Annotated in this window: 642 protein-coding genes, 1 tRNA gene and 4 pseudogenes (2 of these 647 running past the window's edge); 347 read left to right on the forward strand and 300 right to left on the reverse strand. The window is 70.7% G+C overall.

What is annotated here, in order from left to right; genetic code table 11:
* On the forward strand, positions 1–423 hold the 3' portion of the coding sequence (locus tag Pla133_RS02980; protein ID WP_145062285.1) for a S41 family peptidase. Its footprint begins 1,173 nt before the window's first position; the window shows 423 of its 1,596 coding nt (coding positions 1,174–1,596); its start codon lies off the left edge, out of view; it ends in the stop codon at positions 421–423.
* Positions 424–436: 13 nt separating this feature from the next.
* Here the strand turns inward: Pla133_RS02980 and Pla133_RS02985 are convergent, their stop codons facing one another.
* Both Pla133_RS02985 and Pla133_RS02990 read right to left on the reverse strand, forming a co-directional pair.
* Positions 437–1,777, reverse strand: coding sequence for a right-handed parallel beta-helix repeat-containing protein (locus tag Pla133_RS02985; protein ID WP_145062287.1), 1,341 nt, complete (start codon positions 1,775–1,777; stop codon positions 437–439).
* 89 nt (positions 1,778–1,866) lie between these two features.
* Positions 1,867–3,195 (reverse strand): right-handed parallel beta-helix repeat-containing protein, encoded by a 1,329-nt coding sequence (locus Pla133_RS02990; protein ID WP_145062289.1) that lies wholly within the window; start codon positions 3,193–3,195, stop codon positions 1,867–1,869.
* A gap of 639 nt (positions 3,196–3,834) precedes the next feature.
* Between Pla133_RS02990 and Pla133_RS02995 the strand changes: the two genes are divergently transcribed.
* Both Pla133_RS02995 and Pla133_RS03000 read left to right on the forward strand, forming a co-directional pair.
* Positions 3,835–4,752: a sugar phosphate isomerase/epimerase family protein gene (locus Pla133_RS02995; RefSeq protein WP_145062291.1), complete on the forward strand. Its 918-nt coding sequence runs from the start codon at positions 3,835–3,837 to the stop codon at positions 4,750–4,752.
* The gene (locus Pla133_RS03000) at positions 4,749–6,716 is read left to right on the forward strand and encodes a hypothetical protein (RefSeq protein WP_419195419.1); all 1,968 of its coding nucleotides are present in this window, start codon (positions 4,749–4,751) and stop codon (positions 6,714–6,716) included. The genes Pla133_RS02995 and Pla133_RS03000 overlap by 4 nt, the downstream gene beginning before the upstream one ends.
* 185 nt (positions 6,717–6,901) lie before the next feature.
* Here Pla133_RS03000 and Pla133_RS03005 read toward each other — a convergent pair whose 3' ends face one another.
* The 5 genes from Pla133_RS03005 to Pla133_RS03025 all read right to left on the reverse strand — a co-directional run bounded on the left by Pla133_RS03005 (position 6,902) and on the right by Pla133_RS03025 (position 12,617).
* Positions 6,902–7,750, reverse strand: coding sequence for a carboxypeptidase-like regulatory domain-containing protein (locus tag Pla133_RS03005; RefSeq protein ID WP_145062295.1), 849 nt, complete (start codon positions 7,748–7,750; stop codon positions 6,902–6,904).
* A 758-nt stretch (positions 7,751–8,508) separates the two neighbouring features.
* Positions 8,509–8,826 carry a hypothetical protein gene (locus tag Pla133_RS03010; protein WP_145062296.1) on the reverse strand — a complete coding sequence of 106 codons (318 nt, stop codon included), beginning with the start codon at positions 8,824–8,826 and terminating at the stop codon, positions 8,509–8,511.
* Between the two features lie 151 nt (positions 8,827–8,977).
* Positions 8,978–10,456 carry a hypothetical protein gene (locus Pla133_RS03015; RefSeq protein ID WP_145062298.1) on the reverse strand — a complete coding sequence of 493 codons (1,479 nt, stop codon included), beginning with the start codon at positions 10,454–10,456 and terminating at the stop codon, positions 8,978–8,980.
* Positions 10,457–11,004: 548 nt separating this feature from the next.
* Positions 11,005–11,298 (reverse strand): hypothetical protein, encoded by a 294-nt coding sequence (locus Pla133_RS03020; protein WP_419195420.1) that lies wholly within the window; start codon positions 11,296–11,298, stop codon positions 11,005–11,007.
* Between the two features lie 902 nt (positions 11,299–12,200).
* Positions 12,201–12,617: a hypothetical protein gene (locus tag Pla133_RS03025; protein WP_145062302.1), complete on the reverse strand. Its 417-nt coding sequence runs from the start codon at positions 12,615–12,617 to the stop codon at positions 12,201–12,203.
* Positions 12,618–13,151: 534 nt separating this feature from the next.
* Between Pla133_RS03025 and Pla133_RS03030 the strand changes: the two genes are divergently transcribed.
* Positions 13,152–13,763 (forward strand): SRPBCC family protein, encoded by a 612-nt coding sequence (locus Pla133_RS03030; RefSeq protein ID WP_145062304.1) that lies wholly within the window; start codon positions 13,152–13,154, stop codon positions 13,761–13,763.
* Positions 13,764–13,790: 27 nt separating this feature from the next.
* On the opposite strand, the gene Pla133_RS03035 is transcribed toward Pla133_RS03030, so the two are convergent.
* Together Pla133_RS03035 and Pla133_RS03040 are read right to left on the reverse strand one after the other, a co-directional pair.
* Entirely contained in the window at positions 13,791–15,311 is a 1,521-nt protein-coding gene (locus Pla133_RS03035; RefSeq protein ID WP_145062306.1) for a M28 family peptidase, read from the reverse strand.
* A 234-nt stretch (positions 15,312–15,545) separates the two neighbouring features.
* Positions 15,546–16,499 (reverse strand): c-type cytochrome domain-containing protein, encoded by a 954-nt coding sequence (locus Pla133_RS03040; RefSeq protein ID WP_419192068.1) that lies wholly within the window; start codon positions 16,497–16,499, stop codon positions 15,546–15,548.
* A 287-nt stretch (positions 16,500–16,786) separates the two neighbouring features.
* Between Pla133_RS03040 and Pla133_RS03045 the strand changes: the two genes are divergently transcribed.
* The 3 genes from Pla133_RS03045 to Pla133_RS03055 all read left to right on the forward strand — a co-directional run bounded on the left by Pla133_RS03045 (position 16,787) and on the right by Pla133_RS03055 (position 20,928).
* Positions 16,787–18,367, forward strand: coding sequence for an MBL fold metallo-hydrolase (locus tag Pla133_RS03045; protein ID WP_145062310.1), 1,581 nt, complete (start codon positions 16,787–16,789; stop codon positions 18,365–18,367).
* Positions 18,368–18,703: 336 nt separating this feature from the next.
* Positions 18,704–19,825: a MauE/DoxX family redox-associated membrane protein gene (locus tag Pla133_RS03050; protein WP_145062312.1), complete on the forward strand. Its 1,122-nt coding sequence runs from the start codon at positions 18,704–18,706 to the stop codon at positions 19,823–19,825.
* Complete coding sequence (locus tag Pla133_RS03055) at positions 19,822–20,928, forward strand: M14 family metallopeptidase (protein WP_145062314.1); 1,107 nt, start codon at positions 19,822–19,824, stop codon at positions 20,926–20,928. Before Pla133_RS03050 ends, Pla133_RS03055 begins: the two co-directional genes overlap by 4 nt.
* Positions 20,929–20,953: 25 nt before the next feature.
* On the opposite strand, the gene Pla133_RS03060 is transcribed toward Pla133_RS03055, so the two are convergent.
* The 8 genes from Pla133_RS03060 to Pla133_RS03095 all read right to left on the reverse strand — a co-directional run bounded on the left by Pla133_RS03060 (position 20,954) and on the right by Pla133_RS03095 (position 30,748).
* Positions 20,954–21,172 carry a type II toxin-antitoxin system antitoxin gene (locus tag Pla133_RS03060; protein ID WP_145062316.1) on the reverse strand — a complete coding sequence of 73 codons (219 nt, stop codon included), beginning with the start codon at positions 21,170–21,172 and terminating at the stop codon, positions 20,954–20,956.
* Positions 21,173–21,183: 11 nt separating this feature from the next.
* Positions 21,184–22,080, reverse strand: coding sequence for an SPFH domain-containing protein (locus Pla133_RS03065; RefSeq protein WP_145062318.1), 897 nt, complete (start codon positions 22,078–22,080; stop codon positions 21,184–21,186).
* 213 nt (positions 22,081–22,293) lie between these two features.
* Positions 22,294–25,614, reverse strand: a complete 3,321-nt coding sequence (locus Pla133_RS03070; protein WP_145062319.1) for a hypothetical protein — start codon at positions 25,612–25,614, stop codon at positions 22,294–22,296.
* Complete coding sequence (locus Pla133_RS03075) at positions 25,611–26,939, reverse strand: metallophosphoesterase family protein (RefSeq protein ID WP_145062321.1); 1,329 nt, start codon at positions 26,937–26,939, stop codon at positions 25,611–25,613. The genes Pla133_RS03070 and Pla133_RS03075 overlap by 4 nt, the downstream gene beginning before the upstream one ends.
* Before the next feature lie 154 nt (positions 26,940–27,093).
* Positions 27,094–28,077: an L-threonylcarbamoyladenylate synthase gene (locus Pla133_RS03080; RefSeq protein WP_145062323.1), complete on the reverse strand. Its 984-nt coding sequence runs from the start codon at positions 28,075–28,077 to the stop codon at positions 27,094–27,096.
* Positions 28,078–28,106: 29 nt separating this feature from the next.
* Complete coding sequence (locus Pla133_RS03085) at positions 28,107–28,910, reverse strand: toxin-antitoxin system YwqK family antitoxin (protein ID WP_145062325.1); 804 nt, start codon at positions 28,908–28,910, stop codon at positions 28,107–28,109.
* On the reverse strand, positions 28,907–30,190 hold the full coding sequence (locus Pla133_RS03090) for a sulfatase family protein (RefSeq protein ID WP_145062327.1): 1,284 nt from the start codon (positions 30,188–30,190) through the stop codon (positions 28,907–28,909). The genes Pla133_RS03085 and Pla133_RS03090 overlap by 4 nt, the downstream gene beginning before the upstream one ends.
* Before the next feature lie 54 nt (positions 30,191–30,244).
* A complete protein-coding gene (locus Pla133_RS03095; RefSeq protein ID WP_145062330.1) occupies positions 30,245–30,748 on the reverse strand; it encodes a type II secretion system protein GspG in 504 nt (167 codons plus the stop codon).
* 278 nt (positions 30,749–31,026) lie between these two features.
* On the opposite strand from Pla133_RS03095, the gene mbhE reads away from it, so the two are divergent.
* The 14 genes from mbhE to Pla133_RS03160 all read left to right on the forward strand — a co-directional run bounded on the left by mbhE (position 31,027) and on the right by Pla133_RS03160 (position 45,142).
* The gene (gene mbhE, locus Pla133_RS03100) at positions 31,027–33,447 is read left to right on the forward strand and encodes a hydrogen gas-evolving membrane-bound hydrogenase subunit E (protein ID WP_145062332.1); all 2,421 of its coding nucleotides are present in this window, start codon (positions 31,027–31,029) and stop codon (positions 33,445–33,447) included.
* Positions 33,431–33,862 (forward strand): Na+/H+ antiporter subunit B, encoded by a 432-nt coding sequence (locus Pla133_RS03105; RefSeq protein ID WP_419192069.1) that lies wholly within the window; start codon positions 33,431–33,433, stop codon positions 33,860–33,862. The genes mbhE and Pla133_RS03105 overlap by 17 nt, the downstream gene beginning before the upstream one ends.
* 5 nt (positions 33,863–33,867) lie before the next feature.
* Positions 33,868–34,326, forward strand: coding sequence for an NADH-quinone oxidoreductase subunit K (locus Pla133_RS03110; protein WP_145062334.1), 459 nt, complete (start codon positions 33,868–33,870; stop codon positions 34,324–34,326).
* A gap of 6 nt (positions 34,327–34,332) precedes the next feature.
* Positions 34,333–35,838 (forward strand): Na+/H+ antiporter subunit D, encoded by a 1,506-nt coding sequence (locus tag Pla133_RS03115; RefSeq protein ID WP_419192070.1) that lies wholly within the window; start codon positions 34,333–34,335, stop codon positions 35,836–35,838.
* A gap of 1 nt (position 35,839) precedes the next feature.
* On the forward strand, positions 35,840–36,310 hold the full coding sequence (locus tag Pla133_RS03120; protein ID WP_145062337.1) for a Na+/H+ antiporter subunit E: 471 nt from the start codon (positions 35,840–35,842) through the stop codon (positions 36,308–36,310).
* On the forward strand, positions 36,307–36,591 hold the full coding sequence (locus Pla133_RS03125) for a monovalent cation/H+ antiporter complex subunit F (RefSeq protein ID WP_145062339.1): 285 nt from the start codon (positions 36,307–36,309) through the stop codon (positions 36,589–36,591). Before Pla133_RS03120 ends, Pla133_RS03125 begins: the two co-directional genes overlap by 4 nt.
* Positions 36,570–36,989, forward strand: coding sequence for a monovalent cation/H(+) antiporter subunit G (mnhG, locus tag Pla133_RS03130; RefSeq protein WP_145062341.1), 420 nt, complete (start codon positions 36,570–36,572; stop codon positions 36,987–36,989). The genes Pla133_RS03125 and mnhG overlap by 22 nt, the downstream gene beginning before the upstream one ends.
* Before the next feature lie 31 nt (positions 36,990–37,020).
* Complete coding sequence (locus Pla133_RS03135) at positions 37,021–37,641, forward strand: MBL fold metallo-hydrolase (protein ID WP_145062343.1); 621 nt, start codon at positions 37,021–37,023, stop codon at positions 37,639–37,641.
* Positions 37,642–37,686: 45 nt separating this feature from the next.
* Positions 37,687–39,162, forward strand: a complete 1,476-nt coding sequence (locus Pla133_RS03140; protein WP_145062345.1) for a leucyl aminopeptidase family protein — start codon at positions 37,687–37,689, stop codon at positions 39,160–39,162.
* Between the two features lie 423 nt (positions 39,163–39,585).
* The gene (locus tag Pla133_RS03145) at positions 39,586–40,425 is read left to right on the forward strand and encodes a GNAT family N-acetyltransferase (RefSeq protein ID WP_145062348.1); all 840 of its coding nucleotides are present in this window, start codon (positions 39,586–39,588) and stop codon (positions 40,423–40,425) included.
* Positions 40,426–40,504: 79 nt separating this feature from the next.
* Positions 40,505–41,197: a lysophospholipid acyltransferase family protein gene (locus Pla133_RS03150; RefSeq protein ID WP_419192071.1), complete on the forward strand. Its 693-nt coding sequence runs from the start codon at positions 40,505–40,507 to the stop codon at positions 41,195–41,197.
* A complete protein-coding gene (locus tag Pla133_RS25870; RefSeq protein WP_419192072.1) occupies positions 41,194–41,784 on the forward strand; it encodes a DinB family protein in 591 nt (196 codons plus the stop codon). Before Pla133_RS03150 ends, Pla133_RS25870 begins: the two co-directional genes overlap by 4 nt.
* Complete coding sequence (locus Pla133_RS03155) at positions 41,754–42,485, forward strand: NRDE family protein (RefSeq protein WP_419192073.1); 732 nt, start codon at positions 41,754–41,756, stop codon at positions 42,483–42,485. Before Pla133_RS25870 ends, Pla133_RS03155 begins: the two co-directional genes overlap by 31 nt.
* Positions 42,482–45,142 (forward strand): alpha/beta fold hydrolase, encoded by a 2,661-nt coding sequence (locus Pla133_RS03160; RefSeq protein ID WP_145062354.1) that lies wholly within the window; start codon positions 42,482–42,484, stop codon positions 45,140–45,142. Before Pla133_RS03155 ends, Pla133_RS03160 begins: the two co-directional genes overlap by 4 nt.
* Before the next feature lie 534 nt (positions 45,143–45,676).
* On the opposite strand, the gene Pla133_RS03165 is transcribed toward Pla133_RS03160, so the two are convergent.
* The 14 genes from Pla133_RS03165 to Pla133_RS03230 all read right to left on the reverse strand — a co-directional run bounded on the left by Pla133_RS03165 (position 45,677) and on the right by Pla133_RS03230 (position 67,169).
* Positions 45,677–46,846, reverse strand: a complete 1,170-nt coding sequence (locus Pla133_RS03165) for an ATP-binding protein (RefSeq protein ID WP_145062356.1) — start codon at positions 46,844–46,846, stop codon at positions 45,677–45,679.
* Positions 46,847–46,929: 83 nt separating this feature from the next.
* Positions 46,930–48,660: a Mur ligase family protein gene (locus Pla133_RS03170; RefSeq protein WP_145062358.1), complete on the reverse strand. Its 1,731-nt coding sequence runs from the start codon at positions 48,658–48,660 to the stop codon at positions 46,930–46,932.
* Positions 48,661–48,682: 22 nt separating this feature from the next.
* Positions 48,683–51,484, reverse strand: a complete 2,802-nt coding sequence (gene cphA / locus Pla133_RS03175) for a cyanophycin synthetase (RefSeq protein ID WP_145062360.1) — start codon at positions 51,482–51,484, stop codon at positions 48,683–48,685.
* Between the two features lie 90 nt (positions 51,485–51,574).
* The gene (locus Pla133_RS03180; protein ID WP_419192074.1) at positions 51,575–52,414 is read right to left on the reverse strand and encodes a cyanophycinase; all 840 of its coding nucleotides are present in this window, start codon (positions 52,412–52,414) and stop codon (positions 51,575–51,577) included.
* A complete protein-coding gene (gene iadA / locus Pla133_RS03185) occupies positions 52,411–53,613 on the reverse strand; it encodes a beta-aspartyl-peptidase (RefSeq protein WP_145062362.1) in 1,203 nt (400 codons plus the stop codon). The genes Pla133_RS03180 and iadA overlap by 4 nt, the downstream gene beginning before the upstream one ends.
* A 64-nt stretch (positions 53,614–53,677) precedes the next feature.
* A complete protein-coding gene (locus Pla133_RS03190) occupies positions 53,678–53,995 on the reverse strand; it encodes a tetratricopeptide repeat protein (protein WP_145062364.1) in 318 nt (105 codons plus the stop codon).
* Positions 53,996–54,152: 157 nt separating this feature from the next.
* Positions 54,153–54,395: a TM2 domain-containing protein gene (locus Pla133_RS03195; protein ID WP_145062366.1), complete on the reverse strand. Its 243-nt coding sequence runs from the start codon at positions 54,393–54,395 to the stop codon at positions 54,153–54,155.
* A gap of 229 nt (positions 54,396–54,624) precedes the next feature.
* Positions 54,625–55,197, reverse strand: coding sequence for a hypothetical protein (locus tag Pla133_RS03200; RefSeq protein WP_145062368.1), 573 nt, complete (start codon positions 55,195–55,197; stop codon positions 54,625–54,627).
* A gap of 117 nt (positions 55,198–55,314) precedes the next feature.
* A complete protein-coding gene (locus Pla133_RS03205) occupies positions 55,315–57,534 on the reverse strand; it encodes a bifunctional serine/threonine-protein kinase/formylglycine-generating enzyme family protein (RefSeq protein WP_145062370.1) in 2,220 nt (739 codons plus the stop codon).
* Positions 57,531–58,832, reverse strand: coding sequence for a hypothetical protein (locus Pla133_RS03210; RefSeq protein WP_145062372.1), 1,302 nt, complete (start codon positions 58,830–58,832; stop codon positions 57,531–57,533). Before Pla133_RS03210 ends, Pla133_RS03205 begins: the two co-directional genes overlap by 4 nt.
* Before the next feature lie 149 nt (positions 58,833–58,981).
* A complete protein-coding gene (locus tag Pla133_RS03215) occupies positions 58,982–60,643 on the reverse strand; it encodes a hypothetical protein (protein ID WP_145062374.1) in 1,662 nt (553 codons plus the stop codon).
* A 265-nt stretch (positions 60,644–60,908) separates the two neighbouring features.
* Positions 60,909–63,542: an FG-GAP repeat domain-containing protein gene (locus tag Pla133_RS03220; protein WP_145062376.1), complete on the reverse strand. Its 2,634-nt coding sequence runs from the start codon at positions 63,540–63,542 to the stop codon at positions 60,909–60,911.
* Between the two features lie 150 nt (positions 63,543–63,692).
* Positions 63,693–65,375, reverse strand: a complete 1,683-nt coding sequence (locus tag Pla133_RS03225) for a DUF7453 family protein (protein ID WP_145062378.1) — start codon at positions 65,373–65,375, stop codon at positions 63,693–63,695.
* 144 nt (positions 65,376–65,519) lie between these two features.
* The gene (locus tag Pla133_RS03230) at positions 65,520–67,169 is read right to left on the reverse strand and encodes a hypothetical protein (RefSeq protein ID WP_145062380.1); all 1,650 of its coding nucleotides are present in this window, start codon (positions 67,167–67,169) and stop codon (positions 65,520–65,522) included.
* A gap of 383 nt (positions 67,170–67,552) precedes the next feature.
* On the opposite strand from Pla133_RS03230, the gene Pla133_RS03235 reads away from it, so the two are divergent.
* Positions 67,553–70,561 carry a hypothetical protein gene (locus Pla133_RS03235; protein ID WP_145062382.1) on the forward strand — a complete coding sequence of 1,003 codons (3,009 nt, stop codon included), beginning with the start codon at positions 67,553–67,555 and terminating at the stop codon, positions 70,559–70,561.
* Positions 70,562–70,705: 144 nt separating this feature from the next.
* Here Pla133_RS03235 and Pla133_RS03240 read toward each other — a convergent pair whose 3' ends face one another.
* From Pla133_RS03240 to Pla133_RS03255, 4 genes are read right to left on the reverse strand one after another with little or no spacing between them, the layout of a single operon-like run.
* Entirely contained in the window at positions 70,706–72,013 is a 1,308-nt protein-coding gene (locus tag Pla133_RS03240; protein ID WP_145062384.1) for an MFS transporter, read from the reverse strand.
* A 10-nt stretch (positions 72,014–72,023) separates the two neighbouring features.
* Positions 72,024–72,413, reverse strand: a complete 390-nt coding sequence (locus Pla133_RS03245; RefSeq protein WP_419195421.1) for an acyl-CoA thioesterase — start codon at positions 72,411–72,413, stop codon at positions 72,024–72,026.
* Positions 72,414–72,465: 52 nt separating this feature from the next.
* On the reverse strand, positions 72,466–73,332 hold the full coding sequence (locus Pla133_RS03250) for a dienelactone hydrolase family protein (RefSeq protein WP_145062387.1): 867 nt from the start codon (positions 73,330–73,332) through the stop codon (positions 72,466–72,468).
* A gap of 51 nt (positions 73,333–73,383) precedes the next feature.
* On the reverse strand, positions 73,384–74,055 hold the full coding sequence (locus Pla133_RS03255; RefSeq protein ID WP_145062389.1) for a hypothetical protein: 672 nt from the start codon (positions 74,053–74,055) through the stop codon (positions 73,384–73,386).
* A 117-nt stretch (positions 74,056–74,172) separates the two neighbouring features.
* On the opposite strand from Pla133_RS03255, the gene Pla133_RS03260 reads away from it, so the two are divergent.
* Positions 74,173–74,805: a phenylalanine--tRNA ligase beta subunit-related protein gene (locus Pla133_RS03260; protein ID WP_145062392.1), complete on the forward strand. Its 633-nt coding sequence runs from the start codon at positions 74,173–74,175 to the stop codon at positions 74,803–74,805.
* A gap of 26 nt (positions 74,806–74,831) precedes the next feature.
* On the opposite strand, the gene Pla133_RS03265 is transcribed toward Pla133_RS03260, so the two are convergent.
* Positions 74,832–75,431 (reverse strand): glutathione peroxidase, encoded by a 600-nt coding sequence (locus Pla133_RS03265; RefSeq protein ID WP_145062394.1) that lies wholly within the window; start codon positions 75,429–75,431, stop codon positions 74,832–74,834.
* A gap of 437 nt (positions 75,432–75,868) precedes the next feature.
* Here Pla133_RS03265 and Pla133_RS03270 point away from each other — a divergent pair, with 437 nt between their 5' ends.
* Entirely contained in the window at positions 75,869–77,995 is a 2,127-nt protein-coding gene (locus tag Pla133_RS03270; RefSeq protein ID WP_145062396.1) for a carboxypeptidase-like regulatory domain-containing protein, read from the forward strand.
* 202 nt (positions 77,996–78,197) lie between these two features.
* Complete coding sequence (locus Pla133_RS03275; protein ID WP_145062398.1) at positions 78,198–79,883, forward strand: carboxypeptidase-like regulatory domain-containing protein; 1,686 nt, start codon at positions 78,198–78,200, stop codon at positions 79,881–79,883.
* 9 nt (positions 79,884–79,892) lie between these two features.
* On the opposite strand, the gene Pla133_RS03280 is transcribed toward Pla133_RS03275, so the two are convergent.
* The 5 genes from Pla133_RS03280 to Pla133_RS03300 all read right to left on the reverse strand — a co-directional run bounded on the left by Pla133_RS03280 (position 79,893) and on the right by Pla133_RS03300 (position 83,629).
* Entirely contained in the window at positions 79,893–80,102 is a 210-nt protein-coding gene (locus tag Pla133_RS03280) for a hypothetical protein (protein ID WP_419195422.1), read from the reverse strand.
* 32 nt (positions 80,103–80,134) lie between these two features.
* Positions 80,135–80,662: an RNA polymerase sigma factor gene (locus tag Pla133_RS03285; RefSeq protein ID WP_419192076.1), complete on the reverse strand. Its 528-nt coding sequence runs from the start codon at positions 80,660–80,662 to the stop codon at positions 80,135–80,137.
* Between the two features lie 86 nt (positions 80,663–80,748).
* The gene (locus tag Pla133_RS03290) at positions 80,749–81,969 is read right to left on the reverse strand and encodes an anti-sigma factor domain-containing protein (RefSeq protein WP_145062404.1); all 1,221 of its coding nucleotides are present in this window, start codon (positions 81,967–81,969) and stop codon (positions 80,749–80,751) included.
* On the reverse strand, positions 81,966–82,568 hold the full coding sequence (locus Pla133_RS03295) for a hypothetical protein (protein ID WP_419192077.1): 603 nt from the start codon (positions 82,566–82,568) through the stop codon (positions 81,966–81,968). Before Pla133_RS03295 ends, Pla133_RS03290 begins: the two co-directional genes overlap by 4 nt.
* An 83-nt stretch (positions 82,569–82,651) precedes the next feature.
* On the reverse strand, positions 82,652–83,629 hold the full coding sequence (locus Pla133_RS03300) for a fasciclin domain-containing protein (protein WP_145062408.1): 978 nt from the start codon (positions 83,627–83,629) through the stop codon (positions 82,652–82,654).
* A gap of 181 nt (positions 83,630–83,810) precedes the next feature.
* On the opposite strand from Pla133_RS03300, the gene Pla133_RS03305 reads away from it, so the two are divergent.
* Genes Pla133_RS03305 through Pla133_RS03315 form a run of 3 tightly spaced genes read left to right on the forward strand, consistent with a single transcriptional unit; the run spans position 83,811 to position 86,469 of the window.
* On the forward strand, positions 83,811–84,752 hold the full coding sequence (locus tag Pla133_RS03305; RefSeq protein ID WP_145062410.1) for a MerR family transcriptional regulator: 942 nt from the start codon (positions 83,811–83,813) through the stop codon (positions 84,750–84,752).
* 20 nt (positions 84,753–84,772) lie between these two features.
* A complete protein-coding gene (locus Pla133_RS03310; RefSeq protein ID WP_145062411.1) occupies positions 84,773–86,029 on the forward strand; it encodes an NAD(P)/FAD-dependent oxidoreductase in 1,257 nt (418 codons plus the stop codon).
* Positions 86,026–86,469, forward strand: coding sequence for a hypothetical protein (locus tag Pla133_RS03315; protein WP_145062413.1), 444 nt, complete (start codon positions 86,026–86,028; stop codon positions 86,467–86,469). Before Pla133_RS03310 ends, Pla133_RS03315 begins: the two co-directional genes overlap by 4 nt.
* A 1-nt stretch (position 86,470) precedes the next feature.
* Here the strand turns inward: Pla133_RS03315 and Pla133_RS03320 are convergent, their stop codons facing one another.
* Genes Pla133_RS03320 through Pla133_RS03330 form a run of 3 tightly spaced genes read right to left on the reverse strand, consistent with a single transcriptional unit; the run spans position 86,471 to position 88,826 of the window.
* The gene (locus Pla133_RS03320) at positions 86,471–87,505 is read right to left on the reverse strand and encodes a hypothetical protein (RefSeq protein WP_145062415.1); all 1,035 of its coding nucleotides are present in this window, start codon (positions 87,503–87,505) and stop codon (positions 86,471–86,473) included.
* Positions 87,502–88,257, reverse strand: coding sequence for a hypothetical protein (locus Pla133_RS03325; protein WP_145062417.1), 756 nt, complete (start codon positions 88,255–88,257; stop codon positions 87,502–87,504). Before Pla133_RS03325 ends, Pla133_RS03320 begins: the two co-directional genes overlap by 4 nt.
* Positions 88,254–88,826: an RNA polymerase sigma factor gene (locus Pla133_RS03330; protein WP_419192078.1), complete on the reverse strand. Its 573-nt coding sequence runs from the start codon at positions 88,824–88,826 to the stop codon at positions 88,254–88,256. Before Pla133_RS03330 ends, Pla133_RS03325 begins: the two co-directional genes overlap by 4 nt.
* 155 nt (positions 88,827–88,981) lie before the next feature.
* Between Pla133_RS03330 and Pla133_RS03335 the strand changes: the two genes are divergently transcribed.
* From Pla133_RS03335 to Pla133_RS03350, 4 genes are read left to right on the forward strand one after another with little or no spacing between them, the layout of a single operon-like run.
* A complete protein-coding gene (locus tag Pla133_RS03335) occupies positions 88,982–89,812 on the forward strand; it encodes a methyltransferase domain-containing protein (RefSeq protein WP_145062422.1) in 831 nt (276 codons plus the stop codon).
* Between the two features lie 52 nt (positions 89,813–89,864).
* Positions 89,865–91,007 (forward strand): NAD(P)/FAD-dependent oxidoreductase, encoded by a 1,143-nt coding sequence (locus Pla133_RS03340; RefSeq protein WP_145062425.1) that lies wholly within the window; start codon positions 89,865–89,867, stop codon positions 91,005–91,007.
* A complete protein-coding gene (locus tag Pla133_RS03345) occupies positions 91,004–92,089 on the forward strand; it encodes a type III polyketide synthase (RefSeq protein WP_145062427.1) in 1,086 nt (361 codons plus the stop codon). Before Pla133_RS03340 ends, Pla133_RS03345 begins: the two co-directional genes overlap by 4 nt.
* Positions 92,086–92,751 carry a hypothetical protein gene (locus Pla133_RS03350; RefSeq protein ID WP_145062429.1) on the forward strand — a complete coding sequence of 222 codons (666 nt, stop codon included), beginning with the start codon at positions 92,086–92,088 and terminating at the stop codon, positions 92,749–92,751. The genes Pla133_RS03345 and Pla133_RS03350 overlap by 4 nt, the downstream gene beginning before the upstream one ends.
* A gap of 87 nt (positions 92,752–92,838) precedes the next feature.
* On the opposite strand, the gene Pla133_RS03355 is transcribed toward Pla133_RS03350, so the two are convergent.
* Together Pla133_RS03355 and Pla133_RS03360 are read right to left on the reverse strand one after the other, a co-directional pair.
* A complete protein-coding gene (locus Pla133_RS03355) occupies positions 92,839–93,174 on the reverse strand; it encodes a PadR family transcriptional regulator (protein WP_145062431.1) in 336 nt (111 codons plus the stop codon).
* Positions 93,175–93,357: 183 nt separating this feature from the next.
* Positions 93,358–95,181, reverse strand: a complete 1,824-nt coding sequence (locus tag Pla133_RS03360) for a chloride channel protein (RefSeq protein WP_145062433.1) — start codon at positions 95,179–95,181, stop codon at positions 93,358–93,360.
* 146 nt (positions 95,182–95,327) lie between these two features.
* On the opposite strand from Pla133_RS03360, the gene Pla133_RS03365 reads away from it, so the two are divergent.
* On the forward strand, positions 95,328–96,536 hold the full coding sequence (locus Pla133_RS03365; RefSeq protein WP_145062435.1) for a right-handed parallel beta-helix repeat-containing protein: 1,209 nt from the start codon (positions 95,328–95,330) through the stop codon (positions 96,534–96,536).
* Between the two features lie 184 nt (positions 96,537–96,720).
* On the opposite strand, the gene Pla133_RS03370 is transcribed toward Pla133_RS03365, so the two are convergent.
* The 5 genes from Pla133_RS03370 to Pla133_RS03390 form a co-directional block, all read right to left on the reverse strand.
* Positions 96,721–97,179 (reverse strand): hypothetical protein, encoded by a 459-nt coding sequence (locus Pla133_RS03370; RefSeq protein ID WP_145062438.1) that lies wholly within the window; start codon positions 97,177–97,179, stop codon positions 96,721–96,723.
* A 263-nt stretch (positions 97,180–97,442) separates the two neighbouring features.
* Positions 97,443–97,778 (reverse strand): hypothetical protein, encoded by a 336-nt coding sequence (locus Pla133_RS03375; RefSeq protein WP_145062440.1) that lies wholly within the window; start codon positions 97,776–97,778, stop codon positions 97,443–97,445.
* Between the two features lie 55 nt (positions 97,779–97,833).
* On the reverse strand, positions 97,834–98,259 hold the full coding sequence (locus Pla133_RS03380; RefSeq protein ID WP_145062441.1) for a hypothetical protein: 426 nt from the start codon (positions 98,257–98,259) through the stop codon (positions 97,834–97,836).
* Between the two features lie 38 nt (positions 98,260–98,297).
* Positions 98,298–99,665, reverse strand: coding sequence for an ATP-binding protein (locus Pla133_RS03385; RefSeq protein WP_145062443.1), 1,368 nt, complete (start codon positions 99,663–99,665; stop codon positions 98,298–98,300).
* A gap of 83 nt (positions 99,666–99,748) precedes the next feature.
* Positions 99,749–101,506 carry a hypothetical protein gene (locus Pla133_RS03390; protein WP_419195423.1) on the reverse strand — a complete coding sequence of 586 codons (1,758 nt, stop codon included), beginning with the start codon at positions 101,504–101,506 and terminating at the stop codon, positions 99,749–99,751.
* Positions 101,507–101,618: 112 nt separating this feature from the next.
* Between Pla133_RS03390 and Pla133_RS03395 the strand changes: the two genes are divergently transcribed.
* The gene (locus Pla133_RS03395; protein WP_419192079.1) at positions 101,619–103,244 is read left to right on the forward strand and encodes a DUF1570 domain-containing protein; all 1,626 of its coding nucleotides are present in this window, start codon (positions 101,619–101,621) and stop codon (positions 103,242–103,244) included.
* Here the strand turns inward: Pla133_RS03395 and Pla133_RS03400 are convergent.
* The 7 genes from Pla133_RS03400 to Pla133_RS03430 all read right to left on the reverse strand — a co-directional run bounded on the left by Pla133_RS03400 (position 103,216) and on the right by Pla133_RS03430 (position 112,553).
* A complete protein-coding gene (locus Pla133_RS03400; protein ID WP_419192080.1) occupies positions 103,216–103,785 on the reverse strand; it encodes a GNAT family N-acetyltransferase in 570 nt (189 codons plus the stop codon). The genes Pla133_RS03395 and Pla133_RS03400 overlap by 29 nt on opposite strands.
* Positions 103,782–105,518 (reverse strand): histone deacetylase family protein, encoded by a 1,737-nt coding sequence (locus Pla133_RS03405; protein WP_145062449.1) that lies wholly within the window; start codon positions 105,516–105,518, stop codon positions 103,782–103,784. The genes Pla133_RS03400 and Pla133_RS03405 overlap by 4 nt, the downstream gene beginning before the upstream one ends.
* Complete coding sequence (locus tag Pla133_RS03410; RefSeq protein ID WP_145062451.1) at positions 105,493–106,527, reverse strand: D-alanine--D-alanine ligase family protein; 1,035 nt, start codon at positions 106,525–106,527, stop codon at positions 105,493–105,495. The genes Pla133_RS03405 and Pla133_RS03410 overlap by 26 nt, the downstream gene beginning before the upstream one ends.
* Positions 106,515–107,531, reverse strand: coding sequence for a D-alanine--D-alanine ligase family protein (locus Pla133_RS03415; protein WP_419192081.1), 1,017 nt, complete (start codon positions 107,529–107,531; stop codon positions 106,515–106,517). The genes Pla133_RS03410 and Pla133_RS03415 overlap by 13 nt, the downstream gene beginning before the upstream one ends.
* On the reverse strand, positions 107,518–108,027 hold the full coding sequence (locus Pla133_RS03420) for a YkgJ family cysteine cluster protein (RefSeq protein ID WP_419192082.1): 510 nt from the start codon (positions 108,025–108,027) through the stop codon (positions 107,518–107,520). The genes Pla133_RS03415 and Pla133_RS03420 overlap by 14 nt, the downstream gene beginning before the upstream one ends.
* On the reverse strand, positions 108,024–109,349 hold the full coding sequence (locus Pla133_RS03425) for a KamA family radical SAM protein (RefSeq protein WP_145062453.1): 1,326 nt from the start codon (positions 109,347–109,349) through the stop codon (positions 108,024–108,026). Before Pla133_RS03425 ends, Pla133_RS03420 begins: the two co-directional genes overlap by 4 nt.
* Before the next feature lie 960 nt (positions 109,350–110,309).
* Complete coding sequence (locus Pla133_RS03430; RefSeq protein ID WP_145062455.1) at positions 110,310–112,553, reverse strand: sulfatase; 2,244 nt, start codon at positions 112,551–112,553, stop codon at positions 110,310–110,312.
* Between the two features lie 246 nt (positions 112,554–112,799).
* On the opposite strand from Pla133_RS03430, the gene Pla133_RS03435 reads away from it, so the two are divergent.
* The 10 genes from Pla133_RS03435 to Pla133_RS03475 are packed head-to-tail and all read left to right on the forward strand — an operon-like array spanning position 112,800 to position 122,582.
* Positions 112,800–113,975 carry a 3-dehydroquinate synthase family protein gene (locus Pla133_RS03435; protein WP_145062457.1) on the forward strand — a complete coding sequence of 392 codons (1,176 nt, stop codon included), beginning with the start codon at positions 112,800–112,802 and terminating at the stop codon, positions 113,973–113,975.
* Positions 113,972–114,364 (forward strand): cupin domain-containing protein, encoded by a 393-nt coding sequence (locus Pla133_RS03440; protein WP_419192083.1) that lies wholly within the window; start codon positions 113,972–113,974, stop codon positions 114,362–114,364. Before Pla133_RS03435 ends, Pla133_RS03440 begins: the two co-directional genes overlap by 4 nt.
* On the forward strand, positions 114,361–115,362 hold the full coding sequence (locus tag Pla133_RS03445; RefSeq protein WP_145062459.1) for an ROK family protein: 1,002 nt from the start codon (positions 114,361–114,363) through the stop codon (positions 115,360–115,362). The genes Pla133_RS03440 and Pla133_RS03445 overlap by 4 nt, the downstream gene beginning before the upstream one ends.
* A complete protein-coding gene (locus Pla133_RS03450) occupies positions 115,359–116,603 on the forward strand; it encodes a DegT/DnrJ/EryC1/StrS family aminotransferase (protein WP_419192084.1) in 1,245 nt (414 codons plus the stop codon). The genes Pla133_RS03445 and Pla133_RS03450 overlap by 4 nt, the downstream gene beginning before the upstream one ends.
* Complete coding sequence (locus tag Pla133_RS03455; RefSeq protein ID WP_145062461.1) at positions 116,575–117,903, forward strand: family 4 glycosyl hydrolase; 1,329 nt, start codon at positions 116,575–116,577, stop codon at positions 117,901–117,903. The genes Pla133_RS03450 and Pla133_RS03455 overlap by 29 nt, the downstream gene beginning before the upstream one ends.
* A complete protein-coding gene (locus Pla133_RS03460; protein WP_145062463.1) occupies positions 117,900–118,862 on the forward strand; it encodes a radical SAM/SPASM domain-containing protein in 963 nt (320 codons plus the stop codon). Before Pla133_RS03455 ends, Pla133_RS03460 begins: the two co-directional genes overlap by 4 nt.
* Before the next feature lie 9 nt (positions 118,863–118,871).
* On the forward strand, positions 118,872–119,834 hold the full coding sequence (locus Pla133_RS03465) for a sugar phosphate isomerase/epimerase family protein (RefSeq protein WP_145062465.1): 963 nt from the start codon (positions 118,872–118,874) through the stop codon (positions 119,832–119,834).
* Positions 119,831–120,475: a hypothetical protein gene (locus Pla133_RS25875; protein WP_419192085.1), complete on the forward strand. Its 645-nt coding sequence runs from the start codon at positions 119,831–119,833 to the stop codon at positions 120,473–120,475. Before Pla133_RS03465 ends, Pla133_RS25875 begins: the two co-directional genes overlap by 4 nt.
* Complete coding sequence (locus Pla133_RS03470) at positions 120,472–121,722, forward strand: nucleoside/nucleotide kinase family protein (protein ID WP_419192086.1); 1,251 nt, start codon at positions 120,472–120,474, stop codon at positions 121,720–121,722. The genes Pla133_RS25875 and Pla133_RS03470 overlap by 4 nt, the downstream gene beginning before the upstream one ends.
* Complete coding sequence (locus Pla133_RS03475; protein ID WP_145062468.1) at positions 121,719–122,582, forward strand: NUDIX domain-containing protein; 864 nt, start codon at positions 121,719–121,721, stop codon at positions 122,580–122,582. Before Pla133_RS03470 ends, Pla133_RS03475 begins: the two co-directional genes overlap by 4 nt.
* Positions 122,583–122,658: 76 nt before the next feature.
* On the opposite strand, the gene Pla133_RS03480 is transcribed toward Pla133_RS03475, so the two are convergent.
* Positions 122,659–123,915, reverse strand: a complete 1,257-nt coding sequence (locus Pla133_RS03480) for a glycosyltransferase (RefSeq protein WP_145062470.1) — start codon at positions 123,913–123,915, stop codon at positions 122,659–122,661.
* A 54-nt stretch (positions 123,916–123,969) separates the two neighbouring features.
* Positions 123,970–124,254: pseudogene (locus Pla133_RS25880) on the reverse strand (ArsC family (seleno)protein); the annotation flags it as partial.
* 196 nt (positions 124,255–124,450) lie between these two features.
* Between Pla133_RS25880 and Pla133_RS03485 the strand changes: the two are divergent.
* Both Pla133_RS03485 and Pla133_RS03490 read left to right on the forward strand, forming a co-directional pair.
* Positions 124,451–126,430 carry a carboxypeptidase-like regulatory domain-containing protein gene (locus Pla133_RS03485; protein WP_145062472.1) on the forward strand — a complete coding sequence of 660 codons (1,980 nt, stop codon included), beginning with the start codon at positions 124,451–124,453 and terminating at the stop codon, positions 126,428–126,430.
* Between the two features lie 408 nt (positions 126,431–126,838).
* Complete coding sequence (locus tag Pla133_RS03490; RefSeq protein WP_145062474.1) at positions 126,839–128,446, forward strand: Ig-like domain-containing protein; 1,608 nt, start codon at positions 126,839–126,841, stop codon at positions 128,444–128,446.
* A 3-nt stretch (positions 128,447–128,449) separates the two neighbouring features.
* On the opposite strand, the gene Pla133_RS03495 is transcribed toward Pla133_RS03490, so the two are convergent.
* From Pla133_RS03495 to Pla133_RS03505, 3 genes are all read right to left on the reverse strand, one after another.
* Positions 128,450–129,601, reverse strand: a complete 1,152-nt coding sequence (locus Pla133_RS03495; RefSeq protein WP_145062477.1) for a hypothetical protein — start codon at positions 129,599–129,601, stop codon at positions 128,450–128,452.
* A 109-nt stretch (positions 129,602–129,710) separates the two neighbouring features.
* On the reverse strand, positions 129,711–130,868 hold the full coding sequence (locus Pla133_RS03500; RefSeq protein WP_145062480.1) for an alginate O-acetyltransferase AlgX-related protein: 1,158 nt from the start codon (positions 130,866–130,868) through the stop codon (positions 129,711–129,713).
* A gap of 124 nt (positions 130,869–130,992) precedes the next feature.
* Positions 130,993–133,599, reverse strand: a complete 2,607-nt coding sequence (locus Pla133_RS03505; RefSeq protein WP_145062482.1) for an ATP-dependent Clp protease ATP-binding subunit — start codon at positions 133,597–133,599, stop codon at positions 130,993–130,995.
* A gap of 446 nt (positions 133,600–134,045) precedes the next feature.
* Between Pla133_RS03505 and Pla133_RS03510 the strand changes: the two genes are divergently transcribed.
* The 9 genes from Pla133_RS03510 (at position 134,046) to Pla133_RS03550 (ending at position 144,778) form a co-directional block, all read left to right on the forward strand.
* Positions 134,046–135,251 (forward strand): CHRD domain-containing protein, encoded by a 1,206-nt coding sequence (locus Pla133_RS03510; RefSeq protein ID WP_145062484.1) that lies wholly within the window; start codon positions 134,046–134,048, stop codon positions 135,249–135,251.
* Positions 135,252–135,447: 196 nt separating this feature from the next.
* Positions 135,448–135,861: a hypothetical protein gene (locus tag Pla133_RS03515; RefSeq protein ID WP_145062486.1), complete on the forward strand. Its 414-nt coding sequence runs from the start codon at positions 135,448–135,450 to the stop codon at positions 135,859–135,861.
* Between the two features lie 117 nt (positions 135,862–135,978).
* Entirely contained in the window at positions 135,979–136,566 is a 588-nt protein-coding gene (locus tag Pla133_RS03520; protein WP_145062488.1) for a hypothetical protein, read from the forward strand.
* 166 nt (positions 136,567–136,732) lie between these two features.
* The gene (locus Pla133_RS03525) at positions 136,733–137,089 is read left to right on the forward strand and encodes a hypothetical protein (protein ID WP_145062490.1); all 357 of its coding nucleotides are present in this window, start codon (positions 136,733–136,735) and stop codon (positions 137,087–137,089) included.
* 19 nt (positions 137,090–137,108) lie between these two features.
* Complete coding sequence (locus Pla133_RS03530; RefSeq protein WP_145062492.1) at positions 137,109–138,851, forward strand: carboxypeptidase-like regulatory domain-containing protein; 1,743 nt, start codon at positions 137,109–137,111, stop codon at positions 138,849–138,851.
* Positions 138,852–139,099: 248 nt separating this feature from the next.
* The gene (locus tag Pla133_RS03535) at positions 139,100–139,750 is read left to right on the forward strand and encodes an RNA polymerase sigma factor (RefSeq protein WP_419192087.1); all 651 of its coding nucleotides are present in this window, start codon (positions 139,100–139,102) and stop codon (positions 139,748–139,750) included.
* 2 nt (positions 139,751–139,752) lie between these two features.
* Complete coding sequence (locus tag Pla133_RS03540) at positions 139,753–142,272, forward strand: serine/threonine-protein kinase (RefSeq protein ID WP_145062497.1); 2,520 nt, start codon at positions 139,753–139,755, stop codon at positions 142,270–142,272.
* A 46-nt stretch (positions 142,273–142,318) separates the two neighbouring features.
* The gene (locus tag Pla133_RS03545; RefSeq protein ID WP_145062499.1) at positions 142,319–143,992 is read left to right on the forward strand and encodes a hypothetical protein; all 1,674 of its coding nucleotides are present in this window, start codon (positions 142,319–142,321) and stop codon (positions 143,990–143,992) included.
* 183 nt (positions 143,993–144,175) lie between these two features.
* Entirely contained in the window at positions 144,176–144,778 is a 603-nt protein-coding gene (locus tag Pla133_RS03550; protein ID WP_145062501.1) for a sigma-70 family RNA polymerase sigma factor, read from the forward strand.
* Between the two features lie 96 nt (positions 144,779–144,874).
* Here the strand turns inward: Pla133_RS03550 and Pla133_RS03555 are convergent, their stop codons facing one another.
* The gene (locus Pla133_RS03555; protein WP_145062503.1) at positions 144,875–147,346 is read right to left on the reverse strand and encodes an integrin alpha; all 2,472 of its coding nucleotides are present in this window, start codon (positions 147,344–147,346) and stop codon (positions 144,875–144,877) included.
* A 202-nt stretch (positions 147,347–147,548) separates the two neighbouring features.
* Here Pla133_RS03555 and Pla133_RS03560 point away from each other — a divergent pair, with 202 nt between their 5' ends.
* Positions 147,549–148,562 carry a hypothetical protein gene (locus Pla133_RS03560; RefSeq protein ID WP_145062505.1) on the forward strand — a complete coding sequence of 338 codons (1,014 nt, stop codon included), beginning with the start codon at positions 147,549–147,551 and terminating at the stop codon, positions 148,560–148,562.
* A gap of 83 nt (positions 148,563–148,645) precedes the next feature.
* Here Pla133_RS03560 and Pla133_RS03565 read toward each other — a convergent pair whose 3' ends face one another.
* Positions 148,646–148,987: a hypothetical protein gene (locus Pla133_RS03565; RefSeq protein WP_145062507.1), complete on the reverse strand. Its 342-nt coding sequence runs from the start codon at positions 148,985–148,987 to the stop codon at positions 148,646–148,648.
* Between the two features lie 224 nt (positions 148,988–149,211).
* Here Pla133_RS03565 and Pla133_RS03570 point away from each other — a divergent pair, with 224 nt between their 5' ends.
* The gene (locus tag Pla133_RS03570) at positions 149,212–150,657 is read left to right on the forward strand and encodes an IS701 family transposase (protein ID WP_419192088.1); all 1,446 of its coding nucleotides are present in this window, start codon (positions 149,212–149,214) and stop codon (positions 150,655–150,657) included.
* Here Pla133_RS03570 and Pla133_RS03575 read toward each other — a convergent pair.
* Complete coding sequence (locus Pla133_RS03575) at positions 150,639–151,178, reverse strand: hypothetical protein (RefSeq protein WP_145062511.1); 540 nt, start codon at positions 151,176–151,178, stop codon at positions 150,639–150,641. The genes Pla133_RS03570 and Pla133_RS03575 overlap by 19 nt on opposite strands.
* Before the next feature lie 996 nt (positions 151,179–152,174).
* Here Pla133_RS03575 and Pla133_RS03580 point away from each other — a divergent pair.
* From Pla133_RS03580 to Pla133_RS03590, 3 genes are all read left to right on the forward strand, one after another.
* Positions 152,175–152,684: an ECF-type sigma factor gene (locus tag Pla133_RS03580; RefSeq protein WP_145062513.1), complete on the forward strand. Its 510-nt coding sequence runs from the start codon at positions 152,175–152,177 to the stop codon at positions 152,682–152,684.
* A complete protein-coding gene (locus tag Pla133_RS03585) occupies positions 152,684–154,894 on the forward strand; it encodes a bifunctional serine/threonine-protein kinase/formylglycine-generating enzyme family protein (RefSeq protein WP_145062515.1) in 2,211 nt (736 codons plus the stop codon). The genes Pla133_RS03580 and Pla133_RS03585 overlap by 1 nt, the downstream gene beginning before the upstream one ends.
* Positions 154,895–154,963: 69 nt before the next feature.
* On the forward strand, positions 154,964–155,476 hold the full coding sequence (locus tag Pla133_RS03590; protein WP_145062517.1) for a hypothetical protein: 513 nt from the start codon (positions 154,964–154,966) through the stop codon (positions 155,474–155,476).
* A gap of 18 nt (positions 155,477–155,494) precedes the next feature.
* Here the strand turns inward: Pla133_RS03590 and Pla133_RS03595 are convergent, their stop codons facing one another.
* Positions 155,495–156,232 carry a pyridoxine 5'-phosphate synthase gene (locus tag Pla133_RS03595; protein ID WP_145062519.1) on the reverse strand — a complete coding sequence of 246 codons (738 nt, stop codon included), beginning with the start codon at positions 156,230–156,232 and terminating at the stop codon, positions 155,495–155,497.
* A 42-nt stretch (positions 156,233–156,274) separates the two neighbouring features.
* On the opposite strand from Pla133_RS03595, the gene rsmD reads away from it, so the two are divergent.
* From rsmD to Pla133_RS03620, 6 genes are all read left to right on the forward strand, one after another.
* Positions 156,275–156,835, forward strand: coding sequence for a 16S rRNA (guanine(966)-N(2))-methyltransferase RsmD (rsmD, locus tag Pla133_RS03600; protein ID WP_419192089.1), 561 nt, complete (start codon positions 156,275–156,277; stop codon positions 156,833–156,835).
* A 58-nt stretch (positions 156,836–156,893) separates the two neighbouring features.
* On the forward strand, positions 156,894–157,535 hold the full coding sequence (locus tag Pla133_RS25885; RefSeq protein ID WP_419192090.1) for a hypothetical protein: 642 nt from the start codon (positions 156,894–156,896) through the stop codon (positions 157,533–157,535).
* Between the two features lie 53 nt (positions 157,536–157,588).
* The gene (locus Pla133_RS25890; RefSeq protein ID WP_419192091.1) at positions 157,589–157,996 is read left to right on the forward strand and encodes a DUF2784 domain-containing protein; all 408 of its coding nucleotides are present in this window, start codon (positions 157,589–157,591) and stop codon (positions 157,994–157,996) included.
* 292 nt (positions 157,997–158,288) lie between these two features.
* Positions 158,289–160,202, forward strand: coding sequence for a DNA repair protein RecN (gene recN, locus Pla133_RS03610; protein ID WP_145062526.1), 1,914 nt, complete (start codon positions 158,289–158,291; stop codon positions 160,200–160,202).
* A gap of 291 nt (positions 160,203–160,493) precedes the next feature.
* Entirely contained in the window at positions 160,494–161,510 is a 1,017-nt protein-coding gene (locus Pla133_RS03615; RefSeq protein WP_419192092.1) for a type I phosphomannose isomerase catalytic subunit, read from the forward strand.
* An 81-nt stretch (positions 161,511–161,591) separates the two neighbouring features.
* A complete protein-coding gene (locus tag Pla133_RS03620; protein WP_145062530.1) occupies positions 161,592–163,265 on the forward strand; it encodes a pseudouridine synthase in 1,674 nt (557 codons plus the stop codon).
* Positions 163,266–163,603: 338 nt separating this feature from the next.
* On the opposite strand, the gene Pla133_RS03625 is transcribed toward Pla133_RS03620, so the two are convergent.
* The 3 genes from Pla133_RS03625 to Pla133_RS03635 all read right to left on the reverse strand — a co-directional run bounded on the left by Pla133_RS03625 (position 163,604) and on the right by Pla133_RS03635 (position 168,045).
* Entirely contained in the window at positions 163,604–164,797 is a 1,194-nt protein-coding gene (locus tag Pla133_RS03625; RefSeq protein WP_145062532.1) for a hypothetical protein, read from the reverse strand.
* 445 nt (positions 164,798–165,242) lie between these two features.
* Positions 165,243–166,553 (reverse strand): right-handed parallel beta-helix repeat-containing protein, encoded by a 1,311-nt coding sequence (locus Pla133_RS03630; RefSeq protein WP_145062534.1) that lies wholly within the window; start codon positions 166,551–166,553, stop codon positions 165,243–165,245.
* A 163-nt stretch (positions 166,554–166,716) separates the two neighbouring features.
* Positions 166,717–168,045 (reverse strand): right-handed parallel beta-helix repeat-containing protein, encoded by a 1,329-nt coding sequence (locus Pla133_RS03635; protein WP_145062536.1) that lies wholly within the window; start codon positions 168,043–168,045, stop codon positions 166,717–166,719.
* A gap of 186 nt (positions 168,046–168,231) precedes the next feature.
* Here Pla133_RS03635 and Pla133_RS03640 point away from each other — a divergent pair, with 186 nt between their 5' ends.
* Complete coding sequence (locus Pla133_RS03640) at positions 168,232–169,548, forward strand: M16 family metallopeptidase (protein ID WP_145168267.1); 1,317 nt, start codon at positions 168,232–168,234, stop codon at positions 169,546–169,548.
* Positions 169,545–170,867, forward strand: a complete 1,323-nt coding sequence (locus Pla133_RS03645) for a M16 family metallopeptidase (RefSeq protein WP_145168269.1) — start codon at positions 169,545–169,547, stop codon at positions 170,865–170,867. Before Pla133_RS03640 ends, Pla133_RS03645 begins: the two co-directional genes overlap by 4 nt.
* A gap of 141 nt (positions 170,868–171,008) precedes the next feature.
* On the opposite strand, the gene Pla133_RS03650 is transcribed toward Pla133_RS03645, so the two are convergent.
* The 5 genes from Pla133_RS03650 to Pla133_RS03670 form a co-directional block, all read right to left on the reverse strand.
* Complete coding sequence (locus Pla133_RS03650; protein WP_145168271.1) at positions 171,009–171,656, reverse strand: hypothetical protein; 648 nt, start codon at positions 171,654–171,656, stop codon at positions 171,009–171,011.
* Entirely contained in the window at positions 171,656–171,964 is a 309-nt protein-coding gene (locus Pla133_RS03655; protein ID WP_145062545.1) for a DUF6958 family protein, read from the reverse strand. Before Pla133_RS03655 ends, Pla133_RS03650 begins: the two co-directional genes overlap by 1 nt.
* Positions 171,965–171,968: 4 nt before the next feature.
* Positions 171,969–172,478 (reverse strand): SRPBCC family protein, encoded by a 510-nt coding sequence (locus tag Pla133_RS03660; RefSeq protein ID WP_419192093.1) that lies wholly within the window; start codon positions 172,476–172,478, stop codon positions 171,969–171,971.
* Entirely contained in the window at positions 172,475–172,786 is a 312-nt protein-coding gene (locus Pla133_RS03665) for an ArsR/SmtB family transcription factor (protein WP_145062548.1), read from the reverse strand. The genes Pla133_RS03660 and Pla133_RS03665 overlap by 4 nt, the downstream gene beginning before the upstream one ends.
* A gap of 86 nt (positions 172,787–172,872) precedes the next feature.
* Complete coding sequence (locus Pla133_RS03670; RefSeq protein ID WP_419192094.1) at positions 172,873–175,941, reverse strand: sigma-70 family RNA polymerase sigma factor; 3,069 nt, start codon at positions 175,939–175,941, stop codon at positions 172,873–172,875.
* 351 nt (positions 175,942–176,292) lie between these two features.
* Between Pla133_RS03670 and Pla133_RS03675 the strand changes: the two genes are divergently transcribed.
* Positions 176,293–177,027 (forward strand): phosphatase PAP2 family protein, encoded by a 735-nt coding sequence (locus Pla133_RS03675; protein ID WP_419195424.1) that lies wholly within the window; start codon positions 176,293–176,295, stop codon positions 177,025–177,027.
* Positions 177,024–177,764, forward strand: a complete 741-nt coding sequence (locus Pla133_RS03680; protein WP_145062554.1) for an alpha/beta hydrolase family protein — start codon at positions 177,024–177,026, stop codon at positions 177,762–177,764. Before Pla133_RS03675 ends, Pla133_RS03680 begins: the two co-directional genes overlap by 4 nt.
* Before the next feature lie 57 nt (positions 177,765–177,821).
* Here Pla133_RS03680 and Pla133_RS03685 read toward each other — a convergent pair whose 3' ends face one another.
* The 7 genes from Pla133_RS03685 to Pla133_RS03715 form a co-directional block, all read right to left on the reverse strand.
* On the reverse strand, positions 177,822–178,796 hold the full coding sequence (locus Pla133_RS03685; protein ID WP_145070725.1) for a glutathione S-transferase family protein: 975 nt from the start codon (positions 178,794–178,796) through the stop codon (positions 177,822–177,824).
* 49 nt (positions 178,797–178,845) lie between these two features.
* A complete protein-coding gene (locus Pla133_RS03690) occupies positions 178,846–181,053 on the reverse strand; it encodes a patatin-like phospholipase family protein (protein ID WP_145062556.1) in 2,208 nt (735 codons plus the stop codon).
* A 28-nt stretch (positions 181,054–181,081) separates the two neighbouring features.
* Positions 181,082–182,629, reverse strand: a complete 1,548-nt coding sequence (locus Pla133_RS03695; protein ID WP_145062558.1) for a carboxypeptidase M32 — start codon at positions 182,627–182,629, stop codon at positions 181,082–181,084.
* A gap of 60 nt (positions 182,630–182,689) precedes the next feature.
* Positions 182,690–183,940 carry a right-handed parallel beta-helix repeat-containing protein gene (locus Pla133_RS03700; RefSeq protein WP_145062560.1) on the reverse strand — a complete coding sequence of 417 codons (1,251 nt, stop codon included), beginning with the start codon at positions 183,938–183,940 and terminating at the stop codon, positions 182,690–182,692.
* A gap of 231 nt (positions 183,941–184,171) precedes the next feature.
* A complete protein-coding gene (gene groL / locus Pla133_RS03705) occupies positions 184,172–185,782 on the reverse strand; it encodes a chaperonin GroEL (RefSeq protein ID WP_145062562.1) in 1,611 nt (536 codons plus the stop codon).
* A gap of 45 nt (positions 185,783–185,827) precedes the next feature.
* A complete protein-coding gene (gene groES, locus Pla133_RS03710; RefSeq protein ID WP_145062564.1) occupies positions 185,828–186,133 on the reverse strand; it encodes a co-chaperone GroES in 306 nt (101 codons plus the stop codon).
* A 124-nt stretch (positions 186,134–186,257) separates the two neighbouring features.
* Positions 186,258–186,647: a response regulator gene (locus Pla133_RS03715; protein WP_419192095.1), complete on the reverse strand. Its 390-nt coding sequence runs from the start codon at positions 186,645–186,647 to the stop codon at positions 186,258–186,260.
* Positions 186,648–186,978: 331 nt separating this feature from the next.
* Here Pla133_RS03715 and Pla133_RS03720 point away from each other — a divergent pair, with 331 nt between their 5' ends.
* The 3 genes from Pla133_RS03720 to Pla133_RS03730 all read left to right on the forward strand — a co-directional run bounded on the left by Pla133_RS03720 (position 186,979) and on the right by Pla133_RS03730 (position 189,189).
* On the forward strand, positions 186,979–188,109 hold the full coding sequence (locus tag Pla133_RS03720; RefSeq protein ID WP_145062568.1) for a dipeptidase: 1,131 nt from the start codon (positions 186,979–186,981) through the stop codon (positions 188,107–188,109).
* Positions 188,110–188,238: 129 nt separating this feature from the next.
* Complete coding sequence (locus tag Pla133_RS03725; RefSeq protein WP_145062570.1) at positions 188,239–188,643, forward strand: DUF669 domain-containing protein; 405 nt, start codon at positions 188,239–188,241, stop codon at positions 188,641–188,643.
* 60 nt (positions 188,644–188,703) lie between these two features.
* Entirely contained in the window at positions 188,704–189,189 is a 486-nt protein-coding gene (locus tag Pla133_RS03730; RefSeq protein ID WP_145062572.1) for a cytidine deaminase, read from the forward strand.
* Positions 189,190–189,296: 107 nt separating this feature from the next.
* On the opposite strand, the gene Pla133_RS03735 is transcribed toward Pla133_RS03730, so the two are convergent.
* Positions 189,297–191,930, reverse strand: a complete 2,634-nt coding sequence (locus tag Pla133_RS03735; protein WP_145062574.1) for a sulfatase — start codon at positions 191,928–191,930, stop codon at positions 189,297–189,299.
* Positions 191,931–192,041: 111 nt separating this feature from the next.
* Here Pla133_RS03735 and ligA point away from each other — a divergent pair, with 111 nt between their 5' ends.
* The 6 genes from ligA to Pla133_RS03770 all read left to right on the forward strand — a co-directional run bounded on the left by ligA (position 192,042) and on the right by Pla133_RS03770 (position 198,525).
* The gene (gene ligA / locus Pla133_RS25895) at positions 192,042–194,285 is read left to right on the forward strand and encodes an NAD-dependent DNA ligase LigA (RefSeq protein WP_419192096.1); all 2,244 of its coding nucleotides are present in this window, start codon (positions 192,042–192,044) and stop codon (positions 194,283–194,285) included.
* Between the two features lie 73 nt (positions 194,286–194,358).
* Positions 194,359–195,099 carry an RNA polymerase sigma factor gene (locus Pla133_RS03750; protein WP_145062576.1) on the forward strand — a complete coding sequence of 247 codons (741 nt, stop codon included), beginning with the start codon at positions 194,359–194,361 and terminating at the stop codon, positions 195,097–195,099.
* Positions 195,100–195,342: 243 nt separating this feature from the next.
* Positions 195,343–195,418: transfer RNA gene (locus Pla133_RS03755), tRNA-Val, on the forward strand.
* Positions 195,419–195,787: 369 nt separating this feature from the next.
* Entirely contained in the window at positions 195,788–196,597 is an 810-nt protein-coding gene (locus Pla133_RS03760; protein ID WP_145062578.1) for a class I SAM-dependent methyltransferase, read from the forward strand.
* A gap of 155 nt (positions 196,598–196,752) precedes the next feature.
* Positions 196,753–197,946, forward strand: a complete 1,194-nt coding sequence (locus Pla133_RS03765; protein ID WP_145062580.1) for a hypothetical protein — start codon at positions 196,753–196,755, stop codon at positions 197,944–197,946.
* A gap of 102 nt (positions 197,947–198,048) precedes the next feature.
* On the forward strand, positions 198,049–198,525 hold the full coding sequence (locus tag Pla133_RS03770) for a PaaI family thioesterase (protein WP_419192470.1): 477 nt from the start codon (positions 198,049–198,051) through the stop codon (positions 198,523–198,525).
* 34 nt (positions 198,526–198,559) lie between these two features.
* Here Pla133_RS03770 and Pla133_RS03775 read toward each other — a convergent pair whose 3' ends face one another.
* The 4 genes from Pla133_RS03775 to lptB all read right to left on the reverse strand — a co-directional run bounded on the left by Pla133_RS03775 (position 198,560) and on the right by lptB (position 203,762).
* The gene (locus Pla133_RS03775) at positions 198,560–200,890 is read right to left on the reverse strand and encodes a PAS domain-containing hybrid sensor histidine kinase/response regulator (RefSeq protein WP_145062584.1); all 2,331 of its coding nucleotides are present in this window, start codon (positions 200,888–200,890) and stop codon (positions 198,560–198,562) included.
* A 174-nt stretch (positions 200,891–201,064) separates the two neighbouring features.
* Positions 201,065–202,018, reverse strand: a complete 954-nt coding sequence (locus Pla133_RS03780) for an electron transfer flavoprotein subunit alpha/FixB family protein (RefSeq protein ID WP_145062586.1) — start codon at positions 202,016–202,018, stop codon at positions 201,065–201,067.
* A 21-nt stretch (positions 202,019–202,039) separates the two neighbouring features.
* Positions 202,040–202,795, reverse strand: a complete 756-nt coding sequence (locus Pla133_RS03785; RefSeq protein ID WP_145062588.1) for an electron transfer flavoprotein subunit beta/FixA family protein — start codon at positions 202,793–202,795, stop codon at positions 202,040–202,042.
* A 169-nt stretch (positions 202,796–202,964) separates the two neighbouring features.
* Complete coding sequence (gene lptB / locus Pla133_RS03790) at positions 202,965–203,762, reverse strand: LPS export ABC transporter ATP-binding protein (RefSeq protein ID WP_145062590.1); 798 nt, start codon at positions 203,760–203,762, stop codon at positions 202,965–202,967.
* Between the two features lie 1,096 nt (positions 203,763–204,858).
* Here lptB and Pla133_RS03795 point away from each other — a divergent pair.
* Positions 204,859–207,249, forward strand: a complete 2,391-nt coding sequence (locus tag Pla133_RS03795) for an RNA polymerase sigma factor (RefSeq protein WP_419192097.1) — start codon at positions 204,859–204,861, stop codon at positions 207,247–207,249.
* Positions 207,250–207,290: 41 nt separating this feature from the next.
* Positions 207,291–209,126, forward strand: a complete 1,836-nt coding sequence (locus Pla133_RS03800; protein ID WP_145062595.1) for a hypothetical protein — start codon at positions 207,291–207,293, stop codon at positions 209,124–209,126.
* Here the strand turns inward: Pla133_RS03800 and Pla133_RS03805 are convergent.
* Positions 209,086–209,865, reverse strand: coding sequence for an SDR family NAD(P)-dependent oxidoreductase (locus tag Pla133_RS03805; RefSeq protein ID WP_145062597.1), 780 nt, complete (start codon positions 209,863–209,865; stop codon positions 209,086–209,088). The two genes, Pla133_RS03800 and Pla133_RS03805, sit on opposite strands and share 41 nt — an antisense overlap.
* 481 nt (positions 209,866–210,346) lie before the next feature.
* Here Pla133_RS03805 and Pla133_RS03810 point away from each other — a divergent pair, with 481 nt between their 5' ends.
* Positions 210,347–210,997 (forward strand): RNA polymerase sigma factor, encoded by a 651-nt coding sequence (locus tag Pla133_RS03810; protein ID WP_419192098.1) that lies wholly within the window; start codon positions 210,347–210,349, stop codon positions 210,995–210,997.
* Positions 210,994–213,621, forward strand: coding sequence for a bifunctional serine/threonine-protein kinase/formylglycine-generating enzyme family protein (locus Pla133_RS03815; protein ID WP_145062601.1), 2,628 nt, complete (start codon positions 210,994–210,996; stop codon positions 213,619–213,621). Before Pla133_RS03810 ends, Pla133_RS03815 begins: the two co-directional genes overlap by 4 nt.
* Before the next feature lie 115 nt (positions 213,622–213,736).
* On the opposite strand, the gene Pla133_RS03820 is transcribed toward Pla133_RS03815, so the two are convergent.
* Positions 213,737–215,356: a Kelch repeat-containing protein gene (locus Pla133_RS03820; RefSeq protein ID WP_419192099.1), complete on the reverse strand. Its 1,620-nt coding sequence runs from the start codon at positions 215,354–215,356 to the stop codon at positions 213,737–213,739.
* 277 nt (positions 215,357–215,633) lie between these two features.
* On the opposite strand from Pla133_RS03820, the gene Pla133_RS03825 reads away from it, so the two are divergent.
* Positions 215,634–217,607 carry a hypothetical protein gene (locus Pla133_RS03825; RefSeq protein WP_145062606.1) on the forward strand — a complete coding sequence of 658 codons (1,974 nt, stop codon included), beginning with the start codon at positions 215,634–215,636 and terminating at the stop codon, positions 217,605–217,607.
* Positions 217,608–217,686: 79 nt separating this feature from the next.
* On the opposite strand, the gene lepB is transcribed toward Pla133_RS03825, so the two are convergent.
* The 4 genes from lepB to rph form a co-directional block, all read right to left on the reverse strand.
* Positions 217,687–219,228 carry a signal peptidase I gene (gene lepB, locus Pla133_RS03830; protein WP_145062608.1) on the reverse strand — a complete coding sequence of 514 codons (1,542 nt, stop codon included), beginning with the start codon at positions 219,226–219,228 and terminating at the stop codon, positions 217,687–217,689.
* A 155-nt stretch (positions 219,229–219,383) separates the two neighbouring features.
* Entirely contained in the window at positions 219,384–221,180 is a 1,797-nt protein-coding gene (gene lepA / locus Pla133_RS03840; RefSeq protein WP_145062610.1) for a translation elongation factor 4, read from the reverse strand.
* Positions 221,181–221,202: 22 nt separating this feature from the next.
* Positions 221,203–221,898, reverse strand: coding sequence for a non-canonical purine NTP pyrophosphatase (locus tag Pla133_RS03845; RefSeq protein ID WP_145062612.1), 696 nt, complete (start codon positions 221,896–221,898; stop codon positions 221,203–221,205).
* A 232-nt stretch (positions 221,899–222,130) separates the two neighbouring features.
* Positions 222,131–222,847: a ribonuclease PH gene (gene rph / locus Pla133_RS03850; RefSeq protein WP_145062614.1), complete on the reverse strand. Its 717-nt coding sequence runs from the start codon at positions 222,845–222,847 to the stop codon at positions 222,131–222,133.
* Between the two features lie 204 nt (positions 222,848–223,051).
* Here rph and Pla133_RS03855 point away from each other — a divergent pair, with 204 nt between their 5' ends.
* Positions 223,052–223,978: a DUF547 domain-containing protein gene (locus Pla133_RS03855; protein WP_145062616.1), complete on the forward strand. Its 927-nt coding sequence runs from the start codon at positions 223,052–223,054 to the stop codon at positions 223,976–223,978.
* 28 nt (positions 223,979–224,006) lie between these two features.
* On the opposite strand, the gene Pla133_RS03860 is transcribed toward Pla133_RS03855, so the two are convergent.
* Positions 224,007–225,335: a radical SAM protein gene (locus Pla133_RS03860; protein WP_145062618.1), complete on the reverse strand. Its 1,329-nt coding sequence runs from the start codon at positions 225,333–225,335 to the stop codon at positions 224,007–224,009.
* Positions 225,336–225,379: 44 nt separating this feature from the next.
* The gene (locus Pla133_RS03865; RefSeq protein ID WP_419192100.1) at positions 225,380–226,129 is read right to left on the reverse strand and encodes a biotin--[acetyl-CoA-carboxylase] ligase; all 750 of its coding nucleotides are present in this window, start codon (positions 226,127–226,129) and stop codon (positions 225,380–225,382) included.
* 89 nt (positions 226,130–226,218) lie between these two features.
* Between Pla133_RS03865 and Pla133_RS03870 the strand changes: the two genes are divergently transcribed.
* Entirely contained in the window at positions 226,219–227,271 is a 1,053-nt protein-coding gene (locus tag Pla133_RS03870; RefSeq protein WP_145062622.1) for an SGNH/GDSL hydrolase family protein, read from the forward strand.
* A 27-nt stretch (positions 227,272–227,298) separates the two neighbouring features.
* On the opposite strand, the gene Pla133_RS03875 is transcribed toward Pla133_RS03870, so the two are convergent.
* The gene (locus tag Pla133_RS03875; protein ID WP_145062624.1) at positions 227,299–228,663 is read right to left on the reverse strand and encodes a TRAFs-binding domain-containing protein; all 1,365 of its coding nucleotides are present in this window, start codon (positions 228,661–228,663) and stop codon (positions 227,299–227,301) included.
* A gap of 234 nt (positions 228,664–228,897) precedes the next feature.
* On the opposite strand from Pla133_RS03875, the gene Pla133_RS03880 reads away from it, so the two are divergent.
* Entirely contained in the window at positions 228,898–231,027 is a 2,130-nt protein-coding gene (locus tag Pla133_RS03880) for an NHL repeat-containing protein (protein ID WP_145062627.1), read from the forward strand.
* A gap of 53 nt (positions 231,028–231,080) precedes the next feature.
* Here Pla133_RS03880 and Pla133_RS03885 read toward each other — a convergent pair whose 3' ends face one another.
* The 7 genes from Pla133_RS03885 to Pla133_RS03915 form a co-directional block, all read right to left on the reverse strand.
* Positions 231,081–232,262 carry a FliA/WhiG family RNA polymerase sigma factor gene (locus tag Pla133_RS03885; RefSeq protein ID WP_145062629.1) on the reverse strand — a complete coding sequence of 394 codons (1,182 nt, stop codon included), beginning with the start codon at positions 232,260–232,262 and terminating at the stop codon, positions 231,081–231,083.
* 95 nt (positions 232,263–232,357) lie between these two features.
* Positions 232,358–232,867: an adenine phosphoribosyltransferase gene (locus Pla133_RS03890; protein ID WP_145062631.1), complete on the reverse strand. Its 510-nt coding sequence runs from the start codon at positions 232,865–232,867 to the stop codon at positions 232,358–232,360.
* Between the two features lie 126 nt (positions 232,868–232,993).
* Complete coding sequence (locus Pla133_RS03895; RefSeq protein WP_145062633.1) at positions 232,994–234,166, reverse strand: hypothetical protein; 1,173 nt, start codon at positions 234,164–234,166, stop codon at positions 232,994–232,996.
* A gap of 139 nt (positions 234,167–234,305) precedes the next feature.
* The gene (argS, locus tag Pla133_RS03900) at positions 234,306–236,078 is read right to left on the reverse strand and encodes an arginine--tRNA ligase (RefSeq protein WP_145062635.1); all 1,773 of its coding nucleotides are present in this window, start codon (positions 236,076–236,078) and stop codon (positions 234,306–234,308) included.
* Positions 236,079–236,148: 70 nt separating this feature from the next.
* Entirely contained in the window at positions 236,149–239,412 is a 3,264-nt protein-coding gene (locus tag Pla133_RS03905) for a bifunctional serine/threonine-protein kinase/formylglycine-generating enzyme family protein (RefSeq protein WP_145062637.1), read from the reverse strand.
* Positions 239,413–239,458: 46 nt separating this feature from the next.
* Positions 239,459–240,325, reverse strand: coding sequence for an acyl-CoA desaturase (locus tag Pla133_RS03910; protein WP_145062639.1), 867 nt, complete (start codon positions 240,323–240,325; stop codon positions 239,459–239,461).
* 52 nt (positions 240,326–240,377) lie between these two features.
* Complete coding sequence (locus Pla133_RS03915) at positions 240,378–241,325, reverse strand: hypothetical protein (RefSeq protein WP_145062641.1); 948 nt, start codon at positions 241,323–241,325, stop codon at positions 240,378–240,380.
* A gap of 197 nt (positions 241,326–241,522) precedes the next feature.
* Between Pla133_RS03915 and Pla133_RS03920 the strand changes: the two genes are divergently transcribed.
* Both Pla133_RS03920 and Pla133_RS26855 read left to right on the forward strand, forming a co-directional pair.
* A complete protein-coding gene (locus Pla133_RS03920; RefSeq protein ID WP_145062643.1) occupies positions 241,523–243,310 on the forward strand; it encodes a B12-binding domain-containing radical SAM protein in 1,788 nt (595 codons plus the stop codon).
* Positions 243,294–244,067 carry a Tle-like phospholipase domain-containing protein gene (locus tag Pla133_RS26855; RefSeq protein ID WP_473091801.1) on the forward strand — a complete coding sequence of 258 codons (774 nt, stop codon included), beginning with the start codon at positions 243,294–243,296 and terminating at the stop codon, positions 244,065–244,067. The genes Pla133_RS03920 and Pla133_RS26855 overlap by 17 nt, the downstream gene beginning before the upstream one ends.
* Here the strand turns inward: Pla133_RS26855 and Pla133_RS03925 are convergent.
* On the reverse strand, positions 243,968–245,986 hold the full coding sequence (locus Pla133_RS03925) for an ABC-F family ATP-binding cassette domain-containing protein (RefSeq protein ID WP_145062645.1): 2,019 nt from the start codon (positions 245,984–245,986) through the stop codon (positions 243,968–243,970). The genes Pla133_RS26855 and Pla133_RS03925 overlap by 100 nt on opposite strands.
* A gap of 219 nt (positions 245,987–246,205) precedes the next feature.
* Between Pla133_RS03925 and Pla133_RS03930 the strand changes: the two genes are divergently transcribed.
* The 5 genes from Pla133_RS03930 (at position 246,206) to Pla133_RS03950 (ending at position 251,451) form a co-directional block, all read left to right on the forward strand.
* Positions 246,206–247,072, forward strand: coding sequence for a dihydroorotate dehydrogenase electron transfer subunit (locus tag Pla133_RS03930; RefSeq protein ID WP_145062647.1), 867 nt, complete (start codon positions 246,206–246,208; stop codon positions 247,070–247,072).
* A 303-nt stretch (positions 247,073–247,375) separates the two neighbouring features.
* On the forward strand, positions 247,376–247,945 hold the full coding sequence (locus Pla133_RS03935) for a hypothetical protein (protein ID WP_145062649.1): 570 nt from the start codon (positions 247,376–247,378) through the stop codon (positions 247,943–247,945).
* A 148-nt stretch (positions 247,946–248,093) separates the two neighbouring features.
* The gene (locus tag Pla133_RS03940) at positions 248,094–249,794 is read left to right on the forward strand and encodes a flotillin family protein (protein ID WP_145062651.1); all 1,701 of its coding nucleotides are present in this window, start codon (positions 248,094–248,096) and stop codon (positions 249,792–249,794) included.
* Positions 249,794–250,681 (forward strand): tetratricopeptide repeat protein, encoded by an 888-nt coding sequence (locus Pla133_RS03945; RefSeq protein ID WP_145062653.1) that lies wholly within the window; start codon positions 249,794–249,796, stop codon positions 250,679–250,681. The genes Pla133_RS03940 and Pla133_RS03945 overlap by 1 nt, the downstream gene beginning before the upstream one ends.
* Positions 250,682–250,758: 77 nt before the next feature.
* Positions 250,759–251,451 (forward strand): DUF4328 domain-containing protein, encoded by a 693-nt coding sequence (locus Pla133_RS03950; protein WP_145062655.1) that lies wholly within the window; start codon positions 250,759–250,761, stop codon positions 251,449–251,451.
* A 42-nt stretch (positions 251,452–251,493) separates the two neighbouring features.
* On the opposite strand, the gene Pla133_RS03955 is transcribed toward Pla133_RS03950, so the two are convergent.
* Positions 251,494–252,417 carry a 50S ribosomal protein L11 methyltransferase gene (locus Pla133_RS03955; protein WP_419192101.1) on the reverse strand — a complete coding sequence of 308 codons (924 nt, stop codon included), beginning with the start codon at positions 252,415–252,417 and terminating at the stop codon, positions 251,494–251,496.
* 101 nt (positions 252,418–252,518) lie between these two features.
* Between Pla133_RS03955 and Pla133_RS03960 the strand changes: the two genes are divergently transcribed.
* A complete protein-coding gene (locus Pla133_RS03960; RefSeq protein ID WP_419192102.1) occupies positions 252,519–253,766 on the forward strand; it encodes a prenyltransferase/squalene oxidase repeat-containing protein in 1,248 nt (415 codons plus the stop codon).
* Between the two features lie 29 nt (positions 253,767–253,795).
* On the opposite strand, the gene Pla133_RS03965 is transcribed toward Pla133_RS03960, so the two are convergent.
* Together Pla133_RS03965 and Pla133_RS03970 are read right to left on the reverse strand one after the other, a co-directional pair.
* Positions 253,796–254,173, reverse strand: coding sequence for a Rid family hydrolase (locus Pla133_RS03965; protein ID WP_145062661.1), 378 nt, complete (start codon positions 254,171–254,173; stop codon positions 253,796–253,798).
* An 11-nt stretch (positions 254,174–254,184) separates the two neighbouring features.
* On the reverse strand, positions 254,185–257,640 hold the full coding sequence (locus tag Pla133_RS03970; RefSeq protein WP_419192103.1) for an ATP-dependent DNA helicase: 3,456 nt from the start codon (positions 257,638–257,640) through the stop codon (positions 254,185–254,187).
* A gap of 407 nt (positions 257,641–258,047) precedes the next feature.
* Between Pla133_RS03970 and topA the strand changes: the two genes are divergently transcribed.
* A complete protein-coding gene (topA, locus tag Pla133_RS03980; RefSeq protein WP_145062663.1) occupies positions 258,048–260,744 on the forward strand; it encodes a type I DNA topoisomerase in 2,697 nt (898 codons plus the stop codon).
* 266 nt (positions 260,745–261,010) lie between these two features.
* A complete protein-coding gene (locus Pla133_RS03985) occupies positions 261,011–262,072 on the forward strand; it encodes a Glu/Leu/Phe/Val family dehydrogenase (protein ID WP_145062665.1) in 1,062 nt (353 codons plus the stop codon).
* Positions 262,073–262,202: 130 nt separating this feature from the next.
* On the opposite strand, the gene Pla133_RS03990 is transcribed toward Pla133_RS03985, so the two are convergent.
* Complete coding sequence (locus Pla133_RS03990; protein WP_145062667.1) at positions 262,203–264,713, reverse strand: M14 family metallopeptidase; 2,511 nt, start codon at positions 264,711–264,713, stop codon at positions 262,203–262,205.
* Between the two features lie 184 nt (positions 264,714–264,897).
* Between Pla133_RS03990 and Pla133_RS03995 the strand changes: the two genes are divergently transcribed.
* Positions 264,898–265,275 carry a hypothetical protein gene (locus Pla133_RS03995; RefSeq protein WP_145062670.1) on the forward strand — a complete coding sequence of 126 codons (378 nt, stop codon included), beginning with the start codon at positions 264,898–264,900 and terminating at the stop codon, positions 265,273–265,275.
* Positions 265,276–265,315: 40 nt separating this feature from the next.
* On the opposite strand, the gene Pla133_RS04000 is transcribed toward Pla133_RS03995, so the two are convergent.
* The 4 genes from Pla133_RS04000 to Pla133_RS04015 form a co-directional block, all read right to left on the reverse strand.
* Positions 265,316–265,789 (reverse strand): DUF4442 domain-containing protein, encoded by a 474-nt coding sequence (locus Pla133_RS04000; protein ID WP_145062672.1) that lies wholly within the window; start codon positions 265,787–265,789, stop codon positions 265,316–265,318.
* A gap of 140 nt (positions 265,790–265,929) precedes the next feature.
* The gene (locus Pla133_RS04005; protein ID WP_145062674.1) at positions 265,930–266,856 is read right to left on the reverse strand and encodes a serine/threonine protein kinase; all 927 of its coding nucleotides are present in this window, start codon (positions 266,854–266,856) and stop codon (positions 265,930–265,932) included.
* A gap of 275 nt (positions 266,857–267,131) precedes the next feature.
* Positions 267,132–267,530, reverse strand: coding sequence for a hypothetical protein (locus Pla133_RS04010; protein WP_145062676.1), 399 nt, complete (start codon positions 267,528–267,530; stop codon positions 267,132–267,134).
* Positions 267,527–269,776: a YfhO family protein gene (locus Pla133_RS04015; RefSeq protein WP_145062678.1), complete on the reverse strand. Its 2,250-nt coding sequence runs from the start codon at positions 269,774–269,776 to the stop codon at positions 267,527–267,529. Before Pla133_RS04015 ends, Pla133_RS04010 begins: the two co-directional genes overlap by 4 nt.
* Before the next feature lie 126 nt (positions 269,777–269,902).
* On the opposite strand from Pla133_RS04015, the gene map reads away from it, so the two are divergent.
* Positions 269,903–270,799, forward strand: coding sequence for a type II methionyl aminopeptidase (map, locus tag Pla133_RS04020; RefSeq protein ID WP_419192104.1), 897 nt, complete (start codon positions 269,903–269,905; stop codon positions 270,797–270,799).
* An 89-nt stretch (positions 270,800–270,888) separates the two neighbouring features.
* Positions 270,889–272,532: a glycosyltransferase family 4 protein gene (locus Pla133_RS04025; protein ID WP_145062683.1), complete on the forward strand. Its 1,644-nt coding sequence runs from the start codon at positions 270,889–270,891 to the stop codon at positions 272,530–272,532.
* 35 nt (positions 272,533–272,567) lie between these two features.
* Here Pla133_RS04025 and Pla133_RS04030 read toward each other — a convergent pair whose 3' ends face one another.
* Together Pla133_RS04030 and Pla133_RS25900 are read right to left on the reverse strand one after the other, a co-directional pair.
* Positions 272,568–273,830, reverse strand: coding sequence for an RNA polymerase sigma factor (locus tag Pla133_RS04030; RefSeq protein ID WP_145062685.1), 1,263 nt, complete (start codon positions 273,828–273,830; stop codon positions 272,568–272,570).
* 63 nt (positions 273,831–273,893) lie between these two features.
* Positions 273,894–274,289 carry a YciI family protein gene (locus tag Pla133_RS25900; protein WP_419192105.1) on the reverse strand — a complete coding sequence of 132 codons (396 nt, stop codon included), beginning with the start codon at positions 274,287–274,289 and terminating at the stop codon, positions 273,894–273,896.
* A gap of 268 nt (positions 274,290–274,557) precedes the next feature.
* On the opposite strand from Pla133_RS25900, the gene Pla133_RS04040 reads away from it, so the two are divergent.
* Complete coding sequence (locus Pla133_RS04040; protein ID WP_145062691.1) at positions 274,558–275,220, forward strand: outer membrane beta-barrel protein; 663 nt, start codon at positions 274,558–274,560, stop codon at positions 275,218–275,220.
* Positions 275,221–275,290: 70 nt separating this feature from the next.
* Positions 275,291–275,875: an outer membrane beta-barrel protein gene (locus tag Pla133_RS04045; RefSeq protein ID WP_145168275.1), complete on the forward strand. Its 585-nt coding sequence runs from the start codon at positions 275,291–275,293 to the stop codon at positions 275,873–275,875.
* 4 nt (positions 275,876–275,879) lie between these two features.
* On the opposite strand, the gene Pla133_RS25905 is transcribed toward Pla133_RS04045, so the two are convergent.
* From Pla133_RS25905 to mutS, 3 genes are all read right to left on the reverse strand, one after another.
* On the reverse strand, positions 275,880–276,671 hold the full coding sequence (locus Pla133_RS25905; protein ID WP_419192106.1) for a DUF480 domain-containing protein: 792 nt from the start codon (positions 276,669–276,671) through the stop codon (positions 275,880–275,882).
* 68 nt (positions 276,672–276,739) lie between these two features.
* Positions 276,740–277,288, reverse strand: a complete 549-nt coding sequence (locus tag Pla133_RS25910) for a hypothetical protein (RefSeq protein ID WP_419192107.1) — start codon at positions 277,286–277,288, stop codon at positions 276,740–276,742.
* Between the two features lie 344 nt (positions 277,289–277,632).
* Positions 277,633–280,242 (reverse strand): DNA mismatch repair protein MutS, encoded by a 2,610-nt coding sequence (gene mutS / locus Pla133_RS04055; RefSeq protein WP_145062697.1) that lies wholly within the window; start codon positions 280,240–280,242, stop codon positions 277,633–277,635.
* 285 nt (positions 280,243–280,527) lie between these two features.
* Between mutS and Pla133_RS04060 the strand changes: the two genes are divergently transcribed.
* The 6 genes from Pla133_RS04060 (at position 280,528) to Pla133_RS04085 (ending at position 286,162) form a co-directional block, all read left to right on the forward strand.
* On the forward strand, positions 280,528–281,937 hold the full coding sequence (locus Pla133_RS04060; protein ID WP_145062700.1) for a COG3014 family protein: 1,410 nt from the start codon (positions 280,528–280,530) through the stop codon (positions 281,935–281,937).
* A gap of 35 nt (positions 281,938–281,972) precedes the next feature.
* Complete coding sequence (locus Pla133_RS04065; RefSeq protein ID WP_145062702.1) at positions 281,973–282,401, forward strand: DUF1425 domain-containing protein; 429 nt, start codon at positions 281,973–281,975, stop codon at positions 282,399–282,401.
* 50 nt (positions 282,402–282,451) lie between these two features.
* On the forward strand, positions 282,452–283,087 hold the full coding sequence (gene lpoB / locus Pla133_RS04070) for a penicillin-binding protein activator LpoB (protein ID WP_145062705.1): 636 nt from the start codon (positions 282,452–282,454) through the stop codon (positions 283,085–283,087).
* A 374-nt stretch (positions 283,088–283,461) separates the two neighbouring features.
* Positions 283,462–284,430 carry an NAD-dependent epimerase/dehydratase family protein gene (locus tag Pla133_RS04075; protein WP_145062707.1) on the forward strand — a complete coding sequence of 323 codons (969 nt, stop codon included), beginning with the start codon at positions 283,462–283,464 and terminating at the stop codon, positions 284,428–284,430.
* Positions 284,431–284,441: 11 nt separating this feature from the next.
* Complete coding sequence (locus tag Pla133_RS04080) at positions 284,442–284,759, forward strand: hypothetical protein (RefSeq protein ID WP_145062709.1); 318 nt, start codon at positions 284,442–284,444, stop codon at positions 284,757–284,759.
* Between the two features lie 212 nt (positions 284,760–284,971).
* Positions 284,972–286,162, forward strand: coding sequence for an FkbM family methyltransferase (locus tag Pla133_RS04085; protein ID WP_145062712.1), 1,191 nt, complete (start codon positions 284,972–284,974; stop codon positions 286,160–286,162).
* 333 nt (positions 286,163–286,495) lie between these two features.
* Here Pla133_RS04085 and Pla133_RS04090 read toward each other — a convergent pair whose 3' ends face one another.
* Positions 286,496–286,732, reverse strand: coding sequence for a hypothetical protein (locus tag Pla133_RS04090; RefSeq protein WP_145062714.1), 237 nt, complete (start codon positions 286,730–286,732; stop codon positions 286,496–286,498).
* Between the two features lie 604 nt (positions 286,733–287,336).
* Between Pla133_RS04090 and Pla133_RS04095 the strand changes: the two genes are divergently transcribed.
* The 5 genes from Pla133_RS04095 to Pla133_RS04115 all read left to right on the forward strand — a co-directional run bounded on the left by Pla133_RS04095 (position 287,337) and on the right by Pla133_RS04115 (position 294,483).
* On the forward strand, positions 287,337–289,028 hold the full coding sequence (locus Pla133_RS04095; protein WP_145062717.1) for a phosphoenolpyruvate carboxykinase (ATP): 1,692 nt from the start codon (positions 287,337–287,339) through the stop codon (positions 289,026–289,028).
* Between the two features lie 175 nt (positions 289,029–289,203).
* On the forward strand, positions 289,204–290,427 hold the full coding sequence (locus Pla133_RS04100; RefSeq protein WP_145062719.1) for an SGNH/GDSL hydrolase family protein: 1,224 nt from the start codon (positions 289,204–289,206) through the stop codon (positions 290,425–290,427).
* 103 nt (positions 290,428–290,530) lie between these two features.
* Positions 290,531–290,929: a tetratricopeptide repeat protein gene (locus Pla133_RS04105; protein WP_145062723.1), complete on the forward strand. Its 399-nt coding sequence runs from the start codon at positions 290,531–290,533 to the stop codon at positions 290,927–290,929.
* A 30-nt stretch (positions 290,930–290,959) separates the two neighbouring features.
* Positions 290,960–292,798, forward strand: a complete 1,839-nt coding sequence (locus Pla133_RS04110; RefSeq protein ID WP_145062726.1) for a di-heme oxidoredictase family protein — start codon at positions 290,960–290,962, stop codon at positions 292,796–292,798.
* 50 nt (positions 292,799–292,848) lie between these two features.
* The gene (locus Pla133_RS04115) at positions 292,849–294,483 is read left to right on the forward strand and encodes an FG-GAP repeat protein (protein WP_145062728.1); all 1,635 of its coding nucleotides are present in this window, start codon (positions 292,849–292,851) and stop codon (positions 294,481–294,483) included.
* Positions 294,484–294,836: 353 nt separating this feature from the next.
* On the opposite strand, the gene Pla133_RS04120 is transcribed toward Pla133_RS04115, so the two are convergent.
* From Pla133_RS04120 to Pla133_RS04135, 4 genes are all read right to left on the reverse strand, one after another.
* A complete protein-coding gene (locus Pla133_RS04120; RefSeq protein ID WP_145062730.1) occupies positions 294,837–295,160 on the reverse strand; it encodes a metal-sulfur cluster assembly factor in 324 nt (107 codons plus the stop codon).
* 380 nt (positions 295,161–295,540) lie between these two features.
* Positions 295,541–296,632, reverse strand: coding sequence for a hypothetical protein (locus Pla133_RS04125; protein WP_145062732.1), 1,092 nt, complete (start codon positions 296,630–296,632; stop codon positions 295,541–295,543).
* 43 nt (positions 296,633–296,675) lie between these two features.
* Positions 296,676–297,014 (reverse strand): hypothetical protein, encoded by a 339-nt coding sequence (locus Pla133_RS25915; protein WP_419195425.1) that lies wholly within the window; start codon positions 297,012–297,014, stop codon positions 296,676–296,678.
* 166 nt (positions 297,015–297,180) lie between these two features.
* Complete coding sequence (locus Pla133_RS04135) at positions 297,181–298,263, reverse strand: YheT family hydrolase (protein WP_145062737.1); 1,083 nt, start codon at positions 298,261–298,263, stop codon at positions 297,181–297,183.
* Positions 298,264–298,337: 74 nt separating this feature from the next.
* On the opposite strand from Pla133_RS04135, the gene Pla133_RS04140 reads away from it, so the two are divergent.
* From Pla133_RS04140 to Pla133_RS04150, 3 genes are all read left to right on the forward strand, one after another.
* Positions 298,338–299,219, forward strand: coding sequence for a radical SAM protein (locus tag Pla133_RS04140; RefSeq protein WP_419192108.1), 882 nt, complete (start codon positions 298,338–298,340; stop codon positions 299,217–299,219).
* Between the two features lie 38 nt (positions 299,220–299,257).
* A complete protein-coding gene (locus Pla133_RS04145; RefSeq protein ID WP_145062741.1) occupies positions 299,258–300,121 on the forward strand; it encodes a hypothetical protein in 864 nt (287 codons plus the stop codon).
* Between the two features lie 71 nt (positions 300,122–300,192).
* On the forward strand, positions 300,193–301,650 hold the full coding sequence (locus tag Pla133_RS04150; protein WP_145062743.1) for a sulfatase: 1,458 nt from the start codon (positions 300,193–300,195) through the stop codon (positions 301,648–301,650).
* A gap of 14 nt (positions 301,651–301,664) precedes the next feature.
* On the opposite strand, the gene dapF is transcribed toward Pla133_RS04150, so the two are convergent.
* The gene (gene dapF / locus Pla133_RS04155) at positions 301,665–302,567 is read right to left on the reverse strand and encodes a diaminopimelate epimerase (protein ID WP_419192109.1); all 903 of its coding nucleotides are present in this window, start codon (positions 302,565–302,567) and stop codon (positions 301,665–301,667) included.
* A gap of 341 nt (positions 302,568–302,908) precedes the next feature.
* Here dapF and Pla133_RS04160 point away from each other — a divergent pair, with 341 nt between their 5' ends.
* The 3 genes from Pla133_RS04160 (at position 302,909) to Pla133_RS04170 (ending at position 306,297) form a co-directional block, all read left to right on the forward strand.
* A complete protein-coding gene (locus Pla133_RS04160) occupies positions 302,909–303,862 on the forward strand; it encodes an ABC transporter substrate-binding protein (protein WP_419192110.1) in 954 nt (317 codons plus the stop codon).
* A 138-nt stretch (positions 303,863–304,000) separates the two neighbouring features.
* Positions 304,001–304,366, forward strand: coding sequence for a RapZ C-terminal domain-containing protein (locus tag Pla133_RS04165; protein ID WP_145062750.1), 366 nt, complete (start codon positions 304,001–304,003; stop codon positions 304,364–304,366).
* Positions 304,363–306,297 carry a methyltransferase domain-containing protein gene (locus Pla133_RS04170; RefSeq protein ID WP_145062753.1) on the forward strand — a complete coding sequence of 645 codons (1,935 nt, stop codon included), beginning with the start codon at positions 304,363–304,365 and terminating at the stop codon, positions 306,295–306,297. Before Pla133_RS04165 ends, Pla133_RS04170 begins: the two co-directional genes overlap by 4 nt.
* A gap of 13 nt (positions 306,298–306,310) precedes the next feature.
* On the opposite strand, the gene Pla133_RS04175 is transcribed toward Pla133_RS04170, so the two are convergent.
* The gene (locus tag Pla133_RS04175) at positions 306,311–309,451 is read right to left on the reverse strand and encodes a serine/threonine-protein kinase (protein WP_145062756.1); all 3,141 of its coding nucleotides are present in this window, start codon (positions 309,449–309,451) and stop codon (positions 306,311–306,313) included.
* An 88-nt stretch (positions 309,452–309,539) separates the two neighbouring features.
* On the opposite strand from Pla133_RS04175, the gene Pla133_RS04180 reads away from it, so the two are divergent.
* The gene (locus Pla133_RS04180) at positions 309,540–310,100 is read left to right on the forward strand and encodes an RNA polymerase sigma factor (RefSeq protein ID WP_145062758.1); all 561 of its coding nucleotides are present in this window, start codon (positions 309,540–309,542) and stop codon (positions 310,098–310,100) included.
* Positions 310,101–310,165: 65 nt separating this feature from the next.
* Positions 310,166–311,251 carry an SIR2 family protein gene (locus tag Pla133_RS04185; RefSeq protein ID WP_145062760.1) on the forward strand — a complete coding sequence of 362 codons (1,086 nt, stop codon included), beginning with the start codon at positions 310,166–310,168 and terminating at the stop codon, positions 311,249–311,251.
* Here the strand turns inward: Pla133_RS04185 and Pla133_RS04190 are convergent.
* The 3 genes from Pla133_RS04190 to Pla133_RS25920 are packed head-to-tail and all read right to left on the reverse strand — an operon-like array spanning position 311,248 to position 315,581.
* Positions 311,248–312,474, reverse strand: a complete 1,227-nt coding sequence (locus Pla133_RS04190) for a DUF1501 domain-containing protein (protein WP_145062763.1) — start codon at positions 312,472–312,474, stop codon at positions 311,248–311,250. The two genes, Pla133_RS04185 and Pla133_RS04190, sit on opposite strands and share 4 nt — an antisense overlap.
* A 3-nt stretch (positions 312,475–312,477) precedes the next feature.
* The gene (locus Pla133_RS04195; protein ID WP_419192111.1) at positions 312,478–313,770 is read right to left on the reverse strand and encodes a DUF1800 domain-containing protein; all 1,293 of its coding nucleotides are present in this window, start codon (positions 313,768–313,770) and stop codon (positions 312,478–312,480) included.
* On the reverse strand, positions 313,767–315,581 hold the full coding sequence (locus Pla133_RS25920; protein ID WP_419192112.1) for a hypothetical protein: 1,815 nt from the start codon (positions 315,579–315,581) through the stop codon (positions 313,767–313,769). The genes Pla133_RS04195 and Pla133_RS25920 overlap by 4 nt, the downstream gene beginning before the upstream one ends.
* A gap of 474 nt (positions 315,582–316,055) precedes the next feature.
* Here Pla133_RS25920 and Pla133_RS04200 point away from each other — a divergent pair, with 474 nt between their 5' ends.
* Complete coding sequence (locus tag Pla133_RS04200; RefSeq protein ID WP_145062767.1) at positions 316,056–318,053, forward strand: CRTAC1 family protein; 1,998 nt, start codon at positions 316,056–316,058, stop codon at positions 318,051–318,053.
* A gap of 116 nt (positions 318,054–318,169) precedes the next feature.
* On the opposite strand, the gene Pla133_RS04205 is transcribed toward Pla133_RS04200, so the two are convergent.
* The 5 genes from Pla133_RS04205 to Pla133_RS04225 form a co-directional block, all read right to left on the reverse strand.
* On the reverse strand, positions 318,170–319,342 hold the full coding sequence (locus Pla133_RS04205; RefSeq protein WP_145062770.1) for an ATP-binding protein: 1,173 nt from the start codon (positions 319,340–319,342) through the stop codon (positions 318,170–318,172).
* Between the two features lie 203 nt (positions 319,343–319,545).
* Positions 319,546–319,992 (reverse strand): toxin-antitoxin system YwqK family antitoxin, encoded by a 447-nt coding sequence (locus tag Pla133_RS04210; RefSeq protein WP_145062772.1) that lies wholly within the window; start codon positions 319,990–319,992, stop codon positions 319,546–319,548.
* Between the two features lie 196 nt (positions 319,993–320,188).
* Positions 320,189–320,734, reverse strand: a complete 546-nt coding sequence (locus tag Pla133_RS04215) for a hypothetical protein (RefSeq protein WP_145062775.1) — start codon at positions 320,732–320,734, stop codon at positions 320,189–320,191.
* 216 nt (positions 320,735–320,950) lie between these two features.
* Complete coding sequence (locus Pla133_RS04220) at positions 320,951–323,416, reverse strand: sigma-70 family RNA polymerase sigma factor (protein WP_145062778.1); 2,466 nt, start codon at positions 323,414–323,416, stop codon at positions 320,951–320,953.
* 186 nt (positions 323,417–323,602) lie between these two features.
* Positions 323,603–324,502 (reverse strand): coiled-coil domain-containing protein, encoded by a 900-nt coding sequence (locus Pla133_RS04225; protein WP_145062782.1) that lies wholly within the window; start codon positions 324,500–324,502, stop codon positions 323,603–323,605.
* A 340-nt stretch (positions 324,503–324,842) separates the two neighbouring features.
* Between Pla133_RS04225 and Pla133_RS04230 the strand changes: the two genes are divergently transcribed.
* The 3 genes from Pla133_RS04230 to Pla133_RS04240 all read left to right on the forward strand — a co-directional run bounded on the left by Pla133_RS04230 (position 324,843) and on the right by Pla133_RS04240 (position 331,675).
* The gene (locus Pla133_RS04230; RefSeq protein ID WP_419192113.1) at positions 324,843–325,592 is read left to right on the forward strand and encodes an RNA polymerase sigma factor; all 750 of its coding nucleotides are present in this window, start codon (positions 324,843–324,845) and stop codon (positions 325,590–325,592) included.
* 85 nt (positions 325,593–325,677) lie between these two features.
* Complete coding sequence (locus Pla133_RS04235; RefSeq protein ID WP_145062789.1) at positions 325,678–328,266, forward strand: protein kinase domain-containing protein; 2,589 nt, start codon at positions 325,678–325,680, stop codon at positions 328,264–328,266.
* Positions 328,267–328,336: 70 nt separating this feature from the next.
* A complete protein-coding gene (locus Pla133_RS04240; RefSeq protein WP_145062792.1) occupies positions 328,337–331,675 on the forward strand; it encodes a DEAD/DEAH box helicase in 3,339 nt (1,112 codons plus the stop codon).
* A gap of 874 nt (positions 331,676–332,549) precedes the next feature.
* Here the strand turns inward: Pla133_RS04240 and Pla133_RS04245 are convergent.
* From Pla133_RS04245 to Pla133_RS04260, 4 genes are all read right to left on the reverse strand, one after another.
* Entirely contained in the window at positions 332,550–334,481 is a 1,932-nt protein-coding gene (locus Pla133_RS04245) for a UvrD-helicase domain-containing protein (protein WP_419192114.1), read from the reverse strand.
* Positions 334,474–336,756: an ATP-dependent nuclease gene (locus Pla133_RS04250; RefSeq protein ID WP_145062795.1), complete on the reverse strand. Its 2,283-nt coding sequence runs from the start codon at positions 336,754–336,756 to the stop codon at positions 334,474–334,476. The genes Pla133_RS04245 and Pla133_RS04250 overlap by 8 nt, the downstream gene beginning before the upstream one ends.
* Before the next feature lie 778 nt (positions 336,757–337,534).
* Positions 337,535–338,947, reverse strand: a complete 1,413-nt coding sequence (locus Pla133_RS04255; RefSeq protein ID WP_145062797.1) for an MlaD family protein — start codon at positions 338,945–338,947, stop codon at positions 337,535–337,537.
* Positions 338,944–339,597, reverse strand: coding sequence for a paraquat-inducible protein A (locus tag Pla133_RS04260; protein ID WP_145062798.1), 654 nt, complete (start codon positions 339,595–339,597; stop codon positions 338,944–338,946). The genes Pla133_RS04255 and Pla133_RS04260 overlap by 4 nt, the downstream gene beginning before the upstream one ends.
* A gap of 181 nt (positions 339,598–339,778) precedes the next feature.
* Between Pla133_RS04260 and Pla133_RS04265 the strand changes: the two genes are divergently transcribed.
* The 3 genes from Pla133_RS04265 (at position 339,779) to Pla133_RS04275 (ending at position 344,622) form a co-directional block, all read left to right on the forward strand.
* Complete coding sequence (locus Pla133_RS04265; RefSeq protein WP_145062801.1) at positions 339,779–341,299, forward strand: amidohydrolase family protein; 1,521 nt, start codon at positions 339,779–339,781, stop codon at positions 341,297–341,299.
* 38 nt (positions 341,300–341,337) lie between these two features.
* Positions 341,338–344,118 carry an amidohydrolase family protein gene (locus Pla133_RS04270; protein WP_145062804.1) on the forward strand — a complete coding sequence of 927 codons (2,781 nt, stop codon included), beginning with the start codon at positions 341,338–341,340 and terminating at the stop codon, positions 344,116–344,118.
* 165 nt (positions 344,119–344,283) lie between these two features.
* Positions 344,284–344,622: a hypothetical protein gene (locus Pla133_RS04275; RefSeq protein ID WP_145062806.1), complete on the forward strand. Its 339-nt coding sequence runs from the start codon at positions 344,284–344,286 to the stop codon at positions 344,620–344,622.
* A gap of 133 nt (positions 344,623–344,755) precedes the next feature.
* On the opposite strand, the gene Pla133_RS04280 is transcribed toward Pla133_RS04275, so the two are convergent.
* Together Pla133_RS04280 and Pla133_RS25925 are read right to left on the reverse strand one after the other, a co-directional pair.
* A complete protein-coding gene (locus Pla133_RS04280; protein WP_145062809.1) occupies positions 344,756–345,454 on the reverse strand; it encodes a TapB family protein in 699 nt (232 codons plus the stop codon).
* Positions 345,455–345,547: 93 nt separating this feature from the next.
* Positions 345,548–345,685 carry a hypothetical protein gene (locus tag Pla133_RS25925; RefSeq protein ID WP_419192115.1) on the reverse strand — a complete coding sequence of 46 codons (138 nt, stop codon included), beginning with the start codon at positions 345,683–345,685 and terminating at the stop codon, positions 345,548–345,550.
* 146 nt (positions 345,686–345,831) lie between these two features.
* On the opposite strand from Pla133_RS25925, the gene Pla133_RS04285 reads away from it, so the two are divergent.
* From Pla133_RS04285 to Pla133_RS04305, 5 genes are all read left to right on the forward strand, one after another.
* Complete coding sequence (locus tag Pla133_RS04285) at positions 345,832–346,653, forward strand: hypothetical protein (RefSeq protein WP_145062812.1); 822 nt, start codon at positions 345,832–345,834, stop codon at positions 346,651–346,653.
* 88 nt (positions 346,654–346,741) lie between these two features.
* Positions 346,742–347,590, forward strand: a complete 849-nt coding sequence (locus tag Pla133_RS04290; RefSeq protein ID WP_145062816.1) for an LOG family protein — start codon at positions 346,742–346,744, stop codon at positions 347,588–347,590.
* Positions 347,591–347,777: 187 nt separating this feature from the next.
* Positions 347,778–349,268 (forward strand): NADP-dependent isocitrate dehydrogenase, encoded by a 1,491-nt coding sequence (locus Pla133_RS04295; RefSeq protein ID WP_145062819.1) that lies wholly within the window; start codon positions 347,778–347,780, stop codon positions 349,266–349,268.
* Between the two features lie 95 nt (positions 349,269–349,363).
* Positions 349,364–350,659 (forward strand): hypothetical protein, encoded by a 1,296-nt coding sequence (locus Pla133_RS04300; RefSeq protein ID WP_145062822.1) that lies wholly within the window; start codon positions 349,364–349,366, stop codon positions 350,657–350,659.
* 148 nt (positions 350,660–350,807) lie between these two features.
* Complete coding sequence (locus tag Pla133_RS04305) at positions 350,808–353,324, forward strand: PQQ-binding-like beta-propeller repeat protein (protein ID WP_145062824.1); 2,517 nt, start codon at positions 350,808–350,810, stop codon at positions 353,322–353,324.
* Positions 353,325–353,421: 97 nt separating this feature from the next.
* Here the strand turns inward: Pla133_RS04305 and Pla133_RS04310 are convergent, their stop codons facing one another.
* The 3 genes from Pla133_RS04310 to Pla133_RS04320 form a co-directional block, all read right to left on the reverse strand.
* Positions 353,422–353,997 (reverse strand): hypothetical protein, encoded by a 576-nt coding sequence (locus Pla133_RS04310; RefSeq protein ID WP_145062827.1) that lies wholly within the window; start codon positions 353,995–353,997, stop codon positions 353,422–353,424.
* Positions 353,998–354,167: 170 nt separating this feature from the next.
* Positions 354,168–354,662, reverse strand: coding sequence for a hypothetical protein (locus Pla133_RS04315; protein WP_145062830.1), 495 nt, complete (start codon positions 354,660–354,662; stop codon positions 354,168–354,170).
* Between the two features lie 399 nt (positions 354,663–355,061).
* A complete protein-coding gene (locus Pla133_RS04320) occupies positions 355,062–355,607 on the reverse strand; it encodes a hypothetical protein (protein ID WP_145062833.1) in 546 nt (181 codons plus the stop codon).
* Positions 355,608–355,920: 313 nt separating this feature from the next.
* On the opposite strand from Pla133_RS04320, the gene Pla133_RS04325 reads away from it, so the two are divergent.
* The 4 genes from Pla133_RS04325 to cysC all read left to right on the forward strand — a co-directional run bounded on the left by Pla133_RS04325 (position 355,921) and on the right by cysC (position 359,216).
* Positions 355,921–356,136 (forward strand): ribbon-helix-helix domain-containing protein, encoded by a 216-nt coding sequence (locus Pla133_RS04325; RefSeq protein WP_145062835.1) that lies wholly within the window; start codon positions 355,921–355,923, stop codon positions 356,134–356,136.
* Between the two features lie 202 nt (positions 356,137–356,338).
* The gene (locus Pla133_RS04330; RefSeq protein WP_145062837.1) at positions 356,339–357,595 is read left to right on the forward strand and encodes a nucleotidyl transferase family protein; all 1,257 of its coding nucleotides are present in this window, start codon (positions 356,339–356,341) and stop codon (positions 357,593–357,595) included.
* Positions 357,596–357,605: 10 nt separating this feature from the next.
* On the forward strand, positions 357,606–358,568 hold the full coding sequence (locus tag Pla133_RS04335; protein WP_419192116.1) for a sulfatase-like hydrolase/transferase: 963 nt from the start codon (positions 357,606–357,608) through the stop codon (positions 358,566–358,568).
* 108 nt (positions 358,569–358,676) lie between these two features.
* A complete protein-coding gene (cysC, locus tag Pla133_RS04340) occupies positions 358,677–359,216 on the forward strand; it encodes an adenylyl-sulfate kinase (protein ID WP_145062839.1) in 540 nt (179 codons plus the stop codon).
* A gap of 171 nt (positions 359,217–359,387) precedes the next feature.
* Here the strand turns inward: cysC and Pla133_RS04345 are convergent, their stop codons facing one another.
* On the reverse strand, positions 359,388–361,475 hold the full coding sequence (locus Pla133_RS04345; protein ID WP_419192117.1) for a sulfatase-like hydrolase/transferase: 2,088 nt from the start codon (positions 361,473–361,475) through the stop codon (positions 359,388–359,390).
* Positions 361,476–361,980: 505 nt separating this feature from the next.
* Between Pla133_RS04345 and Pla133_RS04350 the strand changes: the two genes are divergently transcribed.
* The 6 genes from Pla133_RS04350 to Pla133_RS04370 all read left to right on the forward strand — a co-directional run bounded on the left by Pla133_RS04350 (position 361,981) and on the right by Pla133_RS04370 (position 370,614).
* Positions 361,981–364,152, forward strand: coding sequence for an alkaline phosphatase family protein (locus Pla133_RS04350; RefSeq protein ID WP_145062843.1), 2,172 nt, complete (start codon positions 361,981–361,983; stop codon positions 364,150–364,152).
* On the forward strand, positions 364,152–366,443 hold the full coding sequence (locus Pla133_RS04355) for an alkaline phosphatase family protein (RefSeq protein WP_145062845.1): 2,292 nt from the start codon (positions 364,152–364,154) through the stop codon (positions 366,441–366,443). The genes Pla133_RS04350 and Pla133_RS04355 overlap by 1 nt, the downstream gene beginning before the upstream one ends.
* Positions 366,444–366,537: 94 nt before the next feature.
* Positions 366,538–366,735 (forward strand): hypothetical protein, encoded by a 198-nt coding sequence (locus tag Pla133_RS04360; protein ID WP_145062847.1) that lies wholly within the window; start codon positions 366,538–366,540, stop codon positions 366,733–366,735.
* Between the two features lie 117 nt (positions 366,736–366,852).
* Positions 366,853–367,719 (forward strand): hypothetical protein, encoded by an 867-nt coding sequence (locus Pla133_RS25930; protein ID WP_419192118.1) that lies wholly within the window; start codon positions 366,853–366,855, stop codon positions 367,717–367,719.
* A 482-nt stretch (positions 367,720–368,201) separates the two neighbouring features.
* Positions 368,202–368,771 carry an HD domain-containing protein gene (locus Pla133_RS25935; protein ID WP_419192119.1) on the forward strand — a complete coding sequence of 190 codons (570 nt, stop codon included), beginning with the start codon at positions 368,202–368,204 and terminating at the stop codon, positions 368,769–368,771.
* 61 nt (positions 368,772–368,832) lie between these two features.
* On the forward strand, positions 368,833–370,614 hold the full coding sequence (locus Pla133_RS04370) for a hypothetical protein (RefSeq protein ID WP_145062852.1): 1,782 nt from the start codon (positions 368,833–368,835) through the stop codon (positions 370,612–370,614).
* Between the two features lie 90 nt (positions 370,615–370,704).
* Here the strand turns inward: Pla133_RS04370 and Pla133_RS04375 are convergent, their stop codons facing one another.
* The 4 genes from Pla133_RS04375 to Pla133_RS04390 all read right to left on the reverse strand — a co-directional run bounded on the left by Pla133_RS04375 (position 370,705) and on the right by Pla133_RS04390 (position 374,829).
* Positions 370,705–371,991 carry a radical SAM/SPASM domain-containing protein gene (locus Pla133_RS04375; RefSeq protein WP_419192120.1) on the reverse strand — a complete coding sequence of 429 codons (1,287 nt, stop codon included), beginning with the start codon at positions 371,989–371,991 and terminating at the stop codon, positions 370,705–370,707.
* Positions 371,992–372,212: 221 nt separating this feature from the next.
* The gene (locus tag Pla133_RS04380; protein ID WP_145062856.1) at positions 372,213–373,040 is read right to left on the reverse strand and encodes a 3'(2'),5'-bisphosphate nucleotidase CysQ; all 828 of its coding nucleotides are present in this window, start codon (positions 373,038–373,040) and stop codon (positions 372,213–372,215) included.
* Positions 373,041–373,087: 47 nt separating this feature from the next.
* Entirely contained in the window at positions 373,088–373,624 is a 537-nt protein-coding gene (locus tag Pla133_RS25940) for a rhodanese-like domain-containing protein (protein ID WP_419192121.1), read from the reverse strand.
* 8 nt (positions 373,625–373,632) lie between these two features.
* Positions 373,633–374,829 carry an FIST signal transduction protein gene (locus Pla133_RS04390; protein WP_145062858.1) on the reverse strand — a complete coding sequence of 399 codons (1,197 nt, stop codon included), beginning with the start codon at positions 374,827–374,829 and terminating at the stop codon, positions 373,633–373,635.
* A 315-nt stretch (positions 374,830–375,144) separates the two neighbouring features.
* Between Pla133_RS04390 and Pla133_RS04395 the strand changes: the two genes are divergently transcribed.
* Both Pla133_RS04395 and Pla133_RS04400 read left to right on the forward strand, forming a co-directional pair.
* Positions 375,145–377,004 carry a 2-oxoacid:acceptor oxidoreductase subunit alpha gene (locus Pla133_RS04395; RefSeq protein WP_145062860.1) on the forward strand — a complete coding sequence of 620 codons (1,860 nt, stop codon included), beginning with the start codon at positions 375,145–375,147 and terminating at the stop codon, positions 377,002–377,004.
* Between the two features lie 4 nt (positions 377,005–377,008).
* Positions 377,009–378,025: a 2-oxoacid:ferredoxin oxidoreductase subunit beta gene (locus Pla133_RS04400; protein WP_145062862.1), complete on the forward strand. Its 1,017-nt coding sequence runs from the start codon at positions 377,009–377,011 to the stop codon at positions 378,023–378,025.
* A 99-nt stretch (positions 378,026–378,124) separates the two neighbouring features.
* Here the strand turns inward: Pla133_RS04400 and Pla133_RS04405 are convergent, their stop codons facing one another.
* Both Pla133_RS04405 and Pla133_RS04410 read right to left on the reverse strand, forming a co-directional pair.
* On the reverse strand, positions 378,125–379,042 hold the full coding sequence (locus Pla133_RS04405; protein ID WP_145062864.1) for a hypothetical protein: 918 nt from the start codon (positions 379,040–379,042) through the stop codon (positions 378,125–378,127).
* A 37-nt stretch (positions 379,043–379,079) separates the two neighbouring features.
* Positions 379,080–380,252: a sensor domain-containing diguanylate cyclase gene (locus Pla133_RS04410; protein ID WP_419192122.1), complete on the reverse strand. Its 1,173-nt coding sequence runs from the start codon at positions 380,250–380,252 to the stop codon at positions 379,080–379,082.
* 808 nt (positions 380,253–381,060) lie between these two features.
* Between Pla133_RS04410 and Pla133_RS04415 the strand changes: the two genes are divergently transcribed.
* Positions 381,061–383,379: a ligand-binding sensor domain-containing protein gene (locus Pla133_RS04415; protein WP_145062868.1), complete on the forward strand. Its 2,319-nt coding sequence runs from the start codon at positions 381,061–381,063 to the stop codon at positions 383,377–383,379.
* A gap of 62 nt (positions 383,380–383,441) precedes the next feature.
* Here the strand turns inward: Pla133_RS04415 and Pla133_RS04420 are convergent, their stop codons facing one another.
* From Pla133_RS04420 to Pla133_RS04435, 4 genes are read right to left on the reverse strand one after another with little or no spacing between them, the layout of a single operon-like run.
* Positions 383,442–384,332, reverse strand: coding sequence for a hypothetical protein (locus Pla133_RS04420; protein ID WP_145062870.1), 891 nt, complete (start codon positions 384,330–384,332; stop codon positions 383,442–383,444).
* Entirely contained in the window at positions 384,329–385,273 is a 945-nt protein-coding gene (locus tag Pla133_RS04425; RefSeq protein ID WP_145062872.1) for a hypothetical protein, read from the reverse strand. The genes Pla133_RS04420 and Pla133_RS04425 overlap by 4 nt, the downstream gene beginning before the upstream one ends.
* A complete protein-coding gene (locus Pla133_RS04430) occupies positions 385,270–386,526 on the reverse strand; it encodes a hypothetical protein (RefSeq protein ID WP_145062874.1) in 1,257 nt (418 codons plus the stop codon). The genes Pla133_RS04425 and Pla133_RS04430 overlap by 4 nt, the downstream gene beginning before the upstream one ends.
* The gene (locus Pla133_RS04435; RefSeq protein ID WP_145062876.1) at positions 386,523–388,763 is read right to left on the reverse strand and encodes a GTPase domain-containing protein; all 2,241 of its coding nucleotides are present in this window, start codon (positions 388,761–388,763) and stop codon (positions 386,523–386,525) included. The genes Pla133_RS04430 and Pla133_RS04435 overlap by 4 nt, the downstream gene beginning before the upstream one ends.
* A 201-nt stretch (positions 388,764–388,964) precedes the next feature.
* Between Pla133_RS04435 and Pla133_RS04440 the strand changes: the two genes are divergently transcribed.
* Positions 388,965–390,230, forward strand: a complete 1,266-nt coding sequence (locus Pla133_RS04440; RefSeq protein WP_145062878.1) for a 30S ribosomal protein S1 — start codon at positions 388,965–388,967, stop codon at positions 390,228–390,230.
* 243 nt (positions 390,231–390,473) lie between these two features.
* Here the strand turns inward: Pla133_RS04440 and Pla133_RS04450 are convergent.
* The 6 genes and pseudogenes from Pla133_RS04450 to Pla133_RS04475 form a co-directional block, all read right to left on the reverse strand.
* Positions 390,474–392,264 (reverse strand): annotated as a pseudogene (locus Pla133_RS04450) (S8 family peptidase).
* Between the two features lie 55 nt (positions 392,265–392,319).
* Positions 392,320–393,942: a pectinesterase gene (locus Pla133_RS25945; protein WP_419192123.1), complete on the reverse strand. Its 1,623-nt coding sequence runs from the start codon at positions 393,940–393,942 to the stop codon at positions 392,320–392,322.
* A gap of 553 nt (positions 393,943–394,495) precedes the next feature.
* Positions 394,496–395,137 (reverse strand): hypothetical protein, encoded by a 642-nt coding sequence (locus Pla133_RS04460; RefSeq protein ID WP_145062883.1) that lies wholly within the window; start codon positions 395,135–395,137, stop codon positions 394,496–394,498.
* Positions 395,138–395,241: 104 nt separating this feature from the next.
* Positions 395,242–396,978 carry a metallophosphoesterase family protein gene (locus tag Pla133_RS04465; protein ID WP_145062885.1) on the reverse strand — a complete coding sequence of 579 codons (1,737 nt, stop codon included), beginning with the start codon at positions 396,976–396,978 and terminating at the stop codon, positions 395,242–395,244.
* A gap of 11 nt (positions 396,979–396,989) precedes the next feature.
* Positions 396,990–399,296 carry a collagen-like protein gene (locus tag Pla133_RS04470; RefSeq protein ID WP_145062887.1) on the reverse strand — a complete coding sequence of 769 codons (2,307 nt, stop codon included), beginning with the start codon at positions 399,294–399,296 and terminating at the stop codon, positions 396,990–396,992.
* Between the two features lie 33 nt (positions 399,297–399,329).
* The gene (locus Pla133_RS04475) at positions 399,330–400,196 is read right to left on the reverse strand and encodes an IPT/TIG domain-containing protein (protein ID WP_145062889.1); all 867 of its coding nucleotides are present in this window, start codon (positions 400,194–400,196) and stop codon (positions 399,330–399,332) included.
* A 197-nt stretch (positions 400,197–400,393) separates the two neighbouring features.
* On the opposite strand from Pla133_RS04475, the gene Pla133_RS04480 reads away from it, so the two are divergent.
* From Pla133_RS04480 to Pla133_RS04490, 3 genes are all read left to right on the forward strand, one after another.
* Positions 400,394–400,936, forward strand: a complete 543-nt coding sequence (locus Pla133_RS04480; protein ID WP_419192126.1) for a sigma-70 family RNA polymerase sigma factor — start codon at positions 400,394–400,396, stop codon at positions 400,934–400,936.
* A 6-nt stretch (positions 400,937–400,942) separates the two neighbouring features.
* Positions 400,943–404,401, forward strand: a complete 3,459-nt coding sequence (locus Pla133_RS04485) for a WD40 repeat domain-containing serine/threonine protein kinase (RefSeq protein WP_145062893.1) — start codon at positions 400,943–400,945, stop codon at positions 404,399–404,401.
* Between the two features lie 480 nt (positions 404,402–404,881).
* Complete coding sequence (locus tag Pla133_RS04490) at positions 404,882–405,346, forward strand: GyrI-like domain-containing protein (RefSeq protein WP_145062895.1); 465 nt, start codon at positions 404,882–404,884, stop codon at positions 405,344–405,346.
* A gap of 95 nt (positions 405,347–405,441) precedes the next feature.
* Here the strand turns inward: Pla133_RS04490 and Pla133_RS04495 are convergent, their stop codons facing one another.
* Positions 405,442–408,069 (reverse strand): FG-GAP repeat domain-containing protein, encoded by a 2,628-nt coding sequence (locus Pla133_RS04495; protein ID WP_145062897.1) that lies wholly within the window; start codon positions 408,067–408,069, stop codon positions 405,442–405,444.
* Positions 408,070–408,300: 231 nt separating this feature from the next.
* Positions 408,301–410,193 carry a right-handed parallel beta-helix repeat-containing protein gene (locus Pla133_RS04500; protein WP_145062899.1) on the reverse strand — a complete coding sequence of 631 codons (1,893 nt, stop codon included), beginning with the start codon at positions 410,191–410,193 and terminating at the stop codon, positions 408,301–408,303.
* 125 nt (positions 410,194–410,318) lie between these two features.
* Here Pla133_RS04500 and Pla133_RS04505 point away from each other — a divergent pair, with 125 nt between their 5' ends.
* A complete protein-coding gene (locus Pla133_RS04505) occupies positions 410,319–410,945 on the forward strand; it encodes a sigma-70 family RNA polymerase sigma factor (RefSeq protein ID WP_145062901.1) in 627 nt (208 codons plus the stop codon).
* Positions 410,946–411,057: 112 nt separating this feature from the next.
* Positions 411,058–413,964: a serine/threonine-protein kinase gene (locus tag Pla133_RS04510; RefSeq protein ID WP_145062903.1), complete on the forward strand. Its 2,907-nt coding sequence runs from the start codon at positions 411,058–411,060 to the stop codon at positions 413,962–413,964.
* Between the two features lie 113 nt (positions 413,965–414,077).
* On the opposite strand, the gene Pla133_RS04515 is transcribed toward Pla133_RS04510, so the two are convergent.
* Complete coding sequence (locus Pla133_RS04515) at positions 414,078–415,190, reverse strand: hypothetical protein (RefSeq protein WP_419192127.1); 1,113 nt, start codon at positions 415,188–415,190, stop codon at positions 414,078–414,080.
* Between the two features lie 141 nt (positions 415,191–415,331).
* Here Pla133_RS04515 and Pla133_RS04520 point away from each other — a divergent pair, with 141 nt between their 5' ends.
* Genes Pla133_RS04520 through Pla133_RS04530 form a run of 3 tightly spaced genes read left to right on the forward strand, consistent with a single transcriptional unit; the run spans position 415,332 to position 416,617 of the window.
* Positions 415,332–415,709, forward strand: a complete 378-nt coding sequence (locus Pla133_RS04520) for a cupin domain-containing protein (RefSeq protein WP_145062905.1) — start codon at positions 415,332–415,334, stop codon at positions 415,707–415,709.
* A 2-nt stretch (positions 415,710–415,711) separates the two neighbouring features.
* Positions 415,712–416,125 (forward strand): hypothetical protein, encoded by a 414-nt coding sequence (locus Pla133_RS04525; protein ID WP_145062908.1) that lies wholly within the window; start codon positions 415,712–415,714, stop codon positions 416,123–416,125.
* A gap of 54 nt (positions 416,126–416,179) precedes the next feature.
* Complete coding sequence (locus tag Pla133_RS04530) at positions 416,180–416,617, forward strand: hypothetical protein (protein WP_145062910.1); 438 nt, start codon at positions 416,180–416,182, stop codon at positions 416,615–416,617.
* Between the two features lie 55 nt (positions 416,618–416,672).
* On the opposite strand, the gene Pla133_RS04535 is transcribed toward Pla133_RS04530, so the two are convergent.
* A complete protein-coding gene (locus tag Pla133_RS04535; protein WP_419192128.1) occupies positions 416,673–417,260 on the reverse strand; it encodes an HAD family hydrolase in 588 nt (195 codons plus the stop codon).
* Positions 417,261–417,553: 293 nt separating this feature from the next.
* On the opposite strand from Pla133_RS04535, the gene Pla133_RS04540 reads away from it, so the two are divergent.
* On the forward strand, positions 417,554–419,743 hold the full coding sequence (locus Pla133_RS04540) for a CSLREA domain-containing protein (protein ID WP_145062912.1): 2,190 nt from the start codon (positions 417,554–417,556) through the stop codon (positions 419,741–419,743).
* 244 nt (positions 419,744–419,987) lie between these two features.
* Here Pla133_RS04540 and Pla133_RS04545 read toward each other — a convergent pair whose 3' ends face one another.
* The gene (locus Pla133_RS04545) at positions 419,988–421,568 is read right to left on the reverse strand and encodes an FG-GAP repeat protein (RefSeq protein ID WP_419192129.1); all 1,581 of its coding nucleotides are present in this window, start codon (positions 421,566–421,568) and stop codon (positions 419,988–419,990) included.
* A 336-nt stretch (positions 421,569–421,904) separates the two neighbouring features.
* Here Pla133_RS04545 and Pla133_RS04550 point away from each other — a divergent pair, with 336 nt between their 5' ends.
* From Pla133_RS04550 to Pla133_RS04580, 7 genes are all read left to right on the forward strand, one after another.
* Positions 421,905–423,467 (forward strand): hypothetical protein, encoded by a 1,563-nt coding sequence (locus tag Pla133_RS04550; RefSeq protein ID WP_145062916.1) that lies wholly within the window; start codon positions 421,905–421,907, stop codon positions 423,465–423,467.
* Between the two features lie 165 nt (positions 423,468–423,632).
* Positions 423,633–424,694 (forward strand): ImuA family protein, encoded by a 1,062-nt coding sequence (locus tag Pla133_RS04555; protein WP_145062918.1) that lies wholly within the window; start codon positions 423,633–423,635, stop codon positions 424,692–424,694.
* 152 nt (positions 424,695–424,846) lie between these two features.
* The gene (locus Pla133_RS04560) at positions 424,847–425,953 is read left to right on the forward strand and encodes a Fic family protein (RefSeq protein ID WP_145070739.1); all 1,107 of its coding nucleotides are present in this window, start codon (positions 424,847–424,849) and stop codon (positions 425,951–425,953) included.
* 288 nt (positions 425,954–426,241) lie between these two features.
* Entirely contained in the window at positions 426,242–427,873 is a 1,632-nt protein-coding gene (locus Pla133_RS04565) for a Y-family DNA polymerase (protein ID WP_145062920.1), read from the forward strand.
* 171 nt (positions 427,874–428,044) lie between these two features.
* Positions 428,045–430,018, forward strand: coding sequence for a hypothetical protein (locus Pla133_RS04570; protein ID WP_145168277.1), 1,974 nt, complete (start codon positions 428,045–428,047; stop codon positions 430,016–430,018).
* Positions 430,019–430,278: 260 nt separating this feature from the next.
* Positions 430,279–430,665 carry a hypothetical protein gene (locus Pla133_RS04575; protein ID WP_145062924.1) on the forward strand — a complete coding sequence of 129 codons (387 nt, stop codon included), beginning with the start codon at positions 430,279–430,281 and terminating at the stop codon, positions 430,663–430,665.
* Between the two features lie 12 nt (positions 430,666–430,677).
* Positions 430,678–432,627, forward strand: coding sequence for a hypothetical protein (locus Pla133_RS04580; protein WP_145062926.1), 1,950 nt, complete (start codon positions 430,678–430,680; stop codon positions 432,625–432,627).
* A 42-nt stretch (positions 432,628–432,669) separates the two neighbouring features.
* Here Pla133_RS04580 and Pla133_RS04585 read toward each other — a convergent pair.
* Both Pla133_RS04585 and Pla133_RS04590 read right to left on the reverse strand, forming a co-directional pair.
* Positions 432,670–433,011, reverse strand: a pseudogene (locus tag Pla133_RS04585) (phosphoketolase family protein); the annotation flags it as partial.
* 33 nt (positions 433,012–433,044) lie between these two features.
* Positions 433,045–436,209 carry a hypothetical protein gene (locus Pla133_RS04590; protein ID WP_145062930.1) on the reverse strand — a complete coding sequence of 1,055 codons (3,165 nt, stop codon included), beginning with the start codon at positions 436,207–436,209 and terminating at the stop codon, positions 433,045–433,047.
* Positions 436,210–436,490: 281 nt separating this feature from the next.
* Between Pla133_RS04590 and Pla133_RS04595 the strand changes: the two genes are divergently transcribed.
* A complete protein-coding gene (locus Pla133_RS04595) occupies positions 436,491–436,748 on the forward strand; it encodes a hypothetical protein (protein ID WP_145062932.1) in 258 nt (85 codons plus the stop codon).
* 119 nt (positions 436,749–436,867) lie between these two features.
* Here the strand turns inward: Pla133_RS04595 and Pla133_RS04600 are convergent, their stop codons facing one another.
* Both Pla133_RS04600 and Pla133_RS04605 read right to left on the reverse strand, forming a co-directional pair.
* The gene (locus Pla133_RS04600; protein ID WP_145062934.1) at positions 436,868–437,662 is read right to left on the reverse strand and encodes a hypothetical protein; all 795 of its coding nucleotides are present in this window, start codon (positions 437,660–437,662) and stop codon (positions 436,868–436,870) included.
* Positions 437,663–438,006: 344 nt separating this feature from the next.
* Positions 438,007–438,606, reverse strand: coding sequence for a hypothetical protein (locus Pla133_RS04605; RefSeq protein WP_145062937.1), 600 nt, complete (start codon positions 438,604–438,606; stop codon positions 438,007–438,009).
* Between the two features lie 414 nt (positions 438,607–439,020).
* On the opposite strand from Pla133_RS04605, the gene Pla133_RS04610 reads away from it, so the two are divergent.
* Complete coding sequence (locus Pla133_RS04610) at positions 439,021–439,215, forward strand: hypothetical protein (RefSeq protein WP_419195426.1); 195 nt, start codon at positions 439,021–439,023, stop codon at positions 439,213–439,215.
* A 24-nt stretch (positions 439,216–439,239) separates the two neighbouring features.
* Positions 439,240–440,289 (forward strand): hypothetical protein, encoded by a 1,050-nt coding sequence (locus Pla133_RS04615; protein WP_145062941.1) that lies wholly within the window; start codon positions 439,240–439,242, stop codon positions 440,287–440,289.
* 179 nt (positions 440,290–440,468) lie between these two features.
* Here Pla133_RS04615 and Pla133_RS25950 read toward each other — a convergent pair whose 3' ends face one another.
* The gene (locus Pla133_RS25950; RefSeq protein WP_419192130.1) at positions 440,469–441,476 is read right to left on the reverse strand and encodes a DUF5666 domain-containing protein; all 1,008 of its coding nucleotides are present in this window, start codon (positions 441,474–441,476) and stop codon (positions 440,469–440,471) included.
* Between the two features lie 338 nt (positions 441,477–441,814).
* Here Pla133_RS25950 and Pla133_RS04625 point away from each other — a divergent pair, with 338 nt between their 5' ends.
* Both Pla133_RS04625 and Pla133_RS04630 read left to right on the forward strand, forming a co-directional pair.
* On the forward strand, positions 441,815–443,227 hold the full coding sequence (locus Pla133_RS04625; protein ID WP_145062945.1) for a hypothetical protein: 1,413 nt from the start codon (positions 441,815–441,817) through the stop codon (positions 443,225–443,227).
* A gap of 70 nt (positions 443,228–443,297) precedes the next feature.
* Positions 443,298–443,711 carry a DUF3592 domain-containing protein gene (locus Pla133_RS04630; protein WP_145062947.1) on the forward strand — a complete coding sequence of 138 codons (414 nt, stop codon included), beginning with the start codon at positions 443,298–443,300 and terminating at the stop codon, positions 443,709–443,711.
* Between the two features lie 12 nt (positions 443,712–443,723).
* On the opposite strand, the gene Pla133_RS04635 is transcribed toward Pla133_RS04630, so the two are convergent.
* The 4 genes from Pla133_RS04635 to Pla133_RS04650 all read right to left on the reverse strand — a co-directional run bounded on the left by Pla133_RS04635 (position 443,724) and on the right by Pla133_RS04650 (position 447,364).
* The gene (locus tag Pla133_RS04635; RefSeq protein ID WP_145062949.1) at positions 443,724–446,405 is read right to left on the reverse strand and encodes a PAS domain S-box protein; all 2,682 of its coding nucleotides are present in this window, start codon (positions 446,403–446,405) and stop codon (positions 443,724–443,726) included.
* Positions 446,406–446,550: 145 nt separating this feature from the next.
* Positions 446,551–446,736 (reverse strand): hypothetical protein, encoded by a 186-nt coding sequence (locus Pla133_RS04640; RefSeq protein ID WP_419195427.1) that lies wholly within the window; start codon positions 446,734–446,736, stop codon positions 446,551–446,553.
* Positions 446,712–447,062 (reverse strand): FG-GAP repeat domain-containing protein, encoded by a 351-nt coding sequence (locus tag Pla133_RS04645; protein ID WP_145062953.1) that lies wholly within the window; start codon positions 447,060–447,062, stop codon positions 446,712–446,714. Before Pla133_RS04645 ends, Pla133_RS04640 begins: the two co-directional genes overlap by 25 nt.
* A complete protein-coding gene (locus Pla133_RS04650; protein WP_419192131.1) occupies positions 446,978–447,364 on the reverse strand; it encodes an FG-GAP repeat domain-containing protein in 387 nt (128 codons plus the stop codon). The genes Pla133_RS04645 and Pla133_RS04650 overlap by 85 nt, the downstream gene beginning before the upstream one ends.
* 79 nt (positions 447,365–447,443) lie before the next feature.
* On the opposite strand from Pla133_RS04650, the gene Pla133_RS04655 reads away from it, so the two are divergent.
* Together Pla133_RS04655 and Pla133_RS04660 are read left to right on the forward strand one after the other, a co-directional pair.
* A complete protein-coding gene (locus Pla133_RS04655) occupies positions 447,444–450,860 on the forward strand; it encodes an error-prone DNA polymerase (protein ID WP_145062957.1) in 3,417 nt (1,138 codons plus the stop codon).
* A 105-nt stretch (positions 450,861–450,965) separates the two neighbouring features.
* Positions 450,966–453,866: a bifunctional serine/threonine-protein kinase/formylglycine-generating enzyme family protein gene (locus tag Pla133_RS04660; protein WP_419192132.1), complete on the forward strand. Its 2,901-nt coding sequence runs from the start codon at positions 450,966–450,968 to the stop codon at positions 453,864–453,866.
* 104 nt (positions 453,867–453,970) lie between these two features.
* On the opposite strand, the gene Pla133_RS04665 is transcribed toward Pla133_RS04660, so the two are convergent.
* From Pla133_RS04665 to Pla133_RS04690, 7 genes are all read right to left on the reverse strand, one after another.
* Positions 453,971–454,981 (reverse strand): RNA-directed DNA polymerase, encoded by a 1,011-nt coding sequence (locus Pla133_RS04665; RefSeq protein WP_419192133.1) that lies wholly within the window; start codon positions 454,979–454,981, stop codon positions 453,971–453,973.
* Positions 454,978–455,760 (reverse strand): SUMF1/EgtB/PvdO family nonheme iron enzyme, encoded by a 783-nt coding sequence (locus tag Pla133_RS04670; RefSeq protein WP_419192134.1) that lies wholly within the window; start codon positions 455,758–455,760, stop codon positions 454,978–454,980. The genes Pla133_RS04665 and Pla133_RS04670 overlap by 4 nt, the downstream gene beginning before the upstream one ends.
* Positions 455,657–456,241, reverse strand: coding sequence for a helix-turn-helix domain-containing protein (locus tag Pla133_RS04675; protein WP_145062963.1), 585 nt, complete (start codon positions 456,239–456,241; stop codon positions 455,657–455,659). Before Pla133_RS04675 ends, Pla133_RS04670 begins: the two co-directional genes overlap by 104 nt.
* A 146-nt stretch (positions 456,242–456,387) precedes the next feature.
* Positions 456,388–459,648 (reverse strand): SUMF1/EgtB/PvdO family nonheme iron enzyme, encoded by a 3,261-nt coding sequence (locus tag Pla133_RS04680; protein WP_145062965.1) that lies wholly within the window; start codon positions 459,646–459,648, stop codon positions 456,388–456,390.
* 192 nt (positions 459,649–459,840) lie between these two features.
* Positions 459,841–460,149: a hypothetical protein gene (locus Pla133_RS25955; RefSeq protein WP_145062967.1), complete on the reverse strand. Its 309-nt coding sequence runs from the start codon at positions 460,147–460,149 to the stop codon at positions 459,841–459,843.
* Between the two features lie 146 nt (positions 460,150–460,295).
* Positions 460,296–463,568 (reverse strand): SUMF1/EgtB/PvdO family nonheme iron enzyme, encoded by a 3,273-nt coding sequence (locus Pla133_RS04685; protein WP_145062969.1) that lies wholly within the window; start codon positions 463,566–463,568, stop codon positions 460,296–460,298.
* A gap of 64 nt (positions 463,569–463,632) precedes the next feature.
* A complete protein-coding gene (locus Pla133_RS04690; RefSeq protein ID WP_145062971.1) occupies positions 463,633–466,032 on the reverse strand; it encodes an FG-GAP repeat protein in 2,400 nt (799 codons plus the stop codon).
* A gap of 555 nt (positions 466,033–466,587) precedes the next feature.
* Between Pla133_RS04690 and Pla133_RS04695 the strand changes: the two genes are divergently transcribed.
* Together Pla133_RS04695 and Pla133_RS04700 are read left to right on the forward strand one after the other, a co-directional pair.
* Positions 466,588–469,698, forward strand: a complete 3,111-nt coding sequence (locus Pla133_RS04695) for an ELWxxDGT repeat protein (protein ID WP_145062973.1) — start codon at positions 466,588–466,590, stop codon at positions 469,696–469,698.
* Positions 469,699–469,985: 287 nt separating this feature from the next.
* Positions 469,986–473,078: an ELWxxDGT repeat protein gene (locus tag Pla133_RS04700; RefSeq protein WP_145062975.1), complete on the forward strand. Its 3,093-nt coding sequence runs from the start codon at positions 469,986–469,988 to the stop codon at positions 473,076–473,078.
* A gap of 103 nt (positions 473,079–473,181) precedes the next feature.
* Here Pla133_RS04700 and Pla133_RS04705 read toward each other — a convergent pair whose 3' ends face one another.
* Both Pla133_RS04705 and Pla133_RS04710 read right to left on the reverse strand, forming a co-directional pair.
* Positions 473,182–473,790, reverse strand: a complete 609-nt coding sequence (locus tag Pla133_RS04705) for a hypothetical protein (RefSeq protein ID WP_145062977.1) — start codon at positions 473,788–473,790, stop codon at positions 473,182–473,184.
* Positions 473,791–473,919: 129 nt separating this feature from the next.
* On the reverse strand, positions 473,920–474,411 hold the full coding sequence (locus tag Pla133_RS04710) for a hypothetical protein (protein WP_145062979.1): 492 nt from the start codon (positions 474,409–474,411) through the stop codon (positions 473,920–473,922).
* Positions 474,412–474,706: 295 nt separating this feature from the next.
* Between Pla133_RS04710 and Pla133_RS04715 the strand changes: the two genes are divergently transcribed.
* From Pla133_RS04715 to Pla133_RS04730, 4 genes are all read left to right on the forward strand, one after another.
* Positions 474,707–477,751: a hypothetical protein gene (locus tag Pla133_RS04715; protein WP_419192135.1), complete on the forward strand. Its 3,045-nt coding sequence runs from the start codon at positions 474,707–474,709 to the stop codon at positions 477,749–477,751.
* 224 nt (positions 477,752–477,975) lie between these two features.
* A complete protein-coding gene (locus Pla133_RS04720; protein WP_145062983.1) occupies positions 477,976–480,111 on the forward strand; it encodes a M48 family metallopeptidase in 2,136 nt (711 codons plus the stop codon).
* 106 nt (positions 480,112–480,217) lie between these two features.
* Entirely contained in the window at positions 480,218–480,619 is a 402-nt protein-coding gene (locus Pla133_RS25960) for a hypothetical protein (RefSeq protein WP_419192136.1), read from the forward strand.
* A gap of 497 nt (positions 480,620–481,116) precedes the next feature.
* Positions 481,117–483,111, forward strand: coding sequence for a S8 family peptidase (locus Pla133_RS04730; protein WP_419192137.1), 1,995 nt, complete (start codon positions 481,117–481,119; stop codon positions 483,109–483,111).
* Between the two features lie 97 nt (positions 483,112–483,208).
* On the opposite strand, the gene Pla133_RS04735 is transcribed toward Pla133_RS04730, so the two are convergent.
* The 4 genes from Pla133_RS04735 to Pla133_RS04750 form a co-directional block, all read right to left on the reverse strand.
* Complete coding sequence (locus Pla133_RS04735) at positions 483,209–484,027, reverse strand: alpha/beta hydrolase (RefSeq protein ID WP_145062987.1); 819 nt, start codon at positions 484,025–484,027, stop codon at positions 483,209–483,211.
* Between the two features lie 740 nt (positions 484,028–484,767).
* Positions 484,768–485,427: an AlbA family DNA-binding domain-containing protein gene (locus Pla133_RS04740; RefSeq protein ID WP_145062989.1), complete on the reverse strand. Its 660-nt coding sequence runs from the start codon at positions 485,425–485,427 to the stop codon at positions 484,768–484,770.
* Between the two features lie 226 nt (positions 485,428–485,653).
* Entirely contained in the window at positions 485,654–486,193 is a 540-nt protein-coding gene (ahpD, locus tag Pla133_RS04745; RefSeq protein WP_145062991.1) for an alkylhydroperoxidase, AhpD family, read from the reverse strand.
* 11 nt (positions 486,194–486,204) lie between these two features.
* Positions 486,205–486,747: a peroxiredoxin gene (locus tag Pla133_RS04750; protein ID WP_145062993.1), complete on the reverse strand. Its 543-nt coding sequence runs from the start codon at positions 486,745–486,747 to the stop codon at positions 486,205–486,207.
* Positions 486,748–486,879: 132 nt separating this feature from the next.
* Here Pla133_RS04750 and Pla133_RS04755 point away from each other — a divergent pair, with 132 nt between their 5' ends.
* From Pla133_RS04755 to Pla133_RS04770, 4 genes are all read left to right on the forward strand, one after another.
* Positions 486,880–487,818 (forward strand): LysR substrate-binding domain-containing protein, encoded by a 939-nt coding sequence (locus Pla133_RS04755; RefSeq protein WP_145062995.1) that lies wholly within the window; start codon positions 486,880–486,882, stop codon positions 487,816–487,818.
* Between the two features lie 64 nt (positions 487,819–487,882).
* Positions 487,883–489,433: a tetratricopeptide repeat-containing sulfotransferase family protein gene (locus Pla133_RS04760; protein WP_145062997.1), complete on the forward strand. Its 1,551-nt coding sequence runs from the start codon at positions 487,883–487,885 to the stop codon at positions 489,431–489,433.
* Positions 489,434–489,677: 244 nt separating this feature from the next.
* Positions 489,678–491,462, forward strand: a complete 1,785-nt coding sequence (locus Pla133_RS04765) for an alkaline phosphatase PhoX (RefSeq protein WP_419192138.1) — start codon at positions 489,678–489,680, stop codon at positions 491,460–491,462.
* Between the two features lie 263 nt (positions 491,463–491,725).
* On the forward strand, positions 491,726–493,510 hold the full coding sequence (locus Pla133_RS04770; protein WP_145063001.1) for an alkaline phosphatase PhoX: 1,785 nt from the start codon (positions 491,726–491,728) through the stop codon (positions 493,508–493,510).
* A 26-nt stretch (positions 493,511–493,536) separates the two neighbouring features.
* Here Pla133_RS04770 and Pla133_RS04775 read toward each other — a convergent pair whose 3' ends face one another.
* From Pla133_RS04775 to Pla133_RS04790, 4 genes are read right to left on the reverse strand one after another with little or no spacing between them, the layout of a single operon-like run.
* A complete protein-coding gene (locus Pla133_RS04775) occupies positions 493,537–495,786 on the reverse strand; it encodes a hypothetical protein (protein WP_145063003.1) in 2,250 nt (749 codons plus the stop codon).
* Positions 495,786–498,020 carry a carboxypeptidase-like regulatory domain-containing protein gene (locus Pla133_RS04780; RefSeq protein ID WP_145063006.1) on the reverse strand — a complete coding sequence of 745 codons (2,235 nt, stop codon included), beginning with the start codon at positions 498,018–498,020 and terminating at the stop codon, positions 495,786–495,788. Before Pla133_RS04780 ends, Pla133_RS04775 begins: the two co-directional genes overlap by 1 nt.
* Before the next feature lie 56 nt (positions 498,021–498,076).
* Positions 498,077–499,390, reverse strand: coding sequence for a TldD/PmbA family protein (locus Pla133_RS04785; RefSeq protein ID WP_145063008.1), 1,314 nt, complete (start codon positions 499,388–499,390; stop codon positions 498,077–498,079).
* A complete protein-coding gene (locus Pla133_RS04790; RefSeq protein ID WP_419192139.1) occupies positions 499,380–500,831 on the reverse strand; it encodes a TldD/PmbA family protein in 1,452 nt (483 codons plus the stop codon). The genes Pla133_RS04785 and Pla133_RS04790 overlap by 11 nt, the downstream gene beginning before the upstream one ends.
* A gap of 158 nt (positions 500,832–500,989) precedes the next feature.
* Here Pla133_RS04790 and thpR point away from each other — a divergent pair, with 158 nt between their 5' ends.
* Both thpR and Pla133_RS04800 read left to right on the forward strand, forming a co-directional pair.
* Positions 500,990–501,520: an RNA 2',3'-cyclic phosphodiesterase gene (gene thpR, locus Pla133_RS04795; protein ID WP_419192140.1), complete on the forward strand. Its 531-nt coding sequence runs from the start codon at positions 500,990–500,992 to the stop codon at positions 501,518–501,520.
* Between the two features lie 179 nt (positions 501,521–501,699).
* The gene (locus Pla133_RS04800) at positions 501,700–504,813 is read left to right on the forward strand and encodes an ELWxxDGT repeat protein (protein WP_145063015.1); all 3,114 of its coding nucleotides are present in this window, start codon (positions 501,700–501,702) and stop codon (positions 504,811–504,813) included.
* Here Pla133_RS04800 and Pla133_RS04805 read toward each other — a convergent pair.
* Entirely contained in the window at positions 504,729–505,205 is a 477-nt protein-coding gene (locus Pla133_RS04805) for a hypothetical protein (protein ID WP_145063017.1), read from the reverse strand. The genes Pla133_RS04800 and Pla133_RS04805 overlap by 85 nt on opposite strands.
* Before the next feature lie 242 nt (positions 505,206–505,447).
* Between Pla133_RS04805 and Pla133_RS04810 the strand changes: the two genes are divergently transcribed.
* Positions 505,448–508,519, forward strand: a complete 3,072-nt coding sequence (locus Pla133_RS04810) for an ELWxxDGT repeat protein (protein WP_145063019.1) — start codon at positions 505,448–505,450, stop codon at positions 508,517–508,519.
* Between the two features lie 13 nt (positions 508,520–508,532).
* On the opposite strand, the gene Pla133_RS04815 is transcribed toward Pla133_RS04810, so the two are convergent.
* Entirely contained in the window at positions 508,533–509,816 is a 1,284-nt protein-coding gene (locus Pla133_RS04815; RefSeq protein WP_145063021.1) for a hypothetical protein, read from the reverse strand.
* A gap of 242 nt (positions 509,817–510,058) precedes the next feature.
* Between Pla133_RS04815 and Pla133_RS04820 the strand changes: the two genes are divergently transcribed.
* The 3 genes from Pla133_RS04820 to rpmG all read left to right on the forward strand — a co-directional run bounded on the left by Pla133_RS04820 (position 510,059) and on the right by rpmG (position 513,027).
* Entirely contained in the window at positions 510,059–512,335 is a 2,277-nt protein-coding gene (locus tag Pla133_RS04820; RefSeq protein ID WP_145063023.1) for a WD40/YVTN/BNR-like repeat-containing protein, read from the forward strand.
* Positions 512,336–512,545: 210 nt separating this feature from the next.
* The gene (gene rpmB / locus Pla133_RS04825) at positions 512,546–512,848 is read left to right on the forward strand and encodes a 50S ribosomal protein L28 (RefSeq protein WP_145063025.1); all 303 of its coding nucleotides are present in this window, start codon (positions 512,546–512,548) and stop codon (positions 512,846–512,848) included.
* A 26-nt stretch (positions 512,849–512,874) separates the two neighbouring features.
* A complete protein-coding gene (gene rpmG, locus Pla133_RS04830) occupies positions 512,875–513,027 on the forward strand; it encodes a 50S ribosomal protein L33 (protein WP_145070742.1) in 153 nt (50 codons plus the stop codon).
* Positions 513,028–513,215: 188 nt separating this feature from the next.
* Here the strand turns inward: rpmG and Pla133_RS04835 are convergent, their stop codons facing one another.
* Positions 513,216–513,899, reverse strand: a complete 684-nt coding sequence (locus Pla133_RS04835; protein WP_145063027.1) for an alpha/beta hydrolase — start codon at positions 513,897–513,899, stop codon at positions 513,216–513,218.
* A 133-nt stretch (positions 513,900–514,032) separates the two neighbouring features.
* On the opposite strand from Pla133_RS04835, the gene Pla133_RS04840 reads away from it, so the two are divergent.
* The 3 genes from Pla133_RS04840 (at position 514,033) to Pla133_RS04850 (ending at position 518,003) form a co-directional block, all read left to right on the forward strand.
* Positions 514,033–516,117, forward strand: a complete 2,085-nt coding sequence (locus tag Pla133_RS04840; RefSeq protein ID WP_419192141.1) for an ATP-dependent helicase — start codon at positions 514,033–514,035, stop codon at positions 516,115–516,117.
* A gap of 118 nt (positions 516,118–516,235) precedes the next feature.
* Complete coding sequence (gene thiD, locus Pla133_RS04845; protein ID WP_145063031.1) at positions 516,236–517,039, forward strand: bifunctional hydroxymethylpyrimidine kinase/phosphomethylpyrimidine kinase; 804 nt, start codon at positions 516,236–516,238, stop codon at positions 517,037–517,039.
* 184 nt (positions 517,040–517,223) lie between these two features.
* The gene (locus Pla133_RS04850) at positions 517,224–518,003 is read left to right on the forward strand and encodes a sugar phosphate isomerase family (RefSeq protein WP_145063033.1); all 780 of its coding nucleotides are present in this window, start codon (positions 517,224–517,226) and stop codon (positions 518,001–518,003) included.
* 56 nt (positions 518,004–518,059) lie between these two features.
* Here Pla133_RS04850 and Pla133_RS04855 read toward each other — a convergent pair whose 3' ends face one another.
* Both Pla133_RS04855 and Pla133_RS04860 read right to left on the reverse strand, forming a co-directional pair.
* Positions 518,060–518,884, reverse strand: a complete 825-nt coding sequence (locus Pla133_RS04855) for a radical SAM protein (RefSeq protein ID WP_145063035.1) — start codon at positions 518,882–518,884, stop codon at positions 518,060–518,062.
* 11 nt (positions 518,885–518,895) lie between these two features.
* Positions 518,896–519,444 carry a DUF2500 domain-containing protein gene (locus Pla133_RS04860; RefSeq protein WP_145063037.1) on the reverse strand — a complete coding sequence of 183 codons (549 nt, stop codon included), beginning with the start codon at positions 519,442–519,444 and terminating at the stop codon, positions 518,896–518,898.
* 381 nt (positions 519,445–519,825) lie between these two features.
* On the opposite strand from Pla133_RS04860, the gene Pla133_RS04865 reads away from it, so the two are divergent.
* Positions 519,826–520,614, forward strand: a complete 789-nt coding sequence (locus Pla133_RS04865) for a hypothetical protein (RefSeq protein WP_145063039.1) — start codon at positions 519,826–519,828, stop codon at positions 520,612–520,614.
* 96 nt (positions 520,615–520,710) lie between these two features.
* On the opposite strand, the gene Pla133_RS04870 is transcribed toward Pla133_RS04865, so the two are convergent.
* The gene (locus Pla133_RS04870; RefSeq protein ID WP_419192142.1) at positions 520,711–521,355 is read right to left on the reverse strand and encodes a nuclear transport factor 2 family protein; all 645 of its coding nucleotides are present in this window, start codon (positions 521,353–521,355) and stop codon (positions 520,711–520,713) included.
* A 236-nt stretch (positions 521,356–521,591) separates the two neighbouring features.
* Between Pla133_RS04870 and Pla133_RS04875 the strand changes: the two genes are divergently transcribed.
* From Pla133_RS04875 to Pla133_RS04920, 10 genes are all read left to right on the forward strand, one after another.
* The gene (locus Pla133_RS04875; RefSeq protein WP_145063043.1) at positions 521,592–522,302 is read left to right on the forward strand and encodes an ABC transporter ATP-binding protein; all 711 of its coding nucleotides are present in this window, start codon (positions 521,592–521,594) and stop codon (positions 522,300–522,302) included.
* Positions 522,299–523,570 (forward strand): ABC transporter permease, encoded by a 1,272-nt coding sequence (locus tag Pla133_RS04880; RefSeq protein ID WP_419192143.1) that lies wholly within the window; start codon positions 522,299–522,301, stop codon positions 523,568–523,570. Before Pla133_RS04875 ends, Pla133_RS04880 begins: the two co-directional genes overlap by 4 nt.
* A 39-nt stretch (positions 523,571–523,609) precedes the next feature.
* The gene (locus tag Pla133_RS04885) at positions 523,610–524,092 is read left to right on the forward strand and encodes a hypothetical protein (protein WP_145063045.1); all 483 of its coding nucleotides are present in this window, start codon (positions 523,610–523,612) and stop codon (positions 524,090–524,092) included.
* Positions 524,093–524,265: 173 nt separating this feature from the next.
* Complete coding sequence (locus tag Pla133_RS04890) at positions 524,266–525,105, forward strand: DUF3299 domain-containing protein (RefSeq protein ID WP_145063047.1); 840 nt, start codon at positions 524,266–524,268, stop codon at positions 525,103–525,105.
* Positions 525,105–525,596 carry a hypothetical protein gene (locus tag Pla133_RS04895; protein WP_145063049.1) on the forward strand — a complete coding sequence of 164 codons (492 nt, stop codon included), beginning with the start codon at positions 525,105–525,107 and terminating at the stop codon, positions 525,594–525,596. Before Pla133_RS04890 ends, Pla133_RS04895 begins: the two co-directional genes overlap by 1 nt.
* Before the next feature lie 82 nt (positions 525,597–525,678).
* On the forward strand, positions 525,679–526,965 hold the full coding sequence (locus Pla133_RS04900) for a HEAT repeat domain-containing protein (RefSeq protein ID WP_145063051.1): 1,287 nt from the start codon (positions 525,679–525,681) through the stop codon (positions 526,963–526,965).
* A gap of 416 nt (positions 526,966–527,381) precedes the next feature.
* Positions 527,382–529,493, forward strand: a complete 2,112-nt coding sequence (locus Pla133_RS04905; protein ID WP_145063053.1) for an FG-GAP repeat domain-containing protein — start codon at positions 527,382–527,384, stop codon at positions 529,491–529,493.
* Positions 529,494–529,557: 64 nt separating this feature from the next.
* Positions 529,558–531,672 (forward strand): FG-GAP repeat domain-containing protein, encoded by a 2,115-nt coding sequence (locus Pla133_RS04910; protein WP_145063055.1) that lies wholly within the window; start codon positions 529,558–529,560, stop codon positions 531,670–531,672.
* Between the two features lie 113 nt (positions 531,673–531,785).
* The gene (locus Pla133_RS04915) at positions 531,786–534,497 is read left to right on the forward strand and encodes a carboxypeptidase-like regulatory domain-containing protein (protein WP_145063057.1); all 2,712 of its coding nucleotides are present in this window, start codon (positions 531,786–531,788) and stop codon (positions 534,495–534,497) included.
* A gap of 10 nt (positions 534,498–534,507) precedes the next feature.
* On the forward strand, positions 534,508–535,992 hold the full coding sequence (locus tag Pla133_RS04920) for a sulfatase (protein WP_419192144.1): 1,485 nt from the start codon (positions 534,508–534,510) through the stop codon (positions 535,990–535,992).
* Here Pla133_RS04920 and Pla133_RS04925 read toward each other — a convergent pair.
* Positions 535,986–537,011, reverse strand: a complete 1,026-nt coding sequence (locus Pla133_RS04925; protein WP_419192145.1) for a sulfite exporter TauE/SafE family protein — start codon at positions 537,009–537,011, stop codon at positions 535,986–535,988. The genes Pla133_RS04920 and Pla133_RS04925 overlap by 7 nt on opposite strands.
* Positions 537,012–537,095: 84 nt before the next feature.
* On the opposite strand from Pla133_RS04925, the gene Pla133_RS04930 reads away from it, so the two are divergent.
* Positions 537,096–538,187, forward strand: a complete 1,092-nt coding sequence (locus Pla133_RS04930; RefSeq protein WP_145063061.1) for an acyltransferase family protein — start codon at positions 537,096–537,098, stop codon at positions 538,185–538,187.
* 138 nt (positions 538,188–538,325) lie between these two features.
* Here the strand turns inward: Pla133_RS04930 and Pla133_RS04935 are convergent, their stop codons facing one another.
* Both Pla133_RS04935 and Pla133_RS04940 read right to left on the reverse strand, forming a co-directional pair.
* Positions 538,326–540,041, reverse strand: a complete 1,716-nt coding sequence (locus Pla133_RS04935) for an NAD(P)/FAD-dependent oxidoreductase (RefSeq protein ID WP_145063063.1) — start codon at positions 540,039–540,041, stop codon at positions 538,326–538,328.
* A gap of 65 nt (positions 540,042–540,106) precedes the next feature.
* The gene (locus tag Pla133_RS04940; RefSeq protein WP_145063065.1) at positions 540,107–542,617 is read right to left on the reverse strand and encodes a DUF5060 domain-containing protein; all 2,511 of its coding nucleotides are present in this window, start codon (positions 542,615–542,617) and stop codon (positions 540,107–540,109) included.
* Between the two features lie 292 nt (positions 542,618–542,909).
* Between Pla133_RS04940 and Pla133_RS04945 the strand changes: the two genes are divergently transcribed.
* From Pla133_RS04945 to Pla133_RS04980, 8 genes are all read left to right on the forward strand, one after another.
* Complete coding sequence (locus Pla133_RS04945) at positions 542,910–543,617, forward strand: nitroreductase family protein (RefSeq protein WP_145063067.1); 708 nt, start codon at positions 542,910–542,912, stop codon at positions 543,615–543,617.
* Positions 543,618–543,646: 29 nt separating this feature from the next.
* A complete protein-coding gene (locus Pla133_RS04950; RefSeq protein ID WP_145063069.1) occupies positions 543,647–544,735 on the forward strand; it encodes a DNA adenine methylase in 1,089 nt (362 codons plus the stop codon).
* A 407-nt stretch (positions 544,736–545,142) separates the two neighbouring features.
* Positions 545,143–545,742 carry an RNA polymerase sigma factor gene (locus Pla133_RS25965; RefSeq protein ID WP_419192146.1) on the forward strand — a complete coding sequence of 200 codons (600 nt, stop codon included), beginning with the start codon at positions 545,143–545,145 and terminating at the stop codon, positions 545,740–545,742.
* The gene (locus tag Pla133_RS04960; RefSeq protein WP_419192147.1) at positions 545,742–547,067 is read left to right on the forward strand and encodes an anti-sigma factor family protein; all 1,326 of its coding nucleotides are present in this window, start codon (positions 545,742–545,744) and stop codon (positions 547,065–547,067) included. The genes Pla133_RS25965 and Pla133_RS04960 overlap by 1 nt, the downstream gene beginning before the upstream one ends.
* 134 nt (positions 547,068–547,201) lie before the next feature.
* Positions 547,202–548,371, forward strand: a complete 1,170-nt coding sequence (locus Pla133_RS04965; RefSeq protein ID WP_145063075.1) for a PDZ domain-containing protein — start codon at positions 547,202–547,204, stop codon at positions 548,369–548,371.
* Positions 548,372–548,691: 320 nt separating this feature from the next.
* Positions 548,692–551,043, forward strand: coding sequence for a hypothetical protein (locus tag Pla133_RS04970; protein ID WP_145063077.1), 2,352 nt, complete (start codon positions 548,692–548,694; stop codon positions 551,041–551,043).
* 57 nt (positions 551,044–551,100) lie between these two features.
* Positions 551,101–552,246: a Gfo/Idh/MocA family protein gene (locus Pla133_RS04975; protein WP_145063079.1), complete on the forward strand. Its 1,146-nt coding sequence runs from the start codon at positions 551,101–551,103 to the stop codon at positions 552,244–552,246.
* A 312-nt stretch (positions 552,247–552,558) separates the two neighbouring features.
* Complete coding sequence (locus Pla133_RS04980; protein WP_145063081.1) at positions 552,559–553,749, forward strand: Vgb family protein; 1,191 nt, start codon at positions 552,559–552,561, stop codon at positions 553,747–553,749.
* Between the two features lie 24 nt (positions 553,750–553,773).
* On the opposite strand, the gene Pla133_RS04985 is transcribed toward Pla133_RS04980, so the two are convergent.
* Entirely contained in the window at positions 553,774–554,397 is a 624-nt protein-coding gene (locus Pla133_RS04985; RefSeq protein WP_145063083.1) for a nucleotidyl cyclase domain-containing protein, read from the reverse strand.
* A 238-nt stretch (positions 554,398–554,635) separates the two neighbouring features.
* Here Pla133_RS04985 and Pla133_RS04990 point away from each other — a divergent pair, with 238 nt between their 5' ends.
* The 3 genes from Pla133_RS04990 to Pla133_RS05000 all read left to right on the forward strand — a co-directional run bounded on the left by Pla133_RS04990 (position 554,636) and on the right by Pla133_RS05000 (position 557,741).
* A complete protein-coding gene (locus Pla133_RS04990) occupies positions 554,636–555,679 on the forward strand; it encodes a sugar phosphate isomerase/epimerase family protein (RefSeq protein WP_145063085.1) in 1,044 nt (347 codons plus the stop codon).
* 86 nt (positions 555,680–555,765) lie between these two features.
* Positions 555,766–557,094 (forward strand): MFS transporter, encoded by a 1,329-nt coding sequence (locus tag Pla133_RS04995; protein ID WP_145063087.1) that lies wholly within the window; start codon positions 555,766–555,768, stop codon positions 557,092–557,094.
* On the forward strand, positions 557,091–557,741 hold the full coding sequence (locus Pla133_RS05000) for an ankyrin repeat domain-containing protein (protein WP_145063089.1): 651 nt from the start codon (positions 557,091–557,093) through the stop codon (positions 557,739–557,741). The genes Pla133_RS04995 and Pla133_RS05000 overlap by 4 nt, the downstream gene beginning before the upstream one ends.
* Positions 557,742–558,007: 266 nt before the next feature.
* Here the strand turns inward: Pla133_RS05000 and Pla133_RS05005 are convergent, their stop codons facing one another.
* A complete protein-coding gene (locus Pla133_RS05005) occupies positions 558,008–559,165 on the reverse strand; it encodes a thioredoxin family protein (RefSeq protein WP_145063091.1) in 1,158 nt (385 codons plus the stop codon).
* 248 nt (positions 559,166–559,413) lie between these two features.
* Here Pla133_RS05005 and Pla133_RS05010 point away from each other — a divergent pair, with 248 nt between their 5' ends.
* Entirely contained in the window at positions 559,414–561,936 is a 2,523-nt protein-coding gene (locus tag Pla133_RS05010; RefSeq protein ID WP_145063093.1) for an RNA polymerase sigma factor, read from the forward strand.
* A 56-nt stretch (positions 561,937–561,992) separates the two neighbouring features.
* The gene (locus tag Pla133_RS05015; RefSeq protein ID WP_145063095.1) at positions 561,993–562,640 is read left to right on the forward strand and encodes an NUDIX domain-containing protein; all 648 of its coding nucleotides are present in this window, start codon (positions 561,993–561,995) and stop codon (positions 562,638–562,640) included.
* Positions 562,641–562,698: 58 nt separating this feature from the next.
* Here the strand turns inward: Pla133_RS05015 and metH are convergent, their stop codons facing one another.
* Both metH and Pla133_RS05025 read right to left on the reverse strand, forming a co-directional pair.
* Positions 562,699–566,463, reverse strand: a complete 3,765-nt coding sequence (gene metH, locus Pla133_RS05020) for a methionine synthase (RefSeq protein WP_145063097.1) — start codon at positions 566,461–566,463, stop codon at positions 562,699–562,701.
* A 4-nt stretch (positions 566,464–566,467) separates the two neighbouring features.
* Positions 566,468–567,406, reverse strand: coding sequence for an ArsR/SmtB family transcription factor (locus Pla133_RS05025; protein WP_145063099.1), 939 nt, complete (start codon positions 567,404–567,406; stop codon positions 566,468–566,470).
* Between the two features lie 144 nt (positions 567,407–567,550).
* Here Pla133_RS05025 and Pla133_RS05030 point away from each other — a divergent pair, with 144 nt between their 5' ends.
* On the forward strand, positions 567,551–568,294 hold the full coding sequence (locus Pla133_RS05030) for a class I SAM-dependent methyltransferase (protein WP_145063101.1): 744 nt from the start codon (positions 567,551–567,553) through the stop codon (positions 568,292–568,294).
* Between the two features lie 13 nt (positions 568,295–568,307).
* Here the strand turns inward: Pla133_RS05030 and Pla133_RS25970 are convergent, their stop codons facing one another.
* The gene (locus tag Pla133_RS25970) at positions 568,308–568,574 is read right to left on the reverse strand and encodes an HP0495 family protein (protein ID WP_419192148.1); all 267 of its coding nucleotides are present in this window, start codon (positions 568,572–568,574) and stop codon (positions 568,308–568,310) included.
* Between the two features lie 251 nt (positions 568,575–568,825).
* Here Pla133_RS25970 and Pla133_RS05040 point away from each other — a divergent pair, with 251 nt between their 5' ends.
* On the forward strand, positions 568,826–569,785 hold the full coding sequence (locus Pla133_RS05040) for a fasciclin domain-containing protein (RefSeq protein ID WP_145063105.1): 960 nt from the start codon (positions 568,826–568,828) through the stop codon (positions 569,783–569,785).
* An 88-nt stretch (positions 569,786–569,873) separates the two neighbouring features.
* Here the strand turns inward: Pla133_RS05040 and Pla133_RS05045 are convergent, their stop codons facing one another.
* The 5 genes from Pla133_RS05045 to Pla133_RS05065 form a co-directional block, all read right to left on the reverse strand.
* Entirely contained in the window at positions 569,874–570,479 is a 606-nt protein-coding gene (locus Pla133_RS05045) for a glutathione S-transferase family protein (RefSeq protein WP_145063107.1), read from the reverse strand.
* A 31-nt stretch (positions 570,480–570,510) separates the two neighbouring features.
* Positions 570,511–571,482: a CE1 family esterase gene (locus Pla133_RS05050; RefSeq protein WP_145063109.1), complete on the reverse strand. Its 972-nt coding sequence runs from the start codon at positions 571,480–571,482 to the stop codon at positions 570,511–570,513.
* A gap of 77 nt (positions 571,483–571,559) precedes the next feature.
* Positions 571,560–572,444: a DUF3667 domain-containing protein gene (locus tag Pla133_RS05055; protein WP_145063111.1), complete on the reverse strand. Its 885-nt coding sequence runs from the start codon at positions 572,442–572,444 to the stop codon at positions 571,560–571,562.
* Complete coding sequence (locus Pla133_RS05060) at positions 572,444–573,886, reverse strand: ArsB/NhaD family transporter (protein ID WP_145063113.1); 1,443 nt, start codon at positions 573,884–573,886, stop codon at positions 572,444–572,446. Before Pla133_RS05060 ends, Pla133_RS05055 begins: the two co-directional genes overlap by 1 nt.
* Positions 573,886–574,743 carry a hypothetical protein gene (locus Pla133_RS05065; RefSeq protein ID WP_145063115.1) on the reverse strand — a complete coding sequence of 286 codons (858 nt, stop codon included), beginning with the start codon at positions 574,741–574,743 and terminating at the stop codon, positions 573,886–573,888. Before Pla133_RS05065 ends, Pla133_RS05060 begins: the two co-directional genes overlap by 1 nt.
* A 133-nt stretch (positions 574,744–574,876) precedes the next feature.
* On the opposite strand from Pla133_RS05065, the gene Pla133_RS05070 reads away from it, so the two are divergent.
* Positions 574,877–577,495, forward strand: coding sequence for a sigma-70 family RNA polymerase sigma factor (locus Pla133_RS05070; protein ID WP_419192149.1), 2,619 nt, complete (start codon positions 574,877–574,879; stop codon positions 577,493–577,495).
* A 46-nt stretch (positions 577,496–577,541) separates the two neighbouring features.
* On the opposite strand, the gene Pla133_RS05075 is transcribed toward Pla133_RS05070, so the two are convergent.
* Both Pla133_RS05075 and Pla133_RS05080 read right to left on the reverse strand, forming a co-directional pair.
* On the reverse strand, positions 577,542–578,807 hold the full coding sequence (locus tag Pla133_RS05075; RefSeq protein ID WP_145063121.1) for a hypothetical protein: 1,266 nt from the start codon (positions 578,805–578,807) through the stop codon (positions 577,542–577,544).
* Positions 578,807–579,253 carry a hypothetical protein gene (locus Pla133_RS05080; RefSeq protein ID WP_145063123.1) on the reverse strand — a complete coding sequence of 149 codons (447 nt, stop codon included), beginning with the start codon at positions 579,251–579,253 and terminating at the stop codon, positions 578,807–578,809. The genes Pla133_RS05075 and Pla133_RS05080 overlap by 1 nt, the downstream gene beginning before the upstream one ends.
* A gap of 384 nt (positions 579,254–579,637) precedes the next feature.
* On the opposite strand from Pla133_RS05080, the gene Pla133_RS05085 reads away from it, so the two are divergent.
* The 6 genes from Pla133_RS05085 to Pla133_RS05110 all read left to right on the forward strand — a co-directional run bounded on the left by Pla133_RS05085 (position 579,638) and on the right by Pla133_RS05110 (position 592,407).
* A complete protein-coding gene (locus Pla133_RS05085; protein ID WP_419192150.1) occupies positions 579,638–582,655 on the forward strand; it encodes a tetratricopeptide repeat protein in 3,018 nt (1,005 codons plus the stop codon).
* Positions 582,656–582,678: 23 nt separating this feature from the next.
* Entirely contained in the window at positions 582,679–583,476 is a 798-nt protein-coding gene (locus Pla133_RS05090) for a MotA/TolQ/ExbB proton channel family protein (RefSeq protein ID WP_145063127.1), read from the forward strand.
* Positions 583,477–583,479: 3 nt separating this feature from the next.
* Complete coding sequence (locus tag Pla133_RS05095) at positions 583,480–583,896, forward strand: ExbD/TolR family protein (RefSeq protein ID WP_145063129.1); 417 nt, start codon at positions 583,480–583,482, stop codon at positions 583,894–583,896.
* An 18-nt stretch (positions 583,897–583,914) separates the two neighbouring features.
* The gene (locus Pla133_RS05100) at positions 583,915–587,598 is read left to right on the forward strand and encodes a PD40 domain-containing protein (protein WP_145063131.1); all 3,684 of its coding nucleotides are present in this window, start codon (positions 583,915–583,917) and stop codon (positions 587,596–587,598) included.
* A 136-nt stretch (positions 587,599–587,734) separates the two neighbouring features.
* Positions 587,735–589,060, forward strand: a complete 1,326-nt coding sequence (locus tag Pla133_RS05105; protein WP_145063133.1) for a hypothetical protein — start codon at positions 587,735–587,737, stop codon at positions 589,058–589,060.
* Positions 589,061–589,233: 173 nt separating this feature from the next.
* Positions 589,234–592,407 carry a VCBS repeat-containing protein gene (locus tag Pla133_RS05110; protein ID WP_145063135.1) on the forward strand — a complete coding sequence of 1,058 codons (3,174 nt, stop codon included), beginning with the start codon at positions 589,234–589,236 and terminating at the stop codon, positions 592,405–592,407.
* Positions 592,408–592,589: 182 nt separating this feature from the next.
* Here the strand turns inward: Pla133_RS05110 and Pla133_RS05115 are convergent, their stop codons facing one another.
* The 8 genes and pseudogenes from Pla133_RS05115 to Pla133_RS05150 form a co-directional block, all read right to left on the reverse strand.
* A complete protein-coding gene (locus tag Pla133_RS05115) occupies positions 592,590–594,863 on the reverse strand; it encodes a S9 family peptidase (RefSeq protein WP_145063137.1) in 2,274 nt (757 codons plus the stop codon).
* Between the two features lie 69 nt (positions 594,864–594,932).
* Positions 594,933–596,786: a hypothetical protein gene (locus Pla133_RS05120; RefSeq protein ID WP_145063139.1), complete on the reverse strand. Its 1,854-nt coding sequence runs from the start codon at positions 596,784–596,786 to the stop codon at positions 594,933–594,935.
* Positions 596,783–597,328: an RNA polymerase sigma factor gene (locus Pla133_RS05125; protein ID WP_419192151.1), complete on the reverse strand. Its 546-nt coding sequence runs from the start codon at positions 597,326–597,328 to the stop codon at positions 596,783–596,785. The genes Pla133_RS05120 and Pla133_RS05125 overlap by 4 nt, the downstream gene beginning before the upstream one ends.
* A gap of 115 nt (positions 597,329–597,443) precedes the next feature.
* Positions 597,444–598,913, reverse strand: a complete 1,470-nt coding sequence (locus Pla133_RS05130; RefSeq protein ID WP_145063141.1) for a hypothetical protein — start codon at positions 598,911–598,913, stop codon at positions 597,444–597,446.
* Positions 598,914–598,959: 46 nt separating this feature from the next.
* Positions 598,960–600,519, reverse strand: coding sequence for a hypothetical protein (locus tag Pla133_RS05135; protein ID WP_145063143.1), 1,560 nt, complete (start codon positions 600,517–600,519; stop codon positions 598,960–598,962).
* Between the two features lie 27 nt (positions 600,520–600,546).
* A complete protein-coding gene (locus Pla133_RS05140) occupies positions 600,547–602,235 on the reverse strand; it encodes a hypothetical protein (RefSeq protein WP_145063145.1) in 1,689 nt (562 codons plus the stop codon).
* Positions 602,236–602,334: 99 nt separating this feature from the next.
* Positions 602,335–603,774 carry a hypothetical protein gene (locus tag Pla133_RS05145; RefSeq protein WP_145063147.1) on the reverse strand — a complete coding sequence of 480 codons (1,440 nt, stop codon included), beginning with the start codon at positions 603,772–603,774 and terminating at the stop codon, positions 602,335–602,337.
* 100 nt (positions 603,775–603,874) lie between these two features.
* Positions 603,875–604,069, reverse strand: a pseudogene (locus Pla133_RS05150) (lipocalin family protein); the annotation flags it as partial.
* Between the two features lie 537 nt (positions 604,070–604,606).
* Between Pla133_RS05150 and Pla133_RS05155 the strand changes: the two are divergent.
* Positions 604,607–604,990, forward strand: coding sequence for a hypothetical protein (locus Pla133_RS05155; RefSeq protein ID WP_145063151.1), 384 nt, complete (start codon positions 604,607–604,609; stop codon positions 604,988–604,990).
* Between the two features lie 346 nt (positions 604,991–605,336).
* Positions 605,337–607,094 carry a hypothetical protein gene (locus Pla133_RS05160; protein ID WP_419195428.1) on the forward strand — a complete coding sequence of 586 codons (1,758 nt, stop codon included), beginning with the start codon at positions 605,337–605,339 and terminating at the stop codon, positions 607,092–607,094.
* A 203-nt stretch (positions 607,095–607,297) separates the two neighbouring features.
* Here the strand turns inward: Pla133_RS05160 and Pla133_RS05165 are convergent, their stop codons facing one another.
* Positions 607,298–607,900, reverse strand: coding sequence for a lipocalin family protein (locus Pla133_RS05165; protein ID WP_145063155.1), 603 nt, complete (start codon positions 607,898–607,900; stop codon positions 607,298–607,300).
* 95 nt (positions 607,901–607,995) lie between these two features.
* Here Pla133_RS05165 and Pla133_RS05170 point away from each other — a divergent pair, with 95 nt between their 5' ends.
* Positions 607,996–608,760, forward strand: coding sequence for a substrate-binding periplasmic protein (locus Pla133_RS05170; protein ID WP_419192152.1), 765 nt, complete (start codon positions 607,996–607,998; stop codon positions 608,758–608,760).
* Between the two features lie 100 nt (positions 608,761–608,860).
* On the opposite strand, the gene Pla133_RS05175 is transcribed toward Pla133_RS05170, so the two are convergent.
* The 3 genes from Pla133_RS05175 to Pla133_RS05185 form a co-directional block, all read right to left on the reverse strand.
* Positions 608,861–609,550: a hypothetical protein gene (locus tag Pla133_RS05175; RefSeq protein WP_145063159.1), complete on the reverse strand. Its 690-nt coding sequence runs from the start codon at positions 609,548–609,550 to the stop codon at positions 608,861–608,863.
* A gap of 113 nt (positions 609,551–609,663) precedes the next feature.
* Positions 609,664–610,746: a glycosylasparaginase gene (locus tag Pla133_RS05180; RefSeq protein ID WP_145063161.1), complete on the reverse strand. Its 1,083-nt coding sequence runs from the start codon at positions 610,744–610,746 to the stop codon at positions 609,664–609,666.
* A gap of 85 nt (positions 610,747–610,831) precedes the next feature.
* The gene (locus tag Pla133_RS05185; RefSeq protein ID WP_419192153.1) at positions 610,832–613,768 is read right to left on the reverse strand and encodes a serine/threonine-protein kinase; all 2,937 of its coding nucleotides are present in this window, start codon (positions 613,766–613,768) and stop codon (positions 610,832–610,834) included.
* A 259-nt stretch (positions 613,769–614,027) separates the two neighbouring features.
* On the opposite strand from Pla133_RS05185, the gene Pla133_RS05190 reads away from it, so the two are divergent.
* Positions 614,028–616,202 carry a S9 family peptidase gene (locus tag Pla133_RS05190; RefSeq protein WP_145063165.1) on the forward strand — a complete coding sequence of 725 codons (2,175 nt, stop codon included), beginning with the start codon at positions 614,028–614,030 and terminating at the stop codon, positions 616,200–616,202.
* Between the two features lie 33 nt (positions 616,203–616,235).
* Here Pla133_RS05190 and Pla133_RS05195 read toward each other — a convergent pair whose 3' ends face one another.
* A complete protein-coding gene (locus Pla133_RS05195) occupies positions 616,236–617,213 on the reverse strand; it encodes a cation diffusion facilitator family transporter (protein ID WP_419195429.1) in 978 nt (325 codons plus the stop codon).
* Positions 617,214–617,429: 216 nt separating this feature from the next.
* On the reverse strand, positions 617,430–617,909 hold the full coding sequence (locus tag Pla133_RS05200) for a nucleoside deaminase (RefSeq protein ID WP_145063170.1): 480 nt from the start codon (positions 617,907–617,909) through the stop codon (positions 617,430–617,432).
* A gap of 117 nt (positions 617,910–618,026) precedes the next feature.
* Between Pla133_RS05200 and Pla133_RS05205 the strand changes: the two genes are divergently transcribed.
* Complete coding sequence (locus Pla133_RS05205; protein ID WP_145063172.1) at positions 618,027–619,010, forward strand: glutaminyl-peptide cyclotransferase; 984 nt, start codon at positions 618,027–618,029, stop codon at positions 619,008–619,010.
* Between the two features lie 95 nt (positions 619,011–619,105).
* Positions 619,106–620,095 (forward strand): SGNH/GDSL hydrolase family protein, encoded by a 990-nt coding sequence (locus Pla133_RS05210; protein WP_145063174.1) that lies wholly within the window; start codon positions 619,106–619,108, stop codon positions 620,093–620,095.
* Positions 620,096–620,105: 10 nt separating this feature from the next.
* On the opposite strand, the gene Pla133_RS05215 is transcribed toward Pla133_RS05210, so the two are convergent.
* The gene (locus Pla133_RS05215) at positions 620,106–621,101 is read right to left on the reverse strand and encodes an SPFH domain-containing protein (protein ID WP_145063176.1); all 996 of its coding nucleotides are present in this window, start codon (positions 621,099–621,101) and stop codon (positions 620,106–620,108) included.
* Positions 621,098–621,886: an SPFH domain-containing protein gene (locus Pla133_RS05220; protein WP_145063178.1), complete on the reverse strand. Its 789-nt coding sequence runs from the start codon at positions 621,884–621,886 to the stop codon at positions 621,098–621,100. Before Pla133_RS05220 ends, Pla133_RS05215 begins: the two co-directional genes overlap by 4 nt.
* 443 nt (positions 621,887–622,329) lie before the next feature.
* Between Pla133_RS05220 and fusA the strand changes: the two genes are divergently transcribed.
* The 3 genes from fusA (at position 622,330) to Pla133_RS05235 (ending at position 629,071) form a co-directional block, all read left to right on the forward strand.
* Positions 622,330–624,399, forward strand: coding sequence for an elongation factor G (gene fusA, locus Pla133_RS05225; protein ID WP_145063180.1), 2,070 nt, complete (start codon positions 622,330–622,332; stop codon positions 624,397–624,399).
* A gap of 172 nt (positions 624,400–624,571) precedes the next feature.
* Complete coding sequence (locus Pla133_RS05230) at positions 624,572–625,609, forward strand: hypothetical protein (protein ID WP_145063182.1); 1,038 nt, start codon at positions 624,572–624,574, stop codon at positions 625,607–625,609.
* A gap of 294 nt (positions 625,610–625,903) precedes the next feature.
* Positions 625,904–629,071 (forward strand): S1 RNA-binding domain-containing protein, encoded by a 3,168-nt coding sequence (locus Pla133_RS05235; RefSeq protein WP_419192154.1) that lies wholly within the window; start codon positions 625,904–625,906, stop codon positions 629,069–629,071.
* Between the two features lie 83 nt (positions 629,072–629,154).
* On the opposite strand, the gene Pla133_RS05240 is transcribed toward Pla133_RS05235, so the two are convergent.
* Complete coding sequence (locus tag Pla133_RS05240) at positions 629,155–630,237, reverse strand: hypothetical protein (protein ID WP_145063186.1); 1,083 nt, start codon at positions 630,235–630,237, stop codon at positions 629,155–629,157.
* 211 nt (positions 630,238–630,448) lie between these two features.
* On the opposite strand from Pla133_RS05240, the gene ptsP reads away from it, so the two are divergent.
* The 4 genes from ptsP (at position 630,449) to Pla133_RS05260 (ending at position 637,660) form a co-directional block, all read left to right on the forward strand.
* Complete coding sequence (gene ptsP, locus Pla133_RS05245) at positions 630,449–632,203, forward strand: phosphoenolpyruvate--protein phosphotransferase (RefSeq protein WP_145063188.1); 1,755 nt, start codon at positions 630,449–630,451, stop codon at positions 632,201–632,203.
* A 211-nt stretch (positions 632,204–632,414) separates the two neighbouring features.
* Positions 632,415–633,137 carry a hypothetical protein gene (locus Pla133_RS05250; RefSeq protein ID WP_145063190.1) on the forward strand — a complete coding sequence of 241 codons (723 nt, stop codon included), beginning with the start codon at positions 632,415–632,417 and terminating at the stop codon, positions 633,135–633,137.
* Positions 633,138–633,258: 121 nt separating this feature from the next.
* A complete protein-coding gene (folE, locus tag Pla133_RS05255; protein ID WP_419192155.1) occupies positions 633,259–633,888 on the forward strand; it encodes a GTP cyclohydrolase I FolE in 630 nt (209 codons plus the stop codon).
* 289 nt (positions 633,889–634,177) lie between these two features.
* The gene (locus Pla133_RS05260) at positions 634,178–637,660 is read left to right on the forward strand and encodes an ATP-binding protein (RefSeq protein WP_145063194.1); all 3,483 of its coding nucleotides are present in this window, start codon (positions 634,178–634,180) and stop codon (positions 637,658–637,660) included.
* Between the two features lie 9 nt (positions 637,661–637,669).
* On the opposite strand, the gene Pla133_RS05265 is transcribed toward Pla133_RS05260, so the two are convergent.
* Positions 637,670–640,360 (reverse strand): sigma-70 family RNA polymerase sigma factor, encoded by a 2,691-nt coding sequence (locus tag Pla133_RS05265; RefSeq protein WP_145063196.1) that lies wholly within the window; start codon positions 640,358–640,360, stop codon positions 637,670–637,672.
* A gap of 155 nt (positions 640,361–640,515) precedes the next feature.
* Here Pla133_RS05265 and Pla133_RS05270 point away from each other — a divergent pair, with 155 nt between their 5' ends.
* Both Pla133_RS05270 and Pla133_RS05275 read left to right on the forward strand, forming a co-directional pair.
* The gene (locus tag Pla133_RS05270) at positions 640,516–640,941 is read left to right on the forward strand and encodes a M67 family metallopeptidase (RefSeq protein ID WP_419192471.1); all 426 of its coding nucleotides are present in this window, start codon (positions 640,516–640,518) and stop codon (positions 640,939–640,941) included.
* A 69-nt stretch (positions 640,942–641,010) separates the two neighbouring features.
* Complete coding sequence (locus Pla133_RS05275) at positions 641,011–642,387, forward strand: sialate O-acetylesterase (RefSeq protein WP_145063200.1); 1,377 nt, start codon at positions 641,011–641,013, stop codon at positions 642,385–642,387.
* On the opposite strand, the gene Pla133_RS05280 is transcribed toward Pla133_RS05275, so the two are convergent.
* Positions 642,368–643,360 (reverse strand): phosphotransferase, encoded by a 993-nt coding sequence (locus tag Pla133_RS05280; RefSeq protein WP_145063202.1) that lies wholly within the window; start codon positions 643,358–643,360, stop codon positions 642,368–642,370. The two genes, Pla133_RS05275 and Pla133_RS05280, sit on opposite strands and share 20 nt — an antisense overlap.
* 90 nt (positions 643,361–643,450) lie before the next feature.
* Between Pla133_RS05280 and Pla133_RS05285 the strand changes: the two genes are divergently transcribed.
* Positions 643,451–644,161, forward strand: a complete 711-nt coding sequence (locus tag Pla133_RS05285) for an SOS response-associated peptidase (protein WP_145063205.1) — start codon at positions 643,451–643,453, stop codon at positions 644,159–644,161.
* A gap of 170 nt (positions 644,162–644,331) precedes the next feature.
* Here the strand turns inward: Pla133_RS05285 and Pla133_RS05290 are convergent, their stop codons facing one another.
* Positions 644,332–644,586: an RNA recognition motif domain-containing protein gene (locus Pla133_RS05290; RefSeq protein ID WP_145063207.1), complete on the reverse strand. Its 255-nt coding sequence runs from the start codon at positions 644,584–644,586 to the stop codon at positions 644,332–644,334.
* A gap of 279 nt (positions 644,587–644,865) precedes the next feature.
* Between Pla133_RS05290 and Pla133_RS05295 the strand changes: the two genes are divergently transcribed.
* Positions 644,866–646,257 carry a bifunctional diguanylate cyclase/phosphodiesterase gene (locus Pla133_RS05295; RefSeq protein WP_419192156.1) on the forward strand — a complete coding sequence of 464 codons (1,392 nt, stop codon included), beginning with the start codon at positions 644,866–644,868 and terminating at the stop codon, positions 646,255–646,257.
* A 302-nt stretch (positions 646,258–646,559) separates the two neighbouring features.
* Positions 646,560–647,063, forward strand: coding sequence for a hypothetical protein (locus Pla133_RS25975; protein WP_145063211.1), 504 nt, complete (start codon positions 646,560–646,562; stop codon positions 647,061–647,063).
* A gap of 32 nt (positions 647,064–647,095) precedes the next feature.
* Here Pla133_RS25975 and Pla133_RS05305 read toward each other — a convergent pair whose 3' ends face one another.
* From Pla133_RS05305 to Pla133_RS25980, 4 genes are all read right to left on the reverse strand, one after another.
* The gene (locus Pla133_RS05305; RefSeq protein ID WP_419192472.1) at positions 647,096–649,783 is read right to left on the reverse strand and encodes a PAS domain S-box protein; all 2,688 of its coding nucleotides are present in this window, start codon (positions 649,781–649,783) and stop codon (positions 647,096–647,098) included.
* 45 nt (positions 649,784–649,828) lie between these two features.
* Positions 649,829–651,160 (reverse strand): hypothetical protein, encoded by a 1,332-nt coding sequence (locus tag Pla133_RS05310; RefSeq protein ID WP_145063215.1) that lies wholly within the window; start codon positions 651,158–651,160, stop codon positions 649,829–649,831.
* A 4-nt stretch (positions 651,161–651,164) separates the two neighbouring features.
* Positions 651,165–652,562: an MBOAT family O-acyltransferase gene (locus Pla133_RS05315; RefSeq protein ID WP_145063218.1), complete on the reverse strand. Its 1,398-nt coding sequence runs from the start codon at positions 652,560–652,562 to the stop codon at positions 651,165–651,167.
* Between the two features lie 170 nt (positions 652,563–652,732).
* Complete coding sequence (locus tag Pla133_RS25980; RefSeq protein WP_419192157.1) at positions 652,733–655,084, reverse strand: alpha/beta hydrolase-fold protein; 2,352 nt, start codon at positions 655,082–655,084, stop codon at positions 652,733–652,735.
* Positions 655,085–656,526: 1,442 nt separating this feature from the next.
* Between Pla133_RS25980 and Pla133_RS05325 the strand changes: the two genes are divergently transcribed.
* On the forward strand, positions 656,527–659,061 hold the full coding sequence (locus Pla133_RS05325) for a DUF6259 domain-containing protein (RefSeq protein ID WP_145063220.1): 2,535 nt from the start codon (positions 656,527–656,529) through the stop codon (positions 659,059–659,061).
* Between the two features lie 95 nt (positions 659,062–659,156).
* Here the strand turns inward: Pla133_RS05325 and Pla133_RS05330 are convergent, their stop codons facing one another.
* On the reverse strand, positions 659,157–659,600 hold the full coding sequence (locus tag Pla133_RS05330; RefSeq protein ID WP_145063223.1) for a thermonuclease family protein: 444 nt from the start codon (positions 659,598–659,600) through the stop codon (positions 659,157–659,159).
* 235 nt (positions 659,601–659,835) lie between these two features.
* Here Pla133_RS05330 and Pla133_RS05335 point away from each other — a divergent pair, with 235 nt between their 5' ends.
* The 3 genes from Pla133_RS05335 (at position 659,836) to Pla133_RS05345 (ending at position 665,062) form a co-directional block, all read left to right on the forward strand.
* Positions 659,836–661,836 (forward strand): sulfatase, encoded by a 2,001-nt coding sequence (locus Pla133_RS05335; RefSeq protein WP_145063225.1) that lies wholly within the window; start codon positions 659,836–659,838, stop codon positions 661,834–661,836.
* A gap of 176 nt (positions 661,837–662,012) precedes the next feature.
* Positions 662,013–664,253, forward strand: a complete 2,241-nt coding sequence (locus Pla133_RS05340; protein WP_145063227.1) for a hypothetical protein — start codon at positions 662,013–662,015, stop codon at positions 664,251–664,253.
* Positions 664,254–664,339: 86 nt separating this feature from the next.
* A complete protein-coding gene (locus Pla133_RS05345) occupies positions 664,340–665,062 on the forward strand; it encodes a class I SAM-dependent methyltransferase (RefSeq protein ID WP_145063229.1) in 723 nt (240 codons plus the stop codon).
* Here Pla133_RS05345 and Pla133_RS05350 read toward each other — a convergent pair.
* Positions 665,046–667,682: an endonuclease gene (locus tag Pla133_RS05350; RefSeq protein WP_145063231.1), complete on the reverse strand. Its 2,637-nt coding sequence runs from the start codon at positions 667,680–667,682 to the stop codon at positions 665,046–665,048. The two genes, Pla133_RS05345 and Pla133_RS05350, sit on opposite strands and share 17 nt — an antisense overlap.
* A 159-nt stretch (positions 667,683–667,841) precedes the next feature.
* Here Pla133_RS05350 and Pla133_RS05355 point away from each other — a divergent pair, with 159 nt between their 5' ends.
* Positions 667,842–668,750 carry a universal stress protein gene (locus Pla133_RS05355; protein ID WP_419192158.1) on the forward strand — a complete coding sequence of 303 codons (909 nt, stop codon included), beginning with the start codon at positions 667,842–667,844 and terminating at the stop codon, positions 668,748–668,750.
* Between the two features lie 36 nt (positions 668,751–668,786).
* On the opposite strand, the gene Pla133_RS05360 is transcribed toward Pla133_RS05355, so the two are convergent.
* Positions 668,787–671,135: a hypothetical protein gene (locus tag Pla133_RS05360; protein ID WP_145063235.1), complete on the reverse strand. Its 2,349-nt coding sequence runs from the start codon at positions 671,133–671,135 to the stop codon at positions 668,787–668,789.
* Positions 671,136–671,446: 311 nt separating this feature from the next.
* On the opposite strand from Pla133_RS05360, the gene Pla133_RS05365 reads away from it, so the two are divergent.
* The gene (locus Pla133_RS05365) at positions 671,447–672,901 is read left to right on the forward strand and encodes a BatD family protein (protein WP_145063237.1); all 1,455 of its coding nucleotides are present in this window, start codon (positions 671,447–671,449) and stop codon (positions 672,899–672,901) included.
* An 11-nt stretch (positions 672,902–672,912) separates the two neighbouring features.
* Here Pla133_RS05365 and Pla133_RS05370 read toward each other — a convergent pair whose 3' ends face one another.
* The 3 genes from Pla133_RS05370 to Pla133_RS05380 all read right to left on the reverse strand — a co-directional run bounded on the left by Pla133_RS05370 (position 672,913) and on the right by Pla133_RS05380 (position 678,342).
* Complete coding sequence (locus Pla133_RS05370) at positions 672,913–674,001, reverse strand: DUF2891 family protein (protein WP_145063239.1); 1,089 nt, start codon at positions 673,999–674,001, stop codon at positions 672,913–672,915.
* Positions 674,002–674,051: 50 nt separating this feature from the next.
* On the reverse strand, positions 674,052–675,275 hold the full coding sequence (locus tag Pla133_RS05375) for a class I SAM-dependent methyltransferase (protein ID WP_145063241.1): 1,224 nt from the start codon (positions 675,273–675,275) through the stop codon (positions 674,052–674,054).
* Between the two features lie 166 nt (positions 675,276–675,441).
* The gene (locus tag Pla133_RS05380; RefSeq protein WP_419195430.1) at positions 675,442–678,342 is read right to left on the reverse strand and encodes a DUF6259 domain-containing protein; all 2,901 of its coding nucleotides are present in this window, start codon (positions 678,340–678,342) and stop codon (positions 675,442–675,444) included.
* Between the two features lie 185 nt (positions 678,343–678,527).
* Between Pla133_RS05380 and Pla133_RS05390 the strand changes: the two genes are divergently transcribed.
* Both Pla133_RS05390 and Pla133_RS05395 read left to right on the forward strand, forming a co-directional pair.
* Positions 678,528–679,076 (forward strand): MOSC domain-containing protein, encoded by a 549-nt coding sequence (locus tag Pla133_RS05390; RefSeq protein WP_145063245.1) that lies wholly within the window; start codon positions 678,528–678,530, stop codon positions 679,074–679,076.
* A gap of 164 nt (positions 679,077–679,240) precedes the next feature.
* A complete protein-coding gene (locus Pla133_RS05395; RefSeq protein WP_145063248.1) occupies positions 679,241–680,233 on the forward strand; it encodes a hypothetical protein in 993 nt (330 codons plus the stop codon).
* A gap of 105 nt (positions 680,234–680,338) precedes the next feature.
* Here the strand turns inward: Pla133_RS05395 and Pla133_RS05400 are convergent, their stop codons facing one another.
* A complete protein-coding gene (locus Pla133_RS05400; RefSeq protein ID WP_145063250.1) occupies positions 680,339–681,784 on the reverse strand; it encodes a sulfatase family protein in 1,446 nt (481 codons plus the stop codon).
* A 42-nt stretch (positions 681,785–681,826) separates the two neighbouring features.
* Between Pla133_RS05400 and Pla133_RS05405 the strand changes: the two genes are divergently transcribed.
* Entirely contained in the window at positions 681,827–683,401 is a 1,575-nt protein-coding gene (locus Pla133_RS05405; protein ID WP_145063252.1) for a sulfatase family protein, read from the forward strand.
* A 13-nt stretch (positions 683,402–683,414) separates the two neighbouring features.
* Here Pla133_RS05405 and Pla133_RS05410 read toward each other — a convergent pair whose 3' ends face one another.
* The 5 genes from Pla133_RS05410 to Pla133_RS05430 all read right to left on the reverse strand — a co-directional run bounded on the left by Pla133_RS05410 (position 683,415) and on the right by Pla133_RS05430 (position 689,225).
* Positions 683,415–685,604: a glycosyltransferase family 39 protein gene (locus tag Pla133_RS05410; RefSeq protein WP_145063254.1), complete on the reverse strand. Its 2,190-nt coding sequence runs from the start codon at positions 685,602–685,604 to the stop codon at positions 683,415–683,417.
* Positions 685,605–685,755: 151 nt separating this feature from the next.
* Positions 685,756–686,469, reverse strand: coding sequence for a hypothetical protein (locus Pla133_RS05415; protein WP_145063257.1), 714 nt, complete (start codon positions 686,467–686,469; stop codon positions 685,756–685,758).
* A 262-nt stretch (positions 686,470–686,731) separates the two neighbouring features.
* Complete coding sequence (locus Pla133_RS05420) at positions 686,732–687,619, reverse strand: sulfatase-like hydrolase/transferase (RefSeq protein WP_145063259.1); 888 nt, start codon at positions 687,617–687,619, stop codon at positions 686,732–686,734.
* The gene (locus tag Pla133_RS25985) at positions 687,589–687,747 is read right to left on the reverse strand and encodes a sulfatase-like hydrolase/transferase (protein WP_419192161.1); all 159 of its coding nucleotides are present in this window, start codon (positions 687,745–687,747) and stop codon (positions 687,589–687,591) included. The genes Pla133_RS05420 and Pla133_RS25985 overlap by 31 nt, the downstream gene beginning before the upstream one ends.
* Positions 687,748–687,821: 74 nt before the next feature.
* Positions 687,822–689,225, reverse strand: a complete 1,404-nt coding sequence (locus Pla133_RS05430; protein ID WP_145063261.1) for a sulfatase family protein — start codon at positions 689,223–689,225, stop codon at positions 687,822–687,824.
* 104 nt (positions 689,226–689,329) lie between these two features.
* Between Pla133_RS05430 and Pla133_RS05435 the strand changes: the two genes are divergently transcribed.
* The gene (locus Pla133_RS05435; RefSeq protein ID WP_145063263.1) at positions 689,330–690,667 is read left to right on the forward strand and encodes a hypothetical protein; all 1,338 of its coding nucleotides are present in this window, start codon (positions 689,330–689,332) and stop codon (positions 690,665–690,667) included.
* Here the strand turns inward: Pla133_RS05435 and Pla133_RS05440 are convergent.
* The 3 genes from Pla133_RS05440 to Pla133_RS05450 form a co-directional block, all read right to left on the reverse strand.
* Positions 690,661–692,034: a sulfatase gene (locus Pla133_RS05440; RefSeq protein ID WP_145063265.1), complete on the reverse strand. Its 1,374-nt coding sequence runs from the start codon at positions 692,032–692,034 to the stop codon at positions 690,661–690,663. The genes Pla133_RS05435 and Pla133_RS05440 overlap by 7 nt on opposite strands.
* The gene (locus Pla133_RS05445; protein ID WP_145063267.1) at positions 692,031–694,679 is read right to left on the reverse strand and encodes a CehA/McbA family metallohydrolase domain-containing protein; all 2,649 of its coding nucleotides are present in this window, start codon (positions 694,677–694,679) and stop codon (positions 692,031–692,033) included. Before Pla133_RS05445 ends, Pla133_RS05440 begins: the two co-directional genes overlap by 4 nt.
* Before the next feature lie 196 nt (positions 694,680–694,875).
* Positions 694,876–696,198: a hypothetical protein gene (locus Pla133_RS05450; RefSeq protein ID WP_145063269.1), complete on the reverse strand. Its 1,323-nt coding sequence runs from the start codon at positions 696,196–696,198 to the stop codon at positions 694,876–694,878.
* A gap of 282 nt (positions 696,199–696,480) precedes the next feature.
* On the opposite strand from Pla133_RS05450, the gene Pla133_RS05455 reads away from it, so the two are divergent.
* Positions 696,481–697,527 carry a cobalamin B12-binding domain-containing protein gene (locus Pla133_RS05455; RefSeq protein WP_145063271.1) on the forward strand — a complete coding sequence of 349 codons (1,047 nt, stop codon included), beginning with the start codon at positions 696,481–696,483 and terminating at the stop codon, positions 697,525–697,527.
* A 114-nt stretch (positions 697,528–697,641) separates the two neighbouring features.
* On the forward strand, positions 697,642–698,694 hold the full coding sequence (locus Pla133_RS05460; RefSeq protein WP_145063273.1) for an HDOD domain-containing protein: 1,053 nt from the start codon (positions 697,642–697,644) through the stop codon (positions 698,692–698,694).
* A gap of 26 nt (positions 698,695–698,720) precedes the next feature.
* On the opposite strand, the gene Pla133_RS05465 is transcribed toward Pla133_RS05460, so the two are convergent.
* The 5 genes from Pla133_RS05465 to Pla133_RS05485 all read right to left on the reverse strand — a co-directional run bounded on the left by Pla133_RS05465 (position 698,721) and on the right by Pla133_RS05485 (position 708,106).
* The gene (locus tag Pla133_RS05465) at positions 698,721–700,412 is read right to left on the reverse strand and encodes a carboxypeptidase-like regulatory domain-containing protein (protein ID WP_145063275.1); all 1,692 of its coding nucleotides are present in this window, start codon (positions 700,410–700,412) and stop codon (positions 698,721–698,723) included.
* Complete coding sequence (locus Pla133_RS05470) at positions 700,409–702,010, reverse strand: carboxypeptidase-like regulatory domain-containing protein (RefSeq protein WP_145063277.1); 1,602 nt, start codon at positions 702,008–702,010, stop codon at positions 700,409–700,411. Before Pla133_RS05470 ends, Pla133_RS05465 begins: the two co-directional genes overlap by 4 nt.
* Positions 702,011–702,119: 109 nt before the next feature.
* Positions 702,120–705,695 (reverse strand): carboxypeptidase regulatory-like domain-containing protein, encoded by a 3,576-nt coding sequence (locus Pla133_RS05475; protein WP_145063278.1) that lies wholly within the window; start codon positions 705,693–705,695, stop codon positions 702,120–702,122.
* A 294-nt stretch (positions 705,696–705,989) separates the two neighbouring features.
* Positions 705,990–706,268, reverse strand: coding sequence for a peptidylprolyl isomerase (locus tag Pla133_RS05480; protein ID WP_145063280.1), 279 nt, complete (start codon positions 706,266–706,268; stop codon positions 705,990–705,992).
* Between the two features lie 50 nt (positions 706,269–706,318).
* The gene (locus Pla133_RS05485) at positions 706,319–708,106 is read right to left on the reverse strand and encodes an ATP-binding cassette domain-containing protein (RefSeq protein WP_145063282.1); all 1,788 of its coding nucleotides are present in this window, start codon (positions 708,104–708,106) and stop codon (positions 706,319–706,321) included.
* Between the two features lie 63 nt (positions 708,107–708,169).
* On the opposite strand from Pla133_RS05485, the gene Pla133_RS05490 reads away from it, so the two are divergent.
* Positions 708,170–708,694 (forward strand): P-loop NTPase family protein, encoded by a 525-nt coding sequence (locus Pla133_RS05490; protein ID WP_145063284.1) that lies wholly within the window; start codon positions 708,170–708,172, stop codon positions 708,692–708,694.
* A gap of 71 nt (positions 708,695–708,765) precedes the next feature.
* On the forward strand, positions 708,766–710,322 hold the full coding sequence (locus Pla133_RS05495; RefSeq protein WP_145063286.1) for an FG-GAP repeat protein: 1,557 nt from the start codon (positions 708,766–708,768) through the stop codon (positions 710,320–710,322).
* A 24-nt stretch (positions 710,323–710,346) separates the two neighbouring features.
* On the opposite strand, the gene Pla133_RS25990 is transcribed toward Pla133_RS05495, so the two are convergent.
* Complete coding sequence (locus Pla133_RS25990) at positions 710,347–710,811, reverse strand: hypothetical protein (RefSeq protein ID WP_419192162.1); 465 nt, start codon at positions 710,809–710,811, stop codon at positions 710,347–710,349.
* A gap of 295 nt (positions 710,812–711,106) precedes the next feature.
* Here Pla133_RS25990 and Pla133_RS05505 point away from each other — a divergent pair, with 295 nt between their 5' ends.
* From Pla133_RS05505 to Pla133_RS05545, 9 genes are all read left to right on the forward strand, one after another.
* Positions 711,107–711,784, forward strand: a complete 678-nt coding sequence (locus Pla133_RS05505; protein WP_145063288.1) for a hypothetical protein — start codon at positions 711,107–711,109, stop codon at positions 711,782–711,784.
* Between the two features lie 153 nt (positions 711,785–711,937).
* Entirely contained in the window at positions 711,938–713,062 is a 1,125-nt protein-coding gene (locus Pla133_RS05510; RefSeq protein ID WP_145063290.1) for an NAD-dependent epimerase/dehydratase family protein, read from the forward strand.
* Between the two features lie 64 nt (positions 713,063–713,126).
* A complete protein-coding gene (locus tag Pla133_RS05515) occupies positions 713,127–713,828 on the forward strand; it encodes a Bax inhibitor-1/YccA family protein (RefSeq protein ID WP_145063292.1) in 702 nt (233 codons plus the stop codon).
* Between the two features lie 17 nt (positions 713,829–713,845).
* A complete protein-coding gene (locus Pla133_RS05520; protein WP_145063294.1) occupies positions 713,846–714,733 on the forward strand; it encodes a hypothetical protein in 888 nt (295 codons plus the stop codon).
* The gene (locus tag Pla133_RS05525; RefSeq protein ID WP_145063296.1) at positions 714,706–716,412 is read left to right on the forward strand and encodes a hypothetical protein; all 1,707 of its coding nucleotides are present in this window, start codon (positions 714,706–714,708) and stop codon (positions 716,410–716,412) included. Before Pla133_RS05520 ends, Pla133_RS05525 begins: the two co-directional genes overlap by 28 nt.
* 87 nt (positions 716,413–716,499) lie before the next feature.
* On the forward strand, positions 716,500–717,207 hold the full coding sequence (locus tag Pla133_RS05530; RefSeq protein WP_145063299.1) for a hypothetical protein: 708 nt from the start codon (positions 716,500–716,502) through the stop codon (positions 717,205–717,207).
* A gap of 215 nt (positions 717,208–717,422) precedes the next feature.
* On the forward strand, positions 717,423–720,032 hold the full coding sequence (locus tag Pla133_RS05535) for an Ig-like domain-containing protein (protein ID WP_145063302.1): 2,610 nt from the start codon (positions 717,423–717,425) through the stop codon (positions 720,030–720,032).
* A gap of 65 nt (positions 720,033–720,097) precedes the next feature.
* The gene (locus Pla133_RS05540) at positions 720,098–721,570 is read left to right on the forward strand and encodes a hypothetical protein (RefSeq protein ID WP_145063304.1); all 1,473 of its coding nucleotides are present in this window, start codon (positions 720,098–720,100) and stop codon (positions 721,568–721,570) included.
* A gap of 22 nt (positions 721,571–721,592) precedes the next feature.
* On the forward strand, positions 721,593–722,699 hold the full coding sequence (locus Pla133_RS05545; RefSeq protein WP_145063306.1) for a threonine aldolase family protein: 1,107 nt from the start codon (positions 721,593–721,595) through the stop codon (positions 722,697–722,699).
* Positions 722,700–722,757: 58 nt separating this feature from the next.
* Here Pla133_RS05545 and Pla133_RS05550 read toward each other — a convergent pair whose 3' ends face one another.
* The 3 genes from Pla133_RS05550 to Pla133_RS05560 all read right to left on the reverse strand — a co-directional run bounded on the left by Pla133_RS05550 (position 722,758) and on the right by Pla133_RS05560 (position 726,543).
* The gene (locus Pla133_RS05550) at positions 722,758–723,660 is read right to left on the reverse strand and encodes a hypothetical protein (protein WP_145063308.1); all 903 of its coding nucleotides are present in this window, start codon (positions 723,658–723,660) and stop codon (positions 722,758–722,760) included.
* 122 nt (positions 723,661–723,782) lie between these two features.
* Positions 723,783–725,981, reverse strand: coding sequence for a sigma-70 family RNA polymerase sigma factor (locus tag Pla133_RS05555; protein ID WP_145063310.1), 2,199 nt, complete (start codon positions 725,979–725,981; stop codon positions 723,783–723,785).
* A gap of 94 nt (positions 725,982–726,075) precedes the next feature.
* Positions 726,076–726,543, reverse strand: a complete 468-nt coding sequence (locus Pla133_RS05560) for a DUF1579 family protein (protein ID WP_145063312.1) — start codon at positions 726,541–726,543, stop codon at positions 726,076–726,078.
* A gap of 449 nt (positions 726,544–726,992) precedes the next feature.
* On the opposite strand from Pla133_RS05560, the gene Pla133_RS05565 reads away from it, so the two are divergent.
* The 12 genes from Pla133_RS05565 (at position 726,993) to Pla133_RS05620 (ending at position 743,295) form a co-directional block, all read left to right on the forward strand.
* Positions 726,993–727,778, forward strand: a complete 786-nt coding sequence (locus Pla133_RS05565; protein WP_145063314.1) for a hypothetical protein — start codon at positions 726,993–726,995, stop codon at positions 727,776–727,778.
* Between the two features lie 137 nt (positions 727,779–727,915).
* Positions 727,916–729,157, forward strand: a complete 1,242-nt coding sequence (locus Pla133_RS05570) for a hypothetical protein (RefSeq protein WP_145063316.1) — start codon at positions 727,916–727,918, stop codon at positions 729,155–729,157.
* Positions 729,154–730,191 carry an enolase-like domain-containing protein gene (locus Pla133_RS05575; protein ID WP_145063318.1) on the forward strand — a complete coding sequence of 346 codons (1,038 nt, stop codon included), beginning with the start codon at positions 729,154–729,156 and terminating at the stop codon, positions 730,189–730,191. Before Pla133_RS05570 ends, Pla133_RS05575 begins: the two co-directional genes overlap by 4 nt.
* A gap of 266 nt (positions 730,192–730,457) precedes the next feature.
* Positions 730,458–732,395 carry a hypothetical protein gene (locus Pla133_RS05580; RefSeq protein WP_145063320.1) on the forward strand — a complete coding sequence of 646 codons (1,938 nt, stop codon included), beginning with the start codon at positions 730,458–730,460 and terminating at the stop codon, positions 732,393–732,395.
* A 167-nt stretch (positions 732,396–732,562) separates the two neighbouring features.
* Complete coding sequence (locus Pla133_RS05585; protein WP_145063322.1) at positions 732,563–733,849, forward strand: coiled-coil domain-containing protein; 1,287 nt, start codon at positions 732,563–732,565, stop codon at positions 733,847–733,849.
* Positions 733,850–734,253: 404 nt separating this feature from the next.
* The gene (locus Pla133_RS05590) at positions 734,254–737,334 is read left to right on the forward strand and encodes a TonB-dependent receptor (RefSeq protein WP_145063324.1); all 3,081 of its coding nucleotides are present in this window, start codon (positions 734,254–734,256) and stop codon (positions 737,332–737,334) included.
* Between the two features lie 50 nt (positions 737,335–737,384).
* Positions 737,385–738,194, forward strand: coding sequence for a DUF3450 family protein (locus tag Pla133_RS05595; RefSeq protein ID WP_145063326.1), 810 nt, complete (start codon positions 737,385–737,387; stop codon positions 738,192–738,194).
* A gap of 20 nt (positions 738,195–738,214) precedes the next feature.
* Entirely contained in the window at positions 738,215–739,846 is a 1,632-nt protein-coding gene (locus Pla133_RS05600; RefSeq protein WP_145063328.1) for a MotA/TolQ/ExbB proton channel family protein, read from the forward strand.
* 5 nt (positions 739,847–739,851) lie between these two features.
* The gene (locus Pla133_RS05605; protein WP_145063330.1) at positions 739,852–740,607 is read left to right on the forward strand and encodes a MotA/TolQ/ExbB proton channel family protein; all 756 of its coding nucleotides are present in this window, start codon (positions 739,852–739,854) and stop codon (positions 740,605–740,607) included.
* Between the two features lie 42 nt (positions 740,608–740,649).
* A complete protein-coding gene (locus Pla133_RS05610) occupies positions 740,650–741,063 on the forward strand; it encodes an ExbD/TolR family protein (RefSeq protein ID WP_145063332.1) in 414 nt (137 codons plus the stop codon).
* 7 nt (positions 741,064–741,070) lie between these two features.
* On the forward strand, positions 741,071–741,739 hold the full coding sequence (locus Pla133_RS05615; RefSeq protein ID WP_145063333.1) for an energy transducer TonB: 669 nt from the start codon (positions 741,071–741,073) through the stop codon (positions 741,737–741,739).
* An 11-nt stretch (positions 741,740–741,750) separates the two neighbouring features.
* A complete protein-coding gene (locus Pla133_RS05620) occupies positions 741,751–743,295 on the forward strand; it encodes a tetratricopeptide repeat protein (protein WP_145063335.1) in 1,545 nt (514 codons plus the stop codon).
* Positions 743,296–743,325: 30 nt separating this feature from the next.
* On the opposite strand, the gene Pla133_RS05625 is transcribed toward Pla133_RS05620, so the two are convergent.
* A complete protein-coding gene (locus Pla133_RS05625; RefSeq protein ID WP_145063337.1) occupies positions 743,326–744,570 on the reverse strand; it encodes a tetratricopeptide repeat protein in 1,245 nt (414 codons plus the stop codon).
* 230 nt (positions 744,571–744,800) lie between these two features.
* Between Pla133_RS05625 and Pla133_RS05630 the strand changes: the two genes are divergently transcribed.
* The 3 genes from Pla133_RS05630 (at position 744,801) to Pla133_RS05640 (ending at position 751,260) form a co-directional block, all read left to right on the forward strand.
* The gene (locus Pla133_RS05630; protein ID WP_145063339.1) at positions 744,801–746,255 is read left to right on the forward strand and encodes an SGNH/GDSL hydrolase family protein; all 1,455 of its coding nucleotides are present in this window, start codon (positions 744,801–744,803) and stop codon (positions 746,253–746,255) included.
* A gap of 174 nt (positions 746,256–746,429) precedes the next feature.
* Entirely contained in the window at positions 746,430–748,739 is a 2,310-nt protein-coding gene (locus tag Pla133_RS05635) for an esterase-like activity of phytase family protein (RefSeq protein WP_419192163.1), read from the forward strand.
* A 178-nt stretch (positions 748,740–748,917) separates the two neighbouring features.
* Positions 748,918–751,260, forward strand: a complete 2,343-nt coding sequence (locus tag Pla133_RS05640) for an esterase-like activity of phytase family protein (RefSeq protein WP_145063343.1) — start codon at positions 748,918–748,920, stop codon at positions 751,258–751,260.
* A gap of 370 nt (positions 751,261–751,630) precedes the next feature.
* Here Pla133_RS05640 and Pla133_RS05645 read toward each other — a convergent pair whose 3' ends face one another.
* The 3 genes from Pla133_RS05645 to Pla133_RS05655 form a co-directional block, all read right to left on the reverse strand.
* Positions 751,631–753,397 carry a peroxidase family protein gene (locus tag Pla133_RS05645; RefSeq protein ID WP_145063345.1) on the reverse strand — a complete coding sequence of 589 codons (1,767 nt, stop codon included), beginning with the start codon at positions 753,395–753,397 and terminating at the stop codon, positions 751,631–751,633.
* 675 nt (positions 753,398–754,072) lie between these two features.
* Positions 754,073–755,245, reverse strand: a complete 1,173-nt coding sequence (locus tag Pla133_RS05650; RefSeq protein ID WP_145063347.1) for a hypothetical protein — start codon at positions 755,243–755,245, stop codon at positions 754,073–754,075.
* A gap of 346 nt (positions 755,246–755,591) precedes the next feature.
* Positions 755,592–757,370 carry a Kelch repeat-containing protein gene (locus Pla133_RS05655; protein WP_145063349.1) on the reverse strand — a complete coding sequence of 593 codons (1,779 nt, stop codon included), beginning with the start codon at positions 757,368–757,370 and terminating at the stop codon, positions 755,592–755,594.
* 252 nt (positions 757,371–757,622) lie between these two features.
* Here Pla133_RS05655 and Pla133_RS05660 point away from each other — a divergent pair, with 252 nt between their 5' ends.
* From Pla133_RS05660 to Pla133_RS05715, 12 genes are all read left to right on the forward strand, one after another.
* Positions 757,623–758,201 (forward strand): sigma-70 family RNA polymerase sigma factor, encoded by a 579-nt coding sequence (locus tag Pla133_RS05660; protein WP_145063351.1) that lies wholly within the window; start codon positions 757,623–757,625, stop codon positions 758,199–758,201.
* Entirely contained in the window at positions 758,201–759,112 is a 912-nt protein-coding gene (locus Pla133_RS05665) for a hypothetical protein (RefSeq protein WP_145063353.1), read from the forward strand. The genes Pla133_RS05660 and Pla133_RS05665 overlap by 1 nt, the downstream gene beginning before the upstream one ends.
* 146 nt (positions 759,113–759,258) lie before the next feature.
* Positions 759,259–760,683, forward strand: coding sequence for a sulfatase-like hydrolase/transferase (locus Pla133_RS05670; protein WP_145063355.1), 1,425 nt, complete (start codon positions 759,259–759,261; stop codon positions 760,681–760,683).
* 122 nt (positions 760,684–760,805) lie between these two features.
* Positions 760,806–762,155, forward strand: coding sequence for a sigma-54 interaction domain-containing protein (locus Pla133_RS05675; protein ID WP_145063357.1), 1,350 nt, complete (start codon positions 760,806–760,808; stop codon positions 762,153–762,155).
* A 198-nt stretch (positions 762,156–762,353) separates the two neighbouring features.
* Positions 762,354–763,037 carry a peroxiredoxin gene (locus Pla133_RS05680; RefSeq protein WP_145063359.1) on the forward strand — a complete coding sequence of 228 codons (684 nt, stop codon included), beginning with the start codon at positions 762,354–762,356 and terminating at the stop codon, positions 763,035–763,037.
* Between the two features lie 12 nt (positions 763,038–763,049).
* Positions 763,050–764,441 (forward strand): MBL fold metallo-hydrolase, encoded by a 1,392-nt coding sequence (locus tag Pla133_RS05685; RefSeq protein WP_145063361.1) that lies wholly within the window; start codon positions 763,050–763,052, stop codon positions 764,439–764,441.
* A gap of 23 nt (positions 764,442–764,464) precedes the next feature.
* The gene (locus Pla133_RS05690; RefSeq protein WP_145063363.1) at positions 764,465–765,670 is read left to right on the forward strand and encodes an NAD(P)/FAD-dependent oxidoreductase; all 1,206 of its coding nucleotides are present in this window, start codon (positions 764,465–764,467) and stop codon (positions 765,668–765,670) included.
* A 25-nt stretch (positions 765,671–765,695) separates the two neighbouring features.
* The gene (locus Pla133_RS05695) at positions 765,696–766,529 is read left to right on the forward strand and encodes a sulfite exporter TauE/SafE family protein (RefSeq protein WP_145063365.1); all 834 of its coding nucleotides are present in this window, start codon (positions 765,696–765,698) and stop codon (positions 766,527–766,529) included.
* 49 nt (positions 766,530–766,578) lie between these two features.
* Positions 766,579–767,097 (forward strand): rhodanese-like domain-containing protein, encoded by a 519-nt coding sequence (locus Pla133_RS05700; RefSeq protein ID WP_145063367.1) that lies wholly within the window; start codon positions 766,579–766,581, stop codon positions 767,095–767,097.
* 10 nt (positions 767,098–767,107) lie between these two features.
* Positions 767,108–768,472: a cytochrome ubiquinol oxidase subunit I gene (locus tag Pla133_RS05705; protein ID WP_145063369.1), complete on the forward strand. Its 1,365-nt coding sequence runs from the start codon at positions 767,108–767,110 to the stop codon at positions 768,470–768,472.
* Complete coding sequence (locus Pla133_RS05710) at positions 768,462–769,454, forward strand: cytochrome d ubiquinol oxidase subunit II (protein WP_419192165.1); 993 nt, start codon at positions 768,462–768,464, stop codon at positions 769,452–769,454. The genes Pla133_RS05705 and Pla133_RS05710 overlap by 11 nt, the downstream gene beginning before the upstream one ends.
* On the forward strand, positions 769,435–770,676 hold the full coding sequence (locus tag Pla133_RS05715; RefSeq protein ID WP_145063373.1) for an FG-GAP repeat domain-containing protein: 1,242 nt from the start codon (positions 769,435–769,437) through the stop codon (positions 770,674–770,676). Before Pla133_RS05710 ends, Pla133_RS05715 begins: the two co-directional genes overlap by 20 nt.
* Here Pla133_RS05715 and Pla133_RS05720 read toward each other — a convergent pair.
* A complete protein-coding gene (locus tag Pla133_RS05720; RefSeq protein ID WP_145063376.1) occupies positions 770,648–773,041 on the reverse strand; it encodes a sialidase/neuraminidase family protein in 2,394 nt (797 codons plus the stop codon). The two genes, Pla133_RS05715 and Pla133_RS05720, sit on opposite strands and share 29 nt — an antisense overlap.
* Before the next feature lie 660 nt (positions 773,042–773,701).
* On the opposite strand from Pla133_RS05720, the gene Pla133_RS05725 reads away from it, so the two are divergent.
* The 4 genes from Pla133_RS05725 to Pla133_RS05740 all read left to right on the forward strand — a co-directional run bounded on the left by Pla133_RS05725 (position 773,702) and on the right by Pla133_RS05740 (position 783,986).
* A complete protein-coding gene (locus Pla133_RS05725; protein ID WP_145063378.1) occupies positions 773,702–777,043 on the forward strand; it encodes a hypothetical protein in 3,342 nt (1,113 codons plus the stop codon).
* Positions 777,044–777,116: 73 nt separating this feature from the next.
* On the forward strand, positions 777,117–778,562 hold the full coding sequence (locus Pla133_RS05730; RefSeq protein WP_145063380.1) for a hypothetical protein: 1,446 nt from the start codon (positions 777,117–777,119) through the stop codon (positions 778,560–778,562).
* 191 nt (positions 778,563–778,753) lie between these two features.
* Positions 778,754–781,354, forward strand: coding sequence for a protein kinase domain-containing protein (locus Pla133_RS05735; RefSeq protein ID WP_145063382.1), 2,601 nt, complete (start codon positions 778,754–778,756; stop codon positions 781,352–781,354).
* 142 nt (positions 781,355–781,496) lie between these two features.
* The gene (locus Pla133_RS05740; protein ID WP_145063384.1) at positions 781,497–783,986 is read left to right on the forward strand and encodes a C25 family cysteine peptidase; all 2,490 of its coding nucleotides are present in this window, start codon (positions 781,497–781,499) and stop codon (positions 783,984–783,986) included.
* Between the two features lie 50 nt (positions 783,987–784,036).
* On the opposite strand, the gene Pla133_RS05745 is transcribed toward Pla133_RS05740, so the two are convergent.
* Complete coding sequence (locus tag Pla133_RS05745; protein WP_145063386.1) at positions 784,037–784,861, reverse strand: formate/nitrite transporter family protein; 825 nt, start codon at positions 784,859–784,861, stop codon at positions 784,037–784,039.
* Positions 784,862–785,085: 224 nt separating this feature from the next.
* On the opposite strand from Pla133_RS05745, the gene Pla133_RS25995 reads away from it, so the two are divergent.
* The 4 genes from Pla133_RS25995 to Pla133_RS05760 all read left to right on the forward strand — a co-directional run bounded on the left by Pla133_RS25995 (position 785,086) and on the right by Pla133_RS05760 (position 790,869).
* Complete coding sequence (locus Pla133_RS25995) at positions 785,086–787,716, forward strand: hypothetical protein (RefSeq protein ID WP_419192166.1); 2,631 nt, start codon at positions 785,086–785,088, stop codon at positions 787,714–787,716.
* Between the two features lie 61 nt (positions 787,717–787,777).
* Positions 787,778–789,202, forward strand: coding sequence for an amidohydrolase family protein (locus Pla133_RS05750; protein WP_419192167.1), 1,425 nt, complete (start codon positions 787,778–787,780; stop codon positions 789,200–789,202).
* 20 nt (positions 789,203–789,222) lie between these two features.
* Positions 789,223–790,014: a polysaccharide deacetylase family protein gene (locus tag Pla133_RS05755; protein ID WP_419195431.1), complete on the forward strand. Its 792-nt coding sequence runs from the start codon at positions 789,223–789,225 to the stop codon at positions 790,012–790,014.
* A 72-nt stretch (positions 790,015–790,086) separates the two neighbouring features.
* On the forward strand, positions 790,087–790,869 hold the full coding sequence (locus tag Pla133_RS05760; RefSeq protein WP_145063391.1) for a hypothetical protein: 783 nt from the start codon (positions 790,087–790,089) through the stop codon (positions 790,867–790,869).
* Positions 790,870–790,881: 12 nt separating this feature from the next.
* Here the strand turns inward: Pla133_RS05760 and Pla133_RS05765 are convergent, their stop codons facing one another.
* Positions 790,882–791,145 carry a hypothetical protein gene (locus Pla133_RS05765; protein WP_145063393.1) on the reverse strand — a complete coding sequence of 88 codons (264 nt, stop codon included), beginning with the start codon at positions 791,143–791,145 and terminating at the stop codon, positions 790,882–790,884.
* A gap of 383 nt (positions 791,146–791,528) precedes the next feature.
* Here Pla133_RS05765 and Pla133_RS05770 point away from each other — a divergent pair, with 383 nt between their 5' ends.
* A complete protein-coding gene (locus Pla133_RS05770; RefSeq protein WP_145063395.1) occupies positions 791,529–794,423 on the forward strand; it encodes a beta-propeller fold lactonase family protein in 2,895 nt (964 codons plus the stop codon).
* Positions 794,424–794,442: 19 nt separating this feature from the next.
* Here Pla133_RS05770 and Pla133_RS05775 read toward each other — a convergent pair whose 3' ends face one another.
* Positions 794,443–795,771, reverse strand: a complete 1,329-nt coding sequence (locus Pla133_RS05775) for a hypothetical protein (protein ID WP_145063397.1) — start codon at positions 795,769–795,771, stop codon at positions 794,443–794,445.
* 279 nt (positions 795,772–796,050) lie between these two features.
* On the opposite strand from Pla133_RS05775, the gene Pla133_RS05785 reads away from it, so the two are divergent.
* The 8 genes from Pla133_RS05785 to Pla133_RS05820 all read left to right on the forward strand — a co-directional run bounded on the left by Pla133_RS05785 (position 796,051) and on the right by Pla133_RS05820 (position 814,062).
* Positions 796,051–797,130: a hypothetical protein gene (locus tag Pla133_RS05785; protein WP_419192169.1), complete on the forward strand. Its 1,080-nt coding sequence runs from the start codon at positions 796,051–796,053 to the stop codon at positions 797,128–797,130.
* A 522-nt stretch (positions 797,131–797,652) separates the two neighbouring features.
* On the forward strand, positions 797,653–799,875 hold the full coding sequence (locus Pla133_RS05790; protein ID WP_145063404.1) for a tetratricopeptide repeat protein: 2,223 nt from the start codon (positions 797,653–797,655) through the stop codon (positions 799,873–799,875).
* Positions 799,872–801,365, forward strand: coding sequence for a hypothetical protein (locus Pla133_RS05795; RefSeq protein ID WP_145063406.1), 1,494 nt, complete (start codon positions 799,872–799,874; stop codon positions 801,363–801,365). Before Pla133_RS05790 ends, Pla133_RS05795 begins: the two co-directional genes overlap by 4 nt.
* Positions 801,362–802,387 (forward strand): AAA family ATPase, encoded by a 1,026-nt coding sequence (locus Pla133_RS05800; protein ID WP_145063408.1) that lies wholly within the window; start codon positions 801,362–801,364, stop codon positions 802,385–802,387. The genes Pla133_RS05795 and Pla133_RS05800 overlap by 4 nt, the downstream gene beginning before the upstream one ends.
* On the forward strand, positions 802,384–803,289 hold the full coding sequence (locus tag Pla133_RS05805; RefSeq protein ID WP_145063410.1) for a DUF58 domain-containing protein: 906 nt from the start codon (positions 802,384–802,386) through the stop codon (positions 803,287–803,289). Before Pla133_RS05800 ends, Pla133_RS05805 begins: the two co-directional genes overlap by 4 nt.
* Positions 803,286–804,998, forward strand: a complete 1,713-nt coding sequence (locus Pla133_RS05810) for a VWA domain-containing protein (protein ID WP_145063412.1) — start codon at positions 803,286–803,288, stop codon at positions 804,996–804,998. The genes Pla133_RS05805 and Pla133_RS05810 overlap by 4 nt, the downstream gene beginning before the upstream one ends.
* A 2-nt stretch (positions 804,999–805,000) precedes the next feature.
* Complete coding sequence (locus Pla133_RS05815; RefSeq protein WP_145063414.1) at positions 805,001–807,517, forward strand: VWA domain-containing protein; 2,517 nt, start codon at positions 805,001–805,003, stop codon at positions 807,515–807,517.
* The gene (locus Pla133_RS05820; protein ID WP_145063416.1) at positions 807,514–814,062 is read left to right on the forward strand and encodes a tetratricopeptide repeat protein; all 6,549 of its coding nucleotides are present in this window, start codon (positions 807,514–807,516) and stop codon (positions 814,060–814,062) included. The genes Pla133_RS05815 and Pla133_RS05820 overlap by 4 nt, the downstream gene beginning before the upstream one ends.
* Positions 814,063–814,085: 23 nt before the next feature.
* On the opposite strand, the gene Pla133_RS05825 is transcribed toward Pla133_RS05820, so the two are convergent.
* Complete coding sequence (locus Pla133_RS05825; protein WP_145063418.1) at positions 814,086–814,520, reverse strand: hypothetical protein; 435 nt, start codon at positions 814,518–814,520, stop codon at positions 814,086–814,088.
* A 285-nt stretch (positions 814,521–814,805) separates the two neighbouring features.
* Positions 814,806–816,716, reverse strand: a complete 1,911-nt coding sequence (gene glsA, locus Pla133_RS05830; protein ID WP_419192170.1) for a glutaminase A — start codon at positions 816,714–816,716, stop codon at positions 814,806–814,808.
* 92 nt (positions 816,717–816,808) lie between these two features.
* On the opposite strand from glsA, the gene Pla133_RS05835 reads away from it, so the two are divergent.
* Positions 816,809–820,111 (forward strand): transglutaminase family protein, encoded by a 3,303-nt coding sequence (locus Pla133_RS05835; RefSeq protein ID WP_145063422.1) that lies wholly within the window; start codon positions 816,809–816,811, stop codon positions 820,109–820,111.
* A gap of 149 nt (positions 820,112–820,260) precedes the next feature.
* Here the strand turns inward: Pla133_RS05835 and Pla133_RS05840 are convergent, their stop codons facing one another.
* From Pla133_RS05840 to Pla133_RS05850, 3 genes are read right to left on the reverse strand one after another with little or no spacing between them, the layout of a single operon-like run.
* Complete coding sequence (locus Pla133_RS05840; protein ID WP_145063424.1) at positions 820,261–822,177, reverse strand: class II glutamine amidotransferase; 1,917 nt, start codon at positions 822,175–822,177, stop codon at positions 820,261–820,263.
* On the reverse strand, positions 822,174–823,172 hold the full coding sequence (locus Pla133_RS05845) for an alpha-E domain-containing protein (RefSeq protein ID WP_145063426.1): 999 nt from the start codon (positions 823,170–823,172) through the stop codon (positions 822,174–822,176). The genes Pla133_RS05840 and Pla133_RS05845 overlap by 4 nt, the downstream gene beginning before the upstream one ends.
* Entirely contained in the window at positions 823,169–824,650 is a 1,482-nt protein-coding gene (locus tag Pla133_RS05850) for a circularly permuted type 2 ATP-grasp protein (protein ID WP_145063428.1), read from the reverse strand. Before Pla133_RS05850 ends, Pla133_RS05845 begins: the two co-directional genes overlap by 4 nt.
* A gap of 192 nt (positions 824,651–824,842) precedes the next feature.
* Between Pla133_RS05850 and Pla133_RS05855 the strand changes: the two genes are divergently transcribed.
* Positions 824,843–826,387 carry a potassium channel family protein gene (locus tag Pla133_RS05855; protein WP_419192171.1) on the forward strand — a complete coding sequence of 515 codons (1,545 nt, stop codon included), beginning with the start codon at positions 824,843–824,845 and terminating at the stop codon, positions 826,385–826,387.
* 48 nt (positions 826,388–826,435) lie between these two features.
* On the opposite strand, the gene Pla133_RS05860 is transcribed toward Pla133_RS05855, so the two are convergent.
* Positions 826,436–826,903, reverse strand: coding sequence for a GNAT family N-acetyltransferase (locus Pla133_RS05860; protein WP_145063432.1), 468 nt, complete (start codon positions 826,901–826,903; stop codon positions 826,436–826,438).
* Positions 826,904–827,250: 347 nt separating this feature from the next.
* On the opposite strand from Pla133_RS05860, the gene Pla133_RS05865 reads away from it, so the two are divergent.
* On the forward strand, positions 827,251–827,736 hold the full coding sequence (locus Pla133_RS05865; RefSeq protein WP_145063434.1) for a hypothetical protein: 486 nt from the start codon (positions 827,251–827,253) through the stop codon (positions 827,734–827,736).
* Positions 827,737–828,003: 267 nt separating this feature from the next.
* Here Pla133_RS05865 and Pla133_RS05870 read toward each other — a convergent pair whose 3' ends face one another.
* Positions 828,004–828,651: a hypothetical protein gene (locus Pla133_RS05870; protein ID WP_145063436.1), complete on the reverse strand. Its 648-nt coding sequence runs from the start codon at positions 828,649–828,651 to the stop codon at positions 828,004–828,006.
* Positions 828,652–828,765: 114 nt separating this feature from the next.
* Between Pla133_RS05870 and Pla133_RS05875 the strand changes: the two genes are divergently transcribed.
* On the forward strand, positions 828,766–829,797 hold the full coding sequence (locus Pla133_RS05875) for a M29 family metallopeptidase (RefSeq protein ID WP_145063438.1): 1,032 nt from the start codon (positions 828,766–828,768) through the stop codon (positions 829,795–829,797).
* Between the two features lie 52 nt (positions 829,798–829,849).
* On the opposite strand, the gene Pla133_RS05880 is transcribed toward Pla133_RS05875, so the two are convergent.
* Positions 829,850–831,106, reverse strand: a complete 1,257-nt coding sequence (locus Pla133_RS05880) for a hypothetical protein (protein WP_145063440.1) — start codon at positions 831,104–831,106, stop codon at positions 829,850–829,852.
* A gap of 37 nt (positions 831,107–831,143) precedes the next feature.
* A complete protein-coding gene (locus Pla133_RS05885; protein ID WP_145063442.1) occupies positions 831,144–832,127 on the reverse strand; it encodes a hypothetical protein in 984 nt (327 codons plus the stop codon).
* Positions 832,128–832,459: 332 nt separating this feature from the next.
* On the opposite strand from Pla133_RS05885, the gene Pla133_RS05890 reads away from it, so the two are divergent.
* Positions 832,460–833,881 (forward strand): dihydrolipoyl dehydrogenase family protein, encoded by a 1,422-nt coding sequence (locus Pla133_RS05890; protein WP_145063444.1) that lies wholly within the window; start codon positions 832,460–832,462, stop codon positions 833,879–833,881.
* Between the two features lie 182 nt (positions 833,882–834,063).
* Here Pla133_RS05890 and Pla133_RS05895 read toward each other — a convergent pair whose 3' ends face one another.
* Together Pla133_RS05895 and Pla133_RS26000 are read right to left on the reverse strand one after the other, a co-directional pair.
* Positions 834,064–837,123 carry a hypothetical protein gene (locus tag Pla133_RS05895; protein WP_419192172.1) on the reverse strand — a complete coding sequence of 1,020 codons (3,060 nt, stop codon included), beginning with the start codon at positions 837,121–837,123 and terminating at the stop codon, positions 834,064–834,066.
* The gene (locus Pla133_RS26000; RefSeq protein ID WP_419192173.1) at positions 837,102–837,803 is read right to left on the reverse strand and encodes a hypothetical protein; all 702 of its coding nucleotides are present in this window, start codon (positions 837,801–837,803) and stop codon (positions 837,102–837,104) included. The genes Pla133_RS05895 and Pla133_RS26000 overlap by 22 nt, the downstream gene beginning before the upstream one ends.
* A 182-nt stretch (positions 837,804–837,985) precedes the next feature.
* Between Pla133_RS26000 and Pla133_RS05900 the strand changes: the two genes are divergently transcribed.
* Both Pla133_RS05900 and Pla133_RS05905 read left to right on the forward strand, forming a co-directional pair.
* Entirely contained in the window at positions 837,986–838,630 is a 645-nt protein-coding gene (locus Pla133_RS05900) for a class I SAM-dependent methyltransferase (protein WP_145063448.1), read from the forward strand.
* Positions 838,631–839,464, forward strand: a complete 834-nt coding sequence (locus Pla133_RS05905; RefSeq protein ID WP_145063450.1) for a lipopolysaccharide kinase InaA family protein — start codon at positions 838,631–838,633, stop codon at positions 839,462–839,464.
* Positions 839,465–839,486: 22 nt separating this feature from the next.
* Here Pla133_RS05905 and Pla133_RS05910 read toward each other — a convergent pair whose 3' ends face one another.
* From Pla133_RS05910 to Pla133_RS05920, 3 genes are all read right to left on the reverse strand, one after another.
* Positions 839,487–840,860, reverse strand: a complete 1,374-nt coding sequence (locus Pla133_RS05910; RefSeq protein WP_145063452.1) for a cupin-like domain-containing protein — start codon at positions 840,858–840,860, stop codon at positions 839,487–839,489.
* A 124-nt stretch (positions 840,861–840,984) separates the two neighbouring features.
* On the reverse strand, positions 840,985–841,689 hold the full coding sequence (gene trhA, locus Pla133_RS05915; protein ID WP_145063454.1) for a PAQR family membrane homeostasis protein TrhA: 705 nt from the start codon (positions 841,687–841,689) through the stop codon (positions 840,985–840,987).
* Between the two features lie 58 nt (positions 841,690–841,747).
* A complete protein-coding gene (locus tag Pla133_RS05920; protein WP_145063456.1) occupies positions 841,748–842,995 on the reverse strand; it encodes a right-handed parallel beta-helix repeat-containing protein in 1,248 nt (415 codons plus the stop codon).
* 141 nt (positions 842,996–843,136) lie between these two features.
* On the opposite strand from Pla133_RS05920, the gene Pla133_RS05925 reads away from it, so the two are divergent.
* The gene (locus tag Pla133_RS05925; protein ID WP_145063458.1) at positions 843,137–845,083 is read left to right on the forward strand and encodes a hypothetical protein; all 1,947 of its coding nucleotides are present in this window, start codon (positions 843,137–843,139) and stop codon (positions 845,081–845,083) included.
* Between the two features lie 38 nt (positions 845,084–845,121).
* On the forward strand, positions 845,122–846,447 hold the full coding sequence (locus Pla133_RS05930) for an NPCBM/NEW2 domain-containing protein (protein WP_145063460.1): 1,326 nt from the start codon (positions 845,122–845,124) through the stop codon (positions 846,445–846,447).
* A 66-nt stretch (positions 846,448–846,513) separates the two neighbouring features.
* On the opposite strand, the gene Pla133_RS05935 is transcribed toward Pla133_RS05930, so the two are convergent.
* Positions 846,514–847,503, reverse strand: a complete 990-nt coding sequence (locus Pla133_RS05935) for a hypothetical protein (RefSeq protein ID WP_145063462.1) — start codon at positions 847,501–847,503, stop codon at positions 846,514–846,516.
* Positions 847,504–847,687: 184 nt separating this feature from the next.
* Between Pla133_RS05935 and Pla133_RS05940 the strand changes: the two genes are divergently transcribed.
* From Pla133_RS05940 to Pla133_RS05955, 4 genes are all read left to right on the forward strand, one after another.
* The gene (locus Pla133_RS05940) at positions 847,688–849,172 is read left to right on the forward strand and encodes an SGNH/GDSL hydrolase family protein (RefSeq protein ID WP_145063464.1); all 1,485 of its coding nucleotides are present in this window, start codon (positions 847,688–847,690) and stop codon (positions 849,170–849,172) included.
* 83 nt (positions 849,173–849,255) lie between these two features.
* Positions 849,256–849,591, forward strand: coding sequence for an ArsR/SmtB family transcription factor (locus Pla133_RS05945; RefSeq protein ID WP_145063466.1), 336 nt, complete (start codon positions 849,256–849,258; stop codon positions 849,589–849,591).
* Positions 849,588–850,085 (forward strand): SRPBCC family protein, encoded by a 498-nt coding sequence (locus Pla133_RS05950; RefSeq protein WP_145063468.1) that lies wholly within the window; start codon positions 849,588–849,590, stop codon positions 850,083–850,085. The genes Pla133_RS05945 and Pla133_RS05950 overlap by 4 nt, the downstream gene beginning before the upstream one ends.
* Before the next feature lie 176 nt (positions 850,086–850,261).
* Positions 850,262–851,887, forward strand: coding sequence for an IPT/TIG domain-containing protein (locus Pla133_RS05955; RefSeq protein ID WP_145063470.1), 1,626 nt, complete (start codon positions 850,262–850,264; stop codon positions 851,885–851,887).
* 133 nt (positions 851,888–852,020) lie between these two features.
* On the opposite strand, the gene katG is transcribed toward Pla133_RS05955, so the two are convergent.
* From katG to Pla133_RS05975, 4 genes are all read right to left on the reverse strand, one after another.
* On the reverse strand, positions 852,021–854,318 hold the full coding sequence (katG, locus tag Pla133_RS05960; protein ID WP_145063472.1) for a catalase/peroxidase HPI: 2,298 nt from the start codon (positions 854,316–854,318) through the stop codon (positions 852,021–852,023).
* A 546-nt stretch (positions 854,319–854,864) separates the two neighbouring features.
* Complete coding sequence (locus tag Pla133_RS05965; RefSeq protein ID WP_145063474.1) at positions 854,865–855,593, reverse strand: GDSL-type esterase/lipase family protein; 729 nt, start codon at positions 855,591–855,593, stop codon at positions 854,865–854,867.
* 320 nt (positions 855,594–855,913) lie between these two features.
* Complete coding sequence (locus Pla133_RS05970) at positions 855,914–856,378, reverse strand: hypothetical protein (protein ID WP_145063477.1); 465 nt, start codon at positions 856,376–856,378, stop codon at positions 855,914–855,916.
* 2 nt (positions 856,379–856,380) lie between these two features.
* Positions 856,381–856,590, reverse strand: coding sequence for a hypothetical protein (locus Pla133_RS05975; protein ID WP_145063479.1), 210 nt, complete (start codon positions 856,588–856,590; stop codon positions 856,381–856,383).
* A gap of 495 nt (positions 856,591–857,085) precedes the next feature.
* Here Pla133_RS05975 and Pla133_RS05980 point away from each other — a divergent pair, with 495 nt between their 5' ends.
* From Pla133_RS05980 to Pla133_RS05990, 4 genes are all read left to right on the forward strand, one after another.
* The gene (locus Pla133_RS05980; RefSeq protein ID WP_145063481.1) at positions 857,086–857,283 is read left to right on the forward strand and encodes a hypothetical protein; all 198 of its coding nucleotides are present in this window, start codon (positions 857,086–857,088) and stop codon (positions 857,281–857,283) included.
* A gap of 30 nt (positions 857,284–857,313) precedes the next feature.
* A complete protein-coding gene (locus Pla133_RS26005; protein ID WP_419192174.1) occupies positions 857,314–857,463 on the forward strand; it encodes a hypothetical protein in 150 nt (49 codons plus the stop codon).
* A gap of 173 nt (positions 857,464–857,636) precedes the next feature.
* Positions 857,637–858,128, forward strand: a complete 492-nt coding sequence (locus Pla133_RS05985) for a M48 metallopeptidase family protein (RefSeq protein WP_145063484.1) — start codon at positions 857,637–857,639, stop codon at positions 858,126–858,128.
* 219 nt (positions 858,129–858,347) lie between these two features.
* Positions 858,348–858,758, forward strand: a complete 411-nt coding sequence (locus tag Pla133_RS05990; RefSeq protein WP_145063486.1) for a hypothetical protein — start codon at positions 858,348–858,350, stop codon at positions 858,756–858,758.
* Positions 858,759–859,168: 410 nt separating this feature from the next.
* Here the strand turns inward: Pla133_RS05990 and Pla133_RS05995 are convergent, their stop codons facing one another.
* Complete coding sequence (locus tag Pla133_RS05995; RefSeq protein ID WP_145063488.1) at positions 859,169–860,779, reverse strand: hypothetical protein; 1,611 nt, start codon at positions 860,777–860,779, stop codon at positions 859,169–859,171.
* A gap of 445 nt (positions 860,780–861,224) precedes the next feature.
* Between Pla133_RS05995 and Pla133_RS06000 the strand changes: the two genes are divergently transcribed.
* The 3 genes from Pla133_RS06000 to Pla133_RS06010 all read left to right on the forward strand — a co-directional run bounded on the left by Pla133_RS06000 (position 861,225) and on the right by Pla133_RS06010 (position 866,255).
* On the forward strand, positions 861,225–862,730 hold the full coding sequence (locus Pla133_RS06000; RefSeq protein WP_145063490.1) for a Kelch repeat-containing protein: 1,506 nt from the start codon (positions 861,225–861,227) through the stop codon (positions 862,728–862,730).
* 236 nt (positions 862,731–862,966) lie between these two features.
* On the forward strand, positions 862,967–863,596 hold the full coding sequence (locus Pla133_RS06005; RefSeq protein WP_145063492.1) for an ECF-type sigma factor: 630 nt from the start codon (positions 862,967–862,969) through the stop codon (positions 863,594–863,596).
* A complete protein-coding gene (locus Pla133_RS06010) occupies positions 863,589–866,255 on the forward strand; it encodes a bifunctional serine/threonine-protein kinase/formylglycine-generating enzyme family protein (protein ID WP_419192175.1) in 2,667 nt (888 codons plus the stop codon). The genes Pla133_RS06005 and Pla133_RS06010 overlap by 8 nt, the downstream gene beginning before the upstream one ends.
* Positions 866,256–866,338: 83 nt before the next feature.
* Here Pla133_RS06010 and Pla133_RS06015 read toward each other — a convergent pair whose 3' ends face one another.
* Positions 866,339–866,947, reverse strand: a complete 609-nt coding sequence (locus Pla133_RS06015; protein ID WP_145063496.1) for a hypothetical protein — start codon at positions 866,945–866,947, stop codon at positions 866,339–866,341.
* 301 nt (positions 866,948–867,248) lie between these two features.
* A complete protein-coding gene (locus tag Pla133_RS06020) occupies positions 867,249–867,812 on the reverse strand; it encodes a cysteine dioxygenase family protein (protein ID WP_145063498.1) in 564 nt (187 codons plus the stop codon).
* A gap of 633 nt (positions 867,813–868,445) precedes the next feature.
* Here Pla133_RS06020 and Pla133_RS06025 point away from each other — a divergent pair.
* The gene (locus tag Pla133_RS06025; protein ID WP_145063500.1) at positions 868,446–870,227 is read left to right on the forward strand and encodes a hypothetical protein; all 1,782 of its coding nucleotides are present in this window, start codon (positions 868,446–868,448) and stop codon (positions 870,225–870,227) included.
* A 265-nt stretch (positions 870,228–870,492) separates the two neighbouring features.
* On the opposite strand, the gene Pla133_RS06030 is transcribed toward Pla133_RS06025, so the two are convergent.
* Positions 870,493–872,154, reverse strand: a complete 1,662-nt coding sequence (locus Pla133_RS06030; protein WP_145063502.1) for a hypothetical protein — start codon at positions 872,152–872,154, stop codon at positions 870,493–870,495.
* 778 nt (positions 872,155–872,932) lie between these two features.
* Between Pla133_RS06030 and Pla133_RS06035 the strand changes: the two genes are divergently transcribed.
* A complete protein-coding gene (locus tag Pla133_RS06035) occupies positions 872,933–873,652 on the forward strand; it encodes a hypothetical protein (RefSeq protein WP_145063504.1) in 720 nt (239 codons plus the stop codon).
* A gap of 281 nt (positions 873,653–873,933) precedes the next feature.
* Here the strand turns inward: Pla133_RS06035 and Pla133_RS06040 are convergent, their stop codons facing one another.
* The 7 genes from Pla133_RS06040 to Pla133_RS06070 all read right to left on the reverse strand — a co-directional run bounded on the left by Pla133_RS06040 (position 873,934) and on the right by Pla133_RS06070 (position 889,281).
* Positions 873,934–876,966: a bifunctional serine/threonine-protein kinase/formylglycine-generating enzyme family protein gene (locus Pla133_RS06040; RefSeq protein WP_145063506.1), complete on the reverse strand. Its 3,033-nt coding sequence runs from the start codon at positions 876,964–876,966 to the stop codon at positions 873,934–873,936.
* 123 nt (positions 876,967–877,089) lie between these two features.
* Positions 877,090–877,881, reverse strand: coding sequence for a c-type cytochrome (locus Pla133_RS06045; protein ID WP_145063508.1), 792 nt, complete (start codon positions 877,879–877,881; stop codon positions 877,090–877,092).
* A gap of 15 nt (positions 877,882–877,896) precedes the next feature.
* Positions 877,897–880,368 (reverse strand): FG-GAP repeat domain-containing protein, encoded by a 2,472-nt coding sequence (locus tag Pla133_RS06050; RefSeq protein WP_145063510.1) that lies wholly within the window; start codon positions 880,366–880,368, stop codon positions 877,897–877,899.
* 170 nt (positions 880,369–880,538) lie between these two features.
* A complete protein-coding gene (locus Pla133_RS06055; protein ID WP_419192176.1) occupies positions 880,539–883,841 on the reverse strand; it encodes a protein kinase domain-containing protein in 3,303 nt (1,100 codons plus the stop codon).
* 84 nt (positions 883,842–883,925) lie between these two features.
* Positions 883,926–884,609, reverse strand: coding sequence for an RNA polymerase sigma factor (locus tag Pla133_RS06060; RefSeq protein WP_145063514.1), 684 nt, complete (start codon positions 884,607–884,609; stop codon positions 883,926–883,928).
* Between the two features lie 242 nt (positions 884,610–884,851).
* Positions 884,852–887,941, reverse strand: coding sequence for a c-type cytochrome (locus Pla133_RS06065; protein WP_419192177.1), 3,090 nt, complete (start codon positions 887,939–887,941; stop codon positions 884,852–884,854).
* Between the two features lie 542 nt (positions 887,942–888,483).
* Entirely contained in the window at positions 888,484–889,281 is a 798-nt protein-coding gene (locus tag Pla133_RS06070; protein WP_145063518.1) for a hypothetical protein, read from the reverse strand.
* 613 nt (positions 889,282–889,894) lie between these two features.
* Between Pla133_RS06070 and Pla133_RS06075 the strand changes: the two genes are divergently transcribed.
* From Pla133_RS06075 to Pla133_RS06090, 4 genes are all read left to right on the forward strand, one after another.
* Positions 889,895–890,362: a hypothetical protein gene (locus Pla133_RS06075; protein WP_145063520.1), complete on the forward strand. Its 468-nt coding sequence runs from the start codon at positions 889,895–889,897 to the stop codon at positions 890,360–890,362.
* A 721-nt stretch (positions 890,363–891,083) separates the two neighbouring features.
* On the forward strand, positions 891,084–895,751 hold the full coding sequence (locus Pla133_RS06080; RefSeq protein ID WP_145168296.1) for a LamG-like jellyroll fold domain-containing protein: 4,668 nt from the start codon (positions 891,084–891,086) through the stop codon (positions 895,749–895,751).
* 235 nt (positions 895,752–895,986) lie between these two features.
* Positions 895,987–897,054 (forward strand): proline iminopeptidase-family hydrolase, encoded by a 1,068-nt coding sequence (locus Pla133_RS06085; RefSeq protein ID WP_419192178.1) that lies wholly within the window; start codon positions 895,987–895,989, stop codon positions 897,052–897,054.
* Positions 897,055–897,764: 710 nt separating this feature from the next.
* Complete coding sequence (locus Pla133_RS06090; RefSeq protein ID WP_145063524.1) at positions 897,765–898,433, forward strand: RNA polymerase sigma factor; 669 nt, start codon at positions 897,765–897,767, stop codon at positions 898,431–898,433.
* A 3-nt stretch (positions 898,434–898,436) separates the two neighbouring features.
* Here the strand turns inward: Pla133_RS06090 and Pla133_RS06095 are convergent, their stop codons facing one another.
* Positions 898,437–901,940: a serine/threonine-protein kinase gene (locus tag Pla133_RS06095; protein ID WP_145063526.1), complete on the reverse strand. Its 3,504-nt coding sequence runs from the start codon at positions 901,938–901,940 to the stop codon at positions 898,437–898,439.
* A gap of 259 nt (positions 901,941–902,199) precedes the next feature.
* Here Pla133_RS06095 and Pla133_RS06100 point away from each other — a divergent pair, with 259 nt between their 5' ends.
* From Pla133_RS06100 to Pla133_RS06110, 3 genes are all read left to right on the forward strand, one after another.
* Positions 902,200–903,123: a hypothetical protein gene (locus Pla133_RS06100; RefSeq protein ID WP_145063528.1), complete on the forward strand. Its 924-nt coding sequence runs from the start codon at positions 902,200–902,202 to the stop codon at positions 903,121–903,123.
* 246 nt (positions 903,124–903,369) lie between these two features.
* Positions 903,370–904,245: a hypothetical protein gene (locus Pla133_RS06105; RefSeq protein WP_145063530.1), complete on the forward strand. Its 876-nt coding sequence runs from the start codon at positions 903,370–903,372 to the stop codon at positions 904,243–904,245.
* Positions 904,246–904,266: 21 nt separating this feature from the next.
* Positions 904,267–904,488, forward strand: coding sequence for a hypothetical protein (locus tag Pla133_RS06110; protein ID WP_145063532.1), 222 nt, complete (start codon positions 904,267–904,269; stop codon positions 904,486–904,488).
* A 165-nt stretch (positions 904,489–904,653) separates the two neighbouring features.
* Here Pla133_RS06110 and Pla133_RS06115 read toward each other — a convergent pair whose 3' ends face one another.
* A complete protein-coding gene (locus tag Pla133_RS06115; RefSeq protein ID WP_145063534.1) occupies positions 904,654–905,604 on the reverse strand; it encodes a hypothetical protein in 951 nt (316 codons plus the stop codon).
* A gap of 97 nt (positions 905,605–905,701) precedes the next feature.
* On the reverse strand, positions 905,702–907,228 hold the full coding sequence (locus Pla133_RS06120) for a right-handed parallel beta-helix repeat-containing protein (protein WP_145063536.1): 1,527 nt from the start codon (positions 907,226–907,228) through the stop codon (positions 905,702–905,704).
* A gap of 189 nt (positions 907,229–907,417) precedes the next feature.
* On the opposite strand from Pla133_RS06120, the gene Pla133_RS06125 reads away from it, so the two are divergent.
* The 8 genes from Pla133_RS06125 to Pla133_RS06160 all read left to right on the forward strand — a co-directional run bounded on the left by Pla133_RS06125 (position 907,418) and on the right by Pla133_RS06160 (position 920,263).
* Positions 907,418–907,849, forward strand: coding sequence for a hypothetical protein (locus Pla133_RS06125; RefSeq protein WP_145063538.1), 432 nt, complete (start codon positions 907,418–907,420; stop codon positions 907,847–907,849).
* A 387-nt stretch (positions 907,850–908,236) separates the two neighbouring features.
* The gene (locus Pla133_RS06130) at positions 908,237–911,095 is read left to right on the forward strand and encodes a DUF2339 domain-containing protein (RefSeq protein ID WP_145063540.1); all 2,859 of its coding nucleotides are present in this window, start codon (positions 908,237–908,239) and stop codon (positions 911,093–911,095) included.
* Complete coding sequence (locus Pla133_RS06135; RefSeq protein WP_145063542.1) at positions 911,092–912,516, forward strand: DUF3999 domain-containing protein; 1,425 nt, start codon at positions 911,092–911,094, stop codon at positions 912,514–912,516. The genes Pla133_RS06130 and Pla133_RS06135 overlap by 4 nt, the downstream gene beginning before the upstream one ends.
* 221 nt (positions 912,517–912,737) lie before the next feature.
* Entirely contained in the window at positions 912,738–914,420 is a 1,683-nt protein-coding gene (locus Pla133_RS06140) for a cation:proton antiporter (RefSeq protein WP_145063544.1), read from the forward strand.
* 196 nt (positions 914,421–914,616) lie between these two features.
* Entirely contained in the window at positions 914,617–915,954 is a 1,338-nt protein-coding gene (locus Pla133_RS06145) for a serine/threonine-protein kinase (RefSeq protein WP_419192179.1), read from the forward strand.
* Positions 915,951–916,466 carry a hypothetical protein gene (locus Pla133_RS06150; RefSeq protein WP_145063546.1) on the forward strand — a complete coding sequence of 172 codons (516 nt, stop codon included), beginning with the start codon at positions 915,951–915,953 and terminating at the stop codon, positions 916,464–916,466. The genes Pla133_RS06145 and Pla133_RS06150 overlap by 4 nt, the downstream gene beginning before the upstream one ends.
* A 705-nt stretch (positions 916,467–917,171) precedes the next feature.
* On the forward strand, positions 917,172–918,674 hold the full coding sequence (locus Pla133_RS06155) for an FG-GAP repeat domain-containing protein (protein ID WP_145063548.1): 1,503 nt from the start codon (positions 917,172–917,174) through the stop codon (positions 918,672–918,674).
* An 815-nt stretch (positions 918,675–919,489) separates the two neighbouring features.
* Entirely contained in the window at positions 919,490–920,263 is a 774-nt protein-coding gene (locus Pla133_RS06160; protein ID WP_145063551.1) for a CBS domain-containing protein, read from the forward strand.
* A gap of 374 nt (positions 920,264–920,637) precedes the next feature.
* Here the strand turns inward: Pla133_RS06160 and Pla133_RS06165 are convergent, their stop codons facing one another.
* Entirely contained in the window at positions 920,638–920,841 is a 204-nt protein-coding gene (locus Pla133_RS06165) for a hypothetical protein (protein ID WP_145063553.1), read from the reverse strand.
* A gap of 81 nt (positions 920,842–920,922) precedes the next feature.
* Here Pla133_RS06165 and Pla133_RS06170 point away from each other — a divergent pair, with 81 nt between their 5' ends.
* Both Pla133_RS06170 and Pla133_RS06175 read left to right on the forward strand, forming a co-directional pair.
* Positions 920,923–921,105 (forward strand): hypothetical protein, encoded by a 183-nt coding sequence (locus Pla133_RS06170; protein ID WP_145063555.1) that lies wholly within the window; start codon positions 920,923–920,925, stop codon positions 921,103–921,105.
* Between the two features lie 331 nt (positions 921,106–921,436).
* Positions 921,437–922,746, forward strand: the 5' portion of a protein-coding gene (locus Pla133_RS06175) for a hypothetical protein (protein WP_145063557.1). The gene runs 88 nt beyond the window's last position; the window shows 1,310 of its 1,398 coding nt (coding positions 1–1,310); its start codon is at positions 921,437–921,439; its stop codon lies off the right edge, out of view.

Below are 922,746 nucleotides of genomic sequence, written 5' to 3' on the forward strand. Positions count from 1 at the left end.
CGCTACCGCGACGGGGAGGCCCACGACGACCTCGGCCCCTGGAGCGAGCGGGTGCTCGAGCCCCGCGAGTGGTGCTACCAGTCGCCGGTGGTCGTGTTGATCGGGCCGGCGGTGATGAGCTCCGCCGAGGGCTTCACGCTGATGCTGGGCGAGTGCCCTGGGGCGACCCTGGTGGGCGAGCCCACGGTGGGCTCGTCGGGCAACCCGCGCACCCTCGAGCTGGTTGGTGGGATCACCGCGACCGTACCCCGCTGGCTGGCGGCCGATGCACGCAAGCAACCCTTCGAAGGGCGGGGCATCGCCCCCGACGTGCTCGTGGCGCCGGAGCCGTCCGCGTTCACCGCCGCCGATCCGGTCTTCGAGCGCGCCCTGGAGCTCTTGCGCGCCGAGCCGGCGGACGCACGCCGGCCCGGCCGCCGCTGAGCCGGCTGCGAGTTCAGAAGCTCTGATTCAGGATCGTCAGTGCCGAGGGCGGCGCCAGGGTCAGCGCACCGCTCTCGACCTCGACCACCACGGCTTGCAGGGGCAGGGTCCCGCCCCCGAAGGTCGGATCCTGCAGGGGCACGGGGACCACTTGGATCGTCGAGCCCGTGGCGCCCAAGCTCCAGGGGCCGAGCACGGCGAGGGTGCTTGCGAGCACCAGGGGCGCCGGCTGCAGACCGAGGTCGAACCAGGCGGTGGCGGACCCCACCAGGGCCAAGCACACATCGCCGGGTTCGCCGCTGAAGGTCAGCCGCGCATTGGTCCCACCGCGCACGGGCGAGGTCACCACGAAGCTGCGCGCGCCGTGGTCCAGCTCCAAGACCTGATGGGCGGGCAGGCTGCCCACGGCCACGTGGACGCCGACGGCGCCGGGGACTCCACAGAAGCTGCCCCCGCCGCCGCCGGGCGCGGAGAAGTGGTCGCGCACCGTCAGGATGCTGGGCGCCATCTGGGCGAAGCTCACGTCCCAATCCACCAGGCGGATGCCGTTGCCTCCATTGCCCCCGTCGCCGCAGTTCTTGCCGGTGAACAGGTCGTAGTCCACGCCGCCGTAGCCGCCGAACCCGCCGTAGGTCTCGATCCCCGAAACGATCGCGGTGGAGTCGAACAGCCACAGCCCGTTGCCGCCCCAGCCGCCGCTCCACCAGTCGTCCTCGGGACCGCTGGCCCCGTGGCCACCGCGCAGCACGCTGTCGAGCACGGTTACGTTGCTGGAGATGGCGTGGATCCCGTCGCCCCCGCTGTAGGGCTCGGCGAAGGGCCCGACGTTGGTGCCGTTGCCACCGATCGCCGAGCAGCGCGCAATGACCACGTCGGCACAGTGCGTCAACCGCACGCCGTGGTGGCTCGGCAGGCCGAAGTCGAGGGGGCCGGGGGCCGCGGTCAAGGTGCAGTCCTCGATCCACAGGCTCCCGGCGCAGTCGATGGCTGCCAAGGCCGATGTCTCGGCCTGGTCGGTCGACAGGCCACGGATCACGACGAGCTGCCCCGCCGGGAGGTTCGCGACGCGCCACACGCCATCGGCCCTGACCGTTTCGTCCGACTCGCCGACGACGGTCATTCCCTTGCCGTCGATCGCGAACGAGCCGTAGAAGCCGCCCTTGACCAGCACCACGTCCCCGCTCGCCGAGGCGTCGACGGCCGGCTGGATGTCGGTGAAGTCCACCCCCGGACCACCGTCGTCGTCGACGATCCAGACCTGACCGGCGGCGGCACCCTGGGCCAGGGCGACGCAGGCGAGGAGCGGTGCGAGGCGCGGTGCGCAGAGGCAGGGCGAGGCGGGGCGAGCGCGCATGGTGGTGTCTCCCGGGTTGTCGGATCGGCGCCCGAAGGCGGGCGCCGCGGTCGTCGTCGCGGGGCGCGGCACACCGCACCCGGTACGTGTCACAGGCCCTGCTCGAGCACGGTCAGGGCCGAGGGGCTGGCGAGGGTCAGGGCGCCGGACGCGGCCTCGAGCACGACCGCCTGCATGGGCAGGGTCGCGCCGCCGAAGCCGATCGCCTGGGTCGGGACCGGGACCGCCTGGATCGTCGTGCCGGACCCATCGAGCTGCCAGGGCCCGAGCACGATCGGCACGTCCGCCAGCACCAGGGGCGCCGGCTGACCGCCGAGGTCGAGCCAGGTGGCGCCGCCAGAGGCCACGGCCAGCACCAGGTCGCCCGGCGCGCCCGCGAAGTTGAGCCGTGCATCGGTCCCGCCGCGCACCGGCGAGTTGACGAAGAAGGTCCGCGCGTCGCCGGCCAGCTCGGTCACCGAGTGGGGTTTCTGGGGCGTGAGCGTGATCGGCTGGCCCGGGCTGCCCGCCGGCGCACACCAGGCCCCGCCGCCGCCGCCGGGCGTCGAGACCTGGTCGCGCACGGTCAGCACACTGCTGTAGGTGGCGGTGAATTCGGGGTTGTAGCTCTCGACGTAGATGCCGCTGCCGCCGTTGCCCCCGTAGCCGCAATTCTTGGTGCCGAACAGCGTGTCGTAGTCGACGTCGGCCCAACCGCCGTAGCCACCGTGGGTCTCGACCCCGGCCACCAATGCGTGGGTGGCCGACATCCGCAGCCCGTGACCGCCGATTGCCCCGTCCCAGGACTCGCCCAGGGGCGAGCTGGCGCCGTGGCCACCGGTCAGGACGCTGTCGACGACCGCGACGTTCGTGGCGAAACTGTCCACGCCGCTGCCACCTCCGAAGGGGTAGCCGAAGCTCCCCAAGTTCTTGCCGTTGCCGCCGCTCGCCTCGCAGCGTGCGATGACGACTTCCTTGCAGCGGTCGAGGCGAATTCCATGGTGCAGCGGCAGCACGCCGGTGAGGGGACCGTCGGACGCGGTCAGGGTGCAGTCCTCGATCCATAGGCTCCCCTCGCACGAAGAGGCGGACAGGCCCTGGGTGCCCGGGGTCCCGGTCTGCAGGCCGCGCAGCACCACGAGCTGGCCGGCGGGCAGGTTCGCGACCCGCCAGGTGCCGTCGACGTGGACCACCTGATCGGCGTCGGCGAGGACGGACAGGCCCTTGCCGTCGATCGCGAACGTCGCGTAGTCGCCGCCCCTGATCAGCACCACGTCACCCGGCGCAGCCACATCGACGGCCGGCTGAATGTCGAGGAAGTCGAAGCCGGGCGCCGCGGAGCCGTCGACGACCCAAACCTGGCCGGCGGCCGCGGTCGTGGCGAGGGCGATGGTGGCGAGGGCCGTGGTGAGGCTGGTGAGCACTACGGGAGCTTGCATTGGAATCGGCTAGAGCTGGCAGGGGGGAATGGGGTCGGCGCGGGCGGGAAGCCAGCCCGGTTGGTCGCCGCGGCGGGCGCGTTACGGGCGACCTTCGCTGGGAGTTGCGGTGGGGTCGGGAACGATCGGGTCGGCGACGTGCCCTGGGGGGGGCGGCAGGTCGCTCGAGAGCTCGGCGGTGACCGGTCGAAGGGGCGTGGCGGTTCCCTCGAGCGCGGGACTTGGGGGGATCGGGGCGGCCGTGGTCGACGGACCCGCGGAATCGGAGGTTTCGAGGATCACGGCCGCGACGATCGGCGCCGGGGGCCGAGGCGCGCGGCGCCCTGGCCGTCGATCTCCCAGCCGCGCAGGCTCACGCGCCCATCGGCGGGCAGGCTCTCGCTCCGGAGCCACGCGTCGACGGTCGCTCGGGCGCCCGCGACCGCCAGGGTAGCTGGCCCTGGCCGTCCCGGAGTTGCGCCGTCGGGGCTCCCGCCGCCGACGAGCACCGCGTCGCCCAGGGAAGCCGCGCTGTCTGCGGCGGCGACGGGTCGATGAGCCCCCATTCCCACCCGAGGCCGTCGATCGTGGGGGCGGCGCGCTGCGAGCGGCCCACGGCCCTCGGTCGACACCCGCCGCCCCGCCGGCCATGATCGCCCCATGCCCAGCCGACGCGACCTCCTGCGCGGCGCCCTCCTGTGCGCCGGTGCCCTGCCCCTCGCCGCCTGCGGTAGCACGCCCCAGCCGCCGGCGGGCGCGCCCCGCTACCGCATCTCCCTGGCCCAGTGGTCCCTGCACCGGGCGCTCCAGGGCGGCCGGCTCGACAACTTGGACTTTCCGCGCGTGGCGCGCGAGGACTACGGCATCGCGGGGGTGGAGTACGTCAACTCGTTCTTCCGTGACCGGGCCGAGGACCTGACCTATCTGGGTGAGCTGCGTACACGCGCGGAGGGGTCGGGCGTGCGCAGCCTGTTGATCATGGTCGATGGGGAGGGAGCCTTGGGGGCGCAGGACGACGCGGAGCGCGCGGCCGCGATCGCGAACCACCACCGCTGGATCCGCGCGAGCGCGTTCCTGGGTGGGCACTCGATCCGCGTCAACGCGGCCGGCAAGGGCGACCGCGACGAGCACTCCCGGCGCGCGGCGGACTCCCTGCACCAGTTGTGCGTGACCGGCGAGGAGTACGGCATCAGCGTGATCGTCGAGAACCACGGGGGCCCCAGCTCCGACGGCGCTTGGTTGGCCGAGACGATCCGGCGCGCGGATCACCCCGGCTGCGGCACCCTGCCCGACTTCGGCAACTTCGGCCTGGAGGACGGGACGCAGTACGACCGCTACCGCGGCGTGGCCGAGTTGATGCCCTACGCCAAGGCCGTCAGCGCCAAGAGCCACGACTTCGACGCCGCCGGCAACGAGGTCCACACCGACTACCGGCGCATGCTGGATCTCGTGGTGGCCTCGGGCTACGACGGCTGGATCGGCGTCGAGTACGAGGGCAAGTCGCTGAGCGAGCCCGACGGCATCCGCGCGACCAAGGCCCTGCTCGAGCGCGAGTTCGCGCGGATCGAGGGGGCGTGAGGGCTGCGGGAGCGATGGTGCGCGCGGCGCGCTGTGTGGCGCTCTGTGTGGTAGTGGCGTCGGTTCTGATGACCGGCCAGGCGCATGCGGCGCAACGGGAGATCGAACCCCTCGATCGCGGCTGGACCCATGTCGTGCTCGGAGGAGACGAGGCCACCGACGACTCCAGCCGCTGGACCCGGATCGACTTGCCGTTCGCCACCCTCGACCCGCGCGAACGAATCGTGCTGCGCCGTGAGTTGCGCGCGCCCGCGTCCCAGCGTGAGCGCCGAGCCCGCGTGCGGCTGTCGGCGGCCTCCGAGGTCGCGGAGGCCTTCCTCGACGGCGTGGCGCTCCGGGTGGAGGAACGCGGGTTCGACGTGATCCTGGAGTTGGGCAGCGACCTGTCCGACGGCGAGCGACACGAGCTCTTGGTCTTGTTCGGGTCGGGCGAGGGCGACCTTGCGACTGTCACGGGCGTGCCCACTGGCATCGCCGGCGGCGCCCGGATCGAGTACCTGGGGGAGCGCTTTCTCGAGCTGCGCAACGATCGCGAGACGCCGCCACTCGTTTGGAGCTGGCTCGATTCCGAAGCGCCCGTCCTGGAGCTGACTGTCGAAGTGGTCGAGCGCTTACCCGGCGCCGAGCCGCCGAGCCTGCGAGCGGTGTTGCTCGGCGAGGATCGAGCGGAACTCGCCAGTGCCGAGACCGTGGTGTCGCCGGACACGACCGCGCCCACGCCCGTGAGCCTGGCCCTCGCCGCGCCGAACATCGTGCCCTGGACGCCGGCGGACCCCCGGGTCTACGGCGTCGTCGTCGAGCTGAGCCGGGCTGGAGAGGTGGTCGACCGATGGAGCACGACCACCGCGCCCCGCAGGCCTCGGGACGGGGGCTACGTCGGCGGCAGCTACCAGGTCGGCTACGACCCGGCGTGCCTCGAGCCGGCCCTGAGCGACTCGCCACTCGCGCGTCTATCGGCCCGAGCCCTGCGCAGGGATGCGGTGCGCCTGGGTCAGCTGGGGGCCGCCGTCTGGATGAACGCGGCCTCCGTCGCCGATGAAGCCCTGCTCGTGGAGTGCGACCTACGAGGCATTGAAGTCGCTGTGGTCGCCTCCGAGGCGTTCCCGGTCGGGCGTCGCCGCGCGTTGGAAGCCTTGGCCCAGGCCCATCCGAGTGCCGTCATCGTGAACGAGCCACCCCTCGATCGCGATGGGCTGAGGACGCTGTTCGACCGCTTCGGCCCGACTCGGGCCGACCGCTCGGCCGCCGGCTCCGATCGTAGGGAGCACGCGCGCTTGTTCGTCGAGGCGGCCCGAACGGCGACGAGCTCGAGCCTCGTTCCCGATGCCCTCGAGATGGACGGCGGCGGCACCTTCACCTCCGATCGCCTGCCCACCTGGGCCTACCACCGCCTCCGCGCCGCGAGCGGCCAGCCCACGGCCTACGCCGCGGTCGACTGGGCCGAGCTGGAGCTCGGCGGCGAGCTGACCGTCTACTCCAGCGGAGACGCGGTCGAGGTCTTCGTGGACGGCGAGTCACTCGGGCGGCGTCGGCCCTGGCGCGGGGTCGCGACGTTCGAGCGCGCGCCGTCCGCCGCCGAACAGGTCCTTGTGCGCTCCTGGCGCGGCGGAACGGTGCACGCGGAACGGGTGCTCTTGCGGCCGGGAGCCCCGGCGCAGATCCTGCTCCTGGCCGACGAGCTCGGCATCCCCCTCTCGGCCATCGAGCACGACCAGATCTGGGTCCACGCCCTCGTGCTCGACGGGCAGGGCACGGTCTGCACCGACTTCGACGGCGAGGTCGTCGTCTCCCTGCTCGGCGGCGGCGAGATCGTCGGGAGCGGCCGCCCGCGGGCCGAGGGTGGCGTCGCCAGCGTCGTCCTGCGCGCCACCGGACCCGACCCGATCCAACTCGCCGCATCGGCGACCGCGGTCGACGAACGCCTCGACTCGAACCGGCTGACGGTCGTCCCCGACGGCTTCTAGCCGTCGCGCGGCACGAGCGACGCTCGGCTCGGCGGCTTCGCGCCACGCGAGAGGTCGTACAGCCTCGAGCTCGAGCCGAGCGCCCGGGGCCGCTCGCCGATTGGATGCTCGCGGGGGAACCCGTCGCCGACGCGGGGGCACGTGGCTCGATTTCCCGTGCCAGGGCTGCCCGCAGCGCGAGCGCCTCAGAGGTGGATGGTGAGATCGAGGACCTCGTTGGGGATGGGCACGAAGGGCGTCGTGACGTGCCCAGCCCCGTGCACCCGCACCACCGCCGTGGCACTCGGCGGAACGACCGGACCCACTCGCCAGACGAAGGTTCGAGGGTCCGATTCGCTGGCTTCGAGAGGTTCGATTCGCTGCATCGGGAAGGGGTTGGGTCCGTGCCTGTCGATGATCTCGTCGAAGATGACTTCCACCCGCCCCACCCGGTCGAGGTCGCCGACGAGGGTCAGGTTCACGGTGCACGTCTCGGCCGGAGTCATCTCCAATCGGACCCCGGTTGCGTCGCCTTCGGTGAGGTCCACCTCGACCGAGTGGGAGGGAGCGCTGGTGAGGGAGTCCACCCCGCTTCGATTCGAGTTCGGCGCGGCAACCGCCCCGAGCTGCATCGGTGGCAGGGACTCCAGGACGAAGGTCCCGTCCGCTGCGCTGGTGGTCTGTCTGAAGCTCGGACCAATGACGCGGTAGGGAGTCCCGTCGTGGTCACGCCGAGTGCCCCAGTAGTGTGCTTCGACGGGCGCGGAGGCGACCGGACGTCCCTCCGGGTCGGCGACCACCCCACGGATCGTCCGTGTCCCACGGAGCGCGTCGATGGAATGGGGCGTCGTGCCATGTACTTCGATCTCCTTCGGCGGCGGCCAGAGGTCCTCACCACCCCGCGCCTGGATCGTCACCAGGCCGTCGAACGGCAGCGAGATCGAGTAGAAGCCGTCTTCGTCCGACTCGTCTGCACGAAGGCGCTGACCTTGGTCCGCGGAGACCAAGATGTTCGGGACGGGGCCATCGAGACCGTTGACATAACCCTGGACCACTGCGACCTGATCCGCTTGCTCCCCGCCGGAGGCCTGGCGTGTTGCCGAGGGAGGGTCGGCTCTGCTCGCTCGTGCGTGAGCGTCAGCGTCCGAATCGACCTTGGCCTTGGTTTCCGCAGGGGCTTCTGATCCCAGCGCGGAGCGACCGACCTCGACGGCCGAAGTCAGTCCGACGAGAGCGGGGGTCCTCTCTCGACCGTCCGGGAGAGTTCTCGCTGACGCCGCACTCTTCTCGATGCCGAGGTTCGTGATGAACACGAGCGCTGCGATGATTGCCGCAGATGCGATCGCTCCGGCGGCAAGAGTGCTTCGGCGCATGGGTAGAGGTCCGTTCAAGAGGAGGGCGATCGAGTCTGGGAGCTTGCGGCGTTGCCGCATCCCGGTTCCGTAGGAGTGCGAGAACCGAACGAATAGACGCCAGTATTGAGTCGACCGAACTCGAAGAAACTTCTAGGCCAAGGCTTGGATCTGAGACGCCCCGCGACGTCCGGATCAGCCCATCGACGACTCGGAGCCCATCGGGACGACGCCACGGGAGCCATCGCAGGGGTTGGGCCCTCTGGCCATCGACACCGTGCCTGACACCGACGAGTCGTCGGCCTCCGGTTCGAGCTGGTGGGACCCGGTGCCAGGGCACCGATCGCGATCGGACCCGCTACGGCTCAGCGGAGGGGTCACCTGGAAAGTCGACTCGGCGGTGGATCGAACCGAGCTCGATCGGGGCAGCGCTTGCTGCTGCCGCGATCGAGCCCGATTGCTCAGCGCCTGATGGTGACCGTCAAGTCACGGCGCAGGTGGAAGCACACGCCGTTGTCGCGGCGGGCGTCGGTCAACAGGTAGCCGGATAGAGTCGCGCTCCCGCTGAAGCCGTCCGGTGCGCGCAGCTCGAGGTCCACCGCCCGGGTCTCGTCGGAGATGGCGACCGGCGGACCGGGCAGGTCGATCAGCACCTGCTCGAGGGCCCAGCCCTCGGGCAACGAGTCGGCGTCGAGCCAGACCCGCGCGGGGCCGGCCCCGTTGTTCCATTGGCCGCCGCCGGTTGCGGCGGGTGCGATCCACAGGTGCAGGCGCGCCACGCTGCGCTCGGGGTCGGCGTGCCCGGAACGCTCCTTTGGGCCAAGTGGATGAACACGGTCCAGCGCGAGCTCGAGAACCTTGCCCGCATCAGTCGTCTTGTTAGGGCCTCGGCCGCTACGGAGTCCCGCGCTCGGGGGGGGGCGTCATCGGCTATTGCCCACAGGCCTTCTCTACCGACTTGTACTCATGAAGGTCGCAGCAGGGCGCGCTACTCAGCAAGACGCCCTGGCAGCATACGTCGGACTGAGCGAGCTTGTAGGTGACGCTCGGATATAGCGGCACTGATATAAGCGAGATGCCGGCGATGCTGTGGTCCTGGTTGACCATGACGAACTTCACTGGGCCCTTCGAGCAGGGCAGGACGTCTTTTGCGATGGTCTTGCCCGATTCCAGCGTCGTTGTTACCGCCATCGTCGCCGTGCTCGTCGTGGCGCCACTCAACGTGCCTGTGAACTCTGAGCCGAGAGAGCCTTCGATGTCGACCAGGAATTTGGTGAGTCCACTACCCTTGAGGCCGAACTGGGCAGAGATGGTGTTGCTGATTCCAGCGGAAACCTTGACGTCGAAAGTTGACCCCTTGGAGATGGTGTATGTCGGACCGGAGTAGGTGTCGTCGCATGCCTTGTCACCTTCGCCGAGCGTCGTGCATGACTTGGTCATGTCAATCTCCGGGACCGAAGGGGTGGGCGGCCCCATTCCGCCATTCCCGGGCACGACGGGGCCAGAGTCAATCGGCGTGCCTACCAGAAAGCCGAGTTCGTCGAGATCGCCAACTACAGTCCACGAGCTCAGGCCGGGCACGCTCATCAGGAACGAGTTGTCGAGCACGTCGTAGTTGAAGCTGACTCCGGTGTGCTGGTACCACTGTGAAGCTTGCGAATCGAGCCTCCACCCCTTCAGCCAGCTATTATGGCCCTCGGGTTGGGCCTCGATTGCCTTGAACGTATCCCGCACGTCTGCCACGCCGTATGCGTCTACCGGAAGTGATTGCCGATACTCGATGATGAACGGCGTTGCTGATGTGTCGATCGGCATGCCGTTCAGATCGAACAGCGCGACATCGATTTGCATCTGCATGGAACTCCACCGAACGGACGCCAGGTCTCCTGACTTGTCCATCCCGCCGGCGCCGCGTGGGTGCTCGGTGAAGACAGCGGTGAACGCATCCGGGAGAAGTTGCGGCTGATAGTGGAGCGTGGTGTCACCCAGCAGAAGTGCGTTGTAGCCCTGCAAGAAGCTCGTGACTGCCTGCGCGGACGACCGCTCCTCAGAGTAGTCGCGGTATGCCTCCGCCACGAGCCATTGGGATTCACTGGGGTCTATCCATACCTCCTGGAAGTGGATGCCCTCTCCATCAACGCCAATCAGGGTCGGGACTAGAGCTCTCCCAGCCCACGGGACCACGATTGCGCCAGACCATTGGGTGTTCACCAGCGAGTACGGACTGTTGTGGCTCGTGGCGGGGAGCTCGGTCAGCCCACCATTCGGCTCCTCGACGTAGACCTTCGCGTTGGGCACGGCGGCCCCACGCTGGTCTTGAACCAGCACCTCGATGTAGGCTGCTCCGGTCGCTGCAACGACCGAATCACTGGACACCTGTGTTATTGCAAGCAGAAGCGTAAGTGCCATGTCATCTCCTCTAGTGGGCAGGTTCGAGTGCTCGCGCAGTCAAACGACGGTGCCGCCGCCGTCAGGGAAGAATTCTCTTCTAACTCATCTCTTTCTCCGTCTCGGGAGCCTTGCCCGAGTGCGCCGGCTCCATAGCTAGTGGAATCGCATTCTTGGGGCACGGGTGGCCTCGGTGTCGGTGTCAAGGGTTGAGTGTTCAAGCGGCCCATTCCGTCCAGCGCCGAGGGGGCGAGAGGTCGAAGAGGGGCGGAGCGCTCGTGCGTGCAGCCGAGGTTCGTTGAGGTACCGCTGCCAGGGGCAGAGCGTCGAGGAGATGTGGTTCATCTTGCTCTTATGGCTCCGCCCAGGGATCAGGTGCCCGTCGGCCTGGGCGCGCGCCTTGAACCTGATCAGGACCTCGCGCGCGGATTCCGGGCACCACTTCTCCTCGGTGACCCAGTTCTTCTTGGCATTGACCAAGCGCACCACGCACCGGCGCTCATCGTGGTTGTCGGCGACGAGGCGCGAGAGCTCTCCGTTGCGCAGCCCCGTCGGTGCCATGAACTCGATCAGGTCCAGTGCGAACTCACGCGAGGGCAGTGCGCCGCCCCCCCCAGTCCCCTGAGCCCCTCGGCCTTCGCGCGACGAATGAGCTCGAGCAACTCGTCGGGCTCGAAGAAGGGCATCTTCGGCGCGCTCTCGCGGATGGTCCTGGTTTCTTCTGGCCAGGCGATCTGGGCCGTCTTCGCGGCGGCTCTCAGGAGCTCGAGGTCGTGCCCTGCAACGGAGGACGGGGCTCGGCCGCCGGCGATGGCAGCGCCGATGAACCAGTTGATCTGCTCGACGGTGAGCCCCTCCGCCATCGGTGCGTTCGGCTCCCACGCGCGCATCAGAAACCTTGCAACGCGCTCGTATCCCGCGAGCGCGTACTCCCCCGGCAGACCCTCGCTGCCGCCTGCGCTCGATCGTGAGCGAGAGCGCGTCCTCGAGGGTCTCGACCTCGCCCACAGGGCGATCCCGCCTCAACCGAAGCCGAAGGTCGTCCCCATGCGGCGCCTCTTGAGTCTCTCGAGGGGGTCCAACGCGCCGTTTCCCGTCGACCGAGCACACCGCACGCCAGCGCCATCGGCCGGCAGACCAGACCGGTCGGATGCCCGTGAGTTCACGACGCCACCGATGCTTCGTCGCTCTGTCGTGCCTGCCGTTGTTCCCCATGGTGTGCTCCGAAGCGTAGCTGCGGGAGCCCAACGGCTTCTGATGGCCTGGGGAACAAGTGCTCCCTTCAACGCGTTGCGAAACATCGCTCGCATCGGTTGCAAGTCATTGCGCGCGAGCCGCTTCGCACAGCCTCTGCATTCGCCGGATGCTGTGCCACACGGGCACGCTGCGGCGGCAACCCGCTCACCCGGAGGCGATGTCCACCAGCAGGATCTTCCGGCCGCGGAAGTCGCGCAGGTCGACCACGGCGGAGCCGTCGATGGTCGGCAGGCGAAGGGCGGGGAAGGGCTCGGCCGTTGCGGCTTCGGGGACCGGCGCGTCGAGCGCGAGAGCTCCGGCGAGGGCGAAAGGGCGCGCAGGGTCGGGCCGATCTGGGCATCTCCGCGCGGGGGGGCGCTCTCGAGGCTACGGCGTCGCGCGGCGATTACGACCACGAGTGCCGGGCAAACGCGAGTTCCCTCCACAGGCCGAGTCTCGCCGTGAGCTGCGGGCCGGCGCCTCGAGCAGCTTGCCGCGCCCCCGGACCCAGGCTCGGCGTGGACGCGATCTAGAAGTCCAACACCTCCATTCCTCGCAGGGGCCAGCGGCGGAGCGAGGCGATCACTTCGTCATCGAGCCGCTCGCCCTCGTCCGCTCGCGCCAACGAGTCGCGCGTCAATCGGCCGATCTGCCTCATCTGCCGGAGGTCATCGAGCAGAAGCAGCAGCGACAGCTCTTGCGAGTCGTTCACCTGGACTTCCTCCAGTCTTCGCTCGACGCCTGGGGCGTTGATCCAGCGCGTGAGAGTCCCGTCGATCCAAAGGGATGTCTCGCTGGGGAGGTTCTCGAACGACTGATCGAAGCGCTGGAGTTCCACGCGGCCGTTCGCTCCTTCTCGGCTGAAGATGGAGTTCGTCAGGTCCGCGAACAGGAGCTGGGCGCTGCTCGCGAGGTGCACGTGGGCTCGGATGTACTGCCCAGCCATGAGCAGTTCCCCTCTCGTGAGCTCGGAGAAGGGTGATTCCGGCGCCTCGACCACTGGCTGGTCGGGTAGCGGCGTCAGTGTCTCTTCGACGACGGCCGTGTCCCTGCGAGGGACGACTCGAGTCGGCAGTTTCAGGTCCTCGGACACCACGGTCCTGGGGCGGCCGCCAAGAGGGTGGTCAGGAACTGCTGCTGGTCGGTCAACGGGTGGGACGGGCCTGCCGATGGCCCTGCCGGAGACGACGCCGCAGGCGAAGATCGCGACGCCAGCGAGGAGCTGGCGAAGGTTCACTGACCCGGCGTTCGATGCGTTGCCATTCGATCCCATGCTCGACTCCGACCTCGGGGACTCCGCCGCACAAGCCGCGCCGGCCGATCCGGGGGGGCATCACAGGCTGCGCAGCGCGATGCGGCTAGGTACCCCTGGGCTTCCGTCGTGGCTACGGGGCCAATCCGGATTCGCGGAGCCGGCTCTCGCCGGGAGGTGGGACATTCCGAGCGGGCCCGGGCGCGGGAGCGGCTAACCTGGCGCGCGATGAAGTGGGCCTGGGCGTTGGTGTTGTCGCTGTTGATCGTCGTCGCTGGCGTCGAGATCGCGGGGTACTTCTTGCCCTCGCGGCTGGACGTGGAGCGCGAGGCGGTGATCGCTGCGCCGGTCGATTCGCTCTACGCCAAGGTTGCGGACCTGCAGGGCTGGGAGGAGTGGTCGCCGATCCTGGCCATCGGCGACGACCTGGAGACCGGCGTCGCGTTCCTGGGCCCGCCGTCCGGGCTCGGCGCGCAGATGGAGGTGCGCTTCGGCGACGTGCTGAAGGTGCTCTTCACGGTGGTCGAGGCCGAGGAGCCCATCCGCTTCGCCCTCAACTCGCGCTCGGGCGATCCGAGCGATGACCTCCTGGCGGGCAGCGGCTTCGAGGGCTGGGACGAGTTCGACCTGGAGGCTCTGGACGCGAGCCGCACCCGCGTGCGCTGGCGTCGGACCAGCAGCGAGGTCGACTCCTATTGGCTGCGGGTGATCGACACGGTCGCGGCCAAGCCCCAGGTGGCGTCTCAGCTCGAGGCCGGCCTGGTCGCCCTGGCCAAGGCCTGCGGCGCACCCGATCCCGAAGTCACCGAGCCCGAGCCCGAGCGCGCGAGCGGGGACTGAAGGCCTCGGCCCGGGAGATCTGTGGGCTCAGCGCGGCCTGCCGTCCACGGACTCGACCGGCTCTAGAGTCAGACCGTCGGTGCGCTCGAGGATCCGCAGGGTCAGGCGCACGATGCGCTCGAGCTTGTCGAAGTCGATGCGCTCGGGGAGGTCCGTCGGCTTGTGGTAGTCGTCGTGCTCCCCGGAGGAGAGGTACAGCACGGGAATCCGCAGCTCGCTGGCGAAGCTGTAGTGGTCCGACGCGCGCCAGTAGGAGTCCTGGGACACGATGTCCTCGAAGCCCTCGGTGCCCGCCAGCTCCGGCGCCAGGGCGGCGAAGGGGTTGAAGGCGGCGTGCTCGGAGGTGGGGGTGACCCACAGGGTCGCGGGAGCGTCGCGGCCGATCATGTCCATGTTGTAGGCCGCGCGCGGAGCGAGGCCCGCGGGCAGGCGCGGGTCGCGGCACCACATGGCCGAGCCCCACAGCCCGCTCTCCTCGCCGGAGACCCACAGGAACAGCACCGATCGTCCGTAGGCTCCCCGCGCCACGATCGCTTCGGCCAGGGCCAGGAGGCCGACGGTTCCCGAGGCGTTGTCGTCGGCACCGGGGTAGACCACGCCCTCGGCGTCGGTGCCCAGGTGATCGAGGTGGGCACAGAGAACGAGGACCTGGCTGGCGAGTTCGGGGTCGGTCCCACGCAGCAGGCCGGCGACATTGGGCGCGCTGGCGTCCTTGCGCGTCACGGCGCGGCGCTCGGCCACCCGCAGGTCCAGTCGCGTGCCCGGCGCAGGCGCCGCGTCGAAGCCGAGGGAGCTCAGCATCCACGTGCCCACCTCGCGATCGACGAGCAGAACGGGTGCTCCGGTCCTGGCCTCCGGCGGCGCGCTGGTCGGGCTCGAGTAGCGCAACTTGCCCAAGCGCTCGAGGGAATCGGCGTAGCGCTCGGCGTAGGGCTCGCGCTCGTACTCGTTGCCCGGAGTGACCAGCACACCTGCCGCGCCCGCGTCGACCAGCCGTCGAATCGCGCCCGTGGTGCCGCGCCCGCTCTCGAACATCAGGGCCCAGGAACCGGTCAAGTCGCCGACCTCGTCGATGACCGAACGGGACCCGTCGCCAACGGCGACGACACCTGCGTCCACGTCGACGTCGATCAGGTCCGAGCCACTGCGAAGGTAGGCGCCGTCGCCGAGCTGCAAGGTGCGCTGACCCTCCGGTGCGGTGATCGAGATCGAACAACGCTCGACGTCGAGCTGCAGGCCGCTCAGGTCGAAGCGGTTTTGGTAACCGTCGGTCGTGCCGGGTTCGATCCCGAGTCGACGCAGGCGCGCTTCCACGTAGCGCGCGGCGAGCTCGAGCTCGGGGCTGGGGGTGCCGCGGCCACCGAGGGCCGGTCCGGCCAGAAAGTCCATGTCGGCGCGAATGGCGCGGTCGTTCACGGACTCGAGAGCCCGCTCCAGTGGGGTCGCAGAGGTGTGCGCGACGCTCTGCGGAGCGGCAGCGAGGTCCTGGGCTGCGGTCGGAGCGAAGAACAGGGCTGCGAGCAGGGGGAGCGAGGGGGCGGTGAGCATGGTCGAGGTTGATTGGGGCGGGGCTGGGCTGGGCTGGGCTGGGCTGGGCTGGGCTGGGCTGGGGGGCGGCGCTGCTGTCGGGCCGGCAGAGGCGCGGTGGCTCGGTCACGGGGCGGCGCAAACGTCGGACGGGGTTTCCTCCCGTGGACTCGCCCTTGGACCATCCCTAGCCCCCACCCACCCTGGGGACGGACGGGGCCGCCCGTGGTTACACCACAGACCGCCGAAAATCGATCACTCCTGGGCCGGCTGACCGTCCGCGGGCCAGCGCACGCCTGCATCGATCCAGGCGCGCAGCACGTCGACCTGCACCGAGTTCAACGGCGGCCCCTCGGAGGGCATGTGGTCTTCGTGGTCGATCGGTAGCACCACCCGTTCGATGATCGGACTGCCGGAGCCGTCGCCCGGGAAGGCCGCATAGCCGACATCGACGATCGCCGCTCGAGTGTCGAGGCGCAGGTCGCCCTTCTCCTTGCGTGGCCCGTGGCATTCGACGCAGCGGCTGCCGAGCACTGCGCGGGCCGCCACCGCCAGGGCCTCCGGATCGTCCGGGACGGAGAGCAGCGCGGCCGGTGGCGACGAGTGGGCCGGGTCGACCAGGGCGGGTTGCGGTGCGATCGGAGCTGCGCTCGCCCTGGAGTCGCTCGCGGGTTCGGACCCTTCGGACGAGTCAGCTTGCGCCTGCGCGCCGTAGAGCGCCCGGCGCAGGGGCCCGGTGATGTGGTCGGAGCCGTGCACGATCGCGCCGCCTTGGTGCCCCGCGAGCGACACCGCCATGGCGGCGAGCAGCAGCAGGGTGCGGTAGAGGCGGCGAGCGCCGAGGCTCGGCCTCACCGCCGTCATCGCGCCCGGCAAGAGCGCGAGCAGCGCCAGGCCGGCAACCGTGACGCCGGTCCATCGGTGCCAGAGCAGCGCTTCGGCCATCGAAGAGCCGAAGTTCTCCCGGTCCGCCAGGGTCCACCCGCTGGCAGCGGAGGCGGCTGCCCCGAGGGCGCCGAGGATCAAGCACGCCAGGGCCGTGCTGGACGGACGAGCCTCCTCGTCGCGAACCAGGCCGCGGATCGTCGCCCCCGTCTCGAACAGCGCGGCCGCCAGGATCAGGGCCACGGGAAAGTGCACGACCGCGACGTGCAGGGCCGCGAGCAGGTCGAGCCATGCGTCGAGGGGAGTTCCGGTCGGCGAATCCATGGTCGGCAGTCTAGTGTCCTGAATCCGAACTTCGGCGGGACCAGCCGGAGGCCGGGTCATCGCCGGCAAACGTGGGCCGACGACCCCTGCTTGCGGCAATGGTTGCAAGCGTGAGCGACATCGCCGGGAGTGGCCCGAGGTTGCTCGTGCTGCGGGGAGCTTCGGAGCCAGGACAGCCGTGACCCAGCCCAAGGGAAGGACGAGCGGCGCGCGTCGAGGTTGCAGGTGATCCGGCAGTAAGCTGCGGAACGGCCGGCACCCCGACGGCCTGCCAGGACCCGCTCACCTTGAAGCGACGACGACCCACCCCCTTCCGCCCGACGGCCCAGGCGCCGCTCGAGGCCCTGCGTCCGTCGGCGGCGGTGCTGCTCACCCGTGGCCTGGGGCCCGAGCTCGAGGTCTACCTGGTCCATCGCTCACCCAAGTTGCGCGCCTTTCCGGACACCTGGGCCCTGCCCGGCGGCGTGGTGGACGAGGTCGACGGCGATCCCGCCCTTGGCGACCTGGACGTCTTCCGGCGCTGCGCGCTGCGCGAGCTGTTCGAGGAGACGGGAGTCGCCGGTCCTGGGCTGGCCCGGTCGATCGGCGATCCGGGGCGTCGCGATGCCCTGCGCCGCTCACTGGTCCAGGGGCAGGATGAGCGGGACGGGATTCCGCACCCCACCGCTCCGGCGCAGTGGGCGCGGTTGGTGTCCTCGGTCGACGACGCGCTCCAGGGGCTCGAGCCGTTCTGCTGGACGGTCACACCGAATTTTCTGCCGCGCCGCTACCGCGCGCTCTACGTCCACTTGGAACTGCCCGTCGGCGAGCAGCCGACGATCCACCCGGGCGAGCTCGAGGGCGGGGACTTCATGCGCCCTGCGGACGTCTGGCAACGCTGGCTCGCGGGCGAGATCAAGCTCGTCCCGCCGATCGTGTTCCTGCTCGAGTCCCTGCGCCGATCGGGCGGCGACCTGGAGCGCGCGAAGCGGGCCTGCGAGGCGCGCAGCGCCGCCGTGGATCGCGGCGCCCTGCACGTGGTGAGGCCCGTGCCCGGGATCGCCGTGGCGCCCCTCGCCACGCCGACGATTCCGCCCGCGACGACGACCAACTGCGTGCTGGTGGGGGAGCAGCGCGTGTGGATCGTCGATCCGGCGACCTACGACCACGACGAACGCGATCGGCTCCTGGCCCACCTGTCGGAGCTGCGCGGCAGCGGCGTGCAGCTCGCCGGCGTGCTGGTCACCCACCACCATCGCGACCACGTCGGCTCGGTCGGCGCCGTGGCGGACGTCTTCGGTCTGACCGTTCGCGCCCACGCGCGCACCCTCGAGCGCCTGCCCGCCGGCGATTGGCCGCGCGAGGCGATCGTGGATGGCGAGCGCATCGACCTCGGCACCGCGCCCGATGGGAGCCCCGATTGGCACCTGCGCGCGCTGCATACGCCGGGGCACGATCTCGGCCACCTGGTCTTCCGCGAGAGCCGCTACGGCACGGTGGTGGCCGGCGATCTGGTGTCGACCCTCTCGACGATCGTGATCGATCCGCCCGAGGGGCACCTGGCGACCTACATCGAGAGCATCCAACGGGTGCTCGGCGAGGATCCCGGCGCGATCATCCCCGCCCACGGTGGTGTCGCCCACGACGGAGCGCGCCTGCTCGAAGGCTTCCTGCGCCATCGCCGTCAGCGGGAGGCCAAGCTGCTGCGGGCCCTGGACGAGGGCGGCGCGAGCTCGGAGGAGGAGCTGGTCGGGAGCGTCTACGACGACGCACCCGAGGGCCTGCGCGCGCTGGCTGCACGATCGCTGGCGGCGGGGCTGGAGAAGTTGCAGGAGGAGGGGCGGGCGCAGGGCGACGGGGCCGGGCGCTGGACGCTCGTCCGAGGATAGGGCCCCCGCAGATGGGCTCGGCCGCGAGGGGCAGGCGACGGGAGGTGGGCCGAATGCGGCTCCGGCGGCGGGTTCCATGGCGTCGCTGACGACCCGGCCGGTCCGTCGACGACCAGCGCGAGCGCTCGAATCGACTTCCAACGGGGCCCGTTAACCACCGCGGGCCCCCGCCCGCCCATTCAGGGGGACGGATGGGAGCCGCTTGGGTTACGCCTCATCTGGTGATTTTTCGCCCTCCAGAGCTCGCCACAGTCGGCGCTCACCGACCGACCCCACCCGTCGTATACGCTCCCCGACTCGCCCCGCCGGATCTTCGACCCACCGCGTTGTTCCCCCATGAGTGACTCACCCGCCGCCGACGGCCCCCGGCTCCGGCCCCTTGCTCTTCTGGCCCTCGCCTTGGCGTCGGTTTGGATCCTGACTGGAGCGCTCTTCAAGCTGCTCCAGGGCTCGCCCGCCCTGCTGCCGAAGTTCATGCACGAGTTGCCGATCTCGGTGACCACGCTCTACCCCCTGGTGATCGGCATCGAGCTGGCGATCGTGGGCTTCGCCTGGCTGCGGCCGCGCCAGGGTTGGGCGCTGATCGCGCTGCAGTACCTGGCCTTCTTCGGCGTGCTGGGGATCCAGATCGCCCGCGGCGAGGAGTCCTGCGGCTGCATGGGCAAGAACGTGAGCCTGGCGCCGACGACCATGTTGGCGATCGACGGCACCTTGTTCGCGTTGCTGCTGATCTCGCGGCCCTGGTCGGGGCTCGGGCGCTTCGTGATGCCCCTGCCGGTGGCCGCGATCGCGGCCATCGCGCTCTTCGCCCTGCCACACTTCGTGGGGCGCGGGCAGGCGATGGACCCCAGCCAGGTCCGGGCCATGCGCGAGGGCGCCTCGGGTGCCGGCATCGACAAGAGTCCCACGGCGGATCCCGATGGCGCCGCAAGCCGCTCCCAGGACGAGGCGCAACAGATGGCGAGCGCCGAACCCGCGCCTGGATCGGCGAGCTCAGAAGCCGCGACCACGCACGGCGCGACCCAACCGCAAGCCCCGGCCCCGTCGCCCGTCGAGGATGTCGACGAGGTCGTCGCGCCCGCGCAGGGCTGGACGATCATCGCGCCCGAGGACTGGGTCGGTAAGGACGTCTTCGACATCGACCTGGCCCAGTGGGTGGACGTCGCGAGCCTGCCCCTCGACGGCACCTGGATCCTGTACCGCACGACCTGCGAGCACTGCCGCGACCACCTGATCGACGTGACCAACGCCGACGACGGCTCTGAGCTGATCGGCTTGATCCGGGTGCCCGATCCCGGCGACTCGCCGGAGAACCGAATCGTCCACATCATGCCCCAGGGCGGTCACGTGATGCACGTGGAGCTGCCCCGCGGCGTCGAGTACGTGGTCACCACGCCGGCCGACGCCGAGATCATGGGCGGCGTGGTGCAGGCGGCGCGCGAAGGCATCGAGTATTGAAGGCCAAGGACGTGGCCATCGACGACGACGGCGTGTTCAGCGCCAACTACGCCCAGGCGAGGCAGCGTTTTCTCGAGCTGGCAGCAGCCGCCACCATGCCGGTGGCGAGCTTCGAGCACCCCCTGCGCGGGCGGGAGGGCGAGGTCCTCGCGACCGACATCGTTCGATCGGGCCCGCCGGATGCGACGCGGGCCCTGGTCGTGACCAGCGCCACCCACGGGGTCGAGGGCCTGTGCGGGTCGGGCATCCAGTGCGCGCTGCTCGCCGACCAGTTCGCGGCTCGACTCCCCGACGGGGTCGCGCTCGTACTGGTGCACGCCCTGAACCCGTTCGGCTTCTCGTGGCTGCGCCGCACCAACGAGGACAACGTCGACCTGAACCGCAACGGCCGTGACTTCGGCCGGGCGCTCGAGCCCAACCCGGCCTACGAAGAGGTGCACGCGCTGCTCGTCCCCGGCGATTGGGGCGGCCCCGAGTTCGCCGCGGCCGAGCTGAAGATCGAGGCCTACAAGCGCGAGCGGGGCGAGCGGGCCTGGCAGGCGGCGGTGAGTGGTGGTCAGTACACCCACCCCGATGGCCTCTTCTACGGCGGGCGCGAGGCGAGCTGGTCGAACCGCACGATTCGCGCCCTGTGCCGCGAGCACCTGGCCGGCTTCGAGCAGGTCGGCGTGCTCGACCTCCACACCGGTCTGGGGCCCCGCGGGCACGGCGAGTTGATCTACGCGCGCGAGCCCGGGGACTCCGAGCATCGGCGTCTGATCGAGTGGCTCGGTGACGATGTCACCAGCGTCGCCGACGGCTCCTCGACCTCGGCGCCCGTGGTGGGGACGATCGACGCCCTGTTCCGCGCGGAGCTGGGCCAGGACCGCGTCACCTTCGCCGTGATCGAGTACGGCACCCTACCGATCGACGAGGTGCTCGCGGCCCTGCGGATGGACAACTGGGTACACCTGCACGGCCAGGTCGATTCGGAGCTCGGCCGGGAGGCCAAGCGCCGGATGGTCGCGGCATTCGTGGGCGAGGACCCCGCGTGGCGACGCAGCGTCGAGCAGCGCGCCCGATCGCTCGCCGAGCGCATGGCCGCCGGCTTGGCCGCGCTCTGAGGCCGGATCCGTCCCGCGGCCGGCCTCAGACTTCGGGGTCTTCCTCGGACTCCGCTTCGTCCGCGGGCGCTCCGTCGCCGCGACCGCGCCGACGCTCCACCGCGTCGCGCAGCAGGAACTCGATCTGGCCGTTGAGCGAGCGCAACTCCGTGTTGGCCCACCGCCGCAGCTCCGCGTGGAGCTTCGGCGGCAGGCGCAGCAGGAAGGCCTTGCGGTCCTGCTTGGAGTCCGGTCGATCGGCCAAGCTCGCGCCGGTCAGTTGTAGAGACTGCCGGTGTTCAGGACCGGCTGGGCGCTCTCCTGGCTGCAGAGCACGACCAACAGGTTGCCCACCAGGGTGGCGCGGCGCTCGTCGTCGAGCTCGACCACGTCGCCCGCTTTTAGCAGCTCGAGGGCATCCTGGACCATGCCCACGGCACCCTCCACGATCTGTCGCCGCGCCGCGATGATGGCCTGGGCCTGCTGGCGCTGGAGCATGGCCGAGGCGATCTCCGGCGCGTAGGCCAGGTGCGAGATGCGCGCCTCGACGACTTCCACGCCGGCGCGCTCGAGCCGCTCGCCCAGGGCCACTTGCAGCTCGCCCGTGACCTGTTCGGTGTCGCCGCGTAGGGAGACCACGTCCGCGGACGTGTCGTGCTCGTCGTAGGGGTGGCTGCTGGCGAGCTTGCGCACGGCCGCCTCGACCTGGATGTCGACGTACTCCTCGTAGTCCTCGACGTCGAACATGGCTTGGGCCGTGTCTGCGATGCGCCAGACCACCACGGCGCCGATCTCGATCGGGTTGCCGACCTGGTCGTTCACCTTGATTTTCTGGCTGGCCATGTTGTGGGCCTTGAGCGAGACCTTGTGCTTCGAGGTGAAGGGGTTGATCCACCAGAAGCCGTCGGTCCGCACCGTGCCCCGATAGCGACCGAAGAGCACCATCACCCGACTCATGTTCGGGTTGACGACGAAGAACCCGACCAGGGTGAGCAGGAAGCCCACCCCGCCCACGGCGGTGCCGAGCACGATCCAGCCCGTATTGCGGTTCGGGTCGAGCTGGGCGAGGGCCGTGATCAAGAGGGCCTCGGCGGCCACCAGACCGATCAGTACCGGCCAGCCGGACAGGGGGGAAAGGGAGCTCTCGGAGGAGCGGGGGCGGTTGTTTTCCATGGCGGTCTCGGTGGGGCGAGGTGAAGCCCCGGACTATCGGTGTGATATCACCGCGATTACGCCAGGGTGGTGGGTGCCCTTCTCACAATTCGCCTCCGGGGGGCTGGTCCGCCTCCTAAGCCCTTGTAGTTCTGGGGCTTGAGCCCGTGGCGCGGTGTCGGCGTTCGTACGGTGCCAGGCACCGAACCGCCGCCTACACCGCGCGGGCGGGGTTCAGTCGCTCGTGGCGGACTCGACCGCTTCGGCTCGCTCGAGGTCGACCTCGGCCTGCGGCGGCGCGGCGGCGCGGGGCAGGGAGCGCTCCAGATAGTCGCGCAGGTGGCTCGCCAGGTCCGTCGCCGAGGCCGGGTCGAGGTCGTCGCCGGCCGCTTCGCGTGCCCGCGAGTCCTGCTCGTCGAGGGGCAGGGGGTGGCGGCGGTCGATGTGGCCGCGTTCGCTGAGCCAGGCGTCGAGCTGCTCCCGCTTGGCCTTCTTGAAGCGCTTGGCGCGCTCGTCGCGTTCGGCGCCTTCGACCTCGAGGGCTTCGATCAGTGCCGCGGGGTCGCCGTCCAGGTCGACCAACAGCGACTCGAGGTTGTCGATGAAGACCTCGGAGACCTCGCCCGACGCCTCGAGTTCGGCGCGACCGATCTTGCGGCCGCGGCCGATGTGCCAGGCCTCGATCGCGGCCCGCGCCACGGCGACGCGGGCGCCGAGGCGCGTCGCACGTTGCTCGTCGCCCAACGCCCGCGCGGCGCCGCCGCTGCGCGCGAGCTGCTCCCACTGGCCCAGGCTCACGATGCCCTGGCGCAGGAGCACCGCCAGCCCCTCGAGGTCGTCGCTGAGCAGGTGGAACAGGTGCAGGCGTCCCGCGTCCTCGAAGGCCGCCGGCAGGTGCGCGCCGATCTCCGCGGCGTACTCGCGCGGCGACTTGCCGTCGGGCTTCGGCACCGATCGCGCCGGCGTCATGGCCAGCTCGACGGCCTCGGCCACCGGCCGCGCCACCTCCTGGGCGCGGTCGATGTGGACCACGCAGGGTTGCGGCTTGCCGGCCTCGCGGGCGATCTCGCGCCAGGCCACTTCGAGGGTCGGGTCGGCGCCCAGGTAGATCACCTGGCGATCGTCGGCGGCGATCTCGGCGATGGTCTCGACCATCGAGCGGATGCGCCCGGGATCGCTCATGGAGAAGACCTCGTCGAGCACGATCGGCAGGCGCTCGGCGCCCTCGCCAGTCTCGGCGAAGGCGATCCGCAGGGACAGCAAGAGCTGCATGCGCGTGCCGTCGGAGAGCTGCTCCAGGCCACGACGCACGCCGTCGACCACGTCCAAGGCCGCGAACTCGGGCTCGGTACCGCCCGCGTTGTCGACCAACAGGTCGTAGCGTCGATGGGTGAAGCGCGCGAACAGGTCCGCCGCGCGGTCGAGCACGGCCGGCCGACTCTCGCGTTCGAACTCCTGTTCGACGTCGTCGAGCAGGAAGTCGGAGGCCAGGGCGTCGAAGCGCGCGTCGCGCGCCAGGGCCAGGTCCGAGCGGGCCTCGTCGCGCTGGGCCAGGGCCAACTCGAAGACGTCGTTGCGGCGCGCCTCCTCCAGCCGCGTGACGATGTCCTGGATCGAGTCGCGCAGGGTGTCGCGCCGCTCGGCGGAACGCATCAGCGCGTCCAGCCGCGGCTCGAAGCGCGCCTCGAGGGCGGCGTCCTCCAGCTCGGCCGGATCGATTCCGAGGGCGCGGGCGGCGGCCTGCGCGACCTCTTCCAGTCGCTCCAGGTCCTCGCGCCGGCGCCCCAGCTCGAGCTCCAGGTCGCGGCGCTTCTCGCTCCAGCGCTCGCGGTCCGCGGCGCGCAGGCCCAGCTCCTCGAGCCGCGCGACCAGCGTGGCGTAGCTCGGGGCGATCAGATCTCCAGCCGCCAACATTGCCACGGCGCCGTTGGTGGCGGCCTCGCGCGAAGTCGTCGCCGCGGCCAGGGAGCCGCGTTCCTCGGCGTGGCTCAGGCGCGCGTCGCGCCAGGCGACGCAGCGCCGCGTCCACTCGAGCAGCTCGAGCCCCGCCGCCTCCGGCCGCACGCCGACGCGCTCGGCCCACTCCGCCAGCTCGCGGTCGAGCTCCTCGCGCCGCGCGCTCAGGCGCGCGCGGTCGGTCGACAGGCGCGCACGCTCGTTGGCCGTGGCCTCGGCGCGGCGCAGGCGCTCGCGCTGCTCGCGCAGGGTGCTGACGCGGTCGCGCACGGGGTGCTGCTCCCACACCGCCGGCCGCTGCAGGCCGCGCGCGCGGAAGCTCTCGATGGCGCTCTCGCGCTGCACCCTTGCCGGCGTCGCCGACAGGCGGCGTTGCCACTCGGCGACCATCACCGCCAGGGCCATGCCCGCCAGCAGGGCGAACCAAGTGGAGAACAGGGCGGCCGCGGCCACGCTCGCCAGGGCCACGACACCGGCGGCTACGAGCACGCCCTGGGGCAGGGGCCGGTCGTCCACCGGCGCGGCCGCGAGCCAGTTCTCGAGGTCCTCGATCGAGCCGGCCAGGGTCTCGACGCTCACGTCGCCGGCGATCGCTTCGGGCTCGCCGATGGCGGCCAGTTGGGCTTCGACTGCCTCGACCTCGCGGCGCACCCGCTCGCGCTCGGTCCAGACCTCGTCCAGGTCACCGAAGGCCTCGATCGACGGCGGCGTGCCGGGCTCGTGCCCGAGCTCCTCGACGATCGACTCGAGCCGCGCCCGCGTGCGCTCGACCGCTTCGCGTGCGCGCCGCTCCTCGTCCTCGCGCTGGCGCAGGGACTCGAGGGTCACGCGCGCGGCGCTGAGGTTCGCGCTCGGCGGCAGGGGGCCCAGGGCGTCGATCGCGGTCAGGCGAGTGCGCACGTCCTCGAGTTGAGCCTCGCGCTCGGCGACTTCGCGGCGCACCGGCAGCAGCCGCTCGCGCGCGTCGCGCGCGCCCTCGATCGCGGCCCGGGTGGAGGCCAGCTCGCTCGCCGCGCGCTCCGCGGCCTCGACCTCGTCGCGCAGCTCCGACAGACGGTCTTCGTCGTCGGCCAGGTCGCGCAGGCCCTCCTCGACCCGTCGCAGTTGTTCCTTGGCCTCGCGCAGCTCCTGGGCCTCGTGCGCGCCGAAGCGCTGCCGGCGCGCGGCCTCGCCCAGGGCCTCGCGCACCGCCAAGAGGTCGAATCCACCGGCCATGGCGCGGCGCACCTCGGCCGCGAAGCGCGCCTCGGTGTCGCCGGCGGCGAGCAGGGCGCGCGCACCGATCGCGTAGCACTCCGCGCGCTCGCGCGTGGGCAGGTCGGGCCGCTTGACGAAGCTGCCGTTCAGGGTCCAGCGCACGCGCCCGCCGCGCTGTTGGGCGCGCAGCAGGCCGTCGACGGTCTCGAAGCGCCCGTCGAGCTCGGCGTGGCCGAGGTCGTCGTCGTGCTCGAACAGCACCTGTTCGAGGCAGCGGCGGAAGGTGCTCTTGCCCGACCCGTTGGGGCCCAGGAGCAGCACCACCGGCGCCGCGATGTCCTCGATCGTCAGGCCGTCGGGCAGGCCGGGGACGTCGCGGATCGAGAGCTGGCGGACCTTCACGCGTCACCCCCGTCCGCGGTGCCGCGGTTCTGGGCGAGCAGCGATTGCAGCGCCCGCCGCCCGCTGGCGACCAGGCGTCCGCGCAGGATCTCGTCGTCGTCGGGGCGAGCGAGTTCGTCCGGGAGCTGGCGCCAGGAAGCGTGGCGCGCCAGGTCGTCGGTCAATCGCTCGCGGGCCCGCGCGATCAGGCGCTGGCCCTCCTCGTCGCCTGATTCGAGCGCCATCAAGCGCCGCGCGAGCAGGCCCGGATAGCTCGAGTCGCCGGCCAGGCGGCGCAGGTCCACGGGGGCCGTGCTGCGGTCCTCGAAGGAGGTGATGAAGGTCGGGGTGACCTCGGCCGACAGTTCCTGGCCGATCAGCTCGCGGGTGGCCGCGCGCAGCTCGGTCCCGCGCTCCGTGTCGCCTTCGAGCACGACGCGCAGGGCCAGGGCGTCGACGCGCTCCAGCTCGTCGGCGGCGGCGGCCCGGAAGGCCGGCACGACCTCGCGCTCGAGCTGGCTGGCCAGGGCGTCGGCCAGGTCCGCGCCGGCGACGTCGGGCAGGCTGGAGACGTCGAGGGTCACCGTCTGGTAGCGCAGGGGCGCGAGTGGGACGTGCTTGAAGCGCAGGCTGTGCGGCCCCGCGACCTCGAGCAGCCAAGGTCCGTGGGGCCCGGGCTCGCCGGGATCGAGCCCGGCCACCGAACCGAGGTAGCCGATCGGCGCACCGCCGGCCAGGTCGTGGGGGCGATGCACGTGGCCGAGCACCCAGGCGTCGAGGCCGGCGTCCACCAGTTCGCCGCGGTTGACCGGCGCGTAGTTGCTGTCGCGCACGTCGAGGTCCGCGTGCAAGAGTCCGATCACGGCCTCGTCGCCCGGCCGCGCGCGTCGCCTGGGGAAGTCCGCCAGGGGCGAGTTGCGCTCCTCGCGACGTCGAAAGGACCAACCCCAGACGCGCACCGACGTTCCGCCCGCCGAGATCAGCGCCGACTGCCAGCGCTCCTCGCCCATCCCCAGGAGTTCGACCGCACCGATCCGCGCGGCCAGTCGGGGCAGGGCCTCGACGTCGTGGTTGCCGACCACCGCGATGACGCGGATCCCCGCGCCCACGAGGCGCGCGACGCCGCGCTCGAGGGCGGCGAAGGCGCGGAAGCGGTCCTCGATGCGTTCGACCACGTCGCCGGCCAGCAGCACGGCGGCCACCTTCTGCTCGAGAGCCAGGTCGACGGTGCGTTGCCAGGCGACCTCGGGGCCGAGGTCGGCGGGGTCGAGGCTGCTCTGGCGGGGGACGCGCGTCGGCCGGCGGCCGAGGTGCATGTCGCCGACGAGGACGAGGTTGACAGTCATGGATCGGGGCCGGGACGGGCGGCAGGACGGGCGGCAGAGGGTAGCAGCCGGCCGGCGCGAGGTGCGGGTAGCCACCGCGGGCCCCCGCCCGCCACGGGGAGGACGGATGGAATGGCACGGGGTTACGCCCTCGGATGGGAAGAATCGCCTGTGGTCAGCCGGGCGCCGCGGCGCGTTGCAGTCGGTCGAGGACCGCGGACCAGGCCGGGGAGCGGGGCGGGAGCTCGACGATCAGGGAGCGACAACCGGCGGCGTCGGCGGCCCACAGGGCGGCGAAGAGGCCGGAGGCGTAGTGGCGCGGGTCGCGACCGAGGACCTGGGACCAGGCGACGGGGAGGTCCGGGCGGGCGTCGAGCAGCAGCAGGCCCGTGGGCCCGGGGGCGCGCCGGGCGGCGTCGGCCAGATCGACCGACTCGACCAGGCTCAGGCGCGCCGCCGGAGCGTAGTGGCGGCGATCTTGGCCGGGCGACGAGCGCTGGGCGTCGCCGGCCCCGTCGTAGGGCACGAGCTCCGGCAGGACCGCGCGCAGCTGCTCGAGGTCGACGGTGCCCGGGCGCAAGAGGCGCGCCGGCTCTCGGCTCACGTCGACCACCGCCGACTCGAGCCCCACGGCGCAGGGGCCCGCGTCGATCACGAGGTCGACCCGCGCGCCGAGGCTCGAGACCACGTGTTCGGCCCGCGTGGGGGAGACGCCCTGGGAGCGGTTGGCGCTGGGCGCGGCGACCGGGCGCCCCAGGCGGCGCAGGATCGCCAGGGTGATCGCGCTGGCCGGGGCGCGCAGGGCCACGGTGGGTCCGCCGGCGGCGACGGCCGCGACGACGCTCGCGCCCCGCGGCACCACCAGGGTCACCGGCCCGGGCCAGAAGGCTCGGGCCATGCGGTCGGCGGCCGCCGGCCATGTGCCGGCCACCGCGCGCGCCGCGCCCACGTCGGGCACGTGGACGATCAGCGGGTTGTGGGACGGGCGACCCTTGGCGGCGAAGATCCGCGCCACGGCGCGCTCGTCGTCGGCGCAGGCGGCCAGGCCGTAGACGGTCTCCGTCGGCAGGGCCACCAGCCCGCCGCCGGCGAGCACTTCCACCGCGCGCGCGATCGCCTCCGCGCCGTTGCCCTCGCCGACCTCGATCACCTCTGCCATGGGCGGCGGACGTTAGCAAACGGCGCCGGTCACGGGCCGGGCAGCGGCGACACGCGTGTGCCGCTGACGTAGATCCCGGAGACGTCCTCGAGCAGGCCGCCGTCGGCGTCCCAGTAGCGCCATTCCCCGACCGGCAGGCCGCGCTCGAAGTCGCCGGCGAACTGCAGCTGGCCGTCGGGGAAATAGGCCTTGGCCGGGCCCTCGGGCAGGCCGTTCACGAAGGACGTCGTGGCGCGGACGGTGCCGTCGCCGAAGTAGCTGGTCCAGACGCCGACGGCCTTGTCGTCCTCGTACTGGCCCTCGTCCACGCCCATGCTCGGGCCGAAGGCCTTGAAGGGGCCGTTGCGGACGCCGTCCTCGAACCAGGTCTCGCCGGTCTGGAGCCCGTCGCGGTCGAAGCTGCGCCACAGGCCGTGGCGCCGCCCGGCGGCGTACTCCCCGCGGCTGCGCGCTTGGCCGTTCTCGTAGAAGTCGATCCAGGAACCCTCGCGGACGCCGCCTTCGAACGTGCCCATGGACTCCGGGCGACCATTCGGGTGGCAGCGCAGCCAGGTGCCGGACAGCTCGCCGTCGTCGTAGTTGCGCTCGGCCAAGACCGTGCCGTCGGGGGCCAGCTCGCGCCACTGGCCGTCCTCGAGGCCGGCGCGGTAGTTGCCTTCGGTGGCCAGGCTCCCGTCGGGGTGGAAGGTGCGCCAGGGTCCGTCCGCGTGACCGTCGACGATGCGGCCTTCGCTCCAGACGGTGCCGTCCGGGTAGTGGGTGCGGCGCAGGCCGTCGTCGCAGGCGCACAGGGTCAGGGCCAGCGCCAGGGCGATCGCAGCGCGGCGCTTCATTCGGCGTACCCGAGGCGCGAGAGGGCCTCGGCCTCGGCCGCCGAGAGGTCCGACGAGCCGCTGGGGGCCAGGCCGCGGCCGCGCGCGTGGGCCTCTGCCAGGCGCTGCTCCAACTCTGCGCGCAGCGCTGCCACCAACTCGGGTTCCTCGGCCGCGATGTCCCGCTGTTCCAGGGGATCGGTGGCGAGGTCGAACAGGAGCACCTGCTGCTGTTTGCGATCGACGATCAGCTTGTGGGAACCGCGCCGGATCGCGTCGAAGGCGACGCCCAGCCGCAGCTCCGAGACCAGGGCGCGATCGGGACCAGCGCCGCCCGCGAGGATCGGAACCAGGCTGCGGCCGGGCAGGTCCTTGGGGATCGCCACGCCGCACAGCTCCAGCAGCGTGGGGAACAGGTCCAGGGTGCTGATCGGCTCGGTCACGCGGCGGGGCGCGTAGCCCGGAACGCGCAGGGTCAAGGGGACGCGCACGACCTCCTCGTAGAGGGTCTGGCCGTGGCCGTGGCTGCCGTGGTCGCGCCACTCCTCGCCGTGGTCGGCCACGAAGACCACCACGGTCTCGTTCGCCAGGCCCAGCTCGTCGAGGCAACTCAGCAGCGCGCCGATGTGGTGGTCGGTGAAGGCGATCTCACCGTCGTAGAGGTCGCGATCGGTCTCGGTGCCGAAGGGCTCGCTGAAGCCCTCGTGGGCCAGGTAGCTGTCGTGGGGGTCGAAGTAGTGGGCCCACAGGAACCACGGCCCGTCGTCGAACCTGTCGGCCGCGACCTTGGCCTCGATGAACGCGCGGGCCTTGGCGGTGACCTGGTCCGAGGTGATCGCGTTGTGGGAGTCGGCGATGAAGTTGACCAGGTCGTCGTCGAAGTGGGTGAAGCCCTGGTGCAGGCCGTACTTGACCCCGAGGAAGGTGTGGCTGGCGACGGCGGCGGTGTCGAAGCCGGCCGCGCGCAGGCGCTCGGCGAGGGTGTCGAAACCCAGGGGCAGGGAGCTCGCGAAGGTGTGGGTGTGGGTCGTCGACGGCAGCTCGCCGGTCATCACCGTGGCGAGGGTCGGCAGGGTCCAGGAGGAGGTCGCGTGGGCCTGCTCGAAGACCACGGAGGTCTCGGCCAGCCGCGCCAGGTTGGGGCTCGTGGGACGCCCGTACCCGTAGGGCTCCAGGGCGTCGGCGCGCAGGGTGTCGACCGAGATCAACAGCAGGTTGGGCACCGGGGGCTCATCGGCCTCACAGCCGGTGAGGCACAGACCCGCGGCGAGGGCGGTGGTCAGGAGGCAGGCGCGCAGCATCGCCGAGCATGTTAGCCGGCCCGCCGCGCCGCAGTTCGCCGGGGGAGGACTGGCCTACCAGAGCGGCTCGTGTCCGAGCGTCGACAGGGCCGTCTCGTCCTCGCGCTTGGTGAGGATCAGGTCGGCGTCCTCGCCGCTGCCCCCGGCCTTGCCGTCGGCTCCGAGGCTCTCCACCCGCACGGTCTCGCCCGACACGTCCGAGCGGTACTGCCAGGGGCGCCCCCAGGGGTCGAGCAGGCGACCGGAGCGGACGTTGCGCGCGGCGGTCAGCATCTCCAACAGAGGTGCTCGCAGAACCCCGCCCCAGATGTTCTCGACTCCGATCCCGCTGCGATCCTCGTGGGCCAACGGCAGGGCGTTGAGGTCCTTCGGGAAGCGGCCGCCGTGGTCGGCGGCGAAGCGGTCCAGATCTCCGGACAGGGCCATCAGAAACTGGTGCCCGTGGTCCGTCGCCCGCTCTCCACTGTTGTGAAGCAGGTAGAAGCCCCTCAGCGAGGGGATCAGGATCGTGGCGCCGGTCAGTGCCGTGAGCACGATCTTCAGGAGGAGTCTCTTCAAGCTGGCGACCGTCGACGGAGGCTCCCCTCTCTTCGACCGGTCGGCCGAGGGAGTTGTGCCCTCTTGCGGGACTCGAACAGGTACACGGCCTGGCAAGGTGTCGGCCGACTCGGGTGCAAGCCATCGATCGGGGTCCCCGCGGGTCCTAGACTCGGGATGGATCCGGAGTTAGTGCACCTCGACCTCTTCCGACGACGGGCGATGATCGATGTCGAAGGGGTTCCGCGCTCCCTGCGGCCTGCCTCCGCCCCCAACCCCAGCTCCCCGTCCCTCACCTGATGTTCGCGATCCTCGCGACCCTGGCCCTCGCCGCGTTCCTGGCCCCATCGCTCACTCGATGGGCTGGGCGGCGCTGTGGCTGGATCCTGGCTCTGGCGCCCGGCGCGGCCCTCGCCTACCTGGTCTCACGCCTGCCCGCGGTGATCGACGGGGAGACCTTCGACGCCACCGTCTCCTGGGTCCCCGCCCTGGACGTGTCGCTCGACCTGCGGCTCGACGGCCTGTCCATGGTCTTCGGCCTGCTGATCACGGCCATGGGCGTGGCCACGATGATCTACGCCGCCGCCTACATCGGCGACGACCAGCGGCTCGGGCGCCTGAACGCGACCCTCCTGGCCTTCATGCTGGCCATGCTCGGCGTGGTCCTGGCGGACGACGTGATCACGCTCTTCGTGGCCTGGGAGCTGACCGGCATCACCTCGTACCTGCTGATCGGCTACGACAACCACAAGTTCCAGGCGCGCCGCGCGGCCCTGCAGGCGCTCTTGGTCACCGGGCTCGGTGGGCTGGTGTTGCTGGTGGGGCTGACGATGCTGTCCTGGATCGCTGGCACGACGCAGATGTCGGCCATGTCGGCGGCGGCGGGCTCGGTCCAGGGCTCGCCCCTGTACGGCGTCGTGCTGGCCATGGTGCTGGTCGGCGCCTTCACCAAGTCGGCCCAGTTCCCCTTCCACTTCTGGCTTCCGGGCGCGATGGCGGCGCCGACGCCTGTCAGCGCCTTCCTACACTCGGCCACGATGGTCAAGGCCGGGGTCTACCTGCTGGCGCGGATGCAGCCGGTGCTCGGTGGGACCGAGGCCTGGCACACGACCCTGGGCGTGGTCGGCGCGACCACGATGTTGCTCGGCGCCGTGATGGCCTTCCCCCAGCGCGATCTCAAGAAGATCCTGGCCTACACCACGGTCAGTGCCCTCGGCATGCTGACGATGCTGATCGGCATCGGCACCTCAGCGGCTCTGGTCGCTGCCATGGCCTACGTCGTGGTGCACGCGCTCTACAAGGGCCCCCTGTTCCACGTGGCCGGGATCATCGACCACGAGACCGGCACGCGCGAGCTGAGCTCACTCGGTGGCCTGCGCCGCACCATGCCGATCACGGCCGCGATCGCGGCCATGGCCGCCCTGTCGATGGCCGCGGTGCCGCCCCTCTTGGGGGCCTACGCCAAGCAGTTGGTCCACGCGGCCGAGGGCGAGGCGACGGCGGCGGCCGGCTACATCTACTGGACGGCCCTGGCCACGGGCATCGTGACCACCTCGGTGGCGGTCATGCTGGCCGTGCTGCCCTTCTGGCGAGCGGGGCGCGAGACGCCCAAGCAGCCCCACGAGGCGCCGATCTCGCTGTGGCTGGGGGCCGGTCTACTCGCGACCTTGGCCCTGCTGCTCGGACCGGTCGCGGGGACGACCTTCCGACCGCTCGTGGACGCCGCCGCGCGGGTCGCGGGGGCCAGCCCGAGCGAGCTGCACGAGGAGACCTCGCTCGGGCTGGCCAGCACGTCCCACGCGGCCGAGCCCGCTTCTGCCGGTGCCCTCGAGGGCGCTGCCGATCAAGCCCACGCCGACGCCGACCACGGGGCCGAGCACGGCGAGCACGGCAGCGGGACGCTCTTGAAGCTCGTGACCATTGCCACCGGAGTGCTGCTGGTTTGGCGCCGGGACGCCCTGCTCGCCGCGGTCGCGCCGGTCGGAGGGCTGGCGCGCTTCGGGCCGGAGGCGGTCTACCGCCTGTCGGTGATCGGGCTCAAGTCCTTCTCCGGCGTCCTCACGCGCTTCATCCAGAACGGTTACCTGCGTAGCTACATCTTCGTGGTGCTGCTCGCCACGATCGTGCTGGCCGGCTACCCGCTGTTCTCCGACCGCGCGCCCCTGCCGCCCTTGGCCGTGCTCGACATCAGGCTCTACGAGGGTCTGATCGTGATGGCCATGTTGATGGCGACCCTGTTCGCGACGGGGACAGACTCGCGCCTGGCGGCGGTGGTCGCCTTGGGCCTGATCGGGATCGGCGTCGCGATCAACTTCATGATCATGGGCGGGCCCGACCTGGCCATGACGCAGTTGGCCATCGAGACCCTCTCGGTCTTGCTGTTCGTCTTCATCCTGCACCGCCTCCCGCGCTTCGAGCACTTCACCTCACTGGCGGAACGTCGCCGCGACCTCGTCTTGAGCTTGATGGTCGGCGCCTTCTTCACCTCGCTGGTCTGGGGCATCGCCACCGAGGGCGGAGAGAGCGCCCTGTCGCCCTACTTCGCCGAGCACAGCCTGAGCGAGGGCAAGGGGCACAACGTGGTCAACGTGATCCTGGTCGACTTCCGCGGGCTGGACACGATGGGCGAAATCACGGTGCTGGCCGTGGCCGCGCTCGGTGTCTTCGGTCTGATGCGGCTGAACCTCGACAAGGAGAAGAAGAATGGCAAGGTGGCCTGAGATGGAGTCCGTGATCCTCTCGAGGGCGACCCGGCTGATGATGCCGGTGTTGATCGTCTTCTCCGTCTTCCTGCTCTTGCGCGGCCACAACGCGCCCGGCGGAGGCTTCGTGGGCGGATTGATCGCCTCGACCGCCTTCGCGCTCCTGGCCATCTCCGACAGCGTCGACGTGGCGCGTCAGACCCTGCGCATCGAGCCGCGCCGCGTGATGGGCTTCGGCCTGCTGGTGGCCCTGTCGGCCGGCCTGATCGGCCTGCTCTCCGGCGGGTCGTTCTTCGAGGGCGTCTGGCCGGGGATCAAGCTGCCGGTGATCGGCAAGCTGGGCACGCCGATGCTGTTCGACATCGGCGTCTTCTTCGTCGTCGTGGGCTTCACGCTGACGGTCGTCTTCACCCTGCTCACCGAGGAGGACTGAGCCTCTTGGTCACTTGGTTGGCAATGTTGATCGGCGGGCTCTACGCCGCCGGTTTCTATCTGATGCTGCGCCGCAGCCTGATCAAGATCATCCTCGGCCTGGCGATCTTCGCCCACGGCGCGAACCTGATGATCTTGGCGGCTGGCAACCCGCGGCGGGTCGACGTGGACGTCAAGATCCCGATCGTGCCCGAGGGCGCCGAGCAGTTGCTCCAGCCCTACGCGGACCCCCTGCCCCAGGCCCTGGTGTTGACGGCGATCGTGATCGGCTTCGGCCTGCAGGCCTTCACCCTGGCCCTGGCCAAGTCGGTCTACGACCGCATGGGCGTCGACGACGTCGACGCCATGCGTGACCCCGACCTGACCGAGCCGCCGACCAGGCGCGACGCCCAGGAACTGGTCTCCCACGAGGAATTGGATTCCGTGGCGCCTGCGGCGCTGCCCGGCACGGCCGTGGGGAGCTGAATCGCGATGGAAAACCTGCTCGTACTGCCGATCGTGATCCCGCTGGTGACTGCCGGCTTCTGCCTGCTCGCCTCGCGTCGGATTCGGTTGCAACGCAGTCTTTCGCTGTTCGGCATGGTGGCGTTGACGATCGCCACCTTGGCCCTGTTCGACGCGGTCCGCAGCGAGGGCATCCTGGTGATCCAGGCCGGCGCCTGGCCGGCGCCCTACGGGATCACACTCGTGGCCGACCGGCTCAGCGCGATGATGTTGCTCCTGAGCGCGATCGCGGGCCTGGCGGTGACCGCCTACGCCGGTTGGTCGGTGGGGGAGCGCCGTGAGCGCTTCCACTTCTACCCGCTTTTGCACGTGCTGCTGCTCGGTATCAGTGGCTCGTTCCTGACCGGCGACCTGTTCAACCTGTACGTCTGCTTCGAGGTCATGTTGATGGCCTCCTTCGTGCTCTTGTGCCTGGGTGGCGAGCGCGCGCAGCTCGAGGGCGGCGTCAAGTACGTGATCCTGAACCTGATCTCGTCGGCCATCTTCCTGACCGCGACCGGCCTGCTCTACGGCGCCGTCGGGACGCTGAACATGGCCGACCTGTCGGTGCGGATCGCCCAGTACGAGAACCGCGAGGTGATCAACTCCCTGGCGATGCTGTTCCTGGTGGCCTTCGGCTTGAAGGCGGCCCTGTTCCCCTTCGCCTTCTGGTTGCCGGCCTCGTACCACACCCCGCCCTTTGCGGTCTCGGCGATCTTCGCCGGCCTGTTGACCAAGGTCGGGGTCTACGCGCTGCTGCGAGTGTTCACGATGCTGTTCGTGGGCGACCCGGACTTCACCCACACCGTCATTGGCATCCTGGCCGCCGCATCGATGGTCTTCGGCGCCCTGGCCGCCCTGTCGCAGAAGGACATCCGGCGCGTCTTCGCCTTCCAGATCATGTCGACGGTCGGCTTCATGGCCCTGGGCATCGCCCTCGGCACGCCCCTGGCGATCGCCGCCGTGGTCTTCTACCTGGCGCAGGACGTGATCTTGAAGTGCAACCTGTTCATGCTCGGAGGCGTCGCCGACAAGCTGCGCGGCTCCGGCAACCTCGACAAGCTGGGGGGCTTCTGGAAGACCAAGCCCTTCTTCTCGATCCTGTTCCTGATCAGCCTGTTGACCCTGGCCGGGGTGCCGCCCCTGCCGGGTTTCTGGCCCAAGCTCGCGCTCCTGCGCTCGACGATCGAGACCGGTGAGGGTGTGCTCGTGGCAGCAGTCGTGCTCGCCGCCTTCTTGACTCTCTTCTCGTCCATCCGGATCTGGTCCGGTGGGATCTGGCGCGACGCGCCGCCGCCCGATCTCGAGCCGACCGACCTGGCGGAACGGGAGAAGGACGCGCGCTGGATGATGGTGCCCGCCGCCGGCCTGAGCGGCCTGCTGTTGGCCTACGCCCTCGCGGCCGGTCCCGTGTTCGACTACGCCGAGGCCGCCGCGGACCAACTACTCAATCCGCAGGTCTACGTCCAAGCGGTGCTGGGGGAGGGCAACTGAGATGCTGCTCGACACCCTCTTCATCGCCTTCGCGTGGGTGCTGTTCACGGGCGAGCCGACGCTGGTCAACTTCGGCTTCGGCGCCATGATCGGCTTCCTGTCGATGCGGTTGGTTAGCACCGACCGCACCCTGTCCTGGCGCTTCGTCAAGAAGACTCCGCAGTTCATCGGGCTGGCCCTCTACTTCTTCTGGGAGCTGGTGGTGGCCAACCTGAAGATCGCGCGGGCGGTCCTGGGGGATCCGTCGAAGCTGCAGCCGGCGATCATCGCCGTGCACCTCGACGTCGACGACGCGGACGAGATCGTGACCCTCGCCAACCTGATCACCCTCACGCCCGGAACGCTGAGTCTCGACGTTTCCACCGACCGCAAGACGCTCTACGTCCACTGCGCCGACTGCCCCGATCCCGAAGCCATGCGGCAGGAGATCAAGGCTGGCTTCGAGAAACGGGTTTTGGGGGTGTTCGCATGACGCTCGAGACGCTGATTCGATTGGGCGTGCTGCCCATGCTCTGCCTGGCCATCGTGCTGGCGTTCGTGCGCCTGTTGCGTGGACCCCAGTTGCCCGATCGGGTGGTGGCCCTCGACTTGCTGACATCGCTGCTTCTGGGACTGATCGTGTCCCTGGCGATCTACGACGAGAAGCCGATCATGATGGACGTGGCCCTGGTCCTGGCCCTGGTCTCGTTCATCGGCACCATCGGTTTCGCCCGCTACTTGGAGATCCGCGCATGGCCTGGTCCGAAGTCCTGACGGTGGTGCTGCTGGTGCCCGGGGCCGCGCTGATGCTGATCGGCGCGATCGGGGCGATCCGGCTGCAGGACACCTACCTGCGGATGTCCGCGACGTCCAAGGCCGCGACCCTGGGCGTGGTGCTGATGCTGGCGGCGGGGGCCGTGCACTTCGGCGACATGGGCACCTCCACCCGCGCGGTGGCGACGATGCTGTTCATGCTGCTGACCGCGCCAGTCGCGGCCCACATGATCGGACGCGCCGCCTACCTGGCCGGCGAGCCCCTGTGGGTCGGCACCCGCACGGACGATCTGAAGGGCATGTACGAGGAGGACAGCCTGGAGCTGGCCTCGCCGGAACAGAGGGTGCCGGACCCGACGGTGCCCGACGCGAGCGCGAGGGTGGCCGAGAAGGGCTGACAGGCGGTCGCGCGCGGGTAACCTCTCGCGCATGAAGAGCACCGTCCTCCCCGACCTCTACTACTCCGGCGTGTACCAGCCGGATCGCCGCATCGACTTCAACGGGTTCCTCTGGGCCCGCAGCGGCGGCGGGGTGCTGATCGATCCGATGTCCCTGGACGAGTCCCAGCTGGCGTTCGCGCAGGGCACGGGGTCGATCGACTGGATCCTGCTCACGGGCTTCGACCACCTGCGCGCGGCGCCGGAGCTGGCGCAGCGGTTCGGGGCGCAGATCGCGGCTCCGGCGGGTGAGCGGGGTCGCTTCGGCGAGGCCGCGGACAAGGTCAGCCACTGGTTCGAGGGTCGCGACGGACTCCCCGGCGACCTGGGCCAGGTGATCGACGTGCACCTGCTCCACGGCGGCAAGTCGGAGGTCGAGGCGGCCTTCGTGCTCGAGCCCCTGCGCGCCGTGGTCTTCGGAGACCTGGTGCGATCCCACGAGTCCGGGCGCCTGCGCCTCTTGCCGGAGCCGAAGCTGAGCGACGGGGCCCGGGCCCTGCGCGAGGTAGCGCAGTTGCCGGGCCCCTTCGATGCGGTGCTGCTCGGGGACGGGGACAGCCTGTTCCGCGGGGCCCAAGCAGCTCTCGAAGAGTTGACGGCCGCCGCCCGCTGAGGCTGGCGCCCGCGCACCCCGCTCCGTATCACTGATCGCCCCGCCATGACTGACCGCATCTCCCACACCGTCCGCGTCAGCGCTGCCCCCGCTGGTCGCATCCTCGTCCTGCCTCTGGCCCGTTCCCAGTGGACCGGGCTGCTGGAGAATGGCCACGGCCTCTTGAACGGCGGCGACCACGCGATCCTGCGCGGGCTCTCCGAGCTCACGCGCTTCAAGGCCCAGCGCGGCACCCAGTTGTCCGCGCCGATCTCCGACGGGCGGCTCGTGATCGTTGTCGGGCTCGGGGACGAGACCCGCTCGGTGGCCCTGCGCGAGGCCGCGGCGAGCGCCCACGGGTTCCTGCCCGAGGGCGGCGGGGTCGAGTGGTCGTTGGTGGTGCCCGCGGCTGATCGCGAGGGCAGCAGCGCGGCCGATCTGATCCTGGCCGCGGCCGAGGGGCTCTTGCTGGGGCCCTACCGTTTCACCGCCAGCACGAAGAACGGGGTCGAGCATCCGGGCCCTTGCAACCTGGTGACGGATCGACCCGAGGCGGGCGCCGCCCTGGCCCAGGCCGTGGCCCACGCCGAGGGCATGGTGCTGACGCGGGACCTGGTCAACACGCCCGCGGCCGACCTGGGTCCGGGCGAGATCTCCGCCGCCGCCTGCGAGGTCGCCCACTGCTACGGCATGCGGACCACGGTCTACACCGGCGGCGAGCTACTCGAGCAGGGCTTCAACCTGACCCACCACGTGGGCAAGGCGGCCGACCGGCCCTCCACGGTGACGATCGTCGAGAACGGACCCGTCGGCGCGACGCCGCTCTTGGGCATCATCGGCAAGGGAGTGGCCTTCGACACCGGGGGACTCGACCTCAAGACCGGCGGCTCGATGCAGCTCATGCGGAAGGACATGGGCGGCGCAGGCACGGTCATCGGTGCCCTGGAGACGATCGGGCGGCTGGGCTGCGAGCTCCCGTTCGTAGCCATCCTGCCCTCGGCCGAGAACGCCATCGGCCCCGGCGCCATGCGCCCGGGCGACGTGCTGCGGGCGGCAGACGGCACCAGTGTGGAGATTGGCAACACCGACGCCGAGGGCCGACTGCTGCTGGCGGACGGACTGATCGCCGCGCGCAAGCTGGGCGCGCCGCGCCTGCTCGACGTCGCCACCCTGACCGGCGCGGCGCGGGTCGCCCTGGGCCCCGACGTGCCGGCCCTGTTCGGCACGGACGAGGCCCTGGTGGCCGACCTCCTGGAGCGCTCCCGCCGCCACGACGAGGATCTGTGGCGCATGCCCCTCGTGGACGCCTACGAGGCCTGGATCGACACGCCCTTCGCCGACGTCAACAACTCCGGCAGCGACCGCCGCGGCGGCGCCATCACCGCCGCCCTGTTCCTCAAGCGCTTCGCCAAGGACACGCCCTGGGCGCACATCGACCTCTACGCCTGGGAAGACCGCGGCAAGCCCGGCACCCCGCGCGGGGGCAACGGGATGGCGGTCCGCACGGTGGCCCAGATGGTGCTGGGCCTGGACCGGCTCTGAGTCCGGTCCTTCGCCAGGAGTCGTTCCCCGACCTTTTCGGGAGCTGGTCCTTGGCCGTAGGCCCCGCCGGCGTTCGGCCGTGGGCGGGGAGTCCGACCCGGATCGGTGGTCGGGTGCTGCCCCGACGACGGGAATAGCCCTACACGACCGACGTAGGGCCCGGCCGGCCGCGGCTCGCCGCCCGAGGCCCCTGGCCGTTGTTTCCGTGGGGCGCGAGCGCCCAGGTGGGTGCCCTCCGCCCGCGGACTGGACCGGGGCTTCGGTCCCATCCTTACCGAAAACGCGCAAATCCCTAGCCGGGCCTGATCTAGGCACGGCGTCCCGCGTCACTATCCTGTCGCCTCGATTCTCGACACGACCGTAGCCTCGCTCGGCGATCGACCGCTTGCACGATCGCCCGCTCGGACGCCCCGAGCCCCCGCCATGATGGCCACCCCTATCCGATCCGACGACGCGACTGCGACGCCCAACGCCGTGCCTGGACCCGAACATGGCCTGCGCCGTCCGCCGGCGGTCGAGTTCGAGCTGGTGGAGCGCTACTACTCCGTGCGCGTGGCGCGCACCGTGGAGGAAGTGCTCGAGGCACAGCGGGTGCGCTACGAGGTCTTCAACGTCGAGCTGGGTGAGGGCCTGTCGACGTCCAGTTCGTCGATGCTCGACGCGGACGTGTACGACGAGCACTGCGACCACCTGCTACTCGTCGAGAAGACCAGCGGCGCGATCGTCGGTACCTATCGCCTCCAGACCGCCGCGATGGCCCGCGCCGGGTCGGGGTTCTACTGCGCCGGCGAGTTCGACCTCTCCGGGATCGGTGAAGAGCGCCTCGAGGACAGCGTCGAGCTGGGCCGCGCCTGCATCCTGCGCGAGCACCGCATGGGGCACGCCCTGTTCACCCTCTGGCGCGGCGTCGCGCGCTACGCCCAGGCCACCGGCAAGCACCACTTCTTCGGCTGCTGCTCCCTGACCGGCACCGATCCGCGTCTGGGCTTGATCGCCGCCCGTTGGCTCGAGGGGCGCGGGAAGCTGCACCCTGACGTCCGGGTCGAGCCGGTCGAGGGTCACGGCTGCTTCGGCGAGCCGGCCACCGAGGCCGAGGTCGCCGCCTTCGAACCCCCGAACCTCTTTGGCGCGTACCTGCGCTACGGGGTCCTGGCCTGTGGCCCGCCGGCCGTGGACCACGAGTTCGGGACGATCGACTTCCTGGTCCTGTTGGACACGAGGACCGTCGAGCCCCGCTTCCGGCGCCTGATCTTCGAGGGCTGAGATCGACTCCGGGCCCGCCGCCACCGGCCGGCTGATCCTGCGTGGATCGGCCCTGGTCCTGATCACGCTGAGCCAGTTCGTGGTCTGGACGTTGGTCGCGCCCTGCGCCTGGGCCCTGGGGCTGCGCCGGGCCTGGCGGGACCGCTGCGTGCACTGGTGGGGGAGCGCCCTGGTCGTGGCCCTCGGCATACGTGTCCGCCGGGTGGGAGAGATCCCGACCGGGGGCTGCCTGATCGTCTCCAACCACCTCTCCTACGTGGACATCCTGGTCCTGGCCTCCCAGCGGCCCCTGATCTTCCTCTCCAAGGCGGAAGTGGCCAGTTGGCCCGGGATCGGTTGGATGGCGCGGGCCGTCGGGGTCCTGTTCGTTCAGCGGGGGGACAAGCGCAGCCTGCCGGCCGTGGCGGCCCTCCTGGGCGCCGAGCTGGAGGCCGGTCGGGCCGTCGTGCTCTTCCCCGAAGGCACCAGCAGCCGGGGCGCCGAGGTGTTACCCTTTCGCGCTTCACTACTTGCGCCCGCGGCCGAGGGACAGGCTCCTGTTGCTTATGCAGCCTTGAGCTACCGCACCCCGGAAGGGCATCCTGCTGCCAGCCAGTCCGTCTGCTGGTGGGGGGACATGACCTTCGCCGACCATCTGATCCGCCTCTTGAAGCTCCCGTACGTCGACGCGGAGATCCGCTTCGGCAGCGAGCGCTTCATCGATCGAGACAGGAAAGTCCTGGCCCAGCGCCTATGGCAAGCCGTGCAAGCACAGTTCGTTCCGGTGGCATGAGTGCCTCCCCCGAACGACGCGAGACCCTCCTCGCCGCCCAGAACGTGGTGGTGTTGGAGCAAGGGCTCGAGGTCTTCGAGCGCCTGGGTGGAACCTCCGCCGACGGCCGCTCCCTGGCGGCGCTGTATACGGCGGTGCCCGACGGTCTGACCCAGAGCGGCGTCGGCGGACACTTCCGTCACATCCACGACTACTACCGCTGCTTCCTCGGCGGCCTGGAGTCCGGCCGCGTCGACTACGACCTGCGCGCGCGCGATCCCCGCTTCGAGACCGAGTTGGCCTACGCCGGCACGGAGCTGCGCGGCACGATCGAACGCCTGTGCGAGATCGTCGGCCGCGACGATGAACTGGTCGTGAAGATGGACGAGGACCACAGCCCCGGTGCGCCGGATCCGTGGTCGCGGTCGACGGTGATGCGCGAGCTGCGCTTCCTGCTCAGCCACACGATCCACCACTACGCCCTGATCGCCATGATCCTGAAGGTGCAGGGCTTCGACTGTGGCTCGGGCTTCGGCGTCGCGCCCTCGACCCTCGAGTACTGGGAGACTCGCACCTCGTGTGCACCGTCACCTGGGTCGGATCAGTAGGCGGCTTCGAGCTCTTCACCAACCGGGACGAGCTACGCACCAGGCCGCCCGCTCATCCGCCGCGGCTGCAGCACACCCCGAGCGGGCTGCGCTTCCTGGCGCCGGTCGATGAACAGGGGGGCGGCACGTGGATCGCCGCCAACGAGTGCGGCGTGGCCCTGTGCCTGCTGAACCACTACCAGGCGGCGCCCCTGCCGGCGGGGATCCAGCCGCGCTCGCGCGGGTTGGTCGTTCAAGATCTGATCGATGCGAGCAGCTTGGACGAGGCCTTCGACGCCCTGCAGGCCATGGATCTGAGCGCGGTGCGTGGTTTTCGGCTGATCGGCCTCGAGCCCGGCGGCGATCCGCGCCTCGGTGCCTGGGACACCCGCTCCCTGGAGCTGCTCGCTGGCGACGCGGTGCGCGCGCCGCTGATCTCGTCGGGCTTCGACTACCCCGGCGTCGAGCGCGCGCGGCAACGGACCTTCGAAGAGCTGCAGTCCGAGCTGGGCGGCGTCAGCCCGCGGATGCTCGAACAGTTCCACGCCAGCGAGCGTCCCGAGCCCGGGCCCTACGCCGTCTCGATGACGCGCGACGACGCCTGGACCGTCAGCCACACGCGCGTGGTCGTCTCCGCAGACGCCGTCCAGATGCACTACCACAGCGGACGGCCGTCCGCCGGCGGACCGATCGTCTCCGAGCAGTTGCCGCTGCGGCCATGAGCCAGCGCTCTCGCGGTCGCGTACGTCGGGGACTGGTCGTCCTGGCCGGGATCTACGCGATCCTGCTCCTGGCCTCGCACGTCGTGCGCGCGGTGCGCGCGGAGTCGGTGCCGAAGCTCGGGCCGGCCCAACACGCGACCGAGCTGCACGAGGTCGAAGGTCAGCGGCGACTGGCTGCCACGACGCGCGTCGTCTACGAGGACCACGGCCCGCGCGAAGGTGCGCCGGCGCTGGTCTGTCTGCACGGCAGCCCGGGCAGCCTGGGTGACTTCCGCGAGATGCTGCCGATCCTGTCGGAGCACCTGCGCGTGATCACCGTCGACCTGCCGGGCTTCGGCAAGTCCGGCCTCGACCTGCCCGACTACTCGCTCGTCGCCCACGCGGACTACGTGGTGCAGCTCCTCGACCAGTTGGGCTTGGAGTCCGTGCACCTGCTGGGCTACTCCATGGGCGGCGGCGTCGCGCTGGAGTCGGCGGCCGAGCTCGGTCCCCGCGCGAAGTCGGTCACCCTGCTGGCGGGGATCGGCGTGCAGGAGCTGGAGCTGCTCGGGCAGTACTCGGTCAACCACGCGATCCACGGCCTGCTCCTGGGCGCGCTGACCCTCGTGCGCGAGGGCGTGCCGCACTTCGGCGCCTACGACGGGGCCTTCTTCGGCGTCCCCTACGCGCGCAACTTCTACGACTCGGACCAGCGGCCCCTGCGCGGGGTCCTGGAGCGGCTCGAGGTGCCGCTCCTGGTGATCCACGCCGAGAGCGATCCGCTGGTCCCGATCGCCGCGGCCCGGGAGCACGCGCGCATCGTGCCCCAGGCCGAGCTGCGGATCGTCCAGCCGGGGGCCGACGACCCGGCGGCCGCCGGCCCGCCCCCGGCGATCCGCGGGCACCTGTTGCCCTTCATGGACGCGCCCCTGGTCGCGCCGATCGTGGCCGACTTCGTGGAGCGGGTCGAGGCCGGTCGGGCCACGGACCGCGCCCACGCCGACCCCGCGCGCGTGGCAGCGGCCGAGCGCCCGTTCGACCCTGCCGAGGCGCCGATCCAGGGCATGGGGCTGATCCTGGCCTGCGTGCTGATCGCCCTGGCGACCCTGGTCTCCGAGGACCTGACCTGCATCGCCGCCGGGGCGATGGTGGCCCAGGGTCGCATCGAACTGCTGCCCGCCGCCGCCGCCTGCTGGGCCGGGATCCTGTTCGGCGACATGCTGCTGTTCGGAGCCGGCCGCCTGTTCGGCTCGCGCGCCCTGCACCGCGCGCCGCTCAAGTGGGTCCTGACCGAGCGCGTTGTGACCCGCGCCGGCACCTGGTTCGAGCACCGCGGCCTGCCGGCGATCTTCCTGACCCGCTTCATGCCGGGCATGCGCCTGCCGACGTACTTCGCGGCCGGCGCCCTGCGCGCGAACTTCTTCCTGTTCGCCCTCTACTTCGCGATCGCCGCGGGCGTGTGGACGCCGATCCTGGTCTGGCTCTCGAGCCTGATCGGCGGCAGCCTCGAGGAGAACCTGGCGGTCTTCGAGCACGCCCTGCCGATGGCTCTGGTGGGGACGCTTCTGGTCGGGCTCTTGTTGGTCAAGGTCCTGATCCCCGCCACCACCTGGCGCGGACGCAGGCTCTTGGTGGGGTCGGTGCGCCGCAAGCTGCGCTGGGAGTTCTGGCCGCCCTGGTTCTTCTACCCGCCGGTGGTGCTGTACGTGATCTGGCGCGGCCTGCGCGCGGGCTCGCTGACGGCCTTCACCTCCGCGAACCCGGGCATCCCCGGCGGCGGCTTCGTGGGCGAGTCCAAGGCGCAGATCCTGGCCAAGCTCGAGGCGGCCGGGGATCCGATCCCGGCCTGGACCCTCTTGCCCGGCGCCGAGTCGGCGGGGGAGCGACTCGCGCGCGTGCGCGGCCTGATGGCGGAGCGCGGTCTCGGGTACCCCCTGGTGATCAAGCCCGACGTGGGCCAGCGCGGCTCCGGCGTACTCGTGACCGCGGACGAGGCCGAGGTGCTCGCCTACCTCGAGGCCACCAACCTGGACCTGATCGCGCAGCAGTGCCTGGACGGCCCCGAGTTCGGCGTGTTCTACGCCCGCCGCCCCGGCGAGCCCACCGGCCGCGTGCTCTCGATCACCGAGAAGCAGCTCGCCACCGTCACCGGCGACGGCGAGCACACCCTCGAGCACCTGATCCTGGCCGACGAGCGCGCCGTCTGCATGGCCCGCTACTACCTCGACAAGAACGCCGAGCGCGTCGACGACGTGATCGCTGCCGGCGAAGTGGTGGCCCTCGGCGACCTCGGCACCCACGCCCGCGGCGCGATCTTCCTCGACGGCGCGCGCCTGCTCACACCGGCCCTCGAGGCCGAGGTCGACCGCATCGCGAAGGCCTTCGACGGCTTCTACTTCGGCCGCTTCGACCTGCGCGTACCAAGCGCCCAGGCCCTCTCCGAAGGCCGCGAACTCCGCATCATCGAACTCAACGGCGTGACCAGCGAGATGACCCACATCTACGACCCCAAGCACTCGGTCCTCGAGGGCTACCGCGTCCTCTTCGCCCAGTGGAGACTCTGCTTCGAGATCGCCGCCGCCAACCACGAGGCCGGCGAGCGCCGCCCGAGCGCCTTCAGCCTCCTGCGCGACTTCCAACACTACCGCCACCGCCAGGACGAGCATCGGGGGGGGTGAGCGCGCTAGAAACGCAACCGTCATGACGCGCGGCGCCGTCAAGAACCTGGAGCACAACTTGTTGGCACGCCTGCCCAACGTCGCGGCGCCCCGCAGCCGAGCAAGGCCTACTGGGGCCTCGAGTTCCTGCATGAGGAGCCGCGCTGTCCCGGTGTCGTGGACCTCGACATCGACGGTCTGACCGGTGAGTGCTCGCAGCCGGACTCGCCAGATCTACAGCAGGTCCTCGTCGACCTGCGCGACCAACTCCAGCGGCAGGCCGGGCCCTCGGCACCGAGGCCCCGATCCAGTCGTGCCGCATGCGGATCAGCGTCCGAGCGGCACCGAGCAGGGGCTGTGGATCAAGAAGGTCGCCGTCTCGGCGTCAAGCTCCTGCGATGTCGTCCTGGGGCGGGACTGAGATGCGCGGGGCCTTGCCGAGCCCTCAATCCAGATCGAGCGACTTGGCGGGGGGCGACAGCCGTTCCGTCCATGCTCGAGCGGGCGCTCGTTCCTATGGCGGCGAGTGGTTCAAGCGGCCGCCACGGAGGGTGCTCAACCTGTGGAGACGAGAGTCATCGCCGCAGCCAGCGCCAACGCCTCGGTGCCCGACCCCAAGGGAAAGCGCTCTTCACCGGGATAAACGACGAAGCGGGCGTCGGCTTGCACGTCGTCGCAGGCCTGGTAGAAGCCCCGCGAGGGGCGCGGGTTCGCGCCGCGCTTGATCTCGAAGGCCCAGCGGCGGTGGTCGGGGAGGGTGATGAGCAGGTCGATCTCCGCGCCGGCGGAGGTGCGGAAGAAGTGGAACTGGCTGAAGAGCGGCGCTGCGGCGATGAGGTTCTCGATCACGAAGCCCTCCCAGCTGGCGCCGACGACAGGATGACCCAGCAATGTCTCGGTGTCGGCGATGCCTAACAGGGCATGCAGGAGCCCGCTGTCGCGAACGTAGAGCTTGGGCGAGCGCGTCAGACGCTTGCCGATGTTCGCGGTCCACGGCGCCAGACTTCGGACGAGCAAGAGGTCGACCAGGAGTGACAGGTAGCGATTGACCGTCCTCCCATCCAGGCCCACGTTGGCGGCGAGCTTCGCCGTATTGAGCGGTGAGCCCTGCAGGTGGGCGAGCATGGTCCACAGTCGGCGCAGGACCTCGGTCGGCAGGCGCGAGCCGAGTTGGGGAAGGTCGCGCTCGAGGTAGGTTCGCAGGAAGCCCTGTCGCCAGAGCAAGCTGTTGGCGTCGTCGGCGGCCAGGAAGCTGAGGGGGAAGCCGCCGCGCGTCCACAGGGAGGTGGTGCCAGTAGGCTCGCCCCCGACCTCGAGGGCGTCGAGGGGTGCGAGGTCGAGATAGATGATCCGGCCGGCGAGGCTCTCCGACGATTGCCGCAGGAGTGCCGGCGAGGCCGAGCCGAGGATCAGGAACTGGGCGTCGTTCTTGCCTTGTCGCCGACGATCGTCGATGACGCCGCGCAAGGTGCTGAAGAGCTCAGGTGCGTTCTGGACCTCGTCCAGCACGACCAACCGCCCCGCGGTCGAGGCCAGGTAGGCGTCGGCATCGCCGAGCTTGGCGCGGTCGCCCTCTCGCTCGAGGTCCAGGTAGGTGGCCCCCCGTTCGTCCGCGAGTTCGAGCGCCAGGGTCGTCTTGCCAACCTGGCGCGGGCCGAGAAGGGCCACGGCGCTGTGGTTGGCGAGGAGGCCAGTCAGCAGAGGGCGTATCCGGCGGTCAAACATGCTTGCAAAAGCTACATCATCATGCGTCTTTTGCAAGGCTGAGAGGCCCCAGCCCTGGAACCGGCGGCGGCGACCTCTCCCCCTCAGGGCGCCGCCGGCAGCGGCTGGCCCGGGCTCCAGCCGCCGAGTCGCAGCGCGGCCAGGTACTCCAGCGTCCGCTCGCGCTCGGCGTGTGAGAAGAGCAGCAGCAGGTCGCCGGGTCGCGACCAGGCGAGGGCCTCGAGCACGCAGTCGAACTCCTCGCCGCCCTGGGCGATCGCCTCCGGCGGGGCGCCGGCGGCGAGTAGCTCGCGCTCGATCAAGGCCGTCATGGCGCCGGGCTCGCGGCCGCGCAGGTAGACCTCCATCGACTTGATCAGGATGCGGTCGGGGCGCGCGGCCCAGGTGGTGCGGCAGAGCTCGGTCACCGAGGCGTCGTCGCGGTCGCCGGCTTGGCCCAGCAGGACCAAGAGTCGGTCGGAATCCATGCCCGCGGCCATCTCGAGCATCGCCCGCTGGCCGTGGGGGTTGTGGGCGAAGTCGACCAGGGCGGTGACGCCGCCGAAGCCGAAGACGTTGAGTCGGCCGGGGTTGTCGCCCGGGTCCAGGCCGAACGCGTGCAGGCCCTCGGCCATGGCGGCGTGGGGCAGGTCCAGGCCGTCGGCGATGGCGACGGCCGCCAGGGCGTTGGCCACGTTGTGAGTCGCCGCGCCGCCGAGGGTCGAGGGGATCTGGTCGACGCGGGCGATCTCCGTGCGCTCGTCACCGGAGTAGAGCACCAGCACGCCGTCCTCGAGCACGCAGGCCGAGCGCTCGCCGTCGGGGACGGCACCGAGGCCGCCGCAACTGAACCAGGTGCGCGGGAGGTCCAACTCGAGCCCGCCCTCGCGTACCAGGTCGTCGTCGGCGTTGAGCACTACGCGGCCGCCCGGACCCACGGCCTTGGCCACGGTCAGCTTGATCTCGGCCAGGTCGCGCACGGTCCAGCAACCCCACTCGCCCAGGTGGTCCTCGGCCACGTTGAGCACGCAGGCCACATCGGCCGACTCGACGCCCAGCCCGCGACGGAACATGCCGCCGCGCGCGGTCTCGAGCAGCCCGATCTGAACTCGCGCGTCGCGCAGCACCGTGCGCGCGCCCCCGGGACCGGAGTAGTCGCCCTCGTCGAGGATCTCGTCGCCCACCCGGATCCAGTCGGTGGAGGACACCCCCGCGGTCAGGCCCGCGGCCTCGGCGATCGCGGCCAGCATGCGGACGGTGGTGCTCTTGCCGTTGGTCCCGGTCACGACGGCGGTCGGCACGTTCGTGACCTTCGACCACGGGACCTGGGCCACGTCCGGCGGCGCGGCGGCGGGCCACAGCCGGCAGCCGGCGCCGTGGCCCACGGAGACGGTGTCGTCGTCCACCAGGAAGGCGGCGCCGTGCTCCAGCGCCGCGGCGTGCAAGGCCAGCAGCGCCGGGCGAGCCTCGGCGGCGATCTCGCCCTGGACCCGGAGCAGCTCGCCCTCGAGGTCCGCCTGCTCCACCTCGCCCCCGTCGGCCAGGGCCCTGGCCGTGAGGCTCCAGGCCAGCTCGTTGACCTCGCAGGCGGCGTAGAGCGCGTCGATCGGCGCCTCCATGATGAGGCTCACGCCGTCGGGGTGGCGGCGGGCGTGCAGGGGCGTGCCGAGCCAGCCCACCGCGGCGGCGACCTCGGCCGCCACCGCGCGCCAGGCCGCGATCGCGCGCTCCTGGAGTTCGGGCGCGATCTCGAGCTCGAGGATCGCCCCCGGCCGGTCGGTGTAGGGGTGCAGGCCGGTGATGCGCCGGGAGTCCCTGACGGTGGGGGAGGTCATCGTGATCGAGGTCGCGCCGCTGTCAGTCGGCCAACTCGTCATCCTCTTCCACCGGCGCCAGCAGCACACCGCGCTCGTCGTGGATGAAGTCGTCGATGCCGGGCAGCTCCATCTCGAAGGCCGTCGCCGCGGGCGCGGCTGGCTGGGGCGCGCTGACTGTGGGCTTCAGCTCCACTTCGCCTACGCTCTCGAACTCGGTCACCTGGCGCCAGGTGCGCTCGATCGCGTCGGCGAAGACCAGCAGCAGGTCGTCCGGGCGCGCCATGTCGAGGGCCGCGTCCACCGCTGCGACCTCGCGCTCGATCACGGTGATCTTCTGCTCCGGGACGCCGTTCTCCAGCAGCGAATCGCGCAACAGGTGCGGCACCTCCAGGGGCCCGCGGCCGCGCGGGTTGTCGTCGCGGCGCACGATGTAGTGGTCGTAGTGCCCGGCCACGGAGCTGGCCATCTGCTCGATGTCCTGGTCGCGGCGATCTCCGGGAGCCGCCAGCAGGATCAACCGGCGTCCCTTGACGTGCAGTTGGTCCGTCAGGTGCACCATGGCCGCGATCGCGGCCGGGTTGTGGCCGTAGTCGACGATCACCTTGAAGGGGTGGTCGTCGTAGACGTTCATGCGCCCGGGGGCCTCGGCGAAGGTCGTGTCGAAGGTGCGTAGGCCGATGCGGATGTCGTCCAGAGTCGCGCCCATCGAGAAGGTGATGGCCGAGGCGAACAGCGCGTTCTGCACGTTGTGGCGCGCCTTGCCGTCGATCGTGGCCGGGATCTCGTGGGTCCACAGGAGCGGGATGTGCGCCCCGTTGTCGTAGATCGTGATCATCTGGCCGCCCATGCCCTCCTCGAGCACGACCGCCCTGCCGCCGGCACGGATGTGCTCCTTCACCAGCGGATGGGTGGGGCTCATGGTCACGTAGCAGATCTGCTCGGCGGAGGTGAACGAGGCCATGCGCAGGCAGTGCTCGTCGTCGGCGTTGAGCACGGCCGTGTCCTTGGCCACCTCGATCACCACCCGCTTGACGCGCGCGAGCTGCTCGAGAGTCTCGATCCCGCGCAGGCCCAGGTGGTCGGCGTCGATGTTCAGCACCGCGCCGACGTTGCAGCGCCGGTAGCCCATGCCGCGCTTGAGCAGGCCGCCGCGGGCGGTCTCGAGCACGGCGGTGTCCACGGACGGGTCGCGCAGCACCATGCGCGCCGCCGTCGGCCCGGTCATATCGCCCTCGACCGAGAGCTTGCCGTCGATGTACACGCCGTCGGTGGTCGTGAAGCCCACCCGGCGCCCGGCCATCTTCAGCACGTGGGCGGTCATGCGGGTCGTGGTCGTCTTGCCGTTGGTCCCGGTGATCGCGGCGATCGGGATGCGCCGCGGGCTGCCGGGCGGGAACAGCATGTCGATCACCGGCCCCGCCACGTCGCGCGGATGGCCCTCGCTGGGCGCCACGTGCATGCGGAAGCCCGGAGCGGCGTTGACCTCGCAGATGGCACCCTTGGTCTCCTTGTAGGAGCGGGTGATGTCCGTGGTCAGGAAATCGACGCCGCACACGTCCAGGCCCACCGCCTTGGCGGCCCGCTCGGCCATGGCGCGGTTGTCGGGGTGGACCACGTCGGTCATGTCGACCGCGGTGCCGCCGGTGGAGAGGTTGGCGGTGGCACGCAGGAACTGGATCTGGCCCTGCTCGAGCACCGACTCGGGCTCCAGCCCGGCCTCGTTCAGCAGGCGTCGCGCCTGGTGGTCGATGTCGAGCTTGGTCAGGACCTTCTCGTGCCCGATGCCGCGGCGCGGGTCCTCGTTGGTGATCTCGACCAGCTCGGCGATCGAGTGCTTGCCGTCGCCGACGACGTGGCCGGGCACGCGCTTGCTGACCGCGATCAACTTTCCGTCGACGACCAACATGCGGTGGTCGAGCCCGCGGATGAAGGCCTCGACCAGGATCGTGCGGCTGTGCTCGCGGGCCTTCTCGAAGGCCGTCAGCACCTGCTCGTCGGTCTCCAGGCCGATCGACACGCCGCGCCCGTGGTTGGCGTTGAGCGGCTTGACCACGACCGGGTAGCCGATGCGCCGCGCGGCGCGCACGGCGCGGTCGGCGTCGCGCACGATGCGCTGTTGGGGCACGGGCAGGCCCAGGTCGCCGAGGATCTGGTTGGTCTCCTCCTTGTCGGAGGCGATCTCGACGGCGATGTGGCGCGTCTCCGAGGTGATCGTGGCCTGGATGCGCTTCTGGTAGCGGCCGTGCCCGAACTGCACCAGGCTGTAGTTGTTGAGCCGCAGCCAGGGGATGTCGCGCTCCTCGGCGGCCTTGATCAGGGACGCGGTGCTGGGGCCGAAGGCCAGGCGCTGGGCGCGGCGAATGAAGGCGTCGCGCTCCTCGTCCCAGTCGAACGCGTCCTCGGCGTCCTTCGGCCGCAACTCCGCGGGCAGCAGCGAGAGGATCAACTTCAGGGCCAGCTCACCGGCCTCGAGTCCGACCTCGGGCTCGTCGTAGTCGTAGACCACGTGGTACTGCCCGGGTGTGCCCGTGGAGCGCGTCTGCCCGAAGGACAGGTCGGCGCCGGCCAGGTTCTGGATCTCGATCGCGCAGTGCTCGAGCACGTGCCCCAGCCAGGTGCCTTCGTCCTCGCGCATGCGGCGCAGGAAGCCCCCGGGCTCGCCGTAGGAACAGCCGTGCTCTTCGAGGGTCGGAATCGCTTGGAGCAGCGCGTCGATCCACTTCGAACCTAGCTTGACCGTGGGCCACTCCTCGAGCGCGCCGAGGTCGACGGTGAGGCCGATCAGCCGCCAGTTGGCGTAGATGTTCGGGCCGAGATAGACGGACTGGGAGACGATCCTCATGTCGAGTCGGGCAGGAGCGAACGCGGAGCCGCGGGCGAGTGCCTCGCCACGGGTCCTGGGAGAATGCGGATCCGCAGATCCGCGTCGGTTTCAGCGGGCGGCCGTCGGACGAGCCGCGCGAGCTTCGCGGGTCTGGGTGTTGTAGGTCCCGCCCTCGATCAGGATGTGCAGCCGGATCCCGATCAGGGAGACCGGCTCGGAACGTTTGGCCGAGTCCATGGTCGAGGACTCCAATTCGGAGGGGTCGACGACCGTGATCGCGCCCGAGCCCACGACCTCGATGGTCTCGTCGGGCGCGATGAAGGCGGCCGTGTCCTCGTCCAGGCCCACGCCGGTGGCGAAGGGATTGAACGACAGGGCCGTCAACAGGCGCCCGAGGCGGTCGCGCTGGCGGAAGTGCTGGTCGACCAGGACCGTGCCGGTCAGGCCCAGGCCCGGCGCGAGCTGCACCATGTTGGCGTGGGGCGTGGGGCCCTCGTCGCCGAAGGCGATCATGTGCTCGGAGATGTAGGCCGCGCCGGCGGAGGTGCCGGCCACGTGCAGACCCTCCGAGTTGCGATCGCGCAGCATGCGGGCCACGGGCGTGCCGCCCAGGGTGGTCGACAGGCGCAGTTGGTTGCCGCCGGTCATGAAGACGCCGTCGACCTCGCTCAGGACCTGCAGCCAGTCCTTGCGCGTGCAGTCCTGCCGGTTCTCGAAGGGCAGGCTGATGGCGCGGCTGACCCCCAGCTCTTCGAACAGCTCCACGTAGCGTGGACCGGTGTCCTCGAGGCGTGAAGCGGTGGGGATCACCGCAATGGTCGACTTCTCGCCGCCGCAGCGGTCGACGAAGGCGCGCAGGATCTGCGGGTCGCGGTACTTTTCCTCCGCGCCCCCGATGGGGACGATCCAACCGCGCTTGGGATTGTGAATGAAGTCTCTGGCGCTCACGGGGTCTCGGTTTCGAAGCTTCCTCGGCGCACGGGCAGGCTATCGAGCACGTGCCAGTGGCCGCCGGCCATCACGTCGCGCACCGCGCCGTCGGCGTCCAGTGCGACCAGGTCGGCGTCACAGCCGACCGCGATCCGGCCCTTTCCATGCAAACGCAGGTGTCGGGCCGGGTTGAGGGTGAAGGGCAACAGCGCACGTTCCAGCGCCATGCCGCCGGCGTGCAGCTCCCGCAGGGTCGCGGGCAGGGTGCGCGAGTCGCCCAGGTCGAAGCCGGTCGGCGCGCCCTGGCGGTCGAAGCGCGGCAGGCAGCCGCCGCCGTCGGAGCTGACCGTCAGGCGCTCGTCGGGCAGGCCGCTGGCGAAATAGCGCTGGATCGCGCCCACCGCCGGCAGCTCGTCCTCACCGTCCACGGTGGGGAAGGCGGTGACGTCTATCGTCGCGCCGCGCTCGGCCAGGGTCAGGGCCTCCTCGAACAGGGCCTCGCGCCGGTTCACGTGGGTCGGGTGGTAGACCCGCGCGGGGATCTCGGCCTGGTCGAGGGCCGACCACAGGAGCTGGAGGCCGCGCTCCCCGTCGCCCAGGTGCAGGTGCAGAATGCCGGCCTTGCCGGTCATCAACCCACCCACGTGGCAGTCGCCCGCGATCCGCAGCAGCTCGTCGAGGGTCGGCTGGCTCGAGCGGTGGTCGCTGATCGCGATCTCGCCCGCGCCGAGGCACAGGTCCACGTGGGCGATGTCCTCGCGCACCGAGCCGAGCAGGGTGCGCGGCGGCACGTGGTAGCCGCCGGTCCAGATCCAGGTCGAGAGCCCCTGCTCGCGCAGGGACCGCGCCGTGGCCAAGAGCTCGGCGATCGAGCGCGTGGTGTCGTCGGTCCCGAGCAGCCCCACGGCGGTGGTCACGCCGGCCGTGGTGTAGCGCGTCAGGGCGGGGGCGGGCACCCGCGAGGCGAAGCCGACCTCGCCGCCGCCGCCGGTCAGGTGGGCGTGGCAGTCGACCAGGCCGGGCACCAGCCGCGCGCCGCCCAGGTCCCGTTCGGTAGCGCCCAGCTCGGCCACGGACCGCGGACGGTCCGCGCCCATCCACAACACGCGGCCACCACCCACCAGGAGGTGGAGGCGGCCGAGGGGCTCGGGGGCGTAGACCTCCGCGTCGAGCAGCAGCTCGAGGGGGGGCGGGGAGGCTTGGAGGGGGGCGGCCAAGACTGCCCAGTCTAGCCGCTCCGGTCAGCGCGCGAGTGTGGGCACCGACGCGGGTTGGCCCGCTTCAGCCGTCAAGCCCACCGAGGAAGACCTTGGCCTCCTTGACCACCTGGAGGTCGCCCTTCTCCTGCGCCACCTCGATCGCCCGGGTGTAGGCCGTGCGCGCGCCGTCCGTGTCGCCGCCAGCCTCCAGGGCGCGGCCCAGCTCGCGCCAGGCGGCCGAGTAGCCGGGGTCGACCTCGACGCAGTGGCGCAGGTGAACGGCGGCGCGTTCGTGGTGCCCACCATCGAGCATCTTCCGCCCCAGGCCGTAGAGCAGCATGGTGTCGTCGGGTTCGCTCGCGAGTAGGGCCTCGAAGGGTGCGTAGGGGTCGTCGCTCATCGGACTTGCAATCGGGTTCGGTCGTGGTGGGGAGTGCGATGGCGTCGGCGGCGGATGGCGTCGGACTCCAACCGGGGCCGCATCGCGAACGGAGCCGGGCGGGGTGGGGCCCCGCCCGGTACCACTGCGTTACGGGCGCGAACGCCCGACCGACCTCTCAGCCGACCGAGCCGGGCTCCGTCCACATGAAGACCTTGCGACCCTCGACGTCACGGAAGGAGCCCATGACGATCACGATCAGGTCGATCAGGGTCCAGATCCCGAGGCCGCCGAGGGTCACGATCATCAGGATCGCGGTGCCGGTCTTCCCGACGTAGAAGCGATGCGCGCCGAAGCCACCGAGGAAGAAGCAGAGCAGGGTCGCAACGAGGCGGGACTTGTCGGAGATCGTGGTGCTCATGGGGCAGTCGGTATCAGTCGAAGGCGATGGTGAAGGATAGGGCTTCGGGCGGGTTCCGGTGCCCGGGTGGGCACTATCCGGAGAGGGTGCCGTTCGGAGGCCCGGTCGACGAGAACCGGCCGCTGGTCTCGTCATTTGCCACAGCGCCGCGGCGCCGAGAGCGCGATCCAGGGTCACTCGGCCGAACGAGTGACACCAGGATCACGGGGCCGGATGAGTGACCCTCAGGTCACTGGGCGAGAAAAGTGAGCGTCAGGTGGTACTTCAGATCCACCACGACCTCACTCCCGTCCATCAAGTAGTCGAGTTCCTCGGGCAGGGCGAAGCCCGGCTGTCCCTTGGCGGCCGAGAGGGGCAGCCAGTTGAACTGGGCTCCGGAAACGTTGCCGGTCGCCACCGTCAAGCCGTAGTTGATCACCAACACCCACTCGTCGAGTTCGGGGTCGTAGATCCAGCGGTAGCAGGTCGGATTGGAGCCTGCCGGAATCGGATCGAACGTGATGCCGAAGTCCGCCTGGCGACTGTTGTAGGCGTTCAGGATTCGGTTGGCCGAAGTGGCCAGGTCCGCGGTCTCGGCCATGTTGGTTCCGTCGTTGACCGGAACGATCTGGCGCAGCTCCGACTGGTGCATGTCACCGAAGAGCTCCTCGAGGCCGGGGTCGTCACCGCCGTGAATCGCGGCGCTGAAGAAGCTGCCGGTCAGCTCGCGTTGGTCGGCCGAGAGCTTCGAGAAGGCCTGGCAGTAGGAGGGCGGGACATCGATCAGGATCGAACCCTGGGCGAGTGTGTACTGCTGGGGCATGTCGCCTTATTAGGGGGGTGGGTTGGCCCGAAGGATGGGCAAACGGGGGTCACGAATCCCCTTGGAGTTCGGCTACGCGGGTGCAGCCCGCGAATTCTGCCGGAGCTCCTCGGGTCCTCAGGCGTGGACGCTGCGCGCGCAGCGAAATCCGACGTCCGAGGAAGCCCCATCTTCGTGTTTGCGCCCCACCAAACGGAAGAGGTCTCCAAGGGAGTCCCCAGATGCGGCTCGGTGCCATGCGCCCGAGCGAACATAGCGCTCCCCGGCGAAGCCCGCCTTTCCGCCGTTCTTGCCCGAATAGATGAAGGGCGTGGCCGACCACTCGGCCACGTTCCCCACCAGGTGGAAGACCTCGCCGCCGGGGGAATGATCGCGCCCCGGGGCGCGGGAGGGCTCCGCGAACGCGATGTAGGCGTGGGCCGTCGAGGGCTTGCCGTCCACGTCGACGGAGACCGGGCGCCCCAGGACATAGGCCTGTTCCACGTCGATCGCGGCCGACGTCTCGAGCCACTCGTGGTCCCAGAGGGCCGCTCGGACGAACTCCAGGCGCGTTGGGAGCCGTTTTCCGGCCCAATTGGCGTAGGCCTCGGCGTCGGACCAGGCGACGTAGACCACGGGCAGGTCGTCCCAGTCCTCGCGCGGTGGATTCTTCCACAGTTCGATCCACGCCTGGGGCCAGTAGGGCAGGACGTCGCGGCCCGTGGCCTCGAGGTAGGCGCGGAACTCCCTGTTGGTCACCGCGGCGGTGTCGAACTCGAAGGGCCCGACCTCGAACTGCTCCTCTTGGGCGAGGTTCAGCTCTGGGAAGACGAAGGCCGTCACCACACCGCCGGGGATCGAGACCATCGAGCTGCCGCGCCGCTCGAAGGAGACGTCGAGCTCGACGGTGGACTCCGGTCGCAGCTCGCGCACGACGTCGACGCGCGCGCCGGTCCCGTCCTCCAGGTCGATCCGGAAGCGTCCTTCGCCGTCGTAGCTGCGAGGCTCGCCCGGAACCACTCGCCCGAGTTCGGAGGTGCCGCCGGTCGGCAGCAGCTCACCGTCGACCGGGGTCAGCCAGACCTTCGCGGGGGTCGAACCACCCAGCACCAATCGCGGAGCGCGGGCGGCCGCGGCCACTCGCCTCATGGCGCTGGCGCCACCGGCGGCCGCGGCCGCGCCCAGGAGCGCCGCGGCGGGCAGGGCCCGCAGCAGTGAGCGTCGATCCACCGAGCGAGCCCGCAGGCGCTCCACGACCGTGGGCGGGCGGGCGTCGACCTTGCGCCCCTCGACGAAGTTCTCGAGGTCGCGCGCGAATTCGCCGGCGGTCTGGTAGCGCTTGTCGGGCTCGCGACGCAGAGCCTTCATGCAGACCAAAGCCAGTTGGGCCGGAATCGCGGGTCCAACGCGGCCCACGTCCTCGACCGGCTTCTCGGCGATCGACAGCAGGATCTCGGTCAGGGTGTCGCCCACCGCCGGCGGCCTGCCGCACAGCACTTCGTAGAGCACCGCGCCCAGGGAGTAGACGTCCGAGCGCGCGTCGATCGGCCCCAGAGCCTGGACCGCCTGCTCGGGAGCCATGTAGTTGGGCGTACCGGCCAGGTCGCCGGTTCGCGTCAGGCCGCCCAGCTCCAGGTTCTTGGCCAGGCCGAAGTCGGTCAGCCGCGGCCGACCCTCACCGTCGATCAGCACGTTCTGCGGCTTGATGTCGCGGTGGATGATCTTGAGGCTGTGGCTGTAGTCGAGCCCGCGCGCGATGGCCGCGATCGTGCTCGCCGCCTGACGGGGGTCGCGCAGGTCCGGCTGGCGCGCCGAGGGCTGCTCGCGGGGCAACGACGCGAGCTGGTCGAGGTGCTCGCGCAGGCTGGGGCCGTCGACCAGCTCCATCGCGTAGTAGTCGCGACCGAGGGCGGTGCCGTAGTAGATGATCGGAACGATCGCCGGGTGTCGCAGGCGCGAGGCGGCGATGGCCTCGCGGCGAAAGCGCTCGGCGCTGCGGCGCAGGTCGTCGCCGGGCATCGGCGCCAGGATTTTGACCGCGACCTGGCGCGACATCGAGTGCTGCAGCGCGCGGTAGACGATCCCGGAACCTCCGCGACCGATCTCCTCGAGCAGCTCGAAGTCGTCCAGCCGCTCGCCGACGAGGCCCGCGGGCCGGATCTCGGCGTCGCTCTCGGCCAGGGACTGCGCGACCTCCGCGAAAGCCTCCTGGGCGCCCTCCAGCAGCTCCATGACATCGCCCGCGAGCTCGACGTCGCCTGCGGTGGCCTCGGCCAGGAAGGCGACCCGCTCCTCGGCCGGGCGCTCGAGGGCGGCGGCGAAGAGGTCGTGGATCTGGTCGGAGCGGCGTTCATTCATGATCGGAGGTCGAAACGGCGCCCGGGTCCCGAGCGAAGCGTCCGACCGCTCATTTTTTGCCCGCGGACTCGATTGTGGGGCCGAGAGTCCCGCCGAAGGGCCACAGACAGCCCGTAGGTGGTTCTGGGGGAGGCACAGAAGACCGAATGGAGCGCCGTCGAGCCCAGGCCCTGGTTGGGCAGCACGATCGCGTCGCCCGGCTCGAGGACGGCCGCGTGGCCGCTGTCGGCCAGGAAAGCCGTGAAGGCGGGCCAGCCGTCGACCACCGGGCCGAAGCGCCCACAGCCGGGCAAGGCCAGCTCGGCCCGGGCGGCTCCCTGATCCGCGGCCAGGGTCGCCAGATCCGCCAGCTCGGGCTCCTCTTCATCGGCGAGGAACTCCTCCAGGCGCCGAACGAGGTCGGCGGACGAAATCGCCAGCCACGCGGTGCGCCCGACCAGTTGCGTGTAGAGCACGCCGCGCTGGCCTTGGGAGTCGTCCCCCGAGAAGGCGTCGTGGTGGAACAGGGCGCCGCCCTCCGGCGCGTTCCAATAGGCGATCGCGCCGGTGGCCTGGAGCGACTCGTCGGCCGCCTCGCTGGCCCGCTCGATCAGGGCGCTACCGGGCCCGACCAGCCGCAGCTCGGGAATCGCCGCACGCCCCAGGGCCGCCGTGGCGCGGTGGCGCGGCTCGTCGTCGGAGGCGTCGTCCTCGCGCTCGGCCCCGAAGGCGAAGCGCAGGCGCAGGGAGGTGTCCTCCGGGTAGGTCGAGAGCCGCCCGGTCTTGACCCACAGGTCGTCGAAGCCGCCCTGGGTGTCGCGCACCAGAACCCGCGCCAAGTCGCGCTCGGGGTCGTAGAGCTCGTCGGCCGCGCCGATCACCTCGAAGCGCGCGGCCCGCCCTCCGAGCGAGCGTCGCAGCTCGGCTTCCAGGTCCTGCGGCGAGGAGACCTTCTGCCCCCGTCGCAGACCGGCGTGCAGCTCGTTGCGGGCCAGGGGCAGCTCCTCGGCCAGGGCGCCGCGCAACACGAACGGACGCGCCTCGCGCCAGCGCTTGCGCAGCTGCGAAGGACGCGGCAGGCGCCCCGCCGGTTCGAGCTCGGACGGCAGGGTGACCCACGTGCCGTGGTCGACCCCGCGGCGGCGCAGCTCGATCCGGGCCAGGGCCAGGGCCTCGATCGCCGCGACGCTGGCGGGGTCGTCCTCCTCCGACAGGGCCACCACCGGCGCCGCGCCCGGCAGCGGCGTGCGGCCCGCGTCCCCGAGGATCTCGTCGAGAAGGGCCGGGATCGAATCCGCGTCACTCTGGTCGCTGGTCATGGACTCAGGATCCTGACGCGATCGGCCGTCGGCGCACAGACGCAAGCGGGGATCGCTCCCCGTCGAACGTGCCGGGGGCCGGCCGCCCGCGGGAAGTCTCCCGTCGGCGACCGGCCCCCGTGACCGGTTCGCGGATCAGCTCCCGGACTTCACTCGCCCAGGCACAGTCGCAGGCCATTGGTCAGCCGCAGGAGATCCAGGCCGCCGCCGAGGTTGACCGAGGCGCCCTGGGCGTAGAGGTCCGCGCCCGCCAGGGCCGGCAGGGCCGGAACGGTGAGCGCCAGCGAGCCGGGCGAACCGACCATCGGCACTTGCAGGGGCGCGGGGCTCAGCGCCACCAGCAACTCGCCCGCGACGCCCAGGGGCACCCCGCAGGGACTACCCGGGATGACCGGCAGGGCCGACAGGAACAGGCTCGAGGCCTCGATCGCGAAGTCGCTGCCCGCGGCGTCGAAGACGATCGACTGACCCAGGGCGGGCGGCGCGCTGACCGTCAAGGTCATGGGGTTGCCGCTGCAGCCTGCGAGGACCTCGACGCCGGCTTCGAGGGTCGCGCTGAAGACGCCATTGCGGCCGTCGTCGAGCACGCCCCGGAACAGGATCCGCGTGCCGTCGGGCGCCATCGCGAAGCCGTCCTGGAAGGCGTACACGTCGATGAACGTCGCCCCCTCGAAGGTCGTCAGCCCTTCGACCACGAGCGGCTCGTGGTCGATGAACAGGCCGTTGCGAAGGCCGCCGTCGAGCCAAGTGCCGATCCACAGCACCTGCCCGCCCTCGTCGATCTGCAGCGGCGCGGTCTGGCTGAAGTTGAGGATCGTCGCGCCGGGAACGCCGGGCACAGGATCACCCGACTGCACCAGCTTCTGACCGTTGACGGCGATCAGGTGCTCGGTGGCACTGTCGCCCGAGAGTTTGCCCTGGATCACCCAGTCGGCCTTCGAGTTGATATCCAGCGGCGCGTAGGAGAGGTCTTTCCAAGTGCGCCCGAGCAGCGGCGAGGGGCCGCCCTCCTGGACCACGGGCGTGCCGTTGATCAGGGCGCTGATCTCGAACGCCGCCGGGCCGCTGGCGTCGACCAACCACATGCAGATGCCGTTCTCGCTGATCGCCTTCGAGTGCGGGCCGCCGTGGATCGACTCGACCGACTGGGTGGCGCCGGAGGCCGTGGTCACGTTGTCGCCCGTCTTCGACATCAGCACGTCGACCAAGACTGAGCCCGCGTCGTCGAGGGTCATCAGGTGCAGCCCCTGATCGTAGACCGCGGCTGTGTTCGGATCGTCGACCGAGGCGTGCAGCAGGATCTGGTTGCTGCTGTTGTTCAGCACCTGGCTGAACGACGCCCAGAGCGCGCCCTGCCCGTAGGAAGTGGCCGGCGCGTTGTCGCCCGAGCGGAACAACTCGTGCCCGCCCCAGTGCACGATCTCGGCGTTGAAGCCGCCGGACAGGGGCCAGGTGTAAAGGTCACTGGCGAGCTTGCCCGTGTCGTCCAGGCTGAGCTGTCCGAAGCCGTTGAGGCCCGTGTCGAGCACGCCCGGGACAGGGTCGCCCTCGCGGTAGTAGACCGCTCCGTCGATCAGCACCACCGAGTTCGCGAAGGTGTCGGGGAAGCTGGTGTTGACCGCGATGGCCCAGTTGCCGTTGTCGTTGAGCGCCAGGTCGGTGATGCCGTCCACCAGTCCGATCCCGGCCACGGTGTCGTCCTTCAGCACCACGGGCTCGAAGACCCAGTCGCCGGCGGCGGCCACCGCGGCAAAGGGGCCGGCAGCGAATGCGGTGGCGACGGTCAAGCGACGTGCGGTTCTGCGGGACATGGGCTGCTCCGGGGAGTGGGGGTGGCGATCGCTCGCACAGCAGGGGCGAGCACAGCTGGGACGGGGCGCCTCGCCGCGATCGCGACCGCGGCGAGGTAGGAGATTCTATCTGCCTGCGCGAAGGCCGTGTTCGACCGGGCATCGTGCCGCCGGCTCCGCGCACACGACGTCACCACGGATCGCAGTCCGCCAGACAGGGGGCCGTGGACCGGATCGGTCCACGGCCCCGCCGAGGCCTTCGCTGCGCGAAGTCAGCGGCGCCAGCTCACAGGGTCGTGAGCGGCACGACCTCGAGTCCACTCAACCACGGCTCGGCGCCGCCGGACGGCACGACGCCGGCCTGCAGCCAGATCTCGAGCCCCGACAGCGCGGGATTCGCCGGCAAGAGGTAGCTGTTGGTGACACAGCCCGGCCCGGCCACCACGTAGGAGTCAACCTGGAACGCACCCAGCGGATCGATCCACAGGGTCCCGAAGCCGACGTCGATCGCCGCTCGCCCCGGCGAGGTCCACAGCAGGGCCAGCGACGTCGCCTCCACGCAGGTCTCGATCTCGAGCGGCTTGCCGAGTGACGGCACTCGCTTCCAGGTCAGGTTCCGCGTGCGGTTGGTCCACAGGTGGTCGGGACCGCGTCCGCCGGTCGAGATGAATCCCGGGGTGTAGGTGCCGTCCGCGGCCACGAAGAGGTCCTCGTCGCCGTCGCCGTCCACGTCGGCCAGGTCGAAGCCCCGGGCGCCGTTGGCGCCCCCCGGGAAGGCCGATTGGATCGGTGCTGCGAGGTTTCCACCGGTGTTGACCCACAGGTACCCGACGCCACTGCCGACGCCGACGAGGTCTTGGTCCCCGTCGAGGTCCACGTCCGCGAAGCGCAGGGCGTCCGTGACGATCTCGACCGGAGGCAGGAACTCGGTCGCCGTGAAGGTCGCTGTGCCGTCGTTCAGGAAGAGCCGATCGACGCCTGTGGAGTCGACGAACGCGTCGAGATCACCGTCCGCATCCACGTCGCCGAAAGCCACCCGGTTGGAGAACACCGCCGGGGTCGAGAGGGCACCCGCGTGGAGGGTGAAGCCGGCGCTGCCGTCGTTCAGCCAGACGCGGTCCGAGCCATCGGTGAAGCCGATCGGCGCCGATCCGGCACGGTTGGCGAAGAACGCGTCGACCGAACCATCCCCGTCGAGGTCGCCCAGGGCCAGGTCGTTCACGTTCATCAAGGGATTCGCGAACTGGGCGCCATCGACGGTGGTCGCACCACCGGGCTGCTGCAGCACGAGCGCCGTCGCCAGGTAGGGCGGCTGGGTGACCGTCGTGCCCGCAATCGCGTCGAGGTCGCCGTCGCCGTCCAGGTCGGCCAACTCCACCGAGGTCATCTTGTTGGTGAACGGGACGCTGGACACCGTGCTGAAGTTGCCAGAACCGTCGTTCAGGTAGCGAACGAGTCCGCCGCCCGAGCCGTCGTCGTCGCTGGTGCCGGCGGTCCACAGGTCGACGTCCCCGTCCCCGTCTGCGTCGCCATGGGCCGTGGCGAGGACCAGACCGATGTAGGGCGGGATCCCCCCACTGGCGTCCTCGAACAAGCCGCCGCCGGTGTTGCGGTACAGGTTGATCATGGGCTCGAAGGACCCGCCCTGAGCGTTGGTGAAGGTGCCGACGGCCGCGTCCAGATCGCCGTCCCCGTCCATATCGAACAGCTCGGCGTCGACCCCGAGATCCTCTACGGTCGGGATCGGCGGGGCGGGCTGGGTGCTGTTCATGAACTGCCCACTGCCGTCGCTCAGGAACAGGGCGTCGCCGAAGCGCTCGCCGACGTAGTAGACGTTGCCGCGACCGAGCACGACATCGAGGTCGCCGTCGCCGTCCACGTCGCCCACGGTGGCCTCGAACACCGCCGGTGCCAGGCTGTCGAGCCCGCCGCCCACGTCGATGAATCCGCCCGTGCCGTCGTTCAACCACAGGCCGGAGCCCGCCACGTTTCCGTTGTCGGGCGAGATGGCGTCGAGGTCGCCGTCGCCGTCGGCGTCCAGGAGCTCGAGCTTGTGTCGGGCGTTCGGGGCGGTGCCTGCGCCGATCGCGAAGCTCGCCGGGCCCGTTCGCTCGGCCACGGCACCGTCGAGCAGGAGGTCGTCCAAGCCGTTCCCGTCGACGTCACCGACCGCCGCGGCCCTTGTCGGCGCGAAGGCCGCCAGGATCGACGAGGCGTCGACGAAGACCCCGGCGCCGAGGTTGCGGTAGACCTCGTGGGGGCCATCGGCGTTGATGAACACCAGGTCCTGGTCGAGGTCGAGGTCCAGGTCGATCGCCAACACGGCGCGGGTGTCCAAACTCGTCGCGTCCGTGACCGCGAGGGGGCTGAAGAGTCCGGTTCCGTCGTTGAGCAGGATGCGGTTCGGGCCGCTCCGACGGGCGATCGCCACGTCCAGGTCGAGGTCCCCGTCGAGATCGACCAACTCGATGGCGTAGGAGAGGACGTCGGTCTCCGAAAAGGCGCCGACCAGCTCCTGGTAGGCCCCGCTGCCGTCGTTCAGGTAGACGCGATCGCGGTTCGTGGTCTCGAACACGCCCGGCTCCGCGTCGCCGCCGGCCGTGACCAGGTCCAGGTCACCGTCGCCGTCGACGTCCCCGACCGCCACGTCGGACGCGATCGCGCCCGGGGATGCGGGCATCAGGTCGGTGCGGTCGGTGAAGATGCCGCCGCCCGAGTTGAGGGCGATGCGAACCGGTGGGCTCCCGATCGCGTTGGAGCGCACCAGGTCGAGGTCGCCGTCGGCGTCCAGGTCGACCAGGACACCGCCCAGGGTGGATGCGGAGTCGATCGGCAGGGCCCGGTGTCGATCCTCGAAGAGAGGCTCTGGGAGTTGCGGCGCTGCGGAGAGCGGGGTGAGCAGCAGGAGGAAGAACGTCATGGGATGTATACGGGCCAAAAGGAGTTGGAATCCCGACCCGGCCTGCCGCTCGCACGCGAATTCCGCGCGCGAGCGGGGCCGGGTCGGGGCGCAGGGAGCATCAGCCCCCGAAGGTCTCGGGAGCAGCAGCCCCCGAAGTTCTCGGAAGCGTCAGCTCCCGAAGGTCACGGCCAGGCCGTTGGTCAGTCGCAGGGGCTCGGGATCGGTCAGGGCCGCGTCCACGAACAGGCCCTGGAAGAACAGCGTCACGCCCACCAGCACCGGGTTGGCCGGCACCGGGAAGCTGCCCACCGAGGGCGCGCCGGCGTAGAGCGGCATGGCCAGGTTGGTCAGCGCGGGGCTGATGATGTCGATCGAGACCTCGCCGACACCGGGGAACAGCAGACCGCAGGGACCGCCGCCGGGCCAGATGCCGGGCGACAGGTACAGGGAGCACAGGGCCACCGGGTAGGGGCTCTGGTCCATGGCGAAGTCGATGTTCTGGCCGATCTTCGGGCCGCCGCTGACGACGCTCAGAAGACCGTCGTTGGCCACGCACGAGGACAGCACGGTCACTTCACCGCTGCGCGTGATCTCGACCAGCACGTCGATGTTCCCGACCAGGATCAGCTCGGCCAGGATCGACTGGCCGTCGTCGCTCATGGCGTAGCCGTCCTGCACGCCGCGCACGGTGTCGACGATGATCCCGCCGATCGTGGTGACGCCTTCCTGGACCAAGAGCTCGTCGTCCAGGAACAGCCCCGAGTCGATGTTGGTGTCCGCATCGTCCCAGTCGCCGTACCAGAGGACCTCGCCCATGTCGTTGAGCAGCAGCGGGCCGCTACCGAAGGTCGTGAAGCTGAAGGCCTCGAGCCCGACCACGGGCACCGCATCGCCCTCCTGGCGGAACTTCGCGCCGTCGACCACGATCAAGAGGTCCGTGGCCGTGTCGCCGTCGAGGGTGCCGCTGTAGATGTAGGAGCCGGAGTTGTTCAGGTCGACTTCCGGGCTGGCCAGGCTCGACCACGAGCGCCCGGCGATCGGTGTGCCACCGCCCTCGACGGCGATCGGGACGCCGTCGATCGCGATGAAGTCGTCGAAGTTCGCGTCGCCGGTGGTGTTGCCGGCGAACAGCACTTGACCCGCGTCGTTGAAGGCCAACTCGTGGGCGCCGCTCTCGAGGGTCTCGATCGGATCGATGCCGCCGATGTAGGGCACACCCTCGGAGTAGACGACGGTGGTGGAGGTCACCGCGCCCGCCGCATCCAGGTCATAGCGCACCATCGCGTCGTCGATCGTGCCGGTCCCGATGGTCGGGTCGTCGAGGGTGCCGATCACGAGCACCTGGCGCGCGTTGTTGATGCGAGTTTCGAAGAAGCCCTGCCAGGTGGCGCCGCCGGCGAAGCCGGGCACCAGGTCGCCCTCCTGGGTGACCAGCACGAGGCCGGCCCCGAAGTCGACGTAGATGCCGCTGTCGGTTCCCGTGCCGACACCGGTGCCGCCCAGGAACAGGTTGAAGGAGAGGTCGCCGGCGTCGTTGGCCTGGATCGAGTCGAAGCTGTCGATCACTGCGTTGGCCGGCGAGGGCACCGCATCACCCTCGCGCAGGTACAGCACGCCGTCGCGCAGCACGACCTGGTCGGCGTCGGTGTCGGCGTTGTCGGTGTCCCACTCGCTCCAGGCGACCTTGGCGTTGTTGGTCTCCAGGTTGTCGAGCCGCGTCAGCAGGCCGACGCCGGGGATGTCGTCCCCCTTGATCGAGAGCTGGGTGACGTCGAAGGACTGGGCCAGGGCCGGGCTGGCGAAGAGGAGCGAGGAAATCGGGAGGGCGGCGAATCGGAGTTGTCGTTGCATGTTCAGTGGTATGGGCCGAGGACGGATCGGAGGCCGCATCCTCGCCCCATGCCAGCGAACTCGCAATGCGCGCCAGCGCGCTTCCGGTCGGAACCCCCGTCCCGCGCGCACGCCCGGCCCCGGGGGCTCCGGCGCGCTCGCGCCTCAACCCCCGAACGTGATCTGCAGCGCGTTGGTCAGCGCGCCGTAGTTCGGTCCGGTCAGGGTCGCGTCGATGAACAGCCCCTGGACGAAGAGCGGCACGCCGACGAGACCCGGCTCGGCGGTCACGGGGAAGCTGCCCAGGGACGGCGCACCCAGGTGCAGTGGCATGGGCAGGAACAGCGTCGCCGGCGAGAGGAAGTCGATCGCCACCTCGCCCGTACCTGGCAGGAACAGCCCGCATGGACCGGGCGAGGGCCAGAGCCCCGGCGCGACGGCGATCGAGGCGATGCCGAAGGGGAAGGGACACTGGTCGAGCTTGAAGTCGATCGAATGGCCGATCAGCGGCTCGCCGCTGGTGACCTCGAGGCTGCCGCCGTTGGGGGCGCAGGTGATCAACACCACGACCTCGCCCCCGCGGTCGACGCGCACCACCGCGCTCAGGCCGCTCGTCAGCTCGACTGCGGCGAGGATCGTCAATCCGTCGTCGCTCAGCGCCAGGGTGTGCGTGCCCTGGCGGATCGATGCGATCACCGAACCAGCCACGGTCGTCTGGCCCTCGCGGATCAGAACCTGATCGTCCAGGAACAGGGCACCACCGGGCGCCGGGCCGCCCCAGGCCCCGAACCACAGAACGTGCCCTTGGTCGTCGATCCGAACCGGCGCGCTGCCGAAGCCTGTCAGGTCCTGCGCCCCCAATCCGGCGATCGGAACCGGATCACCGCTCTGCACGAACTTCTGTCCGTCGACCGCGATCAGGCGGTTGGTCGAGCTGTCGCCGTCGAGCAGGCCGCTGAGCACCCACGAGCCCGAGTTGTTCAGGTCGACCGTGCCAGCGGCGAAGCCGCTCCAGTTGCGACCCGGCACCGGCGAGGGGTTGCCGCTGACTGCGATCGGGTTGCCGTTCAAGAACACGGTTGCCGGCGGACCCGCGGCTACCGGCAAGGACTTGAAGAGCACCTGCCCCAGGTCGTTGAAGGCGCTGGCGTCGGGCTCGAGGTCGAGGCCCGCGATGCCGGGCGCCTGCGTCGTCGCAGCGACGCTCGCGCCTACGATCGCGCCGCCGGCATCCAGGTCGTAGAGCGCGATGACCTGCTCGGCCGCAAGGGCCGGTGGCGCGACCCAACCGGTGACCATGACCTGACGCGCGTCGTTGATGGTGAGATCGACGATTCGGTTCCAGGTGCTACCGGGCGCGAAGCCCACCGCGGGTTCGCCCTCCAGGAACAACGGCACGAGCCCCGCGCCGAGGTCGACGAAGGCGCCGGTATCGAGGGGCGGCGCCAGACCGCCGACCTCCAGAGCGATGGCCAGGTCGCCCTGGTCGTTGATCGAGACCTGACCGAACTCGAGGGTGAACAGACCCGGCGCGCCAGGCAAGGGCTGCCCCTCGCGCAGGTAGGAGGCGCCACCGCGCAGCAGGTACTGGTCCTCGAGCGCCGCGCCCGTGGTCTCCCACTCCACCAGCCACTCGCCGCCGTCGTTGGCCTCCAGGTTGTCCCACAGGATGAAGAGCGGCCCGACGCCCGCGAGGACATCGCCCTCGACGGTCAGGGGCGCGACGCCGATCGTGCCCTGGGCAGTGGCAACCGACGCGAGCAGGGCAGTGGCGATCAAGGCCGCAGGACGCGGGCGGGGGCGCGGTGAGAGCATGGGGGGCCGTTGGCGGGGGGCCCCGATGGTAGGCCGGTCCGAGGCTCATCGGTGAACGGCGTCGTTTCCGGGGGGTGGAGGGGCGAGGCGACCCGATCCTGCCGTCGACGTCCACGCAGCGCAGGGCGATCGCCAGGTCCAGTCGAGTCGACGGGCGTTGGACTGGGGACGCGAGCCCCCCGTTCAGAGCAGCGCAGGGCGGCTGCGCCCGAGGCACCGGGGAGCGGTCTCAAGGATCTCGGATCTGGCGAGCGGCCCTTCGCTGAACGTTGCGTTTACATTTGGAGGCATCGGCGTGATCGATCCTTGCCCGCGTTGCCCACGGCCCGGGCGCTCGATCCGCATCCGAGACCCGTTCACCAGTTGATCCTTCGAGACTCTTGATGACCTTTACGGCCTTGACCCTTCTGTTCCTCGTCCCCGTCCAAACCACCTCGCCACCGATCGAAACGAGCAACATCCACACCCAGGTCTACTCGGGCTTGGTCGACGCCGACGCGCAGATCGTGGGCGTCGCAGGCGGGATGCTCTGGTTGAACGGCACGAGCTCGTTCCAGGGAAGCCGAGTTTGGTGCCTTCCGGCCCTCGGCGCCGCGCCCCAGAACATCGTTGCTCCGATCCATTCGGCGGCTCCCATCGTGACGAGTGAGCTGCAGGCGGTGCTCGCCCTGCCTGACGGCACCGTGCTGCTGGATGTCAAGTATGACGGAGAGCTCGTCCGGCCGCCGCGCCGACTCTTCGCCACGACCGGACCCACCTCGAACCTCGTCGACCTGGGCGTGGGTTCGCAGAGTGACCTCTTCCTGGTCGGCAACCGCGCCTACTTCGAAGGCGTCGACCCCGACGGCTTCGTCGACCTGTGGAGCACCGACGGCACACCCGCAGGGACGCAGGTCGAGGTCGATCTTCCCGCTCATTTCGTCGACGGCAACGTCCTCGACGTGCACGTCATCGGCCAGCGCTTCGTGTTCCGCTGGCTCGACGGAAGTACGCGGCTCGTCGCCGTCCCGATCACTGGCGGCCAGATCACTCCCCTCATGGCCCTCGACCCGACGGCTCCCTTCGTCGATACCTTGGCCGGTGGGAAAGTCGTCTTCGCGACAGGTACCCCCGCCACCGGAGTCGAGGTCTTCGCGACCGACGGAACACCTCAGGGAACCGGGATCCTCAAGGACCTGGTCGGCGGGCCGGGATCCTCGTTCCACAACGGGCTGATCGGCAATGGGAACGTCGCCTACTTCCTCGCCAACGTTTCCGGGCTGGGCCTGGAGTTGTGGCGCACCGACGGCACGACCGCGGGGACGGTGGCGACCCCCGAACTCGTCCCCGGACCCTCGTCGAGCTTCCCCACGTTCACCACCCTGACCGGCACCTTCATCGGCGACGCACTGGTTCATGTGTTGCCCGGCTTCATCGATTCGAAGGTGCGGATCACCGACGGCACCCCAGCGGGAACCCTGACGCTCGCGACGGGCACCAACCCGAGCCTCAAGCATGACAAGGTCCACTTCAAATCGGTGGCCGGAGGTGTGGCCTTCAACATCGGGTTCATTGGCGTATCTCCGGCGGCCTGGTACACCGATGGCACGGTCGCCGGGACACAGCTCCTGGTCCCGCCAGTTCCCACCGGCGTCAACGATGCGGCGGGCTTCACCGAGTACGGGTCGAAGATCGTCTATCGAGCCCTGTCGATGGGGAGCTCGGTGGCGAGCGGCTACCAGGTCTGGGGATCGGTGCTTGGAGCGGGCACCACGGAACTCGTAGCCAACCTCGGCCAGGGCCCGCTCAGCGCCAGCTCGAGCCCAGCTGACCTGTTCTCGGCCGCTGGGCGCGGCTACTTCTCCGGCCAGCTCGGCTTTCCGCTGATCTACGGTGGGAAGTCCACGTTCTTCGCCACCGACAGCACTCCCGCTGGATTCGTTGCCCTGGGGGAGTTCAGCCTGCCGTCCGATGTCCTGGGGATCATCGATGGTCGCTGTGTGTTCAAGGCCGAGTCTCCTTCGACTGGAACCGGGCTCTATGTGACCGACGGAACGTTGGCGGGCACCAAGCTGTTGAAGGACGTCAAACCAGCTGGGGACGTCGAATTGCTCGAGGGCGACGCCGGTGCCCAGCTCGGTCGGTACCTGTACTTCTTGGCGAATGACGTTATCCATGGTGTCGAGCTGTGGCGGACCGACGGGACAGCGCTCGGGACGGAGATGGTGATCGACCTGTATCCGGGGTCGCTGGACGGAGCGAGCAACTCAGGCGGACAACCGCTGGTACTTGGTGACTACGTGTATTTCAACGGCCGTTCACCGACGACCAATAAGTTCCAGCTCTGGCGCACTGATGGCACGGCCGCCGGAACGAGCAACTTCTTCTCCGCAGCCTTGGTCGACAAGAGCGTCTACACGTTCGCCGCCGACGGGGAACGCCTTTGGTTCAGGACCGTGGGCTCGGGCGTGCACGACCTCTGGTCGACGACAGGGACCGAGGCCTCGACGACCCTGGCTGCCACCGGACTCTCCGCCTTCTCAATCGTCGTTCCTCTCGGCGGGCTAGCGGTGGCCTCTCGCGACGACGGTGCGATCGCCGTCAGCCCCGACGGCTCGATCGAGCAGCTACTGCCGTGGAGCCTCGATAGTGCTCCCGACTGCATCGGCTCGACCGACCACCACGTCTACTTGCGACGCCTGTTCGACCTGGGTCTGGAGCCCGGCATCTGGGCGACCGATGGAACGGCCGCTGGCACGGTTCGCATCGCGGATCATGGTGACCATCTCGAGCCCCTCGGGTCCGGCGGACTCGCAATCTTCCGCGGCTTCGACGTCGACCACGGCAGCGAGCCTTGGATCACCGACGGCACGCCCCAGGGCACTCACCGACTGTTCGACCTCGTTCCCGGCCCGGGCAGCTCGGCCCCGATTCCCCTCGGGCGCGTTGGCTCGCGCTTCCTGCTGCAAGCCCTGTCCGTCGAGTTCGGTACCGAGTTGCATTCGTTCGCGATCGCGGACATTCCGACCTACGCGGTCGAGTCCCTCGGAGTGGGTTGCGGTGCATCGCCGACGCCCCAGCTCGGCTGGAGCGGCGGCGCCCTGCTGGGTGCCTCACCGATGGCGGAGGTTCGTGGCGTCACGCCTCTGGGTCTCTGCCAGCTCTACCTTTCGTCGCTGCCGAGCGCGACGGCTTTGGGCTCCTGCGTCGTCTACCTCGCCGACCCGCTGCCGCTCGCCCTGGGAGTGGCCGACGGCACGGGCGCCATCGACTTCGTCTTGGCCGTGCCGCAGCTCCCGGCCCTCGCCGGTCTCCCGCTGTATCTGCAAGCCTTGGCCGTCGCGCCGGGAAGTCCCTTGTTGCCGAGCCTCGAGCTGACCAACGCCCTCGAGGTGGTCCTGGCCGCTCCGTGATGCCCCGGCCGGAATGCGAATGGGGGCTGCCCTTCCTGCTGGGAGGGCAGCCCCCTTCAGTAGGGTGAGTCTGCGAGGGCCTTTGGGAGTGTCGCCCGTGTCCCCGCCGTCGGCTTCGGCCGAGGGGATCGCCGATGGGCCCGGTCAGTTGCGGTCGGAGGCCCCGGCGGCGCCGGCCACGGGCGCCGTGGCCAGCTCGCGCGCAATCGGCCGCGTGGCGAGGAACCAGGTCGTCGCGCACAGGGCCAAAGCCCCCAGGCCGCAAGCCATGGTCAGCTCGATCGACTGGCTCGCGTCGTAGACCAGCCCGCCCAAGAGGGCGAAGACGCTGAACGAGACGGTCATGCCTAGGAAGTCCAGGGCGTGCACCCGGCCCCGGAAGCGGTCGTCGACGCTCTGCTGCCAGAAGCTCGTCGACGCGACCCAGATCGCCCCGCCGCCCACGTGGGCGAGGACCACGCACAGGGCCGCGAGCCAGAGGCCCTGGGCGAAGGCGAACAGGGCATAACCGATCGCCGCGATGACGAAGCCGATCGCGATCTGCTGCAACATCGCCGTGCGTCCGCGCCCCACGGCGTAGCGCCCGAGGATCGGACCGATGGCGGTTCCCACGCCGCGCGCCGCGAACAACAGGCCGAAGGCCGGGCCGATGCGCGCGGGATCGGGCAGGCCGTTGTCACCGAGGCCGAAACGCACGGAGGCGGCCACCGAGACCATCACGAGGAAGGCGCCCGCCGGGCCCCACAAGGCCTTGGTGGCGAGGGCCGCGAGGATGCGGCGTTCGCGGACGTGAACCAGGCCCAAGCGCGCCTCGCGCAGGGTCAACAGGTCGATCCAGCGGAAGGGCGTCGGGTGCGGTGGGGCCGTCGGCAGGCGCAGCCCGGCCAGCAGGGACGCGCTCACTGCGTAGGTGCACGCGTCGACCACGAAGACACCGGCGATGCCGAGCGGGCCGATCGCCGCTCCGCCCACCAGGGCACCGATCGAGAGCATCATCGACCAGGTCACCGACGACAGAGCCAGGGCGTCGTGCAGGTCGTCCCTACCGACCGTGTTCGGAAGGGCTCCCTGGCGCGCGGCGTCGAAGCAGATGCCCAAGCCCATCTGGAGGGCGAGCAACAGATACAGGCGACCGACTTCGCTCGGCTCGTCCACCGTCAGGTAGCAGAGCACGATCGGGATGCGCGCCAGGTCGCAGCCGATCATCAGCCCCTTGCGCGAGAAGCGGTCGGCCAGCGTCCCCGCGAAGGGGCTCATGAAGGCCGTCGGCAACATCCGCACGGCCATCTCGAGCCCGAAGGACAGGCCCACCCCGACCGCGGCGCTGGGCCCGGCCAGCTTCGCCAAGAGCGCGATCACCGCCACGCGGTTGAACCAGTCGCCGGTCTGGCTGACGACCTGGGCCGACCACAGCCGCGCGAAACGCGGGTTGCGGCGCGCGACGCCGATCACGACCGGGGCCTCACCGGCTCTCCGCCAGACCCTCGAAGCGCGCCACGGCCGAGCGGAAGGCGGAGGTCATGGGGCGTTTGGCGCGGGCCTTGTTGTCCCAGGCCACCAGCAACGCCTCGGCCTCGGCCCAGGGCTCCTCGCCCTGCGGTCCCATTCGGTAGGACTGGCTGAACGAACTCGACCCCAGGTGCGTGGTGCGCACCGCCACGACCACCTCGGCCCCGCCGCACCCGGGTCGCAGGAAGCGCAGGTTGCACTGCGCCAGCACGAACGGAAAGCGCGCACCGTCCATCAACTCGAGCCCCCGGAAGTAGCGCAGCCGCGCCTCTTCCAGGAGCGTCAAGTAGATCGCGTTGTTGAGGACCTGCTGGTTGTCCTCGTCGACCCAGCGGGTCTGCAACGTCGCGCGGAAGCGGAACTCGCTCGCTTCGGGAACATGGGGGGACTCCAACTCAGCGCGCCCCGAGCACCTCGGCCAGGAACGCCCGCGTGCGCTCCCACGCCTCGCCCGCGGCCTTGTGGTCGTAGCGGGCGCTCGAGGGATTCGCGAAGGCGTGGTCGGCGTCGTAGCGCAGGAACTCGTGGGCCGCGCCGGCCGCGGTCAGGGTCGCGTCGAGGCCGTCGACGTACTCCGGGGTGATGCCCTGGTCCTGGTTGCCGAAGACGCCCAGGATGCGCGCATGGATGCGTTCCGCCTGGGGTTCGGTGACCTCGGTGCGGCCGTAGTAGACGACCGCGCCGTCGAGCTCGGGGTCCATCAGGGCGAGCTGCATGGACCAGCCGCCGCCGAAGCACCAGCCGATCGACGCCGTGGGGGTGGCGAGGGTGCCGTACTCACGCTGCAACCAGTCGCGCGCGGCCAAGAGCGTCGCGCTGGCCTTGGCGCCGTCGACGCTCTGCATGGCTTCCATCGCGCCTTCGCGGGTGGTCGCGACGGTGCCGCCGTACAGGTCCACCGCGAGCGCCGCGTAGCCCTCTTGCGCCAGGCGATCGGTCCACAGCTTGATGTGGTCGTTCAGACCCCACCACTCATGGATCACGATCACGCCGGGCAGCGGGCCCTCGACGCCGCTCGGCAGGGACAGGTAGCCGACCATCTCGCCGTAGCCGGGCACCTCGACCCGCTGCACCGCGCCGTGCAGCTCCGGCACCTCGGCCTCGGACAGCTCGTGCATGGCCATGAAGGTGTCCTGGTCGAGGCTGCCGAGCATGTCGACCGGCGAGGACGAGCCACCGCCGCTGGAGGCGCAGGCGGCCAGCAGAGCGACGGAGGCGAGGGCGAGCGGGCGGAGACGGCGGGGGTGGAGTCGGGGAGTCATGGGGCGGTCTTGTAGCATCGACGCGCGCCCGATCCGACCGGCCGCGACGGGTCAATCCGTCGGGGAGAGCGATGCTGCTTCCTGGCGGCCCAGGACGACGGACAGGGGCCGCGCCATCAGGGGCCGCAGCAGACGCGAGTAGGCGAGGGCCAGTAGCGCGCCCACGGCCGCGCCGACCAGGGCGGCCGACAGCGGCATCAGGAAGGGTGTCCCCGGTTGGTAGGAGAAGGTCCACGCGGCGGGATCGTCCGCGTTCACCGCGACCAGGCGCGGCGCAATCAACGTCGCCATCAGGATGCCTGCCAGGATCGCGCCCTGACGGTTCGACAGTCGCCGTAGGCGACGGATCCTCAGGGCGGACGGTTGGCCGGCGAGGCCGACGAAGCCCGTCGTCGCGAGGCCCCCGGTCAGGACGGCGACCATCCGGAAGCTGCCCATCAACACGACCCCGATCACGGCGCAGGCCACCACGAACTCGACGAGGGAGAGCAGGAGGCCGGTCAGGCTGCCGGTGGTTCCGCGCAGTGCCAGCCCCCCGGAGCCGTTCGCCAGGGCGATCACCTCCAGGACAACCAGGGCTGGGAGGCAGACGAGCCCGCCGTGCAGCGCCGCGGAGCCCGGGCGGACCGTTTCGATCTGCGGCCGCTCGGGGGAGGCCCAAAACTTGGCCCCGCGGCCGGCCGGCGTGGGCCGGTCCTGTGCGGGCAGGTCGAGGCGAACCATGGCTGCACTCTACTTCCGCACCTGCTACGCGCGACATTCGGCCGCCTCCGTGTCGCCCTCGCCGTCGCACGGTTCGCTTGGAGCCCGGGACGGGGACACTAGACTCGCGCGTCAGCCATGATCCACGTCGACGCACACCCCCTGCTCGAGGCCGCGGCCTTCCGCGCGCAGTTCCCCTCCCCGCTCGGCGACGTGGCGCCCCCGGATGCTCTCGCCGCCCTGCTGAGCCTGGAGGCCTCCGCTCCCCTCGAGCGCTCCGAGGAGGTACGCGCGGCCGTGCGGCGCCTCTTGCGCCATGGCGGCTACCGTCCCACCGGCCGCGGCAAGCCCGCCTCGGAGTACCTGGTGCGCGCCGTGGGCGAGGGCGCCCTGGGTTCGATCAACCTCGCCGTCGACGCATGCAACGTGGCCTCGCTGCACTCGGGACTGCCGATCTCGGTCGTCGACGTCGCGCGCACCGTCGCACCCCTGCGGATCGGCGTCGCGGACGCCGACGCCGAGTACGTCTTCAACACCGGCGGCCAGGCCATCGCTCTGGGCGGACTCCTGTGTCTGTTCGACGCCGAGGGCCCCTGCGCGAACGCCGTCAAGGACAGCCAGCGCACCAAGACCTCGGCGGACACCACCGATGTCATCGCCGTCGTCTGGGGCACGAACGAGTTCCCGGGCCGCGCACAAGCCACCGCCGCCTGGTACCGCGCCCTGCTCGAGTCCGGCGGCGCGCGTACCGAGTCAGTGGAGCTGAGCTGAGCTGAGCTGAGCGGTGGACGCTCGCCTCAACCCGCGAGCGCCGCTTCGATCGCCTCGGTCAGCTCGTCGGCGGTGGGCTTGGTGCGGCTGTCGTAGAAGGCGATCACCTGGCCGTCGCGGCCGACGAGGTACTTGCAGAAGTTCCAGCCGGGCAGGGTGCCGGTCGCGCCGCCGAGGTGGGCGTAGACGGGCGACTGGTCGTCGCCCTTGGTGGCGACCTTGGCGAACAGCGGGAAGGTGACGGCGTAGTTCTGCGCGCAGAAGGTCTGGATCTCGTCGGCGGTGCCGGGCTCCTGCCCGCCGAAGTCGTTGCTGGGGAAGGCCAGCACCGAGAAGCCGCGCTCGCCGTAGGTCTCTTGCAGCTCCTGCAGGCCTTCGTACTGGGGCGTGAAGCCGCACTTGCTGGCCACGTTGACGACCAGGGTCACCTGCCCGTCCCAGGCGGAGAGGGGGGCCGGCTGGCCCGCGAGGGATTCGGCCGAGAGGCTGTAGAGGCTCTCCTCGGCGGCGGACTGGTCGACCTCGGTCTTGTCTCGGAAGAAGCCGCTGCAGCTGGCGACGAGGAGGCCGGCGATGAGGGGGCCGGCGAGGCGGGCGAGGGGACGGGGCTTCGGCTGGGTCGGCATGGGCGGGAGGGGTTCGGGATCGGTTCGGGATCGGTTCGGGTGGCGGCACCGGCGGGCTGGGGCGAATCGAGCCGCTGGGCCGCAGCCCCGGTGACCATGCGGAGGTCTTCGCCGCTGGGCCCGATTGGACGCGGGCAAGTGATCCGATCCGTCAGCGACCCGGATCCGGGCCCAGGGGTATCGTCCATGTCTGCGGACTGTAAAGGGTCTGGATTGAATCGCCCGCAAGGGCCGGAGTCGCGTTCGAAGTGCGTAGGGACTGCGCTGAGACGTTGCGGGTGTCGATGATCGAGGCAACCTAGAGCGGTTGGTCACCGTCCAACGGACTGTCGATGGGCGACCCAGCTGCGCCAGCCAGCCCTTCCGAGATTGTCCACACGTCACTGGCCGGCAGATCTACCGACCCGCTCCGCCCACTCGCTACCAGCACCGCGCCCGTGAAGCCCTTCCACCTCAGCAAGGAACGCCTGCGCCACGACGCCGCTTGGAGCGGCGACGACGGTTTAGGCGAGCACGAAGCTTGGGTCGGGCGTTTGGCTCGGGCGCTCCTGCGGCGCGCGCGGCACGAGGTGGGGGAGGACGAAGCGGAGGGCCTGTGGCAGAGCGGGCTCGACCCGCGCGCGGTGCGGATCGACGGGCGTTCGCCGGTCGACGCGGCGCGCAGTAACCGGCTGGTGGTGCAGGCGGTCATGGAACTGCCGTCCTCGGCCCGCGAGGCGGTCCTGGCGCGCTATCGCGACAATCGCCGTCCCGAGTCCATCGCGCGTGAGCGGCGGCAGAAGATCTCGCGCGTCGACCGCGAGCTGTCGGACGCCCTCGACACCATCGGTTCGCGCGTGCGCCAGCGCACGGGCGGCGGCCGCGCGGTGTATCTGGCCGGACTGGCCCTCCTGGAGCGCGAGCTGCAGCGGCCGCGGCGTCGCCTGCAACCCCTGGCTCCCCTGCTGGCGGCCGCGATCGTGCTGGCCTTCGTCGGCGCCATGCTGTTCGAGCGCGACCTGGGCGACCGACCGGGCCCCGAAGTGGGAGCCGAGGGTGAAGTCGCCCGGAGCGGAGATCGACGCGCCGAGCTGAACGCGATCGCGCTCGAGCTCGACACTGTCGCCGGCGACCAGGCCGCTGGGTCGGAGGGGCTCGACGAGCTCGCCGCCACCGCGACCTACGGCGTGCAGATCGTCGGTCAGGTGCGCGACGAGTCTGGCCTGGTGTTCGATGCGAGTCGCAGGTCGCTCGGCTACCTGCGCGCCAAGAACGGCGTCGACGAGCGCATCACCACGATCAACGAGGCCGGGCGCTTCTCGCTCAACGGCCTCAGCGGGGGCGAGTGGACCCTCACGGCGCAGATCGACGGCTATGTGACCGCGACGCGCAAGCAGGTCTTCGATGAGTCGCCCGAGAGCGTCTTCGTCGAACTGCTCACCCGCCGCGCGCCGCGCGTCGACGTGCGAGTCTTCGTTCCGATCGATGGTGAAGCCGGCGCCCGCGCCGTGCACAGCCTGCCCGGTTCGGCGGACGACTGGGCCATCACCCACGGCCTCGCGGCCGCGATGACCGCCGGCCCGGCCCCGCGCCGACTGCCGATGGCCGGCACCGAGAACAACTGGAACCGACTGGCCGAGTTCGAGCGCATGGCGCCGGCCGACATGGCGCGCCCGGCACTGATCGGCTCCCTGGTGGCCGAACGCCCCGCGAGCGCCCGTTGGGTGCACCTGATGTTCGGCGAGTACGTGCTCGATAGTCAGCCCTGGCAGCCAGGGCTCGAGTCGGTGCGCTTCGACCTGGACCTGGCGCGACTCGACGGAATGCGGGCCGACGTGGCCCTGATGCTGAAGAGCCTGCTCAACCTCGACGTGACCGGCGCGGAGGTCTACCTCTACGGCCCGAACGGCGAAGTGCTCGTGCGACGCCTGGGCCCGGACGGCGGCCTCGACATCTCCGGCCTGCCGCCGGGCAGTTGGACCCTCGAGATCTGGCTGCGCGGCCACGGCCGTCTGCTGCGCGCCCTCAACCTCGAGCCCGGATCCGGGGGCGACGTCGAAGAGATCGAGATGGGCGGGTCGATCCCCCTGTCCGGCAGTGTCTTCGACCTGGCCGGCAACCCCGTCGGCGCGCTCCTGCGAGCCTTGCCCTTCGGCAACGTCGCGCACCCCTTCGTCTTCGACTACGCGCCGACCACCAACGCCTATCCCCTGGGCAAGGGCAAGTTCGACTTCGGCGAAGAGCTCTCGGGCGGCTCCCAGTGGGTCGTCGTCCTCGACGAGCCCGGCTATGCGCTCAAGGCCGAGGTCGTGGGCGAGTTCGGTGCGAAGGTCGACTTCCAGGCGGAAGTGGGCCACGACGTGACCATGACCTGGTCCGCGGCGGATGTCACCGGCGGCACCTACGCACTGCTGCGCGACAGCAAGGGTCTACCCCTGAAGGCCTTCGCTATCACCGAGGACCTCGGCTTCGCCGTCCAACTCATGCCCGACACCTACAACCTCGTGCTGTGGCAGAACAACGCCTGGGGCAAGCAGATCCCCTTCGTCGTGAACGGTGACGGCACCAAGGTGCCGGTCTTCTAGTGTCCTGGATCAGAAATTCGGCGTCACTTCCCGGGCTCCGATCGCCGCTGGCGTCGCCAGCGCCTCCTCCGAGTATCGCAGCGGATACGCGTCGTCGGCGCGCCTAGCCAGCATCGATCGGACCTCCGGGCAGTGACGCCGAATTTCTGATCCAGGACACTAGGTCGTCCTCGCGATTCCCCGTTCACTGCCCATCTCCCCAATGGCATTGACGTCCTCACGCCAAGCACTGGCCCTGTTGGCCGCGGTCGGAGTAACCGCGCCCGTGGTCTGGTGGGCACTCGATTCGTCGAGGCACGAGGTCGACGCCGCCGTACGACTGAGCTCCACCGAGCGGGCGGCCGTCGTCGACGGTGAGACACGCAACGGGCACAGCGGCGAGACGTCGCTCCGGCTCGAGTCCGGCGACCGGGCCGCGAGCAATCTGGTCGCAGCGCCCCGCGGCAGGAGCGGGCCGGGCGAGGGCCGAGTTCCGATGTCCACTCGGGTCGACCCCAGCGGAATGGACTCCCTCGACCTGGGAGTCCTGCTGCGTGGCGAGGTCCACACCGACGTCCCCGGTCTCAGCGGGGCGGTCTTCATCCGCGCCGAGGGCCCTGATGGACGCGCCGTCGACGCCAGCGGGACGATCGGCGAGCCCTACTCGCTGCTGGGCCTCTCGCCGGGCCATTGGGAGCTGATCCTGCGTGGCAGCGCGATTCTCGAGCAGAGCGTCTCGCTGGAGATCAGCGTTGACCGTGGGGCGGTGGAGCGCGACCTCTTGGTGCGGCCCGCTCCGGTGATCGACGTCGTCTACTACACGACCTGGGGTGAGCGACTCGAGGCGGTGCTGGCCGAGCCTGGACGCGACCCGGCGGGCTTCCCGCGACTCGAGCTGGTCCCAACTCCCGGAGTGGAACCGGCTTGGCCGGGCGAGAAGGGCGGCTTCCGCCGGGCCATCGTCCCGGACGATCCGAGCGATCCCCTGCCCCTGGTCTCCGGTTGGCTGGACCTCCGCACGGCGCCGCCGGTCGAGGTCCGATTGCTGCAGGCCGGTCGCGAGCTGGACCGCCGCGAGATCGACGAGCAGACCCGGGTGCTCGAGTTCCAGGTCAACCCGCTCGAGGAGAGCGGGCGTCCCGCGCTGACGGCGACGTTCGTGGATGCCGTGACCGGCATCGCCATCGAACAGGCCGTGGTCGAGCTCTACCGCGTCGGCGAACCGGCACCGGTGCGAACACGGTCACTGGCCGGCGGCGGCGTGCTGCGGCTGGCCGGTATCGCCACCGGTGACTGGATCCTCAGCGTGCTCAGCTCCGGTCGGGCGCACTTGCTGCGACCCTTCACGATCGAGGCGGAGGGGGACTACGCCCTGGGCACGATCGAACTCGAGCCGGCCGTGGCCTTCAGCGGTCGATTGGTCGGTCCCGACGGCCGGCCGCTCGGCAACCGCGCGGTGCGGTGGAGCCGAGCGGGCGGGACGAGCTGGCTCGCCGCCACCTATGGTCATGCCCTGGCACGTACCGACGCCGGCGGCTACTTCGCTCTTCCGGCGGTGCCGCCCGGTGAGATCGTGCTCCAAGCCGGTGGCGACGAGTTCGCGGCGGAGCTGTTCAAGGTGCGTGCGGGGACGTCCGACCTTCCGGTGGAGCTGCGCCTGAGCGGAGGCATGCAGGTGGAGTTCGTCCTGCTCGGCTCCGACGATGTCGACCGATTCGAACTCGAAGTGCGCGACGACCTCGGGCGCCTGGTGGCCTCGCGACTGAGCGCCGTGGGTCGCGTCACGCGCGCGGTGCTCGCCCCGGGCAGCTATACGGTGCATGCCCTCAGTTCCGGGGCGCAACTGACGCTGCAACGCTTCGTCGTCGCCGACGGGCCCACGGACGTCGAGCTGCACCTCAGCGACTGATCCAGGACACTAGCAGCCCTCGAGCCGCCGCCGCAGGTCGTCGGGTAGCAGCTGGCCGCGCGATCCCATGAGCGCCAGGGCCAAGGCCGTCGCCGCGCGTTCCATCGATCCGTCGTCCAGGGTCGGGTTCCGCGCCAGGAGTCGTTCGAGCTCCCCCTGCGCCTCGAGATCCAGGTCGCCGAGCGCGCGATCGGCCAACAGGTTCCGGGTACGGCGCAACGCGCGCTCCGGATTCCCGTCCAGCCGTCGCATCAGTCCGCCTTCCGTCCGGCCTCGATGCGTTCGCGGATCTTGAGCAGCCCACGCCGCACGTGGGTCTTGACCGTGCCCAGGGGCAGGGAGAGGTGGTCGGCGATCTGCGAGTGGCTCAGCCCGTCCCAGATCGCCAGGCGCAGGACCTGCTTCTGCTCGGGCCGCAACTGCTCGAGCTCCGCGCGCGCGAGTTCCGCCTCGTCGCCGAGGTCGATGGCCTCTTGCGCGGTGGGAGCCTCGTCCGGCAGGGCCTCGGGCAGGTCGGTCATCTGGGGCCGGCGGCCCAGGCGGCGAGCGCGGTCGATCAGCCGTCGGCGCGCGATCGTGGCCACGAAGGCCGTCTCCGACCCCACCGCCGCGTCGTAGCGCGCCGCGGACTTCCACACGTCGACGAAGATCTCCTGGACGCTGTCCTCGGCCTCGTCGCGATTGGGCGTCATGCGACGCGCCAGGGACCAGACCAGCGGCCCAAAGCGGTCGAGGCACTCCGAGACGGCCGATTCTTCGCCGGCGGCGACACGCTCCAAGCAACCCTCTGCGAGGGGTGCTTGCGGTCGTGTCGAGGATGCTCTGCCGGTCTCCATCGTCTTCGGTGTCGGTCGACTTCCAGCGCTCAGAGCGCCGCGGCCAGCAGGAGTCGGTCGCGCTCGGAGACGACCACGCCCCCGGGCTTCTCGAGGGTCACGGCGAACAGGCTCGGGTCGTGGACGCCGAGCTTGGCGTCGATCGGGATCACCAGCCGTCCGACGGACGACGCGTCGAAGACGCCCCCGTCCACCGGCGTTTCTTCCTTCTGGTCGGCGGAGAAGATCCAGAGCTGGTACTGGAACTGGTCGGCCGCGTTGACGGGCATGTCGTCCAGAACCATGTAGCCGACCTGCATCGAGTCGCTCCAGATCACCTCGCCGCCGACGCTGCGCTCGGAGACCAGGGGGTCGCCGGTGGTCGACCAGGGCACCCGCACCAGATCGGCGGGTGGATTGGCCAGCAAGTCGGCCAGGGCGACGTCGGGTGGGGCTTCGTAGACCAGGCTCTCGAGATCGCTCACGCGCTCCTCGAGCTGGGTTTCGCGGTCGACCGAAGCGTCGAGCTGGGCCAGCAGCTGCTGTCGCCGGTCGTCAGCGGTGTCGCGCTCGGCCAAGAGGGTCGAGCTGCGCTTGCGCTCCTGCTCCAGAGCGTCGGCGATGGACTGGGCCTCGCCGCGGGCCAGCACGGCTTCCTTCGCGGCCTGCTCGGCCTCGATTCGCAGGGCATCGAGCTCACCAGTGAGGCTGGCGATGGTCTCCATGCGCTCGCCGCCATCGCGCCAGACCACGACCAGCGCCAGGCTGGCTGCAGCCGCCGCGAACCAACCGATCGACGTCGCCAGACGCGGTCCGCCAGCAGCCTCGGTTCGGCGGCGCGCGGACTCGCGGCTCGGGTCCCGGTGCTCTGTCGACCGGCTCGACTGGGATCGACGCGGTTCGGCACCACGCGGACTGGCACCGCGCGGACTGGCACCGCGCCCACCGACTCGACCGGTCGACGACTCTTGCGCGGGCAGCTCCCGCTGCGGAACGTCCACGCCCGGGCCACCCTGTTCAGGCGCGCCGACGAAGCGCGCTGCATCGGCGGCGATTCGCGCGGCCAAGCCCTGCGGCAAGGGTTCGAGCTCGCCAGCCTGGGAGGTGAAGGCCAGGTCGACCGCGGCGGCCGCGCGCTCGAACGCCAGGTGGTCACCCGGATCGAGTTCGGCCAGCAAGGCTTCGAGCTCCCGCGCCGCGGGCGAGTCGAGGCCTTCCGTGGCCTGGTCGACCATCAGGGCCTCGAGACGATCGTTGTGCCCTGAACTCACGCCAAGACCCCCTCTCGCCGGCTGCAGCGCACTTCGATCGCGCAACGCGCGCCGGCAGCGGCGATCAGCCCGCGGGTCGACTGCAGGGTGTCACGCACCACGCCGCGCCCCCGGGTCGGAGCGGAGGCTGCGCCCACGGAAGCCAACCGGGCCGAGGGCCCACCCAGGAGGGTCGCGCTGAGAAGTTGCTCTTGCACGGAGGTGGATCGTTGTCGCAGTTGCCGCGGTCGGTCCGCGGTTGCCGCAGCCCGTGCGGGTCCCGCCGACCTGTGCGAGACCATAGCGCCGATCGCCACGGCCGTGGAGCGCCGATGCCCGCTCTCGGCCAGGAGTCGGCGGACGATACGCGCGGCGAAGACCATCTCCGATTCGCGCTCGGGCTCGTAGTCGCCTCCGGACCGCCAAAGCTGCCAAAAGGCCCGCTCCACCAGGGCGGAGGCGGTCTGCCGGTCGTCGACCCAGGCACGCACGAGATTCCAGACGATCGGACCGAGTTTCTGGACACAGCGCTGGATGGCCGCCTGGTCGCCCGCGTGGGCCAACTCCAGGTCGGTGGCTCCGGTCCCGGGCCGTCGGTGCAGAACGTGTTTGGCTGTCACGAAGCGTCTCCAGAGGGCCATGGGACCCGGCGGGCGGGCGTCGGCTCGGGGACTTCTCCGACCCGAGGCCCGGTCCTCCAGGGTCAGGGAATCAGAACGGTGTCGACCACGTGGATCACACCGTTGGCGGCCTCGATGTCGGTCACGACGACACGCCCGTTGCCGGCCAGGACCTGGCCGTCGGCGATGCGCACCCGCAGGTCCTTGCCGCCGAGGGTCGTGGCCACGCCGGCTCCGACCGCGTCGCGGGCCGAGATTCGGCCGGGGACGACGTGGTACTGGAGGATGGCGACCAGTTGGTCACGGTTGGCCGGCTCCAGGAGCGCGCTCAGGGTCGCCGGGTCCAACTTCGCGAAGGCGGCGTCGGTCGGCGCGAAGACGGTGAAGGGGCCCTCGGCGCGAAGGGCTTCGACCAGGCCGCCGGCGGTCAGCGCCTTGGCCAGGGTGCCGAAGCGCCCGTCAGCCAGGGCCGTGTCGATCACGTCCGCGGTGTTGGGCACCAGGACCCGATCGATGACGTGGATCACGCCGTTGCTCGCGGCGACGTCCGCAGTGATCACCGTCGCTCCGCCGATGTGCACGGCGCCGTCGGCGACGTTGATCGAAAGGCGCTGACCGCCGAGCGGCCGTGTTTCGGTGAGTTCCGCCACGGCGCTGGACGGGACCTTGCCTGCGATCACGTGGTTCTTCAGCACGGCGGCGAGGGTCGCGCGGTTCTCGGGCTGGAGCAGGGATTCGAGCAGGCCCTCGTCGAGCTGCGCGAAGGCCTCGTCCGTGGGGGCGAGGACGGTGAACGGACCCGGACCCGACAGCACGTCGACCAGGCCCGCCGCGCCGACGGCGGTGACCAGGGTCGAGAAGTGACCGGCGGAGCTGGCGACCTCGACGATGTTGCCTGTCCTCTGGACAGGATCGGCGACGGTGACGACGCGGTCGGCACCCTTGGTGCACTGGGTCTGGGACGCGGGGCAGTCTTGCGGCCCTACGACCGGGCTGGGGGCGAGGGAGAGCAGGCCGAGGGTTCCGGCGAGGGCGGGAGCTGCGATGAGGGTCAGTTGCATGGCGAAGGTGGGGTCAGGAGTCGTTCAGGGATGGTCGTCGAGATTCGGCGACACCTTCCGACGCCCTGTCCTTCGCGCCGTGGCCGCCGTGGATGCAGGCCGCAGGTCGAATCCAGGAAGGGCGGCAACCGCCGCCCTGGCCACGAATCCGAGGTCGCTCTAGGATCTCGCACCTGCGCGAATGACGAACCAGGACCCCGCAGAGACGAGCTCGACGCCGAACGATCTGCATTCGATCGGCGGCGCGGCGACGGCCAGTGGCATCTCGCCCGACACGCTCCGCATGTGGGAGCGGCGTTACGGACGGCCGGTGCCGGTGCGTCTGCCGTCGGGGCATCGGCGCTACACCGCGGAGCAGGTCGCCTGGCTGCGGCGGGTGGCAGAGGCCTTGGCCCTGGGACACCGACCCGGTTCCGCCGTGGCCGCCACGGAGTCTGAACTCGACGCGCTGCTGACCGGCGGGAGACCCGAGTCGGGCGATGGTGAGCAGGTCGCGACCTTGATCGATCACGTGCGGCGCTTCGAGGGCGACGCGCTGACTCGCGAGCTGCTCGCGGCCTGGCGCGAGCTGGGCCCGGAGCGCTTCCTGAGCGATCGCGTCTCGCCCCTGTTGAATGCGGTCGGCCGCGAATGGGCGGACGGTCACCTCGACGTCCGCCACGAACACTACGCCTCGGAGCTGATCGCGGACCTGCTGCGAACCCTGCGGGCCGGTCTGCCGCGCGCCGCGGAGGGACCGATCGTCGTGCTCGCGACCCTGCGACACGAGTTGCACGGGCTCGGCTTGCAGATGTGTGCGCTCGTTTGCTCGCTCGAGGGCATGCGCCCGCGCATCCTCGGCGTCGGCACGCCCAACGAAGAGATCGCCGCGGCTGCCCACGAAGTCGGTGCCGATGCCGTCGCGATCAGCGTCTCCCTGTCCAGTGGCGGTGTCGCGAACGATCGAATGCTCGGCGACCTGCGCGCCGTCCTGTCGCCGTCGATCCGTCTGGTGGTCGGCGGTCACGGAGCGCGCGGCGTGCGCCGTGGACGGCGTGGAATCGAATACCTCGCGAGCCTGGCGCAGTGGCGCGAGTGGCTGCACGCCCTGCGCTCGCGCTGGGCCGGCTCGGCGATCGACTGAACCCGGGAAGACCTTCGAGCTTGTCACACGTCGTCGTCATCGGAGCGGGATTGGCCGGTCTGCGCTGCGCCGTCGAGCTGCAAGGCGCCGGGGTCGAGGTCTGCCTGCTCGAGGCCGGCGACGGCGTCGGTGGCCGCGTGCGCACGGACGAGCTGGAGGGCTTCAAGCTCGACCGCGGCTTCCAGGTCCTGCTCACGGCCTATTCGGAGCTGCCCGGCGCCTTCGACTTGGAGGCGCTCGATCTGCGTGCATTCAAGCCGGGGGCCCTGGTGCGCCGCGAGGGGAGGTTCCGGCGAATTACAGATCCCTTCCGCGAGCCCTCGGCCGTGGTCAGCGCGCTCCTGCGCGGTCTGGGTAGCACGGCCGACAAGTTGCGCGTGGCGGCCTTGCGGCACTCGTGCCTGCGCGGGACCGTGGACGAGCTCTTCGCGCGGCCCGAGGCCACGGCTCTCGAAGCGTTGCGCGCGCGGGGCTTCGGGGCCGAGCTCATCGACGGCTTCTTCCGCCCGTTCCTGGGCGGCATCCTGCTCGATCGGGACCTGGGCAGCTCGAGTCGCATGTTCGAGTTCGTCTTCCGCATGCTCTCGGTGGGGGACGCCGCCGTCCCCGCCGCCGGCATGGGGGCCCTGTCAGGCCAACTCGCCGCGCGGCTGACGGAGGGGAGCCTGCGCTTGAACGCGCGGGTGCGCGCGGTGGAGCGAGGCGTCGTCATCCTCGACGATGGCGAGCGCATCGAGGCCGACGCGGTGGTCGTGGCCACAGACGGTCCCTCAGCGGCTCAGCTCCTGGGCGAGGTCGCCGATCCCGGCTCGCGCGCCGTGACCTGCGTCTACTTCGACGCTCCGCAATCGCCGGTGGGCGAGCCGCTGCTGGTGCTCGGCGGCGACGCGGGCGCGCTGGTCAACAACTTCGCCGTGCTGAGCGACGTGGCGCCGTCCTACGCGCCACCCGGTCGCCACTTGCTGGCCGCGACCGTCCTCGGCGCCCACGATCAGGCGGCGATCGTCGCGCCCGTGGTCGACGAGCTGCGCCAGTGGTACGGCGAGTCGGTCGACGGCTGGAGACACCTGCGGACCTACTGCATCCGCCACGCCCAGCCGGCCCAGCCCCCCGGTCGGCTGCAGCCCCTCGATCGACCCGCGCGCACCGCCGGCGGCGCGTTCGTGGCCGGCGACCATCGCACCCACGCTTCGATCGAGGGCGCCCTGCGCTCCGGACGGCGGGTGGCGGAGGCCGTCCTGGCCGAGCTGGGCGCTCCCGTCGGTCCCCGTCCGTGAGCCTGCTCGTCGTCCACGCCGCGGCGACCTGGGCCCTGTTCGGGCTGATCTGGATGGTTCAGCTCGTGCACTACCCGCTCTACGCCCTGGTCGGCGCGCGGGAGTTCCCCGCCTTCGAAGCCAGCCACGCGCGCCGCATCACGCCCCTGGTCGCCCCCTTGATGGGGCTCGAGCTGGTCACCGGGGGGCTGCTGGCCCTGGATCCGCCCAGCGCGGCCGACGCCCTGCCGCTGCGTGTGGGCTTCGGCCTGATCGTCGCGATCTGGCTCTCGACGGCCCTTTTGCAGATTCCCTGCCACGCGCGCCTCGAGCGCTCCTTCGACCCCGCGACCCACCGACTCCTGGTGGCTACCAATTGGCTGCGGACGGCCGCGTGGACCGTCCGAGCGGGGCTCGTGGCCGTCGTCCTCGAGGGGGCGACCGCCGCTGGCCGGTCCTGACTCAACCCTCTTGGGTGTGAACCACGAAGAAGGTGCGGTCCCCTCCGGCCGCGGCCAGGACCACGTACTCGTCCACGGAGACCGAGACCGAGGTCGAGACCCGCGTCTCGCGGTTCGGACCGTCGGCGTTGCGGCGGGAGTTGACGTACAGGGAGCAGTCGCCGAGGAAGATCTCGCCGGAGCCCTGGTCGTAGCCCGACGGCTTGGCGGAGAAGGAGAGGTCTTCACCATCCCGCAGGGTGCTCTCGAGCTTGACCTGGTTGTTGCCCACGGCGGTTCGGACCGAGGCGCTGCCGAGTAGGTCGAAGTTCGTGCCGGGCACAAGTTGGGCCAGGCCGTTGACGAGTTCCCCGGGCAGGCCCGCGGAGGTCGGACCCTCGTGGGGCGCGATGGCGTAGATCGTGAGCAGCACCTGCTTGCGCGGCAGGTCGATGCTCCGCAAGAGTTCGACGGCTCGCGCGACTTGGGCTTCAGTGCCGCGCAGCAGCAGCGAGCCGACCTCGTAGAGCGGGATGGCTTCCAGCCCGATACCGGAACCCGGGGGCTGGCCTGCGACAGAGTTGAAGGCCGTCGGCAGTTCGATGTGTCGCGGCGTGTAGGTGACGGTCGTGGACTCCGGCGCGGCTTCCCGCGACATGCGGTGCTTGCGTTCCAGACCGACCTTCAGGTCGAGCTCGCGCAGGATGCCGAGAACCTGCGCGCGACCGGCGGGCACGTCGATTACCGCGATGCTGTCACCCAGGGGAATCAGGCGATCGCGATTCTCGACGACGCTCACGTTGGGACCGGTGCCGCGCACGGCGATCCGGTTGTTGGTGAGCTGCCCCGCGATCGTGATCAGTTCGTGGCTCGAGGTGTACTCCGGAACGAAGACGTCGATCCCGAGCTCGCTGGCGTCGACCGACCCTTCCCACAGCTCGTAGTTGGAGTGTCCGGGGAGGTACGGGTTCTCCACCGGTTCCTCCTTCGGGCTGTTGATCGTCTGCGGGGCGCAGAGCAAGAGGGCCAGCAGGGGCGAGAGCAGTGCGGTCATCATCGAAGTTCTCCGTTGGTTCGGTTGGTGTCGTCGAGGTCGGGTTGAATCAAGATCATCCGCACGCGGCCCGAGCGGAGCTCGAAGCCGTCGCGGTGGATCTGCACGCTGGGCCGCGGCGTGCCGGAGCCTGGGCCCGCGCCGGTGTCCGAGGTCGAGGCGCCCGCGTCGGGCAGGCCGGTTCGAGCGGTCGAGGACGCAGGACCGTCGTCGACCGACGCGACCTCGACGGATCCGCCGGCCAAACCATCAGCTGAACCGCTTCCCGGGCCACCGCTGCCGTTCGTGCCGAGCAGGTCGGGACGCACCAGCAGCAACCCGATCGCCGCCGCGCTGGCCAGCAGTGGCACCAACAGGAGCAGTCGTCCCCGCGCGCGTCGCGGCGGCCTCAGCTCGGCGGGGACCAGGGCCGCGGACCAGGCCTGACGGGCCCAGGCGACGATCGGATCTCGGTCCCGTTCCGCGCTGGGTGCAGGCGGCGCCACGTTGCTCCACGCGGCTCGGGTCCAGGTCAGGACCGGATCGTCATTCGCCCCTTGGAGGAACTCGTCGGAGGCGAGCTGGTGCGAGGGACGTCCATCCGACGGCTGCCGGTCCGCTGCGTCGATCCGCGAGGGCCGTTCGAGCTGGCTCCAGGCGGCGCGCATCCAGGCCAGCGCGGCAGCCTCGCGTTCGTCGACGCGCTCGCTCTCGGCGGGCGGTTGAACCTCGCGCCAGGAACGCGCCAGGTCGTCCAGGGGATCGCGCTCGTTCACAGGGCACCTCCCCCGAAGGCGAAGCCGGCCGGCAATCGATCCGCCAGGGCGTCGCGCAAGCGGCGACGCGCCATGCAGAGCATCGCGCGCACGGTGGCCGGCTTGACCTCGAGTTGGGTGGCCACCAGTTCGGAGTCCATGCCCTCCAGGTCGTGCAGCACGAAGGCCTCGCGTTCACGGGGCGGCAAGAGCGCCAGGGCGGCGGCCAGGGCCGTGCGCAGCTCCTCGGCCTGGGCCACGTCCGAGGGGTCGGGCAGGATCGCCGCGGTGTCGCCCGCGGCGATCTGCTCGTGGTGCTCGCGGCGCGTGCGCCGCCGGATCCGATCGCGACACAAGTTCAGAACCAGGGTGTTGCGCCAGGGCTCATAGGGTCGCTGCGGATCCCAGCTCTCGATCCGATCGCGCAGACGCAGCAGCGCGTCCTGCGTCACGTCGTCAGCCTCGGCCGAGTCGGCCAGGAACCCCAAACACAGCCTGTACACGACCGGCCGTTCGAGCTCGAACCAGGTCGCAATGGCGTCGGGAGCCCCGTCGCGGAGCTCCCGTGCCCGCAGGCCGGCGTCGTTCATCGGGGCCTGGTCCATGTTCGAGTTACGCCAGTCGCCTCGGGGGCGCTGGTCCACTTCCCCGCTATTCCTCGAGTTCGGGCACACTGGGTCCCGTGGGAGTGACCCTGGCAGAGGTGTGGGATGGGATTGCTGATCGCCGCCTGGAGGCGGAGGTCATGGACGACCCCAGTCTGCCTGAAGCCGAGCATCGGGCGGCGCTGAGGGGCCTGGCCCGCCTGAACGCCTGGAGTGCCAGCGACCGGGCCCTGTTCGCGCCCATTCGCCAGCTCTCCCTCGAGCTCGGGCGACCGGTGCGGCTCCTGGACGTGGCCTGTGGCGGGGGCGACCAACTCGTGCGCCTGGCCCGCCGCGCGCGCCGCGCAGGCATCGACCTGCGGCCCGCCGGCTGCGACCTGAGCACGGTGGCCCTCGACGTCTCCGCCGACCGCGCCCGCCGAGCCGGGTTCGAGGTGCGCTTCTTCCAGCGCGACGTCATCACCGAAGGCATCCCCCGCGGCTACGACGTGATCGTCTGCTCGCTCTTCGTCCATCACCTCTCGGACGACGATGCGGCAGAACTCTTCGCGGCGATCGAGGAAGCCTCGCCGCGCCTGGCCCTGATCCAGGACCTGCGCCGCCTCAAGCGCGGAGCCCTGCTGGCGGCGGCGGCTTCGCGCCTCCTGACCCGCTCGGAAGTCGTGCGCACCGACTCGCTGCTCTCCGTCGGCGCGGCCTTCGAGCTCGACGAGATCGAGCACATGTCGCAACAGGCGGGCATGTACACCTCGAGGTTGCGTCGCGTCTGGCCCCTGCGCTGGCAGCTCGAATGGCGGCCCCGGATCCGCAGCGGTGACACGGAGGAGTTGCTGCTCTCGCCGCACCCCCGCGACCTGCCGTCGCCCGCGATCGTGCGGCCCCGGCCCGTGGACGCGAACCGTGGGCGCGGGGACGCGCCGGACGACGACCCGGCGACGGTCGCCGGTCGCGCCGACCTGGCCCAGCCCTGAGCGTTCGATTCGGCCGGCGCGCTCCGATCGGCGATCGCGTAGCCTCGCGCCGATGACGGGTACCAAAGCCACCACCGACTTCGACGTCGTGGTGGTCGGCGCCGGTCCGGCCGGGGCGGCCACGGCGATCCGCAGCGCCGGCCTGGGCCATTCGACCCTCTTGGTCGACCGTGCGCAGTTCCCACGGGACAAGGTCTGTGGTTCGTGTCTGCACCCGCGCGCGGTGGCCGATTTGCGCGAACTCTCCGTGCAGGCCTCCGCCGAAGCCCTGGGGGCCGTGCCCCTGGAGCGCGCGCGGATCGGCGCCTCGGGACGCTGGGCCGAACTGCCGGTCGCGGGGGCCGCGGCCCTCTCCCGTTGGCGACTGGACGCCGCCTTGATCGACGTGGCACAGCTCGCCGGAGCCCAGGTGCGAACCGGCGTCGCCGCCCGAGTGGAGCCCAACGAGCCCGGCAGCGGTCGCCGCCGGGTGCGGCTCGGCGGCGGCGACGAGGTCGTCGAGGCGAGCCTGTTGATCGCGGCCGATGGACTCGGCGGCGCGCTCCTGGCCCGCGTCGGCGAGGTCACGGCCCCGTCGGACGATGGCGCGCGGGTCGGCTTGGGGGCGACCTTCGACGACGGTGGCGAGCTCGACCTGCCCGCGGGTCGCGTCGACCTGGGGGTTGGGCGCTCGGGCTATGTGGGCCTGGTGCGGCTCGAGGACGGGCGCGTCGACCTGGCGGCCGCCGCCGACCCCAGCGCCCTGCGGGCGGTCGGCGCGGCGGCAGCGGTGGCCGCCGTTGCCCGCGAATGCGGCCTGGTCCTGCCAGCCGCCTGCGTCGACGCGAGCTGGGCCGGCACGCCCTCCCTGACGCGCCACGCCGAGAGGCCCTTCGCCGAGCGCGCCCTGGCCGTGGGCGACGCGGCGGGCTACGTCGAGCCCTTCACCGGCGAGGGCATCGCCTGGGCCCTGGCCAGCGCGCGGGTGACTGCTGAACACCTCACCAGGCTCCTGGAAGGCTGGAGCCCGGAGGCGGCGCAGGATTGGGCACGGGCCCAGGGCGCGGAACTCGATACGGCGCGGCGGCGCTGCGCGCTGGTCGCTGGCTTCGTGCGCCACCCGGCTTGGGTCGCTGCCCTCGTGCCGGTCGTCGCGCGCTCGCGGGTAATCGCGTCACTGGTTGCGCGGTTCGGTTACGGTCGGGCGCACGAATGACCACCCACATGATCGGCGTCGGAACCGCCCTGCCCCCGGTCGCCGTGCCCCAGGCACGCGCGGCCGAGATGCTCGGCGAGCTTCTGCCCGAAGGTGACCGTCGGGCGCGCAGCGCCGCCGCCCTCTTCCGACGCACCGGAGTGCGCTCCCGACACAGCGTGCTGGCGGAAGTCGATGGTGCGGGGAAGGTCCACCAGACCTTCTTCCCCCTGCGCGATCCCCTCGGCCCCGGCACCGCCGCGCGCATGTCGGCCTACTGCGAGCTGGCGCCGGGTCTGGCGGCCGAGGCCGCGCGCGCCGCTCTGGCCGACGCGGGTCCCGAGGCCGGCCAAGCGGCATCGATCACCCACCTCGTGACCGTCTCCTGCACCGGCTTCGGCGCTCCGGGCGTCGACCGTCGCTTGATCGACGACCTGGGCCTCTCGCCCTCGGTGGAGCGCACCAACGTGGGCTTCATGGGTTGCCACGGCGCGCTCAACGGCCTGCGCGTGGCGCGCGCCTTCGTGGAGGCGGACCCGCGCGCCCGGGTGCTGTTGGTCGCGGTCGAGCTGTCGTCGCTCCACGTCCAGCCCGGTGGGGGCGAGGGCCAGGTCGTCGCCAACGCGCTCTTCGCCGACGGCGCCGCGGCCCTGGTCCTTGGTTCCGAGCCGGCCGGACGCGCCTGGCCCGTGCGGGCCTGCGGCTCGCGCCTGTTCCCGGCCAGCGAGGCGCTGATGAGTTGGCAGGTGGGCGACCACGGCTTCGACATCTCGCTCTCGGCCCAGGTGCCCGACGCGATCGAAGGCGCGCTGATGCCGTGGTTCGGGGAGTGGCTGGGCGAGAGTGGCCTGCGCGTCGAGGACGTGGCCTCCTGGGCCGTGCACCCCGGCGGTCCGCGCATCGTCGACTCCGTCCAATCGGTCCTGGGCCTGGCGGCCGACGATGTGGAGGTCTCGCGCGAGATCCTGGCCGAGCTCGGGAACATGTCGTCCCCCACGGTGCTGTTCATCCTGAAGCGACTGATGGAGCGCGGCGCGCGGCGACCCTGCGTCGCCATGGCCTTCGGTCCCGGTCTGTTCGCCGAAGTCGCGCTCTTCGTGTGATCTACCACGACCGAGAACTGCCGGTGGTGCTGCCGCGGCGCGGCGCCGTATTCACCCTCGAGGGCTTGACGATGCTGGCCGGCGCCCTCGGCGGTGCCTTTCTCGAGTCGAGTGTCGATCGCCTCGTGGCCGGCGCCCTGGCCCTCGTGCTGGCCCTGCCGTCGCTTTGGATCGCTCGGCGTTTCGCCGCCATGGGCTCCGCGCGACGCTGGCGCCAGGGGTTGGTCCTGGGCGTTGCCGTGTGCCTGGGAGTGGGCGTGGCGATGGGCGGCCCGGCGCTGGCGATGCTGGGAGTCTTCGCCTCTCTTCTGCTCGGCGAGGCCGGCGCCGTCGCAGCCACGGCCGCCCCTTGGCCGCGGGAGTTGGCGGGTTGGCGCCCGGTGTTCGTGGTCTCGGTGCGCCTGTTCGGCGTGGTCTCCGCCGCGGTATCAGTGGGCTCGTCGCCCTTCACCGGCATGGCTGCCGGCGCCCTGGCGGCCGTGGTGGTGATGCTGATGGCCCTGCCGTGGATGTTCCCGGCTCCCGATGAGGTCGTCGTCGAGGGCGCACGCGTCCCGGCTCGCCGCGGGCCTTGTCCGCGCTGCGGCGTCCCCGTCGACTGGCCCAGGACTCGCGCGGGCTCCTGCAGCGCCTGCGGACTGGTGCAGCGCCACCCGGGGTGACCGGTGCCGGCGGCTGGCGACGACGGGGGGCGAGCGCTCGACCGGTCAGGCGGGCGAATCGCGCTTTCGCTCGACCCGCGATCGGTCTCAGACCCGCGTCCCACGCCACAGCCTGGCGAGGGTCGAGTGCACGTCCATCCAGGCTTCGCGCTCGGCCGTTGCGGCGCGCTTGCCGCTAGCCCTCAGCCGGTAGTACTTACGCTTGCGCCCGGTCTCCGCCGAGCGCTTCCAGCGCGCTTGGATCAGCTCTTCGTCCTCCAGCCGGTGCAACACCGGGTAGAGCATGCCCTCGCTCCATTCGAGCTTGCCCTCCGAGAGATCGCGCACCCGGCGGATCAGGGAGTACCCATAGTCCTCGCCGTCGGCGAGCAGTGAGAGCAACAGCGGTCGTGCCGACGCTGCGACGAGTTCCTTCGAGGCCATGGACGCTCATAGCACCGTCTGGCCGGGCTACAACGACCACGGCCCAGCCAACAGGACACATACGTTCCTGGGTGTGCCAAGCCTCGGACAACGATCGCGCGGCGGCGAGCCGGGGGAAGGCCTGCCCGCCCTCTGGACGCGGACCCTGGTGGCTCGGCGCGGATCCTGGCGACCGCCGGTCCGTCAGCTCGCCGCGCGACGCAGCTCGCGCAGGCGCCTGTGGTAGGCCGCACCCACGTTGTTGCGCGTCAGCATCGCGATGACCCGGGTGGGGTCGTCGGCCGAGACCACGGGGATCTCGTGCACCGAGCGCTCGTTCAACTTCCGCAGGGCGTCGTTCAGGCTCTCGTTGGGAGTGGTGGTGACGACCTTGTCGACCATGAAGTCGCGCACCAGGACCAGGTTGTGAACGTCGGTCTCGAGGAAGATGCGGCGAATGTCGGAGAGCGAGAAGATGCCGACCATGGCGCCGTCGCCGTCGATCACGGGGAAGTAGGAGCCCGAGGCCGACGAGACCAGGTCGAGGGCGGCGCGCAGGGTCGCGTTCTGGTGGATCAGGACCGGCTCGCGGCTCTTGTCGATGACCTCCTCGACGCGCATCTCCTCCAACACGTCGACCACGAAGTCGCCGGCGTGGGCGGGGGAGTCCACCAGGCCGTCCACCTGGGTTTCGTAGATCGACCAGTTGCGCGCCAGCAGCAGGTGCAGCACGGAGACCAGCATCAAGGGCGCGAGCAGGCTGTAGTGGCCGGTCATCTCGCTGACCATCAGGATGGCAGCGATCGGGGTCTTGGCCACGCCGGCGAAGAAGCCTCCCATGCCGACCAGGGCCACGGCCGCGGGCTCGATGCCGAGGCTCGGGAACAGGGCGTTGCCGACCTGCCCGACCGCGGTGCCGCACAGGGCGCCGATCGCCAAGGAGGGTGCGAAGACCCCGCCGCTGCCACCGGAGGCGATGGTGAAGCTGGTGGCGAGGATCTTGCCGAAGATCAAGAGCACGGCCGCGACCAGGGTGATCTCGCCGGTGATCGAGCCGCGCATCAGGTCGTAGCCGCCGAAGAGCACGCCGAACTTGTCGCTGAAGGGCGCGATGGCCAGGGCCACGACACCGAGCATCAACCCACCCAGACCTGCGCGCAGGGCCAGGGGCGTGCGCTTCATGCGGCGGAAGAGCGCGCCGATCTGGTCGAAGGAGCGCACCCACAACCAGCCGACAGCGGTGCAGACCAGAGCCAGGACCAGGTACAGGGGCAGCTCCGCCGGTCCGCCGAAGGAGAGGTTCTCGAGCAGGGCGGGGTCGAGCTCGATCGCGCGGCTGCGACCGGAGAGGCTCGTGAACGTCGTGTAGCCGACGATCGACGAGATGATGCAGGGGATGATCGCGTCGCCCTCGAACTCGGGCCGACGGTAGACGACCTCGGGGGCGAAGAGGGCGCCGCCCAGGGGCGCGGTGAACAGGGCGCCGATGCCCGCGCTGGCGCCGGCGAGCAGCATCACCCGCCGGTCGCGGTCGGGCAGGCCGAAGGCGTCGGCCACCATGCTGCCGATGCCGCTGCCGACCTGGGCCACGGGGCCCTCCTGGCCGGCGGAACCGCCGGTGCCGATGGTCAGGGCGCTGCACAGGGCCTTGACGGCGATCACGCGTCGGCGGACCCGGCCGGCCAGGCGGTGGAAGCTCTTGATCAGCGCCTCCGTGCCGTGGCCCTCGGCCTCGGGAGCGAAGCGCGCGGTCATCCAGCCCACGGCCGCCCCGCCCAGGGCCGGCACGATCACGATCAACCAGGGGCGCGGGCCGCTGAGGTCGATGAACTCGCCCTCGAGCTGCATCGGCCCCTCGGCCAGGTGCAGCTTGAAGAAGTCGGTCAGGGCGTCGAAGGCGTAGGCCACGACCCCGGCCAGCATCCCGATCACCGCCGCCAGGCCCACCGACCGGCTGGCGCCGCCGAAGCGCACCTGCCGGATCCGGTCCAGCACGGTGTGGATGGGCTTGGGGAGTCCGGCGGCCATGCCTCGGGAGTATAGGGGCAGCCCCTGGCGCAAGCCCGCGCGAGGACCAGGGTCGCGTCCCCGTTCCGTCCGCGGAGCTCTAGTCTGGTCTGCGTGCGGCCGACCCTTGTCGCCGCAGCTCGGACCCATTCATCGGAGTACGCGAGATGCCCAGCTTGACCTGCGCTCTGACCCTCGCCGCCCAACTGCTCGTCGTCGACGCCGGCGGCGGTGGCGACCACACGACGATCCAAGCGGCGATCGACGCGGCCTCGCCCGGCGACACGATCCTGGTCCAGCCGGGGTCCTATGCGGCCTTCAATGCACCGATCGCGCTCTCGATCCTCGGTCCTGGAGTCGGCCCGGGACCGGTGGTGACTGGCGACTGCACGGTCACCGGCGCGGCCGGATTCACCCTGGCAGGGCTGCAGATCGACGGGACGCTCGCCTGTACGTCAGTTCCCGGCCGTCTGGACCTCGACGAGTTGGCGATCACCGGCAAGCCGTTCCCCCTGCGACTGACTGACTGCGATCAGGTCCTCTTGGCGCGCAGCAGCGTCGTCGGAGCAGCGACGGAATACACCCTTTGGCAGCAGCTGGACGGGATCGCGGCCCTGCGCGTGGAGGGGAGTGATTTGGTGGTGGTGGACAGCACGATCACCGGGAACAGCGGCGTTGCACCGGCCGAGGAGTACGCGCCCGGTGGCACCGGCCTGTACCTCGTCGGCAGCTCCGCCACGGTGGTGGGCTCCAACGTGAGCGGCGGAGAGGGCGGAACCTATCAGAGCCTGTTCACCTTCTGCGAGATCGGCGGCTCCGCCCTGTACGTCGACCACTCGAGCCTGACCCTGCGCGGGTTCGAGAACGTGGCCGCGGGCGGACCGGGCGGCCTCGGCTGCGCGAGCGGTGCCACGGCTCGCCTGGACGCAGCCGTCTTCGTGCATAGCGGCGTGGACCTCGCCAGCGGCGTCGTCGAGCAGCCCGGCTCGGCCCCCAGCCTGATCGTCAACCCGCCCAACCAGCCCTTCCTGACCCTCGTCGGGGCCGATGGTCCCGGCCAGACGCGGCGCCTGTTGGTGTGGGGCAAGGTCGGTCAGGTGGCGCTCGTCGTCGGCGCCCTGCCCGCCGCGCCCCTGGCCCTGCCCGGGGTCGAGGGCCTGGTCCAGACGGACTTCGCCGCGCCGTTCTTCGTGCAGGCCACGACCGCGACCGGCTTCGCGAACCCGGTCTCCTTCCCCTTCGGCCTGCCGAGCAGCCTGACCGGTCTGTCCGGGGCGGTGCTGTCCTTCCAGGCCGCCTTCCCCACCGTGCCCGGAGCTTTGGCGCCCGGGAGCTTCTTGGTGACGAATCCCGTCGACGCGGTGATCCGCTTCTGAGCGGTCTCCTCGCGCGCTTCGCGCAGGACTCGCTCGCGGGGGTAACCGACGCCGGCCAGCTCGATCGCGTCCAGATCGAGCTGGCCATCGGCTCGGACCGAGAGCCGCCGCCGTCGTCGAATGAGGCCTCCGCGGCCGCTGGCGTGCAGCGGCGAGGGAGGCAGATGTCCCGGCCCCGACGCGGTCAATGCACGGTCGTCGTCATGTCGGCGATCTTGTAGGAGTCCGAACCGTCGGAGGGGATCACCAGGACCTCGAGGTGCACCAGCCCCGGATCGACTCGGAGACCGCGCACCTCCTCATGGGTACCGCCCGGCGAGGGCAGGACGCGTCGCTGCTGGACGACGCCCTCGTCCAAGGTGATCAGGATCTCGACCGCGGTGACGGTGGCCTCGCCGTCGACATCGAGGACGACTCGCTCGATGAGGGCATGGTCCTCCTCGAGCAGGACGACCCACTCGAGGTCGATGTGGTCCCCGTCGTAGCTCCCGGCGATGCGGTCGAGGGCGGGGCCGGGGAGGACGCACGAGTGCAGGAGGCACAGAGCCGGGACGAGCAGAAGATGGCGGATGGGTTCGGTGGGAATCGGATCACGGATGGCGATTCTGGCCAGATCCTGTGGAGCCTGGACCAGGAGCGGCACCGCACAGAACCACGGTAGCCGCGGCCAGACGGCAGACGACGCCCGGCGGGATCACCAAGGCGCATGACGCCTGCACGGCCACCGCCACGCCGTTGCCGTCGCCCGCGGACCCGGCGGGCTTCGCACGCCAGCCCTCTCGATCCCGGCTGGCTCGTTCGTCGTGCTGCACGGCGTCTTGCGCTCACCCGTGAAGTGCCCCGCGTCAGCCGACCGGCCATGGACCCACGCCCTGCGGATCGAGGTTCGGTGCGACGCCGCCGGGCTCAGTCGTCTCCGGGCCAGAGTTTGTCGCGCTCGTCGAGCATCTGCCGCAGGACCCGCGCGAGGATGTCGCGCCCACCGGCCAGCTCGACCGCGTCCAGGTTGAGCTGGCACACGGCGCACACCGGGCGCTCGCCGCGGTAGCTCATCACGTCGAGCCGGTCGAGCACCACGTCCTCCAGCCCGTACTCGTCGGCGTCGATGGGCGTGCCGTCCTCGTGGAAGCCGAAGAAGGCCTTCACGTCCGCGGGCGTGCGGCGGCACAGGAAGCAGCGGTCCTGGCCGCCGGCGCGCTCGACGGCGGCGAAGTAGTCGTGGAAGTGGCGGTCGATGCTCACGGGTCGGCCCTCCGGGGGGGCTAGCCTGCGAAGCGGGGTCGGCCTACGTCCAGACCTACTTGAAGACGTCGGCCGGGGGGGTGGCGACGACCGTCAGGCCCGCGTCCACCACCAGGTCGGCGTCGGAGCCGTCGGTTGGAACCACGAGGACTTGGAGCCGGATCTCGCTGGCGCCCGGAACCCGCAGGTTGCGGACGCGCCGGCGGTTCTCGCCCTCGACCGGCCGCAGCAGCCAGCGCTCGACCTCGACCTCGTCCGCCAGCACGAGGATCTCGACCTCCTGCACCGCCGCCCCCGGCTCGAGCAGCGCGTCGATCCGCCTGACCCTGGCGTCCCCGCCACCCCGGCGCAGGTCCCAACTCACCCGCAAGTCGTCGTCCTCGTAGCTGCCCGAGGACCGGTTGTCGTGGAAGCTGAAGCTCAGGCAGCCGGCCAGAGCGGCCAGGCTCCAGAGGAGCAGGAGGCGTTTAGCGATCTGCATGGTGGGCGTTCGGGTCGAGGGTCTCGGGGGACGTCGAGTCAGCTCAGGAGCTCAGGCCCCTCGACTACGAGTGGCGTCCGCACATCGTTCCCAAGCCGATAGCGCAGCACCGGCGGGGGTTCGCCGAAGGCCTCCGAGAGCGCCGTCAGCTCGGCGGCCTCCGCGCCAGCGGCCGCCGGTCGTCCGCTCTCTACGACCGCCGCCACGTGGCTCCCGTCGTCCAGGCGCGCGAGGGCTCGCACCCGCTCGCCCCCGTGGCGGCCGACCTCGAGCACCTCGCGGCCGAGCAGCTCCGCGGCCTCGCGACGCAGATGGTCGAGCACGAAGTCGACCAGGGCGTCCTCGAACAGGTTGGGGATGTCGGGCTCGATCACCTCCTCCAGCACGCGCTCGCCGCGCCCGGCCTCGATCAGCGAGAGGTTCGGCTGCACGTGGCGGAAGTGGAAGGCCAGGAAGCGGTCGGCGATGCGGTAGGTGCCGCGGCGCGAGCGCAGGGGGTCGGGGTCGGTCATCGGCACCAGGCGCTCGACCAGCCCCAGCTCGCGTAGCACGCTCAGGTACTTGTTGGCCGTCGTCGACTCGACGCCGACCGTCAACGCGATGTCGCCGACCTTCTCGGAGCCCTTCGCCACCGCGCGCAGGATCGAGTTGTAGGTCGCGGGCGTCGTCATCTCCGAGTGCAAGAGGAACTGCACCTCGTCGAACAGGTAACCCTCCGGCCGCAGGATCTCGCGCAACAGGTTCTCGCGCAGGTCACGCGCCGGGTCGAAGCGCTGCAGGTACGCCGGCATGCCGCCCAGGATCGCGTAGGCGGTGATGCGGTCCTCGAGCTCCCAGCCGTCGAAGAAGCGCAGGGAGTCCGCGGGCCGCAGGGGCTCGAGGCGGCGCTGGCCGGTGCGGCGGCCGAAGAGGGGCGAACGTTCGGCGAGCACCTCGCGCTCCATGAACGACACCTGGCTGCCGCACAGCACGACCATCAGTTGCGAGCGCTTGCCGCGGCTGTCCCAGAAGCGTTGCAGCAGCGACGGCAGGCCCTTGTTGCCCTCGCACAGGTAGGGGAACTCGTCGAGCACGATTACCAGGCGCTCGTCGCCCGCGCGCTCGGCGGCGAAGTTGAGGGCGGAGGACCAGTCGGGGAAGTCGATCGAGTCGAGCAGCGGATCGTCGAGGCCCTCGCGCAGGCACTCGCGGAAGGCGTTCAGGTTGTCCTTGTCGCGCACCTGGGCGGCCAGGAAGTAGACGGCGCGGCGGCGTTCGCAGAAGCGCTGGAGCAGCTCGGTCTTGCCCACGCGGCGGCGGCCGTAGAGCACGAACAGCTCGGGGCGGCCGGAGGCGTGGAGGTCCTCGAGGACCTCGAGCTCGTGGGTGCGGCCGACGAAGGGGCGAGTGTCAGGGGGCAGGGGCATGATGCTGGCAAGTTGTATACGTGCAGGTATGCTATTGCAACGTATACGGCTTCCAGGGGCCCAGAACGGGGCCGTGGCCTGCCTCAGGGGGCCAGGGGGGCCCTGGAGTGTGCATCGGGGAACTGGAACGAGCCCCCGACCGGGGGCAGGTCGAAGGCCTCCAGATGCCCGTCGACCCAGGCTGCGAGGACCAGGGGCCGTGCCAGGTCGGAGTGGTCGACCGAGAGCTCGATGAAGGTCCGGGGGTCGTCTCTCGAGGGCCGCTGCTCCGGCGCGCCGCGCCCGCCGGGGACGACCGACAACGGGCCGACGCGGTGCTCGGTAGATGCCTCGAAGTCGGGCGCATGGCCGAAGGTCGAGAAGACCCGCTCCAGCGGATTGCCGAGGAACGCGCCGTCGTTGCGGGTGATCCGATAGGTGTCCACCGACCGCCGCTCCACGGTCGCCCCGCCGCGGCCGAACTGCAGTGGCCAGGGGCGCAGGTCCCCGTGTCCCCCGGCCAGGCGGACCGCCGGGCCGAGGGAGAGGCCCGCGAGGGCGTTGGGGAGGTTCAGCAGCACCACGTCGCCGCCTTCGGGTGCGACGTGCACGATCTCGTCGATCAACTCGCGCGCCTCGGCGGCAGCGTCGGCGAGGGCCAACTGTCGACCGACGAGCGAGAGGCCGCTGACGGGAACCATCAGTGTGGCGACGATCGCGACGGTCGCGCGACCGCGGCGCTGTTCGATCGAGACCTCGACCCAGCGCGCGGCCAACAGCGCGAAGGCGATCGCGGGCACGAACAGCAGCCGATCGGAGGTGGGGGCGCAGACCTGGCTCAGGATCGACAGGCCCAGCCAGCCGACGAGCAGGCCTCCGCTCGGCGTCGCTCGCAGGCGCGACGTGGCGACGTGCAAGGCGAGGATGCTCAGGCCGATCAGGGCCAGCAGCAGGAGCGCGCCGAGGGGCGTTTGCGGGTCGAGGAGGGAGCTGTGGAACACCATCAAGTCCAGGCTCGCCGGTCCGACGAGGCCACCGAGGCCGAACAGCCCCAAGAGGATCCCGCGCATCCGCACCTCGCCCAAATGCTCCCAAGGCATCGGGTAGAACAGGCTCGTCGAGCCGTAGCCCCCGAGCAGCCACAGCGCGAGGAACGCTCCGATGGCCGCCACGGGCAGCGCCGCGCGGCGGCGAGGTGCACCTGCGACGAACGCGCAGCGCACGGCGACCAGGACCAGGAAGATCGCGCCGGACTCCTTGGACGCCGTGGCCAGCATGGCGAGTCCCGTCGCCAGCAACACGTCGCGCGCGGACGGCCGCGCCCGCGCCACCGCTGTCAGGGCGAGCACGCCGAACAGCGCCTCGAGCAGGCTGTTGTGGTTCGCGGCCCAACTCACGGGCAGGTGGGTGCTCTCGCTGCAGGCGAAGATCAAGAGTGCCGCGCCAGCGGCCCAGGGCTTGAAGCCCCAGCGCAGGGCCAGCCGCCGGATCGCCGCGAGCAAGGCACCCCACAGGGCCAAGCCCCCGAGCGCGTGCCCCAGCGGGCTGCCGCCGCCGACCACGTGCTCGAACCACAGCACCACACTCGCCACCGGCCTGAAGAAGCGCACCTTCCAATCGTCCGCCACCCACCAGGGCACGCCGCCCAGGTCCTGGGTCGAGCTGCGGAAGTCCTCGGCGCTGCCGAAGTCGTAGAGGGACCAGGGCTCGAGGGTCGAGCCGAACCGATGGCCCTCCAGCACCCAGAGGTGGGTGAAGTCGTCCGAGAAGTAGCCCGTCCACAGGCCCGGCAGGTGCAGCGCCAGGCCCAGGGCCAGGAGCCACAGCCAGCGGCGGTCCGTTCCGTGCGTCCGGGTCGACATCGCGATCGAGATCATGGCGCCTGCCGTTCTCTGGTCACAGCACCGGCACTCTCGACCGCCTGGACCGTCGAGCGCCTTGCCGGCCACGGGGCTCCGGGCTAGAACCGGTCCGATGCTCGCTCCGTTCCGCACCCTTGCCGCGGTCCTCGTGGCGTCGTTGTTCCTCGGGCCGCTTGCCGCCGCCCAGGGGGGTTATCGCACCACGTCCTTCGACGATCTCGGCTTCGAGTTGCCGGTTCCGCGCAACTACAAGGCCGTGCCGGTAGAGCCGACCGAGAAGTGGGTCGCGCTGAAATGGATCGACGAGAAGACCAACGCGCGCGAGCGCGAGGACTACGTCGGCGCCCACGCCAATTTCCTGCCGGAGCTGATGGTGCTGTGGATCGACCACGTGGCGGTGGCCGCGACCACGCCCAGTGGTGAGGAAGGTGGCGACGGTGGTAGCGACGAGGACCAGGCCGACCAGGCCGATCCGATCCGCGACTTCGAGACCTACCTCGAGCAGGTCTGGAAGCGCAGCGGCAAGCCGATGTACTCCATCTCCGAGCCCGAGCGGCTGGACGACGTCGACGGCAACGACGCCCTGCGCTACGAGCTCCGGCCACTCCAGGGCATGCCGCCGGGCTGGGCCACGGTCTTTCGTAGCGCGCGGCGCTCGCTGGTCTTCATGGGCCGCGGCTCCGAGTTCGACTTTCGCGATCAGGAGAAGATCTGGGAGCACATGATCGACGGCATCGAGCTCTTCCAGCCGGAAGCGCTCGACATGTCGAAGTGGGAGAAGTTCTACGAGAAGCGACCCGAGTTCATCGATGCGGCCTACCGCCTGCAGGTGCGCTCCACGCTCGTGCGCGGCTGGGAGGCCGACGACACCGAGAACTACATCTTCGTCTACAGCACCAAGGACCAGCCCCTGCTGCGCCTGCTCAAGCGCGAGCTGGAGGCGATCCGCCTGGAGTACGAGGAGCTCTTCCCGCCCGCCGCGCCGGTGACCGCGGTCTCGACCGTGAGGGTTTGCCGCGACGGTGACGAGTATCGTCAGTACGGCGGCCCTTCGGGTTCGGGCGGCTATTGGAACTCGGCCGCCAAGGAGCTGGTCTTCTACGACTACTCGGCGGACGAGGAGAAGCGCGGCGAGGGCAAGGAGGACTCGCGCATCGTGCTCTACCACGAGGCCTTCCACCAGTTCATCTACTACTCGGTGGGCGAGGTCGCTCCGCACTCCTGGTACAACGAAGGCACGGGCGACTTCTTCTCGGGCGCGAAGATCTCGGGCAAGAAGGTCAACAAGATCGACGTCAATCCCTGGCGCAACAACTACATCCGCTCGATCGTCGCCGCCGGCCGCAACATCCCCTTCGAGGATATCCTCGGCTTCACCCAGGCCGAATTCTACCGGCCCGATCGGCGCGGCATCTGCTACGCCCAGGCCTGGTCGATGATCTACTTCCTACGCACCTCGAAGGAAGTGGCGAACCACGAGCAGTGGTCGCAGATCCTGCCGATCTACTTCGAGACCCTGAAGGCCGCCTACGCGGAGCAGGCGGCCGAGCTGCTTGCAGCCAGGTCCGAGGGGCTCGAACCCGACGAGGCTCCGCCCGAGCTGTCGCGGGGCGAGAAGGAAGTCATCAGCCAGATGGCCCGCGACAAGGCGCTCGAAGTGGCCTTCGACGGCATCGACGTGCTGGCCCTCGAGCGCCAGTGGCTGCTGTTCATCGAGGAGTTGAAGGAGCTCCGGTAGGTCCCAGCGAGGCCGCCTCGCGGTTCGACGCAGGTCCGTCGCCGAGCGCCCGACAGTAGATGACCTTCCCGTCTCCCGGTCCGTAGAAGTCGTCCAGCTGGGCTGCCTTGCGGTAGTCGCAGCGCTCGTAGAAGCGTCGGGTCGGCTCGTACTGGGCGCGCGACGAGGTGTCCACATACACGCGGTCGCCACCCAAGGCGCGGATCCTCGCTTCCGTGGACGACAGCAGGCGGCGCCCCAGCCCCCGACCTCTCCAGCCCTCGTGGGTCGCGATCCAGTAGAGGTCGAAGCTGCTCTGCGTGCCGGGGATCCGGCCGAAGCAGGTGTAGGCCACGCAGGCCTCTCCGACGGAGAGGAACTGGAAGCGGTAGCCACTCGCATCTCCGCGCGCGAGCGTCTCCTGGACCAGCTCTACGGCGATGTCCTCTTCCTCCGGCGAGAAGAACGCCGTCGACCGGACGATGTCCCGCACCCGCTCGTCGTCCCCGGGTTCCAGGGTCTCGCGCACCTCTACAGGCAGCGCAGCGTGCGGGGAGTTCAATAGACACCCCCGTGGGCGTCGACGAGGCCCTCGAAGAACGAACGAGCGAGGGATCCCAGGGAACGGGTTCGATAGCCGCCCTCCTGGACCACCAGGGTGGGGAGGCGCAGGGCACCAATCGTCTGGCCCATGTGTTCGAAGTCCTTCGGGCCGAGGGTCCAGGTGCCGGTCGGGTCCTGGCGGGCCGTGTCGTAGCCCAGACACACGATCAGGAAGCGCGGCTCGTGCTGGCTGATCCGCTCCAGCGCGCGTCCGACCGCGCGCAGGTGCTTCGCGCCGTCGACCGTCTCCGGCAGGGGCAGGTTCAGGTTGTAGCCCTCGCCCGGGCCCTCGCCGATCTCTTCGTCGAAGCCCGAGAAGAAGGGGTAGGCGAAGCTCGGATGCCCGTGGATCGAGACCGTCAGGACGTCGTCCCGGCTGTAGAAGATGTCCTGCTGGCCGTTGCCGTGGTGGTAGTCGACGTCGAGGATCGCGACCTTGCCCCATTCGCTGAGGTAGTGCGCGGCGATCGCGGCGTTGTTGAAGTAGCAGAAGCCACCGAACAGGGACCGCTCGGCGTGGTGCCCCGGCGGACGCACCAGGGCATAGGACAGGCTGTGTGACTCGAGCAGGAAGCCAGCGGCGGTCAAGGCGCAGTCCACCGCGCGGCGAGCTGCCGGGAAGGCGTTGCGATTCAGCGGAGTGAACGAATCCAGGCAGTAGTAGCCGGCCGCGTAGGTGAGGTCCTTCGGCAGTCGGGCGCGATTGCGCAGGGGGAAGACGTAGGGATAGGTCGACTTGCCTTCGGGCGTGGCGGCACAGGCCGCCTTCAGGAAGCGGGTCAGGGCCGGATCGTGCACCGCGTCGATGTGACTCACCGGGAACGCCTTGGGTTCCTGTTCCCAGAAGAGCCCGGTGGGCAGCAGCCCGTCGAGGATCGCCCGCACCCGGGCCGGGGCCTCCACGTAGCCGCGTTCGCGGATGTGGTGGATGTCGTGCTTGCGATTGACGACGAGCGCGACCAGGTTCTCGCCCGTGCGAATGTGCGGCAGGGGATTGGCTCGCTTGACGTAGCGCGCCGGTCGAACCTGGATCGGGTCTTGGATCGAGTCGACCACCAGGGCCACGTACTCGGGGCTGCAAAGCTCGCCGTACTTGCGCTCGAGGATCGCGCGGACCACCTCACGCAGCTCCGCGGCGCTCGGGATCTCGCCGCGTCCCAGGTCGTCGTAGACCAGGTGCGGCATGTCGAGATCCCCCTCGTTGAGAGGCGTCTCATAGGCCGTGCCGACGATCGGGCGCGCGCCGAAGCGCTCGTAGAAGCGCAGGCGCGAAGCATTCTCCGCGGCGTAGGCCGGGTCGCTGCAGGCCTCCGGCTCGTCCGGTAGGCACTCGAAGTAGAGGCCTGTCGCACCCAGCCCAAGCGCTGTCTCGCGGACTCGCTCGTAGAGCGCTCCGCCGCCTCCGCCGCCACCGGAGTCCTTACCGGAGGCGATGAAGTCGAGCAACGCGAAGCCGACGTCGGGGGCGTGGGACAGCAGGGCGAAGGACTTCAAATGCCCGCGCAGGTCGTCGGCGACCAACAGCATCGCGCGCAGCCTATGGCGCAACGGGTCGCGCAGGCGATCGGGGAGTGCGTCGATCTCCTCCGCGGAGAGGCCGCTGAAGCGCTCGCGCAGGATCTGCTGCACCCGCGCGACGTCGCGCTGATCCGACGGCAGCGAGGTGTCAGCGATTTGTCGTATGCGAAACATGCTGGCTCTCCACGGGGGCGCTGGCTCGAGCGAGGCCCGCGGCGACGATGCGGCGCACGGCTTCGTGGTAGGGCATGCCGGCCCGCTCCAGGGTCGCGGCGAAGCCGGCGTCCGGGCTGAGGCAAGGGTTGGCGTTCACGTCGATGATCCACGGTTCACCGTCGTCGACCCGGAAGTCGACTCGGGCCCAGCCGTCGAGTCCGAAGGCGTTCCAGGTGGCGAGGGCCAGGTCTCGCAGTCGTTCGAGCAGGGCGGCGTCGCGCGGATCCTCGGCGAAGTGCCGAGGCGTCGCGTTCCACTCGGCCGAGTCCGCGTCCCACTTGGCCCGGTAGCCCACCACCCGTGGATCGTTCGGACCGACCCCCTCGAAGAGGATCTCCGGCAGCGGCAAGCACTCCGGGCCGTCGGACCCGCCGAGCAACGCCACGTTGAACTCTCGCCCGTGCACGTACCGCTCGCAGTAGGCCTCGCCCCCCAGGGCGACGAGCCGGGAGCCGATCGCCCGGGCCAGCTCGCGTGCGTCGCCGGTCTCGATCACCGACGAGGGTTCGAGGCCCAGGGAGCCGTGCTCCCAGACGGACTTCACGATCCAGCGCGCGCGCGCGCCCAGGTCGGGGTTGGCGCGCAACGCGTCGAGGGTGAACCAACCCGGGGTCGGGAGGCCCGCCGCCTGGAGCACCGCCTTCGCCAGCAGCTTGCTCGACGATCGACGCATGGCTCCCGACCCCGCCCCCGTGAACGGCAGTCCCAGGGCCTCCAGGAGCAGCGGCGCCTCATGGATGCGGCAGCCCTCTCCGCCGACGCTCTCGACCAGGTTGAAGACGACGTCGGGTCGAGCCTCCGCGAGCATCGAGCGCGCCGCCGCGGGATCCCTCGGGAGCTCGGCGGCGATCGCGATCAGGCCACAGGCTTCGAGGGCGCCGCGCACCGACGCGACCTGGACCAGGGTGTCCAACTCGTCGGGTCGCGCGTCGCCGTCGATCCCGTCGTGCAGGATCAGGACGCGCACGCGTCGAGCCTCGACTCGGAGCTGCGCTCGCAGGCGGAGGCCATGATCGTCCGCACCAGCTCCAGGTAGGACCGTCCGCCCTGTTGCCAGAGGATCGGCAGGTCCGAGTGGGTCGGGTGCATGCCCGGGAGCGGGTTGACCTCGATGATCTGGGGTCTGCCCTGGGCGTCGCAGCGCAGGTCGACGCGTCCACCATCGCGGCAATCGAGCGCGCGCCAGGCCGCGAGGGCGAGGCCCTCGGCGGCGCGAGCAGTGGCATCGGCGGCCAGGCTGTAGCGCACCAGCGTCTCGCACTCTTCCTTGTTGCGGTAGGTGTAGACGTCCCGATCCGCTTCGCCCAAGAGGTCGACCTCCAGCGCGCCGGCCGAGCGAGCCTGTCGGCCGGTTCCGACCAGGCCCACGGTGAACTCGCGCCCGGGTAGGAACTCCTCGACCAGCACGTCTTGCTGGTAGCGCAGCAGGAGTCGTTCGCAGACCTCGCGCAGTTCCTCCGGCGTCCGCAGGACGGACTGGGCGTCGATGCCCTTGCTGGTCCCCTCGGCGACCGGCTTGGCGAAGCGCGGCCAGCCGAGCTCGAGACCCTCGAGGTCCTCGAGGGAGCTCACCAGGGCGAAGCCCGGCGTCGGCAGTCCGTGGTCTCGCAGCAGGCGCTTGGTCGTCGCCTTGTGGAGTGTCGCCGCGCTCGCCAGGGGGTCGGAGAAGGTGTAGGGGATCTCGTAGGCGTCGAGCAAGGCGGGAACCTGGGCCTCGCGGCCCGATCCGAAGCGACCCTCGGCGATGTTGAAGACGAGGTCCCACCGATCTCCGGCCACCAATCGCCGCGCCAGAGCCTTCACGTTGCCGACCCGATCGACGCGATGACCGAGCTCGGCCAGAGCCCGCTCGAGTGCCGCGATCGTTTCGGGGCCGTCGAACTCGGCGAGCTGCTCTTCGTCGAGACCGAGATCCGCGTAGTCGGCGCGCAGGTCGTAGGTCAAGCCGACCAGCAACTCACGCGGTTCCATGGCGGAGCTCCTCGTAGAGCTGGACGTGCCAGCGGCGGGCGTCGGCGGTTTCGATACCGAGGACCACGTTCATCGGCTCGAGGCCCCCGAACAGCTCGGTAGGGCAGTACTCGCCGGCGCTTTCGAGCAGACCCTCGGCCGTGTAGTCCCAGGGATACAGGCGGCACACGAGCGGCCGAGTCTCGGTCGGCAGCACGCAGCCCGCGGCGCCGAGGAAGCCGCAGTCACCGTTCTCCGCGCGCCGCAGCATCCGTCGCTGGCCGTCGGCGCGCACCGTGAGTCCGACCCAATCGGGGTCGTCCTCGTCGAACTCGACGTAGTCCGCCGCCTCCGGGGCGCGGTGCTCGAAGAACGTGTCGCTCCCGGTGTGCGCCGCGATGCGCGCGACGTCACCCTCGGTGAGCAGAATCTCGGCGCGCTGGCAGCAGGTCCGCTGGACCTTCGCGCAGCGGACACAGGGAGCCACGGCCAAGGCTTCGGAGGTCGTGGCCGTCACTGGACCGCTCCTTCGCCCGCTTGCGGGTCGTAGTAGCGGTACTCGTTGCGCTCGTAGTTCCTCAGGACGACATCGTCACCGTCGCGTCCGACCAGGTAGTTCGGCGAGAGGGGGATCTTGCCGCCGCCACCGGGCGCATCGACGACGAAGGTCGGCACCGCGTAGCCGGTGGTGTGGCCGCGCATGCCCTCGATCAGCTCGACTCCCTTGGCAACGGGGGTCCGCAGGTGCGCGGAGCCGCTGATCGGGTCGCACTGATAGAGGTAGTAGGGGCGCACGCGGTTCATCAACAACCCGTGCGAGAGCCGTGTCAGGGTCTCGACGTCGTCGTTCACCCCGGCCAGGAGCACCGTCTGGCTGCCGAGCGGGATACCCGCGTCCGCCAGCCGCCCCAGGCCGCGAGCCACTTCGGGGGTCAGCTCGTTCGGGTGCATGAAGTGCACGCTCAGCCACAGCGGATGGTGGCGCTTGAGCATCTCGCACAACTCGGGGGTGATGCGCTGGGGCAGCACCGCGGGCACCTTCGTCCCGATGCGGACGAACTCCACGTGGGGGATCGCCCGCAACCGGCCCAGGAGCCAATCGATGCGGTCGTCCGCCATCGTCAGCGGGTCCCCGCCCGAGATGAGCACATCTCGGATCTGCGGACGCTGTGCGATGTAGTCGAGCGCGCGCTCGTACTGGGCGCGGTTGAAGTGGTATTCGCCGGTCTTGCCGACCAGCCGCGCCCTGGTGCAATAGCGGCAGTAGGTCGCGCAGAAGGTCGAAACCAGGAACAGGACTCGATCGGGATAGCGGTGCACGAGCCCGGGCACGCCCATGTCGTGGTCCTCGCCGAGGGGGTCGTCTTCCTCACCCGCTCCGCGGATCAGCTCCCCTCCGACCGGCACCATCGTGCGCCGCAGCGGGTCGTGTGGATCGCGGGGATCCATCAACGACGCGTAATAGGGCGTGATCCCCACCGGCAGCCGGTCCCCGAGCTGCTCGACGGTCGTCCGCTCGTCGGACGAGAGGCGGAAGACCCGCTCGAGCCCGTCCAGATCGCGGACGCGGTGTTGGAGTTGCCACTTCCAATCGCCCCACTCCTCGTCGGTGGCATCGGGGTGATGCCGCTCGCGGTAGGTCGGAGCCGGTCGCGCTTGCTGCGGCGCAGCCGCCGCCCTCGAACGGCCCCGATTCCTCGGGACCTTGGTCCTTGGTGTGCCGCTCGATGGCGGCAACGGGTCTGGCGGGGTCGTTTCGACCTCTTCGCGCCTCGGCTCGCCCGTGGCGACGTCGGCATCGAGCAAGCCGCCTCGAAGGGACTGTGAGTCGTCAGCCATCAGATGTCGGCGTCCTTCCGCCGAGCGGCCGGGGTCGACGGCCCCGGCTCGTCCGAAGTGGACAGAGCCCCAGGGTCGTGCTCCCGAGCGGCGAGGGTTCTAGCGCTTCTTGGGTGAGAATCAAGCGGGTTCGCCGCCGATCGGGTGTTCGGCTACTCGGACGTTCAAGTTGTGCCCCAACGAGGACTCGATGGCCCAGCGGGCGGCGGTGGATGGGGCGGCTTGGCGCGCCGGTCAGGCCCAGGGCGGCGGCAGTCGGAGGCTGGCCCCAGGTCCGCCCCGCGGTCACGAACATCCAACCGCCGAGCGCCTCGGTGACGGACTGGCTCACGTTCGAGAGGCACCTCGACGTCGCGAAGACGGTCCCCGATGGCCGCGCTGGACGGGTCGGGGCCGCGAGGTCGAGCTACACGTGGGCAGCAATGGGGAAGCAGCAACCAACCACGCCGCAGACAACGGCGGACGACGTTCCGCCGACCATGGTGGAGTAGGCCAGGGTTCTCGCGATTGCGAGCGGAGATCGTCAAGCGCCTCAACTGCCGCGTCGCAAGGCGGTGGCACGGAGCGCCCCCGAGGGTCACACCTTGAACGGACTGCGGACAGCGCCGTCAGCCCGCGAGCTGGGCCGTCGCGACCATGAGCGCGTCGACGACGGCATCGGAGGAGGCCACGCCGGAAGTCGCGGCCAGCAGAATCGGTCAGCAGTCCGATCCGTGGCTTCACTGCCCAGAAGACGGGCGCCACGTCGGTGAAGGCGGCGATCTGGCCCGCGGTCCAGCCGGCGTACCTCAGCATCGAGGGCAGGGGCTGGGCGAGCAGCCCGCCCGTCGAAGAGCCCGAGACCCGGGCGAAGTGCGCCAACGGGAAGAACCGGTGGAGCGCCCTGACGCTGTGGTGACCCAATCCGACCGCTGGAGCCCAGCGGCCACTCCCGCGGGAGGGCCTACCCCGCGTCCGGGCCTACTTCACGTAACCCAGCTCGCGCAGCTCGTCGAGGGTCGAGGCGTCGAAGCCGCCGATGTCGGTGGAGGTTGCCTCGCCGCTCATCTCGTAACGCAGCACGACTGCGCCCGGAGCCAGGTCCCGCGGGAGCCTGGCGTCCAGGGTCGCGCGCACGACTCCGTCGGCGGGCGTGTCCCATTGGAAGCCGATCGCGAGGGGATCGCAGGGCACCGCGTCGATGGCCAGGTCCTCGCGTGCAACGCGCTCGCCGTCCACGGACACCCGCCAGCGCAGGGCGCCGAGGTCGGGATCCCCGCGCAGCTCGATCGTGCCCTGGGTGGCGGCGTCCGAACGCAGCGCCGACGCGGGCCGCGAACGCGGCGGGGCCTTGGCCGGCGCGAACCCGCGGGCCTGCTCGTCGGCGTCCATCTCGATCGCCAGGCCGTAGCGGTCGACCTCGTGGGCGGCCTCCACTTCGATCGCCGTCGGTTCGTCGAAGGCATAGTGCAGTCGCACGGTCGACGGCTCGGGCCCGTGGGTCACGCGCACCGCGCGACCCGCCGCCGCCGGGCTCGCTTGACCCTCGGGCGCGAGTTCGAACACGGCGCAGCGGCCCAGCGGCGTGGCCCCCAGGGCCAGGCGCTCGAGCAGGGGACCGCCGCCACTCACGGCCACGCGCACCTGGGCGCCGGGCAGGGAACGCGTCAGCCGCAGGCCCAGCTCGACGCGCTCGTCCGCGACGGGCCCCGTCCAGGTGGCCTGTGTTCCATCGGACGAGCGCTGCCAGCCGTCTCCGTCGACGTCTTGGATCTCACCCGCGGTGAGGCGCACCTGCAGGGTCGCCTCGAAGGGCTCCGCGTCGGGCTCCAGGGTCCAACGTAGCCAGGCCTCGGGCCGAAAGGCCTCCAGGCTGCCGAGCAGGTCCGCCAGCTCCGCTGCCTCCAGCCGGCCCGCCACGTCGCGGGTCTCGCGCCGATCCTCGCGCCAGCGGTAGACCTCGGCGGCCGTCTCCGGCGTGGGCTGGATCAACTTCAGCTCGCGCGTCTTGACCGCCTTCTCGAGCTGGTCGGAGGACTCGCTGAAGACGCGCTCGTGTACCTCCTCGCGCTCGCCGCGCAGGAGCGGCACCAGGCTCACTCCGTCCACCGGCGGGTCGGACTCGAGCCCGAGCAGCTCGAGGATCGTCGGCAGCACGTCGATGTTCTGGGACAGGCCGGCGATCCGCCGGGCCTCGCGCTGGCGCGGCAGCTTGACGACGAGCGGCGTGCCGACCACCCCCTCGTACAGCCGTTCGTGGCTGAAGCGGATGCTGCGCCGGCCCAAGTCGTCGCCTTCCATGTTCTCGCCGTGGTCGGCCAGGAAGATCACCAGCGCGTCGTCGAACAGGTCGCGCCGTTGCAGCTCAGCCAGCAGCCGTCCGACCTCGCGGCTCATGTCGCGGATCTCCTCGTCGTAGCGCGCGCGGCCCAGGGCCAGGGAACCGAGCTTCTGTTCGCGCTGGTTGTCGAACAGCCGCTCACCGCGCTTGGGCAGCACACCCCGCAGCTGGCCCTCGAGCCGCTCCATGCCGACAGCCCTGAGGTGATCGCCCAGGAAGCGATCCAGGTCCTGGGGCGGCGGGTCGTAGGGCGTGTGCGGATCGAAGTAGTGGGCCAGGAGCAGCAGCGGCGAGTCCGGCGCCCGCTCCTGCCAGGTGTCGAGCAGCCCGATCGCCTTGTCGGTGACGAAGCGCGCATCGCCCAGCTCGATCTTCTCCAGGTAGGAGCGGTCCTGGGGCAGGGTCAGGTAGCTCTCGAACCCGCGGTCGAAGGCGCTGCCGCCGGGCCGCACGCTCCACAGGGGGTGGCTCCAGACCGAGTGGGCGCTGTAGTCCAGCTCCTCCAACCGCTGGGCCACGTTGGCCAGGTAGCTGCGGTCGTCGAAGGTCCCCTCGAGGGGCACCGCGAAGTAGTTGCGGTGGGTCTGGGGGTAGACCCCGGTCAGGATCGAGAGGATCGACGGCGAGGTCGAGTTCGACTGGGTCGTGTGGTTCTCGAACAGCGTCGCCGTGGCCGCCAGGTCGTCGATCTCGGGGCTGGTGGGCAGGTCGTAGCCGTAGCAGCCCAGGTGGTCGGCGCGCAGGGTGTCGACCAGCACGATGACGATGTCGGGCGTGCCGGTCGCGGGCGGCTCGGAGCTGCCGCAGCCGGTGGTCAACACGGCCGTCAGGCAGCCGAGCAGCAGGGCCACGGTGCCGCGCAGGGTCGGTTCGGAGCAGGGCATGGAGCCTCGTAGCGTAGGGGGCGGCCCTTCTGTCCGACAGCCTGGGGCGGCCTGGCGGGCCCCCGGGCGGCACTGGTCCGCGGCTCCGGCGCGGGCGACCCACGCGTTGTTACCTTCTCGTATTCGCCGCCCTCGACGCACCCGTGATCGCCCGGTTCCACCTAGGCTCGACCTTCGGGGACTTACTTCAAATCAACTTGCCAACGCCCCGACGACGCTCCGCTAGGGCCGAACCAGCGGAAAACGATGAGCACACTTGGAAGCGGATCGACCCCAATTTCTCCGACCCATCGGGCTGCCCTGGGCTTCACGGTCCAAGTGCCTCGCGAGGACAGCTACTCGGTGCTGCTCGAGGCCGGACTCGTGCATCGCACGGGCTCCGAACTAGCGCGGCGCTGTGATGCCCGCCGGCACGTGGTCCTGACCGACGAGCGCGTCGCGGACTTGCACCTTGAAGCCCTCCTGGCCGGCTACCGCCGGGCGGGTCTGTCCGAACCCGACCTCCTGACCGTAACTCCGGGGGAGGGCTCCAAGACCATCGCCGTCTTCGGCGACCTCCTGGAGCGCCTGGCGCGCATGGGCTTCGACCGGCGCGGCCTGTTGGTCTGCTTCGGCGGCGGGGTGATCAGCGATCTCGGCGGTTTCGTGGCCTCGGCCTACATGCGCGGCGTGCGCTACGCCAACGTCCCCACGACCTTGATCGGGCAGCTCGACGCTTCCGTCGGCGGCAAGGTCGCGGTGGACTCGCCCCAGGCCAAGAACCTCTACGGCGCCTTCCACCATCCGGTCGCCGTGCTGATCGATCCGCGCTTGCTCGCGACCCTGGGCCCGCGCGACTTCCGCTCGGGAATCGCGGAGGCGATCAAGGTCGCCGTGATCGCGAGTCCGCAGCTCTTCGCGCGTCTGCAAGCTGGCGCCGACCGACTTCGAGCCGGCGACGTGGACGAATTGGCCGCCGTGGTCCACGAGGCGGCGCGCCTGAAGATGGAGCTGATCGCCCGCGACCCCTACGAGGCGGATCTGCGCCGTCCGCTCAACTTCGGCCACACCCTCGGACACCCGCTCGAGACCGATCGCGCCTACGTGGGCGTGCGCCACGGCGAGGCGGTCGCGGTGGGCATGGCGGTGGCGACGCAGTTGGCGCGCTCGCGCGGCACCATCGACGAGGATGACGCGAGCGCGATCCTCGACCTGCTGGCGGTCTACGGCCTGGACGACCCGGTGGGGCCGGTGGACGGACCCGGTGCGGTGGCGCGCCTGGCGGAGATCCGCATGATCCGCGGCGGGGCGCTCAACTTCGTGCTGCCGCGCAGGATCGGCGATGTCGAGATCGTAGCGGATCTGGACGAGGCCGAGCTGTTGGCCGCCTTCGAGCGGCGCGCGGCGGAGATCGTTCAGCCGGCGGTGGAGGCGCGCGCGTGAGCGGCGCCGTTGATGGGGATCGGGTCCGTCGCCGCGAGCTGGGCGAGCTCGAGCTCGAGCCGACCGTGGCCCACGGCGGGCAGGGCCGGATCCTGTTCAATCGCCTCTTCGGACCGGACGCCTTCGAGGGACCGATCCACTTCGTCGACTACGCCGTGCTGCCGCCGGGGAGCTCGATCGGTCTGCATCGCCACGGCCGCGACGAGGAGCTCTACCTGGTGCTCGAGGGGCGCGGCCGCATGACGCGCGACGGCGAGAGCTTCGCGGTCCGTGCGGGCAGCGTGGTCGTCAACCGCGCCGGCGGCGAGCACGGGCTGGTCAACGACTCCGACGCCGACCTGCGTCTGTTCGTGGTCGAGGTGGGCCTACCGGGCGAGGCCCCGGCGTGATCGACGGCGCAGAGCGAGCAGCGGGCTGCGCGATCGGCGTGGACCTCGGCGGCACCAAGATCGCCGCGGCGGTCTTCGACGCGGCGGGTCGCAGGCGGGCCGAGCGGCGCGTCGCGACGCCCGCGGGCCACGCTGTGGAGCCGGTGCTGCGCGCGACCGCCGATCTGGTCCTGGAGCTGTCGGCGCAGCACGGACCGGCGCGGGCGCTCGGCGTCGGCATCGCCGGTCTGGTCGACCACGAACGTGGCACGGTCGAGTCCTCGGTGATCCTGCCCCCCTGGCGAGGGGTGCACGCCGCGGCGGAGCTGGAGCGGCGCACGGGCCTGGCGACCTTCGTCGACAACGACGCCACGGCCGCCGGTTGGGGCGAGTACCTGGCCCTGGGTTCCCCGGATGACCTCGACCTGGCGCTGGTCACCGTGGGCACCGGCATCGGGGCGGCCCTGGTCCTGGGAGGGCGGATCCACCGCGGCGCTACCAACACCTCGGCCGAGCTGGGCAATACGACGATCGACTACGCCCAGGGTCGCGAGCACCCGAGCGGCAATCGCGGCGCGCTGAACACCCTCGCATCGGGCACGGCCATCGCCGCGGCTGCCCGCGAGGCCTGGGACCGCCACGGCTGGCCCGGGACTGTCCGGGCAGCATCTGCGTCGACGGAAGCTCGCGCCGTCGACCTGCACCAGGTCGCGGCCGCCGCGCGCGCCGGCGACCCCCACGCGCTCGCGGCCATCGAGCGGGGCGCGGTCGCCCTGGGCGCGGGGATCGCGAACCTGCTGCTCTTGATCAACCCGGGGCGCGTGTCGCTGATGGGCGGCGTGCTGGCCCTCGGCGAGGGTTGGCTCGAGCGCGTGCGCGCCGAGGCCCGTGCGCGCAGCTTCGGGCCCAACGCCCGTGCCGTGATCGAGCCGGCGGCAGCGGGCGACTGGGCCGGTGCGCGCGGAGCGGCGGCCCTGGCCCTCGAGCGCCTGGGCGCGCCGAGCGAGGTGCCGAGTTGACCGGCGCGGCGGGGGCGAACCCCGGCGGCTCCGCACCGGCGGGAGGGGTCGACTCGGGCGCGAACGCCGGGCGCGAAGCGAGCGTGGCGCCGGCGCGGGACGCCGCTCCCGTCGCGGACGCGCTGCCCACCGCGGACCCCGTGCCCTCCAAGGACTACGCGCGTCAGTACCGCGCCCTGGTCGCGGAGCTGCTGCCGGAACTCGAGCGCGTCCTGCTCGAAGAGGACCCTGTCCTGGGTCCCTCGGTCGCCGCCTTCGAGTCGGAGTTCGCGGTCTACGTCCGCGCCCGCCACGCCGTCGGCGTGAACTCCGGCACCGATGCCCTGGTCCTGGCCCTGCGCGGCCTCGGCGTGGGAGCGGGCGACGAGGTGATCACCGCAGCCAACACCTTCGTCGCGACCGTGCACGCGATCCGCCAGGTGGGGGCGCGGCCCGTGTTGGTCGACCCCGACCCGCGGACGATGCTGCTCGACGCGGACGCTGCCGCGGCGGCCATCGGACCGCACACCCGCGCTCTGCTGCCGGTGCACCTCTACGGACGCGCCTGCGACGGCCCCGCCTTCCGCGCCCTGGCCGCCGCCCGGGACCTGCACCTGATCGAGGACGTGGCCCAGGCGCACGGGGCCCGCTGCGCCGACGGCACCCCGGCCGGTTCCGGCGCCAGCGCGGGCTGCTTCAGCTTCCACCCTTCCAAGAACCTGGGTGCCTTCGGGGACGGCGGTTGCGTGACCACCGACTCGGCCGAGCTGACGGCGTCGTTGGAGCGCCTTCGCAACCTCGGCAAGCGCGGCAAGTACGAGGTGCACGACGTCGCGCCCAACTCGAAGCTCGACACCCTACAGGCGGCGATCCTGCGGGTGAAGCTGCGCCACCTGGAGGGCTGGATCGAGCGTCGCGGCGACCATGCGGCGCGCTACGCCGAGGCCCTGGCGGACATCGACGAGCTGACCCTGCCAGAGCCTGGTCCCGGTCGCCACGCCTGGCACCTCTACGTGGTCCGCACGCCGCGCCGGGACGAGTTGCGCTCCTGGCTGGCGTCGCGAGGCGTGAAGGCCGGCCTGCACTACCCGATCCCGCCGCACCTGCAGCCGGCCCACGCGGACCTCGGCTACGCTCGCGGCGCCTTGCCCGTGGCCGAGGCCCTCGCGGACCAGGTCCTTTCTCTCCCCGTTTCCCACGAACTCGAGGGACGCGAGATCCAGCGCGTCTGCGATGCCCTACGCCAATTCCACGCACTCTGAACGACGGCGCATCGCGGTGCTCGGCGGCTCGAGTGCCTTCACGCCGCAGCTCGCCGAGGCCCTCGGCCAGCGCGCCGCACACCTGCCGCGGCTCGAGCTGGTGCTGCTCGGCCGTCGCGCGCGGGCGACCGCGGCCACGGCGCGCTTCTGCGACCTCGTGGCCCGCGCGGCCGGGGCCGACCACGTCTATGCGGCCACCACCGACCCGGACCAGGCCCTGGATCGCGCCGACCTGGTCCTGATGGGCGTGCGCGTCGGCGGCTTCGCCGGGCGCGAGGAGGACGAGCGCATCGGCCACGACCTGGACCTGCCGGGTGACGAGACCATCGGCCCCGGCGGACTGGCCGCCGCCGTGCGCAGCCTGCCGGTGGTGCTGGACCTGGCGCGGCGCGCGGCGCGCCTGTCGCCCGGTGCGCCGACGATCTGCCTGTCGAATCCGCTCGGAATCCTCGTCGCAGCCCTCGAGCAGGAGCCGGGCGTGCGCGCCCTGGGCCTGTGCGAGCTGCCGGAGGCGACCCTGCGCTCGGCCTGCGAGGTCGCGGGGCTGGACGCGCTCGAGGTGGACGCGGACTACATCGGCCTCAACCACCAGGGCGCGTTCACCGCCGTGCGCGACGGGACGGGGCGCGATCGGCTGCCCGAGCTGTTGGCCGCGATCGCGGCCCTTCCCGATGCCCGTGAGTTCGGGGTCGAGCCGGCGGCCATGGCGCGGCGCGAAGACCTGCCGCTCTCGTACCTGCGGCTCTACGAGCACCGGGCGCGCGAGCTCGAACGTCAACGAACCCGCGGCCGGTCGCGCGGGGCCGAGCTGGCCGCCATCGCCGGCGAGCTGCACGCCCACTTCGCCACGGCCCAGGACGCGCGCCTGCCCGAGCCCCTGCTGAGTCGCCAGATGCCCTGGAACGAGCTGGCGGTGGTGCCGGCCCTGGAGTCGCTGTTCGACGGCCGACCGCGGCGCCTGGCGATCACCTGCGCCAACCGCGGGTTCCTGCCCGGCATCGACGACGGAGCGCCGGTGGAGAAGTGGGGCCTGCAAGTGCCCTTCGGCGCGCCGCCGCCGAGTCCGGTCATCGAGGGTCCGGCCGCCGCCAGGGCCCTGGCGTTCGCGGAGTTGTTGGCGGGTTTCGAGCGCGCCGCCCTGGCCGCCGCCCGCGCGCCCAGCGCCGGGGCGATCGAGGCCGCCCTGGCCGCGCACCCCTGGGGCATCCCCCAGGATTCGCGGCGTACCCTCGCCGCGCGCATCGCCGATTCGGTGCGCCCGAGTGATTCAGCCGTCACGATCGCGGAGGCGAGCCGGTGAGGGCCATCGACCGCCTGACCGAGGGCGACCGAGAGCGCGACCTGTTGCAGCGCCTGCGCACCGGCCGCGTCGCCGCGGTCGACGTCGAGCGCGAGTGCCTGCCCTTCTTCACCAAGCTCCAGGTCCAGACCGCGACCCACTGCAACGCGGCCTGCAGTACCTGCCCCCATCCGCAGGTCACCCGCGCGCTCTCCTCGGGGCAGATGACCGAGGACCTCTACGAGCGCATCCTCCGCCAGCTCCCCGGTCGCGGCGTCGAGCGCATCAGCCCCTTCCTGATGAACGAGCCGCTGGTCGACAAGCGCCTGCCGCGGCTCGTCCGGCGCACGCGCGAGGTGGTACCCGAGGCCGAGGTCACGATCATCACCAACGGTCAACTGCTCGACGCGCGGCGCGCCGTGGAGTTGGCCGAGGCCGGCATGGGCGAGATCACGGTGTCGGTCAACGGCTTCGAGCGCGGGGCCTACGGCGCGGTCATGGTCGGGCTCGACTTCGACGCGGTGGTGGCCAACCTCGAGGCCCTCGGCCGGCTGCGCGCCGCCGGGGACCTCGGCTCCATGCGCGTGCAGGTCTCGGCCCTCGAGTTGGGCGACGCGGCGGAGCGCGCCGACGCCTTCGAGCAACGGGTCGGCCTGCCGGTGTTCCTGCGTCCCGTGTCGAACCGCGCCGGCGCCGTGGACGCCCAGGCCCTGCGCGCCGGTGGCTGCGCGCTGAGCGACCGTCCCGCCGTCTGCCAGCGGCCCTTCGTGAAGGCCTACGTGCTCTTCGACGGCCGCATGGTGCTCTGCAACTCCGACTGGTGGCGCGAGGAGATCATCGGCGACGTGGCGCAGCGCAGCCTCGAGGACCTGTGGCACGACGCGCGCCTGATGCAGATCCGGCGCAACCACATCGAAGGCCGGCTCCCGGCGGGATCGCCCTGCGCCCGTTGCGACTACCCTCGGTTGGCGATCGACTGACCGCCGCCCATGCGCCTCGCCTGCACTCCCCAGCCCTTCTACGACCGCTCGCTACCCGAGGGGCTGGCCGCGATCGCGGCCCTCGGCTTCGAGGGACTCGAACTGCCGGTGCACCGCGGCAACCCCTGGGTCGATCTCGACGCCCTGGCGACCGGCGGCGCGGCGGTCGACGAGCTGCGCGCGGCGCTGGAGCGCGCGGGGCTCGAGCTGACCTGCCTGTCGATCCACCAGGACGGCCAGCTCCTGCTCGGGCCGCACCACGGGGACACCGATCGCATCTGCGCCGGGAGTCCCGACGACAAGGTCGCCTTCGCGCGCGGTCGACTGGAAGCGGCCGGGCGCGCGGCAGCGGCCCTGGGCCTCGACCTGGTGATCGGCTTCGTCGGCTGCGAGGACTACACGCGCGCCTTCCCCTGGCCCGACCCCGGCGGTTGGGAGCGCATGCAGCCGGTGTTCCGCGAGCGCTTCGCGCCGGTGCTGGACCTCTACGGCGAGTTGGGCCTGCGCTTCGGCCAGGAGCCGCACCCCAAGCAGATCGTCTACAACCTCGAGACGGCGCACGAGGCGTTGGCGCTGTTCGAGGGCCACCAGGCCCTGGCCTTCAACTTGGACCCGGCCAACCTGCTGCTGGCGGGGATCGATCCTGTGGTCTTCGCCGCGGAGCTCCACGGGCGCGTGGCCCACGTGCACGCCAAGGACGGCGAGCTGGTCGAGCACAACGCGCGGCGCTCGGGCCTGATGGCCCACGGCGACTGGGCGCGGCCTGATAGGGGCTTTCGCTTCCGCGTGCCTGGCTGGGGCGACGTGCCGTGGAAGCGGCTGATCAGCGAGCTCACCCTGCGCGACTACCGCGGCTGGCTCACGGTCGAGAACGAGGACCCGATCTTCGCGCCCGAGGACGGCCTGACCAAGGCGCGCGAGTTCCTGGAGCCCCTCTTGCCGAAGGGCGAGCGCCGGGGGCGTTGGTGGTGAAGTCGGCGGTCGTGCTGCCGCCGGACATCCACGCGAGCCTGCCCTGGTACGCGGGGGATCGCGAGTTGGGGCTGTGGCGCGGGGCCCTCGCGCAGGAGGCCAACGTCTTCGACGCCGGGGCGCTCGGAGCGACGGCCACCGAGCTCGCCGACGAGGTCAAGGCGCGCGGGTTCCGCGTGGCGCGGTTGCCGGCGCTCGCGGGGCATGGGCGGTCGCGGGCGATCCTGTTGGCAGCGTTGGAAGCGGTGGATCTGACCGTCGAACCCCTGGCCAGCGCGCTGTTGCCTCCCGAGGCACGGATCCCGGCGGACGCCGACGGCGTGCGGATCCTGCCCCTGCGGCCCGAGGGTGGTTTTCTGGCTGAACTGCTGGCGGCCCCCGCCGGTTCCGTGCGCGCCCTGGGCGTCGAGTTGGCCGAGGAGCTGCCCACGCGCTCGCCCTTCCCGGCGAGCTTCGCTCCGGACGACGCGCACTGGATCGAGGGCCTCGAGCTCGCGCTGCAACGCCATTGCCCCCAGGGTTGGAGCGCCTGGCGCGCCGCGCGCCTCGAGCACCGCGCCCGAGCCAACGGGCTCCTGCGGGCCTTCGCAGGCGAGCTGTTGTTCGACATCAACCCGGGGCTGGTCGAGTTGATCCGTTGAGCGCGCCGCTCTTCGTCGTTCCGCCCACCGGGCCCCTGGGCTGGCTGTGGCCCCAGCTCGTCGAGCTCGAGGGGCCGGCGCCGGCGGGAGCCTTGGACCTGCGGCGGGAGCCGCTCGACGTCCGACAGCTCGTGCAGCGCGCGCGAGAGGTGGGCGCCGGGGGCATCGAACTCGCGGACTCGCCCCGAGCCGCTTGCTTGCGTGGGCTGTGTCTGCGCGCGCAGCTCGAGACCGACGGGCCGCGTTTGACCGTCGAGTTGGTCGAATCGCCGCACCGGCCCTACGAACAGGTGGTGCTCGAGCATGGCCGGCCGATCGACGCGGGCCCAGCGGGCTTCGTCGAGCTCGACGGTGCCCTCGTCGCGGCTGTGCGCGCGGACGCCGGCGCGCCGCCCGAGCGCCGTTGGTACACCGCGCGCCGCGCCTCCAAGGTGCCGAGTTCCTGGTGGGGCCTGCTGCCCGCCGGCGAGCTCGACGCGAAGGCGCGCGAGGCTTGGCACCGCCTGCTGGCGGCGCGCGCGCCCTCAGCGCGCCTCGCGGCCCTGGCCCAGGAGAACCTGGCCCTGGCCGGGATCGACGTCTACGCCGAGAGCCTCGAACGCGAGGTCGGCGCGATCGACCCCGCGCCGGACGCGCACACAGGCGCCCTGGTGATCGCGGTCTGCGGCGTCGACGGGGCCGGCAAGTCGAGCCACCTGGACGCGATCGAAGCGCGCCTGTCCGCGCGCGGGCTGCGCGTGGCGCGGCTCAAGATCTACCGCCACGGGGTCTTCCACCGCACCGTGACCGACCTCAACCGCGCCTGTGTCGGCGAGCGCGACCTGCACCGCTGGCCCCTGCAGCGAGTAGCCAAGTTGCACGACAGCCTCGAGTACCTCGAGCAAGCGGTGCGCCCGGCCATGGCGGACGCGGACGTGCTCCTGTTCGACCGCTACCTGCCGACCCACGAGGCCCTGGCCAGCGCGCGCTACGGCTGGGACCCCTGGTGCACCGAGGCGCTGTCCGGCTACCCACCGGCGGACCTGACGTTGTTCCTGGATCTGCCGACGCGGGTCGCCCTCGAGCGGCTCGGCGCGCGCGCGGCGCGCACGGTGGACGAGAATCCGCTCTTGATGGGATTGTTCGCGCAGGCCCTGCGAGAGCGCGCGGCAGTCGAGGGCTGGGTTACCGCGGACTCGCGGCAACCGTTCGAGCTCAACCGCGACCTGTTGGGGGCCGCCGTGGACAAGGCGGTGGACGGTCGATGACCTGGCGCCTGGTGATCGACCCGCGACCGCGGTCGGAGTTCCGCGACCTGATCGATCCCGCGGGGCCAGCTGTGGCAGGCTGGCGCCGTGTCGGCGCGCGGCTGCCCACCCACGTGCTGCTCGAGATGGTCGCCTTCGAGTTGGTGGAGCGCCGCCGCCAGGTGGCGGAGCGAGGCTTCGTCGAGCGGACTTGGCGCGTGCCCCTGTGGCCCAGTGCCGCGATCGAGGCTGCCTGGTACGACGTCGATCGCTGCGCCGACCTGCTCGAGCTGTTGCCGCGGGGGACGCGGGTCGAGGTCGTACCGTCGTCGGCGGAGACGGTGGACGCTGCGGGACGTGCCTGGTTCGGTCGTCGCCTGTTCGACGCGCAGCGGTACCTCCAGGCGCTCGGTCGACTCCCCGGCGAGGTCGGGGCCTGGCCACCCCCGACCCACGCCACCGTCGGCGGCTTCCTGCGCGACGGCGACCGCGTCCTCTTGGAACGCCGCCCCGACCACGCGAAGGTCTACCCGGGCCAATGGGACTGGCCCGGCGGCCATCCGGAGTCGAGCGAGGAGCCTGAAGCGACGCTGATTCGCGAGCTGGGCGAGGAGTTGGGCGTCGCTCCCACCGCGTTCCGTCTCACGGCGCGCATCGAGCACACCGACGCCGCCAGCGGCCGCGCCTACGAGCACTGGTGCTTCGAGGTCACGGCCTGGAGCGGCGAGGTTCGAGCGCGCGAGGGCCAGCGCGTCGAGTGGTTCACGATCGACGAGGCCTTGCGCCTGCCCGACCTCGGCCCCTGTGTCCCCGAGGCCCTCGCCCGGCTTGGCGTTCGTACGGTGCCAGGCACAAAGCCGCCGCCTAGTGGGAGCCGGTGATGCCGCCGGAGGCGGCATCACCGGCTCCCACTAGGCGGCGGCTTTGTGCCTGGCACCGTACGAACGCCAAGCCCCCTCAGTGGGGCGCCTGGCGGGCTCGGTCGTAGATCGCGTCCAGGCGTCCCCTGTACTCGCGCAACTCGAGCAGCTCCCCCGGCTCGCCCGCGCGCAGGGTCAGGAGGCGCTCGGGGTGCTCCACGAACTCGGTCAGGTGCCGGCGCAGGTCCTCCACGTCGCCCACGCGGAAGGTCCGGCCGCGCCGTCCGATGCGCTCGCGCGGCGCGCCGCGGTCGGGCACCAGCACCGGCAGACCCAGGCGCAGGGCTTCGTCCGTCGTGTAGCCGTGGGTCTCGAGGAACAGCGAGGGGTGCACCGCCAGGTCGCAGTGGGCCAGCCGCCTCGCCAGGTCGTCGGGGGCGTAGGGGCCGTGGAAGGTCAGCGGCACCTGGCCGGCGGCGGCCTCGACCTCGGCGCGGTAGGCGGCATCGATGATCCCGCCGTGGTGGTGCAGCTCGATCGAGTCGGGCGGCAGTGTCGTCGCCGCCTCCACCAAGAGGTGCAGCCCCTTGCCGCGCACCAAGCCGCCCCAGGTGGCCACGTGCAGCGGCAGGTCGGGCAGGCGCAGCTCGAGGGGACCGCGGGTCGGCGCGGGGGCCGCCGGGAACCCGATCGGCTCGAGGGTCAGGCCGGCCAGGAGCGGCACCCGGCGCAGGTATTGGCTCTGGCTGTGGGACAGGGGCAGGATCGCTGCCGCGGCGGTCAGCTCGTCGCGAAAGGCCGCGCTCCGCGTTGCGAAGGGGCCGGCGACCGCGTCGGGGCGAAGGCCCCCGCTGTGCGCGAGGCACTCCACGCAGGTCTGGGGGGTCACGTCCTCGGCGCACAGCACACGTTCGTCCCGCAGCCGAAAGAACAGCGGGCAGATCGTGAACAGGTCGTGCAGGCTCACGACCACCGGAATCCCGCGCGCCGCGGCCAGCCGCACCGGCCCCGGACCGGTGATCGCGAAGTGGTGCACGTGGAGCAGATCCGGCCGCTCCGCGTCGAGGATGCGCTCGAAACGCGCGAGGTTCGCCGACGCGCCGCCCGCAGCGAAGCGCTCGATCTCCGTCTCGGTCGGCAGGCGTAGCACGGTCACGCCGCCGGCCTGCTCACGCTCCGGCCGCAGATCCCTGTTGCCGTCCCAACGCCCGCTCAGTCGCTCGGCGTTGCTGCCGGCCACGACGCTCACCTCGTGCGCCGCTGCTTGGGCCGCAGCGAGGTGCTCCAAGTGAGCCTCGATCCCGCCCCGGGTCTCGGGCGGGAAGGAGTGGATGAGGTGCAGGAGGCGCGCCACGCCGCGATGCTAGCGTGACGTGCTGCTCGAGGCCCGATGCGGGCACCGCTTCGCTCAGAAGTGGGCGTCGTAGCCCTCGGGGCTGAAGCCCACGAGGAAGGTCTTGCCCTTCTTGACCGTCGGCGCTCGCAGGTTGCCGGTCGGACCCAGGACGTGGTCCGCGAGGCGATCCGCGTCCTTCGCCGGGTCGAGCACCTCGAGCTTCTTGCCCTTCATGGCGACGACCTTCGACGCGCCCTTGAACAGCTCGGGGAGGTCCGCGGCGCCGTAGCGCTGCTTGCTGGCATTGACCGTCTCACGGACGGTGGCGCCGACCGACTCGATGTACGAGTCGGAGCGCGTGCAGCTCGTTCAGCCCTTGCGGTGGTAGTACCAGTCGATGCGCTTGGCCATGGGACGGGTCGGGGTCAGGGGTCGCGGGAAAAGTTCGGCGGCGAGCGCCGCGCGAGGGGTGCAACCTAGGGCGCGGGGGGCGGCTGTTCCACCGCTGGATCCCGACAGGCGCGGGGTCGGCGGTCGAGGCTAGGCTCGGGTCATGGGGGAGCGGCGCAGCAACGGACGGGAGCGTGGGCGGCGGACCGTCCTGGCCCGGGCCCTGGGCCTGGCAGCAGTGGCGCTGGTGGTGTTCTGGAGCGGCCATTGGGCGGCACCCGGCGGCGGTCAAGACGCGGGCGCGACCACGGCCGGCCTGCCGTCGGTGGAGCGGGGCGGGTCGACGCGACTCGACCGCGCCTCCGCGGTCCCCGTCGTCGCCGAGCCGGCGGCCCCGTTCTCGACGGGCGCAGCCCCTCGGCGGGTCGCGGTACAGGCTGCCCTGTTGGTGCGGGTCGTCGATTCCGACGGGCTGCCCGTCGAGGCCGCTGTCGTGGAGCTGGGCGCCTCGGGGCCCTTGGCCTCGACCGACCGCTCGGGCGAGGCGGGCTTCGACGCCAAAGACCTGGTCCGCGCGCCGCGCGACGCGCGCGATGGTCTGCCTCTGGTCACGGCCCGGATGGAGGGCTACGGCGAGGCGGTCACTCACCTCGCGACCGGGATGCGAACCCTCGAGCTGGTGCTCGAGGCACCATGGCAGGCCCAGTTGGATGTGCGAACCGAGGCCGGCGATCCGGTGGAAGCGGCGTCGATCCGCTGGCGTGGCGTGCACTTCGATTCCGGGAAGTCGCCCTGGAGCCGACCGACCGTCACTGCGACCGCAGCCGGGACGTTCCTGATCGAACCCCTGAACGGACAGCTCGGCCAGGTGCTGGTGGAGTCGACCGACTTCGGGTCCGCCCTCGCCATGGTCGCCGCCGCGCGCCGGTCGGATTCCGACGCGCCGCGCCCGTGCAGAGTCGTGCTCGCAGGCCCGCTCACGATCGACGTCCGGGTCGTCGACGACCTGGGTCGACCCGTGGAGGGAGCGCGGGTGTGGCAGTGGATCGCCGGCATCTCGGACGCGGAGGACTCCGCCGGCCTCGAGCGGATCACCGATGCCGCCGGCCGCGCACGCATCCCCCAGGCCCGCGGCCCGGTCCCGACCGGGATCAGCCGGCTCCACGCCGACTGTGCCGGCCACCGACCGACACAGGTCTACCTGTCCGAGGACGCGACCGAGCAGGGCCCCGTCACGATCACCCTCGAGCGCGCCGCGCGCCTGTCGGTCCACATGGTCGACGAGCGCGGCCGCGGCGTGCCGGGCATCGCGTTCTTGCAACGGCTCGAGACCCAAGGCCTGCGGATGCGCTTGTCCGGCGGCGCGGTGGGGGACGTGATCGAGCTCGACGCCGAGGGGCGCGGCGTGTTCGAGCGCGCGCCGACCTACCAGCCCATCGGTCTGCGCGTCGGCACCGCGTTCGCGTCGCAGCAGTACGGTCACATCCCCTGGGCGCAGGAGCTGCGCGCGCTCGAACCCGGAGAGGAGCGCGAGCAGACGGTCGTCCTCGCGGGCCACACCCGCCTCGAGCTGAGCCTCTCCGACGGTCGCGGCGAGTTCCTCGCGGGTCAGCTCCTGCTGACGCTCTTGTCCGCCGAGGGCGAGCCCGCCGGGCGCTACGACTCCTGGCGCGTGGACGTCAGCGACCTCGAGCCGACCCCGGTCTGGCTCCTCCCCGGTCGCTACGAGGTCTCGATCTGGCCCCGCGGCTGGGGGCAGTCGTTTCGCCGGGAGCTGGAGGTCGAAGGCGCGGACCAGCAGCAGGCCTTCGTCGTCGAGTCCGCCGGCGAGCTGACCGGGCGCCTGGTCGACCCTGAGGGTCGCCCCCACCAGGGCCAACGCATCTCGGCGAGTATCGGCGCGCAGATCGTGGCGACGGTCGCCAGTGACGAGTCAGGACGCTTCCGCGTTCGGGGCCTGGAGGGCGGCATCCAGTACCTGACCACCCTGGGATGCAGGTGGACCCTCGTCCGTAGCGGCGCCGAGGTCGTGCAAGCGAGGGGACCCGGATTCGACAACGGCCCCGGTTTCCACCCGGACCCCGATGCGATCCCCGGCGGAGTCACCGGGGACATTGGTGAAGTCGTGGGAAGTCGAGACTGAGTATCGCGTCACGCTGCGATCGACCGAGACACGGGCCCACCTCGCTGGTCCGAAAGGTGTCGCCGCAGATTCACGGCGCTGATCGCCCGCGCCGTCCGATGACCAGGCTAGGTTCGTTCCGTGGGCACCAGTGGCGAGAGCAAGGCTCCGATGCGATGGATGTTGGCCGGGTGTTCCCTCGCTGGCGTGTTGCTCCTCGCACTCGGCGGAGGGTGGATCGGGGGCGTGTCGGACCTCACACCGCCCGCGACCGAAGACCGGACCGCGGTCGTCCTTCCCGAGTCCACCAGCTCCGATCCAACGCCTCCGGGTGTGCCGATCTCGTCGCCCCGCGGCCCCGGCGGCGGCGCCCGGACTTCCGCGGAAACAGGTCGGCGCCCAACAGAACTCCCGGGCCTCGAGGTTCTCGTGCGGCGCCCGGACGGAAGCAGCGCTGCCGGGGCCGAGGTGCGTCTCGCCGGCGTGTCCGCGTGGAGCGCAATCGCCGACGGCGGTGGCCGGGTGCAGTTCGCGGCCGCGACCGTGGACGCGGCCCGGCGCCATTCGGATCCGCCGCTGGTGGTCGCCACCCTGCGCGGCTTCGGAGAACGAGGCCGCTACTTGGCCGAAGGCGTCGCTCGAATCGAGCTGACCCTCGACGACCCCTGGTCCGCGTGCATCGCCGTGGTGTCGGCATCCGGAGCGCCGGTGGACGAAGTCGACCTTCGTTGGCACAGCGCGACTTCCCAAGGTCCATGGGTGGGCGTGGAGCGGTCGCGCCTGGGCCCCGGTCAGTTCCTGCTCGAGAACTTGGAAGCCGAGCGCGGCATCTTGATGGTCGAGGCTCCCGGGCGGCAGGCGGCCGTCGTCGAGCTGGTGGCGGCGAGGGTCGCGGATTCCCGCGCGCTGCCCGTCGATCGGATCGTCCTCGGCTCGGGTGGGCCGGTGACCGTCGAGGTGGTCGACGATCTGGGCCAGCCGCTCGCAGGAGCTCAGCTCACCCAGACGATCCACACGCCGTCGGAGGCCGCCGGTGCACTCAGCGCCCACCTGGAGTACATCACCGACGAGGCCGGCCGGGCGCAGGTCGAAGCCGTGCCCGCGTCGAACGGATCGGGGGGCTCGCTGATCGCCGTACGCTGCGAGGGACACCGCGAAGCAATCGTGATCGTCGACCGGTCGCAGTTCGACGCTGGTCGGATCGTCGTCGAGCTGGAGCGTGCCGCACGCCTGCGCGTGCGAGTCGTGGACGCCGAAGGTCGCGGGGTGAGCGGCTTTGCGGTCCTGTCGGAGTTCAACGACCATGACTCGCGCGCGCGCCGCGCGGGGGTCATCTTCGGTGACCTGGTCGGGGTGGACGACGGCGGATACGGCGTCTTCGAGAGGGCGCCCGCCCGGCAGCGGCTGGAGCTGCGGGTCTTGTCCTCGGGCCATGTCGGGCTCGATGAACCCGACTTGTGGTCGCGTGAGATCCGGCGGCTGGAGCCGGGCCGAGAGCGCGAGGAGATCGTCGTGCTCGAGGATCGCTTGCGCGTCGACGTCGACCTGCGGGGCGGGGACGGTCGCCCGATCGCGGGGGTGGTCACCCTCACGCCCGCCTGGGCGGTCGACCGCCGGCAGGCCTCGCGGGAGCGGCAGTCAGTCAGGGTCGAAGCGGGCCGCAGCGCGTGCCTTTGCGTGCGTACGGGGAGCTATGTGGTTCGCATCGCCCCGCACAACTGGATCGATGGCGTCGAGCAGGCAGTCGAGATCGAGAGCGACACCCGCAGCCTCGAGCTGGTGGTCGAATCCCTTGAAGAGGTCGCCGGGCGTTTGGTGGACGCCCTCGGCCAGCCCCTCGCGGGTGAACGCATCGGGCTGTCGGTGAAGCACAGGCTGCCTGTCTTCGCAGCCACCGACGAGATCGGCCGCTTTCGCTTCCGGGGAGTCCTCACCGCGCCCTCGGCGCTCGTGTTCGAGGGGCCCGGGGGGGCGCAGCTCTCGACCGCGCTCGACGGAGCGATCGGCGAGCTCGGTGACGTCGTGTGGCCGCGCTGAGGCTCAGTCTTCGAAGGCCTGCGCGTAGGGATCGGCCGCGCCGTCTCGGCTGTCCCGGTGTCCGCCTATGGCGAGCTGCAGCATCCCGGCGATCAGCACCTCCCCGTCGGGATTGGGGTGGTTCTGGCGCAGGTGACCGGCGGGCCAGAAGAACGCGCTCGGGGGCGCTCCCGCCGCGCGGGCGGCGTCGAACAGGCGGCGCGAGTCGAGGTAGGCGATGCCGCGCAGCTCGAGGCGCTCGAGCAAGTCGCGCTCGATCGCTGAGGGCGGCTGGGCGAGGGTCTTCGGCCCATTGAAGAGGACCAGCGCGAACTCGCCGCCGGCAGCCTCGGCGTCGTCGCGGGCGGCTGCGATCAGCTCGAGGTTGAGGTCGAGCAGTTCGCGCTCGCGGTCGGTCGGGTCGAGGTCGCGGGCCTGGATCGGTGCGCCGAAGGGCGATGCGGGACCGGCCAGCCAAGCCAGGAGGTAGCTGGCGATACCCACCGGTTCGCGCTCGGCCACCTCGGCCAGGGTGCCGGGCTCGAAGGGCCGTTGCACCAGGTCGCCGTCTCCGTTCAAGGCAAAGCTCGGCTTCGCCCCCTCGCGCACGGCCAGGGCCGCGCGGGGTAGGTCCGCGTCGATCACGACCGCCAGCAGCACCAGCGGGCGGCGCCCCTCGAAGCGCGGCAGGGTGCTGCGCGCGAGCAGCATCGACTGGCCCAGGCCGAAGCCGGAGACGCCGTAGGTCAGCAGGCCGTGGGTCGCGCCCAGCTCCGAGTCGTTGACGTACCCGGTGTAGTTGGGCGTCACGAAGGACGCGCCGAAGAAGAGCACCGGGCGGCGCTCGCCGAGCCTGTCCTCGAAGGCGTGGTGCAGCGCCTCGTTCAAGAGCTCGGCCGCCCGCCAACCGACCATGGGGTCCGGCTCCATGTGCTCGTCGATGCGCTCGACGAGCTGCGGCTCGAAGCGCCCGCGCAGCTTCCAGTAGGCCTCGTCCCGATCGGGGTGGGCGTAGAGCCCCGCGCGGCGCAGGCCCTGGCCGAGGGCCCGCGCGGCCGGATCCGCGCCGAAGAGCATCCAGCGCAGGCCCAGCTCCGCTACGAGAGGAATGGCGAGCAGGGAGGCGACCAACACCCACTGCCGTCCGCGGCGGCGCTTCGCGGTCGGGGCGACCATGAACCAAGGCTAGCCGGGGTCCGGGCCCGTGAGGCGGCCTGCGGGGGTCCGCGATGTTCGAGTAGCGCAAGGGACTCGGGGAGCCTACGGCCGATTCGCCGCCGGCGCTTCAGCGCGACGTCTCGGCCGGGTCCGTGGGTCCGACGGGGCTCCCGGCCCCCTCGCGCTTTGCGATCGCGCGGACCAGGAGCTGCGCGATCACCTCTCGACCGGCCTCGTTGGGGTGGTTGGCCTCGGGGTGATCCGGCGGGTGGAAGTAGTCGCCCAGGTCGTCGCCGGCCGCAACCAGCGCCTCGAATGCCGGCCGCGAGTCGATCACGTCGATGCCCGCGGTCTCGAGGTACTCGAGCACCGCGCGCTCGGTCGAGTCCGGCGGATAGCGCAGGGCGTCGGGCCCGTGGAACAGCACCACTGCGAAGTCCGCTCCGGCGTCACGCGCGGTGTCGCGCGCGCGGCCGAGCAGGGCCAGGTTGACCGCCAGGACCTGCTCGTGACGCTCGGCCCGCCGCCGCTCGGCGGACTGGCGCAGGGAGGGCAGGGGCGATTCGAGCCCGCTCAGCCAGGCCCACAAGTAGCTCGTGATCTCCACGGGCTCCCGCCCGACCGTCTCGCGCATGGTGCCGGGCGTGCAGGGCTCGATCGCCACGGTACCGTCGGTCTGGAGCGCGAAGCGCGGCTTCGGGCCCTCGCGCACGCCCATGTTCGCGCGCGGCAGGTCCGCATCGGTGACCACGCCGAACAGGACCATTGGATCGCCCCCCGCGAAGCGCGGCAGCGTCTCACGCTCGAGCAGCCAGGACTGGCCCAGGCCAAAGCCGCCCATGCCGTAGGTGAGCAGGCCGTGGCTCGCGCCCAGGGGCGAGTCGAGCAGGCGCAGGGTGTACTCCGCGTTGACGAAGGAGGCGCCGTAGAACAGCACCGCGCGCCGCGCGCCGAGCAGGGACTCCGCCTGGTGCTCGAAGGTGTCGCCGATCAGCACCGCGTTGCGCCAACCCAGCAGCGGATCCGGTCGCGTGTAGGTGTCGAACTGCTCGACCATCAGCGGCTCGAAGCGAGCGTGGAGCAGCCACCAGGCCTCGTCGTGGGAGAAGTCGGCGTAGAGGTCCGCGTGGCGAATCCCCGGTCCCAAACGGTTGGCGATCGGGTCGCTGCCGAACAGCATCCAGCGCAGGCCGGCTTCCGCGACGAAGGGGATCGACAGCAGCGCGAGGATCGACACCGCTAGGCGGCGCCGCTTGCTGATTCCTGTGACCCGGGGACTCGGCACGGGTCGAGTCTACTCCTCGCCCGCGATTCGGATCAGACCCCCGGTCGAGCACGAGCCGACCCATGGCGTCGGCTAGGCGGACGTCAGGTGCCAGGCACAAGACCGCCGCCTAACCGACCGCTCGCTACGACCTCGTGCTCGAGGTCGCGTGTGGCTCGCTCCCCGCGGACGCTGACGCGCCCTCGCCCGGCTCCTCCGCGGGCGCGCGGTGCACCCGCAGGGTGAAGACGCCGTCCACCAGGTCGACCTCGGCCCGGTCGCCCCGCCCCAGGTCGCCCTTGAGGATCGCGTCGGCCAGGAGGTTCTGGACGCGCTTCTGGATCACCCGCTTGAGCGGGCGCGCGCCGAACTCCTCGTCGAAGCCCTCGGTCGCGAGCTGGTCCTTGGCGGACAGGCTCACGTCGAGCTCGATCTCCTGCTCGGCCAGGTGACCACGCAGGCGCTGGAGTTGCACGTCGACGATGCCGTGCAGCTGCTCCATCTTCAGCGGCTGATAGGTCAGCACCTCGTCCAGGCGGTTCAGGAACTCGGGCCGGAAGAACTCACGCAGTTGGTCCTCGCGGCGCAGGTTGCTGGTCATCAACACCAACGTCTGGGTGAAGTCGACCACGTTGCCCTTGCCGTCGGTCAAGCGCCCGTCGTCGAGCAACTGCAGCAACACGTTGAACACGTCCGGGTGGGCCTTCTCGACCTCGTCGAGCAGGATCACCGCGTGGGGCTTGCGCCGCACGGCTTCGGTCAGGACCCCACCCTCGTCGTAGCCGACGTAGCCGGGGGGCGCGCCGATCAGGCGGCTGACGGCGTGCTTCTCCATGAACTCGCTCATGTCGACCCGAACCATGGCGTGCTCGTCGTCGAACAGGAAGTCGGCCAGGGCGCGGGCGGTCTCGGTCTTGCCAACGCCGGTTGGACCCAAGAGCAGGAACGAGCCCAGGGGGCGGTCGGTGTCCTGCAGGCCGGCGCGCGAGCGGCGCACGGCCTCGGCGATCGCCCGCAGGGGCTCCGGCTGACCGATCACCCGCTCCGCCAGGCGATCCTCCATGTGGACCAGGCGGTCGCGCTCGGTCTCCAGCAGGCGCTGGGCCGGGATGCCGGTCCAGCGCGCGATCACGCCGGCGATCATCTCGGCGTCGACTTCCTCAGGCAGCAGCGCGCCGTCGGCCTGGGCCTGGGTCAGCGCCTGCTCGTTGGCGGCGATGTTGCGTTCGGCCTCGGGCAGCTCGCTGTAGCGGATCTGACCGACGCGCTCGAACTGACCCTCGCGTTCGCCGCGCTCGGCCTCGGCGCGCAGGCTCTCGACCAGGGCCCGCCCGGCGCGGATCTTGGTGATCAGTTCCTTCTCGCGTTCCCAGCGGCCGCGCAGGGCCGAGACGCTCTCGCCGATCTCCGCCAGCTCGCCGGCGATGTCCTCGATGCGGCGGGCGTTGGAGCGGCTGGACTCGGACGACAGGGCCGTGCGCTCGATCTCCAGGGTGCGGCGCTTGCGCTCCAGCTCGTCCAGGGCCGGCGGCAGGGAGTCGATCGTCATCCGCAGCTGGGCCGCGGCCTCGTCGACGCAGTCGATGGCCTTGTCGGGCAGGAAGCGGGCGGTGATGTGCCGATCGGCCAGGCGCGCGGCGGAGACCAGGGCCTCGTCCAGGATGCGCACGCCGTAGTGCACCTCGTAGCGCTCCTTCAGCCCGCGCAGGATCGCGATCGAGTCCTCGACGGAGGGCTCGTCGACCAGCACGGGCAGGAAGCGGCGCTCGAGGGCCTTGTCCTTCTCGATGTGCTTTCGGTACTCGTCGAGGGTCGTTGCGCCGATGCAGTGCAGCTCGCCCCGAGCCAGCGCCGGCTTGAGCATGTTGGCCGCGTCGATCGCACCCTCCGCGCCGCCCGCTCCGATCAGCGTGTGCAGCTCGTCGATGAACAGCACGATGTCGCCGCCGGCCTCGCCGATCTCGTCCAGCACGGCCTTGAGGCGTTCCTCGAACTCGCCGCGGTACTTCGCACCGGCGAGCAGCGTGCCCATCTCGAGCGACATGATGGTCTTGTTCTTGAGCGTCTCGGGCACGTCGCCGGACACGATGCGGTTGGCGAGGCCCTCGACGATCGCCGTCTTGCCGACACCCGGATCGCCGATCAGCACGGGGTTGTTCTTGCGCCGGCGCGAGAGCACCTGGCACACGCGGCGGATCTCGACGTCGCGGCCAATGACGGGATCGAGCTTGCCTGCGCGGGCGTCCGCCGTGAGGTCGCGGGCGTACTTCTTGAGCGCCTCGAAGGTGGACTCCGGGTCGGGCGAGTCGACCTTGCGGTCACCGCGCACCTCCGCGAGCGCGGCCTCGAGCCGCGCCGGGGTCAGGTTGCGCGCCGCGAAGAGACCGGCGACCTCGGGCCCACCCTTGTGGGTCAGGGCCAGGAGCAGGTGCTCGGTGGAGACGTACTCGTCGCCCATCTTGCGGGCGTCGATCTGGGCCTGGTTGATCGTCTCGCCGAGGGCTTGGGACGGTGTGGTCTGTCCGCCGGACTGGGTCGGGAGCTTGGCGAGCCGGCCGCTCAGCTCGCGTCGCAGGGCCGAGAGCTCGACCCCGAGCTTCGACAGCAGCGCGGACATGACCCCCTCGGGCTGGTCCATCAACGCCGCCGCCAGGTGGGCGGGGACGACCTGGGGGTGTCCGGCCGCCTGGGCGGCCTGGGTGGCGGATTGAAGCGCTTCGACGGAACGGTTGGTGTAGGGCAGTTGTTGCATGGCGATCTCCGGGTCTCCTTTTGCAAGGGGCGTGCCGGACCATCGATGGGCGTCCACGGGCTCCAAGGAGGGATTCGGCAATCGGGCGGGCCACAATGGCGCGTCGAAATGGCAGTTGAGCGGGTCGGGACCGGTGGGCGCGGGGACGACTCCGCCAATGCGGCAGTCAGGCGTTTGCACGGTGCCAGGCGCCTGTCCGTCGCCTGACTGCCGCGGACCGACGGCCCGTTCGTGCCAGACCTCTCCCGCACCCCGGCGCGCGCCGGTCCCCCGAGGGCCCGTGTCGCTGCTCGGGGCCCAGTCCGCAAGTCGGATCGCGGCCTTCCGCCTCGATTCGGCGCCGCGCTGCGAGGTCTGGCGATCGGCGACGCTAGCCCCCCGGGGATCCGCCATGCTCGGAGCCCTTCCCCCCGCGTGTTCCCGCGGGCGATCGGGATCGGCCCCCGATGCTCGCAACCCACCAGCGCTCCGCCCTGGAGCGCCGTGCCCACGAGGTCTCGCTACCCATGTTCCATCGCACCCTCGCAGCGGTCGGCCTGCTCGCCGCCCTGCCCCTCGCCGCCTCGGCCCAGATCGTGACCGGCTTCTCCGCCACCGTCAGCGGCATCGAGGAGACGCCCCCCAACGCCAGCGCCAACCTCGGCACCGCCGAGCTGACCTACGACGTGGGGACCGGCGTGCTGAGTTGCACGGTCCTGACCACCATGTCGACCGTGACCATTGCCCACGTGCACGACGGCGACGTCGGCTTCGGCGGTCCGATCGTCTTCGGCCTCAACCCGGTTCCCGGCGGGTGGGGCGGATCGGGCCTCCTCTCCGCGGCCCAGGTCGACGACCTCCTGCGCGGCGGCCTGTACGTGAACCTGCACTCGGCGGCCTTCTCCGGTGGTGAGATCCGCGGTCAGATCCGCCCGCCGCGTCACTTCGTGGCCTTCGCGACCGGCGCCAAGGAGACGCCGCCCAACCCCAGCATCGGCACCGCCAACGGCCGCTTCGAGTTCGACCTCGCGACGCAACAGCTCTCCTACGACGTCGTGGTCAAGAACGTCAACGCGACGATCTCGCACCTGCACTCGGCCTTTCCGGGCTCGGCCGGCCCGATCGTGGTCGCGCTCGATCCCAACGGGCCGAATGGTTTCAAGGGCACCTCGCCGCCGCTCTCGAGTGGCGAGGTCCTGCAACTGCTCGCCGGCGGCATCTACCTGAACGTGCACAGCCCCTCCTTCCCCGGCGGCGAGGTCCGTGACCAGGTGCACGTGGGCGGGCTCAACGCCGACGCCAACCGCGTTGGCGCGGCCAACGGCATCAAGCTCGACATGGACGTCAGCGTCGGGCCTGACGCCGCGGGGGACCTGTTCTGGGTGCTCGGCTCCCTCAGCGGAACCACTCCGGGCCTGCCGGTGGACGGCATGAACCTGCCGCTCAACCCCGACGCCTACTTCCTGCTGACGTTGAACAACCCGAACCAGCCGCCCCTCTCCCCGTCCCAGGGTTTCCTGAGCGGCGGCCAGGACCTGGCGCGCTTCGAGATCGCGCCGGGCGTGCTGACCCCGCTGATCGGCGCGACCCTGAACCACGCCTTCGTGGGCGTGGACCTGGGGGCCTTGGTCGTCAACTTCGCCAGCAACGCCCAGGCGTTGACGATCCAATAGGCTAGAGCCAAGAGGCTCGAGTTCCCGACCCCCGCCGCGGTCCCCCGCCGGCGGGTCGCTGCGCCGCCGCCGCGTCGTTCCGATTCAGAGCGGCGCGGCGGCGTCTTGGGCCGCCCGGCGCGGTCTCCGAGAATGAACCCCCGGGCGCGGGCGTAGGCTGACCCTTACTCGTCGCCCCGGACCGCACCGCCTCGCCATGAAGACCGTATCGCGTTCCTATGTCGCCAACTCCGCCATCGCGAGCGTCGTCCTCGCGTACGCCTTGCGTCTGAGCGTCGGCGATCGTGGGCCGGTGGATTGGGCCGTGATCTCGATCGCCGGCTCTGCGGTCCTGTGGAACCTCGTGCGCGCTGGCCTGCGTCTGCGGCTTCTGGGCGGAGGGAAGGCGCAGTGGCATCTGGGGCGCACCGTCCTGTTCTGGATCATCGGCCTCTTCAACACGGCCTTCCTGTTACCTGAACAGGCCGATTCGTTCCGGCCCTGGGTGGGGTGGCTGCTCGTCGCGGTGGCGACCTTCGACACGATCGCGTTGATCGCGAAGGAGGCGCGCTTGGTCGTGGCGCGGGAGCAGGGGACCGGGGCGGAGTCCGCGGCGACTGAACAGAACTGACGGAGAATCGCGCACTCGGTGGCAGGTCGCATCGCGGAGCTGCGCCACGGGAGGGTGAAGAAGGTGCGAGGTAGTCTCGCGCCGAAACCACCGAGAACCACTCCATCGAGGACTCCCGTGATCGCTACCCGCTCCCTGTTCGCAGGCCTGACCCTGTTCACCGTCACCGGCCTGACTGCCCTGGTCTCGAGCCCCGCAGCCGACGCGGTCGCTCCGGCCCAGGACTCCTTCGACGTGGCCATGGACGGCTCGTCGTTCCACTTCGAGGGCGCCACGACCCCCAACGGCGTGCCCGCGGACGGAACGCCGTTCGTCATCTCCGGCTACATCTACCCGGGTGGCACCTTCGAGCGCCACGGAGACCTCTCCGGCGTCGACGCGAACGGCGACCCGACCTTCCCCGAGCTCGTCGTCGGCGAGTTCATCTGCCGCGGCTGGCACAAGCAGGACGGGGACGCGACGACCGGCGTGATCGCCGTCACGACGCAGACCTTCGACTTCGACCTGGACCACGCAGGCGAGCAGATGGTCGTCACCAACGGCATCGAGCTGGCCGACTTCAACACGCCCTTCAAGCGTCCGGTGACCGGCGGTAGCGGCTTCTTCGCCGGGCGCGACCTGGTCTGCGAGCAGGTCATGCTGGGCGGGGGCTTCAACCCGTCGGGTGGCTTCAACGCCAGCTTCGAGTTCATGACCATCGACTGAGGTCGATCGGCGCGAGCGCGGCCGGGGTCGCCCTACCAGGGCGACCCCGGCCCTCGCCGTTCGGACACGAGCTGTCCTCCGTCCCCATGCGGCCGACCCAGCGCGTTGACGGATCGGTCCCCATGGGCGACGCTGCGGGAACGGATCCGCCGCGGCGGAATTGCCCATGAGAATCCTCGCTGTCTTCTTCCTGGTCTACGGGACCGTCGTCGCCGTCTCGTGGCTCTACCGGCAGCACAACGCCTTCGACATGGCGTCCGCGCTCGAGGCACCCGCGCAGCCCCTGCCCTGGAGCTTCGACACCGATCGCGGGGACGTGGTCTTCGTCGAGTTGATCGATGCCCAGGGTCGCAGTACGGTCGTTGGGCGCGATGGCTCCGGAGGGTGGAGCGGCAGCTTCGCGCGCGGCCACTACCGCCTGCGCCTGCTCGACGCCCAGGGTGAGCTGCTGGAGGAGACCACCGTCGACATGGCCCCCGCCGAGCCGGTCGAGGGCCAGCCGAGGTCGGTGGACGCGCCCTAGACCGGTCGAGGCCGAAGTGATGGGAAGCAGGCCCCTGGGCGTTGTTGCAGCGATCCTGGCCGTCTCGCTGGCGGTCTTCCTGGTCGGTGCTCCGCGAGGGGGCGAGGGACGCGCGGCGGACCCGACGGTCGTCGACACGCCACGCAGCGAGATGGAGCCTGCGAGCCTGACCCAGGCGCCGAATCCGGGCACGGACCCGGCAACTCGGCGAGAGTTGACCGAGTCCGACCGTTCCGAGAGCGACGTCGCCCAATCCTCGGAGGGTCGCGGGGCGGGGGCGGTCGCGCGCGAACCGACGGGGCGCTCCTGCGTGCTGGTGCGACTGCTCGATCGCGCCAGCCGGCCGCACATGATCGAGTCGGTCGAGGTCGAGGCCTTCGCCATCGCGGTCCATCCGGCCAGGCCGATTGCCAGGGCCACCGGCACCGACACCCAAGACCTCACGTTCGACTACTTGCCTCTGGGCGAGTACGAGTTTCGCACGACGGCGCCGGGCTACCGCTCGTTGCCGTTCACCGCCGCGATCGAAGCCGACCCTGACGGCGCCGGCCCGCCGGCCGCGATCGACGTCTACCTATGGCCTTCGAACGAGCTGCCGGTCGTCGTGCGCACGCTGCACGGGCAATCCTTGGCGGGGTTCGCGGCCGCGCTGGGTTGTGCGCCGCACCAGTTGTGGTCGGGCGTGTTCGACATTCGGCTGAGCCTCGACGGCGCCGCCCGCGACGACTCGCTCGGGCACTTCGAGCCCGCGCCGGGTCACAAGCGTTGGAACTACTTCGGCGACGCGATCGGGACCCTGGTCCTCGAGCGCGACCCGCCCCTGTGGGCCGAGCTGCTCTGCTCCGGTGAGGTGGTGGCCGAGCGGCCCGTGTCCGCCGGTGACGAGGCCCTGCGCTTCGACCTGGACGAGGGGGCGGCCACGGCGACCTTCGCCCGCCTCACGCTCCAGGCCGTGGATTGCTTCGATGGGGGACCGATCGAGGGTGCCGACGTGACCCTCGAGGCCGAGGGCTCGACCTACCGCCGCGGCGAGCACCAGGGCCTCGCCACCGGCCCCGACGGTCGCGTCGTGCTCGAGCGCATCGTGCCCTCGCGCTACGAGCTGACCGTCGAGACCGAAGCTGGCCTGCACCAACGCTGGATCGACTTCGCGTCCGGCCAGGACGTGGACCTGGGCCCGATCGAGTTGGGTTGCGGCGGCGAGCCCCTGACCATCCGCGTGGTCGGCGGTCCGCCCGAGTGGAGCCACGCCTTCGTGGAGCTGGCGCCCTTCGACGACACCAAGCCGCTGCAGGACGTCTACCCCGGCAACCTGCACCGCGGCATCGGCCCGGGCGAGGACTACCTGCTGCCGATGCCGGAGCAGCGCTCGATCCTGCGGGTCCAGATTCCCGGTGGGATCGGTTCCCAGCGGCCCCTGGCCCTCGGCGGCCAAGTCTCCGCGATGGGGCCGTCCATGTCCCGGAGCGTGGTGATCGACCCCGCGCTGCGCCCGGTGGGGGCCATCGAGTTGACCCTCGAGCCGGTGGTCGACGTGGACCTCCTACTGGCGGTCGACGGCATCGGGGAGGTCCGGATCCTCGACGAGAACGGCTTGTGGCTGGGCCGCGCGCAGTGCCGGGGGCCGCGGAACGGGGTCGACCGCTGGAACATCGACGTCACCCGGGGCACCTACACGCTGGTCGCCCTCGACGGGAGCGGCGCCGAGCGCCTGCGCCGACGCGCGACCTTCGATGGTCAGGGACCAATCGAACTGCCTTGACCGACCCTGTGGACCCTGCGCTCGCTCACTGACCACCCCCCTCCGGCGGCGCCCCCGGGGCGGGGTTATGATCCAAGGGAGCCCAAGGAAGTCGCATCGGGGAGACGGCGGGGACCGAGTGTGTCGCTCCAAATTCACTTTTTTTGGCGAATGCCCGGCGGCGGCTACCACCGGCCCCGCCGGATCTGATGGGCGCTGAACGAATCCGTTCGGGGCCCGCCCAACGCCTCGCAGCTTCAACCGTGCCCTTGATCGACGCCTCAACCTCCGAGCGCTCCGACTCCTGGAGCTTCCTGGACACCCTCGACGAGGCGCGTTCGGGCAAGTCGGAGGCGCTCGACCTCTTGATCGAGCGCTTCTACCGGCGCGTCGAGGCCGACGTCCACCAGCGCCTGTCCCGGGACGTGCGGGTCGGGCGGCCCTGGCTGGCGGCGCGCTTCAGCACCGGGGACATCGTCCAGGAGGTCTTCCGCAGCGTGATCCGCGACCTGGAGGGCTTCGGCGGCCGCACCGAGGATGCCTTCTGTGGCTACCTGGCGATCGTCATCCGCAACCGGGTCGTCGATTCGATCCGCTTCCACGAGGCCGACTGCCGTGACGGCCGCCTGGGTCGGCCGATGCCCGACGACCCGGAGTCCCTGGGGGGCGGGCAGGCCTTCGACCCCGAGGCCATCGCCGCGCGCTTGGACGAGGTCCGTCGCGTCGAGCGGGCCATGGCCGAGCTGAGCCCGCGGGTGCGGCTCCTGGTCCGGGCGCGGATCGAGGGCCAGGCGACCTTCGAGCAACTGGCCGAACAGCTCGGCTACGGCTCCGAATCCAGCGCCCGCCGTGCCTTCTTCGACGCGCAAGCGCGCCTGGCCCTGCGCCTGGGGGCCGGGTCGAAGGGAGAGGAGTCGTAGGCGTGGGCAACGACACCTTCGATCCCGACGTCCACGAGCTCGAGGCCGACCGCCTGTCGCGCGCCCTCGACCTGCGCGACGCGGGCCACTCGGACTGGCTCGAGCAGGCCTGCGCGGGCGATCCCCAGGCCATGGACGAGGTGCGCGCGGCGGTGGAGTCGGCGGACTCGTTGTCGCCGGTGTTCACCAGCGCCTTCGCCACCGACACGCGGGTGGGCGCGACGATCTCCGACCGCTACCTGATCCAGAGGCGCCTGGGCTCGGGAGCGATGGGGGTCGTCTACGAGGCCGAGGACCGCTCCCTCGACCGCCGCGTCGCGATCAAGATCCTGCGCCCGGGCTTGATGGACCAGCACCGCTCGGTCGAGCGCTTCGACCGCGAGGCGCGGGCCATGGCGGCCGTGGTCCACCCGGCCGTACTCGCGATCCACGACCGCGGGCGCACCGACGACGGCGAGGCCTACCTGGTCATGGAGTTGATCGCCGGGCAGCAGCTCGGCGCTCTGGTCGAGGGCCTGTCCGAGATCGTCGAGAACTCGAGCGAGGTGGACGCGAACGTCCTGCGGCGCGCCCTGGGCTTCAACCTGTCCAGTCGGGACAGCTACCTGCGGTTCGCGGCACGCTGGGTGGCCCAGTTGGCCGCTGGACTGACCGAAGCCCACGGGGCCGGTGTCGTGCACCGCGACGTCAAGCCCAGCAACGTTCTGATCCGCCGCGACGGGCGAGCCGTCCTGGTGGACTTCGGCATCGCCCACCTGGTGGACGGGGTGCCTCTGACCGCCGGCGACACGAGCATCGGGACCCCGGCCTTCATGGCGCCGGAGCTGCTGGCCTCGGATCGTCGGGTGACGCCTCTGTCCGACGTCTACGGCTTGGCCGCGGTGCTCTACTGCCTGCTCGCCTTGCGGCCGCCCTATGTGGGGACGCCCCACGAGGTGCTCCTGGCGGTGGCGACGCGGTCGCCGATTCCCCTCGCGCGTCTCGCACCAGGTCTGCCCCGCGACCTCGTCGCGATCGTCGAGAAGGGCATGAGTCGCCGTCCGGCCCAGCGCTACGCGAGCGCCGCCGAGCTGGAACGTGACCTGCGCGCCTTCCTGGACCACCGACCGGTCGTCGCGCGCCCCGTCGGGCCCCTGCGACGGGCCTTGCGGCGGGCGCGCCACTCGAAGATCGCTTGGGGCGCCGGTGGGGCCCTGGCGCTCGTGGCGGCGGTGCTGCTCACGACGACCCTGCGGGCCTCCTACCTCGCCCAGCGCCAGGCGACCTGGCTCGAGCTGTCGCGGCACTTCCCGCCCAACTTCACGATCCTCAACCCGGAGAACCGGGTCTACGTCCACGAGTCGGACCGCGCAGCGGTAGCGCAGCTCTTGGACCGCGCCGCGGCTGTTTGCGTCGACCCCCTGCCGACGTTGCTGCTGCGCGCCTTCTTCCGACTGGACCACGGCGACAACGTCGGCGCGGCGCAGGACATGGCAGCCATCGCGCGGCACGAGAACACCGACTTCGCGAGGAAGCTGGCCGAGGCCTACGCGCGGGTCGCGCCGGGGGCCGCCGGGAGCGACGCGGTGGACCTCACGGGCCTGCCCGAGCCGCGCACCGCCCGCGATCGCTACCTACGCGCCTACCACCACCTGCGCGCCTTCGAGGATCCCCAAGCCGAGGCCCTGTTGGACGTGGAGGTGGTAGCGGCAATCCCCGACGCCCAGGGTCTGCTGTTCGCCTTGCAGGTCCTCGACGCCTACCAACCGCCGGAGCGCCACCAGCGGGCGCTCGAGCTGCACGGCGCGGTGCTCGACTACGAGGACCGCATCGGCACGCGCACCGCGACCTCCGCCCACTACGTCTCCTACGCCCTGGGCTTCGCCAACGCCTATGCGAGCGCCCTCGAGGTCGGGTTGGAGAGCATCGAGCTGGCGCCGCGCAGCCACGTCAATCGCACCAACGCCGGATGGGCGGCCTTCGCCCTCGGAGAGCACGACCTGGCCCGCGAGCTCCTGGCGGTCGCCGCGGACATTCGTCCCAACGACGTCAAGCCCGTCGAGACCACCATCTGGACCTACGTGGCGGAGGGCGACTTCGACGCCGCGCTCGCGGTGATCGATGCGCGAGGGCCGATGCTCGACCGGGTGCTCCCCTGGTGGGGCGAAGACCTGGCCGGGGCGGTCGAGTCCTATCAGGCCCTGGCGCACACCCATGGCGCCGAGAAAAGCCCGCTGGCCGCCGCGGCCGTGGCGCGGGCGCGGGAACACTTCGAGCGCGCCCGCGCCCTCGGCAATGGTGGACCCGCGACCTACTTCCAGCAGGTCCTCGACGCGATCGACGAGGCCGACTCCCAAGCGTTGATCAAGGCCCTCGCGGTCGAATGCAGCCGCGACCCGCGCCGATTGTGGCTCTTGCGCCTCTTGCAGCAGCACTTTCCCGAACAGCTGGACACCGAACCGTCCGAGTCGCTGCGACTTCTCCTCCAATCCATCGACCGCGAGCTCACCGGAGCGCGCGTCGTGCCGCATTCCGAGCGCTGAGGCGCCGGCCCCCTCTCTCCCTTGGACCGCTCGTCGGTCATCCCCAATGAACACGATCAAGATCCTTCTCGGCGCGACGGGCACGCTCAGCGTCGCCCTGTCCTCGCCACTTGCCGCCCAAACTTCGGGCACTGTCATTCCCGCGGCCGAGGCCCAGGGAATGTTCACGGGTCTTCACACGGGCGTGCAACTGGCGCCGTCCGCGACCCAGGTCGTGCCGTCGAGCAAGCTCCGCATTCGCTCGGCCGGCGTCTACAGCGGGAGCCTCGAGCCCTGGTCCTCCACCGAGTACGGCGGCGCCTCCGCGTGGCACCCCGACTACTCGCCCGAGGCCCTCTACGGGCACTGGGTGCCGGCGGCCACCGGCTACGCGGGAGTGTTCGACCCGACCCTGCCGTTCTGCGTGCCCGAACTCGGGGGCATGTCGACCGGTGGCGACGTCAGCCCGCCGGTGGACTCGACCGGGACCCTGCAGTTGGCCACTAGCAGTGTGCGCTGGCATTCCATGACGTTCACCGTCGACTCCGCTGCCCAGGGCGAGACGGGCAGTTCGGTCGACCTGGCCCGCAGCGAAGAGGGCACGGCGGCCGGACGCATCTTCAGCTACTTCTCGGTGGGCAGCACCGGCATCCGGCAGGAGCTGGTCGACACCGTGCGGGTGGAGTACACCCGCAGCCAGCTCGGCCTCGGCACGACGGCCTTCGATGGCTTCGAGGTCTCGGCCCTGGACTGGGGCATGGGGCTGATCTCGTCGACCCCGGGTGAGGGCCCCACGTCCTTCCAGCCGGTTCGCGACACGTTCTACTTCACCCTGGCGCGCCGTTGGCTCGACAGCTTCGGCAGCCCGCTGGCGATCCTGGTGACGGATCCCATGACGAGCCTGCCGGTGCCCCACCTGCTCGATCCCGCCACGGTCTACGTGATGACCTGGGACGGAACGGACTGGAGCCAACCCGAGATCGCGTTCGACCACGACGCCCTGTTCGGCACCGTAACCGCCGTCGATCTCGAGATCGACGCCCTCTCCGTCTACCGCAGGAGCGGCGAAGAGCCCGACGAGCCGGGCTTCGTCGTCTTCTCGCTCGACCCCGCCAGCACCATCAACGGCTCGACTCCCAACCAAGTGCTGGTTTCCCAGCGAGCCAGCGGCACGGGCCTGACCGTTCAAGCGGAACCGTTCAAGGTTCCCGGCGGTGACACCTTCACCTTCAAGGCGGGACTGCTCGAGACCGCAACACCGACCGTTGGCCCCGACAACGTCAAGGGCCTGTGCGGTCGCGACCCGCGGGACGAGATGCAACCCTTCGATACGCAGGTGGGCTTCGCCGCCGATTGGGCCGGGGGCCCGGCGACCTCAGGTCTGGGCCTGGCGATGGCTCGTGTCGATGGACCCTTGGATGCGAAGGGCATCGTCGACTACGTGGTGCTGCAGGCGAGCGGCATCGAGCTGAGCCAGTACGACGCGGGTCTGCTCGTCTTCGACCTCGAAGTGGTGGATCCGAAGGACGACGTCACCCCGCTCCAGTTCAATCCGATGGTGACCTCGGATCCGCTGCTGATCCCCAACAATCACTCGACCGGTGAGTTGTTCTTCGGGCTGCAGGTTGATGGATCCGGTCAGCTCAGGTCGCGGGCGCGGCTGTACGGAGTTCAGTTCGTGCCCTTGATGATCGTCCCCGACATCGAGGCGAGCTGGGTCAACGTCCTGAGCCTGCCCTGATTCGGGGCACCATCCGCGAGCGTTCCACTGAAGGCCGCGGTCAGCATCGTCGGGCCGAGCATCGCAACGCGCGGTGCTCGGCCCGGACGCGTTCGGCGAGGTCCCCCACGCTGCGGCCCCGTCCGAGCAGAATGTGACGGTTGGTGCGGCGCCCAGGCACTCTCGTCGCGCCGGATCGATGGGATGAACCGAGCCTCGAGCGACACCTTCCGATCGGACCCGAGCAGCGCGACCGCTGCTGCCGGAGCGGATGGAGGCGACACCTGCGACCGGTTGCTGGTCGCTTCACTTCCCTGGTTGGAATCCTGGGCCCGATCCTGGCTGGAGGCAGCTCGCCTGGGCCTCGAGGACGAGTTCGACTTGGTGCAGGACGTGTGTGTCGACGCCCTGGCGGCCCGAAGTCCCGCGAGCCCGGCCCGGGGACCGCTGGGCCTGGCCTGGCTCCTCTCCATCGCCCGCCGCCGCCTGTCGGACCGAGCCAGCCTGTGGAGCGAGCGGCGACGCGGTGCCGCGCGGCAACTGCTCGCGGCCGAGGCGCCGGAGATCGACGTCGCGCGGGACCCGATCGAGGACCTGGTGGGGCGGGAGTTGGGCGAGCGGATCGAGCGCGCCCTCACCGGCCTGAGTGGCGCCCAGCGGCGGGTGATCGAGGCGCAGTGGCGCAGCGACGTATCCACCGCTGAGCTGGCGCGCACCATGGGCCGCAGTGAGAACGCCATTCGCGTGTTGAGAAGCCGCGGCCTGCGTGAGTTGCGACGCAGGCTGCAGGCCGGTGGCGACCTTTGAGCGCAGGGGAGGCACCCACGCCTCGGGCGTCAACCTCCCATGCCTGGCGGAGCCGCGGTCGCCGGAGCAGCCGCAGCGACCGCGGCTCCGAAGCCTTCACTGCCGCACGACGATCTGCGCGGCGTTGCTGGGCTCGATCGCTCCGACCGGAGGCACCGCGAAGGCCTGGGCCGTCAGCGCCAGGCCGGGCAGCGCCGGCGAGTTCGGGATCGAAGCATCGAAGGCCACCCAGCCGCCGAATCCGTTGCCGACGACGACGGCGTCGAGCACCTTGCCCGCGGCGTCCGCCCAGACCGGCATGTTGATGAAGCCCGGCAGCTCGAGGGCCACGTCGAATGCCGACACCAAGAGGTAGACCGGGTCACCCAGCTCCGCCATCACTTGGAGTTGGAAGTTGGTGCCGATGGCCATGGTCCCGACGGTTCGCAGCACGGGCCGCGGTGGGACCTGGGAGACCGCGCCGAGTCCGCTGATCGGCAGGGTCAGGCCCGTCGATGCGGTGACGCTGTTGCCCAGGCCCGTGGCGTAGGCGTCGAAGGCGGGGAAGACCGGCGCGGGGATGCCGTCCTGGCCGGCCTGGAGCAGGGTCGAGAAGTTCCCGCGGAACTCGATCGTCGAGCCGTCGAGGGCGCGGGCCCCGGTGCCGGCCACGCCGCCGAAGGCCCCGCCGAAGCCGCCCTGCCCGCCGTCGCCGCCGATCAGTTGGCTGTCCGCCAGGCGGACCTCGGAGCCACTGGCGCGCAGGGCGTCGCCGCCCCTGCCGCCGTCGTCGGGACTGAAGATCGCCGCGCCCCCACTGGCGCCCCGGAACGCTCCGCTGATCAGTTGAACCGCGGAGCCGGTCACCTCCACCGCGTGGATCCCGTCGCGGGTGCCGACGAAGCCCTCGGCGGCGATCACGTCGGTATCGGTGACCAGGACGTCGGAGCAGCCGTCGATCGCGAGGTTGCCCGGCGTCACGCTCGTGTCGGCCAGGTGGGTGCGCCCTTGCAGTGCAGCAAGGGTCACCTGCTTCGTCTCGAATCCGGCGACAACCACGTTGGATGTCCCCACGGCTTCGATCGACGTCGCCTTGGCGGGGTGCGGGTCGAAGGCGTCGCCCGGCCGACCGATCACGGACAGGGTGCGGTCGACGGTGAAGCCCTGGTAGTTGCCGGGCTCGACCTCGAGGATGCTGCCGGCGGCCACGCTGAGGATCGCCACCGCGACCGAATCGAAGTCCGCCGGCCCGTCGTCGTCGACGGTGTAGTGGGCGGCGGGTCCGGGACCACCGCCCGAGCCCAGCCCGTAGAAGATCGCGCCACCGGCCGCGCCATCCAGGTCCGGCAGGCCGATCAGAAGTTCGTCGCCGACCAGGGCATCGATGCTCGGTACTCCGACCAAGGGCGAGTCACCGTCCTGGGCGCCGTCGACGATGGTGTGGAGCAGCGAGCCGTCGGCGCGGCTGTAGATCGTCGTGCGCGCGAGCGTGCCTGGCGTTCGCGAGCGGTGTACGGCAAAGTCGCGCTGACCGTCGCCCTCCAGGTCGACGCAGGCCACCGAGTGACCGAAGTTCGAGAAGAAGGTCCCGCCCCAGCTGAGGTGCGTGCCGCCGTTCTCGCCGCGAATCACGACGGCGCGCCCGGCAGGAGTGGGGAAGAAGCCACCGATCGTGTAGCCCGGCGCTCCGATCAACAGGTCCCCGGCGCCGCCCCCGTCCACATCGCCGACGGCGACGATCGAGGCGCCGAAGCGCTCGCCGGTCTGGCTGCCCGAGTAGGTCACTAGGGGCGTGTTCGACGTCGTGGAGTAGATCCGCACCGTCCCCGCCCCGTCGAAGGGCGAGCCGGCGGCGAAGTCTTCCATCCCGTCGCCGTCGACATCGCCCACGGCGGCCAGGGTCGTGCCCAGCCGCCCGTTGGGCACGACGCCGTAGTAGGTCCGAAGCGGGATTCCGTCGGCGCCGGAGACGACCTGCACCGCGCCCACGTCGAGCACCTCACCACCGAAGGGCACGAAGGTGTCGTAGCCGGGCGCACCCACGACGATGTCGCGCACGCCGTCGCCGTCCACGTCGCCGATGGTGGTCAGCGCCGCGCCGTAGTCGTCACCTGCCTGCAAACCCGGCAGGGACCAGACGAGTTGCACGATGGGTACGAGCGGACTGATGGACGACACGAGCCAGATGCGGCCGGAGTTGCCCGGCTCGCCGGCCACGCCGATCACGAGGTCGTCCCTGCCGGGCAGGCGGTCGATCGGTCCGGTGACGGCCGCGCCGAAGCGGGCCCCCGGTGTTCCGTGAACCAGTCCGATCAAGTTCCCCGACGCATCGAAGATGCGGACCGCGCCCCCGACCTCGGGCTCGCTGATCAGCACTGGAACCAGGGCCTCGGACGACGCCACGGCGAAGTCGGGCGAGAGGTCGCCGTCGAAGTCGCCGATGGACGCGACGGCGAGCCCGAAGCGGTCCCCGGGTTCGCCCGGGTCGACGACGAGCTTGGGGACCTGGGCCGCGGCAGTCGGGACGATGAGCGCGACCAGGGCCGCGGCCGAGACCAGCGCCGACTGGCGCGAGGATCTGTTCTGCATGGATCGGGCGAGGTGCGGGGCCAGGGGCCGATTCCCCTGGGCTGCAGGCTCCATCCGCGAAGCGCCGCGGGCGTTACCCGGATTCGGGAGCCTGCTTGGCCGCCGCGCGACCCCGGTTCGCGACGAGTGGCTCGTCGAGCAGCGGCCCGGCGAGGGCTGCCCCAGCGCTCGCGGACCACAGCCGTCCCTGTAGGCTCACTCGATGGCATCCGCACGACGAATCGCCGCTGCCGCCGCCTTGCTCCTGTCCGTCGCGAGCTGTGCCAGCGAGCCACGCGGCGTGCGGGAGCTGCGCCTCGATTCGGCCGAAGCGGTGCCGCGCACGACCCACGGCGCAGGAGGTGCGATCGGAGAGTCGTGGAGGGTCGAGGTGGACGCGCGGCGACCCGTGGCGCTGCCCGAGGTCGTTGCCGGCTTCGTCCAGAACAAGACGCGACTCGAGTTCGACCTGCATCCGGCCACGAACGGGAGCGCAGCCCACGAAGTTCGGGCGACCGGCCCCCACGGACGGGCGGTCGTCGCGCGGATCGAGCGGACCCCGGACGGATCGTTGCGACTGGAGGTGATGGCGGCGCTCTTCGGCGAGGGCGCCTTGCACGCTCCCGATCTCGCGGACCCTGCGCCGTTGATCGTCGGCTCGGCCCTGATTCTGGAGCTCGTCGACCGCGAGCCCGCGCGCCTGCACGTGCTCGGCCTCGGAGTTCCGGGCAGGCGCGATCCAGAGCGCTCGAGCCTGGCCTTCTCGCGCCTGGTCGTGCCCCTCGCAGGTGTCGACCAGGGGCTGCTCGCCACCCTCGAGCCCCTGCGGCGGGCGCCGCTCCTGGATCCGGCCTCGCTCTGGCGACCCCTCGACGACTCGGCCCCGGACGCCCAGCTCCGCGAAGCCACCGGCTCGATCGGTGAGTCCGACCTGCGCGTCCGATGGCACCACCTCACCTCCGGACCGAGCTGCGTGCCGAGCGGGCCCTGGACGGTCCACTCCGACGATGTCGCGGTGAGCGGGGGGATGTACTGGTGCGGCGGCCATCTCGGACTGCGCGAAGCGCCGATCGGTTCGAGGGGCTCGCGCATCGTGACCATCTTTGACGCTCCCGGCGAGCCCGTTGCGTCGTGGACCGAGGTGCGTCCCCACGAGATCCTGCGCTTCGACGATTGGGAGCGCGATCTGCACTTCAGCCGGGATTCGTCACGGGGTCTGTTCGCCCTGGACGATTGACCGGCGCAGCAGCGCTTCCTTCCTTGTTCGGAGGCCTCGACACTCGTCGTCTCTCGGCGACGTCGCAGCTTCGAGGCTCGGTGTCAGCCTGGCTGGGTCGCATGGGGGAAGACTCGTCCCAGGGCGGCGCCCTCGACCTCGATCTGCTGACCGGGGTCTGGGATCTCGCCGCGACCGTCGGCGCCGGATCGGCTCGATAGCAGGGCCAAGCGCAGGACTCGGGCCGCGGACCTGGGGTCGGCTGCGATGACGGCGTCGCTGAGCGCGCGCGCAGTCTCGAAGTACGCGCGTCCGGGATGGTTGACGTCGCGGGTGAGGTGCCCGGGGGGGTGGGCGAGCAAGGCATCGCGCTGCACGCGCAGGACGGCGGCTTCGCCCGCCGCGGCCGGCCCCGCCAGGCGCATCCCGTCGGCGGAGAGCGTCACCCCCGCCGTACCCCGATCGATTGCCTCGAGGTCGTGGACGTGTTCAGCGTTGAGCCGTGTGTCCCAGGTGTTCAGGTCGCCCCCGCCGATCGCCGCGCCGCCCGCATTCCTGCGGGTCGTCCTAGCCTGGGGTTTCGCCCTTTTGAGAGGCCATGTGCCGGGGTCAGAAGGGGCGTCTTCCCAGAGTTAAGAACCGGCGATGGCGACGAGAGGCAGTGGGCAAGATGCGCGCCCCGCCCCGCGATGTCATCAGTGTGAAGTCAAAACAACACCGAAGGCGGAGCGCGCTGGTAGATGGTATCCCGACGTCGCTGCAGGATCTCCTGTTCCTGTTCTCCGGCTGCTTCACGCGGCCCAGCTTCGAGAGCTTCACGTCCTTGGTCGTGGGCTGGATCACGTGCCGGGGCTCGCATCAGATCACGCGGATGATCCAGGCCGGCGGTGCGGTGGGATCGAAGCACTTTTCATGCTTTCACCGCTTCCTGTCGCGAGCCAAGTGGAGCCCCGACGACCTGGGAGCCGTCATCCTGAAGCTGGCCGAGCCTTGGCTCCCTGACTTGGTCGAAGCCTTCGTCGATGACACGCTCTGCCACCGTAGAGGTCCGAGGATCTTCGGCGTCGCGATGCACCACGACGGCGCGAACTCCAGCCGAGGATGGAGCCGGCTCTCCTGCGGCCACAACTGGGTCGTGCTGGCGATCAGGATTCCTCTGCCGTGGGATCGTGAGCGAGGCGCCGCGCTCCCGATCTTCTTCCGTCTGTACCGCTCTCCCAAGCGCTGCAAGGCCCACGAGTACCACAAGCGGACCGAGCTGGCACGCGAGCTCATCGGTGTGCTTCGGGACCGCCTTCCGACCGGAAAGCGGCTCCACGTCGCCGGAGACCGTGAGTACGCCTGCAAGACGCTGGTGCGCTCGCTCGACGAGAGCGTGGACTTCACGGGCCCCATGCCACTGGATGCGGCCCTGTACGCGCCGGTCGGCGAGTACAGCGGCGTCGGTCGGCCACGGAAGAGGGGCGAGCGACTGCGTTCGCCGGCCCAGCAGGCCAAGTGCGGGTCGAAGTGGGTCCCGCGGACGGTCAGACTCTACGGACGCGAAGTCGAGCTACTCGTCCAGGATTGGACTTGCCTGTGGTACACGGCCGCCGGGGCCAGGCTCGTCCGCGTGATCTTGACGCGAGATCCCAAGAAGAAGCGCGAGGACCGGGCTTACTTCACGACCGATGTCGATGCTTCCGTCGACGTCGCACTGGAACGCTACGCGCGGCGGTGGCTGATCGAGGTCTCCTTCCGCGACGCCAAGCAACTGCTCGGGATCGAACAACCCCAGAACGGATGGAGCCGTGGGAAGAGGCAGGCCAAGAAGCCCGGCCCCCAACCTCGTGGCAACCGCGGCCGCCACGCCGTTCTCCGAACGGCCCCACTCGGCTGGACGGTCTACGCGCTCGTCGTCATCTGGTACCTCAGGCAGGGCCGGTGGCAGCCAGAAGTGCGCCGACTGCGCGCCTCGGCACCCTGGTATCGCCAGAAGGCCACACCCAGCTTCGCCGACATGCTCGACGCGCTCCGCATCGAAATCGAGGCACGCCGACTTATCGACGACCCCACTGAGAAGGGCGCTCTCCAGAAAACCAGAAACCGCCTCCGACGCTACCTGCGGGCGGCGTGACGATGGCGAAACCCCAGCCTAGCGGCTCTAGCCGCAGCGTGAGACCCCGCCTCGCCAACCGCTCCGCCCAGTGCGGCGATGATCGCCTTCGATGCGGCACCCCCGGCCGGCGCCATGCTCAGGTGTTGCACGCCGCGCAGGTTGCGGTCGATCCAACGCATCACCGCCGGAAACAGGACCGTCGCGAGCCCGGCGTTCCCTGCGCCTCCCGCGGCCGCGGTGTGCAGGTTCAAGTGGCTGTCGTCGTAGCCCACGATGGGGGCCATCTGTCCGGCCCCGGCGGGACCCATCCTCACCGCGAAGCGGTCGATCGTGACCGAGCCGACCTGGCCCCACGCGTCGTTGGTGTAGGCATGCAGGGTGATCACCCTTCCACTGATCCGGCCGGCACCGTCGGTGACGTTCGAGAGGGTCGTCCGTGCTTCCCCTGTATTCACCGCCGGACAGAGGATCGGGTTGCCGGGCAGCGCCGCGAAGTAGGTGCCCCACCGGTAGCGCGACATGATGCTGCGTTGGATCACGCCGGCGGATCGCGGGGCGGTCGTGGCCGGGGCCGTGCGCGGCGCGAGCATCCGTTGTGCCGGCGGTTGGCCCGTGTGCCCGGGTGCGGCGCTCCTGCGGGAGCTGTCGGGCCGCGGTGCGGCGAGCGGCACCGCCGCGAGGTCGACCTGGCCGGGAGTGCCGCCGGCTCCGCGGCCATCGCTCGCAGTCTCGGGAGCAACTGCGTCCGCCCGCCGCGCCCCCGGCACAGCCGCGGATCGTGCGACCCCCCGCAACTCGCCGGCGCCCGCGGCCTTCGAGGTCGACCTTGCGCCCTCGCTCTCACGCTGTCTTCGCATGGGGTGTTCGACGACGTCGTTCCGCGCTTCGGCCCGCCCGGAGGCCAACCCCGGCGGTGGGCGGCGGCGCGGACGCCCCGAAGTCGCAGGCCAGGGCCAGGTGCGATCGGCGGGCAGCGCTGGACCAGTGCACAAGGATGCCGTGGGGGGTGCCCGCGAACCACTCGCAGTCGCGCGGCAGTCCGCTCGCAGTGGATCGTCGCGCTTCGCCCCGCGGCCGCATTCTGAGCGCGTCCGCAGGCACTTCTCGCGCTGCCGACGTCGGGCCCAACAGCAGCGAGCGACTCCCGATTGGGTGGCTGTGTCGCCCCCTTCGCAGTCGGATCCGGCCCTCGAGCCTCCACCGTGCCCGATCATCGCCGGATGCCCCGCCGCCGCCTGCGGCGGGCAGACACGGACCGGGGGGCGATGTAGTCCGCATCGGGGCGGGTGACCGGCTCGGCGTCGGGCATCCTCGGCCACCGCGAGCGTGCCGATCGGGTCGTGGCGCCGGTCGTGCCGGAGCGAGCGTTCAATCGCGAGGGTTCGACGCACGGGATCGCTCCTTGGCTGTCGGAGCCGAGGGAGCCTCCAGCCGAGTTTTCGAACGACTTTCTGGCCGGTCCCGCCCGGCCCTGCGTTGAATCACCCAGCGACGGGTCTGCGCCTGTTGTGCGACACCCTCCCCGGACATCCGACATGAATCCGATCGACGACGTCTCGCTCTTCGAGCTGCTGCGGACCGAGCTCCGGCAGCTCGCGGTCCGGGCGATGGCTGGGCAGGCCCCCGGACACACCCTCCAGGCGACCGCCCTGATCGGAGAGGCCTACCTCCGTTTGGGTGGCAGTCGGGAGGCGGGCTTCGTCGACGAGCAGCATTTCCTGCGTTGCGCTGCCACGGCCATGCGGCATGCGCTGGTCGACCATGCGCGACGTAAGGCGGCCGACAAGCGGGCCGGTGTGATCGTCGACTATCCGTTGGACGCCGTGGCCTGCAGCTTCGAGGATGGCGATATGGATTTGGAGGCCCTGCACGCGGCGCTCGAGGAGCTCGAGCTTCGCAGTCCGGAAATGGCGCGCGCCGTCGACCTGATCTACTTCGCCCAGGTCAGCAAGGCTGAGGCGGCGTCCTTGCTCGGGTTGCCGGAGCGGACGTTCCGTCGCAAGTGGGAGCTGACCCGAGCGTGGCTCCGGACTCGTCTGAGCTGATGGGGGCCAAGGAAGATTCTTGGGAGGCGCTGCAGGCGATCTTCGATCGAGCGCGTGACCTCGAGGGCGACGAGCGCCTGGCCTTTCTCGATCAGGCCTGTGGCGAGGACACGGCCCTGCGCCAGGAGCTTGATCAACTCCTCGCAGTGGACCTGCCGGAGGACTTCCTCGCCGCTCCCAGCGCCCCCGCTGCACTGGGTAAAGCCTTTGGGGGCAACCTCACGGGCGCGGTCCTGGGCGAGTTCGAGATCGAGCGCGAGCTCGGCCGTGGCGGCATGGGCGTCGTGTTCCTCGCCCGCCAACCGGCCCTCGAGCGCAGCGTGGCCCTCAAGGTCCTGCCACCGATCCGGCGCGTGGACCGTGTCGCCGTGGAGAGGTTTCGTCGCGAGGCAATCGCCGCCAGCCGAATCCACCACCCCGCGATCGCCCGCGTCATCACCGCCGGCGAAGACCAGGGACTCTTGTACTTCGCCATGGAGTACGTGCCCGGAGGCTCCGTGGCTGACGCAGCCGATGAGCTGTTCGGGCGCCTGGGGGGGGCAGGAGTCGAGCGCCACCGAGCGGTCGCGCGCTTCATGGCCGACGTGGCCGAGGGCCTGGCCGCCGCCCATGAGAAGGGCGTGGTCCATCGGGACATCAAGCCCGGCAATGTGCTCGTCGGCGTCGACGGCAGGCCCCGGATCGTGGACTTCGGGCTGGCGCAGCTCGTCGACCTCGACCGGCTGACCCAGTCGGGACTGCCCGCGGGCACCTTCGACTACATGAGTCCCGAGCAGGCTCGGGCGCGCCGCTCGCTGATCGACTTCCGCACCGACATCTACTCGGCTGGCGCGATGCTCTACGACCTCCTCACCGGCCGGCCGCCGATCCGGGGAACGTCCGTCACCGACACGCTGCGCCGCATCGACCGCGACGACCCACGGCCACCGTCCGCGGTGCAGGCGGGGATCCCGAGTGCCCTCGATGCGGTCTGCATGATGGCGCTGCGAAAGGAGCGGGACGACAGGTACCAATCGGCCCTGGACCTCGCCGCAGACCTGCGCCGCTTCGCTCAGGGACAGCCGGTAAGGGCCAAATCGGAGCCGATCCGGCGCCGCGTTGGGCGAGGTCTGCGGCGACGGCGAGGGACCATCGCGATCGCCTCGACGGTGGCCCTGCTCGCCACTTCCGGGCTGTTCGCGCAGAACGTGCGAGCGGCCTACCTCGGGCGCACGGCTGCGGTTGCATTCGAGCTGGCGAGCGGTGCGACCGCGAGGGTCGAAGTCGAACGAGCGGGGTCCCTGCCGCGCCTGCGCGAACCCACGGGCCGCTCCATCGACCTGCGCGGGTCGCGGCAGGTGAGGCTGGACCCCGGGGCCTACTGGTTCGTGGTCGAGGTCGGCGACTCGAGGTTCGAGTTCGATCGCGCCTTGGCCGCCGGGGATAGCGCTCTGGTCCTGGTGCCGGACGCGGCCACGCTTCCGTCCAGGGAGGGGATGGTCGCAATAGAGCGCGGCCAGGCCACCTACGCGACGCGCCTCGGTCCGATCGTCGACGGCGCTCCGGGTGAGATGGGCCCGATCGTGGAGACGGTCGCACACGGCGCGTTCCTTATTGACCGCTCGCCGGTGTCGAGCGGTGAGTACTACGACTGGCTCGAGGCCGAGAGTCCAGGGCGCGGCGAGGCCTGGTCGCGCCGGATTCGGTCGACGGCTCCCGAGCATTGGCGCGAACTCCCCGCAACTTCGCTGAGCTACGGGGAAGCGCGGGCTTTCGCCGAGGCCCATGGCAAGCGCTTGCCGCGGCGGGTGGAGTGGTGTGCCGCGGCGCTCGGCGCAGAGGAGGAATGGTTCACTGAGCTGCTCGCGACGGATCGCGTCGACGACCTGGCCATTGGCGGACCGGCGCTGCTCGACTCGGACGGCGAGATCGCCCCGGTGCGCGAAGCCGCGGCCTTCGTGCGCTACGTCGTGCCGGGGGGCAGCGAGCCGCTCGGCCCGCTCGGCTTGACCAACCTCGTCGGTGGGGTGCAGGAGTGGACCTGCGAGGCCGCTCCGGTCGATCCCGCCATCGAGGGCATCGCATCGCTACACATGCAGGGGATCATCGGCACTCGTTGGTCGACGTCGCGCGACGTCCTCGAGCCCCTTCTGCTCACGCAACTCGGTTTTGCTCCGCCGGACCAGATCGACATGGGCATCGGATTCCGGTGCGTCATTCCTCTCGAGTGAACTGCGCTGCGTGCACCAATTGGGTGGCACGAGCTACCCCGCTAAGACCTACCCCGACCTTTCGAATCCATGACTGAAGTTGCTAGTCAGTACACTTGTTCGCTCCTCCTTGACTTCCCGCGTGAAGCGAAGAAGCGGGAGAACGTGGTCCTCACCGAGGAGTTTGGTGACTCGGACCTTCTCGCTGCATTGAAGCGGGACCGAGCCAAGCTGTTCTCCAGCAACCAGGCCGTCTACCTGGCACTGGTTCAGCTGTCCTCGCGCAAGGGGACTCTCGCAGTGGATCTCTCCGAGGGCGCCGCGGCCGTGCAAAGCAAGTTCCGCGAGAAGGCGCGCGCGTTCGTGAAGCAATGCAACGAGATCCTCGCGCTCGCGGGAGTGAAACTCGTGCTCGAGCGAACTGCAGACGACAAGTCGGAGACGCCCACCTGCATCCGTTGGGTCTGGGAGGGCGGGCAACTCGTGGCCAAGTACAACTACGGCATCGGCTTGGAGGGTCTTGCCGGGGTGATGGAAGGGGAGAAGGAGCTGACGCTCCACCTCTCCGTCCGGGCCGAGTTCAACCTGGCCATTCTGGATTGACCCCGGCCGGGCGGCCGCTCAACCGCGCGCCGCTCGCACGAGCGCCAGCATCTCGCGCACCGCCGCCGCCGCGCCGACCATCAGCGAGCGGGCGACGATCGAGTGCCCGATGTTCAGCTCCTCGACCTGCTCGATCGCGGCCACCGGCTTGACGTTCTGGTAGTCGAGCCCGTGACCCGCGTTGACGCGCAGGCCCAGCTCGACGCCCCTGGCGGCGGCGCGGTGCAGGCGTTCCAGCTCGCGCTGCTGCTCGTCGCCGGCGGCGTTGGCGTAGGTGCCGGTGTGGAGCTCGACGAACTGGGCGCCCAGCTCGGCGGAGGCTTCGAGCTGCACCTCGTCCGGATCGACGAACAGGCTCACCGCGCCGCCGGTCTCGACCAGGCGCGGGATCAGGCTCGACAGGCGCGCGCGCTCGGAGACCACGTCGAGGCCGCCCTCGGTGGTGACCTCCTGGCGGTTCTCGGGGACGATGCAGTACTCGTCCGCGCCGCACTCGAGGGTGAAGGCGATGATCTCGGGGTCGAGGGACAACTCCAGGTTCAAGAGCGTCCCGATCGCCCGTCGCATGCGCAGCACGTCGTGGTCCTGGATGTGCCGGCGATCCTTGCGCAGGTGCACCGTGATCCCCTGGGCCCCGGCGCCCTCGGCCAATAGGGCCCACTCGACCGGATCGGGGAAGGCCGCGTGGCGGGCCTGGCGGACGGTGGCCACGTGGTCGCAGTTGACGTGGAGGCGGGGGGCGGGCGCTTCGTTCATGGCGACGATCTTAGGACGCGGCTCCGCGCTATCCTGCGCGCCGTGAAGATCCTCGGCGGAGAGCACCGTGGGCGCGCACTGCGCGCCCCCAAGGGACATGCCACGCGGCCGATGTTGGCCATGGTGCGCGAGTCGATGTTCCAGATCGCCGGGCCCTGGCTCGACGGGGGGCGGGTGCTCGACCTGTTCAGCGGATCCGGGTCGTTGGGGCTCGAGGCGCTCAGCCGCGGCGCGGCGAGCGTGCGCTTCTTCGAGATCAGCCGTGAGGCGCGGGAGACCCTTGAGCAGAACATCGCTCTCTTGGGCGGCGGCGAGCGCTGCACCGTGGTCGCCGGGGACGCGGTCGAGCCGGGCCTGTGGGGGCCGGGGCCCTTCGACCTCGTGCTCCTGGACCCGCCCTTCCCGATGATTCGCGCCACGGACGGCCGGACCAAGGTCCTGGCGGCCCTCGAGGCTCTGGCGGCGGGCCCGCTCGAGGAGGAGGGCCTGATCGTCCTGCACGTGCCGCGGGGCGCGCTGACCCCCGCCAACATCCCCGCGGACCTGGCCCACACGGTCCGCGAGCACGGCGACCAGGCGGTCTGGTACCTCCAGCGGCGCTGACGGGAAGCAGGCCGGGCGGCGCTCAGGCACCCCGGCGGTGGGGGTCGATAGAGCGGCCATGTTGCGCCCGACCCGCACCCTCCTGGCCGCCGCCAGCCTCTCCCTGGCCTGGATCGCCGGGGCCCTGGCCACCGACGGGCCGATCCCGGCCGACGCGCCCCAGGCAGAGCCTGTCGCGATCGACCTCAGCGTCCTGCGCGACAGGCCCCTTCGGCACCTGGGGACCCGCGTGCGGACCGTGATCCAACTCTCCAGCTACGACGAGCCGTGGCAGGCCCAGATCGGACGCTTCGGGCCCTCGCACTTCGCTCGCATCAGCGCCTGGAGCGACACGCAGTTCCCCTGGGTCACCGCGGACTACCTCAGCCCCGCGCCCTTCCTCTTCACGCGCCGCGATTCGACCGCCGACTTCGTGCTCCGCAACGCTCGCGCCCACGAGCGCTTCGCAGTGACCCTCGACGTGTGCGAGCAGTTCGGCGGCGAGCCCTGGTGCGAGATCGTCGAGCTCGAGCGCATCGAACCGTCGATCAACGAGGGCTGCGTGCTGCACGCCTCGCGGGCCATCGAGTCCCGGGACAAGGGCGCGGTCGAGTTGGCCTACTCCGAGCTGGAACGGGCCCTCGCCAGCCCGATGCCGGCACCGGCGCACGGGGCCCTCGAGGCCTTGCGCGCCAAGTGGCAGGCGGCGGACGGGCGCTGACCGGCGCCCCGAGGTCGACAGGATGGGCCGGGGTCTGCGTAGGATCGGGCGCCGTGCGCGTCCTCCTCGCTGATCTGATCGTCGTCGCCCACCTGGCCTACGTCCTGTTCGTGGTCGTCGGGCTGGGGTTGATCCTGGTGGGTTGGTGGCGTGGCTGGGCCTGGGTCCGCAGCCCGCTCTTCCGACTGGCGCACCTGGCGGCGATCGCCCTGGTTGCGGCCGAAGCCGTCGCGGGGGTGACCTGCCCCCTGACGATCTGGGAGTACGACCTGCGCGTCGCGGCCGGGCAGGCCCCGGAAGAGATCGGCTTCGTCGCGCGGATCGCCCGCGACGTGCTGTTCTTCGACGTCCCCGAGGAGGCCTTCCGGCCCTGGTACGTGGGCTTCCTGGGGCTGGTGGTGCTGACACTCTTCTGCGTCCGCCCCACTCGCCGTTGGAAAGAATCGCGCGCGGGGGGTTGACGGGACCCGGTCGGGTTCTGTTAGGTTAGGCGCTCGTTCGGGTTTCTGCCCGGCCGAGGCCCCGACCCAGCGCACGACACCACCACCCATCGGAACCGCGTGGTGCCGCCTTCGGGCGGCTCAGCTTCCGCGCGGGCTCCAGGTGCTGGGGAGGGGCCTCGGCACCCTCGACTCCCTCGCATCGCGGCCGGCGGCGCGGGGGATGCGTCGGTGGGCAGGGCTCGGGCGACTCCTTGTCCGACCGACCTGACCAAACGGGACGGCCCATCCGGGCGGTCCAACGGAGCGCGCCATGCTCGTCGACTTGACTGTTCGCAACCTGGCCCTGATCGAAGAGGCGCGCCTGGGGTTCGGTCCCGGGTTGAACGCCATCACCGGTGAGACTGGCGCGGGCAAGAGTTTGATCGTGACCGGGCTCGAGCTCCTGCTCGGCGAGCGGCCCAAGGGCGGGGCGGCCACCTGGGTGCGGTCGGGCAGCGATCGAGCCGAGGTCGAGGGGCGCTTCGTGGTCCCCGAGGGGCCCCTGGCGCGCAGGATCGAGGCTTTCGTCACGACCGAGTTGCCGTCCTTCCTCGAGGAGTGGCGCGACGAGGCCGGGGTGACCGGGGAGCGCGAACTGTTGCTCTCGCGCAGCCTCGAAGTCGGCGGGCGGACGCGGGCTTGGATCAACCACCGTCCGGTCACGCGCCGGGCCCTGGTCGAGCTGGCGGCGATGCTGGTCGAGATCCACGGACAGAACACCCATCAGCGGTTGCTGGAGCCGGAGCACCAGCTCGAGTTGCTCGACGCCTCCGGGGAGTCGACCGGTCGCGCGCGGGCGGCTTACAGCGAGGCGCGGCGGCGCTGGCTGGCCCTGGCCACCGAGATCGAGGATCACCTCGGCCGGCGCCGCGAGCGGCGGGAGCGGTTGGAGTTCCTGCGCTTCCAGGTGGGCGAGCTCGAAGCACTGGGCCTGGAGGCCGGGGAGACCGATCGCCTGCGCGCGGAGCGCGCGCGCCTGCGCCACGCTTCGGGCCTCGAGCGCGACCTGCGCGCGTGGCTCGACGGGTTGAGCGAAGGCGAGCTGCCGGCCCTCGACCGGCTGCGCGGCGCGGCCCGAGGCGTGGCCGAGTGGGCTGACAAGGTGGTCGAGCTCTCGGACGCGGCGGAGGAGCTGGGTGCGGCCCAGATCCACCTCGAGGAGGCGACAGCCCTCTTGATCTCCTTCGTCGACTCGGTGGAGCTCGATCCCCGTCGGCTCGACCAGGTCGAGGGGCGGCTGGCGGAGATCGAGCGTCTGGCGAGCAAGCACGGGGTCGAAGCGGCGCGGCTCGATGTGCGTTTCGACGAGCTGGCGGCCGAAGCTGCCGAGCTGGAAGAGGCGGAGGGCGGCCTCGAAGAGCTGATTCGCGCCCGCGACGAGGCCCTGGAGGTCGTGCGGGAGGAGGCCGACAAGCTGACGCGTGCGCGGCGCCGGCTGGCGCCGCGTCTTGCCAAGGGCGTGCGGCGATCCCTCGCCAGCCTCGGCCTGGGACACGCCACCTTCGAGGTCGCTGTGGAGCCCAATCGGGCCCAGGGCGCAGCTGCAGGGGCGCTGACCTTGGTCGCGAGTGCCGAGGCCGGGGCGAATTCGGCCGGCAAATCCGGATCGAAGGCTCTGCACTCATCGAAGGCTCTGCACTCATCCAAAGCCCTGCGCGCATCGGCTGAGCCGCGCAGCGGCCGCGATTCCGATGGTCCGGACTTCGAGCACCTGCGGGCGCTGTTCGGTCCCAGCGGCGCCGACCGGGTCGACTTTCTACTCGCAGCGAACAAGGGTGAACCCACGCGACCGCTGCGGCACGTGGCTTCGGGCGGGGAGGCGGCCAGGGTCATGCTGGCCCTGCGCTCGGCCTTGGCCGGATGCGAAGAGCCCCGAACTCTGGTCTTCGACGAGATCGACACCGGCGTGGGCGGGCGGCTCGGTCCCGAGTTGGGCCAGCACATGCGGGCCCTGGGCCTGCACCACCAGGTGCTCAGCGTGACCCACCTCGCGGCCATCGCTGCCTGCGGCCACCGACACCTGGTCGTTCGCAAGGCCGTGCGGCGGGGCCGGACCCGGACCGCGGTGGCCATGCTCGAGGGCGAGGCGCGGGTCTCGGAGGTCGCGGACATGATCGCCGGCGGCGCAGAGCAGGCCACGGCCCAGGCCGAGGCTCGGCGGCTCATCGACGCGGTCGCCGTTTGAGGTCGAGGAAGGTCCTTGGCTGTGCCTCGACCTGGTCGTGGGTGGGGCCTCGACCTGGTCGTGGGTGGGGCCTCGGTCGGGTCGCGGGTGGGGCTTCGGTCGGGTCGCGGAGGGCGGCCGTCTCGCCCCTTCCGGTCGGCACTCGGTGCCGATGCGGGCTCAATCGTGGCTGGCGATGCTCTGGGGCGCCTTCACCGACGGGCTAGAATGCCGCGGCCCGTCGTCGTTCCTCGCAGTCCTACCTCTTCGGTGGAGCGGGATCTGCGAAGCCCACGAACCCTCCTTCCGATCTTGGCCAACCTTCGCGAACCCCTGCGCTTTCGGCGCGAGTACGTCGAGAAGTCTGTCTGGGGCGGCCGTTCGCTCGAGCGAGTGCTCGGGATCGATCTACCGGCCGGCAAGAGGATCGGCGAGACCTGGGAGCTCGTCGACCGCGCCGACGTGAACTCGGTCGTCGTCGGCGGGACCTTCGACGGTCGGACCCTGGGTCAACTCGTCCGCGATCACGGGGCAGACCTGCTCGGCCGTTCGAAGCCGACCCCCGACGGTCGCTTCCCCTTGCTCGTCAAGTTCCTGGACGCGGCCGAGAACCTCAGCGTCCAGGTCCACCCGGACGATGCCGGGGCCCTGGCCCAGGGCGGGACCAGCGAGGCCAAGACTGAAGCCTGGTACTTCCTCGACGCCGGGCCCGAGGGGGGCGTCTGGTGCGGGTTGAAGCCCGGATCGGAGCGCGCTGCCGTGGAGCCCGCCATGGGCAGTGCTGCCATCGTCGAGCACCTGGCCTGGTGGCCGGTGAAACGCGGCCAGGCCCTGATGGTCCCCGGAGGCACGATCCACGCCATTGGCGCGGGGGTGCAGCTGCTCGAGGTGCAGCAGAACTCCGACACGACCTGGCGCATCTACGACTGGGACCGAGTCGACGAAGCGACAGGCCAACCCCGGTCCCAACACGTGGCCCAGGCCGCCCAGTCCACGCGGTATGATTTGAGCCCTCGCCCGCCGGTCGGGGAGGTCTTCCTGCCCCACGTGACCGGCGCCGAGATGGCCCCGCTAGCGCGGTGCCGCTACTTCGGGATGAGCCGTCTGCGCGTGACCGCACCCGCCGAGCTCGACACCGCGGACCAGTTTCAGATCTACGTCGCCATCTCCGGGGCGGGCGTGCTGGTGACCCTCGACGAGGGTCGCGAGCAGCGCACGGACATCGGTCGAGGCGACACCCTGCTCGTTCCGGCCGCCTGTGGCGTCCACCGGTTCGAGCCCCTCGGCGACGAAGCCCTGGACCTGGTCCAGCTTCAAGCCACCGGGTGAGCCCACCGGGCGCGACGCGATCCGTGTCGACGTCCGGACCCTCGCCCCTCCGACATCGTTTCCGACAACAAGAGATTCGCCATGCATCGCCCTGCTCGTGAGAGCCGCGATGGGCACCGAGACGGACCCCGCGGGGACCGTCGGCCCAGCAAGCAGTTCCCCACCTCCGGACTCAGCTCCGAGAGGTCGCCCTCGCGCGGCAACCAACCCTCGCCGCGCGACGCGTTCCCCCCGGTTGACGAGGCGGACGGCGACAAGGGCTACGTCGACAGGGGCGATGACGCCGACGTCGAGAGCCCCGAGCCGATCCTGGTCAGGCTCAACAAGTACCTCGCCTCCCACGGCGTCGCGTCGCGGCGCCGCAGCGATGAACTGATCGCCGAGGGCAAGGTCATGGTCGACGACGAGATCGTCACCGACCTGGGCACCAAGATCGATCCGGCCGTGCAGCGGATCGAGGTCGACGGGGTGATTCTCAAGCCCGAGCAGGTGCGCCACCGCTACTACCTGCTCAACAAGCCGTCGGGAGTGGTCTGCACCAACGACGAGCGCGAGGCCAAGCCGAGGGCGATCGACCTGATCACCGACCGCAAGAAAGGCCGCATCTACACTGTCGGGCGGCTGGACGAGGACACCATCGGACTGGTGCTCTTGACCAATGACGGGGACTTCGCGCACCGCATCATGCACCCGCGCTATGGGGTGCCGAAGACCTACCTGGTCAAGCTCCTGGGTCGCATTGACGACGACGCCGTCCAACAGGTGCGCGAGGGCGTGTTCCTGGCCGAGGGCCGCACCGCGGGCGCGCGGGTCTTGGTGCAACAGCGTTCGGCGACCCAGTCGAAGCTGCTCGTGACCCTGCTCGAGGGCAAGAACCGCGAGGTTCGCCGGGTCTTCGCACGCCTTGGCTACAAGGTCGCCGACCTCAAGCGCACGCGCATCGGGTCGATCGACGACCGCGGCATCAAGGCCGGCCAGTGGCGCCCGCTCACCCGCGGAGAGGTCCAGGGCCTGATCCACTGGGTCGAGAACGAACGCGACTCGAACCAGCGCGAGCAACGCGGCGGGCGTCGCGGGAGCAGCGATCGCGGCGGCGGTGATCGCGGCGGCAGCCGCGGGCGCGCGCAACGCCCGCGCGGGCGGGGCCACACGGAACAGAGGGCGACCGGTCCCTGGAACAACGGTCAGGACACGGGCGGCCATCGCCGCGGCTCGGCGCGTCACTCGCAGCGTGCGGCGACAGGAGCTGGTCCCGACCTGCGCGATTCCGGCTCCGGCGATCGCCGGGATGACCGGCGCGGCGGTGCCCAAGGTGGCGGGTTCGGCGAGCGTGGCGGAGCAGGTCGCGGCAATCGAACGGACGAGCGTGGTGAGCGCTCGGCAGGTCAGCGCTTCGATCATCGACGCCACCACCCCAAGGACGATCGCCCTGACTATCGGGGCGAAGCTCGCCCGGGGCGCTCGGGCACCCAGGCGACCGGTCGCTACGGCGCCAGGCGTCGGGACGAGCGTGACGAGCCGCGCGAGGGCGGCCGCAAGACCGGCTTCCACGGACCGAACCTCACCGGGCGTGGAGCGGCGGGACGAGGCTCGCAGGACCGCCAGGTTGGCGGACGCCCCGATCGTCGCGACGAGCGCAAGCGCGACGACGCCCGCGGCCATCGCAGCGGAGGCTCTTCATCCTCGGGCGGCAAGCGCCGTCCTGGCGGCGATCGTCCGCCCGAGGGCGGTCGTCGCGTGCTGCGCCCGAACTGATCGCAGGCCGCGAGCCGGCAAGAGCCCGATCCGTCGACGCGCTGGGCGCGGCGGCGGTTCGGGCCCGTGGCCCTTGCCCGACGGCGGAGCCGTGCAAGGGCTGAGACCCTTGGTGCCTCCGCTGGCTCCGCGCCGTGCGTGCCGCGAGCCAAGGCGGCATCCACCGGCGCGGCGTGGAGGGATTCGTGCTCCTCGGTCGACTCCGTCGGCAAGGCGTCGCTTGGGTCACGCCCCTCGGTCAGCTGCGCGTGATCGCTTCTGCGTCGCCGTTGCCGCGAGCCGGACGCCTCCCCCGTTCGACTACCCTGGCGCCGATCTTTCGTGGGTCAGCGAACCCGTCACGGGGCCGCGAAGAGCACCGCGCGGGGCGTTCCGAGGACGATCCCGTCGACGAAGCTGACGAAGATCCCCTGGGCGTAGAGGTCGAGGTAGGAGAAGCCGTGGGGCAGCACCAACTGGAGGTTCTGGGTCAGCTGACCGTGCCCGTCGAGGACGCCGGCTTGGAACACCAGGATCGAACCCAGGGCGCCGAAGGAGCCCTTCACGTCGGCCTGGAAGACGGGGTTCGGCATCAGGCCGATGTAGTTGGCCACGACCTCGCCGGGCGAGCCTTGGAAGTGGATCTGACCGGTCTGTCCCTGGCCGATCACACTCGTCACGTCGTAGCTGCGGGCCCCCAACTGGACCTCGAGCTCGGCCACCGACGATTCGGGCGCGATCGATTGGGCCGGTCCCACCTCTCCGGCGGGGCAGCTGCCCAAGCCCAGGCCGCCCTCGCCGCCGACGAAGGTGCAGTCGATGAGCTTGACCTCGGACTCCAATAGCTTGCTCGATAGGGCGATCAGTCCCGGCTGGCCGTCCCCCGCGTTCGTACAGGCGCCGAGCCCGTCGAGGGCCGCGGACCAGCCATCGGCCCCCACGAAGGTCGTCCCCGAGGCGAAGACGACGCTGCCGCCGACGCTCATGCCGGGCAGTGGGACGGGTGTCGCAGACGCGGACGCCGATGCCTCGAAGTGTGAGTCGTAGATGTGGAGCACCGAGTCGGTCACCTGCGCGCCGCCGGTGCCCACGTCGGTCGACTCCAGGGCCGGGCCCACGTGGACGGCGGCCATCACGACGTCAGCGCAGTCGTACACGACCAGCGCCGGGAGGGGCACGTGGAACTGGGGGTAGACCTGGACGAGCAGATCCTCGAGCCAGACGGGTTCTTGGGCGTTGTCGATCAGCAGACCCACACCCCCGGCGACGACCCGCAGGCCGTCGAGCACCACCGATTGGCCCGCCCGTTGGCCGCGGACCTTGACTGTGCCCAGCACCACCGGCCGCTCGTTCGCCAGGCTGAAGATCCGCGCACCGCGGTCGATCAGCTCGAAGCTGTCGTAGACGCCTTCGCGAACCAGGATCGCGTCGTCGTCGGTGGCGACGGCCAAGGCCTCGGTGATCTGAGCGAAGTCCGCGCCGTGCGCCAGCTCGTCATCGACGACCCAGAGTTGACCGGACTGGAGGGCTGCGAAGAGTATCGGGAGGGTCACGTTGGAAGGGGTCGCGTTGGGGGGGGGTGGACGCACTTGGGCGCTCGAGCCCTCGTGGACGCGTAGGGTTGCTGCACGGTTCGGCCGAGAAGCTGAGCGAGGCGAGGGCCGTCCCGGATCCGACGCGCACCGGACCCGCGCCGCCGCCGTGGCCGGGCGGGGCCAGCGGAACTGGGGCCGTCCATAGCCTGGGTGAAGGCAGCTGAATTTTCGATCCCCGAGTCGACGAACGTCGCGCCCCTGAGTCCCCGAGCGGAGTGCTGGTCACGAGTCCGAGCGAGCCCGCTGCCTCAGCCGTCGCGAACGCTCAGCGGGGTCGCGCCGGGGTCCGAGGGACCCGGGTGCGACCCCGCTGCCATGGGTGCCGTCACGTGCCGCGTCGGCGGCGGCGGTCCGAGCTCCGATCGTTGCCGCGACAGGTCGGCTCCGCACTCCCGCGTCAAACTCAGAAGGTGGACGCCAGCACCCAGCCCAGCCGCGGCGTCCCCAGGACGAACTCGTCCTCCAGGCTGAAGAACAGCCCCTGCTCGTAGGCCAGGGCGTAGGGCACGCCGGGGGGCAGGTTGATGTTGACCGGGACGGCCAGGGTGCCCCCCGCGGGCACCTGGCCGGCGTAGGCGAAGATCAGCGGGCCGGCCAGGGCGAGGGAGCCCTTGAAGGCCGGGAAGGGGATCGGCGCGGTGTCCACCGAGAAGATCGCCCAGGCCAACTCGCCGGGCGTGGCCGTCAGCTCGAGCAGGCCCACCTGACCCGAGCGGATCGGCGAGGGGATGTCGTAGTGGCGCGCGGGCCAGGTCAGGCCAAGGTCGGCCGGCGGACTCCCGACCTCGATCGACGTCGCCGCGCCGGGGTTGCCGGCGCTGCAGCTGGAACCGCCCGCGGCGCCGCCCGCCCCGCCCGCGATCGCGGTGTCGAGCAGGGTCACGTCGCTGGCGCTGCCCGCGAGGCGCAGGCCCACGCCCCCCGCCGCACCGTCGGTGCAGGGCGCGAAGGGGTTGCCGGTGTCGTCGCCCATCCCGCCTGGACCTCCGTTGAAGGTGCAGCCCGAGGCGAAGAGCTCGCAGCCGGAGGCCAGCAGCCCGGCGCCACCCGGGAAGCCCTCGAAGGGCGTGCCGCCGCTGACGACGGTGTCGTAGAGGTGGACCGTCGATCCGTTCAGGGTCAGGCCTTCGACCCCCGCTCCCACGGTTCCGAAGGGGGCATCGCCGGACGCGATGCTGCAGTCGCTCAGGACCAGCGCGTCGCAGGAGCCGACGACCATACCGACTGCCGGCAGGAACAGGGGCGTGCCCTCGCTGTAGACGCTGCAGGCGTCGAGCCAGACCGGCCCGAAGTTGGCGCCCAGGGTCAATGAGGTGCCGAAGCCGTAGCTGAACGACAGGCCGCGCAGCACGACCCTCTGTCCGGCCCCAACGTTCTGGATCGAGCTCTGGCCGCTGATCAGTACCGGGAAGGTGTCGGCCACGACGGAGACGGTCTTGCCGTCGATGGCGATCGCCCCGTAGGTGCCGGCCTTGACCAGGATCGTGTCGGCGGCGCCGGAGGCGTCGATTGCGGCCTGCAGGTCGGTGTGGTCGACACCCGCGCCGCCGTCGTCGTCCACTACCAGGACGTTGCCGGCTGCGCGGAGCGCCGCGGCGGGGGCAGCCGTCGCGCTGGACGTCGCCGCGGTTGCGCCGAGGACGGCCGCCGCGAGGGTCAAGGTGGTCGCCGCCGACGCGCTACGGGCCGCCGATCGGAAGAGGGGATCGAGCATGGAATTTCTCCTTGGGTTGCCGCCCGTCGCCGCGATCGCCGACGGAAGGGATTCGCCCTGACTGCGCAATCGAGCGCGGGAGGCCGACAACGGACCGCCAGAAAACTCGCCCGCCCGGCGTGCCGACGCCGGCGGCCCGCTGCGATGGCGGCGAGCCGACCCGTCAGAGGCCGGCCGCCAGGACCCAACCGGCCCGCGGCGTTCCCAGCACGAACTCGTCCTCGAGGCTGAAGAACAGCCCCTGTTCGTAGGCCAGGGCGTAGGGCACGCCCGCCGGCAAGCTGATGTTCACGGGCAGCGCCAAGGTGCCTCCGGCCGGGACCTGGCCGGCAAAGACGAAGATCAGCGGCGCCGCGGGGCCCAGGGATCCCGTGAAGGCCGGGAAGTAGAGGGGCGCGGTGTCGACCGAGAAGATCGCCCAGGCCAGCTCGCCGGGGGTCGCGGTGAACTCGAGTAGGCCGGTCTCACCCGAGCGCACCGGCGACGTGATCGTGTAGTGGCGCGCGGCAAGGTTCAGGCCGAGGTCGGTGACGACGCTCGTTCCATCGGTCGAGATGGACGGGCCGTTCGAACCGCTGACGCAGGCTGGTCCGCCTGGCGCGCCGCCGTTGCCCCCGCTCGAATCCGTGTCGAGCAGCACCAGCGTCGCCGGCGGGGAACTGCTGACCGTGGTCAGGCTGATCCCGGGCCCCCCGGCTCCGCCGTCGGTGCAGATCTGGAAGGTCCCTTGGAGCGTCCCGGCGCCGCCGTCCCCGCCGAAGAACTGACAGCCCGATGCGAAGGTGAAGCCGTTGATCATCGACAGGCCCGGACTTCCGGGCACGCCGCCGATCACGGCGCCACCGACGATCGTGGTGTCGTAGAGGTGCAGATTCGAGTTCTGCGCCAGGAGCCCGTTGCCGCCGCCGATTCCGCCCGTGCCGTCGCCGCTGGAGACGATCGAACAGGCGCTGATGACTGCCGCGGCCGCGCCGGTCAGGCGCACGCCGTCGTTGATCTGGAACACCGGCAGGCCCGAGCTGTCGATCGCGCAGTCCTCGATCCAGACCGGGCCAGCACAGGTCGTCAGCTCGAGGGCTGTGCCGAAGGTCGAGGTGATCCGGAGGCCGTGCAGGACGACCTTCTGGCCGGCGGCGATGTTCGTGACCTCGACCACGCCCTGGACCTGCACGTTGGCCGAATCGGCGACGATCGTCGCCGTCTTCGCGTTCACCACGAAGCCTGTGTAGTTGCCGGTGCGGACCAGGATCGTGTCCGTGGGACCGCTGGCGTTGACTGCGGCCTGGATCGAAGTGAAGTCGACCCCAGGCCCGGCGAAGTCGTCGACCACCAGCACGGCCCCTGCGGCCGACAGGGCGCTGGACGGCAAGCTCAGACCGGCCACGGCCGCGAGTGCACCAGCGAGTTCGCGCAGCCGGGCCGAATGGAGGCCGGTGGAGCGCAGACGGGACGGTCGAGTGCCGGACGTGCGAAGAACAGTCAGGGGGTTCACGGTCTCTCCTCGTGATCAGGGACGTGGCGGAAGGGCGGGAGGCGTTGCTCCAGGTGCTCCATCCACGAACGGCGACTGACGGCTCAGCGAAAATCGCGAATCCTGCGCCTGTTCCCCGATCGCCCGCCCTCCCGACACTCCGCGCCCCCGTCCCCCGACGGGGCACTGGTATAGTCTGCGCCCCCTATGCCGCGAACCACGTCAACGAAGAGCCGTCGCAGCCCCCAGCCGCCCGAATCCAGGGGCGGCGCCGATATCACCGAGCACCGACTGGGCAACGGCTTGCGGGTGCTGGTAGCCGAGCGACACCTGGACCCGGTCGTCGCGGTGATGCTCTTCTACCGCGTCGGCGCGCGGGACGAGACCGAGCGCGAGGCGGGTCTGTCGCACTTCCTCGAGCACATGATGTTCAAGGGCAGCGCAGCGTTCGGGAAGGGCGCCGTCGACGAGGTCACCGCTCGCCTCGGTGGTCAGAACAACGCCTTCACCGGCTACGACCACACGGCCTACTGGTTCGAGTTCGCCAGCGACCGCTGGGAGCAGGCCCTGGCCATGGAAGCCGATCGCATGGGCGGTCTGCTGCTGGAGCCGGCGGAGTTCGACTCCGAGCGCGAGGTCGTGCTCGAGGAACTCGCCATGGGGGAGGACGATCCCTGGACGGCCCTGGCCAAGCGCGTCGAAGCCGCACTGTTCCAACGCCACGCCTACGGTCGCCCGATCATCGGCACCACCCAGAGCCTGGGCGGAACATCCGTCGACGACATGCGCGCCTTCCATCGGCGCTTCTACGTCCCGGCCAACGCGACCCTGGTGGTCTGCGGGGACGTGACGCCGACGGCGGCGTTGCGCGCCGCTCGCCGCCATTTCGGGCACTTGCCGACGAGCCCTGCGCCCGAGCGACCCTTCGCGCCGGTGCTCGAGGAACCGGCGGGTGAAGTGCGGCTCGAGATGCGCTGGCCCGATCCAGGCAAGCGGCTCTGCATGGCTTGGCCGACGGTGCCGGTCGGTTCGCGCGAGGACGATCTGTTGGACGTGATCCTGACGCTCTTGACCACCGGCCGCCGCGCGCTGCTGCAACGTCGCCTGGTGCTCGACGGGGACCTGGCCACCAGTGTCTCGGCCAGCAACGACACGCGCGTCGACGGTGGCGCCTTCTGGCTGATGGTCGACGCGACCTCCGCGGCCGATGCGGCCGAAGTCGAGGCCGCCGTGAACGAGGAGCTCGAATACCTGCGGACCGAGCGCCTGCCGCTGCGTGAGATTCGGCGGGCGGTGGACCTGCTCGCCGCCTCGGAGGCCTACGAGGCCGAGACCGTCTCGGACCTAGCGAACGAGCTCGGCGGCTTCGCGGTCGACGCCGACTGGCGCCTGGCCCTGGACACCCGCGGTCGCCTCTGCGACCTGAAGCCGGTCGAGGTGCGCGATGCCGCCGCCAAGTTCCTCGATCGCCGCCGCCGCGTGGTCGGTTGGAGCCTGCCCGACGATTCGAGGTTCGACGTTTGACGGACCTCGGCACTTCCGCGAAGCGGCGCGAGGTCCCCGCGCCTTCGCTGCCCTTCGAGCAGTTCGAGCTGCGCTGTGGCGCCCGGCTCGTGGTCTCGCCGCGCTCCGGTGCGCCCTTGACCGCATTTCAAGTGCACCTGCGCGGGGGCTTGGCGGAGGATCCGCCCGAGTTTGCCGGCCTGGCCTACCTGACCGGCGCCCTCGCGCCAGAAGGCACCCAGAAGCACGACGACGAGCAGCTCGCCGACTTGCTCGAGCCCCGCGGGGGCAGCATCTCCGGCGACTCGACGGGCCTCTCCGGCGTGGTGGCGACCACCGGTTGGAAGAAGCTGTTGGAGCTCGGCGCCGAGATCCTGACCCAGCCGACCTATCCCAAGGACCGCGTGGACCGTCGCCGCGCGGCGCTGCTCGACCGCTTGGCCGTGGAGGCCGACGAGCCCCGCGTGCAGGCCGCGCGCCGGTTTCGCCGGCTGATCTACGGCGAGCACTGGATCGGTCGCCCCGAGCGAGGCCAGCTCGAAACCGTGGCCCGCATCGAGCGCCGTCACCTTCGCGCCCACCACCGTCGCTTGTTCACGGCACGCCGGGCGCTGATCGCGGTCTGCGGGGACATCGATCCCGGCGACGTGCGCCGGTTGCTCGACCGCCGCCTGACCAGCTGGAAGCCCGGTGCCCGGCCGACCCTGGCCCCCGCCGAGTTCCCCGCCGGCGGCCACCGCGTCGCCGCCTTCCGCGCGGATCGGCAGCAGGTGCACCTGTGCCTCGGTCACCTCGGCCTGCGTCGCAAGGACCCGGACTTCGCGGCGGTCTGCGTGCTCGACCACATCCTCGGCACCGGCCCCGGCTTCACCAACCGCATCGCCGCGCGCCTGCGCGACGCGGAGGGCCTGGCCTACTCGGTGCACGCCAGCCAATTCGACTCGGCCGGCCTCTACCCCGGGATGTTCTCGGCCTACATCGCCACCAGCCCCGACAAGGTCGATCGGGCGCTGGTGGGCTTCGTGCAGGAGATCCGGCGCATTCGCGACGAGCTGGTGACGCCCGCCGAGCTGGAGCTGGCCGTGGACTACCTGGTCGGCAGCCACGCCCTGGGCTTCGAACGCGCCGGTCGCCGCGTGACCTACCTGATCAACCGCGAGCGCATGGAGCTGCCCGCCGACGAGCTCGAGCAGCTCCCCCGACGCTTCGCCGCGGTCACCCGCGAGCAGGTGCGCGAGGCCGCCCACCGGCACCTGCGCCCGGAGCACCTGTGCCTCGCCGGCGGTGGCCCGATCGACGAGCGCGGCCTGCGGCGGTCGCTCGAGCGCGCGTTGACTTGATGGCGAAGAATTCGTTCCGGATCGAGCTCCGCGATCGAACCGGAGTGGAGAAGCTCGATTCCGATCACGGTGCTCGCGTCGAGCGCGCATTGCTGGCGGGCCTGTGGCGGGTCGATCAGTGAGCGCCCATAGCGGAGCGCGTCAGCGCGCTCGTCGCGAACCTTCCGACGATTCGAGACTGGGCCGCGCTCCAGCTCCGAACGGCGAGACCCGCAGGTCGGAATCGATTTCGCTCCCGACGCGAGCGCTTTGTCCGCCCGGGCGGGGGCTGCGACCCCTGCGCCGATGCAGCATCCGTGCTGCGGCCAGGGCGGCGATCGCCAACACGGCGACTGCAAAGGCGCCGAACTTGGCTGTCGTCGCTGTCCGTGCCACGAGGACCGAGGTCTCGGAGGGGGCCGTCTGCAGGTTCGCGAGCCAGGTGGACAGCACCGAGTTCTCGACCGCGTCGGCGAGCATCACCAGGGCCGGAAGTGCCAACAGATAGCTTCGGGCCCGGAGCCGAGAAGGGGCGAGCGCGAGCAGAAGCCCGGCGAGCAATGCACCGTTGGCGACCATCGCAACCAGGTCCCAACGCAAGTGGTTCGCGTAGAGTTCGACCGTCGCAGCATCCATCGCCGCCAGGCGCGCCTTGGCCCCTGCCACACTTGTGGCCGGCGCCTCGTCGAAGGGACGTTCGGTTCCCAGCCGCTGGGCCAGTTCCGCGTAGGGACCGACGGCGAAGACGAACGCGGCCGAGGCGAAGCCCCCTGCGACGAGGGCGAACCAGGCGATATGGCGGCGCTCCATCACCGACCCCTCGTCGGACGACGCAGTCGCTGGGGCCGGGCGTCTGTCACCTGGACCACCTCGCCGCGGGCTTCGAGGTCCTGCTTGACCACGGTCACGTACCAGCTCACCGACGCCTCGCGCGGAAAGCCGGCGGCCTCGAGCTGCGGACCGACCAGGGTCCGTAGTTCCTTGAACGCCACGCCGTCGGCCGAACGCGGAACGACACGCAAGAGTGCCGTTCGCACGAGGTCGTACTTCGAGCGCTCGATGTTCACGCCCTGCTTGCCGGCCGGGTGCAGGGTCAAGATGCGGTCGTCGGTCTTCATGGCCTCAGCGTCGGTTGGAGAGCAGCCCCAAGAGCCGCTCCCAGAGCGACTGTTCGCGGGTCATGCAGTCGGGATCGTTCGAATCGCCGACGGTTGCGTCGTCGGTGTCCATGGAGTCGAGTAGGGCGGGCAGGCGCCGCCCGTAGATCGAGCGGTTGCCGATGGCGAGGATGCGCGCGACGATCCAGGCCCGCAGGCCCCGGAAGCCGGTCTGCTCGACTACGAGGCGGGTGCCGCCCTCGGTGTCGGACAGACTGAAAGTCACTTCTGTGTCGATCGGCCCGCCGACCCAGCGGATCCTCAGGCGCTGCCCTTCGACCAGCTCGAGCACCTCGCAGTGCACGATCCCGTCGAAGCCGGGCCCGGGTTCGGTGCGGAAGGTGAAGCGGTGTCCGACCACGGGCTCGAAGTCGTTCGGCATCAGCCAACGCCCGAGCAGCTCGCGTTCGGTCAGAGCGCGCCACAGGAGCTCGCGCGGGTGGGGGTAGACCCGCTCCACGCGCAGACAAGTCACTGCCCGGCCTCCGCGTCGAGCACCGCGCCGAGGGCATCGAGCCGCTCGGTCCAGAATTGCTCGTAGTGACGGACCCACTCGGCGACCGATCGCAGGCCCTCGGCGCGCAGGCCGTAGAGGCGGCGGCGGCTGGCGGACCGCGCCGTGACCAGGCCGGCGTCGCGCAGGACCCGCAGGTGCTTGGACAGGGCGGGTTGGCTGAAGTCGAAGTGCTCCAGCAGTTGGGTCACCGACCGCTCGCCCTCGGCCAACAGGTCCAGGATCGTGCGGCGCGAGGGGTCGGCGATGGCTCGGAAGGTGGCATCCACGCTCTCAACATATAACCAACTGGATATGCGTCAAGCCGAAAGTCGAACCCGTCGAGCCTTGGCTCACCGTTCGCTCGGCGGCGAGCTCAGGGAAGGTCCACGCGCAGGGTCTCTCCCGCGCCGAGCTCGACCCTCTGAAGGCTGCGCCAGCGGGCGTCGCCGACGCCGACCTCGAGCTCCTCGATCGAGACCGAGCCGGCGGGCACCCGGGCCAGGCGGAAGCTGCCGTCGGCGTCCGCCACGATCGGGATCGACGCCTTCGCACCGCTCGTGGGCGAGGACCACTTGGCGCGCACCTTGCGCGTTCCCTCGTGCAGCGCGGCCGAGCCGACGCCTTCGATCGCTCCCAGGGGCAGGTCGAGTTCCCAATCCGTGTCCCCGGCCTCGAGCTCGAGCATCTCGGTGACCACCAGGCTGTCGGTGCCGCCGGGAGCGGTCAGGGTCAGGGTGTAGGGACCGTCGAAGGGGACTTGCAGCTCGAAGCCGCCGTCGGCGGAGAGGCCGGTGTTCTCCTGCTCGAAGGCCTCGCCGAACCAGGCGGTCGAGGTTCCGAGGGACGCACTCCAACCGCTGAAGTCGGCGCCGGTGAGCTGCCCGCTCACCAGGCACGGACCACGATCGCGCAGGTCCACGTCGTAGACGGTGGTCTCGCCCGGACGCACCCACAGGTCGCCCTCGTAGGGAATCGGCTCGTCGAGCTCGGCCATCGCCACCACCGAGCGATTGGGCAGGATCTCTTCCTCGCGCAGCTGCAGTTGCCACCAACCCGGCGCGAGGTCCTCGATCTCGTAGCGTCCACCGGGTCCCGCGCGCAGGGTGCGCGGCGAGCCGTCGCCGCTGTTGAGGCCCAGGATCAGGCCCTCGCCGTCGGCCCCCGCGGGCAGCAGCACGCGACCCTCGATGCGCCCCGATCGCTGCGGCTCGAGCACCAGGTCGTCCACGTCGCGCCCGTGGGCGAAGTCGTAGGGGCCGACCTCGGTCTGGGCGAAGCCCGCGGCGGTGACCACGAAGACCTGCTCGCCCTCGCGCTGCAGGGGCAGGTCGAAGTTGCCGTCGACGTCGGTGATGGAGTGCTTCGAGTCGCTCGTGCGATAGCGCGTGCGAAAGCCGTTGCTCATCAGCAACCGTCGTTCCGAGACCAGCGGCGCGAGCAGCACCGTGGCTCCGGCCACCGGTCGACCCTCGGCGAGCACCCGCCCGCTGATGCGCGCCGCGGGCGTCAAGACCAGGGGCAATCGCCCGTGCAGGTCTTGCGGCTCGAAGGACCCGTGGGACTCGACCACATAGCCGGCGGCCTCGATCTCGATCACGAAGCGCCGCGTGGGCAGGCTCAGGGTGACGGGGCGCGGCGTGTCCTCGTCGACGCTGCCCACGATCAGTCGATTCATGCTGGCCGCATCGCGAATCTCGTAGCTGTAGGCCGCAAGCGGCTCGTTCCGCCCGCTGACCTCGAGCACCAGCGGCTCGGGGGCCACCAGGCGCACGACCAGATCGACAGTGCCGGGAGCGACCTGCTCCATGAAGACTGGCGCGAGCAGGCCCTCGGGGTCGACGAAGCCGAGGTCGTGGGGGACCTGCTCGCGCAGGGTCAGCTCGAAGCGACCATCGGGGCCGGCACTCTGGGTGCTCTCGGTCACGTAGTTCGGAGTCTGGCAGCGTACCGAGAGCTTGGCCGAGGGCACCGGCGCGCCGTCGGGGCCGACCACGCGCCCCGCGATGCGGTGGCTGTCGTCCCGGGCCGTCAGGGTCAGCCGCAGGTCGCCGCGACCGCCGCCCTCGACGATCTCGAAGACCTCGCTGGCGGTCCACTCGCAGCCCTCGGCCTTGGCCCACACGCGCCACCAGCCGGGACCGATCTGGTCGATGCGGAAGCTGCCGTCGGCGCCGACGTCGGCTCGACCGCGCCAGGTGCGTTGGTCGGGGATCTTGCCGCTGGCGAGCAGGGGGTCGCCGCTGGCCACCGGCGCCAGGATCGCGCGCCCGCCGCGCACCTCGCCGCCGCGTTCGAGCTGCACGCGTCCCGCGACCCAGCCGCCCAGGGCCAGGGTCACCGCCCCGAGCCGGTGCTCTTCGCCCGCGCGGATCAGGGTCTCGATCCGCGCCCGCTCCCGTCCGGGCGCGGTCAGGACCAGCTGGGCCACGCGACGCTCGCCGGAGAGTGCCAGCTCGAGCGCGATCGAACCGTCCGCTTCTCCGAGGGTGGCGGAGCCCTGGGGCTCACCGTTGTCCTTGGTCTCGACCAGGGTCGCGCCCGGAAGGCCGACGCCGCTCGCGTCGACGGCGCGCACGAAGACCGTCGACGTGTTCTCGCTGGCCGCGATCTCCACGTCCGCCGCCGGTGCGGCGAGGGACTCGGGCAGCACGTCCCGGCGACCCGCGCTCGCGAGTGGCTCGGCGGTCAGGCCGTCGGCGGCGATCGGGCTGGGCTCATGCAGGCGGGCAGCCGTGCCCACCTCGGCCTGCGGTTCGGCCGCAGCCGGACCGGCGGCCGGGTCCGGCCGTACGGTGACGTAGGCCAGGACGGCGACGGAGGCGAGGGCGATCACGGCGGCGGCGGTCTTCATGGCGGCGAGCCCTCCCAGGGCAGCAGTCGAAGGAGCGAGGGGCGGAAGCGGAGTCGGACGATCCGCGAGGGCCAGGGCCAGGGGGAACCAGCCGCCCCGACCGCGGGGGTCGGCGGCGTCGAGGCGCTCACGCAGTTGCTCGAGGCCGCGGGCCAGTTGACTGCGGACGGTTCCCGCCGGGCGGTCGAGGCGCGCACCGATCTGCTTCGGCGAGAGGTCCTCGAAGTAGCGCAGCAGCACCACCGAGCGGTAGGGCTCGGGCAGGGCGCGGACCTGGGCCGCCACGCGCTCGGCGAGCTCGGCCCGCTCCGACGCCTCGGCGGTCAGGTCCCCGGTGCGTTCGGCCCGGGCAGCGGCCTGCTCCCGGCGGCTGCGACGACCCTCGGCCCGGCGGCGGCTGGCGGCCAGACGCCGCGCGACCGTCGCCAGCCAGGGCCTCAGGGGCCCGCGCGAGTTCGGCGGGCGCTGCCAAGCCGTGGTCAGGGTGTCGTCGGCCAGAGCCTCGCCGTCCGCGCCGCCGACCAGGCCGCGGCACAGCTCGCCCAGCCAGGTGCGCTGCTCGAGGAGCCGCTCGAAGTCGGGTTGTGCCATGGGTTCGGCCATCGTCCAGGGGGGCTCGCCGCCGCGGCACGTCGCGTGGCGGAAAAGGTCTGCAATTCTCGCTGCGGAGGTAACGGGCCGAGCCCGGGCGGCCACCTCTCCTCGACTGCCCCGCGGCGCGTTCGCGCGCCGCCGAGCGGTCCCGACATCGGGGGTCGGCAGACCCTCTCGCTCGACCAGGGACGCGGCCCTTGCTTGCCACGCGACCCGAGGTCACCCCTCTCGATTGAGACCTTCGAGGAGCGGAGCCGTGGGGGCTCCGCTCTTCTTTCATGTCCGCGGGCCCGACGTCCGGTTTGTTCGACGCCCATCGGTCGTGGGAGGATGGGCGCGAGCGACCGCATGGAGGACGACAAGCAGGGCGATCACGGGACCAGCCAGTCGGCGCGCGAAGGCGCGTCGACCTTCCCTTGGTACGGCCTTCGCTGGCGGGCGCAAGGCAGCCGCTGGTGGGCTGCAATCGGGCTCGCCGTCAGCGGGGCGATCATGGCGACGGCCTACCTGTCGGTGAACGCATTCGCCTCCGCGCGCGGGGTGACCGCGTTCGACCCGGCGAGCCTGTTCGTGATCGACGGTCGCTCGCTCGACAGCCGCATCCCCTACCTGCCGTGGACCGTGCTGGTCTACACGAGTGTCTTCTACGCCTCGTTCGTGCTCTCGGTCTTCGCCTACCCGAAGACCGCGGCAGGCGCGCGCCAGCTCTTCGCCCTCTACTCCGGATTGGTGGCGATCACCCTCGCAGCCTGCGCCGTGTTCCTGGTCTGGCCGGCGGAGATGGTGCTGCGCCACGGCGCGGTCGGTCCGCGCCACACGGGGTCGTTGCACGGTCTGAACTTGATGCTGCGGGCCGTCGATCAGCCCTTCAATACCTGGCCCTGCCTGCACGCGGCGCAGTCGGCGTTGATCTTCCTGGTGGTCGGGCGTTGGTCCGGCCGCCGCTCCGTCATCGCGGCACTGTGGGTCGCTTGGATCGCCCTGGTCCTCAGCACCTTGACCACCAAGCAGCACTTCCTCTTCGACCTGCTCACGGGCTCGCTGCTGGCCGTGGGCTATTGGCGTTGGAGGCTGCGGCGATGACTGGTTTGCCCGACATCCGCAACGGCCAGGGCGAGCTCCTCGCGGCGACCTTCGTGCCGGCGGGGATCGGGACTTCGAACGGGGACGGCCCGATTGTCGTCATCGGCCACGGCTTGACCTCGGATCGCACGCGCCCCTGGTCCGCGGCCCTCTCGGCCGCCCTGGCCGAGCTGGGCTTGGCCTCAGTGCGAGTCGCCTTCTCGGGCAACGGCGACTCCGAGGGCAGCTTTCTCGACTCGACGCCCACCAAGGAAGTGGGGGATCTGGGCGCCGTGCTCGACGTCCTCGAGGGACGGCGGTTGGCCTACGTGGGGCACAGCATGGGGGCACTGGTCGGTTGCCTGCGCGCTGTTCGTGACCGGCGGATCGAAGCGCTGGTCTCCCTGGCCGGGATGGTGCACTCGGCGCGGTTCTACCGCTCGCTGTTCGCAGGCCTCGAGCCGGGCGAGTTGCTGCTCGGAAAGCCGGGCAAGCCGTTGGGCGAGGCGTTGCGCGACGACCTCTTGGCGATCGACAGTGTCCTGCCCCTGGCGCGCGACGTGCGCGTTCCGTGGCTGTTGGTGCACGGCGATGCGGACGAAGTGGTGCCGGTCCAGGACTCGCGCGACGTAGCCGCGGAGCTGGGTCCGCGGACTCGACTGGTGGAGTTGCCGGGGGTCGACCACTCGTTCACGGGCGCGGGCACCGAAGCCATGGTTCGCGAGGTCGCACCATGGCTCGCGCGCGCGCTGCGGTAGGCGGCGGTTTCGTGCCTGGCACCGTACGAACGCCTACCGCAGCGCCCAGGCCGGGCGTCACTCCCCGAACGGTCCCGCCGGCGCGAGGTCTTCGCGCCCGTGGGGCGCGCCCCAGTCCAGCAGCGGACCCTGGGGCACGATCCCGCTCGGGTTGAGCTGCCCGTGCGTCACGTAGTAGTGGCGCTTGATGTGGTCGAAGTCGACCGTGTCGCCGAAACCCGGGGTCTGGTAGAGGTCGCGGGCGTAGGCCCACAGGTGCTCGAAGTCGGCCAGGCGCTGGCGGTTGCACTTGAAGTGCCCGTGGTAGACGGCGTCGAAGCGCACCAGCGTCGTGAAGGCGCGCACGTCCGCCAGGGTCAGCCGATCGCCGGCCAGGTAGCGCTGACCGGCCAGCCGCCGCTCGAGCTCGTCCAGGCCGTCGAACAGGTGGGCGTAGGCGCGGTCGTAGGCGCCCTGGCTGGCGGCGAAGCCGCACTTGTAGACGCCGTCGTTGATGTGGTCGTAGACGAAGTCGTTGACCTCGTCGATCGCCTCGCGCAGGTCTTCCGGGTAGAGCTGCGGCCCGGGCTCCTCGGCCAGCTCCGCGAAGGCCCCGTCGAGCATCACGATCAGCTCGGCCGACTCGTTGTTGACGATTTGGCCCGACTCGCGATCCCAAAGCGTCGGAACGGTCACCCGCGCGTCGAAGTCGGGGTCGGTCGCGCGATAGGCCTCGGAGAGGAACTTGAAGTCGCGGATCGGATCGGGGCCGTGCCCAGCGCCGGTGGTGAAGCGCCAGCCCCGCTCGTCGCGGATCGGATCGACCACGGACAGGCTGAGCGCGTGCTCGAGGCCCTTGAGCTTGCGGACGATGATCGTCCGGTGCGCCCAGGGGCAGGCCAGGGAGACCCATAGGTGGTAGCGCCCCGCCTCGGGCGGGAACTCGCCCCCCGCTTCGACGGTGTGGCGGAAGGCGCTGTTCTGGCGTTTCCAGGAGCCGTCGGCGGCGGACTCGGCGGGGAACTGGGCGCTGGTGGAGTCGGTGGCAGCCATGGCATCAGACTTGGGCGTGAAGCGGGCGGGCTTCAAGGGGCCAGCCTGGTCAGAAGGTCGGTCCCACGAAGATGTTGAGGGAGCGCTCGCCACCCTCGGTGAAGCCCAGGGCGAAGTAGGCCGGTCCCACGAAGGTGTCGAAGGCGAAGAACAGCGAGCCGCCCAAGAGCAGGTCGCTGCCGTCGATCTCCTCCTCGCGCTGCCAGATGCCTCCGACTTCGAGGGTCACGCCGACGAAGCTGGCGAAGTCGAGCTGGGCCGAGCGCGCGCCGAGCTGGTAGTAGGACTGCACCACGCCCAGGCCGTAGTGATTGCCGGTCAGCTCTTGGGGTCCGAGCCCGGACAGCCGCTGGAAGCCACCGAGGGAGAAGGCGCCGCCGATCGGTGACTCGCCCTCGAAGGTCGTTCCGGCCTCGATCGAGGGTTGGAAGGTCAGCTGCCCGATCGAGAGCGGCGCCGCGAGGGCGCCGACCAGGGTCGACGTCACGTCGTCCGCGCCCAGGGAGTCGTTCGAGTACTCCCACCGCAGGTTGCCGACCAGGCCGTGGCTCGGGAAGGTGATCCGGTCGAGGGTGTCGGCCGTGAGCTGGGCGCTGACCTGACCGCTCTCGACCACGATCGAGCCGGGCAGCAGACCCGGCACCACGATCTCGGGTCGCAGCTCGCCGCGGGCGTAGCCGTAGCCCACCTGCAGGGCACCCCAGTCGCCCAGATTGCGCCCCAGGGCCAACTCGGCGCCGAGCGAGCTGACGTCCACCAGCGCGACCTTCTTCTGCTCGACGATCACCGGCAGGTCGTCCTGCTCGAAGGTCACCGACGGCAACAGGTACCAGCGCAGGCTGCGATCGAGGGGTTGGTAGAACTCCGTGTGCAGGCGCGTCCGCGTGCCGACCTGCGCTTCGTTGCGCCACTCACCGCCCAGGGAGTTCACCGGCCGCCAGGTGTGTTGCACCCCGAGGTCCAGGTCGCCGCCGCCGCCCAGGTCGCTGCTGACGCCGAGCCCGAAGCGCAGGTAGTGCGGCCCCCAGCTCTTCTCCCGGGGGCGCAGCACCAGGTCGACCGGTTCGGACTCGTCATCACCCGGGTCGATGTCGATGTCGACGCGTTCGAACAGGTCGAGGGTCGCCAGGCGGTACCGCGCGGCCTCGAGGGTCCCGGGTTCGAGGGGATCGCCCTCGTTCAAATCGGCCAGCTCGCGCACGATCGCGTCCGAGAGGCTGCTGTCGCCCGCGATCGTGACGCGACCGATGGTGCGCGGTGGGGAGCCCGGTCGTCGGTGGTCGTCGATCCAGCGTTCCCAGGCCGCGTCGTCCAGCGCGAGGTCGGCGAGGCGCTCGGCGATCGCTTCGGCCGCGCTGCGCCCCAGGGCGATGGTCTCGCCCGAGCGCTCGAACTGCATCAGCGTCACGTCCGCCAGGTCCGGCTCGAGCAGGATGTCGTCCGGTCCCAAGTCCGACAGGGAGCGGCTCTGGTTCTCGTGCATCAGGATGCCGAGCACCTGGCCGCTGACGCCGACCATCGACGGCAGGCCCTCGAGGGTGGCCAGGGGCGACGCGATGTCGACCACGATCAACACGTCGGCGCCGAGCGCGCGGGCCACGTCCAGCGGGATGTTGTCGACGACCCCACCGTCGACCAGCACGCGGCCGTCGATCACCACCGGCGCGAAGACTCCCGGCAGGGATACGCTGGCGCGAATCGCTCGGTCCAAGCGCCCGGAGTCGAGCACCACCTGGCTGCCGTCGCCGAGGTCGGTGGCGACGCAGCGGAAGGGCAGCCGTAGGCGGTCGAACTCGGCCTCGCCGATCACCGGCAGGAACAGCCGCTCGAGGAACGCCTCCACGTTGCGGCCGAGCACCAGCCCGGGGGGCAGCACCGGTGCGCCGCCGCGCCAACCCAGCTCCAGGTCCACCTGGAAGCGGCGGTCGTCCTGCCGCCTGCGGAACCACATCTGGTCACGGGCGACCTCGTCGGACAGAAGGCTCGGCCAGTCCGCCTGCTCGAAGATGTCGGCGATGTCGTCGGGGGTGTAGCCGGCGCAGTAGAGACCGCCGACGATCGAGCCGGCGCTGGTGCCGACCACCACGTCCACCGGCACGTGCAGGTCCTCGAGCACCTGCAGCACGCCCACGTGCGCCGCGCCCCGAGCCCCGCCGCCGCTGAGCACGAGCCCGATCCGCGGGCGCTCCTGCTCCTGCGCGTTGACCGCCAGGAGCGGAGCCAGGGCGAGCAGCAGTCCGAAGGGGGTTGGTGCCATGGGGAGCTGCTCGTGGCCGGGATGGCGGTCAGCCGTAGATCGCCGTCACCTTGGCTTCGATGTACTCGGCGAAGGGCCGCACCGACAGCTTGGCGCCGGTCACGCGTTTGACCAGCTGGCCGGCGGTCACGGTCCGGTCGTGCCGGTGGATCTTCTCCAGGAGCCACGCTCGCAGGGGCAGCAGGTTGCCGCCCGCCACCTGGGCGTCCAGGTCGGGCATTGCCTCGCGCGCCGCGACCATGAATTGGGCCGCGTAGAGGTTGCCGAGGGAGTAGGTCGGGAAGTAACCGAACGCGCCCATGGACCAGTGGATGTCCTGCAGGCAGCCCTCGGTGTCGTTCTTGGGGCGGACGCCGAGGGTGGCCTGCATCTCGTCGTTCCAGCGCGCCGGCAGGTCCTTCACCGCCAACGCGCCGCTGATCAGCTCGCGCTCGATGCGATAGCGCAGGGCGATGTGGAGGTTGTAGGTCAGCTCGTCCGCCTCGACGCGGATCATCGACGGCGCGAGCGCATTGGCTGCGCGCCACATGCCGTCGAGCTTCACGCCAGTCAGTGCCTCGGGGAAGCGCTTCTTGGCCTTGGACAGGAAGTGGCTCCAGAAGGGCTTCGAGCGCCCGATCATGTTCTCCCACAGGCGCGATTGCGACTCGTGGATGCCCATCGAGATCGCGCCGCCCAGGGGCGAGCGCGCGCGCTTGGGATCGAGTCCCTGCTCGTAGAGCCCGTGCCCCGCCTCGTGGATCGCGCCGAACAGGCCGCCGCGCAGGTCGCGCGGGTCGTAGCGCCCGGTCATGCGCACGTCGACCGGGCCGATGCCGCCGCAGAAGGGGTGTGTCGACAGGTCCAGGCGACCGCGGGTGAGGTCGATGCCCATGGACTCGACCACCTCGCGCACGAAGGCGCGCTGGGCCTCGGCCGGGAAGCGGTTGTTCACCAGCGGCTTGCGATCGACCTTGACCTTCGAGCGCCGCACGCGATCCACGAGCGGCACGGTGATCTCGACCAGCTCGTCGAGCAGAGGATCGATCTCGGCGCCGGTGGTGTCGGGTTCGTACTTGTCGAGCAGGGCGTCGTAGGGGTCGCCCACGCCGCCCGAGAGCAGCCGCGCCTCTTCGCGCTGGAGCTCCACCGTGCGCGCCAGCACCGGAGCGAAGCGCTTGAAGTCGTTCTCGGCCCGCGCCTTCGACCAGGCCTCGAGCGAAGTCGACTCGAGTTCGGCCATCTCCCGCGCCATCTCCTCGGGGATCGCGGTGGAGCGGTGCACGTGCTTGGCCGCCAGGTGCAGCATGCGGCGCTCACGCGGCTTGAGCCCGTCGGCGGCGGCGCGCAGCCGCTTCAGCAGGGCGACCAACTTCGGATCCGTCGTGCGCTCGTGCACGAGCCCCGCCAGGGTTGCCATCTGGGTCGCGCGCGAGCCCGCGCCGCCCGGGGGCATCATCACCTGTTGGTCCCAAGACAGGATCGACCCGATCTGGCCCAGGTCGGCCAACTCGGCGAAGCGCCGTTCGAGCTCGACTAGGTCGGCGGTGGTGGTCGGACTCGCTTGTTCGGCTTTCGACTTCGTCTTGGGCGGCATGGGCAGCACTTCAACCCGCCGCGGGGCCCAAGGCAACCCCGGAGAGCACCGTGCGGCCGACTACGGACCCACGACCAGGGTCGCGCGCGGGCCCGAGAGCACCAGCCCGTCGGCGGCGCTCAGCAGCAGGCCCTGGGCGAAGACCGTCGCCGACGGAGTCCCGCCCGGGAGCGTCACCTGGAACTGGAAGTCCAGCTCTCCCGCCGGGCTCAACGGTCCGAGTTGAATCGCGAGGCCCGACGAAGTCGTCGCGAGCACCCCGTGCAGCGCCGGCACGAAGACGGCCGACGTCTCGATGGACGCCACGATCCAGCCGAGCTCAGCGGGGGAACCGGAGAGGGTTCCGTGGAGCGATTGGCCACTCGAAATCGGCCCCGAGAGCTCGAGCCGGCGCGGGGGCAACTGGAGCCCGAGGTCTTGGATCGAGCTTCCGGGAAACTCCTCCAGCGACGGGCCCTGGGCTCCTGGCGAGCACGCCGGTGAACTCGGTCGGCCCGGCTCCCCGCCGATGGAGACGCTGCCCAGCAGCAGGACCTCGGAGCCGGGGCCCTGGAATGCGTTGATCGAGCGCAGGCCGGGTCCACCATCGGACCCGTCGGCGCAGGCTGCTCCACCGAAGACCTTGCCGTCCGATCCGCGCCCACCGACCATTCGGCACCCACTGGCAAAGACGAAGCTGCTGCCCGCTTCGACGCCGGGGTCGCCGTCATAGCCGAAGTTCTGGAGCCCCGCGGTGGCCACACAGTCGAACAGGTAGACGTTCGAGTAGAGCACCTGCAGGCCGGCGTTGGAGCCGTTGGTGGTGATCTGTTCGCCCACCGTGGAACGTACCGCACAGTCGACCATCACCAAGTTGTCGGCGTCCGAGACCTGCACCCCCACGCTGGGGGCGACGAAGGGATTGCCGATCGACTCGACGACCAGACCCTCGAACCACACGCTGCCGGGACAGTCGTCCACCTGCAGAGCGGTGCCTTCGATGGAGTGGAACTTGAGCCCGTCCAGCACGACCCGTTGTCCGGGCCCGACATTGCGGACGCGGCAGCGGCCCTCGACGGCCACGCCCGGCGCCGCAGCGAAGATCGAGAGGGACTTGCCGTCGACGACGAACTGGCTGTACGAGCCGGGCAGGATCAGGACGACTTGGCCCTCGGCGGCGGCGTCGAGGGCTGGCTGGAGGTCGGTGAAGTCGGCGCCGGGCCCGCCGTCGGCATCCACCAGCAGGACCTGCTGGGCGCTGGCGGGTACTCCACCGAGAGCGATCCCGAGCGTGATCGCGACGCGGACTCGAAGCTGGGCAAGCTGTTGCATGGCGCCGATCTTGCCACCGTTGGCGGTGCGGAGGGGCCCCTGCCGACGACTTCGCGCTTACGCCGCTCGGGGGCGTGACGACCGCCGGGGTCGGTCTCGATGAGTGCCACGGGCTCGGGACCCCACGAGGGGCCGCTCGTCCACGCCGCCTCGAACGGAAGCGGGGCGGAGCGCGCCGGCCGCGCGCTCCGCCCCGCCTGATTCGCGCAGCCCCGCAGGGCCGCGCTGCGCTCAGTGACTGTGACCCGCGTGAGCCTCTTCCTTGGGCTCCGGCAGGTCGCTCACGATGGCGTCCGTGGTGAGCAGCAGGCTGGCGACCGAGGCGGCGTTGGTCAGCGCGGTGCGGGTGACCTTGGTCGGGTCGATCACACCGGCGGCGGCCATGTCCTCGTAGGTGTCGGTCGCGGCGTTGTAGCCGAAGCTGGCACCCTTGCCGGCGCGCACGTTCTGGACGACGACGGCGCCGTCCTGACCGGCGTTGATGGCGATCTGGCGCAGCGGCGACTCGAGGGCGCGGCGAATGATCATCGCCCCGACCAGCTCGTCACCGGTGAGCTTCAGCTTGTCGACCGCGGTCTGCGCCTGGAGCAGGGCCACGCCGCCGCCGGGCACGATGCCGGCTTCGACGGCCGCACGGGTCGCGTGCAGCGCGTCCTCGACGCGGGCCTTCTTCTCCTTCATCTCCGACTCGGTGGCGGCGCCGACGTTGATCTGCGCCACGCCACCGGCGAGCTTGGCCAGGCGTTCCTGGAGCTTCTCGCGGTCGTAGTCCGACTTGGTGCCTTCGATCTCGGCGCGGATCTGATCGATCCGACCCTTGATGTCGCCCTTGACGCCGGCGCCCTCGATGATCGTCGTGTTGTCCTTGGTGATGACGATCTTGCGCGCCTTGCCGAGGTCCTTGACGGTCATCGACTCGAGCTCTTGACCCGTCGACTCGAGCACCGCCGTGGCGCCGGTCAGGATCGCGATGTCCTCGAGCATGGCCTTGCGGCGGTCGCCGAAGCCGGGCGCCTTGACCGCGCAGACCGGGAACGCGCCGCGCAGGCGGTTCACGACCAACGTCGCCAGGGCCTCGCCCTCGACGTCCTCGGCGATGATCACGAGCGGCTTGCCGCTGCGCGCGACCTCTTCGAGGATCGGGATCATGTCCTTGACGGTCGCGACCTTCTTCTCGTGGACCAGCACGTAGCAGTCCTCGAAGACGGCCTCCATCGACTTGGCGTCGGTGATGAAGTGCGGGCTGAGGTAGCCCTTGTCGAACTGCATGCCCTCGACCCAGTCGACCTCGGTCGCGAGGCTCTTGCCCTCTTCGACCGTGATCACGCCGTCCTGGCCGACGCGCTCCATGGCCTCGGCGATCATCTCGCCGATCTCCACGTCGCCGTTGGAGGCGATGGTGCCGACCTTGGCGATGTCCTCACGGCCCTTGATCGGGCGCGACATGCGGTCGAGGTCCTTGACCACGGCGGCGACCGCCTGGTCCATTCCGCGCTTGAGCGCCACCGGGTTCGCGCCGGCGGTGACGTTCTTGAGGCCCTCTTCGAAGATGGCCTCGGCGAGCACGGTCGCGGTCGTCGTGCCGTCACCCGCGCCATCGTTGGTGCGCGAGGCGACTTCCTTGACGAGCTGGGCGCCCATGTTCTCGTAGGGATCCTCGAGGTCGATCTCCTTGGAGACCGAGACACCGTCCTTGGTGACGGTGGGGCTCCCGAAGGACTTCTCGATGATCACGTTGCGGCCGCGGGGGCCGAGGGTGACCTTCACGGCGCGCGCGAGCTTGCGCACACCCTGACGGATGTGCTCGCGCGCTTCGGAGTCGTAGCTGATCTGTTTGGCCATCGTGTCTTTGGGTCTAGGCGTCTGTGGGGTGCCGAATGGCCTGTATCAGCCGATCACGCCGAGGATGTCTTCCTCGCGCATGATCAGGTAGTCGGTGCCGTCGACCTTGATCTCGGTGCCGGCGTAGCTCGAGAAGAGCACGGTGTCGCCGCTCTTGACCGAGAAGGTCGAGCGCTCGCCGTTGTCGAGGGTGCGCCCGTCACCGGTGGCGATGACCTTGCCCTCCTTAGGCTTCTCCTTGGCGCTCTCGGGCAGCAGGATGCCGCCGGCGGTCTTCGCTTCGGCTTCGAGGCGCTGAATGAGGACGCGGTCGCCGAGGGGACGGATCTTGGTCTTGGTCTTGGTCGCCATGGGTCTGGTAGGTGTCGTGGTCTGAGACGGAGTTGGGAGTGTTTGCGACCGCTCGGTCGCGCGCGCCGCGGTGCCCGGAGGTGCCGGCGGCGCGTGATCGGGTTGGGGGAGCTACAGGGGCGGTTCAGCCGCCCTGGGAGTGCCGTCCGCTCTCGAGCGCGCGCAGGATCTCGCTGCGCAGCAGGGTCGGGTTGACGGGCTTGGAGAGCACCGCGAAGGCACCGGCCTGGCGGGCGGCCAACTCTAGGCCGGCCGTCAGCGCGCCGGAGTAGACGATGCAGGGCAGGCCCACGTGGGCCAGGTGCAAGAGGGGGATCGCCTCCAGCCCGGTGCACTCGGGCATGTGGAGGTCCAGGAGCGCGGCGTGGACCCGCCGGGTGCGAGCCTGCTCCACGGCCTCCAGGCCCGTCTGGGCCTCGACGACCTCGAGGCCGAGCTCGAGCAGGAGGTCGGCCACGCCGGCACGCAGGGCGTTGTCGTCGTCGGCGAGGAGGATGCGTCGGGTGGGGATCACGGTTGGTTCGGGGCCGCCGGCCCGGGCAGGTCGGAGCAAAGCGCGTGCCGAAGTGCGTCGGCCCCGCCGATGCCTGCGTCGGCCAGGCCGACTGTCAGCATGGCAGCCGGCCTCCCGGGTCCCTCGGGGGCCTGCCTATTCGACAGTCCCGAGCTGCGTCGTCCGGGGCCAGCGGCGCTTCCTCGGCAATCGGGGCTGCTAGGCTGCCCCGCCTGGACCCATGGGAGGGGCCCACGGCCGGTCCGGGGCTCGCAGCGGGGTCCGAGAGGGCCCCGACCTTCGTCCCAACCCCACCAGATGCCGGTGAATCCCACTGCCGCAGGCCCATTCCATGACTGACGTCGATCCGAACCTCGAGGCCCGGGTGGCAGCCCTGCTGGCCCAGGAGCCTGTCTTCGACGCCCACATGGACGCCCTCCAGCGGGCGGTCGATCTGGGGCACGACCTGGGCGCGGTCACCCCCGGGCAGTTCGACCTGGTGCGCGCCCGCGCGGGCGGGCTGGGCATCGTCGTGATGGTCTGCTGGGTCGACCCCGACTACCTCCCGGATGGCGCCCGGGCCCGGGCCGAGGCCCTGCTCGAGGCGGCCCACGACCTGGCCCGGCGGCATCCCGAGCAGCTGCGGCTGGTGCGGGCGGCCCGCGACTTCGAGGCGGCCCGCGTCGGTGGCCGGATCGCTGGCATCCCCGGCATCGAGGGTGGACACGCCATCGAGCAGGACCTGGGTGTGCTCGAGGCCTTTTGGGCGCGCGGCCTGCGCGTGCTGACCCTGGTCTGGAACAACCACCTGCCGTGGATCCGCTCCTGCCAGCCGGGGGCCGGGCCCGACGTGCCGGCCGGGCTGTCGGCCTTCGGGCGCTCGGTGGTGCGGCGCATGAACGACCTGGGGATGGTCGTCGACCTCAGCCATGCGGGCGAGCGCAGCTTCTACGACGCGCTCGAGTCCACCGAGCATCCCGTCATGGCGAGCCACTCGGGCTGTCACGCCTTGCACGACCATCCGCGCAACTTGAACGACGATCAGTTGCGGGCCCTGGCTGACAACGACGGCGTGGTCGGGATCGTGTTCCACCCGGGCTTCCTCGACGCCGACGCGCGCGCCGAAGAACAGCGCGTGCGGCAGACCGAGGCCTACCGCGGCGCGACGGGCACGAATCCCACCGACACCTTCCTGCGCCAGGGCGAGGTGATGCAACGCGACGCTCGGCCGCTGTCGATCGAGCGTTTGGTCGACCACGTCGAGCACGCGCTCGAGGTCGCGGGTCCGCGGCACGTGGGCTTGGGCTCGGACTTCGACGGCATCGAGCGCGGTCCGGCGGGGCTCGGCGACGCGAGCGGCTACCCGCGCCTGGCGGCGGCCATGCTCGCGCGCGGCTTCGACGTTGAGACCGTGGCGGCGGTGATGGGCGGGAACATGCGCCGGCTGTTCACGCGCGTGCTCGATTCCGGATCCGGGGTGTAACCACCGACGCTTCCAACCGTCCGAGGAGTGTCGATGTCGCGGAGGCGCTGGGTCGCCGCGGAGAGTCGAGTCGCCGTCGGATGGTCCCCGTCGAGAGTCGGGGACGGAAAGTTGCCTGGAGGTACGCCCATGGAAGTCGACTTCAGTGAGGTCGAAGAGGTCGAGAATTACCAGTCGGTCCCGGATGGGCGCTACCTGTGCCGCGTGGCGGAGGTGCGCCAGGGTTGGACCCAGGCCGGCGACGAGCGCTGGACCTTCAGGCTGGAGGTCGTCGAGGGTGATTTCGCGGGTAAGACAGCCGCCTGGGACGGGGTCAGTTGGGGCGAACGCGGGCGGCGCCGAGCCAAGCACGTGCTCGGCTCGATGGGCTTCGACGTCGCCGGTCGTATCGCCCTCGATGCGGGCGATCTGATCGATCGTCAGGCGCGCGTGACGGTCATCGCCGAAGAGCGCGTGGACGCACAGAGCGGCGTCAAGCAGGTCCGACCGCGCGTGCCCTTCCAGGGCTACGAACCCGTGGACGAGCCCTTCTGATCGTGGACTGGTTCAGCTCGCGCGTTGACCCCGGTCACCGACCGGACGCAGAATCGCGCCATGACCAAGGACGTGACACTCGACGGGCTGGACCCCGAAGGACGTGCATTGGTCGAGGCGGCGCGCGCGGTCAGCGCGCGAGCCTACTCGCCCTACTCGGCGTTGCGCGTGGGGGCCGCCCTGCTGCTGGACGACGGTCGAACGGTGACCGGCTGCAACGTCGAGAACGCGAGCTACGGGCTGACCATGTGCGCCGAGCGCGTTGCCCTGGGCGCGTCCGTGGCGCTGGGCCTGGCGGGTGGGCAGGACTCGTCGCGGATCGTGCGGGTGGCGGTGTTCTGCGACCGGGCGGAGGTCCTGATGCCCTGCGGTGCCTGTCGGCAGGTGCTGGCGGAGTTCGCCGAGGGTACGACCGAGGTTCTGTGCGCGTCGGCCGAAGGGCCGGCGCGGATCACGACCGTGGGCGAGCTCCTGCCGGACGCGATCGGGCCGAGAGACGTTCTGGGCGGCGGGACAGGCGGCGCGTCGGCCGGCGAGCAGGACTAGGCAGGTCGGGTCGCCTGGGCGTGGGTCCTGGTGACCGCCGGGGAGGGCGAGCACGACTGGGCCCCTCGGTTGCCGGCCCGCGGCAACACGCCGCGGGGTTGCTGTGCCTAGCGCCGATCTGGCTGCTCGGACTCGGCCTGTCCGGTCTCGGCCTGTCCGCGGGCGCCGTTGACGGTCCCGGCTTCGGTCGAGCCGCTGTCGACCCTCCGTCCGGATCCCCCGGTCGTGTCGGGCCCGTCCGAGACGGTGTAGCCCAGGGCCTCCAGGTGCTCGCGGGTGCTCTCGGACATGGCGCCGTCGGACCGCCCACTTCCGCCGAGGGCCTCGGCGAGCTGGAGCAGCACGTCGCGGTAGCCGCGGACGGCGGCCACCCGGCGTCCGTCGGGGGGCAGGGCGTGCTGTTCGCCGGGGTCGATGCCGAGATCGAAGGTCTGCTCCTCGCTCGGGGCGCGGAGCGGGGTTGTGCTGTTCGGTGGAGCCCAGATCGTCTTGCGCGAGCCGCTGCGGGCGGCGTAGCGCTCGGTCGCAGCCTCGACCTCGGCCCACAGGGTCCGCGCCGCGGGTTCCACGGCCAGCAGGTCGACGCCTTGGACGCCGACCGGCGCCGCGAGACCGGCCATGTGGGTCAGGGTCGGCAGGACGTCAACGAGCATCACCGGTCGATCACTCCGACCGGGGTCGATCCCGGGTCCGCTGATGAGCAGTGGCACCTGCAGCAACTCTTCGTAGAGCGTGTGCCCATGGCCGACGCCGCCGTGGTCGCCGATCTCCTTGCCGTGGTCGGAGGTCAACACCACGATCGTCTCGTCCAGCAACTGCAGCCGTTCGAGCCCGTCGAGCAGTTGGCCGACGGCCTCGTCCGCCTGGTGGATGGCCGCGTCGTAGAGGTCGGTCAGCACCTGGCGGTCCTCGTCGCCGAGGACGGGCGGGCGATCCACGCTGGGAGCGAGCCAACGCAGTGCATTGGGGTAGGCATCCAGTGGCCCGAGGTCGAAGCCCATGGCTTCGCGGTGGGCCCGGGGCGGATCGAATTCGTGCGCCGCGTAGGTGTGCACGAAGAGCAGGAAGCTCTCCTGGCTGTGGTCGGCGACCCAGTCCACCACGGTCTCCATGGTGACCGAGTTCGCCAGCTCGAAGTCGAGCTCCTCGGTGTCGTCGACGAAGTCGCGGATGCGCTGGGACTCCCGGTTCCAGCAGGGGTCGATCACGGAGTAGGTGTCGAAGCCCGGCGCGAACCCGAAGCTCGGCAGCAGGTAGCCGCCACCGACGAAGGCCGCCGTGGCGTAGCCGGCGTCGGCGAATCGTTCCGCCAACAGGCGCGTGCGGTCGGGGTCGACGCTACCGGGATCCCGCAGGGCGCCGTGCACGCTGGGGTGCTGACCGCTCATCAGGCTCATGTGCGACGGCAGGGTGTAGGGGCCCTGGGCCCACACGTCGTCGAAGACCAGGCTGCGCTCCGCGAGGCGGTCGATCGAGGGACTGGTGGGGCGGTCGTAGCCGTAGGCACCCAGGTGGTCGGGACGCAGGGTGTCGACCGAGATCAGCACCACGTTGGGACCGCGCCGCTCGAGCCGATCGGGGACCACCCGGGGCGCGGCCAGAACGGTGGGCATCAGCAGCGCGGGTGCGGCGTGACCTTCGATCGATCGGACGCCGACTTGCAGGACGGCGCTGCGACCGCCCAGGCGGCTGGGCAGCTCCACGTCGATCGGAAGCCAGCGACGGCGGGCTTGGGAGGCCGATTCGAGGGTCCAGCTCCCCAGAGGCGTCCGACCCGGCCCGTTCAGGGGGCGCGCGGACAGGGTCACTTCGACCTGGGCCCCGTCTGCGACCATCGGATGGCTGTCGAGTCCGAGCCAGGCCTGCAGGCGGGCCCCGGTGGTGGGGACCGGCAGGGGCAGCTCGAGCTCGTCACCGGGAGCCAGGGCCAGGCCCGGCCGGGAGACCATGCCGATGCGGAACAGGCCAGCGAGGGGTTCGCCGACTTGCAAGTGGCTGCGACCCTCGCTGGTGGAGTTGGCGACCACGTCGATGAAGCTCGGCCGGAAGACCTCGAGGCCCTCGACCCGCGCGCTCGGGCCGTGGTCACCGTCGCGCTCTTGGCTGCACAGGATGGCCAGGGCGCGGGTACGCGGGTCGAGGTCGATGTCCAGGGCCAGGTCGACGCTGCGGCGACTGCCGTCGGCGGCGCGCGTGCCGTGCAGCTCGACCAGGGACTCGGCCAGGTCTGTGTCGGCACCTGGCGTCGGCTCTCGGGTGAGCTCGGCCAGGAAGACCGAAACGCGCGGCTCGGCGTCCCGGCGAGGGCCGTCGAATCGCAGCCGACTGCGCAGGAAGACCGGCCCGCCACCCTCGATGGGGATCGACGTCAACCAGCTACCCCGGGCTGGTCCGATCACGGGCGTGCCGTCGGGCTCGATGGTCGAAGCCGCGAGGAAGCGGCCGAGTTCCTCGGCTGTTGCCGGGGTCTCGAGTCGGATCAGCGGGCGCCAGGCATCCCGGTCGAGCTCGGCCGCGGAGACCAGCATGCGCCGCTGCGACCGACCGGGGTCGGCGTCGTAGGTCGCGCCGGAGGTGAACTCGAACAAGCGCTGCGCGGGCAGGGGCTCGGGGTCGGAGCAGGCGACCAGGAGCGTGGCGATCAGCAGCGCGCAGAGCGGCGCGGGACCGGCCAGCCGCCGGCCGAGCGCGAGGCGGAGCTGTTGCCGGCGGTCGGTTCGGTTCGGGGGCTGCGATCCCATGTGGCCATCCTACGGTCGAGCGGCGCGAGCTCTCTCGGCGGCCGTGCCTATACTCACCCCACTTCAGCGGCCCCGAGCGGCGGGCCGCCGGCACAACACACCGACTCGACCATGGCCCGCCGATCCACTGCTTCGAGCGACAGCACGTCATCCGGCGACTCTTCCGGCGCCCCTTCGGGCGAGTCCTCCGGACCGCCTTCGGGCGATCGGACCGGCGACCTGTTCGGTGATGTGCCGTCCCGCGCGGCCGCGCTGCGCGAAGAGATCCGTCGCCACGACCGCCTGTACTACCTCGAGTCGGCACCGGTCATCTCGGACGCCGAGTACGACGCCCTGTTCCGTGAGCTGCGCGAGCTGGAACAGGCGAGTCCATCTCTTGTCTCCGCCGACAGCCCGACACAGAGAGTCGGTGCGCCGCTCCCCGAGGGCTCGGGCTTCGAGAAGGTCGCCCACGAAGTGCCGATGCTGTCGATCGACAGTCTCTTCGGCGACGACGAGGTGCGTGACTTCGAAGAGAAGATCCTGCGCTACCTGAAGCTGGAGTCCGGCGCAGAGTTGGCCTGGTCGGTGGAGCCCAAGTTCGACGGGGTCAGCGCCGCCCTGACTTACGTCGACGGCCAACTGGCGCGGGCCTTGACCCGCGGCGACGGGCAGGTCGGGGAAGACGTAACCGCCAACGTGCGGACGGTTCGCAACGTCCCGCTGTCACTCGACACCGGCGGGGCACCTGCGCCCACGCTGCTGGAGGTCCGCGGCGAGATGTTGATCGCTCGTGCGGCCTTCGAGCGCTTCAACCTCGAGCGGGCCGGACGTGGCGAGACCATCCTGGCGAACCCGCGCAATGCGACGTCGGGGGCCATCCGACGCAACGATCCCGCCGAGGTGGCGCGCTACCCGCTCGAATTCCACGTCTACGGGGTCGCGCGGCTGGAGGGTGCTCAGTTCGCCACGCATACCGAACTCCTGGCGGCCCTGCGGGGCTGGGGCCTGCCGGATTCTGGCCACGCCCGCCGAGTCGTCGGACTCGATGCGGCTATCGCCTACCACGACGAACTGGAGGCTCGGCGGTTCGAGCTGCCCTTCGAGATCGACGGGGTCGTCGCCAAGCTCGACGACCTCGCCCTGCGCGAGCGGCTCGGGCGCACCGCGCGATCGATGCGATGGCAGTACGCGCACAAGTTCGCGGCGATGGAGGCGACGACGGTGCTGCGCGCGATCGAGGTCCAGGTCGGGGCCAACGGTCGCCTGACGCCGCGCGCGCACCTGGACCCGGTCGAGGTCCTCGGTGTGATCGTGCGTCACGCGACCCTGCACAACGCGGAAGTGGCCAAGGAACTCGGCGCGCGTCCTGGGGACCGCGTCTTCGTGCGCCGCGCGGGTGACGTGATCCCGCAGGTCACCGGCGTGGCCGAGGCCGCGAAGGGGCGCGCGCCCAAGGGGTGGAAGGACGAGCTGCCCGAGTCTCTCGTCGAGCATCTCGACGGCGGGCGCACGGCGCCTCGAGCGGGGGTGACCTGGGCCTGGCGGTCGGAGTTTTCGATGCCCGACGTCTGCCCTGCCTGCGGCACCGCGGCGGTGCGCGAGGGGGCCTATTGGCGCTGCCCGAATCGCTTCGAGTGTCCGCCTCAGTTGGTCGGTCGCCTCGAGACCTTGGTCGGGCGCAGCGCCTTCGACATCGATGCCCTGGGCACGAAGAAGCTGGCTCAACTGCTCGAGCACGGCTACCTCCACTCTCCGGCAGACGTCTTCCACCTGCAGCCCGAGCCACTGCTGGAGCTGGAGCGTTGGGGGCAGAAGTCGGTCGAGAACCTCTTCGAGGAACTCGAGAAGCGCCGGCGGATTCCGTTCGATCGATTCCTGGTAGCGCTGGCCATCGACGAAGTGGGGCCGGCCACCGCCAAGCTCCTTGCGCGCAACTTCAGGGACCTCCAGGCACTGCACGCCGCAAGCGAGGAGGAGCTTCAGCACCTCGACGGCATCGGCCCCGAGATGGCCCGCAAGATCCGTCTGTGGTTCGAGGACGAACGCAACCAGGCCTTTGTCGCGCGCCTGCTCGAGGGTGGCGTGGTCGTCCAGCCCTTGGGATCGGCAGCGGGATCCGGGGAACTCTCAGGCAAGCGATTCGTCGTGACCGGAACTCTCGAGTCCCTGTCCCGAGCCGAAGCCAAGCAGCTGATCGAGGACCTGGGGGGTCAGGTCGTGTCGACGGTCAGCGCCAAGACCGACTACCTGGTGGTGGGGGAGAAGCCTGGCACCAAGGCCAAGAAGGCCGCCGAGCTGGGCATCCCCTGTCTGGAAGAGGCCGCCTTCTTGGCCCTGGCGGGACGGGAACGAAGCGGGCCCCCGAGAGACTGATGGGGGCCGGGGTTCCGGGGCTGCCTGGTCGCTTAGCCTCGGGCCCTCGCTGGAGTAAGCTGACCGACCTCCGATGAGCGAAATCGATCCCGACCGAGAGCCCACGGCCAACAGTTCCGATGGGCATGGGCCTGAAGGCGATGGACCCGAGGCCGACGACCCCGAGGGCAACGAGAGCCAGGAGTTGCCGCGTCCCGAGGACGTTCAGGGCGAGGACGTCGAGGAGATGGTCCAGCGCGCCCAGGAGGGTGACGTCGATGCGCTCAACGAGCTCTTCGAGCGCTACTACGGCCTGCTCATCGAGGTCGCCCGCAAGCGGCTCGGAGCGCGGTTGCGGCAGAAGGAAGAGGCCGACGATCTGGCCCAGACGACCTTCCGCGAGGCCACCCGGGACTTCACTCGCTACCAGTACCGCGGCGAGGGGTCGCTGCTGCGCTGGCTGATCCAGATCCTCAACAACAAGATCCGGGATCGGGCCGAGTTCTATTCGGCGGGCAAGCGCGACATGTCGCGCGAGCGCACGATCGACGGCGAGGCGGAGGGCGGGCGCAGGATCGAGCCGCCGAGCGAGGATCTTTCGGTCACCCGGCAGGTCTCCCGTGAGGAGGAGTTCGGAGTCCTTCGCAAGGCCCTCGAGCAGCTCTCTCCGGAGCACCGCACGGCGATCACCCTGGTCTTCTTCCAGGGCATGACCCTGCGCGAGGCCGGCGAGCGCATGGACGGGCGGACCGAGGACGCGGTGCGAATGCTCCTGCGGCGGGCGGAGGCTCGCCTCAAGGATCTGGTTGCCGGGCGTCTCGAGACCCCCGACTGAGACCCCCGACTGGGCCCCACCTCGACGGCTCGCGGCGACCGCGGTGCTCCGGTCCCCGTCCTTCGTCTCTTGGGTCCTCGCCTCGATCTGGCTCGGATGCTGGCAATCGATCCCAGGCGCCCTCGCTCTCACGGCTCCGTTGCGGGGCGGACCGCAGGTGCAATCGCCTGCCATCGGGCTCCATCAGTGGACTCTTGCACGCCCGCGGGCCGCGCACTATCCTGCGCCGCTCGTCCGTTGAGTGGGCCATTAACTCAATTGGTAGAGTGCCATGTTCACAGCGTGGAAGTTGCTGGTTCGAGTCCAGCATGGCCCACCACTCACCACTGCCGCGTCCGCCCGGGCTGCCGAACGACTCCGCAATGCCCGCAGCGTGGCCACTCGGACCCGAGGAGCGGCGATCCAGCCTCGAGCAGGGATGTTCGGCTGATCGGATCGGCTTGAAGTGGGCCGGATACGCTCGCTGTCGTATCGGCTGGTGCGTGACACGGACGACGGCCGTACGTTCAATTCGAGCGCACTCACGGCTCTGTGACTTTCACCGCTCGTGTGACTTTCACCGCTCGACGGCCACGATCGGCGCCGTGCGGTCGAGTCCCGGCATCCCTTCGGGAGCTCGGCACCAGAGTCACCATCCGCGAGCGGGCGGCGACCTTGCTCGGCCCAATCTGTCGAAGAGACAAGGTTCATGAGCGATCGCGAGCGGTACATCCTGGGCACGGACGATCACGAACTGGCGCGGCTGAAGCTGCAGCAGGAGGTCTGGTCCGAAGAGACCGACGGTTGGATCGACCTTCTCGGACTTCGCCCTGGCGAGCGAGTGCTCGACGCCGGGTGCGGACCGGGTCTGGCCACCGAGCGCCTCCGCCGGGTGACCGGACCGGACGGTCACGTGCTCGCAGTGGACGGCTCACAGCGCTGGATCGACCATGTCGACGCGCGCGTGGCCGATGAAGGTTGGAGCGACGTCGAGACCCGCTGCGTCGAGCTGGAGCAGCTCGATATCGAAGGCAGCTACGACGCCGTGTTCATGCGCTGGGTGCTCAGCTTCCCCCGGGATCCAGCCGTGGTCCTGGGGCGTTTGGCAGGCTGCCTCGTGCCTGGCGGCAGGCTCTTGGCGATCGACTACAACCACGAAGGCGTCTCCCTCTACCCGCGCAGCGCGGGCTTCGATGCGGTGATCCGCGCCACGCGGGCCCTCTACGTCACCAAGGGCGGCAGCGCCTTCATCGCCGGCCGGTTCCCGGAGCTGTTCGAGGGAGCCGGGCTGCAGCTCGAGAAGTTGCGTCCGACGGTCATCGCGGGTCGTCCCGGATCGCCGGCGTTCGATTGGGCGGATGCCTTCTTCCCGCACCACGTGGACTTCATGGTGCAGGCCGGGGTGCTCTCGCCGGCCGAACGCGAGCTCTTCCTCGCCGAGTGGGCGGAACGTCGGCAGGACCCCGAGGCGACCTTCTACTCGCCCATCGTGGTCGCGGCCCTCGGAACCCGACCCTGACCCAGGACCCTCGCTCCCGAACGGCGCGTTCGCGCCAGTCGCGGACGCCGCGCCGCCCTTCAGAATCGGCGAGTGCACTGCTGTGACGGACATCGAGGGGTCGCCTAGTTCGGCGTGGCGGACATCTTGCCGCCTCCTTTCTCGAGGAACCCCACATGAGATTCCCCACAACCATCTTTCCTGCCGCCTTGGCGCTACTGCCCCTGTGCCCGGCGCAGGCCCAGGACCTGGTCGTCCCCGCAGGGACCACGGTGCAGTTCGACTCGGCGCTCGGGCTTGCGGTGGACTCGGTCTTGATCGAACAAGGCGCCACGGTGCGCGTCTTCGGCTCCGCGCCGCTGCGGATCCTGGCCACCGATCAGATCCGAATCGACGGGACCCTCGACCTGTCGGGCTATGACGCGCCCGGGGTCGTCCAACTGCAGGGGGCCACCGCGCCGTCGGCGGGAGGTGCCGGTGCAGCCGGAGGCGGATTCGGTGGCGTCGGAAGCTCCGCGACGAACTCGGCGACCTTGACCGGCTTGCCCGGGTCCGCCCTCGCTTCGACCTACCCTCGGGGCGGCGAGGGGGGCGAGAGTTCTTTCGCGCCGGGCTCGAATGACAACCAGCGGCGCGGAGCGGGCGGCGGTGGTGGGCGACTCGCCCAGGACGCTCTGGCCCAGGGCTTGATGGCCACCGCGGGCAAGCAGGGCTCGCCGTCGGCCCAGGGAGCCATGAGCTTCATCAATGCCGCGGCCGGGGGTCAGCCGGGTCCGAGCCCCTTCAGTGGATCGACCGACGACGACTTCTTCGGGATCGGCCTCGACGCTGCCACGGGGCAGTTGGTGCACGGCGAGCTGAGTCAGCCGGCGCCCGGGCGTGGCGGCGGAGCGGGCGGGGACTCGATCGAGTCATCCATCATCCCCCCGCTGCCCTGGACCCCGTCCAAGGACGCCGTGGGTGGTGGTGGCGGTGGTGGCGGCGGGCTGGGCCTGCTCTCCACCGCGCGACTGATCGTGGGCCCGTCCGGACGCATCCTGGCCAATGGGGGCGACGGTGCGATGGGCGAGACGGCCAGTGTCTCGAACCCCATCGGTGGCAGCGGCGGTGGCGGATCAGGCGGGATGCTGCTGATCCAGGCGCGAGAGTTCGACCTGTCCATGGCTGGTCCCGACGCAATCTCGGCGATCGGCGGCAAGGGTGGGGCGGGCATCGGTGACCTCGTCGCCGGGGGCGACGGCGGTCCGGGCCTGATCCAGTTCCACGTCGAAGGGGACCCGGCGACAGCGATCCTGCTCCCGGTCGGTCTGGGACTGGCGGACCTGACGGCACCGGACGCCCACGTGCTCCTGCCATTCGCTGGGCTCTGATGCGCGCGGCGCCGGCAGCCCGGGGCTCTGTCCCCGGGCCGCCGGGCACTGGCAGGCCTTGCCCAGAGCCGCACGGACTTGCGACCGAAGCGGGCTAATCTGATTGGCATGACTGCAGCCAAGAGCCTCCAGGACACCTTCGCGCCGAGCAACCGTTGCTTCGGTTGTGGCCCCGCAAACGCACAGGGGCTGCGGATCAAGAGCTTTGTCGAGGGCGACGAGCTGGTCGCGCGCTGGCGCCCGGAAGCCCATCACGAGGCCTTCACGGGAATGCTCAACGGCGGCATCTGCGGAGCGCTGCTCGACTGCCACTGCAACTGGGCCGCTGCCCATCACCTCATGGGCGTGCGTGGCGAACAGGTACCGCCCTGCACCGTGACGGCTGAGTACAAGATCGCGCTCAAGCGGCCCACTCCCACCGACGGCGAACTCGAGCTGCGTGCGCGGGTCGTCGAAACCGTGGGCGACGACCGAGCGTGGGTCGAGGGCGAGCTGTTGGCGGGGGACAAGGTCACCGCCACCTGCCGTGGTCTGTTCGTCGCGGTGCGCGAGGGGCATCCCGCGTTCCACCGCTGGTAGGCCGGCTTGGATCCCCTCGGACAGGACCAGCGGCCTACTCGGCCGCGCGCATCGACGCGGTTCGGCACAGGTTGATCAGTTGCGACGAGTTGATCGGCTTGGTCAAGAATTCGTCACAGCCTGCGTCGAAGCAACGCTCGCGGTCGCCGGACATGGCGTGGGCTGTCAGCGCGATGATCGGGATTCGGATGCCCGCGGCTCGCAGCTCCCGCATCGCGCCGTAGCCATCGAGTTCCGGCATCTGCATGTCCATCAGGATGACGTCGAATCCGAGCGCACCCTGGTCTCGTCCGGTCACGGCCTCGACTGCGAGGCGGCCATTCTCGACCGTTTCCACTTCGGCGCCGGCGCGCAGTAGGTGGTGGGAGATCAAGCGCCGATTGTCGGCGCCGTCTTCTGCGAGCAGGATGCGGTAGCCGGCCAGCGAGTCCTCGACCGGGGTCGGAAGAGCGGCCGAGGGGCTGTCGACGCTCTTGCGTGGCTCCTGATCGACGAGTTCGATCGCGTGATCAGCCGGAATCGAGAGCTCCAGCCGGAACAGGCTCCCGACCCCCGGGCTCGAGGTCGCTTCGAGTTGACCCCCGAGGGCCTCCGCCAAGCGCTTCGAGATCGCGAGTCCCAGGCCGGTTCCGCCGAACTCGCGGGTGGTCGTGGAATCCGCCTGCGTGAACGGTTGGAACAGCCGTTGCAGCTGACCGGCGTCCATGCCGATACCCGTGTCCGCGATCTCGAAGGTGAGCACGCGACGGGTCGGCGAGTACTCGGCGCGCAGCGTGACGCGCCCCTCGCGCGTGAACTTGATCGCGTTGCCGACCAGGTTGTTCAGGATCTGCCTGATCCGCACCGGATCGCTGGCGAACTCGCGGGGAAGGCCACCCGCGAACTCGAGCTGAAGATCGATGCCCCGCTCCTCGGCGCGTGCCTGCATCAGCTCGTAGGCGTCCTCGATCGCCGCGCGCGGCGACATGGCGATGCGCTCGACCTCGAGCCGGCCGGCTTCGACCTTGGAGATGTCGAGGATGTCGTTGAGGATCGTGAGCAGATGCTCGCCGTTGCGGCGAATGGTTTGAACGTGGTCGGCGCGCACGCGTGGATCGAGCGCCTGGTCTTTCAACAACTCGGTGAAGCCCAGGATGGCGGTCATCGGCGTGCGGATCTCATGGCTCATGTTGGCCAAGAAGGCCGACTTGGAGCGACTGGCCTCCTCCGCCGCGGAGCGCGCCTGCTCCAGGGCTTCACGCGCCTCGTGCAAGCTGGTGATGTCGGAGTGCACTCCAGCCATGCGAATGGGCACGCCGAGTTCGTCGCGCAGCGCTTCTCCCCGCGACCAGATCCAGCGATAGCGTCCATCCTTGTGCTGCATCCTGAACTCGACGTCGAAGGGGCGCTGCGACTCGAGGTGGGCGTTGAACGCGGCCCAGGTCGCATCGGCGTCGTCCGGATGGAGAGCGTCGGCGAAGAACTCCATCGACATCTCCACTTCGCCCATCTCGTAGCCGAGGATGCCCAGGTAGCGCGGCGAGTAGTAGATGGTGTCGGTGCCGAGGATCCAGTCCCAGTAACCGTCGCTGGAGCCCTGGACCACGAGGTTCAAGCGCTCCTCGCTCTCTCTCAGTCGGATCTCCGCGTTGCGCTCCTCGGTGACGTCGCGGAGGACGCCGTACAGGCGCCGGGGCTGGCCGTCGACCAGCTCGACCTTGCCCAGGACGAGAACCCAGATCTCACGGCCCTTGGCCGTGATCAGCGGCAAGTAGACCTCCCAAGGCGATCCGTCGGCGATGCCCTTGTCCACAGCGGCCTCGATCACCTCGCGGCCGCCGGGTGCGTAGAACGTGATCGCCTCCTTGACCGTGATCGGCCGGCGGTGATTGATCTCGTGGATGCGGTACACCTCGTCGGACCACCACAGCTCGTCCTTCGGGATGTCCACTTCCCAGCAGCCGATGCCCGCTAGGGATCCCGCCCAACTCGCGCGCCACTGCTCGAGCGGGCGGCTGCCCCGCTCGAGCTCCGTGCGGCGCACCAGGCAGTGTTCGCTGTCGACGCGCTTGGCGTGGATGCGGATCGAGCGCGGCATCACGTCTCGATCGCAGAGCAGCACGTGATCGAAGCGCTCCGCCCGTCCGCCGAGCACGTCCCCCAGACCCAGCTCGAGCACGGCTCGGTCGCCCCCGCTCACCCTCAGGTCGCGCAGGACTGCGGCGACGAGCTGCCCGGCGCCGCGCAGGCCGTCCACCTGGCCGCAGCTCTGCAGCCAAGCGCCATTGCCGCCGACGACCCGACGCTCCCCGTCGACCAGGGCCGCAGGTTCATCGAGTGCTTCCAGGCTGAGGCGAGGGCCGGGGATGGGGACCTCTGAACTCATTGGTTGCTCATCGGCCGCCCCCGACCCCCGTCTGAGGGCCGAAGACGTCCTTTCTGCCCCACGGCGCATGCCTGGTCGGCCAGCGTCGCCGCTACCCCCGAACGGCAGACGGCCGGCGCCCCAGGAGGGGGGCGCCGACCGCGTTGGCCAGGTCGGTCGGTCCGGGCGGTGACTTCAGCCCTGGGCCTTGAGCTCCCGCACCGCCGCCGTGAGGGCCGGAACGATCTCGAAGGCATCGCCCACCAGGCCGTAATCCGCGATCTTGAAGATCGGGGCATCCGCGTCCTTGTTGATCGCGACGATCGTGCCCGAGGTCTTCATGCCCGCAAGGTGCTGGATGGCTCCGGAGATGCCGACGGCGATGTAGAGCTGCGGGGAGACGGTCTTGCCGGTCTGCCCGACCTGCTCGCCGTGGGGGCGCCAGCCGGCGTCGACGACGGCGCGGCTGGCTCCGACGGCCGCGTTGCCGAAGGCCGCCGCGAGTTCCTCGAGCATGGCGAAGTGTTCCGCCTCCTTGAGCCCGCGGCCGCCGGAGACGACCACCGGTGCCTCGGAGACATCCAGTTTGCCGCCGGCCTTGGCGGCGATGCCCTTGAGGACCGCCTTGAAGTCCGTGCTGGCGTCGGCCGCGATGACCTCGGCGGCGCCACCGCCCTCGAAGGGCGCGAAGGTGTTGCGGCGCAGGGTCGCGCACAGCACCGGACCGCTCGACTCCAGGGTCGCGATGACCTTGCCGGCGAGCCAGGGGCGGGTGACGCGTAGCGCGCCGCCCTCCGCCGTCAGGCCGGTGCAGTCGCTGAACAGCACGCTGTCGACCAGCGCCGCGACCCGCGGAGCGATGTCGCGCGCGGTGGAGGTGGCGCAGGCCAGGAAGGCCGCGGCCCCCTGCTCGCGGACGACCTTGGCCACGTCAGCGGCAAGGGCGTCGCGGCTCGCGCCGGCGGCGTCGAGGGCGACGGCACGCGTTGCGCCGTGGCTCCCGAGGGTCGCGGCCACGGCCTGCGCTCCCTCACCTGCGAGGACGGCGGTGACATCCTCCGACACCGTGCGAGCGGCACCGAGGGCTTCGATGCTGGCGCGAGTGACGGCTCCAGCGGTGTGTTCGACGAAGACGACGATCTTGGACATGGTTGGTTCCTCGCGCGCTCCTCAGATGACCTTGGCTTCGTTGCGCAGGGCGTCGATGAGCGCCGCAACCGCGTCCGTTCCCTCGCCGATGATGCGTCCCGCGGGGCGCGCCGGCGGCTCGGCCAGGGAGACCACCGAAGCTTGGTTGGCCGCCGGGTCGATGGCGATCTCTTCCAGGGGCTTCTTCTTGGCCGCCATGATTCCCTTCAGGCCGGCGTAGCGCGGCTCGGCCAGACCCTTCTGGCAGGTGATCACCGCGGGCAGGGCGAACTCGTATTCCTCGACCCCGGCGTCGCTCTCGCGCTTGGCCACACCCTTGCCGGCCTCGATCGAGAGCTCGATCACGTCGGTCACGCAGGCCCAGCCGAGCAGCGTCGCGAGCATCGGCCCCACGGCGGCGTTGTCGCGGTCGGTGGCCACACGCCCGGCGAGCACCAGCTCGGCGCCCTCGGCCGTAACCTGCGCCGCGAGCGCCTTGGCGGTCGACAGGCAGTCGCGGCTGGTCCAGTTCTCGTCGATCAGGATGACGCCCTTGTCGGCGCCCTTCGCGAGGCACTCGCGCAGCTCCTTGGAGCTGTCCTTGGGCCCGACGGTGAGCACGGTGACCTCGCCGCCTCCGAGCTTCTCCTTGACCTGCACGGCCTGCTCGACCGCGATCTCGTCGTAGAACGAGAGCATGTACTGGAGGCCGTTGGCGTCGACGGACTTGCCGTCGGCGGCGATCGTGGGCTGCACTTCCGTGGTCGGAACGCGCTTCACGCAGGCGACGATCTTCATGGACCTGGTGGGGGTGGGGGGATCGTGGGGGAGGGGGTCGGCGCGCCCGGGATCGGGCCCAGGGGGCCCGCGGGTGGCGGCACGCCGGTGAAAAAGGCGAGGAAGGTTAGCCGCTCGCCGGCGATCGCTCAAGGCGCGGGCGGCCCGGCCGGCCACCTCTGGAGGGGTCCTACCGCGGGGCCTGGTCGCGCCCGCCGGATGCGCCTCCCAGGACCCCGACCTCGAAGCTGTGGCCCAGGTAGACCTGCTTGACGCGTTCGTCGGCCACCAGCTCGTCTGCGGTGCCCTCACGCAGGATCGCGCCCTGGTGGATGATGTAGGCCCGGTCGGTGCAGCTCAGGGTCTCGCGCACGTTGTGGTCGGTGATCAGCACCCCGATTCCACGCTCACGCAGCTGGCGCACGATGCCCTGGATCTCCTCCACGGCGATCGGATCGACCCCGGCGAAGGGCTCGTCCAGGAGCAGCAACGCGGGATTGGTGGCCAGGGCCCGGCAGATCTCGAGCCGCCGCCGCTCGCCGCCGGAAAGGGTGTCCGCCATGGACCCCGCCAGGCGCTCCAGGTCCATCTCCTGCAGCAGCTCGTCCGCTCGCCGGCGCCGGTCGCGGCGCGACAGAGGTAGGGTCTCGAGCACGGCCAGCAGGTTGTCGCGCACCCCCAACCGGCGGAAGACGCTGGCCTCCTGGGGCAGGTAGCCCATTCCGAGGCGCGCTCGCTTGAACATCGGCCAGCGGGAGCACTCCCGCCCGCGCAGGAAGACCTCGCCCCCGTCCGGACGCACCAGACCCACCGTCATGCGGAAGCTGGTGGTCTTACCCGCGCCGTTGGGGCCCAGCAGGCCGACGATTTCGCCTGGCCCGACGTCGAAGGAGACGCCGTCGACGACCTTGCGGCCGCGATAGGACTTCTCGAGGCCGCGGACCTCGAGCAGGCGACCGTCGGATTGGTTGTCTTGCGCGCCAGCCATCAAGCCGGAGTCTAGCCCCCATCCATCGCCGGAACCCACGCCCAGCAGGTCCAATCGGCGGCCCTTGGGCCCGTTTCATCCCCTGGCGGCATCTTGCGGCCGAGCTCCCCCTAGGCGTCGGGTTGAAGCGTCGTGAGCGGTGCGAGCCATGGACCCGTCGTCGCCGCGGCACGGGATGCACGCACGGGGCGCACGTTTCCGGGAGACAGTGTGCCGGGCCTCGCGTACCACTCCCCGACCTGGTCGGGGCCCCGACCGATGGGGGCTGGCGCGTCGGCGGCGACGACCGCTGCCGCCGACTCCCGGACGGATCGGGGCACAGAGCGTCGGACCGAGCGATCGGGCTCCGCGATCGGGCTCGGTCGGACGGCGAGCCGTCGCGGCGGACGCCACCCGACCGCCGCCCCCCGGGCGTCGACGCGAGAACCATAGGCTCGCCGCGCGTCAACCGGATTCGGGCCGACGGCAACTCGTTCCACCTCCCCAAGCCCTCGAGGGCGTCCACGGCCATCCAGGCGCACCGCCCCAGGCTCAGGATCGGGAGAGCCCCCCTTGGCAAGTCCGATCGGCACGAAAAATGACTGTGGAAAACTCGGGGAGAAGTCGCGCGCGGGGGTTTGCGGACTCCCGTGTCCCGATTGCCGCGCCCTCAGGTCGCCTGCCACTCGGGCCGCGAAGCCCACCCATGGGGCACCCCAGCGACCCCTAAGCTGTGATCGGGAACGGTCTTTGAGCTCCTCGACGGCAGTTGAGGAAGTCTTCGCGCCGTCTTGTCAAGGCCGCTTGATGGTTCCTTGAAGTCCCGATGCACGGAGGTGCAACTGTTGAGAACTCCGCCAGGACGGCGCTCGGGCCTCGACCTGGGGATGCCGGAAGAGGCCCCACCGAGGCTCCTCCGAACCCCGCCCACGAGCTGGAGATGAGCATTTCTTGGCCATCGGGGTGCAACCGATCGGGTCGCGGGGGAGTCCCCGGGGTGGGCGGGGGACCGCGGTGGTTAATGGGGCCCCTCGCCAAAGCGGATGGCGCCGGTCGGCGGGTTGGAGATATTCGACTTAGGCCTCGCGCCGGGGAGGCCGGCGGAGAAAGAGCGGCGATGGCTACCACACCGATCTACGACCAGCGCGCCGGGCGGCCCCGGAAGGCCCCCCCGCAGGGACCTCCGGAGGTCGCTCAAGACGATTGGTCGGATCCCGCCCTGTCACGCCTTGCACGGGGGGTACTCGGTGGCGATACGGCGGAGGACGACTTGGCCCAGGAGGCCTGGTTGATCGCCCGCCGGCGCGGGATACCCGGGAGAGCCTTCCGATCGGGCGTGATCCGACGTCTCGCGTCCCGTTGGCGTCGATCCGAGCAGCGCCGCGCGCGCCGCGAAGCGCGGGCCGCGACGCCACTGGGGTGGCTCGAGCCGAGCGCACCCCTCGAGCAAGACGAGCTGGCAGCGATCCTCGCCAGTGCCCTCGACGGCTTGGAGCCCGACCAAGCTCTCGCCGTGCGGCTGCGATTCCTCGAGCAGCTCGACGTGACCGCCATCGCCGCGCGAACCGGCGTGCGCGAGGACACCGTTCGTTGGCGCATTCGCCGTGGGCTCGAGCGCCTGCGCGACGTGCTCGAGCGTCGACACGGTGGCTGGTACCGCCTGGCCCTGGCGATGCTCGCGGGCGTGGCGCTTCCGCGCCCCGAACGCGTGGCAGCACCCCAGGCCCTCTTGGCCGGGACCACCGGAGCAACGCTCAAGGTGACTGGTGGCGTGGCCGTGCTCTGCCTGTTGCTCGTGGGCCTGGTGGCGACGATCGTGCTGCGGGATCCCAGTGCGCCCGGCGACAGTGCGGTTCCCGCGGCGGCTCTGCCGTCGATGGCGGAACCGAACAGCACCCAGCTCGCGGCGGTGGAGGTTCCCGCCCAGGCTCCCGACGACGGGCCGGACGAGACGCTGGTCATCGAAGAGCTGGTCGGCGTCCCGCCCCCTCCCGTCGCCTCGGCCGCGTTGGTGACCCTGCCTGGCATCGCTCCGGCTCGGCTGCACGGAACGGTCCACGGTCCGGGCGGGCCGGTCGCGGACGCGCTCGTCGTCGCGCGCATGCGGACCCGCTTCGTTGGCGCGCAATCGGAGCTCGAGCTGGGCTCGATCAGCACCGACGCCCAGGGGCGCTTCGACCTCGGCCTTGCGATCGGGGGCGCGGGGCCGGTGAACCTCACGGTGGCCGCTCTCGGACACCTGACGCAGACCCTGTCCTGCCCACTCAGCCTGGCCGATCCGGACCCCGACGGCCTCGAGGTGGTGATGACCCACGGTTCGTCGATCAGCGGCGTGCTCGTCCATCCTTCGGGCGAGCCCATGTCCGGTGTGCGCGTCGCGGCGGCGGCCGAGCGGATGGAGGGCGATGTGGTCTCCATGACCACCTGGGCCGCGAACTACGCCGATTCGATTCGTGCCAACCTCACGTCGGGAGCATTGGAGCAGTGGACGGTCACCGATGAGTTCGGATACTTCGAGCTGCGCGGCCTGTCCGAGCGCTCGTGGTTCATTCAGTCGCGCGACCCGCGCTGGCGGCTGACCACGGCCCAGTCGGTCGCCGCGGGGACCCGAGACCTCGTCCTCGAAACCGAGCGCCGCCACATCATGTGCCTGTTCGGATCCCTCGCGCCCATCGGGTCGGAGCTCGCCACGACCATCGCACCGATCGAGGTCGTGTTCGGCTCGGGGAGGCGTGCGACCTACGACGTCGCCGACCGCTTGTCGGCGACCGAGCATCCGTTGCTGCGCTCCTTCGGTCAGTACATCGACGTCGATCTGGGTGATCCCGAGTTCGAAGACGTGCGAAACTCCGGTTCGGTCCGCACCATCCGAGCCGCAGGGATGGGCTGGGCCGAGGCAACCGTGGGCGGGCGGTGGGACGGGATCTGGAAGGGCCACTCCTGGATCGACGGGTCGCCCCTGGTGCCGGTCGATTGGGGTGCTCGCAAGGCCGACGACAAGCTGACGTCCGCGGTGCAGATCCGGATCGTCGACGATATCGGTCGGCCCGTGGAGGATGAGGTGCTGCTGCTCGTTTCCACCGGGTTCGGTGACAAGCCGAGCTTCTCGAAGGAGAAGGTCAGCTCGGGTTACCTCACCCTCACTCTGCGCCCCGGGCTGCGGCAGCTCATGATCCACGAATGGAGCGTGCGCGGAGGTTGGCCGCTCAGTGCTTCCGTCCGTTGGATCGAGTCCGAGGATCCCGACCCGCCGCCATTCGTGCTCGGGCGTCCTGCGAGCTTGGAGATCGATCGACCCGCGGACGCCACCGGCGAGTGGTGGCTCGAACTGCTGGCACCAGGCGCCGACGGCACACCCGCGTTGGTCGTCCGTCACGTGGTCACCGCGCGCCGGGCCGTGGTTCCCTTCCTGCCACACGGCGACTGGACCATTCGTCGCGGGGGTGGCAAGGTCGCCGTCGAGGAGCGCGTCGCGATCCTGCCCGCGCAGCGGGCCAAGGTCGAGTAGCTTCGTCCTGCTCGACGCGAAGCACCCGTAGAGGACCCATCGTGCCTGGCACCGAAAAGCAACTTGCCTCGATCGCCGTACTCATTGCCGCGGCAGTGGCAGTCTTTCTGTTTACCCGTTCGAACGACGGGACGAGCGCCGACTCCGCCCTCGCTGGAGAGCAGCCACCGACTCCGAGCAGGGATCCCGTCACGACGCTGACCGAGGTACGCGAGCGCACGCAGCGGACGACGGCGGGCAATACGGAAGCCGCGCGAGACACCGACGGATCGTCCGCCGTCCCGGACGACTCCGTCTTGGAGCTCGCGCCGATCCTGCCACCGACGATCTCCGGAGTGGTGATCCACCAGGGCGAGTTGATCGAGGAGGCCGTGGTCGAGCTCGTGGACGTCTCCGCCGACGACGATGTGGCCAGGGTGGCCCTCGAAGCCCTCGGCAATACCGACGTGCCCTTCACCGACAATCGCATCGCGGTCACCGATGTCGACGGCCACTTCGACTTGGGGGCGGCGCCGCCCTGGACTCCTGCCCACCGCCCGGCCCTGGCGGTGCGCGCCGCGGGCTTCGTGTCGCTTCAGGAGTCGATCGACGGTCTCGTCGCGCGGAACGGGGAAATCGAGATGCCCCGCGGAGAGGAGTTGACCGGGACGCTCTTGGACCCGCGCGGCGTGCCGATCACCGATGTCCTGGTCGCGGTCGACCAGCGCCTCTCCGCGCGGGGGCGAGGTTACTCCTCCATCTCAATGGCCGCCTTGCATTGGCAATTGAGCGGGCGCGGTTGGGTTCCCAGCGCCCTGGTCGCCGCCCGAACCGACCACAGTGGGCGATTCACCGTCGGTGGTCTCGACCCAGGAGATCCGCCGCTGGCCTTTCCCGTCGATCCTCTCCACATGGCGACGAGCTGGATCGAGCGAGCGGACGAGGAAGGCGGGTTGATCGTGGGGACCAGGGATCGCGATCCGATGGTCCTGATTCACGTTCAGTCGCGACCCGACGGTAGTGCGCCGCACTTGCAGGTGCGCTCGGTCGAGCTGATCGGCACGGACGAGGACGGAGAGGCCGTGCGGCGACGCGTCACCCGCTCCGATCCACAGGGCGGCTTCGAATCGCGTTTGGGCTGGCTCGACCTGCCGATCGACTCGGGGCGACTGGAGTACGACCTGCGGCGAGAGCGCCTGCGACCCACCGGACTGTCCGTCGAGTACTCGGTGGACGGCACGCCCTGGATGGAGGCCACTGTCGCACTTGCGGACCGGATCGGCCTCGATGCTGGCGGTCGATTCCAGGCGCTCGAGTTCGCGCCGCTACCCTGCCCTGCACCGGACGAGGACTTGGTCACGGTGGAGATCTCCCTCGGCGCCGGTCCTGACGGGGGACCCTTCGACGGCGTCCCCTCGATGCGGGCCTACCACGCCGACGGGGCGGTCGAGCTGGCGGCGCGGCGCGTTGGCGTCGGCATCTGGGTGGTGGACCTGCGGCGCGGGCCGACCCAGTTGGAGGTCTTCATCGGCGGCGCGCCGGAGGCCTGGCCAGCCGCGCGGACCCAAGTGGCGCCGGGGCTCGACCCCGAGCCGGTGCGACTGATGTTGAACGTCCCCACGAAGCTGATCGTCGAACGCCCCGAGCAAGTCCGTGGCTCCTGGACCTGCGAACTGCTCCGATCGGACGAGGGCGCGCCGCCGGAGGCCCTGCGCCGGGCGACGACCACCTCGCGATCCGTCGTCTTCCCGGCCCTCCCCGTCGGGCCCTACAGGATTCGTTGGCTGGAGCGCGGGCGGCTGACCGGCGAGTTGGAAGTGGTCCTCGGGGTCGCGCCCACGGTCGCGACCGTGCCGATCATTCGGGAGCCTGCATTCGCCCCACGAGCCACCGACTGAGCACCCGCGGTGCGATCTGAGCGCCGATGGAGCCCAGCCAATTGGACAGTCCGGTGACCACTACCGTGCGTCCGCGCCGGAAGCCACGGTAGCCGATGCGCGCAACCTTCCGCGCGTCCATCGCCGTCAGGTCGAACAGTTTCAGGTCGGTCATGCCGGCGACATCAGCGAACTCGGTGCGCGTCGCTCCCGGGCAGACACAGCAGGCGGTGACGCCGCTGCTGTCGAGTTCCACAGCCAGGCCTTCCGTGAACGAAAGCACGAAGGCCTTGGTCGCGTAGTAGACCGACATGTAGGGCCCAGCTTGGAAGGCCGCGGTCGAGGCGATGTTGACCACGCCGCCACGGCCGCGCGCGACCATCGCGGGGAGCAGGGCGCGAGTCAGGGCCACGAGCTCGGTCACGTTCAGGTCGATCATCGCCCGCAGGAGCTCCGGCTCCTGCCCGGTGAAGCGTCCGCGCGCACCGAAGCCGGCGTTGTTGACCAGCACGTCGACCTCGAGCCCACGGGCGGCCAGCTCGGCGACGAGCGCTTCCGCGGCCCGGGGTCGGCCCAGGTCGAAGGGGATCACGTGGACCTGCACGCCGTGTCCCGCGCGCAGATCCTGCGCCAGGGCCTCCAAGCGCTCCCCTCTCCGCGCCACCAGGACCAGGTCCGACCCATCGGCGGCGAAGAGGCGGGCCAAGTGGGTCCCGATACCGGCCGAAGCCCCGGTCACCAATGCGAGTTCGCGATCCATGGGCACAACTTAGGACTGCCGGGTCGGGGTTTCCGCTCCGGTCGCGGGACCGTTGCGAGACGGGTCGCCCGTTGCCCACCGGCATCGAGTGGGCGCGAGGGTCCACGACCGGCATGTCCCACTGAAACTCGGGGGCGGACCTCCACTCGGCGGCAACGCCTGCCGGTACGAATCGTCGTCCGTGGCGAGGGGAGACGGTCCTGCCAGTGCGCGTCTCCCGCTACGGCGCCTGCGAGCCCCTTGCCCGCACTGGCCGCGGGCCGAGGTGATCCAGGGGGGCCCATCGATCTCCAGCACCGCGACCAGCATGCCCACTGGGCAGCCTCTCCCGCGGCGTGGCAACGAGTGTGAGGCGTCCGGTCCCCGATGGGGCGTCAAGCCGCGTGAGCGGCGGAGGGCTCCGCCCTGCCCCGCCAGCGAGCGAGTTGACCGCACTGGCAGCCGATCCCCACCCCTGACGGGAGCTAGGATCTTGCGAACCGTGGCCGATTCGACCGACGCGCCCGAGCCCCGTCCCGAGGCTGCCCTCGACGAGAGCCTGAACCTCGTGCGCGGAGCGCAGGCGGGGGACAGCGCTGCGCTGGACGCCCTCTTCGCCCGCTTCTATCCGCGGGTGCTCGCGATCGTCCGTCGTCGCATGGGTCAGGGCCTGCGCCGCCACCACGAGTCCTTGGACGTCGCCCAGGAGGCCATGGCCGAGGCGATCCGCGGATTCGATCGCTTCGAGCTGCGCGACGAGACCGCCTTCACTGCCTGGCTGGCCGGCATCGTCGAGAACCGCCTGCGCGACCTGGCCAAGTACCACCGTCGGGCCAAGCGCGACGCGGGCCGCGAGGTGCGCGCGAGCTCGCTCGATCCCGACGCCATCGCGCCGCCCGAGCCCGGCGATCGCTCGACCGAGGCCACGCCGTCGGAGTTGGTGGCCGAGCACGAACAACACGGGCGCGCGCGTGCCGCCCTCGAGCGCCTGCCGCACAGGCAGCGGCGCGCGATCGAGCTGCGCCTCGAGGGTCGCTCCTGGGCGGAGGTCGCGCGCCTGTTGGACTTCCCCAGCGAGGGCGCCGCGCGCATGTTCCACAGCCGCGCCATGGTCACCCTGGCCCGCGAGAGCGGCGCCGGTGGAGCGTCGTGACAAGGGGCCAAGGCAGTCGGTCCGAGCGCGAGGCCGCCGACGAGATCTTCGCGCAACACCTCGACGCCACCGAACGCGGCGAGCCGGCGGACTTCGAGGCGTTGGTCGCTGCCCACCCGGAGTGCGCGGGCGAGCTGCGCGAGCTCGAACGCGCATGGTCGGCGATCGTCGCCGAACTGGGGCAGGCGGCACTCGAGGGGGCCGACGCGCCCATGGACACCGAGGCGACTCGCTACGACATCCTCGGCGAGCTGGGACAGGGCGGCATGGGCGTGGTCTACGAGGTCTTCGACCGCGACCTCGAACGCAACTTGGCCATGAAGGTCCTGCGCGGCGCGGCCCCGCGCAGCTCGTCGCGCTCGCGGCGCTTCGCCGACGAAGCACGTATCACCGGCCGGCTGCAACACCCCGGCATCGTGCCGGTGCACGAGCTCGGCACCGACGCCGCCGGTCGCGCCTACTTCACCCTGGCCAAGGTCGCGGGCCTGACCTTCCACGAGGTCATCGACCGCGTGCATGGCTCGGACCCGGACTGGACCCTGGCGCGGGCCGTGTCGCACCTGCTGCGGGCCTGCGAGGCCTTGGCCTTCGCCCACAGCCGCGGAGTCGTGCACCGGGACCTGAAGCCGACGAACGTGATGGTCGGGCCCTTCGGGGAGACCTACGTGATGGATTGGGGCCTTGCTCGGGACCTGTCGGCGGTTGCCACCGTGGCCCACCAGCCCCCGCCCCTCCACCCCCGTGGACCGGCGCAATCGCCCGAGGTTTCACCCTCGATCGAATCTTCCGCTGGCGGAGAGCAGCCCTCTTCCTCCGCCGTGCGTGGCCCCTTGCCCGCGTCGCAAGGCGCTTCGCCCGCAGCGCAGCGCACGCTCGAGGGCGAGGTCCTGGGCACGCCGGCCTACATGCCGCCGGAGCAGGCGCGCGGAGAGATGGCGCTGGTGGGGCCGCGAAGTGATGTGTATGCGGCGGGGGCGGTGCTCTACCACCTGCTCGCGGGGCGGGCGCCCTACGCGGAGTTGGGAGCGTTGGAACCCTTGGCTCTGTTGGACCGCGTCGAGGCGGGGCCGCCGGCAACTTTGGTTTCGGCGGCGAAGCGGGCGCCGGTGGAGTTGCGGGCGATCGCGGAGCGGGCCATGGACCGCGATCCGGCGGCGCGCTACGCGGACATGGGCGAGCTGACCGAAGACTTGCGGGCCTGGTTGGAGGGGCGCGCGGTGCGGGCCCACGGGACCGGGTTATGGACGGTTCTTCGCAAGTGGGTCGCGCGCAACCGACGCTTCTCGGTTGCCGTCGGGGCGGTGCTGCTCGCGGTGGCGGTGGGCGTCGCTTGGAACGTGATCACCTTCGCCACGGGCGAGGCGCGGCGCGGGAGGCTGGCGGACCTGCAGCTCCTGCGCGGCGTGCGGGTGGAACTCGAGCAGTTGGGCGGGGCCCTGCCCGAGGACGGCCCGGGGCTCGCACGTTGGTTGCGCGACGCCGAGGCGCTGGGGGCGCGACTGGACGGTCACCGTGCGGCACTGGCGGCGGTCGATGGGCGCGCGGCCGCGGCCCAGGAGGCGCGCGACGACCAGGGCCGGCCGACCTTCGCCAACGCCGATCGCGCCTTCGAGCACCAGCGCCTGCGCGACTTGGTGGCGGAGCTGGGCGCCTTCGTCGAGCCGGCGGGCGAGCTCGCGCGGGCGCGCGAGCGCCTGCAGTGGATCGAGGCCCTCGAGCGCACAACGATCGATAGCGAGGCGGCGGCCTGGGAGCGCGCGGCGGCGGACCTGCGAGCGGACCCGCGCTTCGCCGGCGTGGAACTCGAGCCCCAGATCGGCCTCATTCCCCTGGGCGTCGATCCCGACGGCGGGTTGCCGGCCTTCCTCGTGGCGCGCAGCGGCGCGGCGCCCACGCGCGCTGTGGACGGCCGCTTCGAGGTGCGCGCCGAGACGGGCTGCGTGCTCCTGTTGCTGCCCGGCGGGCCTGCGACCTTTGGAGTCGACCCCGCCGTCGATGCCCTGGCCTACGGCGCCGAGTCGCCCCGTCGCACGGACGACCTCGACCCCTACTTCATCGGCAAGTGGGAGCTGTCGCAGCGCCAATGGGAGCTGCTCGCCATGGGACCCCTGGGCGCGGCCGCCGCGCGGGGCCCCGTGCTGCCCGTCACCGGCGTGCGCTGGAGCGAGGCGGCCAAGCATCTGGCCGAACACGGCCTGGCCCTGCCGACCGAGGTGCAGTGGGAGCACGCAGCCCGCGGCGGCAGCCTGACCCGCTTCTGGTGGGGCGACGAGCTCGAGCCGATCTTCGAGTTCGAGCGCGTGGTCGGTCCCGAGCCCTCGCCCATCGACGACGGGGCGCCGAACCCCTACGGACTGGTCCACGCCCTGGGCAACGCGGCCGAGTGGTGCGACGGCGACACCTTCGACTACCGCGAGCCCGCCCTCGACGGCGCCGGACACCGCGCCACCCCAGCCGGATCGGTCACCCGAGCGGTGCGCGGCGGCGTGGGCTTCAACTCTTGGGACGACCTGCGACCGGAGATCAGCGAACGCCTGGTGCGCGTGACCATGCGCTCGCGCGCGGGGATTGACGACGCCAAGCCCGAGCGCGGCCTGCGCGTCGCCCGCGCCCTCGCGCGTTGATCGCTGACCTCGACATCGACCGCGACGCTGCGCCCCGGTCCGCGCCCCTCGCCCCGATCGGGCCTCGCGGCGCCGCTCCCCGTCCCTTGCACCGACCGGGGTCCGAGCGCGCCGATCAGGGCAGCGTCAACAGCTCGGCGCTGGCCCCGTTGCCGGGGGCGTCGAGCGGCGCGCCGACGACCAACAGCCGGCGGCCCTCATCGGTGGCTGCGAAGCGACTGCCGGGCCGGGTGAAGATCTGCACCGCCGGCTCGTCCCAGGCGCTGAAGGTGTCGAAGATTCGCAGGTAGGTCGAGTTCGGCGTCACCACGCTCGAACCGCCCACGAAGGCGATGCTCCCCGCGCCGCCGCCGGCGAAGTAGGAGATGTCACCGGCGCCCCAGTCCCAGATGGGGCCGGATTGGTCGGGCACGCCGACCGGGACGCGCAGGCGCTTGTCGGGCGGCTTCGGCACGCAGACGATGTCGGTGCACGCGACGAGGTTGTTGAGGTCGGGCGCGATCGCCCAGCTCGACTCCTGGGGCCCGATCAGGAAGGTCGACTTCGAGCCCGTGTAGGCGACCGGACTGAACTTGAACCGGCCTCCGCCCGTGACCAGGGTCTTGCCGCTCGCCGTGGTGATCTGCAAGTGCAGGGCCAGGGGCTTGGGCAGGTCGACCCCGTTCTCGAGCGTGTCGCCGTTCGGATCGAAGATGAAGGTGCGGGCGGTGGTGGCGGCGCCGGAGGGGCCGGTCTTGGCGACGCCGCCGGTCAGCAGCACCTTTCCATTCGCCTGCAGCGTGGCGGCCATCCCCATGCGCCCGGTGGGGAAGCTAGCCGGCGTGGACCAACTGTTGCCGACGGGGTCGTAGACCTCGATCGAGCTGGCCATGGGCCCCGAGAACACGGCTGGATAGCCGATCGGATCGCCACCCGTAAAGGTCATCGAGCCTCCGGCGACCAACACCCGCCCGTCGCCCAGGCGCACCAGCGCGTGGAACACCCGCGGCACCGACATGCTGGCCGCCGGAGCGGTGGTTCCGGTCGCTGGGTCGTACAGCTGGCAGCTGGAGAGCGCCGTGCCGCCGGCACCGACACCGCCGACGATCAACACCTTGCCGCTCGCGAGTTGCACCGCAGCGTGGCGCGTGCGCGGGACGATACTCGAGCCGGCCGGCTCGAAGCCCTGCATCTGCGGGTCGTAGACCTCGACCTGCAACACCGCGCCGCCCGCCGGGCTATCGCCACCGAAGACCAGTACTCGCCCGTCGGCCAGGGGCGTCAAGGAGTGCTCGCGACGCGGCTTGATCACCTCTCCCGGCGCCAACCACGTCTCACCCGGGGAGGTGAGCCGATTGCGAACGGGGTTCGAGACCTGGTCGACCACCGTCGTCGCGCCGGGGACGGTGAAGAACTGGGCGTGGAGCGTGGAGCCGACCAGGGCCGGAACCGCGGGCAGGCCCAGGGCGAGGCTCGTGCCCTGGCCGATCAGCGGGCCCTCCTGGAGCAAGAGCGGGTACAGGTCCAGGCCGATCTGCAGCTCGCGCGGATCGGTCGGATCCAACAGGGACAGGGGCGTCGGCCCCGCGTTCAGCGAAGGCAGGAAGAACCACAGGGGACCGGCGGGCCCTGCCGGCCACTCGAGCTGCTGCTCCCAGTAGCCGTCGAGCACGCCCTGGCTCCAAGTCAACTGGGCTTGTGCGGTCGCGGTGGTCGCGGCCCCCGCGAGGGCCAGTGCCGTCAGCAGCAATTTCACGATTCGGTCTCCGGTAGGGGGGCGTCGGGCGCGGTCAGGGTCAGGACCTTCCATTCTGGCGCGCGGCCCCGATGGCGCCAGGAGGCGGCGCGGACAAGGTTCCGCGCTGTCCGGGTGAGAGCCCTCGCGGGGCGAGTCGCACGGATAGAGGGCGGGATTCGTCCGGGGGCAGAGGTGGAACCCGAGTTTCGAACAAGGCGCGTGCGATCCGCCGTCGGGGGGCTCTCCCCGGCGCACCTGGACGGGCTGATCCGTCCTCGAGCAACGGAACACCACCATGCAACGACTGCGACAACTCGCCCCCGGCCTCGCCGCGGGACTCGCCCTGCTCGCCTGGGCCGCTCCGGCCCCCGCCCAGTGGAGCCCCGCCGCCTACAACCCGGCCGCGCCGATCCTCACGGGCGGCTTCCAGGTCGTCCACGACGACGGCGGCGACCTCCTGGCCTTCAGCGCCTTCGCCCAGGGCTGGAACAAGATCGGCCCGAGCGGGTCGACGATCCTGGGCGTGGGTGATTGGACGACGCTCTTCCGCACGCCGTCGGGCCAGGTGTTGGGCTACAGCGCCCGCCTGGACCGCACGATGCCTGCCCCCGCCGCGGGTCCCCTGGTGCTGGTCGCCGTCGAGGACGACGTGGCCCTGGTGATCGAGCAGACCGCCGCGGGCCTGGTCGCCCACGGCTACAGCGCCCAGACGGGGACCTGGGCCAGCACGCCCCTGGCCGTCGCAGCGGTCGGCGCGGGCAACGTGGCCACGAGCCGCTTCGTGCTCGGAATCCGCGACGCGGGGAATCTCCTGGGCTTCGCGGCCCGTCGCGGCGCCTGGGTCGCTCAACCGGTTGCGAACTCGGCGCCGCCCTCGGCGGACGGCAACGTGCTCGCCGCCGACGTCTCAGCCGCCGGTGCCCCGCGCGTCGCCGCCTTCAGCGGGGCCCTCGGCGCCTGGACCCTGTCGCCGCCGCGCCACGCCGCGAGCGTGACGACCCTGGACCACAACGTGCTGCACTTCACCACGCCGGGGCCGGGCGTCGCCAACGTGCGCGACGTGGGCTACAGCGCCTACACCGGCGCCTTCGTCACCAATCCGGTCGTGCGCCTCGCCATGGCGCCGGTGACCCTCTCGACCGGTGACAACCTGCTCTATGTCGAGGAAGGCGCGGCCGTGAACGGCCAGCAGGCCTTCGGTGCCAGGCCCGGCCTGTGGGCCACGGCTGCTCCCGCCTTCGGTCTGCTCGGGATGGGCGAGGACAGCCTCGTGCTCCACGACGGGGGCGGGCAACTGCGCGGCTTCAGCGGCCTGTCCCAGGGGGTCTTCGTGCCCCAGGTGCTGGCCGTCGCGGGCCCGGTCTACATGGGTCCGGCGGACCACCTGAGCGCCGTGCTCGACGGCAGCGACCTGCGGATGTTCTCGCCGGCCCAGAGCGCTTGGGCTCCGCCCGCGCCGGTAGCGACCACGGCCTCGATCGTGATCGACGACGCGGTCGCCGCGATCGTCGACAGCTCGGCCCTGGGCGTGCAACTCGGCTACGCCACCCGGCACAACACATGGGTCTCCGCGGCGACCGGCCCGATCGTCTCGACGAACAGCGCCGGCTCAGTGATCGCGTTGCAAGACGCGGGCGGCGGCGTGTGGTTGTTCGAAGAGGGCTGCAACCGCTTCGACGGACCCCATCTGGCTGGCGCGGGGGCGAGCGTGAGCTCCAGTCGCAACCTGACTGTTCTGAACGGTGGCAGCCTTTCCTGCTTCAGCGTCCAGCGCGAGAGCGTCGACCCGGTGCCCGCCGCCGTGCCCCTGCCCCCGGCCGTGGGGCCCTTGCAGGACGAGAACGTGGCCTGCTTCGTCGACGCCGGCGCCGCCGAGCTGTGGGCCTTCGGGTCGACGGCACCGATCCACGCCCGCAACCAGTGGCCGCGTGGGACCGAGTTCCAGACCTTCGGCCCCGCGCCGGTCTTCGCGGCCGACTTCTTCGTCTCGATGCGCACGCCCGCGGCGGTGCAGAACTGGCTCCTGTGGAGCCTGCTGCACGCCTGCCCCGGCTTCGCCGCCCTGCCCGCGCCGTCGCCCCTGGCCTGCGTCGGCGCGCCGACCTTCGTCGGTCCCCTGGGGGCCACGCCGGCCAGCGGCAGCGTCGAGCTGGGCTTCAACCTGGTCGGCGGTCCCGCCAACCTCCAGGTCTGGCTGCAGGGCCTGCAACTCGACCCGGCGGGGACGCCGCTGCTGACCGCGGGTTGCGCTCCAGCCTGGATCTTCTGATCCGGGCCCGCACGCCTCGTCGCGCCGAGGAGCCGCAGGGGCGGTGCAGCGGCGCGGCGAGGCGTGCGACGGCCGCGAGCTACCGCACCCAGCGCAGGCGGTAGATGCCCTTGTGCGGCGCCAGGGGCCAGAAGACCGCCAGGGCGCGCCCGACGATCAGCTCGCGGTCGATGAAGGGCGAGCGCTCGCCGCCCAGGTTGGTGACCGGCACCAGCCAATCGGGCAGCTCCGCTTGCAGCCCGGGCTTGGTCTGCAGCAGGTGGTTGTTGCCCCACTCGTCGGTGAAGCGCACGACCTCGCCCAGGGCCGGATCGCGCAGGGGCCGGCTGGGGTTCTCGCCCTCGCGTTGGTTGCCTTCGAACACCAACGTCTCGCCGTCGTCGCCGCCCCGCGCCTGGTAGCGGGCGCGCATCCACTCGCGCGAGTCGCTCGAGTCGAGGGTGTTGTCGCCCATGGCGAAGTAGCAACCCTCCGGGATCTCGAACTCGCGCTGGTGGTCGGCGAAGTAGTAGATGTCGCGGAAGAGGCGCAGGTCGCCGAACTCGGCTCCGGTTCCGCGGGCGTGGAGCATGACCCGCGAGGTCTGGTCGTCGCGCACCGCGAGGACGTCCAGGGAGGCCACGACCTCGCCGTCGAGCCGCATGGTCAGCCGGTCGTCGAGGTTCTCGACCTCGAAGCGCAGGCGCCGGCCGGCCTCGAGCCGCGGCCCCGCAATCCCGATCTGGTCGACGCTCGCGGCGGCGGTGACGGGGTCGACCTCGATCGAGGCGAGCTGGTCCGCGGCCGCGGCGGGGCCGGGCAGGGTGAAGGTGTAGCGCCGCTGGCCCTCGCTCAGCACCACCGTGACCGACTCGGTGCCCTCGGTCGCGCGCACCGTGCCCGCCAGGCGCAGGTCACCGACCGGATGCAGGCGCTCCTTGTTCGGATGGCGAGCGGGGAGCTTGGAGCGGATCGCGTCGGGGTAGCCGTCGTAGTAGCGGTCCACGATCGACGACCCGTCGCCGTACTGGATCGCGCCGTCGCCCGTGGCGGTCACGTCGCGTCCGTCGATCAACCAGCCGTCGCCGCTGACCTGCCGCCACAGGGGCATGTCGGAGTCGTCCATGTCGACCGCGCGCCACTGGGACGCCTGCACGCCGGGGGGGCGTCGCTCGACGCTCCACTGGCCGGACTCGCGGTCGAAGGTCCACAGGTCGCCGCCTTCGATCCGCAGGCGGTCGCCGGGCAGGCCCACCAGGCGCTTGACGAAGTTCTGGGTGCGCTTGAGCGGGTAGCGGAAGACCGCCACCTCCCAGCGCTTCGGGTCGCGCAGCTTGTAGGAGAACTTGTCGACGAGGATGCGGTCCTTGACCTCGAGCGGCTCTTCGCCGGCGCGCCGCACGACGATGTCGCCCGGCGAGGGCATCCCCATCAGGGTCGGCTGCATCGAACCCGAGGGGATCTTGTAGGCCTCGACCAGGAAGGCCTTCAGGAACAGGGCCAGGAGGATCGCCATGACCCCGGCCTCGAGGTTGTCGCGCCAGGGCGTCTTGACCCCGGGCTCGGCCTTGGCGGCGGAGCGGCGGCGCTTGTCCTTCGGGCCGGTCGCAGCCCCGGGCGGCGCCGCGGGGGCCTTGGGCACCGCGCCCCCGGGGGGAGGCGGAACCGGCACCGGCGAACGGGGCGGCGGGGGCGGCGGCGGGCTGGTGCTCTCGGGGCTCGTCACGGGATGCAGGGCGCGGTGGATCGGCGGACCGGGGCACTACGGGGCCCGAACAGCCAGCGTGGGGGCGGACCCTACTCCTTGTCGCCCAGGACCGCCAGGAAGGCCTTTTGGGGGATGTCGACGTTGCCCACCGAGCGCATCCGGCGCTTGCCGGCCTTCTGCTTCTCGAGCAGCTTGCGCTTCCTGGTGATGTCGCCGCCGTAGCACTTGGCCGTGACGTCCTTACGCATGGCGCGGATCGTCTCGCGGGCGATGATGCGCCCGCCGACCGCGGCCTGCAGGGGCACCTCGAACATGTGCCGCGGGATCTCCTTGCGCAGCTTCTTGATCGTCTGGCGCCCGCGGTAGTCGGCCTGGTCCTTGTGGCAGATCGACGACAGGGCGTCGACGTCGGCGCTGTTCACCAGCACCCGCAGCTTGACGAGGTCGCCCGCCTGGAAGTCGAGCAGCTCGTAGTTCATGGTCCCGTAGCCACGCGTCGACGACTTCAGCTTGTCGTAGAAGTCGTAGATGATTTCGGCCATCGGGATGTCGTAGGTGAGCTGCACCCGCGTGGCGCTGACGTACTCCTGGCGCACGTACACGCCGCGGTGCTCGATCGCGATCTGCATCACCGTGCCGATGTACTCGGCCGGGACCATGATCGAGACCCGCGCGATGGGTTCGAGGATCGACTCGAACTTGTCGGGGTCGGGGAGCTGGCCGGGGCTGTGGATCTCGCGCTCGGAGCCGTCGTGGTTGACGATCCGGTAGGTCACCGTGGGCGCGGTCTGGATCAGGTCCAGGTCGTGCTCGCGCTCCAGGCGCTGCTGCACGATCTCCATGTGGAGCAGACCCAAGAAGCCGCAACGGAAACCGAAGCCCAGGGCGTCCGAGGTCACCGGCGCGAAGTCCAAGGCGGAGTCCGACAGCTTGAGCGTCGAGAGCGCCTCGCGCAGCTCCTCGAAGTCGCCGTTGTTGGTCGGGTAGAAGTCGGCGTAGACCATGTGCACCGCCGGCCGGTAGCCGGGCAGTGGCTTCACCACGGGGCCCTTGTCGAGGGTCAACGTGTCCCCGACGGCGACGTCGCCCAGGGTCTTGATGTTCGAGATGAAGTAGCCCACCTCGCCCGCGCCGAGGGCGCCGGAGCGGTCCATCTTGGGATTGAAGCGGCCGACCTCGAGGGCTTCGAAGACCTTGCCGGCGCTCATCATCCGGATGCGTTCCTTCTCGCGGATCGTGCCGTCGAAGACTCGCAGGTAGACGATGATGCCGCGGAACTCGTCGTAGACCGCGTCGAAGATCAGCGCGCGCAGGGGCGCCGCCGGATCGCCGGTGGGCGCGGGCACCTGTTCGACCAGGGCGTCGAGCACTTCGGAGACCCCGGCGCCGGTCTTGGCCGAGACGGCCAGGGCGTTGGTGCCGTCGAGACCGAGGCTGTTCTCGATCTCCTCGGCGATCTCGTCCGGCCGCGCGTGGGGCAGGTCGATCTTGTTCAGGACCGGGATGATCTCCAGGTTGGCTTCGATCGCCAGGTAGGCGTTGGCCACGGTCTGGGCTTCGACCCCCTGGGAGGCGTCCACGAGCAGGAGCGCGCCTTCGCAGGCTTGCAGGCTCTTCTCGACCTCGTAGTTGAAGTCCACGTGCCCCGGCGTGTCGATCAGGTTGAGCTGGTACTTCTCGCCATCCTTCACGTGGTAGATGGTCACGGCGCGGGCCTTGATCGTGATCCCGCGCTCGCGCTCGAGGTCCATGTCGTCGAGCAGGCGGTCGCGCATGCGCCGCTTGTCGATGGTGCCGGTGATCTCGAGCATGCGATCGGCCAGGGTCGATTTGCCGTGGTCGATGTGCGCGATGATCGAGAAGTTGCGGATGTGTTTGGGGTCCACGGTGCTGCAGTCGCCGGAGCGATCAGTGAGCCTGCACGATCAGGCGGGGGAGGAGGTCGGGCAGGGCGGCGCGGAGTTGGGCCAGGGCGCGTCCGCGGTGGCCGACGGCGGCCTTCTCGGTCGGGCTGAGTTGGGCGAAGGTGCGGGCCGGGGCGCGGTTCGATTCGGAACCGGGATCGAGCAGCGGCTCGAACACCGGTGCGAACAACGGGTCGTAGCCGAAGCCGCCACTGCCGACGGCAGCCGCGAGGATGCGCCCGGGGGCCTCGCCGCGGAAGGTGGCGATGACCTCACCGGCCGCGTCCGCCAGGCAGAGCACGCAGACGAAGCAGGCGCCGCGCTGCTCGGGGGTCAGTCCCTCGAGCTCGCGCAGGAGCTTGGCGTTGTTCTCGGCGTCGCTGGCGTTGCCGTTCGTCTCGGCGCTCGTCTCGTCGGCCGCGAAGCGCGCCGAGTGGACCCCCGGAGCGCCGCCGAGGGCGTCCACGCACAGGCCAGAATCATCGGCCAGGCAGGGCAGGCCCGAGGCCAGGGCGCCGCTGCGCGCCTTCTTGGCGGCGTTGGCCTCGAAGGTAGCGCCGTCCTCGATCACCTCGGGCAGGCCGCCCACGTCCGACGGCGCGACGACGTCCAGCCCCGAGGGAGCCAGGAGCGCGCGCAGCTCGCCCAGCTTCTTGGCATTGCCGCTGGCGAGGAGGATTCGAAGGGGGGCGGAGGGCATGGTTCGGGAGGTCGGTCCCTCGAGAAAAAGGCCCGGCAGTATACGAGGGCGCCGCCCACCAGCGGATGGTCGCACCGCGGGGGTCGTAGGCGTTCGTACGGTGCCAGGCACAAAACCGCCGCCTACCCAGGGCGGGGCAGCCGCCAACGGCGGCTGCCCTGCCCTGGGTGGGCGGCGGTTTTGTGCCTGGCACCGTACGAACGCCTACGACCGGGGCCCGGCGGTGGAGTGCTCAGCCCTCGAGGGCCTCGCGCTGGGCGGCGAAGATCTGCTGGGCGCCCACGTCCCCCGCGTCCAGCATCTGCTTGAGCTGGCTGTGGGTGAAGGTCCGGCCCTCCGCCGCGCCCTGGACCTCGACGAACTCCTGCTCGCTGGTGATCACCAGGTTCATGTCCACGTCGGCCTGGCTGTCCTCGGAGTAGTCGAGGTCGCACAGCACCTCGCCGCCGACCACGCCCACCGAGACCGCGGCGAGCTGGCAGCGCAGGGGCCACTCACGCAAGAGGCGCTTGGCTTGCATCGCGGTCAGGCAGTCGTGCAGGGCCAGCCAGGCGCCGGTGATCGACGCGGTGCGCGTGCCGCCGTCGGCCTGGATCACGTCGCAGTCGATCCAGATCGTGCGCTCGGTCATCTTCTTCAGGTCGATCACCGCGCGCAGCGAGCGCCCGATCAACCGTTGGATCTCGACCGAGCGCCCGTCGACGCGCCCGGCCCGATCGCGTTGCTTGCGGGTGTTGGTCGAGGCCGGCAGCATCGCGTACTCGGCCGTCATCCAGCCCTGCCCCTTGCCCTGCAGGAAGTTCGGCACGCCGTCCGTCCAGATCGCCGTGCACAGCACCTTGGTGTGACCGAAGGAGACCAGCACGGAGCCGGGGGCATTGCGCACGAAGTGACGCTGGAACTCGATCGGGCGCATGTCGCCCGGGGAGCGGTCGAAGGAACGGGGCATGGGTCTGTGTGGGACGCGGCGAGTTGGGGGCAAGGAGTATACGGCCGGGCCGGTCCGCGGCGCCGGATCGGATGGGTGCGTCCCAGCGGGGCGGCAGGGCCGTAGTCTGCGCGGTACGGCCCGCCCGGGGAGCGGACGGCCCGAGTCCGCAACGGGGCACACCCGGCGACCGAGCCACTCCGCGACGGATCCCAACCGCTGACCATGACCCACGCCAAGTCGACGAACCGCATCCTCCTGGGAGCCCTGGTCCTCTCGGGACTCGGCGCCGTGCTGGCCTTGGGTGGCTGCAAGACCCTGGTCGCGCCGCTGCCGGCGCTCGCTCCGACTCAGCCAGCAGCGGTGCCCGATCCCAGTCTGCTCGCCCGGGTCCTCGACGCCCGAGTCGACGAGGGCGGCAACGTGGACTACGCAGGGCTCAAGACCGATGCGGTGGCCCTCGAGACCTTCTACGCCCAGATCGCCGCGGTCAGCCCCGACAGCGACCCGCAACTCTTCCCCTCTCGCGACGAGCAGTTGGCCTACTGGATCAACGCCTACAACGCCGCGATCCTGGTCTCGGTCACGCGGCTCTACCCGCTCGACTCCGTCGCCGACCTGGGGCCGCCCTGGTACCTGTTCTTCCTGCGCGACACGGCGGGCTTCTTCTACTTCCGCAAGCAAGTCTTCGGCGGCGAGGCATTCGACCTCTACAGCTTCGAGAACAAGGTGATCCGCGAGCGCTTCGGCGAGGCCCGCGCCCACTTCGCGCTCAACTGCGCCTCGGCCGGTTGCCCGCGCCTGCCGCGCGAGCCCTTCCGAGCGGAGACGCTCGACGCGCAGCTCGACCGCGAGGCGCGCCGCTTCTTTGCCGAGCCTCGCAACCTGACCGTGGACCACGAGGCCGGCGTGGTGTGGCTGTCGCAGATCCTCGAGTGGTACGCGGAGGACTTCACGGCGGAGTTGGGCGAGGTTCCGGACGGCGTCGCGCCCCTGGTCGAGTACGCCGCGAGATACGCCCCCGAGCAACTCGCGGAAGAACTGCGCGGCCGTGCCGCCGACTACGAGCTGCGCTTCGTGCCCTACGACTGGCGCCTCAACGACCGCGACCTCGAGCGGTACCCGGTCCCCGGCGCGCCGATCTCGGGTTGAGTCGTGCGCGAGGCTCGTGGTCGAGGCCTCACGATGCGCTGCGCGCCGGCCGAGCCCCCGCCCGGCGGTTGAGCTCCTCGCGCAGCCCGCTGGCGTTCAGCTCGCACATGGAGACCAGCTCGCCGTCGACGGCCACGCGGAACACGCAGGCCTCGAGGCGTTCGCGACCTAGGGGCGTGGCCAGCTCGTCCGCGTCCATGAAGCGGTGGATCACGAAGAGTTGGGGCTGCACGCGCACCCGGCGGCCGCGCACGAGGGAGCTGAGGATGCGGCCGAGGGCGCGGCGCTCCTGGACCGCGCGGCGGGCCATCATCCCGAGGGTCGCGAGGCCGAGTGACGGGCGCGCGAGCAGCCGCAGGGCCAGCCAACCCGCGCGGAAGCGGTCGGGCCGCGGCGAATCGGCGTGGTCCGCCAGGGCCTGCAACATCGCGGCGAAGCCCCGCGCATCGCGCACGGAGCCCGCGCGCACGACCTCGAAGCCGAAGGCCTCGTCGCCTGCGGTGACCGAGACCACGGGCACGGTCACGTTGCACTCGGGATGCCCGAAGTGCAGGGCGTGGCGCTCGAGCAGCCGCCCGTAGGGCGCGCAGACGCGCTCCCACAGCTCGTCCATCGACGGCGCACCGTGGTCCAGGGCGCGCGCGTCCTCGGTGCGCCCGACCTCGGCCGCCGGTTGGAAGCTGACGATGCGGAAGGCGTCGGCGTTGCGCCGCGCGAACTCGACCACATCCGGCACCTGGTCCAGGTTGCGCGGCGTGACCGTCACCGTCATCGCCCCGTGCAGCGCGGCGCCGGTGCGACGCCGGACGCTGCGGATCAGCTCGGCGCACTCGAGGCGCAGGGGATCGAGGTCGCGCTCGCCCGCGGCCCGCGCGACCTCGGGTCGGCCGCGCTGGGTCAGGTCCACGTGGAAGCTCACCTTACGCAGGCCGTGGTCGCGCACGAGCGCTTCGAAGTAGTCGGGCTCGCGCAGCAGGCGCCGCCCGTTGGTCATCAACATCGGGTCCAGCTCGAGCTCGATCGCCCGCTCGACGATGCGCCCCAGCTCCGCCAGGGGCAGCAGGGTCACCTCGCCCGCCGTGAGTTGGACCTTGCCCCCCGGACCCAGGTGCGCGCGCAGGGCGGCGAGCTGCGCGTCGACCTCCGCGAAGGGCAGGGGCGGCGTGCGGTTGGCGATGTCGGTCAGGTAGCAGCTGGTACAGGCCAGGTCGCAGCGCTCCTGCACGCCGTGGGTCGCGCCGCAGCCGACACCCCCGCGCCCGGCCAGTTGCTGGGGCGTGCGCGCGGCTTCGGGGAGTTGGCGCCACTTCTCCGCCAGCAGGCGGCGCAGCTCGGTGGTGTGTCGACCGATCCCCACGGCAGCAAGCTACGCAGGGTCTCGCCGCGTCGGGACGGTCGACCTCAAGATCCCGCGCGCTCGACGGCGCTGACCCAGGCCAGGTCGAAGGAGCGCGCGCCCGCGCCGGTGTCGATCGTGACCCCGTCCACGAGGTCGATCCCGGCCAGGCGTCCGAGGTGGCGCTCGTCCCCGCAGTGCACGGCGACCTCGGCCCCGAGCAGCTCCAGCGCCGCTTCGAACTCCACGCACAGGCGCGGGTCGTCGCGCAGGCCCTGGGCCAGGCGTCTGCCCAGGGACCCCAAGAGGGCGGCTTCGACCGCGGCCAGGGGCGGCGCGGCGCCCTCCAGGGCCAGGCTGGTCGCCGGGCGCTCCGCGAGCAGTTCCGCCGGGAACTCGCGCTGGGCCACGTTGAGCCCGACGCCCACCACGAAGTGCGGCGCCGCGCGGTCGTAGCCGCGGGACTCGACCAGGATCCCGGCCAGCTTCGCGCCGTGGACGAGCACGTCGTTGGGCCACTTGAGCCGCGCCCCGCGCAGGCCGAAGCCGCGCGCGACCTCGAGCACCGCCAGCCCCGCGGCCATGGTCAGGGCGGCGGGCTGCGTCGGGCCGGGCGGGGGTGGGAGGAGCACGACGCTCAGGTACAGCCCCTCGCCCGGCGCGCTGTGCCAGCGCCGGCCCAGGCGCCCGCGACCTGCGCTCTGGCTCGCGGCCAGGTGCGTGTCGCCGTTGCGCGCCGTGCCCAGGCGCAGGGCCTCGAAGGCGCGCTCGCTGGTCGAGTCGACCTCGTCGTGGTGGATCGCTCGCAGGTCCAAGGCAGGGAGGATAGCCCCGCGGGCAGGCGACAGCGCCGGGTGGGGTGCTTAGAGTCTGCCTCCCGTCGCCGATCGCGCCGCCCGCTCCCATGACCGACGTCCAACTCGCCCTGACCCGCACGCGCCGGCGTCGCCGCGTCGCGGCAGTCTGTGTGGGGCTCGTGCTCGGCGTCTTCACCGGCGAGATCTGGGCGCGCATGACCCACGGCGCGCCCCTGCCCGAGCGCCTGCCGATCCTGCGCGTGCAGGCCAACGAGCTGCGCGGCTGGGAGATGGTGCCGGGCGAGACGCACTACACGTACTTGAACCCGGTGCGCGTCAACGCCCTCGGCCTGCGCGGGGCCGAGGTGGGGGAGCGCGCTCCGGGCGAGTACCGCGTGCTGGCCCTGGGCGACAGCCTGGTCTACGGCCAGGGCGTCGCCGACGACCAGACCCTGCCCGCGCACCTGCGGCAGATCCTGACCGAGCGCCTCGGCCGGCCGGTTAGCGTCGTCAACGGCGGCCTGCGCGCCTACGCGACGCACCAGGAGCTGGGCCTGTTGCGCGACCTGGGCGACGAGGTCGCGCCGGACCTCGTGCTGCTGTTCTGGTACTGGAACGACGTCGACGAGCGCGACGTCCCCGCCACCGCCGCGCGACTCGCAGCCAGCGGCCCGATCGCATTCGACATCGGCGATCCGCCGTCGGGCCTGCCCCTGTTGAAGTGGCGCATCAAACAGCTCCTGCGCGGCAGCGCGCTGATCATGGTCGTCAACGACGAGCTGCGCCGCTTCGAGGACCCCTACCCATGGATGGAGACGGCCCTCGCGGAAGTCGAGCGCCTCGACGGCTACCTGGCCCAGTTCCAGGCGGAGTGCGAACGCCTCGGCGCCCGCTTCGCGATGGTCACGATTCCCCCCGCGGCCGCCGTCCTGAACGCCCACCCCGCCGACCCGGTCACCGCCCGCGCGATCGCGATCGCGAGTGCGCGCGGGATTCCGACCATCGCCCTGGGCGACGACCTGCGCGAGCTGGTGAAGACGACCGGCGAGCTGCCCCTGGTGCCCTTCGACGGCCACTACGACGACGCGGGGAATCGCGCGCTGGCGCTGGAGACGGCGCGCTTCCTGGCGACCCAGGAGTGGTTCGGGCAGCCGGATTGAACTCGGCGTAGCGGGGAGGCTTCGCCCTCAGCCGAGGAGCGCTGCCACGATCTCGTCCAACCAACGGTGCTCGACCTTGCGGTCGCGCCAGGCCTCGGCGATGAGTTGCAGGTTCTTGGCGGTGCTCTTCGGTTGCCAGGGCTCGTGCGTCGTCGCCAAGGCAGATTGGAGCGCCTCGTCCGCCCCGTGCCGATCCTTTGCGAGCACGCGCAGCTCGAGGCGAGTGGCCTGGTCCCAGTAGTCGGGATCGACGTTGGCGAGACGCCGTTCGAGGGCCAGCTCAACGGCCCCCTGGAGCTTCGACTTGTGGGCGAGGGACGCTTCAGTGCCCTCGACTTCCAAGAGGGTCAGCGCGTTGATGCCGGGATAGGCGTCGCGGATATCGGCCAAGTAGCCCTGGACGTAGGTGTCGATCGCCCGCCGCAGGAGACCGGCGGCCTTGGCCGCCTCGCCCCGCGACCGCTCGTCCAGCCAGCGGTCTTTCAGGACTCGCCCCAAGAGGCCGTTGGTCTCCGAACTCGGCCCGTGCTGTCTCAGGACCGTCAGCAGTTGCCGTTCGGCCTCGTCCCGTCGTCCGAGCCGGTTGAGGGCGAAAGCGAGCTGCTCGCGCAGCATCGCGGTGCTGCGCAGGGCGATGGGGAGGTCGGCGAACAGCTCGACCATGCGTTCGTGAGCCTCGATCGCGCGGTAGGAGAGCAGCAGGTCGACCGCCACCCCTGCGCCGACGGAGTCCATGGCCAAGCGATCGCGGATGGCGTCGAGGGCCGCCACGTCCCCTGCGTCGCGAGCCACGGCAAGCTCTTCCTTGGTCTCGACTTCGTAGCGCGCGTGCTTGCGAAAGGTGTCGGTCTTCGAGCGGTCGAGCTCCTGGGGCCGAAAGCCCTCGACCAGGCTGAAGACCGGACTGTCGCACGCGGCGTCTTCCTGTTGCAGGCGGCGCAACTCCTTCAGCCTCGCGACCAGCGCGGCGCGCATGGGCCCCGCCTCCGCCTCCGTGAAGCGCCCTCCGGGACCCAGGTCGTAGGGCAAGCCGCGCAGCAGGTTGACGTCGAAGGGCGGCGGCGTGGCGAAGATCGGCTGGGTCGTGGCCGGGCGCACCGCGTGGCGAATGCCCAACTCGTAGAAGACGTTGGCGTTGGCCGTGGTCAGGTCCGCCACGGCGTACTCACACAGGATCAGCCGCTCGAACATCGCCTGGTGGATGATCCCCCCGGTGCGCTCCTCGTCGGCACGGATCGGCTCCATCTGGGCCTCGACGATCGCCGGCCGCACGGCCAGGTCGTAGACCTTGTCGAAGTCGATCGTGACACCCGAAACGGGATCGCGCTTCTCGCCGAACGGCATCAGCACGAAACACAGGGGCGCTTGGAGCGCGGGGGCCGGGTCGGTCATGGCGCGGGTCCTCATTTCGCTCGATTCGGCGTTGAATCATGCCATGGCGGGTCACTTCGTGAGGCTCCCCGGTCGAGCTCAGCTCGGTTGGAGCCCGACGCGGCCGGCTCCGAACTCCTCGAGCCCGTCCCTCGAATTGCGGGATTCCCTGACACGTCCGCTGCTCCCCACAGATTGCACAGGGGAACCCTTCGCCCGATGCGAAGGCCAACCGCAGCAACCGTGGAGGATTCCATGTCCCCGATTCGTCCCTGTCTCTTGGCGCTCGCCGCGCCGCTCGCCGCTGCGCCGTCCGCGCTGGCGGATTTCGTGACCCTCGCCTGGATCGACTCCGACAACTTCAACGTCCAGGTGACGGAGATTCCCGACCTGGACCAGGTCCGGATGTCCGGGGGGGGATCCTTCGGGCTGCCCGGCAATGGCACGACCTACTGCGTGCCGACCAGCGCCATGAACATCATGGCCTACGCGGCGACCCACGGGTTCCCGAGCCTCAAGCCGGGCAACGCCGACTGGCAACTGCAGTCCCAGTACCTGCCCGCGGGCCTGGCCCTCTTGCAGATGGGTCAGTTCATGAACACCAACACGACTGGGGGCACGGGGCCGAGCGACGCCTTCGAAGGGGTCAAGAGCTGGCTCTACGGGCACCCGGAGTTCGTGGCCTCGAGCTACGTGGCGGGCAACAACTATGCGCCCGCGCTCGAGGACATGGCCGGGGTCATGCTCGGTGGTGGGCTGGTGATGGCCTGCTACGGCCGCTACACGGTGGAGGGCTACTTCGGCAGCATCCCGATCATCCAGCGCGACGGCGGGCACTGCACGACCCTCAGCCGGGCGGTGTCGGCGGGCAACGCGAAGCTGGCCTGGGTGCGCGATCCGGCGAGCGGCGGTTCGGACGCCTTCAGCCAGTCGACCTTCGCCAACCGCACCCTGGCGCTGGAGGAGAAGGCCGTCATGACCGGCAACTCCATCACCCAGCTCAAGGTGATGACCGCCGTGGACTACGACGCGGAGAAGACCAAGAACGCCTACTTCGACAGCTACATCTCCCTGCGGCCGAAGGCGGGGCTGAGCTTCGTGAATACACCCAATGGTCCGCTGCTGAAGCTGGCCCTGGCGGGCCTGTTGCAAGGCTACGGCGGACCAGACACCAAGACCTTCGGTTGGGACCTGGCGTCGACGGTCCTCGACGCGGTGATGGGGCCGGACGGCAACCACGTCTACGTGCTCTCGGAGACCCCGGGCGCGGGGCCGGCGTCGGTGAGTAGCCTGGAGCTGGCCAGCTCCAAGGTGACGCCGCTGCTCGAGGTCCCCGGCGCCCAGCGGCTGTTCTTCGGGCGCGACCGCTCGCTCTACGCGGCCCAGGACGGGCTCCTGCAGCGGATCCAGATGGACGACGAGCCGCCCACGGTGACGAGCAAGCCGATCCCCTACCCGGTCGACGGGCTGGTCTTCGATGACAAGGTCGACGAGGTCGTGATGCTCGCGGTGGGGCCGCGGCGCATCGTGCGCTACCCCTTCCACCTGGACGGGCTCCCGGCGGTGACCTCCCTGCCGGCTTCGATCCCGTCGACGATCGAGCCGGAGCTGGCCCTGTCGCCGAGCGACGGGCGCCTGTGGATGATCGAGTCGGCCAGCTCGAAGCTGTTCGCCTTCGACGCGGCCACCGGGGCGGTGGAGACGGTGGAGGTCGCGGGCGTCAGCGGTGCGACCGCGGTCGACGTGGACGACCAGGGCAACCTGTTCGTCACCCACAAGAACGGGCTGGCGGTGCTGCGCCCGGCCGAGAGCGGCTACGAGGCCTGGCCCTTGTCGCCCTGGTCCACAGAGCCAGGCGCGCCGCGCTTCCGCATCGACCGCAGCCGCACCAACATCGACCCGCTGGTCCACTCGGGCCCGGCCTGGCGCAACCTGACGCCGGACTCCCTCGTGGGGCTGGTCGACGGTGAGACGATCGAGGACTGCGCCGGCGCCGCCGAGGTCGAGGCCTACGGCTCCGGCAAGGCGGGCGCCTCGGGACCCGCGCCGATCCTGGCGGCGAAGGAGGTGCCGGTCCAGGGCACCGAGCTGGGCGTGACCCTCTCCGGCGCCACCCCGGGCTCACTGGCGTTCCTGCTGGTGGGGGCCACGCCCCTGGCCCTGCCCTTCGACGAGGGCACGATGCTGGTGCTGCCCGACCTGATCCTGCCCTTCCCCGAGCTCGTCCCGGCCACCGGCACCCAGTCCCTGTCCGCCCCGCTGAGCGGCACCCCGGAGACCTGCGGCGCGAGCTTCTACTTCCAGGCCATGTACCGCGACCCGGGCGCTCCGGGGTACCTGGAGTCGGCGCAGACCAACGGCCTGCGCCTGACGATCGGGTCGTGAGCTGAAGCGCTCGGTCGGCCTCGCTCGCCCCCCGGCGGGCGAGGCCCGCCGTCCTAGCTATTCAGCGTGTCCGTGCGCTGCGCCAGCAGCGACTTCAGCCGGCCCATCACGTTCGAGTGGATCTGGCAGACGCGGCTCTCGGTGAGCATCAGCATCTCGCCGATCTCGCGCATCGTGTGGCCGAACTGGTAGTACTGCTCGATGATGAAGCGCTCCTTGTGGGTCAGGGAGCGGGTGATGTACTTCATCAGGTCGCGGCGGTTGAGCTCGGTGACCGGGTCGATGGCGTCGTGATCTTCGATGATCTCGACCTTCTCGACGGAGCCGTCGTCGTCGTCGTCCCACTTCTCCGAGAGGGAGAACATGGTCCGCGCCTGGGCGGACTCGATCTCGATCGAGAGCTGGGTGTGGTCCATCTCGAGCTCCTTGGCGAGCTCGGAGTGGGTGGGCTCGCGGCCGAACTCGCCGGTCAGCTTCTGGTAGGCCTTCTCGATCTTGGAGGCGCGCAGGCGGACCAGGCGCGGGACCCAGTCCTGGCTGCGGAGTTGGTCGAGGATCGAGCCGCGCACGCGGGTCGAGCAGTAGGTCTTGAACTTGATGCCGCGGGTCGGGTCGAAGCCGCGGATGGCGTCCATCAGGCCGAACTGGCCGGCGCTGACCAGGTCGTCGAGCTCGATCGACTTGGGCAGGGTCTGCAGCAGGCGCTCGGCGATGTAGCGCACCAGGGGGTAGTGCCGCTCGATCAGCTCGTTCCGCAGCGCCTCGAGGCGCGGCGTCATGGGCAGGTCCTTGAGGGCCGGCGGGCGCGAGGCGGGGCGCGGGTTTTCCTCGTCCTGGCTGTCGTCGTCGCCGTCGCGGTCCTCGTCGTCCAGATCCGACTGTGCCTCCGACTGTGCCTGCGACTGGGCCTCGTCCTCGACCTCGGGGGTCGGGTGGGCTTCGCGCAGGCGCTCGACCTCGATGCCGTACAGCGTCCAGAGCTGTTCGGTCTCGAGTTCGGCCAGGGGGGCGTCGGGGTTGGGCACGTCCATCAGGGTGGCGAGCGGCTTGGACGGGACGGGGTGGGCGGCCAGTGCGGCCGGGGCCGGCGCTTCGACAGCGCTGGTCCCGGCGGAGCCCTGGTCGGGCTGCTTGGAAGGGCTGGCGGCGGCCCGGCGCGGGGGCTCGACAGTCTTGGAGATCCGCTTCGAGGCGGCTGCCTTGCCCTTCGTACCCGTTCGCTGTTGCTTTGCCATCACCCGCTTTGACCTTCGCCTTGGCTCTGTCCCAATCGTGCCCGGGGGCCCGGAGGTCGAGGCTCATCGGCCAGGTGCGGGAAGAACTTTCGGGTCTAGTCGACCCTGAGCAAGGAGTGAACCGGAACCGGGGCGACCTTCTCCCGTCCGGGAAGGAAACCCAGCTCGATCACCACCGCGGCCGCGACCGGCTCGCCGCCGACCTTGCGGATCAGCTTGAGGGCGGCCTCCATGGTGCCGCCGGTGGCGAGGAGGTCATCGACGACCAGCACCCGGCGGCCCTCGCAGGCGTCCACGTGGATCTCGATCGTGTCGGTGCCGTACTCGAGCTCGTAGGACTCCGAGGCGGTCTTCCAGGGCAACTTGCCCGGCTTGCGGACGGGGATGAAGCCCTTGCCGAGCTGGCGGGCCAGGGCCGTGCCGAAGATGAAGCCGCGGGACTCGATGCCGCAGATCAGGTCGTAGCTGGCCGGGTCCACCGCCTGGGCCAACCCGTCGATCGAGGCCTTGAGGCACTCGGGGTTCTGGAGCAGGGGCGTGATGTCCTTGAAGACGATGCCGGGCTTGGGGAAGTCGGGGACGTCGCGGATGTACTTTTCGATCACGGCGCGGGGGGGTCGGTTCGAGGGCTCGCGGGGGCCGCCTCGAACGGACGAGGGCCCCCCGGTGAGCCAGAGACTCTACCGGGAGGCCCCGCGTTCGCGGACCCCGATCGGGGGGTCAGCGCGCGCTCAAGGAATCAAGGTCAGGGAGATCGGGTTGCTGACCGACAGGAAGCCGGCGCCCGGGTCGGCCGAGGACCAGGTCAGGAAGGCGTGGTCGAAGGTCAGGCCGGCGAGGACCGGGTCCGTGGCGGCGGGCAGGGTCAAGCTGGCGGCGGCCAGACCATCGGCTCCGAAGAGCCCGAAGGCGCCGGCGATCGGACCGGACGTGGGCGAGGTCAGGGTCAGGGTGGTGTAGGCGTCCGGGTTCAGGGGCAGGGTCAGTGGACCGACCTCGACGCCCGGAGCGGTGCCCGAGGCCGAGCCCAGCAGCACGTAGGCATCGCCCGCGAGGGCGGTGTTCGCGGCCAGGCGCAGGCTCACCGTGCCGCCCGCGGCGAGGGAGAGGTTCGCGGCGTCGGCGCCGAGGGTCGCCCCGGCCTGCTCGAGCCACAGGTCTGCCACGGCCTCGGTGGGCGTGATCGTCCCGGTCGCCGCGCCGGACTCGCCGATCACGACCTCGATCGTGGCGTTGCTGCCGCCGATCAGGAACTCGCGCCCGTCGACGACCATCGAGGTGGCGTCGTTGCCCACGGTGTAGGCGTAGGTGGTGAAGCTGGCGCTGGCCGCGTCGAGGTAGATGTTGCCGGTCGTGTCGCCCAGGTACAGGTCCCCTTGGTGCATGACCATCGAGTTGATCGGGCCGCCGCACTGTCCGGCGAAGGCGAAGGCATTGCTCACGCCGAGCTCGAGCTCCTGGTACACGCCGAAGGGCGTACCGGCGATCAGGCGGTCGCCGTCGACCAGGATGGCCTCGATCTCGAAGGAGCTCGGCAGGACCTCGATGGCTTGCCCGGTGACCACGTCGAAGCGGGTCACGCCGCCGGAGTGGCTGGCGACCAACAGGTCGGCCTGGTGCACGGCCATGTCGGTGGCGCGACCGGCGACCGCGAAGACGGGCGCGGGCGCGGCGCCGCTCGCCGGGTCGTAGCGGTAGACCTGGCCGCTGGTGCCGCCGAGGTAGAGCACGTTGCCGAGTTGGGCCACGGACTCCAGGGCTTCACCTGCATTGGTGAGCGTGGCGACGGCGGGCTCGAGGGCGGTCAGGTCGCCGCTGGAGCCGACCTGATAGAGGGTCTGGGCCGAGGCGAGAGAGGGGACGAGGGCCAGGGCGGCGAGGGAGGTCAGGTGGGTGACTTGCATGGTCGGGTCGGGGACGTGGGTAGGCGATCGGCGAGCGCCGCCGACCCCCACGGCCATGGGGCGGATCGACGCACGCTCCGGCCAGCGTCCGCAGCGCCCGGCCCTCGCGCCGCAATTCGTCCCCGCGCCCGATTTACACCTACATGGCCTCGACCGGCTCGATCCCGAGCGTCCGCAGGCCGTGGCCCAGGATGCGCTCGGTGACCAGGCTCAGGGCCAGGCGCGCCGAGCGCAGGGGCTCGTCCGCCGTGAGCACGGGGCAGTCGTGGTAGAAGCGGCTGAAGGCGCGCGCGCCGCCGTAGATCCAGGCCGAGAGGGCCGCGGGGTCGGTGGTGCGCTCCACCTGCTCCAGCACGTCGGCGTAGGCCAAGAGATGGTTCAACAGCGCGCGCTCGGGCTCGCCACCGAAGTCGGCCGCACCGCGCGCGGCCGCGGCCAGCTCCGCGGGCGCCGTGCGGCCGCCCTTGCGGAAGATGCCCGAGATCCGCGCCAGGCTGTAGAGCAGGTACGCGCCCGTCTCGCCCTCGAGGTTGGTCCACTCGGCGGCGTCGAAGATCACGCGCGTGTTGTTCGAGACCGACAGCATCCCGTAGCGCAGGCAGGCCACGGCGATGCGGTCGACGGTCTCGCGCCACTTCTCGTCCGACCAGTCGCTGCGGTCGTTGCGCTCGTCGGTCCGCATGCGCTCGCCGATCGCCTCGACGATGTCGTCGCGCACCTCGGCGAAGGTCACGACCTTGCCCTTGCGCGAGCTCATCTTGCCCTCGGGCAGCATGACCAGCTCGTAGGCCACGTGGGTGCAGTCCTTCGCGCGCTCGTAGCCCATGCGCTCGAGCGTCGCGAAGAGCTGGCGGAAGTGGTAGGTCTGCTCGGCGCCGACCACGTAGAGCGAGCGCTCCACGCCGAACTCGTCGAACTTGCGCCGCGCCAGCACCAGGTCCCAGGTCAGGTAGAGGGACGTGCCGTCGGACTTGCGCACCAGGGCCGGCCCCAGCTTGTAGTCGTCGAGCATGCAGACGATCGCGCCCTGGCTGGGCTCGAACACGCCCTTGGCCAGGTACTCGTCGACGATCGCGTGGCCCGGCTCCTCGAGGTCGCTCTCGAAGAAGTCCGTGTCGAAGTTCACGTCCAGCCAGGTATAGACGGTGCCGAACTCGTCCAGACACCACTGACGCGTCTCGCGGTAGCGGCTGGTGTAGGGCTCCTCGCCGGCCTTGATCGCATCGAGGATGCCGCGCATCTCGCCCTTGACGCGGGCCAGGCCCGCCTCGTCGCCGGCCTCCTCGAGGGCGGTCAGGTGGGCGCCCGCCTGGGCGTAGATCTGCCCCAGCCAGCTCCCGCGCTGGCCCTCGCCGGGGGCCTCGCCCACGTCGCCGTGCTCCAGTTGCCACAGGCACTTGGCCACGTCGATGCCGAAGTCGCCGTAGTAGTTGGCCGCGATCACGTCGTGGCCCCGCGCGCGGAAGACGCGCTGCAGGGCGTCGCCCACGGATACGTTCCGCAGGTGCCCGACGTGGAAGACCTTGTGGGTGTTGGGCTGCGAGAACTCGACCATCACCCGCTGGGGCGCCTCGGTCCGCAGGCTCTGCTCGAAGGAACCGTCCTCCAGTCCGACGACCAACTCCGCGAGCACGGCCCCGGCGTCGGCGAAGAAGTTGAGGTACGGCCCGAACGGCTTGGCACCCGCGATCAGCCCACGCGGTTCGACCTTCTCGGCCAACTCCGCCGCGATCTTGGGCGGCGCGGTCTTGAGCGCCTTGGCCAGCAGGAAGCAGGGGAACGCCAGGTCGCCCATCTCGGGCTTGGGCGGCTTGGAGAGGGCCTGGGCCAGGGCCGCCCGATCGGGGGCGCCCTCGACGTCGATCAGGACCCGCTCGAGGGCATCGAGGACGGCAGTGCGGAAGTGCTGCATGGGGGCGGTGGCGGGAGAAGCGGGGCGCAGAGGATAGCGGCCCCGCGCCAGGCCTGCGCCCCTTCCCTCGCTAGGGGTGAATCGAGCGGGCGGCTCGCACTCCGAGGTCGTGCTCGGAGGACTCGGCTGTCAGTGCCGGCCTGAATGAGGCCCGTGCATCGAACGTGGGGTTGTAGTAGCTGCCGCCTCGCATGTGGCGGTAGGGCGACTGGTCGGGCGGGGTGAAGGGGTCCTTGCGGCGCACTCGGCGGTACGCGTTCCCGTCGTAGCCGTCCAAGCACCACTCCCAGACGTTGCCGAGCATGTGGTGCAGCCCCAGGCCATTGGGTCGCATGGAATCGACCGGAGCGTGGCCCCCATGGCCGTCGTCCCAAGCCTCGCAGCCATCCGAGCCCTGGAACGCCCGGCCGTAGCTCTGGTCGCGGACGTTCGCGTAGGCGGCGAACTCGTCCTCCGGGAAGGGCGTCGGCGTCGTGGTTCCCGCCCTGCACGCCCTCTCCCAACGGGCCTCGGTCGGCAGCTCGAGTCCGTGCTGCAGCAGCACGCGGTAGGCGTCGTTCCAGGTGACCTGCTCGACCGGGTTCAGCCAGCCCTCGATGAGGTCGTTGTTCGCCGGTGTCCGGCTGGAGGGGTTCCAGCCGGCCAGGCGTTCCCACTGGGACTGGGCGGTCTCGTGCTTGGCGATCATGAAGGCGGAGAGCTCCACCGAATGGACCGGCCGCTCGTCGGCCAGGGACCTCGGATCGAAGCAGCTGGCCGCAGGATCGTCCTGCTGCGCGCCCATCGTGAACGACCCCTCGGGGACCAACACCAGGACGATCGAGCTCTCCTCGTCGAGCTGCAGCCGGCCGTCCGCGCCGCGCTCCGGCGGCAGTCCCGATGCCAGGTGGGCGAACTCCCAGAGGCCCGAGTCCGGGTCGGCCCCCAGCGGCACGAGTCCGAGCTGCGGCTCCAGCTCGAGCCCCGAGTAGGCCGCACGGATTGCGGCCAGGTCGCGGCTCCAGGCCTCGGAGTAGGGACCTGCGGGGCCGAAGTCCCGCGCCGTGCGCTCGGCGAACGCCAGACGCCTCGCGACGCTCCAGCCGTGGGGCCATTCGGCGGCGTCGGCGTTCAGGTGGCTGGCCTCGAGCTGCTCCAGTCCGTCGATCAGCGCGCTCAGCTGATCGTTCCACCAGGCCGAGCCGCGACCGTCGCCCGGGAACTCCCAGGTCAGTCGCTCGCCGACGGTCGCCTCGATCGCGTCGCGACGACTGGCCAGCTCCTCGAGCTCTGTCGCTGCGGAACGCAGACCCTCCTCCGACCGCATGAAGGCGGTTACGACTTGCAAGCCGGCCGCGTGGTTCTCGATGTCCGCTCGGATCGGGCCCTCCGCGTGGGCCAGTGCCTCCTCGATCGCGGCGAGTGCGCCATCGTCGTCGCCCACCGAGAAGCGAGCCCAGGCCAGAGTCCTCAGGGTCTGGATGTGTGAGCCGACGGGGACCTGCTCGCGGATACCACTCGCAATGGCCAGGCCCTCGAGTTCTCGACCGTAGACGTCGCGACTCGGCCTCACCCGGGTCCACGCGATCTCTGACCAAGCGTCGGCATCCTGGGGCAGCAGTTGCTCCTCGAGTGGCGGCAGTTCGATCGACTCGAGGCCGCGCCGGACGTCGTAGGCGAAGCGTTTCGAGGCCAACTCGGCTTCGATCGCCACGAGCTGCGGCAGCGCAGGGTGCATGGAACGGTCGGCGAGGCGTTGCTCCTGGGACCACTCGAGCGCTCGTGTCCGCAGCTCGGACCGCTTCAGTCGGTGCAGTGGAATGTCGTCCACCAGGCGCTCCGCCCGCTCGATCCAGGAGCGCAGGGCCGGGATCCTCTCCGGTGTCGCGGGCCAGAGCTCGTCGACCTCGCCCAGGAGCAGGTCGAGGTCCTGGAGCGCGGACAGGCGCAGCACGTCCTGACGCTCCTGGTCGGCGCTGGACTGGGCTGCCAGAGCGGCGGCGGCGTTGGCCTCGGCCAGGTCCCGCTGCTCGGCGAGGTCCGCGTTGCTCGAGCGCAGCAGCCGGTTGGTTCGCAGGTTCTCCGTCAGCAGCACCGTCACGCTGATCAGGGCGAGGGTGACGACCGCCGTGACCGAGCTCGCCACCGGATGCACCGCGGCCCAGCGCCGCAGCCGATGAACCACGCTCGGCGGCCTGGCGGCGATCGGTCGGTCGGAGAGGTACTCGCGCAGGTCGTCGGCGAATGCGGCGCAGGACCCGTAGCGCCGGTCGGGGTCCTTCTCGAGCGCCTTGCCACAGATCGTCGCGAGCGCGGAGGGACACTGGGACCGAATGGTCGAGGGGTCAGGCGGGTCGTAGGTGACGATCCTCTGGGCGATCTGATGGGTCGTGTCCCCCTCGAATGGGCGTCGCAGGGCGAGCAGCTCGTAGAGCACCACGCCGAGGGAGAAGATGTCCGTGCGATGGTCGAGGCCCATGCGCTTGGCCGTCACCTGCTCGGGGCTCATGTAGGCCCAGGTGCCGGCGAAGTCGCCCGTGACCGAATCGAACGAATCGTCGACCACCCGAGCGAGGCCGAAGTCGGTCAGGCGCGGCGTGCCGTCCGGCGCGATCAAGATGTTCGCCGGCTTGACGTCCCGATGGATCACGCCGACGCCGTGGGAGGCGTGCAGTCCGTCGGCCACGCGGGCGACCAGGTCGGCGACCCTGCGGTGGTAGTCGGAAGGCAGCTGGGTGCCCGAGCTGACGCCGGCGATGAAGTCCTTGAGCGTCTTGGCGCCCGGCACGAACTCCTGGGCGATCCAGGACATGCCCCCGTCGGATCCGTAGCCCAGAAGCTTGACCACGTTGGGATGATCGAGCTTGGCACCCGCCCGAGCCTCGCGGGCGAACAGCGCCAGGGTGCGGTCGTCGAGCCGCTCGGGCAGGACCAACTTGAGGGCCACGGTTTCGCCGGAGCGCGAGTCGAGTGCCTCCCAGACCTGGCCCATTCCACCGCGGGCGATGAATCGCTCCAGCGTGAAGTGCGAGACTCTCCGGTCCCCAGAGCCCGAGTCGGAGGGCAGTCGGCCGAGTGGGCCCTGGTCGGCGAACCCACCTGCCGGGATCAGGTCGAAGAGGTTCCAGACGCCCTCGGGCTCGGCGATCGACTTCGCGATCAACTCGGAGGCGGCGCGCCACTCGGCGAGCAAGGCTCGCACTTCGTCCAAGTGGCCGGTGGCGGAGCCTGCGGCCTGCTGGCCTGCGGCCCAATCTTCGAAAGCGTCGGCGCGACCGTGGGGGTGGGCCTCGAGGAATTCGTGGAGCAACTGCTCCTGGGGACTCGGGGGCGGGTCGGGATCGTGGTTGGACATCGGCAAGAGCGCAGGTCGAATTGCCCCATCCGTCCGCTCGCCGCGGTCAGGCCGCGCTGGCCTTGTCGCGCGCGGAGCGGATGCGCTCGCGGGGCGTGCGACGCAGCTCCTTCGTCAGCCCGACGCGCGAGAGGGTCCACACGGTCCACTTGGTCGGGTCGAAGTGGTACCAGCGAACCCCGTTGCGGTAGTCGGTGGGGAAGCGGTGGTGGAAGTTGTGGTAGCCCTCGCCGAAGGTGACCAGGGCGGTCCACCAGCTGTCGCGCGCGGTCGACTGGGGGTCGTAGGGACGCGACCCGAAGCGGTGAGTGAACGAGTTGATGGCGAAGGTCGCGTGCCACTGCAGCACCAGCCGCAGGAAGCCCGCGATCAGGAAGGCGCCGAGGGGGTCGCCCCACAAGAGGCCCAGGGACGTGGGCAGGACTGCGCCCATGGCGAGTGCGATCCAGCCGTAGTAGCGGTCCTGCCAGACGACCAGCGGATCGCGCTCCAGGTCGTGGACCCCGCGCTTCTGGGCCGTCGGTCCCTGGTGCATGACCCAACCCATGTGCGCCCACCAGAAGCCGTGGTGGATCGAGTAGGGGTCGTCGTGCTTGTCGGCGCGGTTGTGGTGTTGGCGGTGGTCGGCAGCCCAATCGAGCGCCGAGTTCTGCACGGACGCCGCGCCGAAGAGCAGCGCGAGCAGGCGCACCGGCGCGCTCGCGCGGAAGGTGCGGTGGGCGAACAGGCGGTGGTAGCCGCCCGTGATCCCGAGGCCGCACAGGACGAACCACAGACCGGCCAGGGCCAAGGTCCAAGGCGAGACACCGATCCAGAACAGGTGCACGACCGCGTAGGCCGCAACCGCGTGGGCCAGGCCCAGGAAGATCGTGTTCGTCCAGAGGACAGGGGGGGCCGTGCGCTCGACTTGCATCGATTGGGGGGACAGGTCGTTAGGTCGGTGAGCCGCCACCCGCCGATCGCGGTCACGGCCGACGGCCCGGCGAGCGGGCCGCCGAGATCGACAGTTGCCCGGAGACTATGCTGTCCGCACTCGGCCGGATGGTCACTTTTCCGCTGAGCTGCCCGCCTTCTCGAGCCAGAGTGCCGCTGAGGGCCGTGGAGGCCTCGCCCGCGGCGACAGAGGTCACTTCGACACCGTGTCGGCCGGGGCTCAGCTCCAGCTGAAGGGGGCTCGGCCCCGCGGACATCAGGAATCCGCGTTCGAGCGTCTCGGCGCCGCTCCCGGTGAGGAGGACGGCCGTGGGGGAGCCGTCGAGCGCCAGGCTGGCGACCAGAGGCACATCGGACGAGGTGGACTTGGCCGGGAAGGCTCCCTTCGACCCGTTGATCCGGACGCGCCCGGAGCACAGCGCCGCGACGGTGGGTTGCCCCGCGAAGACCCAGTCGCCGGGATAGACCTCGTAGTTGAGCCAGGTCTGGAAGGACTCGCAGCTGGCCTCGATCGGCTCGACCCCGAGCTCGGGGAAGCCGTCGAGGTCGACGGTGATGTCTGCGCTCGGCACGTAGTAGCTGCCGTAGAGCCAGGCGACCGGCTCGTTGTCGGACAGCCCGAAGAAGGTCGCGTCGATCTCGTCGAAGGCGACCGCCAGAGAGAACGCCGGCCACTGTTCGACGACGAAGTCATCGGATTGAACGGCGTAGATGGCGGTCTCGACTCCCGTGAGGGAGGGGTCGACCAGCTTCAATTCGATCACCGCGCCGTCGATGCCGAGGTCGACACAGCCACCGCCGACGGACTCGTCGGTGGCCTCGATGTACCAGGTCCCGGATTGGCAGCCGCTGCTGGGGTCGATGCCGCTGGACGGGTTCGAAGCGCCAGCGCCACCGCCGCCGCAAGCGCTGGTAGCGAGGCCGAAGAGGGTCAGGGCGGTGATCGAGCGGATCGAGGCGACTCGGCTGAGGGGCTGCATGGGAAGGCTCCGGATCGGGCGTTGCGGGGAGTGCAGCCCAGCGGCGGCACGGGTCCGTCAGGGGCAGACAGACGCGAGCCTCACGCCGAAAGTCGCGAATTCCGGCGCTCGCGATTGACCGTGAGATCTCGCCCGTCCTGCCCCTACCGGTGTCAGCGCTTCCTCCCGGCCCCCCCCCGACACGGAGCCCCGGCACCATGCAGATCCTGCTCGTCCACCCCGCCTTTCCGCGCGACACCTTCTGGAGCTTCGAGCACGCCCTCGAAGCAGCCGGTCGCCGGGCCACGATGCCACCCCTCGGGCTGTTGACCGTCGCCGGGCTGCTCCCCGCGGATCGCTTCGAGCTGACCCTCGCGGACGAGAACCTGGGGCCGACCAGCGACGAGGCGATCCTCGCGGCCGACGTGGTGTTCGCCTCCGCCATGATCGTCCAGCGGCAATCGCTCCGCCGGCTGGTCGAGCGCTGTCGCCGACTGGGTCGGCCAGTGGTGATCGGCGGCCCGCTGGTCAGTGCCTGTTTCTCACAGCTCGTGGAGGAAGGGTCGGGTTCGGCCCATTTCTTCATCGGTGAAGCGGAGCAGGCCATGGGCTGGCTCGTGGAAGATCTGGAGCGCGGGGAGCTGCGGCCGGCCTACGCCCACGTGACGGACGAGACCCGCGCGCAGGAAGTGCGCGACGTCTTCGGCCCGCGCACGCGCTGCCTGGTTGCCGCGCGCCCCTCGCTCGACAGCTCGCCGCTGCCGCGCTTCGACCTGCTCGAGATGCCGGCCTACCACAGCATGGCCGTGCAGACGAGTCGCGGCTGTCCCATCGGCTGCGAGTTCTGCGACATCTGGAAGCAGTTCGGCCTGAAGGCGCGCACTAGTGCGACCAGCCGCGTGCTGGACCAGTTGAGCCTACTGTTCACCCTCGGCTGGCGCGGCCGAGTGTTCGTGGTGGACGACAACTTCATCGGCAACGTCGGCGCCGCGCGCAGCCTGTTGCCAGAGCTGATCCGCTGGCAGCGCGACCCCAAGCCGTGCTTTCTTCCTTCCGACCTCCGGCGCGCACTCGGGCCCGCGCGAGAACGCCGGCTGTTGGCGGGCTGGAGACGCGACCGCCGCAGGCGCTTCCCCTTCGCCTTCAGCACCGAGGCAGACGTGCGGATCGGGATGGACGCTCCCAAGTTGACCGAGGTGCGCGAGGCCATGGTCGCTGCGGGCTTCAACAGCCTCTTCCTGGGGATCGAGACGCCGGACAGCGCGTCCTTGCTCGAGGCCGGCAAGCGCGTCAACGTCGGCAAGCAGGGTGACGCTGCTGCCAACTTGCTCGCGAGTGTGGAACGAATCCGTCGCGCGGGTCTGGAGGTGATGTCCGGCTTCATTGTCGGCTTCGACCACGACCCGCCCGACATCGATCGCTCGATGGTCGCCTTCATCGAGCGGGCGGCGATCCCCGTAGCGATGGTCGGCTTGCTCGCGGTCGGGCCTGGAACCGACCTCGAAGCGCGTCTCGCGCGGGAAGGGCGCCTGCGCGGCCGGTTCGGCGGCTCACAGACCCACGCCTTCGAGTTGGACTTCGAGCCACGCGGGCGCAGTCGAGGGGTGGTGGTCGAGCAGTATGCGCGTGTCCTGCACGCGCTCTACGGCCCTGGCATGGGGTCGTTCTACGCCCGCTGCGAGACGACGATCGAGCAGTTGCCGGCGCCGCCCCGCAGCGGCGACCGACTCGGACGGCGCGAGCTGCTCGCCTTCCTGCGATCGTTGGTCTCGATCCGGCCGCGCACCGACTACTGGCGCTTTCTCGCTCGCGTGTTGCTGCGGCGCCCGCGCTTCCTGGGGATGGCGGTGGTCCTCGCGCTGCAGGGAGACCACTTGCAGCGGCTGACCGCGGTGCGGCTGGAGGAGTACCGGCGACGATCGGCGCATCTCGGTCCGGAGCCGCGGGCGGTCGAGTCCACCGCCGACCGACGCGAGGAGGAGCCTGTGGATGCCGTCCCTGTGTGAGCTGACCAAGCTGGCAGCCTCGGCTTACACGGACAGGCGCACGGTCGGTCGGTGGCGTCGGGTGCGCGACTTCGGCCGGCCCCGAGACGCCTTCCGGGCCGGACTATGGGTGCGCGCGGATGGGGCCGGCGGCGTGCTCAGCGTGCGCGGGACGGCCAACCTGGCCTCGGCCATGGAAGACCTGAAGCTCCTGCTCGGCCGCGAGCCCGGGGCGTGGCGCCGCGGTCGTGGGGCGGTGGCGGCATCGCACGCCCTCGTGGGTAGGCGCTTGCTGTTGACCGGGCACTCCCTCGGGGGCGCCTTCGCGTCGGCGCTCGCCCGCGAAGCGCACCTGCGGGCGGTGACCTTCAATGCGCCGGGGATGGCGAGAGCCCTCGGGATCTCACCCGGGCCGAGCGGCAGCGGGACCATCCTCAACCTCTGCGTCGGCGACGACTGGATCCGTCTGCTCTCCGGTCCGGGGTTGGGTCTCGACCTGAGCTTGGGTCCGGGGGACGCGCCCCTCCCAACCGGCCTGCGCGGCCTGGCCACGGCCTTTGTCCAGCGCCGTCGCCCCGGCGAAGGGATCACCGCGTTCATCGCGACCTCCATCGCTCGCCACCGGCTGGGCGCGTTCCCTTGGCAAGCGGCCGGCAGCTCCGCCGCCAGCGCCACGGCTCAGCTCCAGTTCTCCCAGAGCCGATTCTTGTCCTCGAGGTCGCGCTCGACCTCGGCCAGGTCGAACTGGTGGCCGCGCAGGGCGTCAGCGTCGCGGTAGACCTCCTCGGTGACCATGGCGGCCATCAGGGCCTCGCGCTTCTCCTCCAGGGCGATGATCTCCTTCTCCAGCCGCTCGAAGCGCTGGGGGTTGCGGATCTTGTCGGCGCCGGCGGAGGCCTTCGACCCCGCCTGGCCACCACCGCCGCTCGGCTTGCCGCCTTGACCCTTGCCGCCGCCCTTGCCATTCCCCTTGGACTTCGAACGCTCCCGCTCCGCGGCTTTCGCAGCCTGCTTCTGCTCTGCCTCGACCCGTTGGCGCTCCTGCTGGCGGCGGCTCTCCTCGCGCTGCGCCTTGGCAGCGCCGGCGGCTTCCTGCTCACTGGCGATCGCCGCGCGGTACTCGGAGTAGTTGCCACGGAACTCGCGGATGCCGGACATCGACAGCTCGACGATCCGGTTGCAGAGGTTGTCGAGGAACTCGCGGTCGTGGCTGATGCAGAGCATGGCGCCGGGGAAGCCGGCGAGCAGCTCCTCGAGGGCCGTACGCGCGGCGAGGTCCAGGTGGTTGGTGGGCTCGTCGAGGGCCAGCCAGGTCGGCTCCGTCAGGATCAACAGCGCCAAGGCCACACGCGCGCGCTCACCGCCGGACAAGCCCGAGATCGGCTTGTCCACGTCGTCGCCGCGGAACAGGAAGCGCGCCAGGTGCCCGCGGATCTCGACGTCCGGCATCGTCGGGTAGAGGCGCCGGATCGATTCGTAGGGCGAAGCCTCGGGGTCGAGCCCGCCGGACTCCTGGTCGAAGTAGCCCACGCGCGTCTTGTGCCCGAGCTTGAGTTCGCCGGCCATGATCTCCGAGCGCCCCGCGAGGGCACGGATCAACGTGGTCTTGCCCGCGCCGTTCGGCCCCACGATGCCGATGCGATCGCCGCGCGACACCCGTAGGTCGAGACCCTGGTGCAGCTTGGTCGTGCCGAAGCCGATGGCGAGGTCATTGCCCTCGATCACGCTCTCGCCCGAGCGCTGCACCTGCCCGAAGCGCAGCACCGGCCGACGAATGTCGTCGTGGGGCCGCTCCAACCGATCGACGCGATCGAGCTTCTTCTGGCGCCCCTTGGCCTCCGACGTGCGCTGGGAGCCCATGTGCTTCTTGATGAAGGCCTGCTCCTTGCGCATTTGGTCGCGCTGCTGCTCGTAGGCCTTAAGCTCCGACTGGAAGCGTTCCTGGCGCAGGTTGACGTACTTCTCGTAGTTGCCCGGGTAGCGCCGCACCTGGCCCCACTCCAGCTCGAAGATGCCGTCCACGACGCGGTTCAAGAGGCGCCGGTCGTGGCTGACCAGGAGCACCGCGCGGTCGAACTCGCGCAGGTAGTCCTCGAGCCACTCGATGCCGTCCAGATCCAAGTGGTTGGTGGGCTCGTCGAGCAACAAGAGGTCCGGCCGGCGCACGAGCTGCCGCGCCAGGGCCACGCGCGCCTTCTCGCCGCCCGACAGGGTCCCGGCCTCGCGCCGCCAGTGCTTCTCCGCCAGCCCGATGCCGGAAAGGACCTGCTCGACCAACAGGTCGGTGTTCCAACCCGAGAGGTGGTGCATGCGCTCGGTCAGCTCGCCGTAGCGCGCCACGTAGCGCTCGAGCGCATCGCCCTCGGCCGTCTCCAGCTTGCTCTCGAGCTCGGCGATCTCCGCCTGCACGACCCGCGTCTCCTCCAGGCCGCCCTCCACGTGGTCGAAGGCGATCTCGCCCGGCTTGAACTCCGGCCGCTGGGGCACGTAGCCCACGGTCGTGCCCCTGGCGATCGCGATCGTGCCGAAGTCGGGCGACTCCTGGCCGGCGATCAGCCGCAGCAGCGTGCTCTTGCCCCCGCCGTTGCGCCCGACGATGCCGAGCTTCTCGCTCACCTCGACCCGCACGGACGCGCCGCGCAGGACTTCCTGACCGCCGTACAGACGGCGCAGATTCTCGGCGATCAGGAGGCTCACGGATGGGGCTCTTCGGTGCTGGCGGGGGGGAGGATGGGGCGGCCCCGCCGGTAGCCGGCGAGCCTCGGGGCGCAACAGGATAGCGGCGCCCGGGCCCGCTGCGGCCTGTGTTGATCGCGGCGCCGCGATCGTCGCGCCGCGCCCGGGAGGCCCCGCGCAGCGCGAAAGCCTCGGCCGGCGCTGCGACGGCGAGCGGGGCGCGGACTACAATCCGCCGCGATGCCCGCCCCTCCGCCCGATGCCCGTTCCCAGACCGCCGAGGTGGTCTCCGTCGAGCCCTGCGGCGACGACGCGGTCGTGCTGCGGGTGCGCCCGGAGGCGTCGCTGGCGCCCGTGCGCGCCAGTCGCTTCTTCATGCTCAGGCGCGAAGACGGCCTCTCGCCGCTGATCCCCAGGCCCTATTCGATCTACCGCGACGGCCCTGCATCGAACGGTGCCCGCGAGCTCGAGTTCCTGATCAAGGTCATGGGCCGCGGCTCCCAAGCACTGGCCAAGTCGCGTCCTGGCGAGCGCCTGCGCCTGATCGGTCCCCTGGGCAACGGCTGGCCGACTCTCGACGGCGACGGGCCGCCCTGGGTCCTGCTCGCCGGCGGCGTGGGCTCGGCGCCCTTCCTGATGGGGATCCAGCAGGCCCTGGCCGGGATGGACGACGCGCGCGCCTGTCGCCCCGACCAGCTCTGGTACCTGTTCGGTGCGGCGACGAAAGGCCTGCTCTACGACCTGGGCGCCTTCGAAGCGACCGGCGTGCACGTGCACACGGCGACCGTCGACGGCAGCCACGGGCGCCGCGGCAACGTGCTCGACCTGCTCGAGGACCTACAGCGCAGGGGCGACCTGCCCAGCGAGGTGCGGCTGCTCGCCTGCGGACCCGAGCCGATGCTCGAAGCGGTCGAGCACCTGGCCCGCGAGCGCGGCCTCGAGTGCTGGCTGAGCCTCGAGACGCTGATGGGTTGCGGCGTCGGCATCTGCAACGGCTGCCCGGTCCCGACCGTGCCGGGCGGGCCGCTCGGCGCCTGGACCAATGCCAAGTGTTGTGTGGAGGGACCGGTCTTCAGTGTCGACGCGGTCACCCTCGCTGGGGCCTGAGTGTTCGGTCGGGCTCGCTCACGCGGGCCGCGGCTCGCGTGCTGCGGGCGCGAGCCGGACGACCGGCCCCGGTCCAGCCGCCGCAATCCGGGTCTGGAGCGCCGACGGCGACCATCCGCGCAGCCCCCTCACGCCGACCCCTGCGCCGCTGCGTGAGATTTCGGCCCCTGTGCCTTTGTTCGCAGGCCCCACCGCCCGGCAGAGTCAAAGGGCCTTCCTTACCCAGCTCGCCCCTGAATGGGCCACTGGGGCCGGAGTAAGCCCGCTGTCCTTTCAATCGCGCAACCCTCCTGGCTGACGACCTTGTTCGACTTCCTTCCCGAGTACTGGAGCCTCACCACGCTCTACGTGGCCTGCGCGGCCGTCGGCGGCGCGATCGTCCTGCTGCAACTGGCCCTGAGCCTCTTCGGATTCGGTGCGGACGACGTGGACGTCGAGGCCGAGGTGGACCTGGGTGGTGACAGCGACCTGCAGTTCCTCTCCATCCGCGCCATCGCCGGCTTCCTGACCATGTTCGGGTTGGTGGGCTGGGCGGGGACGGTCACGGGTTGGAGTCCGCCGATCTCGGCCCTGGTCGCATTCGGCGCCGGCCTGACGACTTTCCTCGCCGTCGCCTGGCTCCTGAGCCTGCAACGCAAGCTCGACTCGAGCGGCACCCTCGATCCCAAGCGCGCCGAGGGCTCTACCGCGCGGGTCTACCTCCGCATCCCCGCGGCCAACGTCGGCCGCGGCAAGATCACCGTCGAGCTCCAGGGCCGCACTGCGGAGTTCGAAGCCTTCACCACGGGCTCCGAGTTGGCGACCGGCACGCAGGTCCGCGTGGTCCGGATGACATCCCCGGGAGTCTTCCAAGTTTCCGCGTTGGACGACTGAGTACCTGAAGTCTCGGTTAGCGGCGTGCGTCGTCGCAATCCGTAGCGACGCGCTGCTGTTCGCGATTCCACATCGCAGCAGGTTCGGCCCGACGGTCCCCGACCAACAAGACGACTTCCAGTAGCCCCAGGGCGCTGCCCAATCATTCATGCACACACCGATTTCGTCCCCCGTCCTCGCCGAGAGCCTGATCGACCCCAACTCGGTCTGGCTGCTGGTGATCCTCGCCGGGGTCATCATCTTCGCCGGCCTCGTGATCGCCCTAGCGAGCCGCTACAAGCGCTGCCCGTCGAACAAGGTGCTGGTGATCTACGGCCGCACCACCAAGGGCAGCGCGGCGCGCACCCTGCACGGCGGCGGCGCGTTCGTGATCCCGCTGGTGCAGGAATACGCCTACCTGAGCCTGGATCCGATCCAGATCGAGATCCCGCTCGACGGCGCGCTCTCGATGGAGAACATCCGCATCTCGGTGCCCAGCGTCTTCACCGTCGCCATCGGCACCGAGCAGGCGATCATGACCAACGCCGCCGTACGCCTGTTGGGGCTCAGCACGGGCGAGATCATGAAGCAGGCCGAGGACATCATCTTCGGGCAGTTGCGCCAGGTGATCGCCTCGATGCAGATCCAGGACATCAACCGCGACCGCGAGCAGTTCCTGTCCAGCGTCCAGAACTCGCTCGAGCCCGAGCTGGCGAAGATCGGTCTGGTGCTGATCAACGTCAACATCAAGGACATCACCGACGAGTCCGGCTACATCGAAGCCATCGGTCGCAAGGCCGCCGCCGAGGCGATCCAGCAGGCGATGATCGACGTGGCGGACCAGGAGAAGAGCGGTGCCATCGGTGTGGCCGACGCCCAGCGCGAGCGGGCGATCCAGGTCGCCAACGCCGAGAAGATTCGCGACATCGGCACCAAGGAGGCCGAGCGCGAGCGCGCCGTGCGCCTGGCCGAGCTCGACAAGGACCGCGAGATCGGCGAGCGCCAGGCCGAGTACCAGCGCGAGGCCGCGGTCAAGGACGCCGAGCGCGAGAAGCGCATTCGCATCTCCGAGGCCACGGCGAAGGCGGTCGAGGGCGAGAACGCCAACAAGGCCCTGGTGGCCGAGGCCAACGCTCAACTGCGAATCCGCGAGGCCGACGCCTACCAGGCGGCCGAGTCACGCCAGAAGGAGGCCGAGGCGGCCGTGCTCGAGGCCCAATACCTGGCTCAAGCCCGTGCGGCCGAGGCCCAGGGCAAGAAGCTGGAGGCCGAGAAGCGCGCCCAGCTCGAGTCGGTGGCGCGGGCCGAGAAGGCCCAGACGATCGTCGACGCCGAGGCCAACGCGGCCAAGGTCAAGATCGACGCCGAGGCCCAGGCGGCGGCAATCTTCGCGCGCCTCGACGCCGAGGCCCGCGGTCAGTACGAGATCATGGCCAAGAAGGGCGACGGTCTGAAGCGCATCGTCGAGTCCTGTGGCGGGGCGCCCCAGGCCTTCCAGATGCTGATGCTCGAGCACATCGAGAAACTGAGCGAGAACGCCGCCAAGGCCATCAGCAACATCGAGTTCGACAAGATCGTCGTCTGGGACGGCGGGGGCAAGGACGGCAAGAGCGCGACCAGCGACTTCCTGCAGAGCCTGGCCGGATCGCTCCCGCCGGTGATGAACATGATGCGCGACATCGGTGGCGTCGACATGCCGGAGTTCATCGGCAAGCTGCGTGGCGACGGGGATGCCGAGCCGCCGGTGACGCGCAGCAGGAACGCCGCGGAGGACGCCGAAGCGGATGCGAATCGGGAGGCGAAGGCCGAGGCCAAGCCGTCCGCCGGGACCTCGACCGAATCCGAGCAGCCCCGGAAGGCGCAGGACTGATGGATGCCCAGCTCGGCCTCGTTGCGTGCCTGGTGGCACTGGTTTTGGCGGCCTGCCAGGCCACCGGCAGCGGCGGGGCCGAGACGGGCTACGTCGCCGCCGCGATCGACCCGACGCCCCTGTGGGACTTCACCGATCCGGCGGCGAGCGAGGCCAGATTCGCCGAGCGGGCCGAGGGAGCTGCAGCGGGCGAGGCGCTTCTGTGGCGCACCCAGCAGGCTCGGGCCCTGGGCCTGCAGGGCGACTTCGACCGGGCGCGGGCGTTGCTCGCCGAAGTCGAACGGGAGCTGCCCGCGGAGGCGAGCGAGGGCCGAGTGCGCTACTGCCTCGAGCTTGGACGCGTCGAGAACAGCGCGGGCGACCGCGCGGCCGCTCGACCCTGGTTCGCTGAGGCGTGGGAAGTCGCCAGCGCCCTGCACCTGGACGGCTTGGCCGTCGATGCGGCCCACATGATCGGGATCGCGGCGGAGGGAGACGAGGCCCTGCGGGCGAATGAGCTCGCGCTCGAACTCAGCGCGACGTCGAAGGACCCCGACGCCCGACGCTGGCGCGCGAGCCTCGAGAACAACCAGGGCTGGATCCTGTTTGACGACAAGCAGCCCGAGCAGGCACTCGTCCACTTCGAGCGGGCCCTCGCCGCACGCGAAGAGCAGGGCAACCTGCGCACCATCCGCATCGCCCACTGGTCCATCGCGCGCTGCCTGCGCGAGCTGGGCCGACTGGACGAGGCGCTCGCGATCCAAGAGCGGTTGGCGCGCGAGCTAGTCGAAGCCGGCGAGACCGACGGCTACGTGGACCAAGAGCTGGGCGAGCTGAAGCGCGCCCTCGGCCGCGACGACGAGGCCCTCGCGCACCTCGCCCGGGCGCGCGAGCTGTTGGGCGAGTAGGCTCTCGGGCGTAGTCCGCGGCCTCGGATGCGATCCGGGTCCGATCGGTCGAGCGCTTGTTTCGATGCCCCTGACCCGTGCACCGCTACTTCCGGTGCCGAGCTTGCATGCCCAGTCTTCACGCTGTTCGCGATCTGCGCGGCCTGACCAAGGCCCTGCTGATCCTCCTTTCTCTGGATGCCGCGGTCTCGATCGTCGCTGCGGCCTCGTCCTTGATGCAGGCCCAACTGATGGGCCTTGGCTACCTCACTCAAGCCCAAGCGGAGGCCAACGACCTGCGCGAGGGGCTGATCGCGCTGGTGTGGTTGGTGACCTTCCTCGCCACGGTAGTTGCCTTCTGTCGGTGGATCTTCGTCGCGAACAAGAACGTCCGGGCGCTCGGCGCACGCGGGCTGAGGGCCTCGCCGGGCTGGGCCGTCGGCTCGTTCTTCGTGCCCATCGCCAGCCTCTGGATTCCATTCCAAGCGATGAAGGAGTTGTGGCTCGCGAGCTACCAGCCCGCCGACTGGCGCGGGGGAACGACCGCAGGCCTGGTGCGCGCTTGGTGGGCGGCCTGGCTGGTGAACTGGGTTCTGGCGAATGTGTCGCAGCATTGGATGGACGCGGCTGACCACCCCGCCGCCATGGCATCGGCCAGCTACTTCCAGGCATTCGTCAAACTGTTCGAAGTTCTCCTCTGCCTCGCCGCGGGCCTCGTCGTCAGCCGCATCACGGCGGCTCAGGTGGCGAGTGCCGACGCGCTGCGGGCGAGTGAAGAGGCCGGCGGCTAGTGGGGTGACCGTGTTCGCCGCCTCCCTCGCGTCGACCTCCGCTCAGAGGTGGCCGAGGAATGTCAACCAGCGCCCGCGCTGACGCAGCTCGTCGATCTCGAGGCCCGCGGCGCGGATCGCCGCGGTGGTCGCCGCCCCGTGGCGGTCGGGGCAGCCGGAGAACAGGAAGCGCCCGCCTGGGGCCATGCGCTCCGCCAGCTCGGCCGAGGTGGCTTGCAACACGTCCGAGTAGATGTTCGCCAGGACCAGGTCGAAGTCGCGATCGTCGTCGGTCAGCACCGAGAAGTCACCGGTGCGGAACTCGGTACGGTCCGCGACGCCGTTGTCGTTTGCGAGGTCGCCTGCCTCGCGTGAGCTGCGCGGGTCGATGTCGAAGCCGATCGCGAGCTTCGCACCGCACATGGCGGCGGCGACGGCGAGGATGCCGCTGCCGGTGCCGGCGTCCAGGGCGCGCGCGCCCGCGAGATCGAGCTCCTGCAGGGTCCGCAGGCAGGTGCGCGTGGTGGCGTGGCGCCCGGTGCCGAAGGCCCCGCCGGGTTCGAGGCGCATCAACACGTCGCCCGGGCGGCGCGGCCGATCCCAGTCGTGGGTGACGACGCACAGGTGGCCGACCCGGAAGGGCTTCCAGGACTTGCGCCAGGAGGTGGCCCAGTCTTCGGGCGGCAGGGAGTGGAAGGTCGGCTCGAGGCCGGCCAGCTCGGGCGCGCCGGCGCGGGAGGCGACGGTCGCCAGGCGTTCGGCCACGGCATCGCGCAGCTCGGGGGTGTCGTCCTCGGCGGCGAAGAAGGTCCGCACGTAGTCGGTGCCCTCCGGCGCCGCGGGCCCTACCAGGTTCGGCCGCCCGAAGGCGACGGAGGAGCAGGCGTCGAGGGCCAGCTCGCCCGCGATCAGCTCCTCCCAGCCGATCGGAACCACCACCCGCACCTCGATCCAGCCGCGCCGGGCGCGTTTCGTTTCGGTCTCCACGGCCGCAGAGCTGACCCGCGCTGGCCGCGGGGCGCAAGCGCTGCGCCGCCGATCGTGGCCGGTTAGGCTCGCGGCCCACCGCCAACTGAAGGAGTCGGACCTTGCTCGAGCTCGCTGGACTGAAGATCGCCCTGGCCGCCGTTGCCCTGACTGCCGCGGCGTTGCCCTCACCCCAGGAGGCGAGCGAGCCCGGCGCGTTGGACTGGGCCAAGGCGATCGACGGCGCCGTGGACCTCCTGCTCGAGTGCCAGGAGTCCTACGTCCCCGACCGGCCGGTGGGGCGCTTGGACGAGGACGAGCTGGCACCGTGGCAGGAGGCCGAGCGCGCGCGGCTGCGCAAGCTGCGCTCGGTCAAGATGGCCGGCGTCGAGTGGCCCTACGAGGGCGTCTACCGCGTCGGCCCCGACGGACGCATCCCGCCCGGCTACCGCGTGGGCGGCACCGCGATCGTCTGCCTGGCGCTGATCGAAGCGCCGGGCTTCGCCGAGGACGGCGGCCGGCGCGCTGCCGTCGAGCGCGGCGCTCGGTTCATGCTCGAGATGCTCAGCGACGATCCCGGCCTCACGGCGGGCCCCAAGGCCAGCTACGACGTGCGCGGCTGGGGCCACGCCTACGCCCTGACCTTCTTCCTGCGCGCCCTGGACATCGATGCCTTCGAGCACGACCAGATCGCCGCCGCCGCGCGCGAGTCGATCCCCGAGCTGATCCGCTGCATCGCCGCCTGCGAAGAGGAAGGCGGCGGCTGGAACTACGCCTCGGGCCGGATCAGCCCTTTCATGACCGGCTCGACCCTGCTGGCACTCTTCCACGCCGCGGCCCGCGACTTCGAGGTCGACCCCGCCCTGATCGAGCGCGCCCTCGACGCCCTCGAGCTCGGCCGCGCCGAGAACGTCGCCTACGCCTACGCCGGCCCCGCCCGCGGCGCCGTCCCGATGCCCGGCTCCGCCGCCCGCTCCGCCATCGCCGAACTGGCCCTGTCACGCGCCGGCCGCTCCGACCCGGCCAGCCTGCTCACCGCCGTCGAAGGCTTCTTCGAATGCTACGACGACCTCCTCGACCGCAAGAGCCAGCAAGGCACCCACGAGGGCGACTACGCGATCGCCCCCTACTACTTCTTCTTCGGCCACACCTACGTGGCCCAAGCCATCGAAGCCCTGCCCGAACCCGCCCGCCCCCCGTTCCGCGAAGCCCTGCGCGACAAGCTCGCCTCCACCCGCGACGCCAACGGCACCTGGAACGACCGCATCTTCCCCCGCAGCGCCAGCTACTCGACGGCGATGGCCGTCCTCGCCCTACTCGCCCCCGACCTCCCGGCGACGCCGGATTGGCGGCGCAAGTCCGAGGAGTGAGAGGCGCGGGCGCGCCTCCCCCGGGTGGCTCAGCCCGCGACCGCCTCGACTTCGATCTCCACCTTCCAGGCGGGATCGAGGAGGGCGGCGACGACGACCATGGTCGCGACGGGCTGGTCGTCGCCGAAGAGCTCGCGATGGGCGCGGCCGATGTCGTCGGCGTCGGTGGCGTCGGTGATGAACATGCGGGTGCGGAGGACTCGGGCGGAGTCGCCGGCGAGGGCGCGCAGGGCCTCCTGGGCGATCTGGCCGCAGCGCAGCATCTGGTCGTAGGCGGTGGCGCCGAGGGCTTTGCCGGGGGCGGGGATCGGCGCGGTGCCGGCGACTTCGAGGCGGTCGCCGATGCGGAGGGCGCGGCAGAAGCCGTAGCGGGCTTCGAAGGGGGAGCCGGAGTGGACCTGCTGCATGGGGCGGGGATTCAGAAGGGGGTCTCGTCGGCGGCGGGGAGGTCGTCGGGGCCGAGCTGGTCGTAGGTGGAGTCGTCCGGGCCGGGGCCGTCGTGGCCTTCGTAGCGCTCGTAGCCCTGACTCGCGTCGTGGCGGGCGGAGCTGCTGGGGTCCGAGCTGCGGTGCGTCGAATCACGGTGCGTCGAATCACGGTGCGTCGAATCACGGTGCGTCGAGTCACCGTGCCCCGAGGTGCTCTGCCACCAGGCACCGTGCTCCGAGCTGCCGTGGCCAAGGCCGCCGTCGCCTGGCTCGGCGTCGAACAGGCCCTGCTCGTAGGGGCCGGGCTCGTAGGAGCTCGGCGTCCCGTCCGGGGCCTCCTCCAAGTCGGTGGGACGCGGCTCTCGAAGCCCGGCGGCTCCCGCCTCGTGAACCTCGCTGCGCGCGTCGTCGAACGCGTCCACGCGCGTCTCGGCGAACGGCGTGGCCAACCCGGCGGCGCGCAGGTCCGCGGTGAGGCCCACGTGCTCGAAGACCTGCGTGAAGCAGTGGTCGCTGTCGCCGCGCACCAGGCGCGCGGCACCCTCGGCGCCGGTGGCGTCGACGGGCAGCTCGCGCAGGAACGAGCGGTGCCGTGGCTCGAGGATGCGGTGGTCGAGCAGGTGCACGCAGCCCTTGTCGCTCGCGCGGCGCATGAGGCGGCCGAAGCCCTGGCGGAAGCGGCCCAGGGCGCGGGGCATGTAGATGCGCTTGCGCTGTCCACCTGCTCCGAGCACGGCGCACTGGGCGTGGTGGTAGCGGTCGGGGACGCCGTAGGGGAGCTTGGGGATCACCACGTGCTCGAGCACGTCGCCGGGGAAGTCGGCGCCGAACCAAAAGGTATCGAGGCCGATCAACACCGCGCGCCCGCCGGCGCGGAAGCGGGCGGCGAGCTGCTCGTTCGACAGGGCCCGACGGCCCTGCACGAGCACGTCGATGCCGCGTCGGGCCAGGGGCACGCTCAAGCGACCGCCCAGGTCGAGGGCGTCGCTCGCATTGGTCATCAGGACCAGGGTCCGCCCGCCGGTGCGGATCGCCAGGTGCGCCACGTAGCGCGCGGCGAAGTCCAGCCAGGCCGCCTTGCCCGCGCGGTAGTCCGGCGCGTCGCGCGGGATTGCCACCAGCACGCGCCCGTAGTCGAAGGCCTCCGGCGCGCGGAAGGTGCGTACTTCACTCGGCTCGCGCTCCTCGCCCTCCGCTGGCTCGGCGGCGCGGTCCAGGCCCAGGTAGCCCTTGGACGCGTCGAAGCCGCCGCCCAGCCACGTGGTCGCCGACAGGAGCACCGCGCTGTCGAGGTCCGGCAGAGCCACGCGCCCCAGGTACTCGTTGGGCAGCAGCACGCGCGCCACCAGCGCCAGGCCACCGCCGCGCGCGGCGGGATCCAGGTCGTAGAAGGTCTCTGGCCGGAAGGCCGGCTCGCCGTCGTGGGTCGGCAGCCAGGCGTCGACGCCGGTGGACAGCTCGAGCAGGTCGATGCGCGCGCGCTCGAGGGCGCCGCGCAGGCGCCGCCCGCCGCCGCCGGGGACCTCGTCCAGGGTCTCGCCGACCCCGGCCAGGCAGGCGTCCACCCGCGAGAGGCTCGAAACCAGGCGCGCGTGTAGCGCGGCGAGGGCCGGATCCACTGCGGCCTCCACGTACTCGCGCAACAGCGAGTGGGCGTCCCGCTCGGCGCGGCTGGCGAGTTGCGCCTGGCGCCAGTCGAGGAAGCGTTGGCCCGCCTTCTCCAGACCGCCGAGCAGGGACAGTGCAGCCTCCTGGGCGTCGATGATCTGCTGGCCCAGCTCCCAGGCCTTCGACCCCGCGGGCGCCGCCTTGATCAAGCGATCCACCGGCCCGCGCCGGCGCGAGCGCCGCCCGCGCTTGCTCGGGTCGCCGCGCAACTCGCGCAGGCGGTACTCGAGCTCGGCCAGGGCGATCACGTGGCTGAAGGCGCTCTCGGCCTGGTCGTGCAGGTGCTCGCACTCGTCGAAGACCATGTGCGCGAAGAACTCGCGCCGCGCCAGGGCGAAGGCCTGGTTGGTGATCACGACGTGGCTGCGTTCGGCGCGCCAGCGGGCGGACTCGGCGCCGCAGCGGCTGCGGTCGGCGGTGCGCGTACAGCAACCGCTGCGCCCGCGCACCGCGCGCACCAGGCGCGCGCGTTCTTCACTGACGCCGTCGATCCCGCCGAAGGGCGTGCGCTCGATGGGCGGCAGGCGGTCGAGGTCACCGTCGCCCGCACCGAGGGCGAAGGCGAGGACCTGGGCGTAGGCCACGGCCAGGGACGCCTCGTCGCCCTCGCGCGGCGACTCGAGGGCCAGGGCCCGGCCGCAGACGTAGTTCTGCCGACCCTTGAGCACGCCGGCGCGCGGCCGCTCCGCGATCCCGGCGCGCTCCAAGAGCTCGAGCGCCAACGGCACGTCCCGCGCGAAGGCCTGGCGTTGCAGCGCGCGCGTGTAGGTGGCGATGCCCACGCGGATGCCGTTGCGCACGGCGAACAGCATCGCCGGCAGCAGGTAGGCCAGGGTCTTGCCCGTGCCGGTCGGCGCGTGCAAGAGCAGCAGCTCGCCGCTGCCCAAGCTGTTGGCGACGGCTCGTAGCACCTCCACCTGAGACGGTCGCGCAACCAGGCCGGCCGCGGCGACCGCGCTGTTCGGGATGGCGCCGTCCGGGATCGCCTCGGGCCGGGCCAGGGCCTGGGCCAACAGCTCCCGGTCCGCCTCGTCCAGGGGCCGCACGCCCTCACCACCGGGCGGCAGGGACTCGCGCGGCCAGGTGCCGTTGGGGTCCTCGCCGGTGGAGTGTTCGTGCCCGAGCTGGGCCGAGCCCACGGCGATCTCGAGTTCGGCCGAGCGCAGCCCGCACTCGCGCAGCCGCCCGTCGAGGGAGGTCGGCGCGCCGATCGCCGAGGGCTGGTCCACCAAGTGGGCGATGGCTCGCAACCTGCTGGCCGCCGCGGGCTCGACCCCGTCCAGGGCCAGGGCCGCCAGCTCCCAGGCCCGCGCCAGGGCGCCCACCGCCTGCTCCGGCAGCGCCAGGGTCCGGCCGACCACGTGGGCCAGGGCCAGGCGCAGCTCGGTGGGGGACAGCTCCGCCAAGCGCACCGCGCCCGCCGGACCTGCGCCCGCCGGGCCCGCGCCAGCCCGGCCCGCGCCCGCCAGGGCCTCGGCGTCCGACCCGAGCCCGCCCGGGTCGATCCAAGCCGCCAGCTCGTCCAGCCCGAACCAGCGCTCCCCGGCCAGGCCGAGCTCCGCCGCCCAGGCCGCCGCCAGCTCCCGCTCCGGCAGCACGAAGACCGCCTGCGGCCGCTCCCGCGCCAACTGCTCCAGGGCCCGCCGGGGGGCCGTGAGGGTCCCGTCAGGGGCCAGTTCCCGGTCGCGCACGTCCGCGCCGGCCCCCAGGCGCGCCCTCACCGACAACAGCCGATCCCGCCCCGGCGCCGGCCCGTCGACGGCCAGGGACAGGAACACGGGCTCCCGATCACCCGCCCGCGCGGGGGCGGTGGGCTCGGGCGCGGAGCGGCTGTCGGTGGGCGGGTTGGGGCGGATCAGGGCACCGTTGCCATAGGGACGGATGGCGGCGTGAGAGGTTACGCATCGAATCGAAGCTCCGCCCCTGCGCCGACCCCGCCGGGCCCCACCTTCCGTGCCGACTTGCGGCCGTCCCTCTCCCAGATCGCTGCGAGTGGCCGAGGGAGAGGGGTAAGCCGAGCCTCGTCAACGGCTTAGGTGTCGCATTTCCAGCCCTTCCAGGGGCCGCCCCGGCACTTCGCGGGGTTGACGTGGGGGGAGACTCCTCTATCTAGTGCCGCCCCGGCCTTCGGGCGGACGGATCCTTCGTCCCCGAGCGGAGGCCGATTCCCGAGGAGCTCCACACCGTGTCCGCGAAGCAAGGCCCCGCACTCGTGATCGTCGAGTCGCCCACCAAGGCGAAGACGATCTCCAAGTTCCTGCCCTCCGGCTATGTGGTCGAGGCCAGCGTGGGGCACATCCGCGACCTGCCCACCTCCGCCAAGGAGATCCCGGCTGCCTACAAGAAGGAAGCCTGGTCGCGCCTCGGGATCGACATCGACAACGACTTCCAGCCGCTCTACGTCGTTCCGCAGGCCAAGAAGAAGCAGGTCCAGAAGCTCAAGGCCCTGGTCAAGGACGCCAGCGAGATCTACCTGGCGACGGATGAAGACCGCGAGGGGGAGTCGATCTCCTGGCACCTGGTGCAGGTCCTGAATCCCAAGGTCCCGATCAAGCGCCTGGTCTTCCACGAGATCACGAAGACGGCGATCGAGAAGGCCCTGGCCGAGCCGCGCGAGTTGGACGAGGGGTTGGTGCAGGCCCAGGAGACGCGCCGCCTGCTCGACCGCCTCTACGGCTACGAGTTGTCGCCGATCCTGTGGCGCAAGATCGGGCCCGGCCTCTCCGCCGGTCGCGTGCAGTCGGTGGCGGTCAAGTTGATCGTCGAGCGCGAGCGCGAGCGGCAGCGTTTCGTGCGCGCGACCTACTGGGACCTGTCGGGTGCCTTCGCCGCCAAGAACGGCAACTTCGAGGCGACCCTCGCGACCCTGGACGGCAAGCGCGTCGCGTCCGGCAAGGACTTCGACCAGCACACCGGCAAGCTCAAGGCCGGCTCGGACGCCCAGTGGGTCGACGAGGCGCGGGCCCAGAAGCTCGCCAGCGATCTCAAGAGCGCCGACTGGGCCATCTCCAAGGTCGAGCGCAAGCCTTACACCGATCGCCCCTCGCCGCCGTTCACCACCAGCACGCTGCAGCAGGAGGCCAACCGCAAGCTGCGCCTCACCGCGCGCGCCGCGATGCAGGCCGCCCAACGCCTGTACGAGAACGGCTACATCACCTACATGCGGACGGACTCGACCAGCCTCGCCAAGGAGGCCGTCGAGACCGCGCGCGCGCAGATCGAGAAGCTCTACGGCGCCGACTACGTCCCCGACCAGCCGCGCGAGTACCGCACCAAGGTCAAGAACGCCCAGGAGGCCCACGAGGCCATCCGTCCGGCTGGCGAGTTCGTCACGCCGGACTCGATCAAGGGCAAGGTCGGCGTGGACGAGCTGCGCGTCTACGAGCTGATCTGGAAGCGCACCATGGCCTGTCAGATGGCCGACGCGCGCGGGCATCGCCTGAGCCTCGAGGTCACCGGCGCCGGCGCCGTATTCCAGGCCAGCGGCAAGACGATCGAGTTCCCCGGCTACATGCGCGCCTACGTCGAGGGCGCCGACGATCCGGACGCCGAGCTCGCGGACAAGGAGACGGTCCTGCCCAGCGTGACCGAGGGCGAGTCCGTGGAGTGCACCGGCCTGGAGGCCAAGGACCACACCACCCAGCCGCCGGCGCGCTTCACCGAGGCGTCGATCGTCAAGGAGCTCGAGTCGAACGGCGTGGGGCGTCCGAGCACCTACGCGATGATCATCGACACGATCCTGCGCCGCGAGTACGTGGTCAAGCAGCGCAACGCGCTGGTGCCGACCTTCATGGCCTTCGCCGTCGTCGGACTGCTCGAGCGCCACTTCGGGCACCTGGTCGACGTGACCTTCACGGCGCGCATGGAGGACGACCTCGACATGATCTCCCTGGGCCAGAAGGAGTCGCTGCCGTACCTGCAGCACTTCTATTTCGGCGCGGGCGGCGACGTGTCGAAGGCCTCGGACGGCGGCCTCAAGGCCCTGCTCGAGCAGGAGATCGATCCGCGCGAGTCGTGCACCCTGCCCCTGGGCCTGGACGCCGAGGGACGGGCGATCGCGGTCCGCATCGGGCGCTACGGGCCCTACCTGGAGCGCGGCGACGAGCGCGCCACGATCCCCGAGGGCATCGCCCCCGACGAGCTGACGATCGAGAAGGCCGTCGAGCTGATCGAGCGCGGCTCCGGCCCCACGGAGCTCGGGGACGACCCCGACACCGGACGCCCGGCGTTCCTCAAGGCCGGACGCTTCGGCCCCTACGTGCAGCTCGGCGACAACGACGACGAGCCCAAGATGAAGTCGCTCCTGCCGGGCATGGTGCCGGAGGAGGTGACCCTCGAGTCGGCCATGCGCCTGTTGCGCCTGCCGCGTGAAGTCGGCGTCGACCCTGCCACCTCCGAGCCGGTGCTGGCGGACTTCGGGCGCTACGGCCCGTACCTCAAGCGCGGCACCGACACGCGCAGCCTCGAGGCGCCCGAGCAGGTCTTCGAGATCGACCTGGAACAGGCCCTGGTGGTGCTCGCGACCGAGAAGAAGGGCGGCTTCCGCCGTGGGCCCAAGGCCCTGCGCGACGTGGGCACCGACCCGGCGGGCAATGTGGTCAAGCTGCTCGACGGGCGCTACGGCCCCTATGTCACCGACGGCACGACCAACGCCTCGATCCCCAAGGGCACCAACCCCGACGACGTGACCCTGGAGCTGTCGCTCGAGCTGATCGCCGCCCGGGTGGCCGCCGGACCGAGCAAGAAGAAGAAGGCCAAGAAGAAGGTGGCCAAGAAGAAGGCCGCAACGAAGAAGGCGGCGAAGAAGACGGCGAAGAAGGCCACCAAGAAGGCCTCCAAGAAGACGGTCAAGAAGGCCGCCGACGACGGGGACGGGGCCTAGTCGAGCGCGGCTCTGGCCGGCGTCGATCCGCGCGCGCCGCGCGCGGAAGGCCCGTGCCAGGCCGGACTTCGAACAGCACGGCCGGTGGCGCGGAGGCCGCGCGGGGCAGGCGCGCCCTGTGCCCACAGTCCCCCCGCGGCGTTCACGGCGCCGGGGACGCGCGCTACACTGTCGCGCCGTCCGAGCGACCCGGCGGTCCCCACGAGCCGGGGTCGATCCGGCCGCATTCACACCTCACGAAACTGCTGCGGACGGCAACGCTGCCCATGGACATCACCGAACTCACCGAGCCCGGCTACGAAAAGGTCGTCCGCTGCGTCGACCGCGCGACTGGCCTGTTGGCCTTCATCGCGGTGCACGACACCACGCTCGGCCCGGCCCTGGGTGGCATGCGAATGCTGCCCTACGCCTCCGAGGACGAAGCGATCTTCGACGTCAAGCGCCTCTCGCGCGGCATGACCTACAAGTCGGCCGTGGCGAACACGGGCCTGGGCGGCGGCAAGTCGGTGATCATGGGCGATCCGGCGGGCAAGACCCCGGAGCTGTTCCACGCCATGGGTCGCTTCGTCGACTCGCTGGGTGGCAAGTACATCACCGCCGAGGACATGAATATCGGGATCGCCGACCTCCAGCAGGTCAAGAAGACGACCCAGTACGTCACCGGGTTGAGCCGCGAGGAAGGCGGCTCCGGCAACCCGAGCCCCTACACCGCGCGGGGTGTCGTGATGGGCATGCGCGCCGTGCTGGAAGAGGTCTTCGGCAGCGACTCCTTCGAGGGCCGCACGATCCTGATCCAGGGCGTCGGCGCCGTCGGCCAGCCGATGGCCACCGACATGAAGGCGCGCGGGGCGAAGATCCTGGTTTGCGACATCGACGAGAAGCGCGCGGCGCGCTTCGCCGAGGAGCACGGCTTCCAGCACGTGCCCGACCTGGACCACCACAAGCACGAGGTCGACGTCTATGCCCCCTGCGCCCGCGGCGCCGGGGTCAACGACCGCACGATCGGCGAGCTGCGTTGCAAGGCGATCGCCGGCTGCGCCAACAACATCCTGCTCGAGCCGCGCCACGGGGACGAGCTGAAGGCCAAGGGCATCCTCTACGCCCCCGACTACGTGATCAACGCCGGCGGCATCATCAACGTCGGCATCGAGGTCAGCCCCGGCGGCTACAACGAGGCCGTGGCGATCGAGCGCATCGACGGGATCTACGACAACCTCAAAGAGGTCTTCCAGATCGCCCGCGAGGAAAACATCGGGACCGAGGTCGCGGCTGATCGTCTGGCCGAGCGTCGCCTCGAGGCCGCGCGTCAGGCCAAGCAGGAGGCGTGAGGATCGAGTAGGCGTTCGTACGGTGCCAGGCACAAAACCGCCGCCTGAACGACCTGGGCCCCCGGCGCCGATAGCGCCGGGGGCCCAGGTCGTTCAGGCGGCGGTTTTGTGCCTGGCACCGTACGAACGCCTACTCGATCCTCAGCTCCAAGCGGTTCGACAGGGCGATGCCCCCGGCTCCCGCCGCGAGCTGCTGTAGGTAGATCGACACTCCCTGCAACACCGTGTCGTTCGGGATCGGTAGATCAGCTTGTGCCGGCGCCCCAGGGGTCGCCGCGCCCGAGCCCACCGTGAACGCCGTTCCGAGGTCGAGCAGCACCGGGCCGCTCACACCGGGCACCGTCAGGAACCCGGTTCCCGCCGATCCGAACAGGGTCGTGGCGCTGGCCGACTCGACGCTCGTGAACAGCGTCGGCGACGTTCCGATCGCTGCGGTCCCGTAGAGTGCGATGCGCGGGCCCGCGCCGTAGACCGCCAGGGTCAGGTCGTCGATGGCCGCCTCGACCAGGGAGTTGTTGGGGTCGTCGCTGGCGGTCACGCGCAGACGCATGGCGTCGGTCAGGGCGATGGTGTCGTGCAGCGGGAACTCGACCCGGGTCCAGGCGTTCTCCGTCTGGGCCACGACCTCGAGTGTCGACCAGGAGCCGCCGTCGTCGTTCGAGACCTCGATCAGGAGCTCGTCGTCCGCAACCGACAGGTCGGCGTACCAGCGCGAGTAGCCCAAGAGGGCCGAGCTCGCACCGGACAGGTCCAGTCGCGGGCTCAGCAGGCGCGTGAAGCCGTTGTCGACGTCGTCGGTGCCGGCCGAGCCGCCGGTGTTGCCGGTGACGAAGCAGAGGGTGCCCGCCGGGGTGGCGTCGTCTTCGGGCTGGGCCGGCTGGCCGCTGCTGGTGGTGCCGTTGGGGTCGCCGAGCTCCCAGATGCCGGTGCTGGCGGTGTCGCCGGGGAGCCCCGCGGTCCAGCCGAGGTCGACCTCGAGCTGGTCGAGCACCAGGAGGCGCGGCTCGCCCACGACGACGCTTCCGAACAGCTCCTGGTCCAGGCCCTCGTGACTGAGGACCACGCGGTAGGCGACGGTGCTGCCGGGCTCGGCACCAGCGTCGATGGAGAAGGCCAGCGGCGCGCCGCCGTTGGAGGCGCCCTGGAACGATCCGATCACGCCGAAGTCGCTGGCGCCCTGCAGCACCGTGGCGCTCCCGCTGTCGATCACGAGGGTCGCGATGACCGAGCTCCCGGTCACCGCGCGCCCGGCGTTGCGAAGGTCGAGCGTCAGCTCGATTGACTCGCCCGCCTCCACGAACTCGTCACCGTCGCCGATGGTCGCCACGCTCGAAGCGTCCACGTAGACAAAGGCCGCGGCGGCCAGGGAGACCCTCTGGAAGGCCAGGAGGTTCTCCTCGGCCAAGGGCACGATGCGCGACGCGGGCGGCCAGAATCCATCCGCCTGGCCGCCGATCTCCGGGGTCCAACCGAAGGTGCCCTTGGCGGAGTAGTCGTAGTCGAAGGTCACGCCGTTGGCCGGATAGAGCACCAGCGGCGCGGGACCGGCCAGGTACCCGTTGACCTCCGTGCACAGCTCGTTCAGCTCGCTGAACTCGGCGTCGTTGCCCGTGGGCAGGACGTCGTAGCCCCAGGGCGAGAGCCACAGGTTGGAGTAGGTGTGGGTCGACAGGGCGGTCTCGAACTGGCGGCTCTGGATGAAGGCCACCATGTTCTGGGTCTCGGGCTCACTCGCCGGCGACGGGCCGCGGTAGGTCACGTCGAACGTGTCACCGCTCGATCCCAGGCTGTCGTAGCCCCACTTGAAAGGGTAGTTGCGGTTCAAGTCGACGCCCATCGTGCCGTCGCCGTTGTCGCGACGGTTCTTGCGCCACAGGCCGCCGCCGCCGGGCGCGATCTGTTGGTTGTAGACGTAACCGTCCGGATTGACGACTGGTACGAAGTACAGCTCGCGCTCGTTCACAAGGTAGGTTGCGAGGGGATCGGCACCGTAGTTCTCGAGCAGCCAGAGCATGTACCACAGGGTCGTCTGCATGCCCTGGGGCTCGCGCGCGTGGTGCAGGGAGTCGTAGCGCACCTCGGGCTCGTTCTCGTCGACGTCGGGGTTGTCGGAGATCTTGACCATCCACATCGGGCGCCCCTCGAGGGACTGGCCGATGGAGACCTTCTGACTGATCAAGCTCGGGTAGGTGGCGCGCAGCTGGTCGAGCACGTTGACCACCTCGGCGAAGTCGTAGTAGCCGCCGATCGAACCCGAGGTGAAGGGCGGAACCAGACCGGCGCCGAGGGCCGGCGCGCCCAGGGGTTGCAGCGCACCGGTCGCCAAGCGCTCCGCGTAGTAGCGCTGCTCGTCCTCGCGCACGATCGTGAAGGGGATCCCGCGCTGCTCGAGGCGGGCGCGGTCGGCCGCGGTGGCCAGGACGGCGACGGCATCCGAGTCGACCTCCACCAGATCCAACCCGAGGGTGAGGAGATCCTCGAAGTTGGGCGCCGCGGGCCCGGTGAGGGGCAGGCGGATGTGCGCCTTCACGGGCGGGTCGGCGGGGGAGGCCGCGGTCGTGCCGGCGGAGGGTGCCGAAGTGGGCGCAGCGGGGTTCTGGACCGCGAGGGCGGCCAGGGCCAACAGGAACGTGGCTGTCATGGGGGCTCGAGATGGGGGAGGCTCGCCGGCGCTGGAGAGGGGGGCCGGCGAGGGAGGGCCGAGATCGAGGTGGGGGGCTCGGCCTGAGTCGTCTTGGACGGTACCCCCTGGTGTGAGGTTCGGGGACGCTTCGACTTCCCTCGACCCTCCAACGCTCGCGCCGGTCTGACTATCCTTGCCGCCGATGAGCGATCTCCCCGACCGCGAGACCCTGCGTCAGACGATCGCCGGCTTCGACTCCACCAGGCAGAAGGTCCTGGGCGGGATGGTGCTGGCGATGATCAACCAACCCGACGCCATCCAAGATCGCGAGTGGCTGTCCGAGGGCCTGGCCCAGATGGCCGCGCGCGCCCTGGAGCTGCCGGACGCGCCCGGCCCGGCGGAACTCGAGCTGCTGCGCGCCTGGATCCTCGAGCACCGCGACGCCGTGCTCAACGCCGCCTTCGCCGTCTTCGTGCGCAGCGCCGAGGACATCCAGGAGGCCGGCGCGCTGGAAGGCCTGACCTTCGAACGCGCCTCCGCGGCTGCATTGGTCTATCTGGCGCCCGAGCCCGAGGACTGAACGCGACGGGTGTTCGCGTACTCGCGCGGCAACGCGCGTCTCAGGTGCCCTTCGGCAACGGCCCGACCTTCCAACGCGCGGTGACCAACGCGACCACCTCGCCCTGGCTGTCGCGGATCGGGGCCTCGACCTCGAGCTCAGCCTCCTCGCCCGCTTCGACGGCGGGGGCGCGGCACTCGGCCGTGAGCGTTCCGCGGGCCTTCTTGAGGTACCGCGTGGAGAGCTCGATCACGATCGAGCGCATGCCCTCGGGCAGGGCCGTGATCAAGGCCAGGCCGCTGGCCAGCTCGCCGACGTTGGTCAGGGCCACCGCGTGGATCGAGTTCAGGTGGTTCTCCACCTCGCGGTGTTGCTCGAGGGTCACGCGGACCTGGCCCGGGCTCAACTCCTCGACCCGCGCGCCGGTGCTGCCCGAGTAGGGCACGGCGGCGAAGAGCTCTCGGGTGAACGCGGCGGGCGGGTCCGGGGACGCCGCGCAGCGTCGCCACAGCTCGAGGATCTGGGCTCCGTTCATGGCGCCGGCAGTCTACGCCGCCCGCAGCCGCGTCGGCGTCTGCGAACGGAACGCCGCTCGAACCGGTCCGCGCCCGAACGAGACAGGGCCCACCCTCAGCGGAGGATGGGCCCTGTGGTGGTGACGCTTCTACGCGTTGCTCACTGCTTGCGCAGGAAGGCCACCAGGTCCTTCTCGAGTTCGGGCAGGCCGTACTCCATCACCGTCAGGCTGCGGTAGACGATCTGCTCGAGGGCCTCGGGCGTGTTCGGGTTGAGCTCCCGCGGCGGCGGATAGGAGAGGAAGTAGGACAGCGACAGGCGCTCGACCTCGCCGCCCTGTTCGCGGCCGGCGTACTGCCACGGGACCTCGTCGAAGGGCAGGGTGCCGGTCAAGATCTCGTACAGCATGACCCCGATGCCCATCACGTCGGCCTTGGGCGACTGCAACAGGAGCGGGTTGTAGTGGGGCGTGGTCGAGATCAGACCGCGCGAGCCGTCGCGCATCGCGGGGTCGATCATGACGACCGAGCCGGAGGGCTTGACGATGATGTTCTCGGGCTTGAGGTCGCCGTGGTACTCCATCGTGCCGGCCTTGCCGAGGCGCTGCAGGGCGCGCACGATCGACAGGAACCAGTTCAGGCGGATGCCCTCGAGCGCACGGACCTTCTCGCGCAGGGTCTTGCCGCGCACGAAGTCCAGAGCCAACACGGGACGACCCTCGTGCTCGAAGGAGTCGCGCACGCGCACGAGGTTCTGGCTCTTGGCCGCCTCGAGCAGGTTGCCCTCCGAGCGAATCAACTCGTCGATCTCGTGCAAGTCGAGGAAGTCGATCCGCACGCCGTCGTTGCGGAAGAAGATCGCCTCGCCCGGCGTCTCGTCGGGGCTGATCCACTCGGGACTACGGTGGCTGGTGACCTCGAGGCAGCGGGTCACGTAGCGACCCCCACCGGCGACGTCGCCGACCTTGAGCGCGACCTTGGCGCCGCGCGGGTCTTCGGCGATGTAGACGCAGGCGAATGCACCACGAGCAACGAACTCACGCACCTTGTAGGTGCCGATGGTTTCGCCTGCTTCGAGCCTGATCATGACGGGGATGAAACTTGGGGGGCTGGGGATCGAGTGGCGCCGACCTGAGGTACGTCCGCGCGGGTCAAGGACCTCGTAGGCACCTCTTCGGCCTCGACCCTGGGTCCGCTGGAGACCTGGCAGGCACTCGGTCCCGCGAGCGCTCCGATCGATCCGCGGTTGGCACCCGCGCCGAATCCACGCGAGCACTTCTTTCCGTGCCTACGTCTCGGCGGGCTCCGTCAGAGCGCCGACAACCCCACGCGCGAGTCCCCAAGCCGGCTCTCCGGCGGGTCTCAGCGGCCCCGGACTTGGTCCAGGCTGACGGGCTCCAGGTGCGCGGCCGCGAGGCCCAGGATGCGCGAGGCACCCTCGTTCACCGGGCCCGTCCCCAACCAATCGGGCTCGGTGCTGTGGGGCCGATAGCGCCAGGCGCGGCCCTCGGAGTCGATCAGTCCCAGCTCCTGGTTCCACACGTTGCGAACGCTGTGGAAGGCGCGGCCGTCCCCGGTGGCCTCGAAGCGCAGCACGAAGCCCACGTCGCTGTCCTCGTCCACCACCCGCCAGGCGGCGCGCGGGGTAGAGACCAGAACCTCGGGCAGGGGCGCCTGGGCCTGGCGCACGGCCACCGTCTCCACGCAACTTGCGCTGCTGACCGCGAGTGCCAGGGTGAGACTGAGGGCGATTTGGTTCATGGGGAGCGCCGTGCGCTCCGACCGAAGGTGCAAAGGGCCAGGACCAGCAGTCCGACGGCCGCGAGCACCAACCCGGCGCGGAAGGACGCGGGCGCATAGCGCATCTCGACCGTGCGGTCGCCCGGCTGTAGCCAGATCCCGCACAGGGCGTGGTCGAGCCGCTGGACGGGCACCGGTCGGCCGTCGACTTCGGCGTGCCAGCCCTGGTCGAAGGTCTCGGTGAAGACGAGCAGGGCCACGGCGTCGACGTCCACCGCGACCGTCGCGAGGCCGGGCGCGTGGCCCACGAGCCTCGCCTCACCCGGGGGCGCCGTGCCCTCGTAGGCCTGCGCTCCGGCCGGCGGCGGGCCCTCGAACAGGGCCACGCGCGGGTCGAAGTCCTCGGCGCCGAGCAGCGCCAGGCGCTCGGCGTCGTCGTCGACGCGCCTTGCCCCCTTGGCGACGAAGGCACGCCCCAGGGCCATCGGCCGCTCCCAGGTCACCAGGCCGGTGGGGGACGTGTGGACGGCTTCGAAGGGCGGTGGCAAGGGCTCGGCGGACAGGGCCCAACGCACGCCCAAGAGATCGAGCAGCGGGATCGAGCGATCGAAGTAGCCGATCTCCTTCACGAACAGCCGGGCGCGCTCGTCGCTGGTCAGAAGGCCCACGAGCTGCGCCATGCGCTCGTCCTCGATCGAGTCGTAGCCGGTGGGCAGGGCCAGGCGGTGGAACAGGTTCGCGTTCGGGAACAGGTAGGTCCCGCGCGTGCCCAGCACCCGCTCGGGGCGCTGGTCGGCGCCGGCGCCGTGCAGGAAGTCGACCGTCGCGGAGTCCGGGACCACCAACTCACGCGGCGTCGCGGGGTTGTAGCCGCGGGCGAACAGCAGCAGCTCGGCGGCCACCACCACGCAGGCGACCAGGCCCAGGCTGCGGCGCAGGACGTGTCGGCGCAGGCGCGAGAGGCAAGCGTCCAACCCCACGGCGCCCAGGGCACTCAGCCCGAAGGCCGCGAACAAGCCGAATCGCATCAGCTTCGTGCTGCGCAGGCGCGGCACTTCGCGCAGAAGGTCGTAGAGCGGCGGAGCCTGCCAGGCGACGAGCAGGGCGAAGAGACTCAGCCCGGCCAGAAAGCGCACGCGCCCGTCGCGCCAGCGCAGCACCGCGCCGGCCACGGCCAGGATCAGGAGCAGTCGCCCGACGAACGGCCCGACCAGCTCCGAGTAGTTGAGATTCAGGCCCTTCGGACCGGTGTAGTCGCCGTGGGCCGGGTTGCCGTGCAGGTTCGGGGCCACGAGCAGCGGCGCCACATCGGCGAGAGCGACCGCGTCCGTGGCCTCGGCCTCTTCGAAGAGGGTCGCCGCGCGGCTGTGTCCGAGGTATTCGGCGAAGGGCAAGAGGGCGGGGGCGGCGACCATCGCGCCGACCAAGGCGCCTGCCCCCGCGAGGGCCAGGGCTCGCGCGCCCATGCGCGGACGCTCGGGGCTGGCCGTCGTGGCGCGGAAGACGACGTAGGCCGCGAGCACCAGGGCCGTGTGGGTGGCGGTCTGGATGTGCCCACCCACCAGCATCCCCGCGGCCACCACGGCCACCCACACGGCGCGCCGAGCCGTGGGCTGCTCGGCCAAGGCGCCCAGGGCTATCAGGGCCCAGGGGAAGAGGGCCGCCACATTGGTGTGCGGATGGCCGAGCCAGACCACGTTGAACCCGCACAGGGCGTAGCCGAAGGCACCGGCCGCCGCCGCGCTGGCGCGCAGCCCACCGCGCCGCAGAAACACGAGCATCCCGATCCCGGCCAGGCCCAGCTTGGCGAAGGCGATCCAGGCGAAGGCGTGCCACGAGCCGCTGGCCAAGTGCAGCCAGTTGAGTGGCCACAGGAAGGCGCCGGTGTAGGCGGCGTGGACCGGCTGGCCGCCGTAGTCGTAGGGATTCCAAAGGGGCAGTCGCCCCGCGGCGAGCTCCTCGTGGGCGAAGTGCAGCCAGGGCTGGATCACCAGGCTCTGGTCGAGGAGCAGCGGATTGCCCGGTCGATGGCCCTCTGGCGCCGCCTGGATCCAGGGCTCGAACTCGAGCAGGGCGTCAGCCTGGGTCAGGATCAGCCCGCCGAAGAGCGTCTCTCGGAGCAGCAGGGAGAGGACCGCGAGCAGTCCCAGGACCGCCAGCACCGTCGAACGCCGCTCGGCCGCCCGTGCGGCGGCCCCCGCGCCGTTGGTCAAGGGTGCGTTAGGGTCGGCACGAGCCGTCACCGGCTGCTCGGGGGATGAAACCATCGCCGCCGAGTCTAGCCCCCGCCACTCGTCAGGATTCCCGCCCAGCGCACCCGATCAGCTCTGTGTGCCCGGGATCCGCGGGCCCGCCGGATTGCCTCTTCTGGGCCGTCGGACTATCTTCCCGCCGTGGATCAATACGGACTCGAGTGTCACCGGAAGGCAGGGCGCATTGCGGCGGAGTGCCGCGAATGGGCCAGGCAGGCGATCCAGCCGGGGGTCGAGCTGCGTTCGATCCTCGAGACGATCGAGTCGATGATCCGCGAACGCGGTGCCGACATGGCCTTTCCGGCCCAGTCCAGCCGCAACGATTGCGCCGCCCACTACTGCTCGGCACCGGGGGACACCACCCGCTACGAGGAGGGTGATTGCGTCAAGGTCGACATGGGCGTGCACGTCGATGGCTACATCGCCGACACGGCCTGCACCGTCGACCTCTCGACGGACGGTCGTTGGGGGGCCCTGATCAAGGCCAGTTCCGACGCCCTGGCCGGGGCCATCGCCACCATCGAGGACGGCGTTCCGGTGGGCGAGGTGGGCGCGACGGTCGAGCGCACGATCATGTCCGCCGGCTTCGAGCCGGTCCGCAACCTCACCGGCCACGGTCTGGGCCGCTGGAAGGTTCACACGGCGCCACAGATCCCCTCCTACGCCGAGCGCGGCGGCGGGCGCATCAAGCAGGGCATGGTCTTCGCCGTGGAACCCTTCGCCTGCACCGGACGCGGCTACATCCGCGAGCAGGGCCGGGCCGAGGTCTTCATGATGGTCCGCCCGCCGCGCAAGGCCCGCGGACTGGACCGGGACGTGCTCAAGGCGATCGAAGCTTGGCGTGGCCTGCCCATCGCTCGGCGCTACTTCGCCGATCTGGATCAAGAGGCAGTCGAGGACGTGATCGCGAAGCTCGCCCGCCAGGGCTCGCTGATGCGCTATCCGCCCCTCGTGGAGGACCCGGGCGTAATGGTCGCGCAAACCGAACACACGATGTATCTCGGCCCGGACGGGGTTGAGATATTGACTGCCGCCTGACGATCGTCTCCCGACGTACGGCACCCGACGAACGGCTGCCCAGCGCTCTCCCCAGCGGCCCCCCGCGGTCGCGTGCGCAGGCCTAATCGGTGAAGTTAGCTCTCGTAACCACAGCGCCGGAGATTCACTCCGGCATCGGTGATTACACCCGTCACCTGCTGCCCTACCTGGCGCAGAGGTGCCAGGTGGAGGTCTACGTGCGCGACGGGACCGAGGGCACGCAGCTCGACGGGTTCACCACGCGCGCGCTGTCTACCCTGGGGGCCGGAGCCGCGGATCGGATCCTGTACCAGCTGGGCAACGAGGCGAACCACGCCTTCATGGTGCCTGCGATCCAGCGCCTAGGCGGGGTCGTGATGCAGCACGACTGGGTGCTCTTCGACCTTGCCATGGCCTGTCACCCGGCGCTGGTGAGGGGCGGAGTCAAGGGCGCGACCCTCGCCGGTCGCCTCGGCGGCAGGACCCAGTTGGCCACCTATGTGCGCGCCTTCGGTGCCCGCCGCCAGGAGCGCCGGCGACCCCTGCAACCGGTGGAGCCCAATGGTCGCCCGGGCAACCTGGTGGGCGGCTGGCACGCGCCCGAGGGCACCGGTCGTTGGGTCGCCGACAACGGCGTGTTCCGCATCCCCGCCGAGGGCGTCCGATCCGTTGCGGTGACCTTCAACGCCCCCGTGGGCCGACGGGTCGAGCTGCGCCAGGGCGGGCAGGTCCTGGCGAGGTACCGCACGACGCCGGAGCAGCCCTGGGAGCGCCTCGAGATCGAGCCCGCCGAGCGCGAGCGGCCGACGCTGGTGCTGCACGTGGATCCGGTGCGGGTGACGAAGGAGCAGCGCCTGCACGGTGACGCGCGGCGACTGGGGGCCTTCATCGAGCGCATCGAATGGTCCGATGCAGACGGGCGACACGACCTGGACCTGCGCGCGCCGGCTGCGGTCCCGCTGCGGCCGTCCAGCCTGTCGGACTTTCGCTTCGACCTGCCCCTCAATCGGGGCGTCGTGCGCCACGCGGACGGGTTCGTCGTACACAGCGAGTTCGTCGCCGAGCACATTCGCGCGACTCGGCCGAACGTCGGCGTAGGGGTCGTGCACCACGGAGCCGAGCGCCGCTGGCACGAACAGACCCGCGCCGCTGCCCGACTCGAGCTGGGCCTGCCGCGTTCCTGGGCCGACGGCTTCCTGGTCACCAGCCTGGGCGGAGTGCAGGCGCACAAGCGCGTGGATCGCGTTCTCGCAGCCCTGGCCCAAGCCCGCCGCGAGCGGCCGGACATTCGTCTGGCGATGGCCGGACGAGTTTGCTCTGAGTCCTTCGACGCGCGCGAGGTGGCCGAGTCCATGGGTCTCGGCGACGCGGTGCACTTCCCCGGCTTCGTCAGCGAGGAAGATGCCTGGCGCTGGCTGCACGCCGGCGATGTGTCGATCAATCTGCGTGGTCCGACCAGCGGCGGCACCTCCGGGGGCATCTTCCAAGCCTTCGGGCTGGGCCGTGCGGTGATCGCCAGCAATGCGGCCGAGCAGCGCGAACTGCCCGATGCGTGCACCATCAAGGTGCCCCTCGGCGAGGGCGAAGTGGACGCTGTCGCGCGGGCGATGGTGGAGCTGCGCGACGACGCCGCGCGGGTCGAGCGGCTCTCCGCGGCCGCGCGCGCGTTCGTGGACGACGAGTGCCACTGGAGCCACTGCGCGGATCGCTACGTGACCTACCTCGAGCGCGCGCCCCGACCCCGCGGGGTCTGAGGCGGGAGGCGTTCGCACGAACGCCTCAGAGGGCCTCACCAGTCCAGGGGCGCGCCGCCGGAGCTGCAGGCGGTCCATCGACGCTCGAGAAATCGACGGCGAGAGGGCGAGCGTTCCTCCTCGATGGCGCGGCGGAACGCGTCGGTCGCGGCTTCGAGATCACCCGCGAGCCACAAGAGCTGGGCCCGAGTCGCGGTGCGCAGGGGCAGCTCGACCGAGGCATCGATGCGATCGAGCTCAGCGAGCCCCGCACGCGGGCCCGTGACCTGGGCCAGGGCTACGCAGCGACCCAGGGCCACCACCGGCGAGGGGTGGCAGCGCAGCAGTCGGTCGTAGAGCAGGAGCAAGTGTCGCCAGTCCGTATCGCCCCAACTCGGAGCCGCTGCGTGGGCTGCAGCGATGGCCGCCTCCAGGTGATAGCGGGTCTCGCGCTCGCCGCTCATGGAGCGCTCCAGTCGCACGAAGCCCTCCGCCGTCAGCGCGCGATCCCAACGCGAGCGATCCTGCTCCGCCAGGGAGAGGGGGACGCCGCCCTCGTCGAGCCGGGCCTCGACCCGCGCGGCCTGGAGGCAGAACAGCGCCGCCAGGGCGTGGACCTGGGGACCGGCGAGACGCCGGTCGTCCGCGACCAGCCGCACCAAACGAAGGGCCTCGTCGACCAGCTCCGCGCGCACGTGCGCCTCCTCGCGCGCCGAGGAGTGACCCTCGTTGAACAGCAGGTACAGGGCCAAGAGCAGCGAGTCGAGTCGCCGTGCGCGCTCGTCCCCTTCGCACTCCAGATCGACGGATCCGTCGCGCAGGATCGCGTGGGCCCGGGACAGGCGCCGCTTGACGGCTTCGGAGGTCGTCAGCAATCCGGCCGCGATCTCGTCGTTGCCGAAGCCGCAGGCGGTCTTCAGCACGAGGGCCAGGCGCGACTCGATCGGCAGGCTGGGGTGGCAGCACAGCAGCATCAGTCGCAACAGGTCCTCGTCTTCATTCGTCACCGGCGCGGGCGAAGCCGGCTCTGGAATGGCGTCGAAGCCCTCCTGTCGCCCCTCTCGCCGCAGGTGATCGATGGCCGCGCGCTCCGCCACCATCGCCAGCCACGCGCCGGGCCTTCGCGGAATGCCCTCGAAGGGCCAGACCATCAGCGCCCGCACCAGGGCCTCCTGGGCCACGTCCTCCGCCAGCGACAAGCGGTGGGCGCCCAGCCGCCGCGTGGTGCGCGCGACGAGCTGGGCATACTCCCGCCGGAAGAGCCTCTCGACCAGCGGCGCGGTCGCAGCGCCGCCGGTCGTCGGGTCACCGGCGCTCACGGTCGCGACCGGTTTGCCAGGGGAGGGCGTGGTCCACGACCCCGGGGCAATGCGCCGAGGTCCTCAGCGTCCGGCACTGGCCTCGACTCCAGCCGTCTCCGAGGCGCAGCTCGTCAAGTCGTCGACCTGGCGGATCTCCACCGTGCCCTTGTCCTCGAGCTGCGGATGGTTGCGGCACAACTCGATCGCCTGGGCCAGGTCGTCGGCCTCGATGATGAAGAAGCCGCCGATCATCTCCTTGGTCTCGCCGAAGGGGCCGTCGGTCACCACGGTTCGATCCCCGTCGCGTCGCAGGACGGCGGCGGCGTCGGCGCCGGCCAGCTTCTGACCGCCGGCGTGGCGCTCGCCGAGCTCCTGGGCCCAGGTGCCGTAGCGGGCGATGGTGGCCTGCATCTGGTCGGGGCTGTAGCTGTCGTACTGTCGGGGGTCGTCGCGCAGGATCAGGACGTATTGAGCCATGTGAGCCTCTCGGAAACGTGGGCAGCTTGTCGCGCGCCGGCGCAGCCCGGGCACCGGCGGCGGGTGGCCCCAGTGGCCATCCGCAGGCTCGACGGACGGGAGCGGCGCGAGGGGACGCCGATCCCCGCAGATTCTGACGGCTACCCAAGGAGACGGGCGGCCGGCTCGCAGGTTGCACCCCCGATGGCGAAAATCCCCTCGCGGCTTCGCCTCCGCGGTACCCGCCAGGCTTGATGCGATTGCGGGGCAGGGGCACGATCCCGCGTCGATGGACACGCTCACGGCAGCACTGTTGGGTTCGCTGGCGGTCTTGCTCGGCTGCGCGAGCACCGCGCCGCAGGATTCCGGACCGGCCAATCCTGAGGTCCCGCCGCGGTCGGAGGCCACTCCGGAAGCCGCGGACCGCGCTCCCATGCGGCCGCGGGTCGAACTCGGCTTCGGCCACCGGGTGCTGGTGGAGGACGCGGCCTGGTCCGGCGCCGACGGGCTCAGCGGCTTCGGGCTGCAGCTGGTCCACCCCCTCGGGCCCGCCGCGCCCCTGGCGATCGAGGGCGGCCTGACCCGCGTGACCGACGACACCGACCTCGCCACCCAGGTCGACCTGCGGGTGACCGAGGCCTTCATCGGCCTGCGCTTCGCGATTCCGCCGGACGAGGGCGTGACCACCCCTCGCCTCGAGCCCTACGTGGCAGGCGGGTTGTCGTTCCTGCACGCGGAGCTCGAGAGTGGGCCGGTCGAGGACGACGCCGATGCGATCGGTGCCTACGTGCGCGTCGGACTCGCCTGCCACCTCTCCCGGCGGGTCGTGCTCAGTTTCGACTACCGCGTACACCACGAAACTGACATCGACATTGCAGCCGGTCCTCTCACCGTGTCGGACTCGAGTCTCGACGGCGCCCAGTTCTCCGTCTGGTTGGGTCTGGCGTTCTGAGTCCTTCGCCGCCGTGGCCCTGGCCGCGATCGCGGCGGGGTGCGGCGCGCTGCAGACCGAGTCTCCGGCGGTGCAGCGCGTCGCAGTCGAGCCGGCGCCGTCCTCCCCCGAGCCGTCCTACGCGACGCTGAACGTGTACGCGGCCGACCGACAGCTGGATCAGGTGGCGGAGGGGCTCGAGGACATCGCCCAGTTCGACATCGTCGGAGCCGAGGGCATCGTGCTGCCCTGGCCGCAGGTGCCGCTCGGCTTCGAGTTCGGCGCCAGCTACGGATCTTCGGCGACCAGCCTCGCCATTGGGCCCGGCTTTGCGCCGCTGGACGTCGAGCTGACGTTGATCGGCGTCTCCGCGGGCCTGCGCCTCTACCTCTATCGCGCCGGACCCGGCGGCTTCCCGCTCGAGCCCTTCATCGCCGCGGGAGTCACGAAGGTCTACGCCAACGTCGACGTGGCCGGCCTGGGCTTCGCCGACGCGCCCACCGGCAACTACTTGCGCGCCGGGCTCCAGCTCCGGCTGACCCGCTGGCTACACGTGGGGATCGACTACCGCCGACTCGCGGGCGCGAGCTCCACCGTGCAGCTGGACGGCGGCAACGCGGCGACCGTGGACTTCGACAACGACCAGGTCGGCCTGTTCGTCGGCGTGCGCTTCTGAAGGCTCAGACGTCCTCGCCGAGCTTCTCGAGCAGGCTCGCAAGGCGTTGTTCTAGCTGGGTGATTCGGCGCTCGAGCTCGGATACGCGGTCGGAACTGGCGTCGTGGGTCGGGTGGGTGGGTCGTGACTCGGCGGCGGGCGCAAGGAAGGGGTCTGACTGCTGGGGCGCCGGGTCGTCCGCGCGCCCCGACTCGCCGCGCTCCTGGGCCTTGCGCGCCGCCGCCTGCTCGTCGTGTCGCCGGACGATCTCTTCGGGCGTGAGGGGGCGCGAGCTCTGCGTCGCAGCGACACCGGCCGGCGCGGCCGGCGACGAGAGCAGCTCGCGATAGCGCTCCGCGCGCGTCCCCGGCGACGGCGCCAGGCGCTTCACCAGGCGGACCCCGATCAGCTTATCGAGCAACTGCCCGAGCTCGGCCAAGGTGTCGATCGCGCTCATGCGGCTCGCGCGCGTGCGCAGCTCACCCGGCTGCTGAGGCCCGCGCAACAGCAACTCCGCGACCACGGCCAGCTCGGCCCGATCGAGCGAGAGGGTCTGCCGCGCCAAGTGCTCATAGCGCTCGACCCGCGCCCCCATGCCCGGCGGCACCCGGTTCGCCAGGCCCTTGGCCTCCAGGCCCTGGGCGCCGACGTGCGCCTCGGCCTCGCCGAAGTGCACCACCGGGTGGCGGTTGGATTTCTGGTTCGATCCGGCCACCAGGGCCTTGATCGACAGGGGGTACTGCTCCGGCGTTGTGAGCTGCTTCTCGATCAGCACGCCGAGCAGGCGCGCCTCGACTTCGTTGAGGACGATGGTCATGGCGAGCGGGATTCTAGCGCCGGCGGGGAGCCCCGAACGTTGCGAGAAGGATCGCCGACTGGCGCGATTCAGGGGCCCGAGCTGCCGACGGCCGGCGCGGCGCTCTGCGTGGCCGCGCGGCGCACCGCACCCGCGTAGGTGCTGCGAACCTCGGGGAAGAGGTCGAAGACCACCGCCAGGGCCGAGCGGTAGTCCGGATCGAGGGAGTAGTTCGCGTAGAGGAAGGTCGACAGGTCGACGGCCTCGACGAAGGACTGGTCGGTCCCCGCGCGGATCTCGTCCCAACCGCCGGCCGCCTCGACCACGGCCTCGTTGATCCGCGGGTCGTCGCCGAAAGTGCGACTGAAGGCCCGCACGGTCGAGTCGATCACGCCCCGCTGCTCGAGCTCGAGGTCGTCCTCGACCTCGCTCGCGAGCCCCGTCTCGATCGCCACCATGGCCCATGGCGCCAACTCGCCCGAGCGGTTGTAGGGCGAAAGGAACTCGCCGGCAGCACCCTCCAGGGGGGTGGGCGCGATCACGAGGTCCGGCGCGGGCACCTCGCGATGGGTCGCGGCGCAGCCCGATGCGAGCAGCGCGATTGCGGCGGTCGCGTAGAGCTTTTGGCGGTGATTCATGGGCTCCGCAAGGTCGAGACGACGGGTTGCGGTCGAGACGCTTCTTGGCCTGCGGTCACCCCACAGGCACTCGCTCGGGGCCGAGGGAGATTGACATTCTCGCGCCGGACCTGCAATCGGCCGATGGGCCAGACGCCTCACCGTTGGCCACAGGCGGCCCTCGCGCGCCCGTGAATGGGGTGCCCCGCGTCGCCATCGAAGGTTCTCTTCGCGTAAGGAGCGCGCGCAATCTCCATAGGGACGGTCCCGTCCTCGTCCCGACTCGTTTCGAGCGAGGCACTCGAGATGGGCGACGGTCGCTGAAGTGCGCGGGTGGTCGCGACGAGTCGCGCTGGCGCGCGGCTTCAGCCGTCGCCGATCATCGCCTTCAGCTCGCGCAGCTTGAGCAGGGCGTCGATCGGCGAGAGCTGGTCGAGGTCCAGCTCGCGCAGGTCGCGGTCGACGGGGCTGGGCTGGCTGGCGAACAGGTCCAGCTGCACCGGGCCGTCGGCCACGCGGCTGGCGCCGCCCGAGCGCGAGCCCGCCGCGTCCCCCGCGATTCGCGGCGCCAGGTCGGCGGCGTCGCCCTCGATCTCGCCCAGGATCTGGCGCGCGCGGCCGATGACTTCGGGCGGCACGCCGGCCAGGCGCGCGACGTGGATGCCGTAGGAGCGGTCGGTGCCGCCCTCGATGATCTTGTGGAGGAAGACGATCTCGTCACCCCATTCGCGCACGGCCACCGAGAGGTTGGCGACACCATCGAGGCGCTGGGCCAGCTCGGTCAGCTGGTGGTAGTGGGTTGCGAAAAGCGTGCGCGCGCCGATCTTGCCGTGGATGTGCTCGACGATCGACCAGGCCAGGGCCAGGCCGTCGAAGGTGCTGGTGCCGCGGCCGACCTCGTCCAGCACGACCAGAGATCTGCGGGTCGCGTTGTTGAGGATGTTGGCGATCTCGACCATCTCGACCATGAAGGTCGACTCGCCGCGGCTGATGTCGTCGCCCGAGCCCACGCGGGTGAAGATGCGGTCGACCACGCCCACGCGGGCGGAGTCCGCCGGTACGAAGGAGCCGATCTGGGCCAAGAGCACGATCAGGGCCGTCTGACGGATGTAGGTCGACTTACCGGCCATGTTGGGGCCGGTCAGGATCGTCAGTGAGCGGCGCTCGGTGTCCAGGCGCGTGTCGTTGGGCACGAAGGACTCACAGCTCGCGCTCAGCTCGATCACCGGATGCCGACCCTCGACGATCTCGAGCTCGCCCGAGTCGTCGACGGTGGGGGCCACGTAGCGGTTCTCCGACGCGGTCTGCGCCAGGGACGCCAGGGCGTCCACCGCGGCCACCGCGTGGGCCGTGTCGAGCACGCGCCCGAGCTGGCCGGCGAGCTCGTCGCGCAGGCTCCCGAAGAGCTCGTACTCGAGCGCCTTGGAGCGCTCCTCGGCCTGCAGCACCTTGCCCTCGAACTCCTTCAGCTCGGGGGTGATGTAGCGCTCGGCGGTCTTGATCGTCTGCTTGCGGATGTAGTTCTCGGGGACCTTGTCGACCTGCCCGCGGGGCACCTCGAGGAAGTAGCCGAAGACCGAGTTGAAGCCGATCTTGAGCCCGGGGATCCCGGCGCGCTCGGACTCCTCGGCCTGGAACTTGGCCATCCAGGTCTTGCCGTCACCGGCGATCGAGCGCAGCTCGTCGAGCTCCCCGTTGAAGCCCGCGCGGATCAGGTTGCCCTCGCGGATCGTCGGCGGCGGCTCGTCGACGAGGGTCTGCGAGACGCGCTGGGTCAGGTCGCCGAGTGGGTCGATGGCTGCCGCCAGCTCGCTCAGGATGCCCGAATAGCTGCCTTCGAGCCGCTCCAGGAGTCGCGGCATCAGATCGGTCGACTGGGCCAGGGCCAAGAGGTCGCGTCCGTTGGCGCGGCCGGTGGAGATCTTCGCCACCAGGCGTTCGAGGTCGCGCACCTCGCGCAGGAGCTCGCGCACGTCCTCGCGCAGGAAGGGCTGGGCCACGAACTCGGCCACGCCCTGCTGGCGGTGGACGATCGGTTCGACCTCGCGCAGGGGCTCCAGCAGCCACTCGCGCAGGAGCCGCCCGCCCATGGGCGTGCAGGTGGAGTCGAGCACGTCGAGCACCGTCCCCTCGCGCCGCGCCTCGCGTTGGGTCACCACCAACTCCAGGCACGAGCGCGTCGCGCGATCCAGCACCAGGTGCCGCGAGGGCTCGGCCACCTCGATGCGGCGGATGTGGTCGCAGGAGCTCTTCTGGGTCTCGGCCAGGTACTCGAGCAGGGCGCCGGCGGCGGGCACGATCGCCGAGCCGTCCTCCACCCCGAAGCCGGCGAAGGTCTGCACTCCGAAGTGCTGGCGCAGGACGCGCTCCATGCCGCCCGGGTCGAAACGCCAGGCCTCGCGCTCGGTGACGCGGCGCTCGAGGGTCCGGTACAGCTCGGTGGCCACCTCCGGCGCGCGATCCACGGCCTCGCTCGACAGGAGCAGCTCGGCCGGGTCGATCTGCGCGATCAGGTCCGGCACCCCGGCGCTGGGCACCTCGGCCACGTGGAAGCGACCGGTGGACACGTCGACCCAGGCCAGACCGGCGCCCTTCTTCTCGAAGTGCACGGCGCACAGGAAGTTCGAGGCCCGCGCGTCGAGGGCGTCCTCCTCGGTGATCGTCCCCGCCGTCACCACGCGCACGATGCCGCGCTGGACGATGCCCTTGGTCTGCTTGGGGTCGGTGAGCTGCTCGCAGATCGCGACCTTGATGCCCTTGCGGACCAGGCGCAACAGGTGCCCCTCGACCGAGCGCACCGGGACCCCGGCCATGGGCAGGGCGTCGTCGCCCTTGTCGCGCTTGGTGAGGGTGATGCCGAGCTCGCGGCTGGCGACGACGGCGTCGTCACCGAACAGCTCGTAGAAGTCGCCCATGCGGAAGAACAGCAGGGCCTCGGGCTGCTCCTCCTTGGCGGACCACCACTGGTCCATCATGGCCGTCTTGGGGCCCGTGCGGACGAGCTTGGGACGCTCGCGGCGGGGACGGGCGCCTGCGGCAGGAGCCTTGGCCGGGGACTGGTTCGGCGTTTCCGACCCAGGGCGCGCGGGGGCGACGGAATCGGTGCTGGCGGGGTCGGCGGGCATCTGAAGTGGAACTCGGGGGGGAGCGGCGGCGTATCGTACGGACCTCGCTCGGATGAGTCCCGCCGTCCCGTTGGCCTGGCTTTTGCCGAGGGGCACCAGCGGAGGCGCGCCCGCTACGTAGCCCGTCCCATCTCGATGCCCCCCCTCAGCTTCGATCGAAACGCACCTTGCGAGCGCCCCTCTGCGATCTCGCGACTCGGGGCCCTGGCGCTGGCGTCGGTTCTGGCCTCCTGCGCGTCCTACCCGGATCGCTACCAGGGCGCCTTGGACGACCTCCGTGGAGGACGCTTCTCGGAGGCCGCGTCCGCATTCGAGGACAAGGCCGGGGGTTTCCTGGGCGCCGCCGAGGCCGGCACGATCCGCTTCGCGGCCGGCGACTGGGAGACGGCCGAGCGCGACCTGCTGCGGGCCGCGGAGCTGGCTGACGGCTTCGACGCCGAAGCGCCGATCACCGCCGGCGGGGTGACCGAGGACCTGGGCAGCCTGCTGGTCAACGAGTCCGTTCGCACCTACGAGGGCGAGGGCTTCGAGCGCGTCCAGGTGCACGGGATGCTGGCCCTGACCTTTCTGGCCCAGGGCAAGCTCGAGGACGCCCTGGTCGAGGCTCGGCGCGCCAACCAGCGGCTCGAGCGCGAGGAGAAGCTCTACGAGACGGACTACGAGGCCGGGGGTCTGGGACACTTCGTCTCGGCCCTGTGCTACGAGCTGCGCGGCGAGCTGGGCGACACGCTGATCGACTACCAGCGCATGGACGAGAAGGGGTTGGCCCCGAGCCTGGTGGGACCCGAGCTTGGCCGCGTGGCAGCGGTCTTGCGCCGCGAGGACGTGCTGGCCGAACTCGAGCCCCGCTTCGGCCCCGCGCCAGTGGTGCCCGAGGGCTCGGCGCGGGTCGTGCTGATCGCCGGCGTGGGCCTGGTGCCCTTCAAGTCGGAAGACTCCCTGAAACTCGTCACGCCGGCCGGAGTCGTGGCCTGGGCCATTCCGAAGTACGTCGAGCGGCCCCAGCCCGTGTCTTCGGTCGAGCTGGTCATCGTCGACCACGGCCAGACCGTACGTAGCACCGTGATCGAGGACGTGGGCGCCGTCGCCGAGCGCAACCTCTCCGATCGCATCGCGATCCTGGCCACGCGCTCCGGCGCACGCGCGGCGAGCCGCACCGTCCTCGCCAAGCAGCTGCGCGACAGCGACAAGCAGCTCGCGGCCCTGGCCGTGGACATCTTCAGCCTGGCGACGGAGAACGCGGACCGGCGCTCGTGGCTGACCCTGCCGAACACCTGGCAGGTGGCCCAGGCCTTCGTCCCGGCCGGCCCCCTGACCCTCGCGGTCGACGCGCTCGGCGGCCTGTCGATCGACTTCGAGCCGATCGTGGTCAGCGCCGGCGAGACCGTGATCGTGCTCGCGCGCACCGTCGACCGCAGCCTCTTCGCCCACATCGTCGGCGGCGGCCAGCCGCTCGTCGAAGCGGCGCCCCCGCAGGAGCCGGATCCGGCGCCATCCCCCGAGGGCGACCCCTCGGCGGCCTCGACCGACGAACCGTTCATCTGACCGATCGAACCCAAGCCAAGCCTTCGAGGATCACCATGAAGATCTCGCTCCCGCGAGTCCCCGCGCTCGCCGCCCTCGGCGTCGCGCTCGCCCTGACCACCGGCTGCATCACCTCCGGTGGGCCGCTCAACACCTACGTCGTCACCGAGGGCTTCCACGAGGTCCAGCGCGACGTGGGCAACCGCAGCCTGGCCGGCGCCGTGTCCGTCAAGGACGTCATCTCCGAGCGGCGCCAGGACCGCCTCTTCGTCCAGGCTCGGATCACCAACGAATCCGGACGACCGCACATGCTCGAGTGGTCGGTCGAGTGGTACGACGGCGCCGGCATCCTGGTCGGCGAGCCCACCGCTTGGAAGTCCCTGCGCCTGGGCGGCGGCGAGGTCGAAACCATTCGTCAAACTGGTCCCACGCCCGCGGCCACCAGCATGCGTCTCTCCGTCCGCCCTCGGGATCCCGTCAACTGACCGCCGCCCCTCCGACCGTCCAGCACCAGACTCTCTCTCAAGCAACGACCATGCGTACATCCAAACTCGCCGCCCTCGCCGCGGCACTCTTGCTGCCCCTCGCCGGGTGCAGTTCGCTCGACTACGGCGACGCCCAGGCGACCGAGACCGTCACCATCGACTTCAGCACCGGCGACCTGCTCAACCTCGCCGCGGGCATGGTCGACTCGCTCACCGCTTCGCCGGCGCTGAGCCAGTACGAACACCCCTCCAAGGGCAACGACCTGCGCGTCGTGATGGTCATGGGGGGCGTCGAGAACCGCACCACCGAGCACATCGACACCAAGGGCATCACCGACGAGATGCGCGTGCGGATGCTCGAGAGCGGGCGCTTCCGGATCGTGTCCGCCGAGCAGGGCCAGGGGGCGATCGCCGATCAGGTCCGCTTCCAACAGGGCACCGGCAAGGTCGATCCGGCTACGGCCAAGGCCTTCGGGTCCCAGGTGGGCGCGGACATGGTGATCTACGGCACCCTGCGCTCGATCGAGAAGGAGCGTGGGCGCTCGCTGGCCAGCGCCGGGGTCAAGACCGACCTGCTCGACTACCAGTTCGTGCTGACGGCGGCGGACATCACCACCGGCGAGGAGATCTGGGCCAAGTCCCAGTACATACGCAAGCGCGAGAAGACCGGCCTGTTCGGGCGCTGAGGTGCCTCGGGGACGGCCTCCGGGCCCCTGGATCGGGGCCCGGGGCCTGATCCCGCGCGTCCGTACCCCACTTCGGGTTCCCGGGGGAGTCAGGGCCACTGCTTTTGTATCGAGACCGTTCGGTCCCTAGCCCACAACGGCTGTGCTCCTGTCGGCGTGCTGGCAAGTTGGGGCCAGCACCCGTCGACCTGCGCCGCCCCCCGGGGCGACGCGACCCTCCTGAAGAGCACGGGTGACCCCCCAGGTCCCCGCGACCGACGACCGGCGCCCCTCGCGGTGGGGGACGCCGGTCGTTCCATTCGAGGGTCCTCTCGAAGGCCGCAAATGGCCGCGCGCTCGAGTCCTGGGGCCCCTGCGACCGATAGCATGCGCCCGTGACTCGCTACCTCGTTACCGGCGGAGCCGGCTTCATCGGCTCTCACCTGACCCAGGCCCTGATCGCCCGCGGCGACGAGGTGCGGGTGCTCGACGATCTCTCCAGCGGCCGCCGGGAGAACCTGGCGGGGCACGAGCTGGGCGATCCCGGCAGCGGCGCCCCGGTCGAGCTGCTGGTCGGCGACGTGGCCGACGAGACCCTGATGCCCGCGGCCCTCGAGGGCGTGGGCGGGGTGTTCCACGAGGCGGCCCAGGTCTCCGTGCCCCAGAGCGTGGCCCTGCCGGTGCGCTCCATCGACGTCAACGTGATGGCGACCATGCGGCTGCTCGAGGCCGCGCGCCAGGCGGGCGTCGAGCGCTTCGTCCTGGCGGGCTCATCGGCGGCCTACGGCGATTCGGACGAGCTGCCCAAGCGCGAGTCCATGCCGGTGCGCCCCCTGTCGCCCTACGCCGTGGGCAAGGTCGCCGCCGAGCAGCTCATGACCGTGTACGGGCGTCTGCACGGGATGAAGACCGTCACGCTGCGCTACTTCAACGTCTTCGGCCCGCGCCAGGTGGATGACAGCCCCTACACCGGCGTGATCGCGATCTTCGCGCGCGCCCTGCTGGAGGGTCGCTCGGCCAAGATCTTCGGCGACGGCGAGCAGACCCGCGACTTCACCTACATCGACAACGTGGTCCAGGCGAACCTGTTGGCCATGGACCGCGACGTGGAGCCCGGTTCGATCTTCAACGTCGGCGGCGGCGAGCGCATCAGCGTCAACCAGCTCTACGCGCGCCTCGCGAGCCTGGCCGGCAGCGACGTGAAGCCCGACTACCAGCCCGCGCGCCTCGGCGACGTGCAGCACAGCCTGGCGAGCCTCGAGGCGATCCGCGAACAGCTCGGCTACGACCCGAAAGTCGGCTGGGAAGCAGGCCTCGCGCCGACCTTCGAGTGGTACCGCGAGCGCCTCGGCGCGGGCGTTTGAGGACGCGGCCCATGCAAGAGCGCGACCTTCTGGACGAACTCCTGCGCGGCGAGTTGACCGAATCCGAAGCCTACGCCTGGCTCGACCTCGTGATGGAGTCGAGCGTGCTGCCCAAGTCGCTCGAGCTGGTCGAGATGTCGCCGGCGGAGTGGTCGGCGTTCACGCGGGGGCTGCCGCTGCTCGTACTCGCTAGCTGGCGGATCGAGGGCTGGCCGGCGGAGTGCGTGGACTGTGGGGTGGAAGTGGATATCGACGGGTTGAATTGGGTTCCGATTCGCGATGCCGAGGAGCGCTCGGGCTTCGGCTTGGTGCATCCGGGTTGCCGCTGACCCGAGCGGCGGTTGTCGTCAGCGGGCGTCCGCCGAGGCAAGTGATGCGCCCGGGTGGATCGCAGGGCCCTGCGCGCTTGCCCGTGGGCGGGACTCGCTCCGACGAGGTGCTCGGCAATTGTCCGCGCCCGGTCTCATTCGAGATCCGACCGAATAGGGGCGCTCGGAATCTGCCTGGCGCTCCGACGGGGTGGTGCTAGCGTCGGGGCCGCGTGAAACCATCCACCGAGTTCCCGTCCACCCCGTCCGCAGCCGACTTCCGCCAGCGTTTGGTGGGGGGGCTGATCGACGGCGCCTTCCAGACTGCCGTCCACAACACGGATCCCCTCCGTTTTCCAGCCGGGCCGTTCAAGCGACTGCGGCGCGAGTTGCGCCAACGTTGGCGCGCGGGCCTCGGCCGGCTGGGCCTAGCGCGTCGCGGCAAGGTCGGTGAGTCGCAGTACCTGCAATACGTGCTGGCGAACCTCGACGGTTTCGAGCGCACGTTCACGCGACTGGGCGATGGAGCTTCGCGCGAGACGATGCTGGCGGTGCTGCGTTTTCGGGCTCTGGGTGCGAAGCACGTCAAGCTGCCGGCCAACACCCCGGGCTACTGGAAGACCGTCGAATCCGTCGATCGCGAGCACCTGGTCGAGCGCGACACGGGCTCGGCGGGGGACCTGCTGGGCGGGCTGAACCGTTATCGCGTTGACGGCTCGGGCCGCGCCCACGGCGACGGCGGAGCGATCGAGGCCGACTTGCACCCGCTCAATGTGTTGAACACCTTCCTGTTCGAGCACTACGCCTATCGCGTCGGGACTAAGCAGATCTGCGCACGGCGCGGCGACGTCGTGGTGGACGGCGGCGGCTGTTGGGGCGACACCGCGCTCTACTTCGCCGATCGGGTCGGCCCCACGGGACGCGTGTTCGTGTTCGAGTTCGAGCCGAGCAATCTGGAGGTGCTGCGGGCGAACCTCGAGCGCAACCCGACCCTGGCCGAGCGCGTGACGGTGGTGGAGCGAGCCCTGTGGGACGAGTCCGACTTGGAGCTGTCGTTCGGTGCCGGCGACGGCGCCGCCACGCGGGTCAGCGCCGGCGAAGGAGCCTCGAGCGGGGCTACGGTCCTGACCCTCACGATCGACGACCTGGTGGAGCGCGAGGGCCTCGCCGGTGTCGACTGGATCAAGCTGGACGTGGAAGGCGCCGAGTTGGCGGCCCTGCGCGGTGCGCGCCAGACCCTGGCTCGCTCCCAGCCGCGCCTGGCGATCAGCGCCTACCACAAGCCCGAGGACCTGGTGACGCTCCCGGACTTCGTGGCCCAGGTGATGCCCGACCACGAGCAGTTCCTGGACCACATCACGATCCACGCGGAGGAGACCGTGCTGTTCGCCAGGCCGAGGGTGGAGCACTCCCGCGAAATCTGACGCCGGAAGGCGTTCGTACGGTGCCAGGCTCACCTGGTCCCGCCACAGTTCGGGTCCGTAGCAAACGAACGAGGCCCCCTCGCCATCGGCGCGGGGGCCTCGCTCGTGTTCGGTTGGCGGCTTCGATCCGGTCTTCGGGCGCACGCTTCGGGTTCGATCCCGAGAGCAGCCCTCGCCGGAGCCGTCCCGGAAGGCTTGCGCCCCCGGGAAGCGCCCCCATCTCGGGGCGCGGTGCTTCGCTTCGGCGAAGCGGTCAGGGCCTCGTGGGCCCTCCAGAACATCAGGCCCGATGGGCCTCGCAACAACCTGGGACCCCGTGGGCCCCGTCAGAACTCAACCGCCGATGGCGGTGGAGCGCAGGAGCGCGGCGCCGGAGAGGCGTCGCTGCGACTCGAAGCGCGTGGCTTCGTCGCGGGTCAACATGCGAACGTGGTCGCAGTACGGTTCGGGGCAGGTGAGCCCCACGACGCGTCTCGCGCCGTCTTCGATCGCATGGAGGGGGACCATCGTGTGCCCGTGGTTGGGGCAGCGGGTTCCCTCGGCGATCGGTGCGGTATCGATTTTCTTCATCAAACGTCTGTCATCTGGGCGCGGTGGGGACCGCCCGGTAACTCTTTCTCGGCCGACCCCCCGGTCGGCACTGAGTCCCGCCCCGGTTGTTCCCCCAGGAGCGAGACCCTGGAGCCCCACTGCGGGAGCCGCCCTCGTTGGGCGGCCCTCGGTCTCCTACGCCTCTTCCGAACTCTTCTAGTCCGTCTTCTGCCAATGCTCTACGAGCCGGAAGGCGACCGGGGACCGTTCGGGAGGCCGAAGCTGGGAGGATTCTGCCAGGTCGGACCCCCGAACTCCCTGTCAAGAATGGCCAAAAGTGCCCCTCAGACCCCGTGAGGGCCGATTCAGGTTGACGGCGCTCGGCCCACCTGCGGCACGCGGCCGCCTTGCCGGCCGAACGGGGCCCGAGTAACCTGTTTCGCCTCGCACGGCCCCGAGAAGGCGGGTCCGAGGCTGTTGGGGGACTCCCCGGGGTCTCGACCGGGCCTCCTGTGGTACCCCGTTCGATCCGCATTCTGGCCCGCCCGGCCGGGGTCGGTGCCCGAGCGCCCTCCACCCGGTCCACCGAACCAGCTCCCCCCGGCCCACTACCCACGGCCCCGAACCCCACGGTCCTGCATCCATGGCCACCTCCTCCCCGACCGAATGCCGCGCCCAGCTCGAGCAGCTCTTCGGGCTGACCGGCGTCGACTACAAGCACAACCTCTCCAAGGAGGAGCTGTTCCACGAGGCCATCGCCAACGACCGCGGTCGCATCCGTGAGGGCGGTCCCGACGACGAGCAGAAGGCCTACCCGACCAAGTTGGGCGTCAACGGGCCGCTGGTTTACTACACCGACCCGACCTGCACCGGTCGCCCGGTCCAGGACACGTTCGGCGTGGCCTGGCCCGCCAGCGAGACCGACGCCAACGAGACCACGGTCTGGTGGAAGAACGACTTCAAGAAGTTCGACCCGGCCAAGTACGACGCGCTGCTGAAGCGAGTCGTGGCGCACCTCAACGAGCGCGGCGGATCGCTGTACGTCAAGGACGTCTACTGCGGCACCGACCCGACCTACGCGCGGCCCTACCGCCTGGTCAGCGAGTACGCCACGCACTCTTTCTTCTGCGACAACATGTTCCCCAAGGGGATCGAAGGCGTGCAGGACGAAGAGGGCAAGCGCTGGACGATGCTCAACGTCCCCAGCTTCCACTGTGATCCCGAGCGCGACGGCACCTTCTCCGGCCGCGCGGTGATCATGGACTTCAAGAACCGCATCGGCCTGGTGGTCGGCCGCGCCGACTACTGCGGCGTGGTGAAGAAGACCATGTTCACGGTGATGAACTACATCCTCCCCGGCATGGGTGAGATGTCGATGCACTGCTCGGCCAACGTGGGCCAGGGCGGCGACGGCGCGATCCTGTTCGGCCTCTCCGGCACGGGCAAGACGACCCTGTCGGCCGACCCGAACCGCAAGCTGATCGGCGACGACGAGCACGCCTGGACCGGCCTGGGCGTGTCGAACCTCGAGGATGGCTGCTACGCCAAGCTGATCGACCTGGACAAGGACGACGAGCCGGTGATCGCCGCCGCCCTCTCGATGGCCGGGACGCTGATCGAGAACGTGCCGCCCGCGCCCGGCAAGAAGATGGAGGAGTGCGATCCGCAGGAGCTGGATCTCACCGACAACTCGATCACCGAGAACACCCGCTTCAGCTACCCGCTTGAGTGCAACCCGGACGTGATGCCCGGGGCCAAGGGGCCGCACCCGCAGACGATCGTGCTGCTCACCGCCGACGCCTTCGGCGTGCTGCCGCCGGTGTCGATCCTCGAGCCGAAGGACGTCATGTACCACTTCGTCTCTGGCTTCACCGCCAAGCTGGCCGGCACCGAGGTCGGCGTGACCGAGCCCAAGGCGGCCTTCTCGGCCTGCTTCGGCGCGCCCTTCATGTCGCGCCCGCCCTCGGTCTACGCCGAGCGCCTGGCCGAGAAGATGAAGCAGAACGAGACCCGCTGCGTGCTGCTCAACACGGGCTGGGGCGGCGGGCCCTACGGCACTGGCAAGCGCATCTCGATCAAGCACACCCGCGCCCTGCTCGACGCCGCCCTCGCCGGCGACCTCGACGCCGACAAGACCGAGTACGACGTGCACCCGGTCTTCAACCTCAAGATGCCCAAGTCCTGCCCCGGGGTGCCGTCGGAGATCCTCAACCCGCGCAACACGTGGGACGACAAGGACGCCTACGACGCCGCCGCCCAAAAGCTGCGCGGGATGTTCCGCCAGAACTTCGAGGACAAGGGCTTCGGTGCCCTCGGCATCGAGCCGGTGATGTGATCGCGCGGGGGTGCCGGCCGAGAGGTCGGCGCCCCGCATGCCTCTCCGTCAGATGTCCGTCTGACCGGTTCTTGTCCGACAAGCTGTTCGCCGCGCGGTCTTGCCCCCCGCGCAGCCCCCCCGGGCGGGACTTCCCCCTGCCCGCACGGCCCAGCCGCGTCCTGCCCCACGCGTCATGGTTGCTCGCTCGAATTCCCTGCGTTCGCGTCTGCCCGCTTGTCTCGTCGGCCTCGCCTGCGCCGCCGTCGCCGGTGAGGTCTGGGGCCGCGTCGTCCGTACCGAGGAACTGCCCGCTGGTTGGGTGCGGCCCGAGCTCGTGAAGCTCGGTTGGTCCAGCGACGAGTTCCGGAGCTTCGACACGCTGCCGTCCGAGGTCGAGAGGCAGCCGGGTAGCTTCCGCCTCCTGGCCCTGGGCGACTCGTTCATGTCGGCGGGTGGGATCTACCGCCACCACAACCGCGACGTGCGTTGGCCGCACAGGTTCGAGACCTACCTCGAGCCGCGCCAGAGCGAGCGACTCGAAACCCGGATCCTCGCCACCAAGGGTTGGGGCACCCAGCAGCAGTTGCTGGCCTTCCTGCAGCGGGGCGCGTGCTGGCAGCCGGACCTGGTGGTGCTGTGCGTCTGCACCAACAACGATCTGCTCGACATCACCGCTGCAATCGATGCCCGCCGCGCCCGCCGCCCGTACTTCGTGGCGAGCGACGGGAAGCTGCTGGGCTTCGCGCCCGACGGTCAGCGGCTGCTGCTCTCGGGTGACCGTCCGGAACGCGGTCCCAGTGCCTTCATCGACCTGCTCCAGGCGCGGCGCTGGCGCTCGGGCCGCCTCGCGGACTGGCGTCTGTCCACGGTCGACCCGCGCTACACCTCTTGGAGCGGCGACCTGGGCGAGGATGCCGTTGCGGGCCTCCTCCTGCCCGATCGGGTTGCCCACGAGCCCCAGTTCAGCCACGACATGCTGAACGCCTACATCGTCGAGTCGAACGAGTGGCTCGACTACGAGTGGGAGCTCGAGCGGCTGCTGATCGCGGAGCTGAAGCGGGCCGTGGAGCGCGCCGGCGCCGAGCTGGTCGTCCTGCCCCTGCCCATGAGCCTGGATCCGACCGATCCCACGCGCCTGACCGGCTCGGGCCTGGTGCACACCATGGAGACGCCCGCCGGCCCGATCACCATCGACTTGGACAACCCGCGCCGGCGCCTGGCGGCGATCTGCGAGGACTTGGACCTGGAATGTTGGGACATCATCGACGACTTCCACGCCGTCGCGTCCGCTCCGCAGGCCTACGCCTCGATCTTTCCCGACGCCAACCGGCACTGGTCCCGCGCGGGGCACGGGCTGGTGGCGTCCCTGCTCGCGCCGCGCATTGCCGCGCGGATCGACGCTGCCGGCGGCGAGTGAGCAGGCCCCGGCGCGGATCGGAGTCGGCCGGGACCGCGGGCCGGCTCAGAGCGGCTATGCTGAGCGGCCAAACCCGCCCCGAGCGCCCGGAGATCGAAGCCACATGTCGAACGAAGAACGAACCGCGCAGGCCATGTCCCACTACATCGAGGGCATCAAGGCCTTCGGTGCCGGCGACCACGCGGCCGCGGTGGAGCACTACGACCGCGCGCTCGAGATCGACCCGGACAACACCGAGGTCCTCAACGCCAAGTCCATGTCGTTGATGAACCTGGAGCGCTTCGACGAGGCGATCGCGGTGGGCCAGCGCGTGGTCGAGCTGGATCCCGACGACGCGATGATCCACACCAGCCTGTCGATCATCTACCAGCGCATGGGCAAGATCGACGAGGCCGAAGCCGAGGCGGCGCACCACCGGCTCAAGAGCTGGCGCCAGGAACTCAAGCGGAACCCCGGCGCACCGCCCCCGCCCGAGGCCGGCGGCATCAACGTGATCCAGTAGTCCCGAGACGGGGTGTCGAAGATGGCCAGGGTGAGGAAACGAGTCGTTCCCGCGCTGGCCATCGTTGCGTTCGGGGTCTTGGCGGTCAGCGGCTCCGAGCCCGCCACGGAGCCGGCGGCTGGAGTCGCCCCTGGGGACGCAGCGGAGCTGCAACTGCGCTGGTCGCAGGTCGCGGCGGGGGAGTGGCGACTCTCCGCCAGCGTCGAGATGGACGAGCTGGTGGCGGTGGCGCTTTCCGTCGAGGCTGCCGGCCAGGACTGGCGGCGCGGACCCGAGGGGGGGGCGGCGCTCTGGGCCGACCTGCCGGCCGATGGTGGCCGAACACTCTTCGCTTGCTGGCCGATCTGGAACGACGACGGAGCCGGCGTGGGCCCGACGCTCGTGCTGGGCCGGCGTGCCGACGGAGAGCTGCCGCGGATTCGCGCCGCAGCGGCCCTCACGCGGCGCGACGGTGCGCTCCGAGCGATCGAATCGGCCGAGCTCCGAGGGAACGGGCTCGTCACGCCCCTTGCCGTCGTCGCTCCCGACGAACCGCCGCCGGCGCCCGGCGAGCCTGTCGCCGGGCTCGACTCCGACCTCCGCGCCCGCTTCGAGGCCGGGCGTTTCGAGTTCGACCGGCAGATGACCGAGCGCGACGGCCTGGGTCCCGCCTTCAACGACCAGAGCTGCTTCACCTGCCATCGCCAACCGGCGGCCGGTGGCTTCAGCGAGCGCGTCGTGACGCACTTCGGCCGGACCCGCGAGCCCGCCTCGGAGCTGCGCGAGCGTGGGGGGCCGATCTTGCAGGCTCAAGGCGTCGAGCCGGCGGCGATCGAACTCCTGCCCTCGGAGGCCGACGTGCGCGCGGAGCGCATCTCGCCGCACCTGTTCGGTATCGGTCTGGTGGAGCTCTTGCCCGACGAGGCCCTCGTCGCCCTCGCGGCGGCGCAGCCCGAGGCGCAACGGGGCCGAGTGCACTGGGTCCAGCCCCTCGAGGGCGGGCCCCTGCGCGCGGGTCGCTTCGGCTGGAAGTCGCAGTTCGCGACCCTGCTCTCGTTCACCGCTGACGCGTCGCTGCAGGAGCTGGGTCAGACCAATCGGCTGCTGCCGGAGGAGCTCGCGCCGGGCGGGGACTTCCGCGTGCTGCTCGAGTTCGACCGCACCCCCGACCCGGAACTTCGCCCCGACGCCGACGGGATCGACCGCCTCGATCGCTTGGTGGACTTTCAATCGCTATTGGCGCCGCCACCGCAGACGCCGCGCGCGGGCCACCCGGGCGAGGCCATCTTCGAGCGCATCGGCTGTGCCGTCTGCCACCAGCCGCGCCTGCAACTGCCCGCGAACCTGGACGGCCCACTGGCCGGCGTGCACTTCGCGCCCTACTCCGACTACCTGCTGCACGACCTGGGCGCCGAGGCCGACGGGATCCGGACCCGCGGCGCCGAACCCACGGAGATGCGGACGGCGCCCCTTTGGGGCCTCACCGGGCGCCGCTTCCTGTGGCACGACGGCACGCTGACCGGCGGCACCTTCGAGAGCCGGGTCGCAGCCGCCATCGATCGCCACGCGGGGCAGGGCGAGGCCGCTCGCGATCGGTTCCGGTCACTCGAGCTCGCGGAGCGCCGCACCCTGCTCGAGTTCCTCGCCAGCCTCGGGCGCGCGGCACAAGATCTGACGGCAGACGGCCGGGTCGATGGGGCGGACGGCGCCCGCTTTGGTGTCGTGCTGGTTACGAGCACCCATTTGCGGGGAACCGAGGGCACACAGATCCAGTCGTCGATGGATGATTCGATGAACGGCTTCCTCGAGCCGGTGGAGCTCTTGGGCTTCGTGTGGGGGGTCGCGCGGGCTGTCTCCCATCGCGCGAGCCTCGCCGAGCCCCGACGCTGACCCGAGGCGACCGCCGCGCCGCCGACCTCTCCCCACCTGTCCCTGCCGCCATGACCCGCAACCGTTCCCTCGCCATCCTCGCTGCGGCCGCATTCCTGGTCGGGCCCGTGCAGGCCCAGTGCCTGCTCGACCAGACCACCGCCAGCGACGCCGATCAGAGCGACTTCTACGGCGGCTCGGTGTCGGCCTGGGGACGCTTCGTGATCGTCGGCGCCGAGTACGCGGACTCCGGCGGCTTCGACCAGGGCCAGGTCTACGTGCTCGAGCGCGTGGGAGACCAGTGGGTCGAGACCCAGATCCTGACCCACTCGGACGCGGGCTTCGACCACCGCTTCGGTCACGCGACGTCGATCTGGGAGAACCGCATCGTCGCCGGGGCCCGCTACAACGACGACTTCGGCTACGGGACCGGCTCGGCCTACGTCTTCGACTTCGATGGCAACACCTGGACCCAGACCGCCAAGCTGCTGCCCTCCGACGCGGCCCTGGGCGACCTGGCGGGCGGCTCCGTGGCGGTCTTCGGCGACCGAGTCCTGGTCAGTGCCCACGGCGACGACCCGAACGGCGCGGACAAGGCCGGCGCGGTCTACGCCTTCGAGTTCGACGGCAAGGCTTGGAACGAAGTCCAGTGGCTGGTGGCCAGCGACGCCGACCCCGACGACCGCTTCGGCGAGCACATCGCCATGTGGCAGGACCGCGCGATCTTCGGCGCCCTGGCCGACGACGGCCTGGCCGAGAACGCAGGCGCCGCCTACGTGTTCGAGATCGGTCCGGACGGCAAGTGGTTCGAAGCCGCCAAGCTGACCGCGCCCGATGGCGCCGAGTTCGACCGCATGGGCAACTCGGTCGACATCTGGGGCGACCTGGCGATCGTCGGCGCGTCCCTTTCCGGCGCACAGTTCCAGGGCTCCGCCTACATCTTCGAGCGCACGGAGAATGGAGCCTGGAAGTTCCTCCAGAAGCTCGAGCCCGAGGGCGACCCCGCCGGCGGCGCCTTCGGACACCACGTGGTCGTCTTCGAGGATCGCATCATGGTCACCGCCCAGAACGCGGACCTGGGCGACATCAACGCCGCCGGCGCGGCTTCGATCTACCGCCGCCAGGCCGACGGCCTGTTCGCCCTCGAGGCCTACCTGCAGCCGAAGCAACCCAACATCGCCATGCAGTTCGGCAGCGCCGGCGACCTGTTCCGCGACCTGGTCGCGGTCGGCGTGCGCGGCAGCGAGGTCGCCGCCGGCTACAAGTCGGGCGAAGTCGACCTGTTCGGCGGGACTGGCACGACGACCCAATACCTCGACGCCTGCCCGGGCGAGATCTCGCTCCAGACTGGCGGCGCGCAGGTGCTGTCGATCGAGGCCGGCCCGGATCAGGCCGATCGCGTCTTCCTGGTGCTCGGCAGCTTGGAGGGCACCTCGCCGGGCATTGCGCTGGACGGCTACGAACTGCCCCTGGTGCCGGACGCCTACTTCCTCTTGACCCTCGACCCGAACGCGCCGAGTCCGCTCGTCGGCAGCTTCGGCCTGCTCGACGCAAGCGGGAGCGCCACGACCACCTTCGAGGTCTCTCCCGGCACCGACGCGTCCCTGGCGGGCCTGACGGCCTACCACGCGCTGCTCGTGCTCGACCCGGCGACCCTGGCTCTGCGCCTGGTCAGCGACGCGGTCAGCGTCACGCTGGTCCCCTGAGGGGAGGTCGTGGGTGCTCCCGTCCTGGTTGACCCTCCGGGGACCCGTCGACTTCCGGTCTGGGGGCAGACACAGCACCTTGGTGCTCGACGAGACCCCTGCCAAGGGGTCCTGGCCGAAGCACACCCTGCTCCCTACCCCTGCACGCGGTGAAGCCGCCGGAGCGGGAACATCGAGCCTCGAGCGTGAGGTCGGAGGGCGCCCGTGCGGGCGAGGTGTCCTTGTTCGGCGCCCATCCGTGCCGTCGGCGCGCACGAGCCCGTGGTCCCGAATCCGCCCCGAACGCCAGCGGGCGGCCCCATCGGACCGCCCGCTCGCTCGATCGACCCCGCGTCGGCGGGGCGCAGGCTGGCTCACTCGTCGTCGTCGTCTTCCTCGGGCAGGCCGAGGATCTGGCGGCCCTGGGCGGTGATGCAGTGGGGGCCCCACTGGGGTTCCCAGACGATCTCGACCTCGGTGCCGGAGACGCCGTCGACGGTGTTGGCGCGGCGCTTGACCATGTCGGGGATGGTCTTGGCCTCGGGGCAGGACTGGGAGGTGAGGGTCATCGTCACCTTGCAGGTGTCGCCCTCGACGGCGACGTCGTAGACGAGGCCGAGGTCGACGATGTTGACGGGGATCTCCGGGTCGAAGACCTGGCGAAGCTGGTCGTAGACGGCGTCGAGGGTGGTGCTCATCGGATGGATCGGGCCGGGGTCAGGGGGGCGGTTCCGACGCCGTGCGCCGGAATGTGAACGTGGGCGAGAATCTAACCCTCGCGGAAGCCTGTGGGTCGGCCAGGCCGGGGATTCCAGGGGGGGCGCGCAGCTCCGCTCGGCGTCACGAAGCAGATGTGGGCCGCTGAGCCGTCCTGAGGGGGGCAGGAGCCGGTTGCCAAGCCCTGCCCTCGGCCGACGACCGGCGGGACCGAGCCCGACGGATACCGCTTCGAGCGGGCCTCCCCGCCGCTCCGTCCGCCCAGGGCGCTCGCTCGCCGATCGCGCCGAATCGCGCGCCCACGGTCTCGCCGGGCCGCGCCGGGGCGCCGCACTGGCCACCTGCTCAATCCGTGCAGTGGTCAGTAGACGGTCAACGGGAGCCGGTGCTCGCCGCCGCCGTCGATCGAGACCCACTGCTCCGTGGCGAGGACCCCGTCCGGGTCGGTGAGCACCAGGCGGTAGAGCCCCGTGCCCGGCAGCCCGAAGCGGAATTCCTGTTGGTTCCGGTCGTTCCGTAGCCGCACTTTGCCTTCGGGGCCGATCGCCTCGAGCTCGTAGCCGTGCAGTCGTCGTGGACGACCCGCAGAGTTCTGGGCGCTGACGATCAGGAGCGCGTCGAAGGACACGTCGACCTCGACCTCCGTCGAAGATCGGCGCCAGGCGACCGGCTCCCAATCCAGGCTGAGCAAGTTCGATCGGGTCAGGAACGCGTTCACCTCGACCTCGCGCGAGGCTGTGGCCACGATCCAGGCCCCCCTGGCCGGGTCGTAGGTGAGTCGCTTGCCGACGTTGCTCGCGAGGCCGAGACCGGCTGGTCTCGCTCGGACCTGCGCGGACTCCGGTCCCAGTTGCCCCGCGTTGCCCACGAGCCTCAGCCAGCGTGTGTCTGGCTCGTCCAGGAGGATCCGGATCGGGTCGGGGGATTCGTGGTCGACGGGAACCGACCGGCTCCAGAGCGCGTCGTTGATCGCCAGATTCAGCAGACCGGGTCGCTCGAGTTCGACTTCGAGCGTGGCCTGCACGGGACCGTCGGGATCCTCCGACGCTTGCCAGGGGGCACTCAACAGGCGCTGGCGGCCGAGACGCGCACCTCCGCCGGCGAAGGCATCGCTCGACGCGTTGACGTAGAGACGCCGCTCCAGAGTCTGCGGACCGATGAAGAGCAGGCGGCGGGAGAGCGAGCCGAGCTGTAGCTCCTCCGACGGCGTCGTTGCCGCCGCAGCTTCGATCCGGCGACGGTTCGCACCTTGGACGCCCGTCGTCGCGCTCACTTCGATGGCTCGGGCCGGCAAGGCTTTGCTGGCTTCGGCGCCGGGCGGCGAGGGGGCGCGAGGCCGAGGTCCCGATTCGCCCTGCAACGACAGCAGCAGCACGACGCCGATCGCAATCAAGCTCGCGACCCATACGGCGAAGCGTCGAGCCGACTTGCCTGGCGAGGTCTCGTGTTGCATGGGGCTTGTTCCCGCCGGGGCTCTTGGCGATCGATCCAGGACACTAGACCGGCGGGGCCGAATCGAGATCCGGCGGGGCCACTGCGCTGTCGTCCGCGGTCGGCCGTGCCTGCGGCCACAGAAGGTACTCGTTGGTCTCGAAGGCCGGCAGGGCCACGCGCTCCCACCACGCCTCGTAGGGCGGGCAGCCGGGAAACCGCCGGTGGAGCTCGTCCGTGAGCGCCAGGAAGCCCTCCATCTCCTCGTTCACCACCAGCCCGTCGTCCCCGGCCAGGACCGCCACGCAGATCTGGTCGGTGATGTAGAGGTCGCGCTTGAAGGCGAAGATGCGGTCCACCCGATCCCACAGCACGCCCGTCAACGTCGGGGGCGAGCCGTCCACCGGCAGCCTCTCCGAAACCAGTTCGACGTCGTCCCAGCGCAGCCGATGCCGGAACAGGGGCTCTCTGCGCCACCCCGCGACCGTGCGCCGCCAGGCACGCTGCCAGAAGCCCGGGACGCTCCGCGAGCCGCGAGCTTCGCCCTCCTGGGGCGTGCCCGAGTCGCCTTCAGACCGTCTGGGGCGTCCCATCCTGCTCGGCGGCGACGCGCGCGGGCACCTGACCCTGCTCGAGCTCGAGGGCCACGAGGAAGTCGACGATGCGGTTCTCCGCCCAGCGGCGGTCGGGGTCCAAGCCCCGGGGACCCGTGGCGCGCCGTCCCCCGACGAAGCCCACGTGTCCACCGGTGGTCGAGATCTGGGCGTGCACGGTCGGGTGGTCGGCCAGCTCCGGCTCGAGGAACGCGGCCGGGTCGACGATCGGGTCGTCGATGGCGTGGATCAACAGGCCCGGCCGATCGATCAGGTGCAGGCGGCCGCGCACCGTTCCCGTGGCGTAGTAGTGCTCCAGGCTGTCGAAACCGCCCAGGGGCGCGGTGTAGAGGCTGTCGAACTCACGGATGGTGGAGATCGACTCGAGCGGGGCCAGGTCGACGCCCGCGCCGTGGTGGCGCTCGCGTTCCGCGAGCACGTCACGGAACTCGCGCAGGAAGCGTCGGCCCAGGCCGCGGTTGAAGGAGTTGGCTTCGAGTCGCCAGGAGCAGGCGTCCAGGTCCAGGGGCGGCGAGACCACCGCCAGGCCGCGCAGGGCCGTGGGCAGCTCGGCGACGCGGGTCGCGGCCAGGAGCGAGATCGACCCGCCCATGGAGAAACCCACCAGGTACAGGCGCGGAAGGCGATCCACCTCGGCCAACTCCCGCAACACCGCGATCGGGTCGCCGGCCATGGCCGCGTGGTAGAGGGTCTGGGACAGGTGCTCGGTGCCGCCGCAGTTGCGCGCGTTGAGGCGCACCACGTTGAAGCCGGCGCCCACCAGCTTCTGGGCCGTGCCGACCACGTAGGCCGACTCGGCGCTGCCGGTCAGGCCGTGCATCAGGACCGCCGTGGGCGCGGACTGGGGCTCGGCCTGCCAGTGACAGAGGCCCAGCACCCGTGTGCCCGGCTCCACCACGAACTCGCGGGGCCGGCCGGCGGCGGCGAAGTCGGCCAGCCAGGGTCGCGGCATGGCCGCCAACAGCGTCATGCGCCGCCCGCCACCGAGGGCCGGCGGCGGGGTGTAGTGGGGCAGGTCGAGGTCCAGGGAGCGCGGCATCGATGGGTGGCTTGGGACCCATTCGTAGGGCAACGCTCGCTATGTTGGAAGGCCCGCCCGGAGCTTCGCCGCCCGTGATTTCCTACGAAGGCACTCTCTACCGTCCGCCGTCCGAGGCGCGCAGCCTGATCCTGCAGGCCACCATCGGCTGCTCGTACAACGAGTGCGCCTTCTGCGCCATGTACCGGGACAAGCGCTTCCGGGTGCGGCCCCTGGACGAGCTCGTGGCCGAGATCGACTGGGCGGCGGCCCAGCCCGGACCCGAGGTCGACAAGGTCTTCCTGGCCGACGGCGACGCCCTGGTGGCCAAGCCCAAGTTCCTCTTGGGGATCCTCGAGGCCCTGCGCGGGACCTTTCCGATGCTGCGGCGGGTTTCCTGCTACGCCTCGCCCCAGGCCCTGCAGATCCGCAGCGTCGAGCAGATGGTCGAGCTACGCGAGGCGGGCCTGACCCAGTACTACCTGGGCATCGAGAGCGGTCACGACACGGTCCTGGAGCAGCTGACCAAGGGCGTCGATGCGGCCGAGATGATCCGCGTCGCGAACAAGGCCCAGGAGGCGGGGGTCAAGCTGTCGACCATGATCCTGCTCGGCGCCGGGGGCCGCGAGCTGTCCCGGGACCACGCGATCGCCTCCGCGCGGGTGGTCAACGCCATCGGGCCGCGCTTCGTCTCGACGCTCGTGATGACCCCGGTCGAGGGCACGCCCCTGGCCGCCGCCGACGAGCGCGGCGAGTTCGATCACATGGACCCCGTCGAGCTGGCCGCCGAGCTGCGCGAGTTCGTCGCCCACCTGGAGCTGGACGCCACGATCTTCCGCTCCAACCACGCCAGCAACTACCTGACCCTGGCCGGCACCCTGCCCAAGGACAAGCAGCGCCTGGTCGAGACCCTCGACGCCGTCCTGGCCCATCCCGACCGCGTGCGCTTCGTGCCGGATTGGATGCGCGGGCTGTAGTAGCGGGTTCGGCCGACGGCGCCAACCGGACCATCACCATGAGCCTCTCACCGACCCTTCGCAAACTCCTCCTGGGCCTGGGTCTCGCCGCTCTGCTGCTCCTCGTCGTGCCGCTCGGGTTGGCCTGGGCCCACTTCGCGACGACGCCGACCTTCGACGAGTGGCTGGCGAGCCACCCGGCCGCCGACGCGCTGTGGGAAGAGGCGCTGGTCCCGGGCCACGAGCCGCTCGAGGGGCGCGAGCTGATGGGCGTGGTGGACCCTCTGGACGAGGCGGTTCGAGCGAATCACGACATCAAAGTGGTGAGCTTCAAGTTCGTCGCCAGTCGCGACGGCGCCACGATGCTCGACGCGAGGGTGTTGCTGACCGCCGCCCTCGACCCGGACACCAACGACCTGCGCGGGCTCCGACTGGACCCGACGGTGAACGGAGTCGACCGCGACATGCGCTCCGTCATCGCCCTGACGGTCACCGCGCCATCGGACGAGTCCTGGGCGAGGGCACGGGCCGAAGTGGACGTGGTCGTCGACTTCTTCCTACTCGGGGGCTCGGGTGAGTCGCAGACGCTCTTGCTGCGCTCGCAGGACTCGATCTGGTCCGAGTTGCCTTCCATCGACAGCCCTGGGCTGGGCAGCTTGTTGGGGATCTTCCTTCATCCCTTCGGAGGGCCGCCCGAGGAGGGCATCTTTCACCACGCCAGGCAGTCCGTCGGCCTGAGCTGGAGAAAGCACGAAGGCGGCGGCCAGGGCATCGCGTCGCGGCCCATGGGCTACTCCACCACGGACGACGAGTACTCCTGGGACGTGGAGCTCGAAGTCGACGAGACGTTCGGCGGGGGCTCCGGGACGACCGCGACGCTGACCCACCACCAGACCATGACGTGGATGGGCGAGACGTGGTGAACTCGCTCGGGATCGCCGCCGGTGCGTCGGTGGCCCTGGTCCTTGCTGCGTCTCAGAATGTAGGCGAACCGATGGCGATCGACGCTGTCGCAGCTCGAACCAACATCGTCCTGATGATCGTCGACGACCTCGGCTGGCAGGACACGGCCCTCGGCCTGCACGAGCTGCGCCCGCCCTTTCAAGGAAGCTACCGCACGCCGCACCTGTTGCGCCTCGCGGAAGAGGGCCTGGTCTTCACCGACGCCCACGCCTCGGCGCCGGTCTGCACGCCGTCGCGGGTGTCGCTCATCACCGGGCAGTCTCCCGCGCGCCACGGGGTGACCTATTGGGTGCGCGACGCCGACCGCGACACCTCGGCCGGCCACCCGCACCTGCGCCCGCCGGCTTGGAACGTGAACGGCCTGCAGCCGGGGGCGGTGACCCTGCCGGCGCTCCTGGCGGAAGTCGGCTACCGCACGATCCACGTGGGCAAGGCCCACTGGGGCGCGGTGGGGACGCCGGGTGCCGACCCGATGGCCCTGGGCTTCGAAGTCAACGTGGCCGGACACGGCCTGGGCGCTCCGGGGAGCTACCTGGGTGTCGACGGCTTCGGCAACCTGCGCGAGGACGGCCCCAGCCCCTGGAGCGTCCCGGGGCTCGAGCCGTGGCACGGCGAGCAGGTCTGGCTGACCGACGTCCTCGCCCAGCGCGCCGATGGGGAGCTGCGCGCCGCCCACGCGGCGGGCGAGCCCTTCTTCCTCTACCTGGCGCCCTACGCGGTGCACACGCCGATCACCGCCAACCCCGAGCTCGTCGAGCACTACGCCGACCTGCCCCCGGTCGAAGCCGCCTACGCCTCGATGATCGAGGGCGTCGACAACATGCTCGGCCGCGTGCTCGCGACCCTCGACGAGCTGGACCTCGCCGGCGAGACCCTGTTCGTCTTCACCTCCGACAACGGCGGCCTCTCGGCCCACGGCCGCGCGGGCGAGCCACACGTCCACAACGCGCCTCTGCGCAGCGGCAAGGGCTCGGCCTACGAGGGCGGCACCCGCGTGCCCCTGGTCGTGCGCTGGCCCGGGCACGTCGAGCCCGGCCGCCGCACCACTCAAACGGCCGTGCTGCACGACCTCTTCCCGACATTGCTGACCGCGGCGCGCGCCGAGATCCCGGCCGAGCACCTGGCGCAGATGGACGGCGTCGACCTGACGGCCACGTGCATCGACGCGGACCGAGACCCCCAGCCGCGCACGATCCTCTGGCACCAACCGCACTTCTGGGGCGTGAACGGCCCGGGGATCGAGCCGTACAGCGCGCTACGCGTGGGCGACGAGAAGTTGATCTGGTTCCACGACGGCGGCCGCCTCGAGCTCTACGACGTGGCCGCCGATCCGGGCGAGTCGAACGAACTCTGCGCCACGCGGCCCGAGCGCGTCGCGGCCTTGGTTGCCGTGCTCGTCGAGCGCTTGCGCGCCGTCGACGCAGGCCTCTCGATCGACAAGGCCACGGGCGAAGCCGTGCCCTTTCCAGCGGTCGACGACGAGCGCTGACGACGCTGGCCGAGCTACTGCGGCGGCGGCGTCTCGCGTTCCGTCGCGCCCGACAGCCACAGCTCCCCATCGCGGGTCCAGGTCACGCCCAAATCGCCGCCGGCCATGTGCACGGTCACCTGCGCGCCGCGCTCCAAGGTGCCGGTGGTCGTCAGGGCGACCACCGACGCGCAGGCGCCCGAGCCGCAGGCCAGGGTCTCGCCGGCGCCGCGCTCGAAGGTGCGTTGGCGCAGCTCGGTGGGGGAGACGACTTGCACGAAGGACACGTTGACGCGGTCGGGGAAGGCGGCGGAGCGCTCGAGCGAGGCGCCGTGGCGCACGACGTCGACGTCCGTCGGCGGGCCCTCGAGGGGCACGATCAAGTGCGGATTGCCCACCGAGAGCGCCAGGCCCTCGCGGCGTTCTGAGTCGAGGTCGACGGCGACGCGCCAGGGTCCGCCCGCGGACTGGGCGACGACGCTTCCGTGGCCGGTGTCGAGGGGCAAGCTCTCCGCATCGAAGCTGGCGCGGCCCAGGCGCACTTCCGCGTGCCAATGACCCTGCCCGTCGCGCCGGGCGCGCGCGGGGTGGCGACCCACGTCGCTGACCATCTCCAACGCCACGGTCGCCGCGGCGCGCTCGTCGGCGATCCAGTGGGTGATGCAGCGCAGGGCGTTGCCGCAGATCGCGCCCCGCGAACCATCGGGGTTCCACATGGCGGTGCGCACGTCGGCCCCCGGCTCGTCGAGCATCAGCACCAACCCGTCCACCCCGGCTCCGCGCTCGGGAGCGGCGGCGCGGCGCGCCAGGTCGGGCGCGCGGGCGATCGTGCCTGAGACGATCTTGGCCGACCTGCCCCGCAGGTCCAGGATCTGGAAGGCGTTCCCGCAGCCGTTCCAGCGCTCGATGGGGACGCCCGTGCTTTCGATCTCGATCACGGGCCAGAGGCTAGCTCCGATCGCCCGCACGGGTCCACGACCGACGTGGCCGAGCGAGGCACGGGACGCGGCTCGTCCAGGGCCAGAAGCGCCCGGCGAGGTGAGCGCCATCGATCCGCCAGGGCGCTCGCCGGTCGGCAGATGCGCGGGGCAGCAGCGGCGATCGCAGGCGAGGCCCGGCTCGCGGTGGGCGCGGACGCGGGCGCCAGGCCCGGTCTACGGCGTGCAACGGCCGACGCTTCCCGGATCCTGGCCGCCCGGCAGCTCGGCACTGGCACCCCTGAAGGGTGGTTTGGAGGATGAACCCCTGGCTCCGCCCGCGCCCCGCCCCCCCTTCTCGCATGCGAATAGCCTCCCTCCTGCCGTCGGCGACCGAGCTGGTCGCCGCCGTCGGTGCTCGCGACGAGCTCGTCGGCGTCTCGCACGAATGCGACTTCCCTTCGGGCGTGAGCGGCCTGCCGGTCTTGACGCGCCCCCGCCGGGGCTTTCCCCGCTCCAGCGGACAGATCGACCGCGCCGTGCGTCAGGTCCTGGAGGACGCGATCACCGTCTACGAGGTCGAGCTCGACCGACTGCGCGAAGCCCAGCCGGACGTGATCGTGACCCAAGACCTGTGCGACGTCTGTGCGGTCTCCTTGGACGACGTGCGCAGGGCCTTGCACGAGTTGGCGCGCGAAGACGTGACGATCGTTTCCTGCAAGCCGATGCGCCTGGCGCACGTCTGGGAGGATGTGCGTCGGGTCGGTGCGGCCCTCGGGCGGCGCGCCGAGGGTGAGCGCGTGGCCCTGGAACTCGAACGGCGCGTGGCCGACCTGGCCGTGCGTGCGCGCACGATTGGTCACCGCCCGACGGTGCTCACGATCGAATGGCTGGACCCGGTGATGGTCGGTGGGACCTGGTGTCCCGAGCTGGTGCGGGCCGCCGGCGGTCGGGCCCTGGTTGCCGTCGCCGGCCAGTATTCACCGGTGCTGGGTCGCGCCGAGCTGGCCAACCTGGATCCCGATGTGGTCGTGCTCAAGCCCTGCGGCTTCGACCTCGAGCGCACCGAGGCCGAGCTCCCGCTGCTCGCCGAAGCCCTGCCCTGGGAGGCCTGGCGAGCGGTCCGCCGCGGCCGCGTCTACCTCGCCGACGGCAACGCCTACTTCAACCGGCCCGGCCCGCGACTGGTCGAATCGGCCGAGATCCTGGCCGCCTGCGTGCATCCGACCGAGTTCGCCGATCTGGCCGAGCGCCACGCGGGCGCGGTGCGTCGGGTCACGGGCGAGCTGGCCCTGGCGCCCCTGATCGGCGCCTGAGGGCGGACCGATCCCACGGCCGGGAGCCAGGAGCCGCCGTCGGTCAGGCTGTCGCCCTCCCGGTCCGATCGAGGATTCAGCGGCCCTGTGGCCCGCGCGCACGCCTCCTGTGTCCGCGGAGCTCGCCGCCGATCCACGATGGCCACCCAGCGACGCCTCACGCTCCTCACCTTCGGCTTCAAGTACGGCGCGCCCCCGGCGAACTACTACTTCGACGTCAGCTTCCTGAAGAACCCCGCCCGGGAGCAGGGCTGGAGCCTCTTCGACCAGCCGGACGACGGCATGCGCCAGTTCGTGTTGGGACAGCCACTGGCCCAGGGCTTCCTGGACACGGTCATCCCGCTGATCGCCGTGCTGCTGGAGGCCGATGCGGACGTGCGCATCGGCATCGGCTGCTCGTCCGGCCGTCACCGCTCGAACATCGTCGCCGAGGAGATCGAGCGTCACTTCCTCGACCTGGGCGTCGACGTCCGCATGGTGCGGCGCGAGGAGACCTACGCTTGAAGATCGCCGCCCTGGTCGCCTCGCGCAATCGGCCGGACCTGGTCGAGCGCATGGTCGCGCAGCTCTCGAAGCCTTCGGCCCACGAGATCGACGTCTACGTCGTCGAGTGCGGCAGCGAGCTCGACAACGTCTCCAGCCATGCCACGCTCTGGTACCCGGACGACGAGTTCAAGGGCAAGTGCTACGGCCACAACCTGCTGCTCGAGCAGGCCCGTCAGACCGACGCCTACGACTACTACTGGGTGCTGATGAACGACGTCTTCTTCGATGAAGGCGTCGACGCGGCGGCGGTGCTGGTGGAGCAGATGGAGCGCGAGGAGCGCATGGCGATCCTCTCGCCCACCAACGCCGACGGCGGCTACCCCGGCGCGGACCGGCGCCCCGGCGGTGAGTGGCGTGCCGTCACCACCTGCGACTACCTGGGCTTCATGCTGCGCGCCGAAGCGGCCCACGAGGTGGGCTTCCTGGACGCCGGCTTCGCCTACTGCTGGGGCGCGATCCACGAGCTGGCCTTCAAGCTCTACAGCGCCGGCTGGTTCGTGGCCTACTCGGACCGCTTGGCCTATCGGCACCTGGGCGGCAGCACCTATGGCGTCAAGGGCACCCGCACGATCAGCCGCGAGGAGTACCAGCGGCGCGCGAAGCGCTACGCCTACGACCACCTGCGCGAGACCTACGGCGAGGAGTGGGACGCGCGCTTCTTCGCCGCCACGCGCGGGCACCAGATCGAGGTCGACACCTTCGCCCAGCACCGGGAGTATTGGCTGTCGGGCTTCGACGGCCCCGAGATCGAGCAGCGCAGGCAGAGCCGCGAGCTGGCCCGTGCCCGCAGCGGACGGGACTGGGCAGCGCGCATGCTGCCCCGCGACGAGGCCGGCCAGGTGCGTCTGCACCTGGGCGCCGGACGGGACAAGCGCGAGGGCTGGATCAACGTCGACACGAACCCTGCCTGCGAGCCGGACGTGTGCGCCCAGGTCGACGACCTGTCGATGTTCGAGACCGCCTCGGTGGACCTGATCGAGGCCAACCACCTGTTCGAGCACCTGACCTTCGATCAGGCGGTCAACGCGGTGGCCGAGTGGCGCCGGGTCCTGCGGCCGGGCGGCGAGCTGTTCCTGGAGTTGCCTGACCTCGAGCGCTGCATCGCGTTGCTCGGCCAACACCACGACGACCTCGGTCACGACCTGGCCATGGTCGGCCTCTACGGCTGGCCGCCGGACATCGCCCGCGACGGCGAGCCGCAGCAGCACAAGTGGGGCTGGTCGCAAGCCTCCCTGACCGCGCTGCTCCAGCAGCAGGGCTTCGGCGAGGTCGAGTTCGGTCCGATCACCCAGGACTGGCGCCCCGCGGCGCGCATCGGGCGCGACATGCGCGTGCGCGCGGCGGTGGCGTCGGCGGACAAGGTCGCAACCCCCCCGACTCCGACCGTCGACGTCCAGACGGTCGAGGCGGTGGTCGACGCCTCGAGCCTCCCGCCGATCGTTCTGGCCTGGCCTCAATGGGATCGGCCGGCGGAGCTGCACCACCTGTTCACCGCCTTCGGCCCCGAGCTGATGGCCCATCCCGAGGCACGCCTGACCCTCTTCTGCCACGCGCGCGAGTGCGATCGCGCCACCGCGACCCAGGCCCTCGAGCGAGCCTTCACCGCGACCCTGGGCGCCGGCGCCGACCTGGACGTGGAGTTGATCGAGGGGCCCCTGAGCCCCGAGCACCACCGCCAGCTCTGCGCCGCGACCCGCGCGGTCGTCGACCTGCCGTCCCTCGCACGACGCGGTCCCGAGGCCCTGCCGGGCATCAAGGCGCCGCTGGTGAGCTCCGCCGCCGACCTGCGCGTCGCGCTCGGCGCCAGAGTCGAGCCGGAACCGGCCGCGGCCCTGCCCTCGGCCACCGGCGGCCTGCGGCTGTTGCAGACCTCGACTCGACGCGGCTGACGACGGCGCCGGGTCAACGCGCGGCGTTGCGCGCGATGCGCTCGACGATGGGCGCGAAGCGCTCGTCCGCCTGCAGAGGAGCCCAGACATCGGTCTCGGGGGCGAAGCGGTCCGGGGCGGCGAGGCCGAAGTCCGCGCATTGCTCGAGCGCGTCGAGACTGCGGCGGATGTCCTCGGCCTCGTGGGGCGTTCCAACGCGGAGGGATTGGGTCGCGATCAGGCCGATCTCGTAGGCCAGTTCGGGATCGGCGATCTGCGGCGTGAACGCCAACGCCCGGTCGATCACCTCCCAACCCTCGTCGCGCGCGCCGCGGTTCATGTGAGCGGCGATCAGGCTGAAGGTCTGCCAGGCTCGCTCGAGCCGCAACCAGGGGTCCGCGTTCTCGGCGTCGGCTTGCGGGTCGAGCCAGGCCAGGGAGCGGGTCAGTCGCTCGGCCGAGCGGTCGAAGTCGCCCTCGTCGATGGCGATGTTGGCCAGCTCTTGGCCCACCGAGGCCAATGAGCGGCGCTCGTTGGTGGAGGGCGCCCGGTCGACGAGCTCGCGCAGCGACCCGTCGGCACGCTCCAGGACGACGAGGGCCTCGGCCGGTCGACCGGCGCGCAGGAGCGCTGTGCCCAACCGCGCCAGGATGTTGGCGGTGCTTCGTTCCAGCACCAGGGCAGTGGTGGTCCCGACGGTCTGAGGCGACTCCACCACCTCGAGCGCCTGCTCGAGGAATGCGATGGCCCGGTCGTCGTCGCCGAGGTTGCTCGACGCGATCCCGAGGGACAACAACGCATCGGCGCGCTCGGTCGGCCGCACGGCGTCGTCCAAGAGCCCCACGGCCCGTTCGATGTCCGCCCGCGCACGCTCCACGTCCCCGAGGGCTTCCCAGCGCGCGCACTGCCGCGCGGCCACGTTCAAGCCGACCTCGCAGATCGAGGCGATGTTCGAGTGTCGCTCGAGCGCCAACTCGAGGGCCTGGTCGCACTCGGTCGTCGCTTCCAACAGTTCCGGTCCCGAGCGCAGGGACTGACCCCATTGGTCGGTGAACATCAGCCGCTGTAGCGCGCAGAAGTAGTCGCCTGCGGCCGCTTCGACCGTGGGCAGGAACTGGCGCGCCGTCGCGAGTTCGGCCAGGGCCGCCGGCTCGTCGCCCTCCATGTTCGCGAGGAGTGCCAAGAGGCGGTGGTAGCGCAGTCGGGGCGAGGGCAGGACGACCCCCGCGCCCTCGAAGCGTTCCAGGGCGGCACCGGCGCGGGCGGCGGCCCGCCGCGCCACAGGCAAGTCGTCGGCCAGCATCCGCATCCAGGCTTCCTCGAACTCGAGCCTGGCCACGGACATGTTCGCGTCGGGTGTGTCCGGAGCGTCGGCGGCGATCTCGCGCCCGCGTCGCACATCGCGTTCGAAGTCGTCCAGGCGTCCCGCGATGCGCGCCAGATAGGCGCGGTTGCCGAGCACGCCGATGACGGTTCCCAGGTCGGCGGGTTCCGTCTGGCGCTCGCGCTCGAGTTGCTCGTAGATCTCCAGCGCATCGCGATAGGAATCGAGGCAGGCCCGCCGATCCCCCAGGATCTCGTGCAGGTCGCCGAGCATGGCGTGGGCCAGCAGCAGCAGGCCGCGGTTCCTGTCTCGGGGCACCCGGTCCAGGGCCGTGATGGCCTCGTTCAGGTGCACACGCGTCGCCGACCAATCGCCGCGCGCCTGGGCCGCCGCTCCCAGGAGCAGTCGCGAGCGCGCGACCAGCAGGGGGTCCGTGTCGCGCAGGTCGGGCAGGAAGGCGGCCGGCGTCTCGACCGTCGCCAGTTCGGACAGGGCCGCCGAGTCGAGGGCGTCGTAGATGTCGAGGCGCGTGCGTAGGGAAAGGGTCAGATCCGTGAGCAGCCGACGAACCGAAGCCGCGTTGCGATCGGCCTGCTCGCGCTGGGCGGCGACACGAGTCGTGGCTCGCCGCTCCTGGATTGCCAGGGTCGCGCCGGCGACGACCATGGCTACCAGCGCCACGCCCAGTCCCGTCGCGATGCGCGGCCGGCGGCGCAACCACAGGCGAGCGACGCCGAAGTGGCCCAGGGGCGACGCGCTGACCGGTCGCAGGGCCAGCAAGTTGTCCAGGTCGTCGGCCAGGGCCGTGGCCGTGGCATAGCGCCGCGCCGGGTCCGTGGCGAGCGCCTTGAGCACCACCGCCTCCACGTCGCGCGAGAGGCTCGGCGCGAGTCGTCGCGGCGGAAGCAGCTGGCCCTCGCGAATGCGCCGCATGGTCTCCTCGGGGCTCGGCGCCGCAAAGGGCGACTGCAGGGTCAACAGCTCGTAGAGCGTCGCACCAAGGGAGAACACGTCCGCTCGACCGTCGATCGTGTCGGAGGCCGCCGCGAGCTGCTCGGGCGCCATGTATTGCAGCGATCCCAGGCGCGTCCCCGTGCGCGTCAGACGAGCCGCGCCGTCGATGCGCGCCAGGCCGAAGTCCACCAGCCGCGCGCGCCCGTCGTCGGTGACGATTACGTTCGACGGTTTGACATCCCGGTGCAAGACGCGGCGCCCGTGGGCGTGCTCCAGGGCTCGGGCGACGTCGCGCGCCACCCGCAGGCAGGCGCGGGTCCAGCCGTCGTCGGAGCCGGGCACGAGGGTCGCGCCGTCGAGGTTATCGCCGTCGTGCTCGGCAACCGCTTCGAGGATCTGTGCCAGGCTGCGTCCCTCGACCAGCTCCATGGCCAACCACGGAACGCCCTCGTGCTCGCCGAAGCGGTGCAGGGCGGCGACGCCCGGGTGGGCGAGCTGGGCCGCGGCCGTGGCCTCGCGCCGCACCCGCTCGCGCGCGCCGGGGACCAGCAGCAGCTCCGGGCGCAGCACCTTGAGCGCCACCGAGCGCCCCAATTCGTCGTCGCGGGCGCGGTAGACCACGCCCATGCCCCCTTCGCCGATCAGAGCTTCGATGCGGTAGTCGCCGACCCGCTCGGGCAGGCCCTCGCCGAGGGCGCCGCGGTCCAAGAGGCCCATGCGCGCCAGGCGTGCCAGGCGGCGGCGCACGTCGCTGGCTAGCTCCGGATGCCCTTCCAGCAGGCTGACCACGCCCGCCTCGCCCTCCTGTTCGTGGCGCTCGAGGGCCGCGATCACGAGCTCTTCCACGGCGGCCCGGTGGGGTTCGTCCTGGAGGGGGAGGGGCTGGTCGTCGCTCATGGGCGGGGTGCGCGCGGCCCCACGCTAATCGATCCGCCACGGGCCGCGAGTGTCACCGGCTCCTTCGCAACTTCCTACCATTGAGCCCGTGACCGAAGGCGACAGCGAGCCCGCTCCCGACATGGAAGCCCTCCTGGCCCAGGGCCTGCCGGCCCTGCGGACCTTCGTCCGCCTGCGCCTGGCACCGGCCCTGCGCGCGCGGGAGTCGGTCGAGGACGTGGTGCAGAGCACCTGTCGCGAAGTGCTCGAGAGCGCCGAGGGCTTCAAGGGCGGCGGCGAGGCCGGCTTCCGCCGTTGGATCTACACCCTGGCCCAGCGCAAGATCGCCGACCGTTGGGCCTACCACCGGGCCCAGAAGCGCGACATCGGGCGCGAAGCGGGGGGCGGGGACGACCTGCTCCTGGACCAGTACGCCGGCCTGGCCGGCCCGGGGACCCAGGTCGCGAGTCTCGAGGAGCTGCGCGCGATCGAGGCCGCCTTCGACCGCCTGCGCGAGGAGGACCGCGAGGTGATCTCCCTGGTGCGAGTGCTGGGGATGTCGGCCGCCGACGCAGGGGCCTGTTTGGACAAGAATGCGGGTGCCGTCCGCACTAGCCTGCACCGGGCCCTCGCGCGCCTGGCGGAGGAACTCGAGCGCGGCCCGGGGTAGGCGGCGGTCTTGTGCCTGGCACCTGACGTCCGCCTACCCCGGGCCCAACGAGTCGAGGAGGAGCATTGGCCAACAGACCGAATCGTCACTACCTGCGCAGTCTCCCGCAGAACGCGCGGCGCGCCCTCGTGCGCGACGCCCGACGCGGCGGCGTGACCCTGGTGCTCGGCGCCGGCGTGTCCCTGTCGCGCGGCCTGCGCAGTTGGCCCGACCTGGTGCGAGCCATGTGGCGCCGGGTGACCGGCGACGAGCGGCTGCCGGACTGGATGGGCGCGGGCGGCGCGAAGCCGCACCCCTTGGCCTACCAGATGGTCTTCGAAGAGCTCGAGCACGCCCTGCGCGCCGAGGAGATCAAGGCGGCACGCGACAACGGCGGCGAACTCGAGGCCGCCGAACGCGCCAGCGAGCGCTTCGCGGCGCTCTTGGCTCAGGAGCTGTACCGCGACTTCGCGGACGGACCGCGGTCCGGCGACACCCTCGACGTGCTCGCTAGGCTCTTGCGTCAGGAACAGGCGTCACCCACGCCGCGCATCGAGCGAGTGATCACCTTCAACGCCGACGACCTGCTCGAGATCGAGGCCAACCGCGGCCACAGCTACCAGTCCGCGCCGGTGGTCTGGGCCGTGCCCCGCGCCAGCTTCCATCCGCGGCGCGGCGGGGGCGCGGGCGGGCGCTCGCCGATCCAGGTCTATCACCTGCACGGCTACCTTCCGAACGTCCGCAACCGACGAGCTTCCCCGGACACGCTGGTGTTCACCGACGCGCAGTATTGGCGCTCCCTGGCGAACCCGGCCTCCTTCGCGAACCGCGTCTTCGCGGGCGCGCTGCAGGACAGCCACTGCGTCTTCATCGGCCTGTCGATGGAGGACGTCAACCTGATGCGTTGGCTCGGCCTGCGCCACGTGGAATTCGAGGACGACTTCCTGGCGCGTTACGGCGCGCCCGGGACCTCGACCAAGAACGTCTGGGAGAACCTGCGCGACAACGCGAACCGCCACTTCTGGATCACCACCGAGGGCGGCGACCCCAGCCGCATCATCGCCTCGCACCTGGAGCGGCGCGGCGTGCGCACGTTGGTCCTGGAGGGCTGGGGGGCGCCGTTCGAGGAGTTGATCGAGGAGTGCTTCCCGGCGCCGGCGGCGGCGGACTAACCACGCAACAAGTCGAGGGGCGCGCGCTTCGAGGTCGGGTGGACGCCGAGCCAGTCGCGCTCGAGGGTCGCGTACACCGAGCGGAAGTCGGTCGAGTGGCGCACGTCGCCGTCCTCGAGGTGCGCGAGGTCGGGCCGCTCGCCGTGCAGCCCGCCGCGCACGGCGCCGCCGAGCAGGAACACCGGCGCGGCGGCGCCGTGGTCGGTGCCACGGGTGCCGTTCTCGGCTACGCGGCGACCGAACTCGCTGTAGACGAGGGTCGTGACGCGGCCCAGGGCCTCGCGGGCGGCAAGCTCGTCGCGGAAGGCGCCCAGGGCCCCGTCCAGCTCGCCCAGCAGCGACGCCTGCACTGGCGCCTGGTCCGCGTGGGTGTCGAAGCCGCCCAGGCGCAGGGTGTAGACGCGCGCGGGGAAGCCGCTGGCGACCAGCACCGCGATCGTCCGCAACTTGCGCGCGAGGTCCGTGCCGGGCCAGTCGGCGCTGGGCTGGACGCGCGCGGCGCCCTCGAGCCGGCGCTCGAGCTCGAGGCCGTCGCGGGCGGTGGCGCGCAGGAAGGCGAGCTCGCCGCGATCGCCGTCGTGCTGGGCAGACAGGGCGTCGCGCGCGGCGGCGGCCGCGGGCGGCAACTCGCGGCGACGGTCGGTCAGGTCGCCCCCGATCGCCGCGCCCGGCGCTCCCGCGTCGGTCAGGGACAGGGGCGGCGGACCGTCGCCCACGTGGACGCCCAGGGGCGCGGCCTCGCCGCGGCGCGCGAGCTGCGAGCAGGCGCGTCCGAGCCAACCGGTGGCCGTGCGGCGGTCCACGTCGCCCACGTCCTCGTGCACGTCGGGAGCGAGCGCCGTCTGCCAGATATCGCTGGAGCGGAAGTGCGAGCGGTCCGGTTGCGGGTAGCCGACGCCCTGGACGATGGCCAGTTCGCCGGCTGCGAGCAGCCCCGCGCAGCGTGGGAGGCTCGGATGCAGGGCCAGGTCCGCGCCGATGTCGTGGGCCCCGGCGGCGGCGGCGGCGAGGGTCGGGCGCGCGCGGTGGTAGCGCTCGTCGCGCCAGGGGATGACGGTGTTCAACCCGTCGTTGCCGCCGGCCAGCTCGATCACCACCAGCACCCGCGCCCCGCCGTCGTCCGTGGACGCGAACGCGCGCCGCGAGAGGGCCCAGGGCGCCACGGCGGTCACGGCCGCGATCTGCACGCCGTGGAAGAGGAACTCGCGTCGCGTCGAAGCCATGGGTCAGACCAGTTGGAACTCGGGTGAAGCGAGGATCAGGGCCGCGCAGGTGGCGCGCGCGGCGCGGGGGGAGCCGGCCTCGGCGGTGGCGCGCACGGCGGCGGCGCGCCAGGGGGGCGCGGGGCGGCCGGGGAGCAGGCTCGCGAGCAACCCGTCGAACAGCTCACTCGGCTCGTCCGGGACGGCTCCGCGTGCCTCGTCGGCCCAGTGCTCGGCCAGCTCGCGCGCCGCGTCGCGCCGCCCGATCCACGTCGTCGAACCGATCCACGCGCGGTCACCCTCCCAACCCTCGACCGTCGGCGGACGGAAGGGCGCCTGACCCAGGCGCGTGGCGAGGGCCGCCGCGCGGGCGGGGGGCAGGCTCGCCCCTAGGCTGCGCGAGGCGGTGGCGATCAGCTCGAGGGGGCCCGCGATGCGACCGGCGCGGGGTCCGGGCGCGAAGAAGCCGCGCGAGAGCAGGAGCCGCCGCAGGGTCGCGCCCAGGTCGTAGTCGCCCGCGTGCAAGTCGCGCGCGACCTCGCCCACCAGACCCTCGGGCGCCGCCGGACCCACGTACTCGCGCACCAGCCGCGCGGCCACGAAGCGCGTGCAGGCGCGCAGCTCGCAGATCGCGTCCACCAACCCGTCGACGCCGAGCGGACCGCGCGCGCCGAGCACGTGCTTGTCGCCGTCGTCGTGGTCCTCGGGGTAGAGCTTCGCGCGGCGCCCGACCACGCGCCAACCGGACAGGGCGCGCGCCGCCTCGCGGATGTCGGTCTCGGTGTAGTTGCCGCGCCCCAGGGAGAACAGCTCGAACGCCTCGCGGGCGAGGTTCTCGTTGGGCGCGCCGCGGCGGTTCTCGACGCCGTCGAGCCAGACCAACATGGCGCCGTCGGTCAGCATCGCGCGCAGGAGCGCGCGGAAGTCGCCCAGGGCGTGCTCGCGCAGGGTCGCGTTCTGGGCGTGCATCAGGCGCACGTCGACGACCTTGTCCCAGGAGGTGGCGAAGTGGTTGGACCACACCAGGGTCGCGCGCTCGCGCAGGGCGCCGGCTCCGCCGCACAGGGCCCGCGTCCACCAGGCCTGTAGCAGCTCGATGTCGCCCGAGCCCAGGAGCAGGGCGATCTGACCGTCGGGCCGCGAGTCGGCGGCTTGCTCGAAGAGCGCGTCCACGGTGGCCTCGGGGCCGCGTTGCACCGCGGCGTCGACCTCCTCGCGCGAGCCACCGAAGGCTGCGCGCCGCAGCAGGTGGGCCGCGGCCGCAGGCCCCCAGTCGAGGTCGGCGCCGGCCGCGGGTTCGAGCCAGTCGCGAGTCACTCGGCCGTTCCCCCGGAGTCCAGCCGCACGACCAGGGCCAGGCCGTCGGGGCCGGTGGCCGAGAGCTCGAGCGACAGGTGCGACTGGGCGGCGAGCAGGGCGAGCACGCCGTCGACCAACTCGCGGGCGCGGGCTTCGCTGAGGCCGCGGCGCAGGCTGATGGCAAGCTCGATCGCATCCCGTTGGGCTTCGATCAGGGCGGCCGCGCGGGATCCATCGACGACCAGGCGCTCGATTGACGGCCCGATGCGATCCGCCACCGGTTGGGCGCGGTTGTCCCTCGCCGTGGGCAGCTCGTCCATCAGGTCGTTCAGGAGGTCTTCGTGGCTGGCCAGGATCAGCCATTTCGCCGTCGCCGCGCAGGCCGGGGCGGCGTTGTAGACCATGTCGATCGGTTCGCCGGGTGCGGGGCGGCTGTAGTGGGCGGCGGTCAGCGCGTGGGTCTCGTCGACCTCGGCGCGACGCAGCAGGAAGGGTCGCCCCTCGCCCTTCTGGGCGCGGTCGACGTTGGAGAGCACGATCGCGTTCTGGAAGGCGGCCACCAGGGGCTCGCGCACCAGGTCGGAGTCGTTCAGCTCCATCACCAGCGCCAGGGCGGGCAGGCGCAGCTCCGGCGCGGGCCCCGAGCGGAAGGGGATCTCGCGCGCGATCAGCTGCACCGTCGGGCCCAGGCGCGGCAGCACGTCGCGGCGCAGGTCCAGTCCGCCCATCAGCAGCTCGAACTGGGACAGACCCTTGGCGAGGCTGGCGCTCGCCTCGTCGTCCAGCTCGAGCGTGCCGTCGACCAGCACGCCGGGCTCGCGGTGGAGCGTCGCGAACAGCAGGTCCGTGGGGCCGGGCTCGATGGCCAGGTCGATCGAGGTGGGCGGAACCACGTCGGGGCCGGTGCTGGCGAGGCCGAGCTCGACGCCGTTGGGGTCGGCGGTCAGCCAGGCGTCGAGTACGTCGCCGCGCGCGATGGTGGACAGGGACGGACCGAAGATCAGTTGCCCCTCGGGCTTGTCCGGCAGGCGGACGAGATCGCGCAGGCCGTCGTCGTCGCCGAACTCCGCCAGAAGGCGTGCCCGCTCCAGGTCGAACTGGGCACCCAGGGCACCCGTCGGACCGGCCGGCGTCCAGTGACCGCGGCTGCGCTCGCGCTGGCGCGCAGCGGCGCCGCCCAGGGTGGCGAGCACCGCGTCGCTGTCCTTGGCGAGCATGGCCATTCCGTCGCGCCAGCCCACCGCCGCGTCGTCGCCCAACTCCCACAGGTCGACGCCGACGCGGTGGGCGGTGGGGGCGTCGAAGGCGCCGGGGAATCCGGCGCGCTCGGCCGCGCGAGCGAGCAGGACTTCCAGTGCCGCTCGGCTTGCACCGTTGTCGCTCCCGCGCAGCACCAGGCCGTAGTCGGGCTTGAGGTTCTTCAAGTCGAGCCAGAAGACGCCGCCGGCGCCGCCCAGGTCGCGGGCGAGCGCGAGCGGCGGCAGCCCCAGCTCGCTCTCGGCCTCGGCCAGGGCCGCGCGGACGCGACCGAGGGCTTGGACGGAGTTCCCGGGTAGGGCGGCGAGGGCCGTGACCGCCGGCTGGCCGGCCAGTCGATCGAGGAACCCGGCGGGGTCGTCGATGGCGACCTTCACCAGCGCTCGATCGGGGATCAACTCGAGGGGAGCGCCGCCCGGAGCGGGGCCATGCGGCGCCTGGGTCGAGAGGAGCGGCCCGCTCGACGCGCCAGCGGCGCCGGCCCGCGAGGGCTCGAGTGCCGTTCCCACGGCGACCAGGGTCAGGGCCGCGAGACCCGGCCCCACGATGTTCGATCGGAGCACGCTCTGCATGGTGGAGGGGACGGGACGGGGGGCGCGGGGTGAAAGGGAATCTCGACTCAAGTGTCCTGGATCAGAAATTCGGCGTCACTTCCCGGAGGTCCGATCGATGCTGGCTAGGCGCGCCGACGACGCGTATCCGCTGCGATACTCGGAGGAGGCGCAGGCGACGCCAGCGGCGATCGGAGCCCGGGAAGTGACGCCGAATTCCTGATCCAGGACACTAGCCCGCATCGGCCGGCTGGATCTGCGCCCGGCACGCCCGCCGTCGGCACCTGGCCGAGGGTCGGGGCCCGTGGCGGCCGCGCAGCCCTTCCTGCTGGGGCTCGGTCGACGGGACGCCGGCAGCTCACGAGTTGGACACGCTGGCCGCAATTCCGCACCGCCGCTGCGGGCTCGACGCGGCGACGGTCGCTGGCCTGGATCCAGGCTAGATTGGGGAGCCCGCCTCGGCCCCCCCGCCTCGACGTCAAGGACCCCGTCCCCATGCTCCCCACGACCGCCTTCTCCGCCCTCCTCGGCTCCGCCGCGGCCGCCGCCCTGCTCGCCGCTCCGACCCAGGCCCAGACCTGGTTCACCGACCAGAGCGACGCCTACGGCGTCGGCTACAAGCACGTGGACGGCAACTTCTCCTACGCCATGGGCGGCGGCGCGGCCTGGTTCGACTACGACAACGACGGGGACGAGGACCTGCTGGCGACCAACTCCTTCGGGCGCCACGACATGTTCCGCAACGACGGCGGGGTCTTCACCGAGGTCACGGTCGAGAGCGGTGTCGAGCTCGGGTACATCACCGACACCATCGGCGTGATGGCCGGCGACTACGACGGCGACGGGTGGATCGACGTCTACCTGACCAACTCCGGGGCGAACATCCTGTTCCACAACAACGCGGACGGCTCGTTCACCGACGTGGCCGCGGCCGAGGGCGTGGCCGGGGACGACTGGAGTTCCTGCTCGGCCTGGGGCGATTGGGACAAGGACGGCGACCTGGACCTGTACGTGGGCAACTACGTCGACAGCCTCAACTTCCCGTACCACTTCGGCGGCGTGAACCGCTACTACGAGAACCAGGGCGACGTGGTCGGTCCGCGCTTCGTGGAGCGCGCCGCGGAGCTCGGCATCGACGACTTCGCCCTCTTCGGGCCCTCGATCTCCGGCTTCCCCTACATCTCGCCCGAGGGCCAGGCCACGGCCGGCTGTGCACTCTCGATCTGCTCGATCGACTGGGACGAGGACGGGGACCAGGACATCCTGGTCGGCAACGACTTCGGCCAGTGGGTCACGCCCAACAAGCTCTACCGCAACGACCTCGACCTGGGCGGCGGCCTGGCCTTCACGGACATCACCGAAGAGACCAACTTCGACGAGCGACCCCACTACAACATGGGGATCAACGGCGCCGACTACGACCACGACGGCGACTGGGACTTCTACAAGTCGAACCTCGGCGACAACCTGCTGCTGCGCAACGACAAGGGCCTCTTCGCGGACGCCACCTACACGGCGGGGGTGGCTTCCGGTGAGACCGCGGACGGGACCCTGCTCGTGTCGTCGTGGTCGATCCAGTGGGCCGACTTCGACCTCGACACCTTCGAGGACCTGTACGTGTCCAACGGCGTGATCCCCGCCGCGCCGTTCATCAAGAACGACCCGCGTGCGGCCAACGATCTCTACCTCAACGACGGCGACGGCACCTTCACCGAGGTCGCCGACGAGCTGTCGGGCGCGGCCGACGACGGTGCCGGGCGGGGCGTTGCCATGTGCGACGTCAACCGCGATGGCCTGCTCGATTTCTACCTGATGAACAACGGCGCCCCCGGCGTCGGCATCCAGTCGGACTTCTGCCGCCTGTTCGTGGCCAACCCGGCCATGGTCGACCCGGCCAACGGCTTCCTGCAACTGCGCCTGCGCGGCACGACCAGCAACTGGGAGGCCTTCGGCTCGCGGATCGACGCCCTGGTGGACGGCGTCGTGCTCAAGCGCCAGCTACTCGGCGACCCGGTCTTCCTGTGCAGCAGCTCGCGCGAGGTGCACTTCGGCCTGGGCACGGCCAGCGAGGTCGAGAGCGTCCAGATCCACTGGCCCCAGGGCACCTTCCAGGAGATCGTCGGCGTCCCGCGCAACCTGCAGCTCGAGATCTTCGAGCCCCAGGTGCTGATGAGCGGGCTGCAGCCGACCGAGTTCGACGGCGCGAACAAGGTGGTGCGCTTCAAGGTGGATCTCGCGAGCGTCGCAGCCGGTGACGAGGCCTACGGAGTCCTCTTGCAAGTGCGCTTCGGCGAAGGCGGCCCGATCGTCCACCAGGCCAGCGCCGGCGGCGTGCTGGGGGGCGGGGGGAGCACGACGCAGACCTTCGAGGTCCCCGTGACCCCGTCGATCATCGCCGCGATCACCGGCCAAGGCTTCGAGTTCGACGTGCGCGCCTACGTCGTCGCCGGCACGGCCGTCGACAGCCGGCGCAACGTGGATCCGATTCCTTGAGGCCCGAGGGTGGTTGTTGTCGCCCTCGATGACGAGATGGCCTCGACCGAGGCTCACTCCGCCGATCTCCGGTCGGGTCGTCGGGTCGGTGGTTTCTGCCGATCCCTCGTCCGCGTCTAGGACCAGTCGCGCTCGGCGACCTGCCGCCAGGGGATCAAGGTGCCTTTGGAACGCTCCTGCAGTTCGTCGCCGCCGTAGACGACTGTCGTTTCGATGGGCTTGCCCGTGGCTTCGAGCCTAGCGCGGACGCGCGCAATGCCGTCCAGGAGGCTGGTCGAGGGCGTGCTCGCGGACTTGACTTCGATCGTGCAGATGCGGTCAGGGGTTTCGATGACGATGTCGGCTTCGACTCCGTCGCGGTCACGGTAGAAGGCGAGGCGCGCGGGCTCGCCGCGGTTGAGGCTGTGTTTGACGAGCTCTGACACGACCCAGGACTCGAAGATCGCGCCGCGTAGGGGGTGTGCGCGCAGGTGGTCGGGGCTGCGGATCCCGAGCAGCCAGCAGACGAGGCCGCTGTCGTAGAAGTGCAGCTTGGGCTGCTTGACCAGGCGCTTTCGCAGGTTGGCGTGAAACGGCGGGAGGCGATGGACCAGAAAGCTCGCCTCGAGGACTCCGAGCCACGACTTGGCGGTCGGCTGGGTCACGCCCGCGTCCGCAGCGAGGGAGGAATAGTTGAGCAGCTGTCCCGTGCGGCCTGCGCACAGCTCGACGAAGCGGCGGAAGGCCACCAAGTCGCCCACGTTCGTGATCGTGCGCACGTCGCGCTCCACGTAGGTCGCGACGTAGGAGCCGAGCCAGTCGGCGGGATCGAGCCCCTGGTCGAAGATGCGCGGGTAGCCGCCGGCGACGAGGGTCTCGTCGAGGGTCGCGGGGTAGGCGTCGAAGCGAATGACCTCGTCTCGGGCGAGGGGCAAAAGATGCAGGACGGCCGACCGGCCGGCGAGGGACTGACTGACCGACTCGAGCAGGGCCAGGTTTTGCGACCCGGTGAGGATCCACCGGCCGGGGCGCGGATCCTCGTCGATCAGGACCTGCAGGTACGAGGGCAGTGCGGGCGTGCGCTGGATCTCGTCGAGGATCACTCCGCCTTCGAATCGGTCCAGGAAGGCCCGAGGATCGTCGAGCGCGAAGTCCCGGGCATCCGGGGCCTCGAGGTTGACGTAGGCGTGGCTCGGGAAGAGGGTCCGGCAGAGGGTCGACTTGCCGCTCTGGCGGGGGCCGGTGAGGGTCACGGCCGGGTGCTGGGAGGCGGCGTGCCGTAGCCGGTGGGCGAGGTCTCGCTCGATCATGGCCGGGTCAATCGACCACCCAGTCGGGCAAATTCAAAATTTGATTTTGAATTTGCCCGACTGGGCGGGCCTGGAGGGCCCTAGGGGCCCTCTGGCGTTCTTCCGACAGCGGGGCCCCCCGGCCCACGAGCCGCCGGGTCGGGCCGGGGACGAGCTGCGCGAGGAGGACGACAGCTGCGCTCCGACGCCCGTCGCGCGGCGGGTCACGGCGGCGTCGGGAGCCACTGGCTTTCGAGGTCGAACTCCTCGATTCGGGCTCCGTCGTCGAGTTGGAGATCGAACTGGTAGATCGCGCGGTGAAAAGCGCCGTCGCCGTAGCTCGTGTACCAGGGCCCGACCTTGGTTCCGTGGACTTGGGACCCGGCGCGCTCGAGCGTGCCCTGGTCGTCGAAGTACTCCCAACGCCCCGAGGGTGCGCCGTCGACGAGCGGACCGACCGCCCGCAGCTGCTCGTCGTCGTCGAAGAAGCACCAGAGTCCCTCGTCGGAGCCGTTCACGCGAATCCCGAAGCCGCGCAGCTCGGACTCCTCGCCATGGACCCAAATCGGCATCGTCCGCGTGCCGAGTTCTGCCTCGGACGATTCGGAGACCCATGCGTCGATCTCGTCCGACAGGCCGAGTGAGAGTGGGCGCCGCGACGGTTGGAGCACGTCGATCGGGGCTGAGTCGACTGTCGCACGCTGTGATGCGTCACCAGGCAATTCGAGGTCGCGAGGCGCGTGGGCGCTCGGCTCGACCCCAGGCCCGCCGAGCAGCGGCGCGACGACCGCTCGGCCCGAGATCACCGCGAGCCCGCCCGCCACCAGGGCGCTTCATCCGGTCGACAACGGACGCCTGTCCTGAAGGTCACTCCGACCCATCTGCCCGCCCATGGTCGTGATGGACGCGAGTCCCGTTCGGGTTGGTCAGGGCCCACTCGAACGCCCGTCGTCCCCCGACCATCGTCCCGCTGGCCGCGTACTCGCTCTCCGTCGAGGTGTACTCCCACTGGCCGAACTCCGATCCGAGGACCAGGACGCCATGGCCGGTCAGTAGCGGCGGACCGGCGATGCCGATCGCCGCGCCATGGAATTGGCCGTCGTCGAGTACCACGCCTTGGCCCGAAGCTTCGAGCCGCTCGCGGGCAGCACGCAGGATGTCTCGGATCCTCGAAGCTGCGGCAGCTCCGGGCGCAATCCCTCGCTGGTCCGATTCGCCCGCGACCTGGGGATCTCGCGGGGGCGCCAGAGCAACGGCCAGTGACTCCACCGCGGCGTCCATCGGCGGGGCGACGATCGCCGCTCTCGGAAGGGTGTTCGGCTCACTGCCATTGACCTCGTCCAAGACACCCCACCCGGTTCCGATGACCAGGCCCAGCACGACGGCAGCCGGTAATGCGAATTGGCGAGTCACGATTTGATCCGGGTACATGGATAACACGTGTGTCCGGGCAGGTCTGTTCCTCAGCTGCCCGCTCGCGCAGGGAACGGCAGCCAAGCTCGCGGAGTGGACCGCTGTCGATCAGAACGGCGAGACCGATGAACTTGCCGGTCTCGAATGCCGTGCGAACTGCGGCAGACTGCCGTTTGGTTGCGGCGGGGCCGGCCAGGCCCGAGGGGGAGGAACGCCTCAGCGGGGCTCCAGCCGGAGCTGAATCGGCGCTCCCGATTCGCCGGCTTCCAGGACGCAGCGCGGTCCGACGGTCGGCCGGGCAGCGGGGTGTAGCGCCACCGCATGGAAGGCGACGCCGGCCGGGAGCTCAGTCAGGCCGAAACGCCCCCGCTCGTCGGTGCGGACGGCGCCGTGGCCGAGGACGCGCTCGCGCCCGTCGGTGAGGCGGAGGCGCTCGTCGATCCACTGGACCGCCGCGTCCGAGAGGGGACCGGCGCCGGTCGCGATCACGACGGCGTCGGCGACGGGATCGCCGTGGCCGTCGACCACCGTTCCGACGAGGGTTCCGCCGGGTTCCAGCTTCAGGGTCAGGCCGTGCCGAACCTCCCCCTCGCCGAGCTCGATGGGTCCCAGGAAGGCGGGCGCGTCGTCTTGCCGCGCAAGGCGCAACAGGTAGCGACCCTCTGCGAGGCCCTGGAGGTGGAAGCGGTCCGAAGGTTCGGGGATCGGCTGCATCATCATCTTCTGCGCGGGGGCGGGGAGGATGCGTGTCGGGAGCCAATCCAGCTCGAAGTCGCTGCCCTCGGGCAGGTCGATCCGCAACAGGTCCAGGTCCCAGGGGTCGACGATCGCGGGCGAGTCGTCCGCAGCGAGGCGCACGCGCCCGTGCAGCTCCGCGCCGTGCAGACCCAGGTCGCGCGGGTCGTCCGCGCGCTTGATCCGCAGCTCGAGCGCCTCGTCGCCGGCGACGACGGTTGCGGATCCGGTCGACCAGCCAGCCCCCTCGATCCCGGCGAGGTCGTTGCCGACGTGGATGCGATGCGCGCCCGGCTCGAGGCCGGCGATCCGGAATCGTCCGAGGTCGTCCGGTGCCGCGAAGCGCTGCTCGCCGGTTGTCGGGCTGACCAAGGTCAGGAGCACGCCGGATGGATCGGGGATCACTCCATCGACCGTGCGCACGGTCCCCGCGATCTCGAGGCCGCGATCGAGCTGGATCGTGAGCGAGACGGGATCGCCGTCTGCCACCTCGAAGCGCTCCATCGCCGGCGCGAAGCGCTGCTGCGGGTCGACTACGCGCAGCACCTTGGAGCCCAAGAGCGAGCCACGGTGGTAGGCCAGGCCGCTGCCGTCCGTGGTCAGGCGAACCTCGTTGCGCTCGGCCCAGTCCGCCCGAGCGTGCCAGCCCGAGATCGGGTCCGCACCACCGTCCGCCAAGGGCCGCTGACTCGCGAGGTCCAGCCGCAGGTCCGGGATCGGCGCTCCGTCGGGGCCGACGACTTCGATCGAGAGGTCGAAGGCGCCGACCTCAGGGAGCAGCAGCGCCTTGGCCCGCAGCAGGCCGAAGTCGGTCACCTGCTCGGGCAGGATGCGCGCCACTTCGCTGCGCTGGATCGAGAGTTGCGCGCGGCGCGCGTGCAGGCGGTACAGGCCACCGGCCGCATCGGCGAGTGCGACCTCGGCCTCGAAGCGTCCGCTCGAGTCCGTGAGGGCCGTGGCGCTGAAGCGTGGCTGCTTGCCGACGCGCTCCACCGAGGCGACGGTCACCTCGCAGTCCGCGACGGGCACGCCGTCGGCGTCGAGGACTTGGCCGCGGGCCGTGCCGATCGGCACTTGGACGGCGTCGGCGGGGCCAGCGGTGGCGAGCTCGCGCCGCGATCCGGTGGCGGGAGTGTCGATCGATGCGGTGCCTGTGGGGTCGACCAGCGAGGCCACCTCCACGATCGCGGCAGGTTCGGCCTCGGCGGCGGGCGACGACATCGCCGCGAGCTTCGGGTCCTCCCGACCGTCGCCCCGACCCAGGGTCGCGACGCCGAGCGCGAGCCCGGCCGCCACGGGCAAGCCGATGGCCCAGGCCCAGAGCCCGCCCGCGGCGATCGGTGCCTCGAGGCCGAGCAGCGACTCCGCCAGGCCAGCCGTGTTCGCGATCGGCTGGGCGCGGGCGAGACTCCCCTCGAGGTCGACGGCCAGGGCCGCCGGAAGCCCGGCCCCGACCAGGCCGCGGCGCAGGCGCTCCAAGGCCCGCTCCACCCGCCCGTGCGCCGTGCTCTCGGCGATGTCGAGCGCCTCGCCGATGCGGGCGTAGCCCAGGCCCTCCTGGGTTCGCAGCACCAGCGGCAGCCGCAGTTCCTCGGGAAGCTCCGCTAGCAACGCGCGCAGCTGGGCGAGTCCGTCGGCCGTCTCGATCGGGTCGCGGTCCTCGCTCGGGCTTCTCTCCAAGGCGTGCTCCTGTTCTCGGCGGCGGCGTCGCTCCGCCCCGCGTCTGGCGTCGAGCGCCGCCCGGACCGACCACCAGCACAGGATCTGCCGCGCCCGATCGGGCTCCGCGATCACGAGCTTGCCCTCGAGCACGCGCAGGAAGACCTCCTGGGTCACGTCCCTAGCGGCGGCGTCGTCGGTGAGCAGGCGCAGGGCCGAGCGGTAGACCGCTTCGTGGTGGGCGTGGACCAGCGCTTCGAAGTCACGTCGTTGCGGGCGTCGTTTCATGGTGGTCGAGCTCGGAGGCGACGGTGGTCGGTTCCGACCTACCGAGGCCGCCGAGCCTCGGATCTTCACCCGAATCGCGAGAATCCGGCCTCACGAACGCACCGCGGGCGACCGACCCTTTCGGATCGGCCGCCCGCCGTGGGTCGAGTGGTGGACCCGTGGGTCCAGCACCGCTCCAGGGAGAGATCAGCGCATGACCGGGGCGAGCTCGAAGCCGCGCTCGGAGTAGATCGACTCGGGAGCCGAGATCGACCGGCCCTCGTCTTCGATCTGCATCCGGGCCAGGTCCTCGTAGGAGACCTGCTGCTGGTCGTTGGCGAGCAGCTCCAGCTCCGCCTCCTGGCGGCTGCGGACCTCGGCCAGGCGGCCGGTGAGGTTCTCGAGGCTCGAGGCCTCGTAGCGGTCGTGCTCGTCCAGGGCCTTCTGGCGCTTCTCCATCATCTCGATCAGGCGCTCGTTGCGGGCGATGGCGTCGACCTGACGCTCGATCTGCCACAGTTGCGCCTGGAACTGGGAGCGCTCGGTCTCGAGCTGGACCAGGGCGTCGCTCAGGCGTTCGGCCTGGGCGCGCAGGTAGCCGAGGTCGCGGTCCGCATCGGCGGCGCGGCTCGAGTACACGGCGCGGGTCTGACGGATCTGGCCAGCGCGGGTGACGGCCTTGTCGTAGGCGTACTCACGGTCGTCGAAGCGCACGGCGGTCGAGGCCAGGGCGGCGCCGCCCTGGGCCCGCAGGCTGGCGAGCTGCTCCTCGATCTGACCCAGATCGCGGTCGGCGAGCTCGACCACCTTGGCCGAGATCGAGCGCTCGCGCTCCAGTTGGCCGATCTGTTGGTTCAGCTCGGCCATGTCGCCGGTGAGCTGGGAGATCCGCTCGGGGTACTCGGCCTCGAGCTTGCGGAGCTGGGAGCGGATCGCGACCGGGTCGTCGATCTGGTTGTCGATCCGGCTGTGGATCTCTTGCTGGGCCTGGCTGAGCAGCGCGGCGGCGCGCTGGGGGCCCGCGACCATGGCGACGGCGCCACCCGCGAGCCCGAGGCCCAGGCCGCCGACGACGCAGGTGCGAATGAGCTTGCGGCAGAAGAACATCGTGTGAATCCCTATTGGTTCGTTGCTGGTGAAGAGAGGTGCGGCTGGCGGGTGGTCCCCGCTCGCGCCACGCCCAGTTGTTCGGGAAGCCGGCGGTCGCCTTGCGCTGCGCAGGCGGATCTCGGGCAGATTCCGGCCCGGATCGCCCCCCGCGACCCCGGGAATGGGGCGGGGCGCCCCGGGAACCTCCGCGGGCCCCCGGCCGTACCCCGGGGGGCCTTGTTATCCGGGCCCACCGCCGAGGGCCGCGCCCACGGCCCGCCGGTGCAGAATGGAGGCCGCCCGCGCACGTATCCCGCGCCCTTCGCCGGCCCCGCCTCCACCTCCCCCCAACGTCTCGATGCCCCAGGACCTCTCGACCGGCTTCATCGGCCGACTCCGCGCCCGCGACCCCCAGGCTTGGTTCGAGCTGTGGGAGATCTTCGGGCCGGTCCTGCGCGGCCAACTGCACCGCTGGGGCAAGGGACAGATCGGCGCCGAGACGGTCCAGGACCTGTCCCAGGAGACCCTGGCGGCCCTGAGCCAGGCGATCGACACCCACGACGCCGCGCGGGGCGTGCGCTTCTCGACCTGGCTGCTCGCGATCGCGCGCTACACCCTCTCGGACGAGTTCGACCGGCGCATGGCCCTCAAGCGCGGCGCCGGCCGACGGCCCTTGGCGTTGGAGGAGGCCTACTCCAAGGGCGACGAGAACCCGCGCCCCGACGAGCAGTACCACGCCCTGATCTTCGGCGCGAAGGTCGAGGCCGCCATCCGCATGGTCGAGCGCGAGGCGGAGTTCATGGACTTCAACGTGTTCCGCATGCGGACCCTCGAGGGCCGCACGGGCGTCGAGGTGGCGGAGTCGATGGGGCTGTCGGAGGCCTCGGTCAGTCGGCGCCTGGCGAAGGTCCGCAAGTCCCTGCGCGGGAAGCTGGGCGAAGTGGTCGAGCGCTTCAGCTTCACCCAGGACGAAATCGAGGAGCCCGGGCGCAAGGGCCTCGACCCCAATCCGAACAAGGCATCGGACGCGCTCTTCGACGAGGCCGTTGCGGAGGTCTACCACCGCTACCTCGAGTTCCGCGAGGACGCGTCCGCCGGTCCGAGCTGAGCCGCGCCCACCTCAGCCGCGCCGGCCCAGCGGAGACCGCCTCGCCCACGCCGGTGCCCGGCCCCAAGACCCGGGAGCTGCCAAGATGATCCAACTGCCCCTCGAAGCCCTCGGTGCCCTGATCGGCGTGCTCGCTGCCATTGCCGGCGCCGTGCTCGCCGTCTGGCTCGTCTTTCGCCTGCTGTCCCTGGTCTTCACGGGCCTGGGCGCCCTGTTCACCGGCTTCGGGCGCCTGGTGGGTCACGTCTTCACCTGCCTCAAGGGGATCGTCGTCAGCGCGCTGCGCTACGCCGGCTCGATCCTGACCGCCGTCGTCTTCCTGCCGATGGTGCTGTTCAGCATCGTCCTCGGGCGCTGGTCGGCGGCGACCCACTACGGCCGCGCCGCGGGCGAGGAGCTGCGCGACGCGGCCCTGTCGCTGTACAGGGCCGCCGTGGGCTACCCCCTGCGTCTGGTCGGGCTCGGGGGGCTGGTCGCCGGCTTCGAGAGCCGCATCCCCGACGTGATCGCCCGCGCTCCGGGCACCGATCGCCCCAGTGGCGGTTCCAAGGCCTTCGAGGGCTACAACGTCGTCGGCTCGCTGCCGCCCGGCGGTTCGGGCGCCAAGCTCTACCTGGCGACGCCCACGGACCAGAAGGCGGCCCAACTGGCCCAGGCCGGGGTGCGCTGCCCCGACAAGGTCGTGATCAAGGCCTTCTCGATCGAATCCGGCTCGACCGTGCCGCAGATGATGCGCGAGGGCCGCGCCCTCGAGGCGGCGCGCGACCTGGGTTTGGTGCTCGAGCACTCCAGCGACGACGCGGGGTCCTTCCACTACGTGATGCCCTTCGTGCCCGGCGACGACCTGGGACAGGTCACGCGCGGTCTGCACGCGGCCTCGGGCACCGACGGTCTCAACGACACGGCCCTGCGCGCCGCGGTCGGCTACGGCTCGGGCCTGCTCGAGATCCTCTCGCGCTTCCACCGCGCGGGCCTGTGGCACAAGGACATCAAGCCCAACAACATCATCGTCTCGGGCCAGCGCGTGGAGCTGGTCGACCTGGGGCTGGTCACGCCCCTGGCCTCGGCGATGACGCTGACCACCCACGGCACCGAGTACTACCGCGACCCGGAGCTGGTGCGCCTGGCCATGCAGGGCGTCAAGGTGCAGGACGTCGACGGGGTCAAGTTCGACCTCTACTCGGCCGGCGCGGTGCTCTACAACCTGGTCGAGAACGAGTTCCCGGCCCACGGCAGCCTCTCCAAGATCACGCGCCGCTGCCCCGATGCGCTGCGTTGGATCATCCGCCGCTCGATGGCGGACCTGAAGAGCCGCTACGCGTCCGCGGAAGAGATGCACGGGGATCTGCGTGCGCTGCTCGCGGCGGACAAGCCCTTCGACGTCAAGCCGGCGCAGCTGCCCTCCATGGGTGGCGCCGCGGCGCCGCCGATCGAGAGCTTCGAGGACGACGGTCGGCCGGAGCTGGCCGGGCTGCACCCGGTGCCGCCCACGGCCGGTGCGCCCATCCCGCCGAATGCGGAGCCCGCCCCCGGCGAGCTCGAGTTCGAGACGCGCTCCAGCCGCAAGCGTCGCGACCGCGCGCACAAGCGCCGCCAGAAGGCGCCCATGGGCTTCATGGCCTTCATCGGCGTGACCCTGGCCGTGCTGATGATCCCCGGTTGCCTCGGGATGATGTTCCTGGGCGCCGCGCGCGTGACGCACGGCGATCACCTGCAAGCGAGCGTGATCAGCATGCCTTCGGTGCGGTTCAACTCGCCCATGCCGCCCGCGCCGCAGATGCCGAGCGGCGGCAGCCACTCGATGCTGAACGACTTCCCCGGCACCTTCCCGACGCCGCCCTACGTCCCCGAGCAGCTCTACGGTCAGGTCACCTCGGCTCCCGAAGCGCCGGCCATGCCGAGCGCGGTCCGCAGGGCCATGCTCGGTGCCAAGCTCGAGCGCGTGGCCAACCCGGACAACTGGGCCGGCGCCGCCGACGAGCTGGCGCGCCGCGCGGAGGACTGGGTCGACGACCTGGACGACCACATCGACCACCACGTGCTCGACGAGCTCGAGGCCTGGACCGACGACCTGGAGCGTTGGGCGGACGAGGTCGATCGCTGGGCCGACGAGTTCGACGACCTGGAGCCCGGCGAGGCCGAGCGCTTCGCGCGCCAGGTGACCTCGATGCTCGCGGACAAGGCCCAGTGGGAGAACGAGCTGGCCAGCCTCGACGCGCGCTTCGGCGACGTGGCGGACGCCTGCGAGTTGACCGACGACGAGTGCACGGTCGACGCGTCGCCCTGGGCCGATCGCCCGACCCCGCGCGTCCTGGCCATCGCCCAGCGGCGCCACGCCATCCCGCGCCGAATCGCCGAGCAGATGAACATGGCCATGGTCGACGAGCTTGGTTGGGACTTGGTCAGCGAGGACATCGGCTCGGACGACCCCCGCGACGAGGACCTGGTGGTCCGCGCCCGGACCGAGGCGGGCTTCTCCGACATCGACGACAGCGAGGTCAACGGACGCCTGGGCCAGATCCTGGTCGACGGTGACTTCGACGTGATCGTGCGCTGGACCTGGAACGAGGAGTCCCAGCGGGTCCGCAGCCACTTGCTCCTGAGCAACGGCGAGTGGAACTGGACGTCTTCGGCCTTGTCCGAGGCGCAGCAGGGTCTGACCCTCGCCCGCTGATCGGCGCCTCGCGCCCCGATTCGATCGGAAACAACCACGCCACGGGCGCTGATCCTCCAGGACAGCGCCCGTGTCCTTGTTCGGCCAGGCCGCGCCGGTTCAGATAGCCCCTGTGAATGGCAATGGAGGCGATCCGAGCGGGCCCGAGGCACGCCCCCAATCCTGGCGGGGCGTCGCCACCGGTCTCGAAGCGCGCTTCAACGTCGGCACCCGCGACCGGGGCTCGGCCCTGTTCGCGCGCGGCGAGGTGGAGATCGAGCACCGCGAGAACAACCAGGTCGCGGCCCGCGTGGGCGGCGATTCCGGGCACATCGCGAGCCTCGAGCGGCGCGCCATCGGCCGCGGCGTGCGCTACGACCTGGCCTGCTCCTGCCCGGCCGGCCGGCGCGAGATGCCCTGCGAGCACGTCTACGCCCTGGCCCTGGCCCTCGACCAAGAGGCCGACCTGGCCACGGACGCGGCGGTGGGGGGCGGCAACCCCGACGCCCGGCTGCGGCGCCTGATCGAGGCCGGCTCGCCCCCGCGCCTCGACGTTCTGGGCGACACGGAGATCATCTACCGCCTCGACGTGGACCTGGGCGGCTCGGTGCCGCGCCCGGTGGTCGAGGTCACCGTGCGGACCCTGGGTCGCGTGCGCCTGCGGGTCGCGACCCTCGACGAGGGTCCCCTCGGCGACCTCGAGGACCGCCGCATCCAGGCCCTTCTGCGCGGCGCCGTGACCAGCGCGGACGGCGGCGCGGGGCGCGTGGCGTCGTTCCCCCTGGGGCCGGAGCTGAGCCCGGTCCTCTTGCCGCGGATCGTGGCCACCGGCCGCTGTCGCTGGCGGGGCGGCGATCCGGAGGCACCGATGCTGGCGCTCGACGAGGGCGAGCCCTGGAAGGTCGAGCTGTCCTACCGCCGCGGAACCGCCGGCGCGGCCATCGTCGACGGGCACCTGGAGCGCGGGGGCCAGCGCGTCCTCCTGGCCTCCGTGCGCGCGGCCCTGCCCGGCGGCTTCTGGCTGACCGACGAGCGCCTGGCGCGCCTCGAACCCCCGAGCACCTGGCCCTGGGTCGCCGAGCTGGCCCACGGCGGCGAGATCGACGTCCCCGCCGCCGCCGCCGGCGACTGGCTGGCGGCTCTGGCCGCCGTGGCGCCCGAGGCCGTCGCCGACGCGGTCGAGAGCCGCGTCGTCGTGCCCGTGCCCCTGCTCAAGGTCGAGGCCAGCGGTCGCGAGGCCGCGGGCGCGCGCCACCTGGCCTGCGCGCTGATGTTCCGCTACGGCGACCGCGCCGTGGACCTGTTCGACCCCGCCACCGTCGTCGCCGAGCGCACCGGCGAGTGGATCGCCCCCCGCGACCCCGAGGCCGAGCGCGCCGCCGTGCGCGCCTTCGTCGAGGCCGGCGGCGTGTCCCCCAACCCGATCACCGGCCGCGGGGCCGTGTCCGTGACCGACCTGCCCCAGGTGGCGCGCACCCTGCTCGGCTCCGGCTGGGCGGTGGAGGCGGAGGGGCGGCGCTGGCGCCTGCACACCCGCACGGACCTGCGCGTGCGCACCGGCGTCGACTGGTTCGACCTGGAGGGCGCCGTGGCCTTCGGCGGCGAGGCGACCGCGACCCTGCCCGCGCTGCTGCGGGCCCTCGAGGAGCAGCGCCCGACCGTGACCCTCGACGACGGCTCCCTGGGCCTGTTGCCCGAGGACTGGCTCGTGGGCCAGGGCCTCTTGCACCTGGCGGCCGAGACCGAGGACGGCAACCTGCGCTTCGGCCACGGCCAGGGCGCGCTGCTCGACGCACTGCTCGAGGGTCGCGAGGAGGTCCAGGTGGACCGCGGCTTCCTCGAGCTGCGCGAGCGCCTGCGCACCGCCGAGTCGCCGACGGCCGTGCAGGAGCCCGCGGGCTTCAAGGGCGAGCTGCGCCCCTACCAGCGCGAGGGCCTGGGTTGGCTCGACTACCTTTCCAAGCTCGGCCTCGGCGGTTGCCTGGCCGACGACATGGGTCTGGGCAAGACCGTGCAGGTCCTGGCGTTCCTCGAAGAGCGCCGTGCCCAGCGCGAGGCCGCCGGCAAGCCGCGCGTGCCGTCGATCGTGGTCGCACCCAGTTCGCTGCTGTTCAACTGGATGGACGAGGCCCACCGCTTCGCGCCGAACCTCGAGTGCCTGGCCTACGCCGGCCCGAACCGCGCGGGGCTGGTCGAGACCTTCGACGGCTACGACCTGGTGGTGACGTCCTACGCGCTCTTGCGCCGCGACGCGCCGATCCTGTCGGAGCTGCAGTTCGACGTGGTGATCCTGGACGAGGCGCAAGCGATCAAGAACGCCGCCAGTCAGGTGGCGAAGGCCTCGCGCCTGTTGCGCTCACGGGCGCGCTTCGCCCTGTCCGGCACGCCGATCGAGAACCACCTGGGTGAGCTGTGGTCCCTGTTCGAGTTCCTGAACCCGGGGTTGCTCGGTCGGTCCACCGCCTTCCGCCGCCTCGCGCGCCAGCCCCTGGCCGCCAAGCCGACGCTGCCCGCGGAACAGGGAGAGGCGGATGAACTGTCCGACGAGCTGGCGGCGGAGCTGGCGGCGGAGCTGGCCGCCGAGCCCAAGCTCAGCCCCGAAGAGGTCGCCGCCCAGCGCCAAGCCGAGGACCTCGAGCTGCTCGCCCGCGCGGTGCGCCCGTTCGTGTTGCGCCGCACCAAGGCCCAGGTCCTCAAGGACCTGCCCGAGAAGACCGAGCAGACCGTCATGGTCGAGTTCGACGCCGACGAGCGCCGCGAGTACGACGAGCTGCGCGAACACTACCGCTCGGCCCTGCTGCCCAAGGTCGGCGGCGACGGCAAGGTCGGCAAGCACTCGATCCAAGTGCTCGAGGCGCTGTTGCGATTGCGCCAAGCGGCGTGCCACCGCGCCCTGATCGACGACTCACGCGCCGACGAGCCGTCCGCGAAGTTGGATCGCCTGATCTCGATGCTCGAGGAGATCGTCGAGTCCGGCTCCAAGGCCCTGGTCTTCTCGCAGTTCACCTCGTTCCTGGCCCTCGTGCGGCGCTCCCTAGACGCGCGCAAGATCCAGTACGAGTACCTCGACGGCTCCACCCGCGATCGCAAGACCCCGGTCGAACGCTTCCAGAACGAGCCCACCTCCCAACTCTTCCTGGTCAGCCTCAAAGCCGGCGGCACCGGCCTCAACCTGACCGCCGCCGACTACGTCTTCCTCCTCGACCCCTGGTGGAACCCGGCCGCCGAAGCTCAAGCCATCGACCGCGCCCACCGCATCGGCCGCACCGAGAAGGTCGTCGCCTACCGCCTGATCACCCACGGCACGGTCGAGGAGCGCGTGCTCGAGCTCCAAGAGGAGAAGCGCGCCCTGGTAGGCGCCGTCCTCGACGCGGCGGGTGGTTCGGTCGCCGACCTCAGCCGCGACGACCTTGAGCGACTGTTGGCGTAGCCTCCAAGCCTCGAATGAGGCGGAGTCTGGACGCCGTCGAGCTTCAGCCAAAGAGCAGAAGCCGGCGTGACGAGTCACTCCGCGGAGACTCAGGGTCGCTGACGGACGACACGTTTAACCCGTCTCCTTGCCCGGTCCGCAGTCTTGATGCTATACCCCACACAGCTACAACTGCCGATTATCGTCTCCCGTTGCGAGGTGTCGAAGACGTGGCTCTTAGCGCGATCGCCAAGCGTGCCGTCCTCATCTGACGTCGGGCTATTTTCTTTAGGGACTGCGCTCATCTCACCAGGCATCGCCTGGAGGGCAAGAGCGTGAGTTGGCGACCAATTTCTATTCGTAAGGCTACGACGAGTCCAGTGCACTCTCAGGGCCGTAGCGGCTTCGAGCTAGATGGAGTGAGGTCTATGGTTACACAGGAAGAATGCCGCGCCCAAATACTTCTCCTTTGGGGCAACTGGAGCAAAGATGCAGGCGCAAGCTACTACCAAAACATGCAGCGCTTCTACTTCCACCTGGAAACAGAGAGGCCAAAGTTGTTGGAGTTTAGGGCTAGGGAAGACAAGTGGCAGGTCGTGCAAGCTTGGTTGAGGCGCGTCCAGGGCTCAACGGGGAAGTAGCCTAGTCAGCAAGATGTGGTTGGGTCTTCGGAGCCGGCTGAGCGCCTGGATCAGCTATGCCGAGGATGCCTGGAGGATTGGGGACTTCCCGCGAGTGAAGCCGGTTCTCGAAGTCGACGTTCAGGCTTCCGTCGGCGAAATTGGGGAGCGTGGCAGTTAGACATTCGCGTTTGCAGTCTGCTCGCTGTCCGTACTTGCGAGAGCCAAGTCGGGAATCTTGCGAGCGGAAGATGCCGATCAAGCTCCGTCGATATCTACGCGAGCGCGTCCTGCCCTAGAATGTCCGCATCTGGGAGAAGGCCGAGCCCGCGAACATGCGTTATTGCCGCTTCGGGATCGGACACGAAGAGGATAACCACCAAGTCTTGCCGAGCGCGTGTGCAGCAGACGTAGAAGAGCCGCCTCGTTCGGTCGACGCTGGTTTCAAGGCCTTCCTCCATCGACTTTCTGTCGCGGATGGATATCTCCTTCAGTCCAAGGTACTTCTCGTAGGAGAACTGAAAGTGCGTGCCTTCGTCGTCGTCAAGTACAGCAAGCACGCGATCAAACTCAGCGCCCTTCACGCCCTGCTGGGTAGAGAAAGGCGATTCGTCGTTGACGTAAGCTAGATAGGGCCGGAGTTGGGCGGCCGGGCACGCCAAGAATGCAGCCATCGAAGCGATCTCCTTTGAGATCTCTTCCTCAATTCCACCTTCGTCGTTGTTCTCCTCGACATCGGGCTCGTCCGCCGCAGCATCCTCAAGATACGCAAGCAGCCTGAGGTCAAGTGTTATCAAATGGCCTTCCTTGGCTAGCATCAACACATCGCGGATGGTCGCCTGCGATTCTGGCGCCATGGCCCTCCCGATCTCATTGCTCGCGCTCTGAAGTTGATTGAGGCGTTCGGCGACATTGACTCCTTGTAGGTTGGCTTTTTTGAGGAGTGGGGAATGAAGGCCAAGCAGTCGCATAGTATCGAAGCTTCGTCTGTCGCGGACAGCCTCGGCAAGCGGTAAGAGAAGTGAAACCAGCGGTTGCAGCGGCCAGGCCGACGCATCCAAAAAACCATTCTTGAATTTGTCCGGCGCCCCGTCGTTAAGCGCCGCGTAGAGGTCACCGAAACCTAATCGTCCTGCCGCCATCCGATGCACGATTACCAGCATCTTGATCTGGTCGTTGTTGGGGGCGGGACGCCACTTCTCGTCGTTGTTCTTGTTGGCTACCCATTCCCGAACTTGCGCCACGCGTTCGTTGCGATGGGAGTCAGTCGACAGCACGAAGAGCCGCGCCGTGCCAACAAGAGGCACTTCTACTTCGCCTACCTTTCTCTTCCGACCGCCAACCTGGACAAGACCGTCGCCGCCTCGCCGAATGGCGTTCGCAAGATTTAATACAGCGGTCGGCGAACGGAAGTTTTCCGTTTTTTGGATAACACGCCAACCGCTCTGTTCGGGAACCGTGCCAATGCCTGTGGGGTAAATGCGCTGCATAGGGTCGCCGAAGAACCCGAGGCAAAGGCGGTTGCGCTCCTGCTGCTGGATCGCAATCAACGCCTCGACGATGACAGGGAAGGTGTCTTGGCTCTCGTCCACGAAAATGAACGGATACTGCTGCGCGACGAGCGTGCGGAAGAGGCGGCGATCGATCAACAGCTGCGAGGCCATTCGGATAATGTCGTCATGACCGAGGATGCCTTTGGCGTAGTCGCTTCCGATTCCATAAGTGAAGGGGGAAGGCTTGGCGACCGCCTCGCGCTGCTGCTCGAAGCGCAGGATGTCACGGGCATTCTTGACTCGCGTTCTCGGCTGAACGCGAGGGCCGAAGTTTGCAGCGTTCTGCTGTAACTCCTCGATCCGCTCGTCGACCCTGCGCGAGACCCAAGCGGCGATGTCTTGCTGGAATCCGCGCGTGATCGACCAAAGAAAGCTATGGATCGTGGAAACGTGAATGAGCGGGCTATTCCAAACCTCAGACCAGATCTCCCTGGCGGCTATCTCGGTATATGTTATGCAGGCGACTCGCTGTCTTTGCAGGCGCAAACGCTCGCCGTGGATGGCGAGGATGGATGCAAGGCCTTTAATCAGCGATGTGGTCTTGCCCGATCCCGCTCCGGCGACCATGTTGAAGCTGGTCGGGGGATCCGCTTCCAGGCAGTGACGGACGTCAATGTCGGCCTGCGTCTCGGGCTGTTGCGCGCGTCTACTCACCGGTCGAGGCTCCATCCATCTCGGCCTCTACTTCGAGATCGATCTCATCTTTGAGCCAAATGAGGCCGTCGCGAATATACGCCGGAACCTGCCAGTCTTCCGGTCGAGCCGAAAGCACTCCAAGGGCGAACCTCGTCTTGTCAAACTTGTCCCCGCTGACCCGTTTGTGAAGTCCCTCCGCCAGCGTCTCAGGACTCGCCGGCGCTCTGCGTAAGCGCAGCCCCAGGCCCTTTTGCTCTTGCCTTTGGCACCAGACTGCGTTCTCGAGACCGAACGCTTCTTCCAAAGTCCGCCCGGCCAATTCTGCGTTGCGACCATTCCACGCGACCGGCGCGGGCTTCTGGTACGCAACCCGGACGCGGGTCGCACAGTCTCGCGATGTCTCCATTTCCTGCTCCGTTACCGCAAATAGATCGTCGATCGATCGTTTTGCCGGGAGCCACTTTATGAGGGTCTGGTTGGAGGTGACTGCCTCGGGTTCACCCGGCAGGCACTTCTTTCCGTAACGGCGAGAGGCCGCAGGGTTGGCTGCTTGTGCGGGATCGTTAGTCACCGGCTCATCGAGTTCACCAACGACTCTCGCTTCTGGGGCGTCGACGTCGAGCTCAAGCTCGTCATCGTCGTCATCATCTCCGTCATGGTCTGCAGGCAAAAGGGTGACGCTGTCCACGTCGGTGATGATCAGTGTGACGATCCCGAGGAACTCAATCAGCGATTTGAACTTGTGACCGAAGGCCCCGCCAACCTCCAGAATGCATATGCAGGAAGACCGCAACGAAGTCGCCGCTTTCGAAATCATGATTGGGAGCAGCAATCGCTCGACATTGCCCTCCACGAGCACCGCGGCATCCGAGAAGAACAAATCGCAATGAGTGATCTTTAGGTACCGCTGCAGGAAATCACGATGCTCACTCTCCTGCGCATAGAACGCCGAGAGGTTGAGCACGTTGGTGACCTGGTCATTGCAAAGCGGTTCGCGGCGGAAGTAGCGAATCGGTTGAAAGCCGCGCTCGTATAGAATGTGCGGGGAATGCGTCGTAATGATTGTCTGGCTAGCGAATGATCCTCCGACTTCGCCCTGTATGGCAAGAAGGTCAAGGATGTTGCGAATGAACACTTGCTGGAGTTGCGCGTGAAGGTGGGCCTCGGGTTCCTCGATGAATATGAGATGGAGTGGGGCGCGGTGCTCCTCTTCGGCCTTCCACCGCTCTTGAAGGTCGAGCACTTCGACCACCATGTAGATAAGGTTCTTGAAGCCCAGTCCGTTGTAGGTGTCGGGTAGCCTCAGCGCCTGCATTCCATCGCCCACGACATAGTGGACTCGTGCGTCCTGCGTCATGATGGATGCAGGATTCAGGGCTGATTTGATTTCGAGCCGTGGGTTATTGAGGCCGGGGTAGCCTAGGCGCCTCAATCGCTCCAGCGTGTCCCCAAAGACTTCTGCGAGGTGCTCGTTGAGGCGCGCCTCAGACTCGAACAGCGCCTTGAGCGCCTGATGGTCGTCCTGGCGCTGATCGAGATTGCGCTGGTAGAAGCGGCTTAGACGCTTCGACAGGTCTTCAGATCGGCTGTTGCCGCCGGGCATCGTAGACGGGTCCGCGAGGTGTCGCTGCGCATTAAGGGAGTCGACCTTAATGAGCGATCTTAGCACTGAGGCACCGCTGGGGTCGTTGCCTAGCGGCGACGGCTGATATCCTTCTAGCGCCTGAAACTTCTCGTCAAACTGTGCGTGGTCCAGTACGAAGTAGCGTAACTCATACTCGCGTTGCAACTCTCTGAGCAGGTAGGCCGACAGGGATTTCGGCCACGGCAGGTATTCGCCCGGTCCGTCGGCGAGTGCGTCTGCCTTCGCTCGGCCATCATCACGAGCAGATCGGTAGCGCTGAATCAGTTCGGCGGCGTTCTTTGGTGCGAGCTCTGCGCGGACTCCAACGAGTGTTCCGCTCCAATCGGTCGATGGGAGAATCGGGATGACGAGATATAGGTCTTCTTCCTTTACCTCGAACCAGAGGTCGACCGAGATGGTGGGGAGGTCGGTCTCGACGAACTCGCCCTCTCCCTCGCCGATCTTATCCATCAGCGGCCAGACATGCGAGCTAAAGTCATAGAGCGAAAATTGAACTTTGCCGCCCGAGAGGAAAGTCTGAATCGCTTGTGTTGCTGATGTTTTTCCGCTGTTGTTGGCCCCTACAAAGATGGATATGTCGTGTGCAAGCTCGACGTGGACGTCTCGAAGCCGCCGGAAATTCCGTAGTCGATAGCTGTGTAGATGCATTGGGCTCTTTTGTTGATGGCGAGATTACCGGCCGATGACCCGCTTTGCAATCTGCGAGAAGGCCGCTGCGTTCGGGCGACTTGGGCTGGGCGTGTGGGGCATCCCAGGTGTCGAGGGTTGTCGATGCAGCTCTTGAGCGCCCCATCGAGAATGTGCGTCCCGCCGCGGTCAAATGTGCGGGTGAGGCAGCCGTAGAACCTTGGAGGCCTGCCGGAACTTGGGTGCGCGCTGACGGGTGGGTGCGCGCGCCAGTCAGTCGAAAGAGTCGTAGGCTGGATCGAGCCTGCAGCGAGCCAAGATCTCGCACTCGGCCTCGCGTGAGCGTCCCGAGACCAGGCGTCGACGGCGGCGGACGCAGCGTTCTTACTCGGGTCCATGAGTTACTTGTTGCCGGCCTGGCAGCTGACCTGGACCGTGCGGGGGGGGGCTGGCTCAGTGCGCCGTTTACGGTCGGTCCGGTCCGCACTCGAGATCGCTCTCAGCCGTGTCTCGCGAGGAAAGGATCGTCCACTGTGTGATGCACAGGCGCCCGAGCCGGGACCACCGCGACATCGGTGAGACCACCCGCTGACGGCAGGCGGTGCAGGCTGCCGGCGCGGCTAGGCGCACATCGTCGCGGAGGATGTAGCTCGCCACGTAGTTCTAGCTCAGGTCTCCGCCACAGTCTGCGCAGCGCTGGTTCGTGGCGCCGGAGCCTTCGCGGAGCAGGCCTTCGACGCGGGCGCGCTTGGTCGGAAGGGTCATCGCCTGCCAGCAGCAGCCGGAAGTGGATGTCCCGTCAAGGTGCCGCGACCAACGCCACGCGCGCGCCGTCCTTGCCGACGAGCAGGAGCCCGATCAGGGCGCCGTCTTCGCGGGCCAGGACGGGCGCGCCGTGCCAATCGCCGGGGATCGACAGGCTGCGGTCCACGTGCCAGGTGCCGTCTTCGTTCGGGGTGAACCGGGCTGCGGAGAGGGCCCTGGGGCCGCTGGCGGGGTCGCCGAAGACCAGGGCGTCCTCGGGGGCCTCGGGGCGCCGCAGGCGGGAGTCGGGCCAGGCGGCGCCGGGGCCGTCGTCGGGGACTTCGGCCAACAGGCCCAGCTCGGCGTCCTCGGGCAGCGGCGGGATCGAGCGGCCGTCAACTTCCAGGCGGGCCGATCCGCTGCGGGCGTCTTCGGGGGTGCGGACCAGGTCCGCGGGGCCCAACAGGCCGCCGGCGACGCGCAGGAGCCAGCCGTGCTTGGACTTGTCGCTGCCGCCGAAGAGGCCGCCTTCGCGCCAGACGAGGGCGGCGCGGCGGGCGCGGGGGACCAGGCTCCCGGCGGGGAGCAGGGAGGCTCCCAAGGGCAAGTCCGGGCGCCAGTCGGTCCAGCCCTTCGGCGCGGTGGTCTCGAGCTCGAAGCGGTGGCCGTTGCGGACGCGGCTGCCGTGGTCGTCGGGCGTCGCGAGGGCGATGCCGCCGGTGAGGATCGATTCCAGGGAGTCGAACTCGAAGGAGAGGCCGTTCAGGAGGTCGGCCTCGAGTTCGATCCCCGCGGTCTCCCAGAAGCGCGTGTGGGCGCGGACCAACTCGCCGAAGTACGGGTCGATCACCAGGCGCAGCTCCACCGCGCTTCCATCGCTGGTGAGTGCAATCTGGGTCACCATGCCGACGCGCAACTGCCGGAACAGGACCGGCGCTCCGGCAGCGATGCCGCCTCGGCTCGGTGTGGTCAGGACCACCTCCAAACCGCCGTCGAAGGGCGGGACGATCGGCGGGGCGTCCAAACCTTCGAAGCGATCCTGGTGCGGCGCGGTGGGGGAGCCGGGCAGCACCGCGAGATAGCGCGGGCCGACGAGCGTGTCGAGGCCGCTGACTCCCGCGGGACCGACCTGCGGTCGCGCAACCCAGAACGCCGTGCCCGTGCGCGCCAGGTCCGCCGCGTGGGGCGCCAACGAGACCTCGAGTCGCACGCGATCGAGCCCTGGCGCCAGGTGCACCGCTCGCACACTCCCCACGTCGATCCCGCGATAACGCACCGGATCCCCGGCCTGCACGCCGTGACCCAAGGCCAACTCGACCTCGATCGTCACGCCGCGCTCGTTCCAAGCCTGCCAGCCGAGGTAGCCGACCAGCGCCGCAGTGATCAACGGCAAGAGGAGCGCCCAACTCGCGCGACGGCGGCGACCGACGACGGCGGTGGGCAGGGTGGCGTTGTGCGTCTCACTCATGCGGATGGGTCTCGATCGCCGCCCTGGGCGGAGTTCCAAAGGGCGTGGGGGTCGTAGCAGGCGCTGGCGAGCAGGGACAGTCCGACGAGCACCGTGAACGCGGCGAGGCCCGGCCCGGGCGTCACCTTGACCAGGTCGCCGAGCTTCAGCATCGCCACGAGCAGCGCCACCAGCAGCACGTCGAGCATCCCCCAACGCCCCACGAACTCGACGAAGTGCCAGGTGCGCGCGCGGGCGTGGCTGGTCAGGCGCTCGGGGGCCGCCGTCACGGCCAGGATCCCCGCCAACTTCAAGAGGGGGAACACCACCGAGCACACCAGCACCGCCGCCCCGGCCAGGAACGCGCCCTCGTGCAACAGGGCCACCGCCCCGGCGCCGACGCTCGAGGCCTTGGCGTGGCCGAAGCGCTCGATCTCGAGGATCGGCAGGCCCACGGCCAGGGGGTAGACCAAGAGCGCCGAGCCCGCCGCCGCCGCCGCCCAGGCGTTACGGGCCGAACGCCCGCTGGCGGGGGCGAAGGGCGTGCGGCAGCGGGGGCAGCGGGCTTCGAGCCGGGCCTCGACCTGCGGGACCCACTGGGGCAGGCCGCAGCAGGGGCAGGCCCGCAGCTCGGCCTCGGCCGGCGCCGGCGTCATGGATTCGGAGCTCATGGAAATGCCAGGTGCGCGGCTACGAGGGATCCACGACCGGGCGCGGTCCAAAGGGCCGCCTTATCATCCGGAATCCGCGCTGGCGATTGCGCTCCCCGAGCCGACTCTTCGCCGCGCGTGCCCGCCGTCCCTCCGCGCGCCCCCCCGCTGCGCGGTCCGACAACCGACCCCCAGACCCCCCATGCGCGATCGATTCGTCCTGCTGCTCGCCGCCGCCTTCGTGGCCTGCGTGACCCTCGCCCGGCCCGGCCACGCCCAGCGCGCCTGGGTGCCGCCCACGCCCCACGCGATCGAGAACGTGGCCCTGGGCCTGGGCGACGACGCCCCGCGCGGGACCGTGGTGCTGCGCGACGGGCGCATCGAGTCGGTGCTGCCGGCCGGAGCCAAGCTGCCCGCTGGGCTGCGCCGCATCGACGGGGCGGAGCTGATCTGCCTGCCGGCCTTCGTCGACGCCTACACCACTGTCGGGGTCGAGACGCCGGAGCCGGTGATCGATCGCGACCACCCGCTCGACGCCCAGGCCGACGTCCGCATCGACATGCGGATCGCCAACCGCAAGGGCTTCCAGCCGAGCTTCGACGCGGTCGACGTGGCCGAGCTCGACGACGACCGCCTCGAGGCCTACCGCGCGGCGGGCTTCGGCGCGGCGCTGCAATCGCCCGAGCGCCAACTGCTGTCGGGCCACTCGGTGCTGGTCAGCCTGCGCGACGCGGCCCTGCGCGAGCGAGTCATCCGCGCGCAGGTGTTCGCCCACTCGGCCTTCCGCGCCAGCGGGTCCGGCTACCCGAGCACGCTGATGGGCTACATCAGCGCCCTGCGCCAGTTCTTCCTCGACGTGCGCTGGCACCAGGAGTTGAACCAGCGCTACGACGCCGGGCGCCCGGGGCCGCGGCCGGCCTTCGACGCCGATTTGGAGGCGGGGCGCGAGCTCTTGAGCGGCGATCGGCGCCTGATGTGCGAGGCCCAGTCCTCCCAGGACATCCGGCGCTTCGCGCGCTGCGCGGCGGAGATGGGCTTCACCTTCGGCATCGTCGGCGGGCGCGAGGCCCACGAGGCCCTGGACGTCTTCGAGGGCGCGGGGCGGCCTCTGGTGCTGACCTTGGAGTTCGGCAACGAGCCCGACGACCCGCGGCCGAAGGACGCGAAAGAGGACACGGTGTCCGAGGAGGAAGCGCCGGAGCCCGAGGCGGCCGAACCGATCGAGACCACGTTGACTGACGATCAAGCTGCCGTGGAGGAGCTGGTCGAGACCGACGATTCCGACCCAGCATCCGCTGGCGACGACGCGGCCGACGATTCTGATGCCGACGACGACGCCTGGGTCTACACCGAGCCCTACCCCGTGAGCCTCGATCGCCGCGTGCGCTGGGAACAGCGCCGCGACGGCGCCCTGCGCCTGGCCGAGGCCGGGGTCGAGTTCGCCCTCGGCACCAGCGATGAAGGTCCCGCGGGCCTCCTGAAGAACCTGCGCGGTCTGGTCGAGCGCGGCCTGCCCCAACAGACCGCCCTGGACGCCCTGACCACCGTGCCGGCCAAGTGGCTCGGCGCCGAGGGCCGCCTGGGAGTCGTCGCCGCCGGCGCCGACGCGACCCTGTGCCTGTGGAGCGCCAACCCGCTGGTGGAGAAGGACGCCAAGGTCCTGTGGCTGTTCGTGGACGGTTACGCCTGGCGTAACGACGAGGCGCTCGAGGAGCGCGACTGACCCCTCCCGCTTTCCTCGACCAACCGACCACGACTCCCATGCGAATCCACTCCATCGCCGCCCTGGCGCCCATCGCCCTCGCCTCCGTCCTCTTCGCCCAGCAACAGGGGCGTCCCATCGCCCCGCCCCTCGACCCCGAGGAGGACGAGGCCCCCGTGCCCGTCCAGGTCGAAGACGAGCTCGTCGTCGAAGAAGTGCAGGCCCAGGAGGGTCGTCCCCTCGCGCCGCCCCTCGACGACGAGGACGAAGTCACCGAGCTCGTCGAGGTCGCGACCCTCGAGGACATCACCACGGGCGAATCCGCCCCGACCCACGCCTTCGAGACCCAGGCCCTGCGCGAGCCGAGCTTCCGCACCGGCGGCGACGTGCTGATCCGCGGCGCCACCGTGCACAGCGCCGTCGCGCCCGCCCGCGTGGCCGACGTGCTCGTGCGCGGCGGCGACATCACCGCCGTCGGCTCCATGGCCGCCCCCGCCGGCGTGCGCGTGATCGACGGCAAGGGCCTCCACCTCGCCCCCGGCGTGGTCGACGCCCACTCGCACCTGGCCATCTCCGGCGGCGTCAACGAGGGCACCGTCTCGATCACCGCCGACGTGGACATGACCGACGTCGTGCGCCCCGACGACCTCGGGATCTACCGCGCCCTGGCCGGCGGCACCACCGCGATGCAGATCCTGCACGGCTCGGCCAACGCCATCGGCGGCCAGGCGGAGCTGCTCAAGCTGCGCTGGAGGGAGAACCAGACCGCCGACGACCTGCGCTTCGAGTCCGGGCCCAAGGGCATCAAGTTCGCCCTGGGCGAGAACCCCAAGCGCTCCAACTGGGGCACGCCGGGTGAGCGCTTCCCCGGCAGCCGCATGGGCGTGGAGGCGATCTACTACCGCGCCTTCGAGCGCGCGCGCGAGTACGCCACCGAATGGGACGCCTACGACGCCGCCGTGGCCGCCGGGGGCGATCCCTCGCCGCCGCGCAAGGACGTGCGCCTCGACGCCCTGGTCGCGGTGCTGCGCGGCGACCTGGTGGTCCACGCCCACAGCTACCGCGCGGACGAGATCCTGATGCTGCTGCGCGCCGCCGAGCACTTCGGCTTCCGCATCGGCACCCTGCACCACGTGCTCGAGGGCTACAAGGTCGCGCGGGAGATCGCCGAGCACGGCGCAGGGACCTCGACCTTCAGCGACTGGTGGGCGTACAAGATCGAGGCCTACGACGCGATTCCCGGCAACGCGGCGCTGCTCGACGAGGCCGGCGTGCTCTCGTCGGTCAAGTCCGACAGCGGCGAGTTGATCCGGCACCTCTACCACGAGGCGGCCAAGTCCGTGGGCTACGCCGGCATGGACCCGGTGAGCGCGCTGCAGCTCGTGACCCTCAACCCGGCCAAGCAACTCGGCGTGGGCGACCGCGTGGGCTCGATCGAGGTCGGCAAGGACGCCGACCTGGTGCTGCTCGACGGTGATCCCCTGTCGGTCTATTCCAAGGTCCTGTTGACCCTGGTCGACGGCGAGGTCGAGTTCGAGCGCCGCGACGCCTACGGATTCGACGCCGAGCCGCTCACCTTCGTCGCGCCCGACGACGACCTGGTCGACGACGACGCGGCGGTCGATCCCGACGGCGGCCTGGTCACCGCGATCATCGGCGGTACCGTCCATACCGTCAGCGGCGACCCGATCTCGAACGGCACCGTGCTGTTCCAGGACGGGCGCATCGTCGGCGTCGGCACGGGCCTGCGCGTCCCCTCCGGTGCCGAGGTCGTCAACGCCTCCGGCAAGCACCTGTGGCCCGGCGTGATCGCCCTGGACACGAGCCTGGGCCTGACCGAGATCAGCTCGATCCGCGCCACTGACGACACGCGCGAGATGGGCGGCGACCAGCCCGACCTGCGGGTCGCGGCCTCGATCCACCCGGAGTCGGCGCACCTGGACGTGAACCGCACGCGGGGGGTCACCCGCGCCCAGAGCGTGCCGCGCGGTTACCGCGGGATCACCGGCCAGTCGGCGGTGATCCGGCTGGAGGGCTCGACCTGGGAGGAACTGCTCTACGAGGACCGGGACATGCTGCACGTCCAGGTCCCGACCCTCTCGAACGACGCGGACGAGGACGACAAGCGCGAGGAGGGCGCGGGCAGCAAGGCCCTGCGCCACACCTTCGAAGAGGCGCGGCGCTACGCGGACCTGCGCCGGCAAGCGGAGCTGGGCGACTTCCCGGCGCCGCCCTACGACCCGCGGCTCGAGGCCCTGGCCCCCTTCGCCGCCGGGGAGCGGCGCGTGGCGTTGCACGCCGACAACGCCCAGACGATTCTGAACGGCCTGCGGCTAGCGGACGCCTTGGGCCTGGACGCGGTGCTCTACGGCGCCAGCGAGGCCTGGAAGGTCGTGGACGCGATCCAGGCGTCGGGCCTGCCCGTGGTGCTCGGCCCGGTGCTGTCGATTCCGAGTTCGTCCTACGATCCCTACGACGCCTGCTATGCCAACGCAGCGGTGCTCCATCGCGCCGGCGTGCCCTTCGCGATCGGCGCCGGCAACGACGACAACCCGCGCAACCTGATCTTCCACGCCGGCTTCGCGGCGGCCTTCGGGTTGCCCCGCGAGGAAGCGGTCCGGGCGATCACCTACAACCCGGCCAAGATCCTGCGCGCACGCGCGGACCTGGGCAGCATCGCGCCGGGGAAGCTGGCCGATCTGGTGCTGACCGACGGCGACCTACTCGAACCGACGACCCGCGTCGAGGCCATGTGGGTCGACGGCGAGCGGATCAGCCTGCGGAGCAAGCACACCGAGCTCTACGACCGGTACCGATCCCGGGCCCAGGCGGGTCGCTGAGCTGGAATCGGCCCCCGGGACCCCTGGAATCGGGTCCGGCCCCTTGAACTGCGGGGCAGACCCGGTTCTTGTGATGGCGCGGCGTTGGCCGCTCCCTTCGATCGGTCTCCAGCGCGGACGCGCTGGCGGCCAACCCGACCCACATCTGCTCCGAGGAGATCAGAGATGAAAAAATCCATCGCCATCGCCGCCCTTGCTGGCCTGGCCCTCTCGTCCTGCGCCGCTGGCCCCCACCAGCTGCGCCGCTCGGTCGACGACTTCGACCAGCAGCTCTACATCGACAACCCGCTGCTCGACGGCGTGCTGTGGTTCATCCCGGTCATCCCGCTGGGTTACTACATCGCGTCGATCGGCGACTTCCTGATCGTCGACGCCTACCACTTCTGGGGCAAGGACGTCTGGCGCGGCGAGGGTACGTCCTTCGACCACTGGACCCCCGAGGGTTCCCCGGCCCGCGTGAACAGCCTGCTCAACGGCGGTCCGTTCCTGTTCGAGGCCGAGTGATCTGATCCCGCGCTCGCCGCGAGGCGAGGGTGGGAACGGCAAGCGCCCGCGACCGTCGAGAGACGGTCGCGGGCGCTTGCCTTTGAGGACCCTGCCTTTGAGGACCTTGCCTCTGAAGACCTCGTCGCGGGGCTCAGGAAGAGGCTTGGGTGTGGAACTCGACCAAGACCGTTGAGAGCCCGTCCTCGAGGCGCTTGACCATGTAGCCGACCTCCGGGGCGAACCACTCGACGCTGGTGCGCTCCAGGTAGTTGCCCTCGGCGTTGACCCGATCGCGGCGCCAGATCCGCAGGGCCTCGAAGGTCCCGGCGGGGGTCTCGACGGATTCGACCGCGTCGCAGTGGTAGTGGGCCACGATCGGCACGTCGCCGTCCTCGGTGCGCAGGGTGTACTCGCCGGTCCAGCGCTTGCCGACCCACAGGGGCCAGGAGTAGCTCGGGTCGAAGGGGTCGAAGCTCACGTCGAACTCGTCGTCGTCGACGTCGCGCTCGCCGAGCTGCGCCAGGGTCGAGTCGAGCACCATCGCGCGGCCCTGGATCGGGTCCTCGAGCACGAAGCCCCCGTCGGTGCCCTCGCGCACGACGAAGCGCAGCTCGATGCGGTCGCCGCGGCGGAAGATCAGCTCGTCGCCCGCCATCCAGTTGGGCTGGGCGTAGGTCACCGCCCCGCTCGGCATGGTGCGGTCGTGGGCGCGCAGGCCGGCACCGGGGGGCAGGGCGTCCTTGGTGGAGGCGCAGGAGCTGCCGAGGGCGGCGACGGCGAGGGCTGCGACCAGGGCGAGGTTGCGGCCGGGGCGCTGATGTGAGGTCGAGGGCTGCGTGCGGGCGTTCATGGCCCGGGCAGGCTAGCCCTCCTCGGCCAGCGTGCAAGGGGTCCCGGTGCTGCGGTTGACGATTGGCCCGGGGCGCGGCCGCTCAGCCGTCGCTCAAGCGTTGCTCAAGACCAACAGGACACAGGCCAGAAGGGCCCACAGGGCCAGGCCGACCCGGCGCTCGAGCGCAGCGGTGGGGACCGGCCAGGCGTCGGGCCGGGCGGTGTCCGAGCGGGGCGGGGGGTCGCCCATGGTTCGCAGTTGGTGATGCAAGGGAAGGTAGAGCCGGGGGTCGAGGCTCGGGGCCGGGGGTCAGCGCCAGGTACACGGCCGCCGGGAAGGTCGCCGCCCCGCGCCGGCGCCTTGCGCCGGTCGGCCACGGGGCGACACTGCCATTCATGGATCGCAAGCAGATCGACGTCGAGTGCCCGTCGTGTAACAGCCGTCTCGCCGTCGACGTCCTGACCGCGACCGTGGTGCGCTGGGCGGCGGCCCCCGAGGCCGGTGCGATGGGGCCCGGCACCGCGGGGACGCCGAAGCTCACCGAAGCAGACTGGAGCGCCGCCATGTCGCGCATGTCCTCCCGCAAGGAGCGATCGGGCGAGGCGTTCGAGGCGGCCTTTTCGAAAGAACAGGAGCGCACGCGGGACCTGGACGACCTGTTCGACCGGGCGGCCCAGCGCGCGGGGGCCAAGGAGAACCAGCGCGAAGAGGCCTGGGACCGAACGAACCCGACAAAGGCTTTGCCGGCCGAGGGACAGCGCGCCCGCTGGCGGATCGAGGAGGCCGCAGGGTCCGGGGACCGGCGGGTGCTGAGCCTGCTCTCGGCCGACCCCACGGCCCACGGGGACGAGGTCGAGCTGGCGGTGCTGCCGGGGGCCGAGGCCCTGGCCGCCGAGCTGATCGAGGCCGGATTCCGGCCGGTCGAAGTCGCCTGCACCTGGTGGGCGCCGGTGGATCCCGGGGCAGCCGAGGCCTCCGGGGGCCTGCAGCCGCGCACCGATCCCGGCGGCGAGGTGGCGGTCCTCGAGGGCTTGCCGCTGCCGAGCCCAGCGGCGAAGTCGGTGGCCCAGCGCGCCGAGCGCGCGCGGGCCGCGGCCGGGGCTCTGGGAGCCCGTCGGATCGCCCTGCGGGGGCTGGCGGTCGGCGCGCAGGAAGACGAACTCGCCGCCTGCGGCTTCTCGATTTCACACCACGTGCAGCGCTGGCGTCGTCGCTGACCGGTCGCGGCCCTGGATTCGCCCCCTGTCGCGCGCCACGATGGGACGCCCGAACCACGCCGAGCTGCGACCCGCGGGACCCCAAGACATGAGTGAGAGCCGCTTCCGCGCCGTCAAGGCGTACAAGAACGAGGCCTTCCTGGGCAGTCCCCAGGCGCGCCCCCTGCGAATTCTGGCCGAGTACGTCGAGCCCGAGGCGCGCTTCCGCGAGCTGCGGATTCGCGACACGATCGTGATCTTCGGTTCCGCGCGAATCCCGTCGCAGGAGACGGCCGAGCGCGAGCTGGCCGAGGCCGAGACGGCCGGCGAGGACGAGAAGATCGCCACCGCCAAGCGGCGCCTCAAGATGTCGCGCTACTACGAGGCCACGCGCGAGCTGTCGTTCCGACTGACGGAATGGTCGAAGAGCCTGGAAGGCACCGACCGGCGCTTCGTGATCTGCTCCGGCGGCGGGCCGGGGATCATGGAGGCCGCCAACCGCGGCGCCAGCGAGGCCAAGGGCGAGAACATCGGCCTGAACATCTCGCTGCCCTTCGAGCAGAACGACAACCCGTACATCACCCGCCGCCTGTCGTTCGAGTTCCACTACTTCTTCATGCGGAAGTTCTGGTTCAGCTACCTGGCCAAGGCCGTGGTGGTGATGCCCGGGGGCTTCGGGACGCTGGACGAATTCTTCGAGCTGATCACCCTCGTCCAGACCTTCAAGATCAAGAAGAAGATCGGGGTGGTGCTGTTCGGGGTGGACTACTGGGAGAAGGTCCTGAACCTCGAGCCGATGATCGAGCACGGCACGATCAGCCCGGGCGACCTGGACATGTTCCACCGCACCGACTCGGTCGACGACGCCTACGACTACCTGACCAAGTGGCTGACCAAGCACGAGCTGGAAGGCGCCAAGCCGCCCCCGGCGGGTGACGACAGCTTCTTGACCGGCTGATCGCTTGGCTCGGCGTCCGGCTTCCAGGTCGGCCAGCCGTCCGTTGTTCGGGTCGTCCGGGCGGCTGGCAACTGCCGCCGGGGGCTCCCGGGCCAGGGCCTGGGGGTCGTGCCCGGTTGCCTGATCCGGCCCGGTCGCGGAGAATGTTCGGCCCGATTACCGGGCCGACAGCCTCCGGAACCGCGCCATGAGCCAAGAAAAGACTGCAGCCGCCCCCTCCCGCCACGCCTCCGTCGGCACCGCTGTCCCGGTGACCCTGATCCCCGGCGACGGGATCGGGCCCGAGGTCACCAACGCCGCCAAGCGCGTGTTGGAGGCCGCCGGAGCGCGCATCGAGTGGCACGAGCACATCGCCGGCAAGCAGGTCTTCCTGGCCGGCAACCGCACCGGGGTGCCCCAGGAAACCCTGGACTCGATCGCGAGCACGCGCGTGGCGCTCAAGGGCCCGCTCGAGACGCCCATCGGCTACGGCGGCAAGAGCGCCAACGTCACGCTCCGCAAGCTGTTCGAGACCTACGGCAACACCCGGCCCGCGCGCACGATCCCGGGCATCGCCACGCCCTTCTCCCACCGCAACATCGACATGGTCGTGGTGCGCGAGAACGTCGAGGACCTCTACGCCGGCATCGAGCACATGCAGACGCCGGGCGTGGCCCAGTGCTTGAAGCTGATCAGCCAGAAGGGCTGCGAGAAGATCAGCCGCCTGGCCTTCGAGGTCGCGCGCGCCGAGGGGCGGCGCACGGTGACCTGCGTCACCAAGGCCAACATCATGAAGCTCACCGAAGGGATGCTGAAGCGCACCTTCGAGGCGGTGGCCACCGAGTACCCCGACATCGAGGCCCAGTACATGCTGGTGGACAACTGTGCCCACCAGTTGGTGCGCAGCCCCGAGAGCTTCGACGTGCTGGTCACGACCAACATGAACGGGGACATCCTCTCGGACCTCGTCAGCGGTCTGGTGGGGGGCCTGGGCATCGCCCCCGGCGCCAACCTGGGCAAACACGCGGCGATCTTCGAGGCGGTCCACGGCACCGCGCCGGACATCGCCGGTCAGGACAAGGCCAACCCCACGGCGACGCTGCTCTCGGCTGTGATGATGCTGCGCCACCTGGGCCAGTTCGAGGTGGCCGACAAGGTCGACAAGGCCGTGGCCCTGACCCTCGAGAAGGGACCGCGCACCGGCGACATCAGCGGTGACCAGCCGCCCTGCGGCACCCAGGCCTTCACCGACGCGGTGATCGCCAACCTGGGGCACGAGCCCGAGGCTTGGGTCGAGCGCAACTACAAGCCCTTGGTCCTGCCGGACGTCACCTCGAACCCCGTCACCGTGACGCCCAAGTCGCGCCGCACGGTGGGCGCCGACATCTTCCTCGAGTCGGGTCAGGACGCCCAGACCATCGGCAAGCGGCTGGAGGAGCTGGCCGAAGGCACCGCCCTGCGGCTCAAGATCATCTCGAACCGCGGCACGGTGGTGTACCCGCCCACGGGCGCGCCCACCGACTGCGTGGACCACTGGCGCTGCCGCTTCGTGCTGCGCGACGCCGAGGCCGACCTGGCCGACGTGGAGTTCTTCGAGCTGCTGACGAAGGTCACGACCGAGTACCGGTTCATGCAGATCGAGAAGCTGTACGAGTTCGACGGCGAGCTGGCGTACACGCTCGCGCAGGGCGAGGACTGAGCTCGGGGGGGACTGCTCCGCCCTGGGTGTGGCGCGAAGTCCCTCTCCAAGGCGCGATCCGCCCGTCCGTCGCAGTCGGAGCTAAGCTGGCTCCCATGCAGCTCGCTCCTGCCCTCGCTGTCGCGGCCCTCGCGTTCTCCTTCGTCGGTCTCCAGGACTCCGAGCCCCCGCTCGACAAGGACCGAGTCGACGCCCTGGTCGACCAGTACCTCGAGTTGGGTCCGCGGGCTGTGGGGACGCAGTGGGCGCGACAGCGCGAGATCCTCGTCTCGCTCGAGTCCCTGCCGGTTCTCGACGCGCGGGCCGAGAAGGACTGGCGCGAGGACCTGCTCGAGCGCTGGATGGAGGGCCCGCAACTGCCCTCCAAGAAGAAGTCCGGGCAGCACTATTTGTGGGAGGAGCGCGAGGGGGGCGAGCGCGGCAAGTACATCGTCGGGGGCAAGACCAAGAAGCCCAAGGGGCTGGTGATCTCGATGCACGGGGGCGGGCTCGGCTCCGGCGACGCGGGCGCGGCGGCCAGCGCCTTCGGCAGCGCAGTGTCCGATCGCAAGTGGCTGGGGATCTTCCCCGAGGTGCTCGAGAAGACCGAGCACGGTTGGACGACCTCCGGCACCGAGGAGTTCGTGCTCGAGCTGGTCGACCGCGCGGTGCGGACCTACGAGCTCGACCGCGATCACATCTACCTCTGCGGCCACTCCATGGGCGGCTACGGGACCTGGACCCTGGGAGCGCGCCACGCCGATCGCTGGGCCGGACTCGCGGCTTCCGCCGGGGCGCCGACGCCGCTGGTCGATCGCGAGGGCGTCTTCTACGGCATCGACTGGGGCGTGATCCCCAACCTTCGCAACACGCGCCTGGTCGTCTATCAATCCGGCGACGACCCCCAGGTGCCACCCGACGCCAACCGCGTGGCCAACGCCGAGGTCGGCAAGGCCAAGGCCCAGTGGGGCGGCTATGAGGGCTTCGAGTACTGGGAGGAGAACGGCTACGGCCACGACGCGCCGCCCGGCGGCTTCGGCGACTTCCTCGAGCGCATCGGGGACGCCGAGCGCGACGCTTGCCCGAACAAACTCGTGTGGCAGCCGGTCCTGTCGTGGAAGCGGCAGTTCTACTGGCTGTTCTGGGAGTCGCCGGTGCCCGGGGAGATCGTCGTCGCCGAGCTCGTGCCCGACGAGAACGAGGTTCGGCTGACCGCCGAGCGCCTCGGCTCGGGCTTCTCGATCCTCCTGAACGACGGGATGCTCGACCTGTCGAAGGACGTCGTCGTGCGCCTGAACGACAAGGTCGTATTCCGCGGCAAGGCCGAGCCGACCCTCGCGAGCCTGCTCCTGACCGGCGTGACGGGCGATCCCGAGCGGACCTACTCGGCGCGGGTCCACGTGACCGACTGAGGCGGTCTCGAGCCGCCCGCTGCGGCCGATTCGGCATAGGCTCTGGTTGGCCGTTCTTCCGCGAGTCAGAGGAACGGCAAGACTCGCTGCCGCCCCCGTCGCCGGAGGACGGAGCACCCTTTCCACCCTTGACCAACGGCTCTGACCAATGAACCTCTCTGTCCCGCTCGCAGCGACGCTGCTCTGTACCGCCCTCGCCAGCAGCACCCCCGCGCAGGTCTGTGATCAGTTCCTGGTCCTCGAAGCCGAGGACGGGACGGCGGTTGACCAGTTCGGCGCGGCGGTCGCCGTCGACGGGGGGCTGGTAGCAGTCGGCGCGCCCACCGCCGGCCAGACAGGTTCGGTCACGGTCTTCGACGCCGCGACCGGCGCGCAGCTCGTGCGCGTTACGCCGCCGGCTGCGAGCGGCGCCTCGAAGTTCGGATCGACACTGGACCTCGACGGAAACCTGATGGTTGTCGGAGCTCCCGACTCGACCGTCTCGTTCGTCGGCAACGCCGGGTCCGCCTACGTCGTCGACGTGACGACGGGCAGCCTGGTGACCGAGCTCCATCCCTCTGTCGCGACGCCCAAGGAGCACTTCGGGACCGCCGTCGCGATCGAGGGCACGATCGCGTTGGTCAGTAGCCACTCGAGCGCCACCGGGACCTTCGGCGTCGGTTCGCTCTACGCCTTCGACGCGATCACTGGCGTCGAGCTGTACAAGCTGTCGCCGAGCGGCGCGGACTACCTCGGCGCCTTCGGCAAGGCGATCGCAGTGGACCAGGGCCGGATCCTGGTCCGTGGCAACGGCGGTCTCGGTTTGCTGTACGAGCTGAGCACCGGCGCGCAGATCGGACAGCTCGTGCCGGAGTACGCCGGGCCCCAGGGCTTCGGGCCGATCGCCCTGGGCGGGGGGACGGCGCTCGTCGCTCGATCCGGCCCGCAGTCGACGAATGCCGAGACCCTGGTCTTCGACGTTGCGTCGGGCATCCAGCGAATGCACCTGACACCCGAGGACAGCATCTCGACGATCACTTCAGTGACCGCCGACGGTGGCCTGGCCGCCACGACGCAGGCTTCCGGCAGCTACGTCTACGACCTCGCCTCGGGAGCCCAGGTCGGCAAGCTGATCGCCGACGGGCCCGTCTCCTACTCCCTGGGCGGCTCCAGCATCGCGATCGGAGGCGACCTCGTGGCCGTCGGCAGGACGACGAACGGGAGCGGCGGCGCGGGCTACGTCGTCGTCTTCGACCTGTCCGACTGCAACCTCGCTCCGCTGCCTGACCCCGCGCAGGTCTGCACCGAGGCTCGCAAGTTCGTGGACAGCGCCAGTCTGGTCTTCGAGGACTTCGGCAGGTCGGTCGGCGTCGACGGCTCGCTGGGAGTCATCGGCAGCAAGAGTCGCGGCGCGAGAATCGTCGACCTGGTCAGCGGATCGGAGCTGTTCGAGCTGGACGCGGGGGTGGGGACGCTCGGCGCCGGCTTCGGGCATGCGGTCGCGATCGACGGCGGTCTCGCGATCGTCGGCGCGCCGATCGCCAGTGGAGTCCTGCCCAATGCCGGGCAGGCCTTCATGTTCGATGCGGTCTCCGGCTCCCTCGTCCTTGAGCTGCTGGCCGACGACCCCGAAACGGGGGACAGGTTCGGCCTCGCGGTGGCGATCAGCGGACAGCGCGCCGTCGTGGGTGCGCCGGATGACCTCGTCGGCGCCGGCAGCGGCTCGACGTACCTCTATGACGTGGGGCAGTCCGCCGCCCTGGCCAAGCTCGCTCCCGCGACGGCCCAGTGGCCCGACGAGTTCGGGCGCAGCGTGGCGATCTCCGACTCGAGCGTGGCGGTGGGCAGTCTCGGCGCCGTGCATCTGTTCAGGGCCAGCGACGGACTGTTCCTGCGCACGATCGCGTGGCCGAGCCAGCTCGACTCGTTCGGCCAGGCTCTGGCACTCAGTGGCGATACCCTCGTCGTCGGACTCGAGGGCGCTGCGATCACCTTCGACGTTCCCTCGGGCGCGCTCTTGGCGGTGCTCGAGCCCAGCGACGGTGTTGCGAGTGACCAATTCGGGGTCGCCGTCGGGATCCACGGCAACCTGGCGATCGTGGGCGCCCGCGGCGACTACGACCAGGGCTACGACTCGGGGTCTGCGTACCTGTTCGATCCCTACACGGGAGCCGAGTTGGCCAAGCTGCTGGCGAGCAGCGGCGGCGCCGGGGACCTGTTCGGGTCGGCGGTCGACATCGATGGATCCCACGTGATAGTCGGCGCGATCCGGGTGGGCAACGTGGGGGCGGGCTACTCCTTCGACGTTCCCGTCGGGGCCTGGGCCGGGCTCGGCGGAGGCCAGTTCGGTACCAAGGGACTGCCGGTACTCACGGGTTGCGGTCTGACCGCCCAGAACGCGGCGCTGACCCTGACCCTGACCGGTGGCCGACCCGCGTCACCAGCCTTGGTCGTGCTCGGAGGTTCCCAAGTCTCGCTGCCCTTCCTGGGCGGCGTGCTGGTGCCCTTCCCGGACGTCGTCGTCACGACGCTCTCGACCGAGGTCGACGGCTCGCTCCAGGTCGACCTGACGATCGCGCCGGCCCTGCCTGGCGGCGCACAGATCTTCAGCCAGGTTTGGATCCCCGACGCCCTCGCGCCGCTCGGCGCCGCCGCGAGCAACGGGCTGATGGTCACCGCCCCCTGAGTCGCCCAGCGCCGTGGGCCCATTGACCGCGCCGCGGGGTCTGCGATGCAAGAGACCCCGCGGCCGGCGCGATTCAGTCACGGACTGACCGGCGTCGTCATTTGGAGATGTAGCCGAGGGACTCGAGCTTGCTCTTCAGTTGTGGATCGCGCTCGGACTCGTCCTCGATGCTCTTCAGCAGCGCTTGCAGGGGTGAGTCGTCCTCGAAGCGAGCGAGGCCCGCGTGGACCAGGTCCAGAGCAGAGAGAAAGTCCCGCTGTTCGGCGAGCTGCTTGGCGCCGGAGGCGTAGTCGCGGCGCTGGTAGAGGTCCGGGTGCTCCTCGGCCAGCTCCAGCAGGATCACGGCCGCCTCGCCACTGTTGAGCGGGATCAGGGCCTGGCCCAGGTCGCGCCGCAGGCTCGGAGCCAGGGGGTCCGTGGGGTCGGTCGAATCGAGGGCGCGCCGTAGCAGGGTGACCGAGCGTTGGAAGTCGCCGGCGCTGCGAGCGTCGAGCGCGGCGACCTGAAGTTCGGCGGCTCCGGGGTCGGAACAGGCCTGCAAGGCGAGGAGTAGCAGCCCGGCGAGGGGGACGGTGAAACGCCCGCAACGCTGTTCCGCGCTGGAACCGCGAGTCTGCTCGCCCAAGCAGACAGCGAGCGGACGGGCGATGTTGTTCTCGATCGACTGCGGCAAGGGGGCTCTCCGTGCTGGGGACCGCCGCAGGTACGCGATGGCCGCAGCGGAGTTGGTCCTCGCCCGCCTCCGAACGAAGAACGCCGCAGGTCCCCGTGGTCGGGGCCCTGCGGCGTTCTGCGCCCGTGTCGTCGCCGGCCCGGATCAGGTCCGGTCCGGGGTGGGCGGCCTCACTCGCCGATGTAGCCCAGACCCTCGAGGGCGGCCATGCCAGCGGCGTCGCCGGAGGCCAGGACGTCGCGCTTGATCAGCTCCATCAGCTCGACGAGCTTGGGCGACTCGGACTCGCCGAAGTGCTTGATACCGGCGTCGACCACGGTCGATGCCTCGGAGTAGGCCTTGGCGTCCTTGAGCTGGCGGCCGATGCCCATGAAGTCGCGCTCGGTCAGCTCGTCGCCGTGCTCCTCGACCATGGCCATGAACACGTCCGTCGCGGCGGAGGCGTCCGTGTGGGTCAGGGCGTTGGCCAGGTCGAGACGGATGGTCAGGGCCAGGTCGCCGTCGGCACTCTTCAGCGCGTCGTTGTAGGAGGCGATGGCGGCGTCGAAGTCGCCGGCGCTGGCCTGGTCGAGGCCCTGGTTGTGGAGGTCGGTCGGGGTCGCGGCGCCGCCACAGGAGACGAGGGCGATCAGGCTGCAGGCGGCGAAGAGGCGAAGGGAACGCATGGCTCGATGGATGGTTCGGCTCCTGGTGGCGGAGCGTGGAGGGCGTCGACCCGAAGCACCGGCTGGCGCAGATCGATCGGAAGGCGTCGCTCCGAATCGGCTGAGACGGGGCTCAGCAGGAGCGTCGGGCGCGGTGGGGGCGGGTCAGTCCGGCCGGACCTTCCCGCCCACGGCCCGCTCGCGACGCCGAAGCCTACTGCGCTGCCAGCCGACCGGCCAGATTCGCACGCGGGTCAGGAGTCCGCGTCGAGGCGCTGCAGAAGCTTCGGAGTCAGAGACCAGGAGTCAGGGTGGGGCGCGCCGTGCCCACGGTGCGCTCACCGGTTGGATACGCCCCCGCTCGGCCCCCGTTGGCGGGTGGCAGCGGAATCACGTCGAAAACCAAGCATCAGCCGCAGCTCAGACGCCGTCGGAGTCGGCGTCGGGCGGGGCGGGCCCGCGCGCGGGCGCGAAGTTCGGCACCGACTCGCCGCTGCCGTCCGGCCCGTTGATCCGAACCCGCAGGTTCTCGCGACGGGTGGCCAGGCGCTCTTCGCCCGGGAACTGCTCCACGGCGAACTCGGCAATGGCCAGGGCCTCGCCCAGGCGCTCCGCCCGGGCCCAGTTGTCGATCAGCAGCTCGGCACGCTTGGGGTTGAGCAGGCCGGGCACCCTGGCCGCCTCGGCGCGCAGCTCGTCGAAGGCGGTCTCGGGCTGCTCCCACACGGACACGATCAGCTCCCCGGCCCGCATCCGCGCGTACTCGGGGTGGGTGGTCAGGTCCCCCGCGCCGACCTCGTCGGTGATCAGGTCCCGGGCCGCGCCGAAGTACTTGGTGGCCTCGTCGGGCAGCTCGAAGGCGAGGGCCCGGTAGCCGCTGCCGTTCATGTCCCCGGCGTCGATGCCGCAGGCGGTCAGGAGCAGGCTGAGCAGGATCGGGAGCAGGGTTCGGTGGGTCGGGACCATGGCACCGGGGAGGCTATCCGCGGGATTCCGCGGGTTGCTGCAAATTCACCGTGGGCCCGCGCTTGCGGCCGGCATCCGTCTCGAGTGACGGGCCAGGGGTGGCGCGACACTCCGATCGGAGTATCCTCCCGGAGTGCGATTGGAGTGCATTGAGTGCTCTGATCGGAGTGCAGCCCCCATCCAGGGCCTCGAGAACGCCCCTCGAGCCCAGATCACACTCTGATCGGAGTGTGACTGTCGGACGCCGGCACCACCTCCGCTGCGCCCGGTCCCCCCGCCTCCGACCCCCTTCGTCTTCCTCCCTCCCCCCGCCGTGCGCGAGTCCAAGGTCACCGTCAAGATCCCCCGCCCCCTCTACCGCAAGATCCAAGCGGTCGTCGAGGGGTCCGGCTTCAGTTCGCCGACGGACTTCATCGTCTACGTCCTGCGCGACCTGATGGGCGAGCACGACGAGGTCGAGCGCACCGACTTCTCCAAGGAGGAGCTCGAGGACGTCAAGCGCAAGCTCAAGAACCTCGGCTACCTCTGACCGGCCGTTCTCCAGCCGGATCCTCTGCAGCCGGACCCAGCAATCCGAGTGCGCCTCCGCGAGCGCACAGCCATCCCCCCGACCCCCGAGTGACCGCGCGACCGGACGTCGACGGCTTTCGAGCCACCGATGATCGTCGCCGGAGTCCCGACCCGACCACGTTCCTCGCGGCCCCGCGCCGCCTCTTCCACCGAAGCCCCAGATGAGCTCCAACATCGCCCCCGTGCACGGCGGACTCGACGCCCCCGTCGATCGTCACGTCGCCGAGGCTGACTTCGACCGCGCCACCCTCGAGGATGCGCCGCGCATCGACGTCAACGAGACCGACCAGACCACCCTCTACCGCATCGCGGACGGCACCCTGAGCCCGATCGAGGGCCCCATGGGCGCGGCCGACATGGCGACCGTCCTGAAGGGCGCCTACATCGAGCGCGGTGGTAAGAAATGGGCCTGGGGCATCCCGACCATCCTGCCGGTGACCGATGCGGAGGCCGCGACGCTCGAGGTCGGTGGCAAGGCCGCGCTCGTGCGCGACGGTCACGTCTTCGGCGTGCTCGAGGTCGCCGAGATCAACGACTGGGACAAGGCCGCCTTCATCAAGGGCTGCTACGGGACCGACCGCACCGACCACCCCGGCGGCGCCCTGTGGACCGAGGACAAGCGCTCGAAGTACGTCGCCGGCAAGATCCGCCTGGTGCCCTTCAAGGACGAGCGCCCCTTCGCCAAGCGCGTGATGTCGCCGCGCGAGACGCGCTCGCTGATCGCCCAGGCCGGCTGGGAGCAGACCATCGGCTTCCAGACCCGCAACCCGCTGCACCGCGCCCACGAGTACGCCCTGGTCTACGGGGCCGAGGTGATCCTGCGCGAGACCGGCCGCAACACCGGCGTGATCCTCAACCCGCTCGTCGGTCAGCTCAAGGGTGACGACGTCCCCGCGGCGACCCGCATGGAGACCTACGAGCGCCTGGTCGAGGGGCGTTTCCTCGGCGACGGCGACAAGGACGAGGCCCTTTGGAAGTCCAAGGGACAAGACCTCAACGACCAGCTGTCGCTGATCGGCCTGGACATGCGGATGTACTACGGCGGTCCGCGCGAGGCGCTGATGCACGCCATCTACCGCCAGAACCTGGGTCTGACCCACTTCATCATCGGCCGCAAGCACGCCGACGCGCCCTTCTTCGACGGCTCCCCGATCTGGGGTGACTTCGACGCCCAGGAGATCTTCCAGAACATCGAGGGCGATCTGCAGATCAAGACCGTGAACGTCGGCTTCGCCGCCTACTTCGAGGAGCTGGGCCGCGTGGGCCTGGTGGCCGAGAACAAGGACAAGACCATGGTCAGCATCTCGGGCACCAAGGTGCGCGAGCAACTGGTGGAAGGTCAGAAGCCCGATCCGCGCATCATGCGTCCGTCCACGGCCGAAGTGCTGGTGCGCTTCTACGCCGCCAAGAAGAAGTAAGGCAGCTCCCATGGGACTCTTCGACATCTTCAAGGCGAAGCCGGAGCCGGGCCCCAAGCCCAAGCCGCGTCCGCTGCCCCTGCGTGGGGGCGGCATGCCGCCGCATCCGGCGCCCCAAGCCGAGAACCACTTCATCGTGATCACGCTCGACTCGTGCCGCTACGACTCCTTCATGGAGGCGGCGCCGAAGACGATCACGAAGCTGTCGGGTGGCAAGGTCGAGAAGCGCTACACCTACGCCTCTTGGACGGCGCCGTCGCACTACAACCTTCTGACCGGACTCTTCCCGCACACGAGCCCGCAACACGTCTACGCGAGCGAGTACTACAAGGAAGACTTCTACAACTACAACGCGCGCCTGGGCGCCGGGTCGAAGAAGATCGACTTCGGCGAGATGGTGCCTGGTCTGTGGTTGCCGGAGTTCCTGCGGAACAAGATGGGCTACCACACCGGTGCGCGCGTGTCGCTGCCGGTGCTGAACCCCAAGACGGGCGTCAACCGCTTCTTCGACAGCTTCCAGTTGATGGACAGCCACAACGACATGGCCGCCATGTTGCCGACGCTGAAGTTCGACTCGGAGCGCCCCAGCTTCTACATGCTGAACGTGGGGGAGACGCACTACCCCTACGCGAAGCCCAATGAAGACTCGTCCATGTGGCCGCGGATCTCGGGCGTCAACGGCGTGTTCAAGAAGATGAACGCGCAGATCGACGAGAACGACCCGGACTTCAAGGAGGAGTTCCAGTTCTTCGACCAGGACAAGATGGACCAGCTCAAGGAGCGCCAGATCGACACCGTCAGGTACCTCGACGGCGTCTTCGAGCAGCTCTACGACATGGTCCCGGAGAACACCTACATCATCGTCACCGCCGACCACGGCGAGTGCTTCGGCGAGGGTGGCTACTTCGGCCACGGTCCGATCATGCACGAGAAGACCTTCGAGGTGCCTTACCTCGAGGGCAAGCTGCGCTGAGCTTCGGCGCAGATGCGCGCGGCGCCCTGCGTCGCGCGCACCGATCAACGCGCGGGCGCACCCGCGTCGTCCTGAACCCACTCCTACCCCCCGACCCAACCTGATCCCATGTCCGACCGCCAAGGCTTCATCCTTTGGTTCACCGGCCTCTCGGGTGCTGGCAAGAGCACCCTGGCCGAGTACATCACCCCCAAGCTGAAGGACCTCGGTGTCCTCGTCGAGACCCTCGACGGCGACGAGGTTCGTCAGAACCTCTCGAAGGGGCTCGGCTTCTCGAAGGAAGACCGCGACACCAACATCCGCCGTATCGGCTACGTCGCGAACCTGCTGTCGCGCAACGGCGTGTGCTCGATCACCGCGGCCATTTCGCCCTACCGCGAAGTGCGTCGTGAGTGCCGCGAGCTGTCCGAGGCGCCCTTCATCGAGATCTACGTCGAGGCGCCCCTCGCCGTGGTCGAAGAGCGCGACACCAAGGGCCTCTACAAGAAGGCCCGCGCCGGCATCATCAAGGAGTTCACCGGGGTCTCCGATCCCTACCACGAGCCCGAGAACGCCGAGATCGTGGTCCACACCGGCAACGAGTCGATCGAGGAGTCGGGCGAGAAGATCCTGGCCTACCTGCGCGAGCGCGGCCTGCTGCCCGCCTGATCGCGGCTGCGAGCCAGCTTCCCGGATCAAGAATCTGGCAGTGCTCCTCGGGCCCTGGTCCCACCGGACCCGCTGGTGGTGCCGCCGAAGCGCTGATCCAGGATGCTCATCGTGCGGCGTCGCGCTTCGTGCGCGGCGCCGCACGAGACGTTCGGGTCCGCCCGTTGGCGCTCAGTCCTCGTCGGCGGCGTAGCCCAGCGCGCGCAGCCGGGCCCGCGCCTCGGGCCCGAGCACGGCCCGGCGGGGAGCCACCGCGGGCGGGACCGAGAGCGCTCGCTGACGCGCTTGCAGGGCCTCGAGGGTCGGCGATGGCGACTCGACCGGGGTCGGTGCCCACTCGTTCGGATCGAGCTCGAGGTCGAAGTGCTGCAGGCGCTGGGGCTCGTCCCACTCGATCCACTTGTCGACACCGGCCACGATGGCCCGCGACTCGGGGTGCTCTGCGGAGGTGCAGGCCCAGGCGAACGCCGCACTGCCCGCGGAGGCGCCGCCCAGTGGCACACCGACCCAGCGCGGGTCCGGTTCCACCCCCGCCCAGGAGGCGATCGTCGGCGTGAGGTCGAGCAGGCTCACGGTCGTAGGGTCGAACCCGGGCGCGATGTCGGGGCCGTGGATGAACAGCGGGATCCGGATCAGTTCCTCCCAGAGGGCGTGTCCGTGCGATGCGCCGTCGTGCTCGCCGAACTCCTCGCCGTGGTCGCTGGTGAAGACTGTGAAGGTCGGCACGGCCCGCTCGTCCAACGCGGACCAGAGCGGGGCGAGGGCCGAGTCGAGCGCCTTGGCGCTGGCGACGTAGAGGTCCCAGTCGCGCTCGACGACGCCGCGAAACACCCCGGCCAGCCCCGCCTCGTCGAGCCCCCGTGGATCAAGGCTCGGGTCGAGCAGCGCAGCGTCCCTCAGACGCGGACCGAGCCCGGGCCGCAGGCGCGCGGCGACGTCGGGCAGCGGTCCGTCGGGCCCGGCGTGGTAGGGGGCGTGGGCGCGGTAGCTCTGGACGTACAGCAGGAGGGGCCGGGGATCGTCGTCGCGCAGCTCGGCGAGGGCCGTCTCCACGGTGCGCTCGACGGACCGTGACCGCTCGTCGAACACGGCGAAGCCGCGGTCGAGGCCGTAGTCGGCCGAGACGTAGACACCCTCGGTCACGGCCGCCGTCCGATAACCCGCTTCCTGGAGCAGCGCGGCGAGGCGCGGCAGGGCGTCGGGCAGCGAGCGCCCGGAGTTGATCGCGCCGTGCCCGAGGGGCGGAAGGCCGGTCAGGAGCGAGGCCTGCGAGGGCAGCGTCCACGGCGCGTTCGACCGCGCGCCGAGGTACACACGCGACCGCGCCGCAAGGGCGTCGACCCCGGGCATCGGCCCGGCGCCAGGGTCGTCGTCGCGGTAGGCGGCGAGCATGTCCGCCCGCAGGGTGTCGGCCAGGAACACGACGATGTCGGGCCGCGTATCGTCCGAGCGGGCCCGCGGCACGTCGATCCAGGGGTCGATCGCCGCGGCGAGGCACGGCGGTCCGTCGACGGTCAGGGTCACCGACCGCGCTCCGGCGGGGATCTCGATGCAGCGCGTGGTCCGACTCCCGACAAAGGTCGCCGCCTGCTCGAAGCGGGCTGCCTCCCGACCGTCGACGTCGAAGCGGAAGGTGACCGGTTGACCGTCGGCGACCTCCGCGTTGGCGGCGGACCAGGTCGCGACGCGCAGCTCGCGCTCGACCGCGGACGGGGCGAAGTCGATCCGCCGCGGCTGGCCCATGGTGAGCGGGATGCCGTTGGCGGAGAGCTGGGGCAGCCGCAAGCGCCAACCGAACGGTCCGAGCTCGCCCAGGGGCAGGGTCAGCCGCACCTGTGCTCGCTGGGGAGGCTCGGGCGCCGACAGCCAGATCTGCGAGCCGGCTGCGAGCCAGCGACCGCGGTTGGCCTCGACCTCGGCCGGGCTCGGCAGGGCCTGGCCGAGGGGGAAGCGCGGGGCCTCGACGTCGTCGAGCAGCAGCACGGCATCGGTCGGGCGGAGCAGCGGGACCGGCAGCGGCAGGACCCAGACCCCGTCGAGCGGCCCTCGCTCCCAGGCCTCCAGCGGCGTGTCGAGGACGGCGGTGACCCCGTCGCCGGATCCGAGCGGCTCCAGGCTCCACCCGGGCCACCCCTCCGCGGGCAGACGCCACGGCCCGGCCTCGAGCGGAGGCACCTCGTAGCCCGCGCTGAGCGGGACCGGATCCGGCCGCTGGTCACCCCCGCAGCCGGCGGCCAGGAGGGCGCCGAGGAGCGGCACGGCCAGGGCTCGGCTCGCGGGCCGCCCCGGCGAGGGGCTCGCGTGTGGCATGGCGGGGCGCAAGGGCGGGCTGGCGATCAGCAGGGAACACCGATCGCGCCCCGGAAGTCGTTGGGCGGGCTGCGACCGAGTGCCGGCGAATCGGACCATTCACGGCCGGCCCGGTCCGAGAGTCTAGCGAGCCGTGGGGAGCAGCTGCCTCGACAGCGCCCGACCCTTCTCCCGCCGGTCGTGACCCGGCCGAGGGCGCCGCCAGAAAGCCGTCGGATCGATCCCACCTTGACAGTCCCTGGGCCGTACCCGGGTATCCTGCAGGGCCCGAAATCGCGCCTCGCGCGACTCGAACCCCGCCTCCCCATCCCCAGGCACCCGGATACCGGCCGCCCCGCGCCCCCGGACTGCCATCCGGCCTCAGCCGACGCCGCACGGGCGCCGATGAGAGGGGTCCCGCCGCCCCGGTGGGCACCGGTTCCGCCCGCCACGACCTCGACGTCTCCCCGCTTCCATGCAGATCGGTCAGCGCACCCTCCGCGCCGCCCTCGCCACCATCGGCGTCGGCGTCCTAACTGCCAGCCCGGCCTCCGCCTACGTCGGCCCCGGTGCCGGTTTCGCGGCCGCCGGCGGCGCCCTCGTGCTGGTCGGCACCTTCGCCCTGGCCTTCGGCATCGTGGCCATCTGGCCGCTCAAGGCCGCGGTCCGTTGGGTCCGCATGCGTGGCGTGGCGAAGCCCAAGGTCAAGCGCATGATCGTCGTCGGTCTCGACGGCTTCGACCCGGGCCTGGCCAAGAAGTTCAGTGAGCAGGGGCTGATGCCGAACTTCAAGGCGCTCGAGGAGCAGGGCTGCTTCGCCCCGCTCGCGACCGCCTACCCGTCGATCTCGCCCGTGGCCTGGTCGAGCTACGCCACCGGCGTCGACGCCTCGCGCCACAACATCTACGACTTCCTGACCCGGGACCCCTGCAACTACCTGCCGATGCTGTCGTCGACGGAGATCAAGACTCTCCCTCGCACGCTCAACCTCGGCCTGGCCAAGGTGCCCTTCGGCCACAAGGTGGTGAACCGCCTCCTGCAGAAGAGCCAGCCCTTCTGGAAGCTGCTCGGCGACAACTACGTGTGGTCGTCGATCATCCGGGTCCCGATCACCTTCCCGGCCCAGAAGTTCAAGAACGGCACCCTGCTGGCGGGCATGTGCGTGCCCGACCTGCAGGGCACCCAGGGCTCGTTCTCGTTCTACTCGACCAAGCCGCGCCCGGCCGGCCAGCACATCGGCGGCCAGCAGTTCACCGTGCGCCGCAGCGGCAACCGCATCGACTCCAACCTGACCGGGCCCCACGGCGCCGACGGCAGCCGCATGAAGTGCCCCTTCGGCGTGGAGCTCGACGAGGCCACCCGCAAGGCCAAGATCACCGTGGGCGACGAGACCCATGAGGTCGGTTTCCGCGAGTACACCCCGTGGATGACGGTGCCCTTCAAGGGCGTGACCGGCATCGCGCGCTTCTACATCCAGGACTGGGACAAGGACGGGGTCGGCATCTACGTGACGCCGATCAACATCAACCCCGACGACCCGGCCATGCCGATCAGCCACCCCTTCGTCTACGCCATCTACCTGGCGAAGATGCAGGGGCCCTACGCGACCCTCGGCCTGGCCGAGGACACCTGGGCGCTGAACGAGCGGGTGGTCGACGAGGAGGCCTTCCTGAAGCAGGCCTGGCTGATCTTCGAGGAGCGCAAGAAGCAGCTCTGGGACGTCCTCGACAAGACCAAGAGGGGCTTCGTCACGGTGGTCTTCGACACCACCGACCGGATCAGCCACATGTTCTACCGCTACCTCGATCCCGAGCACCCGGCCAACGCCGGCAAGGACATCGAGAAGCACAAGGACGTGATCCCGCAGCTCTACGCCAAGATGGACGAGTTCCTGGTGGAGATCCGCGACAAGGTCAAGGAAGACCCCGAGACGGTCCTGATGATCATTTCCGACCACGGCTTCTGCAACTTCACGCGCTGCGTGAACCTGAACTCGTGGTTGCGCGACGAGGGCTACCTCGTGATGAAGGACGGCAAGCAGACCTCCGGCGACTACTTCGCCGACGTGGACTGGGATAAGACCCGCGCCTTCACCCTCGGCCTGACCGGGATCTTCATCAACCGTAAGGGGCGCGAGGCCAAGGGCACCGTCTCGAAGGGGCCGGAGATGGACGAGCTCTTGCGCGAGATCAAGGGCAAGCTCGAGGCCCTGCGCGACCCGAAGACCGGCGACACGGTGGTCAAGGAGGCCTTCATCACCAAGGAGCTGCACTCGGGTCCCTACGCGGACATGGCGCCGGAGCTGCTGGTGGGCTACGCGCGGAACTACCGCCACTCCTGGGACTGCGCCACGGGTGGCGTCTCCGAGGAGGTCTTCAGCGACAACACCAAGTCCTGGTCCGGTGACCACTGCGTCGACCCGCGCCTGGTGCCCGGGGTGTTCTGGTGCAATCGCGCGATCAACACCGAGACGCCGAACATCATGGACATCGCGCCGACCGCGCTGGATCAGTTCGGGGTCAAGATCCCGGCCTACATGCAGGGTCAGCCGCTGTTCGGTCCGCGCAAGCCCGACGCCACGCCGAAGACCGCGCCGGCGCCCGCGTCGCGCCCCGCGGCCGACCCCGCGCGGGAGGTGGTGCAGTGATGCTGCCGCGTTGGACCGTCTACCCGGCGGTCGCGATCCTGGCGGTCACGGTCTCGCCGGCGATCCCCAAGCGGCTTGCGCCGGTGGAGGCGCCGGCGGCGGCCGTCGCATCGGCGGCTGTCGCGCCCGCTGCTGTGCCCGCCGTGAAGGCCAAGCACCCGCGCCTGGTCGTGCTGGGCATCGACGGGATGGACCCGGACCTCTTGGCCGAGGTGATCGAGCGCTTCCCCGAGCGCACGAAGAACTTCCAGTGGCTGGTGAACCAGGCCGACGGGATCCACTCCCTGGGGACATCCCTGCCGCCCCAGAGCCCGGTGGCCTGGTCGGACTTCATCACCGGGCGCGATCCGGGTGGCCACGGGATCTACGACTTCATCCACCGCGACTACGTCACGCGCGGGGCGTTGGGCTCGACCACGCGGCCCGGCGCGGGCTCGTTCTTCGGCCTGATCCCCGGGTCCGAGGAGTCGAACCGCTCGGGCAAGTCCTTCTGGCAGGTCCTGGCCGAGCACGGCGTGCCGGCCGACGTGTGGCGCATGCCGGCCAACTTCCCCGTCGAGGAGTCCAAGGGGCTCTCGTTCCCCGGGATGATGACCCCGGCCATCGACTCGGCCTACGGCCAGGCGACGCTGTACACGACGGACCCGTTCGCCGCGAGCAGCCTCGACTACTCGAAGATCGTCGACGACGCGGACTTCGCTGAGCGGGGTGGAGTGATCCGGACCTTCGTCTTGGGGCCCGACGCCGACATCGACGGGCGCAAGGCTCCCGCGCGCGCTCCGATGAAGATCTACGTCGATCGCGAGGCCGGAGCCTGCGCGATCGAGATCGGGACCCAGACGATCGTGGTCGAGCCGGGTCAGTGGACCGACTTCATGGAGGTCGAGTTCACGGTCAGCGACATGGCACCGGGTTGGCTCGACTGGCTGCCCGGCGTCGACGACCCGATCGGCGGCGTGGTGCGCTTCTACCTGCGCTCGATGGAGCCCGAGGTCGAGCTCTACGCCTCGCCGGTGAACATCGATCCGCGCAACCCGGCCATGGACGTGTCCCAGCCGAGCTCGGCCAGCGCCGACCTGGCCGACGCGATCGGGACCTACTACACCCAGGGCATGGCCGAGGACGTCAACGCCCTCAAGGAGCACCTGCTCACCGACGCCGAGTTCCTCGAGCAGTGCAAGCTGGTCTACACCGAGCGGCGGGCCATGTTCGAGCACGCCCTCGACCGCTACGAGGACAAGCAGGACGGGGGCCTGCTGTTCTTCTACTACTCCACGGTCGACCTGATGTCCCACATGCTGTGGCGGCACTTCCAGGCGGACCACCCGAACCACGACGCGCAGCTCGCCGAAGAGAGCACGGCCTCCTGGTCGGGCCGCCCGGGGAGCCTGTGGAAGGACATCATCTACGACGTCTACCTGACCATGGACCCGGTCCTGGGTCGCATCCGCGAGCGCATGGAGCGCAGCCCGGAGCCCTGGACCCTGGTGGTCATGAGCGATCACGGCTTCGCGCCCTACACGCGCAAGTTCAGCATCAACACCTGGCTGCTCGAGAACGGCTATCTGGTGCCGAAGGAGCCCGTCTGGGCCAAGGCCGACGAGGCGCAGCTCGAGGCGCTGCAGGCCCAGGGGCTCGCGGACGACGAGGGCTACGTGCTGGGTGAGGACGGCCAGCGAGTCCAGCTCACCGACGGCCGCGAGCTGCCGAAGAGTGACCCGGCCTACTCGGCGCGGGTGATCACGGCCCACGTGGACTGGTCCAAGACCCGCGCCTACGGCATGGGCTTCAACGGTCTCTACCTGAACCTGGCCGGTCGCGAGCTCGACGATCCGCACACGGACGAGGACGAGTCCGGCATCGTCACAGCGGACCAGCGCCGTGCCCTGCTGGAGCAGATCAAGGCCGAGCTGGAGGCCATCGTCGATCCCGAGACCGGCGAGCGGGTGATCCTGCACGCTGACATCGCCGAGGACGCTTACGCCAACTCCGAGCGGCTCGCCGAGGCCCCCGACCTGTTGGTCGGCTTCAACGTCGGCTACTGCAACTCGGACCCGGCCTCGATCGGCTACATCCCCCATGACATCTTGGCGGACAACCTGGGCGGCACGTTCAACGGCTCGCACCTGATGGCGCCCGAGGTGGTTTCGGGCATCCTCTTGTCCAACGCGCGCGTGGCCCCCGGGGACCACAACCTGCGGGACCTGACCGTCGAGGTGCTCGGCTTCTACGGCATCGAGCCCATCGAGGGCATGGGCGGACACCGCGTGCTCGCGGGACCGGCCAACTGACGGCGCCCCCGGGCGACGGACCTGCGACCTCTCAACCAGACCGACTCACCAACCTGACCCGGGCCGACTCGGCCCATCGACCCAAGGACGACCCATGTTCGGCGGCGGAAACAAGATCAAGCTCGAGAAGGACCTCATCGACCGCGCCAAGCGCGTTGCGGAAGTGGCGGGCTACGCCTCGGCCGAGGAGTTCATCTCCCACATCGTCGAGCGCGAGCTCGCCCAGTTCGAGGGTGACGACTCCGACGAGGACATCACCGAGAAGCTGCGCGGCCTGGGCTACATCAGCTGACGCCGGCCCTCGCATTCGGTCCCCCTCGGTCGCGCTCGTGACCTGATCGGTCGAATCCACTGATCGATCAGGCGCCCGGCGCGCGGCCCTCCCCTCGACCCGACTCCCCCCCCCCCGATGGATCTGATCAACGGCACGATGACGTCGATCTTCGACGTCCTGATGTCCGTGTTCGGCCTCGCAGGCCCGACGGTCGCGTTGATCTTGATCAGCGGCGTCTTCGGCATCCTGGCGCTGATCTGCTTCAAGTACATCTCTTGGCAGGGCGGCATCAAGGGCACCAAGGACAAGATCAAGGGGGGCATGATCGCGATCCGCCTCTACCAGAACGACCTGGGGATCGTGGCCAAGTCGGTGGCGACGGTGCTGGGCCGCAACTTCCAGTACCTGGGGCTGAACTTCGGGCCGATCTTCCCCCTGCTGGTGCCCTTCACTTTGGTCGCGGCCCAGCTCGTGGTGCGCTTCGGCTTCGACCCGGTGCCGCTCACGGACATGACCCAGGGCCAGCACCTGGCGGGGCAGGGCACGGTGCTCGAGGTCGCCATGGCGGAGGGCGACGAGGCCCGCGTTGCGGACCTCGAGATCGAGTTGCCGGCCACCCTGCAGGCCACCTCGAAGCTGGTGCGCGTGCCCAGTGAGGGCCGCGCCTGGATCGAGTTCGTGGCGATCGAGTCGGGGGTCGAGGACATCCTGATCCGCGTCGGCGACACCGAGTTGACCAAGCAGATCGTCACCGGCGACGCCGAGCGTCCCGCCGTCATGCAGCCCGAGCGTGTGGGGGGCTTCTTCGCCGCTTGGCTCTGGCCGGCCGAGAAGACGACCTCGGGCACGCCCGTGGAGCACATCAAGTTCACCTACCCCGACCGCACCCTGCCCTGGATGGGCCTGTTGCCCGGGGGCGCGATGGGGGTCCTGACGATCTTCCTGATCGCCTCGATGCTGTTCGGCGTGCTGATCCTGAAGCCCCTCGGCATTCAGATCTGACGGCGGACCGGCGGCGCCCGGGAGATCGAGCTGCGCTGCCTACGCGTTGCTGGCCCGGCCGCGCCGCAAGCACTCGCCCGACCTATCCAGGGGACGTCTCCCCACAGGCAGCTTGCGAGGGCCAGGCCACCCGGCGGCCCGGGGAGGGGTGGCAGCGCGCACCCGTTCGTAGCAAGAGAACGAGGCGGGTGTGCGCTGCCGAAGGTCGTCAAGCAACCGAGCGCAAGTCTGCTCGGCAGGTTCGAATCGGCCCCAGAGCTCCCTGGCGGAGGCGGTCCGCGGGTCTTCGGCCTTCGCCCCCATGGGTCCGGCGTAGAGGCCCCCCGGATCCGCCGCCAGAAACTCGATTTTCGTGCGCGAGGTCCCGACGGCGGATCGCGCCGACCTCCCGCCCACCGTGGGCCAACCCGGTCGGGCCGCCGGGCAACGGTTACCTTGGGGCCCCGAGACTCGCGCGCCGTCCACCGCCACTCCCCCGATCCGTGTACTCCGAAGACGTCGAACGGGCGATCCGCGTCGCCCTCCACGCCCACGACGGCCAGACCCGCAAGGGGTCGGCCGATCCCTACGTGGTGCACCCGATCCACATCGCCCTGGTGCTCACGCGCCACGGCGCGCCGGACCACGTGGTCCAGGCCGGGCTGCTGCACGACGTGGTGGAGGACTGTGACGGCTGGGACGTCGAGCGGATCGAGGCTGAATTCGGCGCAGAGGTGGCAGAGATCGTCGCGGAGCTGACCGAGGACAAGACGCGCTCCTGGGAGGAGCGCAAGCGGGCCGGGATCGAGAAGGTCGCGACCATGTCGGCCGACGCCGCGACGGTGAAGGCGGCCGACAAGCTCCACAACCTCTCGTCCATGGTTCGCGACCTGGCCAGGTCCGAGAGTCCCGACGCCTTCTGGTCCCACTTCAACGGTGGCCGAGATCGCACCCTCTCGATGGCGCGCGAGCTGGTCGAGGCCTTGGCCCCGAGGGTGGGGGAGGATCTCGCGCGCTCCCTGCGCGCGACGGTCGACATGCTCGCGTCGATCGACCGCGAGCGCCGCGCCTGACGGCCGTCGCGGCAGCCCGGGCACCGGCAGGATCGATGGACCCGGGCTAGAATCGCGGACCATGCAAGTTCCTACCGGTCGCCGCTTCGCGCTCCTCCTGGGCCTGATGGCCTGTCTCCCCACCGCCCAGGCCCAGTGGTCCAAGGCGGCCTCCACCAACGCTGTGCTCTCCGGCGGCAGCGGCGAAGAGGTCCAGGTCAAGCTGGCGCCGGCGTCGGACGGCACCACCTTCGTCAGCTTCTACGACAGCGACCCCGCCGGAAGCCCGGCCTTCGGCTACGACGTGGTGCTGCAACGCCTCGATCCCGCCGGCTCGGAGCTGTGGCCTCACGGCGGCATCACCGTCGCCGACCGCGGCTACTCGTCGACCCAGGACTACGGGCTCGACGCCGGCCCGAACGGCGACGCGTGGCTGGCCTTCCGCGACGACCGCTTCGTCGGCGATCAGATCACCGCCGCGCGGGTGGCCGCCGACGGCACCCTGGTCTGGGGCGTGAACGGCGTGCAGCTCACGAGCACGACCGAGTTCGTCGCCTCGCCGCGCATCGCGGCCACCGACGACGGCGGCTGCGTGGTCGGTTGGACCCAGGGCAGCACGACGCGCCTGCAGAAGCTCGACGCCAGTGGCGCGCCCCAGTGGGGCGGCGGCGTGGCGATTCCGGTCGCCGTGGGCGAGACGGCCTCGCTCAGCTCCCTGGGTCGCTCCGAGGGAGGCGCGGTGATCCTGTCCTGGATCTCCCAGAGCGGCGGCTTCTTCGGTCCGAGGCACCTGTTGGCCCAGAAGCTCTCGTCCACGGGCGCGCCCCAGTGGCCCGGCGCCTCGGTGCCGGTCTTCACCAGCGGCTCGCTGCAACTGGGCAACTTCCCGCCGCTGGTGACCGACGGCGCGGGTGGGGCGCTGTTCAGTTGGTACGGCACCGGCCCGCTGCAGTGCTACGCCCAACACGTGCGCTCCGACGGCAGCCAGTCCTTCGGCGTGGCCGGCACCGGCGTGGAGGTCTCGACCAACGCGACGCAGATCCGCGTCAGCCCCAGCCTGGCCTACAACCAGAGCACCGACGAGGCCTTCGTCTTCTGGGTCGAGCAGAACTCGCTGCAATCCCTGCGCGGCGTGTCGGGTCAGAAGCTCGACGGCGCCGGCAACCGCCTGTGGGGACCTGGCGGCATCGAGTTCGTGCCCCTGGGTGGCGAGGATCCCTCCCAGGTCAGCACGGTGATCTCGGGCGGCGGCGCCGCCGTGGCCTTCACCGCCGGCCCCGGCTTCGGCCAGGACGAGGTCCGCGCCTTGCGCGTCGACAGCGCGGGCGTGCTCCAGCACGCGATCGTGACCATCGCCTCGACGCCCTCGTCCAAGGACGACGTGGCCATCGCGGCCGGGCCCTTCGGCGACACCTTCGTGGCCTGGCACGGCGACGAGAACGGTGGCGGCAACGACGTGTTGGCCCAGAACCTCTTGCCCGGCGGCGGCCTCGGCCCCGCGGCCGGCGGCCTGTCGCACACCGCGGGCGCGAACCTGGATTCCCTCGCGGCCACCGTCGGCGCCCTGGGCGGCAACCTGGACCTGCAGCTCGACCTGACCACCTCCGGCTATCCCTTCGGGGCGGTCTTCGGCTACCTGGCACCGGCCGTGCTGCCCTTCGGCGGGGACGTGATCCTGGTCGACTTCACCGGGCTCGAGCTGCTCGGCCTGCCCGTCGGCGTCGGCCCGGTGGCCAGTTGGTCCCTGCCCCTGCCGGCCTCGCCGGTTCTGTGCGGCCTGCCGGTCTACACCCAGGGCGTCCACGCGGACCTGGCCCAGCCCCTGCGCCTGTCGAACGCCGTCGACGTCTACTTGGGTCTGTAGGACCCGAGCCGATCGGCGCTCGAAGGGCGCTGACCCCGCGCGCCCCGCGCCCGACTGCCCCGAGTGGCAGTCGAGCGCGGGGCGCGCGCACTACCGCAGCAGGTAGCAGGTGTCGCAGGGCGACTTGACCCGATCGGTGTTGAGCGTGGCGCGCAGCTCGCGGTAGGTCTCGCCGTTCCAGATCTCCCCGAAGGGCTGCTCGCTCAACTCCCCGGTGACGATGAACTGGTGGTGGCAACAGGTGCTGACCTTGCCGTCGATCTGCAGGTAGGCCTTTTGCCACAGGAAGCCACACTCGCGCTGGGCCAGCTTGAAGCGCTGGCCCGCCTTCTGGGCCAGGTAGTTGAGGCCCTGGGTCAGGGTCGGGCGCCAGGGACTCAAAGCGCGCTTGGCGCGCATCGCCAAGCTCGGGCGAGCCGTCGGTCGTGGCAACCGCACGCCCGGCACGGTGAACACGATCCCGTAGCCGGCCGCGAGGTCGACGCACCGTTGCAGCACCTCGCGCACGTGCGCGTCGCCCTCGAAGTCGAGGATCTCCGGCGCCATGCTGGGGTGCACGGCGATCGCCGGCGAGGCCGTGATCGAGTAGGCGTCCCACTGGTGCCCCAGCTCGATGAAGCCCGGCAGGTCGTCGAGGTTGCTCCGCATCAGCACGTAGTTGAAGTACGTCAGCGGCCGCCGGAAGAACGGCAAGCTGCGTCGCACGTCGCGGAAGCGCTCGATGTTGCGCACGGTGCGCTCCCAGTTGGCGCGTACGCGCACGCGCTCGAAGACCTCCTTGGTCGAGCCGTCGAAGGAGATCACCATCTTGTTGACCACGCGCGCCAGCCGCTCGAGCTCCTCGTCGTCGCCGAGCAGGGTCGCGTTGGTGGTGATCTCGAGCCGCAGGTCGTGGCGCTCGACGTCGTCGAGGACCTGTGCCATGAAGGGTTTCGGCACGCAGAAGGGATCGCCCATGACCGTCAGGGAAATCTCGCTGATGTGGTCGAAGAGCTCGTCGCGGATCCGGAAGTAGACCTCCGGCTCCATGATCTGTTGCGGCACGTCGTAGAGCCCCTGGGCGCACATGGTGCAGCGCAGGTTGCAGATCGTGGTGTGGTTGAGGTTGACGTGGACGGGGTAGCCGTCCATGCGCGGGCTCTTGCGCCGCTCGGCCACGATCGAGGTCAACTCGTTGCGCCAACGGCGGAGCTTGCGCCGCAGGCGGCGCAGGGGCCCGGGTCGCGGCAGCACCAGCCGCGGGTGGCGCGTCCACGCGGCGCCGGGCTTGGCCGGAGCCGAAGCGGCCTTGGCGTGATCCGCAAGAGCTCGTTCAGTGCCACGCGGACCGTCGGTACCAGTCCTGTCGTCGATCGCGGGTTCGGTCTCGGGTCGCACGGGCGTCGCCTCCTTCAGGGGATCGCGCCGCGCGGGCCCAAGTGGTGCAGGCGACGATCCGGACGCGCTATTCGAACAAGACCCGACGCACCACGGAGCCCCTCGAACTGCAGGAGCGACGAATGGGGCGCTGCGAGCACTGGAATCGGCCTGCATGGGCGCCCCGTTACTCGAGCGAAACGCGCGGCGAGCTGGAAGTCGTCGTCCGGTCCAGGGCCCGCTCAGCCGTCGATGATGCCCGGCCGTTGCACCGTCTCGAGCACCCGCTCGGCGATCGCGGGCCGGCAGATGATCAGCTCGTCGTTGCGCGGGTCGGCCTGGTTGTAGACCTGGGCGCTGCCGTCGATGCGGCACACGTGCCAACCCAGGGCCCGCGCGATCACCTCCGGCGCACAGGTGTCCCATTCCTTGAGGCCGGTCTTGTGGACGTAGAGGTCGGCCTCGCCCAGCAGCAGGCGGCTGGCCTTGAAACCCACGCTGCCGCAGCGCACCAGCTCGGTGTCGCCCAGGGCCTCCACGAAGCGCTCGATCCAGGCCGGCGTGTGGCTGCGACTGCAGACCATGCGGTGGGTGTCAGGCTCGGGCGAATCGCCGCGCAACAGCTCGGCGTCCGAACCCTCGATCCCGCCGCGCTCGCGGCCGGGAAGGCTGACACCCCACAACACCGAACCCAGGGCCGGCAGGGCCACGGCGCCCACCGCCGGCACCCCGTCGAGGGTCATGGCCACGTGCACGGCGTAGTCGTCGCGATCGGTGCGGTACTCCTTGGTGCCGTCGAGGGGATCGACGATCCAAGTGCGCCAGCAGGCGAGCCGCGCCTCGGAGTCAGCCGTCTCCTCCGAGAGGATCCCATCGTCCGGGTAGCGCCCGCGCAGGTAGCCCTGCAGGTAGCCGTCGGCCGCCTGGTCCGCGACGTCGCCCATGATCACCGGGTCGGTCCAGCGCCCCGTCTCGCGCAGACCGGCGATGCGTTCGCCGGCCTCGCGCGCCGTCTGGATGGCGAACGCGAGGTCCGCCTCGAGCTGGGCGTCCGAGAGTTGCTGACTCATGGGGAGGAGTCTATCCCGACCGCGCCCGCGGTCCCGACGCCTGCCCCCTAGGACTTGGCCACGGGCCCGGTCCAGGCGCCGATGCCGCCTTCGAGGTTGCTCAGGCCGGAGAAACCCTTGCCGCTGAGGAACTCACAGGCCGCCGCCGAGCGACCGCCCCCGGCGCAGTAGACGAGCATCGGCTTGCCATCCTTGGGCAGCTCGTCCAAGCGCTCCTCGAGTTGGTCCACCGGAATCAGTTGGGCGCCGGGAATCACGCCCGAGGCCGTCTCCTGGGGGCTGCGCACGTCGAGCAGGCGCACCGAGCCGCTCTGCACCATGGCGATGCCCTCGCGCGTCGAGACGTCGTTCCAAAGGCGCCCCTCGATGATCTGCTCCGCATCCAGGTCGCCGCCGGCGGCCACCTCCGCCAGCAGTCGGCGGTTGGTCTCGATGTCGGCGCGCAGCTCGGTGCGCAGGTTCTCGACCCGGCGCCGTCCCTCGGCGCGCATGTCCTCGAGGACAGTGGGGTTCGAGACGCGCTTGAGCGCGGTGATGGCGACCAAGAGCGCGACGACGGCGATGGCGAGGGTGACGAAGTCCATGGGGGATCTCAGGTGCGGTCGTCGGTGCGCCCGAAGAGGGCCACCGATGCGGTGAAGCCGTGGAGGTGGTTGCGGCCGCCGATGGGGCCGATCTCGCCTGCCGCGAAGAAGCCGGCGACCTGGGGGGTCCCGGGCAGGGCGCGCTGCAGGCGTGAGATGTCGTGGTGCGGCTCGCCGAACATGCGTGAGCCGCGACCGTTGCAGGTGAACAGGAGCGCGCCGGGGTCGGTCGCGGTGGTTGCGGAGCGCACGCCCTGGGCCAGAAGGTGCTCGAGGTCCTCGCCGGCGCTCTCGGCATCTCGGGCCAGGAATTGGACTGTCTGCCCCCGGCGCACGTAGTCGGCCACCACGATCGAGCGGTCCACCGGCTGCACGCCCAGTAGGCCCCGCACCAGGAAGTCGCCCCGGTCGAAGGTCGATTTGGTGGGATCGACCGCCAGACCGACGAAGGGCGCCCGCTCTAGTAGCTCGCGCTCGCGGGGGGCGGCGCCACGAACGGTCTCCATCAGGGCCTCGAAGGCCGGCCGGCCGCCCAACTCGAAGATCACGTTGTCCTTGCAGCGGGTGATCACCCAGGCCCTGCCAACCGGACGACAGCCCTGGCTGACCACGGGGATGACACCGGTGGCGCCGCTCAGGGCCAGGCCGATCCCGCCCTCCTCGACGACCCCGTCGCGGGTCAGCAGCAGGTTGGAGCCAGGCCCCAGACCGCCGCTGGCGATGCCGCCGACCACGGGCACCCCGGGGGCCGAAGCGGCCAGATCGGTGAGCAGGTCCTCCACCGGGAGCGTGAACGGCTCGCCCAGGAGCAGCACCCCGGAGCGGCCCCGCGCCGCCAGGTCGCTCGGGCGCGTGAACTCGGGGCCCCCGTCCTCCGCTTCGGTCACTCGAACCTGGAAGGGCGTCACGTCGGTGCCCGGCAGGTAGGCCGCGAAGGCCGCCAGCCCTGACTGGCCCTCGGCCTCGCGACCCTCGCCGATGACCACTTCCGCCGTGCAGCCCATGGCCGACATGGCGCCCGTCCGATCGGCGAGCCGGTCCAGAAGGCCCTCGAAGCGGGCTGCGTGGTGGCGGGTCACGAAGGCCACCAGGAGCCCCGCCGAGCGCCCCGCCAGGCGGCTGACGATCGACTCGGCCACCTCGCTCTCGGCCGCGTCTGTGTCGAGCGCGGTCGACAGGGCGGATGCGAATCGGGGTTGGTCCATGGGGGCTGTGGCGGTCGATATCGTGGACGACTGCCCCGCGATGTCCAGTCCCCGCGCGGACGATCCTGCCCCCGAATTCGGCCGGCTGCCGCCAATCCGAATTCCCTCCGCGGCCGCGGAGTGGGGATCCGACTCGATGTCCGCGGCTCGATCAGCCGAAAGCCCGTGTCAGCCAGCCGTGTCCCGGGCAAAATGTCGGCCCGAATTCCGGTCGGCAGGGCCTACGAGTACTGTCCCCGACGACCCGGACCTCCCTTCCAGGCTCCCTTCCGCCCCGCGGCCCCGCGCCGCGCCCGGGATCGGGTCCCCCCTCCGATGACGACTCCTACCAACACTGGCGCCGAGCTCCCCCTGCAGCAGCAGGAGAGCGTGGTGATCCGCTTCGCCGGGGACTCTGGCGACGGCATGCAGATCACCGGCAACCAATTCACGAGCACCTCGGCCGCGGTCGGGAACGACCTCGCGACCCTGCCGGACTTCCCCGCGGAGATCCGCGCCCCCGTGGGCACCCGCCCCGGGGTGTCGGGATTCCAGGTGCGCTTCAGCTCGTCGGACATCCACACCCCCGGCGACGCGCCGGACGTGCTGGTGGCGATGAACCCGGCCGCCCTGGTCGTGAACCTGAAGGATCTCAAGCCCGGCGGGATGGTGATCCTGAACACGGGCAACTGGAAGGAGCTCGACCTCAAGAAGGCGCGCTGCGCCACGGACCCGCGCCAGGACGGGACCCTGGACGGCTACCGCACGATCGAGATCGACATCAACGAGCGCGTCAAGCAGGCCCTGACCGAGTCGGGTCTGTCGCCCAAGGACGTCCAGCGCTGCAAGAACTTCTACACCCTGGGGCTGATGTACTGGCTGTACAGCCGCCCGCTGGAGCCGACCCTCAACTGGCTCGCCAAAAAGTTCGCCAAGAAGCCCGACCTGGTGGCCGCCAACCAGACGGCGCTCAAGGCCGGCTTCAACGCCGGTGACATCCACGAGCACTTCCAGACGCGCTACGACGTGCCGCCGTGCACGACCCTGGAGCCCGGGACCTATCGGAACATCATGGGCAACCAGGCCCTGTCGATCGGCCTGGTCGCGGGGGCGCAGCTCGCGGGCCTGGACATCTTCCTGGGCTCGTACCCGATCACGCCGGCGTCGGACATCCTCCACGAGCTGGCGGGGTTCAAGAACTTCGGCGTGCGCACCTTCCAGGCCGAGGACGAGATCGCGGCGATCTGCTCGGCGATCGGCGCCTCCTTCGCCGGGCACCTGGGCCTGACCACCACGTCGGGACCGGGCATGGCGCTCAAGACCGAGGCCATGGGGCTCGCGATCGCGACGGAGCTGCCGCTGGTGATCGTCGACATCCAGCGCGCCGGTCCGTCCACGGGCATGCCGACCAAGACCGAGCAGTCCGACCTCTACCAGGCGGTGCTCGGCCGCAACGGCGACGCGCCCATGCCGGTGGTCTCCTGCTCGACGCCCTCGGACTGCTTCGAGACGGCGATCGAGGCCGTGCGCATCGCGGTGCAGTACATGACGCCGGTGATCCTGCTCTCCGACGGCTACATCGCCAACGGTTCGGAGCCCTGGCGCCTGCCGGAGATGGAGTCGCTGAAGGCCTTCCCCGTCACCTTCCACACGGCGACGGAGGGCTTCTCGCCCGTCGCTCGGGACGAGAAGCTCGCGCGGCCCTGGGCGATCCCCGGGACGCCCGGCCTCGAGCACCGCATCGGCGGCCTCGAGAAGGACGGCGATACGGGCAACATCAGCTACGACGCCCACAACCACGAGCGCATGAGCCATCTGCGGGCGCAGAAGGTCATGAACGTCCAGGAGACGATCCCGGACCCCGAGGTCTTCGGGGCCGAGAGCGGCGACGTGCTGGTCTGCGGCTGGGGCTCGACCGCCGGCTCGATCCGCTCCGCGGTGGAGATCTGCGCCGGCCGCGGTTTGAGCGTCGGCGCGGTGCACCTGCGCCACATCTGGCCCATGGCCAAGGGCCTCGACGGCATCTTCAGCCGCTTCCGCACGGTGCTCGTGCCGGAGCTGAACATGGGGCAGATGTGCCGCCTCCTGCGTAGCGAGTTCCCCAAGCACGACTTCGCGTCCTACCCCAAGGTGCAGGGCTTGCCCTTCGCCACCCACGAGCTCGTCGAGCGCATCGAAGACCTCCTGAAGCGCTGAAACAATGACTCAAGACGCACACGACGCGGGAAGCGCCACGCTGACCAAGAAGGACTTCAAGTCCGACCAGGACGTCCGCTGGTGTCCGGGCTGCGGGGACTACTCGATCCTGAACAGCGTGCAGGGGGTCCTGGCGGACCTCGGCATTCCCAAGCACCAGTTCTGTGTGGTCTCGGGCATCGGCTGCTCCAGCCGCTTCCCGTACTACATGAACACCTACGGCTTCCACTCGATCCACGGCCGCGCGCCGGCGATCGCGACGGGGGTCAAGACCGCGAACCCCGAGCTCTCGGTCTGGATGGTCACCGGCGACGGCGACGGCCTGTCGATCGGCGGCAACCACACGATCCACATGCTGCGGCGCAACGTGGGCGTGAAGGTGCTCCTGTTCAACAACCAGATCTACGGGCTGACCAAGGGCCAGTACTCGCCGACCTCGCCGGTCGGCCTGAAGACCAAGTCGACGCCCTACGGGTCGATCGACCGCCCCTTCAACCCGGTGCAGCTGGCCCTCGGTGCCGGTGCGACGTTCGTGGCGCGGACCATGGACACGCACCCCAAGCACATGGAGAAGATCTTCCACGAGGCCGCCAAGCACGAGGGCACGGCCTTCATCGAGATCTTCCAGAACTGCGTGATCTTCAACGACGGCGCCTTCGAGGGCGTCGCCGGCCGCAAGGTGCGCGACGACCGCACGGTGGACCTGGTCCCCGGCGAGCCGATGATCTACGGCTCCGACCACGACAAGGGCCTGCGCTTCGAGGGCTTCGACGTCGTCCCGTGCAGCGCCGACGAGGCCGAGGCCTGGGACCCGACGCGCAACAGCACCGCCCCGGCGCAGTTGCTTGCGGAGCTCGACGCCGATCCGACGCGCCCGACCGCCGTCGGCATCTTCCGCCGCGTCGACGCCCCGGTCTTCGAGGAGCGCCTCAACGCCCAGGTGGACAAGGTGCTCGAGACCAAGGGCCCGGGCAAGCTGCGCGACCTGCTCTACACCCGCGACACCTGGCAGGTGGACTGAGGCGTTCGTACGGTGCCAGGCACCCGTCCGAACGCCTCAGTCTTCGATGGGGGCCTTGATCGGCCGGGGCCGCCTGTTTCGCGGCGCCGACCGTAACCATCAGAACGCGGCCGAATCGGCCCAATAGGCCACGACGTCTCCTTCGGCGTCGAACCAGACTGCCTTGGAGAGGTCCGACTTGAGCACCATCTCCACCCCTGCATCGACCGCGGACGTCACGATGGGGCTCTGCATGTATCGGTCGATCGAGTCCAGCAGCGACTGCCGGTAGGGGCCGACCGACCTGATCAAGCGTGCAGCGTCCCGCGCGACGTAGAGGTCACCGCCACGCACCCCGTCGACCCGGACGTACGCCGCAGCGGCAGCGCCCTCCAAGCCCGGTCGGCTGCAGGGGAGATAGATCGTGTCCAGGTCGAGCCACCTCCGCGATTCTTCATGCTCGGTCGGGTCGAGCAGATCCTCTTCGGGACCGAGTGCCGTTACGAAGTCGAACCTGAGGTCGGCCTGAATCAACTTCAGTTCAGCTCGAAGGGCCTCGAGCCCCTCGAGATCGAACTCGTCCAGTCGAGCCTCGTTCAGCCGATCGAGGAAGGCCCGCAGCGCGGGCGAGTCGACGGCAGCGTCGATCGATTGGCGCTCGGCATCGGGAGATCGACCCGCAAGCGATTCCTGAGGCTCGACTCGCTCGGCGATTCCCTCCGCCATGCGCAGGGGATCGACCTCGAGCGGCTCCCCATCGGGCAATGACCCCGCCGCGTCCTCCGAGAGCGGACCGACGCCACGGTTGGTGGGATCGGCAGGTGCATCCTCTCGCGAAAGGACGGCGATCGCCGACACCAAGGCCAGCCCGGCGCAGCTGATAAGTGCAAGCGGACGATTCACGACCAGTTCCTCGATTGGATATGGCGACGCCCCGGCGGTCGCTCGGTGGGCCAGCGCTCGTCGACTCCGATCGAACTGTCGACGCTCGGGCGGTCTGAAGCCTGCGCCCCACGCCGTCGCTCCGTCAAGCCCCATCTACAAGTCGCCGGAGTGGAACGGACCGGGGCGATGATCAGGCCGTCACGACGCAGTTCTTGGTGGTCGTCTTCGCTCGCAGCAGGGCGCCGTGGGCGTCGCGCAGGATGGCCTCGATCGACGATGCGCGGGGATCGAGGGCGACCACGGCCATGGAGACGCTGTGGTTCAGCCTTGCTCCCTTGAGCTCGAAGGGCGTGCCCGCCACCGTCCGGCGGACACGCTCGGCGGCCTTGGCCGCCTGGGGAGCGCTCAGCTCGGGCAGCAGCAGGATGAACTCGTCGCCACCGACCCGCCCGAGCACGTCGTAGGGCCGCAGGGCCCGAGCGGTCCGCGTCGCAATCGCGGTCAGCAGGGCATCGCCGACAGCATGGCCGTGGATGGCGTTCACCGTCTTGAAGTCGTCGCAGTCCATCAGCACCGCGGCGCAGGCGTGGCCCTGGCGGCGGGCCCGTTGGGCCTCGCGTTCGAGAGCGACGGCCAGGCCGCGGCGATTGAGCAGGCCGGTGAGGGGGTCGTGGTCGGCCAGCTCGCGCAGGCGCAGCTCGGCACGCTTGCGGCGGGTGATGTCGAAGTGGGTCACGACCACCTCGGGCGGCGACGCGATCCGCGCGGCGTGCATCAGGTACCAGCGCTCCTCGTCGTGGGAGTGGCAGGGGTACTCGACCTCGAGCGAGTCCCGCTCGCCGGCCACGAGCTGCGCGAGCCCCGCCCGAATCTCCTCGATGCTCGCGTCGCCATGGTCGGCCGTGGCCACGCGTGCAGGCGGTTGAGCCGGGTCCGGCTCGCAGGCCTCGAGGTAGTTCAGCCCGATGGCCCCGGCTTGCTCCGTGGTGGCCCCGTGGCCCATTGCGGTCTCGCGCCAAGTGCGGTTGGTCGTGACGATCTTCCCGCTCGAGTCGAGCAGCGCGAGCTGGTGGGGGATCCCGTCCACGATCCGATTGAGCCGATCGCGATCGTCCCGCGGGTTGGGGACCTCGACCACGCACAGCGCCGTCTCGGCCAGCGAGAGGGGGCCGATGGGAGTCGCGATCAAGCGCAGGCGCGGCCCGCCGTCGATCGCGCGCTCGACCTCCTGCGGGATGCCTGAGGTGGTGACCTCCCGCGCGAGGGCGACCAGAGACGCGGCCAGGCCCGGATAGGGTCCATCGCCGAGCTCGCGACCGGGAACGACCGTCAGGACCGACGCCAACTGGGGAGCTGGCGCCATGATTCGGCCGGCGCCGTCGAGGACCAGCGCCCCCGCGATCGGACCGGGCGGCGGGGGGGCTGCCGCGGTCGGCTTGTCGGCGCGACGCTCGCGCGGTCGAATCGATCCGCCCCGACCGGACGTCCGGTCACTCTCACCAGGCTCGGACATCTCGGATCGGGAGCGGTGTGGTCGCACTGTCGGCCGCGCATCGGTCGGGGCACCGTTGCCCGCCGAGTTCAGCCGATATTCTGGTTCTAGGGGCGCGAATTCGAGGGTCCAGCGGCCGTGTGCGCGTTGAATTCGCGCGCGAGGGCGCGCTGCTTCACGCTTCGATGGCGAGTCGAGTCGATGGTTCGTCGCGCGTCGAGATCTCGGCTTGGACTGTGTGCGATTGCGCCGAATCGCTCGAGTGGGGGGATCGTCGTTGTCGGCGGGATGTCCGTGTTGCCGGAGACCCACCGCGCCGGTCGTCGATCACCGGGCCGCCGAGGCTCCTCCAGGGGCGCAGGTCGAGTGCTCGTATCCCCTCTCCGCGGAGCGTTGCGTGCCCGGCGCTCTCGGTGGCTGCATTCCCAGCCACGGGCGGCGAGCGGGGGCGACAACTGCGGCGGCGCGACTGCAACCGGCGGGGCGCACATCCGCCTGTCCGTGACCGAGGTGCTCCGATCGTTGGAGTTCCTCGAGCCGACCGTCCAGGACCTGGACTCGCGGTCCACTCCAAGGACTGCCAAGCGCCCTGGGGGCCCCAGGGTCCCCGCTCGAGCCGCGGTACGGGAGTTGCTCCTCTTCTTTTCGATCCGTCCCGCTCCCCGACCCCTGACGTCCCATGAAGCTCAACCTGCTCACCGCCCTCCTCTCGCTCACCGCCCTCGTCTCCACCGCCCGGGCCCAGGAGATGACGGTCATCGACCCTTCTCGTTCCGGCATCCCCGGCGAGGAGGTCCGCTTCGTCCGCCACGCCCCCGACGGGGACGTGTGGGTCGGCGCCCGTTGGCCCTTCTGGGGTGAGGGGGGCATCGGGATCCTCGACCGTCAGACGGACCGGTGGACCGTGCTCTCCTCGGCGGCGGGCGACCTGCCGTCGCAGTTCGTGAACGACCTGGAGTTCGCGGCCGACGGCAGCGCGTGGATCGCCACGGGCGCGGGGCTGGTCCACTGGGTGGATGGCGCGGCGACGGTCTTCGACTCCGGCAACTCGCCGATGACCCTGGACGTGGTCAACGACCTGTCGATCGCGCCGGACGGCGACATCTGGTTCAACAGCTCGAGCTCCAGCTCCTCCGGCGATGCCGTCTACGAGTTCGACGGGGTCGACGGCTGGAACCGCTACACGGTGCCGGACGACATTCCCTTCGCCGCGCCGTGGACGGATCTGTCGGAGGTCTTCGCCGACAGCCAGGGTCGTGTGTGGGTGGCCAACAACACCCTGACCGGCGTCGCGCGCTTCGAAGGTGGCGTCTGGACCCTGCTGGGCGAGGGCGTCGACCGCTTCGACGAGATGGCCGAGGACGGCTTCGGGAACATCTGGTTCAACACCAACTTGGTCGGCAGTGGCTTCGCCTACTACCGCTTCGACGGCCAGACGCTGAAGCAGTACGGCTTCGACAGCTCGACGACGCTGACGACGGATCCGGAGGACGGCGCCGTCTACGTGGCGAATTGGCACGGCACCGTTCTGCGCTCCACCGACGGTGGCGAGAGCTTCCACACCTTCGTGTCGGGCCTGAACATCATCTTCTCGGTGGCTCCCGACCCGCAGAGTGGTGAGGTGTGGATCGGGACCATCGGCGCGGTGGGGCGCTTCGACGGCGGCGGAGCCCTGCTCGAGGACTTCAACAGCTACAACACGGGCATGCCCTGGTATTGGGTCGACCGCTTCGACGTCGACTCGCGCGGCAACCTCTGGGTCGCCACCGACGAGGCCGGCCTGTCGCGCTTCGACGGCCGCGTCTGGCGCAACTGGGGAGCCCACAACCTGGGCGCCGAGCCCTACCCCTTCGCGGGCAACGAGCCCATGGGCGGCGCCTTCGAGGACAGCCAGGGTCGCTTCTGGTTCGGCGGCAACGGCATCGCCCGTTGGGACGACGAGACCGGTGGATTCGACGGCTTCTGGAACTGGCAGAACAACCCGGGGATGGGCGTGACCCAGTTCCCGTTCTTCGCTGAGGACGCCCAGGGCAACGTGTTCGCGGCGACCGAGAACGGCACGCCCTATCGTTTCGACGACCAGGCGCAGTTGTGGGTCAAGGAACCGATTCAGCCCTACGCCGTGCTGGGCCTTCCAGGCATGGAGAGCGACTCTGACGGCGACGTCTGGATCGCCGCCTGGTTCGACCTGCACCATTGGGACGGCACGGCCTGGACCAAGGTCGCGCTGCCCTACGCGGACTACTTCTTCGACAAGGGCGGTATCTCGAGCTTCGCGATCGGCCCCGACGACACGTTCTACTTCGGCACCGTGGACGGGCTGGTCACCTACGACGGCGCGACCTTCCAGTTCTACGAGCCGAGCAACTCGCCCCTGCCCGCGGGCCAGGTGCCGGGCATCGACGTGCGCGCGGACGGCCTGATCGGCCTGACCTCGCGCGGCAACGGCTCGAACGAGCCCAGCACCGTCTGCCTGATCGACGGGCCCATCGCCGACGCGGCCAGTTGGACGGTCTACGCCTACGGCAGCTCGCCCCTGCCCCACTGGCAGACGACGGCCTGCGCCTTCGAGCCGACGGGTGACCTGTGGGTCAGCGCCCTGAGCGAAGGCGTGGCGGTGGTGCAGTGCGGTGTCTGGGAGGACCTCGGTCTTGCCCTCGAAGGTTCGGGCGGCGAGCCCTACCTGCGCGGCTACGGCGTGCCCACGGGCGGCGCCGCCATCGGTCTCGAGGTCGAGCACCTGCCGGGCGCTTCCATCGGCGTACACGTGGTCGGCGGCTTCGCGGTCGGGATCCCGCTCTTCGGCGGCACCCTGGTGCCCGACCCCGCCCTGCAGATTCCCTACCTGTCCGACGCCGGCGGCCAGGCGGGCCTCGCCATCACCTGGCCGGCGGCGATCCCGTCCGGGACGAGCATGTACGTGCAGAGCTGGACCCTGGACGGCGGCGCCGCGCAGCAGGTCTCGGCCTCGAACGCGGTGGTGCTGTCGGTGCCGTGACGAGTTCGCTGGCTGCCGCGGGGCGCCCGCCGGGTGCCTGGCACTCGACGCGGGCCCCTCGGCTAGCCCTCCCGCGGAAACTGCCCGTCGCGGGTCAGCACCACGGACGGCTCGTCGCGGGCGCGGTCGAGCAGCCAGGTGAGCCCGGCGCGGACCACGGCCAGGGGCAGCTCGCTGCCCGGGGCGCAGGCGAACTCGAGTTGGGTCGAGAGGGCCTCGCACTGGACGAACAGGCGTCGGGGGACGTCCCCCGCCCCCTCGCCCAGGTCTTCGCGCACTCGTGGCCGGGTCTCGGAGTGGCGCAGGTCGAAGGTTCCGTCGGCGGCGTTCCAGCGGACTCCGGGCGGTAGACGGCGATGGAGCCAGCGGGCGCGCAGCAGCTCGCGCAGGAGCTTGCGGACTTCGTCGCGCCCGGCGCGCTCCCACATCTCGCCGCCGGACTCGGGGCCGAGCTCGCCGCCGCCGCGCAGGCGGGCCGCCAGCGACAGCAGCGGGCAGTCGACCTCGATCGGCCCGCTCGCGTGCTCGGGCAGGTAGGTGACTCGCAGGTCGCTCCCGCGGCGTTCGAGGGACCAGGCTTCGCCCCGTTGGACCAGGCGTGTGCGCTGCAGCAGCAGCTGCCACGTGCGCGGTGCACGCTGGCGCAGGGCCTCTTGCACCTCGGCCGGGGCGTGGACCTCGAGCTGCGCCGCGCCGGCAGACTCCAGGGACGCCAGCAGGCCTTCGACGAGGTCGGGCAGGGGCTCCCAGCGCCAAGTGTCGGCCGCGTCGCCAAGGCGCGTGACGCCCGGCCAGCGGCGCAGGGCGCGCAGCCCGTCCGCGCCGCCCTCCTGGATCACCCGTGCGTGGGCGAAGGCTTCGGGCATCCTCGCCGAGTCGTCGACGGCGCCGCGCGGCGTGCGCGGCAGGCCGTGGGCCAGCTCCAGGCGCAGGGTCGTGGCGGGCTCGCTCACGGCAGCGCCCCCTCGAGTTGGTCCAGGTTCTCGACCAGGAAGCGGCGCAGCTCGACCAGTCCGACGAAGCTCGCGCCCAGGCCCTCGACGCGGTCGAACACGAGCAGCCAGTAGGGCTGCAGGCGGGCGTCGACCACGGCCAAGAGCTCGGCCACGGCGTCGGGCGAGTAGCGGGCGGTGGTGTGCTCGAGCAGTCGGCGGTCGTCGCCGCGACGCAGCTCGATGCGCCAGCGCAGGTGCGCGCCGTCGGTCTCGGTGGAGATGGACATCTGACAGCCTCGCACCTCGCGCGGCCCCGAGCCGTCACCCAGGACCTCCTCGCGCAACAGGGCGCGCAGGCCGTCGACGATCTCGCTCGCATCCTCCGGCTCGAAGTGCATGCCGTCGCGGGCGGGCGCCGACAACCAGTTCTCGAACAGGGCAGGGCCGCTGTGTTGGATGCCTAGCTCGGCCAGGAGTGCGAGCAGCGCCGACACCTCGGGGGCGACCGCGCCGATCGGGCGCAGCCAGGGTCCGTGGGGCGCGCCGCGCGAGGCGAGCACCGCCCCCTCGCGCCGGCCCGGTAGGGCGAAGGCGGCCGAGCGCACCTCGAATTGCCCGCCGCCCGGGGCCGGCCAGTGGGCGTCGAAGGCGCTGGCTGCGAGCCCGATCAGGCGCAGGTCGACGATCCGCGGCACGGGCTCGGCGCCGAGCTCGGGCAGCGGCAGCAGGTGCGCCGCGACGTCGGCCAGGGCCGACTCGTTCGATGCGGCGAGTGGAGACAGGAGGGCGCCGAGGGGGGCACGCCGCCCGCGCACGTCGCGCTCGGAGATGCGCGAGGAGTCCGGCAACAGGTAGATCCCGGCGTCGGCCGCGGGGTCCCGCTCGATGGCCGCCAAGAGTCGCGGCCGATCCTCGAGGTCGGCCGCGAGGTAGAGCAGCGCGCGCGGCGGCGCGGTCATGCCCCGTTCCCCGCGCCGAAGCTCACGAACAGCAGTTGATAGTGTCCGCCGGGACCCGTGACACCGTGCACGGAATCGACGCCTCGCACCAAGCGCAGAGCCGTGCCCTCCTCGTCGGCGGTGCGCCAGGGCAGACGCGCCTGGCGGCCGTCGAACTCGATCGGGGCGCGCGTCTCGAGATCGGGGTGTCCGTACTCGGTCACGATGCCCTCCCGAGTCTCGAGCAGCACGACGAAGCGCGGCAGGCCGGGCTCCTCGGCATCGACGTTGGGGCGCGAATCCAGCAGCAGACCGAACAGACGCGGGCGTTGCTGGTTCGGACGGTGTTTGCCGAACAGGGCGTTCTCCTCGGCGTGTAGGTCGCGCACCGGCAGGCTGTCGACCTCGGCGAAGACGCGCTCGCCCAGGCCCATGTGCCCGGCGGGGTTGAGGGGCTCGAGGAAGGTGCGCAGTTCCGCGTGACCGCCGCTGGGCACGGGGCCGTTGGCGTGCAGCAGGCCGCGCTCGCGGAACAAGACCAGGTCACCCAACTGCTCGGCCAGGGGCACGCGCGGGTCGGTCGCGCTCTCGAGCGTGCCGCGTGCGCCGATCCGCAGGGCGTCCGTGCCCGGCGGCAACTGCAACCAGACGAGCTTCTCCGCCAGCAGCGGATCGCGCATCACGGCCAGGACGCCCAGGAACGGGTGGGGGGTCTCGCGGTCGGTGTAGCGGCGGCGCCAGACCGGATGGAAGCGCGCGAACCACAGGCGCTGGGGCAGGCGTCGCGAGCGCAGGAGTCCGGCGACGAGGACACCGAGCGGGATCAGCGTGACCAGGGCGTGGATCGCGGCGACCGAGGTGAAGGTCGTGGTCTTCGCGGCCTGCAACAGGAACTCGTCGCTGCGTTCGAGCAGTCCCTCGGCGCCGGCGATCCAACCGGGCAGCCCGGCCAGGTCCAGGGGTTGCTCTTCACCGAAGGTCTCGACCGCCGACTGGGTGGCGATCGCGAAGACCAGCACCAGCGTCACCGCGTGGATGCGCGGCGCGCGCACGCACAAGAGGTAGATCACGGCCCCGCCGACCCCGGCCGCGAAGTCGTAGACCACCGGCGCGTTGTCGGCCAGGGCCTCGAGCATATACATCACCAGGGCCACCGCGGTGGCCAGGTGGTACAGCCCGAACAGCAGACGGTGGTACCACGGCCGGATCGTCTGGCCGGTGAAGCAGCAGTAGGGCCCCAAGCGGGGCCGGTCCTCGACCCTCAGGACGGTCAACGTTGGTCGGCGTTCGACCCGTCAGGGTGCCGGTCGGAAGAATGAGCGCTCTCGGCCTCGAGCTCGATCTCCGCACTGGCCTCGGCCGGGGCCTCCGGCATGATCCGCGGGACGGGCTCCAGCTCGATGGTCGACAGCTCGACCGCAGCCATTTCGTCGGCGACCTGGGCCTCATCCAGCTCCAGGGTCAGGGCCGCCGGGTCGGCCTCGTCGTAGCGCTCCTCCAGCTGCTCCATGGCGCCGGAAGCATCGTCCAGGCGCGAGCGCAGGGTTTGGAGCCGATCGGCCAGGGCCTCGAGCTCGCCGAGCTGGGTCTGGACGCGGTCCAGGCGCTCGGCGGTCGAAGCGCGGTTGGCCTCGATCTGCGCCACCACGGCGGCGATCACCGCGTTCGAGTACTCACTGGCCATGTCGGCGGCGACGCGCTTCGAGACCTCGTTGTAGGCGCCGTCCACGCGGCCGTGAATGGCCACGTGCAGCCACTCGCGCCCGGCCTCGCCCAGGCGGCGGGCCTTGTCGCCGCGGCTGATCGACCTGTCGGGCTTGGCGAGGGGACCGATCAACCGCTGCCGCACGGAGGCGACGCGGCGGAACAGGATCCAGTCGAGCAGCGAGCGGCGCACCGGCAGTTGCTCGAGGTCGAGCTCGATCTCGAGGCCGCGGGCGTGGGTCGCCGGCAGCACGGCCACGAGGCCCGAGCTGGCGAAGTCGCCCAGGCGCATCCCGACCGTGTCCAGGTCGCGCGCCGCGCGCTCGTCGATCAGCGCGCCGGCGGTGGAGTTGTGGGCGCGCTCCTTCAGGCCACCCTCGGCCAGGGTCGCGAAGTTGGTCTGGAAGGCGCCGACCACCTCGCCCAGATCCTCGCGCATGAGGGCGGCGACGCTCTTGTCGCCCTCGAACCAACCGTCGATGGCATTCGAGACCGCGCGCAGGCTGCGCTTCCAAAGTCCCGCGCCCTCGCCGTCGGCGTGGGAGGCGAGGTGCGCCGGAAGGTCCGAGAAGGCGTCCTTCCAGTCGAAACGGGTCAGGCGATCCAGCGCGGCGAGAGTGTCCTGCAGGTCGTCGCGCTCGCCGGCGAGGGCCGTCACCCGCCGTGCTACGTCCGCGACCACCTCGTGGCCGGAAAGCTCGCGTGCGCGGCCGATCAGGTTCGAGCCGTGGCGCAGGCTGTCGCCGAGGAAGGCCACCAGGTAGTCGGTGGAGTTGAGGTAGTCGGTCAGGTCGCCGAGGAAGGCCTCGAAGTCGGCGCGCCCGGCATACTCGTCGGCGGGGCCGCTGTTCTCGCCGGCCAACTCGTGCTGCAGGCGCGAGCTCGCCGCGCGCAACAGGTCCACCGGGTAGATCTTGAGCCGCTGCTCCTCGACCGCCTGCTTGAGCTGGGCGCTCATGGAGAGGGTCTCGAAGGCCTCGATCACCCGCACCGGATCCTCGCGCTCGAGGCTCGGCGCCAGGCTGCCGTCGGGCCGCAGGTCCATCTTGTTCGTGTCGACGTTGACCACGAGGAAGATGCGGCTGAACAGGCTGAGCAGCGACTGGAACTCGGCAAAGACCTGCTCCAGGAACAGGTTGTCGGTCTTGACCACGAAGATCGCGCAGGCCGCGGTGTCGCGGAACTCGCGGGTCATCTGGTCGTAGCCGAACTTCATGCGGCTGTAGAGCCCGGGGGTGTCCACCAACACCGCGCCCGACTCGGCCAGGGCGGCCGCCGGCACGCGCACGTCGATGCGCCGGATGGCGTCCGGGAAGTGCAGGGCGGGGTCGAAGTCGGTGCCCCGGTTCTCCTCGGCCCGGATCCGGTCGGCCAGCTCGGCGTGGTCGCGGTTGACCTGCATCCGCATCGAGGCCGGGGCCGCGAAGGACTGCTCGTCGCCGTTGTAGCGGGTGACGACGAACTCCCGGGTGTCCGAATGGGACACGTAGACCATGCAAGGGTAGGCCGGCAGGGCCGTGACCTCGCTCACGTAGGCGGCCCCGATGGCGTTCATCAGGGTCGACTTGCCGCTCTTGAGGGGGCCGAAGATCAGGACATAGGCCTGCTGCTCGGCGACCTTGTCGGCCAGGACCCGCAATTGGTGGCTGACGTCCTGGAATCCCGGCAGAACCTCGCGGCTGACTCCGGCGCCCAAGTGGGTCTCGGAACCGGCCACCAGGGTCTCCACGAAGTCTTTCAGGGGGGCGAGGAGCGGCCGCACGGCGGCCTCGAACTCCTCGCAGAATTGGCTCAGCAGGGTCTTCATGGGAGGTGCTACGTCGATCCGGGGGGGGCGAGGCCCATGCTAACCGCCGCCCGTCCGCTGGCGTCGGCGGACCACCGCTCTTGTGAACGGTGATTCGAGCCTGCGACGGACTTCCCGCAGCGCCGCTTCCCGGGGGTAGAATCCCGGGCTTCGTCTCACCCCGTCAGGCTCGCCGGAAGCGGGCCCACGACCCCCGATCCGATGACTCCCAAACCGCCCTCCGAGCGCGATCCGGTCGACGCCGACCTGGAAGCCGCGCTGGCCGACGTCGGCAGCCTGCTCGACATCGACCTCGATCCGACCCCGTCACAAGTCGCGTCTTCCAAAGGCTCCAAGTCCAAAGCTGGCGCCGGGCGCCGCGGCCGGTCCGAGGACGACCTGGTCAAGGGCAAGATCGCGGGGGTCAGCGGCGACGACGTGATCGTCGAGATCGGCCCGCGCATGCAGGGCGTGATCGACGCCGGTGAATTCGACGCGCCCCCGACCGAGGGCGAGGTCTACGAATTCACGATGCACGGCCAGAAGGACGGCCTGTGGCTGCTCAGCCGCCGCCGCGCCCGTGCCCTCGCCGCCTGGAACGACGTCTCCGTGGGCTCCCACGTGGAAGGCATGGTCAGCGCCGTCAATTCCGGCGGCCTCGAGGTCCAGATCGGTCCGCTGCACGCCTTCATGCCCGCTTCACAGGCTTCCGGTGGTCACGTCGAGGACCTCTCGACCCTGGTCGGCCAGAAGCTCGTGGTCGAGGTGATGGAGGTCGACCCGGGCAAGAAGCGCTTCGTGGTCTCGCGCCGCAAGGTGCTCGAGCGCGAGCGCGCTTCCCTGCGCGATCAGATCGTCGGCCACCTGCACCCGGGCGACGACGTCCAGGGCAAGGTCTCGCGCATCGAGACCTTCGGCGCGTTCGTCGACCTGGGCGGCGTGGACGGCCTGGTGCACGTGTCGCAGATCAGCCGCAAGCGCGTCGACAAGGTCGACGAGGTGCTGAAGGTCGGCGACGTGGTCCAGGCCAAGGTCCTGGAGGTCAAGGAGGGCGGCAAGCGCATCTCCCTGTCCATGAAGGCCTTGGAGCCCGACCCCTGGGACGACGCGGCCATGCGCTTTGCCGACGACACGGTGATCGAGGGCACGGTCACGCGCCTGCAGGAGTTCGGAGCGTTCGTCGAGATCGCGCCCGGCCTCGACGGCCTCTTGCACGTGAGCCAGATCCTCGGCGGCGGCCAGCGGGTGAACCGCCCCGGCGACGTGCTCAAGGTCGGTGAGAAGGTCACCGTGCGGGTCCAGTCCGTGGACTCCGGCAAGCGCCGGATCTCGCTCACGCGCCTGGACGAGCGGGGGGCGATCCTCGGCTCCGAGGAGGCCGTCGACGCGGCCGAGCTCGACCAACTCGTCAAAGAGAAGGTCAAGAGCAGCGGCCCCCTGGGCACGAACCTCGGGAACCTGTTCAAGAAGGCCCTCGGGGACAAGTAGGCCCGGGGATCGGGGGGGGGGCGGGGAGTCACGTCACCCCCGACCGATCCGTCGGGGCCGACGCCGCTGACGGGTGGCGCCAGCGCCGACCGATTGCGACCGAAGGCAACCCGGTGCTCAGGCCCACGGTGCTCTCGTCCGCTCCAGCCAGGAGCCGAACCCACGCTCGCGCCATGGAACGGCCCCCGGATCGCTCGGCACGATCCGGGGGCCGATGGTGGCCCCGGAGTCAGGGGGTAGAGGTCAGGGGGTCCCGAGCAGCACCGGCCCGCCGCTCGCCTGGATCGTGATCCGCTTGGTGCCGAGCCCACTCGTGAGGACGGCGACAAAGCTCGCGTTGCCGCTCACGAGGTTCAGGACTCCGTCCTCCGGGGTCTCGGCGACGGCCTTGGGCAGGCCGTCGAGCAGACTCAAGCTCATCGAGTAGGGACTCAACTTGGAGCCGACCACCAGGCCGCCCGCTGTTGGCGCGGCCCAGACCCCGAGCGCGCGATGGACGTCCAGCATGCCGCCGGTCACCGTCTTGCCGGCCAGCGTCGGCTGAGGCCGCGCCGCATTGAGAAGGCGGCCCTTGACGCGCCACCACTCGAGGTCGGGGTAGCGCGACAAGATCAGCCCAGCGGCCCCCGCAACGTGCGGCGCGGCCATCGAGGTGCCGGTCTTGTAGCCGTAGCCGTTGCTGTTGACGGTGCTGAAGATGTCGTACCCCGGGGCCCCGAGGTCGACGGTGGTCGGACCCCAGCTGCTACCGCCGAAACAAAAGACGAAACAGTCCTAGTAGAGGTCACCGTCGTCTTCGATGTTGGCGACGCTGATGATGTTGTCGAGGTCGTAGCAGGACGGGTACAGCGGGGTGACGTCCGTGTCGACCCAGTCGTTGCCGGCCGCCGCGACCACGAGGTGCCCGAAGGCCTGCGACGCCAGGATCAGGTCGTACGCTGCCTGATTGAAGCTCGGTCCGCCATAGCTGTGATTGGACACCCGAGCGCCGTTGGCCACGGCGTAGTCGAGGGCCAGGGGTGCGTTGCTGATGAAATTGCAGTCTCCAGGGGTCTGGCACTTCAGCGCCATCACCAGGCAGTCCCAGCTGACGCCGACGACACCCACGTTGTTGTCGCCCTGGGCTCCGACCGTGCCAGCGACATGGGTCCCGTGGTCGGAGCAGTCGGGGAGCGGGATGTTGTCGCCAGGGAGGCTGCTGAAGTCCCAGCCGTGCAGGTCATCGATGAACCCGTTCTTGTCGTCGTCCTCGCCGTTGTCGGGGACCTCGAGCGAGTTGGTCCGGTGGTTGCCGGCCAGGTCCGGGTGGACGAAATCGACGCCGGAGTCGATGACCGCGATCGTGATGTCGTTGCTGCCCCGGTGCTCGTCCCAAGCGAACTCGGCGTTGGAACCGCCGTGGCTCGGACCCTGTCCACCTTGCATGCCCCACTGGGTTCCGTCGACGAAGGAGGGGTCGTTCGAGTCCAAGCCCGGTCGAGCTCGGTAGCTCGGCTCAGCGTAGAGCGTGTCGGGATGGTCCAGGTAGCGCTGGATCGTCTGCTCGACGTCGAAGCGGTCGACACGCACGAGGTGCAGGTCGGACACGAGTCGTGACGTCCAGAGGACATCGCCGATCCCGGCCAGGGCGTGGGCCGCCCCGCGAGCTGTATCGGGCGTGCCGGGTAGGAAGCGCACGAAGGCGGATTCGGGCTCGTAGTCGTCTCCCGCCAGCACCCGGAACGACCGCTTGTCGTAGACCGGCGCCTCGTCACGGATCCAATCGAGCCGCGGCTCGAGGCCCGGGACGTCCTGACGGACCGCCTCGGCGCGGGAGAACTGGAAGATCTGGGCCTGGGCGGGAGTGCCGTGCCCAGCGCACATGGCAACCAGTCCGAGCAGGACGATGGAGGGACGGAAGGGAGGCCGGGAATGCCGCGGTCTGGCGGAGATCTTCCGCGACGTGCAGGCGTGGATCCCGGGGCCATCGAAGGTCTCGGACGGATTGGACTTCATGCTGGCCGCAGCCTGGATCCAACTCGGGAAGAGCTCCATCGTCGCGACGGCCGCCGCGCCGCCCGGGAGCAGGCTGGCTCCGCCGTAGGACTCATCACTCGACGCGAACCGCGCCGCCCGACGAGATCAGCCGCGCGGGCGCGCTGAAGAGCGTTGCGGGCTCGGCATACGTCCCGCCGGTGATCGCGACCGTTCCTCCGCCGGCGACGCCGATGCCGCTCGTGATGGTGTCCAGCGGGGTACCGAAGGACCCGAAGCCGCCCCGACTGCCGAGCTGAGCGCTGACGTAGGCGGCTGGCAGGATGGGGGCGGGGCCCGCGCCGTACTCGAATGCGCCCATGTCGATGACGGGCTCGCCGGCCGGGCCGAGCGTGCCCGTGTCGACCGTCGCGACATCGTCGTGGTAACGCGGGTTGCCGTCTCGATCGACGAGCACCGCGGGGTCGGTAAGCGCGGCGAGCGACGCCGAGTCCCCGGCGTCGATGCAGGGTGACGTGGCGCTCAGGCGATAGTCCATCTGCAGCTCGGCAACGAACTCCGGATCGGCGTAGATGTTGCCGCCGGGAGTGATGTCCCCTTTCGGGAAGTTCGAGTACGTGGCGCTCGTCGTCCCCAAGAACGGGTTCTTGGACTGGCCGACCGGGGTGGCGATCGAGCCGACGACGCTGCAATTCGTCCCCCCCCAGGCGTAGACCGAGTCGCCAAGGCCAGGGCCGCTGTTCTGGCCGTGCGATCCGGTGGAACCGCCCGCTGAGCTACAGAACAGGCCCGTGGCCCCCGCCCCGCCCGGGCCCCCGAAACCGCTGCTACCGCCGTACCCCGCGCTGGCGGACGTGAAGACGCACTGCCGGATGTCGACGGTCCCACCACCTGTACCGACTGGGCTGACCAAGACGCCTCCTCCGTATCCGCCGACGCCCCCATTCCCGCCCTTGCCACCGGACGCGCCGTCTGCCGTGCAGTCGATGGAGTTGGAGTATGCGTCCCCTCCAGGGCCCCCGGCTCCGCCCGCGCCACCGTTGCCGGCCGAGTTGAGCCTGAAGACGCATTGGTGGACGAGCATGTCGCCGCCGCTCACGAAGATTGCTCCTCCGTCGCCCCCGTGGCCTCCGGCGCCACCCGGTCCTCCTGAGGTCGGATTGTAGATAGCGATCAGCCCGAATTCGCCGTCGAAGCCCGCGCCGCCCGCACCGCCGGGGCCTCCATCCCCAGCCCGGTTCTCTGCCAGGATGCAGTTCACGATCCTCGGGCTCCCCGGCGACGACGCGAAGATTGCCCCGCCAGCCTCCCCGGCGCCTCCGTCCTGTCCTGGCCAACCGGAGGTCGTCGCCCCACTGACCGAGTCATAGATCCCCGGCAGCCCGGGAAGGCCGAAGAACCCGTCCGGGGCCCTTCCGTGCGTGAGCGTGAGTCCGGAGATCGTCGGAGACTCGGTGATCAGCATCACGCGCCCCATGTGTTTGGCGTCGATCACCGTTACCTCGGGGCCGAGCACGCCTTGGATCGTGATGCTCTTCGCGACGACCAAGTCGTGCTCGTCGTAGATCCCGGGGGACACGAGGACGGTGTCGCCGGTGTTCGAGGCATCGATCGCCGACTGGATCGTCGCGTACTGCATCGGCACGAAGCGGGTCGTCTGCGCGAGCGCGGGGGCGCCGAGAGTCGCCAGGGACAAGAGGGGCACGGCGGCGCGCGTCAACGAGAGTTTGCGGAGCATGGGAGAGCCATCCGGCTGTCGGTGGTGAGGGACCTGAGAGCTCGACGCGCCCTCTACTTGGATCCACGCAGTGCGCGAGGATTCGGGCAGCGATTCTCGGGTTTTGTCCTGTACGGCGCGGCCGAGGGACCACGCGCCGGAGCGTGCGCCGCGGGCGCCATTCGAGACTTCGCGGATGCAGCGACCCCGACGCTGCTCGACACGCGGATCGGCACCTGGGGGGCCAGGTGTCCGAGTACCTGCACTCCAGAGCCGCCCGCGTGTTCGAAGCGGCCGTTGAGCTTTCCGCAGGGCAGCGCGGAGCGTTCCTGGACCAGGCCTGTGCCGGGAAACCGGAGCTGCGCGTTGTCGTTGAGCGGCTCCTCGCGCACGATTCTGACAGCAGCGAGTTTCTCGGCGAGCACGAGGTCGCGTCCGCCCGCGAAGTTCGCGGAGCCTGTTCGACGACGACCACGATTCGCTGCTCACCGTCGAATGGGCCTCCGAGGGCCCGGCGTCGGACCAGTAGACGGCGAGCGAGGATCGCTAAGGTGCGCCTCGCCCGCCGGCGAACTCACTCGATGCGGATCGACCCCTCGAGCGTGCGCAACTGGGTGGGGAAGTCGATCAACCCCAGAGGCTTCGCGTCGTTTCCGGCCTCGAACTCGATCAGGGTCGGCTTGTAGATGAGCGGAAGCAGGAGCAGCGCGCTCGTATCGAACGAGCTCACCTGGCGTTGCTCTCCGCCGTTCAGCAGGTGCATTCCAAACCTGTTCCACAGGAGATCGGGCGTGCGGACCGACAGGCTCGCGACGTCCTGGATGAAATCGGGGTAGGCGTTGAGGTTCGCCAAGGAGCCGATGCCGCCGAGCGGAAGGTCGTCCTCGTCAAAGCCCTCGTCTTCCCAGAGTTTGACGGTGACTCCGGGCGGCAGGCGCCAGCTCAGGCTCTGCACGGCGTTGGAGAAGTCGCACGGCGCCCCGGCGCAAGGGCCGGGCAGGGTCGAGAAGTGCGTCCAGTCCTCGTAGTAGAAGTCGACGGGGTCGAGCTCGACGCGATGACCCTGGAAGTTCTCCTCCGAGTACAGCGTGACGGAGCCGCTCGCGATCGTCGGTGGGGTGAGGTACGGACTGCGCGGCGCGTGCCACTCGCCAAATGCGACGTAGTCCATGTTGTCGGACGGCCACGTCGCGACGTTCCAGTTCTCGACGCCCACGCCGTAGTGTTCGATCGCATCGAGGAGCAGCTCGCCGCTCGGGCTAAGGGATCTGTGGCCCGGATTCGGGGGCTGCCTCACATTGGCACCGCGCGGCGAGGGCGTCAATCGACCCCCAACACGGCCGCCCCTCCGTTGGAAGTCCATTTCGCCTTCTGGGTCAGCTTCATGCTGCCCGCGTAGCTTCCGGGGGACAGCTGCACCCCTTCGGCGCCCGCGTTGGGCATCCCCGCCGTACCGGGGAAACGCGTCGCCAGCGCTTCATCGGCATGTCGGGGATCGGGGAAGGGCTGATAGGAAGTGCCATAGCCATGACTACCGGGAGGCAAGTCAGCAACATGCAGGATGTCGTCGCCAAATGACACGATGTCTGTCCCACCCGTAGTCATATAGCCGCTTGCGCTGTACCGGGTGAGCCTCAGCTGATTCACCGCATTCATCTCGATTCCGGCGAAGACTCCCCAATCCACAAACGAACCAGGCTCCTCGTCTCCAGAACCTCGCGCCGCACCCAGAATGTAGTTTGGAATCACCTTCATGGAGCCTGCGGGGGTTGGGTCGGCCCAGTTGTACTTCCAATGCTGCTTGTCATGATAGGCATTGGTGTGGACGTGCCCTGACAGGATCGCCGCAACGTTGTACGGCTGAAGCACCTCCCAATAGGCCAATCGCTCGCTTTCGGAGATGTCCAGATGTTGCCCTTCCGAGCATGAACCGCACCATTCTTGCTCCGATGCAAGGTGGTAGTGATGGATGAGAACGACAGGCCTCCCCGAAGTGCCCACGTTGAGCAGCAGGTCCGCCTGCAAGAAGGCAAGGCTGTCATAGGTCGGGAGTGGGCTGCCATCATGATTGAAAATCGTCCCCTGCGAATCGCCCATTCCGGGCGCCAGCCCGAGCTGAACGAAGTGGACATCGTGCCAATCCCACGAGTAGTGCGGCGCCTTCACGGGGATAGGGTCCTGCGGGAACGGCATTGGGAAGAACACTGCATCGACCGCAGAAGACATGGACCGGCTCGTAACTCGGTTTCGCTCTGTCAGGTTGGGGATGACCTTGAGCGGGTTCGAGAACGTGAACAAACCACCACCGAGCAGGTCATGATTCCCGACTGAATCAAAGACGAATCGGTCTAGACCGATGAGTGAATCCAAGTAGGCGTCAAATTCAACCGACCTGGCGTTCTGCGTCAGGTCGCCCGCCATGACGATCCCTCGATATGCCGGGGACTCGGGCGGCCCCAGCAGGTTGAACATCTGCTGATGGGTGGCATCCGCGATCTCCTCCCAGACGAACTGATCTTCGTAGAACTGGCAGTCTGCGGACCCAAGAAACTTCACGTTACGAACCGTGTCCGATCGATGTGCATCCGAAGTCGCGTACTCCACGCCAGTGCCGTCGATCGCTGACAGGTACAGCCCACCGAAGAGCCACGGCGTCGATTCACTTCTCAGCGCAACGACGCCCTCGTTCTGCAGGCCATATACGATCCCTTCGTAGTCGAAGTAGCTCCCGGAACCTAGAAACGGGTCCAGGTCCGTGCGCGCTCGGAGCGCCAGGCCTGTCACGTCAGAGAGTATCCAATGAACGCCACCAGCAGGCACGAAGATGTCACTGGAGAAGACGCCCATGGAACCGACGCTCATGTAGACGTCGGCAGAGCTTTGGTTGGAGAAGAGGACGTCGGCCTGGGCAGTCAGGGTCAGGGTCGATCCCGCGAGCAAAGGGCCCAGCAAGCCGACTGCGCGTTGCATGCAGGCCGTGACCTTTGGATGCTCCCAAAGCCACCGAGATGAGGTGTGGGGCCTCTCCATGTCGCCAGTGAACTGTTGATGAGCCATGGTTCGTTGTCTCACTGGAGGTTGACGAGCACGAGCACGAGCCCGGTGCCCTCGTCGAGGTTCGACATTGCCTTGCCCAGCACGGCGCCGTCCCAGCGCTCTCCGTGGGTAGCCTTCATCGCATGGCCTGCGAGGCTCGCGGTCGTCAGTCGATCGCCGGCGCGGATCGCACCGTTTTCGTCGCTGGCGTGGACCCACACGCGACCCGTCATCGCGACCTTCGTGTCGCCTTCGAGCTCGCCTTCCTGGGACAAGCACAGGCCAGCCTGCACGCCTCCGGCTCCGGAGACGACGCCCGCGACCTTGCGGTCGTACGGCTCGCTCGAAGCGACGAGTTCGCCGGGGTTGTCCGCGTCGATCACGACGACCGTGCCGGGCTCCAGGACCGGACCGCTCGTCTCGAAGCGCTCGACGATGTCCGCGCCGCCGCGGATCTCGAGCACGTTGACGCTGAACAGGCTCGTGCCGTTGACCGAGAGCTCGTCGGTTGCCGATGAGTACATCATCCGCGCGCCGTAGTCGGACTGAGTGCTGGACTTGAAGTCGATGAAGGACGGACTGCCGGACGGCGACACGATCTCGATGGCGCCATTTCCGGCTAAGTTCTTGCCGAGGTGGACACCCGCGACGGTGGGGTTGTCAACGATGCTTCCGGTGAGCTGCGCTGGTCCGGATACCGACATCGTGCCGGCGACCGCCACGTTGCCGTCGAGCGTCGCCGCTCCGGAGGCGTGGAGCGTTCCGGCAACGTCGAGTCGGTAGTTCGGACTCAGCGTCCCGACGCCGAAGTCTCCCGCAGGAGTAAGGGCGGCGTTGCCGAAGCTGTTGTTGGTGAAGAAGATCAGCGGGCTGTTGGAGAAGGTGCCGTACCAACCGCCGGATCCGTTCGCGTAGCTGCCCACCGAGACCGAGCCCGCGCGCTGCACGAATCCGCGCTCACCCGAGTTCGTGGCGACGGTGAGGCGTTCGCTGGCCGTCGACGTTCCGATCGCCACGTTGCCCCCGCTGTAGAAGGCGTTGGAACCGCTGAGGCCCCACACGGACGTGCCGGCCGGCCCCATGGGTCCGATGGGCCCCTCCGGACCGATCGGGCCGGTCGGGCCCTGCGATCCGGCCGGCCCCTGCGGACCCTGCGCACCATCGGCTCCCGCCGGACCCTGGGGGCCATCGGCTCCCATCGGGCCGACAGGGCCCTCCGGGCCAGCAGGCCCGACCATGGTCGCGGTCGATTGCAGCGTGCCGTCCGGGAATTGGAAGCCGCCGAGCCCGGAGCGGACCGTGCCGTAGACGTCGAGGGTCGTCGTCGGGGTCGTGCCGATCCCGACCTCGCCGGCGCTGGTCACGATGACCCGCGGCTGATCGTTCGTCTCGACGACGAACGAACCATCGAGGTCCTGTCCGATGTCGACGTAGTCGGGGCTCGCGCCATTGAAGCGCAGCTGCGGACCCGCCAGCTCACTCGTCAGCCCCGCGACGAGTTGGCTCGCGCCGTCATCCGGGAAGTCGAACAGCCGCAGCTGGCCGCCGTTGGGGCCCCTCACGTCGAGCAGGGCGGTGGGAATCCCGCCGATGCCGACGTTGCCCTGGTCGTAGTAGACGTCCGTGAAGATCTGCTGGAACGGCGATGCCCCCTCCGGTCCTTGCGGTCCTTGCGGTCCTTGCGGCCCGATCGGGCCTTCCGCACCGTCGTCGCCCGCGGGTCCCTGGGGACCGATCGGGCCGGGCCCGCCGTCGAGGCCGGCGGGGCCCTGCACACCGGCCGGACCCGGGTCGCCCTGCGGCCCCTGAGGACCAACCGGACCGATGAGGCCGCTGCTCGAGCCGATCCACGCGCCGCTGGCATCGACGACCGGCAAGCCGTTGATCGCGATCGAGTTCGGGTTGATGTCGAGCGCGTCGACGCTCAGGGCCTTGCTCGCGGTCTCGGCGTGGATCGCGTACGGGGCGCTGGTGAGCCGCTGGCGCGGGACCGACTCCGAGTCGGTGCCGTAGGTCACGCCCAGGAAGAGGCTGGCGTTGGTCTCGAACAGGGCGGCCGGAAAGGCGACCTGGCTGCCGAGGGCGGCCGACAGCAGGCCGTCGGTGACGGCCAGGGACTGGGTCTCGCTCCAAAGTGCCGTGCCGCCGATCGCCAGGTCGTAGACGGCGAAGGTGACGTCGAGCGCGGGATCGTCGACCGGCGCGCCGCCGCCATCGAGCAGACGGCCTTGGAACTGGAGCAGGCCCGGGGGGTCCCCGGGAGTGGCGCTTGCGGGCGAGGTCAGCTGGAGGGCCAGACCGAGGGCGAGGGAGGCGGTTCCGAGTTGGCGCAGGTGCATGATCGTCTCGAATCGAGTTGGGGGAGTGACCGGTCAGCCGCCGATCGGGGTCGACAGCCGGTTCGTGAAGGACCCGGTGAGAGGGGCGAAGTTCGTCAGTTCGAAGCCCTGCCACTGGAAGGCCAGACCCACCAGGTTCGGGTCCTTGGGCAGCGGGAAGCCCCACACCTGCGGCTCGGGACCCGCGAAGGTCGAGGAGGTCGGAGACAGGAAGAAGCCGAGCATCTCGAAGGCGCCGTCGAGGCCGCCGATCGGCAGCACGACTCCGGGAATCGCCACGCCGATGTAGAGGTCGATCAGGGCGCCCGGAGTGGCGTACATCGCGATCTCGTACGGGGCGCCGATGCGCAGCTCGGCCGGCGCGGTCAGAGCCGGCGTGTAGACGTAGGCGTCGGTGGCCGTGGCCGTGGTCAGGCCGTCGCCGACGGTCACGTCGGAGGCGCCGAGCGGGTTGCCGTAGACGTTCACGCCCGGCGGGGTGACCAGGCTCAGCTCGGTGTCGCTCACGACGGTGACGCCGGAGGCCGCCGCGCCGCCGACCTCGACCGAGATCGGGCCGCCACCCAGGAAGCCGGAGCCGACGACGGTGACGGTGTCGCCGCCCGCCTTGCTGCCGCTGCCCTGGAGGACGCCGAAGACCGCGGGGCCCGGCGGCGCGAAGCCGTTCTCGCTCCACAGGGCGCCGCCGCGGAAGCTGTAGTTGGCCGAGCTCGAGGCCGTGGCGCCGCCGGCGAAGGCCAGGCTGGTCTCAGCCGCATAGCCGGCCGAGCCTGTGGCACCGCCGGCGCTGTTCAGGTTGCCCGCCGGCGCGATCGAGGACTCCGACCCCGAGACACCCGATTGGGCGCTCACGATCGGAGCCAGGGCGCTCGCGGCGCAGATCAGGAAGAGTGACTTCATGGGATTCCGAGTGCGTGTCGTGGATGGAGAGCCGTCACGGCCTGCTCCAATCCAGCCACGGAATCCGCGCCGGCGGGGGGCAGCGGCGGCGCGGCCGATTCGCCGCGCTCGGCCTCAGCCCCTTTCGTGGACGGGGGTTACAATGCGAACTCGTGTCAGCCGACCCCCCCCAGCAGCCGGCCGCTCGGCCCACCTCCGTGACCGCGATCCTCGCTGCGGTGGCCCGCGAGGACGCCGGAGCCGCGGATGCCCTCTTTCCCCACGTCTACGAGGAGCTGCGCGCCCTCGCCGGGGCGCTCTTCCGGGGATCGGGCTCCGAGCACACCCTCCAGCCGACCGCCGTCGTGCACGAGGTCTACTTGAAGCTCGTCGGGGACGCCGGCGACTGGAACGGGCGTGAGCACTTCTTCGCGCTGGCGGCGACGGCCATGCGCCAGGTGCTGATCGACCACGCTCGACGCAAGCGTGCCGACAAGCGCGGCGGTCGCTGGGACCGGGTCAGCCTGGACGATTCGGCTCCCTCGAGCGACCTGGCACCCTCGGTGGTCGAGCTCGACGACGCCCTGGCCGAGCTGGAGCGCGAGAATCCGCGACCGGCGCGGGTGATCGAGCTGCGCTACTTCGGCGGACTCAGCGTCGTCGAGGCCGCGCGAGTCCTGGGGGTCTCCGAACGCACGGTCAAGTCCGAGTGGCGCTTCGCACGCGCCTGGCTCCGCGCTCAACTCACCCCGGACGCCTGATTCGCGATGACGCAGGGCTCTCGCGCGCGCCTGGCCGCGGTCTTCGCCCAGGCCGTCGAACTTCCGGACGCGGAGCGTCCGGCCTTCCTCGAGAGGGCCTGCGGCGACGATCCGCAGCTGCGCGCCGAGGTCGAGCGCCTGCTGGAATTCGACTCGGCCAGCATGGGCTTCCTGGGCGAGGACCAGATCGACTCCAGTCGCGAGCAGCTGGAGTCGGTGCTCGAGGGAAGCCGGCAGCTCGTCCGGTCGGCCGATCCCGATCGGATCGGACCCTATCGGGTCCTGCGCCGCGTCGGGGAAGGGGGCATGGGCATCGTCTACGAGGCCGAGCAGGATTCGCCCCGCCGCCGCGTGGCGCTCAAGGTCGTGAAGCCGTTGCTCGCGACGCCGAGCCGGATGGCGCGCTTCAGGCAGGAGGCCGAGCTCCTCGGCCGGCTGCAGCACCCCGGGATCGCCCAGGTGTACGAGCTGGGGACCTTCGACTTCGGGCACGGGCCGCAGCCCTACTTCGCGTTGGAGCTCGTCGACGGTTCCGACCTGGCGACCTACGTGGCCGAGCACCGCCTGTCGGTTCGCGATCGCTTGGCCCTGCTCGTGCAGGTCTGTGAGGCCGTCGATCACGCGCACCAGCGGGGCGTGATCCACCGCGACCTGAAGCCGGAGAACATCATGGTGGATGCCGAGGGGCGCCCCAAGGTGCTCGACTTCGGCGTGGCTCGGGCGACCGAGGGGTCGACGGTCCTGACGACGCTCGTGACCGAGGAAGGCGACCTGCTCGGGACCATCGCCTACATGGCTCCCGAACAGCTCGAGGGTCACATCGAGGAGATCACCCCCAGGACCGACGTCTATTCCCTGGGGGCGGTCGCCTTCGAGCTGCTCACCGGCCGGCCGCCCCACGAGCTGCTCGGGCTCCCGCTCGCCGCCGCCATTCAACTGGCCCTCGCCGGTGACCCGCCGGCACCGTCGACGCTGCGCCCCGAGCTGGCGGGCGACGTGGAGACGGTCGTCGTCCACGCCCTGGAGAAGGAGCCGGCGCGGCGCTACGCGAGCGCGGCGGAGCTCGCAGCGGACCTCGAGGCGGTGCTCGAGGACCGGCCGATCCTCGCGCGGCCGCCCAGCCGTCGCTACCGCGCGTTGAAGTTCGCCCGGCGCAACCGCGCGCTCGTCGGAGGAGTGACCGGGACGTTCCTCGCGATCTTGCTCGGGCTGGCGACCTCGCTGCACCTGTGGGGCCGCGAGCGCGAGCAGCGGGGACTGCTCCAACTGGCATCGGCCGAGCTGCGCAGGGGCGAGGCTCAGCTCGTCGGCGGGGTCATGGCATCTGCGCGCGAGGCCCTGGAGCAGGGCGACGTCTGGGGCGCGGTGAAGCAGCACTCGCGCGTGCCGGAGAGTCGACGCGGCTGGGCCTGGCGTCTGTTCCGGCGCCGCCTACCGGTGCTGCTCGACCTGGAGAGCGACGTCGCGATCCTCCCCGAACCGGCCCTGCCCCGCTGGCGATTTGCCGGCGACGATCATCTCTATGCCCTCGATCTGGCGCGGGACGCGGTTCGCCTGATCCCGCTCGATGGGCCCGAGCAGGAGTTCGAGCGAGAGTTCGAGCGATTCGCCGGCATGGGCCTGAGGTGGGTCGACGTGGCCACGCCGACCGGCTGGGCGCTCGGCTGGGCCGATGGCGAGACCGTCTTGCTCGATCTCTTCGGGGGTCGGGTGGTGCGACGGTGGTCGACCCCCTGGAACCGGGAGCTGGGCCAGGCCTCCCACGACGGCGAGGTGGTCGTGGTCCAGCAGGGCCCGGACCTCGCGACCGTCTTCGACAGGGGCCGGGCCATCTCGAGTCTCGACTGCGGCGGCGCCGACTCCGCCATCGCCCAGCGTCACTGTCGCCTGAGCCCAGCCGGGGATCGAGTGTTCGTGAACCGGCTGTCGGAGGTCGCGATCGTCGACTTGGGGACCGGTGTCGAGCGAGTCCATCGGCCCGGTCCCGGATTCGACCGGATCCTCGGCGAGCCGATCGATGGCGGCTGGGTCAGTCACCAGTGGGTCGAGACCGAACGCGGGCGCACGGCCTCGCGGATCCAACTGGAAGAGGTGCCCGTGCTGGACGAGTGTCTGCTGATCACCGAGCACACCGGCCGCGCGAGCTTCGCCACGCCGCGCGACGGACGCTTCGTCGCCATCGGCTCCCACGGCTGGGTGGAGCTGCGCGACACGCTCGCAGCCGACCCGTACGTCGTCAGTCGTTTCCAGGACCAGGACGGGCGGCTCGACCGGGGCGCGGAGTTCTCCGTGGTCGGCGAGGTCTCTCCCAGCGGCAAGCGCCTGTTGGCCTTGGCCCACGGCGACTACCGGCCGTGGCTGGTCGACCTCGCGGAGTCCGCGATCGGGGCGGACGTCGATTCGCGGTCCCGCTCCGTGCAGATCCACGACCGCGTCCTCTACCACCTGGCCGTGTCGCCCGACGGGAGTCTGGCTGCCGCCACCGGGCCGCGCATGGACGCGGTCCTGGTCTGTGACGCCACGACGCTCGAGCCGCTGGCGCGGCTCGAGCGGCGGGCTGTCGACTTCGGCAGCCGCGACGCACTGCTCGCCTTCTCCGACGACTCGCGTCGCCTGGTGATGTCGACCCCGATGGTGGGCTTCGACGGGGTGGTCGTGGTGGAGTGGGACCTGGTCGGCGGCGGAGTCACGGTCACCGAACCTGGGGTCGAGGTGACCGGCGGCAACCACGTCCAGCTGCTCGACGAGTTCATCGGGCGCCTCGAGCCGAGCGAGCGCGCGCGCCTGAGCCAGAAGGTGCAGATGGCCGGGCCGCGCGCCGTCGCCGTGAACCGAGCGTACGAGCGTAGCTCCGATTGGAAGGAGAACCCCTCCGGTGCCGGGCGTCGCTGGGCCACCCTTGCGACGCCGGGCCGGGCACCGCGAGCGGACTTGACGGCGCTCAGCGTGCACCCCTTCGAGGACCTGGTGGCCCATATCGCGGGCTACGAAGTGAACCCCGGCGACTCCGCGTCGTCGGGCCAGCTGAGCGTGCGACGTCTGGACGGCGGCGAGCTCGTGAACCAGGTCAAGCTCGATCACAAGCCCTGGTGCGTGTCCTACTCCCCCGACGGGCAGACGCTGGCGGTGGGCTGTAGCGGCGGGTGGATCCAGATCTACGAGACCGAGTTCCTGGCCCTTCAGCACGAGTTCCGAGCGACCCGAGGCTACGTGTACTCGCTCGCCTTCCTCCCCGACGGGGAGCGGCTCGCGTCAGTTGGGGAGGACGGCCAGCTGCGGGTCTGGGACCCGCGGCCCCAGCGGGTCCAGGACGCAGCGCGCCAAGCCTGGTCGGAGCGTCGCGCCGAGCTGGCGGCGCGTCCAGAGCTCGAGGCGGAGCTGCCCTTGTTGTCCGGCGAGGAGCGCGCCGCCGCGCTGATCGGGCTGATCCGACGCCGCTGGTCGTCGGAGCCGCGGGGCCGCTGACCGGCCCGCGGCGTTCGTAGGCGGTCGGCACCGCGAGACGCAGCTTGCCCCGCTCGGCGGCCAGCGTATCCAGGTTCCGCTCGAGCTCGCCCTTGGTTTCGTCGATGCGGCCGCGGTCACAGATCGCTCGGCAGCCTTCGACGAAGCCAAGGCGCATGAACCCGTGCTCCAGTAGGACTCGAGCGCCCGCGAAGCGCAGGCTGAAGTGGCCGTGGTCCACCGATTCGATCCCGCCCAAGCCGGCGGCGCCCAGCATGGTGACCAGGGCGTCCGCACTCGCGCGGTGGTGGACGTGCTCCTGGAGAGCCTCCACGCGATCGGACTGACCGAGTCGTCGCACGATGCGCCACCAGGATCGGCGGCCACCGGGCGCCGCTCGGACCTGCCGGGCACCGATCCCGGCGGCGTACCCTGCGACGCCTCCCTCGTCCGCCGGCTCCGCGCCTTCGTCCGCCGTCCGACCCTCTACCAGCTCCCGAGATGCTCGAGAACCCCCACGTCACCTCCACCGCCCGTCAGCCCACGGCCGTGATCCGCTTCACCATCCCGCGCGACGAGATCCAGGCGGTGATGGGGCCGGCGATCGGAGAGGTCATGGCGACCGTCAAGGCCCAAGGTCTGGGCCCGGCCGGTCCGGTCTTTAGTCGGCACTTCCGCATGGACCCGGAGGTCTTCGAATTCGAGGTCGGCGTCCCGGTGCCGCGCGCCGTCGAGCCGGCCGGCCGCGTGGTCGCGAGCGAGCTGCCCGCCACGCGGGTGGCGCGCGCCGTGTACCGCGGCCCCTACGAGGGCCTCGGCCAGGCCTGGGGCGAGTTCATCGCCTGGATCGAAGCCCAAGGGCTGGAGCACGGGCCGAGCCTGTGGGAGTCCTACGTCGCGGGTTCCGAGTCCGGCTCCGATCCGACCGCTTGGCGCACGGAGTTCAATCGGCCGCTCGTCGACTGAGACGGGCGACGGCGGCGCCGCCGAGCCGAGAGTCGCTCTCGACGCCGACTGAACCCGCAGTTTCGCCCGGGGCGCTGGGCCCCGGGCGCGTTGCGTCAGAAGCCGTAGCCGATGGTGACCGCGTTCGTCAGCGCGAAGCCCGCCGGGTAGCCCGGGTGCACCAGCAGGGCCTGTTGCGGGATCGTGAAGCCGGGGATGGCCGTGGTCCAGACGGTCTTGTCGATGGCCACGCTGCCCTCGCCCTCGGCGCCGGGCGTGCCGCCCAGGACTCCGGCGTAGATCTGGTAGAGCGGCGCGATGAACACACCGGCACCCGGGAGCGGAACGTCGACCAAGTTGACCTCGGTCGTGCCCCAGTAGACGAAGTAGAAGGCGCCGCCTATGCCGTGCACGATGCGCAGCTCCGCCGAGGGCGTCCCCGGCACGAAAGGCCCCTTGGCGCCGAGGACAGGTGCCACCGGCCCGCCGCCGTAGCCGAAGCCGTACTGCTTGACCGAGCCCGAGGAGGGCGTGTCGAACGTCGTGGCCTCGATCAACAGGTTCGAGATCAGGTCGCCGTCGCCGTCGCCGTCCAGGTCGGCGATCGAGTAGGAGTTGGGACCGAAGTAGGACTCCAACTCGTAGACGCCGCCGGTCGCGGTGGCGAGCCACAGCTCCAGGCGAGTACCGAGTGAGCCCTGCTGGTCCCTCCAGCCCAACAGGTCGGCCAGACCATCGCCGTTGACGTCGCCAGCGGCAACCCGCTCGTAGCCGCCCACCGAGGGCAACATCTGCAACGGCGCGGTGTAGGCGCCGCCACCCAGGTTGAGCGCCACGGTCAAGCCGGACGTGGTGGTGCCGCCCAGGGTCGCGAAGCACAGGTCGACCAGCCCGTCGCGGTCGAAGTCGAACAAGAGCGGAATCTCGCCCATGGGCACCACGAGCTCGAAGGTCTGCACCTCGGTGAAGTTGCCGCTGCCGTCGTTCTGTTGGAAGTGCCAACTGCTGGTGTTGCCGAAGGTCTCGCGCATCAAGAGGTCGGTGTCCCCGTCGCCGTCCAGGTCCGCGATTGCGCGCGGTTCGCCGCTGAAGCCCGCGACCTTCGCTCCGAAGTGACCGGCGCCATCCCCCGGGTACCAGCCGCCCGAGCCCAGCACGTCCAGGTCTCCGTCACCGTCGAAGTCGGCGGAGTCGATCAGGCCCGAGTACTGGGCTCCGACCGCGATGCCAGCCACCGCAACGCCTCCGTCCACGTAGACCCCGTCGGCCTGGCCGCGCAGCAATCGCGTGCCCAGGAACTCGAAGGTCGGGTTGAAGGGGAAGGTCTGAATCAGCTGACCCCATTCCACGGCCAGGTCGCCGTAGCCGTCGCCGTCGAAGTCGCCGCGCGCCAACACTTGGTCGACCAGTTCGGTCCCCGGCAGTGGAATGCTGAAGGCATCGACCGCCGGTCCCTTGCCGGTGCCGTCGTTGATCGTCACGTAGCGCGAGCCGCCGGACAGGTCGAGGTCGCCGTCGCCGTCCACGTCGACCGCCTCGGCCGTGACGGTCGCGCAGCAGCCCTCGGTCAGGATCGGCTTGCCGACCGCCTCGATCGTGCCGGAGCCGAGCAGCACCGCGGAGCCGGCGGCCACGTCCAGTCGCCCGTCACCGTTCAGGTCCGCGACCCCCGCGATGCCCCAAGGTTGCGAGGCGCCGGGCCAGCTCCAGTAGGTCGCGAACTCCACCGTCAATCCCTCGGAGCGGCCCAGATAGATCAAGGCACTGCTGAACTGCGACGAGAAGTCCAGGTACATCAGGTCGTCGTCGCCATCGCCGTCCCAGTCGACCATGTAGCCGGGGCCGATCCACGGTGTCCCGCCGATGCCGCTCTGCCCGGGGCCGGCGACGAGGGTCCCGCCGCTGTTCTCCAGCACGAAGGCGCCAATGCCGCCGGTGGTGTACTGGGTGAAGACCAGGTCATCGTCGCCGTCGCCGTCGACGTCGCCGGCGGTCAGGGACGAGGCGCTGCCAATGTAGGTGGTCACTTCGAGCACCTGGACCAGGCCGGGGTTGGCGGCGGCGTCCCAATCCACGAGGTAGAGGTCGGCGCCGCCGGGCTCGAAGGCCGCGCGGGCCACGGCCACCTCGTCGGATCCGTCCCCGTCGCGGTCGAGCACGGTCAGGTGTCCGGCGTAGGTCGGGAGCGACTGCGACGGTGCAGCCAGCGGCGTCGGGCCGTCGAGGATCCACGCGTTGACCTGGTAGTCGGTGCCCACGCCGAAGACGGTGTCGGTGTCGTAGGTCACGACGTCGAGGGTCCCGTCGCCGTTGACGTCACCCAGGACCAGCTCCCAGGTCAGCTCCGGGCCCGGCAGTTGCAGCGGCGGGTCGAAGCTCCCGTCCCCGCGCCCGGCGTAGAGCCGCACGCCCGACGTCCCGGCCGAGGGCAGGTCGTTGTAGCGCACCACCAGGTCCGCCAGCCCGTCGCCGGTGACGTCGCCCAGGGCGTTGTACTCCTGGCCGGAGAGTCCCGGGATCGTCGCACCGAGCGTGGGGTTGGTGCCGACGTCGAGCACGCTGAACCAGCCGCTGGCGCTGCTGACGACGCCGTCGACGGTGCCGTTCTGATCCAAGTCGGCCAGGGCGACGTAGTTCTGGTCGCCGCTCAACTCGTAGCGGGGGGCCCGGAGGATTGACTGGGTATGGGCCGTCGACGCCAGGGTCAGGGTCGCGAGGGAGAGGTGAAGGGGAGCGGCGCGCATGGGAGCTCTCGGGGGCAAGGGGTGGGGAGGTGCGAGCGCGGTCGCAGAAGGCCACGCTGTCACCCGCCCCCTATACCCCCGAGAGTCCCGCCGGCGGGGCTCAATCCGCGGGAGTTCGCGACGCGCGGGGAACGTTCCGCCTCCCCGCTGCGTCGCGCCGCACCGCCGTCGCGTTCGACTTCGGTCAGCGGCGCCACCCCGACGCGAGGCCGGGGCGCACCCTCGCCCGCCTCAGAGCCCGTGCACCATCCGCAGGCCCTCCGTAAGCCCGAGCACGACTTGCGTCCCCGGAGTCTGGTCGAGGATCGCACCCTGTACGAAGAACGGCAGGCCCAGCGCCGAAGGGTCGCTCGTGATGGCGATGCTGATCGGCACGGGCTGACCCGGCGCGGCCCACAGTCCGGCGACCTTGGTCCAGGCCAACAGGCCCGGGGTGTAGTTCAAGAGGAACTCACCCGGCGCGCCGTTGCCGGCGAAGCCGAAGCCGGGCAACACCAGGCCGCAGGGACCCAAGGGCTGCGTCGCGAAGCTGAGGCTCAGGAAGGCCAGGGAGAGGGGCGCTTGGGTCCCCAAGGGGTTGTCGATCCCGAGCAGCATCGACGTCCCGAGCTGCGGCGAGCCGGACAGCACCGTGAGGCTGCCGGGCGTGTTCGTGCCGCACCCCACCAGGGGCTCGACCACGGCCGCCGGGACGTACTCCCGCGCACCGATGTCGACCGCCGGCGAGCCGCTGCCCGTGTTCGCCGTCTGGGGATCGTCGATCTTGCGCAGGTGCCCAGTCAGGTCCTTGTTGGCGGCCGAGAAGGGGAGCCCTGCGAGGGCACTGGTCGAGCCCGCGTCGATGCACTGGGACCCGGCCTGCAAGCCGTAGCCCACCCAGCCCAGGGTCGTGTCGGCGAACAGCGGGTTCACGCTGATGTTCCCCGCGCCGCTGTAGGGGCTCTGGGTGCAGCAATAGCGCACGACGAACGACCCAGCGACCTTGGTGCCCAGCTGCGATTGCACCGTCGAGTTGCCCCAGATGATCGTGTTCTCGATCACGTCGCCGCCCTGGTAGCTGTGCAGCACGACGCCGTCGCGCAGCGCCCCGGCCGCGCCGTCCGAGCTGCCAGTGCCCTTCGCGCCACCGGCGCCGAGGGTCTGCTGGGTGAAGGTGCAGTTGACGATGCGAAAGCGGTTCGACGCGTTGAACAATGCCCCGCCCTCGCCGCCGACACCGCCGTTGGCACCGTCTCCGACCGGACCCACGTCGCCCTCGTGCGAACCCAGTCCGTCGCCACCGTCGCCCCCGGTCCCGCCGTTGCCTCCCTTGCCGCCCATGCCTGAGGTGTTGCCGATGAACAGGCAGTTGACCAGCAGCGGGTAGCCCGACGACGAGCCGATCGCCCCGCCCGAGCCACCCTCGCCGCCCGTGCCCCCGGTGCCGCCCTTGCCGCCGTCACCGACGAAGATCAGGAAGCCGTTGGGTCCGCCCTTGCCACCCTTGCCGCCCTTGCCCCCGGAGCCTCCCGCGCCGGCTTGGTTCTGGTAGAAGACGCACGACTCGATCAGGGGCGTGCCGCTGGTGATCCAGATCGCGCCGCCGTGACCACCGCGCCCGCCGACCGTGCCCTTGCCGCCCTTGCCGCCGTCGTCGCCGGCCTCGGTGGCGTCGGTGCCCTTGGAACCCGTCGAGCCAGGCCCGCCGGCGGCGGCCTGGTTCCCCTGGAACACGCAGCGCTTGATCGTCGGCGAGGCCGAGTTCGACATCAGGATCGCGCCGCCGTCGCGGGTCTCGTCGGGTGCGAGGACGTCGTTCCCGTCGCCGCGGCCGTCGAAGAAGGTGAAACCCTCGATCACCGTCCCCGGGCCCTCGAAGTCGTCGAAGACCATCAGTCGGCGATGCTTGTCGCCGTCAAGGTACGTGTTCAACGCGCCGTCGCTGCTCTTGAACGTGATCGCCTTGCCGGCGAAGTCGAGCGGCGCGGCCGGCATCCAGGAGCCGGGGCCGACCAGCACCGTGTCTCCGGGCGAGGCCAGGTCGATGCCCGCCTGCAGGGTCGCGGCGTCGCCGGGCACGTGCCAGGTGGTCTGGGCCGCGGCGGGCGCGGCGAGGAAGAACAGGGAGAGGTGTCGAAGTCGCATGCTTCCGTCGGGTTCGAGGTCGGGGAGAGACCCGTCGTCCGGGCCGTCCCCTGCAACGCGTGAAGCGGCCTCGAGGTCGGAAGTCGAATTGCGATCGATCTGAATCAGCGGGCTAGGATTCACCGATGAGCGCCCCCAGAGAGGACTGCGCCGGCCCCGCGGACGCCGATGGGGGAGGCCCGGGCGACAATCCGTCGAGCCGCGGGCAGCGTTCGGCGCGGCCGGACCCGGTCGAGCGCAGCCGCTTGCTCGAGCTGGCTTACGCGGAGCTGCGCGGCCAGGCCGCCGGCCTGCTGGCGCGCGAGCGCGGCGACCACACGTTGCAACCCACGGCCCTGGTGCACGAGGCCTGGCTGCGGGTCGCCGACCAGACGCGAGTCGCCTTCCAGGGCCGGCGCCACTTCCTGGCCGTGGCCAGCCAGGCCATGCGACGGGTCCTGGTCGACCACGCCCGCGCCAAGGGCACGGCCAAGCGCGGCGGCGATTGGTCGCGTGTCTCCCTGGGGGGCACGCCCGCCGCCCCCGACGAGGAGCAGCTCGACCTGCTGGACCTGGAGCAGGCCCTGGTCGAGCTGGAGGCCGTCGACGAACGCCGCGCCCGCGTGGTCGAGATGATCTGGTTCGGCGGCTGCACCGCGGAGGAGGTCGGCGAGGCCCTGGGTGTCAGCGCTCGAACCGTCGGCACCGACTGGCGCTTCGCGCGCGCCTGGCTCTTCGATCGACTCTCGCGGGACGGCGAGGTGGAAGCGTGAGCGGCGCGAATGACGAGGTCTTCGGTTGCGACGCTCGATCCGCCGCTGCGGACTGGCGACGTGACCCGGCGCGGAGCGCCCGTCGACTCTCGCGGGACGGCGGTGGGGCCGCGTGAGTGGCGCGGACCACGATGCCTTGGCGGCGGCGTTCGAAGGCGCGCTCGAGGTCGAAGGTGTGGAGCTCGCGAACTACCTGGCGCAGCTCGAGGCCCGCAGCCCCGACCTCGCGCGGCGCGTCGCGGCGCTGCTCGAGGCCGACGGGGCCGCGGGGGCGCGGCTGCTCGACCGGCCGGCCTCGGCCCGCGCGGCCGAAGCCCTCGACGACCTGGCCCGCGGCGAGAGCGCCCAGTTCCCCGAGTCGATCGGCTCCTACCGCATCCTGCGCGAGCTCGGCCGCGGCGGCATGGGGATCGTCTACGAGGCGGAGCAGGAGCGGCCGCGGCGACGGGTCGCGATCAAGGTGCTGCGCGCGGATGCCATGGACGCAGCCCACCGGCGCCGCTTCGAGCTGGAGGGGGAGGTCCTGGCGCGGCTCGAGCACCCAGGCATCGCGCGCGTGTACGACGTCGGCACCGCCGACGGCCCCCACGGTCCGCGGCCCTTCATCGCGATGGAGCTGGTCGACGGCCCGCGGCTCGATGATCACGCGACCCAGCGGCGTTTGGACCTCACCGCGCGAGTGCGCCTGCTCGTTCGCGTCGCTGACGCGGTGGCCCACGCCCACTCGCGCGGGATCGTGCACCGCGACCTGAAGCCGGGCAACGTGCTCGTCGACGCCAGCGGTCAGCCGCGGGTGCTCGACTTCGGGATCGCGCGCGCCCTCCACATGGACGGCGACAGCCTGCGCACGCGCACCGGTGAGCTGTGGGGCACCCTGGCCTACATGAGCCCCGAGCAGGCGGCGGGTGACGGCGCGGCGATCGGCACGCCGAGCGACGTCTGGGCCCTGGGGGTGATCGGTTACCGCCTGTTGACCGGTCGATTGCCCTTCGAGGTCGACGGCCGGTCGCTGCCCGAGGCCCTGCGCGCGCTCGAGCGCGACGATCCGCCCGCGCCGTCCAGCTTCGCGCGCGAGGTCCGCGGCGACCTGGAGACGATCCTGCTGCACGCGCTCGAGCGCGAGCCGGAGCGGCGCTATGCCACGGCGGCGCAGTTCGCCGCCGACCTGCGGCGCTTCCTCGACGACGAGCCGATCGCGGCCCGGCCGCCCAGCGCGACCTACCAGTTGGCCAAGTTTGCCCGCCGCCATCGGCCCTGGGTGCTCGGCGCCGCGGCGGCGGTGCTGGCGCTGCTGGCCGGGACGATCGTGAGCACGGCCCTTTTTGTCGAATCGCAGGCGCGCGGCGAGCGCCTGGCCGCAGCCCTCGAAGCGGCGCGCGAGGCCACGGCCGAGGCCCAGACCCAACGGGCGGAGGCCGACGACCAGCGCCGCCGGGCCCAGTCGTCGGTCGACGAGTTGCTCGCCTCCGAGCAGTTCTTCGACGAGATGTTGGGCAAGGCCTCGCCCTACGAGGACGGCGACGCGGTGCGCGTGGTCGACGTGCTCGAGCGCTCGGTGGCGGCCCTGCACGGGTTCACCGGACCGCCGCTGCTGCGCGCGCGGTTGCTGTCGCGCCTGGGCGGGACCCTGCACTCGATCGGGCGCTCGCAGGAGGCCGTTCCGCTGCTGGAGCAGGCGATCGACCTCTACGTCGAGCGCGGCGAGGGCCAGTCGGTGCAACGCGCGCGCGCCGAGGGCCTCCTGGCGCTGGCGCGCTGGAACCGATCCCAGGCGCCGGAGGTGCTGGCGGACTTCCGGCGGGCGCTCGAGTTGTACGAGGACATCGGGCTCGGCGGCGACGCTTCCGCGGTGCGCCTCCGCATGGACCTGATCAACGCCCTGACCGTGTTGAGCTTCCTCGACCAGGCCCAGGTCGAGTCCGAACGGGTGATCGAGCTGGCCAGGGTGCTGGGGCCCGAGTACGGCACCGACCTGGCCCAGGCGTTGCTCTCGCAGGCCCATGTGGCCATGGCCCAGGGTCGCTTCGCCGCGGCCGAGTCGAGCGCGCGCGAGTCCGTCGAGCGGATGCGGCGCGCGGCGGGGCCCGAGAGCGTCGAGACCTACGGCGCGGAGCACGTGCTCTCGGCGCTGCTCTACTACCGCGGCGAGTGCAGCGAGTCGCGCGAGCTGGCCGAGCACTCCCTCGCCGGGCTGCGGCGCGTGATCGGCGGCGACCACCCCGAGCTCGTCGGCCACCTGGAGGTGATCTGCGTGGCCTCGCTCGAGCTCGGCGATCTCGAGCGCGCGGCCTCGGCCATCGACGAGGCGGTCGCCATGGCCGAGCGAATCTACGACGCGGACTCCGTGCGCCGCGCGAACCTGTTGGTGCAGCGGGCCGGCGTGCGCGAGGCCAGTGGCAACGACGTGGCTGCCCACGCCGACTACCGCGAGGCCATCGCGACCATGCGCGCGAGCGGATCCTCCGTGCCCCTCGCCGCGGCCCTGGCCCTCGAGGGCGCGCTCTACCAGCGCCTGGGCCAGTCAGCGGAAGCGATCCCGCTCTTGGAGGAGTCGATCGCGATGCACGCCGCCCTGGTCGATCCGCTCGACCTGCGCCTGGCCGATTCCCTGCGCACCCTGGGCCTGGCCTACCAGGCCCGCGGCGAATGGGAGCCGCTGCTCGAGACCCAGCAGCGGTTGGTCGAGAACCTGCGTCTGAACGAGGATCTGGTCGGTCGCGAGGCGCGGGTCGAATCGCTCGCCGCCGTCGGCGAGGCGCTGTTGGAGCTCGGGCGCAACGCCGAGGCCCTGGAGGAGTTGGGCGGGCACTGGCCTTGGATCGAGTCCGTCGAGGACGCCGACCTGCGCGCGGTCTTCGGACTGCAGTACGGCGCGGCGCTGTGGCGCACCGGCGATCGCATCCGGGGTGCGCAGCTCGTGCGCGAGTGCGCCGACCAACTCGACGGCCTGCTCGGCCACGGCGAGCGCCGCACGCGCAGGCTGGCCGAAGTCGAAGCGGCCAGCGGCGTCCCGGAATGACGCCGCTGGCCGCGGTTTGAAGTCGAGCAGCCGAAGTCGCGCGGCTCCAGCCGAGCGGGGCTCCGGCTGGCGCGGGGCTCCGGCTGGCGCGGGGTGACCTCGGACCTGCGCCGCTACTGGATGCCGCTGATCGCGACCACGTTGCCCTTGTCCGCGTCGAACTCGGGGCCGAGCTGGGCCACGTAGAGTCGGCCGTCAGGACCGAAGGTGCAGGACACCGGACCGCGCAGGGCGTGAGCCAGGATCTTGACCCGCGCCTCGCCGCCGCCAGGAGCCAAGCTCACGCGCCCCAGTTGCCCGGACTGGACCCGCTCCAGGTTCCAGTTGTTGTCGACCACCGCGAGGTCCGACGTGCCCGGGATGCGGGCCATGCCCATGGGGTCGGCCAGGCGCGGCAGGGTCCACTGGGCCTTCGGCGTGCCGTCGGCGTTCCACTGCACGATCAGGCCGTCCTCCACGCCGCCGGCGCCGGAGTAGAGCACGAGGATCGTGTCGTCGTCCCAGGGCAGGGTCTGCATCGGCGAGTTGATCGCGATGCCGTGGTCGTCGGCCGAGGCGAAGGTGGCCAGCTCGAGTTCTTCCACATCGCAGGTCAAGACCCAGGTCTTCGCGTCGGCACCCTGGCCGCAGACGAAGATGCGCGCCCCGCCGGGCGAGACCGAGAAGCCGGTCAGGTTGCCCTCGCCCTTGTCCGCGGCGTCGTCGCTGGTCGGGCCCACGCTGTTGGAAGCGCTGCCGTCCGCGGCGGTGCCGCTGCCGTCGAAGAAGAGAATCGTCTCGGCGCCGTCGCCCAGGCCGGCGTTGCTGACCGCCAGGCGCCCGTCATCGAGCCAGGCAGCGCCGAGGGGACCGACCTTGAAGCGATCCGGAGCGCCGTCCTTGCCGACCTTCCAGTACTCGGTGGGGAAGGCGGTGATGTAGTCGCCGACGGAGCCGTCCTGCCAGATCTGCACGATCCCGTTGCCGTTCTCCCGTCCCGTGCCGGCTGAGCAAATCGCCAGGCGCCCGTCAGACGCGAAGGCGAGGCCCGCCGGGTTGTTGAGGCCGTCGAGGATGCGTTCGGCCGTGAGGCCCGCCACCAGTCCCAGGTTCTGCACTGGCTTGATGGAGGTGGCAGTCAGGATCACGGAGCCCGCCCCGCCGCTCGTGGGCGAGACCTTGACCCCGCAGGCGGAAGCGGTGAACACGATGGAGGCGGTCAGGGCGAGGGCGAGGGGTTGGCGCATGGGGTTCTCTCCTACAGGGGGTCGGACCGTCTTGTAGCACAGGGCCACCGTCGACCCCAGGGCCCCGGCCCCGGGCGTCGACTCGCTGGCGAGGGGCGATTGGGCTAATCTCCCGCCTGCGCGCCGCCGAGCGCCCCAACCATGAACGTCAAGAATCTCAGGCGCGAGGCGCAGCAGTTGCGCGAGCTCTGGTCCCCCAAGGTCGTCGGTCGCGTGAACGACCAGTACGTCAAGGTGGCGAAGGTCCAGGGCGAGCTGGCCTGGCACGCCCACGAGCACGAGGACGAGCTGTTCCTCGTGCTCGCTGGCGAGCTGGTGATCGAGTACGAGGATCGCCGGGTGGTGCTCGGTGAAGGCGACTTCCACGTGGTGCCCAAGGGCGTGCGCCACAATCCCGTCTGCGAGCGCGAGTGCCTCCTGGCTCTGATCGAGACGGTCACGACCAAACACACTGGCGAACTCGAGATCGCGGCCACGCGCTCGATCGCGGAGCAACTCGGGGCAGAGGGGGACCTGTGAAGGTGCCATCGAACGATCTGCTCGAGGGCGAAGAAGGCTCCTGGTGGCTGTCGATCCCGCCCGGTTGGAGCGAGGTCTCAGACCCCGACTGCGCGACGATCGTCAGCGAGGGCGAGCTCGGCACCCTGCAGATCAGCGCCGCCTTCGCACCCGGCGACGTGACCGACGCGGACCTGCGTGACTTCGCGCAGGAACACATCGACGCCGGCGCGCCCACCGCCGACGTGGTCGCCGGCGACTTCCGCGGCTTCGAGATCGCCTACGACGACGGCGAGGCCTACTGGCGCCAGTGGTACCTGCGCGCGGGCAGTCAAATCCTGTTCGTCACCTACGGTTGTCCGCTGGACGCGGTTGGCGTGGACGATGCCGCGCTGGAGTCGGCCTTGGGGACCCTGGGCGCCGTCGGCGCGCACTGAGCCGAGGCGACCTCGCGCTACGCCCTTTCACCCTCTCTCGCTCGGAGTCGGCCCTTGAACCCTCGCTCGAAGAACCTGATCGGCCTCGCGATCGCGCTCGCCATCTTCGCCCTCGCCGCCCAGTGGTGGATGCACTGGCCTCGGCAGTCACTGCAGCGCTTCATCAGCCTCGCACGGGACGGGAGCTACGCGGAGGCGAGCGCGCTGCTCGATGGTTCGGGCTCGATCGAGTCCGCCGACGGCGGCGGCTTGCGGATCCTCGACACCCACGGCCGCGAGGTGCTCCTGCCGCCGAACCAGCAGCGCTTCGTGGCGGGCGAGGCCGTGGAGAAGCGCCTGCCGCCGCGCCAGTTCGCCGATCGCCTCTTCGGCCGCGATCGCGCCGCCTTGACCGCCCTCGGCCCGAGCACCGATGGTGTGGCCGAGGTGCCGCCCGTCACGATCTACCTCTCGGTGGAGCGCGGACGACTCGCCATCGAGAGCGTGGAGTGACGCACGCAGCGGTCTGAAGCTTCGCCCTCGCTGCACCGCTCGGCTGCCGCGCGCTTCAGGACTCGAGCAGCTCGATCAGGCTCGTGACGCAGCGATCCGCCTCGGCGCGGTGGGGGAAGTCGCCGCTGGGATCGAGGTAGATCACGTGGGCGCCCGCCCGCCGGCCGGCTTGTAGGTCGAAGAGGAAGTCGCCCACCAGCACCGCGTCGCCTGCCGCGGCTCCCCAGCGTCGCATCAGCGCCACCGCGCCGGCGGGGTCCGGCTTGGGCGGCGCCTCGTCGCGACCGATCACGAGCGCTTCGGTGAAGAACCCGTCGAGTCGCGCTGCTTCCAAGGTCGCCAGGGCGATGGCGCGCGTGTTGCGGGTCAAGATCCCCATGCGCGCGCCCCGCGCCGCGAGGGTCTCGAGCAGCTCCCGCGCTCCAGGTTGGGCCATGGACTGCGCCGCGACGTCGCGCTCCCAATCGGCCAACCGCACGTGCAGCGAAGCCGCCCGCGGACCGCCCATGGCGTCCAGGGCCTCGAGGATCGGCACGTCCGGCGGCAAGCCGTGGGCGCCCTTGAACGCGTCGAAGTCGTGCATCGCGACGGTCAAGGTCCCGTCGAGGTCGAAGATCCAGTGCCGGCGCGAGAGGGTGTCCACGGGGCGGAGTCTAGCGTTGCCGGCTGACTGCGATTCGGGTGCAAACGGCCCGATTCGCGGGTGCCCCGCGCCGCAAGGGCTTGCGCCGACCGTCCTCGCGCCAGCCGACGGTGGCGCACGGAACGCTGTTGTCGGACCCGGGCGAATGGAGCATCCAGGCAGCGGGGGCGAACCGTACCCGTCTGTGTCCAGTTCTGCCCGAGGGCGAAGTGCCCGACGGTTCTGGACAGCGATTCCGATCAGTGGCTCGCCCCGCGATCCGCAGGTCGTCTCCCGAACCAGGAGCCTCCTCCATGCCCACCTCTCGCCTGTTTGCCCTCGGGCACGGCGCCGCGGTCCTCGCGCTGCTGCCCGCGTCCGCCTTCGCCCAGTTCACGGTCAACACCACCGCCGACACGCCCGACGCGAACCCGGGCGACGGCATCTGCGCCGACGCGGCGGGCAACTGCTCCCTGCGCGCGGCGATTCAGGAATCGAACGCGCTCGGCGGTGGCGTGGTCCTGCTCGCGCCCGGAGCCGTCTACTCCCTGACCCTGACCGGAGCGGGCGAGGACGGCGCCGCGACCGGCGACCTGGACGTCACCGGGCGCTTGGTCCTGCGCGGCAATGGGGCGACGATCGACGGCCTCGGCGCCGACCGGATCTTCGACGTGGCCTCCGGCGCGTCGCTGCTCGTCGCGGGGCTGACGGTGACCGGCGGTGGCGTCGTCGGGGAGAGCGGTGGCGCCTTCCGCAACCGCGGGAGCCTCGCCGTGCAGCGCTCGTCGATCACGAACAGCGTTGCCAGCGGCGCCGGCGCTTCGGGGGGCGGCATCTTCAACGAAGGTGGCACGCTGCGAGTGCTCGACTCGTCGATCGAAGGTTGTTCGGCCGAGCGCGCAGGCGGCGCGATCGAAGCCAATGCGGGCGATGCCGAGCTCACGGGCACCCTGGTGCAGGCCAACGCTGCCGGGCCGAATCCGGGCAACGGCGGCGGCTTGCACCTGACCGGCGCGGGCCAGGTCCGGGTGCTGGACAGCAGCTTCTTCGGCAACACGGCCGAGGCCGAGGGCGGCGGACTGTGGAACTCGAGCGACGGCAACATGACCGTCGACGACACGGAAGTGCGCTCCAACGAGGCCCGCGGCAGCGCCGCGGACCAGGGCGGCGGCGGCCTCTTCAACGACGGCGGAAGCCTGACGGTGCGACGCACCCTGGTCCGCGACAACCTCGCCGTCACCGGCTCGGGCTCGGGCGGCGGTCTGCTCAACGATGGCGGTCAGGTCAGCGTCGAGCTGTCGATCCTGCGCGCGAACCGCTCCAACCGCGCCGGTGGCGGCGTCGAAGCCAAGGGCGGCACGACGACCCTCTTCAACTGCGAGCTCTCCCAGAACGAGACGGGCGCGTCGCCCGGCAACGGTGGTGGCCTGCACCTGACTGGCGAGGGCCAGGTCACGGTCGAGCTGACGGACGTGATCGGCAACCGGGCCGGGGCAGAGGGCGGCGGCCTGTGGAACTCCTCGACCGGCACGATGACGGTCCGTCACAGCGTGGTGATGAACAACTCGGCCAGTGGCGACGCCTCGGACCAAGGCGGCGGAGGCCTGTTCAACGACGGCGGCGAGCTGCGGGTCGAGAACTGCACGGTGTCGGGCAACGCGGCCGACGGCGCGGCGGGTTCCGGCGGCGGCCTGCTCAACTTCGGCGGGCTCGTGACCGTGGTCGGCACGCGCATGGAGGGCAACGAGGCCCAGCGCGCCGGTGGCGGGATCGAGGCCAACGGCGGTACCACCGACGTGGACGGCGGCGTGCTGTGGATGAACCGCTGCGGTCCGGCCCCGGGCAACGGCGGCGCCCTGCACCTGACCGGCGCCGGCACGGTCGACGTGACCGGAACCGCGGTGCAGGCCAACGAGGCCGCGGCCGAGGGCGGCGGCCTGTGGAACTCGGCCGTCGGAACGATGACGGTCACCGACTGCGACGTGTCCGGCAACCGCGCCAGCGGTGACGGGGCGGACCGGGGCGGCGGGGGCCTGTTCAACGACGGCGGCCTGTTGACTGTCAGCGGCGGGACCTTGAGCGGCAACGAGGCCGACGGCGCGGCCGGTTCGGGCGGCGGCGTGCTGAACGACGGGGGCGAGCTGGTGCTGAGCGGCGTCACGATCGCCGGCAACCGCTCCCAACGGGCCGGCGGGGGCGTCGAGGCCAAGCTCGGCACCACCAGCCTCGAGCGCGTGCGGCTGCACGGCAACCAGACCGGCCCGGCGCCCGGCAACGGCGGGGGCCTGCACCTGACCGGGGCCGGCTTCGTCGACGTGCTCGACTCGTCGGTCACCGAGAACGTGGCCTCCAACGAGGGCGGCGGCCTGTGGAACTCGTCCACCGGCGTGATGACCGTGACGAGCTCGCGCATCGGCGCCAACCTGTCGCTGGTCGGCGACAACCTCTTCAACGACGGCGGCAGCTTCACCGTCGACGGAGCGGACGTGCCGCTCGGGGGCTGAGGTCGCAAGGGTCCGTGAACGGCGAGGGCCGCGGTGGAGGGAGTTCTCCACCGCGGCCCTCGTCGCTTGCGGCTCCAGGCGCGCCGATCGCCTGGGCCGGCCAGGCGGCGCGGACTTCCGCGAGAGTTCGGAGCGCGGTTCCGCGGAGTTCCGGGTCAGGCGTCCGCAGGAACGCGCGGGAGCTGCTTCCGAGTCGGGACCTGCCCGTTTCGACGGTCTGCGTGCTGTCGACCTCCGTCGCTGACTACAGCCCGTAGCCCAACCGATCGCCCTTCTCGGGCGTCTCGACCGGATCCAGCTGGTCCTGCCAGCTGTAGAGACCCAGGTAGCTGTCCCCGAGCAGCAAGCCGTGGGAGACCTGCCCCACCTGCCCGGCCTTCTTCCCCAGGTCCTCGAAGGGGGCGCCGATCGCCAGGTTCCCGTTCTCGTAGTAGCCGACGAAGAAGTCGTCGCCGTCGTAGGGCAGGCCGTAGTTCGCGAGGGTGTAGCCGAAGCGGTCGCCGCTCTCGGAAGGCTCGGCCCCACCGTATTCCGAGTCCTGGGTGATGGTGATGCTGCTCAGGTCGAAGATGTTGAACCAGAAGGTCTGGATCAGGCGGGTCAGCACGTGCACCGCGCCGGCGTCGGTGGCGCTACCGACGTCCTCGAAGGGAACGCCGATGGCGAGGGAAGCGGTGCCGTCCCCGCGCACCGGCGCGGCCAGGGAGTAGCCGAAGGCGTCGCCGACCTCGAGCTTCTCGCCCCAGGCGCCGTTCATGCCCTGGTGCAGGAAGGTGCTGAAGTCGTGCACCAGCCCCTTGGACGGGAAGCCGTACAGCACGTGCACGGCGCCCGCGTCCTCGACCTTGTCGGGGTTCTCGCCGGGCACGCCGATGGCGAGGTCGTCGGCGCCGTCGGGCTGGTTGAGGCCGGGGAAGTGGAAGTCACCGGCGGCCAAGGACCAGCCGAAGTTGTCGGCGTACTCCGTCTCGTCGACGATGCCGGGGGAGTCCTGAGTCCAGAATTGCTGATTGTCGAAGTCGAGCTTGCCGCCGTAGAAGGGGATGATCTGCACGGCGCCGGCATCGACGGCCTTGTTCACGTCCTCGTGCGGGATGCCCACCGCCAAGTCGTCGTAGCCGTCGCCCCGGAAGTCCCCGGCGACAAGTTCGAAGCCGAAGAAGTCCCACACCTCGCGTTGATCGAGCAGGCCGCCGACGCCCTGGCGGTAGTAGGTCGCGCCGTCGCCGGTCAGGCCCACCTTCACTTGGCCCAGCAGCACGTGCACGCAGCCTGAGGCGTCGATGGAGTCCGTGTCCTCGAAGGGCGCGCCCACGGCCAAGTCGCTGATGCCGTCGCCGTTGAAGTCGCCGCTGGCCAAGGACCAACCGAAGCCGTCCGACGCCTCGGCCTCGTCCTCGACGCCGAAGGTGTCCTGGGTCAGCGCGTCGCCCTTGTCGTGGGTCAGACCGAACTTGCTGCCACGGAAGAAGGTCACCACGCCGGCCGCCGCGATGCCGTTCACGCTGGCCGCGGGAGCCGCCACGGCCAGGTCGTCGAAGCCGTCGCCGTCGAAGTCCCCCCAGGCGAGTGCCTGGCCGAAGTTCGCATAGGCCTCGGGCCCGCCGTTCCACTGCGTCGCGGGTTGGACGAGGTTCTGACGGTCGCCGTCGCCGTACAGCACGCTCACGGTCCCGGCCTGCTTCAGGTTGGCGAGGGTCTCGTAGGGCGCTCCGGCGGCCAGGTCGCTCTGCCCGTCGCCGTTGAAGTCCTGGGCGCGGGCGAGGGGGGCGAGGGTGGCGAGCAGGACGAGGGCGAGGGTCGGAGCGGAGTTGGACTGCTGCATGGTCGGGCGGGTTGCTGGGGGGGCGTCGGTCGAACACGACCCCATCCGTCGTCGCGCGCAGGTGTGGCGACCGATCTCGCGGCAGGGGCGGAATCCGGGGCCGGTCCCGGGCGCGGGCGCGAGTCGGTGACGGCGCCATGGGCTCGGTGGGGTGCCGACCGCACTCGCCCGCTCGATCCCGGGAAGGAGTTCCCATTGACCTGAAACACCCGCTCGGCGGCGGGGCACCTCACGGGCGAATCGCGCGCCCAAGCGCCGAGCCACCAGTGTGGTGGCCGGTGTTCCGGTCTCCCGGCGGCGCGCCGTCAATCGAACCGCCACAGCCCCACCGCTCCAATGTCTTGCAACCACCGATGGCTCTTGCCCGTGGCCCTCGCGGCCTGTCCGACCCTCGCCGAGGCCCAGTGCATCGCCCAGGACCTCGTGCCCGCGCCCCCCTTGCCCGAGTTCAGCCAGCTCGGTCAGTCCGTGGCCTTCGACGGGCAGACCATCGCGGTCGGCCACACCTTCGTCCCGGCCCCCAGTGGCGAGATTGGCCTCGTCAACCTGTTCGGACCGGGCTCGGGCGGTCTCTGGATCCCGACGGCGACGGTCCCGGGTCCGGCGACCGATCCGCAGAGTTGGTTCGGGAGGGCCGTGGCCGTCGACGGCCGTTGGCTGGCCGTGGGCGCGCCGATGGAGAGTGGGACGCTTCCGAACAGCGGGGCGGTCTACGTCTACCAGTTGATCGGCGGTCAGCCGGTCTTCTTCGAGAAGCTGCGCTCCACCGGCCGGCAGTTGGGGCGCTCGCTGGCGCTCGAGGGCGGGCGCCTCTTGGCCGGCGGTGACGACGCGGCCCACGTGTTCGAGCTGGGCCCGAACGGTTGGATCGCGACCCAGGATCTCTTCGCCCCGCCGAGTCCCGGCGCGGCCGAGTTCGGCGCCAGCGTGACTTTGGACGGCGACACCCTGGCGGTGGGCTCGCCCTGGTTCGACGCGGGGCCGAGCCTCGGGCAGGGCAACGTCGGCTCGGTGCGCCTCTACGACCGGGTGGCGGGGCAGTGGCAGTTCACCCAGCAGTTCGAGGGCGAGCTCGCGCAGGGCAACTTCGGCCAGTCCGTGTCCTTGTCGGGCGAGCGCCTGGCGGTGGGCGCCTACCGCGGAGGTGCGGGTGCGATCGGCGCCAGCCACACGGGCGCCGCCTTCGTCTTCGATCGCAGCGGCGGGGCGTGGGTCCAGCAGCAGAAGCTCTTGCCCTCGGACTCCGCGCCGGGCGACGACTTCGGTTGGTCGGTCGACCTCGAGGGCGATCGCTTGCTGGTCGGCGGAATCAAGTCGTCGGGCCCGGGTCGGGCCTTCGTCTTCGACCTGGTCGGGTCCACGTGGTCCGAGCAGCAGGTGGTCGAGCCGCTGGCCCTCGACGGCAACGGGTTCGGCGTCGCCGTGGCCCAGAGCTCCGGCCGTTGCGTGGTGGGATCGTTCAGCAAGTCCACCCGCACCCAACTGCTCCAGCAGGGCGAGCCGCTGTTCGCCTGCCCGGACTCGATCTCGGTCGCGAGCGGCGGACGTCAGGACCTGTTCGTGGACGGCGGAGCGGCGTCGGCGGGCCTGATCTACCTCGTGCTCGGCTCGGCGAGCGGGACCTCGCCGGGGATCCCGTTGGGCGGCTTCCTGCTCCCGCTGGTCGCCGACGGCTACTTCCAACTCACCCTGTCCGAGCCGAGCAGCGGACCCCTCGCGGGAACCCTGGGGGTCCTCGACGGATCGGGCTTCGCGACCGCGGGCGTCCAGGTGCCGGCGGGCCTGTCCCCGGCCCTGGTCGGGGTGCAGTTGAGCCACGCCGCTTGCGTGCTCGACCCCGCCGGGCCGCCGGTGGTGACTCTGGTCAGCGACGCGGCGTCGCTGCAGTTGCTGCCGTAGCCCCGGGGCTCGTCGTGGCCGAGCCGGCGCCGGGAAGCGACTCCCGGCGCCGGCGCCGTCCGAAGTGGGGGTCGTCGCGGGACTTGGGGGACGGGCGCGGGGTTCTCCACCGGACCGGAACAGAATCCGAATCCGAGGCCCGAACAAAACGCTACCTTCGGCGCCATGCAGCCCCGCCGAGACGCCCTCGAGTCCCTTGTGCGCCAGGTCCGCGTGTTGGAGCGCGGGGCCGAGCGTCCCGAGCGCCCGCCCCTGGCCACCGGCTGGCCGGGGGTGGATCGGTTGCTCGGCCAGGGGGCTGGTGGGGAGGTGGGCGGCGGCCTGGCCCGCGGCGCGGTGCACGAGTGGCTCGGCCTCGACACCCCGCGCCTGGCCCACGGTGCCGGTGCGGAGAGCACCCGCGGCGGGAAGGTCGGTTGGACGCCGCCGTTGTTCCTGTTGGCGCACCTGGCCTGGCGCGCGCTGACGGCGCAGGGGGAACTCGAGGCGAGCGGCGCGCGGGACGAGCGTTGGGTGCTGTGGATCGGCCGGCGCGTGTGGCCCTACCCGCGCACGCTGACGCGCGAGGGGGGCTTGTTGGAGTGCGCGGCGAAGTGTGTCGACGCGACTCGGTCGACCGCTCCCCTCGAAGGCGCGCGCTTCGAGCTCGAGCTGGGCGACGCGCCGCGCGCGCGCCCCGGCGGCGCGACCTCGGCCCGCGCCCTGCTCGACCGCTCGCTCTTCATCGACCCGCCCGACCGCAAGGGCCTGTTGTGGGCCGTGGACGCAGCCCTGCGCTGCCCCTCGGTGGCGGCGGTCGTAGCCGACGGCTCGAACCTGACCATGCCCGCCAGCCGCCGCCTGCAACTCGCCGCCGAAGCCGGCTCGGGCCTGTGCCTGCTCGCCAAGCCCCCCGACGAAATACGCCAACTCTCCGCCGCCGCCACCCGCTGGCGCGTGCGCCGTGGGGGCCCGGTGTCGGCGGCGGTGTCCACCCGCGACGAGGATCCGGACGACCTCACCACCGACCCCCTCGACCCGAACGACCGCCCCCGCTGGGAACTCGAACTCGTGCGCTGCAAAGCCGGCTTCGCGCGGGTGACTGTGGGGATAGACGGGGCCTGCGTGCGCGCGCGTCCTGGGATCTCGAGGAGGGGCCCCGACCGCGCGCCCGAAATGCGTCCGGCGACACCCCGTGGCCATCGGCCCGTGGGCACCTCGGCCCGGAACGGGAGCCTGGGGTCCTGAGATGCCCACCTGGCCCGGACCCGCCTCAGCGGCTCCAGGGGCGGGCCTAGGGCCGTCTGCGGCGATTGGGCTTCCTAATCGCCGCAGGATCTGCGGCGATTAGTGGCCCCAATCGCCGCAGCGCGCCGATACTCGGGGGCCGGAGCCCCACCCTGCCCTACATCCACCAGCACCCCGACTGGCCCCGGTTCACCTGGAGCGCCGAGGCCCTCGCCAACCGACTCGCGGCGGTCCGTCACCGGCAGGGCGTCCACCTGGGGCGGATGCAGGCCCTCGGCTTCGACCTGCGCGCCGAGGCCAACCTGGAGGTCCTGGCCACGGAGGTGGTGAAGTCCTGGGCGATCGAGGGCGAGGCGATCGACCGCGACGAGGTGCGCTCGTCGCTCGCCGAGCGGCTGGGGCTCGAGCTCGCCGGGCTGCCGCGGCCGAGTCGGGCGATCGAGGGGGTCGTCGCGATGATGCTCGACGCCACGCGCGACTTCTCGCGGCCGTTGACGGCCGAGCGCTTGTTCGGCTGGCACGCCGCGCTCTTCCCGACCGGCCGCTCCGGGCTCGATCCGATCACCGTGGCCGCCTGGCGTCCCGAGTCGGCCGGGGCGATGCAGGTGATCAGCGGGCGCGTCGGCCGCGAGCGCGTCCACTTCGAAGCGCCCGCCGCCGATCGGCTGGCGGGCGAGATGGCGGCGTTCCTGGACTGGTTCGAGGGTGGCGACGACGTCGACCCGGTGCTCCGCGCGGGCCTCGCCCACCTGTGGTTCGTCACGATCCACCCCTTCGAGGACGGCAACGGACGCATCGCCCGCGCCATCGGCGACCTGGTCCTGGCCCGCGCCGATCGCACCGGCCAGCGCTTCTACAGCCTGTCGGCGCAGATCGAGGCCGAGCGCGGCGACTACTACCGCGAGCTCGAACGCGCCCAGCGCGGCGGCCTGGACGTCACCGCGTGGCTCGAGTGGTTCCTCGACATCCTCGAGCGGGCCATCGCGGCGTCCGACGGGACCCTCGAGCGCGTCCTGCGCAAGGGCCGGCTCTGGCAGCGAGTGGGCGACCGGTCCCTGAACCAGCGCCAGCGGAGGGTCCTCGAGCGGGTCCTCGACGTCTTCGAGGGCAAGCTGACGTCGTCCAAGTACGCCAAGCTCGCGAAGTGCTCCGCCGACACGGCGCAGCGAGACATTCGAGACCTCCTGGAGCGCGGTCTCCTCGCCCGCAACGAGGGGGCGGGGCGCAGCACGAGCTACCGGGTCCCGGACGACGTCTGACCGCGGCGCCGGCGCGACCCCGGCCCTTGCCGAGCGCGCCGCCCCGCACGACTTGCGAAGCCCCGCCCGCGGACCCTCGCGGCGGGCGCGGGATCGACCCCAGGGCCTTTCGGACCAAGGGCTTGCGTCGGAGGGCGCGCGGCGGGTGGGGGGCCTCCATCTCGGCGCCGCCGCGACGCTAACAAAAGCCTACCATCGGCCGGTCAGGCGGATCGGGTCCGGGGGCCGCCCCGGGGAGGAGGCCCGGTCCCCGCGACGGTCCCGTTCGCCCTCCAACCCCTCCCCACGGTGTCTGTCCCCAAGCTCACCCGCTGGCTCGCGATCCATCTGCCGCACTGGTCCGTCGAGCGCGTTCGCAGGCGGCTGAAGAGCGGGCGGCGCGAGGGATCGCCCGACCTCGCGATCCTGCTGGTCGAGACCGTCGCCGAGCGCAGCCTGGTGGCGCGTTGTTGCGGCGTCGCCGGGCGCTGCGGCGTGCGCCCGGGCATGACCGTGGCCGGGGCGCGGGCGCTCTTGGCGGGGACCGACTGCCACGTCGAAGCCCACGAGCCCGAGCGCGAGGCGGCGGCCCTCGCGGCGTTGGGGCGCGAGTTGTGGCGCTTCACCCCGCGCGTGGCGGCGCGGCCGCCGGACGGGCTGTTGCTCGACGTGGCCGGTTGCGAGCGGCTGTTCGGCGGCGAGCGCCCGCTGCTCGAGGCGGCGGTGGGGCACGTGCGCGCCTTCGGCTTCGGCGCGCGCGCGGCGGTGGCCGGGACGGCGGCGGCGGCGCGGGCGGTGGCGCGCTTCGGACCGCAGGCACTGGCGCAGGTGGCCAGCGGCTGCGAGCGCGCGGCCCTGGAGCCTCTGCCCCTCGAAGCCCTCGACCTCGCACCCAGGATCCTCGCCGGCCTGCACGAGCTGGAGTTGGCCAACGTCGGCCAGTGCCTCGATCTGTCGCGCGCGCAGCTCGCCACGCGCTTCGGCGAGCCGCTGCTCGCCGCCATCGACCGCGCCCTCGGCGCGCGGCCCGAGACGGTCGAGGTGCTGCGCTACGCGCCGCCGCCCTCGGTGGAGCGCGAGCTCGAAGGCGTCACCGACGACCTCGAGACCCTGCTGACCTGCGTGCGCCTGCTACTCGACGATCTCTGCGCGGTGCTCGAGGCCGAGGACGCCGGCGCCCTGGCGCTGATGGTCGAGCTGTTCCCCACCGACGCGCCGCCCGCCCGCGAGCTGGTGGCCCTCAGCCATCCGAGTCGCGACCCCGCGCACCTGATGGCCCTGATCGAGCCCCAGCTCGAGCGCGTGCGCCTGGGCTTCGGTGTCGACCGCCTGCGCGTGACCGCCCCGCGCACCTCGACCCTGCGCCCGCGCCAGGGCACCGGCTTCGGCCTGGGCGCGGACCTGGTGCCGGCCATCGACCGCGCCCTGGGCGAGCTGCTCGACGCCTACGCCGGCCGCTTCGGCCCGCGCGCCACCTACCTGGTCGAGGCCGTCGAGTCGCACCTGCCCGAGCGCGCCTTCCGCCCGCGGCCGGTGCCCCTGGGCAGCGCGCCCCCGCGCCTGGTCCGCGCCAGCCTCGGCGCCGGCGAGCGCCCCTCGGCGGTGCTTTTCCGCCCCGAGCCGGTGGAGGTCCGCACCGACCCCGAGAGCGGCGCCCTCCTGGCCCTACGCTGGCGCGCCGAGGAGCGCGCCCTGGTCCGCGCCCTCGGCCCCGAACGCCTGGCCGAGACCTGGTGGACCGCGCTCGAGCCCGTCGAACTCGAGGAGCGCCGCGCCCCGACGCGCATCGACTACACCTCCCTCGACGCCCCGACCCCACCCCCGCGCAAACCGCGGGTGGAACCCTCCCGCGACTACTACCGCGTGCAGGACTCCGCCGGCCGCTGGCTCTGGCTGTTCCGAGCGGGGACGCGCTGGTTCGTGCACGGGGAGTGGGCGTGAGGGCAACTAGCAGCGCCGTCGCCGCACCGAGCAGCCTCCGACCGGGCCTCCAGGAAGTGCCGCCGAACTTCGGGTCCAGAACCTAGGCTTGCACCGTCGCCTTCGTTCCGTGGCGATCACGCCAGACCAGCAATGTTCGCCTTCGATTCCTGCCGAGTTGAGCCGCGGCGTATGGGTGGAGCTCGGGTCGCCTCGATCTTCGTCCTGGCGCTCGTCCTGATCCTGCTCGCGGTCGTTGTTCGCAAGGGGATGGATCTTGGCCGGCCGAGCGGCGTTGCGAACCAGATGGTCGGATCGACCACGGAAGCCGACGTTGTCCGTACGGCTTCGATCGCCTTGGAACGCGGCTCTGAGCCCCACGAGCGGTTCGCCCTCGTCGCTGCCGGTGCCCTGTCGTTCGCCGTGATCCGCGGGGATCGATCGCCCTTCGGCCCGGGTTCGGAGATCTGGGGATGGCTGGGCTGTCCCATTGGAAGTGAGCCGCGGCACCTGGCGGACGTTGGAGAGGGCGGTCGTGCGGAGGTTGCCGATAGCGCGGCGGCTGAGGGCGTCTGGATCGCGGGCGTGCTCGAATCGGGCAAGTGGTTCGCACCGATGGATCCGCTCGTCGATCCGAATTCGCCGGACGTGATGGTCGAGGAGCTCGACGCGCGCGCCCTGTTCCTGGTCGATGGGGACTGCAAGGTCGAGCTAGCGGATTCTCTCCGACTGACTTCGGTCGAAGGGCCGAAGGCTCACCCCGTCGGATTCGTCGCGCCTGCAATCGAAGTCGCGAACATGGGGCATCAAGGCGAACCCCTCTCGAGCTTCGTCATCGGCTTGCCGCGTGAACTCGACGCCAGGGCAAGGCGAGAGCGAGTTCGAATCCACGTGGCCGTTGCCGACCGCCTTTCACAGGTCATCGAGATCCCCGAGAACTGGCCGTGGCTCTATCCCGTCCAGGTGGCCCCAGCGGGCACCTTGGAGCTCATTCCCGATCCGAACTGCGGTGAACGAGACGGTTGGCCTGGCGATGGATGGATGACGGTACGGGGCCAACCCTCGAGCGGCGGCGCGCCTTGGACTCTGTCGACCTCGATCACGGAGAACCTCCGCATCGGTTCGATCGAACCCGGGAGCTATGAGCTCACGGTGACCCTCGTCGACTCGATGAGCTCAGGTGGAAGACAGGCCGTCACCCGGGCTCGGCCGATCGAGATCGCCGTGCTGCCCGAGGTCCTCACGACCGCGCAGGTCTGCATGCTGGCGAGTGCCGAGAGCTCGCCCTGGGGGCGGATCGAGTTCCGTTTCGACGGGCTTCCGGCAGACCTGCCACGCGACGCGCTTCTGATCGATCGGGACTCCAACGAGGTGTTGGGGATCTACGCATCCGTCATGGCGTGCGATTCCGAAGTCCTACCCGGCCTGTCCACGAATTCGGTCTCGAGAACGTCCTTGCTGGGCTTCGATGGCGCTCGAACCTTTGCGGGCGGGATAGGCGAACTGATCGAGGGTCGCTACCAGGTCCGAATCGAGGGGCTGGATCTGGTCGGCGAGGTCCTAGTCGAGGGAGCGCAGAGCGTGCAGGTCGGCGGCTCGTTGGCCCGTCGCGCCCAGATCGCGCTGCGGCTCGTCGATTCACAGTCGGGTGCGGCGGTCGGTGGCTTGGTCGGTGTCGGTCAGCCGGTTCCCGGATGCGAGCCCGCTTCAGACATGGCCTTTGGAGCAGTCGAAGACGTCGGCCCGAGCGGGGTGGAGATGGAGCTACTCGAGGGGGCGGCACAGGCCTACGTCGCGGCGGATGGGTACCTCTCCAGACTCGTGGACTTCTCCGTGGAGCCCGGGGTGGGCACGGTCGCGCTCGACATGCATGCCATGCCGGTAGCTCGGCTTCAGATCGAGGGGCCAGGGATCACCAAGTCCCACGTCGACGCGACCCTGCGTTCCGAGTTCACGGCCGGTGAGTGGCGGGGCCTCGAGAATCCGTCGGAGTTGATCGAACTCCAGCGGTCAGGGGAGACGACGACGATGCTGGTCAGGTTCACCTTCGAGGGATCGACAGAGATCACCGTCACCTCGCCCGACGGCAGGGGGTGGAGCGCCAGCGTCGATGCGAAATCGGGCGAACCAGCGTCTTCCAGCTTCGTTGCAGTCGAGCCCGACTGAGGTGGCGGGCGTCGGCCGAATCGGTCGCCCGTCGGGAGAACTCGGGATCGAGTAGGGCTGATTGCTCCCGACCGGCGCCACTGGCGATCGCGCCACCGATGATCGAGCTGCCCGCAGGTGGCTCGGGCGCCAGCCGGGCTCTGGCGGACCCTGAAGCGAGGACCGGAGCCGACGACGAATCTTGCGCTACACACATCGCCTCGACTGAGCCGCGCGCCCGCCTTCGATCCAGCCAACCGAGATTCAGACCGAGACAGATTTTGTTCCGATTCCAGGCTCTGTTCGTCCGCTGCGCCGTGCTCGGGTTCGTCGTCGTGTCCGGCGGCGACGACCAAATGCCCGCAGCGCGGCCGCCCGAGGCAGTAGACACGACCTTCGAAGTCGCCCTGATCGCGCCGTTGGCGGAATTGACCAAGGTCGAGGTCTCGAGCGAGCCGCTTGGCTCCGAACTGCAACTCGTCCTGTGCGGCCAGCCGGCCCCGGTTGGTAGCTACGCATTGGGGTTCAGGGATGAACACTTCGCAGGGTTACGCCGCGAGGTGACGGTCGAGGCAGCCTCCCCTCGTTGGTCTCTCCGCGAGCACGGCCCGGAGATCGGCGCGATAGAATCCGGCGCGGAGCGACGGACGCGCGCGGCCGGATGCTGACGGGAACGATCGATGAACCGACGAATCATGCTCGTGGGGGCCGTGGTCGCGGCGATCGTGATTGCTCTGTGGCAATCGAGTGAGCGCGAGCGCGAAGCTGGGTTGCCGGGATCGGCCGTCGGAACGGGGGAGGTCGCCGGGGGAGCGGACCTGTCGGCGGTGGACTTCGCGAGCGCGAATCGCTCCGAGATCGACCTCGAGCGCCAGGGCGAGCGCGGCGATCTATCGGTCAGCAAGGTCACCTTTCGAGCTCGCGGCTCGACCGAGGGCCTCCGCGGCAGCGGCGAGCTTCTGCTCGGAGGACCTGACGGCGACCTGCGGCGCATCGACATCGTGGACGGTGTCGCCCGCCAGCCCGACGACTTGGCGATCGACGCTCCAGTGCTCGTTCTCGGCCTGCGGGTGGGCGGGACGGAGTACACCTACCTCGAGTTGGACGACACTTGGGAGGGGCTCGCGGCCAAGTCGCCGGTCGAGGTTCACCCCGGGCGGCCCGTGCCGGCACGGGTCACGGACGTAGCGGGCGACGAGTGGCGGGGTCCCGTCGACCTCTCGCCTCCGCTCAGCGGCGGAGTCGGCGTCGGCCTGGCGGTGTACCGCGGCCTGCGGGCGACGGTGACCTCGCCCCTGGCCCTGCCCTTCGATACGCCGGGCGCGCGCTTGGAGGTCCGGACGGAGGACCGCTGGGCCCAATTCGTGGTGCCGGCGCCGGTCGCGCCCCAGGCGTGGACCGGGGACTTCTTCGCAATCGAGCTCGAGGAGGTCTTCGACGTCGCGCTGATCCTGCGCGCCAGCGCGCCGTTGGACGGGCTGCAGTTCGCCGTGCAAGCGGTCGACCGACTCCTACCCGTCGGCGAGCGAAGTGGTGGGATCAGCGAATCGATCATCGCGAGCCAATGGGTCGAGACCCTCGAGGGATTCGAGCTGTCGATCCGTGCTGACGGCCTGCCGACGGGACGCTACCGAGCCTCGTTCGTCGGCATGGACGCCGCGAGCGGCCTCTACCTGACCCCCGAGGAGTTCGACGTCGGCCCGACCACCGGCGGCGAAGTCGTGCTGTGGGTCGAGGCCGCGCCCCCCGCGGGCCGGGTCGCCGGTTCGGTCCACCTGCGCTTCGCCGCGCCCCTCGACGAGGTCCTGGCCGACTGCGCTGGACAGATGAACGTGATGCTCACCGCGTCGGACGGCTCGCAACTCTTGGACGGCACGCCGCGAACCACGCACTTCCTGTTGGGCGAGCGCACGGCGGTCCGGGTGGACGAGTGGACCGCCGCCCTCAGCTCCGACGACGGCTTCGCGGCCGGTGACTACCACCTGGGCATTCGACCGATCGGGGTCAGCACGCGCCTGACCTTCGACCCGTCGACGCCGGTGGTGGTGGTCGAGGTTCCGCCCCTGGGGCTGGTCGAACTGCGCCCGGCGCAGGCCGACGCAGGCTCGAGGACGCCGGGCGTCTGGCCCGCGTCCGAGCCGCTCCCCGTGGGCATCCCCAACCCGGCCAAGGCGACCGGCAGCTCCGGCGAGAGCGCGAGCTACGTCCTGGCCTACGGCGACTACGACCTCCCGAGCCACGGAGGCGGTGGCTTCGTCGAGCCGGCGGACTTCACCGTCGCACAGCGCAACACCGTCGTGGAGTACGGCCGAGTCGCCGGCTTCACACGCGTGCTGGAGTGGGAGTACGAGGGCGAGCCGCTGAGCCTCCCGGCGGGCTCCCTGCGCGGCGCCGAGCTCCTGCGCGACGGCGAGGTCGTGCCGGACACGATGGTCTCCGCGGACGGCTACGACCTCGCCACGGGCCGGATGACCGGGCTGCGGTTCAGGACCCGCGAGCCGGGGACCTACGCCGTGGAGTGCCGCTTCGAGGGCGCGGACGGGCGGGACGTCGTTCAGCGCTTGGAGTCCTTCGAGATCTCCGCTGCGGTGCTGCCGGCGGTGGTGCTCGACGTGACTGGCGAGCTCTGAGTCGCGCGTGTCGCGGGTGCTCGAGCCCGATCCCGCGCCCCTTCAGTCGCCCCAGCGCCAGTCTCGAATCGACGGCAGGTCCACGCCCTCCTGGCGAATGTACCGCTCGTGCTCGGCCAGGCTGTCCGCCCCGTCGGCGCGCAGGGTCGGCACGCGCTCGACGACGTCCATGGCCAGGTGGAAGCGGTCCATGTCGTTGAGGACCGTCATGTCGAACGGCGTGGTGATCGCGCCCTCCTCCTTGTAGCCGCGTACGTGCAGGTTCCCTTGGTTCGTGCGTCGGTAGGTGAGGCGGTGGAGGAGCTGGAGCTTCATCAGGTTCACCACGTTGACCATCCGATCGAGACCCGTCTCGAAGGGATCTTGAAGTACCGAGCATGACGCTGTTCATCGCAGTTCATGCCCTCCCCCCGCGACTCAGTAGTATTCCCGACCCGTGCCCGCGCAGCGTGAGCAGGCCTCGGAGCTGTAGACGCGCCGCTTGCGCTTGTAGGTCTCCACCGCGTCGTAGCCCTTCATCCAGAGGCCCGTGCTCGTTGCCGTCGAGGAGACGTCGTAGTCGTCGACGAAGGCCGAGGTGTCGACCCAGCCGTCGCCCCCACAGCCTCCGCAGACGCGGCTCGAGTAGGTCGCCTTCTGCGGGGCACTGTCCCCCGTGGGGAAGGCCGTCTCGCCGTCGTGGTCCCACCACTTGAACAGGTCGCCGTACTCGGAGGCGACCTGCTCGTGCCAGCCGTCCTCCACCGAGTCCTGGGACTGGTCGAAGAAGCCGTCTGTGAACCAAGTGCTGCGCGCCTCGCCGACCGAGGCGACCACCGGCGCCGGGGGCGGCTGCTTGTGGCCGATCAGCTCCAAGCGACCGGCCGCGTAGCGCACCCCCGCCATCGCCTTGTCGCCTGGGTACAGGTGACGGCCGACGCCGCTGGGCAGTCCGCCCACGAAGGGGCCTTCGAAGCTGACCTGTTCGCGGTAGCACCAGGCCACGCCGCTCCCGTTCTCGCAGTTCCCCGCCAGGCCCTCGAACCAAAGCCCGTCAGGGACCTCGGCGTGGGCCGCGCGGTGGGCTGCGGTGAAGGCGTGCACCTCGAGGGCGAGGAAGGCCTGGCTGTCGCGCTGATACTCGACCAGCTCGACCCAGGGGTGCATGCCCTGGGGGCCCTCGGGCCGCGCGAACCAGTGGGTCTGGCGCGCGTAGGGGTCGTACACCGGGCCGGTGTTGCGGGTCGTGTCCTCCAGGAACCAGCCGCTGCCGAAGGTCGCAGCCAGGCCAGCCCGCACGGTCTCGACCAGCCCCTTGGTGGCGGCCGTGTCCGAGCCCCACAGCACGAAGCGCGCGGTCAAGAGCTGCCGGTTGGTCTCGAGCTCGAGCCGCTTGGCGAAGGTCGGCGGCAGGGTGGCGAAGTCGACCTCACCCGCGGCGACCAGCTCGCGCAGGAGCGCCCCGACCTCGTCCAGGTCCAGGCGGCCACCGCACACGGCCAGGGCCGCGGGTGGGAGCTCGCCCGCGACCTCCGCTGCACGGAGCTCGGCCCAGCGCGCGAGCGACAGGCGCGGCGGCGTCAGCACGAGCTCGGTGTAGCGACCGTCGCGGACCAGGTCGTAGCGCAGCTCGGACGAGCCGTCGCCACCGAACAGCCCGAGCAGGTCGATCGGTCGGCCGCCCTCGGACACGAAGCGATCGCTGGGCTGGACCCTGCCGGCCAGGGGGTCGCCGAGCACCTCGAGCACCGAGACCAACGGCTGCTCGCCGGCGGCGACGGCCGCGTTCCAGCGACCGAGGAGATCCTGGCCCACGGTCGCCTCGTGATCGGTCGCGATGTAGAGGGCCAGCTGATAGAGGTCGCCCTCGGGCTGGCCAGGGACGCTGACCGGGTAGACCATGCGATCGACGTAGACCCAGACCGGATGGCCATCGGGGCGCAGGCCGTCGAAGGTCGCGAGCCGCACCTGGAAGTCCTCCTTGCCGCCGGGCAGGTCCTCGACGCGCACGCGCCAGCCGTCGAGGGCGACGCCCAGGCGCTCGATCACCGCGTCCATCCACTGGTCCGCGGTGAAGCGCGCGGCCGCGTCCACGTCCGGCACGGTCAGGAGGCCCAGCCGCACGGAAGCCTCCGAGTGCCAGTCGTCCTCGACGGTCCAGAGGTAGTCGCGCAGCACCGCCGGGTCCGGCCCCGTCTGCAGGTGCGTGGTCAGCGCCTGGCGCGGGCCGGAGTAGGGCAGGATCGGGTCGTCGAGCGCGCGCACGTAGGTGGCCAGGTCGACCTCGCCTTGGAGCTCGGGCGTCGCGTGGCCCGCGAAGCCCGACGGAGCGTCGGCGACGAGCTCGAGCACGACGCGCTCGAGCTCGGCCGGCACCGGCGGCAGCTCGACCGGGTCCAGGAGGTCGGCGATCCAGTCCGCCCTGCCGTCTCCGGGCCGCGGCGAGCCCAAGGCCGTGCAGTCGAGATACAAGCTCCAGCGCTCGATGTCGCTCGGCTCGTGGGTGTCCATGTCGTAGCCGGACGGGTCCTTGCTGAGGCAGAGGCTGATGTGCGGCAGCCACGTGCCGTCGGACTGCTCGGCCCGCATGCCCGGGCCCGGCGACAGGTAGAGGCAGCGCGAGCCCTCGGGCCGCAACGAGTCGGCCTGGACGCCGCCTTCCACCACCCAGCCCCGGGCGTGGGCCTCCAGGATGCCGGCGAACCCCTCGAACCGCGCGTCGAGCTCGGCGCGCTGCTCGTCGGTCGGGTTGACGACCTCCGCGAAGCTGTAGGTCGCGTTCACATAGGACCCGAAGTCCGTCATGTGATGGGCCCAGCCCTCCGGGTCCTTGGGCAGCCCCTCGAGCGGCATCAGGCTCCAGGTCGGGGCACCTGCCTGGCGGTCGGAGAGCTCGCGGGGCGAGACCAGACCCTTGATGGGCTCGAGCCCCGTGTAGATCCCGGCCAGGATGGCCTCGACCGCGGCGGTGAAGCCGGCGTCCGTGGGAACACCTCGGAAGCTCGACGGCTCGTGCGCAATCCAAGCCGGCAGCTCTTCGGCCAGGCGGGTGTTGGCGATCAGCCGCAGCTCCCACCAGCCTTCCTCGCCCCAGCTCTCACCCCGGGTCAAGAGGACGCGGATGAAGGGCGGCCGCTCTTCCTCCGTCGGCCGAATCAGGTCGGTGGCCTTGGCGTTGCTCGAGGTGGTGCTGGTCTCCAGCCCCCAGTCCCCCGCGGCAGCGGACATCACCGCGCCGAGCTTCTGGTAGTCAGCCTCGAGGGACGCGATCTCTGCCTCGCTCGGCCTGTAGGTCCTCCGAAAGCTCAGCTTGATCACCCAGAGGTTGACGGTGCTGAACCGGCTGAAGGTGTGCCGGCGCTTGGTGGGATCCCGCGTGTCGTCATTGGCCATCCCGGCCGGCAGGACCGGCTCCCAGGACTCCTCGGCCAGGCGCGCGCCGCGCAGGCTGGCAAAGCCGTCTTCCATGCCGGCCTTGAGCGCCTCGAGGGTGGCGGTGAAGGCCGCGTCGTCGGGGACCTGGCGCGGGTACTCGACCTGGGCGGCGAGCGGCAGGCAGCACAGGGCGAGGGCGAACATGGAGCGCGAGAGGAGCTGGAGCATGGGCGTCTGGCGGGCTTGTGTCGGGACTCGCGAGTCTAGTGCCCGGCGACGAGGGCGCCAGCGCTGCTCACCAGCGCCTCAGGAGCCGTCACCCGATCGGTGGAGACTGCGGGCGCGCGGGCCGAACCCAGTCCTGTGGTCGCTGCTTCGGGGGCGAGCGGCTGGCCCTGTCAGCCCAGGAACTCCACAGCCGCGAGCAGGGCTGACAGCAGTAGCACCAAGAGCTCGAGCTGGATCCGGACCTGGCCGAGCCCCTTGGTGTTCGCCCGCTTCACCTTCCGATGGGATCGCTGCGCAGCGCCGACCTCCTGCGCGATGGCGAAGTCGTCCCTGACGCCCTCGTCCCCGCCGCGGGCTACGACCTGGCAACGGGCAGGATGACCGGGCTTCGGATCCGCACGCGCGCGCCGGGGACCTACATCCTCGAGTGCCGCTTCGAGGGCACCGGTGGACGAGAGATCGTGCAGCACCTCGAGAGCTTCGAGATCGCCGCCGCGACGCTTCCAGCGGTGGTTCTCGATGTGACCGGCGAGTTCTGAAGTCGAGGCGCGCAGGTCACCGCGCGCGGCCACCTTCGATCCCCGGCTGAGAACAGGGCTTGTTCAACCGGGAGAACGCGCCACGCATCCAGCGTCCGCGGACACTCCAGCGCCGGCACTCAGTCGACCCACCACCAAGCGAAGCCCGAGTAGTCGAGCGAGTTCGGAGGAAAGGCCGTTTCGAACTGGACCGCATCCAGGGACTGGAACGAGTCGAAGATCCCGTCGTCATCCGGGTCGTAGATCACGCTCTTGAGCAACTCGTCGGTCCCTGGAAACAGGCCGACATGGTGGAGCAGGTAGACCCGCCCATAGTCGAGATGGGTGCGTGGCACGATGGATCGGGCCGAGTCGAGCCCGATCAGGTCGGAGGGCCCGGCGACCTCGATCGGCGAGGCGCCGTCGACGGAGAGGTCCAGGGCGAAGATCGCGGGCGGACTCTGGGACAGGACGTGGATGAACCGGCCGAAGGGGTCGAAGGCGATGAAGTCGGCCGAGCCCAGTCCGGATCCGCGGTAGACCTCCTCGCGGACGATCGGCGGTCGCGCGGAACGACCCTGGGGTGGCACGAAGGATCCACCGCCGACGATCCCGATCGAGACTTGAAGGGATGACGATGGGTTGGGGACTCCGAGCGGAGTTGATGGAACCTGAGACGTGACGTCCCAGCCACCCGTCCAGCCGGGGATCGTCCACAGCTCGATGACCGTATCCCCGTTGCGAGCCGTCCCGGGAACGATCAGGCGGTTGCCGAGCTGGGTGCGGATCTCTCCGAGGTCGAAGCTGACCGAGCAGGTCACCGAGGACTCGAACCACTCGTCGGTCGCGGGGTCGAGTTCCCGACTCCACAGCACGATCTGACGCTCACCCTGAGCGTAGCGGACCTCGCGGGTGATGTTCGGCGAGTGCAGCACGCGGAGCGCGCCCTCGGGCGCGGCTTCGCCCGAGGGCGTCCGACTCGGGGCGGTCCACTCCGTCGGAGGCTCGGAGGACTCGAGCGGAGGCCTCGCACTCGGCGAAGAGTCGTCTTCCGTCCGAACTCCGAACTCCGATAGGACGAGGGCTGAGGCCACCGCGAAGAGGGCGGCCCCGACGACGCCTGCCCGCGCCGTTCCGCTCGAGGAGTGGGGCGGCGGGTTCCAACCGAGACCGATTCGAGATTTGTTCACTCCTGGCCCCCTTGGCAATCGATGTCGCAATGACCGCAGTCCGCAACCGGGCTGACGTTCTCGGGCCAGCCCCCTGTCGGCATGTCGGGCTAGCTGACCTGGCAGGCAGCCGGGTCGACATCGTTCGACGGGTCGTCGTCGCAGTTCAACTCCAGGAGCTCGGCCAGATCGTGGTTGTCGATGCAGTCCTCGGCCTTCTCCTTGTTCGCAGGCTCATTCCACTTCTCGGAGAGCAGGGCGATCTTCTTACACATCGCTTCGATCTGCCCCTGCTGGGCTGCCGTGAGCCCGTCGAGGCAGTGCGGCGGATCCCCCTCGAGCGCGCTGCCACCGACCTGGCCGATCGCCTCGCAGAGCAACTTCGCGGCGGAGGAGTCGATCGCGAGGTGCAGGCACGACGTCGAGTCGGTCCCTTCGTCGTCCTTCGGAACTCCGAGGCAGACATGCATGAGCTCGTGGATGATCGTGCCCTTGATCGCGCCCTGGGTATACCCCTCTGCCTTGGCCGGGTTGCCCGCGGCGTAGAGTTCGGTGATCTCGGGGAACGCGGCGGCGAAGGTGAGGGTGTACAGCGTGAGCGCCGGCTTGTCGCCCGAGAACGACGCCGAACCGAGCTTGTTGGTGTTGGTGTAGCTGTCCGTCGTGAACAGGTAGTCGCCGCCCGCGATCCCGACGAGTCCCTCTGCCATCTCCTTGCAGCCTGTCAGGGGAATCTGGAGCAGTGTCCCTGGGGCAGGCGGCGGTTGATTCTGGGCCGAGCTGGGGGACATCCACGCTGCGGCGACAATGAGGAGGGTGATCAGGCTCCTGGGCATAGCGAGTTCTCGAAAGAAGATTTGAGCCACGGAAGACAAAGTCCGGTCGACGAACTCCGTTGGAGAGTTCGGGCGATGGTCTCAACGTGATGGGGATCCGGATTCGTCGGCGAAATCACCAAATAGTTCGGCAGTCGTCTCGAGCGCCTGACAGGGGCCGAGGCTCGGTCCGGACTGAGGCCCCGATTGGATGCCGGAACCGGACCAGGCTTGGGTCCTATGCCTCGGAGCGCCCTTGCACGGGTGTCCGAGGGGCGGGATGGCGCAACCGAGGCGCTGGAACACCGCGTGGCCTCGACCGAGGTCCTGCGCGGGAACGGCGAAATCCTGCTCGGCAAACCCGCGGGCGAGCTGGGGTGTATCGAAATAGTGGACGGTCTCGCCCGCCCACCGGCCGACTTGGCGATCGACGCTCCAGTGCTCGTTGTCGGCATCCGGATTGAAGGCGTCGATTGCAGCTACCTCGAGTTGGACGGCACCTGAAAGGGGATCGCAGCCCAGTCTCCGGTGGAGCTCCACCGCGGCCGGCCCCTGCCAGCACGGGTCGTGGATGGCGCGGGCGACGAGTGGCAGAGTCCCGTCGATCTCTCGCCGCCGCTCAGCAGTGGAACTGGCGTCGGCCTGGCGATCGACCGCGGCCTGCGGGCGACGGTGACCTCACCCCTGGCCCTGCCCTTCGACGCTGCGGACGCGCGCCTCGTAGTCCGCGCCGACGATCGGTGGGCGCGGTTCGTCGTTCCGGAACCTGTGGAGCCCGAGGCATGGGTAGGGGACGACTTCGCGATCGAGCTCCAAGAGGTCTTCGACGTTGCACCGATCCTGCGCTCCGGCGCGCCCCTCGGTGGATTGCACCTCGCCGTGCACTCGGTCGATCGACTCCCGCCGGTCGACCAGCGCAGCGGCGGGATGCTCGAGTCGATCACCGAGAGTCTGTGGGTGGAGACACCCGAGGGGTTCGAGCTTCCGATTGGCGCGGAGGGCATGCCGGCGGGGCGCTATCGAGCCGCGTTCATCGGCATGGACGACGCCAGCGGTCTGTTCCTGAACCCCGAGGAGCTCGACCTCGGCCCGACGACCGGGAGCGAAGTCGTGTTGTGGGTCGAGGCCGCGCCCGCTGCGGAGCGCGTCGCCGTATCCGTCCATCTGCGCTTCGCCGCGACGCTCGACCAGGTCCTGGCCAACTGTGGCGGGCAGATGAACGTGACGCTCAGCGCGTTGGATGGGTCGCAGCTCTCGGGCGGCGCGCCGCGGATCACGCACTTCCTGTTGGGTGACCGCACCGCGACTCGCGTGGACGAGTGGACCGCCGCCTTCACCCCCGACGACGGCTTCGCGGCCGGTGACTGCCTCCTGGGCATTCGACCGATCGGGTTCAGCGCGCGGTTGACCCTCGACACGTCGGCGCCGGTGGTAGCAGTCGGGGTTCCGCCCCTGGGGCTGGTCGAGCTGCGCCCGGCGCAGGGCGAAGCCGACGCGATCGTCTCCGCCGCGGGCTACGACCTGGCCACGGGCAGGATGTCCGGGCTGCGGGTCCGGACTCGCGCGCCGGGCACCTAGGCCCTCGAGTGCCGCTTCGAGGGCGCCGACGGCGGAGAGATCGTGCAGCGCCTCGAGAGCTTCGAGATCCGCGCCGCGGCGCTTCCGGCGGTGATTCTCGATGTGACCGGCGAGCTCTCGGTTCCGCGCGGCGCGAACCACCCGGCGCGGCGAGGGGCCGCGCCGGGTCGTCGCCGACCTCAGCTACAGAAGGGCGGCGGCGGCGGGGACTCGGGCTCCGGCTCGCGCTCGGGTTCCGGTTCGGGCTCCGGCTCGGGCTCCGGCTCGGTGGGCACGTTCAGGGTCGTGTCGGTCGCGTAGGGATACAGCTCGATGCCGATCGGCAGCTCGACCTGGATCACCATGCCCTCGGCCAGGTCGGAGTAGGCGGCTGGGGAGCCGTCGGCGAACTGTTTGAAGGTGACCGCACCGGCGGGGAAGTAGACCGAGACGCCCAGCAGGGCCAGGCCCGCGGGGCCGATGCCCTGCACGCGCCCGGTCAGCTTGATCGTCGACTCGGCGTCCTCGCGGTTGATCTCCTTGGCGTTGAAGCCGCCGGCGGCGTTGAACTCGCCGTCGACGACGAGCCACTCACCGACGGTCAGGTCCGCCAGGGACTCGAAGCCGGCCAGGTCCGTCTCGGGCGTGACCTGGAAGACCAGGTTGCCCATGGAGATCGAGCTCGCGGTCTTCGCGACCAGGAAGCCGCGCACGTCGGCCACGCTGCCGGTGCCCATGGACAGGGCGACGTTGGCCGAAATGGTGCTCGTCACGGTCACGCGACTGGCGCCGCTGAGTTGCAGACCGGAGGCCTTGGCCGGATCGAGGACCGCGGCCTGGGTCGTGAACCCGAAGTCCTTCTTCAGCGTGCCGGCGGGCACGGCCACGTGGCCCTGGCCGGCCCCGTCGAGAACTCCGGTGAGCGTGCCGTAGGGCTGGGCGGGGTCCACGTGCAGGGTCCCGATGCCCGGCAGGGGCAGGCCGCTGCGCAGGTCGCTGCCGACCAGCACGAAGTAGGGGGCGCCAGGCGTGCCCTCGAGGGTCAACAGGCCCGGGTCCTGGGCGCCCATCAGCGCCTGCAGGGGGAAGGCACCCGCCTGGTGGTAGTTGACCAGCAGGCTGGCGTTGGGGTGGTTGGTCTCTTGGGCCTGGCAGATCGACCCGATCGCGATGGCGAGCAGGGCGGTGCGGACGGGGGAGAGTTGCATGGATGCGCCTCCTGGGGTGCGGTGGGTGGGGCCCGCGAAGTCGCGGGGGCAGGGAGGAGGGGGGGATGGGGCTCGTGATACGGCCATCTGCCGAGAGTGGGGTCCGGCGCCGCGGGGCGAGAAGTCCACGGCTGCTGTCCCGGCGCCGGATGGCGGCCCGGCATTCGAGAATCCGGGATTCGGCGGTGACGCCGTCCGCGTTCGGTGGATGGAGACTCTTCGGGGAGCCGGGCACCGACAGGCCCCCCTCCCCAGAACCTCCCACGCCCCAGTCCGCCGCTCCAGTCGCAACGGGGCGACGACCCAGGGGGGGGCGACGCCCCAGGACCATCGACGCCATGACTCGACTCGCCAGCCACGCCCCGCTCCTCTCGATCGCCCTCGCCCTGGTCCTCGGTGCCTCGTCGCCGGCCGTGGCCCAAACCGGGCCGTTCGTCGACGGCGAGCTGCTCCTGCGCGCGCCGGGCAGCGCGGGCCAATCGGCCCTGTACCGCATCAATCCGATCACGGGCCACGGTGACCTGGTCGTCGATCAGTTGTTCCCGAACTACAGCGGCGCCGGATGGGTGACCTACGACCCCTACCGCGACCGGCTCTTGGCCTACACGGCCTACTCGCCCCTGGGGGTGTTCTCGCCGCGGCTGTACGCCTTCGATTCCAACGACGCGCTCAGCAACCTGGGCTTCGACGGTCAGGCCTTGAAGTGCCTGACGCCGGTGGGGGACGGGCGCATCTACTGCTTCGACAACGGCGGACTGAAGTTGATCGATGCGGGCGACAACATTCAGCCGGTGCTGGACCAGGCCAGCCAGCCCGTGAGCCTGGTCATGGATCAGTTGGCCTACGACGCGTCGACCAACAGCCTGATCGGTGCCCTCCGCCTGCTCCCGAGCTCGCCCTGCTACACGATTCAACACATCCTCGTGTACCGCTACCCGCTGAACGGCGCGGGAACCCAGCTCAGCGGGCCCGTCTCCTGCAACAGCTACGACGTCGACGCCACGCCCTGGCCGATCGGCCTCGATCCCCTGCCCGGGGGCGACTTGCTGTTGACCTTGACTGGCGTCTCGCCCTTCAGCGACAAGGTCTTCCTGCGGGTGAACCCGGCCAGCCTCGCGATCTCGCTCTGGGGCGAGTCGACTCTGAACGACCTGGACGGCGGCGTGTGGAACCCGGCCCTGCAGCGCGCGATCGTGTTGGACGACCAGGCCAACGAGCTGCGCACCTTCTTCCCCGGCCAGGGCGGGACCGGATCCCTGCTGCCGGTGGACCTGGTGGTCGGCGACGGGACCACGGGGGTCAGCGCCGCCAACGCCATGGCGGACATCGAGCTGTTCGGCTCGGCCTGCGGCGGCTTCGCGGCCAGCTTCGGCGTCGGCCTGGCCGGCAAGGGCGGCATCGTCCCGGAGCTCTCGGCCTCGACCTGTCCGACCGTCGGCGCGCCGCTGAAGCTGAGCGTCACCCAGGGCCTCGGTGCGAGCGCCGCGGTGGTCCTGCTCTCGGCCGGCTCCGCGCCCTTCCCGCTGTTTGGCGGCACGGCCTACGTCCTGCCGCCCTACTTCCTGACCCTGAGCCTGCCCCTCAACGGACCGCAGATCACCGCGGGCGCCGGACAGGCAACCACGAGCGTGCCCACGCCCAACGACCCCTCCCTGGCGGGTCTGCAGTTCTACGCCCAGGGTGGCGTCCTCGACGCGGCGGCGCTCCAGGGGGTCTCCCTGACCAACGCCCTCGCGCTGCAGCTCGGCTGATGCGGGCCAGCCGGGCCGCGGTTGCATCTCAAGATCCGTGGTTCCTCGGGACGATGCCCCCGCGAGACCCATGACCGCGTTCGACCTCTTCCTGCTCCTCGGTGGGCTGCTCCTGGCCGTCGGCGGACCGCTCACCTACCTGCGCGAGCAGCGCGGTTGGGAGCGGCGCTCCCGCAGCGTCGCGGGCGTCATCGTCGGCGTCGAGATGCGTGACTCCGACACCGAGTCGTCGGTGCCCACCCGTCACGCGCGGGTGCGCTACGAGTTCGACGGACGCAGCTACGAGTGCGTCGCCCACTACGGCACCAGTTGGCGCAGCTTCGAGCTGGGCGAGGCGCGCGAGGTGCACCTCGATCCGCACGAGCCCCAGGACGCCCGCGTCCATTCGGACCTGGTGCGCCGGATCGAGACCGTGGGCTACCTCGGTGCCCCGGTGGTCGGTGCCGCGCTGCTGGTTGCGCTCCTTTGGCGCAACCTCGGCTGACGTCCCGCGACCTCAGGTCGCGTCGACCGCGAGCGATCGCCAGTGCCGGCAGGCCTCGACCAGCACCGCTGCGTCGATCGGCTTGCTGAGGTAGTCGTCGCAGCCGGCGTCGAGGCAGCGCTGGCGGTCGCCGTCCATCGCGTGGGCGGTGAGGGCCAGGATCGGCCGTTCGAAGCCGCCCTCGCGCAGACGCCGCGTGGCGCCATAGCCGTCGAGCATCGGCATCTGCATGTCCATCAAGACCAGGTGGGGGAGCTCATCGGGCTCGAGGGCCTCGATCGTCTCCACCGCAATCAAGCCGTTCTCGCAGATCGTGACCTCGGCACCGGCGCGCTTGAGGTGGAAGGAGATCAGGCGCTGGTTGTCCGGGCCGTCCTCGGCCATCAACAGGCGCACGCCGTCCAGCGGACGGCCGCCCGTCGCCGACGGGCGTTCGGTTCGGCGAGGGTGGGCGGGCAGGGGAGCGGCGACGGAGTCGGAGGGGTCGACCATCGCAGCCGACTCCAGGGGTCCGGTGGGCAGGCTCAGGCAGAAGGTGGTGCCCTCGCCCTCGGTCGAGTCGAGCTCGAGTCCGCCGCCCAAGAGGCGCGCCAGGGAGTTGGAGATCCGCAGGCCGAGGCCGGTCCCCCCGAAGCGTCGCCGCATGCTCGCGTCGGCCTGGGTGAAGGGCTCGAAGCGCGCGATCGTGTCGCGCTGTTCCGGCGACATCCCGATGCCCGTGTCGATCACCCGGAAGCTCAGCCGCTCGTTCCAGCGGTCGCAGCTCAGGGCCAGGGTGACGCTGCCGACCTCCGTGAACTTGATCGCGTTGCCCACGAGGTTGAGCAGCACCTGGCGCAGGCGCGTGGGGTCGGTCTCGATCCGTCGGGGGAGGGGCGAATCGATCCGCAGCTCGAGCTCGATGCCCTTGCCGTGGGCGCGGGGCGCGACCAGTGAGACGAGCTTCTCGCACAGCTCGAGGGGATCGGTGGAGATGGACTCCAGGTCCATCCGCCCGGCCTCGATCTTCGACATGTCGAGGATGTCGTTGATGATCGTCAGCAGGTGGTCGGCGTTGGTACGGATCGAGCGCGCGGCCGCGGCCGCTTGGGCAGGCTCGTCGACGAACTCCCGGTCGGAGCTCAAGAGGTCCGCGAAGCCCAGGATGGCCGTCATCGGCGTGCGGATCTCGTGGCTCATGTTCGCCAGGAACTCGCTCTTGGTGCGGCTCGCGGCCTCGGCCTCGTCCTTCGCCGCGATCAGGCGTGCCTCGTTCGCGAGTTGTTCGGAGACGTCGCGCACGATGGCGGTGAAGCGCCCATGGGCGCCGAGGTCGCGCACGAGTTGGAGCGAGATCTCGACCGGTGTGCGCTGCCCATCGCGGTGGGCGTGCTCGGTGCGGATCACGAGCGCTTCGCCGGCATCCTCGTCGAACGACCCCAGCAGCGCCTCGAACTGCTGCTCGTCGAACTCCGGCATGATCGCCACCGGGCTCATCCGCAGCAGCTCGTCGTGGTCGTACCCGACCTGCTCGGTCACGCCGCGATTGGCGTAGACGAAGAGCTTCGTGCGTGCATCGAACATGTAGACGCAGTCGATCGACGCGTCGAGGGCGGACTTGACCTCCTCGAGGGCCTCCGCGGCGCGCTTGGACGCGGTGATGTCGACCCGCAGCGAGATGAAGTGGGTCAGCACGCCCCGCGCGTCGAGCTGGGGGATGTTGATCGACTCGACCCAATACAGGGAGCCGTCCTTGGCGCGGTTGCAGACCTGGCCCCGCCAGGGCCGGCCCGAGCGGATCGTCGCCCACATCTCGGCCCAGAACGAGCTCGGGTGGTGGCCGGAGTTCAGCAGCCGGTGGTCGCGCCCCACGAGCTCGTCGCGCGAATAGCCGCTGATCCGGCAGAAGCCCTCGTTGACCTCGACGATCTTTCCCGAGGGATCGGCGATCGAGAAGAGGGTGTGTTGGTCCAAGACGTTCCACAGGCTGCGTGCCTCGTCGAGCGCGGCCTTCAAGGCCTGCGAGGACCGCTGGCCTCGGTTGATCAGGCGGTGACCGCTGACGACCACCCCGATCAGCATCAGCGCGATCGTGGAGCCGAGCACGTACTCGCAGGTGCGGATGCGACTCGTGAGGGCCGCCTGGTGCCCCAACTCGCGGCGTTGGATGGCGCGCGTCTTCGCCCCCAGCTGGCCGATCGCGGCGACGACCTCGGCCAGTGATCGGTCCATTCCGGCCATGTTGGCGGCCGCGTCGTTGCGCCGGCCCTGCTCGAGCAGCTCGAACGTCTCGGTCTGCAGCTCGAGGACGTCGGAGATCCGCTCGCCGACGGCGTCGACTTCGGGCAGCAGTTCCACCTGTGCATCGGGGGCGGTGTTCCGCTCGAGGTCCGCTCGCACGCGTTCCAGGACAGCGTCGAAGTCTGCCCGCGCTCGATCACGCGCGGTCCTGGCCGCTTCGACGTCGCCAGTCTCGAAGATGTCGTTCCCCGGCATCGCCACCCGGGCAGCGAGTCCGTTGAGGATGGAATAGCGCTCCTGGCGATCGGACCACTCGCGGTTGTGCAGGACCGATGCGTGGAAGCTCGAATCGAGCACGTAGCCCAGGTACAGGGCGCCGAGCATCGCCAGGACGTCCAAGGCCGCCAGCCCGATGTAGAGCGAGTACCACCTGGGCCGCTGCGGTACCGGGAGCTGGTTGGGTTGGGATGCCATGCGGTCGTCGGCCGCTCCCGACGCCCCTTCTCATCGGATCGAGAACGGGCGGACTGACGTGGAGTGCGCGGGTATGTCCTCCATTCGGCGCACCTCTTCTCCAGGGGAAGATGCCGGGGCCGCGCTGCGTCCGCGCACGCCTGGCTCAGGGAGCCTTGCAGAGCAGGCCGTTGCTGGCGGCGAAGCCCTGGGGCCCGCTGGGGTCGACGATCCAGGACTGGAGCCAGAGCTCGGTGCCGGGCGAGATGCCGACGGACCAGTTGCCATGGATTGCGGCGAGGCCGCCGGCCGAGGTCGGCAGGGGGATCAGGAGCGTCGCGGCCGGCACCAATCGCCCAGCTGGCCCCCGAGGGCCGAGCCCTGGTCGGTCCAGAGGCTGACCTGCGAGCTGCCGCGGTAGGCAGTGATCGAGTCCGAGTTCGTGTGGGCGTTGGTCACGGCCAGGTCCGGGTGGGCGTCGCCGTCGAGGTCCCCGACCGCCACACCGGTGGTCCACAGTCGGGCCGCGAAGCGCTGGCGCTGGGCGAAGCCGAGGCTGCCGTCGTTGACGAGCAGCTCGGCCGCTCCGCCCGTTAGTCGCCGACCGCCACGTCGCCGAGGCCATCCCCGTCGAAGCCGGTCGCCGCGATCGAGCGCGGCACGTCCGAGGTCGGCCAGGTGACCGTGGCGCTCAGTCCGCCGAGGCCATCGGCGCGCACCACGTGGACCTGGGCCGCCGCGACGTCGGTCAGCACCACGTCGGCGACGCCGTCGGCGTCGAGGTCGAACAGGGCCAGGGGGCTGGGGGCCCCCGGCAGGCTCAGGAAGCTCTCGGTGCCCAGGCCGCCGGCGCCGTCACCGGGGAAGACCCGCAGGGCCGAGGGCGAGTTCTGCGAGATGACCACGTCGGGCAGGCCGTCGGCCGTCACGTCCCCCACGCCGCCCTGCTCGTAGACGTTCTCGCCGCCGCTGGCGACCACGATCTCGTCGACGGCGCGTCCCCCGCATGGCGAACAAAACCCTACCATGCGGAGCCGGCCACCCCGGGGAGTCCCCCCGATGCCCCCCGAACAGCCCGCCCCCAAGCTCGTCCAGCACCCGCGCCAGCGCTTCCGCGAGGGCTCCGAGAGGGTGGCCCTGGGCGCCCGCCGCCGGGCGGCGCGGGCCTACGCGGAGCTCGAGGTCTCCAGCAACTTCACCTTCCTCGCCGGCGCCAGCCACCCGGAGGAGCTGGTGCAGCGGGCCTCCGAGCTGGGCCAGGCGGCGATCGGGATCACCGACACCAACTCCCTGGCCGGCGTGGTGCGCGGGCACGTGGCCGCGAAGGAGCTGGGCTTCGCCTACCGCGTCGGCTGCCGGCTGACCTTCGACCGCGACGGCGACCCGGACCTGGCGCCCGACGGCCCCGGCGATCGGCCCGCGTCGGTGTTGGTCTACCCGACCGACCTGGCCAGCTACGGGAGCCTGTGTCGCCTGTTGACCCTCGGCAAGCGGCGCGCGACCAAGGGCTCGTGCTCACTGGGACGCGCGGACCTCATGGACCACGCCTGCGGGCTGCTCGCGATCTGCGTGCCGCCCACCGTCGCCGGCCACGCCCAGCCGCCGGACGCGGCCTTCGCGCGCCTGGTGACCGACCTGCGCGAGGCCTTCGACGACGACCGCCTGTCGATCGCCGCGCGCGCGCTCTACGGGCCCGACGACCGCCACCACCTCGCACGGCTCGCGCGCCTGTCCGAGCGGCTGGCGGTGCCCCTGGTCGCCACCGGCGACGTGCACTACCACGCGCGCGAGCGGCGCGAGCTGCAGGACGTTCTGACTTGCATCCGCCACGGCTGCACCCTCGACGCCGCGGGCCTGCGCCTGTTCCCCAACGCCGAGCGGCACTTGAAGCCGCCCGAGGCCATGGGGCGCCTGTTCGAGCCGTACCCGCAGGCCCTCGACCGCAGCCTCGAGATCGCCGAGCGCGCCGGCGGCTTCAGCCTGGACCAGCTCAGCTACGACTACCCCCACGAGGTCGTCGACGAGGGCTGCACGCCGATGCAGAGCCTGATCGCGCGCACCTTCGAGGGCGCCGCCGAGCGCTATCCCGGCGGCCTGCCCGACAAGGTGCGCGCGAATATCGAGCACGAGTTCGAGCTGATTCGTGACCTCGGCTACGCGCCGTACTTCTTGACCGTCTACGACCTGGTGCGCTTCGCCCGCTCGCGCGGGATCCTGTGCCAGGGGCGCGGGGCGGCGGCCAACTCGGCGGTGTGCTACTGCCTGGGCGTGACCTCGGTGGACCCCGCGCGCATCGACCTCTTGTTCGAGCGCTTCGTGTCCAAGGAGCGCGGCGAGCCGCCCGACATCGACGTGGACTTCGAGCACGAGCGCCGCGAGGAGGTGATCCAGTACCTCTACGCCAAGTACGGCCGCGAGCGCTGCGGCCTGACCGCGGTGGTGATCACCTACCGCTCGCGCAGCGCGATCCGCGAGGTGGGCAAGGTCGTGGGTCTGTCCCTGGACCTGATCGACCGTTTGGCCAAGGACGTGGACTGGTGGCACGAGGAGGTCGGCCGCGAGGAGCGCGTGCGCGCCATGGGCCTGGATCCCGCCGAGCCGACCCTGCGGCGCACGTTCCAACTGGTGGGGGAGCTGCTCGGCTTCCCGCGCCATCTCTCGCAGCACGTGGGCGGCTTCGTGATGACCGAGGGGCTGCTCTCGGAGCTGGTGCCGATCGAGAACGCGGCCATGGAGGACCGCACGGTGATCGAGTGGGACAAGGACGACATCGAGGCCCTGGGCATCCTCAAGGTCGACGTGCTGGCCCTCGGGATGCTGACCTGCGTGCAGAAGGCCTTCGACCTCGTCGACGCCGCCGGCGGTTCGGCCCGCGCCGGCCGCCCCCTGGCCCTGCACACGGTCCCCGCCGAGGACCCCGAGGTCTACGACATGGTCTGCGCCGCCGACACGGTGGGCGTGTTCCAGATCGAGTCCCGCGCGCAGATGACGATGCTGCCGCGCCTGCGGCCGCGCTGCTTCTACGACCTGGTGATCGAGGTCGCGATCGTGCGCCCCGGCCCGATCCAGGGCGACATGGTCCACCCCTACCTGCGGCGGCGCAGCGGCGAGGAGCCGATCGAGTACCCTGGACCCGAGGTCGAGCGCGTGCTCGGCAAGACCCTCGGCGTGCCCCTGTTCCAGGAGCAGGCCATGGCCATGGCGATGGTCGCCGGCGGCTTCACCCCCGGCGAGGCGGATCGGCTGCGGCGCGCCATGGCGGCCTGGAAGCGCAAGACGACCAAGCTGGAGGAGATGACCGCCAAGCTGAAGGTCAACCTGCTGGCGAACGGCTACGGCGCCGACTTCGCCGAGCGCTTCATCCGCCAGCTCCACGGCTTCAGCGAGTACGGCTTCCCCGAATCCCACGCCGCCAGCTTCGCCCTGATCGTCTACGTGTCGAGCTGGCTCAAGCGCTGGCACCCCGCCGCCTTCGCCGCCGCCCTGATCAACAGCCAACCCATGGGCTTCTACGCCCCGGCGCAGATCGTCACCGACGCCCGCGAGCATGGCGTCGACGTGCGCCCGGTGGACGTGTCGTTCAGCGGCGTGGATTGCCGTTTGGAGGGCGAGGAGCCCGGAACGCCCGCCGACGAGCGCCGCGGCGGCTCGGCCGTTCGCCTGGGCCTGCGATTGGTGCGCGGCCTGAACTCGGCCGACGCCGAGCGCATCGAGCGCGCGGTCACCCGCAGGCGCGCCGCGCGGTCCCTCGAGCACGCGGCCGTCCCCTTCGCCTCGATCGAAGAGCTGTGGCGCGAGAGCGGCGCCAGCGCCACCGGCCTGCGCCAACTCGCCTACGCCGACGCCTTCGCCTCCCTCGGCCTCGACCGCCAACGCGCCCTGTGGGCCGTGCGCGCCCTCGACGAACGCGCCCACGACACCGGCGGCGGCGCGCCGACCCTGTGGGACGTCTACGAGCAGGAAGCGCTGGTCGACTCGCCCTCCGCCAGCGCCGCCCCCATCGCCAGCGACGGCTCCGACGGCGCGGACCCGCTGCTACCCGAGGTCGGCCCCCTCGACCGCGTCCTGCACGACTACTCCGCCCTGGGCCTGTCGCTCGCTTCGCACCCCATGGCCTTCCTGCGCGAGGAACTCGCCACCCAAGGCGTGATCGCCACCGCCGAACTCGCCGACGAAGAGCGCCTCGCCCACGGCACCCCGTGCAGCGTTGCCGGCCTGGTCCTCGTCCGCCAACGCCCGGCGACGGCATCGGGCGTCGTCTTCATCACCTTGGAGGACGAAGGCGGCGTCGCCAACCTGATCGTCCGCCCCAAAGTCTTCGAAGCCAACCGCGCAGCCGCGCGGCACGGCACGGTGATCCTGGCGAGGGGCACGGTCGAACGCGCCGGCTCGGTCGTCCACGTCCTCGCCAAGGAACTCGAATGCCTCGACGACCGCCTGATGGCTCTGGCCTCGCAGTCGCGGGACTTTCACTGAGGACGGACGTCCTGCAGGACGGCGCCAAGCGCGAATCCGCGGCCTGAATGGAAGGCCGGAATGGCCCTTCGCGCCCATGCCGCCGCCCATCTAGGCCCTGGATTCGTGCTCGGCACCGCGCTTTCCGACTATCATCCCCTCCTCGCCATGGGGAGGAAGAAGGGAGAGTCCGTAGGGATCGAGGGGGACAAGATCGCATACATCCTCCGGGACCTGACTGTCGGGCACGCGGAGACGGCGATCGACAGCGCTTGTCGCAGGCCGCCGAAGGGTTGGGAGGTGCGGGACTGCAAGGCCGAGCTCGGTTCCGGCGAGGTCTTCGACGATGTGGTCCGACCCAATCTTGAGCAGGCCGATCTCGTGGTCGCCTTTGTTGACGAGCCCAACGCGAACGTGGCCTTCGAGCTCGGCTATGTGCGCGGACTCCTCGCCACGGCCGTCGGGCCGGGTCGGTTCGCCCTGGCAGTCGGGCGGACTTCAGCTCCCGATTGGGCGCGCGACGCCCCGCCCTACTCGGGTCTCGGGATCAAATCCGTTCGGAACGGCGACGAGCTCCGAGACCTGATCTCTAGCGGCGGTGGTGTCGCCTACTCCGAGGGGCCGACGCATGCCGGGGATCGGACGCTCTTCTCGGCGCCATCGAAGGGGTTCGGGTCGGACTACCGTGGCCACGCTGAAGAAGTAGCGAGAGACTGGGTCCACCCCAGCTCCAGCGGCTGGAACCTCAAGTCGATCCATCGACAGTTTGATGGTATCGGGCGCGTGGTCTGGGTCATCAGTGAGTGCGACCCCGATGAGTCGAGTCGCGATGGCATCGCCAACATCCAGGGTGCGGCTCTGGCAGGCTTCGCTCGGGCGCTGGGCTTGGACATCCAGGTGCTTGGGTCGAACAAGGCTCGTCGAATCGCCGATCTGGCGGGCGAGGTGAGGGTCTTCCACAACTTGGAGGAGTTCGAGGGACTCCTGCGTTCGTTGGAGGGAGTGTCGCGAGTCCAACCTTCGAGGCCGGCGAGACTGAATCCCGTCGACAGGATGCCAGGCCAGCTCGAGTCGCTGATCCAGGACTACGAGCGCCGACGAGCGAAGGGTGAGGACGCTCGCGAGCTGGCGGCGCAGATTCGTGCCGAGAAGCGCAAGCTCAGGCAGGCTCCGACGCTCCAGCCGAATTACGTCATTGGACGCGACGACCGCTATGCCCTCGAAGAGGTCATCGGTTCTGGGGGATTCGCACAGGTCTGGCGTGCATGGGATCGTCGCCGGAGTCAGTTCGTCGCGCTGAAAGTTCTGCACGGTCAGCACGCAAGCGACAAGAGCAGGGTCAGGCGCTTTCTGAGCGGCGCCCGGAAGCAGCAACGCTTGAATCACCCGAACATCGTTCGTGTCCTCGACATCGAGCCTGACGACGAGTCCGGTTGGGTTTTCTTCGCGATGGAGCTGATCGAGGGGACGGATCTCAAGGCCGCCGTGACCGAGGGCACGGTCGGGCGCGAAGACTCTCTGGCCGCCCTCGAGGACGTGGCGAATGCCTTGGGCTACGCGAATCGGGACTTCGGAATCGTCCACCGGGACATCAAGCCTGCCAACATCCTCATCGATCGAAACGGTCGAGCCCATCTGAGCGACTTCGATCTGGTTCATGCTCCCGAGTCCAGCCTCGGCACGATGGTTGGGCAGAGCATGGGGACCTTCGACTTCGGCGCTCCGGAAGTGCTGAACGGCGATGAGAGCACGTCCCACGCGAGCGACGTCTATTCTCTCGGAATGACGCTCCTCTGGACTCTGTCTCGTGGCAAGCCGATCCGACGAGGAACGGGCGGACAGATCGAGATAGCGTTCCGAGCGGCAAACCTCTCGCCGCCCGCCGAAGAGGCAATTCGCGCGAGCTTGAGCGACCGCCCAGACGCGAGACCTGCGTCGGCCGAGGACTTGCTCGCGGCTGTCCTGAATGGCGAGCGTGGCGCGGAGGGCGGAGCGCGGAAGGCCGAGGTCGAAACGCCGCGATTCAGTCGTCGTACCGCCCTTGTGGGGCTCGCGTCGGTCGGCGCGATCGGGTTGTCGATCGTGGGAGCCAAGCTTGCAAAAGGGGGGAGCGACGATCTCGATTCGATTCAGCGTCCTTTCGTAGAGGGAGAGTGGGATGGGGTCGACCTCGCGCGGCTGCTGAACCGACTTCGTCAGAGCGGCGTGGAGGACGAGTCGTTGAGAGGGAAGGTGCTCGACCAAGTCGCAGCGGATGTGGCCACCGAAGATCTCGGCCAACGGATGTACGCCCTCGAGGTCTCGGGCGTGGGCGTCGATCGCGAGGCGTTCTTCCGCCGCTGTGGGCGTTGGCCGTCAAGTGGTGCCCCGAATCCGCCGACGATGGTGCGAGTTCCGCCGAGTGGTGACACAACGGTGTCGTTCCAGATGGGGAGCCCCGACGGGATCGGATACAGCGACGAACGTCCGCAGCGCCAGGTGACCCTTTCGGCCTACGCGATTGCCGAAGCGCCGACCACTGAGGCTGAGTTCGCCCGGTTCGACCGCGCGAGGGGCGCGGTGGGCTCGAAGTTGCCCGTGGCGGGGGTCTCGTGGTGGGAGGCCTGGCTCTACGCACGCTGGGTGGGGGGGCGCCTGCCCACGGAAGCGGAATGGGAGTGCGCGGCGCGCGCGGGAACCAATGGACTCTGGTCTCACGGCAACGACGAGGCGGAGCTCGGCGTGTATGCGTGGTTCTCTGGGAACTCCGAGAGCCGCCGGCACGACGTCGGCACGCGGAAGGCCAACCCCTGGGGTCTCCACGATATGCACGGGAACGTTTGGGAGTGGTGCATGGACTGGTTCGGCGAGTACGACGGAGCCGAGACGGAGGATCCGTCGGGGCCCGCCGCCGGCGCCCGCCGCGTCCTGCGCGGCGGCTCCTCCTGGTACGGCGCGGCCGGCTGCCGCTCGGCCTTCCGCCTCTGGTACTGGCCCTGGTGGCGCATCGGCCTCGTCGGCTTCCGCGTCGTCCTCCCCAGCTCTTGACCTTGTCCTTGTTCTTGATGTGTCCGATCGGCGGCGGATTCGCCGGCGACGGCGGTATGGCGTCATGAGCGGCGAAGTGGCGTCCGGCCAGTGCACCCCCCCCCTCACCAGCCCATCTGGTCCCCCAGTCGAGACGCGAGACTGTCCTCCCAGGCGACGGTCGTCTCGCCGTGCACCGGTCCCCAGGCTTCCCGCGCCGCGGCGGCGGACAGGCGGCGGAGGGCCTCGGCGCTCGGCGCGATGCCGCCGTGCGTGATCCGGGCGCCCAGGCCGTGGAGCGCGCCTGCACAGGAGCGGACGCGCGCGTGGGGGACCTTCAGGCGCAGGTGGCGCTCGCGCTCGAGCCAGTCGCTCGAGTCCTCGCGGATCGCTTCCAGCCGTCTGCGGTCGTCGCCGAACAGGAACAGGTCGTCGACGTAGCGCACGTAGCCGCCCACGCGCACCTCGCGCTGGAGCCAGTGGTCGAATTCCCCCAGGACCACGTGCGCCGCGAGGACTTGGCTCGTCGCCGCGCCGATCGGGAGGCCGCGTCCCGCGGGGGGCCAGGCTCGGTCCATGCGGGCGAAGCGGCGCAGGTCGGACCGATCGTAGAAGCCCGCTCCCGCGTCGAGGACGTGCTCGATGACCGAGAGGAACGGCCGGTCGCGGATTCGGCGGGCGAGGAGCTCGCGCAGGAGCTCGAGGTCGATGCTGGGGAAGTAGCTCCGCAGGTCCAGGTGCACGAACCAGTGCCGGCGCCGCAGGTGCCGAAGCAGGGCCAGGCGCGCGCGATGCGTGCCCCCGCCCGGTCGGCAGGCGAAGCTGGCGGGGCTCGCGCTGGGCAGGAACACCCGCTCCAGCAGGCGTGCGAGGGCGTGCAGGACCAGTCGGTCCTCGAGGGGCGAGTAGGCGATCACGCGCGGCTTGGGGTCGCGGATGCAGAGCGCTCGGAACGGTCCGGGCCTCCAACGACCCGCTCGCAGGCGCGTCAGGAGCGCGCGGACGCAGGCTTCGCGCGTGAGCAGGAAGCGCGCCACCTGAGGCCGACGCCGACGCCCGCGGACCGCGTCGTCGACCGCGGCCTCGAACCAGGCGCGGTTGGTCAGGTCCGCGAAGAGGCCGCCGACGGACTTCATCGCGGGCCGTGGAAGGGGACCCCGCCGCCGTTTGCCGCGCGGGGCGGTGACCAGGGGGCGGGGTCGTGCCGGCGCGGGGGCCGGCCGGGCTCGGGCCTGCTCACTTCGATCCCCGGGACGCGGCCGTGGGCCGCCGCCGGTCGACGCGGGCTGGGGAGGACGACGCGGAAGCCGACGTTGTCGTTGCGCCTCCAGGGCCTGTTCCTGTTGCGGTAGGCCGAGCGGCAGTTGTCCGCGTCGTTCCAGTAGGAGCCGCCGCGCAGGACGCGGTGGGCGCCTCTTGGGCCCGAAGCCCTGTTCGATCGCTCGCTCGGCCGCGTCCGCGAGCAGTCGCCCGCCGCCACCCACCGACCATGCGGCCGAGCTCGTCCGTGGAGTCGAGGACGTACCGCGCCCGGTGAGCCTCGAAGGTCCCGACGGCGCCGGCCACGCGCGCGTGGATGCGGAGGCGCACCAGGCGGCGGTCGAGGGCGCGCAGGGTTCGGCGTCGCTCGCCGGGGAGCAGCAGCGCCACGGCCACGTCGGCGCACGCGTCGCGGGCAAGGGTGGCGACCTCGCTCCAGGCGTCGTGGGCCGGGCCGTCGCCCGCCTGCGCGCTCCGCTCGGCGCACCACACCGCGAGGTCCAGGGCGAGGACGTAGGCCGGCGCCTCGGCGCGCTCGGCGTCCGGGGCGGTCATCGCGCGGCACCCCGACGCTCGTCGAGGCGCTCGCTCCAGCGCACCAGCCCGCCGAGAGAGGGCAGCACGACCTGCTCGAGGCGATCGACCCAGGCGCCACCGGGACCGTCGCCCTGCGTATCGGGCTGGATCGCGAGGCGCGCCACCGCGCGGGAGAGGTGCAGGCGTGCGTCGAGGAACCCGTCGCGCTTGCGGTCACCCGCCCACTCGTGGGCGCCCCGGGCCAGGGCATCGAGGGCGCGGTCGAGGCAAGTGAGAACGCACGCAAGCGACCCATCCGTGCCCGCGGCGATCTCCCGCCGCAGCGCGACGGTGGCGGCGAAAGGCTCGAGGTCGAGGGCCGAGCGCCGACGCTTGCCGCCCAGCGCGCTGGCCAAGGCGCCGTCCACGCTGTCGCGGACGCGCCGGGCGCGGGCGAAGACCGCCGAGCGCTGGTCCTCGGTCAGGGGCAGGTCCGCCCGCCGCACCGTCCAGCGCCCACCGACCTTGCTGCCGCGCAGGTCGCCGCGGCGAAGGCGGTCGCGCAGGGTGCGCTCGTTGACGTCCATCAAGAGCGCCGCTTCGCGCAGGGTTAGGTCCATCGCTCTCCTCCTCTCGGGTTGCAGGTGAGGGAGCGGACGGGCGGTGGGGGCGTGCGTGAAAGGACGTTTGGCGGATCTCGCCGGCGGGATTCAGTCATCCCCGGCGGATCCGCCGCCGATCGGACACATCAAGAACAAGGACGAGGTCAAGAGCTGGGGAGGACGACGCGGAAGCCGACGTAGTCGCCGCGCCACCAGGGCCTGAGCCCGTTGCGGTAGGCCGAGCGGCACCCGTCCGCGAAGTCCCAGCAGCAGCCGCCGCGCAGGACGCGGTCGGCGCCTGCGGCGAGCCCCGACGGGTCCTCGGTCTGGGCCTCGTCGTACTCACCGAGCCAGTCCGCGCACCACTCCCTGACGTTCCCGTGCATGTCGAGAAGGCCCCAGGGGTTGGCCTTCCGCGTGCCGACGTCATGCCGGCGGTTCTCTGAGTTCCCATTGAACCACGCATACTCGCCGAGCTCCGCCTCGTCGTCGCCGTGGGACCAGCGTTCCGTCGTCCCCGCGCGCGCCGCGCACTCCCACTGCGCCTCCGAGGGCAGCTCGCACCCCACCCAGCGTGCGTAGAGCCAGGCATCCCACCACGAGACCCCCGCGACCGGATGGTTGGGGTGCTTGGCGCCCTTGCTCTTGTCGAACCGTGCGTACTCCGCCTCGGTGACCGCCGTCGCACCCATCGAGTAGGCGGACAGAGTCACCTGGCGCTGCGGCCGCTCGTCGCCGTGACCGACCCCGTCAGGACTCCCCATTGCGAACGACACCGAGGTGTCACCCGTCGGCGGAATCCGCACCATCGCCGGCGGATTCGGGACACCCGTCGACGGCCAGCGACCGCAGCGGCGGAAGAACGCCTCGCGCTCGACGCCGACCCCCGACGTCTCGAGGGCGAAGTAGCGGTGGGCGAGGTCCCGCGTCTCCATCGAAGGCGTCACCGGCTCGAGCACGAGGCGGCGCACTTCGCCGCAGTCCGCGCCATCGAGGCGAAGGTTCCGCAGGAGCTCCGCCAGGTCGACTCCGTCCCAGGGGGCGTCGTCACCTGACTCCTCAGCAGGCACCTGATCGAGAAGCTCCAACGCTTCCTCGGGATCGAGCCCCTCTAGCTGCGGAAGAGTCCGGTGCGCCAGGTCGTGGTCGCGGGTGACGATCGCCTCGAGCAGCGCGCCCCGCCGCGGGTCCTCCTGACCGAGCAACCCGACCAGCAGCGCCACCGTCTCGCCCCAGTGCCGCTGGCCCTCCCGCGTGTCGAGCAGCGCGATGAGACCGTCCACGTCGAGCCCCTCGTCGTCCGCCAGGGCCCGCGCGGCGAGGAACTCGCGCAGGCTGCGGTGCAGGTACCGCCAGTCGCCGCCCGGTCCGTCGTGGGGACCCAGGACGCCGGCGTTGCGCCGCACGTCCCGCAGGAACTCGCCGGTCTTGTCGCCCCAGTCCTGGCGCAGGGCCCGCCGCACCGCCGGCGAACCTTCGGCGGCCAGGGACAGGGCCTGGTAGACCTGGTCCTCCGTCCAGCTCTCGCCCCCGGCCCGCTGCAGCTCCAGGGAGAGCGGCGCGAGCACCGCGGCGGCGGCCTGGGGCGAGTTCATCTCGCGCCGCTCGACGCCGAAGCCGCGGCGCAGGAGCAGCTTCACCGCCTGGTCGTAGAGGGCGCCGCGGGTGGGGGGCAGGGGCGTGTCCTCGTCCTCGAGCTTGGCGATCAGGGTCAACAGGAACGGGTTCGCGGCCAGCTCCACCATGCGCGGCGAGCGTTGGATGCGCTCCCAGGCGCTCGCGGCGGCGCCCTCGCCGATCCAGTTGGCGAGGAGCTGGCGTTGGGCGGGCGCATCCAGGGGCAGGAGGTCGGCGGCGACGAAGGAGGCTTCCGGCGGGCCGGCGTAGGCGGTGCGCCGCGAGGTGACGACGATCGGGCAGTCGCCGAAGTCCGCCGCGAGGGCGGCCAGGATCTCGGGCACGCGCGGGGCGTCGGCCTCGTTCACCTCGTCGAGGCCGTCGAGCAGGATCCAGACCAATCCCTCGCGCGCCCGCTCGCGCAGGTCGGCGGCCAGCTCGGCGGGGCTCTCGGCCGAGGTCCGCGTCGCGTCGGCGGCGACCAGGTCGAAGACGTCCCGACGGTTGTCGGTGGCGGCCAGGCGGTTCAGCGACGCGAAGACCGGCAGGGGGCCGGCTTCGTCACGGGCCAGCTCGCAGGACAGGCGCCGGCAGAGGGTCGACTTGCCGCTGCCCGGGTCGCCGAGCAGGATCCAGCGGCCCGTGACACCGACCTCGAGGTTGGCGGGGATCCGAAGCAGGTCGCCGAGGGTCAGGCGCGCGGCGCTGAACAGGCTCTTGCGGCGGAAGTCCTCCTCGACGTCCGAGTCGCCGCGCATCTCGAAGTGGCGCGCCTGGTCGATGCGGACGTTGAGGCCGACGTAGACGTCCTTGAGCGCCTTCGCGGTGGTGCCGAAGAAGGGCACGGTCGTGGCGTGGGCGGACTGGACCCAGCGGCGGTAGGCGTCGAGGGGGGCGACGGTCGCAGGCGCCGCCTGGTCTGCGCCGCGGCCCGTCTCGCCCGCGCGCACCTTCGATGCCGCGAGCACCGCGGCGCGGTCCGCCTCGAGGGTCTGGTCCAGCTCGTCCATGAGCTGCATGAACTGGAGCGCGCCTCGGAACTCCTTGACCTGGCGGCCGACGTCGACGACCTCGCGAGCGGACTCGAAGCGGTAGGGGCACACCTTCAGGCCCTGGGCCGCAGCGAACCCGGCGATGGCCGCGTGGGCCGCGTTGGCCTGGCCGTCGCGCTTCTCCACGTCGGGGTCGAAGTCGAGCAGCACCCAGACCACGCGCCAGGCGCCGTCGAGCTTCTCGACGAGGTCGACGAGGTTCCAGCCGCTGGGGTCGAGCACGGTCCAGTCCGGGCGCTCGGTCCGGACGCGCTGGATGATGCCCCTGCCCAGGTTCGGCGCGGGGCAGAGCAGGATCGTGCCGTTGTCGAGGGTCGCGCGACCCTCGACCACGGTCCCCTCGCCCGCGACCATCGCCGCGAGCTCGTCGCGGTCGGAAGCGCGGTCGCGGATCACCCCGATGAACGGCGCGCGGGTCAGCCAGGGCGGCGCGGCGGAGCGCGCCTGACCCCAGAAGCAGGGCTTGCCGCGACCCAGGGCGAAACCCAGCTCGAAGCCCACGTTGGCGTTGGCGTGGTCGACCATGCCCACCACCGCGTCGGCCCGGCCGATCTCCGCCTCGATCGTCGACCACAGGTCGGGCCCGCGTGCGGCGCCCTCCGCGGTGCGCGGCTGCACGCCGTCGGGGGGAGCGTCGACGAAGTCTTCGAGGACGGCCGCGACCGTCTTGTCGGTGAAGTCGAAGGCGAAGAAGACCCGCTTGGGGTCCTCCTCGTCATGCGAGGCGGCAGGTGCCTCGACAGCGTTCTCGGTCATGGCTCCCTCTCCCTGGGTTGGCTCCGGGGGAGTCTAGGGGCAGCCGGGCCGGCTGTCAGGGGGGGGCTGGCTCGCGAGCGGGATGGCGGCCTCTCGCGTGGCGGACTGCATCGTCCAGGCAGTCTGGCACGCCGTCGGCAAGGGGCGTCTTCCCACCGGCTTCCCGAGCCATGCATCGCCGAGCGGCGATGGTCACAGGGCAGTGGAGGTTCTCGGTGGCGAGTCGGTCGCTGCGGATGGTGGGTCGGGGGAACTCGTGAAGGAGATCCACAGCGCACCCTCGACTGGCGGTTCGTCATCCCCCCGATGGGGTACTCGAGAGGCGGACGTCAGGTGCCATGGGCGAAACGGCCGCCTTGACTCACGCCCGTCGATCCGCTCGTCACTTGCTTGCCGGCCACCGATCTTGCTGCCGCGCAGGTCGCCGCGGCGCAGGCGGTCGCGGAGGGTGCGCTCGTTGACGTTGATGAGAAGCGCCGCTTCGCGCAGGGTCAGGTCCATTGCTCTCCTCCTCTCGGGTTGCAGGTGAGGGAGCGGACGGGCGGTGGGGGCGTGCGTGAAAGGACGCTTGGCGGTTCTCGCCGGCGGGATCTGGTCATCCCCGGCGGAACCGCCGCCGATCGGACACATCAAGAACAAGGGCGAGGTCAAGAGCTGGGGAGGACGACGCGGAAGCCGACGAAGTCGTCGCGCCCCCAGGGCCAGCCCCCGAGGCGGAAGGCCGAGCGGCAGAAGTCCGCGTCGTCCCAGTAGGAGCCGCCGCGCAGGACGCGGTGGGCGCCCGCGGCGGGCCCCGGCGGATTCTCCGTCTCGGCATCGTCGTAGTCGCCGTGCCAGTCCATACACCACTCCCAGACGTTCCCATGCATATCGAGGAGGCCCCAGGTGTTGGCCTTCCGCGTCCCAACGTCATGCGGGCGGTTCTCTGAGTTCCCATCAAACCACGCGTATTCGCCGAGCTGCGCCTCGTCGTCGCCGTGGGACCAGCGCTCCGTCGTCCCTGCGCGCGCCGCGCACTCCCACTGCGCCTCGGACAGCAATTCGCACCCCACCCAGCGTGCGTAGAGCCAAGCCTCCCACCACGAGACCTCCACGACCGGGCGGTTCGGGTGCTCGGCGCCCTTGGTCGTGTCGAATTGTGCGTATTCCGCCTCGGTGACCGCCGTCGCGCCCATCGAGTAGGCGGAGAGCGTCACCTGACGCTGCGGTCGCTCGACGTCGTCTCCGACCCCGTCGGGACTCCCCATCAGGAACGACACCGTCGCGTCACCACTCGGCGGAATCTGCACCATCGTCGGCGGATTCGGGGCACTACTCGACGGCCAACGACCACAGCGGCGGAAGAACGCCTCGCGGTCCACCCCGACCCCCGACTTCTCGAGGGCGAAGTAGCGGTGGGCGAGGTCCCGCGTCTCCATGGACGGTCCCACCGGCTCGAGCACGAGGCGACGCACTTCGTCACAGTCCGCGCCATCGAGACGGAGGTTCCGCAGCAGCTCCGCCAGGTCGACTCCGTCCCAGGGGGCGTCGTCGCCTCGCTCCTCAGCGGGCACCTGATCGAGCAGATCCAACGCTTCCTCGGGATCGAGCCCCTCGAGCTGCGGCAGGGTCCGGTGGGCCAGGTCGTGGTCCCGCTTGACGATCGCTTCGATCAGCCCTTTGCGGCGCGGATCCTCGCGCTCCAGGAGACCGACGAGCAGCGCGACGGTCTCGCCCCAGCGGGCGCGGCCCTCCTCCGTCTCAAGGTGCTTCACGAGCGTATCGGTGTCGAGATCCGCTTGCGCCTCGAGTGCCCGCGCCGCGAGGAACTCACGCAGGCTGCGGTGCAGGTAGCGCCAGTCGCTGGTCGCCCCGTCGTGGGGGCCGATCACCCCGGCGTTGCGCGCCACGTCTTCGATGAAGTCCCCAGTACCACCGGGCCAGTCGAGGCGCAGCATGTCGGCCAGTTCATCACTCGCGCCGGCGGCGGCGACCAGGGCCTTGTGGATTGCCTCGCGCGGCCAGCTCTCACCGCCGGCCTCCTGCAGGGTGAGCGAAATGGGCACCAGCAGGGCCTCGGTCGACTCCGGCGAGCGCATGCGCGTGCGCTCCACCCCGAAGCCGCGAGTCAAGAGCAGCTTGATCGCCTGGTCGTACAACGCACCGCGCGTCGCCGGCAGGGGCGCGCCCTCGCGGTGCAGCTCGGCCAGGAGCGTCAACAGGAACGGGTTGCGGGCCAGGTCAGCCAGGCGCGCGGAGTTCTGCAGGCGCTCCCAGGCCAGGTCCGCCTCGGTGGCGCCGAGCCAGTTGGCGAGGAGCTGGCGCTGGGCGCGCGGATCGAGGGCCAAGAGATCCGCGGCCACGAAGGCCTCGTCCGGGGCGCCGCCGTAGCCGGTGCGACGGGAGGTCACCAGGATCGGGCAGTCGGGGTAGGCCTCGGCCAGCTTCCGCAACAGACCCTTCACACGGGGTGCGTCCGACTCGCGTACCTCGTCCAGGCCGTCGAGCAGGATCCACGCGCCTCCGTCCGAGGCACGCTCGCGCAGGGCGTCGGCGAGCTCCGCCCGGGACGTCGCGTCGCTGCGGGTGGCGTCCTTCGCGACGAGGGCGAAGGGGTCGTCCGTGTTGCCGGCGTCGGCCAGGCGTGCGAGCGACACCAAGATCGGCAGCGGGCGCGACTCGTCCTGGGCCAGCTCGCAGGCCAGGCGGCGACAGAGGGTCGACTTGCCGCTGCCCGGATCCCCGAGCAGGACCCAGCGGCGGGTGATCCCGAGCCGTTTGTTGGCGGGGATCGCCAGCAGCTCGTCCAGGGAGAGGCGGTCCGCTGCGAAGCCGCTCTTCATTCGCAGGGCTTCGTCGGCGTCGGAGTCCCCGCGGGCCTCGAAGCGGTGGGACTCTGCCACGCGAATGTTCAGCCCGACGAAGACGTCCCGCAGGGCCCGTGCGGTGTCGCCGAAGAAGGGGACGGTCGTCGCGTGTTCCGAGGGGACCCACTTGCGGAAGGCGGCGATGGGGTCGGTGACCTTGGGTGCGATGACGGCTTCGCTTCCGACCGAGGCCCCCTGCCCGTTCCCGCGCAGCCGCTCGATCACCGCGGCGCGCAGCTCCGGCCCGTCGCGCTTCTCCATCTCGGCCACGCGGCTGAGGAAGTCGTTCTCGGTCGTGAAGCGGCGCGCGTCGACACCCACGTCGACGATCTCGATCGCGGCCGTGCTCTTGAACACGCGCAGCTCGAGCCCGCGCGCCTTGGCGAAGCCGGCCACGGCCGCGTGCCCCGCGTTGGCGCGCCCGTGGCGGCCGGTCACGGTCGGATCGAAGGGCAGGACCACCCAGACCACGCGCCAGCAGTCGGCCAGGACGTCCTCGAGCTTGGCCAGGCTCCAGCCGGAGACGTCCGGCACTTTCCAGTCGTTCTCGAAGCCCTCGACCGACTCGAGCAGGTCCTCGCCCACGTAGTCGCTGGGGCACAGGAACAGGGTCCCCTCGCCGGGGGCGATCGTCGTCTCGACCACCTGGCCGTCCCTGGCGATCAGGTCGACGATCTCCGAGCGCTTGCTGGCGGCTCCGCGCAGCAAGCCGCCGAACGGCGGACCCTGGATCCACTCCGGCGCGCCGCTCCTCGATTGGCCGAGGTAGCAGGGCTTGCCGAGGCCCAGGGCGAAGCCGTACTCGAAGGCGACGTTGGCGTTGGCGTGGTCGACCAGGGCGGCGACCTTGTCGGCCCCGCGGATCCTCGCCTCGACCTTGCCCCACAGGTCCCCGAGCTCGCCCCCGGCGACGCTCGGCTCGAAGGCCGTGTGGCGACCGTCACGGTGGCGGTCGACGAGTCCGTCGACCACCGGGCGGAGCGTCTTGTCGTTGAAGTCGAAGGCGAAGAAGACCTTGTCCCCTGCGCCTGCCGTGTTCGGCCTGTCGGCGGCCGCCTCGTCCCCAGCTCCCATCGTCATCCTCCTGTCGATGGCCGCAGTCTAGGACCGCCAGCGCCGGGCGAGGGCGTAGGACCCGCTAAGGAACGATCGCGAGGGGCACCGGCACGCTGACCAGGAGCAACGAGCCGCTGAGCGGATCGAGGCCGACCCAGGCGTGGTTTAGCTCCAGGCCAGCGAGGGCGGGCGGGCTCGACGGGGGCAGGGTGATCGTGGCCGTGGCGCGGCCGAGGTCGTCGAGCAGACCGGCGGTCTGACCGAACGGCCCCTGGTTCGCGAGGGACAGGGAGGCCAGCAGGTAGCTGTCGAGGTTGAGCGGGACCTGGACGCCGCCCAGGTCGAGGCCGGGCGCGGTTCCGGAGGCGGAGCCGGCGACGAGGTAGAGGTCGCCGGCGAGACCCACGCCGCCGCCCAGGTGCAGGGCCTGCTGGCCGCCCGCCGAGGCGGAGACCGCGTCCTGACAGGCGTAGAGGTCTTGCGAGGATGGCAGGCCGAAGAGGGTGCCGTTGGCCGATGCCGCGCCGCCGCCCGTCAACAGGCGATCGGGACCAACGTCGATCGATTCCCATTGGACCGTGCCGGACGAAGTCGGGTGGGTGACGATCTGCGCCAGGCTCCAACCGGTCGCGCTGCGGTCGAAGACGTAGGCCCGCTTCTGGTTCAAGGCTCCGACGGCGATGCGATCGCCGTGCACGGCGACGTCCCTGCCGAAGTAGGCGAAGGGCGTCGAGGCAGTGGGGTAGAGCAGGGCCGTCTGCATCCAGGCGCCGCTCGGCTGTTGCCGCTCGAAGACGTAGGCGGCGCCGTTGGTCTGGCCGGTCAGGGCGTCGTCGGAGCTGGCGCCGACCACCGCCACGGAACCGTCGAGGTCGACCGCGTAGCCGAAGGTGCTGACACCGATTGCGCCACTGGGCACCAGCTTGGCGGCTTCCTGCCAGCCGGTCGGGCCGCGCTCGAAGACGTAGACCGCGCCCTCGGTGCCGAGGTCGCCGCGGGCGCCGACCAGGATCGTGTCGCCGTCGACGGCGACGCTGTAGCCGAATCCGGGGGGCGCGGCGACGTCGCTGGTGGCGAGGACGGCGGTCTCGATCCACTGGCCGGCGACGCGCTCGAAGACGACGGCGACGGTCGGGCCCGCGAAGTAGGTCTCGCGACCGAGCACGGCGACCCCTCCGTCGAGGGCCACGGCCGCGCCGAAGTGCAGGCCGGGCTGAGCCACCGACGGGACCAGCTCGGCGGCCTCGATCCAGCTCCCGCGGACCTGCTCGAAGACGAAGGCGGCGCCGCCGTCGATCGCGCCGCTGTCGCGGCCCGGGGCGCCGGCGAGGACGATCGAGCCGTCGACGTCGGCCGAGGTCCCGATCCCGTCGTTGCTGTTGGCCGTGACCGGGTACAGCTCGGCCAGCTCGCTCCATTGGCCGACGAGCGGGCCGTAGACGTGCACCGAGCCGGTGAAGAGGCCGGGGACGCCCCCGAGGCTGTTGCCGACCACCGCGCGATCGCCCGACAGGGCCACCGAACCGAAGGGGGCGAAGAGCGGTGACTGGAGGGACACGACGGCGCAGGGGTCGAGGGGCGAGCCCGACTCCTGCGAGGTCAGGTGCAGCCACCAAGCGCGGAGCTGGCCGACGTCCTCGAGCTGGCCGTCGTAGACCGACAGGCGCCAGGTGCCCTGGGTACCCATGCCGTCGAAGGTGCCAAGGGCCGTGCCCGAATCGGTCGTGAAGCGGCCGGGGCCCTCGAGCGTGCCGACGGTCGCCGGGGCCTCGTCGTCGAGGGTGACCGAAGAGTAACCGGTCGAGAAGAAGCCTTGACCCTGCAGCAGCTTGGGCGCGATCACCTGGGGCCCCGAGAGGAAGAAGCTGACGTCGGAGGTGAAGCTGTGGGTGACGTCGAAACCCAGCTCCACGTCGAGGACCTCGAAGTCCTCGTCCACCTGCACGAACGCCTGGGTCGCCTCGAAGTCGAGGATCGGCAGGTCCAGGTCGGGCGACACGTAGGTCCGCCCGTTGAACGCCAGGCTGTAGCTGACGATCGAGCCGGCGTTGCCCGGTGCGAGGTCGTCGACCACGAGCGTCCAGGTGCCGGCGGCCGGCTTGCCGTCGAAGGCACCCAGGTCGCCGATGGGGCGAAAGCTCGCGGCGAAGGGCGGCGATCCCGAGGCCAGGCTCGCGGCCGCCTCGTCGTCGAAGGTCGTGAAGCGCAGCTCCATCCCCGACGCGTCGCGATCGGCCAGCAGCACCGAGCTGCCGTCGGAGCTGCGCAGGGAGAGGCGCAGGTCCGACAGGCGCTCGTGGTCGAGCATCGCGATCACGTTCACGTCGGCGACGTCGAACGCCGCCTGCATGTCGAGGGCCAGCGAGGCTGTCCCCACGGGTGGGATCGGGGTCGGCGCGGCGTCGGTGGTGAACACATCCGCGAACGCCGGACGCGCCGCGACGAGGGTGAACAGGAGGGCCGGGGTGATGAGCGAGCGCACGGGCCGATCCTAGGCCGGAGCCCCGGATCGGTGGGAGCGCAATGGCGAGACCACGCTCGTTCGGTCGCCAGCATCCCCGTCAGGCTTCGCATCCGGACCTAGCCCGCTCCGGCGTTTGCGGCTCGCGGAGCACCTGCAGGCTCGTCATCGACGGGAGAGGGCACCTGCAGGGCGGTTCGCTCCACTTCGGCGCCCGTCTACCGGCGGGACGCTAGGAATGGAGCATCCGCAGGCGCGGCGGTTGCGTGCTTCGAGACTCGGCGGGTGACCTAGCCGCCGCCCGCCACGGCCCGGTGATCTCCCCCCGTGGCGCCACCCCCTTCCCGTGCACCACTGCGGAGCAGTCCGGGCTCTGGGTCGCGAGCTTCCAGACGAATCGTCGTAACGCGGGTGGCAGGTCCGCTCGCGAAGCTGCCTTCCCAGCGACACGAATGGGCGCCTGCCGCACCCGGGCTCCGCCCCAGCGGTAATTCGTCGGTATCGAAGTGACCACTCGAGCAGGAGCCCGGTTATCTCCGGGTGTCCATCCTCGCGCAGACCCTTGCCGACCCTCCGATGAAGATCTATCGCCGCGCCCCCGTTGCTCTACTCATGCTCGCCGCGTCCGCCCTCGCGCAGTCGCCTGTCGAGAACATCAATCAGGTCCCGAGCGGGCCGGCGTCGTCGTCGCCGAGGGAGCTTGCGGTTGCCGGCGATCGCCTGTGGTTCATCGCGGACGTCGCGGGGCACGGATCGTGCCTGTGTCGGACCGATGTCGCGGGAGGCACGGTCGAGTTCCTGCACGAGCTCGAGCCCGGTGATGGAGAGCTCGCCGACAGCTTCGAGCGGATTCGCGGGCTCTCCGATGGTCGGGTGCTGCTCATGGTCGACGGTGACGACTCCAGTGAGCAGGTGTGGATCTCCGACGGCGCGACGTCGGGCACGGTGCCGCTGCTCGTACCTGGTCCGTCGGGCTCCCAAGAGGTGCTCGACTACCAGACGACGAACGTGACCGTCGCGGAGCACGCGGGGCAGGCCTACTTCTTCGCGAGCCCCGGCTACCCGACGCGGTCGGTCTACCGGACTACGGGTACGCCGGGCGTCGCCGAGCTGGTCTGGGACTTCGGCGGGGCCAGCGACTTCGAGCTGGATGGCGAGGAGCTGGTCAGCTGCGGCGGCGAGCTGTGGTGCACGGTGCAGCTCGGTGGCCAGCTCCACTTGCTGCGCAGCGCCGATCCGATGGCGGGCTACACGACCGTAGCGATCCTCCCGGTCGACGCCACCCAGTGGGTGGGGCTGTACGCCGCCTCGGCCGGGGTCGCGATCACCGCGGTGGTGCCGGGTGAAGGGCGCGAGCTGTGGGTCAGCGATGGCACCCCTGCCGGTACCGCCATGGTCGACCTCCTTCCCGGCGCCGCCGCGTCCGACCCGAGGAGCTTCGCGGAGTTCGGCGGCGAGCTGTACTTCTCCGCCATCACGCCCACGTCGCAGGGCGAGCTGTTCCGGACCGACGGTACGGTCGCCGGCACGGTGCAGGTCTCGGCCCTGCCCGACCATTCGTCCGCTGCGGTGCGGCCCTTCTTCCTCGCCGCTGCCGGCGACCAGCTCTGGTTCCAATACTCCACCGATGGCGAGGGCGTCGAGCCCTGGCGCACGGACGGGACCTTCGGCGGCGCAGTGCCCGTGGCGGACCTCGCGCCCGGGAGCGCGAGCAGTCTGCCCCGCGGCTTCGTCGAGGTCGGCGGCGCGGTGTACTTCCGTGCCGAGACGCCCGCGACGGGTGCCGAGCTCTACGTGAGCGACGGGACGCCGTCGGGGACGGTGTTGGTCGCCGAGCTGGAGCCGGGACCGACCGATTCGATTCCGGCCAACGCGCCGTTCGCCGCCTTCGGGGGGCGGGTCTTCTTCGCGGCTAGTTCGCCGACGACCTCCGAGGAGCTGTTCGCGAGCGACGGCACGCCGGCGGGGACCCAGCTCGTCGTCGACCTCACGCCCGACGACGCCGATGGGGACAGCGCGCCGTGGGAGTTCACTTCCCTGGGCGACCGGCTGGTGTTCACCGCCAACGACGGGGTCACGGGGCGGGAGCTGTGGGCCATGGAGGACCCGACCCTCGGCGCGGAGCTGGTCGTCGATCTCGACCCCACGGGGCTGCCCTGGAACGAGCCTGGCGGCCTGACGCGCTTTGGCCAGCACGTCTACTTCAGCGCCAACGACGGCACCAGCGGCATCGAGCTCTTCCGCACCGACGGCACGGCGGCGGGGACGACCCTGGTCCACAGCTTCATCGCGGGGCCGGGTGGCGGCGCCCCCGACTTCCGCGGCGTTTGGCGCGGGCACCTGTACTTCACCGCTGGCCAGGGGCCCACGGGGACCGAGCTGTGGCGCACCGACGGGACCAGCGCGGGCACCCAACTCGTGCACGACATCGCCCCCGGCCCGGCCTCTAGCCTGCCCTCGGCGCTGGTCGAGGGCGGCGATTGGCTGTGGTTCAGCGCGGACGACGGCGAGGTCGGGCGCGAGCTGTGGCGCACCGACGGTACGGCCGCCGGCACCGAGCGGGTGACGGACCTCGCGCCGGGAGTGGCGGACGGCCTCGGCGACCAGTTCGAGGCTGGCTGGCTCGCGGGCAAACTCTACTTCCGCGGCGCCCTCGCGCCCTTCGGGTCCGAGCTGATCGTCACCGATGGAACGCCAGCGGGCACCGCCCTCTTCGCCGACCTGGCCAGCGGGGACTCCGACCCCGCGGCGTTCCACCGGGTCGGCGCGCGCCTCGTCTTCCGAACGCAGGCCCTCGGCGGGGGCCGGCTGTATGCGACGGACGGGGCGTCGGTGGTCGACCTCCTGCCGGGGACGATCGGTTTCCTCTTCGACACTGACCCTGTCTTCGCGAGCTCGACCCACGCCTTCGCCTTCATGGTCGAGGGGTCCTCGAGCAGGTTCCTCGTGGCCACCGACGGGACGATCGCGGGGAGCGGAGTGATCGGGGCGGTCGGTCTGCCGGCCAAGCTCGCGGCGGCGAGCCTGCCTACCAATCCATTCAACGGCGGGTTCGAGGCCTTGCAGGTGAGTTTGGGGTCCCAGGTCGTGTTCACGGGGTTCACGCCGGTGCACGGCAACGAGCTGTGGATCACGGACGGCACGCCCGGCGGGACCACGCGGCTGACCGACGTCGCTCCAGGTCCGCTGCACTCCGGCGTCAACGCCATCGGACGCCTGGGCGCGGAGCTCGTCTTCCCGGCCTGGAGCGCCGACGCGGGACTCGAGCCCTACAGCCTTCCGATCGCCGCCTTCGGCGGCTGGGTCGCGGAGGCCTTCGGCCAGGGCTGCCCCGGCTCCAGTGGCCTGGCGCCGACCATGCAGGCGAGCGGAGCCGCGTTGCTGGGCAACGTGCTCAACGTCGAGGTCGGTGAGGCCGCTCCGGCCTCGGTCGTCGGCCACTACTACTCGCTCGGATATGCCCTGGGCAGCCTCGGCACCTGCGAGCTGTACCTCGCCGCGCCGGTGCCCTTGGCAGTCGGCGCGACGGACGGCTCCGGCTCCAGCAGCCTGCCGATCGCGATCCCGAATGTTCCCGCCCTCGTCGGCCAGGGGCTGTGGATCCAGTCGGTCGTGGTCGACCCGGGCGGCGCGCTGCTCGGCGTTGCAGGGGTGACGCCCGCACTCGAGGTGATCGTGGGGGGCTGACGGCAAAAGGTGCGTCGCCGCCCCGGCGCCGTGCCCGCAAGTCGCCGTACCCCATGCAGGCGGGAGGCTGATGGCATTGCTCCCATCAGCCCCTCGCCTGCTTCTCGTTCTCGGGCGCCGCGAATCGCCCGCGATCGGGTTACTCCCGTGTAAACCGTCCGTCGACCTTCGCGGCGATGGATGACGCGCAGCGGTGAACTGGCGCAGTTCCCTCGTTGGAGCTACCTTCGAGGAGTCCCCCCCGATCGAATTTCAACTCCAGTTCCGCAGTCCCGCTGTGGTCGCCCATGAAACCCGTGATCTCTTGCCCGCTCTTCTCTGGCAGCCTCCTCCTCGCCGTCCTCGCAACGTCGGCGCCAGCACAGGAGCTGGTCAAGGACATCAACCAGACGCCCTTCGGCGGCGGCTCGTCGTCTCCCCAGTGGTTCGCCGAGGCCACCGGGCGCCTCTACTTCTCGGCGGACACGCCGACCACCGGTCGCGAGTACTTCTGGATCGACGGCACCGGCGCGCCGCCGAGCCTGCTCGCCAATCTCGCGCCGGGCGCCGGGTCGAGCTATCCAAATGGCTTGGTCGAGCTGCCGAGCGGCCTGATCGCCTTCCGCGCAGCGCCCGGCGGCATCGTCACGCCCTTCGAGCTCTATGTCAGCAACGGGTTCGCAGGCGGCACGCTGCAGTTGGCGGACCTGGTGCCCGGGTCGGACTTCGAGGCGATCGGCCGCATGGCGCTGCACCAGGGCCTGCTGTACTTCTTCGCCACCGACACCGCCACGGCCTCGCGATCGCTCTGGAGGACCGATGGCACCGGAGGCGGAACGGTGAAGGTCGAAGACTTCGGGTTCGTGTCCGGCACGGGCGCGGACTCAGAGCAGCTCGCGTCCACGGCCGGCGAGCTCTACTTCGCCGTGGGCTACGTCCTCGGCTTCCAGAAGCGCTGGCAGCTCTATCGGACCCCGGGGACGCCCGGAGCAGCGGTGCCGATCGTCGACGTCGAGGCCAGCAGCTACCACGGTCTGGATGACATGGTCGGCCTGGGAACCGGAGTGGTCTTCAGCGCCAACTCGGCGACCGAGGGCAAGGAGCTGTGGGTCAGCGACGGCACCACGCTCGGAACCGCGGTGGTCGACATCCAGATCGGTCCGAACGGGTCCTCGCCGCGCAGCTTCGCGCCGCTGGGCTCCCACGTCTTCTTCATCGCGAACGACCCAACGGCCGGTCCCGAGGTCTATCGGACCGACGGCACTGCCACGGGCACGGTCCGTGTGACCGATACCGGCGGCGGGCCGGGGACCTCCTACCTGACCGACCTCGTGGCCATCGGCGGGAAGCTCTACTTCGCCGCCGCGGACACGCAGCTGGGCGTGGAGCTGTGGACCAGCGACGGGCAGGTGGGGGGCGAGTCGATCTTCGCCGACATCATCCCCGGCTCCGGCGGCAGCTACCCCGATCGGATCGTCGGCTTCGGGGGTGAGGTCTACTGCTCCGCCTACTGGCCCGGCGGTGGCACCGAGCTGGTGGCGACGGACGGCACGCCGGCGGGCACGCGCCTGGTCGACTTCGAGCCCTTCGGCGCTTCCGATCCCTACGAGAAGGTCGAGTTCGCCGGCAGCCTCTACTTCTCCGGCAAGGGCCTCTTGGTCGGCCGCGAGCTGTTCGTCACCGACGGTACCAGCGCCGGCACCGGGCTGGTCGCGGACCTTGGACCGACGACGAGCACCGTTGGCTCCGGCCCCACCGGCCTCGTCGGCATCGGCGGGCGTGCGGTGTTCACGGCCGAGGACGGGACCACCGCCGAGCCGCGCCTGTGGGTCAGCGACGGCACCGCGGCGGGGACCCACGTGGTGGGCGAGTCGCCCGCGGCGACCTTCCCGGCCTTCTTCGCCGCTGGGCCCTTCGAGGGGTTCGTCCTCGGCGGTCGAGCCTTCTTCGCGCCGGATCAGGAGGACACCGGCCGAGAGCTGTGGGTGACCGACGGCACGGCCGCCGGAACGTCGTTGTTGGCCGACATCGCGCCGGGCACGGCATCCTCGCAACCCCTCCCGCTCGCGGTCTGGAACGGCGAGCTGTACTTCACCGCCCAATCGCCGACCCAGGGGCGCGAGCTGTTCGCCACCGACGGCACGGCAGCGGGCACCCGTCTGGTCGCCGACATCCGACCCGGTGCGGGCGGGAGCAACCCCTCTGGCACGGCGATCCACGCGGGCCAGCTCTACTTCAGCGCCGAGACCGACGCAGCCGGACGTGAACTCTGGCGCACCGACGGAACCGCGGCCGGTACGGCCCAGGTGATCGACTTGCTGCCCGGGGCGAGTCCAGGACTGGTGGTCTTCAGCGCCGCCAGTCTCGGCGCGCACTTGTACTTCATGGGCCAGGGCAGCTCCGCCAACAGCGAGCTGTGGCGCACCGACGGGACGGCGGCGGGCACCAGCCTCTTCGCGGAGATCAATCCGGCGGGTGGTTCCGCACCGGTCGAGCTGACGAGGATCGGCGACCGGATCGTCTTCACCGCCTACGTGAACTTGAACCGACAGCTCTTCGCCACGGACGGGGTCTCGGTGGTGCAGCTCACCGCACTACCCCTGCAAGTCCAATCGGAGGCCTTCAAGCTGTTCGCCAACGACTCGAAGGTCATGACCTTCATGCGTAAGGGCAGCTTGGAGACCGTGCTGGTCGCGACGGACGGAACGGTGGCTGGGACCAGCGAGCTGGCCAACGTGCAGCCCGACACCGATGTGGTGGGCGAGTTGTTCGTCTGGCGCGTCAGCTCCGGACCCCACGTCGCCTTTGGCGCCTACGAATCGGGTCAGGGCTACGAGCTGTGGGTCACGGACGGAACCAGCGCCGGAACCGGACCCGTTACGAGCATTCCGGGGACCAGTGTGGGGAACGCGATCGAGAGTCTGACGCGCGTTGGCAACCGGCTCCTGTTCGGCGCCCTGGACTCGAGCCTTGGCGTCGAGCTCTTCAGCCTGCCCATCGCGTCCTTCGGCGGCTGGGTGGCCGAGCCCTTCGGCTCCGGCTGCCCCGGCTCGACCGGGCAGCCGCCGTCGATGGCAGCCAGCGGCGCGGCGTTGCTGGGAAGCCAGTTGACCGTCGAGGTCGGCGCTGCGGCGCCCGCATCGGTGGTGGCTCACTACTTCTCCACGGACAACGCCTCGACCGGTCTCGGGGGCTGCGACTTGTATCTCGCGGCACCGACGTTGCTGGCGATGGGCGGGACCGATGGATCGGGGTCGACCAGCCTGCCGCTGGCGATCCCGAACGATCCGGTCCTGGCGGGCCAGGGCCTCTGGATCCAGTCCGTCGCGATCGACCCGGGTGGCGCCCTGTTCGGCTTGGCGGGCCTCACGCCGGCGCTCGAGATCGTTCTGGGGAGTTAGTGACCTGAACGCGGATGTCGGCTGCCGGGCGCGAAGCTTCGCGTCCGGCTCCAACGTCCGCCCCACGGACCTCGCCCTACGTGACGCGAATCGCGCCGAAGGATCAGAACGGACAGACGAACGACAGGTGGTGGCTCGGGCCCATGCTGCCGAAGTAGGGGGGGCTGATCGGTGAGCCGAGTGGGACCGAGTAGTTGTCGACCATGTCCGTGAAGCGGTCCGAGGGTACGAGGAGACTGACGAGCGCCGGATAGCCCCCCTCCGTCGTCGCGCCGAGCTTGACCTCGACATAGGTCACCGGCGGCCCACTTACGGTGCAGGCCTCCGTATGGAGGAAGACTCCCTCGTCTACCCACACGTGCTCGGCGCCGGGGTAGCTCGTGTCGTTGGACCAGCTACCGATCGAGGTCGAGACGACGTCGTACCACGGCAGGGCCGGGAAGAGGTTGATCGACTCGAACGATGACAGGGTGCCGGCGATGGCCTTCATGTGGCGGGCCGTTGCGTGGGGCGCGGTGAGTGCCAGGGGACAGAGGCATCCGCTGGCGATGTTGGAGTTGTTCCACAGGGCCGCCGCTTCGTTGGCTTCGCAGGTGGGGGACGACGCGTTCACGTCACGCAGACCGTCGTAGAACCCGGCACCGCTCCAAACACCACCCAGGGGAGCTTGGTCCGAGGGCACGAAGGGGTTGGACGCGAAGTCCGGAGCCACCAGGGCGAAGGACCGGTTGCCATGGAAGCTGCCCGGGCGCGAGGAGAACGAACCTCCGTGTTGGAAGCGATCGCAGCCGTGGTACAGGACCAGCGCCGTGTCCCAGGTCGCGGTGATGCAGTCGAAGGCCTAATCCAGGTAGCCGTAGTAGAACGCCGTCGGATGGGTGCCCAGGCAGTTCGGCACGTTGCAGCCGAAGTTGGTGTTGCCACGCTGGAGGTCTGCCTTGACCACGAAGCGCCAGACCTGCTTCTCGGATCCGGTGCCGACGATCTCCCTCCACGTGCGCGTGTAGTCGAGGTGTAGGTTGCCGAAGAGCTGCAGGTTGCTGTTGCAGTCCTCGTTCTTGAGGGCGACCTCGTACTCCGCGCACTGCAGTTGCGTGGGCGCGGAGAGGGAGACGACGCCACAGCCCTGCCCGGCGAGGACGCAGCCGTCCCAACAGATGGATTGAGCCGGGAGCAGGGCCGGCGGGAAGGCCGGTAGGGTCGAGAGCGCCGTCGTGCAGGGCAAGCCGTCGAGGCCGTCGGGTTGGTAGCACTGGGCCGAGGCCCGGCCTGACGGGATCAGGCTGGCCACGAGGAGGGCGAAGGCGAACACGAAGCTGCTGCTGCTGGTCATGGGCATTTCTCGCGGTTGGCGGACGCGCCGGGGTCGCAGGTCAAGGGCCTCCGGCGGGGGCCCTTGACCTCCCAGCGACAAGCGGTCCTTACCTGCACGCGATCGCAGATCCTCGATGCAAGGTCGGGGCCAGATCGGCAACTGCGTGACCGCGAGCCGGCCCACCGATCTGCGATGGAGTGCGCACGCGGGGCCCATGCCCGCGCCAGCTCGTTGGCTGGGGGGCCGCAGAAGGGGCATTCGTGATAGACCAGACGCTCGCCGAATTTCTCTCTTGACCATTTCGGACAACGCCATGCGTACGAACGCCAACTACGGCGCCCTCGCGGTCAGCCTCCTCTTCGCGGCCGCCTCGACCGCCGCGTCCCAGGACCTCGTCGCCAACATCAATGTCCAAGAGGCCCCGGCCCTCGGCTGGGTGCCCGACTCCGATCCGGGCGGCTTCACTTCGATCGGCGCCCGTACCTACTTCTCTGCAGCCGGCTCGGGGCTGGGCCGCGTGCTGTACTGGACCGGTGCGCCGGGGGCCGCGCCGCAGCTCCTGGTCGACGTCGACCCGAGCGCGGGTCCGAAGGACCCACAAGACCTGATCGAGCTACCCAGCGGTCAGTTCCTGTTCACGGCGCAGACCCCGGCCACCGGCCGCGAGTGGTTCGTGAGCGACGGCACGTCCGCGGGAACGACGCTGCTGACCGAGATGGTGCTCGGCTCCTTCGACGGCTTCATCGGCCAGCCGACCTTGCACCAGGGCGAGGTCTACTTCTTCGCGACGGACGCGAACTCGCCGTCGCGGGCACTTTGGAAGACCGACGGCACCGCCGCGGGAACCGAGCGCCTGGAGGTGCTCGGCCTCGGCGGCGGACTGCCTGTCCCCGGCGAGCAGATCGTCAGCGCCGGCGGCACGCTCTACTACGCCTTCAACGACGTCGGCACGAGCGGCCCCTTTTGGGAGCTGTGGTCGACGAGCGGCACCGTCGGCGGCGCGAGCAAGGTGATCGAGGTGCTGGAGAGCTCGTTCAGTGGCGTGCGCGAGCTGACCGCTGTCGGATCGAAGCTGGTCTTCGTCGCCCAGGGGCAGGGCACCGGATTCGAGCCCTGGGTCAGCGACGGCACTGCCCTCGGCACCTGGCCGGTGCAGCTGATGCCGGGCGCCGCCGGATCGGCGCCGTCGGGGCTGACGGCCCTCGGCAACCACGTGTACTTCGCGGCCGACGACCCGACGGTTGGGCGCGAGCTGTTCCGCCTGGACGGTTCCGCCTCGAGCCTGAAGTTGGTCGAGGACCTCAACCCGGGCGCGGCGGGCTCGAGCCCGGACGAGTTGGCGGTCTTGAACGGCGCGCTGTACTTCTCCGGCGACGACGGCGTGCACGGCGACGAGCTGTGGAGCACCTCGGGCGCGCCCGGCGCCGCGAGCCTGTTCGCCGAGTTCGCGGCCGGCGCGGCGGGGAGCGCGCCCAGAGACCTCGTGGCCCTCGGCGCCCAGATCCTCTGCGTCGCCGGCAGCGCGAGCACCGGCGCCGAGCTCTACGCCAGCGACGGAACCGTCGCCGGCACCGGCCTGGTGGCAGACATCGTCCCCGGCTCGAGCTCCTCGAACCCGGTCGGACTCTTCTCGAATGGCGCGCAGGTCTTCTTCGCCGCGACCACCGAGGCCACCGGGACCGAGCTGTGGCGCTCCGACGGAACCGGCGTCGGCACGCTCGAGACGGAGATGGCGACGGTGCCCTTCGACCAGGGCTCGGACCCGCGCTACCTGACGTCGATCGGCGGGCAGCTCGTCTTCGTGGCCAACGACGGCCTGAACGGGATCCAGCCCTGGGCCAGCGACGGCGCGCCTGGCGGCACCGGCCTGCTCGCGACAGTGCCGAGCCCTTCCAGCCCGCCCATCGTCGCGGGCGAGTTCCGCGGACGTGCGTACATCAACGTCAACTCGGCGTTGAACCAGTGGACCCTGTACCAGTCCGACGGCACCCCGGCCGGAACGGTGCCCGCGAACCTCGGCATCGGCTCGGGCTTTGCCGGCGTGAAGCTCGTTTTGCGCGACCGGCTCTTGTTCACGATCGGGATCGACTCGGACCTCTACTCCACCGACGGCACCGCCGCGGGGACTGTCCTGCTGGCGCAACTGTCCAATCAGACCGGCGCGTTCTTCGCCGCGGGGGACTACGTCTACTTCCGCAACTGGACCAGCCAGACCGGCAAGGAGCTGTGGCGCACGGACGGCACGCCCCAGGGAACCCAACTCGTCGCGGACATCTGGCCGGGCCCGCAGTGGGGAGTGACCGACGATTTCTACTTCGAGGCCGGCAGCCTGGGGGGCCTGCTCTACTTCCGTGCAGAGACTGCCGCGAACCAGACCGAGTTGTGGCGAACTGACGGGACTGTCGCCGGGACCGAGCTATTCGCCGATCTGAATCCGCTCGGCGGCTCCTACCCGAGTGACTTCAGGACCGTAGACAATCATCTGTTCTTCAGCGCCTACGTCGACGGGGGCCGTTACCTCTTCGCCACCGACGGCGTGAGCGTCGAGCAGGTGCTCGACGCGCCGCTCGAGCCCGGCATGGACGGGTTCGCCAATGACCAGGTCTATTTCGTGATCCAGAGCGTCGGCGGAGAGCCGAAGCTGCTGTCGTCGGACGGCACGGCCGCGGGCACCGGCATCGTGGCCGATCTCGGCGACGCTCCCGTTGTCTTCCTCCGGGGCGCTTGGAAGGTGACCTCGGGCGCCGAAGTCCTGTTCTCGATCTATGGAGGTGGGATCAGCGCCGACTTCTGGGTTACCGACGGCACTGCCGCGGGCACCTACCAGGTGACCGAGACCCTCGACACCTCGATCTTCGAGGTGGACGCCCCTGACGAGCTGGTCCGAGTCGGCAGTGAGATCTACTTCCGAGCCTGGAACCAGGACCTCGGGGGCGAGCTGTTCAGCCTGCCGATCGCGGCCTTCGGCGGCTGGGTCGCCGAGCCCTTCGGTGTCGGCTGCGCCGGATCGAGCGGACTTGCGCCGACGATCGGCGCCAGCGGCGAAGCGAGCCTGGGAAGCACCTTGACGGTCGAGCTCGCCGGCGCCGCCGCCAGCGCGCCCGTGGCCCACTACTTCGACTTCGACTACGGCCTGGGCGCGGTCGGTGGGTGCGATGTCTACCTGGCCGCTCCGAAGCTGCTGCTCTTGGACTCGACGGACGCCGTCGGTGCGGTGACGCTCTCGTTGGCGATCCCGAACGACCCCGTCCTGGCCGGGATCGAGCTGTGGCTGCAGTCGGTCGTCGCCGACCCCGGCGGTGGCCTGGCTGGCGTCGGCGCGCTGACCCCGGCGCTCGAGGTGATCGTGCGGGGGTGAGGCGGCCGTCAGGTGCCACGGACATCAGGTGCCAGGCACAAAGCCCCCGCGTAGGCGGCGGTTTTGTGCCTGGCACCTGACGTCCGCCTCACCCCCGATGAACCGGGCGCGATTCGTACCGATCGCGCTCGAGATCCGGGTCGTCGGCGGTCGATTGGACTCGGGCCCGCAGTGGGCCTCCCAACGACCCTTGCCGGCGGCCTCGAAGTCGCCCTTCCCAGGCGATGCTCGACGATCAACTCCGCGCCAGCGCGACGAACAGCAGCACCTTCGCCCAGGGCACCCAGGGCGCCGACCGCGCCGCCACGGCGGCCGAGTGCGTGTCCATCGAGGCCGCCATTGCCATCGACGGGCCCAAGCCGAAGGCCGGCCTGGCCTACCGGGTGAACCTGGTGGCCGTGGCGCTCGCGATGGTCCTGCTGCCGATGGTCTACGCCGGCTTGGTCCTGGGCCTGGGGCTCGTGACCATCTGGTACCCGCTGAACGCCGGGGATCTGCTGCCCGCGGATCTGCCGGTGCGTGGCAAGGCCCTGGCCTACGTGCTGCCGACCGTCGCCGGGCTCGCGGCGACCCTCTTCCTGCTCAAGCCCCTGCTCAGCCGCCGCCCCAAGGGCCGCGGGCGACGCGAGCTCAAGCGCGAGCAGGAACCGAAGCTCTTCGCCTTCCTCGACGGCCTCGCCGACGGCCAGGGCGCGCCGCGGCCGGTGCGGGTGGAGGTCGACCTGCGGGTCAACGCCTCGGCCTCCTTGGTCAGCGTCCGCAGCCTGGTTCGCGGCGACCTGGTGCTGACCCTGGGGCTGCCCCTGGTGGCGGGCCTGGACGTGCGCTCCTTCGCCGCGGTCGTGGCCCACGAGTACGGTCACTTCGCCCAGGGCACCGCCATGCGCGCCTACTGGGTCATCGCGACCGTCCACGGTTGGTTCGAGCGCGTGGTCTTCGAGCGCGACCAGTGGGACGAGCGCATCGAGTCCGTGCAGCAACGCACCGATTGGATCAGCCGCCGGATGGCGCTGCCGATCGCCGGCGCGCGCGGGATGGTCTGGGTCTCGCGCCGGATCCTCCTGGGGCTGATGCGCCTGGGTGAGCTGGCCACGGCCGCGCTCAGCCGCCAGATGGAGTTCGACGCCGACGCCCACGCCGTGCGGGTGGTGGGCACCGAGGTCTTCGAGGCCATGCTGCCCGAGCTGTCGGTGATCGACAGCGCGCGCCGCAACGCCGAGCACGACACGGAGATGGCCTGGCGCGAGCACAGCCTGCCGGAGGACCTGGTTGCGCTGACCGTCGCCAACCTGCGCCAGTTCAGCCCCGAGGCGCGGGACGAGCTGCGCGAGCACGCCCTGGCCAGTGCGCCCAGGTGGTACGCCAGCCACCCCCCCGGCGCCCAGCGGATCAAGCGCGCCCGCAGTCGCGGCGGCGACTGCCGCGTCAACCTCGACGGCCCGGCCAGCCGGCTCTTCGCCGACTTCGGAGCCCTCTCCCGGGACCTGACCATCAGCCAACACCGAGCCGTCCTCGGCGGGTCCTTCGACCCCCAGTGCATGGTCGCGGCCGAGGACATCCTGGCCGTGGGCAACCGCCGCTCGGCGGAGCGCGGCGCGCGGGGCTGGCTCTTCGGCGAGGGCTTCCGGTTGCCCGAGATCGCGTCGGCCAGCCTGCGGGCGGCGACCGACGCCCTGGGCATCGATCCGAGCGATCGTTACGAGCGCGAGGAGGTCGTCCGGCGGCGCTTGGCGGGCCACGCCCTCGCCGAGAGCGGCATCAAGTTCAAGCCGTCCCTGCTCGACCTGGACAGCGGCGAGCCGCTCCTCGCCCGGGGAGACCGTCGGACTTGGGACGAGACGCGCCAGGGCCAGGTCGGTCGCGAGGCGGCGCCGATCCTGGGCGACGTGCGGGGCTCGCAGGAGTGGCTGGCGGGTGCGGGCCGGGACGAGGAGGCGCAGGCCCTGGGCGGGCTGATCGACTTCGTCGAGGCCTTGGGCTCCTGCTGGCCGGCGGTTCACGAGCTCGGGCGCTGCCTCGATGTGCTCGACCGAACCCTCGACGCCTTGACCGATCAGTTGGAAGTGGATCGCGACGCGGCGCAGGCCCAGATCGATGCTCTGGCCGGGATGCTGCGCTGCGCCTTGGACGATGCCCGCGACAGCCTCGGGTCCCTGGTCGTGCCCGCCGACGCTTCGGTCGGCTGCCTCTGGCCGGAGGACGCAGAACCCGCGGACCTGTCGCCGGCCGCGCTGCTGCGACTGGCTGGCGAGGTCTGGTCCCAGCTCGAACGCGGCTACGAGGAATGCCTCGGCGCGCTGGCGGTGCGGGTCAAGGAAGTGGCGGTCACGCGCCGCAACTCCCTCGACGCCGCGGCCTGAGCCCGTCCCCTGCCTGGGGCGCCACGCCCAACGCAAGGCTGACGGAGATCGTCGGAACCGGCGGCCACCTCGCGCGCTCCAAGGGAACAGCGAGAGGGGCCAAGCCATGGGAACGACGAACCGACCGCAGGTGATACCGACGTTGCAGCCGGCGCGGGCTGCGAGCGTCCACGGGCGCGCACTGGACCTCGCGGTCTGGTGTGCCGATCAGACCACCGACGCGTCGACCCGCGCGGCCCGTGCCTCCTGGACCCCGATCCGCGAGGCGGCCTCGCAGGTGGCCCTGGCGGTGGTCGAGGCGCTCTTGCTGCCGCGCCGGCGCGAAGCCCTGGGGCGGGCCGAGCGCAGTCTGGAGGAGCTGCGCGAGCGCGTCGTCTCGGGTGCGACGGCGGTGGGGGTCAACCTGGTCCAGGTGAGGTTCCTGCTGGACGAGATCGACGCGGTGGAGGGTCAGGTGGCGGCCCTGCGCCGCGGACCCGTGGAGCTGAGCGTGGTCAGCGAGGGCTGACGGCTTCCGGAGGGCCTCAGGTCCCGAGGTGCGTGCCTTCCGGCTGGCTGTTCGCTGCCCCGAGCACGGGGCGTTCCTGACAATGGCGGGCTCCACGCTCCGTAGAGCGCCCTCGCGGACGAGCGCTCCGAAACTCCCGCGATTCGTCGCTCCTGTCGGGAACTCGGCGGTCGCGGGGCACTAGCACCATCAGCGGGGCATTCGCGGGGGCCTCGGCCCCTCCAAGAACGCCCACCCCGCTCGCTCGACGGGAACCGCGCCCCGACCCACCTCGTTCGTCCCCGTGCACCGACCCCCTGCGGTGCGCGACAGCTCGAGGTCTTGTCATGCGTCGGCTTTTCGCGCTGCCTGTTGTCGGCCTGTTCCTTCGTCGTCCCCGTCGGTCCACGCCAGGCCTCGGCCTGCTCGGCGCAGCGCTCCTGCTCACGCTCGGGGCCCACGGCCATGTCGATCTCGCGCCAGATGGCGCCGCCCCGTGGGAGCTCGACTTCCAACCGGTGAGTGCCCTCGCCGTGCAGCTCGTGGGCGGCGTCCAGGATCCCGGCCTGGTGCGCGCGCTGGTCCTCGGCGCCGGCGCAGCGCCAAGGTCGGTGGAGAGCTTCCATGCGCCCGGCTGGCACCGGGTCGGCCTCGGCCGAACGGTCCACGCGGGCGAGCTGCTCGGCGCAGTCGTCGAAGTGGCCTCCGACCCGCGGGTGCACTTCGCCACGCCCCTGTGGACCATGCCCGACGGGCGCATCGTCGCGCCCACCGCCGAGATCCTGGTGCGATTGAAGTCGCCGGGCCTCGTGGGTGAGTCCGCACTCGGACGCCTTGCTCCCGACCTGCGCGTGGTCGAGTCGAACCTGGGCGGCGTGGCCGGAGCCTTCCGCGCCCGTCCGGACCTGGTCGACGGGTTCGCGGTGATCGAGCGCGTGCGCGGGTTGCGTCAGTCCGAGTCGATCCTTTGGGCCGAGTCCGACTGCCTGTTCGAGGGCAGCAGCGCCCACGCGGGCGCGACCCAGGGCAACGGCCCGGTGATCGCGCCCAGTGATCCGCTGTTCGGCCTGCAGTGGGCCCACGAGAACGACTACCCCTCGTCCAAGGGCTTCGACATCGATCTGGATACCCAATTGGCGTGGGCGCTGACCAAGGGATCGCAAGCAGTGCCGGTGATGGTCATCGACGTGGGCGTCGACCTCGCGCACCCGGACCTGACGGTGACCCTCGGCGCCGACTTCACCGGAGCCGGCGGCGGTGGTGGGCCGGTCGAGCCCTGCGACAAGCACGGCACCGCCGTGGCCGGTTGCATCGGTGCGATCCACGACAACGGCCTCGGCGTGGCGGGCGCGGCGCCGGATGCGGCGCTCTTCTCGGCGCGTTGCTTCGTGACCCTGCCCGATTGCACCGGCGCGTGGACGACCCAGTACTCGTGGACGGCCGCGGCCCTGGCCTGGGGCGCCGACAACGGCGCGCGGGTGAGCGTCAACAGCAACTACTACAACCAGTACTCCTTCGCGATCGCGAACGCGTACGAGCAGACGCGCGGTCAGGGCATGGTGCACTTCGCCTCCGCGGGCAACAGCTCCGGCGCGATCACCTGGCCGGCGTCCCTGCCGGAGGTGCACGCGATCACGGCGATGACCGACTACGGCACGCTCGCGAGCTTCTCCTGCAAGGGGCCCCAGGCCGGCTTCTGCGCGCCGGGGCAGGGGATCTGGACCACGGACGTGAGCGGCGACGGGGGCTACGTGGAAGGGGATGTGTGTCAGGTCTCCGGCACCAGCTACGCGGCGCCCCTCGCTGCTTCAGTGGCGGCCCTGGTGCTGGCCATGGACCCGACCCTCGAGCCGGACCAGGTCGACCAGATCCTGCGCGACACCGCCGGCGACCTGGGCGCGCCCGGTTGGGACCCGAGCTTCGGCTCTGGCCTGCCCCGCGCCGGCGACGCGGTGCGCCACGCGGTCGGCCTGCTGCGCCTGCTGCACTCCGAGACCGAGATCCTGACCCTGGTCGCGGGCGGTGTGCAGGAGCTCGAGTTGGCGGCGGGGCCCCTTGCGGGCGGCCTGCCCTACTTGGTGCTGGGGGCCGCGAGCGCGGCGGTGCAGCCCAACTCCGGCGAGGGCATCGGCTCCCTGCCCCTGGCGATCGATGCCTACACGATCGCGTCGCTGCAACTCACCAACCAGGGGCCCTTCGTCGGCACCTTCGGCCTGCTCGATGGCACGGGCCACGGCCTGGCCGCGATCGCCGTCCCAGCCGGCTCGGATCCGGCCCTCTCGGGCCTGGTCCTGACCCACGCCTACCTGGTGCTCGAGCCCGCCCTGGCGGGCATCGACGGAGCGGCCAGCGAGGCGGTCGAGCTGTGCCTGGTCGGCTCGCCGGCCGAGCTTCCGGACCCGACCACGACCTTCGATGCGCCCCAACTGCACGGCACGTCCGTCGCCGGACCGCCGCCGTCGGTACATGGACCGACCCATGCGGAACTGATCGCAGCCGCGACCAATCCCTGACGCGGCGCCGACGATCGAGTTGGTCGTGGGGGCCGCGGATCCTCGTGACCGGTGTCGGCGCGGCCTGCCTGGAACGGGGCCGCGCCGACTGATCTGTCTACGGCAGCTTCAGGTCCTCGACGATCCAGCGGTCGATGCTGCGCGCCAGGTCCGCGGCGCAGGGCTCGAGCATCAGGTCGTGCCCGGCGTCCTCGAACAGCTCGATCTCCGCGCCCAGGGCCCGGGCGTACTCACGCGTCGCGTCCAGGGCGAAGCAGGCGTCCGCGGTGCCCGCGAAGACGCGCATCGGCATCTCGAGCAGGCGTTCGCGCAGGACGACTCCGTCCTTGAGCTGCTCGATCAGACCCATGGACTCGGGCACGATCAGGTCGTGGAAGCTGGCGTCGTCGATCGTCGCCTTGGGACCCAGGAGCAGCTCGCGCGCGAGCTTCGGCGTGCGCACCCAGTGGTAGGGATTGCGCTTGAGCGTGCCGGTCAGGGTGTTGATGCGGTGGCGCTTGGCCAGGCGCTTCAGCATCCCCCCCGCGCCCGTGAGGGGCATCGGGGCGATCAGCGCCGCCGCCGGCAGGTCGCCGACCTCCAGGCTCTTCTCGTCGCGCGTTTCGAGGGTCTTCATCAACATCGGCGCGCCGATGCCGTGGGCGATGACCACCGGCCGCGGGTTGATCCGCGACAGGCGCCGCGCGAACGGGTTGATGTAGTCCTCGAGGTTGTAGAAGTTCAGCTCCCCCTTATGCATCGAGCTCTGGCCGTGGCCGGGGAGGCTGATCGCACGGCACACGTAGCCGAGCCCGTTCAGGTGGCCGATGAACGACTCCCAACAGCGGACGTCGTGGAACAGGTCGTGCTGCAGGAAGAGGGGGGTGGCGCGCCGAACTTCAGCGGGCTTGCGAACGATCTGCTCGATGGTCTCCATGGGGTCGGCCCGCCGTGTGGGGGACCGGAGGGGCTGAGGTTCTAGCAGATCCGAGCTGGGAGGTCCGCTCCGGCCGCCGATCGGGTGCGGCCGCGTGGGCCCGCTCCCGCCCCGTTCGGCGGGAGCCCGCACACGCCCGCTTCCCCCAGTTCCACCCCGAGCGACCCGTCGGACCGTGAGCCGTTCGCGCGCTGGGAGCGGCGCCGCCTCGCGCGTCCCGCCGGCGAGCGCGGGCGGACCGGCCACCGCGCCCGCCGGTCCGGTTCCCCCCACCGGTCCCGGGCGGGCCCTCGACCCTCTGGCGCGCGACTCACGTGAATCGACGCGGAACCTGGCCTTCGAGTCCGGCGTCCCACCTCACCCGGGACGCCCCGCGCGAGCGGGGCTTGCAACGGCGCCGGCTGGGGAGAGCCCGCGCCCGCGACCTTGTCCTGCCTGAAGGGAAGGAAGCGAGCGGCCGCCCGTGGTCAGGTCACGGGCGGCCGCACTCGTTCCGCAGCCAGTGAGCGAATGGAGGGCGATGGGAGGGCTCTCGACGGGCGGTGAGATCTCGCCGCCGCGTCGGCCTCGAGTTTCACTCCGAGAGCCGAGCGCGGCGGATCATCCGTCCGCTTGTGGCGTCGGTGCCTAGCGGCGCTCGGGACTGACGCGGAGTCCACGAGCCCGATGGACTAGGACATGCGAGCGTGCTGTGTGGTCGCACCGCCGGGCCGTGGCGCCGCAGCGCGGCTGAACTCCCACTACGGCCGCGAGTAGAAGCGCTGCGATCCCGCACCGTGGCCGATCAAGTGCCCGGCGCGCTCCAGCTTGACGAAGGCGCGGCGCGCGCGGACGGTGCCGATGTTGCGGGACTTGGCGTAGGCCTGGGGCGTGCAGCGGCCCTGGGAGTCGGTGCCGGCGTCGCCTTGGCGTGCGACCCATTCGAGCACCGCCCGTTCCAAAGCGTCGAGGCCGGCGGTGCCGCTCGGGCTGCGGCCGCGGCGCAGGGCTTCAAGGGCGGCGCCGCGCGCGGCGCGGGTCGACGAGCCGAGTCGGACCGGGATCTCGACCGTCCCGTCCTCGCGGTCGACTTCGTGGGGGCGGCGATCGGAGAGGGGCACCGAAGCCACCACGACCGGACGGCCGTCGAGCTCGAGGATCTGGACGGTGGGCCGCAAGGCGGGGCGCACGAAGTGCGCGGCGATGTCGCGCAGCTCGCGCGCGGTGTCGGGCGGATGGGGCGCGCCCGGCACGCCGCCGCGGTCCTCGACGCCGACCAGGAAGTGGCCGCCGCGGGTGTTGGCGAAGGCGGCCAGGGTGCGGGCGACCTTGGGCGCGCGGGGCAGGCCGCGCTTGAACTCGACCTTCGAGCCCTCGCCGGCGGCGATCAACGCGCGTAGGTCGTCGAGGTCCAGGTCCATCGGGAGCGAGGTTAGCGGACTGGACTGCCGCCGTCGCGCGCGGGCGCGGCGCGCGCCGACGTCGACCTCCGCCGCGGGACCGATGTGAGCGCAGCCAAAGCCACGGCTCCGTGCGGAACGCAAATCTCGCCCTGCGCCGCGCGGCTGGCCTGGGACCCGCGCGGAGTGCAAGGGACGGGCCCGGTCGCCCGATCGGCGACCGGCCCGATCCACCTCGCCTGCGCGGTCAGTTCGTGGAGGGCGAGGCCGCGCAGCTCGTCAGTGCCGTCGCGGCGGCGCTGACCGTCGCCGCGATGCGCACCGCGTCTTGGATCTGCAAGGAGCTCACACCCCCCGCGGCCAGGACCGCCTCGTGGGCCTGGACGCACATGCCGCAGCCGTTGACGGCCGAGACCGCCAGGGCCCACAGCTCGCGATCGAGCTTGCCCTCCTCAGGCCCGCCCAGCGCTTGCATCCGCAGGCGCGCGGGGAGCTGCGAATACTCCGGCTTGCCCAGCAGGTGGACGAAGCGGTAGTAGACGTTGTTCATCGCCATGGTGGTGGCGACGGACTTGGCCAACTGCAGGTCGGCCTCGGACAGGTGCTCGGCGGCCTCGGCGTCGATCGCCGCGGCCAGCTCGGGGCAGCGCACCGCCAGGGCCGTGGCCACCAGCGTGCCCCAGAGCTGACGCTCGCTGAGGTGCTCCGAGCGGCTGACGTTGCCGAGGTTGAGGCGGATGTCCTTGGCCGTGTCCGGTAGGCGTTCGCGGATCGAATCGATGTTCATGGCGTCTCCTCTCAGGCCACTTGAATGGTGTCGTCGCCTTTCTGCCAGTTGCAGGGGCACAGCTCGTCGGTCTGCAGCGCGTCCAGGATCCGCAGAGTCTCCTGGGGGTTGCGACCCACGTCGAGGCCGTTGACCGACACGTGCTGGATCACGCCCTCGGGGTCGACGATGAAGGTCGCGCGCAGGCACACGCCTTCCTTCTCGTCGAGGATGCCCAGGGCTTGCGACAGCTCGCGCTTGACGTCCGCCAGCATCGGGAAGGGCAGGTCGCGCAGGTCGTCGTGGTTCTGGCGCCAGGCCAGGTGCACGAACTCGGAGTCGGTCGACAGGCCCAGGATCTGGGTGTCGCGATCGGCGAACTCGCGCTCGAGCTTGCCGAAGGCGGCGATCTCGGTGGGGCAGATGAAGGTGAAGTCCTTGGGCCAGGCGAAGATCACGCGCCACTTGCCGGGGTGGCTCTCGTGGGTGATGCGAGCGAAGGCCGTGGAGGGCTTCTCGATGTCCACGGTGGCCTGGAGGTCGAATTCGGGGAGGCGGTTGCCGACGGTGAGCATGGTGGGAGTCCTGTGGCGGTTGGTTGGTGGCACGCTTCGCAGCGCGCCGTGCAGGAGAAGATCGGCCATGATCGGTGATAAATCCAATCGCTTCGATTGCGAGTCAGGATCGCTTTGGGTTATCAAGGCCCCATGGCCGACCACCGCCGTGATGGGACCCACTCGCCGCCCAATCGACCGACCGTGCGCCAGCTCGAATACGTCCTGGCCGTGGCGGAGCACCTGCACTTCCGCCGCGCCGCCGAGGCCTGTGGCGTGACCCAGCCGGCCCTCAGCGCCCAGATCCAGACCCTCGAGGAGCTGCTCGGCGTGCAGCTCTTCGAGCGCAATCGGCGCCAGGTGCTGTTGACGGCGACCGGGCGCCAGGTCGTGGCGCGGGCGCGCGACATCGTCTCGGCGGTCGACGGCCTGTTCTCGGCCGTGGCCTCCGGGCGCGAGCCCCTGGTGGGGACCCTGCGGATGGGCGTGATCCCGACCATCGCGCCCTACCTCCTGCCGCGGGTGATCCCGGGCCTGCGCTCGCGCTTCCCCGAGCTGCGCCTGTACCTGCGCGAGGAGTTCACGCACCTGCTACTCGAGCGCCTGGGGTCCGGCGAGCTCGACGTGGCCCTCTTGGCCCTGCCGGTCACCGGGGACTTCGAGGCCCAACTGCTGTTCAACGACGACTTCCACGTGGCCCTGCCGCCGGACCACCCGCTGGCCAAGCGCCGGCGCCTCAAGGAGTCCGACTTGGCGAACGAGGACGTGCTGCTACTCGAGGATGGGCACTGCCTGCGCGACCAGGCCCTGGCCCTGTGCGGCAGCGCCGGCGCGGTGGAGAACATGCAGATGCGCGCCACCAGCCTGGGGACCCTGACCCAGATGGTCGCGGGGGGGCTGGGGCTGACCCTGCTGCCCGAGATCGCCATCGACGTGGAGTCCATGCACGGGGCCGCGATCGAGGTGCGGCCCTTCACCCACCCGCGGCCGCACCGCGAGGTGGGCCTGGTCTGGCGCCGCGCGTCCGGTCGGTCGGAGGAGTTCCGGCTGCTCGGGGAGACGCTGGTCGAGCTGCTGGACGCGGGGAGCTGACGGGGCGCGGGGGGCCTCGAATCGACGCTCAAGCGCCGGCGGGGGCCTCCGATAACCACCCCGCATGCACCCCTCGGACCTGATCCCCTCCTCCAGCCGTCCGGGGGCGCCGACCTCCGAGGACCTCTTGCGGGCCGGTGAGGCCAGCCTCGTCGCCGGTCGGGTGGACGAAGCCCTGCGGCTGTTCGCGACGGCCGTTCGCGTCGATGGCCATTCGAGCCAAGCCCTGACCGCGTTCGGCGGGGCACTGGCCCAAAGCGGTGACCTCGCGCGGGCGCGGTTGGTGCTGGAGCGCTCCCTCGCGGCGGACCCCCTCCAACGCGAGGCCTGGCTGGCGATGGCGACCCTGGAGCTGGACCAGTCGCGGCCCAGCGCGGCCCTCGGTGCCATCGACCGCGCCTTGGCCCTGGGTCCGATGACGGCCGAGCTCCTGGGCATCCTGGCGCGGGCGCGCCTGGCCTCGGGTGATGTCGACGGCGCCCGCCGGGCCGTGGACCACGGCCTGGGTCTCGCGCCCGCCGATGCGACCCTCCACAACGTCGCCGCCGCCATCGACCGCGCCAGCGGCAACGGCGAGCGGGCGGCCCTGCGCCTGGCCCGCGCGGCGTCCATGGACCCCATGGGTCAATCGCGCGCTTGGTACGAGTTGGCGCGCGCCGGCGAGCCCCTGGACGAGGCCGAGCTGCGCGCCGAGTTGAGCGCCGCCAGCGCCGCGGGGAACCGCGTGCGGCTCGCCAACCTGCACCACGCCCTGGCGGAGGTCCTGCGCGGCCGCGGCTTGCCCGAAGCGCTGGTCCAGGCCGCGGCCGGCAACGCCCTGACCGCCACCGGCGACGCGGCGACCTCCATCAGCGCCCAGGTCGACCAGACCATCGCCACCTTCGACGCGACCTACTTCGCCCAGGCGCGCGGCGCGGGGCTGCGCGGCTCGGCGCCGATCGTCGTGGTCGGCACGCCCAGCGCGGCCCTCGACCACGTGGCCGGCCTGCTCGGCAACCACCCCTCGACCGCGCGCACCGAAGCGGGACACCTGGCGACCCTGGCGGCCCAGGTCGAGCCCACGGTCGGCCTGCCCTTTCCCTTGGGCTGCGAGCGCTTGGAGCGCGGGCACTGGGCCGGCATGGCCCACCGCTACGTGGAGCTCGTCGGCAGCGCCGCGCGGGGCCAGCGCACCCTCGACGTGAGCGCGGGCAACGGGCTCTACCTCGGTCTGGTCGCGAGCTGCCTGCCCGACGCGCGGGTGATCCACGTGCGGCGTGACCGCCGCGACGCGGCACTAGAGGACCTGCTGATGCACCGCGGCGTGGTCGACCTGTCCTGGAGCGGCTCGCTGGCGGAGATCGTCGAGCACGAGGGCGATGCCGCGCGCTTGATGGAGCACTGGCGGAAGGTCCTGTCGTTGCCGCTGCTCGAGGTCGACGCGGCGGACCTGGTGCGGGAGCCGAGCATCCAGCAGCGGCGCCTGTGCGAGTTCGCCGGGCTCGCACTGCCCGAGCGCACATCGCCGGCGCCCGCGGCGGAGCGACTGCGGGTGGGCGCCTGGCGCGCCTACGAGGCCGAGCTGCGGGCACAACTGCCCGAGCACTGGTTCGCGAGCGCCATCGGCGTTTCGTGAACGGGCCGCGATAGCCCCGACGCCGGCTGTCGTTCGACGCAGGTAGAGCAGACGGCTCGCGGCGCGATCTCGAGGTCGGGCGCTGCGTCTCGGTCCATGGCGACCGTCGTATCCCCCTGCCGAGGATCGCGGAGCAGACGAACGGGAACCGCGACCGTCCGGGACTGAGTCCTGGGCCGCCGAACTTTCGAACCGGAGATCTAGGATGAGCGTGACCGCGAACGCTCCTCCCCGAGACCCGCCCATGATGCTCACCAAGCTGCTGGTTCCCCTACTGCTGTGCGCCGGTACCGCCGCCGCGCAGACCTATCCCCTTCCGGCGACCACGGGCAGCACCACCGCGACGGAGGGCACGGCTCCCTTCCTGCTTCCGGCGGGCGTCACCCAGACCAAGATCGCCGACCGCCTGACCCTGACACTCCAGGGCCTGCCCGCGACCTTCGGCAATTGGGACATGATCGCCCTGGATCCGACCAGCCGCTTCGTCTTCGTGCCGGCGGAGGTCTCCCAGGGCTCGGGCCTGTTCCGCTTCGACACCCAGGACTCGAGCTTCGAGCTGTTGATGGTCGGCGACAACAGCGGCGTGCGTGAATCGGACCCCGCCCAGTGGAGCGCGGCCACCGACGACTTCGGACGCTTCGACCCGGCCACTTGGACGCCTTGGGGGTCAGTGCTGACTGCCGAGGAGACCACCGGCGGGCGCCTGTTCGAGGTCCGAAACCCCCTCGCGACCGGCGGCCCCTACGACGTGGTCTGGCACTCGGGGATCCCCGCCCTGCGCCACGAGGGCCTGCGCCTGGACTCCCTCGGCAACGTCTACATGGTCGACGAGGACAACTCGGGCTCGATCTACAAGTTCGCGCCCAAGACGCCGGGCGACCTGTCGGTGGGCCAGTCCTTCGTGCTGCGCGTCGACGCCTACGCCGCCAACCCCCTGGCCAACGCGGCCCTGGATTGGAGCGCGCCGGTGAACCTCTCGGCGAGTCGCTTCGGCGCCGCGACTTGGGTGCCCATGACCGACGCGGACGGCGTTGCCCTGACCGCGGCGGATCCCTTCGCCTTCGTGACGACCACCGGCGGTCGCAACGCGGCGGACGAGCTGAAGGGCACGCCCTACGGCCGGCCGGAGGACCTGGAGGTGTCGTTCCTCGCGAATGGCCACGAGGTGCTGTTCTGTTCGCTGACCTCCGAGAACCGCGTGGTCTCGATCGAGTTGAGCGACCCGACGCACTGCACGGTGCGCGTCTTCGTGGACTTCGACACGCTCAACCTGGCCACCGGCCTCGACGTCAACCCCTTGCAGCAGAGCCCCACGGTCAGCCCCGGGCCGGACACCGCGACCAACTTCGACGATCCGGACAACCTGGCCGTGGATGCCTTCGGCGACATCTACGTGGTCGAGGACCAGAACCCGGGCGACGTGTGGAAGTGCGTCGACGCGGACCGCGACGGCGTGGCCGAGGGGATGGGGATCTGGCTCAGCCTGGGGGTGGCCGGCACCGAGCCGACGGGGCTGATCGCCGATCCGAACGACCCCTACCGCTTTTGGCTGTGCGTGATGCACCCCGACAGCGCCAACGACGCTCTGTGGGCGCTGGACACGCGGCCCTATCCGGGATCGGACGATGACCTGGTGCTGCGCACGGGCGTGAACGGACCCGCGGTCGCCCTGCCCGGTGAGTTCGTGAAGGCCGCCGGCGCCGGCGACACGGTGGCCCTCGAGGTCGAGTCCCCGGGCGGGACGCACCTGGGCGAGCCGTACATCGTCTTCGGCCAGGGCGCCCTTGCGGGTGGCTTGATCCCGAGCCCGTTCATCGCGGGGTCGTGGCTGAACCTGCTGTGGCCCGCGGTGATCCTGGATGGCACCACCAACTTCGTCGCGCCGGTGAACCTGCCCGGCGGCGGCTCGTCCGCGAGCCTGGTGGTACCCAGTGGTCTGGCCGGCTTCTCGATCGCCATTCAAGCGGTGACGATCGGTGCGGGTGGATTGACCCTGACCGAAGCGCACGAGTTGACGGTCGTCAACTGACGCGCGCGCGCGAGAGCGGCGGGGTGTGAGGCCAGTGCGAATGGCGCGCGAAGCTGCGGTCGTTCGTGGGTCAATCGCACACCAAGCGCGTGGCCCGAGTGTGTACGGATCCTTGCGCGCACTTCTCGCGTCGCTGACCGGGCGCTGCGCGGGACTTGATGTCGGACAGCGAGGCTGTGCGCCGTGACGACGGGTGAGTTCGCGCATCGACGCGACCCGTCGTCCTTCGTGCATCCGCCCACTTGGGCAGTCCGACTCCCGACATGCTGAAGTCTCAAATTCTGGTCCTGGCGACGATCCCCGCGAGTGCGAGCATCGCCCTGGGCCAGACGTTCCCCCTGCCGGCGACCGCCGGTGACACGACTCCGACCGAGGCCACGGCGCCCTTCCTGACTCCGACCAGCGTGATCCAGACCCTGATCACCGATCGCGACACGCTGACACCCCTCGGCCTGCCCGCCAGCTTCAGCAACTGGGACATGGTCGCCTTCGACGAGACCAGCCGCTTCGTCTTCATCCCCGCCGAGGTCTCCAGCGGCGCGGGGGTGTTCCGCTACGACACCCAGGACGGGACCTTCGAGGTGCTGCTGGAAGGCAATGGCTCTGGGGTTCGTGAGTCCGACCCCCTGGCCTGGAGCGCCACGAACGACGACTACGCCCGCCTCGACCCGGCCACCCTCACGCCCTGGGGCTCGGTCCTCACCGGTGAGGAGACCACCGGCGGCCGCCTGTTCGAGATCCTGGATCCGAAGTCCGCCACCCCGACCGTCGTCTGGCGCTCCAACATCCCCGCCGTGGGCCACGAGGGGCTGCGCCTGGGTGCCGGCGGCGAGGTCTACTTCGTCGACGAGGACAACTCCGGTTCGCTCTACAAGTTCGTACCGAAGGTCGCCGGCGATCTCTCGGTGGGGCAGAGCTTCGTGCTCAGCGTCGATGCCTTCGCCGCGGACTCCACGGTCGATGCCTCGGCCAACTGGGACAACGCCGCAAACCTGGCGGCTGCGCGCTTCGGCGCCGCCTCGTGGGTGGCGCTGACCGACGCCGACGGCGTGGCCCTGACCACGGCCGATCCCTTCGCCTTCGTCAATACCACCGGCGGGCGCACGGCGGCCGACGAGTTGGTCGGCACGCCCTACGGTCGCCCCGAGGACCTGGCCGTCGGCTTCCTGGCGAACGGCAACGAGGTCGTCTACTGCACCCTGACGAGCGAGAACCGCGTGCTCTCCATCGAGCTGACGAGCGCGGACACGGCCTTCGTGCGCGAGTTCGTCAACTTCGACACGATCGACCTGGCCACGGGGCTCGACGTCAACCCGACCCAGAACGAGCCGACCACCAGCCCGGGTCCGGACTCGGCGACCAACTTCGACGATCCCGACAACCTGGCGATCGACGCCTTCGGCTCGATCTACATCCTCGAGGACGAGGGCCCCGGCGACATCTGGAAGTGCGTCGACGCCGACGGCGATGGCGTCGCCGAGGGCATGGGGATCTTCGCGAGCCTGGGCGTCGACGGCTCCGAGCCGACCGGCCTGCTCGCCGACCCCAACGATCCCTACCGCTTCATCGTCTGCATCCAGCACCCCTCGAGCGGCAACGACGCCCTGTGGCAGCTCGACGCCAAGCCCTACCCGGCGGTCGGCGGTGACCTGGCGCTGCGCACGGGCGTCAACGGCGCCCCCAACGCCTTCCCCGGCGAGTTCGTCAAGGCCGCGGTCGCCGGTGACGTCGCCACCCTCGAGGTCGCCTCGCCCGCGGGCTCCCTCGAGCTGCAGCCCTTCGCGCTGTTGGCCCAGGGCGTGGTGCCCGGGACGGTCCAGGCCAGTCCCTTCTTCGCCGGCCTGTGGCTCGACGCGCTGCTGCCCGTCGTGACCCTCGACGGCGCGCTGAACCTGATCAACCCGGTCAATCTGCCCCTGGGCGGCTCGTCGGTCGACGTCGTGATCCCCGCCGGCCTGGCCGGGATCAGCATCGTCGTCCAGGGCGTCTCCCTCGCCGCGAGCGGGATCGTCTTCACCGACGCCCACGAGCTCGTGATCGAGGGCTGAGCTGATGGTGGGGCGAGGTCGCCGGGTCAGTCGTCTTCGACCAGAAGGACGGCCTCGGCGACCTCGCCCTCCCGGACCTGGACCGTCTCCTCGTGCACGAGCCTGCGGGGCTCGCCGCTCTCGTCGAGGCCGCCCAGGTAGCGCGAGAAGCGCACCGTGACCTGCCCGAGGGGGGCGGCGAGCAGTTTGTTCGTGCCGCTGCGCACGCTGTCGAACGTGAACGAAACACCGTCCTGCTCGATGTAGACGACAGCGGTCTCCTGGGGGCCCTCGTAGTGCACGCGCACCTCGCCGCCGGGAGCGACCGGAACCTCGATCGTCTCCAGGGTCTCGCCCGCCCTCGACTGCAGGCCGCGCACGACGCCCAGTCGACCGTCGTCGGCGATCCCGCTGAGTTGGTAGGTACCCGGGACCAGACCGCCGAATCCAGTGGGTTGCGAGCGCTGGGCGTTCCCGTGGCGGAAGTCGAGGGGACCAGCCTCGAGCCAGAGGTCGCCCGCCAACTGCTCGCCGGTGATCGGGTCGACCAGTATCGCGCTCAACTGAGCCCCGACGCGGAACTGCAGGAGCGCGTCGGTGGTGCCCGTCGGCAGGTCCAGGGGATCGGGCGGCGCCGTGAACCCGGAGGAGATCTGCCTCCAGGCTTGCACTCGCCACAGACCCGGGAGGAGTGGCCCGATGCGGAAGGTGCCGTCCTGCTTGGCGACCGAGAAGTGCGCCCCCGCCTCGCCGCCGATCTTCGAGGCGATGACGGTGAAGCCGCCGATGGGCTCGCCCTCGTGGTCCACGGCGCGGCCGGCGATCCACTCCCCACGGTGGACCACGACGCGGGCTTCGACCTCGCTGTCGCCGGGATCGACGTCGACCCTCGTCAACTGGGGCGCGATGGCGCTCTCGTCGGCGATGCCCGGGAGACTCTTGGGGGCCACGCACCAACGACCCGGCTGAACCCCGTGGAACTCGACCACGCCGGATGCGTCGGTCGAGCCCGAGTCGAGCGGGTCGGCTTGCCGGGGGGCAAGCTCGACCTGCCAGGACGCAGAGCCCGGGTAGAGGTGCACCAGGACGCCCGATTGGGGCACACCGGTCCCGTCGACGGCCGTCACCCGCACCGTCGCGCCGGATTCCACCGACCAGTTCAGCTCGCGTCTTTCGCCCGGCTTCAGCACCAGGTCCTGGGGCGTGCGCTGGAGCACCTCGCGGCCGGCGCGCAGCTCGATCTGCAGCGGCTTCTCGGGTAGGAGGCCGGCCAACTCGAAGGAGCCGTCGACCGCGTCGACGGGGGCCTGCCAGACGAGATCACCACCGTTGTTGTTGGCCTCGCCGCGGACTCTCAGGTGGTGCGCGGCGCAGGTCGCGGTGATCGTCGCGGGCTCGTCCAGCCCGCGGATGGTGCCGACCAGCGTTGCGGCGAGCTGCATGCGGATGAGCAGGGGCCGCTCGGGGTCGAGCCCGTCTTCGTCGACGCGGAACCGGACAGGGACGCGCTCCGCGGTCGTTGCAGTTGCGGACCCGTCGCCGAACTTGGCGAGGTCGAAGGTGAAGCGCCCGGCGGAGTCGGAGCGGGTGACGCCCGCGTCCGCGTCGCCACTGGCCGCGACGGCGGGGCCAGTCGCGGAACCGCGGCGACGCGGAGGCACCGGGCGGATCGAGACGCCCGCCAGGGGCTGCCCGTTGACCGCATCGACCACCAGACCGTGGAAGGTCCCGCTCGGTCGCTCCACGACGAGTTCCACCTCACGCGTCTCGCCGGGGCTGAGGGTCAGCCAGGTCGATTGGTTCGGGCGGTAGTAGGCCCCCTCGGGCCCCTTGGCCGAAACGAGGAGCCTCTGGTCCGGCGGGACTTCGACCAGAACGAGTCCGTCGCTGCCCACGATCAGGTCCTTTTCGACAGCGCCGCGACCGGCCGCTGGCGGCGCGAGTTCGCTATCGACTTGCTCATTGAGATTGACTCGCACCGATGCACCGGCGAGCGGCGCGCCGAACCCGTCGATCACTCGGATCGCGAGCAGAGTCTCGACCCCGGCCGCGGCCTGAGCTGCTTCGACCCGAGCCGCCGTGGTCCCATCCGGAACCAGGTCCAGCTCGGCCATGGCTCCTTCGGTCTCGGTCGTCGCGGTGAAACTCGGCGCAGGGGGCACCGTCGGCAGCGCTGCACGGTTCGAGCCCGTGTTCCGATCGAACAGGATCAGGGCGGCGACGACGAGGGCCACCGCGACGAAGACGGGCACGATCGAGCGCGTGAGTCCGCGTTGACCCGGATGAAGTCGGTGCATCACTCGTCTTCAACCCGATAGACCACCTCGGCGACCTCACCCGCGCGGATCTCGACTGACTCCTCGTGCACGAGCTTGCGGGACTCGCCGTTCTCGTCGAGGCCGCCGAGGTAGCGGGAGTAGCGCACGGTCACCTGTCCGAGCGGCGCAGCGAAGACCTGGCTCGTGCCGCTGCGCAGTCCGTCGCTGTCGAACACCACGCCGTCCTGCTCGACCTTGACGTTGGCGTACTCCTGGGGGCCGGTGTAGCGCAGCAGCACCTCGCCCACCGGCGCGACGCGGACCTCGATCGGTCCCGGGTTGTCGCCGGCCTCGAAGTGCAGGCCACGGACAGCTCCGCGGCGGCCGTCGGCCGCGATGCCGAGCAAGTTGTAGCGGCCTGGGATCAGGCCGCCGAAGCGGGTCGGAAGTTCGGGGTCGGCGAGGCGGCGGTCGAAGTCGAAGAAGTCGATGGCCTGGACCTCCAGCCGTCCCCCCAACTGCTCGCCGCTGGTCGGGTCGATCAGGACAGCGGTCACACTGCTCGCCTCGCGGAATCGAAACTGCGCGCCGTTGGTGCCTGCGGGGAGGTCCTGGGGCTCGGGCGGGGCGGGCCCACTTGACTTCGTCGAGGTCGAGGCACTCACGCGCCACAGCCCCGGCACGAGGGGGCCGAGGCGGAAGTTGCCGTCCGCGTCGGTCGTCGCGCCCGCGGAGGCGGCCTCGCCCCCGATCTTGGCCCCCGAGACGTAGAACCTCTCCATGGGCTGGCCGTCGGGCCCTTCGCATCGACCGGTGATCCAAAGGCCGCGGTGGACGGTGACGCGGACGTCGACGGATTCGGCGCCGGGCGCGACGTCGAAGAACGTCGCAAGGGACGCCACCGCCAGTTCGTCGGGAGTGTCCGGGAGGTGCCCGGGTGCCACGACCCATCGGCCCGGTTGGAGGTCGCGGAACACGATCGTGCCCGAGTCGTCGGTCTCGCCCGCGGCGTGGGTCGAGGCCTGGTCGGGGACGACGCCCGGACGCGGCACCTCGGGGCCCGGATAGAGGCGAACGACCACTTGCGGCTGGGGTGCACCGTTCGCGTCGACGGCGATCACCCGCGCCGTCGCGCCGGAGGCTACGGACCAATGCACTTCGCGCCGCTCGCCCTGTTCCAACACCAGGTCCTGCGGCACACGCAACAGGCTCGTCCGACCGGCCAGCACCTCGACCACGAGCGGTGTCTCGGGCAGCAGACCCCCGAGCTCGAAGGACCCGTCGAGCTCGTCGATGGTTGCACGCCAGGCGATGTCGCCACCTGTGATGACAGGCTCGCCGCCGGCGTTCAGGTGGTAGGACGCACACGTCGCCGTGATCGTCGCGGGTTGCGCGAGGCCGTCGACCGTGCCGACCAGGCTCGCGCCACGGTCGAGGCGAATCAGGAGCGGGCGGGCGGGATCGAGCCCCACCTCGTCGACGCGGAACTGGCCGGGCACGTGGTCGACGACCTTCGCGGTCGCGAAGCCGTCGCCCCAATCGGCGAGGTCGATGACGAAGCGCCCGGATGGGTCGGTCCGAGTGACCTCTTGCCCGAAGTCTTGGCGATCGATGTAGCTCGAGCCACCGAAGCGCATCATCGTCGATGCAGGCCGGGCATGGATCGCGACGTCGGCGAGCGGTGACTCGTCCACTGCATCGACCACCAGGCCGTGGAAGCTCCCGCGCGGCCGCTCGATGCGGATCTCGATCTCGCGGATCTCGCCCGCCTCGAGGGGCGGCACCGTCGAACGCTTGATACGGAAGTTGGTTCCAGTGGCGCCATCGGCCGTGACCTGGAGGTACTCGCCGGGCGGGACGTCGACCACGACGCGGCCCTCGGCGTCGGCGAGGAGAGTCTCGGCGAGCGCTCCGTGTCCGTCGACGCGCACCACTGGCGGGGCGTCTTCGACCTGCTCGCACCAGACTCGCACCCGGGCGCGCTCGACGGCCTGGCCGTCGCCGTCGAGGACTCGCACGTCGAGGGCCGTTCCTACCGATCCGGCCGCCGCGGGCGGCGCCGTAGTCGGGACCTCGACCCGGGCCTCGGCAGCCGGGGTCGGAGCGACCTGCGACTCGAGCTCGCTGACTTGGCTCGAGCGGCCCTCGACCGCGCTCGCGAGTGCCGCACCCGGCGGCGTAGCCGACTCACTTGTGGCGGGCGGTCGATCGAACAACAGCACGCCGGCGACCACGAGGGCCACCAGCAGGGCGATGGGGACAATCAAGCGCATGGGAATCCGACAGCCGGGGGACGGGCCCCAGGCTAACGGACTCCCACGCCCCCGGCTCAGGTCCCCGCGAAGTCGACGCCGTCGAAGACCAGCGTCGGCGTGCGGAAGGTGCTCCAGGGCAGGGGGTCGTTGCCCACGGCCACGAGCTGCTGCAAGAGGTCCTTGTAGTTGCCGGTGATGTTCATCTCCGTCACCGGCTCGGTCAGCTCGCCGTGCTCGACGAGGTGCCCCGCGAAGCCGAAGGAGAAGCCGCCGCTGGTCATGTCGGCGTTGCCACCCAACCAGGACTCGACGCAGATGCCCTGGTCGATCCCGCCGAGCAGGCCGGCCAGGTCCTGGTCGCCGTGGCCGAAGACCAGGTTGGTGGTGCAGCCGCCGTTGGGCTTCCAGCCGAGCTTCTTGCCGTAGTAGGAGTCGATGTAGAAGGTCTCGAGCACGCCCTCGCTGACGATGCGGCGCTCGGCCAGGGCCACGCCGTCGCCGTCGTAGGTGCGCGAGGCGCTGGAGCGCTTGCGGAAGGGATCGTCGGTCATCGTCAGCAGCGGGCTGGCGATGCGTTGGCCCTGGGCGTCGGCCAGGAAGGTGCGCTTCTGCTGCACCGCGCTGGCGGAGATCGCGCCCAGCAAGCGCCCGAGGAAGCTGGTGCCGGCCTCGGGGGTCAGGATCATCCGACCGCGCCGGCTCGAGACCTTGCGCGCGCCGATGCGCGCCTTGACGCGGCGCAGGGCCTCGGCGCCGGTCTCGCTGGGCGAAGGCAAGTCCGCCGCGTGGGTGTCGCCCACGTAGCGATGCGCCTCCGGGCGACGCTCGCCGTCGCGCATCGAGACCTCGGCCCCGTACCACAGGCTGGTGCTCTCGCGGCTGGCGCGAAAGCCGTTGGACCCGACCAGGGCCGCCGCGCCGGCGCTGTCGAAAACCATGCAGTTGGAGCCGATCACGGCGTCGTCGGCTTCGGCCGCCGTGGCGAGCTCGCCGGCGATCGCCATGCGGCGGTCACGGTCGAGGCTCGTGAGGCTCGCGTCGACCTGGTCGAGCTCGACGCTGCGCAGGCCCGCGAAGAGCTCCCGCGCCGCGATCTCGCGGAACGGATCCGGCTCCAGGGCGCGGGTCAAAGCCACCGCGTCGGTGAGGAAGCGCTTCAGTCGCCCCTCGTCGAGGTCGTTGGTCGAGTGGGCCGAGTAGCGTCCGCCCGCGAACAGGCGCACGGACAACTCGAGGCTGTCGCTCTCCTGCACCTTCTCGACGGCGTTCGCGTGCCAGCCGAGCTCCACCGAGCGACCCCAGGCCACCGCCGCCAGGCAGTCGTCGGCGCCGCAGTCCTTGGCTAGTTGCACCGCGCGCGCCGCGCGTTCTTCGAGCTCACTGCGCATTGCTGCCTCCCACCGTCAGGCTGGAGACCAGCACGGTCGGCATGCCCTGGCTGACCGGCACGCTCTGGCCCTCCTTGCCGCAGGTCCAACCGCCGGTGTCGAGCTTCATGTCGCCCGCGACCATCGAGATCCGCCGGATCGCCTCGGGCCCGTTGCCGATGATGTTCACGTCCTTGATCGGCGCGGTGATCTTGCCGCCCTCGACCAGCCAGCCGTTCTTGACGAAGAAGGTGAAGTCGCCGGCGCCGATCTGCACCTGGCCGTTGAGGAAGTTCTCGCAGATCACGCCGCGATCGATCGACGCGATGATCTCCTCGCGGGTGTGCGGTCCGTTCTCCATGTAGGTGCAGCGCATGCGCGGCATGGGCACGTGGCGGAAGGACTCGCGACGCCCCGAGCCGGTTGGCTCGACGCCGTAGTGCTTGGCCGAGATGCGATCGTGCAGGTAGGAGCGCATGACGCCGTTCTCGACCAGCACCGTGCGCTCGGTCGCCTGGCCCTCGTCGTCGACGCCCAGGGCCCCGCGTTCGCCCGGGTGCAGGGCCGAGTCGACGATGGTGACCTGGTCCGGTGCGACCGTCTCGCCGATCTGCCCGGCGTAGATCGACATGCCCTTGCGGTTGAAGTCGGCCTCCATGCCGTGGCCGACCGCTTCGTGCAGCAGGATGCCCGAGGCGCCCGCGGCCAGCACCACCGGCAGCTCGCCCGCCGGAGGCCGCCGCGCCTCGAACAGGATCAGCGTGCGCGCGACCAGGTCCTTGGCGAACTCGGTCAGGCGCGCCTCGGTGTACCACTCGAGCCCGCGCCGGCCGGCGAGGCTGCCGGAGTTGAACTGACGCTCGCCGTCCTTCAGGCACGTGACCGCGACGGTCAGGCGCGTCATCGGCCGCCGATCGCCGAACAGGTCGCCGTCGCTGCTGGCCAGGAGCACGCGGTCGTCGGAGTCGCCCCAGGAGACCGAGACCTTCTCGACCGTCGGGTCACAGGCGCGGACCAACTGCTCCACGTGGCGCACCAGGGGCAGGGTCTCGTCCACCGTGACCGAGGCGATCTGTCGCGTCAGTGGGTAGAGCTGCGGAATCGCCCGGTGCTGGAGAGCTTGGGGCGCGACCGCCTTGCCGCCCGCCGCGATGGTGGCCGCCGTGCGCGCGGCGGCGAGCATCGGCTCGAGCTCGAGCCGCTCCGAGTAGGCGTAGCCAGTCTGGTCGCCGACCACCACGCGCACGCCGACGCCGCGATCCACGGAGCTGGAGGCGCGGCTGACGAGTCCGTCCTCCAATCCGATCGAGCGCCCGCTGCGGTGCTGGAAGTAGAGGTCGGCAAAATCGGCGCCCCGTTCGAGGGCGACCGCCAGGACGCGCCGAATGGCGTCCTCGTCGGTCTCGAAGAGGTCGAGTTGCTCACGGACGTGGTCCGCGGTGGCGATGGTCGATTCGGTCAAGGCTGCTCGGGGGAGAAGAGTGGACCAGTGGCCCAGGTGATACGAGGCGTGCCCCTTGTATCGTCCCTGGGGTCGCCGATGGCCAGGGTGCTGCCGCGAATGGCCGGGGATAGGACCCCGTGCTGGTTCAGGCGCGCGGCCTGGCTCACCATGGCCACGTGACTCGTCTCTTCGTCGCCGTCCACCCGCCCCTGGCCATCGCCACCGACCTGCTCGCGACCCTGGATGGGCTGGACCTGCCCGATCACCGCCTCACGCGCCCCGACCAGATTCACCTGACGGTGCTCTTCGTGGGCGAGGTCGACGAGCGGGACGTGCCCCTGGTGGCGGAGTCGGTCGAGCGCGCGGCGGCGGGGGTGCGCGCCTTCGAGCTGGCTCCCGACGGCTGGATGGCCCTGCCGGAGCGCGGCCCGTCGCGCCTGATCGCGGCCGGTGCCCAGGCCCCCTCGGCCCTGGCGGAGCTCCACCGGCGCCTGGCCGCGCGGCTCGTGGTCAAGGGCCGCAAGCCGCGCAGCTTCCTGCCGCACCTGACCCTCTGCCGCTTCACCCGACCCACGCCGTTCGAGTTGAGCGCGCCCTTCCCCGGCGTCGCTCCCTTCGAGATCGGCGAGGTGTCCCTGATGCGGAGCGTGCTGCGGCCCGAAGGCGCCGAGCACCGCCAGGTGGCGCGCTTCGCCTTGGCGGTCTGAGAACGGAGATATCCCGGGGCCCGCGGGTGCCGTGAGCGCCGCCGTGATCGCAATCCGGAGGGTAGAGGGGCGCGGTCTCGAGCGGAATCTGCCAGGGTAGGTGGGTGCGACTGACTCGGCCTCGGATTGAGCCGCCGCGCGATTGAGTGCCCACGAAGAATCTCCGAACGAGTGGAACCATGATTCTCCGCCTCCGATTGCTCGCTGTCGTGCTCCTGTCCAGCGCCGCCCAGGGTCAGACCCTCGTGGCTGACATCAACTCGTCGACCGTGACCGAGGAGTACTCGTCGGATCCGGTGCACCTCGTCGAGTCGGGTGGTTTCGTCTACTTCAGCGGCGAGGACACGGTCCACGGTCGCGAGCTCTGGCGCACGGACGGCACGGAGGCGGGGACCGAGCTCGTCGTCGACCTCCGGACCGGTGCAGCGTCGTCCAATCCCGAGCACATGGTTGTGCTGGCCGACGGTCGAATTGCCTTCGCGGCGACCACGCTGGCGTTTACTCGTGACCTGTGGATCACCGACGGCACCGCCGCTGGAACCTCCATGCTGGTCGACCTGGATCCGACGGTCGGGGACGCCCCCTCTAGATTGACTCCACTCGGCGACGGCCTGGTCTACTTCGGCGAGGCCGTCGGCCGCAGTCTGTGGTTCTCCGACGGCACGCCGGGGGGGGCGGTTACGCTGCTCGCGGACCTTCCGGGGGGGCAGAACGAGGTCACCTCCGGTACGGCCACGGGCTCGGGCGGCGCGAACTCGTGGACGATGCAGCAGATGCCAGAGGTCAACGGGACCCTGTACTTCGCGATCAACGGCGGCAGCCCCAATTGGAGTCTGTGGAGGACCGACGGCACAGTCTCGGGCACCGCAATGGTCACGGCGCAAAGCGGTGGTGGCTTCTCCGACAATGAGGTCGAGTACCTGACGGCGTTCGACGACGCCGTCTGGTTCACCGCAGGTGACGGACTCTCCGCGGGAACCAAGCTCTGGCGTAGCGACGGAACCGCCGCGGGAACGGTGCCCTTCCTCGATGCCGTGGGAGCCCCCGCCATCTTCGAACCGAAGCTCCTGAAGGTCGCTGGGAACAAGCTGTACTTCAGTGGACTCGTTGCTGGTGCGGGTCCTGAGCTCTGCGTCACCGACGGCACCGTCGCGGGAACCCACCTGGTCGCCGACCTCAACCCGGGACCCATCGGTTCCGGTCTCTACGAGTTAGGCACCTTTGGAGACCGACTCGTATTCAGGGGCCAGAGTATTGGGCTCGGCGCGGAGCCCTGGATCTCGGATGGAACAGCGGTGGGAACCTACGTGCTCGGTGACATCGATCCCGGGGCCTCCTTGCCGAAGCACTTCATGGAATTCGGAGGCAAGGTCTACTTCCAGGCCTCGCGGGCGGACGTGGGTTACGAGCTCTGGTCGAGCGATGGAACTCCGGACAGCGCCGAGCTGGTCAGCGACCTCGAACCCGGCGTAGCCGACTCGTTTCCCCAGAAGACGTTCGCCTCGAGCCTCGGCCTGTTCTTCAGCGCGGACTTGACCGGCCTCGACCGCGAGCTCTGGATCACGGACGGCACGTCGGCGGGAACCAGGCTGGTGAGCGAGATCAACGTGCCGCCGGCCAGCGCCAGTTCCTCTCCGGGGAACTTCGGCGCGCTGGGCGACCGCCTGTACTTCAGCGCCGACGACGGTTCCACGGGGCGAGAGCTGTGGGCCAGCGACGGTACGGCCCAGGGGACCCAGTTGGTGGCCGACATCATGGCTGGACCCGAGGGGGTCGATCCGAGCGCGATCCGGGCCCTCGGTGACCTGGTGGTCTTCGGCGCCGACGTGCCGGGCTTCGGCCATGAACCCTGGGTCAGCGACGGCACCGCCGCGGGGACGCAGATGCTGGCCGACATCGCGCCCGGCCTCGGCGACAGCCAGTACGTGCCCTTGGGCGTGGTCGGGGACCGACTGCTCTTCACGGCCGATGACCAGGCAACTGGCGCTGAGCTCTGGTCCACCGATGGAACGCCCGCTGGCACGCAGCTGCTGTCGGACATCAACCCCGGTTCGGCCGGTAGCTCGCCGGCCGCGCTGGGGCAGCTGGGCGACCTTCTGCTCTTCGCGGCCACGGACGGCTCCACCGGGGTCGAGCCCTGGATCACCGACGGCACGGCCGCGGGAACCTCTCTGTTGGTGGATCTGAGGTCCGGCCCGGCGAGTTCGAGCCCGGAGTTCGGCCTGACGGTGGGGGACCGGGTCTACTTCGCAGCGATCGATTCGAACTCAGGGGCGGGAGTCGAGCTCTGGGTCACCGACGGTACGGTCGCGGGTACGCAGCTCGCCGTGGACGTCCAGCCTGGCTCCTTCAGCTCCCATCCGCACCCGCTGGTCGCGATCGCCGATCGCATCTACTTCTCGGCGCGTGACGCCCTCAGCCAGCGCCAGCTCTTCGTGACGGATGGTTCGGCACCTGGCACCGTCAAACTCACCCGCGTGGAGAGCGACCGGACCGACGGTCCGATCACCGACCAGGCCGTGTCCGCGGGCGAGGGCGTGTTCTTCGTCGTGGAGGAGGTCTACTCGGAGAAGAAACTGTGGCTCACCGACGGAACCCTGGTCGGGACGAAGCCCTACGTCACCGACGGTGTGACCATGACGGTGCTGTCCCTCGACTTGCTGGAGAAGCCTGGGCTCGGAACCCGCGCTTTGATCACCCTCGACGACGGGGTCTCGGGAGTCGAGCTGTGGGTGGTCGGAGAGGACCTCCTGGCGCCGGTGCAACTGGCCGACCTGAACCCTGGGATCGCGCCGAGCCTGCCCAGCGGGGCAACCCTGGCGGGGGACCTGGTCTTCTTCGCCGCCGACGACGGCGTCAACGGTCGCGAGCTGCACGCCCTGCCGCTGCCCGACACGGGCAACTGGAAGCTCGAGTTGATCGGGGTGGGCTGCGGAGCTTCCGCGGGCGTGGTCCCCACGATCGATGCCTCGGGCTCGGCGACGGTGGGGGACGCGTTCAAGGTGGCGCTCAGCGACCTTCCCGTCGCGGCGCCGACGACCCTGTTCCTGGGCTCGGGCCCGGCCTTCCTGCCGCTCGGCGCGGGCTGCGCGATCCTGGTGGCCGACCCCCTCGCCGTCGCCAGCGGCACGAGCGACGGCGCTGGGACCTTCTCGGTCGACCTGGTGGTGCCCGCGATGGGCGCCCTGGCCGGCGTCGAAGTTCCCTTTCAGGGCTTCGTCTTCGACCCGGGCGGGGCGGTGCTCGGGTTGGGGGCGCTCACCCCCGCGCTCTCGATCCTCCTGGGGAGCTGACTGCCCGGGGCCCTCACTTCGCCGCGTCCGTCGCGGGCGCGCACGCGATCGAGCCCCTGGCCGAGCTCCTCGACTTGCTCGGCCAGGTCCAGGCGATCGGCGTCGCGCTCGGGCGCGTTGGGTGAGGCGACGCCTTCGCCGACGGTGTCGTAGCTGTCGAGGCGCGGCGCTTGGCCCGGGTACAGGTCGGCGTGGACCAGCAGGTCGAAGGTCAGCACGCACGAGGGCGTGGTGCATTCGACGAAGACGTAGCCGCGGCGGCCGCTGCCGGTGGGGACGGTGCGCGGGAGCTCGGCGAACTTGGCCTCGGCGAAGACCAGGTCCACCGCCGACTCGGGCCCGAACGCGCGGCCGCCGAGGGAGTCGTGGACCACCTCGCCGGCGGTGACCACGTCCAGGAGCGTGCTGCGCCCCGAAGGCGCCGAGCACCGCCAGGTGGCGCGCTTCGCCCTGGGCGTCTGAGAGGGCGAGTTCGCTCCGTGGCCCAGGGCCCGGCGGGAGGGTGTGCGGTGGAGATTCGGCAGCCGGCGCACCACGTCACGCCAGCGCGCGCCAGAGTCGGAGGGTCGGCCGGAACGGCCTCCAATCGGCCCGCCCGCCGCTCGGACATCCCGGACACCTGGAGAGATGCGTCATGAGGACTTCCCACCCGTGCCTGCTCGCCGTCGTCGCCCTGGCCGCCAACGCACAGGGCCAGACCCTGGTCGCCGACATCGACCCCTCGCCCTTCACCGGCGACCACTCCTGCGCGCCCGCCGGCTTTGTCGAAGCGGGTGGCCAGGTCTACTTCGCGGCCAGCGACGTGGTCCACGGCCGCGAGCTCTGGCGCACCGACGGCACGGCCGCGGGAACCGTGCTCGTGGCCGACCTCGTCCCCGGCGCGGCCAGCTCGGCACCCTTCGCTCTCACTGCCCTGTCAGGCGGTCGCATCGCGTTCGCGGCCGAGACGCCGGCCAGTGGCCGCGAGTTGTGGATCACCGACGGCACCGCCGCCGGAACGCAGTTGGTGGCGGACCTGTTCCCCGGCGAGGTCGGCTCGAGTCCCGACGGGCTGACGTCCCTCGCCGGCGGCCTGGTCTTCTTCGCCGGGGACGCCGCGCACGGGCGCGAGCCGTGGTTCTCCGACGGCACGGCCGCGGGCACGCTGAGGCTGGCGGACATCGCGCCGGGGGCCACCTCGTCCTCGTCGGGCGGCGAGCGTATGGCCGTCCTGGGCGCCGAGGTCTACTTCGCCGCCAAGTCGACGGGCTTCGGCGGTTGGGACCTGTGGAAGAGCGACGGGACCCCCGGCGGCACCGCGTCGGTCGCGCCGGTGACCGGGATCTACTTCGAGACGATCGGCGACCTGACCTCGTTCGCCGGGGCGATCTGGTTCACCGGCGAGGACGCGACCCTCGGCAACGAGCTGTGGCGCAGTGACGGAACGAGCTCCGGCACCCAGGTCTTCGTCGATCACCAACCGGGCAGCGGCGGCAGCGACCCGCGCGACCTCACGGCGGCCGGTGGACGGCTGTACTTCCACGCCTACCGCGCGGACACCGGTCGCGAGCTCGTCTCGACGGACGGGACTCCGGTCGGCACGCAGGTCGTCGACCTGGTGCCGGGCGCCAGCGGGTCGAACCCGCTCTACCTGACGGCCTTCGGCGGCCAGGTGGCGTTCCGCGCGACCACGCCGGGCGAGGGCATCGAGCCTTGGATCAGCGATGGCTCCGTGGCGGGCACGCACCTTCTGGGCGACATCGTGGCGGGGGCGGGGAGCTCGTCACCCTCGGAGCTGGCGGTCAGCGGCGGACGGGTGGTCTTCCGCGCCTTCCGCGCCGACGTCGGCAATGAGCTGTGGTCGAGCGACGGTACGCCCGGCGGGGTGCTGCTCGCGGGCGACCTCGAGCCGGGCACGGCGAGCTCCGCGCCCCAGACCCTGGTCGGCACCGGCCTGGGAGTCCTGTTCGACGCGGACGTCACCGGTCTGGATCGCGAGCCCTGGCTGAGCGACGGAACGCCCGGCGGGACGGCGCTGCTGCGCGAGATCAACGTCCCGCCCACCAGTGCCAGCTCGTCGCCCGACAACTTCGCGGCGGTCGCCGATCGACTGTTCTTGCGCGCCAACGACGGCTCCACCGGGCCGGAGCTGTGGGTCAGCGACGGAACGCAACCGGGAACCCACCTGGTCCTCGACGGCATCCCGGGCGCGGCCGGCCTCAACCCGAGCCGCATCGAGGCCCTCGGCGACCTGGCGATCTTCGGCGCGAGCGCCCCCGGTCAGGGCTTCGAACCCTGGGTCAGCGACGGGACCGCCGCGGGGACCCACCAACTGGCCGACATCGCGCCGGGCGTCGTGGGGAGCCTGTTCACGCCGCTGGGGGTGGTCGACGACGAGCTCCTGTTCATGGCCCTCAACGCGACCCTCGGGCGCGAGCTGTGGACCACCGACGGCACCTCGGTCGGAACCCACCTTGTGGTCGACATCTATCCCGGCGCGGCTTCGAGCGAGCCGACGGTGCTGGGGCGTGTGGGTGATCGCATCGTGTTCGCGGCGAACGACGGCGTGGCGGGTCGGGAGCCGTGGATCACCGACGGCACCGCAGCGGGGACCACGTTGCTGGCCGACCTCGGCTTCGGCGCCAGCGGTTCGTCGCCGGCCTACGGTCTGGCGAGCGGGGGCGTCGTGTACTTCGCCGCCGACGACCAAGCCGGCGCCGGCGTCGAGCTGTGGGTCACCGACGGCACCGCCGCTGGCACCCAGCTCGCCGTCGACGTGCGCCCCGGGATCGCCAGCTCGGAGCCGCGGCCCCTGGTCGCGATCGGGGATCAGCTCTACTTCTCGGCCCTGGACGTGAGCGAGCTGCGCCAGCTCTTCGTGACCGACGGCACGGCCGCGGGCACGCTGCAACTGACGAGCTTCACCAGTGACTGGAACGGCGGCCCGATCCCCGGCGCCGCCGTGGCGGCGGGCGACCGCCTGTTCTTCATCCAGCAGGAGGTGTTGGCCGAGCCCGAGCTGTGGGTCACGGACGGCAGCGTGGCGGGGACGCAGGCCTTCGCGGCGGACGGGGTGTATGCATCAGTTTTCGGCTTCGAATCCCTGGCCAAGCCGGGCCTCGGCACGCGCGCGCTGATCACCCTCGACGACGGCGTGAGCGGTCCTGAGTTGTGGGTCGTCGGCAGTGACCTCGGGGCGCCGGTGCTGTTGGCCGACGTGAACCCCGGCCTCGGCGCGGGCCTGCCCGGTGGCGCGACCCTGGTTGGCGAGTTGGTCTTCTTCTCCGCCGACGACGGCGTCAACGGTCGCGAGCTGCACGCCCTGGCGCTGCCCGATGTGGGCAACTGGAAGGCGCAGGTCTTCGGTTCGGGCTGCGGATCACCGGCGCCGACGATCGCCGCCGCCGGGTCCGCGACGGTAGGCGACCTCTTCACCGTGACCGTCGACGGCCTCGCGCCCCTGGCCTTCACGAACCTCTACCTGGGCAGCGGTCCGTCGAACCTGCCCCTGGGCGGCGGCTGCTCGATCCTGATCGCGAACCCCACGCCCTTCCTCGGTGGCTTCGCTTCCTTCGGTGGCGAGTACGTCCAGAACGTCGCGGTTCCGGCTACGCCGGGCCTGGCCGGCATCGAGGTCTGGTTGCAGGCCTTCGCATTCGAGACCGGTGGGCCGGCCCTGGGCCTGGGCGTGCTGTCGCAGGCCTTGGCGATCCTGCTGGGGAGCTGACCGCTCGGGGCCCTCACTTCGCCGCGTCCCCTTCGGGCGCGGCGAAGGAGAGGGTCACCTGCGAGCCGTAGACCGGATAGTCCACGCGCACGCGGTAGCCGCGGAACTGCGCGGCGTCCCAACCGGTGCGCGCGAAGACGTGGCGCAGCAGGCCCGCGTAGTCGGGGATGTCACGGGCGCGCACGCGATCGAGCCCTTGGCCGAGTTCTTCGACCTGCTCGGCCAGGTCCAGGCGATCGGCGTCGCGCTCGGGCGAGTTGGGTGAGGCGACGCCTTCTCCGGCGGTGTCGTAGATGTCGAGGCGCGGCGCTTGGTCCGGGTACAGGTCGGCGTGGACCAGCACGTCGAAGGACAGCACGCGCGAGGGCGTGGTGCACTCGGCGAAGACGTAGCCGCGGCGGCCGCTGCCGGTGGGGACGGTGCGCGGGAGCTCGGCGAAGTTGGCCTCGGCGAAGACCAGGTCCACCGCCGACTCGGGACCGAACGCACGGCCACCGAGGGAGTAGTGGACCACCTCGCCGGCGGTGACCACATCGAGCGGCGCCGGCGGTGCGTGGCAGAACTGGTCCAGGCGCAGGCTCTGCACCTGGGCCGCGTCGACGGGATCGCCGTCGAGGGTGCGGGGCCGGCGGTCGCCACCGCTGCCGCCGACGTTGCGGCGGGTGGCGAAGCGCGCGCGCGCGCCGGGGCGCAGCCGCCGCAGGCCGAGCATGCCGATCAACCAGATCACGTCGATGTGCTCGCCGTCGTCGTTGGGGTGCAACAGGACCGTGGTGAAGTCCACGTCGGCGCTGACCCCGCGCAGCTGGCTCATGGCGCGCCAGGCTGTCTGCTTCGAGCGCAGCTCGTTCTCGCGGCGCGCCTCGGGCAGCCAGGCGGAGAGGATCGAGTCCAGGTAGCCGCGGTCACCGACCTCGACCTTGATCAGTCGCTCGAAGTCAGCGATCGCCGCCTCGGCGGCGGCCAGGGCCAGGGTCGCCGCGCCCTCGCGCCGCGCGCCGGCGAGCACCCGAGCCAGGGGCGCGGGCCCCGGGGCATAGTGGACCACGGCGATCGGGTCGCGGGCGTCGAGGGCCTTCAGCAGGCGGCTGGTCAGGACCTTGTCGACCCCCAGGCGATCGGCCAGGGCCTGGGGCCGGCGGGTGGCTCCGCCGAGGGAATCGAGCAGGGCGTCCAGGGAGGCCCGCAGCGCCAGGCCGACCTCGGTCACGCGCCGCTCCAGGTCCGCGCCCGCCTCGGGGGCGGTGGGCGGGCTAGGCTCGACCTGCGTCGGGGGGTCGGTATGCGCGGGAGTCATGGGCCAGAGGGTGGCGAGGGGGCGGGCTCGGATTCCAGTCCTGGTGCCGATCGAAGGTTACCACGGAGTTTCCTGGAAACTCTCGCCCCACGGAGTCGTAGTTCTCGTCCACAGTGGGTCGCTGCCGGCGACGGACCCTCGGAGGGCGCCGATCGAGCGCTGACTCCGGCCCGACCCGCCCGCGATCCCGACCCGCCTGGCCCCCGGCCGTCCGACCCCAGACCCAAACGCCCCAGCCCACCATGTCTCTGTTCCTCGCCGGCGCCGCCGCGCTCCTGACCCTCCCCGCCCTCCCTGTCGCCCAGATCGGCGACGGCATCTCGGTGGGCCCCTTCGGGGGCTCCGTGATGTCCGTCAACGCCGACCCGTCCGACCCGAACCTGGTCCTGGCGGGCTCGATCTCCCTGGGCCTGGTCCGCACCACCAACGGCGGCGGCAGCTTCGCGCCTTTCGGCGCCGGCCTGCCGCCGGCGAGCTTCTCGTCCTTCGCCGCCGACCTCGAGCGCGACCCGACGGACGCGGACCACCTCTTCGCCGCGGTCGGCTCCCAGGTCTTCGAGTCCACCGACCGCGGCCTGACCTGGTCCGCCAACAGCCTCGCGCCCGACGGCAGCGTGCGGGGCCTGACCTGCGACGACACCGGCGCGATCTGGCTCGCCAACACGACCAGCACCCTCTACCGCTCGATCGATGGCGGCGGCTCCTGGAGCCCCGTGTTCAGCGGGTCGAGCGTGACCCGCGCCAGCTTCTCGGCCACGGAGCCCGGCCGCGCCTACGTGGGCACCTTCAACGGCGTGTTCACTTCCATCGACGCCGGGGCGAGTTGGAGCAACCTGAGCGGCGAGACCACCTGGGCCAAGGCCGTGCTGGCCGACCCGAACACGCCCGGCGTGGTCTACCTGGGTGGCTGCTGCGGGACGCTGCGCAAGAGCACCGACGGCAGCCTGTCCTGGTCGACCTTGAGCGGACCGATCAACAGCTCGACCCAGTTCCTGACCGCCGATCCGACCACGCCGGGCCGCATCTGGCTGGCCTACCTGGCGGCGCTCTACTTCACCGACAACGGCGGGACCACTTGGATCAACGCCGGCGCGAGTCTGCCCGCGTCCCAGCCGATCCTGATGGACCTGGCATTCGCGGCGGGGGGCGATCGCTACCTGGGCACCGAGGGCGGGGGCATCTTCCGCGCGGCCTCCGGCACGTCCACCTGGGTGCCCGTGGGTCTGCCGACGGTCGAGCTGTGGGACGTGGAGATCACCGCGGCCGGCGGCGCGCGCCTGTTCTCGAGCGGCAAGGGCCTGCACGACTCGGGCGGCCCCGCGCAGCAACTCCAGCAGAACCCCTGGTACTTCGACTTCGGCGCCCACACCAACGACATCGTGGTCGACCCCAATGACCCCGATCGCTGGATCCTGGCCGGAGTCGGGGCTTTCGTGGACAACGCGACGATTCGCATCGCCACCAACGGCGGCAACACGATCACCACGCCGGTCGAGAACTTCGGCGCGGGGCAAGCGACGTCGATCGCGATCGATCCCCTGGACCCGACCCACATGCTGGCCAGCTTCTCGCCGGCCGGCTTCGGCAACCCGGGCCTGATGGAGAGCATCGACTCGGGCGCGACGTGGACCGGCTTCCCGGCCAGCAACGGTGGGGCGGTGAGCCACGTGGCCATCGATCCGCACCAGAGCGGGCACTGGCTGGCGGCCACCCTGTTCGGGAACTTCATCGAGACCACGAACGGGGGGGCCAGCTTCGCGCCCCTCACCACCTGGCCCGCCAGCAGCGCGCCGCAGTTCGTGGCCTTCGACCCGTACACGGCGGGGGTGGTCTGGGCCTCGGACAGCGTCGACGGTCTGTACCGCAGCCTCGACGGGGGCGCGACCTGGTCCCTGCGTCACGCGGGCGGGCACGCGCGCTCGGACGTAGAGTTCCACCCGACCGCCCCGGGCGTGCTGTGGTTCGGTGACTCCTCGGGTCGCCTGATGCTCTCGGGCGACGGGGGCGACAGCTTCGTCCAGGCCTGGTCGAGCCCGGCCGGCAGCGCGATCAACGGCCTGGCCTTCGACCCGGCGGTGGAGTCCCTGGTGGTCGCCACCGGCGGCGAGTCGGGCTTCGAGGTCTTCGGCGTGAACCCCTACGTGGGGCTCGGCGGCGGCTCCGCCGGCACCGGCGGCCTGACCCCGCGCCACTTCGGCCAGGGCCTGCCCCAACTCGGCAACGCCGGCTTCAGCCTCGAGGTCTCGGGCGCCCTGCCCGGCGCCGTGGCCCTGATCCACCTGGGCGCGAGCGACCTGGGCCTGCCCTTCGCGGGCGGCGTGCTCCACACGGGCCTGCCGACGGTGGCCCAGGTGGCCGCGGTGGTCGCGGGAGCCGGGGACGCCTCGATGGCGGCCCCCGTCCCCGCGGCGCCGGTCCTCGCGGGGCTCCAGCTCTTCAGCCAGGCCTTCGTGATCGACGGCGCCGCCGTCGGTGGCCTGGCCCTGACGGACGGCCTGGCCCTGCGGATCCTGCCCTGATGCCCCCCAGCCGGCCCCGCCCGCTCGGATTCGGTCCGGCGGGCGGGGCGCCGGCCAAGGAGCGGCCCTACGGGGTTGTCCCCGGCGGCGTCGCCGGTAAGCTACGCGGCCCTATTCGCCGGGCAGTCGCGCCGGCACCGCCCAGCGGAACGCTGCGAAGCGTCCCCCGCGCCCACGAGTCCACGCACTCAGCTCGACCAGAGACATCCCATGGCCCGCGTCTGCGAAAGCTCAGGAAAGCGCACCCGCGTCGGTGGCAGCATCTCCCGCCGCGGCCTTCCCAAGAAGGTCGGCGGGATTGGTCTGAACATCACCGGTCACACCAAGCGCAAGTTCAAGCCGAACATCCAGAAGGTCCGGGTCGTGATGCCCGACGGCAGCGTCGAGCGCCTGCGCCTGTCGACCAAGGTCATCAAGACCGGGATGATCAACCTGGAGCGCAACGGCAAGAAGATGCGCTTCCCGCTCGTCAAGGCCGTCCGCGGCACCGGCCGCACCGCGGTCGAAGCCTGAGAGCCACGAGGTACTGAATCGTGAAGATCAAAGAACGCTACGTCTGGCTCGTCTGTGGCGAGTGCAGCAACCGGAACTACACCACGCACAAGCGGCTCAAGGCTGCGTACAAAGTCGCCAAGGCCAAGTACTGCAAGTTCTGCCGCAAGCACACCGAGCACAAAGAGCGCAAGCTCTGAGCTCTGGGGCGGGTGAGTCCGCCCTGCGCTGACCATCGAAGGCCCGCCGTCACGACCCGTGGCGGTGGGCCTTTGGCGTGATGGGGGGGCCTTCGGCGTGGGGGCCTTTGGCGTGACGGGTGATCGATTGGTGCGAGGTAGGCGTTCGTCCGGTGCCTGGCACCGTACGAACGCCTACCTCGCAAGCGTCAGGCGAGCACCCGGCGCAACCAACGCCCGACCTCGTCGATCTCCTCGGCGCAGACCTGGTGCTGCATCGGGTAGCTGTGCCACTCGACGGCGTAGCCCAGCGCCTCCATGCGCTCCCGCGCCGCCTGGCCGCGACCGATCGGCACCATCGGGTCCTGGCTGCCGTGGCACTGCAGGATCGGCACCCCCCGGTTGGCCTCGCTGGCCTGCGCCTCGAGGCTCTCGCCCAGGACCATATAGGTCGACAGCGCCATGATCCCGGCCAGGGGCTCCGCGTGGCGCAGTCCCGCGTGCAAGGCGATCGCCCCGCCCTGGCTGAAGCCCGCGACGACGATGCGCTCCGAGGCGATGCCCTGGGCCCGCTGATCGGCGATCAAGGCTTCCAGCCGGCGGGTGGACAGCAGTACACCGGCCTCGTCCTCGCGGCGTTCGAAGTCCATGCCGAGGATGTCGTACCAGGCGGGCATGACCATGCCGCCGTTGATCGTCACGCCGATCGCCGGCGCATGGGGGAAGACGAACCTGACGCCGAGCTCGGTCGGCAGGCCCAGTTCGCGCACGATCGGCACGAAGTCGTGACCGTCCGCGCCCAGGCCGTGCAGCCAGATGACGCACGCAGTCGCGCTCTTCGCAGGTTCGAGAACGATGCGTTCGAGCAGCGTCGGTTTGGAATCGTCGGCCATAAGTCGTGGTGTTCGAGGCGAGTGACTCGCGGGCGGCGCAGTGGCTTGCAGTCGGGCCATGGGATGCTCGCCGGCCCAGGGCGCGGAACGTATCATCCGCCGCTCGCGCAGCCCAACGGGCGGCCGTCACCCCATGGTCGATCCGCAGCTCCAAGCCACGCTCGACGGGCTCAACCCGCAGCAGCGCGAAGCGGTCGGCACGGTGGTCGGACCGTTGCTGGTGCTGGCCGGCGCCGGGTCGGGCAAGACGCGCGTGATCACCGTGCGCGCGTCGTACCTGCTCTCCCAGGGGGTCGACCCGACCTCGATCCTGTTGGTGACCTTCACCAACAAGGCCGCCGAGGAGATGCGCGAGCGCCTGCAGGTCATGGTCGGCGAGCACCGCGCCGAGGCGCTCACGATCGGCACCTTCCACTCCTTCTGTCTGGCCGTCCTGCGCGAGCACGGCGAACGCATCGGCCTGCCGCCGCGCTTCACCCTGTGCGACGCCGCGGACCAGCTCTCGGGCGTCAAGCAGGTGCTGCGCGAGCTGCGCGTGGCCGAGACGGCGATGCAGCCGCGCACTCTCCAGGGGCGCATCTCGCTGCTCAAGAACCTCCTGATTCCCCCCGCGCGGGCACTTTCGAGCGTGCGCGACGACGAGGAGGAGCTCGTGGCCCGCGCCTACGCCGCCTACGAGGAGTGGCTGCGCCGCTCGCGGGTGCTGGACTTCGACGACCTCTTGGTCAAGACGGTCGAGCTGATGCGCGACCACGACGACATGCGCTCGCTCCTGCGCGACCGCTATCAGTACGTGATGGTGGACGAGTACCAGGACACCAACGAGGCCCAGTACGAGATGCTGCGGCTGTTGGCGGGGCCCGACGGGAACATCTGCGCGGTGGGCGACGACGACCAGGCCATCTACGGCTGGCGCGGCGCCGACGTGCGCAAGATCCTGGGCTTCGAGCAGGACTTCCGCGGCGCGACTCTGGTCAAGCTGGAGACCAACTACCGCTCCACGCCCCAGGTGCTCGAGGCGGCCAACAAGGTCATTCGCAACAACACCACCCGCCACGAGAAGACCCTGCGCGCGCACCTGCCCGACGGCCTGCCCGTCGAGGGCTTCGCGGCCGAGGACGACGTGGGGGAGGCGGACCACATCTGCCTGCAGATCGAGACCGAGGTGCGCGAGCGGCGGTCCCTTTACTCGGACTTCGCGGTGCTGTTCCGCACGGCCATCCAGCCGCGGGCGATCGAGGCCCAGCTCCGCGCGCGGGCGATCCCCTACGTGCTGATCGGCGGCATGAGCTTCTTCGATCGCAAGGAGGTCAAGGACGTCCTGGCCTACATGCGCGCGGCGCTCAACCCCGACGACGAGGCGGCACTGCTGCGGATCCTCAACCGACCGCCGCGGGGCATCGGCAAGAAGTCGATCGACCGCACGCTCGAGTTCGCGACGGCGAACGGCATCACCGTCGGCGCCGCCTTCGACCGCGCCGACGAGATCGAGGGCCTGCCGAAGGCCGCCGTGCGCGCCGCCCAGGCCCTGCGCGCCAACCTGGCCGAGTGGGTCGAGCCGGAGCCCGAGGACAACTTGCCCTCGCGCATCGAGACTCTGTTGGAGCTGGTCGGCTACCGCTCCGAGGTCGAGCGCACCTATCCCGACGAGTTGACCCAGACCCAGCGTTGGTCGGCGGTGGACGAGCTGGTCCGCTACGCCCGCGCCCACGTCAAACGGCGCAAGAAGCCCTCGCTGGGGCGTTTCCTGACCGAGCTCGCCCTCGACAACGGCGAGTCGAGCAAGGACAAGCACGAGGGCCGCGACGTGGTCAAGCTGATGACCCTGCACTCGGCCAAGGGCCTCGAGTTCCGCACGGTTTACCTCGTCGGTCTCGAGGAGGGCATCCTGCCCCACGGACGCTCGGTGGCCGAGGACCGCGTGGAGGAGGAGCGGCGCCTGGCCTACGTGGGCATCACCCGCGCGCGCGAACGCCTGGTGCTGTCCTACTGCACCAAGCGCGCCCGCGCCGGCGGCTACGTGGAGTGCCACCCCTCGCGCTTCCTGTTCGAGATCAAGCAAACGCCGCCGCCGGCCAGCTGGCGCGCCGCGGACGATTCGCGTCCGGCCGTCTCCGCGGGACGCGGTGGCAAGGGACGTGGTGGCAAGGGACGCGGTGGCAAGGGACGTGGCGCGGGCGGGGGCAAGGGACGCGCCGCGGGCTCGCGCCGCGCCTGAGCCGCGCTCGACAGGACCGTACGCCGGACCCGAATCGGGAGGTCGACCAGGCGCGGGTGGCGGGGTCGGGGCAGACGGGGCTAGCATCCAAGCCCCCGTCCCCCGCGAGCCCCACCCGATGCCTGACGCCCAGCCCCCCGTCGTCCTCAGTATCACCGGTTCCGACTCCTCCGGCGGCGCGGGCCTGCAGGCGGACCTGAAGACCTACGAGCGCCACGGGGTCTTCGGAACCACGGCCGTCAGCCTCCTGACCGCCCAGAACACCGTCGGCGTCAGGCGCGTGGAGTTCGTCGATCCGCAGTTCATCGTCGAGCAGGCGCGGGCCGTGCTCGAGGACTTCCCCGTCGCCGCGATCAAGACCGGATCCCTGGGCGCTGGTGCCGCGATCCGAGCGGTGGCCGACCTGCTCGACGAACTCGACCTGCCCGTCGTCACCGATCCGGTCCTGGTCAGCAAGCACGGCGACTCCCTGGGCGACGACGAGGCGGTGGCCGCCTTCGCCGAGCGCCTGGCGCCGCGCGCGACGCTGATCACGCCCAACCGGCACGAGGCCGGTCGCCTGGTGGGCCGCACCCTCGAGTCGATCGACGACTTCCAGGCCGCGGCCCAGGAACTGCGCGCTCGCGGCACCCGCTGGGTGCTGGTGACCGGGGCCGATCGACCCGGAGACGGCGACGCCGTGGACGTTCTGGTGGGCCCGGACGGCGAGCGGACCTTCGTCCATCGGCGGGTCGATCGGCCGAATGTCCACGGCACGGGCTGCGCCCTCAGCGCCGCGGTCGCGGCGCGCCTGGCCGTCGGCGAGTCGGTGCCCGTGGCCGTGGAGAAGGCGATCAAGTATGTGGTCGCGGCCATCGAGGCGGGCCCGGACATCGGCAGTGGCGTGCGGCCCCTGGGTTTCGGGGTCGATCCGGTCCCCTGAGCGCGGCGCGCCGTTCCAGCCGCACGTGTCGCGAGCTCCTCGACCCATCCGATCGGCGCTGCGCCGGCGGTGGCTACCCCCGGCCTGCCTGCGATCGATCGAGCAGGCGGATCCGAGGCGGCCCAGCCCGTAGAATGCCGGCCGCCCCGCCTTCGGCTCCCCCGACCCCGATCAGCAAAGCCCCGTGAAACGAGAGATCGAGTTCCTGCCCCTCAAGACCTTCGTCTTCGACGACGCTGCCGACGCGGCCGAGTCGGCTGCGCGGGAGATGGCCAACTGGGTCCGCACCCGCCGCTACCAGCGCGCGGACGCGGTGCTCGGTTTCTCGGCCGCCGACTCCCTGGGGATGCTGTACCAGAAGATCGTCGAGATGTCGGTGGACGAGACCAAGGGCGGTTTGGCGGTCTCCGGCGTGCGCACGATCGTGCACGAGGAGCTGATGGGATTCGCGCCCGGCTCACCGGGTTCGATCGGGCGCTGGCTGGACGAGCGCCTCTTCGGTCGATGGCCGGCCCAGGCCAAGCACCGCTTCCAACTGGACGGCTCGCTCGAGGGCGAGGCACTCGAGGCCCACTGCGCGGCCTGCGAGGAGTGGCTCAAGAACGAGGGTCCGGTCGACGTGATGCTGGTGCCACTGCGCTCCGACGGGAGCCTCGGTCTGAATGCGCCCGGCACGCCGCTCAACGCGCGCACGCGAGTGGTCGATCTGTCCGACGCCCTGCGCGCCGACGTCAGCTCGTCCCTGGGAGGTCTCGACGTGCCCGCGCGGGCCCTGACCCTCGGCCCGGCGTCGATCCGCGGCTCGAAGCGGGTGCGCGTCTACGCCTTCGGCGAGGACAAGGCCGAGCTCGTGGAGCAGGCCATGCTGCCCGACCCGGATCCGGCCCATCCGCTCTCGCTGATGGTCGGCCACAAGGACTTCGAGCTGTTGCTCGACCCGGCCGCCGCCAGCGCGCTCGAGTAGGCGCTGCAGATCAGCGACGTGCAGCTCGGCGACGCTGCTGCCGCGAGCTCGCGCCGCTACAGGTACAACTCGACCGGCAACTGCGCGCGCAGTTGTTCGGCGAGGGCCTCGACCCAGCCCCGCTCGGGGGCCGTGATCGTGCCTGCCCCCGCGCCGGCCACGGGCCGGTCGGGTGCGACCATCTGCACCCCGGCCAGGGGCACGCGCGAGATGACGAGGTTGCGGACGAAGGCCACGTAGGCCTCGCGCTCGGCCTCGTCCAGGCTCGGCGCGCCGCCGCGCTCGAAGACGCAGGTCTGCAGCCAGGTCGGCATGGTCTCCGCGGCGACCTTCAGGTAGTTGCGCACGTGGCGCAGGATCAGGTCGCTGTCGCAGATCGAGCGCTGACCCTCGCGGGTGGCGCTGTCGAGCTTGAGCCAAGTGTGGCCGCCGAACTCGGCCAGTCGGGCCAGCCCGATTCGCACGCGTCGATCGCTGCACTTCGAGCCGTTGGTCAACAGCACCGGGCGCACCGCGCCCTGCAGTCCGCGGGCCGCGAGCACGTCGGTGACGACCTCGACCGCGTCGGGGAACTGGAAGCTCTGGGTCGGCTCGCCGTTGCCCGAGAAGTGCACCCCGGCCAACTCTTCCAGGGTCGCCGGGCCGCCGTCGAGCTGGGTCACGCGGTTCAGGGCGGCGTCGAACTCGGCGCGCAGGCGCTCGAGGTCGATCTCGGGACCCTCACCCTTGCTCAGTCCTTCGACGTCGCAATAGGTGCAGGCCCAGTTGCAACGGGCTTGGCTCAGATCGATGCCGAGCACCACGCCACCGGCGCGGCGCGACGGGGCGGCGTAGACGTAGAGCGGCTCGGAGCCGCCGTCGCTGGCGAGGGGGAGTCGCACGGGCTGGCCGATCAGACCTTGATGTTCTTCCAGGCGATCAACGTGCGACCGCGCAGGAAGGCCACGCCCGTGTTGCCCTTGACCAACAGGTCGTCCTGGACACCGCGGCCGGGATAGCGGAACTCGCCGTTCTCGCCGTTGTCGAACTCGAGTTGGAAGTAGTAGGTCGTGCGGCCGCCGGCCCAACTCGCAGTGGTCTCGCTGCGGCGGTCGGCGACCAGCGCCGCGCGGCGCTCGAGGCCGTGGGCCAGGACCTCCGAGCGCTGTTTGCCGCCCGCGAGGAACGCCCGGGCCGCGAACACCGCGGCGGCGATCGCGATGGCGCCGAAGACGACCTGGCCGGCGAGGCCCTCGCGGGTCACCGCGAGCGCGCCGACGAGGGCGGCCACGACGGCCAGCATGGCTCCGCGCCTGGTGCTGCGCGCCGCGGCCTCGAGGTCCTCCTCGGTGGGCGGCACGTGCTCCAAGGCCTTGGGATAGTCCTTGTGCTCGTGAATCCGGGCCAGGCGCTTCATGAGCGCCGTTTGCTTGCGGTTCTGGGTGGCGGTCTGCTCGGACATGGGCGTCGGTGGGGGGCGGCGTCGCGCCGTGCGCAGGGGCCCAGGCGGGGCGGGGGGCGGGGAGCGTTGGAGAAGAGGCGCAACAGTCTACCCCGCTTGATGGGCGGGGGTCGTGGCCCTCCGGGCCCTCCTGCGGGCGGAACGAGTCCATTCCGTTCGCCGCCAGGTTCCGGCCTCGTTTCGACCATCGATCGGGCCAGGCCGTGTCGTAGAGTCTTCGCCCCCCTCGTCCGGCGCCGGTCCCCCGGCTCGCCTCCGGGGAGGCGGACCCCGGCCGGGTCCCTCGAATCGACCGCACGCGGACAGGCGATCCTGCCCGCACTCACGACATCCGCTCCAGCGTCCCGTGCTCGAGCCCCCGACACTCCAGGCAGTCCCGCGATGATCCTCGACGCCAACCGCTCCCTGACCGCCGCCGCCGGCGCCGCCGGCCTGGCCCTCCTCTCCGGCTGCTCGGCCATGGGCGTTGCCCGCGATCCGGTTACCCCCCAGCGCCCCACCTTCAGCAACGACACTCGGACCACCGGTTTCGGCTCCTTCGAGATCGAGGCCGGCGCCGAGCTCGACCCCAGCGACCGTTACGGGCTCGAGACCCGCGTGTCGATCGGTCTCTCCGAGAGTTCCGAGTTCTTCGTGGGCTGGCTGCCCTACCAGAACATCGATGCGCGCGGCGTCGATGTCGAGGGCCCGGGCGACGTCCGCCTCGGCTGGAAGCAGCGCCTGATGGACGAGACCGAGGAGCTGCCGGCCACGGCCATCCAGCTCAGCACCAGCCTGCCGGCGGGTGAGGAAGAGCCCTTCATCAGCTCGGGCTTCGTCGACTTCTACGGCGCCATCATCGCCGATCGCACCTTCGGGCGCCTGGGCCTGACGGGCTTCTACCAGCTCGGCATCCTCGGCACCGCGGTCCCCGGCGACAACGACACCGAGCACACCTTCTCGCTCGGCGGCACCTGGGCCTACGACGACCTGTGGAACCTGGGCCTCGAGACCGCGGTCATCTACGAGCCCGAGATCGGCGAGAACCCGTTCCTCGGCACGGCCTACGCGCAGTACAAGCTCAGCGAGTTCGTGGTCGTCGACGGCGGCGTCCGCCTCGGCCTCAACGCGGACGCGGACGACTTCATCCTCTTCGTCGGCATGACGACGAACCTCGGCCGCTACTTCTAGGCCGAGCGGAGCGGGTCCGGACGGCCCCTCGCAGCGCCCCTGCGTGACCGATGCCCCGAGGCGTCGAAGCACGCAGGGGCGCTGCGCGTTCGGCGTCTACTCGCCGCCGCCGGCTCCGCGATCGCCGGCTCCGTCGCTGCCCGCCTCGCCCTCGGCGGCGAGCCTCGCGGTGCGCTCGACCAGCTCGGGCGCCAACTCGTTGGGCACCGCGAAGCTCATCACGTAGTGCACGATCCGCCACTCACCGTCGATCCGAACCAACGCGCCGGAACCGCGCAGGTGGCCGTACTTGGCGCTGACCAGGTCCTCGTAGAAGGCGGCGCCGTCGCCGCCGATGGGGTCCACGTGGCGATTCTGCGCAGCGTAGGTCCAGCCGCGGCCGGCGTCGAAGTGGGGCTTGGCGTAGGCCTGAAACTCTTCGACCGTCCAGACCTCGGCGGCATCGGTGCCGACGAACAGCGCGCCGGGCGCCAGGTGCCCGAAGTAGCGCTCGAAGTCGGCGGCGGCGGCGGCGGCGTGGAAGTCGTCGAGGACCGCGCCGATGGCTGCCAGGTCCGCGGAGGCGCTGTCTCGGTCGTCGCCGCTCTCTTGCGCGGGCGGACCGGGAGGCGCCACGGGATCTCGCCCCTCGGCGGGGGCCTCGCGCCCGGAGAAGGCCGAGGCTGTCGAGATCACCGCCAACACGGCGGCCAGGAGAGTGACGACGAAGAGGACTGCGATGATCGGGGTTGGGCGGCTCACACGGGCCAGGTCTATCCGTAGCGCTGGATTCGAGCAAGGGCGCGTGGTCGGACGCTGCGCGGTCGAGCTCGGCTGCGGTCTCCGGGCTCGACGCCTCGCGAGTGCCCCGGTCCGATTGGATCCTCGCGCCCCACGACCCGAGCCGTATCCTGCCCCCGCGCTTCTCCCTGACGGTTGAGCGCGGAGCTATCGCCCCTTCCCCGCGTCCAACCGGACGCCCGCCTCGACGATCATCCATGGCCCTGCTCGAGCTGCGAGACCTGAAGAAGAGCTACCGCGCGCCCGACGGAACGGTGCAGGTCGTGCTCGACGTGCCGGAATTCACCCTGGGCGCGAGCGAGCAGGTCGCGATGGCCGGCAGCTCCGGGTCGGGCAAGACCACGCTGCTCAATGCGATCGCGGGGATCCTGACGCCGGACTCGGGCTCGATCCGCCTGGAGGGCACGGACCTGGCTCAGCTCTCCGAGTCCCAGCGCGACGCCCTGCGCGCGGCGACCATCGGCTACGTGTTCCAGACCTTCAACCTGCTGCAGGGCTATACGGCGCTCGAGAACGTGACCCTCGGCATGGCCTTCGGCCCCGGGCCGGACCGCGCCTTCGCCAGCGAGCTGCTCGCCCGGCTCGGCCTCGGCGATCGCCTCGACTACCGGCCCCGGCAGCTCTCGGTTGGCCAGCAGCAGCGCGTGGCCCTGGCGCGGGCCCTCGCCAACCGGCCGCGGCTGGTGCTGGCGGACGAGCCCACCGGCAACCTCGACCCGGTCCGCGCCCTGGAGGCCCTGGACATGCTGCGCGAGTTGTGCGGAGAGCACGGCGCGGCCCTGCTGCTGGTCAGCCACGACCGCTCGATCCTCGATCGCTTCGAGCGGGTGGTCGACCTGGCGCAGATCAACCGCGCGGCGGCTGGCGCGGTCGTGGCCGGCGCGACCGTCGGGGGGAACGCTTCGTGAAGCTCTTCGGCACGCTGCTCCTGATGGTGCGCCGCAGCCTGCGGCAGCACGCCCTCTCGACCGCGGTCACCGTCGCCTCCACGGCCCTGGCCATCGCCCTGGTGATGGCGGTGTTCAACGTGAGCCAGCAGGCGGAGCGCTCGTTCACCGCCGGAGACCTCGACGTGGAGGCGGTGCTCGGCGCGCGCGGCAGCGAGGTGCAGCTCGTGCTCAACTCGATCTACCACCTCGAGACCAGTCCGGGCAACCTGCCCTGGAGTCTGTACCGCGAGGTCGCGGAGGATCCCGGCGTGCGCTTCGCGATCCCCTACGCGGTGGGGGACAGCTATCGCACCTTCCGCGTGGTCGGCACGACGACCGATGTGTTCCGCGACCTGCGTTTCGGCGACGGCTCGACCCTCGCCGTGCGCCGTGGGCACCAGATCTTCGACCCGCGCAACCGCGAGGCCGTGATCGGCTCGACGGTGGCCGAGCGCACGGGGCTCAAGCGCGGCGACTCTTTCAATCCGACCCACGGGGTCGGCGTCGGGGCCGACGGTGGGGTGGTGCACGACGAGCGGTACCTGGTGGTCGGTGTGCTGGAGCCCACGGGGACGCCCCTGGACCGCGTGCTCTGGATTCCGATCGAGGGCATCTTCCGCATGGGCGGTCACAAGCTGCGCGGCACCGGGGAGGAGTTCGAGGCCGAGGCCGGCGTGGACATCCCCGACGAGCACAAGGAGGTCAGCGCGGTGCTGCTCGGCTTCCGCAACCGCAGCACGGGCTTCCGCCTGTCCCAACTGATCAATCGCCAGGGCAAGATCGCGACCCTCGCCTATCCCGTCCAAGCGGTGATGGGCGACATCTTCAACAAGCTCGGTTGGGTCAACCGGGTGCTCGAAGTGATCGCGTACCTGGTGGTCGCGGTCGCCGCCGGTTCGATCCTGGCGTCGATCTACAACACGATGAACGAGCGGCGCCGGGAGTTCGCGATCCTGCGCGCCCTGGGTGCCCGGCGCTCGACGGTCTTCGGCGCGATCGTGCTCGAAGCCGGAGCCATCGCGGGCCTCGGTAGCCTGGTCGGCCTGGTCGTCTACCTGGCGATCGGCATGGCGGTGGCCGAGATCGTGCGCTCGCGCACCGGCGTGCACCTGAACGTGCTGGCCTGGCATCCGATCTTCGTCGCCGCGCCCCTCGGGATGGTCGCCCTCGGCGCGGCCTCCGGATTGCTGCCCGCGCTCAAGGCCTACAAGACCGACGTGGCCGAGAACCTCGTGCCCCAGAGCTGAGCGACGCCGCCCGCCCGCCGGGTCAAGCTGGACCGAACCATGAACTTCGATCGAATCACCGCACTGGGCCTCGTGTTGGCCCTCGGACTCGCCGGATGCGGCGACCACGCTCACCACGAGGGCGACGGCCACGACCACAGCTCGGAGGGCGGCGGTCACACCCACGCGGCGCCCCACGGCGGGCTCCTGGTGGAGCTGGGGGACCACGAGGCCAACGTGGAGCTGCTGCTCGACGCCGAGGCCGGCACCCTGACCCTCTTCGCCCTCGGGGCCCACGCTGAGCAGCCCGTGCGCCTGTCCGCGGCGGGCATCGACCTGACCCTGGAGCTGCCCGAAGGCCCCGTTCAGTTCACCCTGGCCCCCGTCGCCCACGGGGTGACTGGCGAGACGGTGGGGGACACGTCGGAGTTCAAGGTCCAGGACCCCCGCCTGGTGGGTCTGACCGGGCTGGTGGGTTCCCTGCCCGCGATCGAGGTGCGGGGGGCCCGATACACCGACCTCAGCTTCGGGGGCGCGCGCTGAGGCGGGGCTCGGTGTCCCGGGACCGACCTGGCGAGACAGCCGGGGTCCCCATGGGTGATTCGGCCCCTCCTGGTGCCGAAATGCGCCCGGGTCCGGATCGCAGCCCTCGATCCCGGCCCCGAGCAGGGCGATAGGGTGATTAGACTGGCGAGCCTCCCCCAACTGATCGAAACATGCGTCTGATCCCGATAGTCCTACTCACTTCCGTGGGCATCGCCGGCCTCGTCTTCGGTGCGGGCCTCCTGACCCAGCACGACGAGGATCAGAGCTTCGAGCGCGATGACCTCCCGCCGATGCTCGTGGGCACGCGGCTCGACGCGGTCGAGGTCCCGGTGGCGACGTCCCAGAGGCCCGATTCCACGATCGAAGGCACCTCCGCCAAGGGTTCGAACGCGCTGGCGTCCTCCGACACGGCCGGTGAGGCGAGCCCTGCCGAGGGCGGTGGTGCGGCGGCGGCGGATCTCTTCGCGCCGGACACCAATCAAGCCGCCGGCGGGGGCGACGACATCATTCCCCTGGCGGGTCTGCCCGGGCGCGAGCACACCATGGGGGCCTACTCCTCCGGCAGCGGGGCCTCCGACCTGCCCCTCGAGGAGGGGGTCGAGCTGGTCGCCTTCGACGACCTGATGCTGCCCGACTACGTGCCGCCGGCCGTGCTCGACGGTGACGACGACGAGCAGCGCGACGCCGCCGACCTGTTCCCGGAGGAGATCGCCTCCCTCGACGGCGAGCGAGTCGCCCTGGAGGGGTTCATGATGCCCCTCGAGTTCAGCGGCAACCGCGTCACGGCCTTCGTGCTGTCGCCCTACCCGCCCGGCTGCTGCTTCGGCGGCATGCCGATGCTCGACGAGTGGGTTGACGTGTCGCTCACCGACGACGAGGGCGTGGAGTACTTTGCCTACCGCGTGGTGCGCGTGACGGGTGACTTCTCGGTGGGCGAGGAGCTGGACGACTGGGGGTACGTGACGAGCCTCTATCGCATGCAGTCCGACAAGGTGGAGAAGCTGTGGTGATGAAGAACACTCGAGCCCTGTCCCTCGCTGGCGCCGTGACCCTGGTTGCGGCACTGAACCTCTCCGGCGGAACGGCACTCGCCGTGCCGGGCGCGAGCGACCCGCTACGAGCCGACCTGACCCTCGATCAGGTCTGCGCCCTGGAAGAGGTCACCGAGGTCGACATCATGACCCTGACCTCGATCGAGTGGGAGCCGGGCGCCGACCTGCCCGCGTCGATCACCGACCTGTCGGGCAAGCTGGTGCTGATCCGCGGCTACATGCATATGAGCATCACCGAGGAGACCAGCCGCTTCCCCTTCGTCTCGGACGCCTGCCAGTGCGTCGGACGCCTGATGCCCCACCACTTCATCGACGTCTCCCTCGGCGAGGACACCACCGAGCCCAAGCCCGGTCAGTTCGAGATCCTCGGTCGCTTCAACGTCGGCGAGCGCACGGACGAGGACGGCTTCGTCACGAGCCTCTATCGCATCCGCGGCCGGGTCTTCTGAGCCGCACGCTCGTCCTTGACGTCGGCGCAACCAACGCGCGCGATCGCCGCGCCGTAGTAGCGTGATGCAGCCCGGAAAGACCATGCGGACCGCATTCGTCACCGTCCTGGCGCTCGTCTTCGCGGCCTGGCCCTGGCGCTTGGCGCCGGCCCACCAGGAAGCCTCCGACGGGGGAGTCGCCACCGAGCAGGCGGAGCTCGAGTCCAAGCTCGACCGTTTCGTCGACCTGGCCATGAACGGCGCGCCCGCCGTGCGCCCCCAGGCGGCCGATCGTTTGACGCGCATGGGCGCCGCCGCGGCGGAGCGGCTGCTCGCCGAGTGCGGCGAAGGCCCGGCGGACATGGCCCACTTGGGCACGGACCTGGTCGAGGTCCTGGCGCGCTTCGACGAACCCCGCCTGCGGGCCAAGCTCTGGGAGGCGGCCGCCGACGCCGACTTCCCCTGGCGCCCGGCGGCGGCGCGGTCCCTGGCGATCACACCCCTGGAGCGCGAGCGCGAGGGCTTCCTGGACCTGACCCAGGATCGCCTCGCCGCCGTGCGCGTGGCGGCCCTCAGCGCCGTCGGGACTTGGGAAGGGGACGCGGGCGAGCGTCCCTTGACCGAGGCCCTGCGCGATGAAGACGACCGCGTGCGCCGCGCCGCGGCAGAGCAGCTCTACGCGCGCGGTGCGACCTGGGTCCTGCGCTACCCGCTCGAGGAGCTGAGCCGCGCCGACCACTTCTTCGACATCGACACGGGCCGCATCGCGCGCTTCCAGGCCGCGCGGGTGCTGCGCGGCGTGCTCGGCGACCTGGATGGCTACCAGCCCCAGCTTCCCCCGGACGATCCGACAAATTTAGCGGCCATCGCGACCATCACCGAGCGGGTCCGGGCACTGATCGACGGTCCTGCGCGCGAGCTGCCGGCCGTCGCGCGAGTGGGGGAGCCGGTCCCCGCTGGGACCATCGGCCTCGAGCTGCGCTCTTGCCGCGCCGGCGAGTTGTTCCTGCAGTGGGGGCCCGGCGACGTGCTCTACGTGGGTCTCGGAAACCCTCGCCGGGTGTCCCTGGCCGATGGCCATTTGGATGAACTCGCGCCGATCGCCGAGGCCGCCGCTCTCCAGCTCGGCGACGCGCGCGTCTTCGGCGAGCCCGGCTGCGACCTGGAGTGCCTGCGGGTGACGCGCGCGGACGGTACGGTCGAGACGATCTACATGCGTAAGGGCCCGGAGGCACGACCGGACCTGCGACCCGCCGCCCTCGATGGGCTGATGCGCGCGCTCCTCGGCGGTCTTCCGCCCGGTGAAGAGGCTCTCGCGCGGCGTCTGAGGGACGCGCTGACGGCCGTCGGCGGTCCGCCCGACGACTCCGACGGCCTGTCCGACGATTGACGGGCGGCTGCCGCCCCAAGATCGCAGCGGGGCGAGCGCGACGACCGTCTCGAGCGAGCGGGCAATGCGGGTTGCGAGTGCGCAGGGCCAGGGGCCCGGCACTACCTCTACGGGTGCCGATCGTCGCTGACGTCGTCGCGCCACCAGGCGAGGATCGCATCGGATCGGCGTCGTCGAACGGGCCTGGCCACCGACGACCGAACCTCCGGGAACGGAGCCCGAGGTCCTGAACCAGGGCATCAGGGGCGCCCGAGCCGGAAGGCGGAATCGGGACCGCCACCAGGGGGCCGCGAGCCGCGCCAGCGTGAATCCCCCATGACGGTGAAGACCTTCCCGCCACCGGCCGCCGCGGCCGCTGCTATCCCTGGGGCACTTCCTCGCTCGCCGACCTCGACGTTTCCTTCCAGGAGAGTCTCGTGCCCCGTTCCTTCCTTGCCCTGGCAGCCCTGGTGACGCTCGCACCTGCCGTCGACGCCCAGGTCTTCCTCGAGAACACGACCGCGATACCCCAGGACGCTCCGGCGAACAACTCCAACAGCGAGGAGGTCGAGTTCTCGGACGTCGACCTCGACGGCGATTGGGACGCGGGCTTCGCCGACGGCGGGGACTACTTCAACGATCAGAACCGGCTGTGGATCAACCAGGGTGGTCTCCAGACCGGCGCCTCGGGGACCTTCGTCGACGAGACCGCGACGCGCTTCCCGACGGTCAACGACGCGAGCCGCGACCTCGACTTCGCCGACATCGACGACGACGGCGACCCCGACGCGTACATCGCCAACCACGCCGGCATCGTCAACCAGACCAGCAAGTTCTGGATCAACACCGGCGGCGAGCAGGCGGGGACCCTGGGCTATTTCGTCGACGAGACGGCCAGCCGCTGGGTCGGGCTCGGCGGGCCGGGGTCGTCGATCGCGCCGACCCTCGTGCTCCCAGGCGGGGGCTTCATCGACTGGTCCGCGGACGGCGACTTCGCCGACCTGGACAACGACGGTGACCTGGACCTGATCCACACCAGCTACGGCGGAGCCTTCGGCGGACAGGTGCCCACGCGCCTGTTCCTGAACGATGGGGACGGCTACTTCACCGAGTTCAATCCCAGCGGCTTCCAGTTGGCGAGCGTCAACATCGCGACCGGCGACCCGGCCCTGTGGGCGGACGGCGTTCAGCTCAACAACACCACCGACACGACCGGGGTCGAGGCCGACATCACCACCAACGGAACCGACGCCGAGGTCTACGACATCGACGGCGACCTGGACCTCGACCTGCTCTTGGGCGCGGTCAATGGCCCGCCGCGCTTCTTCGGGAACAAGCTGCAGGAGACGGGTTCCCTCGGCTTCCGCGACGTGACGGCCGTGGTCCTGCCCCTCGACGATATCTCGCCCAACGGCAAGTACGAGGTCGAGGTCGGTGACCTGGACGGCGACCGCGACATCGACATCATCGGGATCAACTGGGGACAGGGGCCGTTCGGCTACAACGAGGGCGTCTACGAGCTGGTCGGGACGTCCTACACCTACCTCGGTGACCTGCCCAACTCCTGGTCCGACGACGAGGAGGGCGAGCTGCTCGACTTCGACAACGACGGGGACCTGGACGTCTTCATCGCCAACTTCTCGGGGATCGACCGCCTCTACGAGAACGGCGACAGCGGCCCGGTCTTCGGGCTGGTCGAGGTCCCTGCGGCGGAGGCCGGCCTGGCTTCGTCGCCCGGCGTCAGTCGCGACGCGGACGCGGCCGATGTGGACGGTGACGGAGACCTGGACCTGTTCGTGACCCTGGGTACTCCGGGATCGAAGAACCGCTTCTTCGAGAACCTGACCCAGGTCCCCGACTCGACGCCTCCGAGGGTCTTCGGTGGCGAGGACCTGGGCGATGCCCCCGCGGCGCCAGGGGTGCGGTCGATCCGGGTGGCGGTCCTCGACAACGCGCCGCAGCTCGTGACGGCCGCCGCGACCGTGGAGTTCACGGTACGGGTCGACGGGGTGACAATCGCGGCGGCGCCGGCCAAGTGGAGCGGTGGTCAGGTCTTCCGCGCCGAGGTGCCCGCCAACCTGGTGGGGCCGGTGACCCTGCTCCCGCGGGCCATCGACGAGGGCGGCAACCAGGGCTTCGGCACCGAGGTGAGCTACCAGGCCTCCGGGTCGGCGGGAACCAGCTTCGGCGCGTCGACGCCCAGCTCGGCTGGGACGCCGAAGCTGCGCGCCCTCTCGGTGCCCTTCCCGGGCGAGGACCTCTGGCTCGGGGTCAGCGACCTGGAGAGCGCCTCGGCGGGCTTCTTCGGCCTCGGCACCCAAGCCGTGCCCGGCGGCCTGGCCCTGGGCGACGGTCTGGTGCTGAACGTCCTGGGGAGCTTCCTGGTGTTGCCCGCCCTGGCCTATCCCAACGGGGATGCCCTCTTCGTGGCACCGATCCCGCCGGGCCTCCCGTCGGGGGTGCAGTTCCACGCCCAGTACGTGGCCCTGGGCGGCACCTTGGGCGCGACCTTCGCCAGCTCCGCCGGCCTGACCCTCACGATCCCCTGAAACGGTCGGCGTTCGGCGACCATTGCCAGGCGTCCCCGCCCACCCTCGACCCGTGGAGATACCCATGCGATTCCGTGCCCTCGCCTTGTCGACCGCCGCCTCCGCGACCCTGTCCCTCGCGGCTCCTGCCAGCGCGCAGATCTTCGTCAACGACACCGCTGCTCTGCCGGCGACGGCCGGCTCCAACAACTCGAACACCGAGGAGGTCGACTTCGCCGACGTCGACCTGGACGGGGACTGGGACGTGGCTTTCGCCGACGGCGGCGACCTGGGCAACGACCAGAACCGCCTGTGGATCAACCGCGGCGGGCTCCAGCTCGGGGTGGAGGGGACCTTCCTGGACCTGACTGTCGAGCGCCTACCGGCGATCTCGGACTCCAGTCGTGACGTGGAGTTCGCGGACATCGACGACGACGGCGATCCGGACCTATTCATCTCCAACCACTCCACCTCGTTCAGTCAGACCAGCCGTTTCTGGATCAACGTCGGTGGCGACCAGGGCGGCACGCTGGGCTTCTTCGTGGACGAGACGCAGAACCGGTGGGTCGGCGTCGGCGGCCCCGGATCGTCGGTCTGGCCCGGCATGGTGCTGGCCGGCGGCGGTTTCATCGACTGGTCGTCGGACGGCGACTTCGCCGACCTGGACAACGACGGCGACCTCGACCTGGTCCACACCAGCTACGGCGTGTCCTACAACGGAAACAGCCCCACGCGCATGTTCCTCAACGACGGCGCGGGCTTCTTCAGCGAGTTCAACCCCAGTGGCTTCAAGCTGACAGGCGCGACCATCGTCGAGGGCAACCCGGCCATTTGGGCCGAGGGCCTGCAGAGCGCGAACACGACCGATACCACCGGCGCCTTCGCCGACATCGCGGAGACCACGGTGGACGGGGACCTGTTCGACGTCGACGGCGACTTCGACATCGACTACCTGTTGGGCTCGCGCCAGCTGCAGCCGCGCTTCTTCCAGAACCGGCTGGAGGAGAGCGGGACACTGGCCTTTCGTGACGTGTCCGCCGCGGTCCTGCCCCAGGCCCAGATCGTGAGCAGCGGCAAGTACGAACAGGAGGTGGGCGACATGGACGGCGACGGCGACCTCGACCTCTACGGCCTCAACTGGGCCACCTTCGACGATCGCGTCTATCGCAACGACGGGGGCATTTTTAGCTCCCTCGCAAAACTGCCCGGCTCGAGTAGCGACGACGAACAGGTGGACTTCCTGGACTTCGACCAGGACGGCGACATGGACGTCTACGTGGCGAACTTCTCCGGCACGGACAAGCTCTACGACAACACGGACGGACCCCTTGCGTTCGGGATGGCGCTGGTCGGTACCGGCCTCTCGGGCCTCGGCGCGGGCAGCACCGTCAACCGCGATGCGGATGTGTGCGACCTCGACGGGGACGGCGACACCGACGTGATCGCCGGTGACAGCTCGACCTTTGCGCCGTCCAACGTCTTCTTCCGCAACCAGACCAACGTCGCCGACACCTGGGGGCCGCAGATCGTCTCGACCGAGGACCTCGAGGACGCGCCCGCGGCGCCCGGCGGGCGCCCGGTGCGCACGGCGGTGCTCGACAACGCCTCGCTCTACATCACGGCCTACCAGCCGGTGTGGTTCGAGATCTTCGTGGATGGCATCGAGATCCAGTTGGCGACCACCAACTGGAGCGGCGGTCAGATCTTCCGCGGCGTGCTGCCGGCGGAGCTGGTCGGACAGGTCCAGTACCAGGCGCGCTCGGTGGACGAGTACGGCAACCTCGGTGACGGGCCGCTGATGGGCTACACCGCCGCCGGTTCGCCCGGAGTCGGCTTCGGCGGCTCGACTCCGAGCGGCGTGGGCACACCGAGCCTACGGGCCCTCTCGGTGCCCTTCCCGGGCGAGACCCTGTACCTGGGCGCCGACCAGCTGACGCCCCTGTCGATGGGGATCTTCGCCCTGGCGACCACGGCCCTCGCGACGCCGATCGACCTGGGCAGCGGCCTGCTGCTGAACGTGCTCGACCCCTTCGTCCTGGCGAGCGCCAAGGCCAACGAGGCCGGCGCGGCGGTCTACCAGGCACAGGTTCCGACAGGCCTGCCCTCCGGTGTGCAGATCCAGACCCAGTATTTCGGCCTCGACGGAGCCGCGGGCGCGGTCTTCACGAGCTCGAACGGGCTCACGGTCACCGTGCCCTGACGGGAAGGGCGGCGCGCGCCGGCTACCGCACACCCGCTGTCGACCCAACTGACAGGGGGGGTGCGGTAGCGCCTTTCGCCGCCGAGTAGCGGCGCCCTATGGTGGCGGATCCAATGAGATCGCTCGTCATCTTGGGCGCCTTGCTCCTGGGCGCCGGGCTGTTGTTCTGGGCGCTGGTCGGCGTGAATGGCCCGACCGATCGTAGCGGCGCGTCCGCGGCGGCTCGGCCGGATGGTCGGACGACGGCCGGCGGGCCACTCGTGCCGGTGGCGGAGCTCGAGCCGTCGGGCGATGGCGAACGGGCGGCGGCTGTAGACGACGTGGCGACGGACGCGGTCGCCGCAGCGCAGATCCCGTCCCGCCTGGGTCTGCGCTTCGTGGATCCACGGGACGGCTCCGCGGTCGCGGATCTCCCCTACGTCGTCTTCAGCGAGCGACGCCCGGGCTTCCTGGCCGACAGCGGGCGCAGCGGCGCCGGGGGCCGCGCCGAGGTCGACCGCCTGCCGGGTGACGCCTGGCTGGTCCTGACCGAGCGCCGTCCACCCTTCGCCGCGACCCTGCGCGCCTTCTGGCTCGAGCCCGGGGACGAACGCGAGGTCGACGTGGAGTTGGACCTGGGAGGTTCGGTCGTCGGGCGCGCCGTGGACGACCTCGGTCGACCGGTGCAGGGCGCGGTCGTGCGCCTCACGTCCCTGCCCACCCGGGCCTACCGACTGGCGCGGGAGCCTCGCGGGTTGGGGGAGCTCGACGACTCCCCGGCAGCCACCACCGACGCCGACGGTCGCTTCAGAGTCGACGCGCTCCTCTCCCAGCCGCTATCCGTCTGGATCGACGACCAGGGCAGGGAGCGCCCCGAACGCCTCGAACCGATCGCTCTGCGGCTGTTCGACCCCTCGGCCCTGGACGGCCCGCCCCTGCACTTCTCGGCCCACGCCGCCTCCGGTGAGGTCACCGATGTGGGCCCCCTGGTCCTGCCCCGGGCGTCGCGGGTCTCGGGCGTCGTGGTCGACAGCTTTGGGGTGCCGATCGACGGGGCCTTGGTGATCGGCGGCGAGGAGAACCGCTGGGACGAGCGCTGGTCGGAGCTGCCCCTCGAGGCCGAAGCAGCGTCGTGGTACGCACCGCTGGCCGATCGGCCCGGCGCTTCCCTCACCGACGCCGCGGGGCGCTTTGCGTGCGACCTCCCGGGGACGCTCGCCGACGGCGCGAGCACGATCCGCCTGGTGGTGCTGACCGACGTCGGCTATGCGATCGGTCCGGTGCTGATCCTCGAACCCGGAGAGGTCGTGAACGATCTGCGGATCGAGGTCCCCCTGCGGCCGCTGGTCTCCCTCGAGGTGGTCGGCCCGGACGGTCGGCACGTGTCGTCGCTCGGCGCGGTGCGCGTCGGCGCAGACCGGAGCGTAGCGATCGTCCAGCCCAAGGCCGGCTTCATCTACCGGGTCGATCTGGCCCTGCACGACCGGACGGTCTACCTGGAGGCGCGCGCGGAGCAGGACATCGGTGCGTGGGGTGCCCAGCTACAGCAGCTCCCGGGCGGCTTTGCCCGTGGCGTAGCCGACCGCTGGATCGATCGGCCCTTCGAGGTGGTGGTCTGCCTACCCGGGTTCGCGCCGACGCGGACGACGTTGACCCCGGCGGTGGGCCACGTGATGGGCGGCAGAGCGACGCTCGAACCCGCGCCGCGGCGGACGCTGCGCTTCGTCGCCGCCTCCGAGCCCGCGGTCCGATCGAGGACGGAAGTGAGGCTCGACGGCGTCGTCGAACTGGACGGCGAGATCCGTCAGTGGAGCGATGCGACGTCGCTCTGGTCGGACGACCTGCCCTTCGACCTGGACCTCGTCGGGTCGACGGAAGAAGTCGGGTCGGTCGAGATTCACCTGGGCGCTGGGGTGACGCGCACCTTGGACTCACTCGAGCCGCGCGCGGAGCCCTACGTCGTCGAAGTGCCCTTCGGCGTCGATGCGCCGCAGTTGGGCGATGCGTCGATGCCCGACGAGCCGCGGTCGAGTGGTCGCAGCGTCGAGCCCGCCGTACTGCGGATCGAAGTCGTCGACGGAGTCACGGGCCAGCCGGTACGCGGAGCGAGGGTCCAGCCGAGCGCGCGCGAGGTTTACGAGGGCGGCTTGGTGCCCCATACGGGCTTCCCGTCGGAGACCGACGATCGAGGGCGCACCTACGTGCGGGTGTCGAACTTCGGACCCCTCGACGTGATCCTGCGCAGCCCCGACCACAAGACGAAGCTGCTCGATGTGCGCGCGTTGGTCCCGGGCGAGGACCGCGATCTCGGAATCGTCTCCCTCGAGCCCCGGCCGCGGTTCGAAGTCCAGGTCGTGGGCGAGGGCCACGCTCCGCTCGCCGGCGCCGTTGTCCACTTCGACTTTCTGGACGGGACCACCGACGAAGAGGGCCGCTGCTCCTTCCCGATCCGCGAGGGTGACGACGATCCCAGGCTCCTGGGCGTGGCGCTGCCCTTCGTCGGCGACGAGTTCCTCGAGCGGATCCACTTTCAGACCTGGATGGCTCCACCCGAGGCCGGGAGCGTGACGCCGGTCGTCGCCACCGACTGGCGGCTCGTCGAGGTCCACGTGGCGACGGCCGATCCGCCGCGCTGGCTCGAGGCCTCGACCCCCTCGCCCTCGGGCGAGGTCATCCGTTGGGGCAGGGGCGCGGTCGCGGGCCTGCCCCTCGCCAAGGACGGCCGCTTCCTCTTCGCCCTCGGCCTCGGGACCTGGGCCACGCCGATTGCCTGGGGCGACGACAGCCCCTCGACCTTCGTGGTCGAAGCCGGGAGCGGCCGCCAGGTGGTCACCGTGGGCGACTAGAATCCTTCGTGTGCACCGGCTCCGGCCCATCTCCCGCTGCGTCCTCGTCGCGAGCCTCGCGGCCCTCGGCGCCTGCTCCGGCCCCGAGCCCCCCGCGCGCCCGACGGTGGTGCTGATCACCCTCGACACCACCCGCGCCGAGAACCTGTCGACCTACGGCTACCGCCGGCCGACGGATCCGTTCCTGCGATCCCTGGCGCAGCGCAGCCGCGTCTTCGAGCGGGCCTACTCCACCGGCACCTGGACCCTGCCGTCCCACGTGTCGATGTTCTCCGGCCTTCACCCGGCCGAGCACGGCTGTTGGTTCCGGCTCGACAAGCGCGACGGCGAGACGCTCTTCCCGGTGGTCGGCGACGACCTGCCCCTGGTCACCGGCTCCCTACTCGACGCCGGCTACTCCCTGATCGGCGCGGTGGGCGGGCCCTTCACCTCGTCCCAGTACGGCCTCGCGCGGGACTTCGACGAGTACATCCAGCCCAGCGGCGTGGACGGCGAGTGGCAGCTCGCGGGCAGCGCGATCAATGCGCGCCTGTTCCCGCTCCTGGCCGAAGTCGACGCCGCGCGCCCCCTGTTCCTGTTCGTCAACTACTTCGACGCCCACGCGCCCTACGACCCGCCGCAGGATCGCGTCTATCCCTTCCCCGCCGTCGGCGAGCTCGAGTTCATGGAGGGCCAGCGCGAGCTGCACCCGATGCCCGACATGACCGAGTGGCAGGCGCAGGGCTGGGAGATCCTCGAGCAGCACGAGCGCCTGGCGATCGCCAACTACGACCAGGAGCTCCTGCTGCAGGACGAGGCCCTCGAGGCCTTGATGGGGGAGTTGGAACGGCTCGGCCGTCTCGACGACGCATTGGTCATCGTGACCGCCGACCACGGCGAGATGTTCGGCGAGCAGCGCGGCGCCTATGGCCACTCCTGCCGGCCTTGGGAGCCGGTCACGCGCGTGCCCCTGGTCGTGTACCGCTCTGGCGGACCAGTGGATCGGCGGCGCGAGCCGGCATCGGTGGCCCAGATCGCCGCGACGATCCTGGACGAGCTGGGCCTGACTCAGCTCCCGCCCGGGGCCGCGGGCCCGGTGCCGAGCCTGCTCGCCTCGAGCCCGACCCCGCCCGAGGCGCTGGTGGAGTTCCGCACGCCCGACGAGTGGGTCGGCGCCGTCCACGCCGGCAACCTCAAGCTGGTGGTGGATTGGCACGCTCGCGACTCCGCGCTGGGTGAGCGCGACGCCCTGCTGATCGATCTGGACTCGAATCCGAGCGAGGATCCGGACCGTGTTCCGCGCACGACGGCTTGGAATGCCACCCGGGAGCCCCTGCTCGAGCGCGCCGAGGCGCTGCACGCGAAGTGGCTGGCCTGGCCGGAGATGGCACGGCTGGAGGTGCTCGACGGCAACCAAATTGCCGGCCTCGCGGCGCTCGGCTACCTCACCGAGCGGGCCCCGGAGACCGTCGAGGGGGCCCCGCCCGTTCCCGAAGCAACGACCGGCGACTACTGACCCGCGCCGTCCTCGCGGACCGTCGTCAGCCAGTCCAGGCGTCGCACGCCACCGCGCGCCATGGAGCGGAACATCAAGAGCGCGGCCGCGAAGACGGCGGCCGTGAAGGCCACGACCTGCGGCGTCTGCTCGATGATCACCAGCCCCGCGATGAACTGCACGCCGATCGCCACGTACAGGATCGAGGCCACGAACAGGCGCGAGCGGTCGCGGATGAAGCTGGCGCCGAAGGGCGCGCCGACCACGACGATCGGCACGCAGACCCACCAGTAGGACCACGCCTCGGCCGCCATCCCGCCGCCGGCCGAGGCCTTCCAGGCGAAGCCCACGCAGGCGTTGATCGCCATCAGGATCACCGAGGTCGGCGTGGCGATCTTCTCGCTGATGCGAAAGCGCAGCACCAGGAGCGAGAAGGTCAGGATGTCCAGGCCACTGCCGGTGATGGCCGAGATCGTGCCGCCGATCAGGCCGGCGCCGAGCAGCAGCGTCGCGTGCCGCGCGCCGAAATGCTCGATGTCCAGGCGCACTTCGCGCTCGCGGTAGCGGTTGATCCAGAACAGGGCGAAGGCGAAGGCCAGCCAGACCGCCAGGAAGGTGAGCTTGGCGAAGGTCGGCGACAAGCGCGGCGCGACGAACTCCAGCCCGACGATCATCCCGATCGCCCCGCCCAGGCTCGACCAGATCAAGGAGCGGTGCTCGACCGGAATGCGCGAGCCCAGGATCGTCAGCGCCGCCGAGCTCATGCCGACCGACTGGATCATCAGCGAGAAGTCGCGCGCCACCGGGGGCGCGATCTGGAAGCCCAGGGTCATGACCGGGAAGGCCACGGCGCCCCCGCCCTCGCTGGTAGCGCCGGCGACGAACGACCCGAAGGCCATCGTGATCGACATGAACCAGCCCTCCCGGAACAGGCCCCAGTGGTCGCCGGCGACCATGCCGATCAGCCAGGCAGTCCAGACCACCAGGGCGGTTCCCAGGATCCAGCGGCGGGCAGACGGGGGGGGCGGGCTCTCGCTCATGGTGGGCGCGCGCAAGGTTAGCCCGCTCGGAGCGGCCGGGCGACCGGGGAGGCCGGTGGTTCTTGCCCGGCTATCATTCTCCCGATGCCCCCCGACGAGCCTGGTCGCACCGCGCCTCGAGCCGGACGTGGAGCGATCGGCGCACTCGACGGGTTGCGCGCCATCGCGGTCGCCCTGGTGCTGCTCGAGCACCTGCCGGAGCACCTGCTCTTCGCTCCGCTGGCGAGCTTCGCGAAGGCCGTGCCCTGCGGCTATCTGGGGGTCGACCTGTTCTTCGTGCTCTCGGGCTTCCTGATCACGCGGATCCTGATCGTCGACCGTGCCGAGGGCGTGCCGGTGCGCTGGTTCCTGGCGCGCCGCGCCCTGCGAATCTTCCCCGCCTTCTACCTGCTGGTGGCCGTGACGTGGCTCACTTGGGGCGGGCCGCAGATGCCCTGGGTGGCGACCTACACGGTCAATTACTGGATCGGTACCGGCCACAGCGCCGCGTTCCTGCAGCACACCTGGTCCCTGGCGGTGGAGGAGCACTTCTACCTCCTATGGCCCCTCGCCATGGCCTTCGGTCCGCGGCGCCTGCTGCTGCCCATCGCCGCCGCGGGCCTGATCCCCCTGGCCATCGGTCTATCCCTGTGGCTGGTGCTCGCGCTCGAAGTCCCGACGGGCTTCAACCTGGTGATGTACGGCACCCAGAGCCGCATGCTCTCGCTCCTGCTCGGCGCCTGCCTCGCCTTCCGCGAACAGGCCTGGCGCGGGGCGGGGCGGGGCGCGGACCTCTTGGCGGCCTGCGCCGTGGGAGCAGGTGTGCTCACCATCAGCCTCACGCGCGGCGAGCTCGGGGTCGCGCTCGCGATCGGGCGCTACCTGGGCTCGGCCATCGGTTGCACCGGCGTGATCGTCCTGGCGGTGCGCTCGGCCGACCGGCGCGGCCTCTCGGCGCGCGCCCTCGACTGGCGCCCCCTCGCGCACCTCGGCCGCATCAGCTACGGGATCTACCTCTACCACAACCCCGTGATCTTCCTGATCGGCTACCAGACGGTGAAGCGCGGCGGCGAGATCAACTCGTGGCACGCAGCCGGCGCGGTGGCGCTGACGCTGATCTTCGCGGAGCTCTCCTTCTGGCTCTGGGAGCGGCCGTTCCTGCGCCTCAAGCGACACTTCTCGGCGAACGGACGTTAGCCGCCCATCGGCCGCGGTCTCGATCGAGCCTGTGATCCGGGATCTTCGGCGCGCGCGGACGGTGGCGGAACGGCGGACGCAGCTCGATCCGGCACGGAGGCGAGCGCGCCCCGGGGCAGCGCGCGGACGCAGGTCGCTTCAGCGCACCCGTAAGTGCGCCAAGGCGTAGCGCGCCGCGCGGCGGCCGTCTATGGCCGCGGAGACGATGCCCCCGGCGAAGCCCGCGCCCTCCCCGGCGGGGTACAGGCCGCCGACCCCGAACGCCTCGCCCGTTTCACGATCGCGCGCGACACGCACCGGCGACGAGGTGCGGCTCTCGGGTCCGTGTAGTTGGCCGATCTCGGAGACGAAGCCGGGGATGCGGCGGTTGAACTCGGCCAGGCCGTCGCGCAGGCGCTCGGCCATGCCGCGCGGCAGCAGCTCGTCGAGGGCGACCGTCGTGACCCCCGGGCGATAGCTCGTGGGGATCGCGTCCGGTGTTGCGCGGCCGTCGAGGAAAGCGTCGACGCGCTGGGCTGGGACGCGGTTGCCGCCGTCGCCCAGCACGCAGGCGCGCCGTTCGATGGCCTCCTGCAGGCGCACGCCGTAGAGGGGGTCGTCCTCGGGCCTCGCGGGCGGCGGCGGGAGCTCGGGCAGCCGCTCGCGCCAGCCCCAAGCCCGCGCGCGCTCGCCGCACCAGTCCTCGGGCTCGATCGCGACCACCAGGCCGCTGTTGGCGAAGGGCGAGTCGCGGCGCGCCAGGCTCATGCCGTTCACCACCACGCGATCGGTCGCGGTGGAGGCCGGGACGATCCACCCCCCTGGGCACATGCAGAAGCTGTAGACGCCGCGACCCTCGCTCTGGGCGACGAGCTCGTAGAAGGCCGCCGGGAGCTCGTTGGCTGCGCGCAGGCCGCCGTACTGGTGGTCGTCGATGAAGCCCTGGGGGTGCTCGACGCGCAGGCCCATGGCGAAGCCCTTGGGCTCGAGCAGGGCGCCGGCGCGCGCCGCGAGCTCGAGCGAGTCGCGGGCGCTGTGCCCGCTGGCCAGGACAACCGCGTCCGCGTACAAGCGCTCGGGCCTCTGGGGCGCTTCGTGGGACGTGCCGACGCACTCCACGCCGGCCACCCGCCCTTCATCGAGCACCAACTCAGTCGCCCGCGTCTCGAAGCGCACCTCGCCCCCGCCGGCCAGGATCGTCTCGCGCAGGGCGGCGACCACCTCGGGCAGCCGGTTCGAGCCGATGTGCGGCCGCCAGCTCGAGAGGATCTCGGGTGAAGCGCCGTGGGCGACCAGTTCGGCCAGAACCTCGCGCACCTCGCGCTTGCCGCCGCTGCGCGCGTAGAGCTTGCCGTCCGAATAGGTCCCGGCACCGCCCTCGCCGAAGCAGTAGTTGCTCTCGGAGCCGGCCTCGTGCCCACGATTGAGCTCCGCCAGGGGGCGTCGGCGCTGGCGCACGTCGCCGCCGCGCTCGAGCACCGTGACGCGCGCCCCGCCGCGCAGCAGATCCAGGGCACAGAACAGGCCCGCGGGCCCCGAGCCGATCACGACCACGTGGGGCGCGTCCGCGGGCGGCGGCGCGATGGGCACCGGGCTCGTGGCCGGCGGCGGCGAGGGGCGTTCGCCCCGCAGCCACACATCGAGCACGGCGCGCCAGTCGCGCTGGCGCCGGCGCGCGTCGAAGGACACCCGCCGGGTGCGCAGGGTGGTGATCGCGTCCGCGTCGCAGCGCAGGGTGCGAGCGGCGAGCTGCCGCAGCCGCGCCTCGTCCCGCGGCAGCACCGGCTCGGCCCCCGGAGGCAGGCGCACGACCACCTCGTGGGGCGGGTCGTACGCGTCGGAATGCTGTGCCTCGGAGGCTGAGGTTCGGTCCATGGACCGAGAGGATAGTCCATGGGACGCGCCGCGCCCCACGGGCAGCTCGCCCGTCAGCGCGCGAGCTACGGCACGAACTCGACCGACACCGGGTTGCTGACGGCGATCGGGAACTGGAGGCTCGGCACGATCTGCCCCGCGCCCCACGCGTACCAGATCTTCAGGCCCGCGATGGCCGGGGAGGTCGCCGGCGGCACGGTCAGCTGGGCGGTCGCGCGTCCCGCGCCGTTGAGGAGACCGAACGCCGGCGTGAGTCCCATCAACCCCGGCGACTGGACTGCGCCCCAGAAAAAGTTGTCGGCGACCAGCGGGATGGTCAGGCCGCTGAGTCCGAAACCGGGCGAGGTGCCCGAGGCCGAGGCCATGAACGAGTAGGCCTTGAAGGCCAAGTCAGGCGAGCCGTTGACCTCGAGGGACAGGGTCCCGCCCGCGGAGACGGACAGGCTCTGTGCGGTGGCCCACAGGGGCGGGCGCTTGACGACCGCGACCCAGTCCTCCTGGATCGGGTCGGGCGCCGAGGGCAGGTCCGTCCAGCCGCCGCCCATCAACATCGTCGAGCCGCTCTGGAACTGGCCGCTGCGCGGGTCGTACCAGGCCAGCTCGAAGGTGCCTGGGTAGCCGCCCAGGTCCAGCTGGATCGTGCCCTGAGTGTCCGCGTTGGGCAGGTAGATGGCGTAGGCCTCACCGGGCAGGGCGAAGACCTCGCCGCCCCCGTGGTCGAGAGGCTCGCCGGCCAGGGCCTGGTCCATCGGCTCCATCAGGTGGAACGGCAGGGTCTCGAGCACCTCGCGGGCGTACTTGGTGGCCAGCCAGATCTCCTCGCGCGTGCGGAAGTCCTCGACCGAGAGGTCGCCGCCGATCGGTGGCGCATGGGCGCCCAGGTACCACTCGAGCTGGCCGCCGGAGAAGTAGATGTCGTAGAGCACCTCCTTGCGCAGCTCCTCGGCGTTGTCCGGGCCGGCCCCGATGTCAGCGGGGTTGTTCTCGTCCATGTCGATCACCCATGGCTTGCCCGCGGTCTGGGCTCGCCAGTACTCGACGGTCTGTCCCGCGGCGGCGGGCAGGTACTGGATCGACGTGGCGCTGAAGTCCGGGTTGCCGAGCAGGGGGCCGTAGAGAATGCCTTCGGCGAAGGGCTTGTTGTGGACGGCGATGGCGTGGTCGTACGCGTCGAGGCCGGCCAGGTAGGCGGCCATCTCCTCGAGCACCGCCTGCGGATAGTCGTTCTCCTCCGACAGGCACCACTTGATCGCGTTGTGGTGGGCGAAGCGGGCTACCAGCTCGCGCATGAACAGCTTGCGTTCGACGCCCAGGGTTCCGAAGTCGAGCCAGGTCTCGTTCTGCGGCTCGGTTTCGGCCAGCACCATCAGGAGCTGGATGCCGCGCTCCTGCGCGTGGCGGAAGACCGCCTCCCACTGGTACAGGCGTGCGATGTGGTAATGCGTCTTGTCGTAGGCCGTGTTGGCGTGGCCGATGAAGGGCGACACGTCCTGGCCGTCGCCGCCCAGGTTCATGGGCAGGAAGTAGACCGAGTTGACGCCGACGCTGGAGAGGTAGTTGAGCGCGCCCATCAGGTTGCGGGACACGCTGACGTCCGCGCCCAGGTCGCCGGCCAGGGGCAGCTCGCGATCTTGCAGGGTCCAATCGGAGGCGTGGGACTCGTAACGGTGCACGAGTCCCTTCGACCCGGGTGCCTTCTCGACGTCCGCAAAGCCGGCGAAGGACAAGAGGTTCTCCGGACTGTCGGCGCCACTCTTGATCCAGAAGCCCCCGTCGACCTGGCGGCGGTAGTGAAGGCCGACGTCGTCCAGGCGTCCGTCGCGCAGGAATCCCGGCGCGGCTAGGTCGCGGGGCGCCACGGTGAACACGCCACTGGCCCCGTCGAAGGACACAGGCGAGCCGGCGAGGGGGTCCGCGGCGACGGCCACGTCGTCGCCAGAGCGGAAACTCGCCTCGAAGGTCCAGACTCCGGCCATGTCCGGCGTGAGTCGGACCTTCCATGCCTGGCCCACGCCGCCCCCGAAGCCGTCGCCGTCGAAGAACCCGGGCACCTGCAGCTCGGAGCCATCCGGGCGCAGGAAGGTCACGTCGAGCCGATAGTCGAGGAACGGGTTCGGCGAGTCGAAGGTCATGTTCGACAGGGGCCCCTTGAACCACAGCTCGGTCGGGTGCCACTTCATGGGCTTGCCGAAGAGCAGGGCCTGGCCGATGTTCACGCCCAAGTTGGCGTCGCCCCGTCCGGCGCCGTCGGACTCGCCCTTGGGGCTGAGGATGAGTTGAACGTCCAGGGGGTCAGCGGCGCTCACCTCCAGCGTCGGCTCGGGATCGGTCGGGCCCGAACCCGCGGCGAAGCTGCCCCCGGAGATGGTCCAGTTGAAGTCGAACTGGCCGGGATCGATTGCAGAGCCGTCCGCGTGGGTTGCCGCCAGGTCGACGGCGGTGGTCGTGCCGATGGGCACGGCCACGGGAGAGAGGGTCACCCTGGGCTTGGGATCGACCTGCGGGCTCGCGGCGGCCAAGGCCGTCGACAGGAAGACGAGGACCGCAGTGCGGGCCCCGAGGCTTGCATCGTGCATGACGTTCTACGTGGTTCCGGGATGGGACCTGTGATCGCGTGCACCCGATGGCAAGGGGGGAGCGGGCGCGAAGCGTGGCAAGTGCTTCGACAGGTGGGGAGCGCGGAATGAGGGGGAAGCCCACTCCGAAACACAGCCTGTTCACCAAGCAGGAACGAGAACGCCGTATGTCCTCGATTTGACCGCGGCCTTACTCTGGCTGGGACAGCCGTCGCACTCACGCGCCTGACATTCCGTTCACCCTGTCGGCGGCGATCACGTCGCGACTTCGAGAATCAGATCGACTGGAACATTGACAAGCCCTGCTGGATTCGATCCCGAGGCCGCGCCGCGCTTCGTTCCCTTCGAGGATCGCTATCAACCCGCCGAGACTCCCGAAGCCGCGGCACGCGCCTTCTACGACGTGCTGCGGCGGCGTCGGTCCGTGCGTGAGTTCTCGGACCGGCCCGTATCGCGTGAGACGATCGAGTGGATCGTGCGCAGTGCCCACTCGGCGCCCAGTGGCGCGAACAAGCAGCCCTGGCGCTTCGTGGCCGTGTCGGATCCGGGCTTGAAGCACGAGATCCGGCTGGCGGCCGAGGCGGAGGAGCGCGAGTTCTACCGCCAGCGCGCCAGCGAGCGTTGGCTCGCGGACCTCAGTCCCCTGGGCACAGACGAGGACAAGGCCTACCTGGACGTGGTTCCTTGGCTGATCGTGGTCTTCAAGCTGTCGCGCACCGACGACGACGGGCAGGTGTACTACGGCGAGGAATCGGTCGGCATCGCCACCGGCTTCCTGCTCGCCGCCGCCCAGCACGCTGGCCTGGCGACCCTGACCCATACCCCCAGCCCGATGCGCTTTCTCGGCGAGCTGCTCGGCCGACCGGCCCACGAGCGCGCCTACATGTTGATTCCGGTCGGCTACGCCGCGGACGATTGCCAGGTGCCGGAGCACGCCCTGTACCGCAGGCCCCTGGACGAAGTCCTGATCTTCGACCGCGAAGGTCGCCCGCGCGCCTGAACGGCGCGCCTGCTCCGATCGGACCCATCGTGATCAAGTACCTCGGATCCAAGCGACTTCTGCTGCCGGCCATCGTCGGCGTAATCGAGTCCCTGCCGGGGGTTCGTCGCGTCGCCGATCTCTTCTCGGGTACGGCCCGGGTGGGGCACGCGCTCAAGGGCGCGGGCTTCGCGGTCCATGCCAACGACCAGCTCAGTTACGCGGAGCACCTGGCGCGCTGCTATGTGCAGGCGGACGCCGAGGTCTGGGGGGAGCGCGCGGAGCGGCTGCTAGGCGAGCTGCGGCACGCCGCGCCCCGCGCCGGTTGGTTCACCGAGGACTACTGTGTCGAGGCGCGCTACTTCCAGCCGGAGAACGGCGCGCGCATCGAGGGCGTGCGCGAGGCCATCGCGCGCCTCGAGCTCGAGCCGGAGCTGGAGTCCATCGCCCTGGTTTCGCTGATGGAAGCAGCGGACCGCGTCGACTCGACCACCGGCGTCCAGATGGCCTACCTGAAGCAGTGGGCCCAGCGGGCGGGCAACCCGCTCGACCTGCGCCTGCCCGCGGTGCTGCCGCGCGCGGCCGCCGGGCCCTGCACCTCGAGCCGCCGCGACGCCCTCGAGCTGGCGGCCGAGGTCGACGCCGATGTCGCCTACCTCGACCCGCCGTACAACCAGCACAGCTACCTCGGCAACTACCACGTGTGGGAGACGCTCGTGCGATGGGATCGACCCCCGGTCTACGGGATCGCCCGCAAGCGCGTGGATTGCCGCGAGCGCAAGAGTCCCTTCAACCGCAGGCGCGAGGCGGCACCGGCTCTGGAGCAGGTGATCGACCGGCTCGCCACGCCCTACGTGGTCGCCTCGTTCAGCAATGAGGGGCACGTCAGTCGGGACGAGCTCGAGGCGCTCCTGGGCCGCGAGCGGCGGGTGCACGTCCTGGCCCGGGACTATGCCCGCTACGTCGGCGCGCGGATCGGCATCCACGACCGGCAGGGGCGCCGCGTCGGGCGCCCGGGGCACCTGCGCAACACCGAGTTCCTGTTCGTGGCCACGCCGTTCGACGTGGATTGGCAGCCGGCGGGTCTGGAAGGCTTCGAGCCCTCTGGTGGGCCCGTCGACCCGGTTCGCGAAGCCTGAGGACCCTGCCGCGGGGATCGCTGCGGCCGCGGCTGCCGTCCAGGGGCAAGGCTGTTCCCGCGAGGGAGCGCTCCGTGGCGAGCGAGGATCGGTGGCAGGCTTCGCAGTGTGGGGTCGAGGGCTCGGCACGGCCCTTGCGATGGGTCGGGCGCATCGACGGGGCTGGACCGCGGGCCGAGTTGGGGAACCGACTCGCGGCAATCCGGCGCCGCCCGCGCCCCTGGGGGTGCGGGCAAACTCGGGCCGGCGCGGACACGTGGGGTGACGCGCTGGCCACCTTTCCTCCGAAGGGCCAGGCCGCCCGGATCGGGAGGGCCGGGGCAGCTCGCGCCGGGGGCTCGTGCGGATCGCCGAGATCGTGGAACTTGGGGCGCCCCCGGGGCGTAACCCCCGCGACGGCCCCCCCCTTGGAGTCCCTACCGACCCCGACCGACGAGGCGCTCGCCGAGCGCGCCCAGGACGGTGACCTCGATGCATTCGAGGCGCTGGTGGTGCGTCATGGGGGGGCGCTGATCGGAGCCTTGGAACGGATGTTGGGCGACCATCACCATGCCTGCGACGCCGCCCAGGACGCGTGGATCAAGGTCCACCGCGCCCTGCCGAGCTACCGTCGTGGCGCGCGCTTTCGTCCGTGGCTCTACGCCATCGCCCTCAACCAGGGGCGCGACGCCCTGCGGGCGCGCAAGCGGCGACCGGGGGGCTCCGACGCGACGCTCGAAGTGCTGACGGCTCACCCCGGCAGCGACCCGGACCTCGGCAGCCCCGAGCGCGCGGCGATCGCCGCGGCCCTGGGACAGGTCGACACGTCTTACCGCGAGGCCGTGATCCTCGTCGACGTGCTCGGGCTCGGCTACGCGGAGGCGGCCGCAGCCCTCGAATGCGCGGAGGGCACGGTCAAGTCCCGCGTCCACCGGGGCCGGGTGGCCTTCCGCGACGCCTACGAGCGCGTGACCGCGCCCCCGCCTCGGCCCGCCGCGCTGAGAACACTTCGTGGAGGCAACGCCTGATGAACTGCGACGAGATCCGCGCCTGGCTCCCGGCCCTGCGTGACGACGACCTGGCCGCGCGAGATCGGTCAGAGGTCGAGGCCCACCTGAGTTCGTGCTCCGCTTGCGCCACCGAGCGGGTGCGGCTGGACGAGCGCATCGACCTTCTGGCCGTGGACGTCTCGGCCACGGCGCCCCGCGCCCACGTCGATGCGGTCATGGCCGCCGTGGCGCGTGAAGCCCTCGGGCGAGATCGCAGGCGGCCGCGGTGGTGGCTGGTCACCCACGTGGCTGCCGCTGCGGCGGGGATCCTGATGACCTGGAGCGTCGGTCGATTCGGCTTCGATTTCGGGGTGGGCGCCGGGAATGGGGGAGATGGGAAGCAACAACGCTCGCACGACGTGGCGGACTCCGACGCCGGTGCGGAGGTCTCCACTGGCGCGAGCATCGCCATGGGCGGAGACCGACTGACGGTCCAGGGCGCGGTCGCTTCGGATCCATTGCAGGTATATGAACCACCGCGGTCCCCCGCCCACCCAGGGGGGACGGATGGAGACGGCACGGGTTACACCCCAGGTCTCGCAAATCTCGTCGCGCACCACCCGACGCAGCGTCGATCGAACGCGGCCGCTGAGTCCGTTCACACGCGCGTGGTGACCGTTCCCGTTCCCCTTTGGCTCGCCGCGCCGGGTCGCGGGGTCGCATCGGCGCCGCCTGTCGCGTCCGACGCCCGTGCCGATGTCAGCGAAGCGGAGCTCCGCCCCTACCTGGAACCCCTGCTCGCGGAGGGCGTGGCTCTGCTCGCTCAGATGGCGCGGGCCGTCGAGCGCGCGACCTTCCCTCCCGAGGGGGTCGACCCGACCTTGCCCGACGATTCGGAAGCTGCACTGGCCCGGAGCGGGCAAACCTCGGCGCCGCGCCCGATCAACGGCCTGCCCAGCGGCAGGCCGAGCCCGAGCCTGGCCGACGTCGAACTCGAACTCGAACCTCGGCGCGGGCCGGTCACGGTGCGGCGCGATGGCGATCGGATCGTGCTCGGAACCCGGGGTGAGCTGGACGAGGTCGTGCCGGCACTCCTGGCGCTGTTGAGCGACGCGGACCCGGCGGTGATCGAGGTCGTCGAAGGGCGCCTGCGTTCCATCGCCCGCGATCTGGATCGTCCTGCACCCAGTACCGAGCTCCTGACGGGAGACGACGCCGATCCCTGGTGGCGCTCCGCCCGCGCCGCGGTGGCCGACCGGACCCTGCCCTCGCCGGAGTTGGCTGCAATCGATCGGGCCGACGCCTGGGAGGGTTGGTGGCGCAGCGTCGATCGAGCCAGCGGCCGCTCCGCGCGGAGTTTCTGACCGGCCCGCGCCCGATCACCCGACTTCCCGGGAACCGTCGAAGGCGCCGTCGCGTACACCTGCTGTTCCCCGAGCCCCCCGCTGCCACCGACCGAACCGGTCGGAGGGCAGGTCCCCCGACTCAAGAGATCGCCGTGTTCCGCATCCTCGCCATCTGTCTCCTGGCCCTCTCCCAGATCGCCTGTGTTTCGTCGCGCTCGATGCGCTTCTCGACGGACGACACGCTGCTCGGCGTCGAGAAGCGCGACGACGGGTCCACGGTGACCTGGCGCCTCAGCGTCGGGCGCAGCGGCGGACCGAAGGTCGAGAAGACCGTCACCGAGACGCGTGAACTGGCGCTGCTCGGAGTTCGCAGCCGCTCCATCGGCGCGACGAGGGCGGATCGCTACGGCATCGATCCCTGGAGTGGCGTCTGGCTCGATCGGGTCGACACCGACCTGCCCGCCCACGATGCCGGACTGCGCTCGGGCGACGTCCTGATGAAGATCGGCGACGTTGCGATCTCGTCGCCGGACCAGATGACGGAGGTCGTGGAGCAGGCTCTGGTACCGGGTACGTCGACGACCGTGACCTACATGCGGTTCGTGGGCGAGGAGCAGACGAAGGAAGTCCGCACCGCGGAGCTGACGCCTCAGGCGAAGGAGGTGACCGAGTCCTCGACGGATTCGATCGCCCTCGAAACCTCGGTCGCGGTGCAGAACCTGACCGGGTTGCGGGTCGCCCACCTGCCGGCGGACATCGCCTCGCACGCGCTGAAGCTCGATTCGGGCACGATGTTGATCGCCGGCGTTCTGCCGGGCTCGCCGGCCTACATGAAGGGCTTGCGAGCCGGCGACCGCATCATCGAGGTGGATGGTCAGCCCGCCGACTCGCTCGGCACGCTGGTCGCCGCGGTTCTGGCGCGGGCGGACGAGAAGGGGCTCAGCATCGCGACCGACGAGCGCAAGGGCCTGCCCGGACCGCGCGCCGGGGACGGCCCGGTGGGGCTGCGAGTCGAGGGACCCCTGGGGGTGCTCAGCACTGAGATCGACATCAGTGGTCGGTTGTCCGAGGAGGGCGAGATCGACATCCCGATCCTGTTCGAGTGCGACTCGGACATCAGCTCCACCCGTTGGTCCTTCCTCGACTTCATCTTCCAGTTCGGCGCGAACTACCGCGGTTACTACCTCGAATCCCAGTCGCGCAAGCCGGCCAAGTACACGTTCTTCTCGATGCTGCCCTTCGGCTTCTTCGAGGTCGAACGCCAGCCGGGGCACTCGCGCTACTGCATCTTCTGGTTCATCGAGTGGGAAACGGGGCATTGAGTTCGGCGTGCTGAGGACGCCGCGTTGCGCGCGTAACGTCGGTCCCGGTGCATCGATCGCGGCGCGTCGGTCCGTCGCAGCGACAGGAGACTGCGTGAGGCGGCCGGTTCCCCAGGGGGCCGGCCGTTCAGCATTGGGGAGGGCGAGATCTGCTGTTCTGGGCCGTTCGGGTGTAACCACGGAGCGTCCCGTCCGTCCCCCCCTGGTGGGCGGGCGGGGGCCCGCGGTTATTCTGATGCACGAACGCCGCGGAATTGCGCTCGCCATTCCGGACGGAGACCTGCGCGGCCATCGAATCGACAGTCAAGAGGAGACAGGGAATGCGTTCGACTGCGTCCATTGCGGTAGTGACCCTCGTGCTCGGCCTGGTCGTCGGCGTCTTCGTCGGCAGGGTCGTTCTGGGCGGTGGCGTCAGCGCGGCGAACGCCTTGGTGGAGGAGTCCCTGGCGGCGGGCCCGGCCATCGCGGCCGGCCCCCGAGCGGGCGAGCAGGGCACCGGCGCAGCACTCGCGGCACCGACCTCCGCCTCCGGTGCGGTCCCTGTCGGATCCGACCTTCCGCCCGTCGACGACGTCGCGGCGCGAAGGGCGGCGGAGCGGGCCATCGCGCGGGTCGAGGTCGAGGCGAGCTCCGCGGCCACCCAGGGCGATGGAGCGATCTGGGGTAACGTGCGCAACGATCGAGGTGAACCACTCGCGGGCGTACTGATGCGCCTCACGCCCGGTTCGCGCCTGGGGATGGTGCAGGCGGCGGACTCGACCCTGGGTGCAGCTCCGGCGCGCTTCTCGGCGGACACGCTCGAGGCCAGCGCGCGCCGACAGATGCAGAGCGATCGCGACACGCGCGAGACGCTGACCCTCGTCGATGGCAGCTATCGCTTCGAGGGTTTGCCGGATGCAACCTGGGGTCTGGGTGGGTACCTCGAGGGTTGGGGCATCGAGAAGCTGCACCGACGCGTCTACTCCGTCGTGACGGGTAAGCCCGTGGATTTCGTCGCAGTCAAGCGCGTCCCGGTGTCGGTGCGAGTACTCGGGACCGATGGCTCCGAAGTGTCCGAGGCCCTGGTCTCGGTCGTCGAGGGCGAGTCCTCCCGACCCTCGAACTACGAGCTGACCGGCACAGCCTCCACGCTCTATCTGGCGCCGGGGGAGTATGAGTTCGTCGCCTCCAGGGACGTGGAGCAGGCCTTCTTCAACGCCGGGGTGGTCCTGGCGCAGGAGCGATCTCCGAGCGTCGCACTGCGCCTGCTGGCGGACCAGGCCGAGGCCGAGGTGGAGTTGGCGCTGGCACCTGCCAGTGCGATCTGGGGCTACGCCACTTTCGCAGTGCCGAACAACGACATGGCCAGGGTCAGTCTGGTGGAGATCGGGGAAGACGACGATCCCCAGCAGGCGCCCCAACCGGACACCTCATCGCCGCAGTTCCTGGAGGGTGGAACGGGCTTCGGGTTCGTCGACGTCGAGCCTGGCCGCTACGTTCTGATCGTCTCCCTGGGATGGAACTCAGATCCCGCGCACCGCGAGGTCATCGAGTACGCCGGCGGCCTGCTGCGGCACGACTTCGTTATCGACAACGAATCGTCCACCGCCGAGCGCGCCCTGCGGATCACGGCGCTCGGGCCGGAGGGTGCGCCTCTTCGATCCCTGACATTCACCGTCGGCTACTCCAGCTCGAGCGGCAGGTCTTCGTCGTCGGGGATCAGGTCGACCTACCTGGCGGGCATCCACTCGATCCTGATCCCGGAGAGGTTCGCTACGCCGGGCGAGAACGCGGGCGATACCCATTGGGTCGATGTCAAGTCTGCGGGGTTCGGCACCCAGCGCGTCGTCGTCGAGCCACAGGTCATGGACTACAGCGTCAGCTTCGGCGAACCCGCCTACATCGTGGCGACGGTGCGCGGTAGCAACGAGCGCCCGGCGGCGACGAAGCTCGCGATCCAGACGACAGCCGTGAACGAGCAGTCGAACAATCGCTCGAGCTTCGGCGATTCAATCGACGTGGGTCGAGACGGGAGCGCGCGGATCGGACCCTTGACCGCCGGACTCTACCGAGTCGAGTTGCAAGCGGTCGACGGCAGTGGGCCCTTCGGCGGTGGTCGACTCACCCTGCTCGATTCGCTCGAGATTGAACTCGGTGCGGGAGACAACGCGCTCAGCCTGGTCGCGCCCGCGATCCACCGCCTGACCGTGAATGCGCCGGACCTCGGGAGCGAGGGCCATTTCGCCCTGGTGGCGGACGAGGGCGCCGGTGCTCGACCCAACTACGGATGGGCCCAGATCGAGGATGGGAGCGCGACCTTCGAGTCGGTGGTGGCCGGTAGCTATCAGCTCCTGTTGAACGGCAGGCGCGAGCGGTTCATGGACATCACGGTGCCGCCGACGGAGGTGACCTTCGTCGGATCGACCGCCGTGGCCATGGAGGTGCAGATCAGCGATCCGGGCGCTCGGCTGGGCCTGCTCGGACTGCGGAGCGGTGATCGGATCGTCTCCATCGACGGCAAGTCCGCGGCGGAGGACGACTGGCAGGGCCTCGTGGAGGGGTGCCTGCGAGTCACCTCGGGCGAGTACACGCTGGGGGTAGAGCGATCTGGCTCGAGGATCGAGCTGACCTTCGACGCCAGTGAAGTCGAGGAGACCTCGTTGGGGGGCAATCTGGTGCCGCGGGCCCAGTGAACCCGGTGGTTCGGCCCCTCACGCGCCGGTTCCCCGGACGTTAGGCTCTGCCCTGCCATGAGCCAGAAGATCCGCGTCGCGATGCTCGGCCAGCAGTTCATGGGCCGAGCCCACTCCAACGCCTTCCGTCAGGTGGGTCCCTTCTGCTCCCCGCCGTTGTTGCCGGAGCTCCACACGGTGGCCGGTCGCGACGGGGCGAGCTTGACGGAGTTCGCGGCACGTTTCGGCTGGGCCAACACGACCACCGACTGGCGCACGGCCGTGGTGGATCCCGAGGTGGACCTGGTCGACGTGGCCACACCGAACTTCCTGCATCGCGAGCCCTCCGTCGCGGCCCTGGAGGCGGGCAAGCACGTGCTGTGCGAGAAGCCCCTGGCCGGCAGCTTCGAGGACGCGCGGGCCATGCGCGACGCCGCCGCGGCTGCCGCGGGCCGGACCTTCGTGTGGTTCAACTACCGCCGCTGCCCCGCCGTAGCGACCGCCTGGAAGTTGGCCCGCGAAGGGCGGCTGGGGCGGATCTACCACGTGCGCGCCACCTACCTGCAGAACTGGGGCGGGCCGCAGACGCCGATGAGCTGGCGTTTCGATCGCGAGCTGGCCGGATCGGGCGCCCACGGGGACTTGAACGCGCACCTGATCGACCTGGCGCGCTTCCTGGTCGGCGAGCCGATCACCGAGATCCACGGCGCCACATCCAGGCGCTGGGTCGAGTCCCGGCTCGACGGCGCGACGGGCGAGCGGCGCCCGACCAGCGTCGACGATGCGCTGCTGTTCACCGCGGGCTTCGCCGGAGGGGCGGTGGGGAGTTTCGAGGCCAGTCGCCTCGCCAATCCACACCAGAACGCGAACTCGATCGAGCTGAACGGCGAGCTGGGCTCGGTGCGCTTCGACTTCGAGGACATGAACCTGCTGCATTTCTGCGACGCCTCCGACGGGGCGCGCGAGGGCGGCTGGCGCCGGATCATGTGTACCCACGCGGGCGAGCACCCCTACGTGGAGCACTGGTGGCCCGACGCGCACCTGATCGGTTACGAGCACACGTTCACGAACATGGTCTCGGACGTGCTGCGGTCCCTGGTCGGCGAGGAACCGGTGGTGCCCCTGTGCGATTTCGCCGACGCCTTCGAGACCCAACGGGTGCTCGAGGCGGCCCTGCGGGCGGTCGACGAGCGGCGCGCGGTGATGCTCGACGAGGTCTCCTGAGCGAGGGGGCTCGAGGACTGGTCAGGTGCTCGCGTGGCGGACCGCCAGGGCGGCGGGGCGGGCCGGCCGGACCCATCGACGACGCGGAGTTTTCGAGAGCTCGTGCGTAACCTCGGCGGCTCCGATCCGTCCCCCCCGACGGGCGGGCGGGGGCCCGCGGCGGTCAAGGCGTCGCGATGATCGCCGCGCAACCGACAAGCGTCGCAGCGTGAGAATCCCCGGTCGGATGAAACGCTTGGCTGTTGGGCCGGTACCTGTTTCGGGGCGTTCCACTCCACCTCCTGGCCCGAGCCTCCTCACCGAGACCGACGGATGATCTTCACCTCCGCTCTGCTGCTTTCTCTCTGGCCCATCGCCCCCGCGGCCGTGCCCCAGGAGCTGCTGGTCAGTGGCTACAACTCCGACGCCCTGCACCGCTTCGACCTGGCCAGCGGAGCTCCGGCCGGCGTTCTGGGCGCCGTGCCCGGGGCGCAGTCGGCCCGCTATGGCCCCGACGGAGACCTGTACGTGGTGTCCGAGAAGTCCTCGCGGATCCTGCGTTTCGACGGGCATACGGGCGCCGCGCTGGGTGAGTTCGTGGCGGACGACCCGCTGACGCCGATCGACGAGACGGGGGGGCTGACGGCGCCGACCGCCGCCGCCTTCGGGCCGGGGGGCGACCTCTTCGTCGCGGACTTCGCGGGGGACTGCGTGATGCGCTACCGGGGCAGCGACGGCGCTTTCCTCGGGATCTTCGTCAGCGCTGGTGACGGCGGCATCGATGGCCCCGACGCGGGCATGGTCTTCGGCCCCGAGGGTGACCTCTACGTTCCCGGCTTCAACTCGAACAACGTGGCGCGCTTCGATGGGCAGTCCGGCGCATTCGTCGAACAAGCGATCCCCGCCGGCGGCGAGTTGGCGAACCCGCGCGCGATCCGCTTCCGCGACGACGGGTGGATGTATGTGGCCAGTTGGGCCAACAGCCGAGTGCTGCGCGTGCCCCCCGGCGGAGGACCGGCGGAGCTCTTCGCCCAGACCCTGCGACCCACGGGCTTGGTCTTCGATCCCTTGACTGGCGACCTGTTGGTGACCAGCGATCAGCACAACGGGGTTCGACGCTACGCGGCGGACGGGACCTACTTGGGGAAGTTCATCCTCGGCAGTGCTTCAGGTGTCGATGGCGCGACGTGGCTGGCGATCCTGCCTGACCCGCGCCTGCGCCTCGGTTGGCTCGAGCCGGGGAGCGCCGGAGTGCAGAACGAGATTGCGATTCGCAATGGGACGGCCGGTGGCGCGCTGCTCCTGGCGCTGGGCTTGGCGGGGGATTCCCTGGGCCTACTTGGCTGCCCGGGTGCCTACCTCGGCGTGGCGTCGCCGGTGCTCCTGCCGCTGACGGCCGATGGCGAGGGGGCGGCGGTCGTGACGGCGTTGCTCCCTGGCGCCCTGTCTGGCACGACCCTTTGGCTGCAGGCCTTCGACGGGGCGAGCTGCCGCACCTCCTGGGCCGTGACAGCCTCGCTCTGACAGCCCGAGAACCCGGGCGCGGGCTCAGGTGCCGATTCGGGCGTTGAGGGTGTCGCGCTCGACGACGCGCCGCGCGCTCCCGCCCACGCCCGCAGCCTGTTTGGAGCGCGAGACGATTGGGAAATCCTCGGCGCCCTGGGCCAGGGCCAGGGCCTCGCAGGCCAGGTCGTAGAGTTCGCCACCCCGCATCAGGATGCCTGGCTCGGCGCTTGCGACGCCGATAGCGATTTCCCCGGGACCTGCGACGCGATCCGCCAGGGGCAGTTGATCGAGCTGGGCGAAGACACGCGCGGCCGCGGACTCCGCACCGCCCAAGGGAGTGCTCGGCATCAGGACCAGGAACGACCGATCGTCGAGCTGGCACGGGAAGTCCGTGTCGCGCGACTCGTTCCGAAGCACCCTCGCGACTCGGGTCAGCCCTTCACGCAGGGGCGACTCCTCGATCGCGAGCAAGATGCAGGACAGGGACTCGCCGAAGCGCGTGGCGCGGCGCGTCTCCTCGTAGAGCTTGTAGCTCAGGAAGTCCTGGTTGTAGAGACCGCTGTCGGAGTGGGTCAGGGTGTCGATCAGCGACAGGTGACCGGACTCGATCGAGGCCAACTCCATCAGCTCCTGGCGCGGGAGCCAACTGTGCCGAAAGTGTTGCATGGGGGGTCCCTCAGGGTGCAGGGGCAGGGTTCCCAGGAGGCGAACTCGTAGCAAGCACTTTCGTACAACGCGAGCCGATTCCCAAGCTCAGCCCGGGGCCCGGAATTCGAACGTTAGCGGGCAAGATTGCCCGATGCAGAGCCGAAGGCGGCGCGGTGACCGGAGCGCTAGAATCCCCCGTCGGCTTGTGCCCGTCGTGGGACAGCCGCCTCCCCGCGATCCGAGCGAAGTCACGACGATGACCCGACCTGTCTGCCTGTTCACCGGCCAATGGGCCGATCTGCCCCTCGAGGACCTGGCGCGCAAGGCTGTCCACTTCGGCTACCAAGGTCTCGAGTTGGCCTGCTGGGGCGACCACTTCGACGTGCACCGGGCGGCGACCGAGGCTGACTACTGCAAGGGGCTCTGGGAACTGCTCGGCGACCACGGCCTGGCCAGCTATGCGATCTCTTCACATCTGGTGGGTCAGGCGGTGTGCGACCGGATCGACGAGCGGCACCGGACGATCCTGCCCGAGCACGTCTGGGGCGATGGCGATCCGGAGGGGGTCCGCGGTCGAGCGGCCGAGGAGCTCGCGTTGACTGCGCGCGCGGCGAAGCGCTTCTTCGACGCGGCCCCGGCACGGGTCCGCGAGCACCTGGCGGCCAGCGGGCGCTACGTCGTCAACGGCTTCACGGGCTCGTCGATCTGGCACCTGCTCTACTCGTTCCCGCCCGTGTCGCCGGCGATGATCGAGGCGGGCTTCGCCGACTTCGGCGAGCGCTTCGGCCCGATCCTCGACGAGTTCGCCGCGAGCGGAGTCGGCTTCGCGCTCGAGGTGCACCCGACCGAGATCGCCTTCGACATCACCACGACCCACCGCGCGATCGCCGCCGTCGGCGGCCACGCGGCCTTCGGCTTCAACTTCGACCCCAGCCACCTGGCCTACCAGCAGGTGGACTACCTGCGCTTCCTGCGCGAGTTCGGGCCGCGCATCTTCAACTGCCACGTGAAGGACGTGTGGTGGTCGGAGTCGATGACGGCCACCGGGATCTTCGGCGGGCACACGGACTTCGGCAGCGACGGGCGCGCCTGGGACTTCCGCTCGCCGGGGCGCGGCCGCGTCGATTTCGAGGGCCTGATCCGAATGCTGAACCACATCGACTACCGCGGACCCCTGACGGTCGAGTGGGAGGACCCGATGATGGACCGCGAGGCGGGCGCCGCGGAGGCAGCGGCGTTCGTCAAGGCCCTGGACTTCCAGCGCTCCACGCGGGCCTTCGACTCCGCATTCGCGGAATAGGGTCCGGTCGCGGCCGCTCGAATCGTGTCCGGCCTCGCAGGTCGCTACCATGCGGCGGTCCCCAGCCCCTCCCTCCCAGGCCTCCCATGACCCAGTCCAGCTCCGGGCGCAGCGTGACCTTCCGCCTGTGCCTGATGATGTTCCTGCAGTACGCCGTTTGGGGAGCCTGGCTCCCGGTGGCGGCGCGCTACATGTCGGCTCCGGTGGCGGAGGGCGGCCTGGGTTTCACGGGCATCGAGATCGGGCAGATCCTCGGGTGGGCCGGTTCGATCGGCGCCATCTCCGCACCCTTCATCGCCGGGCAGATCGCGGACCGCTACTTCCGCGCCGAGCGTTTCCTGGCTCTGCTGATGGTGGTCGGCGGGGTGCTGAAGTGGTTCACGGCCGCGCAGACCAGCTTCCAGGCCTGGCTCTGGCTGTCGATCGCCTACGGCGTGGTCTTCATGCCGACCCTGGCCCTTTCGAACTCGATTGCCTTCGCCCACCTGCGTGACGCGACCGGCGAGTTCCCGAGGATTCGTGTGTGGGGCACGATCGGCTGGATCGCCGCGAGCTGGACCTTCCCGATGATCTGGCTCCAACAGAACCTGGATCTGGGCTGGATGCCGCCCTTCCTCAGTGGGCCGGAGGTCGAGGGAGTCACGTCCAAGCTGGCCAACGCCCTGCGCTTCTCGGGCGTTCTGGCCTTCGTCTACGCCGGCCTCTGCATGCTGCTGCCCGCCACGCCGCCCAAGCCGGGAGGAACTGACACCCTGGCCTTCGCGCGGGCATTCAGGTTGCTGAACAAGCGCTCGTTCATCGTATTGGTGGTAGCGAGCCTGGCGATCAGCACGATCCACCAGATCTATTTCCTGCAGACCGGGCCCTTCTTCAGCTCGATCGGTCTGCTCGACAGCGAGATCGGTCCGGCCATGACCATCGGTCAGTTCAGCGAGATCCTGATCATGGCGTTCCTGGGCTGGATGCTGATGACCTTCGGAATGCGGAACGTGCTGATGCTGGGGGGCGTGGCCTACTTCCTGCGCTACGGCATCTGGGCCATGACCGAGCTACCGCCCTGGCTGCTGGTGTCGAGCCAGTTGCTGCACGGGGTGTGCTACGCCTGCTTCTTCGCCTCCGCGTTCATCTACGTCGACCGGATCGCACCCGCCGACGTGCGGCACTCGGCTCAGACGGTCTTCGGGATCATGATTCTGGGCGGTGGGCCGGTGCTAGGCGGATTCCTCAGTGGCTACTTGGAGTCGCACTTCAGCGCCGGCAACGAGTCCTACTTCCCCGGCCTGTGGCTGACCCTCAGCCTGATCGGCCTCGCCGCGACGGTGCTGCTCTTGTTCAGCTTCCGCGACGAGAGTGAGCACATCGATCCGACGATCCCCGACCCCGAAGCCGAAGCCCTCGCCGGAGAGCTGGGATGAGCGCTGACCCCTGGGGTCAATTGCTGGAACTGTTCGAGGGTGGTGACGTCGGAGCGCTGCGCTCGGCCCTGAGTGAGCGTCCGGGGCTCGCGCGAGCCGCCGGGCCCTCGGGCGAGAGTGCCGTGATGGCCGCCCTCTACCGCGGCAGGCGCGACCTGGCTGAGGCCCTCGCCGACGCCAAGACCCCCCTGGACCTCTTCGAGCGCGTCGGTCTGGGGGACGGCCGCGGGGTCGAGGCGTTGCTGGACAAGTCCGCCGACGCCCTCGAAGCGGTCAGTCCCGACGGATTCACGGCGCTGCAGTTGGCCTGCTACCTGGCGCGCCCGTCGATCGCCGACATTCTCCTGGCGCATCGCGCGCCGGTCGACGCGGTGGCCACCAACGGCAGCGCCCTGCGCGCGATCCACGCGGCCGTGGCTGGCGGCGAGTACGAGTGTCTGCGGATGGTGCTCGAGGCCGGGGCCGAGGTCGACGCGGCTCAGAATGGTCGCATCACTGCCCTGCACGCCGCGGCCCATCGCGGCAACGCGCCCATGGTCCAACTGCTGCTGGGGGCGGGGGCCGACCCGCGCCGCCGGGACGACCAGGGGCGCTCGGCCATCGACCACGGGGCCGGGCACCCCGATGTGCTGGCGCTCTTCAATTGATGGCCCCGATTCGCTGACGGGCCCGTTCGATCGACGGGCCCAGCCCGAGCGTCGGTGGACTCGCGCGGGCGGGTCCCTACCGACGCCCAGGCTCGGCGCCGCTCTCTGGTGTCCTGGATCAGAAATTCGGCGTCACTTCCCGGGCTCCGATCGATGCTGGCTGGGCGCGCCGACGACGCGTATCCGCTGCGATCCTCGGAGGAGGCGCTGGCGACGCCAGCGGCGATCGGAGCCCGGGAAGTGACGCCGAATTCTGATCCAGGACACTAGCCCTCGATGGGCTGGGCGAAGGTCTCGGCGCGCGTCGCGTACTCCTCGTACTCCGGATCCAGTTCGCGGCAGCGCGCCGCCAGCTCGATCGCCGTGCGCGAGTCACCCGAGTAGTAGTGGGCCCAGGCCAGGCCGTCGACGTACCGCGCGAGGTAGGCCTTGTACGCACCCTCCGAGCCCGTCCAGCAGCGCTCCGGCGGCACCTCGTCGGACTCACCCATGTGGAAGCCCTCGATGAACTTCACGGCCTGGGCCGCGATGTCGACGGCGAAGGCGTAGTCCTTGGACGTGAGCTCGTCCTCGGAGCGCAGGAAGTACCAGGTGACCTGTTGGGACCAGTTGCACAGATCCGAGTCGGGCACGAACTCCCGTGAAGCCACCAATGCCTTGCGCGAGGCGGGCATGTCGCCACGGTTCGCCTCGAGGTTCGCGGCGCGGTTCCAGGCCTGGTAGCGCACCGTGTCCTGCTTGGACTTCTTGGCGAGCTTGTAGACCGGGTCCAGGTCCCACTGCTCCGGCTCGAGTTCCTCGCCGTCCTCGTTGACGGTGATCGACGCGACGACCTCGTCGAGCAGCACCTCGGCGCCGCTCAGGGTCTTGCCCTTCGGGTCGTCCTTACGGATCGACTGGCGCAGCGCCTCGGACTCCTCGAGCACGCCCACGTCCGTCAACTTTGCTGCCAGGGTCAGCCGCGCGGCGAACTGGCCCTCGCTCATGTCCTCGGTCTGCGCCAGGGCAGTGCGGAGGGCCGTGACAGTCCCTTCGCCCTTGAGGATGCGCTCGATCTCCCAGGCGAAGGCGTCGGGCGGGGCGTAGCCCAGGATCACGTCGTCGGGCTGGCCGTCGGGCCCGAGCACCAGACAGGTCGGCATGGTCTGGACGCCGAAGCGACGCATCAGGGCCGAACCCGGGCCGTCGCCGACGTTCGCGCTGACCAGCACCAGGTCGGCCAGTGCGGCTTCGCCGAGTTCGGACTGCAGGGTTTGACCGTACATGGACGCGCAGTGCTGGCTGCCGTCGGCCCAGAAGTAGATCAGCACCTGCGTCTCGGCGTCTCGGGCTTGGCCGATGGCCGCGTCCAAGTTGCCGTGGTGCCACTCGAGTTCGGGAGCGGGGCTGGCGGCCAGGGCCAGCAGGATGGATGTGGTGAGCATGGATCGCCTCGTCGGGGTTGCCGCGCCTGGCGCGGGTCTCGGGGGTTGTCTCGTCCGGGGGGGCATCCGGTGGGTGGCCGCTGGCCGCGGCCGGGGACTCAGGCGCCCCTCGATCTTCGCGCGATCGGCGCGCCGCGGCCTCCCCGGGTCTCGAAGTTCCTCGAACGGCGCGAGTCCCGCGCACGGCGGGCGGCCACCTGGCACCTTGGGTGGAGCTGATCGGGTCCGCATCAGCCCTCCCTCCTCCCGTGAGCTCCGCCGAATACGAACAGCTCCTGTCCCAAGGCGCCTGGGTCCGCGACCTGGCGCGTCGGCTCGTGCGCGATCCCGACCTGGCCGACGACCTGGCCCAGGAGGCCTGGCTCGCCGCCGCTCGCATCCGTTGGAGCGAGGTCCACTCGCCCCGGGCGTGGATGGCGACGGTCCTGCGCCGCGCCCTGCGGGAGCGGCTGCGGGGGGAGGAACGTCGCGCCCTGCGCGAGCGGTCGAGCTCGCGACCCGAGGCCGTCGACGCCGACCCCGCGGACATCGTCGCCCGGGCCGCGGCCCATCAGGACGTGGTCGAGGCCGTGATGCAGTTGCCCGAGCACTACCGGCTGGTTGTGCTGCGGCGCTACTTCGACGGTCAGAGCCCGGAGGAGATCGCGCGCGCGACGAACGTGCCGGTGGCGACGGTCAAGACGCGGCTACAGCGCGGGCTCGCGGCCCTGCGTGAGCGGCTGGACCGCAAGCACGGGGGCGATGGTCGCTCCTGGGCGGTGGCATTGGCGCCCCTGGCCTGGCGCGGTCACGAGCCCTTTGCAGTCCTGTCGCCCGCGGCGATCGTGGCAGCGGCGACGGCGACGGTCGCCGCGGTCGTACTGGCCCTCTTCTTCGCGCTGCGCCCGCCCGCGAACCTCCCGGCCGGAGCGAACGCGCCGGCCGCGACCGCCGCGCTCGCGGAAGCGCCGCCGACAGTGGTGAACTCCGTACCGCCGGGATCCGAGGACGCGCGCCGCCGGGCCGTTGCTGTTGCGCCGACGGAGGCGGGACCGGTCGGAACTGCGGCCCGCGGCTTGGCCCTCGACGCGGGACCACGCCACCCGATCACCGCCGACGTGCGCGACTTGGACGGCCGACCGGTCGCCGGCGTGCTGGTCCGCTTCGAGTCCGAGCGCGCCACCAGCACCGCGATCGCCCTGTCCGACGACCAGGGCCGCGCTCGCTTGAGCACCGCGTCGCCCCCCGGGACCCTCGACTGCGGCGACTCCGCTTGGGCGGCCGTGGCGCCGTTGCGGATCACCGAGCTCTCCGAACGGCGCGTGACCCTGATCGTGGCGAGGCGGATCGAGCGCACCGGTCGCGCGGTCGACCACTTCGGCGTCGGCGTCGGTGCCGCGGAGTTGGCCTTCGAGCTCCCCGCGCCCGCCGGCCCCGGCGCGAGCGAAGCCGTCGCGGCTCGCGCGACCACCGACCCGAGCGGGGCCTTCGCCTTTGCCGCGCCCGACGCCCCCGGCGCCGTGATCGCGGTCACCGCACCGGGTCGCGAGACCCTGCGCTTCCCCGTCGCCGAGCTGGGTCCGATGCCCTGGACCCTGGTCCTGCCCTCGCCCGGAGACCTGGCCCTGCGCGGCCGCGTGTTCGACGGCGCCGGTGCACCGTTGGCCGCCGCACGCTTGGCCCTCGACGGAGTCCTCGTGCCCCTGGCCGCCGATGGCTCCTTCGCGCTCACCGCCCGCTCGGGCGAACTCGTGGCCTGGGCGCCGGGCTACGCCAGCGCGCGGACGGAGATCGACGCCGACGCCAGCGCTCCAATCGACCTCGAGCTCTTGCGCGCGCCCGACCTGGTCGGGGTGGTGCGCGACCGTGCGGGCGAGCCCGTGCCCGGCGCGCTGGTCTGGGACAGCCTCGCCGTGCCGGTGCTGTGGGACCAGGACCTGGGTGACGTGCTGTGGCTCTCGGCCGAGGTCGGCGCGGCCGCGGCGCAGGCCCCGGTGGAGTTCCCGAGCCTCGGCGCGGCCGAGGTGGAGACGGGCTCGGGTTGGAAGCCCGTCCGCGCGGACGCCGCCGGCCGCTTCGTCCTGCACGGCGATCCTTCCCGCGCCCGTCACCTCGTGGCCCTCGCGACCGAGAGCCACGACGTGGGCGAGTTCGACTTGGCGGCCGGCCTCTCCTTTCCCTGCGAGCTGATCCTCGACGAACCGGCGCGCCCGGGCGCCCTCGAGGGGCGCGTGATCGACAGCACCGGCGCACCCCAGCGCGGCGTGCAGGTCGAGTCGATGGCCCGCGTCCTCTCCGCGCGCTGCGGCACGCTTCAACTCGAAGTCGGCCTGGTGCTCGAGCGAGGTGCTCGAACCGACTCCGCCGGTCTGTTCCAGATCGACCGGCCCCAGCCCGTGGGGCACCTGTTCCAGTTCATCGGCGAGCGCAGCCTTCCCCGACGGGTCGACTCCGGCCTGGCGCAAGGCCCCGATGCGGAGATGGGTCGCCCCCTGCGCGGCTTCGAGCTCAACGTCTACCGCGCCGTGCCCCTGGACCTGCGCGGGGACTGGCCCGCGGGGACGCGGCTGTTGGCGCAAGGAAGCGAGGGCAACCCGCTGTTCATGGCCCACCGCCGCGGACGCCACGTGGAGTGGTTTCGGGGCAGCGTGCCCGCGGAGCTGGGACCGGCGAGCCTCATGGGCGAGCCGACCCTGGCGCGCATCGCGGTGGAGGGGACCGGCCAGTTCATCGACGTCCTGCCCGAGGCCGTGATCGAGGTCTCGCCGGCCGCCATCGACCGGTCCCGCTGAACCGAAGCCAGGGGCGAGGGGTGGCGCCCGCGTGGGATTCGGCTTATCCCTCGGGCATGAGCGGCCGTTCCCAGTTCGACATCGACCGACTGATCCTCGTCGACGGCGAAGACCGGGTGGTGGGCGAGGCCGGCAAGGCCGAGTGCCACCTGGAGGGCGGTCGCAAGCACCGCGCCCTGGCCGTCGTGGTCTTCGATGGCGAGGGTCGCCTGCTGCTCGCGCGCCGCGCGGCGGCCAAGCCCCTGTGGCCGGGCTCCTGGGACGCGACCATCGCCAGCCATCCGCGCCCGGGTGAGGACTACGTGGTCGCGGGCCGGCGCAGGCTGCTCGAGGAGTTGGGCGTCGAGCTCGAGGCCGAGCTGCTCGGGCGCTTCGACTACCGCATCGAGTTCGAGGCCGTGGGCGTCGAGGACGAGGTCTGCGCGGCGCTGATCGCGCGGCTCGGAGGCGATCCGCCGGCGCCGGTCGCAGCCGAGGTCGACGGGATCCGTGCGGTGACGCTCGAGGCCTTCCTCGACGAGGCCGCGGACCCCGCGGCGGGCATCTGCCCCTGGGCGCCATTGGCCGTGCTCGCCGCGAGCTTGGCGCCGTCCCCGCCGGCGGAGCTCGCCGCACTCGCGCGTCCGGCCCTGCGCCAGCGCTTGATCGACGCCGCCGACGCCCACCTGGGCATCGGCGGCTGGCGCATGCTCGACGCGGGCTGAGTCCGCTGCCAGAGCCGGGCCGCAGTCGGCACCGACGACCGCGCTGGGATGCGCGCGCTCAGACGGTCGGCTTGTAGCCCAAGCTCGGGCTCAGCCAGCGCTCGGTCTCGAGCATGTCGGCGCCCGTGCGGCGCGCGTAGTCCTCGACCTGCTCGACACTCAGCCGTCCGATCGAGAAGTACTTGGCGGCCGGGTGGGCGAAGTACAGCCCGCTGACGCTCGCCGCCGGCATCATCGCCATCGACTCGGTCAGCTCGACGCCGATCTCGTCGCAATTCAAGAGGTCGAAGAGCTGGCGCTTGGGCCGGTGGTCCGGGCAGGCGGGATAGCCGAAGGCCGGGCGGATGCCGCGGTAGTTCTCGGCGATCAAGTCCTCGTTGGCCAGGGCTTCCTCGGCTCCGTAGCCGAAGTGCACCCGCGCGCGGGCGTGCAGCAACTCGGCGTAGGCCTCGGCCAGGCGGTCGGCCAGGGCCTTGGTCATGATCGACTGGTAGTCGTCGTGCTCGGCCTCGAAGCGCTTGGCCAAGTCGTCGGCGCCGATGCCGGCGGTGACGCAGAAGGCACCGATGTAGTCCTGGTAGCCCGAACCCGAGGGCGCGACGTAGTCGGCCAGGGATCGATTGGGGCGCCCGTCCGCGTGCACCGTCTGCTGGCGCAGCATGGGGAAGCGCGTCAGCTCGACCTTGCGCGACTCGTCGGTCCACAGGACCACGTCGTCCCCGTCGCTGTTGGCGGGCCAGAAGCCGTAGACCGCGCGCAGTTTCAGCAGCTTCTCGGCGGCGATGCGATCCAGCAGAGCGCGCCCGTTGTCGTACAGCTCGCGCGCGGCCTCGCCCAGGCGCGGGTCGTCGAGGATCCTGGGGAACTTCATCTTCAGGTCCCAGGCCGAGAAGAAGAAGGTCCAGTCGATGTAGGGCGCGACCGACTCGACCGTGTCCTCGAGCACCACGCGGCGACCGGTGAAGTCGGGCTTGGCTAGCTGCGCGCGGTCCCACACGATCGGCGTTGGATTCGCGCGCGCCTCCTCGAGGGTGCGCAGGGGACGCTCGCCGCGACCGGCGTACTCGGCGCGCAGGCGTTCCTGGTCCTGTGCCACCTCGGCCCGGAACTTGTCGCCGCGTCCGGTCTGGTCCTTGATCTCCGAGACCACGCCCACGGCGCGCGAGGCGTCGAGCACATAGACGACCGGCTGGTCGTACTCGGGAGCGATCTTGACCGCCGTGTGCTGCTTGGAAGTGGTCGCGCCGCCGATCAAGAGGGGCAGGGTCATGCCACGCCGCTTCATCTCGCGCGCCACCGAGACCATCTCGTCCAGCGAGGGCGTGATCAGCCCCGAGAGTCCGATCATGTCGGCGCCGACCTCGACCGCGGTGTCGAGGATCTTCTCGGTGGGCACCATCACGCCCAGGTCGACCACCTCGTAGTTGTTGCAGCCCAGCACCACGCCGACGATGTTCTTGCCGATGTCGTGCACGTCGCCCTTGACCGTGGCCATCACGACCTTGCCTTGGCTCGAGCTCTCGCCTTCGCCGCGCTCGGCGTCCATGTAGGGCTCGAGGTAGGCCACCGCGCGCTTCATCGCGCGGGCGCTCTTGACCACCTGGGGCAGGAACATCTTCCCGGCGCCGAACAGGTCGCCGACGATCTTCATGCCGTCCATCAGCGGCCCCTCGATCACCTCGAGCGGGCGGCCGAAGCCCTGGCGGGCCTCCTCCGTGTCGGCCTCGATGAAGTCCACGATGCCGTGCACCAGGGCGTGGGCCAGGCGGTCGCCGACCGACGCCTCGCGCCAGGAGAGGTCGATCTCGCGCTTCTTGCCGTCGCCGCGCACGGACTCGGCCAGCTCGACCAGGCGCTCGGTGGCGTCGGCGCGCCGGTTGAAGATCACGTCCTCGACCCGCTCGAGCAGCTCCTTGGGGATGTTCTCGTAGACCTCGAGCTGGCCCGCGTTGACGATGCCCATGTCCATCCCGGCCCGCGTGGCGTGGTACAGGAAGGCCGAGTGCATGGCCTCGCGCACCAGGTCGTTGCCGCGGAAGGAGAACGACAGGTTCGAGACGCCGCCGGAGATGTGCGTGCCCGGGAACTCGCGGCGGATCTGCTCGCAGCTCTCGATGAACGACTTGGCGTAGTTCGAGTGCTCCTCGATGCCCGTCGCCACGGCCAGGATGTTGGGGTCGAAGATGATGTCCTGGGGCGGGAAGTCGAGCTCCTCGCGCAAGAGGCGGTAAGCACGCCGGCAGATCTGCATGCGCCGTTCGGTGTCGACCGCCTGGCCCTCCTCGTCGAAGGCCATCACGACCGCGCCGGCGCCGAAGCGCCGGATGATGCGCGCCTTCTCGAGGAACTCCTCCTCGCCCTCCTTGAGCGAGATCGAGTTGACGATGCCCTTGCCCTGGACGCAGCGCAGGCCGGCCTCGATCACGCTCCACTTGGAGCTGTCGATCATGATCGGGATGCGCGCGATCTCCGGCTCGGTGGCGACCAGGTTGAGGAAGGTCGTCATGGCCTCCTCCGACTCGAGCATGCCCTCGTCCATGTTGACGTCGAGGATGTTCGCGCCGCCGCGAACCTGCTCGAGCGCCACGTCCAGGGCCGCGTTGAAGTCGTCGTTCTTGATCAAGCGCCGGAACTTCGCCGAGCCGGTGACGTTGGTCCGCTCGCCGATCATCTGGAAGTTCGACTCGGGCCGGATCGCCAGGGGCTCGAGCCCGCTGAAGTAGCTGATGTCGCCCCGCCCGGCTTCGCGCCGCGGGCGCGGCGTGCGCCCCTGCATCTGCTCGACGATCGCGGCGATGTGCGCGGGGGTCGTGCCGCAGCAGCCGCCGACGATGTTGACCAGGCCGGACTCGGCGAACTCGCCCACCAGTTGGCCCGTGCGCTCGGGTGCCTCGTCGTACTCGCCGAAGGCGTTGGGCAGGCCGGCGTTGGGGTAGCTCGACACGTACGCGTCGCAGATCTTCGCGAACTCGGCCACGTAGGGCCGCATCTCCTTGGCGCCCAGTGAGCAGTTGACGCCCACCGAGAAGGGCCGCGCGTGGGCCACCGAGTGGTAGAAGGCCTCGACCGTCTGGCCCGAGAGGGTGCGCCCACTGGCGTCGGTGATGGCGACCGAGATCATCAGCGGCAGGTCCGTGCCCAGCTCGCGCTGGACCTCGTCGATCGCCACCAGTGCGGCCTTGGCGTTGAGCGTGTCGAAGATCGTCTCGACCAGCAGGATGTGGACGCCGCCCGCGATCAGGCCGCGGGTCTGCTCGGCGTAGGAGGCCTTGAGCTCCTCGAACGTCACCGCGCGGAAGGCCGGGTTGGCAACGTCCGGGGAGAGCGAGAGGGTCTTGGACGTCGGCCCGAGGGCGCCGGCGACGAAGCGCGGGCGGTCCGGCGTGCGCACGCTCCAGGCATCCGTGGCCTGGCGCGCCAGCCGCGCGGACTCCAGGTTCAGGTCGTAGGCCAGGGCGTCCATGCCGTACTCGCCCTGGGCGATGCGCGTGGCCCCGAAGGTGTTGGTCTCGACGATGTCCGCACCGGCGGCCAGGAAGGCCTCGTGGATGTCGACGATGACGTCGGGTCGCGTGATCGACAGCAGCTCGTTGTCACCGGCGAGCAGCGCCGTGGACTGGGGCAGACGACTGGAGTGGAAGTCGTCCTCGCGCAGCTTGCGCGCCTGGATCATCGTGCCCATGGCACCGTCGAGGGCGAGCACGCGCCGGGACAGGAGCTCGTCGAGCAGGGGGCGGACCTGCGCGGGAGTCGGCACCGCAGAGGTCGGCGCGGCGGAGGCCAGGGCGGCGGCGTCACCGCCGGGCGTGGATTGGGTGCTCATCGGGTCACACCGGTCCCCGCCGGGCGTTGGCCAGCAGGGTCATGAAGTGGGGGGGATGGGGGTCGCGGGCGACGCGCTGGACGCGAATGGCGTCGAAGCCGGCGCGGGCGAGGTGGTCGGTCAAGCCGGCCTCGGTGAAGCCGAGGTGGCGGTGTTGGAGCTTGTCGCGGACCCAGTCCTCGCCGTGGGCGAGCAGGTCGAGCACGAGCAGCTGGCCGTCGGGGCGCAGGATCCGTCGCGCCTCGGTCAGGGCGTGGACCGGATCCTCGGCGTGGTGCAGGGCCTGGCTGAGGACCACGACGTCGTGGGAGGCGTCGGGCAGGGGGAGATCATCGAGCTCGCCGACCACGTACTCGAGGTTGCCGAGGCCGGCGGCGGTCGCCCGCGTGGCGAGCTGGTCCAGCATCTTCTCGGACAGGTCGACCGCGGTGACGGACTCGGCCACCTCGGCCAGCATCAGTGTCAAGAGCCCATCGCCCACGCCAAGGTCGGCGTAGCGCGCGCGGGGGGCGAGGCTCAGAAGGCCCCGGGCCAGGCCCTCCCAGGTGCGCCCGGGCAGGGCCAGCTCGCCGAACTTCGAGGCAACGCGGTCGAAGTAGGAGCGGTCGGCCTCGCGCTTGCGGCGGATCAACGCCTCCAGGCCGGCCAGGTCGGCCTCGAACTCCGGCGGCAGGGAGTCCTCGGCGATCACGCGGCCCAGGAGTTCGGCCGGCGCGTCCGGGTGGATCGAGTAGAGGCTGCGCCGACCGAGGCGCCGGTCGACCACCAGGCCGACCTCCTTGAGCAGCGCGAGGTGGGCCGAAACCCTGCTCTGGCCGAGGTTTAGGATCTCGACCAGGTCCGAGGTCGAGAGCTCGTCGCGCCGCAGCAGGTGCAACAGGCGCAGACGGTTCTCGTCGCCCAGGGCCTTGAGCAGACGGGTGGTTTCGGAGAGGACCAGCATCGACGTATCCAGATTAGTTGATGTATCGGTCCTCGCCGTCCTCGAGGTGAGAAAAGCTTCCGTGGACGTGAGGCGTCTCGCGGGGTCGCATCGCGGCCGCACTCGGTCGCTGAGCCGCCGCCAACGGCTGAGTACCCTGCGCCCATGGCGCCGCTGTTCGACCCCGTGGCCGAGGCCTATCGGTCCTTCCGGCCGAGCTATCCGGCCGCGCTCCTAGATCGTCTGGATCAGCTTTGTGGACCACCTCGGGGTCCGGTCGTCGATGTGGGTTGTGGGACCGGGATCCTCGCGCGCCAGCTGGCCGCGCGCGGGGCGGTGGTGATCGGGATCGACCCCAGCCGGCCGATGCTGGCCCAAGCGCGCCAAGACGCCGCGGGGCCGATCTATCTGCTGGGGGAGGCCGAGGCCCTGCCGATCGCCGACGGGAGCGCCGGTCGGGTCACCGCGGCCCAGGCCATGCATTGGTTCGACATTCCGGCCTTCGCGGTGGAGGCGCGCCGGGTCGCCCGTCCCGGAGCTTGGGGGCTCGGGCTCTGGAACCGGCGCCAGGACAGCGGCCTGGCCGGCGACTACGACCAGATCATGCGCCGCTCGAGCGAGCGCTATGCCCGCCACCGGCACGGGGCGCCGACCCTCGACCAGCTGCGGGCGGCCGTCGCGCCGACCGAGGTGATCGAGCTGCGCCAGGCCTGGAGCGACCCGCTGAACTGGGAGGCCTACCTCGGCCGGGCGCGCTCGACCTCCTACATGCACCACGCCGAGCGGGATCGCGCCGAGCTGGAGGCGGATCTGCGCCAGAGCTTCGAACGCTGGGCCGGTCCCGACGGCCGCGCGCCCCTCGACTACGAGGCCGTGGCCTACGCCTGGCCCCTGCTTCCCGCGGACTGAGGCGGCGGCGCGCCTACAGCACGGCCATCACGTCGGGATGGGCCCGCAGCGCGTTGAAGATCGCGTGGCGCTGGTCCTTGTCGTGGACCACCATCCGCAGGTGCAGGGACAGGTACTTGCCGGTGCGGCTGCGGTTCGAGTCGGTCAACTCGTGCTCGATGCTGCCGACGACGAAGCGCACGGCCTTGCGCAGCTGGTCGGGGTCCACACCCATGACCTTGTAGCTCCACATGCAGGGGTACTGGATCTCGGGTTCACGGTCTCCGAAGGTCGAATCCAAGGCTTGTCTCCAGCGGCTGGGCGGCGGTCGCGGGAGTGAGTATAGGACCGGGTTCCAGTCCCTTCCGCGCCGGGGAGAGCTGCTCCCCAAGGAGCCAGGGCTGGGTCTGAGACGGCCGGAGCCTGCAAATCGGCTCCACCCGGCGGGACCGGGCAGCCGATGGAGCGGGGAGTTCGCACAGCCCGCGGCCAGGGACCTGTCTGTCCCGGCCGGGGTGGCACCCGCGCGCCCCCCGACCCACGACGTCATCGATGAAAGCCCTCTCAAGCACCCTCATCCTTACCCTGCCCGCCCTCCTGGCCGGCTGCCTCTCGGGCAGCAAGCCCGCGGACACGGTCGAGGTCAAGACCACCGACCCGACGGACTACACCGGCTTCGCCACGATCGTCGAGACGGTCGGCAGCGGTGGCTACCACACCTCGGCCCAGACCTTCGCCGCCGCCGGCATGGTCGAGATGCTCACGGGCGACGGGCCGTACACCGTCTTCGTCGTCCGCGACGAGGCCGCCGGCGCCATGGCGCCCGAGCAGCTCGCGGCGGGCAGCTCTGCCTTCGACCTGGACGGTCTCGCCGGCTACCACGTGATCGAAGGACGCCACTCGATCAAGGAGCTGATGAACTCGCCCACCATGGAGACCGTCGGCGGCCAGCGCCTGACCTTCTCCCACTGGAACGGTGAGGTCGAGATCGCCGGCTGCGGCAACGCCGACTTCGGCGTCGGTTCCGCGCGCGTGGTCGAGGGCGACCTGCAGTGCTCGAACGGCGTGATCCACGTCATCGACCAGGTCCTCTTCCCGAGCTTCGACTCGCTCGCGGACCAGATCGAGGGCACCGAATCCTTCAAGACCCTGGTCAACGCGGCCCAGGCCGCGGGCGTGCTCGACCTGCTCGACTCCGACGGGCCCTTCACCGTCTTCGCGCCCACCGACCGCGCCTTCGCGAACTTCGATCGCAGCGCCGTCAGCTACTTCATGGCGCCCGAGAACCGCGCCGAGCTGGTGCGCCTGCTCCAGCACCACGTGGTCCAGGGCCGCTACTACGGCGACACCATGCACCACCAGCCCCTGACGACCCTCGGCGGCGACACGCTGCAGGTCAAGTGGCAGTCCGGCGCCGCCTACATCGGCAACGCCGAGGTGATCGCCTCCGACTTCCAGGCCACCAACGGCGTGCTGCACGTGGTCGACACGGTGCTCATGCCGACCAACTGAGCTCCGCTCGATCGATGTGCCGCGGGCGCGCCGCTGACTCCCCGGGAGTCAGCGGCGCGCCCGCGGCCGTTCGGTCGGGCTCCGACGATCAGCCCATGGCCCGGTGCCCTGGCTGGGCGGCAAAGCGCTCGAGCCAGGCGCGAAGGGCCGGGAAGGGGGCCAGGTCGTAGCCGCCTTGGTCGGCCACGTGGGTGTAGGCGTAGAGGGCGATGTCGGCGATCGAGTAGCCGGCTGGACCGAACCAATCGTGCTCGGACAGGTGCCGCTCCATCACGCCCAGGGCGTCGGTCCCGCGCTCGAGCCAGATCTCGAGCAGGTCCGCCGAGACCTTGGACGGATCGCCCTGGGTCATCACGAAGCGCCGCGTGGCGATGTGGGGCTCGTGCAGGTTCTGCTCGAAGAACATCCAGCGCAGGACCTGGGCCCGGTCGAACGCGTCCGCCGGCACGTAGGGCGTTCCCTCGGCCAGGTAGCACAGGATCGCGTTCGACTCGGTCAGCACGCGCCCGTCGTCGAGCACGAGCGTCGGGATGCGACCGATCGTCGAGAGGCTCTTGACTGCCGCCCGCTGGGCTTCGGACTCTGGCTGGCCGAAGGTCACGTCGATCAACTCGACGGGGCGGGCGAGACGGTGGAGCAGGAGCTCCACCTTGTAGCAGTTGCCGGAAATGGCGTTGCGATGGAGCTGCAGCATGGCGGCAGTCTGCCGCCCGCCGCGGCCGCGGTCACTGGCCTCGGTGCAGATCGAAGAAGTCGAAGATCAGGGGCGTGGCGGGGGTCGCGTGGACGGATGCCAGGGGGGAGGCGGGTCCGGGCGCGGTGCCCGGCCAGGAGTGCCCGCCGTCGAGGGCCAGGTAGTAGATCGTGTCCGCACCCCGGGCCGGGCCCGGGGCCACGAAGACCAGGGCCTGGTCCAACTCGATCGGGCCCGCGGGAAGCGCGCCGCCGTTGACCGCGACGAAGGGCAGCAGGCTGTCGAGCTGTGAGGCGTAGTCCGTCTGGCTCACGCCGATGCCGACCCCGCCCCAGAACGGCACGTTCTCGTCCAACAGGCCGTGGATCGCGAACAACGGCACCGGACCCACCGGCGGCGTGTCGATCCCGAGTACGCCCGCCACCGGCGCGGCGGCGGTGACCAGGTCGGGGCGTTCGGCGGCGAGTCGGTAGCTCATCATCGCTCCGTTGGACATGCCGGTGACGTAGACGCGCTCGGGGTCCACCGCGGCGCTGCCGACGAGCTTGACGACCATGGCCTCGAAGAAGGCCACGTCGTCGATGCCCTGCTCCTGGGCGTAGCTGCAACAGTTGCCGGCGTTCCAGGTCTCGAGGCTGAACAGGGGCGGGCCGCCGAGTGCACCGGAGCCCTCGGGCGCGATGGCCACGTAGCCCCGTGCCAGGGCCTCGTCGATCACGCCGTAGGCACCGGCGGCCTGCAGCGCGTTGCCGCCGCCGCCGTGGAACAGGAAGACCACCGGGTAGGGGCCGGCCTCGGGGTCGTAGCCCGGCGGCAGGGCTTGGCGGTACCAACGCAGCCCGTCGGGCGTGAGCACCCACTCCAGGGTCATGGGCGGCGCATCGGCGGTCGCCCGCGCCCGCGCCACCAGGGGCAGGGCGACCACGAGGGTCAGCGCGGCGAGGCCGGAGAGGGCGGCGGCGCGCGCGAGGCGGCCGATGAAGGGGCGGCGGTGTTGTTGCATGTCGGACTCCGGTCCAGCAGTCGCCGCTGGCCCGGGTACGTGAAACCGATTCCGCGAGAAACGGTTCCGGCCCCGACTCAGGTCACGACGCTCCAAGTCCACCAGAACAGGGCGTAGCGGTAGCTGATCATCGCGATCAGGAACCAGACGCCCAGGAGCAGGCCGGACAGGACCGCGCGCCACCAGGCGTAGCTCCGCAGCCGCCGCAGGGCGCAGGCGGCCCAGAGCACCGAGATGCCGAGGGCCGCGCCCTCCGTCATGACCCAACGCAGAGGCCCCTGCTCCAGCTGCAACGCCTCCAGTACCAACCGGGTGACGAAGGCCCAGGCGAGGTGGACGGCGAGCAACACCGCCGCGGTGTAGTGCAGCGAGAACACCAGCCAGAAGCTCGGTCCGGCCCGCGGGGTGACCAGGGCCACACCGAGTGCCAAGAGCGGCACGAGCAGGATCAGCGCGGCCTTCGACAGCCCTTGGAAGGTGCGGTCGAAGCGGGCGTTCAAGAGCTCGTCGGCCATGGCCTCGGCAAGCTCGGGTTCGACGCCCTTCGCCGCGAGTTCGCGGCTCCTCTCCGCGCGCCAAGTGTCGACGGTGGGGCGGATCGATTCGCTGTAGCCCTGGAACTCGAGCTGCACCTGCAGCGTGCTCGCGAAGGCGTTGAAGGAGGTGAAGGGCTGCAACAGGAAGTACAGCACGTTGCAGACCACGAACAGCTGCAGGGGGCGCAGCCAGGGTTGGCGCCGGCCACGCAGATAGTCGTCGGTTAACAGACCCGGCCGGAAGACGGCCGCGGCCATGGTCCTCCAGATGCGGCCGTCGGTGCCCAGGAAGTCCCCGAGCCAGGTGCCGACGACCTGGTGCAGGCCTTCGCCCTGCTCGGGGATCCAGCGCTCGCCGCAGGCGGAGCAGAAGCGCGCCTCGACGGGCGCCCCGCAGGATCGGCAGGTCCGGCCGTCGACCGACATCAGCGCAGGAAGACCAGCACGTAGGCGATCGCGAGGGCCACGTGCAACGCGGCGAAGGGCGCGGCGCGCTTGACGAAGTCCACGAAGCCCAGGGGGATCCCGTGCCGGTGCATGATCGTCACCGCGACCAGGGTCGAGGCCGAACCGATCGGCGTCAGGTTGCCGCCCAGGTTGGCGCCGAAGATCACCGACCACCACAGGGGCGAGTCCGGGTTGCCGGCAACCCCGGGCGTGGACTCGAGCACCTTGGCCAGCACCGCCGCCAGGGGGATGTTGTCGGTCACCGAGCTGGCCAGGGCCGAGGCGGCCAGGATCGCCGCCGAGCCGCCGACCTCGCCCAGCTCGATCACGTGGGCCAGGCCACCGCCGATCAGCTCCAGCACCCGCGCGTGCTCCAGCACGTCCACCACCACGAACAGGGCGGCGAAGAAGGCGAGCAGGTCCCAGTCGATGGCCTTGTAGAAGCGGTCGGCCACGGCCTTGAACTTCAAGAGCACGATGCCTGCGAAGGCCAATGCCACGTAGCCCAGGCCCAGCTCGTCGATCCACGGCAGCACCGACGCCGACGCGATGGTCCCGATGAACAGGGCCAGCATGACCGCGCCGAAGACGAAGAAGCCGCGACTCTCGATGCCGTCGCGCTCGTCGAAGCCGGCCACGCGCGCGGCGGCCTCGGCGCGCTCCTCGTCGCTCGCCAAGCCGTGGATCTGGCCCAGGCGCGAGCCCAGCCACAGGGTCGCGGCTGTGGTCACCACCACGTAGGGCGATGCGCTCAGGAAGAAGTCCACGAAGCTGATCCCCGCGGCGCTGCCCACGATGATGTTGGGTACCGACGAGATCAACGTCAGCAGCCCGCCCACGTTGGTCAGAAGGCCCTCGATCAAGAGGAACGACAAGAGCAGCGGCTTGCGCTCGAGCTTGTCCAGGGACACGGCCGTGAGCGAGCCGACGATGATCATCGCCGTGACGTTGTTGAGCACCGCAGAGAAGACCACGGTCATCAGGCCGTAGAAGAACAAGAGGCGTCGCGGATCGCCGCCTGAGGTCTTGGTCAGCACGATCGCGATCCAGGTGAACAGGCCGGACTTGGCGACCACGTCCACGAACAGGCTCGAGCCCAGGATGATCGCCACCACGTTCCAATCGATGCCCGGGATGTAGACCGGGATGGACTTGGCGTGGCCGTCGATCAGGACCGGGCCGAAGGGCAACAGATGCAGCGCCGTGCCGAGCAGCAGCGCGACCAGGGCGAAGCTGCCGACGATGACCGACTTCTTCGCGTGCAGCTTCTCCTCGAGGGCCAGGCACGCGATCATCGCGATCAACAGGCCCAGGAACAGCAGCGTCACGCCCTGCGGGACGGCGTGGGCGTCGGGCTGCGCGCCGGCGACGCCGTGCTGCACGGTCGCGGTGGCGAGTGAGAGACCGTTCGCGAAGGCCATCACAGGAGCAGCACCGGGATTGCGCGGATCTCGACCGCCAGGGCGTAGGCCTGGCCGTGCATGGCCAACTGCTCGTCGTCCCGCGTGTGCATGGCCAGGAGCTCGACGCCGCGGCCCAGGATCGCCTCGCGGATCTCGCGCAGCCGGTGGCCGACCGTGACCAGGGTCTCGACTTCCAGGTCGAGCCCCGCGGCCGCGAGCCCGCTGGCGCAGCGCTCGGCGTAGTCGCTCGGCTCGTTGAGCAGCCGCCCGCGGATCTTCTCTCGCGCCGTGGCGGTGTCGATCTCGGCAATCTTCGAGATGGCGTCCATGTAGCGCTCGAAGACCGCGTCGTCTTCCACATGGGCCAGGATCAGTTGGCCGCCCGGCGCGCACAGGGACGCCGCCCAGTCCACCAGGTCGGCTTCCCCAGTCAGGTGCCCGGACAGGGCCATGGTGCGCCGCGGCGTCCGGGTGCCCGCGCCCTCGCGCGCCCGCCCCGCGGCCGGGTGTGGCATCAACAGCACCGGACTGGGCGCCACTTGGGTCAGCACGTCCACGTGCTCGCCCAGGCTGTGGGGGAAGCGCCAGGCTTCGCTGCCCAGATTCCGGTAGGTGCAGACTAGGTCCGGCGCGGCCTCGGCGACGTTCTCCAGGAGCCCTTCGAGGGTCCGGAAGTCGTCCACGTGGGCGTCGCGCCACTCCACTTCGCTGCCGAGCGGCTCGAGGAAGCTGCGTACGCCGTGCCCGAAGTCCGTGGCCGGGGCACCGTCCAGATCGCTGACCACCAGCACCCGGCGGACCGCCGGCCGCTCGAAGCTGAAGGTCGCCTTGTCCGCCGAGCGGAAGGCGCTTTCGAACGCGTCGACGTTGGTCATGGGGGCGAGGATAGGGGTCTGCCGGCCGCGATCCAGGCTCACCCCGGGGACGGCCGAGGGCTTCGGGCCAGCCGGCGCGGCAAATCCCACGGATTGCTGCGCAGGATCGCAGCCGAGCGGGGACTCCCCTTCGATGACCACGCCCGACATCACCGACCTCAGCCCCGAGCAGCTCAAGAGCGAGCTGTCGTGGCTGCGCGGCCTCGCCTCGCGCCTGGTGCGCGAGGCCGACGTGGCCGAGGACCTGGTGCAGGACACCCTCGTCGTCGCCCTCCAGCGACCCGGGGGCGGTCGGCCCTTCCTGGCCGGTGTGCTCCGCAACCTCTCCCTGCGCCGTGGGCGCGGGGAGGCGCGGCGGCGGGTGCGCGAGCGTCGGGGCGCACGGCCGGAGGCCGTGGACAGCGCCGCCGAGCTCGTCAAGGAGATCGCCAACCAACGGGAGCTCGTCAGCGCCGTGCTGCGCCTGGACGAGCCCTATCGGGAGACGCTCCTTCTGCGGTTCTACCGTGACCTCTCGCCCAAGCGCATCGCCGCGCAGTCAGGCGTCTCGGTCAACACGGTGAACAGTCGGCTCCAGCGGGGCCTGGCGCAGCTGCGCTCGGGTCTCGACGCGGAGTACGGCGACCGCCGGACGTGGTGCCTAGCCCTCCTGCCGCTGGTGGATCCTCCTCCGCCCCCGGCTTGGCCCATCGTCGGAGCCGTCACCGTGAAGACCACCCTCGCCGCCGCCGCCCTCGTCGCCGCCGTCTCGGCCGGCGTGTTGATCCCCCTGCTCTCCGGACCCGAGGAGGCGGCGACCGCGACCGGAGCGCTGACCGCGGATCTGGCTGTCGCCTCCGTGAGCCAGCCTTCGGTGCTCGACGGCTCCGAGCCCCTGCGTCCGGCGGACATGGAGCGTTCCGTCGGCGCGGGCCGCACGGCCGTCGTCCGCACCGGGCTCGCCGCGGCGGACGACGGGCAACCCCAGCCCGCCGCGACACTGGTCAACGTGCGCGGCCGTGTGGTCGACGTCGACGGCCTGCCCGTTGCGGGCGTCACGGTCTCCGCCCGCGCCGACGGACGCACCCAGCAGGCCACCAGCGGCGACGGCGGCGCCTTCGTGCTCGAGGCGACACCCGAGGACCAGGTCACGATCCGCGTCGAGGGCGACGATTGGGTCGCCCTGCGCGAAGGCTTCTGGGATACCAGCCGGCAGTTCGAGCCGATCGTGCTCGTGGCGCGGCCCCTGGAGCTGGCCGGTCGCGTGGTGGACGTCTTCGGCACGCCGGTGGGGGAGGCCCGCCTCGACTACCGCCTGCCCTCCGACCTGACCACCCGCGTCGGCCTGGACCTGGACTCGACCGTCGAGCGCACCTGGCAGGCGCGCACGGATGCCGACGGTCGCTATCGGCTGAGCGCCGTGCCGCGGGTCGAGGGCGCCCTGGTGGGCGTCGTGCACACGGGCTACGCGGCGCGCTTCCTCGACGCGCCCCTTCGCTCGGCGGAGAACTTCGACGTGGTGCTCGAGCCCGACGCGATGCTCTCGCCCCTCGCCATCCGCGGCCGCGTGGTGGACGGAGAGGGGCGGCCGGTGGAGGGTGCCCTGGTCTCCCTCGGGGCGACCGTGGGCAGCACCGATCGCGTCGGCGTGTTCCAGCTCGATCCGGTGCGCGCCCTGGACACGAGTGTCTTGAAGGCCGCGCGCGCCGGCTTCCTGCCGGCCGCACTCCAGCGTCCGGGAGAGCCGTCGGACGATGACACCGGCTGGCCCTCCTTCACGACCCTGACCCTCGGCGGCGCGAGCCTCTCGATCGCCGGCGTCCTCGTGGACCAGGACGGCGAACCCGTCGCCGGCGCGCGGGTCTGGGTCGACGACGGTGAGCCCTTCGGCGCCGTCGGCGCCTACCCCTTGCAGCTCGAGGCGATCCTGGCCGGCGGCGCGCCGCCCGCAGACGGCTTCGGGATGCAGGCGCAGATGCCGACCGCCGACGGGGACGAGCGCTTCGGTTGGTACACCCTGCCCAGCGAGCCCGACGGCATGTGGTTCTACACCACCACCGACGCGGGCGGAGCCTTCGTGCTGGAGGGCTTGACCGACCGCGACTACACCCTCGCCGCAGTCCTCGACGAGCCCCTGGCGCGGGTCACCAGCGGCCCCTTCGCCGCCGGCAGCGAGGGTGTCGTGGTCGAGGTCGACGTGCCCGAGGTCCACACCACCCTGCGCGGCCGCGTGGTCGACGAGCGCGGCGAGCCGGTGTCCGACATCCGCCTGCAGCTCTACGAGATCACCGAGACCAAGCGCGCGCGGGTCCTGGGCGGCTCCACGGAGATGAACCTGCTGGTCTCCCAGATCCCCGAGGGCACCGACGAAGAGGGCCGCTTCGAGCTCCCCATGGTGCCCGTGGAGGGCGCGTACCTGTGGGCTACCGGCGACGGCATCCTGCCCACGCCGCGCTCGATCCCGGCCGACGTGGATCCCGAGAACTGGGTGCTCGAGCTGCCCTGCCGGCGCCGGCTCCAGGTCGAGCTGGCCCTGTCCGAACGCGCCGACGGTTTCGAGGTCCTTGCCGCCGACGGCTCCCGCCTGCCGCTCTACGAGACCTCCGCCTCCGCCGCCCGCTCCACCTGGCGCGCCGCGATCGTCGAAGGCGTCTCGTCGATCCAGAGCGTGGGCCTGGCCGCCCGCACCCTGCGCCTGTGGAGCGGTGAGGAGTTGGTGGAAGAGGTCCCCGTGAACCTCTCGGCCGAGGGCGTCAACACCATCCGACTCTGACCGCACGGGGGGGCGCCGCGCGCCTCCCCCCGGTGCGATGCGTCGATCACCGGCTCAAGCGGAAGCCCACCGAGAACACACTGTCGTCGTCCACGTCGAAGGGCAGCCGGCCGGTGGCGTAGCTTGCATAGACCCCCGACTCGTCGCTGAGCACGAACTGGAAGTAGTTGGAGGCGTCCAGATCGGCCGCGCTGACGCCGCTGCTCGCATCGAGTTCGTGATAGAAGCGGTAGTCGAGCGAGGCCTTGAGTGTCCGACCCTGGATCGTCCCAAAGGTCGACGTGTAGCCAACCTCGGCGCGCAAGCGCGGGTAGGGATCGGCGTCCTCGCCTGCGGCGCGCCGACCCAGGTCCTGGTCCGGGTCGACCAGGTCGAGACCCAGGTTGATCGCCGGGAAGGGACCCATGCTCGGAACGGGCTGGTCGTCGCCGGTCAGCCACCGCGTGAGCGCGAAGGGGTACTCGGCGAGGTTCCAAGCCGCGACGCCGGGATCGCTCGACCAGAGCTGGCCTCCAAGCTCGACACCGTAGACGGCTTGTCGATTGGTGAAATCCTGATCGCTCTCATGGCCCACGCGCAGGTCGCCGTGCCAGGCCCAGATCGACTTGTCGGGGGGCACCGCGGTCGGATTCTCGAGGACGAATCGCCTGAATTCAGGAGTCTGTGCGGCATCCAACGAGGTTAGACCGAGGTCGCTCGAGAGCTGCGAGATCAGCTCGTCCGCGTCAGCGCGGAGGTCGTACCGTTTCTCGACCGCATCGGGGTCTCCCGCTCTCGCGAGGCCGTCCAGCGTCTCGATGCTTGTCGTTGTGCGACCGAAGTAGCTCGCTCGCAGAGACGCCTCAAGGAAGTCGAAGGGGTTCTGCCGCTGTTCAGTGAAGACCTGTCCGCGGGCATCCAGCGAGAACGCTACGGCGGAGCGGCCGTTCGCGAGGGTCAGGGGATCGACGAGGTCCTTGTTCAGCTCGAAGCGCAGGCCGAGCCCGGACTCCCGGTCGGTGTCGCCTGGAGCTGTGGTGATCAGCTCCAGCTCGAGCCCTTCGAAGAGCCGGCTGAGGCGGCCGTTGGCCACCCCAACGAGCTCTTCGCGCAGCTCGTCGTCGATGACGTCATTGACCTCCTCGAGTGCACGGTCCGGCTTGGTGCCCTCGGCGTCGTCGCCGGGCTGCTGGAGCGGATCGATTCGGACGGGAGTGGCGGGGGCTGCAGCGGCAATTGGAAGGGCTTGCTGTGTTAGTCCGTTCGCTGCGGTGAAGGCCAGGGCGAGTAGAGCCCGGGTCGCCCCGAGGGGAGCGCAGTGCTGGGCGAACATCAGTCGGCCTCCCGGCGCATCCTGTAGAGATCGTCCGCCGTGTCGGCGAGATCCTTGACGGTGCGGGTCCTGCCACTCTCGAGCACCGAGAAGAGCTCCGAGATCGCCGAGCCGAAGTCGATCCCCGCCTCGTAGTGGGCACCGAGCCATTCCGTGAAGCGCTCGTCGATCCGCAGGGCCAGGGCCTTGGCGGCGGTTCGGCGGGAGCCGTCACCGACTTCGTTCCAGTACCGCAGAGCCGACAGCTTCGTCGCGCCCGCCTGGGCGAAGGGGGTATCGAGCCCCTCGAACTGACCGAGGAAACTGAATGTCGCCATGTAGGCAGGGACGTCCAGCCCCCAAGGACGAGCTTGCCTCCCGGCTCCAGTGCCGCCGCTCGATCCGCCGCTGTCGTCGGTGCCGCGGGGTGTCGTCGCCTTCTTCTTCGTCGCTCGCTTCTTCGCCATCTCGTTCCTCCGTTGGATGGGGTGGTTACCCGTGAGAACGAGATCCGTGGGGAGACCGGCGCGCGGACTTCCAACTTTCCTCCGAGCACCGCCGGGAGCACTGCTGCGGTGTTCGTCGCTGTTGGCGGTGCGCGGGCCCAACCAGGGCAGGTGCCGAGCCGCGGGGTCGCCGGCGCCGCACCGCTTGGGATTCGACGGTCCGCTGTTTCGCCCCCGCGGCACTTTTCTTTCCGGCCTCGCCTAGCCCGGGTGCCCGTCGTCCATTGCGCGCGGGCGCAAAATCGGGCCCTGCCAGGGGGGTTGTCGTCGCGCGGCGAGATGCTCGACTACTGGGGTAGAAGTCCCGCCGTCCCCGGCCTCGCCGCCCAGCTCGAAAGCCGCCCCATGTCGCTCGCCCTCGGCGCCCTCGCCCTCGGTCTCGCGTCCCTCGGAACCCCCGCGCCGCCCGATGCGGACGAGGACTACCAGTACCTGGCGGGCCTGGCCCAGCGAGGCCTGCACGAGCTGGTCGTGCCCGAGGCGCGCAAGTTCATCGGCGAGTACCCGAGCGACTCGCGCTTGCCCCAGGCGCGCTATCGCCTGGGCGACGCCCTCTTCGCCCTCGATCGCTTCGAGGAGTCCCTGGCCGAGTTCGAGCGCCTGGACCGGGTCACGGGCTTCGACCTGGCCTTCGAGGTCGACCTGCGCCGCGGCCAGTGCCAGCTCGAGCTGGGCCGGCCGGAGCTGGCGATCGAGCCCCTGCGCTCGGTGGCCGACGGGGGGCCGCAGTACCTGGACCGCTCGGCGACCTTCCTCTTGGCCGAGGCCCTCTTGCGTTCGGGCGACGCGGAGCGAGCCGACCGGCGCTACGCCGAGGTGCTCGAGGACGGCGGCGGCGACCTGGCCGCCGACGCCTGGCACGGCCGCGTCTGGTGCGCCTTCGACGCCGGTCGCCACGCGGACTGCGCCGAGCGCGCGGCCGAGTTCTTGCGGCGCTTCGAGTCCGACCCGCGTGCCGACGAGGTGCGTTTCCTCGCGGCCGAGAGCGACCTGGAGCGCGGCCAGGCCGAACGCGCCCTGGCGGGCTTCCTGGCCGTGCGCAGCGGCGACCAGGTCGACGCCGCCCTGCGCGGGGCGGGCTTCGCCGCTGCCGCTCTGGACCGACACGATGAGGCCGCCGGCCACTTCGCAGCCCTGCTCGAGCGCTTCCCGGACAGCCGCTTCGCCGCGGAGTGTGCCCTGCACCGCGGCATCGCCCTGTTGCGCGCGCAGCGCGTCGACCAGGCCCGCGGCGCCCTCGACGACCCGCGCGTGCCCGCCGGGGCCGAGGCCGAGTACTGGCGCGCTCGCGCCTCCGCCGCCGCCGCCGACCACGCCGCAGCCTTGAGTCACGCCGAAGCCGGCCTGCGGACCAGACCTGAGGGCGAAGTCGCGCGCCGGCTGCAAGTGGCGCGCGGCGACGCGCTGTTGGCCTTGGGGCGCAACGCCGAGGCCGCCGACGCCTTCGAGGCCGGGGGCGGCGGCTACGCCCTCTACTCGGCGGCCGTGGCGCACCTCGAAGACGGGCGCGCCGAGGAAGCCCTGGCCCTGGCCCAGCGCGTCGCGGCGGGTGGCGGCGAGGAAGCCAGCGCGGCAGCGGTGTTGGTCGCCGAGGCCCAACTGGCCCTGCAGCGCTTCGACCAGGCCGAGCAGTCCTTCGCGGCCCTGGTCCAGAAGGAGGGCGACGCCGCCGAGCGTGCGCGGCTCAGCGTGCGCTTGGGTTGGGCGCGCATGGGCCGGGGCGACGCCGCGGCGGCGCGCGAGGCCTTCCTCGTCGGGACGCGCGCGCCCGAGGGCAGCGACGTCCTGCCGGAGGCGACCTTCATGGCCGCGCGCTGCGCCGATGAGTTGGATCGCGGCGAGGAGGCCATCGACGGCTACGCGACCTTCCTCGAGCGCTGGCCTGCCGCTGGGCGACGCACCGAGGCCCTGGTGCGGCTCGCGCGCTTGGTACCCGGCGAGGACGGTGAGCGGCTGCTCGAGAGCGCGGCGCGGGACGCGGGCGAGCTCGGCCTGCGCGCGCGCTTCGACCTGGCCGAGCGCCTCTCGGACCGCGGCGAGTTGGCGCTGGCGCGCGGGCACTACGCGGCGCTGGTGGGCGCGCAGATCGAGCGCGAGCTGCGCCAGAGCTCGACCTACGGCCTGGCTTGGTGCGAGTTGAATCTGGGCGAGGTGGCAGCCGCGGCGGCGAGGCTCGATGCCCTGGCACGCGAGCGCGATGTCGAGCCCGAGTTGAAGTCCTCGGCCCTCGAGCTGCTGGTCTGGGCCGCCCGCTCCAGCGGCGACGCCGCGGCGACGCGCGAGGCCTATGCACGCTTCGCCGCGACCAAGCCGGACGACGCGCGCCTCCTGGCCGCGGCGCGTTTGACTTCGGCCGCGCTCACGGAGGCCGGCGCGACCGAAGCGGCTCTGACCCTGCTCGGTGAGGCGAACCGCGGTTTGGCCAGCCCCGAGGCCAAGGCCGGTGCCCTGGTCGAGGCCGCGTGGGTGCGGCTCGACGCCGGCGAGGTCGAGCGCGCCGAGGCCGAGTTGGCCCAGGCGCGCAAGCTCGCGCCGGCGAACGCCTCCCTGGCCGAGGCGAGCTTCTTCGTGGGCGAAGCGCGCTTCGAGCGCGGCGAGGACGAGGCGGCCGCGGCCGACTACGCCCTGGCAGCGCCGCACCTGCCGGCGGAGTTGGCCCCGGCACTGCTCTACAAGTGGGGCTTCGCCGAGCTGCGGCGCGGCAACAGCGCCGCGGCGGAAGCGCGCTTCGCGCAGCTCCTGGCCCAGCACCCCGACAGCGAATTGGTGGGGGAGACGCTGTTCCTCGTGGGTGAGGCGCGCTTCCGCGACGAGCGCTTCGAGCAGGCCATCGCGCCCCTCGAGCAGGTTCTGGCCGAGCACCCGCGGCACCAGGTCGTACCCAAGGCGCGCTTTCGCCTGGGCGTGGCCGCCTCCCGGGCCGGTCGTCACGAGCGCGCGGCGGAGGTGCTCGGCGAGCTCGCCCGCCGCAACCCCGACTTCGAGCACCTGGCCGAGGCCGACCTGTGGCGCGGCCGCTCGCTCGCGGCCCTGGCCCAGACCCGCGCCGCCCGCGCCTGTTTCGATCGCGTGATCGCTGCCGACGACGGCGTGCTCTCGGCCCGCGCGCGGATCGAACTCGGACGACTCGACACGGCCGCCGGCGAGCTCGACGCGGCCCTCTCGCACTTTCTGAAGGTGGCGGTGCTCTACGCCCTGCCCGAGGAAGTGGCCGAGGCCCTGTTCCTGGCGGGGCAGGTGCTCGAGGCCCAGGACCGCGCCGACCTGGCCAAGGCGCGTTACGTGGAAGCGAGCGAGAAGTACCCGCAGACAGCCTTCGGTGTGCGCGCGGCGGAGCGCCTCGCCGCCATGGGCTCGCGCTGACCGACCGCAAGGGCGAAACGACCATGACGATTCAGACGATGACGATGCCGCTCCTCGCGCAAGGCGCTCCCGACGACCTCGAGTCCATGTTCGAGCTGGTCGTGGCGGGCGGTCCGATGATGGTCCCGATCGCGCTCTGCTCGGTCGTGGCCGTGGCCTATTCGGTGGAGCGTTGGTTGCGCTTCCGGCCGGGTCTCTTGGGTTCGCGGCGCTTCGGGCGCGACGTGGTCGCCGCCGTGCGCGAGGGCGGCGTCGAGGGCGGCCTGACCCTGGCGCGCTCCAAGCAGAGTCCCCTGGCGCGCATTCTCGCCCTGGCCCTCGAGCGCGCGGACGAGCCCTTCCTCGACCGGGAGAAGATGGTCGGTGACTTCGCCTCCAACGAGATCCGGCGCCTGGGCAACAACCTGCGCCCGCTGCTGCTCGTGTGGTTGATCGCGCCGCTGCTCGGTCTGCTCGGGACGGTGTGGGGCATGATCGAGGCCTTCGGCGAGATCGCCGGCAGCGCGGGGATCGGGCGTCCGGAGCTCCTGGCCAGCGGCATCTACCAGGCCCTGACCACCACCGCCGCCGGCCTGGCCGTGTCGATCCCCGCGGTGGTCTGCTACCACCACCTGCGCGGGCGGCTGGACGCCTTCGGCCGCCGGGTCGAGGACCACGCGCGCGATCTGGACGCGGCCCTGCGCGAGCGCAGGGCGGAGCTCGCCCCGGCCCCGGTGGTCGAGCGCAGCAAGGCCCCGAGCGCGAACGGCTCGGCTCACGAAGCGCAGACCGCCCAGACTCCGCCGGTGCCTGCATCCGTTCCCATCGGTACCGAGGCCTGAGCCATGCAGATCGACGACGGCCGAGGCGAGGAGGAGCTGCAGCTCAACCTGGCGCCGATGATCGACGTGGTCTTCCTGCTCTTGATCTTCTTCATGGTCGCCACGACCTTCGTGGAGCCCGAGAAGCAGATCGACCTCGAGCTGCCCCAGGCCGAGAGCGGTTCGGAGCCCGAGGAGCTGCCCGACGAGCTCTTGATCCAGGTCCTGCGCGACGGCCAGATCCTGCTCGGCACCGTGGAGCACACGCGCGAGTCCCTGCGCGCCGAGCTCGAGCGCACGGCCCGCGCGCGTCCCTCGACTCCGGTCACGGTGCGCGGCGACGAGGCCGTGGACTACGGACGCGTGGTGGGGGTGCTCGACCTCTGCCACTTGGTCGGATTGACCGACACCAGCCTGATCGTGCGCGAATCCGCTGACTGAGGGCCGCCGGAGGCATCCATGGAAACGCAACGCAACAGGCACCTGGGCAAGGACGTGGTCGTCGTCCTGGCCCTCGTGGGCGTCGGTTTCCTCCTGGCGTGGGTGCGCTTTCGGCCCTACCTCGGCACGGAGGGGCAGTACACCGACGGGATCGCCAGCTACGACGTGACCGAGGTCGGCTCGGTGCGCTACGCGATCTGGGAGGCGCCCGAGTCCCTGGGTGCGGAGGTTGCGACGGCCGACGACGAGGGCCGCGCGACGGTCACGCCGGACGGTCGCCAGTTGGTCTTCGCGGTGGGCCAGCGCGGCCAGGGCGCGGACCTGTGGACCTGCGACCTGATCGACGGTGTTCCGCACGGGGCGCGGCCGTTGCGCGCGCTCAACACGCCCTCGGACGAGCTGGCCCCCTGCTTCGGTCCCGGCGGCCTGTACTTCGCCTCCGACCGCCCCGGCACCCACGGAGGCCTCGACCTGTGGCGCGCGCCCTTCGACGGCTTCGACTTCGGAGAGCCCGAGCTGCTCGGCGGCGACCTGGCTTCGGCGGCGGACGACACCGACCCCGCGCCCCTGCCAGGCGGCGGGTTGGCCTTCGCCTCCAACCGCGACGGCGGGCGACTCGAGCAGTTCGACCTGTTCCTGGCGCGGCCGAACCCCAGCGAGCCGGGAGCCTTCCTGGTCGAGCCCCTCGCACCGCTCAACACCGGCTTCGACGAGCGCGAGCCCGCGGTGGCCGGCGACGGTCGGGTGCTGTTCTTCGCCAGCGACCGCGAGGGCGGCCAGGGGAGCTTCGACCTCTACCGCAGCGGCCTCGACTTGGACGGTTGGAGCACGCCCCAGGCCCTCGAGAACCTGAACGGACCGGGGGCGGACCGGGCGCCGGCGCCGTCGGTGGACGGCTTCACCCTGGTCTACTCGAGCGAGTTCGAGGGCAGCGGCGCGGACCTGATGCGCGCGACCTCGCGCGAGCTGTTCCGGCGCGAGGGCGATCCGGTGGGCTTGAAGGAGCTGTTGCTCTTGGTCCTCTTGCTGCTGCTGGCGCTGTTGGCCTGGGGTGCCAAGCGATGGCGCGGCCTGGACGTCGTCTACCGCTGCTTCCTGATTTCGCTGTTGTTGCACCTCCTGCTCTTGTGGTGGTTCCGCGAGGTCTATCCGGAGTCGAAGGAGCTGGAGCTCGCCGCGCGCGAGGACGGGGTCAAGGTGCGCCTGGTCACGCGCTCCGACGGCGCGCGCGAGGGCAACGCCGAGCGCGCCGGCGAGCTCGCGGTCGAGCGCAGCCGAGCCGAGGCCGCGGGCGAGCCCCAGCGCGCGGCAGCCGAGACCTCGGCCCTCGCGGCCGCGGCGCCCTCCGCGGCAAGCCTGTCGCGGCGTGCGGCGGAACTCGGCGCCGAGCCCGTGCGGGTCGCGGCCGAGGCGGAGCGTCAGGCGCAGTCCACGGCCGACCGGGCCCAGGTGGCCGCGCCCCGCGAAGAGTTCAGCCAGCGCAGCGGCGCGGCGGAGGCTCTGGCCCTGGCGGCCAGCGAAGGCCCGGCGGCGCAGCGCGTCGAACCCGCGGCGCCGTCCGGTGAGGCGATCTTGGCCGGGCTCGCAGCGGCTGCCGCGGTGCCCTCCGCGCGCCCCTCGTCCGCGGCGATCGCGCGGCCCAGGGGCGCGGACCTGGGCGCGGCCCCCGAACGCCGCTCGGCCGAGGCGGAGCGGGTCCAGGACGGGCGCCCCGCACCCGAGGTCGCCGTCGCGAGCTTGGAAGAGACCTTCGTGCGCCGCGCGGACGCGGGCAGTGGGGAAGTCGCCCTCGAGGCCTCGAGCCAAGTGGCTTCGGCCAGTCGCGGGGCCGTCGCTGCTCCGGCCCGGCGCGAGGTCGCAGAGCCCGGTGGCTTCGCCTCACCCTTGCCCGGCTTCCAAGCCTCGGCCGAACTGGCGGGCGGGGGCGACGACGGGGCGACGTCCATGCGCGCGGCGATCGACGTGCAGCGGAGCGATTCGGCTTCGCAGGACGTCACCGTGGCCCTGCCCGACGACGCGAGCGAGCTCGTTCCCCGTGCGACGGGCGGCGGCGAGGCGGCGCCGGAGCTGGTCGCGATGAGCTTCGAGAGCGCGCGTCGCGAGGTCGATTCAGGCCCGTCCCGGTCCGCCACGATCGGGGACGACCTGAGCCCCTTGGTCAGCGCGACCGCCAGCCCCGCGCGGGCCGCGCGACTCGATGCACCGGCCGCCATCCCCATTCCCCGCCGCGGCCTCCCGGATCTCCCCGCGCGTCACTCCCAGTCGACCGAAGTCGCCGTCGCCGTCGCCGCGCCCGACGACGGCGGCCGGCCCGACACAGGCGTCGCTGCTGCGGTCGAGGCCAGCGCGCCCGCCAGCGCGGGGAGCAGCGCCGCCCTGGCCCTCGTACCCACCAACCGCGTCGCCGAACGCGCGGGCACCCTCGAGCTGCCCCGCCGCCGCGGCAGCGACCTGGACCTTCCGTCCACGGCTCCCACGGGCCCGCGCTTGCCCGACCTCGGCGGCCTCGCCGCGGCTGACACCGATGCGCCGCGCCGCCGCTGGGAGCACACCCCCTACGCCAGTCGCAGCGGCGCCGCCAAGGTGCGCGCCCTCGACCTGCTCGGGGGATCGCAGGAGACCGAGGCCGCCGTCGCCTCCGGCCTGGCCTACCTGGCCCGCATCCAAGCCCGCGGCGGCTGGTGGGGTTCCGAGGACGACTACGACCGCAAGTACCACCACGTGGTGATCGGCAAGACCGGCCTGTGCCTCCTGGCGTTCCTCGGCGCCGAGCACACGGCTGACAGCGCGAGCGAGCATTCCGACGTGGTGCGCCGCGGCATCGACTTCCTGCTCGGCGTACAGGACGAGCGCTCGGGCCACTTCGGCGATTGCACGTCCTACGGCCACGGCATCGCGACCTACGCCCTGGCGGAGGCCTACGCCATGACCGGCGAGGAGCGTCTGCGCAGGCCCCTCGAGCGCGCCGTGGCCCACATCGTCGCCGAGCAGAACCGTCGCGACGACGACCGCCTGCGCGGGGGGTGGAGCTACTACTACCCGGACGGGTCGACCTTCGACCGCTGGCCGCGGGTGTCGATCAGCGTGTGGCAGATCATGGCACTCGAGTCCGCGCGCTTCGGCGGGATCGAGGTCGACGACGAGGTCTTGGACCTGGCCAAGGGTTTCGTCGAACGCGCCTGGGACTCAGAGCGCGGCGCCTACCGCTACAGCCACGACCCCTCGCGCCTGCGCCAGACCTACGCGATCCTGCCCGGCTCCACGCCGGCGGCGCTGTTTGCACTGTCGCTGTTCGACGAGGACATCTCGTCCCGCGAGTACCGCGAGGCGCGGGAGTTCATCTCCGAGAAGGCGCCCCGCGGTTATCGCCACACGGGCACGGACGACTTCGTCTACCGCGCGCGGGGCAACCTGTACTTCTGGTACTACGGCAGCCTGGCCCTGTTGCGCGCCGGTGGCGACGACTGGCGGCGCTGGAACGAGGCCATGAAGGAGACGCTGCTGCCGAGCCAGAACCCCGACGGTTCCTGGGAGCCGATCTCCTCCTACGCCGACTACGCCGGCGACGACAGCCGCGACAAGAGCTACTCCACGGCCATGTGCGTGCTGACCCTCGAGGTCTACTACCGCTACTTCACGCCGCTCTTGTCCCAGGGCGAGGGGCCTGGGGCGGCGCCACCCGCTGGCAGCCGCGGGCGCTAGGGGGGCTGGACCGCCCGCGGGGCTCGAGTCGAGGGCCGCGAGCGAGAGGATTGCCGCGGATACCGTCTTCGAACAGCGCGCCGCCGGCGTTCGCGGTTCTGATGGGAGCTGGCTCATTCCAGTCCATCAGACACCCATGCACCACGCAGTCCTTGCCCTGCTTGCAACGATCCTCGCCGCGGCGGCTCACCCGGCGAGCGCGGCGCTCCAAACGCCGTTGGCCTCCGGCGCCAAGCTCCAGCTCGACTACGACCCGGGCGACGTGCTGGGGGCGATTCCCCAGGCGACCCTCGCGAACCTGGTCTACCCGCCCGCCAAGGGACCGGTCGCCGACGGCTATCCGGTCGAGCCCCTGCCGGTCTTCCTGACCGTGCGCGGCGGCAACACCAACCTGCTGCAGGTCGGGGTGGTGAGCGTGGGCGCCATCGAGGCACAGATGACGGGGCTGGGCTTGGTCGCGATCCAGATCGACCATCCGGTGATCGAGCCGGGGGACGACTACCGCGTCTCCCTCGACGGCGTGCGGCGCGCGGTGCAGTACCTGCGAGCCAACGCGCCGACGCTCAACCTCGATCCCGAGCGGATCGTGATGCACACGCGCTCCATGGGCACCTACCTGGGCTATGGCGTGAGCTTCAAGGAGGACGTGGCCGATCCCCTCGCGACCGATCCGGTGGCGCGGGAGTCCTCGCGGCCGGACTACCTGGCCGCGCGCATCGGCGTGTCCTCGCTGATGTGCTTCGACCTGGCTCCGGGGCCCTGGACCTCGTCCCTGTCGCAGATCGTGTTCCCCGGGCTGGCCTTCGGCGATTCCACCGCGGAGCAGCGCCTGGAGGAATCGCCGACCTGGTGGCTCCTGAACCCCGGCCTGTTCGGTCGCGAGCGCACGCCGCCGATGTTGATCGTCATCAACTCGCAGCACGGCGACGCGTGCGGAGCGATGACCAACATCCACAGCGGTCTGTTGGGCGAGGAGATGCTGCGTGCCCTCGACGATTGGGTGGCCCAGTCCGGCGACGAGGACCTGCGCCTGCGCTCGACCTCGGTCGACAAGCTCGTCTGGCCAGCGGTTGAGGAGCCGATCGCGGACTGGACCCTGGAACGCATGGCGGAGGACTTCGGCGGTCTCTACGTCGCGCCGCCCGCTGGCGATCTGACGGCCGCGGGGGGCGTCCTGAACCTGAGGGCCTTCGGCGCCGAGCTGGGGTCCCTGGTGGAGTTCCGCGGCGGGAGCGGCTGGAGCGCAGCCCCCCCCGTCGGTTGTCCAGGCGCCGTCGGCAGCTTCGCCGCGCCCGTGCTGTTGGGCAGCGCAGTGGCAGGGGCCGATGGGATGGCGCAGGTCGGCGTGACGATCGCCACGCACCAGATGGGCGGGGTGCTCGAGTTTCGGGCCCTGGCGCCGTCGAGTTGCGAGTGGAGCGCTCGCGGCCTGCACCTGCTGATCGCGGGGGCGCAGCAGTGAAGGGCCCGATTGGGATCGCAGCGGTTGCGCTGGTCTTGGCGGTGCCTTGCCCGCCGGCGCATGGCCTCGCGGTGTCTTCGGCGAAGTTGCTTCGTCCTCCGGCGACTTCCCCGGCAGCGCCTCCCCTGGCATCGACCTTGTCGCCGGTGATCTGCGCCGCAGTGGCATCCGCAGTGACATCCGCAGCGGTGCCCCAAGTCGGGCCGCATCACCGCTTCACCTTGCATGGCGCGGAGGTGCTCGACGGGTTGGGCAGTGCGGTGCAGTTGCTGCCGGACCTGAACGGCGACGGTCGTGCCGACTTCGCCGTGGGCGCGCCCCAGCCCGATCGCTTCGCCGCGGGTTACGTGGAGGTCCACTCGGGCGCCTTGGGCACCGAGCTCTTTCGCATCGACGGGCCCGCCTGGAGCGGACCCATGGGCGACCGCTTCGGCGCGGCCCTCGCGGTCTTGGGCGACCTCGATGGCGACGGTTTGCCGGAGCTGGCGGTCGGCGCGCCCGAGGACGACGACGCAGGACTCGAGTCCGGAGCGGTCAGCATCCACTCCGGTGCGGACGGGGCGCTGCTGCAGCGAGTCGCGGGCCTGCAGGCCGGAGAACGCTTCGGAGCGGTCCTCGCGAGCGTCGGCGACGTGAACGGGGACGGGCTCGACGACCTGCTCGTGGCAGCGCCCGGCGGACACCTGCACCCGGGTGCGGCCCCGGGCCGCGTCGAGCTGCTGTCGGGAGCGTGGATCGCCCAGACCGTCGCCGGTCAGCCGACGAGCGGTCCCGCGGCCCTGCTGGACGTCGCCGGCCCCGCGGGCTTCGGCTGGGCGATCGGTCCCGTGGGCGACATCGGCGGCGACGGGTCGATCGACCTGGCTGTCGGATCGCCCGGCGCGGGCGCGGGCGGCGAGGTCGTGCTGATCGACGGCGGGACGGGTGCGGAGCTCGCGCGGCTCTTCAGTCCGTTGGCGGGCGCTCGCTTGGGCGAGGCCTTGGCCGACGCGGGCGACGTTGCGGGCGGGCGGGAACCCGAGCTGCTCGTAGGCGCGCCCGGCCACGGGGGCCTCGGCCGCGTGCGACTGGTCGACGGCGGAGTTCTCGTGGGGCTCAGCGGCAGCGTCGACATCGACAGCCTCGCGGTGCTGCGAACACACGACGGCGCGTTTGCGGGCGAGCGCTTCGGCAGCCGGCTCGCATCGGGGGGCGACCTGGATGCGGACGGGATCGTCGACTACGTCGTCGCAGCTTGCGACGGAGCGTTGACCCAAGGCGGCGGGCGCGCGGCGGCCTACTCGGGCCAGAGCGGAGCCTTGCTGTTCGAACTCGCGGGCAGCCAATCGGGCGAGCTGGCCGGCTGGTCCTTGGCCCTGGGAGGCGACGTCGACGGCGACGGCCACGGCGACCTGGTGGTCGGCCTCCCACGGGCCCAGACCTGGCGCGGCGCGGCGGTGGTGCTTTCGGGTGGGGAGGCCACGCTGGTCAGCGACAGTCACCTCTTGGCCCTCGACGCCGGCGGTTCGGTGGGCTTCGAGCTGTGGGGCGGACCCGCCCTCGCCGCGGACTTCTACGTCCTGGTCGGGAGCCTGTCGGGGACCTCGCCGGGTACTCCGATCGCCGGCGTCGTGCTGCCGATCGTGGTCGACACCTACACCCTCTACAGCCTCGCCGCGCCGCCCGAGCAGTCGGGCTTCATCGGCGTGCTCGACGCGGCCGGGCGCGGGAGCGCGACGATCGTGCTGCCGCCGAACACCCCGCCGGCCCTGGCTGGGGCGACCCTGCACTACGCCTGGCTGGCCGTCGACGGCGCGCCCGGTCTGCCCGGCAGCCACGCGAGCAACCCCGTGCCCTTGAGTCTTTCGATCGACTCCTGCGCGGTGCTCGATCCGCAGCTCGACTGCAACACGAACGGCCAACTCGACGCCTGCGACCTGCTGCAGGGGCTCGAGCTCGACTGCAACGACAACGGGGTCCCGGACAGTTGCGAACTGGCGGCCGGGACGGCTGTGGACGCGGACTTCGACGGGCTGATCGACGCCTGCCAGTCGGTGGTCTTCGTCGACGGCGATGCGACCGGCGTCGCTGACGGCAGCAGTTGGGCCCATGCGTACAACGACCTGTCCCAAGCCCTGGCGGCGGTGCCGGAGTTCGGGCAAGTCTGGGTCGCCGAGGGCGTCTACCGCCCGGGCCCGGTCGGATCGGCGCCGGAGACGACCTTCAGCCTGCGCGAGCATGTGGGGCTCTACGGTGGTTTCGCGGGCGGCGAGTCGAGCCTGGCCCAGCGCGACTCCCAGGCCAACCCGACGATCCTCGACGGCGACCTGGCCGCCGACGACGGCACCCTGGGTGGCACGCTGATCGAGAACGTGTGGAGCGTGGTCACGGCGCCCGCTTCGGTCGACCGGTTCGCGGTGCTGGACGGCTTCACCGTGCGCCGCGGCGCCGCGGACGAGTCCGCCGAGTGCGATCCCGTGGTGGCCATGTTCGACAAGTGCCGCGGCGCCGGACTCTATTGCCTCGGCGCGCCGACGGTGCGCGACTGCGTGTTCGAGGACCACTTCGCCGCCTACAACGGCGGCGCCCTGTACGTGGCCGCCGACGCGCTCTTCGTTAACTGCACGGTCCGTCGCAGCGTGGCCCTGCGCGGCGGCGCGGCCTACGTGGACATCGGCGCCGCGCCGACCTTCGTCAACTGCAGGCTGGTGGGCAACCAGGCCTACGAGGGCGGTGCGCTGTTCGCCAACGGCAACCCCGGTCAGGGGCCGATGCTCGTGAGCTGCGTGGTGCACGGCAATGGCGCGGCGACACGCGCCGGTGGGCTGTTCGTCACCGGTGGCCAGGTGACGCTCGCGGGCTGCACCGTGACCCACAACTCGTGCCTGGGCCCCCTGGCCGGTGTCGGCGGCGACTTCGGCGGCACCTGGCAGATCGATGGCTCGATCCTGTGGGGCAACGTGGGCCTGTTCGGTAGCTCGAACCTCGGCGGCGAGGGCGCTCAGCTCGATGGCAGCGGCGTCACGATCGCGCGCTCGTGCGTCGAGGGCTGGAGCGGGGCCTTGGGTGGCACCGGCAACATCGGGACCGACCCGCTGCTCGCCGATCCGGACGGCGTGGACGGCGTGCTGGGAACGGCCGACGACGACGTCTCGCTGTTGGCCGGTTCACCGTGCATCGACGCCGGGGACGGGCCGGTGCTGGGGCTCGATTGGCACGACCTCGATCTGGACGGCATCATCCTGGAGTCGATGCCCTTCGACGCCGCGGGCAACGCGCGCTTCGTCGACGCGCCGTCAGCGCCGAACAGTGGCCTGCCGCTCCTCGGCAAGGTCCCCGACATGGGGGCGCTGGAGCGGCAGAACTAGTCGCGCTGGTAGTCGGGGGGAGGGGGCGCAGGGCGGCGCGGGACGTACGGTGGCGGGACCATTTGTCCCAACGGCGCGCAGCAGCGCCGGCGACGCCGGCGCTGCTGCGCGCCGTTGGGACAAATGGTCCCGCCACCGTACGTCCCGCGCCGCCCTGCGCCCCGCCACCACCCGCCCGACGACTACTCCCCGCTGCGGTAGCGCTCGAAGAACTCGTAGATGCGCCCCAGCCGATCCACCCGTTGGTGCGGATCGCCGGTGCGCGACAGGTCGTGACCCGACCCGGGGTAGCGCACGTACTCAACCGGCCGCTCCAGCACCTTCAGTGCGCGAACGAGCATCTCGGACTGGCTCACGCCCGTTCTCAGGTCCTCGCTCGCGTGCATGACGAGTAGCGGCGTGTGGATGTCCGCCACGTAGGTGAACGGTGACTCGCGGTCCAGGATCTCGCGCGTCGCCGGCTCCCAGGGGTAGCCGCCGAAGCAGTAGGGCACCAGGCGCCAGGCGTTGCCCTCGCCGAAGAAGGTCGCCAGGTCGTACACGCCGCGCTGGGCGACGGCGGCCTTGAAGCGGTCGTCGTGCCCGACGATCCAGGCCGTCAGGTAGCCCGCGTAGCTGCCACCGGTGACGAAGAGCTGATCGGTGTCGATCCAATCGAACTCCGCGGCGGCGGCGTCCATGGCGGCCAGGGCGTCGGAGCAGGGCCCCGCTCCCCAGTTCTGGTAGTTGCCCTTCTGGAAGGCGAAGCCGTAGCCGTTGGAGCCCCGTTGGTTGGGGTAGACCACGCCGTAACCCCGCGAGCAGAACCACTGCCACTCGTGCCACATGCTGAACGAGCCGGGGCCCCACATGACCATCGGGCCGCCGTGCAGCGAGAGGACGGTGGGGTAGCGCTCGCCGGCCACGGCGCCGATGGGGGGCATGACCCAGTACTGCACGCGCGTGCCGTCGGGCGCTTCGGTCCAGCGCCACTGCACCGGGGCGACCTCGGTCTCGGCCAGCCAATCGCTGTGGTGCGCGGAGATGCACCGCTCGCCCTCGGGGCCCACGGCGAAGAGCTCGCCGGGGTTGTCCGCCGTGGACAGGGCGTAGACCTGGACCTCGGGCGTGGCTTCGAAGGACAGCACCGCGCCCGGCCGATCCAGGGTCTGCACCAGCTCGCCGGCAGGGGACAGGCCCCAGGTCATCTGCTGGCCCTCGGAGGGGCTCGAGAAAACGACCCATTCACCGCCCCCGGCCGCGGGCACCACGTGCAGGCCCTGCACGTCGCGATCGTGCTTCGGAAGCAGCCGCCACCACGCGCCGCCGGCGGCGGGAATGCTGGCCAGCTCGGTCTGGGCGTAGGTGGGCTCGCGCTCGTCGTCGGCGGTGAAGTAGAGAGTCTCGCCGTCGAGTGACCAGCGCGGGCTGCCGAAGGACCAGTCCTGGTCGTCGACCAACAGGCGCGGCTCGCCGCCCGACGCGTCGATTAGCCAGATCGACGAGCGCTGGATGCGATCGGGATGGGTCGTCACCGGCGGCAGGCCGACGAAGGCGATCTGGTCGCCGCCCGGCGCGATGCGCGCGCCCCCGTGGCCGCGCCAACCGCCGGCGAGTTCGGTGGCCTCGCCCGAAGTGGCGTCCACGCGGAACAGGTGCGCGTAGCGCGCCTCGCCGGCCAGGCCCTGCTCGCCCAGGAAGTCCAGGTCGAACAGCACGCTCGCGGTGTCGTCGTCCTCTTCGCCGTCGAGGAAGCGGCGCAGGGTGTCGAGGTCGGCGTCGGGCGCGCCCTTGGCGTCGTCCTCGGCTGCGGTCTCCTCGGCGGCCTCGTCCTCTTGATCGTCCTTGGCCTTGGCGTCGCCGAACACGCGCCCGGGCCGCTCGTAGTCGAAGGGCGGCTGGCCCTCGAGCTTCGACTCCGGCACGGAGCTGGTGACCAACAGGCTCTCGCCGCCGGGGAACCACTGGGGCGACGAGGCGCCGTGCTCGAGCTCGGTCAACTGGCGCGCCTCGCCCGGCTCGGTCAGGGACAGGAGCCAGACCTGGCGGCTGCCCGCGCCCTCTCTGCCCTCGTCGCCGCTGCGCACGAAGGCCAGGGTGTTGCCGTCGGGGCTCAGTGCCGGCGAATCGCCGCCGCGCGAGCCGAAGGTCAGGGGCCTGGCCATGCCGCCAGCCGCCAGGTCCGCGAACCACAGTTGCGTGCGGTAGCCGACCTCACCGTCGCGGTCCGTCACGTCGCCGTGGACCGAGCGCACGGTGTAGACCACCTTCGAGCCATCGTCCGACACGTCGATCGAGCCGATCTGGTGCACGCGGGCGAGGTCGGCGAGGGCGATGCGCGCCGGTGCGTCGGTCGCGACCTCTGCTTCCGCGTCCGCTGCCTGGGTCGGGGCGGGAACGGCCCCGCTCGCCCCGGTGAGGACAAGGGGCCAGGCGGTCAAGGCGGCGAATGCGCGCAGGGTCTTAGGGCTGAGCATGGACGCGGGATGGGGTCGAAGCCTCGGCGGACGCGGCAGGGGCAGGGCGCCCGACCGCGGGCCAAGAGCTTAGGCTCGCGTCCGCCGACCGGACGCTCCGAGCGGCCCTTCCTCCGTCGACGCCACCTTCGGCGCGCGCCAGACGACCCACAGGCTGAGTCCGGCCATCAGCAGGGCCGCGAAGAAGATCGACTCCGCGCGCAGACGGTCGGTGAGGCTCGGGCCCGGCAGGGCGAAGGCGTCGCCCATGAGGTGCAGGGCCAGGGCGGCCTCCACGTCGCCGATCAGGGGCTCTTGGATAAAGGGGCGCACGGCCTGTTGGCGCAGGTAGGTGGCCACCTGGGAGAGGTCGACGCCCTCGGGCGCCCCGAGTCGGTTCATCGTCTCGACCGCCTCGAGGGTCGCGGTGGTGGTGGGGTGCAGGTGCGGCGCGTCGGCTCCGTCAGGCTGGACGATGTTGCCGAAGCCACCCGGGACCGCATAGCTGGTGCCCTCCGAGCACCAGGCTGCCAACAGGATCGCGTGGATCCGACTGCGGTGGCGCTCACCGAAGTCGCCGATTCCCAGCACCTTCGCGCAGTCCAGCGCGATGCGAGCCTTGGTCACCGCGCCGAAAGTCCCGGGTTCCGGCAGGGCGTCTTCGACTCCGGCCCGGAAGACGGCCAAGCGCTCGTCGGTCAGAGAGCCGTCGGCGTGCATGGCCACCAGCTCGAGCAGATCGGAATCACGCAGGTAGCTCTTCACCGAACCGTCGCGCAGGTCGTTCCGGATCAACAGTTCGGTGCGTCGATAGTCGATCAGGTCCTCGTCGTTCAACAGGCCGCAGCGCCAGGCCCCCAGCGCGGTCATCGGGTGCAGTCGTTCGCGCTTCGGCGGCAACACCTGGATGGCTTCGGCCGCGCGGCTCGTGTCGAGCCGGTCGAAGCGCTCCGGGCCCAGGGTTTCGCGGGCGTGACCGAGCGCGGCCCATTCCATCAGCGCGGACGTGGGCTCGTCGAAATCCTCCACCCATTGCTCGAGTTCGGCCACGTCGCGGCCGAAGGGCACCTCGATCGCGTAGTTGGCCAGGAGTGGAAACGCGACCGCGAGGAGCAGCATGAAGGGTCCGGCCCACCTGGCGCGTCGGCGCATGGGCCGATCGCCCATCAGACCGATGCCGACCAGGCTCACGACCAGCAGTGGCGGCAGGCCGTAGGTGGTCAGGGGTCCCGCGTGGCCCTGCAGCATCATCGGCAGCATGAAGGCGATGCCCACGAACTGACCCAGTCCCGCTCGGACCACCGTCGCCACCGTGGTGCGGTCCGCGATCCCCGCTCGGCTGAGCGACAGGGCTGCGGCGGCGACGCCCACGGCCAGGAGCAGGAACACGAAGCCGACCAGGTCCCATTGGCTGTGGAAGATCGCGAAGAGCAGCAAGCCGAAGGGCGCGAGGAACAGCAACGCGGAGAAGATCGCCGCCGGGCCGCGGGTCGCCAAGTTGCGGTTCCCACGGCGCAAGAGGCCCGCCGAGTTGGCCGCGCTGAGGGTCGAGGTCAGCCGCATGGCGCCGGCCAGGCTGGCGGCGGCCACGAGCAGGATCGCCCAGGGCGCCGCGATCCACAGCCAAGCGGGCGCGGTCTTCGCCGCGCCGCCGACCGCGGGGCTCAACTTGCCGAGCAGCGCGATGTCGATCACGCCGGGGGGCAGGATCGCGGCGGCGCGGCGCAGCCAGGTGGGCAGCGGGCGGCCGTCGGGGTTCGACGACGGCGCTTGTTCGAGTGGCGCGCTCAGAAAGGCCGGCGGGCAGTCGGATGCACCGGCGCTCTCGCGCTCGGCGATCCGCGCCCGGACCCCGGCCGCGAAGTCACCCGGCTCCGGCCGCTCGGGCGCGAGCGCCTGCTCGATCCGCTCGTCGGGGATCAGGTCGGTCTCGGGCGCGCTCATCGCGTGGCCTCCTTGGCGGCGTCGGCTTCCAACAGTCGGGCGAGCTCCCTGCGGGCGCGGTACAGGCGCCCTTCGATGGTCTTCTCGGTCACGCTCAAGAGGGCGGCGACCTCGCGCACGGGGGTGCGCTCCAGGTAGTGCATCAGCACCGCGGCGCGCAGCTCGCCGGGCAGGCGGTCGATGGCGGCGCGCAGGTGGGTGGACGAATCGTCCGCCGGCTCGGCGGGCGCCGCCGGCTCCGGGGCGGACTCGAGGGGCGCCCCGCCGCGCTCCCGCCGCCGCCCGGCCGCGGCGCACAGGTTCCAGGCGATGCCCCGCAGCCAAGGCCCGACCTGGTCGGACGCGCCCCAATCTCCGGCGAAGCGACCGCGCGAGATCCAGGCCTCCGCGAACACGTCCTGGGCCAGCTCCACCGGTTCCGCCGCCCGCCAGGCCTTGAGCAAGCCGATCAACGGCCCGCGGAAGCGCTCCATCAGGTCGTCGAGGTCGGGCTCCCCGAGGACAGCCTGGGGGCCCTGGGCTTGGAGTCGGCGCGGGGACATCGAGGGGGATTGTCGCCGGCGCGGAGGATCCCACGGGAAACCGGGATAAATCCGGGCGGCTCGTGTCGGATGGCGCTGGATCCTGCCGAGGGCGCTGGAGAGTCCGACCGAGCTCTCAGGCACCCCGCAAGGATCGCCTCAGGAGCGAGGCCGCTACGGCGGCGTAGGCTGCGAAACCCAACAGGGCGGACTCGCGCAGGATCCAGGGCGGCACCGCCGGTTGCGGGTAGTCGGTCAGGCGTTGCAGGTGAGCCAGGCATAGGGCCGCGACGACCTCCCCAGTTCCGACTTTCCAGCGGATGGTCGCGATTCGCCCGCGGCGCAGGTGGCGGGCGAGGAGCTCGACGTCGACCTGTGGTGGCACCCCGACCTGCTCCATCAGGCACAGGGCGTCGGCCGTGGCATCGAGTGAGGTGTGGAGCTCGCGCAGGCCGGTCTCCTCGTCGGTGTGCCAACCCCCGAAGCCACCCTTGTTGCGATCGGCCGACGACGACCAGCCCTCGACGAGCAGCTCGTGCAACCCATCGGCGTGCCGCTGGCCGAAGCTGGCGTCGCCCAGGAGCAGCGCGGCCAGGGTCGCGCGTCGCGCCGACTCGAGCTCCATGAAACTCGGCGGCTCGGACACGCACTCGTCGAGGCGAGCGAGGATCCGCTGTCGCTCGACCGCGTCGATCCGGCCCAGGCGAGAGCGCGCGGCAAGCTCGACCAGATCGTCGGCCATCAACGGGACCCCCGCATGCGCGCCCGAGAAAGTGCGCGCGGAGCGACCGGCCTCGCCCAGCCAGCGCTCGGCGTCCCCGTCGTCGAACAGGCCCGTGCGGACCAGGGCCTCGTCGATCCACATGTTGGTGCCGCCCTCCGCGCGGTACCCCGCGGCCTCGTCTCGCCAGGCGTCGAGATCGAGCTCGCCGAAGCGCTCCGGACCCAGGGCTGTTGCTGCCAGGCCGAGGGTCGACCAACGGGTGGCCTCGGGGTCTCCGAGGCGACCTGTCAGATCCCCGGGCCAAACGCCCACGACCCGACCGAACAGGAACGCACAGATCAGGACCCCGGGCAGACCGAGCCACAGGGTGACCCACGCACCGTACCGGCCGCGTTCGCGCTCCGCTTCGTCGCCGAAGCGCCAGCGCACCAGCGGGATCAGGAAGATCACGCCCGTCGGAATCGCCAGCCTCGCCAGGAGGCTCAGGTGCTCGACCGACCAGCGGGAGCCCATCGGCGCAAGGAAGTCGGGCGCGATGGGTACCAACGGCAGGAGGAAGAGGCCCAGCGCCTTGCGCTCCGGAAGGGTCGCGGCGGGGGGCAGGGCTGCGCGGAAACCGATCAGGAGCAGGGCCGCCGTCGCGAAGAAGAGCGCGCCCGCGAGATCGCCCAGCCCGAGCTCCAGGGCACCGATGCGGGCTGCGGTGGGGAGCACGCAGGCGGCCGCGAGGAGCGCCGTCCCCTGTCGCGGCGAGAGGCGTGGACGGGATTCGTTCGCGGCGGAGAGTGCGTGCAGCCAGTTGGGCGTCAGGCCCAGCACGAAGCTGGCCACCGCCATGGACAGGCCGATGGACACCAGGTAGTCCGGTTGAAAGTGAAGCATCGATTCGAAGGGGAGCAAGGCGGGCAAGAACCGGCGCAGCCGGCCGCTACTGGGGCGGACCCGTCGCGACCGGTACCTGGACCGTCAGCGAGTCGGGGGCCGGGCTCGGGACCGTGAACTCGACCCGCGTGCCGGGGAGCGCTCGGAAGTCCCCGTCGGTCGACTCGCCGAGGGTCGCGACCCAGTCGCCCGGGAGCAACGACAGGGCGTAGGTGCTGCGCCCGCGGTGCAGCTCGAGCCAGTTCGCATCCAGGGTCGGAAGGAACGGCGGCCGAACCTCCAGCGAGCCCGCGTAGCGATTGCCTAGCAACGCGATGCTCTCCCGGTGAGACTCGAGCTCGAACCAGACCTCACACCGCGTCCAACTCTCGAGCCTGCGCTGCTCGCCCTCGCGGACCCCGATGGCGAGCACCTCGGCGTTCGGCCACTCGACCTCGAAGTAGACCGGGCCCTCGCCGGTTGACGCGACGGCGTACCAGGCGCCCTCGAGCTCTCGAGCCGGCTCGCGAGCGTCCCGATCACCCCGGTGAACGGATACCCGGCGGCCGTCGTCGGCGCCGATCTCGTCCGAGCCCCAGGGGTTGCCAGGGGGCAGGACGACGCTGGTCGCGACCAGCTCGAGGCGCGTCTCGGCACCCTGGTCGAGCGAGGCCAGGGGCCACCAGCTCCAGTGCAGGGTCCCCCGTCGGTCGGGAGCGATTGCGAACGCGCCCTCGAACCGCCCGCCGGGGCCCCGAGCAAGGGTCAGATGCTCGCGCCTGATCGGGGATTCCTCGCCGTTCGGCGCGATCTCGAACAGAAGCTCTTGCACCCGGTCGGGGATCCCCGCGATGCCGAGCGACAGGGTGTGGCGCCAACCCTCGAGGGGCTCGAGCTCCAACGTCGTGACGGGGTCCTGCGCGTCGACGTCGCCGGCAAGGATGGAGACTCGCCGCGGTGCGTAGCCGTCCGCCTCGACCAGGATCTCGGTCGGGCATTCGAATGGGGGGCCGAGCAGACCCCAGCGCGAGAAGTCGTCGAGCAGGGAGTCGCGCGTGGCCTCCATCTTCGGTGACCGACCGAAGGGGATCGAGTCCTCCGCGACCGCTTCGCCGTCCGGCAGCTCGAGCGGACGGCCGTCGAGCTCGAGGATCGTCGTCCGCGGGTAGAGCGGCGAGCCGTCGAGTGCCGAGACGAACTTGAAGGGAGGTGCGCTCCAACGGACCTCGAAAGTCGGCACCAGCGGAGCCGAGCTGCCCGCGAAGTCGCTCGGTCGGATCTCCGCCTGGGGGAAACCGCCGAGCCAACCGAACCAGACCCGCGCCGTCTCGCCCTCCTGCAGGTCGAACTCGTCCAGGTCCACCGCGAACGGCCCCGGTCGCCCCGGCTCGATCGGAGGGCAGAGGACCGTACGGATCACCCGCCCGTCGGCGTCGAAGGTCGTCAGCGCCACGGCCCGCAGATGATCGATCTGCATCGCCGGGTCCAAGGCGACGAGGCCGATGGAATCGTCGGCAGCGAAGTCTGCATGAGGCTCTCGCTCGTTCACCGCCGCCCACAGAACGATCGCGGCGAGGGCGGCCGCGCAGATCGCGAGCAGCAGCTTGATCTTTGGACGATTGGGCATGGGTGCGATGGCTGAGAGTCCTCGAGGTCAACGGGCCGGCCCGGTAGGCGTCGGGACTCGCACGACGATAGGCCCGGCGGGTTCCTCCGGCACGCGGAAGGCGACCGTCGACCCAGGAAGGTCCTTGTCGTTCAGCGCCGTCGCGTCGAGGAGGTTCGCGCGGTACTCGCCGGGAAGGAGTTCGTATTCGATGCGGGTCGCCTCCGATTCCAGTGTGCGTCGCCACCCTGGATGGAAACTCAGCCCTCTCGGCGCGAGTGCGACGACGAGCTTGGCGTCGGGTCCGAGCAGGTCGAGGCAGGCTTGAAGGTCTTCGAGCCGTACTTCCACGTGGACACCCGTGGACGAATCGACGACGCGGTGTGAACCGGCAGCCACGGGCACGATCGCGACGCCGTCTGGCTCGCCGGGCCGTTCCGCGGGCCACTCGATCTTGAAGGCCGCATGGCGAGTGCCGAGGCTGCTCAAGAGGAACCACTGACCGTCGGCCAGGCCGGCCCGCATCCAAGTTCCGAAGAACCGGGTTGATCCGGTCACCCTCGCGGCCGAGGCGCCGGGCGTCCCGAGTGGACCCCAGGGGCCGAGGTCGGAGATCGCGACGGTGGTCGCCATGGCACGGAATCGAAAGCCGGAGTCGTCGCGCTCCGCAGTGTCCAGCAACTCGGTCTGCCACCGCAACTGAGCGTAGTCCTGGCCGCCGGTCCTGACGCTGCCCGTGAAGGTCCCCGACTCGGAGCGGTGCAGCACGATCGCGCCCATCGTCGCCTCGCAACGCTCGTCATCCCCCAGGCGGATCTCGAAGTTCAACTCACGCACCGACGCCGGAAGGCCTGCGGCCTCGAGCTCGACCGAGCGCTCGTGCGGGTTCAGGGCGTCGAGGGTCACGTCGAGGAACTCGGGCTTGTCCCCACCTGCCGCGGCGTGCCGGATCCGTCGCGGTCGGTAGCCCGGAGCGGAGACTTCGAACTCGGCCGAGATGGGCACGCGCGGATGAACCTGAACCTGCCAGCGGGACCACTCCGGGCGCTTCTCGCCCGAGGTCTCCGCGCGCGCGAGCTCGTGACCCGCCGAGTCGATCATCACCAGGTCATCGACGGCGGTCAGCGTCACCTCGGGATCCATGACCCTGGCCCGGTCGACGGCATCGAAGGTCCGCACGTGCAGGCCGCCCTGCACTCGGTTCACCTCGACGCCGCCGAGCGGCGCCATGCCATGCAAGGCCGGCCCATCGAGCCGATCACTGGCCAGGACCTCCGCGCCGCGCCGAAACCAGAACACGGCCCTCTCGGTCGACGTCAACTCAGTCGCGCCACTCGGGACCTCGAACCGAGAGGCCGGCGCATGGGGAGCGTGGCGGCAGGGCATGGAGCGGCTCGAACCGTGGGAGTCGTCGACGATGGTCATGACGACAGTCGTGGGGACATCGAGGCTCGTGCGCGATCGAATGTCGATCCGGAGCGGTTCGAGCTCCGCCTCGGCTGCCACTTCGCCCGAGGTCGGCCGCCGCCGCTCCACGGGTCGTTCCCCGGGCTCCGAGACCTCGCGAGGCAGCTCCGCGACCTCGGCGTCGGCGACGTCCGTGGCTACGGCGGCGTCGAGCTGCCGATCCATGCGCGAACGACCCAGCAGGAGAGCCGTCACCGCGAGGATCAGCAGGGCAACCGCGACGCCCGCTGCACCCCACCATGTGCCCCGTTCATGTCCCTGTCTACTCATCCTCTGGCGTGAGCTTGGCTGGAGTTCAGGACGGGTTCGTCGCAGGTAGGGGATCGATTGCGCCGGTCTTGAAGGTCGTACGACTTGCGGCGCATCGGTTCAGGTGGGGCTGCGGCCAATGCCTGCGCGCGCGGGGATTCGAACGGCGACGAGCGCGGCGATGGCCACCAATAGGCCCGGTAGCCAGCGCAGCCAGTCGGGGACGCCACCGATGTCGAGTTCGTGCGCGAGGATCCACAGACCCGTTCCGGCGAGCAGGTCGTCGTCCCCGACTCCGTGCAGGAACGAGATGGGGGCGGTGCGGTAGAGGCGGTCGCGCACGAGCTCGAGGTCGATCCCCTCCGGAACGCCGAACTTCCGCATCAGCAGCAGGGCGCCGACCGTCTCGTCGGTGTGGGGGCCGAATCGGACCCAGACCACATCGGGGCGCGGGACGTCGAGCTTCAGCCGGGCGAAGCCGCCACCGATGGGGGTCCAGGTCTCGAGCAGGCGCGTGCGGACCAGCTCGGCGTCGAGCTCCTCACCCAACAGCTCCAGGGCCCGGTTCCAGTACCACAGGGCGAGCAGGTTGTCGGCCCGCGCGGCGGCGGCATGGATCCTCTCGGCCAGGATCGGGGCCTGGCCCGCATCCCCGTCCAGGCCTGCGCGAATCAAGAGGTCACACACGCGGACGGCGGACCGGGGGTCGGAGGGCCCCCGCGGGGTCCAATCGGGCCAGGTCCTATCGGCACCCGTCGGTTGGACCAAGGGCTCGGCGGCGACGTCGTTCGTCGGTCCGACGGAGAGCCCCAGGCTGTCGCGAATGAGCGCGTCGCCGAGGACGCGGCTGTCGCGCCCTGCGGTCGTCCGATCCAGGGCCTCGCGCACTCGCTGGCCGCCCGCCTCCGAGGCCAAGATGTCGACGTTCCAAGCGGAGGTCGACACCGCCTGACTGCCCGCGCCGACCGCGCCGATCGCGCGCGCCAGGCCGGCGTCGGCGACCATCCGCACCTTGCCCCGCAAGCCGTGGGCATTGCTGGCCACGGCCGCCCCGTAGAGGGCCAGGATCACGAGCGACGTCCGCGCCCCGGGCCGCAGCGACACCGGTCCGCCATCGACACGGAGCGAGCCCATGGCATGGGCGCCGAGGATCAGGGCCCCCGTTCCGATCGGTACGAAGCCCCAGTTCTCCGCGAAGATCGAGAGCGTCCCCAGCCCAAAAGCGAACAGCAGCACCCCGCGGGCGAACTCCGTCGCCGGCGCGTGGGGATCCGATCGCGCGGCCCTTTGCGCGGCGAGGCTCAGGGCCAACAGCGCGCCCGCCGTGATCAGCGCGGCGAGGAAGCTCGCAACCTCACCCATGAAGGGGCCGTGCAACGCCACCAACAAGAGGTCCACCAACGCCAAGAAGACGATCCCGCGAGCGCCCGGCATGCGACCGGTGCGGTCGGTCGTTCCTGCGCTGGCGAGCGCGGTGAGGATCCCCGCGCCGAGGCGCCTTCGATCGCGAATGCCAGACGACGTACTCGCGATCGATCGGCCGTCGACGGAATGGGTCATGGCAAGGACTCCGAATCGCGAAGGAGCCCTCGCGGCTCCGAATCGACGGATTGAAGTCTAGCGGTGCATCGCTCCGCGGTCGGTCGAGCGCTCGATTTCGTCAGTGAGCCCGAGTCCAGCGTGCCAGGTCGCCGCTTGCTGCAGTGACCGGGTGCCCCGCGTCGGGCCAGGACTGGGGGACGCGGCGCAGGTCTGCGGGGTCGTAGCCCATCTCGGCCAGGCGCAGCTCGAGGGCCTCGAGGCGCTCGTCTGCGATCTCGGGGTTGCGGGTCATGATCCAGGCGTAGTCGCGCTTGGTGCGGGCGGAGAAATCCGGCTCTCCTGCACCTCTAGTGGAAGCCGCGAGACCTCAGAAGGCCCTCGTTCCTGCAATGCCGCCCGGGCTGGCCTCTCAAGCCCCCAGGAAGGGCGCGCGGATCGCGGTCGCCCGGTTCGATCCTCTGCCGCTCGACGCTCCCCTGGATCGCGGGCCGTACCGAGGAATCTTCGACGGGCGAGGCCCCCCGCATCCGGTCGTTCAAGGCTGTCATCCTCGTTGGCTGCCCCCGCCGCTACGACCCGTGGGTGGTCTACCGGATGGGGCCAAGAACCATCGATCGAAGGAGCGGGAACGCCAGAACTTTGGGGCGCCTTAACCCGAACCGAAGCCACGGGTTAGGCCCAGGCCCAGGCCCAGGGTCCCGAAGTGATAGGTTCGAGCGCACGCGCGACGGGAGAACTGAGGCTCGGCAACCGTTGCGCCTACCCGTCGCATCTCACCCACGGAACAGTCCGGAACGACCTGTGCCGTGCCCACCGGCTTCCACTGAAACTGCAGGAGTGCAAGAAATTGTTGAAGGCAATCATCACCTCGATCGTCGTCCTCACCGTGACATCGCAGTCCTTTGGACAGACAGTGCTCCCCTGCAACCAGTCCACCTTCGTCGAGCTGAACAGCGGCCCCCTGTTGTTCTGCGGCCCGGATATCATCGGCCAGGCGGCCGCGGCCATGTCAAGTGCTGCTCTGGCAGGTACGCAATGCGCCGAGGAATGTGAGGATGTCAATGGTGTTCCCTTTCGCTGTGCAAAGACCGGTACAGGGCCTGTTCCGCTCGACGCATTCACCATCGATGACATCTTCGTCGATCCAAGCACCGGGCAGCTGTGCGCAACGGGGAGCTTCCAGGGCCAAGTTGCCGTAACTTGCGCGAACTGCCCTAGGATAATCGAAGCGTGAGGCTGATCGTCCGCCTGTCGGGCATGTGGTCATCCGGCCAATCGCTCCGAGATTCGCGCAAGTTCGCCCGGCGAGCGGAACGGACTAAATGACTCGTCGGCAATCTGAACTGACGGAGACCTGTTTGGATCTTCACGTGGCCGTGCCGGATCGGACCAGTCGACGGCGCATGGCCGTGGGAGCAACCTGCGTGATAGTCGCCATTCTCACGGCGCTCTACCTGACACGGGTGCCACACAAGCCGGAAGCGGCAATCGCAGAGTCAGCTCCGACGCGGTCGGAACGCGGCGATCGTGTCTCAGCTCTGTCGAGTCCATTGTCGTCGGCGGAGAGCCGTCGCGCAGTCTTGATGGGCGACGAGGGGCGAGGGCCACTGCGGATTCGACTTGAAGGGGTTCGCGAGGCGAAGCGGCTGCTGGAGGACGGCCCCGGCGTCGCCGAGTATGCGGTCGACGCTCCCGGGGCTTCTGTCGAGTTGGCGCCGATCCTTGGGCGCGAGATTCGAATCCCCGCCGAGAAGGTTGGATTGGAGGTTGGGGCCACCCGAATTTTCTTGGGAGCGATCGAGATTGCGGGGCAGACGTTCACATACCCTCAGGTGTGCTTGGATCTCGGCGATGCTGCTTTCGACGACGGGGTGCGCACTATCGACGTCGCAGTTGGCAGCCCGTCTCTCTATTCGGTTGGCGATTCTGAAGGTGAGATCGCGATTCGCAATTACCGCGATGGCGGCTTCGGAGTCGGTGACCGCTACTTCGGCACGCTGCGGGTTGCGGGTGCGCTCTTTGCGCTGCCGTGGGAGTCCGACTTTTCCTCTTCGTTTCGCATCAGTGCCGATGGCGCTGTGCCTCTCGATGTCGAGCCGCAGCGTCCACTCAACTTCCCCAGCACTCGCAAGCTCACCTTGGAGCCGTCGACCGGGCTTTCGTTGCGATTGACGTCTCCGACGCGGCCCGGAAAGGTGGACGTCGTCGTAACGAGGCCGGGCGCAGGGGAGCCCGTGCTGGGTGCCGCTGCTGTGCTCCTGACGGACTGGAAGCGTGACCGGACGGCCTTCACTGACGTTCGATGGTTCGCCAATCTCGAGTTCGATGGACTCCCGGTCGCGAGTGTCGCGGTCAATCTGTCGCTGCCCCCTTCTGGCGAGTCCCTGGCAATACGGGAGTTCGTCTTGCAGGCGGTGGAGATGAACTCGCAGGCTATTCAGCTCGATGGGAGGGCAGCGCCTGAGCCGGTCGCCGCAGCGGTCGAGCTGAGATTTGATCGGCGGATCGTGGATCTTCAACGAATGCTCGATCAGCCCCTGGCCGTTCGTTTGGACACGGCGGACTCAGCTGCGATCGCGGCAGGCCAGATGCCTGTTCTGCACAAGTTCATCGGCTCGGAGGTGCAGGTTGGGCCCGATGGGGCAAGTTGTGTGTTTCGGAATCAACCGACTGGTCTGTTTCCGGGAGAGTATTGCCTGGTCATCCCGCAACTCGCTTACTCCGAGACTCTGGTAATCGTGGAGGGTATCGAGAGCTATGTCCTGCCCGAGATTCGGATTAGTGACCTAGTCGTGCAGCTCTCTGGTTCCGAGGTGGCGCGTGCTACAGCCGTGACGCTAAGTCCGGTGGGGTGCGGCAGCCGCCTTGTCCCACTGTCGAAGTCTGTGCCCAGCGATCGCACGCTCTACTTCCTCGTGGCTGCCGGGGAGTTCACAGCGACGGTGCACCCACCGACCCTCAGAATGGTCGATCGCACTGTCAATGCCGACCCCGGGCCTTCGTTGCAGGAGCTCCGGCTGGAACCGTATGCGCGAGCAAGCCTGCGTTTTGGTGATCAGGTTGACGGGCGGCACTCGAGAGCGTCGATGACCGTTCTTCCGCAGGTTCACGTTGCAGACCTTGCCGGGGAGAAGGTCTCTGCGCTTGTAAGGGGGACCGGCTTCGATCTGGCGACGGGTACCGTTGACGGCTTCGAGGTGTTGTTCGAAAGCGAGTCGGCGCTGCGCGTGACCCTGCGGGGAGCGCAGACGAGTGAGTCGGTCTCGATCGTCACCTCATTCGGCCCGCCTGAGCCGACTGTCCTGCCGTCGGGCTGGCTCGAAGGTAGCGATGGCTAGACTGGGGTTGCGCCCTTTTGGAATGCCATGTGCCGGGGTCAGAAGGGGCGTTCGCCCAGAGTTGAGAGCCGGCGATGGCGACGAGAGGCAGTGGGCAAGCAGAGGCGTCGCCCGCTGATGAGTTGGACGCAATGGGCGCGAGTCCTGGTGACCGATGCGGGCGAGATGCGTCGAGTCGCCTGGCCGGCGTGTGCCCGATAACGTCAGTGGTCCCGGGTCCAGTGCGCCAGGTCGCCGCCGGCGTCGCTCGCCGGGTGCCCCGCGTCGGGCCAGGACTGGGGGACGCGGCGCAGGTCTGCGGGGTCGTAGCCCATCTCGGCCAGGCGCAGCTCGAGGGCCTCGAGGCGCTCGTCTGCGATCTCGGGGTTGCGGGTCATGATCCAGGCGTAGTCGCGCTTGGTGCGGGCGACGATCGTCGCGCTGTAGTCGTCCGCGAGCCAGGCGATCAGGTACTCGGCTTCGAAGGGCCAGAGGAAGCGCATGCCCCACGTCGCGTTGGTCGCGTCGTCGCGCACGAAGCCGACGGGCTCCATGGTCTTCAGGGGGCCGTCGAAGGCGCCCTTGCGGAAGACGTAGCTGGTCAGGATGCGGCCGTCGTCGCCCAGGGCGTAGGACTCGACCGCGTTGTAGGCCTTCTTCTCCGAGCCGGCCGGGATGTGGGCCTGGACGTACCAGTCGCCCATGAAGCGCGGCAGGTCGACGCTCGAGACCGTGGGCAGGGGCGGGTGGGAGGCGCAGCCGAGCAGGCCGAGGAGGCCGGCCAGGAGCGGGGTTCGGGGTGCGTGGGATGAGTTCGCGAAGGCCATGTGTGGGCCTTCGCTCGGCCGGCGGGATCGGATGCGCCGGGCTCGGCCCGCGGCGGGGTGGTGCCCTCGCGCCCGGCTCCCACTATCTTCAGCCGATGCTTCGAGTCGCCCTGATCGCCGCCGCCGTCGCCTGCTCCCTGGCCTGCAGCTCGCCCCGCAGCGAGTCGGACCTCTACCCGGGCCCGCCCCTGGTGGTGGGCTGCGACTTCGCCAACCCGCCATTCGCCTCGCGCGAGGGGGCCCTGCCGCCGGTGGGGCGCGACGTGGAGATGACGCGGGAGCTGGCCCGCCGGCTCGGACGACCGCTGATCTGGCGCCAGCTGCCCTTCGACGAGCTCTTGGACGCAGTGGAGGACTGCGAGGTCGACGCGGTGGTCGCGACCATGGGCGTCACGCCCGAGCGCGAGGCGCGGGTGCCCTTCAGCGAGCCCTACTTTGTCACGGACGTCCTGGCCCTGGTGCGCGTCGGCGACGGCCAGCCGCGGACCCTGGACGAGCTCGACGGGCAGGCGGTCGCCGCCGGCGCGGGCACGACGTCGGAGCGGGCGGTGCGCCTGTGCCTGCCCAACTCGACCATCGCAGTAGCCAGCGAGAAGGGCGACACCAGCGTCGATCGGCTCCTCGCTGGCGAAATCGCGGCGGCGGTGATGGACGGCCCCGACGCGCGGGACCTGGCGCGGGAGAATCCGCGCCTGACGTGGATCGAGGAGCCCTTGGCCGAAGAGCGCTACGCGATCGCCCTGCGGCCGGACGATCCGAACCTGCGGAAGGAAGTCGACGCGGCCCTTGGAGCGATGCGCGAAGAGGGATTCCTCGCGCTGCTCGACCAGCGCTTCGGGCTCGCGGGAGTGACGGAATGACGTGGGGAGCGGTTAGGCGGACGTCAGGTGCCAGGCACAAGACCGCCGCCTAGGGCAGCGGTTTTGTGCCTGGCACCTGACGAACGCCTACCCGCGGCTCTCAGCAGCCCGGCTCGAAGCAGGGCGGCGAGGGGCCCAGGATCGTCAGGCACTCGGCGTTGGTCAGGCGCAGCGGACCGACCGGGCCGATGCTCTGGCGGGTGCCCTGGAACCAGATGCTGAGGCCGGTGACCGAGGGGCCCGACGGGACCGTGAAGTCGAAGGTTGCGGTGTCGCCGAACAGGAGCCCGGCGGCCAGGAACTGCGGGTTCGAGATCAACAGCGTCGCGTCCGGCAGGATCGGTAGGAACGCCGGCGCCAGCGAGTAATACAGCGACCACTGGCCGATCTCACCGCTCGGGCCGACCCGCAGGCGCATCGGGCAGCCGGGCACCGCGTTGCCGCACTTCACCAGCGTGGCCTGGGGCAGTTGCGCGGTCAGCACCGACAGGCTCGCGCAGGGGCCGGGTGTGTAGGTGCTGGTGTACTGGATGATCTGGCCGACGAACGGCGACAGGTCGACGGTGAGGCTCCTGACGTGGATTCCGTCCTGGGACCCGGCCAGGGGACCGGAGCACTTCAGGTAGTACTTGGCGTCGTTGCAGGGGCCCGGCCCCGGCAGGGATTCGATCACCCCGGTGAAGGTCGCGGGCTGGGCGGCAGCCTGGGCCGGGCCCTGGGCCGCAGCGGTGCCGAGTTGGGTGGCCGCGGCGATCGCGACCAAGATCGCGTAGCGAGCGATGTGAAGCATGGCGTCCCCTTTCAGTTGACGGGGGAGTGCCGCCGGCGCGGGGGGGCGCGAGCGACATCCCCTCGCCACCTAGCCTGCCAAGCCGCGCCGATAACGGGGCTACAGCCTCGGGCTCAGTTCTGGAACAGCGACACGCACTGGATCCGGCGGCTGCCGGCGCTGTCGTGAACCGCGAACGAGCCCCCCGGACGCATGGAGGCCGAGCCCCAGGCCCCGTCCTTGCGGACCGCGTAGAAGCTCACGTTGAAGTTCGGCTCGCCCTTCTCGTTCAAGAGATGCGGCCGCCGCGTGCGGTCGGCGATGCGCTTCAGCACCGCTAGGCAGGCGTCCGTGGGCGCCAGGCCGTTCTCGAGCTCGCGCACGATCGAGAAGGCCCCGCAGGACTGGATCACCGCCTCGCCGCGGCCGGTGGCGCCGGCCGATCCGAAGGCGTTGTCGCAGTACATGCCCGCGCCGACGATGGGGGAGTCGCCCACGCGGCCGGGGATCTTCCAGGACAGGCCGCTGGTGGTCGTGACGCAGCCGATGTCCCCGGCGGCGGTGACCCCCGACGCGTGGATCGTGCCGGTGGTGTAGGGGATCTCGAGCTGGCCCTCGGTCTGCAACTGCTGGTCGGGGTCGAGCCAGTCGTCGTCGGGGCTCAGGCGCGTCTTCCAACGCAGCCACGCCGCGCGCGCCTGGTCGGTCAGCAGGTTCTGCTCGGGGAAGCCGTGGGCCAGGGCGAAGCGCTTCGCCCCCTCGCCGACGATCATCACGTGGTCGGTGCGCTTGAGCACGAGCAGCGCCACCTGCGACGGGTGCATGATGTCCTCGATGCAGCCCACCGAACCGGCGCGGTGGGTCGGGCCGTGCATCACGCTCGAGTCGAGCTGCACCACGCCGTCTTCGTTGGGCAGCCCGCCGTAACCCACGGACATGTCGTTCGGGTCCGCCTCGACGATGCCGACCCCGGCCACCACGGCATCGAGCGGGTCCGTGCCCGCGCGGATCAACTCCATCGCGCGGTCCACCGCCGCGACGCCGTTGCCCGACGCGATCACGCAGGCGCCGCGATGGGCGTGGCCCTGTGCGACGTAGTCGTCCTGGGCCGCGGTGAACGGCCGGGGATCGTCGGCCGCGCGCGCGCGGGCACCGAGGCTCGCGAGTCCGAAGGCGGCAGCGGAAGAGGTCAGGAGCGAGCGGCGATCGATGGGCATGGTTCGAGCGTTGAGCGTGTCGGGATGGGCCGCAGATCCTACTGGCGACGCGCGAGCCTTGGCGGCCGGGCCGCACGATCGAGACTCAGGGTCTGGTGACCAGTGCCGGTCGTGGTCCGCGGATCGTGACCGCGCCGGTATCGCTCGACGGCACCCGCTCGAGCACCGCGGTGGGAGCGTCGACCCAGCCCATGGCCGCGCGCACCTCGGCGGCCCGTGGCCCCGCCGGGTCAGCATCGGTCAGCGCGGCCCACTGAGTCGGAGTCGGGTTGCCGGTCGCGACCCACCAGGTCCGGCCGCCGTCGTCCACGACCCGGGTGAAGTCGAGCGCGGGCCTAGTCCGTACCTCGGCGCTCCCGTCGAGGCCCTCCACGGCTCCGGTCAACACGTGGGCGAAGCGGCCGGGGCGCTCGCCTCCCCCTGCCACCAGACCCAGGGGCGCATCGGATTGGTCGCCGCCGGCGCCCCTCGACTCCAGCGCGCTCGAGAGTCGCGCCCACGTCGCGATCATCCCGCGCCCGTCGCCGGGGCGTGCGGGACCGTCGAGGACCAAGGTCAGGTGCTCGGCGTCCCCCGGGGCCCCGATGCTCCGCAGCAAGTCCCGTTGGCCGACGAGGCGTTCGACCTGGGCGCAGACCTCGGCCGCCGCCGCTCTCGGCGCGCCCGAGCCCCCGGCCAGGGCGTCGGTCGTCGCCGTCACCAGGCGCTGGGCCGCTCCCGTGGTCGGGCCCGCGAAGTCGGCGGACCAGCGCGCCTCGGCGGCCACGAAGTAGTTGCGTTGGGCGACGAGGCCGATCACCGCGGCCGCCAGGGCCGTGCCGGCCAGGACCTGCAGGGTGTGGCGCCGCGCCCAACGCGCCGCGCGTCGCGCCGGGCCGGGACGCCGCGCGCGGATCGGGCGCCCCTCGGCGAAGGCGCGCAGGTCCGCGGCGAAGTCCGCCATCGACGCGTAGCGCTCGTCGCGGACCTTCTCGAGCGCGGTGGAGCAGATCGTGCCCAGGTCCGCCGGCAGGCGCGTGACGATGTGCGAGAGGGGCGTGGGCCGCTCGTGCAGCACCTTGTGTTGGATCAACTGGGCCGAGTCGGCCTCGAAGGGATGCACGCCTGAAAGCGCCTCATAGAGGCAAATGCCCAGGGAGAAGACGTCGCTGCGTCCGTCGATCGCGTAGAGGTCCGGGTTGATCTGCTCGGGGCTCATGTAGCGCGGCGTGCCGACGCGCTCGTGGGTCTGCGTGCTGCCCAGTCGATCCAGGGCCCGCGCCGTGCCGAAGTCGGTGATGCGCGGCCGCCCGTCGTTGCCGATCAGCACGTTGCGCGGCTTCACGTCGCGGTGGACGATGTGGTGCTCGTGGACGGCGGCGAGGGCCTCGGCCAGCTCGGCGAAGAACAGAGCACGGTTGCGAAAGCTCTCCGCGCGCCGACCGCCGGTGAGCGACGCACCGGCCTCCAGCGTCTGGGGGCCGTCGCCGGCGCCGAACTCGTTGTCGATCACCGAGCGCAGGGTGCGCGCGCCCTCGACCAACTCCATGGCGATCCACAAGAGGCCGTGGGTCTCGCCGCTCTGGTAGACGCGCACGATGCCCGGGTGCTCGCAGCGGGCGGTGGCCTTGGCCTCCAGCTCGAAGCGATCGACCTGGCTCTGGGTGCGCCCCTCGACGGCCACGATCTTGAGCGCCACCGGCCGCTCGACCACCGTGTCGAAGGCCTCCCAGATCTCCCCCTGTTGGCCGCGGTCGAAGAAGCGGATCAGGCGGAAGGGTCCCAGGTACTGACCCGGATGGCCGCAATTCGGGTTGTAGGCCTCGCCGGTCGCCTCGCCGGCGCGGGGGGCGTCTTGGCCCGGCAGCACTTGGAGCGGCAGGTTGTCGAGGAAGCGTTCCAGGTCCTCGGCCAGGGCGTGGGCCGAGGGGTAGCGCAGGTCGCGGTCCTTCTCGAGGCAGCGGGCGCAGATCGCCTGCAGCTTGCGCGGCACCCGCCGGCGCGGGTCGGTCGGCGGCTCGGCGTTCTTGGTGACGATCTTCTCGAGGATCTCGCGCCGGGCGTCCTCGGGGTCGGGGAGGCGACTCTCGAAGGGGCGGCGCAGGCTCAGCGCCTCGTACAGCATCACGCCCAGGGAGAAGATGTCGGTGCGCTCGTCGAGGCCGTAGACCTGGCCGGCGACCTGCTCCGGGCTCATGTAGCTGGGCGTGCCGGTCATGCCGTACTCGCCCCGCGCGCGCCGCTCGCCGTGCAGGGTCTCGCGCAGGAGCGCCAGCCCGAAGTCGGCGATCTTGGGCTCGCCGGTCTCGGTCACCAGCACGTTGACCGGCTTCAGATCGCGGTGCAGCACCCCATGGCTGTGGGCGTAGGCCACCGCGCGGGCCAGGGCCAGGAAGAACACGACCGTCTGGCGGTCGAGGCCCTCGGGCGGCTCTTCGCCGGCCTCGAGCGCCCTGCGCCGCTCCTCGAGCAGGTCCGCGAAGCTGCGTCGTCCGTCGACCAGCTCCTGGGCGATCCACATTCGTCCCTCGCACTCGCCCGTGTCGTGCACGGTCACGATGTGGGCCTGCTTGAGCCGCGCCATGGCCCGCGCCTCGCGCTCGAACAGGGCGCGCGCGCGGGCGCTGGCGGCGTCGCGACGCAGGATCTTGAGCGCTACGCAGCGGCCCAGGCTCTGTTGGTGAGCCTCCCAGACCTCGCCCATGGCTCCCCGACCGATAGCGCCCAGCAGCGTGTAGTCGCCGACCACGGCACCGGCCTCGAGCGCGCCGGGCCCATGGCGGTCGAGCAGCTCGTCCACGTCCTCGTCGCTGAGCAGGCCGAGCAGGCCGTCGATCAGGACCGAGGGCGATTCGGCCCGTCGAAGGTCCTGCCCGTCGGGCGGCGGCGCGTGGAGAGTCGACTCGCCCCCGTTCTCGGTCGGCCTGCGCGCCGAAGCCCGACCTGCCGACGAAGCTCCACCTGTGAGCGGGTCTCCAGCCACCGAAGAGCCGCGGTCGCCCGGGTGCTGCGGGCCCTCACCCTGCCGGGTTCCGGAGTTCACGGCACGCAGGCCACGGCGCATGGGCCACGGGACCACATGCGTCGTGCTCTGATTCCAACTTCCTTCTGGGGGGGCATGTCCGGCGGGAGGACCGTGACCTCGTCGATGCGTCGAACAGAACGGGAACCGACACCTGAAGGAACGCAAACCGACTTCCAAGCCCCGGGGAAAGAACCGAATTTGTCGCTCCTGGTCCGGAAGTCCGGCGCAACCCCGGCGCAACCGCCGCTCGTTATGCTGCGCGGCCCCGAGGACCCCCATGCACCTATTCGCACACCTGACCGTCATCGCGGCCCTGGCCGCCCCGTCCCACCTCCAGGAAGCGCCGGACGCGCAGGCGCAGACGATCCAGCGCCTGACCATCGAAGACGTCCTGCAGGGGGTGGGCTGGACCACCCGAGCCGAGGGGGTGCGCTGGGCCTGGGACGGGCTGCACCTCGCGGTGGGCGAGGGGGATCAAGCTGTCTGGCTGGACCCGGCGACCCTCGAGGAGGTCCCGGCCCTGGCCGAACCGGAGGAGGTGGAGGACGAGGCGGCGCGGCCGCCGCGCCTGCGGGTGCGCGAGAACGAGCTGGTGCTCGAGCGCCCCGGGGCCGGTGAGGACGGCGAGACCCAGCGCACGGTCCTGACCACGGACGGGGGCAACAAGTCGCTCGCGACCCTCAGCCCCGACGGCAGCCGAGCCTCCTACGTACGCGACGGCGACCTGCTTGTCGTGCCGGCCACGGGCGGCGAGAGCTGGGCCGTGGCCGCGGCGTCGGGCGAGGAGGTCCTCGAGGGCGTCCTCGACTGGGTCTACCAGGAGGAGATCTACGGTCGCGGCGACTTCCGCGGCCACTGGTGGAGCCCGGACAGCGCCTCCCTGGCCTTCCTGCGCCTGGACCAGCGCGAGGTGCCGGTCTTCCCGATCGTCGACCACATTCCGAACGACTTCCTGCAGGGCCAGCGCGGCGCCGAGCTCGAGTTGACCCGCTACCCCAAGTCCGGCGATTCGAATCCCGTCGTCGGCGTGGGCCTGGCGCGCCCGGGCGACCGCACGGTCCGCTACATCGACCTGTCGGCCTATCCGGAGGACCTGTTGGTGCTGCGCGTGGATTGGGCCCCGGACGGGCGGCTGCTGTTGACCCTCTCCGACCGCATCCAGACCTGGGCCGAGCTCGTCGCCGTGGACCCGCAGGCGGTGGATTCGCAGACCGTGCAGCCCACCACCCTGCTGCGCGAGGAGTCGGAGACCTGGGTCAACCGGCCCGAGCCACCCCTGTGGTTGAAGGACGGCTCGTTCCTGTGGCAGAGCGAGCGCAGCGGCTACCGGCACATCGAGCACCGCGCCGCGGACGGCTCGGTGGTGCGCGCGATCACCTCCGGGGACTGGCAGGTGCGCCGCATCCTCGAGGTCGATGAGGAGGCCGGAGTGCTCTGGTTCGAGGGCACCCGCGACGGGGCGATCGGCTCCAACGTCTACCGGGTCGGCCTCGACGGCCAGGGGCTGGTGCGCCTGACGCCCGGCAACGGCTGGCACTCGGCCCGCTTCGACGACGCGCGGCGCTACCTGGTCGACACCGTGTCGAGTGTCTCCGAGCCCCCGCACTCGCGCTTGGTCGACGGCGTCAGCGGCGAGGTTCTGCGCGAGTTCGCGCCGGCCAAGGTCGTTGCCGATCGGTCGTTCGTCGCGCCCCAGCGCTTGACCATCGTGGCGCGTGACGGCTATCCCTTGGACGCGACCGTGATCGTCCCCGCGAGCCGAACCGAGGGCGCGCGCCTGCCGGTCTTCCTGGACACCTACTCGGGCCCCGACGCGCCGACGGTAAGCAATCGCTGGCAGCCGAGCACCTGGCACCAGTTCCTGGCCCAGGAGGGCGTGATCGTGCTGCAGGTCAACGTGCGCACGGCCAGCGGCCGCGGACAGGCGCACACGGGGCTGGCCTACCGCCAGCTCGGGGTGGTCGAGCTGCGCGACCTGGAAGACGCCGTGGACCACGTGGTCGCGGCCTACGGCGCCGACCCGGCCCGGGTCGCGATCAGCGGTTGGAGCTACGGCGGATTCATGGCCGGCTTCGCCCTGACCCACTCGGACAAGTTCGCCCTGGGCTTCGCCGGCGCCGGCGTCCACGACTGGCAGCTCTACGACACGATCTACACGGAACGCTACATGTCGACGCCGATCGACAACCCCGAGGGCTATGCGGCCAGTTCGGTGATCGGCGCGGCCGGTGACCTCCAAGGTCACCTGGTGCTCATGCACGGCACCATGGACGACAACGTCCACATGCAGAACACCCTGGGTCTGGTCGACGCCCTGCAGCGGGCCGGCAAGGAGAACTTCGAGCTGATGCTCTACGTCAACTCGAGGCACGGCGTTCGCAGCCCGCACCTGACGCGCTACCGCTGGCGCGTGTTGCGCGAGCGCTTCGGGCTCGGCCAGGACGGGCTCTGATCCGGGGCGCTCGGGCGCGGGCTGGCGCGGCGTTCAGTTCGCGGGGTCCGGGACCCCTGCGCGGCTCTGGTTCTCGGTGTGTGCCACCACGTCGTCCAGGCGGTGCTCGTCCACGTCGGCCGGGTCCTGGTGCACCAGCACGTCGCTCGAAGGGTAGACAGAGCGCACCCGCGCGATGACCTCGTCGGCCACGTGGTGGGCCTCGCCGAGGCGCATCTGGGGGTCGAGTTCCAAGTGCAATTCGATGAACATGCTGGCGCCCGCCGCGCGGGTGCGAAGGTCGTGCAGCCCCTGCACCTTGGGCACCGACCGCACCAGGTCCTCGATGCGACTGCGGTCGGAATCCGGCAGCTCGCGGTCCATCAATTCGTCCACGGCGCGGCGCGCGACGCCCCAGGCCGTCGCGGCCAGGTAGATCGCGACCAGGGCGCCCATCACGGGGTCGATCCAGGGCGTGTTGGTCCAGTGCTCGACGGCCAGGGCCGCCATCACGGCGAAGGCCGAGAGGAAGTCGGTCACGTAGTGGGCCAGGTCGCCGCTGATCGCGATCGAGCCGGTCTCGCGCACCACGTGCCGCTGGTACAGGACCAGGGCGCCGGTCAGGACCAGGGACAGGACCATCACGCCCAACCCCAGCCCTGTCGACACGACGGGTTCCGGATGACTCAGTGAGCGCCAGGCCTCGGTCACGACGAAGACGGCGGAGCCCGCGATCAACGTGGCCTGGACCAGGCTCGACAGGGCCTCGGCCTTGCCGTGGCCGAAGCGGTGGTCGGCGTCGGGCGGCCGCTGGGCCTTGCGGACGCTGAACAGGGTCAGGGCCGAGGCGGCCAGGTCGGCCAGGCTGTCCACCAGCGACGCCAGGATCGAGACCGAGCCGGTGATCAACGCCGCCCCGAGCTTGGCTGCCACCAGGGCCGAGGCCACCGTCACGCTGGCGCGGGCGGCGCGGGTGCGCAGCTTCGCATCGCGCGCGAGCGCCGCGTTGCCTGGGCGATGGGGGTGGAGCACGGCGCCGGTCATCGGGACAGTCTGGCAGACCGGGCCCACAGCTCGAACCCTCGACCCGGGGGCCCGGGCCCGCGCCGCGGCGCTCGCGACGCTGCGCGAGCGGGCGCGCGAGGCGAGTGGGTGCCATCGGCGGCCTCGAGCGACTCCGCGATCGCGGCCTTCGGCACCGTCGTGGGGGCGGTCGATCGCGAGCCAGCCCCGAACGCGCCCCGGGGCTCAGTACGGCACGCGATCGGAGAAGCGCGCCCAGGCCTCGAAGGGGCCGCGGCCCTCGTCGGCCAGGCGGCGTTCGGTGGCCAGGCTGCGCTCGCCGGCGGGCAGGGGCAGCTCGTCGTAGAGCCGCGCGTCGTCGAAGCCGGCCGCCGCGGCGTCGTCGCGCCCGCCGGCGAAGACCAGGCGCTCGAGGCGCGACCAGTAGATCGCGCCCAGGCACATGGGGCAGGGCTCGCAGGAGCTGTAGAGCGTGCAGCCGGCGAGCAGGTGGGTCCCCAGGGATTCGCAGGCGGCGCGGATCGCGGTGACCTCCGCGTGGGCTGTCGGGTCGCAGCCGCTGACCACGCCGTTGGTCCCGCGGGCGATCACCTGGCCGTTCTTCACGATCACGGCGCCGAAGGGGCCGCCGCCCGAGCCAGCGGATTCGGTGGCGAGGCGCAGGGCTTCGCGCAGGTGGAGATCGTCGTCGGAGGGAACGGGCATGGGTTTGGCACAGATGGCGGCGAGAGACGTTAGCAGGACACGGAGCCCGAGAAACCCTCGCCGTGGCCGGAGCAGACTCCGGCTAGCATTGGCCGGCCCCGCCGCCAGGACGATTCCATGCCGAAACAAGCAGCCACCGAGTCTCATCGGAATCCATCTCCGGGACCCAGCCGGGGCCTGGTTCTCCTGCTCGTCACGATCTTCGGCGTCGGCGGCGGGATCAGCTGCGCCGGCTGCGCCAAGGCCGCCGATCCGGTGGTCGAGCACGGCGCTCCGACGGCGACGGGGCCGGGTGCGGCGAATGGCACGGGGGCGAATGGCACGGCGGCGAATGAATCGGCGGGGGGTGGTGTCGCCGAGCCCGTCCAACCGCAAGCGCCCCAGCCGGCCGTGGGCCCCGCGCCGGTGCACGGCTATCGAGTGCTGGCGGAGTTCACCCACGACTTCCGCTCCTTCACCCAGGGCCTCGTCTTCGCCGAGGGTCAGTTGTACGAGAGCGCCGGCAAGTACGCCGCGTCCGACCTGCGCCGGGTGGACCTGGTCACCGGTGAGGTGCTCGAGCGTCGGCGCCTGGCGGGGAACTACTTCGCCGAGGGACTGGCGGCCGTCGGCGAGCGGCTGATCCAACTGACCTGGCAGAACGGCAAGGCCTTCGTCTACGACCGCACGACCTTCGAGAAGATCGGCGAGTTCCCCCTCGCCGGCGAGGGTTGGGGCCTGACCTACGACGGCGAGCGGCTGATCCTGTCCGACGGCACCGAGTACCTGCGTTTCCTGGATCCGGAAACCTTCGCGCAGCTCGGGACTGTGCGCGTGACCGACGACGGCCGTCCGATTCAACGCATCAACGAACTGGAATTCGTGCGCGGCGAGGTCTGGGCCAACATCTGGCAGACGAATCGCATCGCGCGCATCGACCCGCAGACGGGTCGCGTCAACTCCTGGGTCGACCTGACGGGCATCATCGACGTGAACCCCGTCCTCGTGGGCGGCGAGCCCCAGAACGTGCTCAACGGGATCGCCTTCGAGCCGATCACGCAGCAGCTCTACGTGACAGGCAAGAACTGGCCCAAGCTGTTCCAGATCGAAGTCGTCGAGTGAGCGTGGCGCGCGCGGGCGAGGGAAGTGGGCCGCGCGGGGCCATTCGGCGTTGGACGCGCCGCTGTGTGTCGGTCGCGCTCGGGCTGGTACTGGGAATGCTCGCCCTGGAGCTGGGCGTGCGCCTGCTCGACCCCCTTGGAACGAGCTACTACCGCTCCACCAACCAGTACCTGCAACAGTCGGTGGTGCTCCCGCCCGACGCCGGTCGGCCCGATGGCCGGTTGTTCGAGAACGCGCCCGGTCGTTCGCTCGATTGCGGCACGTCGACCTTCGCCACCGACGGCGCGGGGCTGCGCGCGGCCGACGCCGACCAGCCCGCGCCCCGACCCCGCGCCCAGGCCACCGACGTGGGCCTGCGGATCCTGTTCCTCGGTGATTCGGTCACCCTCGGATGGGGGGTCGACTTCGAGCAGACCTGGGTCGCCACGATCGCGCGCGAAGCGCGCGCGCCCGACGGCCGCGCGGTGCAGACGCTCAACGCCGGCCACCTGCAGTACAACACCGTTCAACAGGTCGATTGGTTCTTCGCCCACGCCCAGGCCCTCGAGCCGGATCTGGTCGTGATCACGGCGGTGATGAACGACCTCGACGACGCCTACGCCTTGTACCTGGCGTACATGGACCAGCTGGCGAGCGCCGAGCAAGACTCGCCGACGCTGCTCGAGCGCTGCACGACGGCCTTCCACACGCACTTCCACGGCTTGGCCGGCCTGCTGCAGTACCGGCGCGAGATGCGGGCGCCGTCCGCGCCGGCGCCCTCCGCCGGGGTACCGATCGAAGAGCGGGAGGACTACCGCGCGGGCTGGCCCAAGGCCGAGGCGGCGCTCGATCGGCTGCGCGGGGCCTGCGTCGCCGCCGGGGTCCCGCTGGTCGTCTTCGACCACACCACGCCGCGCCTGCCCGGCTACCGCGAGTGGTGCGAGCGGACCGGAGTGCCCTGGTACGACCTGGCCTTCACGCCGGAAGAGTGGGCGCGCCCGATCCGCAACTCCGCCGCCGACGCCCACGCCAACGCCGCCGGCAACCGGCTGCTGGCGGACAAGGCCCTGGCGGCCCTGCGGGACCTCGGCGCGATCGCCCGCTGAGAGCCGCGGTTCAGTTGCCGGCCGAGACCGACCAGGGCCGCGCGATCCCGCGGTCCGCGGCCAGGCGGGCCTTCTTCTTGGACTCGGCCACCGCGGAGGCCCGGGCCCGGGCCAGGGCTCGGCCCTTGAGCCCCTTGAAGGGGACGTCGGCCTTGGCGGCGCGCCGGTGCAGGACCTCGACCCGGCGGCGGTAGCGCGACTGGACCTCGCGCTGCAGGGCGCGGCGCTGGCGCCGACGTGGGAAGTGGGGCGTGCCGACCAGGGCGATGGCCGAGCCGCCCGGCGCGCCCTCGGCGATCAGCCCCGCCGCGCGCTGGCGCTCGTGGACGCGTTCGCGCAGCTGGATCAGGGCCAGGGTGCGGGGCGAGGGTGCGATGCTCTGGAAGCCCGCGCGCTCGACCACGACGCCCCAGGGCTCGAGCCAGCGGGCCATCTTCAACGCCAGCTCGTCGTCGATCTTCTCCGACACCCGCAGCTCGGCGCGGTCCCGCTCGCGCAGGACCTCCCAGACCGAGATCGCGAGGGCGTCGCGCATGCCCTGCTGCAGGTCGCCGATCTCCACCAGTGAGCGGGTGATGTCGACCGTGCGCCAGACCAGGGTGGCGTGGACGCGGTAGACCAGCCCGTCGAGGGTCGCCACCTTCTGGTCCTGCAGGTCCAGGGTGCGGTGCCGGGTGGGCATGATCCGCACGACCTGCAGGAAGGGGATCAGGAAGTGGAAGCCGGGCTCGATCACCTTCCTGGCGCGGCCGAAGCTGAACAGCAGCCCTTGGGTGCCCGTGCGCACGGTGACGCCCATGGCACGCATCAGGGCGTAGACGGCCGCGAAGGCGGCCAAGGGATGCTCGCGGGCCTGCTCGATGACCCAACTGAGCACCAGGTCCGGCAGGCCCCGCAGGAAGCTCTTGAGCTGCAGCAGGAAGCCGGGCTCCGCGGCCGCCTCGGGGTCGTCGACGGGAACCAGGACCTCGGGCGGTCCGCCCGTCTGGGCCCAATTGCGATTCACGATCGGCTCGCGCCCGCGCCGTCGGAGGCGCCTTCCTCATCGTCCTCGGAGCCGTCCTCGCCCTCTTGCAGGTCGCTGCGATCGACCTTCTTGGCGCTGCCGGCCTCGGCCTCGGCCGCGATTCGGGCGGCCTCCGCGGCCAGGGCCCGGCGACCCTCCCGCAGGCCCGGGACGTCGCGCTCGGGGTGGGTGGTGACCACCGCGCCGGTGACCAGGGCCACGGCGGCGTCCCCGGGGAGACCGCTGGCGCTCAGGTGCCCGTAGAGCTGGAGCCGCTCGCGCGCCAAGAGGTCCAACTGGGTGATCTCGAGGGTGGCCGGCGACGGGGAGAGGTTCGAGAAGCCGAGCTGCAGGATCTTCACACCCCACTGCGCCTCGACGATGGCCAGCTCGCCGCGGATGGCCTGGATCATCGCGTCGACGTCCCGGATCGTCTCGCGGGTCTGGGTGCTGACGATGCGCTGGATGGCCAGCACCACCCGATTCTGGAGGCCCTGGACCACGTCGTCGATCTCGATGATCGCCTTGTGGAGGTCGACGATCTGGTACAGGACCTTGGCGTCGACCTCGTAGACGAGGTCGTCCGAGAGCTGGATCACCTGGGGTTCGAGGTCCAGGGTCGTGTGGCGCGTGTCGGCCAGTTGAAAGCGCTGGACGATGGGCCACTTCCAGTGGACTCCCGGGCCGACCACGTGCTTGGCCCGGCCGAGGGTGAACTTGAGGGCGTGCTGGCCGTCGTAGACGACGACGAACACGCCGGTGATCGCCTGGAGGAAGTCGAGCAACACGCTGTGGGCAGTGGGTGGGGTTGGGAGAGCCGGCACGAAGGCTCGGCGCGGCTTCGGGAGCCCGGGATTCTGGCCGATGGGGGGGCCGCGAGCGAGACCCGGACCAAAGCTCCGCGGCTGGGTGTGGGTCGCGTCCGTTGACGGGGGGAGCCGCGGCGCTAGACTTTTCGGCTCGATTTACGGCGCGCGGTCCCCGGGACCCCCCTAGCTGGGGCCCTTGGTCCGCCCGTGCCGTGTCCGAGAGGATTCCCGTCGGTCGCCTCGCCGCGTGCCGGGAGTCCGACCGAGTCCGACCCGCCCCCGACCCGACCGAGCAGATCCCGACCCGGGCGCTTTCTCAGCCCGGCCCACTTCATCCTTCGGCTGGCCCCTTGCGGCAGCCCCCCCCGTCTCCCCGTCAATCCTCGGGGCGATCGATCAGCCCCGAGCCGTACCCGATCATGAGCGCCAAGCGTCTGACCAAGCACCGCAACATCGGCATCATGGCCCACATCGATGCCGGTAAGACCACCGTCACCGAGCGGATCCTGTTCATCACGAACAAGATCCACAAGACGGGCGAGGTCCACGAGGGCGCCGCGACGATGGACTTCCTCGAGGAAGAGCAGAAGCGCGGGATCACGATCCAGTCCGCCGCCACGACGACGGAGTGGAAGGGCTACACGGTCAACATCATCGACACTCCCGGGCACGTGGACTTCACGGCCGAGGTGGAGCGCTCGCTGCGCGTGCTCGACGGCGCCATCGCGGTGTTCGACGGGGTGCAGGGCGTCGAGGCCCAATCCGAGACGGTCTGGCGCCAGGCCGACCGCTACAAGGTCCCGCGTATCTGCTTGATCAACAAGCTCGACCGCGTCGGCGCCGACTTCGACTACTCGGCCGGCACCATCGCCGACCGCCTGGGTGCGCGCCCGGTCTCGATCCAGATGCCCGTGGGCAAGGAGAAGGACTTCAACGGCATCATCGACCTCGTGGAGATGAAGTACTACGAGTTCGACGAGGAGGCCAAGGGCAAGAACTTCCGCGTGCTCGAGATCCCGGCCGAGCTGCTCGACGAGGCGAAGATGCGTCGCCACGACGTGTGCGAGAACGCCGCCGAGTTCGACGAGGAAATGCTCGACCTGTTCGTCGAGGACAAGGAGATCTCCCCGGAGATGCTCAAGAACGCCCTGCGCCGCGGCTGCCTCTCGATGGAGATCACGCCCGTGCTGTGCGGTTCGGCCCTCAAGGACAAGGGCGTGGCCCTGATGCTCGACGCGGTCATCGACCTGCTGCCGAGCCCCCTGGACGTGCCGCCGGTCGTGGGCGAGGTCCCGCGCAGCGAGGGTGAGATGGTCACCCGCAAGGCCGACGAGTCCGAGCCCATGTGCGCCATGGCGTTCAAGACCGTCGCCGAGCCGACGGGCGACCTTACCTTCGTGCGCGTCTACTCCGGCACGCTCGAGAAGGGCACGACCTACCTCAACCCGCGCACGGGCAAGCGTGAGCGCATCGGGCGCCTCTTGCGCGTGCACGCTGACAAGCGCGAGGCCATCGACTCGATCCCGGTCGGCGACATCGCCGCCGTGATCGGCCTCAAGAACACGATCACCGGTGACACCCTCTGCAACGAGGACCACCCTATCGCCCTGTCGAAGATCGACTTCCCGGACGGCGTCATCGCGATGTCGCTCGAGCCCAAGAGCTCCCAGGACCGCGACAAGCTCGGCGACATCATCGGTCGCATGATGCGCGAGGACCCGACCTTCCGCGCCAGCACCAACGAGGAGACCGGCGAGCTGGTGATCTCGGGCATGGGCGAGCTGCACCTGGAGGTGCTCGTCAACCGGATCCAGAACGAGCACCGCTGCGAGGTCATCACCGGTGCGCCCAAGGTCGCGTACAAGCAGCGCCTGACGCGCGTGCTCGAGACCGAGGCGCGCTTCGTCAAGCAGTCCGGTGGCCGCGGTAAGTTCGCCGTCGTCAGCGTGCGCTTCGAGCCGACCGAGGACCCGACCAAGGTCTACGAGTTCGTCAACGGCGTGAAGGGCGGCAACGTCCCGCGCGAGTTCATCCCCAGCGTCGGCCACGGCATCGACCAGGCCGTTTCCGGCGGCGGGCGCAACGGCTACCCCTACGTGGGCGTCAAGGCGACCCTGTTCGACGGCAAGGCCCACGACGTCGACTCGGACCAGCTGTCCTTCGAGCAGGCCGGCATCCTGGCCTTCCGCCAGGCCAGCGAGAACAACACGACCCTGCTCGAGCCGGTCATGAAGATCGAGGTCCGCGTGCCCGAGGAGTTCCTCGGCGCGGTCGTCGGCGACCTCAACTCCCGCCGCGGCGAGATCGGCGAGGTCGATGCCCAGGGCGACCTGCGCGTCGTGCGCGGCATGGTTCCGATCGCCGAGATGTTCGCCTACTCGAGCTCCCTGCGGGGCGCGACCCAGGGCCGCGGCTCCTTCTCGATGGAGCTCGCCGAGTACCGCCCGGTCCCGCGCAACATCGCCGACAAGGTCCTGGCCGGCGAGTGAGCGGTTGGCGGCGGCTGCCGCCGGATCGGGGACCGAACTCTTACCGGGGTTCGACCCAGCGCGCGCCCGCGCTGCCGCCCGGCAGCGGGGGCGCGCGTCGTTCGGGCAACCTCGATCGAGGGGGGGGCGCGCGCTCGCGGAGGCCGGTTGCGGTGACTAGACTCTGCCCACCATGACGCGCAGTGCCCGTAGAAGATGGACAGCGGACCTCGAGTCCGAGATCGACGGTCTCGCCCTGAGCGCCCAGGGACCGGTGGTCCTGCACGTCTACGACCCGCCGGCCGGCGGCAAGTGGATCGACGACGCGATCCCCGGCAAGGTCGGGGCCTTCGATCGCCAGACCGGCGAGCGCCTGTGGGTCTCGCCCTGCGAGGTCGGCTACGGGCGCGGTTTCGGCGCCGGTATCGGCGAGGAGAGCGAGCTGGTGATCCTCGGCCCGAGCCAGGGCGGACATCGGATGGTCCGCATGTCCCTGGACGACGGCGTGCTGCTGGGCGTGGAGTCGGTGCCGGAGTTCGACGAGGCCCTGGTCTCGCCGGATCTGTGTATCTGCGTCGGCCTGAAGGCGATCACCGCCGTGCACACCACGCCGATGGTCGAGTCCTGGCGCGTCGCCGGCGCCGGGCGCCGCTTCCACCGCGCGGCGCGGGCCGGAAACATGCTGTATGTCGTCTATTCGACCAAGGACAGCCGCCACCAGGGCGTGCTCGCCATGCGCGTCGACAACGGCAAGCTGATCCGCGAGCTGGTCGAGCCCAACCAGCCGGCGATCCACGACCTGTGCGCCGGCGAGGGGGTCTTCGCGATCGTGGTCGAGGACCTGGAGTCGGCCCTGCCCCCCGAGGCGGCCCGTGACTTCGCCCTGCGCCAACTGACCCGCGAGGACGTCGACCACGACTTCGCGGCCAGCGGCCCGACGCCCGGCCTGGTGGTGCACGAGGCCGATTCGGGCGAGCGCCCCATGTGGTACGAGCCGCTCGGCGCGACCCCCGCCGGCGATGATCTGGGCGAGGCGAGCGTGGCGATCGACAGCGGCAAGCTCTACCTGGCCCGGGGCGCCTTGCTGTCGGTCCGGGACGTGCTGACCGGGCGCCTGCTGGGGGAACTGGCGGTTCCCGGTCTCGACGAGCACGTGGCCTGGAGCGTCAAGAACGGGGCCTTCCTGCTCGCCGAGGAGACCCGGGTCTCGGTCTACGAGATCCCCGACTGATTCGGTCCAGGCAGGACTGACGCCGGGCACGTCCGTCCCGCGGCCCGACCTGGCGCCCGTGCCGAGTCCGTGCCGGCGCGGTTCACGGCGCGGCGCGGCGGCGGTCCAAGCGGGTCGCTCCCAGCGCCGGGCCCCGGATCCTCCGCGAGGGTTCGCAGCCGTCCGCCCCTGGAGCCGGCGCGGCGCTACCATGTCGGGCCGCATTCCCTAGACGGCCGCGCTGCACGCAGCGTGGACCGTGGGCCCAGCGCTCCACTGCGTCTCGGGCTCGTCAACGCCAAGAGAGTCTTCCAAGTGACCTCGACGCCTATTCTGGACACGCTGGCCAAGGAGTTCTCCTCCGACGCCGAGCGCATCCGACGCATCCTCGACCTGCTCGCCGCCGGTCTGCTCCCGCACCACATCGCCCGCTACCGTCGCGAAGACGCCGGTGGATTGAGCGAAGGCCACCTGCGCCGACTCGTGCGGCGCTACCAGGAACTCGAAGAGCTCGATCGACGCCGCGCGTCGATTCGGCGGCAGTTCGACTCGCTCGACGAAAAGCCGAGCCGGGTCGTCGAACTGCTCGAGCGAACCGTCGACAGGTTCGAACTCGAAGACCTGTACCTGCCCTTCCGCCGCCCGGAACCCGAAGTGCAACTCGCGCTGGACCGGGGCCTGGGGGAGTTGGCCGACAGGCTGGTGGCCAAGGTCCCGGCGACCAAGAAGCGCGGTGCCGATTCAGACGGTGCCGATTCCGAAGGTGCCGACGCGGAGGGTGACGCGCAGTCCACTTCGAGTGAAGGCCCTGCGGTCGAGACCGCGGTCGCGGATGACGGCGCCGCTGTCGCCTCGGCCGAAGTTCAGAGTCCGGTTCGAGGTGCAGCCGACGGCGCACCCGTCGACGCACCCGTCGACGCACCCGTCGACGCACCCGTCGACGCACCCGTCGACGCTGCCCCGGAAGTGATCGAGCCCAGTGTCGAAGCTGCCGCGGAGTCGGTTGCCGAGCCCACTGCAGTCAGCTCCCCCGAGGTCCACGCGCCCGAGGACGAAGCTGCTGCCGTGGCGGAAGCTCCGGCTATGGACGCCTCGGCGAATGGTGCTCCGGCCGACGGGGCTGTTGCGACCGAAGGCGGCATGCTCGCCGGCGAGGGCGCAGAGCAGGCAGCGACAGAGCAGGCAGCGACGGGCGCCGAGGGTGTTGCGTCGCAAGCTGCGGAGGCCAAGGCTGAAGCGTCCAAGGCTGGCGCAGAGCTTTCGCCCGAGGCCCAAGGTACGGCCCCCGTGGACCGTGGCCACGCGGCCGAGACGGTCGAGCTGACGGCCGAACTCGCGCGCCTGTGCAGCGAGTTCACTCGCCCCGACCGCGGCGTCCACACCGAGGACGAAGCCCTCGCAGGCGCCATGCGCGTGCTCGCCGATCGCCTCGGCCGCGACGCGCAGTTGCGAGGGCAGGTTCGCAAGGTGCTCCGCAAGCATGGGGTGCTCAGCGTTCGCGCCGGGTCGAACAGTCAGCGCGTGGGGCGTCACAAGGCGCTGCTCAAGGTCTCCCAGCCCATGCGGCAGATCCAAGGGCACCGCCTGCTGACGATCCGCCAGGCCCAACGCGAGCGTGCCGTCACCACGGTGGTCGAGTTCGACCAGTCCCGCGCCCTGCCCAAGGTGCGCGCGGCCCTGGGGCGTCACACCGACGCGCGCTTCGAGAGCGTGCTCGACACGGTCGCCAAGAACGCGCTCGATCGCCGGCTGTTGCCGATGCTCGAGGCCGATGTGCGCCTCGAGCTGAAGGAGCGCGGCGACGAGGAGGCCCTGCGCTTCCTGAGCCAGCACCTGCGTCAGATCCTCCTGACCCCGCCCCTGGCGCCGCGACCGGTGGCCGGGTTGCACGTGGGCGCGAAGCAGGAGTGGACGATTACCCCGATCGACATCCACGGCAATGCCGTCGGCGAGCCAGTGATGCTCGAGACAGCCGGCGTCGAGGACGTCGACCTGGCCGAGCAGCTCGGGGCGGCCATGCGCGAGCGCGACGCCCACTGGATCGCGGTGGGCAGCGGTCGCGAGTCCCGCCCGGCGGTGCTGCGACTGCGCAAGCTGATCTCGATCCTGGGCGCCGACGCGACGGTGGCCGTGGTCAACGAGGGCGGGCTCTCGGGCTACGTCAACGGCGAGGCCTGCCGCAAGGAGCTCGACGGTCTCACCATGCAGACCCGCTGGGGCGTAGCCATCGCGCGCCGCTTGTTGGATCCCCTGACGGAGCTGCTGAAGGTCGAGGCCCGTCACCTGGGTCTGGGCTTCGAGCAGGGCTTGGTCAGCAAGGCCAACCTGAAGCGCGTGCTCGAGGAGACCAGCGAGTCCTGCGTCGCGCTGGTCGGCTGCGACGTCAACCGGGCGCCGGAGCACTTCCTGAAGTGGGTTCCCGGGCTCGACGATGCCGCCGTGGCCCGCATTCTTGCGGCGCGGGCCGAGCAGCCCTTCACCAGCCGCGACGACCTGCGCGAGCGCGCGGCGATTGACGAGGTGCAGTGGCAGAACGCGGCGAGTTGCCTGCGCGTGCTGTCGTCGAAGGAGCCCCTGGACCACACCTCGATCCACCCGGACCAGTACGCCATCGCCAACCGCGTGCTGGAGGCCACGGGCCAGCCGGCCGATCAGGTCTTCGGTCGACCGGGTGGCCTCAAGGGGCTGCGCCGGGTCGATTTCGAAGTGGACGAGGGCACCTGGCGTGACCTGGCGCGGGAGATCGCGCACCCCGGACGGGACGCGCGACCGCGGCTCTTCCCGCCCAAGCTGCTCGTGCCCGATACCGATCCGGCGACGCTCGAGAAGGGGCAGGTGGTCGAGGGTTTCGTGACCAACGTCGCGAACTTCGGCGCCTTCGTCGATCTGGGCATCGAGCGAGAGGGCCTCGTCCACATCAGCGAGATCACCTCGCGCTACGTGCGCGACGCCCGCGAGTTGCTCTCGGTCGGCCAGGCCGTGCGCGCCCGCGTCAGCGAGGTCGGCGGTCCGCGCATCGCCCTGTCGCTCAAGGATGTGCCCGATCGTGAGCGGCCCCCGCGCGGGGACCGTCGCGGCAGTGGTCCGCGCCGGGATGCTCGCCGTGGCGAGCCCCGTGGCGAGGGACGTGGTGACGGGCGCGGCGACTCCCGGGGCGGTCCGCGTCGCGGCGGTCCGCGCGAGGCCTGGCCGGAGCCCGATCGTCAGGTGCGCGTGGCCCGAGTGCGTCGCGACGGCATGCCCGGCAAGGGCGACAGCGGCCGCGGGGGTCGCGGTGGGCCCGGCGGTGGCGGTCCTGGCGGTGGCGGGCGTGGTCCTGGCCGTGGACCCGGTCGCGGCCGCGGTGAACGCAGTGACGGCGAGGGCGGGCGGCAGGAAGTCGCCGCGTACTTGCCCAAGAAGGGGCAGGCCGACAAGGGCCACAACCCCTTCGCCCGCTTCTTCGTCGAAGGGCAGAAGCCCGGCGACGAGTCGAAGGACTGAGCGCGAATGCGACGCGGCCGCACAGGTGCGGCCGCGTCGTCAATCCTGATCGCCGCGCGGGCGGCGACCCGCGGGGCACAGCGCTATTGGCCCAAGGTGCGCTCGTCCTCGAGGCTGTGCTCGCTCCTGCGCGGGCGGATCGACGGAACCGAGTCCACCGAGATGGGCGGCGGCGGCTCGGCATAGAGGTCAGCGGGGTGGGCGCGCGGCTGGCCGTCGTCGTCGATCTCGGCCAGCAACCCCAGGGAGAGGTCCTCGATCGGGGCGGCGGCGGGCGACGCGGGCAGCGCCTGTCGCGGCGCGGCGGGCGCTTCGTCGACCTGTACTTGTGCGACGGGCGGCTCCGCGACGGGCGCAGCCTCGACCACCGGGCGCGCCGGCGGAGCCTGCTCGACCATCGGCGCCGACGGCCCTCGCCCGATTCCACCGGCCGAGCGCGCGGCGGCGGCTTCGACCTCGGCAACCATGCGGTTCTCGCTGGAGCGCAGCCGCTCCTCGAGGGTGGCGACGTGCTCGTCGGTGGCGCGGGACAGCTCCTTGGCGATGTGCTCCTCGAAGCTCTCCAGCTGTTGGGCGAGTCTCGAGTCGAGCTGGGCGCGAACCTGGTCCATGCTCGCCGCCAGGCGCCAGATCGCGTCGTTGGCGCCGTCCTCCTGGGAGATGGCGTCGCTGGCCGCGGCCAGGGCCAGCTCGAGGTTGTCGATGCGCTCCACCAGGGGCGCGAGGGCCTCGCGGACCGTGCGCTGGACGCTCTGTTCAGTCGAGACCAGGCTCACGTGCAGACGCTGTTGAGAGTCGTCCAGGCAATCCAGAGCGTGGGAGTGATCGGGGGCCATCTCGAGCAGGTCGACGCTGCGGCGCACGGCGCGCAGCACGGTGCTGCCGACGGCTCCCAATGCCGTCAGGAGGGTTCCGCCCACCATGAGTAGCCCGGGCGAGAGGCCCAAGCTGGAGGCTTGGCGGGCGTAGTCGTCGAGCGGCGGCTCACCGGCGACGATGGCCCAGCCCGAGGCCACGCCGACGCCGAGGACGAGCACCCCCAGTGCCGCGACGGCACCTACGGTCGCCGTGCGAGGGGACTCCTGCACCTGGGCCAGGGCGTCCAACCCGTCGTCGTACTCGATCTCTTCGATCCCGTCGTCCGCGTTCATCGTGGTAGTTCCCATCGCCCCGATCGTCTCGGACCTCCGGCGAAGGTCCGCCGGTGGCTCCGCAGGGGGGATCGGGAGGGGGCCGGCCGCTTCTTGAGGGGAAGCGGAGATCTCGGCCGATGCGTCCTCGGGCCGGGGCTCGAACGCCTGGGGGTGCCGGCGCTCGGGTAACCTGTGCGCCCCGCCGGGCTGCCGCGCCCGGCCGCCCGCTCCCACCGATCCACCGATGCCGACCAGTCGCAGCATCAAAGGCGTCGCCGTCTCCATGGGCCTGGCCGAGGGCCCGGTTCACATCGTTCGGGCGGGCAAGACCGAGGTGCCGACGTGGTCCGTGCGCGAGGACGATCTCCCCCAGGAGTTCGCGCGGCTGGCCGCCGCCCTGTCGAGCGCGGCCGAGGAGCTGACCGATCGCCAGCGCGCGATCGCGCGTCAGGCCAGCGAGAAGGACGCGGAGATCTTCGCCGTCCACCGCATGATCCTCCAGGACCCGAGTGCCCTGCAGACGATCGAACGGCTGATCCAGGAGGAGCGCATCAACGCCGAGGCGGCGGTCTCCAAGCTGATCGAACGGGTCGTGGGCCGGGTCAACAGCATGGAGGGCGCGAGCGTCCGGGACTACGCCAACGACCTGGCAGACCCCTGGCGGCGGGTGCTCGAGCACCTGCTCCAGCGCGACCAGGAGTCGATCGCCCAGAGCGAGGCCAAGGTCATCCTGGCGGCGGCGGAGCTGACGCCGAAGGTCGTCACCTTCCTGCCGCGGGAGCGGATCCTGGGCGTCGTGACCGAACAGGGCGGGCGCTTCTCCCACGCGGCGGTGCTGGCTCGCTCGCTCGGTATTCCCTGCGTGGTGACCCTGCCGAACCTGCTGGCGCGCCTCGAACAGAACATGCACGTGACTGTCGACGGCGACCACGGGCTGGTGCAGTTGCGCCCCGGCGAGCAGGACCTGAACCGCTTCCGGCGCATCGCCGCCAAGCGCGGCGAGCGGCGCCTGTCGATGCTGGCCTACGCCCCCGAGCCCGCGGTCTCCCTGGACGGGGCGAGGCTGCGCTGCGAGGTCAACATCGAGTCCATGCGCGACTTCGAGACCTTCGACGTCGCCCACACCGATGGGGTCGGATTGCTGCGTACCGAGTTCCTCTACATGGAGCGCTCGAGCTTCCCCTCGGAGGAGGAGCAGTACCGCATGTACCGGCGGGTGGTCGAGACCATGGCCGGCCGCACGGTCACGATCCGCACCCTGGACGTCGGCGGTGACAAGCCCCTGCCGTACTTCAAGGTGCCGCCGGAGCCGAACCCGGCCCTGGGTTGGCGGGGCTTGAGGATCCAGCTCCAGTGGCCTGACCTGTTCCAGGCCCAGGTGCGTGCGATGCTGCGGGCGGCGTCCGAGGGGAACCTGCGGATCCTGCTGCCGATGGTGGGCTCCCTCGAGCAGGTGCGCCAGGCGCGGCGGGTGATCCAGGAGGTCGGCGAGAACCTGCGCGAGCAGGGCTACGACGTGCCGGAATCCGTGCCCCTGGGGATCATGATCGAGGTCCCCTCGCTGCTCTTCGTGCTGCCCCAGGTGATGGCCGAGGTGGACTTCGTGAGCGTCGGCACCAACGACCTGGTGCAGTACCTGCTGGCTGTGGACCGCGACAACAGTTGGGTCGCGCGGCTCTACCAGCCGACCGATCCCGCGGTGATGCGGGCCCTGGAACAGGTGGCGACTGCGGCCAAGGCGGCCGGGGTGCCCTGCTCGGTCTGTGGGGACGTGGCCAGTGATCCCGTCGCGGCGGTGCTGCTGCTCGGTCTCGGCTACGACTCGGTGTCGGTCGCGCCGCACTTCGTGCCGGCGATCAAGTTCGCCGTCCGCCGCTGCACGGTCGAGGGCGCTCGCCGGTTCGTCCGGGAGTTGCTCGAGTGCTCGACGACCGAAGGGGTCAAGCAGGCCTTGGGTCGGATGCGCGAGCAGCTCTTCGAGGGCGTCGACCAGGCCTGACCGCTCGGGGAGGGGCCGCCTGGCCCCGGGGATCCGTCCCTGGGGCCGATGGGGAGCGATCCGGGGCGAGCATTCCTTTTTTTTGCTCGAGATCGCCGGTAACGCCCGGCCTCGGACCGCGTTCCGGTCCCGCGAAGGCGCACGGAGCCGTCACCGCTCGCTCCCCAGAGCGGTGCGTTCGGCGCGCGGGAGACCCCATTCATTGAACGCGTTGGGCAGCGACACCCACAAGAACGGACGCCGCGAGCTGCGGCGAGGACGTTGGACCGATGACGAGGTCGAGCGCCTGCGGCTGATCTACGGCCTGCGGAGCGACGAGACCATCGCTCGGGACCTGGGTCGGACCGTGGACGGCGTGCGTCGGATGGCGGCGCGGATCTTCCAGCCGGCCGTCGACCGCGGCCCTTGGGACGAGGACGAGGTCGAAAAGCTGAAGCGCTACATCGGCGGAGCGTCGACGGAGGTCATCGCCCGGGTGCTCGGACGCAGCGAAGATGACGTTCAGGGCCAGATCGACCTCTTGGCCCGGGTTCGTCGCACGGGGCGCTGGTCGCGGGACGAGCTGCTGCTCTTGCGGCAGATCTACGGCACGCGGACCGACGACGACCTCGCGACGGTCTTCGGGCGATCGGTGGAGTCCGTGCGGCGCGCGGCCAGCAAGTTGGCCCTGTCCAAGGACAAGGCCTTCGTGCGTCGCCTCGAGGGAGAATCGGCCACCCGCATGCCGCGCTGGGCCTCCGAGGAGCTCGACCTCCTGCGGGAGCTCTACCCGACCTGCCCCAACCTGGACATCGCCCACCGGGTCGGTCGATCGGTGAAGAGCGTCGTCTCGAAGGCCCACCACCTGGGGCTGCGCAAGGATCCCTCGCGGCTGCGGGAGATGGGGCGCGAGAACGTCGCCCAGCGCTATCGCGGGGCCCGCCGGCAGGTCTGAGGGCGGGGCCCGGGGGCCGATGGTTGAATCGACCGTCGGCAGGGCCCAGGTACCGAGGGTTATCATCTGCCGCCGCACGCCGTCGTGCGAGCGCTCGATGACCGCCCCAGACGACCCCCCGATGATCGATCGAGACCTGCTCGAGTCCGGTATGGCCCAACCCGAGGCGAGCGTCGAGCTCGTGCGACCGTCGCGCGAGCAGGCCGAGGAGGCCGTCCGCACCCTGATCGCCTGGGCGGGTGACGATCCGACCCGCGAGGGCCTGCTCGAGACGCCGGCGCGGGTCGCGCGGGCCTGGGAGGAGTTCTTCGCGGGCTACGGCATGGATCCGGAGGAGGTCCTGCGCAAGACCTTCGAGGAGACCGACGGCTACGACGAGATGGTGACCGTGCGCGACATCCGCCTGGAGTCGCACTGTGAGCACCACCTGGTTCCGATCGTCGGGCGGGCGCACGTGGCCTACCTGCCCGATCGCCGCGTGGTCGGGCTCAGCAAGCTCGCCCGCGTGGTGGAGATCTTCGCCAAGCGCATGCAGATCCAGGAGAAGCTGACGGTGCAGATCGCCGACTCGATCGACCGCGTCCTCGCGCCCAAGGGGGTGGCCGTCGTGATCGAGGCGGCCCACGAGTGCATGACCACGCGCGGTGTGCGCAAGCACGAGTCGATGACGGTCACCAGTCGCATGACCGGCGAGTTCCGCTCCAACCCGGCCACTCGGCGCGAGTTCCTGGCCATGATCGGGCATCGCTGAGCGGGTACTGAGTGGCGTGCCGAGCCGGGCGGCGGACGAGGCCCAGGTGGATGGGCCGGGGGCGGTCGGGTCGTACCGCAAGCGGCGACGCGGCGTGGCGAGCGCGGGCTCCGATGCGAGTTCGTTGACGGCTCCCCGATCCGGGTGTTGAGATCTGCGTCCCCGGGCAGGCCCCTGACAACACGCTGCACGAGCGTGTGATGCGTTCACGCGAGGGAGCCGCGGCCGGAGCAGGGCAGGATGACGCGACGGTCTTCGTCGCACGAGCGCTGCCGACGCCGGATCTCCCATGACGCCACTTCCGCGGATCTCGACTGCCCTCATGCTCGGCCTGGCCGTCACCGGCCCGGTCGAGGCGCTGCAGGATCCAGTCGGGCTGGAGAATCGCGGCTTCGGGCTACGGCACTGGACCGTGGCGTCGGGACTGCCGCAGGACACGATCACCGCGATCGAACAGACTCGGGACGGCTACCTGTGGATCGGGACCTTCGGTGGCCTCGCTCGCTTCGACGGACGTGAGTTCGAACAGGTCCTGCGCGTTCTGACTCCCGGGCTCCCGGACGATCGCATCACCGCCCTCGAGTTGGACGGCTCGGGAGCGCTCTGGGTCGGCACGCAGTTCGGCGGCGTCGCTCGCCTGGTCGACGGCAACTTCATGCGCGTGCCCGCGCCGGCGGTGGATTGCCGCGACCTGTTCGCGGCCCCCGACGGTCGCGTGTGGGCGGTGCTCGACGAGGGGCTCTACACCTGTTCGCCAGGTGAGTCGAAGTTTCGACCGGTGGAGGACTTCCCCGCGCGGCCGGAGGGCGTGGCTTGGTCACGGACTCGCGGGATCGTCGTCAGTGGCGCAGAAGGTCTATACCAGCAGTCGGACGGTCGCTGGCGGCCCCTCGGTCCCATCGGCTTGCCCGACCGGACGCGAGTCCCGGTGGTCGCCTTGACGGACGGGGCCATCGTCGTCGGTACTCCCCAGGGTGCCTACCTGCCGTCGCGTTCGGACGAGCTCGACAATCTCGGACTCGAGCCTGCGCCCGTCGACCCTTGGTTGGTCGAAGCGCCGCCGCGGGAGCGCGGGGCCTGGTTGGGCTCGATCGGCGTGAGCCTCTTGAGTTTCGGCGACAGCGGCCTGATCAGCAGGCTGGTCGTGGACGCTCTCGACGGCTACGAGATCCGCGCCCTGTTCGTCGACGACGAAGACTCGCTCTGGATCGGGACCACCGGCGACGGCCTGTTCCAGCGCTTCCGGACGCCCCTCGAGTCGGTCGCAATCGGAACCGGGGAGTTCAAACAACTGGCCTTCCCCGACGGTCGGACGATCGTGGCGCTCGACGCCCGGGGCCACATCCATCGGCTGGCTCTGGACGGGGGCGAGGTGGACAGTCCCTCGACCGACCTGGTCTACGGTGTGGCAGCTTGGGGCGACGGCCGCCTGCTGGTCGCTCACGACGGTCGCGTCGATCTGTGGGACGGTGATCGGGTCGAGGTGCTCTTCGACGCGGCTGCCAGCGGTTTCCCGCCCGAGCTGCGCTGCATCTGCACTGCACGGATGCCCGATGGCACGACTTGGATGACGGCCCCCCAGGGCCTCGTCGAGCTGCGACTCGACGGGACCTCGAGCTTCCATCCAGCGGGCACGGACGGCTTGCCGACCGGACTCTCATCGGTGCGGGTGGCCCCGGACGGGGTGCTCTGGGTCGGCGGCTTTGGCGGGCTCAGTCGTCGCATCGATGAACGCTTCGTGCCCCTCTCGAGCCCGACGGAGGTGCCACTGGAGGTGGTGCGGACGATCTCCTTCGACCATCGCGGCGTAGCCTGGATCGGAACCTACGGTCTCGGGCTCTGGCGCGTTGAGGGCGACCGGGTGTTCGGCTACGGCAATGCCCACGGACTCGACGACCTGATGTTGTCGGGCGCCCTGCCGGACGGTCGAGGCCGACTCTGGGTCGCGGGCAATCGAACGCTCCTGGCCCTGGAGCTGGAGGATCTCGACGCGGTCGCGGGCGGCGAGAGGCGCTTCATGACCCCGATCGTATTCGGTCCGAACTCCGGCATGAGCGAGGCCAGCGGTGGCAGTCCTGGTGCGGCGGTCGTCGGGTCCGATGGCCGGCTGTACTTCACCACCGTGTCCGGTGTGGTCGCGGTCGACCCGGAGTTGATCGACGAGCTTCCGGCGGCCAAGCCGCCAACCGTCGAGCGCGCGCGCCTCAACGGCGAGGCCGTGGCCCTGGGCGACCTGACCAACCTGGGTCCGGGCAGGGTCGATCTCGAGTTCGAGTTCGCGGCGCCCACCTTCGTGCTGCCCCAGGCGGCGGCGCTGGAGTATCGGCTCCAGGGCTACCGTGACGAGTGGCAGCGCGCTTGGAGTGACGACCAGGCGCGCTTCACGAATGTGGGGAGCGGGTCCTATCGATTCGAAGTCCGTGCCCTTGGGGAATCGCGGGCGACCGCGGTCGAGGTCAAGGTGCAACCGCGCTTGGTGGAGCGGCCGTGGTTCCTGGCGCTCACGACGGTGCTGGTCGGGAGCGGTGGGTGGTTGCTCGTGCGACGGCTGCAGTTGCGCGCTCGACGGCGACGTGCGGAGCTCGAGCGCCAACGCCGACTGACGTCGATCGGCTCACTTGCCGGGGGACTGGCCCACGACCTGAACAACCTCCTGGCGCCGATCATGGGCTACTCGGAGTTGGTCGCCCAGGCGCTCGATCCGGACGATCCCCTGCGCGGCAGCGTCGACCGTATCCACGAGGCCGGTGCCCGCGCCAGCGAGCTCGTGCGCGAGATGCTGGCCTTCGCTGGCAGGGGCGAGCGCAAGCGCTCGCGGGTCGTCGTGGCCGAGTTGCTCGACGAAGTGCTGCGAGTGCTCGAGCCGCGGCTTCAAGGGAGCCGCGAGCTGGACCTCGACGACGTCGACCCCAGCGTCTCGGTCGAAGGCGACTCGACCCAACTGCACCGCGTCTTGATGAACCTGTGTTCGAACGCCCTCGACGCGATCGAGGAGCACGGTGGCCTGCGGGTCGCGGTGGTCGTGCGCGAGGCCGAGCTCGGGCCGTCGAGGGCCCACAGCCTGGGTCTCCTCGGACCGGGTGCGTACGCCGAGATCGAAGTCACGGACGATGGCGGCGGCATCGCGAGCGGCGCGCTGGAGCACATCTTCGAGCCCTTCTTCACCACCAAGCTCTCCCACCGAGATCGGGGCCGAGGATCCGGTATGGGTCTGGCCGTGGTCCACGGGCTCGTCGCGGCCCATCAGGGGGTCGTCGAAGTCACGACCGAACTCGGCGTCGGCACGACCTTCCGCCTGCTGTTGCCGGCGGCCAACGCGCAGTCGGAAGACCGAGGCCAAGCCCTGATTCACCCGGTCCCGCCCCCGCCGTTCCGAGGCCGACTGCTGGTCGTGGACGACGATCCGGCGGTCGGCCCTCTGGTCGCGGACATGGCCCGCCGCAGCGGCTACCAGACCCTCTACTCCCAAGATCCGGTCGACGCCCTGCTCCAGGTCCGGAGCGGGCGCTTCGCGGCCGTGGTGGTCGACCTCGACATGCCCGACCTGGATGGCTTGGAGGTGGCGCGCCGCTTGCGGTCGGAGTCCTTCGAGCTGCCGATCGTGCTGATGACCGGGGCCCCGGGCCGTCTGGTCGTCGAGGATCAGGAGGAGCTGGCGCGGTTGTTCGCGGCGACGTTGACGAAGCCCTTCAGCGAGCGCGACCTGATCGATGCCCTGCGTCAGCACGTCGGCGTCCCGAGCGACGAGTTGACCGGCGGCGCCAATCCCTGAGCCCCTCGTTCAGCGGCCGTCGAGAATGGCGGTGAGGATGCGACCTCCGCTCGGCTCCACTTGGAAGTGGTCGAGTTCGCGTCCATCCCGCTCCAAGCTCAGGCGGCTGGCACCCGGCGGCAGGGCGATCTCGCGTCGGCCGTCGATCAACGCCACAGCCGAGCCCGCGAGCGTCGGAGCAGATCCGGTCGCCCACAGCTCGAGCTCCACGTAGCATCCCGCGGCGTCCACCGCCCGCAGGCGATCGCCCGGCTGGGCACCGGTCACCTGCACGCGCAGGGGCGTCGACGCCGGGTAGGTGATCCGGACGTCGCCTCCTACCGGGATCCACTCCACCGGGATCCCCGTCGAGGGCAGGTCGTCGCCACCGACCCCGACCCAGGCGTTCGCGACGGGCACGCCGCCGAGCTCGAAGCGGCCTTCGGCGTCGCAGGCGACGATCGGGCCCAGGCCATTCATGGTCCCTCCCCCCGAGCGGTTGATGAAGGTGTTGAAGGCCACCGCGACACTCGCGCCCTGGACGGGGCGACCGTCGCGGTCGACGACCTGTCCGCGCACCAACCGCTCGAGCGCCGCCCGGGGCACGACGATCTCGACCGATCCGGGACCGGCAGCAAGCGGTTCGGTGACGTGGAACAGGGGCCGCTCGGCGTCGAAGACGCGAATGCGGTAGGCGCGCGATCCGAGCCCGGTCAACTCGAAGAGCCCGTTCGCGTCGGCCTCGACGTGGCGATCGCGACCGCCCGCCAGGCGCTCCATCGACGAGAAGCTCGTGTCGGGCAGGGTCGGGTCGAAGAGGTTGAGGGATACGCCGGGCAGGGGCCGTCCGTCCTCGTTCACGACGCGGCCACGCAGGGTCAGGGACTCACGCACGAAGCTGAGCTGCTCTTCGATGTAGCGGTCGGCGTCCGCCAGCAGTTGCGCCCCCTGGGCCTCGCGGAACAGCGCTTCGTAGGGCGGATGGACGACGCCCAGCGTCGCCGCCGGGGCGATCCCGGCGAGCTCGAAGCGGAAGGACCCGTCGGGGCCGGTGGACTGGCGATTCTCACCCAGGAAGATCGTGACGCCGCCCAGCCCGATCCCGGCCGGGTCCGTGACCTTGCCGCAGTACACCAGCGGCGCGCTCTCCAGTGGGCGCAGTCGGATGATCAGGTCGCGATCGTCGCCGATCGGAACGGCCGTCGACGTCGGCTCGAAGCCGGCCGCGCGCACCTCGAACTCCAGGCCCGGCGCGCTGGGCACGTCCCGCAGCACGAAGCGTCCCGACCCGTCGGAGCTGATCGGCGGCGGCTCTTCCAGCTTCAGAATGCGCGCAGCCGGCGCGACCGCTTGCAGGGCCGCTCGAGCCGTCGGCGCGAGGGATACGGTTGCCCGCGGTACCGGCTCACCGTCGGGATCGAGAACCACGCCACCGAGCTGCACGCAGGGCACGCCCACGAGGGTCGGGATCGCTTCCTCGTCCGGCCCGTCGACGAGGCCCAAGAGGGTCCAGTTGGCGTCGGCCAGCAGCAGGCCGCCGAGCACCTTGGCCGTCTCGAGTTCGAAGCTCCCCTCGCCGTCGGTGCGGAACTCGCGCTCGGGGATCGGATCGCCGAAGAGCGTCGCGCGCCACTCCTGCTCGTAGTCCCGCTGGGCCAGGAACTCCTCCGCGAAGGCCGGATCCCGGCGCAGGCGGTCCTGGGTCTCGAGGTCGATCCTCAGCGTCCCGCCGCCCCCGTTGATCCAAACCGGGTCGCCGCCCTGCCAGACGGCCTGATGGGCTCCCGGCTCGCGCAGTCGCATGCCGGCCAGGGGGCGACCGAGCAGGTCCACCAATCGAAAGCGCGCCAGGACCGAGGTCGCGGTGGCATGACTCGGGTCCGCGAAGGGCCGGATCGTCATCTCCTGCCCAGCGGGTTCGACCGCCCGCTGCGGTCGGCGGCCACCGTCGTCCGAGGGCGATTGGATCGGCGTCGGCGTCGGTCCGCGCGCGAGCTCAGGCGTCGCACCGACGGAGGCGGCGGGCGTTGCGTCGTCGCGGCCTACGAGGATCACGAGGGCCACGGTGGCGGCGATACCGCCCGCGAGTGTCAGGGCTTTCATGGTCAGAGCGAGGCCGGTTAGGAGGGGCGTCGGTCGAAGAGCGGCTGTCGGGCTTGGAAGGGACTCACCGAAGGTCGGCGCGAGCAGCGGACCGAGGGCCAGACACCAGCGACCCCGGTCCCCGTAGCGACTCTCGAGCCGCTCGCGCAGCCGCGCGTGCCCGCGCTGCAGGCGTGTGTTCACGGTGGCCAGGGGGACACCGAGACTCCGCGCGATCTGCGCCGGCGCGAGTTCTTCGAAGTGGCGCAGCAGCAGCACCTCTCGATAGATCTCGTCCAGGGCGAGCAGCTCGCCGACCACCTCGCGCTGGAGGCTGGCCCGTTCGACGGTCTGGGCGGTCGAGGGCTGCGCCTCGGGGCGCGCGGCCCACTGCTCGCGGTGCGCGCCCTCCCGTTCACGTCGTTGGACCCGACGAGCCGTGCGGCGCACGACCTGCCCCAGCCACCCGCGCAGGTTGGCGCCGTGGCTCGGCGACCGACGCAGCGCGGCGAACCAGGTCTCCTGGACCACGTCGTCGGCCAGGGACGCGTCCGTCACCAGCGACCGAGCCAGGTGGCGAACCCAGGCCGATTGGCCCAGGAGCAGCTCGACGGTGCTCTCGGTTTGGTGGTGGCTCATGGTGCTGCCCGTCCAATGCGCCGGTGCACGGGGGACGACTCGATGAACTTGCGAATTCCCATCGCGAGTCGCGTCCCGCTCCGCCGGCGTGGATACTGGCCGATCCCATGGCCACCGCGCGCGCAAGGAATGGGCTCGGTCTCACCCCTCCGATGATGGAATCGCCCCCCGAGCGCGTTCGGATTCCGAGGCGCTGTGTCGAGATCCTCGCTGGGATGGCCCGCGACTCGGATCCGCACGAGGCCTGCGCCCTGCTCGAGGGCGCGCTGGAAGCCGGCGCGGTGCGGATCGACGCCGTCCACCCTGCCGCCAACATTGCCACGGAGCCTCGGACCGCTTTCGAGGCCGATCCCGGCGCCGTGGTTGCCGCACTGGCCCAGGCCCGCGCGCGCGGCCGGATCATCGTCGGACTGTGGCACTCCCACCCCCGCGGACCCGCCGTTCCATCGGAGCGGGACCTGCGCGAGCTCTGGCCCGGTTGGTTGCTCTTGGTCGATGGCGCGAGCTCGGGGCAAGGCGCGCCGCGCGCCTTTCTTCGCGGCCCCGCGGGTGTGCGGGAGCTGATTGCGGCCCAGGGCTGAGTTGCCCGCCTTGCGGGGCACGGCTGGGCCGGATATCACCACTGGGTGCATCGACCGACTACGCAACTCATGGCGCTCGCGACCGGCCTCGCGGGGCTGGGCGTTCTGGCCACCCCGCTGGCCGCCCAGATCGACCCGCCGACCCAGGCTGGCTACCGCGGCATCCTGGTGGTCGGCCAGTCGAACATGGTCGGCGGCAACACGGGCCCCCGCGACGCGACGCCCGGCGGTGTCGATGAGCTGCCGCCGAACGTCTACTGCTTGGATCGGACCGATCAGGTCGCGCCCTGGCACTTCCCCTTCCCGTTCGCCCTTCCGGGTGTCGAGTCGGGTACCTCGGCGAACGTCAACGCGGCCATGTCCCTGGCCAAGCAGCTGGGCGAGAGCTTCCCGCAGGATCGCTTCTGCGTGGTCTTCTGCGCCCAGAACGCGAGCGGGTTCAACTCGATCGTCTCCGATCCGCTGCGCAACTGGGCGGCCCCGGCCAGCCCGAACCACCTGAACGGGAATCTCTACGACCTCGCCGTCGAGCGCTGCATCCACGCTGCGGCCCAGGGCGTCGACGTGGAGTTGTTCGTCGGACTGATGGGGGAGTCGGACGCCCAGGTCATGACTGTCGCCGACCTCGCCCAGGAGTACGAGTGGTTGGTTGAAGGCCTGCGCGCCGACGTCGGGCCCGGCCCCGCGGTCTTCGGAACTGCGCCCCAATGGACCGATGGAGCGCTCGGCGATCTCTCGAGCATCGACGCTGCCCTGACCCTCGTCGCGGCCAGCGTTCCCGACACGGTCCTGGCCTGGGCCGACGGACTCTTCCACCCTCCCGCCGACCCGAACCACTTCGACGCGCCCTCTTGCCGGCTGCACGGCCAACGCATGTTCGACGCCCTGACCGCGGCGGGTCTGATCGGTCCCGCCGGGCCGACCGCCGGCGGCCCCTGGTTCCAGCCCGGCGCGACGCCGCCGGGGGGCGAGACAGGGATCGTGCTGCGGCAAGACTTCACCAGCGGGTCGTGGTTCGAGTCCTTCAGCGACGCGCTCGATGGTGGGGCGATTGGTCGCGGGCACTTCAGCCGCTTGAATGACTTCGAGCGCTTCCGGCGCGCCGACGGCTCCTTCGTTCTGACGGCGACCTGGTCCACCGGTGAGTCGATCACCTGGACCCAGACCTCGAATCCCCTGCTGACGCCGCGCGACGTGGTGCAGGGCTTCGCGCCGCTGGTCGACCCCCTCGGTCTGGCCAACATGGGCCTTGTTCAGGGCCTGTGCCGCACCTCGACGACTGGTGCGCTCCTGTCCTTCCGGCCGGGGGTGAGCACGCTGAGCGGCCCCCTGGCTGGGCTCTACCTCTACAACGAATACGAGTTCGCCAAGGCCCTGGGCATCGCGGCAGTCCTACGCTCACCGCTGGGGCTCTCCGCAACGTCGGTCACGATCGTGGCGCGCTAGGTCCACCTGCGGTTGGGCCGCTGCGGCGCCGATCGGCCGCGCCCGAGTCTGCGGCGCTGAAGGCCGCGACGATGTTGGCCAGGGCCCAGCTCGCCTCGGCGACGAGGGCGGCGTCGCCTACGTCGGCCGCGTAGCGCAGGGCGTTGAGATTCGTGACCGTGGCGCGCAGCCGTGCCACCTTCCAGCTCGCCTCGTCGATCGCACCGTAGGCGCGGCGAAAGACCGGGTGGGCGTCCGGCGGCAAGAAGCCGTGGGCCAGGGCCAGATCGACCGTGCCGTCGCCGCGGTGCAGGTCGCCCCAGTCGATCACGCCACACGGTCGCAGTCCGTCGTCGACCAAGAGGTGTCGGGCGTAGAGGTCGCCGTGGCAGAGCGACCGTTCCCGTGGGCGCCAGGTGGGGGGGGCGTCCGCGATCACAGCCGGGAGCACCTGCGCGACTCGCGCCTCGACCAGCCCGGTAGCTGCGGCCAGGGCCTCGGTAGCCTGGGTCGCCCGGTAGGGGACGTCCAGGCGTCGGACGTTGTCCGCAGGTGCGCCCCAAGTGGCCGCGCGATCCGCGGGGATGGCATGCAGGGCGGCGAGGAAGTGGGCCAGGGGCTCGGCCGCAGCGCGGCGCTCCGTAGGGCCGAGCGCGGCGCGGCAGGCGGTGATTCCGGCGACGAACTCGAGACCGAGGAAGGGCCAGGGAAAGCGGGGGCCGGCCGCGCCGATGAAGAGCGGCACGGGCACGGCCAGGGGCAACAGCCGTGACATCTGCGGCAGGCAGCGCCGCTCGGACTCCAGCAGTCCGACCGCCAACTGTCGCCGCGGGAAGCGGAAGACCCACTTCGGGCCGAGGGCGAAGACGGTGTTGTCCCAACCGCTGCCGAGCAGGGTCAGCGGCCAGTCCGCCAGGTCGGGGAACTGCTCGTCGATCAAGGCTCGGGCCAGTCGGACGTCGACGTCGACTTCGGCAATCCAGGGATCGGTCATGGTCTCAGGTCGGTCCGGCACAGGGTCGACGCGGTAGGCCAGGTGCCTGGCGGCCTCCCGCCCCGCTCGGAGGAAGGGTAGTCTGCATCCATGTGCGGCCGCTACGTCCTCAGCACTTGGGTCGACGTGCTCGACCTGCTCGGTCTGGATTCCGCCGACGCGAGTTGGTTCGAGCCTCGCTTCAACATCGCTCCGACCCAGTCGGCTCCGGTCTTCCTTCAGCGAGATTCCGCGGCCCCCTTGCTCGACGAGCGGCTCCGGTGGGGTCTGATTCCCCACTGGGCCAAGGAGCGGTCCTTCGGAGCGCGCTGCATCAACGCGCGGGGCGAGACGGCCCACGAGAAGCCGAGCTTCCGAGAGGCCTTCGCGCGACGCCGATGCATCGTTCCCGCGACCGGCTTCTACGAGTGGCAGCGCGAGGGAAGAGAGCGGCTGCCCTATTTCGTGCACCGTTCGGACGGAGAGCCGATGCTGTTCGCCGGCCTGTGGTCGTCGTGGAGCGAGCGCACGACGGACACGATGTTCGAGTCGGAGTCCGTGCTCGAGACCTTCACGATCGTGACGCGTGCCGCCGAGGGACCCTTGACTCGCATCCACGACCGCGCACCTCTTATCTTGGACCCGATACTCGCACGGCAGTGGGCGACCCTCGGACACCTCGACACGGCGGCGGCTCGGGAGGTCGTGGCCGAGGCTCCGACTCCCGAACTCAGCCTGCGGCCGGTGGCCAAGGCCGTGAACAACGTCCGCCACCAGGGGGCCGAACTGGTCATCGAGTGTGTGGGCCACGGCGTCCGCTAGTGTCCTGGATCGGAAATTCGGCGTCACTGCCCGGAGGTCCGATCGATGCTGGCTAGGCGCGCCGACGACGCGTATCCGCTGCGATACTCGGAGGAGGCGCTGGCGACGCCAGCGGCGATCGGAGCCCGGGAAGTGACGCCGAATTTCTGATCCAGGACACTAGCTCGGCCTCAATCGCGGGAGCGCGCCAGGTCCACGCGCAACGGCCTCCCTGCGAGCAGCTCGCCGTCCAAGGCTGTCGCGGCTCGCTCGGCGGCGTCGTCGGAGTCCAGTTCGAGGAATGCGAATCCCCGTGGTCGTCCGGAGCTGCGGTCGACCGGGACGAAGACGTCGGTCACCACGAACCCGAGCAGCTCGGCTGCCGTGCGTATGTCCGAGGCCCTCGCCTCCCAGGCGAGGTTCCCCACGAAGAGTCGATTGGTCATCGGATTGCGGTCACGGGGTTCTTGGCGTCGAGGTCGGTCCCGATGCCCTGCGACCTACGGACGGGCGGGGGGGTCCTCGGTTACACCCGAACTCGATTCTCCCGCGGGGCCGCCGACGGGCCCTGTGGCCCCTGGGACAGCCCCGAGCTGACTTTGGCACCGATCCGTCAACCGGGCCCCCCCGCGCGCCGTCCGGGGCAGGGGATCGGATACCCTCATCCGGCGCCGGGAGGTACTCCCGCCTCAATAGGCGCAAGTTCGGCTCCCCTTGTCACTCCCATGATTCCCCTTGAACGGGCATTCGCTGAGCGAGACGGCAACGTCCTGCTGCGCGCTGCTCTCCACGATTCGCCCGACGCCGTTGTCGTTGCCGACGATGATCGTCGCGTCGTGGGCCTGAACGAGGCCGCGGAACAATTGTTCGGCTGGAGACTGGCGGACGTCGTCGGCCGAACTCTCGACGTGTTCCATGCGGAGCCGGCCCACGGACGCGACCTCGAGGAGTCTTCCGACCCTGGCACGGCCGGCCGTGGCGATCGCCGCCTGCGTCGGTCCGGTGGGGAGGTCTTCATCGGCGAGACCGCCGAGACGCCCATCTGTGATGACGGCGGCCGTTCGATCGGAATGCTGGTGACGATTCGCGACGTCACCAACGATCGCCGCACCCTGCGGGCCATGTCCGAGCTCTACTCCGTGATCTCGTCGCGCGAGCTGTGCTACCAGGACAAGGTCGAACGCATCCTCGAGATCGGTGCGGCGACGTTCGGGACCTCGAGCGGCATGGTCTGTCGTGTCGACGGCGAGGCCGTGACCGTCTGTCACACCTACGACGGCGAACAGATTTACCAGCCCGGACAACGGCTCTCCGCCGCGCGCAGCTTCTGCGGCGAAGTCCTGCGTCGTAACACTGCGGTCGCCTGCCACCACGTGGGCGCGAGTGAGCTTCGCCACCAACCCTTCTACGACGACGGTCTGGTGGAGTCGGGTATCGGAGCGCCGCTGAACGTCGACGGCGAGCGCTTCGGCACGGTCTCGTTCCTCTCACCGGAGCCGCGTGCCTGGCCCTTCTCGGAGCAGGACGTCGACTTCGTGCGGCTCCTCTCGGAGTGGATCGGCAACGAGATCGCGCGGGAGCGGGACCTTCAAGCCTTGCGCGCTGCGCACGAGCGCCTGCGGGCCCTGGCCTCCACCGACGAGCTGACCGGGGTCGGCAGCCGACGACACTTCATGGACCTCGCTCGACACGATTGGGAGCGCACGCGGCGCAACGGACGCCCGTTGAGCATGCTCGTGGTCGACCTCGACCACTTCCGGAAGGTCAACGAGACCCATGGTCACGCGGCCGGGGACGAGCTCTTGGCCGCGGTCGCCGGGGCCTGCCGCCGCGTTCTGCGAGCGGCCGACGTCTTCGCACGCATCGGCGGTGAGGAGTTCGCGGTGCTGCTCCCGGAGGCGGGCGAAGAGCGTGCGCTCGAGGTCGCGGAACGTCTGCGAGCGGCGATCGGTGAGGTCACGGTCGACGGGGCCGACGCGGGGGCCTCGGTCACGGCCAGCATCGGCGCGGTCACGGCCGGCGAAGCCGATAGCGACGTGCGCGCACTCATGGCGCGGGCGGACGAGGCTCTCGAGCGCGCCAAGGAGCGGGGCCGCAACCGCGTCGAGACCATCTGACCTGCGGCCCTCACGGAGGGCGACCGTGGGCGTCGGCGCACCGGGTCCGCTTCGGGGTCCGTCAAGGTCCGCGCCGCGACGGTCCCCTCGGCGGCGCCGCATCGGGCCGCCAGTGCCGAGGGTGGGAGCATTGCTGAGCCTTCGCCCGATCCGATTCCCAGGATAGGGGCGGCACCGAGACCTCGGACCACGAAGGCTCTCGGGGGGAATTCCGAGTTGGTAGGTAACGGCTAGCGCAGGGCCGCGTTCCGAACGTGTGAACGGGCAGCTCGCGCCGTGCGTGCGACTCCCCCAAGCTACCCATGCCGCCGATTGATCCGTCGACCAGCCTCCGCGCCGCCCTCGACCTCTACGTCGAATGGCCCACCCACGGGCGCTCCCTCCAGCTGGGCGAAGTTCAGGTGCGGGAGGGAGAGCCCACCGAGGCCATTCCGCAGCGTGTCTGGACGGAGCTGCTCCGAGTTGCCGACTCCCTCGGTGTCTCGAGTCCCTGCCTGTTCCGGGCGATCCGCTTGGAGTGGCCTTCGCGAGGCGGCACCGCGGGTCGGCTGTTGCTGCATCCGAACCCACGTGAGGGTGCCGGCGCGCTGCGGCGCGAGCTGGCCTCGGCCCTGGGAACCGAGCTGATTCAGTTCGGTATCGACTGGGGGGGGCAGCGCGAGTCCGAGGCCGAAGTCGATGCGCCGGGGGGACCTGCAGCGCAGGCGCATCCGGCGGGCGCGCACGATCAAGGCGCGACCAAGGACAGGCGGCTCCGGATCGGACTCGACGGTGTCGAGATCCGCGACCGAGCCGAGATGGCCTGAGTCTCGACGACCGATCCGATCGCGCGGGGGGATCAGTCGGATTCGGACGTGGCCCCGCGTTCCAGCAGTGCCGCGACTGCTGCCACCAGGTCACCCGGCTGGAACGGCTTGCGAAGCAGGGCCGCCGCTGGAATGCGCTCGTCGAGTTCGAACTCCGGCGCACCGGTGATGATCAAGACCGGCAGCTGCTGACCCGCGGCCCGCAGGCTCGCGACGCAGTCGGCGCCGACCATGCCGGGCAGGTCGTGGTCGAGGATCAAGGCGTCGAAGCGGTCGGGAGCGGCCAACACCTCGGCCAGGGCACGATCGCCGGCCTGGACCGCATCGACCTCGAGGCCGCACTCGCGCAGGGTGCGTTGGGCCAACTCCGACAGGCGCCGATTGTCCTCGGCCAGCAGCACCCGGCCGTGCAGCACTCCGCCGGTCCGCGGAAGCTTCACGTTGCTCTTGCTCCGCGGGTGGGGGCCCACGAGCCTCGGGAGCCACACGGAGAAGGTCGTCCCCTGTCCAGGCTCGGACTCGACCTCCACGCGACCGCCGTGACCGCTCACGATGCCGTGCAGGATCGAGAGACCCAGGCCCGTGCCCTTGCCGCGCGGCTTGGTCGTGAAGTACGGCTCGAAGATCCGAGCGTGGAGTTCGGGGGCAATGCCCGGGCCGTCGTCGTGGATGCGAAGCACGACCTCGTCATCCAGGGTCTCGAGCGTGCAGCGCAGCTCGCCGCCGTCGGGCATCGCGTCGCGGGCGTTGATGGCCAAGTTCATCAGGACTTGACCGAGCTGGTCGGCATTGCCGAGGACTCGGGCGTCGACGGCCGCGGAGGTGTCGACCTCGATGGCGATCGACGCCGGCAGGGTCCGGTGCAGCAGCCGGCCGGTGCGTTCGACGACCTCGGTCAGGTCGACCGGCGTGGCTTCGCTGCCCGGGAGCCTCGAGAAGGTCAAGAGCGCCTTGGCCACGCCCTCGGCGTCGCGGGCCGCCTCGAGCACGGTGTCGAGGGCCTCGCGCGCGGGGTCTTGCTCGTCGATGGCCAGACGAGCCAGCTCCGTGTAGCCGGAGATGATCGTCAGCAGGTTGTTGAAGTCGTGGGCCACGCCGCTGGCCAGGCGACCGATCGCGTCCATGCGCTGGGCGTGCCAGAGCTGTTCCTTGCGGTCGCGTAGTTCGGCCTCCGCCGCGAGCTGAGCCGTCACGTCTCGCAGGACAACGTGCAACACCTCGCGACCCTCGAGCAGGATGTGCTCGAGGGACATGCGAACCCGTCGGCGCGGCCCGGACCGCGGTTCGATCTCGAGCTGCGAATCCTCCGCGGAGGTCAGGCCACGGGCCGCACAGGCGCCGGCGAATGCCATCTTCGAGCCCTCCGCGATCAGGTCGAGCAGGGACTCCCGCAGCAGTTGCTCGCGGTCGCCGCCGAGTAGCTCCACGGCCCTCGAGTTCAGGCGAATGGGCACCAGGGTCCGCGCATCGAGCACCAGCGCCGCGTCGGGCAATTCCTCGAACAGGGTGCGGTAGAGCGCCTCGGCGGCCAGCAGCCGCTCCTCGGCCAACCGCGCCTCGGTCACGTCTCGCGCAGTTCCGATCATGCGCTCGGGCTGGCCCGTGGCGTCCGAGAGGACGCGGCCGCGGGCCTCGATCCAACGCAGACTCCCATCACTCCGCAGGATCCGGTGTTCGGTCTCGTAGGGCTCGTTGGTGTGCAGTGCCGTCTCGATGTCATGCCCGGTCGCGCCGCGGTCGTCCGGGTGGATCAGGGCCCGGTAGTGCTCCACGGTCCCGCCGAAGTCGCCTGGCGCGATCCCGAAGATGCGCGCCGTCTGCTCGGACCAGGTGACCTCGCCGGTCTTGACCCACCACTCCCACAGGCCGACGCCGCCACCGTCCATGGCCAGTTGCAGGCGGGTGCGACCGGCCTCGACCTCGAGCTCGGCGCGTCGGCGCTCGGTCACGTCGCGGCAGTTGGCCACGATCGCCGTCACGTCCGGGTCGTCGAGCAGGTTGGTGGCAACGACTTCCATCCAATGGGAGGCGCCCTGCCCGTCGATCAGACGCACGGTGAACAGCGACGACGAGGCGGGTGTGGCACGCACCCGCTCGAGCTGTTCGCGCGCGCTGGCCCGGTCGTCGGGATGCAGGGTTCTGAGTACCGAGCGGCCGATGGTCTCTTCGGGAATCGTGCCGTAAAGACGCGACGCCGGACTGCTCACTTCGACCAGGTTGAGCTCCGCATCGATCTGGCAGACCACGTCCCAGCCCTGCTCGATCAGTCGGCGGAAGTGCCTCTCGCGGCGCGACAGTTCCTCTTCGGCGGCCTTGTGGTGGGAGATGTCGGAGATCGTCCCGCAGACCAGGGAGCGCTCGCGGTCGGGGAACCGCACCAGTCGCACCTCGCACGGCAGCGGCCGACCCTGCTGGTCCTGGTGTGTCCATTCGAACCGCGGAGAGCCGCCCTCCAGGGCCTGGATGACGTACTCGCGAGCTGCATCGTCGGAGCGACGCCCGTCCGGCTGGTGGGTCGGACTGACCTGCGCCGGCCCCTGTTGAAGGAGTCTCTCGCGTCCGAGGCCGAACAGCCTCAGGGCCCGGGCGTTGGCGTCGACGAAGCGGCCGGTTTCGGAGTCCAACACCACGATCGCCTCCGGCAGTGCTTCGAGCAGTGCGCGGAAGGGGTCAGAGGCCGCCTCGGAGGCATCGGGGATGTCGGGTCGATGGGAAGCGATGCTCCCATGATGAACGCGCGACCCCGGTGCTGGCCAGCCTCTGCTTCAGTCGTCGTCGAGGTCGATGCCGGCCTCGCGTGCAGCGGCTTGCAGCATCTCGAGCAGCGCGGTCCGCTCGGCCTCGTCGAGCTCGGGCAGCTCGCGCACGCGCCGGATCCTATCGCGCAGGATGGTCGCCGGGTCGCGGGGCGCGGTGGGCGCGGCGACCGGGGGCGGGGCGCCCTCCCCGGGCGCCGGCTCCGGCACGGGGATCCGCGCCCCGGGTGGCGGCGGTCCCAGGACCGCCTGGCCGATCACCGTCATGGCCAGGATGCGGCTGGCCTCGCGGCGGCCCTCGTCGTTGAGGTGGGACGGGTTGGCGAACAGCCCCGGGGCACGCAGCTGGCCGAAGCGGTTGAGGTCGTGGTACTCGAAGCCACGGGCCCGCAGGGGCTCCACGATCTCGCGCTCGTAGTCCTCGAGCTGCCGCCACTGCTCGCGGTCGAACGCCTGCAGGACCGGCATGCGCACGAAGACCACCTTGCAGGGCAGGTCCTCGAGCACGTCGAGGAGGGAGATGAACGTCTCCACGTCGAAGCGGCGCAGCTCGGCCTCCTCGATCGTGGCGCCGCGCTCCTGGATCTCGTCGCGCACCGCGCGCGCAAGGCCGAACTCGCGCCGGCTGAGCTCCTTGAAGTTGCGAAGCGGCAGGCCGCGCGTCTCGTGCAGGTGCTCGATGTAGCGGCCGGCGTCGCTCATCAGGAACTGCGGCAGGGTCCAGGGTGCGCGCACGCCGCGCAGTGGGGCCAGGGACAGCTCCTGGAGTTGGGCCGTGGTCAGGGCACCGAGGTCGATCTGGAACAGGTCCGAGGTCGAGGCCAGCATCTGGAAGTCGAGCGGTCGCGCCGTCTCGTCCGGCAGGACGTAGAAGAAGCGCGCCTCCAGGCCGATCACGAGCAGGTCGCGCGGCGGTCGCGGCTGGACCAGCTCGCGCACGATCTTCGAGAGGGTCCACGAGCGCATGCCCTGGACGGGCAGGCGCACGACCTCCACGGGGCGGTCGGGCTTGAACGACAGGATCTGGGTGATGAGGTTCGGCTCGATGCCCGCCAGCACGCGGCTGGAGCCCAGGATCAGGACGTCCTCGGGCTCCTCCCGCAGGGCGTGGGCCAGGAGCTGGATCTGGTTCTGCTCGACCTGGGGCGGGACCATCAGCCGCAGCGGCGTGAGGCCGAGCAGGAAGTCGCTGAACAGCACCATCCCGACGAAGCCCGCCGCGATCAGGACCTGGCGACGACCCAGCCCGAAGCGCGGCTGCTCGGCCACGGCGCCCCCGCCCGAGGCCTCGCGGCCGTCGGATCCGCTGCCGGTCTGCGCTGGATCGTGTCGTGTTTCCACTGGTTCAGAACTGGAAGTAGATGAACGGCCGGTCGAGCCCGGAGGCGTTCAGGATCAGCCCCAGGACCAGGGCGTAGATCGCGCCCTTCACCAGGCCGGGCAGGCCCAGGAAGCTGCTGCGCAGGGCCTCGACGGTCGCGCGCGGAGCCAGGTGCGTCGCAAAGCCGAAGCCCATCGCGACCAGCACCCAGGGCTCGATCACGGAGCTGCCCTGGGGCGCGAAGAGCGAGCCGAGCACGGCCCAGGCGTCGGACGGCGTGGCGGAGCGGAAGAAGACCCAGCCCAGGCACACGAGCTGGAACATCACCGCGCGGCGCAGCCAGACCCCGGCGCCGGTCTTCGGCTCCGGCAGGTCCACCAGTCGATCGACGATCAGCAGCAGTCCCTGGTAGGCGCCCCAGATCACGAACATCCAGGAGGCCCCGTGCCACAGGCCGCCGAGCAGCATGGTCAGGGCCAGGTTGCGGTAGGTGAACCACGGGCCGCCGCGGTTGCCGCCCAGGGAGATGTAGAGGTAGTCCCGCAGCCAGGTGGACAGGCTGATGTGCCAGCGGCGCCAGAAGTCCCGCGGAGAGGTGGCGCAGTAGGGCTTGTCGAAGTTCTCGCACAGCTCGAAGCCGAGCATCCGCGCCAGGCCGATGGCGCAGTCGGAGTAGCCCGAGAAGTCGCCGTAGATCTGCAGGGCGTAGGCCCAGATCCCGAGCACCGAGGCCAGGCCGCCGTAGCTGGTCGGGTCGTTCCAGAAGTCGTCGACCAGGGTCCCGCCCAGGTAGTCGGCGATCACGACCTTCTTGACCAGGCCCCAGAAGAACAACGCCAGGCCGGACTCGAAGGCGGGCGCGGTCAGGACCGGCCGCGTTCGCATCTGCGGCAGGAAGTCGCGCGCCCGCACGATCGGCCCGGCCACCAGCTGCGGGAAGAAGGCCACGAACAGCGCGAAGCGGCCGAAGTCGCGCTCGGGCTCGAGCTGCCGGCGGTAGATGTCGAGGGTGTAGGAGAGGGTCTGGAAGGTGTAGAAGCTGATCCCGACCGGCAGGATCACCTGCAGCGTCGGCAGGTGCGCTTCGAACCCCAGGGACTCGATCATCCGCGCGGCTTCGCGGGTGAAGAAGCCCCAGTACTTGAAGAAGCCCAGGGCGCCGAGGTTGCCCGCCAGGCTGATGCCGACCAGCATCCGGCGCCGGCGTTGGTCCTGGGCGCCGTGCAGGGCTTGGCCGACGACGAAGTCGAGCAGGGTCGACGCGGCGATCAGGGCCAGGAAGCGCGGGTCCCACCAGCCGTAGAAGAAGTAGCTGGCCGCCAGCAGCCACCAGATGCGCGCGTGCTTGGTCCCGCTCAGCAGCCAGTAGACCGTCCAGACCGCTGCGATGAAGAGGGCGAACGGGTAGCTGTCGAAGAGCACGGGAGGGGGGAGCGGCCGGGTCGGAGGGGCGCTGGGGCGTCAGGATACGACGAGGCCCGCGCTGGTGCTCGCCCTCGAACGGCTCGGGCCCGCGCTCCGTCGAATCGACGGGGCGCGGGCCCGCGAGCTCCGGCCGTCCCCAGGGGGGCGCCGGTGCCGAACGTCGCCGGTCAGGGCAGCAGGTCGACCGAAACGGCGTTGCTGACGACCTCGACCGAGACCCCCACGGGGTTGATGGTCAGGAAGGCGTGGTGGACGGTTAGTCCGGCCAGGGCCGGGTCGGTCCCCGGCGGGACGCCGAAGGTGGCGGAAGCGCGACCGTTGGCATCGAGCACTGAGAAGGCCGGGGAGACCGGTCCGCTGTAGGGGCTCGTCAGGGTGTAGTTGAAGTAGGCGTCGAAGTTGAGCGGGATGCTCAGGGGTCCGAACTGGGTGCCGGGCGAGTCGCCCGAGAGAGAGCCCAGGATCACGTAGAAGTGACCCGCCTGGTCGTCACCGGCCCAGAGGCTCATGGCCTGGGCGCCGCCGGCGCTGAGCGAGACGGAATCCGGACCGGCGATCAGCGGTCGGCGGATCGTGGCGCGGTTGCCGACCCCGGTGACCTGGAAGTCGTCCAGCACCAGCAAGCCGTCCGCGTCCGTCGTGAGGCGGTCGCTGGCGACCACGCTGCCGCTCGCGATGCTCTGGTTGGCCCAGACGTAGAGCGCGCCGGGCTCGGCCACGAACTGCTGGGTGCGCCGAGGCGTCACGTCCAACGTCCGCGAGCCGCCGTCCGACGAGCGCAGGCTGATGCCCCATTCGTCGACGGTGTCGGTCGGCAGGCCGTCCCAGTTGTCCCAGGAGGCCGACCACGAAACCGTGTCGGCGTAGAAGGCCGACTTGCTCGGCGGGAAAGCCGGGTCGTCCGAGAAGTCGCCGCAGCCGGGGACCGTCTCGCTCATCACCACGTTGAAGCCGTGGAACGGCAATCCTGCGTTGGGCTCGAGCGGCACCGGCACCGTCGAGAGGCCCGAGGCCTGGTGCAGGGCGTTCTGGATCTCGCCCGCCCAGCAGGCCAGGGCGGCGTCGATCAGCCCGTAGACCGGGGCGCCTTGGGTCGAGAACTCGATCACCAGGTCCTGCAGGCCGTGGTCGATGCCGAAGGGCACGAAGTCGTCGCCGCGGCGATCGACGAAGGTCTGCTGGTGGTTCTGCCAGTCCCAGACGGGCGTGCCGTCGAACTGCTGCAGGTGGTCGGCGAGGCCGTCGGGACCCCTCGAAACGATCGGCAGGCCCTCGGCGATCGACCCCCACTTGATCTCCACGTTGGGGCGCCAGTCGTCGCCGCCACCGTCACCGGAAGTCAGGTAGTTGGTCATCGGCTGGCTGGCGTGGGCCGCAGCGAAGACGTTGGGATACCGCAGGGCCATGGCCAGGGTGCCGCTGCCGCCCATGGAGTGGCCGTACAGGAAGACCCGGTCCAGGTCGACCTTGGAGCCGTACATGGGGTCGCGGGCCAGGTCGTGGACCATCCGCAGCACGCGTTGCTCGGTGAAGTTCTCGATCGTGTCCGTGGGCGGCACGTCGAGGCTCTGGCGGTAGTCGTGGTCGCGCGCGTAGCCGAGCCACCAGCTGTTGCCGATGTCGAGCGGGTACAGGCGGTAGGCGGGGCACCAGGTCGGCTCGGGATCGGCCGTCAGCGGCCGGATCTGATTGCCGCTGTAGCCGTGCAGGCGCACGACCACCGCGTAGTCGCTCTGGCCGGCGCAGCCGTTGAGCTCCGGCGGGAACAGGACGTAGGTGAACGCGTAGTTGACCGCGTTGGCGACCGCGGGATCGAGGCTGTTGAGCCCGTAGTACTCGTTGTCCGCGTTGGGGGCGGTGAAGGTCTCGTTGAACTCACGCAGGTCCAGGTACTGGATGTAGACCTGCCCCTGGTTGCTGACGATGTTCTTGGTGCGGACGGGCGAGGGGTTGCCGATGCGCTCGGAGATCGCGGCGGTCGCGTTGTCGGCCGAGAAGTCGGTCACGTTCTCGAGGCCGCTGGAGTCGACCGAAGTCACCGCGTAGAAGCCGTCGGCGATCAGCAGCCCACCGAGGTCCTCGGTGTGGATCGTCCAGACCAGCAGCTCCTTGCCCGCCGGAAGTTCCGGGCCACCGTTCTGAATCACGTAGCGGGAGTGGTAGCGCGGACCCCAGGTGTTGGCCACCGGCATGTAGTAGCGCTCGGCGAGGTAGTCGCCCGAGCCTTCCCAGCCCTCCCAGATCATCGTGGCCTGGGAGAGGTTCCCGGCGTCGATCGCGGAGTCGTGGCGGTAGATGCGATAGCGCTCGACGTCGCTGTCGACGCTGCCGTCCCAGGTCAGGAAGGTCTGCCCATCGCGGTGCAGCGCGGCGATGTTGGTCGGCTGCGCCGGAGCGACCGCCGGAGAAACGACTGCGGTCGACGCAACGGCCGAGGATCCGGAGAGGGAGCCGATCAGGCCGGCGAGCAAGAGGAGGTCGGGCGCGAGGCCCACCCCGTGAGCGGAAAGTGCTGCCATTTTCGTTCTGGTGAGGGGGGGTCTGTTTGGAGTCTCGGTTCGGTGAGGGGGGCAGCCCCTCAACGGCTCAGAATCCGGGATCGACGCTGGGCGGGCGTCTACCGACTGAAGTGTGACCTGGGATCGGGAACCGTGCGTGAATCTGGGAATCGTTTTGATCGCGGTGGGCGAAGTTCTCGGGCGGGTCCTGGCCAAGGGGCCGGAGACCGCGGTCGATGCTCCACGGGTAGGGAGCCTGGCCGAGGGTCCCTCGCTCGAATCGTTGACCGACATAACTGACTCTTCGGAAGCGGGTTGCGGTGACGGTGTTGCCCGTTTGCCGGGACCCTGAGACCTCCTGGGGGTCCAAGCGACGATCGCACCGCGATCGCACGCTCGAACTCGGGCCGGGCGGGCAGGATTCTGCATTTCCGCCTCGGGTGCCCCCGCTCGGGGGCCACTGATCGGAACGGCCCACCGTTCCGGGGCCGAACGAAGATCGGTGTGGCTCCCTGCCGTCGGCATGGGGGATGGCCCGGGCCGACCCTTCGGATCGATGGCGAGGCCGTCTCGGTGCCTGGTCCGTCGGGGAGGGTGCCCAGTCACCGGCCGTGCCACCCGCCGATGCAGCCGGCCGTCGCGGGAGCCAGGTTACGGGGCCGGCCCCATCGTGGACGCCCGCCAGGGGCGGTCCGCTCGACTCGCGCCGAGGCCGTCCCGGACGGCGGCTGCGCGGGCGACCCTGAACGACCGTCGAGCGCGCCGGCGATCGCTGAGCGTCGACGGGGCCGAGAGCCTGCGTTCACTTCCCTGCAGACTTCGACGACCGCGCGTTCGCGGCTGGAGCTGGCGAAGAGTCAACCCGATCCAGGGGCTCGACGCGTACGCGCTCTCCCGAGGCGTCGAGCGCGCCCGGAGTGTCGCGTCCTGCCACAGGGAGTTTGCATCGACTTCACGTTTTTCTGCAGCCGATGCGCGCGAGGTCGTGCGCCGGTGATTTCGATTGCATCGACCGACTGCTCGGATTCGTCGCGTTCGGAATCGGGAAGCCCGGCACTTCAAGGGTCGGTGACCCGACGTCGAGACGTCCGTTCGAAGTCGCGAACTGCGTGGAACACTTCCTGAACGTCACCGCTCTAAACCCACTGTCCGGCGCGGCGCCGACCAAGTGCGCCGCACACGAACCAAATCAAGTCATCGGTCGGCGCTCGAATGAACAGCGATCGTCTTCCGAGACGAAGCTGGAGATTCGAATGCTCGCCATCGCAGGTCCGAGGACTGTCCGCCGTGTGCTCGCCGATCGATCGCGGTCGCCTGCCGCACTTGTTTGTTGGGTGTCGCTCGCGGTGCCGCTCAGCGCACCGAACTCCGCCGCGCAGAATCCGACCGGTCTGAACCTTTTCGGCGGTCGCGTAGTCGTCCAAGGCGGGGGCGGCGGTGGCAACCCGACGACGCCACCGCCCGTGGTCGCGAACAACGGAGAGGTCGAGCTCACCGCGGGAACCAACCCCGAGTCACTCTTGCCCGGCGCCATCGCCGCGCCGCTCGTGATCCTCGACAACCTGTCCATCGCGGGCACAGCCGATCGCTTCATCCTGGTCGACGAGGGCTTCTGGGAGCTGACCTTCATGGAGTTGTCCACCGGTGCCATCGAGCGTGTCTTCTCCCAGGACTTCCCGGTGCTGCCGGCGGTGATCTCGGGTCCTGCAGGTAATCAGAAGGTGACCATGACCTGGCCCGAGGTGTCCGCGCCGACGCTCGGACTGGGTCCCGCGATGGTGCGCCTGGAGCTGCGCTTGAAGAGCAGCGCGTTCCTCGAGCTCCAACTCTTCGCCGCGCCGATCAACCCCACGACGCCGATCACCTGGACGATCCAGTCCGGTGGGCCTTCCTACCCCATTCGTCAGGACCCCGAGTACGCGGGCAAGCACACGTTGCTGACGCCCCTGGGCGATCTGATCGAGGACCCCGTCGGGACCATCGGCAGCCAGGCCTCGGGTTCGAACACCTACGAGCTCAGCAACTTCTCGGTCAGCCAGGTCTTCGCCTTCCAGCGCAACGACGGCTCCGGCCTGTGGGGCGCCCTGCTCGACCCGGGCGGAACGGAGCTGCGCCGAGTCGCGTTTCGTGCCGATGTCGCCAAGGACCTGCTGATCGCGACCCAGGTCAGCTACATGGACGGCGTCTACATCGACGGCACCGATCTCGGCGACGTTCCGATCGACGCATCGCACCTCTTCTTCGCGAGCCAGACGGCGACTTTCGGCGTGATCGAAGGTGATTGGTGGGATGTGGCCGCCAGCTACCGCGACTACTTCGAGGTGACCTCCATGGCCGCCGGTGGGCACCTGGTGGACCGCACCGACATCCCCTCGTGGTCGAAGGACCTGCAGGGGGTGCTGGTCTTTCCGACCGGGACGCCGGCGGTGTTCCAGAAGAACGGGCAGACCATGACCCTGGCCGACCACGTGGTGCAGTACGCCGACCACTACGGAATCCCGCGTCAGAACCTGTGCGTGATCTTCTTCGGCTTGGCCTGGACAGCCGGCGCGCCTTACACGGCCGCCGGTGAACCCGTGGGGACCTTCTCGAGTTGGCTCGCGGGCTCGAAGATCCCGGACTACGACGCGCACGTCGACTCGGATCCCGCGCTGGACTACCAGGCCCTCTTGCTGGATCTGGATGCCAAGGGCTTCCGCACCGGCGTCTACATGCTTGACTCCCTGGCCGTCAACTCGAGCGCAGACTGGTCCGCTGGCGGAACTTGGAAGGACCACGGCATCGTGCGCGCGAGCGGCGAGGACACGGCGGCTGGTCTGCTCAAGGCGCCGCTGACGCCGGCCCAAGGCGTTCTGGTCTGCCCGTCCCTGACGGCTTGGCAGGATCACCTGGCCCAGGTCGCGGCCAACCTGAATGCTTCCCTCGGCGTGGACCTGATCTACCTGGACAATTTCATCCCTACCGAGGCGGACGCCGACTTCGCCGAGGACAACGACCACGTGCCCGGCTACGGCGGCTACCAGATCGAGGGCTACCTGGATTCCCTGCGGGCGATCGTCGACTCGGTCATCGTCTACGACGCGACGGATCCCCAGCTGGAGGTGGACCGCGCGGTGGGGGTTTACACCGAGGCGCCCCAGGAGTTCTACGCGGCTACCGGGTTCATGCCGCCGTTCATGGACTTCACCGACCTGGTCAGCGAGGACGAGCTGGTCTCTTTCGTGCCCCTGCAGTCGGCCCTCTACCACGACTGGGCGGTGATGGGGCCGGCGCGGGCCGAGTGCTTCCTGTTCGGCAAGTACTGCGGCGGGGCTTACCCCGACATCACCGACCCCGGCACCGCGCTCGTCGCGCGACGCAGCGCCCAGTACGCCTACGCGCTGGCCCTGGTCAACGGAGCCAGCCTGTGGGTGCCGGAGCTCGGCGTGCAGTTGCCGTCCCTGGGTTGGGGCTTCGAGGTGGACGACATCTACGGCGCCTCCTCGCCACTGGCCCTGTCGATGGTCGAGATGCGCGGCGGCCTCGACTTCGTGGGCGGGCTGGTCCGCTACCGCGGCGAAGCCTGGTCCGGCGACTACCTGCGCCTCGGACGACGAATGCGCGACGTGCAGCTGGAGCTGTTCGACGACGAGACCCCCAACCTGGCCCAGGCCCTGCCGATCCAACTCGCGGGCGCCGTGGTCGAGGTCGGCGGCGGCATCAACGGGGTCGAGTCGAACATGAAGCAGAGCGCGGTGCAGGGCGTCTGGGCCTCGTCGGACGGCTCGAAGCGCGGGATCGTGCTGGTCAACTACGACCACCTGGCGGACATCGACGCGCGAGCGACGTTGGACCGCGACGACCTCGAGTTGGGCAGCGGCAGCTTCACGGTCGAGGTCCTGGACGAGGCGGGTACCGTGGTGGTCGGTCCCTTCCTATGGGGTCCGGGGGCGGTGCAGTTCCCGCTCGACCTCGACCTGCCGGCCGAGGCGGTGAGGCTGATCGAAGTGCGTCCGTAGCCGCTGCGGGTCGCGAGCTTCGGCGAGCGTCCCCTGCTGCGATCGCCCATTCCGGGCTGTCCATCGGTCCCGGTCGAGCTGCGCGGGCCCCAGGCTCAGCGCAGCTCGGCCGGAAGTCCGGTCAACAGGGCCAGCTCGCGCGGGCTCTGCAGCGAGCCGTTGTCATCGGTCTCCCAGGCCAGCTTCTGGTCCAGGAGGAACTGGTTCAGGCACCACCCGTCGGCGCGCCGGTAGAGGTGGGCGATGGTGCGCCCGAATTTCCCGCGCACTCGTCCGTTGCGGTCAAAGATCAGCGACGCGACCACGACTTCGGTCCCCGCCGGAAGCTCGTCCTGGACCCGTTCGGTGACCCAGCGGCCCGCATCGCGCTCGTCGCCCCGCATCTCGGGCGTGTTCACGTGTTCGAGGCGCAGGCGCTCTGTGATCCAGATCGACCAACCCAGGTCGATCTCCACGTCGAGGGTGTCGCCGTCGACGACCTGCAGGACGGTTGCGTTGCGGAAGAACCGCTCGTGGGGCATCGGCGGGAACTGGACCATGGTTGGCTCCTTGGTTTGGTGGGCGAGATCGGCGCCCTGGGGAGCGCCAACCGTATGAACGGGAGTGCGACCCTGCAGCGAGCGTGGGGACGAGGCAAAACCGGGCCGCCGTCGATCGCGACGGTGGATGCGGCGCTCGAGGCGCGCTCCGGGGCAGCGGTTCGGCCGCATGACTCCGCCGTCCGCCGGCTGATCCTGCCGCGCGGCGTGGCCGGCGCCGTAGACTCCCCGGCAGATGGCCCTCGCTAACCGCCTCGCGCTGGTCTGTGCCGCGCTTCCGATTGCCTGTGCGGGCGAGGGGGGGCCTGCGCCGACGTGGACGGCCCGGGCCCTGCAGCGGGAGATCCTCCTGGGCGAGCCCCAATGGGCGATCGAGGCCAACGGCAGCGCTCCGATCGAGGTCGCCATGGCGACACCCAGCCCGGCCCTGCGGGCGGACAAGCACAGCCTTCCGGCGCTCCTGCTCGGGCCCGGTGGAGAGGTGTCCTTCGGCCTCGACGTGGAAGGTGCGAGTCGTTGGCGCCTGGTGGGCGCCCTGGGTGCCGACGGCGCGGCCTGGGACCAGCTCGACGCGGAACCCGAACTGGCCCTGGTGCTCGAGGTGCTGGTCGACGGCGAGCTGCGCGCCGCGCGCCGGCTGCGGGGCGGCGACGACCGCACCTGGCGGCCCCTCGCCGACGAGCCCGCGCCGCCCGTCGCCTTGGCGGCTTCCGGATCGAGTCGAGATCGCGGTCCGTTGGGCGGCCTGCGCGTGGATGCGGGCGCCGAGGTACGGCTGCGCTGCACCCTCGAGGGCGCAGCGGCCATCGACCAGCCGCCGCCGCGCGGGGCCTTCGCCCGCCTGGCCTGGGTCGAGGAGCGCGAGCTGCCCGAGCAGCAGGCCAGTCCCGCCCGCCCCAACGTGGTGCTGATCGTGGTCGACACACTGCGCGCGGACCACGTGGGCGCCTACGGTCACGACCGCCCCACGACGCCGCGCATCGATCGCCTCGCCGCGCGCGGCACCCTGTTCGAGCAGACCTACGCCACGTCCTCGTGGACCTGGCCTTCCACGGCCTCGATCTTCACCGGACGTACTTCCGCGGCCCACGGCGTCACCAGCTCGCTGAGCAGCTATCTACACGGCGAGCTCGAGACCCTGGCCGAAGCCCTGGCCTTCGGCGGCCTGCGCACGGCCGCCTTCGCTGGCAACCCGCTGATCGTGCCCCAGCAGAACTTCGACCAGGGCTTCGAGACCTTCCGCCACACCACGGCGGGGGAGATGCTCGACGCCGACGTGCTGGTGCCCGAGGCCATGGAGTGGGTCGGCGCCCACGCGGGGAGCCGCTTCTTCCTCTACCTGCACCTGGTCGATCCCCACGAGCCCCACGAGTGGCTGCCGCGGGCGGAGCAGCTCTTCCCCGGGCAGAAGCCGCGCGGCTATCCGCCCGGCGGCATGGTCTCCCTGCGCGCGCGCGCCCTGCGCGGGGCCAGCACCTTCGATGCCGAGGGCAACTCGCGCCTCGCCGCGGCGATCAGTCCGGAGCAGCTCGCCTGGGCCCTGACCACCTACGACCGCGCGATCTGGACCGCGGACCGCTGGATCGGCGACCTGCTCGACCGGCTGGGCGAGCTCGGCCTGACCGACAGCACCCTGGTGGCGGTGACCTCCGACCACGGCGAGGAGTTCCTGGACCACGGCGCCCTGCTGCACGGACACACCCTCTACGAGGAGGTCGTGCGCGTGCCCCTGGTGATCGCCGGGCCCGGCGTCGGATCGGGGCGACGGTTGCCCGAGCCCGTCAGCAACCGCGACCTGGCGGCGACCCTCTGCGACCTGGCGGGCGTGCCCTTCGGTGGCGACGGCGTGGACCTGTTCGCGCCGCGCTCCCCCTCGCCGCCCACCTTCGCCAACAGCGCCGGCCATTGGCACGACCGACAGCAGATCCGTCAGGTGGGCGCGCGCGAGGGGCGCTGGACCCTGATCCACGCCATCAACGGTTCGGCTTGGGGAGCGCCGCCCCTGCCCCTGGACCAGGCCGACCCGGCGCGCACGGCCCTGTTCGACGTCCTGGCCGATCCGGCCCAGACCGTCGACCTGTCGGGCGAGCAGCCAGAGGTGACCGCAGCGCTCTTGGACGAGTTGTTGCGAGCTGAGACGGCGGACGCCCTGCGTGTCCTGCCGACCCTCGGCAGCGCGGGGGCCGACACCCTGGCGATGCTGCGCGAGCTGGGCTACCTGGACGCCGACGAGTAGCGCAGCGCCGGCGCCGCTCGCGGGGAGTCGAGCTCGACTTTCGCAGAGACTGGGAGACGTTCGCGATCACTCATGGATGGACAGGACGGGGTGGAGCCGAACTCCCCCTGCGCGGCCGAGGTCCGAGTGGGCACGGGTCGCGTCCCCGACGTCCAAGGTTCTCAGGGGAGAACTCCATGCAACTCAAGCTCGCCGCACCGGCCCTGTTCGGCCTCTTCCTGGCCCTCTCCGCCGCAGCGCACGGCGAGGGAGTGGACATCGCCGCGCTCGCCAACTCCGCGCTTGCGGTGCCCTCGCCCAGTGGCGCACTCGTCTCCACCGACGCCTTCGAGGCCTCCTTCGACCAGCTCGGCGTGACCTACACGCCGATCCTGGGACCCAGCGCGCCGCGCACGGAGTCCCTGCGGATCGTCGCGCGCAGCATCGGGCGCGGCGGCCCCGCTGACCTCATCCTCGCGCCCGCCTCACCCACGGTGGAGGGCGACCAGGTGCGTTACGCGCGGGGGTCGGGCGTGACCGAGGTCTACGCCGTGGGTGCCGAGGGTATCGCCCAGAGCTTCGTACTCGCCGCGCCGCCCGCGGGCGGGGGCGAGTTGATCGTGCGCTGCGACCTCTTCGGCACCCTCGCGCCCCTCGCTGTCGCGACCGACGACGGCGGCCTCGACTTCAGCGGTCCCTCAGGTGGCGCGCGCATGGGCGGCGTGACCGGCGTCGACGCGGACGGCCGCACCTGCCCCGGCGAGCTGCGCGCCGCGGATGGCCACCTCGACCTCGTGCTCCCCGCGGACTTCGTCGCGACCGCTACCTATCCCCTGGTGGTCGATCCACTGATCGGATCGGTGTTCGGCATCAACAACGAGACCTGGGACGACGGTGATCCCGACCTGGCCTACGACGCCACGACCGACACCTATCTGGTTGTTTGGCGCCGCGCCTTCTCTGCCAGCGACGTGAGGATTCGCGGCCAACGGGTGGGCTCCGCGGGGAACTTGATCGGGCCGGTGGTCTTCTTCGGCCAGGACGCCGGCGGCACGGGCTCGGCGACGGGCGCGCCGCACGTGGCGAACGTGACCTGGTCCGATCGCTTCCTGGTGGTCTGGAGCCGTGACGGCGTGTTCGGCGAGGACCTCGTCGCGCAGGCCTGCCTGGCCGCGGACGGGAGCCTGTCGAGCACGGTGACGCTGTTGGTCTCCTTCTCGGCAGACGGTATCGGCGAGTTCGATGTGGCCGGCGAGGCCCAGAACAAGGCGAAGTACACGGACGCCCTGGTCACTTGGCACCGCAAGAGCTCGAGCGCCGGCATCTACACCCGCCCGGTGAGCGTGCCTCCGACCGGCAACCCCGTCGGCGGCGCCACGGTGCAGATCACCGACAACGACGTGTTCTTCACCAACATGGACTCTCCGTCGATCGCCGCCACGGGGGGCGCGATCGGCGTGGTGCTCTTGGCCTACCGCAGCTTCAGCTTCATCGATGGCGACTGGGAGGTCCGCGCCGTGGCCTTGGACCGCGCGGGTCAGCCGACCACGAGCTCCGTAGGACTGACCTTCAACAGCGTCGACGAGCTCGCGCCGCGCGCGGACGGCGGCGCCACCCTGGGACCACAGTTCGTGGTGGCCTACGAGCGCGAAGCCAACCCGACCCTGCGCGAACTCGAGATCAGCTCTCTCGCGATTCAAGGCGGCCAACTGGTCGTCACGGGCTCGAGCGTGGTGACCCAGTCCTTGACCGCCCTGTCGGACTACGAGCTGGCCTGGACCCCCGGTCGCGCCACCCTGGTCTGGTCGGTCAAGTCGTTGTTCCAGAACACCTGGACGGTCCTGACCCAGGACTTCAGCGCCACCGATGCGAAGCCCTGCGGAGCATCGGCGACGGTGACCGCCTACACGCCGCCCAGCGGCGGCGTCGAGCTGGGCATCGCGTCGGTGGCCTCGGGCGGTGTGCCCGGCCAGGGCGAGGGGCTGATCGTCTTCAGCTACGACACCGTCACAGCGGGCGGCAACGTCGGCGGTCGACGCTTCGACTCGCTCTCCGGCGGCAGCCTGACGGACCTGGGCGGCGCCTGCGGGGCCGGCGGCACGATCGTGCCGTCCGGCAACCCGACGATCGGCAACGGCTACTTCCAGCTGACCCTGGTGGGGGCGGAGCCGACCTCGCCGGCCACGGTCCTGAACCTGACCGCGCCCGCGACGCCATTCTTCTGCGACGCCTGCGCCTGGCTGCCTTTCCAGGCCACGACGGTCTACCCGACCTTGAACGGGGCGAGTCAGGTCGTATTGCAGGTGCCCTGTGAGGCGTCGCTGGTCGGTCAGCCCTTCGAGGCGCAGTTCACGACACCGACGCCGGGCTCGACCCCCTGCGCCCTCGCGCCGCAGTTCTCGGTCTCGAACCGGCTCCAGATCGTGCTGGGGTCGTGAGTTCCCTGCGGGCGTCGGCCAAGCGGTCGGCGCCCGCTAACCTGGGGCGCAGACCTTCATCTTCCCGCTCCGGCCCGAGTCCGCCCATGCCCGACCTGCCCCTGGTCACTCGCGAAGACAACCGCGCCTACCTGTTCGATCGCTTCGCCCAGCGCCTGTTGGAGCAGGCGCCCGGCTCGGTGCTCGACGTCGGATGTGGGCGCGGAGGTCTGCTGCGGCGCTGCGAAGCGGCGGGCGTCGCCGCGGTCGGGTTGGAGGAGGACGCCGAGCGCGCCGAGGAGTTGGTGCGAGCGGGCCTCGACGTACGCAGGGGCCGCGCCGAGCAACTGCCCTTCGAGGACGGCGCCTTCGAGTGGGTCACCATGCGCCACGTGCCGCACCACCTGGTCGACCCCCCGCGCGCGGTGGCCGAGGCCCTGCGCGTGGCGAGCGTCGGCGTGCTCCTGGCCGAGCCCTGGTACGACCGCTTCCAGCCCTCGCAGGACGTGGGCTGGCGCATCGACCAGTGGCTGCGCGCCGACGACCGCCGCGCCGGCATGGTCCACGGCGAGGGCTTCGCCCCGCTGGAGTTGGCCGCGCTGATACTGGCCGCGGCCCCGGACGCGACGGTCGAACTCGAGACGCACTTGAAGCCCGCGGTCGAGGATCTCGCGGCCCTGTCCGCGTCGATCGGCGCGCGCCTCGCGTCGGTGGGCAGCGACCACCCCGAGGCCGCCGTGATCGCGGCGCTCTTGGCGCGGGCCGCCGAGACCGGTGCGGGTCTCGGCGGCTCGGCCTTCGCCTGGGGCCGGCTCAGTTCGCCAGGGTGACCCGGGCGCCTTCGGTCAGGCCGATGCCGGTCGGCCCGAAGGGATCGATCAGCGCGCCCTGCACGTAGAAGACCAGGCCCGCGAGGACGCAGTCGAAGGGCACGGCGATGGCGATCGGCGCAGGGCTGCCGGCGCCGGCCCAGGCCGGACCCACGAGGGTCGGCTGGATCAGTTGACCGGGCAGGGTCGAGATCAGCAGTTCGCCGGGGAGTCCCGGGCCGCCCATGCCGAAGCCGGGGATCGGCGTCCCGCAGGGGAAGCCGGGATCGGGCGAGAGCGAGATCAACAGCAGCGAGATCGAGCCCACGGTCTGGTTGCCGGTCGGGTTGTCGACGCCGAAGACCAGCGTCGCGCCGACCGTCGGGTTGCCCGACAGCAGTTGCAGGCTGCCCGCCGGGTTCAGGCCACAGCCGTAGGCCTGGACCAGTGTCGCGCAGCCGCCCACGAAGCTCTGGCCGGCGTTGACCGCGCCGGGCGTCTGCGCCGTGGGGCCGGCCCAACCGCCGAAGTCCCCCGCGCTGAAGCCGCTGCCCGTGCGCTGCAGAGACAGGCCGGCCGGCGTCGAGTTGGTCTCGGACACGCCGATGTCGGTCGAGAGCATGCCGTCCGCCGCTCCGCCGGACGCGGTGAAGCTGCCCTCGTAGGAGATGAACTCGACCGCGTTGCCCTGGGGATCCACCAGCGCGATCCCGTCGGGCGCGCCGTTCTGCAGACCGGCGAAGGGGAAGGCCAGGGCGCCGACGCAACCGGCTTCATCCGCGATCGTCCCCGACAGGTTCACCGACGAGTAGCTGACCTGGGTCGAGCCGTTGTAGCCCACCAGGATCCAGCCATTCAGGTCGAGACCGGCCGGACCGGCGACCTCCACGAACTCGCCGTCGTCGGTGCTCTCGTCGTCGTAGTGCAGCTCGTTGATCCAGGGCGTGCCGGCCGCCCCGCCGCCCTGCACGCCGATGGCGAGCTCGGTCGAGAAGTCCGACTCACCGCTACCGTCGATGGCCGTCACGACGTAGTAGGCGGTCGTGCCCGAGCTGGCGCCGGTGTCCAGGTAGGTCGGCGAAGTCACGGGGCTCCCGGGCAGGGGCACGTAGCCGAAGCCCGAGAAGCTCGAGCGGTAGACGCCGTAGCCGGTGACGCCCGGATCGAGGCTCCCGGTCCAAGTCAGCTTGACCGCGCCGGCGCAGGACACGCCCGCGAGCCCGGTGGGGGCCGGGGGGCCCGTGGGAGCCGTGCATGCGTCGCCGAAGACCTGGCCAGCGTTGAGTGCGCCGGGGGATTCGGCCTGCGGCCCGCCCCAGGCGAAGTCGGCACCGGTGGTGCCCGTGCCGATGCGCGCGAGCGCGAGACCGAGCGGCGCAGCGGCGGACTCCTCGACGCCCACGTCAGTGGAGGTCAGACCGAAGGCCGGACCGTCGGTGGCCGTGAAGGCGCCCTCGTAGCTCCAGAACTCGAGCACGTTGTCGAGCGGATCGACCAGCGCGAGCCCATCGGGCGAGCCGTTCTGCAGGTCGGGGAAGGCGAAGGAGACGGTCCCGAGGCAACCGCCGGCGTCGGGCACCAGGCCCACCAGGTCGACCGAGCCGTAGGGCGCCCCGTCGCCGCCGTTGTAGGCCAGGATGCGATAGCCGGCGAGGTTGAGGCCGGCCGTGCCGGCCACCTCGACGAACTCACCGACGTCGGCGCCGCCGTTGTCGTAGTGGAACTCGTTGATCCACAGCTCGCCCGTGGCCGTGCCGGTGCCCCACAGGATGTCGATCCACTCGGGGTGGTCGATGAAGGGGTTGCGGTTGCCCTGGAAGGCGAAGACCGCGTCGTTGCGCGCCAGTTCCTTGGCGTCGACCGGATCCTCCGCGGCCCATTGCAAGAGCACGTCGCGGATGCCCATGTAGGCCACGCTCTCGTTGTTCCCGGTGGCGCTGGCGATGATCAACGCTTCGTCATTGGTCACGATCAGGTCGGGCTCCGACGCGCCGGTGCCGCCGTGGGTGCCGCCCTCGTAGCGCACGTCGAGGTACAGGATCGCCCGCGCCACGTCGCCGCGGCGGCCGTTCCACGTCTCCCAGGTCCCCGCGGTTTGAAAGCCCGTGGTCCAGTTCGAGTTGCCCGGGTAGCTGCCCGAGCCGCCGCCGGCGCCGGCATTGGGGTCGGTGGGCCACTCGGCGCAGGTCGGGTCGCAGTTGCGGTAGGGCTTGTTGCTGCGCGCGCCGTTGTAGGCGTCGTCACTCAGGAACAGCCCGTGGCAGTCGCTGTAGGGGTAGTTGGAGCCGGAGTCGTTGGGGAAGCCCAGCGAACTCGGCCAGGAGTGCTCGCGCGAGTAGAAGGAGTTCCCACCGCCCTGCTTGGGGTAGCTCGCGTTGCGGTAGACGTCGAGAATCCTGCCCGCGTTGCCGGGGTCCTCGTCGGCCAGCTCGAGGATGTCCCAGGTGTCGGTGCCGCCCGAGGTGAAGGGGAAGCGCTGGTGGTCGTCGATCACCGCGTGCAGGGAGGACCGCAGGGTCGCGGCGGAGGAGGCGTCGACCGTGTCGTAGTAGCCGGCGGGGGCCTGGGCTGCGGCGAGGGGGGCGACGAGGCACGCCACCAGGGCGAGCAGGGCGGGGCGCAGGGAGCGGGGGCAGGTCACGATGGGAGAGTCCTCGGAGGGCTTGGGGGAGCCCGCAAGTCTGTCACAGCTCCGCGGACGGGTGTCCGGCCAGGGCCCTGAACGCTAAAGTGGACTCGCGGCTCCGAAATGCGCCGCCACCGGCCCAGAGGCCCCTCCGAACCCACACCAGGTCCCTCCATGAACCGCCCCGACTCCATCCGTCGCATCCTCGTCGGCGCCGACACCCGCGGACTCTCCCAGGACGCCCTGGTCCGGGCCTTCGACCTGGCCGGACGCTTCGAGGCCGAGCTGGACGTCTTGCACGTGGTCGAAGCGCCGCTCCCGCGTGGGCCGGTGGTGCGCAAGGAGGAGCTGGCCAAGCTGAACGGCGAGGCCTTCGCGAAGGCGCGGGCCGAGGTCGAAGAGCGGGTGGCGAAGGCCCGTGCAGCCAACAGCGACGTCAAGCTGACCACCTGCGAGGTGGAGACGGTCCCCGGCCACGTGGCCGAGGCCCTCCTGAAGCGCGCCGAGGCCACGGGCGCCGACCTGCTCGTGATCGGCCCCCACGCCGAGCGCAAGCTGTTCGAGTTCGGCTCGACCACCCGCGCCGTGCTCGGCCACTCGCCGATCCCCGTCTGGAACCAGACCGCCCCCGTCGAGCCGATCGAGCGCGTACTGGTGCCGATCGACTTCTCCGACCACAGCCGCGCGGCGGTGCACCACGCCATCGGCTACTCGGTGGCCTTCGGCGCGCCCTTGACCCTGTTGCACTGCTACGTGCCCCCGAGCTTCGCCTACGACCCCGACGGCTCGGGATTGGCCGGCGCGAATTACGTGGTCGAGGCCGATCGCGACCAGGAGCGGGGCGAGCTGGAACGCTGGATCGCCGAGCTCGAGGAAACCCCGGCCGTGTCGCTGCAGTCGATCTTCGCCGAGGGCGATCCGCGCATCGCGGTCTCCGAGGAGCGGCGCGCCGGAGACCTGGTCGTGATGGGCACCCAGGGTCGCAGCGGCTTCTCGCGCTTCCTGCTGGGCAGCGTCGCCCACGCGACCGTGCGCGACACCGAGGGCGCCGTGGTGGTCGTGCCCGGCCCCGAAGCGGACTGAACGAGTCCGCTCCGGGGGAGGTCGCCGCGCCGGCGATCAACCGTCGTTGCCGTCGTCCTGGCCCAGGGGGCGGCGGCCGTCGGCGCTGCGGGTGGCGGGTCCCACGCGGTCGAAGGGCGCCGGCAGCAGCTTGTCGTTCGGCAGCACGTCGAGGGCCGCCTGGACACGGTGGGCGAGGTCCACGCGCTCCGCGCGGTTGGCGCGGTAGCGCAGGGCCTGGGCGGTGGCCACGCCCGAGAGGTTGAGGCCATCGAGGGCATCCGCCGCCTGGGGCCGGCGCGCGAACGAGGCCTCGATCTCGGCCACCGCCGGCTCGAGCCTCCCCAGCTCCATCAAGACGCGGGCGCGACCGGCCAGGGCCATGGCCGCGTAGTGGTCCGCGCTCTCGAGGTTGTCGGGGTTGTTGGCCACCGACTGGTCGTAGTAGTCGATCGCGCGCGAGTAGGCGGCCAGGGCCTCTTCGCGCTCACCGGACCGGCGGTGGAACTCGGCCGCCGTCAGCGAAGCGAAGCCCGCGTACCAGGGCGTGTTGGGCGAGGCGTACTCGGAGGCGAGCATGGCCTGGTAGGCCGGCTCGAGGCCGCGGTAGCCGAGTTGATAGAGCACCTGCGCGCGCTTGCGACCGTGCAGGTCCCAGGAGTCGGGATAGCGCATCAGGCCCTCGTCGAGGGCCGCCCAGGCGCGATCCACCGCGCCGAGGGTGCGCAGGAAGTCCACGTGCTTGACCACCGACGCCTCGGTGCCGAGGGGGTGACGATTGATCACCGAGTAGGCGGCGTGGACGTCGGTCAGCCACTCGCGGGGCCAGTCGTTGCCCGCGGCCACGGCCTCGGTGATCGCCTCGCGCCGCGCCTCGGCGAAGATCGAGAGCACCGAGATCGCGCTCCAATCCGCCTGGCCGGGCGGCATCTCGCCCACGGCGGCGTCGGCGCGCGTGCGCGCCTGGGCGATGTCGCCCAGGAAGAAGGCGGCGATGGCCACGGTGGCGTCCACGCGCCAACCGGTGGCGCCCAGCTGCTCGGCCTCGAGCGCGGCGCGCCGCGCGTCCTCGAGCAGGAGCTGCTGGTAGCTGCGCACGACGCCCCCGCCGTTGCCGAGCACCGCCGCGGCCTGGGGATCGACGGCCAGGGCCAGGGAGGCCTCCGCCAACTCGAGCTTCAAGGCCGGATCGGTGGGCTGGGCCTTGGCCGCCGCGCCGCCGTACTCGAGGCGCGAGACCACCTGGACGCGATCGCGACGCTCCATCGGCGCCTCGGCCCCCTCCAGGGCGCGGGTCCAACTGTCGACGTCCAACGACTCGGAGCGCGTGGCGAGCCCGCGGTAGACCGCCGACAGGGACTTGGCCCAGGGCGTGTGCGCGTCCTGCCGCTCGAGGGCGGCCAACAGCGCCTCGCGGTCGTCGGCCGGCATCGGCACCCGCAGGGCCTCGGCGATCAGGTCCGCCGCCTTGGGGTTCGAGGTCTGCACCAGGGCCTCGCGGGCCAGGTCCGCGAGCTCCGGATCGAGCCCGTAGATCGCCAGTCGCAACAGGTCGATGGGCGCGTCGCCCCCGGCCTCGGTCGCTCGACGCAGGAGCGCCCGCCGCAGGTCCGCGTTCCCGTCGACGTAAGCGCGCTCGACCATCTCCATGTCGTCCGACGCGCGGCTGGTGACCCGATCGAGCAGCGGCCGATCGTTGCCCGTGTCCGGATAGGGCTCGCGCGTGCGCGTGGCGATGCCCTCGCGGATCGTGTCGAACACCGAGGCCGTGTCGAGGGCGTAGTACACGTCGTAGACCTCGTCGCCCTCCAGCTCGATCATGATGTGCCGCGGCGACACGCGCACGTCGTCGAGGAAGCGGTCGTACAGCTCGGGCTCGTTGAGGATGTGCTCGCCGCAGGTGACCGTGCCGAAGCGCGGGCAGGGGATGCGCCGGCCCTGCTCGTCGTAGTCCCGCGGCGTGTGCCGGTAGACCGAGGCGATCACGCACACGTAGGGCTCGTAGAGCGAGGCCACCTCGGGCTGGCGGTAGCGCACGCCGGCGTAGTGCTCGCTGGCGATCTCGCCGTCCATGTTGACGCAGGCCAGAATCGGCTTGCCGGTCGCGAGGGACACGGCGATGGCGTCGTCGAAGGTCCGCTCCCATGGGATCAGGCAGGGCTTGGCCCAGTCCTCGGCCGTGGGCGCGGCCCACATCTGCTCCCGCTCGAGTCCCTGGTTGCGGCGGTCGCCGACCGTCGGCGCCTGCGTCGCAGCGGGGGTTGCTCCCTGCTCCGTCTCGGCGGGCGCACCGAGCGGGTCCTGGTCGGTGGCGGAGGGAGCCAGCTGGGCGCGCGCCGGCAGCAGCGTGACCAGCCCGGCGAGGGCCAGCGTCGCAAGGGTGGGGGAGGCGGCAGTGATTCGCATGGTCGGACTCGGAAGGGGTCGGGATCGGGGCCGCGCTAGCCTAGCCGGATCGGTTGTCGCGATCCTCGGCTGGTGGACCCGGCCCGGTCCAAGGGGGCGACCCCGGGGGTCGCCACTCGCTCGGGGCGCGGCCCGTGCGAAGATCGTGCCCGGTCGCCGACCTGGCTCGCCTCTTGCAACCGGTCAGCGGCGCCCTCGGTTCTCGTAGGATCCGCGCCCGCTGGCGCAAGCTCCGGCTGCCCAGCCCGCCGGGAAACACCGTCCCCCTCGCCGTTCACCTGTCCCCCCACGTCGGATTCCCTTCCGTGCCCGTGACGTCGGTCCTCATCGCGGCGCTCTGCTTTGCGCCGGTGGCGCCGATCGCCGCGGCTCAGATCGATGCCGCGGACGCGGCGTCGGTGACCCTGTCGGTCCCGAGCCGGCCGCTCTGGGTGGGCGAGCTGGTCGAGTTGAACGTGGTCCTGGACCTGGACGTGGCGTTCTTCGAGACCTGGTCCGTGCCCCTGGTGCAGCGCGAGTTGGACCTCCAGGTGTTGCTCGGAGCGCCCTGGTTCGAGGGCATCGAGGGCCTGCTGGTCCCGCTCGACGGTGAACTCGGCGGCAGTGGGCCGAGCCTGGCCCTGGGCGGCAGCGTCGTGCGGGCCGACCGGTCGCAGGACCGCGAAGTGGACGGGCGCCTGCGGCGCTCGGTGACCGTCGCGCGGCACTTCCGCGCGGAGGGCGCCGGCGCGGTCGACTTGACCGGGCCGATCCTGCGCTTCGCCTACGCCACCGAGTTCGGCGAGAGCTTCCTGGGCGGTCGCCAGCCCCTCGATCACTTCGAGGCCTTCGCCCAGGCGCAGGCGGCCACGCTCGCGGTCCGCGACCTGCCCGAGCAGGGTCGGCCGCCGTCGTTCATCGGCGTCCTGGGTGATCTGACCGTGCAAGCTGGTGCGAGCCCGCGGGACCTGACCCTGGGCGAGAAGTTGGAGCTGCGCCTGACCCTTGGCGGCGCGGACCTCGGGGGCTTCACTTCGCCCCCTCATCTGCCCTCCTCCGCCGGCCTGCGCGCGAGCGATGGCACGCTCACCCGCGGCGCGACGCAGGTCGAAGTGGTCTACACCATCGAGCCCCTGCGCGAAGGGGCCCTCGACCTGGCGGTTCCGCAGGTCAGCTCCTTCGATCCCGTGGCCGGCGTCTACCGCACCGTCGCGCTCGACCCGATCCCGATCGTCGTGCGGGCGGCTCCTGCATCCGGTACCGCGCTGGACCTCGAGTCGGGGGCTGACGAGCCCGCGAGCACCGCAGCAGGCTCTGGCGACGACTCCGACACCGTTCGCAATCCCGGCCTGCTGGGAGGCATCGCGGCCCTGGCCCTGGCAATCGCGGCCGCCGGCCTGTGGGCCCTTCGGCGCCGCGGCGCGCGGGCAATGGCGCCCACCGAGGTGCAGGTGCGCGCGCAGCGCACTCGGGAGCGGGCCCGCGCGGCGCGAGGCGAGTTGGATCGCGCACTGCAGTTGACGGAAGGCCACGCGGACCGCGACGAATCCGCCTCGGCGATGGTCGGCTCGGCCCTGATCGAGTTCCTGGCCCGCGCCCTCGACTGCAGCGTGGCGGCCGTGGTCGGACCGGACCTGGACCTGCGCCTGCGATCAGCGGGAGTGGCGGCCGCCACGTCCGGGCGACTGGCGGCGCTGGTGGATGAGTTGGTCGCCGCCCGCTTCGGCGGTGTGGCCCGTGACGAGGCCGCGGAGCTGGCGCGGATCCTGGTCGACGAGGCCTTCTGAGCACGGGCGGCTCAGGGCCTGCCGTCGCGCATCCAGCAGGCCACGAACAGGAACTGCGGCACCCAGTGGGTCACGGCCTCGAAGCCCTCGCTCCACAGCTCGGGCCGCGCGACGATTCCGGCCAGGCGCCGATCGAAGTCCGCGGCGGCGGCCCCGTCGCCCCGAGCGGCCAGGGCGCCCAGGGCCCACAGGCGCGTGACCTCGAGGCCCAAGGGATGCACGTTGGCCGTCGTCAGTCGCTCGGGGATCGGAATCGGTGAGCCGACCTCGAAGGGGATCGGTGCCAGGCCCGCGGGGCTCAGCTCCTCGACCAGGACCTGCAGGCTGGGCAGCCACAGGAAGTCGTAGTCCGAGTAGTCGGTGTGGGCCGCCACCGCGGACCGTTGCGGCAGGATGCGTTCGACGCGCTGGGCCTCGAGTCGCGTGGCGGCGTCGGCGCAAGTGGGGCCGGCCAAGCGCAGCTGGATCCACGTGAACAGCCAGGACTGGTAGTAGCCCACGAACGGTCGACCGCCGAGCACCTGGGGGTCGCGGGTGGGGTTCTCGGGGAAGGGGCGGTGCTCGAGCCAGTCGAGCAGCTCCGCCTCGAGTCGCGCGCGCAGCTCGCCCAGGGCCGCACGGTTCGCCGACCCGTGGCGTTCGAGCTCGGCCAAGAGGCGCAGCAGCCAGGCGCGATCGTAGGGGTCGGTCGCGCGCAGCCGCGGATCGACCTGCTCCAAGTAGCCGAGCTCGCGGGCCAGGGCCGTCGGCGTCAGCTTCGCCGCGAGCTCGACGGACAGCTCCTCGTCGCCGGTGGTGCGCGCGATGACCAGCAGGGACCAGTGGGCGAAGACGCAGGAATGCCAGTCGTAGGAGCCGTCGAACAGGGATGGGACCGCTCCCTGCGCCGTGGCCAGGCGCCGGACGAAGCTCATCGACGGCGTGGGCTTGGCGATCCCTGTCCGCATCAGATCGCGCAGCCGCAGGACGAGCTCGTCCCGGTCGACTGGCGGCGCGGCGTCCCGGCGCGGGTCGCCCTCGTCCCCTGCACCAAGCGAGCCGAAATGCGGCGTCAACGCGGGCAGGGCGGCGAGCAACAGCAGGGCAGCGAGGGATGCCATCGCCGGGCATCCGCGCCGGCTGGCCGACTATTGCCGAATCGGCGCCGGACTCAGACCTCGGTGGGATGGGGGCGGTACAGGACCTCCGCCTGCACGAGGGCCAGGGTGGCGGCGCGGGCCTCGGCCTCCGCGAAGTCCTCGCGCACCAATGCCTGTACCAGGTCCAACCCGAGGAAGGGCACCGGGGTCTCGGTCACCAGGGCCACGGCTCGCGCGGCCGGACCCGGCCCCAGGCGCAGGGGCTCGCCCCGCCGCACGCGAACGCTACAGGACTCGGTGCGTGAGGCTCCCCGCAGGAAGCGGCGCTCCGACTCGAAGCTCGCCTCGGGACTGACGCACAGGATCGCGCTGTCGAGCTCCCCCGCGGTCAGCGGCGCGCGCGGCGCGTTGCCCGCCCGCGCCGCGAGGAGCTCCAGTCGCGGTCGCCAGGTGAGCTCGTCGACGAGCTTCCACTGCTGCCGCACGGGCCGCTCCAGCGCCCGGTCGCGCGAGGCGCCCGGGGGCAGGACCTCGCGCAGGTCCCAGTCCCGCGGCTCGGTCCAGCGCACGAAGTCGAGCCCGGCCCCGGTGACGAGCTCCAGCACCCCGTCGACGTCGTAGCTGGTCTCGTTCACGTTCAAGTAGCGGTCGACGAACTCGACGTCGGCAATCTCCGCCAGGTCGGCCCAGGGACCGGCGAACAGGGGTCCGCTTTCCATGTCGCGCACCAGGCGCCGGCCGACTTCCAGGCGCTCCTCGAGGGGGCGGTCGCGCGGAACCAGGGCGTCGATGGCGCGCACCAGGCGGTACAGGGCTTCGCGACCCTTGGTGCCGTACACCATCAGGCTCAGCACCCCATGGGGCGCCAGCACCCCGGCCAGGTGCGCGAGGCCCCGGGCGGGATCGGACAGGTGGTGCACGACGCCGGACGAGTAGATGACGTCGAAGCCGCCCTCGGGCACGGTCAGACCGTCCAAGGTCATCAGGTCGACCTTCTCGATCGACACGTTGTTCAGACCGCGACTGGCCGCCGAATGGGAGGCGGCTTCGAGGGAGCGATCGCACAGATCGATGCCGGTGAACTGGACGTCGCTCTGGAGCACGGCCGCGCCGATCAGCCCGACTCCACAGCCGCAGCCGGCGTCGAGAGCTCGGATCGGGCCCGCCGCCGGGCGAGCGCGGGAGACCGTGGCGAGCAGCGTGCGGGCATCGGTCCCCTGCCGAACCAGGGGCGGGCCGGCCGGGTACGGGAAGCGCTGGTATTGCTCTCGTACGGCGGCGGTGACGGCATCCATGGGGTGCTCATCGACCCCAGGCCGGAGGGGCTTGGGCGCGAGGCCGAGCGATGCCCGGGATCGGGATGGCGGCAGCCTGGAACGAAGTCGGGGCCCGACCGCGATCTGAACGCGGGCGGGCCCCGAAGGCCTTGTGGTGTTGCGGATCGGAACCGCGGATCAGGGCTCAGTCGTCATCGTCCCCCCAGCCCCCGCCGTCGTCATCGTCATCACCATCGCCGCAGCCGCCGCCCTGGCCCTCGCCCTGGATCAGCAGGTAGCGACCCTGGAGGCTGCCGAGGGTGACCTCGATCGACGCAGGACCCGCGGTCAGATCCAGGGGCTCGGCGAGCTCGACGATCTCACCGGTACCGGCCAGGACCTCGCGCACGGTGTAGACGGCCGGCGCCAGGTCGTAGTCGTCCGGATCGATGGTGACGTGGATGGTCTGCGGCCCGGGCGTCGTGCCCAGCTCCCACAGGGGCAAGCCGAAGTTGGGCTCGAACAGGGGATCGGCGGCGTCCGTCCAGTTGGTCAACAGGATCCCGATCGGGCCGTCGGGCCCGGGCGTTCCGTAGGCCGAGGCGTACACCACCGGCTGGGTCTGCTCGAGCGGGTTGAGGTCGTTGACGATCAGGAACTGCACGTAGGAGCGTCCCGAGTCGGTCTGCGGACTGCGCAGCCGCTGTCCGAAGACCGCCGTGTCACGCACCGCGTCCAGTGCCAGCAACTGCGTGTGGTCCCGCGCCAGGCCCAGGTGCTTGGCGAGGGCCGGGAAGAAGGCCGGGTTCGTGCGGATCGCGAAGGTGAAGGGCGAGACGCGCGTCGTGGCGTAGGGGGCGTGCCCCATGAACAGGTTGGCGTCGAAGATCTGGCGCGCGGAGAGCCAGATCGACGCATTGAAGATGAAGGGCGAGCTCGGCGGGATGTCGAGGCTCAAGATCGAGCTGGTGCGCTGGTAGTCGTGGTAGACCGACTGGTACAGGGGCACCACCCGGCGCACCCCGTCGAGGGTCTTGACCCCACCGTGGTAGCCGTAGGTGAACTCTACGTCGCCGATCGCCGGCTCGAACGGCGACTCGGTCTCGACGAAGTACTCCGAGTTGCCGAAGTCGTTGCGCAGGGTGCCCCGGAGGGTGTCGAGCACGGTCAGCGCGCCATCGCTGGCGTAGCGGCCGCCCCCGCGCTGGTGGAAGCCGTCTTGCTCCACCGCCTGGGAGTAGTTCAGGCGCGCCGCACCCTGCAGGACGTCCAGGTAGATGCCCGCCGGACGACCCGCGCCGTAGGCCTCGAGCTGGGTCGCGATGTAGCGCGTGTACTCCACCGCCCAGGGAGTGCCCGCGTCGATCTGCACGGTGCCGATCACCTCGGGCAGCAGCTGCGGGTTGCAGGAGTCGATGTTGTCGCAGTGGATCTGCTGGGTGACCTTGATGTTGCCGTCGACGTCGGTCACGGCGAAGTCACCCACGAAGCGGCCTTCGAAGCCCGGAACGTCGGAGCTGAAGTAGGTCGGCTGCGTGTTGTCGTAGGTCAGGTAGTTGAAGTACGGCGCCCAGGTGATGCCCGCGGCGCCGGCCTGGGGCACGAAGTACTGCTCGAAGAAGCTGTTCGCCGGCAGCCACTCGCCCCAGTTCGCGGCGAGCGAGTTGCGCTCCCAGTTCGAGGCCTGGTAGACCACGTCGTCGGTGCCGAAGAAGGCCTGCAGCTCGAGGACGTGCTGCGCGGCGAAGATCCAGTTGCTGGGGTCGCTCTGGCGCATGCCTGTGATCGCGCAGGCGGGCGGGTCCACCGCGCAGAAGTCCTGCCCGAGGATCCCGAACAGGTCCGCGTCGAGCATCGTCTGGGAGAAGTCCGGGTTCTCGCGCATCGTGCCCTTGGACGGGCCCGGCTGGTCGAGGGCCCAGTCCTCACGGTAGAAGCGCGCCGCGTCGTACCAGTCCCCACGCAGCACCCCGACGGTGAAGGGGAACGGCGTGGCGTGGTCGATGCCGATCGAACCGTTGCCGACCGGCACGTGCTCGATCGACAGGCCCAGGTTCGGAACGGGGTCGAAGGGGTTCGGATCGATGCGGAAGCCCTTGGGGAAGCCACCGCCGTCGCGGGTGGCCCAGTAGAGCATCGCCTCGCTCGGGTCGGACTCGTCGTAGTAGGCGAGCCACTGCATGTTCAGGGGCCCGGGATGCCGCTCGGGCGGAAGGAACTGCGAGGCGACGAACAGGTCCGAGCTGCGGATCGGATCGTCGTAGAGGTTGCCCTGCCAGTAGGGGATCACCAGGCGCTCGCTGGCGCCGCTGGGACCCCCGACGATCTCGACGCGCGGGAAGCGCTGCATCAAGACCTGGGACGCGAAGGGCTCGACACCGCGGATCGCGATCTCGAACTGGACGTAGGGCTCGTCCTCGGGCGCCGTCAGGCGCACATCGACGTCGAAGGCCTCGCCGTTGGGGAAGGACGGGTGGGTGACGCCGATCCACTGCAACAGGAGACCATCGTCGTCGCCACAGTGGCCGTCACCGCCGCCCCAGCCGCCGCCGCCCCAGCCGCCGCCACCTCCATCGTCGTCGTCATCGCCTCCCCAGCCACCGCCATCGTCGTCGTCATCGTCGCCGCCACCCCAGCCGCCGCCACCATCGTCGTCGTCGCCGTGGCCCCCCCAGCCGCCGTTGCCGTCGTCATCATCGTCACCGCCGTAGCCCCCATAGCCGTGGTCGTCATCGTCGTCGATCGACGAGACCACGAAGTCGAACGCGAAGCCGAGGCTGCGATCGGGCAGGGCGACGAGTTCGACACCGGGCGCGGCGGGATCGCGGAACTCGATCTCCCACAGGTGGGTGCGAACCAGGTCGTAGGCCATGGGATCGGCCTGGTCGCCGATCGCGATCAACGAGAACCCGAGGTCCGGGTCGTCGGGGTCGAAGTGCAGGATCGCGCCCCCGTCCTCGATCGACGTGGGCAGGGGATCGCCATCACTGTTGGCCGCGGCGCTCGCGGCCAGAGCGCCGCTGGCCAAGGTGGCCGGGCCGAGAAGGGTGAAGACGGAAACGGGAGCGAGCACACGGGCAGTTCGCCCGATCCAGCAACGGGTCATAGATTCCTCCGGTTGATGGGAGGCGATCGAACGGCACCAAGTGTGGTCCCCGCGCCCCCCGCGACCGAGGATCGCCCAGGACGCTCCGACACGCAACCCGCGAGTCGGGCGTCACGCTCCGGCGACACGCGGGCCGCGCCGCAAAACGCGTCCCGATTCGCGCTTCGAGTTCTAAGCTCACATTCATGCGACATCCGAACCGCGACGAGCTCGAGCGGCGCTGGACATCGTGCGCCCCGTCGCCGATCGAAACGGGCTCGGTCGAGTTGGTGGTGCGCCGACCCGAAGAGGGCCAGCGCGAGGTGCTCGAACACGGGTTCCTCGACCCAGTTGAAGGCCTTGTTGGTGATAACTGGCAGTCACGTGGCAGTCGAGCGACCGCCGACGGCAGCGCCCACCCGGAGCTTCAACTGACCTTGATGAACGTCCGCGCGGCCGAGGCGATCGCCGGAGACCGCGCGCACTGGCCCTTGGCGGGGGATCAGCTCTTCGTCGACCTCGATCTGTCGGAGTCGAGCCTGCCGCCAGGCACTCGGCTGCAGGTGGGCACGGCGCAGATCGAGATCACCGCACCGCCGCACACGGGCTGCGACAAGTTCGTCGCGCGCTTCGGCTCAGCGGCCATGGCGTGGGTCAGCGCACCCCAGGGACGCAGTCAGCGGCTGCGGGGGGTCAATGCCCGCGTGGTGGTAGCAGGGGCCGTGGCCCCCGGTGATCGGATCTGTAAAGCCTGAGTGATCGGGCTCGAGAGGGCCCGGAATCCCCGACGCGCGTGAAGTTCGCGCCCGGCTCGCTCCGACCAGGGTTCGAGCGGTCGACCGTGGGGGTCGAAGGGATCACTCCCGTGGGGGGAGTGGGGTCGACGCCGGCGGGCCGCTCGCACGAGATCACGCTCCCTATGCGCCTGAAGCCCCTCTTGTTCGTCGCCGTTCCAATCGCCGCCACACCCGCCCTTGCATCCGAGTCCGTCGACATCCGCGCGGTCCATCGCAACAACTTCGCCACCGGTTCGGGAGTCCAGGCCGGAGACCAGAGCGAGCGCGACGGATTCGACCAGCTGGTTCCGAGTTGGGGGTCGTCGCTGGTCGTCGACCTGGACGATCGCCTCGGCGCAGACGTCGTCGATTCCTGGTCGAACTTCTCGACCTTGCTGGGACCCGACGGCTTCGGAGCTGTAGTCGACGCGCGCTCGAAGACAGCGCGCGGCCAACGCGGCGCGACGGGCACGGCCGGCGCCGAGTACCGCGTCGACTTCGACGTGCGCGACACGGTGCGCTTCGTGTTCGCCGCCGACGTGCGCAGCACCCGCGGCGACAGTGGCGCGGCGGCGCGAATCCGTCGCGGGGATGCGCTGCATCTGGAAGTCGTGACCCGCTCGGGCGGCCAGGAACACGCGCGCCGCTACGGATGGCTGCAACCTGGAGCCTTCCAGTTCGAGGGCCACGCGCTGGTCGTGGCCAAGGGCCAGGGCGCGCGCGTGGACCAGGAGGGCGCTAGCGCGAACTTCAGCCTGCGCTTCCTCGATGCCGCGGACACCGACCTCGATGGCGACGTGGACCGCGAGGACCTGGTGCTCTTCGCGCGCCTGATCGGTGCCGGCAGCCGCTTCGCGGACTTCGACGGCGACGGGCGAGTCGGACAGCTCGACGCGCGCGGCTACATGGGGGCCTACGTCGCCGCCCAGACCGAGCTGCGACCGGGTGCTCGCGAGACCGCCGGGCGGGAGCGGCGCCCCGTCACGGCGGAGCGCGACGAGCTGCGACGCGGGACCGAGCACCGGGTCGAGGAGCGCGCGACGCGCCATCGGACCGAGGTGCGACCCACGACCACCGAGCGCGCAGCTCGCCAGCGCGACGCCGGCGAGCTGCGCGCTCGTCGCCGTGGCCGCTGAGCCGGCCCGCGCCGAGCAGGCTCGCTCACGGGAGCCTGTTCTTCAGCGCGATCCGCGCGAGCCCAGCAACCTGCGATCCCTGCAGCGTCGCGCTCATCCGCGCGGTCAGCGCAGGTAGCCGAGGGCCTCGAGTTCCTCGACCACATCCGAATCCAGTTCGACCGGCGCGCCCGCGGTGCGCTGGCCCGAGCTGAGACGTTCGAGTTCTGCCGACAGTGCCTCGACGAGGGCCGGCTTCGCTTCCGCGAGGTCGGCCCGCTCGCGTGGATCGGCGACTAGATCGAAGAGGGCAACGGTCCCGTCCTCCGAGTGGATCAACTTCATGCCGCCGCTGATCAGCGCGCGCCGCTCGACACCGTAGAGGGTGTTGGTCACCAGAGCGGTGCCCGAGTGCGGCGCGCTGGCGACCTGCGCCAGGTCCCGGCCCGCCATGCCCGGCGGGGGCGGCACTCCGGCGGCGGCCAAGAGGGTCGGTGCCAGGTCGATGTGGCGGGCCATGTCCGTGCGCACCGGGCCACCGCGCGGCGTTGCGCCGTTCGCGGGCCAGCGGATGATCAACGGCACGCGCACCAACTCGTCGTAGAGAGTGTGGCCGTGCTCGAAGCCGCCGTGGTCCCAGAACTCCTCGCCGTGGTCGCTGGTGAAGACCACGATCCATTCGCGGCCATCCTGTTCCAACGCTGCCAGGAGCCGACCCACCTGAGCGTCGGCGAAGGCTACCTCGCGGTCGTAGAGCTCGCGCACCCGCGCGCGGAACTCCGGCGGCGAGCTGGCCGAGCGCTCCCGATCCCACAGCTCGCGCAGCATCAGGTTGAGGGCGCGGTCGGGATCGTCCTCGTCCGCCAGCCACTGCGGGCGCAGCTCCCCCGGCGGGTCATAGCCCATGTGCGGGTCGAACAGGTGCACCAGCAGGAAGGTCGGGCCGTCGTCGCCGTCCGCCAGCCAGTCCAAGGCCGTGTCGACGATGCGATCGCCGCGCACCTTGCGCCCGCGGCCGGGCTCGCGCAGGTGCACGTAGTCGTCGAAGCCGCGACCCAGGCCGAAGGACGGTGCGAGGTAGGGGTTGGTGACCACGGCGCCGGTCCGGTAGCCGGCCTGGCCCAGGATCCCGGCCAGGGTCGGCAGGCCGGGATCGATCCCGGTCAGCTTGCCCTCGCCCGCGTTGCGCGCGCCGTGTTCCCGCGTCGGCCGGCCGGTGAGGATCGCGGCCACCGAGGGCAGGGTCCACGGCGCGGCGGAGAAGGCCGCGTCGAAGCGTTGGGCGCGGGTGGCGAGGTCGTCGATGTGGGGCGTGCCCGGTCGGGTCGCGGAGGCCGCAGTCGCGCCGTAGGCGCCGAGCGCGTCGCGCCGCAGGGTGTCGCAGACCACCAACAGGATCGAGGGCGGCGCGGCGTTCATCGGCGGGGACGCGCTCGGAGCGCAGCCGACGACCCCGAGCAGGACCAGGGCGATCCATTGAACGACCCGCGCCCGCGGCTCGATCGCGCGTCGACCGTTCCCGCTGCACGCAGCTCCACTGCGAGAAAGTCGTCGGCGATCGCAGTGGTCCATGGGCTGACTCGGAGGGACGGGCTTCTCGGGGCGAAGGTTAGCATGTCGTCCTTCGCGGCCCGCGCCGGTGTCGCCGCTCTCGAGTTCATGTGCGACCGTCGACGATTCCCGATCCGCCCGTACCCGAGTTGGCCGGGGAGCCTGCTTCCAGCGGTCGATGTGCCCGAGCTCGCAGCGCCTGGGGCGCGGGTTCCCGCGGCGGCAACCAACTCGGCAGTAGCTCCCGCATCTGGAGCCACTGCGGCCCGGTCGTCGACGCTGCTGCGGTGTGCGGCCCTGCTGGGTCTGGCCGGCGGCCTCGTGGCATGTGGCGCCGAGCCGTCGCCGCCGGCGTTGATCGTGATCACGATCGACACCCTGCGCGCGGACCACGTGGGCACCTACGGCTACTTCCGCGACACCACGCCGCGGCTCGACGAGTTCGCGGACCAGGCCCTGGTCTTCGACCAGGCCTTCAGCGGCATGGCCACGACCCTGCCGGCGCACACCTCGCTGTTCACGGGGCTCGCGCCCCTGGAGCACGGGGTCCTGGCCAACACGACCCGCGCGGCCGGCGGTAGCGCCTTCCGCTCGAGCGGGGACGTGCGGCTGTTCGCCGAGATGGCCCACGATGCGGGCTGGGAGACGTCGGCCTTCGTCAGCGCGACACCGCTCGAGGAGCACTGCGGCCTGGCCGAGGGCTTCGACGTCTACGCGGCGCCGGAGGGCTTCGAGCGCCTGGGCGAAGAGACCGTCGACCTGGCCCTGGCCGAGCTCGCGCGTCCGGTGCGCGGGCCGCGTCTTTTGTGGCTGCACCTCTACGACCCCCACGCGGACTACTCGCCGCCGGCGGGCTTCGACCTGTTCGAGACCGACGCCGAGTTCGAGCGCTGGTTGACGGAGCGCGCCATCCCCGACTCCGTGCTCGACCGCGGCAGGCGCTTCCATACGCGCTCGGCCATCAACCGCTACAACGGCGAGGTGCGCTACGCCGACGCCCAGGTGGGCCGCTTCCTCGACGCCCTGCGCGCGTCGAGCTGGTGGGACTCGGCGGCGGTGGTGATCGTGGCGGACCACGGCGAGGGGCTGGGGCAGCACGACTGGCGCCAACACGGGGGCATCTTCCGCGAGCAGTTGCAGGTGCCCCTGATCGTGCGCTTCCCGGGCGAGGGTGGGCCGCGCGGACGCACCGCGGTGCCGACGGAGCTGCGCGACGTGCTGGCCACGGTGCTGCTGCGCCTGGATCCCGCCCTGGCGGAGCCGTTCGCGGCACAGGCGACCGGCATCGACGTGCTCGCCGGCCCGGTTGTGCCGCGCGCACTCGTCGGGCAGCGCACCGGCCGCGACCTGGGATCCGAGATTGGGCCCCTGTATGCGTTGACCAACGACCAGTGGCGTTTCCACCATCGGCCCGACGAGGGGGACGCGCTCTTCGCCCGCGACGCCGATCCCCACGAGCTGGCCAACTTGCTGGAGCAGCGCCCGGAGGTGGCGGACGAGCTGCGCGGCGAACTGCTGCGAATCCTGGGCGAGCAACGCACCTTGGCCGAGCAGTTGGGCTTCGGGGACGCGAGTCGCGCGAGCCTCGACGAGTCGATCCTGAGCGAGCTCGAGGCGCTGGGCTACACCGAGGAGTGAGGCACCGGCGCGCTCAGCGCAGGTCGCCGGTGAACCAAGGCGTGACCGGGGCAGCGGCCCCCAGGTTCCAGGGGGCTTGCACGCGGTTGCGGAGGGTCGTGCCGTAGGCCGTGAAGGTCACGTAGAGCACCGCGGCGACGACCAGGCCCGCAGCGAGGGCTCGGCGCGCCGCGGCACCGGCGGGACGGCCCCAGCCCAGGCGCCCGAGCGCCACGTCGATGGCGTGTCCTGCGAGCACCGCCAGGGCCGGCACCCCGGGCACCAGGAAACGGTCGTGCATGAAGAACAGGATCGGCACCACCAGGACCCCCGCAGCCATGGCGCTGACCGGCAGGGTCCGGCGGTTGCCGCGCGCACGGGCGGAGATCCAGCCGCAGAGCGCGAGGAGGAGCAGCGGCCAGAGTTGGCGCTCGGCCAGGAGCAGCTCGAGCTTGGTGCGCTCCAACGCCAGCCAATCACCGGTGTGCTCGAGGATGAACTCGCGGGCGATGGCCGTGAACTGGCTCGGATCGACGTCTTCGGGCGGATTCTGGTAGGTCCCGTCGGCGTCGGGGTTGTTGCCGATGTAGACGTTGACGGCGCCGTTGGAGGTGATCGGCACGAACTCGCCACTGACCGCGAAGTTGCGCACGGTGACCGGCAGGACCGTCAGCGACGCCGCCACCAGGAAGATCGCGGTCCGTCGCAGGCGCGTGGACCACTCCCCGCCGCGCAGGGCGAACCAGGCGGCGACTGCGAGCAGGAACAGGCCCAAGTTCGGGCGCGCGAGGATCGCCAGCGCCGCCGCGACTCCGGCCAGGGCCAGGTTGCGCGCTGACGGCAGGGCGCGCGCGGCCACGGCGCGGTCGATCGCGAGGGTGGCCAGGAAGGTGGCCAGGGCCGCGATGAAGGTCGTCCACTCGTAGTAGGCCAGGAACGGATAGAAGGCGCACACGAGCCCCGCTGCCCAGCCGGCGCGCGGCGAGAAGACGCGTTGCCCGATGCGGAAGGCGAGGCCACAGGTCAGGGCCCCCAGCACGTTCTGCACGAGCACCACGTGGCGGAAGTCCTCGCCCACGACCAACATCGTCAGGGCCAGGAAGTAGCGGTAGAGCGGCGCCCAGTAGTAGGCGTGGCCCGGGGCCATGGGATCCTCGAGCACGATCCGCAGGGCGTGGGAGAAGTGCAGGTAGTCGTCGTTGCCGAAGCCCTGCATGATCCCGCTGTGCGGCTGGCCGAAGTACACGGCGTGCACCGCGAGGCGCAGGGCCAGGGCGATGGCGGTCACGCCGAGGAAGCCGCGCACCGGAGCCGCGGCGCGGCGACTGACCAGCAGGCACGCCAGGGCTCCGACCAGGACCAGCGCGCGGGCGGGCACCAGCGCGAGCGCCAACCACGAGGCCAGGGCGTCGAGGGTGCGGCGACCGGGAATGGTGGGGCGCGGCGACAGGGATCGGCGCGGCACGGGCTCGAGCCCCTCCTCAGCGCTGCCCCACAAGAGCTCGAAGCGCGTCGGCTGGGCCGCACCCTGGGTGTTGCGGATCGACAGGTCGTAGCTCTGTCCGGCGACCAGGTCGACCGCCTGGGTCGCGTCGCGGCCCTTGGCCGCCTGCTGCCCCTCGAACTCGAAGCGCGAGCGCATCCCGCCCTCGGCCCGCAGCAGGAAGTGCCCCGTCTCCGGCGCCGTGAAGACACCGCGCCAGACCACCTCGAACTCCGGCCGCACCCGCGGCGAGGGCCGGAAGCGCTCGACCGCGTCCGGGTAGTCCAGGTGCACCGTGGGCCAGCGTCGATCCCAGGCGATCGCGAAGCGGCGGTGGTTGAGGAAGCTCAGGGGCCAGCGGCGTACGAAGGCGCCGCGGCTCTCCTCGTCGAAGGAGAGGAGTTCGTCGACTCGGGTCTGGCCCTCGAGTTGGCGGTAGGCGACGGAGCGCTCGCCGGCCTCGGGGGACTGGTCGGTGCGGTAGGTGGCCGCTAGCCCGTGCTCGAGGGCACCCAGGCGCGCCGCCGTGAGGGCCAGGGCCAGGGCTCCCAGGGCCAGGGCGACGCGCCGCGCCGCGATGACCTCGACCAGCCGCGCCCGATCCCCGACCAGCAGGCCGACCAACAGCAGGGGCAGGACCAGGCCCACGGCGTAGGGCCAGCCGTGCAGGCTCTCGACGAGAGCCCAGGCGTAGACGCACGCCGCCGCGGCGGGATGGACGGGGTGGGAGGGGGAGCGCACCGGGCTACAGGCTAGCCCGCAGCGGTGCCCAGGATCCGCGGCCCTTGCGTCCAAGTCGTTCGATGTCGGCCCCGCGCGGCTCGGTCGCGCGTGTGCGGAGCATCACTCCCCGGGACTGTCCGATCCGGAGCTCGATCCGGTCGCCGCCGCGTCAGCGCAGCAGCGGGTACCAGATGCGCCCGTCGCGGCTCGGCCGCCCGTCGCCGGCCGGCCCACTCCACACGCTGCCGCCCGCCGAGCTGGCCGCGCCCGTGTCGGGTCCGCTGTCGAGGCCCTGGTAGTGGGGGCCGTGGTTCCAATCGGTGGCCCAGATCGTGCCCTCCACGCCGACGTAGTAAGCCGGCTGCTGGCCGGTCACCTCGCTCGCCGGCCAGGCGTAGGCGCACCAGCGTTGCTCGGCCTGGTCGGTCTGGATCGCGCCGGGCCCGGCGAACTCGATCGACACCGCGTCGGACAGCGGCGCTCCCCCGCGACCCGGGAGCCAGACCTGGAAGACGTAGTGCCCGTCCAGGGCGGCGCGGTGGCCGCGGGTGTTGACCACGGCGGACGTCAGCGCCGTCCCGATCAGCGACGGCCGCGGCCGGCCCGCGGCACCGCGCGTCAGGTTGCCCCCCAGCTCGCGCAGGAAGCCGTACTCGCCCAAGCCGTCGTGGTCCTCGTCGATCGTGCCGTCGGCGGCGAAGCGGGCCTGGGCGGCGGAGATCGTGCGCAGATTCTCGATCGCCTTCAGGGACAGTTGGTGCGCCTCGGCCTCGTCCACGGAGCTGGGCAGCTCCAGCAGCATCTGGGCCCCGAAGAAGGCCAGCGCCAGGCAGGAGCCCAGGCTGACGACGGGGAGCCAGAGGCGGTCGAGACCCGGGAGCATCGTGGGGCCATCGGCGGCGCCCGTCGCGGCGCTGGAGCGATTCGCTCGGATCTAGGGCGCGCGTCCGCCCGCGGCGCGGACGGGCCTACTCGTCGCCGCCCGTGTAGCCCAACTCGATCAGGGCTCTGGACGGGGCCTCATCCAGCTCGGCGGGCGCGCCCACCTGGGCGTGGATCTGCGCCGTCGAGGCGAACTCGTCCCACACCCCGCGCAGCCGCTCGACCTCGCTCGGGTAGTCCTCGGCGAGGTCGTCCAGCTCGCCCTAGTCCCGCTTCAGGTCGAACAGCCAGCGCACCTCGCCCCGTCCGTTCACGTCGGGATCGCGCTCGATCAGCTCGAGGTCGCCGCGGACCACCGCGCGCAGCTCGCCGCCGCCCAGCTCGTCCAGTCGCGTGCGCATCGAGAACACCGGCCGCTCCTCCGCGGGGGGGTGCGGGGCCGCGTCGTCGGGCACCCGACAGCGACGCACCTGGGCCTCGTCGAGGGTCTCGTCGCCGAGCAGGTCACGCAGGGTCGGCAGCAGGTCCACCGTGCTGACGTTGGCCTCGACGCGCGAGCGCAGCCGCGGCCGCGTCGGATCGACGATCACCAGGGGCACCCGCGTCAGCTCCGAGAAGAGCTTGAAGCCGTGCTGGGTCTGGTCGCTGCGCTGCAGCAGCTCTTCCCCGTGGTCGGAGGCGAAGATCACCACCGTCTCCTCGTCGACGTGCAGCAGCTCGAAGGCCTCGCGAATGCGCTCGTCGCAGTAGCGGATCTCGCTCGCGTGGGCCGCCTCCACGAAGGGCAGGGCCACCTCCCGCGCCGCGGTGCGGAGTTGCGCGGCTTGGGGCCCGGCGGCCGCTCGTAGTTGGGCTCGCGCTCCTGGTAGAGGTCGTGCGGGTCCATGTCGTGCAGGTACACGAAACCAACTGCCCTCGCCGAACACGACCTCCTCGGCCCAACTTGCGAGCTCGGCGTCGACCTGGTCGGAACCGGTGTTCTCGAAGGTCGTGAAGCGGTCGAAGCCCCGGTCGAGGCCGATCTGCCAGCCGATGTTGGGGTTGTCCGCGATGCCGAAGGTGCGGTAGCCCAGGCGTCCCATGGTCTCGGGCAGGGTCTCGAGCTCGTCGGGGATCCGCATCACCTCGAGGCCGTCGACGGCGCCGTCCACGAGGACGCCGACCAGGCCCGCTCGAAGAGCACGCCGTGCCGAGCCAGGTTCGCGAGGAACGGCGCGGTGTCGCGCTCGTACCCGTAGAAGGGCAGGCGATCCGCGCGCAGGGTGTCGACCACTACCATCACCACGATGGGGCGCGCGCGGCCCAATCGGCCGAGTGCGCGTCGACGGGAGCGGGGGCCGGCCGGGACTGAACTCAGAGGTAGCCGAGCTCGCGCAGCATCTCGATGGTGTCGGCGTCGAGGTGCTCGGTGGAGCCCTCGACACCGCGCACGGCGCCGCGCCGCTCCAACTCCGCGCGCAGGGCCCGCGCGACCGGTTGGTCGGGGGTGAACAGGTTGCGGGTCTCGCCCGGGTCCTGTTCCAGGTCGTAGAGCTCGTGGTTCTCGCCGTCCGGGCGGTGGACGTACTTCCACTTGCCGGCCGTCAAGGAGTAGAGCCGCGTGTCGCGTCCCTGCCCGTCGTTGGGCGCGTGGTGGGCTTCGGCGTAGACCTCCGCCGGTTCGTCGGGGACGGTGCCGTTCAACAGGGGCAGGATCGAGCGCCCGTCCGGAGCGAGGCCGTCGGGGAGGTCCACGCCCAACAGCTCGACCACGGTCGGGAACAGGTCGACCAGCCGCACCCGCTGCGCCAACCGCGCGCCCGCGGGCAGGCCCGGTCCGGCCATCACCCATGGCACGTGCAACTGCTCGCCCCACAACAGGCCATGGGTCCAGAAGTCGTGTTGGCCGAGGCCCTCGCCGTGGTCGGCGATCAGACAAACGAGCGTGTCGTCGGCGCGCCCGGCCCGGTCGAGCGCCGCGATCAAGCGCGCGAGCTGCGCGTCCTGGAAGGCGATCTCGGCGTCGTAGAGCTCGATGCGGTCCTCGTCGCGACGCACCTCGCGCAGGTGCCCGCGCTGGTCCAGGTCGCCGGGGAGGTCGAAGCTGACCCGGGGCGCGAGGAACTCGCGCGGAGGGACCAGGGTCGCGTCGTGGGAGTCGAAGAAGTGCACCATCAGGGCGAAGGGCCGGTCCTCGCCGACGGCGCCATCCAGCCACTCCAGGGCCAGGTCGGCGGTGTCGTCCGCGCGGCGCTGGTACTCGTTGCCCAGGCCCATGGCGGCCCGCGCGCGGGCGCCCTTGCGCGTGTCGTCGTTCCAGGTCTGGAAACCGCGATCGAGCCCGTAGCGCGCGCCCATGGGCGGCGCGCTGACGAAGCCGGCGGTGCTCCAACCCTCGTCGGAGAGCAGCTCGGCCAGGGTCACGACCTCGCTCGAGAGCTCCTCGCGCCCGACCATGTAGAGGCTGCGGACGCCGGTCCGGTAGGGGTAGGCCCCGGTCAGGAAGCTGCTGGCCGAAACGGGCGTCAGCGACGCCTGGGACCAGACCTGTTCGCAGACCAGCCCGCGCGCGCCCAGGGCGTCGACGGTGGGGCTGGTCTCGCGCCCGTAGCCGTAGGTCGACAGGTGGTCCGCGCGGGTCGTGTCGAAGACCACCAGCAAGAGGTTCGGACGCTGCGCCGGCGCCTCGCTGCCGCAGGAGCCGACCAGCGCGGCCAGCGCGGCCAGCAGCAGGCCCGCGGCGAGGTTGGCGGTGGAACGGCGTCGATCGGTGCTCATGGTCGGGATGCCACGCCGTGGGACGCGGATCGCCGCCGATCATAGCGGGCACCCCGCGCGCGACGTTGCGGGCGGCAGAGCGTGGCCGCAGACTGCCCGGGCCGATGGGGGCCAACGACCACAGGGAAGCGGGCGCGGGGCCGCTGCGCAGTGCGGCGCTCGCCCTGGTGCTGTTCGCCCTGGCCCTGGCCTGGTTCCAACTGGGCTCCGCCGCGCCGCCGGATTCCTTCGACGTGGACGAGGCCGAGTGGGTCGCGATCGGCGTCCACACCTGGCAGCTGGCCACCACGGGCGAATCCCGCGACGCGGGCGCCAGCGAGGCCGAGCTGGCCGAGGCGGCCGCCAGGCCCTGGCGCCTGGGCATCCAGGAGTCGACCTTCGGCTGGATGAACCCGCTCCTGCCGAAGCTCGCCTTCGGTGCGGCGGCGGCGGTGGCCGGGATGGACCAGTCCTCGCGGCGCGTCTACCCGCGTTTCCACCCCGACGGCATCGACCGACCGAAGTCGGACGCCACCCGCGCGCGCCGGCGCTTCCTGCCCGCGGCCGACGCGGCGCGGCTGGTGACCTCGATCGTCGCCGCCGGTCTGGCCGCGGCCCTGTTCGCCGTGGCCCGCGCCCAGGCCGGGCTCGCGGCGGGGCTGGCGGCCTGGCTGCTGTTCGCGGCCTCGCCCACGGCTCGCACGGTGGCGGTCTACGTGCGGACCGACCTCTTCCCTCTGTTGTTCGGAGTGCTGGCGCTGCTCCTGGCGTTGACGCGGGCGCGCGACCTCGGCGGAGCGCGCGGCTGGCGTCCACTCGTCGCTTGGGCCCTGGCCCTGGGAGCCCTGTGCGGCGCGGCCGTGGGCAGCAAGCTCAACGGCGCGCTCGTGTCGTTCGCGGTGCCCCTGTGGCTCGCGGCGGCCTGGTTGGCGATCCCGCGCGGCGAGCGCCCGTCCATCCTGCGTCCGCTGGCCGCGGCGGTGACGGCGGGCCTGGTCTGTGCGGGCCTGTTCTGGGTGACCCTGCCGGGGCTGTGGGGCGATCCGCCCCTCGAGGCCGTGGGCGAGTTGCTGCGGACCTGGAAGAACTCCCTGGCGCAGATGTCGCGCTTCGGTCCCGCGGACCTGGCGGCGCCGAGGGACTTCTTGCCGCGCCTGGGGCTCTCGTTCCAGCGTCTGTTCTTCGGCAACGAGCCGCTGTTCGAGCTGACCGGGGTGGCCCTGGGACTCGCGACCGTGCCCCTGGGACTCGCGGTTCTGGTTCGCTCCGCCTGGCGCGGTTCGATCGCCGCGCGGCAAGTGCTGGCCTTCGTCCTGGTGGTCGGCGCGGGCAGCTCGATCTGGGTGCCTCACGATCGCCCGCGCTTCTTCCTGCCGCTGCTGCTGGTGGCGGTCCTGGCCCAGGCGGCCCTGGTCGGCGCGTTGGCGCAACTCGCCGTGCGCCGGCGCGCCGCAGCTCAGTAGTAGCCCAGGGCCCCGAGCCGCTCGAGGTCGCCGGCGGACTCCTGCACCGCGCCGCCCTCGGCACCCAGGCGCGGCCAAGCGGTGACGATGGACTCGAGCGTGTCGCCGAAGACGTCCTCGTACCTTGCGAAGTCGCCGTACAGGTCGCGGGCCTCGGCGGGATCGGCGCGGACGTCGTACAGCTCGTGGTCGCCGTCGCTGGAGCGGATCAGCTTGAGGCCGTCGGCGTAGAGCACGCGCCGCACGCGCTGGAAACGGGCGCCGAAGCGCTCGTCGAACAGGTCCTTCGAGCGCGAGAGGTAGTTCTCGGCCACGACCAACCGCGCGCCGGCCTCGACCGGGCCCAGGAGCAGGGCCGGAGCGCGCTCGCGCGCCGTCGCGCGCAGCGCGTCGCCGAGCTGCTCGAAGATCAGCGCAGGCACGTGGGCGATGCTGATCGGGTCGGCGATCCTCGCGGGCACCCGTTGCCCCGGCGCCTTGAAGATCAACGGCACCCGCAGGGCCGGCTCGTAGACGTCCTTCGAGTGCTCGATCAGGTCGTGCTCGCCGAAGTACTCGCCGTGGTCCGACGTGAACACCAACACGGCGTCGTCGAACAGCTCCAGGCGCTCCAGCTCGTCGAACAGACGCCCCAGGGCCTCGTCGAGGTTGGCGATCGACGTGTCGTACTGGTCGATCAACTGCCGCAGGCGCTCGGAATCACGGGGCTCGGTGCCGGTCAAGACGGGCCCGTACAGGTCGCGCAGCAGTTGGGCCGAGCGGCGCCCGACCGGCCGCGGCAGGAGCCCCGGACGCTCGACCGAGTTGTAGGGCCGGTGCGTGTCCATGTAGTTGAGGAACAGCAGGAACGGCCCGTCCCCCGGCTGCGCCAGGAACTCGAAGACCTGGGCCTCCAACTGACCGGCGGGCTCTTCGCGCACCGTCCACTCGTCGAAGCCCTGGGCCAGGCCGTACTTGGGCTTCAGGAAGGCGCCGTTGGCCGCGACGCCGAAGGTGCGGTAGCCCGCTTCGCCCAGGACCTCGGCCAGGGTCACGGCGCGCTCGTCCAGTCCGCGGGCGTTGCTGCCAGGCCGTTCGATCGCGACGGTGTGCGCCCCGTGCTGCAGGGGCAGGAGCCCGGTGAAGAGCGACGCGTGGGAGGGCAGGGTCCAGGGCGCCGTGGACCTGGCCGTCTCGTACACCGTCGCGCGCGCGGCCAGGGCGTCGAGGCGCGGACTGGTGGCGACGTCGTAGCCATAGGTGGAGAGGTGGTCCGAGCGCAGGGTGTCGGCCACGATCACGATCACGTTCGGCGGCGACGGTTCGCTCGAGCCTCCGCAGGCGGCGAGCGCCGCAGCGGCCAAGCCCCAGGCGCCAAGGCCCCTCAATCGATGACCTCGTCGATCCGGATCGGGCTGGTCCAGACCACGTTGCCGTCGCGGAAGACGATGCGCGCGTAGACGGCATCGCCGGCGGCGAGCTCCAGTCCCTCGATGGTGGTCACCGGCTGGGGATCAGCCAGGGGCACGCCGATGCGCCAGACTGACTCGAGGCCGTTCTGCAGGTCCGCGAGGCGGTAGGCCCGCCCCGGGTCCAGGAACTTGAACAGCACCCGCTCGCGGTGCTCGTTGAAGCGCATCGTCACCGCGCGCGCCTCCTCGTCCCACTGCACGGCGAGCACCACGTCCGCGCGCTGGCGGTTGGACCACAGGCGCAGGGTCTGCGGATCGACGATCTCGAAGCCCGCGCCCTCGCGCTCGCCGCGGCGCAGGGCGCCGGACAGGATGCGCCCGCCCTTGAAGTTCGCGAGCAGGGGCATCTCCTCCCGCGCCGGCCGGTTCTGGGTGCCGATCACGATCAGCTCGGCGCCGCCGCCCTGGCTGCCGTCCTGGTTGCCGTCGAGTCGCCGCACCACCTGGCCCCCGACGACGAGCTCGATCGTCGCCACCGGAGCCGCGCTCGAGACCACCTCGACCACCGCGGTCGCCAGGGCCGGCGCGGCACCCATCTCGCCCCCGCGCAAGTCGCCGATCGAGAGGCTCGCGGCGCAGCGCGCGGTCGAGGCGATGGTGCTGCGATCCACGAGCGCGCCGATCACCCCTTCGCGCGTGGGCTCGGCCCCGATCAGGGCGCAGTAGCCGTCGCCGCTCTCGCCGTGGTCCGACGAGCCGATGAAGCCCAGGGGCCCGCCGACCGCGAGGAAGTGCTCCACGAACGGCCCGGCCGGGTGCATGTCCCGCGCGCCGTAGGGCAGTTGCGGCCCCTCGTAGGACCCGCGCGTGGCCTGGTACAGCTCGATCACCGGGTGCAGGGCCGAGTCCATGAAGGCCGGCAGGAAGCGGTTGCTGGCCGAGGACAGCATGTGCGGGATGGCGACCACGCGCCCGGGCTCGAGCGAGCTGGCGTGCTGCGCTTCCATGTTCCACCCGTCCTCGTCCACGCGCGCCTCCTGCGGGTCGAGGTAGACCAGATTCTGGTGACCCCAGCCCGAGACGTTGCGCTCGATGCCGGGCAGCACCACCAGACCCGGGGGCGCGTGGAAGCGCTCCACATCCCGCAACGAGCGCCACCAGGACCACTGGGTCAGGTGTTGGAAGTGATCGTTGATCGAGACGAAGTCGAGCCCGCCCGGACCGCGCGCGTAGCGGTAGTTGTCGAGGCCGGTGCCGTCCGAGGGGCCGGCGCAGCGCGACAGGTGCGTGTGGCGGTGCAAGTCGCCGAACAGCCAGCCGTCGACCTTCGGCCTGCGTCCCGTGGCGGTCGGGCCCGCCAGGGGCGCGGGGTCCAACGCCTCTCCCAGCTCGGGCCAGCCCGTCGGCGCGCCGAGCTCGGTCACGCCAACCCGCCAGGGCTGCTCGATCGGCACGTTCCACAGCTCGATCGCGTCGAAGAAGCGCTCGCGGTCGTCGCTGGCCTGGACGCAGAACACTCGACCGTCAACCGACACCATGCGATTGGTGGCCTCGTTGTCGCCGATCGAGCAGGGCACCGGCTCGGGCCCGGCGGCCGCGTCGCCGAACCGAATGGCCCAGGTCCGCCAGGAGTGGTGGGTGCCCGACAGGTTCTGGCTGCCCTTGCCCTCGCGCGGCCGGTAGGGCGGGTCCAGGCGACGCACGGTCATGACCAGTCCCTCCGCGCAGGCGAACAGGTGCGGGAACTGGCTGCGCGCCGCAGTGTTGTCGGGGAGGGGGACCGAGCGCACGCGGCCGTCCGGGTCGACGCGGGCGAGGTTCGTGGTGCGGCTGTCGCGCAGGGGCCCGGCGTGGCCGAAGTCGCGGAAGGACTCCCAGGCGACCCACGGCTGCCCGTGGCCGTCGACGACCAGGGACGGGTAGCCCTGGTACTCGGGACCGCCCGCCAGGCACAGGGTCCGGGATTCGGCCGCGCCCAACGGCCCGGCACAGAACACGTCGAAGGTGTCGTCGACGAAGGCGTCCCAGGCCAACCAAGTTTGGCCGCCCGGTCCGCTGGCCACGCGCGGGGACCACTCGTCCCAGGGCGTGTCGGTGGCGTTGACCGCCGCGGACCAGGCGCCCCCCGGCGCGCGCCGACGCCAGTGGATGTCGTACTGGCCGTCCACGATCGCCTGCCAAGCGAGGGTCAGGCGGCCGTCGGGCGCGACCGCGAGCTGCGGCTCGAGCCCGCCCGGTGCGAGCTCCTCGGCGGGGCCCAGGGCGATGCGATCGCCGTCCAGCTCGAGGCTGCGGCCGACGACGGACGTCCCGCCGTCGACGCGGGTCTCGAAAACGCAGAAGGCCCCGTCGCCGAGGGCCGCGAGGCTCGCCAGGCCCAGGCCGCGGTTGCCGTCGGCCACGGTCGCGCTGGCCAGGCTTCGCCAACCCTCGGCGACACGCTCCAGGCACTGGACCTCGAGCCGCGGCCCGTCGTCGGTCCAGGCCATCCACGAAGCCCACAGCCGACCGGCGCCGTCGACGCAGGCCGCCGGCTCGCCGGCCGTCTGACCGACCGGGGTCAGCCAGTGGTGACCTGGCACGGGGCCGGGCGCCGGCGACTCGGGCGGCGGCTCGACCACCGCCGGCCGATCGTCTGCTCCGCCTCCGCAGGCGCCTAGAGCGAGGGCGACGGCCAGGACCCTGCTCGGTCGTTGAGGAAGACTGCGAGGGCACATGGCGAGGCCACCCAGCCTACGGCGCCGCGCGCTCGGACGGAGGGGGGCGGGGGGCGGAACAGCCGCTCGGCGACCCAGGGCCGGCGACGCAGCGCCGAACTCAGTCGAGGGAGAAGGTGATGAACCAGGGCGGCGCCAGTTGCAGGTTCACGCCGTCGTACTCGAGCGACTGGTAGGACAGCATCAGCCCACCCAGCACCGGGTCGGCCGGCGAGCTCGCGACGTCGCTGCCCAGGCCGTCCTGGTTCAGGACGATCGGCGCGTGGTTCACGATCAGGATCAGGTCGAGCAGCAGCACGCCCTCGATCCCGGGCAGGGGGATCGGCGTGCCGGTGTAGAGGGCCAGCCACCAGAAGTGGATCGCGCCGGGATCGCCCTCGAGGAAGACGCCCTGGTCGACGCCGACCTTCGGCGTGGGGTCGGCGATCCACATGGACGGCAAGCGATCGGGACGCGGGTTGGTCTGTGCGCCCGACTGGGCGACCACGGCGATCTGCGTCGCGCTGTTCGGTCCTTCGCCGGGGGCGAAGACGACGTCCGATCCCCAGCGGGCGGAGCTGGTGCCGTCGAGGAAGAGGGCCGCGCCCGCCAACAACTGACCTGCGGGGCCGTCGGCGTCCGCGTCGCCCCCGGCTAGACGATTGGTCTTGCCGCCGTGCAGATCGAGGGTGCTGGCGACCAGGTGCAGGCCGTCCCCACCCGTGAGCGCGCCGGGGGGGCCGCTGCGGTTGCCGGCCTGCACGTCGCACAGGGCCAGGGTGAACTTGGAGCCGATCAGCTCGATGGCGTGGGCACCGGGGACCTCCAGGGCGCCCGCGTCGGTCGGCGCGCGGCTCGCCTCGAGGCGGCCGTCGCTGAACCAGACGTTGCTGCTCTGGGCGCGCAGGGCACTGAGGGGAAGGCCTCCGAGGTCGCTGCCCGCGGGCCCGGCGGTGGTCACCACGCGCACCGAGGAGAGGAAGGTGCGCGTGCAGCCCGCAAAGTCCAGGTACGCGCCACCGGTCGGGTGGGCGTCGTGCTCGGCGCGCACGATCTTGAGGTCGCAGAACTCCATCGGGCCGAGCACGCCCGTCGCACGCACGAAGGCCGGGGGCGAGGCGTCGACTCCGGCGACGGTGCCGAGCTCGAAGTTGCTGAGGCGCACGAGCAGGCCACTGCCGTTGCCGACGATCTCGATCGGGATCGAACCGGCCGGCGCGAGGATTCGCGTCTGGCTCGAGCCGCGGCCGCTGAGTTGGAGCGGCTTGTCGATCAGCACCGGACCGTAGTCACCGGACTCGACGAAGACGCGGTCCCCGGGCTGCGCGGCGTCGACAGCGGCCTGGATCGTCTGGTACGGGTGTCCGCTGCCCGGGGGGCCGACCCAGTGGTCTGCAAAGGGTGCCGGAGCGAGGGCGAGTGCGAGGCAGGCGATGGGGAGCATGGAAAGTTCGTTGTCGCTGGCGGAGAGGGCCGCTCCGAGCCTAGAGCACTTGCCCCTGGGCGCAACGGCGTGGCAGCCGCGATCCCTGCAGCGCCGACCGCGAGGGGTCGACTCGCCTTGCCCGCGTCCGGTCACCCGAGCGTCTCCGACCCACGGTGGCGACCGCCCGCGCGCGGGTCGGGGCAGTAGGTCAGGAAACGGCGGGGGACCGACGCCCGCCGTCTCACTCCGAGCCCCCGGGGATTGCGCCGCCCGCTCGCAGCCCGCAACCTGACCCCGACCATGGACCAACGAGGCCAGTTCGTAGCCGGCTTGATCGACGCTTCGCGGCGCGCGCTCGCGGCCGGGGCGGCGGCGCGACTCGCCGACGAAGGGGGTGGCGTCGCGGTCCAGGATTGGGGCTTCCAGCGTCTGGTGAGCGACTTGCAGGCACGGCTGCACGCCCTGGCGGAGGCCCTCGCGAGCGGCCGGCCGGAACTCTTGGAGTTGGATCTCTCCTGGCTGGCCGCGGGACTTTGCGGCCGTGGCCTCGAGCTCGACACGCCGCGCGCCGCCCTGAACGTGCTCGTCGACGAGTTGCGCGAGGGCCTGCCGGACGGCGCCGGTGACCTGGCGGCCGACTGCCTCGCCCAGGGCCTGCCGGCCCTGCGGGTGGTCGATTGCGTCGAGCCCGTCGCCCTGGACGGTAGCGGTCCCCACGACGACCTCTTGCGACGGTTCGTGCTCGCACTCCTGGAGGCGCGACGTGAGGACGCGGAGCGGCTGATCCTCGACGCTCTCGACCAAGGGGTGTCGGTGGCCGAGATCCACGGCCAAGTGCTGACCACCACCCAGCGCGAACTCGGTCGCATGTGGGTCGCCGGCGAGGTCAACGTGGCCGAGGAGCACTACGCCTCGCGAGTGGTGGAGGGGATCCTGACGCTCCTGCGCCACCGTGCGCCCTCGGCGCCGGCGTCGGGGCGAACGGTCCTGTTGGCGTCGGTCGAGGGCAACCTGCACGACCTCGGCGGCCAGATCATCGCCGACCAGCTCGAACTGGCCGGCTACCGCACCGTCTTCTTGGGATCCAGCGTGCCCACCCCGGATCTGGTCGAGGCCCTGGGTCACTTCGGGGCCGACGTGTTGGGCCTCTCCGCTGGCCTCGGGCTGCACGTGCGTGCCACCGCGAAGCTGGTCAAGTCGGCGCGGGCCGCGCACCCCGACTTGCCGATCCTGGTCGGAGGCGGCCCGTTCAACCTCGTGCCCGGCCTGTGGCGCACGGTTGGTGCCGATGGTTGGGCGCAGGATGCACCGGGGGCCGTCGACGAGGTGCGCCGACTCCTGGGGTGAGCGGCGCGGGCCAACTCCAGAGGAAGCCTCGAGGCGTCGACCGGGAGAGATTCCGTTCAAACGTCGATTGAACTCAGACCGGCCCCGGCCCGCGGCCGATCCTCTCACATCAGGATGCCGGCCTATCTGCAAACACTCTGGAGCTCCCTCGTGGGGCTGTTCGGTGCCAAGTCCGCGCCCCCCGCGGTGGCCAGGCCCAGGCCGTCGTCGATCGCGCCTCGCGCCACGGCCGTCGACGAGGCGGCCGCGGAGCAGTCGACCCAGCGGGGCGTCGGCAACCTCGACGACCTGAGCGGCAAGAACGCGTCCTTCGGTGCCAAGGACGTGGCCATCGTGCGGCGCATCGAGCTGCGCATGCGGAACGGGGACCTCGAGGTCCCGCAACTCTCGTCGACGGCGATGACCCTGCTCGAGATTCTCAACCGGCCGACGGCGGAGATGAGCGAGATCGCCGACGTCTTCGCCACGGACCCGTCCTTGTCGGGTCAGTTGCTGTCGGCCGCCAACTCGGTCATGGGTGGCAGCCGCGTGGGGCAGACTTCGATCAAGGCCTGCGTGGTGCGCGTGGGCATGCGCGGACTGCGGGGCATGATCCTGGCGGCTTCGATGCGCTCGCATCTGTTCAACGGCCGGGTGGCGAACATCTTCGCCGAGATGGCGTGGCGACAGGCCCTGTCGGTGGCCGGCATCGCGCGGGCCATCGCGCCCCAGTTGGGCGAGGATCCGGACACAGCCTTCACCGTGGGGCTCTTGCACGACATCGGCAAGATGCCGCTGCTCTCGATGTTGGCCACCGAGGCCGGGGAGCGATCCATCGACCAGGCTCTGGTGGGGCTGTTGTTCATGCGGCTGCACGAGGCCGCGGGCGCGGCGGTGGCCGAGGAATGGCAGCTCGGTAGGGACCTGATCTCGGTCTGCGGACGTCACCATCAGTTCCAGAAGAACCTCGAGTTCACCCGCCAGGCGACCATGGCGTCCCTGGCGCACCAGCTCGACCTGTACCTGTCCCTGGCCGACGAGGTGGGCTTCCGGGCCCTCAAGCGCGCCCAACAGATGGAGACCCTGGGCCTGTCCGACGGCCAACGCGAGGCCGTGCTCGCCGCGGCGCGCAAGGCCTTCGTGGCCGTGACGGATAGCGACGCCCCGGCCGCGAAGCGCGCGGCCTGAGTCGGGTACCGGCGCCCGGTCGTCCTTCAGTCGAACTCGACCCGCAGCGGCTCGTCGCCGACCGCTATCGTGCGCGACTCGACCAACTCACCGTCGATCGAGACCTCGATGGTGTAGTCCCCGGGGGGCAGGCGCACGGGGCGTTCGGCACCCCAGCGGCCGAGGGTCGTCGCGGTCACCTGCAGGCCGGCCGCGTCGAGGACATCGGCCCGTGGCCAGGGCTCCCGCTCGACCTGGGACACCAGCATCACGTTGGTGGTCTTCTGCATGGAGAGCTCGACGCCGTCCACCGACTCGACGCTGGCGTCCGCCACCACTGGCCGGGCCACCAGGGCGTCATCGGCCCACTTCGGGCCGCGCGCGTCCAGACCCGGCGAGCGCACCAGGTAGCGACCGGGAATCAGGCTGCCGATCAGGAAGCGGCCGTCGGCGCCGCTCACGTACCTGCGGTTCGGCGGCCAGGCGATCGAACCGTCGGCCGGGTCGATCCGTCCGCACTCGATCAGCGCCACGATGGGATCGCCATCGGGGTCGCGGATCGTCCCTTTGATCGACACGGCGAGGGGTAGCTCCACGTCCCCGAGGTCCAGGACCTCGCCCGGGCCCAGCTCGATCCGCCGCACCAGGAAGGCCCGCCCCGGGGCCCGGGCCAGGAAGTAGCGCCGGCCGACTTGGACCTCGCTCAGGTCGAAGGTGCCGTCCTCGCCAACGGCCGTCATCCGGCCTCGGGGGAAGCCCTCCTCGCTCACGTCCACCTCGGCCACGACGCCGGCGCCCGTGGTGGGGTCGATCAACCGGCCGCGCACGCGACCCACTTGCGAAGTGAAGACATCCGGCGCGAGCTCGAAGGTGATGCGCTCGGTCTCTTCGTCGAAAGGCTGGGAGGCGACGACCTGGTGGGCGATCACGTAGCTCATCCAACCGCCGCCGCGATCGGTGATGGTTACGGTTCCGATGTGCCCCGGACCCAACGAGGGTGAGCGCCAGCCGGACTCCCAGAAGTTGCCGATCCCGAAGGTGTTGTTGAGGCTGCCCACGACGCCGTCGAAGGTCGGCCCGGGATGCTCCCGCGTCGCGACGGGTACCGCTTGGATGCGGCCCTTCGAGGAGAACGTCTGCACCTGGGACAGGGTCGGCTCGCCACTCGGCGTCAGGAGGAAGATGGCGATCTGCTGCTGGGGGACCAGCACGAAGTCCTGGCGCAGGGCGTCGTTCGCCAGCTCGAGCACGGCGCTGTCGTCGTCGAAGTCCATGGCGCCGGCGGTGACGGTCCAGGTGCCCGGATCCAGGGGACCGAGCACGTAGCGACCCTGTGAGTCCGCGCGCGCGGCCATGCGATCGCCCTCGGGGAGCTGCGTGCTGATGTAGGCGTCGGGCAACGGCGAACCGTCGGGCAGGGTCGCGAGGCCCCACACGACGGAGCCGGGGCGCGGCGCTTCCGGAGCGGGTGGGGTGGGCGCCAGGTCGCTTCGCAAGCTGCCCGTGTCTTTGGAAGGGACGATCGCAATGGCGGCCGGCTCGGGTTCGGCGACGGGCGCTGCTTCGGGGACCTGGGGCGCGCCCAGCTCGGCCACCTGCTCGGCTTCGACGCCCGGCGCCGGCTCCGCCTGAAGGGCTGCGCCGGCATCTACGCCGTGGTCGGGGAGGGCGATCCACAGGAGGGCGAAGCCGGCCGCGAAGCCGAGGGCTGCGCCGATCGCGTTGCTGGTCCTGCTCATCGCTGCTCCCAGCGCACCACGGTGCGATCCGTTCCCACGTTGAACGGCTGTGCGGTCGACACCCCGTCCGCACCCCTGCGGGTCAGGGTGTAGCGGCCCGGGACGAGCCAGGTCTGACGTCGCAGGTAGGAGCCCGCTAGCAGCGGCAGGCCGTCCTCACCCGCGACGACGTAGGTTTCGCCGGGAGCCAACAGGAACGGGAAGACGACCTCGGTGCCGCGCGGAACGACGAGCTCGATCTCGGACTGAGCGGAGGTCTCGACCTCGCGCGCGATGCGCGCCCAGCCGTCCTTGCCGCCGACGCGGAGCAGCGTGCGCCCTGCTCCCAGGTGGTTGAAAGTCGAGCGACCGTCGGCGTCCGGGCGGGTGGACACGCGCTGGTCGAGGTCGCCGACGCCCGCCAGGATCTGTGGCCGGGCCGCTTCGACCTGTAGGTCGAGGGGCTCGCCGCTGGTGTCGACGACGCGCGCCGTCCATTCGATCCTCGGTCGCACCTCGATCGTGCCCAGGTCGACGAGACTGCGGGGGGGGATCTGAACGGACCGCTCGATCCACTCGAAGTCGCCGGCCCCGACGAGGCCGCCGCCGACCAGGTCCAGGGTGCCGGGGGGCACGTCCGTGAAGACCATCTGGTTCCCGCGCCGCGCGGCCTCGATGGAACGACCACCGGAGGGGTGGGCCAGGGCGACCTCTTCCAAGAGCGCGCCGGTCGTGGCGTCGACGACTCGGACTCGCACTTCGCTGCACTGATCGGCGAGGGTCTGGAGGTCGACCACGAAGACCAACTCGCTCTCGTCGCCGACGAGCTCGCGAGTCTCGAGCACCACGTCGCGATAGACGAGGCTGGCCCACAGGGGGGGGGCCGCGTTCAGTCGAAGCAGGCCCTGGTGGCGTTCGCCCAGGTCGGGGGGCGCGCGATCGTCGCCGCGTCCCTCGAAGGTCCCAGCCCCGTAGCGCGACGCCGTGCGGGAACGGACGCCAGGCAGCACCGCTCGCGGGGGATCGTCGGTCCCCACGACGCAGAGGAAGCTCGCGGGGTCCTCCGAGAAGGGCGCGACCTCCAGGGCCACGCCCTCTGCATCCTCGAAGCGCACGGGGATCGAAAGCGCCCTCGCGAGCACGAAGTCACGCTGCCATTGCGCGCGCGCGGGCAGCTCGATCGACTCCTCGAGACCCACGAAGCCCTTGGCGGTGACCGAGAGGCGATGGGGCCCGGGTGCGAGTCCGAGCAGGGCCCAGCCTCCGTCGGCTGCGCTGTCGGTCGACTTCAGGTTGGCGTCGTCGTCCTCCAGGACCAACCGCGCCTGGATCGGCCGACAGTCGGGGTCCGAGATCCGGCCGAAGGCGATCAGCCCCGCGAGGGGGTCCGCGGCGGGTTCGACCTCCACCGTCGCCCGCGCTGTCGACGCGTCGTGGACGAGGTCGAGCTGCGGCGTCGCGGCGGGTGCCACGTGGTCCGCGGCGATGGTGGAGCGGGGCGGGGTCGGACTCGCCGCCGCTGCCGACGCGGGGGCCGAGCTCGGTCGCTCCGCGAACCACATTCCGAGCGCAACCAGGGCGCCGCACACGGCGCCCCCGAGTGTCCAAGGCAGACTCATCCTCAAACTCCGGGTCCGGGAAATCGATCGGGGCCGCCGCGCTGATCCCAGCGCGGCGGCCCCGACCATAGTCCCTCGCGCGGCGAGCGCGAGGACCGACTTCGACTGGCTACTTCAGGCGCAGGCGCACGCGCCGCTCCTCCTGGCCGTCGAGGGTCAGGCTCTTCTTGGCGCTGAGCCCGTCCGCGGAGGTGGCCACGAGTTGGTAGGTACCCGGGGCCAGGGGGCCGACGCGCGTCTCCCGGCTCGAGATCCCTCCGCCGGTGAGGGCGGTCATCAGGTCGCTCATCGACCACAGGCCGTTGACCTGACGCCCGTCGGGCCCGGTGACCTCCACGTTGCAGCGCACGTCCTCGCCCTGCTTGTCGGTCAGGGTCACGACGACCATCGTGCCCGCCGCGACGGAGACGGTGACTTGCGTGTCGTTGCCAGCGGCAATCGAGGCGCTGACGGGCTCGGAGGTGACCTGGCCGCTCGTGCGCGCGGTGACGCGGTAGTTGCCGGGATCGAGGCCGCCGTAGACGAACTTGCCGGCTGCGTCCGACTGCACCATCGTGATGCGGTCGATCGAGTTCCCGGCGGCGTCGCGCAGGAAGATCGCGGCGTCGCGCACGGGTTGACCTGAGGCGTCGACCACGTTGCCGGTCAGTCGCCCGGCCTCGTTCAGCTCGAAGTCGATGCCCGAGAGCCACTGACCCTCGCTGATGTTCAGGTCGCGCCGCACCTGGCGTCCGAGTACCTCGCCGCCGATGTCCCCGAACATCCCGCCGAGGAACGAGCCTCCGGCGGCGACGGTGTAGTCACCGGGACGCAGCCACTTGAGCGAGTACTCGCCCTTGGCGTCGGTCCAGACCTCGGAGTAGTTGCCGCCGGTGAACGAGCCATTCGGGATCGGGCCCTCGATGCCGAGGGTCACGCGCGCGTTGACCGCCGGCTCGCCGTCGGAGCCCGTGACGCGGCCGGAGATGCCGCCCACCGGCAGGTCGATCTCGAGCGCGTGGGTCTCGACCTCGGGGATGACCTCGAAGAACTCCACCGACTGCTGCTGGCCAGTGCCGTTGACCTGCTGCACGTTGATCATGTAGCCGCCCGGCTTGTTCAGCTCGGTCTTGAAGCGCCCGTCCTTGTCGGTGCTCATCAGCTTCATCGACTCGAAGCCTCCGCCGCCGTCGGCGAAGAAGGTCAGCATCGCGCCGGCGACGGGCTCGTCGCCGATCAGCACCCGTCCGGTGACCTTGACCGCAGCCTCGGGCTTGGCGCCCAGGGCGACCTCGGTGTCCTCGCCCTCCACGACCGTGGCCATGGTGAACTTCATCTGCTCCATCATCGCGGCGAAGTCGCCGGCACCGTCGTCGCCGGTGCCGCCACCGCCGGTGGGCAGGGTCATGACCTGGTACTGCCCCGGCGCGAGGTCGGCGAAGGTGAACTCGCCGTCGTCGTCGCTGTTGGCCCAGAGTTGCGAGGAGGGATCGATCGGGTTCTGGCACATGATCGACTGCCCCGGCATCACCTCGCCTTCCTTGTCGAAGATCTTGCCGAGGATCCGTCCACCGACCCGCAGGGTCAGGACGATGTCCGTGGCCACGCCGGCCGGAGCGACCTCCGTGGAGACCGACTCGCTGGGAGCGTGCCCCTCGGCCTTGGCCACCAGCAGCACGGTGCCCGGGGTCAGACCCTCGAGGGTGAAGCGACCTGCGGCGTCCGTCGTGGTCGAGGGGCGAGTGAAGTCGCCACTCGCCATGCGGCCGAAGTCCTTCAGGGTCTGGGGCTGCGACACCTTGGCCCCGGCCATGGCGCGTCCGTTGGAGGCGACAACTGTCCCCGAAACCGACGCCGTGCGCTCGAGCGTCAGGGTCACGGTCGCGTCCTCGTCCATGGGCAGCTCGACGAGCAGGGGCTCGGCGAGGCCGTAGCCTTCCGCGGCGGCGAAGAGCTCCCACTCGCAGGCCCGTAGGCCGCCGAGGAAGAAGACGCCGGCCTCATCCGTGAAGCTGTCGCTGTGGGACTCGGCGCCCAGGCCCGAGAGCATCCCGCCGGTGACGGTGCGCGCGTGGACCTTGAACTTGGCGACCGGTTCGCCGAGGTCGTCGACGACACGGCCGACCACGCCCAGAGGGCGCTCGAGAATCAGCTCGAGGGGGTCGGAGGTCGGTCGAACGCCATCGGCCCGGGCGCGCCAGGGAGCGTTCTGCCCGAGGGAGCTCGAGTCCACGCTCTCGGCGAAGGGGTCAAAGTCCTCGAGGTCCGCCGCCTCCGCGGCGGCGCGCGACGGGTCCTCGCCGTCCTCCTGACCCTCGACCTTCGACTCACAGCGCACGGTGAACGGGCCCTTGCCCAATCCGGTGACCACGAACCGGCCTTCCGCGTCGGTCCTGGCCTCGCCATCGGCACCGCGCATGGCGTTGAAGGCCTCCATGCCGCCCAGGAACGAAGCGTCGAAGCCCACGTTGACCTCGACGTCCACCGCGGGGCGGCCGTCGGGCCAGATCACGCGGCCGGTGATGCTGTTGCCCGAGTCCAGGACGATCTCGAGCCCCTCTCGGAACTCGCCCTCGCCGAGGTCGAACTCCTGGCTGGAGTCCAGGTAGCCGTCGCGCTTCACCCGCATCGACAGGTGCCCGGCAGCAACCGCGCCGAGGACGAAGCTGCCATCGGCCTCGGACTTGCCCTCGCGCACTTCGAAGCCACCGGCGCCGAAGACCATCGGGTCCTGCTCGATCTCGATCTCGGCGCCCGCGATGCCGACCCCGTTCCCGTCGACGACCACGCCCGCGAGGACTGCACCCCGCGTGACCGGCAGGTCCAGGACCACGTGCTGGCCGGCCGTGACCTCGAACGGCGTGCTGCTGAAGGCGGCCAGGTGCTTCGGGCCCACCCGCAGCTTGTAGCCCTGGGAGGGCCGCACACCGCGGAACTCGAAGCGGTGCTGGTCGAGCTCGTCGGCCGACGCCTCGCGTCGGCGCGGCCCCTCGTAGTCGAGGGCACCCATACCCATGGCGCGGGTCAGATCAGGGTCGAGGCGGATGTTCTCGCCCAGGCCTTCGAGCTCGCTGGCGGTGGCGCTCTTCGGCGGCCGAACGTTGCCGGTGACCCAGGCCCCGAGCTTCGCCGGGAGTTCGACGGGTTGCTCGGCTCCCGGAAGGGCGTGAACGGCCTCGCTGACGTAGATGTAGCGACCGCGCAGCAGCAGCCAGACCTCGGCGGTGTCCGCCGGGACCCGCGCCAGGAACCGACCGCGGGCGTCGACCTCGGTCGCGCCCAGGGCCAATTCGTCGTCGATCAGGTCCTCGGTGGAGTCCCCGAGCAGGGCGCGCTCTTGCCAGGGAGAGGGCTCGGAGCGCAGCACCACCACCTCGAGCAGCTCGTCCCCGGGCAGGTTCGCGGGCAGGTTCACGAAGCCCTCGATGGCAAGGCCGAGCTCCTCGATCGAGCGTCGCGCGGAGGCGGGGGCCTCGGTGACCTCGACGGTGTCCGCCTCGACGACCGGTGCTTCGGGGGCCTGCGCCTCGGGGGGCCGGACCTCGCGGGGCGCGGCAGTCTCGGCCGGGGACTGACTCGGGGCCGAGGCTGCCGGGGGCGGAGTCGTCGAGCTGTCAGAGTGGATCGAGGCCGGCTTGAACCACAGGACTGCGGCCATGCCGCCGAGAATGAGCGCGGCCAGCAGGCCGAGTGCGAATCGTTGCATCGTGTCGACTCCGGGGGCGCGAAGCCCCAGGGGGGAGGAGGAGTCGGCGGCGGGACTGGGTGCCGCGCGCGCCTGGGCCTTACACGAAGCAAGACCCCAATTATTCATGGACGGGGCGATGCGCGCCGGGCGCGCGTTCGGCGCTCGCCCGCGGTCCGCCCGGGCGAACGCCGGCGAACGCCGGCGGACGCCCAGCGTCAGCGGAAGCCCTGCGCTCCGAGCCCCACGCCGAACGACGCGCGGCGCGACCGGATTCGTCCGATCGCGCCGCGCGGCCCTCGGGGCAGACTCCCGTCAGGAGCGGCTGGTGACCTCGAGCAGGTGGTAGCCGAACTGGGTCTTGACCGGGCCCTGCACCTCGCCGACCGGCGCACTGAACACGACCTGGTCGAACTCCTTGACCATCTGGCCCGGGCCGAACTCGCCCAGCGCGCCACCCTTGGCGCTGGAGGGGCAGGTCGAGTGGGCCTTGGCGAGGGACTCGAACTCGGCGCCGTTCTCGAGCTTGGCCTTGAGGTCGAGGCACTCGGATTCGGAGGAGACGAGGATGTGGCGAGCGGAGGCGCGGGGCATGGTCGTTTCTTTCTTCGGGTGCGGGATTCGGTGGAAGGGCGATCTCTGACTCACGCCGAGGCTAGCGCTTCCAGCTCTTCCCAGCGTGCGTAGACCCGCGCGAGTTCGACTTCCATCGACTTCAGCTTGTCCGTAGCGGCCGAGATCTCCTCGCCGGGACGGCGATAGAAGTCGGGATCGCCCATGGACTTCTCCAGGGTCGACTTCTCGGCCTCGAGCGCCTCCAGCCGCTCGGGCAGCTTCTCGAGCTCGAGCCGCTCGCCGTAGGTCAGCTTGCGCGGCTTGGCGGCCTTGGGCTCCTGCTTGGCGGGCTTGGCCTTCTTCGCCTTCGGCGCAGCCGCCCGCTCGCTCGCGCGGCGGTACTCCTCGTAGCCGCCCACGTACTCGCGAAAGCGTCCTCGCCCCTCGAACACCAGGGTCGAGGTGACCACGTTGTCGAGGAAGGCCCGGTCGTGGCTGACCAGGAGCAGGGTGCCTTGGAACTCGGCCAGGAGCTCCTCGAGGATCTCGAGCGTCTCGAGGTCGAGGTCGTTGGTGGGCTCGTCGAGCACCAGCACGTTGCAGGGTCGCGCCAGAAGCTTCGCCAGTTGCACGCGGTTGCGCTCGCCCCCGGACAGGTGCTTGATCGACCCGCGGATCTGCTCGCGGGTGAACAGGAAGTCCATCAGGTAGCCCATCACGTTGCGCGCGCCGCCGCCCACGAAGACCGTGTCGCCGTCGCCGCAGACGTTCTCCTGGATCGTCAGGCTGTCGTCGAGGGTCGAGTGCAGCTGGTCGAAGCGCGCCACCTGGAAGTTGGTGCCGTGCTGCACTGCGCCCGCGGTGGGGGACAGCTCCTTCAGGAGCAATTGCACGAGCGTCGTCTTGCCGCAGCCGTTGGGCCCGACCAGGCCGATCCGATCGCCGCGCTGGATCTCGATCGAGAATTCGTTCACCACCGGGCCCGCGCCGAAGTCCATGGTCAGGCCATCGGCGCGCATCACCACCTGGCCGGTGCGGTCCGCCTCGGTCAGGGCGACCTTAACGCGACCGGCCTCCTTGCGTCGTTCGGCGCGCTCCTCGCGCAGCTTCAACAGCGAGCGCACGCGACCCATGTTGCGGGTGCGGCGGGCCTTGATGCCCTGGCGCAGCCAGGCCTCTTCCTTGGCGAGCTTCTTGTCGAACTCGGCGCGCTGGCCCCGTTCGGCCTCGAGTTCGGACTCCTTGCGCTCCAGGTAGGTCTGGTAGTCGCAGTCGTAGCGCCGCAGCGCACCGCGGTCGAGGTCGACGATCGAGGTCGCAACCCTCTGCAGGAAGGTCCGGTCGTGGGTCACGAACAGGGCCGAGCCCCCGCGCCGCAGGAGCAGCTCCTCGAGCCCGCGGATGGCCTCGATGTCCAGGTGGTTGGTGGGCTCGTCGAGCAGCAGCACGTCGGGCTCCATGACCAGTGCGCGGGCCAGGAGCACGCGCCGCTTGGACCCCGCCGACATGTCGGCGACCTTCTCGTCCGCAACCAGGCCGAGCTTGGCGGTCACGTCGCCGATGCGCTGCTCCGCCTCCCAGTCCCCGGCGACCTCGACGTCCGCGAGGGCCTCGTGCAGCAGCTCCGAGACGGTTCCCCGCAGGGTCTTGGGCACCTCCTGGGCCAGTCGCGCCACGACCAGCCCTGGCCGGCGGACGATCTGACCCTCGTCCGGCACCAACTCGCCCGCGAGCAGCGCCATCAGCGTCGACTTGCCCGACCCGTTGCGCCCGAGCAGCCCCAGCCGCTCGCCCTTCTCGATGTGTAGAGCGGTACCGTCGAGCAGCGGCGCGCCGCCGCGGGAGAAGGTCAGGTCTTGGAAGCCCAGTTCGGCCATAGGGGCGGGGAGTCTATCCGCTGCGGCGGGGTGGCCGCGGCCGGTCGGCTAGTCTCTGCGCCGATGCGACTGGCGATCCTCAGCAACTCCGGCTCCAGCAAGTCGACCCTGGCGCGGCGGCTGGGCGCCGAGCACGGGCTCGACGTGCTCGACCTCGACACGGTCGCCTGGGAGCCCGGGCTCGAACCCGTCCTGCGCCCGACGGCAGATGCCGCGCGCCGCGTGCTCGAGTTCTGCGCCGCCCGCGAGGGCTGGATCGTCGAGGGCTGCTACGCAGGCCTGGTCGAGGCGACCCTGCACCTCGGGCCCGAGCTGGTGTTCCTGGACCCCGGCCTCGAGGTCTGCCTGGCCCATTGCCGCGCGCGCCCCTGGGAGCCCCACAAGTACCCCACCAAGGCCGCCCAGGACACTAGCCCTGTTCGCGGACTACGCCGGTCCGAAGCGTCGGCTCGCCGGGCCGGATCGCCACGGATCCGAGCCGCTCCTCCGGCGCCCAGCGACCCCCCGGGTGGGCCTCGGCGATCCCGCTTCGCCCGACTTGCCGCGAGCCGAATAGGCTTTCCTTGGCCGCCAGCGGTCGCGAAGTGACTGACCGGCCTCGACTTCAGTGACCAGCCGCAGCAGCCGTAGCGGGCCGACCCCTATCCAATGTTCCGCCAATGGTCCTCAGCTCCCGATTGATCCCGCTCATTGCTCTGCCCGCTCTCGCCGCCGCCCAGGCCCAACAGTGCCTGCCGACGGACGTCCTCGATCCCGACGGGACCAACCTCAACGACGACTTCGGCTTCGGCGTCGCCGTCGACGGAGCGCGAGCCTTCGTCGGCGCGCCGGGCGATCAGAACCTCCAGGGGACCAGCTCCGGGGCCGCCTACCTGATCGACCTCGTCTCCGGTGAGGTCGAGCTCGTGCTCTCGATCTTCGGCGCGCAGACCGGAGATCGTTTCGGGGAGTCCGTCGACATCTGCGGACCGCGAGCGGTGGTCGGGACCAAGTGGGGTGGGGCCACCTCGTTCATCGGGGCCGCACACCTCTACGACCTCGAGGCCGGCACCAAGATCGCCAAGCTCTCCGCCATCGCGCCGGTCGTCGTCGACCACGGCTTCGGGCGGGTCGTGGCCATCACGCCGACCCGGGTTCTCGTCGCTCGACCCTTGGACAGCGTCCCCGGCGGCGCCTGTGGGGCGGTCGACGTGTTCGACGCCCTGACCGGGGCGCCGCTCCAGACCCTGCTGCCGGACGATCCGGGCGGCCTCGGCGCACTCGGCCAGTTCGGCTCCGCCATGGCCGTGGACGGAGAGCTGGTCGTGATCGGTGCGCCCCGTGACGGAAGCCAGGGCGTCGCCGAAGCCGGCGCGGCCTACGTCTTCGACCTCACGACCGGCCAACGCCTGACCAAGCTGTTCCCCCCCGCGCCCGGAGCGGGTGACCGATTCGGCACCTCGGTCGCCATCGAGGGAGGGCTGGTCGCGGTCGGTGCACCCCTGGCCGACGTGGTCTTCCCGGACACCGGACGGGCCTGGACCTTCGACGCCGCCACCGGGGCGCCGCTGGCCGAGCTGATTCGTCCCGGCGCGGATGCCGGCGAGGAGTTCGGCACGGCGGTGGGGATCACCGCCGGCGTGGCCCTGGTCGGCGCGCCGAAGGCCTACGGCTACCGTGGCGTGGTCCAGCGCTTCGATGCGGTCACCGGCGCGGCTGCCGACGCCCTGGTTCCTTGTGACTCCGACGGGGGCGACCGGGTGGGCTCGGCGATCTCCACGTGCAGCTCGACCGTCGTGGTCAGCGCGCCCACGGGAGGGCCTGGACCGGGCACGGGGGTGCTGCACGAGTTCGCCCTCGATCTCGGTCACTGGAGCAGCCTGGGCAGCGGCCTCGCCGGCATCAGCGGCGTTCCGAGCCTCTCCGGCACCGGCGCCCTGGAGCCGGAGTGCTTGGTTCAACTGGTCGTCTCGAATGCCGCGCCGAGCGCGCCGGCGGTGTTGGTGCTCGGCAGCTCCGCGCTCTCCCTGGCCCTGCTCGGCGGGCAGTTGATCCCGTCGCCCGACGCGGTGGTCGCAGGCCTCGTAACGGAGCCGGACGGGACGCTCGAACTCGGCTTCCAGCTCGTTTCGGCGATCCCGAGCGGGCTCGACCTCTACGTCCAGGCCTGGGTCCTCGACGCTGGCGGACCCCAGGGCTTCGCCGCGACGGCGGGCCTCACGGCGACGGCTCCGTAGCGTTCGGCCCGATGCGCTACGGCCTCAGCCGCCCGGCGCCAGCTCGTACATGCCGTCGCGACCGCCCTTGAGGCGGCCGAGGCGGACCAGCTCGTCCCAGGTGGCGCGGGGGTAGCGCTCGGGCGGCGTGATGGCGACGATCGACGAGCTGCGGCCGCTGCTGAAGGCGCCGCCGCCCAGGGACGACTCGTCGTCGAGCAGGGTCACCTTGAGGCGCTTGCGGAAGGCCTTGATGGCGCGCTTGAGCACGGCCTTGTCGTGCTCGAGCGCATTGCGCTTGCCGGCGCGCCATTGGCCGAGGATGTCGCGCAGCATGTCGGCGTCCTCCTCCTCGAGCACCAGGCTCAGCTCTTCGTCCTCGATCTCGCCGCAGGCCGCGGCGGCGGCGCGCGCCTCGGCCCAGGTGGCCGCGGGCTTGCCGGTGGTGGCGGGGTCCTCGACGACGGCGTGGAGGACGGTGGACAGGAGCTCCATCTGAGGGTCGAACACGGGCGGAGGTTAGCACCGCGGCGTCCGCGTCGCGCGGTCCTGATTCCGGCTCGGGGGCGCTCGCGACCGGCACGGGCGATCCGGACCGAGCGGGCGCGCCGCCGATGTCCGACTCCGCGTGGTCATGAATGATCCAGGACACTAGCCTGGGGGCGTGAGGTCCTTGCCTTTCATTGGTGCCGTCGCGCTTGCAGCGGCCGCCCTGTGGAGTTGGAACGAGCAGCGACGGCCGTTGAGAGTGGCGCCAGCCGCAGCGCCTGTTCCGGGAGCCTTCGACGACGACCATTTCGAAGGCTTGCGTCGACCGGACGAGGTAGCGGACCGCCGGGACTCCTCCATCGCGGGGCCCCAGCTCGGCGCAACCGCTAGCGTCGCTCCGATCGAGACATTCGGTGACTACCTGGCCGCCGAGTATCCGCAGCTCGACCCCACTGCGGTGATGGACCGGATTTGGCTGACCCAGCCCTTGCCCGAGCTGCAACCGTGGGAGGAGGTTCGCGAGGAGTTGGAGGCGGACCTCTTGCGCGGCGCGACCGGGCGCGCGCTGGCCACGGACGATCAGCTCGTGGCCATGGCGCTCACGAACTCCACCAACGGTGACATCCGCCGTGCCCTGCTCAGGCTCGCCGACGGGCGCGTCCCCGACCGCTGGGACCTGCAGGGTCCCGAGTTGATGCGGCGGGCGATGCGGACCTCGGTGTCGGTGGCGCGCACCCAGAAGCAGATCGAGCACGCCCGCCTCGCAGCGCTGACCGCGAAGGTCCGTGAGGGGCGCTACGAGCAGGAGAAGTACGTCCTGACGGACTCGGGGGCCCCGCGACGATCCGGGCGGTCGCTCGAATCGAAGTCTGCCGTCCGGGGCGGCTGGGCAGCGCGGGCGGACCTCTACGACTCCGACGTGCCCGATCTGGCGGGGCTCGAGGCTCGGCGCAACGAGGCCATCGCGGCCTGGGTCGACGCCCTGTTCGACTGAGCAAGACGGTGCGCGGCGCCGTATTGCTGCGTCACCGTATTGCTGAGGCTTGAATCGCGCCCCCGCGATCACGGAATGGAGCTAGATCCCACTCGCAGGGACGGGCGCGGTCCCCAGTCGCACCTCGCCATCCAGATCCATCGAGACCCCGGCATGACCCTGACGAGCGCCTTGAACCCCTCTCGCCGCACCCTCCTGACCGCGGCCGCCGCTTCCGCCGGATTGGCCCTGCCCGGCGCTCTCGACGCCCTCGCGCGACCGCTGTCCGCCGGCGCGCCCAAGCGCCTCTTGGTCCTGGGCGGCACGCGCTTCCTCGGGCCCGCGGTGGTCGACGCGGCCCTTGCGCGGGGCTGGGAGGTGACCCTGTTCAACCGCGGTCAGTCCGACCCCGAGCGCTACGCGCAGCTCGAGACTCGCATCGGCGATCGCGACACCGGGGACATCGCAGCCCTGGCCGAGGGCCAGTGGGACGCGGTGGTCGACACCTCCGGCTACGTCCCTGGCCACGTTCGCAGCGCCGTCGAGCTGCTGCGCGATCGGGTCGGTCAATACGTGTTCGTCTCGACCGTTTCGGTCTACGCCGACACGGCGGGAGAGATGATCGGTGAGGACACCGCGGTGGCCACCGTCGAGCCCGAGGTCGTCGAGCAGGTGACGACGATTCGCGAGTCCTTCCCCTACTACGGCGCCATGAAGGCCCTGTGCGAGCAGGCGGCGGAGGCGGCCATGCCCGGGCGCGTCCTCAACCTGCGCCCGGGCCTGATCGTCGGCCCGGAGGACAGCTCCGACCGCTTCACCTACTGGCCGGTGCGCGTTGCCCGCGGGGGCGAGGTGCTCGCGCCCGGAGATCCGAATGCGGAGGTCCAATACATCGACGTGCGCGACCTGGGCGAGTGGATCGTGCGCACGGTCGCGGACGGCACCACCGGCGTGTTCAACGCCGTCGGCTTCGACTACCGCCAGTCGTTCCAGGAGCTCTTGCACGCGGCCAAGCTGACCCTGGGGGCGGACGCCTCGTTCACGTGGGTGGGGGAGGAGTTCCTGCTGGAGCGCGAGGTCGCGCCCTACCGCGACCTGCCCCTGTGGCTGCCCGCGGGGATGCGCGGGCACTTCGACGTGAGCCGGGCCCTGGCCGCGGGCCTGGAGCTGCGCCCGGCCACGGACACGATCCGCGATACCTGGACCTGGGCCGCCGCGCGGCCCGCGGACCACGTCTGGCGCTCGGGGATCGACGCCGCCCGCGAGGCGGAGCTGCTGGCCGCCTGGCACGCACGCTGAGTCGGGGGCGGCTTTGGGTTAGGCTCCCCGGCCAACTTCTTGCCCCGACCCCGAGGAGCCCGCCATGTCCGACGCCTACGTCTCGACCTTCGACCGCCCGATCATCGAGCAGAGCGAGCAGGTTCGCGCCCGCTTCATCGTGCGCACCTACGGCCACCTGTTCGGGGCCATCGCCGCCTTCGTGTTGATCGAGGTCGGCCTGTTCCAGTCCGGAATGGCCAGGCAAATCGCCGAGGCCATGCTCGGCACGAGCTGGCTGCTTGTGCTGGGCGCCTTCATGGTCGTCTCCTGGCTCGCCAGCCGCTTCGCAGGCACGTCGAACTCGATGCCGGTCCAGTACGCGGCCCTTGGCGGCTTCGTCCTGGCCGAGGCCCTGATCTTCGTACCGCTGCTCTACATCGCGGACGCGACCGCCCCGGGCGTGATCGCCAGCGCCGCCGTCGTGACCCTGGCCGGCTTCGGCGGCCTGACCACGATCGTGTTCTGGACCCGCAAGGACTTCTCCTTCATGGGCGCCGCGATCAAGTTCGCCATGGTCGGCGCCCTCCTCGCCATCCTCGGCGGAGCCCTGTTCGGCTTCCACCTCGGCACCTGGTTCAGCGTCGGCATGGTCGTGGTCGCCGGCATGGCGATCCTGCACGACACCTCGAACGTCCTGCACCACTTCCCCGCCAACCGCCACGTGGCCGCCTCGCTGCAGCTGTTCGCCAGCGTCGCCCTGATGTTCTGGTACGTGCTGCGCCTGTTCATGTCCTCGCGCGACTGAGCGCGACCCAGTTCCAGATGGCGAACACGTGCCGAGCCTGGTGGAGACGGATCGCGCCGCTCGCGCTGCTGGTCGTTCCTGCTGTGGCGGTCGCCGCGCAGGGAGGCGGCACGGACGGACCCTCCAGCCAGGAGTCGACGCGTCGTCCGATCGACGCGGGAGTCCCGGTCTCCGTGCGCGACGATTGGTTCGGCTACCCGGCGCCGGGCGTCGAGGTGACCTACTTCGACACCGCGGACCTGGACGAGGACGACGCGGCCAAGGTGGTGACGTCGAAGCTGCGCCGCAAGCGCCTCTGGCGCGAGGCCACGACGGTCCTGACGAATCTGGACGGCCAGGTGCAGCTCCCGGCTGCGCGGGGCGAGCTGTACGTGCAGGTCGGGACTGGACCGCGGTCGGGTTGGGCCGCGACTAGCGGTGATCCGCTCGAGTTCGCCCTCGAGCTCGACGTTCCGATTCCCGTTCGCCTGGTCGGCCCTGACGGGCGTCCTGTGGCCGGCGTGCGCTTCGGCAGGCTGATCGACGCCGAGGGTATGGCCCTCGACGACTTCGTGGGCTCGATGCCCGACTGGGCCACCGATCCGGTGACCGGTCGGCCCGTGTCCGGCGAGTTCTCCACGGGTACCGGTCCGGACGGCCGCTGCCTGTTGAGCGAGTTCCAGATGTTGTCCATGCGCCAGATGCGCGCCATGGTTCCGGAGCTCGGGACCTCCCTCGAGCGACTCGGCGGTGGATCGGCGCAGGAGTTTGATCAGGCGAAGCTCGATCAGCTCGTCGCGAAGCTGTCGGCGGCCCATTCGCCGTCGATGCCGTTGGACTGGACGGCAAGCCACTGCTCCTGTCGCCGGCCGACGCGAACGGCGTCGAGCAGGTCTTCGTGCTTCCGCCCCACGGTTCGATCTTGATCCGGATGGCGGATGTCGCTGGAGGTCCGGCGGCCGCCGGCGCCGGAGTCTACGTGGTGCCCGAGGGCGACGAGCTCGACCCCCGCGACGAACGCATTCACGACGGCAGTGGCGAGCTGCGGATTCCCGTCGTCGGCTTGTCGCAGCGTTTCGACGTCCACAGCTCCGTGGGCACGATCACAGTCGACGGACCCACCGTGGACGGCGGCGAGGTGGTCGTGGAGCTCGTTCAGCCAGCGGCTGCGGTGACCCTCTCGGGCAGGTTGGTGGACACGGCGGGGGCGCCGGTTGCGGGCGAGTTCTTCGCTGGTTACGCCTGGCGGCAGGGCGGCGAGTGGCGCGAGGTCACGGACGTCGATGCGATCCTCGTCGCGGCGGATGGCCGCTTCAGCGTCGACGGGGCCTGGAGGTCAGGGGCTACAGCAGAGGCTCGCGAGCTGCGCTTGCGTGGTCCCCTGACGGCCGAGGCCGACGGTGGTTGGCGATACGCCGCGGGATCGCTGCCCCTGGATCTGAGCCCCTCCGGTGTCGGCGCGGCGAACGTCGACGTCGGGGAGCTGGTGGTCGTCGGCGCGAGCGAGAGGACCGAGGGCTCGGTTCTCGAAGCTGGAGGGCGGCCGCTCAGCGGGATGTGGGTCGAGCTTCGCAACGCCGATTCGGTCGGATTCACGATCGATCAGCGCCGCGACCTACTCGGCGTCGCGGTCACCGACGAGCTCGGTCACTTCAGCATCCTCCACGTCCCACACGTCGCCGGGTCGGAGTACTTCTTCGCCGCGGCCTCACCGACGCGGACGGTGGGGTACGACCGATCGATCCTCGCCGAGGTCGGCTCGGGCGGCAATCGGCTGGAGCTGCCTGACAGCGCCTGGGTCGCGATGCAGATCGAAGCCGTCGGCGACGTCGATCTCGCCGGTGCGACGCTAATGGTCGTGCAGGGCGACGGTGCAAGCAGCCATCTGGTCCTGCCCGAGGTCGGCCGCCGCGTTCGGCTTGATCTGGAGCTCGAGGGGGAGGTCGACTTCCGGGTGCTCAACGCGGATCGAAATGCGATCCTGGCCCAGGTTCACGGGGTCCAACTCGTCCGCGGCGAGTCGACCCTCGACGGCCGGCTGATCCCCCTCGTTCTCGGACAGGGGATCGGCCGCACCCGTGTGACGATCGCGGCGGCAGAGGGGCGCCGGGCGTGGCCCCGCATCAGCTTCAGCTACTCCGACGGAGCCGGCGGCGAGTTCGAGGTCGGCATGGGGATGACCAGCCCCGAAACAACGGCGAACGTGCTCCATGGGCCCGATGCCGTCGCCTTGATCGTCCGGGCGCCGGGCTTCTTCGACCGACGCCTGGAGCCGATCGAGCCCGACATGCGGGTCGAGCTCTCGCCTGCAGGGAAGATCGAGTTCGGCGCGGGCGAACTACCGAGCGTCGACGGACTCATGCTCGCGCCCTGGCTGCGGTACCCGGGGACGAACGAATCGGGCCCGTGGGTCAAGCGCGACGGGGATCGGTTCGAGTTCTCACCCAATCGGCCCGGCTGGTTGGAAGTCGTCTGGCGTTGGTCGGAGGCGGAGACCGGTGAGCTCGTGGCCGAATTCGTCGGCGGCGAGCTCTTGGTCGCGGAGACAGCCGAGGACCAGGCCTTCGAACTGCCACCGGTCAAGGTCCCCGTGTGGCCGCGCTAGGGGTAATGTCGTGGCAATGCGGTGCGGCACCGGCCTGTTGCCTAGCAACAACGTGGCGTGCGGCACCGAATTGCTAGCTGAATCGCAATGACGACGAAGACCACCCCGGGGCTCTCCCACGGAGCGACCATTCTCGTGTTCGGCGTCGCGTTGCCGCTGGTGCTGCTCCGCTTCGACCCAGGGCTGTTCGACGGGCGAGTCGATGGCTCGATGACAGGCTTCCTCCGGGTCGGCGGCATCACGGCCATGGTCCTGGGCATGGTCTCGGCGGTCGCATCGGTCCTGGGCGGAGGGCGGTCGAGTCTGGTATCGGGCGGCTTGCTCGGCGGTGCGATCTTCTCGTTCACCTTGGGGACGGGGCTGTTCTTCGTCGTCGTGGGCCTCAGCGTGTTCAGCTCGAGTCTGGCGATGTTCGCCTTCACCCTGCTCGGCCTCGCCCCGCTCGCGGTGGGGCCCGTTTACCTGTCTCGATCCAGGCTGGTGCAGAGCCGCGCCGCGGCCCTGGGACGACACCGCGGTCGGGCCCTGGCTTGCAACGCGTTCGTCGTCGTGTGCCTGGCCGTGCCGACGGCCGCGCTCTGGGCCCTCGGCCGAGGCATGGCCGACATCCGCGAGGGGCGCACCGACGACGGAGTCGAGGCCCTGCGCCGTTGGGCGCTGGTGGTCGACTCCGATGCGCTGGTGCGAGAGTGGATCCGCGAGCGGGACGAGATGGTGCAGGACCGTATCGAGCGCGCCCACTGGTCGTTGACGGGGAAGTCCGTCATGGAGCGGCGCTCGGAATTCGCGGACTGATGGCGACGGGGGCTGATCCAGCTCGCTCTGGCTGGCTCGCGGGCGCTCTCCGGGGCGGTTGCTCACGGCTGGCGTCGACGAGCTGACTTGGGAATGGTCGGATCGCAGCGGCGCTAAGCCTCCTCGACTACAGCCCGCCGGCTGCATCGAGCTCCGCCGCGTCCGCCGCGACCGGCGCTTCGAGGTCGAGCCGCCGCCAGCTCAGGAATGACGCCATGCGACTTGCCGCAATGTTCGTGACCCTCGTCCTCTCGCTGAGCGTCGCTGCTTGCGGAAGTGGGGAGGCGGAGAGCACTGACGCCGCGCTGCCGGCCCTCCCGGGTGACAGGGCGCCCGCGGCTGCCAACGCCGAGCTGGCCAAGATCGCGGAGGACGGGGACGCTTCGGCCGTCCCGTCGATCGCGGGCGCTTCGGTCCAGCCCGCGATCGCGGCGGTAGCCGAGGGCGCCGACGCCGGTCGCGCCGTCGTCGACACCTCGTCGGTCTTCGTGACCGTTGTCGACGCGACCCTGGGCCTGCCGCTCGCCGGCGTGGAGGTGCGCGCCTTCGACGTGGCGGACCTCGACGAGAGCGATGCGGAGAAGGTCGTCGACTCCAAGCTGCGTCGCAAGCGCTTGTGGCGCGACCTCGCGCCGAAGCTCACCGGCGAAGACGGCACGGTCCACCTTCCCGCGGCACGCGCGGAGCTCTACGTCGTCGCGGAGCTGGACAACCGCGAAGCCTGGGCGCGCACCCGCGGCGCTGACCTGTCGCTCGAGCTCGACGTCCCGCGCCCCGTGCCGCTGCGGCTGATGGGGCTCGACGGGCGCGTCGTCGCCGGGCTCCAACTCGAGCTGGAGACCGATCCGGACCGTCGCGTGCTCTTCGCCTCGCCGGACCGCGACCTCTCGCTGGAGCCCACCGACGAGCGCGGTCGCACCGAGGTCACGCAGTTGCAGGACTATCGCAGGCGTGTGGCCGAGCGCACCCTCGAGTCCAGCGCGGACCCGGACTCGGACGACACCCGGCCCGAGGGCCTGGGCCTGGATCTGTTGCTGCTGAAGCCCCTCGCGCCCGGGCTCGACGGCCCCCCCCTCGAGGTGCGGTTGTCGGACTTCACGCCGCCGGCGCTGGACGTCGTCCTGCCACCCCACGGCTCGCTCCGCATCCGTCTGGGCGGCGCCGGCGGTCGAGACGCCGCCAGCGGTCAGGACATCGAGATCCTGTCGGTGGGGGACCGGTCTTCCGATGCAACGTCGTTTGCCGCGGACGATCGAGGCGTGGTCTCGATCCCGGTGGTCGGACTGGGCCGACACTTCCAGGTCTCGTCGGTCCACGAGACGGTGACGGTCGCGGGGCCCATCGCGGATGGCCAGGTCGTGGCCGTCGAGTTGACCGGCGCCACAGCAGCCGTAGTCATCGATGGTCGGGTCGTCGACGGCGACGGGGCCGCGGTTCAAGGGGAGTTCGCCGTGAGCTTCGCGGCACAGGTTGGCGGGGTCTGGACCGAGGCCGCTGCCAAGGACTCGGTGCGCTCCGACGAGAACGGCCGCGTCGAGATCGCCCAAGCCTGGGTCGCGGGGCTCGAGGCGGAAGCGCGCGAGCTGCGACTGCGCTCGGCGTCGGAGATCTGGAAGCCGGAGAGTGGGGTCTACGGCCGCGCCGCCCTGCCCGTCGACCTGTCGGCCGGGGGCTACGAGAAGGGGCGACTGGACGTCGGCGACATCGTCGTGGCCGGGCCTGCCTCGATCACGGCCGGCTTGGTGGTCGAGGAGAGTGGGACCCCGATCGTGGGCCAGGACCTGGACCTGGTCCGACTGCTGGAGCCTTCGGAGGCAGTGGATTACTGGAGCACTCAGACGGTGGGTAGCTCGACCACCGATGCCTCCGGCCACTTCAGCTTCACGCACCTGCCGCGTCGGGCGGGCGCGAAGTACGAGCTGCGCCCGGCAGGGCGCTCGGGTCCACTGAGCGAGGGCTCCTGGGCCGTGCGGGTGGGCGCGCAGGACAACCGCATCGAAGTGCCTGACAGCGGAGGGATTGCCCTGCGACTGGAGGCCGTCGAGGGCTTCGAGCTCGGTTCGTGCTACCTGACCGTCTCAGCGGGCGGCCGCGACGTTTGGAGCGGCATGCTCGGACAGCCGATGACCGAGACGGTCATCCGCGTGCCCTACGAGGGCGAAGTCTCGCTCGGGCTGATGGACATCGCCAATCGTCTGATCGTCGCCAACGTGCAGGGGGTCGAGGTGCGCAGGGGCGCGACCACACGCGATCCGCGACTCTTGCCGCTGCGGGTCGGAGGCGGCCTCGAGTGGATGACCGTCACCGTCGTCGACCCCCTGGGCGCGCCGATCCGGGGGGTCAACGTCACCCTGCTGGTGCCCACCGGCGACTCGGGGGGGATGACCGGTGTCGCAGCAGAGACCGACCGCGACGGCCGGGCCGAGCTGCTCTGGTCTCCGGATGCCGTGTCGCTGTTCGTCAACAAGGCAGGCTACTTCCGCCATGAGGCGGCCGACCTGCAGGCGCAGATGCAGGTCACGCTGCGGCCTGGCGGGGCGCTACGGATCGAGGTCGATGGCGACCTCGACGAGAGCGGGGGGCGCTTCCAGGCCTATTGTGCTCGAGCATCGATCGAGAGCTTGGGGCTGAGACTCGAGCGCAGCGGCAACGCCTTCGAAGGCGCCTTGTACGGTCCTGGCGACTACACGATTTCCTGGAGCTGGCAGGAGCAGGGCGTCGACGCGATCACCCTGATCGAGGGCGAGTCCACGATCGAGATGCTCGACGTGCCCGGGCAGCAGACCTTCGTCGTCCCCGCGCCCCAGCCCCCGTCGGGCAACTGAGCGATCGGGAGCAATACAGTGCTCTTCACCTTTCACGCTCTGGCAGGCGGGGCGTCCGCCCGAGCATGCGCCATTTCATCGCCCCCGCCGTGGTCGCCGCCGCGCTCTTGGCCCCCGACGTCGCCGCCCAGATCGGGCTGACCGTCGCCGATCCGCACCTGGGGACCAGCTCCGGCCTCGGCGCCACCCTGGACGCCTGCATTGGCTCCGAGCTCGACTTCCAGCTCCAGGGCCCCTTCGGCCAAGTGGGCCTGCTCGCCATCTCGGGCAACCCGGCGGCACCCGGCGGCGGCATCCCCGGCGGCTTCCCGCTGGTCGTCGATCCGACCACGGCCATCTTCCCGGTGGCCGGGCCCTTCAACGCCCTGGGCCACCTGAACTGGTCGACGCCCCTGCCCGTGAGCCTGCCGGCCGGGGCCAACCTCTACTGCCAGGGCGCGGGGATCGAGCCCGCGACCGGCGCGCTGTCCCTCAGCAACCCGGTGGTGCTGACCACCTTCCTGCCCGAGCCCGGCGACCTGCCGCTGCTCTCGCCGGGCACCCACGTGGGCCTGATCTACAGCGATCCGCCCCTCTCGGCCTTGGCCGTGATGGACGCCGCCTGGAGCGAGTGCCTGGCCGCCGGCGTCGACGGGTTCGAGCTCGCGATCTCCTGGTCCGACATCGAGGTCGCGCCCGGCATCTACGACACGACCTACCTCGACACCCTCTTGATCCTGCTGCAGATCGCGGGGCTCGAGACCTTCCTGAACGTCGCCACGATCGACACGGTCAACTTGTCCCTGCCCGCGGACCTGGTCGACCCGAGCGATCCCCAGGAACTCGCGCCTGGCCTGACCTGGGACCACCCCCTGGTCGTGCTGCGCTTCCGCGAGGTGCTCGACCGCGTGGCGCCGCTCTTGGTGGAGCGCGACGGCTTCTTCCTGTCGGTCGGCAACGAGGTCGACACCTATTTGGGCTCGAGGCCGGAGCAACAAGTGCCCTACGCCAGCTTCGTGGCGGCGGCGGCGGACTACACCCACCAGCTCGAGCCCAAGCTCGGCGTCGGCTCGACCGTGACCCTGAACGCACTGTTCCAGACCCCCGCGCTGTTCGAGCTGCTGCGCCAGGTGGGCGACAACGTGCCCTTCACCTACTACCCGGTGAATGGCGACGGCACCGTGATGGACCCCTCGGTCGTGCCCGGCCACATCGCGGCCATGGCCGCCGCCGTGGCGCCGCGTCCGCTGATCCTGCAGGAGCTCGGCTACCCCTCGGGCTGGCAGCAGTTGGGGGGGATCGGCTCGTCACTCGAGAGGCAGCGCCAGTTCGTCGAGAACGCCTTTGCGGCATTCGCGAGCGCGGGCAACGTGCGCTTCGCGTCGTTCCTGCAGCTCGGCGATTGGGGCCCGGCCGAGCTGGCCCTGTTCCAGCTCTACTACGGCATCACCGACCCCCTGTTCCTCGAGTTCCTGGGCAGCCTCGGCTTCCGAGAGCACTTCACCGGCGCCCCCAAGCCCGCCTACGACCAGTTCCTGTTCGGCCTGGCCGGGCTGTAGCGCCCGGTCTAGGCTGCGGCCCATGCCCACCGACGAAGCGCAAGGGATCCTCGATCGCCGCGCACAGCTACGCACCTCCGCCCGGCGCCTGCACGGCCAGGGACGCACCCGTCCCCACGAGCTGCTCGAGGCCGCCGCCGCCTGGTGCCGCGAGCACGAGGTCGAGTGGGACCACTACGGCCGCGGCGCGATCCTGCAGGACTTCGAGGCCAAGGTCGCGGACCTGCTCGGCTTCGAGGCGGCGCGCTTCATGCCCTCGGGCACCATGGCCCAGCAGATCGCCCTGCGGATCTGGGCCGACCGGGCGGGGAGCTCTCACGTCGGCATGCACCCGACCGCCCACGTGGAGCTGCACGAGGAGCGCGGCTACGCCCACCTGCACGGGTTGCGGGTGAGTCTGGTGGGGCCCGAGCGCACGCCGCTGTTGGCCGAGCACCTGCGCGGCCTGTCCGAGCCGATCGCGGCGCTGCTGGTCGAGCTGCCGATCCGCGAGGCGGGCGGTCAACTGCCGACCTGGGACGAGCTCGAGCAGCTCAAGTTCGCCGCCGCGGAGCTCTCGGTGCCCCTGCACCTGGACGGCGCGCGCCTGTGGGAGTGCGGGCCGGCCTACGGCCGCGCCCTGTCCGAGATCACGCGCGGCTTCGCCTCCTGCTACGTGTCCTTCTACAAGGGCATCGGCGCCCTGCCGGGCTCGATGCTGCTGGGAGCCAAGGACTTCGTCGACCAGGCCGCGGTCTGGCAGAAGCGCCACGGCGGCAACCTGTTCAGCCTGGCGCCCAACGCGGCGACGGCGGCGATGCGCCTCGACGAGCGCCTGGCGCGCATGCCCCTGTGGCTCGAGCGGGCGCGCTCCATGGCGGCGACCCTGAATGCCATCGACGGTGTGCGCACCCTGCCCGACGTGCCGCACACGAACCTGTTCCACCTCTACCTCGACCTCGACGCGGAGCGCGCCCTCGCCGCCCGCGACGCCGTCGCCGAGCAGTGCGGCATCTGGCTCTACGAGTCGATCGAGCCCGCCGACCGGCCCGGTACCTCGCGCTTCGAACTCTACGTGGGCGACGCGGCGATGGCGCTGAGTGACGAGGAAGTGGGCGAGGCCTTCGCGATGCTGTTGCAGCGCGACTGAGGCCCCGCCCATTTGACATCCAGGGCACGGCGCTCAGGCGACGGTGCCCGAGCGTCGATCACGGCGAAACCGCGCGCAGGCCGTTGCTGGCGGCGACGCCGAAGGCACTCGCCGGATCGACGACCCAGGCTTGCACGAACAGCTCGGACCCCGGCGCAAGGGCCGCGGGCCAGACGAAGGGCGTCGACGCCGCGCCGCTCCCGTCGACGGTCGCCGGCGGCAAGAGGAGCTGCGGCGTCGGCACCAACAGCCCGCCGAACAGGGGCAGGGACAGCTCCGCCGTGCCCACGACCATCACCGCTGGCGCGCCGGGCAGGGCGCCGGTGAGCGTGACCGCGCCGGGCTCCGCCGGGCATAGGCTGCCGGTCCCCGCGAGCAGGGGCGTGCCGACGCTGCCGGGGACCGCACCGCCCAGGTCACTCCAGGGAGCTGCGGGGTCGCCGAAGGGACAGTCCGCGAAGAACAGGGTCAGGCGCAGGTCGGTGAACTCCCCGTCGAGGGGGCCGTAGCCGTCGCCTCCGCCGGGCAGGCTGAAGGGCGAGCCGCCGGTCCAGTGCAGGAACCACGACCACAGGGGCGTGCCCGGCGGCGGCGTCACGAGCCCGTTCAGGGCGCTGGTGTGGAACGACTTGGTGAAGGTGCCGGGACCGCTCCAGCCTTCGAGATCGCTCGAGAAGCCGTCGAGCCCGGTGGGCAGATCGAAGGTCAGCCCCATGGACCAGGGCCCGGTCTCGTGGACCACCAAGGTCGCGTCGATGCGCGCGTCGACGATCTCGCCGACTTCGCTGGAGACCACCCAGACCTCGCCCGCCACGGCGAAGGGGGTGAAGGGGGAGAGGTCGAAGACCAACTCCTTGCCGGCCGCGTCTGCCACGGCGGGTAGCAGGGCGACGGCGGCGGCGGCCGTGAGTAGGCGCGCGGTGGAGGACTGAACGAGGCTGGCGTTGCGGCGATTCGACACGTTGCTCTCCTGGGCTGGGATCCGGGTCCGGTCAGGTGGCCGGACGACGACCCTTGTTAGCGCGCCGAGGGGCGAATGTTTCGCGAATGCGTCGTCCTGTTCGCGTGCCGCCCGCGGGGCGATCAGGGTGCGTCGAAGCGCACCAGGGTCTGCTCGCCCACGGTCGTCTCGATCTCGATCTCCTCCAACTGCTCGCCCAGGGACTCGAGGCGGACGATCAGAAGTCCGGGCGGTACGGCGACGGTGCGCGGAGACTCCGCGGAGACCGGCAAGCGGCAGTAGAGTCCGCCATCGGGTAGTTCGACGAAGACTCGTAGGCCCTCCGCGTCGCCCGCCTCGACGCGCAACTGTGCCGCGGGCAGGATCTCGACGCGTTGGTCGGTCAGCTCGTGACCACCGGCGATCAACACGCCGCGGCGCAGGCCGTACCACTGGTGGTCGAGCGAGTCGAAGCGCAGGGAGTAGCTGGAGGGGGCGAGGGTGGCGACGGCGAACTCGTCGCCAGCGAAGAGCGGGAGCACCACGCCAGCCGCCGGCTGGAGCCCATGCTCGTCCTGCAGGACATGCAACCAACCCTCCATCGACGTCTCGCTTCGCGGTTCGATCACGCTGCCCGAAAGGGACCCGCCGACGTCGAGGATCAACTCCACGTCGCGCGCCCCGGTCGCGACCCGCAGCGCTCTGAAGAGGCCGAACCCCGCGGGGGCTGCCACGGTAGTCAGGACGTACTCGCCGGGAGCCATGGCCTCGAGGCGAAAGCTGCCGTCTTCCCCGGTCTCGGTGGTGAAGCTTCCGGCGAGGTCGTCGCGCTTGGCCATCAAGGCGACGTCCGCCGCGGGGCTCCCGTCTGGAAACAGCACGCGCCCCGTGATCTCGTGGCCCTGGAACACTCGAACCGTGGTCTCGACCAGCGCGCTGCCGATGGGTACGTCGAGTGACTCGAGCACGGTCGCGGCCGGATGACGGATCCGCAGCCGATAGGGGGTGCCGTCGTCGCGGTACATGTCTTCGAAGATCCTCCCGCTTGGTCCGACCAAGTAGCGTCCCGGCTCGATCGGCTCGAACTCGAAGCGACCCTCGACGTCCGCGCTGCAGAGGATCGAACCATCGCCCTCGATCGCCCGACGCGCGATCTCGCTCGAATGCCGACCCCGTGGGCGGATCATCAGCTCCGCGTCGGGAACCGGTCGCCCGCTCGCGTCGACGGCGACACCCCGCACCGTGCAGTGCAACTGGACCTGCCAGCGAAGGGGGCCGTTCTCGCCAGCCGCGAGGCGCAGGGGTGCGGGCTCCGTCCGCCACAGCTCATCTCCGCGCCACAGGGCCAACTCCAAATCGCGGCCGGCGGGCAGCCCGGCGAGGGCGACGCGACCGTCCTCAGTGCTCGGGGCCGACCACTGGCGTCCAGACCCGTCGCGCAAGCGCAGCTCGAAGCCCGGTACCGGGTTCTCGCTCTCGTCGACGATCGTGCCCTCCAGTGTGGCGCGCGGAGTCGCGTCGGGCGTTGCCGGCGCGCCTGCGGTCCGCTCGGCCGGTCCGGGCTCAGCGATTGGCGCCAACTCGGACCCTGGCCGCTGGGGGACCATGATCGCGACGACGGTCGCGGAATCGGTTTCAGGGCGAAGCGACGAGGTAGGGCGATCCTGAGTCAGGAGCACCAGCCCGAGGACGACGACGGAGGTCAGGACTGCGGCACCGACGAGGATCTTCATCGCAAGAATGGGGAACAGGGGCGGGGACACCGACGCGACCCACGACGGTCGCCGAATCCCGGGGGATACCAATGGCGCGAACGCCCCGAGCCAACCCGCTTCGCCCCCGTCGCGTTCGAGCCGTTCGCGCAGGGCGGCGTGGGCTCGGTTGAGGCGACGACTGACGGTCTCGGGCGAGGTGCCTTCCCGGCGCGCGATCTCGCGCGGCGTGAGCCCCTCGAAGTAGCGCTGCAACAGCACGAGCCGGTGCCCCTCGCCGAGGGCCAGCACGTGCACCACCAAGTTGCGGTGGGCCTCGGCCTGGTCGAGCAGGTCGGCGTGGGTGGCGACGCGCTCTTCTCGCGCGACTTGCTCCTCGCGCCAGCGGCGGCGGTTGTCGGCGCGCAGACGCGAGCGCAGCTTGTTGCGAACGATCGCCGCCAGCCGCGCGCTGGGCAGGAGCTGCCCGCTCCAACCCTGGCGCAGGGCGTCCAGCAGCGTGTCCTGGGTCGCGTCCTCGGCCAGGGCGGGATCGTCGACCATGCGGCGCGCCAGGCGCAGGATCCACTCGCGCTGGCCGAGCAGGTCCAGGTCGGAGGGGTCGAAGGCGGCGGAGTGGGGTCCGTTCACGGGGAGTCTCTCGCCGCCGGGCGCGCAGACTGGACGGTGTATTCGCCGAAACTCGACGGGTCGCGGCGCAACGTCCCGCCCGCGCGGGCGGCTCTCAGTCCACCGCCGCGTACTCGCCGCGCATCAGCGTCGTCCACTCCCCGCCCTCGGGGGCCATGGCCATCTCGAACACGGTCAAGCCGTCCTCGAATGTGTAGGCGTAGCGGTGCTTGCCCATGGGCGAGGAGTTCTCGAACACCAACCGGTTGCCGTCGAACCCACCGCGTGCCGTGCCGCCCTTGCCGCCCATCGAATCGAACCAGTACATCAGGCACTCGTCCGTCTCCGGGTCGACCGAGTAGACCCCGTGGCCGCGGAAGGTGACCGCGCCCGAGTCGTCGGTCTGTTCGTACTCGGTGATGACGAAGAAGCCGTCGAGCATCCGTCCGCGGATCGCGCCGCGGCGGGTCTGGGGCTCCGGGCTCCAGGGCGAGGGCTGCATGTGCTCCGGTCCGGCCCAGTGGCCGGTCAGGGCGCCGAGGCGTTGGTGGAGCGGGCCGGGCGCGGGCATGTGGCTGTCCATGGGGATCTCCGGAGGTCGGGTGGGTGGAGTTCCGAGTCTAGTCCGGGGTCGAGGCGCGGGATCCAGATTGGGGCGCAGGGGCGCCTGGCGACCCGGGAGCGGACCCCGCGCCGCGCGGGCGCCGCTAAACAGGGGCGTGACCCTGCCGATCGATGCAAGCTAGGACGGTAATCCTTGCGGCCCGGTCCCGGGCCGCCTTCCACTGGCATTCGGAGAGAACGATGCTCACCAAGAAGATCACGGCCCTGGGCCTCAGCGCCGCCCTGATCGGCATGCTCGGCGCCCCGCCGACGCTCGCCGCGCCCGGGTGATGAACACCCCCCTCCAAGGGACCGAGTTCGGCTCCCAAACCTGCTCCCGGCAAGGGCCCGGTCGTCTCCGGTGGCGGGACACGACCCACGCCCGGACTCACCGGATCGACGCCTCCCGCTGCCACCACCCCGGCCCCGGTGCCCCTGCCCGTCACCGCGCGCGGACCCTCGGCCCGCACGGTGCTCAACATCGACTGGCAGTTCCCGGTCTGGAAGGCCCCCGAGGTCGCCGACGACGGTGACACGGTCGCGCGCCAGGTGCGGCGCGCGCTGACGCGCGAGGAGGCGCTGGCCTACATCGCCGGCGACGACCCGCGGCCGCTCTTGGTCCTGCGCGAGTGCAAGGTCTGCAACGGCACCGACGCCGCGCTCCTGAAGTTCGGCGCCGAGAACGAGAAGACCTTCCTGCTGTCGACCTGGTTCCACTGCGTGAAGCTGCCGGTCGACGTGATGGAGCAGGACCATCCCTTCCACAACCTGTTCCAGGTCGAGCCCACCGAGCACCTGTTCGTGGCGACTCGGGACGGTGCGACGCACAGGGCGCTCGAGTCCGAGACGTCGCGTACGGAACTGTGGAAGTCGATGGGCGAGGTCATGAAGCTGACCTACGACGACAAGTCGGACTCTGCCCTGAAGGCCGTCGGCAAGCTGCTCGACAAGCTCGACGCCGCCGATGAGCGGTGGAACGAGTTGTCGGATCGGCGCGACGAGATCCTCGAAGAGGACGGCCCCGGATCGCGCAAGCTGCCGAAGCTCGAGGCCAAGATCGCCGAGCTCGATGCGGAGCGCGGCGAGGTCTTGAAAGAGATCGCCGAGGCCATGAAGCTGAAGCTGAAGGCGGTCGAGTTGGACGAGGCGGCGTCGAGTGCGGGCCCCGGGCCCGCGGACCCGCCGGGACCGAGTCCGCCCGGCGGCGCTCGCTAGCCGAATGACTCGCCACTGAAGGGGCGGCGGGCGCATGCGCTCGCCGCCCCGAGTCGTAGCGGGGAGCCGCGTGGTGCGTCCCTGCCCCTTCGGAACCTGCACTTGGATCGACACAGCCGCACGCGATGACCGCGACCATGCCCCGCCACCGCTCGAACAACTACCTCCGGCTCGCTCTCGGTCTGGGCCTGGCCTTGGTACTGCACGCGCCGCTGGCGCCAGCGCAAGACGATGAAGGCGACGAAGAGGGGCGCGAGAAGTTCGCGCAAGTCGACCCCTACACCGAGGGCCAGCCGGAGGCCATGCAGGCCCTGGGTTATCGCTCCTTCGGGCCGTTCCTGTTCCTCGGCAACGACCGTACGGACTTCGTCCAGCGCGAGATGGGGGGCAGCCAGATGCTCTTCGTCGAGACCGAGCACTTCAAGCTCGGCTCGAGCCTGACGTCCTACGCCTACTCGGACGATCGCGAGGAGAAGAAGAAGCTCGCCGCGGAGGTCAAGGCCCTCGGCGAGCTGCTGGGCAGCAAGCTCAAGGCACCGCGCAAGAAGATCGACGGCTGGCTGCGCCTGCACCTCTTCGCCCGCAGGTTGGAGGCTTCCTACCAGCGCTTCCACGAGCTCTTCGGCATCGAGCCCGCGGACTACGAGGCCCAGGGGACCTACCTGGGCCAACCGAACAAGTTCGTGGTGGTGCTGTGTCAGCGCTCGAGCGAGTTCGGTCGCTTCGAGCGCCACTACCTGCAGGTCGAGACCCCGGTCAGCTACCGCTGGTACCTGGAGGGTGGCGGCATGGGCGTCGTCCTCGACGTCGAGGGTCTGGCCCAGCAGATGTGGGCCGACGACGAGACGCCCCTGGACACCGTCCTGCACTGCTTCGCGATCCAGGCCCTGGCGGGCAACTTCGCCAACGCTTACCGCCGCAACAACGGCGCCGGACCCTACTGGTTGGAGGCCGCCCTGGGGCACTTCGTGGTGCGCGAGGTCGATCCGCGCTGGGTCGCGTCCTTCGGGTTGCGCGAAGGTGGAACGATCGACGACGACGACCACGAGTGGTCGCAGCGAGTGTTGAACCTGGTCGGCAACGACTTCTACGCGTCGCTCGAGGACATGTTCGCCTGGCGCGAATACGCTGAGCTGAACCACCGCGACCACATGGTCGCCTGGTCGAAGCTGGAGTTCCTCTTGACGGAGCTGCAGGGCGACCGGCGCGGATTCCTCAACGCCGTCAGCGCGGCGGCGCCGGTGGGGGACGAGGCCCAGGCCCGCGCGGCCGCGATCGAGCGCCAGGTGGTGGCCCTCGAGGATTGCTTCGAGTTGACCCCGGCCGAGTTCGACGAGGCCTGGGCGAGCTGGGTCGAGAGGACCTACAAGAAGCGTTGATCGAGCGCGTCCTGCAACTGCCGCTCGAGCTCGAGCGCATCGACCTGGCTCCGCTCGAGATGCTGACGCCGTCCGGCTGGACCCGCCGCTCGACGGTCGTGCGGCTGCGCGGCGGCGGCGCGACGGGCGAGGGCGAGGACGTCACCTACGACGCCGCGGCCCAGGGCACCTTCCAGTCCGGCGGACTCGAGGCCCTGGGGGCCCTGGTCGGGAGTCGAACGGTGGGGGAGTTCTCGGAGCGCCTCACGCAGGTCGACCTGCACCCCGGTCCGGCCCGCGATCAGTGGTCGCGCCACTACCGCATCTGGGCCCTGGAGAGCGCGGCCCTGGCATTGGCCCTGACCCAGGCGGAGGTCGACCTGGGCCAGCTGCTCGGCCGGGAACCGCAGCCGGTGCGCTTCGCCATCTCGACCGGACTGGGCACGCCCCCGAGCCTGGCGACCCTCGAGCGCTTCCTGGACGCCTATCCCGAGGCGCGCTTCAAGGTCGACCTGGGGGCCGATTGGACCCGTGCAACGGTCGCGGACCTGGCGGCGCTCGGGCGCGTCGACGTGGTCGACCTCAAGGGCCTCTACCGCGCCGACTTCGCGGGGCCGCCCGCCGACGCCGAGCAGTACCGCTGGGTGGCCGAGTTGCTGCCGGACTGCTGGCTCGAGGATCCCGAGCTGACGCCGCGCACCCGCGCGGTGCTCGAGCCGCACATGGATCGCGTGACCTGGGACGGGGCGATCCACGGGCTCGCGGATCTGGACGGCCTCGAGCGCGCGCCGCGCTGCGTGAACCTCAAGCCCTCGCGCAGCGGCACCATCGCCGAGTACCTGCGGGTGGTGCAGGCCTGCGAGTCGCGTGGCATCGCCATGTACGGCGGCGGGCAGTTCGAGCTGGGGCCCGGTCGGCGGCAGATCCAGGCCCTGGCTGCGATCTTCCATCCGCGCGGCCCGAACGACGTGGCGCCGGGCGGCTTCAACCGCGCCGAGCTGCCGCGCGACCTGGGGCGCAGTCCCCTCGCGCCGCCGCGCTTCGCCGGCGCTTGAGGCTTCCTTTGCGCGGCCTTGAGGTTCGCGTTCGCGGTCGGGTCGAGAGCGCTTGAAGTCGTTGGTCGGCGCCGACTTCGGTCGTGTCGTGAGGGGGGGCGCAGGTCGTCACGGAAGCCTTGGGCGCGCTTGACCTTCGGTTGAGAAAGCGCCCCTAACCTGCCGCGCCAACGAGACGGGATCGGGCTCCGACCGAACCCGCCGAAGGAGGCCCAAGCGGCCCCCGCTCTGCTTCCCAACCCACGACTCCCCTGCCCCAAGCACACGTGAAGACCCTCACCACCATCTCCGCAGCCCTCGCGCTCGCCGGCGTCGCCAACGCCGCCGACGTCCAGGTCACGGCCGACATCACCACGTCGACCGTCTGGACCGCCAACAACAAGTACGAGCTGGTCGGCCAGATCTACGTCCGCAACGGCGCGACGCTGACCATCGAAGCCGGCACCGTGATCGCCAGCAACGACGGTGGCAGCCTCGCCATCACCCGCGGCTCCCAGATCTTCGCCAACGGCACGGCCACCGACCCGGTGATCATGACCTCGACCGAGGACGTGGCCACCTGGACCGGCGGCAACCCGAAGTCCGGCCAGTGGCGCGAAGGCGCCAACGAGTGGGGCAACCTCACCATCATGGGTGACGCCTACATCGCCGAGGACGCGGTCGGTGCGAACACCGCCACGCCGAACGCCAACAACGTCGCCAACATGGAGGGCCTCGTCCTCCAGCCCGGCCAGAACGCCCAGGACGTCCAGTACGGCGGCGGCGACGACGACTACGACGCGGGCACCCTCAGCTACGTGTCCCTGCGTTACGGCGGGCGCGTGGTCGGCCTCAACAACGAGCTCAACGGTCTCTCCCTGGGTGGCCTCGGTCGCGGCACCGACATCCACCACATCGAGATCATGAACAACGTCGACGACGGCATCGAATGCTGGGGCGGCACGGTCAACTTCAAGCACATCTCGATCTGGAACGTCGGTGACGACAGCTTCGACATCGACCAGGGCTGGCGCGGCCAGGCCCAGTTCGGCCTGATCGTCCAGGGCTTCAGCCTGGACGCCTCCCAGGGCTCGGGCGTCGGCGACAACGCCATCGAGCACGACGGCGCCGAGGACTCCGACTACCAGCCGGTGACCACGGGCCAGATCTACAACTTCACCGTGATCGGCCAGCCCGTCGACGGTGACGGCCTCACGGCCTGGCGCGACAACGCCCGCATGCAGTACCGCAACTGCATCTTCATGGACTGCGGCGAGAAGGTCGTGCGCTTCGACGGCGACGACGGCGACGGCGCCAGCGGCTACGGCCACAACGGCACCCTCGACTGGCTCTCCACCTGGAGCACCGCGGACACGGTCACCTCGACCGTCAACGCTCCGGCCAACCCGGCCGCGTTCTACCAGGCCCAAGAGGGCGGCAACCTGGCCGAGATCTCGGACTCGGTCTTCTTCCGGAACTTCAACTCGGACGCCTACACCGAGGCGATCAACGTCGGCGCCGTGACCAACGGCTCCGTCGGCGCCCAGGCCAACAACAACGTGATCGCCGACCTCTCGGCCTCGCCGATCGCCTCGATCGTGCGCCACAGCCCGCAGACCAAGGGCGGCAAGATCATGGTCCGCGTGGTCAAGCTCGACCCCCGCGCCACCAACGACGCCCTGGTCAGCGCTGGCTCCGCGCCCGCCGACGGCTTCTACACCCCCGCCAACTACCGTGGCGCCTTCGACTCGACGACGAACTGGGCGGAGGGTTGGACGGCCGCTGACGCCTACGGCTTCTTCGACGTCACCTCGGCCCAGGTCGCCCAGCGCACCAGCCCGAACAACGTCGCCGACAGCATGAACCTGACCCCGGCGCCGGTCCTCGGCGCGTCGGTCGCGTTCACCTTCGACCCCGCCGGCAACTGCGGCGTCTCGGCCGGCCAGCTGTACTTCCTGTACTACGGCCTGCCCGGTGCGGCGACCCCGCTGCCCTTCTTCTCGGGCTGCTCGGCCTTCCCCTTCGGCGACCTGCTGATCGGCCTGGTCGGCTCCAGCAACCTGGCCAGCGGCGCCTACACCGGCATCCCCGGCTCGGTGCCGGTGACCCTGCCCCTTGCCGGTGAACTCTGCGGCGCGACCCTGTCGGCCCAGAACATCTACGTCAGCCTGACGACCTTCGGCACCACGGCCGGCAACGCGGTCGACTTCACCTTCGGCATCTGATTCCGAGCCTTTGAAGACGGCCCGCGGGGGTGAACACCCGCGGGCCGATCCGGTTGCGCGGTCCTCGGCTCCTTGCCGCCGAGGACCGCGTCGGCCGTTGCCGGACCCTGACGAACATCCCTGGCCGAAACCCGCCGGGGCAACCGACTCCCAGCGACTCGATCGACATGCTGTCCCTGATTCACGGTTCGACCGCCCTCCTGCGCACGTGCGGCGCCGCCGCCCTGTTCCTGCCCCTCTTCGCCGGCCTCGCCCTGGGCGGGGTCCAGGATGGCGACGAGGTCCCGGAGTTCGCGAGCCTGGCCACCCCCGCGGTGGTGCTCGACGCGGACCTGCCGGTGGACGCCGAGCTGGCGCCGTTCCAGCTCGAGCTGCTCGGCATGGCCTTCAATGCCGTGTCCCAGCTCCCGCTCCAGCCGCACATCAAGAACCGCGCACTGGGGCAGCAGGCCGTGGTCGAGACCTGCCTGGAGCTGGGGCTGCCCCAGCGCGCCCTGCGCTACTCGCGCGAGATCCCCAACTGGCGCAGGGGCTTCGGCTTCGCGTCGCTGGCCTACTGGTGCGCCGAGCGGGACCTGCGCTCCGCCTTCGAGCGCTACGAGGACCTGGCCCTCGAGGTGGCCGAGACCGATCAGGACTGGCGCCGCGACCGTATTCGCGTGCAGGTGGCGCGGGCCCACGAGCTGCTGGGTGACTCGGCCCTGGCCGAGGCCTTGAGCGCCGACGCCATCGACGCCGAGGCGGGCAAGCTGCGCGCCGAGCGGGCCGCGAAGGCCGGCGGCGAGGAGTTCGAAGAGATCCTGGCCTTCCTCGAGGAATCCGCCCGGGTGCAGTCCTTCGACCTGACCGGGGCCGGGATCGAGGCCTGTCTGCGGCTCTTCGATCGCTTCTACGACGACGAGGAGCGCCGTGAGCAGGTGGTCGACGCGATCGTGGCCTCCTGGCGCGGCGTGCCGCTCGATCGGCGCATCGATGCCCTGGTGTCCCTGGCCGATGCATCCGTCGCCCACGGTGACGAGCAGCGTGCCCGCGCCTTCGTCGAAGAGGCCCTGGCCATCGTCGACGGCGGCAGGTGGACCCTCGAGCACGAGGTGCCCCTGCGCGCGCAGCTCGCCGCGGCGCGCTACCGTGCCGGCGAAGGCGACCGCGCCCGTGCGGAGGCCGCCGACACCCTCTCGCGCTACAAGGCCGGCCGCGAGGAGCTGGCGACCATGTTCCGCGCGCGAACCCTGCGCCCCTTGGCGGAGGCCCTGGCCGAGATGGGGGACGGGCCCGCCGCTGCGACGGTGTTCGAGCTGACCATCGAGGACGGCGCGCTCAACGCCAACTCGCGCCCGCGCGCCCTCGACCTGGCGGACACATGCCTGGCCATGGCTCGTCACGGTGTGGAGCCGAACGAGGAGTTGTGGCTGCGATTGCGCGCGATCCACGCGGGACTCGGCGATCCGTGGTGATCGGCAGTCCTTCGCCGTCGACTCGGAACACGAACTGCTGATCCAGGACACTCGATCGAGTCGCCGACCGCCCCGCGGCCCGTTGTCGAGATCCTCGACAGCGGGCCGCTCGCATGTGCGAGGCGTGTTCGCGCGCGCTGGCTTGACCCACTCTGCAAGGCCCATTGATCTGCGCTTGATCCGGCGTCTTTACAGTCCGCGCCCGATCGATGGAGAGGCCTTCATCGAGTCGACGAAACGCGCGCGACCCCAGCTCTTGACGAGAGCGACGCGCCGCCCTGGATCCACCCGGATCCCCCGAGCCCGGGACCTCCGCGCGCGCCGCGAGCGCTGCGAACAGGGTCCGGGGTCCGTCCCGGGTGGGCCGAAATCCGCCCGCCCCCCCAAACGTCCTCCCCCTAGGCGTGCATTCACGAACCGTGTTCGTTCGGCTGTCCACCTGCGTCCAGCGCAGCAAAGGAACGGCCCTGTGGAGCCTCGGCCTCGCGCTCTTGGCCGCCGTGGAGCTGACCGCGCCGCTCTCGGCCGCCAGTCAGGACGGCGCCGGCTCGGTGCGCGGCACGGTCCTCGACCGCGACTTCGAGGCGCCGTTGCAGGGAGCCACCGTGCTGGTGGTGGAGACGGGCGCCCAGGCCGAGACCAGTAGCCAGGGCACCTACCTGCTGTCGGAGCTGCCGGCGGGGACCTACACCCTGGTGTTCTCCAAGGACGGCTACGTGCGCCAGGTCAGTACGGTCGCGGTCGGCGCCGGTGCCCTGACCGAGGCCGACACCGCGCTCAAGGGCGACTTCACCGAGATGGAGGAGTTCATCGTCCAGGACGTTCTTCAACTGGGCGGCGGCGCGGAGCTGGTGCTGCTCGGCCTGCGCTTCGAGAGCTCGTCGCTGATGGACTCGATCGGCTCGGAGCTGATGAGCCGCGCCGGCGCCAGCGACGCCGCCAGCGCCTTGCGACTGGTCCCCGGCGCCACCGTCAAGGATGGCAAGTCGGCGGTCATCCGCGGCCTGCCCGACCGCTACATCAGCTCCCAGCTGAACGGAGTGCGACTGCCCTCCGCCGACGCGGAGAAGCGCGCCGTCGACCTGGACCAGTTCCCCTCCGCGGCGATCGAGAGCATCCAGGTCTCCAAGACCTTCACCCCCGACCAGCAGGGTGATGCCTCCGGCGGCGCGGTCAACGTGGTCCTGAAGGGCGTCCCGGACGAGTCGATCCTGCAGTTCAAGGCCCAGGTCTCGAGCAACACCAACGTCTACGGTCGCGACGACTTCCTGACCTACGCGGGCGGCGGGGTCGACGCCTTCGGCGTCAACGCCGGCAACGACGTGCAGGGCGAGAACATCGGCGGCGACTGGGACGGGGCCGTCGGTACCTCACGCGGCAGCGCGCCGGCCCAGTACAAGCTCGGCGCGGCCATGGGCGGCAGCCGCGACCTGGACTCCGACTGGCGCATCGGCGGCTTCCTGGGCCTGTTCTACGAACGCGACAGCAGCTTCTACGACAACGGCATCAACGACTCCTACTGGATCGACGGCGGTCCGGGTACGCCCCTGACCCCCGAGGCCAAGCAGGGCTCGGTGGGGGACGGCGACTTCAAGACCGCCCTGTTCGACGTGACCAAGGGCTCGGAATCCGTGCGCTGGGGCGGCCTGGCGACCTTCGGCGTGACGTCCGAGCTGAACACCATCGGCCTGTCCTACCTGTACTCCCGCACGGCCGACGACACCGCGACCCTGGCGGTCGACACGCGCGGCAAGGAGTACTACGTCAAGGACGTCCTGGGCCAGCCGGACTACGACCCGAACGATCCCATGGATCCGGGGCACAACACGAACAACATCGATGCCGCGCCCTACCTGCGTAGCCAGACCCTGACCTACACCGAGCGCTGGACCGGCTCGCTGCAGCTCTCCGGTCAGCACTCCCTGGGTCGCGACGAGCTGGGCGAGGCCGCTGGCGCGTCCTTCGGACCGCCCGAGCTGGAGTGGTCTGCGGCCCTGAGCTCGGCCAACCTGAACCAGCCGGACAGCCGCCAGTTCGGCACCTTGTGGAAGCCGGCCTCCTTCAAGCCGGGGATCCCGGGGATCATCCCGGACATCACCACCGACCCGGTCTACGCCCCCTTCAAGCCCGGGGCGAACATCAACTTCGGCAACTTGCAGCGGGTCTTCCGGCGCATCGAGGAGAACAGCGAGCAGCTCGCCCTCGAGCTGCGCTTCCCCTTCGAGCGCGGCCAGGGGATGGACGGCTTCATCGAGTTCGGCGCCTACGACGACAGCGTCGAGCGCAAGTACGACCAGGACACCTTCACCAACCCCGGCGACTCCGGTGACGAGTTCGTGGCCGGCTTCGACGAGTTCTGGAGTGACGCCTGGCCCGACGAGATCGACCACGCGATCATCGCCTCGGATACCGACGTCGACTACGACGGCCAACAGGACATCTTCGCCTGGTACGGGATGGTCGACTTTCCGCTGGACGACCACTGGAGCCTGATCGGCGGCGCGCGCTTCGAGTCGACGCAGATCGGAATCCAGAACCTCCCCGAGGCGGACGTCTTCTGGGTTCCGCCCGGCAAGGACGCGCTCGAGGTCCTGACGCCCGGCGCGGCGGACGTGGACTTCCAGCGGGACGACATCCTGCCCGCCCTGGCCCTGGTCTGGGAGCCGTCGGACCGCTGGACCCTGCGCGGATCCTGGTCCCAGACGATCGCGCGCCAGACCTTCCGCGAGCTGACTCCGATCATCCAACAGGAGTTCGTCGGCGGTCCGATCTTCATCGGCAACCCGAACCTGGGCATGAGCTCGCTCGAGAACTGGGACCTGCGCGCGGACTTCCGGCCCTACGAGGGCGGCCTGCTGTCGGCTTCGTGGTTCTACAAGGACATCGACGACGCGATCGAGTTGATCCAGGACCTGTCGCCCAACGGCTTCAGCTTCACCACGCCGGTCAACTACCCGAAGGGGACGCTCAGTGGCTTCGAGTTCGAGGCGCGCCAGGACCTTGGTCGCTACGACCGCGACCTGAACGGCCTGACCGTGGGCGCCAACGCGACCTTCATCGAGTCCAACGTGATCCTGCCCAGCGAGGATGCGGCGGAGTTCGCGGACCTGGGTTTCCCCACCGAGCAGCGCGACCTCCTGAGCGCTCCCGAGTACCTCTACAACCTGTTCCTGACCTACGACGTCGAGGGGCACGGCACCCAGATCGGCCTGTTCTACACGGTGCAGGGCGACACGTTGGTGGCGGGCGCGGGCATCAGCAACAACAACTACGTGCCCGACGTCTACGCCAAGCAGGTGGGAACCCTGAACCTGAGTCTGCAGCAGCCGATCTCGAAGTCGGGCGTGCTGCGGATCCAACTCAAGAACCTGACCGACCCGGCGATCCAGGAGGTCTACCGCTCGCAGTACATCGAGGGCGAGCAGGTCAAGACCTCCTACACCCGCGGCATCGAGGTCTCCCTGGGCCTCAGCTTCTCCTTCTAGCTAGCCCTGAGAACACAGAGAGCTCCGCGCCAGGCGCGCGGACCACGACCATGAACAACACCACACAACAACGCCCCGGTTTCCGCAGGATCACGATCGCCTCGGCGGTCGTGACCGGCTTGGCCGCCGCCGCCCTCGTGGGCGCCGCGGTGCCCGTGCAGGACGGCTCTCAGCTGGAGAGCACGCGCACGGCCCTGGAGAGCTGGGTCCAGACCCGCCGGCTGATCTCGTCCGAGCGCGAGCAGTGGCGTCTGGGTCGCGAGCTGCTCACCAGCGAGGTCGAGCTGATGCGCGACTCGATCGCGTCGCTGGACGAGGATATCGCCGCCGGTCGGGCGCAGATCTCGGAGACCGACACCAAGCGCGAGGAGCTGGTGGCGACCCACGAGCGGCTGAAGGAGTCCTCCGCCGGGCTCGCGGCCGGCGTGGAAGCTCTGGAGGGCCGCGTGCGTGAGCTGCTCGTGCGCCTGCCCGATCCGGTCCTCGAGCGGGTGCGGCCCCTGATCCAACAGCTCCCCGAGGCGGGGGCCGAGACCAAGCTGGGCCTGGCCGAGCGCTACCGCAACGTGGTCGGGATCCTCGACCAGGTGGGCAAGTTCAACCGCGAGATCTCCGTCACCAGCGAGGTGCGCGAGCTCTCGAGCGGCAACAGCGCCGAGGTCTCCGCCATGTACCTGGGTCTGGGCCAGGCCTACTTCGTCACCGGCGACGGCAAGTCGGCGGGCGTCGGGCGGCCGACCGCTCAGGGCTGGGTCTGGACGCCGCGCGACGACGCGGCCCCCGAGATCGCGGCAGCGATCGAGGTCTACAAGCAAGAGCGGCCGGCGTCCTTCGTGCGCTTGCCGATCCAGGTCGACTGACGCGCGCGGAGCCAAGCACCATGGACATGCAACACAACGTGGGCGTCCTCGCCCTGACCCTTGCCGCGCTGCTGGCGCAGGGCCCCCGGGCCACGGCCCAGGTCGACCTCACCACGGACGCTCCGCCGGTGGGCGGCTTCGTGGAGGCCGCCGAGTCGATTCAAGCGGAGCTCGAGTCGAGCGTCGCCGAGTTGGAGGCCCTGCAGACGCGGATCGTCGATGAGAAGCTGCCGCTCAGCCGTGAGCTGGCCGAGCTCGAGCAGCGACGCCGCGACGCCCGCGCCGAGTTCGACCAGGTCTCGCGTACCCTGGCCACCCGCGCCCTGGACCTGACCCGGCTGACCGGGCAGATCGAGGACCTGGAGGACGAGACGGCCTTCCTGTCGACGCTGCTGGTCGACTACATCCGCAATTTCAAGGCCTCGCTCCACATCGCCGAGCGCCAGCGCTACGAGGAGGTCCTCGAGGCCGCGGGCCTGGCGCCGGAGAACGACGCGCTGACCAAGCAAGAGGTCTTCCTCGAGCAGTCGCGACTGCTCGACGAATCCATCGATCGGCTGATGGAGGCGGCCGGCGGCACGCGTTTCGACGGTCGCGCGGTGGGTAGCGACGGGCTGGTCGAGAACGGCACCTTCCTGCTGGCCGGGCCCCTGGCCCTGTTCCGCTCGCGCGACGGGCGTCAGGTGGGGACGGTCGAGGACCTCGCCAAGTCGACGCAGCCGCGGGTGGTTGCCTTCGAGGAGCGCGAGGATGCGGCTGCGGCCGAGGCTCTGGTCACCGCTGGCGGCGGCCTGTTCCCGGTCGACACGACCCTCGGCAACGCGCACAAGATCGCGGCCACCGAGGAGACCTTCATCGGGGAGCTCGAGAAGGGCGGCACGGTGATCTGGCCGATCCTGGGCATGGCCACCGTGGCCCTGGTGGTCGCGATCTTCAAATGGCTGTCGCTCTCCTTCGTGCGGCGTCCGTCGAAGGCGCAGCTCGCGGGGCTGCTCGACGCAGTGCGCTCGCGCGACGTCGAGGCCGCCGAGCGCCAGGCCCGCAAGATGCGCGGCCCGGTCGGTCGCATGTTGGCAGCCGGCGTGGAGCACCTGCGCCAGCCGCGGGAGCTGATCGAGGAGGTCATGTACGAGACCGTGCTGACCACGCGCCTGCGCCTGAACCGCATGCTGCCCTTCATCGCGATCTGCGCCGCCTCGGCGCCGCTGCTCGGTCTGCTGGGCACCGTGACCGGCATCATCAACACCTTCAAGCAGATCACGCTGTTCGGATCCGGCGACGTGAAGATGCTCTCGGGCGGCATCTCCGAGGCGCTGATCACGACCAAGTACGGCCTGATCGTCGCGATCCCGTCGCTGATGTTGCACGCGTTCCTCTCGCGCAAGGCGCGAGGGATCGTGGGTGAGATGGAGACCTCGGCCGTGGCCTTCATGAACGAGGTCAGCCGCATGCCGTCGAAGCGCCGCGGCGGTTCGTCGGGCGGCGACGGCGAGGACTCGGTGACTCTGATGCCCTCGGACCCCGAGCTGGTCCGGCGTCAGGTGAGCGAGGTGCTGAACGACCTGCTCGGCCCCCTCGTGGACGAGAGCGAGGCCGCGGGCCGCTCGTCCGGCGCAGGTCGCGTCGTGCCCCCGGCCTCGAGTCGTAGCTGAGCGCCATGGACGAGTTCTTCCAACGCGCACTCGGTCAACTGGGCCTGATCTGGCAACAGGCGATCGACATCTGGACCCAGGGCGGGCTGGCCATGATCGCCATCGCGGTGATCGCGCTGGTGATGTTCGCCATGGGGGTGCACGTGCACCTGCGCCTCGAGGAGACCGGCTTCCAGTCGGTTCCCGAGCGCACCTGGCGCGACTGGATCGACCACCCGGCCCAGCGTCGGGGTCCGATCGGCGACCTGCTCGACCTGGTCACCGGGGGGTCTTCGATCGAGGAGACCGCGGTGTTCTTCAAGCACATGCGCGCCACCGAGACGATCCCCTTCGAGCGCGACTTGAAGGTGATGAAGATCTGTGTCAGCGCCGCGCCGCTCGTGGGCCTGCTCGGGACGGTCACCGGGATGCTCTCGACCTTCGGCGCCCTCTCCTCGGGCGGCGGCGGCGACAAGACCATGGGCATGGTCGCCGCCGGCATCTCCGAGGCTCTGATCACGACCGAGACGGGACTCGTGATCGCCCTGCCCGGGCTCTTCTTCCAGTACCAACTGCGGCGCCGCTTCGAGGGCTACAAGGCCTTCCTGGCGCACTTGGAGACGGTCTGCACCCAATCCGTCTACCAGCGTACGCACCGGAAGGTGAAGCAGCGCGCCCGTCGCGAGGCCCTGGCGCGCGTGGCCCAGACCCTGCGGAACAGCCTGTCCGCGCGTGCGGCCGCTGGGAGCGCCGCCGGGACCGGTGGCGAGGCCGCGGGCTGAGCGCCCTCCGAGACACCAACGACCAACCAACGAGCACTGACCATGGGACGTTTCAGCGAATCCATCGCGGACGACGAGGGCGAGACCGGCATCGACATGTCGCCGCTGATCGACTGCGTCTTCATCCTCCTGATCTTCTTCATCGTGACCACGGTCTTCGTGGAGGAGACGGGGGTCGAGGTCGATCGCCCGGAGGCGGCTTCGGCCTCGCAGCTCGAGAAGACCAGCCTCTTGATCGCTCTCACCGCCGCAGGCGAGATCGTCTACGACGGGCGCAACATCGGGATCGGCGGCGTACAGCCCCTGGTGCGTCAGATGCTGCAGAAGGATCCGGTGCCGATCATCGTCCAGGCGGACAAGAACTCCGGTTCGGGCCTTCTGGTGCAGATCATCGGCGAGGCCAAGGCGGCGGGCGCCGAGAAGGTCAGCGTCGCGGCTCTGGCCACGGGGGGCTGAGGGCGCCATGGTCACGGAATCCCGCGACGTACCCCTGCGCGAGCGCCTGTCCCATGGCGTCCAGGTCCTGATCGGAGCCGTGGTCTCGACCACGGCGATCTTCTTCGTGCTGCCGCTGCTGCAGGCGATCACCGACCGCGCGCCGCGCGAGAGTCGCATCGAGGCCTTCGAGGTGGCCGAGGTGCCGCCGCCCCCGGCACCCGAGGAGGAGCCGCCGCCGCCGGAGGAGGAACCGGAGGAAGAGCCGCCGGAGCTCGAGCCCGAGCGGCAGCTGCTGGATCTCTCGCAGCTCGAGCTGGCGCTCAACCCGAGCTTCGGCGACGGGCTGCTGCAGGGCGACTTCGAGATCAAGCTCGGCGGCTTCGGCCAGGGCGGCGCCGACGTGGCTGAGCTCTTCTCCCTGGCCGACCTCGACCAACGTCCCCGCGCCGTCTACCAGACCCAGCCGGTGCAGGACGCCAAGACGCGGCGCCTGGCGCCCGCCACCGTCTACATCATCTTCATCGTCGACGAGCAGGGGCGCGTGGAGAACCCGCGCGTGCAGTCGTCGCCGGACCCGGCCTTCGAACGGCCTGCGCTCGCGGCCGTGCGCCAGTGGCGCTTCGAGCCGGGCAAGCGCGGCGGCCAGCCGGTGCGCTTCCGCATGCGCGTCCCGATCACCTTCCCCAAGTCCTGAGGCCAAAGACCATGCAACGACTCCAAACGACCGTCTCGCGCAGCGCCGCGGGGCAGACCGCGACCTCGGGGCAGGGGCGCCTGGTGGGCATCGCCGCGGGACTCGCCTGCCTGCTCGCCTCCTGCGCGGGGACCTCGACCCAGGTGCGCGACTTCGCGCCCCTGGCCCAGGCTGCTCCGCGCGGGACCGCCGCGGCCTCGGTTCCGACCGCGGCGGCACTGACCCGCGCTTCCGTCGGAAGCGCGGTGGCCGCGATGCCCCAGCGCCGTCTGGAGCTGCCCCTGTGGACCGACCCGAAGTTCCAGCGGCGCTTCACCGAGAGCTACATGGCCCAGACCGAGGTCGAACCCCGGCTGACCGAGCTCGAGCGCGAGACCATGCAAGAGTTCCTCGACCTGATGAGCGCCGACAAGGTCGACCAGGCGGCGACCTTGATGCGCGAACAGCGTGGTGACGCCTCGAGCGCGGTGTTCGACTTCTCCCTGGCGAACATCCACTTCCAGGCGGACGAGCTGAATCAGGCGGCGTCGGCCTACGAGGCCGCGGTCGAGAAGTTCCCCAAGTTCCTGCGGGCCTGGAAGAACCTGGGCCTGGTGCGCGCGCGCCAGAGCGAGTTCTCCCACGCGGCGGCGGCCTTCACCGAGGTGCTGGAGCTGGGCGGCGGGGACGCCACGACCTACGGCCTCTTGGGCATCGCCCGCATGAACCTGGGCCAGGACATGGCCGCGGAGTCGGCCTTCCGCATGGCCACCATGCTCGATCCGGTCACGCCCGACTGGCGCATGGGGCTGGCGCGCTGCTTCTTCAACCAGAAGCGCTTCGCCGAGGCCGTTTCCCTGACCGAGTCGATGATCGCGGAGGACCCCGATCGCGCCGAGCTCTGGCTCTTGCAGGCCAATGCCTTCATCGGCCAGGGGGACGCCGGCCACGCCGCCGAGAACTACGAGCTCGTCGACCGTCTGGGCGGGTCGACCGTCGGTAGCCTGACCACCCTGGGCGACATCTACGTCAACGAGAAGCTGTTCGACATGGCAGCGGACGCCTACGCCCGGGCCCTCGACATGGACCTGTCCGGTGAACTCGCCCGACCCATGCGAGCGGCGGGCATCCTCGCCGCCCGCGGAGCCCTGGAGCCCACCCGCGAGCTGATCGGGCGCATCGAGTGGCGCTTCGGCGATGCATTGGACGACGCGGGCCGCGTCGAGCTGCTCAAGTTGAAGGCACGCCTGTCCCTGATCGAAGGCGCAGGCGACGAGGAAGCGGCGATCCTCGAACAGGTCGTGGCCCTGGACCCCTTCGACGGCGACGCGCTGCTGCTGCTCGGCGACCACGCGCGCCGCAACGACGATCCGCAGAAGGCGATCTACTACTACGAACGCGCCTCGAACTTGGAAGAGTTCGAGGCCGAGGCCAAGGTGCGCCACGCCCAGGTCTTGGTGGACAGTGGCGACTACGCGCCGGCCCTGCGCCTCTTGGAGCGGGCCCAGACCCTGCGCCCCCTCAGCAGCGTCCAGGACTACTTGGAGCGCGTGGACCGCGTCGCGAAGAACCGCTGAGCGGCCGAGTCGTGCACGCCCGCCCGCGCGTCATCTCCCGGCGCGCGGGCGCCAGTTCGATGCGAAGTACTCGCCGTCGATGATCTGGTCGGCCGCGATCCGGGCGCGTAGTGAGTCGCGCCGCTCAGCCGCATCCGCGTCGCCAGCGTGGGTCGCGACGGTGTACCAGCCATAGGCGGCGATCGGGTCCTGTTCGACGCCGCGGCCGAGCTCGTACATGGAGCCGAGCTTGGTCTGGGCCTCGACCAGTCCGATGTCGGCGGCGGACCCGATCCAGCGCGCGGCGAGCTGCTCGTCCCGCTCGAGGAAGCGGCCCTGCAGGCACATCAGTCCGAGGTTGTACTGGGCCACGGGCTGGCCGCTGGCCGCCGCCAGCTCGAGCCAAGCCGCAGCCGCGCCGTCATCGGGGGACGCGGTGCGACCCGCGAGGTGCATCAGACCGAGGTAGGTCTGGGCCGTGGTCAGGTCTGCCTCGGCAGCGACCGTGAACCAGTGTTCGGCCGCGGCGTCGTCGGGATCGGTGCCCTGACCGAGGTAGGCCATGCGACCGGCCTCGAGGGCGGCTTCCGGCGAGCCGGCGTCAGCGGCGCGGGAGAACCACCGGAAGGCGGCCTCCTCGTCCGCGGGCAGACCACGCCCTTCGGAGTGGGCGCGGGCCAGGCGCAGCTGGGCGTCCACGTCTCCCTGCTCGGCGGCCAGGGTGAACCAGCGGGCGGCGACGCTCTGGTCCTGGCGCACGCCGACGCCCTCGTCGTGCATCGAGCCCAAGAGGCGCTGGGCCTTGGCGTCGCCCTGCTCGGCGGCGTAGGCGATCAGCTCGTGGGCCTGCTCGAGGTCCCGGGGCCCGGATTCGCCCAGCAGCGCCATGACCCCCAGGTTGCAGCGCGCCGGGGCGAAGCCCTGCTCGGCGGCGCGGCGGAACCACAGGCGGGCCTGGTCGAAGGACTGCTCGACACCCAGGCCTTCGTAGTAGAGCAGCCCGAGGTTGGTCTGGGCCGGGGCGTGGCCCTGATCGGCGGCCTGGCGGTACCACAGGGCCGCGCGCTCGGGATCCACGGCCACCCCGTCGCCCTGCTCGTAGGCCAGACCGAGCAGGAACTGGGCACTGGGGTCTCCCTTGCGGGCTTGGGGCACCCAATTCACCGCCGACGTGGCGCTGCCAGCCTCGGAGACGGGGAGCCAGCCGCCGGCACCCGACGAGGCGCAGGCTGCGAGGGCCAGGAGGGCGACCGGGGCGGCGGGACGAAGCAGGCGGAAGGGGGTGGTGCGGGGCATCTTGGGCCTATCGGAGTCGATCGCGGCTGCGGTTGAGGCGCCACCGGTGTCCGCCGAGTCCCGAGTTCCCCCTGTGGTTCCGGCCGCCGATTGCTGCTGCGTGAGGGAGATTGATCTGGGGCGCGCCCAGAGCTGGCCCTGTGAGCCTTGCGGGTCCGGCCGACGTCGGAGATCATCGAGGCGTCTGTGCCCCCCATCCCGACGGACGAAACCTGCCCCCGAATGGATCGATGACCGCCCAGCCCCTGCCCAAAAGCTGTGCCCTGCTCGCGCCGGCGCTCCTCGGTCTCGTCGCCGGTTGCTCCGGTCAATCAGACAGCTCCACCTTCCAGGCGGAGTTCGTGCCCGAGACGACGTCGGTCAGCGTGCCGTCCCTGCCGGTGACGCCGGTCGGTCCCGTGGGTCCGGCCCTGCCGACTGCTCCCCTGTGGGGCTACTCGGTCAACCCGGGCTTCGTCGTCTACCCGCCAGGGGACTTTCGCATCCTCCCGCTGGGGGACTCGATCACGATCGGTTTCGGAGGCATCGCCGGCTATCGCTTCCCACTCTGGCTGCTGCTCGGCGCGACGGGCTTCAAGGGGGTCGACTTCGTGGGCGCGTCCACGGCGGGCTCGCCGATCTTCGTGCCCGATCCCGAGCACGAGGGTCACTCCGGTTGGAGGGTGCGCGACTTCTCCGATCACAGTGGCGGCGGGACAGGGCCCGACTCGACGATCGAGTTGATCCTGGCAGCGCAGAAGCCGCGGGTGATCCTGCTGCACGCCGGCACCAACGACCTGTGGAGCACCCTCGATTGGCAGGACGCGCCGGGCGACCTGGGTGAACTGCTCGATCGCATCGACGCCTACGATCCGCGCGTCGTCACCGTCGTCGCCAAGATCCTGCCCACGATCAACGACCCGGTGAACCTCAGCGTGCACTGGCTCAACGACCGCTTCCACGAGGTCGTGTACCAGCGCTGGCTCGCGGGGCAGAACGTGCAGCTCGTCGACATGTCGGCTGCCTGCCCGGTGCTGTCCACGGTCGACGGGGTGCACCCGGATCCCTATTGCTACAACGCCATGGCGCTGACCTGGCTCAGCGCCATCAGCTCGCTGGGTTCACCGGTCGAAGCACCCGCGGTGCAACAACCGTTCATTCCGGGCGTGGTCGCGTCGGCGACGTCGGAAGAAGTCAGCTACGCGGCTGCCTTGGCCGTCGACGGCAGCGGACTCAACGCGGAGCTGCACGACGACGAAACGGTCGCGCCCCTGGCCTGGCGCTCCCAGCCCTTCGATCAGGTGGTCGTCGATGGTCCCGATGTCCTCGGTCCGTCGGGCGTCCCCGAGACATTCACCCTGGACCTTCCCGCCCCCTACGACGTGGTGCAGGTCGAGCTGTGGAACGGCCGCAACGACGAGATCGTTCCCGGCATCGAGTGGAAGAACCTGGAGTCGATCCGGCGCATCGGCGTCGAGACGTCGGTCGACGGCGTCGTTTGGGACGACCGCGGTGAGCTGGCCCTGGTCCAGGGGCCGCCGCGCGACGTGGTTCCGCCCCAGGTGATCGACGTGGATTGGCCCGGGACCCTGGCGGTGCGCTTCACCGTGCTCGCGACCTACGCCAAGCTGCCCTTCGGCCAGACCCACGTGAGCAGCGCGGTTTCACTCTCCGAAGTGCGCCTGCGCGGCACGGCCGCGCCCTGACGCAGGGGTGGGCTGTCCGTCCGTGACGGGCGACGGGGCGGCCGGTCGCATCGCGCGACGGTGAGGCGTGGACCGCGGCGACTCGTCTCTGGGGTGGCGCGGCGAAGGCCGTCGATCCCGCCATGGTCGGCGCCTAGTCGAATGGCGCACCGGACTCGCAACTCCGACCAAGCCATGACCACGCTCCTCCTAGCCGCTCTCGTCGCCAGTTCGTCGCTCTCGGGCGCCCAGGCGCAGGCCGAGACCTACTTCCATCGGCTGTCCACCTTCTCGGCCTTCGAGAACACCGACGTCGGGGTCGAGACGGTGGCGGAGATCGTCGCGGCCGCGGCGAGCGGGCAGGTGCTCGTCTACACCGACAGCGCCACCGGCAACATCGGCTTCGTCGACATCGCCGACCCGAGCGCGCCTGCGCCGCTGGGGGTCGTGGCGGTGGGGGGCGAGCCGACCTCGGTGGCGGTCGCGGGTCCCTGGGCCTTGGCAGCGGTGAACACGGGCGAGGACTACGCCGCGCCGACCGGTGACCTGGCGGTGATCGAAGTCGCCAGCCGCCGCATCGAGCGGCGCATCGACCTGGGCGGACAGCCGGACTCGGTGGCGGTCAGTCCCGACGGGCGCTTTGCGATCGTGGCGATCGAGAACGAGCGCGACGAGGACTTGGGCAACGGCGAACCGCCCCAGAGTCCGGCCGGCTACCTGATGATCGTGGACATCGTCGGAGAGCCGGCGGACTGGACCACGCGGCGGGTAGAGCTGGTCGGCGTGGCCGAGCTGTTCCCCGCGGATCCCGAGCCGGAGTTCGTCGACATCAACGCCCGCAATGTGGCCGTGGTCACGCTGCAGGAGAACAACGCCATCGTCTTCGTCGACCTGGCCTCGGGCGAGGTCGTCGGCGACCTGTCGGCGGGGACCGTCGACCTGGACGGCGTCGACACGGTCGAGGATGGGCAGATCGACCAGACCGGCTCACTCACCGGCGTCGCGCGCGAGCCCGACGCGGTGGGTTGGACCTCGGACTGGACGTTCGCGACGGCGGACGAGGGCGACCTGTTCGGAGGCAGCCGGGGTTTCACTCTGTGGTCGGTCTTCGGGCGCACGACGTTCGAGGCGGGCAACGCTCTGGACCGCGCCGCCGCGCGGGTGGGGCAGTACCCCGAGCACCGCTCGGAGAACAAGGGCTGCGAGCCCGAGGGCATCGAGTTCGGCCAGTTCGGCGATCGGCGCCTCTTGTTCGTGGGGGCGGAGCGCGCGAACCTGGTCTTCGTCTATGAGCTCGACGCCGAGTCGCGCCTGGCCGCGGCGCAGCCGCGGCTGCATCAGGTCCTGCCCACCGGTGCCGGACCCGAGGGGCTCTTGGCGATTCCCGAGCGCGGCCTGTTCGTGGTCGCCAGCGAAGTCGATTCGCGCGCGGACGGTCTGCGCTCGTCGATCATGGTCTACGGCCTCGGAGCCGAGCCGAGCTACCCGACGCTGGTCTCGGCCGACCGACCTGGCGGGGCGGGACCGATCCCCTGGGGCGCCCTCTCGGGCCTCGCCGCCGATCCGGAGGGCGACGGCCAGGTCGCCTGGGCCGTGCCCGACCGCGCAATGGGCCCGGCTCGCGTCCTGCGGATCGACCTGCGTACCCAGCCGCCGACGATCGATGCCGAGATCGCGCTGAACGACAGCGAGGGAGTTCTGGTGGCGGCTCTGTGGGCGCTGAAGTCCGTGCTACCCGGAGCCGCCGCCCTCGACCCGGCGCTGATCGTCGGTGGCGACGGTGCGGTCCGCCTGGACCTGGAGGGCATCGCCCTGGGGGAGGACGGCCACTTCTGGCTCGCGTCCGAGGGGCGCGGCCGGTTGGTCGACGGTGTCGATGCGCCCGACGAACCCCTGGAGCTGCCCGACCTGCTGATCGAGGTCGACAGCGACGGTGCCGTGGTCGACGTCGTGCCGCTGCCCGCGTCGCTGGTCTCGAGGCAGGACGGCGGAGTCTTCGAGGGCGTCGCCGCGGATCGCGGCGCACTCTTCGTCGCCTTCCAGCGGCGCCTGGAAGGCGAGTCCATGGCACGCATCGGGCGCTACGACCGCGCACTCGGCGGCTGGAGCTTCGCCCACTACCCGCTCGACGAGCGCTCCGCCCACGCCGGTGGTCAGTCGAGCCTGTCCGAACTGACGGCCCTGGATGGGGGCGAGTTCGCCGTGATCGAGCGCGACGGCCGGGCCGGCACCGATGCGCGCATCAAACGCATCTACCGCTTCGGGATCGAAGGGGTGACCTTCGTCGCCGATGGCGCGGGAGCTCTGCCAGTGCTCGAGAAGCACCTGGTCTTGGACCTTGTTCGCGACGGGAGCTTCGGCGCAACTGGCGGTCCGATCCCGGAGAAACTCGAGGGCCTGGCTCTGCATCCCGGCGGTGCAGCGCTGCTCGCCAACGACAACGACGGGGTCGAGGTCTCGAGCGGCGAGACGGTCCTACTGCGGCTCGAGCACCTGTTCGACTGACGCCGCGCGGGTCTTCGCATTGCATTGACGTGGTCCTGATCGGGGGCCTGGGGACGGCTCCTAACCTCTCGCGCGAATGGGCCCCGCGGTCGGACATGACGTCCCGCGCAGCGGCCCGGCGGCGGTGCGAACAGTCCGCACGCCGCCTTCGCGGATCCCCACCCAAGCCCCCGGAACCATGCGTCTGTCCAAGAGCGCGACCCTCGTCGCCGCGTCCGTATCCCTGTTGGCCTCCGCCTCCGCCCAGAGCGCAGCGCCGGTCGGCGCCGACAGCCTCTTCCGCCGCGTCTCCAGCTTCGAGGTGTTCCAGAACACCAGCGTCGACCAGGAGACCGTGGCCGAGATCGTCACCTACGCCAACCGTGGCCAAGTGCTGATCTACACCGACAGCGCCACGGGCTCGATCGGCTTCATCGACATCGCCGATCCCCACAACCCGGTCGCCGGCGGCGTCGTCGCCGTGGGCGGCGAGCCGACTTCGGTCGCCGTGCGCCGCCGCTGGGCCCTGGCCGCGGTCAACACCAGCGCGGACTTCGTCAAGACCTCCGGCAACCTCGAGGTGATCGACATCACCACGCGCCAGATCGTGCGCACGATCCCCCTCGGCGGCCAGCCGGACTCGGTGGCCGTCAGCCCCGACGGGCGCTACGCGATCGTGGCGATCGAGAACGAGCGCGACGAGGATCTGGGCAACGGCGAGCCGCCCCAGGCGCCCGCGGGCTTCCTGGTGATCGTCGACCTGGTCGGCGCCCCGGCCGCCTGGACCACCCGCACGGTGGACCTGGTCGGCGTGCCGGACCTGTTCCCGGAGGATCCGGAGCCGGAGTTCGTGGACATCAGCGCGCTCAACATCGCGGTGGTCACGCTGCAGGAGAACAACTACGTGGCCTTCGTCGACCTGGCCTCCGGCGCCGTGCTGGGCGGCTTCTCGGCCGGCACCGTCGACCTGGACGGGGTCGACATCGACGAGAACGACCTGATCGAGCAGACCGGCTCCCTGACCGGCGTGCCGCGCGAGCCCGACGGGGTGGTCTGGACCTCCAACCTGACCTTCGCCACCGCGGACGAGGGTGACCTGTTCGGCGGCAGCCGCGGCTTCACCAACTGGAGCGTCTTCGGCCTGCCCCAGTTCGGTCCCGGCGCCGCCTTCGACCAGCTCGCCGCGCGCCTCGGGCACTACCCCGAGGATCGCTCCGAGAACAAGGGCTCCGAGCCCGAGTCGGTCGAGTACGCCCAGTTCGGGTCCCAGCGCCTGCTCTTCGTGGGCAGCGAGCGGGCCAACATCGTGGCCGTGTACGAGCTCGTCGCCACGCCCCTCTTCGGCGTGTCGGCGCCGGTCCTGCGCCAGGTGCTGCCCACTGGCGTCGCGCCGGAAGGCATCGTCGCGATCCCCGAGCGGGGCCTGTTCGTGGTCGCCAACGAGGCGGACGCGCGCGACGACGGCATCCGCTCGACGGTCATGGTCTACGAGCTCGGCGCGACGGCGAGCTACCCCACGGTGACCTCCGCCAACCACGCGGGCACCAGTGTCCCGATCCCGTGGGGCGCCCTCTCCGGTCTGGTCGCGGGCGAGGGGGCGGACACCCTCCACACGATCCACGACAGCTTCTACCGCAAGAGCCGCATCTACACCGTCGACCACAGCCTGACGCCGGCGCTGATCACCGACGAGCTGCCCCTGGTGGACACGAACGGCGTGCTCGCCGCCTCGCTCGACGCGCTGAAGCTGCAACTGCCCGGGACCGACGACTTCGACCCCGCGTCGCTCATCAACGGCGACGGCACGGTCAACCTGGACCCGGAGGGCATCGCGCTGTCCACGAACGGCGGCTTCTGGCTCGCCTCCGAGGGCACCGGCAACCTGGTCGGCGGCGTCAGCGATCCCACGGACCGCCCTTTCGAGTCGCCCAACCTGCTGATCGAGGTCGCCGCCGACGGGACCATCGTCCAGGTCGTGCAGCTGCCCCTGGAAGTCATCCAGAACCAACTGCGCTTCGGCTTCGAGGGCGTGGCCGTGGACGGGGACGTGCTCTACGTCGCCTTCCAGCGCGCTTGGCAGGCGGCCGGCGATCCCTCCGATCGCGTCCGCATCGGCCGCTACGACACCCTCTCGGCGAGCTGGTCCTTCGCCTACTACCCCCTCGACGCGGTCGCCTCGCCCAACGGCGGTTGGGTCGGTCTCTCGGACCTGACGGCCCTCGGTGGCGGTGACTTCGCCCTGATCGAGCGCGACAACCAGGCCGGTCCCGATGCCGCGGTGAAGCGCCTCTACCGCATCTCCGTCGCCGGCGTGACCTTCGTCCCCGAGGGGCCGGGCGCGAGCTTCCCGCTGCTCGCCAAGACCCTCGTCAGCGACCTGCTGGCGGACGGCGCCTTCGACGCCAGCGCCGGGCCGATCCCCGAGAAGCTCGAAGGGCTCGCGATCGTCGGCGGCACGACCTTCGTCGTGAACGACAACGACGGCGTCGACGACAACAACGGCGAGACGCTGCTGCTCGAGCTCGACGGGCTCTTCCGGTAATCGACCCATGGCAAGGGGACCCCGCGGCCATCCGATCGGCCGCGGGGTCCCGTGCATTCGGGGCGGGCTCCCTGCGGCCGCCGCGGCAACCCAATCAGGCCGCGCCGGGTTCACGGAGCGATCGCCGAGCCCCAGCGACTGCGGCACCGGGCCGCACAGGGCGCCGGCCCGCACACCCGCCCAGCCGAGGTCACCCTGCTCACGCCGCAGCTTCCCGTCGAGGGCCAGGCCAGTGGTTCCACCAGCCGCGGGCACGGGGCATCTTGCGCAGCCCGTTGTGGTTGGCTGCGAAGGATCGTTTGCCGCTGGGCGGAGCACTCTCAGCCCTGGCGGCCGCGGCCCTTGTGGCGCGGCGCCCAGGGTCGAGGCCTCAGTCCGGGAACAGGAGCTTGGCACCCCTGTTCAGTCCGCGAGCCCCCGTGGACTTCGCCGTGGCGGCAAAGGGCGCGAAGACGTCGTCCGGCAACTCGTCGCCGATGTCGGTGTTGAGCCGAATGATCTGCGCCAGGGTCACGCCGGAGATCTCGTCCGCCAGGTACGACGGCAGGTAGGACTCGTACCAGAAGCGGTCGCCGTCGCGCAGGCGGGTGAACTGGTCGCGCAGGACCTGGGCCAGGGTCTCGCCGACGAAGGCACCGGGCAGGTGCGGCTCGGCCAGCAGCCCGACCCAGGCGTCGAGCCGCTCGACGTCGCCGTAGGCCGCCTCGAGGCGCGCGACCACGACCGGGTCGATGCAGACCTCGCCGAAGCTCGTGGCCGGGGCCAGGCCGAGGGCGCGACGGATGCCGTTGTAGCTCGGCAGGCCGTGGTCGCGACCGCGCTGGATGTTCAGCGACGCCAGGTCGAAGCCTCCCGCGCCGGGGGGGCCGAAGAGGAAGTTTCGCACTGAATCGATGACCATCACGTCGACCTGTTGAGCGCGCTGGGCAGCCAGGCCGCGCAGCACGGGCTCGATGCCGTGGGTCGCGACTTCGCGCGGAGCGAAGAAGGCCTTGGCCAGGGGCAGGTGACCGGCCGGGTGCTCGAGTCCATCGGCGTCCAGGCGCAGGATGCGGTCGGAGAGCATCGTGTGTCCGACCCGATAGGCGGCGGTGGCGAAGACGTTCGTCACCGTCGGGTCCACGTCCGGGCGATAGCCGGCGTAGGGCGGCAGGGCGTCGGCCCCCAGCAGGCGGGGCAGGAACTCGCCGTAGGTCACGGCCTGCAGCTCGGCGGCGACGATCGCGCGGGCGAACTGGTAGCGCTGGTCGCCGGTCAGGAAGGGCAGGCGCGTGCCCACCAGCGTGGCCACGCGGTTGTGCTCGCGGACGAACAGCGTGTGCATGGCCGTCAGGCCGACCTGCTCGTTGGCGCGGATGTCGCCTGCGAGGAAGAAGCTCGGAGCTGCCGAGGTCGGAGCGTTGTCGAGACCGAGCGAGTTGAAGGGCAACAGGTCGCCGGAGCTGGTCGCGAGGCGACCGGTACCGTCGAGGGTCCGCAGGGCCCGTGCGCGCCCCGCATCGGAGCCGTAGACCTGGGATCCGTCGATCGCCGCGGTGATGTTGTTGAGCTGCTCGCGCACCCCTTCGACCAGGCGATAGGCGGAGCGATCCAGGGGGATGGTCACCGCGCCGGTTCCGTCAGGGTCGAACCAGGGGTCGCCCGCCGGCACCTCGATCTCGAAGGGCTCACCCGGGTCGGTGACCGGTGTCTCGGTCAGGTCGTGGTCCAGGAACTGGCCCCACTGCCAGACGAAGTCGGACAGGCCTTGGTCGTTGGGTCGGTCGGCGCTGCCCTGGGCGCAAACCAGGTTGCTGATCAGGCGCGCGCTCGGGCGGTCGGCGCCGGCCGGGGACGAGGCGCCGTCGGCGTAGTCCGGCGGTGCCAGTCGGGCGAGGTGCGCGCCGCTCGCTCCCCAACGCGGCTGCCCCGAGTTGCCCACGCCGTCGATCGCGCGAAACTCGAGTGGGAACCGGGCTGCTTGGCCCGAAGCGTCCAAGACCTCGGGCACCGCGGGCGGAACCCGGTCGCCGCGCTGGACCGGGGAGCGGTCGTCGGGTGCGGGCCCCTGCGTCCGTTGGCCCGCCGCCGCGTCGCTGGAGAGGGCCAGGGTGCCGGCCCCCACGAGGGCCGCGATCAGTTCGAAATGAAATCTCATGAGAGCCTCCGAATCGGTTCTGGTTGGCTCTCCCCGGTGTCACTCGGGTCGGGGGTCCGCGATCGATCCGCGCCGTGCCGGGCTGCGTACCCCCTGGTTGCAACAACCGACTCGTCCGCGGGCGGTTCCCCCTCCGCCACGCAGAAAACTACCCCGCGGTCCGTCGGCGGAGCGGCGACCGGAGCCATGACGAGCAAGCGGCGGTCGGCGACGGGCGCGGCGGCGTAGCCCGGCCGTGGAGACCGACTAGCGCGGCGAACTACGGCTATCGCGCCTGGGGCCCGTTTCGCTCGCGTGCCGAGGCCCACGCGCGCACGCTCGGGCTCGAAAGGAGTTTCTCGCCGGCGAGCAGGGCGTCTTCGAGAATCCGTTGGCCCGCGCCCGAAATCGACTTGGTTCGGGAGGGTCGCCGAAGGTGCCAGACGAGGTCTCGCCCTGCGCCCCGGCACTCGAGCGCGACTTCCAGGGCGGATGTCGGGCTGCTGCCGCACGCGGTCCGAGAGCCCCAGTGGATTCGGTTGACCAATCGCCCCCCGCGGGCGCAGCCAACGTCGCTCACCTGGCGTGCGCCGGGACCGGTTTCGCCGGGGTGGCGCCGCAAGCCGCGCTCACCAGTCGCGTCGGTGTCGTGCAGCTCGCGCCCCAGCGGAGTTCGCGACGCTGGGCTCGCCGTGACTATTGCGGAGGAAGCTTGGGCGCACCTGTCGCCGCGGCGGGCTCGATGGTGGTCTCGGGCTCAGCGCCATCTTCCAACTCGTCCAGGTCGCCGTCATCGGACGGGTCGTCGAGCGCTGTCGGAACGGTCACCGGCCGAACCATCGCGACCATGGGCTGACCCGCGCCCGGGGGCTCGCCGCCCTTCAGGTTGCTCTCGGCCCGCGCGAGGATCGAAGGCACGAGCTTCTCGGAGAAGCCCGCGATGAAGCACCAGGCCACCAGCAGGGCGACGCTTTCGGACGAGAGCGGCGCCCGGGAATCCGGGGCGCCCTGACCCTGCTCTTCACCCGGGGGCGGGGGACCGATCAAGCCCGTCGACATGGCGCCGATCGAGCTGTCGGAAGCGCCGTCGATGTCGGGGATGATCGAACCCGACAGCAGCGAGGACTTCATCAGGTACATCAGGATCAGCGCCGCGCCCGCGCCGACGAGCACGCGTGAGCCCATGATCCAGCGGTTGCTGAGCAGCTTCAGGTTGTCGAGGCCGCTGTCGCCCAAGCGCTGATTGAGACCCAGCATCATGCTGAAGCCGGCGCCGAAGGCCCCGGCGCCGATCGAGAGCACGACCTCGTCCAGCCAACTGCCGGCCAGGCGGTCCCACTCCATCGAGAGTCCGAGCACGGCCACGAACAGGGCGATGCTGGCCACGAACAGGAAGGCCGTGTTGCGCGTGATCCTTTGGGTGAAGCCGCGGCGGGTCTCGCGCATCTTGTAGCGCCACTGCAGATCGTTCACGAGCCGACTCAAGACGGCGCGCTGGGCAGCCGCGTCGGTGCCGGCGGTGACGACTTCGGCTTGGTACCAGGCGCTGAGTTCGGGGGAGAGGGTCGAATCCGCCTCCAACAGCCGCACGCGCAACTCGGTCCCCAGGGTCATGGGGTCGTAGAGGTCGACCAGGTACTGCTCGACCTGGTAGGCGTGGTCCCAGCTCGCTCCGGAGTCCGCGGCCTCGTGCAGGAGTTGCTCCACATCGAGCCACAGCCTGCGACGCACCGCGTCCTGTTCCGCCGGTTCGGGAAGGCGCTTGAACGAGGCGCGCAGGGTGCAGAAGAACTGCTCCGAGAGGGCGGCCACCTGGATCGGCCGCGGCCCGCCATCGGCCCCCGTCAGCAGGCCTGCGGTTCGCCGCATCCCGGCCGTTGTGGCGCCGGTGATGGAGCGCAGTAGGGGCCGGCTCGCCGGCCGACCCGCCGACGACGTCTCTCGCTCGGGCTTCGGCGCAGGTTCCGCCGGAGAGCCGCTTGTCGGAGTCGATCTCACCGCCGCCGTCTTCGCGTCCGATCGAGGCACCGCTCGCTCACTTCCTGGGGCTCGGGAGCCCTCGGCCACCGCGCCACCGGGCTCGCCGGCCGCACCACGCAGCGCCGGTCGACCCGCCGGGAAGCGGGCCAAGCGCTCCGGCATCCCTTGGAACGGGGAGCGTGGGCGCCGCGAACTCGACCGCTGTGGGCGAGCCCTGTTGCGACTCCCGGAGGGCCTACGACTGGATCGTGACTTCCAGGGCGTTGGTCAGCGGCAGGTTGATGAAGTCGATCGTCGCACCCTGGGCGAACAGCTTGATCCCGATCAGGACCGGGTCATTCGGGATCTGGACCGCGAACGGCACGCCCGGGAACTGCACGAAGAAGGCCGGGCCGACGGGCGGGACCATGATCGTCCCGTCTATCGAGGGCAGGTTCAGGAGCACCGCGCTGACGCCGAGGATGTCGATCGTCCCGGCCGGAGCGAAGCTCGTGTGATCGATACGCGGGTCCCAGGTCTGGCCGATGGCCGGTCCGTTGGTCGAGCCGAGCAGGGCCAGGGGGTTGGCCGGGTTGCCGAACAGGTTCAGCTCGGCGGGCTTGTCCATCAGCACCACGTCGTCCACGCGCAGGGTCGCGGCGCCGGTGGCGCTGAAGACCGCGCGCATCTGGGTCGTGCCCAGGGGGCTGGTGCCGACGAGCGTGAAGGAGGTCCAATCGCCCGCGACGGCGAGGGGCAAGCTCGCCTGGCCCAGCAGGCCCGACCCGGCGTCCAGGAACTCGAGGCGCGCCTCGGCGCTGCCGGCCCCGGAGCGTTGGAACAGCCCGCGCAGGGTGTAGGTCTCCCGCGCGACCGCGGTCGCGAGGTTCGAGGCCGAGCCGCTCTGGATCTCGATCGACGGCGCGGCGATGCCGCCCATCGCGGCCAAGGCGACCGTGCCGTTCGAGGTCCATCCGCCGAGCCCCGCGTCGAGGTCGCCGTTGGTCACGAGGTTCGAGGCCGAGGTGCCCAGGGAACCGGTCACCACGAACTTCTCCTGGGATTTGAGCTCGGGATTGCCGCCGGGTGCCCCCGCGCCGCTGGCTGCGTAGACCGTGTCGCCCAGGATCACCGCGCCACCGGAGTGGCGACCGATCAGCAGCTTGGGCAGGTCGACCCATTCGAGGGTGCCCACGTCCAGGGCCTCGACCTCGTCGTGGGCCTCGACGGTGCTCTCGCCGCCGACCACGATCAGGTGCTCGCCGCGCGCCACGGTCATGGTGCCGGCGCGTTGGGTGGGGATCGGCTCCGGCGCGGTGCTCCACGTGCCGGCGGTCAGGTCGAAGATGTCGGCGGGGCCGACGGTGCCCACGAAGGGGTTGGGTTGGGTCGTCTGCCGCCCCGCGGCGGCGATCAGTTTGTTGCCGATCACCGCGGTGGTGAAGTGGTCGCGGGCGTGGGGCGCGTTCGGCAGCACGGTCCAGGTGTTCAGCGCCGGGTCGTAGCGATCGAGCCACGGCACGTAGCCGCCGTTGTGGCCCATGGTGTTGCCGCCCACCAGGTAGATCTGGTCGTGGTACACGGCCGCGGCCGACGAACCGCGGTTGCGCGCCACGGGCATGGCCGGGCCCTGCGCCCAGGTGTTCAGGACCGGGTCGTAGATCCAGATGTTCGGGATCGGCGTCTCGTTGGGGAAGTCGCCCTCGAATGCGCCCAGGACCCAGATCCGATCGCCCCACACCACCGGCTGGAAGTGGTGCATCTTCAGCGGCGGGAAGCCGAGGTTGGTCCAGGTCTCCGTGACCGGGTCGAAGCGCTCCACCGGCCGGAAGCCGCGCCCGCCCATCAGGTAGAGCTGGCCGCCGAACTCCACGTAGGCGGCTTCGTGGCGTCCGGTGAGGTTGCTGCCGTCGGTCGAGTCCTGGATCTCCCAGCAGCCGCACTGAGCCGCTGATACGGCGGCGGAGCCGAGGACTGCGGTCACGGTCAGGAGTGCGGTGGGGAGGACGTTCTGCAGTCGCTGGACGAGCTTCATTGGCACTTTTGGAGGGCAGGGCAGGGCCCTCGCGATACATGGAGATCCCGAGCAAGCCTACCCCCGAGGGCCGAACCGGGGCGGGCGAGGTTCCCGCCGGCCCGGCGCCCACAGGGCTGGGGGCGGACCGCGGGCCCCGGATGCCCCGGTGAGGCCCCCAGCGCCCATCGGGCCGTCGCCACCCCGAAGCGATTTCCTGCGAAACCCTGTCCCCCTTCGCCCGGTGAAGACAACCGGTCGGACGGAGACACGATGGAACCCAGCCCCTTGAACGAGTCCGACCGCATCGATCGAACGCCCCAGGTGGGGCGCGCCCTGTTCGAGGCCCTGGTGCGCGAGCACGGCCCGCGCCTGCGCCTGTTCCTCGGCGCGGTGGAGCGCGACCCCCAGGCCCGCGAGGAGCTGTTGCAGGAGACGCTGCTGGTGGCCTGGCGGCGGCTCGAGAGCTTCGATCCGGACCGCTCGTTCGGCCCCTGGCTGCGGGGGATCGGGCGCAACCTGGTCCTGGCGCGCCAACGCGCGCTCGGCCGGCGAGGCGTGATCGTCGACCCCAGCGTGCTCGATCAGCTCGAGGGCCTGCTCGACGCGCCGGCGCAGGCCGAGGTCGAGCGCATGGAGCTCGAGCTGGCGGCCCTGCGCGCGTGCCTCGAAGGCCTGCCCGCGCAGCAACGGGCGGTCGTCGATCAGCGTTACCGTGAGGGCCGGCGGGGCGCGGAGTTGGCGCGCGGACTGGGCCGCAGCCTGGAGTCGACCAAGAAGTCTTTGCAGCGCGTGCGCGCGCGGCTGCACGACTGCGTGACGACGAAGCTGGCCGCCCAGGGGGTGCTCTGATGGACGACCGAGATCACGACGGTGAGCGGCGCACGCCGCTCGACCTGGACGGCTTCACGATCGAGGCCGAGGTGAGCAATGCGCGCGTCCAAGCCGAGGTCCTCTGGGTCGACGGCCTGCTCGAGCGCGCCCTCGGCGTCATCGAGGACGACCGACGCGCGGTGGAGGTGGCGCTGCAACGCCTGCGCTTCGGCGATGGTGCGACCGGGACGAAGGCGCCCGGGCAACGGCGCTGGGGCCTTGTGGCCTCGGCGGCGGGGTTGCTGGTCGCCGTCGGGCTGGGGCTCTTGATCCTGGTCGGGCCGGGTGCGTCCAGCGCCCAAGCCGCCCTGACCCGCGCCCTGGAGCGTGCGGAACGGTCGGAGGCGCGCGCCTTCGCCGCCGTGTTGCGGCGGGCGGGCTCGGGCGAAGTCGTGCGCCGGGCGGAGCTCTTCACGGGCGGCGCCGACGCCTTCGCGATCAAGGTCGCGGCGCCCTTCGGCGGATACCTGTGGGCCGGCGCGGACCAGGACGGCGCCTGGTTCGTTCCGGCGCTCGAGGCCCTGCCGATGATCGAGACCGACCAGCGCTCGCGTCTGCTCGAGAGGCTCGAAGAGCACGGCGCGAGCCTGCCCTACGTGGATGTCCTGACCCTGCTGCGAGCCTGTTCGGAAGACTTCGAGCTGAGCTTGGATCGAAGCGAGCGCTGCTTGAGCGGTGTGCGCCGATCCTCGGCGCCCCCAGGCCCCGACCGTTTCGAGTTGCAGCTCGATAGCCAAGGCGAGCTCTTCACCGCGCGCCTCGAACGCGACGTCGACAGCTCCGCAGGCGCTTGGGTCTTCGAGCTCGAGCGGCTGGACGTCGCCTTCGATCCCGCGCTCGTCGAGCGTGCGTCGCACCACGCACCCGGGCGGCGCGTGCTGCGGCGCTGAGCCGAATCGGCCGCAATCACTCGGCGGCCGCCCGTTGCCGATCAGACGACGCATCCGGGTCAGAGGTCTGTCCGCACCTCGCGGGGATCCCACGTCGTCCGACTCCGATTCCTTCCGAGAAGTCCCCTTCGACGAGAAGCCCCACCATGAGAACCTTCGCCCTCGCGCCCCTGTTCACCGTCGCCCTGCTGGCGGCCACGGCTCCGGCACAGAACGTCCTGCTGGTGATCGCCGACGACCTCGGCACCGACAAGGTAGGCCTGTACGACCCGCAATCGCCGCCGCCGCCGACTCCGACCCTCGACGCCCTCGCCGCGCAGGGCGTTCAGTTCCAGAACGCCTGGAGCTGCCCGGTCTGCTCGCCCACGCGCGCGACGCTCTTGACCGGTCGCTATCCCTTCCGCACCGGCGTCGGCACGGCGATCCCCTTCGGCCCGCCCCTGCCCCCCGACGAGCTGACCATCGCCAGCATCCTCGACCTGGCGGCGGCCCAGGGCGGAGCGCAGGTGGCCACGGCGGCGATCGGCAAGTGGCACCTGGCGGACATCGCCGGCGGCAGCGTCGATCCCCTGCGCCGCGGCTTCGACCACTGGGCGGGCTCCAATCTCGGCGCCCTCGCCGGGCCCTTCGACTACGAGTTCTGGCCGCAAACCGTCGACACTCAGACGGACCTGTCGACCACCTACGCGACCACCGCCGCCGTCGACGCCGCGGGGGCCTGGATCGCACAGCAGACGAGCCCGTGGTTCTGCTACCTGGCCTTCAACGCGCCGCACACGCCGTTTCACGCGCCGCCGGCCGAGCTGCACGGCCAAGTGCTGCCCGACGTCGATCCCGAGTCGGACCCGGTGCCCTTCTACGACGCCATGGTCGAGGCCATGGACACCGAGCTCGGGCGCCTGTTGGCGCAGATGGACCCGGCCGCGTTGGCGGCGACCACGATCATCGTCGTCGGTGACAACGGCACGACCGGCGACGTGGTGCTGCCGCCCTACGACCCCGAGCGTTCGAAGGGTTCGCTCTATCAGAACGGCATCCGCGTGCCCCTGATCGTCAGCGGCGCGCAGGTCGCCGCGCCCGGGCGCCAGGTCTCGGCGCTGGTCGACGTGTCGGACCTGTTTGCGACGGTGCTCGAGCTGCTCGGCGCCGATTGGGTCGCAGCGCTGCCCGACGAGCGGCTGATCGATTCGGTCAGCATGCTGCCCTACGTGGTGCAACCGGTGGCCCTGCCCCAGCGCGAGTGGGTTCTCTCCCAGTCGATCTTGAACCTGCCCGGCGGTGGGGGCGGCGGGCCCCTCGGCGGCGGGCTCGGCACCGCCGGAGTCGGTCCCGCCACCACCAGCCTGGCGAGCGGCGGCCTGATCGCGGGCGCCGCCCTCGAGTCGGGCATCGCCATCCGCAACACCGGCTTCAAGCTGATCCGCCGCGACGACGGCGGCGAGGAGCTCTACAACCTGCTGCTCGACCCGACCGAGAACGTCGACCTCTTGACCCTGCCGGTCCTGCCAACGCCGGCGGCTGGCGCCCTGGCGGAGTTGTCGGCGGTTCTGGACGGCCTCGCCAGCGAGTAGGCGGGTCCCTTCCGGCCGATGCGCCCGGGTCGGGGGTCTCCGACCCGGGCCGCCGGCCGACGATCGCCGCCGGACGACACAGGGCATGGGGCCCCGGCGGCGCGCAGGGCTATCCTCCGTCCATGCGCGCCAGCGGCCCAGGCACCTCGATCGATGCGCTCCTGCCGGGCGTGGGCGACGCGGTCGGCGCGCTGTTCGGGCGCGCGGTGTTCGTGGTCGACGCCCAGGGGCGCGTGCGCGGTTGGTCTGAGGAGGCGGCGCGCCGAACTGGTCTGGCGGCGGCCGACGTGGTCGGCCGCGCGATCGATCCCCTCGACGCGGGGCCCGGGCGCTTGGGCGCGAGCCTGCGCGAGCGTGCTGGCACGGGCGACCGCACGCCCTTCGAGCGGGTCTGGCATCTGGGCGCCGGAGCCCAGGCCGGGGCGCGCTTCGTCGCGCGCTTCGCACCCGTCACCGGCGCCGCCGCAGCGCCTTGGATCGGTGTGCTCACGCCGGTGCCCGCCGGTGAGGGCGGCGAGGTCGGGATCGCCGGTGACAGCCGCGCCCTGCGCGAGGCGCTACGTCGGCTGCGCCGGGCGGCGGAGTCCGAGGTCACGGTCCTGATCCGCGGCGAGTCGGGCACTGGCAAGGAGTTGGCCGCCCGCGCCCTGCATGCCTGGAGTCCGCGCGCCGCTGGACCGTTCGTGGCGATCAACTGCTCGGCGATCCCCGAGGCCCTGCTCGAGTCGGAGCTGTTCGGCCACGTGCGCGGCGCCTTCACAGGAGCCGAGCGCGACCGCGCCGGAGTCTTCGAGCAGGCGCACGGGGGCACCCTGTTCCTCGACGAGATCGGCGAGCTGGCCGCGGAACTCCAGGTACGCCTGCTGCGAACCCTGCAGGAGCACGAAGTGCGACCGGTGGGCAGCGACCGCTCGATCCCGGTCGATGTGCGACTGGTGTCCGCCACCAACCGCGACCTGGCGCGCGACCTCGAGAGCGGCCGGTTGCGCGAGGACTTCTACTACCGCATCTGCGTCTTCGAGGTGGTCATGCCGCCCCTGCGCGAGCGGCGCGAGGACGTGTTGCCGATCGCACGGGCGCTCGTCGAGGCCCTGGCCCGCGACCACGCGCGTCCGGCGCCGACCATCGGCGAGGACGCCCAGCGCGCCCTCTTGGCCCACAGTTGGCCCGGCAATGTGCGCGAGCTCCGCAACGCCCTCGAGCACGCCTTCGTCCTGTGCGACGGCGATGAGCTCACCCCCGCCTGCCTGCCGACGGAGTTGCGGCGCGAGGGACGCCAGGTCGCACCCCAGATCGGCGCCCTGGGACTCGAGGCCGGGTCCGACGCGGAGCGGGATCGGATCCTGCGCGCGCTCGAGAGCCACGCCTGGAACCGCACGGCGACCGCCGAGGCCCTGGGCATCAGCCGCGTGACCCTGTGGAAGAAGATCCGCAACTTCCGACTCGACCAGGGCATCTTCCGCGGCCGCTGACGCCCGCAGCGGGGCGTTAACCCCCTGAACGCCCGCGGCCGTCGACAGGGGTGAACGCAACGCCAGCGGCGATCTGCGGGACTTCGCCCGCGCTGTCGGAAGTGGCGACGTGCGAGGCCCTTGTGGCCGGTTGCCCGAGTCGTCGGAAGGCTTGGCACGGCTCTTGGACTGACCCGGCTGCCCAGCCAAGCTCGGTCCATGCAAAGCCACGCTTCGATCCCCTTCGCCCTGCCCCGGCTCAACGAACCGGCGCCGTACTTCATGGCCGACACGACCCACGGTCCCCGGGCGCTGGAGGACTACGCCGGCCGCTGGCTCTTGCTGTTCAGCCACCCGGCGGACTTCACCCCGGTCTGCACCTCGGAGTTCGTCGCCCTGGCCCGCGCCCAGGCGCAGTTCGACGCGCTCGACTGCGCGCTTCTGGGGCTCTCGGTGGACAGCACCTATGCCCACATCGCCTGGGTGCGAGCGATCGAGGACAAGTTCGGCGTGCGGGTCGAGTTCCCGATCATCGACGACGCCTCCATGGCCGTCGCACGGCTCTACGGGATGGTGCACCCCGGCGAGAGCGAGTGTGCGTCGGTGCGCGCCGTGTTCGTGATCGACCCGGACGGGATGGTGCGCGCGATGCAGGTCTACCCGATGACCACCGGGCGCAGCATCGACGAGCTGTTGCGGCTGGTGCGCGCCCTGCGGATGAGCGCCGACACCGGTCTGGCGACGCCCGAAGGCTGGCAGCCGGGTGACGACGTGGTGGAGGTGCCACCGCGCACCGTGCAAGAGGCGAACCGGGCCCCCCAGGCGGGGGTCGAACGCCTCGATTGGTACTTCGCTCGCAGGCCCGACCCCACCCGGGGCGAGCCCGCGTCCGACCCTGTCTGAACGGAAAGACCCATGATCCTCGAGCAGTACTACCTCCAGTGCCTGGCCCACGCCTCCTACCTCGTCGGCGACGAAGCGGCCGGAGTGGCGGCGGTGGTCGATCCCCAGCGTGACGTGCAGCAGTACCTCGACGACGCCAAGGCCAAGGGCCTGCGGATCGAGTACGTGCTGCTGACGCACTTCCACGCCGACTTCGTCTCGGGGCACCTGGAGATCGCGCGCCGCACGGGGGCGCGGATCGCGCTGTCGGCGCGCGGCGAGACCGAGTACCCGTCCATGGGCCTGGCGGACGGCGAGTCGATCCAGCTCGGCAAGGTGCGGATCCAGGGTCTGCAGACCCCCGGTCACACGCCCGAGAGCATGACCTTCCTGGTCTTCGACGAGGCCGCGGGGGGCGACGTCCCCTATGCCGCCCTGACCGGCGACACGCTCTTCATCGGCGACGTCGGACGACCGGACCTCCTGGCTTCGATCGGCTTCACCCGCGAGGAACTCGGCGGGATGCTCTACGACTCGCTGCACGAGAAGCTGATGAAGCTGCCGGACGAGACTCTGGTCTACCCGGCCCACGGCGCCGGCTCCATGTGTGGCAAGGCCCTGTCGAAGGAGACGGTCTCGACCATCGGCGAGCAGCGGGCGAACAGCTACGCCCTGCAGCCGATGAGCAAGCAGGCCTTCATCGAGCTGGTCTCCGAGGGTCAACCCGAGGCGCCCAAGTACTTCGTCCACGACGCGATCCTGAACCGCAAGCTGCGCAAGACCCTGGACCAGAGCCTCGAGCAGGGTCTGCGGGCCCTGCGACTGGAAGAGGTCGTGCGCCTGGCCAACGCCGGCGCGCAACTGGTCGACTTGCGCGAGGCGGACGAGTTCGCCGCCGGCTTCCTGCGCGGCAGCCTCGACATCGGCCTGTCGGGCAAGTTCGCCACCTGGGCGGGCTATGTGCTCGACCTGGAGGCGCCGATCATCCTGGTCGGCGACCGCGAGCAGGTGGAGGAGGCAGCGGTGCGGCTGGGCCGAGTCGGTCTGGACCAGCTCGCGGGCTATCTCGACGGTGGCTTCGAGGGGGTCCTGGAGCCCGAGCTGGTGGGCCGCTTCGAGCGCCTCTGCGTGGCAGGCCTGCGCACGGCCCTGAACTCGGACCAGGCGCCCTTCCTCGTGGACGTGCGCACGGCCAGCGAGTTCGCCGAGGGGCACTTGGACGGGGCCTTGAACATCCCGCTGAACCACATCGAGGAGCAGCTGGACGAGATCCCGCGCGACCGGGACGTGGTCCTCCTGTGCCGCTCGGGCTACCGCTCGGCCCTGGGCGCCAGCCTGTTGCTGCGCGCCGGCTTCGATCGTGTGCGTGACCTGCAGGGCGGCATGCAGGCCTACGACGGCGTCGCCTGCACCGCCGGCGCCTGAACCCTCGCCATCCGGAGCATCACGTGACCGAATCCAGACCTGCGACCCGCCACCATCACGTCGTGATCCTCGGAGGAGGTAGCGGCGGGATCAGCGTCGCCGCCCGGCTCGCGCGCGGCCGGCGCGGGCTCGACGTGTGCGTGATCGAGCCCTCCGATCGCCACTGGTACCAACCCCTGTGGACCCTGGTCGGCGGTGGGGAGGCCAGCTTCGACGAGAGCGAGCGCTCGGAGGCCAGCCTGATCCCGCGCGGGGTCGAGTGGCTACAGGACAAGGTCACCGCGATCGTCCCCGAGCGGAACATGGTCAGGACCTCCGACGGTCTCGAGGTGACCTACGACCACCTGGTCGTGGCCCTCGGCATCCAGCTCGACTGGGAGCAGATTCCCGGCCTGGCCGGCAACGTCGGCAAGTACGGCATCTGCTCCAACTATTCCCGCGAGCACGTCGAGGACACCTGGCGCACGATCCGCGAGTTCCAGGGCGGCAAGGCCCTGTTCACCCATCCGAGCACGCCGATCAAGTGTGGGGGCGCGCCGCAGAAGATCATGTACCTGGCGGACGACGAGTTCCGCGCGCGGCTGTCGCCCGCTGACTACCAGGTCGAGTTCTGGTGTGCCCTGCCCAACTCCTTCGCCGTGGAGCACTACGCCAAGGGTCTGGACAAGGTAATGGAGCGGCGCGGCTGCACGCCGCACTACCGCCAGGAGCTGATCGAGCTGCGTCCCGAGCAACGCGTGGCCGTGTTCGAGCACCTGGACACCGGTGTGCGGAGCGAGGAGCGCTACGCCATGATCCACGTGACGCCCATGATGAGCGCGCCGGACGTGGTGTCGCGGTCATCCTTGGCCAACGCAACCGGTTGGGTCGACGTGGACAAGCACAGCCTGCGCCACACGCGCTTCCCCAACGTGTGGTCCCTGGGCGACTGTTCGAGCCTGCCGACCTCCAAGACGGGCGCCGCGATCCGCAAGCAGGCGCCGGTCCTGGCGGCGAACCTACTGGCGGCCCTGGACGGTCGCACGCTGCGGGCGAGCTACGACGGCTACACCTCCTGCCCCCTGGTCACCGGTCGCGGGAAGCTGATCCTGGCTGAGTTCGACTACGACAAGCAGCCCCAGGAGACGTTCCCCTTCGACCAGTCGAAGGAGCGCTGGAGCATGTACCAGCTCAAGCGGCACATCCTGCCGCAGTTCTACTGGCACGGCATGCTCAAGGGACGCGCTTGATGTCCGGCCACGGGAGACCGAAGCCATGTGGATAGCCTTCCTCGGTGCGGCGATCGTGGGCATCAGCCTGGGACTGCTCGGCTCCGGCGGATCGATCTTCACCGTGCCAATCCTGCACTACGGTTTGGGTCAGCCCGAGAAGATCGCGGTGGCGGGTTCGCTGTTCGTGGTCGGCACCGTGAGCCTCGTGGCCGCACTGCCCCAGGCCGCGGCCGGACGCGTGCGTTGGGGCACGGCCGCGCTGTTCGGCATACCCGGGATGGTCGGCACCGTCGGCGGCGCGGCCCTCTCGCGCTGGGTGCCGGGGACGGTGCAGCTGGGCCTGTTCGCCCTGGTGATGCTGGCCGCGGCGGTCTTCATGTTCCGCTCGCCCCCGGCCTCGGCGGGGCCGGTCGCCCGCCGCGCGCGCTGGAAGGTCGTCATCGACGGCCTCGGCGTCGGTGTGTTGACGGGATTGGTCGGCGTCGGCGGCGGGTTCCTGATCGTGCCGGCCCTGGTGCTCTTGGGTGGGCTCGAGATGCGCGCCGCCACGAGCACCAGCCTGGTGATCATCGCCTTCAAGTCCCTGGCCGGCTTCGCGGAGTACCAACGGGTGCTGGACGAGCTCGACCTGGAGCTGGACTGGGGCACCCTGGGCGTCTTCGCGGCGCTCGGAGTCCTCGGCAGCCTGCTCGGCGGGCGCCTGTCGACGCGCGTGCCCCAGACCGCCCTGCGCCGCGGCTTCGCGGGGATGTTGGTGGTGATGGCGGTCGCGATCCTGGCGGTCGAGCTGTCCGGCAGCAGCGACGCCGGAGACGAAGCGTCGGGCACGCAAAGCGCCCCTGCGGCGACGGTTGATGCCGGACACAGTCTCGACTGAGTTGCGATCCCGTCCCATGGGTTCACCGTCCCTCGGACCCTTCAACACCATGCAGACCACCGACGTCACGACCCTCAAGCAGCGCCTCGACCAGGGCCTGCCCGTGCGCCTGGTCGACGTGCGCTCGCCGGCGGAGTTCCGCGCGGTCCACGCCCGCGGCGCCGTTTCGATCCCGATCGATCGCATCGACCACCAGAGCCTCGAGGCCCTGCCGGGCGAGGGGCCGATCTACGTCATCTGCCGTTCGGGCACGCGCTCGGAGCAGGCCTGCCGCAGCTTGGCCGGCAGCCCCGTGGCGGGCGAGGTCGTGTCGGTGGACGGCGGCACCCAGGCCTGGGAGCGCGCCGGGCTGCCGATCGAGCGCGGCGAGGGCGGAGCGATCGACATCGAGCGCCAGGTCCGCATCATCGCCGGCTTGCTGGTGGTGCTCGGCACGCTGCTGGGCTTCACCGTGTCGCCAGCCTGGCACGCCCTGTCCGGCGTCGTCGGCGCCGGCGTGGCCTACGCCGGCATCACGGGCTCCTGCGCCATGGGAATGGTCCTGGCGCGCATGCCCTGGAACCGCTGAAGTCGGCCCCATGCCGACGCTCCTGATCGCGGTCGAGCCCCTGGTCTGGGCCCGCTCGCAGATGGCGTTCACCCTGGGCGCCCACATCGTGCTCGCTTGCCTGGGCGTCGGACTGCCCGCGCTGTTGGCCTTCGCCGAGTTCCGCCACTGGCGCAGCGGCGACGAGGGCTGGGGCCGCCTCGCCCAGCGGTGGGCCAAGGCCTTCGCGGTGCTGTTCGCGGTAGGGGCGGTGTCGGGCACGGTCCTGTCCTTCGAGCTGGGCCTGCTGTGGCCCGCGTTCATGGGCACCTTCGGGTCGGTGATCGGCCTGCCGTTCACCCTGGAGGGCTTCGCCTTCTTCGTGGAGGCGATCTTCGTCGGCGTGTACCTCTACGGCGGCGCGCGCCTGAGCCCGACCGGGCGCCTGCTGTCGGTCGTGCCGATCGCCGTGGCCGGGGCCGTGTCGGCCTTCTTCGTGGTCACCGCCAACGCCTGGATGAACACGCCCCGGGGCTTCACCCTCGGGTCCGACGGCCGGGTCCACGACGTGGCGCCCTGGGCGGCGATGTTCAACCCGTCGACGCCCCACGAGACGGTCCACATGATCGTCGCGGCCTACCTGGTGACCGGCAGCCTGGTGGCGATGGTCTACGCCGCCGCGATCCTGCGCGGACGCTCTGGCGAGCACCACCGCCGGGGCCTGGCCCTGGGCCTGACCCTGGCGGCGATCGCGGCGCCCCTGCAGGCGGTCACGGGGCACTGGGCGGGCGATCGAGTGGCCGAGCTGCAACCGCTCAAGCTGGCCGCCATGGAAGCGCACTTCGAGACCGGCACCTGGGCGCCCCTGCGCCTGTTCGGCTGGCCCGACGTGGAGGCCCGCGAGGTGCACGGCTCGATCGACATCCCCGGAGCCCTGTCGCTCTTGGCCCACCGCGATCCCGCTGCCGTGGTCCTGGGGCTGGAGGAGTTCCCCGAGGACGAGTGGCCGCCGGTGCCGATCGTGCACGTGGCCTTCCAGGTCATGGTCGGGATCGGTACGGGCCTGATCGCGCTGTTCGGCTTCGGAGCCCTGGGTCGCTGGCGCCGCGGGAACTGGCCCACGGAGCGTTGGTACCTGCGCGCCGTGGTCGCTGCGGGCCCGGCGTCGATCCTGGCCCTGGAGGCCGGTTGGGTCGTGACCGAGGTCGGGCGCCAGCCCTGGATCGTGCGCGGCTTCATGCGGACCTCGGACGCGGTCACGGACGCCGCGGGACTGCACTGGCTGTTCCTCGCCACGCTGCTCCTGTACCTGGCCCTGTTCGTGGGAGCCTGGTCGGTGCTGCGCTACCTGGCGTCGAAGCCCCTCGATGCGGCGCAGGACGGTCCCCTGGCGCAGGAGTCCGGCGATGACGCCTGAGCCCTTCGTCCTGGCGCTCTTGCTGCTCGCTCTGGGGGCCTACGCGCTGCTCGGCGGTGCGGACTTCGGCGCCGGCGTGTGGGAGTTCCAGCTCGGCACGCGCCCCGCGCCCGCCGACCGGCGCTTGATCGCGCGGGCCATCGGGCCGGTGTGGGAAGTCAACCACATCTGGCTGCTGTTCCTGTTGATCCTGTTGTTCACCTGCTACCCGCCGGCCTTCGAGCGCCTGTGCCGCGAGCTGTACCTGCCCCTGCTCTTGGCCCTGGCCGGGATCGTGGCCCGCGGCGCGGGCTTCGTGTTCCGCTCCTACGGGCCCAGGGACCTGGGCAGCCGCACCCTGTGGACGGCGGTCTTCGCCTTCGCCTCGACCACCACGCCCTTCTTCCTGGGCGCGAGCCTGGGCGCCGTGGCGTCCTTCGAGCTGGGCGTCGACGACGCGCGCCCGGCTTGGACCCACCCGCTCGCGATCTACTCGGGCTTCCTCGGCGTCGCGATCTGCGCGTTCCTGGCGGCGGTGTTCCTGGTGCGCGAGGCGCGGCGCGGCGGCGACTCGGAGTTGGAAGAGTCCTGGCGCCAGCGCGCCCTGGTTTCGGGCGCCTGGGCCGGCGCCGCCGCGGGCATCGGCCTGTTGTTCGTGCGCGGCGCCGCGCCCGAGCTCGCCGAGCGCCTGTACCAGCACGGCGAACTCTGGATCGGTCTGTCGATTTCCTCGGGGCTCGCGACCATGGTCGCCCTCGCCCTGCGTAGACCGACCCTGGCCAGCGCGACCGCTGCCGGGGCGGTGCTGGGCGTGCTGTTCGGCGTGGCCCACGCGCTCTACCCGCAGATCCTGCCGCCGACCATGGACCTGGCGTCCGCCCGCGCGGAGGACGTGGTCCTGTGGACCGTGGTCTGGGGTGTGGCCTGTGGCCTGGTGATCCTGTTGCCTTCGCTCTGGTTGCTCTTCCGCCTGTTCAAGTCCGATGCCCCGCCAAACCCTTGAGTCTGCGCCTCCGAGTGGGGGCTTTCCGATCGTCGCGCTGCTGGTCGGCGGACCGATCCTCGTGTTCGTGGGCCTGGGTCTGATTCAGGCCTTTCGTTTCCTCGGGCCCTGCCTGTTCGGCCATTGCACGCCGGGCGGAACGCCGGCGGTTCAGTTGACGGCTTTCGACGGTCTGGGGCTCGCCCGGCGCGAGATGGCAGTGATCCCCGGCGTGGGCGACATCTCGGACCTGCGCCTCGTCGAGGTCGACGGTCGCGAGCAACTCCTGGTGGCCGGCACGTGCGGGTTCGCGTGGGTGGATCCCACGAGTTGGTCGATCCTCGCTGGCGCGGCCTTCGAGCTGGACTGCCCGCCCTACCTGCCCAGTCGTATCGTCGACGCGGGCGGAGATGGCGAGTTCGAGTTCGCCCGCTTCGGTCAGGGCTGGGTGGGACCGGTGGCGCTGCTCGATCACCGTGGCCGCGTGCTCTGGAAGCGGTCCGAGCCGAGTCGAACCGAGCACCTGCTCGACGTCGATGGGGACGGTGCGCCCGAGTTCTTGGTCGCGGCCGCCAACTCGAACAAGGTCGAGCTCGTGGACGCGCGTGGCCGAATCCGGTGGACCAAGCGCCTCGCTCGCGATCGCGCCATCGTCCCCTTCGACATGGACGGCGACGGCCGCCAGGAACTGCTCACCACCGATGACAAGGACCTGATCGTGTACAGCAGCGAAGGCGACGAGTTGCTGCGGACCCGCCCGCCCGGCGGCGGCTACGTCAACGCCATCTCGGTCGACACCCATGGGGGCACCCCGCGGATCGTCGTCGGCGCCTACCGCAAGGACGGCGACGAGCCCGGCCAGTGGTACCACTGGTTCGAGCGTGACGCGCGAACCCTGGTCGAGAGCCGGCCCGCGGGCGAGCTCTCGAACCTCGAGCCCTGGGGCGAGTTGAGGCCCGCAGGCAGCGCGGGTCCGATCCGGCTCCTGGCTGCAAACCTGAAGGAACAGGGCGCGTGGGTCGGATTCACGGGGTCGACGCTGATGCTCGTGGCCGCCGACGAGAAGGATCGCGTCCGCGCGCGCTACCTCTTCGACGGCCCCGAAGGCGGTGCCGTCGCCGACGGCGCGGCGCTGGTGCTCGACCCCCAGGCCCCGCGTGTGCTCGTGGGCTACGCCGACCGCCTGTGGCTGCTGGAGCCGCTGGCCGCACCGGTCACGGAAGCGCGAACGGACGCAGAGTGAGCTCGTCCTCGTCGAGGGCCAGCAGCCGCTCGCCGTCGGCGGACAGGCCCAGGGTCCAGCGGTCCTCCGGCACGCGTCCCTCCAGGGTGATCGGCGTCAAGCGGCCGTTGTCGGGGTCGACCAGCAGGGCCACTTCCTCGAAGGATGAGGACAACAGCACGCGCTCTCCGCTCACAGCCAGCTCGAGGCTCAGTCGGGAGACCTCCGGCAGTTCGACCGACCACAGGGCGCGTCCCTGCGAGTCGAAGCGGGAGAACCAGGTATCCCGCTCGCGAATGGTGAAGTTCCAGGGGTAGTCCTCCAGCAGGTACAAGCCCCCGTCGTCGCTGACGGCGAGGTCGAGCACGCCTCGAATCCAGCGGCCGTCCGCGCGCCGCTCGATCCGGTCGAGGACCGCGCCATCGCCGTCCTCGAGGGTCGCGCCCCCCGCGTCCCTCCAGGTCCAACGCCGACCGGTGGCGTCGAGGAAGAGCGCGTGGGATCCGGTCTCGACCACCCGCGTCCGCTCACCGGACGAACTCCAGAAGAGGTGCGCGCCCTCGCGTGACTCGAGCACGACCGACCCGTCGGGTAGGGACGTCAGGTCGGGTGAGCCGAAGCCCCTGAGGACGTCGCCCGGCGCCGTGGGGCCGATCCAGAGCCTTTGGCCATCCGCCGACCACAGGTGGAGTGCGCCCGTGTACCGGTCGACCATGGCGATGCGATCGCCGCCCAGGATCGCCCTACCAGCACTGTCGTGCAGACCACCGCCCTGGTCGGGGAAACCCAGCGTCTCGACGACTTCGCCCGTCGAATCCAGGCGCAGGAAGGCGAAGTCGTCGAGGGTCCACAGGCTGCCATCGGGAGCGAAGTGGTAGTCCTGGGGCCTGAGCCGCGGCCCGCCTGGGAAATGGGGTAGCAAACGACTCAACTCCACTCCATCGCGGTCGAGGAGCTGGAGTGGCTCGTTGTGAAACTGGCGCCGGAGCGAATCCCGACCGACCAACACTCGACCGTCGGCTGCTTCGACCCTCAGGTCGCGACCTCGCTCGACCCGTGCGTACTTGGGTTCCCTCTGCGGGTCGACCGGGATCAGTCGCCCCGTCTCGTCATCGGCGAGGTACGTGTCGGAGCGCTCGGGCCGATTCCAGCCGTTCTTGCAGTGGACGAACCAGCCGCCGCCCTCGAGGGGGTGCCAGGTGACCTTGACGTCGTCCCGAACGCCCGGCACCGGCTCGAACTCACGGCGACTGGCCTCGGTCCCGTCGCGGCGGAGCACGACGCGCTCGTAGCGCAGGCCATCCAGTCGATGCACCAGGTCGATGCGGCCCTCGGCGTCGATGGTCCACTGCGCGAGCTTGGCCGTGGCGGGCAGGGGGCCGACCTCGCCGCGCTCGAGGCTCACCGGTTCGAGGGCGGTGAGGGTGAGCGCCTCCGATTCGGGGCTGGGCGCGGAGGCAACCGGGTTCGGCGCATGGGTGGCACGCGCGAGCTCGCTCACGACCGTCTCGCCGTCGAGCTGCTCGGCGCGGAAGGTGACCCGTTGGCCTTCGCCGGCCAGCCACAGCTCGAACACCCCGTCGGGGCGAATGTCGAGCAGGCCGTCGCCGTCGCACAGTTGCGTCTCGACCGCACTCTCGAAGCCGTCTGCGTCTTCCACTCCGGTGCCGAAGGGGCGATCGAGTCGCCAGACCATTCGACCCTGCCAGTCGAACAGGGCGAAGAAGTGACCGCCGTGGGGGAACTCGCTCGGCCGGTCGTCCGCGCGACTGGAGACCCATCCGTGGAGCAGGAACAGGTCGAGATCTCGCAGGCAGCCGACCGTGTACGCGTACTGACCGCGCGAGGAACCGTCTTCGCCGTCGGCGAGTGGCGAGATGTTCGCCAGTCGCTCGCCGCTGGCGAGGTCGTAGCAACGCCAGCTCGAGCTCGGGCTGATGCCGAGTCGCTCAGCCCCGATCCAAACCAAGGCCTGACGTCCGCCCTCCGGTAACAGCACGCCCCTGGCCCAAGGCAGCTCGGGACCGTCGATGTTCCCGTAGCTTCGCGGCTCGCGCTCGAGCACGCGCACCTCGCCATCCGGCTCGACCAGCGCCACCAGGAACTCGCCCTCGCCCACAGGCCCGGTCTCGGAGAACCCGAAGGCCCGCCCCTGGGCGTCGACCGCGGCCTGGTGGAAGGTGAAGGGCAACTCTGTGCGCCAAACCAGCTCGCCGTCGCGCGAGAGGGCTACCTGCGACGCTCCCCAACCGTGGCGCTGGCCGGGGTCCACCGCCAGCTCGAAGTGACCGTCCGGCGAGGCGTAGCGCGCCGGATCGAGGAAGTGCGGCTCGTAGTCGACGGGGACGCTGGACGCGACGAGGGCAAGGACGGTCGCGGAGATCATGGGTCCAGCATAGGCCGCGCCTCGGAAGGACTGGTCGTGGCGTGGCGGTCCCGGCGGTCCATCCGCGACCGCGACCGCGACCGTGGGCGGCCAATCGGCCAAGTCGGCGCGCACACTGGCGACCGGGAGGCGGGCTCCGACTTCGCTCGATGCCTGCTCGTCCTGGTGTCCTGGATCAGAAACTCGGCGTCACTTCCCGGGATCCGATCGCCGCTGGCGTCGGCGCGCCTAGCCAGCATCGAGCGGACCTCCGGGAAGTGACGCCGAGTTTCTGATCCAGGACCCTGGCTCTCGCCGGGGGAGTGGCCCCACGTCACGGTGCGACTGGCTGGGCCGCGGGAGCCGACGACCCATCCTCGGGTCCGCACAGGCCCTTGGTGCCCGTGGTGCGGCGGATTCCGTTCGAAGGGGTGGGCCGTGCCGTTCTCTCAACTGGAGGGCTGGGGTCAACTCGACGCCGGATCGGTCGTCGAGACCTGGTCTCCGGCGCGCGTCGCCGGAGCTCGCCGGTGCTTGCACGGCGCGGTTGGTCGGGTCGGGCCAGGTCGGCGACCTGGCGATCGCGACCGGCGCGGCTCGCAGGTTGAGCCCTCTCTTCGACCTGCCGGACCTCTCGGGGCCGCGGGCCGCTACTCACGCACAGACTCCAACGGCTGAACCATGGCGACGAACTCGAAGGATGGATCGCTGGTTCCGGCGTCGCTGATGCTGGTAGTCGGGGCGGCGGTTGGCGGGGCGCTCTTGTACGAGAAGCCGTTCGAGATCTTCCGGCCCTCGGCGGCGGCCAACTGGTCGGCGCCGCACCTGTCGGTCGAAACAGTGCCCGCGCGGCTGTGGCAGGATCCGATCCACGCGGTGGTCAGCGGGACCCACGCCTTCGTGACCCGCGACGAGGTCCCGCGGGCGGACTTGGTCGTTCCCGTGCTCGTGCCGGGAGCGGGGCGAGCGGAGGCGATCGAACTGCGGCTGCGCGCGCGCTACGCCGTGGTGGCGGGCTTCGCCGTGGAGGGCTGGCTGCCGGTGCAACAGGAGGCCATCGGCTGCCTGCGCGTGGACGAGTTGTGGCACGAAGACGGCGGGCTGGTCCACGACCACGAGTTGGCGAAGTCGGAGAGCAAGCCCGAGCAGGAGAGCTGCCTGATCCCCTTCGAGCGCTTCCGTTCGCCGGACGGCGAGCGCACGGCCCTGGTGCTGTGGGTCGCCGAGAGTCACTTGGGTACGAAGCCGCTCGAGGCGCTCGAGGCCATGATCAGCGGCAGCCTGCACGAGACTCCGGAACACGATGGCGAGGTCGAGGATGCCACCGACCTGGCCCAGGGATCACAGCCCGCTCCCGCGGCGCGACCGAGTTCGGCGGCCCTCGCGCTGGAGACGGATGGGCTTGCGGCCGCGGCCTCGATCAGCGAGGCGGGCATGTCGTCGAGCGCCGATCGCGGCGCGCCCGCGGGAGCCGAGCACGCGACTTCGCCGCCGCGCCCCCTCGGCGACGCGGTCTGCGTCCTGGGACCGACCAGCTCGAACGGCCTGCTCGACATGCTGAACGAGGTGACCACGGTCGAGAAGGGTCGCTTCGAGGGCTGGCGGTTGATCAACTACCGGGCCACGGCGCCCGAAGCCCTGCTGCTGCGCGAGGTGACGATCCCCGGCGAGAGTCGCCTCGATCCGCCCGACTCGCGCATCCAGACCGCGCGGGATTGCATGGCCCGCGCCGGCATCGACTACACGCGCGTGCTGTGCACGGACGACGAGCTGCTGCTGGCCCTGGTGTCGGAGCTCGAGCTGCGCGGCGTCGACCTCGTCGAACCGGACGTGGGCCTGGCACTGGTGTCCGAGCTCGACACCCTCTACGGGCGGTCGATGGCGCGGACCCTGAGCGTGATCATCGGGCTCGAGCAGGAGCGCCGCGATCAGGTTCCATCGTCCGTGGACGGGCTTGCGCCTCTCGAGGCCCTGCGCGCGCGCCTGCGGCTGACGTCCGACAACGAGCAGAACGACTCGGTGCGCCAGGTCAGCTACCTGCGCGGGCTGGACGGGGTCACGCCCCTGGCCGAGCTGAAGGAGCAACCGGCCAGCGGACGCAGCGCCATGGACGCCCTGCGTCAACCCATCGGGCCCAGCCAGCTCGACTACATCCGGCGCCAGGCCAAGTCGCTCCTGCGGCGGGGTTGGCGACCGGGCGGTGGGGGTCTCGAGGCCGGCGGACCAGTGGTCAAGGCGATCGGCGTCGTCGGCACCGATCCCTACGACAAGCAACTCGTGCTCCAGGCCCTGCGGCCGACCTTCGAGGAGTTGCTGTTCTTCTCCACCGACCTCGACGCGCGGCTGTTGCACCCCAGCCAGTACCCCTGGACCCGCAACGTGGTCGTGGCCACGGCCTATGGCCTCGAGCTGTCCGAGACCTTGCAGGGCGAGGTGCCGCCCTTTCGCGACGGCTACCAGACCGCGACCTTCCTGGCCGGACGCCTGGCGATCGCGGAGGAGAGCCTGCTCGGTCGGCTGGGGGAGATCGGCCAGCTCGACATGCAGGGGCGCTTCGACCCGCCGCCGCCGAAGATCTACGAAGTCGCGCGCAGCGGCGCCTGGGACATGGCGCGCGAGGGCGACGGCTTCCATCCCCTGCCGCCAGCCAAGCGCTTCGCGAGCAACAGCGGCTTCTGGCACCGGGCGCGGGTGGTGTCGATCGTGGTACTCCTGGCCGCGCTCTACGCCGCCACCAGCCTGGTCATCGGCCGCTGGCACAGCGTCTCGACCGCGGTGGACGAAGTGCGCGGCCGCGACTGGCTGGTCGCGCTGCTGCGGCCGCGGGCCATGTTGGCGGCGGTGGCCGTGGCGTGCCTGGTGCCGGCCCTGGTGCTCTTGAGCTTCAGCGGCTTGGCCGAGCCCTTCGCCCTGGCCGAGGGCCTCAGCGTCTGGCCCACCGAAGCCCTGCGCTTCATCGTGATCCTGGTCTCGATCGGCGTGCTGCTGTTCGGCCTCGCGCGCCTGTCGATCAACGCGCGTGAGATCGAGGATCAGTGGGGCCTGCGCGGGAACAGGACGTCGGTCGAGGTCGCCCAGCGGGCCGAGGACGCGCCTGGGCCGACCCGTGGCGGGTGGTCGCGGTTGGTGGAGAGCCTGGGTTGGTCCGTGGGCATCGAGCGGCACGACGGCCAGCGTTCGGCGGCCGCCTTCTGGGAGCGCTACATGGAGAACGCCCGGCCGACGCGGGTGGCCCTGCGGGTGGGCATCGCCCTGGCGCTCGTGGCGACGCTGACGATGGTCGCGATCGCCGACACGGGCTGGCCTGCGTCACCGATCCGAGGCCACGGGGTGCGCCTTCTGGACCAGGTGCTCGGGATCGCCTCGCTGGTGAGCTTCACGGTGCTGCTCTTGTTCGTCAGCGACGCCTCGCGTGAATGCGCGACCCTGATCCATCGCCTGACCGCGCGGGAGGGGCTCGAGGCCCTCGAGTGGCCGGCCGAGTGCAAGCTGCGCGACGAGCTGCGGATCGGCACCGGCGGTCAGGCCGAGCTGATCGAGATCCGCCTGATCGCGCGCCGCACCAAGGCCGTCGGGCAGTTGATCGTGGGGCCCTTCTTCGTGTTGCTGCTGCTCGTGCTCTCGCACAACAGCTACTTCGACCATTGGACGTGGTCGCCGGCGATCGTCTTCGTCTACAGCCTGCTGCTGCTGCTCGCCGTGGGGGCCGCGATGCGGATGCGGCACCAGGCGGAGCGCGCCCGTCGTCGCGTCGTGGCGCGGCTCGAGGACCGACTGCTGCGATTGAGCGGTGAGCCCGCGCCGGCGGAGAGGGCCGGCAAGGGCAAGGCCAAGGCCGCCGATCCCGACGCGGGTGAGAACCCCAAACAGTTGGCCCTGGCCCTGGAGCAGATCCGCTCCCTGCGCGAGGGGGCCTTCGCGCCCTGGTTCCAGAATCCGGTCATCCGGGCCGTGCTGATGCCCTTCGGTGGGGCGGGGGCCCTGGCCCTGGTCGACCTGATGGTTCAGTCGGGATTGACCTGATCGTGTTGGAATCGAGCCTGCCGATCGGCCGGGAAGACGGCCGACACGACCAATGGACCGGAGGAACAAGACCTTGAACGCTCTGCATCGACTGACCCTCGCCTTCGTCGCCGCGACCGCCGCGCTCGTCTCGGCGGCCCCTGCTGAGATCGATGCAGCGCCGCCGACGACCGCGCACCTCAGTCTGGTGCAGGACGCCGCGGCCGGGACGCTCGAGCTGCGCCTGAGCGGCGCGGCCGGTGAGCGCTGCGCGCTCTCGGCGGGATCCATCGACGTTCCCGGCGTGTGGCTGCCCCTGCCGCTCTTGGACCTCGACCCCGCGGGCAGCGCGAGCGTGAAGATGCCCGCGCCGAGCGCGCCGCTCGGAGGCCTGGTCCTGCGCGCGGAGTGGCTCGAGGACGGCCGGCTTCGATCGACGCAGTGCGTGCCGATGTCCCTCGAGCAGCCCCTCGGTGACATCTGGGACATGGGCGTGGCCTTCGATGGCAGCTCGCTCTCGGCTGGCGATGTCGTGTCGTCGAGCCAGCCCTGGTCGTTCTTCGCCCAGGTCAGCGCCAGTGCGGGCGGGGCTCCGGCGGCCGCTGTCCTCTTCGACGACGCCGGTGGCGGGCCGGACAACGGACGGGTGCTGGGGATCGTCAGCCGCGGGGCCGCGCCGACCGCGGGCGCGCCAGCGGGCGGGGGTGCCGGGATCCTGCGGGTCGACTTCCCGGGTCCGACGTTGATGACCAAGGTGCGCGTGGTCGACGTGGTCGGCAGCGGAGCGATGCTGCGCCTCTTCGACGGCGCGTCCCAGGTGTACCAGCAGCCCATCGCCGACATGGCGGGCGACGGCTTCGTGGATCAGTACGTTCCATCCCTGGTGGTCTCGGCCTTCGAGCTCGTCCTGCCGGTCGCCGGCGCCATCGCCGAGGTGCAGTTGATGCCCTGGGAGCTGGTCGTCGACTTCGATCGCTCGACCACGGGTGTTCCCGTCGACAGCCTGGCCGCGGGTGGGGAGGTCGACTCGGGCTACGAGAACATCGGGATCTTCGGCGGCTTCGTAACGGCCTCGAACGCCGCCGAGTCCCACCCCGACAAGGCGATCCTGTTCGACTCCGCAGCGCCCAGCGGCGGTGACCTCGATCTGGTTTGCCCGGGCCCAGGTCTCGGCAACCGGGTGGCCCGCGAGAAGGTCCTGATCATCGCCGAGAACGACCTCGACCTGGACGCCGACGGTCTGGTCGACGACCCCGACGATGAAGCGGCCGGCGGCGTGCTCACGATCGACTTCGTCACCAACACGGTGCGCTTCCGCAGCGCGACGGTGATCGACGTGGACGACGATGGCGCCTCCTTCGTGCGCGTCTACGACGACCTGACCGGGGCGCCCCACGACTTCCCCCTGGCCAACCTGGGGGACAACTCCGTGCAGACGGTGATGGGCGACCTGCCGACCCGGCAAGTCGAGCTGCACCTGGCCGGATCCGGCGCCCTGGCCGAGCTTCGCTTCGGCCCGATCCCGTTCCCGCAGGAGTGAGTGCGGCGCTTGCGGGCGCTCCGCCAGGGGGCGCCGGCGATCGTGCGCGCTGCACGGTGACGTGGCGCCCCTGGGCGCAGCGTCCGGATCTGGGCCGCACGTCCCGCCGCAGACGGTTCGCCTCGCCGGGCGGCGCCGGCTAGCCCCCTTCGGCGTGGATCCGAGGGACCGCGGGGGGCTAACCTCACGCCGTGCAAGCCGGTGACAAGATCCTCCACTACCGCCTCGAGAGCGAGTTGGGCCGCGGGGGCATGGGCACCGTCTGGCTGGCCGAGGACGGCAAGTTGGGGCGGCAGGTCGCGCTCAAGTTCCTGCACGGCTGGGTGGGGCTCGACGGCGACGCCGCGGCGCGCCTGGAGCGCGAGGCCCGGGCGGCCTCCAGCCTCGACCATCCCGGCGTGGTCACCGTCCACGCGATCGAGTCCGGCGAGGGCGGGTCCTTCGTGGTCATGGAGCGCGTGCGCGGCGACCGCATCGACCGCCACTTCGAGACCCACCCGCGCGATCCGCGCCAGGTGTTGAGCGTGATCGCCGAGGCGGCCGAGGCCGTGGCCGCCGCCCACGAGGCCGGCATCATCCACCGCGACCTGAAGCCGTCGAACCTCTACGTGGACGAGCGCGGACGGGTGCGCGTGCTCGACTTCGGCCTGGCGATGGTGCGCGACGCGCCCCAACTGACCCAGACCGGCTCGACGGTTGGGACCCTGGGCTACATCGCTCCCGAACAGCTGCGCGGCGAGCGCGTGGGGCCGGCGGTCGACGTCTTCTCCCTGGCGGTGGTGCTGTTCGAGCTGCTCACGGGGCAGGGGCTCTTCGACCGCGGCCAGGGGGCGCCGGGGGTGCTGCACGACGTGCTCGAGCGCCGGGCTCCCAAGCCGAGCGATTTCGTCGACGGCTTGCCGGCGGGGACCGACGCCCTGGTGGCTCGGGCCCTGTCGAAGGACCCCGCGGACCGGCCGGCCGACTGCGGGGTATTCGCGCACGAGCTGCGCGCCCTGGGCGCTTCGGATTCCTCGGCGGCGATCGAGGCCCTGGCGGAAGAGCGCGCCAAGGCGCGCCTGCGCCCTTGGCTCATTGGGCTGGGACTGGCCCTGGTGGCCGCGGTCGCGACGATCGGCCTGTTGCGTCCATGGGAGGTCTCGCCGGGCACGGCTACGGACAAGGACTCCGTCCCTGCCGCGCCCGCGGCCTACGCCAATTGGACCCAGCGGGGCGCAGGCATCTTCGCCGAGGCCCAGCGCGACCCGAGCTTCTCGCCGGACGGTCGACGTCTCGCATTCGTCGGCGCCGTCGACGGCGTGGGGCAGTTGCAGGTGACCCTCCTGGACGATCCCGCGCCGCTGGTCCTGACCACCGAGCCGCGCCCGGTCTCGGCGCCGCGCTGGTCGCCCGACGGCGAGTCGATCCTCTACCACGTCGAAGGCCCGACGGGAGCGCCCGACGAGACCAGCGTCCACGTGGTCGGCGTGCTCGGCGGTCAGGCGCGGCGCGTGCTCGAGGTCGGTCGCAACGCCCGTTGGCACCCCGCCGGCGATCGGCTGGTGTTCGAGTACGACGGTCGGGTCTCCACCGTCGAGCTCGGGCCGGGCGGCGCGGTGGGGCAGCCGGTCGCGATCGAGGGCGTCCCGCGGCGCACCGGCGTGGTCTTCGACCGCATGCCCTGCTATTCGCCCGACGGCGCGTACCTGGCCTTCGCCACCTCCGAGCTGGGCCCCCTCTCGACCCTGTGGGAGCTGCAACTCGATTCGGGCGAGCTGCGGCAAGTGATGGGGCAGCGGGCGCAGGTGCAGGATCCGGTCTACTCGCCCGGCGGCGAGCGGATCCTGTTCTCGTCGAACCTCGGCGGGGGCATGACCCTGTGGTCGCTCGATCGCGTGAGCGGCGAGCTGACGGCGGTGACCACCGGCGTCGGCACCGACCGCCGCGTGGCGCCGTCCCCCGACGGCTCGCGCCTGGCCTACGTCAACCTGCGCGGCGAGTTCACCCTGGGGTTGCACGACACCGCGAGCGGCGAGAGTCGCGTGCTGCAACGCTCGCGCAGTCCGATGCTCGCGCCCGAGTTCGATCCCCGCGGCGAGCGCGTGGTCTTCTTCGGCGGTGGCGGGCCGGGCACCGAGATCTACAGCCTGTCCGTGGCCGGCGGCGCGCCCACGCCCATCGGCCGCAACCCCGACGAGCTCGAGATCTTCCCCCAGGTGGATCCGAGCGGTCGCTTCGTCTACTGCTACACCGAGGGCGTCGACGGCTCGCGCTTCGTGCGCCTGCCCCTCGAGGGCGGCGCGCCCGAGACCGTCTTCGACGGCTGGTCGATGCAGGACTTCTCCTACCCCGACATCGACCCTGGCGGCGAGTCCCTGGTGGTCTTCGACGTGGCGGGCCTGCGGACCAAGATCTTCCCCCTGTCGGGCGGCGAGCCGCGCGCGGTCGACGCGTGGATCTTCCGCAGCCGCTGGTCCCCGGACGGCTCGCACCTGGTGGGGGTCCAGGGCCAGGGGCGGGTCGTCGACCTCGACCTGCAGACCCTCGAGACGCGCACCTTCGGCCGCGGCGACACGCCGACCTACGGGCCCGGCGGCGAGATCTGGTTCACCCGCGTCGACGGCGAGCGGCGCCACCTGTTCGCCGTCGACCCCGCCACGGGCGCCGAGCGCGAGGTGACGACCCTCGGCCTGCCCTGGGCCGAGGTCACCGACGGCTTCGACGTCAGCGCCGGCGGCCTGGTGGTCTGGAGCGAGTACGCCGAGCTCGGCACCGAGATCGTCCTGCTCGAGCGTCCGTCCGAACGGGACTGAGCCCGTGGCGCGTCGGCGCGGCGGCTCTTTCGGCGCCCTGCACGCGAGAACTGGCCGGCGGAGTGCCACGGGCGCGGCTCAACCCGGATGGGGACCTGGGGGCGCCCGCGGTGGGCACCCGATCCCCTGCCCGGAGCCCGTCATGTCCTTCACCCTCGACCGCCTCGCCCGTTCCCTCCCGCCGTCGGTGCGAGCCGCCTCCGTCCTGGCCGCGCTCGCCACGCCCACCCTGGCCCAGACTTGGGTCCCGCTCAGCGCCGACGGTCCGCAGCAGCCGGGTCTGCCCGCCCAAGTGGTCCTCGACGCCGCCCAGTCGACCGCGGCCCTCACCACCATCAACGTGACGATCTTCGGGTTCTGGAGAGAGAACGTCACCGGGGAGGACGGCAAGGTCTACCAGCGCCTGACATTCCCCGGCCTCGAGCACATCGAACAAGTCGGCGCGCCGGACCTGCCGGCCGTGCGGGTCAACATCGCGGGCGGCAGCAGCCTCGGCCAGCTCAAGCTCACGGGCGTCAACGTGCTCGACACGGTCGCTTTCGAGGGGCTCCTGCCGCTGCCGACCTTCGTGCCAGGCGAGGACGAGGACTACGACCCGACCGCGGATCCGGGTCCGGGTGACACCAAGGGCAGCGACCCCCAGTGGGCCTTCGACTCCGCCATCTACGGCGGCAACCAGGCCTGGCCTCTGGTGTCGGCGGAACCTTCGCCCGTCGCGACGAAAATGCTGGGTCCGATCAAGGGCGCGACGGCCACGGCCTATCCGGTCACCTACAACCCGGGCTTCGGACTGGTGACCGTCAAGCGCTCCTTCTCGTTCACCTACAAGAGCGTCGGAACCGGGCAACCCCTGACCGTGACCAAGCTGCACGACAAGCAGGCCCAGGCGCACTTCATCAACTGGCAGTCCTCCAAGACCTTCTGGCCCCTGAATCCGGTCCAGTACCACTCGCGCTACCTGATCGTGGCCCAGAGCATGTGGTGGGACACGCTGACGCCGTTCGTGAACCACAAGAAGGCCCAGGGCTTCCAGGTCTCGATGGTTCAGGTGGCGCCGGACGTGGACGCGATCAGGACCACGATCGCGAACTGGTACAACCTCGGCGATCCGGGCATGGACCACTACTGCCTGCTGATCGGTGACACCAACTGGGTTCCGAGCGTGTTGATCTTCGAGCCCGGCGTCGCGGTCTACTCGGACGACCCCTACGGCTGCGTCGGCCCCCTCGACACATCCAAGGAGGTCTACGTCGGCCGCATCTCCGCGGACAACGAGGACAGCCTCGGTTGGCAGCTCGACAAGATCATGGAGTACGAGCTGTCGCCGCCCGCGGGCGACTACAGCAAGGCCGTGCTCGTCTCGCACAAGGAGGAGGCCCCGGGCAAGTACACCGGATCGCACATCAAGGTGCGCGACGCGAGCTACTCGCAACCCCCGCACTTCGTGACCCTGTTCGGCGAGTCCGGGGTCGACAACCAGGACGTGATCGACGCCTTCAACGGCGGGGCCGGCGTGGTCGCCTACCGCGGCCACGGCAGCACCACGACCTGGTCGAAGTGGAACAACTTCGGCGAGAGCCTCCACAAGAACGACATCGGGCCCAGCATGGTCAGCCCGATGAACCCGGTGGTCTGGGCGATCACCTGCACCAACAGCAACATCCGCTGGAGCGAGGACACGGACGACGATTGCATCAACGAGGTCTGGATGGAGGCCTCGGAGGGCGGCGTGGCGGCCTATGGCGCGACCCAGACCACCAGCACCACGCCCAACCACAAGCTCAACGAAGAGCTCTTCCGAATGGTGTTCGACAAGGGCATCACGACCCATGCCAAGGCCATCGAGCTGGCCGAGCAGTCGATCTGGGCCACCTGGCCCGGCCACAAGAACCCCTGGGCCTACATGCTGCTGGGGGACCCGTCGATGACGATCCGCCGCGGCCTGGTGCTGAACCTCGGCTTGCTCAACGTCCCGAGCAAGATCATCCTGGGCCAGCAGGGACCCCAGGGGGAGCAGTTCCTGTCTCTCAAGGGCACGACGGTCGCTGACGGTTTCAACGACGACGGCCTGGTCTCGGCCTACAAGGCCTCCTTCCTCGCCGGAGCGCCCGACGAAGTGCTCGGCGCCTGGTGGCTGGACGGCCTCGGCAACGTTTCGGTGCCGGTTCCGATCACTACCCCGGGCACCCTCTACCTCACCATCCGCGACGGCAACGGAAACATGACCCGCAAGGAGGTCGTGGTCGAGATGGGTACGGCCTGGAAGGACCTGGGCAAGGGCATGAACGGTGAGTTCGGCAAGCCCACCCTCGTGGGAGTCGGCGACCTGGTCGGCGGCCAGCCCTGGTCGCTCCTGATGACCGACGCCCGCCCCGGCGCGCCGACCTTCCTCGGCATCAGCACCGGCATCCTGAACCTCGAGTTCCTTGGCGGCCTGCTGATCCCCGACGTGGCCACGGCTGGCGTGATCGTGCCGTTGTCGATCGACGAGTACGGCGACTGCGTCTTCGGCGGCAACTGGGTCGCAGGCGTGCCCAGCGGAGCGAAATTCTACTTCCAGCACTGGGTCCTCGACGCCAGCGGCCCCTTCGGCGTGGTGTCGAGCAACGGCCTGCGAGCGACGGCGCCCTGAGCGCCTCGAGCCCGGAGCGCGGCGGCTTCCGCCTGCGCTCCGGGCTCGTATCAGTCGGCGGTCCGGGGCCGCAGATAGGCCGTCCAGTAGACCGCCGCGACGAGGACCGTGCCGCCGACGATGTTGCCCGCCGTGACTACGATCAGATTGAGCGCGCAGCCGCTGGCGTAGCCGTCGATCCGCGCGGCGCCCAGGAGCGCGGCGTAGGGCAGGAAGAACCAGTTGGCGATCGAGTGCTCCAGTCCCAGGGCCACGAAGGCCGTGATCGGGAACAGCACGCCGAGCACCTTGTCCGTGACGGAGCGGCCGCCGAGCGAGAGCCACACGGCGAGGCACACCAAGGCGTTGCAGAGCACGCCGCGGAAGAAGGCAGGCAGGGGCTCGAGCTCCGCCTTGGCCAGTCCGATCGAAAGGGCCGTCTCGCCCACCGCGCCATCGCCGAGCAGGTGCACCTGGGCCAACCACACGGCCAGCGCGGTCGCGCTCGCGCCCACGACGTTGCCGACATAGACAAGGACCCAATTGCGGAGCAGCTCGCGGCTCGAGATCAGCCTCGAGGCCCAGGCCATGGCCACCAGGTTGTTGCCGGTGAACAGCTCTGCTCCCGCGACGACCACCAGGATCAGGCCGAGGCTGAAGGCGACACCTCCCAGCAGGCGTGTGACACCGAAGCCCAGCTCGGACCCGGTCACCACGACCGTGAAGAAGGCGCCGCCGAGGGCGATGAAGGCCCCGGCCAGGATCGAGAGCAGCAGCACGCTCAGCACGTCAGCGCGGGCCTTGGCGACTCCGATCGACTCGACCCGTGCAGCGATCTCGCGCGGGGCGAGGGCGTCCGTCGTGTTCGGGGCGTCGCGCTGCTGGACGGTGCTCATGGCGATCGGCCAGGGAGCATAGCAGTGGGAGACACGGAGTCCGGCGGGCTTGCGCCAGCGGCGCCGGCGTTCTCGCGGGCGTCAGCCCTGCGACGGTCGCGGCGGATGTGGGGCACGGCGGCGATCGAGCGCAGCAGGCGCAGAGCACCGGGTCACCCGCGACGCGACCGAGCGCCGACCGTCCCGCCAGCACAGCATCCGGGATCCCCGTAGACTCGGCGCCTATGCGTCCCTTGCTCGCAGTCATGGTCCTGGCCGTCGCTCTGGCCTGTCTTTGGGCCCTGAACGACCACACGGAGCCCGAATCCACGCTGCCGAGCGCGTCCGCGCCTGCGCCAGAGTTCGCGGCTGCTGAGCAGGAGGCCTCGACCGTGGCCATGCCGGCGGAACCCATCGTCTCCGAGATCGACGCGGGCGGCGAGTCGCGCCGCGCGCCGGTCGAAGGCGAGGGTGACGTCGTCGGAGCCGAGGCCGAGGATGGGGCCGAACTCGAGCCCCTCGTGATCGAAGTCGTCGACGATCGCGGCCGCGCCCTGGACGGGGTCGAGGTCGTCGTGCTCGACCGCGAGCGCTACGACCGCCGCGCCTTCCGCGACGCCGAGCGCGAGCTGCCGGCGGATGCACCCGCCCTGACCCTCGAGCGGCGCTTCGGTCAGACCTACTCGACCGATGACGCGGGCCGCGCCGTCCACGGCTGGAGCGGCCGGCGCGCCGAGGTCTTCGTGCGTGGGGCGGCGGGGACGACCCACGAGCTGGCGCTGCCCTCGCGGGTCGAGGACGGATTCCTGCGCGTGGAGGTCGAGACCCCGGAGGCCATCGTCGAGGTCTTTGGGCCCGACGGCGGTCCCGTCGCGGGCGTGCCGGTGCGGCTCGTCGAGGAGGCCATCCTCTCAGGGGGCCGGGCGCGGCTGTACTCCGACTCCGGAAAGCGCGAGTCGGCCTACACCGACACGGTCGCCTTGCTGCCGCACGCCGTGACCGATGCCGAAGGGCGTGCCTTCCCGACGATCGGGGCGGCGGCCCTCGATGTGACCGACGAGGCCCTGGCCGAGTTCCGCTCGGCCGCCGCCGCCCTGGCCGAAGTCGTCGCCGGCGAGTACGTGGGCACGCCCCTCGTCGATGGCCGGGCGACGCTGGTGCTGCCGCCCACGGGCAGCATTCGCGTCGAAGTTGTCGACCACGAGGGTCGCACGAGCCCCGAGCCCGAGCTCCAAGTCTGGGCGTCCCCCGCGCCGGTGGAGCCGTCCAACGTCTCCTGGACCGACCCGGCTGCGGCCGTCCAGCCGGTGCCCCTGGTTGCGGCCCTGCCATCCCAGGGCGCCCTCGCCCTGCCCTTCGTGGAGGTCGGTCGAGAGGTTCACTTGATCGTCGCCACGGCGGAGGGCTTCGAGCTGGAACGGCGGGTGGTCGCCGGTCCCGCGGCGGTCCGTGACGAGGTCGTCGTCCAGCTCGAGAGTGCAGAGCCCTATCGCGTCGAGTTCCGACTTGTCGACTCCGACGGCCAACCGGTGGCGGGCGAGCGTTTCGACGTCAACCTGATGCATGAGCAGGCCACCCGGCCGAGTGACGTGGTCGAGCTGGGCCTGCGGACGGACAAGGCGGGACGCGCGTCCTTCGAAGTTCCGGATCGCTGGTTCTGCACGCTGGAGGGGGAGCGGGCACGGCTCAACGTGAAGGGTCGCTTCGACGGCCTCACCCGTAGCGTACGGGAGGAGGTCGCGGTCGACTTCGTGAGAGGTCTCAACGACCTCGGCGACCTGCGACTCGAACCGCTTCCGGTGATCGCATCCGGCATCGTTCGCGGTCCGGACGGCGCGCCCCTGCGCGCTGCAGTGGTCCACGTGTGGCCGTCGCCGCTCGCTGGTGCCGACGGAGCGTTCGAGCGCGCTCGCGACTATGCCATCGACTACGACAGCCGCCGAACCCTCGCCGACGGCACGTTCCGGCTCCAGGGCGAGGTCGGCAGCGTCGATCGAGTTCAACTCACCGTGCTCGGGGTCGACGCGAGGACGTCCGAGGCGGTCGAGGTCCCGGTCGGTTCGACCGATGTCGAGCTGCGAGTGGTGGCGACGGGGCGCCTGCGCGCCCGGGTCGAGTTGCCCCAGCAGGTCGATTTCGGGGTCTACTTGGCCCTGGTGCGATCGGGTCTCGACGTCGACTCCGGGAGCCGAATCGAGCTCCAGCGTGGCGTCGCCGATTGGCGGATGCTGCTACCCGGCACCTACGACCTGCATGTCGCCATCCACCGAAGTGCCGAACCGGTGCTGCGGATCGAGGGCTTGATCGTCTCGGCCGATGAGCCCTGTGACGACCCCCGCATCGATCCGATCGATTTGTCGGCGAACATGAAGCGGGTCGAGCTCGACGTGCGCGGCGCCGACGGCGAGCGCGTGCCGTGGTTCTCGTACAGGCCGCTCGGAGAGTCCAGCGTCTATCGACCGGGGTCCACGTTCACGGAGGGCGAGCTGTGGATCGCCCGGGACCATCCCCGTTCGATCGTGGTCGAGACTGGGGAGTACGCACCAGCGTTGGTGGAGGGGCTCGATGCCGACCGGGTCGTCCAGCTCGAGCGTGGATGGGTCGTATCGCTCCGTATCGACGACCCAGAAGAGTTCGGCGCCCTGCTCCAGCTCGAGCTGCTTCCGAGGTCTGGCGATCGCAGCCGGTCGGTGCTGGTCTTGTACCCCGAGACCCAGGAACTTGACGTGCACCTGCCCGGTCCCGGCAACTACGACGTCATCTGGCGCGAGGACAGCCACGTCGTCGGCCAAGCGCGTCGCACCTGGGATGGCGGCTCGATCTCCGTGGATTCCCCCGGGACGACTTTCGAACTGGTTGCACCGAGCCTCGACTGAAGCGGGCCGAGTCTGCACAGAGGCACACAAGGGAAGTAGCACAATGTCGGCAGATCACAGGATGACCGCGGCGGGACTCGGGGAGCGGCGCGAAGAAGAGGGGGTCGCAGCTTCGACTCGTTCCACGAGCCAACGCCGGCCGTGGGCGCTGCTGGTCCTGGCCTGGTCGCTTCTCCCCGCTTGCGGTTCGCAGGCATCGGATCCCCAACCGCGCCAGGTCGACCTGGCTCTGACCGACGTCGCGTTGGTCGACCTCGACGCGGGAGTGGTGTTCCCCAGCCGGACCGTCCTGGTCGACGCGGGACGCATTGTGGTCGTCGGTCCGGCCGGCGAAGTCGCGGCGTTCGCGGCGTCGACGACGATTGCGGGCGAGGGCGCCTACCTCCTGCCGGGTCTGTGGGACATGCACGTCCACGACAGCGACGACGCGGTCGTGCTCGCCGCTCACCTGGCCGCGGGGGTCACCGGCGTGCGCGACCTGGGTGGCCCCGGGTCCGCGACGGTCGTGGCCCGCGACAAGGTGGCGGCGGGGCAGTGGCGCGGGCCCCGCATCGTCGCCGCCGGTCCCCACCTGGACGGGCGTCCGGACGTGATGGGCGACGGATCACGGATTCAGATCAACGACGAAGCCCAGGCGCGGTTGGCGGTCGCCGATCTGGCGCGCATGGGCGTGGACCTGATCAAGGTCCACGACGTGATGACGCCCGAGGTCCACCGCGCGGTGGCGGCGGCCGCGGCGGAGTTCGGGCTGCCGGTCGATGGCCACGCGCCGCGCGGCGTGCCGATCGCCCAGGTGACCGAGTTTCAACGCACGATCGAGCACGCCACGACCCTCGGCGAGCAGGCACTTGGCCGCGACGCCCTCGAATCGGCCGCGACCTTCGAGCGCGATCTCGAGGCTTACCTGGCTGCGGACGGGCGCGGCGCCGCGTTGATCGCGGCGCTCGTGGCGAGCGGGACGGCCTATTGCTCGACGCTCGTCGCCGGTGAGGGGCTGGCCCGGGCATCCGCTCCCAATACAACGGTGTGGGACGACCCGCGATTGGCGGCGGCCCCTGAGGGCACCGCCGCTCGCTGGCGCGAATGGTTGCCGGTAGAGCTGCTGCCGGCGAACTTCCACGCCGAGCGCGTCGCCGTCGAACGCGCCGCTCGGCGGATCGTGGGCGCCATGCACGAGCGCGGGGTGCTGCTCCTGGCCGGGACCGACGCCGGTGCGCCCCACGTCTATTGGGGCTCGGCCTTGCACGAAGAACTGGACCTCTTGGTCGAGGCGGGTCTCGAGCCCGTCGAGGCCCTGCGCTGCGCGACGGTCAACCCCGCGCGCGTGTTGGGGCTCGAGGACGAGTCGGGCGCGATCGCGCCCGGTTACCGGGCCGACCTGCTGTTGGTGGAGGGCAATCCACTGGACGACCTCGACGCGCTCCAACACATCCGAGCGGTCATCGCGCGCGGTGCGGTGGTCGTGGACCGGACGGAGCCACGTTGAGCCTATTGAGCGTTCGCGGTGTGACGTTGAGCTGGGCGGGCGTCGGGCCGTCGCCCCGCTGGGGGCATCCGGCGCTGGCCTTGCTCTTGCTGCTCGCGGCGACCCTGACCACCGGCTGCCGCACGATCCTGCGCGCGACCCCGCCCGAGGAGCGCGCCACCCTGACCCTGACCTTCGACGACGGGCCCAGCCCCAGCGTCACCGATCGGATCCTCGACGTGCTCGCCCGGCACGGGGTGAAGGCCTACTTCTGCCTGATCGGCGAGAACGTGCGCGCCAGCGCCGAGCACGAAGAACTCACCCGCCGCATCGAACGCGAGGGCCACGTGATCGTCAACCACGGCGACACCGCGACCTGGGCCACGCGTCGCTTCACCGCCGCGGGGGTCGCCGCCGAGATCGCCGCCTGCGACGCGACCCTGGCGCGGGTGCTCGGGCACGAGCGGCCGACCCGGTGGTACCGACCGGGCGGCGGTTGGATCTGGGCCTGGCAGTTGGGAGCGGTGGCCCGCGCGGGCAAGACGATCCTGCCCCTGGACCGCTACGACTGGGACGCGCTCTACAGTCCGATCACCGCCGATCGCTTGCAGAGCGAGCTGCTGGCAGGCATCGAGACGCGAGGTTTGGGCTGGATCGTGATCCACGACGGGATGAATGGCCAGGCGGAGCTGGCGCGGCGGATGGCCGAATCGCCGCGCTACGACCGCTCCTTCGTGCCCGAGCTGGTGGATGCTCTGATCACGGGGGCGCGCGAGGCCGGGCTCGAGGTCCGCTCGGCGGTGGCTGCGCCGCCGACGCGCGAGCAGTGGTGAGCGCGGCTGCGCGTCTCCGCGCGCCGAGCAGGACCTGTGGCCGGTGGTAGTATTGGTGGCGGAGATACCACTATGCATTTCAAGTCCACCGTCCTCGCCCTGTCCCTGACCGCCACCGCCGCCACCGCCCAGGTCACCGTCGACGTCGGACCCGATCCGGCGCCGACGGGCGCCACGGTCTACGCTTCGGTGACCAACGACACTGAGCTGATCATGTCCATCGGCGGCTGTCCCTGGCGCATCGTCGACGGCGATGGGCTGGTGGTCTTCGACGCCGACTGCCTGATCACCGAGTTCCTGATCGGACCGATCGGGACCATCGACTACGGCTGGGATCAGCGCAACCAAGCTGGCGTTCAGGTGCCCGCCGGGAGCTACCACTTCCAGGTCATGACCGCGGTCGGGATCATCGACACGCCGTTCACCGTCGGCGGCGTCGACGCGAATCTCTTCGTGCAGGGCACCGCGGCGCTCGGCACCGACATGATCGGCTTCGGCGGACGCGAGATCGCCCTGGCCTCGCCGGCGGACCCGGGCGCCTTCTACCAAGTCTTGCTCGCGGGCTCGCTCGGCGGGGGAGTCGACCTGTGCGGACTCACGATGCCCCTGGCCATCGACGGATTGTTCACCGCCACCCTGGGCGGCGCGACGATTCCCGGCGCGTTCGGCCAGCTCGACGGGACGGGGCAGAGCCTCGAACCCAAGCTGCCGATCCCCGACGCACCCGGCCTCGTTGGCATCGACCTCTACCTGTCGATGTTGGTGCTCGACCCCCTGGCGTCCTGCCCGGTGGTGCGCAGCTCGCCGGCGTTCAAGACCACGATCGTCCCCGGACCCCAGCCCTTCGGCTCCTGAGCCGAGGGCGCGTCAGCGATCGCCGATGTGGCGGATCGTGCCGCCCGACGAATTCTTCGTAGCCGGGCTGACACCGCCCACGGTGCCCGATCCGCCGCCCACGGAGCGGCCGCCGTCTGTGATCTCGATCTCGCCGGCCTCGACCATCTTCACCAGCGGCGGGTACTCCGCGGCCTTGGGGGTGATCTGCCCGGACTTGCCCGGGACGAGGAAGAGCTTCTTCCCGCCCGGCAGGGGGATCTTCAGGGGGCGCTTGGTCTTGTTGACGATCTCCATGGCGGTGCGGCTCGTGCTGGTCGGTGGGGGGGGCGAGAAACGTTGTAACCGCCCGGCGGCGCGGCGGCGACGAGGGCGTCGCCGATCCGAGGTGCGAGGCGCGAATCGGTCGACATCGCGCGTGGCGGCCGGCCCCCGAACTCGGCGCGAGGCCCTGATTCCCCGTCGGACCCCATGCGGCCACCCGCGAGGGCTGTCTGTCTCGAGGGCCGGCTGCTCGAGGTTCGGTCGGGCGCCGAGTGCCGCCTCGACCGCAGCGCCGGCGCCCGGGGCCAAGGGGGTATGCCTGCTGTAAGGGGTGCCTCGGCCGGGGATCCTCGGGCCCATGATCCACGTCAGGACCCGAGGGGGCTCGTCGACGCGACCCACCGGAGTACCGAACCATGCCCGCGACCGTCTCGAAGTGCATTGCTGAATGGAGTTTGGGACGCGGGGCGGCGAGGCGACTCGGCTCCGTCCAGCTCCTGGCCCCTGCGCTTCTGGCGATCCTCTCAGCGGGCTGCGGCGGCTCAGGCTCCCCGACCGGTGCGCCGGCGCCCACAGCTCCCGCCCCGCCCGAAGCGCCCTTCGTCAGCTTCGAGAGTTCCGCCACCCAGCCGATCGCGGTCTCCGCGGACGGCTTGCGCCTGTTCGTCCTGCAGCCGGTCGGAGGCACCCTCTCGATCTTCTCCCTGCAGGATCCCTCGCACCCGGTGCTGCGCTCCCAGGTGCGGGTCGGGCTCGAGCCGGTCGCCGTGGCGGAGCGCGTCCCGGGCGAGGTCTGGGTCGCCAACCAACTCTCCGACAGCGTCAGCGTGGTGGACGTCGACCAAGGGCGGGTGATCGACACCGTGCAGGTCGGCGATCAGCCCTCCGACGTGGTCTTCGCCGGCGGCCTGGCCTTCGTGACCCTCGCCACCGAGGACCGCGTGGCGGTGCTCGACGGCGCGAGTCGCGCGCTGTCGGCCATGATCGACGTGCCGGCGGAAGAGCCCCGCGCCCTGGCCGTGGGCGACAACGGTCAGTCGGTCTGGGTCCTGGTCCGCCGCTCGGGCAACGGCACCACGATCCTGCCCGCGAGCCTGGCGCCGGAGCAGCCCCTGCCCGACGACCCGAACCTGCCCCACCCGCCGCACACCGGTGCCATCGTCCGCGCCGACGATCCGGCCTGGCAGGACGCCTTCTCCTACTCCCTCCCGGACCGGGACCTGTTCCGCATCGACGTGGCCGGCCTGACGATCGAGCCTGTGGCGACCGCGCTCGGCACGACCCTCTTCGACCTGGCCGTCGATCCGCTGGGACCCACGGTCTGGGTCGCGGGCACCGAGGCGCGCAACACGATCGCCTTCGAGCAGCAACTGCGCGCCCGCGCGATAGAGCACCGCATCGTCGCGGTCGACTCCGCCAGCGGCGACGTGAAGGCCACCGTCGACCTGAACCAGGGCGTCGAAGTCGACCTGCTGCCGGATCCCGCGTCGCTCGCCGTCGCCCTGGCCGAGCCGACCGGCCTGGCCTACGAACCGGCGACGCGCCGACTGTGGCTCGCGGCCCAGGGCACCGACCGCGTCGCGTCGATCGACGTGGACAGCGGTGCGATCTCGGCGCGCGTCGAGCTGGGCTCCCCCGGCGACACCACCGTGGATCGCCGCGGACCGCGCGCCCTGGCGCTGCATCCGGGCGGGAACTGGCTGTACGTCTACAACGGTCTGTCCGACACCTTCTCGGTCGTCGACGTCCAGTCCGCGACCGTGGCCCTCGAGCAGCCGGTGTCGTCCCGGGACCCGATGCCGGCGGCAACTCGTGCGGGACGCAAGTTCCTGTTCGACGCGCGCCTGTCGGGCAACGGCACCATGAGCTGCGCCTCGTGCCACGTGGACGCCGAGACGGACGGTCTGGCCTGGAACCTCGGCGATCCTGCCGGGGAGCTGTTCGAGGTGCCGATCGAGCTGCAGCAAGGCGCCATCCCCGGCGTGGCGCCGCCTGTCTTCCCGCCCCTGCACCCGATGAAGGGGCCCCTGGTGACCCAGTCCCTGCGCGGGTTGATCGAGCCCCTGCACTGGCGCGGGGACAAGCCCGCCTTCGAGGACTTCAACGGGGCCTTCGACTCGCTGCTCGGCGGGCACGAGCTGGCCGATGGGGACATGGCCCTGTTCGCCGATTGGGCGCGTTCCGTGCGCCACGCGCCCAATCCCCACCAGCAGCTCGACCGCTCCCTGCCGACCACGCCGCCGGACGCCAACGCGGCTACCGGATCCGAAATCTTCCACGACACCTCGGTCGACGGTTCGTCGTGCATCGACTGCCACGCCCTGCCGGAGGGCAGCACCGGGTTCATCTCGCTCCTGGCCATGTCGTCGCCCCAGCCCATGCGGGTGCCGCCGCTGTTCGACTACTACCGCAAGGACGGCTTCGACCCCGATGCAACGGGTCCGCTGGCGTCGGGCTTCGGTCGCTTCAGCGACGGTCGCGTTGGTGACCTGGTCGAGCTCGCGGGCGTGCAGGACCTGTTCGCGGCGGACGTCGGCGGCTCACCCCACGTCGACGCTTTCCTGCGGCAGCTCGACACCGGCACGGCGCCGGCCACCGGGCGGGAGGTGGAGCTGGACCTCCTGTCGGCCACCGAGCCCGAGGCCGTCGCCCTGCGCGCGCTCTTGATCGAGCGCGCGGGCCTGGGTGAGATCGCCCTGGTCGCGCACGGACGCATCGAGGGCGCGCCGCGCACGCTGCTCTATGACGCCGAGGCGCAGCTCTGGAGCCTCGACACCGAACTCGACGAGCCGCTCACCACCGCGCAACTCGAGGGCCTCGCCGCCGCCGACGGGGCGGACCTGGTCTGGACCGCGGTTGCGCCGCAGCTCGGCCCCGTCTGCTCGGTGGACGCCGACTTCGACGGACAGCTCGACGGCGACGTCGCAGCCGTTCTGGTCGGCACACCGACACCAGCGGCTTGCCACGTCCGACCGCGCCTTTCGGCCAGCACCCTGCCCCGGGTCGGCCAGAAGCTCTTCTCGGTCGTCGTTGACGGCGTCGCGCCGTCTTCCGTCGGGAGCCTGTTGGTGAGCTCGACCCTGGGCAGCACCCCGGTGGGGGAGCTGCAACTGTTGGTGGGTCTCGACACGCCGCCCCTGGAGCTGGTGCTGCTGGCGGACGCCCTGGGGGCGGTCAGCGTCGCCTTCCCGATCCCCGACGACCCCGCCTGGGTCGGCGCCGTGATGGTCTTCCAGGCCGTTTGGTCCGCGCCCGCCTGCAGCGGCGGGATGGCGGCGTCGGCGGCCTTGGTGGCGACGGTCGCTCCCTGAGCTACGCCAACTACGCAGATCAGAAGAGGACCCGATGCGCGTCGGACAGGCCGATCCCGCAAGGCGCACGAGGGTCGAAAGCCGCCATCTGCACCGTCATCGACTGGCCGAGCAGCTCGGGTAGGACCGTGAAGGAGAGCCCCACGCCGCTCCCGGACAACAGGAACAGTGGGCTCGGCGCCGGCCCCAGCCCTCCGATCAGCTCGGTGAAGGTCCCCAGGTCGACCCAGATGGGCGTGTCGGTCCCGCACAGCCCGATCGGTGTCGGTGCGCCGAAGGAGGCAAAGGCCAGGAAACCTTCGCCGTCGCTCGGGTTGGTGGGGGAGTAGGCGCCCTCGGCGATGCCCGAGCAACTCGCGAACTGCGAGCACGGCAGGGAGAGGTCCATCGAACGAAACCGCATCTGCACCGTCTGCCCGACCGAGGCCAGGTGGTTGCCGGTCGGATCGGTGACACCATCGACATCCAGGGCCAACTCGAAGTCCGAGCCGTTGCCAGGATAGTCGGAGAGGGTGCCGTGCAGCACGCCGGCGAGCTTGGCTTCGGAATCGAGGTCGCCGTAGGCAATGCGGAGTGCGTCGATACGCGCGTTGTTGGCTACGTCGAGCCGCACGGTCGAGACCTGCAGCGTCGAGAAGAACGCGGGGATGTCCAGCGACGTCAGCGAGGCATCCGGCGGACCGAGTCCGCTGATCCCGGAGGTCAAGTCGGTCGGGTTGATCCATGCATCCACGGAGGGCTCCGCGTCCAGAACCATGCGCGCGATCACCAGGTACAGCGGGCCGCCGTGGAGGGGGCCGGTGGCTTGGAATCCCGCACAGTCGGCTCCACCGTTGCAGACCCGCGCTGAGACCACGCCAGACGCCGGCGCAAGCATGACCTCGTAGCCGCGCGACGAATTGCAGGGGTCGTAGTTGCTGCGGTCGCGCAGGGAGATCAATGCCGAGTTGGAGGAGCCCGCAGTGCTTCGCATCAGGAACGAGAGCCAGATCTCGCCGCCGACCCACTCGGGCAGGCGCCGCACGTTGTAGCCATTGAAGTGGATCACACGCCCGAAGCCACGATTCGAGTAGTCGAGGTAGCCCGGGGTCGCGCCCATCTGCTCGGAGGCGACGTTCTCGATCTTCTCCGTCTTGTTCGCGAAGTTGCGGTGCCAGGTGCAGGGGAATCCGCGGCCCGTGCTGTGTAGCCACAGCTCGAAGCTCGTCTCGCCGGGGTGCACGTCGGTGCGGAAGTCGTCGGTCAGAAGTGTCGGCGCGAGCGCGGTCGGCCCGACGGACGACTGGGGCGCGGAGTTGGCGGCGACGGCGAGCGTCAGGGCCGCAGCGAGAACGAGCGTGGCTCTCATGGGGGGGGCTCCGTGGTGTGGGTTCAAGGGGTCTAACGGCGATTTGGCCGGGACCGCATGGGATTCGTCGGGTGGCTCGCCCCTGTCAGCCGAGCGACGGAGGGCTCTGGGCCGTGCCCCGTGGACGAGAAACCGCCGCGAGGGGAGCTGTGGTCCCATATGCAACGAGCGACCTCCCAATCCACCGGAGGAAGAAACACGCGGCGGGGCCAGGGGTATAGTGGCCGGACGCCTTTCGCCGAGCCCCTCGGGGTCGTCGCCCATTCAGGAGAACGACACGTGGCCATCACCCTTGCCGCAGCCGCAGCCGCAGCCGCAGCCGCAGCCGCAGCCGCAGCCGCAGCCCTCGCGGTCGCGCCCGCCCTTCCGCTGGAAGAGCTGGTCGGACTCGAGTACCGCTCCTACCGGACCTGGAATATTCAGCTCCCGGCCCAGGCCTTCCAAAAGATCTCGGGCTCGATTCCCGTGGCCCACGCGGGTGGTTCCGGCTTCGCGGTCGAGGCGCGCTCCGGCGGCCTGGCGGTGGACACCGACGGCGACGGCACGCTGGAGAGCGTGATCGAGGGCGTCGAGGACCCCGCGACCCTGGAGCGCACGGCCCAGGTCGTCTTGACGGGAACCGACTTGAACGGTGAACCCCTGCGCTACACCGCGCGCCTGTGGAACAAGGGCGACGGTTGGATGTGGGCCGCGGGTGGCGCGGTCGTCGGCACGCTCGAGGGCACCAAGATCACCCTGGTCGACCTGAATGGCAACGGGCGCTACGACGACGTCGGCGCCGACGCCATGGCGATCGGGACCCGCAAGGTGGCGACGTTCCTTTCGGACGTCGCGCTGATCGGTGACAGGCTGATGACCCTCGTGGTGGATCCGGCGGGCAGCGAGCTGCGCGCCACGCCGTTCACCGGGCCGACCGGCGAGCTGGACTTCCGCTCGGAGCTCGAGACCAAGGGCAAGCTGCTGCAGGCGATCGTGCGCAGCACCGACGGCCGTCACTCCTTCGACCTGGCCGCGAGCCTCGAGGGCATCGCGGTGCCGATCGGGACCTACGAGGTGGTCACCGGCCAGTTGGGCCTGGGCGCGGCCACGGTGCAGGTCGAGACCGGCGCCATGCAGCCCCTCGAAGTCAATGTGGCCGACACGACCGTTCTCGACTGGGGCGGGCCGGTGCGGGCCGAGTTCCAGTACGACCGGCAGGGCGACCAGGTGTTCCTGAGCCCGGACAAGGTCTGGTTCATCGGCGCCGCCGGCGAGCAGTACTTCGGCTGGAACCCGCGCGGCAAGTCGCCGGAGTTCACGATCCGCGAGAGGGGGCTGGGAACCGAGCTGCTCAAGGCCGTCTTCCCCGGCTCTTGTTGAGGCCGCGGTTTCGTACCGGCCGCCGTGAGCGTGCCGTCCAACACCGCGATCGAGATCGAGATGACCGCCAGCACCTGGGCATTCGGGGAGATTCCCGGAAGCTTGCGCCGGGGTGCGGCGTCCGACGCGGTGGCCCGCTAGTGTCCTGGATCCGAAATTCGGCGTCACTTCCCGGGCTCCGATCGCCGCTGGCGTCGTTGCGCCGAGCCAGCGTCGATCGGACCTCCGGGAAGTGACGCCGAATTTCTGATCCAGGACACCAGCCGAAGGTGCCGGGGGGCCACTGCGCCTCTGCTCGCAGCACCGCCCGTCGAAGCACCGTTCGTCGTAGACCCGTCCGCCGAAGTACCGTCAGCCGAAGCATCCATGGGGGCAATGTCGGAGCCAGTCGCCAGACGGCTGGCGCGGGGAGCACGCGTCGCGAGTCTCGTCCTGTGCGTTGCGGCTGCGGGCCGAAGCGCTCGAGCCGCCGCTCCCGGGAGCGCCCAGGTCCCGAGCGGAGCCCTCGGAGGTTCGATCCCGGTGCAGGTCGTCGCGGGGCGCTTGATCGTCTCCTGCGACATCTCGTCACCCACGAACCGCCTGCCGGTCAACCTGCTGGTCGAGTACGAGGGGCTGCACGGGCTGCAACTCCACAACCGCGCCGCCGCGGGCCTGCGCGCCGAGACCGCCGACGGGCAGGCCGTGCCCCTGACGCTGCACTTCCCCGACTTCGACCTGTCCGTCCCGCGTCGCGAGCTCGGTGACGAAGACCTGTACGAGGACTTCACCAAGTACCACTCGATCGAGCTGGGCGAGAACGCCCTGGTGGGCTCGATCGGCGCCGAGCTGCTGGAGCCGTGGAAGGTCACTTTCGACCTGGCCGCCGGCCGCCTCGACCTGGCGCCGCCCGGTTCGGCCCAGGCCCCGCCCTCCGGCCCGGTGATCGACGGCGACGGGTCGGTGACCGTCCCGATCTCGCTGATCAACGACCGCGCCTGGCTGTCGGTGCGCTTCGGGGACGGCAGTCCGGGCGCGATGGCGATCGGTACGGGTCTGTACGACACGCTGATCGACCGCGTCGTCGCCGAGCAGCGCGGCGCGCCGGCGGGCGACATCGGCGCCCTGCGCGTGGGCAACATCGACCTGTGCGAGTACGTGGCCCTGCGGCCGGAGGACGTGGTCGAGGTGCACCCGGACGGAGTCGCGGGCGTGCTCGGAATCAACGCCCTCGAGCACCTGAAGGTCGAAGTGGACCGGGTGCGGCGCACCGCCCGCATCGAGCGCACGGCTCCCGCGGTGCCGGCCTCGATCGAAGCGGACCGGGCCTTCTTCCGCGCGCGCGCCGCCGAGGAGACCGGGCCCCTGATCGCGTTCCTCAACGAGTTCGAAGGCGCCCGGCTCGCGCCCGAGGCGGCCAAGCTGCTGCTCGACCTGACCCTCGACTTCGGCGGTGACGGAGACGAGATCGCCGCCGCCGTGAAGTGGATCTTCGAGACGACACCCGAGGACCTGCGCACCACGCGCATGCTCGACCTGATGGTCGAGATGAGTGACCTGGGCGAGGACGAGGTGGTGCTCGCGGCCGGCGCCCTCGGCGTCGAGAGCGGCCGCGACGACCGCTACCCCAACGCGGTGCACGAGGTGCACGGACGACTGGGTCGCACCTTGATCGAGCGGGGCGAGCGCCGCGACGCCTGGCGCCACCTCTTGTCGGCGGCCTTTGGCCTGCCCGAGGACGGCCGCATCAACTACGACCTGGGTCGCTTCTACGAGCTCGAGGGTCGCAACCAACGGGCCTTCTCGCGCTACGTGCAGGCCGTGATCCGGCCGGAGACCGGCGCGGAGGCGATCGAGGCCCTGGGGCGGGTACAGCCGCTGCTGGAGGATGGCGAGGCCCTCTCGGTCGACACGATCGAGCGCATGATAGCGGGCAAGGTGCGCAACTTCGGCGCGGCCTCGCGCTTCGAGCCGGACCTCGAGCACCCCGCGCAACGCACGGTCCTGTGCGAGTACTTCACCAACGCCTACCTGGGCGACGAGACCGCTGGCGCGATCGGCGGAGCCCTCGGCAACGAGGGCCTGATCAGCCACTTCGACCCCGAGTACGTGGTGTTCCTATCGCACCACCTGCCCTCGCCCCAGCCCGACCCCCTGTGCACCTCCCTGGCGCGGGCGCGGGCGGAGTTGTTGGGCGTGGGCGATCCCGTGGTGCACGTCTTCGACGGGGGCGTGCGCGGCCCCGGCGCCGCCCGCTGGCGCCAGGCCGAGGCGGTCTACCAGAGCTGCCGCGAGCTGGCCCTCGCGCGGCTGACCCAACCCACCGACTTCCGCTTCGAGATCGGAGCCGAGGTCCTGGACGGGCGCCTGCGCGGCACCGTCACGGTCACCGGACCCGAGCTCGACGACCTCGTGGTGCAGGTCGTGGTGGCCGAGAAGGGCGTGCTCTTCCCGGGCAAGAGCACGGTAGTCGTGCACCGCTGCGTCGCGCGGGCGGCGCTCACCGGCGACGACCTGGGCCTGCCCTTCACGCCTGAGGGCGGCGTGATGGACGTGGACTTCGACGTCTCCTTCGACGAGCTGGCCCAGCGCCAGGAGGACTTCCTCGAACAGCTCGAGGCGGAGGGCCTCGGCTCGGCCACGCCGATCTCGACCCAGATCGACCCGCGCCAGGCGCGCGTGGTGGCCTTCGTCTTCCGCCGCTCGAGCGGCGCCGTCCTGGGCGCGGCCCAGGCCGAGCCGAGCCTGCCCGAGGAGCTGCGTTGAGCGGCGATCCGAGTCGCGACCTCGACCAGCTCGCCGCGCGCGCCACCGCGGCGATGCGCTCGGCCGCCTCGCGCGAGGGCCTGCACGAGGGCCTGCGTCGATCCTTGCCCCTGATCGCCGTGGTGCCGGCGATCGCGGCCGGGGTCGCCGCCCTGCGTTGGCAGTCGGGCGTGGCACCGGATTGGGTCCCGCCGGCGATCGTGGTGTTGACGGCCCTCGCCCTGCCGCTTGTCGCCGCTGCGACGGCGTCGGCCCGCGCCTGGACGCGGCCCGTGCAGCGTGACCAGGCGCTGGGCCAGGTGGATCGCCAGTTGGGCCTGAAGGACCGCCTGGTCACCGCCGACGAGTTCCTGCGCTCGGGTCGCTCCGGTCCCTTCGAGCGCGCGGCCATCGCCGATGCGGCCGCGCACCTGGCGCGGGCACTGGCCCAAGCGGTGGTGCTCGAAGTGCGTCCTTGGAACGTCGCGAGACGGGCCGCGGGTTGCGGGGCTCTGGGCGCCGTCGCACTCGCTGCCTTCCTGTGGCTGGCCGCGCGCCCGGTGACGTCTGCCGGTGGCCTGCAAACCGAGGAGGTCGTCGCGGCCGCGGCCGGGCCCGCCCTGACTCCGGCCGACGAGCCCGTCCAGGACGAGCCCGAGCGCGCCGTGGCCCCGGAGGACGAGCGTCCCACGGATCCGCCCCGTCCGCGCGAGAGCCGCGCCGGTGAACGCCCAGCGAGCGCGCCCACGCCCGAGCTCTCCGACGTGGTCAAGGAGTCCGCCGGCAAGAGCGGCGCCGGCCGCTCGGCGGGTGCCCTGTCGTCGAGCTCCGCCAGCCAATCGCGCAGCGCGCCCTCGACCCAGGGCCAGGCCTCGAAGCCCAGCGAGCGCAAGCTCGAGGCCAAGCCCTCCCAGGCCAAGCGTCCCGAGCCCGAAGAAGCGCCCGAGCCCCCCGAGAGCAAGGAGGACGACGAATCCGGCGCCACCGCCGGCCGCGGCGCTTCGAAGGGCTCCAACAAGAACCCCACGGCCTCCGACTGGCGCAGCCGCGACCAGGTCACCAACGAGGACGACCAGGACATCGACGACGACGAGGACACGGCCGACGACGAGGAGGAGCAGGAGTCGCGCGGCGGTGTCCAGCCCAACCTGCGCGACCGCCGTCCGCCCGTCAGCCGCGACCTGCAGATCGGCTTCGGCAACCGCGCCAACCCCGACGCCAACGGGCGCGGCGGGCCGTCCCAGCCCAAGAAGTCCCGCGGGGTCGCGTCGTTGGTGTTGGGCGTGCCGATCCCCGATCGCGTCAAGGGACGCCCCGGTCCCGGGCCTACCAAGATCACCCAAGAGCGCATCGAACCCGAGGGCGAAGAGGCCGTCGCGATCGAAGCCAGCGCGCGCACGCCGCGCCGCGGCCCCGCGGGGCGCCTCTCCTCACCGGACCTCGAGCCGGCCCTGCGCGACCTGGTGCGCGCCTACTTCCTCACCTTGAGAAGCCACGAAGGAACTCCATGAGCGATTCACTACAGGGCGGCGCCGAGCTGGCCCACGGAGCGGCGGCCGAGTTCCGCGAGGTCTTCGGCCGCATCAAGGCCGAGGTCGGGCGGGTCATGGTCGGCCAGGACGACGTGGTCGACGGTGTGCTCACGGCGCTGTTGGCCGGCGGTCACGTGCTGCTCGAGGGCGTGCCCGGCCTGGGCAAGACCATGTTGGTCTCGTCCCTCGGTCGCGCGGTGGACCTCTCCTTCTCGCGCATCCAGTTCACGCCCGACATGATGCCCGCGGACGTGCGCGGCACGTCGGTGCTGGTGGAGGGCGAGGGCGGCGGCCACGAGCTGCAGTTCGAGGAGGGTCCGATCGTCGCGCACCTGGTGCTGGCCGACGAGATCAACCGCGCCACGCCCAAGACCCAGTCGGCCCTGCTCGAGGCCATGCAAGAACGCCAGGTCACCGTGGGCAAGCGCACGATCGTCCTGGAGGAGCCCTTCTGCGTGATGGCCACCCAGAACCCGGTGGAGCAGGAGGGCACGTACCCACTGCCTGAGGCGCAGCTCGACCGCTTCCTGTTCAAGCTGATCGTCGGCTACCCGCGCGAGGACGAGTACGGCGCGATCCTCGACCGCACCACGGGCGACGTGCAGGTCGAGCTCCAGAACGTGTCGTCGGCGGCGGAGGTTCGCAAGCTGCGCCACACCGCGCGCCAGGTGCCGGTGCCCGAGCACGCGCGCACCTTCGCGGTGCGCCTGGTGATGGCGACGCAACCGGGCAGCGACTACGCGCCCGGCATCGTCAACCAGTTCGTGACCCTGGGCTCGAGCCCGCGCGGCGCCCAGGCCCTGCTTCTGGGGGCCAAGGTGCGCGCCCTGCTCGCCGGGCGCTTCGCCGTGGCCTGCGAGGACATCCGCGCGGTGGCGCCGGCCGTGTTGCGCCACCGGGTGCTGCTCGGCTTCCAAGCCCGGGCCGAGGGCGTCACCGCCGACTCGGTCGTCGACGAAGTGTTGAAGACCGTGCAAGCGCCCCAGGAGGCCGCTCGGTGAAGGCGGCCTCCGAGCCGGCGCTCGACGGACTGTTCGACGCCGACTTCCTCGAGTCCGTCCAGCACCTGCGCGTGATCGCCAGGCGCGTGGCCCCCCGTGGTCGCTTCGCCGAGCAGCGCTCGCGCGACCGCGGACACGGCCTCGAGTTCCAGGACTACCGCCCCTACGTGGCCGGCGACGACCTGCGCGCCATCGATTGGACCGTCTACCGCAGGCTCGGCCGAGTCTTCCTGCGCCTGTTCGAGGAGCTCGAGGACCTGCCGGTCTACCTGCTGCCGGACGTGTCGCGCAGCCTGTGGCTGGAAGACCCGCCGCGGGTGCGCGCCGGGTTGCAGTGCGCCCTGGCCCTGGGCGCGATCAGCCTCGGCCACCACGACTCGGTGGGGCTGTTCCCCTTCTCGGACGACGTGGCCACCCTGCTGCGGCCCCAGGCCGGCAAGGCGCGCCTCTACAACCTGGCGGACCGTCTGACCGAGGTCGAGCGTGGCGGCGTCACCGATCTGCGCCGCAGCCTGTCGCGCTTCGGCGCCCTCGGCCTGCGCGAGGGCCTGGCGGTGGTGATCTCCGACTTCTTCGACCCCGGCGGACTGGCGGCGGTGACCGAAGCCCTGCGCGGCGTGCGCCACCGACTGCTGTTGGTGCAACTGGTGCGGGGCACTGACCGCACGCCCGCGGCGATGGACGGCGACCTGCGCCTGGTCGACTGCGAGACCGCCGAGGTGCAGGACGTGTCGGTCACGCCGGCCGTGCTCGAGCGCTACCGCGACGCCTACGACCGCTTCGCCGACGGCCTGCAGAGCTTCGCCCGCAGCCGGGGCGCGGGCCTCCTGGCAGTCGACGTCGAGCGCCAAATCGTGCCCCAACTGGCCGAGCTCTTCGAGCAGGGGAGGTTCACGGTTTGAACCTGACCACCCTCGGTCCCCTGGCCTTCGGTCTGGGCCTGCTCGGCCTGGCCGCTGTCCTGTTCGCGCTGCAGCGACTGCGCGTGCGCCACGAGGAGCTGCCCGTGGTGACGACGCTCTTCTGGCGCGAGGCGGTCGAAGAATCGCGCGCGCGGGTCCTGACCGAGCGCTTCCGGCACCCCTGGGCCTACCTCTTGGCCCTCGCGATCGCGGGCCTGTTGTGGTTCGCGGTGGCCGCGCCGCGGCTGTTGGATGACGTCGGACGCCACTACACCGTGCTGCTCGACGGCAGCGCGGGGATGGCCCTCGTCGACGCGGACGGCGGCGCGCGCTTCGACCGGGCGCGGGCGGCGGCGCTCGAGATCGCGGCGCAGTTGCCGCGCGAGCGCACCGATGTCGTCTGGTGCGGCGCCAGTCCGCGCACCCTGCTGGCGGCGGGGGAGGCGGGCGCGCTGCTCGAGCGTCGAATGGACGGTTTGGCTCCGGAGGCGGCCCCCGCGAGCATCGAACGCGCGCTGCGCCAAGTGGCGGTCGAAGCCCAGGACGAGCTTGGACGAACGGTAGTCGTGGTGGGCGACGGACCGGTGGCCGCCGACCTGATCGAGCGCCTGCCCGGGCAGATCGAGGTGCGCCGCGCCGAGTTGCCGGCCGTCGCCGGCGCGGGAGTCGGCATCGTCGCCCTGGGCGTGTCGCCCGCGGCTTCGGGTACGTGGACCCGCGTCGACGTTCTGGTGGAGCTCGCGGGCGAAGGCGCCCCTGGCGCCGAGCTGAGCGCGAGCCTGGACGGCGTGGCCCTGGTCGCCGGCGACGGGTTGCACGGCTCGATGGATCGAAGCAGCGCGGCCCCGGACCGCTCGCAGTTGCTGCTGCGCGATCTGCCGGCCGACGGCGGTCGGCTCGAGTTGCGCCTGGGGTCCGGCGACGCCACGCCCCTGGACGACGTGGCGCGCCTGGACCTGCCGCGCCGTCCGCGCATCCGGGTCGACGTCGATCCGGGGCTGGAGGCGATTGCCGCGGTGCTCGCCGCCGACGACGCGGTGCTGTTGGTCGCACCGGGCGCGGCGTCGGACCTGCGCGTGGTGCGGGGCGACGGCGAGGTGGACGGGCCGGCCCTGGTGCTGGCCAGCTCGGAGCTCCAGGAGGAGGCAATTCTTCTGACCCACCGCGAGGGGCTCGACTCGGGCGCGGCCCTGCGCGCGGCCCTGGGTGAGCTCGGCCTCGACCGCATCGACGCCACCGAACTCGCGAGCCGCGCCGGCCGCGCGATCAGCGTCGGCGCCCGCCCGGGGCCGGAGCGGCAGGTAGCCCTGTGGGAGGAGCTGCTCGATCCGGAGCGCTTCGATCTCGTGGAGAGCCGCGCCTTTCCGGTGCTGGTCGCGCGGTCGGTGCGTTGGCTCGCAGACCAGGACCCCTTCCTGCCCTACCTCGCCGCGGACCGGCCCCTGCCGCGCAGGCTCGCCGACCCGCGACCGCAGCTCACCTGGCAGCTCGCGCCGGTGCCCGCCGTGGCCGGCGAACTGCAACTCGCGGACGGCTCTACCCACGCGGTCTCCCTGTTCGACCAGAGTGCGACCTCGTTGCAGCCCGCCGACCTGGCCGGGGTCGTCACCGCGCCCGACGGCTTCGACGCGGTGACCTGGATCCTGCTGCTCGCCCTGGCGCTGACCGCGCTCGAGTGGTGGCTGGTGCGGCGGGGGAGGATGCCCTGACCATGGACGTCCAGTGGCTCCAGCCCGGCTTCGGCCTGGTCGCGCTCCTCGCCCTCGTGCCGTGGATCGGCCCCCTGCGCACTCGCGACCGCCTCCACGCCGGCGTGCGCTCGGTGTTGATCGTGCTCCTGGCGGTGGCCCTCGCGCGACCGGTGCAGGTGGTCGCCTCCGGTGCGTCCCACCGCGTGATCGTGTGGGACCGCAGCGCGAGCGTCACGCCCGACGCGGACCAGACCGCGCGGCGCTGGCTCGTGTCGGCGCTCGCGGTCGCCGACGGCGAGCGCGTGACCCTGATCGAGCTCCCCGGCTCCGGCCGTGAAGCGTTGGAACTCCCCGAGGGTGTGCGCCACCTGTTGCTCGCCACTTCGGAGTCGAGTCCCCTGGGCGAGGCCATCGCCATCGGCGCGCGGGCCGTGCCGATCGGTGCCGCGGGCCGCCTGACCGTCCTCAGCGACGGCCTGGCCACGGACGCGGACGGCGCGCGTGCGGCGGAGGAGCTGCGCCAACGCGGCCTGCCGCTCGATTGGGTCCGCCTCGAGGGAGCGTCCGGCGACCTGCGACCGGTGGGTCTCGCGCTGGACGGCGAGGCGCGGGTCGGATCCACCGCGCGGGTGCTGGCGCGGCTGGTGGGCGGTGGACAGGTCGTGGACTGCCGCTTGAGCGACGGCGCCGGCGAGCTGGCGCGCTCGGGTCCGACGGTCGTCGACGGCGCGATCGAGGTCGCCTTCGAGTTCGAGCCGCGCGCCGCGGGGTTCGTCGAGTTGGTGCTCGAGGTCGAGGTGCTCGAGGGCGTCGACCCGCGCGGCGGGGACGAGCGCCTGGCCACCACGGTGGCCGTGCAGGACCCCCTGCGCGTGCTCTACCTGGGCGAGCGCGTCCGCGGCGGCGCGGGCGAGCTGGCGCGCCTGGTCGGCCCCGGCTTCGACGTGCGTGACGGCGGCGACGACCTCGGTCCCGACGCCTTCGGCGAGACCGACCTGGTGCTGCTCGACGATCGCCCGGCCGCGCGCCTGTCGGAGGAGCTGCAACGCTCCCTGAGCGAGGGCGTGGTCAACCGCGGCCTGGGCCTCCTGGCAGCGGGCGGCGAGGCGGCCTTCGGACCGGGCGGCTACCACGAGCAGCCGCTCGAGGCGCTCCTGCCCGTGGAGTTCGTCCAGAAGGAGGAGAAGCGCGATCCCAGCACGACCCTGGTCGTGATCCTCGACACCTCCGGTTCCATGGGCGGCGAACGCGTGCAACTCGCCAAGGAGGTCGCGCGCCTGGCTATCCGGCGCCTCTTGCCCCACGACAAGGTCGGCATCGTCGAGTTCTACGGGGCCAAGCGCTGGGCGGCGCCGATCCAACCGGCCTCCAACTCGATCGAGCTCGAGCGCGCCCTCAATCGCCTCAATGCCGGGGGCGGAACCGTGATCCTGCCGGCCATCGAAGAGGCCTACTACGGCCTGAAGAACGTGCGCACGCGCTACAAGCACGTGCTGATCCTGACCGACGGCGGCGTGGAATCCGGAGCCTTCGAGCCGCTGTTGCGGCGCATGGCCGACGACGGCATGAACGTGTCGACCGTGCTGATCGGTCCCGACGCCCACTCGGAGTTCCTGGTCAACATCGCCAACTGGGGCAAGGGCCGCTTCTACTCGGTGCCCAACCGCTTCAACCTGCCGGAGATCCTGCTCAAGCAGCCGGCCAGCGCGAAGTTGCCCGCCTACCGGCCCGGGATCGTGTCGGTCACCGGGCGCGGCGGTCGCGGCTGGTGGGGCGACGTGGATCCCGCCGGGCTTCCGCCCCTGGCCGGCTACGTCGAGACCCGCGCGCGGCCGGGCGCCGAGCGCGTGATCGAGACCACCGACGAGGCCCACCCGCTGCTCGCGTCCTGGCGTTACGGCTTGGGTCGGGTGAGCGCCTTGACGACCGAACCCACGGGCCCGGGCACCGAACCCTGGCGCGACTGGGACGGCTACGGCCCGCTGCTGGCGCGGACCCTCGCGCGCACGGCTTCCGACACCGCCGCGCCCTTCGTGTTCGAGCTGATGGCGGACGCGGACGAGTTGGTCCTGGTGGCTGAGCGGCGCGGGGCAGCCGAGTTGTTGCCCGAGGCGGAGTTTTCTGGCGCCCCGTTGCCCGGAGCCCAGCCCCGCGCGCTCGCCTTCGCACGGGTCGCGCCCGATCGCTTCGAGGCGCGTTGGCTACCGGCGGCCCGCGAGCCGACGCAGGTCGTTGCCGGGGCGGCCGGCGGCGTCGGTCCGCGCACGCGCCTGGCCCACGCGCCCCTGGCCGATCCGTCCTTCGAACGACTGGTCGACCCGCGCGTCGACTCGCGCCTGGTCGAGTTGGTGGAGCGGACCGGCGGTCGTCTGCGCGACGCGAGCGCAGTCGGCTCCACCTCACCCCTGGGCGGCGGCGAGCGTCCGCTCGGGCTGCGCCGCCTGTGGCTCGCGGCGGCCCTCGCGGCCCTCTTCGTCTACCTCGCCGATGTCCTGGTCCGGCGGCGTCCGCGCCTGACCGCGGTCGTGACCCCATGAAGTCCATCCTGTCGACTCTGCTGGCGACGGCCCTGGCCGCCATCTCGATCTGCGGCGCGCCCCGGGCCAGCACCTCGGGAGTCTGGGGCGAGCCCCTGGATGCCCAAGTCGAGTCGCTGTTGCAGTCGGCGCTCGACGCCGGAACGCAGGCGGACGTCGAAGACCTGTACGTGGCCTGCATGGTCGAGCACGGTGAACTCGAGCCCCTCGCGAGGCGCCTCGACGAGCTGCTCGACGGCGCGGTCGAAGGTGAGCGGCGCCGGGCGGCGCTGCGGCTCGACGGTTACCTGGCCTGGCGGCACGGGGAGCTGGACCATGCCCTCGAGCGTTTCGAGGTCCTGGTCGACGACGAGAACGCGCTGGGTCTGACCGACAACGACGCGCGCTTCGCCCGGGCGCGCCTCTTGGACGCCCAGGGTCGCACCGAGGCCGCGCTCGAGGCCTACGGCGAGTTGGTGTCCGAGCTGGACGATCCGGAGCTGACCACCCGGCTCCTGGTTCGCATGGCCCTGATGAGCATGGAGCAGGACGACGAGGGCGGTCGCGACGCCCTTTCGAGCTTCGCGCGCGAGGAGGGGCGTTCGGTCGACCTGGTCAACCGCGCGGCGATCGTGCTGGCGCTGTTGGGTCGGCCGGCGGACGCGATCGAGCTCTACGTGGTGGCGGGCGACGAGAAGGAGCGGGCCCGGGGCCAGTTGCGCGTGGCGGAGTGGGCCCTGCGCGCGGGCGACCTGCAGCGCGCCGAGACGGCGGCCTGGGAAGCGGTGGACCTGGCCAACGTCGCGCGCGAGCGCCGCTACGCCCTGACCCTGTTGACCGAGGCCCATCGGGCCGACGGAACCCTCGAGGCCCTGGTGGCGCGCTTCGACGCGGGGCAGGACGACCTGTCGTCCGAGGCGCGCGAGGTCTGGATCGAGCTGTTGCGCGAGACCGGGGCCTGGGACCAGGCCATCGCCATTGTGTCGACCGAGGGCGGTGCCGAAGCGTTCACCGACGACGAGCGCCGGTCCCTGCTCGAGATGTACCGCGAGGCCGGGCGCGAGGAGCAGATGATCGCGGCCTACCGCGAGCGCATCGCCCTCGACCCGCGCTCGACCGTGTGGCGCGAGGGGCTGGCCCAGACCTTCCTCGAGCGCGGTGACCGGGCGGCGGCGGTGGCGGTCTGGGAGGACTGGCTCGGGGATCTGGGCGCAGGGTCCCGGCTGCTCGGCGCGCAGGTGCTGCGCGACATCGGCCTCGACGACCTGGCCGAGCGCAGCGCCGAGAGTGCCGTGGAAGAGGGCGACGACGTCCACGCGGCGCTCCTGTTCCTGTTCGATCTGCACCGCGTTGGCGGGCGTTTGGACCAGGCCCGGGCGAGCCTCGAGCGGCTCGACGCGATCGCCGCTCCCGACGCCGCGGTGCGGATGCAGTTGGCCGAAGCCCACGAACGCCTGGGCGACAAGGCCCGGGCCGTGGCGATCCTGGGCGACCTGGTGGCGGCCCGGCCCCCGGGCGAGGCCGGCGAGGACGTGGAAATGCGCCTGGCCTGGCTCCTGTCGGAGGTTGGCGAAGAGGAACAGGCGCTGGTGGCCTGGCGCGAGCTGTGGGAACGCGTGCAGTCGGTTCCCAGGCGGCGCTACGTCGAGGACCGCATGATGACCGTGGCCGCGCGCCTCGGCTCCCTGGCCGACATCGTGGTCGAGCTCGAGGAGAAGCTGCTCGAGGGCACGGCCAGCGAGCGCGACAGCGGCCTGCTCGTGCGGATCTACACCAAGGTCGGGGACGCGGTCTCCGCGGCCGAAGTGATCGAGGAGTACATGCGGCGCTCGGGCGGGGCGGAGTTGCAGTCGCTGACGGAGAAGGCGCGCGTCTACCTGAGCTGCAACGACTACTACCACTACGAGCGGGCCGTCCGCCGCTTGATCGAGATCGACCCCGAGGGCGAGGCCGACTACTTGCAGCAGCTCGCCATGAGCCAGCTGGAACGGGGCCGTCCGGACGAGGCGCGCGCGGTGCTGACGCGGCTGGCGAGCCTCGACAGCGAGGCCTCGTCGGTGGAGTTCGAGGCCGGCGTGTTGGCCCTCTCGGGGATGCGGGCCGAGGCGATCGCCGCCTACCGCCGCGGGCTCGCGGCCCATCCCGAGCGCATCGACGGCTACCTGTTGATGTCCGGGCTGATGAAGGAGCTGGGCCAGAGTGACCTGGCCTTCGGCATGTTCCAGTACCTGGCAGAGACGGCGGACGGCGACGACCTGTTCACGATCGCCATCGACGGCATCCTGAACCTCTTGGTCGAGGCACCGCCGCGTCCGAAGGTCCTGCAGTGGGCCCGGCGGGTGACGCTCGAGCGCCTGGCCACGCGCCACGACAAGGCCTACCTCTACCAGCTCCTGGCCGACCTGGCACAGGAGAGCGGGGACCACGAGGGTCACCTGATCGCCCTGGAGAACTCCCTGGCCTCGTCGGGCCCGCGGCGGGGCTCGATCCTGCGCGAGCTGATGGACCTGTGCGCCGAGCAGGTGGCGACCTTCGGGGTCGAGGGTCGCGAGGCCCAGCCGGAGCGGCACCTGGCCTACGGTCGGCGCCTGGTCGGTCTGGCCGAAGCCGTGCCGCCGCAGGTCTACCTGGACCTGGGGGCGGCCTTCCTCGAGGCGCAGGACGAGGACAGCGCGGCGCGCACCTTCGACCTGACGCGCGACCTACCCGACGGCGTCCTGTACCAGCGTCAGGCGGCGGGTCGCTTCGAGGAGGCCGGCTACATCGAGCGTTCCACCTCGACCTACGAGTCGGTCCTCGCCACCCAGCCCGGGGACGTGTCCCTGTTGGTCAAGGTGGGCGAGCTCCACGAGCAGTTGGGCGAGGACGGGGAGGCGGCGAAGCTCTACGGCCGCGCCATGGACCTGCTCCTGCGCCGGCGCACGCTGGTCAGCGGGGCGACGAAGAAGAGCGAGGCCGAGAAGGACCCCTACGCCTGGGCACCCCGCAACCTGGACGACTTCGGCCAGCACTACGAGCGGGTGCTGCTCGGCCTGTTGTCGACCGTCGAGGACGGCGGGCCCTATCTGGAGCTGTTGGCCGAGCAGGTCGCCGCCTTCCGTGTCGAGCTGCCCGAGGCCCTGGCCCAGCGCGCGGACATGGACGCCGCAGCGGGTGACGAGGCCGCCGATGGGGATGGCCAGCGGGACATGCCGCTGCTGTCGGAGTTCCCGCGCCTGGAGTCGCGCGCGGCGTTCCATCGCCGCGCGGCCCTGGCGGCCGGGCGACTGGGCCTGGCCGACGACTTCGATCGCGAACTGGTTGCGGCCTTCGCCGGCGACGACGACCTGATCGAGGCCCTGGTGCGTGAACGGCTCCGGTGGGGGCTCGGCGATTCCGCGCGCGAGTTGATCGAGGCCAGTGACCGCAGCGAGGAGCAGCGGCGGGCGCTCTTGGTCAAGGTGGGAGAAGAGTTCGAGGCCGAGGCGAGCGGCCCGGTCCCCGTGGCCGAGGCCAGCCGGCGGATCCTGCCGCTGGTGATGGAGGGCCGCACCGACGAGTTGTCGACGCTGGTGCGTCGCGCCGATCTGCGCAAGGTCGAGTCCGCCGAGCTCGGTCACTTGACCGTGTTGTTCGCAGCGGCGCGTCTGTTGGGTGACGACGGTCTGCTGCTGCGGATCGGGCGCGAGTGGCTGCGCGCGCAGTTGTCCCAGAACCGCTCGTCCTACTACCTCGAGTCCACCCTGGACCAGATCGGCGCGGCACTGAACGGCGACTCGGAGCGGTCCCTGTACCGCTACTTCGTTTCCCTGGTGCTCGAGGACGTCGAGCACAACGCCCAGTTGGTGACACTGCTGCCGAAGCTGGCTGGGCGCTTCGACGAGCCGATCGTCGACCAGGAGGAGGTGCTGTCCCTGCTCGACGGCTACGGCGAGCGCTACGCCTGGGGCCTGGGCCCCGTGCTCGAGCTGCTGCCCTCCGCGGAGCGCGCCGGGGCCCTGCGCGGCATCTGGGACCGGATCGAGAAGACCAACCGCGCCACGCTGCTGGTCGATCTCGTGGCCGAGTTCCAGTCGGACCTGGGTGACGAGTTGGGCGCCTTCGCCACGGACGCCTTCGCGGCCTCGTTGGAGGACGCCGAGGACTACATCACCTACTCGATCTCGGACATGCTCGAGGTCGAGCGCAACCGCGAGGTCGTGCTCGCGATGGCCGAGGCGTTCGCGGCGGAGTACCCGACCAACGAGGCGGTCAAGGCCGTGATCGTGATCCAGGAGCACGCCCTCGGCATCGAAGGGGCGACCGAGCGCGCCGCGCGGACCTGGGTTGCCCTGGGCCGCGACGAGTCCGGCGACTACTACGTGAATCGCGCGCGGACGCGGCTCGCGGAGGAGTTCCTGCCCGAGGCCCTGGACGTCTTCGCCGCGGCCCTGGACGGGCGCGAGGACGAGGACGGCGCCTCGGCCGAGGTGGCCCTCGCGCGCATCGAGCTCTACCAGGGCGCCGACGAGGACGAGCGTGCGGACGAGCTGTTGGGCCAGGCGCTCGAGGCCTACCCGGAGGACCTCCCCCTGCTGCGGCGCCAGATGAGTCGGTTCAACGGGGAGGGGCGTCGGGCCCGAGCCTTGGAGTTGCAGGAGCGGATCGCCCGGTTGACCGAAGGAGACGACGACCGCAAGCAGGTCTGGGTGCGCGTGGCCGACGGCTGGGCCGCGCTGCAACAGCCCGAGCGCGAGCTGGCCGCGAGGCTCGAGGTGGAAGCACTCGGCGGCACGGACGAGAACACCGACAACCCCTTCGGGATCGTGATCCCGCCCGGGGTGACCTACTTCATCAACGGCGTGGCCTATCGCGGCGGCGAGACGGCCAAGGGGCTGCCCAAGACGATCGAGGACGTGAAGGAGGCGCTCGATGCGGGCGACGAGCAGGAAGCCCGGGTCGTGCTGCGACGTCTGTGGCGCAGTTTCCTCGTGGGCGAGACCGCCGATCGCTTCGCCTTCTTCGGCAGGTCGCCCATGGCATCGCTCTCCTGGCCCCACGACCCAAAGGAGCCCGACGCCGAGGAGGCGCCCTCGCGCGGTGGCCTGGACGCTTTCCTCGAGTCGGAGCGCAAGGCGCTCGAGAAGGAGGTCGCCGAGGCCACGGGCGAGACCGAAGAGCAGGACGATCCCCTGCCCACGGCCTACGAGGTGATGGCCGAGAGCGACGTCCTGGTGAGCGAGATGGAGCGCTTCCTGCGCACGCGGCAGCCGCGTGAACTCGACTCTCTGCAGCCCCTGTTCGAGGGTCTGTTGGCGGCGAAGTGCCGGACCGTGGGCGAGGACGAGACCCTGGCGGCCCTGCTCGTGCGCATGAGGTCGGGGGCCGCGCGCAAGGGCGAGATGATCCAGCTCCTGGCCGCGCTCGACGAGCGGCCCGACGTGGCGGCGCAGGCCGGCGACGTGGTCTCGTCCCTGGTGCGGACCCTGAACCCCCAGGACGTGGCCCAGGTGCGTCGCCTGGCGCGCGTGTTGGTGCGCGCAGGTCGCGCCCGGGAGGCCCTGGGCTTGTACCGCTGGTGCGCCGTCCGAGCCGACGCCGGGGGCGGCCGCATGGTGGTCATCGGCGACGACGTCAGCTCGTCCGTGTCGGTCAATGAACTGGTGGCCGAGGCCAAGGAGCTCTTCGACGGCGAGGACCGGATCGAGCTGATCGAGGCGGCCCTGGCCTACGCGCAGCCCGGGGACTATCCCTGGTTGCGTGAGAGCTTCGAGCTGCTCGTGCTGAACACCTGGGCTGAAACGGTCGACGCCGATCAGGCCCTGGCGCGCACCCGAGCGATCTGCGATCGAGCGCGGGACCTCTCCACGGGCCTGCGCCGCACCGTCGCGGTCCGAGCCGCGGCGATCTACCTCGGTGCGGGCGAGCTGGAGCCCGCCCTGGAGGCGCTGGAGGTGGGCATCGCCAAGCTCGATCCCGAGCTCGTGGCCCAGCCCGAAGAGAGCTGGTACCGCACCGATCCCGAGCAGCCGGGCTACCTGTCCACGGGCGACATGCGCCGGCTCTTTCCGAGCGACTTGGCGGCGGTTCCGGATGCTCTGCGTTGGCTGCGGATGTGCGCTACCACCCTCGAACAGTGGCTCGACGAGGACCGGGTCAACGAGCTTCCGGTGCTCCAGTCCCTCTACTTGATCGCCCTGCGCCTCGACGCACTGGGTCAGTCGGACGAGGCCGCGGCCCTGGTCGAGCGCCTGGCAGTCCGGGAGGGCGCGCCCTTTGCGTTGGAGCTGTGGACCATCGACGCCCTGCGACTCCTGGGCAGGACGGACGAGGCCGATACCCGCGAGCGCCGCTTGCTGGAGGACCGCCGCCTCCACGTGCAGCGGATCCCGGAGGTCATCGCCCGCATCCTCGAGCGGGAGGGACCCGAGGCGGCCCTGGCAGCGGCCGAGACGATCGCGGACGACACCCGCATGCCGGCCCTGCTCGATTCCCTGCTGGCGGCCGCCGAAGCTGCCGGTGACGAAGCAGCGCTGGCGCGCTGGCGCGGGGCCCGGGCGGCAGCCGAGTCGGCCCGCGAGGAACTCGAGGCACTCGAGGACGACTGAGAGGGAGGCGCTGACCTCCTCGATCAGGGGCCTACCTGGCCCTGGGGTACTGACTCGCGGAGTCGCATGACCTCGGCCTCGAGGTACTTGGCGTAGCCGACAAGCGCCCGGCTCACTGGGTCGGTCAGGCCCTCTTCGCGCAGTACCAGGTCGATCGGGCCGGGATTGATGGAGCGCTGGAACTGTAGCGCGGCCGCAACCTCGTCGGCGGTGCAGTAGCCCTCGCGCACGGCCAGGTCGCCGAGTCGCGTGAAGGGCTCGCGCTTCTGGATCGCGAGCAGGCCGACGAGTTGCTCCATCCGAAGGTTGCCGCGACGGATGAGTACCGAGCCCAGGGGCAGCCACTGGGGGGACTGGCTCCGCGTGCGGTAGTCCTGCGCCAGCTCCGGGCTGAGGGCTCGCTCGTCGATCAAGCGCTCCCAGAATTCGTCGCTCAGGTCCTCGTGGGTCTCTGTCACGGTCGGTCTCCTCGGTCAGGGCAGGTGGAATCTCTCCGCTCCGGTTCCGCAGCCCTTCCCGCTTCGGCCATCAGGCCCCCGCGCTGAAGCGGGATCCGGCCTTCGGTGGGCGCGTTCTCGCCTCGCGGGACAATTGCGACATTGTCGACCTCGGGCACCCCCGGCGCCCGCCGCAGTCCCATCTGCTGCGGTGTCGGCGAGCGCTCTCGGGATCACTTCTCTGGAGACGCGCGCCTCGCGGCGGGCCCGCCGCGGGCGGGCGATCCTCCCAGGCGCGCGAGACCTCTACTGCGGCCGGACCGTCGCCCCCAGGGCCGGCCCCGCGAAGACACCCAAACGCAGCGACGCGGAAAGGTGCTCGAGCAGCCGTTTTCCGCGCACGCTCGTCCCACGATGGTCGACCGGCGGCGACCAGACGGCGATCCCCATGCGTCCCGGCACCACGGCGACGATCGCTCCCGAGACGCCGGACTTGGCGGGGATGCCGACGCTCCAGGCGAATTCACCAGACCCGTCGTGGAGGCCGCAGGTGTACATCACGCTGAGCGTGTCGCGCACGGCGCGCTGGCTGAGCAGGGGCGTCACGCCGGGGGCCGGGCGACCGCCGGCTGCGAGCAGCGCGCCCATGCGCGCCAGCCGAACGCAGTCGACTGTCACGCAGCACTGCTGGAGGTAGAGCTGCAAGGCAGCCTCTTCGTCGTCGACGCAGCCTGCCGCGCGCAGCAGGGCGGCGATGGCGCGGTTGCGATCGCCGGCCGTCCACTCGGCGTCGAGCAGCTCGGCGTCGACCCCGACTCGCTCGCCGGCCGCGCTGGAGAGGAACTCGAGCAGGCCCCGCAGCCGGGAGGCCTCGTCAGCGCCGGGGGCCAGGCCGGCCACGGTGATGGCACCGGCATTGCCCAGGGGGTTGAAGGGGCGCCCGCTGCGCTGGTCGAGCTGCACCGCGTGGAACGGGTTGCCGCTGGGTTCGACCCCGACGCGGGCGTGGACCGCCTCTCGACCGAGCAGCTCGGTGGTGCGCGCGTAGGCGAAGGCGTTGGCCGTGGCTTGCATCGAGAAGCGCTCCGCGGAGTCGCCGCGCGCGACGACGGTGCCGTCGACGGTGCAGATCGCGACGCCGCAGCGCTCGGGGTCGACGCGCGCCAGCGGTGCCGCGTAGCTCGCCACCGTCCCGCGCCCCGCGACGTGGGGCACCTGTTCGAGGGCGTCGTCGATGGCCCGCTCCAGGTCCGCGGCCTCGTCGGTCGGGTGGTAGGCGGCGCTGCGCGGCCCGAAGACGTGCAGGCCGAGGCGCTCGTCCAGTTCGGCCAGGGCGGCGCGGGCGCGCAGGCTGGTGCCCGCCGCGTCGATCGGCGGCGAGAAGGCCGCCAGGCCCAGGCGGCCGGAGGCCACGGCGATCAGACCGCCGCTGACGCCGCTCTTGGCCGGCACGCCGAGGTCGAACAGGAAGCGGCCCATGGCGTCGTAGAGACCGCAGGTAGACATGACCGCCAGGACGCGCTGGTTGGCCTCGGGCGAGAGGGCCTGGACCCCGGTGGTGGGGCAGCGGCCGTGGTTGGCGAGGGTCCCGGCCATGACCGCTAGCTCGCGCACGTCGACGAGCGTCGCGCACTGGCGAAAGTAGAGGTCGAGGGTGGCGTCGACGGGGGCGGTCAGCACGCCGAAGTAGCGCAGGAGGTGGGCGATGGCTCGGTTGCGGTGCCCGTGTTCCCGCTCCGAGAGCCAGACCGGCACGTCCACTCCCAGGGGGCCGCGTCCGGCGCAGGTGCCGAGGAAGGTCAGGAGGCCCGCCAGGTCCGCTCCGGCCTCCAGCAGCAGGCCGGTGACGGCTATGGCCCCGGCGTTGACCATCGGGTTGTGGGGCAGGTGGCTGTCCTGCTCGAGGCGGATCATCGAGTCGAAGGCCTGGCCCGTGGGTTCCACGCCAACGTGGGCGTGGACCACTCCTTCTCCGAGTTGGTCCAGGGCCCAGCCATACAAGAAGGGCTTGGAGAGGGATTGCAGGGTGAAGGCGTGGGCCTCGTCGCCCGCGCTCGCAGCCGGTCCGTCCACGGAGCAGGCCGCGACGGCGAACAGCTCCGGGTCCACGGCAGCCAGTTCCGGGATGTAGGCGGCGGGCGCACCCCCGGCGGCTCCCGCGTGGTTCCGGTGGACCTGGGCCAGGAGGGCGCGCAGTCCGTCGAGCTGGTCGTCCATGGCGCCGATTGTCGCCATCGGTCCGGTCCGGCGCCATGCGGGCGCAGCGTCGCTTGGTGAATCTGCGGGAACTCGTCTAAGCTGCGGCCCTGATGGGAATCCGAGTCGCAATCAACCACAAGACGGTCTACCGCTACGACCGCTCGATCCGACTCGGGCCGCAGGTGGTGCGGCTCCGGCCGGCACCGCACTGTCGGACGCCGATCCTCTCGTACTCGTTGCGGGCGGAGCCGGCCAAGCACTTCATCAACTGGCAGCAGGACCCCCAGAGCAACTACCAAGCGCGCCTGGTCTTTCCGGACAAGACGCGACACTTGGAGCTCGAGGTCGACCTGGTGGCGGAGTTGGAGGTGGTCAACCCCTTCGACTTCTTCCTGGAGCCCGCGGCCGAGACCTATCCCATCGAGTACGACGAGGGCCTGGCGCAGCAGCTCGTGCCGTACCTGAAGTCGGGGCCCCAGGGCGAGCGCTTCGAGCGCTACCTGGCCAAGTTCGACCGGGCCGAGGTCAAGACGATCGACTTCATCGTCGGCTTCAACCAGCAGGTCAACGCGGACCTGAGTTACGTGCTGCGCTACGAGCAGAACCTGCAGACGCCGGAGGAGACCCTCGAGCTGGGCCGCGGCGCCTGCCGGGACTTCGCCTGGCTGCAGGTGCATCTGCTGCGGCGCCTGGGCTTCGCGGCGCGCTTCGCCTCGGGCTACTCGGTGCAGTTGGCCCCCGACATCAAGTCCCTGGACGGGCCCTCGGGTGTCAGCGCCGACATCGTCGACCTGCACGCCTGGGTCGAGGTCTACCTGCCCGGCGCCGGCTGGATCGGTCTCGACGGGACCTGCGGCCTGATGGCGGGCGAGGGGCACATCCCCCTGGCCTGCAGCGCCGAGCCCGAGGACGCAGCTCCGATCAGCGGCGCCCTCGACGAGTGCGAGGTCGAGTTCGAGATCGTGATGACCGTCGAGCGCATCGCCGAGAGCCCGCGGCACACGCGCCCCTACTCCGAGGAGACCTGGGAGCAGATCCTCGAGTGCGGGGCGGCGGTCGACCGCGAGCTGGAGCGCGGCGACGTGCGCCTGACCCAGGGTGGCGAGCCGACCTTCGTCTCGATCGACGACTACGTCGGCGAGGAGTGGACCACCGACGCCCTCGGCGATCGCAAGCGCTTCCTGTCCGAGGAGCTGGTGCGCCGCCTGCGCGAGCGCTGGTCCCCCGGCGGCGCCCTGCACTACGGACAGGGCAAGTGGTACCCGGGCGAGTCCCTGCCGCGCTGGGCCCTGGCCTGCTACTGGCGCACCGACGGCGAGCCGCTGTGGAAGGACCTGCGCTGGCTGGCCGCGCCCGACGACGCGGGCGCCGCCGGCGCCGACGAGGCGGGGGAGTTCGCCCGCGCCCTCGCCGCGCGCCTGGGCGCCGAGGTCGACCACGTGATCCCCGCCTACGAGGACCCGATCTACTTTGCCTGGCGCGAGGGCAAGTTGCCGATCAACCTCGAGCCCGGCGACAAGCGCCTCGAAGACCCGGAGGAGCGCGAGCGCATGCGGCGCACCTTCGACCGGGGCCTCTCGGTGCCGGTGGGGTGGGTACTGCCGATCGAGCGCGTGGCCCGCGGCGACGGCATGGTCTGGCGCAGCGAGCTGTGGATGCTGCGCGCCCAGCGCGTGCTGCTGGCGCCGGGCGACTCGCCGGTGGGCCTGCGCCTGCCCCTGGGCTCGCTGCCCTGGACGCCCCCGTCGAAGCGGCCCGTGCCCGCGATCCCCGATCCCCTGGAGCCGCGCCAACCCCTGCCGCCGCGCGAGGCCCTGGGCCAGCTGCGGGTGTCGGCGCACCTGGAGCCGCTGGAGCCCGGCAAGCAGCCGGAGCCCGAGACCCACGGCCGCGGCACCGCCGTCCCGGGCGAGATCCGCTCGGCCCTGACGGTGGAGTCGCGGGGCGGGCGGGTGCACGTCTTCCTGCCGCCGACACACACCCTCGAGGACTACGTGGACCTCCTCGCCTCGATCGAGGAGACGGCCGCGGAGCTCGAGCAACCGGTCATCGTCGAGGGCTACGAGCCGCCCGCCGATCCGCGCCTGCGCGTGTTCAAGGTCACGCCCGACCCCGGCGTGATCGAGGTCAACGTGCAACCGGCGGCGAGCTGGGACGAGCTGGTCTCGATCACCACCGAGCTCTACGAAGAGGCGCGCCAGAACCGCCTGGGCACGGACAAGTTCATGGTCGACGGGCGCGTCGTCGGCACCGGCGGTGGCAACCACGTGGTGATGGGCGGCGTGACGGCGGCCGACAGCCCCTTCCTGCGGCGGCCGCACCTCCTGCGCTCGATCCTGGGCTTCTGGAACAACCACCCGTCGCTCAGCTACCTCTTCTCGAGCCTGTTCGTGGGGCCGACCAGCCAGGCGCCGCGCATCGACGAGAGTCGGGCGGACGGCATCTACGAGCTGGAGATCGCCTTCGCCCAGGTGCCCGAAGAGGGGCCGATCTCGCCCTGGATCGTCGATCGCATCTTCCGCGACCTGTTGGTGGACTCCTCGGGCAACACCCACCGCTCCGAGGTCTGCATCGACAAGCTCTACTCCCCCGACAGCAGCAGCGGCCGGCTGGGTCTGGTGGAGTTCCGCTGCTTCGAGATGCCGGCCCACGGGCGCATGAGCCTGGCCCAACAGCTGCTCCTGCGCGCGATCATCGCTCGCTTCTGGGACCGGCCCTATCGCGCGCCCCTGCGTCGCTGGGGTACAGCCCTGCACGAGCGGTTCCTGTTGCCCTGGTTCTGCTGGCGCGACCTCTTGGACCTGTTGGCCGAGGTCTCCGAGGGGGACCGCCGCCTCGACCCCGAGTGGTTCCGTCCGCACTTCGAGTTCCGCTTCCCGCGCATCGGCGCGGTGCAGTGGGATCGGACCGAGCTCGAGCTGCGGATCGCCCAGGAGCCCTGGAACGTGACCGGCGAGGATCCCGGTGGCGGCGGCACCGTGCGCTACGTGGACTCCTCGGTGGAGCGCGTGCAGGTGCGGGTCACGGGCTTCGACGAGAGCCGCTACGACGTGGCCTGCAACGGCGTGCGCGTGCCCCTGCACTCGACCGGATCTCCCGGCGAGTTCGTCGCCGGAGTCCGCTTCCGCGCCTGGCGGCCGCCGCGCTGTCTGCACCCGACGATCGACGTGCACGCGCCGCTGGTGTTCGACCTGGTCGATCGCTGGTCCGGCCGCGCGGTGGCCGGCTGCACCTACCACGTCAGCCACCCGGGCGGACGCCACCACGAGGAGCCGCCGGTCAACCACCTCGAGGCCGAGACGCGCCGCCGCGAGCGCTTCTTCGCCAACGGGCACACGCCGGGGCCGTTCGAGCCCGTCGATCTGGAGCCGAGCGCCGAGTTCCCGCTGACGTTGGATCTGCGCCGGCTCTAGCCGGGATGGATCTGCGCCGGCTCTAACCGGGATGGATCTGCGCCGGCTCTAACCGGGGCGGATCTGCGCTGGGGCCAGCCGCGGGGGAGCCCGCTTCTCTCCGGTAGCGAACCGCGGGGGGCAGGGTGCCCCCCCCGCGACCTCGCGCCTCAGTCCGCCTGGCGCTCGACGCGCACTTCGGTCATGAGCTGCTCGGTGCCGCCGCCGCGGTAGATCGTGCCCGAGGTCGGGGTCGCGTCGCGGTAGTTGCGCCCGCAGGCCACGCGCACGTGGTCCAGCTCCGCCAGGCAGCCGTTGGTGGGGTCGAAGCCCTGCCAACCGAACCAGGGCAGGTAGACCTCGGCCCAGGCGTGCGAGGCGTCGGACTGCAGGGTGTTCTCGTAGTCCTTGCTCGTGTCGATGTAGCCGACCCGGTAGCGGGCGGGCACGCCGATCAGTCGCGCCAGGCAGATCAGCAGGTTGGCAAAGTCCTGACAGACGCCGCGGCGCGTGGTGTAGACCTCGAACGGCGTGGTCTCGACGGTGGTCGAGCCCTGCACGTAGGCGTAGTCCTTGTTGATCGTCCGGTTCATGTCGAGCAGGGACTCGGCCAGGTCGTAGTCCTGGCGCTCGACGAAGCCCATGGCGTACTCGAACAGCTCGCGCAATTGCGTCTCGGGCAACTCGTGGGACAACAGGTACGGCGTCATCATCTGACGCTGCCAGGGCATCCACACCAGCGGGATCGTGCTGCGCCGCACCGGCGAGTGGATTGTGCGGCGGGGGTCGACTCGCACCCTCACCAGGCTGGTGCTGACCAGCTTCAGGGCCGAGTAGGGGCGCTCCAGGTCGAAGCTGGCCACCTCGTTGCCGAAGACGTCCTCGTAACGGTGCAGGCTGGTCTGGGGCTCGATCGCCAGGTCGTACTCGAGCAACTCCTGGAAGCGATCGACCACAGGCCGCAGGCGCAGGACGTGAGTGCTGCGCTCGATCGGCTTCTCGTAGCTGTAGCTCGTCTCGTGGTGGACGCGGTACAGGCGCGACTCGGAGTGAGAGCCGACCACCGTGCCGCCGGCGGAGTGAACGACCGGCGCCACGCCGCCCATGTTCTGGACCTGGACCAGGTTGGTCGCAGGCAGGGGCTTGGGCGGCAGGTTGCCCGTGGCGGACTGCTGGTGGGCCTGGGCGCCGTGCTCGGGACCCTGGGCCGTGGCGGGCGCCGACGAGGCCACCAGCGCCGGAGACGGAGCGGGCGTCGGCAGGTCGAGGCCGGGGGGCGTCGCCTCGGTCCCGGAGCTGTCCCACTCGATACCACCCCGGCGCAGGACCAGCATCTGTCCGGGCTGCAGGCCCGTCCACTCGTCGTCGGACAGCGCCGCCGTGGCGACGATGATCCCGGTCCGGTTCTCGTCGCGGGCGTCGGAGAGGTCGAGTTCGATGTCGTCGTTCTCGAGCACGGATGTCGCGTGGGGCGGCTTGCGACGGATCCAGTGCATCGGGTTGTAGAGGTCCTTGTCCTGGTAGACCAACAGGTCGAGACCGTCGCTGATCACGATGTTGGCGGTCCCCAGTTGGTTGACCTGGGTGAACCAGCCACGGATCCGCTCCCAACCGGCGTCGGCCAGACGACGCGCCCCCGCCTCGCGCAGGCGATCGAGCAGCCAGCACAGGATGTGCTCGCTGTCGGTGTGCCCGACCGGCCCGTGGACCTGGTCCAGGCCCAAGGGCAGGTTCGCGGCGTAGTCGCCGTTCAGCCAGCCGTTGTGGGTCAGCACCCAACTGCGGCCCGCGAAGCGTCGATCGAAGGGGTGGGTGTCCTCCTGGGAGACGCGCCGGGCGGCGCCGCGCAGGTTGCCCAGGAAGATCGTGGAGCGGAACCGCGGCCATTCACGCAGCATGGCCGTCATGGCGTCGTCGCCATGGGAGGTCGGATCCTTGATCGTCACGACCTCGAGCTCGTCGGGTGGATACCAGGCGACGCCCCATCCGAACTTGGCCGAGGAGCCGCCCGTCTGCTTGGACTGCCAACGCAGGGTGATCCTCGGCGTGGCCGGGGCATCGAAGGACATGGCCAGCAGGCGCGTCATTGGGGGCTTTCCGGCGCGCTGAGCGACGCCTCGTCGAAGTCGAAGAACTCCACGTGCACCGCGTTGCAGACCTCGGCCAGGGAGTCGATCACCCGCGTCAAGGCCTCGTGCAGCTCGCCTTCGCGCATGTCCGCGACCTCGAGGCTGGAGACCATCGCGCGCAGTTGGCCGAGCATGCGGGGCGTGTTGCGCTGGGGCATCAGGACGGTGCTGCCCACCTCTTCGGCCAGGATGCGAGAGAGGGCATGCTCGGCCCGCTCGATGCAGTGCAGGATCGAGCGCGGGAAGGCCGGATCGCCGACCAGGAAGGTCGCGATGTTCTTGCCCGAGAAGGAGCGGCCGCGCTTCAGGAAAGCCTCGATGCCGCTGCAGGAGCGCAGGATCGCGTGCCAAGGGCCGAAGTCGACCACGGTCGACTCGTCCGCGTCGGCCACCGCTTCCATGTGGTAGCGCACGTCGAGGATCCGCGAGGTCATGCCGGCACGCTCGAGCTGCATGCCGAGCCGCATGAAGTCCAGGGGCTCCTCGTGCAGCATGGTGTCGGGCGCGGTCCCGCGGAAGCCCTGGATCGAGCGCTCCAGCGCCTCGAAGAAGTCGCTGCGGTCGACGTCGTAGCTGCGCTTGCTGCCAGGGCCCTGGAGCCAGAGCCAGATCAGGTTCACGCTCTCCCACATCTCGCGGCTGATCGTCTCGCGGATCGTGCGCGCGTTGTCCCGCGCGGCGCGGATCGAGCTGATGATCGAAGCCGGGTTCTCCTCGTCCCAGGTCAGGTAGCGCTGGACCAGCTCGCCGTCGGACGCGGCCCCCTCTCCGAAGCGCTCGCGGAAGCGCGGCATCTCGCCGGTCACCACCAGCACCGGCTCCCAGGACTCGGCCACGCCTCCGCCGGAATCGAGCACGTGAGACAGGTTGACGCCGATCGCTCCGGCGGTGTTGTCCGCGCGCTCGAGGTAGCGCAGCATCCAGAAACAGCTCTCAGCGACTCGCGAGATCACGCTTCCACCTCGTCCTTCAGCACCCAGGTGTCCTTGGATCCGCCGCCCTGGCTGGAGTTGACCACGTAGGAACCCTCGGCCAGGGCGACCCGCGTCAGGCCGCCGGGCATGACCCAGGTGTGGTCGCCGGTCACGACGTAGGGGCGCAGATCGACCCGGCGCGCCGCAATCGAACGGCCGGCGTAGGAGGGGCAGGTGGACAGCTCGATCAACGGCTGCGCGACGAAGCCGCGGGGCTCGGCCTTGATGCGCTCGGCGTAGGCCTTGATCTCGCTGCGGGTCGCCGAGGGACCCATCAACATGCCGTAGCCCCCCGAGCCGTCGACCTCCTTGACCACCAGCTCGGAGAGGTGTTCGAGCACGTAGCGCAGGTCGTCCTCGCGGTGGCAGAGCCAGGTCGGCACCTGACCGAGGAGCGGTTCCTCGGAGAGGTAGAAGCGAATCATGTCCGGCACCAGCGCGTACATGGCCTTGTCGTCCGCGATGCCGTTGCCGAGGGCGTTGGCCAAGGTCACCCGGCCGGCCCGATAGGCGTCGAAGAGGCCGGGGACGCCGACCAGGCTGTCCTTGCGGAAGGCGCGCGGGTCGAGGAAGTCGTCGTCGATCCGGCGGTAGATGACGTGGACCGGCTTGGCCCCGTGGGTGGTCTTGACGAAGACCTGGTCGTCGCGCACGAACAGATCGCCGCCCTCGACCAGGGAGCAACCCATGCGGCGGGCCAGGTAGCTGTGCTCGAAGTAGGCCGAGTTGAAGGGGCCCGGCGTCAGGACGACCAGGCGCGTCTCCTCCGCTGCGACCGGCGAGCAGGAGATCAGGGCCGAGCGCAGGCGGCCGGGGTAGTCGTCGACGCGCCGCACACGGGCCTCGCTGAAGACGCGCGGGAAGACGCGCTTGAGGACCGCGCGGTTCTCCAGGACGTAGGAGACGCCGGACGGCACGCGGGCGTTGTCCTCGAGGACCAGGAAGCTGCCATCGGCGGCCCGGATCAGGTCGATCCCCGCCACGTGGACATAGGTGCCGCCCGGGGGGCGCACGCCCTTGGCCTGGGGCAGCCAGCTCTGGGAGGTCTCGACCAGCTCTCGGGGCACGATGCCCTCGCGCAGGATCCGTTGGTCGCCGTAGACGTCCGCCAGGAAGGCGTTCAGCGCCGCGACCCGCTGGATCAGGCCACGCTCGATCCCGGCCCACTCGGAGGCGGGCAGGACCCGCGGAATGGTGTCGAAGGGGAAGGTCTTCTCGACCCCGCGTTGGTCGGAGTAGACCGAGAAGGTGATCCCTCCTCGCCGGAAGGCCTCGTCGGCCAGGCGCTGGCGGCGTCGGAACTCGTTCAGACCCAGGGTCTCGAACAGGTCGATCACCCTCCGGACGTCCGCTCGGGGGTCGCCCTCGGGCGCGAAGAGCTCGTCACGGGTGCCGGGCGGCGGGCAGTAGCCGTCGAAGAGTGCGCCGCGGAGGGAGGATTGGCTGCGTTCGCTCATGGGGTAGATGCGGGGGCGAGTATAGAGTCTGGCCCTGATCCGACGGCCAAGTTCGCGGCGCGAGGCGTCGGCCCGCTCCGGTGGTCCCCACCTCGGCGCAACCGGCGCAATCGCATCGATCGACCTGCTTGGCCGCCAGTCGAAAGCGCCGGCGTGGATCGCTGCGGTCGGTCCGGGCTAGGCTGCTGCGACGTGTCCCGAGCCTTCCTGCAGCTCCAGTCCGCCTTTCACGACCCTCGGGCTCGCTCGAACCGCATCGTCGAGGCGACGATCTGGTCCCTGATCCTGGCGTCCATCGCCCTGATCGTGGCCGACGCGAGCCTGGCGCCGGGGAGCCCGGCGCGGCCGCTCCTGGGGCTCGTGGACCGTGCGCTCCTGGGGCTGTTCGCGCTCGAGTACGTGCTACGGGTCGCCACCTACCAGCCCCCCGATCTACTCGTCTTCCGCCGACCGCGCGCCGCGCGTCTGCGGGTCCACGTCACCGCGCGGGTGCGTTTCGCCCTGCGTCCGATGATGCTGGTGGACTTGATCACGATCGCGGCCCTGGTGCCGCAGTTGCGTGGACTGCGCGCCCTGCGACTGCTGCGCCTGCTGAGGACGGTCAAGGTCTTCCGCTATGGCAACCCATTCAGCGGCCTGCTCCACGCCTTCGAGCGCGACCGCTTCCTGTTCGCCCTGGCCCTGTCCTTCCTGGCCCTCCAAGTCCTGTTCGGCGGCGGCAGCCTGTTCCTGATCGAACGTGACCTCAACCCCGCGATCGACACCTTCGGCGAGGGCTGCTGGTTCGCCATCGTCACGATCACGACCGTCGGATTCGGCGACCTGACGCCCCTCTCGACCCTGGGCCGGGTCGTGACCAGCGTCCTGATGGTCGGCGGCATGTTCACGCTCGCGCTCTTCGCGGGCATCGTCGGTCACAGCCTGCTCAACGCTGTTCTCAGCGTGCGCGAGGAGCAATTCCGCATGGGAAGCTATTACAACCACGTCGTCGTCTGTGGCTACGAAGAGGGGATGCACCTCTTGATCGACACCCTCGTCGCCGAGTACGACCCGGACGAGACCAAGATCGTGCTGATCGCCGATCTGGAGCGACCGGCGGAGATTCCGGCAGAGCTCTATTGGGTGCGCGGGGATCCGACCAAGGAGAGCGAGCTGGACAAGGTCCGCATCGATCGCGCCGCCGCCGTAGTGGTTGCCGGGGCGCGCCGCAGCAGCCCCCAGCAGGCCGATGCGGTGACACTCTTGACCGTCTTCACGATCCGCTCCTACCTGGCCAAGCGCGCGTCCGACGCACCGCGCCAGAACGAACTCTACCTGGTGGCCGAGATCCTGGATTCGGAGAACGTCGAGCACGCGCGCGCGGCGGGGGCGGACGAGGTAATCGAGACCAGGCGCCTGGGCTTCTCGCTCTTGGCCCATGCCATCGAGCACCACGGAACGGCTGACACCCTGAGCCAAGTCGTCTTGCGCGGCGAGTCGTCGCTCTTCGCGGGCGCGCTGCCGGAGGGGCTGGACAGTGCAACCTACGGCGAGATGACCGCGGCGCTCGGCCTGCGCGCCAAGGGCGGGTTGGTGATCGGCGTAGCCCACACCGAGACGGGCGACGAGCGGGTCAATCCCCCCGAGGAGCTGCGCCTCGAGCCGGGGATGCACGTGCTCTACCTGGCATCGGAGCGGCTGCTCGAGCCGCCGAAGGCTCTCAGGCGGACCCGCCCCCGGCGGGGCGAGTCGGCCTGAAGCGCGGACCGCAGGGCGCCGCTCTCCACGCCGCGACGGACCCGACGATCAAGTCAAGTCGAGTCCCATGAAGGCGCTCGTCGGGCTCTCGACGTAGTCACCGAATGGGCCGCAGGTCTCGAAGCCGAGCTTGGAATAGAGGGCCCGCGCGGGGGCGAAGGCGTCCATCGCCCCGGTCTCGAGCAGCAGCTGGCGATAGCCGCGATGGCGAGCCTCGCGGATCAGATGGCGGGCCATGGCCTCGCCGATTCCCTGGCCTCGCTCGCTGGCCAGGGTGTGCATCGATTTGAGTTCCCCACGGTCCTCGCCCAACTCGCGCAGCGCCCCGATCGCCACCAGACGCTCCCCGCGCCGCCCGCCGAAGAGGGCTACGGAGCAATGGTCCAGACCGGCTCCGTCCAGGGCGTGGACGCCCTCGGGCGGAGTTGTTGCCCGGGCAAAGCCGAGGTGGACCTCGACCAGGGCACGCACGTCGTCGGCCTGCGGGCTTACGGTCGCGATCTCGAGGTTGTCCATGGAGCGGTGGGGGGGAGCCTGGGGTCCAAGTGCAGCGTCGGCGTGGGGGCGCCCTGCTGGGGCGACGCCGGGGCAGCTTACACGTCCCAAATCGAGGGCGGGAAGGCTCTGGCTCAGCTACCGGGTGTGCGTCGACGGGGTCGAGTCGAACCTGGACAAGCCAATGCCGGACCGAGTTCGGGACTAGCTCGAGACCTGATCCGGGAATGGCCCAGGGGCGATAGCTGACTTCACGTTCGCTATCGCTTAGCGGATAAGACATCCTTTTTGCCCGGGTCGGCCACTGTGTCGATTCGCTCTCCCCTACATCTAGAGTCCCCCTCTCTCATTCTCTCCACGGAATCAACATGCCCCAACGTGATATCAAGTCCGAGATCTCCGACCGTTTGAACGCCGTCATCGACGAGCTCTATGACCTGATCGCCGCCGCTGCCTCCGACGCCGTTCAGGAAGTTCTGGGGACGGCAGGTAGCTCTTCGAGCAGCCGCGGCACCGTCAAGCGCTCGACGAAGAAGCGCTCCGCCAAGAAGGGCGCGAGCAAGAAGCGTTCGACCAAGAAGCGCTCCGCGAAGAAGAGCGCGAGCAAGAAGCGCGGAACGAAGAAGTCCGGGCGCCGAGTGCGTCGCTCGACCGCCGACGTAGAAGCCGTTTCCAGCGCCATCGCAGCGCAACTGCGCCAGACGCCCGGCGTCAGCGTCAGTGAACTCGCCGCTTCGATGGGCGCCGACTCGGTCGACCTCAAGCGCCCGATCGCGCTGATGCTCGATGCCGGCAAGATCCGTAAGACCGGCGCCAAGCGCGGCACGAAGTACTTCGCCAAGGGCCGTAAGTAGGCCCGACCGGCGCTCGCCGGAATGATCGAGTTCCGTACATCGGAAGGCTCGATCCCCTCGAGTCCCAACCTGAGGAAGCTCGGAACGCAGCGCGCCGGATCAGCCGGGGCTGCGCCGGGCTTCCTGGCGTTCGGGGGCACGCTGGGACGAAGGGCGTGACGCCGGTCGAGCGAGCAGCGAGCGAGGGATCGCAGGGGAACCGAGGGAGCCCGGACGTCGCCACCGACGCCCGGGCTCCATTCACGGCCCTGCGGGATCGGACCCGCGTCAGTTGATGCTGAAGCTGTTGACCGTCACCGGAGCGAAGCCGCCCTGGATCGTCGAGATGCCGAACCCCTGCTCGATCGGGCCGAGCGGGATGGTGATATCGGGCAGGTCCACCTGGAGCGCCGCGCAGAAGCCCAGCTCGACCCCGGCGGCGAAGCTGAGGTCCCCGAAGTTGAACCGGAAGCCATCGAGCAGGGCGATCGTGCTGCCATTCGGCAGCTTGACTCCGACGGTCAGGCCGGCGATCCACTCATTGCCAGGATTGACCGGGATGGTCTCGGTCCAGTAGGCGTTCAGGTAGATCGAGTCGCCGCCCGAGTAGGCGCCGGGCGCGGTGGGGCAGGGCTTGGGGTTGAAGGCACAGCAGGCGCCGACCTCGACGAGCGAGTTCTCACCGCTCGGGTTGCTCGGGCCAGCTCCGATGCCGAGGGCGACCGTCTCCGCCGACGCCGGAGCGATCGGGAAGACCCGCGTCTTCAGCAGGCCCACGCCGAGGCCGGGGATCTCGACTAGCGTGCCTGCGTCGGCGTCAACCAAACTCACCACGGGCCGTGCGGCGCGGTCGGTCGGCGCCGGCTGTTCGGCTGCGACAAGGGCGGCGGCGAACAGCAACGATCCGGCGGCGAGGGCGAGGGATGCAAGTCTCATGGGGTTCTCTGCTTTGGAGTGATGCGAGTAGAGAGGAACGCGGGATCAGACTAGCGGCCCGCCGCATTCTGGGGCGTGCTAGATTGCCCACCTCAGAACTCCCCCGCCGGCCGAATGCTCCACGAAACCGCCCTTGAAGTGGCCGCAGCGAACCTGCGCCAAGTGCTCGACCACGCCATCGAGCACCGGCCCGAGTCTGGCGCTCTGGTGGTCTGGGACGGCGAGTCGGAGCTTTCCAACCTGCTGGCCGAGGCCTACCGACGCTGCCTGCCCCAGGCGCAGTTCGTGCGCTTCGACGGCGCCGATCCGCAGGCCGTGCGCGAGCTCTTCGAGGGGCTCGGCGCCGGTGACCTGGCCGTGCTGATCCAGTCGACCAGCTTCCGCCTCGACGCCTTCCGCATCCGCATCGAGCTGTTCAAGCGCGGACTGAAGGTGATCGAGCATCCGCATCTCGCGCGCATGACCGGCCCGCAGGCGCGGATCTACGTGGACGCCCTCGCCTACGACCGCGACTACTACCGCGGTGTCGGCCACGCCTTGCGCGAACGCATCGATCGGGCCACCCGTTGCGTCGTGGACAGTGGAGCTGCGGATGGTCCCCACGACCATTTGATCTTCCCCGTCGGCTTCGAGCCGGCGAAGGTCAACATCGGCGACTACACGGACATGGCCAACGTGGGCGGGCAGTATCCGATCGGCGAGGTCTTCACCGAGTCCGCCGACCTGGAGGCGGTCCACGGCCGCGCCCGCATCGCCTTCTTCGGTGACACGGCCTTCACGGTCAATCGACCCGAGCGACCGATCACGCTGGTCGTCGAGCGGGGGCGGGTGGTCGGCGCCGAGGGGGCCACGCCCGAGTTCGAGCGAGTCCTGGACCAGATCCGCGTGGACGACGGCGACGTGCGGGTGCGCGAGCTGGGCTTCGGCATGAATCGTGCGTTGACCAGCGAGCGCACGGTGAGCGACATCGGCACCTTCGAGCGCATGTGCGGCGTGCACCTCTCGCTGGGGGCCAAGCACGCCACCTACAACAAGGCCGACATCCGCAAGAAGTCCGCTCGGCACCACGTGGACGTCTTCGTGATCACCGAGTCGGTGCAACTCGACGGCGAGGTCGTGTACCGGGATGGAGCGTGGACCGTCTGAGCCGCCAGTCCGCGCGCCGCCGAGAGAAACCCGGCGACGCGCGGTGGAGAACTCAGGGCGTGTTGGCGTAGATCAAGTGACGCGAGGGTAGGGCGCTGCCCGTGAACGGCGGCGCGATCGCGGCCGGCAGCGCGACCGAGAAGTTGCTCGCGGTGTCGATCAGATTCTGGGAGAGCAGCGAGGTCACCGCCCAGCCAGCGGCTGTCGAGCCTCCGTAGTGGAACTCGAGGAAGTTGCCGGTCGACGTACCCGTGACGGCGCAGCTGTCGTGGTAGCCGAAGACCCCTTCCTCGACGAAGGCGCGCTCGGGGCCGGGGTAGGAAGCCGTTCCGGTCCAACTGCCGATGCTGGTGGTCAGCATGTGGATCCAGGGATAGCCCAGGACTGCCGTGTCGAGCGAGTCGAAGCGACTCGGCAGGCCGTCGGTCCCGAGGCAGCTACCGATGCCCGTGTAGAGGCTGATGGTGTTGCGAAGGCTCCCGAAGGCGAGGGGGCAGGTGCAGACCGCGATCAGGGGGGTCAAGCCGCCACTCGTCAGCCGCTCCTCCGAGACGCAGGTCGGGCTGCCCTGGGCCGCCACGCGAACGGCCTCCGAGAACAGCGGGCCCCCCGGGCGCGGCGAGGCCGAGGGCACGAAGGGGTTGGTGGTCGAGACGGGCCCGACGATCGAGTAGGTCGTGGTGGGGTGGAAGACGCCCGGCTTGTCCGAGTGGAGCGGGTCGTGGATGTACCGATCGCAGCTGTGGTGCAGCACGATCGACGACTCGAAGGTGTTCGTGTCGCAGTTGAGGGCGTAGTCCACGTAGCCGTAGTAGAACGCCGTCGGATAGGGGCCGAGGCAGGGGGCCGCCAGGCAGGTGGGCGGGGCGCCGGCCACCGAGGAGACGTCGACCTTGGCAGCGAAACGCCAGACCTGGTAGTTGCTCCCGGAGGTCGACGTCTCGTTCCAGGTGCGCGTGTAGTCCAGGCGGATCGGGAAGCCCGAAAGCAGCGGGTTGTCGAGGCAGTCGAGGACCGAGAACTGCGCGAAGAACTCGCCGCAGCCCGCCAACTCGGGCGGCGACAGGATGATGCGGATGCACTCGGAGCTGACCACGTCGCAGCTGTCGGTGCAGAAGCCACTGCCCTGGAAGTCGATCGGCGGGAGCAGCGGCAGGTTGGCGCTCACGTCGCTCCAGCAGGTGGAGCTCGATAGCCCGTCCGGGCCGAAGCACTGCGCCTGGGCCGGTGCGGCCCAGGTGAGCTGGGCCGCGAGGGCGACCGAGAGGGCGAGCGGGCGTGCGAGCGGAGGGAGGGGCTGGTAGGTCATGGTTCTCTCGGGAGTCGGGGGGCGGACGATCGGTCGTTCAGATCTGCACGTCACCGATCGTGATCGAGATCCCGTTGGTGGTCACGAACTGGGGCGGCAGCAGCACGGCCTGGGCGTAGATGGTGACGCCGATCAGCACGGGGTCGTTCGGAATGGGGATGTTGTGCGTCTGCTGGAAGTTCGGGATCTGACCGAAGAGCACACTGAGGGCCGGGGTGAAGCCCAGCAACAGAGAGCAACCGGCCAGCGGAATCGAGCCCGGAGCGATGTCGATCCCCAGCGCGTAGCTGGCGTTGAAGGTCGGCGACACGATCTGGTAGCCGAAGGCCCAATTGCCGATCTGGGGCAGGTTGCTGCGCAGGGCCACCCAGGGCGGACCACCGGGGCCGCCGTTGGAACCGTAGGGCGTCAGCGTCGCGGAGCCGGACGGACCGGCGCAGGCGGCACCGTAGGCGCTGGAGGAGATCGGCGAGGGCGCGCCCGAGACGCGCTTGGCAGAGGTGGGTGTCCAGAAGGCCGAGCCACCCAGGTCCTTCAGCGTCACGTCGGTGCGAGTCTTCGCGATCAGGTCCCCGACCTGGGCGTGCAGGTCCAGGTGGAAGTCGCTGGTGGGGAAGGGCACCCCGAACTGGATCGGCGCGATCAGGGCCGCGGTCACGAAGGTCTCGCCCGGCAGCAGCTGCGCCAGCAGCAGCGGGTCCGCGTCGCCCGCGGCCTCGCCCGGCTGGAGGGTCAGCCCGGCTCCGAAGGGATCGAGTAGCTCGAAGAAGAAGCTGCCGAGAAGCTGGGACGACTCCCCGTACCAGAGCCCGCCCTCCCAATCGTCGGTCAGCGAGAGGGGCTCGGTCCCGGTGTTGACCACGATGCCCCAGCGGGTCGACGTCTGGAGTGCGAAGTTCGGGTCGAGGTCGATCCGGTCGAACGTGATGTAGTCGAAGGACTTCTGCAGCGCCGAGGCGGCCGGCGCGGAGATCGACAGGGTCAGGGCGATCAGGAGCGTGGACGTGGTCGCGGAACGCATGGGGCAATCCGGGGTCGAGTGACTGTCGTAGGCGGAGGAGCCCGCGTGGGTGGGGGAGGCGATCCAGGCTAGCCATCGCGGCTAGGACCGTGCATCTGCATGCGATCTTGGCTGGTGGATCGAGGAGGGGGGAGCGAGAAGGGGCACGCGACGATCCGTCCCTTGCCCCTCGCCGCGCACACCGTTGCCCGGGCACCGCCATCGACGGGCCCCTGTCGATCCGCCGCGGCGAGGGATTGGTCCCGTCCCCGTGCCCCTCGAGAGCTACGATCCTCGCTCGCCGGCCGGCTCGATCTCGCCCTCGGCGCGCACCACCGCCGAGGGGCTCCCACATGATCGAGACCGACGTCTGCATCCTCGGCGGGGGGCCTGGTGGCCTCGCGGCCGCCGCCAACCTCGCGCTCCACGGGCGCAGGGTCGTCGTGGTCAACGCCGGACCTCTGATGGGTTACGGCATCGAGGGCGCTTTCCGCTCCAAGGCCGCGTTCGAGATCACGCGACAGTACGTCTACGCATCCCTGCGTCCCGACGTATTCGAGGCCGCACGGCCGCCGTCGCTCGAGGCGGTCCTGCGCGGAACCCAGCGGTCCGCCGAGGGCCTCAACGTTTCAGTGGTCGACCGGCTCCAGCGCCTGGGTGTGGAAGTGATCGAGGGCCGCGGCGTGATCGAGGACGCCCAGACCGTCCTGGTGGGCGGGCGGCGCGTGCGGGCCAAGGACTTGATCATCGCCACCGGCTCGCGCCCGCGCGTGCCCGAGGGGATCGTGCCGGACGACCGCCGCGTGCTGACCAGCGACACCGTCAACCGTTGCATGGAGCTGCCGCGCACCCTGGCGATCCTGGGCGCCGGTGTGATCGGCTGCGAGTACGCCAGCATCTTCGCCGCCCTGGGCTCCGAGGTGACCCTGGTCGATACCCAGCCGCGGGTACTGGGTTCGGAGGATCCCGACCTCTCCGCCTTCATCACCCGGGCCTTCGTGGAGCGCGGCATCAAGGTGCTCTCCTCGACCCGCTTCCAGGGTATCGAGCGCACCGCCGATGGCGTGCGGACCGCGCTGCCCGAGGGTCGCGTGCTCGAGACGGGCGCCGTGCTGCTGGCCATCGGCCGCGTGGCCTGCACCGACGGCATCGGCCTGGAGCGCATCGGGGTCGAACGCGCCAAGGGCGGTTGGATACCCACCGACGGATCGATGCGGACGAACGTCCCGCACGTCTACGCGGTCGGCGACGTCGGCGACCGCGGGACGCCGGTCGACCTGGCCCTGGTGCACGTGGCCCAGGCCGAGGGGGTCTGCGCGGCCCACCACATCCTGGGCGAGGAGTTCGACCAGTCGATGGACCACGTGCCCTACATCATCTTCACGGTGCCGATGATCGCAGGTGCCGGCCTGTCCGAGACCGCGGCCCGCGAGCGACATGGCGAGGTGCGCGTGGGCAAGTACCCCTACGGCCGCAACCACCGCGCCCACGCGATGCACCCGGCCCTCGGCTACGTGAAGCTGATCGTGGGGCCCGTGGGCGACGACCGCATCCTGGGCGTGCGCGTCGTCGGGCGCGACGCGGACACCTTGATCGCGGCCGCGTCGATCCTGATCGAGCGCCAGCTGCCCTACACCTACCTGATCACGTCGATCATGCCCCACCCGTCCCTGATCGAGTGCCTGCAGGGCGCGGCGCACATCATCCAGGGTGACGCGCTGACCTACGAAGAGGGCGAGGAGTACGACTTCTTCGACCTGATCCGCCGGCAGTGAGAGGCGTGCGGTACGGGCCGAAGCCCGTACCGCGCACCGAGCCGTCGGCACCGTGGCGCAATCGGTCCGACGACTGTTCGAGATTCCCCGACGGTTGCCGGGATCCGCGTCCAGCGGGCGAGAGGCGGCCCCACACCGCCGCTCGGACGTACCGCACGCGGATGCCGGCGACCGCAGGGAGACTATTGGCCCAGCACGACTTCGAGTCCGTTGCTGAGCGCGCCGAGGCCGAGGAACGGTCCCGCGAGTTCCAGGCTCAGCGCCTGGAAGTCGACCACGGCACCGGCCAGGCTCGGATCCAGCGGCACCGTGAGGGGCAGTGTGGAGCCGCCACCTGCGTCCGTCGGCGTCGCGAGCAGGAGCTTCGGCGAGGGCAGCAGCACCCCGCAGTCACCCGACGGCGCCAGGGCGCCCAGGGACCCATCGAAGAACCAGAGGGCACTGCCGAGGGGCAGGGCGTTCTCGATCGCGAGGGCGAAGGATCGGCCCAGGGACGCCGCCCCACTGGCGAGGGAGAGGGAGGGGACACCTCCAGCGCCGGCGCACCCGGCACCGATGGGCGTCACGGCGAAGCCGCCGGTGGCGCTGAGCGGGATCGAGTGGAGCTCGACGCCGTTCAGACCGTCGGTGGCCGCGAACAGCAACCGGTTGCCCAGTTGGATCCCCGGCCGCGGCTCCGAGCTCTTGGCTCCCAGGGCGATGTCAGTCAGCGCCTGCGTGCCGGCGGCGCTGCCGTCGGTGACCCACCACTCCTCGCCATTGGCGTCTTGGTTGGTGAAGAGCAAGCGCTGGTCGGTACCCGCCGCCCAGAAGTCGGCCAGGCCGGCAGCATCCAAGGGCGACGGCAGGTCCACCGCCAGCTGGGTGCCCGCGGGGGTGCCGTCGGTCACCCACAGTTGCCCGAAGTGGAACGAGTCCGGGGGTGATTGCACGGCGAAGAAGGCCCCGTTGCCGGCGACCGTGAACTCGAGCGGGAAGCCCGAGCCCGGCCCCGGCTGGGTGTCCGCGAGCAACATGGTTCCGGCGGCGGTGCCGTCGCTGACCCAGGGCTCGCGCCCGTTGGCAGGGGTGGTGACGCTGAACAGCACCAGATCTCCCAGGGTCGTCAGCTCGCCGAAGCCGCCCTCGCCGGCGCCCAGGGTGAAGAAGTTCACCGTGCCGGCCGGAGTCCCGTCGGTCTTCCAGAGTTCGCCACTCGAGCCGAAGGCAGGCGTGAAGTAGGCCAGGCTGTCGCCCACCGCGATCTGGGCCAGCAGGGTGTCGTCCGGCCCCGGGGTGAGATCGGCCAGGAGGGCGGTCCCGGCCACGGTGCCGTCGCTCGACCACAGTTCGAGGCCCTCGGGCCCGTCGGCCTGGAACAGCAGGCGGTCACCGATCCGCTCGAGCACGCCGAACTTCGAGCCGGGGCCGAGGGGCGAAGTCGCCTTGATCTGAGTGGTGCCGAAGTCGTCGACACGCCACAGGGCGCTGCCGCCGTTGCCATCGGCCGCCAGGAAGAACAGGGCCTCGCCCATGGGCACCAAGTCGTTGAAGAAGAACGACTCCGAGGAGCTCGGGCCGGGGACCAAGTCCACGACCAGCGAAGTGCCGGCCTCGGTGCCGTCGGTCGACCAGAGCTCGATGCCGAAGTCGGGGTGGTTGGCGCGGAAGAAGACCCGGTCGCCCACGAGGGTGAGGTTGTGGGGCTTCGACCCGGGGTCGCTGCCGAGCGGCCCATCGTTGAGCGGGTTGATGTCCTTGACCAGTCGGGTTCCCGCGGTCGTGCCGTCGGTGATCCAGAGTTCGGCCCCGGTGGAGCCCTCGAATGCCTGGAACAGCACACGGTCGCCGAATCGCAGGAACTCGGTCGGGTCCGAACCGTCGCTCAGCCCCTCGTCGCCGATGTTGAGCAGCAGGCCGGTCTGCACCCCGTCCGTGGCAGCGGGTTCGATCCCGAAGACCGGGAAGTTCTGGCCGAAGACCACGCCGCCGCTGGCCGGCAGGATCGTGGGTTTGGAACCGATGATCCCGACACCCGGTCCGGGGGTGAGATCGGCCACGAGGGCGGCGGTGGCGCTGATCGGATCGAAGCTCCAGATCTCGGTGCCATGCACGCCATCGTCGGCGCGGAAGAAGATCTGGCCGAGGGTGGTCACGAACTCGACCGGCAGGGACTGCCCCGTCGGGTTGATCTCAGCGGCGAGTTGGGCGAGGGCGCCGCCCCCGGTCGTGCGGCACAGCTCGAAGCCGCTGCCGCCCACGTTGCCGGAGTAGAAGAGGTCGTCGCCGAGCGCGACCCCGGGAAAGTAGTCGACCCGCTGGCCGCCGGACTGGCCCGACAGGTTCACGGGCTGGGTTCCGCCGGGCGTGCCGTCGGTCTCGAACAGACGCGGCGTCGAAGCCACGTTGCCGGCCGTGAACCAGACCTTGGTCGCACCCTGCACCGACCAGTAGGTGTTGAAGGTCGGTTGCAGCAGGAAGGTACCGCCCGGCGTGCCGTCGCTGGACCACCAGCCCGTGGGGTTGGTGCCGGATCCGGCGGACGCGAAGATCACCCGCGAGCCCACTTCGGCCTCGTGGCCGAGGCTGGCGTTGAACGAGTGCAGGGTCAGGGTGGCGACGACGACGGCGCCGCCAGGGGTGCCGTCGGTGGCCCACAGATCGGTGGTCCCGGAGCCTGCGAAGAAGAGCTTGCCGGCGCCGGCGAACAGGTGCTGGACGCCCGAGGCCGGCCCTGGCTCCAACTCATGGAACAGCGCGGTTTGGCCGCTGGCCAGGTCGTGGCGCCACAGTTCGGTCCCGGAGTCCTCGAGGCCAGCGAGGAACCACACCGCGCCGCCGAAGACGGTCAAGTCGTGGGGCTCGTCGGTCCAGTCGAGCGGCGCGGCCACCCGGACCGTGCCCGCGGGGGTGCCGTCGCTGCGCCACAGGCCGACGCCGACGCCCAGCTCGTCGATGGCGCTGAACAGGTCGCCGTTGGCCAGGAACGTGCTCTCGTGCTCGTTGAGTGCGGCCGGGTGGAGCTGGATCGTCCCCGCTGTCGTGCCGTCCGAGCGCCAGATGCGGTAGCTGACCCCGGTCTCGGCGTCGATGCCGCCGAAGTAGACCAGGTTGCCGTTGCTCGCGAAGCCGCCGTTGTAGCTTCCGACCACGGCCGGGTCGGTGTTGATGTCGGAGACCAGGGTGCCTCCGATCAATTGCGCGTGGAGCGGCGAGGCCAGGGCGAGACTGGACGCGAGGATCAGGGTCGATCGCAGATGCATGGCAGGGGCCGATAGGGACGTGGAAGGGGTCCAAGGCCGCGCGGAGCCGGGAGAACTCCCGCGGCACCCCCGCAAGCGACCTCCCGCTCCGACCCTCGCGGGGAGACTTCCGATCTCCTCGCACCCCCCCCGCCCCCGCGCCCGCCCCGACGCCAGGAAGGACGCGGCCCGCTCGGAAGCCCGGGGAGTTCGTCGCGATGAACTCGTCGACCACGTTCGCCACGGCGCCATAGGGGCCCGTCGCGGCCCAGTAGCTGATCGTCCGCGAGAGGGCGACCTTCCTTGCCCTCGGCCAGGGTCAAGGTCTCGAGCGGGATGTCGGCGGCGCCCGCGTCCTGATCGGGCAGGCTCGAGGCCCCGGCGACGATCAGGTCGACTAGCGGTTGCTTGGCGGCACGGGAGCCGATGTTGGCGGTCTGGACGTCCACGTCCAGGTTGCCGAAGGGGTTGTCGTCACGCTTGGCGATGGTGACAAAGCCGCTGTTGTAGGCCGTCAGGTGCTGGTGCACCGAGCCGGCGAAGACCAACCCGGTGACGTCGTAGACGACGACGGGCTCGTTGACGAGCAGGCCCGCGGGGACCGCGGTGTCGGCGGGGACACTGGCGGCCGAGCTGGGGTGCCAGGACCAGAGAAGGACTGCGGCGGCGGCGAGCTGGGTCAGGCTGCTGAAGCGGATCATCGTTCCCTCCGCTCGCGCCCGCCCAGGCACCCGTCGGGCGGGGCATGTGACTCGGCCGGTCTTCGAGGCCGGCGCCCCGCGCGGCCGGCTGGGCGCTGTCGTCGGTGATCGGCCGGAGCGGCGAATCAAATGCCCCTGGGCCCGTGCCACGGCCGCAGCCGTGGCCCAGACTCGGCGCGCCCATGGATCCGCGCCAGACCCACGCCACCGTCGGCGACCGCTGGACCGCGCCGGGCGCGGGCGAGCACTACGCCGGCGGCCGCTGGCGCTCGAGCCGGGCCGCCGGACGCGATCCCCGCCTGGTTCGACGAGCCCTGCTGCGCCACGCGCGGGGGCTGCGGCTCGAACGCGTGCTCGACGTGCCCTGTGGGGCAGGGCGCCTGCGACCCGTCCTCGAGGGCACGGGCGCGTCGACCGTCGGTGTGGACGTCTCGCCGGAGATGTTGGCCGCGGCTCCCGCGGGTCTTCGCATCCAGGCCTCAGCCTGGGCCCTACCCTTCGCCGACCGCAGCTTCGACGCGGTCGTGTGCTGTCGCCTGTTGCACCACGTGGCCAGTGACGACGAGCGCGCCGGCCTCCTGGGCGAGCTGGTGCGGGTCAGCCGCGGCCTGGTGCTGGTGTCGTTCTGGGATTCGAGTTCCTGGCACGCTTGGCGGCGTCGAGCGGGCCTGCGCCGCGCGACCCATCCGGACACGCGCGTGGCCCTCGAACGACGGACGCTGGAGCGGCTCATCGAGGGGGCCGGCGCACGGGTCTTGGGCTTCGAGCACAGCCTGCGCTTCGTGTCCCAGCAGGCCTTCGCGATCGCGCGGCGGGAGGCGGACTGAGTGCCCGAGCTGCGCCACGGGATCGAGCAGGGCGAGCTGCGCCTGCGGGCCGGGCGCGGTGCCGCGGCGCGCGCGGAGGCCTTGGCCCTGGGCGCGCAGCTCGCGCGCGCCGACGAGCACCGCGCCGAGTTCGTGCCCTTCGCCGGGGAGCGGGCCTACCTCAAGGCCAGTCCCCTGCGCGGCCGAGCGAGTCGGCGCCACGCCCTGCGCGCGGGGCTGTTGCGCGCCCGTGTTCCGCGCATGGCCGAGTACGCCAACCTCACCTGGCTGCGGCGCGCCGGCTTCCGCGCCCCCCAGCCCCTCGCGGCCGGGGTCCTGTGGCGTGGCGGCGCGCCGCGCTTCCAGTTCCTGCTGACCTGTGCCGTCCCGGCGAGCGTGACCCTCGACGTCGCCCTCGCCGCCGCCGCGGACGACGAGCGCGGGCTCCTGGTCGACGAGCTGGCGCGCGAGGTCGGTCGCCTGCACCGGCTCGGCTTCGTCCACCGGGACCTCTTCCCCCGCAACCTGCTGGTGGTCGAACCGGTTGGCGGTCGGCGCCTGGTGCTGATCGACTGCTGGGCCGGGGGGCGCGGCTGCCAGCGACGCGGACCCCTCTACGACCTGGCCTGCCTGATGCTCGAGGGCGCCGACCTGTTCACCGTGGCCGAGCAGCGGCGGCTGCTTGACGGCTACCTGACCGAGCGTCGCGCGGGCATTGGGCTGCCGCAGCTCGTGGGCGGGGTCGTTCGTCGTCGCGACACCCTGGTGCGCGGCCTGGAGCGCGATCCCCGCCGTCTGCGCGGCAAGCCCATGCCCGGCCCCTGGCCCCCGGCGGCGCTGACGGTCCGCGGTTGAAGCGCGCCGGACGCGCCCCGCGTCAGTCGGTGCCGCGCGCCGTCCCGTCGACGGCCTGCGAGCGGCTCCTGCGCGGTTGGCCGATCAACGCGTCCGAGATGCGTCCGAAGCGCCGGTAGGCGCGCATCATCGCGTGGGCCTGGGGATCCATCAGGCGCATGGCCAACAGCCCCGGCGCCACCAGGCTCGGCCCGGGCTCGATCCGCAGGCTCGCCGCGAGGGTGTAGTCCCCGGGCAGGGTCTCGACCGTGTGCCACCAGAAGGCGGGTACCCGCAGCATGTCGCCGGGCCGCAAGTCCGCCTGCACGCGCGGGATCCCGAGGTAGCCACCGAACCCCCGGCGGCGTTGGATTTCGTCGGACTCGCGCACGTCGATGTTGCTGCCGGTGTAGTTCGTGCTGCGTTTGACCCGCGGGCGCATGGCCGGCGAGTAGATCGGATCGGTCAGGGTCCAGCGTTTGCGACCCCGCGCCAGCACGAAGAAGTTGTCGCCGCCCTCGGTGTGCCACAGGGAGTAGGCGCGTTCGGGTTGCACCAGGAGCTGCGCGCTGAAGACCTTGCCCACGGCCAGGCGCGAGCGCAGCCAGTGGCCGCGGTTGCGCTCCCAACCGCTGATGCGCTCCCAGTGGGCCAGGTCGAGGTCCCGCAGCAAGCTGCCGCCGTCCGCGTGCATCACGTCTTCGGCCACCACGAAGCGCGCGGGACCGCCGCGCCGGATCGACTCGGCCACCTCGCCCAGGGTGCCCAGGCGGAAGTCGTAGTAGTGGTGGGCCTTGGTGGGGCGGGTCTGGATCGGGTCCGGACGATCGAGGGCGGCGTTGATCGGCCCCGTGCAATGGCCCCAGCCGCGCTCGAGGTAGTCGAGGCTCCAATCCATCAGCGGCAGTCCCCGGGCGGCCCCCCGGAGCACGTAGGGAATCCTCAGCCGCGTCAGGAAGTCCTGATCGATCGGGCTGACCTCGTCGGCGCGAAAGACCGGCACCGGGATCGGTCCGAAGCGCCACGGCTCGCTCGCCAGGCGCCGGTTGATGCGCTCCAGTTGCTTGTCGTAGCCGCGGCGCAGGAACCCCTCGGCGTAGCAGGCGTCGCGGGTGGGCGAGTAGACCGGCGTGCCCCCGTGAGCGAGGCCGATGTAGTAGAGCCAGAAGCGCAGACGGTCGACGAGGGGCACCTCGACCGCTCGGCTGGCCGCGCGGAAGCGCTGGGCTCGGGCGCGCAGGGACCAGTCCGGCCCCGCCGCCTGGAGCGGCGTCGCCGCGGCCGACGCGGGCCCGTGCGAACGCGATTCGCTCGAGTTCAGGTCGCAAGCGTTGGACTGCCCGTCGCCCTCCGCGCCGTGTCGGTCGACCCCCACGACCGAGGAGCGAGGCAGCCCGAAGGGGGGCGGCTCGTCCATGCTGTGAACGCTAGGCCGGCGGCGTGAAGCCGACTACCGATCGAGCGAAGGCAAATGCGCGCTCAGCCCCGAGCGGGGCCCGCCGGGCCCGTAACAATCCAGTAGCGCCGCGCGGCCGGTCCACTCAGCGCGGCGCCTGGTGGGGGTGCTGCGGGTCCCCGTCCAGGTCCATGCGCGCGTGCTGCATGAAGAAGCGCCAGTGCATGGTCAGGGCGCACAGGACGGCGACGTGCCACAGCTCGTGTGCCTCGAAGACACCGGGCCACAGGTTCGGCCAGTCGAGGGCCAGCATCACGGCGCCCGCCGAGTAGGTCACCCCGCCGAGGATCAGCAGCCGCACGTCGGCGCTCCCCGCGCGCCGCCAGACCACCAGGCCCGCAGCGCCGGCGATCCAGCCCATGGTCAGGTAGACCGAGGTGGCGATGCCCCTCGGCAACGAGTCGTAGTAGACGGCGAAGAGCGTGATCCCCGTCGCCGCGACCAGCCACATGGCAGCGAGTACGCCCCAGCGGCGGAAGCCACGGAAGAAGAAGGTCTGGATCGGCGTGTGGGTCCCGGCGATCAGCGCGAAGATCCCGGCCTGGTCCAGGCGCCCGAGCACGTCGCGTCCGGTCGATTCCGTCGACAGCAGGTGGTAGACGCCGCTCATCGAGAGCAGGAAGACCGAGGTGAAGGCGAAGACCGAGAGGCTGAAGGTACGCCGCCAGTCGCCGGACGCGCGGCGCAGCAGGGGCACGGTCAGGACGGCGAAGACCACGGCTCCGCCCAGATGGCTGATCGCGTTGAAGGGCTCGTGGAAGCCCGGAATCGAGGTCACCTGCGCTGTCATCGCCGCGAGATGCTAACGCGGCTCGCGGCAGCGGCCGGGATCGGTCTCGGACGGGTTGTCAGAAGCTCGCCGGGATCAGGCTGGTCGCGCTGGGCGCCCCCAGGAAGAGTTCGAGTCCGGTACTCAGATAGAGACCCTGTAGCCACAGGTTGACGCCCGCCGCGCCCGGCACCGAGGCCACCGGAAAGGAGAAGGTCTGCTCACCGCTGGCCGGCAGGGCGCCGAGCAGCGTGAACACGCTCGTGATCGGATCCACGACGAACGGGTCGAGTTCGCCGGCGAGGGGCACCGAACCCGGACCCAGGGCGACCGCCAGCAGCACCAGGTCCCCGCCTTCACCGGTGAGGTCGAGCTGCACCTGGCCGCCGAACCGCACCGGTGAGGACGCCACGGACGAGCGCGCCGTGCCGGGCAGGGGCAGGTGAACGCCCGCCAGCAGCTCGATCTCCTGGCCCGGGACGCCATCCACGCAGGTGGCCAGGGTCGCCTTGCCGAAGTCGCCCGCGCCGAAGGTGCAGTCCAGTGCCAGGAACGCCGGCACGGGGATCGTCGCGCTGGGCTCGAGCAGGATGCCGCTCCCGCCGTCGCCGGCGTCCTTGCACTTGGTCATGAACTGGGTCGAGATCGTGACCCCGTTGCCCCCGTCGCCGGGCGCGAACGTGCAGCCGCTTGCGAACAGCACCCCACCTGTCACACGGGCCCCGTGCCCGCCGTGGCCGAGCTCGCCGAGGGCACCCTGGGCCCCTTGGAACAGGCTGTCGTAGGCCTGCACGAAGGCGTTGAAGGACTCCAGCCCGCTGCCGGCGCCGGGGAAGCCGGCGGGAGAACCGCGGAGCTCACAACCGGCGAACACGACCTGTGCGCAGTCGGTCAGCGCCAGGCCCTCGGGCGCGAAGCCCTGGCCGATGTTGCCGTTGCGGATCACGCAGTCGACCCACTCCACCGTGCCGAGGGTCGAGGTCACGCTCGAGCCCGGCTCGAACAGGGGCGTGCGCAGCTCCAGACCGCGGATCAGGATGTCCTGGCCGGCCGCCGTGCCCGAGATCTCGGCGCGCCCGACGACGACCGGCGCGGCCCCGGTGTCGGCGACGATCGTGAGCCCCTTGGCGCTGATCGTGAAGCTCGAGTAGGTGCCGTCCTCGACCAGGATCAGGTCGCCGTCCTGGGCCGCGAAGATCGCCTCCTGCAGGTCGGTGAAGGCACCGGGCGCGCCGCTGGCGTCGACCACGTGCACCTGTCCGAGGGCGAGGGCCGCCGCGGGGAACGCGAACATCGACGTCAGGGCGAGGACCTGGATCGAGGGCATGGTCGGGCCTGGGGTTGGATCGGTGGGACGGATCGGTCGGTCGCCAGTCTAGGGCCGGCGCGCGCGCGCACTCTTGCAGGAGTTCTACCCGGGCCCGCGGTCAGGCGCGCTAGGCTCGCGCGGCCGCCTGGCACCCTGACCATGGGCACGAATCGAACCCCGACCCTGCTTCTTCTGGCCCTGGCGGCCCTGGTACTCGGTGGCGCCTGGTGGTTCATCGACGGCAGGGACAGTGAACCGTCACAGCCCGGCCCGACGCCTGCGATCGAGTCGGTCGGCGGGGCGGAGCGCTCGGACCCGCCGCTGAGCGCGCCAGCTTCGACCGCGATCGAGGGGGCGCGCGGGCAGCTCCCGGCCGAGGCCACACGCGCATCCGAAGCGCCGGACCCCAACCAGGCGTCCCCGAACGTGCACCCGCAGCGACGTTTCCGGGTTCACGTCCTCGACCAGGACGGCGCGGTGCATGGGGCCGAGAGCGGGACCTTGACCGTCAACGTGTGGCATGACGACGTCGGGGACTACGTCGACGTGCAGGTGCGGGAGGGGCTCTTCAGCCTCGACGAAGCGCCCGACACTCGCGTCACCGCCAACTCCGGTCAACTCGGCGGCCGGGGCGTGCTGCCTGTCGAGCCCGACGCCGCCGATCAAGCGCCCGACCTGCTCCTGGTCCGCTGGTTGCCCGCGACCACCCTGCGCGTGGTCGACGCGGGCAGTGGCGCCGACCTCTCGAGCGTGGAGCTCTACCCGCGCGGCGGCATGCGCCTGATGCTGCCCTTGCACCCCGGACCGGTGGCGCCGGAATTGTTGATGCACGGCGACTCGCCGATCGAGTTGGAGCTTTCCGACTTCCAGTTCGCGAGTCCCCTGGCCGCGGTCTACGCGCGCACCGCGGCCCACGCCTGGGGCTTGACCCAGGTCGACCTGCAACGGGGCGGCGAGACGCGCCTGGCGTTGATCCCCGGCGGCGACCTGGAGGTGAGCCTCGTGGGCGATCGGCCGGCACCGGGCTCCTTCGTGCGGGTGCGGATCCGCGAGGGCGCGCCGCCCATCGCCGAGGCGATGATCCTCGGCGAGGGGCGGCCCGTGACCTTCACCGGCATGCCCGTGGGCGACCTCTTCGTCACGGTGGAACTCGGCGATCGGAGCGCGAAGCCCGTGCTCCAGGGTCAGGGGCAGGTGGAGATCGTCGCCGGCGCCATGTCGCGCCTTCAGATCACGGTCGAGCGTCCGGCCGACGTCGAGCCCGCGCCCCTCGCTGGCGTCGTCGTGCTCCCGCCGGGTTGGGAACTCGATGCGAAGGTCCTCGCGCTCGGACTCGTCGGTGGATCCATCTTCGACCCGCAGGAGAACTTCAACCTCGACCTGCCCGCCGAGCCCCGCCTCGGTACCCAGGACGAGTACCCCTTCGACGCGGGCCTGCTGCGGCCGGGTCGCTGGGTGCTCTCGATCGATCCCTTGGGGATCGCCATGGCCGTAGACCTTCCGCCCGAGGGTCTGCGCGACGTGCGCTTCGAGGTCGGCGCGCCGGGGGAACTCTTGGTGCGCGTGGTCGACTCCCAGTCGGGTCTCGAGCTCACGCCGCTGAGCCTGACCTGGCACACGCCGCGCCCGGAGAACTCGGGCGGCTTCTCGTCCAGGGGCGCGGTCTACGACGAGGAGCGCGGCGGCTACGTGATCCGCGCGCCCATCGGCGAGCTCGTGATCTCGGCCCTCTTGGACGGCTACGCCGCCCCCGACGAGACGGTCACCGTGGGACCGGGCTCGCGCGTGCACGTGCTCGAGCTGGAACGCCTGCAGGGGGTGCGGATCGTCGCGCGCGAGGGGGAGCGGGAGTTCCCGGTGAACCCCTGGAAGACGACCGTGCGTGCGATCGACCACGAAGGTCGCATGACGACCGCCGGGCAGACCAGCACACTCGGTGGCGATGGCTCGGCAGTGGGGTTCGCCGCCGTGTACGTGGACCGTCCGGGCGAGTACGGCGTGACGGTCCCCGCGATCCCCGGCTTCCTGCCCCCGGGCGAGCGGGTCGTGGAGGTCCGCGCCCACGAGTTGACCGAGCTGGTGATCGAGCTCGAGCGCGAGCCCTGAAGCCTGCTGCTCGGGCGCGCGCGGCGTAGAGTGCCTGGATGCTCAGCCTCGCCCTCGCCCTGACGCTGCTCGCGCCCCCCGTTCAGGAATCCGCCCCCGCGCCGACCAAGGTCTTCCTGCTCGCCGGTCAGTCGAACATGGAGGGCTACACCAGCTCCGCGTGGGTGCGCGAGTACGCCCCCGAGTTGGTCGAGCCGCGCGACGACGTGTGGTGTTCCTGGCGCGGTGCGTGCGGCCCCCTCGCGCCGGGTACCGGCTATGAAGTCGGGCTCGAGCTGAGCCTCGGCCGCGCCCTCGGCGAGCGCTTCGAGGCCCCGGTGCTGCTGGTCAAGGTCGCCGTGGGCGGCACGACCCTGAGCGACGACTGGCGTCCGCCGAGCACCGTCGCCCGCGTGGGCGGGGAGATCGGCTACCTCTACAAGGCCATGGCCCAGCGCCTGCGCCGCGTCCTGTCACAACCCCAAGCTGCCTGCCCCGAGGCCCTGGCCGGCGGCTCCTTCGAGCTGGGCGGCTTCGTCTGGCTGCAAGGGGAGAGCGACAGCTTCGAGGGGCGCGAGCATGGTTACGAGGCCTCCCTGCGCGAGCTGATCGCCGACGTGCGCGCGGCGACGGCGACGCCTGCCCTGCCGGTAGTGGTCGTCCAGATCAACGACTCCGGAGCCTGGGACGACAACGGCGGCGGCGGTCCGGTGGTGCGTGCGGCCCAGGCGGACGTGGTCGCGGCGGACCCCCGTGCGGCGCTGGTGGTCACGTCCGACCTGGACCCGGGCTACCACTACACCGACGGCGACCACGTCACGATCGGCTACCGCGTGGCGCAGGCCCTGTGGCCCCTGTTGGAGGTGCCTGCGCCCACCGATCTGGAGGCGCTGCACGCCGCTTGGGCCGAGCAGGAACGGCTGTTCTTCCCCGGCCGCGGCCCGCGCCCGCCGCTTCCGCAGCTGCACCTCTCGGACCTCGATTGGCTCTCGGCCACCTCCGGCTGGGGCGGCGATCCGCGCCGCGACCAATCGATCGAAGGCCGGCCCCTGTCGCTCGACGGCGAGGCCTTCGCCAGGGGCATCGGCACCCACGCCGAGTCGGACATCGTGTTCGCGCTCGAGCCCGGATATGGCCGTTTCGTCGCCGTCGCCGGCCTCGACGACGAGGTCGCCGGACGCGCGGTCTGCAGCGTGGTGTTCCAGGTCTTGATCGACGGTGAGGTCGCGGTGAGCTCGCCGACGCTCCGCACCCAGGAACGCTGGCACTTCGACCTGCCGATCTTCGAGGGCGCGGAACAACTCACGCTGAGGGTGTTGGAGGCCGATTCCGGCATCGACAGCGACCATGCGGATTGGGTCGACTGCGGCTTCATCGCGCGTTGATCCTTCTTGGCATCCGAACGCTCGAGCGTCGACGACTCGATCTGTCGACGCCCATCGGCGGTGTCCTCAGGGAGCCGGGTTCAACAGGAGGGCCGCGCGCCGCATGGCGTCCGCGACCCGTTGGGCTGCCTCACTGTCGGCGTGGGAAACGCGCAGGTCGTGGCCGACCTGGAAGTAGCCGTCCCCGATGCCCAGGCGTTCGCGCTCCCGGGCGAAGCGCCGCTTGAGAGACTCGTCGCCGAGGGGCAGTTCGTGGCAAGCCTTGCAGTTGCCGAACAGGGCCCGGCGCGCGTCGCGGTCCATCAGTCCCCCTGCATCGGCCACCATCGCCGCAGTCGAACGGGAGTCGAGGGCGAGCTCCACGAAACGCGCGGCGCCGTCGTCGAGCAGGGCTGCCACCGGCGTCGCGAGCTCGGCGACCCGGCCGTACCGATCGGCCAGCATCTCCGCTCGCTCCTTCAGCGTGAGCGGGTTGGTGTCCGCGGGGATGTTGAAGACCGAGGCCTGCTCGTGCATGCAGGCGAGCAGGTCGAGTAGGGCCACGGTCAACCGCGCGTCGTCACTGTCGTCGCCCTCGCAGCGCTGCCGAATCGTCGCCAGCTCCGTTCGCGGCCGAGCGTCCGACAGCCGCGGCAGCCGGGCGAAGCGCAGGTTGGCGGCGAAGCTCGCCCAAGCCTCGATCGGTTGCGTGGAAGCGTCGACCACGGCGGCGCCGGCGAAGGCGCGCTCCTGGTCCAAGGCCAGGATCGCCGTGGCGGCCGGCGCCAACCCTTCGAGGGGCTGGCAGGCGATCACGAGCGACGTCGAATCGGCGGGCGGAGCGAGCCGCGCCCGGAACAACCGCACCTCGCCCGTCGAGGTGGTCCCGGTGGCACGGTCCACCTGGGCCAAGCGCGCCTCGCTGGCGGGCTCCATCGGCGCGAACTCGACAAGTTCGAGACCGAGGGCGGCGCCAATCCGCTCGCACTCATCGGCGCCATCGGGTTCCGCGGGTCGCAGGGCGAGCAGCGGCGGCAGGGCGGAACACAGGAGCAGGCAACTGAGGGCGCTCTTCATCGGTGGTCGGGGTCGGGCGGCCGGGGGAATCCAGGGTGGCGGCCCACGCTAACCGCGGCGGATTCGCCAGGGGTCCGCCGATCTCCGAGCCTTCTGGTCCGCGGATCTGCCGCGGACCGCGGCTTCGAGCCTGCCGCCGTGGGATAGGCTCGACGCTCGGCCGCGCGCGCGCCGCCCCATTGCCATGGCACGAGCACCCATTCCGCAGGCGCAACGACGGTCGACGCCGAGTGCCACGACCGCGGGTACGGCCCTCGCGGTGGGGCCGCGCACGATCAGCTTCGTGGGGCTGCTCCTGCTCGCCGAGTTCGCGCTGAGACACCTGGGCGGCTACGGGCTCCAGACCCTGTTCGAGAATTCGCCGCGCTACAGCTGGCAGTTGATCCCGCACCAGGCGCGGCTCGGGCAGACCCTGCGGGTGCGGGAGTACGTCAACGGTCAGGGCTTTCGGGACGGTCGCGACTGGTCCGAGCTGTTGGCGCCCGATGGGGGGGCAGGGCCGCTGCGGGTCGCCGTGCTCGGCAACTCGCTGACCTACGGAACTGGCGTCGAGGTCGAGCAGACCTGGCCCCGCGTCTTGGAGGCCGCGCTGGACGGAGCCCTGGGTCCGGGGCGCGACGCGGTCGTGATGAACTTCGCGGTCGCCGGCTACACCTTCGAGCAGATGGCGCGCGTGTTCGACGACCAGGTAGCACCGGGCCAGCCGGCGTTGGTCCTGTGGCCCGTCACCGCGCGGGACATGGGGCTGATGGCACCGACCCGGGAGTTGGCCGACTATCCCCTGCGACGCCTGGTGGTACGGACCGCGATCCACGACATGCTGCTCGACTCGCTCCTACGTAACCGCATCGCAGACATCCGCAGCGAGCCCGAGCCCGGTGCGGACGGGGTGCGTCGGGGGTTCTGGGTGGCGTTGCTGGACGCCACTTCGGCCGTGATCGCGGACGAGCTCGAGGCCGGGGTCCAGGCAGCGGCGATCGCGCAGCTGAAGGCAGCGGTCGGGGTCGCCTGCGCCGGCGCGCCGGAGACGGACGTGCCGGGCATCCTGGTGTCGGTCTTCGAGCGCTTCGCGCGCGATTGGGCACCGGACGACGCGCGTGGGCTGCTGCTCTCCCTGTGGTCGGCGTTCGAGTCCAGCACGCCCGCCGAGGTGTGGGACTTCATGCACCACGACTTCATCCAGGACCCACACGCGGCGCGCCACGCCGGGCTGCGGCGGATCCGCGGCGCGCGCCTGGCGGAGATCGTGGAGCGGGTAGAGGGTTGGGGCGGAGGTCTGGTCGTGATCGGTCTGCCGACCACCGACCAACTGGTCAGCGAGGCACCTGGTCCGACGGCCTACTGGCGCGACGAGTGGCTGCCCGCCCTTGCGTCCGATGGCGCGAGCGCGAGGGTCGTGGACGCGGCGGCGGCCTTCGACGCACCGATGGCCGAGCTCGCCGCGGCGATCCGCGAGCGGGGTTACGTGCGCGCGGGCGAGATCGAGCGAGTCACGGCCGACTACGCGGGGTCGGGGTCGACCTTGGTGCAGCTCGACGATCCGTGGCACTACAACGCCGACGGGCACCGCTTGGTGGCTGCGGCGGTCGCGCGGGTCGTCGGACCGCTGCTCGACCTCGAGCTCCCCACGACGGACGGCGAGGCGACCACGGCCCGGACCGCGGACTGACCGGGTGGGTCGAGACGTGCCGTCCGCCTCGGCCAATACTTAGGTATTGACCTAACTGAAGTCGCGGGGCAGTATCGCTCCCCGTGAGCCCCGCCACCGAGTCCCTCGACCGAGTCTTCCAGGCCCTGGCCAACCCCACGCGACGAGCGGTGGTGGTGCGCCTGGGACGCGGACCGGCCCCGGTCAGCGAACTCGCGGCGCCCTTCGACATGTCCATGCCCGCCTTCTTGCAGCACATCCAGGTGCTGGAGGCCAGCGGCGTGGTGCGCACGAAGAAGCGTGGGCGAGTACGGACCGTGAGCGTGGTGCCGGCGCGCCTGACGAAGGCCAGCGCCTGGCTCGAACAGCAGCGCAGCCTCTGGGAGGCGCGCCTCGATCAACTCGACGATTACCTCGGAGAGATGCAGGCGAACCCATGAGCGAACTACCCGTGACGGACCCCGAGTTGGACCTCGTCCTCGAGCGCGTCGTCGACGTGCCGCCCGAGTTGGTTTGGAGGGCCTGGACCGAGCCCGAGCACCTCAAGCGTTGGTTCACGCCCGCGCCCTGGACCACGGTCGAGTGCGAGATCGACCTGCGGCCTGGCGGCGCCTTCTCCACCGTGATGCGTTCGCCCGGGGGCGAGGAGTTCCCCAACGAGGGCTGCTATCTGGAGGTGGTTCCAGCGAGACGCCTGGTGTGGACCAACAGCCTCATTCCGGGCTACCGTCCCGCGCTGCTGGATCGGCAGGACGACATGTCCTTCGCCTTCACTGCGTTCATCTTGCTGGCACCCGAGGGGACCGGTACCCGGTACACGGCCATCGCCATGCACTCGACGGCTGCGACGTGCTCGAAGCACGAGCAGCTGGGCTTTCACGAGGGTTGGGGCAAGGCACTCGACCAACTGGTGGCCTTGGCGAAGTCCATGTGAGCCGGGAGGGCGTCGGGGTCGAAGGTCCCATTGGAGGGGTCGACCCCGGCGCCCCCGCGGCCCGCGGGGTCTGCTAGGGTCGTGCCTCGGGGGTGTGACGATCGAGCTCCTGTAGCAGCTCAGACGCCTGCTCCCTCTTGCCCCCGGGGTCACGGCCCCGCAGCCTTGGAGTTCCCATGCAACGTGTTCGCCTCGCCCTCGCGCTGGTCGGTCTCGGCCTCGGTTCCTTCGGCGAGCCTTCGCAGGCGCAGCAGTTCTGCTCGGGTCCGGTGCATGGCTCGCCCCTGGCCGAGTCGGGCGCCTTCGGGGGCAACCAAGCCCTGTACGTCGTCGGGACCGTGCCCCAGGGCGGATCCGATCACCGCGTCGCCACCTTCGACGGCAGCGCGTGGACCCTGCTCCCCGGCGGGTTCGACGGGGCGATCGCGGCCCTGGCGGAGACTTCGCTCGGTCTGGTCGTCGGCGGCTCGTTCACCTCCGTCGACGGGGTCGCGGCTGCGCGGGTCGCGCGCTTCGACGGCGTCCTGTGGCAACCCCTGGGCGCGGGCATCGGTTCCGCCGGCACGGACGAGGTCCGGGCGCTGCTCGAGTTGGGGGGCGAGCTCTACGCGGGTGGTATCTTCGCGACAGCGGGCGGCACGGCAGCGTCGAACATTGCGCGCTTCGACGGCGCCGCCTGGCAGCCCCTCGGGCCCGGCCTGGACGGCAGGGTCGAAGACCTCGCCACCTTCGCCGGCAACCTGGTCGCCGCGGGGTCGTTCTCAGGCGTCGGCGGCGCGGCTTTCCAGAATGTCGGCCGCTGGGATGGCCTGACCTGGGCGCCCCTGGCTCCGACGAACCTGCCCGCGGTGTTCGACCTCGAGCGCAGCGGCGATCGCCTCTACGCGGCCGCGGGCGGCGTCTACCGTTTCGGAGGTGTCGATTGGAGCGACCTGGGGCAGATCCAGCTCTCGACGTCGATCGCGGCCAGCACCGTGGCCGTGCGCGACGGCGTGCCCTTCGCGGCCGGCGAGTGGAAGACCTTCTGTCAGGCCTTCTCGGGCGGTCCGTGCCTGCAGACCGCGCGTCTGGTGGGCGGTATCTGGCAGCAACTCGGCCACGACGAGCTACAGCCGGTGCTCGCCAACCTCTCCCTGGCGACGTTCCAGGGCGCCGTCTACCAGTCGGGTAGCAGCGACGGCTTGACGAGCTACTCCGCCGAACCGCACCTGTCGTTCCTGAGTCCGAGTTCGGCCCTTTGGTACGAGGACCGCACGATCAGCCTGTGGGGGAGCTGTTTCGACCCGGTTCAACCGGCGACGGTCACGTTCGGGAGCTCGCCCCCGCTGCTGGGGCAGGTTCAGAGCGCGAACCAGGTCCAGGTGACGATCCCCGCGGGGCACCTCGTAGAAACGGGGCAGCTCGACGTCACGTTCGACCACGCGGGTACCTCCGTCGCGATTCCCGGCGGCCTGCTCGCGGCGCCCGGGCTCACCGCCTCGGTCACCGAGTTCATCGGTCTGCAGGCGAACCTGATGGTCAGCTCGGGCGGCGCCAGCGGGACGGCCTGGCTGTTGTGGAGCCCGAACCTCGCAGGCCCCCTCACGATCCCCGGTGTGCACGGTAGCTTCGGCCTCGATCCGCTCTTCTACGGTGTGCTGGGCACCGTCTCCCTGAGTTTTCTGCCGAGCCTCGCGGTGCCCATCCCCGCCGGCGCGTTCCCGTCCGGCACCGAGTTCCACGCCCAGGCTGCCGTGCTCTGCCTCCCGCCGGCTGGCCCGCAGGTGGCCTTCTCCAACACAGCGACGATCGTCCTTCCGTGATCGATCCGGGGTAGCAACCGCCGAGCCACCAACGACTCAGGCCGGACCCCGAGGGGTCCGGCCTGATCGACTCAACCCAGTCGGCTACGAACCGAGGTCGCCCGCGAGCGGGCGAGCAGGACTCGCGGCGCAATCAGACGTCGAAGCGGTCGAGGTTCATGACCTTGTTCCAGACCGCGACGAAGTCATTGACGAACTTCTGCTCGCCGCCCTCGCTGGCGTAGAGCTCGGCGATGGCGCGCAGCTGCGAGTTCGATCCGAAGAGCAGGTCCACCGAGCTGCCGGTCCACTTGACCTTGCCGTCGACGCGACCCTCGAACAGGTCGCCGGAGCCCGACGCCGCCTTCCACTCGGTCCCCATCGCCAGCAGGTTGACGAAGAAGTCGTTGCTCAGGGCGCCGGGCCGGTCGGTGAAGACGCCGGCCTTGGAGTCCGCGGCGTTGGCGCCGAGGACGCGCAGACCACCGACGAGGGCAGTCATCTCCGGGGCCGAGAGGCTCAGCAGTTGGGCGCGGTCCACCAGCATCTCCGTCGGGCGACGGTAGGGGGAGTCGCCCACGTAGTTGCGGAAGCCGTCCGCGGCCGGCTCGAGGGCGGCGAAAGACTCCATATCCGTCTGCTCCTGCGAAGCGTCCGCGCGGCCCGGGGTGAAGGGCACCAGCACGTCGTGGCCGGCCTGCTTGGCCGCGGCTTCTACCGCGGCGTTGCCGCCCAGCACGATCAGGTCGGCGAGGGATACACGCTTGTCGCCGGTCTGGGCGCCGTTGAAGTCCGACTGGATGCGCTCCAGCGTCCCGAGCACCTGCGCGAGCTGCGCCGGGTCGTTGACTTTCCAGTCCTTCTGGGGGGCGAGTCGCACGCGCGCGCCGTTGGCGCCGCCACGCATATCGCTGCTGCGGAACGTCGAGGCCGAGGCCCAAGCGGTGGCGATCAGGTCCGAGGTCGAAAGACCCGAGTCGAGGATCTTCGACTTCAGAGCCGCGATCTCGCGGTCACCGATCAGGGCGTGGTCGAAGGTCGGAATCGGGTCCTGCCACAACTGGGGCGGGGCCACGTCGTCGCCGAGCAGGCGCGAGACCGGACCCATGTCGCGGTGGATCAGCTTGTACCAGGCCTTGGCGAAGGCGGCGTTGAACTCGTCCGGGTGCTCGTGGAAGCGCTTGGAGATCGGCCCGTAGATCGGGTCCAGCTTGAGCGCCAGGTCCGTCGTGAACATGATCGGCGCGTGGAACTTCCCGGGGATGTGGGCGTCCGGCACGTTCTTCGGCGCGGAGTCACCCTTCGGGGTCCACTGGTGGGCGCCGGCCGGGCTCTTGGTCAGCTCCCACTCGAAGTTGTAGAGGTTGGCCAGGTAGCCCTGGGACCATCGGTCGGGCGTCGAGGTCCAAGCGCCCTCGAGTCCACTGGTGATGGTGTCTTCGGCGTTGCCCTTGCCGTAGGTGTTGATCCAACCCAGGCCCTGCTCCTCGAGACCAGCGGCCTCGGGCTCGGGGCCGACGTTGCCCTGGGGCGTCGCGGCGCCGTGGGCCTTGCCAAGGGTGTGACCGCCGGCGATCAGAGCCACGGTCTCCTCGTCGTTCATCGCCATGCGACCGAAGGTGTCGCGGATGTCCTTGGCGGCGGCGAGGGGATCGGGCTTGCCGTTGGGGCCCTCGGGGTTGACGTAGATCAGGCCCATCTGGACCGCGGCCAGGGGGTTGGCGAGGTCGCGATCACCGGAGTAACGCTGGTCCGCGAGCCAGGTGCCCTCGGGCCCCCAGTAGACGTCGCTCTGGGGTTCCCACACGTCCTCGCGGCCGAAGGCGAAGCCGAACGTCCTGAAGCCCGCCGACTCCAAGGCGCAGTTGCCGGTGAACACGATCAGGTCGGCCCAGGAGATCTTGTTGCCGTACTTCTGCTTGATCGGCCACAGCAGGCGACGCGCCTTGTCCAGGTTGGCGTTGTCCGGCCAGCTGTTGAGGGGCGCGAAGCGCTGGGTGCCGTCGCCGGCGCCGCCACGCCCGTCGGCGACGCGGTAGGTGCCGGCGCTGTGCCAGGCCATGCGGATGAAGAACGGCCCGTAGTGGCCGTAGTCGGACGGCCACCAGTCCTGCGAGGTCGTCATCAGCTCCTCGATGTCGGCGCGCAGGGCCGCGACGTCGAGCTTGGCGAACTCCGCGGCGTAGTCGAAGTCCTCACCAAGTGGATTGCTCGCCGGCGAGTTCTGGTGGAGGACGCGCAGGTCGAGCTGGTTGGGCCACCAGTCTTGGTTGGACATCGGGTCTTCATCGGCATCGCCGTAGGAGGCTTCGTCGACGTGGTATTCAGCGGTTGATGAAGCGTTCGCCTCGAGCGATCCGATGGAGCGAGAATCCTGGGGCGAGGCGCAGGCGGCGATCAGCAGGGCCGCGAAGCTCGCCGAGACGCAAGTGAGTTGTTGGGTGGGGGTCATGGTCGTTCCGTTGGGACGCGGTGGCTGGAGGGCGCTCCCTGCCAGATGTGGAGGGGGCCATGCCCGTTCCGAGCGATCGCAGCCAGGGTCGTAGGGCGCCGCAGGCATGGGTAGCGCGCGTCGTGGGCGTCATCTTGGGCCACGAACGGTCCGCAATCCTGATCTGATCCCCTTATGGTCCTGAGTACTCGGTCTGATGGGCCGGTCGCCGGGGCAGAGGCCCGGGGCCAGCGACTGTCGAGGATTGCTACGGCCGGCCACGGGTCCCGCGGGATCGGAGCTGGGGCGGACCGTGTGGGTACTCGGCGTCGGGATCTCGCGTCCGGGGTGGGCGGCTCCAGGACACTAATTCCCCGGCGGACCCTCGCCTCGACGCCGAGGCGGGCTTCGCCGTGGCGACCGGGAGCGCTGACACCAGCGGCGCACTCGGCTCGGGCCGGCCGGGGGGCTTGGAGAGCCGCACCTGTTTCGGAACCGGGGACACATCGCGGGGGCGCGGTGGTCCCACGGGGGCAGGCCTGACCCGCCTGTGGGCCCGCCCGGTCCCTACCGTTGGACGGTCGACCGCTGCTCGCGCTCGTAGAGACCCTGGACCACCGGCCGGATGTGGTCGGTCCAGATGGCATAGCCCGCTTCGTTCAGGTGCAGGCGGTCTGCGCGGAAGTAGCGCGCATCGGGCCGGCCGTCGGCGTCCGCGAGGTCGGCGGTGGGATCGATGAACTCGAGCCGCTCGTCCGCGTCGCACACGGCTCGAATCCGCCTGTTGGCGTCGCGGACCGTCTCGATGTGCTGCTCACGGGCCAGGGTCGGGGTGATCGCGATGTAGACGATGGGCAGGTCAGCATCGGACGCGCGCAGTGCCTCGACCAGTAGGCGGAAGAGCTCGACGACCTCGTCAGCTGACTTGGCGTCGCTGCCAGCGAGGTCGTTGGTCCCGCTGAAGACGACCGCCAGACTCGGATCGTGCTTGCCGACCAGGACGTCGGAGTAGCGCACCGAGTCGGCCAGCCGCGATCCACCGAAGCCGCGGTTGAGGACGGGGACCGGATCCATGTCCTCCTGCAGGCTGCTCCACAGGCGAATGCTCGAGCTGCCTACGAAGACCACGCCGCCCTTGTCGAACGGGCGCTCGAGGTCCTGCCGTTCGAACGCCTCGATCTCCTGAGCCCAAGGGGTCGGGGCCTCCTGCGCCGGTGCGGGTAGGGTTCGGTGGGATGGGCGGCAGGCCGCGGCCATCAAGGCGGCGACGAGCGCGATGCGAAGGAATGCAGGCACCGGGTCAACCTAATGTCCGGACTCAGGAACTTGGCATCACTTCCCGGACCCCGATCGCCGCTGGAGTCGTTGCACACTCCTTCGAGTGTCGCAGCGGAAACGCGTCGTCGGCGCGCCTGGCCCACATCCGTCACCAGGATCCGCGCCCAGCACGCCCAACGGGCGGCCAGCGGCCGCCTCTCACCGGCTGGCGGCACCGTGAAGACCGACCCGTCCTCAGCGGGGCGTGAAGCCTCAGCCGCGGGCCCTCGGCACCGCGACCACCCACGACCCCACCAACCCAAGCCAAGTCCCCAAGCCTCCGGGCATCCTCGGCATGGCTAATCCCGGCCCTCAGCTGGCTCCGAAGACCCGACCACCTCTTGGCCCGTGCCTCCCCGGACGGTCGTGCCCGCCAAGGTCACCTTGCTCTGCCCGGTGACTTCGAGCGCATCTCCACCCCAGCCGCCCATGGCGGAAGCCCCGTCCGGTTGGGCCGGGCCGCCCTCGATCAAGCAATCCACGAACACTACCCGCGACGCGCCTTCGACGTGGGCCGCGTCGGCATTGATGACCTCGTGGACCGTGATGTTCGACCGGAAGATGACCAATTGATCGACGTCGAAGGTGTTCAGGGCGCCGTCGAGGTTCACGTCCGATACATCGCAGTCGTCGATCTGGGACCGGCCGGGGATGGCCTGGGGCTTGACCGAGTCGGGGCTCAGGTGGGCCAGGTCGAAGCGCGGGATGTCCTGGATCACCATGTCGCCGAGCGCCGGACGCGGGCCAGCAGGGTTGCCGATCAAGCTCAGTTGTCGTCGATCGTGGTGCGCGCTTGGGCACCCGGTTCGATCAGCAGCATGTTGCCCGACGAGACGAACGCGACCGCGGCAGCTACCGAAGTGAAGTCGGCCTGTCCGTCATCGTCGACGGTCCTGGTGGTCTGAGCCGAGGCCGGCAGAGCGGTGTCGGCGCAGGCGAGCGGGAAGGTTGAAGTCGAAGTGAGGCTTGTCTGCAAGGGGAAGGGCTTGGGAGTACTCTCGGCCCAGCCGAAGGGCGATTGCGGTCTTGTAGAGAGCCGGAGTCCAGGAGAACGGGCTCGCCCCAGGGCTTCCAGCGGCGATCGGGGTGGGCTGCGCCCCCTCCCGAGGCCATTCCCTGAAGGGGGCACGTCCCCCGAGGGGCCAGCGCGGTGGGCCACTGCCGTGGATGCCCGCGCACGCCAGCTGGTTCCGGCCCGGAACGAGAGCGGGGGTCCCGACTCGAGTTCCGATCACAGGGGGTGGATCACGAGGCAGCTGTGGACTACTTGGCTCGAATCAGGGCGGCCTGAGTCGCCGTCCCCGTCCCCCGAATCGAAGCGTCCCCATCCATGCGAAACCCTCTGATCGTCCTAGGCGCGATGCTGGTCGCATCCTGCGCCGCCCTGAGCACTGGCCACTCCAAGGAGCTGGTCTACGTCGTCGAAGCCACCGGCGGCGCCTGAAGCGCTGGAGTCAAGGCCCGTGCGGCCATGAACAGCGTCGAAGGCATCGATCGACTCCACATGAGCGGCGCCCGCGCCGTCTTCGTCCTCGAACCCGGGAGCGACCTGGACCAGGCGGCCATCGCTGCCGCCTTCGAGGACCGCGGCATGCAGCTCGAGTCCCTGGAGTACGTCCAACGACCGCGGGCGCGCGGGGTCGTGACGGTCGACACCGGAGTGACATGAGCGGTCACCGCTGGCAAGGTCCGTGCGGCCTTGATGAACGAAACCGGTGCGATCGACGTCTACTTCGAGGATCAGATCGAGATCCTCGTGGCCAACCCCGATGACTTCTCCGTGGACGCGGTCCGCGAGGTGCTGACCGCGAACGAGATCGAGTTCAGCGAGGTCAAGACGGCGGGCTGAGAGCCGACGGGGCTCGAGTTCGCACCAGAGGGAGCGGCGGTGCTTGGCGCCGCCGCTCCTTCTCGATCAGGGGCGAACTGCGGGCGGCGGACGCCGGATCCGAAGTCGGTGGAGCTGGCTTCCGAGCGTCGCCTGCGGGCGGGCCGATGTCCTTGGGGTTAACCTGCATCCCAATGACCTCACTGCCGTACTTGGCGGGCTACTCGGAGTCGCTGCGAACCCAGGCCCTCGAGCTGCTCGAGGCGGGGGAGCTGGCCGACCGACTGCGCGCGCGCTATCCCGATCGGCACGACGTGCGCTCGAACAAGGCGCTCCAGGTCTACGTCCAGGAGCTCAAGGCGCGCCACATGAAGACCTCCGCGCCACTGGGGCAGGTGCAGTTCGACGACCGACTCCACGTGATCCACGGAGCGCTGGGCCTCCACACCACGAGTACGCGAGTCCAGGGCGCCAAGCTCCGCAAGCGCCGCTCGATCCAGGTGGCGAGCCTGTTCAAGGACACGCCGCCCGAGTTCCTGCGGATGATCGTCGTGCACGAGTTGGCGCACATGAAGCACGGCGAGCACGACCGCGCCTTCTACCGTCTGTGCGAGCACATGGAGCCGGAGTACCACCAGCTCGAGCTCGACCTGCGTCTCTTCCTGACCGCGAGTGAGTGGGCCTAGTGTCCTGGATCAGCAATTCGGCGTCACTGCCGGGGCTCCGATCGCCGCTGGCGTCGCCAGCGGCGATCGGAGCCCGGGAAGTGACGCCGAATTGCTGATCCAGGACACTAGGATCACGGCCTGCCGAAGGTCGCAGTGGGCGTAACGAGTCCAGCGATCGTCCGTCGCGCGCCGGCCCTTGCTCGAGTCGGCCGCGGATTCGAAGGAGACTCACGCCCAATGATCCGAAACATCCTCGCTGTCGTCATCGGCCTCGTCGCAGGCATGGCCGTGAACATGGCGCTCGTCTTGCTGAACGTCTACGTGCTCTATCCCATGCCCGAGGGCACGAGCATGCAGGACCCCGAGCAGTTCAACGCGTACCTCGGCACACTGCCGGCTACGGCCTTTCTCGTCGTGTTGGCGGCGCACCTCGGCCAGTCCTTCGTAGGGGCGTGGACGGCCGCGCGGCTGGGTGCTTCACGACCGATGGCGCTCGCGATGATCGTCGGCGCGCTCTCGCTGGCGGCCGGCGTCGCGAACATGATGACCGTCGACGGACCGTCCTGGTTGTCCGTCGAGCTGCCGCTGTACCTGGTGGTGGCCTGGCTGGCCGGCCGGATGGAGGTCCGGCGGCGCGCCGCTGCCTAGTGTCCTGGATCGGAAATTCGGCGTCACTGCCCGGAGGTCCGATCGATGCTGGCTAGTGTCCTGGATCAGAAATTCGGCGTCACTTCCCGGAGGTCCGATCGATGCTGGCTAGGCGCGCCGACGACGCGTATCCGCTGCGATACTCGGAGGAGGCGCAACGACGCCAGCGGCGATCGGAGCCCGGGAAGTGACGCCGAATTTCTGATCCAGGACACTAGGCGCGCCGACGACGCGTATCCGCTGCGATTCTCGGAGGAGGCGCTGGCGACGCCAGCGGCGATCGGAGCCCGGGAAGTGACGCCGAATTTCTGATCCAGGACACCAGGGGAGTACGGCAGCGCTCGATTCGAGCGCGAGCTCGACCGTGTCGCAGCCGCCGGGATCGGGCGCAGCGACCTACAAGGGCTTCCTCAGCGCCTGCCCTGCCGCGTGACGATCGGCACGTAGCCGACCTCGAGGCCCTTCGGCGGCTCGACGATCAGCGCGGGATCGAGCGATGCCAGCTCGCCGAGGTCGGGCGGCGGCAGGTACTCGCGGTCCCGCGTCCAGGCGCGGTGGAGGAGTTCGACTCGGTCCTGGAGCTGCTCGCGCTCCTCGTCGGACAGGTCCGCGTTCAGCAGTGCGGGCTGGTCGGCGAAGCGGTACCAGTGGTACGTCACCACGCTCCCGTCTCCGAGCTCCGCCTCGAACGGCCCCGCCACGGGGCCGGGCTCCGACCAACAACCGTCCTCGGGCGTGGTGTACGGGGCGGGATCGTGGGCCTCTGTCGGCACGAAGGAGGCACGCTCCAGGTCGCGCCGCACGGGCACGGCGTTGCGGCGAACCGGGTTCCAGATCGGCCCGCCATCGCCGTCCTCGAGCTCGAAGAACTCCGGCAGGGTGAACAGGGGGGCGTCCTTCTGCTGCTTCGGTCGAGCGACCCACTCCTGCGACCAGCGGTAGCCGAAGGTGTGGTCGTCCAGGGCGACCGGCTCGGCGAAGGAGCTCCACGCGATCGTCCGCTGCTCTTCGTTCGGCGTGTCGTCCGCGTGGATCTTCCAGGTCGACCAGCCGTGGCCGGGAATGGTGTGGAGCCTCCCCGCCTCGGGCGCGATCGCCCCGGAGGCCGGCTCGCCGCCGTCGAACCAGGTCTCGACCGCATCCCAGAGGGCGAGCCGCTTGTACGACGTGATGCGATGGACGAGGACCGACGCGTCGTCCCCGTTGAGCGGGAAGCGAGTCGGCGCCGAGCGCGCGTAGGCCCGCTCGCGTCGATCGAGTTCCAGGGTCGCCGGGATGTACTGGGTCTCCATCTGCAGCGCCCGGCCCGGATCGGACGGCATCGCGTCGAGGAAGATGCCGGCGAGGTCCGGGCGATCGATCGTGTGCTGGGAGAAGAAGTAGGGCGTGAAGAACGCCACCGGCCCCTTGAAGTTGGCCGTGTTCAAGAAGAGCGTCCAGCTCTGGTCGCCGGTCGGGACCGGATGTCCGGCGGTCGTCGCCTTCGGCTCGGTCAGCGGCAGCGGCAGGTAGCCGTAGCCGAAGAGCTCGCCGCAGGTCCCCTGGGCCAGGTTCAGGCCGTCGGGCGGCCAGATCACCCAGGGGCTGAGCTGAGCCACCCCGTACTTACCCCGCGGCTCGTCCCAGTCCCGTCCCTTGCCGGCGCCCGGTCCGTTGGCCCAGGTCGCGAAGTTCAGGGTCACGCCACCCATGATGAATTTGGGCGTAGCCGTCGCGAAGCGCGTGTCGCGCCACCAGCCGAGGCCGCCCTCGATGTCGGAGTACAGCTTGCCCTCGAGCTCGCGCTCGGGCTTCTGGGCGAACATCCAGGTGCCGAACAGCCCGGTCTGGAAGCGATTGCCGGGCCACTCTTCCAAGAGCGGCCAGGCCGCGACGTACATCGAGAAGCCTCCGCCGTACTCTGCCGAGGGCGCCTCGTTGGGGACCCCGAGGTAGCCGTGCATGAGCTGCCCCGAGGCGGGGGCCGCGAGCGCCACGGCGATCGAGGCGCAGATTGCGAGCGAGGTGCAGGAACGATGCATTGGGGGGTCAGGCTCCGAGGGGGGTCATCCGCGACCCAGCGCAGGCATCGGCGGCGAGGCGGCGCGAGGATCGTAGCTCCCCTTCTGGACCGCTGGGGGTGTGCCCGGCAGGCCTGCTCGATGGGGCGTCCGTCCCCGCGGTGGCGAGGGGGGCCACAGGCAGCCGGCTCTGGGCGAGTGTGCCTTGACCGCTACCTCGACGACGGTCCAAGGACGAGTCCCCGGCGTTTGCTCGAACTCCTCTGACGGTCCCTCGACGCGACCTCACCCAGCCCTCCCCCGTACTCCCAAGGCTTCTCCGCCTCGAATCCGCCTTATCCGAGAGAATCGTGTCGGCAACTGGCACGCGAATCGGGATGGACCCTTGGACGCGCCCGGCCCCTCGCGGAACAGGTCCCGACGGCTGACGGCGCGCCGAGCCCAACCCCACTTCGAAAGAGACTCCGTGAGACTCCTGCCCCCCAGCGTCGCCGCCCTCGGCCTCCTGCTCCTCCTCGCCCCCCAGGCACCGGCCCAGTGGACCTCCAGCGGGCTCTCGGTCGATCGCGCTGCCGTGGCCAGTGCCGCCCTGGGGGACCTGATCTTCTTCGGCGGCGGCCTGCTCGACTGGTCGGGTGGGGGGCACATCGTGGGCAGCGACGTCGTGGACATCTACGACGCGGCGACGGGGGCCTGGTCCGTCGCTCAGCTCTCGAGCGCGAGGGGTGAGGTCGCGGCCACGACCGTCGGCCAACTCGTCTTCTTCGCCGGTGGCGGCAACGTGGTCCTGTCGAGCGATGTGGTCGACATCTACGACGCCTCGGTCGGACCGCCGAGCTCGCCGGCCGCGTGGTCGACCGTCCAACTCTCGAAGGCGCGCAGCGGAATCTCGGCCGTGACCGTCGGAGATCGAGCGCTCTTCGCTGGCGGCCGGGCCGAGGATGGCGTGACGACCCTGGTCGACGTCTACGACAGCAGCGTGGGGCCGCCCAGCGACGCCGCTGCGTGGTCGACGACCGACCTCTCCTCGGCACGCCAAGGCATCGCCGCCGTCTCCGTCGACGGAGTGGCCCTGTTCGCAGGTGGGCGGGTGCCCGGTGTCGGGTTCTCGGCCACGGTCGACATCTACGACGGCGCCACCGGAACGTGGTCCACCCAGTCGCTCTCCCAGGCGCGATCGCTCGGCCTCCACGCGGCCGCGCGGGTCGGCCATCGGGCGTACTTCGCCGGCGGAGTCGTCTCGGCGTTCATGCCGGCCATCATGTCTTCGGTGGTCGACGTCTACGACGCCCAGTCCGACAGCTGGTCGACCCTGACGCTCGTCCTTCCGCGCGACTCCATCTCCGTGGCCGGAGTCGGCGGCCGCGTGCTGTTCGCCGGAGGTCTCCCCGCCAACGCCGGAGGCACCGACCTGGTCGAGATCTACGACGTCGGGAGCGAGTCCTGGCTGTGGCCGGCCCAGCTCTCGGAGCGTCGCCACGAGGCCGCCCGCGGCGTGGCCCACGGCCGCGCGGTCTTCGCCGGGGGCAGCCCGGGTCCGCAGGTGCCGGCGACGGCGAGCGACGCCGTCGACATCTACACCCCCTGCACGCCGGTCGGGGCGCTCGAGACCGTGCGTCTCGGGACGCCGCCGAATCCCGCGGCGCTGCTGCCTGGCACCACGAGCGCTCCGGTGGTCGCGGAGACTTGGGACCCCGTGATCGACCACAGCAGCTTCCTCCCGGGCGCCGTGCTCGACTTCGTGGCGATCGGACTGACGCCGTCGGATGTGCCCTCGCCGCTGGGCACCCTGCTGTGCGGCGCGGCGCCGATCTCGATCGTCACGGGTGCGCCCGGTGAGCCCTTCGGCTTCGAGATCCCGGCCGACTGCGGCTTGGCGGGCACGGTGCTCTGCACCCAGGGCGGTTCGATCGACGCCGCGTTGGTCGTCGGGCTGACCAACGCCCTCGACATCACGATCGGTACCTTCTGAGGTCTGTCGCCGTGTCGAGCTTCGCAGCCCAGCTCCCGGCCTCGGGTGATCTCGCCCAGCTCCAGTTCGCGGTGGCGCCGGCCGGCCGGTCGGGAACTCAGGCTAGCCGCCCGGGCGCGTGCCCGGGCGGCGGCGGCGTGGTTCGGCGGCGCGCTCGGTCCAACACGGTCCGGCGGCAGCCATCGAGCTGGAGATCCGCTTGCGTGAACCTCGCTTCGCACTCAAGACTGGGAGCGATGTCCGATCCGCGCAGTCCGCAGCCCCGACGGGACCTGACCCGCTTGGTCGGCGCCCTCGACAACGGCGAGCGTGAGGCCGCCCAGGAGCTGCTGCCGCTGGTCTATGGCGAGCTGCGGCGGCTGGCCGCCTCGCGGTTGGCCAAGCTCTCCCCGGGCCAGACGCTGCAGGCGACGGCGCTCGTCCACGAGGCCTACCTGGAGCTCGTTGGCACGGCGGATCCCGGCTGGCAGGGCCGCGCGCACTTCTTCGGGGCGGCGGCGCGAGCCATGCGGGATCTGCTCGCCGACCATCTCCAGCGCAAGGGCAGCCTCAAGCGCGGCGGGCACCTGCGGCGGCTCGACGCGGACGTCGACCTGGAGCCTGGGCACCGCGGGCCGAGCCTGGACGACCTCGCGGTGGAAGATGCGTTGCAGGAGCTCGAGGCCGGCTATCCACGGCAGGCCGAGGTCGTGACCTTGTCCTTCTTCGGTGGGCTCTCGTCCGCCGAGGTCGCTGAAGTCCTGGGGCGCTCGACCCGCACGGTCGAGCGCGACTGGCGCTTCGCGAAGGCTTGGCTGAACGCGCACCTGAGCGATCCCGATGGTCGTCCGGGCGTCGATCTCGATCAGGTGCCGCGCCGTGACTGACCCCCTGGACGCACAGGATCGCGAGCGACTGGTCGAGCTGTTCGACGTCGCGGCGGAGTTGACCCTCTCCGAGCGCGAGGACCTGATCGAGCGGGAGTGCGGTTCGCGACCCCAACTGCGCGGGGAGCTGGAGAAGCTGATCGCCACACTGGATGGGGAGGACGTGCTCGAGCGCATGCGGAGCGGCGGCGCTCCGTCGGTCGGGGCCCTGAGCGGCTCGAGCGTCGGGCCCTATCGGCTGGGCGATTTGATCGGCGACGGGGGAATGGGGGAGGTCTACGCCGCGGAGCGCCTGAGCCCCATCGTCCGCCGCGTGGCGCTCAAGGTCATCAAGCCGGGCCTGAACTCGGTCGAGGTCCTGGCGCGGTTCGAGGCCGAGCGCCAGGCGCTGGCGCGGATGTCGCACCCCAACGTCGCGTGCGTCTACGACGGCGGCGCGACCGATCAGGGTCGTCCGTACTTCGCGATGGAGCTCATCGACGGGGAGCCGATCACGGGCTACTGCGACCGTCGGCGCCTCTCGACCCGGGCGCGCATCGAGCTGTTCCTCGACGTCTGCGAGGGCGTTCGCCACGCGCACCAGCGGGGCATCATCCATCGGGACCTGAAGCCGTCGAACCTCCTGGTGGCGACCGAGGACGGAGTTCCGGTCCCGAAGGTGATCGACTTCGGCATCGCCCGCGCGACGACGGGCCGGCTCGCGGAGCGCACCCTGCAGACCCAGCTCGGTCGGGTCGTCGGGACGCTGGACTACATGAGCCCGGAGCAGGCCGACCCGGGCTCGGCGGAGATCGACACCCGCTCGGACGTCTACTCCTTGGGAGTCGTGCTCTACGAGCTGCTCAGTGGCCTGCGTCCATTCGAGCTGACCAGCGCGGGAGACGTGCCCCTGTCCGACCTCCAGCGGCGGATTCGGGAGGACGATCCGCCGACGCCGAGCACGCGCCTGCGCCGCCAGACGGACACGGCGACGGCTGCCGGGCCGCTGCGTGGCACCGACGGGCACGCGCTGATCCGCCAGCTCGCGGGGGATCTGGACCACATCTGCCTCCGCGCCCTGGAGAAGGAACCCGGCCGGCGCTACCAGTCGGTGGGCGAGTTGGCGGACGACCTGCGGCGGTACCTCGCCCACGAGCCCGTGGTCGCGACTTCCGCCGGGGCCCTGTACCGCGCGCGCAAGTACGTGCGTCGCCACCGCGCGGGCGTCTCGGCGGGTGTGGTGGTGGCCGCCGCGATCGGCGTCGGGGCCTTCGGCTTCGTCAGTGGCCGGCTGGAGGCGGCGGCGAAGGGCCGGCAGCTGCTGGAGCTGGAGGATGCGCGCGTGCTGGCCCAGCTGGTCGATCGAGCGGATGACGAGCTCTGGCCGCCCTATCCCGGCGGGGGGCGTGTCGAGGAGATGGGAGCGTGGGTCGATCAGGCCCGTGCCCTCGCAAACCGCCGCGATCGCCACGTGCGCGCGCTGGAGACGATTCGGGCGCGCGCGCTTCCGGCGAGCGAGCCCGAGGGTGACCGGCGCGATTGGGGCTTTCAGAGCTACGACGACCAGCTCCTCCACGACATGCTCGCGGACCTCGTGAGCGGGCTGGAGGTGCTCGAGAGCGAACTGCTTGATGACCGTCCGCGCAGTGAGGTCGAGGCGCCAGGCCCGCACGGCTGGAGCGTCCCGCAGCGGATCGCCTACGCGGGGCTGATCGAGGCCAGCCTGGCTCCAGGTGGCGAGGTCGCAGCCGCCTGGGAGGCCGCGCTGCCCGAGATTCTCTTGGACTACCCGGGACTCGAGCTCCAGCCGCAGCCGGGGCTCTTGCCGATCGGTCGCGATCCGCGATCCGGTCTCTGGGAGTTCGCGCACCTGTTGACCGGCGCAGCGCCGACGCGCGGCGAGGACGGCGTGCTCGAGATCGATGCAGAGACCGGGCTCGTCCTCGTGTTGCTGCGTGGCGGCACCTTCTGGGCGGGGGCGCAGCGGGAGGACCCCGAGTTGCCCAACTACGACCCCCAGGCCAACCCCGGCGAGAGCCCCGTGCGAGAGGTCGAGCTCGCGCCGTTCTTCATGTCGAAGTACGAGATGACTCGCGGGCAGTGGGCCCGCTTCACTGGCGATCAAAGGAGTCTCAGCGAGGCCAACGGCCCGCAGGCGGCCGAGCGGCCGGCCCAGTGGGTCAGTTGGAACGACTGTGATCGGGTGACGGCTCGCCTCGGACTCGAGCTTCCCGACGAGCAGCAGTGGGAGTACGCAGCGCGCGGAGGCACGGATTCGCCCTGGTGGACCGGCGACGAGGAGGGCTCCCTCGAGGGTCGAACCAACCTGCTCGACAGCAGGACAGCCGCGCTGTGGCCGTATTGGGCGAGCAGCTCGCATCCCGCACCCTGGGACGACGAAGACGTCGGGACTGCTCCGGTCTGGCGCTCGTCGCCCAACGGCTTCGGACTGCACGAGGTGACCGGGAACGTCCTCGAATGGACCTCGAGCCTGGCCTTCCCGGTGGAAGCGGGATCCGGCGTGGATCTGAGCCGTGTCCCGCGCCGCGCTCGCGGAGGCTGCAACCGGATGGGGACCCACGCGGCCCGCTCGGCCTTCCGCGAGCTGGGGAACATGCCGGACTTCGCCATGGGCACGCTCGGGTTGAGGCCGGCGATGTCGATTGTGGCCGACGGTTGACGTCGGTGGGCGATCCTCGCGATCGCCGCAGACGCCGTCGGGCGAGCCGGAGACGCTCCCGTCCATTCGGGGCCGCGTGGCCGCTACACGCCGGAGCTGAAGACGCCGACCACGGCCGACGACGCTAGGGGCGCGAGCAGGGTCCCCAGGCGCGCGAGCTGACCCGACCAAGAGATGGAGAGTCCATTGCGCTCGAGCCAGGCGTCGGGGTCGTCCGCTGCCGCGCTGGCGGCAGCACCGAGGCGGCGGCCGACGACCTCGAGCGCAGCGGCGGCGGGGAGGTAGATCGCGGCGAACATCAGCGAGTAGTAGGCTCCGGCCGACAGGGTGCCTGCGGCCACGAGGCCGTCGAGCCCTGCTGCGCCGCTCCCATCGACGCCGTTCATGAGCGCGAGGAGCCAGGTGTAGGCCGACTCGGTCATGAAGCTGACCAGGGCGCCCATCGAGCCCACCTGCCACGGGGCCTGCCGGACCGCGGCCGCGATCGAGGTCGAGGCCACCAGGCAGGCCGCGGCGCAACCGCCGATCAGCAGGAAGACCGCCACTCGCCATTCCACGTGGGCCACGAACTCGGCCGAAGAGAAGGCCGCTGCCCCGCTTCCGTCGAAGGATTCACTCAGCGCCGGCCGGATCGACGCGGCGCGAGCTTCGAACGCCAGCGCGACGACGTAGACGAGGGTGGCCAGGGCCAAGGCGCCGGGGCCGACCCATCGAGCGCGGGGGCCGAGCGCGACGGTCGGCTCGGGTGCGTCGGTCGTGGCATCGGGCTGCGTCGTCTGCGGGCGTCCCTCCCCATCTCGCCATGAGTAGCCCTCCGCGGAATCAGGATCGAGCCCTGGGGTCGGAGTCGCGAGGCTGGCGAGCGATCTGGCCCCGGAGGGGGCGGTCGAGAGACCCTCGTCGGGCTCGGATCGAGCTGGCCAGGGGGATCGATTGCGAGCCTCCTGCCCGGCTCTGGCCTTCGCCGCGGCGATGATCGCGGTGCTCCCTCCCTCATCGGGGCCGGGTCGTGTAGCTGGGCCGAACCTCAACGACGACGCTCGACTCCGGATCGAACGTGTGGCAGCTCTCGATGTCGCGTCCGTAGGTGTGCAGCGACAGCGTCAACGCGTCGGTCGGGTTCTCGATGCGGTGGTACTCGTCGTGCGGCGGAAGCACGCTCGTCACCGCGCCCTGTTCGGCGCGCAACGAGCAGGTCGGCGCCAACTCCGCGCGATCGGGGTCGCAGCCGTCGTCCAGGCGGTCGTAGGTCGTGACCTGCAGCGCGCCCTCGACGACCGCGACCGTGCCCCAGGTGCCGTGGTCGTGGGGGAGGCTGTCCCCGCCCGGCGGCCAGGCCATGACGATCACGACGATGCCGCTGCCGGGATCCTCGTACAGCAGGTGTCGACCGTGCCGAGCACCGTCGGGGGCGCGCACGCGCTGGTCGAGGACGAAGCCTCTCGCCAGCAGCTCACGCATCGCCTCCTCGACGGCGCGGACCGTGGACCTGGGCGAGCGGTGCGCAGCGCCGATCTCGGCGATGCGGTCGAAGTAGCGAGTGAGTTCCGGATCCATGTCGGTTGTCGTGTTGCGGCGGCGCTGGATCCTCCGGCGCAGTCCGTGCGATCGTCAACGGTCGCGCGGGCGAATCGCCGGCGCCGTTCGGACGCTCACGTGAGGGGCTGCTGGCCCGGGACGGCACGGCGCCGGCCCCCGCGCTGCTGGCTGGGCGCGGCCCCCCCTGGCGACGGGCAGCCCGGGTGCTCGCCGTCTGCCGCTCGACCGACTTCGGTCTGCCGGGACCGGCTGCCCACTCGCTGCCGAGGAAGGGAGGACTCGGCCCTCGTTCAGGATGGAGCACCGTCCGACGCGGCGGGCCCGGGGGCCGTCCGCGGTCGGCTCGGCCTCCGAGCGGGCCGGGCTGACGTCGGCGCGTGGGCGTCGCGAGCCGAGCCATTGCTCGACCGGCGTCAGGAGCGCTGCTGCTCTCGGGGACCCTCGAGCCCGTCTCGTCGGGGTCGGAGATCGGGGAGCTGCCGGCGTTCGGTCCGGATCCGGCGGGCGAGGCCCTAGTGGGCTCAGGGCGACGGTCGATCGAAATTTCGCTGCAATAAATTGCAACCCTGCGGTCGAGCGAACGTAGCCGGGCGGTGCCCCTGCCCTGGGGCCGACCTTCCCCGCAGACTCGACTCCTCGAGGCTTCCAGACATGACGTCCACCCTGCTGATGCGTCCTTCGTCCCTCCGTCTCCTCGCCCCCGCCCTGCTCGCCGCCCCTGCCCTCGCCGGCCAGGGCTGGGTCGCCACCTTCGGCGGCGCCGGCTTCGATTCCGTGGAGGAAGTCGCCGCCACCCCGGACGGCGCCTTCGTCGCGGTGGGTAACACCACCTCCTTCGACCCGTCCGGGGACGTCTGGATCGCCCGCGTGGGTGCCGGCGGCTCCGCGGCCTGGGAGCGGATCCTCGGTGGCGCCGGGGCCGACTCGGTCCAGTCGATGGTGCCGACCGCCGACGGCGGTGCGTTGCTCGTGGGCAGCACGGCCTCGTTCGGCTCCGGCGGCTGGATCGTGAAGGTCTCGTCCGCGGGCAGCATCGCTTGGCAACGGACCTACAAGGGGACCAAGCAGTTCAACGCCGTCGAGCACTCGCCCAACGGCTACTACGTCGCCGGCTCGATGGATCAGAACGGCGTCTACAACGACGCCTGTGTGCTCGAGATCGACCCGACCGGGGCGCTGCTGTGGCAGAAGCGCCTGGCCGGTGATGCCGAGGACGTGGCGGCCTGCCTCGCGGCGTCTGACGACGGCGTCTTGGTCTCGATCCAGTCGAGCTCCGGCTTCCCGGGCTCGCCCAAGGTCGATCCGGTGCCCTTCACCCGCCCCTGGCTGGTCAAGCTGGATCCTGCGGGCGACGTGCTCTGGCAGAGGGTCTACAACATGAGCGGCGGCGACGTGATCAACGACATCGTCGCGACCGACGACGGCGGCTACGTCGCCGTGGGTGAGATCCTCGCCATGGCCTTCTTCCAGGGCGACTCCTGGACCATGCGCCTGGATGCGGCCGGCGACCTGCTCTGGGACCTGCGCGCGGGCGACAGCTTTTCACTCGCCTTGGATCAGGGCTCCCAGGTCGTCGCGACCCAGGATGGTGGCTTCGTCGTGGCCGGCTCGACGGCGACCGCGGGCGCCGGTGGCGAGGACTTCTGGCTGCTCGGCTTCGACGCCGGCGGGACGCTGGTCTGGAACACGACCCTGGGCAACACGGGCTTCGACCGCGGCCAGGCCATCGCGACCGCGCCGGACGGCGACCTGATCGTGGGGGGCTACGCCCAGGGCTTCGCGAGCGCGTCGATCGACGGCCTGATGATGCGCGTGTCGCCCACCGGTCAACTCGACGCGGGTTGTCAGCTCGCAGGCGGGGCAACGCCGAACGAGTGGACCTCGCAGCTGAGCATCGGCGTGCCTGCGGTGACCCCGTCGAACCTCGCGCTGGTCCCCACCAGCCCGCTCGGAGGCACCCTGCCCATCGACACCTGGTCGTTCCTGTGTGCGCCTCAGGCGGCGGTCGAAGGGCTCGGCTGCGGCGTGAACCCGGCCGGGAGTCTGGCCGTGTCGGGCACGCCGGACCTCGGCGGGTCGTTCTCTATCGAGCTCGACAACCCGCTGGGCACGCAGACCGCGGGGTCCCTGCCGCTCTTGGCCCTCTCCGCGGCCCCCGCGGTGGCCGGCTCGTCCTGTGGCATCCAAGTGCCCGGCTTCGGCATGGCGGGCCCGGGAGCGGTGGGCGAGCTGCTCGTCGCGCTGCCCTCCTTCCAGACCCTGCCGGGGACGCCCTGGGGCGGCGCTGGCTCGCCGTCCACGGTGGCTCTCTCGGTGCCGAACGATTCCGCACTGCTGGGCATCTCGATCTTCGCCCAGGGCGTGCTGATCGACGCCGTCGGGCCGGTGACGATCGGCCTGACCGAGGGTGCCGAGCTGCAGCTGGGCAACTGAGCTGATCCTGACCGAGCGATCGATCGACGCGGCGAGTGGGCCGCGTCGCTCGTGATCGTTCGCAGGGGCGACCGGCGCTGCTCTCTCGAGAAGTTCAGTCGCGGCCGCCCGGAGAGGCGCTGGAATCCGTAGTGGGCGCGGGCCAGGCGGCCCGATCGCGCGGCTCCGGCCGACGGCTCGACCGATGGCGAGTACAGGCCGTCCTGCCTCCGGAACGCAAGGCGGCGTCGCACACCCCTGGGTGTGCGACGCCGCTGCACTGGAATCAGTAGCCGACGGTCAGGCGCAGGCCGTTGGTGGCTTCGACGCCGTCGCCGCTCTGGGGGAACAGGTGCAGCACGCCGGCCTGCAGGAAGAGCATCGCGCCGTGCAGCGACGGGTCGTTCGGAACTCCGACAGAGACCGAGCTGCTGCCGTTGGCGCCGAGGATCGGGAGCTTCTGGGCGTAGAACAGGTCCACTAGCAGCGTCTCGCCCAGGAAGGGCACTTCGGTGGGAGCGAGGCCCCAGAAGAGGAAGGGCACGCCGAAGGGCTCGCCGCCCTCGACCGTGAGGGTCGAGGACTCACCAGGGACCGGGGGCGAGTCGATCGCGAGGCTCGGGCCGGCCGTCGGGCCGCCGCTGGGCCAGTAGATCTCGGCGGTGGCGAGGACGTCGGCCGGCGCGTTGCCACCGGCGAGGGTGGTCGACGTCAGGGAGAACAGGAACGCCGCGCCCGGGTTGAGGCCGGGCCCGGTGCCCGTGCTGTAGGCCCCGGCGAGGACGTGCTCGCCCTCGACGGCGACGGACGCGCCGAGCGCCCCGGCGTCACCCACGTCGGTGGGGAGCAGGGTCTCCTCGACGATCCAGGTGCCCTGGTCGTTGCGGACGAAGGTGTGGACCAGGCCGGGCATGGCGATCTCGCCCACGTGGGCGAAGCGTGCGCCGACCGCGAGCCGCGCGCCCTGGACATCCAGAGCGTCGCCGAACTTGGAGTTGGTTGCGTGGGCGGGCGCCGAGAGCACCTGGGCTAGCTGGACCGTGGGCAGGAAGGGCGCGGTGTCCACGTCGTAGATGTGGACCGCGCCGTCCTGGAAGCCGATGCCGTCGACGTTCTGGGCCCCCACGAAGAGCTGGTCGCCGTCGAAGTCGAGCGCGCAGCCGAACAGGTCGCCGGCGTCGAGGGAGCCCGGCTGGATGGTCGGGCCGACGAAGGGACCGATCGAGGTCAACAGGAAGTGCCGGACGGCGCCAGCGCTCGACTCGAGCTGGGGTGACGTCGCCCCGGGCTGGCCCACGAACAGGTCGGCGGTCTGGCCGCCCGGGCGGGCGCGCAGGGCCAACTCGACGTTGTAGATGCCGGTGTCGAGGCCGCTCACGAGCTGGTCGAACTGCCAGTTGCCGTCGACGTGGCGGTAGATGAAGGCGCGACTGTCGTAGGTCGGCGCTTGCTCGAGGGTCGAGACCGCGAGCCAGTCGCCGTCGGCCGAGAGGGCTGCTCCGAAGCGGTCCTGGAAGGCCGGGGCCGGCGCCTCGATCACGCCGGCGGCGAGCCATTGGCTCCCCGACCGCTCGAAGACGTGGACGCGGCCCTGGTCGACCTGGGCGCCGTCGGCCCAGGTCGCCGACACGAACAGCCGGTCGCCGTCGAGCTCGATCACCTTGCCGAAGCGGTCGCCCGACTCGGGGCCGTCGGGACTGGTCAGGAGCTGGGTGGGCACATAGGTCGCGCCCTGGCGGCGGTAGACCTGGACGGCCTGACCGCCGGTCGAGCTGACGAAGGCCCAGCCGTTCTCGAGCTGGACGTCGGAGCCGAACAGGGTCATCTCGGACCCATCGAGCGTCCACGGGGTGAGGTGGCACCAGCCATCGGCCAGGGCCGGGGCGGAGCCGAGGAGCAGCGCCCCGAGGGCGCCGGCGAGGGCCGGAAGGGTGCGGGACTGGATCACGGTCGATGCCTCTGGGCGGGGGGGGGTGGAGTCTGTCGAGGCCGACGTGTTCGGCCTTCACCCCGCTACGCCGAGACCGCCGGCTCGGACCGACACGCGGAATGGGATTTCTTGCGGCGCACCCTTGTGGCGATCCCACGCCGAGGGGGTCCGTGGATCCAGACCTGATGCGCGCGGCGTCGCCACACTGGCCCAGCCCCGAACTCGAGGGGCGTGCCGGGTGCGAGCAGGCTCGCGCACTTCGATCAGCCCGCGCGCTTGGGGAACGCTTGGCGAGCCATCGGCCTCACCAAGCAGCCGTCGCGGACGAGGGCCGTCAGCCGGGAGCCCACAGCCAGCTCGGGGCTGCTCCCCCTCGGACCGCGAAGTCCGGGAAGATCGAGGGCGTCGCACCGTCGTACCGCCCGTGACGGCACCCACGCCTCGACAGCTTGTCTGCCTGCTCCTGTTCATCGGGCCCGCGGCGAGCTGTGGGGGAGATCGAGCGCGGGGCGGGGACTCGGCGGCGGCCGCGGAGAGACGAGCCGCTGACTGGGCCCTTGCGCAGGTCGCCGGCGTGGTGTCGTCCGGAGGTCTGCCGGTCGAAGACGCCTTCGTCGAACTCGTCCGGCCGAAACCGCACGCAGTCGAGGCCGCCTTGCCCGGGTTCCGCAGTGGGCTCGACTACTCGTCCTCGGATCCCGTCGCGACGGATGCAGCCGGGGCGTTTCGACTCCCCGTGGAGTTTCCGAGGATCCCGTGGCACCTCCGAGTCTGGCGGCCAGGCTATGCCGAAGCCGTGATCGGCCCGGTGGAGCCCGGGACGACGGGATTGGTCATCGAGCTCTCGCGGGGCCGCCGAATCGCGGGTCGCGCAACCCTTCCGGGCGCGGAGGCCGGGAGAGCGGCGAAGGTGATCCTGTACCGCTCCCCGCTGGATCCCGAGCAGCCCGACGTTCCCGACGGGCGAGTGTTCGTGGCCGCGACCGACGTGAACGGAGCCTTCGATCTCGACGGCGTCTCGCCAGGGGCGTGGTTGGCGCACGTGCGCCCCCAGGGGCCACCGAGTCGGCACGTGGGTTGGCCGCCCGATCAGCGTCGCCCCCAGCCCTTGCCCTTCGTCGTGGACGTTCCCGCGCAGGGGCGATTCGCGGGGGCTGTGACCGAGATCGCTGGCGAGCCGTGCATCCTCCGGGGCCAGCTCGGGTCGGACGAGTCCACGCCGCTGGGGCTCGCGGAGCTGCTCCTCGTCGGAGACCGAGCGCTCCAGGTCGACTCCTGCACCATCGACGAGAGAGGAATCTTCGAGTTGGCCGTACGCGAGCCCGGTCGCTATCGACTGGTCCTACATCGCGGGCCGCATCGGGACTACAGGAGCGTCTTCCACGACCTCGTCGAGCTCTCGGAGGGCGAGAACGCATGGACTCGGTGGCTCTCGGTGGCGGACTGGCCCCGAGAGGGTCTGCGCTTCGACGAGTCGGATCCATCAAGTCCCGAGGTTCAGTGGCGGTCGCGCTAGCGGACTGATCGAGTCGCCGTGACGCGCGACCTCGACTCCCTCGACGATCTATCAGGCGGTCATCAGGCACCACGCTCAGTCCGTCTGGGCGTTCGGGTTGCAGCTGCCTCTCGTCCGCTGCCGGCACCGTGCATGCCGAGCCGTCCTGAGCGGGGCGCGAAGTCCTGCCCGGGATGGGCGCCCCGCACGCACGAGCAGCGGCTCGGTCCTACGCACTGGCGCCGGAACCCCGTGCCTGGTCCGGGCTCGGCGTCGAGTAGCGTTGGCCACGCGATGCGGCGTCAGCGCTCCGCATTCTCGATGCCGCGCGCCGGCCTGATCCCGATGGTGTAGTCCGGCTGATTCTCCCAACCGAAGTTCCGCATGCTCGAGCGCGCGTTGGTCGCGCCGAGGTCGAACGAGCCTCCGCGGAAGACGCGGACGTCGAATCCGTGCTTCGGAGCGACGGGATCGCGGGTCGGCGTGCGGGCGTAGAAGGCGTGGTCGAACTCGTCCAGGCACCACTCCGCGACGTTGCCGTGGAGTTCATGCAGGCCGAAGGCGTTGGCGGGGTAGTGACCCACCGGCATGTGGATGATGCCGCCGTCCTCGTGGTCGGGCCACAGCACGATCGCGGGCCAGACGGCACCGTCGTCACTGGCGGTCTTGTCGGCGATGTTGATCAGGCCCTGCAGTTCCTCGCGGGTTGCGCCGAACGACCACGGCGTGTCGGTGCCCGCGCGGGCGGCTTGCTCCCACTGGGCCTCGGTCGGCAGGTCCAGGCCGAGGCGCCCGAGCGACTGGACCGCCGCGTTCCACGAGACCTGTTCGACGGGGTTCAGGAGCGTCGTGACGAGCCGGCTCGGCCACTTGTTGTGGCTGGGATTGTCTCCGGTGGTTCGCAGCCACTGGCCCTGGGTCATCTCGTACTTCGACACGAACCACGCCGAGAGCGACACTCGGTGGACCGGGAACTCGTCCTCGTAGGCCTCGGGGTCATAGTTGCGCGCGGCCGGATCGAGGGGCTGGGCCCCCATCCAGCACTCACCGTCCGGCACCAGGACCAGGACGACCGCCGACTCCTCGGTCAGCACCAGGGAGCCGGACGCCCCGCGCTCGGGGGGCTCGCCGGTCGCGAGGTGCGCGAACTCCCAGAGTCCGGAGTCCGGGTCGGGGCCCAGGGGCACCAGCCCGAGCTGAGCCTCGAGCTCGAGCCCGGGATAGGCGGATCGAATGGCCGGTAGCGCCCGTTGCCAGGCGACGTCCAGGTCGCCCCCGGGGGCATGGCCCGCTTCGAGCCTCGCGGCGAACCGCAGGCGCTTGCCCACGCTCCAGCCGTAGGCCGCACTGGTCGCGTCGGGGGCGATCAGCTCGCGCTCGGCGGCCTCGAGGTCGCCGATCAGATCGGTCAGTTGGTTGAGCCACCAGCGCGCCTGCTCCGACTCGGCCGGGAACTCCAGGGTCACGCGGTCGGTCCCGGTGCGGAGCTCGTCGATCTCGGCTTCCAGGGCCGCCAAGGCGACCTCCTCGGCGGCCAGGCCCGCTGCCGAGCTGCGCGAAGCGATGCCGGACTCGATCAACTCGACGTGCTTCGTGAGCTCACCTCGCTGGATGTCGGGTGCGGCGTCGCGCGCGGCAAGGCTCGCCTCGCGCGCACCCACATCGTCACCGATGGCGAGGCGGCCCCACGCGATCGTCTCGAGCAGCGCTGCACGATAGGCGCCCGTGCTGTCGTCGACGACCGCCTCGGCGATCGCGACGCCGCGTGGCTCCTGTCCCAGGACGGTCCGCCGCGGCGTCACCAGGCTCCAGGCCACCGCGTTCCATTCGAGTGGGTCGTCGGGCAGGGCGCTGCGGTCCAGGACGTGGACCGGCAGCTCGGCCTCGTCGCGCCGGACCGCGAGGGCCTGGCGTCGGACGGCGAGCTCGCTCTCGAGCGCCGCCTGACGAGCGTCCCGGCGCGCACGCTCGTCCTCATCCGTCCGAATCCGCGCGAGGGCACGCAGCTCGTCGCGCTTCGCCCGGTGGAGCGGCAGGTCGGCGACCAGTGTGTTCGCCCGCGCCAGCCAGTCACGGAAGGCCCCGAGGTTCTCGGGGTGGGGCGGCCAGAGCTCGGCCTGTTCGGCGACCAGGTCTTCCAGATCCTGGGCGGCGGCGAGGCGCAGCACGTCGTCGCGCTCGCGATCGGCGTCGGCGGCGAGTGTCGCGTTGTGATCGGCGAGCCCCGCGTTCTCCTCCGCCTGCCGCGCGTTGATCGCGAGCAGGATCGAGACGATGACCAGCGCTGCCAGGCTGACCGCCGTCACGGCCGCGGGGGTCGGATTGCGGCGCGACCACTTCACCGCGCGGGCGAGGGCGTTCGGGGCCTGGGCGACGATCGGGCGATTGGCCAGGTGGGCGCGCAGGTCAGCGGCCAGGGCAGCGGCGGTGTCGTAGCGCGAACCCTGCGACTTCTCCAGCGCCTTGCCGCAGATGACGCCCAGCTCGCGCGGGCACTGGGAGCGCACCTTCGAGGCCTCCGGCGGCTCGAACTTGGCGATCTGCTCGGCGATCTGCTGGGCCGTGTCGCCGTCGAACGGCCGACGCAGCGCCAGCAGCTCGTACAGCACCACGCCGAGGGAGAAGATGTCGGTCCGGTGGTCGATCGCCGAGCGATTCGCCGCGACCTGTTCCGGGCTCATGTAGGCCCAGGAGCCGGCCACCTCGCCGGTCATCGACAGGACCGACTCGTCGCTCACGCGCGCCAGCCCGAAGTCGGTCAGCTTCGGCCGGTCGTCGATCGTGATCAGGATGTTGGCGGGCTTGACGTCGCGGTGGATGACCCCCGCCGCGTGGGCGGCGGCGAGCGCGTCGGCGACCTGCGCAACCAGGTCGGCGACGTTGCGGTAGTAGCCCTCGGGCACCACGTCCTCGGAACGCACGGACTCGATGAAGTCCTTCAGCGTCCAGGAACCCTCGACGAGCTCCTGGGCGATCCAGGCGAGCCCCTCGTCCCTGCCCGAGGCGAGCGTGGTGACGATGTTGGGGTGCGCCAGTCGGCCGCCGGCTCTGGCCTCGCGGGCGAAGAAGTCGACGGCGCGGGTGTCGAGCAGCTCCGGCAGCACGAGCTTGAGCGCGACCGTGCGGCGCAGCTCGGTGTCCTCCGCCACCCACACCTGGCCCATCCCACCGCGGGCGATGAACTCACGCAGGACGAAGTGCGCGACGCGCGCGCCCGGCCGCAGCTCGGCGGAGCCGGGGCGGGGACTCGAGGCCTTCGCGGGAGCGTCCGAGGAGCGGTAGAAGAAGCTGCGGTCGCTCTTGTCCGACGGGGCGGGCGGCGGGGAAGCGGGCATCGGCCGCCAGCATGGCACGAGCGAGCCCTCTCGGTCGGCAGGTCCGGGGTGTTGCCTGCGGTCCGCAGCGCCGGCCGGGGCGCTGCCGCGCGGGTCCTGGTGCCGTGACGGAGGCAATGGCCCTCACGCGGGTGGATAGGTGTCGCGCGGGATCTGCGAGGGCGGGTGGCTGGTGCGGGCCAATCCGATCCACCGCCGGCCCGGGGCTGGAAGACCTCGGACTCGGGATCGCCGCTGAACAGCAGGAACGCGACCAGGTCCTTCAGCTCCCGCGAGATGAACCGGTCGACCAAGCCGAGGGGCATTCGGGAGATGGAACGCTCCTCGATCGATGCGATCGCGGAGCGCAGGAGCACGGCGGGCGGGGTCCCCAGCGCCCGCGGATGGACGGTGACCTGGTCGGTGTCCTCCACGAGAATCCCCACCGCGCGGCGTCCGTCGGTCGAGGAGCGAGAAGTCGTTGGCGACCGTCGTGAGGTCGGGCCCCATCGCGCGGCCCTGGCCGTCGAACCGATGGCACACGCTGCAGGCGGTGGCGCGGTAGAGGTTCTGACCGGCCGCGAATTGAAGTGCGACAAGCTCGCGACCCACCGTTGCGATCGCGTCGTCGCGCATGTTCTCGAGGAACTTGGCGCAGCTGTTGCCGCCGGGATGCGTCGAGGCCGAGAGGAAGAACTCGAAGTACTGCTTGCGCAGGGGCAGGGTCCAGCCCCGCGTGGCGTTGCGCAGGAGGAAGGCGTAGGCGATGCCCGGGACCGGCGGCATGTCGGCCAGCATCTTCGCGATCGGACGGCCGTAGGTGTCGTTGCGCGCGATCAAGTCGGCCCACTCGGGTAGGCCCTCGCCCTCGCCAGAGCGGATCAGCTCGAGGGTCTCGGCGGAGGCGAGCATCTGCGCTGATGCGGCGACGCGCATCAGCGCATCAGCGCATCAGTAGGCACTCCCAACCGCGTCCACCCAGTAGCGGACCAACTGGAAGGGGCGACGACCGGGGACGTAGCCCGTCGGGACGTTGTCGGCGTCCGCAGTCCTTCCGTAGGTCTCGACCACCAGGCCCCACTTGTAGCGCCAGGCCTCGTACTCCGAGGGGGCGGCGATCGAGCCCACGGTCGTCGTGAACCGGCTGGTCTCGGAGTAGGTGATGGCGTAGGAGCTGCCCGACTCCGAGCTCTCCGCGCCGGAGACCTCGACACCGATTCCAACGCCCCCTTCGACCTCGACCGAGACGGTGCGTTGGGTCTCCGTCGTGTCCTCGTCGAGGAAGGCGATCTCGAGGTCGTTCGAGCCGGCGCCTTGGCCGACGTCCTGCTCGGCCGGGTACTGCCAGTGCAGACTCCCCGTCACCGCGTCGTCGAGCTCGCCGAAGGTCGGGTAGGACTGGATCTGGCCGGGGACGTGACTCAGCACGTCGTCGCCGATCCGATCCTGCGGGGGCATGTACGAGTTGAAGTAGTCGAGCGTCCAGTTGTAGGTCAGGGAGTCGACCGGAACGTTGACGGTCATGAGCTGTCCCACGGCATCGGGGTCGGGAGCGCTGACGATCCGGTACTCGTAGGCCCGGTTCAGGGTGCCCTGGAAGATGATCGTGTCGGCGTTCGCCGAGCCGCTGTAGCCGCTGACGTAACTCACCTGAGTCGTGTCCAGCTGGGTGGTGGTCAATGTCTTCGCGATCGTGGCCTTGCCGCCGGCCTTGATCAGACCGAAGACGTCGACGTCAAAGCCGACAGCGGCGGCGACCGTGGTGCCGGTGGTGACGCCCCAGGTCTGCGTGGTGCTGACCCCCGTCTCGTAGCGCGTCGACGTGTCGGCATAGTTCTGGCTGATGCCCGCGCGCGTCGGCGGGGCGCTCAGCACGGCGATCGGAATGGGGCGATCCAGCGTCAGGAATTTGTGCCCGGTCGATTCGACGACCACCCCGTCCGCGTCCCAGTCGCCGGCAACCATCACGGGCGTGCGACTCTTGATGATGGCCCCGGGGAAAGTCCGATCCGGCAGTGGGGACCACCCGATCACGGGGCTGGTGCCCAGGACCCAACGCTCGAGGACGGCCTCCGAGCTGTAGCCCCGCAGAAGGCCGCACATGAGCCCTTCGGTCCCGTCCCCGTTGAAGTCGCCGGCACAGAGGGTCGGGTTCTCGCCGTCGTAGGCCTCGCCGTACAGGGGCAGTTGGAACTGGCTCCAGGCGTCGGTCACCGGCTCGTAGTTCAGGATCGACACGGTCCACGGTTGGGCGCTACTGCCGAAGCCGTGGGGCGCGATGACGGCCAGCTCGTCGTGTCCGACCTTGCGGTCGAAGGCGGTCATCGCCCAGTAGTGGTCCCCGGGCTCGTCCACGTCTCCGATGGTCGCGAAGTTGCGTGAGGCGATGGTGCCGTCGGCCTGCCACTCGTGCAGCAGGATCCCGAGCTGCCCCCCGAGGATGGAGGTCTTGCCCGTGGCGATCTCGTCCTTGCCGTCGCCGTCGAAGTCGCCCACCGCGGACTTGACCCCCAGGGTCAGGTAGTCCTTGGACAGATAGATCCAGTCGTGGACCTGGACCATGGTGGTGGCCCCCTCGGGCAGGTCGTAGAGGCGCACGGCGTGGTGCCCGGCATGGGTGGTGTCCCCCGCGAGCGAGACCACGACCTCGGGGCGGCCGTCCCCGTCCACGTCCGCGGGCCAGGCCCACAGATCGATGTGCGAGCCATCCCGGTCCATTCGCATCAGCTCCGACGCTCCGTGCTCGGGGTCGTCGAAGACCAGCACGACGGCCTTGCTGGCTTGGTTGCTGAAGTAGTTGGAGCGCGCCACGACGATGATCTCGTCGCGGAGGTCCCCGTCGATGTCGGCCAACTGCACCCGCGCATCCCGGAGCGAGTACGAGCCCGGGTCGAACGAGAGGATCTGCGTGGTTTGTACGCTCCCGTCCTGCTGGCGGTCCGCGCTGTAGAGCGCGGCCTTGGTGCCCGAGTTCGTGATCGCCACGGCGACCCATTCCTTGGCCCCGTCGTCGTCCAGGTTGCCCGAGGCGGCGCCGCGCAGCGCCAGGCCGGGGCCGAACAGGCCCTGGGAGCCCGGCGCTTGGGCGAAGCTCTCGTCCTTGCCCTCGTCGATCCAAACCTGGGTCTTGGCCCCGCCGGTGCCGTACCCGCTGAGCTGCTCGTCGTAGGGCACGACGACCATCGTCTCCGCCAGCTCGACGAGGACGGTGCTGGCGGTCCCCAGGGGGTGGAAGGTCGGCGGGTGCGGGTCGGTGTAGGTGAAGGCGTCCGGGGTGTAGCTGCCCTCGTTCAGGCTCGGCGCCGGCGCCGCGGGCTGACTGCCGGAGCAGGCGCCCATGACGCCCAGCGCGAGAGACAACCCGAGCGCGGTGATGCACCGGGAGCGGAGGAGAGGGCGATCGAGGTCGGCTGCGGGATTCATGGGTCTCCTCAGGAGCTCCAGTGCGGTTGCGAGGCGGATCGGGGAGGCTGGGGGCGAACCCCGCTTCCCCTCCCAGAGCCGGTTCCGGCGGGGTCCCCAGCTCGCGGCGCCTTTCTGCGATTCCCGCGGCAAAATCGTCGCGACCCAGGCCCCGAGGCCCCCCCCGGGCCTCAATCCCGCGCCGCTTCCCACTCCAGCTCCATCGCGACGATGGAGTCGACCTCGGCGCCGATGGCGGCCCACAGGTCCAGGGCCCGCGCGGCCACCCTCTCACCGTCCTCGCCCAGGGCGCGCAGGGCGTCCAGTTGGGCCTCCCCCCGCACGTCCTCGTAGGAGCGGTGCGACTGCATGCGGCGCAGGGCGGTCGAGGCCGCCCGGAACGAGCCCTGGGGATCGGTGCGCAGCTCGAGCTGCCAGCCCTCGAGATCCTCGCTGAGCCAGTCGAGGGCGCGCTGCGCGTAGGCGACCCGCTCCCCGTCCCTGAGGCCCCCGAGCTGGCACGCGGCGGCCGCGGACCCCGCCAGGCTGCGGCGGTACTCCGCGCCGGCTTCGGCGGCCAGGTCGGGCACCCGCACGAGCGCCTGCTCGTAGGCGCGCACCGCGAGAGGGTGTCGCTGGGAGTAGCTCGCAGCGAGGGCCAGCAGGTAGGCATCGAGGTCGGGGTCGGGCTGCCACAGGCCGCCCTCGAAGGCGTCGAGCCGCGCTGCGAGGTGCAGCAAGCGGTCCGCACCGGATGCCCAGGCCTCGGTCGGGACGGACCACGCTGGCTGAGCCGAACCCAGCTCGTGGCCGCGCCGGTAGGACGTCCCCGCGCCCGCGAAGTCCCCCCGTTCCTCGAGGGCCATGCCCAGGTTGCAGTGGGCGAAGGCGTTGGACGGGTCGAACCGGATCGCGGTGCGCAGCGCTCGCACGCTGGCCTCGCGCTCTCCGACGCGCCCCATCAACAGTCCGTACTTCATCCAGCGATCGCTCTCCGCGATCCGTTCCCGCTCGGACTCGACGCCTTCGACGTCCTCGACGAGGAAACCCTCGTAGAGCGCGATCGCCTCCTCGTAGTGGTCGACGAAGAACAGGGACTTGCCCAGGGCGCGAGCCATCGCGAGCGAGTCTGGGTCGGCCTCGAAGCTCCGCCGGGCGGCCTCGACCTGCGCGCGCCGACGTCCGCGGGACTGCTCGATCCGAGCCAGGACGTGCCAGGCGTGGGAGTCCTCCGGCGCCAGCTCGAGGGCGTGTCGTGCGGACTCGAGCGCGTCCCATCCCCGTCCCAGGTCCAGCAGGCAGTCCGCGATGTGGCTGCGAATGTGTCCGTCGTTCGGCACGACGCGCGCGAGCGCTTCGAACTGCTCGAGCGCGTCCTGCATCCGATCCTCGCGTCGGAGGAGTCCACCGAGCAGGTGCCGCGCGCCCCAGGTCCCTCCGCAGGAACCCAGCGCGGCGAAGGCGTGCTCCAGCGCCTCCGGAGTGCGCTCGTCGCCCCGATCGGCGAGCAGCTGCGCGAACTCGTGGTTGAGCCAGCAGTCACCGGGGTGGACCGACAGCGCGCGCTCGTAGGTTGCTTCCGCTTGGTCGAGCGCGCCTACGATCCTCAGTCCTCCCCCAAGGAGAGCGAAGGTCGGCGCGGCGAAGTCCAACGACGCGTCGGCGGCGGCCAAGGACTCGAGCGCCCCTCGATCGCGGGCTCGAATGGCGTCACGAATGGCTACTCGTGCGAGATCCGGATCGAGTTCGTTGCCACGCTCGAGCATCCGGTTCGCGAAGTCGCCTCGCTCGTCGCCCGGTCGCCCCGAGTACACGAAGTAGTACAGGGCCCATTGTCCTAGGGCGTTGGCCAGTTGGGTCGCGATCGCGCTCTCGCGCGCTGCCGGCGGGATCGGAGACTCGAGTGCCAGCCCGTAGCTCGCGAATGCCGCAGCGAGGTCCGCATGGGCGTTCGCGAAGTCGCTGCGCACCATGGGAACTCGTACGCGCTCCAGCCGATCCAGCATGAGCCGATCGCGGTCGAGTTCACGCTGGACCTCGTGAGCGCGTTCGGCACCGGCGCGGGCTCGATCGCGCAGGTCCAGGACCTGCTCAGCGAGTCCGGCCCGCACCTCACCCGAGTTCAAGAGACGCCCCGCCTGCTCTGCCTCGAGTAGGGCCAGGTCCCAAGTCGACGGGTCCTCTTGACCGGTCGCCTGGGCGCGCGCGAGGGAGGCCAGGGCCGAGTCGTGGGCTCCCTGCACCGCTGCGGAGCGACGCTCGACGCGCGACAGTTCGTCTTGATGGCGCACCCAGAGGCCCGCGCCCGCCGTGGCCAACGCGACGAGGACGGCGCCCGCGAGCGCGAGGCCGAGCTTGCGCCTGCGGCGCTCCTCACGGGCCTCGACCCGGGCTGCGGCGGCAGCGACCTCGGCCCGGCGCGCCGTCTCGTCCTGGAGCGCGAAGTGCGCGGTCAGGGCGTTCGCGAAGGCCATCGCATCACGCGGGCGGTCCGTTACGTGCTCGGCCAGGGAACTCTGGGCGAGGGAGAGCAACTCGGGCTCGGCGCCGCAGTTCCTGAGCGCCAGCAGCGCGGGCTGCAGCTCCCCTGCGCGCGCGCTCCGCAGGGCCTGCACTCGGTCCCCACGGAACGGCGGCTCTCCGGTCAGGATCTCGCACAGGAGGGCGCCCAGGGCGAACACGTCTGAGCGCTCGTCCATGAGCTCGACCTCGCCGCGCGCCTGCTCGGGCGGCATGTACCAGGGAGTGCCCATGACCCTGCCGGCGAGGGAGTGCGGGCTGTCCGGCCGGGGCGCTGGCTCGCGCCCGGGCTCGAGGCCGCACGCGGAGCCGAGGGGCGGGTCGGCTTCAGGCTGATCCAGGAGCTTCGCCACCCCCCAGTCCATGACCTGGACCTCACCGAAGGCTCCCACCATCACGTTGGAGGGCTTGAGGTCCCGGTGGACCAGTCCCTGGGCGTGGGCGGAACCGACGGCCTGCGCGACCTGCTCGAGGACCACCAAGAGGCGCCGCTGGGACGCCCTGGCCTCGACGGCGCTCGGCTCCCGGCCCCCTGCACGCTCGAAGAGCAGTTGCGTCAGCGTGCGTCCCTGGACCAGCCGCATGACGTAGAACGGATCGCCGTCCACGGTCGTGCCGCACTCGTGTACCGGCACGAAGCAAGGGTGCGCAAGCCGTCCGGAGACGAGCACCTCCCGCCGGAAGCGATCGCGGGCCTGTGCGGCCTCGTGCGGACCGGCGCGCAGGATCTTGAGAGCGACGTCCCGCTCCAGGTCGGGGTCGTGGGCGAGGTGCACCACCCCTCCACCGCCACGCGCGATCTCCCCCAGGATGAGGAAGCGGCCCACCTGCACGGGCGGCCGCACCTCTCCTGCGCCCGACGGTAGGCCGAGGCCTGGCTCGCAGCCGGAGCGGGACTCGGAATCGAAGGCCACGGCCAGGGCGCGCTCGAGGAAGCTGGGCGGAGGGGCCCCGTCGTCTGTGTGCTTGGCCATGTTGGGTGGGGGCGCAGGCCGTGCGTTCGCGCTCCGCCCCATACAGGTTCCGAGTGAACGAGGATCTCGCGCGGAGTTTCTGGCTCATTCGTCGATCAGCTCGACGAGGCGCTCGCTCTCCAACTCGATCTGCGCGGCCGTCGCTCCGGGGTGCTGCGAGCCCACGATCTGGAGCAAGTGCCGGTGGAACTCCCGCCGGGCCGTGGCGTACTCGTGGTGCAGGAAGGCCGCGTCCTGCCCCCCCTGTTCGGCGATGACGGCGATGGACTTGCCCTCCCCGAAGCGCTGACGCAGGAGTTCGAAGCGCGCGGCCTGGCGGCCCCCGTGCGCGCGGGCCGCCTCCTGGTGCAGGCGTAGGGCCGCGCGCAGGACGCCGATGGCGAAGGCGCGGTCGAAGGCCTGGGAGAGGCTGCGCTCGTCATCGGGTTGAAACTCCGCATGGAACGTCCCCCGCTCGAGCCGATCCGCCCGCCGGCGACCGCGCTCCTCGACCCGCTGGGCCACGTTGCGCACGACCCCGTAGAGGTAGCCGCGGAATCCGCTCGCCGCCCCGCGCTGCACACGCTCGAGCACGCCGCCGTCCTTGAGGCACTCGACGAAGACCTCCTGCTGCGCGTCATCGACCTCCTCGACCAGGGCTGAACTTCCCCAGCGCGCAAGCAAGTACGCCCGGATGGCCGGAAGGTACAGCGCTGCAAAATCCTCTCGCGCGCGCCCGTCTCCGTCGCCGGCGGCCTCGATCAGGGTCCAGCAGGTCTCCCGTTCCACGATTTCGAGTTTGGACGGTGCCTATCCGGCGCGCAACCAGGCCGCTGGGTGTCCGCGACGATGCGGAGCGGCTCGGGGCTCAACCTGTTGTTCGACCGGGACTTGAAAGCTCTGGACTACGCCGTGGCGAGCCCTCGCGAAGCGGCGGCCGAGATCGCGGTGCGCCCGCAACCTCGAGGGCGCAGGGGGGCGACCGCCATGCGCCACCTACTGGACGCCGAGCCGCGACCAAGAGCCTCGGCCTAGTCCGATCCGCCACCGGCTGGGGCCTGGAAGAGCTCGGACTTCGGATCGCCGCCGGACATCAGGTAGGCGACGAGGTCCTTCAACTCCTCGGGGTTCAGGCGGTCGACCAGGCCTTGGGGCATCTGCGAGACGGAAGACTCCTCGATCGAGGCGATCTCCGCGCGTTCGAACTCTACCGGCGGGGCCGAGAGGGCCCGGGGATAGACGGTGACCTTGTCCACGTCCTCGACGAGGATGCCCACCGCAATGCGCCCGTCGTCCGCCACGACGGTGTGCGAGCCGTATTGGTCCGAGATGACCTTGCTGGGCTCGACGATGGCCTCGAGCAGGTCGGGGAGCGAGAAGTTGTTCGCGACCGTGGTCAGGTCCGGCCCCATCGCGCCTCCCTGGCCGTCGAACCGGTGGCACATGCTGCAGGCCGTGGCGTGGTAGAGGTTCTGACCGGCCGCGAAGTCACGTGCGACCAGCTCGCGACCCACCGTTGCGATCGCCTCGTCGAGCGTCCACTGCCTGCCGGGTCCGACTGGGGGCGTCACGTCCGCCGGCAGGGCCGCGACCAGGGACTGCCCGAGCAATGGCGCGAGGGAGCGCTCATCGGCTGGGCTCAGCTCGGCGGCGGCGTCGTCGCGCATGTTCTCGAGGAACTTGGCGTAGCTGTTGCCGCCGGGGTGCGTCGAGGCCGAGACGAAGAACTCGAAGTACTGCTTGCGCAGGGGTAGGGTCCAGCCCCGCGTGGCGTTGCGCAGGAGGAAGGCGTAGGCGATGCCCTGGACCGGCGGCATGTCGGCCAGCATCTTCGCGATCGGACGGCCGTAGGTGTCGTTGCGCGCGATCAAGTCGGCCCACTCGGGCAGGCCCTCGCCCTCGCCGGAGCGGATCAGCTCGAGGGTCTGGGCCACGACCTTGGTCGAGTCGAGGTAGACCAAGAGCCGCACCAGCTCCGTGTTGACCGCCGTGGAAGACGAGGGGAGCAGCGGCTCGAGCTGGGCCAGGATGCGCTCGCGGTCGGCCTCCGCAGGCTCGCCCTGGCGTGCGAAGGCGACGGCGTAGGTACGCAGCGCGGCCAAGAGCCAGGGCTCGTCGAGCGCACCGGCGTCGATGCGGCCCAGGGCCCCGACGATCGAGGAGAGGTCAGACGCTGAACCCTGACGCGCCAGGGCGAGCAGGGCTTCGATCGCGGCGCGTAGATCGGACTCCATCAGGGCGCGGGCGCGCCAGGTCTCGGCCGGCTGGTTCTCGACCGCGATGCGCGCCGCGAATCGAACGAAGCGGTCGTCGCTCGACAGGGCAGGCCAGGCGGCGTCGAGGGCCTCGGGATCGATCCGGCCGTGGAAGGCCTCGAGGGAACGGCGGAGCTCGCGTGCCGCGGAGCTCGCGTCGGCGTTCGCGGGACCGGCGGCCGCGGTGGACGCCGAGCCGGTGTAGCGAACCCGGTAGAGGGCCGACTGGGTCCCGCGGCCGCCGACCGCGAAGTAGAGGGCCCCGTCGACGCCGACGGTCGCGTCCGTCAAGGCCAGGGGCTTGGCCCAGACGAACTCTTCCTTGGTCGCCGTGTAGCTGGCTCCGGCGGGCTGCAGATGGACTGCGTAGATCGTGCCGAAGGTCCAGTCGAGGGCGAAGAGCGCGCGCTGGTAGCGATCAGGGAAGGCCAGGCCGGTGCCGAAGAGCAGGCCCGTCGGCGAGCCCGGGCCGATGTCGAGCGTCGCGGGCAGCGAGTCCTCGTAGTACGCGGGCCACTTGCCCGTTCCGCTGCGCCAGCCGAACTCGCTGCCGCTGGTGGCGTGGCAGATGCGCGTGGGGCGATACCACGGCAGGCCCAGGTCCCACTCCATGTCCGCGTCGTAGGTGAACAGCTCGCCCTCGGGGGAGAGGGCGATGTCGTACTGGTTGCGGTAGCCGTTGCTCACGATCTCGACGTTTGTGCCGTCGGGCTCGCAGCGCGCGATCCAGCCGCCCGGCGCGAGTCGTCCCCGGGCGTGGCCGCTGGGGTCCCACTGGCGCGGCAGGAGCAGGTCCTCGCCCCAGTTGGACGGCGCGCGCGAGCCGTCGAACTGCGGCGGACGGGTGTGGTTGCCCCCGATGAAGTACAGGCCCTGGCCGTCCTCGGTGGGCACGATCGCGTGGGGGCCGTGTTCGCCCGAATCGGCGATCTCGATCAGGTGCTCGGCTCCGTCGAGTTGATCGTCGCTGTCGGTGTCCTGAACGCGCCAGAGCCCCTTGCCGCTGACGTTCACGTAGAGGGAGTCGAAGGCCCAGCACAGCCCCTGCGCTCCGCTGAGGTCGACGGGCACCCGTTCCACGACTGTGGTCGCCGCCGGATCGCCGACCTGCGCCGGTGTGATCCGATAGAGCCCGCGGTCCCGTTCGTCGCTGGCGTACAGCCGCCCCTGCGGATCCGACGTGAGCGAGACCCAGGAGCCCTGGGAGCCGCCCGGCACCGTGTACAGCAGCTCGGCCTCGAAACCCGGCAGCAGGGTCAGGTCCTTTGCCAACCGCGGAGCCTGGGGGGCGCCGGTCTCCCCCCGGGAGATCCCGTTCGCGCCGCGAGCGAAGCTGTCGAGCGTGATGCGCGGGCTCCAGGGCAGGCCGCCCTCGCCGACCCTGCCGAGCACCTGGACGCCCGACTCGGAGGACGACCGGGCAGGTGCGACGCGCCACGACGCGTCGGTGACGACCGAGCGTCCGCCGCCGAGGTCCAGCTGCAGGACGAGACCCCCGGGTCCCGACTCGTTGCGCGCGCCCACCTCGAGGGTGTTCTCGCCCGGCGCGAGGAGGTCGGACACGTCCCAGGCGACGAGCTCCTCCCAACGGTCGTGGCTGCCGACGCGCTGGCCGTTGATCAGGACGTCCATCCGGTTGTCGCAGGTCCCGATGAGGACGGCGTCGCTCGGCGCTTCCGCGAGTTGGAAGGTCTTCTCGAAGCTCAGCTCCTGGTCATCGGCGGTGACGTCGGACCAGATCCAACTCGGCGGTGCCGGCGCGCCGCCGGTGGACGAGAGGCCGGAATCCACGGGGCGATCCGGCGCGCAGGCCGCGAGGATCAGCGTGGGGAGCGCGGCCGTCAGTGCCTTCGAAGTCTTGGTCAAGTTCTGCTGCTCTTCGCAGGGGGCCACTTGCGTCGGTGGGGGAGGCAAGCAAGCGTAGCGAGAGGCTGCTCGTTCGACACGCATGGCGCGGTTCGCCCCTTGGCGAGCTCACCTCGAGCTGTGGTGCCGGGCTACCAGCTGTTCGAGGAGCCCGGGAGCGGGCAATCAGGCCGATCGGCGACGTCGAGGCGGCCCCGAAGCTGGGGATCGACGTGGACCGGCCCCCAGCGACGGCCACCCCCGACTCGAGCGCGATGCCGGGCCAGGTGAGGCCCGCGATCGGATCCAGATGCGAGATGCGGGCACCGCTTCCAGCGGCGAGAGGGTGTCCGGCGTCGCTCGCCACCATGCCGCACAGTGACGTCGTTCACGCAGCCGACGACGACGGCGGCGAGGCCGCTCCAACCTGGTTTCATTCGCCGCCACGTCCCGATGGACGGCGGGGCAGCCGAATCGAACCGATCGAGTTCTTGGAACAGCCGAGCTCGCGATCCGCGCAAGGTCGAGCACTGACGCCGCCCCAGCACACGATCGGGCGCTCGTCAGCGAGGGCCGCCGCCGCCCGGATGGATCCCACCCGCCCCGAGTGGCGACTCCGGTTCGACGCGCTCGATCTTGTGGGCCGGAACGCCGCCGTAGACCGAGCGAGGCTCGAGCGCGCGGTGCTTGGGGACGACGCTGAGAGCTCCGACTTGGGTCTGGTCGCCGATGGTGACGCCGATCCCGATCACGCTCTTCAGACCGACCGTGACGTAATTGCCGAAGTGAATGCGCGCGGTCTTCACGACGCCGCCCTCGACCAGGTGTCCCGACGCATGGGCGTCCGAGCCGATCACGACGTGGTCGCCGAACTCGAGCAGGTTGTGGTCCATCAACGAAATGGTGTTGATCCACACGTCTCGTCCGACCTTGGCGCCATTCAGCCGGTGGTACCAGCTCCAAAGGGGGGTCGCCCTCAGCACCGTACCGGCGAAGAGCCGGACCAAGTGGATCGAGACCGTGTACCGCACCCAGCGCAGGAGCGGCCAATCCAGATCGTCGATCCGCATCTCCGCTGCGTCGGGCGTGCGCCAGCCCATCAGCCGCATCGCCAAGGCCGAGAGCACCATCAGCGCAATGCAGAACAGGAGGTAGGCGGGCATGAACGCCATCGAGAGCACCACGATGCGGACGTAGGCGTTGCCGAACGTCCAGTTGAAGTGCCAAGTCCAGAACAGGGCTCCCGGCAGAACGGACAAGCCGAAGATGATGCTCTCGACCACGAAGCCGGAGAGCACGGCCCAGGTGACCCGCAGCATCCGGTGGAGTCGATCGGTGCGGGTGCGACGTCGAGCTGTCATGTCGGCATTGTTCCGAGCGATCGGTGGGGCACGCAACGGACTCGCGTTCGAGACGGGCCATCGGCTCGCCCTGGGCCGACCCGGGCGGCGAATCGGCGCTCTGGTCTCGATCGAGTGGCGGAGTAGCCGCGCCCCGGCTGGACGTCGCCCGCAGGGCCCCCGGCCGACGGAGGTCGAGCTGCGGACGGCGTGGCACGGGTCCGCTGCTTCTCGGCGACAGCCGGCCAGTGGTGGCGTCGTGGAACGGATGCAGCGCCCTGGCTCCCTGGCCTGTGAGGGTCAGCGTGCCGCTCGAGAGCTGTGGGGCCCATGTCGGTCGTCGACCCAGTCTCCTCGAGCCAGGGCGATCACCGCGATCGGTGCCCGATCGAGCGGATGTCGAAGCTGACTGCACGTCCGCCGGCCCGGCGCTCGGACCTGGGAACGGGCCTCGCTCGGGTCGAGGACGTCCGGCCCCGGGACCGGGGCTCCGGCCGAGCGCAGCCGTGGTCAGTGGGCCAATCGACCCTGGCCCCGACAGCTCAGGCGAGCTGCCCACTAGACTGCCGGGGGGCGCTGCGATCGAGCACCGGCCCGACGGCTCCATCTCCCACACCCTCGTTCGTCTCCTGCCGTGCAAGAATCCAACGTCTACGACGTGATCGCCGCGTTCTGGTGGCCCGCGGCGGTCCTGCTGTCTGCGGTCATATTTCGAGCGCCCCTGACGACCCTTCTTCGTCGCAGGGAGATTCGGGTGCGGTACGGATCCATGGAGCTGGTCGTTCCGGCGTCGGAGACCGAGTCCGCGCTGCAGGATGTTTTCGCCGGCTTTCTCGAGCAGTACGAGAGGCTCCTGCGGCCCTTCCATCGCGAGGTGATGGAGACTGTCCTGCGATCGGTCGAGCCGCGCCGAGTCGACGAGGTCATCGAGGGCTTCGACCGCGACGATCCCGAGCACATCGGATGCCTTCGGGCCCTGAGAGGCCTGGGCCTGGTGGTTCCGGCGGGCGGCGGTGCCTGGAGCTCGGAGACTCGGATCGAGGTCACGGCGTTCGGCCGTTCCTTGACCAAGTACCTGCGGTCGCGCCGCGCGGAAGCGTGACCGTCGACAGGGCTCGGCCGAAGAAGGACGCGGGCTCGGAGCTGCGGACACTGCAGGCCAGCCGACACAGCCGATCTCGATTGCAAGAGCCAGTTCGGCCGGCGGCCGTTCGTCGTCTTGCGAGCGATGGTCGCTGCGGATTGGCGATCACGATGCGATCCGGACGGGCGGGCGGGCGGGCGGGGGCCCGCGGTTGTGGCGGCCAGAGCTTCGAGCTGCGCGGTCCGCTGGAGTACGGCCGAGGGCGTACGACGCCAGCTCGACAGACAGGGTCGATCAGGCCACGGTGCGCCGCGCGTCCGTGAGCGGACGCGGGCTCGACCCTATCGCAGCCCTGTCGAAGCTCTTTGCGACCCATGTGATGGAATTCTGGAGGCTCATGGGCGGCTGGGCGGCTGGGCGGCATCGGGCTGTCTTGCGGCTCGACCGAAGCGCTGACGATCTTCGCGGGCAAGCGGATCAACCGCGGGCCGAGGTTTCGTGCCCTGCATCAGGGGCCTTCGCTAACCTCGACCGAGACGCGAAGCAGATCTACGGCTGGTGAATGGCCGAGGAGGTGTTCACCACGCGTGGATCAAGCATCCGGGAGAGAGGGCGTCTGCCGTCTTGAAGACCGAGGAACCGAGGCTCCGAGAGCGGTGGTCCGGGCCGTCGTCGTTGTTACTTGCGATCCGAGCAGTAGCTTCGCGGCTGCCGATGTCAGAAGACCGGGAGTCGAGCCATGAGCTGCTACTGGGCGTTCGATCTGTCGTGCGGAGCCACTACGTGTTGGTTCGAGTATCAGCTTCCCGCGACGTGGAACGGGGTCGAGCCGTTCACGTTCAGCTTCTGGATGTGGGTCGAAGACCCGACCCATGTGGCAGAGTCGATCTTCAGCATCGGCGATCGAAGGCCATCGAATGGTCGCCGAGTCTTCTCGCTCGCAGGGCACTACGGCAATGAACGCCTCTTCGGAGCCTTCACCGGCTTCGTCGCGGGGGCGGTAGAGCAAGCCCCGTGGATCGACCTGGTCGGTCGCACCTGCCGGTGGATCCACTTCGCGGTGACCTACGATGACAAGCAGAACGAGTTCCGGATCTACGTGGACGGCAAAGCCAGCGCGTCCTACGCACCCGTGGCCGCACCGCCAATGCCCGGCCCCGTCAGCTTCGGGGCTACGCCGTTCAAGGCGTTCTACACCCCGCAAACCAACGTCCACTCGATCACCGGTCTCATTGATGAGGTCCGCATGTGGGACGTCGCATTCGATGCCGATCGAATCGTCGCAAGCATGTACGGGCGTCTCGTCAACCCGCAGGACGAGAGGGGCCTCATCAGTTACGTCAACGTGCCGCCCGGCGTGGTGCAGGGAATCGGCGCACCCGTGCCCTCGCTGGAGGACCACGTCAGCGGCCAGAAGGTCTCGATCAAGCCCGGCGTACAGCTCATCCCTGCCTCGATCCCTGACGGCGGCGCGCTGCGGCTCGCGCTGGAGGGCGAGGCCGTGCTCTTTTCGGACCCTGACTTCCAAGGTCATTCCTGGCTCCTCGGTGGGAGTCCCGACCGATCCGACGCGCGCGGAGACCTCCGACACTGTTCACCACGCTCCATGCGAGTGGGGCCCAACACCGTCGTCACCCTCTTCAGCGAAGTCGGTGGTCAGGGGGTCACGCAGCAAGCCGTTGCTGACTTGCCGAACTTCGGCCATACCCGACTCATGGCAGCCGCCGATGTGTCGACTCCGTTGTCGGTCAGGATCGACTCGACTCGCGACAGGGTGTCGACGGCTCCGTGGGCCATAGGGACCAGCCAGGAAGGTGTCTACCTCTGCGCTTCGCTGCGAGACAGCCCCGGCCGCAATACGCTCGGATTGAAGCTCGCACTGACGACCACCTCGTGCATCTCGGCGAAGCCTTCGGCCGTCCGTAAGCCCCATGAAGGTCTCCTGGCGATCGAGCCCCTGGATCAGCCCCTCGATGATCCGCGCGAGACCGCCGTCGCCATCTACGCGCCGAGTCACGAGGGCCACGCGACGAGCATCGATGACTGGTTCGGGATCGGCTCGCCGGCGACACCCTTCGCCGCCGTCGAGGAGGGCGACGGCGGGAACTTCTCGCTCCGATGCCTCGATGACGGCCGCTGGCTGACCGTCGGCGACGACCGCTGCCGTCTTTCGAGCGATCGCGAGGCGAGGGGTCTGTTCCGGCGCGCGATCTGCGGAGCCGAGGACGAAGGCCAGGTCCCGGAGCTGCAGGTCGGAGACATCGCGTTCTATGCCGAGCCCGGCTATTGGGGCCGTGCCTGGGTCTTCCGCGAGGGCCAGCCCGACCTGGCCAAGCTCATCGAGGGCTTCGCGCCCCAGTCGATCCGCCTAGGGCCCAGCACGCTATTGACGCTGTCATCGCGGACCAACGATGCCTCTGGGAAGGGCACCGTCGACTTCCTCGTCGATGTCCCGGAACTGATCGCTTCCGACTTCGGCAAGGCGGCGCCCCAATCCTTCACTCGTCGGCGCATCGTCGCGCCGGGCGCGGTCGGACTGGAGTGGAGATCGGAGTTGAGCGAAGACCTGTGGCTGGTCGACGGGCGCGCCGAGCGCTACGCGGCCTACCGCACCAGCCTGCGCCTTCCGAAGAACGTCCACACGGTCTACGTCGGCGTGACCGAGGACGCCGTGCTCGCGATCGACGGACAGGCGCCCCTGTCCCTGACCGCGGGCGAGGCACTGAAGCCCGTCTCGGCCGGTGCGACGGGGCGCTTGATCATCTCGAGCGAGGCCACCGGGCTCGCGACGGCCGGTCTGGTGCTTCGCACCGACACCATGGCGCGCAACGCCGTCGTGACTCTCTTCCCGGCGACCGACGTGCACACCAGGCTCGCCACACTGTCGGACGGCGAGCTCTACGCTGCGGAGGTCCACGGCAAACGGATCCTGCGCGAAGGGGTCAGTGTCGAGGGTGCGGCGAATGCGCAGAACGCGATCAAGGCCATGATGCGCTCCGTCCGCTACACGGAGGAGAAGCTCGACGCGCAAGTCGACGGAGGACCGGTGTCGCGGCTGTCGTCGCCCGGGATGGCGCACTGCGAGTGCTGGGAGTGGAAGTGCTGCAGCGAGAGCATCACCCACGACTGCATGGAGAACGAGGGCTGGTCCATCGCCTTCGACGGTTCCGTGGGCCTGGGTGCTCGCGCGACGTCGACATCGACCTACGAGGTTTTGGCGAAGACGCAGGTGCAGGAAGGTGGTGGTTATTGGAAAGCTGAAACGGAAGGTCCGTTCTGGACCGAGGGACTCACCGCTGGCCACGGTGTCACGGAGTGGTGGAAGGCTGTGGTGAGCCACGCCGAGCAGGTCGTCCGAGTCGTCGTCCGAAAGGCGGTGGACCTGGTCGATCGACTCGAGGTCCAGATCCAGCTGATCGGGGATCGGGTCAAGAACTTCGTGATCGATACAGCCACCAAGGCAGCGGCAGTAGCCCAGGCGGTCCTCGCCAAGATCGCGAGCGACGTCGCGATGGTCGTCGATTGGCTGTCTTTCCTCTTCGATTGGCACGACATCCGCGTCGTCCAGGCGCGGCTCGCTCGGGACATCGACCGGACGCTGACTGGCTTCTCCGAGCTTATCCTCGCTCAGAAGCCCCGTTTCGAGAACGGCGTCGACCAGTTCTCCGACTACCTCGTCGGCATCGCGGAGGAGCTCAAGGGCTACTTCGCGACGAAGCCCATCGCTACGAACCGGCAGCTCGCTGCGTCCCGACGGCATCCGGCGGCGGAGGAGAAGGTTCACTGGTTCCTCGAGAAGTTCTCGAGTCCCTCGGTCTTGGCCTACGACACCGGTGTGGCGATCGGGATGGGCGGGCCTCCCGAAGCGGTTGCGCGTCTGATCCAGGGCATCGAGGCGCTGCTGGACGACGAGATCCAGAGCACACTGATCCGCTCCCAGCTCGGCCAGGCGCGGACCTACTTCTATGACGCCTTCAACAGCGACGCCAACATGGGGCTGGACATGGACCAGTTCATGGCGGGGATTGTCACAGTCCTCGAGATCGGCATCGAAGTTGCGCTGGACTTCGCGAAGGTGGTCGTCGGCTTGTTGTTCGAGCTCGTGGCGGACGCCGTCCTCTGGGTCCGCGAAGCGCTGGAGGCTCCGATCGACCTCGGCCCGGTCCATACGCTCTGGGATCTTGTCACTGCGGACAACGAGCTCGGCGAGCTGAAGCTCAATCTCCTGAACCTGATGACGCTGGGCGTCTCGATCCCCACGACAGTCATCTACAAGGCCATCTCGGGCAAGTCGCCCGCGAATGTGGCCGACTACGAGCCGTTGCAGAGCGGATCGCGGGCAGATGTGGCTGCGCCACTCGACGAGTTCCACGATCTCAAGCTCTTCAGTGCCATCGTCTCGAGCTGCTTCGCCATTGTCGGTGGAGAGCTCTCGCTGCTACTCGACGCAGAGTCGGCGTGCCAGATGGCCGCGAAGGTGAGCAAAGCTGCCGGGAAGAAGGTGGTCCTGATCGATCCGGGGCAGGAGAGCAAGCTGGCGACGATCGTCCCGAAGCGTCCTGCTGCATGGGCCGAAGGCTTCGACATGGCTGAGCAGACGGTCTCGAGGCTCGAGTGGATCGCTTGGGGCTGCGACTTCGGTGGCCAGGTCTTCGGTTGGCCGGGCGGATTCCCCTTGGCCAAGCCGATCAACGGCGAGTTCTTCCCTGTTGACGATCAGCCCGAGCTTCTCGCCGACGTCCTGTGGTTCAGCGAGTGGGGCCTCCTCGTGCTGAATGCAGTCGCGATCAAGTGGGACGTGATGGGCAGGCTCCTGTCCAAGAGACAGCTGCGGCGGAAAGACGACGTCTGCCTCGTCGCAGACAATGTCCTGGCGTTGCTCCATCTCGGGCTGGCCCTTGCCGTCTGGCACTCAGAGGCGAATCACAAGGACCCGTGGTATCTCGAGCACGTGCTTCTTCCCAAGAGCATCGCGACCGTTGCGGGCCTGGTGCCTGACGTCCTGGCCTTCCTTCAGTTGCCAGTGCTCACGATCGATTCCGAGGGGGTGACGCTCGCCGCCTACCTCGCGCTCGAGGCGATCGCTACCGATTTCCAGGTCGGGCTCTCGATGTACATGGGGATCGCCGGGCTGATCGATACGCCGGCTGGTGCGAACTTCAGCGCCTCGACGACGAGTGGGCTCGCTGGCACCAAGGTGTCTTTCACCGACCGATCGACAGGGCCGGTCTCCAGTTGGAGCTGGGAGTTCGTCGACGGCGCCGGTACCCAATCGCAACGCCCGAATCCGGAGTACACCTACCTGAGGCCAGGCGTCTACACCGTCACCCTCACCGTGACTCCTCCGGGGACCGACAGCGTGATGGCGAAACAGCGCTACATAACGATCACCGGTCGGAGTGGATGAGTTGACCTCGAGCCGAGGTCGTCCAGGCCGGGCGAGCCTCGGGTCAGCCGAGGGGCTGCGAGCGCGACCGAGCTCGGCCCGGTGGAGTCGAGCTGGTGGGGCGGTGCTTTTGCGGCCGTGCTTTGGCGGCCGTGGGGGAGTCCTGATGCGTGGGTTCATGGTGCATCGATTCCGCCCGCGGTCGTGCTTCAGGTCGTGACAACGACCAGGGATCGCCCGTCACCTGAATGCCGTCTTGCTCCCTACGCTCCGCGGGATCTCGATCTGTGTCTGCTTCGCTCTGCTCGGCTGTCAGGCCCCGCACACGGCCGGCCCGAGCTCCGTCCACTCAGCGTCCGAGAGCTACCTCGACTACTCCGACCGCGACGACCGCCTGAACGGCGGCGTCAGGATGGTCCCGATCGAGAAGCCGAAGGGCAGCTTCGAGGTCTGGAACAAGCGCGTGGGCAATGCTCCGAAGATCAAGGTGCTTCTGCTCCACGGCGGTCCCGGGCTGACCCAGGAGTATCTCGAGGCCTTCGACAGCTTCCTGCCCGCCGCCGGCGTCGTGTACTACTACTACGACCAGCTCGGGTCTTACTACAGCGATCAACCCGACGAACCGGAGCTGCGGGAGCTGCCTCGCTTCGTCGACGAGGTCGAGCAGGTGCGCCAGACGCGCGGCCTCGACGCGGACGAGTTCTACCTCTACCGCCATTCCTGGGGCGGAATGCTGGCGATCGAGTACGCGCTCCGGCGTCAAGACCATCTGAAGGGCTTGATCGTCTCGAACATGATGTCCAGCATTCCGGCCTACAACGAGTACGCCGAGAGGTTCTTCAAGGAGACGATGGATCCAGAGGTTCTCGCAGCGCTCCAGGCCTTCGAGTCCGCGCAGGACTACGAGAACCCGCGCTACATGGAGTTGCTGTACGAGCACCACTACGTGGAGCACTTCCTCCGTGTGCCCCTGGAGCAGTGGCCGGAGCCGGTCAACCGCGGGTTCGATCACCTGAACGCCGATATCTACGTGCCTATGCAGGGCCCCAGGGAGTTGGGGGCGAGCGGCAAGTTGGCCACCTGGGACCGCGCCGCCGACCTCGACCGGATCACGGTGCCGACCCTGGTGATCGTCGCCCGTCACGACAACATGGATCCCGTGTACCTGGAGTGGATGGCCCAGACCGTTCAGAGGGGGCGCTTCCTCTTCTGCCCCGACGGCAGTCGTTGCGCCCTCTACGACGACCAGCAGGTCTACATGGACGGCCTGATCCGCTTCCTCCAGGACGTGGACGCCGGCGCGACTGCGCTAGCCGTCACCTAGGCTGCGACGGAGCCCCCGTTCGTGGTTCGAGATGCGGCCGCACTCGTGCGGTGAGTGCTCAGGGCGCATCCCTGGAGAACTCGCCGAGGGTGCTCTTTCCAGCCAGGCCGCCGAAGGCTCGCAAGCTTGATCTGGCGCGAGAGCAGCGCTGTTCGTGGGCAGGCCTCGAGTTCGGTAGGAGCGCGCCCGGTCCAGTCATTCCACCGTTAGAGCACTCCGACGATTCTGGAGTCCTCAGTGCCGACGTGACTCGTGATCGCTCCCGAGGTATCGCTCGGTGGTGGGCCGACTCCATCGGCGCATCGCCGGCGATTCGCCTGCGCGAACCCGGGGGCAGCCGGGGTCAAAGGCTGCCCTGAATCAACTCGCGGCCAGCGCTGGAGAGCCCTGGGGCGTGCACGCGCGGGGTGTAGGGCTCCTGGTGACCCCGGCGCAGCGGGCCGACGCAGAGGGGCCGAGGCCCGCAGATCGGTCCTAGGGCAGCATGGCCCTTCCAGTCGGCGGATCCTCGACACCCGAGGAGTCGTTCGCTCGCTAGGATGCGAAGCTTCTGGGACACAGGGTCTTACAGGTGACACCGATCGCGGGCAACGGCCGACACCAGTTGGTGACCGAGTTGATCAAGACTGAACAGCGATCGGGGCAGCACCGGCGACTCCCGATGACGGCGCTGAGCCGGCGGCCGCGATACGAAGCGTGCAGAGTGCCGCATGTCCACCATCGGACCTGAGGAGCCCGAGGCTGACGCGCTCTCCGGCGCTCCGGACACGAACGAAGTCGTGCGTGAGATTCGAGCGGGCGACGAGCAGCGCTTCGACGAGCTCTATCGGCGCGTAGCGCCAGCACTCTACGCTTGGCTGAAGCTTCGACTCGGCGCGCAGGTCCGGCGCCAGGTCGATCCGGAAGACGTGTTGCAGGAGATCTGGTTGCGCGCCCTGCGCGCCTTCCCGCGCTTCGATCCCGAGCGAGCCTCGTTTCGTGGCTGGATCTTCCAGGTCATGAAGTACGAGCTGCTGGACACCTTTCGAAGCTCCGCGGGGGCGGCGGCCCAGAGTCTGCGGGGCGGGCATACGGAGGCCGGGTCGAGCGGTGGAGGGGGTGGCTTCGCGCGTCTGTCCGAGGTTCCCGACCCGGTCACTTCGTTCACCCGTCGGATCGCGCGCGACGAGGGTATGGCCAGTCTGGTCGAACACCTCGCCGGCCTCCCGGAAGAGGAGCGCGCGCTGGTGGTGCACTGCGGACTCGAGGGCCGCCCGGCGTCGGAGGTCGCCGTGGTGCTCGGCTTGAGCCACGAGGCGGCCCGCAAGCGCTGGCTACGACTGCGCGACAGCCTGCGAGAACGCGCCTGGGCTCGCGAGCTGCTCGCGGACGCCGGCTGAGCCTCAAGGTGGGGCTTGGAGTGTCAGCGCTACGCACTTGGCGCGCGCGACCGCTGCCGGGTCCGTTGGCCACAGGCGGGCGGTACCGTCGGCGGAAGCCGTGAGGAAGCACGTGCCGTCGGGTGAGAAGGCGGCGCTCATGACCGGGCCGGAGTGGCCCTTCACGGACGCCCAGGCCGACATATCTTCGGTCGTCCACAGCAGCGTCGACCCGTCCGTGGCAGCCGTGAGCACCAGCGCCCGATCCGGCGACGTGTCGAGCGCCAGCATGCGGCCCATCACGGTGGGAAAGACCTGGGTGAACTGGAACGTGTCCAGGCTCAACGCCTGGATCGAAGAGGACCACTTCGCCATGCACGCGATCCGTTGCCCCTCGTCGAGCCAGCGCAGGCGCCCGAATCGGGTCACGGGCCCGATGCTGCGCTCGAGGTCACCCCCGGGCAGTCGGTACTGGCGGACGCAGCCGTCCTGGGAGGCGGCCACCAGGCTCCTCCCGTCCGGATGGAAGAGGACGGAATCGACGTTGCGTTCGGTTTCATAGGCCGTCGGCAGCCACTCGCTCAGCACGTTCAGACAGGCGCCCGTGGCGAGGTCCCAGACGCGCGCGGAGCGGTCCGCCGCGCCGGTCGCTACCCACGCGCCGTCGGGCGAGACGTCGAGGCAGCGGAGCTCGGCTGCGTGCCCGCGGAAGACGAGCCGGCCCGCTCCACCTAGGTCGAACCGAAACAGGTCCGCGCCTGAGGACACCAGGAATCCAGCGCTGTAACTCAGCATGGCAAGCAGCGCAACCGGTTCGTCGCCGACGGCCAAGTCCCATGCGCACCGACCGCTGTCCACGTCGAACTTCCGACAGCGCCCCGCCTTGGATCCGGTCAACAGGTGCCGCTCGTCGTACCAAGCAAGCTGGAGCACCGCGTCCGGCCCGGCCTCCAGACGTGCGAGCAGACTGCCCGAGCGAGCGTCGTGAACCAGGGTCACTCCGTCGGTGTCCGCCGTCGCCACACGCGCGCCGCCAGGCGAGAAGGCGGCTGCCACGATGGGGGCGGCGTGCCCGGTCAGCCGCGGCATCCCGACGTTGCCCTCGGGCTGGATGACCGACAGGCTCCACTTGTAGCGCACGAAGAGCTGCCCTGAGGCCGACCAGCGGACGCCATTCACGATGCCTTCATTGGCCCGAATGCAGGCGAGCTCCCGTCCGTCGGTGCTGTCCCAGACGCGTGCCGTCCCGTCGTAGCAGCCGGTGGCGATGCGCTGCCCGTCCGCGGTCCAGTCGATGCTGGAGACGGCCCGCGACTCGTGGCCCGAGAGCTCGAATCGCAGGCTGCCATCGGCCAGGTCGAAGACCCGCGCACCCCCGGACTCGGAGAAGCCCGGCTCGCCGGGATCGAAAGCCGTGGCCAGCTCCTTCCCGTCGGGACGGAAGGCGAGATCCTTCACGCTGCCGGGGTGCTGGAACAGGTACTTGCAGCGCCCCGCGGGGAGCTCCCAGACGCGAACCGTCGCGTCGTCGGAAGCGCTCGCGAGCAGCGTTCCGTCGGCAGAGAAGCGCGCCATCGTCACCCGCGCCTGATGCCCCTCGAGGGTTGCGGCGAGCCGCCGGCCGGGGACGTCCCAGAGCCTTACGGTGGGGTCCGGGCGGTCGGGAAGATCGCGTAGCTCCTTGACCCAACTCGCCAGCCAGCTTCCATCCGGTGAGAAGGCGAGCCCGCAGGGCGGACCGAGGGAACCCGCGAGTGTGCCGACCTGCCTGTCGGTCTCCGTGTCCCACAGGTGCACGAGGTCGTCGTCGCGGCCGCAGGCGAGCAACGAGCCGTCTGGCGAGAAGGCGACCGATCGCACCGCTCCCTCGCCGGCCGCGAGGACGCGCGCCTCGTACCCGTCGCGTCGGTCGTACAGCAGCGTGCGACCGTCGATGAGTCCGATCGCGACCTGCGTCGCCCCGTTCGTGACGTCGACGGCTTGGGAATGACCCGGCAGGGTGAGATCGAGGGCGGGACGTCCCCCGGGCAGATCGATCACGAGTAGGCGATTGCCTCGGTCACCGAACATGGCCATGGAGCCGCCATCGGGGCTGAATGCGGCCGCGTTGGCGACGTCCGGAATGAGGATCCGCCGTTCGACCTGCAGGTCTGCGAGGGCGCGAAAGAGGGCCGCACGGCTGTGAACCCCAGGCTCGAGATCGTGGGATGCGAGCGCCTGCTCGAGTGCCCCCACGGGGTCGCGCTCGAGCGAGGTGAGCGCCGCCGCGGCCAAGTTGCGACTCTCGGCGAGGCGCAGCGCAGCCTGCGTCTTCGCGCTCTCGAGCGAGAGCCCGGCGAGCGCGGCGGAGAGTCCGATAGCGGCCAGGGTCAGCAGCAGGACCGTCATCGCGGCGACCGGGTTGCGTTGCGTCCAGCGCCGCGAGCGCAGGAGCAGGCTCGATGGGCGGGCGTGGATCGGTCGCCGCTCGCGTACGCGCGCCAGGTCCTCGGCCAGGTCGAGGGCCGTCGCGTAGCGCCGGCGCACGTCCTTCTCCATGGCCGCGGCCAGGACCACCTCGAGTTCCGAGGGCAGGCTCGGGTTGTAGCGCGAAGCGCGTGGCAGGGGATCCTCGCGAATGGACCGCTCGAGCTGGAGCTGGCTCGGCGCGTCGAAGGGACGCCGCCCCGTCAGGCATTCGAACAGCGTCACGCCGAGCGAGAACACGTCGGTGCGACGATCGAGCGCCTCGGGCAGCTCCAGGAACTGCTCGGGCGACATGTAGGCGGGCGTGCCGAACAACTCGCCGGTGCGGGTCACGTGGTGCCCGCCGTCGTCGAGCGGGCGCGCGAGACCGAAGTCCAGCAGCACGGGTCGCCCACCATCGCCGCAGACGATGTTGGCCGGCTTGACGTCTCGGTGGAGGATGCCGGTTTCGTGTGCCGCGTGCAGGGCTCGGGCAGCGGCCTCGAAGAAGGCGAGCAGCCGTTCGAGCTCCTCGCGCTCGGTCGGCGTGCACTCGATAGAGCCCGAGGGGGCTCGGCCGCTGGGCCCGTCTCCCGTGAGCAGCTTCTCCAGCGTGGGGCCGGCCACGTACCGCATGGCCACGAACGGCGGGTCGTGGTCGAGGTGTGCCCGGTAGACGGCGCAGATGCCGGGGTGATCGAGGCCGGCGAGGATCCCGACTTCTCGCTCGAACCGGGCCCGCTGGGTCGCCGTCGGCCGCCCGAAGGTCGTGCGCACGACCTTGAGCGCGACCGGACGGGCGAGGTCGAGGTCCTCGGCCAGGAAGACGGTGCCCTGGCCCCCGTGACCCAGCTCGCGCAGGACTCGGTAGCCCGGCAGGTCGGGCAGCGGGATCGGGCTCGCGGCCGTGCCCGTCGACCGGGCCCGCAGGGCCTCGAACTCGCGCGCGACCAGCTCCTCGTGCCCCGGGAAGCGCCGGGTGTAGTGCTCGAGCTCCCTCGTCGAGCCCCGCTCGACGTCGGCCACGTAAAGCTCGAGGAAGTCCACCAAGCAAGCGGCTCGAGCGAGTTCGTCGTGGTCCATGGCGCTCGCCGGATGGGGAGGCCGGTAGGAGCGCCTCGATGCTATCCGGTCCCCGGCGGCTGTCCAGGGGGGAGGGCGCGGCCGGACGGGCGCCCTGGGGGGTGGCTTCGGGGCGCGCCGGAGGTGGGGGGCGAGGGCCTGCGAACAACCCGGAGATTCCTGTCCCACTGGTCCGCGCGCTTACGACCAGTCGTCTGTACGCCCCGGCCGACAACCCCCGATTCAGCCCACCAACATGCGTGGGACAGGAGTTCTCCCCATGAAGATCATCGCCCTGCTCACCTGCCTCCTCGTCCTGCAGGTTCCCGACGCGATCGCCCAGGCGAGCGATCGTTCCATCGAAGCTGTTCAGTTCCTGCCGGGATCGACGCCGGGAGAGGTCTTGGTCGAAGTTACCGTTGGGCTCGATTCTTCCGATGCAGGTCAGCCCAAGGACCTGAGTTTCGTGCTCGACGTCTCAGTGCCAGGCATTCCGGCTTGGTCGGGACTTGTCGCTGCCTCTGACATCGAGAACAACTGCAGTTCGTTCCAGTGCGAAGCGTTGCTTTGCAAGTACTTCACTGTTGGGTCGGGCACCGGTGCCATCGTCGACGCTCCATGCACGCCTCTCGTTGTTGGAGGGTCCGATTGTGGCTGCCTGGGGAAATTCAGCGCGGGCCTCAGTACGAGCATGCAACCCGGTTCGTCCGTGACCGTGCAGGTCATCGCAGCGCCGTTCTCCGAGCCGGACACGGACAGCTCAAACGACGTCTTCACGCTGCCCTTCGACAAGTGGTTCGGCCTCGAGGCCCTCTCGACCGACAGAATCACGGTTCCCCTTACCACTGGCGGTCCCCAGGTCCTGTACCTGGACGCCGGCGCCGCCCACGCCGGTGAGATCTACCTCGTGATCGGATCGGCCAGCGGGACGAGCCCCGGGGTCGTCTTCGGCAACGCGACGATCCCGCTCAACTTCGACGCCTACCTGCAGACGACCCTGCAATCGATCAACACGCCCGTCTTCGCCGGCACCTTCGGGATCCTGGACGGCACCGGCCAGGCGTCCTGCTCGATCAACGTCCCGGCCGGCCTCTCGCCGAGCCTCGCCGGCCTCGGGCTGCACCACGCTGGCCTCACCTTCGACTTCAACGGAGCGCTGAAGTTCGCCAGCAACCCCGTTCCGCTGACGCTGACCGGTTCCTGAGCGGCCAGCCTTCGGGCGACCTGCGGCACTCCGTCTCTTCCGAGGCGGAGTGCTTCCCGTTCGGGCTGGGTCGATCGACGGCACCGACCACGACTTGGGCGGGTGCTTCTGCGGTCGCCGCTCAGGCGCCTGAGCAATCTGGCGGTCTTCTGTCCCGGTCGTCCGCGCGACCGCGAATGACCTCTTGGAAGCACTCTCCGATCCTTCAACCCAGGCCGCGATCGACGCGGCACGGAAGACCTCGCCATGAAGACCATCATTCGCCTTGCGGCTCTCCTCGCCACCTCGACCCTGTTGCTCGGCAACGCGCAAGCAGTTCAAAGTTGTGAGCCGGCGCTGATTGTCTCGGCGATTCCGACCGGGAACTGCTGCTTCGACTTCGCCCTTTCGCAATCCTGTGGCGGCGGCGGCGACTTCGTCACCATCACCGCCACGGTCTTGACGCCGGGTGCCAACCTGACGGCGGCCAGCAACTCCTGGGTGCCGGCGCCGACCTTCGGCAGCAAGCAGGCCAGTTGGACCATGGAGTCGGACTTCGGTCCAGTGGCAGGCAAGACCGTGTCGGCCTGCTTCCAGTGGAGCGCGTCCAACAAGATCCTGGTCCGCTTCCAAGCTCTGGGCAATGGCGGCGGCGTCTGGTACTTCGGCACCTTCGATGTCGAGCTGACCCTGCCGCTCTCGTGCCACTTCCTCTCGACCATGGAGATCAGCGGGCTCCCCTGCGCCAACTACCTGGGCACCCCGATGGAGGTCTCGGGCAAGGGCACGACCGAATCCGGCAGCGGAACTTTCGAGGTCGTGCTCGATGGCGCACCGGCTTTCAGCCCTGCCTTCATGATGCTCGGCACGACGGACCAGTGGCTGGGCCTGCCCCTGCCCCTCGAGCTGACGGCGTTCGCCGGACCCGCCTTCCAGGGCTGCACGCTCTACCAGAGCGCGATCCTGATCACGCCCACGGTGAGCGACGCGAGCGGCCACGCCGCCCTGTCGATTCCTATCCCCGCGGATCCGAACCTCATCGGCAAGTCGGTCGGCGCCCAATGGCTGGGCTTCGACCTCGCGAGCCAACTGCCCGGAATGAGTGCCTTGGGCACGATCCTGATCGGCGCGCCGCAGCCCTGAGTGGCGCAGTGCGGCCGCGCGATGGTGCGGACCGCGGATCTGCTGAACGTCGGGCTGCCGGACGTGCCGGACTACGGATCACCGTGGGTCGGCATCGGGGTCGTCTTCGACCTCTCGATCCCCAACTCGACCTCGCTGATCGGCCTGACCGTCTTCCTCCAGGGGGCCTTCGTCGGTCTCGGCTCCGCCTCCATGCCGTCCCCCTGCACGGGCGGCAAGGCGCTGCGGTTCGAGGGCCGTTGACGCTGGTGAGAGTCCGTGCCCACTCGACGGGGCGCTGGTACCGACCTCGGGCCGGCCGGGGCACCCTGGGGCCCCATCCTCACTCGGCTCAACTCGCCGGCGCCCGCGATCCGAGCCAGCGGTGGCTGAGCAGCCAGGGCGCTGCGCCGCGCGGCGATGGTGGACTCACGGGGTCAAGCACACGAGACCGTTCGAGGCCGCGACGCCGGCTGGCGCGGCGGGGTCCAGGATCCAGGCCTGGGACCACAGCGGCACGAGATCGGGAAGGCCGGCCGGCCAGGTGGCCGCGACCACATGCTCGCCCGCGGCACTGGTGATGAAGGGCCCGAGGAGCAGCTCGGGTGCGGGCACCAGGGTGCCACCGAACAGTGGGATGTTGGAGGCGTTGAAGCCGAGTACGAAGAAGGCCGGCGCACCCGGGCGGGCCGACGAGAGCGTGATGGAGACCGGGTCGTTGCCCAGCAGCAGTCCGGTCCCCGTGAGGACCGGCGTGCCCGACGTGCCGGCCAGGCCCGCGCCGACGTCCTTCCAGGTCCCCACCACGGTCAGGCGGCAACCGAGGTCGGAGTCCGGGTCGGTGTTGTCGAACCAGAGCGAATCGTGGTTGCCGAGGAACAGGTACGCGGCGCCGACGGGGATCTCGACGATCGCGCTGGGCTGGATCGCGCTGGTGATGCGGAAGTCCTCGGGGATGTCTGTGGGCTCGGCCCCCGTCCACGTGGGTGACGAGAGGAACTCGGGACCGGCGTCGATGGCGCCTGGCACGCGCTGAACGAGCTCCGGTCCGAGCAGCGTCGCGTCGGACGAGAAGAGCCCGATCAGGCTCAGGATCGTGTCGCCCGCGGCGCCGTTGTCCATATCGCCAAAGCCCGCCATGAGCAGCGACTGCCCGGGCAAGGCCCCCAGCGCCGACAGGGCGACCGAAGTCGCAGGTGCGGCCGAATCGGTCGCGTGGACGTGCAGGTAGCAATCCTGGGGGCCCAGCGGGACGTCGATGGACTGGGCCCGGGCGCGATCGGAGAGCGCGAGTGCCGAGGCCAGCAGCAGCGACCCCGTGGCAAGGGGACGGAGGGGGAGGTTCAGGCTGAGGCTGGAGGTGCGGTCGAGAAGTCGCATGGCAGTCGTGGAGGTGGTTCGCGAAGTCGTTGAAGGCATGTCCCTCACCGGCCTGATGCCGATGAGGGACCCCGCAGGGGGCGGTGGCGGGCCTGGGTCAGGGGACCAGCTGGACCGCCACCGCGTCGGTGGTCGCCGAGACCACGAAGGCCGTGAAGTCGAGCACCACCGCGGCGTGGTTGGCGGTCAGTCCCGCCAGGGAGGGATCGAGGCCCGCAGCGAGCGTCAGGGCGCAGGACGCCGAGCCGTCGCCGTCAAGCAGTCCGGTGGTGCCGCTGAGGCCAAAGGCGGCCGGCGCGGTCAGCGTCCCGATCGTGTAGGCGTCGGGGTTCAGGGGCAGCGTGAGTCCATCGAGCACCAGACCCGGCTGGGTTCCGCTCAGGCTCCCGAGCAGGACGTAGGTGTCGCCGGCGTAAGCGGCACCGAGCAGCAGGCTCAGCTCCTGAACGCCGCCCACGGCGGTCGAGATCGACGACCAACTGGCCGCGGTCCACTCGGACTCGAGGGCATTGCTGCGCTGGTAGAGGGTGGCGAAGGGGAAGGCGCCCACGTCGGCCCGCGAGCCGTCGGGGTCGAGAGCTGTCGGGTCGCCGGCGTCGATGCACGGCGACGTCGCGCGCAGGTGCAGATCGGCCGAGTCGAGGGCGTCCGCGAACTGCGGGTCGGCGTCGAAGTTGCCGATCCCGGCCGCGCCGCCGGCCACATCGGACCAGGTCACGACGGGGTCGACGCCGAGCTGGTCGGGCAGGTTGTCGCGCACGATCGAGTTGCGCACCACCGCCGCGCCCCAGATGCCGCCGGCCTCGGCCTTGTTGGCGGAGGCGCTGTTACCGACGATCGTGCAGCCCTCGATGGTCGTGCCCGACGTGGCCCAGACGCCGCCGGCGTAGCTGCCGAAGACGTTCCCGAAGCCGACGTTCTCGACGATCAGGCAGCCCTTCAGCAGCACCTGGGCGCTCGAGTGCACGGCGACGCCCGCGCCCTTGGCCGGATCACCGAAGACGATGCGGTTGCTCGCGATCACGCAGTCGACGATCGACGCGCTGCCGCCGGTCAGGTAGAGGCCGCCGCCCTGGGCCGAGGAGGCGGTGTTGTCCGCCACGATGCACTCGGTCATCTGCGGCGCGCCGTAGACGCCGCCGCCGTGGGTCAGGGACGCGGAGTTCTGCAGGATCGAGCAGCGCGTGAGGATCGGGTTGCCCGAGATCCCCCCGCCGAACTTGCCGCCGTTGCCGCGCACGATGCAGTCCTCGACGGTGGGTGTGGCCCCACCGGCGTTGATGCCGCCGGCGCCGAGCGAGGCGAAGCCGCCGGTGACGGTGAATCCCGCGAGGCGCGCGTCCGTGCCCTGGCCGGGCTGGAAGCGGACGACCGGTCCGGCCCCGCCCCCGTCCAGGGTGGTCGCCGCGGCGCCGCCCAGGCCGAGGACCTCGATGGCCTTGCCGGAGAAGTCGATCTGCCCGGTGTAGACGCCGGGCTGGACCAGGACGCGGTCGCCGGGGGAGGCGGCGTCGATCGCGGCCTGGACGCTCTGACCGGGAACCACCAGGAGGTCGGCGGCGCCGGCCAGGCCGTGCAGCGCGGCGGCGGCGGTGAGGGTCAGCAGGGCGGGGGTGAGCTTCATGGGAGGGGTCTCCGATCGAGTTGGCGGTTGCCCGACGCCCCTGAGGGGCGCAGACCGGGCACTCAGTAGGAGGCACGGATCAAGATCTCGGTACATGACAATCCTGATATCTCGTCTTTCCGCCAGTTGCCCGCTCGATGGGTGCGAGCGTCCGCTCGGCGGGACCGACGCCATCCAACTCGCTGGCGCGTGGCGACCGACTACATGGACTCCTGGGGTGTCCGGGTCGAAGACGCGAACCAGATCCTGGTGTGCCGTGGAGTCGACGATCCGCTCGACTTCTCTGACCATGCGTTCGTCCGTATCGACGTGGACGAAAGGGGGGGGCTCGGCGAGACGGTTCTCTGTCGGCAAGGCCATCTCCTTCCCGGTCAGGCGGAGATCGTCAACGACGTCAAGTTCAGCCCGGCGGCAAACGCCTTCGACGAGGGCGGCGAAGTTCACTTGCCCGTGGACCGGGAGGGATCGTCCGCTGATGCCCCTCTGCCGGAACTGGGTCCGATCGGACAGCCGCACGCTCCATCGCCGGGTCTGCTTCGCCACTGGTATGACCTCGGCCGCGACAAGGTCGCACTGATCGTCGTGACGACACCCTCCGCTACGGAAGGCTCGACGTCATGACGGTCGCGGTCCTCGCGAAGAACGGCGGGCTCTTCGCCGGAGAGGCACCTTCCTGGGGGGGGCTGATCGCCGCGCCGCCGACGGCCGTTGGGGCGGATCTCGACCGTGGTCTGCGCCAGGGCGAGACCGGGATCGACGAGCGTGGGTGGGGTGGACGGTCGAAGCCGCTCGACCGAGCGCCTGGCTCCCCCCTCGGTCGCGACTCCCACCCGATCAGGGAGCTCCCAGGGCAGCCCCGTGGGAGCCGGTATCGTGCTTCCGAGATCCTCGGTGCTCGCGATCGAAGCGCACCAAAGGCCTTCGCATCACCTAGTCTCCGTCGGTGGCTGCGCTGCAACTCCTCCGAGTCTCGACGAGCGCGGATCGGCGGTCCGCATCGAAGACACCATGACCTTGCTTCTGACCTTGCTCGGGTTCCTGATCGGCCTCGCGAGCGGAAGCACGGCGACGGGCCTGATCGGGGCAGCCGCTGGCGCCGGACTCGGCGTCGCTGTCGCGCAGCGCAAGACGATCGCTGCCCTGCAAGAGGACGTGCGGCGCCTGCGGGAGGACGAGCGGTCGTTGAGGGCGGCGCTCGACGAGTGGGGGCAGCGCTTGCCGGGCGAAGGTGCCGCCTCGGGTCCGCCCAAGCAGCCGGCGAGCGCAGTCCCCTCCAACGCGGAGGTGGAGGCCCCGACGGCACCCGACAGCCAGCCGACCGCTCCGCCGTCCGCGGCGGCGCAACGGCCCGGGCCGACCTCTCGACCGCGGCCCGCTCGGCGGGAGTCGGTCGTGAAAGACCTGTCTGGGGAGGCCCGGGAGGCGAGCCCCACCGTCACGCTCCGGCCTCCCCCGCCGCCGGGCCCCTTCGACCGAGCCATCGAGCGCGCGACCGCTGCGGTGCGCGAGTTCTTCACCGGGGGCAACACGGTGGTCCGCGTGGGACTGCTGGTCTTGCTCGTGGGCGTCGTGCTGCTGCTCAAGTATTCGGCCGACCACGCGCTGTTCCCGATCGAGCTGCGGATGGCCTCGGCGGCCCTGCTCGGCTTCGCTCTGATCGCCACGGGCCTGTGGCAACGGGTGGCGCGGCCGAGCTTCGGGTTGCCGCTGCAGGGTGCGGGGGTGGCGACGCTCTACCTGGTCGTCTTCTTCTCGCTCAGGGCCTACCAGCTGCTGCCGGCGCCCCTGGCCTTCGGTCTGATGGCCGGGGTGGCCCTCGCCAGCGGGGTGCTCGCCGTGGCCCAGAACAGCCTGGCCCTGATCGTGATCGGGGTCTTCGGTGGCTTCATGGCGCCGATCCTGGCCTCCACCGGCGGCGGCGATCACGTGGTGCTCTTCAGCTACTACCTGCTGCTGAACCTGCTGATCGTGGCCGTGGCCTGGTTCCGGTCCTGGCGCCCGCTCAACCTGCTCGGCTTCGCGTTCACCTTCGGAATCGGGACCCTCTGGGGCGTCACGAGCTACCGGCCGGAGCACTTCGCGAGCACGGAACCGTTCCTGATCGCGTTCTTCCTGCTGTATGTCGCCATCGTCGTGATCTTCGCCCTGCGGCGGCCAGCCGACCTGAGGGGCTGGGTGGACGGCAGCCTGACCTTCGGGACGCCGCTGGCCGTCCTGGGCTTGCAGTATGCCCTGGTCGAGGACCGCCCCTTCGGGATGGCGTACACCACGTTGGCCATGGCCGTCGTCTACGTGGGCCTGGCCTTCGTGCTCTACAAGCGCGCGCCCAGGGTCATGCGGAACCTGGTGGAGGCCTTCCTGGTGCTCGGCGTCGGATTCGCGACGCTGGCCGTGCCCTACGGCTTCAGCAACCAGTCCCTGGCGGGCGCGACCTGGGCCGTGGAGGGCCTCGGCCTGTTCTGGATCGGCGTCCGGCAGAAGCGCGCGCTGTCTCGCATCGCAGGCGTCGCCCTTCAGCCCATGGCCGGCTGTGCCTTGGTCTGGAGCCTGCTCGCGGGCCAAACGCCCTCGACGCAGCCGATCCTCAACGCACCCTTTGCAGCGAGCACGCTGTTGGCCCTCTCGGCGCTCGGGATCGCCTACCTCGCCGATCGTCATCGGGGGACGCTCGGCAAGTTCGCGAAGGGCCTCGTCGTGCTGATTCCGTGGGCGCTGGTCTGGTGGTACAGCGCGGCCATCCGCGAGGTAGGGCTACATGTCTCCTCCGACTACCGCAACACGGCTCTGGTCGGCGCGGTAGCGGTGACGGGCCTGCTGTTCGAGCTGAGCGGGAAGCGCCTGAACTGGCGAGACGGGCGCATTCCGGCCCTGCTCTCCGTTCCGGCCATGCTGCTGCTGCTCTTGCAGTACGGCCTCCAGATCTTGGCGGTCAATCCGCCGCGGGTCGATCTGGACGCCGTGGCCGGCATGGAGCCCGCGCTGATCAGCAGTCTCTTGGATCGTGGAGGCTTCGTGGCCTGGCCGTTGTACGGCTTGGTCGTGTACTTCACGCTCTTCCGCTTCTCGCGCGATCACCCTGCCCTCGGGAACCCGCTGCACGCGCTCGCGCTGTGGGCCGTCGCCATTTGGGCGGCGCTGCAGTCGGCGCATTCGGTGCGGGCCGTGGAGAGCCTCGGCGGGAGTTGGCCGGTGGCCGCCGTGGGGGCCGGGTTGCTGCTCGTCGCCCTCGGCGGATTCAAGCTTCGCCCGAGGCTTCGGTCCGAAGAGCTGCAGGCGGTCTATCGCGACGTCGCAAGCGGCGGCCTGGCTCTGTTGATCGCCCTCTGGCAGGTTCGCACCAACGTGGTTGCCGCCGGCGCCGTCGAGCCGCTGCCCTACTGGCCCTTGCTGAACCCCTTGGACCTGACCCTCGGGCTGGCGTTCCTGAGCTGTTGGTTCTGGGTGCGTTCCGCGTCGGTCTCTGCCGAGCCCCTCCTGATTGGGATGGCCTTCCTGTGGTTCAACGGGATCTTGGCGCGCACGGTCCACCACTTCGCTGGAGTCGCCTACGAACCCGCTGCTCTGTGGGGCTACTCCCCGATGCAGGTCGCGGTCTCGGTCAGCTGGACCTTGATCGGATTGACAACGATCCTGTGGGCGACACGCTCGCGCAGCCGCAGCGTGTGGTTCGCGGGCAGCGTCCTGTTGGCCGTCGTGGTCGGCAAGCTGTTCCTGGTGGACATCGCCCATCTGAATCCGGTGGCGAAGATCGGCACCTTCCTGGTGGTGGGGGTGCTCCTGTTGGTCGTTGGCTACTTCTCTCCCATCCCGCCCGGGTCCTCGGAAGTTCCCGCGCCGGAGCCGGGCTCCGACGGTGACGCCTCATGAAAGACCTCGCGCTAGTCGCGGCGCTCGTCCTGCTCGATCCGTTGGCGACGAGCTCGAGCCAGTCGCCCGCAGACACGCTCCGGATGGGCGACTTGGCCTACGGCATCGAGCTGACGACGACGGACCCCGGCCCCGTCCAGACGCTGCTCCTGCCCGAAGAGGTCTACCGAGGCATCCACGACGCGGATCTGCGCGACCTGCGGGTCTTCAACGCGGACGGCGAAGAGGTGCCCCATGCGGTGCGCGCGCTGACCGAGAGCACGACCCAGGAGCACGGCCCGGTGTCCCTGCCGCTCTTCGCCGTCCATGGGGGGCCGACGGTGCTCGGTCCGGGCAGCGATCTCGCGCTGCGGGTGCGCCGGTCGCCCGATGGTCGTGTGCTCGAAGTCAAGGCCAGTGACAGCGCGACCGTCGGCGACCTTCCGAGTCGCCCCGTTGCGGCCTACATCCTGGACGCGGGCCAACTACAGCGCCCCGCAGTCGGACTGACCTTGGAGCTCCCGCAGGGGACCGAGAGCTTCCTGACCGTATACGCCCTCGAGGCCAGCCAGGACCTGACGACGTGGTCGACACTGGTCCCGGAGGCCACCGTCGCGCGGCTCGAGCAAGAGGGCGCGCTGCTGCAGCAGGACCACGTGGCATTCCCAGCGGAGAGCAGGCCCTATCTCCGCGTGCGCTGGCTCGACGAGCCGCCGCCGATGGCGATCGCCGGGGTACGCGTCGAGCTCGCTCCGCAGCAGGGCGACGTGGAGCGGCGCTCGATCCGTCTCGGGGGCAGGCCACGGGAGGCCGAGCCGAACGTCTACGACTTCCCGAGCGCCGGGCCCCTGCCCGTCAATGGCGTGCAGGTCCATCTGCCCAACGACAACACGTTGATCCAGGCGACGCTCGAGAGCGCGAGGAGCGAGGCTGGGCCGTGGTCCGAGGCCTTGCGTGCCAGGTTCTACGCCGTCTCCGAGTCCGCGGACTCGGTGGGGGAGATCGTCGACGTCTCTGCGCAGAACCCTCCCTACGACATCCGAAGTCGAACGGACCGCTGGTGGCGCCTGCTCGTGGAGCCGCAGGGCGGCGGTTTGGGGGGCGGAGAGCCCGAGCTCGAGCTGTTCTACTACCCCCAACAGCTCGCCTTCGTCGCCCGCGGTGCTGGGCCGTTCACCTTGGGCTTCGGTGCTCGGGAAGCGCCCGCCGCTCGCTTCGACTGGAGCGCGGTGACGCAGGTGCTCTCCGATGCCGAGCGTAGCCAGCTGCCTCGGCAGAGCGTGCAGTTCGGTCCGCTCCGAGATCTCGGTGGTCCCTCGGTCCTGCAGGCGCCAATCGAGAGCTCCAGGAACACGTACATCTTGTGGGGCGTGCTGATCCTGGGAGTCGCCTTGCTCGGGCGCGCCAGTTGGAACCTCGCCCAGCAGCTCCGATCCAGCTAGCGGGTTTCAGCGAGCCGCGGCTCGCAGGACGTTGCGCGCTCCACGGCGAGCTGCGGCGCCGCCGCCGGAGCTGGGCGTGACTCGCTCGACCTGGCGGATCCGTCGGGGCCCCGCCGACCGAGTTTCCGGGCCCTTCGGGATGACGGTGAGGAGCGCCGATCACAGGATGGGGGGAGCGGGGCGTAGAGCCCGACGGAGAAGGGAGAGCAGCAGACCGACCCATGGATGCTTGGACGATTCTCGTCGACCTCACGGTGCTCCTGAGCGCCGCCCTCGTTCTGGGCGCCCTGTGCGAGAGGGTCCGGCAGAGTGCCATCGTGGGATATCTGATCGCGGGGATGCTCCTGGGCCCCAACGCCCTTCAAGTGATCAGCAGTGGCACGGAGGTGGACCTCCTCGCGGAGTTGGGCGTCGCGTTGCTGCTGTTCGCGATCGGCCTCGAGTTCTCCTGGCGGCGATTGCGGGCCATGGGCTTCGTGTCCCTCGGTGGGGGCGTGGCCCAGATCATGGGGACCGCGGCCGTCGGGGCCGGCTGCGCGGCGGCCCTGGGTCTCTCTGGCAAGGAGGCCATCGTCATCGGAGCGATGATCGCACTGAGCAGCACCGCGAGCGTGTTGCGAGTGCTCCAGGCCCGGAACGAGCTCGAGAGCGTCCACGGGACCCACGCCCTCGGTGTCTTGTTGGTGCAGGACCTGGCCGTAATCCCCTGCGTCCTGCTGGTGACGGTCCTCGTGCAGGACGGCTCCGGGGGGTCGATCGCGATCAACCTCGCCCAGGCATTCCTGCTCGCAGCGCTGGCCGCCGTGGCTCTCTACGTCGTGTTCACCTTCGTCGTTCCCCGGGTCCTCCAGCTCGGCTCGGTGAGCGCGAGCCGCGAGCTGTCGGTGCTCACGGCCATCGTCTCGGCCTTGGGGGCGATCCTTCTCGCCCACAAGACGGGCCTCTCACCCGGCCTCGGCGCCTTCATCGCAGGAATCCTGCTCGGTGGCTCGCCCTTCGCGGCTCAAGTGCGGGCGGACATGTCGGCCCTTCGCACGCTGTTCGTGACGGTGTTCTTCAGCTCGATCGGCGCGCTGGGCGACCCCGTTTGGATGCTCGCGAACTGGCAGATTCTGCTCCCGACGGTGCTCGCGATCCTGCTGACCAAGAGCCTCGTCGCATGGGGCGCCCTGCGCCTGTTCGGCGCCGGGGCGGCGAGCGCCCTGGCCGCCGGTGTCTGCATCGCGCAGATCGGCGAGTTCTCCTTCATCATGGCCGAGATCGCGCGCGGGACCCTGCTCTCCGACGAGGTGTTCCTGCTGCTGGTCTCCGCCACGGTCATCACCATGTTCCTGACGCCATTCCTGGTGGCGGCGGCCCCCAAGGTGGCGGGCTATCTGCTGCGCTCGAGTGGTTCGGACCTGGGCAGCGAGCCGGAAGGTGCCCCGCCCCAGAACCAGGTGCTTGTCATCGGCTTCGGTCCGGCCGGGCGCGTGGTCGGCGACCAGGTGCGTGAGGGAGGGGGCCAGGTCGTGATCCTCGACCTCAACCCCCACGGGGTCGCCAGCGCACGCCGACTCGGCTTCACCGCTTTCCTCGGTGATGGTCAACACGAGGACATCTTGCTCCACGCCGGTGTGCGTGATTCCAAGGTGGTGGTGGTCACCGTTCCGGCGCCGGCCGTGGCGGTCGACATCGTTCGCATCGTGCGCTTCATCGCGCCAGAGGCGGCGATCGTCGCGCGGGCCCGCTACAACCGCCACTACAGTGAGATCGCCGACGCGGGCGCCCAGGTCGTTCACGACGAGGAGACCCATCTGGGCATCCTGCTGGCCACGTCCGTCCTGGAGGCGCTCCAGCCGGCCGAGGCCGTGGATGGGGGCGTGTCGCCCGAGAGCGACAGCAGCGACGCAGCGCAGGATTGAGGCGCCGGTGCACGGATCGGTGCTCGGGGCGAGCTTCCGATCCATCGGCCGACGGCGGGTGGAGGGAGTGCCGTGGCCGACTCCGGTACCTCGGCGATCCGGAGTGTTCGCTGAGCAGTCCCGAGGGTCCCGGATGCCGGCGAGGTCGCTGCGAAGCGGATAGGCTGGGGCCCATGCTTGGACGAGCGAGCGGACGGTGAGCGAGGGCCTCTTGCCCGAGGACCGCGATCGCCTGGTGAGCCTCTTCGATCAGGCGTGCGAGCGGGCGCCCGTCGAGCGGGCGGCCTTCGTCGAGCGGCAGTGTGGTGGGAACACGCCCCTGAGGTCGGAGCTCGAACGTCTGCTGTCGGGACTGGCCGGCGAGGACGCCGTCACGCGGCTCGCCGGGGGGGCTCCGCTAGTTCCCGGCACCCGCATAGGACCCTACGAGCTGCTCGAGCGAATCGGCCAGGGCGGAATGGGCGACGTCTACGCCGCGCAGCAGACCGCCCCCGTCGTGCGGCGCGTAGCCCTCGAGCTGATTCGGCGGGGGATGGACAGCGCGCAGGTCGTCGCGCGCTTCGAGGCCGAGCGTCAGGCCCTGGCCCGGATGTCGCACCCGAACATCGCACAGGTCTTCGACGGCGGTGCTACGCAGGAGGGTGGCCCCTACTTCGTGATGGAGTACGTCGACGGGGGGTCGATCACGGCGCACTGCGACCGCTACACCCTCTCGACCCGCGAGCGGGTCGAGCTCTTCATTCGGGTCTGCGAGGGCGTGCAGCACGCCCACCAGAAGGGCCTCGTCCACCGCGACCTCAAGCCCTCCAACCTGCTGGTCGCGCGGCGGGACGGCGAGGACGTGCCCAAGATCATCGACTTCGGCGTTGCTCGGGCCACAACCGGGCGCCTGGTGGACCGGACGCGGCACACGATGGTCGGGCAGATCGTCGGCACGCTCGACTACATGAGCCCCGAACAGGCGGATCCGACCGGCGTGGACGTCGACACGCGCTCGGACATCTACTCGCTGGGCGTCGTGCTGTACCAGCTCGTGAGTGGGCTCCTGCCCTTCGACTTGGGCTCGGTCGGGGACCTGGGCTTCTCGGAAGTGCAGCGGACCATCCGCGACCAGGAGGCGCCGACGCCGAGTACGCGGCTCAGACGCCAGATCGGCACCGCGACGGCGATCGCCCCGCTGCACGGGACGGACGAGCGCGCGCTGGTGCGCCAGCTGTCGGGCGACCTGGACTGGATCTGCCTGAAGGCGCTCGAGAAGGAGCCCGGGAGGCGCTACGCGTCCGCGTCCGAGCTGGCGCAGGACCTGCGCCGGTACCTCGATTTCGAGCCCGTCCTGGCCGGCCGGCCCGGAGCCCTCTGCCCTCCCGAATCACGGCGGGCGGGTCGACCACCGAGATCGCCGATGCAACGGGAGATGGCCTGGGTAACCCGCTCGGCGACCCCATCAGCATCGCGGTGGAGGCCGCGGGCAACGTGCATGTGGCGGGCTTCGATACCCACAACGCCTTCCAGATCACGCCGAGCGGGCTGGTGACCGAGATCATCGACGGGACGGGCGACGGTGCGGGAAACACGCTCTCCAACTCCCGTGGCGTCGCTGTGGACGGCGCGGGGTTCGTCTACGTGGGCGGCCGCTTCAGCAGCAACGCCTTCCGCGTCTGCGCGCCGGTGGAGGCGAGCGAGGTGGTCCGGCTCGGAGCTCCTCCCAACCCGGCCGCGTTCCTGCCCGGCGTCACGAGCGGACCGGTGATCGGCAGCATCTGGGATCCCGTGATCGACCACACGTCCTTCCTGCCCGGCGCGACGATCGACTTCCTCGCCGTGGGAGCGGTCGCCAGCGACTTCCCCTCGCCCCTCGGCACGGTCCTGGTCGGGATCTCGCCGCTGTCGGTCGTGACCAGCTCGCCGGGCACGCCCCTGGCGGTGCCGATCCCCGTCAACTGGGACATCGTCGGTGTGACGCTCCCGACTCAGGGCGGATCGATCGGCTCCGGGCTCGAGATCGTGCTCGCCAACGCGCTCGACATCACCATCGGGACGTTCTAGCCGGTGGTGGAGAGTGAGGGAGGTGGCGCGAGGGGCGCGCTCGGTGCCTCCCCCGTTGCTCGTTGGTCGCAGGGCGCTCTCGCGGGCCCCTGGATGACGCCAGCCGATCGCAGATCCGAGAAGTTCGTGAGCCTGAATTGGGGGTTGCCTCACGGGCCACCATCAGTCGCCCTGATCGCAGTCGAGGAGTAGCGATTGGGCCGCGGCCGTCACCTCCGCGGTCGCTACTTGATCCAGGACACTAGTCGAACTCGTTCAGCCTGGCTGAAGACCGCGTCCCCAGCTCGCGAGCATTGCGAGCGGCGTCGATCGGGCGTTGGGCTCCGCAGCGAAGGACTTCGACCACCGCGGCTGGTCAAGAGTCGGGCCAGGGGCCATCGATGAGTGACCGCCGATCGTGCGCGACCCCAGGGGGCTCGGATCGCCGGTCGACGGCCAGAGCCTCGGGCTGCCTGTGCCCTCGCCGCCTGGCCGCTGCGAGCTGGGGAACCGGCGAACTCGCGTCGGGGGGGGGGCGACCGATCCGCGCATCACGGGGCGAGATGACAAGGCTGTCATCCGACCCCACGGGCGGAACCTACCAGGCTGTCCTGAGCGCGATGCAGCCGCGCGTCGCTCCGCGGCGGTGACGTCGCTCCAGCGCGCGAGTGGAGGTGCCCAGCACAGGGCGACCACCAGCGTCCTTCGAACCCCCGACCCGCCACCATGAAGCCCACCAACACCCCCCTCATCGCCGTCGCCGTGTTCGTCTTCAGCGCCTCCGCGAACGCTCAGTCGAGCGCGGTCTCCTTCGCCCTGCAGGCGACGCCGGACCTGTCGTCCTCGTCGCCTTTCGACACCGCGAGCGGTGACTTCGACGGCGATGGGCGGCGCGACGTGGCGGTGGCGTGTGGGGGCACGGACAGTGGGTTCGGCGTCGTGAACGTGCTCCTGAACGACGGATACCCGAATTTCGATGACAAGAGCCTGTCGACCGGCGGCGCGCCGTGGGGCGTCTGCGCGGCGGACTTCGACGCGGACGGGCTCGACGACCTCGCGGTGGTCAACGGGGGCAGCTCCTCGAGCGACGTGCGGATCTTCCTCTCCCAGGGCGGCGGTACGTTCGCGGTGGGGCAGACGCTGCCCTCCGGGAGCTTTCCGCTCGCGCTGAAGTCCGCCGACTTCGACGAAGACGGCGACCTGGACCTGGCGGTCGCCTGCAACGTGTCCGGCGGCCTGAAGATCTACCTCGGCGGCGGCGACGGGACCTTCAGCGCACCGCTCTCCCTGGCCGGCACGCACCTGACCGACGTCGCAGTCGGCGACGTCGACGGGGACGGGCACATGGACGTCGCGTTCTCCCACTACGACGGGGCGAAGGTCTACCGAGGGAACGGCGACGGCACCTTCGCGAGCGACTATGTCCTCGGGACGGGTCAGGTCACCGAGGCGATTGCCCTCGGGGACCTCAACGGGGACGGCAAGGACGACCTCGTGGCGGTCGAGCTGTACTCGAGCGTGATGCGGGTCGCGTTGTCCAAGCCGAGCGGCGGGCTGGGCCTCTCGGCCCAGTACCCCCTCGTCGGGGATCTTCGAGAGGTGGAGATCGCGGACCTGAACGCCGACGGTCTGCTGGACGTGGCCGTGGTCAGTGAGAGCCACGACCGGATCTCGGTCCTGCTCGGCCTGGGCGGCGGCGCGCTCGCAACGAAGATCGACTTCTCGACACCGCTGCAGCCTCGGGCGCTGGCGGTCGACGACCTGAGCGGCGACGGCCGGCCCGAGCTGGCCGTGGCCTGCCGCAACTTCGGCGAGACACCGCCCCTCGCCTGCTTCACGAACCAATCTGGTGCGCCCGAGTGGAGTCTCGTCGGTCCGGCCCTTCCGGGCTCCGCTGGAGCGGCCGTGTGGACCGGAACCGGAAGTCTGCAGGCCGGTGCCTCCGTCTCGTTCTCGCTCACCGGTGGCGCCGCGAGCGCGCCGGCTCTGGTCGTCGTCGGCCTGAGCGCCGCGAACCTGCCACTCTTCGGCGGGCTCCTCGTACCCGCCAACGACGGCCTGGTGACCGGCCTGACCCTCGGGGCCTCGGGGGCCTTGGCGATCCCGTGGACGTGGCCCACCTCGTTGAGTGCGAGCGGGTCGGAGCTGTACACGCAGGTCTGGTACATCGACCTGGGCGCCCCCCAACTGGTCGCGGCGTCGAACGGGCTGCTGGGGCGAACGCTCTGAGCCGGAGCTCCGCTGCGGTTGCGCTGCGAGAGAGCGCCCAAGTGCTCCCCACCTCGATCGGATCTTCAGGGCTCTCGCCGCGCTCGTTGTCTCCAGCGCGCCGCCCGATGGCGGCCGACGACCCGGTCGCTGTCCAGGTGGGCCTCGGCGCTACTTCGAGCCGTGGCGCGACCGGGCGGGCGACGGAGCCCGAGCTACCGGATCGCGGACGACGTCTGGCCAGCGGAGCTGGGCCGCGCGGCTGGCTCATCCTGAGGCTCGCTCGACCCGAAAGTCCGTGTCTGAAGGCGACGTGGGGCGGCTCCGCCGTGGCCAGGTCTCGCGCTTGGATCGGCAGGACTGCTGACGCGCTCGATCGGGATCGGGTTCTGCGATCGGGTTCTGCGATCGGAGGGGGGTGGCGCGCGCACCGGTCGTCGTCGCGCTGGCCGTCGCGGGTCACAAGGGGACAATCGAGTCTTCCGAGAGGCTCGCGTCGAGCCCTGGTCCGGCGCCGGCCCAGGTGGCCGGAAGCAGAGCCACGGCGGCGGAGAGGATCAAAGCTCGAAACAAGGTGGGTCTCGTGTGGACGTTGACGGGGACCGGTACAGGAGACGCGGCACCCGTGAACAACCTGTGAACGATCGTCCTCGGTCAGAGCCTGGGGTGCCGCGCACCAGGGGCGAGCCGCCAACCGCGTTCAGCAGGAGCCTACGTACTGCGCCCCAGGCGAGGGACCGCGGATTCGCTGCTCGAAGGGGCGGCGGCCGAGGCCAGTGATCGGCTGCAAGGTCTTCAACCGGATCCACGAGCTCGCGCAACCAGGCTTCGACCCCATGAGCGCTCGAGAACCGCCGAAGGGGCGGCTGGCAGCCGCCGTTCTGCGGTATGCAACCGCGCTCTACTCCCCGCGCCCATTCGACTTCACTGGCGGCGCTCGATCGGTCGATTCACTCGGGGTGTTCGTGCGCCATCACATGACCCGCGAGTCGGTGAGCCTCGAGCCGGGAGTGCGTGCGAGCGCCGCTCTCCGGCAGCTGCGGGCCGCCCGCATCAGGCATGCGCCCGTGATTGAAGGGGGCGCGCTGGTGGGCATCGTGACGGACCGCGACCTGCTCCGCGCTCTTCCCGCGACCGTCGGACAGGCCGATAGGACGGACGCCTGGGATCCGCTGGTTGCGAAAGTGATGACACGCAAGGTCATCACGATCGGACCCAACGAGCATGTGGAGGACGCGGCCCGTGTCTTCCTCGAGCATCGGATCCACGGGCTGCCCGTGGTCGACGACAGTGGGCTTCTCGGCATGCTTACCGACACCGACCTGTTCCGAGTCTTCGCGCGCCTGCTGTCACAGCCGGCGGAACATCGGCTGACGCTGCTTGTCAGGCCCGAGTGCAAGAGCGCGCCCAAGACCGACCTGGTGCGGAGCGCAGTGGCCTGCGGGTTGGAGGTTGCGAGCCTGGCTACGGAGGATCTGGCCGACGGCGGCGCCGTGTCGGCGATCGCGCTGAACGGCTCCGGCCAGGCGATCGAGCGCTACCTCGAGCGGCTTGCCGCGGCCGGAGTGACGCCGCTCGACATGCGCCGGGGAGCCCGCAAGAGCGCCTGACGCAAGAGCTCGCCAGATGTGAGTCCGACGAGGGGTGCAGGGACTGCGCGTCGGACGACCACCGGGGCGGCGTCTCTGAGGTTCCGGCCGACGAGGTCGGCAGGGGAGCCAAGCAGCATTGGTCCGATCGATCCGTCGCCGCGTGCGTCGGGGCGACTCGGGTCCAAGGGAGAACGGATCGGCCGTCGGCTCCTGATGTAGGTCGTCGAGCCTTGCTTCTGGACGCGTGCTCACCTCGTAAGCGCTTGCGCCATCAGTGACATGCCGCGGACCCTCCGAGGGCGCAGACCCTGGCCGGTCCGGCGCGCCGCAGGTGCTGCGTCGCCAACTGTTGCCACAGGCACTTGACGCTGCAGGTGATGCTCCCCTGCCATCTACTGCATCGACGATCCGTCCGGACGACCCGCTCTCACACGCCCCTCGGAGTTCTTCATCAGAAGGTCGATGCCCGTGATCGGCGCGAAGAACCAGCCGAGGAAGAACCACAGCCAGGCACTGCGCTCCGTCTGCTGGGCCCAGTACGCGCAGAAGAGGCCGAAGAGGTAGAACACGAGACCGGTGCTGGCGTAGTCGTCCATGGGCAGATCCTAGTCTGGATCGCTCGGTGGTCGTGATCCAACCCAGGGGCTCGAGGGTCGAGAAGGGGTCGACCTGGCCAGGTGAGTATTGACTCGAAGACGATCAACATGTCCTACGTCGAGCGGCTGAACCCGACCATCCGGCGTTCCGTCGCCTGCCTGCAGCCGAAGTCGACGGCCATGTGCCGCTCCGAAGCGAGCCTGCGCGAGCGCTCGAACTCCTGCGCTGATTCGAAGACCTCGTCCGCCCGCACTCGTCGCTGAAGTTCGGGAGGAAGAAGCGGACGCTGGCTCTGCAGGCTGGGCCCGTCTCTGGGCCCCTATCTTGGCGCCGCATCCTGTCCGCCCGGATCCTCGGCGCCCCGGGAACCAGCCGGGGGGCGGAGGTCGAGCATGGGCGATCCAGGCACATCCAGTCAGGGGCACTGGTAGCAACCGTCAGCGAGCGCCTCGACCAGGAGGGGGCGGCGAGCGGGGCATGGACCCTCGCCCGCGCACCGGAATTCCGAGTTTTCCTGTCGGCCCCTGCCCTCCCCTGCGGCGTAGGTCCATGCCTGCGATGGTGTAGGCGTCAAACAAACTCGAGAGATTCATCATGTCGTCCATTCGTCGCTTCGCTCTTCTCTTCGTCCTCCTCGGATCTCTCCTGCCTGGTCTCGCCCGGGCAGAGGACCTGGGCCGTCTCGGCATTGTTGGTCGGACTCTCTTCGGGCCGACCCAAAGTGGTTCCGCGGCAGTAGGGCTCGACATCGAGGTCGTCTGGACGGCGTTCGTCAGTGAGGCCTCCTCGGAGACCCTCGACCTCTCGACCGACGTCGAGATCCGGGTCGGCAACTACTCCGAGACCCGGACCGTTCGGGTGCTCGCGAATCCCGGCGCCGGCGTCTGCTCCGAGGACAACTATGGACAGCCCTGCGGAACCGGCTTGGTGGACGATCAAACCGTCGAGCTGATCTGCCTGGGAGATGGCGTCGTCCACGGCCAGTTCCCGTGGATCACCACGAAGTTCCCCGCCGTCCCCACGTCGATGTTCGAACCGGGGGATCAGATCTTCGTCACCTTGACCCCGGCCGCCGGCGCGGAGCCTGAGCTCGACACGAGCGACGACTTCGTCGTCGAGACCACCGCCAGCCCGACCTTCTACGACCGCTCCTTCAGTTCGGTCGAGCTGAAGCCGGTCGCGGGGATCCCGGACACCTACGACATCGTCGTGGAGTACCGCCAAGCCTTCAACACCAGCATCCCGCCGCTGGACCTGCGGACCGACATCGTCATGGAGCAGGGCGGCAAGACCACCGTGTTCGAGACGTGGTGCGGACCGTGGCTGATCGCCCCTTCGTCCGGCTGTGGAGATGCGTGCGTCGAGCAGACGTGCGCCGTGATCAGCTGCGGCGGCGAGACCGTGGCCAAGATGTTCTGCCAGCCGGTCGAGAATGCCTGGGGCCAGTTCTCTTGCGCCTGCATCAGCGAGCCGATCCAGTACACGATTCCGTCGGTCCAGCTGAAGGCCGATGACTGTCTCGTGCTGTCCCTCGCCGCCCCTGCTGGCGCGATGTCGGATCCGGCGGGTCTGGACCACGATCAATGGGTCGTCTGCAGCAACGAGGCCCAGTCCGCGACCTACGGCAAGGGCAAGGCGGGCACGCTGGGTGTGCCGACGCTCGACTCGATCGCACAGCCGGTCCCCGGCCAGATGGTCGGGATCAAGATGAAGGAAGCCCTGCCTGGTGCGAGTCCGATCCTCTTGCTCGGCTTCGAACCGATCGAGCTCCCCTTCGACGACGGCCTGCTCCTCGTCAATCCCGTGTCGGTGATCTTCCTCGCCACGCCGGTCGCCGGCGATGGATCGCTCACGCTCAAGTGGCAGATGGAGGCCAACCCGGACCTGTGCGGAGTCGGTGCCTA

The sequence above is a fragment of the Engelhardtia mirabilis genome (genome assembly GCF_007748095.1).
Lineage (GTDB): Bacteria > Planctomycetota > UBA1135 > UBA1135.

Bases quoted from the DNA above. Each gene is read 5' to 3' on its own strand.
- Pla133_RS02985 (WP_145062287.1), bottom strand. From the start codon at position 1,777: ATGCGCGCTCGCCCCGCCTCGCCCTGCCTCTGCGCACCGCGCCTCGCA.
- Pla133_RS02990 (WP_145062289.1), bottom strand. From the start codon at position 3,195: ATGCAAGCTCCCGTAGTGCTCACCAGCCTCACCACGGCCCTCGCCACC.
- Pla133_RS02995 (WP_145062291.1), top strand. From the start codon at position 3,835: ATGCCCAGCCGACGCGACCTCCTGCGCGGCGCCCTCCTGTGCGCCGGT.
- Pla133_RS03015 (WP_145062298.1), bottom strand. From the start codon at position 10,456: ATGGCACTTACGCTTCTGCTTGCAATAACACAGGTGTCCAGTGATTCG.
- Pla133_RS03020 (WP_419195420.1), bottom strand. From the start codon at position 11,298: ATGGCGGAGGGGCTCACCGTCGAGCAGATCAACTGGTTCATCGGCGCT.
- Pla133_RS03025 (WP_145062302.1), bottom strand. From the start codon at position 12,617: ATGGCTGGGCAGTACATCCGAGCCCACGTGCACCTCGCGAGCAGCGCC.
- Pla133_RS03030 (WP_145062304.1), top strand. From the start codon at position 13,152: ATGAAGTGGGCCTGGGCGTTGGTGTTGTCGCTGTTGATCGTCGTCGCT.
- Pla133_RS03035 (WP_145062306.1), bottom strand. From the start codon at position 15,311: ATGCTCACCGCCCCCTCGCTCCCCCTGCTCGCAGCCCTGTTCTTCGCT.
- Pla133_RS03040 (WP_419192068.1), bottom strand. From the start codon at position 16,499: ATGGATTCGCCGACCGGAACTCCCCTCGACGCATGGCTCGACCTGCTC.
- Pla133_RS03050 (WP_145062312.1), top strand. From the start codon at position 18,704: ATGAGTGACTCACCCGCCGCCGACGGCCCCCGGCTCCGGCCCCTTGCT.
- Pla133_RS03065 (WP_145062318.1), bottom strand. From the start codon at position 22,080: ATGGAAAACAACCGCCCCCGCTCCTCCGAGAGCTCCCTTTCCCCCCTG.
- Pla133_RS03075 (WP_145062321.1), bottom strand. From the start codon at position 26,939: ATGACTGTCAACCTCGTCCTCGTCGGCGACATGCACCTCGGCCGCCGG.
- Pla133_RS03080 (WP_145062323.1), bottom strand. From the start codon at position 28,077: ATGGCAGAGGTGATCGAGGTCGGCGAGGGCAACGGCGCGGAGGCGATC.
- Pla133_RS03085 (WP_145062325.1), bottom strand. From the start codon at position 28,910: ATGAAGCGCCGCGCTGCGATCGCCCTGGCGCTGGCCCTGACCCTGTGC.
- Pla133_RS03090 (WP_145062327.1), bottom strand. From the start codon at position 30,190: ATGCTGCGCGCCTGCCTCCTGACCACCGCCCTCGCCGCGGGTCTGTGC.
- mbhE (WP_145062332.1), top strand. From the start codon at position 31,027: ATGTTCGCGATCCTCGCGACCCTGGCCCTCGCCGCGTTCCTGGCCCCA.
- Pla133_RS03105 (WP_419192069.1), top strand. From the start codon at position 33,431: ATGGCAAGGTGGCCTGAGATGGAGTCCGTGATCCTCTCGAGGGCGACC.
- Pla133_RS03115 (WP_419192070.1), top strand. From the start codon at position 34,333: ATGGAAAACCTGCTCGTACTGCCGATCGTGATCCCGCTGGTGACTGCC.
- Pla133_RS03120 (WP_145062337.1), top strand. From the start codon at position 35,840: ATGCTGCTCGACACCCTCTTCATCGCCTTCGCGTGGGTGCTGTTCACG.
- Pla133_RS03125 (WP_145062339.1), top strand. From the start codon at position 36,307: ATGACGCTCGAGACGCTGATTCGATTGGGCGTGCTGCCCATGCTCTGC.
- mnhG (WP_145062341.1), top strand. From the start codon at position 36,570: ATGGCCTGGTCCGAAGTCCTGACGGTGGTGCTGCTGGTGCCCGGGGCC.
- Pla133_RS03135 (WP_145062343.1), top strand. From the start codon at position 37,021: ATGAAGAGCACCGTCCTCCCCGACCTCTACTACTCCGGCGTGTACCAG.
- Pla133_RS03140 (WP_145062345.1), top strand. From the start codon at position 37,687: ATGACTGACCGCATCTCCCACACCGTCCGCGTCAGCGCTGCCCCCGCT.
- Pla133_RS03145 (WP_145062348.1), top strand. From the start codon at position 39,586: ATGATGGCCACCCCTATCCGATCCGACGACGCGACTGCGACGCCCAAC.
- Pla133_RS25870 (WP_419192072.1), top strand. From the start codon at position 41,194: ATGAGTGCCTCCCCCGAACGACGCGAGACCCTCCTCGCCGCCCAGAAC.
- Pla133_RS03160 (WP_145062354.1), top strand. From the start codon at position 42,482: ATGAGCCAGCGCTCTCGCGGTCGCGTACGTCGGGGACTGGTCGTCCTG.
- Pla133_RS03165 (WP_145062356.1), bottom strand. From the start codon at position 46,846: ATGTTTGACCGCCGGATACGCCCTCTGCTGACTGGCCTCCTCGCCAAC.
- Pla133_RS03170 (WP_145062358.1), bottom strand. From the start codon at position 48,660: ATGACCTCCCCCACCGTCAGGGACTCCCGGCGCATCACCGGCCTGCAC.
- cphA (WP_145062360.1), bottom strand. From the start codon at position 51,484: ATGAGGATCGTCTCCCAGTCCGTCTATCTCGGCCCGAACATCTACGCC.
- Pla133_RS03190 (WP_145062364.1), bottom strand. From the start codon at position 53,995: ATGAGCGACGACCCCTACGCACCCTTCGAGGCCCTACTCGCGAGCGAA.
- Pla133_RS03195 (WP_145062366.1), bottom strand. From the start codon at position 54,395: ATGAGCACCACGATCTCCGACAAGTCCCGCCTCGTTGCGACCCTGCTC.
- Pla133_RS03200 (WP_145062368.1), bottom strand. From the start codon at position 55,197: ATGCCCCAGCAGTACACACTCGCCCAGGGTTCGATCCTGATCGATGTC.
- Pla133_RS03205 (WP_145062370.1), bottom strand. From the start codon at position 57,534: ATGAATGAACGCCGCTCCGACCAGATCCACGACCTCTTCGCCGCCGCC.
- Pla133_RS03210 (WP_145062372.1), bottom strand. From the start codon at position 58,832: ATGACCAGCGACCAGAGTGACGCGGATTCGATCCCGGCCCTTCTCGAC.
- Pla133_RS03215 (WP_145062374.1), bottom strand. From the start codon at position 60,643: ATGTCCCGCAGAACCGCACGTCGCTTGACCGTCGCCACCGCATTCGCT.
- Pla133_RS03220 (WP_145062376.1), bottom strand. From the start codon at position 63,542: ATGACGTTCTTCCTCCTGCTGCTCACCCCGCTCTCCGCAGCGCCGCAA.
- Pla133_RS03225 (WP_145062378.1), bottom strand. From the start codon at position 65,375: ATGCAACGACAACTCCGATTCGCCGCCCTCCCGATTTCCTCGCTCCTC.
- Pla133_RS03230 (WP_145062380.1), bottom strand. From the start codon at position 67,169: ATGCTCTCACCGCGCCCCCGCCCGCGTCCTGCGGCCTTGATCGCCACT.
- Pla133_RS03235 (WP_145062382.1), top strand. From the start codon at position 67,553: ATGACCTTTACGGCCTTGACCCTTCTGTTCCTCGTCCCCGTCCAAACC.
- Pla133_RS03250 (WP_145062387.1), bottom strand. From the start codon at position 73,332: ATGACTCCCCGACTCCACCCCCGCCGTCTCCGCCCGCTCGCCCTCGCC.
- Pla133_RS03255 (WP_145062389.1), bottom strand. From the start codon at position 74,055: ATGGTTCGCCTCGACCTGCCCGCACAGGACCGGCCCACGCCGGCCGGC.
- Pla133_RS03260 (WP_145062392.1), top strand. From the start codon at position 74,173: ATGATCCACGTCGACGCACACCCCCTGCTCGAGGCCGCGGCCTTCCGC.
- Pla133_RS03265 (WP_145062394.1), bottom strand. From the start codon at position 75,431: ATGCCGACCCAGCCGAAGCCCCGTCCCCTCGCCCGCCTCGCCGGCCCC.
- Pla133_RS03275 (WP_145062398.1), top strand. From the start codon at position 78,198: ATGGCATTGACGTCCTCACGCCAAGCACTGGCCCTGTTGGCCGCGGTC.
- Pla133_RS03300 (WP_145062408.1), bottom strand. From the start codon at position 83,629: ATGCAACTGACCCTCATCGCAGCTCCCGCCCTCGCCGGAACCCTCGGC.
- Pla133_RS03305 (WP_145062410.1), top strand. From the start codon at position 83,811: ATGACGAACCAGGACCCCGCAGAGACGAGCTCGACGCCGAACGATCTG.
- Pla133_RS03320 (WP_145062415.1), bottom strand. From the start codon at position 87,505: ATGATGACCGCACTGCTCTCGCCCCTGCTGGCCCTCTTGCTCTGCGCC.
- Pla133_RS03330 (WP_419192078.1), bottom strand. From the start codon at position 88,826: ATGAACGACGCCGGCCTGCGGGCACGGGAGCTCCGCGACGGGGCTCCC.
- Pla133_RS03335 (WP_145062422.1), top strand. From the start codon at position 88,982: ATGGACGACCCCAGTCTGCCTGAAGCCGAGCATCGGGCGGCGCTGAGG.
- Pla133_RS03340 (WP_145062425.1), top strand. From the start codon at position 89,865: ATGACGGGTACCAAAGCCACCACCGACTTCGACGTCGTGGTGGTCGGC.
- Pla133_RS03345 (WP_145062427.1), top strand. From the start codon at position 91,004: ATGACCACCCACATGATCGGCGTCGGAACCGCCCTGCCCCCGGTCGCC.
- Pla133_RS03355 (WP_145062431.1), bottom strand. From the start codon at position 93,174: ATGGCCTCGAAGGAACTCGTCGCAGCGTCGGCACGACCGCTGTTGCTC.
- Pla133_RS03360 (WP_145062433.1), bottom strand. From the start codon at position 95,181: ATGGCCGCCGGACTCCCCAAGCCCATCCACACCGTGCTGGACCGGATC.
- Pla133_RS03365 (WP_145062435.1), top strand. From the start codon at position 95,328: ATGCCCAGCTTGACCTGCGCTCTGACCCTCGCCGCCCAACTGCTCGTC.
- Pla133_RS03380 (WP_145062441.1), bottom strand. From the start codon at position 98,259: ATGCAGATCGCTAAACGCCTCCTGCTCCTCTGGAGCCTGGCCGCTCTG.
- Pla133_RS03385 (WP_145062443.1), bottom strand. From the start codon at position 99,665: ATGCCCCTGCCCCCTGACACTCGCCCCTTCGTCGGCCGCACCCACGAG.
- Pla133_RS03390 (WP_419195423.1), bottom strand. From the start codon at position 101,506: ATGTCGACCCGGACGCACGGAACGGACCGCCGCTGGCTGTGGCTCCTG.
- Pla133_RS03395 (WP_419192079.1), top strand. From the start codon at position 101,619: ATGCTCGCTCCGTTCCGCACCCTTGCCGCGGTCCTCGTGGCGTCGTTG.
- Pla133_RS03405 (WP_145062449.1), bottom strand. From the start codon at position 105,518: ATGTTTCGCATACGACAAATCGCTGACACCTCGCTGCCGTCGGATCAG.
- Pla133_RS03415 (WP_419192081.1), bottom strand. From the start codon at position 107,531: ATGGAACCGCGTGAGTTGCTGGTCGGCTTGACCTACGACCTGCGCGCC.
- Pla133_RS03425 (WP_145062453.1), bottom strand. From the start codon at position 109,349: ATGGCTGACGACTCACAGTCCCTTCGAGGCGGCTTGCTCGATGCCGAC.
- Pla133_RS03430 (WP_145062455.1), bottom strand. From the start codon at position 112,553: ATGCCCTGCTCCGAACCGACCCTGCGCGGCACCGTGGCCCTGCTGCTC.
- Pla133_RS03435 (WP_145062457.1), top strand. From the start codon at position 112,800: ATGAGCACACTTGGAAGCGGATCGACCCCAATTTCTCCGACCCATCGG.
- Pla133_RS03455 (WP_145062461.1), top strand. From the start codon at position 116,575: ATGCCCTACGCCAATTCCACGCACTCTGAACGACGGCGCATCGCGGTG.
- Pla133_RS03465 (WP_145062465.1), top strand. From the start codon at position 118,872: ATGCGCCTCGCCTGCACTCCCCAGCCCTTCTACGACCGCTCGCTACCC.
- Pla133_RS03475 (WP_145062468.1), top strand. From the start codon at position 121,719: ATGACCTGGCGCCTGGTGATCGACCCGCGACCGCGGTCGGAGTTCCGC.
- Pla133_RS03485 (WP_145062472.1), top strand. From the start codon at position 124,451: ATGGGGGAGCGGCGCAGCAACGGACGGGAGCGTGGGCGGCGGACCGTC.
- Pla133_RS03495 (WP_145062477.1), bottom strand. From the start codon at position 129,601: ATGGTCGCCCCGACCGCGAAGCGCCGCCGCGGACGGCAGTGGGTGTTG.
- Pla133_RS03505 (WP_145062482.1), bottom strand. From the start codon at position 133,599: ATGCAACAACTGCCCTACACCAACCGTTCCGTCGAAGCGCTTCAATCC.
- Pla133_RS03510 (WP_145062484.1), top strand. From the start codon at position 134,046: ATGCTCGCAACCCACCAGCGCTCCGCCCTGGAGCGCCGTGCCCACGAG.
- Pla133_RS03515 (WP_145062486.1), top strand. From the start codon at position 135,448: ATGAAGACCGTATCGCGTTCCTATGTCGCCAACTCCGCCATCGCGAGC.
- Pla133_RS03525 (WP_145062490.1), top strand. From the start codon at position 136,733: ATGAGAATCCTCGCTGTCTTCTTCCTGGTCTACGGGACCGTCGTCGCC.
- Pla133_RS03530 (WP_145062492.1), top strand. From the start codon at position 137,109: ATGGGAAGCAGGCCCCTGGGCGTTGTTGCAGCGATCCTGGCCGTCTCG.
- Pla133_RS03545 (WP_145062499.1), top strand. From the start codon at position 142,319: ATGAACACGATCAAGATCCTTCTCGGCGCGACGGGCACGCTCAGCGTC.
- Pla133_RS03550 (WP_145062501.1), top strand. From the start codon at position 144,176: ATGAACCGAGCCTCGAGCGACACCTTCCGATCGGACCCGAGCAGCGCG.
- Pla133_RS03555 (WP_145062503.1), bottom strand. From the start codon at position 147,346: ATGCAGAACAGATCCTCGCGCCAGTCGGCGCTGGTCTCGGCCGCGGCC.
- Pla133_RS03560 (WP_145062505.1), top strand. From the start codon at position 147,549: ATGGCATCCGCACGACGAATCGCCGCTGCCGCCGCCTTGCTCCTGTCC.
- Pla133_RS03570 (WP_419192088.1), top strand. From the start codon at position 149,212: ATGCGCGCCCCGCCCCGCGATGTCATCAGTGTGAAGTCAAAACAACAC.
- Pla133_RS03580 (WP_145062513.1), top strand. From the start codon at position 152,175: ATGAATCCGATCGACGACGTCTCGCTCTTCGAGCTGCTGCGGACCGAG.
- Pla133_RS03585 (WP_145062515.1), top strand. From the start codon at position 152,684: ATGGGGGCCAAGGAAGATTCTTGGGAGGCGCTGCAGGCGATCTTCGAT.
- Pla133_RS03590 (WP_145062517.1), top strand. From the start codon at position 154,964: ATGACTGAAGTTGCTAGTCAGTACACTTGTTCGCTCCTCCTTGACTTC.
- Pla133_RS03595 (WP_145062519.1), bottom strand. From the start codon at position 156,232: ATGAACGAAGCGCCCGCCCCCCGCCTCCACGTCAACTGCGACCACGTG.
- Pla133_RS25885 (WP_419192090.1), top strand. From the start codon at position 156,894: ATGTTGCGCCCGACCCGCACCCTCCTGGCCGCCGCCAGCCTCTCCCTG.
- recN (WP_145062526.1), top strand. From the start codon at position 158,289: ATGCTCGTCGACTTGACTGTTCGCAACCTGGCCCTGATCGAAGAGGCG.
- Pla133_RS03620 (WP_145062530.1), top strand. From the start codon at position 161,592: ATGCATCGCCCTGCTCGTGAGAGCCGCGATGGGCACCGAGACGGACCC.
- Pla133_RS03630 (WP_145062534.1), bottom strand. From the start codon at position 166,553: ATGCTCGATCCCCTCTTCCGATCGGCGGCCCGTAGCGCGTCGGCGGCG.
- Pla133_RS03640 (WP_145168267.1), top strand. From the start codon at position 168,232: ATGCCGCGAACCACGTCAACGAAGAGCCGTCGCAGCCCCCAGCCGCCC.
- Pla133_RS03650 (WP_145168271.1), bottom strand. From the start codon at position 171,656: ATGGAGCGCCGCCATATCGCCTGGTTCGCCCTCGTCGCAGGGGGCTTC.
- Pla133_RS03655 (WP_145062545.1), bottom strand. From the start codon at position 171,964: ATGAAGACCGACGACCGCATCTTGACCCTGCACCCGGCCGGCAAGCAG.
- Pla133_RS03670 (WP_419192094.1), bottom strand. From the start codon at position 175,941: ATGGCACAACCCGACTTCGAGCGGCTCCTCGAGCAGCGCACCTGGCTG.
- Pla133_RS03675 (WP_419195424.1), top strand. From the start codon at position 176,293: ATGGAGGACGACAAGCAGGGCGATCACGGGACCAGCCAGTCGGCGCGC.
- Pla133_RS03680 (WP_145062554.1), top strand. From the start codon at position 177,024: ATGACTGGTTTGCCCGACATCCGCAACGGCCAGGGCGAGCTCCTCGCG.
- Pla133_RS03685 (WP_145070725.1), bottom strand. From the start codon at position 178,796: ATGGCTGCCACCGACTCCACCAGCGCCCAGTTCCCCGCCGAGTCCGCC.
- Pla133_RS03690 (WP_145062556.1), bottom strand. From the start codon at position 181,053: ATGGCACCAACCCCCTTCGGACTGCTGCTCGCCCTGGCTCCGCTCCTG.
- Pla133_RS03695 (WP_145062558.1), bottom strand. From the start codon at position 182,629: ATGCCGCCCAAGACGAAGTCGAAAGCCGAACAAGCGAGTCCGACCACC.
- Pla133_RS03700 (WP_145062560.1), bottom strand. From the start codon at position 183,940: ATGCAACAGCTTGCCCAGCTTCGAGTCCGCGTCGCGATCACGCTCGGG.
- groL (WP_145062562.1), bottom strand. From the start codon at position 185,782: ATGGCCAAACAGATCAGCTACGACTCCGAAGCGCGCGAGCACATCCGT.
- groES (WP_145062564.1), bottom strand. From the start codon at position 186,133: ATGGCGACCAAGACCAAGACCAAGATCCGTCCCCTCGGCGACCGCGTC.
- Pla133_RS03720 (WP_145062568.1), top strand. From the start codon at position 186,979: ATGACTGACGTCGATCCGAACCTCGAGGCCCGGGTGGCAGCCCTGCTG.
- Pla133_RS03725 (WP_145062570.1), top strand. From the start codon at position 188,239: ATGGAAGTCGACTTCAGTGAGGTCGAAGAGGTCGAGAATTACCAGTCG.
- Pla133_RS03730 (WP_145062572.1), top strand. From the start codon at position 188,704: ATGACCAAGGACGTGACACTCGACGGGCTGGACCCCGAAGGACGTGCA.
- Pla133_RS03735 (WP_145062574.1), bottom strand. From the start codon at position 191,930: ATGGGATCGCAGCCCCCGAACCGAACCGACCGCCGGCAACAGCTCCGC.
- ligA (WP_419192096.1), top strand. From the start codon at position 192,042: ATGGCCCGCCGATCCACTGCTTCGAGCGACAGCACGTCATCCGGCGAC.
- Pla133_RS03750 (WP_145062576.1), top strand. From the start codon at position 194,359: ATGAGCGAAATCGATCCCGACCGAGAGCCCACGGCCAACAGTTCCGAT.
- Pla133_RS03760 (WP_145062578.1), top strand. From the start codon at position 195,788: ATGAGCGATCGCGAGCGGTACATCCTGGGCACGGACGATCACGAACTG.
- Pla133_RS03765 (WP_145062580.1), top strand. From the start codon at position 196,753: ATGAGATTCCCCACAACCATCTTTCCTGCCGCCTTGGCGCTACTGCCC.
- Pla133_RS03775 (WP_145062584.1), bottom strand. From the start codon at position 200,890: ATGAGTTCAGAGGTCCCCATCCCCGGCCCTCGCCTCAGCCTGGAAGCA.
- Pla133_RS03780 (WP_145062586.1), bottom strand. From the start codon at position 202,018: ATGTCCAAGATCGTCGTCTTCGTCGAACACACCGCTGGAGCCGTCACT.
- Pla133_RS03785 (WP_145062588.1), bottom strand. From the start codon at position 202,795: ATGAAGATCGTCGCCTGCGTGAAGCGCGTTCCGACCACGGAAGTGCAG.
- lptB (WP_145062590.1), bottom strand. From the start codon at position 203,762: ATGGCTGGCGCGCAAGACAACCAATCCGACGGTCGCCTGCTCGAGGTC.
- Pla133_RS03795 (WP_419192097.1), top strand. From the start codon at position 204,859: ATGGCTACCACACCGATCTACGACCAGCGCGCCGGGCGGCCCCGGAAG.
- Pla133_RS03805 (WP_145062597.1), bottom strand. From the start codon at position 209,865: ATGGATCGCGAACTCGCATTGGTGACCGGGGCTTCGGCCGGTATCGGG.
- Pla133_RS03825 (WP_145062606.1), top strand. From the start codon at position 215,634: ATGCAACGACTGCGACAACTCGCCCCCGGCCTCGCCGCGGGACTCGCC.
- Pla133_RS03845 (WP_145062612.1), bottom strand. From the start codon at position 221,898: ATGCCCTCCGCCCCCCTTCGAATCCTCCTCGCCAGCGGCAATGCCAAG.
- rph (WP_145062614.1), bottom strand. From the start codon at position 222,847: ATGCCCCGTTCCTTCGACCGCTCCCCGGGCGACATGCGCCCGATCGAG.
- Pla133_RS03855 (WP_145062616.1), top strand. From the start codon at position 223,052: ATGACCCACGCCAAGTCGACGAACCGCATCCTCCTGGGAGCCCTGGTC.
- Pla133_RS03870 (WP_145062622.1), top strand. From the start codon at position 226,219: ATGACCGACGTCCAACTCGCCCTGACCCGCACGCGCCGGCGTCGCCGC.
- Pla133_RS03875 (WP_145062624.1), bottom strand. From the start codon at position 228,663: ATGACCGACCCGGCCCCCGCGCTCCAAGCGCCCCTGTGTTTCGTGCTG.
- Pla133_RS03880 (WP_145062627.1), top strand. From the start codon at position 228,898: ATGTCCCCGATTCGTCCCTGTCTCTTGGCGCTCGCCGCGCCGCTCGCC.
- Pla133_RS03885 (WP_145062629.1), bottom strand. From the start codon at position 232,262: ATGGCAAAGCAACAGCGAACGGGTACGAAGGGCAAGGCAGCCGCCTCG.
- Pla133_RS03895 (WP_145062633.1), bottom strand. From the start codon at position 234,166: ATGCAAGTCACCCACCTGACCTCCCTCGCCGCCCTGGCCCTCGTCCCC.
- argS (WP_145062635.1), bottom strand. From the start codon at position 236,078: ATGCAGCACTTCCGCACTGCCGTCCTCGATGCCCTCGAGCGGGTCCTG.
- Pla133_RS03905 (WP_145062637.1), bottom strand. From the start codon at position 239,412: ATGTCCAACCACGATCCCGACCCGCCCCCGAGTCCCCAGGAGCAGTTG.
- Pla133_RS03910 (WP_145062639.1), bottom strand. From the start codon at position 240,325: ATGCAAGTCGAGCGCACGGCCCCCCCTGTCCTCTGGACGAACACGATC.
- Pla133_RS03915 (WP_145062641.1), bottom strand. From the start codon at position 241,325: ATGCAGCCCCTCAGCCGAGTCGCCTCGATCCGCTCGATCACCGCCCTG.
- Pla133_RS03920 (WP_145062643.1), top strand. From the start codon at position 241,523: ATGCAGATCCTGCTCGTCCACCCCGCCTTTCCGCGCGACACCTTCTGG.
- Pla133_RS26855 (WP_473091801.1), top strand. From the start codon at position 243,294: ATGCCGTCCCTGTGTGAGCTGACCAAGCTGGCAGCCTCGGCTTACACG.
- Pla133_RS03930 (WP_145062647.1), top strand. From the start codon at position 246,206: ATGCCCGCCCCTCCGCCCGATGCCCGTTCCCAGACCGCCGAGGTGGTC.
- Pla133_RS03940 (WP_145062651.1), top strand. From the start codon at position 248,094: ATGCACACACCGATTTCGTCCCCCGTCCTCGCCGAGAGCCTGATCGAC.
- Pla133_RS03945 (WP_145062653.1), top strand. From the start codon at position 249,794: ATGGATGCCCAGCTCGGCCTCGTTGCGTGCCTGGTGGCACTGGTTTTG.
- Pla133_RS03965 (WP_145062661.1), bottom strand. From the start codon at position 254,173: ATGCAGCAGGTCCACTCCGGCTCCCCCTTCGAAGCCCGCTACGGCTTC.
- Pla133_RS03985 (WP_145062665.1), top strand. From the start codon at position 261,011: ATGGACATCACCGAACTCACCGAGCCCGGCTACGAAAAGGTCGTCCGC.
- Pla133_RS03990 (WP_145062667.1), bottom strand. From the start codon at position 264,713: ATGACAGCCACGTTCCTGTTGGCCCTGGCCGCCCTCGCGGTCCAGAAC.
- Pla133_RS03995 (WP_145062670.1), top strand. From the start codon at position 264,898: ATGAGCGATCTCCCCGACCGCGAGACCCTGCGTCAGACGATCGCCGGC.
- Pla133_RS04000 (WP_145062672.1), bottom strand. From the start codon at position 265,789: ATGAACGGAGCCCAGATCCTCGAGCTGTGGCGACGCTGCGCGGCGTCC.
- Pla133_RS04005 (WP_145062674.1), bottom strand. From the start codon at position 266,856: ATGATCAGGCTCGAAGCAGGCGAAACCATCGGCACCTACAAGGTGCGT.
- Pla133_RS04010 (WP_145062676.1), bottom strand. From the start codon at position 267,530: ATGAACCAAATCGCCCTCAGTCTCACCCTGGCACTCGCGGTCAGCAGC.
- Pla133_RS04015 (WP_145062678.1), bottom strand. From the start codon at position 269,776: ATGGTTTCATCCCCCGAGCAGCCGGTGACGGCTCGTGCCGACCCTAAC.
- Pla133_RS25900 (WP_419192105.1), bottom strand. From the start codon at position 274,289: ATGGCTCAATACGTCCTGATCCTGCGCGACGACCCCCGACAGTACGAC.
- Pla133_RS04040 (WP_145062691.1), top strand. From the start codon at position 274,558: ATGGACACGCTCACGGCAGCACTGTTGGGTTCGCTGGCGGTCTTGCTC.
- Pla133_RS25905 (WP_419192106.1), bottom strand. From the start codon at position 276,671: ATGACCATCGTCCTCAACGAAGTCGAGGCGCGCCTGCTCGGCGTGCTG.
- Pla133_RS25910 (WP_419192107.1), bottom strand. From the start codon at position 277,288: ATGAATCACCGCCAAAAGCTCTACGCGACCGCCGCAATCGCGCTGCTC.
- mutS (WP_145062697.1), bottom strand. From the start codon at position 280,242: ATGATGGACCAGTGGTGGTCCGCCAAGGAGGAGCAGCCCGAGGCCCTG.
- Pla133_RS04060 (WP_145062700.1), top strand. From the start codon at position 280,528: ATGCCCCCCCTCAGCTTCGATCGAAACGCACCTTGCGAGCGCCCCTCT.
- Pla133_RS04065 (WP_145062702.1), top strand. From the start codon at position 281,973: ATGAAGATCTCGCTCCCGCGAGTCCCCGCGCTCGCCGCCCTCGGCGTC.
- lpoB (WP_145062705.1), top strand. From the start codon at position 282,452: ATGCGTACATCCAAACTCGCCGCCCTCGCCGCGGCACTCTTGCTGCCC.
- Pla133_RS04080 (WP_145062709.1), top strand. From the start codon at position 284,442: ATGCAAGAGCGCGACCTTCTGGACGAACTCCTGCGCGGCGAGTTGACC.
- Pla133_RS04090 (WP_145062714.1), bottom strand. From the start codon at position 286,732: ATGAAGAAAATCGATACCGCACCGATCGCCGAGGGAACCCGCTGCCCC.
- Pla133_RS04095 (WP_145062717.1), top strand. From the start codon at position 287,337: ATGGCCACCTCCTCCCCGACCGAATGCCGCGCCCAGCTCGAGCAGCTC.
- Pla133_RS04100 (WP_145062719.1), top strand. From the start codon at position 289,204: ATGGTTGCTCGCTCGAATTCCCTGCGTTCGCGTCTGCCCGCTTGTCTC.
- Pla133_RS04105 (WP_145062723.1), top strand. From the start codon at position 290,531: ATGTCGAACGAAGAACGAACCGCGCAGGCCATGTCCCACTACATCGAG.
- Pla133_RS04115 (WP_145062728.1), top strand. From the start codon at position 292,849: ATGACCCGCAACCGTTCCCTCGCCATCCTCGCTGCGGCCGCATTCCTG.
- Pla133_RS04120 (WP_145062730.1), bottom strand. From the start codon at position 295,160: ATGAGCACCACCCTCGACGCCGTCTACGACCAGCTTCGCCAGGTCTTC.
- Pla133_RS04125 (WP_145062732.1), bottom strand. From the start codon at position 296,632: ATGCAACACGAGACCTCGCCAGGCAAGTCGGCTCGACGCTTCGCCGTA.
- Pla133_RS04135 (WP_145062737.1), bottom strand. From the start codon at position 298,263: ATGCCGCGCTCCCTGGACCTCGACCTGCCCCACTACACCCCGCCGCCG.
- Pla133_RS04145 (WP_145062741.1), top strand. From the start codon at position 299,258: ATGAGCCTCTCACCGACCCTTCGCAAACTCCTCCTGGGCCTGGGTCTC.
- Pla133_RS04150 (WP_145062743.1), top strand. From the start codon at position 300,193: ATGGCGATCGACGCTGTCGCAGCTCGAACCAACATCGTCCTGATGATC.
- Pla133_RS04160 (WP_419192110.1), top strand. From the start codon at position 302,909: ATGCGAATAGCCTCCCTCCTGCCGTCGGCGACCGAGCTGGTCGCCGCC.
- Pla133_RS04165 (WP_145062750.1), top strand. From the start codon at position 304,001: ATGGCCACCCAGCGACGCCTCACGCTCCTCACCTTCGGCTTCAAGTAC.
- Pla133_RS04175 (WP_145062756.1), bottom strand. From the start codon at position 309,451: ATGAGCGACGACCAGCCCCTCCCCCTCCAGGACGAACCCCACCGGGCC.
- Pla133_RS04190 (WP_145062763.1), bottom strand. From the start codon at position 312,474: ATGGCTTCGACGCGACGCGAGTTCCTCTTCCACGGCGTGCAGATCGCG.
- Pla133_RS25920 (WP_419192112.1), bottom strand. From the start codon at position 315,581: ATGCAGAGCGTGCTCCGATCGAACATCGTGGGGCCGGGTCTCGCGGCC.
- Pla133_RS04200 (WP_145062767.1), top strand. From the start codon at position 316,056: ATGCTCCCCACGACCGCCTTCTCCGCCCTCCTCGGCTCCGCCGCGGCC.
- Pla133_RS04205 (WP_145062770.1), bottom strand. From the start codon at position 319,342: ATGATCGAGCGAGACCTCGCCCACCGGCTACGGCACGCCGCCTCCCAG.
- Pla133_RS04220 (WP_145062778.1), bottom strand. From the start codon at position 323,416: ATGAAACGACGCCCGCAACGACGTGACTTCGAAGCGCTGGTCCACGCC.
- Pla133_RS04225 (WP_145062782.1), bottom strand. From the start codon at position 324,502: ATGTTCTTCTGCCGCAAGCTCATTCGCACCTGCGTCGTCGGCGGCCTG.
- Pla133_RS04230 (WP_419192113.1), top strand. From the start codon at position 324,843: ATGCCCCAGGACCTCTCGACCGGCTTCATCGGCCGACTCCGCGCCCGC.
- Pla133_RS04235 (WP_145062789.1), top strand. From the start codon at position 325,678: ATGATCCAACTGCCCCTCGAAGCCCTCGGTGCCCTGATCGGCGTGCTC.
- Pla133_RS04250 (WP_145062795.1), bottom strand. From the start codon at position 336,756: ATGCATCTACACAGCTATCGACTACGGAATTTCCGGCGGCTTCGAGAC.
- Pla133_RS04255 (WP_145062797.1), bottom strand. From the start codon at position 338,947: ATGAGTGAGACGCACAACGCCACCCTGCCCACCGCCGTCGTCGGTCGC.
- Pla133_RS04260 (WP_145062798.1), bottom strand. From the start codon at position 339,597: ATGAGCTCCGAATCCATGACGCCGGCGCCGGCCGAGGCCGAGCTGCGG.
- Pla133_RS04265 (WP_145062801.1), top strand. From the start codon at position 339,779: ATGCGCGATCGATTCGTCCTGCTGCTCGCCGCCGCCTTCGTGGCCTGC.
- Pla133_RS04270 (WP_145062804.1), top strand. From the start codon at position 341,338: ATGCGAATCCACTCCATCGCCGCCCTGGCGCCCATCGCCCTCGCCTCC.
- Pla133_RS04275 (WP_145062806.1), top strand. From the start codon at position 344,284: ATGAAAAAATCCATCGCCATCGCCGCCCTTGCTGGCCTGGCCCTCTCG.
- Pla133_RS04280 (WP_145062809.1), bottom strand. From the start codon at position 345,454: ATGAACGCCCGCACGCAGCCCTCGACCTCACATCAGCGCCCCGGCCGC.
- Pla133_RS25925 (WP_419192115.1), bottom strand. From the start codon at position 345,685: ATGGGCGACCCCCCGCCCCGCTCGGACACCGCCCGGCCCGACGCCTGG.
- Pla133_RS04285 (WP_145062812.1), top strand. From the start codon at position 345,832: ATGGATCGCAAGCAGATCGACGTCGAGTGCCCGTCGTGTAACAGCCGT.
- Pla133_RS04290 (WP_145062816.1), top strand. From the start codon at position 346,742: ATGAGTGAGAGCCGCTTCCGCGCCGTCAAGGCGTACAAGAACGAGGCC.
- Pla133_RS04295 (WP_145062819.1), top strand. From the start codon at position 347,778: ATGAGCCAAGAAAAGACTGCAGCCGCCCCCTCCCGCCACGCCTCCGTC.
- Pla133_RS04300 (WP_145062822.1), top strand. From the start codon at position 349,364: ATGCAGCTCGCTCCTGCCCTCGCTGTCGCGGCCCTCGCGTTCTCCTTC.
- Pla133_RS04305 (WP_145062824.1), top strand. From the start codon at position 350,808: ATGAACCTCTCTGTCCCGCTCGCAGCGACGCTGCTCTGTACCGCCCTC.
- Pla133_RS04315 (WP_145062830.1), bottom strand. From the start codon at position 354,662: ATGCGTTCCCTTCGCCTCTTCGCCGCCTGCAGCCTGATCGCCCTCGTC.
- Pla133_RS04320 (WP_145062833.1), bottom strand. From the start codon at position 355,607: ATGGTCCCGACCCACCGAACCCTGCTCCCGATCCTGCTCAGCCTGCTC.
- Pla133_RS04330 (WP_145062837.1), top strand. From the start codon at position 356,339: ATGAGCTCCAACATCGCCCCCGTGCACGGCGGACTCGACGCCCCCGTC.
- Pla133_RS04335 (WP_419192116.1), top strand. From the start codon at position 357,606: ATGGGACTCTTCGACATCTTCAAGGCGAAGCCGGAGCCGGGCCCCAAG.
- cysC (WP_145062839.1), top strand. From the start codon at position 358,677: ATGTCCGACCGCCAAGGCTTCATCCTTTGGTTCACCGGCCTCTCGGGT.
- Pla133_RS04350 (WP_145062843.1), top strand. From the start codon at position 361,981: ATGCAGATCGGTCAGCGCACCCTCCGCGCCGCCCTCGCCACCATCGGC.
- Pla133_RS04355 (WP_145062845.1), top strand. From the start codon at position 364,152: ATGCTGCCGCGTTGGACCGTCTACCCGGCGGTCGCGATCCTGGCGGTC.
- Pla133_RS04360 (WP_145062847.1), top strand. From the start codon at position 366,538: ATGTTCGGCGGCGGAAACAAGATCAAGCTCGAGAAGGACCTCATCGAC.
- Pla133_RS25930 (WP_419192118.1), top strand. From the start codon at position 366,853: ATGGATCTGATCAACGGCACGATGACGTCGATCTTCGACGTCCTGATG.
- Pla133_RS04370 (WP_145062852.1), top strand. From the start codon at position 368,833: ATGCAAGTTCCTACCGGTCGCCGCTTCGCGCTCCTCCTGGGCCTGATG.
- Pla133_RS04380 (WP_145062856.1), bottom strand. From the start codon at position 373,040: ATGAGTCAGCAACTCTCGGACGCCCAGCTCGAGGCGGACCTCGCGTTC.
- Pla133_RS25940 (WP_419192121.1), bottom strand. From the start codon at position 373,624: ATGGACTTCGTCACCCTCGCCATCGCCGTCGTCGCGCTCTTGGTCGCC.
- Pla133_RS04390 (WP_145062858.1), bottom strand. From the start codon at position 374,829: ATGGACCAACCCCGATTCGCATCCGCCCTGTCGACCGCGCTCGACACA.
- Pla133_RS04395 (WP_145062860.1), top strand. From the start codon at position 375,145: ATGACGACTCCTACCAACACTGGCGCCGAGCTCCCCCTGCAGCAGCAG.
- Pla133_RS04400 (WP_145062862.1), top strand. From the start codon at position 377,009: ATGACTCAAGACGCACACGACGCGGGAAGCGCCACGCTGACCAAGAAG.
- Pla133_RS04405 (WP_145062864.1), bottom strand. From the start codon at position 379,042: ATGGGGCTTGACGGAGCGACGGCGTGGGGCGCAGGCTTCAGACCGCCC.
- Pla133_RS04410 (WP_419192122.1), bottom strand. From the start codon at position 380,252: ATGGCGCCAGCTCCCCAGTTGGCGTCGGTCCTGACGGTCGTTCCCGGT.
- Pla133_RS04415 (WP_145062868.1), top strand. From the start codon at position 381,061: ATGAAGCTCAACCTGCTCACCGCCCTCCTCTCGCTCACCGCCCTCGTC.
- Pla133_RS04425 (WP_145062872.1), bottom strand. From the start codon at position 385,273: ATGACCGCGCCGCCGCGCGCGCTGCTCTACCTCGCGGCCGACCTCGAG.
- Pla133_RS04435 (WP_145062876.1), bottom strand. From the start codon at position 388,763: ATGAAGACCCTGCTGAGCCAATTCTGCGAGGAGTTCGAGGCCGCCGTG.
- Pla133_RS04440 (WP_145062878.1), top strand. From the start codon at position 388,965: ATGACTCCCAAACCGCCCTCCGAGCGCGATCCGGTCGACGCCGACCTG.
- Pla133_RS25945 (WP_419192123.1), bottom strand. From the start codon at position 393,942: ATGCTCCGCAAACTCTCGTTGACGCGCGCCGCCGTGCCCCTCTTGTCC.
- Pla133_RS04465 (WP_145062885.1), bottom strand. From the start codon at position 396,978: ATGGCTCATCAACAGTTCACTGGCGACATGGAGAGGCCCCACACCTCA.
- Pla133_RS04470 (WP_145062887.1), bottom strand. From the start codon at position 399,296: ATGCACCTGCGCCAACTCGGAACCGCCTCCCTCGCCCTCGGTCTGGCC.
- Pla133_RS04475 (WP_145062889.1), bottom strand. From the start codon at position 400,196: ATGAAGTCACTCTTCCTGATCTGCGCCGCGAGCGCCCTGGCTCCGATC.
- Pla133_RS04485 (WP_145062893.1), top strand. From the start codon at position 400,943: ATGACGCAGGGCTCTCGCGCGCGCCTGGCCGCGGTCTTCGCCCAGGCC.
- Pla133_RS04490 (WP_145062895.1), top strand. From the start codon at position 404,882: ATGCTCGAGAACCCCCACGTCACCTCCACCGCCCGTCAGCCCACGGCC.
- Pla133_RS04495 (WP_145062897.1), bottom strand. From the start codon at position 408,069: ATGCGCGCCGCTCCCCTTCACCTCTCCCTCGCGACCCTGACCCTGGCG.
- Pla133_RS04500 (WP_145062899.1), bottom strand. From the start codon at position 410,193: ATGCGACTTCGACACCTCTCCCTGTTCTTCCTCGCCGCGCCCGCCGCG.
- Pla133_RS04505 (WP_145062901.1), top strand. From the start codon at position 410,319: ATGAGCGCCCCCAGAGAGGACTGCGCCGGCCCCGCGGACGCCGATGGG.
- Pla133_RS04515 (WP_419192127.1), bottom strand. From the start codon at position 415,190: ATGCGCCAACCCCTCGCCCTCGCCCTGACCGCCTCCATCGTGTTCACC.
- Pla133_RS04520 (WP_145062905.1), top strand. From the start codon at position 415,332: ATGAACGTCAAGAATCTCAGGCGCGAGGCGCAGCAGTTGCGCGAGCTC.
- Pla133_RS04540 (WP_145062912.1), top strand. From the start codon at position 417,554: ATGCCCACCTCTCGCCTGTTTGCCCTCGGGCACGGCGCCGCGGTCCTC.
- Pla133_RS04545 (WP_419192129.1), bottom strand. From the start codon at position 421,568: ATGCAGCAGTCCAACTCCGCTCCGACCCTCGCCCTCGTCCTGCTCGCC.
- Pla133_RS04550 (WP_145062916.1), top strand. From the start codon at position 421,905: ATGTCTTGCAACCACCGATGGCTCTTGCCCGTGGCCCTCGCGGCCTGT.
- Pla133_RS04555 (WP_145062918.1), top strand. From the start codon at position 423,633: ATGCAGCCCCGCCGAGACGCCCTCGAGTCCCTTGTGCGCCAGGTCCGC.
- Pla133_RS04570 (WP_145168277.1), top strand. From the start codon at position 428,045: ATGGGTGGAGCTCGGGTCGCCTCGATCTTCGTCCTGGCGCTCGTCCTG.
- Pla133_RS04580 (WP_145062926.1), top strand. From the start codon at position 430,678: ATGAACCGACGAATCATGCTCGTGGGGGCCGTGGTCGCGGCGATCGTG.
- Pla133_RS04590 (WP_145062930.1), bottom strand. From the start codon at position 436,209: ATGCTCCAGCTCCTCTCGCGCTCCATGTTCGCCCTCGCCCTGTGCTGC.
- Pla133_RS04595 (WP_145062932.1), top strand. From the start codon at position 436,491: ATGGGATCGCTGCGCAGCGCCGACCTCCTGCGCGATGGCGAAGTCGTC.
- Pla133_RS04605 (WP_145062937.1), bottom strand. From the start codon at position 438,606: ATGGCAGAGGGACTCGTCGGGATCGCGGGCGGCGACTACCTGTTCACG.
- Pla133_RS25950 (WP_419192130.1), bottom strand. From the start codon at position 441,476: ATGCAACTCTCCCCCGTCCGCACCGCCCTGCTCGCCATCGCGATCGGG.
- Pla133_RS04625 (WP_145062945.1), top strand. From the start codon at position 441,815: ATGACTCGACTCGCCAGCCACGCCCCGCTCCTCTCGATCGCCCTCGCC.
- Pla133_RS04630 (WP_145062947.1), top strand. From the start codon at position 443,298: ATGACCGCGTTCGACCTCTTCCTGCTCCTCGGTGGGCTGCTCCTGGCC.
- Pla133_RS04635 (WP_145062949.1), bottom strand. From the start codon at position 446,405: ATGGCATCCCAACCCAACCAGCTCCCGGTACCGCAGCGGCCCAGGTGG.
- Pla133_RS04655 (WP_145062957.1), top strand. From the start codon at position 447,444: ATGCCCCCCGAACAGCCCGCCCCCAAGCTCGTCCAGCACCCGCGCCAG.
- Pla133_RS04665 (WP_419192133.1), bottom strand. From the start codon at position 454,981: ATGAAGTCCGTCGGCGGCCTCTTCGCGGACCTGACCAACCGCGCCTGG.
- Pla133_RS04675 (WP_145062963.1), bottom strand. From the start codon at position 456,241: ATGGACCTAACCCTGCGCGAAGCGGCGCTCTTGATGGACGTCAACGAG.
- Pla133_RS04680 (WP_145062965.1), bottom strand. From the start codon at position 459,648: ATGACCGAGAACGCTGTCGAGGCACCTGCCGCCTCGCATGACGAGGAG.
- Pla133_RS25955 (WP_145062967.1), bottom strand. From the start codon at position 460,149: ATGGACCTGACCCTGCGCGAAGCGGCGCTTCTCATCAACGTCAACGAG.
- Pla133_RS04685 (WP_145062969.1), bottom strand. From the start codon at position 463,568: ATGGGAGCTGGGGACGAGGCGGCCGCCGACAGGCCGAACACGGCAGGC.
- Pla133_RS04695 (WP_145062973.1), top strand. From the start codon at position 466,588: ATGAAGATCTATCGCCGCGCCCCCGTTGCTCTACTCATGCTCGCCGCG.
- Pla133_RS04700 (WP_145062975.1), top strand. From the start codon at position 469,986: ATGAAACCCGTGATCTCTTGCCCGCTCTTCTCTGGCAGCCTCCTCCTC.
- Pla133_RS04710 (WP_145062979.1), bottom strand. From the start codon at position 474,411: ATGACCAGCAGCAGCAGCTTCGTGTTCGCCTTCGCCCTCCTCGTGGCC.
- Pla133_RS04715 (WP_419192135.1), top strand. From the start codon at position 474,707: ATGCGTACGAACGCCAACTACGGCGCCCTCGCGGTCAGCCTCCTCTTC.
- Pla133_RS04720 (WP_145062983.1), top strand. From the start codon at position 477,976: ATGCTCGACGATCAACTCCGCGCCAGCGCGACGAACAGCAGCACCTTC.
- Pla133_RS25960 (WP_419192136.1), top strand. From the start codon at position 480,218: ATGGGAACGACGAACCGACCGCAGGTGATACCGACGTTGCAGCCGGCG.
- Pla133_RS04735 (WP_145062987.1), bottom strand. From the start codon at position 484,027: ATGGAGACCATCGAGCAGATCGTTCGCAAGCCCGCTGAAGTTCGGCGC.
- Pla133_RS04740 (WP_145062989.1), bottom strand. From the start codon at position 485,427: ATGGACCTGGACCTCGACGACCTACGCGCGTTGATCGCCGCCGGCGAG.
- ahpD (WP_145062991.1), bottom strand. From the start codon at position 486,193: ATGAACATCGATTCGATCCGCGAACGCCTACCGGACACGGCCAAGGAC.
- Pla133_RS04750 (WP_145062993.1), bottom strand. From the start codon at position 486,747: ATGCTCACCGTCGGCAACCGCCTCCCCGAATTCGACCTCCAGGCCACC.
- Pla133_RS04755 (WP_145062995.1), top strand. From the start codon at position 486,880: ATGGCCGACCACCGCCGTGATGGGACCCACTCGCCGCCCAATCGACCG.
- Pla133_RS04760 (WP_145062997.1), top strand. From the start codon at position 487,883: ATGCACCCCTCGGACCTGATCCCCTCCTCCAGCCGTCCGGGGGCGCCG.
- Pla133_RS04765 (WP_419192138.1), top strand. From the start codon at position 489,678: ATGATGCTCACCAAGCTGCTGGTTCCCCTACTGCTGTGCGCCGGTACC.
- Pla133_RS04770 (WP_145063001.1), top strand. From the start codon at position 491,726: ATGCTGAAGTCTCAAATTCTGGTCCTGGCGACGATCCCCGCGAGTGCG.
- Pla133_RS04775 (WP_145063003.1), bottom strand. From the start codon at position 495,786: ATGCACCGACTTCATCCGGGTCAACGCGGACTCACGCGCTCGATCGTG.
- Pla133_RS04780 (WP_145063006.1), bottom strand. From the start codon at position 498,020: ATGCGCTTGATTGTCCCCATCGCCCTGCTGGTGGCCCTCGTGGTCGCC.
- Pla133_RS04785 (WP_145063008.1), bottom strand. From the start codon at position 499,390: ATGCGCAGTGAGCTCGAAGAACGCGCGGCGCGCGCGGTGCAACTAGCC.
- Pla133_RS04800 (WP_145063015.1), top strand. From the start codon at position 501,700: ATGATTCTCCGCCTCCGATTGCTCGCTGTCGTGCTCCTGTCCAGCGCC.
- Pla133_RS04810 (WP_145063019.1), top strand. From the start codon at position 505,448: ATGAGGACTTCCCACCCGTGCCTGCTCGCCGTCGTCGCCCTGGCCGCC.
- Pla133_RS04815 (WP_145063021.1), bottom strand. From the start codon at position 509,816: ATGACTCCCGCGCATACCGACCCCCCGACGCAGGTCGAGCCTAGCCCG.
- Pla133_RS04820 (WP_145063023.1), top strand. From the start codon at position 510,059: ATGTCTCTGTTCCTCGCCGGCGCCGCCGCGCTCCTGACCCTCCCCGCC.
- rpmB (WP_145063025.1), top strand. From the start codon at position 512,546: ATGGCCCGCGTCTGCGAAAGCTCAGGAAAGCGCACCCGCGTCGGTGGC.
- Pla133_RS04835 (WP_145063027.1), bottom strand. From the start codon at position 513,899: ATGGCCGACGATTCCAAACCGACGCTGCTCGAACGCATCGTTCTCGAA.
- Pla133_RS04840 (WP_419192141.1), top strand. From the start codon at position 514,033: ATGGTCGATCCGCAGCTCCAAGCCACGCTCGACGGGCTCAACCCGCAG.
- thiD (WP_145063031.1), top strand. From the start codon at position 516,236: ATGCCTGACGCCCAGCCCCCCGTCGTCCTCAGTATCACCGGTTCCGAC.
- Pla133_RS04860 (WP_145063037.1), bottom strand. From the start codon at position 519,444: ATGTCCGAGCAGACCGCCACCCAGAACCGCAAGCAAACGGCGCTCATG.
- Pla133_RS04865 (WP_145063039.1), top strand. From the start codon at position 519,826: ATGATCCTCGACGCCAACCGCTCCCTGACCGCCGCCGCCGGCGCCGCC.
- Pla133_RS04875 (WP_145063043.1), top strand. From the start codon at position 521,592: ATGGCCCTGCTCGAGCTGCGAGACCTGAAGAAGAGCTACCGCGCGCCC.
- Pla133_RS04885 (WP_145063045.1), top strand. From the start codon at position 523,610: ATGAACTTCGATCGAATCACCGCACTGGGCCTCGTGTTGGCCCTCGGA.
- Pla133_RS04890 (WP_145063047.1), top strand. From the start codon at position 524,266: ATGCGTCTGATCCCGATAGTCCTACTCACTTCCGTGGGCATCGCCGGC.
- Pla133_RS04895 (WP_145063049.1), top strand. From the start codon at position 525,105: ATGAAGAACACTCGAGCCCTGTCCCTCGCTGGCGCCGTGACCCTGGTT.
- Pla133_RS04900 (WP_145063051.1), top strand. From the start codon at position 525,679: ATGCGGACCGCATTCGTCACCGTCCTGGCGCTCGTCTTCGCGGCCTGG.
- Pla133_RS04910 (WP_145063055.1), top strand. From the start codon at position 529,558: ATGCGATTCCGTGCCCTCGCCTTGTCGACCGCCGCCTCCGCGACCCTG.
- Pla133_RS04915 (WP_145063057.1), top strand. From the start codon at position 531,786: ATGAGATCGCTCGTCATCTTGGGCGCCTTGCTCCTGGGCGCCGGGCTG.
- Pla133_RS04925 (WP_419192145.1), bottom strand. From the start codon at position 537,011: ATGAGCGAGAGCCCGCCCCCCCCGTCTGCCCGCCGCTGGATCCTGGGA.
- Pla133_RS04930 (WP_145063061.1), top strand. From the start codon at position 537,096: ATGCCCCCCGACGAGCCTGGTCGCACCGCGCCTCGAGCCGGACGTGGA.
- Pla133_RS04935 (WP_145063063.1), bottom strand. From the start codon at position 540,041: ATGGACCGAACCTCAGCCTCCGAGGCACAGCATTCCGACGCGTACGAC.
- Pla133_RS04940 (WP_145063065.1), bottom strand. From the start codon at position 542,617: ATGCACGATGCAAGCCTCGGGGCCCGCACTGCGGTCCTCGTCTTCCTG.
- Pla133_RS04960 (WP_419192147.1), top strand. From the start codon at position 545,742: ATGAACTGCGACGAGATCCGCGCCTGGCTCCCGGCCCTGCGTGACGAC.
- Pla133_RS04970 (WP_145063077.1), top strand. From the start codon at position 548,692: ATGCGTTCGACTGCGTCCATTGCGGTAGTGACCCTCGTGCTCGGCCTG.
- Pla133_RS04975 (WP_145063079.1), top strand. From the start codon at position 551,101: ATGAGCCAGAAGATCCGCGTCGCGATGCTCGGCCAGCAGTTCATGGGC.
- Pla133_RS04980 (WP_145063081.1), top strand. From the start codon at position 552,559: ATGATCTTCACCTCCGCTCTGCTGCTTTCTCTCTGGCCCATCGCCCCC.
- Pla133_RS04985 (WP_145063083.1), bottom strand. From the start codon at position 554,397: ATGCAACACTTTCGGCACAGTTGGCTCCCGCGCCAGGAGCTGATGGAG.
- Pla133_RS04990 (WP_145063085.1), top strand. From the start codon at position 554,636: ATGACCCGACCTGTCTGCCTGTTCACCGGCCAATGGGCCGATCTGCCC.
- Pla133_RS04995 (WP_145063087.1), top strand. From the start codon at position 555,766: ATGACCCAGTCCAGCTCCGGGCGCAGCGTGACCTTCCGCCTGTGCCTG.
- Pla133_RS05000 (WP_145063089.1), top strand. From the start codon at position 557,091: ATGAGCGCTGACCCCTGGGGTCAATTGCTGGAACTGTTCGAGGGTGGT.
- Pla133_RS05005 (WP_145063091.1), bottom strand. From the start codon at position 559,165: ATGCTCACCACATCCATCCTGCTGGCCCTGGCCGCCAGCCCCGCTCCC.
- Pla133_RS05015 (WP_145063095.1), top strand. From the start codon at position 561,993: ATGAGCGGCCGTTCCCAGTTCGACATCGACCGACTGATCCTCGTCGAC.
- metH (WP_145063097.1), bottom strand. From the start codon at position 566,463: ATGAGCACCCAATCCACGCCCGGCGGTGACGCCGCCGCCCTGGCCTCC.
- Pla133_RS05025 (WP_145063099.1), bottom strand. From the start codon at position 567,406: ATGCTGGTCCTCTCCGAAACCACCCGTCTGCTCAAGGCCCTGGGCGAC.
- Pla133_RS05030 (WP_145063101.1), top strand. From the start codon at position 567,551: ATGGCGCCGCTGTTCGACCCCGTGGCCGAGGCCTATCGGTCCTTCCGG.
- Pla133_RS05040 (WP_145063105.1), top strand. From the start codon at position 568,826: ATGAAAGCCCTCTCAAGCACCCTCATCCTTACCCTGCCCGCCCTCCTG.
- Pla133_RS05045 (WP_145063107.1), bottom strand. From the start codon at position 570,479: ATGCTGCAGCTCCATCGCAACGCCATTTCCGGCAACTGCTACAAGGTG.
- Pla133_RS05050 (WP_145063109.1), bottom strand. From the start codon at position 571,482: ATGCAACAACACCGCCGCCCCTTCATCGGCCGCCTCGCGCGCGCCGCC.
- Pla133_RS05055 (WP_145063111.1), bottom strand. From the start codon at position 572,444: ATGTCGGTCGACGGCCGGACCTGCCGATCCTGCGGGGCGCCCGTCGAG.
- Pla133_RS05060 (WP_145063113.1), bottom strand. From the start codon at position 573,886: ATGGCCTTCGCGAACGGTCTCTCACTCGCCACCGCGACCGTGCAGCAC.
- Pla133_RS05065 (WP_145063115.1), bottom strand. From the start codon at position 574,743: ATGACCAACGTCGACGCGTTCGAAAGCGCCTTCCGCTCGGCGGACAAG.
- Pla133_RS05070 (WP_419192149.1), top strand. From the start codon at position 574,877: ATGACCACGCCCGACATCACCGACCTCAGCCCCGAGCAGCTCAAGAGC.
- Pla133_RS05075 (WP_145063121.1), bottom strand. From the start codon at position 578,807: ATGTTCGCCCAGCACTGCGCTCCCCTCGGGGCGACCCGGGCTCTACTC.
- Pla133_RS05080 (WP_145063123.1), bottom strand. From the start codon at position 579,253: ATGGCGAAGAAGCGAGCGACGAAGAAGAAGGCGACGACACCCCGCGGC.
- Pla133_RS05085 (WP_419192150.1), top strand. From the start codon at position 579,638: ATGTCGCTCGCCCTCGGCGCCCTCGCCCTCGGTCTCGCGTCCCTCGGA.
- Pla133_RS05090 (WP_145063127.1), top strand. From the start codon at position 582,679: ATGACGATTCAGACGATGACGATGCCGCTCCTCGCGCAAGGCGCTCCC.
- Pla133_RS05095 (WP_145063129.1), top strand. From the start codon at position 583,480: ATGCAGATCGACGACGGCCGAGGCGAGGAGGAGCTGCAGCTCAACCTG.
- Pla133_RS05100 (WP_145063131.1), top strand. From the start codon at position 583,915: ATGGAAACGCAACGCAACAGGCACCTGGGCAAGGACGTGGTCGTCGTC.
- Pla133_RS05105 (WP_145063133.1), top strand. From the start codon at position 587,735: ATGCACCACGCAGTCCTTGCCCTGCTTGCAACGATCCTCGCCGCGGCG.
- Pla133_RS05115 (WP_145063137.1), bottom strand. From the start codon at position 594,863: ATGCTCAGCCCTAAGACCCTGCGCGCATTCGCCGCCTTGACCGCCTGG.
- Pla133_RS05120 (WP_145063139.1), bottom strand. From the start codon at position 596,786: ATGAGCGCGCCCGAGACCGACCTGATCCCCGACGAGCGGATCGAGCAG.
- Pla133_RS05125 (WP_419192151.1), bottom strand. From the start codon at position 597,328: ATGTCCCCGCGCCGACTCCAAGCCCAGGGCCCCCAGGCTGTCCTCGGG.
- Pla133_RS05130 (WP_145063141.1), bottom strand. From the start codon at position 598,913: ATGCTTCACTTTCAACCGGACTACCTGGTGTCCATCGGCCTGTCCATG.
- Pla133_RS05135 (WP_145063143.1), bottom strand. From the start codon at position 600,519: ATGCCCAATCGTCCAAAGATCAAGCTGCTGCTCGCGATCTGCGCGGCC.
- Pla133_RS05140 (WP_145063145.1), bottom strand. From the start codon at position 602,235: ATGAGTAGACAGGGACATGAACGGGGCACATGGTGGGGTGCAGCGGGC.
- Pla133_RS05145 (WP_145063147.1), bottom strand. From the start codon at position 603,774: ATGACCCATTCCGTCGACGGCCGATCGATCGCGAGTACGTCGTCTGGC.
- Pla133_RS05165 (WP_145063155.1), bottom strand. From the start codon at position 607,900: ATGGCCTTCGCGAACTCATCCCACGCACCCCGAACCCCGCTCCTGGCC.
- Pla133_RS05170 (WP_419192152.1), top strand. From the start codon at position 607,996: ATGCTTCGAGTCGCCCTGATCGCCGCCGCCGTCGCCTGCTCCCTGGCC.
- Pla133_RS05175 (WP_145063159.1), bottom strand. From the start codon at position 609,550: ATGCTTCACATCGCTCGCTACGCGATCTTGGTCGCGATCGCCGCGGCC.
- Pla133_RS05180 (WP_145063161.1), bottom strand. From the start codon at position 610,746: ATGCCCATCGATCGCCGCTCGCTCCTGACCTCTTCCGCTGCCGCCTTC.
- Pla133_RS05190 (WP_145063165.1), top strand. From the start codon at position 614,028: ATGCACCTATTCGCACACCTGACCGTCATCGCGGCCCTGGCCGCCCCG.
- Pla133_RS05200 (WP_145063170.1), bottom strand. From the start codon at position 617,909: ATGCCCGTTCCCTCCGACGACGATCTCCACCTGCGCGAAGCCCTGCGC.
- Pla133_RS05205 (WP_145063172.1), top strand. From the start codon at position 618,027: ATGCCGAAACAAGCAGCCACCGAGTCTCATCGGAATCCATCTCCGGGA.
- Pla133_RS05210 (WP_145063174.1), top strand. From the start codon at position 619,106: ATGCTCGCCCTGGAGCTGGGCGTGCGCCTGCTCGACCCCCTTGGAACG.
- fusA (WP_145063180.1), top strand. From the start codon at position 622,330: ATGAGCGCCAAGCGTCTGACCAAGCACCGCAACATCGGCATCATGGCC.
- Pla133_RS05230 (WP_145063182.1), top strand. From the start codon at position 624,572: ATGACGCGCAGTGCCCGTAGAAGATGGACAGCGGACCTCGAGTCCGAG.
- Pla133_RS05240 (WP_145063186.1), bottom strand. From the start codon at position 630,237: ATGGGAACTACCACGATGAACGCGGACGACGGGATCGAAGAGATCGAG.
- ptsP (WP_145063188.1), top strand. From the start codon at position 630,449: ATGCCGACCAGTCGCAGCATCAAAGGCGTCGCCGTCTCCATGGGCCTG.
- folE (WP_419192155.1), top strand. From the start codon at position 633,259: ATGATCGATCGAGACCTGCTCGAGTCCGGTATGGCCCAACCCGAGGCG.
- Pla133_RS05260 (WP_145063194.1), top strand. From the start codon at position 634,178: ATGACGCCACTTCCGCGGATCTCGACTGCCCTCATGCTCGGCCTGGCC.
- Pla133_RS05265 (WP_145063196.1), bottom strand. From the start codon at position 640,360: ATGAGCCACCACCAAACCGAGAGCACCGTCGAGCTGCTCCTGGGCCAA.
- Pla133_RS05270 (WP_419192471.1), top strand. From the start codon at position 640,516: ATGGAATCGCCCCCCGAGCGCGTTCGGATTCCGAGGCGCTGTGTCGAG.
- Pla133_RS05275 (WP_145063200.1), top strand. From the start codon at position 641,011: ATGGCGCTCGCGACCGGCCTCGCGGGGCTGGGCGTTCTGGCCACCCCG.
- Pla133_RS05280 (WP_145063202.1), bottom strand. From the start codon at position 643,360: ATGACCGATCCCTGGATTGCCGAAGTCGACGTCGACGTCCGACTGGCC.
- Pla133_RS05285 (WP_145063205.1), top strand. From the start codon at position 643,451: ATGTGCGGCCGCTACGTCCTCAGCACTTGGGTCGACGTGCTCGACCTG.
- Pla133_RS05290 (WP_145063207.1), bottom strand. From the start codon at position 644,586: ATGACCAATCGACTCTTCGTGGGGAACCTCGCCTGGGAGGCGAGGGCC.
- Pla133_RS05295 (WP_419192156.1), top strand. From the start codon at position 644,866: ATGATTCCCCTTGAACGGGCATTCGCTGAGCGAGACGGCAACGTCCTG.
- Pla133_RS25975 (WP_145063211.1), top strand. From the start codon at position 646,560: ATGCCGCCGATTGATCCGTCGACCAGCCTCCGCGCCGCCCTCGACCTC.
- Pla133_RS25980 (WP_419192157.1), bottom strand. From the start codon at position 655,084: ATGGCAGCACTTTCCGCTCACGGGGTGGGCCTCGCGCCCGACCTCCTC.
- Pla133_RS05330 (WP_145063223.1), bottom strand. From the start codon at position 659,600: ATGGTCCAGTTCCCGCCGATGCCCCACGAGCGGTTCTTCCGCAACGCA.
- Pla133_RS05335 (WP_145063225.1), top strand. From the start codon at position 659,836: ATGGCCCTCGCTAACCGCCTCGCGCTGGTCTGTGCCGCGCTTCCGATT.
- Pla133_RS05340 (WP_145063227.1), top strand. From the start codon at position 662,013: ATGCAACTCAAGCTCGCCGCACCGGCCCTGTTCGGCCTCTTCCTGGCC.
- Pla133_RS05345 (WP_145063229.1), top strand. From the start codon at position 664,340: ATGCCCGACCTGCCCCTGGTCACTCGCGAAGACAACCGCGCCTACCTG.
- Pla133_RS05355 (WP_419192158.1), top strand. From the start codon at position 667,842: ATGAACCGCCCCGACTCCATCCGTCGCATCCTCGTCGGCGCCGACACC.
- Pla133_RS05360 (WP_145063235.1), bottom strand. From the start codon at position 671,135: ATGCGAATCACTGCCGCCTCCCCCACCCTTGCGACGCTGGCCCTCGCC.
- Pla133_RS05370 (WP_145063239.1), bottom strand. From the start codon at position 674,001: ATGGCATCCCTCGCTGCCCTGCTGTTGCTCGCCGCCCTGCCCGCGTTG.
- Pla133_RS05375 (WP_145063241.1), bottom strand. From the start codon at position 675,275: ATGGATGCCGTCACCGCCGCCGTACGAGAGCAATACCAGCGCTTCCCG.
- Pla133_RS05380 (WP_419195430.1), bottom strand. From the start codon at position 678,342: ATGACCCGTTGCTGGATCGGGCGAACTGCCCGTGTGCTCGCTCCCGTT.
- Pla133_RS05390 (WP_145063245.1), top strand. From the start codon at position 678,528: ATGCGACATCCGAACCGCGACGAGCTCGAGCGGCGCTGGACATCGTGC.
- Pla133_RS05395 (WP_145063248.1), top strand. From the start codon at position 679,241: ATGCGCCTGAAGCCCCTCTTGTTCGTCGCCGTTCCAATCGCCGCCACA.
- Pla133_RS05400 (WP_145063250.1), bottom strand. From the start codon at position 681,784: ATGGACCACTGCGATCGCCGACGACTTTCTCGCAGTGGAGCTGCGTGC.
- Pla133_RS05405 (WP_145063252.1), top strand. From the start codon at position 681,827: ATGTCGTCCTTCGCGGCCCGCGCCGGTGTCGCCGCTCTCGAGTTCATG.
- Pla133_RS05415 (WP_145063257.1), bottom strand. From the start codon at position 686,469: ATGCTCCCGGGTCTCGACCGCCTCTGGCTCCCCGTCGTCAGCCTGGGC.
- Pla133_RS25985 (WP_419192161.1), bottom strand. From the start codon at position 687,747: ATGGTAGTGGTCGACACCCTGCGCGCGGATCGCCTGCCCTTCTACGGG.
- Pla133_RS05430 (WP_145063261.1), bottom strand. From the start codon at position 689,225: ATGAGCACCGATCGACGCCGTTCCACCGCCAACCTCGCCGCGGGCCTG.
- Pla133_RS05435 (WP_145063263.1), top strand. From the start codon at position 689,330: ATGGGGGCCAACGACCACAGGGAAGCGGGCGCGGGGCCGCTGCGCAGT.
- Pla133_RS05450 (WP_145063269.1), bottom strand. From the start codon at position 696,198: ATGCTCCCCATCGCCTGCCTCGCACTCGCCCTCGCTCCGGCACCCTTT.
- Pla133_RS05455 (WP_145063271.1), top strand. From the start codon at position 696,481: ATGGACCAACGAGGCCAGTTCGTAGCCGGCTTGATCGACGCTTCGCGG.
- Pla133_RS05460 (WP_145063273.1), top strand. From the start codon at position 697,642: ATGCCGGCCTATCTGCAAACACTCTGGAGCTCCCTCGTGGGGCTGTTC.
- Pla133_RS05465 (WP_145063275.1), bottom strand. From the start codon at position 700,412: ATGAGCAGGACCAGCAACGCGATCGGCGCAGCCCTCGGCTTCGCGGCC.
- Pla133_RS05470 (WP_145063277.1), bottom strand. From the start codon at position 702,010: ATGAGTCTGCCTTGGACACTCGGGGGCGCCGTGTGCGGCGCCCTGGTT.
- Pla133_RS05475 (WP_145063278.1), bottom strand. From the start codon at position 705,695: ATGCAACGATTCGCACTCGGCCTGCTGGCCGCGCTCATTCTCGGCGGC.
- Pla133_RS05480 (WP_145063280.1), bottom strand. From the start codon at position 706,268: ATGCCCCGCGCCTCCGCTCGCCACATCCTCGTCTCCTCCGAATCCGAG.
- Pla133_RS05485 (WP_145063282.1), bottom strand. From the start codon at position 708,106: ATGGCCGAACTGGGCTTCCAAGACCTGACCTTCTCCCGCGGCGGCGCG.
- Pla133_RS05490 (WP_145063284.1), top strand. From the start codon at position 708,170: ATGCGACTGGCGATCCTCAGCAACTCCGGCTCCAGCAAGTCGACCCTG.
- Pla133_RS05495 (WP_145063286.1), top strand. From the start codon at position 708,766: ATGGTCCTCAGCTCCCGATTGATCCCGCTCATTGCTCTGCCCGCTCTC.
- Pla133_RS05510 (WP_145063290.1), top strand. From the start codon at position 711,938: ATGACCCTGACGAGCGCCTTGAACCCCTCTCGCCGCACCCTCCTGACC.
- Pla133_RS05515 (WP_145063292.1), top strand. From the start codon at position 713,127: ATGTCCGACGCCTACGTCTCGACCTTCGACCGCCCGATCATCGAGCAG.
- Pla133_RS05520 (WP_145063294.1), top strand. From the start codon at position 713,846: ATGGCGAACACGTGCCGAGCCTGGTGGAGACGGATCGCGCCGCTCGCG.
- Pla133_RS05530 (WP_145063299.1), top strand. From the start codon at position 716,500: ATGACGACGAAGACCACCCCGGGGCTCTCCCACGGAGCGACCATTCTC.
- Pla133_RS05535 (WP_145063302.1), top strand. From the start codon at position 717,423: ATGCGACTTGCCGCAATGTTCGTGACCCTCGTCCTCTCGCTGAGCGTC.
- Pla133_RS05540 (WP_145063304.1), top strand. From the start codon at position 720,098: ATGCGCCATTTCATCGCCCCCGCCGTGGTCGCCGCCGCGCTCTTGGCC.
- Pla133_RS05545 (WP_145063306.1), top strand. From the start codon at position 721,593: ATGCCCACCGACGAAGCGCAAGGGATCCTCGATCGCCGCGCACAGCTA.
- Pla133_RS05560 (WP_145063312.1), bottom strand. From the start codon at position 726,543: ATGGACAGCCACATGCCCGCGCCCGGCCCGCTCCACCAACGCCTCGGC.
- Pla133_RS05570 (WP_145063316.1), top strand. From the start codon at position 727,916: ATGCCCCGCCACCGCTCGAACAACTACCTCCGGCTCGCTCTCGGTCTG.
- Pla133_RS05585 (WP_145063322.1), top strand. From the start codon at position 732,563: ATGCTGTCCCTGATTCACGGTTCGACCGCCCTCCTGCGCACGTGCGGC.
- Pla133_RS05595 (WP_145063326.1), top strand. From the start codon at position 737,385: ATGAACAACACCACACAACAACGCCCCGGTTTCCGCAGGATCACGATC.
- Pla133_RS05600 (WP_145063328.1), top strand. From the start codon at position 738,215: ATGGACATGCAACACAACGTGGGCGTCCTCGCCCTGACCCTTGCCGCG.
- Pla133_RS05605 (WP_145063330.1), top strand. From the start codon at position 739,852: ATGGACGAGTTCTTCCAACGCGCACTCGGTCAACTGGGCCTGATCTGG.
- Pla133_RS05610 (WP_145063332.1), top strand. From the start codon at position 740,650: ATGGGACGTTTCAGCGAATCCATCGCGGACGACGAGGGCGAGACCGGC.
- Pla133_RS05615 (WP_145063333.1), top strand. From the start codon at position 741,071: ATGGTCACGGAATCCCGCGACGTACCCCTGCGCGAGCGCCTGTCCCAT.
- Pla133_RS05620 (WP_145063335.1), top strand. From the start codon at position 741,751: ATGCAACGACTCCAAACGACCGTCTCGCGCAGCGCCGCGGGGCAGACC.
- Pla133_RS05625 (WP_145063337.1), bottom strand. From the start codon at position 744,570: ATGCCCCGCACCACCCCCTTCCGCCTGCTTCGTCCCGCCGCCCCGGTC.
- Pla133_RS05630 (WP_145063339.1), top strand. From the start codon at position 744,801: ATGACCGCCCAGCCCCTGCCCAAAAGCTGTGCCCTGCTCGCGCCGGCG.
- Pla133_RS05635 (WP_419192163.1), top strand. From the start codon at position 746,430: ATGACCACGCTCCTCCTAGCCGCTCTCGTCGCCAGTTCGTCGCTCTCG.
- Pla133_RS05640 (WP_145063343.1), top strand. From the start codon at position 748,918: ATGCGTCTGTCCAAGAGCGCGACCCTCGTCGCCGCGTCCGTATCCCTG.
- Pla133_RS05645 (WP_145063345.1), bottom strand. From the start codon at position 753,397: ATGAGATTTCATTTCGAACTGATCGCGGCCCTCGTGGGGGCCGGCACC.
- Pla133_RS05650 (WP_145063347.1), bottom strand. From the start codon at position 755,245: ATGCGGCGAACCGCAGGCCTGCTGACGGGGGCCGATGGCGGGCCGCGG.
- Pla133_RS05655 (WP_145063349.1), bottom strand. From the start codon at position 757,370: ATGAAGCTCGTCCAGCGACTGCAGAACGTCCTCCCCACCGCACTCCTG.
- Pla133_RS05660 (WP_145063351.1), top strand. From the start codon at position 757,623: ATGGAACCCAGCCCCTTGAACGAGTCCGACCGCATCGATCGAACGCCC.
- Pla133_RS05665 (WP_145063353.1), top strand. From the start codon at position 758,201: ATGGACGACCGAGATCACGACGGTGAGCGGCGCACGCCGCTCGACCTG.
- Pla133_RS05670 (WP_145063355.1), top strand. From the start codon at position 759,259: ATGAGAACCTTCGCCCTCGCGCCCCTGTTCACCGTCGCCCTGCTGGCG.
- Pla133_RS05675 (WP_145063357.1), top strand. From the start codon at position 760,806: ATGCGCGCCAGCGGCCCAGGCACCTCGATCGATGCGCTCCTGCCGGGC.
- Pla133_RS05680 (WP_145063359.1), top strand. From the start codon at position 762,354: ATGCAAAGCCACGCTTCGATCCCCTTCGCCCTGCCCCGGCTCAACGAA.
- Pla133_RS05685 (WP_145063361.1), top strand. From the start codon at position 763,050: ATGATCCTCGAGCAGTACTACCTCCAGTGCCTGGCCCACGCCTCCTAC.
- Pla133_RS05695 (WP_145063365.1), top strand. From the start codon at position 765,696: ATGTGGATAGCCTTCCTCGGTGCGGCGATCGTGGGCATCAGCCTGGGA.
- Pla133_RS05700 (WP_145063367.1), top strand. From the start codon at position 766,579: ATGCAGACCACCGACGTCACGACCCTCAAGCAGCGCCTCGACCAGGGC.
- Pla133_RS05705 (WP_145063369.1), top strand. From the start codon at position 767,108: ATGCCGACGCTCCTGATCGCGGTCGAGCCCCTGGTCTGGGCCCGCTCG.
- Pla133_RS05710 (WP_419192165.1), top strand. From the start codon at position 768,462: ATGACGCCTGAGCCCTTCGTCCTGGCGCTCTTGCTGCTCGCTCTGGGG.
- Pla133_RS05715 (WP_145063373.1), top strand. From the start codon at position 769,435: ATGCCCCGCCAAACCCTTGAGTCTGCGCCTCCGAGTGGGGGCTTTCCG.
- Pla133_RS05720 (WP_145063376.1), bottom strand. From the start codon at position 773,041: ATGATCTCCGCGACCGTCCTTGCCCTCGTCGCGTCCAGCGTCCCCGTC.
- Pla133_RS05725 (WP_145063378.1), top strand. From the start codon at position 773,702: ATGGCGACGAACTCGAAGGATGGATCGCTGGTTCCGGCGTCGCTGATG.
- Pla133_RS05740 (WP_145063384.1), top strand. From the start codon at position 781,497: ATGTCCTTCACCCTCGACCGCCTCGCCCGTTCCCTCCCGCCGTCGGTG.
- Pla133_RS05745 (WP_145063386.1), bottom strand. From the start codon at position 784,861: ATGAGCACCGTCCAGCAGCGCGACGCCCCGAACACGACGGACGCCCTC.
- Pla133_RS25995 (WP_419192166.1), top strand. From the start codon at position 785,086: ATGCGTCCCTTGCTCGCAGTCATGGTCCTGGCCGTCGCTCTGGCCTGT.
- Pla133_RS05750 (WP_419192167.1), top strand. From the start codon at position 787,778: ATGACCGCGGCGGGACTCGGGGAGCGGCGCGAAGAAGAGGGGGTCGCA.
- Pla133_RS05760 (WP_145063391.1), top strand. From the start codon at position 790,087: ATGCATTTCAAGTCCACCGTCCTCGCCCTGTCCCTGACCGCCACCGCC.
- Pla133_RS05765 (WP_145063393.1), bottom strand. From the start codon at position 791,145: ATGGAGATCGTCAACAAGACCAAGCGCCCCCTGAAGATCCCCCTGCCG.
- Pla133_RS05770 (WP_145063395.1), top strand. From the start codon at position 791,529: ATGCCCGCGACCGTCTCGAAGTGCATTGCTGAATGGAGTTTGGGACGC.
- Pla133_RS05775 (WP_145063397.1), bottom strand. From the start codon at position 795,771: ATGAGAGCCACGCTCGTTCTCGCTGCGGCCCTGACGCTCGCCGTCGCC.
- Pla133_RS05800 (WP_145063408.1), top strand. From the start codon at position 801,362: ATGAGCGATTCACTACAGGGCGGCGCCGAGCTGGCCCACGGAGCGGCG.
- Pla133_RS05815 (WP_145063414.1), top strand. From the start codon at position 805,001: ATGGACGTCCAGTGGCTCCAGCCCGGCTTCGGCCTGGTCGCGCTCCTC.
- Pla133_RS05820 (WP_145063416.1), top strand. From the start codon at position 807,514: ATGAAGTCCATCCTGTCGACTCTGCTGGCGACGGCCCTGGCCGCCATC.
- glsA (WP_419192170.1), bottom strand. From the start codon at position 816,716: ATGGACGACCAGCTCGACGGACTGCGCGCCCTCCTGGCCCAGGTCCAC.
- Pla133_RS05835 (WP_145063422.1), top strand. From the start codon at position 816,809: ATGGGAATCCGAGTCGCAATCAACCACAAGACGGTCTACCGCTACGAC.
- Pla133_RS05840 (WP_145063424.1), bottom strand. From the start codon at position 822,177: ATGACGCGCCTGCTGGCCATGTCCTTCGATGCCCCGGCCACGCCGAGG.
- Pla133_RS05850 (WP_145063428.1), bottom strand. From the start codon at position 824,650: ATGAGCGAACGCAGCCAATCCTCCCTCCGCGGCGCACTCTTCGACGGC.
- Pla133_RS05860 (WP_145063432.1), bottom strand. From the start codon at position 826,903: ATGGACAACCTCGAGATCGCGACCGTAAGCCCGCAGGCCGACGACGTG.
- Pla133_RS05865 (WP_145063434.1), top strand. From the start codon at position 827,251: ATGCCCCAACGTGATATCAAGTCCGAGATCTCCGACCGTTTGAACGCC.
- Pla133_RS05870 (WP_145063436.1), bottom strand. From the start codon at position 828,651: ATGAGACTTGCATCCCTCGCCCTCGCCGCCGGATCGTTGCTGTTCGCC.
- Pla133_RS05875 (WP_145063438.1), top strand. From the start codon at position 828,766: ATGCTCCACGAAACCGCCCTTGAAGTGGCCGCAGCGAACCTGCGCCAA.
- Pla133_RS05880 (WP_145063440.1), bottom strand. From the start codon at position 831,106: ATGACCTACCAGCCCCTCCCTCCGCTCGCACGCCCGCTCGCCCTCTCG.
- Pla133_RS05885 (WP_145063442.1), bottom strand. From the start codon at position 832,127: ATGCGTTCCGCGACCACGTCCACGCTCCTGATCGCCCTGACCCTGTCG.
- Pla133_RS05890 (WP_145063444.1), top strand. From the start codon at position 832,460: ATGATCGAGACCGACGTCTGCATCCTCGGCGGGGGGCCTGGTGGCCTC.
- Pla133_RS05895 (WP_419192172.1), bottom strand. From the start codon at position 837,123: ATGCATCTGCGATCGACCCTGATCCTCGCGTCCAGTCTCGCCCTGGCC.
- Pla133_RS26000 (WP_419192173.1), bottom strand. From the start codon at position 837,803: ATGATCCGCTTCAGCAGCCTGACCCAGCTCGCCGCCGCCGCAGTCCTT.
- Pla133_RS05900 (WP_145063448.1), top strand. From the start codon at position 837,986: ATGGATCCGCGCCAGACCCACGCCACCGTCGGCGACCGCTGGACCGCG.
- Pla133_RS05910 (WP_145063452.1), bottom strand. From the start codon at position 840,860: ATGGACGAGCCGCCCCCCTTCGGGCTGCCTCGCTCCTCGGTCGTGGGG.
- trhA (WP_145063454.1), bottom strand. From the start codon at position 841,689: ATGACAGCGCAGGTGACCTCGATTCCGGGCTTCCACGAGCCCTTCAAC.
- Pla133_RS05920 (WP_145063456.1), bottom strand. From the start codon at position 842,995: ATGCCCTCGATCCAGGTCCTCGCCCTGACGTCGATGTTCGCGTTCCCC.
- Pla133_RS05925 (WP_145063458.1), top strand. From the start codon at position 843,137: ATGGGCACGAATCGAACCCCGACCCTGCTTCTTCTGGCCCTGGCGGCC.
- Pla133_RS05930 (WP_145063460.1), top strand. From the start codon at position 845,122: ATGCTCAGCCTCGCCCTCGCCCTGACGCTGCTCGCGCCCCCCGTTCAG.
- Pla133_RS05935 (WP_145063462.1), bottom strand. From the start codon at position 847,503: ATGAAGAGCGCCCTCAGTTGCCTGCTCCTGTGTTCCGCCCTGCCGCCG.
- Pla133_RS05940 (WP_145063464.1), top strand. From the start codon at position 847,688: ATGGCACGAGCACCCATTCCGCAGGCGCAACGACGGTCGACGCCGAGT.
- Pla133_RS05950 (WP_145063468.1), top strand. From the start codon at position 849,588: ATGAGCGAACTACCCGTGACGGACCCCGAGTTGGACCTCGTCCTCGAG.
- Pla133_RS05955 (WP_145063470.1), top strand. From the start codon at position 850,262: ATGCAACGTGTTCGCCTCGCCCTCGCGCTGGTCGGTCTCGGCCTCGGT.
- katG (WP_145063472.1), bottom strand. From the start codon at position 854,318: ATGACCCCCACCCAACAACTCACTTGCGTCTCGGCGAGCTTCGCGGCC.
- Pla133_RS05980 (WP_145063481.1), top strand. From the start codon at position 857,086: ATGAACAGCGTCGAAGGCATCGATCGACTCCACATGAGCGGCGCCCGC.
- Pla133_RS05985 (WP_145063484.1), top strand. From the start codon at position 857,637: ATGACCTCACTGCCGTACTTGGCGGGCTACTCGGAGTCGCTGCGAACC.
- Pla133_RS05990 (WP_145063486.1), top strand. From the start codon at position 858,348: ATGATCCGAAACATCCTCGCTGTCGTCATCGGCCTCGTCGCAGGCATG.
- Pla133_RS05995 (WP_145063488.1), bottom strand. From the start codon at position 860,779: ATGCATCGTTCCTGCACCTCGCTCGCAATCTGCGCCTCGATCGCCGTG.
- Pla133_RS06005 (WP_145063492.1), top strand. From the start codon at position 862,967: ATGTCCGATCCGCGCAGTCCGCAGCCCCGACGGGACCTGACCCGCTTG.
- Pla133_RS06020 (WP_145063498.1), bottom strand. From the start codon at position 867,812: ATGGATCCGGAACTCACTCGCTACTTCGACCGCATCGCCGAGATCGGC.
- Pla133_RS06025 (WP_145063500.1), top strand. From the start codon at position 868,446: ATGACGTCCACCCTGCTGATGCGTCCTTCGTCCCTCCGTCTCCTCGCC.
- Pla133_RS06040 (WP_145063506.1), bottom strand. From the start codon at position 876,966: ATGCCCGCTTCCCCGCCGCCCGCCCCGTCGGACAAGAGCGACCGCAGC.
- Pla133_RS06045 (WP_145063508.1), bottom strand. From the start codon at position 877,881: ATGCGCGTCGCCGCATCAGCGCAGATGCTCGCCTCCGCCGAGACCCTC.
- Pla133_RS06050 (WP_145063510.1), bottom strand. From the start codon at position 880,368: ATGAATCCCGCAGCCGACCTCGATCGCCCTCTCCTCCGCTCCCGGTGC.
- Pla133_RS06055 (WP_419192176.1), bottom strand. From the start codon at position 883,841: ATGGCCAAGCACACAGACGACGGGGCCCCTCCGCCCAGCTTCCTCGAG.
- Pla133_RS06070 (WP_145063518.1), bottom strand. From the start codon at position 889,281: ATGACAGCTCGACGTCGCACCCGCACCGATCGACTCCACCGGATGCTG.
- Pla133_RS06080 (WP_145168296.1), top strand. From the start codon at position 891,084: ATGAGCTGCTACTGGGCGTTCGATCTGTCGTGCGGAGCCACTACGTGT.
- Pla133_RS06090 (WP_145063524.1), top strand. From the start codon at position 897,765: ATGTCCACCATCGGACCTGAGGAGCCCGAGGCTGACGCGCTCTCCGGC.
- Pla133_RS06095 (WP_145063526.1), bottom strand. From the start codon at position 901,940: ATGGACCACGACGAACTCGCTCGAGCCGCTTGCTTGGTGGACTTCCTC.
- Pla133_RS06100 (WP_145063528.1), top strand. From the start codon at position 902,200: ATGAAGATCATCGCCCTGCTCACCTGCCTCCTCGTCCTGCAGGTTCCC.
- Pla133_RS06105 (WP_145063530.1), top strand. From the start codon at position 903,370: ATGAAGACCATCATTCGCCTTGCGGCTCTCCTCGCCACCTCGACCCTG.
- Pla133_RS06110 (WP_145063532.1), top strand. From the start codon at position 904,267: ATGGTGCGGACCGCGGATCTGCTGAACGTCGGGCTGCCGGACGTGCCG.
- Pla133_RS06115 (WP_145063534.1), bottom strand. From the start codon at position 905,604: ATGCGACTTCTCGACCGCACCTCCAGCCTCAGCCTGAACCTCCCCCTC.
- Pla133_RS06120 (WP_145063536.1), bottom strand. From the start codon at position 907,228: ATGAAGCTCACCCCCGCCCTGCTGACCCTCACCGCCGCCGCCGCGCTG.
- Pla133_RS06130 (WP_145063540.1), top strand. From the start codon at position 908,237: ATGACCTTGCTTCTGACCTTGCTCGGGTTCCTGATCGGCCTCGCGAGC.
- Pla133_RS06135 (WP_145063542.1), top strand. From the start codon at position 911,092: ATGAAAGACCTCGCGCTAGTCGCGGCGCTCGTCCTGCTCGATCCGTTG.
- Pla133_RS06140 (WP_145063544.1), top strand. From the start codon at position 912,738: ATGGATGCTTGGACGATTCTCGTCGACCTCACGGTGCTCCTGAGCGCC.
- Pla133_RS06155 (WP_145063548.1), top strand. From the start codon at position 917,172: ATGAAGCCCACCAACACCCCCCTCATCGCCGTCGCCGTGTTCGTCTTC.
- Pla133_RS06160 (WP_145063551.1), top strand. From the start codon at position 919,490: ATGAGCGCTCGAGAACCGCCGAAGGGGCGGCTGGCAGCCGCCGTTCTG.
- Pla133_RS06165 (WP_145063553.1), bottom strand. From the start codon at position 920,841: ATGGACGACTACGCCAGCACCGGTCTCGTGTTCTACCTCTTCGGCCTC.